Genomic DNA, 912,337 nt, shown 5'->3' on the forward strand with positions numbered 1-912,337 from the left:
GCCGTGCGTCATGTTGAAGGCGCCGCGCCAGGATTTCGCGAGCGGCGTGCGGGCGGTCGATACGATTACGGCTTCGGTCATGCGAGTCTCCTTCGGTCCTGCTTCATGTTGGGGTCTGCGCTACGCCGCCGGGCGCGCGCTGGCGGACGTCGCATGCACGACGCCCGCTGCCTGCATCTGCTGCCATGCGTGCGCGAGCGACCCGTTCAGGTCGATCGCGCGGCACGCATCGTTGATCACCGCGGCTTCGAAACCGGCCGCGCGCGCATCGAGCGCCGACCACGCGACGCAATAGTCGGTCGCGAGCCCGCAGCACCACACGCGCTTCGCGCCGAGTTCGCGCAGATAGCCCGCGAGCCCCGTGCGCGTCGTGCGGTCGGCTTCGACGAACGCGGAATAGCTGTCGACCTGCGCGTCGCCCCCCTTGCGGATCACGAGCCGCGCATGCGGGATGTCGAGGTCGCGATGCAGCGCCGCGCCGTCGGTGTCCTGCACGCAGTGCACGGGCCACAGCACCTGCTCGCCGTACGGCAGCGCGAGCGTCGAGAACGGCTCGCGGCCCGGATGGTTCGCCGCGAACGACACGTGCTCGCGCGGGTGCCAGTCCTGCGTGAGCACGACCTGGTCGAAGCGTTGCGCGAGCGCGTTGATCACGGGCACGACCGCATCGCCGTCGGGCACCGCGAGCGCGCCGCCCGGCATGAAGTCGTATTGCACGTCGATCACGAGCAGGACGTCGTCGGTGCGTTTCATTGCGTGTCTCCAGACAGGATCGGTCGCGCCGCGATGCGGCGGCGTCAGCCGTTGAACCCGCGGCCGGCCTTCGCCCGTTCCGCGATCGACGGCGCGAGCTGCCATGCGTCACCGTTCGGCGCGGCCGCATAGCGGCGAATCGCGCGCTCGACGTTGTAGAGGCCGACCATGTCCGCGTACAGCATCGGGCCGCCGCGCCACAGCGGGAAGCCATACCCGGTCAGGTAGACCATGTCGATATCGGACGCCTTCGACGCGATCTTCTCTTCGAGGATCTTCGCGCCTTCGTTGACGAGCGCGAACACCAGCCGCTCGACGATCTCGTCGTCGCCGATCTTGCGCCGCTCGACGCCGCGCTCCTTCGAGTACGCGACGATCATCTCGTCGACGAGCGACGACGGCTTCGCCTTGCGGTCGCCCGGCACGTAGTCGTACCAGCCGGCGCCCGTCTTCTGGCCGAAGCGGCCCTGTTCGCACAGGCGGTCGGCGATCTTCGAATAGTGCAGATCGGGCTGCTCGACGTAACGGCGCTTGCGGATCGCCCAGCCGATGTCGTTGCCGGCGAGGTCGCTCATCCGGAACGGCCCCATCGCGAAGCCGAACTTCTCGATCGCGCGATCGACCTGCGCGGGCAGCGCGCCTTCCTCGAGCATGAACAGCGCCTGGCGGATGTACTGCTCGATCATCCGGTTGCCGATGAAGCCGTCGCACACGCCCGACACGACCGCCGTCTTGCGGATCTTCTTCGCCACCGCCATCACGGTCGCGAGCACATCCTTCGCGGTCTGCGCGCCGCGCACGACCTCGAGCAGCTTCATCACGTTCGCCGGGCTGAAGAAGTGCATGCCGACGACGTCCTGCGGGCGCTTCGTGAACGCCGCGATCTTGTCGACGTCGAGCGTCGACGTGTTCGACGCGAGGATCGCGCCCGGCTTCGCGACTTCGTCGAGCTTCTTGAACACCTGCTCCTTCACGCCGAGTTCCTCGAACACCGCTTCGACGATCAGGTCGGCGTCCTTCAGGTCGTCGTAGGACAGCGTCGGCGTGATCAGCGCGATGCGTGCGTCGAGCTTCTCCTGCGTGAGCTTGCCCTTCTTCACCTGCGCGTCGTAGTTCTTGCGGATCGTCGCGAGGCCGCGCTCGAGCGCATCCTGCTTCGTCTCGAGCAGCGTGACCGGCAGCCCCGCGTTGATGAAGTTCATCGCGATCCCGCCGCCCATCGTGCCCGCGCCGATCACGCCGACCCGGCGGATCTCGCGCAGCGGCGTATCGGCCGGCACGTCGGGAATCTTGCTCGCCGCCCGTTCGCCGAAGAACGCATGGCGCAGCGCGCGGCTTTCCGGCGTCATCATCAGCGCGACGAAACCCTCGCGCTCGGCGATGCTGCCTTTGTCGAAGCCGTTCAGCACGCCGGCCTCGATCGCGTCGATGCACTTGTGCGGCGCGGGGAAATTCGGCGCGGCGGCCCGCGCGGAATTGCGCGCGAACTGGATGAAGCCCGCCGCGTTCTCGTGGACGATCTTGCGATCGCGGACGCGCGGATGCGGGCCGTTCTGCGCGCCGACCTTGCGCGCGAACGCGACGGCCGCGTCGAGCAAGTCGCCGTCGGCCATTTCGTCGAACAGCCCGCTCGTCGCGAGTTGCTCCGACGGCACCGGCGCGCCCGACACGATCATGTTCAGCGCGGTTTCGAGGCCGACCGCGCGCGGCAGGCGTTGCGTGCCGCCCGCGCCCGGCAGCAGCCCGAGCTTCACTTCGGGCAGTGCGACCTGCGCGCCGGGCGCGGCGATGCGGTAGTGCGCGCCGAGCGCAAGCTCCAGCCCGCCGCCCATCACGACGCTGTGCAGCGCCGCGACGACCGGCTTCGCGCTTGCCTCCACCGCGCGGATCACGGTGTGCAGCGTCGGCTCCTGCAGCGCCTTCGGCGTATTGAATTCGGTGATGTCGGCGCCACCCGAGAACGCGCGACCCGCGCCGGTCAGCACGATGGCCGTGACCGACGGCTCCTGCGCGGCGCGATCGAGCGCGTCCATGACGCCCTGGCGGGTCGACAGGCCGAGCCCGTTGACGGGCGGATTGTTGAGCGTGATGACGGCCACGCCGTCGCGAGTCGAGTAATCCACTGCCATCTGCCTGCCTCCATGCATCGCGCGCCGGATTGGCTGCGCTTCATTGTGCGCGGTCGAACGGCCGCATGTCCGAATGAACGCAGGCAGCATACAACGAAAAAGCACGGTCGTTCAATTTGAATTTCGCTCCCGATCCGGGGACGGATCGGGGGATCGCATCGGGACCGAATCGCGGGCCGGCGGCGGCCCGGACGCGAAGGCTTACGGCGCGCACACCGCCGTCGGCAACACGTAATCGCGGAACGTCTCGCGCAGCTTCAGCTTCTGCAGCTTGCCGGTCGCGGTGTGCGGCAGCGATTCGACGAACACGACGTCGTCGGGAATCCACCATTTCGCGACCTTGCCCTCGTAGAACGCGAGCAGCGCGTCGCGGCTCAGGTTCGCGCCTTCGCGCGGCACCACGACGAGCAGCGGCCGCTCGGTCCATTTCGGGTGCGCGCACGCGATGCACGCGGCTTCGGCCACCCCGGGATGCGCGATCGCGACGTTCTCGATGTCGATCGAGCTGATCCACTCGCCGCCCGACTTGATCACGTCCTTGCTGCGGTCGGTAATCTGCAGGAAGCCGTCGGGGTCGATCGTCGCGACGTCGCCGGTCGGGAACCAGCCGTCCGCCAGCGGCGACGCATCGCCGCGAAAGTAGTGGTCGATCACCCACGGCCCGCGCACCTGCAGTTCGCCGAACGCGACGCCGTCCCACGGCAGCTCGCGGCCGTCGTCGCCGACGATCCGCATGTCGACGCCGCAGATCACGCGCCCCTGCTTCTCGAGCAGCCGGCGCTGCGCGTCGAGCGGCCGCTGCGACTGCGCCCAGTTGAGCTTCGCGAGCGTGCCGAGCGGCGACAGTTCGGTCATTCCCCATGCATGGATCACGCGCACGCCGTATTCGTCCTCGAACGTGCGCAGCATCGCGGGCGGGCACGCGGAGCCGCCGATCACCGTGCGGTTCAGCGTCGAGAAACGCACGCCGGCCTCGCGCATGTAGTTCAGCAGGCCGAGCCACACGGTCGGCACGCCTGCGGAAAACGTCACGCGCTCGGCCTCCATCAGCTCGTACAGCGATTTCCCGTCGAGATCCTTGCCGGGCAGCACCAGCTTGCCGCCGGTGAGCGGCACCGCGTACGGCAGCCCCCATGCGTTGACGTGGAACATCGGCACGACGGGCAGCACGGCGTCCATCGCGGACAGGTTCATCGCGTCGGGCAGCGCGGCGCCGTATGCATGCAGCACGGTCGAGCGATGCGAATACAGCACGCCCTTCGGGTTGCCGGTCGTGCCCGACGTGTAGCAGAGCCCCGATGCCTGCTGCTCGTCGAGGCGCGGCCAGTCGTAGCGGCCGTCCTCGGCTTCGACGAGCGTTTCGTAGCAGAGGAACGGCGTCGCGCCGGACGGCAGGTGCGCGGCGTCCGTCATCGCGATCCAGCCCTTCACGTGCGGGCATTGCGGCGCGATCGCATCGACGAGCGGCGCGAAATTGATGTCGAAGAAGACGTAGCGGTCTTCCGCGTGATTGACGATGTACGCGATCTGTTCGGGAAACAGGCGCGGGTTGATCGTATGGCACACGGCGCCCATCCCGCCGATCCCGTAATACGCTTCCAGATGCCGGTAGCCGTTCCACGCCAGCGTGCCCACGCGGTCGCCGGTTGCGACGCCGAGCCGCGCGAGCGCCTGCGCCAGTTGCTTCGCGCGGCGTTCGCAATCGCGATACGTGTAGCGATGCAGGTCGCCTTCGACGCGCTTCGACACGATTTCCGTGTCGCCCGCATGCCGCGCGGCATGCGCGATCAGCGACGACACCAGCAGCGGCACATCCATCATCTGGCCCAGCAACGGCTTACCCATCGTCTTGTTCTCCGTGAGGATGCGAATCGGTGACCCGCCTGGCGGCCGTTTCCATCCGGAAGCAGCCCGCATGCGCGCCCGTCAGCGGCCCGGACGGGCGTGGCGCACGATGCGCGGGCCGCCATGCGGGCGGCGCGACGCCGCCTTACAATATCGGCTTACCCAGAGGCGCTCAACATGTCGTTTTCCCGAAGCGCAGCCGATGCGGCTGACACTCTCCCCGACCTCGCCGCGACGCTCGGCGCGCCCGCCGAACGCGCGTTCGTCACGCTCGGCGACGCGTTTCATACGCGGCTGCCGGCCGCGCCGCTGGCCGCGCCGTACGTCGTCGGCTTTTCCGACGAAGTCGCGCAGCTGCTCGACCTGCCGCCCGCAATCGCCGCGCAGCCCGGCTTCGCCGAGCTGTTCGCCGGCAACCCGACGCGCGACTGGCCTGCGCACGCGATGCCGTACGCGTCGGTCTATTCCGGCCATCAGTTCGGCGTGTGGGCCGGCCAGCTCGGCGACGGCCGCGCGCTGACGATCGGCGAGTTGCCCGGCGCCGACGGCCGGCGCTACGAACTGCAGCTCAAGGGCGGCGGCCGCACGCCGTATTCGCGGATGGGCGACGGCCGCGCGGTGCTGCGCTCGTCGATCCGCGAATTCCTGTGCTCGGAAGCGATGCATCACCTCGGCATCCCGACCACGCGCGCGCTGACGGTGATCGGCTCCGACCAGCCGGTGGTGCGCGAGGAGATCGAGACGGCGGCCGTCGTCACGCGCGTGTCGGAAAGCTTCGTGCGCTTCGGCCACTTCGAGCACTTCTTCTCGAACGATCGCCCCGACCTGCTGCGCCAGCTGGCCGATCACGTGATCGACCGCTTCTATCCGGCCTGCCGCGACGCGGACGATCCGTACCTCGCGCTGCTCGAGGCCGCGACGCTGCGCACGGCCGACCTCGTCGCGCAATGGCAGGCGGTCGGCTTCTGCCACGGCGTGATGAACACCGACAACATGTCGATCCTCGGCGTGACGATCGACTACGGTCCGTTCGGCTTCGTCGATGCATTCGACGCGAACTACATCTGCAACCACTCGGACACCAACGGCCGCTATGCGTACCGGATGCAGCCGCGCATCGCGCACTGGAACTGCTATTGCCTCGCGCAGGCGCTGCTGCCGCTGATCGGGCTGCAGCACGGCATCGCCGACGACGACGCGCGCGCCGAGCGCGCGGTGGACGACGCCCAGGCCGTGCTCGCGAAGTTTCCGGAGCGCTTCGGCCCCGCGCTCGAACGCGCGATGCGCGCGAAGCTCGGCCTCGAACTCGAACGCGACGGCGACGCCGAGCTCGCGAACAAGCTGCTCGAGACGATGCATGCGAGCCACGCGGATTTCACGCTGACGTTCCGCCGGCTCGCGCAGATCTCGAAGCACGACGCGAGCCGCGACGCGCCCGTGCGCGACCTCTTCATCGACCGTGAAGCATTCGACGCATGGGCGAACCTCTACCGCGCGCGGCTGTCCGAGGAAACGCGCGACGACGCGGCTCGCGCGGTTGCAATGAACCGCGCGAACCCCAAATACGTGCTTCGCAACCATCTGGCCGAAGTTGCGATCCGGCGCGCGAAGGAAAAGGATTTTTCGGAAGTCGAGCGGCTCGCGCGGATCCTGCGTCGCCCGTTCGACGAACAACCGGAGCATGAAGCGTACGCGGCGTTGCCGCCCGACTGGGCCGGCACGCTCGAAGTGAGCTGCTCGTCCTGAGCCCGCAACCCGCGCATCTCGACCGACCGATCAGGAGAACCCCCATGTCCCACGATTCCGACGACAAGACCTTCCCGTACCAGAAGGACGACGCCGAGCTGCGCCGCCGGCTCACGCCGATGCAGTACGAGGTCACGCAGCACGCGGCGACCGAGCGCGCGTTCACCGGCGAATACACCGACACCGAGGATGCCGGCATCTACAAGTGCGTCGTCTGCAGCACGCCGCTGTTCGAATCCGGCGCCAAGTTCCATTCGGGCTGCGGCTGGCCCAGCTACTTCAAGCCGCTCAACGGCGAGGTGATCGACGAGAAGGTCGACTACTCGCACGGGATGGTGCGCGTCGAGGTGCGCTGCAACCACTGCGGCGCGCATCTGGGCCACGTGTTCGAGGACGGCCCGCGCGACCAGACCGGTTTGCGGTACTGCATCAATTCGGCTGCGTTAAACTTCGAGTCCCGACCCGAAAACGAATGAGCGGCGCCGGGCGGATCTGCCGGGCGGCCAGCCGCGGGCCGGCCGCCCTGCTCCGCGACGGCGATGCCTGGCGGGTCCCTACAACGGTGACAGGCCGCACATGCGGCCTGTCACGCAGCTGCGAGCGCCATGAAATTCCTGTTCGATCTGTTTCCGATCATCCTGTTTTTTGTCGCCTTCAAGGTCTGGGGCATCTTTACCGCCACCGCCGTCGCGATCGTCGCGACGCTGGCCCAGGTCGCCTGGGTCGCCTTCCGGCACCGGAAGGTCGACACGATGCTGTGGGTCAGCCTCGGCGTGATCGTCGTGTTCGGCGGCGCCACCCTCGTCCTGCATGACGAGAAATTCATTCAATGGAAACCGACTGTGCTGTACTGGCTGTTTGCGATCGGGTTGCTCGCCGCGCGTTATGCGTTCAGCAAGAACCTGATCGAGAAGATGATGGGCAAGCAGCTCACGCTGCCGCACCCCGTGTGGGACAAGCTGAACGCCGCCTGGGCGCTGTTCTTCGCGGTGCTCGGCGTCGCGAACCTGTACGTGGTGCACAACTTCACCGAATCGCAATGGGTGAACTTCAAGCTGTTCGGTACGACGGGCGCGATGGTCGTGTTCATCATCCTGCAGAGCCTGTGGCTCACGAAATACCTGAAGGACGAGTGACATGAGCGACGCCTTTCTCCACGCCTCCGCCGACGAACGCATCGCGCTGATCGAAGCGCGCCTCACCGCGTCGCTCGCGCCGCTGTCGCTCACCGTGCGCGACGACAGCGCGCAGCACGCGGGCCATGCGGGCGCGGCCGCCGGCGGCCATTTCACGGTCACGATCGTCTCGTCCGCGTTCGCGGGCAAGCCGCGCGTCGCGCGGCACCGGCTGGTGTATGATGCGCTCGCTGATGCGATGCAGCGCGGCATTCACGCGCTCGCGATCGTGGCTTACACGCCCGAAGAATTCAACGAATCTTCAATCTAGTCTCATTAGGAATTCCCGATGATCCTGAAATCCCCCCGCCTGTGGGTCGCGGCGGCTGCTTTTGCAGCGGCACCGGCATTTGCCCAGAACATCGCCGTCGTCAACGGCACGCCGATTCCGAAATCGCGCGCCGACGCGATGGTCGCGCAGCTCGTCCAGCAAGGCCAGACCGACGGTCCGCAACTGCAGCAGGCCGTGCGCCAGGAACTCGTGAACCGCGAAATCCTGATGCAGGAAGCGATTCGCGAAGGCATCCCGAACCGTCCGGACGTGAAGGCGCAAGTCGCCGTCGCGCAGCAGACCGTCGTGCTGCGCTCGATGATCGAGAGCTTCCTGAAGAAGAACCAGCCGACCGACGCCGAAGTGAAGGCGCGCTACGACGAACTCGTCAAGGGCGTGGGCGGCAACCGCGAGTACCACCTGCACCACATCCTCGTCGAGAGCGAGCAGCAGGCGAAGGACCTGATCGCGAAGATCAAGGGCGGCGCGAAGTTCGAGGATCTCGCGAAGCAATACTCGAAGGATCCGGGTTCGGGCAAGAACGGCGGCGATCTCGACTGGTCCGACCCGAAGGCGTACGTGCCGGAATTCGCGGCGGCCGCGCAGAAGCTGCAGAAAGGCCAGATGACCGACGCGCCGGTGAAGACGCAGTTCGGCTGGCACATCATCCGCGTCGACGACATCCGCGACATCGCGCCGCCGCCGTTCGACCAGGTGAAGGCGCAGATCGCGCAGCAGCTCGTGCAGCAGAAGCTGCAGGCGTTCGAGGAAGGTCTGCGCCAGCAGGCGAAGATCCAGTAACGCCGGCGCGTCGTACGCGCATCGACAAGCCGCTCTTCGGAGCGGCTTTTTCTTTTGGCGCGCACGAAACAGATATACCGCGACGCGATGGTGCGCGGCGCGCCGTGCAATAAAAAACCGCTCCGGAGAGCGGCTTTTCCACGCCAGGTGTCGCCCGCCCGCGGCATGCGCTACGCGGCGGGATGGAACACGTCGTGATAACGCACGTCGCCTGACGGCAGCGTTGCGGATTCATCGAACGACAGCGCGAGAAAATACTCGGCCGGCACGCCCGGAAACACGATGTCGCCGTGCGGTTCGAACCCGAAACGCGTGTAATACGCGGGCTCGCCGAGCACCACGCAGCCGCGCGCGCCGAGCCGACGCAACGCGTCGAGCCCCGTGCGCACGAGCCCGGCGCCGATGCTCTGCCGCTGGCAATCGGGCCGCACCGCGAGCGGCGCGAGCCCGTACCACTGCTGGCTGCCGGCCGGCTCGCCGCCGATCGCGACCGGCGAGAACGCGACGTGCCCGACGATACGTCCGTCGCACTCCGCGACGAGCGATACGCTCAGCGCACCGTCCGCACGCAGCGTGTCGACGATGCGCTGCTCGAACGCCCCGCCTTGCGGCTCGCCCGCGAACGCCGCGCGGATCACGCGGCCAATCGCGTCGGCCTCGCTCGCCCGCGCGTCACGCAGCGTGACGACCTCGACCGATGCGTTGGGGTCGAACATCATCCCGATCAGCCGATCCAGCGGCGCGCGTTGCGGAACACACGCAGCCACGGGCTCGCTTCACCCCAGCCTTCCGGGTGCCAGCTCATCGTGACCGTGCGATGCACGCGCTCCATGTGCGGCATCAGCACCGAGAAGCGGCCGTCGGCCGTCGTCACCGACGTGATGCCGGCCGGCGACCCGTTCGGGTTGAACGGATAGCGCTCGGTCGCTTCGCCGCGGTGGTCGACGTAACGCATCGCGACCGCGACGCGATCGATGTCGCCCTGCTGCGAGAAGTCCGCATAGCCTTCGCCGTGCGCGACCGCGACCGGAATCCGCGAGCCTTCCATCCCCGCGAAGAAGATCGACGGCGACTTCTCCACTTCGACGAACGAGAAGCGCGCCTCGAACTGCTCGGACTTGTTGCGCGTGAACTTCGGCCACGCTTCCGCCCCGGGGATCATCGACGCGATGCTCGACAGCATCTGGCAGCCGTTGCAGATACCGAGTGCGAACGTATCGGGACGCGCGAAGAACGCCGAGAACATGTCGGCGAGATTCGCGTTGAAGCGGATCGTCTTCGCCCAGCCCTCTCCCGCGCCCAGCACGTCGCCGTACGAGAAACCGCCGCATGCGACCGCGCCCGCGAAATCGGCCAGCGACGCGCGGCCCGCGAGCAGGTCGCTCATGTGCACGTCGTGTGCATCGAAGCCGGCGCGGTCGAACGCGTAAGCCGTTTCCAGATGCGAGTTCACGCCCTGCTCGCGCAGGATCGCGACGCGCGGCCGTGCGCCCGTCGCGATGAACGGCGCGGCGATGTCGTCGGCCGGGTCGAACGTCAGCACCGGCGAGATGCCCGGGTCGGCCGCGTCGAGCAGCGCGTCGTATTCGGCATCCGCGCAGGCCGGGTTGTCGCGCAGGCGCGCGATGCGCCAGCTCACTTCGCTCCATGCGCGATGCAGTTCGGCGCGCGGCGCGTCGAAGATCTTCTTCGCGTCGCGGTACACCTCGATCACGTCGCGATCGTTGACCGAGCCGATCACGTGCGAGCACGTCGACAAGCCGAACTCGCGCAGCGCGCCGAGCACCGCGTCGCGGTCGGACGCGCGCACCTGCACGACGGCGCCGAGCTCTTCGGAGAACAGCGCGCGCAGCGTGCGGTCGTCGCGCAGGCCGCTCGTCTGCTTCGCCCAGTCCTTCGCGTCGCCGTAGTCGGATTCGTGGTTCGGGTCGAGCGTCAGCATGTCGACGTTCAGCGACACGCCCGCATGGCCCGCGAACGCCATTTCGCATACCGTCGCCCACAGGCCGCCGTCCGAGCGGTCGTGGTACGCGAGCAGCTTGTCTTGCGCATTGAGCGACTGGATCGCGTTGAAGAAGCGCTTCAGGTCTTCCGCGTCGTCGACGTCCGGCGTCGTGTCGCCGACCTGCTGCGTGACCTGCGCGAAGATGCTGCCGCCCATGCGGTTCTTGCCGCGGCCGAGATCGATCGCGATCAGCACCGTGTCGCCCGCGTCGGCCACGCGGCGCAGTTGCGGCGTGAGATGACGGCGCACGTCCTCGACCGGCGCGAACGCCGAGATGATCAACGACACCGGCGACACGACTTCCTTCGCGACGCCCTGCTCATCCCACTTCGTCTTCATCGACAGCGAGTCCTTGCCGACCGGGATGCCGATCCCGAGCGCCGGGCACAGCTCCATGCCGATCGCCTTGACCGTGTCGAACAGCGCGGCGTCCTCGCCGGCCGTGCCGCACGCGGCCATCCAGTTCGCCGACAGCTTCAGCTTGTCGAGCGACGCGATCGGCGCGCTCGCGATGTTCGTGATCGCTTCGCCGACGGCCATGCGACCCGACGCCGGCGCGTCGATCACCGCGAGCGGCGTGCGCTCGGCCATCGTCATCGCCTCGCCCTTGAAACCGGCATAGTCGAGCGCGGTGATCGCGCAGTCGGCCACCGGCACCTGCCACGGGCCGACCATCTGGTCGCGCACCGACGTACCGCCGACCGAACGGTCGCCGATCGTGATCAGGAACGACTTGCTGCCGACCGTCGGGTGCTTCAGCACGTCGAGCGCGACGGCCGACAGCGCGATGCCCGTCACGTCGACCGGCGCACGCTCGGTCGTCACACGCGCGACGTCGCGGTGCATGCGCGGCGGCTTGCCGAGCAGCACTTCCATCGGCATGTCGACCGGGTATTCGTCCGCGCCCGTCGCTTCGTCGTCGACGAGCTTCAGCTCGCGTTCGTCGGTCGCGACACCGACTACCGCGAACGGGCAGCGCTCGCGCGCGCAGATCGCCTCGAAGCGCGGCAGGTCGGCCGGCGCGATCGCCAGCACGTAGCGCTCCTGCGCTTCGTTCGACCAGATTTCGCGCGGCGACAGGCCCGATTCCTCGAGCGCGACCTTGCGCAGTTCGAAGCGCGCGCCCTTGCCCGCGCCGTCGACGATTTCGGGGAACGCGTTCGACAGACCGCCCGCGCCGACGTCGTGGATGCTCAGGATCGGGTTTTCCGCGCCGAGTTGCCAGCAGCCGTTGATCACTTCCTGCGCGCGACGCTCGATTTCCGGGTTGCCGCGCTGCACCGAGTCGAAGTCGAGTTCGGCGGTGTTCGCGCCGGTCGCCATCGAGCTCGCGGCGCCGCCGCCCATGCCGATCCGCATGCCGGGGCCGCCGATCTGGATCAGCAGCGAGCCGGCCGGCACGTCGTGCTTGTGCGTGTGCTGATCCGCGATGTTGCCGAGGCCGCCCGCGATCATGATCGGCTTGTGATAGCCGTGCACCGTGCCGCCGACGTTCTGCTCGTACACGCGGAAGTAGCCGCCGAGGTTCGGGCGGCCGAATTCGTTGTTGAACGCGGCGCCGCCCAGCGGGCCATCGATCATGATCTGCAGCGGCGACGCGATGCGGTCCGGACGGCCGTACGGGCCGTGCACTTCGTTCGGATTGCGCTCGGCGACCGGCTGCGCGGCGTCGCGCGCGTTTTCCCACGGCTGGCGCGCATCGGGCAGGTCGAGGTTCGACACGGTGAAGCCCGTGAGGCCGGCCTTCGGACGCGCGCCGCGGCCCGTCGCGCCTTCGTCGCGGATCTCGCCGCCCGCGCCGGTCGCCGCCCCCGGGAACGGCGAGATCGCCGTCGGATGGTTGTGCGTCTCGACCTTCATCAGCGTGTGCGTGAGTTCGGTGTGGCGGCCGTAGCGCTCGCCCGGCTCGCCGGCCGCACCGGCCTTGCGCGGGAACCAGCGCTCGGCTTCGGCGCCGACCATGATCGACGAGTTGTCCGAATACGCGACGATCGTGCCCTGCGGGCTCAGCTTCTCGGTGTTGCGGATCATCGCGAACAGCGACATGTCCTGCGCTTCGCCGTCGATCGTCCACTGCGCGTTGAAGATCTTGTGGCGGCAGTGTTCGCTGTTGGCCTGCGCGAACATCATCAGTTCGACGTCGGTCGGGTTGCGTTCGAGCTTGCGGAACGCGTCGACCAGATAGTCGATCTCGTCGTCGGCGAGCGCGAGGCCCAGCTCGACGTTCGCGCGCTCCAGCGCGCCGCGGCCGACGCCCAATACGTCGACGGTCGACAGCGGCTTGGCCGGCAGTTCGTCGAACAGGTGTTTCGCATCGTCGCGCGCCGCGACCACGCTTTCGGTCATCCGGTCATGCAGCGCGGCCGCGACGGCCGCGCGCGCGTCGTCTGACAGCGCCTTCTTGCCGCCGAGCAGGCCCGACTTCAGCGTGACCGTGAATTCGACGCCGCGCTCGATGCGGCGCACCTGCGTGAGGCCGCAGTGCTGCGCGATGTCGGTCGCCTTGCTCGCCCACGGCGAAACCGTGCCGAAGCGCGGCAGCACGATGAAGGTCTCGGTCGCGCCCTTCTCGCCCGCCGGCTGGAACGGCGCGCCGTAGTGCATCAGCGCATCGATGCGCGCGCTGTCGTCGGCCGACAGCGGCTCGGCCGCATTGACGAAGTGCAGGAACTGGCCGCGCACCGCGACGATGTTGGCGTCGATTTGCCTGAGCGTGTCGAGCAGACGGGTTTGACGGAAATCGGAGAGGGCCGAAGCGCCGGGAAAACACGAGAAGTGAGCCATGGGCTGGACTGACGTCGATGAGTCGCGCGGGGTGGCGACGTGGGGCGAAAGGAAGGCCGTAATTATACCCGGAAGTCGGCCGCCCAAGACCGGCCAATCGGTAGTCCGGCTGCACCGCCACGGTGCTGGTGCGGGCGGCACGCGCGGCTGTCCGCCGGATCGGCCTCTATCGGCCCGGGCGCCGGCCGCCGCCGCATGGCCGCACGGCCATGCTCGCCCGCCGCCGGCTCGCGCACTTTTGGCGCTATCATTCCGGGTTCACCGGGCCCGGGCCCTCAGCGAATTCTCACCGGGCGGCGTGCGTGCCGCCCGTCATCGAAGCAATCTCAATGGATGTCATCGTCATCGGCGGCGGAATCAGCGGCGTCGCCACCGCCTACCAGCTGCGCGCGGCCGGCCATCGCGTATGCGTGGTCGAACGCCACGCGACCGTCGCGCAAGGCGCGACCTACGGCGACGGCGGCGCGCTGCTGCCGAGCCCGCTCGACGTCTGGTTCGGCCCGACTTTCATGCACCAGCGCCAGGCGCGCGACAGCGGCATCGTCTACAAGCCGGGCTTCAACGGCGGCGTGCGCCGCTTCGTCAAGCAGCTCGGCACGCTGCGCGAGCCCGATGCATTCGCCGCGCAGTACGCACGGCTGCGCCCGCTGATCGACGTGTCGCGCGACGCGCTCGCCGATATCGAGGCGCGCCTCGAGCTCGAATTCGAGCAGAAGCCCGGCATCCTGCACATCGTGCGCGATCCGCGCGACTGGGACGCGCTGCAGCCCGCGCTCGACCTGCTGCGCACACTCGACCAGCCTTACCGCACGCTCACCGCCGACGAATGCGTGGCGCTCGAACCGTCGGTACCGGCCGAGCCCGGCTTTGCCGGCGGCGTGCTGCTCGAAACCGAGCGCACCGGCAACTGCCCGCTGTTCGCGAAACTGGTCAAGCAGACGCTCGACGAGCACGGCGTGCAGTTCCGCTTCGGCGCGGACGTCGCCGCGATCCGCGTCGACAACGGCCGCGTCGCGGTCGAGCTCGCCCCGCCGGGCAACCGGAGCGCGGCGCACGCGCGCGAGGTCGACGTGATGTCGGCCGACGCGATCGTGGTCGCCGCCGGCGCCGGCAGCCTTGCGCTGCTCGAACGGCTCGGCTGGCGCCTGCCGCTGCACCCGGTGCGCGTGCATACGCTCACCGCGCCGGTCGCGTACGAAGAACATGCGCCGCACCTGAGCGTCGTCGATTCGATCAAGCGGATCTCGATCACGCGCACCCACCAGCGGCTGCGCATCGGCGGGGCCGCCGTGCTGCAGAGCCTGGCGGATACCGCGAAGCCGCTCGCCGAGCCGCTGTCGGAGGCCGCGCTCGCGCTGCTCGGCCAGGCCGTCCACGACTGGGTGCCCGGCGCCGCGAAGATCTCGGCCGCGCTGTCGTGGCAAGGCATGCAACTGCTGTCGCCGGACGGCCTGCCCGTCGTGGGTCCGACCCCGCATCCGCGCGTGTTCGTCAATTTCGGCCATGGCCCGGCCGGCTGGGGCCTCGCGTGCGGGTCTGCTAAAGTGGTGACCGACTATCTGGGCGGCAACGTCCAGCACTGGCCCGCCGACACGCTCGCCGCGCTGAACGCCGGCCGCTTCACGACCTGACCGCCGCGGGCCGGCCCGTGGCGGCATCCTTGCCAGCCGCCACGATCCCGCGATGACCGTTACCCCCGCTCCCCCCGTTCGCCCCCCGTTCCCCGATTCCGATCCGATCGCGCTGCTGCGCGTCGCCGACCTGCGCGCGGCCGAAGCCGACGCCGCCGCCGCGCTGCCGCCGCACACGCTGATGGGCCGCGCCGGCGCGGCCGCCGCGCGCTGGCTGTCCGAGCGGGTCGCCGGCGACGATCGCCCCGTCTGGTTCGCGGTCGGCCCCGGCAACAACGGCGGCGACGCGCTGGTGGCCGCCGCGCAACTCCAGCAGCTCGGCGTCGCGACGCATGCGTGGATGCCGGTGCCGGTCAAGCCGGACGACGCGCAATGGGCGCTCGGTCTCGCACGCTCGGCCGGCGTGCCGCTGTCGGCCACCCCGCCCGCGTCGCTGGAGGGCTATGCGTGGGTCGTCGACGGGCTGTTCGGCATCGGTCTCGGCCGCGCGCTCGATGGCGCGTTCGCCGAGCAGGCAGCACGCATCGCCACCCATGCGCGCGGCGGCGGCCGCGTGCTCGCGCTCGACGTGCCCAGCGGGCTCGACAGCGACACGGGCCGCATCGTCGGCGCGGGCGTCGCCGTGGCGGCCACGCAGACGCTCACCTTCATCGGCGCGAAGCCCGGCCTCTACACGGGCGACGGCCGCGATCTCGCCGGCGAAATCCACGTCGCGTCGCTCGACGTCGCGCCGCCCGCCGCGCCGGCCATCGTGCTGAACGCGCCCGCGCGGTTCGCCGCGGCGCTGCCCGCGCGCGCGTTCGCGTCCCACAAGGGCACGTACGGCAGCCTCGCGGTGCTCGGCGGCGACACCGGCATGTGCGGCGCGCCGATCCTCGCCGCGCGCGCCGCGCTGTTCGCGGGCGCCGGCAAGGTGCACGTCGGCTTCCTCGGCGCGGGCGCGCCGCCGTACGACCCGCCGTTCCCCGAACTGATGCTGCATCCGGCCGACACGCTCGACCCCGGCGCGATGACCGCGATCGCGGCCGGTTGCGGGCTCGGCACGCGCGAAGCCGCGGCGACACTCGTGCGCGACGTGCTCGCGCACGACACGGCGACGCTGCTCGATGCCGACGCGCTGAACCTCGTCGCGACGCACGCGGACCTCGCGACCGCCGTCGCCGCGCGTGGCGCACACGGCAATCCGTGCGTGCTGACGCCGCATCCGCTCGAAGCCGCGCGCCTGCTCGGCGGCGACACGGCCGCCGTGCAGCGCGATCGCGTCGTGGCCGCGCAGGCGCTCGCCGCGCGTTACGCGGCCATCGTCGTGCTGAAAGGCTCGGGTACGGTGATTGCGGCGCCCGACGGCCGCGTGACGATCAACCCGACCGGCAACGCGGCGCTCGCCACCGGCGGCACCGGCGACGTGCTCGGCGGCCTGATCGGCGCGCTGCTCGCGCAGCGGGTCGCGCCGTACGAAGCCGCGCTGGCCGGCGTCTACCTGCACGGCCTCGCGGCCGACACGCTGACCGCGACCGGCACCGGCCCGGCCGGGCTCACCGCCGGCGAGCTCGCGCCGATGGTGCGTACGCTGATCAATCGCCTTTTTTATCCGTCGCCGCGCGCCGACACGTAACGCCGCTATACTGACTGCCCCGCCGCACGGCGGGCCTTCTCGTCCGCCGGCTTTCCGATCACGATGAGCCGGCGCGGCATTCCTCCCGATTCACGCTTCACTCGAACCGCCATGACGCTGAAATCGCTCCCCGCCTGGACTGCCCTTCAATCCCACTTCGAACAGATCCGCCACGCGCGGCTGCGCGACTGGTTCGCGCCGGAAAACGATCGCGCGCCGACCCGCGCCGAACGCTTCACGATTCCGGGCGGCGGTCTCGCGGCCGATTTCTCGAAGAACCGCATCGACGACGAAACGCTGCGCCTGCTCGTGCAGCTCGCGCGCGACGCCGGCGTCGAAGCGCGCCGCGACGCGATGTTCGCGGGCGAGGTCGTCAACCCGACCGAAGGCCGCGCGGCGCTGCACACCGCACTGCGCGCGACCGATCCGCAGGCGCCGTTCCACGCGCAGGTGAGCGCCGAGCGCGCGAAGATGGCGACGTTCGCGCGCGCCGTGCGCAGCGGTACGTGGACGGGCTATACGGGCAAGCGCATCCGCCACGTGATCAACATCGGCATCGGCGGCTCCGATCTGGGCCCGAAGATGGTCGTGCATGCGCTGCACCACGTCGCGACGCGCGAGATCTCGACCCACTTCGTGTCGAACGTCGACGGCGCCGATCTCGCGCGCGTGCTCGAACAGGTCGATCCCGAGGAAACGCTCGCGATCATCGTGTCGAAGACGTTCACGACGCTCGAGACGATGACGAACGCACGCTCGCTGCGCGACTGGTTCGTCGCGCGCGGCTGCCCCGAAGACGCGCTCGCGAAGCACTTCGTCGGCGTGTCGGCGAACCCGGCCGAAGTCGTGAAGTTCGGCATCGCGGCGGACAACGTGTTCGAAATGTGGGACTGGGTCGGCGGCCGCTATTCGCTGTGGTCGGCGGTCGGCCTGTCGATCATGATCGCGGTCGGCCCCGAACAGTTCGACGAACTGCTGGCCGGCGCGAACGACATGGACCGCCACTTCCGCGAAGCGCCGCTCGAGCGCAATTTGCCGGTGCTGCTCGGCCTGATCGGCATCTGGTACCGGAATTTCTTCGGCTCGCAGAGCTATCTCGTCGCACCGTACTCGGAAGCGCTGCACTACCTGCCGTCGTACCTGCAGCAGCTCGAAATGGAGAGCAACGGCAAATCCGCGCGCCTGGACGGCGCCTTCGTCGACTACCCGACGTCGGCCGTCACGTGGGGCGAGCCGGGCACCAACGGCCAGCATGCGTTCTTCCAGATGCTGCACCAGGGGCCAACGATCGTGCCGATCGACTTCATCGCGGTGCTGACGCCCGAGCATCCGCTCGCGAGCCATCATCCGAAGCTGCTCGCGAACTGCTTCGCGCAGAGCGAGGCGCTGATGCTCGGCCGCACGCTGGAAGAAGCGCGCAAGATCGCCGGGCCGGGCAAGGAGGCGCTCGCGCCGCACCTGACGTTCCCCGGCAACCGCCCGACCACGACGCTGCTCGTCGATGCGCTGACGCCGCGCACGCTCGGCGCGCTGATCGCGCTTTACGAGCACAAGGTGCTCGTGCAGGCGACGGTGTGGGACATCAATCCGTTCGACCAGTGGGGCGTCGAGCTCGGCAAGATTCTGGGCAAGGTCGTCGAGGCCGATCTGTCGGCCGACTCGGTCGATCCGGCGAAGCACGACTCGTCGACCACCGCGCTGATCGAGCGCGCCCGCGCGGCGCTCAAGCGTTGAAGCACTGACGCGACGGCGTCATGCCCGTGCCGGCCGCGCGCTTCACGCCGCGCGGCCGGCACGAACATTCACGCGTTGCGCGATGCCGCGTGCGGCGCGACGATGCGCCCCGCGTCGATGGTGACCGTCGTCGCGCAGCGGCGCGCGAGTTCGGCATCGTGCGTGACGAGCACGAGCGTCGCGCCGTGCATGCGGTTCAGTTCGAACATCAGGTCGATGACCGCGTGGCCGGTGGCCGCGTCGAGGCTGCCGGTCGGCTCGTCGGCGAACAGGATCGCCGGCCGCGTGACGAACGCGCGTGCGAGCGCGACGCGCTGCTGTTCGCCGCCCGACAGCAGCTTCGGATAATGCGCGGTGCGTTCGCCGAGACCGACCTGCACGAGCAGCGCCCGGGCGCGGTCGGCCGCATCGCGCGCGCTGATGCCGCCCTGCAGTTCGAGCGGCAGCATCACGTTCTCGAGCGCCGTCAGGTGCGGCATCAGCTGGAACGACTGGAACACGAAACCGACCGCGCCGTTGCGCAATGCCGCGCGCTCGTCCTCGTCGAGCTGGTCGAGCACGCGGCCGAGCAGGCGAACCGTGCCGCTCGTCGCGCTGTCCAACCCTGCGAGCAAGCCGAGCAGCGTCGATTTGCCCGACCCCGACGCGCCGACGATCGCGAGGCTGCTGCCCGGCTGCACGGCGAGCGTGATGCCGTCGAGGATCGTCAGCTCGCCCGTTGCATCGGCAACCCGCTTGCACACGTCATGGACTTCGATGATCGGATCGGTAATCTTGAACATGGACACGACATTTCGCTGGAAAAGACGCGCGGCGACCGCCGCGCTGCTGGGCACCCTGCTGGCCGTCACCGTGCCCGTACGCGCTGCGACGGCGCCGGCATCGAGCCCGCCCGTGATCGTCGTGCTCGGCGACAGCCTGTCGGCCGAATACGGATTGCCGCGCGACACCGGCTGGGTGGCGTTGCTGCGGCAACGGCTCGCGACCGAGCGAATCGATTATAGCGTCGCGAACGCCAGCGTCAGCGGCGACACCACGAGCGGCGGCCGTGCGCGGCTGCCCGCGGTGCTGCAGCGGCTCAAGCCGTCGATCGTCGTCGTCGAACTCGGTTCGAACGATGCGCTGCGCGGCGTGCCGCTCGCGACGACCGAACAGAACCTGCGCGATATCATCGCCGGCGCGCGACGTGCGCAGGCAAAGGTCGTGCTGGTCGGCATGTACGTGCCGCCCAATTACGGCCCCGACTACACGCAGAAGTTCCATGCGCTCTATACGCGGCTGTCGAAGGATCTCGCCGTGCCGCTCGTGCCGTTCCTGTTGGCCGGCATCGAGAACAAGCCCGAGATGTTCCAGGCCGACCAGATGCACCCGGCACGGCAGGCCCAGGGCATCCTGCTCGACAACGTATGGCCGGCGCTGAAGCCGCTGCTCGGCAAGCCGCACGGCTGACCGCGGCTGCACCGGAAAACAAAAAGCCCCGCTTCGAGCGGGGCTTTTCGATGGTTGCGGGCGAAACGATGCTCAGTTGTCGCCGTCCTGCTGCTGGCTGGCCGTCGTGCTGCCGTACAGCTTCACCTTCGAGCGATCGCGCAGCGCGGCGAGGTACGCTTCGCCTTCGCTTTGCGCGTCGACCTGCGCCATCTGCTGCTGCGCGGCGGCCAGTTGCTGCGGATCGACCGCGGAACCGGGGATCACCGCGTTCACGCGGTAGATCGCATAGCCGTCCGCACCGAGGTCGACACCGACGTAAGCCGGCAGCGTCTTCGCATCGACCTTGTAGACGGCGCTCAGCGCAGCCGGCGTCAGGCCCTGCGACTGCGTGCGCGACACCTTCTGCGCGGCCGTAAAGCCGTCGGCCGACTTCGACTTCTGCAATTCGGCCAGCTTCGCCGCACCGTCCTTCTTCGCGAGTTCCGCGGCCTGCTCGGCGATGACCTTCTGGCGCACGACGTCCTTGATCGCGTCGAGCGCGGGCACCGCAGCCGGCTTGTGCTCGGTCACGCGCGCCGAGATCAGCGTGTTGTTGCCGACGTCGATCGCCTGCGTGTTGTTCTGGTTCTTCACCGCGTCGTTCGCGAACACGGCGGCCAGGAACTTCGGATTGTTCAGCGGGCTCGTCGGCGGCAACTGCGGATTCGGCGTCGGCGTGACGGTGGCCGTCTGGATCGTCAGCTTGTACTTGTCCGCGGCCGGCTGCAGCGTCTTCGCCTTTTCGTAGACGGTCGACGTGAAACCTTCCGCATTGTCCGAGAACGCCTTCGCTGCGTACTGCTGCTTCAGGTCGATCGCGATCTGGTCTTTCACTTCCGCGAACGGCTTGACGACGGCCGGCTTCACTTCGGTCGCCTTCAGGATGTGGAAACCGAGATCCGACTGCACGAGACCGCTCACGTCGCCCTGCTTGAGCGAGAACGCGGCATCGTCGAACGCCTTGCCGCCCGCGGTCGAACCGCGCGTGATGAAGCCGAGGTCGCCGCCCTTCGCCGCCGACGGCGCGTCCTGCGAGTTCTTCTGCGCGATCTGCGCAAATTGATCGGGATGCGCTTTCACGTCGGCGAGCAGTTGCTCGGCCTTCGCTTTCGCGGCCGCCTTGTCGGCCGCGCTGGCGCTGCCCGGCGCGGCGATGAAGATGTGGCTCACGCGCACCTGCGCTTCGGTACGGAAGTGCGTCGGGTTGTCGTCGTAGAACTTCTTGATGTCCGCTTCGGTCGGCTGCGCGCTCGCGGCCGCCGCGGCCGGCGAATAGACGAGGTACTGGATCGTCGCGGTTTCCGGCGTCGCGAAGCTCTGCTTGTGCGCGTCGTAGTACGCGGTGAGCTGCGCGTCGGTCGGCTGGACCTTCGCTGCGAAGTCGCTCGTCTTCAGCACGAGCGCCTGCACTTCACGCTGCTGCGCGGCGAGTTCGGACAGGCGTTGCGCGAGGCTCTTCGGCGTGAACGCGCTCGACACGATGCTGGCCGGAATCTGTTGCAGCGACAGGCTGTAACGCACGCGCTCCTGATACTGCTCGGGCGTCATCCCCTGGAATGACAGCAGTTGCGCATAGCGTTCGACGTCGATCGTGCCGTCGGGCTTCTTCAGCGACGCGATCATCGGGTCGCTCATCAGCGCGTCGCGCACCGCGTTGTCGGACGCGGTCAGGTGCAGACGCTGCGTCTCGTCGGCCAGCACGCGTTGCTGGATCAGGCCGTCGAGCACCTGCTTGCGATGCTCGGGCGTGTCGAACATCTTGATGTCGAACTGCCCACCGAGCGCCTGGCGCGCCTGGTCGATCTGCTGGCGGAACGCGCCGTCGAATTCGACCCGCGTGATCTTGTGCCCGTTGACCGCCGCGACGTTCGCACTGTCGTCGAAGAAGCCGCGGAAGCCTTGGATCCCGACGAAACCCAGCCCCGGCAACACGATCAGGAGCAGGAGCGCCATCATCAGGCGCTGGTGATTACGGAAGAAATCGAGCATGCGTGACGGAAAAATTGGACAAAACGACCGATATTACAACATACGGGGTGGGACGGGAAAAAAGCAGGCAAATGCTGTGCGCGAACGGAACCGGAATCCGGAAGCCTCACAGGCGACTTTTCGCCACTCCGCAGTCACGCGCTCGCAAGCGGGCGCAAACCGAACGCACAAACAACAATGCCCGCACAAGGCGGGCATTGTTGTTTGTTTGGCGGAGCGGACGGGACTCGAACCCGCGACCCCCGGCGTGACAGGCCGGTATTCTAACCGACTGAACTACCGCTCCTTGGTCTGGCTGAATCGTGAAACTGGTGGGTGCTGAGGGGTTCGAACCCCCGACCTACGCCTTGTAAGGGCGCCGCTCTACCAGCTGAGCTAAGCACCCGTTTCCGATTCGTTCTGACTGCGATCTGCGTTTGCGCATCAACAATCAGCGAGCCCGCAAGTTTAATTCATCCCCGATCATTTTGCCAAGCCTGGCGCGCGAATTTTTTACGAACGCGCTCGCATGATTCCGATGCGCGTAAAAAAACCCGCGGACACCGCCGCGGGTTTTCGGGAACGACCGTCGGCAACGACGGTGTTCAGCGCCTCAGTGCTTGACGACTTCCGTCGAGCCGGCATCCTTCGCCGCCTCGCCGACCGGCGCCGCAGCCTTCGCCTCTTCTTCCGGCGGCAGCGGCGTCGGCGAACGCTCGAGCGCGAGCTCCAGCACCTTGTCGATCCAGCGAACCGGCACAATCTCGATCGCGTTCTTCACGTTGTCCGGAATGTCCGCGAGATCCTTCACGTTCTCTTCCGGGATCAGCACGAGCTTGATGCCGCCGCGATGCGCCGCCAGCAACTTTTCCTTCAGCCCGCCGATCGGCAGCACTTCGCCACGCAACGTGATTTCGCCCGTCATCGCGACGTCGGCCCGCACGGGAATACCCGTCAGCACCGACACCAGCGCGGTCGTCATCGCACCGCCAGCGGACGGACCGTCCTTCGGCGTCGCGCCTTCCGGCACGTGGATGTGGATGTCCTGCTTCTCGAACGCTTCGTCCTTGATACCGAGACGACGCGAACGCGAGCGCACGACCGAACGCGCAGCCTCGACCGACTCCTTCATCACGTCGCCGAGCGAGCCCGTACGAATCACGTTGCCCTTGCCCGGCATCACCGCGGCTTCGATCGTCAGCAGATCGCCGCCGACTTCCGTCCACGCGAGCCCCGTCACCTGACCGACCTGGTTTTCCTTCGCCGCGAGGCCGAAGTCGTACTTGCGCACGCCGAGAAACGTATCCAGATTCTCGCCATCGACCTTGATCGCGCCCGACGCCTTCTTCAGCAGCAGCATCTTCACGACCTTGCGGCAGATCTTCGACACTTCCCGCTCGAGCGAACGCACACCGGCTTCGCGCGTGTAGTAGCGGATGATGTCGCGAATCGCCTGCTCGGTGACCTCGATCTCGCCTTCCTTCAGCCCGTTGTTCTTTTTCTGCTTCGGCAGCAGGTAACGCTGCGCGATGCTGACCTTCTCGTCTTCCGTGTAGCCCGACAGACGGATCACTTCCATCCGGTCGAGCAGCGGCGGCGGGATGTTCAGCGAGTTCGACGTCGCGACGAACATCACGTCCGAAAGATCGAAGTCGACTTCGATGTAGTGGTCGGCGAACGTGTGGTTCTGTTCCGGATCGAGCACTTCAAGCAGCGCCGACGACGGATCGCCGCGGAAATCCATGCCCATCTTGTCGACTTCGTCGAGCAGGAAGAGCGGATTGCGCACGCCGACCTTCGCGAGGCTTTGCAGGATCTTGCCCGGCATCGAACCGATGTACGTACGGCGGTGGCCGCGGATCTCGGCTTCGTCACGCACGCCGCCGAGCGCCATCCGGACGAACTTGCGGTTCGTCGCGCGAGCGATCGACTGGCCGAGCGAGGTCTTGCCGACGCCCGGGGGCCCGACGAGGCACAGGATCGGCGCCTTGACCTTGTCCACGCGCTGTTGCACCGCGAGATACTCGAGGATCCGTTCCTTGACCTTCTCGAGGCCGAAGTGATCCTCGTCGAGCACCTGCTCGGCGTTCGACAGGTCGTTGTTGACCTTGCTCTTCTTGCGCCACGGCAGGCCGATCAGCGTGTCGATGTAGTTGCGCACGACGGTCGCTTCCGCCGACATCGGCGACATCAGCTTCAGCTTCTTCAGCTCGGCGTCAGCCTTCTTCTTGGCTTCCTTCGGCATGCGCGCGGCGTTGATGCGCTTCTCGAGCTCCTCGAGATCCGCACCTTCCTCGCCCTCGCCCAGTTCCTTCTGGATCGCCTTGACCTGTTCGTTCAGGTAGTACTCGCGCTGGCTCTTTTCCATCTGGCGCTTCACGCGCCCGCGGATGCGCTTTTCGACCTGCAGGATGTCGATCTCGGCTTCGAGCTGCGCGAGCAGATGCTCGAGGCGCTCGATGACCGGGAACATCTCGAGGATGTGCTGCTTCTGGTCGAGCTTCAGCGGCAGGCGCTCGGCGATCATGTCGGCGAGACGGCCGGCTTCGTCGATGCCCGACAGCGACGTGAGAATCTCCGGCGGGATCTTCTTGTTCAGCTTCACGTACTGGTCGAACTGCGACACGATCGCGCGACGCAGCGCTTCCGTCTCGGCGCTATCGGCATGATCGGGCTCGAGCGGCATCACTTCGCAGGAGAACTGCGTCTCCTGTTCTTCGATGGACAACGCCTTCGCGCGCTGCAGGCCCTCGACGAGCACCTTCACGGTGCCGTCCGGCAGCTTCAGCATCTGCAGAATGTTGGCGATACAACCGACCTCGTACATGTCCTTTTCGGTCGGTTCGTCCTTGGCCGCGGTTTTCTGGGCGACGAGCATGATGTGCTTGCCGCCTTCCATCGCTGCTTCGAGGGCCTTGATCGATTTCGGCCGGCCCACGAAGAGCGGAATGACCATGTGCGGGAAAACGACGACGTCCCGCAGCGGCAGCAGCGGGAGCGTGATGCGTTCCGGCGGGAGAAGTTGGGTGCCTGACATTTCATTTCCCCATGAGTGGAATCAATTGTTCGGTAATTGAGGCCGCCACAACGAATTGCAAGCCTTCAAGTGCGGGAAATATTCGGTAAGAAAGTAACCACCGCGTGTCGAGTCAGAGTTACCCACAAGATAAACGAAAAAAAGCCGCCCACGGACTCATGAACGGCCTTTTTCGCTGAACATCGTCGGCAAGCCGGTCAGTTCGAACCCGCCACCTTCGGCGTGTCCTCGTAGATCAGCAAGGGCTTGCCGTCCCCATCGATGACATTCTCGTCGATGATGACCTTGCTGACCCCTTTCATCGTCGGCAGCTCGTACATCACGTCGAGCAACGCCTGTTCGATGATCGAACGCAAACCGCGCGCGCCGGTCTTGCGGCGGATCGCCTTGCGGGCGACCGCCTGCAACGCGCCCGGCCGGATTTCCAGCTCGACGCGCTCCATTGCGAACAGCTTGTGATACTGCTTGACGAGCGCATTCTTCGGCTCGACCAGGATCTTCATCAGCGCGGCTTCGTCGAGCTTGCCGAGCGTCGCGACCACCGGCAGGCGGCCGATCAATTCGGGGATCAGACCGAATTTGATCAGGTCTTCCGGTTCCGTTTCGCGCAGCACCTCGCCCGCGTCGCGTTCCTGCTTGCTCTTGACCGTCGCGCCGAAGCCGATACCGGTTTTCTCGGTCCGATCGGTGATCACCTTTTCGAGACCGTCGAACGCGCCGCCGCAAATGAACAGGATGTTGGTCGTGTCGACCTGGATGAAATCCTGGTTCGGGTGCTTGCGGCCGCCCTGCGGCGGCACCGACGCCATCGTGCCCTCGACGAGCTTCAGCAGCGCCTGCTGGACGCCCTCGCCCGACACGTCGCGCGTGATCGACGGGTTGTCCGATTTGCGGCTGATCTTGTCGATTTCGTCGATGTAGACGATCCCGCGCTGGGCCTTGTCGACCTCGTAGTTGCAGTTCTGCAACAGCTTCTGGATGATGTTCTCGACGTCCTCGCCGACGTAGCCGGCTTCGGTCAGCGTCGTCGCGTCGGCGATCACGAATGGCACGTTGAGCAACCGCGCGAGCGTCTGCGCGAGCAGCGTCTTGCCGGAGCCCGTCGGGCCGATCAGCAGGATGTTGCTCTTCGACAACTCGACGTCGTCCTTCTTGTCGAGATGCTTCAGGCGCTTGTAGTGGTTGTACACGGCCACCGCGAGGATCTTCTTCGCGCGCTCCTGGCCGATCACGTACTGATCGAGGATGTCGCGAATTTCCTGCGGGCTCGGCAGATCGGACCGGGACAGGCTGGCCTCGACGCCGGCGGCAGCCGCCTCGTCGCGAATGATTTCGTTGCAGAGGTCGATACATTCATCGCAGATGAACACCGACGGGCCCGCGATGAGTTTTTTCACCTCATGCTGGCTTTTCCCGCAAAACGAGCAATACAACAGCTTCTCGCTGTTCGAACCTTTTTTGTCCGCCATGAATGTAGAGCCTCCGGACAGGTAAATGACATGATACGCCGATTGCTCCGGACGCCGCGCCTAGGGCGCGACCGGAGCCGGCTGGATGCGCTTGCCGCAGATGCTCAGGGCACTCGGGACGTTTGAGGGCGCCGGCCCGAATCGGGGCGGCACCCCGTTTAAGCTCACGGGCGCTTCAGCAGCACCTGATCGATCAGCCCGTACGCCTTCGCGTCCTCGCTCGACATGAAGTTATCACGGTCGGTGTCGCGCGCGATGCGCTCGACGTCCTGGCCCGTGTGCTGCGCGAGCAGGTTGTTCAACCGTTCCTTCAGGTACAGGATCTCGCGTGCCTGGATCTCGATGTCGGATGCCTGGCCGCGCGCGCCGCCGAGCGGCTGGTGAATCATCACGCGCGAGTTCGGCAGAGCAAAGCGCTTGCCCTTCGCGCCCGACGCGAGCAGGAACGCACCCATGCTGGCCGCGAGGCCCATGCACAGGGTCGACACGTCCGGCTTGATGAACTGCATCGTGTCGTAGATCGCCATCCCGGCCGACACCGAGCCGCCCGGGCTGTTGATGTAGAGGCTGATGTCCTTGTCGGGATTCTCGCTCTCGAGGAACAGCAATTGCGCGACCACGAGGTTGGCGGTCTGGTCGTTCACTTCGCCGACCATGAACACCAGGCGCTCCTTCAGGAGACGCGAATAGATATCGTACGAACGCTCGCCGCGGCCGCTCGTTTCGACGACGATCGGCACCAGCCCCAGCGCTTGCGCCTCGAAACCCTGCGGCGCGTTCGAAGCAAGCATGTCCAGCAATTCAGCGCGAGTGATCATTCAATGAACCTTGTTCGAATGGAAAATTGAACGGAAGGAAGCCGCCCGCCCAATCGCCATATTAATGGCAACCGTGCGCTTGACGTAAAAACGGCGTGCGGGCCGTCGCTCCGACAGCCGGCACGCCGCTAGAGCAACACTTACGCTTGCGCCGATGCGCTCGCGAGTGCCTCGAAGCTCACTTCCTTGTCCGTCACCTTTGCCTTGCCCAGCACGAAATCGACGACGTTGCTTTCAACGACGAACGCTTCCATCTCGGCGAGGCGCTGCTGGTTGGAATAATACCAGCGGACCACTTCCTTCGGGTCTTCGTAGCTCTTCGCGAACTCGTCGACTTCCGCGCGGATCTGTTCCGGCTTCGCTTCGAGGCCGTTCGCCTTCACCAGCTCGGCCAGCACGAGGCCCAGCTTCACGCGGCGCTCGGCCTGCTCGACGAACATTTCGGCCGGGATCGGCGCGTCCTTCGCGTTCGGCACGCCGCGCTGCGCCAGATCCTGGCGAGCCATTTCGACGAGACGTTGCTGGTCCTGCTCGATCAGCGCCTTCGGCACGTCGAGTTCGGAAATCTTCAGCAGCGCGTCCATCACCTGGTTCTTGACGATCGACTGCGTGCGACGCTTCGCTTCGCGCTCGAGGTTTTCCTTGATCTCGGCGCGCATCTTCGTGAGGTCGCCGTCTTCGATACCGAGCGACTTCGCGAATTCCGCGTCGATTTCCGGCAGGTGCGGCCATTCGATCTTCTTCATCGTGACCGTGAACTGCGCCGTTTTGCCGGCGACGTCCTTGCCGTGGTAGTCGTCCGGGAACTTGAGGTCGAACGTACGCTGTTCGCCGACCTTCAGGCCGAGCGCCGCCGTTTCGAATTCCGGCAGCATGCGGCCTTCGCCGAGCACGAACGGGAAATCTTCGGCCGTGCCGCCCGGGAACGCGACGTCGTCGATCTTGCCGACGAAGTCGACCGTCACGCGGTCGCCGTTCTTCGCTGCGGTGTCGTCGCCGCCGTCGCCGTGCTCGCCGGCTTCGCCGCGTGCGTGGTAGTGCACGCGCTGCTTGCGCAGGATGTCCAGCGTGCGGTCGATTTCGGCGTCGCCGATCGACGTGGTCGAGCGCTCGACTTCAGCCGTCGCCAGATCGCCGATCTTCACTTCCGGGTAGACCTCGAACGTCGCGTCGAACGCGTAGGCATTCTCAGCCTGCTCCTGCTTCGGCTCGAAGCTCGGCTGGCCGGCGACGCGCAGGTTTTCCGCGCGGCTGATCGTGAAGAATTCCTGGCCGATCTTGTCGCTCAGCACTTCGGCTTCGACCTGACCTGCGTATTGCTGGGCGACCATCTTCACCGGCACCTTGCCCGGGCGGAAACCCGGCATGCGCACGGTCTTCGCGAGTTTCTGGATGCGGGCGTCGATTTCCTTCTGCACGGTGTCTTTCGGCAAAGAAATCGTCACACGGCGTTCAAGCTTGCCGAGGTTCTCAACAACGTTAGCCATGGCTTCAATCGTCCTAAAATTATTCGAGCGAATCGGGTTTTCCTTGCCGTGCCTGCCTGCAGCATGCGGTGCGTCGCACTCGCACGCCGCGCCGGAGCGCCACGCCATCCCTGCACGCGCCGGATGGCTAGCGCAAGCGGCTCGGAGCACGGCTTTGGCCGGAAGAATCGAGTATTCTAGCAAACAATTTTCCTCATACGGCCAGATCGGTGCGACACGCGTGCGTCCCGCGCCGTCGACGGCCCGTTACACGGCCCATGCACGCGGATCGCGGCTATGCCGAACGGCGTATCCACCGCGCGCGCGCCATCCTGTAAGCTCCGATAGCGTGTGAGCCACTCTCGTGGCCCGACCGCTCATTCTTCACACCAATAACGCCTTCCGGAGACACCATGCCGCACCACCCGTCCGCGCCTGTCGTCGTCATCGCGCCCGATTCGTTCAAAGGCTCGCTTTCCGCCGAGCAGGTCGCGGACGCGATCGCCACCGGCATCCGCCGCGCGCGGCCCGACGCGGTCGTGCGCTGCTGCCCGATGGCCGATGGCGGCGAAGGCACGCTCAACGCGATGCTGGCAGGCGGCGGCACGCGGCGCACGCTGCGCGTGGCCGGTGCGTCGCTGGCGGCGCGCGATGCGGCGGTCGGCGTGATCGATGCGCGCACCGCGATCGTCGAGACGGCCGAGATCGTCGGGATCACCGACGCGGTCGGCATGAGCGTGCCGGTCGACGCGCGCAGCACGCGCGGGATGGGCGACGCAATCCGCACGCTGCTCGACGACGGCGTGCGCCGCTTCTTCGTCGCGCTCGGCGGCAGCAGCACCAACGACGCGGGCGCCGGGTTGCTCGCGGGCCTCGGCCTGCAATGCTTCGACGCCAGCGGCCAGTCGGTCGAGCCGGTGCCGTCGCGGCTCGCCGACATCGCGCACATCGACGCGTCGGGGCTCGATCCGCGCCTGAAGGAAACGGAATTCGTCGGCATGTCCGACGTCGACAACCCGCTGACGGGCGCGCATGGCGCGACCGCCGTATTCGGTCCGCAAAAGGGCGTGACGGCCGCCCAGGTCGCGATCCTCGATGCGGCCCTCGCCCGCTTCGCCGACCTGCTCGAAGCCGCGCTCGACCGCCGCGGCCGCGATCTGCCGGGTGCGGGCGCCGCGGGCGGCCTCGGTTTCGCGCTGCACATGCTCGGCGCACGCTTCGAGCCCGGCGCCGAAGTGGTCGCGCGCCAGGTCGGGCTCGACGCCGCACTGGCCGGCGCCGACTGGCTGATCACCGGCGAAGGCCGCTCCGACGTGCAGACGCTGCACGGCAAGGCGCCGTTCATCGCTTGCCGGCACGCGCGGGCTGCCGGCGTAAGCGCGTCGCTGCTGTCGGGCGCGGTCGACCCGGCCGCGCTGCCGCGCCTGTCCGAGCATTTCTCCGGCTGCTTTTCGCCGGCGCCCGGGCCGATCACGCTCGACGTCGCGATCCGCGACGCGGCCAATCTGCTCGCGAACGAAGCGGAACAGTTGACACGCCTGAAGTACGGTGCACACTGACCGTTGACCCGAGCGCGCGATACAGGAACAATCGGGCCCGCCCTTTTTCTTCAGGATTCGACATGAAAGGCCGTCAAGCCGGGCTCGATCAGTTTCTGACCTATCGCCTCCATGCGCTCACGAAGCGCTCCGACCGCGGGATCGGCGAGGTGTACCGGCACAAGCTCGACATCTCGCTGCCCGAGGCGCGCGTGATCGCCGCCGTCGGCGCATTCGGCCCGTTCTCGATCATGGATCTCGCGCGCCACACCAATCTCGACAAGAGCCAGGCGAGCCGCGCGGCGGAAGCGCTGCTGCGCCAGGGGCTGCTCGAGCGCAGCGCGAGCGACGAAGACGGCCGGATCGTGCTGATCGCGCTGACCACCGACGGTCGCGCGCTGCATCGCAAGATCATGCCGATCGTGCGCAAATGGAACGACGGCTTGCTCGCATGCCTGTCCGACAGCGAACGTCAGACGTTCGAGCGGCTGCTCGACAAGGTCGTCACGCACGCGATCGAACGCGACGACTGAGCCGCGTGGCGGGCCGCCATCGCCGGATTGGCGAGCGCTGGCGGCAGGTTTGATCCGACGAATCAGACAGGCCGCCCGGGTCGCGTCACGTGCGATCCGGGCGGCCCGTTTTGCGTCATGCGGCAGGCATCGCACGAAGCGCGCGTGGTCGCGTTGACGGCGTTGCCGGCGGCCGCGAATTCAGCCGCCCCGTGCGCACTACAACCCGCTGTTCGCCGCGCGCTGGCGCAACAACCCGAGCACCGCGTCGCAGTACGGGGTCGGCACGCCAAGCTTGCGGCCGAGCTCCGGAAACACGCCGAGGATCGGCCCGATCTCCAGCGAGCGCCCCGCCTCGAAATCCTGCAGCATCGACGTCTTGAATGCGCCGAGCTTGCGCGTAACCGCGATCCGCTCGGGGCCGCTCATCCCGGTGGACAGGCCGAGCCTCGCGCCGATCGCGGCTGCCTCCTCCATCATCCGCAGCGCGAGATCCTGCGTGAACGGATCGTCGAGCAACTGCTCGGCCGTCGACCCGGTCAGCGCGCTCAGCGGATTCATGTTCATGTTGCCCCACAGCTTCGCCCAGATCTCGGTCCGGATCGCGCGCGTCGATTCGACGTCGAAACCGCCGGCCGAGAGCGCGTCGGCGAACCGCGCGGTGGGCATGTCGAGCCGCGGATCGGGCGTGCCGACGATCAGCCGGTTGCCGCGCCCGCGACGCACGACACCCGGCGCATCGGTACTCGACGACAGGTGCACGACGCAGCCGATCGCCTGTGCAGGCGGCAACGCGGCCGACACCGCGCCGGCGGGGTCGACCGCATCGAGCGGCACGCCGTCGATTGCCCCTTCGAGCCCGTGCGTGAACCACCACGGCAGCCCGTTCATCGCCGCGACGATCACGGTGTCCGGCCCGACCAGCGGCGCGATGCGCGCGGCCAGCGCCGGCAGCGCCTGTGCCTTCAGCGCGATCACCACGTAGTCCTGCACGCCGAGCGCGGCCGCATCGTCGCTGGCGCGCACCGGCACCGACGAGATTGCGCCCGCCTCGTCGATCACGCGCACGCCGTGCGTATTCAGTGCATCGAGCGTCGCGCCGCGTGCGTACGCGCTCACGGTCATGCCGGCTCTCGACAACGCGGCCGCGAGCAATCCGCCGATCGCGCCGACGCCGACCACCGCCGTGCGCACCGACCCCGAATTCGTGTCCTTCATGATGGCATTCCGTCTCCTGGGAGCTGACGAGCATAACGCTCAATGGTTGCGGGCACAACCATTCTGGCAACGCAGTGCGCGCCGCCCGGCACACGTTCGTGCGCTTCAGCGCGGCACGCCGCCAGCTTCCACAGCTTCATCGTCGGTCGCGCCGCCGGTCGCGCCGAGCATGCCGGCGATCTGGCTCTTGTCGTGCATGCCGAGCTTGCGGTACGCGCAGCGCAGGTAGTGGCGCACGGTGGTCGGCGAGATCGCCATCTGCTGCGCGACTTCCTTGTGCGAACGCCCGGCGCCGTAATAGCGGATCGCCGCGAGTTCGCGCGGGCTCAGCCGGTCGAGCAGCGAGCGCGGCCGCGCGTCGATCTGGAACAGCCCCGCGACGGGCACGCACTGGATGCGCAGCGCGTCGCCGACGAACGGCCGGCCCGAGTGGCGCCGCAGGTACGCGACGAGCGGCTCCGGCACGCGCGCGCCGGCCCAGTCCGGCCATTCCGTGCGCAGCACGTCGTCGAAACCGTGATCGGCGTGGTGCAGCACCCCGAAGTTGTCGCACAGCGCACGCGCGGCCGGCGCGGCCGTGTCGGCGCGCTCGCGTTCGCGCGTGAGCTGCGCGGCGCGATTGATCGTCAATGCGGCCGCGAGATGCGGAATGACCTCCTCGAAACGACGCGCGTCGTCGTCGCCGAACGGCCGGTTCAGGCCCTGACGGTAGATCGACACGAACGTCGTCAGGCCGAAGCGGCGATCGAGCGTACACACGAACATCAGTTGCGCGAGCCCGTATTTCACGCACCAGTCGCGAAACCGCGCATCGAGCCCCGGCTCGACAACCGACAGCCGCACCGCGCGGCCGTGTGCGCCGTGCAACGTGCGGTGCGCGAGCGGATCGCAATCGCGCACGCGCTTCCAGTCGCTGAAGAACGCGTGCGGCAACCGGTACAAAAAGCTGTTGTGCATCACCGGGCCGGTCGGCAGATGGGTCGCGACGCCCGTCCACGCGGCATCGAACGGCATGAGCGCCTGCAGCAGCGAAAAGAACCGGTACTCGAATTCGCCGATGGCGGACTGCGCGGCCACCGCGTACAGGTCGAGCAGCATCAGGCCGAGTGCGCGCTGCGCTGCGTCGCCACGCGTGACGCCGTCGAAATCGGCGCGACGGGACGGCCGCGGCGGCCACGCGAATTCGTCGAGCACGATGGCGGCCGGCACGTCGCGCAGCGCGTCGAGATCCTGCCCGATATCCGTCGTGATCCTCACCTTCCGCTCCCCTGCCCGGTCGGGCTGCTGATGTGCGCAACGACACCGGCCGATTATAGCGAGCGGCTTTTTTGGCGGGCCGGGGCGCCGGAACGCTCGCCAGCCCCATCCATTTGAACGGTGCGCCGCCGGTTGCTGCTGCGCAGCAACGCGCGCGGCGGCATCGCGGGGCCTTTGCGCCGTGCGTCGCGGGTTTTCCGCACCGTTCATCTGGACGACTGTTCGGCCGTTTTCCCGCTGCGGACACTGCGTCGCGACAACACCAACGACAAACCGATGCAGGACGGTATGGAGAACCCGACGTGACGACACCCCGCTTCATCCGCACGGCCGCGGCCGGCGCGGCGCTTGCCGCATGCGGCGCCGCCGCGCACGCGCAGTCCGCCCTCACGCTGTACGGCGCGCTCGACGCCGGCGTGCAATATCTGACGCACGCCGACGGGCATCGTTCGGCCGTGCGGTTGCAGAACTACGGCATCCTGCCTTCGCAGTTCGGGATCAAGGGCCACGAGGATCTCGGCGGCGGGTGGCGGGCGCTGTTCAAGCTCGAACAGGGCCTCAACCTCAATGACGGCACCGCGACCGTGCCCGGCTACGCGTTCTTCCGCGGCGCATATGTGGGGATCGCCGGGCCGGTCGGCACCGTCACGCTCGGCCGCCAGTTCAGCGTGCTGTTCGACAAGACGCTGTTCTACGACCCGCTCTGGTATGCGTCGTACAGCGGTCAGGGCGTGCTCGTGCCGATGAGCGCGAACTTCATCGACCACTCGGTCAAATACCAGTCGCCGTCGTTCGCCGGCTTCGACGTCGAGGCGCTCGTCGCGACCTCGGGCGTCGCCGGCAATACGCGCGCCGGACGCGTGCTCGAGCTCGGCGGCCAGTACACGAGCAACGGCCTGTCGGTCAGCGCGGTGCTGCATCAGGCGCACGGCGACGTATCGGCGGCGGCCGACGCGTCTGCGCGGCGTCGCGAACTCGGCACGCTCGCCGCGCGTTATGCATTCGCGACGCTGCCGCTCAGCGTGTATGCGGGCGTCGAGCGCCTGACCGGCGACCTCGACGCGGCCCGCACGATCGTCTGGGGTGGCGCGCGCTACCTGACATCGAACGGAATCGGCCTGAACGCGGGCGTCTACCACACCGATTCGCGCACGCCGGCGATCGGCCATCCGACGCTGTTCATCGCGAGCACCACGTACGCGCTGTCCAAACGCACCGTCGCGTACCTGAACCTCGGCTATGCGCGCAACAGCGGCCAGAGTTCGCAGACCGTCTACGAATACGACCCGACGCCGCTCGCCGGCGCGTCGCAGTTCGGCGCGATGGTCGGCATGTACCACCTGTTCTGATTCCGTCAACGAGATCCCGCCATGAAAACCTTGTCCTCCGATGCCGCCCTCTCGCCCGACGGCCGCGCATCGACATTCGCGCGCGCGACGCTCGTCGCGCTCGTCGTGTTCGCGGCCATCACGCCGCTGCTGCTGCTCGTGGCGCCCGCCGTCGCCGGTCGGCTGGCGACGCAGCTCGGTTTGTCCGCGTCGCAAATCGGCATCTACTTCTTCGTCGAACTCGGCGCGTTCAGCGTCGCGACCGTGCCGTCGTACCTGTGGCTCGGTCGCATCGACGCGCGCCGCGTCGCCGCGTTCGCCATCGCGGTGTTCGGCGCGGGCAACCTGCTGACCGCGCTCTGGATGCCGGGCTTTGCCGCGCTGCTCGCGCTGCGCGCCTTCACCGCGCTCGGCGGCGGCTCGCTGATGGTGCTCTGCATGACGAGCGCGGCGACGAGCAAAAACAGCGACCGGGTGTACGGCCTGTGGGTCGTCGGCCAACTGATCGCGGGCGCGATCGGCCTGTTCGTGCTGCCGCACGTGTTCGCCGCATTCGGGCTGCGCGCGCTGTACGTCGGGCTCGCCGCGCTCGCGCTGCTCGCGGCGCCGCTGTCGCGCGGCTTTCCGTCGTCGCTCGGCATGCGGACGGCATCCGCGCACACCGCGCGCAGCGACGCACCGCGAACGCCGCGACGCTTCGTCGTACTCGCCATCGCCGCGGTGCTGACGTTCTATCTCGCGATCGGCAGCGTGTGGACGTTCGCGAGCCGCGCGGCGGCCGAGGCCGGGCTCGATCCGCAGTCGACCGGCAACGTGCTCGCGATCGCGAGCGTGATGGGGATCGCCGGCGCGGCGCTCGCGTCGTGCGCGGGCGGCCGGCTCGCGCGGCGCGCAATGCTGGCGGCCGGTTACGGGCTGCTCGCGGCGTCGCTCGTCGCGCTCGCCGCGCTACGTGACACCGGCGGCTACAGCGCGGCGATCTTCGTGTTCAAGTTCGCGTGGACCTTCGTACTGCCGTTCATCCTCGCGACCGTCGCGCAGATCGACACGTCGGGCCGCCTCGTCGCGACGCTCAATTTCGTGATCGGCGCGGGGCTCGCCGCCGGCCCGCTGCTGGCGGGCTTGATGCTCGACGCCGGCGGCACGATGCGCGCGCTGTTCGCGGCCGCGACGGCCGTCGCGATCGTGTCGTTCGCCGCGCTGCGCCACATCGATCGCCGTTCTTCCGTTTCCTCCCAACCGTGACAGGTCACGCATCCATGAATCGCACTGCCTTCTTCACCGACGAACGCACTTTCTGGCATACCGGCGGCACGCACGCGCTGTTCTTTCCGGTCGGCGGCTGGGTCCAGCCGCCATCGAGCGCGGGCTACGCGGAATCGCCCGATTCGAAGCGCCGCTTCCTATCGCTCGTGCAGGCATCGGGCCTCGCCGCGCAGTTGGACCTGCGCGGCGCCGAGCCCGCGACGGCCGCCGACCTGCTGCGCATTCATCCCGCGCACTATCTCGACGCGTTCCGCGCGCTGAGCGACGCGAACGGCGGCGACCTCGGCGAGCTCGCGCCGTTCGGCAAGGGCAGCTACGAGATCGCCGCGCTGTCGGCCGGCCTCGCGATCGCGGCGGTCGACGCCGTCGTCGGCAAGCGCGCGGCGAACGCGTTCTCGCTGTCGCGGCCGCCCGGCCATCACTGCCTGCGCGACCGCCCGATGGGCTTCTGCCTGCTCGCGAACATCCCGATCGCGATCGAAGCCGCGCGCGCGAAGCACGGCATCGAGCGCGTCGCGGTGATCGACTGGGACGTGCATCACGGCAACGGCACGCAGTCGATCTACTACGACGATCCCGATACGCTGACGATCTCGCTGCACCAGGACCGCTGCTTCCCGCCCGGCTACAGCGGTGCGGACGATCGCGGCGAAGGCGCGGGCGTCGGCGCGAACCTGAACGTGCCGCTGCTCGCGGGCAGCGGCGACGATGCGTATCGCCATGCGTTCGAGCGGATCGTGCTGCCGGCGCTCGTGCGCTTCCGCCCCGAGCTGATCGTCGTCGCGAGCGGCCTCGATGCGAGCGCGGTCGATCCACTCGCGCGCATGCAGCTGCATACCGACAGCTACCGGTTCATGACCCTCGCGGTGAAGGAAGCCGCGCAGCGCCATTGCGGCGGGCGACTGGTGATCGTTCACGAAGGCGGCTATTCGGAGGCGTACGTGCCGTTCTGCGGGCTCGCGATCGTCGAGGAACTGGCCGGCATTCGCACCGAGGTCGCCGATCCGATGCTCGACCTCGCGATCGCGCAGCAGCCGGACGAGCGGTTCGTCGCGTTCCAGCGCGCACTGCTCGACGAACTGGCCGTGTCGTTCGGGTTGTAACGCGCGGGAACGAACGTGACGGGGCCGGCCCGTGCCGGCCCTTGCGCGATCGGTGCGGATGGGGTTTCCTGTGTCTTTATCCCTGTTCCGGCACGAGGCCGCACTCTTCCGATGAAATCGTCCCCGCGCGACAACAACGACAACGCCAAAACGCGCCGCCAGCCGTCGAAGCTGGCCCTGAACATCGCCGCCGTGACGGTCGGCCTCATCACGTTCGCGATCGGCGCGGCGTGGGTAATCTATAGCTGGATCGTCGATCGCGAAGCGCAGTATTTCGCGATTCCGCTGGTGTTCTCGGTGCCGGTGATCGTGGCCGTCGCGATCCGCAGCTTTTGGGAATAAGTGCGGCGGAAACGACGAAGCGCTCATCTACGAGCCATTTGCAGGCCGGCATGCGTTCCCGGACTGTTGCATGCTGCCCTTCGATACAACACTGAGTGCGGACACAGCCAGCACCGTACCAACCGATTTCAGCACGGATTCCGCGGAAGGAGGCGCACCGCCCGCGATCCGCCACCCCGAGGAAGTCGACGTGGAAGCGGAGCAGTCCAGCGGCTTCCTGACGGTCGCGTCGGGTCTGGCGCTCCACGCCACGTTGTCGGCAGGCGTGGCCGCGACAGCCGGCATGGCCAGCATCAGCGCCAGAACGCCGATCGACGTGCGTATGGTGTGGGTCATCGACGGTCCCCGGTTGAACAGCCCGCGTGTATAAAAGGCTTTGCCATGTTACATGCCGCCGATTTAACGTGCCTGCGCAAACGGCATCCTCCCGGCTGACGGCCATCAACAAAAAAGCGCTGCGGTCAGCCGACCGGCAGCGCTTTTTCGCGAACGTCCCCTGACGGGGCACGTTCGACTTCTGGTGCGTGAGGCCGGACTCGAACCGGCACACCCTTGCGGGCGTCAGGACCTAAACCTGGTGCGTCTACCAATTTCGCCACTCACGCGTATTTCCGTCGCCTGATCGCGCGGGACGCAAGATGCGTGCTCCACGCGCCCGGGGCTTGCCCGGGACTTCTCACGCCGGCCCGAAAACCGGCACGCCCGATCAGGCGAGCGCGAGATTCTACCCGATCCGTTCGGCGTTGTCTCGCCCCGTCGGCGCCCGTCGTGCCGCGGTGCTAGAATGCCGCGCTCGACGTTTCGGCAGCGCGCCGCCGCGCGTCCCCCGAACCCGCCCCCACCCGATTTCGCCCGTGAACTTCGACGACTACTGTCAGCAAAAGGCCGCCCCCGCCGGCTCCAGCGTCTACTACGCGCTGCGCCAGGCGCCGCTCGCCACGCAGCCGCGCCTGACCGCGCTGTTCGCGCTGCGCCGCGAACTCGAGGAAACCGTCAAGGAAACCAGCGATCCGACCGTCGGACACACGAAGCTCGCGTGGTGGCACAAGGAACTCGCGGCACTCGCCGACGGGCAGCCGTCGCACCCGGTCACGAAGGCGCTCGCGCAGCATCACCCGGCAATCGCCGCGGAAGCCGATGCATTGCGCACGCTCGTCAACGGTTACGGGATGGACCTCGAACAGGCGCGCTACCTCGATTTCGCGAACCTGCAGCGCTATATCGCGCAGGTCGGCGGCACGTTCGCGTCGCTGGTTGCGCGCGCCAGTTCGCCGAACCCGGCCGATCCGCAGCCGTGGGCCGCGGACGTCGGCCGCGCGCTGATGCTCGCGCAATTCGTGCAGGAGCTCGGCAACGACGCGCGCCACGGCCGCATTTATTTGCCGATCGACGAACTCCAACGCTACAACGTGACCGCGGCCGATCTGCTGAATCGCCGCTACAGCCCGGCCTTCACCGAATTGCTGCAATTCCAGACGACCCGCGCGCGCGAAGCGCTCGCGGCCGCCGATGCGGCGATTCCCGCCGCCGAACGTCGCGCGCAGCGCACACTGCGCGCGCAGCTCGCGCTGGCCGGGGCGCTGCTCGACGAAATCGCGCGCGACGGCTACCAGGTGCTGCACCAGCGCATTGCGCTCACGCCGATCCGCAAGCTGTGGATCGCGTGGCGCGCCGCACGCCGCCGCTGAGCGGCGCGCCTCACACCTTCAGCAGCGGCAGCGTATCGAAACGCTGCTGCAGCACGCGCGTCGCATCGAGCCCCCACCACGGCCCAAGCACGGTCGCGTAAAGCTGGCGGAAATCGACCGCGACCGGCAGGTTGCCGTTGCCGTCGAGCCGTCCGAGCGCCGGCGGCGCACCGTACAACCCGCCCGCCACGCGGCCGCCCATCACGAAATGCGGCGCGGCCGTGCCGTGATCGGTGCCGTTGCTCTGGTTCTCGCGCACGCGCCGCCCGAATTCCGCATACGTCATCACGAGCGTCTCGTTCCAGCGCCCGAGTTCGATCAACGCCGCGCGCATCGCGCTCATCCCGTCCGCGAACTGCTTGAGCAGCGCGGCGTGCTGCCCCGGCTGGTTCTGGTGCGTGTCGAAGCCGTTGAGCGTCAGGCGCAGCACCGCGACACCGTCCTGCGCGCCGGGGCCGGACGCTTCGCACGCGGCCAGCACCTGCATCGCGGTCTTGACCGACGTGCCGAACGCGCCGGCCGGAAAGGCCGTCCTGAATTCGCGCATCCCGCCGCGCGGGCGCAGCCGGTCGGCCGCCTTCACGATGTCGTTCTCGACGTCGATGATGTGCGCGAGCGCCGGGTTCTGCTCGCGCAGCGACGACGGTTCGGCGAGCCGGGCCGCACGGATGAACTGCGCGGGATTGACGAGCGCGATCGCGCGCGCGCCGTTCGACAGCGGCCCCATCTCGGCGCTGCCGAGCACGACGCCGTCCGCCGCGAAACCGGGCGGCACGGGCGCCTGCGCGAACGTGCGCGTGAGCCAGCCTTCGTGCAGGTACTGATCCGAGCGCGACGCGGTGTCCCAGATCTCGATCGAACGGAAATGCGACAGGTTCGGCTGCGGATAGCCGACCCCCTGCACGACCGCGACCTGCCCGTCGCGCCACAGCGGCATCAGCGGCGCGAGCGACGGGTGCAGCCCCGTCTGCGCGTCGAGCTGCAGCACCTGGTCGCGCTTGATGCCGATGCTGCGCCGGAGCGGGTAATACAACGGATCGGCATACGGCACCACCGTGTTGAGGCCGTCGTTGCCGCCCTTCAACTCGACGAGGATCAGCACGTTCGCATACCCGGTCGCGGACTTGCGCCCGGCCGGCGTCGCGGCAGCCGCCATCGCGGGCGCTTGCCACATCGACACGCCGGCAGCGACCGCGGCGCCTGCGAGCGTCAGAAAATCACGTCGGTTCATCGCACATCCTTTGGTTCGCCGCCGCGGCAGCTGCCCGCTTCGTCGTCGTTTGCATCATTTCAGTTGATAGGCCGGATCCATCAGCAGCGCCTCGAGATACGCGCTGCCGGTCGAATCCGTGTCGATCGCCGCGACCGGCGAAAGCTGCAACACCGCGTGCTGCAACTGCAGTTCGGTCGACAATCCCGCGACCGCCTGCGGCCGCGCGCGATACTGGGCGAGCCAGCGTTCGAGGTCGAAACGCAGGCCGCCGCGCGCCGGCTTCGCCGGCAGGCCGCGCAGGCCGACAGCGGACGCCGTGTCGATCACCGGCATCGCATGCGCACGCGCGTTCGGCGGCGGCGTCATCGCGCCACGGGCCGGCGGCCGCATGCCGGCCGTCTCGGTCGCGCGGAACAGCTGCTCGACGAACTGCTTGCGCGACAGCAGCGTGGTGCTGTTGATCCACAGCGCGCCGCCCGGCCAACCCTTCACGTTCGGCGGATAGAACAGGTTCTGCCCGAGCGTGCGCACGGTGTCCGCGAGCATCTGCGGATCGCCGTACGCGACGTCGAACAGCCGCACCGACCCGACCACGAATTCCGCCGGCGACTTGACCAGCACGCCGCGGTTGCGCGGATCCCAGAACGCGTCGGTCGACCACAGCGCGGCGAGCGCCGCGCGAATGTCGTAGCCGCTCGTGCGAAACCGTTCGGCGATCGCATCGAGCGCACCCGGCTCCGGCGCATCGGACACGAACTCGCGCCACAGCTTGCCGGCGATGAAACGCGCGGTGCCCGGCCGCTTCAGCAGGACGTCGAGAAAGCCATCGCCGTCGAACGGCCCGGTTTCGCCGAGGATCGTCTTGTCGCCGGCATCGTGCCAGTCGGGCCGCACCGCGAAGCGCAGCGTATCGGGATCGACGGTCCAGCCCGTCATCGCGCGCGCGGCTTCGGTCACGTCGTATTGTGTGTAGTGCCCTTCGCCGAGCGTGAACAGCTCCATCACCTCGCGCGCGAAATTCTCGTTCGGCCGCCCCTTGCGATTGCTCGCGCCGTCGAGATACTGCAGCATCGCCGGGTCCTTCGCGACCGCGTGCAGCAGCGTGCCGAAGTTGCCGAGCGCCTCGCGGCGAAACAGCGCGTTCTGCGCGGCCATCGTTTGCGGATAAGGGACCTTGTCCTGTCCGGACGTGAAATGCCCATGCCAGAACAGCGTCATGCGCTCGGTCAGCGGCGACGGCGTCGCGACCATCTCGTTGACCCAGGCCGCGCGCAACGCATCATAGCGGCGATTGCGCTCGCGCTGCTCGTCGCGCCGCATGTCGGGCGTCAGCGCCTGGCGCTGCGCGCGCGTCGGCGGCGGCTCGGCGAGCCAGTCGGGCCACGTCGTGACGGGTTCGCGTCGCGCGCTGCCGAGGGTGTCGGCGACGACCTGCGCGCGCGTCATGCCGACGATGCGCGCGACCTCGGCGGGCGCGGGAGAGAAACCGGTGCGGCTGAGGAAAAACAGTGCGTCGTCGGCATCGAGCGGCGACTGCATGGCAGGCGACGGCGCCGGTGCGGCAGCGTTCGCTTTCATCGTCATGGACTCCGGGAACGCACCGGCGGTGCGGATGCCCGTACAACGGCATTCGGCAGCAGAAAGTTGACGGAAAAAGTGCTACGAATTCTTTCCGCGCGGACACTTCCGCGCAAGAAGAATGACGGCACGCGTCAGCGCTTGTACAGCTCGCGAACGGCGTCTTCGATGTGCTGGCGCAACAGGTGCCGCTCTTCGGGCGTCATGTGCCCGTCGCGGCGGCGCTGTTCGAGATCGGGAGGCACGGCGGAACGAACCGTCATATCGGCGGCGCGATCGGGTTGCGGCGCTTTGCCGCGCGGCAGCTTGCGCGACGATGCGCCCTGCTCGGGGCGCTGCGCATACGCGAAGTTCGACGCATACGGACCGGCAAGCGCGATCGTCAGCATCAGTGCAATCCGGGCAGATCGCATGACCGTCCTCGCTTCTTTGGTCGATTTGTTCCCTTCGTCACGCGGCAACCGGTTACCTCTGGTACTTGAAAAACCCTGCGGAATTCGGGTGTGCAAAGATGAAAGATGGAGTGCAGGGGAGTATCTACCGAATTTCGGCTTCGAGTAAAGGAATCTCTATAGCCTGCCTTTACTCGGCGCGACACTACGGGTAAATTTTGTAACCGACTGTAACGCACGAAAATCCCCGGCCGTGCGTCAATTCCCATTCGCGATAAGATGCCGATCATGGAAACGAAAAACCCCTCCAAGATTCTCGTCGTCGACGACGACCCTCGCCTGCGCGATCTGCTGCGCCGCTACCTCGGCGAACAGGGTTTCAACGTCTACGTCGCGGAAAACGCGACCGCGATGAACAAGCTCTGGGTACGCGAGCGCTTCGACCTGCTCGTGCTCGACCTGATGCTGCCGGGCGAAGACGGCCTGTCGATCTGCCGCCGGCTGCGCGGCAGCAACGACCGCACGCCGATCATCATGCTCACCGCGAAGGGCGAAGACGTCGATCGCATCGTCGGCCTCGAGATGGGCGCCGACGATTACCTGCCGAAGCCGTTCAACCCGCGCGAACTGGTCGCGCGCATTCACGCGGTGCTGCGCCGCCAGGCGCCGGCCGAACTGCCGGGCGCGCCGTCGGAAACCACCGAGGTGTTCGAGTTCGGCGAATTCTCGCTGAACCTCGCCACGCGCACGCTGACGAAGTCCGGCCAGGAAATTCCGCTGACCACCGGCGAATTCTCCGTGCTGAAGGTGTTCGCGCGCCATCCGCGCCAGCCGCTGTCGCGTGAAAAGCTGATGGAACTCGCGCGCGGCCGCGAATACGAAGTGTTCGACCGCAGCCTCGACGTGCAGATCTCGCGCCTGCGCAAGCTGATCGAGCCGGATCCGGGCAGCCCGCGCTTCATCCAGACCGTCTGGGGCCTCGGCTACGTGTTCATCCCGGACGGCGCCGCCTGAGCTTCTTCCTTCCCGGTTTCGCCCCGCCCACGGCCCGTCCCATGCGTATCGACCGGCGCCTTTTGCAGCTCGCGTTCGGCGGGCTGTTCTGGCGCACCTTCCTGCTGATCGCGCTGCTGATCTCGGTCAGTCTCGCCGCGTGGTTCCAGAGCTTTCGCGTGATCGAGCGGGAGCCGCGTGCGCAGCGCGTCGCGCTCCAGCTCGTCGCGGTCGTGAAGCTCACGCGCACCGCCCTGCTCTATTCCGATCCCGACTTGCGGCGCGCGCTGCTGCAGGATCTCGAGAGCAACGAGGGCGTGCGCGTGTACCCGCGCGAGAAAACCGACAAGTTCAAGCTGCAGCCCGACGAATCGCTGAACCGCCTGATCGAACACGACATCCGCAGCCGCCTCGGCGACGATACCGTGATCGCGCAGTCGGTCAACGACATTCCCGGCGTGTGGATCAGCTTCAAGATCGACGACGACGATTACTGGGTCGCGCTCGACCGCGACCAGCTCGACAACGTCACGGGCCTGCAGTGGGCCGGCTGGGGGTTGTTCGCGCTCGCGCTGTCGCTGTTCGGCTCCGCATTCATCACGAGCCTCGTGAACCGGCCGTTCTCGCGGCTCGCGCTCGCCGCGCGCCAGGTCGGTTCGGGCCAGGCGCCCGAGCCGCTGCCCGAGCGCGGGATGGGCGTCGCGGCCGACACCAACCGCAGCTTCAACCAGATGGTGCGCGACCTCGAACAGCTCGAGGCCGATCGCGCGCTGATGCTCGCGGGCATCTCGCACGACCTGCGCACGCCGCTCGCGCGGCTGCGGCTCGAAACCGAGATGAGCCCGTCCGACCAGGCGACCAAGGACGCGATGGTCGACGACATCGAACAGATGGACCGCATCATCGCGGCCTTCATCGACTATGCGCGCCCGTCGCAGCGCAAGCCCGAGCCCGTCGACCTGTCGTCGGTCGCGCACGAAGTCGCCGCGCGCGTGTCGGGCGAGGACGGCGTCGAGATCCGCACGCGGCTCGCGCCGAGCGCGATCATCGAAGCCGACGAGACCGACATGCGGCGCGTGATCGGCAACCTCGTCGAGAACGCGCGCAAGTACGGTCAGAGCAAACAGGACGGCATTTCGCGCATCACGCTCGAGACGCGCGTGTCGCATGCGCGCGTCGAGCTGTCGGTGAGCGACGAAGGCCCCGGCATTCCCGAGGATCAACTGCCGCTCGTGATGCGGCCGTTCTACCGCGTCGACACCGCCCGCACCAAGGCGGACGGCACGGGCCTCGGGATGGCGATCGTGCTGCGGCTCGTCGGCCGCTATCGCGGCGCGCTGCGCCTGCGCAACCGCCACCCGGAAGCCGGCCTCGAGGTCACGCTGGAATTCCCCGGCGCCGGCAAGGCGCGTGCGACCGCGTGACACGCTCGCGCACGCATCTTGCGCGTCACACTATCGACCCGGTTGACAAAAGCTATGAGAGTCGTTAGTCAAAATCTATTGAAGCGCCTTGCTAATAGTGTTATAGTTTTCCCCATGCTGTCACATCATCGTTGCAGCACCGAGGTAGCTTGACTCAGTCTTCTTCCCAACTCACACAGGAGTATCCGCATGAAAACCGTGGGCGATAAACTCGAAGCTTTCACCGTCGTAGCCGCGAAGCCGGGCTTCAATAATCACGAGGAAAACGGCCAGTCGGCGTTCGAGACCGTCACCGAAGCGTCGTTCCCGGGCAAGTGGAAGATCATCTACTTCTATCCGAAGGATTTCACGTTCGTGTGCCCGACGGAAATCGTCGAATTCGCGAAGCTCACGAAGCAGTTCGAAGAGCGCGACGCCGTCCTGCTCGGCGGCAGCTCGGACAACGAATTCGTCAAGCTCGCATGGCGTCGTGAGCACAAGGACCTCGACAAGCTGAACCACTACTCGTTCGGCGACGTCAAGGGCGAACTGATCGACCAGCTCGGCGTGCGCGACAAGGAAGCCGGCGTGGCCCTGCGTGCAACGTTCATCGTCGATCCGGACAACACGATCCAGCACGTGTCGGTGAACAACCTGAACGTCGGCCGCAGCCCGGAAGAAGTCCTGCGCATTCTGGACGGCCTGCAAACGGACGAACTGTGCCCGTGCAACCGCGCAGTCGGCGGCGCAACGCTGTAAGCGTAGCAATGCACGAAGCCCGCGGCGCACGTCCTGCCTGCGGGCTTTTTTAACGGCCAACCCATAGGAGATATCAATGGAATTCATCGACTCGATTAAGGCACGTATCCCCGACTACGCGAAGGACATTCGCCTGAACCTCGATGGCACGATCTCGCGCTCGTCGCTCGAAGGCACCGATGCGGTCGGCGTGGCGCTGGCGGCGGCCATCGCGGCGAAGAGCACGGTGCTCGTGAAGACGATCCGCGAAGCCGGCGTGCTGTCGCCCGAAGAGACCAACGCCGTGCTGACGGCGGCCGCGCTGATGGGGATGAACAACACCTGGTATCCGTATGTCGAGATGGCCGACGACGCCGACCTGAAGACGCAGCGCGCCGAATTGCGGATGGGTGCGTACGCGACGCACGGCGGCGTCGACAAGCGCAAATTCGAGATGTACGCGCTCGCCGCGTCGATCGTCGGCAAGTGCCACTTCTGCGTGAAGTCGCACTATGCGCTGCTGAAGAACGAGCAAGGGATGACGACGACGCAACTGCGCGACGTCGGCCGCATCGCGTCGGTGATCAACGCCGCCGCGCAGGTGATCGCCGCCGAAGGCGAATAAGCGGTTGCACGGCGCGCGGCCGTGAGCCGCGCCTGCTGCAAACGAAAATGCCACGCATTCGCGTGGCATTTTTCATTTCGGCGGCGCGGCGTGCGGCGCGAACCGCACGCGCCGCCGTCAAGGTCGTCAGCCGCCCTGCTTCACCAGCAACGCGGCAGCCTGCGCCTCGATCCCCTCGCCGCGGCCGAGATAGCCGAGCTTCTCGTTGGTCTTCGCCTTCACGTTCACGCGATCGAGCGGCAGCCCGAGATCGGCCGCGATGTTCGCGCGCATCCCTTCGATATGCGGTGCCAGCTTCGGCGCCTGGGCGATCACGGTGGTGTCCACGTTCTGGATCGTGAAGCCGGCCGCCTTGATGCGTGCGGCGCACTCGCGCAGCAGCACGCGGCTGTCGGCGCCCTTGAATGCCGCGTCCGTGTCGGAAAAATGGCGGCCGATGTCGCCGAGCGCCGCCGCGCCGAACAGCGCGTCGGTGATCGCGTGCAGCAGCACGTCCGCGTCCGAGTGGCCGAGCAGGCCGCGTTCGTACGGAATCGTCACGCCGCCGATGATGAGGGGGCGCCCCTCGACGAGCTGGTGCACGTCGTAGCCTTGTCCGATTCTGAAATCCATGCGTGTTCCGATTGAGAGGGGGTGAATGTCAGGAAGCGTTCGCGGGGCGCGCGAGGATCGCTTCCGCGAGCGCGAAGTCTTCCGGATACGTGACCTTGAAATTGCGCAGGCTGCCCTGCACGACGCGCGGCGTATGACCAGCCCATTCGATCGCGCTGGCCTCGTCGGTCAGGTCGTGCCCTTCGCGCTGCGCCTGCAGGATCGCGTCGCGCAGCATGCCGATGCGGAACATCTGCGGCGTCTGCGCCTGCCACAGCGCGTCGCGCGACTCGGTGCGCGCGATCGCGTCGCCGCCGGCCGGCACGCGCTTGAGCGTATCGGCCACCGGCAGCGCGACGATCCCGCCGACCGGGTCGTCCTTCAGCGTCGCGACCAGCGTGCGGATCAGCGCCGGCGTGATGCCCGGGCGCGCGGCGTCGTGCACGAGCACCCAGTCGTGGTCGGTCGCGCCGAATTCGGCCAGCTCCAGCAGCCCGTTCAGCACCGACGCCTGCCGCGAGCCGCCGCCGCAGCGGCGCACCGCGAAGCGCAGGCCCGCGAAGCGGCGCGCGTCGAAATGGGAATCGTCGGGCGCGAGCACGACGAGCGTCTGCGCGAACTCGCTGCATGCGTCGAACGCAGCGAGCGTGTAGTGCAGCAGCGCGCGGCCGGCCAGCGTGCGGTATTGCTTCGGCACGGCCGAACCGGAACGGCTGCCCGTGCCGGCGCAAGGAATCAGGGCGAAAAGTCGGGGAGTCACGAAGGGAAACGCCGGAAAGGTGAAATCGAGAAGCGGATTTTATAATAGGTCTTTCGTCTCGACCGGCGCACGCGATGCGCCCGTGCACGCCACCCCTGTCGTCCCTATGCCAGATAACGCTTCCACCCCGTCCGCTTCACCCGTTGCCCGCGTCAAGCCCGGCCAGCGTTTTGCCTTCGACGGCGCGCACGGCTCCGCCGACGCGCTCGCCATCGCCCGTTATCTCGCCGACAACCGCCAGGACGTGCCGCTCCTCGCGGTGATCTGCGCGAACGCGGTCGACGCGCAGCGGCTGTCGCAGGAAATCCGCTACTTTTCGCCCGATGCGCGCGTGCGCCTGCTGCCCGACTGGGAAACGCTGCCGTACGACACCTTCTCGCCGCACCAGGACCTCGTGTCCGAGCGCCTCGCCACGCTGCACGACCTCGGCGAGGGCCGCTGCGACATCCTGCTCGTGCCCGCGACCACCGCACTGTACCGGATGCCGCCCGCGTCGTTCATGGCCGCGTACACGTTCGCGTTCGCGCAGGGCGAGCGGCTCGACGAGGCGAAGCTGAAGGCGCAGCTCACGCTGGCCGGCTACGAGCACGTGAGCCAGGTCGTGCGGCCCGGCGAATACTGCGTGCGCGGCTCGCTGATCGACCTGTACCCGATGGGTTCGCCGCTGCCGTACCGGATCGACCTGTTCGACGACCAGGTCGATTCGATTCGCGCGTTCGATCCCGACACGCAGCGCAGCCTCTATCCGGTGCGCGACGTGCGCCTGCTGCCCGGCCGCGAGTTCCCGTTCGACGAAGCGGCGCGCACGGCCTTCCGCAGCCGCTGGCGCGAAACCTTCGAAGGCGATCCGAGTCGCGCGCCGATCTACAAGGACATCGGCAACGGCGTGCCGTCGGCCGGCATCGAGTACTACCTGCCGCTGTTCTTCGACGAGACGGCCACGCTGTTCCACTACCTGCCGCAGGACGCGCACCTCGTGTTCACCGGCGATCTCGACGCGTCGATCCGCCGCTTCACGGCCGATACGAAGCAGCGTCACGCGTTCCTCGCACACGATCGCGAGCGGCCGATCCTCGAGCCGCAGCGGCTGTTCCTGTCCGACGAGGATTTCTTCGCGTTCGCGAAGCCGTTCGCGCGCGTCGTGCTGCCCGCGCAGCCGGCCGGCGGCTGGGCGACCGCGCTGCCCGAACTGACCGTCGACCGCCATGCGGACGATCCGCTCGCGTCGCTGCGCACGTTCGTCGAATCGTCGGGCAAGCGCGTGCTGCTGACGGTCGAATCGGCCGGCCGCCGCGAGACGATCCTGCAACTGCTGGCCGAACACCACCTGCGCCCCGCGTCGAACGACGACTTCGCGGGCTGGCTCGCGAGCGACGAACGCTTCGCGCTCGGCGTCGCGCCGCTCGCGAACGGCTTCGCGGTGCCGGGCGAAGGCTATGCGATCGTCACCGAAACCGAGCTGTACGGCGCGCTCGGCCGCCGCGCGGGCCGCCGCCGGCAGGAACAGGCGAGCAACGTCGACGCGATGGTGCGCGACCTGTCGGAGCTGAAGGTCGGCGATCCGGTCGTCCACGCGCAGCACGGCATCGGCCGCTACATGGGCCTCGTGTCGATGGATCTCGGCGAGGGCGAAACCGAATTCCTGCATCTCGAATACTCGGGCGACAGCAAGCTCTACGTGCCCGTCGCGCAACTGCACGTGATCTCGCGCTACAGCGGCGCCGACCCCGACAGCGCGCCGCTGCACGCGCTCGGCTCCGGCCAGTGGGAGCGCGCGAAGCGCAAGGCCGCGCAGCAGATCCGCGATACGGCCGCCGAGTTGCTGAACCTGTACGCACGCCGCGCGGCCCGCGAAGGCCATGCGTTCTCGCTCGACCCGCGCGACTACGTGAAATTCGCGGAAAGCTTCGGCTTCGAGGAAACGCCCGACCAGGCCGCGGCGATCGCGGCCGTGATCGGCGACATGACGAGCGGCAAGCCGATGGACCGCCTCGTGTGCGGCGACGTCGGCTTCGGCAAGACCGAGGTCGCGCTGCGCGCGGCATTCATCGCGGTGCTCGGCGGCAAGCAAGTCGCGCTGCTGTCGCCGACCACGCTGCTCGCCGAGCAGCACACGCAGACCTTCGCCGACCGCTTCGCGGACTGGCCGGTGCGGATCGTCGAGCTGTCGCGCTTCAAGACCGCGAAGGAAGTGAACGCGGCGATCGCGCAGATCAACGAAGGCAGCGTCGACATCGTGATCGGCACGCACAAGCTGCTGTCGTCGGACGTGCAGTTCAAGCGCCTCGGCCTCGTGATCATCGACGAGGAACACCGCTTCGGCGTGCGCCAGAAGGAAGCGCTGAAGGCGCTGCGCGCGGAAGTCGACGTGCTGACGCTCACCGCGACGCCGATCCCGCGGACGCTCGGGATGGCGCTCGAAGGGCTGCGCGATTTCTCGGTGATCGCGACCGCGCCGCAGAAGCGGCTCGCGATCAAGACCTTCGTGCGCCGCGAGGAGGAAAGCGTGATCCGCGAGGCGATGCTGCGCGAGCTGAAGCGCGGCGGCCAGGTGTACTTCCTGCACAACGAGGTCGAGACGATCGAGAACCGCAAGGCGATGCTCGAGGCGCTCGTGCCCGAAGCGCGCATCGTGATCGCGCACGGCCAGATGCACGAGCGCGAACTCGAACGCGTGATGCGCGATTTCGTCGCGCAGCGCGCGAACGTGCTGCTGTGCACGACCATCATCGAGACCGGCATCGACGTGCCGAGCGCGAACACGATCATCATGCACCGCGCGGACAAGTTCGGCCTCGCGCAGCTTCACCAGTTGCGCGGCCGCGTTGGCCGCTCGCACCACCAGGCGTATGCGTACCTGCTGGTGCACGATCCGCAGTCGCTGACCAAGCAGGCGCAGCGCCGGCTGGAAGCGATCCAGCAAATGGAGGAACTGGGCTCGGGCTTCTATCTCGCGATGCACGACCTCGAGATCCGCGGCACCGGCGAGGTGCTCGGCGACAAGCAGTCGGGCGAAATCCACGAGATCGGCTTCCAGCTCTATACGGACATGCTGAACGACGCGGTGAAGGCGCTGAAGAACGGCAAGGAGCCCGACCTCACCGCCCCGCTCGCCGCGACGACCGAAATCAACCTGCATGCGCCCGCGATCCTGCCGGCCGACTACTGCGCGGACGTGCAGGAGCGGCTGTCGCTGTACAAGCGGCTCGCGAACTGCGAGCACGGCGACGCGATCGACGGCATCCAGGAGGAATTGATCGACCGCTTCGGCAAGCTGCCGCCGCAGGCGCACGCGCTCGTCGAGACGCACCGGCTGCGGATCGCCGCGAAGCCGCTCGGCATCGTGAAGATCGATGCGAGCGAAGTCGCGATCGGCCTGCAGTTCGAGCCGAATCCGCCGATCGACCCGATGCGGATCATCGAGATGGTGCAGAAGCATCGCCACATCAAGCTCGCGGGCCAGGACAAGCTGCGCATCGAGACGCGCTCGCCCGATCTCGCGATCCGCGTATCGACGATCAAGGAAACGCTGCGCGCGCTCGGCCCGAAACAGGGGGCGGCCGTCGCGGCCCGCTGATGCCATCCTGACGGGCGCGACGTTGCTGCACCGCATCGCGCCCGACGAAGGCGGGCCGGCGCGTTTTTGAGTATGATTTCCCATTCATCAGACGGAGTTTTGCCATGTCCACTCTCGACGCGACGGCGCCGTCCGCCGCCACCGAAGGCGACGCATCGCTCGTCAGCCTGCCCTGGGTCAAGCAACTCGTGTCGATGGACACGACGAGCCGCGTGCCGAACCTCGGCCTGATCGAAACGGTGCGCGACGCGCTCGCCGCGAAAGGCATCGCATCGACGATCACGCACGATCCGCGCGAGGGCTGGGCGAACCTGTTTGCCACCGTGCCCGCGCACGACGGTTCGACGAACGGCGGCATCGTGCTGTCGGGCCACACCGACGTCGTGCCGGTCGACGGCCAGCAATGGGACAGCAACCCGTTCGCGCCGGAAATCCGCGACGGCCGCCTGTACGGCCGCGGCACCTGCGACATGAAGGGCTTCATCGGCGCGGCGCTCGCGCTGCTGCCCGAGATGCAGGCAACCAAGCTCGCGAAGCCGATCCATTTCGCGCTGTCCTACGACGAGGAAATCGGCTGCGCCGGCGCGCCGCTGATGATCGCCGATCTCGTGAAGCGCGGCGTGCAGCCGTCGGGCTGCATCGTCGGCGAGCCGACCAGCATGCGGCCGATCATCGCGCACAAGGGCATCAACGCGTACCGCTGCTGCGTGCGCGGCCACGCCGCGCATTCGTCGCTGACACCGAAGGGGCTCAACGCGATCGAGTATGCGGCGCGCCTCATCTGCCACATCCGCGACATCGCCGACCGTTTCCGCGCCGAAGGCCCGTTCGACGAGCTGTACGACGTGCCGTTCACGACCGCGCAGACGAGTACGATCCAGGGCGGCAACGCGATCAACACGGTGCCGGCCGAGTGCCGCTTCGACTTCGAATTCCGCAACCTGCCGACGCTCGATCCCGAGCAGATCTTTACGCGCATCGAAGCGTATGCGCAGCAAACGCTGCTGCCGCAGATGCGGCGCGAGCATCCGAACGCCGCGATCGAGTTCTCGAAGATCGCCGCGGCGCCCGGCCTCGACGCAACCGAACAGGCGGCGATCACGCAGCTCGTGCGCGCGCTGACGGCCGACCAGGACAAGCGCAAGGTCGCATACGGCACCGAGGCCGGGCTGTTCGAACGCGCGGGCATCCCGAGCGTCGTGTGCGGGCCCGGCAACATCGAGCAGGCGCACAAGCCGAACGAATATGTCGAGCTCGCGCAGCTCGCCGGCTGCGAGCAGTTCCTGCGCAAGTTCATCCGCAGCATGTCGGTCGACGCGCACTGACTGCCTCCCGCCACGCCGGCCCGCGTGTGCGGGCCGGCCCACTCCGCTACCCGCCACGTCATGTCGACTGAACAACAGGGCACTGCCCATACGACGATCGACGGCGAGCCGATTCCGACGCTCGACGAAATCGCCGCACAGCATTTCGCGTTGTCGCCGTGGGTCGCGCGCACGCCCGTGTTCGAACGCGCCGACCTGCCCTCCCTCGAAGGCACGCACGTCAACTTCAAGTTCGAGCTGCTGCAGGCAAGCGGCAGCTTCAAGGCGCGCGGCGCGTTCACGCATCTGCTCGCGCTCGACGAAGCCCGCAAGAACGCCGGCGTCACCTGCGTGTCGGCCGGCAATCATGCGGCGGCCGTCGCGTATGCGGCGATGCGGCTCGGCAGCAGCGCGAAGGTCGTGATGTTCCATACCGCGAGTCCGACGCGCATCGCGCAGTGCAAGCAGTACCGCGCGGAAGTCGTGCTGGCCGGCAGCGCGTCGCAGGCGTTCGATCTCGTGCGGCGCATCGAGGCCGAGGAAGGCCGCTTCTTCATTCATCCGTTCAACGGCTATCACACGATCCTCGGCACCGCGACGCTCGGCTACGAATGGGCGACGCAGACGCCGGACCTCGACGCGGTGATCGTGCCGATCGGCGGCGGCGGGCTCGCGGCCGGCATGGCGACCGCGCTGCGGCTCGCGAACCCGCGCGTGCACGTGTACGGCGTCGAGCCGGAAGGCGCCGACGCGATGAGCCGCAGCTTCGCGGCCAATCACACGATCAAGATGAGCGCGATGCAGACCATCGCCGATTCGCTGATGGCGCCGCACACCGAGGAATACAGCTACCAGCTGTGCCGGCGCCACCTCGACCGCATCGTCACCGTCTCCGACGACGCGCTGCGCGCCGCGATGCTGTTCCTGTTCTCGCACCTGAAACTGTCGGTCGAGCCGGCCTGCGCGGCCGCGCTCGCCGCGCTGCTCGGCCCGCTGCGCGAAACGCTGCAGGGCAAGCGCGTCGGCGTGCTGCTGTCGGGCACGAATACCGACCCCGCCACACTCGGCATGCATCTCGCGCACGCGCAACTGCGGCACTGACGCCGCATCCCGCGTGCGCCGGCCATCCTAGGGTTATCCCCAGATTATGTTGACAGCCCTGTTGATAACCCGCCGGACCCGCTCGCAAGTGATTGAGCGCGCAGCGTTTTGCGCGCGCGAAGGTCGATCGTCACGAAATGGGCAGATGCGGCGGCTGGCCGCATGCTCGATTGCATTCGCGCTGCTCGCCGGTTGCGCGGCACCGCCCTCGCCCACCTCCCACGCGCAACCTGCGGCCTGCACGCAACCGGGCGAAAGCCGCATGCTGCAGGCCGACCTGCTGTTCGGGCGCGACGTCGCCGGCCGCGGCCCCGTCACCGATGCCGAACGCGCGGCCTTCCTCGCCGACACGGTCACGCCGCGCTTCCCCGACGGCCTCACCTACTGGGACACGCACGGCCAGTGGCGCGACCGCTCGAGCGGCGCGATCACGCGCGAAGACAGCTTCGTGCTCCGTATCATCGCCGACGATACGCGCGACACGCGCACGCGGCTCGCCGCGATCCGGCAAGCGTACGTCGAGCGATTTCACCAGCAATCGGTCGGCATGACCGTCGTGCCGGCCTGCGCGTCGTTCTGATTCACCGTCTTCCGCTGGCGGCCGCGCGCAAAAAAACGGGCACCCGAAGGCGCCCGTCGCATGGCTGAAGCCCAGCGTCCCGCTTATTTGCTCTCGAACATGTCCATGATCTGCTGCTTCTCCTGCGGCGTGACGGGCGGCGGCGCCAGCCCGGCCGCGCCGGCCGAACCGAGTGCGTCGTTCGCGCTGATCGCGTTCTCGGCCGGGTTGATGTCGACGTTCGCGACGAAGCCGTTGCCCGGCGTGCGATCGGCGTAGTACAGCTCGCCGTCGATCGTCGTCAGGCCGTCCGGCATCGGCATCTGCTGCTCGGGCACGCCGTTCAGCGCGGTGCGCATGTAGTTCACCCAGATCGGCAACGCGAGCTGTGCGCCGAATTCGCGGCTGCCGAGGCTCTTCGGCTGGTCGAAGCCCATCCACGCGACCGCGACGAGCGATTGCTGATAGCCGGCGAACCAGCCGTCCTTCGCGTCGTTCGTGGTACCCGTCTTGCCCTGCAGGTCGTTGCGGCCCAGCGCGTTGGTGCCCGCGCCCGTGCCGCCCGTCGCGACCGAATGCAGCAGGCTGTTCATCACGTATGCGTTGCGGCCTTCGATCGTGCGCGGCGCCGTGCCGCCCGCGACCACCGGCTGCGACTTCTGCAGCGGCTGGCCGCGCGCGTCGTCGACTTCGGCGATCAGGTACGGATCGACCTTGTAACCGCCGTTCGCGAACACCGCGTAGCCGGTCGCGAGCTGCAGCGGCGTCACGAGGCCCGCGCCGAGCGCCATCGGCAGGTACGGCGGCGTCTTCGCCGGATCGAAGCCGAAGCGCTGCGTCACGTACTGCTGCGCATACTGCGTGCCGATCGACGCGAGGATCCGGATCGACACCAGGTTCTTCGACCGCTGCAGGCCGGTGCGCATCGTCATCGGGCCGTCCGGCTGGTCGTCGTCCTTCGGCTCCCACGCGGTGCCGCCCGGCACGCTCGGCGGGAAGTACAGCGGCGCGTCGTTGATCATCGTCGCCGGTCCGAGCCCCTTGTCGAGCGACGCCGAGTAGATGAACGGCTTGAACGACGAGCCCGGCTGCCGCCACGCCTGCGTCACGTGGTTGAACTTGCTCTTGTTGAAGTCGAAGCCGCCGACGAGCGAGCGGATCGCACCGTCCTGCGGCGCGATCGCGACGAGCGCGCCCTCGACCTGCGGCAGTTGCACGACCTGCCAGCCCGTCTTGCCGTCCTTCAGCACGCGCACGACCGAGCCCGGCTTGATCCGCAGCGCGTTGTTCGCGCGCGGGCTCAGCGCGGCCGACACGAAGCGCAGCCCGGCCGGGCCGATCGTCGTGGCCGCGCCGCCGACGAACTGCACCTCGACCGCGTTCGGCGATGCCGACAGCACGACCGCCGATTGCAGGTCGCCGTTGTCCGGGTGGTCGGCGAGCGCGTCGTCGATCGCCTCGTCGCGCTCGTCGCCGGCCGCGGGCAAGTTGATCGACGCTTCGGGGCCGCGATAGCCGTGACGGCGCTCGTAGTCGAGAATGCCGCGACGCACGGCCTGATACGCGGCTTCCTGGTCGGCCGAATTGATCGTCGTCGTAACGGTCAGCCCGCGCGTATAGGTTTCGTCCTTGTATTGCTCGTACATCATCTGCCGCACCATCTCGGCGACGTACTCGCCGTGCACCGCGTACTGGTTGCCCGGCGTGCGCACGTGAATCTCTTCCTTGATCGCCTGGTCGTACTGCGGCTGCGTGATGTAGCCGATGTCGAGCATGCGCTTCAGGATGTATTCCTGACGCACCTTCGCGCGCTTCGGATTGACGACCGGGTTGTACGCGGACGGCGCCTTCGGCAGCCCCGCGAGCATCGCCGCTTCGGCGACCGTGATGTCCTTCAGGTCCTTGCCGAAGTACACGCGCGCCGCGGCCGCGAAGCCGTACGAGCGCTGGCCGAGATAGATCTGGTTCATGTACAGCTCGAGGATCTGGTCCTTCGTCAGGGCCTTCTCGATCTTGTACGCGAGCAGCATCTCGTAGATCTTGCGCGTGTAGGTCTTCTCGCTCGACAGGAAGAAGTTGCGCGCGACCTGCATCGTGATCGTGCTCGCACCCTGGCGCGCGCCGCCGTGCATCAGGTCGGCCACGCCCGCGCGCAGAATGCCGAGGAAATCGACGCCGCCGTGCTCGTAGAAGCGGTAGTCCTCGATCGCGAGCACGGCCTTCTTCATCACGTCGGGAATGTCCTGGAAGCGCACGAGGCTGCGGCGCTCCTCGCCGAACTCGCCGATCAGCACGTGATCGGCGGTGAAGACGCGCAGCGGCACCTTCGGCTGGTAATGGGTCAGCGCATCGAGCGACGGCAGTTGCGGCGCCATCACGACCAGCGCGTAGCCGACGATCAGCGCGCCGACGACGGCCAGCGTCGCGAACAAGCCGACGAACCACAGCGCGACGCGCGAGCCGAACGTGCGGCGGCGCCCTCCGCCACCGCCACCGCGCTGCTGCGCGCGGCGGCCGTCGTCGCGATCGTCGTCATCGGGGTAATAGGCCCCGGACGGCGAACGGCGCAGCGTGTAGTGGGGTTCGTTCCTGTCGGAAGAAGAAGGCGGTCGTTTGATAATTGGCATGTCGGAATGGCGGGCGTACGTGGCGCCCTCGGACGCATGCGGAAATGCAAGCGGATGAATCAGAGTGGGTGCATCGAGATGCGGCTGTCACGTCGACAGACCCCGCCGCGCGGCGATCCGTTCCCGCGACGTGACAGCGCATTTTAATGAAATCGACCGGGTGCCTTCGCGATTTTTTGTAAAAATTCCCGCAATGCCGTGATTTGCGGCACGTATTGTCGGCATCCTCGGCCTATGATGGACACGCAATACGGCGCACGCAGGCGATTTTCTTTCAGTCGCGAAAGGTTGGCGTCCCGATGCGCGAGCCGCTTGAACTCGCGCGTTTAAGCCGTATTTAAGTGAACCGGTGGTGTAATATCCGCCGGCTCACGCGGGCCGGAACCGAAGCGGGACCGGCTCGCGACGGGCATTGCCGCGGTCACGCGGCGCCTTTCAACCACGGAGGATTTCATGTCGCTTTTCGACTCTATTTCGCGCACGATCAAAGGCCTGCTGAACGATGCGGCCGATTCGGTACAGGATCCGTCGCGCGACGCACGGCAGATCGTGCGGGAGCTCGACGACAGCATCGGCCGTGCCGAGAATTCGCTGATCGAGATCGAGGCACAGGTCGCAACCCAGCGCAGCAAGCGCGATGCGGCCGACGACAAGGTGAAGAAGTACGAGGACGGCGCGAAGCGCGCGCTGCAAGGCGGCGACGAAGCGCTCGCCCGCGAGGCGCTCGCGGCCCAGTCGAACGCGGAAGCCGAGCGCGATGCGCTCGCGGCCGAGCTGGCGACGCTCGAGCCGTCGGTCGACAAGCTGAAGGGGCAGATCGCCGACATGCGTCAGCGCCGCAACGACCTGAATGCGCGCTCGAACATCCTGCAGGCGAAGCAGGAAATCGCGCAGGCGAAGGACGTGGCCGCCAGCGCGCTGGGCGGCATCGGCGGCAAGAACCTGTCCGAGGATTTCCAGAAGCTCGAGGACAAGGTCGCGCTGCAGAACGCCCGCTCGGACGCGCGTCTCAATTCGGCCGACACGTCGAGCGGCAAGGCGCTCGACGACAAGCTCGCCGCGCTGAACAAGGGCCCGTCGGTGGAAGATCGCCTCGCCGCGCTGAAGAAGCAGCTCGATACGCCCGCGCAGTAACCGCCGCCGCGGGCCACCGCGCCGCGCCCCGGCCCGGGCGCGCGGCGCGAACCGATCGTCAGGAGACGGGCGCATGCGCCCGGTTCGACCATGAAGAAATCTCTCGCCGCACTCGGCCTGTCGCTGATGTTGCTGTCGTCCGCCGCGTTTGCGGTCCCGTCGCTTCAGCAGGTCGAGCAGTCGATCGCGCAGCGCAACTGGCAGCAAGCCGACACGCAGCTGTCGCAAGTCATCGACGCCCATCCGAACAACGCGCATGCGCGCTATCTGTACGCGCAGGTGCTGGACCGCGAAGGCCGCGCGTCCGACGCGCTCGCGCAACTGCAGCGCGCGAAATCGCTCGATCCGCAATTGAAGTTCACCGACGCGTCGCGCTTCGCGCAGACGGAGTCGCGCATTCGCGCCGACGCCGCGCGCGTGAGCGGCAACACGCCGTCGGCCACGCAGGCCGGCACGCTGCAGCCGGGGCTCGCCCCCGCCGTCGCGCCGGCCGAAAAACACGGCCCGTCGACCGGCATGTGGATCGGCCTCGGGCTGATCGTCGCCGTGATCGCGCTGGTGCTGCGCTGGACGCTGCGGCGCGCGCGCACGGCCGACAACGGCCGTGCCGACGACGAACGCCGCACGCAGCTCAAGCGCGCGACCGACGTGCTGAACGACATCCGGCCGCTGAAGCTCGATGCGAAACTGTCGACGGCGCCCGGCGCCGCGGCGCTGACCGGCGAACTCGAAGCGATCGAGAACGACGCGCGCACGCTCGTCGAGACGCTGTCGAACGGCAAGAATCCGGTGCCGCCGTATCGCGTCGATGAACTCGAACAGCGCCACGCGAGCGTGAAGGCGCGCGTCGAAGGCCGCCCCGACCCGGCCGCGCAGCCCACGGCGCCAGCGAACGGCAGCGGCTCGGTGTACGCGCAGGAAGCCGACCGCATGACGGGCGCCCAGGGTCAGCCGTATCAGCAGCAGCCCTACCCGCCGCAACCACCGTATCCGCAACAGCAGCCGCCCGTCGTGATCCAGCAAGGTGGCGGTTTCGGCGGCGGAATGGGCGGGCTCCTGACCGGCGTGCTGCTCGGCGAAGCGATGTCCGGCGGCCGCGAGCGCGTGGTCGAACGCGACGTGATCGTCGACGGCGAAAACCGTCGGCAGGACACCGATCCGGGCTTCGACCTCGGCCGCGGCGACGATTCGAGCTGGAGCGACGGCAACAGCGGCGGCAGCGGGATGGATCTCGGCAGCAACGACGACGGCTGGACCGACGACAACACCTGAGTGAGTACGGGTGCACCGGGTGTCGACCTGCATGTCGACGCTCGGCCACGCACGCCACGCGCTGCGGCATGACCGGCCGCGCCGACGCGCGGATTTGTCAATCATTTCAAGATGGGCTACCGGCAATAGGGCACGTTCGCTATCATGCGGCCATCGGCGTGCCACCGACCTTCATTCGACGCAAAGCAATCCTGCGCGTCGCGGCACGCCTCCCCCCGCCCCAACCAGGAGAAAGCCGCTCATGAGCATCATCAAGGAATTCAAGGAGTTCGCCGTCAAGGGCAACGTGATGGATCTCGCCGTCGGCGTGATCATCGGTGGCGCGTTCTCGAAGATCGTCGACTCGGTCGTGAAGGACCTCATCATGCCGGTCATCGGCGTGCTGACCGGCGGCCTGGATTTCTCGAACAAGTTCGTTCTGCTCGGCACCATCCCGCCGTCGTTCAAGGGTAATCCCGATTCGTTCAAGGACCTGCAGGCCGCGGGCGTCGCCGCATTCGGCTACGGCTCGTTCATCACCGTGGCGATCAATTTCGTGATCCTTGCGTTCATCATTTTCCTGATGGTGAAATTCATCAACAAGCTGCGCAAGCCGGACGAAGCCGCGCCGGCCGCGACGCCGGAAGACATCGTGCTGCTGCGCGAGATCCGCGATTCGCTCAAGCAGCGCTGACCGCGACACGCTCCGCCAGCCAGGCCCGCCCCGCGCGGGCCTTTTTATTGCGCATGCGATGCACCGCCGCATGCGGCGTATCTCACTTTTTTGTGACGAGCGAATGCACGCGCGGGAAAAGCAGGTCTATGATGGAGACTAAACGACAGTACGGGCGCCAAGACGCTGGCTGTGTCGATCATGGCGAGCAGGTCGACGGGAGACATTGATCGTCGTACTGCACGAATGCAGCATTTTCGTGTGCTATAAAGGATCGACATGCGGCGTACATAGCCGGGAGTGGGTCGCATGAAAGTGCCGCATTTCTTGCAATTGTTTTTGAGGCGAGTGTTTATGTCCTTCCCGAAAAAACGTCGGCGTGCGCCGCAGGATGGCCAGGAGTCGTTCCTCGCGGTCTTGCGCCACTCGAAGCCGTTTGCCCAGCTCGACACCAAGATTGCCCGCGCTCGCGCGCAGGACGAACCCGTCCTCTATGCGCACGTGCTGCCGGGCCTCGACGTGCTTCTGTGCAGCGTGCGCGGCGCGCAGCCGCCCTATCCGGCCATCGCCGAGCTGCGCAAGCGCTGCATCGAATCGATCGCGAATGCGCTCGAGCAGCCGCTCGACGGCCTCGAGAACGGCGGATACTGGTACGAAGCGAACGGCTTCGGCTTCCTCGTGTTCGCCAGCCGGGCGCGGGCGCGCATCCTGCCCGAGTTTGGTGCAGGCACGAAGGCGAGCCTGCGCGGCGGCCTCGGCCGTCAGAACGCGGGCGACACGACACCCCGCTCGCTCGGCTGATCCGCCAGTCATTCGATGGGCCGCCTCCGGGCGGCCCATCTGCCATTCACACGCCCCGCTTGCCCGTCACGACGCCTGCTGGCGGCCGTTGCCCGGCCGCACGATGTCGATGAACGCGGCGAAATCTGCGCCGGCGAGTCCCTGCGCGGCGCCGAGCCTGAGCACCTGCTGCACGGTGGCCGACACGGGCATCACCGCGCCGGTGTCGCGCGCGGCGTCGGCGATGGCATCGACATCCTTCTGGAACGTACTGAGCGCGCCGATCGGCGGATGACCGCCCGACGTCATGCGCGGCACGAACGTCTGCAGCAGCACCGAATCGGCCCAGCCGCCGGCCAGCGCCTCGGCCAGACGCGCGGCGTCGATGCCGCTCGCCTGCGCGAGGCCGATCGCCTCGGCGATCGCGGTGACCGTCGCGGTAACGATCGCCTGGTTGCACAGCTTCGCCGTCTGGCCCGCGCCGGCATTGCCCATGTGCGTGATGCGCGACGCGTACGTGTCGATCAGCGCGCGCACCGCGTCGAGATCGGCCGCGCGGCCGCCGGCCATCACCGCGAGCGTGCCGGCCTGCGCGCCCGGCACGCCGCCGGACACCGGCGCATCGACCCAGCCGACCCCGAGCGCGGCCGCGCGCGCCGCGTAGTCGCGCGTGGCGGCGGGCGGAATGCTCGAATGATCGACGATGCGTCGCAGGCGGCGCGCGTTCGCGTCGCCGGAAAGCAGCCCGTGCTCGCCGAACACGACGTCGCCGACCGCCCGGCCGTCGAGCACGCACACGAACACCGTCTCGACGCGCTCGGCCAGCTCGTGCGGCATGCCCGCCACCTGCGCGCCGTCCTTCACCAGCGCGTCGGCCTTGTCGCGCGAGCGATTCCATACGCTCACGCGATGCCCGGCCGCCAGCAAATGCCGAATCATCGGCGCGCCCATCAATCCTGGTCCGCAAAATCCGACCTCCACGATGCGCCTCATCTCCGATATGGGTTGCAGTTGCCGCCCATCATACCTATCACTCAAGAAGCCGGGCATGCACGGGACCGTAGCGGGACCGTAGCGGGACCGTAGCGGAACCGTAGCGGAACCGTAGCGGAACCGCTTCGGGACCGCGCGTTGCCCCGGCAATACAGACCGATATCCCAGGGAGCGCATCATGAGCGACCACGTGTACAAGCTGATCGAACTGACCGGTTCGTCGCAGCAATCGAGCGACGACGCGATCCGCAACGCGATCTCGAAAGCCGGCAAGACGCTGCACAACCTGCACTGGTTCCAGGTGACCGAAACGCGCGGCCACATCGAAGGCGACCAGGTCGTGCACTGGCAGGTCACGCTGAAGGTCGGCATGCGTATCGACGACTGACGCGCCGCACGCGCCACGCGACGCCCCACCACCGGATGCGTGCAATGCGCATCCGTGCGGCGCTGCGCTCGCCTGCATTTCGCCCCGTTCCGGCCCCTTGTCGAGGCCCGGCCGGCGGGTAGCCGCGGGTATCCATCTCTTGACGCTGATTTTCGTTCATATTAAAAACGATATACCCACCCCATTCCTCGATCAGCCCAGCCATATAAACCGGAGATAACATGAGTCAGCAACGCGAGGCGATCGACACGTACCTCTTGCGCGTCTTGCACACCTTGTTGATGGAGCGCAGCGTCACGCGCGCGGCCGTCAAACTGAACCAATCGCAACCGGCGATCAGCGCCGCGCTGCGCCGCCTGCGCGACATCACCGGCGATCCGCTGCTGGTGCGCGGCAAATCCGGCATGGTGCCGACCGAATACGGGCTGCGCCTGCTCGAGCCCGTGCAGAACGCGCTGCGCGAAATCGAGCGCATCAAGTTTCAGCAGCACAACTTCGACCCGGCCACGTCGATCCGCTGCTACCGGATCGGCTGCCCCGATTACCTGAACGTGCTGTTCGTACCGACCGTCGTCGAACGCTTCCGCCTGGCCGCGCCGAATGCGACGCTCGAGTTCCATTCGCTCGGCCCCGCGTTCGACTACGAGCTCGCGCTGGAAGACGGCAAGCTCGACATCGTCGTCGGCAACTGGCCCGAACCGCCCGAGCAGCTGCACCTGTCGAACCTGTTCGTCGACGAAATCGTCTGCCTGATGAGCAACACGCATCCGTTCGCGAAGCGCGGCGGGCTCACGCTCGACCAGTACCTGAACGCGCCGCATCTCGCGCCGACGCCGTACTCGGTCGGCCAGCGCGGCGCGATCGATGTGCATCTCGCGCGCGAACGGCTCAAGCGCCACGTGGTCGTCACGCTGCCGTACTTCAACCTCGCGCCTTACGTGCTCGTGAAGTCGGACCTGATCTTCACGACCACGCGGCTGTTCGCCGATCACTACGCGAAGTTCCTGCCGCTGTCCGTCGTGCCGGCGCCGCTCGACTTCCCGCCGATGCAGTACTACCAGCTGTGGCACGAGCGCTGCCATTACTCCGACGAAGTGCGCTGGCTGCGCAGCCTCGTCGCCGAGGCCACCCGCACGCTGATCGAGGCGTAATCGCATACGGCGCGCGCCACGCGCCCGCCGGGCACGCCGTTGCGCGGCGGGTGTGACGGCAACGGCCGCGCGACGTGCGGCGCGACCTCCCCGCCGACGCGTCAGCGCGACGCTTCCACGAGTGCTTGCGCCAGCGCGTTGTGACGCTCGATCACCGGCGGCAGATCGAGCGTCGCAAGGCGCCCTTCCCGCACCACCAGCTTCCCGTTCACCACCGTGTACGCCGTCTGCGACGGCGCGCAGAACACGAGCGCCGCGACCGGATCGTGCAGCGCGCCCGCGAACAGCGGCTGACGCAGGTCGAACGCGGCGAAATCCGCGGCCATGCCCGGCTTCAACGCGCCGATGTCGTCGCGGTTCAGCACCTTCGCACCGCCGAGCGTCGCGATCTCGAGCGCTTCGCGCGCGGTCATCGCGTCGGGCCCGAAACCGACCCGTTGCAGCAGCAGCGCCTGACGTACCTCGGCCACCATCTGCGCGCCGTCGTTCGACGCGGAACCGTCCACGCCAAGCCCGACCGGCACGCCCGCGAGCCGCATCTTCTTCACCGGCGCGATGCCGGACGCCAATCGCATGTTCGAGCACGGGCAATGCGCGACCCCCGTGCCGGTGCGCGCGAACAGGCCGATGCCCGCATCGTCGAGCTGCACGCAGTGCGCATGCCACACGTCGTGGCCGACCCAGCCGAGATCTTCCGCATATTCGGCGGGCGTCATCCCGAACTTCTCGCGGCTGTACGCGATGTCGTTGACGTTCTCCGCGAGGTGCGTGTGCAGCGACACGCCGTATTCGCGCGCGAGCACGGCCGCGTCGCGCATCAGCTCGCGGCTCACCGAGAACGGCGAGCACGGCGCGACCACCACACGCAGCATCGCGTAGCGGCCGTCGTCGTGATAGGTCTCGATCAGGCGCTGCGCGTCGCGCAGGATGTCGGGCTCGCGCTCGACGACCGAATCGGGCGGCAGCCCGCCGTCGCGCTGGCCGACGCTCATCGCGCCGCGGCTCGCATGAAAGCGCATGCCGATCCGCTGCGCGGCGCCGATGCTGTCGTCGAGCCGGCTGCCGTTCGGGTAGATGTACAGATGGTCGCTCGACGTCGTGCAGCCCGACTGCAGCAGCTCGGCCATCGCGGTGAGCGTCGACACCTCGATCATCTCGGGCGTCAGGTGCGCCCAGATCCGGTACAGGTTCGTCAGCCAGCCGAACAGTTCGGCGTTCTGCGCGGCCGGCACCGCGCGCGTGAGGCTCTGGTACATGTGATGGTGCGTGTTCACGAGCCCCGGGATCACGAGGTGGCCGCGCAGGTCGAGCACTTCGTCGGCCGTGTCGGGCAGCTCGGCGCTCGGGCCGACCGCGACGATCCGGTTGTCTTCGATGTAGAGCCCCGCGTCGCGCAGTTCGCGGCGCGTGTCGTCCATGGTCACGAGCACGTCGGCGTGCTTGACCAGCAGGGTCCTCGGGCGGGATGAGGAAGGGGTCGGCGCGCGTGCGCCGGCGTGCTGCTCGAGATTCATGCGTTCTCCGCGTCGGTCTGGCTCCAGGGGCTGTCCTGGAAGCGGTCACACAGCCGTTCGAACGCTGAATCGCGGCACGCCCCGGTGCCTGCGTCCGTTCGAACGCCCTGGCCCGGTTACCCGGCGTGCTCGCCGTCTTCGGGGTACGCGCGGCCACCGGCCGACGCGCACGGCGGGAGGATCGCCCAAGCGCGCGCCGCACACAATACACGATCGCGAATACCGTGCTTCAGGGATTCGGTATGGTACGCCGCCCGACGCCCCGCGCGTGCCCGGCATCGGTGCGCTCGGCCCTGTCCGGCGGGCCGTCGACAGCCGCTCATGCGCGGCGCATTATCTTCGATATCGCGCACGTATTTGCACGGGGAACCTTTTTACAATGCCTGCACGGCGCTCGCTTCACGCTCGCCGACGGGTATGTAGCCACGTGACGTGGAGCCTCGATCCGCCGCACAGTCATGGATCGAGTCGCCGCCGAACCTCGCATTCACACAAGGAACAACGAATGGGAAAGCTCACTACCCACGTACTCGATACGGCGCACGGTCGCCCCGGCGCCGCCATCAAGGTGGACCTCTACGCGCTGGACGGCGAATCGCGCCGCGCGATCAAGACCGTGCTGACCAATAGCGACGGCCGCTGCGACGAACCGCTGCTCGAAGGCGCGGCACTCGCCGCCGGCGAATACGAACTCGTGTTCCATGCCGGCGACTACTTCGCGGCGCTCGGCGTGAAGGTGCCCGAACCCCGCTTCGTCGACCGCGTCGTGCTGCGCTTCGGCATCGCCGACGTCGGCTCGCACTACCACGTGCCGCTGCTCGTGTCGCCGTGGTCGTACAGCACTTATCGCGGCAGCTGACATTCGAATCAGCACCTGCATCAAGACAAACGATCTGAGTCTGGAGGAGTTTCATGGAAGGCTTCATCACCGACTGGCTGAACCTCGCACTGCGATGGCTGCACGTCATCGTCGCCATTGCGTGGATCGGCGAGTCGTTCTATTTCGTCGCGCTCGACAACAGCCTGAAACCGCCGACCGACCCGAACCAGCGCAAGCGCGGGGTGTTCGGCGAGCTGTGGCACGTCCACGGCGGCGGTTTCTACAACATGCAGAAATACACGGTCGCGCCACCGGAAATGCCCGATGACCTGCACTGGTCGAAGTGGCCGTCGTACACGACGTGGCTGTCGGGCTTCACGCTGTTCTTCGTGCTGTACCTGCTTGCGCCGAACACGTACCTGATCGACAAGAACGTGCTCGACATGGGCCCGGTCGTCGCCGTCGCGTCCGCACTCGGCTTCCTAGCGGCCGGCTGGATCGTGTACGACTCGTTGTGTCGCCTGCTCGGCACCAACGACCGCGTGCTCGGCATCTGCGTCGGCCTGTACGTCGTCGCCGCCGCGTACCTCGCGTGCCACATCTTCTCGGGCCGAGCCGCCTACCTGATCGTCGGCGCGATGCTCGCGACGATCATGTCGGCGAACGTGTTCTTCGTGATCATCCCGGGCCAGCGCAAGATGGTCGACAAGATGCTCAAGGGCGAGGAACCGAACCCGATCTACGGCAAGCGCGGCAAGCAGCGTTCGGTGCACAACACGTACTTCACGCTGCCGGTCGTGTTCGCGATGCTGTCGAACCACTATGCGATGACGTACACGAACAAGTTCAACTGGGTCGTGCTCGTGCTGATCATGCTGGCCGGCGCGCTGATTCGCCAGTTCTTCGTGATGCGTCACCGCGGCAAGCAGCTGTGGTACCTGCCGATCGGCGGCGTCGCGCTGCTGTCGGGCGCGCTGGTGTGGACGATGCCAAAACCGGTCGCGCCGGAAGCGCAAGCGGCCAACGCACCGAAGATCGCGATCAACGACATCATGCCGATCCTGCAGCAGCGCTGCGTCGAGTGTCACTCGGCCAAGCCGACGCTGATGGGCAGCGCACCGGCGGGCGTGATGTTCGATACGCCGGACGAAGTGTCGAAGAACGCGCAGCGCATCTACGACCAGGCCGTGCGCCTGAAGGCGATGCCGATCGGCAACGTCACGCACATGACCGACGACGAGCGGACGAAGCTCGCCGCCTGGTTCGAGGGCGGCGCGGTCAAGTAAGCCGCCCGCCGGGCGCCGGAAGTCATTCGCCGGCGCCATTCTCTCCGTTCGCGGGCCCGGTCACACGGGCCCGTTTTTTTCCCACGCGGAGGAATGCCATTCGCGTGTCAGCCGCGCATCGCGTCGCGCTGCAGTGCGACGAGTACATCGCGTGCACGCGGGCCGTCGACGAACGGCACGAAGATGTGATCGTGGTAAGCGGCGGCCATCACGTTGCAGCTGATGCCAGCCGCGCCGAGCGCCCGCGCGAACGCGGCCGTGAGGCCGACGGCCGCGAGGTCGGAATGCACGGTCAGCGTGATCCACGCGGCGCGGAACAGCACCGGCCAGCCGCGGCGCGCGGCCGTCTCCTCGTCGACCACGACCGTCACCCCCTCCGCTTCGCGGAACGTCGCAATCACTTCGGATAACGATACGTCTGCGGCGTGCGGTAGCGCGATGAATGCGAATGCACCCGGATGCAGTTCGGGCTGCATCGTGCGCAGCAGGACCGCGAGGTCGTTTTCAGGCTGGCTCATCGGAAGATCGCGCCGGGAACCGGACGTCATGTGGTGGCGATGCGGGCACGATAGCACGCGCTACACGTGCGCCATCGCGACTTCGTCCGCGAGCGCGGGCGCCACGTCGACGCTCACGTCGAACGGTCGCACGACGCGCCCCGCTCACCCGTCGACCGTCTCCGGCAACCGCGCGATCGCCTTGATCTCGAACTGAAACCCGTACAGCCAGGTCACGCCGACGGCGGTCAGCGTCGGATGCGGTGCGTCGCCCCAGTATTCGGGGACGATCTCCCAGACCCGCTCGAACGTCGCTTCGGGGTCGACGAGGAACACCGTCACGTCGATGACATCGTCGAACGTGCAGCCGGCCGCGCGCAGCACCGCATTCAGGTTGTCGAACGCGCGACGAACCTGCGCGCCCAGTTCCGGCTCGGGCGAGCCGTCCTCGCGGCTGCCGACCTGCCCGGATACGAACAGGAAGCCGTTCGAGCGCAGCCCCGGCGAATAACGGTTGCGGTCATACAGCGCCTGGCGACCCGGCGGAAAAACTACGCTACGCTTTGCCATTCGACACCTCCATCGGTCTTGTCGGGCGACATGCCCTTGCATCAACGATGGAGGCACTTTAAGAACCGTTGCGCGGCGGATAAACCGGCAACTCTGTCCAACACTGTTTGCGCGTTCCAAACAATCTGCGACCGACGCGGAGCTCCGACCGATGGATCGATTCGACGCAATGCAGGCGTTCGCCCGCGTGGTGGAAGCCGGCAGCTTCACGAAGGCAGCCGACACGCTGCACATGAGCCGCACCACCGTCACGCAACTGGTGCAACAGCTCGAAGCGCGGCTGCGCGTGAAGCTGTTCAACCGCACGACGCGCAAGGTCGTCGTCACCGCCGACGGCGCCGCGTACTACGAGCGCGTCGTGCGGCTGCTGGCCGACATGGACGATGCCGAAACGAGCCTGTCCGCGGCGTCGGCGTCGCCGCGCGGGCGGCTGCGCGTGGACGTGCCGACTCCGTTCGCGCGCCTGATCCTGATCCCCGCGCTGCCCGCGTTCCATGCGCGCTATCCGGACATCCAGCTCGACATGGGCGTGAGCGACCGCGTGGTCGACGTGATCGGCGAGAACGTCGATTGCGTCGTGCGCGGCGGCGAACCGACCGACCGCGCACTGGTCGCGCGCCGCATCGGCGACCTGCGGCTCGGCGTGTACGCGTCGCCCGCCTATCTCGCGCGCGCCGGCACGCCGTCGCATCCGGCCGAACTCGAAGATACGCATCATCGGGTCGTCGGCTTTCTGTGGGCGCGCACCGGCAAGACGCTGCCGTTCGCGATGGAGCGCGACGGCGAGCAGGTCAATGTGCGCGGGCGCTACGTGCTCGCGGTCGACGACGGCAATGCGTACCTCGAAGCCGGCCTCGCGGGGCTCGGCATCCTGTGGCTGCCCGACTACATGGCCGCCGCGTATCGCGCGAGCGGCGAACTGGTGCCGCTGTTCGAACCATGGCAACTCGAACCGATGCCGATGTATGTCGCGTTCCCGCCGAACCGGCACGTCAGCGCGAAGCTGCGCGTGTTCGTCGACTGGGTCGCCGAGCTGATGGCGCAACATGCGCCGGTCGCGAATCGGCAGCGCGGCGGCAACGGTTCGCGCAATATGCGCAAGGCCGCGGCAACCTGATTCGCGAGCGAGCCAACGAGTGCATATAAAAAACCCGCGCAGGCCGCGCGGGTTTCGACAGACGGACGATCAGCCTGACTCAGGCCGTCACCGCATCGAGCGCATCCTCGGTGAGCCACTGCGACTCCTGCAGATCCTGCTCGTTCAGGTTCAGCCCGTCCCCGCCGCGATCGACGACGATGAAATCGCTGACGCCACCCAACGCGATCAGCGGGTGATGCCACACGCCCTTCGCATAGTTCACGCCCTGCCAGCCGCGCGTCACGAACGCGCGGATCTTCGCCGGATCGAGCTCGCCCGCGGGCGCGACGACGACGAGATACGGCTGGTCGTTCAGCGGCACGAACGCCTGGCTGCCGAGCGGATGTCGCTCCAGCATCTTCACTTCGAACGGCAGCGTGCGCGGCTGGCCGCGGAACAGGTTGACGAGCGGGCGGCCGCCCTCATCGGTCACGTCGACTTTCGCGAGATCGTGAAAGCGGATCGTCGTGCCGAGGTTGATCGGGATCTGCTTCGCCCCTGCCGTTTCGATCACGTCGCCGAACGGCGCAAACGCTTCCCTGGTCAGCGGTTCGATGACAAGCGTCTTCATTTGTCGAGCGTCCCCCACAGACGCAGGCGCGACACGCCGCCGTCCGGAATGATGTTCAGTCGCACGTGCGTGACGGGACCGAGCGACGCGATCTCCCGTTCGAAGTAGTGCTGCTTGTCCATCTGCAGCTTCTGTTCGCCGAGCAGCACCGGCCAGAACATCGACTGCGTGATCAGCGAGCTGTCGGTGCCGCCCGATACATACGCGGCCTGGATCGAGCAGCGATCCGGGTAGTTGCCCTTGAAGAACGCGGTATCGACTTCGATCTTGCGGATCACGCCCGGCTGCGCGAGCGCGATGATCGCCCAGTCGTTGCCCGGCTCGCGGCGGCGGCGGGTTTCCCAGCCGTCGCCCATGTTCACGCCGCGGCCCGGCAGCAACAGGTTCGACGCGACGCCGAAGTGCTGGTTGTTCGCCGCCACCACGTAACCGCCGTTTTCCGTCGCCGCGAGGTCGAACTGCTCGGTCGCGCTCGCGCCGGCCCAGTCGAGCTGCGGCTGGCCGTACACGCGCAGGCGCGCGATGCCGCCGTCCGGATAGATGTTCACGCGCAGATGCGTGAACGCGCGCGCGTCGCTCGCTTCGACGTAGTGATGGCTGTTGCCTTGCAGCGTCGTCGACGGGACGATTTCGACCCACTCGGTCGCGTGCGTCGGCGCGCCGTCGGCCACGAACGCGGCCTCGATCGATGCGGCCGGCGGGAAGTTGCCGGTGAAGTGGCTCGTGTCGATGTCGAAGCCCTTGATCACGCCCGGGCGCGCAAGCTTGACGATGCACCAGTCATAGCCGGTCGTGCGCTTGCGGCGCGTTTCCCAGCCGTCCATCCACTTGCCGTGGTCGTCATACTTGCCGGGGATGAAGACGGCCGGCTCGGGGTTCAGCATCCGGTCCTTCGGCGCGAAGAAATCGTCGCTGGCCTCGAGCGCCTGCGCACCGAGACGCGGGTCGGCAAGATTCACGTAGCGCCGCGTGAAATCGGGTGCGTTCGGATCGAGAAGCGGAACAGCCATGATGTTTCCTTGTTTCAGTGAGACGATCGGACCGCCGCGACGCAGCGGGCCGTATTGCGGTGTCAGGCGGCGGTGTCAGGCGTCGATCAGGTCGTCGAGGCGAAAGCGCGCGATCCGGTAGATCTGGTCAAGGCTCGCACGCAGCTCGTCGTCGCGCGAATGATTCACGCGCGACTCGAAGTTCGCGATGATGCCGTGGCGGTCATAGCCGCGCACCGCGAGGATGAACGGGAAGCCGAATTTCTCGCGATACGTGCGGTTCAGCGTCAGCAGCTTGTCGAATTCTTCCTGCGTGCACTGGTCGAGGCCCGCGCCGCTCTGCTCGCGGGTCGATTCGGCCGTCAGCTCGCCGCGCACGGCGGCCTTGCCGGCCAGCTCCGGGTGGGCGTTGATCAGCGCGAGCTGGCGCGCTTCGCCGCCGGTTTCCACCGCGTCCGACATCGTCTCGTGCAGCGCGTCGATGCTCGCGAACGGCCGCTTGCCCGCGGCGACCTCGGCCACCCACGGCGAATGTTCGAAGATCCCCGACAGCGCCGCGACGAATGCGCTCGGCGCCATCGTATTCAGTTGTTCCAACGTGTAGCGCATCGCCTTCATGCTTTCCCTTCGTTTCGATGATTGGGCTGATACGGATGATGTTCACGCCAGTGACGCGCGATATCGACACGGCGCGTCACCCATACGCGATCGTGCTGCTCGATGTGATCGAGGAACCGCTGCAGCCCGCGGAACCGGCCCGGCCGGCCGAGCAGCCGGCAATGCATGCCGATCGACAGCATCTTCGGCGCTTCGTCGCCCTCCGCGTACAGCACGTCGAACGCGTCGCGCAGGTACTGGAAGAAGTGGTCGCCGGTGTTGAAGCCCTGCGGCGTCGCGAAGCGCATGTCGTTCGTGTCGAGCGTGTACGGCACGATCAGTTGCGGCGACGTGCGGCCGCCCGACACCTCGACGTCCATCCAGAACGGCAGGTCGTCGCCGTAGTTGTCCGAGTCGTACAGGAAGCCGCCGTATTCGGCGACGAGGCGATGCGTGTTGGGGCTGTCGCGGCCCGTGTACCAGCCGAGCGGACGCTCGCCCGTCACGCGCTCGATCGCTTCCATCCCGAGGCGCATGTGCTCGGCTTCGAGTTCCGGCGTCATGCTCTGGTAGTGAATCCAGCGCCAGCCGTGGCACGCGATTTCATGGCCGAGCTCGACGAATGCCCGCGCGAGCTCCGGATGACGCTCGATCGCCATGCCGACGCCGAATACCGTCAGCGGCAGCCCGCGCTTCTCGAATTCGCGCAGGATGCGCCACACGCCGGCCCGCGACCCGTATTCGTAGATCGACTCCATGCTCATGTGGCGGTCCGGATACGCGGCCGCGCCGACGATTTCGGACAGGAACTGCTCGGAGCCCGGATCGCCGTGCAGCACGCAGTTCTCGCCGCCCTCCTCGTAGTTCAGCACGAATTGCACGGCGACGCGGGCGCGCCCGGGCCAGTTCGCCTGCACGGGATGGCGGCCGTAGCCGATCAGGTCGCGAGGATAGTTGGGATCGAGTGACATGGTTCGGAATGCAACGAGAGCGGGCTGGAATAATGGGTTCGCATCGACCGCGCGGTGCCGTGGGCCGGCCCCGCGAGCCGATGCGATGACGGCCCAGTGTAGCGAAAACGTTGATACGCGCCCATACAGCGGCGCAGATAGTGCATGTCAGACGGTGTGTATGTGCGATTGCGGCAAATTCGGCGGAGGCTCCGCCGCATCCCCGCCCGGCGGGCTGAAGCGTGCGAATTCGCCGTCGTAGCGCTTCGGCAGCGGCCGCGCATAATCGCCGCGCTTCGCGGTTGCGAGTCGCAGCGCAACGAGCGCCTCGGCCCACTTCACGGCCGCCGTGACGCCCTCGACCACCGGCGCGCCGATCTGCTGCTCGATCTCGTGCGCGAATTCGGCCATCCCCGCGCAGCCGAGCACGATCGCGTCGGCGCCGTCCTCGTCGAGCGCGCGCCGGCATTCGTCGACGATGATCCGGCGCGCGGCCGAGCCGGGCCGGTCGAGTTCGAGCACCGCGACGTCGGTCGCGCGCACGTTGCGGCAGAACCGCTTCATCCCGTAGCGCTCCGCGAGGTGCCATGCCATCCCGCAGGTGCGCGCGAGCGTCGTGACGACCGAGAAGCCCGGCGCGAGCACGCTCGCCGCATGCATCGCGGCCTCGGCGATGCCGATCACCGGCCCGCGCGCAAGCTCGCGCGCCGCGTAGAGGCCCGGATCGCCGAAACACGCGATCACGTACGCGTCGCAGCCGTCGCGCTCGCCACGCGCGACCTCGGCAAGCAGGCCAGGCGTCGCGAGCGCCTCGTCGTAATAGCCTTCGATCGACGGCGGCCCCATCGGCGGACTCACGGCCACGATCTCCGTGCCGGCAGCCGCGACCTCGCGTGCGCAGCGGCCCATCGCATCGGTCATCCGCTGCGTCGTATTCGGATTGATCAGTCGGATCTTCATCGCATGCTCCTCACGCCTTCGCGCTCGCGAGCAGCCGATAGAACACGAAGCCGAGCCCCGCGCCGATGAACCACGAGAAATTCGCGAGGGCCTGCCAGCCCGGCACCATCACGCAGACAACCGCGATCACCGCGGCCGGCAGCAGCGCGGCCAGCGCACGGCGGTTCACGCCGCCGGTGTACCAGTAGGCGCCGCTTTCCGACATCGTGTACAGGTCGTCGCGCACGAGGCGGCCGCGCTTGACGAGGTAGAAATCGGCGATCAGCACGCCGTACAGCGGGCCGATGAACGCGCCGAGCACGTCGAGCGTGTAGTGGATCACGGCCGGGTTGTTGAACAGATTCCACGGCGTGATGAAGATCGATGCGACCGCCGCGAGCATCCCGCCCGCGCGCCAGCTGATCAGGCGCGGCGCGACGTTCGAGAAGTCGAACGCCGGCGACACGAAGTTCGCGACGATGTTGATGCCGATCGTCGCGATCGTGAAGGTCAGCGCACCGAGGATCACCGCGGTCGGATGGTCGATGCGGCCGACCGTCGCGACCGGGTCGGTGATCAGTTCGCCGAACACCGGCAGCGTCGCGGCGGTAGTGATCACCGTGACGAGCGAGAACGCGAGAAAGTTGACGGGCAGCCCCCAGAAATTGCCGCGCTTCACGTCGCCGAACGAGCGGCAGTAGCGCGAGAAATCGCCGAAGTTCAGCATCGGCCCGGAGAAGTACGACACGACGAGCGACACGGCGGTGATCATCACCGGAATCACTTCCGCGCCGTGATACTTGACGCCGCCGAGATTGATGCCGATGTTGCGCCAGCCCGCGCGCCATACCATGTATCCGGCGAGGATGAACATCACGACATAGACGGCCGGGCCCGCGAAGTCGATGAACTTCTTGATCGTCTCCATCCCGTTCCAGAACACGAACGCCTGCAGCACCCACAGCAGCATGAAGCCGGCCCAGCCGACCGCCGACAGCCCGAGGAAGCCGTAGCGATGAACGTCCGCATACGGCAGCCATTGCGGGAAGAATTTCAGCACGACGATCACGAGCGCGCTCGACGCGAGATAGGTCTGGATGCCGTACCACGCGATCGCGATCAGCCCGCGGATCACGGCCGGCACGTTCGCGCCGAGCACGCCGAAGGTCGCGCGGCACGCGACCGGATACGGCACGCCGATCTGCTGGCTCGGCCGCGCGATCAGGTTGCACAGCGCGTTCACGAGGCCGATGCCGACGATCAGCGCGATCAGCACCTGCCAGCTTGTCAGCCCGAGCGCGAACAGGCTGCCCGCGAACACGTAGCCGCCGACGCTGTGCACGTCCGACATCCAGAACGCGAAGATGTTGTAAGAGCCCCATGTCTGATTCTTCAGGGGTGCCAAATCTTCGTTGTACAAACGTTCGCTGTAACCGTCCGGCAGTGCCGGACCGCCGCCCTCGCCGCCTTCTTCCGCCGGATAGGCGCTGTCGTGCGCCACACTGAACTGAGCCATGACTTCTCCTTGACGCGGCCGCAAGGCCGCTCCACCGTCATCGATATCGCCCCGGATCATCGCCCGGAGTCGGACCCGCGGCCCGCGGCAAACGCCGCAGGCCTGCATTGCTCTCGTCGTGTGGCGCGCGGCCGGGTTCGCGTCGCCGCTCAGGCGCCGCCGAACACTTCGCGCAAATCGACCTGCCCTTGCGCGGGCCGGTCCAGCATCTTCAGTTCGACATGCTGCAGGTGGCGCGCCATCAGCGTCACCGCCTGCTTCGGATCGCCCGCCTCCAGCGCGGCGAGGATCTCGTCGTGGTCGTCGCACGAGCACGGGCTGCGCCCGTGCGATTCGTACAGCGCCGACATCAGCGTCGAGCGTGCGACGAGCCCTTCGAGGCACTCGCTGAGCGTCGCATTGCCCATCAGCGTCGCGAGCGCCGTATGGAATTCGCCCGACAACCGGATCCATGCCGCGAAGTCGTGCCGCTCGAACGCCTTGCGTTCCTTGTCGATCAGCGCCGCGACGCCCTTCAGCCGCCTGGCGCCGGGGCCGGTCGCGAGCCGCTCGACCACGGCCAGCTCGATGATCCGGCGCATCTCGAACACTTCGTGCACGTCCTGCAGCGTCGGGCTCGCGACGAATGCGCCGCGGTTCGGCTCCAGATCGACCAGCTTGTCGGTCGCGAGCTGCGCGAGCGCCTGGCGGATCGTCCCGCGCTTCACGCCGAACACGTCGCAGAGCTGCGCCTCCGTCAGCTTCGCGCCGGGCGCGAGCCGATGCTCGAGGATCGCGGTGCGGATCCGCTCGGCGATCGCTTCGGGGCTGGCCGCACCGGACGGAGAGGAATCGGGCTCGTTCATGATCTGCATCGTGTGATGGTCCTCATCCTAGGGTGGACATAAAGATTGTCAACAATTCTTTTTCAGGATTTCGCACAATCGGCGTGCGCCGGGGTGTCTCCATTCGGTGCGGCGCGCACGAAATCCATGCATGACAGTCCTGACAGGCAAGACGGGGGCCGTTCTCGTCGTATACCCGCCCGGTCATTTTGTTGACAAAAATGGTGCAAAAACGCGTGACGATCGTGTTGGTGTCGACGAAAAACGCGGACCGTTAGTTGCACATCTACATAAAAAAAAGGCGGGAAGCCCGCCTTTCGATCGATCGCGCCGGCATCAGCCGAGATGCGGATAGTCGGACAACGTGAGCCGGAACCCGTGCGCATTCGCGACCAGTTGCGCCTGTGCCCCGAACGGCAGCGTCAACAGGTCGGGCACGTGACCGAACTGGAGCCCCGTGATGACCGGGATGCCCATCACCGCGCGCACCTGATCGATCATCGCCTGCATGTCGTAGCCGTTGTCGTACTCGAACGGCCGCGCGCCGGTGAACTGGCCGAGCACGAGCGCCTGCTGCCGCGCGAGCAGCCCCGACAGGTGCAGTTGATAGATCATCCGCTCGATCCGGAACGGCTGCTCGTTGACGTCTTCGATGAACAGGATGCCGCCTTCGATGTCGGGCATGTACGGCGTGCCGACCAGCGACGTGAGGATCGCGAGGTTGCCGCCCCACAGCGTGCCCGTCACGTTCACCGTCTGCACCTGCGGTGCGTCGGCGACGATCGTCGTGCTCGACTGCGTCAGCGTCTGCCAGAAATGCTGCATCGTGAAGTCGCTGGGCGTTTCCGCGCCGAAGTCGGCCGACAGCATCGGGCCGCCGAACGTCTTGATGCGCGCCTTCGCGTACAGCGCCAGTTGAATCGCCGTGAAGTCGCTGTGACCGACGAGCGCGACCGGCTGGTCGCGCAACCGGCGTTCGAGCCCGCGATAGTCGAGCCCGTGCAGGATGCGCGCGGCGCCGTAGCCGCCGCGCACCGCGAGCGCGATGTCCGGCAGCGGCCGTTCCGGATCGGCGAGGCGGTTCAGGTCGCCTGCCCGCTCGCCGTCGGTGCCGCCGAAACGCTGGAAGCGCCGCTGCGTCGCCTCGATGTTCTCGATGCGCTGCTGCGCGGTGCTGAGGCGCTCGAGCGCGCGGTTGATCGCGTCGGGGTCGTGCGGATAGCCGGACGGCGCCAGCAGGCGGATGGTGTAGGACGCGGCGGGCTGGAAGGACATGGCGAAAGGTGTCGGGATCGTCAAACCTGCTTAGAGGGACCGAACCGTGTCCGGTTCACGAAAACCGTGCGCGCCCGGGACGCCGGGCGCGGCGAGCGGCGGCCTATGACGCGCCGGATTCGGCGTCGCGGGCAAGCCGCGCTTCGCGCAGCGCGCGACGGCGCTCGGCGAAGAACGACTTCAGCGCGGCGCCGCACTCGTCGGCGAGCACGCCGCCGGTCACTTCGGTGTGGTGATTCAGTTGCGGATTCGCGAAGGCATCGATCACGCTGCCGCACGCGCCCGTCTTCGGGTCGGCCGCGCCGTAGACGACCCGCGCGATGCGCGCGTGCATGATCGCGCCTGCGCACATCAGGCACGGCTCGAGCGTCACGTACAGCTCGCAGCCGGGCATCCGGTAATTCTGCAGCTGCTGCGCGGCCATGCGCAGCGCGGCCATTTCGGCATGCGCGGACGGGTCGTGCCCGCCGATCGGATGGTTGAAGCCGCGGGCGATCACTTCGTCGCCGCGCACGAGCACCGCGCCGACCGGCACTTCGCCGGCCGCGCGCGCCTCTTCGGCGGCAGCCTGCGCAAGACGCATGAAATGGAGGTCGCGCGCCGCGACGGGCGCGGTTTCGTGAACGGGAGAATCGGCGGCGGGGTCAGCGGCCGCGGCGGCTGCAGAGCGTGCTGCGTCGTGCAGCGCGTCGGACGTCACATCGTCCCCGCTTCGGCGGGCGCGTCGTCGAGCCCGCGCTCGCACAGGCGTTCCGCGATGCGCCGGCAGTAGTCCCGCGGCATCACCATCGGGCCGCCGCGCAGCGATTCGAGCGCCATGTCGAGCGCGAGGATCTTCGCCTGCAGCCGGCAACGCGCGGCACGGTCGCTGACCGCCTGCACTTCGTCGTGCAGGTTGCGCAGCGCGCGCAGTTGCTCGACGGCCGGCGGCACGAAGCCCGCGTTCTTCAGGATACGGTTGGCCACCCGCACCTCCTCGGGCACGAGCAGGTCGTCATCCAGCGCCTGCGGCGCGCCGGTACCCGGCAAATCGTCGAACTCGCCCCGCGCGGCGGCGGCGGCAATACGTTGTTCGACCAGGGCGTCAAGCAGTCTCATCAGTCAATCGGAACAATGCGGCAGGGCGAATTCTAGCAGGGTGACGCCGGTATGACAGGCCCTTCGAATACATGCTCGATATTGTGGTTTTAGGGGCCGAATCGCCGCGCATGCGCGCCGATCGCCGTCAGTTGCCGCTCTGCTGCGCAGCAGCAGGCTGAGCGCGGTTTGGACGCGTGCAAATGGAACGCGTATCCGGGCCCATTTTTTATCCACGTCGATGCGGCCGGCCGCCGTCGATCGCGTGAAAATGCGACGCGCGTCGCTTCCGCTGCCCGATTACGCAGCCACGGTTTCCGGCCGCGCCTTCGCGAACGGGCGGAACATCGTCGCGATCAGGAACGCGCCGATCCCGATCGCGAACGAGCCGAGGTACAGCCGGCCATAGCTGCCGAACGCATCGACGATCAGGCCGCCGGCGACCGGGCCCGCGGCCATCCCGAGGCTGCCGGCCATCGCGCAGCCGCCGATCACGGTGCCCATCATCCGCAGCGGGAAATTCTCGCGCGCGAGCACGGAATACAGCGGCATCACGCCCGCATAGATGAAACCGAACAGCGTCGCGACCGCGTAGAAGCCGTCGAGCGTGCGCACGAAGTAGTAGCCGAGCGCGCCGAGCGCCTGCGCGAGCAGCCCCGCCACCAGCATGCGCTTCGCGCCGAGCCGGTCGCCGAGGATCCCGAACGCGATCCGGCCGCCCATGCCCGCGAGTCCTTCGACGCTGTAGATCGACACCGCGACGATCAGCGGAATCCCGCAGGTCACCGCGTAGCTGACCGTATGGAAGATCGGGCCCGAATGCGTCGCGCAGCAGAAGAAGTTGGTCAGCACGAGCACCATGAACTGCGGCGAGCGCAGCGCATCCGCGACCGACATCGCGGCGGGCGCGCCGGCGGACGCCGGCGCAGCCGCCGCGTGCGCGGATTCGGGATCGAGCGCGGGCGCCCGGCGCACCAGCAGCGACACCGGAATCATCACGACGGCCGCCAGCGCGGCGATCAGCAGCATCGACGTGCGCCAGTCGCGCACCGACACGAGCCACGCAGCGAGCGGCGCCATCGTCATCGGCGCCATCCCCATGCCGGCCGACACGAGCGAGACCGCGAGGCTGCGGTGCGTGTCGAACCAGCCGGTCACGCACGCCATCATCGGCGCGAATATCGCGGCCGTCGCACCGCCGACGGCCAGGCCGAAGGTCAGCTGGAACGCGAGCAGCGACGGCGCGCGGCTCGCCAGCGCGAGGCTCGCCGACAGCAGCACGGCGCCCGCGATGACGACCGGCCGCGTGCCGACGCGGTCCGACAGGCTGCCCCACGCCAGGCTCGCGAAGGCCATCGCGATGAAGCCGAGCGTCATCGCGGCGGAGATGCCGGTCATCGACCAGCCCGTATCGCGCGCGATAGCCCGCAGGAACACCGGCAACGAAAACATCGCGCCGATCGCGACGCAGCCCATCAGGCCGCCCGCGGCGACGATCACCCAGCGGTATCGGGAATCCGGCATGTGGCGTGTCATGTGGCTTCTCCTCGTTCGTTGCGCCATTCGCGGCAACCGGCTGCCGGCCGCATGGCGCGGCGCACTGCCCGGTCGATATCGATACGACGGGCGGCACATCGGGAAATCGACATGCGCGCCGCATGGGTCGCGAATTTTTTATTTTGGGCGAATCCGCTCGGCTCGCAAGGGTCGGATCGCGCGCCCCACTTTTCCTCAACGGGAAATTCGAAATCAGAAATCGTTGGTTGGGGCACGCACTCGCGCTGGCTACACTCGCCCCATCTTGTCATAACAAGTTGACCGATGCCCCCACCCAACGTCGTGCCGTTGTCCGCGGCCCCGCTCTACGTGCAGATCAAGGACACGCTGCGCACGCGCATTCTCGACGGCACCTACGCGCCGCACAGCCGGATGCCGTCCGAGCACGCGCTCTGCGCGATGTTCGACGTCAGCCGCATCACGGTGCGCCAGGCGCTCGGCGACCTGCAGAAGGAAGGCCTGCTGTTCAAGCTGCACGGCAAGGGCACGTTCGTGTCGAAGCCGAAGGCGTTCCAGAACGTGACGTCGCTGCAGGGCTTCGCGGAGGCGATGTCGTCGATGGGCTACGAGATCGTCAACCAGTTGCGCAGCCTGCGCACGGTGAAGGCCGATCGCCATCTCGCGACGAAGCTGAACGTGCCCGAAGGCGCGCCGCTCGTCGAGATCCATCGCGTGCGGCTGCTGAACCGCGAACCCGTGTCGCTCGAACAGACCTGGGTGCCGGAAGCGCTCGGCAAGCGTCTCGCCGGCGCCGATCTCGCGACCCGCGACATCTTCCTGATCCTGGAGAACGACTGCGGCATCCCGCTCGGCCATGCCGACGTGTCGATCGACGCGATCCTCGCGGACGACGAAATCGTCGACGCGCTGCACGTCGAGGAAAGCAGCCCGGTGCTGCGTATCGAACGCCTCACGCACGACGCGTCGGGCGCGCCGCTCGACTACGAATACCTCTACTTCCGCGGCGACGCCTTCCAGTACCGGTTGCGCGTCGACCGGCAGAAGGCGCGCAAACCTGCAAGGAACCCGCGATGAATACCCATGTGCATGAATACGACATCGTCGTGGTCGGCGGCGGCACGGCCGGCCCGATGGCGGCCATCAAGGCGAAGGAGCGCGATCCGTCGCTGCGCGTGCTGCTGCTCGAGAAGGCCAACGTGAAACGCAGCGGCGCGATCTCGATGGGGATGGACGGCCTGAACAACGCGGTGATTCCCGGCCATGCGACGCCCGAGCAGTACACGCGCGAGATCACGATCGCCAACGACGGGATCGTCGACCAGGAAGCCGTGTACGCATACGCGACGCACAGCTTCGCGACGATCGAGCAGCTCGACCGCTGGGGCGTGAAGTTCGAGAAGGACGGCACCGGCGACTACGCGGTGAAGAAGGTCCACCACATGGGCTCGTACGTGCTGCCGATGCCGGAAGGCCACGACATCAAGAAGGTGCTGTACCGGCAACTGAAGCGCGCCCGCATCGCGATCACGAACCGGATCGTCGCGACGCGCGTGCTGACCGACGCGCAGGGTCGCGCGAGCGGCGTGCTCGGCTTCGACTGCCGCACCGCCGATTTCCACGTGATCCGCGCGAAGGCCGTGATTCTCTGCTGCGGCGCGGCCGGCCGCCTCGGCCTGCCGGCGTCGGGCTACCTGATGGGCACGTACGAGAACCCGACCAACGCGGGCGACGGCTACGCGATGGCCTATCACGCGGGCGCCGCGCTCGCGAACCTCGAATGCTTCCAGATCAATCCGCTGATCAAGGATTACAACGGCCCGGCGTGCGCGTACGTGACGGGCCCCTTGGGCGGCTTCACCGCGAACGGCAAGGGCGAACGCTTCATCGAATGCGACTACTGGAGCGGCCAGATGATGTGGGAGTTCTACCAGGAACTGCAGAGCGGCAACGGTCCCGTGTTCCTGAAGCTCGACCATCTCGCGGAGGAAACGATCCGGACCATCGAGCAGATCCTGCATACCAACGAGCGGCCGAGCCGCGGCCGCTTCCATGCGGGGCGCGGCACCGACTACCGCAGCCAGATGGTCGAGATGCACATCTCCGAGATCGGCTTCTGCAGCGGCCACAGCGCATCGGGCGTGTACGTGAATGCGCGCGCGGAGACGACCGTGCTGGGGCTGTACGCGGCCGGCGACATGGCGGCCGTCCCGCACAACTACATGCTCGGCGCGTTTACGTACGGCTGGTTCGCCGGGCAACACGCGGCCGACTACGTGGCCGGCCGCGAACACGCGCCGGTGGACGACGAACAGGTCGATGCCGAGCGCACCCGCGCGCTCGCGCCGCTGCTGCGCGAGCGCGGCCTGGCGCCGGCGCAGGTCGAGTACAAGCTGCGCCGCATGGTGAACGACTACCTGCAACCGCCGAAGGTGACGCGCAAGATGGAAATCGGGTTGCAACGTTTTGACGAAATCACTGAGGATATCGAAGAAATCAAGGCGAACAACCCGCACGAACTGATGCGCGCGGCCGAAGTGCGCGCGATCCGCGATTGCGCGGAAATGGCCGCGCGCGCATCGCTGTTCCGCACCGAGAGCCGCTGGGGGCTGTACCACCATCGCGTCGATTTTCCGCACCGCGACGATGCCGAATGGTTCTGCCACACGTGGCTGCGCAAGGACGCCGCCGGCGCGATGCGCAGCGAGAAGCGGCCGGTCGAACCGTACGTCGTGCCGCTTGCCGACGACGAACGCGGCGCCTACGCGCAGTTGCGCATCCGCGAACCGGCCGCGCCCGCGGCCGCCCTGTGAGGAACCTTGCCATGCCCCATACCCCGCACGACACCTTCCAGCGCAGCAGCGCGCCCGTGACGATCGACGAGTCGCTGTGCATCGCCGACAAGGGCTGCACCGTCTGCGTCGACGTGTGCCCGCTCGACCTGCTCGCGATCGACGTCTCCAAGGGCAAGGCGTACATGCAGTTCGACGAATGCTGGTACTGCATGCCGTGCGAACGCGACTGCCCGACCGGCGCGGTCAAGGTCGACATCCCTTACCTGCTGCGCTGACACGGCGCGCCACCTGCGCACCGACGACAGCACGACCGAGCCCGTGTTTATCGACATCAAGCGCCGCTGTCTCGCGCTGCTGCGCGACGCGGCCTGAGCGCAATTGCCCATTCACCGCACCGACTTTTCTCCATGACCGCTTCTTCCTCCGCTTTCCCGCTGCCCGGCGTGCCAACTGTCGATCACGCCGATCAGGCCGCGCTCGTCGCGCGCCTCGCCGCAGCCGATGCATCGGTGCGTCGCATCGCGCTGCTCGAACTCGCCGATCTCGAGGCGCCCGAGCTCGTGCCATCGTTCGTCGCGGCGCTGCGCGACGACCCGTCCGCCGACGTGCGCGGCGAGGCCGCGCGCGTGCTCGACGCGTGGGAGCAGCCCGATGTCGTCGACGCGCTGTGCCACGCGCTGCTCGATCCCGACGATGGCGTGCGCGCGACGGCCGCGCAAAGCCTGTCCGAACTGAAGGACGCGGCATCGGGCGCCGTGCTGTGCCGCTGGGCCGACCGGCCCGAGCCGTTCGTGCGCGGCGCCGTGCTGCGCGGTTTGCGCGAGTTGCGCGACCCCGACGCGTTCGCGCCCGCGCTGCATGCGCTCGACGCGAGCACCGCGGCCGTACGCGCCGAGGCGGTCGTCGTGCTCGGCTGGCTCAAGGACAGCCGCGCGCTGGCGCCGCTCGCGCGCATCGCGACCACGGACACGGATGCGGACGTGCGGCGCGCCGCGGTCAGCGCGATCGGGTTTGCGGCGGCCGACGATACCGCGGTCGTCACCGCGTTGCTCGTGGCGCTGCGTGACACTGAATGGCAGGTGCGCGAGGAAGCGGCGGCCACGCTCGGCAAGCTGCGCGCCGCCGTTGCGCGCGACCCGCTCGTCGCCGCGCTCGACGACGATTACTGGCAAGTGCGCGTGCGCGCCGTGCGTGCGCTCGGGCAATTGCGCGATGCGGCCGCGGCATCGGCCGTCGTCGCGCTGCTCCCGCATGCGATCAGCAACCTGCGCAAGGAAGCCGCGCTCGCGCTCGGCGAATTGCGCGACCGGGCGACACTGCCCGCGCTGCACGACGCACTCGACGATCGCGACCCCGACGTCCGCAAGGCCGTGCGGATCGCGATCGGACAGATCGACGACGCATCGCGATGATCGCGCCGACCGACATCGCGCTCGATCACCCGGCGCGCGCATTGACGCTGCGCTGGCCCGACGGCGCCACGCAACGTATCGGTTATGCGCGGTTGCGCAGCGATTGCCCGTGTGCGGAATGCCGAAAGGTCCGGCTCGACGGCGGCCACATCGACGCGCGGCCGGGCCTGACACTCGACGGCATGGAAGCGCTCGGCTACGGCGTACGCTTCCTGTTCGGCGACGGCCATGCACGCGGCATTTATCCGTGGCCGTATCTGGCGGACCTCACGTAGGGGCGACGACGCGCTTCCGTGGTCGCGCGGGCCGGATGGCAGGCGCGCGAAAACGCTGCGATACTGACGCCCACGATCGTCGCCACCTACCGTGGGAGCCGCACCATGCAAACCGCAGTCGGATTCATCGGCCTTGGCGTGATGGGTACGCCGATGGCGCTCAATCTCGCGCGGGCCGGCACGCCGCTCGTCGTGTGGAGCCGTTCGCACGACAACGACGATGCGCTGCGCGCCGCCGGCGCACGCGTGGCCGAGGACATCGACAGCGTATTCGCGTCCTGCCGCACCGTGATCCTGATGCTCGCGAACGACGCGGCGATCGACGCCGCCCTCGCGCGCGGCACGCCGGCTTTTGCCGCCCGGGTCGGCGCACACACGATCGTCAACATGGGCACGAATGCGCCCGACTATTCTCGCGTGCTCGCCGATGAAATCGCCGCCGCGTCGGGCCGCTACGTCGAGGCGCCGGTGTCGGGCTCGCGCAAGCCGGCCGAAGCCGGACAGCTCGTCGTGATGCTGGCCGGCGCGCCGACCGACGTCGATGCCGTCCGCGCGCTCGTGAAGCCGCTGTGCCGCGACAGCTTCGTGTGCGGCGACGTGCCGTCGGCGCTGACGATGAAGCTCGCCGTCAACCTGTTCCTGATCACGATGGTCACCGGTCTCGCCGAGGCCACGCATTTCGCGCAACGTCACGGTATCGACCTCGCGCGCTTCGCCGACGTGCTGAATGCCGGCCCGATGGCCAGCGACGTGTCGCGCGTGAAGCTCGGCAAGCTCGTCGCGGGTGATTTCTCGGTGCAGGCCGCGATCACCGACGTGCTGAAGAATGCGCGCCTCGTCGCCGAATCCGCGCGCGGCATCGGCATCGCGTCGCCGCTGCTGGACATCTGCCACGCGCTTTACGGCGAGACCGAGCAGGCCGGACATGGCGCGGCCGACATGGTCGCCGTGATTCGTGCGATCGAACGGCGTACCGGGGACGCGCGATGAGCGGTGTGCACGTGCACGCGTTCGTTCCCATCGACGGGTAGGAGCGACCATGTCCGCAACCGACAACGCTGCTTGCTTGCGCCCCGTTCCCGCCGTGATCGGCATCGTGCTGCGCGAACGCGATGTGTTGCTCGTGCGCCGCGCGAATCCGCCCGACGCAGGTTGCTGGGGCTTTCCCGGCGGCAAGATCGAGTCGGGCGAGCCGCTCGCGGACGCGGTCGTGCGCGAGATCGCGGAAGAAACGATGATCGACGTCGAAGCGCTCGACGCCTTTACCGCGCTGGATGCGTTCGATTACGATGCGCACGGCGCCGTGCGCCAGCATTTCGTCATGATCGCGGTGCTGTGCAGATGGCTGCGCGGCACGCCGGCCGCCGGCGACGATGCACTCGACGCGCGCTGGTTCGGCATCGACGAACTCGACCGCGACGATTTGCCGATGAGCGCGGGCGTGCGGGACGTCGCGCGACGGGCGATGGAGCGGGCGGCGATGCTGGGCCGCGCGCGTCCGCCATTCGCCTGACACTTCCGCTGTCGCTTGCGCATCGGCGCGACGCGTTCGCTCCGTCATGGAGCCGGCTAGCCTCCGAGCGCCGAATCATCACACATCAAACCATGCTCAGAATTCGACAATCCACCGAGGCCGACGGCACACGTGTGCTGGATATCTGGCGCCATGCCGTCGACGCCACGCATCACTTCCTGAGCGACGACGATCGTCGTTCAATCGAGTCCGAAGTCGTCGCATTTCTGCCGGGCGCACCGCTCGATCTGGCCGTCGACGAGCGCGATCGCGCGATCGGCTTCATGCTGCTCGACAGCAGCCACATGGAAGCGCTGTTCGTCGATCCCGCGCACCATCGCGCGGGAGTCGGGCGGTTGCTCGTCGAAGAGGCGCTCAAACGCCATCCCGACCTGTCGACCGACGTCAACGAACAGAACGAAGCGGCGGCGGGATTCTATGAACGGCTCGGATTCGAGCGCTGCGGGCGATCGGAGCTGGATGGACAGGGGCGGCCGTATCCGCTGATTCACCTTCGTTATCGCGGTGGCGATCGGGACTGAAGATCATCCCGGCGGGCTACCGGTCGTCAGCGGCCAGCGCCCCAAAACGTCGTAGTGCGACTTGCCGAGCCAGCTATCGATCAGGGCGAAGTCGAACACGGTCCAGGTAATCGGCTCGATCCGGTACTCATCGGGCCTCTGTGCACCATACAGCAGCGTCACGTGCGGGGTAAAACTCGACGGAAAAACAGGCACACCCGCCCGTTTCAACGCGTCTCGCAACTGCCGTCGAAAATCGATCAAGTCCTCCAGACCGGCCTTCCCCGTCAGCACCAGCGGCTGACGACCGGACCGCCGGTTGAAACTGATGATCTTGTCGAACGTCACGGAGAAAGATGGCACGTCGATGCGGTCCGCCACCGCACGTGCCCGTACAAGGGTAGCGCCCGGCACATAGGCGAAGTCGCCCAGAGAACCCAGCGTAATGTGCAGACGCTCGATGCCCACCATGCTGTCCTTCTCCAGCCGCATGCTTTCGACAAGGCCAGTAATGCGCGCCGCCGTGGCCAGGTCCGGCATCACGGCGAAAAAGAAGCGGTGCACGGGAACCGGCGGCGGCGCATCGAATCCGGGTAGCGTCAGTTGAGTCACGGCAGCATCTCCATCTGGCCTGGAGCGAGATTTGATTATCGTCAATCGGTAGCCTGCTCGCTCCCGCTCGACGAATCCGCCGTTCGCGCGCCCGAAGATGCTACCCTCTTGGCCACACTCGACACCCTCTGATGACGCACCTGAATTCAACCATGCAAACCGTCGCGGTACTGGATTTCGAAACCACCGGGCTGTCGCCGAATCTGGGCGACCGCGCAACCGAAATTGCCGTCATCCTGCTGCGCGACGGGCAGGTCGTCGACCGTTTCCAGAGCTTGATGAATGCCGGCCGACGCATCCCGTCCGATGTCGTTGCGCTCACCGGCATCACGAACGACATGATCGCGGCGGCGCCGCCCGCGTCCGAAGTCATGAAGGAAGCGGCGGCGTTCGTCGGCAAGCATGCGGTCGTCGCCCACAACGCCGGCTTCGACAAGCGCTTCTGGCAGTCGGAACTGGGGATGCTCGGCATGTCGGCCGACCATCCGTTTGCGTGCACGATGCTGGTGGCGAGGCGGATCTATCCCGACGCCCGGAGTCACCGCCTGTCGAGCCTGGCCGAGATGCTGCGGCTGCCGCAAACGGGCCGTGCGCACCGGGCGATGGTCGATGCCGAGATGGCCGGGCATCTTTGGTGCCGGTTGCAGCAGGAAATTTCGCGGACTTATGGACTGGATCGGATCGATCACGCGTTGATGTCGCGGGTGCAGGCGACGACCAAGGCGAAGGTGCCGATGTATTTGCGGTCGCTCGGGCGGGCGCTTGCGTGACGCATCCGGTCCCGGAACGGAAAACACGACGCGCGCTGACTGACCCCGCGCGTTAACGCAAAACGGCCTGGCAAAACACGGATCAGAGGGGACTGTAATGAACCAATACAAAGTACCCGAACCTCGCTCCCCGTTGCCTGAGCTAACGCAGCTTCTCACGCCCGGCATGCTAGGGTTCTATACGCATGTCGAGTGTACGGAGCTGTTCGCTAATCGGCGCGATCATGATGGTGCGCTCAATGTCTTCACACTCTTAGTTGCCGAGGAGCGATCTAATATTGAGGCACTGCCCGCCCGCTTCCTGACTCCGAAACCTATCCGGATCAAATCCCTCAATGATTGGAGTTTCGGCCTCCGTCGTTACACATTGCAGATCGACACGCTCCTTCCTGCACTTACGGCTGTGGAGGCAGGGGAAGGATGGAAACTTTCGGGCGATAACCTCGAGATCGGCAAGCTTTTCCCAATGCCCGCGCAATTTGTGCCTCCCGACAATGGCTCAGCGGTCCCATGGAACAAGCTCCTGAAAAACAACTTTTGGAGCGGTTCACACCTGCTTGAATGGACCGATCACGGCAAGGAAGTGCTGATGCCGTTCTCTGCCGACCCTCGTCGGTTGCAAGAGCTATCGGTGCAGGTCGAGAAGTACATCCCACTCCAATTGGCAGCGATGTCAGACCGGCTCGGCAATCTAGTTGTCCAACTCCCCGTCACGGTGCTGATGGCCGAATTCCAGAAGCTTCACGATGGGAATTTCCAGGTCGAACACGCCTGGCACCCAAAGGCCATTCCACGTCCTTTGATTGCGGTCTGCGAATTGGAACACGACGACATCCTCACGGGCTTTGCGTCGGCAAGCTTGGAGGACAGAATCACCCCACTCCCGATGCGTGCCGGCCGAGGGCTGTATCGGGGCTTCGTCTGGGACGAGCGGAGCAGCACACTCCTCGTCGCCTCGGGCCCAGGCTCTTTTATCTCAACCCTCTCATTCAATATGAGTTCACCCGATCCTGAACCGCGTATCTTTTCGGTCAAGAATCCGGATGGAAGTTGGGACCCTCGGCGCGTCGGCCTGACTGCGTTTTCCAATCAAAGCCTCGTTGGCGATCCCCAACCAGACGACAATGGCGGGTGGACAGCGAAACGAATGTACACCGAACACGCCAATAGGCTGGCTGCCGAGCGTCGCTTTGTTCAGTACCGTCCAGCCCATGGAAATGGAAATGCCTGCCGTCGAAAAGCGTTAGATGACCTTCGCGCCTTGATCATCGCTTACGGAGGAAAGGGGGCCTGGCTCTGGGATCCTTACCTATCAGCCAACGACATACTTGAAACGCTGTTTTACTGTCCGTATCAAGGAGTGGACCTCCGTGGTCTGACGACGCCCAAGGCTGGTTCCGGCGACGAAATCCGCCAGACACTTGACGAGTGTCAGAGCAATTGGCGGGGCTTGAAACTTGAGCTTCGAGTGCAGAAGGGCTCGACGGGATGGGACTTCCACGACAGGTTCTTGATCTTCCCATCCGGCCCGGACGGGGCCATGGCCTGGTCGCTCGGCACCTCGGTGAACTCCGTGGGCACTGCGCATCACATTCTCCAGAAGGTCGACAATGCTCAGCTTGTTATGGATGCCTTCACCGACCTCTGGGAGCTACTCAGCGAGCCGGACCATCTCATATGGAAGAAACCGTGATGAAAGCCGAGAATATCGTCCTCTCGGCGATGGAGAAGGCTACGCAAGCTGGACCGATCGAAGTTCCCAATGCTCTTATTGCGTCGATCGAAGCACAGTCCGATCCGTTGCAGGCCCTTTCTGATTGGGACGCCCGCAACAAGATATTTGAATCGATCAGATCTCAATTTACATTCGTCGATTTCGTCCGAACAAGCGGCAAGCCGCCGAGCGCTGAGGATTTCGAACAACTCACCGGCCTGCTTCGGTGGGTCCTGCAAGAATGTTCGAGTTGGAACAGCGATGTCGATCCACGGCGCATCCGGCTGGTCGCCCTACTCGTCGTCGGCCAATTCACAATGGTGGATACGAATTTCTGGGCCGCCGCACCAGATAACTTCAAGCCGAACGATGATCTGCTTGCTGCGCTCGAGAGAGGGATCGCGAGCCTGACGACGAGCTTTACGACTCGTGGCCTATCCCCTCCCATCTGGGAATCGGAAGCCGTAGCGAAATTTGAAAAAGCTGACACCGAGGGTGATTGGATCGGAATCGCACAAGGCTGGCGTTTGATCGAAGACCGTTTTTTCCCGAGCATCGCCATCGCGCAGGCTGCCCAGTGCCTTGACAGGTTTGCGCCCCAGCACCTAGTACAGGCTGTTTCGAGTCTACGACAGATGGCGTCGATCATGAGTGTCGCGCTATCGCTTCCTCCCAATGCGGCGCTACGCCTCGGCTCTGAATCGACCAATCCTCATGTTCAATTCGCGACAACTTATAGAGCTGTGTCATCAAGGGCTAACCGGGAGCCGCTTGGAGACGCTTGTAAAGAATTTCTGACTCGGATCTTGAATGAAGTGTCGAAAGATACGCAGCGCTGGGCTGGTTGGATGCGCGTGTTCAACTGCTTTTCTTTGCAGTTTCCAGAGTTACAGGCGCCGCTTGGCGCCGCTCTTGCCAATGCGGACACCGCCGCGCTTCAACTCTACGTTGACACGATCAGCGTGCACTGGTCTGGTCAGCAAACCCGATTTGCAGTTGCGAATTGCCTCCGAATCTTCCGCGACAAGGCCGGAATCGAGAAGCGACAGACATTGTGGAATTTGGCTTATCAGCGTTGGACGTCGTGGGAATTTGGTCTGAGCGGGACTGGTGAGAGCCTTACCAAGATCGCTCGATGCGAATTGGACTACGCTTTGGTGGGTTATATCGTCGAATGTCTCGACGATGCCGATCGACAACACATGCTGGCCTCGCTCATCAAGAAACTTCAGGCCGTGGAAGACACTTGGCACCCAGGGATTGTCGACTGCATTTCTAAGTGGTACGCAGTGTTGTCGGAAATGCAGCCCCTTTACTTGGCAATGAGTATCGTGGGCACAAAAGCTGAGTGGATCGATCAAGAACGGATAATGCGGCTACCGTTCGATCCGGACAAGGAGGCTTATACGGTCCTCAAATACGGTAGACCTCAACTCGCATAGGTGTGTGGCCAAGCCAGATACGCAATTCCAACTTAATTGCCCTAGCCACAAGTTTTGGCTGAACGCCTGATACCATGCCGGGATTACAAATTCCAGGCACGGTATCCGCAGTTTTTCGATGGTGCGCCCTTCGCACACCACGGAAAACACAGTTTATGACGCGAGAGATATCGTTATTTTATCTTTTTATAAAAATCAATAACGCACAACGCGCTCACTCCCACTCAATCGTCGCCGGCGGCTTCCCCGAGATGTCGTACACCACCCGATTGATCCCGCGCACCTCGTTGATGATCCGGTTCGACGCACGGCCGAGCAACGCATACGGCAGATGCGCCCAATGCGCGGTCATGAAGTCGGTCGTCTGCACCGCGCGCAGCGACGTCACATAGTCGTATGTGCGCCCATCGCCCATCACGCCCACCGACTTGACCGGCAGGAACACCGCGAACGCCTGGCTCGTCAGGTCGTACCAGCTCTTGCCGACATCGCCCTCGCCGCACAGGCCCGCAGCCGCATCCTGCGCGGTCGCGGTCGTGCCACGCAGCTCCTCGATGAAGATCGCGTCCGCACGGCGCAGCAGGTCCGCATACTCGCGCTTCACTTCGCCGAGAATCCGCACGCCGAGGCCCGGGCCCGGGAACGGATGGCGGTACACCATCTCCGGCGGCAGGCCGAGCGCGACACCCAGCTCGCGCACTTCGTCCTTGAACAGGTCGCGCAGCGGCTCGAGCAGCTTCAGGCCGAGCGTTTCCGGCAGGCCGCCGACGTTGTGGTGGCTCTTGATCGTCGTCGCCTTCTTCGTCTTCGTGCCGCCCGATTCGACCACGTCCGGGTAGATCGTGCCCTGCGCGAGCCACTTCGCCTTCGACAGCTTCTGCGCTTCAGCCTGGAACACCTCGACGAACTCGCGGCCGATGATCTTGCGCTTCGCTTCCGGATCGGTCACGCCGGCCAGGTGGCCGAGGAACTGGTCGGACGCGTCGACGTGCACGACCTTCGCATGCAGCCGGCCCTCGAACATGTCGAGCACCATCTTGCCTTCGTTCAGGCGCAGCAGGCCGTGATCGACGAACACGCAGGTCAGCTGATCGCCGATCGCGCGATGGATCAGCGCGGCCGCGACGCTCGAATCGACACCGCCCGACAGGCCGAGAATCACTTCCTCGTCACCGACCTGCTCGCGGATCTTCGCGACGGCTTCCTCGATGTGGTTCTTCATGATCCAGTCGGGCTTCGCGCCGGCGATTTGCAGCACGAAGCGTTCGATGATCTGGCGGCCCTTCACCGTGTGCGTGACTTCCGGATGGAACTGCACCGCGTAGTAGCCGCGCGCCTCGTCGGCCATGCCGGCGATCGGGCAGCTCGGCGTCGACGCCATCAGCGCGAAGCCCGGCGGCAGCTCGGCCACCTTGTCGCCGTGGCTCATCCAGACCTTCAGCATCCCGTGGCCTTCGGCCGTCGTGAAATCCTCGATGCCGTCGAGCAGGCGCGTATGGCCGTGCGCACGCATTTCCGCGTAGCCGAATTCGCGATGGTCGCTCCACTCGACCTTGCCGCCGAGCTGCACGGCCATCGTCTGCATGCCGTAGCAGATGCCGAGCACCGGCACGCCGAGATCCCACACGGCCTGCGGCGCGCGCAGTTGATGGTCTTCGTACGTGCTCGCGTGGCTGCCCGACAGGATCACCGCCTTCGGCGCGAACTCGCGGACGAATTCGTCGGACACATCGTTCGGATGGATTTCGCAGTAGACGTGCGCTTCACGCACGCGGCGCGCGATCAGTTGGGTGACTTGCGAACCGAAGTCGAGAATCAGGATTTTGTCGTGCATGGCTGCGGACGGGATGAAGAGAATAAGAAAAGCAGCGCACGAAGCGCTGCGTCAAAAGCATGGATAGCGGCGTCGGGCGGCAGGCGGCTCGCGCGACGCATCGCCGGTCAATCCTGCGACGGCGGGCGCGCGTCGAACGCGACGCTGCCTGACGCGCGCTCGGAGGCGGCCGATGGGGCTGCCGCGGCCGGCGCCGAAGGCGCCACCGGACGGCTGACGACCGGCTCGACCCGCGGCTGCACGGCGGAAGCCCGCGCCGGTTCGACCGGACGCTGCGCGTCCCGGCCCTCGAGCGCCTGCGCTTTCTCGCGCCGGCGCACGGCCGATGCGAGGCGCACGCCGCCGAGGCCGAGCAGGATCAACGCGACTCCGGCCACCGCCGACAACACCCGGCCGGCGGCCGCGAGCGCGGGGCCGCTGCCGGTGCCGAGCGACCACACGACCGTCAGCACGCCGGTCAGCCAGTTGACATGGCCGACCGCGCGCGCGACGGGCGCCGTGAGGTCGCCGTTGAACGCCGCATGAAACGCGAGCCACGCGAGCCCGAGCAGCGCGATGCCGAACGCCTGGCCGAGCATCGCCGGCTGGATGTTCGCCAGTTGCAGCGCGTTGAACAGCGCCTGCCAGGGCGTCAGCACGAACAGCACGCCGAACGCCAGCAGCAGCACGGCATCGACGATCAGCACGGCTCGCAGCAGCGGTTTCATCGGCGATCAGTCCACGTGGTAGTTCGGCGCTTCCTTCGTGATCTGCACGTCGTGCACGTGCGACTCGCGCATGCCCGCCGCGGTGATCTGGACGAATTCGGCCTTCTCGTGCAGCTCGTCGATCGTCTTGCAGCCGCAGTAGCCCATGCTCGCGCGCACGCCGCCGACCAGCTGGAACAGGATCGCGTTGACCGAACCCTTGTACGCGACGCGGCCTTCGATGCCTTCCGGCACGAGCTTGTCGATGTTCGCCGAGTTGTCCTGGAAGTAGCGGTCCGCCGCGCCGTCCTTCATCGCACCGACCGAGCCCATGCCGCGATACGACTTGTACTGGCGGCCCTGGTACAGGAACACGTCGCCCGGCGCCTCTTCGGTGCCCGCGAGCATGCTGCCCATCATCACGGCGTTCGCGCCGGCCGCGAGGGCCTTCGACACGTCGCCCGAGAAGCGCACGCCGCCGTCGGCGATGCACGGCACGCCGGTGCCCTTCAGTGCTTCCGCGACGTTCGCGATCGCGCTGATCTGCGGCACGCCGACACCCGCGACGATCCGCGTCGTGCAGATCGAGCCCGGGCCGATGCCGACCTTGACCGCGTCCGCGCCATATTCGACGAGCGCCTTCGCGGCGGCGGCCGTCGCGATGTTGCCGCCGATCACCTCGACGTGCGGGAAGTTCTGCTTGACCCAGCGCACACGCTCGAGCACGCCCTTGCTGTGACCGTGCGCGGTATCGACGACGATCACGTCGACGCCGGCCTGCACCAGCAGCTCGACGCGTTCTTCGTTGTCCGGACCGACGCCGACCGCCGCGCCTGCGCGCAGCTTGCCGTGTTCGTCCTTGCACGCGTCCGGGTGCTCGGTCTGCTTCGTGATGTCCTTGACGGTCATCAGGCCGCGCAGTTCGAACGCGTCGTTGACGACCAGCACGCGCTCGAGGCGGTGGCTGTGCATCAGCGCCTTCGCCTCGGCGAGCGGCGTGCCTTCCTTGACCGTGACGAGGCGCTCGCGCGGCGTCATGATCGACTTGACCGGCTCGTCGAGGCGCGTTTCGAAACGCAGGTCGCGGTTCGTGACGATGCCGACGAGCTGCGGGCCTTCGACGACCGGGAAGCCCGAGATCCCATGCTGGCGCGACAGCGCGATCACGTCGCGCACCTTCATTTGCGGCGGCACCGTGATCGGGTCGCGGACGACGCCCGACTCGAAACGCTTGACCTTGGCGACTTCGCGGGCCTGTTCGGCCGGCGTCAGGTTCTTGTGGACGATACCGACGCCCCCCTGCTGCGCCATCGCGATCGCGAGGCGACCTTCGGTGACCGTGTCCATCGCGGCGGACACGAGCGGCATGTTCAGGGAGATGTTGCGGGTCAGCTTGGTCTTGAGGCTGGTGTCGCGCGGGAGAACGTCGGAGAAGGCGGGAACGAGGAGCACGTCATCGAAAGTGAGTGCTTTTTGGATCAGACGCATGGCAAATCCTATGGGCGCAAAAGCGAATTATACGCGAAGCGCCGCGAATTTTCACAACACGAACAACGGCTTAGCCGGTTTCGGCCGCTCGGGGGCCGAATCGTTCGGATCGCCGTTCGGTTCGTTTTCGATCGCTTTTCGTTTTACGGGCGCGTCGAACCATTCGCGCAATCAGGCCGGGCGGCAGGTGCGCGTGTTGCGGCGGGGCTACACGGGCGCGACGACAGCGTCCGCGCACGGCCCGGCGACACGCCCGCCGAAGCGGCTTGCCTGCCCGCCTCACGCCAGCCCGGCCGCGCGGGCCACCATCGCGATGCCGGCCACCACCACCGCGTACCCGACGATCCGCGCGACGCACCCGCCGGCCGGCGCCACGCGTTCGGCGGCGATCGCCACCGCGACGGCAGCCATCACGTGCAGTTCCATCATGCCGGCCGCCAACGCGACCGCCATCAGGTTCCCGCAACACGCGCCGCATCGGATCGCGGCGCGCAGGCCGTACCGCCATGCCGTGACGACCGCAGCCCGCGGCACATGCCCATCGTGCGCCGCCGCGTGCCGGCAGCACGCGAGCCGGCGCGCCTTCCACCCGGAGAATTGCAACGCGCCCGCGGCCAGCACGACGGCGCCGGCCGCGAACGGGATCGCCCGGGCGAACGCCGGCAGCCGGGCGGCGGCCATCGTCAGTGCGGCGCCAATCGGAAACACGAGCGCGCCGAGCGCGATCCAGACCGAGAAATATCCGGCCCCCGCGACGACGACGAGCCAGGCCGACCGCACCGCCGCATGCGGGCCGATGCGCTGCCGGTAACCCCAGAGCATCGGCGCGAGCACGGGCAGCATCATCGTCACCGTCATCGCGCCCCACATTTCAACGAACGCCACGAACGCGCGCCCGGCGCCCTGCCCGCACGGCCGCAGCCAAGCGGCCGACGCCATCCAGCCGCCGGGCATCGGTTCGCCGCCCATCGCCGCCATCGACGCGTGCTGCGCCAGCAACGCCATCGCGACGACCGCGAACACGGCCGCGACCGCCACGCAGAACGCCCGGGGATCGGGGGCCGTCTCGCCAGCTTTCGGCCCGGTCGTCATTCGTGTCATCACGCGCTCCCGCCCGTGGCCACCCCGCTCAACCGCGCGCGTACTCGTCGTGACGGCGCCACCATGGGCCGGCCTCGTTGCGACCGAGCGGCGCGCGATCGAGCCACTGGTACATCCCCCACAACCCGTCGAGGCCGCGCGCGTAAGTCGAATACGTGTGATAGACGGCGCCGTCCTCGCGCACGAATGCGCTCATTCCCGGCCGGTCGAGCGAATACCTGCGTGCGTCGGTGCCGCACGTGGCCGCGAACTGTACGACGGGTGCCGGCGGCGGATCCATGTCCATCGCATGGCCGGCCCGCGCATAGTTGTATTCGACGTCGCCCGCGCGCTGCTGCGTTTCGGTGAACGACACGTTGAAGTCGAAGTTGAAATCGCTGCCGACCGACGACGCCCACGGGAACGTCCAGCCCATCCGCTGCCGGTATGCGAGCAGTTTCGCGAGCGGCGCGCGCGACACGGCCGCGAGCGTCACGTCGTGGTGCGCCAGATGCACGGCGAAGCCGTCGAAGCCGTCGGCAAGCGCCGAGCACGACGGGCAGCCCGCCTTGTAGTCGGGGCCGAACATGAAGTGATAGACGAGCAATTGCGAACGGCCGTGAAACAGGTCGTCGAGCGTCGCCTGCCCGTCCTCGGTATCGAACCGGTAAGTCTTGTCGACGCGCACCCACGGCAGCGCCTGGCGCCGCCGCGCGAGTTCGTCGCTTTGCCGCGTCAGCGCCTTTTCCGCGTCGAGCAGCGCGCGACGTTCGGCCAGCCATTCGTCGCGGGTTCCGGTGAGATGGGTCGTCATTGCAGGTTCCTCCTTCCGATGGGTATCCGGGCACGGCATCCGGAGCCGTGTGCGTGGTGCTAGATTAGTGGCCGGCATCGGGCCAGAGGGAGTGACAAGTGTGTCGGGATTCGGATGGATTCGCTGATCACGGCGGCCGCGCGCGCGCTCGCGGCCGGTGACGCGCTCGGCGCACTGAACCGCGTCGCGCTGCGCGACGATGCGCCGGCGCTCGCGCTGCGCGGGATCGCGCTCGCGCAGCTCGGCGATTTCGACCGTGCACGCGCGCTCGTGCGCGGCGCCGCACGCGCATTCGGCGCGAAAGAAGCGGTCGCGCGGGCGCGCTGCGTCGTCGCGGAAGCCGAGATCGCGCTCGCGTCGCGCGACCTGCACTGGCCGACGCGCGCGCTCGATGCGGCCTGCGCGACGCTCGACGCGCACGGCGACCACGCGAACGTCGCGCATGCCCGCTATCTCGGCGTGCGCCGCTTGCTGCTGATCGGCCATCTCGACGAGGCCGAGCAGCTGCTTGCGCATCTCGATCCCGCTCCGCTGCCGCCCGCATCGCGCGCCGCCCATGAATTGATCGCAGCCGGCATCGCGATGCGCCGCATCCGCACGCATGCGGCCCGTGCGGCGCTCGACCGTGCGCGGACAGCCGCGCGCGCCGCCGGCATCGCGGCGCTGACGGCCGAGGTCGACACCGCGGCGCTCGCACTCGACGCACCGGCCGCGCGGCTCATCGCGCGCGGCACGTCGCGGCTCGTGTCGCTCGACGAAGTCGAGACGCTGTTCGAGTCGAATTCGCTGGTCGTCGACGCATGCCGCCACACGGTGCGCGATGCGCGCACGACCGTGTCGCTCGCGCGGCGTCCGGTGCTGTTCGTGCTCGCCCGCGCGCTTGGCGAAGCGTGGCCGGCCGACGTGTCGAGAAACGCGCTCGTCGCCGCTGCGTTCCGCGCGAAACAGGCCGACGAATCGCATCGTGCGCGGCTGCGTGTCGAAATCGGCCGGCTGCGCGCGGTGCTGCGCCCGCTCGCGAACGTCGTCGCGACACCGCGCGGCTTCGCGCTCGAACCGCTCGGCGTGCGCGACACCGTCGTCCTCGCGCGCCCGGTCGACGATCGGCACGCGGCCCTGCTCGCGCTCCTCGCCGACGGCGAAGCGTGGTCGAGCTCCGCGCTGGCGCTCGCGCTCGGCGCCAGCCAGCGCACCGTGCAGCGCGCGCTCGATGCGCTCGCGGAAACCGGCAAGGTGCAGGCGCTCGGCCGCGCACGCGCGCGCCGCTGGATGACGCCACCGCTGCCCGGATTCGCGACGACCTTGTTACTCCCGGTTGCGCTGCCGGGCGATTAGGATGGCCTCATCGAACCACGAGGTGACGAACATGAAACGCTCCACTGCAGACATCCTTCACGAATACGGCCCGTTTCCGGGCGTCGACGGCGTGCACGGCGTCACGTTCGACGGGCAGCACGTGTGGTACGCGTCCGGCGACAAGCTGAATGCGCTCGACCCCGAGCGCGGCACGATCGTCCGTTCGCTCGACGTCGCCGCGCACGCGGGCACCGCATTCGACGGCCGCCACCTGTTCCAGATCGTCGAGGACCGCATCGAGAAGATCGACCCCGAATCGGGCCGCGTGCTCGCGACGATCCCGGCGCCCGGCGGCGGCGCCGATTCGGGGCTCGCGTGGGCGGAAGGCACGCTGTGGGTCGGCCAGTACAGCGAACGCAAGATTCATCAGGTGGATCCGCAGTCGGGCGCCGTGCTGCGCACGATCGAATCGAACCGCTTCGTCACCGGCGTGACGTGGGTCGACGGCGAGCTGTGGCACGGCACGTGGGAGGCCGACCGGAGCGACCTGCGGCGCATCGATCCGCGCACGGGCGAAGTGCTCGAGCAGATCGACATGCCGGCCGGCGTCGGCGTGTCGGGGCTCGAATCCGACGGTCACGACCGCTTCTACTGCGGCGGCGGCAACAGCGGCAAGCTGCGTGCCGTGCGGCGCCCGGCGCGCGCGCGTGTCGCCGGCGACGGCGCGGCGGCGACGCCCGATTCGACAGAGGATTGATTCGCCGCCCTGTCGAAACCACTCCATGCCCCGAGTGCAGGAATGAACAAGACGCCGCGGCGACGGCATCGCTAAGATGCGCGCACCTCGGTCATTTTGTTCGGAGCGGTCGATGCAGCGCGGCGTGGTGTACGGTGTCCTGGCGGGCGCCATGTGGGGCATGGTGTTTCTGGTTCCGCGGCTGCTGACCGATTTCTCGCCACTGCTGCTGAGCGCCGGCCGCTACACGATGTACGGCCTCGTGTCGCTCGTGGCCGCGCTGCCGGCCGCGCGCGCGCTGCTGGCCCGGCTGACCCGCGAGGATCTCGTCGCCCTCGTGAGGCTCGCCGTCATCGGCAACGTCGCGTACTACATGCTGCTGTCCGGCGCCGTGCACCTGATCGGCATCGCGCCGAGTTCGCTGATCGTCGGCGTGCTGCCCGTGACCGTCACGCTCGCGGGCCTCGGCGACCAAGGCGCGATGCCGCTGCGGCGGCTTGCCGCCCCGCTCGCGCTGGTGATCGCGGGCATCGTCTGCATCAACGTCGATCTGTTTACGTCCGAAGCCGCGCACGCGACGACGCTCGCCCAGAAGCTCGCGGGCATCGCCTGCGCGGCGGGCGCGCTCGCGAGCTGGACCTGGTATGCGGTGGCAAATACGCGATACCTGCAGCGCCATCACCATTTCGGCGGCAACGAATGGTCGGTGCTGTGGGGTGTCGTGACGGGTCTGATCGGCGCGCTCTGCTGGGTGGCGATCCTCGCGCTGCCGGCCGGCGCCGTGCAGGCGGCCGTGCCCGCATCGCGCTGGCAGTTGTTCTGGCTGCTGAACCTCGTGCTCGCGATCGGCGCGTCGTGGCTCGGCAACGGGCTGTGGAACGCCGCGTCGAAGCGGCTGCCGCTGACGCTGTCGGGTCAGCTGATCGTGTTCGAAACCGTGTTCGCGATGCTGTACGCGTTCGTGTACGACCGGCGAATGCCGCATGTGCTGGAGATCGCCGCGCTCGTGCTGCTGCTCGCCGGTGTATACGGCTCGGTACGAAAGCATGGCGACACGCCGGGCGGCGCGCCGACAAACGCAAACGCCGCGGCCCACTGAGCGCCGCGGCGTTTGATCGGACCCATCAGCGCGAACGACGCGTCAGCGCGCGTCCTTGTGCATCCACTTGCGGCCCTCGATCGAGCCGTCGCGGCGGGACTTGTCGACGCGCCGCTGGCGCGCGAGCTTCGGATCGACGATCAGCGGACGGTAGATCTCGACGCGATCGTGGTCGACGAGCGGCGCATCGAGCGGCGCGAGCTTGCCGTAGACGCCCGTCTTCGCGTGCGCGAGATCGATCTCCGGGTGCAGCGCGAGCACGCCGCTCGCGTCGATCGCCGAGCGCACGGTCGCGCCTTCGGGCAGCGACAGCGGAATCAGCGTCTGGCGGTCCGGCAGTGCATAGCAGACTTCGATCGACAGCATCGCGTCACCCCTTTCCGTAGCGCTGGTCCGCGCGCTTCACGAACGAATCGACGAACGTGTTCGCGATGTGGCTGAACACCGGCCCGATGATCTTCTCGAGCAGGATGCTCGAAAACTCGTAGTGCAGCGCGAATTCGATCTTGCACGCGTCGGCGCGCAGCGGGATGAAGCGCCACGAACCCGTGAACTTCTTGAACGGCCCGTCCGCGAACTCCATGTCGATCCGTGTCGGACGCTGCTGCGTGTTGCGCGTCGCGAAATGCTGCTTGATACCCTTGAAGTTGATGTCGATGCGCGCTTCCATTCCGCTCTCGTCCTGACGGCGAACCTCGACACCGCCGCACCAGGGCAGGAAATTGGGGTAGTCGGCCACGTCGGTGACGAGGTCGAACATCTGTTCCGCCGAGTGACGGATCAATACGGTTTTCTGGACATCTGCCATAAATCGCGCGGCATCGCTTAAAGTGGGAACGCCAAGCCGGGCGATTCCCGCCCCGCTTTGCTAAAATCGTGATTTTAAACGAGTTGGCCCGATCCTTTCATGAGCATCATCGACAACAGGAAAGCGCACTTCGATTATCACATCGAGGAACGCTACGAGGCGGGGCTCGTGCTGGAGGGCTGGGAAGTCAAGGCGCTGCGCGCCGGACGCGGCCAGATCAAGGAAGGCTACGTCGTGGTGAAGAACGCCGAGATCTTCCTGATCGGGACCCATATCAGCCCGCTGCCCGAGGCCTCGACGCACATCAAGCCCGACCCGGTCCGCACGCGCAAGCTGCTGCTGCACCGCGACGAAATCAAGAAGCTGATCGGCAAGGTCGAGCAGCGCGGCTATACGCTCGTGCCGCTGAACTTCCACTACAAGGGCGGCCGCGTGAAATGCGACATCGCGCTCGCGAAGGGCAAGAAGCTGCACGACAAGCGCGAAACCGAGAAGAAACGCGACTGGGAACGCGAGAAGGCGCGCATCATGCGCGCCGGCACCTGACGCACACGGCGTTCATCGCAAACGACACGGCCCGCTCGAAGCGGGCCGTGTCGCTTTTGACTACCTGAATCGCGCGTCCGGTTTGCCCGACTGCGCGACGATTCGTCGCACGACGATGCGCACGCGGCAGCCGCGCGCGCATCGCATCGGGCTCAGCCCTTCGCGCCGGACGCCGCCCCCGCGTTCTTGACGATCGTCAGCGCCGACGAGATCGCGGTGCCGAGATCCGACAGGTTCGACGGCACGATCAGCGTGTTGCCCTGCTTCGCGAGATTCGCGAACGCGCCGACATACTGCTCGGCGACCTTCAGATTCACCGCGTCCATCCCGCCTTGCGACTGGATCGCGCTCGCGATCTTCTGGATCGCCTGCGCGTTCGCCTCGGCCACCGCCAGAATCGCGGCGGCTTCGCCCTGCGCCTGGTTGATCGCGGCCTGCCGTTCGCCTTCGGACTTCTGGATCGCGGCTTCACGCGCACCCGACGCGAGGTTGATCTGTTCCTGCTTGCGGCCTTCGGATGCGGCGATCAGCGCGCGTTTTTCACGCTCCGCGGTGATCTGCGCCTGCATCGCGTGCAGGATTTCCTTCGGCGGCGTCAGGTCCTTGATCTCGTAGCGCAGCACTTTCACGCCCCAGTTCGCCGCTGCCTGATCGAGCGCCGACACGATGTTGTGGTTGATGAAATCGCGTTCCTCGAACGTCTTGTCGAGTTCGAGCTTGCCGACCACCGAGCGCAGCGTCGTTTGCGCGAGCTGCGTGATCGCCAGCACGAAGTTGCTCGATCCGTAGGACGCCTTCATCGGATCGGTTACCTGGAAGTACAACACGCCGTCGACCTGCAACTGCGTGTTGTCGCGCGTGATACAGACCTGGCTCGGCACGTCGAGCGGAATTTCCTTCAGCACGTGCCGGTATGCGATGCGATCGACGAACGGCAGCACGATATTGAGACCGGGCGACAGCGTCGCGTGGTAGCGCCCGAAGCGCTCGAGCACCCATGCATGCTGCTGCGGCACGATCTTCACCGTCTTCGACACGATCACGATCGCGATGACGAGCAGGACAACCCAGATGATCAGCGAATCCATGAAATATTCTCTCCTTGTTGTATCAGCGGACGATCAGCCCGCGGGTTTCGCCACGACCACGAGGCAATTGCCGCGCACGGCGCTGACCTGGTACACGTGCGCATCGTCGCGCTCGCCGTGCGCGAGCTCGACGTCCCAGTCGGCGCCGCGATACTGCACGCGCGCGCGACCGTCACGCCACGCGTCGACCGTGACGGTCGAGCCGATATCGAGATTGACGTCGGGATTCGTCGACGTATCGCGCTTCTGCTTGCGGCCGAGCCCCGAGCGGCGCAGCGCGATCATCGCGACGATCGCGACCGCGGCCGCCGCGCCGAACTGCACGTGCGGCGCGAAACCGGCCAGTTGCAACACACCGCCCGCGAGAAAGCCGAGCGCGATCATCAGCAGATAGAACGTGCCCGTCAGCAACTCCGCGACGACCAGCACGCCGACCCCGACCCACCAGAACAGATGCCCCGACATCATTGTGGTCTCCAGAAAAACGCCCCGATGCTCACTCTATTCGCTGCGTGCGCAACTGCACGCAGCGCTCGGCACACGCGAGATCGCCGCGCGTACCGACGAAAAAAAACACCCCGGTGCTTACCGGGGTGTTTATAGCACGAACCTTGCATTTTGCCTTCAACGAAAGCGCGGCGGACCGCCCTTTCGCCGAAGTTGCATGCCCGATCGTTACTTGCGGTTGGCGAGCGCCTGCCACGTATCGATGATCGTGTCGGGGTTCAGCGAGATCGACACGATGCCTTCGTCGGTCAGCCATTGCGCGAAGTCCGGGTGATCGGACGGGCCCTGGCCGCAGATCCCGACGTACTTGCCCATCTTGCGGCAGGTATCGATCGCGCGCTTCAACAGGAACTTGACGGCCGGGTCGCGTTCGTCGAAGTCGACTGCCAGCAGTTCCATGCCCGAATCGCGGTCGAGGCCGAGCGTGAGCTGCGTGAGGTCGTTCGAGCCGATCGAGAAACCGTCGAAGTGCTCCAGGAACTCTTCGGCGAGGATCGCGTTGGTCGGGACTTCGCACATCATCACGAGGCGCAGGCCGTTTTCGCCGCGCTTCAGGCCGAACTTCTCGAGCAGGCCGACGACGCGCTCCGCCTGCTTCACGGTCCGCACGAACGGCACCATGATCTCGACGTTGGTCAGGCCCATCTCGTCACGCACGCGCTTCAGTGCACGGCATTCCATCTCGAACGCCTGCGCGAAGTCCTCGGCGATGTAGCGCGATGCGCCGCGGAAGCCCAGCATCGGGTTTTCCTCGTCCGGCTCGTAACGCGAACCGCCGATCAACTTCTTGTACTCGTTCGACTTGAAGTCGGACAGACGCACGATCACGGGCTTCGGATAGAACGCCGCCGCGATCGTCGCGACGCCTTCCGTCAGCTTGTCGACGTAGAACTGACGCGGCGACGCGTGACCGCGCGCGACGCTCTCGACCGCCTTCTTCAGGTCCTGGTCGATGTTCGGGTACTCGAGAATCGCCTTCGGGTGAACGCCGATGTTGTTGTTGATGATGAACTCGAGACGCGCGAGACCCACACCGCCGTTCGGCAGTTGCGAGAAGTCGAACGCGAGCTGCGGGTTGCCGACGTTCATCATGATCTTGACCGGGATTTCCGGCAGTTCGCCGCGCTGCACTTCCGTGACTTCCGTCTCGAGCAGCCCGTCGTAGATCTTGCCTTCGTCGCCTTCCGCGCACGACACGGTGACGAGCGCGCCGTCCTTCAGCACGTCCGTTGCATCGCCGCAGCCGACGACTGCCGGCACGCCGAGCTCACGCGCGATGATCGCCGCATGGCAGGTACGGCCGCCACGGTTCGTGACGATCGCCGCCGCCCGCTTCATCACCGGCTCCCAGTTCGGGTCGGTCATGTCGGCCACCAGCACGTCGCCCGGCTGCACGCGTTCCATTTCCGACGGATCCTGGATCACGCGCACGGGGCCCGCGCCGATCTTCTGGCCGATCGCACGACCCGTCGCGAGCACCTGCGACTGGCCCTTCAGCTTGAAGCGCTGCTCGGCCTTGCCGCTCGCCTGGCTCTTCACCGTTTCCGGACGCGCCTGCAGGATGAAGATCTTGCCGTCGCGGCCGTCCTTGCCCCACTCGATGTCCATCGGACGCTGGTAGTGCTTCTCGATGATGACCGCGTACTTCGCCAGCTCGATCACGTCTTCATCGGTGATCGAGTAGCGGTTGCGCTGCTCGTGCGGCACGTCGACCGTCTTCACGCGGCCCGGCTCGCCCGGCTGCGTGAATTCCATCTTGATCAGCTTCGAGCCGATCGAGCGGCGGATGATCGGGTACTTGTCCTGCGCGAGCGTCGTCTTGAACACGTAGAACTCGTCCGGGTTCACCGCGCCCTGCACGACGGTTTCGCCCAGGCCGTAGCTCGACGTGATGAACACGGCGTCCTTGAAGCCCGATTCGGTATCGATCGTGAACATCACGCCGGCCGCGCCGACGTCCGAGCGGACCATGCGCTGCACACCGGCCGACAGCGCGACTTCGGCGTGCGTGAAGCCCTTGTGCACGCGGTACGAGATCGCGCGGTCGTTGTACAGCGACGCGAACACGTGCTTCATGCGGTCGAGCACGTCGTCGATGCCGACGACGTTCAGATACGACTCCTGCTGGCCGGCGAACGATGCGTCGGGCAGGTCTTCCGCGGTCGCGGACGAGCGCACGGCGAACGACAGTTCGGCCGGCGAGCCGTTCTTCAGCACTTCGAACTGCGCGCGGATTTCCTGCTCGAGGCGTTCCTGCAGCGGCGCGTCGACGATCCACTTGCGGATTTCGGCACCGGCTTCGGCGAGCGCCTTCACGTCGTCGATGTCGAGCGACTCGAGACGCTTGGCGATGCGATCGGTGAGGTCGTTGTGCTTGAGGAAATCGCGGAATGCGAGCGCGGTCGTGGCGAAACCGGTGGGTACGCGAACGCCTGCTTCGGAAAGCTGGCTGATCATCTCGCCGAGCGACGCATTCTTGCCGCCCACGATCTCCACATCGGTCATCCGCAACTGCTCGAACGGAATTACATACGCCTGGTCCTTTGCGACGTTTGCTGCGTTAGTCATACAAGCCCCTAAGTGTGAAAAAAATGCTCGATCGCGCAAGTGGGCTCGGACGCGGGCGCTTGCAAAAAGGCGCGGCGCGTCTTGCGCAACCTGTTAGATAAACACTCGCAGCGGCGAAAATCTTCCGACCCGATTTGCAAAAATCCCGGCAGAAGGGCGATATTTGCAGACAAATCGCCAGACTTGCCGGGAATTCTTGAATCTCGCGGCCAAGTCGCGGACGCCGTTCGCGCCCCGCCCCCGCAATTGCTTATCCAACAGGTTGCCGCTATTCTACCGTGCCGGCTGCCGGATGTGGCGCGACCTTGTCACTGGGTCTGGAGGCACGCCTCCAGCCGCCCGCGCAACTGCCCTTCACGCTCGACGTCCAGATTCATGCTGCCTACCGTATTCATCGTCTCCGACGGCACCGGGATCACTGCCGAAACCTTCGCGCACTCGATCCTCTCCCAGTTCGACCAGAAATTCCGCCTCGTGCGCGTGCCGTTCGTCGACTCGCTCGACAAGGCCTATGCGACCGTCGAGAAGATCAACGAAGCCGCCGTGCACGACGGCCGCCGCGCGATCGTGTTCACGACGCTCGTCGACAGCGAGTCGAACGACATCGTCAAGCGCTCGAACGCGCTCGTGCTCGACATGTTCCAGCGCTTCGTCGAACCGCTCGAGCAGGAACTGGAGCTCAAGTCGAGCCACGCGATGGGCCGCGGCCACCAGAACGCTGACACCGAGGAATACAAGACGCGGATCGAGGCGATCAACTTCTCGCTCGCGCACGACGACGGCCAGTCGAATCGCAACCTGTCGGAAGCCGACGTGATCCTCGTCGGCGTGTCGCGCAGCGGCAAGACGCCGACGAGCCTGTACCTCGCGATGCAGTACGGCGTGAAGGCGGCCAACTATCCGCTGATTCCGGAGGATTTCGAACGCGGCAAGCTGCCGTCGGCGCTGTCGCCGTACAGTGAGAAGCTGTTCGGGCTGTCGATCGACCCGCAGCGCCTGTCGGAGATCCGCAACGAGCGCCGGCCGGGCAGCAAGTACGCGGCGCCCGAGAACTGCCGCTACGAGATCAACGAGGCCGAGGCGATGATGCGCCGCGAAGGGATCAAGTGGCTGTCGTCGACGCACAAGTCGATCGAGGAAATCGCGACGACGATCCTGCAGGAAATCCGCCTCGACCGGCAATCGTACTGAGCGCGAGAGCGCAGGCCGCCGTCGGGCCGTCGCCGAAAACAACAAGGCCGCGTCGAACGCGGCCTTGTTTCGTTTTACCGCACATGCAACACGTGCGGCGTCACGCAGGCCGCCGCTGCTGCCGTACCTGCTCGAACAGGCACACCGCTGTCGCAGCAGCAACGTTCAGCGACTCCATCCCGCCCGGCTGCGGAATCGTCACCCGATGCGTGGCCGCGTCGCGCCAGAACGCCGACACGCCGGCGCCTTCGTTACCGAACACCCAGGCGACGGGCCCTGACAGGTCGCAGTCGTAGACCGCCTGCGCGCCGTGCGAGTCGGTCAGCGCGACCGGTACGCCGAGGCGTTCGGCCAGCGCCGCCGCTTCGACGTCCTCATGGATCGACAACAAGAAATGCGCGCCCATGCCCGAGCGCAGCACCTTCGACGACCACGCGTAGGCCGTCCCCGGCGCGCAGAACACGTGACGCACGCCGGCCGCCGCCGCGCTGCGCAGGATCGAGCCGACGTTGCCGGCATCCTGCACGCCGTCGAGCACGACCGACGTGTGCGTCACGCGTTCGGGCAGCGGTTGCGCCGGCCGATCGACCAGCAGCAGGAAGCCGACGCCGTTGACGACATTCGACAACTGCCCGAACAACGCGTCCGGCAGCGTGACGATCCGCTGCGCGTCGATGCGCGCGACGATCGCCTGCGCCTCGGCATGGCCGAGCGCGCCTTCGGTCGTCACGCACAGTTCGGGCGTCGCGCCCGTATCGAGGTACGCGCTCGCGAGGTGGAAACCTTCGAGCAGCGCCTGGCCGCTGCGGCGCTGCTGGGGCGTCGAACCCGCGAGCGCCTTCAGGCGCTTGTACAGCGGGTTGTCGCGGGAAGTAATGCTTTTCATCAAAGGGCCTGTTCCCGCTAATAACGGGCTTGCGAACGTGTCTTGCCGGTCGCAGTGCAAGAAGCAAGGAGCGCCGTTTGGCCGAGCCAAACAAGTGACGCGCGACGCCGCAATGCGGCCGGCAAGACACGTTCCCGAAACTAAAAAATCCCTTTCCAGGGGCTGGTCGCCAGAAGGGCCGATCGCGGCGTCATGCTCCTTGCGAATACGCCAGGTATTCGCCGCGGCCCATTCCTTGCGCTCGGCCCTTCTGGCGGCCAGCGCAAGCCCGTTATTAGCGGGAACAGGCCCTCAGGTCGAGCGCCTCGCGCACGGGGGCAAACGAACGCCGATGCACTTCGCACGGGCCGTGCTCGCGCAGCGCGGCAAGATGTTTCGGCGTGCCGTACCCGGCATGCACGTTGAAGCCATACACGGGAAAGCGCTCATGCAGGTCGACCAGCATCCGGTCGCGCGTGACCTTCGCGAGGATCGACGCGGCCGAGATGCTCGGCACGAGCGCGTCGCCGCTGACGATCGCCTCGGCACGCACCATCAACGTCGGGCAACGGTTGCCGTCGATCTGCGCAAGCGTCGGCAGCACCGACAGCCCTTCGACCGCCCGTTTCATCGCGAGCATCGTCGCATGCAGGATGTTCAGCGTATCGATCTCGTCGACGCTCGCCGACGCGACGCAGTACGCGCGCGAACGCGCGACGATCAGGTCGTACAGCATGTCGCGCTTTTTCGCGGACAGCGCTTTCGAATCGTCGAGCCCGTCGATCGGCTGCGCCGGATCGAGAATCACCGCGGCGGCCACCACCGGCCCCGCGAGCGGGCCGCGGCCGGCTTCGTCGACGCCGCAGACGATCTCGTCCGGGCGGCTGAAATCGAAACCGCCCTGCACGTCGCTGGTCGCGCGGCGACGCGGTGCACGGACTGCCGTCATGCGCGCCCCTTGCGTTGTTCGAGCACGCGCACGACGGCCTCGGCCGCCTTCGCGGCCGTGTTCTGCCGCAGCGACAGATGCATTTCGGTAAACACTTCGGTCAGCGTACGGCGGTTCGCGTCGTCGCGCAGTTGCGTGAGCGTCGCATCGGCGAGCGCCTCGGGCGTCGCGAAATGCTGCAGCAGCTCCGGCACGACGAAGCGCCCCGCCAGGATGTTCGGCAGGCCGACATACGGGAGGTAGCCCTGCCGGCGCATGATCTGCCCGGTCAGCCAGGGCACCTTGTACGAGATCACCATCGGCTTCTTCAGCAGCGCGGCTTCCAGCGTGACGGTGCCGCTCTTCACGAGGATCGCGTCGGCGGCCGTCATCGCGACCTGCGAACGGCCGTCGGTGATCGTCAGCGCGAGCTGCGGATGGGCGTCGACGAGCGGCTGCAGCAGTTCGCGCAGCGCGGGCGTCGCGGCCGGCATCACGAATCGCACGCCGGGCTCGCGCTGCTGCATCAGCGCCATCGCCGCGAAGAACGTCGGGCCGATCAGCGCGATCTCCGAGCGCCGGCTGCCCGGCAGCACCGCGATCACGGGGCCGTCGGCCGGCAGACCCAGCGCGATGCGCGCGCCGTGCGTGTCGGGTTCGAGCGGAATGTCGTCGGCCAGCGGATGACCGACGTAGGTCGATGCGACGCCGGCCTTGTCGAGGATCGCCGGTTCGAACGGGAACAGGCACAGCATGTGATCGACGGACTTCGCGATCTTCTTGATCCGGCCGCCGCGCCACGCCCAGATCGACGGGCATACGAAGTGGATCGACGGAATGCCCGCGTCGCGCGCCGCCTGTTCGACGCTGAAGTTGAAATCGGGTGCATCGACGCCGATGAACGCGTCCGGCCGCTCGACGAGCAGCTGGCGCTTCAGTTCGCCGCGAATCCGCAGGATCTCGGGAATCTGGCCCAGCGCCTCGACATAGCCGCGCACGGTCAGCTTGTCCATCTGCCAGTGCGAGTCGAAGCCCTGCGCGATCATGCGCGGGCCGCCGATCCCGTAATACTGGGCCGCGTCGGGCAGCCGGTCGCGCAGCCCGCCGAGCAGCGACGCCGCGAGCAGGTCGCCCGACGGCTCGCCGGCCACCATCGCGAGCCGGAGCTGATGGGTGGTGAGCGGCATCGCTTAGCGGATGATGCCGCGTTGCGACGCGTCGATGAACTCGACGAGCGCCTTCACCGGTGCATCGCCGTCACCGCCCGCTTCCGCGAGCTCGCGCAGTTGCACCTTCGCTTCCTCGAGCGACAGGCCGTTCTTGTACAGCAAGCGGTACGCGCTGCGCAGCGCCGAGATCGCGTCGGCCGAGAAGCCGCGCCGGCGCAGCCCTTCGACGTTGATCCCGTGCGGCTCGGCCTTGTTGCCCGCCGCGATCACGAACGGCGGGATGTCCTGCACGAGCGCCGACGCGCCGCCCAGCATCGAATGCGCGCCGATGCGCACGAACTGGTGCACGCCCGACATGCCGCCGACGATCGCGAAATCGCCGATCTCGACGTGGCCGGCCATCTGCGCGTTGCTCGACAGGATCACGTTGTTGCCGACGCGGCAGTCATGACCGATGTGCACGTAGGCCATGATCCAGTTGTCGTCGCCGAGCGTCGTCACGCCGACGTCCTGCACGGTGCCCGTGTGGATCGTCGTGAATTCGCGGATCGTGTTGCGGTTACCGATCACGAGCTTCGTCGGCTCGTCCTTGTACTTCATGTCCTGCGGACGGCCGCCGACCGACGCGTAATGGCCGATGCGGTTGTCCTCGCCGAGCGTCGTATGGCCCTCGATCACGCTGTGCGAGCCGATCGTCGTGCGCGCGCCAATCGTGACGTGCGGGCCGACGATCGCGTACGGGCCGATCTCGACCGATTCGTCGATCTGCGCGCCCGGCTCGACGATCGCGGTAGGATGAATCCTGGTCATGCGCCGTTGCCTCTCGATATGATGTGTCGCGTTGCTCGCGTTATGTTATCCATGCGTGCCGCGTCGCTCAGGGCGCCGCGTCGGCCGTCTTGACCGTGCACATCAGTTCGGCTTCCGCCGCCACCTTGCCGTCCACTTCCGCCACCGCCTTGAACTTCCAGATGCCGCGGATGTAGCGCTCGAACGTCACGTTCAGGATCAGCTGGTCGCCCGGCTCGACCACCCGCTTGAAGCGCGCGCCGTCGATCCCGACGAAGTAATACAGCGTGTTCTCCGGATCCTTCGGCTGCTCTTCCGCGAACGTCAGCAGCGCCGCGGCCTGGGCGAGCGCCTCGAGAATCAGCACGCCCGGCATCACCGGCCGCTTCGGGAAATGCCCCTGGAAGAACGGCTCGTTGATCGACACGTTCTTCAGCGCTTTGATCCCTTTGTGCGGCTCGAGTTCGAGCACGCGGTCGACGAGCAGAATCGGGTAGCGATGCGGCAGCAGCGTGAGGATCTTGTGGATGTCGAGATTGATTTTTTCAGTGCTCATGATGGTTCGTCTCACGCAGAGGCTGCGCGGTGGTGATGCAAAGGCTGAAGCGGGCCGCCGCGCGGCCCAGTCTGGCAAACCGGGCCGGTTGCGCTGGCCGTGCCCGGTTCGTGGTCTCGCATGACGCGCTCAGGCGCCCGCGCCGCCCTGGGCGGCGAGCGCGGCTTCGAGCGCCTTGATGCGCTCGCGCAGCTTGTCGAGGTTGCGCACGAGCGCGGCGCTCTTGTTCCATTCGCCGTGGTCGACGGCCGGGAACGCGCTGGTATAGATGCCGGCCTTCGGCAGCGACTTCGATACGCCCGACTTCGCGGTGATGATCACATAGTCGCCGAGCGTCACGTGGCCGGCGATCCCGGCCGCGCCGCCGATCATGCAGTGGCGGCCGATCGTCGTGCTGCCGGCGATGCCGGCGCTGCCGGCGATCACCGTGTACGCGCCGATCCGGCAGTTGTGGCCGATCTGCACCTGGTTGTCGATCTTCACGCATTCCTCGATGACGGTATCCGCCATCGCGCCGCGATCGATCGTCGTGTTCGCGCCGATTTCGACGTCCGGGCCGATCGTCACGCCGCCGACCTGCGGGATCTTGACCCAGCTGCCGGTGCGTGCGTCGCCGTCGCCGACGAAATCCGGTGCGAAGCCGAAGCCGTCGGAGCCGATCACGGCGCCCGCATGGACGATCGCGCGCGGGCCGATCTTGCAGCCGTGGTACACCGATGCGTTCGGATAGAAATGCGAGCCGGCGCCGATCGTCGTGCCGCGGCCGACGAAGACGTTCGCGTCGAGCTGCACGCCGTCCTCGATCACCGCGCCGGCCTCGACCGTCACGTGCGGGCCGATCACCGCGGTCGCGGCGACCTGCGCGGCCGGATCGATCGTCGCGCTCGGATGCACGCCGGCCGCGCGCGGCGGCGTGGCGAGATCGATGAACATCTGCGCAACGCGCGCGAAGTACGCGTACGGATTCGGCGTCACGATGAAGTTGCGACCACCGGCGGCCGCGCCCAGCTTTTCCAGATCCTTCGGCGCGATCAGCACCGCGCCGGCGCCGGTCGTCTCGACCTGCGACAGGTACTTCGGGTTCGCGAGGAACGCGAGCTGCTGAGGGCCGGCCTGGTCGAGCGGCGCGAGGCCGCTGACCGTGCACTGGGCGTCGCCGGCGATCTCGCCGCCGAACCGCTTTACGAGTGCCTCAAGCGTCAATGCCATTCGTCGTCTGCTCCGTTCAGTTCGTCGAGCCGGACGCGAGCGCCTTGAGCACCTTGTCGGTGATGTCGATGCGCGGGCTGACGTACACGGCTTCCTGCACGATCAGGTCGTAATTCTGCTGCTCGGCGATCTGCTTGATGACCTTGTTCGCCCGTTCCAGCACAGCCGCCAGCTCTTCGTTGCGACGCTGGTTCAGGTCTTCGCGGAACTCGCGCTGCTTGCGCTGGAAGTCGGTGTCGAGCTGCGCGAGATCGCGCTGCTTCTGCGCACGATCGGCCGCCGACAGCGACGTGCCGTTCTTGTCGAGCGAATCGGACATCGACTTCAGGCGCGCCGCGAGGTCCTGCAGATCCTTGTCACGCTTCGCGAACTCGGCTTCGAGCTTCGTCTGCGCCGCCTTCGCGGGCGCCGACTCGCGCAGGATCCGATCCGAATTGACCGCCGCGATGCGGGCGACGTCCTGTGCGTGCACCGTTGCCGCGCCCAAGGCCAGCGCAACGGTCAGCGCGCACATCACTCGTTTCGAAAACTTACCGGTTAGCAAAATTACCCTCTCGTTGCTGTTGTCATGCGTTCGGTCAGAACGCCGTCCCGATCTGGAACTGGAATTTCTGGTACTGGTCGCCTTCATGCTTCTGCAGCGGGAAGCCGAGACTCAGCTTCAGCGGGCCGATCGGCGAGATCCACGCGAGACCCACGCCGTAGCCGTAGCGCAGGCCGTTGGCGCCCGTACTCGTGCCGCCCGGCGCGTTGCCCCATACGTTACCGCCGTCGAGGAACGTGAACACGCGCAGCGTGCGGTCGTAGCCGGTGCCCGGCAGCGGGAACGTCAGCTCGATGTTGCCGACCAGCATCTTCGAGCCGCCGATCGGGTCGTTCGTCTTCGTGTCGCGCGGGCCCAGCGAGCTCGGCTCGTAGCCCCGCACGGAGCCGATACCGCCCGCGTAGTAGTTCTTGAAGATCGGGTACGGGTTGCCGATACCGTTACCGTAGCCGCCTTGCAGGTTCAGGCCCAGGATGAAGCCGCGCGAGAACGAATAGTAGTACTGCGCCTGCAGGTCGGCCTTGTAGTACTGGATCTTGCCTACCGGCACGCCGTACTCCATGTTCGCCTGCGTGAAGTAGCCGCGGCTCGGAATCAGCGCGCTGTCACGCGCGTCGCGCGACCATGCGACCGTCAGCGGCACCGTGTTCGATACGCGGCCGAACTCGTTCACGTAATCCTGGTAGCTCTGCGGCGTGTTCGAATCGACGTCGAGGCGGTTCTGCTCGAAGCCCGCGCCGAAGTAGACGGTGTCGACTTCCGAGAACGGAATGCCGAACTTCAGGTTGCCGCCCGCGCTGATGATCCGGAAGCTCGAACTCGTCGAATAGTAGAGCGGCTGGTACGTGCGGTAGAAGACGTCCGTGATCCGCTTGATGCCGTCGACCGTGAAGTACGGGTCGACCTGCGTGACGGTCAGCGTGCGGTAGCTCTTCGCGGTGTTGACGTTCACCGACAGGCTCGTGCCGGAGCCGAACACGTTGTCCTGCGACACGCCGGCCGACAGCACGACCTTGTCCGTCGACGAGAAGCCGGCACCCAGCGTGATCGCGCCGGTCGGCTTTTCGTCGACCTTCACGTTCACGTCGACCTGGTCGTTCGTGCCTTCGACCGGCACCGTCGTCACGTCGACGTTGGTGAAGTAGCCGAGGCGGTTCACGCGGTCCTTCGACAGCGCGAGGCGGTTCGAGTCGAACCACGAGCTTTCGAGCTGGCGCATTTCGCGGCGCACCACTTCGTCGCGCGTGCGCGTGTTGCCGACCACGTTGATGCGGCGCACGTACACGCGGCGGCTCGGATCGACGACGAGGTTCAGGTTCACCTTGTGGTTCGCCTGGTCGATGTCCGGCTGCGCGTTGACGGTCGCGAATGCGTAGCCGTATTCGCCGAGCTTGTCGACGATCGACTTGGTGGTCTGCTGCAGCTTTTCGGCCGAGAAGCGGTCGCCCGGCTTGATCTTGATCAGCTTGTTGAGTTCGGCCTCGCGATCGAGCAGGTTGCCCGACAGCTTGATGCCCGACACCGTGTACGGCTCGCCTTCGTGCAGCGTGACCGTCAGGTACATGTCCTTCTTGTCCGGCGAGATCGACACCTGGGTCGACTCGATGTTGAACTCGAGGTAGCCGCGGTTCAGGTAGTACGAGCGCACGGCCTCGAGGTCGCCGGTGAGCTTTTCCTTCGAGTACAGGTCGTTCTTCGTGTACCAGGAGAACCAGTTCGGCGTCGACAGCTGCATCTCGTCGCGCAGCGTGCTGGTGCTGAACGCCTTGTTGCCGATGAAGTTGATCTGGCGGATCTTCGCGCTCGGGCCTTCGGCCACCGCGAACAGGATCGACACGCGGTTCGCGTCGACCGGCGTGACCGTCGTCTTGACCTCGGCCGCATAGAAGCCGCGCGTCAGGTACTGGCGCTTGAGCTCCTGCTCCGCCTTGTCGACGAGCGCCTTGTCGTAGTAGCGGCCGTCGGCCAGGCCGACCGCGCGCAGCGCCTTCGTCAGGTTGTCCTTGTCGAATTCCTTCGTGCCGGTGAAGTCGATCGACGCGATGGCCGGACGCTCCTGCACCTGCACGATCACGACGTTGCCCTGCGTGGCGATGCGCACGTCGTTGAAAAAGCCCGTCGCGTACAACGCGCGGATTGCTTCGGATGCCTTGTCGTCCGTGAAGGTATCGCCCTGCTTGATCGGCAGATAGGCGAACACCGAACCCGCTTCGACGCGCTGCAGCCCCTCGATCTTGATGTCTTGCACCACGAACGGTGCCGCTGCATGCGCCGCGAGGCCGTGCGCGGCGAGCGCGGCCGCTGCAACTGTCTTAGGTACAAAGCGATGAGGTTTGAACAACATGCATCCCCAATATTTAGCTGCATCAAATCAGGCGGCTGACCCGCGGCCGCCGCCTGACGCTTCAGAAATGGATTAACCGAGCCAGATCGTTGAACAGCGCGATCGCCGACAACGCGACGATGCAGATCAACCCGGCTCTTTGCAGAATCAGCTGCCAGCGCTCCGAGACGGCTTTCCCGGTCGCGGCTTCAACCGCATAATATAACAGATGCCCCCCGTCCAAAACGGGAATCGGCAACAAGTTCAGGACGCCAAGGCTAATGCTGACAAGGGCGAGGAACGACAGGAACGCCGACGGACCGAGCCGCGCGCTCTTGCCTGCGTAGTCGGCGATCGTCACCGGGCCGGACAGGTTCTTCAGCGACGCGTTGCCCGTGATCATCCGCCCGAACATCTTCAGCGAATACACGGAAATATCCCACGTGCGGTGCGCGCCGAGCCGCAGGCTCTCGATCGGCCCGTAACGCACGTCCACCGACGGCGCGTGCATCGACAGCGCCGCGCCGATCCGGCCGACCTGCTGCCCCGATTCGTCGTCGCGCTGCATCTGCGGCACGATCGACACCGTCTGCGCGGCGCCGCTGCGCTCGATCCGCAGCGCGAGCGGCTGGCCCGCATGGTGCTTCACCGCGTCGATGAAGCGCGACGCGCCGCCGATCGGCTTGCCGTCGAGCGCGACCAGCTTGTCGCCGACCTTCAGGCCGGCCTGCTCCGCCGCGCTGCCCGGCTGCACCGACGCGACCGACAACGTGCCGCCGCCGGCCTCGAAGCCCAGATGGGCCATGAAGTCGTCGTCGAGCTGGCTGTCGGGGACGTTGCGGAGATCGACGCGGAAATCGAACGTCGCATTGCCGTCGCGCGCGCCGAGCACGACCTCGCGATGGTCGAACGCGGCCGACAGCAGCTTCCAGCGCAGGTCCGACCACGATCGCACCGGCTCGGACTCGCCGCCCTGCGCATCGCCTACGCGCACGTTGCGGATCGACACGACCGTCTCGCTGCCGTCGAAGCCTGCACGGGCGGCCGCCGTGCCGGCGGCCGGCGACGCGACGATCGCGGCCGGCTCGGTCACGCCGGTCGCGAATACGACGGAAAACAGTGCGATTGCCAGCAGAAAGTTCGCAATCGGCCCGGCCGCGACGATCGCGATGCGCTTGTAGACCGACTGGCGGTTGAATGCCTGGCCGAGCTCGTCGGTCGGAATGCCGCCCGGGCCCGGATCGCGCTCGTCGAGCATCTTCACGTAGCCGCCGAGCGGCAGCGCGGACAGCGTCCACTCGGTGCCCGTCCTGCGGCTGACCCAGCGCGCGACGGGCTGGCCGAAGCCGATCGAGAAACGCAGCACCTTCACGCCGCACCAGCGCGCGACGCGATAGTGTCCGTACTCATGCACGACGACCAGTACGCCGATCGCCACCGCAAACGCGACCAGTTCGACCAGCACGTTCATGAGCACCTCATTCAGACCGTACGCTCCACGCGTGGCGCAGGCGCTTTTGCAATGATCGCGGCGGCGAGGCGGCGCGCCTCGGCATCCGCCGCGAGGACGTCGTCGAGCCCGTCGGGCGCGCGGTTCGGCAGCGCGTTGAGCACCGCGTCGACCGTCGCCGCGATCGCCATGAAGCCGATCCGGCGCTCGAGAAAGGCTTCGACCGCCACTTCGTTCGCCGCGTTCAATGCGGCGCTCGCGATACCGCCTTCCTCGAGCGCCTTCAGCGCGAGCGCGAGGCACGGGAAGCGCGCGTAATCGGGCTTCTCGAACGATAGCTGGGCGATCTGCGCGAGGTCGAGCTGGTCGACACCCGCGTCGACGCGCTCGGGGAACGCGAGCGCGTGGGCGATCGGCGTGCGCATGTCGGGGTTGCCGAGCTGCGCGAGCACCGAGCCGTCACGGTACGACACGAGCGAATGGATCACGCTCTGCGGATGGATCAGCACGTCGATCCGGTCGCCCGGCAGCCCGAAGATCCAGTGCGCCTCGATCACCTCGAGGCCCTTGTTCATCATCGTCGCGGAATCGACCGAGATCTTGCGGCCCATCACCCAGTTCGGGTGCTTGCACGCCTCGTCCGGCGTCACGTCGACGAGCGTCGCCGGCTCGCGCGTGCGGAACGGGCCGCCTGATGCGGTCAGGATGATCTTCGAGATCCCGCCGTGCTCGGCCGCGTCGCGCGGCATGCACTGGAAGATCGCGTTGTGTTCGCTGTCGACCGGCAGCAGGATCGCGCCATGGTCGCGCACGGCGTCCATGAAGATCGCGCCCGACATCACGAGCGCTTCCTTGTTCGCGAGCAGGATCCGCTTGCCGGCGCGTGCAGCCGCCAGGCTCGGCGCAAGGCCGGCCGCGCCGACGATCGCCGCGACCACCGTGTCGCAGCCGTCGCTCTTCGACACGTCGACGAGCGCCTGCGGCCCGTGCAGCACGACCGTCTTGCTGCCCGCCGCGCGCAGTTTCGCGTCGACGTGAGCGGCCGTCGCGGCATCGCCGACCACCGCCACTTCGGGCGCGAAGCGCAGACACTGCTCGACGAGCTTGTCGCCGTTGCGGTGCGCGGTCAGCGCGTAGACCGAGAAGCGCTCGGGATGGCGCGCGACCACGTCGAGCGTGCTGTCTCCGATCGAGCCCGTGGAACCGAGCAATGTCAGACGTTTTTGCATAACAGAAATAATGGTTTAACCAAGCAGCAGCATCGCGAGCGGCAGCACCGGCAGCAGCGCGTCGACACGATCGAGCACGCCGCCGTGGCCCGGCAGCAGTCCGCTCGAATCCTTCACGCCCGCCTGCCGCTTCAGCAGCGACTCGAACAGGTCGCCGATCACGCTGTACGCGACGAGCAGCGTCAGCGCGGCCCACGCGCCGGGCATCCCGTAGCGCGCGGCGAATGCAGAAAACAGGGTCGGTTCGAATGCGTGCACGGCCATCGCGACGCCGCCGACGACCATCACCGCGAACCAGCCGCCGATCGCGCCTTCCCAGCTCTTGCCGGGGCTGATCGTGATGGCCAGTTTACGCTTTCCGAAGGCCTTGCCCGCGAAGTATGCGCCGATATCGGCCAGCCAGACGACCAGAAGCAGCGACAGCACGAACGGCACACCCTGCGCGCGGGCGGCGACGAGCGCGTGCCAGCAGGCGGCGAACACGACGAGGCCGGCGGCCAGCAGGAACGGCCGCCAGATGCCGCCCGCGAGCGTGGGCTTGCGCCGCAGCGCGAACGGGCCGACCAGCAGCCAGAACACGCCAGCCGCCATGAAAAGGGGACGGGACGAAGCCGCATCGACGCCGAGCGGCGCGGTGGCCGCGAGCGCGAGCGCCGCGACGCCCGCATAGACGATCGGCGCGGCGCCCCCGAGCTTCAGCAGGCGCGCCCACTCCCACGCGGCGAACACGAGCACGACGCCGATCAGTGCACCGAACCCGGCGAGCGGCGCGAACAGCGTCACCGGCAGCAGCACCGCCAGCATCACGATCGCCGTGATCACACGGGTTTTCAGCATGAAAGGGAGTCGGCGTTCTGCGATTGCGGTTCGAGCTGCGCACTCGTGCGCCCGAAACGGCGCTCGCGCTCGGTATACGACGCCAGCGCGTCGGCCAGTGCCGCGCCGTCGAAATCCGGCCAGTACTTGTCGGTGAAATAGAATTCGGCGTACGCGAGCTGCCACAGCAGGAAGTTGCTGACGCGCTGCTCGCCGCCGGTGCGGATGAAGAGATCGGGCTCCGGCGCGTACGCCATTGCCAGGTGCGGCGCGAATGCGTCCTCGGTCACTTCGACCTCGCGACCTTCGCGCACGGCCTGCTCGACGAGTTTCTTCGTCGCCTGCAGGATGTCCCACCGGCCGCCGTAGTTGGCCGCGATGGTGAGCGTCAGACGGGTATTGCGCGCAGTCTTGGTTTCGGCGCGGCGAATCAGCTCGCGGATGCGCGGCTCGAAACGGTCGAGATCGCCGACGACGCGCAGGCGGATCCCGTTCGCATGCAGCTTGCCCACTTCGCGCTCGAGCGCGGTGATGAACAGCCGCATCAGGAACGACACTTCGTCGTTCGGCCGGCGCCAGTTTTCCGAACTGAACGCAAACAGCGTCAGGTATTCGACGCCGGCGCGCGCGCAGCCTTCGACCACCGCCCGCACGGCATCGACGCCGCGGGTATGCCCCGCGACGCGCGGCAAGCGGCGTTCGGTCGCCCAACGGCCGTTGCCGTCCATGATGATCGCGATGTGACGCGGCACGACGCCGACGTCAGGCACGCGAACGGTAGAGCTGGTATAGGTCATGGCCGTTGAGACAGTAATGCGGGAAGAAGGCGGCGCGCGAGGACGGTCGTCAGACCGTCATGATCTCGGCTTCCTTGCTCTGCACGAGCTTGTCGACTTCGGCGACGTGCTTGTCGGTCAGCTTCTGCACGTCGTCGCTCGCACGGCGCTCGTCGTCTTCCGAGATTTCCTTGTCCTTCACGAGCTTCTTCAGCGCTTCGTTCGCGTCGCGGCGCAGGTTGCGGATCGCGACCTTGGCCGTTTCGCCTTCGCTCTTCACGACCTTGGTCAGCTCGCGGCGGCGCTCTTCCGTCAGCGCGGGCATCGGCACGCGGATCAGGTCGCCGGCCGTCGCCGGGTTCAGGCCCAGATCGGCTTCGCGGATGGCCTTCTCGACCTTCGCGACCATGTTCTTTTCCCACGGCTGCACGCCGATCGTGCGCGCGTCGACGAGCGTCAGGTTCGCGACCTGCGAGATCGGCACCATCGAGCCGTAGTAGTCGACCTGCACGTGATCGAGCAGACCGGTGTGTGCACGGCCCGTACGGATCTTGGCCAGATCGTTCTTGAACGCTTCGATCGAGCGCTGCATCTTTTGCTCGACGCCCTTCTTCACATCAGCGACACTCATTTCAACCTCCGAACCTTCAAACCTTCAAAGAACGCGAGCCCCACCCGGCGCATGTCGCGCGCCGCGGCCGGCAACCCGCGCCGTTCGCCCGCATCCGCGGGAGTTTACACGTGGACGAGCGTACCTTCGTCCTCGCCCAGCACGATGCGCTTGAGCGCGCCCGGCTTGTTGATCGAAAACACGCGAATCGGCAGCTTCTGGTCGCGGCACAGCGCAAACGCCGTCGCGTCCATCACCTGCAGGTTGCGGCTGATCGCCTCGTCGAAGCTGATCGTCGTGTAGCGCGTGGCCGACGGATCCTTCTTCGGATCGGCAGAATATACGCCATCGACCTTGGTCGCCTTCAGCACGACTTCCGCGCCCACTTCCGAGCCGCGCAGCGCGGCGGCCGTATCCGTCGTGAAGAACGGGTTGCCGGTGCCGGCCGCGAAGATCACGACGCGGCCTTCCTCGAGCTGGCGGATCGCGCGGGGCCGGATGTACGGCTCGACGACCTGGTCCATGCGCAGCGCGGACTGCACGCGCGCCTCGATGCCGGCGTGGCGCATCGCGTCCTGCAGCGCCAGCGCGTTCATCATCGTCGCCAGCATCCCCATGTAGTCGGCCGTCGCGCGGTCCATGCCGGCCGCGCCGCCCGCGACGCCGCGGAAAATGTTACCGCCACCGATCACGACCGCGAGCTGCGTCCCGAGACGCACGACTTCGGCGATATCGGCCACCATCCGTTCGATCGTCGCGCGATTGATGCCGAAGGCATCGTCGCCCATCAGCGCTTCGCCGGAGAGTTTGAGGAGGACGCGTTTATAGGCATTGGACATAGGGGCTTCCGAGCGACGAGAGGATGACAACCACGAACTGTAGGGGCGAAATACTGATTCGGGCAAGCGCCGACGACCGGACCGGGGTTCCCGGCCGGCCGGCGGCGCCGCCGGCCGCGGCGGAGCGGACGCCCGCCGCGGGTACTGCTGACTGCTTACTGCTGCTTGGCTGCTGCGACTTGCGCGGCCACTTCGGCGGCGAAGTCGTCCTGGCGCTTCTCGATGCCTTCACCGACGACGAACAGCGCGAACTTCTGCACTGCCGCATTCGCCGCCTTCAGCATCTGCTCGATCGTCTGCTTGTCGTTCTTCACGAACGTCTGGTTCAGCAGCGACACTTCCTTCAGGTACTTCTGGACGCTGCCGTCGACCATCTTCGCGACGATTTCAGCCGGCTTGCCCGATTCGGCAGCCTTCTGCTCGGCGACGCGGCGTTCCGTGTCGATCAGTTCCGCCGGCACGTCGGCCGACGACAGCGCGACCGGCTTCATCGCGGCGATGTGCATCGCGACGTCCTTGCCGACCTGCTCTTCCGCGCCCGTGTACTCGACGATCACGCCGATACGCGCGCCGTGCAGGTAGGTTGCAATCTTGTTCGCGGTTTCGAAACGGACGAAACGGCGGATCGACACGTTCTCGCCGATCTTGCCGATCAGCGCGAGACGCACTGCGTCGACCGTCGAGCCTTCGAGCGGCAGCGCCGACAGCGCGGCCACGTCGGCCGGGTTCTGCGTCGCGACGAGTTCCGCGACCGTCTTCGAGAACGCGAGGAAGTCGTCGTTCTTCGCGACGAAGTCGGTTTCGCAGTTCAGTTCGACCAGCGCGCCTGCGTTGCCGCCGACGAACGATGCGACGACGCCTTCCGCCGTCACGCGCGATGCGGCCTTGCTCGCCTTGTTGCCGAGTTTGACGCGCAGCAGTTCTTCAGCCTTGGCCAGATCGCCGTCGGCTTCCGTCAGCGCCTTCTTGCATTCCATCATCGGTGCGTCGGTCTTCGCGCGCAGTTCTGCCACCATGCTTGCGGTAATTGCCGCCATCATTCGCTCCTTGAGTCTGTATTCACAACGCCGCCCGCTTGGACGCGAACGGCCGAGATTCGTTTCCGGACCCGCGCCGATTCGGCGCGATCAGGTCCGGCGCACAAGCTTAAAAAAAGGGGGCCTGTTGAGAGCCCCCTTTTTGCGCCGGCTCGGGGCCAGTTACGCGTTTTCCTCGACGTATTCGTCGTCGCCGCGTGCGGCCTGGACCACTTCGTTGACCGCGTTCGCACGGCCTTCGAGGATCGCGTCGGCCACGCCTTCGGCGTACAGCGCGACTGCCTTGCTCGAGTCGTCGTTACCCGGGATCACGTAATCCACACCTTCCGGCGAGTGGTTCGTATCGACCACGGCGATGACCGGCACGCCCAGCTTGTTCGCTTCCGTGACGGCAATCTTGTGGTAGCCGACGTCGATGACGAAGATCGCGTCCGGAATGCCGCCCATGTCCTTCACGCCGCCGATCGACTTCTGCAGCTTGGCGATTTCGCGTTCGAACAGCAGCGCTTCCTTCTTGCTCATCTTCTCGGTTTCGCCCGATTCGACAGCCGCTTCCATGTCCTTCAGGCGCTTGATCGATACCTTCAGCGTCTTGAAGTTGGTCATCATGCCGCCGAGCCAGCGCGCGTTGACGTACGGCATGCCCGCACGTTGCGCTTCCTGGGCGATCGTGTCACGCGACTGGCGCTTCGTGCCGACGAACAGGATCGTGCCGCGGTTCGCTGCCAGCTGGCGCACGTACTTCTGTGCGTCCGTGAACATCGGCAGCGTCTTTTCGAGGTTGATGATGTGAATCTTGTTGCGGTGACCGAAAATGAACGGAGCCATCTTCGGGTTCCAGAAGCGCGTCTGGTGACCGAAGTGGACACCCGCTTCCAGCATTTGGCGCATCGTAACTGCCATGTAAATTCTCCACGAGGGTTGGGTCTTAAGCCGGCTGCCGTACCGCCGCGCGAACCCGCCTCGAAGGACGGGGATTCCGCACGGACGGCACCCTGGTTGCGCCGGCTTGCGATTCGGCACGTGCAAAACGCCCGTGCCGTAAGCCTTTCTCCGCGACGCCACCCCAAAACGGGGCACGACGGCAAATTTGGATGTCGACTTAGCCAAAGAGTATAGCACGCGGATTTGTCGGCTCTCAAGTCGCGCGGCACTTTCGCTTGCCGCGCGGCAGCGGGCCGGACAATCCTCGAAAACCCGCATCCGCGCGGCCCGCAGGGGCTGCGAGGCCCGCCATAAGGTGCGATAATCCGTCAATTCACCGCATTCCAGGCATACCTCGATGGCTATTACGCTCAAAAACGAACACGATATCGCTCAGATGCGCGTCGCCTGCCGTCTCGCCAGCGAAGTGCTCGACTTCATCACGCCGCACGTCGTCGCGGGCGTCACGACCGCCGAACTCGACCGCCTCTGCCACGAGTTCATGCTCAACGAGCAAGGCACGATCCCCGCGCCGCTGAACTATCAGCCGCCCGGCTATCCGCCGTACCCGAAGGCCACCTGCATTTCGGTCAACGACGTGATCTGTCACGGCATTCCCGGCGAGAAGGTGATCAAGAACGGCGACGCGCTGAACATCGACATCACCGTGATCAAGAACGGCTATTTCGGCGACACCAGCCGAATGTTCATCGTCGGCGAGGGCTCGATCCTCGCGAAGCGCCTCGTGCAGACCACCTACGAATGCATGTGGCTCGGCATCGACCAGGTCAAGCCCGGCGCGCACCTCGGCGACATCGGCTACGCGATCCAGAAGCACGCGGAAGCGCAGGGCTACAGCGTCGTGCGCGAATACTGCGGCCACGGCATCGGCACGGTGTTCCACGAGGATCCGCAGGTCGTCCACTACGGCCGCCCGGGCACCGGCATCGAGCTAAAGGCCGGGATGATCTTCACGATCGAGCCGATGATCAACGCCGGCAAGCGCGACATCCGCACGATGCCCGACCAGTGGACGGTCAAGACGCGCGACCGCAGCCTGTCCGCGCAGTGGGAGCACACGGTGCTCGTCACCGAAACCGGCTACGAAGTGCTGACCGTATCGGCCGGCACGCCCGCGCGCCCGGTGTTCGCGCAACCGGCCGCCGCCGTCTGAGCGCCGTCGCGCCAGCCCGCCCCACCCCGCACCTGATCGGTCGCCCATGAGCGCTCACGCTGCCCCCTCGCCCGAAGCGCTGTCGCGGCGCGCCGAATTCAAGGCCGCCAAGACGGCGATGCTCGAGCGCTTTCGCCGCGCGGCGAACGTCGCGTCGCTGATGCACGCGCTGTCGAAACTCACCGACGACGCGTTGAAGCGCGTGTGGGACGATTGCGGGCTGCCCGCGACGCTCGCGCTCGTCGCCGTCGGCGGCTACGGGCGCGGCGAGCTCGCGCCCTATTCCGACGTCGACATCCTCGTGCTGCTGCCCGATGCGCACGACGCGGCGCTCGATGCGCGCATCGAGCGCTTCATCGGCATGGCCTGGGATCTCGGCCTCGAGATCGGCAGCAGCGTGCGCACGGTCGCGCAGTGCATCGAGGAGGCGTCGCAGGACGTGACGGTGCAGACCTCGCTGCTGGAAGCGCGCCGCATCGTCGGCAGCACCGCGCTGTTCGAGCGCTTCACCGTGCGCTATCACGAAGCGCTCGACGCCCGCGCATTCTTCACCGCGAAGGTGCTCGAGATGCGCCAGCGCCACGCGAAGTGCCAGGACACGCCGTACAGCCTCGAACCGAACGTGAAGGAAAGCCCGGGCGGGCTGCGCGACCTGCAGACGATCCTGTGGATCGCGCGCGCGGCCGGCTTCGGCAGCAGCTGGCGCGAACTCGACACGCGCGGCCTCATCACCGACCGCGAAGCGCGCGAGCTGCGCCGCAACGAAGGCTTCCTGAAGACGCTGCGCGCGCGGCTGCACGTGATCGCCGGGCGCCGCCAGGACATGCTCGTGTTCGACCTGCAGACGCAGGCCGCCGAGAGCTTCGGCTACCAGCCGACGCAGGCCAAGCGCGCGAGCGAGCAACTGATGCGCCGCTACTACTGGGCCGCGAAAGCCGTCACGCAGCTCGCGACGATCCTGATCCAGAACATCGAGGCGCAGTTGTTCCCCGCGACGAGCGGCATCACGCGCGTGCTGTCGGCCGATCGCTTCGTCGAGAAACAGGGGATGCTCGAGATCGTCGACGACGGCGTGTTCGAACGCCATCCCGACGCGATCCTCGAAGCGTTCCTGCTGTACGAAACGACGCGCGGCGTGAAGGGCCTGTCCGCCCGCACGCTGCGTGCGCTGTACAACTCGCGCGAAATCATGAACAACGCGTGGCGCCGCGATCCGCAGAACCGCGCCACGTTCATGCGGATCCTGCAGCAGCCCGAAGGCATCACGCACGCGTTCCGGCTGATGAACCAGACGAGCGTGCTCGGCCGCTACCTGCTGAACTTCCGTCGCATCGTCGGCCAGATGCAGCACGACCTGTACCACGTGTACACGGTCGACCAGCACATCCTGATGGTGCTGCGCAACCTCCGCCGCTTCGCGGTGGCCGAGCATGCGCACGAGTATCCGTTCTGCAGCCAGCTGATCGGCAACTTCGAGCGCCCGTGGGTGCTGTATGTCGCGGCGTTGTTCCACGACATCGCGAAGGGCCGCGGCGGCGATCACTCGACGCTCGGGATGGCCGACGCGCGGCGCTTCTGCCGCGAGCACGGGATCGACGCCGAAGACGCCGCGCTGATCGTGTGGCTCGTCCAGCATCACCTGACGATGAGCCAGGTCGCGCAGAAGCAGGACACGAGCGACCCCGAAGTCATCAAGCGCTTCGCCGAAGTCGTCGGCAACGAACGGTACCTGACCGCGCTCTACCTGCTGACCGTCGCCGATATCCGCGGCACGAGCCCGAAGGTGTGGAACACGTGGAAGGGCAAGCTGCTCGAGGATCTGTACCGCATCACGCTCGCGGTGCTCGGCGGCGCGAACCCCGACGCGCATTCGGAACTGAAATCGCGGCAGGAGCAGGCGCTCGCGCTGCTGCGCCTCGAAACCGTGCCCGAGGATGCGCACCGCGCGTTGTGGGATCAGCTCGACGTCGGCTTCTTCCTGCGTCACGACGCGGCCGACATCGCGTGGCAGACGCGCGTGCTGTACCGGCACGTGAACGCCGAAACCGCGATCGTCCGCGCGCGGCCGTCGCCGATCGGCGACGCGCTGCAGGTGCTCGTGTACGTGAAGGACCGCCCCGACCTGTTCGCGGGCATCTGCGCGTATTTCGACCGCAACGGGCTGTCGGTGCTCGATGCGCGCGTCAGCACGACGCGGCACGGCTATGCGCTCGACAACTTCATCGTCACGCAGACCGAACGCGACGTGCGCTACCGCGACATCGCGAATCTCGTCGAGCAGCAGCTCGCGACGCGGCTCGCCGAAACCGCCACGCTGCCGGAGCCGTCGAAGGGCCGCCTGTCCAGGCTGTCCCGGACGTTTCCGATCACGCCGCGCGTCGACCTGCGGGCCGACGAGCGCGGTCAGTACTACATCCTGTCCGTGTCGGCCAACGACCGGCCGGGCCTTCTCTATTCGATCGCGCGCGTACTCGCCGAGCATCGGATCGGCGTCCACGCGGCGCGGATCAATACGCTCGGCGAGCGCGTCGAAGACATCTTCCTGCTCGCGGGTGCCGGCCTGTCCGACAACCGCCTGCAGATCCAGCTCGAAACCGAATTGCTGCGTGCGATCGCAGTCTGAATGAATCCCAGCGTTTATGCGCACCAAATTAACCGTCAAGAATCCGAAGCCGGCGTCGCCGACCCGCGCCCCTGTCCGCTCCGGCAGCCTCGTCGCCCGCAAGGCGGTGCGCCCCGCCGCGCCCCCCGCGGGGGATAAACCGGCCCGCCCGAAAAAGGCGCCTGCGGCCGCCGCTAGCGGCGAGCGCTCGTTCAAGCCGCGCGGCGCCGCCGGCGCAGAACGCGCGGGCGCGGATCGCGCGCCGGCCAAGCGTGCGCCGCGTGACGGCGGCGCCGAACGCGGCACGCGCGCGCCGTATCGCGACAATGCAGCCGGCGAAGGTGCGAAACGCAGTTTCGGCGACCGCCGTCCGTCGTCGGATCGGCCGCCGCGCCGTAGCGATGACGATGCGCGGCCGCGTCGCGCAGGCGCCGACGACAAGCGTCCGTCCTATCGCGACAACGCAGCTGGCGAGGGTGCGAAGCGCAGTTTCGGCGATCGACGCACGTCGTCGGATCGGCCGCCGCGCCGTAGCGATGACGATGCGCGGCCGCGTCGCGCAGGCACCGACGACAAGCGCCCGTCCTATCGTGACAACGCATCCGGCGAAGGCGCAAAACGCAGCTTCGGCGACCGCCGTCCGTCGTCCGATCGTCCGCCGCGCCGTGATGACGATGCACGTCCGCGTCGCGCAGGCGCCGACGACAAGCGCCCGTCCTATCGTGACAACGCATCCGGCGAAGGCGCAAAACGCAGCTTCGGCGACCGCCGTCCGTCGTCCGATCGTCCGCCGCGCCGTGATGACGATGCACGTCCGCGCCGCACAGGCGCCGACGACAAGCGCCCGTCCTATCGTGACAACGCATCCGGCGAAGGCACAAAACGCAGCTTCAGCGACCGCCGCACGTCATCCGATCGCCCTGCCCGCCGCAACGACGACGATGCACGTCCGCGTCGCGCAGCAGGTGGCGACGAAGGCAAACGCCCGTCCTACCGCGACAAGCCCGCCGGCGAAGGCGCGAAGCGCAGCTTCGGCGACCGCCCAGCCCGCCCCGCGCGCGACGGCGAGCGCCGTTCGTTCGGCGCGGTGAAGACCGCGCAACCCGTCAAGCGCGCGGCAGCCGACGTCGACTACGGCGACGAAACCGGCCTGATGCGCCTGTCGAAGCGGATGTCCGAGCTCGGGATGTGCTCGCGCCGCGAAGCCGACGAATGGATCGAAAAGGGCTGGGTGCTCGTCGACGGCGAACGCATCGACACGCTCGGCACCAAGGTGCGCGCCGACCAGAAGATCGAGATCGACGAGCGCGCGAGCGCCGCGCAGGCCGCGCAAGTGACGATCCTGCTGCACAAGCCGGTCGGCTATGTGTCGGGTCAGGCGGAAGACGGCTACGAGCCGGCGGCCGTGCTGATCACGCGCGCGAACCGCTGGAGCGGCGATCATTCGCCGGTACGGTTCTCGCCGCAGCACCTGCATGCGCTCGCACCGGCCGGCCGTCTCGACATCGACTCCACCGGCCTGCTTGTGCTCACGCAGAACGGCGTGATCGCGAAGCAGCTGATCGGCGAACAATCGGACATCGACAAGGAATACCTGGTGCGCGTGCGCTTCGGCGAACGACTGATCGACATCGACCAGCACTTCCCGGCGGAATCGCTCGCGAAGCTGCGCCACGGCCTCGAGCTCGACGGCGTGCCGCTCAAGCCCGCGCTGGTGAGCTGGCAGAACGGCGAACAGTTGCGCTTCGTGCTGCGCGAAGGCAAGAAGCGGCAGATCCGCCGCATGTGCGAACTGGTCGGCCTCGACGTGATCGGCCTGAAGCGCGTGCGGATGGGCCGCGTGATGCTCGGCGCGCTGCCGCAGGGCCAATGGCGCTACCTGTCCGCCGACGAGACGTTCTGACCGCAAGCGCATCCAGTGCGCGATGCAATGGAAAAGCCCGCTTCAAGCGGGCTTTTTCTTTTCTGTGCGAGCGCGACCGATCAATCGTCGTCGGCCGGGTCGAGCCCCGGGAACAGCACCTCGGTGAAACCGAAGCGCGTGAAGTCGGTGATCCGCATCGGATACAGCTTGCCGATCAGGTGATCGTACTCATGCTGGACCACGCGCGCATGGAACCCTTCGGCGATACGATCGATCTTCTGGCCGAACTGGTCGAAGCCGCTGTAGCGCACCTTCGCGTAGCGGCTGACGACGCCGCGCATGCCCGGCACCGACAGGCAGCCTTCCCAGCCCTCTTCCATGTCCGGCGGCAAGTACTCGACCTTCGGGTTGATCAGCACGGTCTCCGGCACCGGCGGCGCATCCGGGTAGCGGTTGTTGTTGCCGAAGCCGAAGATGATGATCTGCAGCCCGATGCCGATCTGCGGCGCGGCGAGCCCCGCGCCGTTCGCATGATGCATCGTCTCGAACATGTCCGCGACGATCTCGTGCAGCTCGGGTGTATCGAACCGCTCGACCGGCTGGGCGATTTCGAGCAGGCGCGGATCGCCCATCTTCAGGATCTCGCGAATCATGGCGTATTGCCCTCCAGGAGTTGGTGCAGACCATCTTCGTCCAGCACGGGGATGCCGAGTTCCTCGGCCTTCGCGAGCTTGCTGCCGGCTTCGGCGCCCGCGACCACGTAATCCGTCTTCTTCGATACCGAACCGGCCACCTTGGCGCCCGCCGCTTCGAGCATCTCCTTCGCCGCATCGCGCGTGAGATTCGGCAGCGTGCCCGTCAGCACGACCGTCTTGCCGGCCAGCACGCCCTGCGGCGCCTTCGGCGCGGGCGGCCCTTCCGGCCACGTGACCTTGCCGGGCGCGCGCAACTGCTCGATCACCGTGCGGTTGTGCTCTTCCGCGAAGAACTGGTGAATCGACTCGGCGACGATCGGCCCGACGTCGTTCACTTCGAGCAGTTCCTCGATCGACGCGTCCATGATCGGCGTCAGCGAGCCGAAATGCTTCGCGAGATCCTTCGCGGTCGATTCGCCGACATGACGGATGCCGAGCCCGTAGATGAAGCGCGCGAGCGTCGTATGCTTCGCCTTCTCGAGCGAATCGAGCAGATTCTGCGCGGACTTCTCCGCGAACCGGTCGAGCTCGGCCAGCGTCGCGAAACCGAGATTGAACAGGTCGGCCGGCGTACGCACGAGATTCAGCTCGACGAGCTGGTCGATGATCTTCTCGCCGAGGCCGTCGATGTCGAGCGCGCGGCGCTGCGCGAAATGCCACAGCGCCTGCTTGCGCTGCGCCGGGCAGAACAGCCCGCCCGTGCAGCGCGCGATCGCCTCGTCCGGCAGGCGCTCGATCTTCGAGCCGCACACCGGGCATTCGGTCGGCATCACGAATTCGGCCGCGTCCGCCGGGCGCCGGTCGAGCAGCGCGCCGACGACTTCCGGAATCACGTCGCCCGCGCGGCGCACGATCACGGTGTCGCCGATCCGGATGTCCTTGCGGCGCACTTCGTCCTCGTTGTGCAGCGTCGCATTGGTCACGGTCGCGCCGCCGACGAACACCGGCTCGAGACGCGCGACCGGCGTGATCGCGCCGGTGCGGCCGACCTGCACGTCGATCGCGACGAGCTTCGTCAGCGCTTCCTGCGCGGGGAACTTGTGCGCGAGCGCGAAGCGCGGCGCACGCGACACGAAGCCGAGCCGCTCCTGCTCGTCGCGCCGGTTGACCTTGTAGACGACGCCATCGATGTCGTACGGCAGCGACTCGCGCTTCTCGCCGACCTTGCGGAAGAAGTCGAGCAAGCCTTCGGCGCCGTGCACGACCGCACGCTCGCGGTTCACCGGCAGGCCGAACGCCTCGTACCAGTCGAGCAGCGCGCTGTGCGTGTCGGGCATCGGCATCCCGTCGAGCACGCCGATCCCGTACGCGAAGAACGACAGCGGCCGCTGCGCGGTGATCTTCGAGTCGAGCTGGCGCAGGCTGCCGGCCGCCGCGTTGCGCGGGTTCGCGAATTCGCGCTGCTCGGCCGCGCGCTGGCGTTCGTTCAGGCGTGCGAAATCGCGCTTGAACATCAGCACCTCGCCGCGCACGTCGAGCACGGCCGGCACGTGCTTGCCCTTCAGCTTCAGCGGAATCGAGCGGATCGTGCGCACGTTCTCGGTCACGTCCTCGCCCGTCGTCCCGTCGCCGCGCGTCGCGGCCTGCACGAACACGCCTTGCTCGTAGCGCAGCGAAATCGCGAGGCCGTCGAACTTCAGTTCGCACGCGTATTCGACGGGGTCCGTCACCGAGCCGGCGAGATCGGTCGTCTTCGCGAGCGCGTCGGCGACGCGCTTGTCGAACGCGACGATGTCCTCGTCGGCGAAGCCGTTGTTCAGCGACAGCATCGGCGCATCGTGGACGACGGGCGTGAAGCCGTCGGCCGCTTCGCCGCCGACGCGCTGCGTCGGCGAATCGGGCGTCACGAGTTCGGGATGGTCGGTTTCGAGCTGCTGCAGCTCACGGAACAGCCGGTCGTATTCGGCGTCGGGCAGATCCGGCTGGTCGAGCACGTAATAGGCGTGGTTCGCCCGCTCGAGTTGGTCGCGCAGCCATGCGGCGCGCGCGTCGGGCTGGCTGGCTGGCGGTTCGGCTTGGGTTCGGGCCATGCTGGCGGCAGAGTCGTTCTGAAAAAAATCGGATGCCCGATTATCTCAGTTTGACGCCGCGGCGGGGCACGCAATGCGGGCCCGATGACGTGCTGCAGCGCACACCGGGCGGTGTGCGCCGCGGCGACGGACGACGGCACCCACGCGCGCCGTCCGCGCGATCGCGTTACTGGCTGAACAGGCGGCGCGTGACTGGCGAACCGGCCGGGATGCCGGCTTCCTCGAGCTTCGCGTACAGCTTCATCAGCTGCTGCTCGATCGCGAGCAGCGTCGACTCCGGCAGCGGCCGGCGCGAATCGTCGACGACGCGTGCGCCGATCCGCTCGGACAGCGACTTCGCGTAATCGCACATCAGCCGGAACGGCAGGATGTCCTCTTCGGCCACCGGCACGTCGAGCACCAGCGTGATCATGTTGCCGCCCTTGTACGTCAGGTCGTCGCGCAGGAAGTTCGTATCGCCGAACTGCAGCATGAACACCGGATTCTGCTTCGCGTCGAGCTTCACGAAGCGCGTGCCGTCGCGCGACAGCAGCAGCCCGTCCTGCGACGCGACCGCCTGCACGTAGTTCGCGGACCACGGCGCGCCGTCCGACATCACGTTGATCGACAGTTGCGCGTCGCACTGCGCGGCAAACGCGTCGAGCTCGCGCGCCATCGCGACCGTTTCCATCATGTCGGGGAATTCCGGCGCGCCGTCGATCGCGTCGGCGAACTGCTGGACGCCCGTCACGAACTCGGAGAATTCGAGCTCGTTCAGCGCGCCGCTGCGGTTCGCGAGCTGCGCGGCCGCGCGCAGCTCATCGTAGCGCACGCCGTTCTGCAACAGCTCCCACTGGCCGCCTTCCGGCTTGCCTTCGATGTGCACTGGCTTGCTGCCCGCGCGGCGCAGCCGCTGCGCGACCGGTAGGATCTTGTCGCCCGGCAGCGGCCCGGTGAGGCGGATCGGCACGATGCAGTCGATCCGGCGATCGACGATCGCCGGCGGCGCCGACGAGACCGTCGTCGCGGCCGGCATCACCGGTTCGGTTGGGCCGGCCGGTTCGGCCGCCGCTTCGTGCGCGGCGGCGGGCACGGCTGCTTCGCCGACAGCCGGTTCGCTCGATTCGGACGACGTATCGGCCCCCGTCGCCTCGGCCTGCAGGTCGGCCGGCGTATCGGCCGGCGCCGCGCCGCCGGCGGCCCCGCCGAACGTCGGCTCGACACGCGCCGCTTCGGTCGCAGCAGCAGCGGCCGCGACAGGTGCCGCAGGCTCGCGGCGCACCGGCTGACGCACCGGTTCGATGAACGGCAACTCTTCGTCACGCTCGGGGCGGTTCATCGCCTCGGCTGCTTCCTCCGGCATCGGGCGCGGCATCCTGCGCCGCACTTTCGCGCCCTGCCATGCGTTGTAGACCACGACGCCGCCTACCACGACGGCGCCCGCGCCGATCAAACCGAGTGTCAACTCGTCCATGCACGCTCCATCAGCAATTCTTTTTCGTCGGGACCGCGAACGGGCGCCCATGCGCCGCGCGAACGCGGTCCGGTTTCGTCAAACGTCAATTCTGGGCAAAACCCGCGGCGGTTTCCATGTCCACCGCGACGATCCGCGACACGCCCTGCTCCTGCATCGTCACGCCGATCAGCTGCTGCGCCATTTCCATCGCGATCTTGTTGTGCGAGATGAACAGGAACTGCGTCTTGTCGGACATCGCGCGGACCAGATTCGCGAAACGCTCGGTGTTCGCGTCGTCCAGCGGCGCGTCGACCTCGTCGAGCAGACAGAACGGCGCCGGGTTCAGCTGGAACATCGCGAACACCAGCGCGGTCGCGGTCAGCGCTTTCTCGCCGCCCGACAGCAGGTGAATCGTCGCGTTCTTCTTGCCGGGCGGCTGCGCCATCACCTGCACGCCGGCGTCGAGAATCTCGTCGCCCGTCATGATCAGCTTCGCCTGGCCGCCGCCGAACAGGCGCGGGAACAGATCGCTGAAATGACGATTGACCTCGTCGAAGGTGCCCTGCAGCAGCGTGCGGGTTTCCTGGTCGATCTTGTGGATCGCGTCCTCGAGCGTCGTGATCGCGTCGATCAGGTCGGCCGATTGCGCGTCGAGGAACACCTTGCGCTCGCTCGCGGCCTTCAGCTCGTCGAGCGCGGCCATGTTCACGGGGCCGAGCGCGTTGATTGCGTTGTTCAGGCGCGTGACTTCGCCCTGCAGGTACGACGGCTTGAGATCCGGCGTCAGCTTCGCGGCCAGCGCGACCTCGTCGACCTCGGCGGTCGCGAGCTGCTCGGCGAACTGCTCGACGGACAGGCGCGCGGCCTGCTCCTTCAGCTGCAGCTCGGTGATGCGGTCGCGCAGCGGCTGCAGCGAACGTTCGGCGACGAGCCGCTGCTCGTCCGACGCACGCAGCTTTGCGGTGAGATCGTCGAGCTCGATCCGCGCGGCCTGCAGCGCTTCTTCCTTCACCGCGCGAATCTCGAGCGCGTCCTGCAGGCCCGTGTGCGCGGTCTGCTCGTTGATCGTCTCGAGTTCGGCGCGCGCGTCTTCGAGCGACGCGGCGACGCGCTCGCTCTGCTCGTGCGCGACCTGGATCGTGCGCTTGAGCTCGTCGATCCGCGTCACCGCGTTGCGTGCGGCGAAGCGCGCATCGTTCGCGCCGCGCTCCAGGTCGCGCGCTTCCTGACGCGCCTGCGTCAGCGATTCGTCGAGCGACTCGAACGCGAGCTGGTTGTCCTCGAAGCGCGCCTGCAGTTCCGCGAGCTCGCCGTCGAAGCGCTCGAAATTCGCTTCCGACTCCGCGCGCAAGGCACGCTGCTCCTCGATCTGCGCGCCGATTTCCTCGAGCTCCTCGCGGATCTGCGTGCTGCGCTGCGTATAGCGTTCGTGCGCCTGCGCGAGCTTCAGCACATCCATCTGCAGCGCATGCACGCGCTGCGTCGCGCGTTCGGCCTGCGCGCGCACGTCGCCGAGCGCCTGCGTGGCCTGCGTGTGCGCGGCTTCCGCCCGCACGGCGGCCGTGCGCGCCTCGTCGGCGAGCAGCGCCTGCGCGCGCACCTGACGCGTCAGGTTTTCGATTTCCTGCTGACGGGCCAGCATCCCGGCCTGCTCCGAATCGGCCGCGTACAGCTGCACGCCGACCCGCGTGACGATATGGCCGGCCTTGACGACGAACGCGCCACCCGCCGGCAGTTGCGCGCGCGTCGCGAGCGCCTGCGCGACGTCGTCGGCGACGTACACGTTGCCGAGCCAGTCGTTCAGCACCGCGCGGATGCCCGCGTCGTCGATGCGCACCAGCGACAGCACCGGACTCAGCCCGGCCACGGCAGCGGGCGGTTCGCCGGCCGCGGGCGGCGCGTAGAACGCGAGCTTCGCGGGCGGCGCATCCGTCGCGAATGCCTTCACCCAGTCGAGATTCGACACTTCGAGCGCGGCAAGGCGCTCACGCAGCACGGCCTCGAGCGCCGCTTCCCAGCCGGCCTCGACGTGCAGCTTCTTCCACAGACGCGGCAACGCGCCGAGCTCGTGCTTGTCGAGCCACGGCTGGATCTTGCCTTCGGTCTGCACGTTGTCCTGCAGCTGTTTCAGCGCGGCGAGGCGCGCTTCGAGCTGGTGGATCTGCGCGGCTTCGGCCTGCACGCGCTCCTGCGCGGCGCGGCGTTCGCCGTCGAGACGCGGCACCGTTTCCTGCGCGTCGGCAAGACGCGCCTGCGCTTCCGCGAGAATCTCTTCCTGCTCGGCCAACTGCATGCGCAGTTCTTCGAGCTGCGTCTCGTCCGGCGCGTCGAGCCCGCCCGCTTCGCTCTTCAGGCGCTCGTTGCGCTGCTGAAGCTGCTGGAGCTGCTGGTCGGCGTTGCGCTGGTGCGCGGCTTCGAGCTTCAGCGACTGCTCGGTCTGCGCGATCCGCGCGCGCTCATCGTTGAGCTGCGCCTGCGCGTCGCGCCACTTCGCTTCGAGCGCCGGCAGCGCATCGTGCTTCGCGGCCGCGTTGTCTTCGGCGAGCGCGGCCTTCTCGTCGGCCATCGCGCGCGCCTCTTCGGCTTCCTCGAGCTCGTCCTGCGACTTCTCGGCCTGCGCGCGCCACTGCTCGCGCTGCGCGTTCAGCGCGGCGATCTGCGCCTGCACGCGATTGCGCGATTCGACGATGAACTTGATCTCGGCTTCGAGGCGGCTCACCTCGGCGTTCGCCTCGTAGAGCGCGCCCTGCGCGCCCTGCATCGCGTCGCTCGCCGAGTAGTGCGCGACGCGCAGCGTCTCGAGCTGCGCCTCGACTTCGCGCAGCTTCGCCGTCTGCGCCTCGAGGTCGATCTGCGCCTGTTCGATCGCACGCTGCTGCTTCTGCTGCTCGCCCGCGGCCTCGTTCTTGCGCAGCAGCCACAGCAGGCGCTGCTTCTCCTCGCCGTCGGCGACGAGTTCCTTGTACTTGGTCGCGACCACCGCCTGCGCCTCGAGCTTTTCGAGGTTCGCGCCGAGTTCGCGGACGATGTCCTCGACGCGCGTCAGGTTCTCGCGCGTGTCGTGCAGGCGGTTCTCGGTTTCGCGACGGCGTTCCTTGTACTTCGACACGCCGGCGGCTTCCTCGAGGAACACGCGCAGCTCTTCCGGCTTCGCCTCGATGATCCGCGCGATCATGCCCTGCCCGATGATCGCGTACGCACGCGGCCCGAGGCCGGTGCCGAGGAAGATGTCCTGGATGTCGCGGCGGCGCGCCGGCAGGTTGTTGATGTAGTAGCTCGACGTGCCGTCGCGCGTCAGCACGCGCTTCACGGCGATTTCGCCGTACTGGCCCCACTGCCCGGCCGCGCGGCCGTCGGAGTTGTCGAAGATCAGTTCGACGCTGGCCCGGCTGCCGGGCTTGCGGGCGGTCGAACCGTTGAAGATCACGTCCTGCATCGATTCGCCGCGCAGCTCGGACGCGCGCGACTCGCCGAGCACCCAGCGCACGGCATCGATGATGTTGGACTTGCCGCATCCGTTCGGGCCGACCACGCCGACAAGCTGGCCCGGAACCTGGAAATGCGTGGGATCGACGAAGGATTTGAAGCCAGCGAGTTTGATCGAGCTCAGACGCACGGCGGTATCGGATGTGAAGAAAGTGTGAAACGGACGGGGCCGCACGGCGCGGGGCCGGAGAGCCCCTGCGCGCCACACGCCCCGGAATTCAAAAACGGGGCCGCGCGCATCCAGCGTTGGGCCCCGCAAACGGCTTCCATCATACCATCGCGCGTGAGCCGTCCCGCCCGTCGCCGGGTTTGTCCGGTGCCGGCGCGGCGCGATGGACCCGGCTCGACAGCAGCGTCGCCAGCACGATGCACGCGCCGCCCGCCCACTCGCGCGCGCTCGGCAGCTCGTTCGCGAACACCCACGCGGACAGCGCGGTGATCACGATCTCGAACAGCATGATGATCGACGCGCGGTTCGCCGGCACGCGCGCGAGGCCGTACTGGACCAGCAGGTTGTTCGACGCCATCGTCACGCCGATCGCCGCGATGATCAGCGCGGCCACGCCCAGCTGGCCGCTCGCCGGCGCGGCCGGCAGCCCTTCGAACAGCGACGCGATCGCGCCGAACACGGCCGCGCCGCCGAACAGCGTCGCGGTGCGCATCTCCGCGCGCATGTCGGGCAGCTCGCGGCTCGCCTTGATCACCAGCACGTTGCTCATCGCGAAGCTGAGCCCGGCCGCGAGGCCGGCCCATTCGGCCGGGTTGGCCGGCAGCGGCAAGCCGAGCGCCGGCGACCACAGCATCAGCATCGCGCCGCCGATCGACAGCGCCGCGAGCCCGGCGCCGGCCCAGGTCAGCCGTTCGCGCAGCAGGAAATGCGCGTAGATCGCGGTCCAGGCCGGCGTCAGGTAGAACAGCAGCATCACGCGCAGCACCTCGCCGTGGATCGTGCCCCAGACGAACCCGAGATTCGTCACGCCGGCCGTCACCGCGATGCCCGGCAGCACCCAGTGCCAGCGCAGCGTCGCGATCGTGCGGTGCCGCGCGACGATCACGAACAGGAACGCAACGAGGCTCGTCAGCGCGCTGGCCAGCGTGCCCGTCACGCCGAGCGACGCGAGGATCCGCAGCGGATACCAGATCAGGCCCCATACCGACGCGCCAATCAGGATGGCCAGCGTCGGCAGGCTGCCGCGTACCGCGTTGTTCATTTGGTTCGATACCCTTTATTCGACCGCCCCGGCCGCCGTTCCGGCAGGCCGTGACCGCATTCCGTCACGCTATAATCGTCCGTTGCGAACCGCGCGCCCCGGCGCCCGTTCGCAGCCGCGCGGCGCGCCCGCCGCTTCTTTCGCTCCAACCGGCCGCGATGGCCGCTTCGCCCGTGAACCCTCGACTCGACTCGCTCCAGCCCTATCCCTTCGAAAAGCTGCGCGCCCTGTTCAAGGACGTGACGCCCGGTGCCGGTACGCCTTCCGGCAACCTGAAACCGATCAGCTTCGGCATCGGCGAGCCCAAGCACGCGACGCCGGCGCTGATCCGCGACGCCGTGGTGGCCGCGCTCGACGGCCTCGCGTCGTACCCGGCCACCGCCGGCTCGGATGCGCTGCGCACGTCGATCGCGCGCTGGCTCGAACGCCGCTACGGACTGCCGGCGATCGATGCGGCCACGCAGGTGCTGCCGGTGTCGGGTTCGCGCGAGGCGCTGTTCTCGCTCGCGCAGACCGTGATCGACGCGCGGCCGCGCGCGGACGGCAAGAAGGCGATCGTACTCTGTCCGAATCCCTTCTATCAAATTTACGAAGGCGCGGCGCTGCTGGCCGGTGCCGAACCCTATTTCGCGAACAGCGACCCGGCCCGCAACTTCGCGTGCGACTACGCGGCCGTGCCCGAGGAAGTGTGGGCGCGCACGCAGCTGCTGTACGTGTGCTCGCCGGGCAACCCGACCGGCGCCGTGCTGACGCTCGACGACTGGCGCGAGCTGTTCGTGCTGTCCGACCGCCACGGCTTCGTGATCGCGTCCGACGAGTGCTATTCGGAAATCTATTTCGACGAAGCGGCGCCGCCGCTCGGCGGTCTTGAAGCCGCGCACCGCCTCGGCCGTGGCTTCGAACGACTCGTGATGCTGTCGAGCCTGTCGAAGCGCTCGAACGTGCCGGGCATGCGCTCGGGCTTCGTCGCCGGCGACGCCGCGCTGCTCAAGAAATTCCTGCTGTACCGCACGTACCACGGCGCCGCGCTGTCGCCGGTCTGGCAGCACGCGAGCATCGCCGCGTGGAACGACGAGACGCACGTGCGCGAGAACCGCGCGCTGTACGTGCAGAAGTTCAATACGGTCACGCCGATGCTCGCCGATGTGATCGACGTGAAGCTGCCCGACGCCGCGTTCTACCTGTGGGCCAACGTCGCGCGCACCGGCCTGTCGGACACCGAGTTCGCCCGTCGCCTGTACGCCGACTATAATGTGACGGTTCTGCCCGGCTCGTACCTGGCGCGCGATGCGCACGGCACGAACCCGGGCCGCGATTTCATCCGGATCGCGCTCGTCGCGGGCACCCCCGAATGCGTCGAGGGCGCGCAACGCATCGTCGATTTCTGCCGCGCTCTCGCGCGGTAAGACGTCCATCCCGATCAATTCCATCCATCTCCTGCGAAAACGAACATGTCGCAACAACTTCAGCAAATCATCGACACCGCCTGGGAAAACCGCGCCGAGCTGTCGCCGAAGGCCGCGCCCGCCGACGTCCGCGAGGCCGTCGCTCACGCGATCGAGCAACTCGACAAGGGTGCGCTGCGCGTCGCCGAGAAAATCGACGGCCACTGGACGGTCCACCAGTGGCTGAAGAAGGCCGTGCTGCTGTCGTTCCGCCTGGAGGACAACGCGCCGATGCCGGCCGGCGGCTACTCGCAGTTCTACGACAAGGTGCCGTCGAAGTTCGCGAACTACACGGCCGAAGACTTCGCCGCGGGCGGCTTCCGCGTCGTGCCGCCGGCCATCGCGCGCCGCGGCTCGTTCATCGCGAAGAACGTCGTGCTGATGCCGTCGTACACCAACATCGGCGCGTACGTCGACGAAGGCACGATGGTCGACACGTGGGCGACGGTCGGTTCGTGCGCGCAGATCGGCAAGAACGTGCACCTGTCGGGCGGCGTCGGCATCGGCGGCGTGCTCGAGCCGCTGCAGGCGAACCCGGTCATCATCGAAGACAACTGCTTCATTGGCGCGCGCTCGGAAGTCGTCGAAGGCGTGATCGTCGAGGAGAACTCGGTGATCTCGATGGGCGTGTACCTCGGCCAGAGCACCAAGATCTACGACCGCGAGACGGGCGAAGTCAGCTACGGCCGCATCCCGGCCGGCTCGGTCGTCGTCGCCGGCAACCTGCCGTCGAAGGACGGCTCGCACAGCCTGTACTGCGCGGTGATCGTCAAGAAGGTCGACGCGAAGACGCGTGCGAAGGTCGGCCTGAACGAGCTGCTGCGAGGCGACTGATGGCGAAGCCGCACACCGTGGTCGTCTACGGCATTCCGAACTGCGACACCGTGAAGAAGGCCCGCGTGTGGCTCGACGATCACGGCGTCGAGTTCGAGTTCCACGATTTCAAGAAGCTCGGCGTCAGCGCGCCGCTGATCGAAGACTGGCTGAAGGACGTGTCGCTCGACGCGCTCGTGAACAAGCGCGGCACCACGTGGCGCGGCCTGGACGACGGGATGAAGGCGGCCGCCGAAACGAAGACCGGCGCGGTCGCGCTGATGATCCACAAGCCATCGGTCATCAAGCGTCCCGTGCTCGTCGTCAACGGCCGCGTGAAATCGCTCGGGTTCGTGGCCGATCAATACGCGGCGCTGTTTGCCGCATAAGGCCGCCCGCGCCGCGCCTGCGGGCGTAGGGCCTGTTCACGCTAATAACGGGCTTGCGCTGGCCCGACGCCCTGTCGCTGCCGGCCACCGCGCCGGCATTTTTTATCGAAAGTGGTCCGAACCATGTCCGCCACCCTAGCCCTTACCGAACAGCTGATCGCCCGCGCGTCCGTGACGCCCGACGACCAGCACTGCCAGCAGATCATGACCGAGCGCCTCGCCGCGCTCGGCTTCGAATGCGAGACCATCGCGTCGCACGGCGTGACCAACCTGTGGGCCGTCAAGCGCGGCACCGGCGGCCGCGACGGCAAGCTGCTCGCGTTCGCGGGCCACACCGACGTCGTGCCGACCGGCCCGCTCGAACAGTGGACGTCGCCGCCGTTCATTCCCGCCCATCGCGACGGCAAGCTGTACGGCCGCGGCGCGGCCGACATGAAGACGTCGCTCGCGGCGTTCGTCGTCGCGTCCGAGGAATTCGTCGCGGCCCATCCCGACCACCGCGGCGCGATCGCGTTCCTGATCACGAGCGACGAGGAAGGCCCGGCCACCGACGGCACCGTGAAGGTCGTCGAACTGCTGCAGGCACGCGGCGAGCGGCTCGACTACTGCATCGTCGGCGAGCCGACGTCGAGCGCCGAGCTCGGCGACGTCGTCAAGAACGGCCGCCGCGGGTCGATGTCCGGCGAACTGGTCGTCAAGGGCGTGCAGGGCCACATCGCGTATCCGCACCTCGCGAAGAACCCGATCCACCTGCTCGCGCCGGCGCTCGCCGAGCTCGCCGCCGAGCAATGGGACGAAGGCAACGAATACTTCCCGCCGACCACCTGGCAGGTGTCGAACCTGCACGCCGGCACCGGTGCGACCAACGTGATCCCCGGCCACGCCGACCTGATGTTCAACTTCCGCTTCTCGACCGCGAGCACCGTCGAAGGCCTGCAGGCCCGCGTGCATGCGATCCTCGACAAGCATGGCCTCGAATACACGCTGAAGTGGTCGGTGAGCGGCCTGCCGTTCCTCACGCCGCGCGGCGAACTGTCGGGCGCGCTGGAAAACGCAATTCGCACCGAGACCGGCATCACGACCGAGCTATCGACGACGGGCGGCACGTCGGACGGCCGCTTCATCGCGCGCATCTGCCCGCAGGTGATCGAATTCGGCCCGCCGAACGGCAGCATCCACAAGATCGACGAGCACATCGAAGTGCGCTTCGTCGACCCGCTGAAGAACGTGTACCGACGCGTGCTCGAACAACTGATCGCCTGACGGAGCCTCGCATGACGACACCTTTTGCCACAGTTCGCGACCTGCTGCGCTACGCGGTCACGCGCTTCTCGAAAGCAAAGCTCGCGTTCGGCCACGGTTCCGACAACGCGTACGACGAAGCGGCCTACCTCGTGCTGCATACGCTCGACCTGCCGCTCGACACGCTCGAGCCGTTCCTCGACGCGCGCCTCTTGCCCGACGAAATCGCGGCCGTGCTCGCGGTGATCGAACGACGTGCGGCCGACCGCGTGCCGGCCGCGTACCTCACGCATGAAGCGTGGATGCATGGCCACCGTTTCTACGTCGACGAACGCGTGATCGTGCCGCGCTCATTCATCGGCGAATTGCTCGACGACGGGCTGCAGCCGTATGTCGCCGATCCCGAGCAGGTCGGCGCGGTGCTCGAACTGTGCACCGGCTCCGGCTGCCTCGCGATCCTCGCGGCGAGCGCGTTCCCGAACGCCGAGATCGACGCGGTCGACCTGTCGGACAAGGCGCTCGAAGTCGCGGAAATCAACGTGCGCGACTACGGCCTCGAAGACCGCATCGGGCTGCACCGCGGCGACCTTTACGCCCCGCTGCCCGCGTTCCGCACCGATCCCGACTCGCGCTACGACGTGATCCTGACGAACCCGCCGTACGTGAACGCCGCGTCGATGGCCGCGCTGCCGCCCGAATACCGGCACGAGCCGGAGATGGCGCTCGCCGGCGGCGACGACGGGATGGACATCGTGCGACGCATCGTCGCCGACGCGCACCGCTGGCTGCATGACGACGGCGTGCTCGTCGTCGAGATCGGCAACGAGCGCGAGCACGTCGAAGCGGCGTTCGGCGGCCTCGAGCTCACGTGGCTGCCCACCAGCGCGGGCGACGACGCCGTGTTCCTGATCCAGGCGTCGGACCTGCCCCGCAAGGGCTGAGCGTTCCGCCGGGACCGCCGTGCGGCGCACCATTGCGCCGCACGGTTGGGTAAGATGCGCGTAGGCGGCCGCCCGGCCGCACGACTTCGGGAGTCCCCTCGGGCGTCCCGCGGGAGTCCTTCAAGCGCCCATGACCCTCGACTGGCTACATCTCGGCACCCTGATCCTGACCATCCACGTGCTCGGGATCGTCGCGGCATGCCATGCAATCATGAACACGCGCACGTCGCAAGGCGCGATCGCGTGGGCCGTCTCGCTCACGGCCATGCCGTACCTGACGCTCGTTCCCTACCTGTTCCTCGGCCGCAGCAAATTCTCCGGCTACGTCGACGCCCGGCGCCACGAACTCGAAATGTTGCGCACGCACACACCGCGTTCGCCGTGGCGCGCGACCGACGCAACCGACGGGCCGGCCGCCGACGCGCTGGGGCAGGCTGCCGTGCTCGCGCTCACGCGGCTCGGCGGCATGCCGTTCCTCGGCGGCAATTCGGTGCGCACGCTCGTCAACGGCGACGCGACGTTCTCGGCCATCCTGTCGGCGATCGACGCCGCACGCGACTACGTGCTCGTCCAGTTCTTCATCGTGCGCGACGATGCGCTCGGCCGGATGCTGCGCGACTCGCTGCTCGCGCGCGTGGCCGCCGGCGTACGCTGCTGCGTGCTGTACGACAGCATCGGCTGCTTCGACCTGCCGCACAGCTACGTCGACGCATTGCGCCGCGGCGGCGTCGAGGTCCATCCGTTCGCGACCAACCGGAAATTCGTCAACCGCTTCCAGCTGAACTTCCGCAACCATCGCAAGATCGTCGTCGTCGACGGCAATTGCGCGTTCGTCGGCGGCCACAACGTCGGCGTCGAATATCTCGGCGCGAATCCGCGCCTGTCGCCGTGGCGCGACACCCACATCGAGATACGCGGCCCCGTGGTGGCGAGCATCCAGTACGTGTTCGCCGAAGACTGGCACTGGGCGACGCAGAAGCTGCCGCCGATCGCGCTGCCGCCGCCCGCGCAGCCCGGCGACGGCATGCATTGCCTCGCGGTGCCGATGGGGCCCGCCGACAAGCAGGAAACCGGCTCGCTGTTCTTCGCCGAATCGATCAATGCCGCCCGCGAGCGGGTGTGGATCACCACGCCGTACCTCGTTCCCGACGAAGCCGTGGTGTCCGCGCTGAAGCTCGCCGTGATGCGCGGCGTCGACGTGCGCATCCTGATCCCGAGCCGGCGCGATCACTACGTCGTGTTCGAGGCGTCGAAGCTTTACGCGCGCGACCTCGTCGATGCGGGCGTGAAAGTGTTCCGCTACCGGCCCGGTTTCCTGCACCAGAAGGTCGTGCTGATCGACCGCATCGCGGCAGCAATCGGCAGCGCGAATCTCGACAACCGTTCGTTCCGCCTCAATTTCGAGGTCATGGTGCTGACCGTCGACCCGGCCTTCGCCGACGAGGTCGAAACGATGCTCGACGCCGACTTCGCTCAGGCGTACGAGGTCGACGCGGACGAATACCGGCAGTCGCCCGCCTGGCGGCGCATCGCGATGCACGTCGCGCGGCTGTTCGCACCGATCCTGTAACGGCGCCGCGACGACCGCCGCCCCCGCACGATCCGCACCGGCGCCGCGCACGCGGCGCTGCGCCGTCACAGCAGCTTGTCGATGTCCGCGGCGATTTCGTCGGGCTTGGTGGACGGCGCGTAGCGCTTGACGATGCGCCCTTCGCGATCGATCAGGAATTTCGTGAAATTCCACTTGATCGCCTTGAGGCCGAGAATGCCGGGTGCCTCGTCGGTCAGGTAGCGATACAGCGGATGCGCGTGGTCGCCCTTCACGTCGATCTTCGCGAACATCGGGAACGTGACGCCGTAGTTGCGTTCGCAGAACGCACCGATCTGCTCGGCGTCGCCCGGCTCCTGCTTGCCGAACTGGTTGCACGGGAAGCCGAGTACGAAGAAGCCGCGCGCCGCGTGCTGGTCGTACAGCTTCTGCAGCCCCGCGTATTGCGGCGTGAAACCGCACTCGCTCGCGGTATTGACGATCAGCAGCACCTTGCCGCGATACGCGTCGAGCGACACCGGCGCACCGGCCAGCGTCTCCGCGTTGAACGAATACAGGGTGGACATCGGGCACTCCTTTTACGAAACCGGATCGACGTGGAGTCTAGGCGAAATCGCGCCGTTGCGGCATCCGCCGAACGGCCGATGCCCGGCGCGACCGGCGCGCGGTCTAGAATAGCGGTTTTGGCCAGTCATTTCCGCCGTGATCCGTTTCAATCAGTTCAGCCTTGCGCGCGGCACCAAGCCGCTGTTCGAGTCGACCTCGTTCGTGCTCAATCCCGGCGAGAAAGCCGGCCTGATCGGCGCGAACGGCGCCGGCAAGTCGACGCTGTTTTCCGTCCTGCGCGGCGAGCTGCATTCCGACGGAGGCGATTTCTCGATGCCGCCGTCGTGGCGGATCGCCCACGTGTCGCAGGAAACGCCCGCGGTCGATCGTTCCGCGCTCGACTACACGCTCGACGGCGATACCGCGCTGCGCGAGATCGAGGCCCGCATCGCCGCCGCGTCGGCCGCGCATGACGGCGCCGCCGAAGGCGACGCGCACGCGGCGTTCGCCGACGCCGACGGCTACACCGCGCCGGCCCGCGCCGAAGCGCTGCTGCTCGGCCTCGGCTTCACGCTCGCGCAAACGCGCGAATCCGTCGCGAGCTTCTCCGGCGGCTGGCGCATGCGCCTGAACCTCGCGCAGGCGCTGATGTGCCGCTCCGACCTGCTGCTGCTCGACGAACCGACGAACCACCTCGACCTCGACGCGATCGTGTGGCTCGAAGACTGGCTGCACCGCTACCCCGGCACGCTCGTCGTGATTTCGCACGACCGCGAATTCCTCGATTCGATCTGCAACGTCACGCTGCATCTGGAAAACCGCCAGGTGAAGCGCTACGGCGGCAACTACTCGCAGTTCGAAGTGCTGCGCGCGCAACAGCTGGCGCTGCAGCAAAGCGCGTACGAAAAGCAGCAGAAGACGATCGAGCACCTGCAGAGCTTCGTCGACCGCTTCAAGGCCAAGGCGACCAAGGCCAAGCAGGCGCAAAGCCGGATGAAGGCGCTCGAGAAGATGGAGCTGATCGCGCCCGCGCACATCGCGTCGCCGTTCACGTTCGAATTCCGCACGCCCGATGCCGCGCCGAACCCGATGATGGTGATGGAAGACGTCCGCTGCGGCTACCATGCCGACGACGGAACGGATATCCCGATCGTCGAGCGCGTGGCGCTGTCGATCCAGAACGGCCAGCGCATCGGCCTGCTCGGCGCGAACGGCCAGGGCAAGTCGACGCTGATCAAGACGCTGGCCGGCACGCTCGCGCCGCTGTCCGGGCATGTCCGCGACGGCAAGGGGCTGACGATCGGTTATTTCGCGCAGCACCAGCTCGAAACGCTGCGCGAAGACGATTCGCCGCTCGCGCATCTGGCGCGGCTCGCGCCCGACACGCGCGAGCAGGAATTGCGCGACTTCCTCGGCGGCTTCAATTTCTCGGGCGACATGGCGACCAGCCCGGTCGGGCCGTTCTCGGGCGGCGAAAAAGCGCGCCTCGCGCTGGCGCTGATCATCTGGCAGAAGCCGAACCTGCTGCTGCTCGACGAACCGACGAACCACCTCGACCTCGAAACGCGCCACGCGCTGACGATGGCGCTCGCGCAGTTCGAAGGCACGCTGATCCTCGTGTCGCACGATCGTCACCTGCTGCGCGCGACGACTGACCAGTTCATGCTGGTCGCGAAGCACCGGCTGCAGCCGTTCGACGGCGACCTCGACGACTACCGCGACTGGCTGCTGCAGCATGCGGCCGAGCAACGCGCGGTCGCGAAGGCCGACAGCGCGGCCGCCGCAGGCGCCGATCCGGGCGTCAACCGCAAGGACCAGAAGCGCCAGGCGGCCGAGGAACGCCAGCGGCTGTCGCAGCTGAAGAAACCGCTGCAGAACCGCATCACGAAGCTCGAAAAGGAAATGGAAGCACTGCACGCGGAGAAGGCGCGCCTCGACGCGTTCGTCGCCGATCCGGCGAGCTACGAAGCCGCGCGCAAGACGGAACTGACCGACGCGATCCGCACGCTCGGTGAAGTCACGACCCGGCTCGAGACGGTCGAGGCCGACTGGCTCGCCGTGCAGGAAGAACTCGAGCAGATCGGCTGAACGCGGCCATCGGCGCCGGCAGGCGACGAGCGTGTCGGCGGCGGCATAGCGCGGCGGGGCGCCGGGGCGTCGACACCCCATGAATCCGCCGGGCCGGGCCGCGCCCCGGGCCGGCCCGGAAACGACAAGGCCGGGCGCCCTGGCCCGGCCTCGTTGTCATTGCTGCGTTCGACGCGGTTGCGTCGGCTGGCGCCCGTATGCCCGCCGCACCATCCGCTCAGCGGCGCGGCAGCGTATCGCGCGGCATCTGCTCGTCGTCGTCCATCAGGTACCGGCGCCCTTCGGTTGGCCGGCGGATCGCCGCGGCGACTTCCGCTTCCGTCACATCCTCGGACACGACCTTGCGCGCCAGACGCCCTTCTTCGTCGATCCACTCGACGATCCGGCATCCGCCGCCCCACGGCTGGCGAATCGGCTCCGACACGCGGCAGCCGCGCAGGTTGTAAAGGCGTCCGCCAGGCGCTTCCCCATAGGATTTCAACATAGGTTCCCTTCGCATTGCGCGGTTCGACAATCCGGCAAAGGATAGGGAAAAGCGATGTCCGGCGGGTTACAGCAGCCTACATATTCTTTACAGCGAATTACGCGACAGATCGCCCGGCGACGCACGAGCCGTGCGCGCGCCGGGCCGCTCATTCAAGATCGCGCACGCGGTCGATCGCCTGCTCGAGCCGCTCGACGGCCATCACGTTGAGCCCTTCGATCGGCTGTTTCGGCGCATTCGCCTTCGGGATCAGCGCGGACGTGAAGCCGAGCTTCGCCGCCTCGCGCAGCCGTTCCTGCCCGCGCGGGGACGGCCGGATCTCGCCGGCCAGCCCCACCTCGCCGAACACGATCAGCCCTTTCGGCAGCGCCTTGTTGCGCATCGACGAGTGAATGGCGAGCAGCACCGCGAGGTCGGCGGCCGGCTCGGTGATCTTCACGCCGCCCACCGCGTTCAGGAACACATCCTGATCGAAGGCCGCGATGCCCGCGTGGCGGTGCAGCACCGCAAGCAGCATCGCGAGCCGGTTCTGCTCGAGGCCGACCGCGAGCCGGCGCGGGTTCGGCACGTGCGCCGTATCGACGAGCGCCTGGATTTCGACGAGCAGCGGGCGCGTGCCCTCCTGCGTGACGAGCACGCACGAACCGGGCACGACCTGCTCGTGCTGCGACAGGAACAGCGCGGACGGGTTGGCCACGCCGCGCAGCCCGCGCTCGGTCATCGCGAACACGCCGAGTTCGTTGACCGCGCCGAAGCGGTTCTTGAACGCGCGCACGAGCCGGAACGACGAATGCGTGTCGCCCTCGAAGTACAGCACCGTGTCGACGATGTGCTCGAGCACGCGCGGGCCGGCGAGGTTACCCTCCTTCGTCACGTGCCCGACCATGATGATCGCGGTGCCCGACTGTTTCGCGATGCGCGTGAGCTGCGCCGCGCACTCGCGCACCTGCGCGACCGAGCCCGGCGCCGACGTCAGCGCCTCGGAATAGACGGTCTGGATCGAGTCGATGACGGCCACGTCCGGCCGCTCCGCGTCGATCGCGGCCTGGATCTTCTCGAGCTGGATCTCGGCGAGCAGCTTCAGTTCGGCCGCCGGCGCGCCGCCGTCGAGCAGCGCGAGCCGTTGCGCGCGCAACGCGATCTGCGCGGCCGATTCCTCGCCACTGATATAGAGCGCGCGCCGCTCGTTCGCGATATCCGCGAGCGACTGCAGCAGCAGCGTCGACTTGCCGATGCCCGGATCGCCACCGATCAGCACGACGCCGCCGGGCACCAGCCCGCCGCCCAGCACGCGGTCGAATTCGCCGATGCCGGTCGAGAAGCGCGGGACGTCGGCAGCCTCGATGTCGGCGAGACGCTGGACCGGCGCCCGCTTCGCGAGCGACTGGAACCGATGGGCGGCCGGCGACTCGGCGACCGATTCGACGAGCGTGTTCCACGCCTGGCACGACGGGCACTGGCCCTGCCACTTCGGGGTCTGTCCGCCGCACTCGCTGCAGACGTATACGGTTTTCTGTTTGGCCACGCGCGACGCCCTTATTCCGCTCGCACCGGCACGCGGGCCGCGACCGCGCACATCAGCTCGTAGCCGATCGTCCCGCAATGGCGCGCGACGTCGTCGATCGGCAGCGCGTTGCCCCACAGCTCCACGCGCGCGCCGACGCCGGCCTGCGGGCACGGCGTCAGGTCGACGGTGATCATGTCCATCGACACGCGACCGACGATCCGCGTGCGGATGCCGTCGACGATCACCGGCGTGCCTTCCGGCGCCACGCGCGGATAGCCGTCCGCGTAGCCGCACGCGACGACGCCGATCCGCATCTGCGCCTGCGCGGAGAACGTCGAGCCATAGCCGATCGCCTGGCCCTTCGCGATCGTCTGCACCGCGATCAGCTCGGACGAGAGCGTCATCGCGGGCTTCAACCCCGTGTCGGCGATATCGGACGACAGCCCGGACGGCGACGCCCCATACAGCACGATCCCCGGCCGCACCCAGTCGAAGTGCGTGTCCGGATGCCACAGCACGGCCGCCGAATTCGCGAGACTGCGCGCGCCGGCGATGTTTTCCGCTCCGCGCTCGAACGTCGCGAGCTGCTCGGCGACGCCGCGCGCGTTGTCCGCGTCCGAAAAATGGGTCATCAACGTGATCTGGCCGATGCCGGGGCACGCGCGGGCGCGCTCCCACGCGGCACGGTATTTTTCCGGCGTGTAACCGAGCCGGTTCATCCCGCTGTTCATCTTGAGCTGCACGTTGACGGGCTTCGACAGCCGCGCCGTTTCCAGCATCCGCATCTGCTCGTCGTTGTGGACGGTCGTGGTCAGGCTGTAGCGGTCGATCACGTCGATGTCGGTCGAGCGGAAGAAGCCTTCGAGCAGCAGGATCGGGCCGGCCCAGCCGAGCTCGCGCAGCTTCACGGCCTCGTCGAGGTCGAGCAGGCCGAAGCCGTCGGTGCCGCGCAGGCCCGGAAACGCACGGGCGAGACCGTGGCCGTACGCGTTGGCCTTGACGACCGCCCAGACCTTGGACGGGCCGGCAAAGCGGCGGACGACGGAGAGATTGTTCGCGAGAGCGGCGGTGTGGATGGTGGCGGAGATCGGGCGCGGCATGGGAAATTTACGTAAAGACGCTTGCGAATCATCAGCTTACCGCGCCTTTTGAGCACCGAAGCCGACAATTTGCGGAACGATCGGGGAATCTTGCTAGTCCGAATTCGCGTATTTTCATGTTATAAAGCCGTGCGCACAACCCATTTCGAACGGAATAAGCCGATCGCATACCAGGCGGCCTACGCGGCCCTGCCGCAGCGACGAAAGCATCGCATCAGATGAAAAAAGGTTTTTACACCATCATGGCCGCGCAGTTTTTCTCGTCGCTGGCCGACAATGCGCTTCTCATCGCCGCCATCGCCCTGCTGAAAGACCTCCACGCCCCCAACTGGATGACACCGCTGCTGAAGCTGTTCTTCGTGTTGTCGTATGTGGTGTTGGCGGCGTATGTCGGTGCGTTCGCGGATTCGCGTCCGAAGGGCCGCGTGATGTTCATCACCAACTCGATCAAGGTGGTCGGCTGCCTGATCATGCTGTTCGGCGCGCACCCGCTGATCGCGTACGGGATCGTCGGGTTCGGCGCGGCGGCCTACTCGCCCGCCAAATACGGGATTCTCACCGAGCTGCTGCCGGCCGACCGGCTGGTCGCCGCGAACGGCTGGATCGAAGGCACGACCGTCAGCTCGATCATTCTCGGCACCGTGCTCGGCGGCGCGCTGATCAGCCCGCACATCGCGGCGCACGTGATCGCGCACACGCCGGCCTGGATCGGCACGCCCGCCGAAGCCGCGATGGCGATCATCATGGCGATCTACGTGGTCGCCGCGCTGTTCAACCTGCGCATTCCCGACACGGGCGCCCGCTATCCGAAGCAGGAACGCGGCCCGGTCAAGCTGCTCACCGATTTCGCCGACTGCTTCATGGTGCTCTGGCGCGACAAGCTCGGCCAGATCTCGCTCGCGGTCACGACGCTGTTCTGGGGAGCGGGCGCGACGCTGCAGTTCATCGTGCTGAAGTGGGCCGAGGTGTCGCTCAACATGTCGCTGTCCGAAGGCGCGATCCTGCAGGCCGTCGTCGCGGTCGGCGTCGCGGCCGGCGCGATTGCCGCCGCCGCGCGGATTCCGCTGAAGAAGTCGCTGACCGTGCTGCCCGTCGGCATCATCATGGGCATCGCGGTGATGCTGATGGCGTTCTACACGCGCGACCTGTTCCCGTCGCACTGGGCCGTGCATTTCGGCCATCTGCGCCTGCCGTTCTACCTGATCGTCGCGTACATCTTCCTGATCGGCGTCGGCGCGCTGTCCGGCTACTTCGTCGTGCCGATGAACGCGCTGCTGCAGCATCGCGGCCACGTGCTGCTGTCGGCCGGTCATTCGATCGCGGTGCAGAACTTCAACGAGAACCTGTCGGTGCTCGTGATGCTGTGCCTGTATGCGGTGCTCGTGTGGCTCGACGTGCCGGTCGGCGTCGTGATCGTGCTGTTCGGTACGTTCGTCTGCCTGACGATGTGGCTCGTGATGCGCCGCCATCAGGCGAACCAGCGTCAGTTCGACTCGGTCGCGCTGATCGGCGAATCGCGGCACTGACGCTACACTTCCGGTTTTCGTCCGCCGGCGCCGGTCCTCAAACCGGCGCGTTGCCCTCATGACGCACCCGATACCCAACCTCCTGACGATCGCCGGCTCCGATTCGGGCGGCGGCGCAGGCATCCAGGCCGACCTGAAGACGTTTTCCGCGCTCGGCGCGTACGGCGCGAGCGTGATCACCGCGCTGACCGCGCAGAACACGCGCGGCGTGACGGGCGTGCATGCGCCGGACGCCGCGTTCGTGACCGCGCAGCTCGACGCGGTGTTCGACGACGTCCGCATCGATGCGGTCAAGATCGGGATGCTCGCGAACGCGGCGATCGTGCAGGCGGTGGCCGACGCGCTGCGCCGTTACGCGCCGCGCTTCGTCGTGCTCGACACGGTGATGATCTCGAAGAGTTCGCACGCGCTGCTCGCGCCCGATGCCGTCGCCGCGCTGCGCGACACGCTGCTGCCGCTCGCGACGGTCGTCACGCCGAATCTGCCCGAAGCGGCCGCGCTGCTGAACGTTGCGCCCGCCACCACCGAAGACGACATGGTCCGGCAAGGTCAGGCGCTGCTGCAGAGGGGCGCGCGCGCCGTGCTGATGAAGGGCGGCCACCTGCCCGACGCATCCGCGAGCCCCGACTGGCTCGTCGAAGCGACCCGCACGGTGCGGCTCGACGGCGCGCGCGTGCCGGTCAGCAACACGCACGGCACCGGCTGCACGCTGGCGTCGGCGATCGCCGCGCTGCTGCCGCAGCAGCCCGATCTGGAAAGCGCGGTGCGGGAAGCCAAGACCTACCTGACCGGCGCGATCGCCGCGAGCGGCCACCTCGACGTCGGCCACGGCGTCGGCCCGGTCCATCACTTTCACCGCTGGTGGTGAGCGGCCGCTGACGCGGCGTCAGCGATCCTGTGCGGCGAACGCCTGCGCGCGCGCCGGCCAGTCGTCGGGCACGACGAACCCGCGCGCCGTCTCGCGCCACGTGCCGTCGCCGCCCTTTTCATGGATGCCGATCAGGTCGGGCGCCTCGCGCGTCGCCAGCACGGGCGGCAGTTCCGGTGCGCTCGCCAGCGGCTCGGGCTCGACACCCGCGCCGGCGGCGACACGTCGCGGCGCCAACCACGCCAGCCGCGGCAATACGCTCCATGCGGCGCCGTCACGCTGCGCGGCCGCCCACGCCGGCCACTGCGCATGCGTCAGCCAGAAACCGCGCGGGTGATCCGGCGCGATTTCGGCGGATACCGGCGGCACCGGCGCGCCGTGCGGATGGAACAGCCAGCCCTTGATGAACATCTGCGCGTCGGACGGTGCACCGTAGCCGAGCCGGGCGAAGCCGTCGTGTTCGCCGAGCCGCAACTGGTGGTCGAGCAGCCGGCTGCGCTTGCGGTCGAACCGGTCGACGAGATTGGGGCCGACGAAGTCGGCGAGCGACGCGCCGTCGCGGACCGGCGCGCACAGATAGCACTTCACCGCGAGTTCCCAGTGCAGGCGTCGACCGTCCGGCGCATCGACGAGAAAGTCGACTTCGCCGAGCGTGCGGCCGTTGCTGCGCAGCGGCAGATTAGCCGCGACGAGCCGCAGCGACGGCCCGTGCGTCAGGAAGTATTCGAGCAGGCATTCGGCATAGCGGCCGAGCCGGGTGGGCCGAAACCCGTCGAGCGCGCGATGCAGCGGCCCGGGCTGCGCATCGAGCGCGGCGAGCCACGCTTCGACGGCCGCTTGGCCCGCCGCATCCGGCCAGGGGCGCGCGAGCGGCGCGCCCGGCACCGCGGTGAGCAGGCTCGGGCTGGCCAGCAGCCAACCCAGATCGCGTACCGCGGCGTCGAGCAGCGTATCGACGAACGCGCACGCCGCGCCGGTCGTCATGACCCGGCCGGGCCGTTCGCGCCGCCGCCTTGCGCACGCTGGAACGTGTCACGTGCGAGGCACAGGTCGGCCCACGCCTTCGACTTGTCCTGCAGGCTGCGCAACAGGTAGGCCGGGTGGTAGGTAACGATCACCGGCACGCCCTCGTACGCATGCACGCGGCCGCGCAGCGATGCGATGCTGGCGTCCGTCTTCAGCAGCGTCTGCGCGGCAAACCGGCCGAGCGCGACGATCAGCTTCGGCTTCACGAGCGCGACCTGGCGCTGCAGATACGGCTCGCAACTCGCGACCTCGTCCGGCTCCGGGTTGCGGTTGCCGGGCGGCCGGCACTTGATCACGTTCGCGATGTACACGTTGTCGCCGCGCTTGAGCGACAGCGACTGCAGCATGTTGTCGAGCAGCTTGCCGGCCTGGCCGACGAACGGCTCGCCCTGCTTGTCCTCGTTCTCGCCCGGCGCTTCGCCGATCAGCATCCAGTCCGCTTCGCGGTCGCCGACGCCGAACACGGTGTTGGCCCGCTTCTCGCACAAGCGGCACAGCGTGCAGTCGGCCACGCGCGCGGCCAGCGCATCCCAGTCGAGCGTGGCGACCGGCGTGCCGGCAGGACGCGATTCGGCGAGCGGCGCGGGCGTGGATTCGCCCGGCGGCGCCGCGTCGAACCAGGCGAAATCGTCGTCCGCTGCCGGCGGCGCATCATCCTTCGGCGCCATCGTATCGGGCGATGCCGCCGATGCAGCTTGCGCAGGCGGGCGATCGCCGTCGTCGACACCGTGCGCCGACACCCGCGATTCGCGAGCCGCAGAGGCGCCGGCCGCGCCACGCGCGACGGCCGTCGGCGCATCGTCCTGCACCGGTGCACGCGCTGCCCGCACCGGCCGATCGGCCGCGACGGCGGAACCGTCGTCGGTCGCCGCGGTCTGCGCGACGGCAGGCGCGTCGGCTGCCGCGCCTTCGTCCGCGCGCTGCCCGCGCCGCACCCAGATCTGCGCGAGGCCCAGTTCCTCGAGCGCCGCTTCACCCCACGCCATGTGCGTCCCCCTCGTCCTTGTTCAGCGTCAGACGCATCACGATCGCGTCCTCCCGGCTCCGATGCTTCGCCGGATAGTAATTCTTGCGCCGGCCGATCGTCACGAAGCCGAAGCGCTCGTACAGATGGATCGCGCGCGGATTCGACGGCCGCACTTCGAGCAGCATGCCGTCGAGCCCTTCCGCGCGCGAAATGCGCACCGCCTCGCGCAGCAGCGCGAGGCCCGCGCCCGCGTGCTGCGCGACCGGCGCGACGCACAGGTTCAGCAGATGCATCTCGTCGACCACGGGCATCAGCACGCAATAGCCGACGAGCGAGCCCGTCACGTGCCTCAGGCACACGCCCAGATAGCCGTTGCGCAGCGAATCCTCGAAGTTGCCGCGGCTCCACGGGAATTCGTACGCGACGTGCTCGATTGCGACGACCTCGTCGAGATCGGCGTCCGTCATCGGCGCCAGATAGCGGTCGCTCAGCAGGACACCCGTCATCCCTTCGCTCCGCCCGTCTGCGCGGCCCGTACAGCGAGGCGCTCGGCCGTCGTCTGCGCGACCTTGTCGCGCACGTATTCGGGCGCGGCCTGTTCGGCCGGCACCGCTCGCCCGGCGCGGAACGCGCGCAGCGCGGCATGCGCGACCGCCAGCGCATGCGGCAGCGCATCGCCGTCGATCACGGCCGCCCGCGCGGCGGCCGGCAATTGCGCGCCGAACGCCGCGGCCGCATTGCCGGCGAGCGTAAACGGCGCGTCGGGCACGCCGACGGTCCCCGGTGCGTCGAGCGACGCCGGATGCAGCGTGCGCCAGTCGCCCGCGCCGTCGTCCCATTCGAAATCCGCCCAGTAGGCTTCGTCCATCCGCGCGTCGAGCGCGGCGAGCACGCGGGTCGTGCCGGGCGCGCGCAGCCGCGCGTGCTCGGCGCATGCGAGCAGCGTGCCGATCGGCACGACCGGCAGCCCGGCGCCGAACGCGAGGCCCTGGGTAATGCCCGTCGCGGTACGCAGGCCCGTGAACGAGCCGGGGCCCGCGCCGAACGCGATCGCGTCGCAGTCGGCGAGCGTCAGCCCGGATTCGGCGAAGAGTTCCTGGATTGCCGGCAGCACGCGCGTGCTCGACACGGCGCCCGTCGGTTCGTGACGGACCCAGGTTTGCGGAGTGGAAACGGCGTCATCGGCCGGGGCCGAGCGCAGCAGCGCGACCGAGCAGTATTCGGTCGACGTATCGATGGCGAGGAGCACTGTTTGCGTCATGGCCGACATTGTAATGCGCCGCCCCGCTCCCACGGGCCATCGGGCCCGATCTGTGCGCACGTGCGGCGCCGGCGGCGGTTTGGAAGGATCGCTCGACCCGGCGCGACGGTCCGCTTGTTAAGATCGGCCGATCTGAAACCCTTACGGAGACACCCGATGAGCGAACTCACCGCCCAATTCGACCAGGCCCAGATCGACGTCAAGCAACTGACGGAACGGCCGGGCAATCTGACCCTGCTGCGCCTGTACGCGCTCTTCAAGCAGGCGACCGACGGCGACGCGCACGGCGACAAGCCCGGCTTCACCGATATCGTCGGCAAGTACAAGTACGATGCCTGGGAAGCGCTGAAGGGCACGTCGCCGGACGCGGCGAAGCAGCAGTACGTCGAACTCGTCGAATCGCTGAAAAACGGCACGGCGTCCTGACCAAACCGCCCCCGCCGCAATAGGCAATCAAATCAGTGGCGCAGCGCAGCAAATTTCTTTATAATGCGGCCTGCGTCACCTCCCGCGCTCGGCTCGAAGCCGTTCCGGCCCGACGCCTCGTAGCGTTAAGCTCCAATCCGGTTTAGAACCTGTCCCCTCCTGCTTCGACCCTTGCGGTCGTCAACTAGGCTGGCGGCCCCGCTCCAGAAGCGCGCCGCACCCAAAACAGCTTCTAATGCCTCATCCGCCGACGGTTCGGCGGATTGCACCCGTTTCCCGATTTGCTCGCTGAATCCGACGACTTGGGTATGCGCGATTGGCGCCGACGTTTCACCCACTGTGTTTCAAGGATTGTTATGACTTCGAGCATCAACTCCAGCCCGCTCAACGCGATCGCCGACCAGGCGCTCGGTCTCGACGCCGCCGCCGCACCGGCCGCGGTCGAACCGGCGTCGGACGAGCCGAGCTTCGCGTCGCTCGGGTTGTCGCCGGAGATCGTCTCCGCGCTGCAGGCCGCCGGCTACGTGAAGCCGACGCCGGTCCAGCAGCGCGCGATTCCGGCCGGCATCGCCGGCCGCGACCTGCTGGTGTCGAGCCCGACCGGTTCGGGCAAGACCGCCGCATTCATGCTGCCCGCGATCGAACGTTTCGCACAGCTCCAGAAGACGCAGGCGCAGCAGCCGCGCGCGCCGCGCGACCCGAACCAGGGCGATCGCCGCGCGCGCCGCCCGCAACCCGTCGCGCGCCCGGGCCTGCTCGTGCTGACGCCGACCCGCGAACTGGCGATGCAGGTCACGACGGCCGCCTCGACGTACGGCAAGCACCTGAAGCGCCTGCGCACGGTCAGCATCCTCGGCGGCGTCGCCTACGGCCAGCAGCTGATGCTGCTCGCGAAGAACCCGGAAATCCTGGTTGCGACGCCGGGCCGCCTGCTCGATCACCTCGAGCGGGGCCGTATCGACCTGTCCGAACTGAAGATGCTGGTGCTCGACGAAGCCGACCGCATGCTCGACATGGGCTTCATCGAAGACATCGAAACGATCGTCGCCGCCACGCCGGAATCGCGCCAGACGATGCTGTTCTCGGCCACGCTCGACGGCAAGATCGGTTCGCTGACGGGCCGCCTGCTGAAGGACCCGGAGCGCATCGAGATCCAGCAGCGCCTCGAGTCGCGCACGAACATCGCGCAGACGGTCCACTACGTCGACGACCGCGATCACAAGGATCGCCTGCTCGATCACCTGTTGCGCGACGACGCGCTCGACCAGGCGATCATCTTCACGGCGACCAAGATCGACGCCGACCAGCTCGCCGGCCGTCTCGCCGACGCAGGCTTCGAATCGGCCGCGCTGCACGGCGACCTGCCGCAGGGCGCGCGCAACCGCACGATCCGTGCGCTGCGCGAGCGCCGCGTGCGCGTGCTGGTGGCGACCGACGTCGCGGCACGCGGCATCGACATCCCGGGCATCACGCACGTGTTCAACTACGACCTGCCGAAGTTCGCGGAAGACTACGTGCACCGTATCGGCCGTACCGGCCGCGCGGGCCGTTCGGGCACGGCGGTCAGCCTCGTGCACCACGCCGAGCAAGGCGCGCTCAAGCGCATCGAACGCTTCGTGCGCTCGCCGCTGCCGGTCAACGTGGTCGAAGGTTTCGAGCCGCGCAAGTCGCCCCCGCGTAACGGCGGCACCGGCGGCCGCGGCCGTCCAGGCGGTGGTAACGGCGGTCGTCGTTTCGGCGGCAAGCCGGGCGGCGGTTATGGCGGCAACGGCAATAGCAGCGGCAACGGTCGCAGCTACGGCGGCGGCAATGGCGGTGGCTGGAGCGGCAAGCCGGGCGGCAGCCGTGACGGCGGCCCGCGTCGCGACGGCCAGCGCAGCGGCGCCCCGCGCCGTAGCAATTCGGCATCGTAAGCATCTGGGCGGCCCTGCAGCCGCCCCCGCGGATGGGCATCTCGCCCATTCAACCAACCGGCGCATCCGCGCCGGTTTTTTTTCGCCCCACCGCCAATTTCACGATGCAGGAAATTTTTTTGCGTCGTAAAAAATCATGCTGCACGGCACAACCCGTGCGATTGCGGGATAGGAAAACGCATTTCTTATCTCGAAATGACGAATGCAACCCGTTGATTAAAAACAATTAAAAAATTCCGCACTTCCCGAGCCAGCCCCTGTTTCGCTCCCGCCGATTTGCCTAGACTCTTATACAAGACTTCGCGAACGGGAACGCATCGCTTCCCCGCCTCGCGAACCGCATCGTCACCGCCAGATTCGGCCCGTCACGCATACATCGCATCAAGGAGCTCATCATGTCGCGTCAGCAACAGGCACAGGAACTGCAGCAGCAATGGGAAACCGATCCGCGCTGGAAGGGCATCAAGCGCAGCTACTTGGCCGAGGACGTGGTCCGCCTGCGCGGCTCGATCCCGATCGAGCACACGCTGGCCAAGCGCGGCGCGGAAAAGCTGTGGAGCCTCATCAACAACGAGCCGTTCGTCAACGCCCTCGGCGCGCTGACCGGCAACCAGGCGATGCAGCAGGTGAAGGCCGGCCTGAAGGCCATCTACCTGTCCGGCTGGCAAGTGGCCGGCGACGCGAACGTCGCGGGCGAAATGTACCCGGACCAGTCGCTGTATCCGGCGAACTCGGTGCCGCTCGTCGTCAAGCGCATCAACAACACGCTCACGCGCGCCGACCAGATCCAGTGGTCGGAAGGCAAGAACCCGGGCGACGAAGGCTACGTCGATTTCTTCGCGCCGATCGTCGCCGATGCGGAAGCCGGCTTCGGCGGCGTGCTCAACGCGTTCGAGCTGATGAAGGCGATGATCGAGGCCGGCGCGGCGGGCGTCCACTTCGAGGACCAGCTCGCGTCGGTGAAGAAGTGTGGCCACATGGGCGGCAAGGTGCTCGTGCCGACGCGCGAAGCCGTCGCGAAGCTGTCGGCCGCGCGTCTCGCGGCCGACGTGATGGGCACGCCGACCGTGCTGGTGGCCCGCACCGACGCGGAAGCGGCCGACCTGATCACGTCCGACGTCGACGACAACGACAAGCCGTTCCTGACCGGCGAGCGCACGGTGGAAGGCTTCTTCCGCACGAAGCCGGGCCTCGAGCAGGCGATCTCGCGCGGCCTCGCGTACGCACCGTACGCGGACCTGATCTGGTGCGAAACGGGCAAGCCGGATCTCGAGTACGCGAAGAAGTTCGCGGAAGCGATCCACAAGCAGTTCCCGGGCAAGCTGCTGTCGTACAACTGCTCGCCGTCGTTCAACTGGAAGAAGAACCTCGACGACGCGACGATCGCCAAGTTCCAGAAGGAACTCGGCGCGATGGGCTACAAGTTCCAGTTCATCACGCTGGCCGGCTTCCATGCGCTGAACTACTCGATGTTCAACCTCGCGCACGGCTATGCCCGCACGCAGATGAGCGCGTTCGTCGAACTGCAGCAGGCCGAGTTCGCGGCGGCCGACAAGGGCTTCACGGCCGTCAAGCACCAGCGCGAGGTCGGCACCGGCTACTTCGACGCGGTGACGCAGACGGTCGAACGCGAAGCGTCGACGACCGCGCTGCACGGCTCGACCGAGGACGAACAGTTCTTCGACGGCAAGAAGGTCGCGTAACACGCCAGGCGTTACGCCGATGCCCGCCGCGTCTCGCGACGCCGCGGCATCGGCCACCGGAACAACAATCAGGGAGGAGACGGCAGGCGCGCGAGTCCCATCGCGCAACCGGCCGCGCGGCCTGCGGGCCGCCAGCAACGCTGCGCGCCGGCTTCGTCCGGCGCGCCCTTTTTCCGATGCGCAGCCCGCCCCGCCACGGCCGGCGCTGCCCTACCGATAGACGATCACCGGAATTTTCGTATGGGTCAGCACGCGCTGCGTCTCGCTGCCGATCAGCAGGCTGCCGAGCCCGCGGCGTCCGTGGGACGCCATGAAGATCACGTCACACCCGCCGCGTTCGGCCGCCTCGATGATGCCGAGATACGGCGACGGATGCACGCTCGTCCACGTGTCGCACGCGACTCCGGCCGCCTTCGCGGCCGCTTCCACCTCGTCGAGATGCGCGCGCGCCTCGCGCTCGCTGCGCGCACGGAAATCGGCGGGCGGCTCGATGATCACTTCGGAAAACGGCGAGTACGGGTATTGCGGCAGGCACGCATAGGCCGTGACCTGCGCGCCGACCGCGCGCGCCAGGTCGATCGCGCCGTCGATCGCCTTTTGCGACAGTTCGGAACCGTCGGTTGGAACGAGGATGTGCCGGAACATCGCGCCCTCCTTCGTCAATCGCACGCCGCGCGCCCCGGCTCCGGCCGAGCCGGCCGCGACACCGCGTGCATGCCTCTTACGATTGTAGTGGGTGAAACCGCGCAAGCCGCACCGCCAGCGGGTTCGCCCTCATATCGGAAACACGCGGGCGCGCGGCGCCTACTCGCCCCAATAGCCGGGCCGCTCGTACGTGTGCTTCAGGTAATCGAGAAACAGGCGCACGCGCAGCGGCAGATGTCGGCGCTGCGGAAACACCGCGTGAATGCCGATCGGCGGCGCGGCGAACGCATCGAGCACGCTGACGAGCCGGCCGGCCGCGACGTCCTCGCCGACTTCCCACCACGAGCGCCACGCGAGGCCGTGGCCGGCGAGGCACCATTCGTGCAGCACCGCGCCGTCCGAGCATTCCATCGTGCCGTTCACGCGGATCGACACGACCTTGTCGCCTTCCTGGAACGCCCAGCCGCGCTGCTGGTTCGCATTCGCCGCGAGCGCGAGGCAGTTGTGCCGCGCCAGTTCCGCGAGCGTGGCCGGCGTGCCGCGCCGTGCGAGATACGCGGGCGACGCGACGCACACGCGGCGGTTCTCGCCGAGCTTCAGCGACACGAGCGACGAATCGGGCAGCTCGCCGAGCCGCACCGCGCAATCGAACCCCTCGTTGACGAGGTCCACCATCCGGTCGGACAGGTCGAGCGTGACCGACACGTCCGGATGCGCGCCGCTGAATTCGGGCACGAGCGGCGCGACGTGCCGCCGGCCGAAGCCGGCCGGCGCGGAGAGCCGCAGATGGCCGCTCGCCTTGACACCGCCGGCGGACACGCTCGCTTCCGCGTTCTGCATCTCGTTGATGATGCGCTGGCAATCCTCGAGGAACGCCGACCCCTCGAACGTCAGCGTGAGCTTGCGCGTCGTGCGCACCAGCAGCTTCACGCCGAGCCGCTCCTCGAGTGCGTCGAGGCGGCGGCCGATGATCGCCGGCGCGACGCCTTCCGCGTGCGCGGCCGCCGACAGGCTGCCTTTGGCCGCGACCGCGGCGAACGTTTCGATCTGTTTGAACCGGTCCATGACTCCGTCGAGAGGACGGCCTCGCCGTCCTTCAAATAGCTTGAGCCGCACAAGATTAGGTATATGAAAGTAAAAGATCAAGTGATGTTTAGCGTCTTTTTTAGCAGCTTATATCAAGAATAGAATCGACCCGACCTCTGAAACTGGAGCGCAAGGCTATGTCGGCCACAACGACACTCTCCTCCCCCGACGCCATCCTCTTCGACGCATTCGGCACGTTGTTCGACGTGCGTGCCGTGCTGGCCGCGGCTGAGCAGATGTTTCCCGGACACGGGGAACGGTTGTCGCAGCTGTGGCGGCGCAAGCAGATCGAATACTCGCAGCTGCGCACGCTTGCCGATCCGGCCGGCGCGCACTATCGCCCGTTTCGGGACATCACGCTCGACGCGCTGCGGTTCGCCGCGCGCAGGCTCGGGCTCGCGCTGAACAGTGCGGCCGAGAAACGCCTGATGGACGAATACGCGTGCCTGTCCACCTATCCCGACACGGTGCCCGCGCTGCGCCAGCTGCACGCGCTCGACCCGCGCCCGCCGCTCGCGATCCTGTCGAACGGCACCCCGCAGATGCTCGACATCGCGATCAAGAGCGCGGGCATGACCGGCCTGTTCGATCGCGTGCTGTCGGCCGACACCGTGCGCGCGTACAAGCCGAGCCCGGCCGCGTATGCGCTCGGCACCGCCGCGTTCGGCGCGAACCCGCGCGGCATCGTGTTCGTGTCGTCGAACGCGTGGGACGTCGCGGGCGCCACCTGGTTCGGCTACACGACGTTCTGGCTCAACCGCACGGGCGCGCCCGCCGAGGAACTCGGCGCGCCGCCCGACGGCACGGGCGCCGGCATGGCCGACCTGCTCGCGTTCCTCTCCACCCCCGCCCCGGCTCCGTCCGGCAGACCCGCAAACCGCACGCGCCCCGGCCCGGGTGCATGACGTTTCGCAGCGCTGCCGCCTTCCCCTTTCACCGAAACCGCAACTGACCGACCAAGGAGATGAAACTCATGAGCACCCCGATCACGCTGCCGCAAGGCATGACGATCACCGGCGAAATCAAGCCGGGTTACGAAGCGATCCTGACGCCCGACGCGCTGGCACTCGTCGCGTCGCTGCATCGCACGTTCGAATCGCGCCGCCAGACGCTGCTGCAGGCGCGCGTCGAGCGCACGAAACGCCTCGACGCGGGCGAGCGCCCCGATTTCCTCGCCGAGACGCAGGCGATCCGCGAAGGCGACTGGAAGGTCGCGCCGCTGCCGGCCGACCTGCAATGCCGCCGCGTCGAAATCACGGGCCCGGTCGAGCGCAAGATGATCATCAACGCGCTGAACTCGGGCGCCGATTCGTACATGACGGACTTCGAGGATTCGAACGCGCCGAGCTGGACGAACCAGATCGACGGCCAGATCAACCTGAAGGACGCGGTGCGCCGCACGATCTCGCTCGAGCAGAACGGCAAGTCGTACCGGCTGAACGACAAGGTCGCGACGCTGATCGTGCGTCCGCGCGGCTGGCACCTCGACGAGAAGCACGTGACGGTCGACGGCCAGCGCGTGTCCGGCGGCATCTTCGATTTCGCGCTGTTCCTGTTCCACAACACGAAGGAACTGATCGCGCGCGGCTCGGGCCCGTACTTCTACCTGCCGAAGATGGAAAGCCATCTCGAGGCGCGCCTGTGGAACGACATCTTCGTCGCGGCCCAGGAAGCGATCGGCGTGCCGCGCGGCACGATCCGCGCGACGGTGCTGATCGAGACGATCCTCGCCGCGTTCGAGATGGACGAGATCCTGTACGAACTGCGCGAACACAGCTCGGGCCTGAACGCCGGCCGCTGGGACTACATCTTCTCGGCGATCAAGAAGTTCAAGAACGACCGCGACTTCTGCCTGGCCGAGCGTTCGAAGATCACGATGACAGTGCCGTTCATGCGCGCGTACGCGTTGCTGCTGCTGAAGACCTGCCACAAGCGCAACGCGCCGGCGATCGGCGGGATGAGCGCGCTGATCCCGATCAAGAACGATCCGGAAGCGAACGACAAGGCGATGGGCGGGGTGCGCTCGGACAAGCAGCGCGACGCGACCGACGGCTACGACGGCGGCTGGGTCGCGCATCCGGGCCTCGTGCCGATCGCGATGGAAGAATTCGTCAAGGTGCTCGGCGACCAGCCGAACCAGATCGCAAAGCAGCGCGACGACGTGCAGGTCGAAGGCAGGAACCTGCTCGACTTCCAGCCGGAAGCGCCGATCACCGAAGCCGGGCTGCGCAACAATATCAACGTCGGGATCCACTACCTCGGCGCATGGCTCGACGGCAACGGCTGCGTGCCGATCCACAACCTGATGGAAGACGCGGCGACGGCCGAGATCTCGCGCTCGCAGGTGTGGCAATGGATCCGCTCGCCGAAGGGCGTGCTCGACGACGGCCGCAAGGTCACGGCCGACCTCGTGCGCGAATTCGCGAAGCTCGAGCTCGACAACGTGAAGCGCTCGGTCGGCGGCAACACGCAGCCGTACGAACGCGCCGCGGCGATCTTCGAGCAGATGTCCACGTCGGAAGGCTTCACCGAATTCCTGACGCTGCCGCTGTACGAGGAAATTTGACGACGCCGTCGGCTGCGATCGCCGGACGGCCACGCCGTGTCGGCGGTCGCATGCGATGACGGGTCACCGGCAGGAAAAAAGCGCCCCGCGGGGCGCTTCCTCTTTTGCAGCGAATCCTGCCACCGCCCGCAGGCACGCTCAGGCGGCTTCCTGCTCGCGCCGGTGCTGAACCCAATCGCCGGACGCGATGCGCGGACGCCCGGCCGCCGCGTGCGCGGCGACCGGATAATACAGGCACGCGTACTGCCGGCCGCCGAGCTCGACCGTTACCTCGTCCGGCTTGAACAGCGAATCGATGCCCGGATAGACGCGCTCGATCTCGTCGAGCACCGGGACGAGCTGCGCGTCGACCTCGTAGACGTCGCCCCACACCAGCGACTTGCCGGCCGTACCGGCGATCATGCCCGGATACGTGCCGAAATCGACCAGTTCGCCCGGCAGCGCGACCGCGCCCAGCAGCGTCGGCGCGGCGATGCCGTGGCGGGCGGCCGCATGGCCGATGTCGTTGGCCTGTCCGGCTCTCAAGGTGCCATAGACGAATACGTGGCGCATCGTGGTTCTCCTCTTCGATTCGTGTGTTGCCGTGTTGGCGTGCGACCGGTGCGCGATGGGCGCGACGTGGCGCACGCATCGATAGACCGCGATATCGGCCCGATGGTTCGAACCGTCGGTGCGACCGGCTGCGGGCGACCGGCTGCGGGCGACCGGCTGCGGGCGACCGGCTGCGGGCAGCCACCCCGGATTCGCCGACGCCCACACAAAGTTCATTTGAAGCCGGCATGATGGCCCGAAAAACCGCCGCATGCGCACGCGCGGCGCCTTCTAAAATAACGGCATCGCCGCCGCGCCGCCCGAACTTTCATGAATCCGCCCGCCCAAGCCGACGTATCGAACCCGTACGACGTCATCGACATCCCGCCGGAATTCGCGCCGACCGCCGACCATCCGATGCGCGTGCGCGCGCGGCAGGTCGATGCCGGCCGCCGCATTCCGCTGCACACGCATGCGTGGGCGCAGCTCGCGTATGCGTCGCGCGGCGTGCTGCGCGTGGCGACGACCGGCACGACCTGGATGGTGCCGCCGTCCCGCGCGATCTGGGTGCCGCCGCACGTGTCGCACGAAGTCGTGATCGTCGAAGAGGCCTACTTGCGCACGCTGTATATCGACGAGTCGATCGTGCCGGGCGGGCTCGATGCATGCCGCGTCGTCGAGGTAACGGGGCTGCTGCGCGAGCTGATCGTCGCACTCGACGCGCGCGACCTGAGCGCCGCGCGCGAGCGCCTGCTGTGCGGGCTCGTGCTCGACGAGCTGAGTCATGCCGAACCGTTGCCGCTCGCGGTGCCGATGCCGGACGAAAAACGGCTGCGCCTGCTGTGCGAATCGGTACTCGCGCAGCCCGCGCATGCGGAGTCGCTCGAACACTGGGCGAGCGAGGTCGGCGCGAGCACGCGCACGATCTCCCGGCTCTTCAAGCAGGAACTGGGCGTGAGCTTTTCGCAGTGGCGCCAGCAGGCGCTGCTCGCGCGGGCGATCCCGCTGCTGAACCAGGGGCGACCGCTGTCGCACATCGCGCGCGAACTCGGCTACCAGAGCCAGAGCGCGTTCTCGGCGATGTTCCGCCGCGCATTCGGCGAAAGCCCGCGCGCGTTCATGCTGCGCGGCTACGAGCATCGGGGCCCGGAAGGCGACGTCGCGGAAAACGAAACGCCGGACGACGACGGCGCGATCGACGCGGCCCGCTGATCGCTCGTTTCCGCGCGCCGGACCGTCAGACCGGCCGCACCATGTGGCGGATCGAGCCGAGTTGCGCGAGCCGCGGCCCGGTGACGCGGTAGCCCATGCGCAGATACAGATGCGCGGCAGGATTGTCGACGAACACGCGCAACTGCAGTTCGTGCAGCCCGCGCGCACGCGCCCAGCGATGCGACATCTCGAGCATGTAGGTACCGGCGCCCTGCCCGCGATGGCCGGCCGCGATCTGCACGTCGCGGATGTGCAGCGAATCGCCCTCCTCGGTCACACGCAGCACGCCGATGCGCTCGCCGTCGGCTTCGAGGATGAAGTTTTCGGATTCGCGCCAGCTCGCATAGAACAGGTCGCTGCGCCACACGAGCCCATGACGCTTGTAGTAGCCGCCCATGTTGCCGTGCGTCAACGCTTCGGCATACGGAAAATCGCCGGGCTCCGCGGGTCGGAGCTGATACAGGAGTCGCAGGTCGGTCGGATCGAGCATCGCGCAGGAGTCGGAAACGCATCCCGCCACGATAGCGCAGTCGCGTGCGGATGCAATCGCGAATTTCTCGTAGGGGCGCGGCGCGCGGTGTGGGGTGTCAGCGGAAGGCACAATGGACGATTCAAATGAAAAAGCCCGCACGAGGCGGGCTTCTTCATTTTCTGGCGGAGCGGACGGGACTCGCCTACATCCCGCAGGCCGCGGCTGCGCGTGCACGCGCAGCCCTTCGAGTCCCGTCGGAAGCCGCGCAGGCGGCTTCCTCCGCTCCGCAGTCACGCGCCCGCGAGCGAGCACAACGACCGAATGCACAAACAACAATGCCCGCACAAGGCGGGCATTGTTGTTCGTTTGGCGGAGCGGACGGGACTCGAACCCGCGACCCCCGGCGTGACAGGCCGGTATTCTAACCGACTGAACTACCGCTCCAGTCTTGCTGCTTGCCTGGCAGGCGTCGGTTACTTCCTGCCGGCGCGTCGTTTGTTCGAACGACGCCGAAATCTGGCGTCCCCTAGGGGATTCGAACCCCTGTACTCACCGTGAAAGGGTGATGTCCTAGGCCTCTAGACGAAGGGGACAACGTACTGCTTACATCCTTAACGAGAAAGCCCGTTCAAAAAAACGCTTTTTGAACGGGCTTCGTTCTGGCGGAGCGGACGGGGCTCGAACCCGCGACCCCCGGCGTGACAGGCCGGTATTCTAACCAACTGAACTACCGCTCCAGCTTTTCTGCACCACCGCCTGCAGGATCTCGTCACGTTCCTGCACGCGTTGCGACACTTCCATGAAACGCCGCTGAATCTGGCGTCCCCTAGGGGATTCGAACCCCTGTACTCACCGTGAAAGGGTGATGTCCTAGGCCTCTAGACGAAGGGGACAACGTACTGCTTACATCTTTAATACAAAAGCCCGCTCAAAAACGTCTTGAACGGGCTTCGTTCTGGCGGAGCGGACGGGACTCGAACCCGCGACCCCCGGCGTGACAGGCCGGTATTCTAACCGACTGAACTACCGCTCCAGCTTTCTTACCCAACCTGCAGGACGTCGGTTACGTTCCTGCAAGCCTTGCGACGCTTCTACGAAACGCCGCTGAATTTGGCGTCCCCTAGGGGATTCGAACCCCTGTACTCACCGTGAAAGGGTGATGTCCTAGGCCTCTAGACGAAGGGGACAAAATCTTTTCAGATTTGTCTGACTTTCGCTATTTACTTTACAGTCAACAGCGAAGGCCGAAATTCTAACTGCTTTGAATCATTTTGTGAAGCACTTATTACTACCGCTGCTTCGCAAATCAATCCAGCTTGTTCTGTTGGTGGAGGTAAGCGGGATCGAACCGCTGACCTCTTGCATGCCATGCAAGCGCTCTCCCAGCTGAGCTATACCCCCTTGCAGAACAGAAATGAGATTATATGGACCGATTTCGAACTTGTAAATACCCTTTTTACGATTCGCGCGAAATTTTTTGCGAAGCCGCCGCGCGCTCATGCGCGGCGGCTTCGCGCTCGCCCATACGTCAGCCCAGCGCGGCCTCGATGCGCGACACCACGACGTCGCGACCGAACAGCACGAGCACCGCATCGATCGACGGCGTGTGCGTCGTGCCCGCCACCAGCAGACGCACCGGCATCGCGAGCTGCGGCATCTTCAGCTTGTGCGTGGCGAGCGTCGCCTTCAACGCCGCGGACACTGCCTCCTTCGTCCAGTCGGCCGCCTTCAGCGCGACGACGAGATCGGCCAGCGCCGGCCGCACCGCATCGGTCACGTGCTGCGCGAGCGCATCGGCGTCGGGCGCCGGCACACGGTAGAACATCGTCGCGCCTTCCGCGATCTCCTTGACCGTCGTCGCACGATCCTTCATCAGGCCGACCACCGCGTCGAGCGCGGGGCCCGTCGCGATCGCCGCGTCGTCGATGCCGAGCGCATCGAGGAACGGCTTCGCGAGCGCCGCGAGGCGCGCGTTGTCGGCTTCCTTGATGTAATGCGCGTTCAGCCAGCTCAGCTTGCTGTGGTCGTACTGCGCGGGCGACTTGCCGAGGTGCTCGAGATCGAACCATTCGACGAACTGTTCGCGCGAGAAGATCTCGGCGTCGCCGTGCGACCAGCCGAGGCGCGCGAGATAGTTGACGACGGCCTCCGGCAGGAAGCCTGCGTCGCGGTACGCCATCACGCTCATCGCGCCATGCCGCTTGCTCATCTTCTCGCCCTGCTCGTTCAGCACGGTCGGCAGGTGCGCATAGACGGGCGGCTCGCCTCCGAGTGCGTTCAGGATGTTGATCTGGCGCGGCGTGTTGTTCACGTGGTCGTCGCCGCGGATCACGTGCGTGATGCCCATGTCCATGTCGTCCACCACCACGCAGAAGTTGTAGATCGGCGTGCCGTCCGGGCGCGCGATCACGAGGTCGTCGAGTTCCTCGTTCGAGATCTCGACACGCCCCTTCACCGCGTCGTCCCACACGACCGTGCCCGTCAGCGGATTGCGGAAGCGCAGGACCGGCTTCACGCCGGCCGGCGGCTCCGGCAGCACCTTGCCGGGCTCCGGACGCCACGTGCCGTCGTAGCGCGGCTTCAGGCCGGCTTCGCGCTGGCGTTCGCGCAGCGCGTCGAGTTCCTCGGCCGACATGTAGCACGGATACGCGAGGCCCTTCTCGAGCATCTGCGCGAGCACTTCGCGATAGCGGTCCATCCGCTGCATCTGGTAGATCGGGCCTTCGTCGAAATCCAGCCCGAGCCATTGCATCCCTTCGAGGATCGCATCGACCGCTTCCTGCGACGAGCGCTCGACGTCGGTATCCTCGATGCGCAGCACGAACGTGCCTTTCATCTTGCGGGCGAACGCCCACGGATAGAGTGCGGAGCGGATGTTGCCGAGGTGGATGAAGCCGGTGGGACTCGGCGCGAAGCGGGTACGGACAGGACGGGTCATAAACGGTAACTCGAACGCCTGGGGCGCATGAATGATTCGACGCGGGACGACGGCAGCCCGGACAGCAACGGAGCCGGCGACGCCCGGAACGGGAAAGAAGCCGGAATTATACTCGCGCCGGACATCGCGCCAAGCGCGCCGCTTGCTTTATGATGTGCGCGCCGCGGCCGCCAGCCGGTGCGGCGCCGGCCGCGCGGAACCCGCTGCGCGGCCTCGGAAACCCTCGCCGCCGCGGGCCGTGTGACCCGCCGCCAAGCCGCCGGAGAACCATCGATGTCGTCCCCTCGCCTGTCGCGCCGCCACTTCACGATCGCGTGCGCGTCCGCCAGCCTCGCCGCCTGTACGTCCTTCGGCGACAAGTCCCGCCCCGGCACGGCCCTGCCGCAGGAGAAGCCCGTCAAGATCGGTATCGCGCTCGGCGGCGGCGCCGCGCGCGGCTTCTCGCACATCGGCGTGCTGAAGGCGCTCGAGGCGCGCGGCATTCCGATCGAGATCGTCGCCGGGACGAGCGCGGGCTCGGTGGTCGGCGCACTCTACGCGTCGGGCATGAACGCGCTGCAGATCAACAAGATCGCCCTCGACATGGACCAGGCGGCGATCAGCGACTGGGCGCTGCCGTTCCGCTCGCGCGGCCTGCTGCAAGGCGTCGCGCTGCAGAACTTCCTGAACAAGACGCTCAACAACCGGCCGATCGAGAAGATGGCGAAGCCGCTCGGCATCGTCGCGACGGACCTGCAAAGCGGCCAGCCGATCCTGTTCCAGCAAGGCAACGCGGGGCTCGCGGTGCGCGCGTCGTGCAGCGTGCCGTCGGTGTTCGAGCCGGTGAAGATCGGCACGCGCGAATATGTCGACGGCGGCCTCGTGAGCCCTGTGCCGGCGTCGTTTGCGCGCAAGATGGGCGCGAGCTTCGTGATCGCGGTCGACATCTCGGCCCGCCCCGACGGCGCAGCGACCAACAACCCGATCGAGATGCTGCTGCAGACCTTCACGATCATGGGCCAGACGATCAAGACCTACGAGCTCGACAAGTACGCGGACGTCGTGATTCGCCCGAACCTCGCGGCGATGGGCGGCAGCGACTTCAACCAGCGCAACGCGGCGATCCTCGCGGGCGAGGAAGCGGTCGCGCGCATCATGCCGGAACTGCAGCGCAAGCTCGCGGCGGCGCGCGGCGTGGCCGTGGCCGCGTAAGCCGCCCAAGCCACGATGAGCGGGAGGCCGCGGCACGCGCCGCCTGCCGCCCGTGGCCGACGCAACGACTTCCGCCCCGCCGTCGACGCCGCCCCAAAAGCAAAAAACCCTGCCGCCTTTCGGTGACAGGGTTTTTTATTTTATCGTCCGGCCCGCGCGACCGGCAAACGTCAGTTGCTGCCGTTCGCCGAATCGTCGCCGAGCGTCGCGCGCACGCGCTGACGCAGGTCTTCGGGCTTCATCGGGAATTCCGATTCGATCCGGCGCGCACCGGTGAAACGCTTTTCCCAGTAGCCGCTGTCGAGATCGTCGACGCGAACCGTGCTGCCCGTCGACGGCGAATGCACGAACTTGTTGTCGCCGATATAGATGCCGACGTGCGAGAACGTGCGGCGCATCGTGTTGAAGAACACGAGATCGCCCGGCTTCAGGTTGCTCATGCTCACCTTCTCGCCGACGCGGCTCATTTCTTCCGCGCGACGCGGCAGCGACATGCCGAGCGTGTCCTGGAACACGTAGCGCACGAAGCCGCTGCAGTCGAGGCCCGAATCCGGCGAGTTGCCACCCCAGCGATACCGCACGCCGATCATGTTCAGCGCGCCGACCACCACGTCGCCTGCCTTGCCCGCCATGCCGGCAAGGAACGACTTCGCGCCGCCGCTCGACGGCTGCGCGCTGGTCTGCTGGAGGGGGGAACCCGACCCGATCTGAGTCGAATTGCTGACATTCTGGTTAAAACTGCTGACTTCGTCGGCGAACGCGCCGGGTGCTGCTGCGAACAGGGCGCCGATGAACAGCCCGGCGATGGTGCGCGCGCATGCCTGGGTCAGGGATCGATGCTGCATTGGTCGATGGAATATGCTTAAAAATCAGCTGATTGGCGGAAAATTTCGGTCGATACTAGCCAGCGCGTAATCGTTTGTCAAAACAAATTAATAAATACAATCGAGATGGTCAGACCATTGGCCGCCTATCACGCTTTCCAGACCGCTTTCAACAGCTTTTGTGTGTAAGGATGTGACGGTCGGGTGAAGATGTCGGACACCTCCCCCGACTCGACGACGGCGCCGTCCTGCATCACCGCGACGCGGTGCGCCATCGCGCCGATCACCTCCAGGTCGTGGCTGATGAACACGTAGCCGAGGTTGTATTTCTGTTGCAAATTCGCGAGCAGCTTCAGCACCTGCTGCTGGATCGACACGTCGAGCGCCGACGTGGGCTCGTCGAGGATCAGGATGCGCGGCTCCAGCACCAGCGCGCGCGCGATCGCGATCCGCTGGCGCTGGCCGCCCGAGAATTCGTGCGGATAGCGGTGCAGCACCGTGCGGTCGAGGCCGACTTCGCGCAGCACCGCGAGCGACTTCGCGCGGCGCGCGTCGGGCGTCATGTCCGGGCGATGCAGCTCGAGCCCCTCGCCGACGATCCGCTCGATCGTGTGACGCGGCGAAAGCGAGCTGAATGGGTCCTGAAAGACCACCTGCATGTTCGAGCGCAGCGCGGTCTGTTCGCGGCCGCGATAGGTCGACAGCGCACGCCCCTGGAATTCGATCTCGCCGCCGGCCGTCTTCTGCAGCCCGAGCAGCGCCATCGCGAGCGTCGACTTCCCCGATCCCGATTCGCCGACGATGCCGAGCGTTTCGCCCTGCCGCACCGACACCGACACGTCGGCCACGGCCGTCACCGGCACCGTGCCGAACCAGCCGGCGAAGCCCGGCCGCTTGCGCGCGAACTGCACGCTCACGTGGCGCGCGTCGAGCACGACGGGCGCGATCGGCATCACCGGCGTGACCGCGCGTTGCGGCCGGCTGTTCAGCAGCCGCTGCGTATACGGATGCTCGGGCGACGCGAAGATCCGCTCGACGGGCCCGCTCTCGACGAGCCGGCCATGCTCCATCACCGCGACGCGCTGCGCGAAGTGCCGCACGAGATTCAGGTCGTGCGTGATCAGCAGGATCGCCATCCCGCGCTTTTCCGCCTCCTCGCGCTGCAGCTCGAGCAGCAGGTCGACGATCTGCGCGCGGATCGTCACGTCGAGCGCGGTGGTCGGCTCGTCGGCGAGCAGCAGGCGCGGCCGGCACGCGAGCGCCATCGCGATCATCGCGCGCTGCCGCTGGCCGCCCGACAACTGGTGCGGGTAGCTGTCGACGCGCTTCTCGGGCTCCGCGATGCCGGTGCGCGCGAGCAACGCGATCGCCCGCTTGCGCGCCTCGACGGCCGATACGCCGTCGTGCAGCACGATCGTCTCGCCGATCTGCACGCCGATCGTATACAGCGGATTGAGCGCCGTCATCGGCTCCTGGAAGATCATCGCGATGTCCGAGCCGCGCAGCCCGCGCATCTCGCGCTCGCTCTTGGCCGCCAGATCCTGCCCGGCAAAACGGATCGCGCCGGTGACATCGGCGTCGCGCAGCAACCGCAGGATCGACAGCGCGGTCACGCTCTTGCCGGACCCCGATTCGCCGACGAGCGCGACCCGCTCGCCGCGCCCGATCGCGAGCGTCACGTCGTCCACCGCGACCGTGTCGCCGAAGCGCACGTGCAGATGCTCGAGCGACAGCAGCGGTTCGTCCGCCTTCGATACGACTGCGTCGCTCATCGCTGCCCTCCCGCCGCGCGCACCGAATCGGCGATCCGCGTGTCGAGCGCGTTGCGCAGCGCATCGCCCATGAAGGTCAGCAGCAGCAGCGTCGCGACCAGCACGCCGAACGTCGACAGCGAGATCCACCACGCGTCGAGGTTGCCCTTGCCCTGCGCGAGCAGCTCGCCGAGGCTCGGCGTCGGCGGCGGCACGCCGAGCCCGAGGAAATCGAGGCTGGTGAGCGCGAGAATCGAGCCGCTCATCCGGAACGGCAGGAACGTGATCACCGGCGTGAGGCTGTTCGGCAGCACGTGGCGCCAGATGATCTGCCAGTTCGTGAGTCCCATCGCGCGGGCCGCGCGCACGTAGTCCTGCGTGCGGTTGCGCAGGAACTCGGCGCGCACGTAGTCGGCAAGCCCGATCCAGCCGAACAGCGACAGCAGCACGATCAGCAGCAGGAAGCTCGGCTCGAAGATCGACGCGAAGATGATCAGCAGGTACAGCTCGGGCAGCGAGCTCCAGATCTCGATCAGCCGCTGCCCGACGATGTCGATGCGCCCGCCGAAGAAGCCTTGCACCGCGCCCGCGGCGATCCCGAGCAGCGTGCCGATCACGGTCAGGATCAGCCCGAACTCGACCGAGATGCGGAACCCGTACACGAGCCGCGCGAGCAGGTCGCGGCCCTGCGCATCGGTGCCGAGCCAGTTCTCGCGCGACGGCGGCGCCGGGTTCGGCACGTTCGAGAAGTAGTTCAGCGTGTCGTAGTAATAGCGGTTCGGCGGATAGACGACGAAGTTGCCGGGCGCCTCGAGCCGCTTGCGCACATACGGATCGAGATAGTCGGCCGGCGTCGGGAAATCGCCGCCGAAGGTCGTCTCCGGGTACGCATGGAACATCGGGAAATAGGTCTGGCCGTCGTAGCGCACGACGAGGGGCTTGTCGTTCGACCACAGCGGCGCCGCGAGGCTCGCGGCAAACGCGACGACGAAGATCACGAAGCTCCAGTAGCCGAGGCGCTGCTGCCGGAAGCGCTGCCACACACGGCGGGCCGGCGACGGCGACACGCGCGCGCGCGCGGCGTCGATGCGGGGGGATGCGACGGCCCGGTTCATCGCGCGCCTCGCCCGCTGGCGCCGGGCATGCGAATGGCTCGTTTCATGTCAGCGCTCCAGGTTGTCGAATTGAATGCGCGGATCGACCCACACATAGCAAAGATCGGAAATCAGCTTGGTCGCGAGCCCGATCAGCGTGAACAGGTACAGCGTGCCGAGCACGACCGGGTAATCGCGCCGCACGACCGACTCGTACGACAGCAGCCCGAGGCCGTCGAGCGAGAACAGCGTCTCGATCAGCAGGCTGCCGGTGAAGAACGCGCCGATGAACGCGGCCGGGAAACCGACGATCAGCGGCAGCATCGCATTGCGGAACACGTGCTTCCACAGCACGCTGCGCTCGGAGAGCCCCTTCGCGCGCGCGGTCAGCACGTATTGCCGGCGGATCTGGTCGAGGAACGCATTCTTCGTGAGCATCGTGATGACCGCGAAGCTGCCGACGACCGACGCGGTGATCGGCAGCGCGATGTGCCACAGATAGTCGAGCACCTTGCCGACGAGCGACAGCTGCGCGAAGTTGTCGGACGTGAGGCCGCGCAGCGGAAAGAGCTGCCAGAACGAGCCGCCGCCGAACAGCACGAGCAGCAGCACGCCGAGCACGAAGCCCGGAATCGCATAGCCGACCAGCACGACGAGGCTCGTCGCGACGTCGAACGGCGAACCGTTGCGCACGGCCTTCGCGATGCCGAGCGGCACCGAGATCAGGTACGTGAGGAAGAACGTCCACAGCCCGATGCTGATCGACACGGGCAGCTTCTGCACGACCAGCGACCACACGCTCTGGTGGCGAAAGTAGCTTTCGCCGAGATCGAAGCGCGCGAAGCGCTTGAGCATCAGCCAGTAGCGTTCGAGCGGCGGCTTGTCGAAACCGTACAACGCCTTGAGCTGCGCGAGCTGCTGCGCGTCGACGCCGGTGTGCGCGCGCATCCCGAATGGCGTCGCGCCCTGCTCGGTCGCGCCCTTGCGCAACTCCTGCACGGCCTGCTCGACCGGGCCGCCCGGCACGAACTGGATCACCGCGAACGTGAGCGTCAGCACGCCGACGAGCGTCGGGATCATCAACAGCAGGCGTTTGAGGATGTAGCTCCACATAGGGCGTCGACTCGTGATCGGTGGCGGGTTGGATGAAGGGCCGGCGCGGGTCAGTGATCGGGCTTCGCCCACCAGGTCGACACGACCCAGCCCTCGGCCGAATAGTACAGCGGCAGCGTCTGCGGATAGGCGAGCGTGCGTCGGTACGCGACGCGGTGCGTCGTGCTGTACCACTGCGGCACCGCGTAGTAGCCGTGCATCAGCACGCGGTCGAGCGCGTGCGTCGCGTCGAGCAATTCCTCGCGCGTCTGCGCGGTGCCGAGCGCGTGCAGCAACGCGTCGACGGCCGGCGATTTCAATCCGATGAAGTTGTCGGAGCCCGGCTCGTCGGCGAACTTGCTCGCGTACCGCGAGTATTGCTCGGCGCCGGGCACCTGCACGCCCGGCAGGCGGATCGTCGTCATGTCGTAGTCGAACGCATCGAGGCGCTTTTGCAGCAGCGCGTAATCGGCCGTGCGAAACCGCACGGCGATGCCGAGCTTCGCGAGGTTGCGCTGGTACGCGGTCACGACGCCTTCCATCGCGCCGCCCGCATCGTCGAGGATCTCGAAAGCGAACGGCTCGCCCTTCGCATTGCGCAGCGCGCCGTCGCGATAGGTCCAGCCGGCCTGTGCGAGCAGCGCGCGCGCCTTCAACAGGTTCGCGCGCAGCGAGCCCGGCGGATTCGTGTTCGGCTGCGTGACCATCGGGCCGAACACGGCCGGATCGAGCTGCGCACGCAGCGGCTCCAGCAGCTTCAGCTCGCCCTCGCCCGGCGTACCGGTCGCCTGCAGGTCGGTGTCGGCGAAATAACTGTTCAGGCGCGTGTACGCGCTGTAGAACAGCTGGCGGTTCAGCCATTCGAAGTCGAACGCGAGGTCGAGCGCCTGACGCACGCGCACGTCGCGGAACAGCGGCCGGCGCAGGTTCATGAAGAAGCCCTGCATGCCGGCGCCGTTGTGCTGCCGGAACTCGCGCTTGATCAACTCGCCGCTGTCGAAACGCTTGCCGACGTCGCGTCGCGCCCAGTTGCGCGCGACGTACTCGACGAGCACGTCGTATTCGCCGGCCTTGAACGCCTCGAGCCGCGCGACGCCGTCGCCGTACAGCTTGTAGACGATCCGCTCGAAGTTGTGGGTGCCGACTCGCACCGGCAGGTCGGCGCCCCAGTACGCGGAGCTGCGCCGGTAGGTGATCGTGCGGCCGTTGTCGTAATGGTCGATCACGTACGGGCCGCTGCCGATCGGCTGCTCGAACGCGAGCTGGTCGAACGGGATGCGCGAGCCGTCCGCGCGCAATCCCCACTTGCGCGAGAACACCGGCACGCCGCCGGCGATCAGCGGCAACTCGCGGTTCGCGCTGTGGAATTCGAAGCGCACGGTCGCCGGATCGACGACCACGGCCTTCGTGATTTCGGCGAAATACGCGCCGAACTGCGGTGCGGCCTGCTTGCTCTTCAGCGTGTCGAACGAAAACTTGACGTCGTCCGCCGTGACGCGATCGCCGTTCGAGAAGCGCGCGCGCGGATTCAGGTGGAACGTGACCGAGCGGCGGTCCGGCGCGACGTCGATGTCGTCGGCGAGCAATCCGTACGCGGACGCCGGCTCGTCCAGGCTGCCGGTCGCGAGGCTCTCGAACAGCATGTCGATGCCCGGCGCGGTGTTGCCGCGCATCGTGAACGGATTGAACTTGTCGAACGACGTCAGCCGGCTCGGGTTCGCGAGCACGAGCGTGCCGCCCTTCGGCGCGTCGGGGTTCACGTAGTCGAAATGCTTGAAGCCCGGCGGATACTTCGGCTCGCCGTACTGCGCAATCGCGTAGGCCGCGTGCGCGGCGGGCGCGGCCAGCGCCGCGTGCAGCGCCAGCACCGCGGCCACGCGGCCGGCGGCCCGCAGTGCACCGCGGCAGGCGCGCGCGGCGGCGGCCCGGGGCGAACCCTTCGTCATAGAGGCCCTGTCGTCGAATGAGGGTAGTAACGTGGAGCGATTCTACCCATTCAATCCGTCGAGCCAAAAGAAAACCGCCACGCGGGCGGTTTCCTCACGAGCCGTTGTCGCGCGCGCGGCACGCACGCGCGACCGGTCGATCAGCGCCAGCCGTTGTGGCGGCCGCGATCCCAGTGACCGCGATCGCCGCCCCAGCCGCGACCATGGTGGCGATACCATTCGTCGCGGCCCCAGTAGCGGCGGCCGTCCCAGTAGCGGTCGCCGTGCCAGCCGATCACGATCGCCGGCGCCGGCCCGTACACGGGCGCCGGTGCGTAGACGGGCGCCGGCTGGTAGACGACCGGCGGAGGCGGCGGCGCATACACGGGCGCGGGCGCGACGTAGACCGGTGCCGGCACGCCGACGTTGATCCCGACATTGACTCCCGCCATTGCTGCGCCCGACACGAGCAAGGCCGTCATACCGGTCACGAGCGAGGCAACACGCAAAGTCTTCATGGATTCCTCTTCTGGTTGTGTCATGTGTGATTCGACTATAGCGGCAAGCGCCCGCCCCGCATATTTCAAGTTTGTAAGAACTGATGCGCCGCATCGCAACGGGAAGCCCGCGCTAACGTCTTGTAACAATCGGCGCCCGGCGCCCCCCTTTCCGGAAACGTCCTTCAACCTGCGCCGCGGCCCGCGTCGAACCGGAAGCCGAATCGCGCCACCGTTTCGATCCGCGCGGAAAACGCATGCGCGGCCAGCTTGCGCCGCAACCGTACGACCAGCGCATTGACCGTTTCGGGTTCGATGTCCGCATCGCCCCACGCATAACGCAGCACGGCGTCGCGCCCGACCGGCCGCCCCGCTTCGCGCAGCAGGCATTCGACCACGCGAAATTCCCGGGCGCTGAGCGCGAGCCGCCGGCCCCGCTCGTCGAGCGCGCGCGTCGCCGTGTCGAGCCGGATCGATTCCCGCATCGCGATGACGCCCGTGCGGCGCCACAGTGCGCGCAGCCGCTCGTGCAATTCGACGAACGAGCACGGATGGGCCAGGCACACGTCGCAGCCCGCGTTCAGCATCCGTGCACGCTCGGCGGACGTGGTGCCGGCGACGATCGCGGCAATCGTCGCGCTGCCGGCCGACGCGGCAAGCGGCGGGAATCCGTCGAGAAGCGTCGGCACGGAAGCGCCATCGGTCGCGAGGATCACGATCGCGTCGAACCGGTCCTGCGTCGCCGCGAAACAGCCGTCGCGCCATTCGTCGACGCGTTCGACGCCGTGCATGCTTTCCCGAAACGCCTTGTCGAGCCGCGACGCATCAGGCGTCGGCGGCGCAATCAGCAGGATGCGCATCGATCGGCCCCCTCCGTCACGCGAGCGAACGCGGCCAGCATTCGACCGTGATCGCCGCACCGGCCGGCTGCGCATCGCCGATCCGCAGCACGAAACCGTGCACGCGCATCACCGCCGACACGATGCTCAACCCGAGCCCCGAGCCGTTCACGTGGCGCGTGCGCTCGCCGCGATAGAAGCGCTCGAGCACCGCATTGCGCTCGCCGGGCGGGATGCCGGGCCCGGTGTCCTCGAACCGGACGAGCGGACCATGCGACGTCGTCTGGAGCGCGACGCGCACGCGGCCGCCGGGCGGCGTGAATTTGATCGCGTTGTCCGCGAGATTGCTGAACGCCTCGAACAGCAACGCACGGTCGCCATGAATGCCGTCGACCGCGGCCGCATCGAGCTCCAACGACACGTCGACCGCCTCGGCCAGCGGCTCGTAAAGTTCGCACACGTCGCGCAGCAACGCCGCGACGTCGACCGCGGCAAACCCGCCGCGCCGGCTCAGCGTGCCGATCTCGGAGATGCGCAGCATCGCGCGAAAACGTTCGAGCAGCCGGTCGGTTTCGTCGCGCGCCGACGCCAGCAGCGCAGCCGACGCGGGATCGTGTGCGCAGAACGGCTGGTCGGCTAGCCGCGCCAGCATCGTATGCACGCGTGCGAGCGGCGTGCGCAAGTCGTGCGCGATCCCGTCGCAGGTATGGCGCACCTCGCCCATCAGCCGCTCGACTTCGTCCAACATATGGTTCACGAGATGCGCGAGCAGGTCGAGTTCGTCATAGCCGCCGACCGGCAGCCGCTTGCCGAGATCGCCCTCGGCGATCTGCCGCGTGACGCGCCGGATCTCGGCGACGCGGCGCATCTGCCGCATGCCGAGCATGCTGCCGCCCGCGACGCCCGCGATCAGGATCATCACGCCGCCGATCACGAGCCCGCGAATCGCGACGTCGCGGATCTGGATGAAATGCGACAGGTCGCGCGCGACGACCAGCGTCATCCCGTCGTCGCGGCGCACTGCCATCGCGCGCGTGATCGGCGACGATTGACCGTCGAGCGGCGCGAGCGTGCGGTTCAGCGTCCGGCCGTGGCGATCGGTACGCAGCACGGGCGGCGTCGCGATGTCGCCAGCCACGCGGCGCCCGCTCGCGTCGAACAGCCCGTAGAAATTCGTATGCATGTGCTCGTGCTCGAGCCGCCGATGGATCGCGAGCGGCAGCTCGGCGTCGGGAATCGAATCGAAATAGATCAGTTGCCACGCAAGCACCTCGTCGGTGTCGCGGGCCATCGTGTGCGTCGCGGCCACGCTGATCACGCCCGCGAGCAGCAGCAGCGACACCGAGAAGATCGCCGCGTAAGCACACAGCCAGCGAAACGTCGTCGTATGCCAGCGGCGCGTGAAGTTCGCCGCGCGGGCTGCGTCCATCCGTGCCTCCATCAAGCGAGCATGTAGCCCGATCCGCGCACCGTCTGGATCATCGGGTTCGCGCCAGGCGGATCGATCTTCTTGCGCAGCCGCCCCATGTGAACGTCGATCAGGTTGGTGCCGGGATCGAAGTGATAGCCCCACACGGCCTCGAACAGCATCGTGCGCGTAATCGTCTGGCCCGCGTTGCGCATCATGAATTCGAGCACGCGGAACTCGGTCGGCAGCAGCGGAATCTCGTCGGCGCCGCGGCGCGCACAGCGCGAAATGAGGTCCAGCTCGAGCGCGCCGACCTTCAGCAGCGTCTGCTGCGGCACGCCCGATGCCTGCCGGCGGCGCAGCAGCACTTCGATGCGCGCGCTCAGTTCGCCGGAATCGAACGGCTTCGTCAGGTAATCGTCGCCGCCCGCACGCAGACCGCGAATGCGCTCGTCGACGTCGCCGAGCGCGCTCAGCATCAGCACCGGCGTATCGATGCCGACCGTGCGCATCGCGGTCACGATCGCGAGACCGTCCGCCCCCGGCAGCATCCGGTCGAGCGTGATCGCGTCGTACGATGCGCTCATTGCGCGCATCATTCCTTCTCGGCCGTTGTCGATCCAGTCGACCTCGAAGCCGCGTGCGGTCAGCTCGCCGACGATTTCGTTCGCGGTCACCGCATCGTCCTCGACCGTCAGTACTCGCATGGTTGCCCTCGCAATGAACGTCAAGACGGGCGCGCACGATGCGCCCGCCGCTATCGTAAGCGCCGCGATCGCCGCGCGGCGCCAGATGAAAATAGCTTCATCCTGCGTCGCGGCACGCGCCTGTGAAACATGTTTCATCCGTGCGTCGGCCGCGCTGCGGCCGGGGCCGCCTACGCTGACGTCATGCGGCATCGGGCCGCGAAACCAGGAGCTACCGGATGAAACTGTCGACCACCGTCGCCTGCATGCTGCTCGCATGCGCCAGCACCGCCGCATTCGCGGGGCCGCACCTCACCCCGCAGGAATGCAATGCATACCCGTTCGTGCACACGGGCCGCGACGTCACGCGGGCGGACCTCGTGCGCGAGCTGACCGAACTCGAACAGGTCGGCTACGATCCCGCCCATGCGAGCCCGTACTACCCCGACGACCTCGACGGTGCGAAGCGTCGGCTCGCCGCCGAGTACCGCGCGGACTGCACGCATGCGCTGACGGCCGATGCCGGCGTGCGGCACTGACCGCCCTGCCCCGCGCGACGCAGCAGCGGGAAAAAACGAAAAGGCGGCACGTGCCGCCTTTTCTTCATGAACGCGCATGGAGGTGAACCCGATGCGCCGCGCCGCCGCTCAACGCGACATCATGTTCATGCTCACGTTGTGCATCACCCACAGCGTGCCGACGATCAGGATCGCGGCAGTCAGCACCGTATAGCTGAACGCCATCACGTTCCAGCGCTGGCCCGACGAGCCGTTCATGTGCAGGAAGTACACGAGGTGCACGACGATCTGCACGAGCGCGAGCACGGCGAGCCCGATCAGCGACGCATGCGGCGACAGCACGCCGCCCATCACGAGGCCGAACGACGCGGCCGTGAGCAGCACCGACAGGATGAAACCGGCGACGTAGCCGCCGACACTGCCGTGCCCTTCTTCGAGTTGAGACGAATGCGAATGGGCCATTTAGATCACGCTCGCGAGATAGACAAAGGAAAACACGCAGATCCACACGATGTCGAGGAAGTGCCAGAAGAGGCTCAGGCACGTCAGGCGTCGCAGGTCGCGATCGGTCAGGTCGCCGCCGCGCAACACGATCTGCGCGGCCAGCACGATCATCCACAACAGGCCGGCCGTCACGTGCAGCCCGTGCGTGCCGACCAGCGTGAAGAACGCCGACAGGAACGCGCTGCGCTGCGGGCCGGCGCCTTCCGCGATCAGGTGCGAGAACTCGCGCAGTTCCATCGCGAGAAACGCCGCGCCGAGCACGAACGTCACTGCGAGCCACGCGAGCAGCGCACCGCGCCGCTGCTTGTACGCCGCGAGCATCGCGAAACCGTACGTGATGCTCGACAGCAGCAGCGCGGCGGTTTCCACCGCGACGCCCGGAATGTCGAACAGCTCTTTCGCGGTCTGCCCGCCCGCGTACTGGTGGCCGAGCACCGCGAACGTCGCGAACAGCGCCGCGAAGATCACGCAGTCGGTCATCAGGTACAGCCAGAACCCGAACACCGAATGCGACGGCGGATGGTCGTCGTGCTCGAGCAGGGTTGCGCTCAAGGTTTTCTGCAACATCAGTTGGCCTCCAGTTCCACGTCGTCGACGCGCGCCGGGCGCTTCGTCGGCTGCTTGTCTTCGGTCTTGCGCACCGTCGACGCAGGGATGTAATAGCCGTCGTTATCGCGCGAGCTGTAGATCACGAGCGTCGCGATGATCCCGACGAGCCCGCCGATCGCCATCCACCAGATGTGCCACACCAGCGCGAAGCCGAGCACCAGGCTGAAGATCGCGATCACGAGGCCCGCACAGGTATTCGACGGCATGTGGATGTCGCGGATCACGGCCGGGTTCGGCCGGCCTTCGCCGCGCGCCTTCATGTCCGCATACGCGTCGAGCGTGCGCACCTGCGGGATCACCGCGAAGTTGTAGTCGGCCGGCGGCGACGACGTCGCCCACTCCAGCGTGCGGCCGCCCCACGGGTCGCCCGTCGTGTCGCGGTACTCCGGCAGATGGCGGTTGCGGATGCTGACCACCAGTTGCAGCAGCTGGCACGCGATGCCGATCGCGATCAGCACGGCGCCGAACGCGGCGACCAGCAGCCACGGATGCCAGGCCGGGTTGTCGTAATGGTTCAGGCGGCGCGTCATGCCCATGAAGCCGAGCACGTAGAGCGGCACGAACGCGACGTAGAAGCCGACCTGCCAGAACCAGAATGCCGCCTTGCCGAGCTTCTCGTTCAGCTTGAAGCCGAACGCTTTCGGAAACCAGTAGTTGAAGCCCGCGAGATAACCGAACAGCACGCCGCCGATGATCACGTTGTGGAAGTGCGCGATCAGGAACAGGCTGTTGTGCAGCACGAAGTCCGCGCCGGGAATGGCCATCATCACGCCGGTCATGCCGCCGAGCGTGAACGTGACCATGAAGCCGATCGTCCACAGCACGGGCGTCGTGAACTGGATCCGGCCGCGATACATCGTGAACAGCCAGTTGAACACCTTCACGCCGGTCGGAATCGCGATGATCATCGTCATGATCCCGAAGAACGCGTTCACGTTCGCGCCCGAGCCCATCGTGAAGAAGTGATGCAGCCACACGAGGAACGACAGCACCATGATCGCGCAGGTCGCGTACACCATCGTCTTGTAGCCGAACAGCGGCTTCTTCGCGAACGTCGCGATGACTTCCGAGAAGATCCCGAACGCCGGCAGGATCAGGATGTACACCTCCGGATGGCCCCACGCCCAGATCAGGTTCAGGTACAGCATCGCGTTGCCGCCGGCGTCGTTCGTGAAGAAGTGCATGCCGAGGTAACGGTCGAGGCCGAGCAGCGCGAGCGTCGCGGTCAGGATCGGGAACGACGCCATGATCAGCACGTTCGTGCAGAGCGCCGTCCACGTGAACACCGGCATCTTCAACAGCGTCATGCCGGGCGCGCGCATCTTGATGATCGTCACGAAGAAGTTCACGCCGGTCAGCAGCGTGCCGACACCGGAGATCTGCAGCGCCCACAGGTAGTAGTCGACCCCTACCCCCGGACTGAACTGCAGCTCCGACAGCGGCGGGTACGCGAGCCAGCCCGTCTGCGCGAATTCGCCGATCACGAGCGACAGGTTGATCAGGATCGCGCTGACCGCCGTCATCCAGAACGACAGCGAGTTGATGAACGGGAACGCGACGTCGCGCGCGCCAATCTGCAGCGGCACGATCAGGTTCATCAGGCCGACCATGAACACCATCGCCATGAAGAAGATCATGATCACGCCGTGCGCGGTGAAGATCTGGTCATAGTGGTGCGGCGGCAGGTAGCCGGGCGCGTTGTACGCGAGCGCGAGCTGCATGCGCATCATGATCGCGTCGGCGAAGCCGCGCAGCAGCATGATCAGCGCGACGATGATGTACATCACGCCGAGTCTCTTGTGGTCGACCGTGGTCAGCCATTCCGTCCACAGCCATTTCCAGCGGCCGGTGATCGTCAGCGCGGCGAGAATGCCCAGCACGACCAGCCCCATGAAGGCGCCGGCCCCCATGATGATGGGCTGATCGAACGGGATCGCCGAAAGTGTGAGTTTGCCGAACATGCGTTACCCCTTCGTGCCGCAGGCGGCGTCCTTCAGGTCGAGGACGTGGCCATCGTTGTATTTCGCGATGATGTTGTGGAAGAGCCGCGGATCGACCGACGAGAAGTAGCGCACCGGCGCCTTTTCGCTCGGCTGCGCGACGCTGCCGTATACGGTCGCGTCGAGCCGGTCCGGCGACGCCTTCACCTTCTGCACCCACGCATCGAACTGCTCGCGCGGCTCGGCGAGCGTGCGGAACTTCATGTCGGAGAACCCGCGGCCGCTGAAGTTGGCGGACGTGCCCGCGTAATTGCCGGGCTCGTCGGCGATCAGGTGCAGGCGCGTCTGCATGCCGGCCATCGCGTAGACCTGGCCGCCGAGCTGCGGGATGAAGAACGAATTCATCACCGAATCCGACGTGATGCGGAAGTTCACCGGCGTGCCGACCGGAATCGCGAGCTGGTTCACCGACGCGATGCCGAATTCCGGATAGATGAACAGCCACTTCCAGTCGAGCGCGACCACCTCGACGTCGATCGGCTTCACCGCCGATTCGAGCGGCTTGTACGGATCGAGTTCGTGCGTGGTCTTCCACGTGAGCACGCCGAGGAACAGGATGATCAGCGTCGGCACCGTCCAGATCACGACCTCGATCGCGGTCGAGTGCGACCAGTTCGGCGCGTAGGCGGCGTTGCGATTCGACGCGCGGTAACGCCACGCGAACCATAACGTCAGCAGGATCACCGGCACGACGACGATCAGCATCGCCCACGTGGACGTCGCGATCAGCGCCTTTTCGGCCGCCCCCACGCTTCCTTTCGGATTTAGTACATCTAAATTACAACCTGACAGGCTCAATGCCGCGCCCATTGAAAGCAGCGCCGACCAGCCTCTTGATGCTCTTCTTTTCATCACACAGCCCGAGGGTCATTGAATCCGTTTGCGTATGCCCGATGCGCATTCGATTCACGAAATTGGCCGAATCATACGTCGCGCGAGTGCGATGAAAAACCGGTGCATGCGGCAAATCATCATTGCAAAATCTGCCGTGAGTCACATTGTCGCGGGGCAATTTCACGCAGCCGGAAGCGCGCCCGGCACTTGCCGTGCCGGGCCGCGGATCGATGTGTGCGCAACGATGCGCGCCGCGCGATGCGGCGGGCTTGCGCGGCGTGGTGCGGCTCGGTGTGCCGCGCTCAGTCGTGCGTCGATGCCATGTACGACGGCAGCGCCGGCGCGGGGCCATCCCCCGCCGGCACCTTCGAATGGCTCGCTTCCTGGATCAGCTTGCCGACGGTCGGATCGATCGCATCGGTGAACGGCTTCGGATCGATGCCGACCGCCAGCACGATCAGCGCGAGCGACGCGAACATCACGATCTCGCGACGGTTCAGGTCGGCGAGCTTCGCGATCCGCTGGCTCGCGACCTTGCCGAACACCACGCGCTTGAGCATCCACAGCGTGTACGACGCGCTGAGGATCAGCGTGAGCGCCGCGATCGCGCCGATCCAGAAGTTGAAGCGGATCGCGCCCATGATCACCATGAACTCGCCGACGAACCCCGACGTGCCCGGCAGCCCGACGTTGGCCATCGCGAACAGCAGCGTGAAGGTCGCGAAGCGCGGCATCACGCCCGCCACGCCGCCGTATGCGGCGATCTCGCGCTGCCGCGTGCGATCCACGAGCACGTTCACGCACAACAGCATCGCGCCCGCCACGAAGCCGTACGACACGAGCTGCACGATCGCGCCTTCGACGCCGATCCGGTTGAACAGGAACAGCCCGAGCGTGACGATGCCCATGTGCGCGACCGTCGAATACGCGAGCAGCTTGCCGAGATCGGTCTGCGCGAGCGCGATCAGGCTCGCGTAGACGATCGCGAACAGCGACAGCGCGATCACGGCCGGCGCGAAGAAGTGGCTCGCGTCGGGCGTGATCGGCAGCGCAAAGCGCAGGAACCCGTAGCCGCCGAGCTTGAGCATCGCGAGCATCAGCGCGGCGCCCGTCGGGCCGTCCGTGTACACGTCGCTCAGCCACGTGTGGACCGGCCACATCGGCACCTTGACCGCGAACGCGGCGAAGAAACCGAGGAACACCAGCAACTGCGGCGCGAAGCCGAGCTGCAGCGTGCGCCACACGGCCATGTCGAACGTATGCGACTGCGCGTACAGGTACAGCATCGCCATCAGCAGCAACAGCGAGCCGGCGAACGAGATGAAGAAGAACTTCACGGCCGCATACACGCGGCGCTCGCGCCCCCACGTGCCGATCAGCAGGTACAGCGGGATCAGCGTCGCCTCGAAGAAGATGAAGAACAGCAGCCCGTCCTGCGCGACGAACACGCCGACCATCAGTCCGGACAGGATCAGGAACGACGCGTAGTACTGCGCGACGCGCACGGTGACCGATTCCCACGATGCCACCACTACCACCAGCGTCGTGAACGCGGTCAGCACGACGAGCCACAGCGACGCGCCGTCGATGCCGACCCGCCATCCGGCATTGAATGCCGCGAGCCAGTCGCGTCTTTCGACGAACTGCATCGCCGCCGAATGCGCGTCGAAACCGGCAATCAGCGGAACGACGGCCGCCAGCCCGGCAATCGAGCCGACCAGCGCAATCAGTCGTATTCGGCGGAAATGCTGGTCGGAACCGGCGCGCAGCAGGCCCGCGCCGAACAGTATCGGAACCCAGATGGCCAGGCTCAGAAAGGGGAAATCATGCATGTCAACAACGCCTTGAGGAGGTCGCGCCTTGCATCGGGGACAGGCGCGACGAAAGGAACGAAATCAAATCGACAGGTAGATTTCGTGAATCGCCAATGTTGGCTAAATGTAAAGCAGCATCACCGGAAAACTTGATGCCGCTCAAACGCGATCGGGTTAACCAGCATAAGGCGATTGATTATTTTCTGCAGCGCAGCAGAGCATTGTTTTTTGGCGTCGGCGTAGGCCAATGATTTATATGCGTAATTTTTTGTATTGACCGATGCGGCGCGCGCCAGGAATAGACGCAGCGCCGCATTTTTGATACCAACCGGTCGTTTCGAAGGGCCGGAACGACCGGATTGACGGCTCGCGGTGGGGAGATCGTGCAGGGTCGCCTGCCTTACACACGCCCTTTCATTTTTATTTCACAGGGGTCGCGTGATCTTTTCCGCGACAGGAATCGATCGCGCGACCATAGAAAGTTCATTTCACGACCGAATACAGCAGCGACCCCGAAAACAGAACCAGCAGCACCGACGCCGAACGAAATAGCGCCGTGATATGACGCGGCCCGGATGCCAGTATCCTCGTCACGCGCCCGAGGCTCGCCCAACCCGCTCCAATGGGCACGAGGACCAGCAGAAACGCACCGAACGCGACGGCCCCGTTACCGACGTTCTGAAACGCCTGGAGTGGAAACGCCGTACTTGCAAGCAGAAAAGCCTTCGGATTCAATAGCGTGGCGACGACGACATCGTGCCACGTCACCGGCTTCGAACGCCGATCCTCTTCCAGCGTGCCCCGTGCCCACATTTTTGCCGCCAGCAGCAGCAGATACGACGCGCATGCCAACTTGATCACGCTCAAGATTTGAGGATGCGCCACGGCGAACGCCAGCAGCGAAACGCCCCAAGCCGAGATAGCGATGACGTAGCCTGCGCCTTCGGCGAACAGGAGCGGGAGGGTTCGCGTCAGACCAACGCTTATTCCGGACGAAAAAAGTAACGTGTTGGTCGGTCCCGGAACGATCAATACCAGGGCCGAGTAAAGGCATATCGTAATGAGTTGATGCGTATCCACTGCAATCTCGATCGAAGGGGTGAGCCAATGTATTCGGCTTCTCGCGCTACGAGGCGATGTCGGTCCCGCCTATCGAACTGCACAACTGCGCAAGAATATCGAGACCCCGCGCCGGCTCCCGTACAAACGGATTCGTCTGGTCCCACGCATAACCCGCCAGAATCGAGCAGACCATGCGTTTCACGTCGGAGGCCTTGTCTTCGTGAAACACGATGTCTTGCAGCGCGCCCGAGTACCAGCGTTCGACGAAGGCGCGGAAGGTGTCGATGCCCTTGCGCAGCGCGATGTCGTAATCACGTGCCCAGTCGACCGACTCGCCACGCAACTGCCGTTCGAGTGCGGCGACCGCCAGTTGAGCCGAGCGCATCGCGATCGTCACGCCCGACGAAAAGATCGGATCGAGGAATTCGCCCGCGTTGCCGAGCAGCGCATAGCCGGGGCCGTGCAGGGTCTCGACGTTCGACGCATAACCCGAGATGCGGCGCACGGGCATCACGAACGGCTTGCTGCCGACCAGTCGCGACAATGTCGGCTCGCTTTGCAGCAGTTCGCGCAACAACGATTCCTGTCGCGCGTCCGGCACGTCGAGAAACCCGGCATCGGCCACGCAGCCGACCGACGAGCGCCCGTTCGTCAGCGGGATCATCCAGAACCACACGTCGCGTCGCTCCGGATGAACGGCGATGCAGATCTTGTCGCGATCGGTCGACCCGGCCGGCAGGCTGTCCTCGACGTGCGAAAAGAGGGCCGCTCGCGTCGGCAGGCCGGTCGGCGCGTCGAGATCGAGCAGTCGCGGCAACACGCGGCCGAACCCGCTCGCATCGAGTACGAACGACGGCTGAACGGAATAGTCGTGCCCGGCTTCGTCGACGATGTCGAGCCGCGGCTTGTCGCCCGGCTGGAAGGCGCGCACCGTATGGCCGAATCGCACGTCCGCGCCCTGTTCGGCCGCACAACGGATCAGCAGATCGTCGAAGGCCGCGCGCTCGACCTGATAGGCCGTCCCCCAGCCCGCGGAAAACTTCTCGCGAAAATCGAACGACGACATCCTGTCGCGATAGACGAAGTACGCGCCGTTCTTGAACTGGAAGCCGGCCTCGACGACCGCCTGCAGCATGCCCGCCTCCTCGAGATACTGCATGCTCTGGGGCAACAGGCTTTCTCCGATCGAAAAGCGCGGAAAATGCTGACGCTCGAGCACCAGCACCGAACGGCCGGCCTTGCGCAGCAGCGCGGCCGCGACGGCACCGGAAGGCCCGGCCCCGATGATCGCGACGTCGATGGAATTCGATTTCATTTCACTCATGCTTGCCAATTCAGTCCGATTGATTGGGTATCTTATGTTTCTGACGCCACGATCCGGCGTTGCCAACTACAATAGGCGCTCAACAAATCCAAGATCGATGAGAGACCCATGACGTCCTCCCGCACGCACGCGCCCGCCTATGTTCCCGAAACCCGGTTCGGCATCTGGTTTCTTCGCACGCATACGTGGGAACATCACGTGCTCAAGGTTGCGATCGACGATCTGAAGCGGCTCATCGCGGCGCCGCTGCCGTCGGCCCCCGTCCTCCTCGACGCAGGATGCGGTCAGGGCAAGTCGTTTCGCCTGCTGAGCGAAGCGTTCGCACCCGCCAGGATCATCGGTATCGACTGCCACGACGACTCGCTCGCGCATGCGTCGGAAGCGGCGCATCGCTGCGCCACGCCCGTCGAACTGCGGCATGCCGACTGCACGCAGATTCCGCTTGCCGATGCGAGCGTCGACATCGTGTTCTGCCATCAGACCTTTCACCATCTCGTCGATCAGGACCATGCGCTGGCCGAGTTTCGCCGCGTGCTGAAACCCGGCGGACTGCTGCTGTTCGCCGAATCGACCGACGCGTACATCAAGTCGTGGGTGATCCGGCTGCTGTTCCGCCACCCGATGGAGGTTCAGAAAAGCGCCGACGGCTACCTTGCCATGCTACGCGACGCCGGGTTCGGTTTCGACACCCGCAACGTGTCGTTCCCCTATCTGTGGTGGAGCCGCGCGAAAGACTTCGGACTCCTCGAGCGCATCGGCCTGTACGCACCGAAACCCGGCAAGCGCCGCGAAACGCTCGTCAACGTCGCCGCGCGCAAGCCTGCCTGAGCCAGCAAGGCCGCCGTTCGGCGGCCCCCTGCTACCGGCCGGTGCCGGTTACTGCTTCAACGTCACGACCTCGCCCGTCAGCGCCGCGCCGGCAACCACCGCGCCGGCACCGCACGTGTACTCGCTCGGGCTGGAGCGCGACACGTTGCGGTAATTGCTCTTGATGCCGACCACCGCATTGCCGCCCTCCTTGCGCGCGCGCGCCTGAAGCTCGATCACGGCCGACAGGAATACATGCTGACACGCCGCCTCGTCGCTCTTGCCGAACGCGTTGGTCTTCTTGTTGGTCGCGAACGTCCCGTACGACTTCATCACGCGCGGATGCGGCTGATCGCCGAAATAGAGCGCGACGCCGTCGTCGAGCTTGCCTTCCTCGCTCTTCAACGCGCTGTCGATCGGATAGTCGCGGATCGTATCCCGTGCGTAGGCGGCCGAAGCCGCGAACGTCGCGCCGATCAATGCCAGTGCCATGCGATATTTCACGTGTGCCCCCGTCATTGAGCATTCAACTGCACGACGTCGCCCGACACGGCAATCGCGCCCGCACTGCCGCTCACGCCACACGTATATTCGGTCGTCGAATTCGAGCTTTTTTCATGGAAGCGCGTCGTCACGTTGATGACCGCATTCCCGCCGTGATGCTTCGCATAGATGCGAAGACGGTTCAGCGCTTCCGCCAGCGCTTGCTCGCACGTCGGCTGCTCGCTTTCGACCCGGCGCACGCGCACCGATTCCGAACGCGGACCGATGCTGGTCTTGACCTCCGGATGCGGCTGCGCACCGAAATAAATCGCGACGCCGCTCGTGTCCGGTGCCGTTGCCGCTGCCGGCAGAGGCAGCGAACGCACCACGGTGCCGCACCCGGTCAGCAACGATGTCGCGACCAACATGCCGGCCAGATGTCGTGTGTGCTTCATTGTTATCGTCCTCTCAGCTCAGTAAGTTCACTTCAATCGCCCTTCCAGGCGTCCAACAACACACTTGCACAGCTGCCGCCGAATCCGAACGAAACCGACAGCGCGCGTTCGATCGCGAATTCGCGCGCGTCGCGCACGAGCGGCATGCCGGCTATCGCGGGATCGGGCACATCGCCGACGGCCGAGCCCGCGACGAAGCCGTCGCGCATCATCAGGATCGTATAGATCGCTTCATGCGCACCGCTCGCGCCGAGCGGATGCCCCGTCATTCCCTTCGTCGACGAGAACGCCGGCACGTCGCCGCCGAATACGTCGCCGAGCGCTTTCAGTTCCTCGACGTCGCCGCGCTGCGTCGACGGCGCGTGCGTATTGACGTAGTCCGGACGCCGTTCGCCGCCATGTTCGAGCGCGCCACGCATCGCGCGCGCCATCCCCGGCGCATGCGGCATCGCCATGCCGGCGTTGTCCGTGCATTGGCCGAATCCGCTGATCTCCGCATGAATTCGCGCGCCGCGCGCGCGTGCATGCTCGAGCGATTCGAGCACCAGAATGCCGGCGCCGGACGCGATCACGAAACCATCCCTGTCAAGCGCATACGGACGCGACGCGCGGTCCGGCGTGTCGTTGAAACCGCTGGACAACACGCCCATCGCGTCGAACATCAACGTCATGTTGTCGTGCAGCGCCTCGCTTCCACCGGCCAGCACGATGTCCTGGCACCCGGAGCGGATCAATTGCGCCGCTTGCCCGATCGCGAGCGCCCCGCTCGTGCACGCGGACGACGGCGAGTACGACACGCCCTCGATGCCGAACACCTGCGCGACGCATGCCGACGCCGTGCTGCTCATCGCCTTCGGCACGACATAGGGCGGCGTCTTGTCGATGCCGCGATGCTGCGCGATCGTCATCGCGTCGTCGTAGTCGGCCATCGATCCGATGCCGGACCCGACGATCGCGCCCACGCGCGGCGAACGGAGCACGTCGGCAGCGAGGCACGCATCGTCGAGCGCCGACGCGGCCGCATGCGCGGCAAAGCGCGCCGTGTCACCCATGAAGCGTTCGTGCTTGCGGGCAAACCGCGCTGCCGGGGCGACCGACGCCACGCCGGCGACCTGGCTGCGAAAACCGCGCTCGCGCCATGCGTCCACGCGGCTCACACCCGAGTGACCGGCGCGCAGCGCGGCCGATACTTCGTCAAGCGCGTTGCCGAGGCACGACACGATGCCGAGCCCCGTGACGACGACGCGCGCCGTCATGCGGCGACCCGCCGGAAGATCAGCGACGTGTTGATCCCGCCGAACGCGAAGTTGTTGCTCATCACGAATTCCGCTTCGATCCGGCGCGCGTCGCCGACGATGTAGTCGAGCGGCGCGCAGGCCGGATCGATCGTATCGAGATTGAGCGTCGGCACATACCAGTTGCGCTTCATCATCTCGATCGTCCACCACGCCTCGAGCGCACCACATGCGCCCAGCGTATGCCCGACATAGCTCTTCAGCGAGCTGATCGGCATGCGTTCGCCGAATACGGACGCGGTCGCATGACTTTCCGCGACGTCGCCCCGGTCGGTCGACGTGCCGTGCGCGTTCACGTAGGCGATCGCATCGGCATCGAGCGCCGCATCGCGCAGCGCGACACGCATCGCGACCGCCATCGTCTCCGCGGTCGGCTGGGTGATGTGCGCGCCGTCGGAATTGCAGCCGAAACCGACGATCTCCGCATGGATCGTCGCGCCGCGCGCCATCGCGTGCTCGTATTCCTCGAGCACGAGCGTCGCCGCGCCTTCACCGACCACCAGCCCGTCGCGATCGGCATCGAACGGCCGCGGCGTCAGGTTCGCGGCATCGTTGCGCGTGCTCGTCGCGTACAACGTATCGAACACCGCGACCGCCGGGCCGGACAACTCCTCCGCGCCGCCCGCCAGCATCAGCGCCTGCTTGCCCGTCGCGATCGCCTCGTACGCGTAGCCGATTGCCTGGCTGCCGGACGCGCAGGCCGACGACGTCGGCACGATCCGGCCTTTCAGATCCCAGAACAGGCTGACGTTGACTGCCGTCGTGTGCGGCATCATCTGCACGTAGCTGTTCGACGTGACGTCGCGCATCGATCCCGTCTCGATCATCGTGCCGAACGCGCGGATCGGCTCGACCGATCCCGACGACGACCCGTACGCGACGCCCATCCGGCCGTCCCGGATCGACGCGTCGTCGCCCAGCCCCGCATCGGCCAGTGCCAGTTCGCTCGCGCGCACCGCGTACATCGATACGGGCCCCATCGAACGGGTCTTCTTGCGCGGATACGTGCGCGGCAGCTCGAACGCCGGCAGCGGGCACGCGAGCCGCGTATGCAGCGCTTCGTAGCAGTCCCATTCCGGCATGTAACGCACCGCGTTGCGCCCGTCGCGCAGGCGCGCCTCGATGTCCGCCCAGCTTTGACCGAAGGCGGTCACGCCGCCCATTCCCGTCACGACCACTCGCTTCATCACACCATCCCGCCGTTGACGCCGATCACTTGTCGGGTGACGTAGGTCGCCGCATCCGACATCAGGAAGCCGACCACCGCCGCGACTTCGTCAGGCTGGCCGACGCGGCCCATCGGGACCGTCTTCAATGCCTGTTCCAGCGGCACGTCGTCGAGCATGCCGGTATCGACCAGCCCGGGCGCGACGCAATTGACCGTGATCTTTCGCGATGCCAGTTCGACCGCCAGCGCCTTGGTCGCGCCGATCAGGCCGGCCTTCGCGGCGCTGTAGTTGACCTGGCCGCGATTGCCCATCACGCCCGACACGGACGCGATCGTCACGATCCGGCCGCCGCCGCGCAGACGCACCATCGGCATGGTCAGCGGATGAACGACGTTGTAGAACGCGTCCAGCCCGGTTTCGATCACGATATCCCAGTCCTCCTCGGACAGCGCCGGAAACGCGCCATCCCGCGTCACGCCCGCGCTGCAGACGATCCCGTAGTACGCGCCGTGCGCGTCGACGTCGGCCTCCAGTTCACGCCGGCACGCCGCGCGATCGCGCACGTCGAACTGCAGCACGCTCGCCGTGCCGCCCTGCGCGCGAATCGTCGCGGCGACGCTTTCCGCGTCGTCGCGGCCGGTGCGGCAATGAACCGTCACGGCGAAACCGTCGGATGCCAAGCGCAGTGCCACGGCGCGGCCGATGCCGCGGCTCGCCCCTGTCACGAGAACTCGCCGAGTCATGAATTGAAACTCCCTTCGATAAAAGTCTGAAAATCGCTCGGTTGGTACACCTTGACGACGGCTTCCGCGCAGCACTCGCCGTCGGCATGAATCGCGCACTCGTACGCGCCGTGCCCCTCGTCGCCGCGCAACAGTTCCCGCGCGACGATGCGCAGCGTCGTGTCCGTGCGGAACGCGGGGCGATGCGCGACATAGCGGTTCGCGCCGAGCAATACGCCCGGCTTCGCCCGGCCGCCCGCATGCGCGGCGAGCAGGCCGACGTGCGCGGCGATCGCCTGCGCCATCAGCTCGATGCCGATCCACGCCGGCATCGCACCGCTGTCGTCGGCGTACCACGCATCGCGGCGCGCCATCGCGCTCACCTCGATGCCGGTTTCCGAGCAGCGCTCGATCGAGTCGAGCAGCAGCATCGTGCCGCGATGCGGCAGCACGTCGCGCATGTCGCCGACAGGAATATCCGCGCCGCCGTGCAGCGCGTCGATCAATGGTCCGGCTTGCATGTCAGGTCCCCAGAATCAGGCTGGCATTGCTGCCGCCGAAAGCGAACGAATTGCTCATCACGTAACGTCCGGTGGCATCGCCGGCCAGACGGCGCTCGCCGTCGACGAGGTCGAGTGCCGGCAGCGCCGGATCGTGCTCGCCGTCCCAGACGTGCGCCGGCAGCGCGATCCCGCGGGCCAATGTCAGCCAGCCGAATCCCAGCTCGGTCGCGCCTGCCGCGCCGAGCATGTGCCCCGTCAGCGGCTTGGTTCCGCTCGCCGGCACGCCGTGCGGAAACACGCGGGCCATCACGTTCGCTTCCATCTCGTCGTTCAGCCGCGTCGCGGTCGCATGCAGGTTCACGTAGCCGATCGCGGACGCAGCCACACCCGCGTCCGCGAGCGCGGCGCGCAACGCGTCCTCGGCGCCGTGGCCCGCCGGATCCGGCGCCGAGATGTGATGCGCATCGCTCGACTCGCCGACGCCGGCCAGGCGAACCGCCGCTTCGTCGCGGCTCATCACGAACAGCGCGGCGCCTTCGCCGATCGTGATACCGCAGCGGTTCCGGCTCATCGGATTGGTCCGGCCCGGGCTGACCGATTCGAGCGACGCGAAGCCCTGCAGCGTGAGCTCGCACAGCGAATCCGCACCGCCGACGACGACCGCATCGCAGAGCTTCAGCCGCAGCAGGCGGCGCGCGGCCGCGAACGCCTTCGCGCTCGACGTGCAGGCCGTCGACAGCGTATAGGCCGGCCCGCCGACACCGAGTACGGCCCGCACGAACGGCGCGGCCGTGCCGATTTCCATCTGTCGATAGTCGAATCCGGCGGGTGTCGTGCCGGTCGCGGCACGCTCGGCGAGCGCCTGTTCCGCCGCCTGAATGCCGGACGTACTCGTGCCGATCACGACCCCGACCCGGCGCGGACCATGGCGCGCGATCGCCGCGGCGATGGACGATTCGATCTGCGCGAGCGCGGCGAGCAGCAGCCGGTTGTTCCGGCAGTCGAAATGCGCGAGCGCGTCAGGCGGCGCGATGTCGAGCGCGGACCGTACGTGCCCGACCCAGCCGCCGGCGGGAACGTCGGTACGCGGCGTCATGCCCGGTGCGACGCCCGCGCGCAATGCGGCGACGATCTCGTCGGTCGTTGCGCCAAGCGCGTTGATCATGCCGGGCGCGGACAGGTAGACCGGCGTCTGTTTCGAATTCATGCGCGACGCTCCTTGGCGGATGGCGTGGCGAGCGGTGCGAACAGCACCGACAATACGATGCCGATCGCGAGCGTCGTGCCGAAGCTGCGCAGCGCGGGCATCGCGCTCGCGCCGAGCATGCCGAACGACAGCAACGTCGTGGCCGCCGACAGCAGCACGCCGGTCCATACGGCGCCGATCCCGGCCTGGTCGCGCAGGCATCCTTCGCGGAGGAACACGGCGTAATTGGCGCCCACGCCAAGCACCAGCATCAGTGCCAGCCAGTTGAACAGCGTGAGCGGCACCCGCGCATAGCCGAACGCCGCGAGCGTCAACGCGATGGCGAACACGACCGGCAACGTCGTCGCGATGCCGCCGCGCATGCCGTATCGCCACGTCAGCAGCGCGGCGACCACGACCAATGCGCCGATCAACCACAGGCCGCTGTCGACCCGATACGCGCCGAACAGGTTCGACACGCTCGCGGCCTTGTCGACCCACGATACGCCCGGCAGCGTGCGCGCGAGGGCCGCGAACGTCGCCGCGTTCGTCGCATCGACCCGTTCCGGAATCGCGAGTGCCGCATCGACGGGACCGGCGCTACCGTCGACGCGCCCGAGCCACAGATGCCGGAACGGCGCCGACCAGCGTGCCGCCAGCCAGCTGTCGACCGACAGCGTCGCCCGAGCATCGCGGGAAAACGCCTGAATCCATGCGTCGGCGACGTCGTCGCGGAAACCCGCTTTCGCGAGCGTCTCGCGCAGCGCGGCGACATCGGCGAACACGTGCGTGTCGAGCACGGCGCGGTCATGTGCCTGCTGCTTCGCCGACGGCACGAACGTCGCGATCGACTGGATGCGGCCGAGCTGCTGCCGATCGAGCGCTCCGACCAGCGCCTCCGAGCGCTCGAGTACCTGTTCCTGCGACGCACCCTGGATGACGAAGAACTGTGCCGTATTCGCCAGTCCGACCGCCGCCCGGATATTGCCTTCCTGTCGAGCAAGACTCGCATCGCGCTGAACCAGCAGATGAATGTCGTCATCGCTCGTCAAGCGCGCCCAGCCCGGAATCGCGACCAGCGCAACGAGCACCGCGGCGGCCACGGCACGCCGGCCCGCGAGCAGCGACTGCCATCCGCTCAGCAGGCGCGCGGCGCCCGAGAAAACGCGGGACGGCACGCGCCGCGGCGCCTGCGTCAGCATGAGCGGCAAGAAGCCGGTCACGGCGGCGAATGCGCAGAGGATCCCGACGATCGCAAAGCACGCGATCTGCTTGAGCGCCGGGAACGGCACCCACATCAGGATCGCGTAACCGAGCAGGCTCGTCGCCAGCGCCACCGCGAGCGCCGGCCGCACCGCCGCCGCGCCGCGCCGCGCGTCCCACTGCCGCCCCGCGGACAGGTACGCGACGAAATACTGGATCGAATAATCGACGGCCTCGCCGATCAGGCTCACGCCGAACACCAGCGTCAGCAGGTGCAGCTTGCCGAATACGAGCAGCGTCGCCGCCAGCGCGCACACGATGCCGAATGCCGTCGACGCAAACGCGAGCACCAGCAGACGCGGCGAACGGAATACGCTCATCAGCAGCAGCGCGATGCCCGCCAGCGACACGGCGCCGATCACGTGCACGTCGCGCTCCGCGCTGGCGCGTGCGGCTTGCGCATAAAACACCGCGCCGGCCCGGTCGACACGAACGCCGCGAAAGTCCGTCGCCAGCGCTTGCTCCGCATCGGCCGTCGCGATACGCACCGCGTGCTGGACCCTGGATTCATAGGCCGAGCCCGGCAGCGACGTCATCACGAGCACACCCGTTGCCCCGTCGCGATGCGACACCAGCATCCCGTCTTCGAGCGACAGACTCGATGCGGCGAGCGGCAGTTCGCCGAGCCAGTGCTGCAGCCAGCCGAACGGATCGTCGGCCACGGCGGTCTGCAGCCCATCGACCGGCGGCGCATAGAGCCGCCGGGTCAACCGTTCACCGAGCGTGGCGTCGCCTTGTTCGAGCGACCGGCGATCCGCGTCCGTCAGCAGGCCGAAACGGGCCGGCAGGTAGGTGGCCGCGATCTGCGACAGGTCGAACGGCGGCACCTCGACCGTCACCGACCGAAATGCGCCGCTCGCGCCGAGCCGCGCGCCAAACCGCTTCGCGGCGGCTTTCGCGCGGGCGGCGTCCCGGTCAGTCACCAGGTAGACGGTGCGATTGCCGAGCGCATCGCCCAGCATGTCGACCGCGCGTTCGGCAACCGGGTTCGCCTCGGTGGCCGGCAGCAACGCTAGCAGGTTCGTCTGCAGCGGCGCCGGCCCGCTGAAGCGCCACAGGATGTAGGCGACGGCCGCCAGCGTGACGAGCAGCCATGCGGCGCACTGCACGCGCCGCCGGGCCCGTTCGCCCGCCACGCCGATCGCGTCGCGCGCCGGGTCCATCAACGCGCCTCCAGCCACGCGCGCTCGGCAGGCGCAGGCGCGTCGACCGGCGTCGTCCGCCCGAACTCGAGCACGGTCACGTTGCCGTTCGCGAACGTCATGTCGAGCCGGCCGAGATAGGCGCCGCCACGCATGTCGAGCATGCGGATCGCCTGGGCGAGCTGCGGCTGATTCGGCCGCAGGACCATTCGCCAACGCTCCGGCGTGCCGCTCGCGTCGACGTCGAATTGCGCGTACAGCGCGGACAGGTCGCCGCCCAGCATGTCGCGCATCATGCGCGACACCTGTGCGACGCCACGGCCGCCACTACTGGACGCGACGAGGCGCCCGTCCGCGCCCGCCTCGCGCACGCCGCGGTCGGTAATCACATAAGTGGCCTTGTAGGGCGTCTCGATTCGCCAGATGACGCCCGACCGGCGATCGAACAACATCGATCCGGTGCTGACGAGCGGTTGCTTCATCGCCGACAGCGTCTGGGTCTGTCGAAAATCCGCGCGTATCGCGTCGACCCGCGCCAGCCGCATCGCGATGTCGGACACGAGCGCGGCATTCTCCGGCCGGGTCGCGGGGGTCGGCACCGGAGCGGCCATCGCGTCACCGCCGGCGAGCACCGCACAGGCGGCGAACATCGCCACCAGCCGTCTGCGGATCGGATTCAGGCCCATTGCGCACGCACCCGTTCGATCAGGGCCGGCGGCGCCACGAACTGCAGCTCGCGCGTCGTCGCATCGACCGCCAGTTGCACCGTATACCCCTTCGTCAGACGCTCACCGGAGGCCGCATCGACGATTTCGTAACCGATCTTCAGCCGGTTCTCGAATTCGAGCAGCGTCGCACGCACGTCGAGCTGCTGGCTGTAATGGGCCGGGCGAACGTACTTCAGATGTGCCTCCACGACCGGCCACAGGTAGCCTGACGCCAGCATCGCCGGATAGTCGTAGTCGATCATGCGCAGCAACGCCGCGCGGCTGCTTTCGAAGTACTTCAGGTAATGACCGTGCCAGCAGACGTTCATCGCGTCGACATCGTGAAACAGGACCTCGACGCGAGCCGTCGCGGTCAGCGGCGGACGAGATGCGTTCATGCCGCCTCCCCGCGCCGGATGCCGCCGGATGCTTCGCCGATCGGCTCGCATGCCGCAAGACGCGCGGTCAGCGCACGCAGCTCCGCTTCGAGCGGCCGGTCCTCGACCACCAGCGGCGACTGGCGGCCAACGTCGTCGATGAACGCGCGCAGCGCGGGCGAAAGCTGTGTCCCGGGGGCGTCGCGCAGACGCAGCCGGGCGGCCTGCACGGTCGCGAGCACATGCGCGGCGGCAACCTGTTCGGTCAGCGCCAGCACGCGCAGGCAATCACGCGCGGCGATGGTCCCCATGCTGACCTTGTCCTGATTGTGCGACTCGGTCGAACGCGAGAACACGCTGGCCGGCATCGTATGCTTCAGCGCCTCCGCGGTCCACGCGGAAGAAGAAATCTGCACGGCCTTGAACCCGTGGTTGATCGCCACGCGCTCCGGCGCCGCGCCGGTCAGGTTGCGCGGCAGTCCGTTGCTGAACTTGTCGTCGACCAGCAGCGCGAGCTGGCGGTCCATCAGATCGGCGAGGTTCGCCACGGCGGTCTTCAGCGCGTCCATCGCGAACGCGATGTGACCGCCGTAGAAATTGCCACCGTGCAGCACGCATCCTTCGTCCGGATCGATCAGCGGATTGTCGTTCGCACTGTTCAGTTCGTTCTCGATGTCGCGACGCATCCACGACAACGCGTCGCGCGCCACGCCGATCACGTGCGGCGCGCACCGCACCGAATAGCGATCCTGCAGACGGCGTCCGGGCAGTTCATCGCGCCCGGCGAGATCGCCGCGTATCCATGCGGCCGCCTCAGCCTGCCCCGCATGCGGTTTCGCGTCGAACAATCGTGCATCGAAGTGCCCCGCCCGCCCGTCGAGCGCGACGGTCGTCAATGCGGTCAGGCGGGCCGCCATCCGCGTCAGGTGATCGGCACGGGCGAAGGCAAGACAGGCCAGGCCGGTCATGACCGCCGTGCCGTTCATCAAGGCCAGTCCTTCTTTCGGTGCAAGCGACAGCGGCGCGCGACCGATCGCGTCCCACGCGGCGCGCGCGTCCCGTTCGTCGCCATCGAACGATACGGTGCGCTCGCCGACCAGCGCCGCTGCGACATAGGACAGCGGTGTCAGGTCGCCGCTGGCGCCAACCGAGCCTTCCGACGGAATGCGCGGCAGGATCCGGTGATTCACGAGATCGGCCAGCCGTTCGAGCAACATGAACCGCACGCCCGAGTAGCCGAACGCGAGCGAGTTGAGCCGAGCGACGACGATCGAGAGCGTTTGCGTCGCGTCGAACCAGTCGCCCATCCCGCACCCGTGATAGCGCGTCAGTTGCAGCGGCAGCGCTTCGACGAGCGCCGGCGGCACCTCGACCACGCACGCGTCGCCATAGCCGGTCGTTACCCCGTAAAGCGTGCCGCCATTCGCGAGATAGTCGCGCAGCCAGGTTGCGCCGCGCTCGATCCGCGCGCGCCATTCGGGCGCCGCGTTCAGCGCGACCGGCGCACCGTCGCGGGCGACCGCGACGACGTCCTCGATCGTCAGATGCCGGCCGCCGATCACGACGGGCGGCCGGTTCGCGTGCGCGGCGACGGTCGCCGCGGCGTCGTTCATGTCATGCTCGGCCACGCGGACCTCCATCGGGCCGCGCCCAGAAATCGAAGAAGTTGAACCATTGATAGGGAGCCTTGCGGCAATAGTGTTCGAGCCGCGCGGCATAGCGCTGCGCCCATTCGGCAACGTGGCCCGCGCGCTCGCGGCGCGGCAGCTCGATCCGGTCGGCGAACGGTTCGAAATAGAGCCGGTAGCCGCGCCCCTCCTTCAGGCAGAAGAACAGGTAGACCGGGCAACCGAGTGCGTGCGCGAGGATGTACGGGCCCTGCGCGAACGGCGCCGTCGCGTCGAGGAAACAGGCGTCGACCGTCTTGCCGGAATCGCGCGGCGGCACGCGGTCGCCGACGATCACGAGCAACTCGCCCGCGTCGATGCGCGACTGCATCATCATCGCCGTATCCGGCCCGAAGTCCGCCACTTCGACGAGCTGCTTGCCGAATTCCCGATTCGCGCCGGCCAGCACACCGGTAAAACGCTTCGCATGCTCGGTGTAGACGATCGCCGTCACCTTCGTGTGCGCGTCGCGCAGCGCAAGCGCCCGGGTCATCTCCAGGTTGCCCAGGTGCGCGCCGATCACGAGCGCGCCGCGCCCGCTCGCGGCGAGCGTATCGAACGCGGACGAATCGTCGAAGCGCACGTCGAGTTCGTCGAGACGGCCGGACCATGCGACGAACTTGTCGAATCCCGCCTGCGCGAAGGCAAGCATGTGCCGGTACGCACTGCGCCATCCCGGCTTCGGCACGTCCGCCGCTCGCGCGTCGCGCAGCCGCGCGATATAGGCATGCGACGCGGTGCGCGCCGTGCGATTCGTCAGCACGAAGTAACCGACGATCGGATGCAGCCAGAGCGACGTGAAGCCCTTGCCGAACCAGCGGCAACTGAGCGCCAGCAACGCCATGCCGATACGGCTGCCGCGTTCCGGCAGGCGCCACCACGCGCGCGTGCGCGCCGCCGGCGATGCGCCGCGCCGCCCGACGAGCCGACGGGTCAGCAGCATCGGTGCGCGCGCCAGCATCCCCGCGACGAGCCGCGCATGGCTCATGCTGATGCGCACGTTGTCGCGCCAGACGTCGAAATGCGACACGCCGTCGGCCGGGTAGACGACGCGCGTCGGGATCGTCTTGAACGTCAGCCCGCGCCAGTGCAGCCGGACCAGGATTTCGCTGTCGAAAGCCATTCGGGTCGGCATCGATACCGCGTCGATCAGTTCGCAAACGGCAGCGACCGGATAAAGCCGAAACCCGCACATCGCATCGGGGATGTCGAGCGACAGCGTTTCGATCCATACCCACACGTGCGTGAGGTAGCGGCCATACAGGCGGGCCTTCGGCACGCTGTCGTCGAAACGCGGTCGGCCCAGGATCACGGCGTCCGGCGCCGCCTGCGCGGCCGCCACGAACGTCGGCACGTCGGCGGCATCGTGCTGGCCGTCGGCATCGATCTGAATCGCGTGCCGATAGCCGCGGGCGCGCGCGGCGCGCAATCCTTCCATGACCGCCGCGCCCTTTCCGGCGTTGACGGGCAACCGCAGCAGCGTCACCGACGGCGCATAGTGCGCGGCCAGCGCGGCCAGCACCTGTTGCGTCGGTGCGTCGCTGCCGTCGTCGACCACCAGGATCGGCAGGCCGTGCACGACGAGGCGCGCCAGCGTGCCGCCGATCGCTTCGCGATGGTTGTAGATCGGAATGACGATGCAGGTGTCGCTCATCACTCCGCCGCGCCGTAGACCAACACGCCCGACGTGCATTCCCGCCCGGCGCAGCGAAACGCGAAGCGCGCACGTCCGCGTACGGGGTCGTGCGCGATACGCAACGCCAGCACCGCACCCGGCGGCACCGGCGCCTTGAATTTCAGGTGTTCGATGGAACGGATGGCGCGCGCGGCCGGTATTTCGCGGCCGGCGAGGCGTGCGGCCCAGTCGATTTGCACGACACCGGGCAGGATCGGCAGCCCCGGAAAATGCCCGTCGAAATGCGCGAGCGCGGCCGGCACGCGCAGCTCGTAATGCAACGCGTCGTCGCTGCGCCACGAAGCGAGCAGTTCGAAACCCTCCGGCGTGGCCGTGAACGCGGCCGCCAGCGCGACGGCCGGCAATTTGCCGCGCGCATCGAACGGCATCGTGTGCGGGAATCGCCAGTAGCGCGGCAAGGCGGCCGCGTCGAAGTACGCACCGAGCGCATGCCGCAAGATCGTGGCAACCGCAAGTCGCCCCTCGCTCGCCAGTGCGTCGCGCCCCGCCGCGGTCAATACCGCGACGACGCCGACGTGCGCACGGGTCGTGCCGTCGACCACCACGGCCGCCGCCTGCTCGACGTAGGCGTGCGCATGTAACCGCGCCTCGAGTTCGGGCAGCGAAACACGCTTGCCGTCGAGCTTGACGACGCGATCGCGCCGCCCCGCGAGTGCGAAGCGACCATACGCGTCGAAGCGCGCGGTGTCGTCGGTGGGGTGCCAGCGGTCGTGACCGAGATGGGCGGAACGCACGCACAGCACGCCGTCGTCATCGCAACGCACGTCGACGCCCGTCAGCGGCTGCCACGCGGACGAGACATCCTGACGCCGCCACGCGATGCCGCCGGTTTCGGTGCTGCCGAAGATCTCCAGCGGCGCGGCGCCGAACGCGTTCGAATAGACGATCGCTGCATCGGCCGACAGCGGGCCGCCCGACGAGAAGAACGCGCATGGCGGCGGCGCCTGCATCGGAAAGCCGGGTAACGCCGGCCAGCGCATCAGTTGCGACGGCGTGGAAACCACGACACCGCCACCGTATTCGGCCAGCCGCTGCTGCAGTTGCAGCGGCTCGAGCACCGGCATTCGGTCGAACGCACGGCCCGCTGCCAGCGGCCACAGAATCCTGAAGAGCAGTCCGTATATGTGGTGATGCGGCACGCTCGACAGCGTCACCGCCGCCCCGATACGGTCGCCCCACTCGCGCTGCAGGGTGCGCACTTCGGCATCGAACTGCGCGAGCGACTTCCGCACCGGTTTCGCGGTGCCGCTGCTGCCCGACGTATAAAGCGTCACCGCGGCGGCAGCGTCGATCGGGCGGGCGGTGATATCCGATTCGCCCGCCGTGTCGCGCTCGCACGCGGCCAGTGCCGGCGCATCCAGCACCAGGTCGTATGCATGAGCCAGATCGCCGAGGTAGCCTGGCGCGTTGCTCGCCGGAATCACGATTTCCCCGTGGGTCGCCGCGACCGCGAAGAATGCGCACGCGAACGCGTACGGATCGTCCGTGCAGATCGCGACCCGACGCGCGCCGCGCGCGTCCACCAGCCGGGCGATGGCGTCCACGCGGGCCCGCAGGTCCCGCAGCGTCAGCAGCGCGGTGCCGTCGCGACAGACCGCCACTCCGCTATCGACTTCAGCACACAGCATCTCGTGCAGTGCGATCATGCGCCCCCCGCCCGTTTCCGCGTCGGTACGACGACGAACCTGCGCCACAGCCACTCGCCCGCAAGCAGCATCCCGATCAGCACGTACGCGATCAGCCCGTTGTAGAGCGCCCATGATTCACGACTCCAGTACAGCGCCGTATAAACCGAAAAACCGCCGTTGACGATGAAGAACGCGCACCACGCCTGGGTGACGCGCCGCGTATACCGGACGATTGCCGGGCCGGGCTCGGGATAGGTCAGTCGTGCGAATTTTTCGATCATTGTCGGACCGTGCCGCAGGGTGGCGCCGAACGCGACCAGCAAACCGGCACTCACGCATGCGGGATAAAGATGAAGAAGTCGCTCGCTATCGGTCACGGCAATCGCGACCGACAACGCGGTCAATGCACCGGCCACGCACCAGTCGAGCGTCGTGAGCCGTTTGAGCGCCTGCGCCAGCGGGCCCTTGCCGATCGTGCGCTGCAGCCACAGCAACGCAACCAGCAGGCAACCGACGTAACGCGGCGACATGCTTTGCCACGCAAACAGGATGACGAGCGGATAGGCCACGACCAGCGCCACCCTGGCAGCGACCGCTGACCAGCGCGGCAGGATCGTGCCTGTAGTCGCCCGCATGCCCGTCACCGCTATCGTCACGCGCGCGCGAGCAGCGCGTGAACGGCGGCAACGACGTCACCGACGGTCCGAACGGACTTGAACTCTTCGGGCTTGATGCGCTTGCCCGTCATTTCCTGAAGCTTGATGGCCAGATCGACTGCGTCGATGCTGTCCAGGTCGAGTTCCTCGAACAGGTGCGTATCGGGCGTCACGCGCTCGGGCTCGATCGCGAAATTCTCATGAAAGATCGCGCGGATGCGCTCCAGGATTTCAGCGTCGGTCACGAGTGGGCCCCTTTTTCCAGCACGGCTTCTTGCGATGCGTGATGAGACTGCTGATCGGCAATGAAGGCCGCCAGCGTGTTGATCGACCGGAAATGCGCTTTCGTGCGCTCGTCGTTCGCGGCGATCGTCAATTGAAACTTCTTGCGCAGCATGATGCCGACTTCCAGTGCATCAACGGAATCGAGCCCGATCCCGTCGGTCGAGAATAGCGGCGCGTCGTCGTCGATTTCGTCGACCGTCATGTCGCTAAGATCGAGCATCTCGATCAGAAGCTGCTTAATTTGCAGTTTTAAAGTATCCATGCTGAAACAGGCGTTGAGTAATGTGTACTTCCACCTCGCGGGCAATGCTGCGAGCGGCAATCGACGGCGGCGCCACGCTCGGCGCCAGCCGGTTCGGATCCATCGGTTCCAGCACGTCGATGCGCATGCGAAACGCACGAGACGGCACGTGATACCAACGAAGCGTCTTGGTAAATACCGGCGGATCGCAATCGATCAGAACCGGCTGGATCCGCGTGCGCGACTGCAGCGCCATATGCGCGAAGCCGCGCGAGAACGCATGCAGGCGATCGCCCCCTGGGCTGCGCGTCCCTTCCGGAAAGATGATCATCGTGTAGCCCGCCGCCAGTTGCCTCGCTCCGGCCTCGACGAGATCAGTGGCATCTGCATTGCTTACGTACTCGGCTGCACGGACGATGCCCCAGAAACACGGGTTGCCCCAGTGACCGCGCTTGACGACGCAGCATGCCTTCGGCGTCAACGACAGCAGCACCATGACGTCGAGCCAGGTCGGGTGATTGGCGACAACGATTGCCGGGCCGCCTTTTGCAAGGCGCTCGACGCCGCTCAGCTCGAGCCTCATCACGCCGATACGCTGCAGTAATGCAACCAGCGCGCGGAAGAAATAATGGATGACAAGTGTCACGCCGCGCTGACGCGAGCGCCGGTGCGGCCATACCCCGCCGACGACGATTGCCAGCAACGAGAACACCGATCCGCACAGCGCAAAAAAAACCAGGCTCGCGCCAGTCGCGAACAGGCGCCAGCCGTAGTCAAGCCGCGCGATCATGCCAGCTCCATCGCCACGATGCGTGCTGACCGCGCCACGACGCCGTCGTGCGCGCCGACAGACAACGCAGCACCGCCGCGCTTTGCGTACCGGCCGCATCGCCGGTCGCCCCCGCCTCACTCGGGCCATCCTCCGCCACTTCACAGACCAGATGACCGGCCGGCTCGCCGGCATCGAGCAGAATCGCCAGCCCCACGCTCTCCGTGTCGTCATCGACGTCGCCGTAGACGGGATCGGCCGGCTCGTGCGCATAGACGAGCAACACCGGCGATGCCGGCGACGTTTCGTATTGGGAATAAGCTTCGAGCAGCGCGTAACCGAGCGTTTCATGCCCGGCCGCGACCGCGGTCGCGGCGGACCGGTCACGCCGGGCGATTCCGAATATGCCTGTAACGGCATTGAGGACCGAAAGACTGAAGGCCGTCGGCGAGACAGGTTCCGCGGCGCCAATGGCGGCGAGAATGCCGCTGGTACGCACCAGTTCGCCGTGACGCGATGCGAATACCACACGCACCGGATTTTCCGTCCCGACACAGTCGTAGGCGACCTGAAGCGCGAGACGCGACAGCCGGCTCAAGCGACGTCGCACCATCGGATCGAGGGCTTCGACGCCCGGCACCCCCGCGGTCGAAATCGACGTCCATCTGGCGATTGGCATGGTCCAATGCAAATCGGCCATTTTTTTGTTCTCTTTGAGATTACTTCGCTGAGGGTAATTTTTCTATTGTGCTGCTCGCCAGTGCGCTGTCACACCCCGCTTTCGCCGAGCGCGCTGTCGTGTATATCGGCCTCAACGGAGGAGACATCGACTTATGGGCTCCCGAGCCACATATGCCCGATAAGACAAGCAATCACATCAGTGAGCACAATACGATCGCACTGCCAACCAGCTTAACTTATCCGGCGCATTGTTTCGGCGAGACTGTAGCAGGACCGTCGCGCAAAATCAACGCGAGGGCCCGGCGCACATCGGCATTTGATACTGTTTGCAAATTGTAATGAAGCCATCGATCCGGGGTCCTCGGAACGCGCTGAAGTATGGCTCGTCAGCAGTCGAAGAAGGATCAGTGAACGCCCCGCCACGCCGGAGGATCGCGCAATACCCAAACACCGGAAAGGCGACTTGCTATTGGGAAACGCAAGTGGCCGGATTTCGATCGTCGTCGAACGCCAAAACCGGTTTGTGATGCCGGTTAAAGTAGCCGGCAAGGATGCCGAAGCCGTGGTCAACACATTGATACGACATGCCAGCGAATTATCGCCGAAACGATATAAGTCGCTGGCCTGGGACCGGGGTATGGAAATGGCGAATCACAAAGGCTTTACGGTCGCAACCGACGTTCGGGTCTCTTTCCGCGATCCGCGGAATCCGGGGCAACGCGACTCGAATGAAAACATGAATGGGCTGCCGAGGCAGTACTTCACGAAGGGTACTGACGTCTCTGCCTATTCCCAAGCCGAGCTCGACACCATGGCAAGAGGGCTCAACCGGTGCCCCTCGAGACGCAGAACCTTGATACTCCGGTTGAGCAGTTCCATCAATTTGGGGCATCGACCGGTTAATTTCGCACCCAACGCTAGCCATTCCTTTACATGGAGCGGCAATAACCCGTCACACCGCCTCCGACCGTCGAAATGCGCACGGACCCGCGCGGAGCAGGGTTGCAAGGGTCTACGGAGGAGCCGAAAAAGAAAAAGCCCCGCAAGTCCGAGAACTTGCGGGGCTTTGTCACCGCTTTTGGCGGAGACGGAGGGATTCGAACCCTCGATCCAGGTTTTGGCCCAGATGCTCCCTTAGCAGGGGAGTGCCTTCGACCTCTCGGCCACGTCTCCCAAACTTTCGCTCGCACCAGGGAGGCAGTGCGACGAGAACGAAATAATATAGGGTTTCGAACCGCGCGTCAATTTCCGTGAGGCATTTTCTTCAATGCATCACGAAAAATTCACGACGCCTGGTCGAGTTCGAACACCTTGTGCAACGCTCGGACGGCCAGCTCCATGTACTTTTCGTCGATCAGCACCGAAATCTTGATTTCGGACGTCGAGATCATCTGGATGTTGATGCCCTCTTCCGACAGCGTGCGGAACATCTTGCTCGCGACGCCCACGTGCGAACGCATGCCGACGCCGACGACCGACACCTTCGACACCTTCGGGTCGCCCTGCACGCGCTCGGCGCTCACATGGCCCTGCACCTGGTTGGTGAGGATGTCCATCGCCTTCTGGTAGTCGCCGCGACCAACCGTGAACGTGAAGTCGGTTTTGCCTTCGACGCTCTGGTTCTGGATGATCATGTCGACGTCGACGTTCGCATCGGCCACCGGGCCGAGGATCTGATATGCGATGCCCGGCTTGTCGGGCACGCCCATCACCGCAATGCGTGCTTCGTCGCGCTGGAACGCGATGCCGGAAATGACTGCCTTTTCCATGGTCTCGTCTTCTTCAAAAGTAATCAGGGTGCCGGAGCGCATTTCTTCGTCGAGCGCAATCAGCGGATCGGTCAGGCTCGACAGCACACGCGTCTTCACCTGGTATTTGCCGGCGAATTCGACCGAGCGGATCTGCAGGACCTTCGAGCCGAGGCTGGCCATTTCCAGCATCTCCTCGAACGTCACGCGATCGAGGCGGCGCGCCTCTTCGACGACGCGCGGATCGGTCGTGTAGACGCCGTCGACGTCGGTATAGATCAGGCACTCTTCGGCGCCCAGCGCAGCGGCCACCGCCACCGCCGACGTGTCCGAACCGCCGCGGCCCAGCGTCGTGATGTGGCCGTCCGGATCGACACCCTGGAAGCCCGTGATGATCACGACCTTGCGGGCGTTCAGGTCGGCCTTCACGCGCTCGTCGTCGATCGAGTGAATGCGTGCCTTCGTAAACGCGCTGTCCGTCTTGATCGGCACTTGCCAGCCGGCATAGCTCACGGCCTCGACGCCGATTTCCTGCAGCGCGATCGACAGCAGGCCGACGCTGACCTGCTCGCCGGTCGACGCGATCATGTCGAGCTCACGCGGGCTCGGCTGGCTCGAAATCTCTTTCGCAAGACCGAGCAGACGGTTGGTTTCGCCGGACATCGCCGAAGGCACGACCACCATCTGGTGCCCGGCCTGATGCCATTTTGCGACGCGTTTCGCGACGTTCTTGATGCGCTCGACCGAGCCCATCGAAGTGCCGCCGTATTTGTGTACGATGAGTGCCATTGTCGTTCTGAACTGGAGGAGAAGCCGCACGGGCGCGCTGGGCAGGCCGCGTTGCCGTTCGGTCACGCGGCTTGTGGCTGTGGACGGACGACGAGGGGGACGGCTGGGACGCAACACGCAAGCGTGACGGATTTTGCCCGGAAGGCCGATCAGGCCGCGCAAACCGGGTACGTCACGCGGAAAACCTGCACAAAACGCTCAAAAATCGAGCCGAGCAAACGACCGAGCGTACCCGATAGACGCCCACTTGACAAGCCGCGCGCCGTGTCGCCGGCCGTTCCGGCGCTGTTTACCAAATGGTGAAAATGGGCGCGCCATCGCGCCGCCGGCAGCCCGCCGCCGCTATGCGATCAGCAGGTCGGGACGCCATTCGAGCCGGCGCCATGCGGCGGCGCCCAACGTCGCGTCGGCAAGCTCGCCGATGTCGCGATTGACGCCCAGCCGCGGCACGTAGATCAGCCGGTCACCCGCGAACAGCAGCGGCACGTCGCGCTGCCAGGCCGGCACGCCGCGCTCCTGGAACAGATTCTTCAGCGTCCGGCCAGGCCCGCCCGGCGACGTGCGCATCCGTTCGCCGCCGGCCCGCGCGCGCGCCGCCAGCCGCGCACCGCGCAGCAGCCCCTCCGGCACCGCATCGGCGCTGCCCGCATCGGCCGGCGCGAACACGAACGTGCCGCGCCATCCCGGCAGGTGCCACACGTCCTGTCCGTCCCATGCGAGTGCCACCTCCGGTTGCGACGTACCCGTGCCGTCGTCGGGCGGTTCGCTGCTGTCGCCCGCTTCCCAGTAGACGACGTCGCGATAGAGCCGCAGGCACTGCCCCGCGTGATCGACGCGCAGCGCATGCGCGTCGTGGGCCGCGCGCAGTTGCCGCATCATGTTGGCGAGCCGGGCCGCCGACGCGCCCGGCAAACCGAGCCGGCGCATCCAGAAGCGCAGCAGGTTCGCGCCGCGCGTGTCGTCGAAGCCGATCAGCCCGTCGCGCGACAGCGCCTGACCGTCATCGCGCGCGGCGACAGCGAAATCCAGCTCGGCCAGATCGTCGAGCAGCCGCTGAGCGGCCGCCGCATGCTGGGCCGCGCGACCGAGCGCGTCGCGAAAGCCCGGGAAATGCACGGCCAGCGCCGGCAGCACGTCGACGCGCAGCGCATTGCGCGCATAGCGCGTATCACCGTTCGATTCGTCGTCGATCCACGCGAGCGCGTGCTGCTCCGCATAGCGCTCAAGTTGTGCGCGCAACAGTCTCAGCAATGGACGCACGCGCTCGATGCTCACGCCGTCGGGGCGATAACGCGGGGCCATCGCGGCGAGCCCCGCGATTCCCGCCCCGCGCAGCAGTTGCAGCAGCACCGTCTCGGCCTGGTCGTCCGCATGTTGCGCGAGCCACAGCGCCGCCACGCCGTGGCGCTCGCCCATCTCGTCGAGCGCCGCGTAGCGACGCTCGCGCGCCGTCGCCTCGATACCGAGCCCGCTGTCGCGCGGCACGTCGACGCGCATCGATTCGAACGCGACACCGAGCCGCGCCGCCTGCCCTTCGGCATGCGCGACCCACGCATCGGCGTTCGCGCTCAGGCCGTGATGCACGTGCAGCGCGACGCAGCGCGATGCGCCCGCGACGCGCACGGCCGCATCGAGCAGCACGGTCGAATCGAGGCCGCCGCTGTACGCGATCGCGATGCGCGCATCCGGCGGCAGGCCGGAAAGCGCAACGCCGACCGCGTCGAGTACGACGCGGTCGGTGGAGAATTCGGTGGGCGGGATCACGAGCGGGACGCGCGCGCAGCGGCGCGCGCATTGAATACACGGCCGGTCATGCGCCCGGCGTGGTTTCCTTGAACTTGCCGTAGGCCATCAGGCGCTCGAAGCGGCGCTCGCGCAGCGCATCGATGCTCATGCCCTGGAACTGGCGCAGCGAATCGGCCAGCGCACGGCGCAGCAGCGCGGCCATGCCCTTCGGATCGCGATGCGCGCCGCCGAGCGGCTCGTTGATGATCTTGTCGATCAGGCCGAGCGCCTTCAGGCGGTGCGCGGTCAGGCCCAGCGCTTCCGCGGCTTCCGGCGCCTTCGCGGCGCTCTTCCACAGGATCGACGCGCAGCCTTCCGGCGAGATCACCGAGTAGGTCGAGAACTGCAGCATCATCACGGTATCGGCCACGGCGATCGCGAGCGCGCCGCCCGAACCGCCCTCGCCGATCACCGTCGTGATGATCGGCGTCTTCAGCTCGGCCATCACGTACAGGTTGCGGCCGATCGCCTCCGACTGGCCGCGCTCTTCCGCGCCGATGCCCGGGTACGCGCCCGGCGTGTCGACGAACGTGAAGATCGGCAGTCCGAACTTCTCGGCCAGACGCATCAGGCGTTCGGCCTTGCGATAGCCTTCCGGACGCGGCATCCCGAAGTTGCGCGCGGCGCGCTCCTTCGTGTCGCGACCCTTCTGGTGACCGATCACCATGCACGGATGGCCGCCGAAGCGCGCGAGACCGCCGACGATCGACAGGTCGTCCGCGAACGCGCGATCGCCATGCAGCTCGTGAAAATCGGTAAACAGTTCCGCGACGTAATCGAGCGTGTACGGCCGCTGCGGATGCCGCGCGATCTGCGAAACCTGCCACGGCGACAGGTTCGCGTAGAGGTCTTTCGTCAGTTGCTGGCTTTTCTTCGACAGCCGCTCGATTTCTTCCGAAATATCGACAGCCGAGTCGTCCTGCACGAACCGCAGCTCTTCGATCTTGGCCTCGAGTTCGGCGATCGGCTGTTCGAAATCCAGAAATGTGGTCTTCATGTGTTCGAATCCTTGGGTCTTGCGGCAGCGCGTATTCTACCCGCGCGGGCGATGCTCAAAACCGGCTCTCAACTATTGATGTTTAAAACCCGATAGCCAGCGCTCAGGCGTCGGCGTCGGGCGCATCGAGGCTGCGCCACATGTACCAGGTCGCGACGGTGCGCCACGGCTCCCAGTTGGCCGCAACCTCGCGCGCCTCGCTGCGCGTGACGGGTTCTCCGCTGAAGTAATTGACGCTGATCGCGCGGATCAGGCCCGGGTCGTCGAGCGGCAGCACGTCCGGCCGCGACAGGTTGAAGATCAGGAACATCTCGGCCGTCCAGCGGCTGATGCCGCGGATCTGCGTGAGTTCCGCGATCACGTCCTCGTCGTCCATCGACATCCATTTGTCGACGTGCAGCGCCCCGGACACGAAATGCTGCGCGAGATCGAGGATGTATTCCGTCTTGCGCTTGGACAACCCGCACGCGATCAGCTTGTCCGCGCCGAGCCGGATCACCGGTTGCGGCGCGAGCTTCGGACAGGCGTCCTCGATGCGCGCCCACAGCGACTGGGCGGACGGCACCGAAATCTGCTGGCCGACGACCGAGCGCGCGAGCGTGACGAACGGGTCGCCGCGCTTCACGAGATGCGCGGGACCGAACTTCGGAATCAGTTTCTTCAGGATCCGGTCGCGCTTGACGAGGTCCGCGCACGCCTTGTCCCAATAGGCGGGGCGCACGACGACCTCCTCGCCGTCCGCCTCGGACGCACGGGTCTTGCGGGCCGCGTCGGCGGCCGGCAGCGCGGCGGCCGGCTGCGCATGACCGTTCAGCGCGCCGTTCGGCACGGCGCGTGTCGCGTCCGCCTTCGTCGCCGGGACGCGCTTGGCTGCCGGACGCGCGGCGACCGGAGTCGCGCGCCTGACCGGCGCTTTTCTGGCCGTTGCCATCTTGCCTCCTACCTGACGGATCGGTCAGTGGAACGCACCGCGCTCATACGCGACGCCATTCGGTCGATCCGCCCGGTTTGTCTTCAAGTGCGATACCGGCTTCGAGCAGTTCCGCCCGGATCCGGTCCGCTTCGGCATAGTCCTTCGCTTGCTTCGCCGCGACGCGCGCGGCGATCTTCGCTTCGATCTCGTCGGCCGCGAGCCCGCCCGCCTGCGCGGCGCCGGACGCCTGCTGCAGGAACGCGCGCGGTTCGCGGCCCAGCAGGCCGAGCAGGCCCGCCAGCTGTTTCAGTTGCCGCGCGAGCGACGCATCGCGCGTGCGGTTGACTTCGCCCGCCAGCTCGAACAGCGTCGCCACCGCGACCGGCGTGTTGAAATCGTCGTTCATCGCGGCCGCGAAACGCTGTGCGTGCGGCTCGTTCCAGTCGAGCGGGAGCGTGTCGGGCTCGACATCCTTCAGCGCGGTGTACAGACGCGTGAGCGACGCGCGTGCATCGTCGAGATGCACGTCGCTGTAATTGAGCGGCGAACGGTAGTGCGTGCGCACGATGAAGAAGCGCATGACTTCCGCGTCGTAACGCTCGAGCACTTCGCGGATCGTGAAGAAGTTGCCGAGCGATTTCGACATCTTCTCGTTGTCGACCTGCACGAAGCCGTTGTGCATCCAGTAATTGACGAACGTCTCGCCGGTCGCGCCTTCGCTCTGCGCGATCTCGTTCTCGTGGTGCGGGAATTGCAGATCCTGCCCGCCGCCGTGGATGTCGAAATGATTGCCGAGCAGCGAGCAGCCCATCGCCGAGCACTCGATGTGCCAGCCCGGACGCCCCATCCCGTACTTCGACGCCCACGACGCGCCTTCCGGCTCGTCCGCCTTCGCGCGCTTCCACAGCACGAAGTCGAGCGGATCCTGCTTCGCATCGTTCGCGGCGACGCGTTCGCCCGCGCGGAGATCGTCCAGCGACTTGCCCGACAGCTTCCCGTAGTTCGCGAACTTGCGCACCGAGTAATTGACGTCGCCGTCGGTCGCCTGGTACGCGTAGCCGTTCGCCTCGAGCGTCTCGATCATGCCGAGCATCTGCGGGATAAACTGCGTCGCGCGCGGCTCGATGTCGGGCCGCTGGATGCCGAGCGCGGCTTCATCCTCGTGCATCGCGCCGATGAAGCGGTCGGTCAGCGACTTGATCGTCTCGCCGTTCTCGACCGCGCGGCGGATGATCTTGTCCTCGATGTCGGTGATGTTGCGCACGTACGTGACCCGATAGCCGATCGCACGCAGCCAGCGCTGGACGAGGTCGAACACGACCAGCATGCGCGCATGGCCCACGTGACAATAGTCGTAGACGGTGATCCCGCATACGTACATCCGCACTTCGCCGGGCTGGCGCGGCACGAAAACTTGCTTGTCACGCGCGAGCGTGTTGTAGATGCGCAGTGATTCCATAGAGATGAACCGTGAGCCGAAGGAAACCGCCCTGGCGAAGCTCGCCCAGCATGTGAAACGGACGGACCATCTGCCGCGGCGCCAGGCCGCGCGTCCTCGATATCACATGGGGCGGTCAGGCTGCAAGCACAGCGGTGACGGCCACGAGAGGCTAAGAAAGACTGTCTGCCGCTCGCCGGAACGCGCAGACGTTTTGTTAGAATGGGTCGGAGTATAACATTCCGATTTACGCCTATGAAACCTCATCGCGGCCGCGCGCCGAGCGCTGCGACCCTCGTTGCGACCACCGTCATGGGCGTCGCGCTGACGCTTTTCGCAGCGCCCGCGGCGCACGCGCAAAAGGCCCCGGCGGTCGCCGACGGCACCCCGGAAGTCGACGCATCGATCGCCGGCAAGCAGTGGAAGCAGGCGCTCGCGCAGCTCGACGCGCGCATCGCGTCGAACCCGCGCGACGTGCAGGCGCAGTTCAAGCGCGGCACCGTGCTGGCCCGCCTGAACCGCGACGACGACGCGATCCAGCAGTTCGTCGCGATCACGCAGGCGTACCCCGAACTGCCCGAGCCGTACAACAATCTCGCGGCGCTCTACGCGAAGCACGGCCGCTATGACGAAGCGCGCACCGCGCTCGTCACCGCGACGCAATCAAACCCGAGCTACTCGCTCGCGTACGAGAACCTCGGCGATCTGTACCTGCGCCTCGCGGCCGAATCGTACAAGCGCGCGCAATCGCTCGGCCGCACGAGCGGCGCGACCGCGCAGCGCCTCGCCGATCTGCAGAAAATCGTGTCGCCGTCGAAAGCCGCGCCAAACGCCCGCGCGACGTCGCCGGCCACGCGCGACTACACCGACCGCGCCGCCGCGAACGTGAGCACCACCACGCTGCCGATGTCGCCGACGTTCCAGTTCAGCGGTCCGTCGGGCGCACTGGCGGCACCGTACGTCGCGCCGTCGAAATAAGCGGCGCGGCCTTCCTTCCCTCCCAACCTGAGGATCGCAATGAAACGTCTGTTGCTGGCGCTTGGCGGCGCCGCCCTTCTCGCGACCGCGCCCGCGTTCGCGCAAACGGCCACCGCGCACCCCGTCGTGCAGCTGAAGACCTCGCAGGGCGACATCCGCGTCGAGCTCTACCCGGAGAAGGCGCCGAAGTCGGTCGCCAACTTCCTCGATTACGTGAAGGCCGGCCAGTACAACGGCACGATCTTCCATCGCGTGATCAAAGGCTTCATGATCCAGGGCGGCGGCTACAAGACCAACTTCGAGGAAAAGCCGACCCGCGCGCCGATCCCGCTGGAAAGCCGCAATGGTCTGAAGAACCTGACGGGCACGATCGCGATGGCGCGCACGAGCGATCCGAATTCGGCCACCGCGCAGTTCTTCATCAACACGGTCGACAACGGCGGCCTCGACTACCCGAACCCGGACGGCAACGGCTATGCGGTGTTCGGCAAGGTCGTGTCGGGCCTCGACGTCGTGAAGAAGATCGAAGGCGTGGCGACGACCTCGCGCGGGCCGATGCAGGACGTGCCGGCGCAACCGGTCGTGATCGAATCGGCGAGCATCGTCTCCAAGTAAGCACCTGCCGGCACGTCCGGCGCCACACGCGGCCGCGTCGCACGACCGGCCGCGTGCCATTTAAACCGCCTCACCGAAGGAATTCATCATGGTTGAACTGCATACGAACCACGGCGTGATCAAGCTCGAACTCGACGCCGCGAAGGCACCGAAGACGGTCGAGAACTTCCTGAACTACGTGAAGAAGGGCCATTACGACGGCACCGTGTTCCATCGCGTGATCAACGGCTTCATGATCCAGGGCGGCGGCTTCGAGCCGGGCCTGAAGCAGAAGCCGACCGACGCGCCGATCGACAACGAAGCGAACAACGGCCTGAAGAACGACAACTACACGGTCGCGATGGCGCGCACGAACGATCCGCACTCGGCGACCGCCCAGTTCTTCATCAACGTGAACGACAACGACTTCCTGAACCACTCGTCGCCGACGCCGCAGGGCTGGGGCTACGCTGTGTTCGGCAAGGTCGTCGAAGGCCAGGACGTGGTCGACAAGATCAAGGGCGTCAAGACGGGCAACGCCGGCTTCCATCAGGACGTGCCGACCGACGACGTCGTGATCGAAAAGGCCGTGGTGGTCTGACGCACCAGCCGTTACGGAGGCACTTCGATGTTGCAGGAGAGTCCGCCGCGAAGCGTCTCCGCGGGCGTGCCGGGCGAGCGCGAATACGCGCAAGCCGCACGCCCGTTCCTGTTTCTGTCCGATCTGCACCTGAGCGAGGCGATTCCGAAGACGGTCGCCGCGTTCGAGCATTTCGTGAAATACACCGCCGACAGCGCCGACTCGGTGTTCATCCTCGGCGACCTGTTCGAATACTGGATCGGCGACGACATCCTCGACGACGATCCGTTCGCCGCGCGCATGGCCGCGCTGATGCACACGTTCTCGGAGCGCGGGATCGCGCTCTACGTGATGCACGGCAACCGCGATTTCCTGCTCGGCCGGCGCTTCATGAAGGCGGCCGGCGCAATGCTGTTGCCCGACCCTTCGCTGATCATGGCATTCGGCCAGCGCATCGTGCTCGCGCACGGCGACGCGCAGTGCACGGCCGACCGCGGCTACCAGGTGTTCCGCCGCTTCGCGCGCAACCGCGTCGCGCAATGGCTGTTTCTCGCGTGGCCGTTCCGCTGGCGCCGCGCGCTCGCGCAGCGCATGCGCTCGACCAGCGAAGCGGGCCGGATGCGCCCTGCTTCGGCCGCCTACGACGTCACGCGGGAAGGCGTGGCCGCGCTGTTCCGGAAAAGCCGCGCGAGCGTGATCATTCACGGCCACACGCACCGCCCCGCGCGCCACGCGGAACCGGGCGGGATCCGCTGGGTGCTGCCCGACTGGGATCTCGATCACGGCATGCCGCGCGGCGGCTATCTGCGCGTCGACTCGGAAGGCATCCACGCGATGCCGCTCGACTGACGCCGCCGCTGCCGTCGCACCGACCAGCAGCGATCAGTGCGCGTCACGTTCGTCACATCTGGCGTTCGACCGTCTTGCCTTCCAGCACCGCCGACAGCCTGCGCAGGTCGAGGCGCGCCGCGTCGGCGCCCTGCAGCGTTTCCAGATGCGTGCCGAGCCGCTCGAGCGCCGCGACGATTTCGTCGACGCGGCGGCTTTCCTTCGCCGCGTGATCGATCAACCCGTGAATCGCGAGCGACATCGGATCGTCCGCGTTCGGCGTGATCCCGTACGCGCAGAACGCCGCGCGCCCGGGCTGCGGCTTCGGCTGCGCCGGCATCACGATGCGCGCCGGATTGCCGACCGCGGTGCCGCCCGCCGGCACCGGCTTGACGACCACCGCGTTCGAGCCGATCTTCGCGCCCGCGCCGACCGTGAAACCGCCGAGCACCTTCGCGCCGGCGCCGACGATCACGCCGGCTTCCAGCGTCGGGTGACGCTTCGCGCCGCGCGTGAGCGACGTGCCGCCCAGCGTCACGCCCTGATAGATCGTGCAGTCGTCGCCGATGATCGCCGTCTCGCCGATCACGACGCCCATGCCGTGATCGATGAACACGCGCCGGCCGATCGTCGCGCCGGGATGGATCTCGATCCCCGTCAGGAACCGGCCAGCCTGCGACGCGAACCGCGCGAGCCAGTAGCGTTTCGCGCGCCAGCAGGCGTGCGCGAAACGGTGCAGCACGAGCGCATGCAGCCCCGGATAACAGGTCAGCACTTCCCACGCACTGCGAGCGGCGGGATCCCGCTCGCGAATCGTTGCAACGTCTTCGCGCAGTCTCGTGAACATGATGTGATCTGGGAAAAGGCCGGCGCGCATCGCCGGCAATGCCGGCCGTTATCGCGCCGGGTCATTTGCTTATGACGTCCGGCGATTGTAGGGCCAGTCGCGCCCGGCCGCACGCGGTCGCGCGTTCACCCCGCCGTCGGCGCGGGTATTCGGCCGGGACGCTTGTTGCGGCGGGGTTTCCGGAGGCGATCGGTCGGGAGAAACAGCCGGTTCGACGTCTCCGGCAGGCCGACGCACGGCCTGCCCGGCCGCACGCCGCATCCAGCGGACTCCCGCCCCGCCCGCCAATCGGAGCGCCGGCCGCCTACGCGTCGCCGTCCGGCTTGCCCGACTTCAGCAGGATGTGCTTCGCGACGCCGCGCAAGATGTTGACCTCCTCGCGCTCGAGGCCCGTGCGCGCGAACAGGCGCCGCAGCCGCGGCATCAGCTTCTTCGGATTGCGCGGATCGAGGAAGTCGAGCGCGATCAACGCGTTCTCGAGGTGCACGTACATGCGCTCGATCTCGTCGCTCTGCGCGAGCGTGCCGGCTTCGGCCGGCGGCTGCGCCGACGGCTCGCTCGCCTGTTCGAGAAACGCGACGCGCAACTCGTACGCGAGCACCTGCACGGCCTGCGCAAGATTCAGCGAACTGTAGGCCGGGTTGGCCGGAATATGCGCGAGCGCGCTGCACTGGTCGACATGCTCGTTCGCGAGACCGGTGCGCTCGTTGCCGAACACGAGCGCGATGTCGCCCACGCCGACCTGCGCGCTCGCCTGCGCGGCGGCCGCGCGCGGCGCGAGGCGCGGCGGTCCGTATTCGCGCGTGCGCGCGGTCAGCGCGATCGACCAGTGCACGCCGGACAGCGCTTCGCCGAGCGTCGGCACGACGTGCGCGGACGCGAGGACGTCGTCCGCGCCGCTGGCCATCGCGATCGCCTCGGGGTCGCTCTGCACGTGCGGCACGCGCGGCGCGACCAGCACGAGACGCGAGAAGCCCATCGTCTTCAGCGCGCGGGCCGCCGCCCCGACGTTGCCGGGATGGCTCGGCTCGACGAGCACGAAGCGGGTGGACGTGAAGCCGCCGGACGGCGGCGCGGACGAGGCCGCGCCCGACTCGGACGGCGCGGCGGTGTTCTGCGGGGTTTCCACTACGATACGACTCGGTTCATCAGAATGGCCGTATGGTATCGCCATCGCCCGCGCAAACCCACTCGTCCGGACGGCCAGTGGGGTTTCCCCGCATGCCGGTCGCCTGAAACCGCCGAAAATCGGGTAAAATCATGCCCTTACGCGTTGCGCTCGGCGCAGCGCGGGTCGTACCCCGCTCTTTGTCAATTCGCGTCTCACCTCGCCCCGGCACGCTTGCGCCGTTCCGGGCGGTTGTCCCACTTCGTGGCGGCCCGTGCCGCCGGCTACAGGATCCAGGCTCATGCATCCCATGCTCAACATTGCTGTCAAGGCTGCGCGCCGCGCCGGACAGATCATCAATCGCGCGTCCCTCGATCTCGACCTGATCGAGATCCGCAAGAAGCAGCAGAACGACTTCGTCACCGAAGTGGACAAGGCCGCCGAAGACGCGATCATCGAGACGCTGAAGACCGCCTACCCCGACCACGCGATCCTCGCGGAGGAATCGGGCGAATCGGAGAACGAATCCGAATTCAAGTGGATCATCGATCCGCTCGACGGCACGACCAACTTCATCCACGGCTTCCCGTACTACTGCGTATCGATCGCGCTCGAGCACAAGGGCGTCGTCACGCAGGCCGTCGTCTACGATCCGAACAAGAACGACCTGTTCACGGCCACCCGCGGCCGCGGCGCGTACCTGAACGACCGCCGCATCCGCGTCGGCCGCCGCGACCGCCTGTCGGACGCGCTGGTCGGCACGGGCTTCCCGTTCCGCGAGAAGGACGGCCTCGACGCGTACGCGCGCCTCTTCACCGAAATGACGCAGGCCTGCACGGGCCTGCGCCGGCCGGGCGCGGCGGCGCTCGACCTCGCGAACGTCGCGGCCGGCCGCCTCGACGCGTTCTTCGAGCAAGGCATCAACGTGTGGGACATGGCCGCGGGCAGCCTGCTGATCACCGAGGCCGGCGGCCTCGTCGGCAACTACACGGGCGACGCCGATTTCCTGCATCGCCATGAAATCGTCGCCGCGAACCCGAAGATCTACGCGCAGATGATTCCGATCCTGAACCGCTACAGCCGCATGCATCCGGCAGCGGAGTAAGCCCGGGCCGCGCCCGCGTGGCGCGGCTTTCGCGCAAGCCGCTCGCGCGACATCGTCGTGATGGCGCGCCGATCGCCCGACGCGCGGGACAATCTTCCGTGTACGCGGGCCGCTTCGTGCGCCTATCCTGAAGTTGCTCGAGTTGCGCGTTCGAGCCGGCGTACTGCCGCTCGCACCGCTTGTCCCGCAACGACAGCATAGGGTTTGCGTCCGGCATGCCCGCGCGGCGAAGCACGCCGTAGGCGTGCCGGCCCCGCCTGTATCAACATCGCCACGGCGCCGTGGCAATCGCATCCGAGTCATCATGTTACGGCTAAGCGAAATTAAACTCCCCCTCGACCACCCCGAGAGCGCGCTCGAGGCCGCGATTCGCGCGCGCCTCGCGGAGCTTGGCGTGGCACCAGACGGGCTGCTCCGTTACACCGTGTTCCGCCGCGCGCACGACGCGCGCAAGCGCGCCGACATCAAGCTCACGTATATCGTCGATATCGAAGTCAATGACGAAGCGGCCGCGCTCGAGCGCATCGCCGGCAAGCCGCATTGCGGCGTGACGCCCGACATGGCGTACCACTTCGTCACGAAGGCGCCCGAACACGCCGATTTCCTGCGCCCGGTCGTCATCGGCATGGGGCCGTGCGGGCTGTTCGCGGGGCTGATCCTCGCACAGATGGGGTTCCGTCCGATCATCCTCGAACGCGGCAAGGCCGTGCGCGAGCGCACCAAGGACACCTTCGGCCTGTGGCGCAAGAGCGTGCTCAATCCCGAATCCAACGTGCAGTTCGGCGAAGGCGGCGCGGGGACGTTTTCCGACGGCAAGCTGTACAGCCAGATCAAGGATCCGAACCACTATGGCCGCAAGGTGCTGGACGAATTCGTCAAGGCCGGCGCACCGGAGGACATCCTGTATCTGAGCCGCCCGCACATCGGCACGTTCCGCCTCGTCAGCATGGTGGAAAAAATGCGCGCGTCGATCCACGAGCTCGGCGGCGAAGTGCGTTTCGAAACCCGCGTCGACGACATCGAAATCGACCAGGGCAAGGTGCGCGCGCTCAAGCTGTCCAACGGGGAAACGCTGCGGTGCGACCGCGTGGTGCTGGCCGTGGGCCACAGCGCGCGCGACACGTTCCAGATGCTGCACGACCGCGGCGTCTACATCGAAGCCAAGCCGTTCTCGCTGGGTTTCCGTATCGAGCATCCGCAGGGACTGATCGATCGCAGCCGCTTCGGCAAGTTCGCGGGCCACAAGCAACTCGGCGCGGCCGACTACAAGGTGGTCCACCACGCAAGCAACGGGCGCGCGGTCTACAGCTTCTGCATGTGCCCGGGCGGCACGGTGGTCGCCGCGACCTCGGAGCCGGGCCGCGTGGTCACCAACGGGATGAGCCAGTATTCGCGCGCCGAGCGCAATGCGAACGCGGGCATCGTCGTCGGCATCACGCCGGACGACTATCCGGGCGGCCCGCTCGCGGGCATCGCGTTCCAGCGCAAATGGGAAGAACGCGCGTTCGAACTCGGCGGCGGCGATTACCGCGCGCCGGGCCAGTTGGTCGGCGATTTCATCGCGGGCCGGCCATCGACGTCGCTGGGCGCCGTGGAGCCTTCGTACAAGCCCGGCGTGACGCCGACCGATCTCGGCACCGCGCTGCCCGACTACGTGATCGAAGCGATCCGCGAAGCGTTGCCGGAGATCGACAAGAAGATCGCCGGCTTCGCGATGCACGACGCCGTGCTCACCGGCGTGGAGACGCGCACGTCGTCGCCGATCCGGATTCGACGCAAGGACGACTACCAGAGCATGAACGTCGAAGGCCTGTATCCGGCCGGCGAAGGCGCCGGGTATGCGGGCGGCATCTATTCGGCCGCGATCGACGGCATCGAAGTCGCGCAGGCGGTGGCGCTCAGCCTGACGTCGGCGCACGCGTCCTGATCGGCGGTACGGGGTCGGCGCGCGCAGGCTCGCAAGCCGGGCGCCGCCGCCCTGCCCCGCGCGTGGCAACGCTTTCGATCGGGAATGGTGAAAGCGCGCGCGGCTGCCGGCCATGCGCCCTTTCGTCGGCGCCTGATGGCCGACGATCGTGAGCCAGCGCTCGAGGTCGGTTGCCGCTGCACGGCGCCGCCGGCAATCGCCCAAACGGCCAACTTCGCACGTTCGCGTCGAAGCCACTGGTAAACTCGGGCAACCCAAGCAACAACTTCATGCCTGACCTATGACCACGCTGTCGCCCGAAGCCTTCGCAGGCCACACCCCGATGATGCAGCAGTACCTGCGCATCAAGGCCGATCATCCGGACACGCTCGTCTTCTACCGGATGGGCGACTTCTACGAGCTGTTCTTCGAGGATGCGGAAAAAGCGGCCCGCCTGCTCGACCTGACCCTCACGCAGCGCGGTGCGTCGGCCGGCACGCCGATCAAGATGGCCGGCGTCCCGCATCACGCGGTCGAGCAGTATCTGGCGAAGCTCGTGAAGATGGGCGAATCGGTCGCGATCTGCGAGCAGATCGGCGATCCAGCCACGTCGAAGGGCCCGGTCGAGCGCAAGGTCGTGCGCGTCGTCACGCCCGGCACGCTGACCGATGCCGCGCTGCTGTCCGACAAGAACGACGTCTACCTGCTCGCGATGTGCACCGGCCACAACAAGCGCGGCGTCGCGGTCAATATCGGCCTCGCGTGGCTGAACCTCGCGAGCGGTGCGTTGCGGCTCGCCGAGATCGAGCCCGAACAGCTCGCCGCCGCGCTCGAGCGCATCCGGCCGGCCGAAATCCTGACCCCGGACGGCGCGACCGACGCCCTTCCCGCCGGCGCGGGCGCAAGCAAGCGCATGCCGGCCTGGCACTTCGACATCGCGTCGGGCACGCAGCGTCTGTGCGACCAGCTCGACGTCGCGAGTCTCGACGGTTTCGGCGCGCATTCACTGACGAGCGCGTGCGGTGCGGCCGGCGCGCTGCTGCTCTACGCAGCGGCCACGCAAGGCCAGCAACTGCGGCACGTGCGCAGCCTGAAGGTCGAGAACGAAACCGAATACATCGGGCTCGATCCGGCCACGCGCCGCAATCTCGAACTGACCGAGACGCTGCGCGGCACCGAGTCGCCCACGCTGTATTCGCTGCTCGACACCTGCTGCACGACGATGGGCAGCCGCCTGCTGCGTCACTGGCTGCATCACCCGCCGCGCGCGTCGGTCGCCGCGCAGTCGCGCCAGCAGGCGATCGGCGCGCTGCTCGATGCGCCGGCCAACGCAAGCCTCGATGCGCTGCGCAGCGCGCTGCGCCAGATCGCCGACGTCGAACGGATCACCGGGCGGCTCGCGCTGCTGTCCGCTCGCCCGCGCGACCTGTCGAGCCTGCGCGACACGTTCGCCGCGCTGCCGGCGCTGCGCGAGCGCATCGGCGCGATCGTCGCGAACGCGGATGCGCTCGCGCGCGTCGACGCGGCGCTCGCGCCGCCCGCCGAATGCCTCGACCTGCTGACGAGCGCGATCGCCACCGAGCCGGCCGCGATGGTGCGCGACGGCGGCGTGATCGCGCGCGGCTACGATGCCGAGCTCGACGAGTTGCGAGACATTTCGGAGAACTGCGGGCAGTTCCTGATCGATCTCGAAGCGCGCGAGCGCGCGCGCACCGGCATCGCGAACCTGCGCGTCGAATACAACAAGGTGCACGGGTTCTACATCGAGGTCACGCGCGGCCAGACCGACAAGGTGCCCGACGATTACCGCCGCCGCCAGACGCTGAAGAACGCCGAGCGCTACATCACGCCGGAACTGAAGACCTTCGAGGACAAGGCGCTGTCCGCGCAGGAACGCGCATTGGCGCGCGAGCGCGCGCTGTACGACTCGGTGCTGCAGGCGCTGCTGCCGTTCATCCCCGAATGCCAGCGCGTCGCGTCGGCCCTCGCCGAGCTCGACCTGCTGGCGGCCTTCGCCGAACGCGCACGCGCGCTCGACTGGGTCGCGCCGACCTTCACCAACGAGATCGGCATCGAAATCGAGCAGGGTCGCCATCCGGTCGTCGAAGCGCAGGTCGAGCAGTTCATCGCGAACGACTGCCGGTTCGGCGGCGAGCGCAAGCTGCTGCTGATCACCGGCCCGAACATGGGCGGTAAGTCGACGTTCATGCGACAGACCGCGCTGATTGCGCTGATGGCGTACGTCGGCAGCTACGTGCCGGCGAAGTCGGCGTGCTTCGGCCCGATCGACCGGATCTTCACGCGCATCGGCGCGGCCGACGATCTCGCGGGCGGCCGCTCGACCTTCATGGTCGAGATGACCGAAGCCGCGGCGATCCTCAACGACGCGACGCCGCAAAGCCTCGTGCTGATGGACGAGATCGGCCGCGGCACGTCGACCTTCGACGGCCTCGCGCTCGCGTGGGCCATCGCGCGCCACCTGCTCGCGCACAACGCGTGCTACACGCTGTTCGCGACGCACTACTTCGAACTGACGCAACTGCCGGCCGAATTCCCGCAAGCGGCCAACGTCCACCTGTCGGCCGTCGAGCACGGCCACGGGATCGTGTTCCTGCACGCGGTCAACGAAGGCCCGGCGAACCAGAGCTACGGCCTACAGGTCGCGCAGCTCGCGGGCGTGCCGGCGCCGGTGATCCGCGCCGCGCGCAAGCACCTCGCGTATCTCGAACAGCAGTCGGCATCCCAGCACACGCCGCAACTCGATCTTTTCAGCGCGCCGCCGGCGGCCGTAGACGATCTCGAATGCGCGGACGCGCCGGCGCTGCCCGACACGCCGCATCCGGCGCTCGAAAAACTGCGCGACATCGATCCCGACGATCTCAAGCCGCGCGAGGCGCTCGACCTGCTGTACGAACTGCGTACGCTGGTCCGGTCGCACGATGCCGACGGGCACGCGTAAGCGCGTTGCGCGCGGCCTGCCGGCCCGCGCCGCCGCCGCGCTGGTCGCGGCGGTCCTTGCGCTGGCGCAGGCCGCTGCGCTGGCCGCGCCGCCCAAGCGCAGCGCGGCGCCCTACTCGTTCGCGGTCGTGTCGGGCGTCATCAACGTCCCGGCGGACGAACCGGCCGCACAGCGGCTGCTCGATGCGATCGCACGCGAGCGCAACCTCGCGTTCGTCGTCTACGCAGGCGATCTCAAAGGCTCGAAGGAAGCATGCCGCGACACGCTGTATGCGCAGCGCGGCGCGATCCTGGATTCGGCGCGCGTGCCGCTCGTGTTCATTCCCGGCCACGACGACTGGATCGCGTGCAGCACCGCGGCCGGCGGCGGCTACGACCCGGTCGAGCGGCTCGATTTCCTGCGGCAGACGCTGCTCGCCGACGCGGCGCTGCCCGATCCCGGCGCGCTGCAGATTACGCGGGAAAGCGAAGTCGCACGGTTCCGGCCGTATCGCGAAAACGCACGCTGGATGCGCGACGACATCGTCTACGTCGCACTCAATGCGCCGGCGCCGAACAACCATTATTTGACGGCGGGCGGGCGCAACGGCGAATTCGAGGATCGCATCGTCGCGAACGGCTTCTGGATCGACCACGCGGCCGAATATGCGAAGCGGCGCGAAGCACGCGCGATGGTCGTGATTTTCGAAGGCGATCCGCAGTTCGAACGCTATGAACGCTCGGAGCGCTTCGCGTGGCTGCGTTTCAACCGGCCGCGCGTGCGCGACGGCTTCCGTGAGCTGAAACGAACGCTGGTGAAGGCGGCGGCGACGTTCCGCGGCCCGATCCTGGTGATGCACGCGAGCGGCGAACCGCTGGCGAACGGCTTTCTGATCGACCGTCCGCTGCATGGCGACGACGGTGAGCTGGTAGGAAACGTGACGCGCGTCGCGATCGGACCGCGCCATCCGGCGAATCAGTGGGTGAAGGTCAGCGTCTCGCCGGCGCGGCAGACGATCTTCAACGTGAGCCTGCAGGAGGTGCCGAAGAACCTGCCGGTGCCGCCCACGCTGCCGCTCGCGCCGCGCGACGACGTGCCGCTGCCGCAGATGCCGGAAATTCCCGCGCTGCCGGCGCTGCCCGACGCGTCGTCGGTCGCGCCGCCGCTGCAGGGCGACGGCGCCGCACCGGGCGGCGCGTCGTGGCCGGCACCATCCCCCGCATCGGGGCCGGCGCCGGGCCTGCCGGCAAGCTCAGTGCAGCGTACGCCCTGACGGCGCTTCGCCGTCTTCGTCGTCATCCTCGTCGACGATCTCGAGCCCTTCCGCGCCATGCGCGTGCTCGTGCTCGATTTCGTCTTCGGTGGCTTCGCGAACGTCCTTCACGGTCAGCGCGAAACGCAGCGCCATGCCCGCCAGCGGGTGATTGCCGTCGAGCACGACCTTGTCTTCGGCGATATCGGTGACCGTATAGATCAGCGAGTCGGCTTCCTCGTCACCGTCTTCCGGCGTGCCTTCGAACTGCATGCCCACTTCGAGCGGCTCGGGAAAACGGTCGCGCGGCTCGATCTTCACGAGTTCGGGATCGTAGTCGCCGAACGCATCTTCCGGCTCGAGCTGGATCTGCGCCTGGTAGCCCGCCTCGTGGCCGTCGAGCTGTTCCTCGATCTTGGGGAACGTGCCATCATAGCCGCCGTGCAGATAGACCATCGGCTCGTCGCTTTCCTCGATCAGATTGCCCTGTGCGTCCGACAGCTTGTAGGTGACCGACACGACGGTGTTTTTTGCGATTTTCATCCAATTCTCCCAAATACAAAACTCATTATACGATGCGCAACCGGTCTCAAGCCGAACCGCGGGATGCCGCTGCCGCCCCGCTCGGCGCGCCGCCTTCCGATCTTCCCACGCCGCTGCTCGGCGGCCTGACGCCGGCGCAATTCATGCGCGGCTACTGGCAAAAGAAGCCGCTGCTGATCCGCCAGGCGATCCCCGGCGTCGCGTCGCCGGTCACGCGCGATGCATTGTTCGAACTCGCCGCCGACTATGACGCCGAATCGCGATTGATCACCCATTTTCGTAACAAGTGGCAACTGTCGCACGGTCCGTTCGAGCCCGACTCGCTGCCTGCCGTCACGCGCAAATCCTGGACCTTGCTCGTGCAGGGGCTCGACCTGCACGTCGACGCGGCCCGTGCGCTGCTCGACCGCTTCCGCTTCATCCCCGACGCGCGGCTGGACGACCTGATGATCTCGTATGCGACGGACGGCGGCGGCGTCGGCCCGCACTTCGATTCGTACGACGTCTTCCTGCTGCAGGTCGAAGGCCGGCGCCGCTGGCGGGTCGGCGCGCAGAAGGACCTGTCGCTGCAGCCGGACGTGCCGCTGAAGATCCTCGAGAACTTCGAGCCGAGCGACGAATGGGTGCTGGAACCCGGCGATATGCTGTACCTGCCGCCGCACATCGCGCACGACGGCGTCGCCGAAGGCGAGTGCATGACCTGCTCGATCGGCTTTCGGGCCCCGTCCGCCGGCGAGCTGGGCGCCCAGTTCCTGTATTACCTCGCGGAGCGCGGCGGCCTGCGCGACGCGGGCGGCGACGACCTCTACCGCGATCCGAAGCAGCCGGCCGTCGACGCGCCCGCGCAGTTGCCGCCGGCGATGGTCGACCGTGTCGCCGAGATCGTCGACGCGATCCGCTGGCGCAAGCGCGACGTCGCCGAATTCCTCGGCTGCTACCTGAGCGAGCCCAAATCGAACGTCGTTTTCGACCCGCCCGAGCGTCCGCTGTCCGAGGCCGCGTTCGTTACGCAGGCATCACGCCGTGGCGTGCGTCTCGACAGAAGGGCCGCATTGATGTATAACGCGCGCTCGTACTTCATTAATGGCGAGGAAGGTCCGCTCGAGCAAGCCGAGGAATGGCTGCCCGAACTGGCCAATCAACGCCAGATGGAGGCGAAACGGTTTGTAACACTATCCCGGGGTCCCTCGATGACAGCCTTGTTGCACGAGTGGTATCGTGCGGGCTGGATACGGGTCGGAAGCCGGAATTAGTGTGAGTCGCCCCGTATGCCCATGCAGATCAAATTCTGTATGGGAAAGACAACGTATTGACCCCGCATTTGTCGACGGTCGATAGGAAAGTGCATATAATTTCCGCCCAAGCCGTAGGGAAGATTCACGCTCTAAGAAGTGCATCTCCACCAGCGGCCCAGGTCGGTGTTGGAGCACATTACCGGTATTGTTTCGCGCTGTTGCTTACCTTTAACCATAAAAGGACGTGATCATGAAGAAATCCCTCCTCGTAGCTTCCCTGTTGGCTGCTGTTGCACTGGCTGCTTGCAACAAGAGCGCTGATCAAGCTGCTTCGTCGGCTGCTAGCGACGCATCGGCTGCTGCTTCGTCGGCTGCTTCGGCAGTTGCTGGTGCTGCGAGCGACGCTTCGGCTGCTGCTTCGTCGGCTTCGGCTGCTGCGAGCGACGCTGCTGCTGCAGTGGCGTCGGCTGCTTCGGCAGCGACGGCTGCTCCGGCTTCGGGCGCAAGCCAGTAAGCCTTCAGCATCAGCTGAAAAAAAACCGGCCCGAGGGCCGGTTTTTTTACGTCTGCCGCTTTCGAATCGAGCGCCCGGCAGCCGCTTCGGGCCGCCGCAGCGGCCCTGCCCCGCTCATCCGAGCATCAGCCAGTCGAAGCCCGCGTCCTGCGAGGCCACGACCACGTCCTCCCCGTCCGTCCCGAGTACGCCGCCAAACGCCTGGCGGGCCAGTTCCGGCAGGTTGTTCTGCTGGCTCAGATGGGCCGCGACCAGATGCTGGAGACGGCTGCGTTCGAGCGACGCGAGGATGTCGGCCGCCGCGTCGTTGCTCAGGTGGCCGTGGTTGCCGCCGATCCGCGCCTTCAGCGACTGCGGATAGCGGCTCGCGGCCAGCATCGCGGTATCGTGGTTGGATTCAAGCACCAGCGCGTCACAGCCGCTCAGGACGGCCGTGATGTGCGGCGTAGCCATCCCGACGTCCGTCAGCACGCCGAGCCGGCGGTTTCCGTCCATGAACACGAACTGGAGCGGTTCCCGCGCATCGTGCGGGACCGTATAGGGCATCACGGCCAGATCGCGTATCGCGGCCGTCTCGTCGCCCCACAGCACGTGGAGATCGACATCGGCCTCGTCCGCGCCCACCGCGCGCGCGGTGCCCCAGCTCATGTAGAGCGGCAGCGACGCGCGGCGCGCGAGCGTCAGCGCACTGCCGACGTGGTCGCTGTGTTCGTGGGTAATGAGGATCGCATCGAGATCGGCGATGCAGAGATTCAGTCGGCCGAGCCGGCGCTCGACCTCCTTGGCGGAAAAGCCGCAGTCGAGCAGCACGCGGGTGGTCGTCGTGCCGCTCGAGGCCTCGACGACCAGCGCGTTGCCTTCGCTGCCGCTTCCGAGGCTGGCGAATCGCACGCGCTCAGTTCAGCTGCGCGTGCAGCAGCGAAATGATCCGCTGCGCGTCCGACGAGTTGTCGACTTGGCCGTTCGCGCCGATCACCGCCACCTGCGTGCCGCTGGCGCCTGCCGCGCGCACGTTGATCAGGTATTCCTTGCCGGGCTTGGCTGCCGACGGGCCGCCGTAGAACAGCTTGCCGAACAGGCCGTCACGCTTGAGCTCTTCCATCGAATTCGCATAGCGCACGGTATAGACGCCCTTCTCGCGGTCGCGATTGTCGACCGTGAAGTTGGTCCGGTCGAGCGCCAGGCCCACGCGCAGCCACGCGCGATCGAACGACTCGGCCAGTTGCAGCGTCGCCGCGCCGCCGCTCGTGTCGCTGACCTGCGCCGGCGCCGTCGCCGGGCGCGCATCGGTCAGCAACTGCTTCGCCTGCGCGTCGGTCAGGCCGAACTTCTGCATCAGCTTCGACAGGAACACGGCTTCGAGCACCGGGTTGCGCGGACGCTCCTCCCAGCGCGACGACGTGCCGCCCTGCGGGCCGACCATCATTTCTTCCATCGCGCTATGCGTGATCGAGATGTCGGTGTTGCCGTCCGACGTCCGGTTCACGAGCGTGCGGAAGCGGTCGCGCGTGCCCGACGAGTACGCGAAATCGATGACCCGGCCGATCGTGCGGCGGAACCAGTCGTCCGGAATGTTCGCGCGGTTCTCGGCCCAGTCGGTGGCCATGATGCCCGTCGACGGCGCATCGGTCTTCAGCGAGAAGCCGTTCTCCTGCCAGAACTCCTTCAGGATCGGCCACAGCTGCTCGGGCGTGCGGCCGTCGACGACGAGCCAGCGGCGATCGCCGTCGCGCTCGATGTGCATGCCGAGCGGATCCTGCGCGCTCGGGATGCCGTCGGTCGCGTTGCCCGCTTGCGTCGTGGCCCGCGGCGGCAGCGTGCCGAGTCCTGCGTTGGTCGGTGGCGCGACGAACTGCTGCGTCGTCTGCACCGGCTTCAGGTCGCTCGGCACCACGAGCGGCGGCGCCGAGCCGGTGTTCTTGTAGTTGACCCGGTCGGGGGCCAGGTAGTCGTTCAGCGTATCGCAGCCAGCGAGCGCGCCCAGCGCCAGCGCCACCACCGACAACTGGATGGCGCGAGAGGAAATGGCGAAACGTTTCATGAAATCCTTCGTCTTGCTAGAACGCTCGTCAGGAGCGGCGCCGGACGGAGCCGGCCGGTGCGGGTTGATCAGGGGTCGAGCCGGCGGCCGCAGGACGCGGCCGCGTCGGCATCAGGCGAGAACGCCGGCCTCGACGAGGGCCGAACGCACGGCATCGTGGCAGCGCTCGTCGAGCGCCGTGAGCGGCAGCCGGATCCCGCCCTGCATCTTGCCCATCGCCTGCAGCGCCCACTTCACCGGGATCGGGTTCGCTTCGATGAACAGATTCTTGTGCAGCGACAGCAGCTTCATGTGCAGTTCGCGCGCCGTTGCGACGTCGCCGGCCAGCGCCGCGCGGCACAGCTCGCTCATCGCGCGCGGCGCGACGTTCGCGGTCACCGAGATGTTGCCGTGGCCGCCGAGCAGCATCAGCGCGATCGCGGTCGGATCGTCGCCGCTGTAGATCGCGAAATGCTTCGGCGCGGCCTTGATCAGGTGCGCGGCGCGATCGATGTTGCCGGTCGCTTCCTTCACGCCGATGATGCCCGGCACCTGCGCGAGGCGCAGCGTCGTCTCGTGCGCCATGTCCGCGACCGTGCGGCCCGGCACGTTGTACAGGATCACCGGCAGGTCGACCGCTTCGGCGATCGTCCGGAAGTGGCGGTACATGCCTTCCTGCGTCGGCTTGTTGTAGTACGGCACGACCTGCAGCGTCGCGTCCGCGCCGACGGCCTTCGCGTGCTTCGTCAGCTCGATCGCCTCGGCGGTCGAATTGCCGCCGGCGCCCGCGATGATCGGGATGCGTTTCGCCGCATGCTCGACCGCCGTGCGGATCATCAGGATGTGCTCTTCGACGCTGAGCGTTGCCGACTCGCCGCTCGTACCGACGACGACCAGCGCATCGGTGCCTTCCGCGATGTGCCAGTCGACCAGTTTGCGAAACGCCGGCAGATCGAGACTGCCGTCTTCGAGCATCGGGGTGACGATCGCGGGGATGCTGCCGCGGATTTGAATGCCGTCTTGGGTGCCGTTAGCCATGAAACGCGATTGAGTATGTACCGGTAAACATTGAGATTGTAGCGGATTAGCCGGGCAGTTCGTAACGTGGAATTCCCGCCCCCGCCTTCGGGGTCGCGCCCTCGCGCACTGCGCTAAGACGCTGGACGAATGCCTCGCGCGGCGCGGCGATGAAACCGTCCTCGTACGCGACCACCCGCAGGCGGCCGTGCACGGCGTCCAGCAACTCGCCCGGGGCGAGCAGGAACGCGGGGTTGGACGGTTTTCCGACCGTTTCGTTTCCTTGCGCGAAGGTTTCGTAGATCAGCACGCCGCCCGGCGCCACCGCATCGAGCAGATGGGGCCAGAGCGGACGATGCAGGTAGTTCGTGACGATCACGGCCGCGTACTGCTCGCCGGCCGGCAGCGGCCACGGCGCGCCCTCGAGATCGGCCGCTCGGGCATCGACACCCGGAATCGCGCGCAATGCGGCCAGCGCGGCCGGATCGCGATCGAGCGCGACGACCGGATGCCCGCGCGACGCGAACCCGCGCGCATGGCGGCCGCCGCCCGCGGCGACGTCGAGCACCGCGCCGCCGGCCGGCACGAGCCGCGCCCATTGCGCGACCCAGCGCGACGGCTCGGCCTGGCCGACGTGGCCGCCCGCAGCGGCGATGACGGATTCGCTCATGCGCCGGATCAGTTGTACGACAGGCCCATTGCGTCGCGCACGTCGCGCATCGTTTCCGTCGCGTACTTGCGCGCCTTGTCGCAACCGTCCGCGACGATCGCACGCAGCAGCGACGGATCGTCCATGTACTTCTGCGCGCGCTCGAGCATCGGCTGCTGTTCGCGCAGGATGCCTTCGACGACCGGCTGCTTGCAGTCGAGGCAGCCGATACCCGCCGAACGGCAGCCCTTCTGCACCCACTCGTGCGTCGCTTCGTCCGTGTAGACCTGGTGAAGCTGCCACACCGGGCACTTGTCGGGATCGCCCGGATCGGTGCGGCGCACGCGGGCCGGATCGGTCGGCATCGTGCGGACCTTCTTCGTGATCGTGTCGGCGTCTTCACGCAGGCCGATCGTGTTGCCGTACGACTTGGACATCTTCTGCCCGTCGAGGCCCGGCATCCGCGACGCTTCGGTCAGCAGCGCCTGCGGCTCGACCAGGATGATCTTGCGCGCGCCTTCGAGATAGCCGAACAGGCGCTCGCGGTCGCTCATCGACAGGCTTTGCGATTCCTGCAGCATCGCGCGCGCCTGTTCGAGCGCCTCGTCGTCGCCTTCCTGCTGATACGCGTTGCGCAGCTCGTGATAGAGCTTCGCGCGCTTGCCGCCGAGCTTCTTCGCGGCGTCGAGCGCCTTCTCCTCGAAACCGGGCTCGCGGCCGTACAGGTAGTTGAAGCGGCGCGCGATCTCGCGCGTCATCTCGACGTGCGGCACCTGGTCCTCGCCGACCGGCACGAGCGAGCCGCGATACAGCAGGATGTCGGCCGCCATCAGCACCGGGTAGCCGAGGAAGCCGTAGGTGGACAGATCCTTGTCCTTCAGCTTCTCCATCTGCTCCTTGTAGGTGGGCACGCGTTCGAGCCAGCCGAGCGGCGTGCTCATGCCGAGCAGCAGCGCGAGTTCCGCATGCTCGGGCACCTTGCTCTGGATGAACAGTGTCGCCTGCGCGGGATCGATGCCGGACGCGAGCCAGTCGATCAGCACGTCCCACACGTTCTTCTCGATGACCTCGGGCGTCTCGTAGTGCGTCGTCAGCGCATGCCAGTCGACGACGCAGAAGAAGCACGGGTACTCGGACTGCAGCTTCACCCAGTTTTTCAGCACGCCGTGGTAATGACCGAGGTGCAGCGACCCGGTGGGTCGCATGCCGGAGAAAATACGTTCTGGGAACATGATTGTCGTTAGAAAAGCGAGGCGAAGGGGGACAGGATGGCGCTCAGGACGGCGTAGCCGACATTGACGAGCGGACGCAGCCAGAAGTTCGTCAGCACGCCCGTCGTGACGAGCACGAGGACGATGATGAAACCGTACGGCTCGATGCGCGACAGCGCGATCGATTGCCTGGTCGGCAGCAGCGCCGCCAGGATGCGGCCGCCGTCGAGCGGCGGCAGCGGAAACAGGTTCAGCACGCCGAGCACGAGGTTCGCGCTGACGCCGGCGAACGCCATCCGCGTGAAGAACGGCTCGTCGACGCCGACGGCCGGCAGCACGAGCGTCAGCAGGCCCCAGACGAGCGCCTGCACGAAGTTGCAGGCCGGGCCCGCGAGCGCGACCCACAGGCTGCCCCAGCGCGGATTGCGCAGGTTGCCGAACGATACCGGCACCGGCTTCGCATAGCCGAACAGGAACGCGCCGCCGGTCAGGAAGTACATCGCGAGCGGAATGGCAATCGTGCCGAGCGGGTCGATGTGGCGCATCGGATTGAACGACACGCGCCCCATCGCGTACGCGGTGTTGTCGCCGAGCAGGCGTGCAGCGTAGCCATGCGCGGCCTCGTGCAGCGTGATCGCGAAGATCACGGGCAACGCGTAGACGGCGATGGTCTGTATCAGGGAAGCATCCATATCGCGTTATTGTAACAAGCGCACTCGCGCAAAAATGAACGGCGCGCTCATGCGGCCGAGAGGCCGAACGGTTCGAGCGCGCCGCGCCCCGCGCGGATGAGTTCGGGCGCGTCGCCGGTCAGGTCGATCACCGTCGACGGTTCGCGCGGGCACGCGCCGCCGTCGATCACGAGGTCGACCTGTTTCTCGAGGCGCGTGCGGATTTCCTCCGGATCGTTCAGCGGTTCGTCGTCCGGCGGCAGGATCAGCGTCGTGCCGAGCAGCGGCTGGCCGAGCGACTCCAGCAGCGCGAGCGTGATCGCATGATCGGGCACGCGCAGCCCGATCGTCTTGCGCGACGGGTGCGACAGCCGGCGCGGCACTTCCTTCGTCGCCTGCAGGATGAACACGTACGGGCCCGGCGTCACCGACTTGATCTGCCGGTACTGGCGGTTGTCGACCATCGCGAAGTTGGCGAGCTCCGACAGGTCGCGCACGAGCAGCGACAGGTGCTGCTTCTCGTCGAGGCCGCGAATCCGGCGCACGCGCTCGACCGCATCCTTGTCGTCGAGATGGCACGCGAGCGCATAGCTCGAATCGGTCGGCATCGCGATCACGCCGCCCTTGTTGACGATCTCCACCGCCTGCTTGATCAGGCGCGGCTGCGGATTATCCGGATGAATCCTGAAGAACTGGGACATGGGGACACGTAAAGAGGGAGAAGTCGGATGCACGCATCGGCGGCAACGCGGGCGGCCCGAAGCCGCCCGGCGTCAGAGCCAGCGCTCCCAGACCGGTGTCAGGTCGGGCGGCAACGGCGGCAGGCTGCCGAGCTCGATGCGGCCCTCGCCCGGCGCATGGAAATCCGAGCCGCGCGACACTTCGAAGCCGAAGCGGCGTGCAACGTCCGCGTATTCGCGGTACTGGTCGGGCGTGTGGCTGCCCGTGATGACCTCGATCGCGCGGCCACCGAGATCGATGAACTCGCCGAAGAACGCGTCGAATTCGACCGGCGTATAGCGATAGCGGCCCGGATGCGCGACCACCGCTTCGCCGCCCGCCGCGCGGATCCAGCCGACCGCGTCGGACAGCGACGCCCAGCGATGCGGGACGAAGCCGGGCTTGCCGTCGCCGAGCAGGCGATCGAACACGTCCGACGTCGATTCGGCGTGGCCGTTTTCGACGAGAAAGCGCGCGAAGTGCGTGCGCGAGATCAGGTCGGGATTCGACACGTATTTCAGCGCGCCTTCGTACGCGCCGGGAATGCCGAGCGTCGCGAGTTGCTCGGCGATCGCCAGCGCGCGCGCCGCGCGGCCGTGGCGCGTGCGGTACAGGCCGTCGACCAGCGCCGGATGGGCGGGATCGATGTGCAGACCGACGATGTGCACGGTGCGCGATGCCCACGTGACCGAAATCTCGACGCCGCTCAGGTAGCGCATGCCGAGCGCTTCCGCCTCGCTGCGCGCCGCCGCCTGGCCGCCGATCTCGTCGTGATCGGTCAGCGCCCACAGGGTCACGCCGCCCGCATGCGCGCGGCGCGCGACGTCGGCAGGCGACAGCAACCCGTCGGAAACATTGGAATGGCAGTGGAGATCGGCGTTCATTATCGGCATCGCAGGTAAGGCCTCATTCTACTGCAACGCCGCAATTGCGCCGCCCGGCCGCCGTGCCGCCCGCGCCACGCGCCTATGCGCAGAACGCCTCGATCAGCGCCGCGATCTGCTCGGGCTGGTCGTGGTGCACCATGTGCCCGGCATCCTCGATGAGCTTCTCGCGCCAGTCCGGGAATGCGTTGAAACGCGCCTTGAATTCGGGCAGCGGGATGTCGCCGGCGATGTAAGCGAGCGTCGGCGAATTGACGGCCTCGACGTGCAGCACCTTCGCGCGCACCTGTTTCCAGGTCGCCATCACTTCGTCGAGCCGGTACAGCAGCGGGCCGGGCATCTTGTGCGCCGCGTCGGCCAGCAGGTGGTAGAGGCCGTCGTCGCCGCGTTTCGACCAGTGCGCGGCGAGAAACGCGGCGCGGCGCGGGTCGAGCCGCGGATTGGTCTTGATCAGGCGCGCCGCCACGTCGTCGAGGGATGCGTACGGCCGCAGCGCGGGCGGCTGGCGCAACTCGTCGAGCCAGCCGCGCAGCCGGCGCGGCGCCTGTTCGGCGCGGGCCGGCGCGAGCCCGAACCCTTCGAGATCGACCACCCGCCGCACGCGCTCCGGCCGCGCGCCGGCATACAGGCACACGACGTTCGCGCCCATGCTGTGTCCGACCAGATTCACCTCGCCGGTCGGCGCATAGCGGTCGACGAGCGCATCGAGATCAGCCAGGTATTCGTGGAACCAATAGTGGCCGCCGCCCTGCCGCGCGACCGGCCAGTCGGACAGCCCGAAGCCGCGCGCATCGGGCGCGATCACCTGCCAGTCGCCCGCGAGCGCATCGACGACGAACTGGAACGACGCCGCGACGTCCATCCAGCCGTGCAGCATGAACAGCGTCGGCGCATCGGGCCGGCCCCAGCGCCGCACATGCAGCTGGACGCCGCGCACCGTGACGAAATCGGAAACAGAACTCGAGGCAGTCATTGCAGCCGCTCAAAAAAGAATGGTCGTTCGATTATAGCGGCGCCCCGGCTCCGGCGGCCCGCGATCGAGGTACCGCTCTAGCGGGGAGGTCGTTCCGGCGCCGGCCGGCAGATGGCATCGATCCGGTGCGCGAGCCGGCCGGCGGCCGTCCGGACGCGGCCGAACGCGATCCGGCTAATGCGCGGGGCGTCCGTCCGCCGCGTCCTGCGCGGCCAGTTCGTCGAGTTCGGCCTGGTCGAAGCCGGCATCGCGCCGCGCATCGAAATTGAACGGGCCGCGCAGTCGCGGTGCGTGGTACTGCTCGGCGAGCTGCCGATAGGTCGGCACCGGATCGCGCCCGGCCGCGTCGCACAGATGACGGAACCAGCGGTTGCCGATCGCGACATGGCCGATTTCGTCGCGCAGGATCACGTCGAGGATCGCGGCCGACGCATCGTCGCCCGCCTGCACGAGCCGCGCGCGGATCGGCGGCGACGCGTCGAGCCCGCGGGCCTCGAGCGTCCGCGGCACGAGCGCCATGCGCGCGAGCACGTCGTCCCTGGTCCGCTCGCACATCTCCCACAGCCCGTTGTGCGCAGGAAAGTCGCCGTACGCATGCCCGAATCCGTCGGCGAGCCGGTCGGACAGCAGCGTGAAGTGATAGGCCTCCTCGGCCGCGACCTTCAGCCAGTCCGCGTAGAACGCGTCCGGCAGGCCCGCGAAGCGCCAGACCGCGTCAAGCGCCAGGTTGATCGCATTGAATTCGATATGGGCAAGCGCGTGCAACAGCACGGCACGCCCTTCCGGCGACCGCATGCTGCGCCGCTGCAGTTCGCGCGGCTCGACGAGCGGCGGCCGTGCCGGGCGCCCGGGCAGACCGGCCGGTTCGCGCAGTTCAAGCGCCGGCGCGATCGCGGCCTGCCCGGCCCGCAGCGCATCGTGCAGCACGCGCACCTGCGCGGCCTTGGCCGCCGGCTCGGCAATACGCAGCGCGTCGAGCGCCACGCTGCGCACACAGGCGGGCGCCGGGCCGAAAGAAGAAGACACGATGCTCATAAACGGGGACACCTTGCGTACGCATGCGGGAGCACAGGCACGCGACGGTTTACAATATGCGTTTGTTCCGCGGCGCCAGGCGCCGAGCAAACCGGACGCGCCATTCTACCGGCGCCCATCATCGAAGAGACAAGGAGACCCCGTGACGATCTACAAGCTGGGCGATACGGCCCCGACGATCCACGAAAGCGTATTCGTCGCCGATACGGCAGCCATCATCGGCAAGGTCGTGCTCGAGGAAAACGCGAGCGTGTGGTTTGGCGCGACGATTCGCGGCGACAACGAGACGATTACGGTCGGCGCCGGCAGCAACGTCCAGGAAGGCGCGGTCCTGCATACCGACCCGGGCTTTCCGCTGACGATCGCCGACAACGTGACGATCGGGCACCAGGCGATGCTGCACGGCTGCACGATCGGCGAAGGTTCGCTGATCGGAATTCAGGCGGTGGTCTTGAATGGAGCGATCATCGGCCGCAACTGTCTGGTCGGTGCCGGCGCGGTCGTGACGGAAGGCAAGACGTTCCCGGACAACTCGCTGATTCTCGGCGCACCGGCGAAAGTCGTGCGCGAGCTGTCGGCCGAAGACGTCGCGCGGCTGCGCGCGAACGCGAAGACGTATGTCGAGCGACGCGCGCATTTCAAGGAGCAACTCGTGCGGATCGGGTGATCCGCACGGATTTCAAGGAAGAAGAGTGAGCGACCAGTTACAGAAATTCATGTTCAATGCGGCGCCCGTGCGCGGCGAGATCGTTTCGCTGCGCAACACGTGGCAGGAAGTACTCGCCCGCCGCGACTACCCCGCCCCCGTGCGCACGGTGCTCGGCGAGATGATGGCCGCGTGCGCGCTGCTGTCCGCGAACCTGAAATTTCACGGCACCCTGATCATGCAGATCTTCGGCGACGGGCCGGTCCAGATGCTGGTCGTCCAGTGCGGGTCCGACCTGTCGATGCGGGCCACCGCGAAGTTTGCCGGCGACGCCGCGCAGACGATCGGCGACGACACGCGCTTCGCGTCGCTCGTCAACGCAAGCGGCCACGGCCGCTGCGTGATCACGCTCGACCCGGCCGACAAGCTGCCGGGCCAGCAGCCGTACCAGGGCATCGTGCCGCTGAACGGCGTCGACGGCCCGCTCGAATCGGTGTCGCAGGTGCTCGAGCACTACATGCATCATTCGGAGCAGCTCGACACCCGGTTGTGGCTCGCGGCCGATCGCGACCGCGCGGTCGGGATGCTGCTGCAGAAGCTGCCGGGCGACGGCGGCATCGTGCCGCGCAACGCCGAAACCGATATCGACACGTGGGAGCGCGTGTGCACGCTCGGCGCCACGCTGTCCGCGAAGGAGCTGCTCGAGGTCGAACCGGAAGTGGTGTTCCGCCGGCTGTTCTGGCAGGAAAACGTGCAGCACTTCGAACCGGCCGGCACGCGCTTCCAGTGTTCGTGTTCGCGCGAGAAGGTCGGTGCGATGCTGCGCATGCTCGGTCGTGAGGAAGTCGACAGCGTGATCGTCGAGCGTGGCCACGTCGAGATCCACTGCGAGTTCTGCAACCAGCGCTACGAATTCGATCCGGTCGACGTCGCGCAACTGTTCGCGGCGCCCGGTGTCGAAACCGGCATCGCACCCGCGACCGACCAGCGTCACTGAGTCGCGCGTGAGCCGCATGCCCGTGCCCACCAGCGGCACGGCGCGGGCGCATAATGACGCACGAGCGCCGCACGCGCGGTTCGAGCGCCGAAGGCACGGCCTTCGGCGCCAGCCGCTTTCCACGGTCGGCGCGCCGCAGGAGAAACACATGAATCGCCGCCCCTTTTGCACCGTCCGCACCGTCGTCCTGACGAGCATGGCCGCCGGCACGCTCGCGCTTGCCGGCTGCGCGATGCCGCCGCCGACTGCCACGATCCTGAGCCGCCTGCCGGAACCGGGTGCGTCAGGCGGCCAGCCGCCCGTGCTGTCGAGCGCCGAACGCAAGCGCTACGACGAGATCGACCGGCAGGTGTTGCGCGAGCAGAACAGCGCGATGGCGGCCGAAGCGGCCGCGCGCGCGTGGGCCTATTACTCGCCGCCGCCGGTGACGGTCTACGGCGGCTACTACGGCGGATGGGGCAATCGCTGGGGCACGGGCGTCGGTTACGGCTACCCCGGCTGGTGGTGGTGAACGGGCGTCGCCCGATCGATTGACGACCGGCAGGAAATAAAAAAGCGCGGCATTTCCCGCGCTTTTTCAATGGATTCGACGTACCGCGCTCAGTGATGCGCCGGCTTGCCCTTGTCGCCGCCGTGATGCCGCGACGGCTTCGCGATCGACTGCGGATTCGGCACGACCCGCACCGGCGCCGCGGACACGGCGCCGCGCGTCGACGTATTCGACGGCGTGGTGTTCACCGGTCCTGCAGGTGCATTCGGCGACACGAACTGCACGAATACTTCGCCATCCTTCACCATGCCCATCTCGTAGCGCGCACGCTCCTCGATCGCCGCGGTGCCGCTCTGCAGATCCTGCACTTCGCCGGCGGTGCGCTCGTTGCGCAGCTTCTCGTCCGCGTTCTTCTGCAGCTGGTCGTCGAGTTGCTGACGCAATTCGTGCACCCGCAGCCAGCCGCCGTGTCCCCACCATAGGGGGTACTGAATGAGCGCCAGCAAGGCAATCAGGACGACAGTGACAAGCCGCATGTAAGAGACGCAGATATAAGAAGCGCCGCTCCACGCACAGGCACAGAGCGGCGTCGAGATGACGAACCCGATAGTAGCGCGTTAGCGCAGGTTATAGAAAGCCGATTTGCCCGGGTAGCTCGCGATGTCGCCGAGATCTTCCTCGATACGCAGCAGCTGGTTGTACTTCGAGATGCGATCGCTGCGCGACAGCGAACCCGTCTTGATCTGACCGGCGTTCAGGCCGACCGCGATGTCCGCGATCGTCGAATCTTCCGTTTCGCCCGAGCGGTGCGAGATCACGGCCGTGTAACCCGCGCGCTTCGCCATTTCGATCGCCGCGAACGTTTCGGTCAGCGTACCAATCTGGTTGATCTTGATGAGGATCGAGTTCGCGATGCCCTTCTCGATGCCTTCCTTCAGGATGCGCGTGTTCGTGACGAACAGGTCGTCGCCGACCAGTTGCACCTTCTTGCCGAGGCGATCGGTCAGCAGCTTCCAGCCGTCCCAGTCGCTTTCGTGCATGCCGTCCTCGATCGACACGATCGGGAACTTGTCGGCGAGCGTCGCGAGGTAGTCGGTGAATTCGGCCGACGACAGTTGCAGGCCTTCGCCCGCGAGCTGGTACTTGCCGTCGTGGTAGAACTCGGATGCCGCGCAGTCGAGCGCGAGCAGCACGTCTTCGCCCGCACGGTAGCCGGCCTTCTCGATCGCCTGCAGGATCGTCGACAGGCACTCGTCGTTGCTGCCGAAGTTCGGTGCGAAGCCGCCTTCGTCGCCGACCGCCGTGCTCATGCCGCGGTCGCTCAGGATTTTCTTCAGCGCGTGGAACACTTCCGCGCCGCAACGCAGCGCTTCACGGAACGTCGGCTGGCTGACCGGGACGATCATGAATTCCTGGATGTCCAGGCTGTTGTTCGCGTGCGCGCCGCCGTTGACGATGTTCATCATCGGCACCGGCAGTTGCATCGCACCCGAGCCGCCGAAATAGCGGTACAGCGGCAGGCCGGCCTCTTCGGCGGCGGCCTTCGCGACGGCCATCGACACGGCCAGCATCGCGTTCGCGCCGAGGCGCGACTTGTTGTCGGTGCCGTCCAGCTCGAGCAGCGTCTTGTCGAGGAACGCCTGTTCCGACGCGTCGAGGCCCATGATGGCTTCGGAGATTTCGGTGTTGATGTGCTCGACCGCCTTCAGCACGCCCTTGCCGTTGTAGCGGCCGGCTTCGCCGTCGCGCAGTTCGATCGCTTCACGCGAGCCGGTGGACGCGCCCGACGGCACCGCCGCGCGGCCCATCGTGCCCGATTCGAGCAGCACGTCGCATTCGACGGTGGGGTTGCCGCGCGAATCCAGAATCTCGCGGCCGATGATATCTACGATTGCACTCATGGGTTTCCTCTGAGAATGACGATGGATTCTTCAAACTGCAACGGCGTGCGCGCCGGAACCGCTTTCGCTACAGACGCGCGAAGCCGTCGCAAGGTTCATTCGATCTTTAATTGAAATCGTTTTCCAGGAACGGATTGCGCTTCACCGCCTGGTCGAGCGTGACGAGGGTCTCCAGCAACGCGCCCATGCGGTTCAGCGGCACCGCGTTCGGGCCGTCCGACTTCGCCTCGGCCGGATTCGGATGCGTTTCCATGAAGAGGCCCGCGACGCCCGTCGCGACCGCCGCACGGGCGAGCACCGGCACGAATTCGCGCTGGCCGCCCGAGCTCGTGCCCTGCCCGCCCGGCAACTGCACCGAGTGGGTCGCATCGAACACGACCGGCGCGTTCGTCTCGCGCATGATCGCGAGCGAACGCATGTCCGACACGAGATTGTTGTAGCCGAACGAGACGCCGCGCTCGCACGCCATGAAGCGGTCTTCCGACAGACCGGCTTCACGCGCCGCGTCGCGCGCCTTGTCGATCACGTTCGTCATGTCGTGCGGCGCGAGGAACTGGCCCTTCTTGATGTTGACGGGCTTGCCCGAGCGCGCGCACGCATGGATGAAATCGGTCTGACGGCACAGGAACGCCGGCGTCTGCAGCACGTCGACGACCGACGCGACCTGCTCGATCTCGTCGATCGAATGCACGTCGGTCAGCACCGGCAGGCCGAGCTGACGCTTCACCTCGCCGAGGATCCGCAGGCCCTCGTCCATTCCGAGGCCGCGAAACGACTTGCCCGAACTGCGGTTCGCCTTGTCGTAGGACGACTTGTAGATGAACGGGACGTTCAGCTTCTCGCAGATCTCCTTCAGGCGACCGGCCGTGTCGATCGTCATTTGCTCCGATTCGACGACGCAGGTACCCGCGATCAGGAAGAAAGGCTGGTCGAGACCGACCTCGAAATCGCACAGCTTCATGCTTGCACTCCGCGCGCTTGCTTGTTGGCGAGCGCGGCTTCGACGAACGACTTGAACAGCGGATGACCGTCACGCGGCGTGGACGTGAATTCCGGGTGGAACTGGACGCCGACGAACCACGGGTGCATCGAACGCGGCAGTTCCATCATTTCCGGCAGATCCTCGCTCGGGGTACGGGCGCTGATGATAAGGCCGCCGGCTTCGAGCTGGGGCACGAAGCGGTTATTGACTTCATAACGGTGGCGATGGCGCTCGTTCACGTCCTTGCCGTAGATTTCTTCCGCCATCGTGCCCGGCTTGATCGGGCAGCGCTGCGAACCCAGGCGCATCGTGCCGCCGAGGTCGGATTCCTCGGTGCGCGTCTCGACCTTGCCTTCGCGGTCGTACCATTCGGTGATCAGCGCGACCACGCGCTCCGGCGTGTCCGGATCGAATTCCGTGCTGTTCGCCTGCTTCAGGCCGACGACGTCGCGCGCGAATTCGATCACCGCGAGCTGCATGCCGAGGCAGATGCCGAGATACGGCACCTTCGACTCGCGCGCATAGCGAACCGCGGCGATCTTGCCTTCCGTGCCGCGACGGCCGAAACCGCCCGGCACCAGCACGGCGTCGAGATGCTTCAGGCTGTCGACACCGTTCGCCTCGAGCTCTTCCGAGTCGATGTACTCGATGTTGACCTTGGTCGACGTGTGGATCGACGCGTGACGCAGCGCTTCGATCAGCGACTTGTACGACTCGGTCAGATCGACATACTTGCCGACCATGCCGATCGTCACTTCGTGCTTCGGATGCTCCAGCTTCTCGACGAGCGCCGACCACATGCTCAGGTCGGCGTCCTTCGGCGACAGCTTCAGTTCCTCGCAGATGATCCGGTCGAGGCCCTGGTCGTGCAGCATCTGCGGAATCTTGTAGATGCTGTCGGCGTCCCACACCGAGATCACCGCGTCTTCCGGCACGTTCGAGAACATCGAGATCTTCTTCGATTCGTCGTCGGGGATGCGGCGATCCGCACGGCACAGCAGCACGTGCGGCAGGATGCCGATCTCGCGCAGCTTCTGCACGCTGTGCTGGGTCGGCTTCGTCTTCAGCTCGCCGGCCGTCGCGACGTACGGTACGAGCGTCAGGTGCACGAAGCACGCGCTGTTGCGACCGAGGCGCAGGCTCATCTGGCGTGCGGCCTCGAGGAACGGCAGCGACTCGATGTCGCCGACCGTGCCGCCGATCTCGACGATCGCGACGTCCGGCTCGCCGCAGGTGGCCGATGCCGCCCCGCGCTCGATGAACGCCTGGATTTCGTTCGTGATGTGCGGAATGACCTGCACGGTCTTGCCGAGATAGTCGCCGCGGCGTTCCTTGCGGATCACCGATTCGTAGATCTGGCCGGTCGTGAAGTTGTTGGCCTTGCGCATCTTCGTGCTGATGAAGCGCTCATAGTGGCCGAGGTCGAGGTCGGTCTCCGCTCCGTCTTCCGTCACGAACACTTCGCCGTGCTGGAACGGGCTCATCGTGCCGGGGTCGACGTTGATGTAGGGATCGAGTTTGAGGAGGGTGACTTTCAGACCGCGCGATTCGAGGATCGCGGCGAGAGAGGCGGCGGCAATACCCTTGCCGAGGGAAGAAACTACGCCGCCGGTGACGAAAACATATTTGGTCATCGCTGGATGCTCGCGGGAAAAACGGATTATACCGTAAAGCCCGCCCTTCTCTCAGCAATTGGCGTGATGATCGCGCCCTTTCGTGCCGGCCCGCGCGGACCCGCGCCGATCGCGCGCGCCGGCGCGAACCGGCCGGCCGGTCGGCGCGCCGCGCATGCGCCGGCGGGCATTCCGGCCGCCCGGCGAAACGTCAGGCACGCTTCGCGAGCGGCGCGCCGGCCTGCGAAACGCCGCCCTCCTCCGTCTTCAGCGAATTCAGCATCCGCTGCAATGCGCGAGCAGTCTCGATCGGCCGTTCCATCGGGAACAGGTGGCTCCCCTCGAGCCATTCGATGCGCCCGCGCGTCGCGCGGCGCGTCGCATCGAGCCCGACCTGCCGCACCTCGCGCGAGCGCGTGCCGGCGAGGAAGCCGAGCGGCACCGGCGCGCCGTGCGCGAGCCGCGGGCCGAGCGTGTGCGGCAGCGTCCGGTAGATCAGGTATTCGACCTGCCGGTCGAACGCCAGCGCGCGCTCGCCGTCGGCACCGGCCTGCGGGATGCCGTGGTCGATATAGTCGGCGAGCATCCGCTCGTCCCAGCGCGCGAACGCGGGCTTCTCGCGGAAGTGCCGCCACACTTCGTCGCGGCTCATCCAGCGCGTGCGCCGGTTGCGCGTCGCCGCGGCCGGCGACAGCCGCTCGTCGAGCCCCGCCCACTGGCTCGCGCGCAGCGCGCCGGCGCGCCAGCCCGCGATGATCGGAGAATCGATCATTACGACGCCGCGCACCCACTGCGGCTTCTTCAACGCGGCCATCAGCGACAGGTAGCCGCCGAGCGAATGGCCGACGAGCCAGACCGGGCGCTCGTAGCGGCTGCCGATATCGTCGAGCAGTTGTTCGACGAGATGCGGCCAGTCGCGCGTCACCGGGTAGCGGCGATCGTGGCCGATCCGTTCGATGTAGCGCAGCTCGTAGTCGTCGGCCAGTTCGGCGAAGATCGTCCGGTACGTCGACGCCGGAAAGCCATTCGCATGCGAGAAGTGGAGGATGTCCTTCAAACGACGATGTCTCCTTTGTCGACGAGAGTTAGCGCTTTAGCGCTTACTCTCGTCCCATGCTTCGCGGTCGGCGGGAGTTAGCGCTTCAGCGCTTACGCCAGCCCCATCCTTCATATTTATGTATGTCGGAACCGTGCTTCGGCACGGTACGCCGGCCCCGGATTTTCCGTCCGATACACCAGCCTTCGCCGCGCTCACCGGTCCATCCAGTACCGGCGCTGTTCGTCGCGATAGCGCGCACATGCGAACCCGCCGGCCGGCGCGACGTCGAACCGCACGGCGCCGTCGCGATCGGTGCGCGGCAGCGGAATCCCGCGCGCCTCGTAGCGGGCGAGGACCGTCCGGTGCGGATGCCCGAAGCGATTGCGATAGCCTACAGGAAAAGCCGCGACGCGCGGCCCGACCGAATCGAGGAAAGGCTCGATCGACGACGTACGGCTGCCGTGGTGCGGAACGACCAGGATCTGCGCGGCCAGCGCGTCGCGCGCATCGGCCACCAGCCGGCGCTCGGCGGCGGCCTCGATGTCGCCCGTCAGCAGTGCCGACGTGCCGCCCGCATCGATGCGCAGCACGCACGATTGTCCGTTCGACGAACCCGTGCCCACCCCGCCGGGTGGCCACAGCATCGTGAAGACGACACCGTCCCAGGTCCACCGCTGCCCCGCCGCGCATGGCAGCCGATCAGCCACGCCGGCCGCCTGCGCATCGCGCCACAGCCGGTGGCGCGGCGCAATACCGGCCAGCAGCTGGCGCACGTCGGCGGCCGCATAGACGGCCGGCGCGCCGCCCGCATGATCGGCATCCGCATGACTGAGCACGAGCGAGTCGATCGTCGCGATGCCGCGCGCGCGCAACGCCGGCGCGACGATCCGCGTACCGGCGTGGGACGACTCCGCGCCCGGCCCCGCATCGAACAGCAACGTCCGGCGCGCGGTTTCGACCAGCACCGCCGCGCCTTGCCCGACGTCGAGCACGGTCAGCCGAAAGCCGCCCGGCGGCGGCGCATCGGGCGCCGGCGCGACGAGCGGCAGCCACGTCAGCGGCGCCGCCCAGCGCAACGGCCAGCCGCGCGGCATCAGCGCCCACGCGACACCCACGCAGGCGAGTGCCAGCACCGGCCAGTCGGGCATGCGCAGCCAGAACACGCCGGCCGGCCAGTCCGCCAGATGACCGAGCAGCGTCATCATCGGCGCGAGCGCCGCATGCGCAAGCCGAAAGGCCGCCGCATCGAGCGGCGACGGCAACGCGATGCCGGCCAGCACGACCGGCGTCACGACCGAGCTGACCCACGGAATCGCGAACGCATTGCCGAACGGACCCGACAGGGAGACCTGCGCGAACCAGGCGGCGGTGAGCGGCGCGAGACCGATCGTCACCGCGTACTGCACGCGCGTCGCCTCGGCGATGCGGCGCCGGCAGCGCGTCGCCCACCCGCGCAACCTCCTCCGCAAGCCGGCCGTGCGGCTTTCCGCGCCCGCTTCATCCACATCGTCGAGCTCGCGCACCGCGCGCCAGCCGGCGACGGCCAGCAGGATCACGGCGACCGCGCCGAACGACAGCCAGAATCCGGCCGACAGTACGGCCCACGGATCGGCGAGCAGCACGCCGCCGAGCGCCGCGCACAGCACCGCGGACGTCGGCACGCTGCGGCCGGCCAGATACGCGACGCCGCCGCCCGCGATCATCCACCACGCGCGCTGTGCCGGCACGTTGAAGCCGGCGAGCGCGGCGTAGCCCGCGGCAGCAACCAGCGCGGCAAGCGCGGCCGCGTACGGCGCCGGCAACACGAGCGTCGCGGCCCGCGTGCGCCAGCGCACGCGGCGCCACACCATCGACACGAGCCAGCCGGCGATCGCGCCGACCAGCCCGACATGGAGACCGGAAATCGCGACCAGGTGGCTCGTGCCCGTGTTGCGCAGGACGCGCCAGTCGTCGTCGCCAATGCCCGACTGGTCGCCGATCGCCAGCGCCGCGACGATGCCGCGGTGCGCCGCATCGGCACCGAGCACCGCGCCGATGCGTGCGCGCAGTGTGTCGCGCACCCGGTCGATCGATGCGCGCCATCCCGATGCGCGCGCATCGAGCAATACTGCTCGACGCGGCGCACTGACATAGCCGATCGCACGAATGCCGGCGGCCAGCCACGCCGCCTCGCTGTCGCGCACGCCGGGATTGGCCTCGGTGTGCGGACGCTTGAGACGCACGACGAAACGCCAGCGCTGGGCCGCACGCAAATCGGGCAGCGTTTCGCGTGTCGCGGATGCGCCATACGCGCGCCACGACAGACGGATCAATGGCGGGAAACGGGTGAGCCCCGCATCGTTCGACTCGACCGCCAACAGCAGCCGCGCGCCTGTTTCGTCAACAACGGGCAACCCACGGATCACGCCCGTGACGACGATGTCGCGCCCTTCCCATTCGACAGGCAGGCTGTCGCGCAGCCGCCATTCGGCGCGCGCGGCCGCATAGCCGAACCCCGCGACGCAGGTCGCGACCGCGCACAGCATCCATCCACATACCAGGACCGCGCGCGTGCGCCGTCGACGCACGCACCATGCGCCCAGCGCCGCGCAGCCCGCGAGCACGGCTGCTCCGATCGTCCATGCGATCGCCCCGGGCAACGCCGCCTGCCGCTGCAGCACGACGACGCCGAGTGCGAACGCGATCCACCCCACGCGCATTCCGCCTCCTCGTCGACCCGGCGCCCCCTGCCAATGCGGCGCCTTCCGGCAACGATTATGCGGACGAAAGGGCGAGTCGCGGCAGCGCGGCGAGCGCGTTAGCCGAAGTGCATACGGCCAGTTCGCCAGTATCCAGCCCGCGCAATTCGGCGAGCACGCCGCCGATGCGCGGCACCTGGTCGGGCGTGTTGCGGGATTTGTATGCCCATTCGGGCGCGATGTCGGGCGCGTCGGTTTCGACGACGAGCGCGTCGAGCGGCAACTCGGTGGCGAGCCGGCGGATCTGTCGCGCGCGCGTGAAGGTCACGTTGCCGCCGAAGCCGAGATGCAGCCCCTGCGCCAGATACGCTTCGGCCTGCTGAAAACTGCCGTTGAACGCATGCGCGATGCCGCGCCGCACGCCGAAACGGCGCAGCCCGGCCAGCACGCGGTCCTGCGACTTGCGCACGTGGCACAGCACCGGCAGGTCGAATTCCCGCGCCAACTGGAGCTGACCCTGGTAGAAGAACTGCTGCCGGTCTTCGTCGAGCCCCGGCACGAAATAGTCGAGCCCGATCTCGCCGATCGCGACGAAACGCGGATCGTCGAGGCTCGCCTCGATCTCCATGCGCAGCCTGTCGAGATCGGCGTCGCGCGCCTGCGGCGTATACATCGGATGGATGCCGAGCGCATAGGCCGCGCCCGGCGTGCGCTGCGCGAGTTCGCGCACCGTCGTGAAGTTGTCGCGCCCGATGCTCGGGATCACGATGCGCGACACGCCGGCCGCGCGCGCAACCTGCGCGACCGCGTCGCGGTCGGCGTCGAACTCGGCGGCATCGAGATGGCAGTGCGTGTCGATCCACATGTCAGCGGTCCTGCGCCGTTGCGCCGTGCCGCGACGAACCGGCGGCCGGCCAACGGCGTGGCTTTTTTACACCGGCAGCGCCGGCTCCTCGTGCAGCACCCCGTCGCGCAGCCGCATGATGCGGTCGCAGCGCGCGGCGAGATCGGGGTCGTGCGTAACAATCACGAAACTCGTTTCGAGCGTCTCGGACAGTTCGAGCATCAGGTTGAACACCGTGTCGGCCGTCGTGCCGTCGAGGTTGCCGGTCGGCTCGTCGGCGAGCACGCACGCGGGCTTCGTGACCAGCGCGCGCGCGATCGCGACGCGCTGCCGTTCGCCGCCCGACAGTTCGCCCGGCCGGTGCTTCGCACGCGGGCCGAGACCGACGCGTTCGAGCATCGCCTGTGCCTGCGCGCGCGCGTCCTCGGTCGTCATCCGGCGGATGCGCAGCGGCATCGCGACGTTGTCGAGCGCCGTAAACTCGGGCAGCAGGTGGTGGAACTGGTAGACGAAGCCGAGCGCGCGGTTGCGCAGCTCGTTGCGCTCGCGCTCGGCGAGTTGCGTAAACGGCTTGCCGAGCAGCGACACTTCGCCGGCGCTCGGTTCGTCGAGCCCGCCCAGCACGTGCAGCAGCGTGCTCTTGCCGGAGCCCGACGCGCCGACGACCGCGAGCTTCTCGCCGCGCCGCACCGTCAGCTCGGTGTTGTTGAGCACCTGCACGTTGAAGCCGCCCTGCACGAACGCCTTCGTGATCCCGCGCGCCTGAAGCACGTATTCCTGCATACCTGCCGAATCCTGTCTGTTGTGTTGTTGTCGTGAATCCGCGAATGCGGCCGCGCGGTCATTCATAGCGGAGCGCCTCCGCCGGCTTCACCTTCGCGCCGCGCCAGCTTGGATAGAGCGTCGCGACGGCCGACAGCGCGAATGCGATCAGCCCGATCCGGATCACGTCGCTCGCGACCAGTTCGGACGGCAGCTCGCTGATGAAGTACACCGACGGCGGCAGGAACTGCACGCCGAACAGGTGCTCGATCATCGGGATCAGCCACGGGATGCTCCACGCGATCAGGCAGCCGAGCGCGACGCCGGACGCGGTGCCGACGAAACCGATCGTCACGCCCTGCACGACGAAGATCTTCATGATCGACCCCGGCTGCGCGCCGAGCGTGCGCAGGATCGCGATGTCGGCCTGCTTGTTGGTCACCGTCATCACGAGCGACGACACGAGGTTGAACGCGGCCACCGCGATGATCAGCGTGAGGATGATGAACATCATCCGCTTCTCGATCTGCACGGCCGAGAACCACGTCTTGTTCTGCTGGGTCCAGTCGCGGATGTACAAGCTGCCCGACAGCGTATGCGACAGCTCGACCGCGACCTGCGGCGCCTTCTGCATGTCGGTGAGCCGCAGCCGCACGCCGGTCGGCGCGTTCATCCGGAACAGCGCCTCGGCGTCGCGGATGTTGATCATCGCGAGCGTGCTGTCGTATTCGTAGTGGCCCGATTCGAACACGCCGACCACGGTGAACTGCTTCAGGCGCGGCATCATGCCGGCCGGCGTGATCGAGCCTTCGGGCGCGACGAGCGTGACCTTGTCGCCGACCGTCACGCCGAGATTGCCGGCGAGCGCGTCGCCGAGCACGATGCCGAACTGGCCCGGCACGAGCGCGCCGAGCTGCCCGGCCTTCATGTCCTTGCCGATGTCGGACACCTGCGGCTCGAGCGACGGCTCGACGCCGCGCAGCATCACGCCGCTCACCGCGTCCTGGCGCGTGAGCAGCGCCTGCGCGTCGACGTACGGCGCGGCGCCGATCACTGACGGATTGCGGCGCGCTTCCTGCGCGGTCAGTTGCCAGTCGGGCATCGATCCCGTCGGCGAGAACACCTCGACGTGCGCGAGCACCGACAGCATGCGGTCGCGTACTTCCTTCTGGAAGCCGTTCATCACCGACAGCACGACGATCAGCGCCGCGACGCCGAGCGCGATCCCGAGCATCGATACGAGCGCGATGAAGGAAATGAAGCCGTTGCCGGTCGTGCGTTTGCCGGCGCGCGTGTAGCGCCAGCCGATCTGCCATTCGTACGGAAGTTTCAAGCGAATCCTTTCTGCTGGTTACGGCGGGAGGCACGCCGCGGCCGGACCGCCGCCGGGTGGCGGCCGGCAGCCCGGGCACGGTCGAAAAAACGGCCGCCGGACGCGAACGGGCCGTCAGCCGGCCCGATCACGCGCGCAGTTTGCCATACAATGCGCACCATCATGCACGACCGACGCCTCCATTTTCTCGTTCCGTTCGCGCTGCCGTCGGCGGCCGACGCGGCCTCGTCCCTGCACACGCTGGACAGCCCCGCGCTCCAAAAGTTGCTCGCCCGCGCGACTCTCGTCGAGCGTGTGGCCGGCGAGGACTTCCAGCGCACGCTGCCGCACGAGCGCTGGCTGGCAAGCCGCTTCGGCGCCACGCAGGGCAACGCCGCCGACGAGGCGCCGCTCGCGCCCTACATGCTGCTGGCCGACGGCGGCGATCCCGGCACCCAGGCATGGGCGTGCGTCGAGCCCGTGCACGTCGAAATCGCGCACGATCACCTGGTACTCGTCGATCCGGCTTCGCTGGCGCTCGACGACGGCGACGCGGCCGCGCTGCTCGCGGTCGCGCGGCCGCTGATCGAGGAGCTCGGCGTGCGGCTCGAAGCGCCGAACCCGGCGCGCTGGTACCTGTCGAGCGACCAGCTCGCGCGCCTTGCCGGCGCCGCGCCGCTGCGCGCCAGCGGCCGCAACATCGAGATCTGGCTGCCGCACGAGGCGCATACGGGCGAGCGCTCGCGGATGTGGATGAAACTGCAGAACGAAGTGCAGATGGCGTGGTTCCAGCACCCGGTGAACGAAGCCCGCGAGGCGCGTGGGCTGCCCGCCGTCAATTCGGTCTGGTTCCATGCGCAGGGCACGCTGAAGCCGGTCGGCAAGCCGTTCGCGCGCGTGCTGTCCGCGTCGCCGGCCGCGCTCGGCCTCGCACGCGCCGCGCACGCCGAAGCCGACGGCCTGCCCGCGACGTTCGGCGCGCTGCCCGCCGCCGATGGCGCGACGCTCGTCGAGCTGCCGACGCTGACCACGCCGTTCATCGAGCAGGACTGGGCGCGCTGGCACGACGGCCTCGCCGCGCTGGAGCGCGACTGGTTCGCGCCCGCGCTCGCCGCGCTGCGGAACGGCGAGCTGGCGAGCGTCGACGTCACGCTGTGCGGCGACACGGGCTCCGTGACGCTGCACGCGACGCGCGGCGACCTGCGCAAGTTCTGGCGCCGCCGCGCGCTTGCCTCCCTGTTCGAATAACAAGCCAACCCGAATGACCCGGATCGTTACCCGCCCCGTCGCGCCCGCCGACGCCGAAGCGCTCGCGCGCCACGGACTGCACCCCGTCCTCGCGCGCCTGTACGCGTCGCGCGGCGTGCAGTCGCCCGTCGACATCGAGACCGCGCTCGCGCGCCTCGTTCCGCCCACCGAGCTGAAAGGCTGCGCCGATGCGGCGGTGCTGCTCGCCGACGCGATCGCCGACCAGCGGCGCCTGCTCGTCGTCGCCGACTACGACTGCGACGGCGCGACCGCCTGCGCGGTCGCGGTGCGCGGCCTGCGGATGTTCGGCGCGCAGATCGACTACCTGGTGCCGAACCGCTTCGAATACGGCTACGGCCTCACGCCCGAGATCGTCGAGCTCGCGGCTGCGCGCAAGCCCGACCTGCTGATCACCGTCGACAACGGGATCGCGAGCGTCGCCGGCGTCGAAGCCGCGAACGCGCGCGGCATCGACGTGCTCGTGACCGACCACCACCTGCCCGGCGACGCGCTTCCCGCCGCGCGCGCGATCGTCAACCCGAACCAGCCCGGCTGCGCGTTTCCGAGCAAGCACCTCGCCGGCGTCGGCGTGATGTTCTACGTGTTGCTCGCGCTGCGCGCCGAGCTGCGTCGCCGCGGCGCGTTCGCGAGCAAGGAAGCCGAGCCGCGGCTCGACGGCCTGCTCGACCTCGTCGCGCTCGGCACCGTCGCCGACGTCGTACGGCTCGACGGCAACAACCGCGTGCTCGTCGCGCAGGGGCTGCAGCGCATCCGCAACGGCCGCATGCAGCCGGGCATCGCCGCGCTGTTCCGCGCCGCCGCGCGCGAAGCGCGCACCGCGTCGGGCTTCGACCTCGGCTTCGGCCTCGGCCCGCGCCTGAACGCGGCCGGGCGGCTATCCGACATGTCGCTCGGCATCGAATGCCTGATCACCGACGACATCGGCCGCGCGTGGGATCTCGCGCAGCAACTCGACGTGATGAACCGCGAACGCCGCGAAATCGAAGCCGGCATGCAGCAGCAGGCGCTCGCCGATCTCGCCGACGTCGATCCGGCCGACGCGTGCACGATCACGCTGTTCAATCCCGAGTGGCACCAGGGCGTGATCGGCATCGTCGCCGGCCGGCTCAAGGAAAAGTTCCACCGTCCGTCGTTCACGTTCGCGCACGCCGACGACGAAGGCAAACGGGTCAAGGGATCGGGCCGGTCGATCGCCGGCTTCCATCTGCGCGACGCGCTCGACCTCGTGTCGAAACGCGAACCGGACCTGATCGTCGCGTTCGGCGGCCACGCGATGGCGGCCGGCCTCACGCTCGACACCGATAACGTGCCGCGCTTCGCGGCCGCGTTCGAGGCCGTCGCGCGCGAATGGCTGTCCGACGACGCACTCGCCCGCGTGATCGAGACCGACGGCGAGCTCGAGGACGCGTACTTCACGCCGCAGTTCGTCGGCCTGCTCGACGAGGCCGTGTGGGGGCAAGGGTTTCCGGCCCCGCTTTTCTCGGGCGAATTCGACGTCGTGTCGCAGTCGCTCGTGAAGGAAAAGCACCTGAAGCTGCAGCTGGCGCGCGGCCGCCAGCGCTTCAACGCGATCTGGTTCAACCACACCGAGCCGCTGCCGGCGAGTGCGCTGGTCGCGTACCGGCTCGTCGCCGATACGTGGAACGGCGTCACGCGCGTCCAGCTGATCGTCGAACACGCGGCCGGCTGAGCATCGCACCCGGCCCGCGACGCGCCGCCGCGCGCGCGCCGCGCCGGATGGGCCGTCAACACGCGTGCTGGCACCGTTTGCGTCACCGGGCAAGCCCGCCGATCGGCTATAATTCCGCTTTTTTACGAAGCAAGAATAGCGAACGATCATGGAAGCGGAACGTCTCAACGCGATCGAAAGCTCCCTGCTCGACCTGCGCAACCGCGCGGGCGAGCTTCGGGGGTATCTTTGACTACGACGCCAAAGCTGCGCGTCTGACCGAAGTCAACAAGGAACTCGAAGACCCGAACGTCTGGAACGACTCGAAGAACGCCCAGGCGCTCGGTCGCGAGAAAAAGCTGCTCGAAGGCGTCGTCACGACGCTCACCGCGCTCGATAGCGACCTGCGCGATGCGCTCGACCTGTTCGAGCTGGCGCGCGAGGAAGGCGACGAGGACACCCTTCTCGCGTCCGAAGACGACGCCGCGAAGCTCGAGGCGCGCGTCGGCGACATCGAGTTCCGCCGGATGTTCTCGAACCCGGCCGATCCGAACAACTGCTTCATCGACATCCAGGCCGGCGCCGGCGGCACCGAGGCATGCGACTGGGCGTCGATGCTGCTGCGCCAGTACCTGCGCTACTGCGAACGCAAGGGCTTCAAGGCCGAGGTGCTCGAAGAGTCCGACGGCGACGTCGCCGGCATCAAGAACGCGACGGTCAAGGTCACGGGCGAATACGCATACGGCTTCCTGCGCACCGAAACGGGCATCCACCGTCTCGTGCGCAAGTCGCCGTTCGACTCGTCGGGCGGTCGCCATACGTCGTTCTCGTCGGTGTTCGTCTATCCGGAAATCGACGATTCGATCGAAGTCGAGATCAACCCGGCCGACCTGCGCATCGACACGTACCGCGCGTCGGGCGCGGGCGGTCAGCACATCAACAAGACCGACTCCGCGGTACGGATCACGCACATGCCGACCGGCATCGTCGTGCAGTGCCAGAACGACCGCTCGCAGCACCGCAACCGCGCCGAAGCAATGGCGATGCTGAAGTCGCGCCTGTACGAAGTCGAAATGCGCAAGCGCCAGGCCGAGCAGGACAAGCTCGAATCGAGCAAGACCGATGTGGGCTGGGGCCACCAGATCCGCTCGTACGTGCTCGACCAGAGCCGCGTGAAGGACCTGCGCACGAACGTCGAAATGAGCAACACGCGGGCGGTGCTCGACGGCGACCTCGACGACTTCATCAGCGCGAGCCTCAAACAGGGCGTGTAAGCGCCGCGGCGCGGCCGGCCCGCGCCGCCCTTCCCGTTTGCGTTGCCGCACCCCACTCCGAATTCCGACCATCATGACCGAACCGACCCAAACGCAGCCCGCCGTCACGGCGGACGACAACCAGATCATCGCCGAGCGCCGCGAGAAGCTGCGCGCGTTGCGCGAGCAAGGCGTCGCCTATCCGAACGATTTCCGGCCCGAGCACCACGCAGCCGACCTGCAGGCCAAATTCGCCGATTCGGACAAGGCCGCGCTCGAAGCGAACCCGGTCGAGGTGTCGGTGGCCGGCCGCATGATGCTCAAGCGCGTGATGGGCAAGGCGAGCTTCGCGACGGTGCAGGACGGATCGGGCCAGATCCAGTTCTTCGTGACGCCGAACGACGTCGGCGCCGACACCTACGACGCGTTCAAGAAGTGGGACCTCGGCGACATCGTCGCCGCGCGCGGCGTGCTGTTCCGCACCAACAAGGGCGAGCTGTCGGTCCAGTGCAAGGAGCTGCGCCTGCTGTCGAAGGCGCTGCGTCCGCTGCCGGACAAGTTCCACGGCCTGTCCGACCAGGAAATGCGCTACCGCCAGCGCTACGTCGACCTGATCGTCACGCCGGAAACGCGCGACACGTTCCGCGCCCGCACGAAGACGATCGCGTCGATCCGCAAGTTCATGGACAACGCCGAGTTCATGGAAGTCGAGACGCCGATGCTGCACCCGATCCCGGGCGGCGCGGCCGCGAAGCCGTTCGTCACGCATCACAATGCGCTCGACATGCAGATGTTCCTGCGCATCGCGCCGGAGCTGTACCTGAAGCGCCTGATCGTCGGCGGCTTCGAGCGCGTGTTCGAGATCAACCGTAACTTCCGGAACGAAGGCGTGTCGCCGCGTCACAACCCGGAATTCACGATGATGGAGTTCTACGCCGCGTACACCGACTACCGCTGGCTGATGGACTTCACCGAGCAGTTGATCCGCCAGGCGGCGATCGATGCGCTCGGCACCGCGACGATCCAGTACCAGGGCCGCGAGCTCGACCTCGCGAAGCCGTTCCATCGCCTGACGATCACGCAGGCGATCCAGAAGTACGCACCGGACTACACCGACGGCCAGCTGTCGGACGACGCGTTCCTGCGCACCGAACTGAAGCGCCTCGGCGTCGACGTGTCGCAGCCGGCGTTCCTGAACGCAGGCATCGGCGCGCTGCAGCTCGCGCTGTTCGAGGAAACCGCGGAATCGCAGCTGTGGGAGCCGACCTACATCATCGACTACCCGGTCGAGGTGTCGCCGCTCGCACGCGCATCGGATACGGTGCCGGGCATCACCGAGCGTTTCGAGCTGTTCATGACCGGCCGCGAAATCGCGAACGGCTTCTCGGAGCTGAACGATCCGGAAGACCAGGCCGCGCGCTTCAAGAAGCAGGTCGAGCAGAAGGATGCGGGCGACGAGGAAGCGATGTTCTTCGACGCCGACTACATCCGCGCGCTCGAATACGGGATGCCGCCGACCGGCGGTTGCGGGATCGGTATCGACCGTCTGGTGATGCTGCTGACCGACAGCCCGACGATCCGCGACGTGCTGCTGTTCCCGCACCTGCGCCGCGAAGACTGACGCCCGCCACCGCGTGTGCGCCGCGTCCCGTGGCGCGCACGCGTCGGCTTTGTAACGACGCGTAAATCCCGCCAGCCGGCGTCCGCCGGCCTTCGATCCTCCCCCGTTTTATTCCCTCGTCGCGACGCGCTTCTCCGGGTTTTCCCGGAAACGGCCGTGAATGCCCCGCTGCAATTCGTTACACCTTGATACGGCGCGCCGCTGGGCCGTGGACGACACTCCTGTTGCGTCACCACGCATGACCACGGGACCAGAACGAGGCGCCGGAACGCCGAGTCTGCTCGCTCCCGAGCGTGGGATCCTGCTCCGGCGCAGCGCGCCGATCCGGATCGACCTTGGAGAACAAAATGGACAACCAGAATCAGACCACGCCGCAAAAGCAACGCCTTCACCCGCTGATCGCCACTGCAGCGGGAGCCGTCATCGTCGCCAGCCTCGCGGCGACGGCAGCGATCACGGGCGTCTTCCCGAAAGCCACCAGCAGCAACGAACAGAACGGCCAGACCCAGGCCGCGCTGATCGCGTCGCAACCGGCCGTCGATACGGCCGCGGCCGCCAGCGCCGCGCTGGCCGCGCAAGCGCAGCGGCAGGCCGCGGAACAGGCCGCCGCGCAGCAGAAGGCCGCCGTCGCGCAGGCCGAGCCGAAGCCCGCGCCGCGCCCGGCTGCGCCGCACCGCCGTCACACGACCGCACCGCAGCCGCCGCAATACGCGCAGCAGCCGTCGGCGCCCGCGCAAGCCTACTGCCAGAGTTGCGGCACGGTCGTCTCGATCACGCAGACGCGCACACCGGGCCAGAGCTCGGGGATCGGCGCCGTGGGCGGCGCGGCGGCCGGCGGCCTGCTCGGCAACCAGTTCGGCAACGGCAACGGCCGCACCGCAATGACGATCATCGGCGCGCTGGGCGGCGGGCTCGCCGGCAACCAGGTCGAGAAGCAGGTTCGCGCGGAAACCGACTATCAGGTGCAAGTGCAGATGGAAAGCGGCGCGACGCGCACGTTCACGTACCACAACCCGCCGCCGTTCGGCCAGGGCCAGCGCGTGCGGATCGAGAACGGCACGCTGGTCGGCGCTTGAAGCTGATCGCGTAATCGCAGGCGTCCCCTGCCCGCGCAACGTGCGCGGGCAGCGCGCCCAAAACGAAAACGGCTCGCGAGCAAATGCTCACGAGCCGTTTTTCATTGGCGCGGCGTGCACCGTTGCAGCGCACGCCGTGACCGGTCGGGTCCGTCAGTCCTCGTCGTCGAAATCCGATTCGTCGATCCAGTGTGCCTGGATCGCCTCGAGGATCTTCTCGCCCGAGTGCGTCGGATCGTCGTCGAAGCCGTCGAGCTCGAGCACCCACTGGCGCAGGTCGACGAAGTTGATCCGCTGCGGGTCGATGTCCGGGTGCTTGTCCGCCAGCGCAATGGCTATTTCACGCGAATCGGTCCATTTCATCGCCTGCCTCCGGTTCCTGTCAGTGATTTTCCTTCGCGTGGTTGATCGAGTACTTCGGGATCTCGACCACCAGGTCCGAATCTTCCTTCACGATCGCCTGGCACGACAGGCGCGACGTCGGCTCGAGGCCCCACGCCTTGTCCAGCAGATCATCCTCGTCCTCCTCGGACGGCGTCAGATCGTTGAAGCCTTCGCGGATCACCACGTGGCACGTCGTGCATGCGCACGACTTCTCGCATGCATGCTCGATCTCGATCCCGTGATCGAGCAGGTTGTCGCAGATACTCTTGCCGGGCGTCGCGTCGATCACCGCACCGTCCGGGCACAGTTCGACGTGAGGCAGCACCACCAGTTGAGGCATGTTCGTTCCGTCAGTCAGGGTGCGGCGCCGCGCGCCGCACGTTCATCGTCGCGCGGGCCGTGGCCGGCCGATGCGCGGTTCGTGGGTTCAGATCTCGTCGAGCCGGCGGCCCGACAGCGCGCGCTTGATGCTCTTGTCCATCCGGCGCGCCGCGAATTCGTCGGTACCGTCGGCCAGCGCCTTGGTCGCCGCTTCGATCGCGTTCGTATCGTCGCCCTGCGCGACCGCGCGCAACGCCGCGGTCAGCGCGTCGACCTGCGCGCGCTCGTCGGCCTCGAGCAATTCGCCGTCGGCCGCCAGCGCGGCCTGCGTCGCCTCGAGCATCCGCTCGGCCTCGACCTGCGCTTCGCGCAGCGCACGGGCGCGCATGTCGATTTCGGCGGTCTTGAAGCTGTCTTCCAGCATCTTCGCGATGTCGTCGTCGGCGAGGCCGTACGACGGCTTCACGACGACCGACGCCTCGACGCCCGACAACTGCTCGCGGGCGAACACCGACAGGAGGCCGTCCGCGTCGACCTGATAGGTCACGCGAATGCGGGCCGCGCCCGCCGTCATCGGCGGAATGCCGCGCAGCTCGAAGCGCGCGAGCGACCGGCAGTCGGCGACGAGCTCGCGCTCGCCCTGCACGACGTGGATCGCCATCGCGGTCTGGCCGTCCTTGAAGGTCGTGAATTCCTGCGCACGCGCGATCGGAATCGTCGAGTTGCGCGGAATGATCTTCTCGACGAGACCGCCCATCGTCTCGACACCGAGCGACAGCGGAATCACGTCGAGCAGCAGCCAGTCGTCGCCGGTGCCGCGGTTGCCCGCGAGCAGATCGGCCTGGATCGCCGCGCCGAGCGCGACGACCTGGTCCGGATCGAGGTTCACGAGCGGCGGCTGGCCGAAATACTTCGCGACCGCGTCGCGGATCACCGGCATGCGCGTCGCGCCGCCGACGAGCACGACGCCCTTGATGTCGGCCGGCGTGACCTGCGCATCGCGCAGCGCCTTGCGGGTCGGCGTGAGCGTGCGCTGCACGAGCGGCTCGACGAGCGACGCGAACGTGTCGTGCGAAATCGTCTGCACGAGGTGCGCGCCGCTCGACAGCGTCACGTCGAGCGCCGCTTCAGGCGCCGACGACAGCGCTTCCTTCAGCACGCGCACGCGATCGAGCAGCAGGCGCACGTCCTCGGGCGCGAGCGTCTTCGCGTCGATACCGGCCTGCGCGAGCACGTGACCGAACAGCGCGTGGTCGAAATCGTCGCCGCCGAGCGCGGAATCGCCGCCCGCGGCCAGCACCTCGAACACGCCCTTCGTCAGCTTCAGGATCGACAGGTCGAACGTGCCGCCGCCGAGGTCGTACACCGCATAAAGGCCTTCGGCCGCGTTGTCGAGACCATAGGCGATCGCCGCGGCGGTCGGTTCGTTCAGCAGGCGCAGCACGTTGAGGCCCGCGAGGCGCGCGGCATCCTTGGTCGCCTGGCGCTGTGCGTCGTCGAAGTACGCGGGCACAGTGATCACCGCGCCGACCAGATCGTCGCCGAGCGAATCCTCGGCGCGATAACGCAGTGTCGCGAGAATCTCGGCCGACACTTCGACCGGGCTCTTCACGCCGTCGATCGTGCGGATCTGCACCATGCCCGGCGCGTCGACGAATTCGTACGGCGCGTTCGCCGCGCCTTCGACCTCGGCCTTGCCGCGGCCCATGAAGCGCTTGACCGACACGATCGTGTTGCGCGGATCGGTCGCGGCCTGCGCCTTCGCTTCGTGGCCGATGCGGCGGCCGCCCTTCTCGAGGTAACGGACCACCGACGGCAGCAGCACGCGGCCCGCTTCGTCCGGCAGGACTTCGGGCACGCTGTTGCGCACGGCGGCGACGAGCGAGTTCGTCGTGCCGAGATCGATCCCGACGGCGAGTCGCCGCTGGTGCGGTGCCGGCGCCATGCCCGGTTCGGAAATTTGCAGTAAAGCCATCTTGGTTCGTTCGGGCGCTCGGCCCGTTTGCTGCGCGTGCCGCCAGGCACGCGGTTAAGTTTCGAGGCGCTCGATCTGCGCGCCCACTTCCGACGCGACCCGTTCGATGAACATCAGCTGACGCACGGCTTCCGCGGCTGCCTGGTCGGCGCCGCTGTCGAGCAGCGTGCCGAGGCGCTCGACGCGCACGCGCTTCTCGTCGCGCAACTCGGCGAGCAATGCATCGAGCGCGTCGACGTTGCGGGCGGCCGCGGCGTCCTCGATGCCCTCGCGCCATTCCATCTGCTGCATCAGGAAGGCGGGCTCCATCGCCGTGTTGTTTTCCGCGCCGATGTCGACGCCGCGCAGCGACAGCAGATAGGACGCGCGCTTCAGCGGATCGCGCAGCGTGCGGTACGCCTCGTTCGCGCGCGTGGCCCATTGCATCGCGATGCGCTTTTGCGCATCGCCGGCCGCTGCGAAGCGGTCCGGATGCACTTGCGTCTGCACCGTCCGATAGGCGGTGTCGAGCGCCGTCTCATCGAGCGCGAATTGCGCCGGCAGGTGAAACAGGTCGAAATGGCTGTCTTTGAGCGAAACCATCGTCGCGTTCAATTCCGGTTCGTCGCGCGGCAAACGCCGCACATTAAAAAGGCGGCCCGTGCCGCCTGTTGCCCGCGTCGCGCGGAGGGAGCCGCGTCACACGCGGAACGATTCCCCGCACCCGCACTCGTCCTTCACGTTCGGGTTGTTGAACTTGAACCCTTCGTTCAGGCCTTCACGGGCGAAGTCGAGCTCGGTGCCGTCGATATAGGCGAGGCTCTTCGGATCGACGACGACCTTCACGCCATGGCTCTCGAACACCTGATCCTCGGGAGCCAGCTCGTCGACATACTCGAGCTTGTACGCGAGCCCCGAGCACCCGGTCGTGCGAACGCCAAGCCGCAGGCCCACACCCTTGCCGCGACGGACGAGGTATTTCTGCACGTGCTGTGCTGCTTTTTCGGTCAGTGTAATTGCCATGATGTCCTTGCCGCGGCGCGCCGCCGGGGCCCGCCGCGTTCCCTTCCCTAGCCGCTCGATGCCGTTCAGGCTGCTGCCTGATCGCTTTCCTTGGTGTCGTGGCGCTTCTTGTAGTCGGCCACGGCTGCCTTGATCGCGTCTTCCGCGAGGATCGAGCAGTGAATCTTCACCGGCGGCAGCGCGAGTTCCTCGGCGATCTGCGTGTTCTTGATCGACAGTGCCTCGTCGAGCGTCTTGCCCTTCACCCATTCGGTGACGAGCGAGCTCGATGCGATCGCAGAACCGCAACCGTAGGTCTTGAACTTCGCGTCTTCGATCACGCCGTCCGCGCCGACGCGGATCTGCAGCTTCATCACGTCGCCGCATGCCGGCGCGCCGACCATGCCCGTGCCGACCGTGTCGTCGTCCTTCGCGAACGAACCGACGTTGCGCGGGTTTTCGTAGTGATCCAGAACCTTGTTGCTGTAAGACATGACTCAGACTCCTTGACTCGTTACGTCTGCGTGCGTCAATCCGCCCGCGGTTGCATTCAATGCGGTATCAGTGCGCGGCCCATTCGATCGTCGACAGATCGATGCCTTCCTGGTGCATTTCCCAGAGCGGCGACAGTTCGCGCAGCTTCGCGATCTTGCTGTTCAGCAGATCGACCACGAAGTCGACTTCCTGCTCCGTCGTGAAGCGGCCGACCGTGAAGCGGATCGAGCTGTGCGCGAGTTCGTCGTTGCGGCCGAGCGCACGCAGCACGTACGACGGCTCCAGCGACGCGGACGTGCATGCGGAGCCCGACGACACCGCAACGTCCTTGATCGCCATGATCAGCGACTCGCCTTCGACGAAGTTGAAGCTGATGTTCAGGTTGTGCGGGACACGGCGATCCATGTCGCCGTTCACGTAGGTTTCCTCGATCTGCGACAGGCCGCGCAGCAGCTTGTCCCGCAGCATGCGGATGCGCTCGTTCTCGGTCGCCATTTCCTCGCGCGCGATGCGGAACGCCTCGCCCATGCCGACGATCTGGTGCGTCGCCAGCGTGCCCGACCGCATCCCGCGCTCGTGACCGCCGCCGTGCATCTGCGCTTCGATGCGCACGCGCGGCTTGCGGCGCACGTACAGCGCGCCGATGCCCTTCGGGCCGTAGGTCTTGTGCGCCGAGAACGACATCAGGTCGACCTTCAGCTTCGCGAGGTCGATCGCGACCTTGCCGGTCGACTGCGCGGCATCGACGTGGAACACGATGCCCTTCTCGCGGCAGATTTCACCGATCGTCTCGATGTCCTGGATCACGCCGATCTCGTTGTTCACGTGCATCACCGACACGAGGATCGTGTCCGCGCGCAGTGCGGCCTTGAACACGTCGAGGTCGATCAGGCCGTCGTCCTTCACGTCGAGGTAGGTGACTTCGAAACCGTCGCGCTCGAGCTCGCGGCACGTGTCGAGCACGGCCTTGTGCTCGGTCTTCACCGTGATGATGTGCTTGCCCTTGCCCTTGTAGAAGTTCGCGGCGCCCTTGATCGCGAGGTTGTCCGACTCGGTGGCGCCCGACGTCCAGATGATCTCGCGCGGATCGGCGTTCACGAGTGCGGCCACCTGTTCGCGCGCTTCCTCGACCGCACGCTCCGCGTCCCAGCCGTAAGCGTGGCTGCGCGACGCCGGGTTGCCGAACTGCTCGCGCAGGTACGGCACCATCTTGTCGACCACGCGCGGATCGACGGGCGTCGTCGCGCTGTAATCCATATAGATGGGCAGGTGGAGAGTCTCTTGGGTCATCTGTCGCTCCGGGTATTCTGTGCAGGGACTATGTGCGTTATGGGGGTTGGCGGGCGCCTTCGCGCTCACGAACTCGCGATGTTGAACACCGAATTGGGGCCGAGCGGCATCGTGCGCACGGGCTCGGCCGGTGCGGCGACGGGCTCCGGCGCGCGACGGTCGCGCAGCACCGCAGGGGCGCCCTCGCGTGCGCGCTGCTGATCGACGAGATCCTGCAGCGACACCGAATCGAGGTATTCGACCATCTTCTGGTTCAGCGTCGACCACAGCTCGTGCGTCATGCAATGGCCGTCGGGCTGCTTCGAGCCGTCGCACGTGCCTTTGCCGCCGCACTGCGTGGCGTCGAGCGGTTCATCGACCGCGATGATGATGTCGGCGACGGTGACGTCCTGCGCGCGACGCGCGAGGTTGTAGCCGCCGCCCGGGCCGCGCACGGATTCGACGATTTCATGCCTGCGCAGCTTGCCGAACAGCTGTTCGAGATACGAGAGCGAAATCCGCTGGCGCTGGCTGATGCCTGCAAGCGTCACCGGGCCCTGCTCCTGGCGCAGTGCCAAGTCAATCATCGCCGTGACGGCGAAACGGCCTTTGGTGGTGAGTCTCATGGTGTCTAGGGGACTGCAATCTTGACGATTTTGGTCAAGTATAAATATTTGACGTTTTTAGTCAAGTATCCATGTCTGTGAAAGGGTATTCGCAGACCGCTGAATATTGCGCGGTCAGTGCGCCGTGCGTGCGCGGAGCGTCTCCAGCAGGCCCGCGCACGCGCGCTCGACCTGGTCGAGCACCTGCTCGAAGCCCTGCGCGCCGCCGAAATACGGATCGGCCACTTCGGTTTCGGTCGCGCCCGGCGCGAATTCCATCAGCAGGCGCACCTTGTCGCGATGCTGCGGCGGACAGCGACGGCGCAGCTCGGCGAGATTCGCTTCGTCCATCGCGAGCAGCAGATCGAACCGCTCGAAATCCGCCGCGCTCACCTGCCGCGCGCGCAGCGCCGACAGATCGTAGCCGCGGCTACGGGCTGCCGCCTGCGCACGCGTATCGGGCGGCTCGCCGACGTGCCAGTCGCCAGTGCCGGCCGAATCGATCGCGATCCGGTCGGCCAGCGCGGCCGCATCGACCTGGTGGCGCATCACGCCCTCCGCGGTGGGCGAACGGCAGATGTTGCCGAGACAGACGAAACAGATCGCAACGCGGGTCATCGCACTATCGAAAAGCCGCGGCGCACCGCGTGGGAGAAGAACACGCCATTATACAAAGGCGGCCGACATGACGCCGCCGCGCGAAGCGACGGCGTCATGCGTTACAGCGCCTTCGGCGCAGCGAGCGCCATGTCGCCGGATGCCGCGGGCAGCGGCTGCGCCGCGTCGCCGACCAGCCCGAACGACACCGCGCGCGCCAGTTCGGCGGACGCCTGGTGAACCGCGAGCGGGCCGCGCGACGGCGCATCGGCCATCGCATGCAGATAGGCAACCGCTGCCAGCGGAACCACGATTGCCAGCGGCCAGTACATCGATATTGTCTTTTTCATGATGCGGACCTCGTTGACCTCGTACCCCGAAACCCGATTCCGGGGACTACAGACGAGATTCTATAGACCGCATCTATCAAGATAAATATGCAAATAGCGAACGCACTGTTGCCGCTCGCTGAACAGTGTCAGCCGAGGTGACTTTGCGACGCCGCGTACAGCTCGCGGAACGTGCGCCCGGTCGGCGTCGGAAGGTCGCGCGTATCCATCCAGCCGCCCATCATCGGCAGGCGCCGCAGCATGCCGCCGTCGCCGCCCAGCCGTTCGAGGACGCGCACCGCGAGCTTGGTCGTCAGCGCATACAGCATCGGGCGTCGGGCGAAGAACCCCCACGCGGCGAGCGCCGCGCGTTCGCGCCACGGTCGCAGGTGGCGCTCGACCTGCTTCTCGCGCAACGTGCGCAACAGGTGCGACAACGGAATCCCGGCCGGGCACACGCTGTCGCATTCGCCGCACAGCGTCGCCGCCTGCGGCAGGTCGAGCGTGCGGTCGAGCCCGACGTAGCTCGGCGTCAGCACCGATCCCATCGGCCCCGGATAGACCCAGCCGTACGCATGACCGCCGACCTTCTGGTACACCGGGCAATGGTTCATGCACGCGCCGCAGCGGATGCAGCGCAGCATCTCCTGGAATTCGCCGCCGATCAGGCCCGTGCGGCCGCCGTCCACGAGCACCACGTAGTTGTGCTCGGGGCCGTCCTCGTCGCCGGGCCCGCGCGGCCCGGTCAGCAGCGAGAAATAGTTCGACGTCTTCTGCCCGGTCGCGGAACGCGGCAGCAGCCGCATCGCGGTCGCGAGATCCTCGAGGGTCGGCAGCACCTTCTCGATGCCGGTCACCGCGACATGCACGCGCGGCATCACCGTGCACATGCCCTCGTTCCCTTCGTTCGTCACGATCGCGACCGAACCCGTTTCCGCGATCACGAAGTTGCCGCCCGTCACGCCCATGTCGGCCGACATGAAATGCGGGCGCAGCACCTCGCGCGCCTCGCGCGTCATGTCCGGGATCTCGGTGAGCCGCTCGCGCCCATGCGTGCGCGCGAACAGGTCGGCGATCTCGTCCTTGTCCTTGTGCACGACGGGCGCAATGATGTGGCTCGGCGGCTCGTTGTCGTTGATCTGCAGGATGTATTCGCCGAGATCGGTCTCGATCGACTGCACGCCCATCTCGGCGAGCACCGCGTTCAGGCGCATTTCCTCGGACACCATCGACTTGGTCTTGATGACCTTCTTCACGTCGTGCCGGCGCGCGATGTCGGCCACGAGCCGCGCGGCGTCCGCAGTCGTTTCGGCGAAGAGCACCGTCGTGCCGCGCCGCGTCGCCTCGCGCTCGAACGCCTCGAGCCACACGTCGAGATTCTCGAGCGCGCGGTTGCGGCGCGCCTTCAGCGCGGCGCGCGTGGCCGGAAAGTCGATCAGGGTCATCGCGTCGGCGCGCGCGGACACGAACTTCGTCGACAGCTTCTTCAGGTTCTGCTGCAGGCGCTGGTCGGCCAGCTTCTGGCCGGCGCGCGCCTTGAAATGCATCGATTGGACTTGCATCGCGGTATCGGGGGAAAAGTGAGCGGAACCGGGCGTCAGACGTCGCCCGCCAGCACTTGCGCGACGTGCAGCACGCGCGTGTCGCGGTCGCCGGTGCGGCGCAACCGCCCTTCGATGTTCAGCATGCAGCCGAGATCGCCGAGCACCACAGTGCCCGCGCCCGACGCGCGCACGTTCGCGCATTTTTCGTCCGCGATGGCCGCCGAGATGTCGCCGTACTTGACCGAGAAGGTGCCGCCGAAGCCGCAACAGTGCTCGCAGTCCTTCATCTCGGTGACGGCCACGCCGCGCTGCGCGAGCAGCGCGCGCGGCTGCGCCTTCACGCCGAGCTCGCGCAGGCCCGAGCACGAATCGTGATAGGTGACCGGCCCGGCGAATTCGCCCGGCGCGAGCGACACCTTCGCGACGTTCGCGAGGAAATCGGTGAGTTCGTAAACTTTCTGCTGGAACCGCGTGTAGCGCCCCATCAGCTCGGGATCGTCGCGGAACAGGTCGCCGTAGTGCGCGCGGATCATCCCGCCACACGAACCGGACGGCGCGACGACGTAATCGAATGACTCGAACTCGCGCAGCGTCTTTTCCGCGAGGTCGCGTGCGAGCGCGCGGTCGCCAGAGTTGTAGGCGGGCTGGCCGCAGCAGGTCTGCGTGGGCGGCACGATCACCTCGTAGCCGGCGTCGCGAAGCAGCTTGAGCGCCGAAAAACCGATTTCGGGGCGCATCAGGTCGACCAGGCAGGTGACGAACAAACCGACTCGCATACGTGCTCCTTCGAGAAAACGGCTCTCATTATCCGACGTTTGTCCGGCAAGACCAACGCCGGCCCGCGCGCAAGCCCGCGGTGCGCGAAACGAGGACTTCCTCGAACGGCGTTCGCTTTTTTCACGATACGAGATACAATCGATCCAACACCGCTTGACGCGTCAACCGATTCCTCCCCCGACATGAGCCAACCCACCCCGGATTCAAAAACGTCGATCCAGGTGATCGAACGCATGATGCGGTTGCTGGACGCGCTCGCCGCGCACAGCGACCCCGTCAGCCTGAAGGAACTTGCGCAGCGCACGGAGTTGCACCCGTCGACCGCGCACCGCATCCTCAACGACATGGTGACCTGCCGCCTCGTCGACCGCTCCGATCCCGGCACCTACCGCCTCGGCATGCGGTTGCTCGAGCTCGGCAATCTCGTGAAGGCGCGCCTGTCGGTGCGCGACGCGGCGCTGATGCCGATGCGCGAGCTGCACCGCCTCACCGGGCAGACCGTGAACCTGTCGGTGCGCCAGGGCGACGAGATCGTCTATATCGAGCGCGCGTATTCGGAGCGCTCGGGAATGCAGGTCGTCCGCGCGATCGGCGGCCGCGCGCCGCTGCACCTCACGTCGGTCGGCAAGCTGTTCCTCGCGGCCGACGAAACGTCGCGCGTGCGTGCGTATGCGACGCGCACGGGGCTGTCCGGCCATACGCAGAACAGCATCACCGATATCGCGAAGCTCGAGCGCGAGCTGACGATCGTCCGCCAGCAATCGTGCGCGCGCGACAATGAAGAACTCGAACTCGGCGTGCGCTGCATCGCGGCCGGCATCTACGACGATTCGGGCAAGCTCGTCGCGGGCCTGTCGCTGTCGGCGCCGGCCGACCGGCTGCAGGACGCGTGGCTCGGCCAGTTGAGCCGGACGGCGCTCACCATCTCGGAATCGCTCGGCTACCGGCCGGCGCCCGCGAAGGACGTGGACGGGCTGCAGCGGCAGGCGTAAGCCGCGCCGGCGGCCAGGTTCCTTCCGGCGCCGGCGCCGGTTTCGCCAGACAAAAAAAGCCCCGCGATTGCGGGGCTTTTGCGTTGCGGCGACCGGTACGGTACGGCGGCGAACCGCCGCGCGCGATCAGGTGCCGCCGCTCGGCGTGTTGGCCGCCGTCAGGCGCTCGCCGCCGCCGGCATCGAGCCAGTTGCGCAGGCGCGAGGCATCGGCGAAACGCGAGTACTTGCCGAACGAATCGAGCAGCACCATGACCATCGGCCGGCCGTGAATCGTGGCCTGCATCACGAGGCATTCGCCCGCTTCGTTGATGAAGCCCGTCTTCTGCAGGCCGATGTCCCACGAGCCGTTGCCGCGGATCAGCGCGTTGGTGCTGTTGTAGACGAGGTTGCGCTTGCCCGTGTACACCTCGTAGGTGCGATCAGTCGAGAACTGGCGGATCATCGGGTACTGGTACGCTGCATTGACCATCTTCACGAGATCGCGCGCGCTCGACACGTTCGAGCTCGACAGGCCGGTCGAATTCTCGAAATGCGTATCGGTCATGCCGAGCGACTTCGCCTTCGCGTTCATCGCTGCGATGAACGCCGGACGACCGCCCGGGTAGTAGCGCGACAGCGCGGCGGCCGCGCGGTTTTCCGACGCCATCAGCGCGATGTGCAGCATGTCCTCGCGCGACAGCACCGAGCCGACCGACAAGCGCGAGCCCGTGCCCTTCTCGTAGTCGCGGTCTTCGTCGGTGACTTCGAGCTGATCGGTCATCGGCGACTTCGAGTCGAGCACGACCATGGCCGTCATCAGCTTCGAGATCGACGCGATCGGCACGACCGCGTGCGAATTCTTGTCGAACAGCGGCTCGCCGGAATTCTGGTCGACGACGTACGCGACGCTCGAGCGCAGCGCGAGCGCGTCGGGCGTGTCGTGCAGGCCGAACGCCTGGCCGACCGTCGGACGGCGCGGCTGGAACGCGACCTTGCGCACCGCGCCGCGATGGCCGCCATGCAGGTTGTTCGCCGCGAGCGTCACGCGCTTGCGCGACGCTTTCGCGCGCGGCGCATCGGCGTCGGCGACCTTGGCGGATTTGTCGGAGGTCGCCCGGGCCGACTTCTTCTTCGCTGACGAAGCAGGAGCGACGGCCTTTTTCTTGGCGGCTTGGGTCTTCGCAGTGGCGGCGAAGGCGTCGGCAGGCGTGACGGACGCGGTGGTCGCGAGCAACGCGACTGCGACCGACACAGCGGTGCCGAGCGTCATGCTCTGCAACAATCTGCGCGGTGAAAACGATTCGGCTTTCATTGGGGTCTGGACAAAGCGGGCGGGAGGTTTCCGCAAGTGTAGTTAAAGCTGAAAAAAAGAGCAATATTAGGCACTTACCGATCGTCTTTAAACCGGAATGTAAGAGTCGGCCAACCTCCGGCCAATCGACCCTTCCGTTCCCATCGAAAAAATCGATGGGACGCACTGCCCGACAGCGCCCGTCTCCCGATTACCACGCGGTTAATTGAGATAACGTCACTTCGGCGGCAATTTAAAGCGGGGAAAGTACGTATCCGATGCTCGGCGTGCCCAGGGCGCCGGTCTCGGCCGTGACGGCGGCACGTCGCCACGGCACGCGCATCGAAACGGCGCGTTTTTCGACAGGAACAGAAGGATAACGTTCCATGGGCCTGTCAGGTTTACCGGTGCGTGATCATGGTGCGGCGCGTTTTCCCCGGCGCCGTGCGCACCATGTGGGAACACGCATGAAACCGATTCCGCACGGGTGCGATAACTCGTTGTTTTATCGATAATTTGTCGCGATTGTGCAACGCACAAAAAGTGCTTGACATCCGTGCTCTCTGCCCTAAAATAGGCCTCATTGCTGCGTTGCACAAAGCACGCGGCGCCGAAGTTCCCCAGCGTAGTGCCCTTTATCCTGCGATCGACGCGATCGCTTTTCAGGAGCCTGACATGTCCTTGCTGACCCCCGAGCAAATCGCCGCCGCCCAAAAAGCCAACCTCGAAAGCCTGTTCGGTCTGACGACCAAGGCGTTCGAAGGCGTCGAAAAGCTGATCGAACTCAACCTGCAAGTCGTGAAGTCGACGCTGGCCGAAGGCCAGGAAAACGCGCAGCGTCTGCTGTCGGTGAAGGACGCGCAGGAACTGATCGCGCTGCAAGCGAGCCTGTCGCAGCCGGTCGCGGAAAAGGTGCTGTCGTACGGCCGTCACCTGTACGAAATCGCATCGTCGACGCAAGCCGAGTTCGCGAAGGTCGCCGAAGCGCAATTCGACGAGCAGAACAAGAAGGTCCAGGCACTCGTCGACAACGTCGCGAAGAACGCCCCGGCCGGTTCGGAAACGGCTGTCGCCGCACTGAAGTCGGCGCTGAACGCTGCGAACACCACGTACGAAACGGTTCAGAAGGCCACGAAGCAAGCGGTGGAAATCGCTGAAACGAACTTCAACGCCGCTGCTGCCGTCGCAACGAAGGCTGCAACCGCCGCTGCCGCACGTCGTTCGAGCAAGCCGGCCGCGTAAGCGTCCCCTGCTCCTGAAAGAGCCGCGCCCAGCGCGGCTTTTTCGTTTCTGGCGCCGGAATGTGCCGGGCGGGCGGCCAACTGCCCGCCACCATCGAGCCTGTCGCGCGCCACGCAAAACAAAACGCCGCCGTCCGGTTGCCCGGGCGGCGGCGTTTTCGTGGCCGGCGCGTGGCCGGCCATGCCGGTCGCGTTACTGTTACTTCTTGCGTTGCGGCGGCAGGTCCGTACAGACGCCTTCGTACAGCTCGGCGGCCATGCCGACCGATTCGCCGAGCGTCGGGTGCGGGTGGATCGTCTTGCCGATGTCTTCCGCGTCCGCGCCCATCTCGACCGCGAGGCACACTTCGCTGATCAGGTCGCCCGCGTTCAGGCCGACGATCGCACCGCCGATCACGCGATGGGTTTCCTCGTCGAAGATCAGCTTCGTGAAGCCTTCGTCGCGACCGTTCGCGATTGCGCGGCCCGAAGCGGCCCACGGGAACACGGCCTTGCCGTACTTGATGCCTTCGGCCTTGCACTGGTCCTCGGTCTTGCCGGCCCACGCCACTTCCGGATCGGTGTAGGCCACCGACGGGATCTGCAGTGCGTCGAAGTACGCCTTTTCGCCGTGCGCGGCTTCCGCGGCGACGTGGCCTTCATGCACGGCCTTGTGCGCGAGCATCGGCTGGCCGACGATATCGCCGATCGCGAAGATGTGCGGGACGTTCGTGCGCATCTGCTTGTCGACGTCGATGAAGCCGCGATCCGTGACCGCGACGCCGGCCTTGTCGGCACCGATCTTCTTGCCGTTCGGGCTGCGGCCCACCGCGACGAGCACGAGGTCGTAGCGCTGCGCTTCCGCCGGCGCCTTTTCGCCCTCGAACTTCACGTAGATGCCGTCTTCCTTCGCTTCCGCGCCGACCGTCTTGGTCTTCAGCATCACGTTGCCGAAGCGCTTCGCGTTGTACTTTTCCCAGACCTTCACGAGATCGCGGTCGGCGCCCATCATCAGGCCGTCCATCATTTCGACGACGTCGATCTCGGCGCCGAGCGTCGAGTAGACCGTCGCCATTTCGAGGCCGATGATGCCGCCGCCGATCACGAGCATGCGCTTGGGCAGCTGGCGCAGTTCGAGCGCGCCCGTCGAATCGACGACGCGCGGGTCTTCCGGCATGAACGGCAGCTTCACGGCCTGCGAGCCCGCGGCGATGATCGCCTGCTTGAACTTGACGACCTTCTTGCCGTTTTCGCCCTGCACTTCCATGTGGAACGGATCGACGAACGCGCCGACGCCGGTGACCACTTCGACCTTGCGCGCCTTCGCCATGCCGGCGAGGCCGGTCGTCAGTTTCTTGACGACGCCGCCCTTGAAGTCGCGCAGCTTGTCGAGATCGACTTGCGGCTTGCCGAACGTGATGCCGTGCGACGCGAGCGCCGCGGCTTCCTCGACGACGAGCGACGTATGCAGCAGCGCCTTCGACGGGATGCAGCCGACGTTCAGGCACACGCCGCCGAGCGTCGAGTAGCGTTCGACGAGTACGGTCTTCATGCCGAGGTCGGCGGCGCGGAATGCGGCCGAGTAGCCGCCGGGGCCGGCGCCGAGCACGAGCATGTCGCACTCGATGTCGGCGGCGCCGCTGTAGCTGCCGGCTTGCGGCGCGGGCGCGGGTGCCGGCGCGGCTGCGGCCGGAGCCGGTGCGGCGGCTGCGGGCTTCGGCGCTTCGGGCGCTTTCGCGGGAGCGGCTGCGCCTGCCGACGCTTCGACGATGGCGATGACGGTGCCCTGCGAGACTTTCTCGCCGGCTTTGACCTTGACTTCCTTGACGGTGCCGGCGACGTCGCTGGGCACTTCCATGGAGGCTTTATCGGATTCGAGCGTGATGAGCGTTTGCTCTTCTTCGATCACGTCGCCGGGTTTGACGTTGACTTCGATGACATCGACGCCGCTGAAATCGCCGATATCCGGAACCTTGACTTCGATGAGACTCATGACTGTCCCCTTCTTGAATAGCTGCAGAGAGAGAGGGAGGGACCGGCGGAAAGACGGAACCTGACGACATGCGGCCTGACAAGAGCACGCGACGTTGGGCAGGACCACCTTTGCCGTCCGCCCAAGGACGCGCCTTTCTTTTGGTCACTTTTCTTTGGAAGACAAAGAAAAGTGACCGCCGCCCCGCGCAGGGGCGACGCTAGCAGACCGTTGGCAAAACAGGTTCAACGACAAGAGCGTGGAGAACAGACACGAAACCACGCCCCCGCGAGCCCCTCATCTCATCAAAGAATGATGCGACGGAAATCCCCGAGCAACGCGCCGAGATACGCATTGAACCGCGCGGCTTCGGCGCCATCGATGACACGATGGTCATACGACAGCGACAACGGCAGCATGAGCCGCGGCACGAACTGCTTGCCGTCCCACACCGGCTTCATCTGCCCGCGCGACAACCCGAGGATCGCCACTTCCGGCGCGTTGATGATCGGCGTGAAGTTTGTCCCGCCGATCCCGCCGAGCGACGAGATCGAGAAGCAGCCGCCCTGCATCTGGTCCGGCTTCAGCTTGCCTTCGCGCGCGGCCTTCGACAGGTCGCTCATTTCCTTCGCGATGTCGACGAGGCCCTTCTTGTCCGCATCGCGGATCACCGGCACGACGAGGCCGTTCGGCGTATCGGCCGCGAAACCGACGTGGAAGTACTGCTTGAACACGAGGTTGTCGCCGTCGAGGCTCGCGTTGAAGGTCGGGAATTTCTTCAGCGCGGCGACGACCGCCTTGATCACGAACGCGAGCATCGTGAACTTCACGCCCGCCTTTTCGTGTTCCTTGTTCAGCTGGACGCGCAGCGCTTCGAGCTCGGTGATGTCCGCTTCGTCGTTGTTCGTGACGTGCGGGATCATCACCCAGTTGCGATGCAGGTTCGCGCCCGAGATCTTCTTGATGCGCGACAGCGGCTTCGCCTCGAACGGGCCGAACTTCGAGAAGTCGACCTTCGGCCAGGGCAGCAGGTTCAGCTCGCCGCCGCCTGCCGGCGCGGCTGCCGCGGCCGGCGCCGCGCGCTGGCCCGTCATCACGCCCTTCACGAAGCCCGTCACGTCTTCCTTCGTAATGCGGCCCTTCGGCCCCGAGCCCTGCACGCGCGCGACTTCGACGCCGAGTTCGCGTGCGAACTTGCGGACCGACGGCGATGCGTGGCTCGCGCGATATTCGCCCGACGGCGCGGCGGCCGGAGCCGGAGCGGCGGCGGCCGGTGCCGGCGCAGCCTTCGCGGGTGCCGGTGCGGCGGCGGGCGCCGGGGCGGCCGCGGCCGGCGCCGGCGCGCTGGCCTGCGGTGCGGCTGCAGCCGGTGCGCCAGCGGCTTCGAGCAGCACGATCAGCGTGCCTTCCGACACCGAATCGCCCACCTTGACCAAGATGCCCTTCACGACGCCGGCGGCCGGGCTCGGCACGTCCATCGTCGCCTTGTCCGACTCGAGCGTGACGAGCGACTGTTCCTTCTCGACCGTGTCGCCGACCTTCACGCCGATCTCGATCACCGGGACATCCTTGTAGTCGCCGATGTCGGGCACCTTCACTTCGAGCGTGCCGCCGGACGCGGCCGGTGCGGCAGCGGGCGCGGCGGCGGCCGGTGCCGGCGCTGCTGCGGGAGCGGGAGCCGCGGCCGGCGCGGCCGCGCCATTCGCCTGCGCGCCTGCGCCGCCTTCGAGCAGGATGATCAACGAGCCTTCCGACACGGAATCGCCGACCTTGACCTTGATTTCCTTCACGACGCCGCCGACCGGGCTCGGCACATCCATCGTCGCCTTGTCGGACTCGAGCGTGACGAGCGACTGCTCGGGCTCGACCGTGTCGCCGACCTTCACGCCGATCTCGATGACCGGCACGTCCTTGTAATCGCCGATATCCGGCACCTTCACTTCGATCGCTTGACTCATCTGTTTCTGTCTCCATGGCCGCGCGCGCTCCTCGCGGGAGCGGCGCGCGGCATCACACGGCGTGTGCGTTAAACGGTCATCGGGTTGGGCTTGGACGGATCGAGGTTGTACTTGGCGATCGCGTCCGCGACCACCTTGCGCTCGATCGTGCCTTCGTCGGCCAGCGCGTTGAGCGCGGCGACGGTGACCCAGTGACGGTCGACTTCGAAGAAGTGACGCAGCTTCTCGCGGGTGTCCGAACGACCGAAGCCGTCGGTGCCCAGCACGACGAAGCGGCGATCGATCTGGCCGCGGATCTGGTCGACCAGCGCACGGACGTAGTCGGTCGAAGCGATGACCGGGCCCTGCGTGTCCTTCAGGCACTTCTGCACGTGCGACAGGCGACGCTCCTCGGTCGGATGGAGCAGGTTCCAGCGCTCGACCTGATGGCCTTCGCGCGCGAGTTCGGTGAAGCTCGGCACGCTCCACAGGTCGGCGGCGACGCCCCAGTCGTTCTTCAGCAGGTCGGCGGCGGCGATCACTTCGTTGAAGATCGTGCCCGCGCCGAGCAGCTGGACGCGCGGCGCCTTCTTGTCGGCGTCGGCCTTCCTGAACGCGTACATGCCCTTGATGATGTCGGCCGCCACGTGCTCGCCCTGCGGAATCGCCGGGTGCTCGTAGTTCTCGTTCATCACCGTGATGTAGTAGTACACGTCTTCCTGGTCCTGCACCATGCGGCGCAGGCCGTCCTGGACGATCACCGCGAGTTCATAACCGAACGTCGGGTCGTAGCTCACGCAGTTCGGCACCGATGCCGCCCACAGCAGCGAGTGGCCGTCTTCGTGCTGCAGGCCTTCGCCGTTCAGCGTCGTACGGCCCGCGGTGCCGCCCAGCAGGAAGCCGCGCGAACGCATGTCGCCCGCGGCCCACGCGAGGTCGCCGATGCGCTGGAAGCCGAACATCGAATAGAAGATGTAGAACGGCACCATGATCTCGCCGTGCGTCGAATACGACGTCGCCGCCGCGATCCAGTCGCACATGCCGCCCGCTTCGTTGATGCCTTCCTGCAGGATCTGGCCGGTCTGCGATTCCTTGTAGAACATCAGCTGGTCGGAATCTTCCGGCACGTACTTCTGGCCTTCCTGGTTCCAGATGCCGATCTGGCGGAACAGGCCTTCCATGCCGAACGTACGCGATTCGTCCGGGACGATCGGCACGACGCGCTTGCCGAGCGCCTTGTCCTTCAGCAGGATGTTCAGGATCCGCACGAACGCCATCGTCGTCGAGATCTCGCGGCCTTCGCCCGTGCCCTTCAAGAGCGGCTCGAACGCGTCGAGCGCCGGCACCGGCAGCGACGTCGCCTTCTCGCGGCGGTGCGGCAGGTAGCCGCCGAGGTCCATGCGCTTCTGGCGCATGTATTCGAGTTCCTTCGAGCCTTCCTCGAACTTCAGATACGGCACGTCGGCGATCTGCTCGTCGGTGATCGGCAGGCGGAACTGGTCACGGAACTTCTTCAGTTGCTCGACCGGCAGCTTCTTCTGCTGGTGCGTGATGTTCATCGCCTGGCCCGACTCGCCCATCCCGTAGCCCTTGATGGTCTTCGCGAGGATGACGGTCGGCGCGCCCTTCGTGTTGGTCGCTTCGTGGAACGCCGCGTAGATCTTGTGCGGATCGTGACCGCCGCGGTTCAGCGCCCAGATGTCGTCGTCCGACCAGTCGGCGACGAGCGCCTTCAGTTCAGGCGTGTTGAAGAAGTGCTCGCGGACGTACGCGCCCGACTCCGACTTGTACGTCTGGTATTCGCCGTCGACGCATTCCATCATCCGGCGCATCAGCGCGCCCGACTTGTCGCGCGCGAACAGCGCATCCCAGCGGCTGCCCCAGATGACCTTGATCACGTTCCAGCCGGCGCCGCGGAATTCCGATTCGAGTTCCTGGATGATCTTGCCGTTGCCGCGCACCGGGCCGTCGAGACGCTGCAGGTTGCAGTTGATCACGAACACGAGGTTGTCGAGCTTCTCGCGGCTCGCCATGCCGATCGCGCCGAGCGATTCCGGCTCGTCCGTCTCGCCGTCGCCGAGGAACGCCCACACCTTGCGGCCTTCCGTCTTCGCGATGCCGCGCGATTCCAGGTACTTCATGAAGCGTGCCTGGTAGATCGCCATGATCGGGCCGAGACCCATCGACACGGTCGGGAACTGCCAGAAGTCCGGCATCAGCCACGGGTGCGGGTACGACGAAATGCCCTTGCCGTCCACTTCCTGACGGAAATTGTCGAGCTGCTCTTCCTTCAGGCGGCCGAGCAGGAACGCGCGCGAGTACACGCCCGGCGACGAGTGGCCCTGCACGAACACGAGATCGCCGCCATGCTGGTCGGACGCCGCGTGCCAGAAATGGTTGTAGCCGACGTCGTAGAGCGTCGCGGCCGACGCGAACGATGCGATGTGGCCGCCGACGTTCGTGTCCTTGCCCGCGCGCAGCACCATCGCCAGCGCGTTCCAGCGCGTGTACGAACGGATGCGGTGCTCGATGTCCTGGTCGCCCGGAATCTTCGCCTGTGCTTCGAGCGGAATCGTGTTGATGTACGGGGTATTGGCGGAGAACGGCAGGTGTTCGCCGTGCATGCGGGCGAATTCGATCTGCTTTTCGATCAGGTAATGCGCGCGGCCAGTGCCCACGGAGGAGATCACGCCATCGAGCGACTCCAGCCACTCGACGGTTTCTTGCGGGTCGTCGTCACGTTCGGCGGCGACATACTTCATCACTTCGTTCGGTACAGCGGACATTCTCGTCTCCTGGGTCCTGGAATGTGAGGATCGCTCTCGTGCAGACGACGCGGCGCGGCCGGCTGCGGGCAAGCTCCGACGGATTGTAATGAGCGTGGACGGGCCTGCGCAACAAAATTTTCGAATCGTGAGATCTTTTCTCATGATGCGAAATATTGCTGCGCTGCACCCATATTTCGGGGCTCCGCGGCCCGTCTCGTCGGAACAAAACCGTTTCCGTTCAACATATCCGGTATCGGTTTTCCATGTATTGCGCTGCGCTACAATCCTGCCATGTTGACCGATCGGCTTTTCGCACGCTCGGCGCGACCGCCGGGCCCGCCGGCGGAGTCGCAGCCGTCCCGTTGGCACCACGGACCGTGGTGGTCCAATTCCTATTTGCTGACGCCGCTGCTGTCGATCCTGGTGTTCCTCGTCGTGATGAGCCTCATCCTGTGGAGCCTCAACCGGCGCGAACAGCAGCAGCAGGAAGACACCCTGTTTCGCAACGTCGCGTGGGCCCAGCAGCAGATCCGCCTGTCGATGACGGGCGCGCAGGAACAACTGCAGGCGCTGTCGCGCGACCTCGCGTCCGGCCGCCTCGATCAGAACGCGTTCCAGATGGCGGTCGCGGACGTGATGCAGACGCATCCGGAAATCCTCTACCTGAACTGGTACACGGCGCCGGGCGTGCAGCGCTGGCCGGCCGTGCATCCACCGCTGCTCGGCCAACGGCTCGCGAAGCCCGGCGACGCGCAGATGCAGGACGCGGTGCGCGGCGCGTACGACGAGGCGCGCAGCACGCGCCGCCAGGCGTATTCGCCGCTGATCTACGACGAGTTCGGCAACGGCTTCATCACGTTGCAGACGCCGGTAATGCGCGGCGACCGCGAATATCTCGGCTCGCTCGCCGCGGTGTTCTCGGTCGAAGGGATCCTGAAGCACGACATTCCGCAGGAGCTGTCGTCGAAGTACAAGATCTCGATCACCGACTCGAACAACCGCGAGCTGTCGTCCACGTCGACGCGCCCGCGACTGCCGCGCGACTCGCACTACGATCTCCCGCTCGACCCGCCCGGCCAAGGGCTGACGGTGCGCGTGTACGCGTTCCCGCAGCTCACGAACCTGACCAACAACACGCTCGTGTGGCTCGTCGCCGGGCTGTCGTGCTTCGTGCTATGGAGCCTCTGGAGCCTGTGGAAGCACACGCGCCAGCGCTTCGAGGCGCAGCAGGCGCTGTACGCTGAGGCGTTCTTCCGCCGCGCGATGGAAAACTCGGTGCTGATCGGCATGCGCGTGCTCGACATGCACGGCCGCATCACGCACGTGAACCCCGCGTTCTGCCGGATGACGGGCTGGGACGAGACCGATCTCGTCGGCAAGGTCGCGCCGTTCCCGTATTGGCCGCGCGACGCGTACCCGGAAATGCAGCGCCAGCTCGACATGACGCTGCGCGGCAAGGCGCCGAGTTCGGGCTTCGAGCTGCGCGTGCGGCGCAAGAACGGCACGCTGTTCCATGCGCGCCTGTACGTGTCGCCGCTGATCGACAGTTCGGGCCGCCAGACCGGCTGGATGTCGTCGATGACCGACATCACCGAGCCGAAGCGCGCGCGCGAAGAGCTCGCGGCCGCGCACGAACGCTTCACGACGGTGCTCGAAAGCCTCGACGCCGCGGTGTCGGTGCTCGCCGCCGACGAAGCCGAGCTGCTGTTCGCGAACCGCTACTACCGCCACCTGTTCGGCATCCGTCCGGACGGCCATCTGGAGCTGTCGGGCGGCGGCTTCGACCGCGCGCAGGCGTCGTCCGACTCGATCGACATGGTCGACGCGTTCGCGGGCCTGCCGGCCGCCGCGCTGACAAGCAGCACGGCGGACGCGCAGGAGGTGTACGTCGAGAGCATCCAGAAGTGGTTCGAGGTGCGCCGCCAGTACATCCAGTGGGTGGACGGCCACCTCGCGCAGATGCAGATCGCGACCGACATCACGACCCGCAAGAAGGCGCAGGAACTCGCGCACCAGCAGGAAGAAAAGCTGCAGTTCACGAGCCGATTGATGACGATGGGCGAAATGGCGTCGTCGATTGCTCACGAATTGAATCAGCCGCTCGCCGCGATCAACAACTACTGTTCGGGCACGCTCGCGCTCGTCAAGAGCGGCCGCGGCACGCCCGAGACGCTGCAGCCGGCGCTGGAGAAGACCGCGCAGCAGGCGCTGCGCGCGGGGATGATCGTCAAGCGGATCCGCGAATTCGTGAAGCGCAGCGAGCCGAAGCGCCAGCCGGCGCGGGTCGCGGACATCGTCGCCGACGCGGTCGGGCTCGCCGAAATCGAGGCCAGGAAGCGCAGAATCCGGATCGTCACGGAAATCCTCGCAAGAATGCCTATTATTTATGTCGACCCCGTGTTGATCGAGCAGGTGCTCGTGAACCTGATGAAGAACGCAGCCGAGGCGATGGCCGACGTGAAACCGGCGTCGGTGGACGGCGTGATCCGCGTCGTCGCCGACATCGATGCGGGCTTCGTCGACATCCGTGTGATCGACCAGGGCCCGGGCGTCGACGAAGCGACCGCCGAGCGCCTGTTCGAACCGTTTTACAGCACCAAGTCCGATGGCATGGGCATGGGGCTGAACATCTGCCGTTCGATCATCGAATCGCATCGGGGGCGTCTGTGGGTGGTCAACAACGTCGAGCCGGACGGCCGCATTTCCGGCGCGACGTTCCACTGCAGCCTGCCCATTGGGGAACCCGCTGATCTCGGCCAAGGGGGGCGCGAGGCATCGGCATCACATACCGTTACGGGAGAACTATGAATAGCCCTGTCACCACCACTCAGGAAACCGTCTTTGTCGTCGACGACGACGAGGCCGTACGGGACTCGCTGCGCTGGCTGCTGGAGGCGAACGGCTATCGCGTGCAATGCTTCTCGAGCGCCGAGCAGTTCCTCGATGCGTACCAGCCGGCGCAGCAGGCCGGCCAGATCGCGTGCCTGATCCTCGACGTGCGGATGTCGGGCATGAGCGGCCTCGAATTGCAGGAACGCCTGATCGCCGACAATGCCGCGCTGCCGATCATCTTCGTCACCGGCCACGGCGACGTGCCGATGGCCGTGTCGACGATGAAAAAGGGTGCGATGGACTTTATCGAGAAACCGTTCGACGAAGCCGAGCTGCGCAAGCTCGTCGAGCGGATGCTCGACAAGGCCCGAAGCGAAAGCAAGAGCGTCCAGGAGCAGCGCGCCGCGAGCGAACGCCTGTCGAAGCTGACCGCGCGCGAGCAGCAGGTGCTCGAACGGATCATCGCGGGCCGCCTGAACAAGCAGATCGCCGACGATCTCGGCATCAGCATCAAGACGGTCGAGGCGCACCGCGCGAACATCATGGAAAAGCTCAACGTCAACACGGTGGCCGACCTGCTGCGCCTCGCGCTGTCGAAGAAACAGGCCTGAGCGGGTGCTCCGGCCGCGGCGGCACGGCCCGCCCCGGCTGCCCGGCCCGCAACCGGCGTTTGCCGCCCCGCGCGATGCGGCCCACTCGCGCGGCGGCGGCCGTTCCTCCCGGCGCACGCGCGCCGCGGCCATGACGCTTCCCGTTGATTCGCTGTCGGACGGCAGCAGGCGAACGGTATAATTACGTGCTTTGCTACGGCGCTTCGGGCGCCGTACGCCCGCATTCCAACTTCCCGGCAGGACCCACCACCATGACAGCCCTCCTCATCGACGGCAACGCCCTTTCGAAGACCTTGCGCGCCCAGGCCGCCGAACGCGCCGCCGCGCTGACCGCGCGCGGCCACCAGCCCGGTCTCGCGGTGATCCTCGTCGGCGCGAACCCGGCGAGCGAAGTCTACGTGCGCAACAAGATCAAGGCGTGCGAGGACAACGGTTTCTTCTCGCTGAAGGATGCGTACCCGGCCACGCTGTCGGAAGCCGACCTGCTCGCGCGCATCGACGCGCTGAACCGCGACCCGAAGATCCACGGCATCCTCGTCCAGCTGCCGCTGCCCGCGCATATCGACAGCCACAAGGTGATCGAGGCGATCGCGCCGGAAAAGGACGTCGACGGCTTTCACGTCGCGAACGCGGGCGCGCTGATGACCGGCAAGCCGCTGTTCCGCCCGTGCACGCCGTACGGCGTGATGAAGATGTTCGAAGCGCACGGCATCGCGCTGCAAGGCGCGAACGCGGTCGTGATCGGCCGCTCGAACATCGTCGGCAAGCCGATGGCGATGATGCTGCTCGACGCCGGCGCGACCGTGACGATCTGCCACAGCAAGACGCGCGACCTCGCCGCACATACGCGCCAGGCCGACATCGTGGTCGCCGCGGTCGGCAAGCGCAACATCCTGACCGCCGACATGGTGAAGCCGGGCGCGACGGTGATCGACGTCGGCATGAACCGCGACGACGCGGGCAAGCTGTGCGGCGACGTCGATTTCGCGGGCGTGAAGGAAGTCGCCGGCTACATCACGCCGGTGCCGGGCGGCGTCGGCCCGATGACGATCACGATGCTGCTGATCAACACGATCGAATCCGCCGAACGCGCGGCGGCCTCCGCAGCCTGACACTGCCTTTGCCCAGCCGGCGCGCGGTTCAGCGCGCCGGCGCCTCGCCAGCCGCCATCGCGCGGCTGCACCTCGCCGGCCGCATCTCGCCGGCCGCACCTCGCCGGCCGCACCTCTCCGGCCGCACCTCGCCGGCCGCCCGCATCCGACCCTGCGTCAATCGCGTCATTAGAAACTAACGATTGGAAAGCGCGCGATGCGCCCCAATAATGTCGGTATCGGGCGCTGCTTCGTCGCGCCTCACCCTTTTCACCCCGGTTCATCCGGCAACAGACAGGGAGTCTTAATGTCCGCCAGCGCCAACACCAATCCGCTCCTCGACTTCTCCGGCCTGCCCCGTTTCGGCGAGATCCGCCCGGAACACGTGACGCCCGCGCTCGATACGCTGCTCGATGCCGCCAGCCGCGCGGTCGAAACGGCGAGCGCGAGCGACACGCCGTCGACCTGGGCCGCCGTCGTCGAGACGGTCGAGCGAGCCACGGAGCCGCTCGGCCGCGCATGGGGCATCGTCGGCCACCTGAATGCGGTCGCCGACACGCCCGAACTGCGGGCTGCCTACGGTGAAAACCTGCCGCGCGTGACCGAGTTCTGGTCGAGCGTCGGCCAGAATCTCGCGCTGTACGAAAAGTACAAGGCGATCGCCGCGAGCGCCGAATACGCGACGCTGTCCGCCGAGCGCAAGAAGATCCTCGACAATGCGTTGCGCGACTTCCGCCTGTCGGGCGCCGAGCTGCCCGAGGACCAGAAGCCGCGCTTCGCGGAATTGCAGGAACAGCAGGCCGCGCTGTCGAAGGCGTTCTCCGATCACGTGCTCGACGCGACCAATGCGTACGCGTACTTCGCGAAGGACGAAGCCGAGCTGGCCGGCCTGCCCGGCGACGCGATCGAGGCCGCCCGCGAAGCCGCGCAGAAGGACGGCAAGGAAGGCTGGAAATTCACGCTGCATTTCCCGTCGTACTTCCCGGTGCTGCAGTACGCGGACAACCGCGCGCTGCGCGAGACGCTCTACCGCGCGTATGCGACGCGCGCGTCGGAGCTCGGGCCGCAGTATGGCGACGGCAAGGCCGAATGGGACAACACGGCGATCGTCGCCGACGCGCTGAAGCTGCGCCGCGAAGAGGCGCAGATGCTCGGCTACCGCAACTTCGCCGAAGTGTCGCTCGCGCCGAAAATGGCCGAATCGCCGCAGCAGGTGATCGCGTTCCTCGAGGATCTCGCGACGCGCGCCCGCCCGCACGCGGACAAGGACTGGGACGAACTGCGCACGTTCGCCGCGAATGCGCTCGGCCTGACCGAACTCGCGCCGTGGGACGTCGCGTACGCGGCCGAAAAGCTTCGCCAGCAGCGCTATGCGTTCTCGGAAAACGAGGTCAAGCAGTACTTCCCGGAGCCGGCCGCGCTGAAGGGCCTCTTCACCGTCACCGAAACGCTGTTCGGCGTGAAGATCAAGCCGGACGACGCGCCGGTATGGCACAAGGACGTGCGCTTCTTCCGCGTCGAGAACCGCGACGGCTCGCTCGTCGCGCAGTTCTATCTCGACCTGTACGCGCGCGAAGGCAAGCGCGGCGGCGCGTGGATGGACGACGCCCGTTCGCGCGCGAAGCGCGGCAGCGACGTGCAGACGCCCGTCGCGTACCTGACCTGCAACTTCTCCGCGCCGGTCGGCGGCAAGCCCGCGTGCTTCACGCACGACGAGGTCATCACGCTGTTCCATGAATTCGGCCACGGGTTGCACCACATGCTCACGCGCGTCGACGAGCTCGGCGTGTCGGGCATCAACGGCGTCGAATGGGATGCGGTCGAACTGCCGTCGCAGTTCATGGAGAACTTCTGCTGGGAATGGGACGTGCTGTCGTCGATGTCGTCGCATGTCGATACGGGCGCCGCGCTGCCGCGCGCGCTGTTCGACAAGATGATCGCCGCGAAGAACTTCCAGAGCGGGCTCGGTACGCTGCGCCAGATCGTGTTCTCGATGTTCGACATGCTGCTGCACGTCGATTTCGACCCGGCCGGCGCCACCGGCGTGACCGCGTTCGCGCGCGAGATCAACGAGCGCTATCACGTGATCCCGCAGGCGGCGTTCTCGCGCTGGCCGAACACGTTCAGCCATATCTTCGCGGGCGGCTACGCGGCCGGCTACTACAGCTACAAGTGGGCCGAGGTGCTGTCGGCCGACGCGTACGCGGCGTTCGAGGAAGCGGCCGCCACCAGCGGCAGCGTGCTCGACGCGGCAACCGGCACGCGCTATCGCCGCGAAATCCTCGAGGTCGGCGGCAGCCGTCCGGCGATGGAGTCGTTCAAGGCGTTCCGCGGCCGCGAACCGCAGATCGACGCGCTGCTGCGCCACAACGGGATGGCCGCGTCCGCGCACTGAGCGCGCCGCCCGGCCCTTCCGGCTGTTCCGGCTGCATCGACAGGCACCGCTTCGGCGGTGCCTTTTTTCATGGCGCGGGCGTGTCGTCGCCCGCTTCGTCGTCGAACAGCAGGAATTGCCCGTGGCGCTCGGCCGTGTCCTCGTCGATACGCACGCCGACGCCGAGCAGCCGCACCGGCTGCGCGCGCCGCAACAACCCCTTCGCGAGCAGCGTGACGGCCGTCTCGGCATTCGTCGCGTCGGCCACGCACTCGACCGTCGTACGCTGGAAATCGGCGAAGCGGATCTTCACGTACAGCTTGCGGATCGACCGCGCGGCGCCGGCGCGCTCGATCCGCGCGTCGAGTTGCACGACGAGGCGTCGGATTTCGTCCGCGCATTGCTCGAGCGTCGTCAGGTCGGTCACGTAGGTCGTCTCGACACTGACCGACTTGCGCTCCTGGTCGGCCTGCACGAGCCGCTCGTCGATCCCGCGCGACAGTTCGTACAGCCGCCGCCCGAACGCGCCGAACTCGCGGTGCAGGTCGATCAGCGGCCAGTCGCGCAGCTGCGCGCAGGTCTGGATGCCGAGCCGGTCGAGCCGCGTGGCCGTCACCTTGCCGACCCCGTGCAGCTTGCGCACCGGCAGCGCCGCGACGAACGCGTCGATCTCGTGCGGCCGCACGACGAACAGCCCGTCGGGCTTGTTCCAGTCGGACGCGATCTTCGCGATGAACTTGTTCGGTGCGACGCCCGCCGACACGGTCACGCCGACCGTATCGCGCACCCGCTCGCGGATCTCGCGCGCGATCAGTGTCGCGCTGCCCTGGCAACGCTCCGACCCGCTGACATCGAGGTACGCCTCGTCGAGCGACAGCGGCTCGACGTCCGGCGTGTAGTCGCGATAGATCGCCATGATCTGCCGCGACGCCGCGCGATACTTGTCCATCGCGGACGGCAGGATCAGCAGGTCCGGGCACTTGCGCATCGCCAGCGCCGACGACATCGCCGAATGCACGCCGTAGCGCCGCGCCTCGTAGTTGCAGGTCGCGATCACGCCGCGCTGGTCGGGCCGGCCGCCGACCGCGAGCGGCCGGTTGCGCAGCGACGGGTCGTCGCGCATCTCGACCGACGCGTAGAAGCAGTCGCAGTCGCAGTGGATGATCTTGCGCATGCGCGGTGGCGCGTCGCCGGGCGGCGGCGCGGGCGGATCGGCAGGCGGGATGGTGGTCGGGCTCACGGTGCCGATACTGTACAAAAACACAGTGCCGGTTTCAACTGCCGCGTATGGCCGGAGCCTGCCGCCCGGAGCCCGGCCCCCACCCGGCGGCGCCGTACTGGCCGGGTTTGCGCGGATCGTACCGGCCGGGCACGTGCAGCGGCGCCTATACTCGTCTGCCGCGATACACGAAACGCAGGGGTGTCAGATGAAGACGATCGGACTGATCGGCGGCATGAGCTGGGAATCGTCGGCCGAGTACTACCGGATGATCAACCGGCACTCGAAGGCATTGCACGGCGGCCATCACAACGCGAAGAGCGTGCTGGTCACGGTCGACTTCGCCGAGATCGAAGCGCGGCAGCGCACGCACGACTGGGCCGCGCTCGGCGAACGGATGGCCGACGCCGCGCGGCAGCTCGAAGCGGCCGGCGCCGATCTCGTCGTCCTGACGACCAATACGATGCATCGCGTGCACGAGGCGATCGAAGCCGCGGTGACGCTGCCGTTCCTGCACATCGCCGACCCGACCGGCAGCGCGCTGCGCGACGCGGGCGTCGAGCGCGTCGCCCTGCTCGGCACGCGCTACACGATGGAGCTGCCGTTCTATGCGGAGCGGTTGCGCGAGAAGTTCGGGCTCGACGTGCTGACGCCGGACGAACGCGGGCGCGACGACGTGCACCGGATCATCTACGACGAGCTGTGCCACGGTGTGATCTCGGCGGAATCGCGCGTGACGTACGTGTCGGTCATCGACGAACTGGCAAAACGCGGCGCGCAGGCCGTGATCCTCGGCTGCACGGAAATTACGCTGCTGATCGGCGCGGACGATTCGCCGCTGCCGGTATTCGATACGACCGCGCTGCATGCGAAGGCGGCCGTCGAATGGGCGGCGCGCTGAACGACGCACGCCGGCGCTGAACGACAATCGCCGCCTGAAGGTATCACCGCATTGTTCCGCGCGGCAGGATTCAGTCTCCCGAGGCGCGCCTCGCCGCGCGCGCGACTCCGTGCTCTCGCCCGCCACACGGGCCTGGCGCGCACGGCCCGCGAATCACCCAACGCGGCTCGCGCGGGCGCGCCGACACGACTGGTTATTCATTGGTAATAAAGTGACCGCAAATTGGTACGCGAGCAGCGGCGCTCAATCGACCCTGCTCGTCGCAGTCTCTTTTCCACCAACAGGAAACAGGAAATTGAAAAAACTGAACACCGCATTCGGCGCGTTGCTCGCCGTATCGTTCACGCTCACCGCGCACGCCGACCCCAACATCACCGCATCGGCGGCCTCGACGCCCCGGGACGGCTTCGATCGCATGACGTGGGAGATCACGCCCGAGGTCGTGCCGACCCAGGTCAACGCGAGCTACTACTGGGCCAACCAGTTGTCGTCGCAACATGGCGGCCACGCGATCTACACCGGTATCCAGCCACGCACGCAAAGCAGCAACGTGGTGATCTTCAGCGCGTTCGGCACCGGCACGACGCCGCTGTCGGCGAATTGCCGCGGCGGCGCCGACGGCGGCTCCGGCACCTCGTGCTCGATCGCCTACCCGTGGAAAACGGGCCACGCCTACCGGTTGCAGGTCACCGTGACGCAGGGTAATCGCAGCGACGGGCGCTCGACCGTCGACGGCTTCATCACCGACGTCGCCACCGGCGCGACGACGCCGACCGGCAGCATTGCCGTGCCGGCCGACTGGGGCGGCCTGTCGAGTTCGGCTTATCTGTTCGACGAGTACTTTCCGTTCAACGCCGCGTCGAGGGACCCGATGCAGCGGCCATGCGTGCCGTATGCGCGCTACATGACGTCGCTGCCGCATTTCTATCTGAAGGACGTCGACTACCCGACGACCGAACGGTCGATCCGGCTGAATACGGGCCAGGACAAGTGCGCGGCGCTGTCGGGCACGCCGAACGCGCGGGCCACGCTGGTCAACACGACCACCTATCTGCTCGAGAACGGCTTCTTGCCCGGGAGCCCGGGCGCACCGAAATAACGAAGACGGACGCGAAAAACAAAAAACCCGGCACGGAGCCGGGTTTTTCGTAGACGAAGTGCGCATCGGTCAATTGCGCGGCACATCGCCTGGTGTGCTTGGTTGCGGGGACAGGATTTGAACCTGTGACCTTCGGGTTATGAGCCCGACGAGCTGCCAGACTGCTCCACCCCGCGTCAGAGAAATAAATTATAGGGTGAGGAAGTACTCACGTCAATACTTTTGTCACAATTTCTGCTTCCGTTGCCCAAGCGGCGATGCGTGACACATGCGCGAGCCCGCATGACGCACGCGTTCGCACCCCATGCTCGCGGTAAGATGGCGGCCTTCGCATTCACGCCGCACGCACCCTCCCGTTCATGAAAATCGCCACCTGGAACGTCAACTCGCTCAACGTCCGCAAACAGCACGTGCTCGACTGGCTCGCGCAAAGCGGCGCCGACGTACTGTGCCTGCAGGAACTGAAGCTGCCGGACGAGAAATTCCCGCGCGCCGATCTCGAGGCGGCCGGCTACCGCAGTTGGTTCACCGGCCAGAAGACCTACAACGGCGTCGCGATCCTCGTGCGCGACACGCTCGCCGTCGACGAATCGGACGTCGTGCGCAACATCCCCGGCTTCGAGGATTCGCAGCAGCGCGTGATCGCCGCGACGGTCGACGGCGTGCGCATCGTGTCCGCGTATTTTCCGAACGGCCAGGCGCTCGACTCCGACAAGTTCGTCTACAAGATGCAGTGGCTCGACGCGCTGCAGGCGTGGCTGCGCACCGAGCTGCAGCGCTACCCGAAGCTCGCGCTGCTCGGCGACTACAACATCGCGCCGGAAGACCGCGACGTGCACGATCCCGCGAAATGGGAAGGCCAGAATCTCGTGTCGCCGCAGGAGCGCGCGCATTTCACGCAGTTGATCGAACTCGGCTTCGTCGATGCGTTCCGTCGCTTCGAACAGCCCGAGAAAACCTTCACGTGGTGGGACTACCGGATGATGGCGTTCCGCCGCAACGCGGGGCTGCGCATCGATCACATCCTGCTGTCGCCGGCGCTCGCGGCGACCTGCGCGTCGTGCGAGGTCGATCGCGTGCCGCGCACGTGGGAACAGCCGTCCGACCACACGCCGGTCGTCGCGGTCGTCGGCTGATCGTTCAGGGCCTGTTCACGCCGATAACAGGCCCCAGGCCGCCCGCGCGCGATCAGCGCCGCGCGGGCGCCGGCCCGAGATGGGCCCACAGAAAGCCGAATTCGGCTGCGTCGGCTTCCGCGCGTTCGAGATCGTCGGCGCTGCCGTGGCCGCCGTCGGTGTTCTCCCAGTACCACACCCGTTCGTGACCGAGCGCCTGCATGCGTGCGGCCATCTTGCGCGCATGAGCGGGATGCACGCGGTCGTCGCGGGTCGACGTCGTCAGCAACAACGGCGGATATGCGACGCCTTCGCGCACGCGGTGATATGGCGAATACGCGGCCAGCGCCGCGCCTTCGCGCGGATCGTCCGGGTCGCCGTATTCGTCGAGCCATGCGGCGCCCGCGTGCAGCTTCGGATAGCGCTGCATGTCGAGCAGCGGCACGCGGCACAGCACCGCGCCGAACAGCTCCGGCCGCTGCATCATGCACGCGGCGACCAGCAGCCCGCCGTTGCTGCCGCCCTCGATTCCGAGTTGCGCGGCGGTCGTCACGCCGGTCGCGGCCAAGTCCTCGGCGACCGCGATGAAATCGTCGAACGAACGCTGCCGATGTTCGCGCTGCGCGTCGACGTGCCAGCGCGGCCCGAATTCGCCGCCGCCCCGGATGTGCGCGAACGCCATCACGCCGCCGCGTTCGAGCCAGCCGATGCCGAACGCATCGCTGTAGCCCGGCAGGTTCGGAATCGCGAAGCCGCCGTAGCCTGACAGCAGGCACGGCCGCGCGACACGCGCCCTGCCTTCCGGTGCATCGAGGGCATCGCGCGGACCGATCAACGTGTACGGCACCACCGTGCCGTCGCGCGAACGCGCGCTCGCGCGGCGGACGACGAGCCCGGCCGCATCGAACTGCACCGGCGGCCGGTCGAGCAGCACGCGGCGCGACGGCGCATCGTCCGCGCGATCGGCAAGATCGGCCAGCCAGCATTCGGGCGGATCGAGATAGGTGTCGACGTCGACGTACACCTCGTCGTTCAGCGTCGACTCGACGGGTTCGACGTCGATCTGCGCGTCGCCCGGCCAGTCGAACGGCCGCGCGTCCCACGTCCATGACCCGTCTTCTGCTTGCTTCGGCTGCCACAGCATCGTGCGGTTGTGCACGTCGTCGAGCCAGCTCGCGATCAGCATCGTGCGCGTGTGCGTCCACGTACAGGCGGACGTCGTCGGGCGCGGCGCGAACAACGTCGTGAATTCGCGCGCACCGGCGAGGAACGCCTGCTCGCGGATCGCGAGCAGCGAGCCGCCCGCGTGGCGCACGCCGTTGCAGTCCCAGTCGAGGCGCGGCTCCAGCACGAGCCAGCCTTCCCAGAACCCGACCTCGACATGCGTCGGCACGTCGTAGCGCGCCCACTCGCCTGCGTCGGTCAGCCGGTACGCGTGCGCGTCGAAGAAGTCGACGCTGCGCCACGCGACGTGGCGGCGGTCGATCGGGTCGTACCATGCGCCGGCGCTGATGTCGTCCGGCTCGCCGCTGAACACGACGGGCGCATCGGCGAGCGCGGTGCCGCGTACCCAGCGCCGCGCTTCATACGGATAACCGGCCGCGGTCGCATGCGCTTCGCCGCGATCCCAGCTCACGTACACGGTGTCGCGGTCGATCCAGCCGACCGTGTGATGGCCCGGCGCGTCGATCGTGAACCCGCCGTCGACGAACCGCCGCTCGACGAGATCGAATTCGCGCACGACGACCGCGTCGGCGCCGCCCGGCGACAGCGACAGCAGCACGCGATCGCCGTCCGGATACAGGATCGCGTCCTGCTCGAACACCCACGATTCGCCCTCTTCGGCGCCGAGCGCGTCGACGTCGAGCAGCGTTTCCCACGCCGGCTGGCCGGCCCGCCAGTCGGCCCAGCGCGTGCGGCGCCACAGTCCCTTTGGATGGAGATCGTCCTGCCACAGGTCGTATGCCCAGTCGCGCCAACGGGTCGGAATCACCGGGCGTTCGCGCGGCAGATACGCTTTCGCGAGACGCGCGGTCAACGCACGATATTCATCGTCGTCGCGCAGCGCGGCGCGCGTGCGCGCATTCTGCTCGTCGACCCACGTGCGGGCGCGCTTGCTGTCGAGTGCTTCGAGGAAACGGAACGGGTCGGCCCCGGCGGGCCAGCGGAAGGAGTCGGACATGGAGGATCGGCGGGATGGCAAACGGCGTGCAAACCGCGATTATGTCCGATCGCGGCATGCGCGGGCCCGCGCATGCCGCGAATCGTGCTCGGTCAGGGCTCCAGATGGAGTTCCTGGATCTTGCGCGTGATCGTGTTGCGGCCGATGCCGAGCCGCTCCGCGGCTTCGACCTTGCGGCCGCGCGTGAAGTCGAGCGCCTCGCGGATCACGGCCGCCTCGAAGCGGCGTGCGAGTTCGTCCATCACGTCGGCCGAGTTCTCGCGCAACAGCCGCGCGACTTCAGTGCGCAGCCCGTGCTCCCACAGCGGGTAGCCGGTCGGCGCGCTGCCGTTCGCCGCGCTCGCGACCGGCGCGGCCGTCGGCGCTGCACCGATCGCGGCAGGCGCCGCCGTCGCGTGGCTGCTGCTACCGTGCACGTCCGCGCCGTCGCCCGTCGCGACGACCGGCGCACCGGCCGGCACGAGGTCGGGCGGCAGGTCCTTGATCTCGACCGTCTGCGCGGGCGCCATCACGGTCAGCCAGTTCGCGAGATTCTCGAGCTGCCGCACGTTGCCGGGAAACGGCAGCGACGTCAGGTACGCGAGCGCGTCGTCGGACACGCGCTTCGGCTCGACGCCGAGATCGCGCGCGCTCTTCTGCAGGAAGTGGCGCGTGAGCAGCGCGATGTCCTCGCTGCGTTCGCGCAGCGGCGGCAGACGCAGCCGGATCACGTTGAGCCGGTGGTAAAGGTCCTCGCGGAACAGCCCCTGCCGCACGCGCGACTCGAGATTCTGGTGCGTCGCCGCGATCACGCGTACGTTCGCGCGCAGCGGGTTGTGACCGCCTACGCGATAGAACTGCCCGTCCGACAACACGCGCAACAGGCGCGTCTGCAGGTCGAACGGCATGTCGCCGATTTCATCGAGGAACAGCGTGCCGTTCTCGGCCTGCTCGAAGCGGCCCTGCCGCGTCGTCTGCGCGCCGGTGAACGCGCCGCGCTCATGGCCGAACAGTTCGGATTCGAGCAGATCCTTCGGAATCGCCGCCGTGTTCAGCGCGATGAACGGCCCGTTCGCGCGCGGGCTGTGACGGTGCAGCGCCCGCGCGACGAGCTCCTTGCCGGTGCCCGACTCGCCGGTGATCAGCACGGTCGCGGCCGAATGCGACAGCCGCCCGATCGCGCGGAACATGTCCTGCATTGCGGGCGCCTGGCCGAGCATCTCGGGCGCCTCGGCCACGCGCTCGTCCTGCGGCGCGCCGCCGCGCAGACTTTCTTCCACCGCGCGACGGATCAGCTCGACCGCCTTGTCGACGTCGAACGGCTTCGCGAGATATTCGAACGCGCCGCCCTGGAACGCGGCGACGGCGCTGTCGAGATCGGAGAACGCCGTCATGATGATGACGGGCAGGCCCGGCAGCCGCTCGTGCATCGCCTGCAGCAATTCGAGGCCCGAGCCGCCCGGCATCCGGATGTCGGACACGAGCACCTGCGGCGTCTCGTGGTCGAGCGCGGCCAGCGCGTCGCGCACGTTCGCGAAGCTCTTCGTCGCGAAGCTGTCCCGGGCGAGTGCCTTTTCAAGCACCCAGCGGATCGATTGGTCGTCGTCTACTATCCAGATCGGCTTCATAGGTCGGTCAGGTATGGGTGAATCGCAATGCCGCCGCTCAATGGTCGAGCGGCAGCAGAATCTGAAATTCGGTACGTCCGGGCCGGCTTTCGACCTCGATCATCCCGTCGTGCTGCTGGACAAACGTCTGCGCGAGCGTGAGGCCGAGGCCGCTGCCGTCGTCGCGTCCGGACACGAGCGGGTAGAAGATCCGGTCGCGGATCTCCTCCGGAATGCCGGGCCCGTTATCGACCACGTGCAAGTCCAGTGCCAGCTTGTACAGACGCTTCGCGATCGTGATCTTGCGCGCGATGCGCGTGCGCAGCTCGATCTTCGCGTCGCCCTGCGCGATCCGTTCGCGCAGCGCCTGCGCGGCATTACGCACGATGTTCAGCAGCGCCTGGATCAACTGCTCCTTGTCGCCGCGCAGGTCCGGCACGCTCACGTCGTAATCGCGCTCGATCGTGAGCCCGCGCGGGAATTCCGCGAGCATCACCGCGCGTACGCGTTCGCATACTTCATGGATGTTCACGTCGCCGACGATGTGCGGATGCCGGTGCGGCTCCAGCAACCGGTCGACGAGCGTCTGCAGGCGGTCGGACTCCTTGATGATCACCTGCGTGTATTCGCGCAATTCACCGCGCTCGCGCTCGCCCAGTTCGAATTCGAGCAGCTGGGCTGCGCCGCGAATGCCGCCGAGCGGGTTCTTGATCTCGTGCGCGAGATTGCGGATCAGTTGCTTGTTGACCGCGGTCAGGTCGTGGATGCGCTCTTCCCGATCGGTGCGCGACTGCCGTTCGTTCTCGAACAGCTCGACGAGCACGAAATCGGGCGCGCTCTCGAGGAAGCCGACGATCGCATGCACGTGCAGCGGTTCGCGGCCGGGCCGATCGAGCACGGTATCGAGGTGCGTCGCGTGAAAGCGTTCCTGGCCGATCGCGGTGATCGTCGACGCGAGCTCGTTCGCGTTCGGGAAAATCTCGCCCCACGGCCGCTGCGCGAGCTGCCGCCGCGAGATGTCGAGCATTGCCTCCGCGGACGGGTTCGCGAACGCGACCCGCAGCGTCTTGCGGTCGAGCACGATCACGACCGTCGGCAGCGCTTCGAGCCCCGCCAGCAGACCCGAGCGCGCGAGCCGCTCGTCGTCCGTCAGTCGTTCGGGCTGCCCCGTTTTCGCCTTGATCAGATTCTTCAGAACCATCTGCGTGCTTGTCGCGCCTCACCGGGCAGAAAATGAAAATCGGCGGAACAAAAAAGGGACGGCCGGACGCCGTCCCCTTTCAGACTCCGCCGTTCCCGCCGCGAGCCGCGCGACGGGAACGAACCGGCATGACGGCGCTGAATCGAAGCGCCATCGCCGATTAGAGCGAGTAGTACATCTCGAACTCGATCGGGTGCGTCGTCATGCGGAACTTCGCCAGCTCCTGCTCCTTCAGCGCGAGGTACGCGTCGATCATGCTGTCCGTGAACACGCCGCCACGGGTCAGGAACTCGCGATCCTTGTCGAGCGCTTCGAGTGCCTGGTCGAGGCCCGCGCAGACGGTCGGGATCTTTGCATCCTCTTCCGGCGGCAGGTCGTACAGGTTCTTGTCCGCGGCTTCGCCGGGATGGATCTTGTTCTGGATCCCGTCGAGGCCGGCCATCATCAGTGCCGTGAAGCACAGGTACGGGTTCGCCATCGGATCCGGGAAGCGCGTTTCGATACGGCGGCCCTTCGGGTTCGACACGTGCGGAATGCGGATCGATGCCGAACGGTTGCGTGCCGAGTAAGCGAGCTTGACCGGTGCCTCGAAGTGCGGGACCAGACGCTTGTACGAGTTCGTCGTCGGGTTCGTGATCGCGTTCAGTGCACGGGCGTGCTTGATGATGCCGCCGATGTAGAACAGCGCCAGTTCCGACAGGCCGGCGTAGCCGTTGCCCGCGAACAGGTTCTGGCCGTCCTTCCAGATCGACTGGTGAACGTGCATGCCCGAACCGTTGTCGCCGACGACCGGCTTCGGCATGAACGTCGCCGTCTTGCCGTACGAGTGCGCGACGTTATGGATGATGTACTTCGACCATTGCGTCCAGTCGGCGCGCTGAACCAGCGTCGAGAACTTCGTGCCGATTTCGTTCTGGCCCTGGCCCGCCACTTCGTGGTGGTGCACTTCGACCGGGATGCCGAGCTGTTCGAGCAGCAGGCACATTTCCGAACGCATGTCCTGGAACGTGTCGACCGGCGCGACCGGGAAGTAGCCGCCCTTCGTGCCCGGACGGTGGCCCGTGTTGCCGCCTTCGAATTCCTTGCCTGCCGACCACGGCGCTTCTTCCGAGTTGATCTTCACGAAGCAGCCCGACATGTCCGTGTTCCACTGGACCGAGTCGAAAATGAAGAATTCCGGTTCCGGACCGAAGTACGCCGTATCGCCGATACCCGTGCTCTTCAGGTACGCTTCGCCGCGCTTCGCGAGCGAACGCGGATCGCGCTCGTAGCCCTTGCCGTCGGCCGGCTCGACCACGTCGCAGGTCAGCACGAGGGTCGACTCTTCATAGAACGGGTCGACGAAGGCAGCGCTCGGATCCGGCATGAGCAGCATGTCCGACGCCTCGATGCCCTTCCAGCCCGCGATCGACGAACCGTCGAATGCATGACCGCTTTCGAACTTGTCTTCGTCAAACGCCGAAACCGGCACCGACACGTGCTGTTCCTTGCCGCGCGTATCCGTGAAGCGGAAATCGACAAACTTGACGTCCTCGTCCTTCACGAGCTGCATGACGTCGGCGACGGTTTTACTCATAACCTCTTCTCCTGATTGAACAATTCCGGCGGACTGGGAAACCGCCTCGTTTATCGAGCTGACCGGGGTCTTGCTTTGGCGCAGCGCGCCCCGATTCGACCGAATTCTATATAGCAGCTTCCGTGCCAACCATCGCAAAACCGACGCGAATCACGCCGGCCCGCGCCGCAGCGGGGCTTCGCTGCGCGATTCCGGGGCCGGGCGCCGCACCGGCGATGGCGACGTCGCACCGATATGGTGCAATCGATCGGACACATCCGCACAACGCGATCATTCTGGTGCACGCCGTCCATTCTGCACCGTTTTGGTGAGCGTGTGTCCGGCGCGCGCCGTGCCGCATCCGGACGTTCGTGCAGCGACGTCGCGCTAGAATGGCCGTTTGACCGATACGGAGACCCCTGCCATGAGTACGCTGGACCAGCTTTACGCGAAGGCCGACGAACGCCGCGCACAAGGCGCGCTCAACTATGCCGGCGCGCTGCTGCCGGTCGAGGCATTCGAACTGCTGCAGCTCGATCCATCCGCGCGCCTCGTCGACGTGCGCACGCGCGCCGAGCTCGACTGGATCGGCCGCCCGCTCGTCGGCGACGGCCAGTACCTGCACGTCGAATGGACGCGCTACCCGGGCGGCGTGCCGAACGCCGAATTCGTCAACGAACTGAAGGCGGCCCTCCCGGCCGATACGCCGATCCTGTTCCTGTGCCGCAGCGCCGCGCGCTCGAAGCTCGCGGCGGTCGCGTCCGCGCAGGCCGGCTTCACGAAGGCGTTCGACCTGCTCGAAGGCTTCGAAGGCGCGAAGGACGCCGAAGGCCACCGCAAGACGGTCGACGGCTGGTGCTTCCGCAAACTGCCGTGGATCGGCGCCTGACGGCGCGCCGCGCCCGCCGGTTGCGACAGCCTCATCGTCGAGCCGGGCGATGACATGCCGATGACGGGCCGCGTTGCGCGGCCCGTTGCTTTTGGTGCGGCCGGGTTGTTGCAGGCCGCCGCTCAGGCGCGCGGCGTGTCGGGCTCGACGACGTCGCCGCCGAGCAGGTGCACGCCTTCGCGCAGCTTCACGAACGCGGCCGCGACCGCTTCCGGCTCGCCCTTCACGCCGAGATCGATGTGACGGCGCGCATAGATGCCGCCGCGCTCCGCGTCGCCGACGCTCGGCAGGCTGAACACGCGCACGCCCGGGAAATCGCGCTCGATCTTCTCCATCAGCGGCGTCAGCGTCGATTCCGGCAGCTCGAACACGTACAGCGAGCGCTCGGCATGCGGCGTCGCGTGATGCAGATGCGCGTACTTCGTATCGAGCACCCATTCGATCATCGGCCATGCCATCACCGGGAAGCCCGGCACGAAGTGAAGATCGCCGACCGAGAAGCCCGGAATCCGGTTATAGCCGTTCGGGATGATCGTCGCGCCGGCCGGGAACACGCCCATGTTGAAGCGATGCTGGTTCTCCGGCGACTCGAAGTCGACCGGCGTGGCAGGATCGGTGTGCGTTTCGCGGATCCGTTCCGAAATCAACGCCTTCGCGTCCGGATGCAGCTCGAGCGGCACGCCGAGCGCGGCGGCCGCGCACTGGCGCGTATGGTCGTCCGGCGTCGCGCCGATCCCGCCCGTCGAGAACACGATGTCGCCCGACGCGATCGCACGCGCGAGCGTCGCGGTGATGCGCGCGGGATCGTCGCCGACGTATTCGGCCCAGTCGAGCGCGAGGCCGCGCGCGCCCAGCAGTTCGATGACCTTCGCCAGATGCTTGTCCTGCCGGCGGCCCGAAAGGATTTCGTCGCCGATGATGATGATGCCGATGCTCATGCCTGCCCCATGTCGATTGCGGTGGCGCGCGCACTCGCGCGCAGGTCTTCCAGCGCGCGCAGGCAGTAGTGCCCGAACCACAGCGCCGAGAAGACGAGGATGAAAGCGTAAACCCAGATCATGGCGGCCGCGACGAACGGGAACAGCACCATCATCCAGACCGACGAGACCCACACGAAGGTCGGCACGGTGCCGAGCAGCCCGGTCGCGACGCCGATGCCGATCAGCGGCCAGCGATGCCGGCGCACGAGCGCGCGGCGCTCGTCGCGGCTCGCGTGCAGCGCGAGCGCGTCGTAGGTCATCACGCGGTACGTGAGCCAGCCCCAGATCACCGGCGGCAGCAGCGCGAAGAACGGCGGAATCAGCCACAGCGGGATCGTGACGACGAGCAGCACGACGCCGACGATCGCCGCGCCGAGCGAATTGACCACGCTGCCGAGGAAGGTGCCGCCCCGCTTCGGCTCGAGCGCCGCGAACTGCCGGTTCGACAGGTGCTTGATCACGACCGGCATCGAGATCGTCGCGATCAGCAGCAGCACGGTCAGCACGATCAGCGGGATCGCGAGCGACACGACCACGAACGGCGCGACGACCGCATGCAGCTGCGACATGCCGATCGCATCGAACGCGCGATACAGCGCGGCCGTCAGCACGAAACCGTCGAGCGCGCCGCGCGCGAGATCCAGCAGCGTCTGCCACGAGAACCACAGCACGACGCCCCACAGCAGCGCCGACACGACGAACGGCATCAGGGTGAGCCACAGCATGCGCGGATGCAGCGCGCTGGCGAGCGCCCGGACGAAGGAACGCAGCAGGTCGTTCATGCGAGCCTATGAAATCTGGATTGACGGAGAAAAACGGGGAAAGCATAAACCACGCGGCCCGCGTGCGCCAAAGCGCAGGCGGGCCGCGTGGGAAAGTCGTTCACCGGGAGAAAGGCCCGATCGGGATGGGGATCAGGCCGACGCCGCGCCGTGCTTCGCGGGGAACAGGCGCCGGAAGATCCGCACGAACGCGAGGCCGTGCTGCGCCCAGAAGCCTTCGCCGTAGGACACGCCTTCGACCTGCTCGCGGATGCCGGTCGGCTCAACCGTGCGGTTCCACGACGCGGTGCCGAACATCATGTCCCACCACGGGAACAGCACGCCGAAGTTGCAGCCGTACTTGGTGCCTTCGTGGCCGTAGCCGACCGCATGGTGGCGGCGATGGAAGATCGGGCTGACGAGCAGGCGCTCGCCGATGCGGCCGTACGACAGCCGCGCATTCGTATGCTGGATGCTCTGCAGGAAGTTCGTGACCGCGGTCAGCACGACGAACTGCGACGGCGTCACGCCGATCACCAGCGCGATCGCCGCGAAGAAGCACGACTGGAGCACGTCGTCGAGCAGGTGATTGCGGTCGTCGCACCACAGCGACATCTGCCGCTGGCTGTGATGGACCGCGTGCAGCTCCCACCAGATGCCGAACTTGTGCTGCCAGCGGTGATACCAGTAGCCGGCGAAATCGAGCACGACGAGGTAGATCGCGAACGCGACGATCGGCTGCGAGGTCACGCCCGGCCACAGATAGTCGAGGTTCACGTTCGCGACGCCGTGCAGGCGCAGCCACGCCTGGAGGTTGTCGAACACCGGCTGCAGCGCGAAGAAGAAGAACAGCGTGTAGATGCCGAGCTTCGAGATCGCGGTGTAGATCACGTCGACCCGCACCGCGCGGCGGTTCTTCCAGCGCTCGACCGGCAACAGCGCCTCCAGCGGGCGCAGCAGCGCGAACATCAGCACCATCTGCAGCGCGCCGACGATCACCCAGTACAGCGCATCGTAGGTGTCCTCGTCGTAGTCCATCAGGTTGAACTTGAAGAGGAGCGGCTGCACGACGTCGACGTACAGCCAGGTCTGGATGTCCGACACGAACGCATCGATCAGGTGCAGCATCGTTCGCCTCCGCCCGTCACGCGCCGTTCGCCGCCTTCCACGGCGCGCGGTCGTAGAAGTAGATGCCGTGCGGCGAGCGGCCGACGGCGATCGTCTGCACCAGCTTGCGCGAGGCCAGATCGATGATCCCGACCTTCTTCGCGAAACGGAACGTCACCCACAGCGTCTTCTTGTCGGCGGACAGCTCCATGTCGTCGGGGCCCGGCAGCAGGCCGGTGATGTCGCCGACCTTGGTGAGCGTGATCTCGTCGATGATGCTGATCGTGTTCGCGACGCGGTTCGTGATCGCGACGTGCGTGCCGTCGGCGAGCGAGCGGAAGTTGTGCGCGCCCTTGCCCGTCTGGATCGTCTTCACGATCTTCTGATTGCGCCAGTCGACGACCGCGACGTAATCGGCGCCCGTCATGCCGACCAGCAGGTATTTGTCGTCCGGCGTCATCCACAGGCCCGCCGGCACCTTGCCGACCGGCATCTTCCACTTGACCGTCTGCGTCGCGAGGTCGACCGCCGCGATCTCGCCGGACACCTGCAGCGACACGAGCGCGGTCTTGCTGTCCTTCGTGAACGCGAGGTGGCTCGGCATCACCGCGAGCGGCAAGCGCTTCACGAGATGCAGGTCGCGGCCGTCGTAGCTGTAGATGTCGAGCCGGTCGAGGCGCAGCCCGGTCGACACGAACCACTTCTTGTCGGGCGAAAAGCCAAGCTGGTACGGATCCTCGATGCCTTCGACCGTGCGCTGCAGCTTGCCCGTCTTCGGATCGACGAACATCAGGCTGTTCGAGACCGAATTCGCGACGATCAGCGACGAATTGTCGGGCGTCGCCATCAGATGGTGCGGCTCCTTCCCGGTCGGCATCGTGGATACGACCTCGCGGGACTGCTGGTCGATCAGGGAAAGCGTCGCTTCGGCCGAATTGAGGACGATCACGTTATTCGCGTGTGCGGCGGGCGCCAGCACGGCGGCGGCCAGCGCAAGCGTGCGGCCGAAGGAAAGGAAAGTGCGCATGAAGACTCACGTCGTGGAACAGCGGTCATTGTAGAACGTTCGGCGGGCCCCTCCGGTTGACCCATGCCGGTATTGCGCCGCTTTTGCGCCGCCTGTGCGTCACCTCGCCGCACGCCGCGGCGGCGGGACGAGCCGCCGCGGCCGGCGTCGCGGTGCAGGCCCGGCCAACCGACGTCGCGCTAGCGCTGCATCGACTCCCAGACCTTGTGCAGACGCTTGACAGAGACCGGCATCGGCGTGCGCAGTTCCTGCGCGAACAGCGAAATCCGCAGTTCCTCGAGCAGCCAGCGGAATTCCGCGAGCCGCGCATCGGCGACGCCGCCACGCTGAGACACCGCGCGCTGGTACTGCTGGGCCAGGGGCAGCAGGTCGGCCGACTGCTTCGCGTCGCGCGCCGGATCGGCCTTCAGCTTGTCGATCCGCAGCGCGATGCCCTTCAGGTAGCGCGGGAAATGCGCAAGCTGTGCGTAAGGCGTGTCGATCACGAAGCGCTTGCCGACCAGCGCGGCCAGTTGCTGCTGCAGGTCCGCATGGGCCTGCGCGAACGGCTTCGCCTGCGCGCGCTTCTTCACGAGCCCCGCGTATTCGGCCAGGATCTGTCCGACGAGCCGCGCGATTTCCTGCGCGAGCAGGTTCAGGCGGCTGCGGCCCTCGTCACGGCGCGCGTGGAAGCTCGCGTCGTCGTCGGGCAGCGGGTCCTGCAGGCATGCGCGGTCGAGCGCCGTGTCGATCAGCTGGTCGCGCAGCTCGTCCTGCGTGCCGAGCGACATGTACTGCATCGCCATCTCGCGCAGGCCCGGCAGGTTCTTTTCCAGGAACTTGATCGGCTCCTTCAGCTGCAGCGCGAACAGCCGCCGCAAGCCGGCCCGGTGGATGCGCGCGGCCTCCTCCGGCGAATCGAACACCTCGACGTCGCAATGCGTGCCGCGGTCGACGAGCGCCGGATAGCCGTACAGCGTCTGGCCGCGCCGGCGGATTTCCAGCAGCTCGGGCAGCTTGCCGAAATTCCACGTCGTCAGGTTCTCGTACAGCGCGGTCGCGCCGGTTTCGGCCGGGGCGGCCGTCTGCGGCGCCGCGCCCTTGCCCGGCTTGCCGCCTCGCGCCGCCGAACCCGGCGGGGCGGCAGGCGCGGCCGTGTCGCCTGCGTCGCCCGCGCCCGCGTCGCCGCCGGTCGCGATCGTCGACGCCGCCGCGATCTTCTGGAACTGCTGTTGCGCCTGCGCGCCCAGCTCCTGGCGAAGCTGCGCGAGATTGCGCCCCATCGCGAGCTGGCGGCCGTGCTCGTCGATCACCTTGAAATTCATGAACAGGTGCGCGGGCAGCGTCTCGAGCTTGAAGTCGGCCGTTTTCATCGCGACCTGCGTCTCGCCGCGCACGTCGGCGATCAGCGCCTCGACGAGGCCGCCCGCGCCGAAGCGCTCGCGCCCCATCCGCTCGACGAAACCGGCCGCGTACTCGGGCAGCGGCACGCAGTGCCGGCGCAGCTTCTGCGGCAGCGACTTCAGCAGCAGTTGCACCTTCTCCTTCAGCATCCCGGGCACCAGCCACTCGCAGCGGCGCGCGTCGACCTGGTTCAGCGCGTAGAGCGGCACCGCGAGCGTCACGCCGTCGCGCGGCGTGCCGGGCTCGAAGTGGTACGTAAGCGCCATCTCGACGCCGGCCATCGTCGCGCGCTTCGGGAACAGGTCGGTCGTCACGCCGGCCGCCTCGTGGCGCATCAGGTCGTCGCGCGACAGGTACAGCAGCCGCTGCTTGTCGTCGGGCTGGCCGCCCTTCTTCACCTCGTCGCGATACCAGCGCTCGAACGCGGCGCCCGTATGGATGCCTTCCGGGATCGCGTGGTCGTAGTACGCGTAGATCAACTCGTCGTCGACCAGCACGTCCTGGCGGCGCGACTTGTGCTCGAGCTGCTCGATGTCGGCGAGCAGCTTGCGGTTGTGCGCGAAGAACGGCAGCTTCGTGTCGAATTCGCCTTCGACCAGCGCGCCGCGGATGAACAGCTCGCGTGCGCGCGCCGGGTCCTGCTTGCCGAACGCGACGCGCCGCCGGTGGTAGATCGGCAGCCCGTACAGCGTCGCGCGCTCGAACGCGCTGACCTGCGCCGGACGCTTCTCCCAGTGCGGCTCCGACAGCGATTTCTTCAGCAGGTGCGCGCCGATCTTCTCGACCCACTCCGGCTCGATCTTCGCGAGGCAGCGCGCGTACAGCCGGCTCGTCTCGACGAGCTCGGCCGCCATCACCCAGCGGCCGGCCTTCTTCGCGAGCGCGGAGCCTGGCCACAGGTAGAACTTGATGCCGCGCGCGCCAAGGTAATGCGGATCGTCGTCGGCCTTCATCCCGAGGTTGCCGAGCAGGCCCGTCAACAGGGCCAGATGAATCTGCTCGTACGTGGCTTCGGCTTCGTTGAGCCGCCAGCCGTGCTCGCGCACCACCGTCAGCAGCTGCGAATGGACGTCGCGCCACTCGCGCAGCCGCAGGTGCGACAGGAAGTTCTGCCGGCACGCGTCGATCAGCTGGCGATTCGACTTCTTGTGCGCGACGGCCTCTTCGAACCACGCCCAGATCTTCAGCCACTGCAGGAATTCGGAGCGCTCGTCCGCGAACCGGCGATGCGCCTGGTCGGCCTGCTCCTGCGCTTCGATCGGGCGGTCGCGCGGGTCCTGCACGGACAGCGCGCTCGCGATGATCAGCACCTCGCGCAACGACTGCTGGTCGCGCGCGGCGAGAATCATCCGGCCGACGCGCGGGTCGAGCGGCAGCCGCGCGAGCTCGCGGCCGAGCGGCGTCAGCGCGTTGTCGTCGTCGACCGCGCCGAGCTCGTTGAGCAACTGATAACCGTCCGCGATCGCGCGGCCGGGCGGCGGTTCGAGGAACGGGAACGATTCGATCGCGGTCAGGTGCAGCGACTTCATCCGCAGGATCACCGACGCGAGCGACGAGCGCAGGATTTCCGGATCGGTGAAGCGCGCACGCGCCTGATAGTCGCTTTCCTCGTACAAGCGGATGCACACGCCGTCGGCCACGCGGCCGCAGCGGCCCGCGCGCTGGTTCGCGGCGGCCTGCGAGATCGACTCGACCTGCAACTGCTCGACCTTGTTCCGGTACGAATAGCGCTTCACGCGTGCAAGGCCGGTATCGACCACGTAGCGGATGCCCGGCACCGTCAGCGAGGTTTCGGCCACGTTGGTCGCGAGCACGATCCGGCGCGCGTTCGACGCCTTGAACACCTTGTCCTGGTCGGCCGCCGACAGCCGCGCGAACAGCGGCAGGATCTCCGTATGCGGCGGATGGTGCTTGCGCAGCGCCTCGGCCGCCTCGCGAATCTCGCGCTCGCCGGGCAGGAACACCAGCACGTCGCCGGGGCCTTCGCGGCACAGCTCGTCGACCGCGTCGACGATCGCGTCCATCAGGTCGCGTTCGGCTTCGCGTGCGGTCTTCACGCGGTCGCGGCCGCCCGTGCCTTCGGCGTTCTTGACGGCCGGGCGATCCTCGGCCACCGGCCGGTAGCGCATCTCGACCGGGTACAGCCGCCCGCTCACCTCGATCACGGGCGCCGGACGTTCATCGGTGCCGAAATGGCGCGCGAAGCGATCGGCGTCGATCGTCGCGGACGTGACGATCAGCTTCAGGTCCGGCCGCCGGGGCAGGATCTCCTTCAGATAGCCGAGCAGAAAGTCGATGTTCAGGCTGCGCTCGTGCGCCTCGTCGATGATCAGCGTGTCGTACGCTTTCAGCAGCGGATCGGTCTGCGTCTCGGCGAGCAGGATGCCGTCCGTCATCAGCTTCACGGACGCGCCCGGCGCGAGATTGTCGGTGAAGCGCACCTTGTAGCCGACCACCTCGCCGAACGGCGTGCCGAGTTCCTCGGCGATGCGGCGGCCGGTCGACGACGCGGCCAGGCGCCGCGGCTGCGTATGGCCGATCAGGCCGGTGCCGCCGGCGCCGAGGCCGCGGCCGAGATCGAGACAGATCTTCGGCAACTGCGTGGTCTTGCCCGAGCCGGTTTCGCCGCAGACGATGACGACCTGATGACCGGCGATCGCGCGCGCGATTTCGTCGCGCTTGCCCGACACGGGCAGGCTTTCGGGGTAGGTGATCGGCGGGACGGGGTTCGGCGGGACTGCCGCGCGCGCCGCACGCTCGCGGCGCGGGGCGCGCTCGCCGGTTGCCTGCGGCGCGCCCTTCGCGGCCGGCTGGCGCGCGTCGCCGCGCCGTTCGTCATGGCGCGGCCCGCGCGGCGCGGGTGCCGGCTTGCCCGCCGGCTTGTCCTGCTGCTGGCGCGGCGGCTGGCCCTGCTGCTCGCGCGCATCGGCCGCACCATCCGGGTGCTTCGCCGACGGCGTATTGGCCCGCGTCGGCGCGGGACTTTTAGAAACATTCGACATGGGGGCGCATTATAATCCCGCCCATGAATTCCCAAACCGACCTCCCTCCCGCCCAGACCGGCGCCGCGACGCCGCCGGCCGCCGACGATTCGGCCGCCAGCCACGCGCAGTTCGTCGACTGGATGCGCTCCGTCGCGCCCTATATCCACAAGTTCCGCAACAGCACGTTCGTCGTGGGGTTCGGCGGCGAGGTGGTGCAGCAGGGGCTGCTGAATGCGCTCGTGTCCGACATCGCGCTGCTGCAGGCGATGGGCATTCAGATCGTGCTGGTGCACGGCTCCCGCCCGCAGGTCGAGGAGCAGTTGAGCCTGCACGGTGTCGAATCCGAGTTTTCGCACGGGCTGCGCATCACCGATGCGCGCGCGCTCGAATCGGCGAAGGAAGCGGCCGGCGAAGTGCGCCTCGACATCGAGGCCGCGATCAGCCAGGGTCTGCCGAACTCGCCGATGGCGCACGCGCACATCAGCGTCGTGTCGGGCAACTTCGTGACCGCGCGGCCGGTGGGGATTCTCGACGGGGTCGATTTCGCGCACACGGGCATCGTGCGCAAGATCGACGCCGAATCGATCCGTCATTCGCTCGCGAGCCGCAAGCTCGTGCTGCTGTCGCCGCTCGGTTTCTCGCCGACCGGCGAGGCGTTCAACCTGTCGATGGAAGACGTCGCGTCGGCGGCCGCGATCGCGCTGCGCGCCGACAAGATCATCTTCCTGACCGAAGGGCCCGGCATCGTCGGCGACGAAGGCGAGCTGGTGCGTGAAATGTCGCTCGACGCGGCGGCCGAGCTGCTCGATTCCGGCAACATCCAGGGCGACGACGCATTCTTCCTCAAGCATTCGATCCGTGCATGCCGCGGCGGCGTGACCCGCGCGCACCTGATCCCGCAATCGCTCGACGGCAGCATGCTGCTCGAACTGTTCCTGCACGACGGCGTCGGCACGATGATCTCGTACGAGAACCTCGAGAGCCTGCGCGAGGCGACGCCGGACGACGTCGGCGGCATCCTGTCGCTGATCGAGCCGCTCGAGTCGGACGGCACGCTGGTGCGGCGCGGCCGCCACCAGATCGAACGCGACATCGACCACTTCTCGGTGATCGAGCACGATGGCGTGCTGTTCGGCTGCGCGGCGCTGTACCCGTACCAGCAGGAGAAGATCGGCGAGATGGCGTGCCTGACGGTCGCGCCGGAAGCGCAAGGCTCGGGCGACGGCGAACGTCTGCTCAAGCGCATCGAGCAGCGCGCCCGCGCGCGCGGCCTCACGCACATCTTCGTGCTCACGACGCGCACCGAGCACTGGTTCCTCAAGCGCGGTTTCGTCAAGGTCAGCGTCGACGACCTGCCGGAAGACCGCCGCAAACTCTATAACTGGCAGCGCAAGTCGCTCGTGCTGATGAAGCAGCTCTGAGCGCAGGCACGACTGCCCTTCCCCCCAGACCGATTACAGGAGAAGTACACGATGGCTCGAATGATCCTATGCGCGAAGCTCGGCAAGGAAGCCGAAGGCCTCGATTTCCCGCCGCTGCCGGGCGAACTCGGCAAGCGCATTTACGAGAGCGTCTCGAAGGAAGCGTGGCAAGGCTGGCTCAAGCAGCAGACGATGCTGATCAACGAAAACCGCCTGAACATGGCCGACCCGCGCGCACGCCAGTACCTGATGAAGCAGACGGAGAAGTACTTCTTCGGCGACGGCGCGGACCAGGCGTCCGGCTACGTGCCGCCGACGGAAGGCTAAAGCAACGCGACTCGCGACGGCCGCGCCGTACCGGCGGCGTCGCGACGTGAAGCCGATGTCCAGGCAAACGGCACCGTGTATCGCACGGTGCCGTTTGCTTTTGGGAATGCGTGGTCCGGCGCCAGCGAAGGCAACGCGACGCGCGGCCCGCCGGGCGCCCGATGCCGCGGAATCGCCGAATCGCCACCTCGCACCGGCCTGCCCCGCTCAACCTGCCGGCTTCAACGTGCCGCGATCGTCGGGTTGCGCGGCTTCGCCTGCGAGGCTTCCCGCCCCCGTACTCTCGGTCCCCCACTCGGCCGCATCGCTGCGCTCGGCGCTCGACAGTTCGTCGGCGCGATACCCGGTGCGATCGAGCAGCGCCAGCATGCACGCGAGCGACACGAGCGCATAGAGCCCCGACGCGACCGCGACGCCGACGATGCTGCCGGTCGCGTTGAGGATCGCCTGCGCGAGCACCGGCGTGCCGCCGCCGACGACCAGCGCGCTCAACTGATACGCAAGCGACAGGCCCGTATAGCGGATGTTGGCCGGGAACACGCGCGCGAGCACGCCGCCGACCGCGCCGTAGAACATCGCCGACGGAATCGTCGAAATGCACATGCCCGCGACGGCGACCCAGTACGAACGCGTCGCGAGCGCATGGAACATCACCGGCATCAGCACGATCTCGGGAATCAGGATCCAGCACATCGCGCGCCGCATGTCGACTTTCGACACGAACCACGCGCCGACCGGCTGCATGAGGAATTGCACGACGAGCGAGATCGACAGGATGCCGAGGAACGTGCCCTGCGCGTAACCGAGCTCCCTGGTCGCCCACGACAGCGCGAACGTGCTGCGGAAATACGTGACGTTGATCACCGGCAGCGTGCCGGCCGCGAGCAGCACGACGACCCAGTGGTCGCGCACGACGTCGCGCAGCGGCAGCTTCACCGTGCGCTTGCGCGCGAGCACGCGCTGCATGTCGATCGACTCCTCGAGCCGCAGCCGGATCACCATCCCGATGATCACGAGCACCGCCGACAGCAGGAACGGAATGCGCCAGCCCCACATCAGGAACGACGGCGTCGGCAGCGCGCTCAGCGCGAAGAACGCGGCCGTGGCCAGCAGGTTGCCGGTGGGCGAGCCCTGCTGCGCGAACGCCGCATACAGGATGCTGCGATGCTTCGGCGCATTCTCGCTCGCGATCAGCACCGCGCCGCCCCACTCGCCGCCGACCGCGATGCCCTGCAGCACGCGCAGCACGACGAGGCCCGCGGGCGCCCATACGCCGATCGACGCATAGCCGGGCAGCAGGCCGATGCCGGTCGTCGCGAGCCCCATCATCACCAGCGTGATCACGAGCGCGGTCTTGCGGCCGACGCGATCGCCGAGATGGCCGAACACGATCCCGCCGAGCGGCCGCGCGGCAAAGCCGGCCCAGAACGTGACGAACGCGAGCAGCGTCGCGACGCCGGGGTCCATCGTGCTCGAAAAGAACACCTTGCCGAACACGAGCGCGGCGGCCGTGCCGTAGATGTAGAAGTCGTACCACTCGATCGTGGTGCCGACGAACGCCGCGAGGGCGGCGCGGCCGGGCCGCGGCTGTGCGGCGGGCGGGGATTGCGGACGGCTCATCGATGTCTCCATGTTTGTTCGGCTGCGCGACTGTCGCGCGCGTTGCCGGGCGGCCGGCGTTGCGCCGCCGGCTGGCGGGATTGCGCTACGTTGCGTTGCCCCGGGGTTGCCGTCGATGTTGCGATCGGTCGGTTCGGGACGACTCTCATCTGCAGGGGCCCTCGCCCGTCACGTCTCGTCCGGCGCGACCTTCAGCACGCCGGCATGGAGCAGTTGCTGCTGGAGCGCGCGATCGATGCCGAGACGGTCGAGCACCGCGCGCGTGTCGCGGCCGAGCGCGGGTGGCGCCGACCGGTAGGTGGCCGGCGTGCGCGACAGCTTCACCGGCGACGCAGTGCCGCGATACGCGCCGATCTCGACGAACAGCTCGCGGTGCAGCGCATGGGGATCGCGCGCGACGTCGGCCACCGTGCGCACCGGCCCGCATGGCACGCCGGCCGCCATCAGGTCGCGCGCGAGCGGCTCGCACGCGTGCGCGGCGAGCCGCGCTTCCAGTTCGACCTTCAACTGCGGCCGGTGCGCGCAGCGGCTGCGGTTATCGACGAAGCGCGGGTCGCTGGCGAGCGCCGGCGCCCCGAGATGCGCGACGAGCCGCGCGAACTGCCGGTCGTTGCCCACCGCGAGGAAAATCGGCACGGTCGCCGTGCGGTAGCTGTCGTACGGTGCGATGTTCGGATGCGCGTTGCCGCTGCGTTCCGGCACGCGGCCCGACCCGAAGAAATTCGGCAGGTGCGGATGCAGCAGCGACACGCCGCAGTCGTACAGCGCCACGTCGATCGACTGGCCGCGCCCGCTCTTTTCGCGCTCCGCGAGCGCCAGCAGGATGCCGGCGAGCGCGTTCAGCCCCGTGACCATGTCGACGATCGGCAAGCCGATGCGTGTCGCGGCGCCGTCGCGCTCGCCGTTCACGCTCATCAGCCCGGCCATCGCCTGGATCACCGCGTCGTAGCCCGGCAGGCCGCCGAGCGGGCCGTCGTCGCCGAAGCCCGTCACCGCGCAATGGATCAGCCGCGGGAAGCGCGGCTGCAGGTCGCGTGCGTAATCCATCCCCCAGCGCGCGAGCGTCCCGGGCTTGAAGTTCTCGACGAGCACGTCGGCGTCTTCGAGCAGGCGCCACAGGATCGCGCGCCCTTCGTCGTGCGACAGGTCGAGCGCGAGCCCCTCCTTGTTGCGGTTCACGCCCATGAAGTACCAGGCCGTGTCGCCGAGGAACGGCGGCCCCCAGCCGCGCGTCTCGTCGCCGTCGGGCGGCTCGATCTTGATCACCGTCGCGCCGTGGTCGGCGAGCGCCTGCGTGCAGTACGGGCCGCCCAGCACGCGGCTCAGGTCGACGACCTTCAGGCCGTCCAGTGCGCCGCGCGTGGTGTTCGGCGTCGCCGCCTGTGTCGCCGTCATCGTGCTCATCGTTCGACCTCCGGCAGCAGGTCGAGCGCCATGTCGAGCGGCACCGGCGTGCCACGCAGCAGCGCATCGGACGCGGCCGATTCATCGTCGAGCGATGCCGGCGCGAGCGGATCGACCGGCAGCAGCTTGTGCCGCACGATCAGGTGCGCGAGCGCGAGACGCCTGAAATCCGGCGCGAGCCGCGCGCCCTCGCAGGCCATCAGCACGGCCGCGCTCGCGTAATACAGCGCGGACGCGGCCTGCCGCACGCGCGCGTCGTCGCCTTTGTCGGCGACCCGCATGAGCGCATCGCACGCCCGCGCCAGAATGCGCCGCAGCGCCGTGCGGCTCGCGTCGGGCAGCGGCGCCGCGCCCAGACGATCGCCGAGGAACGTGCGCAGCGCGTCGAGCGCATGTTCGCGCTGCGCGGCACGCGCGACGTCGAGCGCGACGATGTTGCTCGTGCCTTCCCAGATCGAGCCGAGGTGCGCGTCGCGCACGAGCCGTGCGTCGCTCCATTCCTCGATATAGCCGGTGCCACCGCGCACTTCCATCGCGTCGCCCGTCACGCGGCGCGCGTCGCGGCAGGCGCGGAACTTGATCAGCGGTGTCAGGATCCGCACGCAGCGCGCCGCCTGCTCGTCGCCCGCATCCGCGTGCGGCAGCAGCAATGCGATCTGCATGAACATCGCGCGCGCGGCCTCGGCCGGCAGAAGCATCTTCATCAGCTGGCGCTGCATCAGCGGCATCTCGATCAGCTTGCGGCCGAACGCGTCGCGATGCGCGGCGACGTGCAGCGCTTCGTTCAGCGCGCGCCGCATCAGCCCGGCCGCGCGCACGCCGTTCGACAGACGCGACATGTTGATCATGTCGGCCATCTGGTGAAAGCCGCGGCCGATCTCGCCGATCAGGTAGGCCTGCGCGCCTTCGAGCGCGATCTCGCCGCTCGCCATCGAACGGCTGCCGAGCTTGTCCTTCAGGCGCACGATCCGGTAGCGGTTGCGCGTGCCGTCCGGCAGCGTCTTCGGCAGCAGGAACAGCGCGAGACCCTTGATGCCGTCCGGCGCGCCGTCGGGCCGCGCGAGCACCATCGCGAGATCGGCGTCCGCGTTCGAACAGAACCACTTGTCGCCGGTCAGGCGCCAGACGGTCTCGCCGTGCGCGTCGGTTTCGCGGGTCGCGCGCGTCGCGATCCGGCCGACGTCGGAGCCCGCCGCCTGCTCGGTCATGAACATCGCGCCCTGATACAGCGTGTCGAAGTCGCGCGACGCGAGCCTCGGCAGGTAGCGCGCGACGAGCTCGGGATCGCCGAAGCGGCGCAGCGTGCGCGTCAGCGAATCGGTCATGCTGACCGGGCAGCACAATCCGAATTCCGCCTGCACGAACAGGAACGTCAGCGCGTACTTGACGAGCGGCGGCACCGCGTCGGGCTGATGGCTCAGCGACGCGAGCCCGAGTTCCGCATACGCGACACGTTCGAGCGCGACGTACGCCGGATCCTTGTCGATCCGCTGCACGGCCTCGCCGCGCCGGTTGCGATGCTCGAGCACGGGCGGATGCTTGTCCGCACGCGACGCCCATTCGTCGAGTTCGCCCGATACGCGCGCGCCGAGCGCGCGCAGCCGCGGCTCGAGTTCGGCATAGTGCGCGTCGCCGAGATGCAGCTTCAGCAACGCGCCGAGATCAAGATCGACGGTGAAGAAATTGAGACCCCGGCTGTCGGGGATATTGGATGCGCCGGGGTCCGGCGTGCGAGCGGTGTCGTTCATGCGTGCGTCTCCTGGATTGCCTGCGCAGGTGCCCGGGCCGCGTGCCGCAACGCCCGGCCGGTCCTGCGTCAAGCCTTCCGAAGAGCGTAGGCGTGCGGTCGATAAGCGTCCAATACAGGATTTATCCGGTACGATAGATATCGCTTATCGATGCCGACGCCGGGAGGAGACACCGTGGAACTGAGGCAGTTGCGCTACTTCGTGGCGGTCGCCGAGGAGCTGCATTTCGGGCGCGCGGCGAAGCGCCTGTTCATCTCGCAGCCGGCGCTGAGTTTCGACATCCGCAAGTTCGAGGACGCGCTCGGCGTGCAGCTCTTCTCGCGCACCAACAAGACCGTCGCGCTGACCAACGCGGGCGAGGTGCTGCTCGGCGAAGCGCGCCGGCTGCTGCTGCAGGCGACCGAAGCCGAGCGCCTGACGGTGCGCTCCGCATCGGGCCTCGCGGGCCGGCTGCGGATCGGCTTCGTCCACTCGATGCTGTATCGCGGGCTGCCCGATGCGGTGCGGCGCTTCGAGGCCGACTATCCGGGCGTCGAAGTCGTGCTGAGCGAGATGAACACGCACACGCAGGTGCAGGCGATCCAGCGCGGCCAGATCGATCTCGGCTATGCGCACTGGGGCCGCTTTCCGCCCGACGTCGAATCGGCGCCCGTCTATGCGGAGCCGTTCGTGTGCTGTCTGCCGGCCGCGCATCCGCTCGCGCGGCGCCGGCAGATCGCGCTCGCCGCGCTCGCGACGGAACCGTTCATCCTGTTTCCGCGCGACGCCGCGCCGCACTATCACGACTTGATCATCGCGCAGTGCGTGAACGCGGGATTCAGCCCGCTGATCCGCCACGAGGCCCGGCTGTGGCAGACGATCCTGTCGATGATCGAGTTCGGGATGGGCATCGCGCTGGTGCCGCGCGTGCTGCAGCAGGCGAAAAGCGACCGGCTCGCGTTCGTGCCGCTGAAGGACGCGTCGCTCGAATCGCGCACGCTCGCGCTGAAACGCAGCGGCACCGCCGAACCGGTCGCGCTGCGCTTTGCCGGCTACGTGCGCGCATCGATCGACGCGCTGCCGGCGCTCGCGGGCTGAGCATGCGGCCTGAGAACCGGTGCTTGCGGCTATTTGAAAAAATTTGCAGAAAGGGCTTTACGAACCCCAAAAGCTCTGACATAATTTGATTCTTCTTTGGGCGGTTAGCTCAGCGGTAGAGCACTGCCTTCACACGGCAGGGGTCACTGGTTCGATCCCAGTACCGCCCACCAAAGAATTCAAGGGCCTGCGTCTCACGACGCAGGCCCTTTTCGTTTTGGCGTCGTTTGCGACGCAAGCGCCACGTCATGCGACGACGCGCCCGCTTGCAGATAACGAGACTTACCGCACGCGCCCCACCCGCTCCGCCGTCGCATCGAATGCGCGCTTCGCCTTGTCGACGATCTCGTCTACCTCCGCCTCGCGGATCACGAGCGGCGGCGACAGCAGCATCCGGTCGCCGGTCGCGCGCATGATCAGGTTGCCGTTGAAGCAGAAGTCGCGGCAGATCGTGCCGATATCGACACTCGCATCGAACCGCTCACGATCGCGCGCAAGCTGAACGCCAGCAACCAACCCGCTCCCCGCGATCTCGCCGACGATCGGATGGTCGCCCAGCGCGTCGCGCAGCCGGCGCTGGAAATACGGCCCGATATCGGTCTTCACGCGCTCGACGATCCCCTCGTCGCGCAGCAGCTTCAGGTTCGCGACCGCGACGGCCGCCGCCACCGGATGGCCCGAATACGTGAGGCCGTGATTGAATTCGCCGTTATCGATGATCGGGCGCGCGACGCGCTCATGAATGCCCACCGCCCCCATCGGCACATAGCCCGACGTCAGGCCCTTCGCCATCGTGATCAAGTCCGGCTCGAAGCCGAAGTGCTGGTGCGCGAACCATTCGCCGGTGCGCCCGAACCCGCCGATCACTTCGTCGGCGACGAGCAGAATGTCGTACTTGCGGCAGATCCGCTGGATTTCCGGCCAGTACGTCGACGGCGGGAAGATCACGCCGCCCGCGCCCTGGAACGGCTCGCCGATGAATGCCGCGACGTTCTCCGCGCCGAGTTCGAGGATCTTCGCTTCGAGCTGCTGCGCGCGTGCGAGGCCGAATGCTTCGGGCGTCTCGCCCGGCTGCGCTTCGCCGAAGAAATACGGCTGATCGATATGCACGATGTGCTCGACTTTCGACGGCATCTGCTCGTGCATGTAGCCCATCCCGCCGAGCGTGCCGCCCGCGATCGTCGAGCCGTGATAGCCGTTCTTGCGCGAGATCACGTACTTCTTCTGCGGCTTGCCCTGCACGCGCCAGTACTGGTGCACGAGACGCAGCACGGTGTCGTTGCCTTCCGAGCCGCTGTTGCAATAGAAGAAGTGGTTGAAGCCGGCGGGCGTCACTTCGGCCAGCATCGCCGACAGTTCGATCACCGGCGGATGCGTGGTTTTGAAGAACGTGTTGTAGAACGGCAGCTCCTGGATCTGGCGATACGCGGCGTCGGCGAGTTCCTTGCGGCCGTAGCCGACGTTCACGCACCACAGGCCAGCCATCCCGTCGATCACCTTGTTGCCGTCCGAGTCCCACAGGTAGACACCGTCGGCCTTCACGATCACGCGACTGCCGGCGCGGTTGAGCGCGCCCATGTCGGAGAACGGGTGGATGTGGTGCGCGGCGTCGAGCGCACGAAAATCGGCGGTCGAGTACTGCGGAAAAGCGTCGTTTCGATCGGTCATGTTTTCTCCGTCAAACAGCGCCGCACGTCTACACGTGCAGCAGCAAATGCCTGCGTTCCCACGAGCTGATCACACGGAAGAACGCTTCGTATTCGGTTTCCTTCAATGCCAGGTAGGCCTTCACGAACTTGTCGCCGAGGATGCCGGCGAGCGGCTCGCACGCGGCCATCAGCGAGATGCCTTCCTCGAGGTTGCGCGGCAGCTGATACGGCAGATCGTAGCCGTCCGATGCGATCGGCTCGGTCGGCGCGAGCTGTTGCGTCATGCCGAGATAGCCGGCAGCGAGCGTCGCCGCGAACGCAAGGTACGGGTTGCAGTCGACGCCCGGTATCCGGTTCTCGATGCGACGCGCGACGGGGCTCGACTGCGGGATGCGAAAACCCACCGTACGGTTGTCGTAGCCCCATTGCACGTTGATCGGCGCGGCCATGAAGCGCGACAGGCGACGGTACGAATTGATGTACGGCGCGAAGATCGGCATCAGCGCCGGCGTGTACTTCTGCAGCCCCGCCAGATAGCTGTGGAACAGCGGCGACACGGCGCCGTTTTCGTCGGCGAACAGGTTACGCCCGGTGCGTATGTCCGCGAGGCTCTGATGAATGTGCATCGCGGACCCGGGCTCGTTTTCCATCGGCTTGGCCATGAACGTCGCATACATGTTGTGACGCAATGCAGCCTCGCGCACCGTGCGCTTGAACAGAAACACCTGGTCGGCCAGCGACAGCGCGTCGCCGTGCATGAAATTGATCTCCATCTGCGCGGCGCCGACTTCATGGATCAGCGTCTCGATATCGAGGCCCTGCATTTCGCAGTACTCGTAGATGTCCTCGAACAGCGGATCGAACTCGTTGACGGCCTCGATCGAATACGACTGGCGACCCGTTTCCGCCCGCCCCGTGCGGCCGACGGGCGGCCGCAGCGGCAAGTCGGGATCGGCGTTCATGTCGACCAGATAAAACTCGAGTTCCGGCGCGACGACGGGCTTCCAGCCCTTCGCCTCGTACAGGTCGAGCACGTGGCGCAGCACGTAGCGCGGCGAGATTTCGACCGGCGAGCCGTCGAAGTGCACGCAGTCGTGGATCACTTGCGCGGTCGGATCGACTGCCCACGGGATCAGGCAGATCGTCGACGGATCGGGCACGCACACCATGTCGGGATCGGTCACGCCGGTCAGCGTGCCGTCCTCCGGATAGTCGCCGGTGACGGTCTGCACCATCACGGCCTGCGGCAGGCGCATCGATTCGCCGGATTCGAATTTGTTGCGCGGAATGATCTTGCCGCGCGCGATGCCGGCCATGTCGGGAATGATCGCCTCGACTTCGGTGATGCGGTGCTGTCGCAGGAATTCGCTCAGTTCGGGTTGCATGATCGGCCTCGTTAGTCGATGTCGATATCGGATGCGGCCGGCGATGGCGTCGCGCCGCCGCCCGCACGAAGGCGATGCGTCATCCGCGCGCGGCACGCCGCGCCGAATGCCGCGAAGATGTCGCGCGACAGCGGCTGCTCCGCGTAGCGCCATTCGGGATGCCACTGCACGCCGAGCGCGAACGCACGCGCACCGCGCACGCTGACGGCTTCGACCAGCCCGTCGGGCGCGCTCGCTTCGACGGCGAGCCCCGCGCCCAGGCGCGCGAGGCCCTGGTCGTGCAGCGAATTGACCGTCGCCTCTTGCGCGCCGCGCGCGATCCGCTGCAGCAGGCCGCCCGGCGTGAGCTGCACGACATGCGCGGGACCGTACTGCCGTTCGAGCGGATCGTCCGGTCGTTCGCGGTGGTCGTCGAAGCCGGTCGTCGCATGCAGCCGCTGATGCAGCGTGCCGCCGTACGCGACGTTCAGCTCCTGCATGCCGCGGCAGACGGCGAGCACGGGAACGCCCGCGTCGATCGCCGCGCGGATCAGCGGCAGCGCGGTCGCATCGCGCGCCGGATCGTGCAGCGTGTCGGGTACGCTCGCAGCGCCGCCGTAATGATGCGGTTCGACGTTCGAATAGCTGCCGGTCAGCAGCAGTCCGTCGATTGCCGCGACGATCGCGTCGGCCGGCTGCCGCGCGCCGAGCGCGGGCAAGACGAACGCGAGCGCGCCGGCGCCGTCGACGATGGCGGCGAGGTACTTCTCGCCCGCCGTGTGGTTCGGATGGGCGCCGCGCAGGATGCGGTCGGCGGTGACGGCTACGATCGGGCGTTCACGCATCGACGTCTCTCCGGTAAGGGCGCGCGACACGCTTGCGCGCGCAACGATCCAGGTTCACGGGTACGTCGCACGCGCGTGCGATCGCGCGGCGCAGGCGCAGGCGCAGGCGCAGGCGCGATCCTGCCGCACGGATGCTGCGGCAACGGGCGATGCGTCCCGGAACGGAAGCGAAAACGGAAGCGGAAACGGACGCTAGGGCAACAACGATGCGCTGCCGTCGCACTGCACCGCGCTCGACAGGTGCGCGGTCGCGAGATTGAAGCGGCGCGGGCCGCGATGGGAAATGGCGAAGAAGCGAGGCTCGCGTAACGGGGTGGCGCGCGTGCCGCGATCAGCATGCCGGTTCGGCCCGGCCTGAGGCGGCGCGCCCGCCGACGGACTTCGCGTCCGGCGTATCGAAGGGCTGGCGGCTTTCACGATCGTACTCGACTGACTGATGGAGACAGGACACGTGTCGCTATGCCGCGTGGCGACACGTCAGCAAGATGTCTCGCAGCGGATGCCGGCGCAGTCCGGCCATCGTCGATGGCCTCGCCGCCGGTACGCGCGTGACGACTTCCTGACATTCAGCTTATATCACCGAAAAATTGCGTCAAATTTTCAGGTGCCGATGACGCCATCGGTCAGACGAAAAAAACGGCATCGATCGCGCGGATCGATGCCGTTTTGTGCATTGCATCGGCTCGCCTGCCATGTGCCGACGGGGCGGAACGCACTGCCCGCCGCGCTGCCGCATGCATGCGGCCGGTGCTCAGCGATGCGCGAGCGCCGTTTCGACGAGCGTCTGCAGCAGCGGCGCGATCCGCGCTGCACGCGCTTCGTCGTACGCGTACGGACGCGTCTCCTCCATGTAGGTGATCTGCGACAGCTCGAGCTGCACGGCCTCGACGCCGGTATCGGGCACGCCATAGTGACGCGTGATGTAGCCGCCCTTGAAGCGCCCGTTCGCGACGGCCGTGTAGCCGCCGTGCGCGAGCACGCGCGCGGCGAGCGCCTCCGCGAGACCGGGCGCCGCACTCGCGCCGCTCGACGTGCCGAAGTTGAAGTCCGGCAGGCGGCCGTCGAAGAAACGCGGCACGTGCGAGCGGATCGAATGCGCTTCCCACACGAGCACGCGGCCGTGTTCGCCCTTCAGGCGCGCGATCTCGCGTTGCAGCGCGTCGTGATACGGCAGCCAGTAACGGTCGCGGCGACGCATGATCTCGTCGTTGCCGGGCAGCGCGTTGGCCGGATACAGCGGCGCCTTGTCGAACGTATCGACCGGCACGAGCCCCGTCGTGTCCTGCCCCGGATACAGGTTCTCGTTGTCGGGCGGACGGTTCAGGTCGACGACGTAACGCGCATGCGACGGCACGAGGATCGATGCGCCGAGATCGGCCGCGAAGCCGTACAGCCGCTCCAGATGCCAGTCGCAATCGTCGACGAAGCGCGCGCCGGGCGTCATCGTCGCTGCGATGTCGTCGGGGATGTGCGTGCCCGCATGCGGAATCGAGATCAGCAGCGGCAGCGTGCCCTGCTTCAGCGTGAATACAGCCGGTTGTTCAGTCATGTCGCCTCACCGTAAGAGTCGGCCGGCGCACCGTGCGCCGGGTGTCGCGCGTTCAGCGCAGCAGTTGCGCCAGCGCGGCGCGGTAGTCGGCATACGCGGCGGCTTCGTCGCGATGGCGGCGGCCGCTCACGACGCGCTCGCCGCCCGTGTAGACGTCGAGCACCGGCGTCTCGCCATGTTCGGCGAACACGATGCCCGACAGCCATGCCGTGCTGTCGTGTTCGGCGATCGCCGGATGATCGGGATCGAGCACGAGCCAGTCGGCGCGACAGCCTGCGCGCAGCGCACCGATGCGTCGCCCGCTTGCCTGCGCCCCGCCCGCGAGCGACGCATCGAACAGGCGATCGGCGACGTGCGCCTGCGACTCGCTCGCCAGCACGTTGCGCGCGCGGTGCACGAGCCGCTGCCCGTATTCGAGCAGGCGCAGCTCCGAGCGCCACTCGACCGACGCGTGGCTGTCCGAGCCGACGCCGATCACGCCGCCCTGCGCGAGATAGTCGACGGCCGGAAACACGCCGTCGCCGAGGTTCGCTTCGGTCGTCAGGCACAACCCGGCGACCGCGCGACGCTTCGCGAGCGCCGCCGTCTCGGCCGCATCGACGTGCGTCGCGTGCACGAGGCACCAGCGCGCGTCGACGTCGAAACGATCGAGCAGCCATTGGACCGGGCGTGCGCCGTACGCGCGCACGCAGTCGTCGACTTCGGCCGTCTGCTCGGCGATGTGGATGTGCACCGGCGCATCGCCGGGCAGCCCGTCGAGCAGCACACGCAGCCCGCTCTCGGACACCGCGCGCAGCGAATGCGGCGCGACGCCGTAGCGCAGGCCGCCATGCTCGGGCACCGCGCGACGCATCGCGTCGAGCAGTTCGAGCACGCCGTCGGGCGTGTTGATGAAGCGGCGCTGGTCGTCGCGCGGCGGCTTGTTGCCGAAGCCGGCGAACTGGTACGACACGGGCAGCATCGTGATGCCGATGCCGGCCGCGCGCGCGGCATCGACCACGCGCGTGCCGAGCTCCGCGATCTGCGGATAGCGCGAGCCGTCCTGCGCGTGATGCACGTAGTGGAATTCGCACACCGACGTGTAGCCGCACTTGAGCATCTCGACATACAGCCAGCGTGCAATCGCCGCGAGCGCGTCGGGCGTGATCTTCAGCGCGAAGCGGTACATCAGGTCGCGCCAGCTCCAGAAACTGTCGGCAGGATTCGCGCGGTATTCGGTGAGCCCCGCCATCGCGCGCTGGAACGCGTGCGAATGCAGGTTCGGCATGCCGGGCAGCACCGGCCCGGCCGCGCGCGCGACGCCGGCCGGTGCGTCGGTGTCGGGCGTCACGTCGGTCAGCGTGCCGGCCGCGTCCCAGCGCAGCAGCACGTTGCGGCGCCAGCCATCGGGCAGGTAGGCATGGTCCGCGAACAACAGGGTGTCGGTCATTGCGTGTCCTCATCGACCGGATCGAGCGCTTGAGCATCTCGTCCGGCCCGGTGCCGCGGCCGGCAGGCGCGAGCGCGTCGCGCCAGCGCCGGCCTCGCGGCGATCGACCGGAGTGCGCCGTTGCGCGCCGGGTCCGGTCCCCTGCAAAGCGTCGCCCGGATCCGGTACGTCACGTACCGAACCCGGTCCGTCGCAAAAACTATCCGTTCATCCTGCGAAACACGGTCGTGCCGCCGCGTACGACCTGCTCGCACAGCGGCCGGCCGATCCAGTACGCCAGCTCGGCCAGCGAACCGACCGACCACGCGGCGAAATCGGCCTGGCGACCGACCTCGAGCGCGCCGTGGCGATCCGCGCGGCCGAGCGCCGCGGCCGCATGGCGGGTGACGCCCTGCAGCACCTCGGGCACCGTCATGCGGAACAGCGTGCAGCCCATGTTCAGCGTCAGCAGCAGCGATTCGAGCGGCGACGTGCCCGGGTTGTGATCGGTCGCGAGCGCGATCGGCACGCCGTGCTTGCGCAGCAGCTCGATCGGCGGCAGTTGCGTTTCGCGGATGAAGTAGTACGCGCCGGGCAGCAGCACGGCGACCGTGCCGGCCGCCTTCATCGCCTCGATGCCGGCTTCGTCGAGAAATTCGAGGTGGTCCGCGGACAGCGCGCGGTAACGCGCGGCGAGCGCCGTGCCACCCGCATTCGACAGTTGCTCCGCATGCAGCTTCACCGGCAGCCCGCGCCGCGTCGCGGCCTCGAACACGCGTTCGGTCTGCGCGAGCGAAAAGCCGATGCGTTCGCAGAACACGTCGACCGCGTCGACGAGCCCTTCGTCGGCCAGCGTCGGCAGCATCCGGTCGCACACTTCGTCGATGTAGTCGTCCGCGCGGCCCGCGTATTCCGGCGGCAGCGCATGCGCACCGAGGAAGGTCGTATAGACGCTGACCGGGAAGCGTTCGCCGAGCTGGCGCGCGACGCGCAGCATCTTGCGCTCGCTCGCGAGGTCGAGCCCGTAGCCGGACTTGATCTCGATCGCGGTCACGCCTTCGGCGAGCAGCGGCTGCAGGCGCGCGGCGGCCTGCACGAACAGCGCTGTCTCGTCGGCCGCGCGCGTCGCGCGCACCGTCGACACGATCCCGCCGCCCTGCCGCGCGATTTCCTCGTAGCTGACGCCCGCGAGGCGCTGCGCGAATTCGTCGGCGCGCGTGCCGCCGTACACGAGGTGCGTATGGCAGTCGACGAGGCCCGGCGTCACCCACGCGCCGTGCAGGTCCTCGCGCCGCCAGTGCGCATAACCGTGCGGCAGCGCGGACAATGCGCCGAGCCACGCGATCGTGCCGGTTTCGTCGACGGCGATCGCCGCGTCGTCGATCGTCTCGTCGGGATGGCCGTGCGGACACAGCCTCAGGTGATGCCAGACAGTCGGTTTCATGCGTTCAGTCTCGTTCGCCGACGGCGAGCGATACGGCAAGCAGCGCGCCGCTTCCGCTCACGACGACGTCAAACGCACGCCGCGGCCCGTCGAGCCGCAGCGTGTCCATTTCCTGCAGCGCGTAGTGCGCGCCGTCGATCTCGACACCGACCGCGCCGGTCGCGCAGAACAGCAGCACGGTATCGGCGCGCTCGATGCGGTGCGTGCCCTCGGGCCATACGTCGACCGACCCGCGCGCAGCCGAACGGCGCGTCATCAGATTGAAGTCGCGCGTCGCGCCGTCGTGCAGCATCGCGTCGATCGCCGTCTCGCCCGCAAAATCCGCACGGGCCAGCGGTGCATCGAGCACGTGCCGCGTGCCGCCCGCTTCGGCGAGCGTCATGCCCGCGCCGGACAGCAGCACGAGCGTGCGGTCGACGCCGTCGAAACGCGAGAACGGCCCGGCCGTGCCGACGTCCGCGACGCTCACGCGCCACGCGAACGCATCGAGTGCCGCGCCGGGCGGGAACGCGCCGATCTCGCGCGTCACGCCGCCGCCGTTCTTCCACGGCGACGCGACGAGATCCGCCGCGCGGATCGTCGTCACGTTCACCGGCGCCTGGTCGAGCGCCGTCATGCTCAGCGGCCGAGCATCGGCAGCTTCAGGCCGGCTTCGCGGGCCGTGTGCTGCGCGAGTTCGTAACCGGCATCCGCATGGCGCATCACGCCCGTCGCCGGATCGTTCAGCAGCACGCGACCGAGACGCTCGTGCGCGTCGGCGGTGCCGTCGGCGACGATCACGACGCCCGAGTGCTGCGAGAAGCCCATGCCGACGCCGCCGCCATGGTGCAGCGACACCCACGATGCGCCGCCTGCCGTGTTCAGCAGTGCGTTCAGCAGCGGCCAGTCGCTGACGGCGTCCGAACCGTCCTTCATCGATTCCGTTTCGCGGTTCGGGCTCGCGACCGAACCCGTGTCGAGGTGGTCGCGGCCGATCACGATCGGCGCCTTCAGTTCGCCGTTCTTGACCATCTCGTTGAACGCCTGGCCGAGGCGGTAGCGATCCTTCACGCCGACCCAGCAGATCCGTGCCGGCAGGCCCTGGAACGCGATGCGCTCACGCGCCATGTCGAGCCAGTTGTGCAGGTGCGGATCGTCGGGGATCAGCTCCTTCACCTTCTGGTCGGTCTTGTAGATGTCTTCCGGATCGCCGGACAGCGCGACCCAGCGGAACGGGCCCTTGCCTTCGCAGAACAGCGGGCGGATATACGCCGGCACGAAGCCCGGGAAGTCGAATGCGTTCTCGACGCCCATTTCCAGCGCCATCTGGCGGATGTTGTTGCCGTAGTCTAGCGTCGCCGCGCCGCGTTCCTGCAGCGCGAGCATCGCGCGCACCTGGACGGCCATCGACTGCTTCGCGACCTTCACGATGCTTTGCGGATCGACCTTCTGCGCCTCGCGCCATTGCGCGACGGTCCAGCCTTGCGGCAGGTAGCCGTTGATCGGGTCGTGCGCGCTCGTCTGGTCGGTCACGCAGTCCGGCGTGATGCCGCGCGTGACGAGTTCCGCGAACACGTCGGCCGCGTTGCCGAGCAGGCCGATCGACACCGGCTTGCCGGTGCGCTTCGCTTCGTCGATCATGCCGAGCGCTTCGTCGAGCGTCGTCGCCTTCTTGTCGACGTAGCGCGTCTTCAGGCGGAAGTCGATGCGCGTCTCGTCGCATTCGACCGCGATCATCGAGAAGCCGGCCATCGTCGCGGCGAGCGGCTGCGCGCCGCCCATCCCGCCCAGGCCGCCCGTCAGGATCCAGCGGCCCGACGGATCGCCGTTGAAGTGCTGGTTCGCGACCGAGAAGAACGTTTCATAGGTGCCCTGCACGATGCCCTGGCTGCCGATGTAGATCCAGCTGCCGGCCGTCATCTGGCCGTACATCATCAGGCCCTTGCGGTCGAGCTCGTGGAAGTGATCCCAGTTCGCCCAGTGCGGCACCAGGTTCGAGTTCGCGAGCAGCACGCGCGGCGCATCCTTGTGCGTGCGGAACACGCCGACCGGCTTGCCCGATTGAATCAGCAGCGTTTCGTTTTCCTCGAGATCCTTCAGCGACGCGAGGATCTGGTCGTAGCATTCCCAGTTGCGCGCCGCACGGCCGATGCCGCCGTACACGACGAGCGCATGCGGATGCTCGGCGACTTCCGGGTCGAGGTTGTTCTGGATCATCCGGTAGGCCGCTTCGGCCAGCCAGGTCTTGCAGGTCTTTTCGCTGCCGCGCGGCGCGCGGATCGTGCGCGTCGGATCGAGACGGGGATCGATGTGTTTCGGATGGTTCATGACGACTGCTCCCGAAGGAAATGGAAGATCAATAAGGAATCAGAAATGCCCGGTGAAGCGATAACGGCTGCCGGGATGCCACAAATTCGCCACCGAGGCGACGACGCCCTGCGACCAGGTGCGCCGATGTAAAACCAGACACGGTTCGACGTCGTCCATCCGCAGCTGCTCGCGCCGCTCCGGCGCCGGGGCCGCCGCTTCGATCCGGTACTCGACGCGCTGCAGCGGCGCCGCGCGCATCAGGTACAGGTTCGGCGTCGTGTTCGTGAAATCCTGCTCGGCGTAATCCGGCGCGACCGCCGGATTCACCCATCGTTCTTCGAGCTGCACCGGCTCGTCGTTCTCGAAGTGCAGCACCTGCGAATGAAACAGCTTCGTGCGCACGGCCACCTGCATCTCGTCGGCAAGCGCATCGTCGGCGCGGATCGTGTCGAGCCCGAGCACGCTCGCGCGGTACGCATGCCCGCGTGCGCCCACCTCTTCCGAGATGCTGCGGATCGCGACCAGCGTCGACTCGTACTTCGGCCGCGCGACGTAGGTGCCCGCGCCCTTCATGCGCGTGAGCACCTGCTCGGCCGTCAACTCGCGCACCGCGCGGTTGACGGTCATGCGCGCGACCTTGAACTCGCGTGCCAGTTCGTTCTCGGACGGCACCTGATCGCCCTCCGCCCACTCGCCGGCGTGAATGCGGCCCAGGATGAAATCCTTGATCTCCTGGTAGACCGGCGCACTCATCGGCTTACTGTTCCGATGCGAACGAGAACGGCGCGACCTTCGCGAACGCGCGCTCGCCGACCAGCTTCGCGATCACCGCGATGTCCGGTGCGAAGTAGTGATCGAGCTCGTAGTGCGCAACCTTGCCGCGGATCGTCTCCATCACCGGCGCGAGCTTCGGGCTCGTGTGGTACGGCGCACGCAGGTCGACGCCCTGGGCGGCGGCCAGCAGTTCGATCGCAAGGATGTGCTTCGTGTTGTCCGCGATGTCGGCGAGCTTGCGCGCGGCGAACGTCGCCATCGACACGTGGTCTTCCTGGTTCGCGGAAGTCGGCAGCGAGTCGACCGACGCCGGGTGCGCGAGCGTCTTGTTCTCCGATGCGAGAGCGGCCGCCGTCACGTGCGCGATCATGAAGCCGGAGTTCACGCCGCCGTCCTTCACGAGGAACGGGGGCAGGCCCGACAGCGTCGCGTCGATCAGCAGCGCGATGCGGCGCTCGGCCAGCGCGCCGATTTCCGCCGCGGCGAGCGCGAGGTTGTCGGCCGCGAACGCGACGGGCTCGGCATGGAAGTTGCCGCCCGACAGCACTTCGCCGGTATCCGGGAAGATCAGCGGGTTGTCCGACACGGCGTTCGCTTCGACCAGCAGCACGTCGGCCGCATGACGCATCTGGTCGAGGCACGCGCCCATCACCTGCGGCTGGCAGCGCAGGCTGTACGGATCCTGCACCTTGTCGCAGTCGCGGTGCGACTGGTTGATCGGCGAACCTTCGAGCAGTTCGCGGTACGACGCGGCCGCGTCGATCTGGCCTTGATGGCCGCGCAGTTCGTGGATGCGCGCGTCGAACGGCTTCACCGAGCCGGCTGCCGCGTCGACCGACAGCGCGCCGGCGACGAGCGCGGTGCGGTACAGGTCTTCGATCGCGAACATGTTGTCGAGCGCGAGTGCGGTCGATGCCTGCGTGCCATTCAGGAGCGCGAGGCCTTCCTTCGCCTGCAGCGTCAGCGGCGCGAGGCCGGCGACGCGCAGACCGTCGAGCGCGCTCGCGCGTTCGCCGCGGATGAACACTTCGCCGACGCCGAGCAGCACGGCCGACATGTGCGCGAGCGGCGCGAGGTCGCCCGAGGCGCCGACCGAACCCTTCACCGGGATCAGCGGCAGCACGTCCGCATTGAACAGCGTGATCAGCGCGTCCATCACTTCGCGACGGATGCCCGAGTGGCCGCGGCCGAGGCTCGACAGCTTCAGCGCCATCAGCAGACGCACCGACGAGCGCGCCATCGGCTCGCCCACGCCGACCGCGTGCGACAGCACCAGGTTCTTCTGCAGCAGTTCGAGCTGGTCGTGCGGGATGTGGGTGCTCGCCAGACGGCCGAAACCCGTGTTGATGCCGTAGGCCGGCTCGCCCTTCGCGGCGATGTCGGCGACGGCCTTCGCGCCCGCGTCGATCTTCGCGAAGCTGGCCGGGTCGAGTTTCAGTTGCACGGATTCGCGTGCGATCCGGCGCAGTTGCGGGAGGGTCAGATGGCCGGGGGTCAACGTAATCATGTGAGCAATCCTGTCTAGACAAGTTCGGAATGGATTGAAGTGTAGCCATCGGAACTTGTCTAGACAACCCGTTTTTCATAATTCCGGCTCGGGAGTTTCCCTGATGTCCGCCACGCGCCGCCGGCTCGGCCGGTTGGGGTCGCGATTTAACATATGTTGCTTTTATTTTTTATTTGGCAACATGTGGATCCTCATTCGCCACGGAGACCGTCATGCCCTTCCCGTCACGATTCGCCGCCGGCATCGGCCGCCCCCTGCTCGTCGCCGCGTGCGCACTCGCGTGCGGCGCGTCCGTCGCCGCCGAGCCGCTGTCCGGCACGCTCGAGAAGATCCGGCAGTCCAACCTGATTTCGATCGGCCATCGCGAAACGTCGGTGCCGTTCTCCTATGTCGATGCGAGTGGCAAGGTCATCGGCTTCTCGCAGGACCTGTGCGACCGCGTGATCGCCGCGGTGAAGGCGCGCACCGGCAAGCCCGACCTGCAGGTGCGCTTCATTCCGGTCACGTCGCAGAACCGCATTCCGCTCGTGCAGAACGGCACCGTCGATCTCGAATGCGGCGTGACGACCAATCTCGCCGCGCGCCATGCGCAGGTCGCGTTCTCGACCACCTTCTTCGTCGCGACGACGCGCCTGCTCACGCGCACGAGCTCGGGCATCCGCGACTTCCCCGATCTCGCCGGCAAGACGGTCGTGACGAACCAGGGCACGACGTCCGAACGCCTGCTGCGCAAGATGAACGAGGAAAAGAAGATGGGTATGCAGATCATCAGCGCGAAGGACTATGGCGAAGGACGTCTCACGCTCGAATCGGGCCGCTCGGCCGCGTACATGATGGACGACGTGCTGCTCGCGGGCGTGCGCCAGCTCGCCGCGAAGCCGGCCGACTGGCAGCTCGTCGGCACGCCGCAATCGTCGGAAGCCTACGGATTCATGCTGCGCAAGGACGATCCGCAGTTCAAGGCCCTCGTCGACGGCGTGCTCGTGCAGCTGATGAAAAGCGGCGAGATCAATGCGCTGTACGACAAATGGTTCATGAAGCCGGTGCCGCCGAAGGGGCTGTCGTTCGACTTCCCGATGAGCGACGTGATCAAGGCGCGCTACGCGGCGCCGAACGACGCACCGCTCGAGTAAGCGCCGCGTCGCGCTCGGCCTACGCGCGCGTCCACGCGACGCACGCCGCGTAGCCGGGCGCCGCATCGAGCCACGCCGCATCGAACGCCGCGACGCCGGCGGCGGGCGCGATCGGGTCGACGATCGTCGTCGCGGGTGTCGCCGAGTCGCGCGGCGGCACGACCGCGAACGCGCGCAGCCCGCCGACGATGCCGGTGCCGAGCGCCTTGAGCAGCGCCTCCTTCGCGGACCACACCCGCATGAATTCGCCCTCGCGCGCGCCGGACGGCAGATCGTCGAGATATGCGATCTCGGCGGGTGCGCACACTTCGCGCGTCAGCGCGCGCCAGTCCGTCGCGCGGTTGCAGCCCTCGATATCGACGCCGACGCGACCGGCCGGCACCCATGCGAGCAGCGCATGAGCGCCCGCATGCGACACGTTGAAGTCGAGCGACGCACGATGCGCAGGGTCCAGCGACGGCCGCCCCGCTGCGTCGACGACGATTGCGACCGCGCGCGGCGCGATGCCGAGCGCCGCGCCGAGCACGTCGCGCAGCGCGGCGCGCGTCGCGGCGCTGCGCACCCCATCCTCGTGCCGCAGGAAACGTGCGGCGCGGGCGCGCTCGTCGTCGCTCAGCGCCGCATACGCGGGCGACGCGAGCGGGACGCGCCAGTCGAAATCGATGCGCGCGATCCGCACGCCGGCGCGCGCGGCGGCGGGCGGCACGTCGAGTGCGTGCATGCGCCATGCGCGGGGCGTTTCAACGGGAGAAGCGGAATCGGACGGAATGGACATCGGCGCGCGGCAGTCTGTGCATGGGAGCGAAACGTCCGATGTTAATCGATCGCGGCGGCGTCCGGCTGCTGCTGCGGGCGCGCGACGCGAACGAGGCTGCGCGTCGCGCTCGCATACGCTGGGTCACCCGCTCGCCGCCCTGCCCGGCACGCCGCTCCCCGTCACTCGCCCGCGCGACGTCGGGTGCAGCGCGTGCACGACGCCCGGTGCATCGGCCGGCAGCACGCCGTGTTGCAGCCAGTACAACGCGACCGGCCACAGCGTGTCGGTGAAGCGGCTGTGGAAAAACGCGAAATGACCGATCGCGTCGACGCCGATGTCGGCCGGCGCGATCCGCAGATGCGTGACGTTGCTGCCCGTGTAGTAGCCGACCAGCCGCTCGATCGCGGCGACCGTGCCGAACGCGTCGTCGTCGATGCCGACCGCGAGCATCGGCGCCGACAGCCCCGCGAAGCGCGCCGGCAACGCGGCACGGCTCGCCGCGCCGTCGTCGAGCACGCTGCCGAGGTAGCCGTCCTCGAAACGCGGCCGCGAACGCGCCCACGACAGCGCGATACCGCGCGGCGTGTCCTCCATCCAGCCGAGCCGCTTCGCGGGCACGTAGCCGAACACGGCGGCGAGCGCGGGCATCGCGACATGCCACTTCCACCACATGCGGCGCCGCTCAGCGGGCAAATAGTCGCGCCAATACGCGTACTGCGCGCCGACGGTCACCGCATGCCGCACGTGCACGTTCGATGCCGCGAGGCCGAGCACGCAGCCGCCGATGCTGTGCGCAACCACATCGAGCGGCTGGCCCGGAAACGCGTCGCGCGCATGGTGCAGCGCGGCTTCACAATCGAGCCGTCCCCAGTCGAGCCAGTTCGCGCGCAGCTTCGCGAGCTGCGCCGGACGCGATCCGCCGATACCGCGATAGTCGTAGACGAGCACGTCGCGCCCTTGCGCGAACAGCCAGGCCGCGAAACGAAAGTAGTAGCCGCAGCGCACCGACGTCGCGCAGTTGATGACCGTCACGGGCCGCGCTGCGGCGGCGCCGCGATGGCGCCACACGTGGCCGCGCAGTTCGTAGCCGTCGGCTGCCCGCAGCGTCACGGGTTCGGGCGGCAATGCGCCCGCCGCGCGACTGCCCTGCGCTGCGCCGCTTTCCTCGTTCGAAATCGTCATCGTGTCTCCTGTCGGTCCGAGTTAGCGCTTTAGCGCTTACTGAGGTCCCATGCATCGCGGTCGACCCCAGTTAGCGCTTTAGCGCTTACTCGGATCCCACGCATAGCGGTCGGTCCGAGTTGGCGCGTCAACGCTGACTCAGCCTCCCCGTCCGCAACCAACCCGCCTCCATTGAACTTGACGCGTGCCGCGTTCTCAACCAATCTTGCTGCTCCGTTCGCATGAGTCACGCGCATGTCAACGCCACTCGTCCGCCTCCCGTCGCTCGATCTCGTCCGCGGCTTCGTCGCCGTCGGCCGCCGCATGAGCATCACGCTCGCCGCGCAGGATCTGTGCGTCACGCAGTCGGCGGTCAGCCGCCAGGTCCATGCGCTCGAAGCGCATCTCGGCGTGACGTTGCTGCAGCGCGGCTACCGGAAGATTTCATTCACGCCGGAAGGCGAGCGACTGTTCCGCGTCGCCGATGCGGCGCTGCACGGCCTGCAGGACACCGTCGCGTCGCTCGCCGCCGCGCGCGAGCGCCAGCCCGTGACGATCACCGCCAGCATCGGCGTGACCGCGCTGTGGTTGCTGCCGCGGCTCGGCCGGCTGCAGGCGCGGCTGCCCGAAATCGACCTGCGCGTCGCCGCGAACGACAAGGTACTCGATTTGCGCGCGGAGGGCATCGACCTCGGCATCCGCTACTGCCCGCGCGAGCGCGCGCCGGCCGGCGCGCTGCGCCTGTTCGACGAGATCGTCATGCCGGTCGGGCATCCCGCGCTCGCCGCGCGGCCGGTCACGAGCGCGGCCGCGATCGTCGATCACGTGCTGCTCGAATTCGACGGGCCGCCGCAACCGCAGTTGCAGTGGCACGCGCACCTGCACGCGGCCGGGCTCGGCGACGCGCGCCCGAAAGGCGTGCTGCGCTTCAACCAGTACGATCAGGTGATCCAGGCCGCGATCGCCGGCCAGGGCATCGCGCTCGGCCGGCTCGCGCTCGTCGCGCCGATGCTCGCCGACGGCCGGCTCGCGGTGCTCGGGCCGCACACGCAGACGCTGTCGGAAACGTACGGCTACTGGCTGTTCCAGCACGATCCGGCCCCGCGCCGCGAAGTCGCCGACGTGCGCGACTGGATGCTCGCCGAAGCGGCCGAATGCGATGCGTCGATGCACGCGCACGACATGACGTCGGCCTGAGCCGACGGTGCGGATGCGCGTGACCGCGGACAGCCGACGTCGCCCCTTCGCATTCCCGTCACGCATGCCAACCTGACCGAATGATCGCTTGAGCGACGACCGCCCCGCTCGTCTAATCGGATCGAGCGCGACCGTTTCGCCGCGCGCCTTCATCCGGAGACACGCATGACCCCGATCGAGCAGGAAGTCCGGCGCCGCTGGCTGCCCGTGCTGGCAGGCGGCCTGATCATGGGCGCCGCGCTCGGCATCCGGCACGTGCAGGGCCTGTTCCTCGCGCCCGTGTCGCTCGACCACGGCTGGTCGCGGGAGGCGTTCGGGCTCGCGCTGGCGTTGCAGAACCTGATCTGGGGCGTCGCGCAACCGTTCACCGGGATGATCGCCGACCGCTTCGGCTCGGTGCGCGTGATCGTCGCCGGCATGCTGCTGTACGCGGTCGGGCTCGTCACGATGGCGCAGGCGGCCACGACCGGCGTGTTCACGGTCGGCGCCGGGCTCGTGATCGGCATCGCGCTGTCGGGCTCGGCGTTCGCGTCGATCTACGGCGCGCTGAGCCGCCTGTTCCCGCCCGATCGGCGCGGCTGGGCGCTCGGGGTTGCCGGCGCGATCGGCGGGCTCGGCCAGTTCTGCATGGTGCCCGTCGCACAGGAACTGATCGGCGGCATCGGCTGGCGGCACGCGTTCATCGCGCTGGCGCTCGTCGCCGCGTTGCTCGCGCCGCTCGCCGTGCTGCTGCGCGACCGGCCCGCGCAGGCGGCGGGCGCCGCCGCCGGCCCCGAACAGTCGATCGGTGAAGCCGTGCGCGAGGCGTTCGCGCATCGCGGCTTCTGGCTGCTGAACGCGGGCTTCTTCGCGTGCGGCTTCCAGCTCGCCTTCATCGCGACGCACCTGCCCGCGTACCTGCTCGACCACGGGCTGCCGGCGCGCCATGCGAGCGTCGCGCTCGCGCTGATCGCGCTGACCAACGTGGCCGGCACCTATGCGTGCGGCCATCTGGGCGGGCTGCTGCGGCGCAAGTACGTGCTGTCCGTGCTGTATCTCGTGCGTGCGCTCGCGATGGCCGCGTTCGTCGCCGCGCCGCTGTCGCCCACGAGCGTCTACGTGTTCGCGGCCGTGATGGGCTTCACGTGGCTCGGCACGGTCCCGCTGACGAACGGCGTGATCTCGCAGATGTTCGGCGTGCGCTACATCGCGACGCTGTTCGGCTTCGTATTCTTCGGCCACCAGCTCGGCAGCTTCTTCGGCGTGTGGCTCGGCGCGCTCGTGTACGACGCGACGCATTCGTACCTGCCGCTGTGGATCGGCTCGATCGCGCTCGGCGTGCTCGCGGCGCTACTGCACCTGCCGATCGACGACGCGCGCGTCGCGCGCCCGGCATCGGGGAACGCGGCATGGGCATGATGCGCGCGGCGCTGGCCGCCGGCACGCTCGCGTTCGTCGCGTGGTGCGGCGCGGCCTACTTCGATGCGGGCGTCGCCTACGCGCTGCTCGAGCACGTCGCCTTCTGCAATTGATGCGGCAAACCGGAGCGGACGGTCAGCGGCGCTTCGGCAACGTGGCCAGCGCATCGAGCGCACGGGCGCGCGCGGCCGAGTGCTCGACGAGCGGCGCCGGATAGTCGACGCCGAGCCGTACGCCGGCCGCTTCGAGCGCCAGCGGCGACGCTTCCCAAGGTGCGTGGATCGATGCGTCGTCGAGGCCGGCGAGCTCGGGCACCCAGCGCCGCACGTACGCGCCGTCCGGGTCGAACTTCTGCCCCTGCGCGACCGGATTGAAGATGCGGAAATACGGCGCGGCGTCGGCGCCGCAGCCGGCCACCCATTGCCAGCTCGCCGCGTTGTTCGCGGGATCGGCGTCGACCAGCGTGTCGCGGAACCACGCTTCGCCCGCGCGCCAGTCGATCAGCAGGTGCTTGATCAGGAACGACGCGACGACCATCCGCACGCGGTTGTGCATCCAGCCGGTCGTCCACAGTTCGCGCAGGCCCGCATCGACGAGCGGATAGCCGGTCCGCCCGCGCTGCCACGCGCGTAACGCGGCGGGATCGTCGCGCCACGGCATCGCATCGAACTGCGCGCGGAAGTTGTCGGTCGCGAGCGCCGGGAAGTGATACAGCAGCGTGTAGCTGAATTCGCGCCAGCCGAGCTCGCTCAGGAACTTGTCGGCGTGCGCCGCGTACGCCGCGCCGCCTGCGTGCGCGGCGCCCTGCACCGCATGCCACACCTGTCGCGGCGACACGTTGCCGAAGCGCAGGAACGGCGACAGCCGGCTCGTCGCGGGGCGATCGGGACGGTCGCGCGCATCCGCATAGCCGGCGAGCGCGGTCGTCACAAACGTATCGAGCTGTGCGTGCGCGCCGGCTTCGTCGGGCGCCGGCCACGCGTCGCGCAGACCGCCGGCCCAGTCCGGCGCAGGCGGACGCAACGCAAGTGCGTCGAGCGACAGCGCACGGTCGCGCACGGCTTGCGACCATGGATGAAACGCGATCCGCTCGGGCGCCGGCAGCGGCGCGGCGACCGTGCGATCGCGGCGCGCCGCGCGCCAGTACGCGGTGAAGACCTGGTACGGGCCGCCGCTGCCCGTCAGCACCTCCCACGGCTCGTTCAACAGGCTGCCGTTGCTGCTCTCGACCGTCACGCCGCGCGCCTTGAGCGATGCCTTCAGCGCCGCGTCGGCGTCGCGCTGCGGCTGCGCATAACGGCGGTTCCAGTACACGGCGGCCGCGCCCGTGTCGCCGACGACGCGCTCGATCTCGCGCTGCGCGTCGCCGCGCAGCAGCAGCAGGCGCCCGCCATGCCGCGCGAGCGCGGCGTCGAGCCCGGCCAGCGACCCGTGCAGCCACCAGCGCGCCGCGCCGCCGAGCGCGGGTCCGGCGCCGGCGCCCGTGTCGTCGACGAACACGCAGACGAGCGGCCGGCCGGATTCGACCGCGCGCGTCAACGCGGGCTGATCGGTCACGCGCAGATCGTCGCGGAACCAGACGATCGCGGGGGCAACGGACGGCTTGGCAGACACGGGCAGGCACCTCGATGACGAAAGCAAAGGGAGACGCGTATTGTCGCGGCTGCGCTGCGCGGTGTCGACGCCGGTCGTCACGGCCGGCACGCCACGGCGACACCGAACGCGACCGCACGATCCACTTCAATTCAAAGGAAGTCGTGCTGCCGGACGGCCGCACGCACGGCATGTTGCTCTGACGGTGTTGCACGTCGAACGGTTCGGGCACACCGCACACCGCGCACGGTCGACGCAACGCCGAACGCAGCGAGCCACGCTGCGGCTGCCCGACGGTCGTCCGTGCCCGCCGGGGCGACCGGCTGATCCGGTCAACGATGCATCGCGTCAATCGAGCCGGAACGTGGCCTCGAAGCGCTCCGCAAACGCATCGAACTCGGCTTCCGGCAGATGGTTGATGCCGCCTGCGCACTTGCGCCCGCCCCCGGTCGCGAAGCCGCGGCAGAACTCGTCCGCGCCGATCGGCCGGCCGTCGGGCACGCGTACGCTGACGACGAGCCCGCCGCCCGCGCGCGGCGACAGCACCGCGAGCGCCGCATGCGGCGCGTCGCGCATTCGCTCGTTCGCGAGCATGCCGGTCGCGCGCCGCGCCCACGGATGATCGGGCATCCGGACCAGCGTTGCGCCCGGCACCTCGCGCAGCGGCGCGAGCGCGCACGCGCGCGCCATGTCGTCGCGGTAGCCGTCGCGCAACGCGGCGAACACGGCCGTCCCGCGCACGAAATCGAGCGGATCGACGCATGGCAGCATCGCGTCCGCGAGCGCCGCCGGATCGAAGTGCAGATCGCCGACGCACTCGCCGTAGGCGTTGTAGTTCAGATAGCGCCCGAGTTCGGCGAGCACGCCCCGCTCGGCTTCGTCGACGCCGTGCTCGCGCGCCAGCGCCTCGCCGAGCGCCGGCAGTTCGTCGCCGAACGCCGCGACGATCGCCCAGCGCGCGTACCGGCCGTCGAGATGGCGGTTCACGATCGCGCTCGTACAGACGTCGGCCGCCATGTCGATATGCGCGTCGAAGCGCGGATGGTCGGGCAGCTCGCCGGCAAAGTGATGGTCGAAGTAACGGACCGTCGCGCCGTCGCGCAGCAGCCGCGCGCACGCGTCGCGGTTCTGGTCGTGCGACACGTCGAGCACGGTGACGATGTCGTCGGCGCCCGCGTCGATGCGCTCGAGCAGCCTGATGTCGCGCTTCACGCCGGTCACGAGCGTGCCGTGCACGCGTTCCGCGAGCCGCAGTTGCTGAAGCGCGCACAGGCCGTCCGCGTCGCCGTTGAACGCGAAGACATGCCGCGCGTACTGGTTGTCCTGCATGATCCGTTGCTCCATCGTCAACGCATGAAATCCGCCGTTCGCGCAACTGGCGTGCACGCCGAACGCGCGCGCCAAGTATTGTGCCGCAACCGCGCGCGCCTTCGATACAGCGTAGCGGCGCTGCCCTGCAAACGGCTTGCGGGTCGCCTGCATGTCGTTCGCCACGAGCGTGCTGTTGCCGCTTTATGCGCAGCACGACTTCCCGCTTGAGCGCCGTCGTGCGAAACACGCGGATATCGGGCAGTGCGCCGTCGAGGTCGGTTCTCTCGCCCGGCTCCCTCAACGTACCGGGCACGAATGCATCGCCTCGATCCCGAGCTTTCACGCCGAGGCGGGCCCGCGCCGCACCTGACGGTCGACGCAATGTCGTTTTATGTCATACGTCATCAGATGTGAAAACTTCAGCTTTCCATCGCCGGATTTCTCCAAAACCAAGAAAATTTCCGGGTAAACCCGCGGCGTCATCGCCAACGCACCGGCGTACCATGTCATACGACGACGTACTACATAAACTGCCACCCAGACGCGACGCGGGCTACCGCCCCGTTCGCGGCCGCCCGACCGGAGACACCGTTGAACCCGCCCTCGTCCGCCCTGCCCGGCCGCGACCCGCTCGCGTCCGCCGTCTCGAAAGTGAAGTGGCACGTGCTGCCGCTCGTGCTGATCATGTTCATCGCGAACTACATCGACCGCGTGAACGTCGGCTTCGTCGATCGCCATCTCGAAGCGTCGATCGGCATCGGCGCGGCCGCGTACGGGCTCGGCGCCGGGTTGTTCTTCGTCGGCTACGCGCTGTTCGAAGTGCCGTCGAACCTGCTGATGCAGCGCTACGGCGCGCGCATCTGGCTCGCGCGGATCATGGCGACGTGGGGCATCGTCGCGGCCGCGATGGCGTTCGTGTGGAACGACACATCGTTTTATGCGCTGCGCTTTCTGCTCGGCGCCGCCGAGGCCGGCTTCTTCCCCGGCGTCGTGCTGTACCTGTCGCAATGGCTGCCGCCGCAGGAACGCGGCAAGGCGATGGCGATCTTCCTCGGCGGCTCCGCGTTCGCGTCGGTGCTGTCCGGGCCCGTCACCGGCGCACTGCTGTCGATCCGCGGCTTCGGCCTCGCAGGCTGGCAGTGGATGTTCCTGATCGAAGGGCTGTTCTCGGTCGCGCTGTGCGGCGCGAGCTGGTTGCTGCTGAAATCGCATATCCGCGACGCGACGTGGCTCACGCCGGAAGAACGCACGGCGCTCCAGAACGCGCTCGACGACGAGCGCGCGACGCGCGACGTCCGCTCGAACGTGCCGGTGCGCGCGACCACGCTGCTGCGCGATCCGCAGATCATGCTGTTCTGCTTCCTGTACTTCTCGATCCAGCTGACGATCTACGCGGCCACGTTCTGGCTGCCGACCATCATCCGCAAGATGGGCGGCCTCACCGATTTCCAGGTCGGCCTGTACAACACGATTCCGTGGATGATCGCGATCGGTGCGATGTACGGCTTCGCGGTGCTGTCGTCGAAGTGGAAGCATCCGCAGCGCTGGCTCGCGTTCGCGCTCGTGCTTGCCGCGTGCGGACTGTTCGCATCGACGTCGCCGAATCCGGTGTGGTCGTTCGCGTCGATCTGCTTCGCCGCGCTCGGTTTCAAGGCAGCGGCGTCGCTGTTCTGGCCGATCCCGCAGGGCTATCTCGACACGCGCGTGGCCGCGGCCGTGATCGCGCTGATCAACTCGGTCGGCAACCTCGGCGGCTTCGTCGCGCCGACGGCCTTCGGCTATCTGAAGCAACATACGGGTTCGATCACGGGCGGGCTGTATGCGCTCGCGATCGCTTCGCTAGTCGCCGCGGTCGCCGCGCTGTTCGCGCGCACGCATCGGCGCAGCGATCCGCCGCGCGGCCGGCCGGCCGACGAATCCTTCACGCACGCTTCGATGCTCCGCCATGCCGAACACTGACCGCCTGACCGTCGTCGTCTCGAATGCCGTCGACGGCGACCTCGCCACGTTCTCCCTCGCCGGCGACGGCACGCTCGCGCCGCTCGCCCGTTATCCGGCCGCCGACGCCGCGATGCCGATCGCCGTGCAGGCCGACCGCGCGCGGCTCTACGTCGCGACGCGCGGCGAGCAGCCGACGATCGTCGCGTTCCGCGTCGCCGCCACGGGCGCGCTCGTGCGCATCGGCGCGACCGCGATCGACGCGAGCCATGCGTACCTGTCGCTCGACCGCAGCGGCCGCTGGCTGCTCGGCGCGTCGTACGGCGGCAGTTCGCTGAGCCTCTACGACGCGGCGCGCGTGCGCGACGGCGACGGCACGCCGCTGCAAGTCGCGGGCGGCATCGCGAACGCGCATGCGGTGATCGTATCGCCGGACAACCGCTTCGCGTACGTCAGTTCGCTGGGCTCGGATCGGGTGTTCGGCTTTGCGCTCGTCGAGGACGCCGCCGGCGTGCGCGCGGTCGAACACGGCGAAACGCGCGTGCCGGCCGGCTTCGGCCCGCGTCATCTGCGGTTCGCGGATGACGGCCGCACGCTGGTCGTCGTCAGCGAATTCCGGGGAACGCTCGCGACCTTCGCGCGCGACGCCGACACCGGCCGGCTCGGCGACCCGCACGTGAGCGCGCGCCATCCGGCCGTCGCCGAACTCGCGCAAGGCCATGCGCGCCCGCCCGCTCCCGCCGAACCGTCCGTGTGGGCCGCCGATCTGCACCTGACGCCCGACGAGCGCTTCGCGTACGTCAGCGAGCGCACGTCGAGCCGGTTGCTCGGCTATCGCCGCAACGAAGACGGCACGTTCGAGCCCACCCGCGCGACACCCACCGAGACCCAGCCGCGCGGGTTCGCGATCGATCCGTCGGGACGCTGGCTCGTCGCCTGCGGCGAACAGTCGGAACACGTGGCCGTGTATGCGATCGCGCCGGACGATGGCACGCTGTCGCTGCACGCGCGCGTGCCGGGCGGACGCGGCGCGAACTGGATCGCGATCGTCTGACGGTCTGAAAAAGATTCGGCGCCTGCGCGGGAACCGACACCCCGATGCGGGTGCGACGTTCAGCGCCGCTCGCTCGGCGCAACGCCCGTCCAGCGCTTGAACGCGCGCGTGAAATTGGCAGCCGAACTTCCTGCGCAGCTTCTGCATCAACTTCGTCAGCTCGAACATGCATTATTTCGGCGACATCGATTCGCGCAACGTGATCCAGCAGACGCAGGTGCTGAACCCGTGGTGGATGCTGCCGTTCCAGCTGTTCTGCTTCAATTTCGGCAGCACGCACGCGATCCATCACTTCGTGGTGCGCGATCCGTTCTACATCCGGCAACTGACCGCGCGCACCGCGCATGCGGCATTACGCGAAGTCGGCGTGCGCTTCAACGACGTCGGCACGTTCGCGCGCGCGAATCGCTGGGGCGGCTATCGTCCGCCGCGCGGCACGCACAGCGCGCAGGCCGACGCGTAACGCCGGCGGCGCGCGACATCAGCGCGGCCTCAATCGCCGATCGGCGGCATCGGTCCCTGGCCGCGGATCCACGACCAGTTCGCGAGCTCGGCCATCTCCTTGTCGCCGCGGCTGTCGCCGTACGCGAACAATTGCTTCGGCGGCCGGTTGCCCCACCACCCGCGCAGCCGCACGACCTTCTGCGGCCCCCAGCAGTTCTCGCCGTCGAGCCGGCCGGCGAAGATGCCGCGCTCGAACGCGAGCCGCGTCGCGAGCACCGCGTCGAAGCCGGCCGTCTTGGCCCACTTCTCCAGATACAGCGACGGCGACGCGCTGACCAGCACAACTTCATGCCCGCGCGCGCGATGTTCGCGAACGCGCTCGAGCATTTCCGGACGCACGAGCCTCGGCAGATAACTGTCGACGAACCTGCGCGCCTGGGCATCGAGCGCGTCCTCGCGGATCGGCCCGAACGCGAACGACGCGAACTTCGCCTTCGCGTCGCCGCGCGACAGCAGCCCGGCCTTCATCGCGACGATCCACGGCAGCGCGCGCAGCCCGGCCCACGCGAAACGCGGCGTGCCGACCGTCTGGCGGACGAAATGGCGAAAGCTGTCGGTAGTCGTGATGGTGCCGTCGAAATCGAAGGCGGCGACGATGCGGTCGGTCATGAAGAATCGGCGGGAAAGCGATGAGATGCCCGGGAAGATAGCAGACTCGCGGCCCCCACGCGAAACCGTATCGCCCGACACGAGACCGCGCGCGGCGAAGCGCATGCGGTCGAGTCGTTCGCTCAGCGCGACGGCCGCGCGGCAAGCGCCGCCGGCAGCACGACGTTCATCAGGTGATCGGCGCGCGACAGCAGGTCGGTCACGCGCTCGTCCAGCCCGCGCAGTTGCGCCGGCTGCATCCGGATCTGCTGGACGGCCTGCCCGACGATGTTGCGGCGGTCGAACAGCGTACGCTCGACGCCCGCATCGTCCGGCGCCCGCACGACGTCCGACACCGCGCTCAGCGCCGCGAGCACGACCACGAGGTTTTCCTCCGCATGGCGGACCTTCGCGGCGAGTTCCTCGGTGCGGCGCGGGAAAAAACCGAGCGACTGCTTCAGCGCGCCGAGCGCCGCGCGGTAGTCGACATGGCTGGACGTCCCACCGAACCAGCGTTCGAACATGCCGGCCTTGCGTGTCGCCTGCGCGAGCATCCCGGCCATCATGTCGGCCGCGCCGAGTTCGTTGAATTCGCGCGTCGTCGCCGCGACCGCTTCGACGAGGTTGCCGGCCGTCTCCAGCGCGCCGTCGCCGATCGTCGCGACCGTCCCGAGCTTCAGCGGCACCAGTTGCCGGATCTGCCGCTCGATGCGCGGCGCGTAGTCCGGATAGAGATTCGGAAAGCTGGCCTGCGCGGCGCGGAAGCACGCTTCGAGCTGCGGATGGTTCGATTCGCCGAACAGCGCACGGCCGATGGCGTCGGCGGGCGCCGCGCGCACGGCTTGATCGGGGGCGGGCGCCGGCCCGAAATCGAGCGCCTGCGGGGCGGGCCGCGCCGGCGCACGCGCGACCGGCGCACCGGGCGCGGCCGGCGCGTCGAACGCAAGACGCCCGGGCGTGCGCTCGGGCGTCGCATCGAACTCGAGCCGTTTCGGCTCGTCGGACGGATTCGTCATCGCTGCTTCCTGCCCGGCGCGGCGGTGTTTCGCGCGCCGGGCTGCCGCCCGTCAGACCGCGCCGCCGTACGCGCGGACGAAATCGCCGAGGCCGCGGTTGTAGCCCGCGCCGACCGCCTTGAACATGAAGTGGCCGTCGCGACGATAGAAGCTGCCGACCTGCACCGACGTCTCCATCGAGAAGTCCTCCTCGAGCGCGTACTTCGCGATCACCGCGCCCGACACCTCGTCGGCGATCTGGATGTAGCTGTTGCGAACCTGCCCGAAATTCTGGCGGCGCGCTTCGGCCTGGTCGATCGTCACGACCACCGAGATTTCCTCGACGTCGGCCGCGAGCTTCGTGATGTCGATGAAGATCACTTCGTCGTCGCCGTCGCCACTGCCCGTGCGGTTGTCGCCGCTATGCACGACGCCCAGGCACTTCGACGAAGGCATCCCCCGCTTCGGGAAATCGTCGCCCGGCTGAATGAAGGTTTCCTTGCGCTCCATCGTCCGCACTTCGCTGTTGTAGAACACGAAATGCTGATCCGAGATCAGTTTCGGATTGCTCTGCGCGTCGTACTTGCACAGGAACACCGACACGTCGAGATCGAAATCCGTACCCGTGTCCGTCGCGTTCGCGTCCCAACCGAGACCGATGCGGAATTTCTGCGTGCCGGGCGCTTCCTTCGACAGGTTGACGCGACCGCCTTTCGACAAATTGATCATCTGAACCTCTTCTGCTGGAACCGCCGTTGCGCCGGCGGCGATGCCGGGCCGCGCGCGGCGGCCCCTTCGTGGATGGTTTTCGTGCCGCGTGACGCGCTTACTTGCCCGCCACCGCCGCGCGGTCTTCCTTGCGCTGCACGACGATCGACGACCACACGGCCGCGGCGATCATCGCCGCGCCGACCAGGCCCGTGACGACCTCGGGCACCTCGAGCTTCACGCCGAGGAACATGATGGTCGCGAGCGCGCCGATCGCCCAGAACGCACCGTGTTCGAGATAGCGGTACTGCGCGAGCGTGCCTTTCTTCAGCAGCACGAGCGTCATTTCCCGGATGTAGGCCGCACCGACGCCCAGGCCGAGTGCGATCAGGAAGATGTTGTTCGACAGCGCGAATGCGCCGATCACGCCGTCGAAGCTGAACGACGAATCGAGCACTTCCAGATACATGAAGCCCGCGACGCCTTCTCGCACCACGCGCGTGCCCGTGTCCTCGCCGCCGACCAGGTCGCCCACGCCGTGCGCGATCACGAAGCCGATCACGCCGAACGCGCCCGCGAGCAGGAAGTTCACCTGCTCGGTTGCCGGCACGTAGAACGACGCGACGATCACGATCGCGAGCGTCAGCGCCACTTCCAGCGCGGTGATGCGGCCGAGATGGCGCATCGGGCCTTCGAGGAAGCCGATCCAGTGCTCGTCCTTCTCGGTGTCGAGCATGAACTTGAAGAACACCATCAGCAGGAACGCGCCGCCGAACGCCGACACCTCGTGATGCGCGGACGTCAGCACTGCCGCGTACTTGTCCGGCGATTCGACCGCGAGCGTCAGCGCGTCCCACAGGCCGATGTGGCCGATCACCGCGACGATCAGCAGCGGGAACACGAGCCGCATGCCGAACACCGCGACCGGCAGGCCGAACACCATGAAGCGGTTGCGCCACTTCTCCGACCAGTTCTTAAGCACCGATGCGTTGACGACCGCGTTGTCGAGCGACAGCGAAATTTCGAGCACGCACAGGACCGCGACGATCAGCATGTCCTTCACGCCGCCGAGGAGATAGGCCGCGATCAGCGCGAGCGCGGTGAGCGACAACGGGATCTTGAAGTCTTTCAACATGATGGAGTAATCGAGTTCAGAAAAATGGGCAGGCGGGACGCGCTTACTTCGCGCGCACCCAGTCGCAGAATTCCTGCGTGATCAGGTGTTCGTAGATCTGTTCGTCGCTGAGATCGAGCGATTCGAGATGCAGGAAGCCGACGTTCGGCATTTCGTCCGCCACTTCCGCGAGAAAGTCGAATTCGCTCGGATCGCCGACGCCGACGAGCGACCAGTACAGCGGGAAGTGCTGCGATTCGGCCAGCAGCTGGCGCACGCGCTTGCGGTCGTTCTTCGGGTTCTGGCCGTCGGTGACGAACAGCACCCATGCGGGCAGATGGCCGTTCGCGGGCGCCGCAGCGGCCAGCGCGGGCGCGTCGTCCGCACCGCCGAACAGCCGGCTGAGAAAGCCGCGCTTTTCCTCGCGCTTCGGCTCCGGCGCACGGAAGAAGAAATCGACGATGTCGTTCATCACCGGTGCGTACTGCGTGCCGCCCCACTTTTCGATCCGTGCATTGAGCACGTGATCGGAAATGTACGAGCCGTAGTTGTCCGGCGTGGCGGTCGGCAGGCGGTCGTAGCCTTCGGTGAAGGTCCACGTGTCGACCTCGCCGTTGTCGTCGAACTTCAGTGCAATGCCGAGAATCCGGTCGTGCGTCTCCTGGATCACGCCCGACTGGTACAGCGGCTTCGCGGAACCCGAGATGTCGAGCGCCGCGCCGACGCGCACGACCGGCGGCTTCAGGATCTGACGTTTTTCGAGGACGATCGCGACCTTCGCCGCGCGTTTCTCAAGCGTAATCATGCGGTGTTCTCTCAGTTCTCTTAGTTGTGCTTCGGAGCGAATCGGGTGATCAGGTCCTGTTCGAGCTGGCGCAGGCGCGTAGCGTCCTGCTCGCGCTGGCGGCGTCCGTCGGCGATGATCTGCGTGATGTCGTCGAACGCGCCGAACAGCTGCTGCTGCGCGTATTCGAACGTGTCGGTCGAGATCACCGGACGCTGGCCGAGCTTCGCGACTTCCTGCGCGTTCTGGCGATTCAGGTCGGCCTGCGCGCGGATCGCCTCGTCGGCCGCGTCGTACGTCGCGTTCGCGAGCGCCGCCGCGCGCTTCGTGCCGAGCTGTTCGAGGTAGAGCGCGAACGCGTTGGTCCACGCGGGGATCAGCACGGTCTTGATCGTCATGAACTTCGACGTCAGCGTGCGTTTCTGGTCCTGCTCCATCCGGATCTGCGGCGCGAGCTGCTTCGACATCAGCATCGCGCGGTCGAGATCGTCGAGCTTGCTTTCGAGCGCGTCGATCTTGCGCTTCACGTCGAGCAGGCGCTGTGCGGCGAACGCATCGTCCGCCGGCTGCTGGCCGGCCGCCAGATGCGCGCGCAGCGCCGCAAGCGCCGTTTCGCCGTGCGCCTTCGACTGCGCGAGTTCCTGGTGCAGCGCGTAGTTGTCGTTGTACATCCGCTCGAGCTCGTCGATGCCGGCCTTCTGGCGCTGCGCATGGTTTTCGAGCTCGACGACGAGCGTGTCCATCCGCTTGCTCACCGATTCGTACTGCGACAGCAGCTTCTCCTTGGTCGAGCGGAACAGCCGCGTGACCTGCGTGAGCAGCCCGCCCTTGTCGGCGCCGCGCGGGTCGAGCCCTTTAGCGGTCGCGATCAACTCGTTGAGCTTGTCACCGAACTGGTCGGCGTCCGACGCGCGGACGCTCGCGAGGATCTGCTGGGAGAAGGCGGCGATCCGCGTGCCCTGTGTCGCGCCGAGCTGGTCGATCTCGTCGACGGTGATCAGGCGCGCGTGTTCCGTCGGCTGCGCGGCCGGCACGGCGACGTTGGCGACGGCGGCCGGGGCGGCGATGGGCGACAAAGACGGCGTGGAAGGACGATCGCTGACCGCATCGGATTTGTTGTCGTCGAATAGCGGCTTCATGTGGCTACCACGTTTCCTTTTCTGCTTTTTGCTACGTGTTGTCGTGCGCGCGAGGCGCGCTTGCGCGGTGCCGTCGGTGCTCTCTCACGGGCGGCAGACCGGACAATAAAGGGCGACGATGCATGGCGTCAAGGGAAGGATTTCTTTCAATTTCCATTCATTTTGTAATGTCGTGAACGCGCGCGAGGCGCGGACGTCGCCATTCCTGCCGCCATGTGCGTAGGGCACGCACGATCGGCGCGCATCAAAACTTACACGCCCGATCAAAGTGAAAGAGAAATGAAATAGACGATTTTTGCAGATGTGGCGCGGGCCCCTCTGGCATGAAATGCGCGTGCTCGTCGGTCGCGCGTCAGCGATCCCGCACGCGATGCATGCCGAGCCGAGACCGGACGAACGGCACCGATAAGTCACGAATCGTGAAATCCCATCGTCCGTCGATACCGACAAAAGTCGTGCTGAAATGCCGGTCGTCGGCCCACGTCATCTCGTCCAGATGGCACGACGCATACATCGCACCGACCGTGCGCTGCGCGAGCACCTTCAGCGGCCCCTTCGACACGAGCGTAAACGTGACCGCTTCCTCGAACGAGCAGTCGTAGTCGGTGACAAGCAGAAACGCGGCCGGCGTCTCGAACTGGCGCAGCAGCACGTAACCGGAAACGGCGAGACCGGAACGCACGCCATCCACGAGCACATCGGTGCGCGCCGGCCACGCTTCATACGGCCCGTCGTGCGTTGCGAGCGCGAAGCGGTCGACCGGCTTCATCACCGCGCTGCCCTAGGCATACTGCTTCCCCGCTCCATCACCGTGTCAATGCGCAGCCTTCCGATACAGCGCAACGTACCCCGCGAGCATCAGCAGCAGCGATCCGCTGACGCGGTTCAGCCACTTTTCCCCGGCCGCCTTCCATACGCGGACCGAATGCACGCCCAGCAGCGCGTAACCGGTCATGCCGATCGCGTCGATCGCGACGATCGTCGCCGCGAGAATCGCGTACTGCGGCGCGATCGCGTGCGACCGGTCGACGAACTGCGGCAGCAGCGCCGACATGAACAGGTAGTACTTCGGGTTGCTCATCGCGACGAAAAAGCTCTTCAGAAACGCGCTCCGGCGATCGGGCGTCGCAGGCACGCACGGCTGCGCAGCCGCGGCCCCGCCGCTCGATATCAGCATCCGGATGCCGACATACGCGAGCCACGCCGCGCCGAGCAGCTTCAGCGTCACGAACGCCGTTTCCGACGCGTCGAGCAGCACGCCGAGGCCGAACCCGACCAGCGCAACGAGCACGACGTCGGCGGTGACCGCGCCGAGCATACCGACCATCGCGTGACGCAGCCCGTAGCGCGAACCGTTGCTCATCGCGAGCAACACCGTCGGGCCGGGCGTCGCGACACCGACGGACAGGATCAGCGCAAAGGCGAGCAAGGCGGAGAGCGACATGGTGTGGCGTTCCTTTTGAAGAGTGCGATGCGGACGGGCGGCATGGAACCGATCGACCCGACAGACCGCAATCGGCACGCACGGTTTGTTACGACGAATGCGGACTTCGCATGATCGCATGTTCGTCCCGACGCCCGCTCGGCGGTTGTGCGCCGTCGCCGGTGAACGGCCCGCGGTTATCTCAAATAGTGGACTGATTCCTCCGTAAACGACAATGATTCTCGTTTACGTTAGACTCCGCCGCTCGATAAAAGCACGTCCGCGACAGTACGGACGCGTCACGCCGCCCGGATTCCGACTTGCCGCCCTGGGACGGATCATCGACCACACCGATTTGCGTCCCATGTCGACATTTTCGTTACCCGCCCGGCGTCTCACGCCGATTGCCTTCGGCATTGCGCTCGCCTGCGCCTTCCCGGCCGCCGCACACGCTCAGCAAGCGACTTCCGCCGCCAACACCGCGCCCGATGGCGCCGTGCTGCCGTCGATCAACGTGACCGGCGCGGCCGAGCCGCTGCCGGGCGATCTCGCGCCGACCTACGCCGGCGGCCAGGTCGCGCGCGGCGCGGATTTCGGCGTGCTCGGCCAGCAAAAGGCGAGCGACGTGCCGTTCAGCATGACCACCTACACGTCGAAACTGATCGAGGACCAGCAGGCGCGCACGCTCGCCGACGTGCTCGACAACGATCCGGCCGTGCGCAGCGCATCCGGCTACGGCAACTTCTCGCAGGTGTTCGTCATCCGCGGGTTCGCGCTCGCCGGCGACGACGTGTCGCTCAACGGCCTGTACGGCGTCACGCCGCGGCAGCTCGTCCAAACCGATGCGGTCGAGCGCGTCGACGTGTTCAAGGGCGCGAATGCCTTCCTGAACGGGGCATCGCCGAACGGCTCGGCAGTCGGCGGCGGCGTGAACCTCCAACTGAAGCGCGCGGACGACAAGCCGCTCACGCGCGTCACCGTCGACGGCGCCACGTCCGGTTCGCTCGGCACGCATGTCGACATCGGCCGCCGCTTCGGCAGCGAAGGCCAGTTCGGCGTACGCGTGAACCAGTCGATCAGCGGCGGCGACACGGCCGTCGACGACGAGCGCCGCCGCGGCAACGTGACGGCGGTGTCGCTCGACTGGCGCGGCGACAGGCTGCGCCTGTCAGGGGACTTCCTGTATCAGCGGCAGCGGATCGACAACGGCCGCCCGATCGTGCTGGTCAGCGGCAATCAGTTGCCCGCCGTGCCGTCCGCGACGCACAACTATGCGCAGCCGTGGAGCTTCAGCGAACTCGAGGACACGGTCGGCATCGTGCGCGCCGAGTACGACTTCCTGCCCGCGTGGACGGCCTACGTATCGGCCGGCGCGCGCCATACGAACGAGCACGGCGACTACTACACGCCGACCTACTCGTCGTCCGGCACGACCGGCTCGCGCCTGAGCGTGCCGCACAAGGAAGATGCGCAGTCGGCCGAAGCCGGCGTGCGCGGCCGCTTCACGACCGGCCCCGTGTCGCACTTCGTGACGGCCGGCGCGTCGTTCATCCGCGTCGACAGCCAGTCCGCGTACACGCTGTCGAACGCGTTTCCGACGACGCTCTACGATCCGGCGCCGGTCGCGTTCCCGCCGACGGCCTACGCAGGCGGCGACATGAACGATCCGGGCACGGTCACGAAGAGCTGGCTGCGCAGCGTCGCGGTGTCCGATACGCTCGGCTTCCTCGACGATCGTGTGCTGTTCACGATCGGCGCACGCCGCCAGTCGATTTCGGTCGACAATTTCAGCTACACGGGCGCGGTCACGGGCGTCTACAGCGACGCGATCACGACGCCGGTATTCGGTCTCGTCGTGAAGCCGTGGCGCAACGTGTCGATCTTCGCGAACCGCAGCGAAGCGCTCGCCCAGGGCGAGATCGCACCGAACACCGCACGCAACGCTGGCCAGGCGCTGTCGCCGTACCGCTCGAAGCAATATGAAGCCGGCATCCGGTACGACACCGACAAGGTCGGCGCGTCGCTCGCGCTGTTCCAGATCGAGAAGCCGATGGCGTACACCGATCCGGCGACGAACCTGTTCGGCGCCGACGGCACCCAGCGCCACCGCGGCATCGAGACGGCCGTGTACGGCGAACCGTGGAAAGGCGTGCGGCTGATCGCGGGCGCGACGTACCTCAACGCGACGCTGCAGGACACGGCGGGCGGCGCGAACGACGGCCACCGGCCGATCGGCGTGCCGTCGTTCCTGCTCAACGCGGGCGCCGAATACGACGTACCGATGCTGAACGGGCTTACGCTGACCGCGCGCTGGATCCACACCGGGCCGCAGTACCTGGACGTCGCGAACACGATGTCGATCCACGCGTGGGACCGCGTCGACCTCGGCGCCCGTTACGCGACGGAGGTGTTCGGCAAGAAGACGACGTTCCGCGCGACCGTTCGCAACGTCGCGAACAAGTCGTACTGGTCGTCGACGATCGGCGGATACCTGACGCAGGGCGATCCGCGCTCGGTGTGGCTGTCGATGACGACGGATTTCTGACGAACGCCGAAGGGAGTGGCGGGCTGCCGCCAGAGTTTGCTATACTCTCGGTCTTCCGGAGAGATGGATGAGTGGTTTAAGTCGCACGCCTGGAAAGCGTGTATAGGTTAATCGCCTATCGGGGGTTCGAATCCCCCTCTCTCCGCCAGAATCCATGAAGCCCCCTGATTTCCCGAGAAATCAGGGGGCTTTTCATTTGGGCGTCGACACGCGATGCCTCATCGGCCCCCCTCACGGATGCCGAATGTAATCCACCAACGCCCGCGTATACTCATCCGGCCGCTTGTCACACAAACTCACCACGATCGCCACCGCGAACCCCGCCGGCACACCGAACACGCCTGAGCTGATCGGCTCGATCCCGAACCACGTACGCCCGGCGAACCCCGTCAGCTGCGTGAAGAACGGATAAGTCGACACGATGTAATACACGCACACCGCCAACCCCGTCACCATCCCGGCAATCGCGCCACGCGTCGTCGTGCGCTTCCAGAACACGCCCAGCACCAGCGCCGGAAAGAAGCTCGACGCCGCCAGCGAAAATGCCGCCCCGACGAGAAACAGAATTTTCCCGGTATTGAGCGACGCGACATACGACGCGAACAGCGCCACCCCCAGCAGCAGCACCTTCGAGATCGTCACGCGCCGCTGGCTCGACGCATCGGGCGCGACCATGCAGTAATAGACATCGTGCGACAGCGCGTTCGCGATCGTCAGCAACAACCCGTCCGCAGTCGACAGCGCCGCGGCCAGCGCACCGGCCGCGATCAGCCCCGACACGACATACGGCAGCCCCGCGATCTCCGGCGCGGCCAGCACGACCATGTCCGGCTGCATCTGGATTTCCGACCAGTGCACGATACCGTCGCGAATCACCTCGACGACGCTGATCAGGTCGGGTTCGAAGTGATGCCACTGCGTGATCCAGGCCGGCAATTCGGCGAACGGTCGCCCGACGAGATTCGCGAGGATCTCGTACTTGATCAGCACCGCGAGCACCGGCACGCTCAGGTAGAACAGCGCGATGAAGAACAGCGTCCAGCCGACCGACCGCCGCGCCGACGCGACCGACGTGGTCGTGTTGTAGCGCGTCAGGATGTGCGGCAGGCTCGCGGTGCCGAGCGACAGGCACAGCAGCAGCGCGAGGAAGTTCCGCTCGCGCGGCTTGCGTTCGTCCTCGCTCGCGGCCGGAAACGGCTCGTGCATCGGCACGGGCGGTTCGGCACGCGCCAGCAGGTCGTCACGCGCCTGCGTCCACGCCACGCGCGCCGCCGCCGGATCGCGCGGAAAATCGGCCAACTCGCGCTCGCGCCGGCTGATCTCGCGCAGCGGCCCGTTATGGCGCCGCAGATCCGCAAGCTGGTCGACGAGATGCCGGCGCGCATCCGCATAGGACGCCGGCAACCGGTCGAGCCGCGTCTGGATAGCCGTGGCCTGCCGGCGGTATGCATCGCGCACCTGCTGCTCGTCGCGCGCGTCGCGCACCTGCGCCTCGCGCGCCGCGACGCGCTCCATCAGCTTGCCGTAATTGAACTGCGGCACCGGACCGAGCCCGTTCTTCATCGCGATCAGCGACACCGGGATCAGGATCGCGCTGATCAGGATGATGTACTGCGCGACCTGGGTCCACGTGACCGCGCGCATCCCGCCGAGAAACGAGCACACGAGAATGCCCGCGAGCCCGCAGAAGATGCCGATCGCGAAATCGACGCCGATGAAGCGCGTCGCGATCAGGCCGATCCCCTGGATCTGCGCAACGAGGTACACGAACGAACACAGGATCGCCGCGCCGGCCGCGAGCGCGCGCACGGCCGTGCTCGAAAAGCGCGTGCCGAGAAAATCCGGAATCGTGTAGCGCGCGAGCTTGCGCACATAGGGCGCGAGCAGAAACGCGACGAGGCAGAACCCGCCCGTCCAGCCCATCACGTACGCGAGCGCGTCGTAACCGGTCGCGTAGAGCGAGCCGGCCAGGCCGATGAACGACGCGGCCGACAGCCAGTCGGCCGCCGTCGCCATCCCGTTGAACGCGGACGGCACGCGCCGCCCCGCCACGTAGTACTCGACGAGATCGGACGTGCGCGACAACAACCCGATCACCGCATACACGGCGATCGGCACGAACAGGAACACGTAGCCGATCCACACGCCCGAGCCCGTCGCGCGCTCGATCCGCCACATCAGCAGCACGAAGCCGAGAAATCCGAGCGTGTAGAGCGCGTATGCGCGTATCAGTCGACGCGTCAGCATGAATCAGCGCCCGCCGTTCGCATGGCCGGCGCGCGCCGCATGCTCGTCGTACGCGCGGCGCAGCGTGCGGTCCGCACGTTGCATCAACCCGATGTAGACGACGATCAGCACGAGGTACACGAGAATCGCGCCCTGCGCGCCGACATAGAACGGCAAGCTGAAGCCGGCGAAGCGCACGCCGGCGAGTGCGGGCCCGAAGAACGGCACGATGAACGACACCGCGAAGCCGATCACCATCAGCACCGCGATCAGTGCGACGTTGAAGCGCCAATAGCGCGCATGCGCACGCGCGAGCGGTACGGGAACCGGAGGTGGCGCGGCAGGCGCCGAACGGGTCGGAACGGTCATGCCGTTATGTAGCAAAAAGCCCCTGCGCGGGCAATCGGGATTGCCGCGCAGGGGCTCACGCGCGTGACGCGCAACCGGCAGGCGTTCAGCGCACTTCGGTGAGCTGCTCGAGGATGGCCGGATTCTCGAGCGTGGACGTATCCTGCGTGATCGCCTCGCCCTTCGCGAGCGAGCGCAGCAGGCGCCGCATGATCTTGCCCGAGCGCGTCTTCGGCAGGTTGTCGCCGAAGCGGATGTCCTTCGGCTTCGCGATCGGCCCGATCTGCTTGCCGACCCAGTCGCGCAGCGTCTTCGCGAGCGCCGCCGCTTCGTCGCCTTCCGGGCGCGAACGCTTCAGCACGACGAACGCCACGACCGCCTCGCCCGTCGTATCGTCCGGACGGCCGACCACCGCCGCCTCGGCAACCAGTTCATGCGATACCAGCGCCGACTCGATCTCCATCGTGCCGAGCCGGTGGCCCGACACGTTCAGCACGTCGTCGATCCGGCCCATGATCGTGAAGTAGCCGGTCTCCTTGTCGCGCACGGTGCCGTCGCCGGCCAGATAGAGCGTGCCGCCGAGCTCTTCCGGGTAATAGCTCTTCTTGAAACGCTCGGGATCGCCCCAGATCGTGCGGATCATCGCGGGCCACGGCCGCTTGACGACGAGAATCCCGCCTTGCCCGTTCGGCACGTCCTGGCCCGTCTCGTCGACCACCGCGGCCATGATGCCCGGCAGCGGCAGCGTGCACGAACCCGGCACGGTCGGCGTCGCGCCCGGCAGCGGCGTGATCATGTGGCCGCCGGTTTCGGTCTGCCACCACGTGTCGACGATCGGGCAGCGCTCGTGGCCGACGTGCTTGTGGTACCACATCCACGCTTCCGGATTGATCGGCTCGCCGACCGTGCCGATGATGCGCAGGCTCGACAGGTCGTAACTCTTCGGATGCACCTTGTCGTCGGCCTCGGCCGCCTTGATCAGCGAACGGATCGCGGTCGGCGCGGTGTAGAACACGGTGACCTTGTGATCGTCGATCATCTTCCAGAAGCGGCCGGCGTCCGGATACGTCGGCACGCCCTCGAACACGACCTGCGTGCCGCCGCATGCGAGCGGCCCGTACGTGATGTACGTGTGGCCCGTGACCCAGCCGATGTCGGCCGTGCACCAGAACACGTCGTCGGGTTTCCAGTCGAAGGTCCACTTCATCGTCTGCGCGGCCCACAGCAGGTAGCCGCCCGTGCTGTGCTGCACGCCCTTGGGCTTGCCGGTCGAGCCCGACGTGTACAGGATGAACAGCGGATGCTCGGCGCCGACCCAGGTCGGTTCGCAGCGGTCGGACTCGCCGTCGGTCAGCTCGTGCATCCACAGGTCGCGATCCGCATGCCAGTCGATCTGGCCGCCGGTGCGGCGATAGACGATCACGCTCTTGACCGCTTCGCAGCCGCCCATCGCGATCGCCTCGTCGGCGATGCTCTTGAGCGGCAGCGTCTTGCCGCCGCGCGCCTGCTCGTCGGCGGTGATCAGCGCGACCGCGCCGACGTCGACGAGCCGCTCGTTCAGCGATTTCGCGGAGAAGCCGCCGAACACGACCGAGTGGGTCGCGCCGATGCGCGCGCAGGCCTGCATCGCGACGATGCCTTCGATCGACATCGGAATATAGATGACGACCCGATCGCCCTTGCCGATGCCGCGTTGCTTCAGCGCATTCGCGAAGCGCGACACGCGCGCGAGGAGATCCGCATAGGTGACGCGGGTGACGGTGCCGTCGTCGGCCTCGAAGATCACCGCGACGCGTTCGCCGTGGCCGGCTTCGACGTGGCGGTCGAGGCAGTTGTACGACGCGTTCAGCTCGCCGTCGTCGAACCACTTGTAGAACGGCGCGTTGCGCTCGTCGAGCACGGTCGTGAACGGCTTGTGCCACGTGAGGCCCTCGCGCGCGAGACGCGCCCAGAAGCCTTCGTAATCCTGCTCGGCCTCGGCGACGAGCGCGCGATAGGCCGGCATGCCGGAAATGGTCGCCGTCTGCTCGAGCGCCGCGGGCGGCGCGAACTGACGGGTTTCGTGAAGAACCGATTCAATCGCAGACATCGACAACCCCTTGGTGAACATGAATCCTCTGCATGGCGGCGCGATCGTGTGCGCCGCGCGTCGTCTTGGCCGGCGCCTGCGCGCCGCTGTCTCCCACCACCCGCACGCGGCCGCGAAGCCTGCGCACGATGCTGCACCGCACCACCTCACATGAACGTGACCCGCGGCCCGGCAGTTTCCACGATAAGCGCTCCAACTTACCCGTCACTTACGCGGCATGGCCGTTTCGTGCGCCGGGCGGCGCCGCATCGAGGTCGGCTTTACGCTGTTACAACCGCGACCCTACAATCCTAACTGAACTCGCCTTCCGGATTCCAGCTTGAATCGCTACGCCCTCTTCCTCATCCTGTCGATGCTGTTCGTCGGCAGCAACGTCGGTATCGGTAAATCCATCGTTGCATTCGTCCCCGTCGCCATCCTCGCCACGCTGCGCTTCGTGATCGCGATCGCCGTGCTGTGGCCGCTGTTCAGCCCCGTGAAGATGCGCGCGGTCAAGCGCGGCGAATGGCTGAACCTGTTCCTGCAGGCCTTCTTCGGCACCTTCATGTTCACGCTGCTGATGCTCAACGGCGTGCAGCGCACGAGCGCGGTGGCCGCGGGCGTCATCACGAGCACGATCCCGGCGATCGTCGCGCTGTTCGCGTGGCTGATCATGCGTGAAAAACCGAACGGCCGTGCGCTCGTGTCGATCGCGCTCGCGATCATCGGCGTCGTGACGATCAACCTCGCCAACGGCGGCGCGGCCGGTCACGGCGCGCAGGGCGACGCGTCCGGCTCGCTGACCGGCAACCTGCTGATCCTCGGCGCGGTGTGCTGCGAATCGATCTACGTGATCCTGTCGCGCCGGCTCACGCAGACGCTCGCGCCGATCGACATCTGCGCGTACACGCACCTGTTCGGCCTGTTCCTGATGCTGCCGCTCGGCGCAACCGCGCTGTGGCACTTCGATTACGCGAGCGTGCCCGCCGGCACCTGGGCGCTCGTCGTCTGGTACGGGCTGTCGGCCAGCATCTTCTCGTTCTGGTTGTGGATGAAGGGTATCCGGCACGTGCCGGGCAGCCTCGCCGGCGTGTTCAGCGCGGTGCTGCCGATCGCCGCGGCCGCGTACGGCATCGCGTTCCTCGGCGAGCGCCCGACGCTTGCGCATGGCATCGCGCTCGCGTGCGTCGTCGCCGGCATCGTGCTCGCGAGCCTGCGCGTGAAACGCGTGCCGGCCGCCGCTTCCTGATCCGTCCCCGGCAGTGCCGGCGCGTCGCTGCAACCGCGCCGGCCGACGCGTTACAATAGCGCGCCTTTTCAAGATCATCCCCGATACCTGCGCACCGCGCCCGTACCCCGACATGTCCGCCCCGCATTCGCCCGGCCATCCTGGCCGTCGCCCGCTTCGCCCCCTTCCCGCGCTGATTTTCATGAGCCGCTGGCTCCAGGTGCCGCTTTACCTCGGCCTGATCGTCGCGCAGGCCGTCTATGTGTTCCTGTTCCTGAAGGAAGTCTGGCACCTGCTGTCGCATGCGGCGGGCCTCGACGAAATCAGCGTGATGCTCGCCGTGCTCGGCCTGATCGACGTGGTGATGATCTCGAACCTGCTGATCATGGTGATCGTCGGCGGGTATGAAACGTTCGTGTCGCGGCTCGGCATCGAGGGCCACCCCGACGAGCCCGAATGGCTCGACCACGTGAACGCGGGCGTGCTGAAGGTCAAGCTGTCGATGGCGCTGATCAGCATTTCGTCGATCCACCTGCTGAAGACCTTCATCAACCCCGACCAGCACACGACGCACGCGATCATGTGGCAGGTGCTCATCCACGTGTCGTTCCTCGTGTCGGCGCTCGTGATGGCGTGGGTCGACCGCCTGACGACGCATACGCACCCGGCCCATTTCCACGAGGCGCATGCGCCCGCGGCGTCCCGACCGGCGGCCTGAACCGTCGGCAAACCATTCCCACTGTCCCCACAGAGTCTCAGCCATGACCGTCATCAAACAGGAAGACCTGATCCAGAGCATCGCGGATTCGCTGCAGTACATCAGCTACTACCACCCGCTCGACTACATCCAGGCCCTCGGCCGCGCGTACGAGCTGGAAGAGAGCCCGGCGGCGAAGGACGCGATTGCGCAGATCCTCACGAACAGCCGCATGTGCGCGGAAGGTAAGCGCCCGATCTGCCAGGACACCGGCATCGTGACGATCTTCGTGAAGGTCGGCATGGACGTGCGCTGGGACGGCGCGACGATGGGCCTCACCGACATGATCAACGAAGGCGTGCGCCGCGGTTACACGCACCCGGACAACGTGCTGCGCGCGTCGATCGTCAATCCGCCGGAAGGTGCCCGCAAGAACACGAAGGACAACACGCCGGCCGTGATCCACTACGAGATCGTGCCGGGCGACAAGGTCGACGTGCAGGTCGCGGCCAAGGGCGGCGGCTCGGAAAACAAGTCGAAGTTCGTGATGCTGAACCCGTCCGACTCGATCGTCGACTGGGTGCTGAAGACGGTCCCGACGATGGGTGCCGGCTGGTGCCCGCCGGGCATGCTCGGGATCGGCATCGGCGGCACCGCCGAGAAGGCGATGCTGATGGCGAAGGAATCGCTGATGGAGCCGATCGACATCCAGGAAATCATCGCGCGCGGCCCGAAGGACTGGGTCGAGGAACTGCGCGTGGAACTGCACGAGAAGGTCAACGCGCTCGGCATCGGCGCGCAGGGCCTCGGCGGCCTCGCGACCGTGCTCGACGTGAAGATCATGGCGGCGCCGACGCACGCGGCCTCGAAGCCGGTCGCGCTGATCCCGAACTGCGCGGCCACGCGCCACGCGCACTTCGTGCTCGACGGTTCGGGCCCGGCCAAGCTTGAAGCGCCGTCGCTCGATGCCTGGCCGAAGGTGCAGTGGGAGCCGAACACGGAAACCAGCAAGCGCGTCGACCTGAACACGCTGACGCCGGAAGAAGTCGCGAGCTGGACGCCGGGCCAGACGCTGCTGCTGTCCGGCAAGATGCTCACCGGCCGCGACGCCGCGCACAAGCGCATCGCCGACATGCTCGCGAAGGGCGAGCAGCTGCCGGTCGATTTCACGAACCGCGTGATCTACTACGTCGGCCCGGTCGATCCGGTGCGCGACGAAGTGGTCGGTCCGGCCGGCCCGACGACGGCCACGCGCATGGACAAGTTCACCGAGACGATGCTCGCTCAGACGGGTCTGATCTCGATGGTCGGCAAGGCCGAGCGCGGCCCGGTCGCGATCGACGCGATCAAGAAGCACAAGGCAGCCTACCTGATGGCGGTCGGCGGGGCGGCCTACCTCGTGTCGAAGGCGATCCGCGGCGCGAAGGTGCTCGCGTTCGAAGACCTCGGCATGGAAGCGATCTACGAGTTCGACGTGCAGGACATGCCTGTAACAGTTGCTGTCGATTCGTCGGGCACGTCGGTGCACCAGACCGGTCCGAAGGAGTGGCAAGCGAAGATCGGCAAGATCCCGGTCGCCACCGCTTAAGCGCGATCGAACGAAAGGCCGGACGGACGTCCGGCCTTTTTACTTCTCATTCTCATTATTGTGTTCGGCCGGTCGTTCGAGGCTGATTCTCATTACACGCGAAAGGCAGGCCCGACAAGGCTTCGAGGCTTGGCTTTTCTCGTTCGAGCGATTATCGTTCGGTTTCTGAAGCCCCACTGAACAAGGAATAGCCATGCAAGGCGACAAGAAAGTCATCGAATATCTGAACGCCCAACTGAAGAACGAACTCACGGCGATCAACCAGTACTTCCTGCATGCGCGCATGTACAAGCACTGGGGCCTCGAGAAGCTCGGCAAGCACGAATACGATGAGTCGATCGGCGAAATGAAACACGCCGACTGGCTGATCGAGCGCGTGTTCATGCTCGACGGCCTGCCGAACCTGCAGGACCTGCACAAGCTGCTCGTCGGCGAGGAAACCGAAGAGATCCTGAAGTGCGACCTGAAGCTCGAGCAGATCTCGCAGTCCACCTGCAAGGAAGCGATCGCCTACTGCGAATCGGTTCGCGACTACGTGTCGCGCGAGATCTTCGAAAAGATCCTCGACGACACCGAAGAGCACATCGACTGGCTCGAAACGCAGATCGACCTGATCGGCAAGGTCGGCCTGCAGAACTATCAGCAAACGATGATGGGTTCGGCCGAGTAATCGCACCGCCCGCCAGCCTGCCGCCCACCCGACGATGACGAACCCGTCCGCCGCACCCGCGCCGCGCGCCACCGCCCCTGTCGGCATCTTCGACTCGGGGCTCGGCGGCCTGTCGGTGCTGCGCGCCGCGCGCGCGCACCTGCCCGGCGAATCGTTCGTCTACGTCGCCGACTCGCACCACGCGCCGTATGGCCCGCGCGACGAGGCATTCATCACGGAACGCACGCTGGCGATCGGCGAGTGGCTCGCCCGCGAAGGCGCGAAAGCGCTCGTCATCGCGTGCAACACGGCCACGGCACGGGCGATCGCGGCCATCCGCGAACGCCTGTCGATCCCGCTCGTCGGCGTCGAGCCGGGCATCAAGCCGGCCGCCGCGCTGTCCACGACCGGCGTCGCGGGCGTCCTTGCGACGCAATCGACGCTGAACAGCCCGCGCTTCCAGGCACTGCTCGACCGCTACGGCGCCGGCCGCCGCTTCATCTGCCAGCCCGGCCACGGGCTCGTCGAAGCGATCGAACGCGGCGACACGAACTCGCCCGCATTGCGCGCGCTGCTCGAGCGTTACATCCAGCCGATGCTCGACGACGGCGCCGATACGCTGGTCCTCGGCTGCACGCACTACCCGTTCTTCACAGACACGATTCGTAACCTTGTTGGCGAGCGCCTGACGATCGTCGACACGAGCGATGCCATCGCGCGCCAGCTCGCGCGGGTGCTCGACGAGCGCAGTCTGCGCGCGCCGGCCGGCACGCATGCCGCGCCGCCGCGCTTCTGCTCGACGAGCGACGGCCTGCAACTGCGCGCGCTCGCGTCGACGCTGCTCGGCCTCGATGCGCCGGTCGAATCCGTCACCATTTCGTCGCCGAACGCGCGCGCCTGCGCGACCGCCTGACGCGGGCCGGTGCGCCCGCTCCCGCGACGACTTCGCCTTCCCCCGCCGTTTCAAGGGTCCGATGACCTTAAAAAAAGCCGGACCCAGGCTTGTCAACCTCCGCAAAATTAATGATAATAATTCGCATTAACGTTAGCTATCGCAACTCATCATGATCGTCTGCGTGTGCAAGTCTGTTTCGGATCGCAAGATTCGCGCGTCCCTCGCCGAGGGCGTGAACTCTTTCGATGAACTCCAGTTCGAGCTCGGCGTGGCCACGTGCTGCGGCAAGTGCGAGGAGTCCGTACGCGACCTCATGGCCGAGCAAGGCGTCTGCGCGAGCCGTTGCGGTGTCGAGCATCATGCGCATCCGATTCCGGTCACGTTCTACGACCGCAAGGCCGCCTGAGCGGCGCCGAGCGTGCGCATGCGGCCCAGGCCGCATTTTTTGTCTTGACCGTCAGCAAGCCACCGTCTGCGCGAGCCAACGGCTTACCTGCCAAGGAGCCTGTGATGGAATTGCTGATCGGATTCGTAACCACCGTTTGCATCTCGCTGCTGATCTTCCGCAAGTGATGCCGATTCACCCGCCGCGCCCCGGGTGCGACGTCGTTCTTTCAAGCTAACATGCAGGCTTCGCATCTCGCTCCTGCCGGCGCCATGCCGGCTGCACCACGTATGAATCCCCGAATGATCGTCGTCGCGGTCGGTGTGCTTGCCGCACACGCGATCATGCTGACGGCCGCGTGGCTCCATCGCAACGCACCGCCGCCGAAATCGGTCGAGGTCCAGACGATCACCGCGCAGCTCATCACGCCCGCGCCGATCGCGCAGCAGGTCGCGGCCGAGTCGATCCCGCAGCCGGCACCGCCGAAGCCCGTGCCGCGCGTAAAGCCGAAGGTCGAGCCGAAGCCGGTGCAAAAGGCGGCGAAGCCGACCCCGCAGCCGCTTGCGCCGTCGCCGGCCCCATCGCCCACACCCGCTCCCGCAGCCGATCCAACGCCGGCGCCGGCCGCGCCCGCTCCCGCGGCACCGGCCGCCACGCCGGGCCCGGCGCGCGAAACGATGCAGGTCAGCGCACCGAAGAACGTGCCGACGCTCCAATGCAACTTCGTGAAGCCCGACTATCCGTCGATGTCGCGCCGCCGCGGCGAATCGGGCACCGCCTATGTTCACTTCGTCGTCGGCGTGACCGGCAAGATCGAAAGCATCGATCTGCAGAAGAGCAGCGGCTATCCGCGCCTCGACGATGCCGCACTCGACGCGATGCGCTCGACCACCTGCCGCCCGTACGTCGAGAACGGCCAGGCGATCCGCGCCGCCCGCACACAGCCCTACAGCTTCGGGCTCACCGACTAACCTGCCTCATCCGGAAGATTCAAAGGAAACAAAAAATGCAAAGCTACGGTATCGCGCACGTCTGGGCGCAAGGTGATTTCGTCACGCGCGCCATCGCGATCACGCTGCTCGTGATGTCGGTCCTGTCGTGGATCGTGATCGTCATCAAGGGCTGGAACGTGATCCGCCTGAACCGCCTCACGAAGAATGCCGAACAGGCATTCTGGCATTCCGACAATTTCGACGACGGCATCAAGAAGCTCGGCCTCGCCGCATCGACGCCGAACGACAACCCGTTCCTCGCGCTCGCGCTGTCGGGCAAGGAAGCCGCCGACCACCACCATCAGACGCAACCGCACCTGCACGACCGCATGGACGTATCGGACTGGGTCACGCGCTGCCTGAAGGACACGATGGACGAAGGCATTTCGCGCATGCAGAGCGGCCTCGCGATCCTCGCATCGGTCGGCAGCACGGCGCCGTTCGTCGGCCTGTTCGGCACGGTCTGGGGCATCTATCACGCGCTGCTCGCGATCGGCGCCACCGGCCAGACGTCGATCGACCAGGTCGCGGGCCCGGTCGGCGAATCGCTGATCATGACGGCCTTCGGCCTGTTCGTCGCGATTCCCGCGGTGCTCGGCTACAACGCGCTGACCCGCGCGAACAAGGGCGTCGTCAGCAAGCTGCGCCGCTTCGCGCACGGCCTGCATGCGTACTTCGTGACGGGCGCGAGCCTCGCGTCGTCGTCGACGCGCGACGGCCTGCGTCTCGCATCGCGCGCCGCCAGCTGAGACGAGGTGAACCATGGCCATGAACACCGGTTTCAGCGACGATGACGACGATGCCGTGATGAGCGAGATCAACATGACGCCGCTCGTCGACGTCATGCTCGTCCTCCTGATCATTTTCCTCGTGACGATCCCGGCGATGCAGCATGCGGTGAAGATCGACCTGCCGCACGCCAGCAGCCAGCCCGTCGACGAAAAGCCGCAGACCGTCGACGTCGCGATCCAGGGCGACGGCACGATCCTGTGGGACGACCACACGGTCACGCGCGAACAGCTGCAGGCACGCATTGCGGAAGCTGCGAAGCGCACGCCGCAGCCGGAATTGCATCTGCGCGCGGACCGCAAGGTTGCCTACGAACACGTCGCGGAAGTGATGTCGGATGCGCAAGCTGGCGGCCTGACAAAACTCGGCTTCGTGACGGAGCCGGGCGCGAAAGCGAAGTAACGCACGCACGTTCCGCCGTCGCCAGTCGCCACTGCGCAGCTAGCCGGCCGTACCTAACCGGCCGTACCCAAAGTAAAAGGCCTTCATCGCCAGATGAAGGCCTTTTTTCATGCGCACGCGGGCGCCTTCGGGCGGCGGGCTCTTCGGCGGTATCGGTTACGCCTCGAGCAACGCAAATGCGACTCTGCCGTGGTCTGCACGGACTGCGCGTTCTGCCCTATCTGGCTCACAATATATGCGGCCACCTGATTTCGCTCAGAACTTCCTTCGCGAAATGGGATTTCAATATAGGCCCGCCCGCGCACGCATTCAAGGTTCCGGCGATTGAAACTTGCGATTGCAGCCGACGCTTCAATGACAAAACAAATTTGCGTCGTCGTGCGTGCCGTGTTCAGGTGGCCGAAACATCGGCTGCCGTTTCCTTCTTCGCACGCTCGGGGCAACCTGGCTCCTTGTATGCGCCATGGTCGAGCTTCTCGACCAGGTAATCGACGAACGCACGGACCGCGGGCGGCATCCCCTGACGCGACACGAACACCGCATACAGCTGCGGCACCGGCAGCGTCCAGCCCGGCATCACCGGCGACAGTTGCCCCGCGCGCAACGCGTTGCCGTACATCATCTCCGGCAGCGCCGCGATGCCGAGGCCGTCGAGCACGGCCTCGCGGATCGTCATCAGGTCGGCCGTCACGAGACGCGGATCATGCTCGTGCACGTGACGCGTTCCGTCCGGCGCGATCAGGTTGAATACGTGCCGGCCGTCGACGCTCGGCGTATCGAGCGTCTCGAAGCCGGTCAAGTCGTCCGGCGCCAGCGGCGGCGCGTTCTGGCTCAGCAGGCTCGGCGCGCCGACCAGCATCTGCTCGGTGCGCCACAGCGGCCGCACGACGATGTTCGCGTTCTGCGGCGGCTCCGAGCGCACGCGCAACGCGACGTCGATCGAATCCTCGAACAGGTCGATCACGCGATTCGTCACGCGCACATGCACCTTCACCTCGGGATAGCGGCGCAGGAATTCGGGCAGGATGCGCGACAGCATTGTCTGCGACAGCGTCACCGGCACGCTGACGCGCACCGAGCCGCGTGGCGACGCGCGCAATTGCTGCACCGCGTTCATCGCGGCCCGTGCTTCGGCGAGCATCGCCTGGCAATGCTGGTAGAACAGCTCCCCCGCCTCGGTCAGTGCGAGCTTGCGCGTCGAGCGCTGAAGCAGGCGCACGCCGAGCGCGGCCTCGAGCTCGGTCAGGCGCCGCGACAGACGCGATTTCGAGATGCCCAGCACGCGTTCGGCGGCCGAAAAGCCCCCATGTTCAACGACCTGCGAGAAGTACATCAGGTCGTTCAGGTTATGTGCATCGATATTCATCTCATCGTTCCAATTTCAGAACAATCCATTGCGAACCACCGCCAATCGAACGGGAAAACGCCCAATATAATAGCGCTATGTTTCAAAAATAACGCTATTCCGATGATTTCGAGGGCTTCCCATGACCACCGCTCGCTCGCTTGATCGCACCTACCCCGCGCTTCGCACCACCGAAGGCGGCGGTTTCGTGGTTCACCGCCCGTTCCCGACGCGGCTGCTGATGGATTTCGATCCGTTCCTGCTGCTCGATGAAATGGGCCCCGTCGACTACGCGCCCGGCGAAGCCGTGGGTGCGCCCGACCATCCGCATCGCGGCTTCGAGACCGTGACCTACGCGCTCGATGGACGCTTCCGCCATCGCGACTCGTCCGGCCATGCCGGCACGCTCGGCCCCGGCGACGTGCAGTGGATGACGGCCGGCGCCGGCGTCGTGCACAGCGAGATGCCCGAACCGGCGTTCGCTCGGGCAGGCGGACGCTCCCACGGCTTCCAGCTGTGGGTCAACCTGCCGCGCCGCGACAAGATGATCGCGCCGCGCTACCAGGAGATCCCGGCCGCCCGCATTCCGACCGCGACATCGCCGGACGGCCGCGCGCGCGTGCGCGTCATCGCGGGCGAAGCATTCGGCGTAAAAGCCGCGATCGAGACGCGCACGCCGATCCTCTACCAGCACTTCACGCTGGAGCCCGGTGCAACGGTCACGCAGCCCGTGCCGGCCGGTTATCGCGTGTTTGCCTATCCGATCGACGGAAGGGGCCTTTACGGGCCCGACAGGCAAGCTGTCGACGCACGGCACATGATCGTCTACGGCGACGATGGCGACACCGTCACGTTCGCTGCCGGCGACACGTCGCTCGACCTGCTGCTGATCGGCGGCGTGCCGCTCAACGAGCCGATCGTCCGTTACGGCCCGTTCGTGATGAATACCGAGGAAGAGATCCGGCAGGCTGTCGTCGACTATCAGACCGGTCGCATGGGTCGCATCGAAGCGTGAATCGGATCGGGTGGCAGGTGCCGCGAAGCCGATGGTTTTGCGTCACAATAACTTCTTGAACCATGTGGCCGCCCGCCACCAGAAGGAACCCGTCCCCTTGAACTTCGAACATCTGATCCAGATCAATTCCGACGATCCGGCCGTGCCAAGCCTCAACCGCGACCAGCTCTGGGAAGGTCTCGTCCTGCGTGCCGAACAGCCGCAACTGTTCGTGATCGGCCTCGACAGCTGCGTCATCCGCGAGCGGACAGACACGACGCTCGAACGCGAACTGCACTACGGCCACGCGACCGTGCGCGACCACGTGACGTTCACGCCGAACCAGCAGGTCCGCTACGACATCCGTGCGGCCGATGGCGAGATCGGTGGCTCGCTGACGATGACGATCGAGGAACGCGACGACCACGAGCTGTTCCTGCGTTTCGAGTACCGCACGACGCTGACGGTCACCGACGACAGCGAAGAAGCGCGACAGACGCACGGGATCGTCAAGGAGGCGTACCGCACGTCGGACATCGACACCGTTCGCCTGATCCGCGAATACGCGCAGGGTCGCAAGGACCCTGATCCGCTGCACTGAACCCGGCGGCGGCCCGCGGGCCGCCCTTTTGACTCAGGCTATCAGCCCAGACGAATCGATCGATAAAGAGTTTTTGTAAATGGGAATAGTTATCATTTAGAATTCATTCCATCGTATCGACAGTCACCGATCAAACCGAATGACCGACACCATGCGCCCGACCACGCTGACCCTGCGCCGCACCACGAGCACCGCAGCCAGCAGCCGCCAGAAGACGGCAGCGGTCACCACGCCGGCGAAACCCGCCGGCAACCGCGATGCAGGCACGCGGGTCGTCAACAGCGATGCGCTGCTGCAAGGCCAAAGCCACGTCAGCATCGCGCATAACGGAGAGACTTATCAGTTGCGGGCCACGCGGCTCGGCAAACTGATCCTGACGAAGTAACGACCGAGTATTGTGGGGACCACCTCCCTGAGAGGTGTTGGGCAGTAGCCAGCGTAACGGCTTGCACGCGAGATCTAGACCCCTTCGTGCAAACACACTCAAGCAGCCGTTGCAGCAAGCCAAGCCACTTTTTTGGTTCTCGCACAAGGAAGAAAAAAGCGACACGTCGATGGACGTGTCGCTTTTTTGTGTGGGCAGCCAATGTACGAAGCATGCCGCCCGCATGTATGTGGCTGGTCAGCCGAAGGAAGCGGCACGCGCCGCTTCAGAACCCCCAGAACATCAACCACCACGCGCTGTCGATGACGGCCAGGCCGACCGCGAACCACGCGAATGCCGCGAGCCGGCGCGGCCACGTCGCATAGCGCCCCGTCACCTGCCACGCGAGCCACGCACTCCATACGTTGGCGCCGACCAGAATCGCGATGCGCACATCGGTAGCCCAGCCGAGCGGCACATGCTCGGCGCGCAGCAACGACAGCGTCGTGGCCGACAGCCCGAGGAACACGCCCGCGCCCGCGATCGGGATCAGCGCCTGGGCGAGGTGATGCAGGCGCACGCGATCGAAACGGCCGAGCATCAATGTGGCGCCGGCCAGCAACACCAGCAGCGCCGTGCCGTACACGAGCCCCGTGCCGACGATGTAGCTGACGACCAGCCCGCCATCGAGCCAGGAGAACACGTCATTGCGATCCGGGTAGTGCGTGAGCAGGAACCACGGCGCATTGGTCTCGAGCGGCCACGTGATGTCCTGATCGATCAGCCAGCCCGCGAGCCATTGCTTGATCTGCACGAACCACGGGCTGACGGTCCAGTGGAACGCACCGATCGCCACGCCCAGCAAGCCGTACAGGATCAGCGCGGTGTCCCACGGATTGGCCCGCTCCGCACCGAGATTCACGACTTCGTCGGACGGCGAGCGCAGCGACAGCGAAATCGCGTCGCGGTGCCCGCTGCAGCGGCCGCACATATGGCAGTCCGCCGCGCCCTTCATGTTGCGCAACGGCACGAGCGGCGCGCAATTGATCGGAATCACGCGATGGCCGTGCTCGCCGTTCTTGTACGAACGGCGCCACGCATCCTCGTCGACCTTGTAGCGCATCGGCGCAAGCCGCGCGAGCAGCCCGAACACGCCGTTGACCGGGCACAGATACTTGCACCACACGCGCTTCTCGCGACCGTACAGCACGCCGATCACGATCGCGCCGACGGTCGAGCCGCCGAGCACGAACAGCACCGCGAGCGGGTACTGGTACACGCTGACCATCTGCCCGTAGATCGTCGTGATGCCGAACGCGACGAACGGCCAGCCGCCCCACCGGATCCAGCGCGGAATCGGGCCGCCGCGGCCGAACTTGCTCGCGTATTCGGTGAGCGCGCCCTCCGGGCACAGCACGCCGCACCACACGCGGCCGAGCATCACCATCGACAGCAGCACGAACGGCCACCAGATGCCCCAGAACGCGAACTGCGCGATGAGCGTGAGGTTGTTCCACAGATGCGCGGAATCGTCCGGCAGCGGCAGCACGGCCGGCACGATGATCAGGAACGCGTAGACGGCGACGACGATCCACTGGATACCCCGGATCAGCGCACCGTGGCGCTGCATCCACTGGCCGGCCTGCGCGAGCCAGCCCGGCTTGACGGCGGCGATAACGCTCATGCCGCGCGACCCGCTGCGACGGCCGGACGGCGGCTCGCACGCTTCATCAGCAGCCAGACGACCGCCCAGTAAACCGCATAGGCGACCAGGTTGGTCAGCGCCGGATGCGCGCGATAGCCGGTCAGCGTCGCGACGAGCGAACCGAACGTGCCCGAATCATCGAGGATCGCGGACGTGTCCCACACTTGCGAGATGCCGAGCGGCAGGATTTCCTTGTCGATCAGCTTGTCGACGCCGGTCTGGAACAGGCCCGCGCCGAGGAACAGCAGCATCACTTCGGTGACGCGGAAGAAATGCCGCCACGAGAAGTATTTGCCGCCGAGTTGCAGCAGATAGAACGTGAGGAACGCGAGGCCGAGACCGATCACGACCGCAAGCATCTGGCTGCCATCGACGTGGCCCGACTGGCCGAAACCGAGGCCGTACAGGAAGATCACCGTCTCGCTGCCTTCGCGCGCGATCGCGAGCGCGACCAGCACGGCGACGCCCCACCAGTTCGAATCGCGCGTGCTTTGCTGCAGCGATTGCTCCATGTCGCGCTTCAGCGTGCGGCCGTGCCGGCGCATCCACAGCACCATCTGCACGATCAGCACGCACGCGATCAGCACCATCGCCGTCTGGAAATAGTCCTGCGCGTCGCCGGACAACACTTCGGTGAACCCGACCAGCGCGGCGCCGAGGCCGACGGCCATCAGCAGGCCGACGCCGACGCCGGCCCAGAGGAAAGGCAGGCCGCGGCGCGCGTCGTCGTCGCCGTTTTTCAGCCATGCATAGAGAATGCCGACGACGAGCAGCGCTTCGACGCTCTCCCGCCAGACGATGAACAAGATCTGACCCATCGATACCTCCTGACGCGCGGGGCAAGGGACTGGCGCGCCCGCGCGCAGATAAAACGCGTTACTTCGCGACGATCACGCCCTGTGCCTGCTGGTGGAAATCGTCGAAAAACTTGTATTCGCCCGGCGACAGCGGGGCGACGACGACGAACGAGTCGGCGCCCGGCGCGAGCACCTTCTCCTTGCGCAACTGCACGCTCTCGAATTCGGCGGCACCCTTGCCGGTGTTCCTGATCTCGATTTTGAAACGCTGGCCGGCCGGCACTTCGATGCGGGCGGGGTTCAGCTTGCCGTCCGTCATCTCGAGCTTGAACGTCGGCAGATCGGCCGCATGGGCCGCGCCGGCAAGCCACAGCGCAGCGGCTGCGGCGACGATTTTCTGGGGAATTTTCATACTGGGTTCTCTACGCCGACGGCGCGCCGAAGCGCGCCGTTCGTGATGCCACCGATCAGTAACCGCCCTTCTTGCCGATACCGGCGAACGGGAAGTCGTACTCGAGCGTGATGGGCTTGAACCACGGGCCCACGCCCGTTTCCTTGTCGACGTGGCGACCGAACGCCATGTGACCGGACTGCATCGGCGGCTTGACGACCAGCGTCAGGTGGTACTTGCCTGGGCCGGCGAGCTTCACGTTGTCGCCGTAGTGCGGGCCGTCGCTCGCAACCATGCCCATCAGGTCGCCTTCGGCCTTCCACTTCGTGTCGCCCTGCTTCGTCAGCTTGTAGGTGACCTGCAGGTACGGCATCCAGTCGCCTTCCGCGAAACCGGTCGGGTTGTTCTTGACCGCATGGATGTCGGCCTCAAGGTGGATGTCGGAATCCGACGCCTTGCGCATCATGCCTTCCGGGTCCATCGTGATCGGCTGCAGATACACCGCGCCGATTTCCATGCCGCCCTGGATCTGCTGCTTGCCGATCGGATACTCGGCAGCCGAGGCCGACATCGCGGCCAGCGCCGCCGCTACCGCAACCGTCGTGCGGATGAACGAAGAACCCAACATGGACACTCCTTGTTATTTGTCTGACTATCTTGACGACATGCGGGCCGCCGCCGGGCCGCCCGCTGGAAACACTAACGCGACGAAGAACGTTAATGCGAACTATTCTCAATACATGGGGAGTTTAGCACCGAACCCGTTCCGGAACAAACGGAGAGCGCCGTAAACCCCTGATCCGACAAGGCTTACAGGCGCTTTACCAAAAGGATACGGTGACGTTTGGAAAGATTTACCGCCCGCCGCTGATGTGGTCGCCGACGTTCGCGCCGAACACGCGTTCGCGCAGCACGGCAAGCTGGTCGCGGGTCGCGGCGGCCTTCTCGAACTCGAGGTTCTTCGCGTAGTCGGCCATCTGCTTCTCGAGGCGCTTGATTTCCTTCGCGAGCTGCTTTTCCGACATGTCCTCGAATTTCGCGCGCTGCTGCGCCTCCTTCAGCTCCGCACGCGCGTCGTCGGCGTTGTAGACGCCGTCGATGATGTCCTTGATGCGCTTCACGACGCCGCGCGGCGTGATGCCCATCTTTTCGTTGTACGCGATCTGCTTCGCGCGGCGCCGCTCGGTTTCGCCGATCGCGCGCTTCATCGACTCGGTCATGTTGTCCGCGTAGAGGATCGCCTTGCCGTTCACGTTCCGCGCGGCGCGGCCGATCGTCTGGATCAGCGAGCGCTCGGCGCGCAGGAAGCCTTCCTTGTCCGCGTCGAGGATCGCGACGAGCGACACTTCGGGAATGTCGAGGCCCTCGCGCAGCAGGTTGATCCCGACCAGCACGTCGAACGTGCCGAGCCGCAGGTCGCGGATGATCTCGACGCGCTCGACCGTATCGATGTCGCTGTGCAGGTAACGCACCTTGACGCCATGGTCGGCCAGGAACTCGGTCAGCTGTTCGGCCATGCGCTTCGTCAGCGTCGTGATCAGCACGCGCTCGCCGGCCTTCACGCGCGCGTTGATCTCGGTCAGCACGTCGTCGACCTGCGAGCTCGCCGGCCGCACCTCGATTTCCGGATCGACGAGGCCCGTCGGTCGCACGACCTGCTCGGCGATCTGCCCCGTCACGCGCTTCTCGTAGTCGGCCGGCGTGGCCGACACGAACACGACCTGCCGCATCTTGCGCTCGAACTCGGGGAACTTCAGCGGCCGGTTGTCAAGCGCGGACGGCAGGCGAAACCCGTAATTGACGAGGTTTTCCTTGCGTGCGCGGTCGCCGTTGTACATGCCGTTCAGCTGGCCGATCAGCACGTGCGATTCGTCGAGCAGCATCAGCGCATCGGGCGGCAGGTAGTCGACGAGCGTCGGCGGCGGATCGCCGGGCGCCGCGCCCGAGAAATGCCGCGAATAGTTCTCGATGCCCTTGCAGAAGCCGAGCTCCTGCAGCATCTCGAGATCGAAGCGCGTGCGCTGCTCGAGGCGCTGCGCCTCGACGAGCTTGCCTTCGCGATGGAAGAACTCGAGCCGTTCGCGCAATTCGTCCTTGATCGTCTCGACCGCGCGCATCACGGTGTCGCGCGGCGTCACGTAGTGCGACGACGGATACACGGTGAAACGCGGAATCTTCTGCCGCACGCGCCCGGTCAGCGGGTCGAACAGGTGCAGCGTCTCGACCTCGTCGTCGAACAGCTCGACGCGCACGGCCATTTCCGCGTGTTCGGCGGGGAAGATGTCGATCGTGTCGCCGCGCACGCGGAACGTGCCGCGCTGGAAATCCTGCTCGTTGCGCGTGTATTGCATCGCGATCAGCCGCGCGATCACGTCGCGCTGGCCGAGCTTGTCGCCGGTTCGCAGCGTCAGGATCATCTGGTGGTATTCGGACGGATTGCCGATACCGTAGATCGCCGACACCGTCGCGACGATCACCACGTCGCGGCGCTCCATCAGGCTCTTCGTCGCCGACAGCCGCATCTGCTCGATGTGCTCGTTGATCGACGAATCCTTCTCGATGAACAGGTCGCGCTGCGGCACGTAGGCCTCAGGCTGGTAGTAGTCGTAGTACGAGACGAAATACTCGACCGCGTTGCGCGGGAAGAACTCCCGGAACTCCGCGTAAAGCTGGGCCGCGAGCGTCTTGTTCGGCGCGAACACGATCGCCGGGCGGCCGAGCCGCGCGATCGTGTTCGCCATCGTGAAGGTCTTGCCCGAACCGGTTACGCCGAGCAGCGTCTGGAAGGCAAGGCCGTCGCCGACGCCTTCGACGAGCGTGTCGATCGCGGTCGGCTGGTCGCCCGCGGGCGGATAGGGCTGGTAAAGCTGGAACGGCGACCCTTCGAAAGTGACGAATTTGGATTCGTCGAGCGCGTCGCCGACTTCGGCATGATGTTCGGACATGGAATGCGGCCGGAGCAAGGGCAAAGAAAGCATTCTAGCGCTTCGCGGCCGTGCGAACTGCTGTCGACTCCTGACGCGCGACGGCCGCCCGAAATCGCGATTCGTCGCCCTGATCGCGACGGAATGACCGCCCCCGCCAGCACGAATTCGCTACAATGTCAGGCTGCTGCGCTTCCCGGCGTCGCGCCGCAGGCGCGGTCCACTGCGCCCGCCCCGCCGGTTGAAAGCCTGACCCTCTTTTCACTACTGCCGAATCATCATGTCGCTCTTCTCCGCTGTCCAGCTTGCTCCCCGCGACCCGATCCTGGGCCTGAACGAAGCCTTCAACGCCGATGCGCGTCCGACCAAGGTCAACCTCGGCGTCGGCGTGTACACGAACGAAGACGGCAAGATTCCGCTGCTGCGCGCGGTTCGCGACGCGGAAAAGGCGCGTGTCGAGGCCGGCCTGCCGCGCGGTTACCTGCCGATCGACGGGATCGCCGCCTACGATGCAGCCGTGCAGAAGCTGCTGCTCGGCAACGACTCGCCGCTGATCGCGGCGGGCCGCGTGGTCACGGCCCAGGCACTGGGCGGCACCGGCGCGCTGAAGATCGGCGCCGATTTCCTGCGCACCCTGAACCCGAACGTGAAGGTCGCGATCAGCGATCCGAGCTGGGAAAACCATCGCGCACTGTTCGAAGCGGCCGGCTTCGAGGTCGTCGCGTACCCGTACTACGACGCGGCCACCCACGGCGTGAACTTCGAAGGCATGCTGTCGGCGCTGAACGGCTATGCGGCCGGCACGGTCGTCGTGCTGCACGCGTGCTGCCACAACCCGACCGGCGTGGACCTGACCGAAGCGCAATGGCAACAGGTCGTCGACGTCGTGAAGGCGCGCAACCTCGTGCCGTTCCTCGACATGGCCTACCAGGGCTTCGGCGAGAACATCGAAGCCGATGCCGCTGCCGTGCGCCTGTTTGCCGCGGCCGACCTGAACGCGTTCGTGTCGTCGTCGTTCTCGAAGTCGTTCTCGCTGTACGGCGAGCGCGTCGGCGCGCTGTCGATCATCACGTCGAGCAAGGAAGAAGCCACGCGCGTGCTGTCGCAACTGAAGCGCGTGATCCGCACGAACTACTCGAACCCGCCGACCCACGGCGGCGCAGTGGTCGCAGCGGTGCTCGCGTCGCCGGAACTGCACGCTTCGTGGGTGCAGGAACTCGGCGAAATGCGCGATCGCATCCGCGCGATGCGCAATGGTCTCGTCGAACGCCTGAAGGCGAGCGGCGTCGATCGTGACTTCAGCTTCATCAACGCGCAGCGCGGGATGTTCTCGTATTCGGGCCTGACCTCGGCACAAGTCGATCGCCTGCGCGACGAGTTCGGCATCTATGCGGTCGGCACGGGCCGGATTTGCGTCGCCGCGCTGAATATGCGGAACCTCGACGCGGTCGCCAATGCGGTCGCAGCGGTCCTGAAGTAAAGCCACGCCGGGAGGCGGCTGTCACCGGCCCCGCCCTGCCGACATGAAAAACGCGCTCCACGGAGCGCGTTTTTTTGTGCAGTCCAGCGTCCAACGCGGCGGACGGCGATACCGCCCGCTCCCGCGTTACTGCATGAACCAGCCGTGGCTGACGACGAACGACTGGCCGGTGAGCGCGGCGCTCGGGAACGCCGACAGGAACAGCACCGTCTGCGCGACGTCCTGCACCGTCGTGAACACGCCGTCGACCGTGTTGCCGAGCATCACCTTCTTGATCACGTCCTCTTCGCTGATCCCGAGCTCCTTCGCCTGCTCCGGAATCTGCTTGTCGACCAGCGGCGTGCGCACGAAGCCCGGACACACGACGTGCGAGCGCACGTTGTGCTTCGCGCCTTCCTTCGCCAGCACGCGGGCCAGGCCGAGCAGGCCATGCTTGGCCGTCACGTACGCGGACTTCAGCGGCGACGCCTCGTGCGAGTGCACCGAGCCCATGTAGATCACGACGCCGCCGCGATCGTCCTTGTACATGTGCTTGAGCGCGGCCTTCGTCGTCAGGAACGCGCCGTCCACGTGGATCGCCTGCATCTTCTTCCAGTCGGCGAACGAGTAGTTCTCGATCGGATTGACGATCTGGATGCCGGCGTTCGACACGAGGATGTCGACCGAGCCGAACGCGTCGGCCACCTTGTCGATGCCGCTGTTCACGGCGTCCTCGTTGGTCACGTCCATCGCGACGCCGATCGCCTTGCCGCCTGCCTTGACGATCTCGTCGGCGACCGCGTTCGCGCCGTCCTGGTTCAGGTCGGCGATCGCGACGGCCGCGCCTGCCTTGGCCAGTTCCAGCGCGATTTCCTTGCCGATGCCGCTCGCGGCGCCCGTGACGACTGCGGTCTTGCCGCTCAGATCTGCTGCCATGTCCGTCTCCTCCCGATATCGGATCGATAAAACACGCGCCCGTCGTATCCGCGCTCATCGCGAAATCGCATCGGCGTGCCAGCCGTCATTGTGCACGATCGGCCCCGCCGTTCGTGCGCAAAACGTCTAAGCTTAAGGTCGGTTCCGTTCAGCAGGAGAGTCTCATGCACTATCGACGGCTAGGCCGCTCCGGCCTGCAGATCAGCGCGCTTTCCCTCGGCTCGTGGGTGACGTACGGCAACCAGGTCGACCAGCGGGTCGCGCGCGAATGCCTTGCCGCGGCACGCGACGCGGGCGTCAATTTCTTCGACAACGCCGAGGTCTACGCCGGCGGCAAATCCGAGGAAATCATGGGCCACGCGCTCAAGTCGCTCGACTGGCCGCGCGTCAGCTATATCGTGTCCACGAAATTCTTCTGGGGGCTCGCGGAAGCCCCGAACCAGTATCACACGCTGAACCGGAAATATCTGCTGAACGCGATCGACGGCTCGCTGCGCCGGCTGCAGCTCGACTATGTCGACCTCGTCTATTGCCATCGCCCCGATCCGCATACGCCGATCGAGGAAACCGTCTGGGCGATGAGCGACATGATCGTGCGCGGCAAGGCGCTGTACTGGGGCACGTCGGAATGGAGCGCCGACGAGATCCGTGCAGCATGCGAGATCGCCGAGCGGCACCATCTGCACAAGCCGGTCGTCGAACAGCCGCAGTACAACCTGTTCCATCGCAGCCGGGTCGAACAGGAATATGCGCGGCTCTACGACGATTACGGCCTCGGCCTGACGACCTGGAGCCCGCTGGCGTCGGGCCTGCTCACCGGCAAGTACCGCGACGGCGTGCCGCCCGGCAGCCGCGCGCAGTTGCAGGGCTACGACTGGATGCGCGAACGCCTGACCGATCGGGCAGCCAACGACATCGTCGAACGGATCGGCGAGATCGCGGCCGAGCTCGGCTGCAGCACCGGCCAATTGGCCATCGCTTGGGTACTCGCGAATCCGCGCGTGAGTTCGGTCATCACGGGCGCATCGCGGGTCGACCAGATCGGCGACAACATGCGCGCGCTCGACGTTGCCGCGAAGCTGACGCCGGATGTGAAGCAACGCATCGAGGCAGTGGTCGGCGACGCATACGAGTAAGGCGACGCGCGGCCACTCGCGTACAATACGCGGCCGCATCGGCGCCCGGCCTGACGGCCGCGCGCGATCGAGCGCTTTCATCGATTCATCTTTCGTTTCAGGCGGCCAGCCATGCTCAGTTATCGTCACGGTTTTCACGCAGGCAATCACGCGGACGTGCTCAAGCACGCCGTCGTCGTCCAGCTGCTGCGCTACCTGAACAAGAAGGACAAATCGTACTGGTATATCGATACGCACGCGGGCGCCGGCGTGTACTCGCTGCGCGACGGTTATGCAGCGAAGACGTCGGAATTCGATACCGGCATCGGCCGGCTGTGGAACGAAAAGAACCTGCCGGAGGCGTTGGGTGACTATGTGGACGAAGTCCGCGCGCTGAACGACGACGGCGAACTGCACTTCTATCCAGGCTCGCCGTACATCGCATGGCGGTCGATGCGCGAGCAGGATCGTATGCGCCTGTTCGAAATGCACACGACGGAAATCGATGTGCTGCGCCACAATTTCCGCGATGCGGGGCGACGCGCGATGATCTTCGCCGGCGACGGCTTCGAAGGTATCAAGGCGCTGCTGCCGCCGCCGCCGCGACGCGCACTCGTGCTGATCGATCCGTCCTACGAGGACAAGAAGGATTACACGCGCACGGTGGGCTGCGTGACCGAATGCCTGAAGCGTTTCGCGACCGGCTGCTATGCGATCTGGTATCCGCAGGTCACGCGGACGGAATCGCAGCGCTTTCCCGAGCAGTTGAAGCGCCTGCAGCCGAACAACTGGCTGCACCTGACGCTGACGGTGTCGAATCCGCCGACCGACGGACTTGGCCTCTACGGCAGCGGGATGTTCATCCTGAATCCCCCATATACGCTCGCCCAGAGCATGAACGAGGTCCTGCCTTACCTGGTCGAGAAGCTGGGACAGGATAGCGGCGCCCGCTGTCAAATCGAGCACCGCGGAAACTGACCGGGCGACGGTCGTTACGGCTGCGGCCTGGGCGCGAGCCGCGGCTGGTTGGCCGGCTGCCCGCCCCACGCGGGAACACTGATATACGGCGCGACGAACAGCGGAACCGACGTGTTCGTCCCCTGTCCGGCTGGAGCCCGCATACCTGCCGGCTCGACGATCGGCTCCTGCGACAACGGCGCCGTCTGCAACACCAACCCGCCCTTGCCGTCCTGGATACCGCGCTGCGTATCGAGAACGAGCGGCCTGGACGACGTCGCGGCGCCCGCCGCGATGCCATGGACGAGCACGACTGCGCCCAGAATGAGACGCGCGCGGGCACTGCGACGCACTTCGACACGCAAACGCATGATCGTGTCCTTCAGGATGAAAAGGTCCATACCATAGCGCTGCACCGACGATTTCGCCAGATCCGGCGCACAAAAAAACAAAGCCCCGTCAATACGGGGCTTGCTTATCGTGCGGTGCCGCGCGGCACCTGACGGTGACTCCGATTACAGCGAGTAGCCGTTGGTTTCGAGCGAGCGAATGCGGCTCTCGAGCTGGACGATGTCCGACGACGTGGCGAGGTAAGCCTCACGGCGCTCACGTTCTGCGGATTCGAACCAGTTGCTCAACTTTTCAACGATGTAGGCGATCATGACGTTCTCCAAGGAAGAGGGACCCCTGGTGAATCGAAATTCAGGGATTTCCCGTATAGGGTTATCCCGAATTATAGCGACGCCGCACCAATATGCTAGTGAAAAACTTGCATGGAAACCATTCCAAATCGGAATGAAGAAAAGCGTGGCGCATCCAACCCGTTGATTTTAAATGACATGCTGTGTGGGCGCGTTTGGATGCTCGAGCACACGCACTAATTTGGTTCACTGACGGGGTCGGCCAAGCGCGCCAAAATCGGGCACTCCGGCCGCCCGTCACCATGGCAGTGCGCAGCCAGATCGGCCAGCGTGTCGCGCATGTCGCTCAGCTCCGCGATGCGTTTGTCGAGTTCGGCCACATGTTCAAGTGCGATCGATTTCACTTCGGCGCTGGCGCGTGAACGATCCTGCCAAAGCATCAGCAGCTTGCGAATGTCCTCGACGAGAAAGCCGAGTCGTCGTGCCTGACGGATGAACCGCAAGATATGGATTTCGTCCGCGCCGTAGATGCGGTAGCCGGCATCGGTACGCTTGCTCGGCGCAAGAAGCCCAACCTGCTCGTAGTACCGGATCATTTTTGCGCTGACTCCGGATTCGCGCGACGCGTCGCCGATATTCATTCCCCGCCCCTCTCCATCAAACCCTGGTTTCGAACACGACCGCCGACGGACGCCCTCGTCGACGACATATCGATCGTATCAAATCGAGGCGGTTCGTTCCGGGGAAGAGTTGGCAGCAGGAACGCAGATGATCCGACCTTGCACGCACGCCGTTGGGTTGCGAGGGATGGGGGCGCTTCGCCACATGCTTTTGGGGACGCCGAAATGCAAAAACCCCCGCCTTGTCGGGCGGGGGTTCTTGGCTTAGGGAGCCTGACGATTACCTACTTTCACACGGGAATCCGCACTATCATCGGCGTAGAGTCGTTTCACGGTCCTGTTCGGGATGGGAAGGGGTGGGACCGACTCGCTATGGTCATCAGGCAAAGGGGGTTGTTGCGTTGCTTCGCAGCGCAACCAATCTTGGAAGAAGCAGTAATTTTGAGTTGTGTGTATCACACACGAGAATCCAACTTGTCTCATCTTGCTACGCAGGTCGCCGGTACTTCAACCGGCGCGCCGCATCGATCAGCTTCGCTGCTCGATGCTCTGCGTGGGATGCTCGTAAGTGCTGAAGCACTAACGATCATCGACAAGGCAGACTTGTTATAGGATCAAGCCTTACGGGCAATTAGTATCAGTTAGCTGAACGCATTACTGCGCTTACACACCTGACCTATCAACGTCCTGGTCTCGAACGACCCTTCAAGGGGATCTAGTCCCCAGGGATATCTCATCTTAAGGCGAGTTTCCCGCTTAGATGCTTTCAGCGGTTATCTCTTCCGAACATAGCTACCCGGCGATGCCACTGGCGTGACAACCGGTACACCAGAGGTTCGTCCACTCCGGTCCTCTCGTACTAGGAGCAGCCCCCTTCAAATATCCAACGCCCACGGCAGATAGGGACCAAACTGTCTCACGACGTTTTAAACCCAGCTCACGTACCTCTTTAAATGGCGAACAGCCATACCCTTGGGACCGGCTACAGCCCCAGGATGAGATGAGCCGACATCGAGGTGCCAAACACCGCCGTCGATATGAACTCTTGGGCGGTATCAGCCTGTTATCCCCAGAGTACCTTTTATCCGTTGAGCGATGGCCCTTCCATACAGAACCACCGGATCACTATGACCTGCTTTCGCACCTGCTCGACTTGTCGGTCTCGCAGTTAAGCACGCTTATGCCATTGCACTATCAGCACGATTTCCGACCGTACCTAGCGTACCTTCGTACTCCTCCGTTACGCTTTGGGAGGAGACCGCCCCAGTCAAACTGCCTACCATGCACTGTCCCCGACCCGGATCACGGGCCAAGGTTAGAACCTCAAACAAACCAGGGTGGTATTTCAAGGACGGCTCCACCGAAACTAGCGTTCCGGTTTCATAGCCTCCCACCTATCCTACACAGATCGGTTCAAAGTCCAATGCAAAGCTACAGTAAAGGTTCATGGGGTCTTTCCGTCTAGCCGCGGGTAGATTGCATCATCACAAACACTTCAACTTCGCTGAGTCTCGGGAGGAGACAGTGTGGCCATCGTTACGCCATTCGTGCAGGTCGGAACTTACCCGACAAGGAATTTCGCTACCTTAGGACCGTTATAGTTACGGCCGCCGTTTACCGGGACTTCAATCAAGAGCTTGCACCCCATCATTTAATCTTCCGGCACCGGGCAGGCGTCACACCCTATACGTCCACTTTCGTGTTTGCAGAGTGCTGTGTTTTTATTAAACAGTCGCAGCCACCAGTTTATTGCAACCCCTTCACCCTCCTGGCGCAGGCCAGTCAAGCTACAAGGGCGTACCTTATCCCGAAGTTACGGTACCAATTTGCCGAGTTCCTTCTCCCGAGTTCTCTCAAGCGCCTTAGAATACTCATCTCGCCCACCTGTGTCGGTTTGCGGTACGGTCATCGTTAGACTGAAGCTTAGAGGCTTTTCTTGGAACCACTTCCAATTGCTTCGCTCCCTAAGGAGCTCGCGCCACACCCTTGAATTGCGCGCCCGGATTTGCCTAAGCGCCTTCTCCAATGCAGCGACCGGGACTTCCAACACCCGGACAACCTTCCGCGATCCGTCCCCCCATCGCATCTAACAATGGTGCAGGAATATTGACCTGCTTCCCATCAGCTACGCATTTCTGCCTCGCCTTAGGGGCCGACTCACCCTACGCCGATGAACGTTGCGTAGGAAACCTTGGGCTTACGGCGAGGGGGCCTTTCACCCCCTTTATCGCTACTCATGTCAGCATTCGCACTTCCGATACCTCCAGCACCCTTTACAAGGCACCTTCGCAGGCTTACGGAACGCTCTCCTACCATGCGAGCAAGCTCGCATCCGCAGCTTCGGTATATAGCTTAGCCCCGTTACATCTTCCGCGCAGGACGACTCGATCAGTGAGCTATTACGCTTTCTTTAAAGGGTGGCTGCTTCTAAGCCAACCTCCTGACTGTTTTAGCCTTCCCACTTCGTTTCCCACTTAGCTATATTTGGGGACCTTAGCTGGCGGTCTGGGTTGTTTCCCTCTTGACACCGGACGTTAGCACCCGATGTCTGTCTCCCGTGATTGCACTCTTCGGTATTCGGAGTTTGCTATGGCGGGGTAATCTGCAATAGACCCCCCAACCATGACAGTGCTCTACCCCCGAAGGTGAGACACGAGGCACTACCTAAATAGTTTTCGGAGAGAACCAGCTATTTCCAGGTTTGTTTAGCCTTTCACCCCTATCCACAGCTCATCCCCTAACTTTTCAACGTTAGTGGGTTCGGACCTCCAGTACGTGTTACCGCACCTTCATCCTGGCCATGGATAGATCACCTGGTTTCGGGTCTACGCCCAGCAACTGAACGCCCTATTCGGACTCGCTTTCGCTACGCCTGCCCTATACGGTTAAGCTTGCTACTGAACGTAAGTCGCTGACCCATTATACAAAAGGTACGCCGTCACCCCTTGCGAGGCTCCGACTGTTTGTATGCATGCGGTTTCAGGATCTATTTCACTCCCCTCCCGGGGTTCTTTTCGCCTTTCCCTCACGGTACTGGTTCACTATCGGTCGATCACGAGTATTTAGCCTTGGAGGATGGTCCCCCCATCTTCAGACAGGATTTCACGTGTCCCGCCCTACTTGTCGCACACCTAGTTCTTTCATACTGTTTTCGCCTACAGGGCTATCACCTGCTATGGCCGCACTTTCCAGAGCGTTCGGCTAACAATACAAATAAAGAGTGCAAGGCTCATCCCATTTCGCTCGCCACTACTTTGGGAATCTCGGTTGATTTCTTTTCCTGCGGTTACTTAGATGTTTCAGTTCACCGCGTTCGCTTCACTGGACCTATGTATTCAGTCCAGGATGACCCAAAAGGGCCGGGTTTCCCCATTCGGACATCTACGGATCAAAGCTCGTTTGCCAGCTCCCCGTAGCTTTTCGCAGGCTACCGCGTCCTTCATCGCCTGTGATCGCCAAGGCATCCACCACATGCACTTGTTCGCTTGACCCTATAACGAGTCTGTCTCTCGACAGCCGCTACAGGTTGAGTTCTCGCGTTGTGCCGTATTCCAAAATCGAGCCGAACAATGAAGTTCGAATCATCTTGAGATACATCGATACAATCACAACCCGGATAACTTCCACGTCCATCTCGAGACGCTTCCGCTATCCAAATTACTTACTTCTTCCAGATTGTTAAAGAACGACAGCCGATATCTGTTGATATCCTCTGACTGGCTCAATCGCCAATGACAAAGACTCGAACGACGCTTTGTTCGAACGCTTGTCATTGAAGATTGGTGGAGGCAGACGGGATCGAACCGACGACCCCCTGCTTGCAAAGCAGGTGCTCTCCCAGCTGAGCTATGCCCCCATGAGTACAGATGCCTCAGGTGTGTTACCGCCAGACAATGGTGGGTCTGGTTGGATTCGAACCAACGACCCCCGCCTTATCAAGACGGTGCTCTAACCGACTGAGCTACAGACCCCTGAGTCTGTCTTTAATTTACAGCCGATAAGCGTGAGCGCTCAACTTGTGCGAGAAGCTCTGGAAAGGAGGTGATCCAGCCGCACCTTCCGATACGGCTACCTTGTTACGACTTCACCCCAGTCATGAATCCTACCGTGGTGACCGTCCTCCTTGCGGTTAGACTAGCCACTTCTGGTAAAACCCACTCCCATGGTGTGACGGGCGGTGTGTACAAGACCCGGGAACGTATTCACCGCGGCATGCTGATCCGCGATTACTAGCGATTCCAGCTTCATGCACTCGAGTTGCAGAGTGCAATCCGGACTACGATCGGTTTTCTGGGATTAGCTCCCCCTCGCGGGTTGGCAACCCTCTGTTCCGACCATTGTATGACGTGTGAAGCCCTACCCATAAGGGCCATGAGGACTTGACGTCATCCCCACCTTCCTCCGGTTTGTCACCGGCAGTCTCCTTAGAGTGCTCTTGCGTAGCAACTAAGGACAAGGGTTGCGCTCGTTGCGGGACTTAACCCAACATCTCACGACACGAGCTGACGACAGCCATGCAGCACCTGTGCGCCGGTTCTCTTTCGAGCACTCCCGCCTCTCAGCAGGATTCCGACCATGTCAAGGGTAGGTAAGGTTTTTCGCGTTGCATCGAATTAATCCACATCATCCACCGCTTGTGCGGGTCCCCGTCAATTCCTTTGAGTTTTAATCTTGCGACCGTACTCCCCAGGCGGTCAACTTCACGCGTTAGCTACGTTACTAAGGAAATGAATCCCCAACAACTAGTTGACATCGTTTAGGGCGTGGACTACCAGGGTATCTAATCCTGTTTGCTCCCCACGCTTTCGTGCATGAGCGTCAGTATTGGCCCAGGGGGCTGCCTTCGCCATCGGTATTCCTCCACATCTCTACGCATTTCACTGCTACACGTGGAATTCTACCCCCCTCTGCCATACTCTAGCCTGCCAGTCACCAATGCAGTTCCCAGGTTGAGCCCGGGGATTTCACATCGGTCTTAGCAAACCGCCTGCGCACGCTTTACGCCCAGTAATTCCGATTAACGCTCGCACCCTACGTATTACCGCGGCTGCTGGCACGTAGTTAGCCGGTGCTTATTCTTCCGGTACCGTCATCCCCCGACTGTATTAGAGCCAAGGATTTCTTTCCGGACAAAAGTGCTTTACAACCCGAAGGCCTTCTTCACACACGCGGCATTGCTGGATCAGGCTTTCGCCCATTGTCCAAAATTCCCCACTGCTGCCTCCCGTAGGAGTCTGGGCCGTGTCTCAGTCCCAGTGTGGCTGGTCGTCCTCTCAGACCAGCTACTGATCGTCGCCTTGGTAGGCCTTTACCCCACCAACTAGCTAATCAGCCATCGGCCAACCCTATAGCGCGAGGCCCGAAGGTCCCCCGCTTTCATCCGTGGATCGTATGCGGTATTAATCCGGCTTTCGCCGGGCTATCCCCCACTACAGGACATGTTCCGATGTATTACTCACCCGTTCGCCACTCGCCACCAGGTGCAAGCACCCGTGCTGCCGTTCGACTTGCATGTGTAAGGCATGCCGCCAGCGTTCAATCTGAGCCAGGATCAAACTCTTCAGTTCAAACCTGTTACTGTTTTCGGTTCGGTTAAGAACCGGTCGCTCACTCAAAGCTGACAGGAATATGAATCACTTCATAAACCTGACTTACTTTAGTGTGAGACTCTTGATACTTTCGCTATCTGATCCGAGGATCAGCTGGCTTCCATCAAGCGCCCACACTTATCGGCTGTTAATTTTTAAAGAGCATTCTGCGAGGAACTTCGTATTTCCCGGCAGCGCCGCGTTTTCAGCAGCAGAGAAGCGAGATTATGAACCGTGTTTCGCAGCTCGTCAACAACTTTTTACACTACATCGTTGCGACTGCGGGGCTCAACTTCCTGTACCGCCAAGGCTCGCTACGACCGAACCCCAACAGCACCGCTTCCCTTCCTTCCGCGCCGCGTTTCCGTTAGCGCGAAAGAGGCGTGATTCTATGCAGCTCAGGTCGTGAGCGCAAGGGGTTTCGCAGAAACTTTTTTACACAGGCCGCAATTCGGCCGTCCGGCCATGCTTGGCCACGAGACCGCTTATGGTGCAAAGAACGGACTAGAATGTGAGGTTCTTCGCCTCTTTCTATATACGTCTTTAATATGCGCCAGCGAATCGCCAAACGCCTCCCCCCCGATGCCGACAAACTGGTCGGTCTGTCACTTGCGCTCTTCGCGTCGGGCAGCCGCATCGAGGATCGCTTCTGGGAAGCGAAGCTCGATACGCTGCTCGCCAAGATCGTCCGCAACGGCAATCAAACTACGCTCGACGCCGCGCTCGACCATCTTCAGCAGAATCATCCCGACGCCTACGGCGCGCTCGCCGACATGGCCGAGACGCACAGCGAGTCGATGGTGATCGAGCACGACGGCCAACCATACGATGCGCTGCTGGTCGCCGTCCCGGTCCTCGCCTGGACGCGCTACATGATTCCGTCGGGCCCGCTCAAGGGCGACGTTGCCGACGCGCTGCGAACGCATCTGCAAGCGCACGTGCTCGCGAACGGCACCCTCGTCGGCCTCGCACCGTTCCTCTACAGCATCGACCAGTTGCCGCGGCACCATGTCGAAACCTACCGGCTGGCCCAGCAGCTCGCCCACGCGGCAATCGGCCAGCACGCCCCGAAGCTGAGCTTCGGCGACCTGCCGGAAACTTCGCCGATCCTCGCCGATCCGCGCTTCCTGCTGGCGGTCGTCGCCGCGCCGGCCGGCGCGCCGCTGTTCCGCTGGCAAGAAGAAGAAAACGGCAGCCGGATCGAGCGCGGCCAGTGCCTCGAACAATGGACGGCCCAAGGCGGCCCGAACCTGTCGATCGCGCTGCCCGGCTGCGAGTTCGAATGCCTGCTTCCGGACGCGTACTACTCGGCTTGTCGCGATGCGGACGAACGCGTACGTCCGCATACCGTCCGAACGGCCATTCGTTATCTATTCGACACACTTGGTGCAGCGCCGCAAGAGCTGCGCGCGGTGGTCGCCGGCTTCGGCGAACGCCGTATCGACGAGTATCGCGTCGGCTTCACGCGACGTGCGAGCAACGACGTGATCTACGGTGTCGTGTGGCCGCTCTACGGCCGTGAAAACGGCGACATCTCGGTCGACAACGCGACGCTCGAAGGCGAAGCGCCGATCGAAGGACCGCTCGAGGAAATCGTGAGCCTGCTGAAGGAATGCGGCGTAACCGACGTCCGGCGGCACGCGGGCCGCTTCGAACCCGAATACTGCGACGACTGCGGCGTGCCGCTTTACGCCGATCCGCTCGGCGAAATTGTCCATGCGGAAATGCCGGAAGACGCGTCGCCCGCCCAGCCGCACTTCCACTGACCCGCACCGCAGGCCCAGACGGCCTGCCCGCCCCAAAGCCGCTTTCGGTTCCCTGCCGAAGCGGCTTTTTTCATATCCGATGCCCGGTCGCTCGAAATTTCGAACTTTTCCTAAGCCTTTCAGCCAAGCAGACATCGTGTAAGGTCTTTGTCATTATCGGGGCCAGCTTATCCCCGACGGCAGTCAATGACTCACTTCACGGAGGTTGAATATGCGGTTCTTGGTACTTAACTCAGACGCCGAACGGCGTGACGGACTGAAGACCCTGTTGCGGCAGATCGACCGGCACGCCAGCATCAACGATGCGCCTGACGGTTTCCAGGCACGCCGGCTGCTGCGCACCCAGCGTTTCGACCTCGTCGCGATCGACTGGCTGGACGTGGGCCGGATCAGCGAGCTTCAGGCACTCGGCAACGCGTGCTCGCCGACCCCGGTCGCCGTCCTGGTCGACGACATCTCGCCCGAAGCGATCCAGCGCTTCTTCAATTACGGCGTCGCAGGCGTGATCCCGCATTCCACGCGGCCGCACCTGATCGTGCGGGCGCTCGAGATCGTGCTGTTGGGCGGCCACTACATTCCGCCGATCGCCCTCAGCCTGCTGCCGTCCACGGCAACGGCGACGGCCCGCCACGACGCCCATTTCCAGACGCTCGCGGGCTCCCTGCCGCGGCGCCCGCCGAGCGGCCTCCTGTCGCCGCGGCAAGCGCAGATCATGCGGTTCGTCCACATGGGCAGCACGAACAAGATGATCGCGCGTACGCTCGGCATCAGCGAAGGCACCGTGAAGATCCACCTCGCGAGCATCTTCCAGCAGCTCGGCGCCGCAAACCGCGCCGCCGCGGTCGCGATCTACAACGGCTGGCTGTCGCCCCATCTCGAGGTGCTGCTGGCGAACCGGAACCGCGCCCGTAAACCGGTCATCGGGGAACACGGCCCGGCTCCGCTGCGTACACAACGGCATGACCGTCCGTACCCGTTACCCACCGCGAATACCGGCACGCAGGACCTGCCACTCGCCGCCGAGCCACCGGCACGGTTCAGGCGCGGACGCTAGGCAAACAGTCTCGATATTGCGACGGTCGGGCATGTGCAGGCTCCCACCTTTGATGCTCAACGAGTAATATGGACGCATGGGTTTTCTTTTCACACCGCTTCCGCTCTGGGTTGGCATCGGTGGCTGGATCGCCGCCGTGGCCCTGCTCGCGCTCGCGATCTGGAATCGCCCCTTCGTACGCCTGCAAGACGCCACGCTTCAGCACGTGTGGCTCGCGCTCGTCACAGCGATCGCGGTCCTGTGGGCCTCGAACGCATGGCTCGAAGATGGCATCGTCATGCATCTGCTCGGCGCGACGTTGCTCGTCACGCTGTTCGACTGGACGCTCGCACTGGTCGCGATGGGCGCCGTCACGGCGATTGCCGCGGTCATCTTCGACGCGCCGTGGCAAGGCATCGGCCTGACCTATCTGATCTACGGTGCGCTGCCTGTCGGCGTGTCGGCGTTGCTGCAACGCGCCGCACTCGCGTGGCTGCCGCACAACCTCGCGTCGTTCATCACCGGGCAGGGCTTCCTGTCGCCCGCTATCGCGATCGTCGCGGTCGCCGCGGCGGCGGCCGGTGTCCAGCTCGCGCTCGCGGACGGCGTGCCCGTCGTGATTCCGGCCGGCTATCTGCTGAACACCGCGCTGCTCGCGCTCGGCGAGGCCTGGTTCACCGGCATGGCAACGGCCCTCATCGCCGTCTATCGCCCCGCGTGGGTCACGACCTTCGACGTCCGCCGCTACCGCCTCGGCGGCCCGCGCGCCTGAATTTCCTCCGCATCGGACGAGCGCACACGCGTATCGGCGGCCATTCCGCCGCGCGCGCCGAATACGTCACCTACTGCCGCACAACTTTTTTACGCTAAGATTGAACTCCTGTTCTTCATCGGGCATCTATACGTGCCCGACGTCTTCTTCGCTCCTCACCAATAACCAGATGGACAGCTCACCTGCCTCGCTCCGGATTTTCCGGGCGCTCGGCAAGCTGGCAGCCTGTATCGCGGGCCTGTCGCTTGCGCTTCCCGCACCGGTATTCGCCGACCTGCTCGACCAGCGTTCCGAACTGATCAACAAATTCGTCAACGAGATGCATGCCGATCCGCTCGCCGCCGATTGTGCGGCGCACGGCAGCTTCATCGCCAGCACGTCGACGGCGTTCGATCGCGTCGACTTCGCGCCGAACGCATTCGACGGCGGCAACGCGACGATCACGCCGTGGAACGACTCGTTCGACCAGGGCAAGCAGCGTGTGAAAGTCGACAACATCGTCACCGTCGACGGGCTCGGCATCCATAGCGACGGCAGCGACCCGACGCCGCTGAAATTCCGTTGCGGCTATGTCGGCCAGCAAATGCTCGCGTTCAGCTGGAACGATCCGGTTCCGCCGCTGAAGCCGCGCGTCGAGCGCTCGTCGTCTTCGACGAAGAAGTTCAAGGGCAAGTCGCACCGCGGCAAAGCCAAGGCGAAGGCATCGGGCCGCACCGGCAGCAAGAAGGCCGTCGCGACGAAGAAATCAGGCGGGCAGAAGAAAGCCGTGAAGAAAAAAACCGCGAAGAAGTCCTGATACGGCGGAGCGGCGACGACAGCATCAAAAAAGGCCGGTGCATCGCAAGATGCGCCGGCCTTTTTCATGCGACGACGGCTGCGCTTACGCGAACGTGTCGACGTGCACGAGGATCGCGGCCAGCATCGCCGCGCCGAGCGCCGCGCTACGCTCGCCGTTCCAGCCGACGCGCTCGTCGGGCAGGTTCGCATTGTCCTTGAACGGCATTTCGAGCGTCAGCGACAGGCAGCCGAACTGGTGGCCAATGTACTTGGACGCGAGCTTCAGCGCATCTTCCTTGTACTTGCTCGCCGCGTAGCCATGCTCGGTCTGGAAGTCGGGGCTGGCGACCTTGAACGCGTCGATGAACGCGGCCTGCTCCTTGCGCTGCTGCTCGGTGAAGCTGGGCAGCATCTCCGAGCCGGCGACGAACACGTACGGCAAATCCTCGTCGCCGTGAATGTCGAAGAACATGTCGCAGCCGATCGCGTGGATCGCATCGCGCACGGCCAGCACTTCGGGGCTGCGCTCGGCATCGGGCGCCATCCACTCGCGGTTCAGGTTCGCGCCGGCCGCATTGGTGCGCAGGTTACCGTGCACGCTGCCGTCCGGGTTCATGTTCGGGACGATGTGGAACGTCACGCGATCGTAGAGCTTACGCGCAACCGGGTCGCCCGCCCAGTCGCCCCATCCGGCCAGCCGCTTGACCAGGCCTTCGACGAACCACTCGGCCATCGATTCGCCCGGATGCTGGCGCGCGATGATCCACACCTTCTTCTTCGGCGCGCCATCGGTTTCCGGCGTGCCGAGCGTCAGCAGCGACATCGGACGGCCTTCGACCGTGCGGCCGAGCTCGGCGACCCTCGCCTGCGGCAACTGCTGGACCGCGCCGAGAAACGCCGCGTGACGCTCTTCGGAGTACGGTTCGAAATACGCGTAGTAGATGCTATCGAATTCCGGCGTATGGTCGATGGTCATCGTCTTGCCGTCGAATGTCGTCGGCACCCGGAACCAGTCGACGCGGTCATAGCTCGCTACCGCGTGGTAGTTGCGCCAGCCCGACGGATACGCGCATTCGGCTGCGTTCTCGAACGTCATCACGCATCGCTCGCCGCGCGCCCCCGTCAAACGGTAGTAAAACCATTGCGCGAATTCCGAGCGATTGTCGCCACGCACGCGCAGCCGGATTGCGTCGGGGCTATCGCACGACACGACGTCGATTGCGCCTGCGTCGAAACTACTGGTGATCGAAACGGCCATCTGTCTATCTCCTTTGTCGACCAGCGTTAGCGCTTCAGCGCTTACGCTGGTCCCATGCAAAGCGGTCGACCGAATCGGGCAGCGTACCGCCTGTCCGGCCCCAATGCATGCGCCGGCCGTCTCGTGAACGGCCGGCTGGGTCACTCGCCGATGCGCCGGCGATATACGTAAGTCGAATCGTTCGACGCCGCCGCATCGAACGCATAGCCTTCGGTCGCGAATGCCTTCAGCGCCTTCGGGTCGGTGATACGGTTCTCGACGACAAAACGCGCCATCAGGCCACGCGCGCGTTTCGCATGGAAGCTGATGATCTTGTAGCGGCCGCCCTTCCAGTCCTCGAATACCGGCGTGATGACCGGCGCGGCCAGCAGCTTCGGCTTGACCGACTTGAAGTATTCGGTCGACGCGCAGTTGACGAGCACGCGCGCCGCGCCGCTGCGCGTCTCGAGCTGCTCGTTCAGCGCCCGCGTGATGCGGTCGCCCCAAAACGCATACAGATCCTTGCCGCGCGCGTTCGCGAAACGCGTGCCCATCTCGAGCCGGTACGGCTGCAGCAGGTCGAGCGGACGCAACAGCCCGTACAGGCCCGACAGCACGCGCACGTGCTGCTGCGCATAGTCGAGATCGGTCGGCGACAGCGATTTCGCGTCGAAACCCTCGTAGACGTCGCCGTTGAACGCCAGCACGGCCTGCTTCGCGTTGGCCGGCGTGAAGGTCGGCGACCAATCGGCGTAGCGCTGGAAGTTCAGGCGCGCGAGCGGGTCGGAGATATCCATCAGCGCCGCGATGTCCTGCGGCGACAGCTTGCGCAGGCCGGCGATCAGCTCCGACGCGTCGTCGACGAATGCAGGCTTCGTGTAAGACTGGATGTGCGCGGGCGTCTCGTAGTCGAGGGATTTGGCGGGAGAGAGAACGATTATCATAGAGGCTCGCTGGCACGCCGTGCCTTGCGGTCAGACGAAAACCACCGATTGTAACGAATGCCCCGCTCTCTCGCCCCGCATGCCGCCCACCGCGTCGTGCTCGACTCGAACGTCTGGATCGACATCCTCGTATTCGACGACCCCGCTACGCGCCCAATCCGTGCCGCGCTGGAGCGCGGCACGCTGGCCGCCGTAATCGACGGCCGCTGCCTGACCGAGCTCGAATACGTGCTCGACTATCCGCAGTTCCAGTCGCGCGCGATCGACAAGGCTGCCGCGCTCGCGACGGTCGCCCGGCTCGCGAGCCTCGTCGAACCGTCGCCCGCCGACGCCGACGCGCCGCCGCTGCCGAAGTGCAAGGACCGCGACGACCAGAAATTTCTCGAACTCGCCCGCGCCGCACAGGCCGACTGGCTCGTGTCGAAAGACCGCGCGCTGCTGAAGCTCGCGAAACGCACCGCACGCGACTTCGGCTTCCGGATCGCGCAACCCGCGCCGTTCGTGGAAGCCTGCGCGCTCGACGCCACGGCGACGCCGGCCTGACGCCTCACACCCGAATTCGACCGTCTCGATGAACGCTCCTTCAGATATGCCAACGACTCCCGTTTTCCCGTCGCGCCTGCCGAACGTCGGCACGACGATCTTCACGGTCATGAGCGCGCTTGCCACCGAAAAAGGCGCGGTGAACCTCGGCCAGGGCTTCCCGGATTTCGATTGCGATCCGCGCATCGTCGATGCGGTCGCCACCGCGATGCGCAACGGACACAACCAGTACCCGCCGATGGCCGGCGTCGCGCCGCTGCGCGACGCGATCGCCGACAAGATCGCGCAGGTGTACGGCCGACGCTACGATCCGGGCACCGAAATCACCGTGACGGCCGGCGCGACGCAGGCGCTGCTGACGGCGATCCTCTGCGCGGTGCATCCGGGCGACGAAGTGATCGTCGTCGAGCCGACCTACGACAGCTACCTGCCGTCGATCGAGCTTGCCGGCGGCAAACCCGTGTTCGTCACGCTGGACGCACCCGACTACACGATCCCGTTCGACCGTCTCGCGGCCGCGATCACGCCGCGAACGCGGATGATCCTGATCAACACGCCGCACAACCCGACGGGCACCGTGTGGCGCGAGGCCGACATGCGCAAGCTCGAGGACATCGTGCGCGGCACCAACGTGCTGATCCTGTCCGACGAGGTCTATGAACACATGGTCTACGACGGCGCGCGCCATGAGAGCGTCGCGCGCTACCCGGAGCTCGCCGCGCGCAGCTTCATCGTGTCGAGCTTCGGCAAGACCTATCACGTGACGGGCTGGAAGGTCGGTTACGTCGCGGCGCCGGCGGCGCTGACCGCGGAATTCCGCAAGGTCCACCAGTTCAACGTGTTCACGGTGAACACGCCGATGCAGATCGGGCTCGCCGACTACCTGCGCGACCCGGCGCCGTACCTGTCGCTCGCGGGCTTCTATCAGAAGAAGCGCGACTTCTTCCGGGCCGGCCTCGAGCGCACGCGCTTCAAGCTGCTGCCGTGCACGGGCACGTACTTCCAGTGCGTCGATTACTCGGCGATCAGCGACCTGCCCGAAGCGGAATTCTCGAAGTGGCTCACGTCGGAGATCGGCGTGGCGGCCATTCCGGTGTCGGCGTTCTATCATGAGCCGCACGAATCGGGCGTCGTGCGCTTCTGCTTCGCGAAGCAGGAAAGCACGCTCGCATCCGCGCTCGAACGGCTCGCCCGCCTGTAAGCCCGGCAGGGGCGGCCACGCGCCGCCCGTCAGACACGCTTACGAACGCACGACGTTCGCCGCTTCGACATACGCCTTGCGCTCGGCTGCCACGCGTTGCGCGGCCGGGCGTTCACCGACCGTCTTTGCGTGCGCCTTCCAGTCGATGCCAGCATCGAGCAGGAAGTCGCGCCCGAAGACGGCCTTCGTCGCCATCCCGACGACCGGCAGATGAACCCACGCGGCCATGTCCGCGAGGCCGAACGAGTCGCCGAGCACATGCGGCGAAAAGCGCGTCATCTGCTTGAATGCATCGATCGCGCGCGGCAGGCGCTTCTCGACGTGCGCCTTCATCCCGTCGCTCACCTTGCCGCCGAAAAACGCTTCCGTGTACACCTCCCGCGCCATCCATTCGAGATACAGCTCGAGCGTCTCGACAAGTTCGCGCACCTTCGCCGCAGCGAACGGGCTTGCGGGGAAAATGCCTTTCTCGGGATAGCGCGCCGCCAGGTATTCGATGATCGCCTGCGACTCGAACAGCGCGCCCTCTTCGGTCTTCAGGAACGGAATCTTGCCGAGCGGCGAATCGGCAAGCTGCGCCGGATCGCTGATCGGAAAACCGCACACCCGTTCCTCGAATGGAATGTCGTGCTCGAGCAGGACGAACTTCACCTTGTTGTAGTAGTTGGACAACGGAATACCGCACAGCTGTAGCATCGGGGTCTCCTTCCTTGCTGAAGCGCGGCCGCATCGACGCCGGCCGCATCGGGATTCATCGCGCTGAAAAGCACGTCCGTGCTAGTCTAAAGCAAGTTGTGTGTTCGTCACGACGACATTACCTCCGCTGCGGCGTCGGCTTCGCCCGTCCGCGCGACACACGCGGCGTCGCCGCCGCGCCATCCGATGGAGACACGCTCGCATGAGTGCTGAACTGCTGGCCTCGCGTCCGCCCGAGAGCGAATCGACGCTCGTCCTCACGCTGTCCAATCCCGGCGCGCGCAACGCGCTGCATCCCGACATGTACGCGGCCGGCATCGAAGCGCTCGCCACCGCCGAGCGCGATCCGGCGATTCGCGCCGTCGTGCTGACCGGCGCCGATCGCTTCTTCTGCGCAGGCGGCAACCTGAACCGGCTGCTCGAGAATCGCTCGAAGGATCCGTCCTTCCAGGCCGACAGCATCGATCAGCTCGCGGCATGGGTCACGGCGATCCGCGCGTCGACGAAGCCGGTGATCGCGGCCGTCGAAGGCGCCGCGGCCGGCGCGGGCTTCTCGCTCGCGCTCGCGTGCGACCTGATCGTCGCCGCACACGATGCGAAATTCGTGATGTCGTATGCGCGCGTGGGCCTGACGCCCGACGGCGGCGGCTCGTGGTTTCTCGCCCGCGCACTGCCGCGTGCGATCGCGGCCGAAATCCTCTTCGAAGGCAAGCCGGTTGCCGCCGAACGCCTGCATGCGCTCGGCGTCGTCAACCGGCTCACCGCGCCCGGCACGGCACTGAGCGACGCACTGGCATGGGCCGACGCGCTCGCCGGCATCTCGCCGAATGCGCTCACGCGCATCAAGTCGCTGCTCGACGACGCGACCGCGCAACCGCTGGACGCGCATCTCGGCACCGAGCGCGATCATTTCGTCGCGTCGCTGCATCATGCGGACGGGCTCGAAGGCATCACCGCCTTTCTCGATAAGCGCCAGCCGCGCTACAAGCGCTGATCCGCCGCGTCGGCCTTCGAACCGACGCTACGCCGCGACGTCCATCCGATGCGCCGCGCGCAACGCCCGCGGCGCTCTCCCGTGCGGCCGCGCATGCCCGTCGGCACGCGCGTTTCCGTCGCCAGCAGCCCGTGTCGATCCATGCTCTAATGACCGCCTGTCGCGGCGCCGCCGGCGCCGTTTTCGCGCATGCCACACAGGAGTTGACGATGATCGACGTCTATAGCTGGGCGACCCCGAACGGCCACAAGGTGCACATCATGCTCGAGGAAACCGGCCTCGCGTATCGTGCGCATCCGGTCGATATCGGTGCCGGCGACCAGTTCAAGCCCGAATTCCTGAAGATCAGCCCGAACAACAAAATCCCCGCGATCGTCGATCCGGACGGCCCCGGCGGCCAGCCGATCTCGCTGTTCGAATCGGGCGCGATCCTGATCTACCTCGCGGAGAAGACCGGCAAGTTCCTGCCGACCGAGCCGGCCGCGCGCTATGCGACGCTCGAGTGGCTGATGTTCCAGATGGGCGGCGTCGGCCCGATGCTCGGGCAGGCGCACCACTTCCGGCTGTATGCGCCGGAGAAGATCGAGTATGCGGTCAACCGCTACACGAACGAAGCGAAGCGCCTGTACAACGTGATGGAAAAGCGGCTCGGCGAATCCGAGTATCTCGCAGGCGACACGTACACGATCGCGGACATTGCGACTTTCCCGTGGACGCGCTCGTGGCAAAACCAGGGCATCGTGCTCGATGAACTGCCGAACGTGAAGCGCTGGCACGAGGCGATCGCCGCGCGACCGGCCGTGCAGCGCGGCGTCGAGGTGCTCGCGTCGATGCGCAAGGCGCTGCAGGACGACAAGGCTCGCGAGGTGCTGTTCGGCGCAACGCAATACGCGAAGCACTGACGAGCGTGTAACGAGCGGAGCGGCATCCGCGCATGCCGCTCCGTGCTTCAGAAGTAATGCAGCGTGACGAACTCCGCCGCGCATACCGGCAGCGGCGCGTCGGGGCGCTCGACCTGCATCGATACCGACCACGTTACCTGGATGCCGCCGCGCGCGGCGTCGGCGGTTTCCTTTACCGCGAACAGCGCACGCACGCGCGCCCCGACCGGCACCGGCTTCAGGAACCGCACGCGGTTCAGCCCATAGTTCACGCCCATCTTCTGCTCGAAGCGCATCGCGTCGGTCATCAACGCAGGAATCAGCGACAGCGTCAGGAACCCGTGCGCGATCGGCCCGCCGAACGGCGACTCGCGTCGCGCGCGTTCGGGGTCGACGTGAATCCATTGATGATCGCCGGTCGCGTCGGCAAAACCGTCGACGCGCGGCTGGTCGATCTCGATCCAGCCGCTCGCGAGCGGCTCCGCGCCGACCCGCGCCTGCAGCGCCTGCGCCGATGCGATCAGCGGCAAGGTCACGTCGGTCATGAGTTCGCGCCCCCCGGATGGCGCAGCCCGAAAATCACCTTGGTGTGCACGGAGATCACCGTCTCGCCGGCTTCGTTCACGCCGATCCATTCCGTCGACACGATGCCGCGATCGGGCTTGCTCTCCGACACGCGTTTGTCGTGCACCTTCTGGTACATCGTGATCGTGTCGCCGGCGCGCACCGGCTTCAGCCAGCGGATCGAATCGATGCCCGGCGAGCCCATGCTGGTCGAATCCGGCCCGAGCTTCTGGACCAGCAGGCTCATGAATACCGAGCACGTATGCCAGCCGCTCGCGACGAGCCCGCCGAAATGCGACGCCTTCCCCGCTTCCTCGTCGACATGGAACGGCTGCGGATCGTAGCGCTTCGCGAACGTCTTGATGTCGTCGGCCTCGAACGTGTAGCGGCCCACTTCGGTGGTACTGCCGACCACCAGGTCTTCGTAACTGATGCCCACTGATAAGTCTCCTTGTCTGGCGCGCTCGCGCGTCACCGTCATGCTACGTCGGTCTGCGCGAAATCGGGCAGCGCCGCGATGCGGGCGAGGTGATGATCGGTATCGCCGAGCGTCGTCTCGATGATCGACAGCCGCTTGAACAAATGCGCGGCGGCCACCTCGTTGGTCACGCCCATGCCGCCGTGCAGCTGGACCGCCTGCTGGCCGACGAAGCGCGCGGCCGCGCCGACCCGCGCCTTCGCGGCCGACACGGCCTTGCGCCGCGCATCGGCATCGCCGTTCGCGTAGCGGACCGCCGCGAGATAGGTCAGCGAACGCGCCTGCTCCGCATGGATCAGCATGTCGACCATCCGGTGCTGCAGCGCCTGAAAACGCGCGATCGGCACGCCGAACTGCTCGCGCGTCTTCGTGTATTCGACCGTCGCGCGATTCAGTTCGTCGAGCGCGCCGACCGCTTCCGCGCACAGCAGGAAGGTCGCGTAATCGGCGATCTGCTCGAGCGCCGCCGCGTCGCGCGCCCCACCCGTCAGCAATCGGGCCGGCGTTTCGTTGAACATGATCGTCGCGGCGCGCTGGCCGTCGATGGTCCGGTAGTCGACCACCTTCGCATTGGCCGCATCGCGTTCGACGACGAAGAGGCCGAGGCCGCCGCCGTCGACCCGCGCAGGCACGATCCACGCGTGCGCCTGGGCGCCGTGCTGAACGACCGACTTGGTACCGGTCAGCCGGTACGTGCCGCCCTGCCCGCGCGCGCGCGTGTCGAGCTCGTACAGGTCGTAGCGCGCGTGCGGTTCGTGGAACGCGACCGCCACGCGCTTGTGCCCCTGCGCGACCGCCTCCAGCAGCGCGGCATCGTCGCCCGCGCCGGAGCCGGCGATCCGCAACGCCTCGACGCCAACCGCCGTGGCCCAGTACGGCTCGATCACGAGCGCACGGCCGAGCTCCTGCATCACGACCAGCATGTCGACCGGGCCGCCGCCGAAACCGCCCTGTGCGTCCGGCACGGGCAACGCGGTCAAGCCCAGTTCGGTGAATGCGCTCCACTGCGCATCCGACACGCCGGTATCGCTACGCACGATCGCCTGGCGCGCGTCGAAGCCGTATTGCTCGCCAAGATACCGGCGCAGCGCGTCGGCGAACTGCTGCTGCTCATCGGTAAAGCTGAAATCCATGGTTGTCTCCGTTCCCTGATCACAGCCCCAGAATCATCTGCGCGATGATGTTCTTCTGGATCTCGTTCGACCCGCCGTAGATCGACGTCTTCCGGTAATTGAAGTAGTACGCGGCGAGCGGCGCCGCATCGTCGTCGCCGGCGATGCTGTGTTCGCGCTCGCCATCGAGGAACGGCACGTCGAACGGTGCGGCCAGCGGACCGATCGCTTCGACCATCAGCTCGGTGAGCGCCTGCTGCACCTCGGTGCCCTTGATCTTCAGCATCGACGCCTCGGGGCCGGGCCCCTTGCCGCTCGTCTCGCGGCTGACGACGCGCAGCACCGTCACCTCCAGCGCCATCAACTCGACTTCGAGCGCCGCGACCTTCGCGGCGAACACGGGATCGGCGAGCAACGGCTTGCCGTTCTTGCGCTGGTTCGATGCGACGCGCTTCAGGAACGCGAGCTCCCGCTTCGACGCGCCGACGCGCGCGATGCCGGTGCGCTCGTGGCCCAGCAGGTATTTCGCGTAGGTCCAGCCGCGGTTCTCGTCGCCGACGAGGTTCTCGACCGGCACCTTCACGTCCTCGAAGAACACCTCGTTGACCTCGTGGTCCTCGTCGAGCATCACGATCGGGCGCACCGTGATGCCGGGCGTCTTCATGTCGATCAGCAGGAACGAGATGCCTTCCTGCTTCTTCGCGGCCGGATCGGTGCGCACGAGGCAGAACATCATGTCGGCATACTGGCCGAGCGTGGTCCAGGTCTTCTGGCCGTTGACGACGTAGTGATCGCCGTGGCGCTCGGCGCGCGTGCGCAGCGACGCGAGGTCGGACCCGGAACCCGGCTCCGAATAACCTTGGCACCACCAGTCCGAGCCGTCGAGAATACGCGGCAGATAGTGGCGCTTTTGCGCTTCGCTGCCGTATTTCATCAGGACCGGCGCGACCATCGACACCCCGAACGGCAGCACGGTGGGCGCACCGATCCGTGCGCACTCCTCGTCCCAGATGTGCCGCTGCGTCGCGTTCCAGCCCGGGCCGCCGTATTCGACCGGCCAGGCGGGCGCGGACCAGCCGCGCTGGCCCAGGATCCGGTGCCAGCGCGCGAAATCCTCGCGGTCGAGTCGTTTGTGATCGAGTACCTTGGCGCGCAGTGCGTGAGGCAGGCTGGCCTCGAGCCAGGCGCGGACGTCGGCGCGGAACGCGTCGTCGGCGGGGGAATAGTCCAGATCCATGCGCAGTGTCTCCTGTCCGCGGCCGTCCGGCCCGGCCAAGGACACACTGCGTACGTCATTGCAGCGGTTCTTTCAGCGCGGCAGGAATCGGCAGCGGCATCACGTCGATGCCTTCTTCGACCAAGGACTGCGCATCCTCCGGCGTCGTGACGCCGCGAATGCTGCGTGCGGGCGCCTCGTTGTAATGGATGCGCCGCGCTTCCTCGGCGAAGCGCTCGCCCACGTTCTCGGTCTTCTCCAGCACCTCGCGCAGCGCGCGCATCACCTGCGCCTGCAGCGCACGCGGATCGGCCGGCTGCGGCTGCGTCGCGCCCGACAGGTTCAGGCGCGGCGCGGACGGCATCCGGTTGATCTCCGTCGTTCCGCACACCGGGCATTCGACCAGCTTGCGGGACAACTGCGCTTCGAATTCATCGGCGGAAGCGAACCAGCCTTCGAACCGATGACCGTGCGGACACTGTAAATCGAGGACCTTCATGCTGAATCAGGGCGTGTGACGAGTGTAGCGCAAAAAGCGGTTTTGTGAACGGTCGTGCTAAATCCCGATCGCGCGGCACGAACGCACCGCGTCACCGGATTGTAACGCGGCGCCCCGCCCGCCGCTGACGCCGTGCTCAGGGCGTGACGACCGGCCCGAGCGGCCACGCGCCGGACAGCACCTTGTCGAGCCACATCGTGCCGATGATCGTCTTCACGTCGGAGATCTGGCCGGTGCGCACCCATTCCTGCAGGTCGGCCAGCGTCGCGGTGAAGGTTTCGAGGAATTCGCCTTCGTCGAGCTTGCGCTCGCCGGCCGTGAGCCCGCGCGCGAGGTACAAGTCGATGAATTCGGTCGAATAGGAAATGATCGGGTGAATACGGGCCAGGAACACGTATTCGCGCGCCGTGTAGCCGGTTTCCTCGCGCAGTTCGCGCGCCGCACACGCGAGCGCGCCTTCGTTCGGGTCGAGCTTGCCGGCCGGGAATTCGGCCATCACCTTGCCGATCGGATAGCGAAACTGGCTCTCCATCAGCACGCGGCCGTCGTCGAACAGCGGGATCACCATCACCGCGCCCGGGTGTTGCACGTATTCGCGCGTGGCATTCTTGCCGTCCGGCAGACGGACGGTGTCGCGCTTGAGCTTGAGGAACGCGCCTTCGAAGATCGCCTCGCTTTCGAGGCAGGTTTCGGTCAGTGCGGCGTCGTGATTGGGTAGTTCGGCCATCGGCGGCTCCTGAATGAGCACGACGGACGGCCGAAGCCGTCAGCGTCGTTTGACGAGATACTGGAACGTGAAGCCGGGAAACGCGAACACAACGAAGAGACTGAACGTGATCGCGTAAAACTGCCAGCCCTGTTCAAAGCGGTTGCCGGCGCGCGACTCGAGCCAGAAGCCGAGCGCGCCGACGACGAAGTACAGCACGATCAGCTCGCCGATCCGCACCCACGCGTTCTTCTTCGTCGCGCCGAACGGCACGACGGCGAAGAGGCGTTGATTCAGGAACGGCAGGTTGGCGCAGACGAGCGCCAACAGCACGATGAACCAGCCGGCTGCCGACATTACAGCGGCAGCGTGTGACGGATGGCCTGCAGGCAGGCGGTCAGCAGCGGGCTCGGGATCAGACCGAGCACGACGACGGCCAGGCCGTTCAGCACGAGGATCGTGCGCTTGCAGAAATCGCCCGAGATCGGCGTCGAATCCTGCGGGGCATCGAAGTACATCAGCTTCACGATGCGCAGGTAGTAGAACGCGCCGAACAGCGACGTGATCACGGCCAGCACGGCCAGCCACGTGAGGCCCGCGTTGACGGTCGCCTCGAGCACGGCGAGCTTCGCGTAGAAGCCGACGGTCGGCGGGATGCCGGCCAGCGAGAACATCATGACCATCATCACGAACGCGAACACCGGGCTGCGCTTGTTCAGGCCCTTGAAGTCGTCGATCGTTTCCGCTTCGAAATCGCGGCGCGCGAGCAGCATCACCACGCCGAACGAGCCGAGCGTCGTGATCAGGTAGACGATCGCGTAGAACATCGCCGAGCTGTACGCGTTCGCCGGTGCCGCCGCGTCGCCCTTCACGATGCCGGCGAGCAGGCCGAGCAGCACGAAGCCCATGTTCGAGATCGCCGAGTACGCGAGCATCCGCTTGATGTTGCGCTGGACGATACCGGTGATGTTGCCGACGATCAGCGACAGCGCGGCGAGGATCACGAGCGCGGTCTGCCAGTTCTGCGCGAGCGGCAGCAGGCCCATCACCAGGAAGCGCAGGCCCCATGCGAACGCGGCAACCTTCGGGCCGCCGCCGACAAACAGCGTCATCGCGGTCGGTGCGCCCTGGTAGACGTCCGGCACCCACATGTGGAACGGCACGGCGCCCAGCTTGAACGCGATACCGGCGACGATGAAGACCACGCCGAACATCAGCACGGCCGCGTCGGTGTTGCCGCCGACCGCCTTGTACACCTCGCCGAGCTCGAGCGAGCCGGTCGCGCCGTAGAGCATCGAGATGCCGTACAGCACGAAGCCCGACGCGAGCGCGCCCAGCACGTAGTACTTCATCGCGGCTTCGCTCGACTGGGCAGCATCGCGGCGCAGCGCGATGACCGCGTACAGCGACAGCGACATCAGTTCGAGGCCGAGGTACAGCGTCAGGAAGTTGTTGCCCGACACCATGACCAGCTGACCGAGCAGCGAGAACATGCCAAGCAGGAACACGTCGCCGCGGAACATGTCGCGGTCTTCGAGGTACTTGCGCGAATAGACGAGCGACACCGCGAAACCGAACGACACGACGGCCTTCATCGTGCTCGCGAACGAGTCGACGACGATCATCTTCGAGAAGAAGTAGTACTGCTGCGGGTCGAGCGCCTGGACCGAGAACCACACGCCGGCGACGACCGACGAGACGACCGCGATCAGATAGGTCAGGCGGCGGCCGGACGCACCGGTAAAGGTGTCGTTCAGCCAGGCGACGACGATGGCGGCCAGCACCAGCGCGTCAGGCAACAGGACATTCATAGGGGCGTTTTGCATGATCTTGAGTTCCTCCGCTCGCGATTACTGGGCCAGCGGCAGCTTCGACTGCGCGACGTGGGAGAGGAGGTTTTCGACGGAAACGTGCATCACGTCGGTGAAAGGCTTCGGATACAGGCCCATCAGCAGCGTGAACGCGGCAAGCACGGCCAGCATCAGGAATTCGCGACGGCCGATGTCCTTCAGCTTGGCGACGTGATCGTTCGCGACGGCCCCGAAGTACACGCGCTTGTACATCCACAGCGTGTAGGCCGCGCCGAGGATCAGCGTGAATGCCGCACCGAAGGCGATCCAGAAGTTGTACTGGACGGCCGCGAGAATCACCATGAACTCGCCGACGAAACCCGACGTACCCGGCAGGCCGCAGTTGGCCATCGAGAACAGCATCGCGAATGCCGCGAACTTCGGCATCACGTTCACGACGCCGCCGTAATCGGCGATCTGGCGCGAGTGCACGCGGTCGTACAGCACGCCGATGCACAGGAACATTGCGCCCGACACGAAGCCGTGCGAGATCATCTGGATGATCGCGCCTTCGACGCCGAGCTGGTTGAAGATGAAGAAGCCGAGCGTGACGAAGCCCATGTGCGCGATCGACGAATACGCAACCAGCTTCTTCATGTCGGCCTGCACCATCGCGACGAGGCCGATGTAGATCACCGCGATCAGCGACAGCGTGATCACGACCGGCGCCAGGAAGTGGCTCGCGTCAGGCGTGATCGGCAGCGAGAAACGCAGGAAACCGTATGCGCCGAGCTTCAGCATGATCGCGGCCAGCACGACCGAGCCGCCCGTCGGCGCTTCCACGTGCGCATCCGGCAGCCACGTGTGCACCGGCCACATCGGCACCTTCACCGCGAATGCGAGGAAGAACGCAATGAACAGCAGGATCTGCGGCGTCATCGCGATCTTCGCGTTCTGCCACGTCGCGAGGTCGAACGAATGCGTCTGCGTGTACAGGTAGATCAGCGCGACCAGCATCAGCAGCGAGCCGGCCAGCGTGTACAGGAAGAACTTGAACGCCGCGTACACGCGGTTCGGGCCGCCCCACACGCCGATGATGATGTACATCGGGATCAGGGTCGCCTCGAAGAACACGTAGAACAGCAGGCCGTCGGCCGCCGAGAACACGCCGATCATGATCCCGGACAGGATCAGGAACGCCGCGAGGTACTGCGCGACGTTCTCGGTGATCACTTCCCACGCGGCGATCACGACGATCACCGTGATCAGCGCGGTCAGCACGACGAACCACATCGAGATGCCGTCGACGCCGAGGTGATACGCAATGTCGAAGCGTTCGATCCAGGTCGACTTCTCGACGAACTGCAGCGCAGCCGTGCTCGAGTCGAAGCCCGTGATCAGCGGGATCGTGACCGCGAGGCCGAGCAGCGCGCCGATCAGCGCGACCCAGCGGGCCGTCCCCGGATTTTTGTCGTTACCCACCGCCAGCACGAGGAGGCCGAAAACGATCGGCAGCCAGATCGCGGTACTGAGAATCGGAAAAGCGTGCATTAGTGTTGTCTCCCCGCCTTATTTGCCGCCGAGCGTTACAAACAGGGTCAGGAGCCCCAGCATGCCGATGATCATGGCGAACGCGTAGTGATAGATGTAACCGGATTGGAGGAAGCGGATCACGCCGGCGAACCAGCCGATGAACCGGGCGCTGCCGTTGACGAGGCCGTCGATCACTACGACGTCGCCCTCCTTCCACAGGCCGCGGCCGATCGCCACCGAACCGCGGGCGAACACCACTTCGTTGATCTTGTCCATGTAGTACTTGTTGTCCAGCAGCGTGTAGATCGGGCCGAACGCGCGGCGGATCGACGCCGGCAGTTCCGGACGCTTCAGGTACAGGAACCACGCGACGACCACACCGGCGAGCGCCAGCCACACCGGCAGGCCCGACACCGAGTGCAGGCCCATGCCGACCCAGCCGTGGAACTCTTCGGCCATCTCGGCCAGCGCCGGATGGTTTTCGCCGATGAAGATCACCTTGTCGAATGCGACGCCGTGCTGGAAGAAATCGCCGAACAGCATCGGGCTGATCGCGATCGCGCCGATGATCACCGACGGGATCGCCAGCAGGACCAGCGGCACCCACACGACCCACGGGGTCTCGTGCGGCTCGTGCGCGTGGTCGTCATGACCGTGGTCGTGGCCATGGCCGTGATCGTCGTGGCCATGTGCGGCGGCCATGCCCATCGGCGATTCCGGATGCTTCGGATGGCGGAAGCGCTCTTCGCCGTGGAACACCAGGAAGTACATGCGGAACGAGTACAGCGCCGTGACGAACACGCTCGCGACGACCGCGAAGTATGCGAAGCCCGAACCCGGCAGGTGCGACAGCTTCACCGCGTCGATGATCGAGTCCTTCGAGTAGAAGCCCGAGAAGAACGGCGTGCCGATCAGCGCGAGCGAACCGACGAGCGACGTGATCCACGTGATCGGCATGTACTTGCGCAGGCCGCCCATGTTGCGCATGTCCTGGTCGTGGTGCATGCCCATGATGACCGAGCCGGCGCCGAGGAACAGCAGCGCCTTGAAGAACGCGTGCGTCATCAGGTGGAACACGGCGACCGGGTAGGCGGACACGCCGAGCGCGACGGTCATGTAGCCGAGCTGCGACAGCGTCGAATACGCGACCACGCGCTTGATGTCGTTCTGCACGATGCCGAGGAAGCCCATGAAGAGCGCCGTGATCGCGCCGATCACCGTGATGAACGACAGCGCGGTATCCGACAGCTCGAACAGCGGCGACATGCGCGACACCATGAAGATGCCGGCCGTGACCATCGTCGCCGCGTGAATCAGCGCCGAGATCGGGGTCGGGCCTTCCATCGAGTCCGGCAGCCACACGTGCAGCGGGAACTGCGCCGACTTACCCATCGCGCCGATGAACAGGCAGATACAGGCGACGGTCAGCAGGCCCCAGTCGGTGCCCGGGAAGTGCAGGCTCGCGAGTTCCGCGCGCTTCGCGAACACTTCGCCGTAGTTCATCGAGCCGGCGAACGCGAGCAGCAGGCCGATGCCGAGCAGGAAGCCGAAGTCGCCCACGCGGTTCACGAGGAACGCCTTCATGTTCGCGTAGATCGCGCTCTCACGCGTGAAGTAGAAGCCGATCAGCAGGTACGACACCAGACCCACCGCTTCCCAGCCGAAGAACAACTGCAGGAAGTTGTTGCTCATCACGAGCATCAGCATCGAGAACGTGAACAGCGAGATGTACGAGAAGAAGCGCTGGTAGCCGTCTTCTTCCGCCATGTAGCCGATCGTGTACACGTGCACCATCAGCGAGACGAAGGTCACGACGACCATCATCATCGCGGTCAGCGAATCGACGAGGAAGCCGACCTCGAGCTTCAGCGAGCCGACGTTCATCCATTCGTAGACGGTCGCGTTGAAGCTTGCGCCGCCCATCACGTCGAGGAAGACTTTCGCCGACAGGAGGAACGCGATCATGACGCCGAGGATCGTGATCCGGTGTGCGCCCTTGCGCCCGACTGCGTTCCCGAACAGCCCCGCAATCAGCGAGCCGGCCAGCGGAGCGAGCGGAATCGCCAGCAGCAGGTTTTCATTGAGTGTCGTTGACATAACAGCGTAGCCTGAAATTAACCTTTGAGCTGATCGAGATCCTCGACATTGATCGTGTCGAGCTTACGGAACAGGGTCACCAGAATCGCGAGGCCGATCGCGGCTTCCGCTGCGGCGACGGTCAGCACGAAGAACACGAAGATCTGGCCGTGCACGTCGCCGAGGTAATGCGAGAACGCGACGAAGTTGGTGTTCACCGCCAGCAGCATCAGTTCGATCGACATCAGGATGATGATGACGTTGCGGCGGTTCAGGAAAATCCCGACGATCGCGATCGCAAACAGGATCGCGCCGAGCACAAGGTAGTGAGCAAGAGTCAGCATGGTTTTCTTTTCCTCCGCTTAGCCGTTGGTGCCCGAGCCGGCTTCGCTCTGCGCCGTCTCCGGCTGCGGCTTGTCCGCTTCCATCTTCACGAGGCGCACGCGGTCGTTGCGGCGCACCTTGACCTGATCCGACACGCGCTGGCGCTTGCTGTCCTTGCCCTTGCGCTCGGTCAACCCGATCGCGGCGATGATCGCGACCAGCAGCACGAGGCCGGCGATTTCGAACGCGAAGATGTAGTCGGTGTAAATCACCTTGCCGATCAGGCGCGTATTCGACCAGTTGGCCATCTCGCCCGTCGCCATCGCATGCACGGTGTGCGTGTCGCCATAGCCGCGCCACAGGATCAGCGCGGTTTCGATCACGATGATCGCGCCGACCACGGTCGCCATCGGTACGAAGCGCTTGAAGTCGCGGCGCAGGTAGTCGATGTTGATGTCCAGCATCATCACGACGAACAGGAACAGCACCATCACCGCGCCCACGTAGACCAGAACCAGCAGGATCGCGAGGAACTCCGCTTCCAGCAGCATCCAGATCGCGGCGGCGTTGAAGAACGCCAGCACAAGGAAAAGCGCAGACGCCACCGGGTTGCGCGAAGTGATCACCTTCAGCCCTGATACCACCAGGAGCAGCGCGAAGATGTAGAACAGTACGGTCGTGAATTCCATGATTACCGGTTCATCGTTAGGCCATAGTCAGGCGCGGCTTGCGGAAGGCCCGCACCCGTCGCGGCGGCTCGGCCCGTTCATCGTTCATGCCGGGCCGGCACTGCAAACACAATCAACGATACGGCGCGTCGGCAGCCTTCGCCGCTGCGATGTCCTTCTCGTAGCGGTCGCCCACCGCGAGCAGCATATCCTTCGTGAAATACAGGTCGCCGCGCTTTTCGCCGTGGTACTCGAGAATCTGCGTCTCGACGATCGAATCGACCGGGCAGCTCTCTTCGCAGAAACCGCAGAAGATGCACTTCGTCAGGTCGATGTCGTAGCGCGTGGTGCGGCGCGTGTTGTCCGCGCGCGTTTCCGATTCGATCGTGATCGCCAGCGCGGGGCACACGGCCTCGCACAGCTTGCACGCGATGCAGCGCTCTTCGCCGTTCTCGTAACGGCGCAGTGCGTGCAGGCCACGGAAACGCGGCGAAATCGGGGTCTTCTCTTCCGGGAACTGCACGGTGAACTTGCGCTTGAACGTGTAACGACCGGTCAGCGCGAGCCCCTTCAGCAGCTCGGTCAGGAAGAAGGTCTTAAAGAAGTGTTGGATAGCCGTCATGATTTCGTCCTTACTTCACCCAGATGTTCAGCGGCGACATCATCCAGAAGCCGACCACGACCACCCAGACCACCGTGACGGGCAGGAACACCTTCCAGCCCAGACGCATGATCTGGTCGTAACGGTAGCGCGGGAACGTCGCGCGCACCCAGATGAACACCGACAGCAGCGCGAAGACCTTCAGCACCAGCCAGAAGATGCCCGGGATGAACGACAGGAATTCGAACGGTGCGTCCCAGCCGCCGAGGAACAGCGTCGCAGCCAGCGCCGAGATCACGATCATGTTGATGTACTCGGCGAGGAAGAACAGCGCGAACGCCATGCCCGAGTAATCGATCATGTGACCCGCGACGATCTCCGACTCCCCTTCCACCACGTCGAACGGGTGACGGTTCGTTTCGGCAATGCCCGAGATGAAGTAGACGACGAACGCCGGCAGCAGCGGCAGCCAGTTCCACGACAGGAAGTTCACGCCGTGGCCGGCGAAGAAGCCGTGCTGTTGCGAACCGACGATTTCCGACAGGTTCAGGCTGCCGGCCGTCATCAGCACGAGCACCAGCGCGAAGCCCATCGAGATTTCGTACGACACCATCTGCGCCGCGGCGCGCATTGCACCGAGGAACGCGTACTTCGAGTTCGACGCCCAGCCGGCGAGAATCACCGCGTACACGCCGATCGACGAGATCGCCATCGCGTACAGCAGGCCCGCGTTCACGTTCGCGAGCACGGCTTCGGCCTGGAACGGGATCACCGCCCACACGGCGAATGCCGGCACGACGGTCATCACCGGCGCGATCAGGTACAGCCAGCGGCTGGCGGCGCTCGGCTGAATGACTTCCTTCAGCAGCAGCTTCAGCACGTCGGCGATCGGCTGCAGCAGGCCGCCGGGGCCGACGCGGTTCGGGCCGAGACGCACGTGCATCCAGCCGATCAGCTTGCGTTCCCACAGAATCAGGTACGCGACGCACAGCAGGATGACGACGGAGACGACGAGGATGCGCACGACTGCCCACACCGTCGGCCATGCGAAGCCGAGAAGCTCGGCCCCGCCCGCGTTGATCGTATCGAACAAGCTCATTTACGCCTTCTCCACCACCAGTTCACCGAACAGGCTGCCGAGCGCTGCGCCGGCAGGCGTCGCCGCCGACACGCGAACGACCGTCTCCGCAAGATTCGCGTCGCGCACGGCCGGCAACTGCACCGCACGCTCGCCCTGGCGCACGCGCACCGCGTCGCCTTCCTTCAAGCCCAGCTTGTCGAACAGCGCGGCCGGCAGGGCTGCCGCGTTCGCCGCCTTCGCGGCGGCCGTCAGGTGCAGCGCACCCGCGCGGCGCACGAGCGCGTCGGCGTGATAGATCGGCACATCGGCCAGGCGCTCGAAACCGCCGTTCGCGGCATTCGCCGCGGCACGGGCCGGCGCGACCGACGTCTGGTTCGACAGGCGGCCCGCGACGCCGGCGTCGCCGAGCGCGGCGAGACGCACTTCTTCCGCGGTCTCGTATTCGAAGTTCGGCAGGCCGAGCAGGCTGCCGAGCACGCGCAGCACCTTCCAGCCCGGACGCGTGTCGCCGAGCGGGCGCACGACGCCGTTGAAGCTCTGCACGGTGCCTTCGGCGTTGACGAACGTCCCGGCCGTTTCCGTGAACGGCGCGACCGGCAGCAGCACGTCGGCGTAGTCGAGGCCGTGCTTGAACGGCGACATCACGACGACCATTTCCGCCTGGTTCAGCGCGGCCAGCGCCTGTGCCGGATCGACGGTGTCGAATTCCGGTTCGACGTTCAGCAGCACGTAACCCTTGCGCGGCTGCGTGAACGCTTCGCGTGCGTTCAGGCCGCCTTCGCCCGGCAGTGCGCCGACGACGTGCGCGCCGACCGTGTTCGCCGCTTCCGTCAGGAAGCCGAACGTGGCGCCGGTGTTGTCGGCGATCCACTGCGCGACGGCGTGCAGTTGCGCGAATTGCGGATGACGGACCGCGACGTTGCCGAGCAGCACCGCGCGGCGTTCGCCGTTCGCGAGCGACTGCGCGACGGCTTGCGCGGCCTCCGATGCGGTGACGCCCGCGAGCGCGTCGGGCAACGCGACGCCGCGCAGTTGCGCGACGGCCGCGGCGATGCCGGCCAGCTCGTCGAGCCATGCGGACGGCGCGGCGACGATGCGTTGCGCGGTCGGGATCAGCGAATCGTCACCGGTCGCATGCAGGAAGTGCAGCTTCGCGCCGTTCTTCGCAGCCTGACGCAGGCGCGATGCGAACAGCGGGTGGTCGCGGCGCAGGAACGAACCGACGACGAACGCGGCGTCCACGTTCGACAGGTCGGCGATCGGCATGCCGAGCCACGGTGCGCCCTGGACCGGCGCCGAGAAATCCTGCTGACGCAGACGGAAGTCGACGTTCGGCGTCTTCAGTTCGTTGGCGAGCTGCTTCACGAGGAACAGCTCTTCCGCGGTGCTGTGCGCGCTCGCGAGCATCGCCAGCGCGTTCGCGCCGTGATCCGCGGCGATGCCCTTCAGGCCCTTCGCGACGTATTCGAGCGCGGTCTGCCAGTCGGTTTCGATCCACTGGCCGCCCTGCTTCAGCATCGGCTTCGTCAGGCGCGCTTCGCTGTTGAGGCCTTCATACGAGAAGCGGTCCTTGTCCGAGATCCAGCATTCGTTGATCGCTTCGTTCTCGAACGGCAGCACGCGCATCACGCGGTTGTTCTTCACTTGCACGACGAGGTTCGCGCCGACGGAATCGTGCGGGCTCACCGACTTGCGGCGCGACAGTTCCCACGTCCGGGCGCTGTAGCGGAACGGCTTGCTGGTCAGCGCGCCGACCGGGCACAGGTCGATCATGTTGCCCGACATTTCGGAGTCGACCGTCTTGCCGACGAACGTCGTGATTTCCGAATGCTCGCCGCGGCCCAGCATGCCGAACTCCATCACGCCGGCGATTTCCTGGCCGAAACGGACGCAGCGCGTGCAGTGGATGCAGCGCGACATTTCTTCCATCGAGATCAGCGGGCCCACGTTCTTGTGGAACACCACGCGCTTTTCTTCCGAGTAGCGCGACGACGACTTGCCGTAGCCGACCGCCAGATCCTGCAGCTGGCATTCGCCGCCCTGATCGCAGATCGGGCAATCGAGCGGGTGATTGATGAGGAGGAATTCCATCACCGACTGCTGCGCCTTCACAGCCTTGTCGGACTGCGTGCGGACGATCATGCCGGCCGACACGGGGGTCGCGCAGGCCGGCACGGCCTTCGGCATCTTCTCGACTTCGACGAGACACATCCGGCAGTTGGCCGCAACCGACAGTTTCTTGTGATAGCAGAAGTGAGGAATGTACGTGTCCGCCTTGTGCGCAGCCTGGATCACCATGCTGCCTTCGGGCACCTCGACCTTCTTGCCGTCTATTTCAAGTTCAACCATGATGGTGAATGGTCCTTAACCTATTTCCGCCCGTTCGCGCCTTCGCCCGACCGTGCGCTCAAATTCCGCAACCGGGTGTTTCGCTTCAGGCCGCCGCAGCCGAAGCCACATGCGGCGCGTGACCGCCGACCATGCAATGCTTGTGCTCGACGTGGTACGCGAATTCGTCCCAGTAGTGCTTGAGCATCCCGCGAACCGGCATCGCCGCCGCATCGCCGAGCGCACAGATCGTGCGGCCCATGATGTTCTCGGCCACCGAGTTCAGCAGGTCCAGATCTTCCTGGCGCCCTTCGCCGTGCTCGATACGATTCACGACGCGATACAGCCAGCCGGTGCCTTCACGGCACGGCGTGCACTGGCCGCACGATTCCTCGTAGTAGAAGTACGACAGGCGCAGCAGCGAGCGCACCATGCAGCGCGTCTCGTCCATCACGATCACCGCGCCGGAACCGAGCATCGAGCCCGCCTTCGCGATCGAATCGTAGTCGAGATCCGTCTGCATCATGATGTCGCCCGGGATCACCGGCGCCGACGAACCGCCCGGAATCACGGCCTTGATCTTCTTGCCGCCGCGCATCCCGCCGGCGAGCTCCATCAGCGTCGCGAACGGCGTGCCGAGCGGCACTTCGTAGTTGCCCGGACGCTCGACGTCGCCCGACACCGAGAAAATCTTCGTGCCGCCGTTGTTCGGCTTGCCGATCTCGAGGTAATTCTGCGGCCCGATGGACAGCAGGAACGGCACCGCGGCGAACGTCTCGGTGTTGTTGATCGTGGTCGGCTTGCCGTACACGCCGAAGCTCGCCGGGAACGGCGGCTTGAAGCGCGGCTGGCCCTTCTTGCCTTCGAGCGACTCGAGCAGCGCCGTTTCCTCGCCGCAGATGTACGCGCCGTAACCGTGGTGCGCGTGCAGCTGGAACGAGAATTCCGAGCCCATGATGTTGTCGCCGAGGAACCCGGCCGCGCGCGCTTCATCCAGCGCGGCTTCGAAGCGTCGATACACTTCGAAGATCTCGCCGTGGATGTAGTTGTAGCCGACGGTGATGCCCATCGCGTATGCGCCGATGGCCATGCCTTCGATCAGCGCGTGCGGGTTCCAGCGCAGGATGTCGCGATCCTTGAACGTGCCCGGCTCGCCTTCGTCCGAGTTGCAGACGAGGTACTTCTGCCCCGGGAACTGACGCGGCATGAAGCTCCACTTCAGGCCGGTCGGGAAGCCCGCACCGCCGCGGCCGCGCAGGCCCGACGCCTTCACGTCGGCGATCACCTGCTCGGGCGGAATCTTTTCTTCGAGAATGCGGCGCAACTGCTTGTAGCCGCCGCGCGCAACGTAGTCTTCGAGGTGCCAGTTCTCGCCGTTCAGACCAGCGAGGATCAGCGGTTTGATGTGACGGTCGTGGAGGGACGTCATTTCGAGAGCTCCTCAAGCAGCTGGTCGATCTTCTCGCGGCTCATGAAGCTGCACATTCTGTGATTGTTCACCAGCAGCACCGGCGCATCGCCGCACGAGCCCATGCATTCGCCTTCCTTCAGCGTGAACCTGCCGTCGGGCGTGGTCTCGCCGAAGCCGATGCCCAGCTTCTGTTTCAGGTAGTCGGCAGTCGCTTCCGCGCCGCCGTGCGGGCCGAGCTGGCACGGCAGGTTCGTGCAGAGCGTGATCTTGTGCTTGCCGACCGGTTTGAGCTCGTACATCGTGTAGAACGTCGCGACTTCCTGCACGGCGACCGCCGGCATGCCGAGATAGTCCGCGACGAACTGCATCAGTTCGGGCGACAGCCAGCCATGCTCTTCTTGAGCCACGGCCAACGCCGACATCACGGCGGACTGTTTCTGATCGGCGGGATACTTCGTCAACGCTCGATCGATTTCCTTCAGGCCTTCAGCTGAGATCATTTTCAGACACGACTCTTTCAATTCCTACCGAACGAACAACCTGCCGCACACTGGGGTGCATGGACGGCAGACCTGGCGCTCACTCTGTTGACAGCTTGCGAAGCCGCGCCGGTTCGGCGCATACCGCTTGTGACTTCGCGTGCGACTGACTGCTCGCCGCCCGCGCGCGGGCGGCGCAACCATTAGCGATCGATTTCGCCGAACACGATGTCCTGCGTACCGATGATCGTGACGGCGTCGGCGATCATGTGACCGCGCGCCATTTCGTCGAGCGACGCCAGGTGCGCGAAACCCGGCGCGCGAATCTTGAGGCGATACGGCTTGTTGGCGCCATCCGACACGAGATAGATGCCGAACTCACCCTTCGGATGCTCGACCGCCGCGTACGCTTCGCCTTCCGGCACATGGAAACCTTCGGTGAAAAGCTTGAAGTGGTGAATCAAGTCTTCCATGTTGGTCTTCATGCCGACGCGCGACGGCGGGGCAACCTTGTGATTGTCCGTCATCACCGGGCCCGGATTCTTGCGGAGCCACTCAATACACTGTTTCGCGATGCGGATCGACTGGCGCATTTCTTCGACGCGCACCAGATAGCGGTCGTAGCAATCGCCGTTCACGCCGACCGGCACGTCGAAATCCATCCGGTCGTACACTTCGTAGGGCTGCTTCTTGCGCAGGTCCCACGCGATGCCCGAGCCGCGCAGCATCGGGCCCGTCAGGCCCATCTGCAGCGCACGTTCCGGGCTCACCACGCCGATCCCGACCAGACGCTGTTTCCAGATCCGGTTGTCGGTCAGCAGCGTTTCGTATTCGTCGACGCACTTCGGGAAGCGCGTGAAGAAATCGTCGATGAAGTCGAGCACCGAGCCGCTGCGCGCTTCGTTCATCTTCGCGAGCGCCTTCTCGTTGCGAATCTTCGACGCCTTGTATTGCGGCATTGCGTCAGGCAGATCGCGATAGACGCCGCCCGGACGATAGTAGGCCGCGTGCATCCGGGCGCCGGACACCGCTTCGTACACGTCCATCAGGTCTTCGCGTTCGCGGAACGCGTACAGGAATACGGCCATCGCGCCGACGTCGAGCGCATGCGCGCCGATCCACATCAGGTGGTTCAGCACGCGCGTGATTTCGTCGAACAGCACGCGGATGTACTGCGCGCGCTCCGGCACGTCGATGCCGAGCAGCTTTTCGATCGCGAGCACGTAGCCGTGCTCGTTGACCATCATCGACACGTAGTCGAGACGGTCCATGTACGGCACGGACTGGATGAAGGTCTTGGATTCCGCGAGCTTTTCGGTCGCGCGGTGCAGCAGGCCGATGTGCGGATCGGCACGCTGGATGACTTCGCCGTCGAGCTCGAGCACGAGGCGCAGCACGCCGTGCGCTGCCGGGTGCTGCGGGCCGAAGTTGAGCGTGTAGTTCTTGATTTCTGCCATGACGCCCCCTTAATGTTTCAGACCGCCATAGCGATCCTCGCGGATCACGCGCGGCGTGATTTCGCGCGGCTCGATCGTCACCGGCTGGTACACGACCCGCTTCTCTTCCGGGTCGTAACGCATTTCGACGTAGCCCGACACCGGGAAGTCCTTGCGGAACGGGTGACCGATGAAGCCGTAGTCGGTGAGGATGCGGCGCAGGTCGGGGTGGCCTTCGAACACGATGCCGTACAGGTCGAACGCTTCGCGCTCGTACCAGTTCGCCGAGGTCCAGATGTCGACCAGCGACGCCACGATCGGCAGATCGTCGTCCGGCGCGAACGCGCGCAGGCGCAGACGCCAGTTGTTCGTGACCGACAGCAGGTGCGACACGGCCGCGAAGCGCGGGCCGTCGTAGGCGCCGTCGCCGAAGGTCTGGTAGTCGACGCCGCAGAGGTCGATCAGTTGCTCGAAACGGAGCTTCGGATCGTCGCGCAGCGTCTTTGCGACTTCGAGGTAATCGCTCGCCTTCACGACGAGCGTCAGTTCACCGATCGCTTCGGTGAGGCTCACCACGCGCGCGCCGAGCGCGGCTTCGAGGTTTGCCTTCAGGGTCTCGATTTTGCTTGCCATATTGAGGGGACGCTCGGGGCTTTATTGACGGGCGATGGTATTGGTGCGGCGGATCTTCGCCTGAAGCTGGATCACGCCGTAGACCAGCGCCTCGGCCGTGGGCGGACAGCCCGGCACGTAGACGTCGACCGGCACGATCCGGTCGCAGCCGCGGACCACCGAGTACGAGTAGTGGTAGTAACCACCGCCGTTCGCGCACGACCCCATCGAGATCACCCAGCGCGGCTCGGCCATCTGGTCGTACACGCGGCGCAGCGCGGGCGCCATCTTGTTGCACAGCGTGCCGGCGACGATCATCACGTCCGACTGACGCGGGCTCGGACGGAACACGACACCGAACCGGTCCAGATCGTAACGGGCGGCGCCCGCATGCATCATCTCGACGGCGCAACACGCGAGCCCGAACGTCATCGGCCACAGCGAGCCGGTACGCGTCCAGTTGATCAGCTTGTCAGCCGTCGTGGTGACAAACCCTTCCTTCAAGACCCCTTCGATACTCATTTGCTTTCCACTCCAGACGAGCGACCGAGCGTGGCCGCCCATGCAAACCGGCGATTAACCCATCACTCCCAGTCGAGGCCGCCTTTCTTCCAGATATAGGCAAAGCCCAGCAGGAATTCGAGCAGAAAAATCATCATTGCGATGAAACCCGGCCAGCCGATGTCCCGGAGCGCGACGCCCCACGGGAACAGGAATGCGGTTTCGAGATCGAAGATGATGAACAGGATGGCGACGAGGTAATACCGAACGTCGAACTTCATCCGGGCGTCTTCAAAGGCTTCGAAGCCGCACTCGTACGGTGCGTTCTTCTCGACGTCCGGCTTGTTGGGACCAAGGAGCTTGCCGATGCTGACCAGCGCTATACCTAAACCAGTGCCCACGAGGAGGAACAACAAGACGGGGTAATAGGCTGCGAGGTTCAAGGCAATCCTCTATCGGTTGGTTCTGAGCGTCCGGAGAATACCACTTCCGGCGGAAGGAATCATTTCGGAGTACAGGCGATCACAAGACAACCGCAAGCCCACCCCAGAAATGAAAAATGCCAGCCACTAGAAGCGGCTGGCATTGAGTAACTTTGGTGCCGACGGCGAGACTCGAACTCGCACAGCTTTCGCCACTACCCCCTCAAGATAGCGTGTCTACCAATTTCACCACGTCGGCACTGCATGCAACTCGGGTTGTGCTGCTTGTTCCCGCGAATCGCTTCAAGAATTAAATTCTAACCCGAGTTCCGGATTTGTTCAACGCACAACCGCAAAAAAATTAACTTTTTATTTCGGGACATCCTGGCCCGGCGCGCTTGCGGCCGAAGCGGCTGCGGCGGACGCCGCGACAGCCGGCGCCGATGCCGGCGCGGTCGCTGCCGTGCCGAGCACGCCTGCCGACGGCGTCGACTTGTACGAACCGAGGTACGTCAGCGCGAGCGTCGCGACGAAGAAGATCGCCGCGAGAATGCCCGTCGTGCGCGACAGGAAGTTCGCCGAGCCCGTCGCACCAAACAGGCTGCCCGACGCGCCGCTGCCGAACGCGGCGCCCATGTCGGCACCCTTGCCATGCTGCAGCAGCACGAGCCCGATCACGCCGAGCGCAGACAGCACCTGCACCACAATAATCAACGTCTTGAATAACAGCATCACACCCACCCGATTGGATCGGGCGACCGGACCGACCGGCCGCCGTCATGGTTCAATTCGATCTCGGACCGCTCAACGCGCGGCCCGGCAGATCGCCAGGAAATCTTCCGCCTTCAGCGACGCGCCGCCGATCAGGCCACCGTCGATGTCCGGCTGAGCAAACAGCTCTTCCGCGTTGTCCGGCTTCACGCTGCCGCCGTACAGCACGGACACGTCCGCCGCACCCTTCGCCGCGAGACGCGTACGCAGGAACGCGTGCACGTCCTGCGCCTGCGCCGACGTCGCGCTCTTGCCCGTACCGATCGCCCAGACCGGCTCGTACGCGACGACGATGCGGACAGCTTCGTCAGCCGTCAGCACGGCCAGCACCGCGTCGAGCTGCGCACCGACGACCTGCTCGGTCGCACCCGATTCGCGCTCGTCGAGCGTCTCGCCGACGCACACGACCGGCGTGAGGCCTGCCGCGAGCGCGCGTTGCGCTTTCGCGGCGACCGTCTCGCTGCTTTCGCCGTGATACGCGCGACGCTCCGAATGGCCGACGATCGCATACTGCGCGCCGAACTCCGCCACCATCGCGGCCGCCACCTCGCCGGTGAACGCGCCTTGCTCGTGCGCGGACACGTCCTGCGCGCCGAACGCGACACGGCCACCGCCGAGCTGCGCCTGAACCTGCGCGAGATACGGGAACGGCACGCACACGCCGATCGACGTTTCAGCCGCCACCGCGCCCGCACCCTGCACCACTTCGTTCAGCAGCGCCTGGTTGCCGGCCAGCCGGCCGTGCATCTTCCAGTTGCCGATCACTCGCTTTGTTCGTTGTTTCGACATCGTGTCTGTCTCGTCACTATCTTGTCATTAACGTGCCGGAACCCGGCCGTCAGGTTGGATCTGGCGAAGCAAACCCGCGATTTTACTGCGCGCGGCTTGAACCGGTCAAACCGCGTATGTCAAGCCCGCTGCGCGGGCCGTCACGCGTTCGTACCCCAATCGAGCACGATCTTGCCGATGTGCTCGCCGCTTTCCATCAGCGCATGCGCTTGCGCGGCCTCGCCGGCCGGCAGCACACGATAGATCACGGGCTTGATGCGACCGTCGGCCAGCAGCGGCCACACGCGCGCCTTCAACTGCGCGGCGATGCGCGCCTTGAACTCGACCGGGCGCGGGCGCAGCGTCGAGCCCGTCACCGTCAGCCGGCGGCGCAGGATCTCGTTCAGGTTGACCTCGGCCTTCGCGCCGCCGAGCAGCGCGATCAGCACGAGACGGCCGCCGTCCGCGAGCGCGGACAGCTCGCGCGGCACGTACGAGCCCGCCACCATGTCGAGGATCACGTCAACGCCGCGATCGTGCGTCAGCGACTTCACGACTTCGACGAAGTCTTCGGTCTTGTAGTCGATCGCGCGCTCGGCGCCGAGCGCCTCGCACGCGCGGCACTTGTCGGCGGTGCCGGCCGTCGCGAACACGCGAAAGCCGAGCGCATGCGCGATCTGGATCGCCGTCACGCCGATGCCGCTCGAGCCGCCCTGCACGAGCAGCGTCTCCTGCTCGCCGCCCTCGCCCGCGCCGAGCTGCGCACGGTCGAACACGTTGCTCCACACGGTGAAAAACGTTTCGGGCAGCGAGGCGGCCTCGACATCGGTGAGGCCGTCCGGCACCGGCAGGCACTGCGGCAGCGGCGCGACCGCATATTCGGCATAGCCGCCGCCCGCGAGCAGCGCGCACACGCGATCGCCGAGCTTCAGGCCGAACGGGTTCAGCGCCGCATCGGACACGTCGCCGCCGACGATCTCGCCCGCGACCTCGAGGCCCGGCAGATCCGACGCACCCGGCGGCGGCGCATAGGCGCCCTTGCGCTGGAACACGTCGGGCCGGTTCACGCCGGAAGCCGCCACCTTGATCAGCACTTCGCCGCGCTTCGGTTCGGGGCGCGGACGCTCCGCGAGCTTCAGCACGTCGGGGGCGCCGAATTCGGTGATTTCGATGGCTTTCATGGTGAGAATCGCTCCAGGATCGGAATCGGATGGCACGCCCGTGCGCACGGCGCGGGCGCCTCGCCGGCGCTGCTGCGCCGCACAACGATGCTACAGAAAAAACGGCCGGCACGCTTTCGCACTGCCGGCCGTTGGTCCGCCTGTCCGCTTACTGCTGCGGCGGCGTATCCGACTGCGCTGCCGCCGCTGCTTCATTCAGCAGCGCCTTGGCCGACAGACGCACGCGACCCTTCTCGTCCGTCTGGATCACCTTGACCTTCACCTGCTGACCTTCCTTCAGGTAGTCGTTGATGTCCTTCACACGCTCGTTGACGATTTCCGAGATGTGCAGCAGACCGTCCTTGCCCGGCAGCAGGTTCACGATCGCACCGAAATCGAGCAGCTTGAGCACCGTGCCTTCGTACACCTGGCCGACTTCGATTTCAGCCGTGATCTGCTCGATGCGCTTCTTCGCTTCGGCCATGCCTTCGCTGCTCGTGCTCGCGATCGTCACGACGCCGTCGTCCGAGATGTCGATGGTCGTGCCCGTTTCCTCGGTCAGCGCGCGGATCACCGAACCGCCCTTGCCGATCACGTCGCGGATCTTTTCCGGGTTGATCTTGACCGTGATCATGCGCGGCGCGAATTCCGACAGTTGCGTGTTCGCACCCGACACCGCCGACGTCATCTTGCCGAGGATGTGCATGCGGCCTTCCTTCGCCTGCGCGAGCGCGACCTGCATGATTTCCTTCGTGATGCCCTGGATCTTGATGTCCATCTGCAGTGCCGTCACGCCTTGCTCGGTGCCGGCCACCTTGAAGTCCATGTCGCCGAGGTGATCTTCGTCGCCGAGGATGTCGGTCAGCACCGCGAACTTGTTGCCTTCGAGGATCAGGCCCATCGCGATACCCGCGACGTGCGCCTTCATCGGCACGCCGGCGTCCATCAGCGCGAGGCAGCCGCCGCACACCGATGCCATCGACGACGAACCGTTCGATTCGGTGATTTCCGACACGACGCGGATCGAGTAGCCGAATTCGTCGGCGCTCGGCAGGCACTTGACCAGCGCGCGCTTGGCCAGACGGCCGTGGCCGATTTCGCGACGCTTCGGCGAGCCGACGCGGCCCGTTTCGCCGGTCGCGAACGGGGGCATGTTGTAGTGGAGCATGAAGCGCTCGCGGTATTCGCCTTCGAGCGCGTCGATGATCTGCTCGTCACCCTTCGTGCCGAGCGTCGCGACGACCAGCGCCTGCGTTTCGCCGCGCGTGAACAGCGCCGAGCCGTGGGTACGCGGCAGCACGCCGGTGCGGATCTCGATCGGGCGCACGGTGCGCGTGTCGCGGCCGTCGATGCGCGGCTCGCCGTTCAGGATCTGCGAACGGACGATCTTCGCCTCGATGTCGAACAGCACGTTGCCGACCGTGGCCTTGTCGGCCGCGACCGTACCGGCCGCCAGCGCGTCTTCCTCGAGCTTCGCCGACGTCGCCGCGTAGACTTCCTTCAGCTTCGCCGAACGCGCCTGCTTGTCGCGCAACTGGTAAGCGGCGAGCAGATCGTTCTGCGCCAGCTCGGTCACGCGGGCGATCAGCGCCTCGTTCTTCGGCGCCGGCTGCCAGTCCCACTCGGGCTTGCCGCCGTCGCGCACCAGCTCGTGGATCGCGTCGATCGCGATCTGCATCTGCTCGTGGCCGAACACCACGGCGCCCAGCATCACTTCTTCCGACAGTTGATCGGCTTCCGACTCGACCATCAGCACGGCGCGCTCCGTACCCGCGACGACGAGGTCGAGGCTCGATGCCTTGAGCTGGTCACGCGTCGGGTTCAGCACGTATGCGTTGTCGATGTATGCGACACGCGCGGCACCGACCGGGCCGTTGAACGGCAGGCCCGACACGGCGAGCGCGGCCGATGCGCCGATCAGCGCGGGGATGTCCGCCGGGATTTCCGGGTTCACGGACAGCACGTGGATCACGACCTGGACTTCGTTGTAGAAGCCTTCCGGGAACAGCGGGCGCAGCGGACGGTCGATCAGGCGCGACGTCAGCGTCTCGTGCTCCGACGGACGGCCTTCGCGGCGGAAGAAGCCGCCCGGAATCTTGCCGGCCGAGTAGGTCTTCTCGAGGTAGTCGACGGTCAGCGGGAAGAAATCCTGGCCCGGCTTCGCCGACTTCGCGCCGACGACGGTTGCCAGCACGACGGTGTCTTCGACGTCGACGATCACGGCGCCGCTCGCCTGGCGGGCGACTTCACCGGTTTCGAGGCGCACCTTGTGCTGGCCCCATTGGAATTCCTTCACGACCTTGTTGAACATGGACATGGTTGCTCCTTTGTATTCATGCATTTCATTCGCCGCGCCGGCCATCCCGCGCGGCGGCGTCCCGACCGAATCACCCGGAGCAAGGTGTGTTTTTTATGCCATTCCAGCGCGGCGCTCAAGCAGCGACGCGCTGGAATGACACAAATCCTGCCCCGGTATCGGTCGTGGCGGCGGCCCCGTACGAACGTGCGGGAGCGCCTGCGGTGCGTGTGACGCTACGCACCGCGCAAAAACAAAATGCCTGTATCAGCGGACTGACACAGGCATCTTGCTGGCGGCAATCGCCTCGATTACTTACGCAGACCCAGCTTCTCGATCAGTGCGCGGTAACGGTCGGCATCCTTGCCCTTGAGGTAGTCGAGCAGCTTGCGGCGGCGGCTCACCATGCGCAGCAGACCGCGGCGGCTGTGGTGATCCTTCGCGTGGGTCTTGAAGTGACCCGTCAGTTCGACGATACGTGCGGTCAGCAGTGCGACCTGGACTTCGGGCGACCCCGTGTCGTTGGTACCGCGGGCGAACTGAGCAACGACTTCCGACTTCTTGATATCTGCAACAGACATGTGATTTCCTTTCTAACTGAACAGGCGGACACGGAAGAATGGCCGTGCCGTGACTTACAACCGGCGCGCATTGTAGCACAACTCGGTGCCGTTCTTGGCGCTTCCCGTCACGGGCGCGTCATCGAGCACGTCGACGGCATCTCCGTGCGTTGCGCCGGCACCGCGAGCGCCGTCCGGAAGCCGTAGCCCGATGCCTCGTTGTCGAAGCGCACGCCCGGCGTGCCGGCCTTGTCCATTTCCATCACGTAAAGGGGCTGGATCAGCTGGTGATCCTGCGCGCGCATCCGCGACGCGTGGAAGCCGTCGTCGAACGACAGCCCCTCGAGCGCACGCGCGACCGCGACTGGGTCGGCCGAACCCGCACGGGTCATCGCGGCGGCCAGCATCTGGATCATCTGGCTCATCCGCCGCACCGGGTAGTCGTCCTGGGCGGCCGGAAAACGGGTCCGGAACGCGCGGTAAAACGCGTCGGACGCGGCGCCGCCCGCGTTCGGGTGCCAGTCGGCTACCGCCACGACGCGGCCGACACCCGCGTCACCCAGGGCCGCCGGCGCGCCGAGGCTGTTGCCGTAGAACGTATAGAACTTGGCGTTGAGCCCCTGTTCGCGCGCCGCCTTCACGAGCAGCGTGAGGTCGTTGCCCCAGTTGCCGGTCACGACGGCGTCCGCGCCGCTCGCGCGGATCTTCGCGATGTACGGCGAGAAATCCTTGATCCGGCCGATCGGGTGGAATTCGTCGCCGGCGATCGTCACGTCCGGGCGCCGCGCGGCCAGCGCCTGCCGAGCGAGGGTGCTGACGTCGTGACCGAAGCTGTAGTCCTGGTTCAGCAGATAGACCCTGCGCAGCGCGCGATCGCGCGCCATCACGTCCGCGAGCGCCGCCATCCGCATGCCGGCATGCGCATCGAAGCGGAAATGCCAGAAACTGCAGCGCGCGCCGGTCAGCGCCGGATCGTCGGCCGAGTAGTTCAGCAACAGCATCCGGTTGTCCGGATCGCGTGCGTTCAGCTTGTCGAGCGCCGCGACGAGCGCGGCCGCGACGGCCGAGCTGTTGCCCTGCGCGACGAAGCCGACATGGCGGTCGGCGGCCGCGCGCAACTGCACGAGCGCCTCCTCAGGGCTGCCCTTGCTGTCGAGCACGACGAGCTCGAGCGGGTGCGCGCCGTCGCGCAGCTTCACGCCGCCCGCCGCATTGACCTGCTCGACGCCGAAGCGCAGGTTGCGCTCGACCGCCGCGCCCGCGTTCGCGAACGGGCCGGACATCCCTTCGATCAGTGCGATCCGCACCGGCTCGCCGCCGGCAAACGCGGACGACACCAGCATCCACCCCGCGCTCCACGCGAGCGCGCATCGCTTCCATCCGTGCATCGCCAACCTGCCCTTCAATCTGCCCGAGAAGCGCGGATCATAGGCCGCCGCGCCCGCGGCCCGCAAGCGCGACGGCGCGCGATCCGCACCGATTTTTTCCGCCCGATGCACGATCGCGCGCCGTCCGTGATAAAACGGGACCTGTTTCCGTGTTCTGGAGAATCCGATGCGCTCTCGCATTCCCGCGCGCCTGCCGGTGCTGGTCGCCTGCGCCGCCGCGCTGCTGGCCGGTTGCGCGCAACCGTGGCAGCAATACCAGGCCGGCCAGGACGAGTCGGCGATCGTCGCGCGCATGGGCCCGCCGCGCGAGATCTATGACCTCCCGGGCGGCGGCAAGCGCCTGATGTGGCCGACCCAGCCAATGGGCGAGATCACGGTCGCGGCCGACGTCGACGCGGCCCACCGGATCGTCAACGTGCGCCAGGTGCTGCAGCCGAGCGAGTTCTATCGCGCGGAGATCGGCAAGTGGACGAAGACCGACGTCCTCGTCAATTTCGGACGCCCGGTCGAGACCTCCTACTTTCCGCTGATGAAGCGCGAGGTGTGGACGTACCGGTATCTCGAGGACAACGTCTGGTACATGATGTACAGCTTCTACTTCGATCCGCAGGGCATCCTGCGCACCACGCAGAAAACGCCGGACCCGCTGCACGATCCCGATCGCCGCACGCTGTTCTGACCGATTGCGCATTGACGCGCAATTGTCGCAATGGCCATTCACGAATGATTGCGTGAATGGCCATTTCATTTTTTCCGTCGTGTTATTTAATTTCAGGAATAAGACGGAAAACTTTTCCGATCGTTAATATTTCGATGGCAATACGCTGAACGGCCCGTCATGCGGGCGCCTGCGCATAAACAGGCATGCCCGGCGCATGTCATGCGTCTCGCTGGTGCATGCAATGCACTACGCCTAATCAATTTGAAACAATTTGTTTCAACCCACCCGGAGTGCTAGGGCATACCCCTAATATCAGTCGAAATCGAACCTTTCAACTTAGAAAGAATGTCGGTACGCCATTTCGATCGATATTTATTCGCCTTGTTCATAAAGGAGTCCTCATGAACCGCCCCAAGAGCATGCTGGTTGCCAACATTGCCTGGGCCCGCGAGACGCGCGAACACACGCCCGGCTTCTTCGACACGCTCGCGCGCGGCCAGAACCCGCGCGTGCTGTGGATCGGCTGCGCCGACAGCCGCGTGCCGGCCGAAACCATCACGCACTGCGCGCCCGGCGAGCTGTTCGTCCATCGCAACATCGCGAACCTGTTCCAGCCGGACGACGACAATTCCGCCAGCGTGCTCGAGTACGCGGTGCGGGTGCTGAAGGTCGACCACGTGATCGTGTGCGGTCACTACGGGTGTGGCGGCGTGCGCGCATCGCTGCTGCCGCCGCCCGCCGACCTGCCGCACGTCGCGCGCCGCATCGCGCCGCTCTGCGCGCTCGCGCGGCGCCATCGCGACACGCTCGACGGGCTCGACGACCTGGCCGCCGCCGATCGCCTCGCCGAGCTGAACGTGCTCGAACAGGTGCGGCTGCTGCGCGCGTCGCCGATCGTGCGCGGCCGCGAACGACCGCCGCTCGTGCACGGCTGGATCTTTTCGCTCGCCGACGGCCGCCTGAAGGAGCTCGATTCCGGCTATGCAGCACCGCCGGCCGAAGCCGAGCCCGAGCCCGAGCCGGAGCCTGTTGCCGCCGCCGCCGCGCTCGGTTGACCCGCGCCCTGCCCTCCACGCCAACGAAACCGCCCCAACCATGAAACTGAACGAGCGCCTGTCCACCCTGCCGCGCGACATCGTCGCCGGTATCGTCGTTTTCCTCGTCGCGTTGCCGCTCTGTCTCGGCATCGCCAATGCCTCCGGCGTCGAACCGTTCGCCGGGCTCGTGTCCGGCATCGTCGGCGGCATCGTCGTCGCGCTGCTGAGCGGCTCGTCGCTGTCCGTCAGCGGGCCGGCCGCCGGCCTCGTCGTGATCGTCGTCGAAGGCATCGCGCAGCTCGGCAGCTTCTCCGCGTTCCTGCTCGCGGTGTTGCTGTCCGGCGTGCTGCAGTTCGGCTTCGGCATGCTGCGCGCCGGCCGCTTCGCCGCCTACGTGCCGTCGCCCGTCATCAAGGGCATGCTCGCCGCGATCGGCCTGCTGCTGATCGTGAAGCAGATTCCGTTCGCATTCGGCATCGGCGGCGCGGCTTCGCAATCGTTTGCGAACTGGCTGACGCTGCCGACCGCATGGGCCGCCACGGCCATCGCGGTTGCGTCGCTGGCGCTGCTGATCGCGTGGGACACGCCGGCACTCAAGCGCTTCGCATGGGTGCGTTCGGTCCCCGCCCCGCTCGCGGTCGTCGTGCTCGGCATCGGCGCGACGCTCGTGCTCGGCATGGTCGCACCGGCAGCCGCACCGGGCGCCGCGCATCGCGTCACGCTGCCCGAATTCGACTCGTTCGCGACGCTCGCGGCATCGCTCAAGCATGCGGAGCTCGGCCCGAACTTCGCGCACCTGGTCAATCCGGACGTCTGGCGGGTTGCGATCACGCTGGCGGTCGTCGCGAGCCTCGAGACGCTGCTGTGCCTCGAAGCGGTCGAACAGATCGATCCGAAGCGGCGACCGACCCAACCCGATCGCGAACTGAAGGCCCAGGGCGTCGGCAATCTGGTCGCGGGCGCGGTCGGCGGCCTGCCGATCACGTCGGTGATCGTGCGCAGTTCGGCCAACGTCAACGCAGGCGCGCAAAGCCGGATGTCCGCGATCGTGCACGGGATCCTGCTGCTCGCGAGCGTGTTCGCGCTCACCGGCCTGATCAATCTGATCCCGCTCGCGAGCCTGGCCGCGATCCTGATCCACACCGGTCTGAAGCTCGCGAAACCGGCGCTGTTCCGCTCGGTGATGAAGCAAGGCCCGGCCGCGTTCGCGCCGTTCGCCGCGACGATCGTCGGCGTGCTCGCAGTCGACCTGCTGTTCGGCATCGCGCTCGGCCTCGCGTGCAGCGTGCTGGCCGTCGCCGTCGCGAACCTGAAGAGCCCCGTCACGCTCGCGCAGCATGACGACCACTTCCTGCTGTCGTTCCGCAAGGACGTGTCGTTTCTGGGCAAGGTACAGGTCAAGCACCACCTGCGCCACATTCCGGACCGGGCGGCGGTGATCATCGACGCGACGCGCGCCGACTACATCGATCACGACGTGCTCGAACTGCTCGATGCGTTCGTCGCCGATGCGCCGCGGCGCGGGATCGCGGTCGAGTTCCGCCGGCGCCAGCCGGCGCCACGCGCGGCTGCGCGCCGCTGGCTGTTCCGCGCGCCGGCCGCCGAATGAGCGGCCAATGAAAAAACGCCTCGGGCGGCGCAGGGCCACACGGGGCGTTTCGGGGCTGCCTGATGAGCGCGGCGGCGCGCGCAGCTTACGAACGCTGCGGGTTGACCTTGTCGTCCTTCGAGTGCAGCTTGTTCAGCGCGGAAATGTACGCTTTCGCGGACGCGGCGACGATATCCGGATCGGTACCGACGCCGTTGACGATCCGCCCGCTCTTCGACAGCCGGACCGTCACTTCGCCCTGCGCCTGCGTGCCGGTCGTGATCGCGTTCACCGAGTACAGCAGCAGCTCGGACCCGCTGCCGACTTCGCCCTCGATCGCATTGAACGTCGCGTCGACCGGGCCGTTGCCGCGCGCCTCGCCGGTCACTTCCTTGCCTTCGACCGCGAACACGATTTTCGCCTGCGGCTGCTCGCCCGTTTCCGAACGCTGCGACAGCGACACGAACTTGAAGTGCTCCTGCTCGTGCGCGAGCGCCGATTCCTCGGACACGATCGCGATGATGTCCTCGTCGAAGATCTCCGCCTTGCGGTCGGCCAGATCCTTGAAGCGCATGAACGCGGCATTCAATTCGGCTTCGCTGTCGAGCGATACGCCGAGTTCCTGCAGGCGCTGCTTGAACGCGTTGCGGCCCGACAGCTTGCCGAGCACGATCTTGTTCGCGGTCCAGCCCACGTCTTCCGCACGCATGATCTCGTAGGTGTCGCGCGCCTTCAGCACGCCGTCCTGGTGAATGCCCGACGCGTGCGCGAACGCGTTCGCGCCGACCACTGCCTTGTTCGGCTGCACGACGAAACCGGTGATCTGCGACACGAGCTTCGACGTCGGCACGATTTGCGTCGTGTCGATGCCGACGTCGAGGCCGAAGTAGTCCTTGCGGGTCTTCACGGCCATCACGATTTCTTCGAGCGACGTGTTGCCCGCGCGCTCGCCGAGGCCGTTGATCGTGCACTCGATCTGGCGCGCACCGCCGATCTTCACGCCGGCGAGCGAGTTCGCGACCGCCATCCCGAGGTCGTTGTGGCAATGCACCGAGAAGATCGCCTTGTCCGAGTTCGGAATGCGTTCGCGCAGCGTCTTCACGAGGTTGCCGTACAGCTCCGGCACGCCGTAGCCGACCGTATCGGCGATGTTGATCGTCGTCGCGCCTTCGGCGATCACGGCTTCCAGCACGCGGCACAGGAAATCGAGATCCGAGCGGCTGCCGTCTTCCGGCGAGAACTCGACGTTGTCGGTGAACTTGCGCGCGAAACGCACCGCGAGACGCGCCTGCTCGAACACCTGGTCCGGCGTCATCCGCAGCTTCTTCTCCATGTGCAGCGGCGACGTCGCGATGAACGTGTGGATCCGCGCGCTGTTGGCCGGCTTCAATGCGTCCGCCGCGCGCTGGATGTCCTTGTCGTTGGCCCGCGCCAGCGAGCAGATCGTGCTGTCCTTCACGAGACCGGCGATCGTGTGGATCGCGTCGAAATCGCCGTTGGAGCTGGCGGCGAAGCCGGCCTCGATCACGTCGACCTTCATCCGCTCGAGGTGCTTCGCAATGCGGATTTTCTCTTCCTTCGTCATCGACGCACCGGGCGATTGCTCGCCGTCACGCAACGTCGTATCGAAAATGATCAGCTTGTCTGTCATGGGGGGCTCCAGGGCTCTTTTATACGGAAGTCAAACGTAATGAGATCGCGCCACCGCTGGCGACGCTCAACAACAGACGAGGCTTGAGACGGGGGGCGAGAACGGTCAGCGCGGCAGGCGCGCCAAAGCTAGCGCGCGTAGCGGCGCACCGGCTAGAAGGAGGGAGAGGCGGGGAAATGCAGTCATGCCGAAGACTATAGCGACATTCCGCTGGCCGCGCAATCGGACGGCGCCCGGGAACCGACGCAGTCCGGCCAGCAAAAAGGGACAAATGAAAACGGCGGCCCCGAGGCCGCCGTTTCCGGGCAGATCGCAGATCGCGCGCGGATTCAGTGATCGCGCTGCGACGAGCGCGCCGGGTTCGCCCGCCCGCGAATGGCCTGGTAGGCCCAGAACACATAGCCGGACAGCCCGTACAGCACGAACAGGCAGAACAGCATCAGCGGCGGATCGGACGACACGAGCACGAACGCGACGACGACGAGCAGGATCGCCGCGAACGGCACGCGGTGCCGCACGTCGAGCGCCTTGCCGCTGTAGAACGGTGCGTTCGACACCATCGTCACGCCCGCGTAGATCGTCAGCGCGAATGCGACCCACGGCAGCCAGCCAAGCTTCATCGGCACGCGGTTGTCGGTCGCGAGCCACACGAAGCCCGCGATCAGCGCGGCGGCGGCCGGGCTCGGCAGCCCCTGGAAGAAACGCTTGTCGACGCTGCCGATGTTCGTGTTGAAGCGCGCGAGGCGCAGCGCGGCGCCCGAGCAATAGACGAACGCGGCGAGCCAGCCCCAGCGGCCGAGATCCTTCAGCACCCATTCGTACATCACGAGCGCCGGCGCGACGCCGAACGACACCATGTCCGACAGGCTGTCGAACTGCTCGCCGAACGCGCTCTGCGTATGCGTCATGCGCGCAACGCGCCCGTCCATCCCGTCGAGCACCATCGCGACGAAAATCGCGATCGCGGCGATCTCGAAGCGGACGTTCATCGCCTGCACGACCGCGAAGAAGCCGCAGAACAGCGCGGCGGTCGTGAATGCGTTCGGCAGCAGATAGATGCCGCGCGTCTTCAGGAACCGCTGGCGCGCGGCGCGGCGGCTTTCGAGCGGCGCCGCATCGGGCGCCATCACCTTGTTGCGGCGGAACGGGCGTGGCGTCTGGCCGGAGCCGTTACGCGGCCGACGCGGTTTGAATGCGGCCATCGTGCGCCCCGCCGCTTACTGTTCGAGCTCGGCGAGGATCGTCGACGACGCGTAGACCTTCTCGCCGATCGACACCTTCGCGCGGCTGCCGAGCGGCAGGTACACGTCGACGCGCGAACCGAAGCGGATGAAACCGTAGCGCTGGCCGCGCGACAGCGGCTCGCCGGCGCGCACGTAGCAGAGGATCCGGCGGGCGATCAGGCCCGCGATCTGCACGGACGTGACGGTCTTGCCGCTCGCCGTCTGGATCACGACCGCATTGCGCTCGTTCTCGGTCGACGCCTTGTCGATCGCCGCGTTCAGGAACGCACCCGGGAAGTACTCGACCTTGCTGATCGCGCCATCGACCGGCGAACGCTGCGAATGGACGTTGAAGACATTCATGAACACGCTGATCTTCAGCGCTTCGCGGTTCGCGTACGGATCCTGCGCGGTCTCGACCGCGACGATGCGGCCGTCCGCCGGGCACAGCACCGCGTTCGGCTGCGCCGGGATCGGGCGCTGCGGATCGCGGAAGAACTGGACGACGAAGACGAGCAGCAGCCAGAACGGCCACGCGAAGCCGAAGCCCCCGACGGCGTGGATCAACAGCGCGATGACGGCTGCAATCGCGATGAACGGCCAGCCTTCGCGCGCGATGATCGGATGAGGATAGTTCATGGGTTCGTTCGGTGTTCGGTGAATTGCAAAGCCCGTAGGATAGCAAAAGCCGCCCGGGGCACTGCTGCCTTCGGACGGCTTTTTGATACCGACCCTCCACTCGAAGGGCCGGAACAGCACGTTTTGCTTCTATCGGTGCTTAGTTCTTCGTCTGGTCGACGAGCTTGTTCTTCGCGATCCACGGCATCATCGCGCGCAGCTTCGCGCCGACCTGCTCGATCTGGTGCTCGGCCGTCAGGCGGCGGCGCGATTGCAGCGTCGGCGCGCCCGCCTTGTTCTCGAGAATGAAGCTCTTCGCGTACTCGCCCGTCTGGATGTCGGTCAGGCACTGCTTCATCGCCTTCTTCGTCTCTTCCGTGACGACGCGCGGGCCGGTCACGTATTCGCCGTACTCGGCGTTGTTCGAGATCGAGTAGTTCATGTTCGCGATGCCGCCTTCGTAGATCAGGTCGACGATCAGCTTCAGTTCGTGCAGGCACTCGAAGTACGCCATTTCCGGCGCGTAGCCGGCTTCGACCAGCGTCTCGAAACCGGCCTTGATCAGCTCGACGGTACCGCCGCACAGCACGGCCTGCTCGCCGAACAGGTCGGTTTCGGTTTCTTCACGGAAGTTCGTCTCGATGATGCCGGCACGGCCGCCGCCGTTCGCCGCCGCGTACGACAGCGCGATGTCGCGCGCCGCGCCCGACTTGTTCTGCGCAACCGCGATCAGGTGCGGCACGCCGCCACCTTGCGAGTACGTGCCGCGCACGGTGTGGCCCGGTGCCTTCGGCGCGATCATGATCACGTCGAGGTCGGCGCGCGGGATCACCTGGCCATAGTGGACGTTGAAGCCGTGCGCGAACGCGAGCGCCGCGCCCTGCTTGATGTTCGCGTGCACTTCCTTCGCGTACACGTCGGCGATCTGCTCGTCCGGCAGCAGCATCATGACGACGTCCGCGCCCTTCACTGCTTCGGCGACTTCCTTGACCGACAGGCCGGCGTTTTCGGCCTTGCTCCACGACGCGCCGTCCTTGCGCAGGCCGACCGTCACGTTCACGCCGCTTTCCTTCAGGTTCAGCGCGTGCGCATGGCCTTGCGAGCCGTAGCCGATGATCGTGACTTGCTTGCCCTTGATGAGGGAGAGGTCGGCGTCTTTGTCGTAGAAAACGTTCATGATGGTTCCTTCGCTAATTCAAAAAATTCAATGATTCGTTCGGATGGAGTACTGCGGGCCGGGACATGACGGCGCACCCGGCGTGCCATTTCTGGCTATGTCGGCATCACACCTTCAGGATGCGCTCGCCGCGTCCGATGCCGGAGCTGCCGGTGCGCACGGTCTCGAGGATCGCGCTGGCGTCCAGCCCCTGGATGAATGCGTCGAGCTTGTCGCTCGCGCCCGTCAATTCGATCGTGTAGGTCTTTTCGGTCACGTCGATGATGCGGCCGCGGAAAATGTCCGACATCCGCTTCATTTCTTCGCGCTCCTTGCCCACTGCACGTACCTTGATCAGCATCAGCTCGCGTTCGATGTGTGCACCGTCGGTCAGGTCCACCACTTTCACCACCTCGATCAGGCGGTTCAGATGCTTCGTGATCTGTTCGATCACGTCGTCGGAGCCAATGGAAACGATGGTGAGCCGCGACAGCGATTGGTCTTCGGTCGGCGCCACCGTCAAGGTTTCGATGTTGTAGCCGCGTGCGGAAAACAGGCCGACCACGCGCGACAGCGCACCCGGTTCGTTCTCCAGCAGGACGGAAATGATGTGTCTCATGTTCGCTTCTTCCAGAATGTGTCCGTGTCGATTCACCCGCGCCGCGCGCCGCCGCGTGCCGCACCGCCCTTCGTGAAGGCGGCCGCATCGGGCCGGGCGCGCGTCGCGCCGTTACAGATCTTCCGATCCGAGCAGCATCTCGGTGATGCCCTTGCCGGCCTGTACCATCGGCCAGACGTTTTCGGTCGGATCGGTCTGGAAGTCGAGAAACACGGTGCGGTCCTTCAGGCGCAGCGCTTCCTTCAGCGCCGGCTCCACATCCGAAGTCTTTTCGATCCGCATGCCGACGTGGCCGTACGCTTCGGCAAGCTTCACGAAATCGGGCAGCGCATCCATGTACGAATGCGAATAGCGCTTGCTGTATTCGATCTGCTGCCACTGGCGGACCATGCCGAGGTAGCGGTTGTTCAGCGAAATGATCTTCACGGGCGTGTCGTACTGCAGGCAGGTCGACAGTTCCTGGATGCACATCTGGATCGAGCCTTCGCCCGTGATGCACAGCACGTCGTCGTCCGGATGGGCCATCTTGACGCCCATCGCCGCCGGCAGGCCGAAGCCCATCGTGCCGAGGCCGCCGGAGTTGATCCAGCGACGCGGCTTGTTGAAACGGTAGAACTGCGCGGCCCACATCTGGTGCTGGCCGACGTCCGAGCACACGAACGCGTTGCCGTCCGTCAACTCCCACGCCTTCTCGACCACGTACTGCGGCTTGATGATCTCGCTTTCGCGGTCGTATTTCAGGCAGTCTTTCGCGCGCCAGCCCTCGATGTCCTTCCACCATTGCGCGAGCGCCTCGGTGTCGGGGCCATGCTCGGCCGTCTGCAGTTGCTCGATCAGCTCCTTCAGCACTTCCTTCACGTCGCCGACGATCGGGATGTCGACCTTCACGCGCTTCGAGATCGACGACGGGTCGATGTCGATGTGAATGATCTTGCGCGGGCGCGACGCGAAGTGCGCCGGGTCGCCAATCACGCGGTCGTCGAAGCGGGCGCCGATCGCGATCAGCACGTCGCAGTGCTGCATCGCCATGTTCGCTTCGTAGGTGCCGTGCATGCCGAGCATGCCGAGGAATTTCTTGTCCGACGCGCGATAGCCGCCGAGGCCCATCAGCGTGTTCGTGACCGGGTAGCCGAGCAGGTCCGCGAACTGGTTCAGCTCGCGCGACGCGTCGGCGAGGATGATGCCGCCACCCGTGTAGATGTATGGGCGCTTGGCCGTCAGCAGCAGCGACACGGCCTTGCGGATCTGGCCCGAATGGCCCTTCGTGACCGGATTGTACGAACGCAGCGACACGCTCTTCACCGGCTCGTACTGGCACGGCGTCTTCGAGATGTCCTTCGGGATGTCGATCAGCACCGGGCCAGGACGGCCGGTGCGGGCGATATAGAACGCCTTCTTGACGGTTTCCGCGAGGTCGCGCACGTCCTTCACGAGGAAGTTGTGCTTCACGCACGGACGCGTGATGCCGACGGTGTCGCATTCCTGGAACGCATCCTGACCGATCGCGGCAGTCGGCACCTGGCCGCTGATCACGACCATCGGGATCGAATCCATGTACGCCGTTGCGATGCCGGTCACCGCGTTGGTGACACCGGGGCCGGACGTCACGAGACAGACGCCGACATTGCCGGTGGAGCGCGCATACGCATCGGCTGCGTGCACGGCCGCCTGTTCATGGCGCACCAGCACGTGCTGAATCTTGTCCTGCTTGTACAGCTCGTCGTAGATGTAGAGAACCGAGCCGCCGGGGTAGCCCCAGATGAATTCGACGTTTTCGTCGGCCAGTGCCTTCATGAGCACGGTACCGCCGATGGAGTCGCTATCGGGAGGGGAAAGGGGTTCCGACGTGGAGAATTCCGCGCTGGGCATGTTCATTTTGACCTTTCGAATTTTCGGCAAAAAATTGATCGGGTGCTCTCTGCCGGGCTTGTGGCTCGGGTTCAAGCGGCGCGTCCAGTTTGAAGGGCGGGCTTCTTGGGCCAGCCTCAAATGAGACCATCACTTCATGTTGCGAATCGCCGACAATAGCGGGTCGCAGCTGGGCCGTCAAGCAAAATATCCCGCAGCGCATCATGCGCGCCGCCCGGCGCCCGGCCGCCGCGGTTCGCGCGCAACGTGCGGCGGCCGACCCGGTGCCAAGGCGCATGAAAATTTGATAGCATCCGCGGGTTTTACGAAATTTTTCGACCTTTTTCACCACGCAGCGGGCCGCAGCGCATACCTTCACGGAATGGCATCAGACAAGGAACTCGCCGACTTTCTGGCGGGCGTCGAAAGGCGCGCGTTCAAGCAGGCTGCGTACGCCGTACGTGACGACGATGCATCGCTCGACATCGTGCAGGACGCGATGATCAAGCTCGCGGAAAAGTACGGCGACCGGCCGTCCGCCGAGCTGCCGCTGCTTTTTCAGCGGATCCTGCAGAACGCGATCCACGACTGGTTCCGCCGGCAGAAGGTCCGCAACACGTGGGTGACGCTCTTCTCGTCGCTGAACAACACCGACGACGACGACTTCGACCCGCTTGAAACGCTCGAATCCGCGGACGACAACGCGGGCGTCGAGAGCAGCGAGCACCGCCTCGAAAGAGAGCAGGTTCTGGCCCTGATCGACGAAGAAATCCAGAAGCTTCCGACGCGTCAACGGGAAGCGTTCCTGATGCGTTATTGGGAAGATATGGATGTCGCCGAGACTGCCGCCGCAATGGGGTGCTCCGAGGGCAGCGTCAAGACGCACTGCTCGCGAGCCACTCATACCCTGGCGCAAGCGCTCAAGGCCAAAGGAATCACGCTATGAGCTCCGCAAACCGAGAACACGAATTCGCGCTGAAGGTGCGCCGCGCGCTGGACGAGCGCGCGGCCGCGCTGCCGGCCGCGACCACCGACCGGCTGGCCGTCGCCCGCCGGGCCGCGCTCGCGCGCAAGAAGCCCGAAGCCGCGAGCGCGCCGGTGTTCGTGCCGGCCTTCGCCGGCGCGGCCGGCGCCTACGGCCCGACGCCCGCGAACCGCCCGCCCGCCGGCCGCCCGTACGCGTCGTTTGCCCGCCGCCTGCTGCGTGCGTGGCCGCTCGCGTTGCTGCTCGCGGGGCTCGTCGGCATCGCGTACTGGGAAGACATGCAGCGCACCGCCGAACTCGCCGACATCGACGCGGCGATGCTCAGCGACGACCTGCCGCTCAATGCGTATCTCGATCACGGGTTCAACGCGTATCTTTCGCGCGCTCACTAACAGACAATAACGAGGGGATCGCACGGGTGAGTCAGAAGCGCGGCCTGGCCGTATTTTTCGGATGCGTGATCGCGATCGCCGTTTCCTACGTCGCCACCTATCCCCGATTCCACCCGGCCCCCGCGACGGCGCCCGTCGCGACCACCAGCCCCGCCGCGCCCGCGTCGACCGCGACCGGGCTGACCACCGAACTCCCGCCGCTGCCCCTTCCGCTGCCGCTGCCGGCCGCCGCCGGCCCGCTGTCGTGGGCACGCCTCACGCCGGCGCAGCATGCGGCCCTCGCGCCGTTCGCCGACCAGTGGGACGGCTTCAGCGACGCCCGCAAGCGTAAATGGCTGAAGATCGCATCGCGTTTCGCGAAGTTGTCGCCGGATGACCAGAAACGCCTGCAGGACCGGATGACCGAATGGGCGAAGATGACGCCCGAGCAGCGCCGCGTCGCGCGCGAGAACTACCAGAGCGCGAAGGAGCTGTCCGCACAGGCGCGCGAGCGCGCGTGGAAGGCCTACCAGCAACTCCCCGAGGAGCAGAAGGAACGGCTTGCCGCCGCCGAGCGCCGCCGCAGGCCGAGCGTCGTCAGCGCGCCGCCGACCGTCGCCGACCGTGACGTCCGCCGCCTCGTCAACTCGCACGAACACCCGGCGAGCGGCGCGGCCGCCGCCCCGGCGCCCGCGTCGGCCGGCGTCGTCGTGCAGCCGGTGCCCGCGTCGTCCACGTCCGGCACCGCATCGGCACCGGCCGCGGCCCTGCCGGTGTCGCCCGCCGACGCGCCTTCGCTGTTCAAGGGCTCCTGAGCGCCGTGGCGACCGCCCGCGCTCCCGAGACCCCGGCTGCCGCGCCGTCCGTGCGGCGGCGCCTCGCCGCGCTGCTCTACGAAGGCGTGCTGCTGTTCGGCGTCGTGTTCTTCGCCGGGCTCGCGTTCAGCCTCGCGACGCAGCAACGCAACGGCCTCGTTCATCACAACCTGCTTGCCGCGTGGATCGCGCTCGTCGTCGGCGCGTATTTCGTGTGGTTCTGGACGCACGGCGGCCAGACGCTGCCGATGAAAACCTGGCGGCTGCGGCTCGAGTCGTCGAGCGGCCGGCCGCTGAGCGCCGGCCACGCGCTCGTCCGCTACGCGCTCGGCTGGCTGTGGTTCCTGCCGCCGCTCGCGCTGCACCCGCTCCTCGGCCTGTCGGTGCCCGTCACGCTCGCGCTCGCCGCCGCATGGATCGTCGTGTGGGCCGGCGCCGCCCGGTTGCACGCCGGCCGCCAGTTCCCGCACGACCGGCTCGCGCGTACGCGCGTCGTCGCGATACCGCGCTGACGCGCCGCATTCACCAGATGAAAGCCGCTCGCCCCACCCGTCTCCATCGAGGACGGCCCTGCCGGACACACGCCGACCGTTCAGTGCGGCAGCTTACGCAACGCCCGCTCATTTACTGCTAAACACCCTTCGACGGTCGTAATAAGAACGTCTCGTGACTGTCACGGTACAGTCACGCCCGCATGGCGGAATGCCGGTAATGTCAACCGGCGCGAGTCATGCATGGGCCAGAAAACGTCCGCGACTTCATTGTTTCGTCATCCCATCGGCGCCCGCGCCGCCACTGCGTTCCTGTCCGGCTCGGGCGCAACCGACGGCGTGGTGTCGCACAAGCCGCCCGTCGCGCCCACCACGCAGCACGACGACCCCGAGCCGTCCGCCCATCGCTACCGCACCATCTGGCTGTCCGACATCCACCTCGGCTCGAGCGGCTGTCAGGCGCCCTACCTGCTGGATTTCCTGCGTCACAACGACTCGGAATACCTGTACCTCGTCGGCGACATCATCGACGGCTGGCAACTGAAGAAAGGCTGGTACTGGCCGCAGGCGCACAACGACGTCGTGCAGAAGATCCTGCGCAAGGCGCGCAAGGGCACGCAGGTCGTCTACATCCCCGGCAACCACGACGAAGGCGCGCGGCAGTTCTGCGATCTCGCGTTCGGCGACATCCAGGTGCGCGGCGAGGCATTCCACACGACGCTCGCGGGCAAACGTTTGTGGATCGTGCACGGCGACCTGTTCGACGGCGTGATCCAGCATGCGAAATGGCTCGCGTACCTCGGCGACACGCTCTACACGCTGATCCTCGTGCTGAACCGCTGGTTCAACCGGATCCGCAGCCGGCTCGGCTTCCAGTACTGGTCGCTGTCGCAGTACCTGAAGCACCAGGTCAAGAACGCGGTCAACTTCATCTCGCAGTTCGAGACCGTGATGACCGACGAGGCGCGCCGCCGCGGCTGCGACGGCGTCGTGTGCGGCCACATCCACAAGGCCGAGATCCGCGACATCGACGGGGTGCTGTACTGCAACGACGGCGACTGGGTCGAAAGCCTGTCCGCGCTCGTCGAAACGATGGAAGGCGAACTGAAGATCGTCTACTGGACGGTGATGCGCACCGCACCGTCCGAGACCGCGTCGCGCAAGGCCAAGGCCGCTGCCTGACACAACCCTACTTACAGGACATGCCGCGATGAAGATCATGATCGTCACCGACGCGTGGGAACCGCAGGTCAACGGCGTCGTACGCACGCTGAAGAGCACGTCGCGCGAACTCACGGCGCTCGGCCACCGCGTCGAACTGCTGACGCCGCTGGAATTCCGCACGGTGCCCTGCCCGACCTACCCCGAGATCCGCCTGTCGATCCTGCCGTATCGCAAGCTGCGCGCGCGGATCGATGCGTTCGCACCCGACGCGCTGCACATCGCGACCGAAGGCCCGCTCGGCCTCGCCGCGCGGCGCTATGCGCGCGCCCGCAAGCTGCCGTACACGACCGCGTACCACACGCGCTTCCCGGAATACGTGCAGGCGCGCTTCGGCATTCCGCTGGCGGCGACCTACAAGTTCCTGCACTGGTTCCACGGCCCGTCGCGCGCGGTGATGGCGCCGACGCCGGTCGTCAAGCAGGACCTCGAGAAATTCGGCTTCACGAACGTCGTGCTGTGGACCCGCGGCGTCGACCTCGACACCTTCCGGCCGATGGAGTCGAAGGTGCTCAACACCGCGCGGCCGATCTTCCTGTACGTGGGCCGCGTCGCGATCGAGAAGAACGTCGAGGCGTTCCTGCGCCTCGACCTGCCCGGCTCGAAGTGGGTCGCGGGCGAAGGCCCCGCGCTCGCGGAACTGAAGTCGCGCTATCCGGAGGCGAACTATCTCGGCGTGCTGTCACAGACCGAGCTCGCGAAGGTGTATGCTGCGGCCGACGTGTTCGTATTCCCGAGTCGCACCGACACGTTCGGCCTCGTGCTGCTCGAAGCGCTCGCCTGCGGCACGCCGGTGGCCGCGTATCCCGTGACGGGCCCGATCGACGTGCTCAGCGGAGGCGATGCCGGCGCGATGCACGAGGACCTGCAGGAAGCCTGCCTCGAGGCGCTGAAGATCGAACGCACGACTGCGCGCGCGTGGGCGGAACGCTTCTCGTGGCGCGCCGCATCCGAGCAGTTCGCGTCGCATCTGAAGCCGCTGCCGAAGACCGCGTACTCGCCAGCCGAAGGTGCAGCCGTTTGAAACGAGACCTGAACGACAAGATCCCGCCCCCCGCCGCGACGCCGTCACGGCACCGCCCGTTCGACGAGGAAGAGCCGCATGCCGACGCGGACGTGCACCCGCACGAGCCGCTCGGCCCCGACGACCGGCTCGCGCCGCTGCCGCCGAACCCGTACAAGCGCCATCGCGGCATCACGCGTGCCTGGTTCGCGCTCAAGCATTCGCTGAACGGCTTTCGCGTCGCGATCCGCGAGGAAAGCGCGTTTCGCCAGGAACTCACGCTCGCCGCGCTGATGCTGCCGATCGGCGCATTCGCGCCGGTGCCGGCCGCATCGCGCGCGCTGCTGATCGGCTCGGTGCTGCTGGTGCTGATCGTCGAGCTGCTGAACTCGAGCGTCGAAGCCGCGATCGACCGCATCTCGCTCGAGCGCCACGAACTGTCGAAGCGCGCGAAGGACCTCGGCAGCGCGGCCGTCACGGTCGCGCTGTTCGCGTGCGTGACGACGTGGGGCTTCGTGCTCGGGCCGGTGGTCGCACGCTGGCTCGGTTTCTAGGCCACCGCCGGGCGCCTTTCGCCACGCCCGCATGCGGCGCCGCACCATGCGCGGCGCGGCGCCGCGATCACGAAATGCCCCGACGTGGCGAAACCCCGGTTTATAATCGGCCGCTAGACATAGAACAGCAACCCGCGCCGGACGAATCACGCAGCATCGATTGCAGCGCCCGCCAGTCCGGCACACACAGGGCCGGACGACATGGAAGCGAAACCTCCCCGCCGCACCCGCGAACGGATTCTCGAGTTGTCGTTGAAACTCTTCAACGAGATCGGCGAGCCGAACGTCACCACCACGACGATCGCCGAGGAAATGGAAATCAGTCCAGGCAACCTGTACTACCATTTCCGCAACAAGGACGACATCATCAACAGCATCTTCGCGCAGTTCGAGCAGCAGATCGAACGGCGGCTGCGCTTCCCCGAAGATCACCGTCCGACGATCGACGAAACCTGGTCGTACCTGCAGTACATGGCCGATTTCATGTGGACCTACCGGTTCCTGTATCGCGACCTCAACGACCTGCTCGCCCGCAACCGCACGCTCGAGACGCACTTCAAGCAGATCATCAGCCACAAGGTGCGCTTCGCGCACGACATGTGCGAGCTGCTCGTCTCCGATGCCGAGATGGTCGCGACGCCCGCCGAGATCGAGGTCATCGCGACCAACATGGCGGTGATCTCGACGTACTGGTTGTCGTACCAATACGTGATGCATCCGCGCAAATACAACGACCAGGACGCGATCCGCGAAGAGCTGCACCAGGTGAGCATGCACGTGATCTCGATCATGGCCCCGTACCTGCGCGGCCGTTCGCGCCAGCTGTTCGACGATCTCGTGTCCGGCAAGCTGCCCAAGCGCCAGTTCACCGATTACCTGCCGCCGCGCGACGGGTCGCCGCGCCCGGCGGGCGGCCCCGTCGCCACCGGCCAGGCCCCCGCCAAGGACGCGAAGCAATGAAGGCAGTCTGCGTTTACTGCGGCTCGTCGTCCGGCGTGCGACCCGTCTATGCCGATGCCGCGCGCGCGTTCGGCCGTGCGCTCGTCGAGGCAGGCCTCACGCTCGTGTACGGCGGCGGCCGCGTCGGCCTGATGGGCGTGATCGCCGACGAAGTGATGGCGGCCGGCGGCCGGGCGGTCGGCGTGATTCCCGAGTTGCTCGTCGACAAGGAAGTCGGCCATACGGGGCTGTCGGAACTGCACGTCGTGCCCGACATGCACCATCGCAAGAAAATGATGGCCGACCTCTCCGACGCGTTCGTCGCGATGCCCGGCGGTGCCGGCACGCTCGAAGAGCTCTTCGAGGTCTATACGTGGGCGCAGCTCGGCTATCACCGCAAGCCCGTCGCGCTCTACAACATCGATTCGTTCTACGATCCGCTGATCGCGCTGCTGCGCCATACGGTCGACGAAGGCTTCATGCGGCCGGCCTATTTCGACGCACTGTGCGTCGAGTCGGAACCCGTCGCGCTGATCGAGCGGCTGCGCCGCTACCAGCCGCCCACCCGCGACAAGTGGGCGCCCGACGCCGCGAAGTAACCGTCACCGGAAACCGCACGCGATGACCGCACCGTCCGACCGCAAGGCTGTCCTCATCACCGGCGCGAGCCGCGGCATCGGCCGCGCGACCGCCGTGCTCGCGGCCGAACGCGGCTGGGACGTCGGCATCAACTACGCGCGCGACGCGGCCGCGGCCGAACTGACCGCGCAGGCCGTGCGCGACGCGGGCGGCCGCGCGTGCATCGTCGCGGGCGACGTCGCGAACGAGGCGAACGTCGTCGCGATGTTCGACACCGTTGCGGCCGAGTTCGGGCGCCTCGACGCGCTCGTCAACAATGCCGGCATCGTCGCGCCGTCGATGCCGCTCGCCGACATGCCGGTCGACCGGCTGCGACGGATGTTCGATACCAACGTGCTCGGCGCCTACCTGTGTGCGCGCGAAGCGGCGCGCCGGCTGTCCACCAACCGCGGCGGGCGCGGCGGCGCGATCGTCAACGTGTCGTCGATCGCGTCTCGGCTCGGCTCGCCGAACGAGTACGTCGACTACGCGGGCTCGAAAGGCGCGGTCGATTCGCTGACGATCGGCCTCGCCAGGGAGCTCGGCCCGCACGGCGTGCGCGTCAACGCGGTGCGCCCGGGCCTGATCGAGACCGACATTCATGCAAGCGGCGGCCAGCCGGGCCGTGCGGCGCGTCTCGGCGCGCAAACGCCGCTCGGCCGCGCGGGCGAAGCGCAGGAGATCGCCGAGGCGATCGTCTGGCTGCTCGGCGATGCGGCGTCCTACACGACGGGCGCCCTGCTCGACGTCGGCGGCGGCCGCTAAGCTGACGCGCGGCGCAACAATACGGCGGTCGAAATCGCCCCGTGGTCACGGCGCCACAAATCTCCACAATTCCGTGACACTTCCAGTAAACATCCGTAACAATTCCGTGCTCTACTAGCGACCATTCAGACAGGTGTCTCAAACACGCTGTCCGTTACCCCGGATGTAGCCCCTTATCGGTCCAGCCCATGTCGCCGGACCGGCTCGACTCGACCCGAGATCTTTTCCATGCCTGGAACCGCAGCGCCCAGCCGGCGACGCACGTCCGTGCCCGCCCCGGCCGCGCACACCCGCTCGACCGCCGATACCGACGTCAGCGCGACGCTGGACGTCGCCGGCACGCCCGTCGCGGCCTCGACCGCCGCCATCAGCCCCCTGCGCGACCGCTCGCTACTGCTCGGCTGGCGCGCATGGCTGTTCGTCGCCGCGCTGGTGTGCGCGTACACGCTGCCCGGCGTGCTCGGGCACGATCCGTGGAAACAGGACGAAACCTATACGTTCGGCATCATCCAGCACATGCTCGAGACCGGCGATTTCGTCGTGCCGACCAATGCCGGCCTGCCGTTCATGGAAAAGCCGCCGCTTTACGCGTGGGTCGCGACCAGCCTCGCGTGGCTGCTGCAGCGCGCGATGCCGCTGCACGACGCGGCGCGCCTCGCGAGCGCCCTGTTCGCCGCGCTCGCGTTCGGCTTCATCGCGCGCGCGGCCCGCGTGGCCAGCCGCGCGGACAGTTGGTTCGACCTGCGCGTGCTCGGCCCGGTCGTGCTGAGCGCGGGCACGCTCGTCGTGATCAAGCACGTGCATGACATGATGACGGACGTCGCGCTGTTTGCCGGCACCGCCATCGCGTTCTGCGGGCTGCTGGAACTCGTGATGGAGCACGTCGCGCGTGCGCAGCCGATGCGTCACGGGCTGCCGGCGCACCCGGCCGGCCGCTGGGCCGCGCCGATCTTCGGCGCGGGCGTCGGCATCGCGCTGATGGCGAAGGGGCTGTTCGTGCCGCTCGTGTTCGCGGCCACGCTCGTCTGCACGCTGGTGCTCTACCCGGCCTGCCGCACCCGCTCGTTCGCACGCGCGCTCGGCGTCGCCGCGCTCGTGTTCGCGCCGTTCGCGCTGATCTGGCCGACCGCGCTGTTCCTGCGCTCGGAAACGCTGTTCATGACGTGGTTCTGGGACAACAACGTCGGCCGCTTCTTCGGCTTCTCCGTTCCCGAACTGGGCGCCGAAAACGACAAGCCGTTCTTCATCCTGCGCGCGTTCCTGCTCGTCGGCTTCCCGGTCGCGCCGCTCGCGATCGTCGCGCTCGCCCGCGGCGCATGGCGCGACTGGCGTACGCCGCGCATCGCGCTGCCCGTGCTGTTCGCCGGCATCGGACTGGTGGTACTGCAGGTGTCCGCGACGTCGCGCCAGCTCTACATCCTGCCGTTCTTCGCACCGCTCGCGCTGGTCGCCGCGCAGGCGATCGACCGCCTGCCGCGCCGGCTGCATCTCGCGTGGGATTACCTGAGCCGCATCCTGTTCGGCATGGTGGTCGTGCTCGCGTGGGCGATCTGGGCGGTGATGGCCGATCCGGCCGCGTCGCGCGCCGATCTCGCACTGCTCGGCCGCTGGCTGCCGCTCGACTGGACGATGCCGATCCAGCCCGCGCTTGTGACCGGCGCGCTCGCGCTGACGGTCGGCTGGCTGACGCTGCTGCCGAAACTACGCACGACGGGCCTGTGGCGCGGCGCGCTGTCGTGGGGCGCCGGCACGCTGGTCGCGTGGGGGCTCATCTATACGCTGCTGCTGCCGTGGCTCGACGTCGCGAAGAGCTACCGGTCGGTGTTCGACGACCTGAACGCGCATCTCGCGCTCGAATGGAACGACGGCGACTGCATGGCGAGCCTGCACGGGCTCGGCGAATCGGAAGCGCCAATGCTGTATTACTTCTCCGGCATCCAGCACACGCCGATCGACGACGCGAAGACGACGCGCTGCACGTGGATGATCGTGCAGGGCGTGCGGGCCGTCGATCCGGCGCCCGGCGACGAATGGAAGCTGTTCTGGACCGGCGCCCGCCCGGGCGACAACGAGGAGCTGCTGCGCGTCTACGTGCGCACGCCCGAACAGCACCCGCAGTAACACAGGGCGGCGCGATGCGCTGCCCTGCCCGCCTTCGCTTTCTTCTTCGGCACGGGCCGCGATCGTCCATTCGAGCGCTGCGCAGCCTGCGCTGCAATACCGGCAACCCGCAAGCGTCGTGGGGTTCGCCGCCCCGCTCCTTCGTCTCGCCAACGAACGGATCGTCAGAACGACGAGCCCGGCTCCCGCAGAAACGCCGCTTCCTCGTCGGTCGACGCGCGACCGAGAATCGCGTTCCGGTGCGGAAAGCGGCCAAAGCGCTCGACGACCGCCGCATGCAGCAACGCGTAGCGGTGATAGCGCTCGCACCCGGCCTCGTCGCGGATGCCCGCGCACAGGCGCACGGCCTCGCGCTGGCTCTCGACCGACTCGTCGTGCTCGAACGGCAGATACGCGAACGCGCGGTGATGCCCGCTCGGCAACCGCGCGTCCCAGCCGGCCGCGACGACGCGGCGGGCCAGCCCGAGCGCCTTCGGATCGGCGGCAAACGCGCGCGGCGTGCCGCGATGGATGTTGCGCGAGAACTGGTCGAGCACGACGATCAACGCCAGCGCGCCCGACGGCGAAGCGGTCCAGTGATCGCACGCGCCGTCGCATGCAGCATCGAGCAGCGCGCCGTAACGCGTGCGCAGCACGTCGTCGAACGCCGCGCCGCCGTTGAACCAGACCTTGCGGTTCTGCCCGAACTCGGCCGAGCCCGGCTCGCCGAACCAGAAATCGAGAATGTCCCGTGCCTGCGGATCGAGCGCCGCCGCGCCCGCTTTCCCGGTATCGATCGTCATGCAAACTCCAGTACGAGGCGCCGTGTGCGCGCACTCTTCTTTTCCAGTTTCGCGACCCGCAGCCCGCCGATTTCGGACGTGTTGCACACGTGCGTGCCGCCGCACGGCTGCAGGTCGACGTTCTCGATGCGCAGCAGCCGCACGCGGCCGAGGCCCATCGGCGGCTTCACGCTCATCGTGCGGACGAGTTCGGGCCGCTCGGCCATCTCGTCGTCGGTGATCCATTCGGTCGTGACCGGATGCGCGCCGGCGACGAAACCCGCGAGGCGCCGCTCGACGTCGTCGCGATCGATCGCGTCGGACGTCGCGAAATCGAGCCGCACGTAGTCGGCCGTCACGCTGCAGCCGTCGACCGCGTACGGCAGCACCGCGCACATCAGGTGCGCGGCCGTATGCAGGCGCATGTGCCGGTGGCGGCGCTGCCAGTCGATCGCCGCGACCACGCGCGTGCCGGGGGCCAGCGTCGCGACGCGCGCGTCCTGGCCCGGCGCGGGCACGTGCACGGCGTCGTCGGGCGTCGCGCCGTCGAACTTCGCCTTGCGCGTATCGGCAATCGCGATCGTGCTGCCGTCGGGCAGCGTCAGCGTGCCGGTGTCGCCGGCCTGGCCGCCGCCGAGCGGATAGAACACGGTGCGGTCGAGCCGGATGCCGTCGTCGCCGACGGCCTCGACGATCGCGTCGCATTGCATCAGGTACGCGTCTTCGCGAAACAGCGCCTGTGTCGTCATCGGGATGAGCCTCGTGTCGATGGAGGAAACGGCCAGTGTCGCGCCGGCCCGCACGTGCGCCCAGACGCAGATCGTCCCGCGCGCGGGCAGCGGCGTACCGGTCGATCAACCGGGCCGGTTGCGCATCCAGTCGGCCGTGTCGTAGAACGAATGCATGAGCCGCTCGCGCAGCGGCTCCGGCAGCCCGACATCCTCCATCGCCCACGCCATGCAGCGCAGCCACTGGTCGCGCTCGACCGACGCGATCGGGAACGGCAAATGCCGCGCGCGCAGCCGCGGATGGCCGAACCGGCTGATGTAGTGGTCGGGGCCGCCGAGCCAGCCGCACAGGAACCAGAACAGCTTGTCGCGCGAACCGTCGAGCGACGGCGGATGCAGCGCGCGAATCTGCGCGAACTCGGGCTCGAGGTCCATCAGGTCGTAGAAGCGGTCCACCATTTCGCGCACGCGGGCTTCGCCGCCCACGAGCTCGAACGCCGTCGGCTGCGACGGCGCATCGTCATTCACATCGGTCATTACGGATAGTCGGAAAACGGGATCTTCGGGGCCGCGGGCGACGCTCACGCGTCGCGCAGCGACTGCAGCGCGGGGCGCCGCAACACATTATGCAGGCTGAGCCAGCCGGCCGCACCGGCGCAGACGACGCCGGCCGCGATGCCGGCCGGCACGAGCCATGGATCGACGGCGAGCTGGAAGTCGAACACGCGCGACGCGAGCACCCAGCCGACCGCGATCGCGCCCGCCGACGCGAGCACGCCGGCCAGCGCGCCGACCACGACGAATTCCGCGCGCTGCACCGCGTTGACCTGCGCGCGCGACGCACCGAGCGCGCGCAGCAGCGCGGCCTCGCGCACGCGCTCGTCGCGCGAGCCGGCAAGCGCCGTGTACAGCACGAGCACGCCGGCCGCGAGCGTGAACGCGAACAGGAACTGCACGGCGCCGACCACCTGCAGCATCATCCGCTGCAACTGCGCGAGGATCGGCGCGACGTCGATCGCGGTCAGGTTCGGGTAGCGCGCGATCAGCGGATCGAGCAGCGCGGCGTTCGATGCGGGCAGATGGAAGCTCGTCAGGTAGACGGCCGGGAAATCCTTCAGCACCGGCGGCGGCATCAGCACGAAGAAGTTGACGCGGAACGAGCCCCAGTCGAGCTTGCGCACGCTCGTGATCGGCGCGTCGACCGTCAGCCCCGTCACGTCGAAGCGCAGCGTGTCGCCCGGTTTCACGTTCAGCGTCTTCGCGAGGCCGGCTTCGATCGAGATCTGCGGCGTGGCCGCGGCGCCGAACCAGTCGCCTTCGACGATCCGGTTGTCGGACGGCAGGTCGGTCGTATACGACAGGTTGAATTCGCGATCGACGAGCCGGCGCGCCTCTTCCGACGGGTACGCGTCCGGATTCACCGGCTTGCCGTTGATCGCGACGAGGCGGCCGCGCACCATCGGCGCGGGCACCGCGTCGCGCACGCCGTGTGCGGCCAGATAGGCGGCGACGTCGGCGCGCTGGTCGGGCTGGATGTCGATCAGGAACTGGTTCGGCGCATCGGGCGGCGTCGACTGCCGCCAGCCCGCCACGAGGTCGTTGCGCGTGATCGCGATCAGCAGCAGGCACATCAGGCCGAGCGCGAGCGCGGTGATCTGCAGCGCGCTGGCCGTGCCGCGCCGGTGCAGCGACGCCAGCGCGTAACGCCAGCCGACGCCCGCGGCCACGCGCGCATTGCGCACCGCGCGCGCGGCGGCGAACAGCACGAGCCGGGCAATCAGCGCGAACCCGACCAGCGCGCCGGCAAAGCCGCCCGCGACGATCAGGCCGAGCTTCAGGTTCCCGGCGGCCACGATCAGCAGCCCCGCGAACAGCACGACGCCGACCGCATACGCGGCCCACGCGGTGCGCGACGCGTCGCCCCACTCGCGCCGCAGCACACGCACCGGCGGCACGCGCGTGAGCGGCACGAGCGGCGGCAGCGCGAAACCGAGCAGCAGCACGAGCGCGGCGCCCATGCCGATCAGCGCCGGCCACAACGTGGGCGGCGGCAGCACGACGTCGATCAGGCTGCCGAGCGCGGCCAGCAGCGCCCAGTGGCCACCGTAGCCGAGCACTGCGCCCGCGGCGCCCGACACGATGCCGACGCCCGCGAATTCGAGCGCGAACAACGCGCCGAGCGTGCGGCGGCTCACGCCTAGGCAGCGCATCGTCGCGCAGCCGTCGAGATGACGCCGCATGTAGCGCTGCGCGGCCATCGCGATCGCGACCGCCGCGAGCAGCGCGGTCAGCAACGCGACGAGCGTCAGGAAGTGGCGCGCGCGATCCAGCGTCTGCCGCACCTGCGGCTGCCCCTCCTGCAACGACTCGAGCCCGACGCCGCGCAGTTTCCCGCCGTCGACGCGCGCGTGCGCATAGGTTTCGAAGCGTGCGACGGCCGCTGCGTCGCCGGCGACCAGCAGCCGGTACGTGACGCGGCTGCCGTAGCCCGTGAGCCCCGTCGCGGCGAGCTCGTCCGCGCGCATCATCAGCCGCGGCGAAAAATTGACGAACGAAAAGCCGCGATCGAGTTCGCGGGTGATCGCCGCGGCGACCGTGAGCGTGCGCAGCCCGACGCGCACCGTATCGCCCGCCTTCAGGTGCAGCGCGTCGAGCAGCGACGGGTCGGCCCATACGGTGCCCGGCGCGGGGATCGCGGACGCCTTCTGCGCAGTGGTCGCACCGGCCGGCAGGATCTCGACCGCGCCGCGCAGCGGATAGCCGGGCGACACGGCCTTCACGGCCGCGAGGCGCGACGGCGCGGCGTCGGCCGCCTGCCCGCCCGCGGCGGCCGCGATCATGCTCGGAAAAATGGCGGTCGTCGCGGTACGCAGGCCGAGCGCGCGCGCCTGGCGGTCGAACGACGGATCGACGGGGCGATCGGCGCGCACGACGAAATCGGCGCCGAGCATCTGGCGCGCGTCGCGCTCGAGGCCCTGGCGCAGCCGATCGGCGAGAAAGCCGACGCTCGTCAGCGCCGCGACCGCGAGCACCAGCGCGAGGACCAGCAGCGTCAATTCGCCCGCGCGCCAGTCGCGCGCGGTCATCCGGGCAGCCTGGTGAATCAGGTCGCGCAGGCCGAAGCGGCCGGCATGCGTGCGCCCGTCATGGCCGGAGTATCCGGCCGGCGGCTGCGCCGCGTGTTGCGGCCCCTTCAATCGCGCTTCCCTCCGATCGAGTTGAGCCGCGACACCATGTGGTTAGCCATCCCGCGAAAGCCACCCGACACGCCGCGCCACAGGCGCGGCAGCGCCCACGCCGACGCCGTGATGAACGCGGCAAGCAGCACGAGGAACGCGAGCGGAACGAAGAACGCGAGGACGAGCCCGCCGACCACGAGACCGTCCTCGGTCGACGACGCAATCCAGTTCGAAATCGGTTCGGGAGACAGGTTGATCAGCGCGCGCGTGCCGGCCTTCGCCACATGCGCGGCGCCGGCGAGCGAGCCGCCGGCGAGCCCCGCGACCGCCAGCATGGTCGGATCGGCATGGCCGAGCGCACCGGCCGCGAGCACGGCGCCGGCCGGAATGCGGATGAAGGTATGCACGGCATCCCACAGCGAGTCGAACGCGGGGATCTTGTCGGCCAGGAATTCGGTGACGGCGAGCACGGCCGCGGCGCCGATGACCCACGGCGACATCAGCACGGCCAGCGTGTCGGGCAGATGGAGCCAGCCGAAGCGTGCCAGCACGCCGGCGATCAGCACCGTCAGGTACAGGCGCAGGCCGCTCGCCCACGCGAGTCCCGCGCCGAGCGAAATGGCTTCGATCATGGCCCTCTCCTTGCACTTTCCGTGCGTTTTGCCGATTGATCGGATCGGGTCGGACAGACCGGCCGCGCGGCGCGTGGCGACCGGCACCGCGTGCCGCGCGCAGCACGACGGGATTCAGGCCCGAATACGTTCCATTATAGACAGGCTGGACGGGCGACCGGCGCAATTCCGCGGCGCGGGGCGGCGCGCGGGCGCGTGCGCGCCGCGGAGTCCGTCGTCAGGCGGCCGACGACAATTTCAGGCCGACCAGCCCCGCGACGATCAGCGCCGCACTGGCGACGCGGGCGACGGTCAGCGCCTCGCCCAGCATCACGATGCCGAACACGAACGCGCCGACCGCGCCGATGCCCGTCCACACCGCGTACGCGGTGCCGAGCGGCAACTGGCGCATCGCGACCGCGAGCAGCCCGAAGCTGGCCAGCGCCGTCATGATCGTGAACACCGACGGACCGAGCTTCGTGAAGCCGTCCGACGATTTCAAGCCGGCCGCCCAGGCCACTTCCAGCAAACCGGCGATCAACAACCATACCCACGCCATCTCGACGTACTCCGTATCGGATGGGGCCGTCCCCGTTGAAGCGAATGACCCGGGGTCGTCCCCGGGCGGCGCCGAGTATAACAAGTAGCTTACGGACCTGCCGGCGGCCTGGCAGGCCGTCGCCGATGCGGGGTGCGATCGTCAGGACGCGGTCAGTTCGCCACGCGCTTCGGCGCGCCGCCGCCGACGCAGCGGTCGTCGCGGTAAAGCGCCCACTCCTCGCACACGCGGCCGTCCTTGAACACGCACATGCCGACCTGCCCGCTCGACAGGTTGCGGATTACGTGGCGACCGCCGAGCTTCTCGCAGTTGACCGACGCGGGATTGGCCAGCGCCGCCTGCGCGGGCGGGTGCTGCCCGGGCGGCAGCGGCTGGGCGAACGCGCCGGGCGCAGCGAGCGCCAGCGCACAGATGACGACCAGACGGACGGACATTGCACGCTCCTCGATTTCGTTCGCGGAACGGTCAGGATAGCGGGGATTGCGCAGCCGGTGTGCAAGGCCGACGCCCATCGCGAGGCTGTCGCGCCGGCGCAACCCTGCCGGGGCGCGACGCCGCGGCCGCATGCTTGGCCGCGCCCCGTGCGTCACACGGCGCCGACGAGCCGATAGCCGACGCCCGTCTCGGTGACGATGTGCTCGGGCTGCGCGGGATCGGCCTCGAGCTTCTGGCGCAGATGCGCCATGTAGATGCGCAGGTAATGATGGCTCTCGACGTGCGACGGCCCCCACACGTCGCGCAGCAGCTGGCGGTGCGTGAGCACGCGCCCCGCGTGACGCACGAGCGTCGCGAGCAGCCGGTATTCGAGCGGCGTCAGGTGCACGATCGCGTCGTCGCGCCACACCTGGCGCAGCGCGAGATCGACGGTCACGCCGCCGAAGGTCACCTTCGGCGACTCGTTCGCGCCGCCCTGGTTGCGCCGGCGCAGTTGCGCGCGAATTCGCGCACGCAGTTCGGACACGCCGAACGGCTTGGTCAGGTAGTCGTCGGCGCCCGCGTCGAGCGCGGCCACCTTCTCCTCTTCCTGCGTGCGCGCGGACAGCACGATCACCGGCACCTCGGACCAGCCGCGCAGTTCGCGGATCACGTCGAGGCCGTCGGTGTCGGGCAGGCCAAGATCGACGATCACGAGGTCGGGCTTGCGCGTCGCCGCGTCGATCAGCCCCTGCTTGCCCGTCTCGGCTTCGAACACCGCGATGTCCTCCTCCTCGAGCGCGGCGCGCACGAAGCGGCGGATCTGCTTTTCGTCCTCGATCAGGACGACGGTCAGGCTGGGTTCACTCATGGTCGGGCAATGACTCGGATGGGGGCGATGCGTCCGGCAGGTCGGATTCGTCGTCGGGCACGGCGGGTGCCGGCGGCGGCGTGTCGACCGGCAGCGTGAACCAGAAGCGCGCGCCCGTCACGCGGCCGTCGGGCGCGGTGCGGTTGAGCGCGCCGATTTTACCGCCGTGCGCCTCGACGATCGCGCGGCAGATCGCGAGACCGAGCCCGATGCCCGGCGTCGCCGATTCCTTCTCGCCGCGCGTGAACTTGTCGAAGATCCGCGTTTCCATGCCAACCGGCAGGCCCGGGCCGTGATCGTCGACGTGCACGCACACGAAAGGATGGCCGTCGTCGGTCACGCGCTCCGCGCCGATGTCGAGCGACGTATCGGGCGGCGTGTACTTCGCCGCGTTCTCGAACAGGTTGGTGAACAACCGCTCCATCAGCACCGCGTCCATCTGCAGCAGCGGCAGGTCGGCCGGCAGCGCGACGTGCGCGGGATGGCGCGCGAGCACGCGCCGGCACGCGGCGAGCGCGGCGCCGACGGTTTCCTCGAGCAGCGACCACTGGCGCTTGAGCTGCAGGCTGCCGGCCTGCAGCCGCGCCATGTCGAGCAGGTTCGTGACGATGCCCGTCATGCGCAGCGCCTCGTCGTGAATCGCGTCGACGAGTTCGCCCTCGCGCTGCGCGAGCCGCCCGGCCGCCGCGGCGTCGCCGGCCTGCGCGGCCGCGCGCCCGTTCGCGAGCATCGACGAAAAACCAACGATCGTCGTGAGCGGCGTGCGCAGGTCGTGCGAGATCGCCGACAGCAGCGAGTTGCGCAACCGCTCGGATTCCATGTTGACGAGCGCGTCGCGCGCGATCTCGACGTAGTGCACGCGCTCCAGCGCGAGCGCGATCTGCGCGGCGAATGCGTCGAGCATCCGCTGCTGCTCGGGGACCTCGAGTTCGCGCGGCTCGCGCGACGCGACCGCGAGCACGCCGCGCGTGCGCATCGGCGCCTTCAGCGGCAGGTACAGCGCGGCCGTCGCCGGCAACGTATCGGTGCCGCGCCCGGCCGGCTTCTGCTGGTCGTACACCCACTGGCCGACGTCGCTGTCGAGCTCCGCGCCCGTCAGCGTGACGACCGCGTCGGGCTCCTCGATCCTCTGCCGCACCTGGTCCGCGCTGTCGGGCAGCAGGAACGCGACGCGCGCGCGGAACACCTCGCCCACGTGACGGCTGCCGATCTCGACGATCTGCTCGGTCGTCAGCGCCGCGCCGAGCTCGCGCGCCATCGCGTAGATCGCGCCGGTGCGGCGCTCGCGGCGCTGCGCGACGCTCGCCTGGCGCGTGAGCGTCGACGTCAGGTGGCTGATCACGAGCGACGTCAGCAGCATCCCGAAGAAGGTCAGCAGGTATTGCGTGTCGCTGACCGAGAACGACATGCGCGGCGGCACGAAGAAGAAATCGAACGCGGCCACCGACAGGAACGACTGCAGCACGCCCGGGCCGCGGCCGAGCCGCACCGCCGAGAACACCACGCCGAGCAGGTACAGCATCACGAGGTTCGTGAGGTCGAGCCGCCCGGACACGACGCTCGCGACGACGGTGATCGCCGCGCAGATCGCGGCCGCATACGCGTAGTGGCGCGGCGGCGAACGGTGCGTGCCGAACTGCGCGAACGCGTCGCGCCAGTCGCGCGCCCGCGCGTCGAGCGGCGCGGCGCGCGTCTCGTCGCTCGCGGACGCACGGATCAGCATCAGGTCGACGTCGCCCGCGCGTTCCGCCAGCTGCTCGCCGAACGGCCGTGCGAAGCGGCGCGCGAGCCCGACCTTCGGCGAGCCGCCCGCGACGAGCTTCGATACGTTGCGCACCTTCGCATAGCCGATCAGCGCGGCGACCGCGTCGGGCCCGGCGAGCGTGACCGTCTCCGCGCCGAGCTCGGCCGCGAGCTTCAGTGCGTCGAGCGTGCGCTGCCGCCGCGCGTCGGGCAGCCGCTGCAGGCGCGGCGTCTCGACGTACACGGCGATCCAGTCGGCCTTCAGGCTCGCGGCGAGGCGCGCCGCCGCGCGCACGAGCGTCGGCGCTTCGGCGCCCGGGCCGACGCACACGAGCAGCCGCTCGCGCGCCTGCCAGATGCGCTGGATCGAACGGTCTGCGCGGTACTCGCGCATCTGCGCGTCGACGCGATCGGCCGTGCGCCGCAGCGCGAGCTCGCGCAGCGCGATCAGGTTGCCCTTGCGGAAGAAGTTGCGCACCGCGCGCTCGGCCTGCTGCGCGAGATAGACCTTGCCGTCGCGCATCCGCTCGAGCAATTCCTCGGCCGGCAGGTCGACGAGCGTGACTTCGTCGGCCGCGTCGAACACGCGATCGGGAACGGTCTCCCACACGCGAATGCCGGTGATCGCACCGACCACGTCGTTCAGGCTTTCGAGATGCTGGACGTTGACGGTCGTATACACGTCGATGCCCGCATCGAGCAGCTCGTAGACGTCCTGCCAGCGCTTCAGGTGCCGTGCGCCCTGCACGTTCGAATGCGCGAGCTCGTCGACGAGGATCAGTTGCGGCGCACGCGCGAGCGCGCCGTCGAGATCGAATTCGGCGAGCGTGCGGCCGCGATAGTCGATGCGGGCGGGCGGCAGCACGTCGAGGCCGTCGAGCAGCGCGGCGGTTTCACTGCGGCCGTGAGTCTCGACGATGCCGACGACGACGTCGACGCCGTCCTGCACGCGCTGGCGCGCGGCCTGCAGCATCGCGTAGGTCTTGCCGACGCCGGCGGACGCGCCGAAGAAGATCTTGAGCTGGCCGCGCCGCTGCTTTTCTTCATCGCGCTGCAGCTTGTCGAGGAGTTGGTCGGGATCGGGGCGGTTCATGCGTCAGAAGGGCGACGCGCCGGATGGCGCGCGAGATACAGCCATTGTGGTTCCAAATCGCCGCAAAAGGCAAAGACGGCGCGCGCGCCGTCGAAACGAAGTCGGGCCCGGCGCGCAGCCAGCCGCGCCGGGGAGCCCGCACGCCCGCACGCTCAGTGCGCGGCCTGCGCCGCGTCGAGCGCGAGATTCAGCTTCAGCACGTTCACGCGCGGCTCGCCGAGCACGCCGAACTGGCGGCCCGCCGTGTTCGCGGCGACGAGTTGCGCGACCGCGTCCGGCGCCAGGTTGCGCGCCTTCGCGACGCGCTCGACCTGGTACGCGGCCGCGGCCGGCGTGATCTCCGGATCGAGGCCGCTCGCCGACGCCGTCACGAGGTCGACCGGCACCGGCTTCGACAGGTCGGTGCCCGCGTCGCGCAGCGCGGCGATGCGCGCCTTCACCTGGTCGGCGAGCGACGGGTTCAGCGGGCCGAAGTTCGAGCCGCCGGAGCCGGCCGCGTTGTACGGCATCGGCGCGGTGGCCGACAGCCGGCCCCAGAAATACTTCGGCGCGTCGAACGACTGGCCGATCAGCGCGGAGCCGACGACCTTGCCGTTCTGCTCGATCAGGCTGCCGTTGGCCTGCGACGGGAACACGGCCTGACCGAACACGGTCATCACCGCCGGGTAAGCGAGCCCCGTCACGGCGGTCAGGATGACGAACAGCACGACGAGCGGGCGAATCAACGATTTCATGATGGTTCCTTCAAGGACGGCCGGCTCAGGCCCAGCCGAGCGCGGCGAGCGTCATGTCGATCAGCTTGATGAACGGGAACGGCAGCAGCACGCCGCCGAGGCCGTAGACCAGCAGGTTGCGGCGCAGCAGCGACGCGGCGCCGAGCGGCCGATAGGTCACGCCCTTCAGCGCGAGCGGGATCAACGCGACGATGATCAGCGCGTTGAAGATCACCGCGGACAGGATCGCGGACGCCGGCGACGTCAGATGCATGATGTCGAGCACGCGCAATTGCGGGTACGTCGTCACGAACGCGGCCGGGATGATCGCGAAGTATTTCGCGATGTCGTTCGCGATCGAGAACGTCGTGAGCGAACCGCGCGTCATCAGCATCTGCTTGCCGATCTCGACGATCTCGATCAGCTTCGTCGGGTTCGAGTCGAGGTCGACCATGTTGCCGGCTTCCTTCGCCGCCTGCGTGCCGGTGTTCATCGCGACCGCCACGTCGGCCTGCGCGAGCGCCGGCGCGTCGTTGGTGCCGTCGCCCGTCATCGCGACGAGACGCCCGGCCGCCTGGTGCTCGCGGATCGTCGCGAGCTTGGTTTCCGGCGTCGCTTCCGCGAGGAAATCGTCGACGCCCGCTTCCGCCGCGATCGCCGCGGCCGTCAGCCGGTTGTCGCCCGTCACCATCACGGTCTTGATGCCCATCTTGCGCAGCTCCGCGAAGCGCTCCTTGATGCCGCCCTTCACGATGTCCTTCAGCTCGATCACGCCGAGCACGCGCGCCGCGCCGTCCTGCAGGTCGGCCACGACGAGCGGCGTGCTGCCGCGGCGCGCGACGTCGTCGACCGCGCGGCGCACTTCTTCGGGGAAGCGGCTGCCGTGGGTTTCGACGTAGCGGCGGATCGCGTCGGCCGCGCCCTTGCGGATCTCGCGGCCGGGCAGATCGACGCCGCTCATCCGCGTCTGCGCGGAAAAGCCGAGGAACGTCGCATGCAGTTGCGCCATGTCGCGCTGGCGAATGTTGAAGCGCTCCTTCGCGAGCACGACGATGCTGCGCCCTTCCGGCGTTTCGTCGGCGAGCGACGACAGTTGCGCGGCATCGGCCAGCGCTTCCTCGGTCACGCCCGGCGCCGGCACGAACGTCGACGCCTGACGGTTGCCGAGCGTGATCGTGCCGGTCTTGTCGAGCAGCAGCACGTCGACGTCGCCGGCCGCTTCGACCGCGCGGCCCGACGTCGCGATCACGTTCGCCTGCATCATCCGGCTCATCCCGGCCACGCCGATCGCGGACAGCAGCCCGCCGATCGTCGTCGGAATCAGGCACACGAGCAGCGCGACGAGCGCGGTGATCGTCACCACGTGGCCGGCCTTCATCGCTTCGACCGAGAACATCGAGAACGGCAGCAGCGTCGCGGTCGCGAGCAGCATTACGATCGTCAGCGCGACGAGCAGGATCGTCAGCGCGACCTCGTTCGGCGTCTTCTTGCGCTTCGCGCCTTCGACCATCGCGATCATCCGGTCGAGGAACGCCTCGCCGGGGTTCGCTGTGACCTTGACGACGATCCAGTCGGACAGCACGCGCGTGCCGCCCGTCACCGACGAGAAGTCGCCGCCCGATTCGCGGATCACCGGCGCGGATTCGCCGGTGATCGCCGATTCGTCGACCGATGCGACGCCGTCGACGACTTCACCGTCGGCCGGGATCACGTCGCCGGTCTCGACCAGCACGACGTCGCCTTTGCGCAGGTCGGACGCGGTCGTGATGCGGATCGGCGACTTCGGATGCGGCTCGTTGAGCTTCTTCGCCATCACGTCCTTCTTCGCGCTGCGCAGCGACGCGGCCTGCGCCTTCGAGCGCCCTTCGGCGAGCGCTTCGGCGAAGTTCGCGAACAGCACCGTGAACCACAGCCACAGCGCGATCGCGAGAATGAAGCCCGCGGGCGCCTCGGCCTGGCCCGAGAGCGCCGCGATCCACAGGATCGTGGTCAGGATGCTGCCGACGTACACGCAGAACATCACCGGGTTGCGGAACTGCGTGCGCGGCGTGAGTTTCTTGAACGAATCCACGATCGCCGGGCGCAGCAGCGCCGGATCGAACATGGACCGTGTTGCGGAATGTTGAGTCATTGCGATCTCTTCAAGCTCTTCAGTCTTTTCAGTGTGTCGCGATGCGGGCGCGCATCAAGCGCCCAGCCACATCATCAGGTGCTCGACACCCGGGCCGAGCGCGAGCGCCGGCACGTAGGTCAGCGCGCCCACCAGCAGCACGGTGCCGAGCAGCAGCACGACGAACAGCGGGCCGTGCGTCGGCAGCGTGCCGCTCGTCACCGCGATGCGCTTCTTCGCGGCGAGGGAACCGGCGATCGCCAGCACCGGCACGATCGTGCCGAAGCGGCCGAACCACATCGCGATCGCGGTCATCCAGTTGTAGAACGGCGTGCCGACCGTCAGGCCCGCGAACGCGCTGCCGTTGTTGTTCGCGGCCGAACTGAACGCATAGAGGATTTCCGAGAAGCCGTGCGGGCCCGGGTTCGAGATGCCGGCCTTGCCCGCGTCCGCCAACACCGCGATCGACGTGCCGACCAGCACGAGCAGCGGCGTGAGCAGCACGACGATCGACACCATCTTCATCTCGTACGACTCGATCTTCTTGCCGACGTATTCCGGCGTGCGGCCGATCATCAGGCCGGCGACGAACACCGCGAGCAGCGCGAACACGAGCATCCCGTAGAGGCCGGAGCCGACGCCGCCGAAGACCACCTCGCCGAGCTGCATCAGCAGCATCGGCACGAGGCCGCCGACCGGCGTCAGCGAATCGTGCATCGCGTCCACCGCGCCGCACGACGCGGCCGTCGTCGCGACCGTGAAGATGCCGGTCTGTGCGATCCCGAAGCGGGTTTCCTTGCCTTCCATGTTGCCGCCCGGCTGCAGCGCGCCGGCCGACTGGTCGACGTGCAGCGCGGCGAGCGTCGGGTTGCCGGCCTGCTCGGCGCTCACCTCGACGCCGGTCGCGACCGCGAACGCGACCGTCATCGCCGCGAGCACCGCGATGCCCTGCCGGCGGTCGCCGATCATCCGGCCGAACACGAGACACAGCGCGGCCGGGATGATCAGGATCGAGAAGATCTGCAGAAAGTTCGCGAACGGCGTCGGATTTTCGAACGGGTGCGCGGAGTTCGCGTTGAAGAAGCCGCCGCCGTTGGTGCCGAGCATCTTGATCGCTTCCTGGGAGGCGACCGGCCCCATCGCGAGCGTCTGCTTCGTCAGCGGAGTCGGCACCGTGACCGCGTTGCCCTTGTCGTCCTTCACCGGGCTGCCCTGCGCGTCGAGCTTCGGCGCCGCGTAGGTGCTCGCCTGCAGCACGGGCACGTCCTGGTACGCCTTCATGTTCTGCAGCACGCCCTGGCTCATCAGCAGCGCGGCGACGAGCGCCGCCATCGGCACGAGCACGTACAGCGTCACGCGCGTGAGGTCGACCCAGAAGTTCCCGATCGTCTGCGCGGTGTGACGCGCGAAGCCGCGGATCAGCGCGATCACGACGACGATGCCGGTCGCTGCCGACAGGAAGTTCTGCACGGTCAGGCCGAGCATCTGCGACAGATAGCTGACGGTCTGCTCGGGCGTGTAGTCCTGCCAGTTCGTGTTCGCGACGAAGCTGACGGCCGTGTTGAACGCGCCGTCGGGCGTCATCGCGCCGAACTGCTGCGGGTTGCCGGGCAGGAAGCCCTGCAGGCGCAACAGCCCGTAGAGGAACAGCACGCCGAGCGCGTTGAACGCGATCGTCGCGATCGCATACTGCTTCCAGTTCATCTCGGTGCCGGCGTCGACGCCGGCGACGCGGTACAGCGCGCGTTCGAGCGGGCCGAACACGCGCACGACGCGCGAACTGCCATCCATTACCGCGCTCAGGTAGCGCGCGACCGGCACGGCCGCCGCGAGCAGCACGACGATGAACAGCAGCGTCTGCAACAGGTTGTTCGCGTTCATTCGATGTCCTCCGCGCGCAGCAGCGCAAAGACGAGATACGCGAACAGCAGGGCCGTCGAGGCGCCCGCCAGCCAAAGCATCCAGGTCATGCGCGCCCCCCGCGACCGTATTGCACGAGCTTGTCGCAACCGGCAAGCAAACCGAGGATCAGCGCGGTGAAGAGCACCAGTGCGCCGATGAAAACCCCATCCATTTTTTGTTCTCCGTCGTCGAAATCGGACGACTAGAACCTTATGGGAACGCACGTAAAGGGCGGGTCAAAGGTGTCGGGGCGGGTGTAAAAAACGCGTAAACGCGTGCGGCGGGACTGGCGCAAAACGAGGCGGGACGAGCGGCGCTGCAGCGCCGCCCGCAACAGGCGCGTGCCGGCGTCGCGCCGGCACGGGGGACGGTCAGGGAACGAGAATCGTCGAGCCGGTGGTCTTGCGTGCTTCGAGGTCGGCATGCGCGCGGCCGACTTCCGCGAGCGGGTAGCGCTGGTTGATGCTCGTCTTCACCTTGCCCGACAGAATCACGTCGAACAATTCGGTGGCCGCGGCGTCGAGATCGGCGCGCTTCGCGATGTACGAGAACAGCGTCGGGCGCGTGAAGAACAGCGAGCCGCGCGACGAGAATTCCTTCGAGTCGATCGGCGGCAGCGGGCCCGACGCGTTGCCGAAGCTGACGAAGTAGCCGAGCGGCGCGAGGCTGTCGAGCGAGCCGACGTAGGTGTCCTTGCCGATCGAATCGTAGACGACCGGCACGCCCGCGCCGTTCGTGATTGCCTTCACGCGCTGCGTGAAGTTCTCGCGCGTGTAGACGATCGGGTGATCGCAGCCGTGCGCCTTCGCGAGTTCGGCCTTCTCGTCGGAGCCGACCGTGCCGATCACGGTCGCGCCGAGCGCCTTCGCCCACTGGCACACGAGCAGCCCGACGCCGCCGGCCGCCGCGTGGATCAGGATCGTGTCGCCGGCCTTCACCGGGTACGTGCGGCGCAGCAGGTAATGCGCGGTCAGGCCTTGCAGCATCACCGACGCCGCGTCGTCGTAGCTGATCCCGTCCGGCAGCTTCACGACGCGCTCGGCCGGCATCACGCGCTCCTGCGCATACGCGCCGGGCGGCTGGCCGACATACGCGACGCGGTCGCCGGCCTTGAACGCGGTCACGCCGTCGCCGACGGCCGTCACCTCGCCCGCCGCCTCCATCCCGAGACCGCCGGGCAGCGGCTGCGGATACAGGCCCGTGCGGAAATACACGTCGATGTAGTTGAGCCCGACCGCGTGTTGCCGGATGCGGACTTCGCCGGCCTTCGGCGCGCCGACGTCGACATCGACCCACTTCATCACGTCCGGGCCGCCCGGCTGGTCGTATCGGATTGCTTTCGGCATCGTTTTGCTCCTCTTCTGTCTGGAATCTGGAAATCCGGTTCGGCGAATGCATCGACATTGCCGCTGCGGCGATGCGCGTGAACACGGGTCGTAGCGGAGGATTCTCGCGCGTCGTGCACGGTCACGCAGCGCGTCGTTGCAATCCCTTCACCTCGGTAGGGTTTTCGCAGGAAATGGATGGCATGGGCCGCGCATGAGGAAAACGGCGCGGTATGAGACCGGTCGCTGCCGCTCGTTTCCTTCGCTTGCGCAGTCAATGATGTTCGGCACACTTTGTAACGTTGACGTCACGTCGCTCGCGCCGCGATGGCCGAACCGGGCCGTTGGTCATTTCTCGCCTCGCGCCCCGTGCGCAAAGGATCTCCCGCGCGGTGTCGACGCGCTTTTCCCGAACCGACGAAGGTCGACGTCGATCGGCCCGACAACCGGTTCTGGCCATGGTCATTTACGAGACGACGGCCGTGCTAATTTGCCTGCTGCCCAATTCGCCCAGTCCACCCCATGAAGCTCGCTCTTGTCTGGAATGTGATCGCTTTCGCGTCGCTATCCGCAAGTATCGGCAGCGCAACCGCGGCCCCGATACCGCGTGCGGACGGCACCCGTTTGCTCGACGGCCTGAGCCGTTCCGACAACACGCCGTATGCTGGCGCCGAGCGCCACGCTATGGCCGGGTATCTGGCAGGCGTGGCCGATGCGACCGAAGGCCAGGACTGGTGCGACAACGGGCGTGTCAAACCGGGGGAAATCGATTCGGAAGTGCTCCACGATCTCGGGAAATGGCCGAGAGATGCGCTGAGGGCAAATGCGGCAGTCCTGGTCACATACGTCTTGCGACAAAAATACCCGTGCCATTAGCCGCGCCCGAAATACCGGACATTGCCTCTCACCGGAACGAACGGGTAGCTGGGCCGACTGATCACAACGTCTCGGAAGGTTGCGCTCTTAACGTTGAACACATGCTAACCATCGACACAGATGACTTTAGACTTCAAATGGAGCCCGTTGCTGCGCGACGCGACGAACCGGGAGGGCCGTATCTTGAATGGATCGATGTACGGATCCAATTGACGGTACCGAGTATCCAGGCGGAAGGGCAATGGAGTGTCATGCCCGACGAGTTGCGACAATTTCGGCAACAGATTCAATCCATTCAAACGCAGCTTCAAGCCGGGCAACGAGCGGAGCTAACAGGCGTTGAGCCGGGGTTTGAGCTGATATTGCGAACACTTGATCGACGCGCAATCGTGGGCGACTGGCGCTTTCAGCCGACCCCTCCCGAGGGAGCATGCATCACAGGGTATTGCGGGCTGGATCAGTCCTTCTTGCCCGAACTGCTACAAGGAATCGAATCCCTTCTATCGTTCAGGGGAACGAGCAAATCACCGTAATCGAGGCCCTCGCGCGCGGATGCACGTGCCTTGGTCGACGCCGTAGTCAGCCAGCCGACGGCTTCGCCGAACGCGCAAGCGCGCTCGCCAGCTCGATTGTGTGCCAGGCCATCACGCCAAGAAGCGGTGCCGTCATGAGTGGCGCGCTGAAGCCTTCGAACCCGGCCGTTGCGTGGCAATGCACCGGCCCGCTCGCTCGACAGCGAAGCATTCGGCACGATCCGTCCGACACTCCGCGGCCGATCGCATACGACAACTTCTTGAACGAAGCCCCCGACCGCTAAAGCGCGGCGCTCTTCAACAGCTGCCTAGCAAACGTCCTGCATGTTCCGCGCCAGATCGTCGAGCAGCATCCGCGCGGTCGCGACGTTGGTCGCGACCGGCACGTCGTGCACGTCGCACGCGCGCACCAGCGCGGTGATGTCGGGGTCGTGCGGCTGCGCGGTCATCGGGTCGCGCAGGAATATGACAATGTCGACGCGGCCGTCGGCCAGTTCCGCGCCGATCTGCAGGTCGCCGCCGAGCGGCCCCGACAGCTTGCGCTCGACCTCGAGCCCGTGCGCGGCGGCGATCCGGCCGCCCGTCGTGCCGGTCGCCACCAGCCGGCATTGCGCGAGCGTCTCGCGATACTGGCCCGCGAGCGCGACGATCTCGTCCTTCTTCGCGTCGTGCGCAATCAATGCGATGCGGGGTTTGCTCATCTCCAGTTCCTTCGTCGTTCGGTTGTTGTCGTCGTGAATCGAAAAGCGCGGGTCAGAACGTACCCGGATACGCGCCGCCGTCGAGCAGCCAGTTCTGCCCGGTGATGTAGCCGGCATGCACGCTGCACAGGAACGCGCAGGCCGCGCCGAATTCCGCGCGCGTGCCCAGGCGCCCGGCCGGGATGTCCTTGGTGCGCCGCGCACGCATCTCGTCGACCGTCACGCCCTGCGCCTTCGCCGACGCGGCGAGCGTCGTCGCGATCCGGTCGGTGTCGAACAACCCGGGCAGCAGGTTGTTGATCGTCACGCCCTGCCCCGCGACCTTGCGCGACAGCCCCGCGACGAAGCCAGTCAGCCCCGAGCGAGCGCCGTTCGACAGCGCGAGCACGTCGATCGGCGCCTTCACGGCCGAACTCGTGATGTTGACGATCCGGCCGAAGCCGCGGCCGATCATCCCGTCGACGGTCGCGCGGATCAGCTCGATCGGCGTCAGCATGTTCGCCTCGAGCGCGCGGATCCAGTCGTCGTGCGAGAAATCGCGGAAGTCGCCGGGCGGCGGGCCGCCGGCATTCGTCACGAGAATGTCCGGCTGCGGGCACGCGGCGAGCGCGGCCGCGCGGCCGTCCGGCGTCGTGATGTCGCACGCGACCGCCGTGACCGACACGTTCGCGCCGGCACGGATCTCTTCCGCGGTTTCCTCCAGCGTGTCGCGCGTGCGCGCGACGATCACGAGGTTCACGCCCTCGGCGGCCAGCGCTTCCGCGCAGCCGCGCCCGAGACCCTTGCTGGCCGCGCACACGAGCGCGGTCTTTCCTTCGATGCCGAGATCCATCGTCGCTTCCCTGGTGGCGCGCGTGCCGGCGGCCCCGCACGGCCGCCGGCGGGCGGGCGAGCGGGCGTGCGCGGCACGCGGATTGTCGTGAGACGTCGATAATATCCGGATCGCGCGGCGCGCCTTGGTAAAATTGCGGCCATGAGCGACGGCCGGCCTCGCGCCCGCCGCCGCCCCCGATCCCCTTTTGCCGCCAAGGCACCCCGTCATGAAACAGGACAGCCGTTTCCCGAACCTCTTCATCACCGATCACCCGCTGATCCAGCACAAGCTCACGCACATGCGCGACAAGGACACGTCCACGCGCACGTTCCGCGAACTGCTGCGCGAGATCACGCTGCTGATGGGCTATGAGATCACCCGCAACCTGCCGATCACGACCAAGCGGGTCGAAACCCCGCTGGTGGCGGTCGACGCGCCGGTGATCGCCGGCAAGAAGCTCGCGATCGTGCCCGTGCTGCGCGCGGGCATCGGGATGTCGGACGGCCTGCTCGACCTGGTGCCGTCCGCGCGCGTCGGTCACATCGGTGTGTACCGCGCCGAAGACCACCGCCCGGTCGAATATCTGGTGCGCCTGCCGGACCTGGAAGACCGCATCTTCATCCTGTGCGACCCGATGGTCGCGACCGGCTATTCGGCCGTGCATGCGGTCGACGTGCTCAAGCGCCGCAACGTGCCGGCCGCGAACATCATGTTCGTCGCGCTGGTCGCCGCGCCCGAAGGCGTGCAGGTGTTCCAGGACGCGCACCCGGACGTGAAGCTGTTCGTCGCGTCGCTCGACTCGCACCTGAACGAGCACGCGTACATCGTGCCGGGCCTGGGCGACGCCGGCGACCGCCTGTTCGGCACCAAGAACTGACGGAACCGAGCGGCCGGCGCCACCGTGCCGCGCGGCCCGGCGCGCCGCGACGGCCGCCCTGGCCGTTCGGCCATGCGCGGCGGCCCCGAACCGGCGGTCGCCGCGTGATAAAATCACGATCCACTCGACACGCGCGGCCCCGCGGCTTCATGCCCGCCGACACGGCCGCCGATTCAACGACACATTGCAACAATCGCCCGCGCTGCGCGCCCGGGCACGGAGAAAGGTATGGCTGGTCATTCGAAATGGGCCAACATCAAGCATAAGAAGGCTGCGGCCGACGCGAAGCGCGGCAAGATCTGGACCCGCCTGATCAAGGAAATCCAGGTGGCGGCGCGCCTCGGCGGCGGCGACGTCAACTCGAACCCGCGCCTGCGTCTCGCGGTCGACAAGGCAGCCGACGCGAACATGCCGAAGGACAACGTCAAGCGCGCGATCGATCGCGGCGTCGGCGGCGCGGACGGCGCGAACTACGAAGAAATCCGTTACGAAGGCTACGGCATCAGCGGCGCGGCGATCATCGTCGACACGCTGACCGACAACCGCACCCGCACGGTCGCGGAAGTCCGCCACGCGTTCTCGAAGTTCGGCGGCAACATGGGCACCGACGGCTCGGTCGCGTTCATGTTCGATCACGTCGGCCAGTTCCTGTTCGCGCCCGGCACGTCGGAAGACGCGCTGATGGAAGCCGCGCTCGAAGCCGGCGCGAACGACGTGAACACGAACGACGACGGCTCGATCGAAGTGCTGTGCGACTGGCAGGCATTCTCGGCGGTGAAGGACGCGCTCGAAGCCGCGGGCTTCAAGGCCGAACTCGCCGAAGTGACGATGAAGCCGCAGAACGAAGTCGAATTCACCGGCGACGACGCGGCGAAGATGCAGAAGCTGCTGGACGCGCTCGAGAACCTCGACGACGTGCAGGACGTGTATACGAACGCCGTCATCGTCGAGGAATGAGATGCCGGCCGCCGTGCGCAGCGTTGCGGCGGCGGCCCGACCGATTTCGCGGCCGGCGCGCCTGAGCGTGCCGGCCGCCCTGTTTTCTAGTCTGCGGGGAATCCCATGAAACTACTCGTCGTCGGTTCCGGCGGCCGCGAACATGCGCTGGCGTGGAAGCTCGCGCAGTCGCCGCGCGTCCAGATGGTCTACGTCGCGCCGGGCAATGGCGGCACGGCGCAGGACGAGCGTCTGAAGAACGTCGACATCACGGCGCTCGACGAACTCGCCGATTTCGCGGAACGCGAAGGCGTCGCGTTCACGCTCGTCGGGCCGGAAGCACCGCTCGCGGCCGGCATCGTCAACCTGTTCCGCGCACGCGGCCTGAAGGTGTTCGGCCCGACCCGCGAAGCCGCGCAACTCGAAAGCTCGAAGGATTTCGCGAAGGCGTTCATGAAGCGCCACAACATTCCGACGGCCGACTACGAAACCTTCGCCGACGCGGCCGCCGCCCACGCGTACATCGACGCGAAGGGTGCGCCGATCGTCGTGAAGGCCGACGGCCTCGCGGCCGGCAAGGGCGTCGTCGTCGCGATGACGCTCGAAGAGGCCCATGCGGCCGTCGACATGATGCTGTCGGGCAACAAGCTCGGCGATGCCGGCGCGCGCGTCGTGATCGAGGAATTCCTCGATGGCGAGGAAGCGAGCTTCATCGTGATGGTCGACGGCAAGCACGCGCTGGCGCTGGCGTCCAGCCAGGACCACAAGCGCCTGCTCGACGAAGATCGCGGCCCGAACACCGGCGGCATGGGTGCATATTCGCCCGCGCCGATCGTCACGCCGCAGATGCACGCCCGCGTGATGCGCGAAATCATCATGCCGACCGTGCGCGGGATGGAGAAGGACGGCATCCGCTTCACGGGCTTCCTGTACGCGGGCCTGATGATCGACAAGGATGGCAATCCGCGCACGCTCGAGTTCAACTGCCGGATGGGCGACCCGGAAACGCAGCCGATCATGGCGCGCCTGAAGAGCGATTTCTCGAAGGTCGTCGAGCAGGCGATCGCGGGCACCCTCGACACGGTCGAGCTCGACTGGGATCGCCGCACCGCGCTCGGCGTCGTGCTGGCCGCGCACGGTTACCCGGACGCGCCGCGCAAGGGCGACCGCATCAACGGCATCCCGGCCGAGACCGAACAGGCCGTGACGTTCCATGCGGGCACGACGCTCAATGACGGCGACAAGCTCGTGACGTCCGGCGGCCGCGTGCTGTGCGTGGTCGGCCTCGCCGATTCGGTGCGCGAAGCGCAGCAGCATGCGTACGACACGATCAACCAGATCAATTTCGAAGGCATGCAGTACCGCCGCGACATCGGCTTTCGCGCGCTCAACCGCAAGAGCGCGTGACGTCGCCATCGCCGCCCCGCGCCCGCGCGGCGGCGACCCGTCTGCCGGGGTTCGATAGAATGCCCGGCAGATGCTTTTTTTACGGCCCCCGCTCCGGGTGGGGGCAGCCAGTCCAGACATGACCGATTCGACCTACGACGTGGCGCGTGTGCGCACGTACCTCCAGGGCCTGCAGACACGCATCGCCGACGCGCTCGGCGCGCTCGACGGCACGCCGCTCGCGACCGACACGTGGCAGCGCGGGCCGGCCGAACGCCTGCGCGGCGGCGGCTGCACGCGGATTCTCGAAGGCGGCCGCGTGTTCGAACGCGCGGGAATCGGCTTTTCCGACGTCGCGGGCGACGCGCTGCCGCCGTCGGCCAGCGCGGCGCGTCCGCAGCTCGCGGGCCGCGGCTTCGAGGCGCTCGGCGTGTCGCTCGTGCTGCACCCGCGCAATCCGTACTGCCCGACCGTGCACATGAACGTGCGGATGCTGATCGCGACGAAACCGGGCGAAGACCCCGTGTTCTGGTTCGGCGGCGGCATGGATCTGACACCGGTTTACGGCTTCGAGGACGACGCGCGGCATTTCCACCAGACCTGCAAGGATGCGCTCGACCCGTTCGGCGCCGAGCTCTACCCGCGCTTCAAGCAATGGTGCGACGAATATTTCTTCCTGAAGCACCGCAACGAAACGCGCGGCATCGGCGGGATCTTCTTCGACGATTTCTCGGAACCCGGTTTCGAACGCTCGTTTGACATGATGCAAAGCGTCGGCGATGCGTTCCTGCACGCTTACCTGCCGATCGTCGAGCGCCGCGCCGAACTGCCGTACGGCGAGCGCGAACGCGACTTCCAGGCCTACCGCCGCGGCCGCTACGTCGAATTCAACCTCGTGTTCGACCGCGGCACGCTGTTCGGCCTGCAAAGCGGCGGCCGGACCGAGTCGATCCTGATGTCGATGCCGCCGGTCGCGAACTGGCGCTACAACTGGCAACCCGAGCCGGGTTCGCCGGAAGCGCGCCTTTACAGCGACTTCCTCGTGCCGCGCGACTGGGTCTGAGCCCGCGCGTGCCGCTGCCCCAACGAAAGGACGCGTTTCTGGACACCACCGCCCGCCCCGCCCCGCTGCCGCGTCGTATCGGCTTGCTGGGCGGCACCTTCGACCCGATCCACGACGGTCATCTCGCGCTCGCGCGCCGGTTCGCCGCGCTGCTCGACCTGACCGAACTCGTGCTGCTGCCCGCCGGACAGCCGTACCAGAAGCGCGACGTGTCGGCCGCCGAGCACCGGCTCGCGATGACGCGCGCGGCCGCGGATTCGCTCGTGCTGCCGGGCGTGACCGTGACCGTCGCCACCGACGAGATCGAGCACACCGGCCCGACCTACACGGTCGAGACGCTCGCGCGCTGGCGCGAGCGGATCGGCCCGGATGCGTCGCTGTCGCTGCTGATCGGCGCCGACCAGCTCGTGCGCCTCGATACGTGGCGCGACTGGCGCACGCTGTTCGACTACGCGCACATCGGCGTGTCGACGCGCCCGGGCTTCGAGCTCGGCGCGGCGCCGCCGGACGTCGCGCGGGAGATCGCCGCGCGGCAGGCCTGCGCCGACGTGCTCAAGGCCACGCCGGCAGGCAACCTGCTGATCGATACGACCCTTTCGTTCGACATCGCCGCGACCGACATCCGCGCGCACCTGCGCGCATGCATCGCACGCCATGCGCAAATGCCCGACGCGTCGGCCGAACATGTGCCGGCCGCCGTATGGGCCTATATTCTTCAACATCGCCTCTACCATTCCTGAATCCATGGATATTCGCAAACTGCAGCGCGTGATCGTCGACGCCCTCGAAGACGTCAAGGCGCAAGACATCAAGGTGTTCAACACCAGCCACCTGACCGAACTGTTCGACCGCGTGGTCGTCGCGTCGGGCACCTCCAACCGACAGACCAAGGCGCTCGCGTCGAACGTGCGCGACAAGGTCAAGGAAGCCGGCGGCGACGTCGTCAGCTCCGAAGGCGAGGACACCGGCGAATGGGTGCTGGTCGACTGCGGCGACGCGGTCGTGCACATCCTGCAACCGGCGCTGCGCCAGTACTACAACCTCGAGGAAATCTGGGGCGACAAGCCCGTGCGGATGAAGCTCGGCGGCGGCAAGGGCAACGGCTTCGCGACGGCCAGCGAAGACGAGGACGACGAGGAAGAAGCCGCGCCCGCACGCCCGGCGCGCAAGACGGCGGCCCGCCGCCGCTGAGTCGCAGCGAGTCGTCCCGATGAAGCTTTTCATCCTCGCGGTCGGCCACAAGATGCCGGGCTGGATCGCATCCGGCTTCGACGAATACACGAAGCGGATGCCGCCCGAACTGCGCATCGAGCTGCGCGAAATCAAGCCTGAACTGCGTTCGGGCGGCCGCAGCGCCGAAAGCGTGATGGCCGCCGAGCGGCAGAAGATCGAGGCCGCACTGCCGAAGGGCGCGCGCCTCGTCGCGCTCGACGAGCGCGGCCGCGACTGGACCACGATGCAGCTCGCGCAGGCGCTGCCCGGCTGGCAGCAGGACGGCCGCGACGTCGCGTTCGTGATCGGCGGCGCTGACGGGCTCGATCCGGACCTGAAAGCGCGCGCCGACGTGCTGCTGCGCATTTCGAGCATGACACTGCCGCACGGCATGGTGCGCGTGCTGCTCGCCGAACAGCTTTACCGGGCGTGGAGCATCACGCAGAATCACCCCTACCACCGCGCATGACGTGTCGTCCTCGAGACGCGCGCCACGCGCGCCTAACGAGATAACGACACCATGCCGTCCAGCACGTCCCCCGCGCTTTTCCCGATCCTTTACCTCGCCTCGCAAAGCCCGCGCCGCCAGGAGCTGCTGCTGCAGATCGGCGTACGCTTCGAGCTGCTGCTGCCGCGCCCCGACGAGGACGCCGAGGCGCTCGAGGCCGAGCTGCCCGGCGAAGCCGCCGACGCGTACGTGCGGCGCGTGACCGTCGCGAAGGCCGAGGCCGCGCGTGCGCGCCTCATCGCGAGCGGCAAGCCGCCCGCGCCGGTGCTCGTTGCGGACACCACGGTGACCATCGATGGCGCGATCCTCGGCAAGCCGGCCGACGCCGACGATGCGCTCGCGATGCTCACCCGCCTCGCGGGCCGCGCACACGAAGTCCTGACCGCCGTCGCCGTGATCGGCGCCGACGGCGAACTGCTGCCGCCCGCGCTGTCGCGCTCGTCGGTACGCTTTTCAAACGCATCGCGCGACGCGTTCGCGCGCTACGTCGACACCGGCGAGCCGTTCGGCAAGGCCGGCGCGTACGCGATCCAGGGCCGCGCGGCCGAATTCATCGAGCGAATCGACGGATCCCATTCAGGTATCATGGGTCTGCCCCTTTTTGAGACTGCCGCGCTGCTGCGTACCGCACGCGTCGCCTTCTGAACCGCACCATGAACGAAGAAATCCTGATCAACCTAACGCCGCAGGAAACGCGCGTCGCACTCGTCCAGCAAGGTGCGGTGCAGGAGCTTCACGTCGAGCGGACGCTGTCGCGCGGACGGGTCGGCAACATCTATCTCGGCAAGGTCGTGCGCGTGCTGCCCGGCATGCAGTCGGCGTTCATCGACATCGGCCTCGAGCGCGCGGCGTTCCTGCACGTCGCCGACATCTGGCATCCGCGCCTCGCGGGCGAGCCGCAGTCGGGCGCGCCGCACCAGCCGATCGAGAAGATCGTGTTCGAAGGCCAGACGCTGATGGTGCAGGTGATCAAGGATCCGATCGGCACGAAAGGCGCGCGGCTGTCGACGCAGGTCAGCATCGCGGGCCGCACGCTCGTCTACCTGCCGCAGGAGCCGCATATCGGCATCTCGCAGAAGATCGAGAGCGAGGCCGAGCGCGAGGCCGTGCGCGCGCGCCTGACCGCCGTGATCCCGCCGGACGAGAAAGGCGGCTACATCGTGCGCACGATCGCCGAGGATGCGACCTCCGACGAACTGGCCGGCGACGTCGCGTACCTGCGCAAGACCTGGGCGACGATCGTCGCGCAGGCGCAGCGGCTGCCGGCGACGAGCCTGCTGTACCAGGATCTCGATCTCGCGCAGCGCGTGCTGCGCGATTTCGCGAACGACGACACGACGCGCATCCAGGTCGATTCGCGCGAGACCTACCAGCGCCTGTCGGAATTCGCGGGCGAGTTCACGCCGGCCGTGAGTCCGAAGCTGCATCACTACACGGGCGAGCGGCCGCTGTTCGACCTGTACAACATCGAGACGGAGATCCAGCGCGCGCTGTCGCGCCGCGTCGACCTGAAGTCGGGCGGTTACCTGATGATCGACCAGACCGAGGCGATGACGACGATCGACGTGAACACGGGCGGCTATGTCGGCGCGCGCAACTTCGACGACACGATCTTCAAGACCAACCTCGAGGCCGCGCACACGATCGCGCGGCAGCTGCGGCTGCGCAACCTCGGCGGGATCATCATCATCGACTTCATCGACATGGAGAACGCCGAGCATCGCGACGCGGTGCTGTCCGAGCTGAAGAAGGCGCTGTCGCGCGACCGCACGCGCGTGACGGTCAACAGCTTCTCGCAGCTCGGACTCGTCGAGATGACGCGCAAGCGCACGCGCGAATCGCTCGCGCACGTGCTGTGCGAACCGTGCCCGACCTGCCAGGGCAAGGGCCAGGTGAAGACGTCGCGCACCGTGTGCTACGACATCCTGCGCGAGATTCTGCGCGAATCGCGCCAATTCAACCCGCGCGAGTTTCGCGTGATCGCCGCGCAGCAGGTGATCGACCTGTTCCTCGACGAAGAATCGCAGCATCTGGCAATGCTGATCGACTTCATCGGCAAACCGGTGTCGCTGCAGGTCGAGTCGAATCTGAGCCAGGAGCAGTACGACATCGTGCTGATGTAACGGTGGGCTCGTGCAAGGTTGTGCGAAGCGTGCCCGGCGCAGCGCGGATTTCGCGCAACCTCGACCTGCATGCATCGCCGAATGGCTATTCGTCGTCGGGCGCTTCCCGGGCGAAGCGCTCGATCGCTTCGGTATCCCATCGGCCGAGACGCATCGCTTCTTCCAGCATGGCGAGCGTAAGTGGCACGCGCGGCGGCTTACGGTAACGCTCCGAAAACAGCGCGAGAAACGTCGTCACCATGTCTTGGCCCTCAGGACCGAAATAGCGGTCGTAAGGAAACTCGGAGGCCTGCACACCAAATGTTTCTGCCCATTTGTCGATGAACTCGACTGCGTCGACTCCCGTCACGCGCAGATCCTCTTCGAGGCGCGACGATGGTTCGATCCTCAACTGACCGCCGAACAGCGGTCGACCAAGCTCTTCGCGTGCAAATGAGGCCAGCTTTTCCCACGTATCGGTCGGCACGATCAGAACACCCTGGCTTCTGGTTTGGCGACGGCGTTACACCGGCGCACCGTGCTGAACATGATGACTGCTCGCGGCGTGAGATCCTCGCGCCCCTCGTACGCATAGCGATTGTTCGACATACGGCCCTCGTGGTTGTTCGAATGACCGCAGACCTTAGCAAAGCCGAACACGCTCGCCATCCCTGTATCATTCGGTCAAGCGTGTAATAGGCCGCTTGACCAGGCCGCACGGCGAAAGGCGCATCGCGCAATTGTTTAAGAACAGTTTCGGGAACGGTCCCGCGATACGCCCTCTTTCGCCTCCAGCCTCGCCCATGCCGCACGTCGACAGGGTGCGCGCGCCATCCGCCGCGCTATCCTTTCCCACCTCTCGTTCACTCGTCACACACCATGAGCACACGCTACAACCGCCGCCAGCGCAAGAAACTCCACATCGGCGAATTCCAGGAACTCTCGTTCAACGCCACCGCGCATTACCGCAACGACATGACCGACCTCGAGCGCGGCCAGTTGATCGATGCGTTCATCGACTTCGTCGAAGCGAACGGGCTGCTGACCGTCGCGTCCGCGGACGAAGGCATCGGCGCGTACGTGATCTCCGGCGCGCCGCGCGGCACGACGACCGACGCCGATCGCGAGCTCGTGCGCGGGTGGCTGGCCGCGCGTCCGGAGCTGAAGGACGTCCAGGTCAGCGAATTCGCCGACGCGTGGTATCCGGACGCCTGATCTCCCGGTTTGACGCTGCCTTCAGGCAGCGCCCCGCCACCACGGCGGGCCAGGTCGACGTCGTTTCTGCAGAATGATCATGATGGCCGCCGGCGTTGCGGCGCTCTCGTTGCTGTCCGCGTGCGGCAGCTCGGCGCGTTGAGCCAACGCACCGACGGTAGCAGCGCCGGCGCCCGCATCGTCGTCGATCAGTCGCCGGAGCCGCCCGCGACGGCCTCCGATCCCTTCCTTTTCCCGACGGTCCGCCTGCAACCCGCCATCGATATCGGTCCTGAAAGCAAGACACGTTAAACTCTCACCCTCGCGTGGTGCGCCGCCCGCACCCGCCATCCATCGCCAGCCGCGTGCCCTCGGGCCGCCCCGACCCATGGAGTGAGTGTCAATGAGCGGCGGACTCCCGTTTCCCGCATCCCGCAAGTCGTTGCCGTCCTCGACGGTCTTCCTGATCGTCGCCGTCGCCGCGCTGCTGTCCGGCTGCGGGCTGCTGCCGGTTCAGAACCCGCCCGCGCCGATCAGCGAGGCGCTCGTCGAGCCTGTCGAGGAAACCGCCGGCGAGCCGCTGACGATGCCGCCGGTGCCCGCGCCGACGCAACCGGAGGAACCGGAAGCGCCGAAGAAGCCGCACCGCGAAGTGGCGCGGCCGAAGCCCGTGCAGCGCGCCGAATCGCCGACCCCGCCGCCGCCTCCGCCCCCGCCGCTCGTCGCGACGCGCGCGCTCGACCGCACCCAGATCCATGCGCTGCTCGACAGCGAAGTCGCGCGCCGCAACGGCAAGGTGGTCGGCCGCGCGGTCGACATGGTGGTCGACGCGGGCGGCAAGCCGCGCGAGATGATCGTCAACCTGCAAGGCTTCATGGGGATCGGCGACCGCAAGGTCATCTTCCCGTGGAACGTGTTCCGCTTCACGCCGGGCGGCAAACAGGAGCCGATCGTGCTCGACGTGCCGTCGGGCGACCTGCCGCCGGCCGCGCGGCCGAAGGCCGTGCCGCTGTCGGGCTCGGCTGCGGCGTCGCCGGCGACGCGGCTGCCGATGCTCGACAGCGACGTCGAACGCCCGAACGGCACGAAGATCGGCCGGATCGTCGACGTGCTGATCGACCGCGGCGCGCAACCGCAGGCCGTCGTGCTCGACCTCGGCGGGCTCGTCAATACCGACCGCCGTTCGATCGCCGCGAGCTGGGGCGCGCTGCGCTTCGTCACGCGCGACAAGGCGCTGCACCCGCAGCTCGACCTGAACGACGCGCAGATCAAGGCAGCGCCGCCGTACGCGGCCGACAAGCCGATCGTCGCGGTTTTCCCGCCCGTTGCCCCGGCGGCAGCGGTGCCGGCTTCGTCTGCGAGTGCCACCCGATGACGATCAAGCATTCCGTCAGCGTTCGCAGTCTCCGGGCCCTCGACTGGCTCAACTTTTTCGTTGCAAACGTTCAAACCGGGTTCGGTCCGTTCATCGCGTCCTACCTCGCGTCGCACAAGTGGACGCAGGGCGAGATCGGCATGGTGCTGTCGATCGGCACGATCAGTGCGATGGTCAGCCAGGTGCCGGGCGGCGCGGCCGTCGATGCGCTGAAGAACAAGAAGGGCGCGGCCGCGTGGGCGATCGCGGCCATCATCCTGTCCGCGGTGCTGCTCGCGTCGAGCCCGACGATCGTGCCGGTAATCGCCGCCGAGGTGTTCCACGGTTTTGCGAGCTGCATGCTGGTGCCGGCGATGGCCGCGATCTCGTTCTCGCTCGTCGGCCGCGCCGACCTCGGCGACCGGCTCGGCCGCAACGCGCGCTGGGCGTCGATCGGCAGCGCGGTCGCGGCGGGCCTGATGGGGCTCACCGGCGAATACTTCTCCGCGCGCGCGGTGTTCTGGCTGACCGCCGTGCTGGCGCTGCCCGCGCTGTTCGCGCTCGCGATGATCCAGCCGACGCACCAGGTGATTCCGCAGTCGTCGAAGCCTGACGACGTCGACGAAGCCGGCGAGCGCGAAACACTGCTCGAACTGCTGCGCGATCGCCGGATGCTGATCTTCGCGGCCTGTGTCGTGCTGTTCCACCTGTCGAACGCCGCGATGCTGAACCTCGCGGCCGGCGAAGTCACGGCCGGGATGGGCGAGAACGTGCAGCTCGTGATCGCCGCGTGCATCATCGTGCCGCAGGCGATCGTCGCGATGCTGTCGCCGTGGGTCGGCCGTTCCGCGCAGCGCTGGGGGCGCCGGCCGATCCTGCTGCTCGGCTTCTCCGCGCTGCCGGTGCGCGCGTTGCTGTTCGCCGGCGTCAGCAGCCCGTACCTGCTCGTGCCGGTGCAGATGCTCGACGGCATCAGCGCGGCCGTGTTCGGCGTGATGCTGCCGCTGATCGCGGCCGACGTCGCGGGCGGCAAGGGCCGCTACAACCTGTGTATCGGGCTGTTCGGGCTCGCGGCCGGGATCGGCGCGACGCTCAGCACGGCCGTGGCCGGCTACGTCGCCGATCACTTCGGCAACGCGGTCAGTTTCTTCGGGCTCGCCGCGGCAGGCGCGCTCGCGGTGCTGCTGGTCTGGCTCGTGATGCCCGAAACGCGCGTCGACAACGGCGACGCGACAGCCGACGAACCGGCGCCCGCCTCGCCCGAACAGGCGCATTGACGGCGGCGCGCCGCCGCTACCCGCTTCTTGGCCGATGCACGATGGATACGATCAGGACACTCAACGAAGCCCGCCAGCAGATCCAGCAGTCGATCTTCGATCTGTTCAAGGGGCTGTCATTCAGCGAGCGGCTCGCGCAAGGCGGGCTGATGGCGGTGCAGGCCGTGTGCGGCGCGTGCCTCGCGTATGCGATCGGCCGCGCGGTGCATAGCGAGCAGGCGGTGTGGGCGGCGATCACCGCGATCGCCGTCACGCAGCACAACTACTCGGACACGATGTCGCTGTCGCGCGACCAGTTCATCGGTGCGATGGTCGGCGGCGTCCTCGGCTTCGCCGGTGCGGCGTTGGGCGGCGATCGCCTCGTTGCGTATGCGATCACGGTCGCGGTCGTGATCGTCTGCTGCTGGTGCCTGAACATCGGCAGCGCGGCACGGCTCGGCGGCGTGACCGCGACGATCGTGCTGCTGTTCCCCGGCAACGGCCCGCTGTGGGACGTTCCGCTGATCCGGTTCGGCGAAGTGACGCTCGGCACGGTGTGCGCGCTGGGCGTGTGCTGGGCGATGTCGAGCATCGAGCGGCGCTGGTTCCGCCGCGCGGCGGCAAAGTAACGCGGCGCCGGGCAACGCGCCCGGCAGCCGGATGAACGATCGGAACGCTGCGTGACGGTGACGGGGACGGGCCGGGCGGTTACGGACCGACCCGCAGCACGATGCCCGAGCCGATCTGCACGAGCAGGTAGTCGCCGCCGACGCCGACCCAGTGATAGCCGCGCGGCGGCGCGCTCAGGTGATAGCCGCGCCAGTCGTCGACCACGTATTGACGATCGCGGAATTCGTCCGGCAGCCGGTCGCCCTTGTGCCAGTCGCGGCGCGGCCCGTCGGCCCAGCGCGGCGGCACGTCGTCGCGATGCATCGCGTGGCCGGGCGGCACATGTTTCGGGCCATGCCCGCGATGCATGCCGGGGCCGCCGTGGTCATCGCGATTGCCGTGGTTGCCGTGATCCTGCGCCATCGCCGTGGTGGCGGCGCAGCCGGCCGCGATCAGTGCGGCCAGCATCGTGCCGTGCATCCTCTTCATTGTCCTTCCCTCCGTGGTGTCACGTCGAACAAGAAACGACCGGGCTTGCCCGATGAAGACTAGCACACGGCCGGCCGCATGACCGCGCGTCACGCCGCCTGCTGCTGGTACTGGATCCGGTGCAGGTGCGCGTAGAGGCCGCCGTGGCGCAGCAGTTCGTCGTGGCTGCCCTCCTCGACGATCTTGCCGGACTCGAGCACGAGGATGCGGTCCGCGCGCTCGATCGTCGACAGCCGGTGCGCGATCACCAGCGTCGTCCGGCCTTCCATCAGCCGCTCGAGCGCGGCCTGCACGTGGCGCTCCGACTCCGAATCGAGCGCCGACGTCGCTTCGTCGAGGATCAGGATCGGCGCGTCCTTGTAGATCGCGCGCGCAATCGCGAGCCGCTGGCGCTGGCCGCCGGACAACCGCATCCCGTTGCCGCCCACCAGCGTATCGAGCCCGTCGGGCATCGCGGCGACCGCGTCGGCGAGGTTCGCGGCCTCGAGCGCGGCCTGCACGCGCGCGCGGTCGGGCGTCTGCCCGTAGGCGACGTTCGCGGCGATCGTGTCGTTGAACAGCACGACGTCCTGGCTCACCATCGCCATCTGGCTGCGCAGCGCGTGAAGATCGTAGTCGGCAACCGGCACGCCGTCGACCAGGATCGTGCCGTCCGTCGGGTCGAAGAAGCGCGGCAGCAGGTTCACGAGCGTCGTCTTGCCGCTCCCGGACGGGCCGGCGAGCGCGATCATTTCGCCCGGCGCGACCTTGAACGAGATGCGGTCGAGCGTCGGCCGTTCGGCCGCGCCGTAATCGAACGACACGGAGCGGAACTCGATCTCGCCGCGCGCGTGCGACAGCGGCCGCCCGCCGCCTTGCGGCTCGGCCGGCTCGTCGATCAGCCCGAAGATCAGCTCGGCGGCCGTCATCCCGCGCTGCAGCGGCTGGTTGACGTCGATCAGGTGCTTGAGCGGCGAGATCACCAGCAGCATCGACGTGACGAACGCGACGAAGCCGCCGACCGTCGTCTGGTCGTTCGACGACTGCACGACCGCGATCGTGATCACGACCGCGAGCGCGATCGACGCGAGGAACTGCGTGAGCGGCTGCGCGAGGCCGCCCGAGATCGTCATGCGCATCGCATAGCCGCGCAGGCGCTTGCTCATCGTCGTGAAGCGGTCCATCTCGTACGCTTCGCCGTTGTGCACCTTGACGACCTTGTAGCCGCCGACCGTCTCCTCGACGATGTACGACAGTTCGTTGGTCAGCGTCTGGTGCTCGCGGTTCAGGCGGCGCAGCCGGCGGTTGATCTTGCTGACGAGCCAGCCGATGCCCGGCAGGATCACCGCGACGATCAGCGTGAGCCGCCAGTTCAGGTAGAACAGGTAGCCGAGCAGGAAGATCACCGTCAGCGAGTCGCGCACGAGCGTGACCATCACGCCCGTCAGCACCGACAGGATCTGGTTGACCTCGAACACGATCGCGTTGATTACCGTGCTCGCGGTTTCGCGCTGGAAGAACGACGCGCCCGTGTGGAGCATCCGCTGGAACATTTCGAGCCGCAGCTGCAGCAGGATGCGGTTCGATACGTAGTTGAGCAGGTAATTCGACGTGTACTGCGAGACGCCGCGCACCAGCGCGAGGCCGATCACCGCGATCGGCACGTACCATTTCGCGCTGTCGCTGCCGTGCGAGCCGAAGCCGTGGTCGAGCAGCGGCTTGAGCAGCGCCGGAATGCCGGCTTCGGTGGCCGCGACGACGCCCATCGTCATCACGGCGAGCACCACGATGCCGACGAGCGGCCGGATGTACGGCCACAGGCGCTTGAGGACCGTGAGCGGCGACGTGCCGGTGCCGTCCATCGGTTTGCGAAGAGTGTTCTGGGTTTCCAAGGCAATCCTTCTTGAGCCGCGATGCGGCGCCCGGCGCGTGGCCGCCCGGGTGTGCGCCCCGTCGGGCGGGTGCCGGAAAGGGCTCAACATTATAGCTGCACCGCCCCCGCGGGCACGCCCGTCGCCGATGCGGGCCGCGGCCGGGCCGAAGGTATACTGCCGCTCACCGTTTTCTCCGCCTTTCCGACGATTTCATGGCTGAACCCTCCCTCGGCGTCGCCCTCATCGCCCTCAACGCATCCGCGCGGCTCGCGCAGTGTCTCGATGCGCTGTCGTTCGCCGACGACGTCGTCGTGATCGACGGCGGCAGCACCGACGATACCGTCGCGATCGCGCAGGCGCACGGCGCGCGCGTGATCGTCGAGCGCGACTGGCCGGGCTTCGGCCCGCAGAAGAACCGCGCGCTCGACGCGCTCGGCACCGACTGGATCCTGTCGCTCGATACCGACGAAATCGTCACGCCGGAACTCGCGCGGTCGATCCGCGACGCGATCCGCGCGCCGGCCGCGCAGGTCTATGCGCTCGACCGGCTGTCGAGCTTCTGCGGCCAGTGGATCCATCACAGCGGCTGGTATCCGGACTGGGTGCCGCGGCTGTTCCGGCGCGGCGCCGCACGGTTCTCGGACGATCTCGTGCACGAGCGCCTCGTATTCGATACCGCCGCGCAGCGCCTGACCGGCAAGCTGATGCACTACTCGTACGAGGATTTCGAAACGGTCGTGCGCAAGCTCGACGCGTATTCGACGGCCGGCGCGCGCCAGCGCCGCGCGGCCGGCCAGCGCGGCGGCTTCGGCAAGGCGCTCGGCCGCGGCGCGTGGGCGTTCGTGCGAACCTACGTGCTGCGGCGCGGGTTCCTCGACGGCCGCGCGGGCTTCATGATCGCGGTGTTCAACGCGGAAACCGTGTACTACCGCTTCCTGAAGCTCGGTCACGAGCCGACACGCTAGGCACCCGCCCGGTGCGCGATCGGCGCGGCGTTACAATGCCGGGTTGCGCGCACCGTGCGTGCCCGCCCGAGCGGCCGCGCTGCGCGCCGCCCGTCACGACGACCACCGAATCCGACCGCCATGTTCTCCATCATCATCCCGACCTGGAACAACCTGCCGTACCTCAAGCTCGTCGTCGACAGCCTGCGCCGGCATTCCGCGTACGACCACCAGATCATCGTGCACGTGAACGACGGCTCGGACGGCACCCTCGACTGGGTGCGCAACGAAGGGATCGAACACACCGCGTCGCCGACCAACATCGGCATCTGCCATGCGGTCAACCTGGCCGCCGCGCGCGCCACGCGCGACTACGTGGTCTACATGAACGACGACATGTTCTGCTGCCCGGGCTGGGACACGGCGCTCGTGCGCCGCATCGAACAGATGCCCACCGACCTGTTCATGCTGTCGGGCACGATGGTCGAGCCGGTCGACACGCGCAACCCGTGCGTGGTCGTCAGCAATTTCGGCCGCGACGCCGAGCAGTTCGACGCGGCGGGCCTCGTCGCCGCGACTCCGAAGCTGGTGCGTGCCGACTGGCTCGGCTCGACCTGGCCGCCGACGCTCGTGCACCGCGACTGGTGGAACCGCATCGGCGGCTACAGCAGCGAGCTGTCGCCGGGCATGAGCAGCGACAACGACTTCTCGATGAAATTCTGGGACGCCGGTTGCCGGATCTTCGTCGGCGTCGGCGAAAGCCTCGTGTACCACTTCCAGCAGAAGAGCACCGGCAAGATCGTCAAGAACGACGGCCGCCGCCAGTTCCTGAACAAATGGGGCATGACGCAGGCGACGTTCGACCGCTACTACCTGCATCGCGGCGAGCCGCTCGGCACGCAGATCGCGCTCGATACACCGGTGGTGGAAGGCCGCCTCAAGCGCGCGCTGCTGCGCTCGCGGATCAAGCGCGCGTTCAGCTGATCCCGCCCCGAAAACCGCACGGAAACCTGCCCTGCTTCGCGTATACTGCGCCGTTCGTCCCGGGTCTCTCGCCGGGATAAGCGACGCGGCGCAGATGCCCGCAAGCCGCATTCGTCCATACGACAGGTTCCGATGCTTTCGTTTTCCGCTCCCGCCACGCGGCGCCTGACCGCCGCCCGCGCATTCGCCGTCGCCGCGCTCTGCATGGTGCCCGTTTCGACCGCGCTGACCAACGTGTTCTGCGGGCTGTTCGCCGCCGCGCTCGTGATCTCCCCCGAGTTCTGGCGCGACCTGCGCTCGTTCGTCGCCGACCCGGCTTCGCTCGCGGCGCTGCTGATCCTGGCCGCGAGCGTCACCTATACGGTCGCGCCGCACAACAAGGCGTGGAACTGGGTCGCGAAGTACGACAAGCTGCTGCTGCTGCCGTTCGCCGTGCTCGCGTTCCGTCATTCGAACTGGGCGCCGATCGTGCGGCGCTGCTGGTTCGGCACGCTGTGCGTGATCCTGCTGCTGTCGACGACCAACTATCTCGGGCTCACCGCGATCGGGCCGGCGTATGCGACCCAACTGCCGCTGTCGCGCGCGTGGGTGTTCAAGAACCACATCGCGGCCGGCATGTTCGGCGCGCTGCTGTTCTACCAGGCGGCCGATCTCGCGCTCGCGGCCCGCACGGCGCTGTCGCGCGCCGCCTATGCGGCCGTCGCCGCGTGGTCGCTCGTCAACGTGTTCGTGATGCTGCAGGGACGCACGGGACAGGTCATCGCGCTGCTGCTGATCCTCGTCGTCGCGGTGCGTTTCGTGCTGTTGCTGCGCCGGCAGTCCGCGCTGCGCGCGGGGCTTGCCGCCGGCGTGCTCGTCCTGGCGGGCGTCGCGCTCGTGGTTGCTGCATGCACGGTCCACAACGGCCGGCTGACGAAGGTCGTGACGGAAGTGCAGCAATACCGGCAGAGCGATGCGGCCACGTCGACCGGGCTGCGCCTCGAGTGGTACAAGAAGGGGCTGGAGCTGTATCGGCAGCGCCCGGTGATCGGCTACGGTGCGGGCGGCCTCGAATCCGAATTCGAGAAGCTCACGGCCGGCAAGACGGCCGCCGAAGGGCAGCTCACGTCGAACCCGCACAACGAATACCTGCTGATGGCCGTGCAGCTCGGTACGATCGGCCTGCTGCTGTTCGTCAACCTGATCGTGCAGATCGCGCGCGGCAGCCGTACGCTCGATCCGCGCTCGCAGCACTTGCTGCTCGGGTGGCTCGCGATCTTCGCGATCGGCAGCCTCGCGAATTCGCTGCTGCTGGATTTCGCCGAAGGGCACCTGATCGTGCTGCTGGCCGGCATCCTGCTCGGTTGCGGCGAACGCGGCGAAGCGCTGCCGCGCGAAACGTCGGCGATCCGGCGCAGCGTGTAACGCACGCCGGCATACGTTCCGCTGCCCTGCCCGGCCGGGTTCGGGGCAGCGGACATCCACCGCCGATGCGGGCGAGCCGCGCGGCTCTCCGCGAAACACGCCCCCTGCGAACGAAGAAAAACGCGCGCTTGCCGCGCGTCAGTCGGATCCGGTGCGGTGCAGCCGCGACGTGTCGACGACGATGTCGGCCGGGCCCGGCGGATTCAGCCCGAGCATCTCGGCTGCCGCGGCCTTCACGCGCTGCGCACTGAGATGAACGAGGCAGTCGCTGCGGCTGTCGACATGACGCTCGCAGCCTTCGTGCCGGCACGGCACGCAGTCGCCTTCCCCTTGCAGCAGCCACACGTTCCCGTGCCGGCCCGAGCCGCGCAGCGACCACGGATTCTCGGTCGCGGGCCAGTGCTGCGGCCACGGCCCCCAGCGCACGGGGTCGGACGGCCCGAACAGCGCGATCGTGTCGGTGCCGGTCGCGGCCGCGACGTGCGTCGCGCCGGTGTCGGGCCCGATGAAGAGCCGCGCGCGCCGCACGAGCTCCGCGCTCTCGCCGAACGTCAGGCGGCCGACCAGGTTCAGCACGTCGCCACCCGCCTCGCTCGCGACCTGCTCCGCATACTCGCGCTCGCGATCGGCCGGGCCGCCCGACAGCGCGACCGCGAAGCCCTGCTCGCGCAACCAGCCGATCATCTCTACCCAGCCGTCGAGCCGCCATTGCTTGTAGCGGAACATCGGATACGGATGCAGCACGACCAGCGGCTTGCCGGCGCGGATCGCGGGCGACTCGGCGAGCCACGCGTCGAAACGTGCGCGCCGCGCGGGATCGTCGCCGATGCCGGGCGCGACGACCTCGGACACCGGCTCGATGCCGATCACCGGCGCAAGCGCGAGCGTACTGACGACCGTATGTGCGGATTCATGGTGATTGATCGCGATCCCGTTCAGCATCATCCGCGTGAGCCACGTGACGCGGTTCGGGTCGACGAGGCCGACCCGCTTGCGGCCGGCGAACCAGCTGTAGAAACGCGGCCGGTCGGAACTCAGCGCCGCGCACGCGAGATCGTAGCGGCGCCACATCGACAGCGCGTCGCGCAGCCGCTCGCCGAACCCCGCGCGCTGCGCGACCACGATCACGCGCCGCACGTCCGGATTGTGCTCGAGCACGCCCTCGGTGCCGCGAAACACCAGCATGTCGATCTGCGCGTCCGGCCAGCGGGCCTTCAGCGACCGGACGAGCGGTGTCGTCAGCAGCACGTCGCCGATACGGCGCGGCGCGGCAACGAGGATGGTTCTGGGCGGACGGGCGGAGGAAAACAGGGCCACGGTGATCGTCTGGCTGGCTGAACAAGGCTGGCAATGTACAGGATTTTGCAGCAGCCGGCGCGGCATCGCGCACCGGCGCACAGGCTGCCGCGATGCGGCCCCGCCGGCGCAGCGTCGTGCGGGACGCGGCCGCACGACGCGCCCGGCGCTACGATGCGATCGGCGCGATCGCAGGTGACGTGGCGGCGGCCGGTTGCGCGAGCGCCGTACCGGCCGCGGCTTCGTCGCGATGGCCGGCCTGCGGCAGCAGGTGGCGCACCGCGCGCTCGACCGCATCGATACCGATCGCGTCGACGGTCGGGCCCGCGCGCAGGATCACGTGCGGCACGCCGAGCGGATGCCAGCGCAGGTATTTCTCGGGACGATCCTCGAACAGGGCGGCCACCGGTACGCCGAGCGCCGACGCAAGATGCACGGGCGCGCTGTCGGCCGAGACGATCGCATCGAGCAGGCTCGCGGCCGCCACCAGCTCGGCGACCGACGAAGGTGCGACATGCCGTGCATTCACGTCGCGCCACAACTCGCCTTCGGCAGCGTGGCCGATGGCCGGATCGCGAAACACGATCACGTCGGCGACCGGTGCGAGGCGCTCGCCGAGGTCGCGCCAGCGGTCGGCGGGCCAGCGGCGCTCGACCGCCTTGTTCGACACGAACAGCCCGACGCGCGGCCTCATGCGCGCGCCGAGCAGCCGATGCCACGTTTCCTGCAGCGTGCGATCGGGATGCACCGACAGCGCGAGGCGATCGAGATCGGCGCAACCGAGTTCGGGCACGAGCCGGAAGCCCGACAACGCTTCGTGGCACATCGGCCGCCGCGCGACATGCTCGGGCTTGCGATCGTCGAATTCGGTCTCGGCATCGTGCCAGCGGCAATCCTTCGCGCGAAGCTGGCGCGCGAACTGCATGCTGCTGCGATGCATGCCGCCGTTCGGCACGATCACGAGGTCGAACCGCAAGCGGCGCAGACGGCGCACGAGGCGCAGCCGGTCGAGGAATGCGCGCATCCGGCCGGGACGATCGTTGCGCTCGCACTGGCGGCTGTACACGTAGGTGTGGATCGTATCCACGTCCGGGTTTCCGGCCAGCGCGGCCGCGTTGTAGCGGTTCGCGACCACATGCAGCTCCGCGCCCGTCCAACGCGCCTTCAGCGCGCCGAGAAACGCCGTCGTGCACAGCATGTCGCCCAGAAAATCAATCCGGATCACGAGGATCCGCTGCGGCGGGTTTCCATTGGCCATGGTCATGTGGGGACAATCAGTTTTTATCGTCGCGACGGGCCGTTCCACGGCATCCTGGTCCGAGGGCTTACCGTGCCGCGCGCTGCCGCACGCCGCACGGATCCCGCCCCTGTTTACGCGCGCTATCGGCGATGCTCGCCATGCGAACCCGCGGCACGCGTCGCGTTCGGACGGTTAGCGCGGGATTGTATAGCGTCCGGATGGCCAGCCCAAGACCCCGGCTGCCGCCACACGTAAAAACGGCCCGCCGCACCGCACGATGGCGATGCGGCGGGCCGCCTCTGCGCGACCGCCGCCGAAGCGGGGCGCGGTCAGTACGTGATTTCGACGACGCTGCCGTCGAACGCCGCGCGCAGATCCGCCAGCAGCACGTCGCTCGGCTTCACGCGCCACGCGTCGCCCAGGCGCATTTCGCCTTGCGCGCGCGCGTTGCTGTAGTGGATCTGGACGGCAAGCCCGTTCGGCAGCGGCGCCGGCGGGCGCCGACCGCCATCGCGCCCCCCGCCGCGCGGCGCGGGCGCTTCGACCACGTTCGCCGCGGCCGGATCGTCGTTCGACACGTGCGGCTCGAGCACGCGGCGCAGCGCGAGCGCGTCGGCGTTGCCGTTCATCGTCAGCCGCACGGCCTGCGCATAGCGGCTGCGGGCACGTTCGAGATCCATCACGGTATCGGCGGTGAAGCGGATGCCGCCGGTAAACGCGTCGTTGCGCGCCTGCCCCTGCACGATCAGCAGCTCGTCTTCCTTGAACAGCGCCTTGTTCGCCTCGAACTGTTCGTTGAAGATCGTGATCTCGCACTGGCCGGAGCCGTCGTCGAGCAGCGCGATCAGCATCTTGCCGCGCTGGGTCATCTGCGTGCGCAGCGACGCGATGATGCCGGCGACGAGCTTGTCGCGCCCTTCCTTCAGGTCGCCGACCTTCTGTCGCACGAAGCGGCGCACTTCTTCGCGATACGCGTCGAACAGATGACCGGACAGGTAGAAGCCGAGCGCGGCCTTTTCTTCCTGCAGGCGGCGCTTGTCGTCCCACGCGGGTTCGTCGACGAGCGCGTGCGCATGCGGCGACTCGGCGCCCATGTCGAACAGCCCGGCCTGCATCGCGTTCGCTTCGGCCTGATCGGCCGCTTCCATCGCGAGCGGCACCGACGCGATCAACTGCGCACGGTTCGGGTTCAGCGAGTCGAACGCGCCGGCGCGGATCAGCGCCTCGACCGTGCGGCGGTTGACGACGCGCCGGTCGATCCGTTCGCAGAAGTCGAACAGGTCGGTGAACGCCTTTTCCTCGCGCGCACGCAGGATTTCCTCGATCGCGTTCTGGCCGCTGCCCTTCACCGCGCCGAGCCCGTAGCGGATCGTGCGCGAGCGCTTGCCGTCGGCTTGCGCGACCGGCTCGAACCGGTAATGCGACTGGTTGATGTCCGGCGGCAGCACGGCGAGGTTGTTCACGACGCAGTCGTCGAACAGGATCTTCACCTTGTCGGTGTCGTCCATCGCGAGCGTCATGTTGGCCGCCATGAATTCGGCCGGATGGTGCGCCTTCAGCCACGCGGTGTAATACGCGAGCAGCGCATACGCGGCCGCGTGCGACTTGTTGAAGCCGTAGCCCGCGAACTTCTCCATCAAGTCGAAGATCTCGTCGGATTTCTCGCGCGTGAGGCCGTTCTTCGCCGCACCCTCGGCGAAGATCTCGCGATGCTTGGCCATCTCCTCGGGCTTCTTCTTGCCCATCGCGCGACGCAGCAAGTCCGCGCCGCCGAGCGAATAGCCGCCGATGATCTGCGCCATCTGCATCACCTGCTCCTGATAGACCATGATGCCGTAGGTCTCTTTCAGGACGGGTTCGACGCGCGGATCCGGATAGTCGACCTTCTCGCGCCCGTGCTTGCGTGCGCAGAAGCTCGGGATCAGGTCCATCGGGCCCGGACGGTACAACGACACGAGCGCGATGATGTCCTCGAAGCGGTCGGGCTGCGCATCCTTCAGCATGCCCTGCATCCCGCGGCTTTCCAGCTGGAACACCGCGACCGTGTTGGCCTTCTTCAGGATCTGGAACGACGCCGGATCGTCGAGCGGCACCTGCGCGAGCGACCAGTCGGCCTTCGACGGATCGAGGCGGCGGATGTAGCGCTCGGCCCAGTCGAGGATCGTCAGCGTCGTGAGGCCCAGAAAGTCGAACTTCACGAGGCCGACGGCTTCGACGTCGTCCTTGTCGTACTGGCTGACCACGCCGCCGTCGTCGCCCTGCGTGTACAGCGGGCAGAAATCGGTCAGCTTGCCGGGCGCGATCAGCACGCCGCCCGCGTGCATCCCGACGTTACGCGTCAAGCCCTCGACGCGCTGCGCGAGATCGAGCAGTTGGTGGACTTCGTCCTCGTGGTCGTAGCGCTCCTGCAGCTGCGGCTCTTCCTTCATCGCGTCGGCAATCGTCACGTGCTTGCCGGGCTTGAACGGAATCAGCTTCGCGACGCCGTCGGTGAACATGTAGCCGAGGTCGAGCACGCGGCCGATGTCGCGCACGGCCGCCTTCGCGGCCATCGTGCCGAACGTGGCGATCTGCGACACGGCGTCCGCGCCGTATTTCTCCTTCACGTACTGGATCACGCGATCGCGGCCGTGCTGGCAGAAGTCGATGTCGAAGTCGGGCATCGACACGCGTTCCGGGTTCAGGAAGCGCTCGAACAGCAGGTTGTAGCGCAGCGGATCGAGATCGGTGATGCCGAGCGCGTACGCGACCAGCGAGCCGGCGCCCGAGCCGCGGCCCGGGCCGACCGGCACGCCGTTGTTCTTCGCCCAGTTGATGAAGTCCGCGACGATCAGGAAGTAGCCGGGAAAGCCCATCTTCGTGATGGTCCCGCACTCGAATTCGAGGCGCTTGTAGTACGTGTCGCGCTGCGCGTCGCGCTCGGCTTCGACCGGATACAACTGCGCGAGGCGGGTCTCGAGCCCTTCCTTCGACAGCTGGACCAGGTAGTCGTCGAGCGACATGCCGTCCGGCGTCGGGAACAGCGGCAGTTTCGGCTTGCCGAGCTCGAGCTTCAGGTTGCAGCGCTTCGCGATCTCGACCGTGTTCGCGATCGCCGACGGCAGGTCGGCGAACAGCGCGGCCATGTCGTCCTGCGTGCGGAAATACTGGTCGGTCGTGAAACGCTTCTGGCGCCGCGGGTTCGCGAGGATGTCGCCTTCCGAGATGCACACGCGCGCCTCGTGCGCGGTGAAATCGTCGTCGGTCATGAACTGCGTCGGGTGCGTCGCGACGACCGGCAGCTTCAGCGACGCGGCGAGCGTCGCGGCCTGCTGGATGTATGCCTCGGCGCCCGGCTGGCCGTAACGCTGCAGCTCGATGTAGAAGCCGCCCGGAAACACCCGCGCCCAGCGCTCGGCGTGACGGCGCGCGGCTTCTTCGTTGCCCGCGGCCAGCGCGAGCCCGATATCGCCCTGCTGCGCGCCCGACAGTGCGAGCAGCCCCTGCGCGAGCTCGCCGTCGAGCCAGCTCGCGTCGAGTTCCGCGCGGCCGCGGTACTGGTTCGTGAGCCACGCCTTCGACAGCAGCTCGCAGAGATTCAGGTAACCGACCTTGTCCTTGACCAGCAGCAGCAGCCGCGACGGCTTGTCGCGGTCGTCCGGATTGGCTATCCAGACGTCGCAGCCGGCGATCGGCTTGATACCCTTGCCGCGGGCTTCCTGGTAGAAACGGACGAGACCGAATGCGTTGCCGAGATCGGTGAGCGCGAGCGCGCCCTGACCGTCCGCGGCGGCCGCCTTGACGATGTCGTCAATGCGCACGATGCCGTCGGCGATCGAGAATTCGGAGTGAACGCGAAGATGGACGAAGCGAGGATCTGACATGGGCGCTATTGTAGCCGCCTCGCCGCGCAGGCTGCCCAAAAAATGCCCGCTTTGGCCGTTCGGCCGATGCACGCGACGACGCGTCGCGCGGCTGGCCGATCGGCCGGATACCGATGCCCGCGCCGTTTGCGGGATAATACGGTTTTTCGAATCAACGCCCCGGCTTCGCACCCTTTTTTGCGGGCCACCGTGCGGCCGTTTTCCCGTCGGACCATCATGACTATCGTCAACCTCGCCGCCTACCACTTCGTGTCGCTCGACGCGAACGAGCAATGGCGTCCGCTCGTCACCGCCCGCTGCAACGAACTCGGCCTGCGCGGCACGATCCTGCTCGCGCCGGAAGGCATCAACCTGTTCATCGCCGGCACGCGCGAAGCCACCGACGCGTTCATCGCGTACATCCGCCACGATCCGCTGTTCGAAGGCAAGTTCGCGACGCTGCAGTTCAAGGAAAGCCTGTCCGACTCGCAGCCGTTCCGCCGCATGCTCGTGCGCCTGAAGCGCGAGATCATCACGATGAAGAAGCCCGCGATCAAGCCGGAACTCGGCCGCGCGCCGTTCGTCGATGCGCGCACGCTGAAGACGTGGCTCGACCGCGGCCACGACGACACGGGCCGCCCGGTCGTGATGCTCGACACGCGCAACGCGTTCGAAGTCGACGTCGGCACGTTCGACAACGCGCTCGACTACCGGATCGACAAGTTCAGCGAATTCCCGGAAGTGATCGACGCGAACCGCGCCGATCTCGAAGGCAAGACGGTCGTGTCGTTCTGCACCGGCGGCATCCGCTGCGAGAAAGCCGCGATCCACATGAAGGAAATCGGCATCGACAACGTGTACCAGCTCGAAGGCGGGATCCTGAAGTACTTCGAGGAAGTCGGCGGCGCCCACTATCACGGCGACTGCTTCGTGTTCGATTACCGCACCGCGCTGAATCCGCAACTCCAGCCCACCGAGAACGTCACGTGCTTCGCGTGTCGCGCGGTCGTCACGCCGGAAGCGCAACGATCGCCGAGCTACGTGCCCGGCCAGTCGTGCCCGGCCTGCGCGCAGGCAGCCAGCGCCGCGTAACGGCGCGCCTCCCCCACGTCTCACCGCGCCCCGCCGATGAACCCCGGCTATCGCGGCCGCTTCGCGCCCTCGCCCACCGGGCCGCTGCATTTCGGCTCACTGGTCGGCGCGCTCGCGAGCTGGCTCGACGCACGCGCGCACGACGGCATCTGGCTCGTGCGCATCGAGGATCTCGACGGCCCGCGCACGGTGCCCGGCGCGGCCGACGACATCCTCGCGACGCTCGCGCATTTCGGGATGACGCCCGACGAACCGCCCGTCTGGCAGAGTACGCGCGACGCGGCCTACGCGGCCGCGCTCGAGCGGCTCGTCGCGGCGGGGCGCGTGTATCCGTGCGGCTGCACGCGCAAGGAAATCGCCGATTCGCTGCGCGCCGCGCATGAACGCCACACGACGCTCGCGTATCCGGGCACCTGCCGCACCGGCCTGCACGGCAAGCCTGCACGCGCATGGCGGCTGCGCGTGCCGGACGGCAGCGACGCGGTCGTCACGTTCGACGACCGCTGGCAGCACACGCAATCGCAGAACCTCGCGACCGAAGTCGGCGATTTCGTGCTGAAACGCGCGGACGGCCAATGGGCGTATCAGCTCGCGGTCGTCGTCGACGATGCCGACGCCGGTATCACGCACGTCGTGCGCGGCGCCGATCTGCTCGATTCGACCGCGCGCCAGATCTATCTGCAGCGCTGCGTCGGCGTGCCGACGCCCGCATACCTGCACGTGCCGGTCGTCGTCGATGCGAACGGCGAAAAGCTCAGCAAGCAGACGGGCGCGACGGCGCTCGAGCGCCACGATCCGCTGCCGGCGCTGCGGGCGGCGGCAGCGCATCTCGGTCTGGCGGAAGGCGGCGATCTACCGGGCCATACGATCGACGCGTTCTACGCGGCCGCGACCGACGCGTGGGCACGTCGCTTCGGGCCGCGCGCCGGTTGAACCGCCTGCGCGACACCGGCCCGTAGCGACTGCGTTCCGGCATCCGTCAGCGGCGCATCCGACCGCATGAAAGCGTGACGGAAGCCGGAGCACCTCGTCCGCTGCGACACCGCATCAAAATATCCAATCCCGCACGCGGCAAGCTTTCGCGGCCGCGCGCACTCCCCGCCCCGATCGCGTCGCCCAATGAAAAACGGGCACATGCTCGTCGCATGCACCCGCTTGTCCGGCAGCGCCGACGCGCCGCCGCTGCGCTCCGCCCGGCTTACGCCGACGGCTTGCGCGGCATCCCGAAGCCGCCGAGCAGCGCGGCGACCTGGCGCTTCGGCCCTTTCTTTTCCGGCTGCTGCGCGGGCTGCGCGTCGTCCGGCTGCTTCGCGGACGCCGACGGCTCGTACGGCTTCAGGAAGAAATCATCGACCGGCGCTTCGTGGCGGCGATGATGGCCGCCGCGCTCGGTGCTGCCCGACCGGCGACCCGATGCACCGCGATGCTCGTCGCGATCGCGCCGACCGCCGCGCTCGCCACCTCGTTCGCCACCTCGTTCGCCACCGCGCTCGCTATTGCGCTCGCCGCCACGTTCATCGTGACGCTGGCGCGCCGGCTTGTCGAGCGTGAGCGTCTGCACGTCGAGCGGACGCTTGATCAGCTTCTCGATATCGGCGAGCTGCTTGCGCTCGTTCGGGCTGCACAGCGACAGCGCGTCGCCCGTCGCACCCGCGCGGCCGGTACGGCCGATCCGGTGCACGTAGTCTTCCGCGCTGAACGGCAGGTCGAAGTTGATCACGGCCGGCAGCTCGGCGATGTCGAGGCCGCGCGCGGCCACGTCGGTCGCGACCAGCGCTTCGATCTCGCCGCGCTTGAACGCGTCGAGCGCCTGCATCCGCTCGATCTGCGTCTTGTCGCCGTGAATCGCCGACGCGACCACGCCGTCGCGCTCGAGATTGCGCGCGAGCCGGCTCGCGCCGATCTTGCTGTTGCAGAACACGATCACCTGCTTGAGGCCGCGATCGCGCAGCAACTGCACGACGGCCGCCTGCTTGTCGCCCTCCGCGACGTCGTAGACGATCTGCGTGACGTTCGCGTTCGTCGAGTTGCTGCGCGCGACCTCGATCGTCTGCGGGTTACGCAGGTAGGTCGATGCGAGCTTCTTGATTTCGCCCGAGAACGTGGCCGAGAACAGCAGCGTCTGACGGTCCTTCGGCAGCAGGTTCAGGATGCGCTGCAGATCGGGCAGGAAGCCCATGTCGAGCATCCGGTCGGCTTCGTCGAGCACGAGGATCTGCACCTGGCCGAGGTTCGCCGTCTTCTGCTGCACGTGGTCGAGCAGGCGGCCCGGCGTCGCGATCAGGATCTCGACGCCGCGGCGCAGTTCGGCCGATTGCGGGTTCATGTCGACGCCGCCGAACACCACCGCGCTGCGCAGCGGCGTGTGCTTCGCATACGCGTGCACGTTCGCGGCGACCTGGTCGGCGAGTTCGCGGGTCGGCGTGAGGATCAGCGCCCGCACCGGGTGGCGCGCCGGGGACGCGCTCGTGTTCGCTTGCGGCAGCAGGCGCTGGATGATCGGCAGCGAGAAGCTCGCGGTCTTGCCGGTGCCCGTTTGCGCGGCGCCCATGACGTCGCGGCCGGCGAGCACGACCGGAATGGCCTGCGCCTGGATCGGCGTCGGCGTCGTATAGCCCTGCTCGACAATGGCTTTCAGGATATCGGGGGCAAGGCCGAATTGATCGAAGGTTGCGTCGACGGGCTTGGCGACAGAATCGGACATGGTGGCGTTTCGCTCAAAAGGCGCGGCGGGGACATCGTGCGTCAGGCCGGCCGGGGCCTGCGCTCATCACAATTCGGAAATAGACGGAGCCGCGGCGCGCCGCGCGGCGCCGCTCTGGCGCTTGGGACCGGTTCAATGCGAACGCTGGACGCCAGGCCGTGCGGACTCCGTTCGGCGCGAATGCCGGCGGAAAGGGCCGTATTGTAGCACCGTGCGGGCATCTGTCCGTGACAACGCCGCGAACGGTCGCGACGGCGGTTCGCGCGGCGGGCCTGCCCCGGCCTGCGGAGGCGAGCGGCTGGCCGATCGGCGTAGCCGTATCGGCGGATGAAAAATATCAGGGGTTCGATCGCGCAATCTCGCATCGGGATGCCCGCCGTCGGCCGCGCGTACGGGCCTTCAGCCCGGCGCAACCGGTCAGGGCGAACAGGCTCCGCGCCCGCTGCTCAGCCCTTCTTCTTTTTCTTATCGACCTGCACGCAATCGCCCAGCAGCGGCGGCGACTTCGGGTCGGCGATCTCGTCGCGCAGCGTCGCTTCCTTGCCTTTCGTCCACCACGTATAGCGGCCGGCCTGGTAGCGCGCGCCCGACCCCGACACCGTGTCGACGAACAGCATCTGCTTGCCGTCGACCGGCACGAGCGCGAAGCTCTGGCCGTTGCCCGCGAGCCAGTACGACACACGCACCGGCGCCTTGCGGTTCGCGCACTGGTAGACGGTAGGCTGGCGCGCGTCGGCGTCGATCTCTTCGACGGTCAGTTGCGCGGCATGCGCGATGGAAACGGCACTGCCGGCGAGCGCAAGCGCGGCGAGGGTTGGGCGAATCATGCAGGTCCTCTCACGAGACGGGTGGAAGCGCGCCATCGGCGGGCGCGCGGTTATTGTTTATCAGGCTGCGGGAAATCGCGTCGGCCGCCGGAATCACGGATCGATCACGTCCGCGCACGCATCGGTCGGCGCCGCGGCGACATGGCCGACGAGCGGCACGATCTTGAGCCCGGCCGACGCCACCCGGCACGGCGCGGCCGCGAGGCCGCAGCCCGCGAGACTCGCGATGAGCGCCAGCGCGGCGCCCAGCTTTCCAATACGCAACCACCTCGACGCCATCGTCGTCTCCTCGTTCCGTCAACGCGCCGACACGGGCCGCACGGCCGCGGCCGCGCGCTTCGCGCGTTCGCGGGCTTCGTCGACGGTCGCGCCGGTCGCCAGCGCGACGCCCATGCGCCGCTTCGCAAAACTCTCCGGCTTGCCGAACAGGCGCAGGTCCGCGCCCGGCACCGCGAGCGCGTCGCGCACGCCTTCGAACGCGATCCAGCGCTCGTCGAGCCCGCCGTAGATCACCGCCGACGCGGCCGGCGTGCCGAGCGCCGGATCGACCGGCAGCCCGAGAATCGCCCGCGCATGCAGCTCGAATTCCGACTGGCGCTGCGACGCGAGCGTGACGAGGCCCGTATCGTGCGGCCGCGGGCTCACCTCGGAGAACCAGACGTCATCGCCGCGCACGAACAGCTCGACGCCGAACAACCCGCGCCCGCCGAGCGCCTCGGTCACCTTGTGCGCGATCTCGCGCGACTTCTCGAGCGCCGCCGCGCTCATCGGCTGCGGCTGCCACGATTCGACGTAGTCGCCCGCCACTTGCACGTGGCCGACCGGCTCGCAGAAGTAGGTGCGCGTGTCGAGCGTCGCCGGGTCGATCGCGCGCACGGTCAGTTGCGTGATCTCGTAGTCGAAATCGACGAAGCCCTCGACGATCACGCGGCCGTGGTTCACGCGCCCGCCCGCCATCGCGTAGTCCCACGCGGCTTGCACGTCGGCGGCGGTCTTCACGACCGACTGCCCCTTGCCCGACGACGACATCACGGGCTTCACGACGCACGGCATGCCGATCTTCGCGACGGCCCCGCTGAAGGCCTCGAACGAATCCGCGAACGCATACGGGGAAGTCGGCAGGCCGAGTTCCTCGGCCGCGAGCCGGCGGATCCCTTCGCGATTCATCGTGAGCTGCGTCGCGCGCGCGGTCGGGATCACCTCGGCGAGACCGGACGCCTCGATCGCCGCGAGCGCGTCGGTGGCGATCGCCTCGATTTCGGGGACGATCAGGTGCGGGCGCTCGGCTTCGACGATGGCCCGCAGCGCGGCCGGGTCCGTCATGTCGATCACGTGCGCGCGATGCGCGACCTGGTGGCCCGGTGCGTCCGGATAGCGATCGACCGCGATGACTTCGACGCCGAGACGCTGCAACGCGATGATGACTTCCTTGCCGAGCTCGCCCGCGCCGAGCAGCATGACGCGCGTGGCCGAGGGTGAAAGCGGCGTACCGAGCCGCTGACCGATCTGCATGTGATTTCCCGCTGGTTCTGTTGGAGGACGAAAACGGCTTCGATGTTAACACGGGCATCGGAGCCGGTTTGGGCGGTTGGGCCGCACCCGCGCGCGATCGCGCGAGGCCCGTGGACGCCCCGCGAACGTTTTCGCACGCGAAGTGTCGGCTCGCCTGCCGCGGGGCGGGTGCGTTACTCTTACGCCTTGATCAGAATCCGAAGAGGAACGAGGCTCATGTCCCACCTGTCTGCCGCCGCACGCGCACGCACCGGCCTGCTTCGCCCGTTGCGCGCGCCGCTCTGCGCGTTGACGCTTGCCACGCTTCTCGCCGCCTGCGCGATGCCGACCCATCCCGATTCCGCCGCCCCCGCGCCCGACCCGTACAACCCGGCCGCCGTCCAGTTGCTCGACGACACGAGCTGGGAACTCACCAGCTGGGTGAACGCCGACGGCACGCCACGCGCGATCCCGCACGGCGACAACGGCGAGCCGATCAGGCTCGCGCTGTCGACCGACTCGGGCATCCGGCGCGCGAGCGGGTTCTCGGGCTGCAACCGCTACATGGGCACCTACGCGATCAAGAACGGCCTGCTGAGCTTCGGCCCGCTCGCCGGCACGCGGATGGCCTGCCCGAACACGCTCGGCGGCCAGCTCGAATCCGCGTACCTCGACGCGCTCGCCCACATCGAGAAGACCGGCGTACAGATGCGCGCGCCCCAGCAATTGCAGATCGTGACGCAGGCCGGCGCAACACTGACGTTCACGCACCGGAGCCCCTGATGCACGGCGCGCGCGAAGGCCGACCGACCGCCTTCGCGTGGCGCGCGACGCGCATGTGCGATCCACGTGCGTCGCGCGGCGTGAATCGGAATCACGCCGCGTTAGAGTCTTGTTCGCCGGCCGGTTAAACTCGGCGGGTCGCGCCCCGCGCGCCCCTCCCCACTCCTGTTTCAAAGCATGCACACGGTTGTCTTCGGCTGGTTCGGCATCTCCGCCGTCTGGTTCCTCCTTCTCTTCTGGCGTCTCGTGCAGGCGATGCTGCCCGGCGGCGCCGGGCTCGCCGGCCGCGGCTCGATCCGCCTGTGGCTCGGCTTCGCCGCGGTATTCGTCTCAAGCGTCACGCTGACGAGCCCGCTGTCGGGCCCCGACACGAACGCGCTCGGCCATGCGTGCTCGGCCGGCTTCGCCCACGTGCTCGGCCCGATCGGCACGCCGGTCGCGATGGTCGTGCTGTTCTTCGCCGGCTTGCCCTGGCTGACCGGCATCGGCTGGCGGCAGTTCGCCGCGTGGGTCGACACGTCGTTCGGCGTCAAGCTGTCGCGCGACGGCGGCGACGACGACGCGCGCGGGATCGCCGACCTGCCGCGCAGCGCGCTGCATCGCGACGACGACGTCGTACAGCCGACCACCGCCCACACCGTCAACTCGATGGCGCCGCGCCAGAACGGCCGGTATTCGCGCCCGACGGTGTGGAAACCCGATCCGCAGGCGCGACCGAAGCCGCGCAGCAAGACGCCACCGCGTCCCTTTGCCGAGCCCGTCGCGCCGTCGGGCTGGCTGAAGCCGACGGCGCCGCAGCGCACGCCTGCGCCGGCCGCGCCGATCCCGGCCAGCGCGATGCCGCCGCCGACCACCGGCAGCACCGCCAGCCTCGCGCGCGCCGCGGCGAACGCGCAAATGCCGCGCCCCGCGCCGGCGCCGCTGCCGGCCGGATTCGAACCCGTCCGGCCGCGTCCGACCGCCGCGCGGCCGGCCACCGCCGCGCTGACGCAGACGGCGCCGCGCGCCACGGTCACGCCACGACCGGCCGGTACGCAGCCGCAAACGCAGCGTCCGCCGGTGCTCCCGGTCGCGGGCACGACGGCAGCCGGCCTGTCGCCGGACGCGGCCCGACGCCGCTCGGCGCCCCCCGCGCCGGCGCGCGCGCCGCTCTATGCGTGGAACGAGAAGCCGGCCGCGCCGATTACGCCGGCGCCGAGCGTTCACGACACGCTGCGCTCGATCGAGGCCAGCACCGCGCAATGGGCGACGCTGGGCGGCGCGCAGTCGGGCGATGCGACGCACGCGGCGGCCCCAGCCGCTGCCGTGGCCGGCGTAACCGCGGCAGCGGGCAGCGTCGCGGCATCGGCATCGGCCGCCGCGTCGAACGCGTTCGTCTCCGCGGCGCACGGCGTCGCAGCCCAGGACGCCCATGTTCCGGCCGAATCCGCGACCTCACCCGCTTACGACGACGGCGCACCGATCGTGCTCGACGCCTTCATGCCGGCGGAATCCGGTATCGCGCAGGCTCCGGTCGGCGATTCGTCCACTCCTGCATTCGATGACGCTGAATCGAACGCACGGTGGAATCCCGGCATCGACGATGCCGCGTTCTCGCATCGTGCCGACGACGAGATCCGTCACGTCGACCAAGCGGCCACCGCGCCGTCGATCGACGCGCCCATCGACCTCGCGCCGTGGGAAGACGTCGTCAGCCCGGCAGCTTCTGCGCTCGACGTGTCGACCGAAAGCCCGATCGCCGAGTCGCCGGCGCACAGCGCGGGATCGGAGTCCACCCATTCAGCCTTCACGCCAGCAGGTGCTGCAGCCGTTCGCGCTCTCGGCATCAGCGAGCCGACCGCGTCCGTCGATATCGACGACAACGACGACGCACAACCGGCGCCTGCAATCGATCGCGCTGCACCGGAAGCTGCCAAGCCGGTCGAGGCGGACCCCGCGGCACCGTTGTCGGCCGTCACTCAACGCGCGACGGCCGCTACATATTGGACTGCGTCGACGATGCAGCCTGCCGCGACGCAGACAACCGTCGCCGCGGAATTGCCGAAAGCGCCGGCGGTCCAGCCGTTTGCCGCAGCATCGACGGCTGCGGCTGTCGCCGCATCGCCGCAGGTCAGCACGGCGCCTGACTCGACTGCCCCCGCATCGAGCATCGCGCCCGTCGCCGCCGCCGTTTCGCCGGTCGGCGCGACCGGCACGGCGTCCGCTTTGCCGTCGCAACCGGCCGCATCGGCACCGCCCGTTACTTCCGCCGCGTCGGCATCGCCTGCCGGTGTCACGGGCATGACTTACGGTTCGCTTCCCCCCGCTTCGACGCCCGGATCGACCGATGCGCCCGCCGCGACGCCGTCGACGACCGGCGCGTCGGGTTCGACGTTCGGTTCGACTGCGCAAGCGCCTGCAACACCTGCGCCCGCCACCGCGACACCGGCGACTTTCACGTCCGCACCCATCGCTGCGCCGTCTTCCGCGCCGGCATCGACGTTTTCCACCGACACGGCAACCACGTCGACCACGTTGACCGGCACGACGACCTTCGCTCCATCCGGCTCATCGAGCGCGGTCGCGCCGCAGCCGGCAATCGGCCTGCCCGCGTCGCCAGCCGCGTCCGCACCGGCGTCACCGTCCTTCAGCGCGATCGCGCCGACGACCACGGCCGCCGCGACGCCGGCTTACCAAGTCGCAGGCGCCGCTGCAGGCGGATCGCCGACGTCCATCGGTGCGGCCACCGCGACGCAGGCGCCGTCGATCGCGACTGTCCCTGCCGCAGTCGCGACCCCGACGCTCACGACACAGCCCGCGCCTGCCGCCTCGTCGGCGAGCTGGTCCGTGTCGCATGACGTGACCGCCACACCGCCCGCGGCAACCGTCCCCGGCGCGAACCTCCCGCCCACGCCGGCAACCGTCATTTCCGCGCCGCCGCCCGTCGCGATCCCGCCCATCGGCGCACCGGCCACCGACGCAATCGAGACGACCGAACCGGCCCCGGCCGCGCCCCCCGCCCGCCCGCCGCGCCCGAACGCGTTCGAATTCCACGCGCCCGCGTCGTTCAACGTCGAACTGCCGACGCTCGACCTGCTCGAGCCCGCGTCCGACGACGTCGAAACGATCACCGAGGAACACCTCGCGCAAACCGCGCAAGTAATCGAACAGCGGCTGCAGGAATTCAAGGTGCCGGTGACGGTGGTCGGCGCATCGGCCGGCCCCGTGATCACGCGCTTCGAGATCGAGCCCGCGCTCGGCGTGCGCGGCAGCCAGATCGTCGGGCTGATGAAGGACCTGTCGCGCGGCCTCGGCCTCACGTCGATCCGCGTCGTCGAGACGATCCCCGGCAAGACCTGCATGGGTCTCGAACTGCCGAACGCGAAGCGCCAGATGATCCGCCTGTCGGAGATCCTCGAATCGCGGCAGTACCAGCATTCGCCGTCGCAACTGACGATCGCGATGGGCAAGGACATCACCGGCCACCCGGTCGTCACCGATCTCGCAAAGGCGCCGCACATGCTCGTGGCGGGCACGACGGGTTCGGGCAAGTCGGTCGCGATCAACGCGATGATCCTGTCGCTGCTGTACAAGGCGACGCCGGAAGACGTGCGGCTCATCATGATCGACCCGAAGATGCTGGAGCTGTCGGTCTACGAAGGCATCCCGCACCTGCTCGCGCCGGTCGTCACCGACATGAAGCTCGCGGCGAACGCGCTGAACTGGTGCGTCGGCGAAATGGAGAAGCGCTACCGGCTGATGTCGGCCGTCGGCGTGCGCAACCTCGCGGGCTTCAACCAGAAGATCCGCGACGCAGAGGCGAAGGAAAAGAAGATCGGCAACCCGTTCTCGCTGACGCCCGAGGATCCGGAGCCGCTGTCGACGCTGCCGCTGATCGTCGTCGTGATCGACGAGCTGGCCGACCTGATGATGGTCGCCGGCAAGAAGATCGAGGAGCTGATCGCCCGCCTCGCGCAGAAGGCGCGCGCGGCCGGCATCCACCTGATCCTCGCGACGCAACGGCCGTCCGTCGACGTGATCACGGGCCTCATCAAGGCGAACATCCCGACGCGCGTCGCGTTCCAGGTGTCGTCGAAGATCGACTCGCGCACGATCCTCGACCAGATGGGCGCCGAGTCGCTGCTCGGGATGGGCGACATGCTGTTCCTGCCGCCGGGCACCGGTTATCCTCAGCGCGTGCACGGCGCGTTCGTCGCCGACGAGGAAGTGCACCGGATCGTCGAGTACCTGAAGCAGTTCGGCGAGCCGCAGTACGAGGAAGGGATTCTCGACGGCCCGGCCGCCGACGGCGCGACGCAGGACCTGTTCGGCGATGCGCCGGATGCGGAAGCCGATCCGCTGTACGACGAAGCCGTCGCGTTCGTCGTGCGCACGCGGCGCGCGTCGATCTCGTCGGTGCAGCGTCAGTTGCGCATCGGCTACAACCGCGCGGCGCGGCTCGTCGAGCAGATGGAAGCCGCGGGCCTCGTGTCGGCGATGGGCATCAACGGCAGCCGCGAGGTGCTCGTGCCGGCCGCGGCCGACTGAGCAAGCCGGCAGCACGGCCGCCGGCATCGATACGGGCGCGCCGCGCAAGCGGCTGCCGCAAATACGAAGGGCGCTGCCTCGGCAGCGCCCTTCTCGCATCGACCGGGAATCGGCCGCGATTTACTGCGCGACCGGCACCAGCTTGAAGTCGACCGGCTTGCCGACCGCGACCTTCTGCGGATTCGCGCCGAGCTGCCCCGTTTCGACATCGCGACTGAATACGTAGAACGTGTCGCTGTCCTGGTTGCCGACGATCAGCCACTTGCCGGTCGGGTCGATCAGGAATTCGCGCGGCGTCTTGCCGAGGCTCGACTGGCGGCCGACGCGCTTCAACCGGCCGTCGGCCTGGTTCACCGCGTAGATCACCAGGTCGTTCGCGTCGCCGCGGTTGCTCGCGTACAGGAAGCGGCCGTCCGGCGACAGGTGGATCGCGCCGCCGCCGACCTTGCCCTTGAAGCCCGGCGCCGTCATCGGCACCGTCTCGACCGGCGTCAGCTTGCCGTCGCGATAGCCGAACACCTCGACCGACGCGTTGAGCTCGCTCGTCACATACGCGAAGCGGCCGTCCGCGCCGAACACCATGTGACGCGGGCCGGAGCCTGCCTTCACCGGCGTGTAGCGCGTGTCGGTCGGGCTGATCAGCCCGCGGCTGCCGTCCACCGTGTAGCGGTAGCCGTAGATCTTGTCCGCGCCGAGATCCTGCACGAACAGGTAGCGGCCGTCCGGCGAAAACACCGTCGAATGCACGTGCGCGCCGTCCTGGCGGCCCTTCACGGGCCCGGTGCCTTCGTGGTGGACCGCCAGCACGGCCTGGCCGGCCGCGCCGTCGTCGCGCAGCGGAAATACCGCGAAGCTGCCGCCCGGGTCGGCCGCGACCGAGTAGTTGGCGGTCACGAGGTACTTGCCGTCCGGCGACAGCGCGAGATAGCAAGGGTCGTTCCCTTCCGACGATACACGCTCGATGAAGCTCAGCGCGCCTGTCTTCGCGTCGAAGCGGAACGCGCTGACGCCGCCGCGCTGCGTCGCGGGCCCGTCGTCGCCGGGGAGTTCGTTGACCGCGTAGACGGTGCGACCGTCGCGGCTCGGCAACAGATACGACGGATTCACGGTCTTCGCCGACGATACCGGCGCGACGCTGCCGGTTTTGGTATCGAAGCGATAAACGTAGATCCCGTCGCTGCCGCCACCCGTATAGGTGCCGACGAGCAGGTTGTAGACGCCGTCGGCCGGGGCGGACGATTGCTGCGCGAATGCGTGGGTCGCGGACAGGGAAAGCACGATCGCGAAACCTTTCATCCAGTGAGCGAACCTAAGCGGCAACCCTCGTGTCGAAGCGCGTGCGTCACGCTCCCGTAAACGGTTGGCCATTGAATCCTCCTTGCATCGAGTCGCTTCAAGTGTTGAGATAGGACGAAACGCCGGCCGTTCATGCGCTCCGCCGCCCGGCCGAGTATACGGGGCGCGGCGCCCGGGCGTGAAGTCCGGGCCGCCGACGTCCGCATTGTGAACTCGAATACCCAAGGATCGCCTGCCCATGCCCGCCCTGATCGAAGACTACGCCCTCGTCGGCGACGGCCACACGGCCGCGCTGATCGCAAAAGACGGCTCCGTCGACTGGCTGTGCTGGCCCCGCTTCGATTCGGGCGCCTGCTTCGCGGCGCTGCTCGGCACGCCCGAGCACGGCCGCTGGCTGCTTGCTCCGGCCGCCGACGCCGCGATCACGCACACGACACGCCGCTATCGCGGCGACACACTGATTCTCGAAACCGATTACGAAAGCGCCGACGGCGCCGTCACCGTGATCGACTTCATGCCGCCCGGCAACGGCTGGTCCGAACTGGTGCGGATCGTCGTCGGCCGCCACGGCACGATGAAGATGCGCATGGAGCTCGTGTTGCGCTTCGACTACGGCTTCTCGATTCCGTGGGTCACGCAACTGACCCGCGAGGACGGCATGAAGGCCATCGCGGGCCCCGATACCGTCGTGCTGCGCACGCCGGTGCCGCTCACCGGCAAGAACCTCCATACGCTCGCGGAATTCACGGTGAGCGCCGACGAGCGCGTGCCGTTCTCGCTCGGCTACGCGGCGTCGCACATGCGGCTGCCGCCGGCGCGCGACCCGCTGTCGATGCTCGCGCGCACCGAGAACTACTGGCTCGAATGGTCGGGCCGCTGCCAGGTGCAGGGCCGCTACGCGGCCGCCGTGCGCCGCTCGCTGATCACGCTGAAGGCGCTCGCGTACGAGCCGACCGGCGGCATCGTCGCCGCGCCGACCACCTCGCTGCCCGAGAAGATCGGCGGCAACCGCAACTGGGACTACCGCTACTGCTGGCTGCGCGACGCGACGATCACGCTGCTCGCGCTGATGCGCGGCGGCTACTACGACGAGGCGCGCGCGTGGCGCACGTGGCTCGGCCGCGTGATGGCCGGCTCGCCCGAGCAGATCCAGATCATGTACGGGATCGCCGGCGAGCGCCGGCTGCCGGAAATGGAACTCGACTGGCTGCCCGGCTACCAGGATTCGCTGCCGGTGCGCGTCGGCAACGGCGCCGCGAACCAGCTCCAGCTCGACGTGTTCGGCGAGGTGATGGCCGCGCTGCATCTCGCGCGCGTGGGCGGCCTGCAGGCCGACGACACGGTCTGGTCGGTGCAGTGCGCGCTGCTCGACCACCTCGAGAAGATCTGGCAGGAACCCGACGAAGGGATCTGGGAAACGCGCGGCGGCCGCCGCCATTTCACGTTCTCGAAGGTGATGGCGTGGGTCGCGTTCGACCGCGCGATCAAGTCGGCGGAAATGTTCCGGCTGCCCGGCTCGCTCGACCGCTGGCGCGCGCTGCGCGAGCGGATTCACGCGGACGTCTGCGCGAACGCGTGGCACGAAGGCAAGCAGGCGTTCGCACAGAGCTACGGCAGCGACGAGCTCGATGCGAGCGTGCTGCTGCTGCCGCAGCTCGGCTTCCTGCCGCCGGAAGACCCGCGCATCGTCGGCACAGTCGACGCGATCGAACGGGAATTGCTGCACGACGGGCTCGTGATGCGCTACCGCACGACCGAATACGACGACGGCCTGCCGCCGGGCGAAGGCACGTTTCTCGCGTGCAGCTTCTGGCTGGTCGACAGCTACGCGCTGCTCGGCCGGATCGACGACGCGCATCGGCTCTTCAGCCGGCTGCTCGCGCTGTCCAACGACCTGGGCTTGCTCGCGGAGGAATACGACCCGGTGGCCGGGCGGCTCGTCGGCAACTTCCCGCAGGCGTTCTCGCACGTGGCGCTCGTGCATACCGCGATGAACCTGATGCACCATGAAGACGCGATGGCGCGCGCGGCCGGCCAGCCCGCGCCGGCCGTGGCCACCGGCCGCTGAGCGGCGGCGCGGGCCCTTGTTCATAGATCGTCAAATCGCAAAAATTTGATGAAAAAACCGGGAAATGTTGCATTGCACAAACGATCGTTGTCCGATATGATCGACGAGATTGTCCGGCTGCAATGCAACATGGCCGGCCGCTGACCCACACGGCACGCCGCGACGCCTCACGCCGCCCTTGCGCACCGTCCCCCCACGCGGGAGTAGCCTGCATGCTTTACCAACTGCACGAATTCCAGCGGGCGATGCTGAGCCCGCTCACGGCCTGGGCCCAGGCCGCGTCGAAGTCGTTCGCGAATCCGTCCAGCCCGTTCTCGCTGATGCCCGGCGCGCCGCGGATGGCGGCCGCCTATGAGCTGATGTATCGGCTCGGCAAGGATTACGAAAAGCCGGAATTCAACCTTCATCAGATCGTCAAGGACGGCCACAACATCCCGATCGTCGAGCAGACGATCATCGAGAAGCCGTTCTGCCGGCTGCTGCGCTTCAAGCGCTATTCGGACGATGCCGACGCCGTCACGCAACTGAAGGACGAACCGGTCGTGCTGGTCTGCGCGCCGCTGTCGGGCCACCACTCGACGCTGCTGCGCGACACGGTGCGCACGCTGCTGCAGGATCACAAGGTCTACATCACCGACTGGATCGATGCGCGGATGGTGCCGGTCGAAGTCGGCCCGTTCCACCTGCACGACTACATCGCGTACATCCAGGAATTCATCCGTCACATCGGCGCGCGCAACCTCCACGTGATCTCGGTATGTCAGCCGACGGTGCCGGTGCTCGCGGCGATTTCGCTGATGGCGAGCCGCGGCGAGGACACGCCGCTCACGATGACGATGATGGGCGGCCCGATCGACGCGCGCCGCAGCCCGACGTCGGTGAACTCGTTGGCCACGCAACACTCGACCGCGTGGTTCGAGAACAACGTGATCCACACGGTGCCCGCGAACTATCCGGGCGAAGGCCGCCAGGTGTATCCGGGCTTCCTGCAGCACACGGGCTTCGTCGCGATGAACCCGGAGCGCCACGCGCAATCGCACTGGGACTTCTACCAGAGCCTGCTGCGCGGCGACGAGGACGACGCCGAAGCGCACCGCCGCTTCTACGACGAATACAACGCGGTGCTCGACATGGCCGCCGAGTATTACCTCGAGACGATCCGCGTCGTATTCCAGGAATTCCGGCTCGCGGAAGGCACGTGGGACGTCGAGGGCGAGCGCGTGCGTCCGCAGGACATCAAGCACACCGCGCTGATGACGATCGAGGGCGAACTCGACGACATCTCGGGCAGCGGCCAGACGCACGTCGCGCACGAGCTGTGCACGGGCATCCCGCAGGACGACCGCCGCAGCCTGACCGCCGAGAAGTGCGGCCACTACGGGATCTTCTCGGGCCGCCGCTGGCGCACGATCATCTATCCGCAACTGCGCGACTTCATCCGCGAGCATGCGCCGGAGCCGAAGAACGGCGCGACGAAGTTGCCCGTCGATGCGCAGGATGCGACCGCGATCGGCGTCGTGCCGGCCGCCAAGCCGGAGCCGGAAACGGCGGTGCGCGTCACCGCCGCGAAACGCACGCGCGTGAAGGCGCCGGCCGTGACGGTCGCGCCCGCCAGGACGCCCGCCGCGAAGGCCGCGCCCGCGGCGAAACGCGCGGCAGGCAGCCCGCGCGCCAAAACCGTGCGGGCCCGCAAGGCCGCCTGACGCGCCGCATCCCGACGCAAAAACGCCGCCGTTGCTTCGCGCAACGGCGGCGTTTTTTTATTCGGCCGCGGCCGCGATGGGGCGGCTCGTCGGCTCCTGCGTTCGTCGCGTCAGCGCCGCAGCAGATAGGCGAGCAGCACCTCGGTGTTCATTCGGACCATCTCCGCGCGCTCGTCGGTGTCGGTGAAGTCGCGGCCGAGCGTCGCGGCGAGCGTGAAGCGGTTCGACACGATGTAGTAGCCGAGCCCCGACAGCGTCACGTAGAAGCGCAGCGGATCGACGTCGCCGCGGAACAGCCCCGCCCTCTGGCCGCGCATCAGCACGTTGCCGAGCTTCGCGACGATCGGCGACATCATCTCGCGAATCCGCGTCGACTTGTGCAGATAGCGCGCTTCGTGCAGGTTCTCGTTGTTGATGAGCCGGAGCAGCTCCGGATGGTCGCGGTAGTAGTCCCACACGAAATGCGCGAGCCGCGTGACGGCTTCGACCGGCGCGACGCCGTCGAGATCCAGCACGCGCTCGGCCTCCGTCAGCGCGGAGAACGCGTGTTCGAGCACCGCCGTGAAGAGCTGCTCCTTGCTGCCGAAGTAGTAATAGAGCATGCGCTCGTTCGTTTCGGCCCGGCGCGCGATCTGATCGACGCGCGCGCCGAACAGCCCGCCATTCGCGAACTCTTCGGCTGCCGCCATCAGGATGCGGCGGCGCGTGCCTTCAGGATCTCTTTTGATTTTTGGCTGATTCATGGTGGCGCTTTGCTATGTGAGCCGCTTGATTCGGACCGACACCCCACCGCCTCGGCGCCGGCCGCCCTGGAACGGGCGCGCCGCGGGCGGCCGCCCTCCTGCTGAGCCCCTGCAAAAAAGCGGTTCGATTATGCGCATAGACGGCGTCCGGCGCAATGCGGGAAATCGGCGATAATCGAGCTTTGGCAAACCTTTCCGGCCGCGCCCGACGCGGTCGAGAGCCATTCGGCGCCGCTGCGCCTGTTGTCAGCCTGTCGTCACCGTGACCGATTCCAAAACACTCGCGGATCGCATCGAAGATCTGCTTCCCCAGACGCAATGCACGAAGTGCGGCTATAACGGCTGCCGTCCGTACGCCGAGGCAATCGCCGCCGGCAACGCGAACTACAACCAGTGCCCGCCCGGCGGCGCCGAAGGCATCGCGCGCCTCGCGAGCCTGCTCGGCAAGCCGGTGATTCCGCTGAACCCCGTCAACGGCACCGAGCATCCGCGCGCGCTCGCGTTCATCGACGAAAACCTGTGCATCGGCTGCACGCTGTGCATGCAGGCGTGCCCGGTCGACGCGATCGTCGGCGCGCCGAAGCAGATGCACACGATCGTCGCGTCGCTGTGCACGGGCTGCGACCTGTGCGTGCCGCCGTGCCCGGTCGACTGCATCGCGATGCTGCCGGTGACCGGCGATCGCACGGGCTGGGACGCGTGGTCGCAGGAACAGGCCGACGCCGCGCGCGAACGCCACGACCTGCGGCTCGCGCGCCAGCGCCGCGAGCGCGAGGCCGCCGAAGCGCGCGCCGCCGCCCGCCGCGCGGCCAGCGCCGCGAAGCCGGCCGCGGAGGCATCGGCCGCGCGGCCCGGCTCGGCGGGCACGCCGGCCGCCGCACCGGCCGACGACGCCGAAGCGAAGAAACGCGCGATCATCGCCGCCGCGCTCGAACGCGCGCGCAAGAAGAAGGAAGAGCTGTCCGGGCAAGGCGCCGGGCCGAAGAACACCGAGGGCGTGAGCGCGGCCGTCCAGGCGCAGATCGACGCGGCCGAGGCGCGCCGCAAGCGGCTCGCCGAACAGCAGGCGCAGCGCGATGCCGACGCGGCCTCGGGCAGCAACGACCCCGACAACGACGCAGGCAGCGGCGATCCGGACGACCCGGCCGTGCCGCCCGACCAGAACGCTCCATGAACGCCAACAAACGACGCGCGATCTACGAAACGCTGCAGAGCCTCAATCCGCATCCGACCACCGAGCTCGAATACTCGACGCCGTTCGAGCTGCTGATTGCCGTAATGCTGTCCGCGCAGGCGACCGACGTGTCGGTCAACAAAGCGATGCGGAAAATGTTCCCGGTCGCGAACACCCCGCGACAAATCGTCGCGCTCGGCGAGGAAGGCGTCACCGAGTACATCAAGACGATCGGCCTCTATCGCACCAAGGCGAAGAACGTGGTCGCGACGTGCCGGATCCTGCTCGAGCGCTACGACGGCGAAGTGCCGGCCGATCGCGAAGCGCTCGAAGGCTTGCCGGGCGTCGGCCGCAAGACCGCGAACGTCGTGCTGAACACCGCGTTCGGCCAGCCGACGATCGCGGTCGACACGCATATCTTCCGCGTCGCGAATCGCACCGGGCTCGCGCCGGGCAAGGACGTGCGGGCCGTCGAGACCGCGCTCGAGAAGTTCACGCCGAAGGAATTCCTGCAGGACGCGCATCACTGGCTGATCCTGCACGGGCGCTACGTCTGCAAGGCCCGCCGGCCCGAATGCTGGCACTGCGCGATCGAGCCGCTGTGCGAGTTCCGGCCGAAGACGCCGCCGCCCAACGAGTGACGCGCGTCAGCCGCGACTGACGTATCCACGCATCGCACCGGCCGCTCGGGCCGCGCGCGATACCGGCCGGCGCCGTTGCGCGCCGGCGGCTTCCTCTTCCCCGTCATGCATTCGACGTCGCCGTCGCGTCGTCGGCGGCCGCGCCGCCCGCGCGCACGAGCGCCAGCACGGCCGCCAGGATCGCGACGCCGCCCGCCCACTGCAGCGGCGACAACGCTTCCCCGAACAGCAGCGCCGCGAGCGCGACCGTCACGACCGGTTCGAGCGTCGACAGCATCGACGTGCGTGCGGCCCCGAGCCGCTCGAGCCCGGAAAAGAACGCGAGCATGGCCGCGACCGTCGACACGAGCGCGATCGCGAGCATCGACGCCCAGCCGCCGGCCGTCGCGGGCCAGCGCGGCGGCGCGCCGAACGCCGCCGTTCGCATGACGGCGATCGCGACGAGCGTCGCGGTGGCCGACAAGCAGATGATCGCGGTGGTCGCGAGCGGATCGACGCCGCGCGTCGCCTTCGTGCCGCCGACGATGTACAGCGAGTAAATCACCGCGGCGGCCAGCGCGAGCGCGATTCCGAGCGGCTCGCCGTGCCCGCCGCCGACCATCAGCGCCGAGCCCGCGACGCACAGCACCAGCGCGACGGCCTTGGCACGCGTGAGGCGCTCGCCGAGCCACCACGCGGCCAGCAGCGTGACGAACGCCGGATACAGGTACAGCAGCAGCGCGACGAGGCTCGCCTGCGCGTGCTGCAGCGCGCTGAAATAGCAGAACGACTGGCCGACGTAGCCGAGCGCGCCCATCGCCACCAGCGGCGCGAGCGCCCGCCCGCGCGGCCAGGCGACGCGGCGGTGCCGCGCGATCGCCGCGAGCACCGCGCCGCCGATCGCGAAGCGCACGATCAACAGCCCGAGCACGTCGACGCCGGCCGCATACGCATAGCGGCCGAAAATCGCCATCGCACCGAATGCGGCGGCGGACAACGCGACGTAGAGCGCGCCCTGCAGCGCGGCGGACGAGGAGCGGACGATGGCGGTCATGATGAAAGATGAAAGCGGGCGAGCAACGCGCCGTGACGGGAATCGTCGGAGTGTAGCGGCGCGGCGGCGGCGAGCCTAGCCCGCGCTTACCCGTTGCGCGACGGGCGGCCGTAACACCCGCCCCGCCGCCCGCCTCCAGCCGCCCTGGTGGCCACCGCCAGCGCCGTCGGCCGCGCCGGCGTACAATGCGCAACGCGGCATGACGCCGCCCGAATCACGACGTTTCCCCACCATGTTCAATCCAAGCCGCGACGACGTGCGTCGCTTTTTCACCGAGACCTGGCGCAAGCAGCGCGCAGGCGAGATCCTGACGCCGCTGGAAGCGATCGCGGCCGACTGGATCGTCGAGCATCCCGAATACCACGACGAACTGGCCGACGCCGACGGCGCGGCCGCGCGCAACTACACGCCCGAGGAAGGCCGGACGAACCCGTTCCTGCACCTGTCGATGCACCTCGCGATCAGCGAGCAGCTGTCGATCGACCAGCCGCCCGGGATCCGCGCCGCGCACGACAAGCTGGCCGCGAAGCTCGACTCGACCCACGACGCGCAGCACGCGATCATGGAATGCCTCGGCGAGACGATCTGGGAAGCGCAGCGCACGAACACGCCGCCCGATACCGACGCGTACCTGCAGCGCATCCTGCGCCGCGCGTCGCGCGACTGAGTAGTGCCCCGGGGCCGGCACATCGACCTGCGCCGGGCCGCGGACAAAAAAATACCCCGCCGAGGCGGGGCATTCCTGCTGCGCGAGCCGCTGAGGCCCGTCGCGCTTACTTCTTGAACACGAGGTCGGTTTCCTTCAGCGACTCGATGTAGGACGCGATGTCCTTCATGTCGCTGACCGACAGGTTCTGGACCTGCGCCTGCATGATCGCGTTGTTGCGGCCGATCAGCGGGTTCGTCAGCCCCATCTGGTACTGGCGCATCGCCCACACGAGATAGTCGGCGTGCTGGCCGGCGAGGCGCGGGTACTCCGCGTTGATCGGCTTGTTCAGCTGCGCGCCGTGGCAGGCCGCGCAGTTGTGCGACTCGACCAGTTCCTTGCCCTTCGAGATGTCCGCTGCGTGCGCGGTACCGATCGCGAGGCCGGCCGCCAGTGCCACCGCCGCCGTCTTGAATGCGTTGTTCATGAATGCTCCTGTCCCGCCGGAGAGATCGGCGGCGCGCGCTTTACTTGTAGGGGTTGTCCTTCGTGTCGGCCTTCTGGGCGGCGTAGTACGCCGACAGATCCGCGATGTCCTGGTCGGTCAGCGAGCCGGCGATCGCATTCATCGACGGGAAGTGACGATCCTTCTTGCGGTAGGCCTTCAGCGCGTTCTCGAGGTATTGCTGGTTCTGGCCGCCGAGGACAGGCACCCGGTAGACCTCCGGGTACGCCGCGCGGTAGTCCTGGATGCCGTGGCAACCGATGCACATGGCGGCCTTGCTCGCCCCGTCCTTCGGGTTGCCGACCACACCGGCCGCCTGCGCGCTGCCCGCGAGCGCCACGAGCGCTGCGACAACGACGTGTTTGCCGACGAATTTGTTCATAGCTCTTGTAACCTAGCTTGAGGGGAAACTGGCGCCGAAGCGGCAACGGCCCGCGCCGTTTTGCTTGTCGGTCGCCACGCAGGCCAAAAAAAACGGCCAGATTGTACCGCGTCGGCGGGGAATGCGTCCATACGGCGCCCCGGCGGGCCCTGCCACAGCCCCGCAACGATACGCGGGCGCGGCCCGCCCGGACAGCCCTTCTGACTTATACTGGGTTTTTTTCCCGTTGAAGAAGAGCGCCGCCATGCGTTTCGAAGGGTCCTCGCAGTACGTCGCCACCGACGATCTGACGCTCGCGGTCAATGCCGCGCTGACGCTGCAGCGCCCGCTGCTGATCAAGGGCGAGCCCGGCACCGGCAAGACCATGCTCGCCGAGGAAGTGGCCGCCGCGCTCGGCATGCCGCTGCTGCAGTGGCACATCAAGTCGACCACCAAGGCGCAGCAGGGCCTGTACGAATACGACGCCGTGTCGCGGCTGCGCGATTCGCAGCTCGGCGACGCGCGCGTGAAGGACATCGCGAACTACATCGTCAAGGGCGTGCTGTGGCAGGCGTTCGACGCCGAGCAGCCGAGCGTGCTGCTGATCGACGAGATCGACAAGGCCGACATCGAATTCCCGAACGACCTGCTGCGCGAGCTCGACCGGATGGAGTTCCACGTGTACGAGACGCGCGAGACCATTCGCGCGAAGCACCGTCCGCTCGTCATCATCACGTCGAACAACGAGAAGGAGCTGCCCGACGCGTTCCTGCGCCGCTGCTTCTTCCATTACATCCAGTTTCCCGATCCGTCGACGATGCAGAAGATCGTCGCGGTGCATTTCCCGAACATCCGCGAGGAACTGCTGCGCGCGGCGCTCGAGAGCTTCTTCGAATTGCGCGGCGTGTCGGGGCTGAAGAAGAAGCCGTCGACGTCCGAGCTGCTCGACTGGCTGAAGCTGCTGCTCGCCGAGAACATCCCGGCCGACGCGCTGCGCAGTGCCGACGCGAAGCAGATCGTGCCGCCGCTCGCCGGCGCGCTGCTGAAGAACGAGCAGGATCTGAGCCTGCTCGAACGGCTCGTCTACATGAACCGGCACAACCGGTAACCCACCCGCGAAGGCCCGGCCATGCTGCTCAATTTCTTCTACGCGCTGCGCGCAGCCAAGCTGCCCGTCTCGGTGAAGGAATACCTGACGCTGCTCGAATCGCTGAAGGCCGGGCTGATCTCGCCGTCGATCGACGCGTTCTACTTCCTCGCGCGGATGACGCTCGTCAAGGACGAGCAGTACTTCGACAAGTTCGACCAGGCGTTCGGCGGGTATTTCCACGGCGTGTCCGCGCTGCCGTCCGAGGCGTTCGACATCCCGCTCGACTGGCTCGAGAAGCGCCTCGAGCGCGAGCTGTCGCCCGAGGAGAAGGCGCAGATCGAAGCGATGGGCGGCCTCGACAAGCTGATGGAGCGTTTGAAGGCGCTGCTCGACGAGCAGAAGGAACGCCACGAAGGCGGCAACAAGTGGATCGGCACCGGCGGCACGTCGCCGTTCGGGCACGGCGGCTACAACCCGGAAGGCGTGCGCATCGGCGGCCCGTCGAACGGCAACCGCACCGCGGTGAAGGTGTGGGAAGCGCGCGCGTACCGCGACTACGACGATTCGGTCGAGATCGGCACGCGCAACATCAAGGTCGCGCTGCGGCGGCTGCGCCGCTTCGCGCGCGAGGGCGCGGCCGAGGAGCTCGACCTGCCCGGCACGATCCGCAGCACGGCCGCGAACGCCGGCTGGCTCGACCTGCGGATGGTGCCCGAGCGCCACAACAACGTGAAGGTGCTGATGCTGCTCGACGTCGGCGGCTCGATGGACGACCACATCAAGCGCACGGAAGAGCTGTTCTCGGCCGCGAAGGCCGAATTCAAGCACCTCGAATTCTTCTACTTCCACAACTGCGTGTACGACCACCTGTGGAAGAACAACCGGCGCCGCCACTCCGAGCGCACCGCGACGTGGGACGTGCTGCACAAGTTCACGCCCGACTACAAGCTGATCTTCGTCGGCGACGCGACGATGAGCCCGTACGAAGTGCTGCAGCCCGGCGGCTCGGTCGAATACAACAACCCGGAAGCCGGCGCCGTGTGGCTGCGCCGCCTCGCCGACCAGTTCCCCCACCATGCATGGCTGAACCCCGAGCCCGAGCGGCTATGGGAATACCGGCAATCGGTCGCGATCATTCGCGACGTGCTCGGCCAGCGCATGTATCCGCTCACGCTCGCGGGCCTCGAAACCGCGATGCGCGCACTCAGCAAGTAACGACACCCACCCGCAGATACCCAGGCCGCATCCGAGCGGCCGCCCCGGAGAGAGCATGAACCCTTCGCCCACCGCGAGCGCGAGCCGCGCCGGCGGCCGCCGCTTTTTTGCCGATACGTCCGTGTCCACGCTCGTCGCCGGCTTCGTCGCGATGATGACCGGCTACACGAGTTCGCTCGTGCTGATGTTCCAGGCCGGCCGCGCCGCCCACCTCACCGATGCGCAGATCTCGTCGTGGATCTGGGCGCTGTCGATCGGCATGGCGCTGACGACCATCGGCCTGTCGCTGCGCTTTCGCGCGCCCGTCGTCGTCGCATGGTCGACGCCCGGCGCCGCGCTGCTGGTCGCGTCGCTGCCCGGCGTGCCCTACCCGGAGGCGATCGGCGCGTTCGTCGTGTGCGCGCTGCTGCTGACGGCCGTCGGCGTGAGCGGGCTGTTCGACACGCTGATGAAGCGCATTCCGGCCGGCATCGCGGCCGCGCTGCTCGCGGGCATCCTGTTCGAGATCGGCATCGAGATCTTCCGCGCCGCGCAGTTCCAGACCGCGCTCGTGCTCGCGATGTTCTTCACCTACCTGATCGTGAAGCGGCTCGCGCCGCGCTACGCGATTCCGACGACGCTGATCGTCGGCACGGCGGCGGCCGGCGGCCTCGGGCTGCTCGACTTCAGCCGCTTCCACATCGCGCTCGCGCAGCCCGTGCTCACGATGCCCGCATTCTCGATCGCGTCGATCGTCAGCATCGGCATTCCGCTGTTCGTCGTCGCGATGGCGTCGCAGAACGTGCCGGGCATCGCGGTGCTGCGCGCGGACGGCTATCAGACGCCTTCTTCGCCGCTGATCGCGACGACCGGCCTCGCGTCGCTGCTGCTCGCGCCGTTCGGCTCGCACGGCGTGAACCTCGCGGCGATCACGGCCGCGATCTGCACGGGCCCCGAAGCGCACGAGGATCGCGCGAAGCGCTACACGGCCGCCGTGTGGTGCGGCACGTTCTACCTGGTCGCCGGCATCTTCGGCGCGACGATCGCCGCGCTGTTCGCCGCGCTGCCGAAGGCGCTCGTCGTGTCGGTCGCCGCGCTCGCGCTGTTCGGCTCGATCATGAGCGGGCTCGCGAACGCGATGCAGGACGTGAAACAACGCGAAGCGGCGCTCGTCACGTTCATGGTGACCGCATCGGGCCTCACGCTGCTGTCGATCGGCCCAGCGTTCTGGGGGCTCGTCGCGGGCGTCGTCACGCAGGTGATTCTGAACGCGCGACGCCCCGCGTGACGCGGCTCGCCGCCCGCCGCGGCGCGCGCCCGACGCGCCAAAACGTGCGCGACACGAATCGGGCCTAAAATGATGGATCGGAAGCGGCGCCCGGCGCCGCTTCGCTTCGCCGCCGCGCTCGCGCGGCCCGTGAGAACCCGGCGCCCCGCGCTCTTCTTCCGAATCGCCATGACTACCGCACTCGACCAGCTGAAGCAGTACACGACCGTCGTCGCCGACACGGGCGACTTCCAGCAGCTTGCGCAATACAAGCCGCAGGACGCGACCACGAACCCGTCGCTGATCCTGAAGGCCGTCCAGAAGGATGCGTACAAGCCGATCCTCGAGAAAACCGTCCGCGATCATCGCAACGAAAGCACCGATTTCATCATCGACCGCCTGCTGATCGCGTTCGGCACCGAAATCCTGAAACTGATCCCGGGCCGCGTGTCGACCGAGGTCGACGCACGCCTGTCATTCGACACGCAGCGCTCGATCGACAAGGGCCGCGAGCTCATCAAGCTGTACGAAGCGGCCGGCGTCGGGCGCGAGCGCATCCTGATCAAGCTCGCGTCGACGTGGGAAGGAATCCGTGCGGCCGAGGTGCTGCAGAAGGAAGGGATCAAGTGCAACATGACCCTGCTTTTCTCGCTCGTGCAGGCCGCCGCGTGCGCGGAAGCCGGCGCGCAACTGATCTCGCCGTTCGTCGGCCGCATCTACGACTGGTACAAGAAGCAGGCCGGCGCGGAATGGAACGAAGCGCGCGACGGCGGCGCGAACGATCCGGGCGTGCAGTCGGTGCGCCGCATCTACACGTACTACAAGACGTTCGGCTACAAGACCGAAGTGATGGGCGCGAGCTTCCGCACGACGAGCCAGATCACCGAGCTCGCCGGCTGCGACCTGCTGACGATCAGTCCCGATTTGCTGCAGAAGCTGCAGGAGAGCAACGACACGGTCGCACGCAAGCTGTCGCCGGACACGCTGCAGGACAAGCCGGCCGAGCGCGTCGCGATCGACGAGGCATCGTTCCGCTTCCAGCTGAACGACGAAGCGATGGCGACCGAAAAGCTCGCCGAAGGCATCCGCGTGTTCGCCGCCGACGCGGTGAAGCTCGAGAAGCTGATCGACGCGCTGCGCTGAATCGCGCCGCGCGTCAGCGGCTGTCAGCAAGCCTGACGACAGGCGTCAGCCCACGCGCTGAAAACGGCTGCGAATTTCGTGTTCGCGGCCGTTTTATTTTTCATTCCATCGTCAAGCGCGCGCACTACAATCCACGTCACGGGTACGACGGCCGCCTCCCGATGCACCCTTTTCCCCCAGTCAGTCTTGCACGACGCCACGCCAGCGCCGACGCGCCGGCATCGCACATTCCAGGAGACAACGATGCAAGTTCAACCGTACCTGACGTTCTACGGTCGTGCCGACGAAGCCCTTCAGTTCTACGAAAAGACGCTCGGTGCGAAGACGATGTTCAAGATGCACTTCAAGGACGCCCCGCCGAATCCCGATTACCCGATGTCGCCGGAGATGGCCGACAAGGTGATGCACGCGAGCTTCACGATCGGCGAGTCGATGATCATGTGCTCGGACGGGGACTGCAGCCAGCCGGCGGGCGCCGCGCACGCCGGCTATTCGCTGTCGCTGAACCCGACGACGGTCGACGAAGGCCAGAAGCTGTTCAATGCGCTCGCCGACGGCGGCGAAGTGACGATGCCGTTCGGCAAGACGTTCTGGGCGCTCGGCTTCGGGATGGCGAAGGATCGTTTCGGCGTGCACTGGATGGTCAACGTCGAGGATCTGTCGCAGCGCGAGGAACTCGCGAAACGCGCGCAGGGCTGACGCAAGAACGAACGCCCGCCACCTTGCGGTGGCGGGCGTTTTCGTTGCTGCGCGACGCGTGCGCGGCACACGGCCGCGCACCGCCCGTATCAGCCCTCGACGACGTCGAGATAATCCTCCGGCCGCGTGCGATCCTCCGCATGCGTCATCCCCATCACGCGCACCAGCACGCTCACCGCCACCGACACCACCAGGTTCACGATCAGCGACCACACGGCCGCGTAGCCGGGAATCGCGAGGCCGAACAGGTGGATCGTGAAGATCGAACTCGCCAGCTTCAGCGAGACCGCCATCCACGTGCCGCACACGATGCCGGCCGCCCAGCCGGCCAGCAGGCCGCGATGGTCGAGCACGCGCGTGTACAGGCCGAGCACGATCGCGGGCAGCGTCTGGATGATCCAGATCCCGCCGAGCAGTTGCAGCTGGATCGCGTAGGTCAGCGGCAGCCCGAGGATGAACGCCACCGCGCCGACTTTCACGATCAGCGATACGAGCTTCGCGACGTGCGTTTCCTGGTCGTGCGACATATTGCGGTTCACGAACTCGCGATGGATGTTGCGCGTGTACAGGTTCGCGGCCGCGATCGACATGATCGCCGCCGGCACCAGTGCGCCGATGCCGATCGCCGCGAACGCGACGCCGACGAACCACGACGGGAAGTACTCGAGGAACAGCGCGGGCACCGCGAAGTTCGGGCCGAACGCCTTGAAGTACGGCGCGTACTGCGGCATGTCCTTCACGCCGGAGGCGAGCGCCATGTAGCCGAGCAGCGCGAGCAGGCCGAGCACGAACGAGTACGCGGGCAGCATCGCCATGTTGCGGCGGATCGAGTTGCCCGACGACGACGACAGGATCGCCGTGACCGAGTGCGGATACAGGAACAGCGCGAGCGCCGAGCCGATCGCGAGCGTCGCGTACGCGCTGTAGCCGTTCAGGCTCATCGCGTCGGGCGCCTTCAGCAGCAGCTTCGCGGGCGGCACCGCGGAGAAGATGTGCCCGAAACCGCCGAGCTTCGCGGGGATCACGATCACCGCGGCGGCGATCGTGACGTAGATCAGCACGTCCTTCACGATCGCGATCATCGCGGGCGCACGCAGCCCCGACGTGTACGTGTAGGCAGCGAGGATCGCGAACGCGATGATCAGCGGCAGATCGCCGACGAAGCCGGTCGTGTCGAAGCCAAGCGCGCCGATCACCACCTCGATGCCGACGAGCTGCAGCGCGATGTATGGCATCGTCGCCAGGATGCCCGTCACCGCGATCGCCAGCGCGAGCATCCGGCTGCCGTAGCGCGCATTGACGAAATCGGCGGCCGTCACGTAGCCGTGCCGCTTCGCGATGCTCCACAGCTTCGGGAACACGACGAACGCGAACGGATAGATCAGGATCGTGTACGGCAGCGCGAAGAAGCCCATCGCGCCGGCGCCGAACACGAGCGCGGGCACCGCGACGAACGTGTAGGCCGTGTAGAGATCGCCGCCGAGCAGGAACCACGTGACGATCGTGCCGAAGCGGCGTCCGCCGAGGCCCCATTCGTCGAGATGGGCAAGATCGCCGCGCCGCCAGTTCGCGGCCAGGAAACCGATGATCGTGACGCCGATGAACAGCAGAACGAAGACGAAGGTCGCGCCGAGATTCATTGCGCACCTCCCTGCGTGCCGCTCGCCTTCCATGCGTTCTTGGTCTTGAAATACACGAACGCGGTGATCACCGCGCTGATGAAGACCCACAGCAACTGGTACCAGTAGAAAAACGGAAAACCGAGCCATTGCGGTTCGATCTTGCTGTACGACGGTACCCAGACCATCGCGATCAGCGGCAGTACCAGCAGCCAGAGCCAGCGCTTGGCGGCCCGGTTGGCGTCGGCATCGTGAGCCATGACGTCTCCTCTTCTATCCCGGTTATCGATCTTGTTGAGCGGGTACGGCGCCGAGAGGAGCGGCAAAACGGGTAGGCTGCGGCTCCCCTGGCTTCGCGCCAGTATAGGAGCCGCGAGCACGCGGTCAAGCAGGGGCGAACCCGAGGTGATCCGCCCCTTGTCGTGCGGTTGCACCGGCCTGTCGCCGGTGCCTGCGACGTCAGATCGCGAACGCGGCGTCGCGTGCGCCGGTCGTGGCTTTCAAAGCTTTCACCCACTTGCGCGCGGGCAGCTTCAGCGTGTCCTCGATCAGCTTCGCGCGGGCTTCCAGTTGCGCGAACGGCACGTCGAGCGCGGGGCCCGAGAACGCGATCGCGATCCGGTTGCCGTCGTGCACTTCGGGCAGCGCGATCACGCGGTGATCGAACGCCGCGTTCAGGTGCTTCATGTTGCGCACGAAGCTCGGATGATCGCCGAACAGGTTGATCGTCGCGATGCCGGCGTCGGCGAGGCAGCCGCGCACCGCGCGATAGAACGCGACGCTGTCGAGCACGGGGCCGCGCGCGGTCGCGTCGTACAGGTCGATCTGGATCGCGCCGGTCGTGCCGCGGTTGGCCGGGTCGTTGACGAAATCCCATGCGTCGGCTTCGTGTACGACGAGGCGCGCGTCGTCGGGCGGCAGCGCGAACATCGTGCGCGCGGCGACGATCACGGCCGGGTTCAGCTCGACGGCCTCGACCTTCGCGTGCGGCAGGAAACGGTGCGAGAACTTGGTCAGCGCGCCGGTGCCGAGCCCGAGCTGGACGATCCGCCCGGGCGTTTCCAGGAACAGCAGCCACGCCATCATCTGCTGCGCGTATTCGAGCTCGATATGCAGCGGCTTCGAGATCCGCATCGCGCCCTGCACCCACTCGGTGCCGAAGTGCAGGAAGCGCACGCCGCCTTCTTCGGAGAACGTCACGGGCGCGAAGCGCGGCTTGCGCGGCGCTTCGAGCACCGGCACGTCGTCGTGTTCGTCGATGTCCGGGCGGCGCTTCACGCGCGGCGGCTGGAGTTTTTCCGAGCCGTTGTACGCGGACGGCTTGCGTTGCTTGAACGCGCGCGCCTCGGCGGACGCACGCTTGATCAGTCGGGTCATGTTGGTTGAATCTCGCTGGGTGATGCTGGATGACGCTGGATGGGCGGACGAGAGGATAGCATTGGTGGGGGGGCGGGGCCGCCGGCGGCGAGCGCGCCCGCCGCCGGTCCGCCTCGATGTTCCGGCCCATTCGACTGCTGATACGACGACGATCGACATCCGCGAAACCCGCCGCCAGCCCGATCCGGAACGCGATCGATCATTTACTTTCTTGCAATAAAAAGCCCGTTCGCCCGCCCGAACCTATGCCAAACTGAAACGGCATTCGGGGAGGCACACAGCGGCCATGACGCATACAGCGACGGACCACGCACCGCCAGATCGCCAGGGATGGCTCTCCAGAGAGCGGCTCGTCCTGTACAGCGCGGCGATCCTGGTGTTCCAGCTCGTGCTGCTGGGTATCTGGGCATTTTCGTACTGGGCGCTGCATCTGCCCGGCGTGCCGCCGCCGGGTATCGACTTCCGGGTATTCTGGAGCGCGTCTTTCGTTTCCCTCCACAGCGGGCCGCTCGCCGCTTTCGACCTTCACCAGATGTTCGCGACGGAAGCCCGATTGCTGCCCGACTTCCCGCCCGCGCAAATTTTCGCACCGTGGGTTTATCCGCCGACCTTCCAGTTGCCGGTTTATCCGCTGGCGCTGCTGCCCTATGCCGCTTCGTACAGTCTGTTCGTCAGCATCGGCATCGCAAGCGCGTTGGCGGCGTGCACGCTCGCGATGAAGGATCGCCCCCCTGCCGTGGATCACGCTGCTCGCATTCCCTGGCATCTGGGTCGTGACGATCTGCGGGCAGAATTCCTTGCTGACCCTGGCGTTCGCTGCCGGCGCACTGGGATGGCTCGAACGACGACCTCTCGTCGCCGGCGTATGCGCCGGCATGCTCGTCATCAAACCGCAACTGGCGCTCCTGTTTCCGTTGCTGTTCCTCTGCGGCGGACATTTCCGCACGCTCGGCGCGATGGCCATCACGGCCGCGCTGTTCTGCGCGGTCAGTGCGCTGGTGCTCGGCGTGCCGCTGTGGATGCGCTTTTTCGACACGCTATCGTGGTTCAGCCAGTTGATCCTGGTGAACAATGCGGGCGGAATCTGGAGCGCGATGCCGACGCCGTTCGCGATGTCACGACGGCTGGGCGCCAGCCTGCCGACCGCCTTTGCCGTTCAGGCGGCCATCGCGATACCGGCCGTGATTGCGACCGCGGGTCTATGGGCGAGGAAGAAGCATGCAGACTTATGCGCGGCAGCGGCAATCGTCGCGACGCTGCTGACCCAGCCGTACCTCATCTACTACGATCTCGCGTGGCTGCTTCTTGCGATCATTTACGTGTGCAAATACGACCGGACGACCCGCGCGCTCCGGTGGACGGACCATGCGGTCATCGCGTTGGCGTGGTTGCTGCCGGGGCTCTCGTTTTTCCTCGTGTTCAGGCCCGCGATGGGGCAACCGGGCGCCGTCCTGTTGCCGATATTTCTGATACTGATCGTCTACCGCGCATCGCTTCATCGCGCGGCTGACGTAACAACATCGGTGGCCGTACAGGAATCGTCCGGCTAGCGCGCCGGCTCGCCGGCCCACCACCAGACAGCCGCCAGAACCGGTCGCCATTTTGTCCAGTTTGACACCGGCGTCGATCAGCCAGCATGCTGCTGCGGCGCACGCATTTTCTTTCGACGTGACCGGTCGTACCGTAACGTCATCGAAGCCTGCCAACATCCGCTCTGACCATACCTGCTCCATCACACGGGATTTCGTAAGCATGAGTCACATCCACTTCATTGGCGGGGAAAAAGGCGGCGTCGGCAAATCGCTCGCGGCCCGCGTGCTGGCCCAGTATTTCATCGATCGCAGCATGCCCTTCGTGGGCTTCGATACCGACCGATCGCACGGCGCGCTACTGCGGTTCTATGCCGATTTTGCCGCGCCTGCCGTGCTCGACCAGCACGACAGCCTCGATCCGGTCATGGAATCCGCGCTCGAAGATCCGCAGCGGCGCATACTGGTCGATCTCGCGGCCCAGACGCGGCAGCCGCTCGCCAAGTGGCTCGACGATTCGGACATAGTCGCTTTTGCAGAAGAACACGGCCTCACGTTGACGTGGTGGCACGTGATGGACACCGGACGCGATTCGGTCGATCTGCTGCGGCAATGGCTCGACGAATTCGGTGGACGAATCAAGCTGGTGGTGGTGCTGAATGAAGTCCGCGGCGATCGCTTCGAGATTCTGGAGGCATCCGGCGAACGCGAGCGGGCCGAAGCCCTTGGCGCCAGCGTGATTACGCTGCGCCGCCTGCCCGATACGACGATGCAGAAGATCGATCGACAAAGCGCGAGCTTCTGGGCCGCGGTCAATCATCCCGACCGCGCCGCCACGGGGCTCGGCTTGCTGGAGCGGCAGCGCGTCAAGGTCTGGTTGCATCGTACTTACGAGGCGCTGGGCACGCTCGCGTTGTAGCGCGGGCCCCGCCGACGGCGCGGCGTGTGCAGCGAGTGGCTCGAATGGCTCATGCCGGGAAAACCTGGAGGTTCAATGGCCGATCACGACAGACTGCATCCACTCCGTCCGTTCCTGAAAAACTGGGTTTGGGAGCACGGTCGAATCGGGACGCGCTATCTGGACTGCGTCGATGGCGAAATCAAGTTCGACGAAGGCAAGAAATCGCATTTCGCTGCGGAGCAATATACCTACGTGCCGCTGGGCAAGAACGCCGACGACGACGCATCCGCGGACGGTCCCGCGATCCACGAGGCGGGACTTGCCCGCTTTTTGCGGGCGGCGCAGATGGGCACGCCCGGGGAAGCCGGTTCCGTGGCGGAGGTTCAGCGCGCCGTGCAGGATTGCGTGGAGATCGGCCTGTTCAGCGCGTATCAATGGGAGGCTCGCCAGGCATTGGCCCGCTACGCGCAGGAACCCATGTTCGAGGACGAGATCCGCGCGGCGGTTGTCGACGACGTCCGGCGAACTTACGTCGGCATGCGAGAACAGCTGGCGCTGTACGATTTCAGCGTGCTCTACGGCTTGCCCACGCCGCTGCTGATCAGCGACACACCGTTCATCGACTGGCGCGTGACGACCAGTCCGGCACTTCCGTTCGTATCGCTTCCGCTGGGACCATACTGCCTGCTGGTAGGCGCGCCGTCGGGCAGGAGTAGCCGAATCGGCCCGGTGGTCTGGAAGGCCGCTGCCGCGATGGGGCCGTTGAAGGACCACAATCGCCAGATCGAGAAGCATGCACGTCTGTGGCTGGTGGCGACCACCGATGATCAACTCGTCGCTGCACAAAGTCGCATTGCGTCGACCACGGGCGCCAGGCAAGGCGCGGCGAAGCCCTGACCGGGAGAGACTCGGAATCCAACGCGTCTCAGGCGCGAAGTGCGCGCCAAAGCACCAGCTTCTGCTCGAACGACAACATCGCATTCGCCGGGCTCGACGAAGGCAACACGAGGGTTTCATAACCCGCCGCGCCGATCACATCGGCAAACCGCCCTGCCGTCTTGCCGTTGAAGCACACGCGCTTGAGCAACGGCGCATGCGCGCGCAACGAATCGAAATCGTTCGGCTTCGCATTCCTGATCGCGGAATCGAGACTGCCCTGTCGATGGCACGCATCGAGCACATCCCAGATGCCGATGCCGTGCGACAGCACGCGTTCGAGCCGCACGTCATACGCGAGCTCATGCAGCCCCGGCTCGCCGAGCACCGCACCCAACAATCGCCAGAACTGGTTGCGCGGATGCGCGTAGTACTGCGCGGCGTCGAGCGACGCCTCGCCCGGAAAGCTGCCGAGGATCATCGTGTGCGTATCCGGCGCGACGACCGGCGGAAAACCTTGCAGCATCACACGTCTCCGTGCGACCCGACCGATCGCGGCCCGTCGCCGTGCGCGGCGAGATGGCGCCACAGCGTCGGCAGCATGCACTCGGTGACCATCAGCGGCTTGCCGTGCCGCTGGAACACCGAGCGCCGCGCGGCAAACGCATGCGGCGCGCGCGCGCCCTGCAACGCATGGCTCGCGAGCGCATACAGCGGATGACCGGCGATCACGCGCCGGCTCACGAGCGCCGAGCGCTCGACCTGCGGATCGCTGTACAGCAGCTCCGCGAGCGGCCGCGTGCGCAGCCGCCGCATCGCCTGCCACACGCCCTTGCTGGCCGCGAGCGGCGCGATGCTGTGCGCGGCGACGTACGGCGTGCCATCGACCGACAGGATCACCTCGCGCACCCACATCGGCGCGCGCGGCGAGCTGGCTAGCGCGTCGGGCTCGTCGAACCACGGCGCGTCGACGGCCTCGCGCGTCACGCGCACGGTCACGCGGCCGAGCCGCGCGAGGTGCGCGGTCAGCGATCCGCCGCGCGTCAGCCAGTCGCGCTGGTCGAGCGTGCAGCCAGGCCGCGGCGTCTCGCGCCAGCCGGCCTGTGCGCCGTCGAATCGCATGCGCGCGTTCACGCGGCCCGCGACAGCAGCAGCGCGTTGGTCCGCTTCACGAAGCTCGCCGGATCGTCGAGCATGCCGCCTTCGGCCAGCAGCGCCTGATCGAACAGCAGATGGCACCAGTCGCCGAAATCGGCGCTGTCGGCGTTCAGCTGCTTCACGAGCGCGTGCTCCGGGTTGATCTCGAGGATCGGCTGCATCGCCGGTGCGTTCTGGCCGGCCGCCTTCAGCATCCGCTGCAGGTAGCCGCTCATGTCGTTGTCGTCCGCGACGAGACACGACGGCGAATCGGTCAGGCGGAACGTGACGCGCACTTCCTTCACCTTGTCGCCGAGCGCTTCCTTCATCTTCTCGACGACCGGCTTGATCGCCTCGCCGGCCTGCTCCTGCGCCTTCTTCTCCTCGTCGTTCAGCTCGCCGAGATCGAGATCGCCGCGCGCCACGCTCGCGAGCGGCTTGCCGTCGAATTCGTGCAGGAACGACAGCATCCATTCGTCGACGCGGTCGGTCAGCAGCAGCACCTCGACGCCCTTCTTGCGGAACACTTCGAGATGCGGGCTGTTCTTCGCGGCCTGCCACGTATCGGCGGTCACGTAGTAGATCTTGCTCTGCTCAGGCTTCATGCGCGACACGTAGTCGGCGAGCGACACGTCCTGCGCGTCGGTGTCGCCGTGCGTCGACGCGAAGCGCAGCAGCTTCGCGATGCGCTCGCGGTTCGCGTGATCCTCGCCCAGGCCTTCCTTCAGCACCTGGCCGAACGCGCCCCAGAACGTCTTGTACTTCTCCTTGCCGACATCGTCTTCCGCGTTCGCGAGCTCCTCGAGCATCGACAGCGCACGCTTGGTCACGCCTTCGCGGATCGCCTTCACGTCGCGGCTTTCCTGCAGAATCTCGCGCGACACGTTCAGCGGCAGGTCGGCCGAATCGACGACGCCCTTCACGAAGCGCAGGTACTGCGGCAGCAGTTGCTCGGCGTCGTCCATGATGAACACGCGCTTCACGTACAGCTTCAGGCCGCCGCGATAGTCGCGGTTCCACAGGTCGAACGGCGCGTGCGCCGGCACGAACAGCAGCTGCGTGTATTCGCTGCGGCCCTCGACGCGGTTATGCGTCCACGTGAGCGGATCCTGGTGATCGTGCGCGATGTGCTGGTAGAACTGCGTGTACTGCTCGTCGGTGACGTCGCTCTTCGAGCGCGTCCACAGCGCGCTCGCCTGGTTGACGGTCTCGTCCTCGTCCTTCAGGACCATCTCGCCCTTTTCCTGATCCCACTCTTCCTTGCGCATCAGGATCGGCAGCGCGATGTGGTCGGAGTACTTCTGGATGATCGACTTCAGGCGATGCGACGACAGCAGCTCGTCCTCGCCTTCGCGCAGGTGCAGCGTGATCGTCGTGCCGCGCTGCGCGCGCTCGATCGCGTCGATCGTGAAATCGCCCTCGCCCGCGCTTTCCCAGCGCACGGCTTCATTCGCCGGCAGGCCCGCGCGGCGCGTTTCGACAGTGATCTTGTCGGCGACGATGAAGCCCGAGTAGAAGCCGACGCCGAACTGGCCGATCAGCGCCGCGTCCTTCTGCTGGTCGCCCGACAGCTTCGTGAAGAATTCCTTGGTGCCCGAACGCGCGATCGTGCCGAGGTTCGCGATCGCCTCGTCGCGGCTCATCCCGATGCCGTTGTCGTCGATCGTGATCGTGCGCGCGGTCTTGTCGAAGCCGATGCGGATGCGCAGGTTCGGATCGTTCTCGTACAGCGCGCTGTCCGCGAGCCCTTCGAAACGCAGCTTGTCGGCCGCGTCGGACGCATTCGACACCAGTTCGCGCAGGAAGATTTCCTTGTTGCTGTAGAGCGAATGGATCATCAGGTGGAGGAGTTGCTTGACCTCTGCCTGAAAGCTCATCGTTTCGTGTGCCATGGATGCTGTTTCCTCTTACTTGAACTGGAAAGGGGGGACGCCGGCGCCCGGCGCGCGATGCCGGCGGACCCATGAAGGACGGACCGTTTGGGACGGCCCGTTTGGGACGGCCCGTTTGGGACGGCCCGTTTGGGACGGCCCGTTTGGGACGGCCCGTCTGGGACGGCCCGGTTGGGACGACCGCCTGGCGCCAGCGGTTTGCGCGCGTATCTGGGGACGGCGCCGGGCATTTCAAGAGCCGGCCGGCCGCGCCGCGTCACGACGCGCGCCGCACCGCCGAATCGATATAGCGCGCCAGCAGCCCCGGCAGCGCCGGATCGCCGCAATTCGCGACGTTGAAGCGCATCCACGTGGACGGCGATTGCTGCGGCGAGAACAGGCTGCCCGGCGTCAGCAGGAAGCCGGCTTCGTGCGCGACCGCCGCGAGCGCGTCCGAATCGACGCCCGTGTCGGCCCACAGGAACATCCCGGCCGCCGGCATCGTGAAGAGCCCGAGCCCCGTGCGCTCGAGCATCCGCGCGGTCTTGTCGCGCACGCCGTCGAGCCGCGCGCGCAGCCGCTCGACGTGGCGCCGGTAATGCCCTTCGGTCAGGATCTTGTACAGCACGCGCTCGTTGAGCTCGGGCGTGGTCATCCCGACCAGCATCTTCTGGTCGGTGACGGCCTTCGCGATCTCCGGCGCGCAGGCGACATACCCGACCCGCAGGTTCGCCGCGAGCGTCTTCGAATAGCTGCCGAGATAGATCACGCGCTTCAACTGGTCGAGGCTCGCCAAGCGCGTGGCCGGGTAGCTCGGCGGGCACAGGTCGCCGTACACGTCGTCCTCGACGACGAGGAAATCGTAGGCCTCCGCGAGCTTCAGGATCCGGAACGCCTGCGCGGCCGACAGCGACGTGCCGGTCGGGTTCTGCAGCACCGAGTTGATCACGAGCATCTTCGGCCGCCACATCTGCACCAGGGTTTCGAGCGCGTCGAGGTCGGGGCCGTCGGGCGTATACGGCATCCCGACGAGTTGCGCGCCCTGCGCCGCGAAACGGCCGAACATCTGGAACCACGCGGGATCGCCGACGATCACCGCATCGCCCGGCCGCATGTAGATCCGCGAGATCAGGTCGATCGCCTGCGTGATGCCGGAAACCAGCACGATCTGTTCGGGCTTCGCGCCGATCTCGACTTCGGCGAGGCGCGTCTGCAGTTGCTGGCGCAGCGGCAGGAAGCCCTGCGCGGTGCCGAAGCCGAGCATCTGCGCGCCCGACTGGCGCCCGAGCGCGCGCAGCGCGCCGGTGATCAGCTCGCCGTCGAGCCAGCGGCCCGGCAGGTAGCCGAGGCCCGGGCCCTTCTCCGGGCTGACGGTGTGCAGCATGTTGCGCAGCAGCCAGACGACGTCGATCGTGTTGTGCACGGGCGCGGCCTCGGCCGTGCGCGCGACGCCGTCGGCCGGCTGCGGGCCGGCGCCCGTGCGCTCGCGCACGTAGAAGCCGGAGCCGCGCCGCGAGTCGAGGTAGCCCTGCGCGACGAGGCGCTCGTAGGCCTCGACGACGGTGAAGCGCGACACGCTCTTGTCGAGCGCGAGCTTGCGGATCGACGGCATGCGCATGCCGGGACGGAACACGCGCTCGTCGATACGCCGCCGCGCCCACTGGACCAGCTGGTCGACGAGCGTGAGCGTGGCCGTGTCGTGCGGCGCGGGAATCTGGGCGAGTGGGACGGTGGACATGGGCGGCAGCTCCAACTGTACCGAAGGCTATCGCGCCGATTGTACCGTTACTGTGCCGGTAGCGACGATTACAGTTGACCGGAATGGCGATCGTGCGGCCGCCGGTCCGACCCAGCCACACGTGGCGCTGCGCCCGCCGGCCCGCGTCGCGGCCGGTGCGCCGGCTGGTCCGCCCCCCGTCCGGCCCGTCGCCCGCCTACCATGACACTTTCGCTTCCCGACCGACGCTCATGCCAGCCCGCTCCCTGACACTCGACCATCTCGTGATCGCCGCGCGCGCCCTCGACGAAGGCGTGCGCCATGTCGCCGACGCACTCGGCATCGAACCGGCCGGCGGCGGCCGCCACCCGCTGATGCGGACCCACAATGCGCTGTTCGGCGCGTGGGGCGGGCTCTACCTCGAAGTGATCGCGATCGACCCCGACACGCCCGCGCCGGGCGACGAGGCGAAGCCGCCGCGCGCGCGGCTGTTCGGGCTCGACGACCCGTCGATGCACGCGCGACTCGCGCAAGGCCCGTTTCTCGCGCACTGGGTCGCGCGCGTCGACCGCCCGCGCCAGCTTGTGCTGTGGCAGCGCCAGTACCCGGCCCGCATCGCGCCCGTCGTCGCGATGCGGCGCGGCGACCTGAACTGGGGCCTCACGGTGCCCGACGACGGCAGCTTCCCCGCGTGGCAAGGCGCGGGCGACGGCCTCGTGCCGTCGCTGATCCAGTGGGACAGCCCGCGCCATCCGGCCGAATCGCTGCCGAACGACGGCGTCGCGCTGAAGGCGCTCAAGGGCGTCCACCCGCATGCGGATACGATCCGCGAGCAGCTCGACTGGCTCGGCGCCGCCCACCTGCTCGACGTCGAATCCACCGACGGCCCACCGGCGCTCGTCGCCGAATTCGACACGCCGCAGGGCGCGCGCACGCTGCGCTGAGCGCCCACCCGATCACAACCACCCTGCAAGACGGAGACACCCACGACATGAATTCGCGCGAAACCCGGGGCATGCTGCTCGGCCTGATCGGCGTGATGATCTTCAGCCTGACGCTGCCGATGACGCGGATCGTCGTCTCCGAACTCAATCCGCTGCTCAACGGGCTCGGCCGCGCGCTCGCCGCCGCCGTGCCGGCCGGCCTGCTGCTGTGGTGGCGCGGCGAGCGGCTGCCGACCCGCGCGCAACTGAAGAGCCTCGCGATCACGTCGGCCGGCGTGATCATCGCGTATCCGGTGTTCTCCGCATGGGCGATGAAATCGGTACCGGCCTCGCACGGCGCGGTGGTCAACGGGCTGCAACCGCTGTTCGTCGCGCTGTATGCGGCGTGGCTGTCGCACGAACGGCCGTCGAAGGCGTTCTGGGCCAGCGCGGTGGCCGGCAGCGCGCTCGTGATCGCGTTCGCGCTGCGCGACGGCGGCGGCACCGTGCAGGCCGGCGACGCGCTGATGCTCGTCGCGGTCGGCATCGGCGCGCTCGGCTATGCGGAAGGCGCGCGCCTCGCGCGCCAGATCGGCGGCTGGCAGGTGATCTGCTGGGCGCTCGTCGTGTCGGCGCCGTTCCTCGTGCTGCCGGTCGGCTGGCTCGCTTGGATGCAGCACGCCGCGCATCCAGGCCCGCTCGCGCTGCGCACGTGGCTCGCGTTCGGCTACGTGACCCTCTTTTCGCAATTCATCGGCTTTTTCGCGTGGTACGCGGGGCTCGCGATGGGCGGCACCGCGCGCGTCGGCCAGGTGCAACTGCTGCAGATCTTCTTCACGATCGCCTTTTCCGCGCTGCTGTTCGGCGAAACGGTCACGTCGTCGACGTGGCTGTTCGCGGCTGCCGTGATCGCGACCGTGGTGCTCGGGCGCCGCTCGGCGGTCGCCACGGCGCCGCGTCCCGCTCGCGCCGGCTGATGAGCTGCGCCATAATGGACGTTTTGCCTGATCGGTTTTGCCTGACTGGCCGTGCTTACCCAGCCGCGAAGGCTTCATCGTGCCCGTACTGCCCACCCGGCAGCGTCGAAGCGATGCGCCCGAACGACCTTTCTTGACTGACCACGATATCCGAACGAGGAGACTATGAATCCGAACGACCTGCATCCGCCGCACTGGCAGCTTTCCGAACGCGCCCGCAAGCTGACGAGCTCCGCGATCCGCGAGATCCTGAAGGTCACGGAACGCCCCGAGGTCATCTCGTTCGCCGGCGGCCTGCCCGCCCCCGCGACGTTCCCGGCGGAACGCATGCGCGCCGCCGCCGACCGCGTGCTGCGCGACGCGCCGGCCGCCGCGCTTCAGTACAGCGCGACCGAAGGCTACCTGCCGCTGCGCGAGTGGATCGCCGAGCGCTACAGCGTGCGCGTGTCGCAGGTGCTGATCACGACCGGCTCGCAGCAGGCGCTCGACCTGCTCGGCAAGGCGCTGATCGACCCGGACAGCCCGATCCTCGTCGAAACGCCGACCTACCTCGGCGCGCTGCAGTCGTTCTCGCTGTACGAGCCGCGCTACGTGCAGGTGCCCACCGACGAGCAGGGCCTGCTGCCGGAAGGTCTCACCCCCGAACTCACGCAAGGCGCGCGCCTGCTGTACGCGCAGCCGAACTTCCAGAACCCGACCGGCCGCCGCCTGCCCGTCGAGCGCCGCCGCGCGCTCGCCGCGTTCGCGCAGTCGAGCCCGTTCCCGGTGCTGGAGGACGATCCGTACGGCGCGCTGAACTACCAGGGCGAGCCGCTGCCGACGATGCTGTCGATGGCGCCCGACCACGTCGTGCACCTCGGCACGTTCTCGAAGGTGCTCGCGCCGGGCCTGCGGATCGGCTACATCATCGCGCCCGAGGAACTCCACTTCAAGCTCGTGCAGGCCAAGCAGGCCACCGACCTGCACACGCCGACGCTCACGCAGCGCATCGCGCACGAAGTGATCAAGGACGGCTTCCTCGACGAGCACATCCCGACGATCCGCGAGCTGTACAGCGCGCAGTGCGACGCGATGCTCGGCGCGCTCGCGCGCCACATGCCGGAAGGCGTCACGTGGAACCGCCCGGAAGGCGGGATGTTCATCTGGGTGAACCTGCCCGCGCAGATCGACAGCATGAAGCTGCTCGCCGCGGCCGTCGACAACCACGTCGCCTTCGTGCCGGGCGCGCCGTTCTTCGCGGAGAACGCGCAGCAGAACACGCTGCGCCTGTCGTTCGTGACGGTGCCGCCCGAAAAGATCGAGGAAGGCGTCGCGCGCCTCGGCAAGCTGCTGCGCGAGCGCCTCTGATCCCCCTTTTTTCCCTGTCACGACTCTCTACGAGGAATCGAACGCATGGCTAACGTCTACGACAAACTGAAGTCGCTCGGCATCGAGCTCCCGACCGCCGGCGCACCGGCCGCGGCCTACGTGATGAGCGCGCAAAGCGGCAACACGGTCTACCTGTCGGGCCACATCGCGAAGAAGGACGGCAAGGTCTGGGCCGGCAAGCTCGGCGCCGATCTCCAAACGGAAGACGGCAAGGCCGCCGCCCGCTCGATCGCGATCGACCTGCTCGCGACGCTGCACGCGCACACCGGCGACCTGAACAAGGTCACGCGCATCGTCAAGCTGATGAGTCTCGTCAACTCGACGCTCGACTTCACCGAACAGCACGTCGTGACGAACGGCGCATCGGAGCTGATCGCCGAAGTGTTCGGCGACGCGGGCAAGCATGCGCGCTCGGCATTCGGCGTCGCGCAGATCCCGCTCGGCGCGTGCGTCGAGATCGAGCTGATCGCCGAAGTCGCGTAACGGGCGCCACGCGATGCCCGGCCGTCTCGTTCGTTTCAAGCAGGTCGACGTGTTCACGTCGGTGCCGTTCAAGGGCAATCCGCTCGCCGTGGTGTTCGACGCCGATTCGCTCGGCGACGACGCGATGCTCGAGATCGCCCGCTGGACGAACCTGTCGGAAACGACGTTTCTCTGCACGCCGACCGATCCGGAAGCCGACTATCGCGTACGGATCTTCACGACGGGCGGCGAACTGCCGTTCGCCGGCCACCCGACGCTCGGCACCGCGCATGCGTTCCTCGAAAGCGGCGCGCGGCCGCGCACGCCGGGCCGGCTGATCCAGCAGTGCGGGGTCGGCCGCGTCGCGCTGCGCGAGCAGGCCGACGGCTGGGCGTTCGCCGCGCCGCCGGCACGCGTCACGCCGCTCGACCGTTCGGACTACGCGGTACTGGCCGCCGCGCTGCGCAGCGACGCGCTCGACCTGGACGCCGAGCCGTGCGCGGTGGACAACGGCGCGCCGTGGCTGGTCGTGCGGCTGAAGTCGGCCGACGCGTGCATCGGCCTGTCGCCCGATCCGGCCGCACTGGCGGCGCTGACCCACCGCTACGGCGTGGACGGCCTCGCCGCCTACGCGCCGCATGCCGAAGGCGGCCCCGCGACGTTCGAGATCCGCTGCCTGATGACGGGCGGCAAGTTCGGCATCCCCGGCGAGGACCCCGTCACCGGCAGCGCGAACGCCGCGCTGGCCGGGCTGCTGACGCGGCAGGAACGCCGCCCCGGCCCGTCGTATACGGCCCGCCAGGGCACGGCGATCGGCCGCGACGGCCGCATCCTCGTCAACTACGACGCGGACGGCACGACCTGGATCGGCGGTGACGTCGTCACGGTCGTCGACGGCACGTTCCGGTCGCCCGACTGACATTTCGCGATGTGCGATGGCGCCGGCTCGTCCGGCGCCCCGCGCTTTGCCCAGCTATCGCAAAAACGTTCCAGCCAGTAATATCGGGCCTAATCCGTTGTTTCGGAGGTCTGTCCATGGTTGCGCGTCCCGCGAACGAACAGACGTCGGGACAATCCGAACCATAGTCGGCCATCCAGACGGATGGCGCACGCGAGCAGGACGCCGCCCTCTTCGATGAGCTCCGCCCGGTCCAACCACACGCCGCCGAACCGGCCGCTGCGCGCGCCGCGCAAATCGCGCCGGCGTGCGCTGTTTGCCATCCCGCTGCTCGGGATGCTGGCGCTCGCGCTGCTGTGGGCCGTGATCATCGCGCGGCTGTCCGTTGAAAAGGACAGTGCGTACAAGGAAGCAGCGGCTTCCGCGGCGATCCTGTCGTCCGCGCTCGAACAGCATACGGTCAAGGCGATCCACCAGGTCGACCAGATCACCCGCTTCGTCAAGTTCGAATTCGAGAAGTCGCCGGCGCGCTTCAATCTCGCGAGCGCCGTCGAGAAAGGCGTCGTACCGAGTGACACGCTGATCCAGGTATCGCTCGTCAACGCGAAGGGCATCCTGTTCGCGAACACCGCCGAACTCCATCCGCAGCCGATCAACCTGTCCGACCGCGAGCACTTCAAGGTCCACCTCGCGCACAATGACGACCGCCTCTTCATCAGCAAGCCCGTGCTCGGCCGCGTGTCGAGCCACTGGACGCTGCAGATGACGCGGCGCCTGAACAATCCGGACGGCAGCTTCGCAGGCATCGTCGTGGTGTCGGAAGACCCGAGCTACTTCACGAACGATTTCTACAACAACGCGGCGATCGGCAAGGAAGGCGTGATCGCGGTCGTGTCCGACACGGGCGCGGTGCTCGCGCGACGCACGGGCTCGGTCAGCAATGCGCCGGGCGCGTTTTCGGCGTCGGGCGTCTACCCGATCGCGGAGCGCGTGACGGGCACGATCATCGATCCGATCGACGGCGTGACGCGCATCGTGTCGTACCGCCACCTCGACGGCTACCCGCTCGCGGTGATGGTCGGGCTGTCGCAGACGGAAGAGTTCGCGGACTACACCCACACGCGCAACGTCTATCTGCTGATGACGAGCTTCATCACGCTCGCGATGCTCGCGTTCTTCGGCGTCGCGACGGGCCTGATCGGCAAGCTGCTCGGGCGCGAGCGCGAAATGACGCAGCTCGCCGAATACGACCTGCTCACCGGCCTCGCGAACCGCTATGCGACGCTGCGCGGGCTGCGCAACGACGTGTCGATGCCCGCGAGCCTGTCGCGGCTCGGCCTGCTGTTCATCGATCTCGACAACTTCAAGACCGTCAACGACACGCTCGGCCACAACGCCGGCGACATCGTGCTGCAAATGACCGCGTCGCGCCTGGCCGATGCGGTCGGCGACGAAGGCTCGCTCGCGCGCATCGGCGGCGACGAGTTCGTCGTCGTGATGAAGGGCGACGATGTCGAGCGGCGCGCGGTGCGGCTCGCGGAAGCGATCATCCGGATGTTCAGCGAGCCGTTCGACGTACGCGGCAGTTCGTTCGTGCTGCACGCGAGCATCGGCATCGCGCTGCACACCGTCGCGAACGAAAGCGAGATCGACCTGCTGAAAAAGGCCGACCTCGCGATGTACAGCGCGAAGGACGCCGGCAAGAACTGCTACCAGTTCTATGCGCCGCACCTGTCGCACCGCGCCGACCACCTGATGCGCTGGGAACAGCAATTGCGCGTCGCGCTCGCCGAGGGGCAGCTGTTCCTCGCGTATCAGCCGAAGATCGACCTCACGCACCGCACGATCACCGGCTTCGAGGCGCTCGCCCGCTGGGATCATCCCGAACACGGCGTGATCTCCGCGAACGAATTCATCTCGATCGCCGAATCGACCGGCCTGATCGTGCCGATCGGCGACTTCGTGATCCGCACCGCATGCGCGCAGATCGCACGCTGGCACGACGAAGGCCACGACACGCTGACGCTTGCGGTCAACATCTCGCCCGTGCAGTTCTGGCGCGGCGACCTGATCGAGACGATCTCGCAGGCGCTGCAGGACACCGGCATCGACGCAAACCGGCTCGAGATCGAGATCACCGAAACCGCGATGATGGAATATCCGGAACTCGTGTCCGAGAAGATCGTCGCGCTGAAAAAGCTCGGCATCCGGATCGCGCTCGACGATTTCGGCACCGGCTATTCGTCGCTGTCGTACCTGCACCGCTTCTCCGTCGACACGCTGAAGGTCGACCGCTCGTTCGTGCAGGCGATTCCGACCGATCGCAGCGTGTGCGTGATGGTGTCGTCGATCGTGCATCTCGCGCGCTCGCTCGGGCTGACCGTCGTCGTCGAGGGCACCGAAACCGAGGAGCAGATCACGTGGCTGTCCGCGCTCGGCGAAATCGAGGCGCAGGGCTTCCTGTTCTCGCGCCCGGTGCCGGCCGATGCGATTCCCGCGCTGATCGCACGCTTCGGCGTGCGCGGCGATCATCCGAACGTCGTCGCGCATCGCGCGACCGGCAGCACGGGCGGCTGAGCCGCACCGCCGCAGCCGCGGCGCGCGTTTGCGCACCGCCGCAATTGTTACGTTTTCCGATCCGTTCGTTTAGTTCATTAACTAGCGTTTTCGCGCATGGTAGTGTCACGATGCGCGGCGGACAATCGGGAGGGCCGACGTGTCGGCGGGCCGTTGCCACGGCCTTACGCGAGAGATCTGGCCCTGCGCCAACCACACAATCATGACAACCGTCGAAGTCGAAGCGACCGCGCGTGTCGAAGAGGCACCGGCATCCCTATGGACCTTGTTCAAGGTCGTCGCCAGCATTTCGGCCGTCTCGTGGGGCGGGCTTTCGATGATGGCGCAGCTCGAACGCCACTACGTGGAGCGGCTGCAGCGCATCGAGCCGCACGTCTTCGGCGATCTCGTCGCGCTCGCGTGGCTCGTGCCGGGCCCCGTCGGCTGCAATGTCGCCGTGCAGGTCGGCCAGACGCTGCATGGCCGTGCCGGCGCATGGATCGCCGGCATTGCCAGCGTGCTGCCGTTCTCGGTCCTGATGACGCTGTTCGCGATCTTCTATCAGACGCCGCTCGTGCGCTCGCTGGCCGCGCCGGTGCTGATCAATCACTTCGGGATGGTGCTCGCCGCGCTGATCGGCGTCACGTGGGTCAAGCAGTTGCGCTCGCTCGCGCGTACGCGGCTCGAACAGGCGATCGCCGCGTTATCGACGATTCTGCTTGCTTTCGCGCATAGTCCGGCCGCTTTCGTCGCGATTCTGTTCGCCGCGTTCGCAGCGGGCTGGCTGACGGGGCCGTCGCAACGCGACACGGTCGATTTCACGCTGTCCAGGCGCGATCGCGGCCTGCTCGTGCTGCTCGGCGTGCTCGTCGTGCTGTTCGCGGTGCCGCTGCCCGGCGATTACCAGGCGGATCTGCTGTGGCCGCGCCTCGCGGGCGCCGGCATGACGCTGTTCGGCGGCGGCTTCTCCGCGCTACCGGTGCTCAAGACGCTGTTCGTGTCGCCGGCGACCGGCATCTCCGATCACGACTTCACGCTGGCGTTCGCGTTGTCGCCGGTCGCGCCGGGGCCGTTGCTGAACGTCGTGCCGTTTCTCGGCTACCTGACCGACGGCTGGGCCGGCGCGCTGCTCGCCACCGCCGCGCTGTTCATTCCGTCCGGGTGCCTCGTCGTGTTCGCGCAGAACCATCTGTTCCGGCTCAAGCGCCATTCGCGCTTCGAGCACGGGATGCGCCTGCTGCGCGCGGCAACGACGGCCTTTCTCGTGGTCGCCGTCGTGAAGATCCTGCATCGAGAACCGGCCGACCCGGTTTACTGGCTGACGGGCGCGTTCGCGACGCTGTGCTTCACGCGCTTCAAGGTGCCCGTCTATGCCGTGTACGGCGTGGTCGCCGCCGTGTGCAGCGTGTGGCTGTGGGCCGCGCACTGACGGGCGGCGGCCGTCGCCCTGCTCGCGCTGGCCGGCCTGACTCCGTCAACCGGCCTGCACCGCGACCCGGCGCGCGATCCAGCGGGCGCGCAGCGCGTCGTACGCGAGGTTGAAGCAGAACGTGTAAGGCAGGAAGAACAGCACGATGCCGAGGTCGAGCAGCAGCGCCTCGACGAGGCTCACGTTCAGCCACCACGCGGCAACCGGCACCACCATCGCGACGAGGCCGAGCTCGAACGTCACCGCGTGCGCGATCCGCATGCCGAGCGTGCGCGACCACCCGGCCCGCCGCTCGAAGCGGTCGAACAGCGTGTTGAAGGTCATGTTCCACGCCATCGCGATCAACGACACCATCACGGTCAGCACGCCGACGTGCGACACCGGCATGTCGAGCAGCCACGCGCCGATCGGCGCGCACAGCGCGATCGCCACCAGTTCGAACGTCAGCGCGTGCAGCAGGCGTTCCGTCACCGTTTTATTCGTCTGTTTCATGATGCTCTCCGATGCATGACTTGATTCATGCTGGCCATTCTGATCGGCGCAACCGTGTGAATCCAGTTTGATATCATCGGTTTTACCGATATGAAGTCACCAGGAGCCCTGCATGCACCACGCCCCGGAAGCGCTGCTCGCATTCGCCGAAGCGGCACTGCTCGGCTCGTTTACGGCCGCGGCCCGCAAGCTCGGCAAGCGTCAGTCGACCGTGTCGGAAGCGATCGCGAATCTCGAGATCGATCTCGGCGTGCAGTTGTTCGACCGCTCGACGCGCACGCCGACGCTCACCGATGCCGGCCGTGCGCTGCTGCCGCAGGTGCAGCGCGCGCTCGAGGCCAGCGCAGCGATCGACCGCACGGCCGCCCGGCTCGCGCACGGCGAGGAAGCGCGGCTCACGCTCGTCGTGTCCGATACCTACCAGTCGAAGCGTTACGAGGAAACGTTGATGGCGCTCGAACGGCGCTTTCCGGCGCTCGAGCTCGAATGCCAGATCGCCGAGCACGACGACGTGCTCGACCTGATCCAGCAGGGTCGCGCGCAACTCGGGCTGATGGCCGCGCGCGCGGCCTACCCGTCCGATATCGGCGCGGCGACGGTGGCCGAGGAATCGGAGATCGGGCTGTTCGTCGGCCGCACGCACGCGCTCGCCGAATACGGCGACGCCGAGGTGCCGCACGCGGCGCTGCGCGACGTGCGCGAACTGCGCCTCAATACCTACGTGAAAACGGAAGGTCGCGGCACCGACGACCGGATCGTCGTCGGCACGCAGCACTGGCTGGCGCCGAGCTACCTGATGCTGCTGGAGATGGCCGTACTCGGGTTCGGCTGGGCGGAACTGCCGCGCTGGATGGTCGAGCACTTCGCGCGCGACCGCCTGTGCGAGCTGCGCGCGCGCGGCTGGCCGCGCCGTGTACGGGTGGATGCGGTCTGGTCGCGCAACCGGCCGCTCGGGCCGGCCGGCTCATGGCTGCTCGACGCGATGCTGGCCGCATAGCGGCGCGCGCCGCCGGGCGTGCGGCCGACGGCCGAGGGCGAAGGGCTGACGCCGGCCGGTCAGAAACCGCGCGACAGCACGGCCGCGCCGATCGTGACGACGCCGAGCACGAGGTTCACGACGACCAGCAGGCGCACCGCATTCACCGCGCGGGCACCGTCCGGCCAGTTCTGCGCCTGCACCGCACGGCGAATGCGCGGGAACAGCGCGAAGCGGATGTGCCCGAAGATGAGCATCATCACGACGCCGAGCCCGGCCATTGCATGCAGCGACCACGTCGCGTGCGCGCCGCCGAAGCTCATCAGCAGGAAACCGCCGGACAGCAGGATCACGATCACGGCCCCCGACACCCAGTTGAAGAAGCGGCCGAACACGCCTTCGATCAGCGGCAGCCGCAACTGCGGCGACAGGTCGGACAGCGCGGGGCGCAGGCAGAAGTGCGCGAAGACCATCCCGCCCACCCACACGGCGACGGCCAGCAGGTGAAGAAACAGCGCGACGGCAACGGCGTGGGACATGGGGACAATCCTGTGATGAGTGGGGTGCAGCGAACGGCCGCGTCGCACGCGGCATCAAGCGACGTTCGACCCGTCAGCCGCGCGGCGGTTCGGACCCTCGACGCGATTTCACACTATTTTGCAAATTCCGCGTGACAGCGCCACGCTTGCTTACCCGCATTCCTGCGCCGGAAAGAAAAAGCCGCACGCCCGCCGAAGCGGACGTGCGGCCTTCGATCGCGGCCGAACCGGGTGAACCGGACGGTCCGGTCGACCGCGCGGCGTCAGCCCAGCAGCGGACGCAACTCGGTGACGACCTTGAGCTTCGTGTCCGGCGCGCGGCCCTTGCGGGCGCGCTTGCCGATGTGCGGCGCGAGCCCGGCATACGACAGCGTGTCGTCCTGCACCTTGCCGCCGCGGCCGGTGCCGATCAGCACGACGCCGGCCGGATCGATCGCCAGCGCCTGCACGAGCGTTTCCTTGTCGTCGAGCGCCATCAGGATCACGCCGCGCCCGCCGCCGGACAGCGTCTTCATCTCGTCCATCCCGAACACGAGCAAGCGCCCGCCGCTCGACAGACACGCGACCTGCGTCGCGTTCGGCAGCACCGGCATCGGCGCGAGCGGCACCGCGCCCGTATCGATCGTCATGAACGACTTGCCGGCCTTCAGGCGGCTCACCATGTCGCCGACCTTCGCGAGGAAGCCGAAGCCGTTGCTCGACGCGAGCAGCAGTTGCTGGTCGGCCGGCGCCGCGTAGTAGTGCATCAGGTGCGAGCCCGATTCGAGCTCGATCAGCGACGTGACCGGCACGCCGTCGCCGCGCCCGCCCGGCAGCACCGACACGTCGACCGAATACACGCGGCCGCTGCTGCCCCACGCGATCAGGCGATCCGGCGTGCGGCACTGGAACGCCGCGTAGAGATGGTCGCCCGCCTTGAACGTGAAGCCGGCCGGGTCGAGCCCGTGACCCTTCAGCGCGCGCACCCAGCCCTTCTGCGATACGACCACCGTCACCGGCTCGTCGACCACCTTCGCCTCGAACGTCGCGCGCTTTTCCTGCTGGATCAGCGTGCGGCGATCGTCGCCGTACTGCTTCGCGTCGGCCTCGATCTCCTTGATCATCAGCCGCTTCATCGCGCTTTCGTTCGCGAGCAGGTCCTCGAGCTTCGCCTTCTCGTCGCGCAGCGCTTCGAGTTCCTTCTCGATCTTGATCTTCTCGAGCCGCGCGAGCTGGCGCAGCCGGATTTCGAGGATGTCCTCGGCCTGCCGCTCGCTGAGGCCGAACGCGCTCATCAGCGCGGCCTTCGGCTCGTCCGACTCGCGGATGATGCGGATCACGTCGTCGATGTTCAGGAAGACGATCATCCGCCCTTCGAGGATGTGGATGCGGTCGTCGACCTTCGCGAGACGATGGCGACACCGGCGCGTCATCGTCAGCTGGCGGAACTTCACCCATTCGTCGAGGATCGTCAGCAGGCCCTTCTGGCCCGGCCGGCCGTCGGCGCCGATCATCACGAGGTTCAGCGTCGCGTTCGATTCGAGGCTCGTGTACGCGAGCAGCGTGTTCACGAATTCCGTCTGGTCGATCGTGCGCGACTTCGGCTCGAACACGAGCCGCACCGCCGCTTCCTTGCCCGACTCGTCGCGCACCGCGTCGAGCAGGTCGAGCATCGCCTTCTTCGTGTTGAGTTGTTCGGGCGTGAGCGTCTTCTTGCCGAGCTTGAGCTTCGGGTTGGTCAGCTCCTCGATTTCCTCGAGCACCTTCTGGCCCGACGTGCTCGGCGGCAGCTCGGTGACGACAAGTTGCCACTGGCCGCGCGCGAGATCCTCGATCTTCCAGCGCGCGCGCACCTTCAGGCTGCCGCGGCCGGTTTCATAGGCCGCCGCGATTTCGGCGTCGCTCGAGATGATCTGGCCGCCGCCCGGGAAATCCGGGCCGGGGATCAGGTTCATCAGCTCCGCGTGCGTGAGCTTCGGATTGCGGATCAACGCGACCGCCGCGGCCGCGACTTCGCGCAGGTTGTGCGACGGGATTTCGGTGGCGAGGCCGACCGCGATGCCCGACGCGCCGTTCAGCAGCACGAACGGCATGCGGCTCGGCAGCGTCTTCGGCTCCTCGAACGAGCCGTCGTAGTTCGGCATGAAGTCGACCGTGCCCTGGTCGATCTCGTCGAGCAGCAGCTTCGCGATCGGCGTGAGCCGCGCTTCCGTGTAACGCATCGCCGCCGCGCCGTCGCCGTCGCGCGAACCGAAGTTGCCCTGCCCGTCGATCAGCGGGTAGCGCAGCGAGAAATCCTGCGCGAGACGCACGAGCGCGTCGTACGCCGACTGGTCGCCGTGCGGGTGGTATTTACCGAGCACGTCGCCGACCACGCGCGCCGACTTCACCGGCTTCGCGTCGGGGCCGAGGCCCATTTCGTTCATCGCGAACAGGATCCGGCGCTGCACCGGCTTCTGGCCGTCGCACACGTCGGGCAGCGCGCGGCTCTTCACGACGCTGACCGCGTAGCTGAGATACGCCTGCTCCGCGTAGTTGCCGAGCGTCAGCGCGTCGCTCTCGGGCGCGTCGGGGCTGGCAAAGAGATCGGAAGTATTGTCGTCCATCTGAATTCCGTATTCGTAAGTGGCGTGAGGCCGGGCCGGGCGTCATGCCCGGCCGCGCGGAAGCTCCGCTTAACGCTTAAATATCCGCTTCGACGTCGTTGCCCTTTTCCTCGAGCCAGCCGCGCCGCGCGGCTGCCTCGCCCTTGCCCATCAGCATCGTCATCCGGGCGACGGTCGCCTCGTAGTCGAGCTCGCCGAGCTTCACCGGCATCAGGCGGCGCGTGTCGGGATTCATCGTCGTGTCCCACAACTGCTCGGCGCTCATTTCGCCGAGGCCCTTGAAGCGGCTGATGCTCCACTGCGTGTCGCGCACGCCGTCCTTGCGCAGCTTGTCGAGGATCGCTTCGAGCTCGCCGTCGTCGAGCGCATAGAGCTTCTGCGCGGGCTTCTTGCCGCGCGCCGGCGCGTCGACGCGGAACAGCGGCGGGCGCGCGACGTACACGTGGCCGCGCTCGATCAGTTGCGGGAAATGCTTGAAGAACAGCGTGAGCAGCAGCACCTGGATGTGCGAGCCGTCGACGTCCGCGTCCGACAGGATGCAGATCTTGCCGTAGCGCAGGTTCGACACGTCGACGGTATCGTCCGGGCTGTGCGGATCGACGCCGATCGCGACCGAGATGTCGTGCACCTCGTTGTTCGCGAAGAGACGATCGCGCTCGGTTTCCCATGTGTTCAGCACCTTGCCGCGCAGCGGCAGGATCGCCTGGTATTCCTTGTCGCGGCCCATCTTCGCGGAGCCGCCCGCCGAGTCGCCCTCGACGAGGAACAGTTCGTTGCGCGCGATGTCTTCCGTCTCGCAATCGGTCAGCTTGCCCGGCAGCACCGCGACGCCCGAGCTCTTGCGCTTCTCGACCTTCTGGCCGGCGCGCGTACGCGCCTGCGCCTGCTTGATCACGAGTTCGGCGAGCTTCTTGCCGTGCTCGACGTGCTGGTTCAGCCACAGTTCGAGCGCCGGACGCGAGAACGACGACACGAGCTTCACCGCGTCGCGGCTGTTCAGCCGTTCCTTGATCTGCCCCTGGAACTGCGGATCGAGCACCTTCGCGGACAGCACGAACGACACGCGCGCGAACACGTCTTCCGCGAGCAGCTTCACGCCCTTCGGCTGCAGGTTGTGCAGTTCGACGAAGCTCTTCACCGCCTGGTAGAGACCGTCGCGCAGGCCCGACTCGTGCGTGCCGCCGGCCGGCGTGGGGATCAGGTTCACGTACGACTCGCGCACGAGCGAGCCTTCCTCGCTCCATGCGACGACCCACGATGCGCCCTCGCCTTCGGCGAAGGTTTCGTCGGTCGAACGCGCATCGGCGAAACGCTCGCCTTCGAACAGCGGGATCAGCAGCTCGCTGCCGTTCATTTCGTCGAGCAGGTAGCCGCGCAGGCCGTCTTCATACTTCCACGTCTGGCGCTCGCCGGTCTTTTCGTTGACGAGCACGACCTCGACGCCCGGCAGCAGCACGGCCTTCGAGCGCAGCAGGCGCTGCAACTCGCCGAGCGGCAGGTTCGGCGAATCGAAGTATTTCGGATTCGGCCACACCTGCACGCGCGTGCCGGATTTCTTCTCGCCGCGGCCCGCGCCTTGCGTGGACAGCGGCTTCACGACGTCGCCGTCGGCGAAGCCGAGTTCGGCGATCTTGCCGTCGCGCCATACCGTCACGTCGAGACGCGTCGCCAGCGCGTTCGTCACCGACACGCCGACCCCGTGCAGGCCGCCCGAGAACGTATACGCGCCGCCCGCGGCCTTGTCGAACTTGCCGCCCGCGTGCAGGCGCGTGAACACGATCTCGACGACCGGTACGCCCTCTTCGGGGTGCATGCCGAACGGGATGCCGCGGCCGTCGTCTTCGACGGAGACCGACTGGTCGGCGTGCAGCGTGACCGTGATCTGCTTGCCGTAGCCGCCGAGCGCCTCGTCGGACGCGTTGTCGATGACTTCCTGGATGATGTGCAGCGGATTCTCGGTACGGGTATACATGCCGGGCCGCTGCTTGACCGGCTCGAGACCCTTGAGCACCTTGATCGATGCTTCGCTATAGGCCGCGCTGGGTTTCTTCGTTGACATAGGCGCTGAATTTCGTCATTCATCGGGACGTTGTCCACACCTCGTGTGGATAACGTCGTGGACAAAACGTTGAGTTCCGTAAAAAAGCGAATCGAAACAACGGTGTGCTTGGACTGCTCCGAAAGCGGGCGCGCGGCGTGTGCGGCGCGACCCTGGACGCGCGGTATTTTACTGGTTCCGCGTGGCGCGCCAATCGCGGGATCGGCGCGCACCGCGCGCGTCACACCGGCTTGCGCTTCGCCTCGAGCGTTTCCCACCGTTCGAGCGCGGCGAGCAGTTCGTCGTCGATCGCCGCGAACCGCTCGGTCAGGCGCGTGCCTTCCTGCGGATCCTTCGCGAAAATCGCGCCGTCCTCGAGCTGCGCATTGATCGTCTTCTGCTCCGCTTCGAGCGCGGCGATCTTCTCCGGCAGCGAATCGAGCTCGCGCTGCTCGTTGAACGACAGCTTCACCGTGCGCTGCGCGTTGCGGCCGGCCGCGCTCTTCGCCGGTTCGTCCTTCGCGGGCGCCGCCTCCTTGACCGCGCGCTTCGCCGCTTCCTGCTGCGCGAGCTGCTCCGAGCGCTCGCTCTGGATCTGCCAGTCGGTGAAGCCGCCGACGTATTCGCGCCACTTGCCGTCGCCCTCGGCCGCGATCACCGACGTCACGACGTTGTCGAGGAACGCGCGATCGTGGCTGACCAGCAGCACCGTGCCGTCGTAGTCGGCCAGCAGTTCTTCGAGGAGTTCGAGCGTCGGGATGTCGAGGTCGTTGGTCGGTTCGTCGAGCACCAGCACGTTGGCCGGGCGCGCGAACAGGCGCGCGAGCAGCAGCCGGTTACGCTCGCCGCCCGACAGCGACTTCACCGGCGAACGCGCGCGTTCCGGCGCGAACAGGAAATCGCCGAGATAGCTCATCACGTGCTTGCGCACGCCGCCGATCTCGACCCATTCGCTGCCGGGGCTGATCGTGTCGGCCAGGCTCTTCTCCTGGTCGAGCTGCGCGCGCATCTGGTCGAAATACGCGACCTGCAGGTTCGTACCGGTGCGCACCGTGCCTTCGTCGGGCTTCAGGTCGCCGAGAATCAGCTTCAGCAACGTCGTCTTGCCGGCGCCGTTCGGGCCGACGAAGCCGATCTTGTCGCCGCGCATGACCGTCGTCGAGAAGCGGTCGACCACCGTGCGGCCGCCGTAGCGCTTCGTCACGTCGGTCAGCTCCGCGACGATCTTGCCGGACTTTTCGCCCTGCGCGACGTCGAGCTTCACGTTGCCCTGCGCATTGCGGCGCTCCGCGCGCTCGTTGCGCATCTGCACGAGCCGCGCGATGCGACCGACGCTGCGCGTGCGGCGCGCCTCGACGCCCTTGCGGATCCACACTTCTTCCTGCGCGAGCAGCTTGTCGAACTTCTCGTTCTCCACGCGCTCGACTTCGAGCTGCTGCGCCTTGCGCGTCTGGTACGCGGAGAAATTGCCCGGGTACGACAGCAGCCGGCCGCGATCGAGCTCGACGATGCGCGTCGCGACGCGATCGAGAAACGCGCGATCGTGGGTGATGAACAGCAGGCCCGCGCGCTGCGCGACGAGCAGCTCCTCGAGCCAGCGGATGCCGTCGAAGTCGAGGTGGTTGGTCGGTTCGTCGAGCAGCAGCACGTCGGGCTGCAGCACCAGTGCGCGCGCCAGTGCGACGCGCTTCTGCATCCCGCCCGACAGCGCGTCGACGCTTGCGTCGCCGTCCGTCAGGCCGATTTGCGCGAGCGTCATCGACACGCGCGTACGCCAGTTCCACGCGTCGTGCGCATCGAGCGACGACTGCAGCGCGTTCATCCGCGCGAGCAGCGCATCGTGCTCGGCGCCCTCCGGTATCTCCGCGAGGCGGTGCGCGATCGAATCGTATTCTTCGAGCAGTTCGCGCGTATGCCCGAGCCCCGACGCGACCGCGTCGAACACCGTCGCGCCTGGCTCGAATTCGGGCTCCTGCGGCACGTAGACGGTCACGAGCTCCTGCTGGCGCGTGACCAGCCCGTCGTCGGGCTTCGCGAGATCGGCGACGATCTTCAGCAGCGACGACTTGCCCGCGCCGTTGCGGCCGATCAGGCCGACCCGCTCGCCGGCTTCCAGCGAGAAATCCGCGTGATCGAGCAACGCGACGTGACCGAACGCGAGCTGCGCGCCGGTAATGGAATAGAGCGACATGGGGAGACGGCGAAGAGAGAAATCGGAAGCGCCCATTGTACCGGGCGCGGAGGCCGGCATCGGCTCGGCTGGATGGACGAGTGCCGCGGGGCGTTTCCGATGGGCGCCGACGCGGTATCGTGGGCGGTGTGGCCGACCTCCGGTTTTCGGATGCCGGCTACGGTTTGCGTGCCCGCATGAGCACGCGGATGCGGGCCGGATGCCAGGGGCCGGCCGATCGGCAGATCCCCCGCGGCGCATCGCGCGCCAGCGCGGGATGCACGGTTATTTCACGTTGACCGTGATCGTCGAGCTCAGTTCGGGACCGTACGAACGGTGCGCGCCGTCACCGAATTGCAGCGTCAGCGTGTGCTGGCCGGGCGGCAGCTTCACGTCGGTCTCGGTCTGGGCCTTGCCGAAATGCAGCGAACGTTCGCTCGCCGGGATCACGTCGCCTTTCGGAATCGGCCGGCCGTCGATCAGCAGGTGATGGTGACCGGTATCCGGCGTCATGTCGCCGGCCGGCTTCAGCGCCATGCCTTCGAGACCGAACTTCACATGCACCGGATTCGACACCGTCGCACCGTCGCTCGGCGCTTCGAAATACACGCGCGCCTCGGCCCGCGCGATCGTCGACACGGCCATCGCCGCGACGCATACCGCACCTGCGATCCACTTTCTGTTCAGCATCGCATTCTCCTTATGATTGGACAGCCTCGGAAGCATACACCGCACGAACAGCGGGCGTGTTTCAGTTGCGTTGTTCGCGATGCGTACGTTTAAAACGACGTTGCGCTGGCGTTCGACGAAATTCCGGTAACATTGCGCCTTTCGTCCGCCAGCGAGGCTGCGGACGGCATCGCCGAATTTTCTTTATCCCGAGCGCAACATGAGCGAAGTAACCGAATACCAGAGCTGGGTCTGCCTGATTTGCGGGTGGGTCTACAACGAAGCGGAAGGGCTGCCCGACGAAGGCATTCCGGCCGGCACGCGTTTCGCCGACATTCCCGCGGACTGGCGCTGCCCGCTGTGCGACGTGGGCAAGGAAGATTTCGTCGTCGTCGATTTCTGAGTTTCTGTTTCGGTCGCGGGTGATCTCGCGATACGCGCGTCGCGGGTGCATTCCGCCCCGCCGACGCGCCGCGCGTTTGCTATACTCTGCGCGCTGTCCACACCGCCGTCCGGCTCGCGGTTTTTCGCGCGATTGCCCGGATATGGCTCTCCCCGTAGTTCAATGGATAGAACAAGCGCCTCCTAAGCGCTAGATACAGGTTCGATTCCTGTCGGGGGGACCAGCGATACCCCATCCCAGCCTTACGCGACAAATCTCTTCACCGAGTTTGGCGTAAATTTGGCGTAGCAGCGATTGCTTCCACTCACCTCCTGTTCCACGAAGCCAAAAGGGTGACCCCTCCGGGTATCGTATGATGTATATCGATCGGAATCGGAGAGCATGTCGCATGGCGTCAGTGACTATCGATATAGGGTCTGGGAAGCGAGCCACGTTGTCTAACAACGGTGGAGTAAGTCGATCCGCGGAACAGCGGGCAGCCGTCTCAGAATTGATGCTCCATTGGCCGAAATACTCGGGACTACTGACAGGGGCCGTTGGCTATCTCCGAGATTTGGGACTAGCCGGGTCACTCTCCGGCGATCCCGTAGCCGCGCTCCGATCCGCCATAGAGGACGGGAGAGTGTCCGTATCAATCGATCGTCCGACGGCCCATGGCGGGGCGGCTGGAGGTTCGCCCTCAACCCCGCCTTTCCCCAAGGCTAGTAGGCTCGCCAGCGTGCCGGCGTCGGCTGGACTACCGATAGATAAGCCACTACCTTCTTGGGCCACGCCTAGCGACGTGTCCGCTGGCGAACTGATGAGCTATCTGCAAAGCGTTGTCGGAATCGGCGGCGCTGGCGGTGCCGCTAAATTCGCAGGAGGTGCGAATTTCACTGACTCCGCCTCACTCAGTGACGCGTCTCCGTTCGATTATTCAGCGGACACCTTGGGCGACGCGGTTCAAGTAGCAGGAATCGACCGAGGCGATATGATGGCCTGCGACATCATCAAAGCCGAATGCAAGGGCTCAGTGCTCCGCGAGTTTCCGGGGCAGTATTTGAATTCGACGCTCAACGAGATTCAAGGCGACGCGAGCGACGGTATCAAAGAGGCGCGTAAGGCGCTCAAGTTGCTCAACGATAATCGATTCAAGAAATAGGTACCCGATATGACCACCAATACACTGTTTCATCTGCTCGACCGGCTCGACTCCGCGAAAATTCACTACACCCTGAGCCGCAATCGACCCGATACGGTCTTGGTCTCGGTTACCGTGGTTGGGATGCGAGTCGAAATAGACGTGTTCCGAGACGGGCATACGGAGGTTTGCATTTTTCGGGGTACGGAGGAGCCTACCGACGATGCCAATGCGCTGGACCAGATTATCGAGGCGAATCGAGACTGATTTTTATGGAGTTCTATTTCGCGCGCCTATCACTGACATACGGATAGCGCCGAATCTAATCGCCGAAGGGCGGTCAGATATCAAAAAATCAGGAGCACAACCCTTTGCGTGACGTCCGGTCGATAGGCAGAAGTGAGGCAAACGCTGGCCGACATCCCATCGTGACGCGCACCGAGTAGTCATGTGCACAGCTGCTGCTCCACCGGTATCATTGGCGTCACCAAAGACCAGGCAGCGTGGGACAACCACCTGCCAAGATATTCAAAACGCAACAACGAATCGCCGGAGGAGGCCATGGGGATCCCGTTTCCACGGGGTGCGGAGTGGCGCGTGTGGGATTTGCAAGTTCACACACCGTTCTCCGCCCTCAATAACGGTTTCGGTAGTGACTTCGATGCTTATGCAAAGACGCTCTTCCTGAAGGCCATCGAGAAGGGGGTTGCAGTCATCGGGGTAACCGATTACTTCCTTGAAGACGGGTACCGACGCCTACGCGAGTTGCAAGGTGACACCGCTCGGCTTGACGCACTTATTGGCGCAGAGATCGAACGGGCAACGACCGTCGCCCCGGCCTCCGACAAAACGTGTGAATCAATATGCATCATGATGCGATGGTCTCGACCAGACGCCTCATCGTTCCGGCATTACGCTGCGCGACGTCGCGGTAGCAGTTATTGAACATGACATGCGTGTATGCCGCGCGCCCCGCCACTTCCATGATCGGTCGAGCGAGGTCACGCAATTCGTCCTCGCTGTACTCATAGTTGAACCGCTCGGCCACCGACGCCGACCCGCTCCAGGTCGACGCATTGCGGCCATGCAGCCGCACGATCGCGAGGTCGGGTGACGTCACCTCCCACACCGAATGCACACGCTTCGTCACGCCTTCCGGCGCATCGACGATGACATGCACGATTCCGCGCGCGCGCTCCATTGCAAGCGTCGACGCACGGTGCTTGTCGTCGAACCAGCTCTCATGCCGAAACTCGAACGCAGTCAGCAGCGGTTGCATGCGCTCCGCACAGTGCTCGACGTGCGCGAGGGACTTCGGCGCCGCGGTCACCCAGTGAGGGAACTGGAACAGCACCGCCCCGAGCTTGCCCGCCTCGTATAGCGGGCGCAGTGCTTCGAAGAAGCGCGACCACAGTTCCTCAATGATCGACGGCGGCACATCCTTGTAGTACAGGTTCTTTTTTCCCGTGCTCGGAAGTTCGCCCTGCAGATCCTTCGGGAAGAACTTTGGCTCGGTCTGGTGGCCGGTGAAGAGTCGGAACGCCTTCATGTCGAAGACGAATCCCGGCGGCGTGCGTTCGACCCACAGCGCGCTGTTGCTGGCGCTCGGCATCGCGTAGTAAGACGAATCGACCTCGACCACCGGGAAAACGCTGGCGTAGTAGCGCAGGCGCGCCTCGGCGCTACTGCAACCGGGAGGATAAAAGGCACGCGACTCGATCAGCGTCTTGTCGGTCCACGAAGCCGTACCCACGAGAATCGACATGGCCGTCGCCCCCCGTATCGGATCTTGACTGCCGTAGCTTATCGCGAAATATACTGGCTACACGGAAAGGCCGTCGTGCTGTAGGGCATGTTCGGGGACGGGTCCAGCTCTATGCTCCCGGATTCACCAGCCCCCTTGCGCAACAACAACCGTAAACTCCACCCCCGACTCAAAATCCAGCGTCGTGGTCGAAAACCGCGGATCCTCGTCGAGGTAGTGCTTATACGGTCGAACGGCGTCCTCGGCCGTGTACATGTTGTCGGCCAGCACGACCGATCCCGGTCGCAGCAGGCGCTCGATCTGCTTGAACAGCTTCAGATAGGCGTCGGCCCAGACGTCGATAAACACCATGTCGACAGTCCCGTCCAGTTCGGCAACCGTGTCGAATACATCGCCCTCGCGCAAGTCGACATAGTCGTCCAGGCCCGCTGCTTCGACGTGAGCCCGCAAACGCGTGCACTTGAGCGCATCGCCTTCGGTCGCGATGACGACGCCACGGCCGAACGTACGCAGCGCGTCGGCGAAATACAAAGTCGACACGCCGCAGGAACTGCCGAGTTCGAGGATTCTGGTCGGCCGTTGCGCCAGCACCATGTTGCGCAGGAACCTTCCCGTTTCCGCCGACACGGCCAACGATAAAGCACTGCCTGCCGATGACTCGAAATCTTCGGTGAACAGGCCGAACGTTTCGAGAAAACGCCCACGCAGCCTCGGCGCGAGTGCTTCGTATTCGTCGACGAGTGTCGGAAACGCCTCGTTCGGCCCTTGGAACTGCGCTCGAGCGCGGGCAATGATTTCGCTCCGGCTTTCTTCATGAAGCCGTTGCAAAAGAGCGTTGGTGGTAGAAACCAAGTGCGTTCCTTGATGAGTTTGATCACGTAGACGGCGTATCCGGCAGCAGCCATCTGCCATCAGGCCTGCTGCTGCGCCGCTCCATCATCGGCAAGCACGAGCGACGCTATGCCCGTCGCGCAAGCGTGATTGCGCGCTCAGGACACGCTGTCACGCAACGCCCGCAGGACCGGCACGCGTCCGCATTCGGCGTATACGCGACTTTCATCCCATGCACGCGCAGCTTCAACCGATGCATCAAACCAAGATCGAGATAATCGGCCTGATCGATGCGACGGATCTCGAACACGTCTTCAGGGCAAACGGTCACGCAATCCCCCTTCCCTTCGCAACGTTTCAGATTGACGACCGGCGCAATCACGCCCGCCTTCTGCTTGCAGTCGACTGTTGATTTCTCGCGCATGATCACTCCTCGGTAGGCCGCTTGCCGCGCGATCGCCATGCGGCCCGGAATTGCTCGCGTTCTTCGGGCGTCATGGCGTCCCACTTCCGCCAGTGACGCCGGCCGTGCCAGCCGCGGTGTCCGCGGAATCCGCCGAACAGGATGCGGCTCAATACAAGTAGCCCCAGCGCATGGGCGAAATCAATCGTCCGGGCACCGACGAATAACCCCGGCATCACCCAGTTCCACAGCATCATGACGACCCACCCGAGCACGCCGATGGCGACCACCACGAGCAGCGCCTTGCCCGCACATCTGATTCGAAAATTCATCCGTCGACTCCTCTAGATATCCAGTTCGTCATAAATCGGTTGCAGTCGCGCACGCAGATGCAGAACCGCATATCGTTTGCGCGCGAGCAGCGTATTGAGCGTGACGCCGCTTTCCGCGGCCATCTCCTTGAAGGACCGCCCTTCCAGTTCGTGCGCGATAAAAACCTCGCGTTGATTCGCCGGCAGTTCGTCGAGCGCATCCTGCAACGCCTTGAGCAACAGCGTGCGAGCGTAGAGCGCTTCAGGACCAGCATCGTGCGACGGTAGCGCGAGATCCAGGCGATACTCGCTGTCCGCGTCGTCGTCGGCATCGAGCAGATCGGCCAGCGGCTGCTCCTTCCTCTTGCGAAAACGATCGATGATGCGATTACGCGCGGTACGGAACAGCCACGCGCTCGCCTGTTCGATTGGCGCCGGAAGCCGATAAGCCTGCACGAATTCGTGAAGCACATCCTGCAGAACGTCCTCGGCATCGTCCGGGTCGCGAATCCGACGCCGAATGAAATTCCCTAGCCTCGTTCGTTCACGCATCACTGTCGCGGTGATGTCGCGGTCTGGGTCGGTCATCGTTTGCGAAGTGGGTGGCGGTTCCATGCGTCTGAAGACGTTTCAGGCGCGCGAATATTGTGGCGAATGTGGAAAATTTCCGGCTATACGCGTCGGCTTCACTGCGTTGCAGTGGCTTCAAGGAACAGGCCCGATATGGCACCGGGACTGCCGCCGCACGAATCGATTGACTCTAAGCCTCAACCCGAAGTACACTTCGCGCCGCGGGGTGGAGCAGTCTGGCAGCTCGTCGGGCTCATAACCCGAAGGTCGTAGGTTCAAATCCTACCCCCGCAACCAAATGCCGAAGCCCGCTTTGCGAAAGCAAGCGGGCTTTTTGCTGTCTGGGGGATATTGCCGCGCATGCGGCGCAGCACACGAAGATGGGTAGTCGACCGTTCACCGTGACGTGCGACACGCGATCGCACCTCGTCCATTCTCCGAGGACATGCAGCGAACATTGCGTAGAATTCCGAACCTTCTTCGGTTCAGCACACGGACTTCTCGAATGATTCGAACGATCGCGGCGCTCGCCGCGCTTTCAGCGATAACCGCCACGGCCAACGCCGCCGACACCGGCACGGCGCCTGCCAAGCAACGCTACGTCAGCCCGGGCATCGCCAACGTCACTGCCTCGGCAGCCCCTCGCCCGGAAAGCACCTCTCCCGACGCGCGGTGCCGGGAACTGGCCGCCGGCATCGATGCGCTCACGCACTCGCCCGACCGCGGCCACCGAGTCGTGCGCGGCATGGGCCCGGACGGCAAGCCGCGCAACGAACTGCACGCGTACGACAAACGGGCCGACCTGGAAGCCGAGCACGTGCGCCTCGGCTGCCAATAACGAACCACGACGAACAACGAGCGCACCGTTACCCGGCCTACTCACGCCGGGCATCGGTCTTTACGCGTTCGCGCCGCCGTCGATCGTCAACCCGGTCCCATTGATCGACCGCCCTTCCGGCCCGACGACGAACGCCACGAGCGCAGCCACGTCGTCGGCCTTGCCGTACTGCTGAATCGCCATCCGCGAACGTTGCGCATCGGCATGCTCGCCATCGGCGGGGTTCATATCGGTATCGGTGGAACCCGGATGCACGATGTTGACCGTGATGCCGCGCGAGCCGAGATCGCGCGCGAGCCCCTGCGTCCAGCCGATGAGTGCGGCCTTGCTCGCCGCATAGAGGCTCATCCCCGCATCAGGCACGCGTGTCGCGAGGCAACTGCCGGTCGACACGATGCGCCCGCCTTCCGCGAGATGCCGCGCCGCCGCCTGCGACGCGACGATCACCGCGCGCACGTTCACGTTCAGCGTCGCGTCGATATCGTCGAGCGTGAGGTCGTCCAGCGCGCCGGCCCGGAAAATCCCCGCGTTGTTGACGAGAATGTCCAGGCCGCCGAACGTCTCCGCGGCACGATCGACCGCGTTGCGCACGGCCACCGGATCCGCGCTGTCGGCCTGGATCGCGATGGCGCGACGGCCCAACGCCTCGATGCCGGCGACGACGGCCTGCGCCCGCTCGGCCGATTTTTCATACGTGATCGCCACGTCCGCGCCGTCAGCCGCCAGCCGTTTCGCGATCGCCGCGCCGATGCCGCGGCTGCCGCCCGTGATGAGTGCACGCTTGCCCTGAAGTCGATTCATGTCGGTTCCTTTCCTCATTTATGTAACAACCGACACAGAATGTGGGAAGTTGCGCCGCACAGTCAATTGATTTATTTTATCGATCGATACAGATATCGACGAAGGAACGGACGCAATGGCTGAACGAGGCCGACCGAGAAGCTTCGACAAGGAAGCGGCGCTGGATCGCGCGATGGAGGTGTTCTGGCGTCTCGGCTACGAAGGCGCGTCGATGACGGACCTGACGGCCGCGATGGGCATCGCGTCGCCGAGCCTGTATGCGGCCTTCGGCAGCAAGGAAGCGTTGTTCCGGCAAGCGCTCGAGCATTACCGCGCAACCGAGGGGCGAGAAATCTGGGGCGGTGTCGAACGGGCGGCCAGCGCGCGCGACGCCGTGCAGAGTTACCTGATGGATACCGCACGCGTGTTCACGCGGCGCTCGAAGCCGGCCGGCTGCCTGATCGTGCTGTCGGCGCTGCATCCGGCCGAACGTTCCGATATGGTCCGGCAAACGTTGATCGCGATGCGCGAGGGCACGGTCGACGCGCTGCGGGAACGCCTCGTGCAAGGCGTCGCGGCAGGCGAAATATCAACGCACGCGAACCTCGACGCGATCGCGCGCTACTACGTGACGGTTCAGCAGGGCATGTCGATCCAGGCGCGCGACGGCGCGAGCCGCCGCGATCTGGAGGCCGTCGCACAGGCCGCGCTGGCCGCATGGCCGGCGCTCGTCGGCACGAGCAGCGCGGCCGGTGTATAGGTAGCGGCAGGACACCGCCGAAAGGAAAGATTACTGCTTCGCCGCTTGCTGCACGTCTTTCGACGCATGCCACACGCGATAGCGCACGTCGAAACCGTCCGGTACATAGACGACGAGCGGCAGGCGGCTGTTGTAGCGCAGCAGTTGACCGTCACTGCGCACCTGCACGAACCGTTGCTGCGGCGCCTGGCCCGGGCACGCCATCAGTGTCGACGCCGGCCCCTTCACGTCGGTGAGCCGGTAGTACGTATAGCCCCAGCCCTTCACGTCCTCGGCAGTCAGCTCGCCGCCGAACCACTGCTGGTTGCAGTCGGTCTGCAGCGTCTTGCCGATCATCAGCTCGACGCGCGCGTCGCCCTCGTTCTCGAGCGCGGGCAGCGCGATCACGACGCGCTGCTGGCCGGTCGCCGCCTGCGGAAACATCTTGATCGACTCGGCCGACACGGCGGGCGCGGAAGCCGGCGCGGCCGCGCATGCGGCGGCGGTTGTCACGCAGAAGGCGGCCAGCGCGGCCCGGATCGCGAATTTCATTGATGTGCTCCTGAAAAACAAATGAGCCCCCGATGCTAACACTTTCGTCACACGACCTTACGATGCTGTAATTTGGCGACACAATTGCAAACAGCCGGCAATCCCCGGGCGCGGTACTTATAGCGGAACCAACGGAGAACATCATGCTGAAGCTCATTGCTGCCGCCGGCGTCGCCACCCTGCTGGCCGGCTGCGTCGTCGCCCCGGACGCCGGATACGGCTACGGGCAGCCTTACTATTCCGATCCCGGCTATGCGTACGCGCCGTCCCCCGTGTACGGCACGGTCAATATCTGGGGCGGTGGCGGCGGACGCGACTGGGATCGCGGCCGCCGCGACTACCATCGCTGGGACGGCGATCGCGGCGATCGCGGCAACCGCGGCAACGGCTGGGGCCGCGGCGGCGGACACCGCGGCGACTGGAACGAAGGCGGCGGTGGCGGCGGTCATCGCCACTGACGCGCAATTGCAACCGTTTGTATCCGCGCACGGCGCGCCGAAGGCCGGCGGCGCATCGCTCCGGCCAACGAACCGGCCGCACAAAAAGACAAAGGCCCTCGCATCGAGCGAGGGCCTTTCGTCGTCCGGCCCGGCGAAGCGAGCATCGACGGGTAACGGCCAACCGGCCCGAAACCCGCGCGCGCTCACCAGCCGGCAGGCCGCGCGTAGCCGCCCTGCACCGGCGCCCCGCACACGTACGCGCGCTGGTAACGGTCGTAGCAATAGTTCGGGCCGTCGTCCTGGTACTGCACCTGCTGATAGGTCGGGTAGGCAGGCTGCTGGTACGCGGGCGCCTGGTAGTACGTCGGCGGCTGATAGGCCGGCGCCTGGTACGCGGGCGCCTGATACGCGACGGGCGGATTCATCGCGGACGTCACGATCGCGCCGAGCACCGCGCCGCCGATCAATGCGCCGATGACGGCGCCGCCATCGCGGCCGTGCGCGGACGCCGGGCCCGCGACCGCGAGCGAACCGGCAAGGACACACACTGCGGCAATCTTTTTCATGATGGACTCCCACGCGAAGTGGTACTGGATGCGATGCATTGTGGCGGGACGCGGCCGTAATAGATGCAGCAAGTGGTAACGCGCGATTACCGGTATCGCTCGCGCCGAAACGCGTCGTCGCCGTGCTACGATTTTCGGCAGACAGGAGACGCCTTCATGCAGCCCGAAACCGCCCGCCGTTTCGATACCGAATTCGCACCGCGCATCGCGCAGGCGATCGCCGCATTCTTCGCCGATCACGTTCAGACCGACGTCGTCCCCTATGGCGGGCACGGGCACCCGACGCGCGTGCAGATCCGCAGCGCGCCGCACGAGCACGTGAGCGGCTTCGTGTATCCGCTGAACCTGGAACTGACCTGGGACACCGACGAAATCGAGCGGCTGATGGAGCCGGACGGCCCGCAGCGCTTCGAGCACTATCTCGCCGCGTTGCCGAAAAAGCTGAGCGCATGGCAAAGCGCACGCGACATCGATCTCGCGTCGCGCACGCAGGCCGACCCGCTCGTGCGGCTCGGCGGCCTCGACTTCGAAGGCTGAATGCGCGCGCCAGCAGACCCCCGCGCGACCTGGCGTCGCGCGATGCGGCCCGGTGATACACTCGACCGGCCCCGTTCCGGCGCAGCCGCGCCGGCCGGGCCGTTCATCGCCGCCGCCCCTGCACATGGTTGCGCACGCAACCGGCTCGCGGGCGCGCGGACAACCACGCTCTCGCTCCCGTCATGAACGCCGATACCGGCCTGCCGCTTCCGCAACGCTACTGGGCGATCGTCTGCGTCGCCCTGGGCATCACGCTCGCCGTGCTCGACGGCGCCATCGCGAACGTCGCATTGCCGACCATCGCGCGCGACCTGCACGCGTCCGACGCCGCGTCGATCTGGATCGTCAACGCGTACCAGCTCGCGGTCACGATCACGCTGCTGCCGCTCGCGTCGCTCGGCGAACGCATCGGCTATCGCCGCGTCTACATCGCCGGCCTCGCGTTGTTCACCGCGGCATCGCTGGGCTGCGCGCTCGCCGGCTCGCTGCCGATGCTGGCGGTGATGCGCGTGATCCAGGGGTTCGGCGCGGCCGGCATCATGAGCGTCAACGCGGCGCTCGTGCGAATGATCTACCCGTCGTCGATGCTGGGGCGCGGGCTGTCGCTCAACGCGATGGTGGTCGCGCTGTCGTCGGCGATCGGGCCGACGGTCGCGTCCGCGATCCTGTCGTTCGCGTCGTGGCCGTGGCTGTTCGCGGTCAACGTGCCGATCGGCATCGCGGCCGTGCTCGGCAGCGTGCGCGCGCTGCCGGCCAACCCGCTGCACGACGCGCCGTACGACTTCGCGAGCGCGCTGATGAACGCCTGCGTGTTCGGCCTCTTGATCACGGCCGTCGACGGGCTCGGTCACGGCGAAAGTCATGCGTACGTCGCGGCCGAACTGGCCGTCGCATTCGTGGTCGGCTACTTCTTCGTGAAGCGCCAGTTGTCGCAGCCGGCGCCGCTGCTGCCGGTCGACCTGATGCGCATCCCGATGTTCGCGCTGTCGGTCTACACGTCGACGGCGTCGTTCACGTCGCAGATGCTCGCGTTCGTCGCGCTGCCGTTCTGGCTGCAGAATTCACTCGGTTTCTCGCAGGTCGAGACGGGCCTCTACATGACGCCGTGGCCGCTCGTGATCGTGTTCGCCGCGCCGCTCGCGGGCGTGCTGTCGGACCGCTATTCGGCCGGCATCCTCGGCGGGATCGGGCTGGCGCTGTTCGCCGCCGGCTTGCTGTCGCTCGCGACGATCGGCGCGCACCCGGGCACGGTCGACATCGTGTGGCGGATGGCGCTGTGCGGCGCGGGCTTCGGGCTGTTCCAGTCGCCGAACAACCGCGCGATGCTGTCGTCGGCGCCGCGCGAGCGCAGCGGCGGCGCCGGCGGCATGCTGAGCACCGCGCGCCTGACCGGTCAGACGCTCGGCGCCGCGCTGGTCGCGCTGATTTTCGGGCTCGCGCCCGACCGCGGACCGACGATCGCACTCTATGTCGCCACGGTGTTCGCGGCGGTGGCCGCGGTCGTCAGCCTGCTGCGCATCGCGTCGCCGCGGCCGGACACGGCGGCCTGACATCGTCGTGCGCCGCACCCGCGTCGGGCGTCATGCGGCGTCGAGCGCGTCCATCACGAAGCGCACGCGCGCCTTCACGCTCACGCGCGGCAACTCGATCAACCGATAGCCGTACGACGTATAGCACTCGACCATCGCGTCATGGGTGCGCACCGCTTCCGCGAAATCCTGCCGACGCTCGGCGTCCTGCGCATAGATGTCGGGCCAAGGCGGCGCGATGAACACGCGCCGGTGATAGCGGAAACGCCGCGCCGCGGCTTCCGCGTGCGCGGGTACCGCCAATCCGGTCAGCTTCAGATAGCCGATCACGTCCGGCACGCCGCGGTCGAAGAACACCGGCCCGCGCGCCTGCCGCGCGAGATGGTAGGACCGCATCTCCCAGCCCAGCATCAACTCGGCGAACGCTGCCGGGTCGCGCCACGGCAGTGCTGGACCGTCGACGGCCATCTGGTCGCGGATCACGCCGCGTCCGGCTTCCTGCGAGCGTGCGAACCCGGCGCGCTCGAGCGCATCGAGCAACGTGCTCTTGCCCGAACCGGGGCCGCCCGTCACGACGAAGAAACGGCCGGCCGTATCGCCTGCCGTTTCTTCGTCGCTGCCGGCGCCCGGCGCGCACTCACGCATGCGCGACCCGCAGGCCCGCGCGCTGCGTGACCGACGCCGCCGCGGCGACACTGCGCAAGTCGGCGACGAACGTGTCGCGCCACACCGACAGGTCGTTCTCGCGCAACCGCGCGAGATTCTCCTCATGACGCGCCTGCCGCTCCGCGAGCGGCATCGATAGCGCACGTTCGAGCGCCTCGGCCATCTGCGACAGGTCGTACGGATTGACGAGCAGCGCGCCGGTCAGCTCGGCTGCCGCGCCCGCGAACTCCGACAGCACGAGCACGCCCGGATCGGCCGGATCCTGCGACGCGACGTATTCCTTCGCGACGAGATTCATCCCGTCGCGCAACGGCGTCACGTAGCCGACCTGCGACATCCGGAAGAACGCCATCAGCAGGTTGCGCTCGTACTTCCGGTTCAGGTACTGGATCGGCGTCCAGTCGAGTTGCGAGAAGCGGCCGTTGATGCGGCCGGCCTCGCCTTCGAGCGTTTCGCGGATGTGCTGGTAGGTCTGCACGTCGGAACGCGTCGGCGGCGCGATCTGCAGCAGCGACACGCGCCCCTGCCAGCCCGGCGCATTCGCGAGCATCCGTTCGAACGACTGGAAGCGCTCGACGAGCCCCTTCGAGTAATCGAGGCGGTCGACGCTCATCACCAGCTTGCGGTCGCCGAGCGCCTCGCGCAGCATCTTCACCGGCTTGCGCGTGCCGTACTGGACGGCCGCCTGCGCGATCGCGTCGGGATGCACGCCGATCGGATAGGCCGCGACCTTCACGACGCGGCCGTGCGCGTGCAGCATCCCGTCCTCGCTCGCCGCGCCGATGCCGCGCCGCTCGATGTAGTCGGTGAACGCCTGTTTGTCGGCGTCGGTCTGGAAGCCCGCGACGTCGTACGCGCACATGAACTTCACAAGTTCCTCGTGCGGCGGCACGAGGCGCAGCATGTCGGGCGACGGAAACGGGATGTGCAGGAAGAAGCCGATCGGGTTCTTCACGCCGAGCTCGCGCAGGCAGTGCGCGAACGGCAGCAGGTGGTAGTCGTGCACCCAGATCAGGTCGTCCGGACGCAGCAGCGCGGCGAGCTGCTTCGCGAGCATCGCGTTCACGCGCAGATAACCGGCGTACTCCTGCCGATCGAAGCGCGCGAGATCGCCGCGGTAATGGAACACCGGCCACAGCGTCGCGTTCGAGAAGCCGCGGTAGTACTGGTCGTAGTCGCGCCGGGTCAGCCCGACCGTCGCATACGTCACGTTGCCGTCCCGCTGGATCGCGGGCTCGGCATCCGGCGCCCCGACGATCTCGCCGTTCCAGCCGAACCAGACGCCGCCAGTTTCCTTCAGCGCGTCCATCACGCCGACGGCCAGGCCGCCCGCGCTTGGGCGCGTGTCCTCGCCGGCGGCGACACGATTCGATACCACGATCAATCTGCTCATGCGACTTCCCCTCCTCGATTCGATTGGCTGGCGCGCGACGCACGCCAAAGCAGGCGCGGCGGCCCGAAGGCGGCCGCGCGGCGACTCAGTTCCGAGAATTGCAATGAAATACGGCGATGGAATGCGGCGACGACCGTATCAAGCGTCCTGCTCCTGACCGAGGTCGCGTTGATAGTCGAGCCCTTCCGGGCGAGCACCGCCCTGGTTGTGATCGCCGTCCGACGGTGTCTCGTCCGGCGCGCCCGCAGGCGGTGCCGAAGGCGCGTCGGTCCGCGGACGCGGCGGCACTTCCGGATGGTCGGCCGCCGCGACGGGGGGCCGGGGTGACAACCGTTTCGAACGGCGCATGGCTGGGTGTCTCATATGCGGCGCGGCTCGAGGCCGTCGTAGAAACATTCCATAGCAAAATAGTCTAGGTCGCTTGATCGCATCCGAAGGTAACAATTACCTTCAATTTGTAACGTTTCGACCCCTCGCCGATCATCTATCCGACAATAACGCCGCCCGCGCGCACGCGGCGCGACGCACGGCGATTTGTCAAAGCTTTGCAGTTTTCCTATGACAATTGCGAAACAATGACGCGGCATCAGGGCGTGCACGCGCCGCCGCTCACCCAGACAGGACTTGCACTCAGGGATGAACATTCGTTTCGAATCGCCGCGCCGGGCCACGCCGGCGCGCGTCGTGCTGGCCGTGATCGCCACGGCCGCACTGCTGTCCGGCTGCAATTCGCTGTACAGCGAAGGCGCGACGGCCGGCGCCGGTATCGCGGGCGCCGCGATCGCCTCCAAGGTCACCAACAATGCCGCCGTCGCGACGGGCATCGGCCTCGGCGCCGTCGCCGGCGCGCGCGCCGGCGTCCAGTACTCGCAACGCGTCGCGCACCGCTACACGCAGGAGCAGATCGCGAAGGCGGCCGGGCCGCTCGACGTCGGCGGTGTCGCGCCGTGGTCGACGCACCATTCGTTCCCGATCGAGGACGACGAGCAGGGCCGCGTGACGGTCAGCCGGATGATCAGCGTCGGTCCGCTCGACTGCAAGGAAATCGTGTTCGCGGTCGATACGCCGGCGAAGGCCGACAAGGCCGCGCAATCGGCGTTCTACGTCGCCACGATCTGCCGCGACGGGCCCGTGTGGAAATGGGCATCGGCGGAACCGGCGACCGAACGCTGGGGCGCGCTGCAATGAGCGTCGCGATCCGTATCGCGGCGATCGGCGCGCTGTGCGCGGCGACGGTCGCGCTGTCGGGCTGCGGGTCGGTCGGCGCCGCCAGCGGCGCGCTGGCCGGCGCGGCGACCGGCCTCGTCACCGCGAACCCGGCGGTCGGCGTCGGCGTCGGCATTGCCGTGCAGGCCGCGACCGACGAAGCCGTCAACCGCACGATGAAGCAACTCCATCAGAATCAGCAGGACGCGATCGCAAAGACGGCCGGCAGTCTCGCCGTCGGCGAAGTGAAGCCGTGGAAGGTGAAGAACACGCTGCCGCTCGAAAACGGCGAAGGCGAAGTGCGCGTCACGCGCGCGTACTCGTCGGCGCTCGCGCTGTGCAAGGAATTCGCGTTCTCGGTGAAGGACGGCGACAAGGCCGACTGGTATTTCGCGAATGCGTGCCAGCAAGGCACGCACTGGAAATGGGCGTCGGCGGAGCCGGCCGTTGATCGGTGGGGGAATTTGCAGTAATCGCGCGATGCGCCGCGCGTCATCGTGCGCGGCGCCCGTGGCGCTCTGCGTGCTCGCGACCTGCCGTGGTTACAGACGCGCGCGAAGCTGCGCCACCCTTTCCTTGATCTTCGCGGACAGCGCATCGTCCGGGTTGTAAGTCAGGCATCGCTCGAGATCGGCGATCGACGCATTGATATCGCCCAGCGCCTCGTATGCCCTGGCGCGATTGAAATAGACGAAAGGCTGGTCGGGATTGAGCTTCAGCGCCTTGTCGAAGTAATCGAGCGACTTCTGGTAGGCACCGCCTTCGAGGTAAATCGTCGCGAGCGTGCAATACGCCGATGGGTCCGTGTACCCCAGCTCGATGGCCCGGTTCAGATCGTTCAGCGCGAGATCCGTCTTCTTGATCATCGCGAAGGTCGTGCCGCGATCCGCATACGTCGCCGCGTCTTCCGGCGCCACTTTCAGGATGTCGCCGTACAGTCCAAGCGCATCCTCGATGCGCCCCTGCGACACGAATCCGCGTGCCCGCATGCGCATCGGTGAAAAATCGGGATTCTTATCGGTCATTCAACTTAACCATAGAAAATTTCGTGCGAACCTGGGTATACCGACCATCCAACATGCTTATCCGCCGGGCGATCAAATCGATGCGCCCGTACGTTGATTAAACGCGGCCCGCATGACGTCTGGGCTGATCATCTCCATGCGGCTCAACTCGGCAAGGACCGCCGCGAGAATGGCATCGACCCCAGGATCCACAGCTCTCATCTGCTTCAACAAAGAAGGCTGGAAGGCCTCATCCTCATTAATGCCCGACTCCCCGGTCTGGCGCCGCGCACGATACAGCACGCCGACCCAATAGCGAATGCGCTCGAGTGGACTCCACCCAGCATAAGTACTTGGAAACTTCGCTTTTTCGATTGCTTGCCGAACGACGGTCTCGACTTCAGCAAGAAACCGCATGAAGAACATCTGCTCCCCAACTGCAAGCTTCGACGACGTAATTGGATCGTATGCCGTATAGGTCTCATAGCGAACGTCGGTATGGACCCCAAGTCTATTGCCTACTTTGACTCGGATCCCGTCCCGCAGAACAATCTCCCGCTCCGCAGGAAATCGCGCTTCACGCTCGCTGCGTGACAGAAAACGCCCCAATTTTGACGAATACTCGACCTCATGCTGACTGCCGATTTTCGAGTCGGAATACCAAACGACGATCGTTTGAGACTCTGCATTCTCGAACGCCTTCAAAAAAATGGCCTCGGGAATCAACACTCTCAATGCTGAAGGTAGCGAGGAGTAAGGTAGTCTGTCCCGCTTCAACATCACAATTGCTCCAAAATAACTCGTCCGAATTCATCCACCCCTACCACCTCAAACTTCACACCTGGAGGTATCACCGTTTCTGATGAATAAACCGGCTTCCCGATCAGACCGTGGTAATTTACTCCGAACGCAAGATCCGAAATATCTTTCGCCTTATCTGTATAAATAACAACATTCCGGTCGCCAACTATCGATTGATCGATCCCCGATATCAGTTGCTGACGGGCGGGCGCGCTCGCGCGCCGATTGAAGCACACCGCACCGATCCGGCATTAAACGCGCGTTGAAGGGGGAGGACGGCGGCGAAAGTGAACGAAGCGTGAGCGCCGAAGCGTGAAACCGGGCGCGACATCCTCGGCGAACGCCATCCGCGGCGCTTCCGGCAGGAGCACGATCCGCCAGGCGGGTGTCCATGGGGACCGGCGCCCATTGCGAACGCCAGGGCGGGCCACGGGCCCTTGGCCCGCAGCGGCCGAATCAACCCGCTTGGGGGCATCCGGGCGACTCCAGCGGGACGTGCAGGAATCGCCCTGTCAACATCAGGACTCGACGTCCTCGAGGCTGAAGATCTCGGTCTGGTCGTTGTACGAGAAGATCTCGCCGTAACGGCCCCAGTCGATCACCGCGTCGAGCGTTTCCTCGGCCGCGCCGTCCGACAGGAAATCCTCGAGCTCCTGCTCGAAGCGCACGCGCGGCGCGCGATGGCCCGGGCGCTCGTTCAGCACCTTCTTGATCCGCGCGGCGAGCGGCACGTGCTTCAGCAGGTGATCCGCGAACATCAGCTTGCGCTCCTGCGTGCCGAATTCCGCGAACACGCGCCCCGGCGGCGTCAGGAACACGTCGCCTTCGCGCACGTCCGCGAAGCCGAGGTACTGCAGCACTTCCGCGATCGGGAACAGGTCGTCGACTTCCAGATGCAGCGTGCGTGCGATTTCCGGCATGTCCGCGCGGCCGTGGTACGGCGCCATCGCGAGCGTCTCGATCAGGCCGGCCATCAGGTTGGTCGACACCTGCGGCAGCCAGCTGCCGAGCTCGAGCCCCTTCTTCGTCGCCTCGCCGGTCTGCCGCGCGGTCATCTTCGCGTAGATGTCGTCGACGAGCTTGCGGAACGCCGGGTCCAGACGATTGCGCGGGTGCTTGAACGGCACCTTGATCTCGGCGATCACGCGGCCGGGGTTCGACGACAGCACGAGGATCCGGTCGCACATGAACACCGCTTCCTCGATGTTGTGCGTGACGATCAGCACCGACTTGATCGGCATGCGGCCCTGCGTCCACAGGTCCAGCAAATCGGTACGCAGCGTCTCGGCCGTCAGCACGTCGAGCGCGGAGAACGGCTCGTCCATCAGCAGAATGGTCGGATCGACGACGAGCGCGCGCGCGAAACCGACGCGCTGGCGCATCCCGCCCGACAGCTCGCGCGGATACGCGTTCTCGAAGCCGTCGAGACCGATCAGGTCGATCGCGGCGAGCGCACGCTCGCGCCGCTCGCGCGCGCCGACGCCGAGCGCTTCCAGCCCGGCCTCCACGTTCTGCAGCACGGTGAGCCACGGGAACAGCGCGAAGGTCTGGAACACCATCGCGACGCCTTCGGCCGGGCCGCGCAGCGGCTTGCCGAGATAGGTCACTTCGCCGCCGGTCGGCTCGATCAGCCCGGCGATGATCCGCAGCAGCGTCGACTTGCCCGAGCCCGAGCGGCCGAGCAGGCCGACAATCTCGCCTTCGCGCAGCGACAGGTTCGCGTCGTCGAGCACGAGCAGCTCGCCCTGCGTCTTGTTGAAGCCGCGGCAGACATGATCGACGCGCAGGATTTCTTCACCGAGGCGCGGCGGCTGGGACGTCTGGACGGGGGCGTTTACAGCATTCGGATTGTGCATCGCGTTTCGCTCTCAATCGGTCTCAGTCGAGCCGCAGCTTCGCTTCGGCGAAGGCATACAGCGGGCGCCACAGCAGGCGGTTGAACAGGGTGACGAACAGGGACATCACGGCGATGCCCAGGATGATCTTCGGGAAATCGCCGGCGGCGGTGGTCCGCGCGATGTAGGCGCCGAGGCCATGCGCCTCGATCCGGGTGCTGCCCCACTGTACGGCTTCCGACACGATGCTCGCGTTCCACGCGCCGCCCGAGGCGGTGATCGCGCCGGTCACGTAGTACGGGAAGATGCCGGGCAGGATCGCCTGACGCCACCACTGCCAGCCGCGGATGCGGAAGTTGGTCGCCGCTTCGCGATAGTCGTTCGGGTAGGACGTCGCGCCGGCGATCACGTTGAACAGGATATACCACTGCGTACCGAGCACGATCAGCGGCGACAGCCAGATGTCCGCATTCAGGTGGAAACGCGCGATCACGATCACGAACACCGGGAACAGCAGGTTCGCGGGGAACGCGGCGAGGAACTGCGCGAGCGGCTGCAGCTTCTCGGCCAGCTTCGGACGCAGCCCGACCCACACGCCGATCGGCACCCAGATCAGCGACGCGATCGAGATCAGCACGACCACGCGCAGCAGCGTGATGAGCCCGAGCACGAGCACGTGGCCGACTTCGGCCATCGTCACGCCGGTCGCGACGAAGCTGACGACGCGCCACACGATATAGGCCGTGCCGAGCAGCACGAGCCCCGCCCACGCGATGTCGACCGTGCGCGACGCCTTCTTCTCGACGCGCGGCAGCGTAAAGCGCATCGCGCCCGACAGCGGCAGGCGCAGCGGGATCCGCGCGGCCTTCGCGAAGAACCAGCCGGCCGGCACGAGCAGCTGATGGATCAGCCGCGTGCGGCGCACGAGGTCGAGCAGCCACGATTGCGGCGCATCGCCCGACGCGGTGTTTTCCATCCGGAACTTGTCGGCCCACGCGATGAGCGGGCGGAACAGGAACTGGTCATACGCGAGGATCACGACCGTCATCGTCAGGATCACCCAGCCGATCGCGCCGAAATTCTTGTCCGCGATCGCCTGCGCGAGATACGCGCCGATGCCCGGCAGCGTGATCGTCTGGTTGCCGACGGTGATCGCCTCCGACGCGACGACGAAGAACCAGCCGCCCGACATCGACATCATCATGTTCCAGATCAGGCCCGGCATCGAGAACGGCACCTCGAGCTTCCAGAAGCGCTGCCAGGACGTCAGGTGGAAGCCGCGCGACACCTCGTCCAGGTCGCGCGGCACCGTGCGCAGCGACTGGTAGAAGCTGAACGTCATGTTCCACGCCTGGCTCGTGAAGATCGCGAAGATCGCGGCCAGCTCGGCGCCGAGCACGCGGCTCGGGAACAGCGCGAGGAAGAACGTGACCGTAAACGAGATGAAGCCGAGCACCGGCACCGACTGCAGGATGTCGAGGATCGGGATCAGCACCATGCCCGCGCGGCGGCTCTTGGCCGCGAGCGTGCCGTAGACGAGCGTAAACGCCAGCGACGCGACCATCGCGGCGAGCATCCGCAGCGTGGTGCGCAGTGCATATTCGGGCAGGTTCGACGGATCGAGCGAGATCTTCTGCGTCTGCAGCACGCCGATCGGCGCCAGCGTTTCGTGAAAGCCGACCACCGCCATCGCGATCAGGCAGATGATCAGCGGAAAGGCGATGAAGTCCCACCGGTTCGGCAACACGCGCCACGCGGATGCGTTGGCGGTCCGGTTCGGATTGAAGAATCCGACGTTCATCAGGCGCCCTCCCCGGTAAGGCCGATCGAAGCCGGCAGTCGATGTTGATTCATGGCAAAGCGCACGGGCGCGGTAATTCGATTGACTGGCGATCTCGCGCACGCGGCGCGCCGTGCGTGCATGCGCTGCCGCGGCCGGTCGAGCCGGGCCGCGACGGCACGACACTACACCAACCTGTATTTCAGGTACAACCGTCCGGGGACGGCGCAGGCAACGCATGGATCGTGCCCGGCGCGTGGACGGATGGCGGGCGCGCGGTACGGAACAGCCTGGCCGCAGTCCGGCGGCCGGCACGCAGGCCCGAATTATGCCGTGATCCGGCCCGGCCGTGAACCCGCCCCCCCGCACGCGGGCACAAACCGTGTCCGGGATCAGCAGCCGGATACGGCGAAGCAGGTATGATCGGGGCTAGCCCCCGGGGTCCGGTTCGGCCGTGTCGCCGCAACACGCACGCGCGCCGTGTCGACCGGCCCCGGGGATCGACCGACGAGCGGGAGGAAGGGAATGGCAGGAAACTTGGTGATCGTCTGTCGCGATCAGGATGCCGACGCGTTCTATGAACTCATGCAGGAGTACGGGTCGTTCCAGACGCGGCTGTCGTCCACGGCGTGGTACCTGAACATGAACGTCGTGCCGGAATCGCTGCAGGAGGAAATCCTGGAGCGCCTCGGCCGGTATACGACCGTCTATATCTTCGAGGCCACCACGGTGACCTACAACACGATCGACAGCAACGCGGCCGAGACGCTCGGCACGCTGTTCGGCGAATGACGCCGCGCGGCGCCCGCCCGGCCGGGCAGGCGCCGCACCCGCTCATGCGGCCTGTGCGTGGGATTCGTCGTCTTTCGGCACGGCGTCGAACGGGAACGTCATCGACACGCGCAGGCCGCCTTCGGGGCGATTGCCGATGTCGCATGCGCCGCCCAGCCTGAGCACGAGCCGCTCGACGATCGCGAGCCCGAGCCCGCTGTGGCCGTTCCCGCCGCGCGCGGGATCGAGCCGCACGAACGGCCGCGTGGCGGCCGCGAGGTCGCGCGGCGCGATGCCGCCGCCGCTGTCGCTGACCGACAGCACGTAGCCGGCCGGCGTGCGCGCCGTCTCGACGAGTACGGGCGGTGCGCCGTACGCATGCGCGTTGTCCAGCAGGTTCGACAGGATCCGGTCGAGCGTCGCCGTCGGCAGCCGGAAGCCGGGATCGGCCTCCAGCCGCGTCTGGACCGCCGGCGCGTTCGGCGCGACCGCGCGATAGCTGCGCGCGATCCGCTCGCACGCGTGATCGACCGGCACCGGCTCGCTGCGGTCGGCCCCGCCATGCGCAAACACCAGGAACTGGTCGACGATGTGCGACATCGAGTCGACGTCGCGCACGACGCCGTCGCGCAGCCGCGCGTCGTCCATCATTTCCGCCCGCAGGCGCATCCGCGCGAGCGGCGTGCGCAGGTCGTGCGCGACGCCGGCCAGCATCACCGCGCGATCACTGTCGGCCTGCGACACCTGCTCGACCATCTGGTTGAAGCCGTGCGTGAGCTGGCGCAGTTCGCGCGGCCCGCGTTCGCGCAGCGGCGGCACCGGCTGCCCGCGGCCGAAACGCGCGACCGCGCGAGCGAGCGAGCGCAGCGGCTGCTGTAACTGCCAGGCCGCGAACAGCGCGGCGATCACGCCGGCCGAGAAGATCGTGCCGAGCCACAGCAGCATCCGGTCGAGCGAGCGCGGCGGCCGCAGCGGCTGCACGGGCACCACGATCCAGTTGCGGTCGGCCGGCTCCTTCACCCACAGCACGGGCGGATGGCCCGGTGTGCCGATCTCGACCTGCGTGCCAGGCGGCATCCGGTCGCTCACGTCGTCGCGGAATCGCTTCAGCGGCGGCGGCAGCCCCGCATCGCCGCCCTTCGGCACGTCGGCGCTGTCCGGCGACACAAGCCGCACGCGCGACGGCAGCGGCTGGTCGGGCGTGCGCGCGACGTGCTGGCGCACCGCGTCGACGAGGAACGCGGCCTCCTCGACCGCATAGCGCGTCTGCATCTGGTTGCGCTCGAGCCGCATCGCGAAGAACCACGCGAAGTGCGACAGGAGCAGGACGCCAACGACGAGCAGCGCCAGCCGCCCGAACAGCGAATCAATGGGTTTGCGCATGGGCCTCGCCGTCGGGCACGAACACGTAGCCGCGCCCGCGCACCGTCTGGATGAAGCGCGGCGTCGACGGATCCGTTTCGAGGATGCGGCGCAGGCGCCACACCTGGACGTCGATGCCGCGGTCGGTGCCGTCGTACTCGGGCCCGTGCAGCAGCTCGAGCAGCCGCTCGCGCGTGAGCGTGCGCAGCGCGTGGTTCACGAAGATCTTCAGCAGCGCGAACTCGCTGCTCGACAGCGTGGCCGGCTTGCCGTCGACCGACAGCGTGCGCGCCTGGAAGTCGAGCAGGAAGCGGCCGAACGCGAACGGCTCGCGCTGTTCGGGCGCGGCCGCCGACGGCGTCGCGCGGCGGCGGCGCAGCACGGCCTGCACGCGCGCGAGCAGCTCGCGCGGGTTGAACGGCTTGCCGAGGTAGTCGTCCGCGCCGAGCTCGAGCCCGACGATGCGGTCGACGTCGTCCGCGCGCGCGGTCAGCATGATCACGGGGATGTCGTCGCCGGCCGCGCGCAGCTGGCGCAGCGCGGTCAGGCCGTCCACGCCCGGCATCATCAGGTCCAGCACGATCAGGTCGGGCCGCTCGCGCTCGAGGCGCTTCTCGAGCGTCGCCGCGTCGTGCAGCACGGACACTTCCATCCCCTGGCGCACGAGATAGTCGCGCAGCAGGTCTCGGAGTTCTTGGTCGTCGTCGACGATGAGGATCTGGGTAGTCATGGCTCGAAGTTTACCGCGCGAGGGCGGAGTCGAAGAACGAAACAAAGGGGCGAAAGGGTTACTGCGGGTTACCGCGCAAGGGAACTGTAATGCGCGGTAACCGGGCCGCCGCCCCGCGTAACACCCGTCGGAGCCTGCATCGCTAACCTGCGTCTTACCGGATGCGGTACCCGACTTTCCCGGCACCGCATCGCCGGACCCTTTGGATACAAGGAGTTTCTGAAATGTATAAGAAGACTTCCCGCGTGGCCATCGCGGCCGCCACCGTGCTCGCTCTCGCATTCGGCACCGCGCATGCCGCGCCGCCCGACGACATGCCGCCGCCGGGCGGCCCCGGCATGCACCGGATGCACGACGGGCACGAAGGCGGCCCGTTCGGCGCGATCATGAAACTGCACGACCAGCTAAAGCTCAATGCGTCGCAGGAGCAGCAATGGCAAGCCGCCGTCAATACGATGAAGCAGAACCGTGACGCGATGCGCAAGAGCCACGAGCAGATGCGCGAGCAGTTCAAGGCGCAGCAGAACCAGCCGATCCTCGACCTGAGCGCGATGCATTCGGCGCGCCAGCAGGCGGAAGCGCAGAACGCGCAGCTGCGCGAGCAGACGTCCGCCGCGTGGCTCACGTTCTACAACGGGCTGAACGACCAGCAGAAGACGATGGTCAGCACCGTGCTCAAGCAGCAGTTCGCGAAGATGGAACAGCGCCACGAGAAGATGAAGGCGCGCTGGGAGCAGCATCGCGCGGCCGCCAAGGGCGCGTCGGCGCCGGCGCAGTAAGCCGGCGGGCCGCTCGCACGGCGGCACCGAACGGGGACGCAGGCATCGGCCTGCGTCCCCTTTTTCGTTTCAGGCGACGTCGAACAGCAGCACCTCGGCGCTCCGGCCGCGCGCGAACGCCACCGCGTCCACGCCGCCGATCCGCGCGCCGTCGCCGGCGGCCAGCGCGCGGCCGTTGACCTCGACCTCGCCGCGCGCCACGTGCACGTAGACGCTGCGCCCGGCCGGCACGTCGAACGCCGTCGTCTCGTCGCCGTCGATCAGCCCCGCGAAGATGCGGGCATCCGCCCGCATCGACAGCGCGCCGTCGCCGCCGTCGGGCGCCGCGACGAGCCTCAGGCGCCCGCGCTTCTCGTCGTCGGCGAAACGCCGCTCCTCGTAGCCGGGCCGCCCGCCCCGCTCGGCCGGCTGCAGCCAGATCTGCAGCAGATGCAGCGGGCGGTCGCGCGACGCGTTGGTTTCGCCGTGCATGAGCCCCGTGCCGGCGCTCATCCGCTGGATGCCGCCGGTCCGGACGATCGCGCCGCAGCCGAGGCTGTCGCGGTGCGCGAGCACGCCATCCAGCACGTAGGTGACGATCTCCACGTCGCGGCGCGGCTGCATCCCGAAACCGCGCGTCGGCGCAATCAGATCCTCGCTCAGCACGCACAGCGCGCCGACGGGCGGACGCACCGGCGCATGCGCGGTGCGGCAGGCAGACGAAAAACTGTGACTCGATTCGAGCCAGCCGTGGCGCGTATGCCAGCGGTCTTCGGCGCGCAGGATCTGGAACATTGGGGTGGACGCTCGGGGGCGCAGATGTTCTGTTCGGGTTTACCTCCACTGTAGGGGGACGTCGAACGCGCCACAATCCGCCGCCCGCGCACCGCATCGTTGCAGCCGCGGAACCAATTGCCGAAATATTCGTTGCGAATACCGCGATTACCGCAACAGCCGATTCGAGGAATCGGTCGACCGTGCCGGATTGCCGTTTTCCGGGTATCGCGTTCGGGTAAAATACCGCCCTTTTGGCGTTCGCCGTTCCGGCGGCCGCCAACGTCAGAGCGCCGATCGGCGATTTTTGGCCGTCTAGAATACGCCGCGGCGCCCGGTTCGACCGGCCGCGAGCGCCCCCGGAAAGTCAGCAACAGAAGGATGGAAATGAAGAAGGCCGCCCTGTGCGCCGCCCTCGCCCTCGTGGCGGGCAGCGCCTTCGCGAAGGAGTGGAAGACCGTGCGGATCGGCGTCGACGCCAGCTACCCGCCGTTCGAGTCGACCGCGCCGAGCGGCGAGATCGTCGGTTTCGACGTGGATCTCACCAAGGAAATCTGCAAGCGGATCAACGTGAGATGCGTGTGGGTGGCGCAGGATCTCGACGGAATCATCCCGGCGCTGAAGGCGAAGAAGTACGACGTCATCGTGTCGTCGCTGACCGTCACGGACAAGCGTCGCGAACAGATCGACTTCTCCGACAAGGTGTACGACGCACCCGCACGGATGATCGCGAAGACCGGCTCGCCGCTGCTGCCGACGGTCGCGTCGCTGAAGGGCAAGCGCGTCGGCGTCGAGCAGGGCTCGACGCAGGAAACCTACGCGAAGGCGTACTGGGAACCGCAGGGCGTGACGATCGTTCCTTACCAGAACCAGGACCAGGTCTATACCGATCTCGGCACGGGCCGCCTCGACGCGACGCTGCAGGACGAGCTGCAGGCCGACTACGGCTTCCTGCGCACGCCGCGCGGCAAGGGCTTCGCGTTCGCCGGGCCGGAAGTGAAGGATCCGAAGACGATCGGCGACGGCACCGCGATCGGCCTGCGCAAGGAAGATACCGACCTGAAGCTCAAGATCAACCGGGCGCTGGCCGACATGCACAAGGACGGCACCTACGACCGGCTGTCGCACCAGTACTTCTCGTTCAGCGTCTATTCGGCGCCGGCCCGCTGAACGCGGCCCAAGCAGCAGCAGCGGATGCGGGGGCGGCCCCGCGTCCGGGCAGTACAGGCAGTCAACCACGCGCCGCCCGCCCCTTGCCCGTCGCTCGCGCGACGGGCGGGCCCGGCACCGTTGCCGGGGCGGACGGTCATGATACGCACGGGGCGTTCCGCGCAGCTTGGCGGACGCGTGTTTCGCGGCGCACCGCGTGCGCCGTCAGGGACCACACCAGGGACCCCATATGTTTCTACAAGGCTACGGCCCGCTGATCCTCGCCGGCACCTGGCAAACCGTCAAACTGGCGGTGCTTTCGCTTGCGCTGTCGTTCCTGCTGGGGCTGCTCGGCGCCGGCGCGAAGCTGTCGCGCAACCGCGTGACGAACGGCGTCGGCACCGTCTACACGACGCTGATCCGCGGCGTGCCCGATCTCGTGCTGATGCTGCTGCTGTTCTACAGCCTGCAGATCTGGCTGAACATGGCGACCGACGCGCTCGGCTGGGACCAGATCGACATCGACCCGTTCCTCGCCGGCGTGCTCGTGCTCGGCTTCATCTACGGCGCGTACTTCACCGAGACGTTCCGCGGCGCATTCCTGTCGGTGCCGCGCGGCCAGCTCGAGGCCGGCAGCGCCTACGGGATGACGAACTGGCAAGTATTCACGCGGATCATGTTCCCGCAGATGATGCGCTTCGCGCTGCCGGGCATCGGCAACAACTGGCAGGTGCTCGTGAAGTCGACCGCGCTCGTGTCGATCATCGGTCTGGCCGACGTCGTGAAGGCGTCGCAGGACGCCGGCAAGGGCACGCTGCGATTCTTCTTCTTCACGCTGATCGCGGGAGCGGTCTACCTCGCCATCACGACGATCTCGAACTTCGTGCTGATGTGGCTCGAAAAGCGCTACTCGACCGGTGTCCGCAAGGCTGACCTATGATCGAACTCATCCAAGAATACTGGCGCAACTATCTGTACACCGACGGCTATCGCATCACCGGTGTCGCGATCACGCTGTGGCTGCTGGTCGTGTCGATCGGCCTCGGCTTCTGCCTGTCGGTGCCGCTCGCCGTCGCGCGCGTGTCGAAGCGGAAGTGGCTGGCGGGCGCCGTGTGGCTGTATACGTACGTGTTCCGCGGCACCCCGCTCTACGTGCAGCTGCTGCTCTGCTACACGGGCCTGTACAGCCTGCAGGCGGTGCGCGGCACGCCGATGCTCGATGCGTTCTTCCGCGACGGGATGCACTGCACGCTGCTCGCGTTCACGCTGAACACCTGCGCGTACACCACCGAAATCTTCGCGGGCGCGATCAAGGCGACGTCGTACGGCGAGATCGAAGCCGCGCGCGCGTACGGGATGTCGCCGTTCACGATGTATCGCCGCGTGATCCTGCCATCGGCGCTGCGCCGCGCGCTGCCGCTGTACAGCAACGAAGTGATCCTGATGCTGCACGCGACGACGGTGGCCTTCACCGCGACCGTGCCGGACATCCTGAAGATCGCGCGCGACGTGAACTCGGCGACCTACATGTCGTTCCACGCGTTCGGCATCGCCGCGCTGCTCTACCTCGTGATCTCGTTCACGCTCGTGTGGCTGTTCCGCCAGGCCGAGCGCCGCTGGCTCGCGTATCTGCGCCCGCAAGGCAAGTAAGTTTCCGCAGGACTAATCGAATGAACTCCCAGACCCAGAAGCTTTTCGTCGACGATCTCCACAAGCGGTACGGCGACAACGAGGTGCTCAAAGGCGTGTCGCTGAGGGCGAACTCGGGCGACGTGATCAGCGTGATCGGCTCGTCCGGCTCCGGCAAGAGCACGATGCTGCGCTGTATCAACTTCCTCGAGCAGCCGAACGCGGGTCGCATCTTCGTCGACGGCGAGGAAGTGCGCACCGCGCTCGACAAGACGGGCGCACTGCGCGCGGCCGATTCGAAACAGCTGCAGCGCGTGCGCACCAAGCTGTCGATGGTGTTCCAGCACTTCAACCTCTGGTCGCACATGAACGTGATCGAGAACGTGATGGAAGCGCCGGTGAACGTGCTCGGCATCCCGAAGAAGGAAGCCGAGGACCGTGCGCGCGAGTATCTCGAGAAGGTCGGCCTCGCGCCGCGCGTCGAGAAGCAGTATCCGTCGCATTTGTCCGGCGGCCAGCAGCAGCGCGTGGCGATCGCGCGGGCGCTCGCGATGCATCCGGACGTGATGCTGTTCGACGAGCCGACCTCCGCGCTCGACCCGGAACTGGTGGGCGAAGTGCTGAAGGTGATGCAGAAGCTGGCCGAGGAAGGCCGCACGATGATCGTCGTCACGCACGAGATGGGCTTCGCGCGCAACGTGTCGAACCACGTGATGTTCCTGCACCAGGGCCGCGTCGAGGAACAAGGCGTGCCGGCCGAGGTGTTCGCGAACCCGAAGAGCGACCGCCTGCGCGGCTTCCTGTCGGGCAGCCTCAAGTAACGCCCGTCACGCGCCACGCCCGAGCGGGCGCCCGCGGTTCGCCGCGCGGCGCCCGTTTTGCGTTTACGCGGCGCTCACCGGCGTGCCGTCGGCGAACGCGCGCAGTTCGTCGCCCGCCAGCCGGTAACGCACCCATTCGCTCTGCGGCGCCGCGCCGACGCTTTCGTAGAAGCGAATCGCCGGCTCGTTCCAGTCGAGCACGCTCCATTCGAAACGCCCGCAGCCCGAGTCGACCGCGATCCGCGCGAGCGCCTTCAGCAGCCGCAGCCCCGCGCCGGCGCCGCGAAAACGCTGCGATACGTACAGATCCTCCAGATACAGCCCCTGCCGCGCGAGCCACGTCGAATACGAGAAGAAATACACGGCGAAGCCGGCCGGCTCGCCGTCGATCTCGCACATCAGCGCCCGCGCCGGCGAGCCTTCGCCGAACAGGCTGCGTTCGAGCGATTCGGGCGTCGCGACGACTTCGTGCTCCGCTTTCTCGTAGACGGCCAGTTCGGTGATGAAGCGCAGGATCTGCGGCACGTCGGCGACGGTGGCGGAACGGATATCGATTTGCACGGGTTGAGCCCTCCTCCGGCCCGGGATGTGAAACGGAAAACGGCGCCGCGCAGCCCGCAGCCGCGCTGGCGCCGTTCAAACCGTCATGCTACGTTCATGCGATGCCTGCAGGAAGTGCAGGTTCTTCATCCAGACCTGAACATGATGCATCCCGATCTGCGCCGCCTCGACCTGAACCTGCTGCTCGTGTTCGACGCGCTGTACCGCCACCGGTCGGTCGCAGCGGCCGCGCACGAGCTCGCGTTGAGCCCGTCGGCGTTGAGCCATGCGCTCGCCCGGCTGCGCGACGCGATCGGCGATGCGCTGTTCGTGCGGCTCGGCAACGAGATGCAGCCGACCGTGCGCGCCGACGACATCGCCACGTGGGCCGGCGACGCGCTCGACGCGATGTCGAAGGGGCTCGCCCGCGCGCGCCGCTTCGATCCGGCGCAAAGCGACCGTACGTTCGTGTTCGCCGCGACCGACTACACGGCATTCGCGGTGCTGCCGGCGTTCGTCGCCCGCATCCAGCACGTGGCGCCGCACCTGCGCATCCGCGTCGTCCATTCGGACCGCAAGATTTCCGTCGACGAGCTCGCGGCCGGCCGCATCGACTTCGCGCTCGGCTACCACGAGGAATCGGCGGCCGACGCACCGGGCATCGAGGATTTCGACTGGTTCTCCGACGATTACGTCGTGATCGCGAGCGCCACGCATCCGGACATCCGCCGGCGGCTGACGCTCGACCAGTACCTGGCGGCGCGCCACGTGGTCGTCACGCCGTGGAACGAGTCGCGTGGCGTCGTCGACTACGTGCTCGACCGGCTCGGCCTCGCGCGGCACGTCGCCGTGCAGTTGCCGACCGTGCTGGCCGCGCCGTTCGTGATCGCGGAGTCGGCACTCCTGATGACCGTGCCGAACCGCGCCGCGCAGGCGCTGCGGCACGCGGCGCCGATCCGCATCTTCCCCGCGCCGTTCGAAATCCCGCGCTACACGGTGAAGGTCTACTCGCATGCGAAGCATGCGCGCACCGACGCGCATCGCTGGATCCGCGCGCAGTTGCTCGACGCACGGCCGAGCGCGGACTAGCCACAGCGCGTTTCGGCCGGGCGTTTCGGGCACCGATCGGCGATGGCTGCAATCGCCGGAATCATTACGAAATACTTACCCATTTCGCGACTTTCGCGCTTACGCCGGCGCCTTTGCAACGTCAATAGTGGCAATCCTTGAGCCCTATCCGCCGAATCCATGTCTCCCTTGTGGGACAAGGGTTTTCCGGTAATCGAGAACCCTTGGGAGCCCTGTTGCGCACCGTGTTGCATGGCAATTTGGCGACAGCGGTTAGTCAAACAACGATTTCCGTCGCCACAAAATTGTATTTTTGCTAAATTAGTAACCAAAGTAGCAAAACGAAGTTCGTGAAATGTAGTTTAGCTTCACGACACAACAAGGAGACCCCGCAGGCCGACCCGGCTGCGCGGGACCGCTCAACGGTTTTCCGTCTGCTTGCCCGCGTGCCGCGCTTACCGGCCCTGCACGAGGTCTCCCTGGTTATCCCGCTTTTGCCCGGCGCTCGCGCTCCGGGCATCTCGTGCAGTCTGGGTTGACTTTTTGACAGGGTATGGAGGAGATGATGAAGAAAGCTTTGGTCGCGGCGGCGCTGATGGCTGCTGGGGTGGTGACGGCGCACGCGCAGAGCAGCGTCACGCTGTATGGCCGCCTGGATGCAGGTATCGAGTACATGAACGGCCTGCAAAACGGCCACCAAGTGCGCGCGGAAAGCGGCGACTGGGGCACGAGCCTGTGGGGCTTGAAGGGTAGCGAGGACATCGGTGGCGGCAACAAGGTCCTGTTCCACATCGAAGGCGCGTTCAACACGATGACGGGCGGCTTCAGCGGCTCGATCTGGGATCGTTTCGCGACCGTCGGTATCTCGAACGACCGCTACGGTACGCTGCTGCTGGGTCGCGAGCTCGCGATCGCCAACGGCGTGTGGGATTTCGACCCGTTCGGCCAGTCGGCCTGGTCGACGGCCTCGCTGGTGCGCGGCCGCAACTGGAACAAGACCAGCAACAACGTGTCGTACCAGTCGCCGTCGCTCTACGGCCTCGACTTCTACGGCCAGTTCTCGTTCTCGAATTCGACCAGCTTCAACGGCAACACGACGGCCGGCCAACCGGGTCGTGCAATGGGCGGTCAGGTCACCTACACGAACTCGCTGTTCCAGTTGCGCGGCATCTACGACGAAACGCGCGACAGCAACGGCCGCTTCTCGGACGTGTTCAACTACTCGCGCGAATACTTCGCGGGCGTGAACGTGTTCCTCGGCCAGTTCAAGGTTCAGGCGGCCTACCAGGCATCGCGCGCGGACGGCAGCGGCGGCCCGGCAGTGAACGCCGGCGTGACGGGTACGCAACAGGTGTGGGGCGGCGTGACGTGGCAGGCGACGCCGGCAGCGGCGCTGATCGCGGCCGTGTATCACGTGAACGCGAACCACGGCGGCGGCAACGCGAACATCTACACGATCGGCGGTTCGTACAACATCTCGAAGCGCACGCTGTTCGACCTGCAGGCCGCGACGGTGCGCAACAGCTCGTCGGCCAACTTCGGCCTGAACGCGAACGGTGCGGGCACCGCCGTGTCGACCGGCAACCCGCATCCGGGCGGCAGCCAGACCGGCGTCTACGCCGGCATCCAGCACCTGTTCTGATCAGGCGCCGTCAAAGAACGATTCGACAACACTTTCCACGCTGCTGCGAGAGGCGCGTATCGGTGCGGTACCCAACCGGGTATCCGCACCGTTTTTTCTTGGGCGGCGGATTCTTGCGACCCGTGGCCCGCTCGGCCGAAGCGGCCGGGAAGTGATTGAACGGCGCGGAAGCGGCGGCGCTCAGACGGCCGCTTCGTTCTCTTCGCCGGTGCGGATGCGGATCACGCGCTCGACGTCCGACACGAAGATCTTGCCGTCGCCGATCTTGCCGGTGCGCGCCGCACCGATCACCGCGTCGATCACCTGATCGACCTGCGCTTCCGCGACGACCACCTCGATCTTCATCTTCGGCAGGAAGTCGACCACGTATTCGGCGCCGCGATACAGCTCGGTGTGGCCCTTCTGACGGCCGAAGCCCTTCACTTCCGTCACGGTCAGGCCCGTGAGACCGACTTCGGCGAGCGCTTCGCGGACTTCGTCCAGCTTGAACGGCTTGATGATGGCGGTGATGCGTTTCATGATGGTTGTCCCTCAATGCTCGTTTGGATGAAAAATCGCGTTCCCGATTGTAAGCCGGCGGGCCGCCTCCGGCCCAGCACCGGTCAATCGAGCCGTTCGGTAAAACGTGATGTGATCGGGTAGCGCCAGTCGCGCCCGAATGCGCGATGCGTGACCCGGATGCCGATCGGCGCCTGGCGGCGCTTGTATTCGTTGATCTTGATGAGCCGCGTCACGCGCTCGACGTCGGCCTGCGCGTAGCCGGCCGCAACGATCTCGGCGAGCGGCCGGTCTTCTTCCATGTACATCCGCATGATCGCGTCGAGCACGTCGTACGGCGGCAGGCTGTCCTGGTCGGTCTGGTTCTCGCGCAGCTCCGCCGACGGCGCGCGCGTCAGGATCCGCTCGGGAATCACGTCGCGCAGCGCGTAATCGGTCGTTTCGTTGCGATAGCGGCAGAGTTGGTACACGAGCGTCTTCGCGATGTCCTTGATCACCGCGAAACCGCCGGCCATGTCGCCGTACAGCGTGCAGTAGCCGACCGCCATCTCGCTCTTGTTGCCGGTCGTCAGCACGATCGAGCCGAACTTGTTCGACAGCGCCATCAGCAGCGTGCCGCGGATGCGCGCCTGGATGTTCTCCTCCGTCGCGTCTTCCGCGCGGCCCGCGAATTCGTCCGCGAGCGCGGTGCGGAATGCATCGAACATCGGCGCGATCGCGATCTCGTCGTAGCGCACGCCGACGCGCCGCGCCATTTCCGCCGCATCGGTGGTCGAGATGTCGGCCGTGAAGCGCGACGGCATCATCACCGCGCGCACGCGCTCCGGCCCGAGCGCATCGCATGCGACGGCCAGCACCAGCGCCGAATCGACGCCGCCCGACAGCCCGATCAGCACGCCGGGAAAGCCGTTCTTGCCGATGTAGTCGCGCACGCCGGTCACCAGCGCGCGGTACACCTGCGCGTGCGTCGACAACCCGGGTGCGATCGCGCCAGGCAGCGGCCGCGCGCCGTCGAATTCGACGATCGCATGCCCTTCGTCGAACTGCGGCATCTTCGCGACGAGCGCGCCGTCGCCGTCGAGCACGAACGACCCGCCGTCGAACACGAGTTCGTCCTGGCCGCCGACAAGGTTCACGTAGACCATCGGCAGCCCGGTCTCGCGAATCCGCGCGCGCAGGATGTCGATGCGCACCGCCTCCTTGTTCATGTGATACGGCGAGCCGTTCGGGATCAGCAGCACCTGCGCGCCGGCCGCCTTCGCGATCTGCGCGGCCGACGCATGCCACGCGTCCTCGCAAATGATCACGCCGTATTTCACGCCGTTCAGCTCGAACACGAACGGCTCGGTATCGGTCGCGAAGTAGCGTTTCTCGTCGAACACCTCGGCGTTCGGCAGATCCTGCTTGCGGTAGGTGCCGACGATCTCGCCGCCGACGATCAGCGACGCCGCGTTGAAGGTATCGGTGGGCGGCACGCCGCGCTCGATCGGGCGGTTTGCATTACCATCGACGGCTGACGCGCTGCCCGCCCCCGCACCGCGCAACGGATGGCCGACCAGTACCGCGAGCCCGTCGAACGCCTTCAGTGCGTCGGCGAGCGCATCGAGCGCGGCGGCCGCCGCCGCGTAGAACGCGGGTCGCAGCAGCAGGTCTTCGGGTGGATAGCCGGACAACGCGAGTTCGGGGGCGACCATCAGTTGCGCACCATCGTTGTGCGCGGCGCGCGCGGCCGCGACGATGCGCGCGACGTTGCCGGCGAAATCGCCGACGGTGACGTTGATCTGGGCGAGAGCGAGTCGGGTCTTCATGGCGGGAGCGGCGCAACCCGGCGGCGCGCCTTGAACGGCTGACGAAATCGATCCGGGCGCGGGCCACGGCGGCCCGCATCCGGCAACATCCAACGGTACGGATTCACGCTTGAAACACGAACGCATCGATTATCGCACGGGCATCCTGTCGTCCCCCGCCGAGGTGCCGGCCGACGAATGGAACGCGCTGCTCGCGGGCGACGCGCAGCCCACGCCGTTCCTGCGCCACGAATTCCTCGACGCGCTGCACGTCGCGCGCTGCGCGGTGGACGACACCGGCTGGTCGCCGCACTTCGTCACGCTGACCGACACGCGCACCGGCCGCCTCGCGGCCGCCGCGCCCGTCTACGCGAAACAGCATTCGTACGGCGAATACGTGTTCGACTGGGCGTGGGCCGACGCGTACCAGCGCAACGACCTGCCCTACTACCCGAAGCTGCTGTGCGCGGTGCCGTTCACGCCGGTGCAGGGCACGCGGCTGCTCGCGGCCGACGACGACGCGCGCCGCCGGCTCGCGGCCACGCTGCTCGCGTTCGCCGAGCAGAGCGACGTGTCGTCGCTGCACGTGCTGTTTCCGACCGGCGACGAAGCGCGCCTGCTCGAATCGATGGGGATGATGCTGCGCGAAGGCGTGCAGTTTCACTGGCTCAACGACGGCTACCGCCACTTCGACGATTTCCTCGCCACACTCGAGCAGAAGAAGCGCAAGAACATCCGCGCGGAGCGGCGCAAGGTGCACGACGCGGGCGTGACCTTCCGGCGGCTGACCGGCGATCAGATCACCGACGCCGACTGGCGCTTCTTCTCGCGCTGCTATCGGCAAACGTACCGCGAGCACTATTCGAGCCCGTACCTGAACCTCGACTTCTTCCGCACGATCGGCGCGACGATGCCCGAGAACCTGCTGCTCGTGATCGCGGAAGCCGACGGGAAACCGATCGCGAGCGCGCTCGCCGTGTACCGGCGCGGCGAGCACGGCGGCGGCACGCTGTACGGCCGCTACTGGGGCGCGATCGAACACGTGCCCTGCCTGCATTTCGAAACCGCCTACTATCAGTTGCTCGAATTCTGCATCGAGGCCGGACTCGACACGTTCGAAGGCGGTGCGCAGGGCGAGCACAAGCTCGCGCGTGGTTTCCTGCCGACCGTCACGCACTCCGCGCACTGGCTCGCGCATCCGGCGTTTTCCGATGCGGTCGCGCGCTTTCTCGAGCGCGAGACCGAGCATATCCACGCGTACGTCGACGAACTGCGCGAACACGATCCGTTCCGGCGCAACACCGGCTAGCGCCGTCCGGCGCGCCGCGCACGCGGCGAAGCCACGCAAGGGCCTCGCCGCCTGCCGTCCGGCTACCGCGCGTTCAGTGCGCGGCGAGCGTCACCGTCTGCGACAGCGCCTGCGGATCGCGCGACGACGCGGCCGCCGACAGCGCGTAGCTGCCCGCGCCGATCCGCCATGCGTGCGCGCTCGCATCCCACACGGCGAAGCGCTGCGCCGGCACCGCGACGTTGACCGTGCGCGCCTCGCCCGGCTGCAGCGCGACCTTGGTCCAGCCGACGAGCCGCTTCGGCGGCTCGCCAAGCGACGCGGGCAGCGCCGCGTAGATCTGCACCGTCTGCGTACCGGCGCGCGCACCGGTGTTCGTCACCGTCACGCCGACCGTCACGTTGCCCGCGGCGTCCGCCTGCGCGGACATCGCCGACAACGCATACGTCGTGTACGACAGCCCGTAGCCGAACGGGAACAGCGGCTCGATCGCCTTCGCGTCGAACCAGCGATAGCCGTACGCGAGCCCTTCCGCATAGACGTTTTGCAGGTTCGACGGATCGATCGTCGGCTGCGGCAGGTCGGCCTCCTGCTTCGGGAACGTGAGCGGCAGCCGGCCCGACGGGTTCGCGTCGCCGAACAGCAGGTCGGCGATCGCCTGGCCGCCCTGCGCGCCCGGATACCACGCGTCCAGCACGCCATGCACGTTCGCGAGCCACGGCATCAGCACCGGGCTGCCGTTCTCGAGCACGACGATCACACGCTTCGCCTTCGCGGCGACCGCGGCGATCAGCGCGTTCTGGTCGTATTGCTGGTTGTACGGGTCCGCCTTCGCATCGGGCAACGACAGGCTCGCGAGGTCGAGCCCTTCCGTCTGCCACTGCGTGGCGAACACGATCGCGACATCGGCCTGTGCGGCCGCGCTCGCCGCGGCATTCGCGTCGGTCCCGTCGAGATAGCTGACCGACGCGTTCGGCGCCTTCGCGCGGATCGCCGCGAGCGGCGCGGACTTGTACCAGGTCGCGCACCCGCCGAACAGCATGCCCGCCGGTTGCTGGCAGGACGTCACCGCGTTGCCGTCGATCGCCGGCACCGCGCCCGAGCCGCCGCCCGACAGCACGCCCGCGTCCGCATGCCCGCCGATCACGACGACCGACTTGAGCGTGCCCGCGGCGAGCGGCAGCACCGGCTGCGTGTCGCCCGGCGCGGCCGCGTTCTTCAGCAGCACCGCCGCTTGCCGTGCGATCGCGAGCGCGTCGGCATTGCCGGCGGCCTCGTCGATCGCGCCGCCCGGCTTCGGCGGCGCATCCATCACGCCGATGCGGATCAGCGTGCGCAGCTTGCGCTGCACCATGTCGTTCAGCCGCGCGACCGACACGCTGCCGGCCTGCAGCGCCGCGCGCAGCTTCGCATTGAAGTACGAGCCGAGCGGCGCGTTGCCGTCGTCGGCCGCGCCCGGCTGTTCCTCGTCGAGCCCCGCCTGCACGGCCGCGACCGTCGAATGCGTCGCGCCCCAGTCCGACTGCACGACGCCCTTGAAACCCCACTCGTTCTTCAGCACCGTCGTCAGCAAATACGGGTTCTCGCACGCATACACGCCGTTCAGCTTGTTGTACGCGCACATCACGTTGCCCGGCTGGCCGTCCTTCACGCCGATCTCGAACGCGAGCAGCTCGGCCTCGCGCATGGTCCGCTCGTCGACGACCGAATCGACCGTCATGCGGTTGGTTTCCTGGTCGTTGAACGCGAAATGCTTGATCGTCGCGATCACCTTCCGCGCCTGCGTGGCCTGCGTGCGCGCGGCGCTCAGCGTGCCCGCGAGCACCGGGTCCTCGCCCATGTATTCGAAGGTGCGGCCGTTGCGCGGCTCGCGCGCGAGGTTCACGCCGCCGCCGAGCCCTTCGGCGAAACCGAGCGCGCGCAGTTCGAGCGCGATGCGCGTGCCGTAGGTGCCCGCGAGCGCCGGGTCCCACGTCGCCGCGAGCGCGACCGGCGCCGGCAGCGCGGTCACGCGCGCATTCTTCACGTTCACGCCGCCCGCCGAATCGGCGCTGCTGACGGCCGGAATGCCGAGCCGCGGCACGCCCGGGATGTAGCTCGCGCCGTTCAGCGCGTCGGCCGGGAACGGGCCGCCCAGGCTGAGCGCCGGCATGCCGGTGCCGTGCACGAGCTGCAGTTTCTCGTCGGTCGTCAGTTGCGCGACGAGCGCGGCCGCGCGCTGGTCGGCTGCCGCGTCGGGGTCGGTCGGGGCGTGAATGTCGTCGCCGCCGCACGACGCGAGCAGCACCGTGAGCGCGCACGCGGACGCAATCGTCGAACACCGGAACAGCGAAGTTTTCATTGATCCTCCAGAATCGTTCTGTTGTACTTGTGGCCACTCCAAGTCTAAAAATCGACCGGTCACCACGCTTGACCGGCAGGAGCATGCGTTGACCTCTCGCAGCGGGGACAAACCCGAACGGCATGACGACAGGGAGACAGACATGGAGTTGCAGCAGAAATCGGTATCCGTCCGGATCTACCGCTGGCTGTGCGAAGACGCGCGTGCGAACGGCATCGATCCCGCACCGCTTTACGAAACACTCGGCATCGGGCCGGCCGAGCTCGCCGACGACACGCGCCGCATCGCGGGCGATCGGCACGTGGCCGCGCTGCAATTGATGGACGACTGGCCGCTGTCGTGGCACCGCCCGCCGCCGCAGGTCGTGCCGTGGCTCGTGCCGTTTCCCGAACTCGCGGGCATCACGTGCAACGCGGCGACGCTGCGCGACGCGCTGCACGGCTACCTGCACTATCGCGAGCTGATCGGCAACGTCGACTGGGTGTTCGCGCACGAGAACGGCGACGCGATCGCGCTCGAGTACGTGAACGAAGGCGACGGCCGGCACGCGGGCAGCGCGTTCGCGAACCTCGCGATCCTCGCGGCGCTCGCGCGCCTGTACGACCCGCACGTGCGCGTCGACGACGCCGCATTCGCCGGCCGCGCGTTCGCGCCCGTTGCCGCGCTGCGCGACATGCTCGGCGCGCCGGTGTCGTTCGATGCCTCACACAATCGCATCGTGCTGCGCTCCGCACACTTCGACACGCCGTTCGAGCGCTACAACGCGCCGCTCGCCGGCATCCAGCGGCATGCGGCCGACGCCGCGCGCGAACGCGTGCGCGCTCGCTCGACGTTCGGCTCGTCGGTCGAGCAATGCGTGCGCGACTGGCTGCGCACGTCCGACGACGCCGACGTGCCGACCGATACGCTGATGCAGCACGTCTGCACGCGCTTCGCGATGTCGCGCTGGACGTTGCGCCGGCGCCTGCATCGCGAAGCGGTCGGTTTCCATGCGCTCGTCGCGCAGGCGCGGCTCGGCGAGGCGCGCGACCTGCTGCTCAACACGCAGTTGCCGATCGGCGAGATCGGCGTGCGCGTCGGCTTCCGTTCGACGAGCGCGTTCACGCGCTTCTTCACGCGCGAACTCGGCGCGGCGCCCAGCCGCTTTCGCGACGGGCACGGCGACCGACGGCGTTGATGCACGGTTTTTCTGAGACACTGGCGGCTTCGCATCCCGCCGCCCTGCCATGTCCTGGTTTCTGTATCTGATCGAATGCGCCGACGACAGCGTCTACACGGGCATCACGACCGATGTCGCCGCGCGCTTCGACGAACACGCGTCCGGCAAGGGCGCGCGCTACACGCGCTCGCGCAAGCCGCGCGCGGTGCTCGCGGCGTTTGCGCTGCCCGACCGGTCGAGCGCGTCGCGCGCCGAATACTGGGTGAAGCGGCTCGCGCCCGCGAAAAAACGCGAGCTCGCGGCCGGGTTGCGGACGCTTGAATCGGTGCTGCCGGCGGTGGTCACGCTCGACGAGAGCGGCGACACGGCCGGGACGAAGGCGACGGCGCGCGGGCGGAAGAAGGTGAAGGCGGAAAATGTCGACGCTGCGGCGGAGACGGCTGCAACGGAACAGGTTGCCGGGAAAAAGGTGAAGGCCGGGAAAGTGGTCGGGGCAGTAACGGCCGCGAAGACGGCGAAGCCTGCGAAGGGCAAACAAGCATCGAAGTCGACGAAGGCGAGTCAAGCCGCACCGGACGCGAAACGTGCAAAACCCGTCGGCGATGCAGCCGCAAAAAAGACCTCGTCGCGTCGCACACCGGTAAAGAAAACCGACCTGCCCGCATCCGCGTCGTCAAAGAGGAAGGCACCGGCCGCCGCCGGCAAACCCGCCGCGAACGCACGCGAAGACGCCGCTTCCGCACCGGCCCGCCGTCGTTCGGCCACGAAAGCCGCCGAAGCGACCGCGCCGTCCGTTGCCGCGCCCCGCGCGAAACGCGCGAAGAACGCACCGGCTACCTCGCTGCCGCCCGTCTCCGCGTCCGCCCGCCGGAAAACCGCGCGCGCAAAACAAAACCGCGCGGCCTCCTGACGAGACACGCGCGGTTCGCGTTCCGTACGAGCCGGCCGTCGGCCGGCACGCCGCTTACTTCTTGTAGTTCGCGGCGCCGTCGGTGATTTCCTTGTGCGCGGCTTCGATGCCGGCCCAGCCTTCGACCTTCACCCACTTGCCCTTCTCGAGGGCCTTGTATTGCTCGAAGAAGTGCTTGATCTGGTCCTTCAGGTACTCGGGCACGTCGTCGATCGTCTTCAGGTTCGCCGTCATCGGGCAGATCTTGTCGTGCGGCACCGCGACCAGCTTCGCGTCGACGCCCGACTCGTCGGTCATCTGCAGCATGCCGAGCACGCGCGAGCGCACGATCGAGCCGGCCAGCAGCGGGAACGGCGTGATCACCAGCACGTCGACCGGATCGCCGTCGCCCGACAGCGTCTGCGGGATGTAGCCGTAGTTCACCGGGTAGCGCATGCCGGTACCGATGAAGCGGTCGACGACGAGGAGGCCCAGTTCCTTGTCCGCCTCGTACTTCACCGGATCGCTTTGCGCGGGAATCTCGATGATCACGTTGAAATCTTGCGGCAGGTCCTTGCCGGCCGGAACATGATTGAAGCTCATGAGCACTCTCTGTAGGTCGATGGGAATTCGGGACAGGGCGCCGCGGCCGATGCACGGCCGCGGGCGTCCCCCAAAAAGGAATGCGCCATTATAGCCAATCGACCGGTGGCGTCCGGATGACGATCGGCGCGATAATCGTTCCGGATGTCCGACCGCCGAACCGGCGGCGGCGTGGCACGTCGATCACAATGCATGGGCCCGAGGCGGTGCCAAGGCGCCGACCCGGGTCGACCGCGGTGCGTGGGGGCCGGGCAAGCGCTGAAGCGCTTGCTTGAATCGACCGCTATGCATGGGACCCAGGTAAGCGCTGAAGCGCTAACTTGAATCGACCGCTATGCATGGGACCCAAGTAAGCGCTAAAGCGCTAACTTGGGTCGACAGGAGGACGCATGGAAGAGGCGAAGCACTTCATCGCGGGCGAATGGACGTTGCCCGCGCAACTGGAAACCATCGCGGTGGTCGATCCGTCCGACGGCCAGCCGTTCGCGACGATCGCACGCGGCACCGCGCCCGACATCGAGCGCGCGGTCGCTGCCGCCCGCGACGCGTTCGCGGGCCCGTGGGGCGCCGCGAGCGCCGCCGAACGCGGCCGCGCGCTGATGCGGCTGTCGGCGCGCGTGGCCGATTCGATCGAGGAACTCGCCGCGATCGAGGCGCGCGACACCGGCAAGCCGCTGAAACAGGCGCGCGCCGATGCCGCCGCGCTCGTGCGCTACTTCGAGTTCTACGCGGGCGCCGCCGACAAGCTGCACGGCGAAACCCTCCCCTACCAGGCCGGCTATACGGTGCTGACGGTGCGCGAGCCGCACGGCGTCACGGGCCATATCGTGCCGTGGAACTACCCGATGCAGATCTTCGGGCGCAGCGTCGGCGCGGCGCTCGCGGCCGGCAATGCATGCGTGGTCAAGCCGGCCGAGGACGCGTGCCTGTCCGTGCTGCGCGTCGCCGAGCTGGCCGCCGAGGCCGGGCTGCCGGCCGGCGCGCTCAACGTCGTCACCGGCTACGGCCATGAAGCGGGCGCCGCGCTCGCCCGCCATCCGGGCATCGATCACATCTCGTTTACGGGTTCGCCGGCCACCGGCAAGCTGGTCACGCAGATGGCGGCCGAGAACCACGTGCCGGTCACGCTCGAACTCGGCGGCAAGTCGCCGCAAATCGTGTTCGCCGATGCCGATCTCGACGCGGCGCTGCCCGTGCTCGTGTCCGCGATCGTGCAGAACGGCGGGCAGACGTGCTCGGCCGGCAGCCGCGTGCTGATCGAGCGCGCGGTGTACGAGCCGCTCGTCGAGCGCCTCGCCACCGCATTCAACGGACTGCGCGTCGGCCCGAGCCGCGCCGATCTCGACTGCGGCCCGCTGATCAACGCGAAGCAGCAGCAGCGCGTGTGGGATTTCCTGTCCGACGCGCAGCACGACGGCATTCCGATGGCCGGCCACGGGCAGGTCGTCGCCGACGCGCCCGAAAGCGGTTTCTATCAGGCGCCCGCGCTGTTGCGCGACGTGCCGCCGTCGCACCGGCTCGCGCAGGAGGAAGTGTTCGGCCCCGTGCTCGCGGCGATGCGTTTCGTCGACGAGGACGAAGCCGTCGCACTCGCGAACGGCACGCCGTACGGCCTCGTCGCGGGCATCTGGACACGCGACGGCGCCCGCCAGATGCGGCTCGCGCGGCGCCTGCGCGCCGGCCAGGTGTTCATCAACAACTATGGCGCGGGCGGCGGCGTCGAACTGCCGTTCGGCGGCGTCGGCCATTCGGGCCACGGCCGCGAGAAAGGCTTCGAGGCCCTGTACGGTTTCACCGCGCTGAAGACGATCGCGATCCGGCACGGCTGAGTGCACGGCACGCCACAGGCAGCCGGCAGCAGCCGGCCGCCCGTCGGCACACGACGACTCTCATTACCAGCACAGGAGACACACCATGCGGTTGAGCGGCAAGACGGCCATCGTCACGGGCGGCGGCTCGGGGTTCGGCGAAGGCATCGCGAAGACGTATGCGCGCGAAGGCGCGAACGTCGTCGTCAACGACCTGAACGGCGCGGCGGCCGAGCGCGTCGCGAGCGAAATCGCGCTCGCGGGCGGCAAGGCGATCGCGGTGGCCGGCGACGTGTCGAAAGAGGACGACTGGCGCGCGCTGCTGCAGGCCGCGCTCGACGATTTCCATGCGGTGCAGATCGTCGTGAACAACGCGGGCACCACGCACCGCAACAAGCCCGTGCTCGACGTGACGGAGGCCGAGTTCGACCGCGTGTACGCGGTCAACATGAAGAGCCTGTTCTGGTGCGTGCAGACCTTCGTGCCGTACTTTCGCGCACAGGGCGGCGGCGTGTTCGTGAACGTCGCGTCGACGGCCGGCGTGCGGCCGCGCCCGGGCCTCGTCTGGTACAACAGCACGAAGGGCGCGATGATCACCGCGAGCAAGTCGCTCGCGGCCGAGCTCGGCGCCGACCGCGTCCGCGTGAACTGCATCAACCCGGTGCTCGGCGAAACCGCGTTGATGACCGAGTTCATGGGCTGCGAGGACACACCGGACAATCGCCGCCGCTTCCTCGCGACGATCCCGCTCGGCCGCTTCTCGACGCCGCAGGACATCGCGAACGCCGCGCTGTATCTTGCGTCCGACGAAGCCGAATTCATCACCGGCGTGTGCCTCGAAGTCGACGGCGGACGCTGCATCTAGTCGTACCGGGACGCTCGATCGCCCCGTCTTGCTTCGCACGAAACCGGATCGGACGCCGCGGCGTCTGCGCCGGCCAACTACAACGACAGCGATACATGGGATCCAGGTAACCGCCAAAGCGCCAACTTGGATCGACCGCAAAGCATGGGATCCAAGTAAGCGCTAAAGCGCCAACTTGGATCGACAGGAGACAACATGGCAACATCGACGCAATCGCTGCCGGGCTCGTCCGGCGCATTCGAGGAAGCAACCTATCGCAAGGTGTCGTGGCGGCTCCTGCCGCTGCTGCTGCTGTGCTACGTGGTCGCGTATCTGGACCGCGTGAACGTCGGGTTCGCGAAGCTGCAGATGGCGAGCGACCTGAACCTGAGCGATACCGTGTACGGGCTCGGCGCGGGGATCTTCTTCTTCGGCTATTTCCTGTTCGAGGTGCCGAGCAACATCATCCTGCACAAGGTGGGCGCCCGCGTGTGGATCGCCCGCATCATGGCGACGTGGGGCGTGATCTCGATCCTGACGATGTTCGTCACGACGCCCGCGATGTTCTACGTGATGCGCTTCCTGCTCGGCGTCGCGGAAGCAGGCTTCTTCCCCGGCGTGATCCTCTACCTCACCTACTGGTATCCCGCGCACCGGCGCGGCCGGATGACGACGTTCTTCATGACGGCCGTCGCGCTGTCCGGCGTGATCGGCGGGCCGATCTCGGGCTTCATCCTGAAGGCGTTCGACGGTGTAAGCGGCTGGCACGGCTGGCAATGGCTGTTCCTGCTCGAAGGCATTCCGTCGGTGCTCGCCGGCGTACTCGTGTTCTTCGCGCTCGACGAGCGGATCGCGAAGGCGACGTGGCTCACCGACGAAGAAAAGGCGCTGCTCGCCCGCAACGTCGACGCCGAGGAAGCCACCAAGGAAGACCCGCCGCTCGGCGCCGTGATGTCGAGCCCGCGCGTCTGGCTGATGGCGCTGATCTATTTCTCGTTCGTGATGGGGCTCTACGGCGTCGGCTTCTGGCTGCCGACGATCATCAAGGCGACGGGCGTGACCGACACGGTCATGATCGGCCTGCTGTCGGCGATTCCGTATGCGGCCGCGGTGGTCGCGATGATCCTGATCGCGCGCAGCGCGGACAAGCGCCGCGAACGCCGCTGGCACCTCGCGATTCCGGCCGCGATCGGCGCGCTCGGCCTCGTGCTGTCGGTGATCTGGGCCCACCAGACCGCGCTCGCGATGCTCGGCCTCACGCTCGCGACGATCGGCATCCTGACGACGCTGCCGCTGTTCTGGAGCCTGCCGACCGCCTTCCTCGGCGGCACGGCCGCCGCGGCCGGCATCGCGATGATCAACTCGATCGGCAACCTCGCGGGCTTCCTGAGCCCGTACCTGATGGGCTGGCTCAAGCAGATAACGGGCAGCAACGATGCGGGCATGTACATGCTGGCCGGGTTCCTCGTGCTCGGCGGGCTGCTGGCGCTGTCGGTGCCGAAGCGGCTCGTCGACAAGTGATGCGCGGCGCGTAAAGGCGCGGCCGGATCGATCGAACACGCCGGCCGATTGCCGGCCCGTTTCTCCCCGATACGCCCCGACGTCCGGCATGGCCGGCCGCCGGGGCGTTTTCGATTCCGGACGGGCACAACCCGGATCGGCCGAGTGTCTCGCCCATCCGACGGCAGCCCCTTTATCACTCAAATTATTCCCTTATGCTCCTTTATATATGGAACAATAAAGACAATTAAGGAATTATCGATAGCTCATGTTCCACACCGTCGAAGACACCGCCGCCCGCCTGCGCGTCCATCCGAAGACCGTCCTGCGGTTCATTCGCGACGGCAAGCTGCGCGCGACGCGGGTCGGCCGTGCCTACCGCATCCTCGACGCCGACCTCGCCGCGTTCGCCCGGACGGAGCCGGCCTCGCCCGCGCCGCGTGCGGTGCGCGTCACCAGCATCGTCGACGTTCCCGATGCGTCGCAGTCGCTGCACCAGTACCTGTCGCGGTCGCTGCACGCGATGGCGTCCGGCCGCACATCGTACGTCGACCCCGTGCGAATCGACGTCACGTTCGATCCCGCCTCGAGCATGGTCAAGATCATCGTGACCGCGACACCGGCCGACACGGCCGCGCTGATGTCGTCGCTCGACATGCTGCTCCAGCAAAGCGGGACATGAGCGCAATCTTCAAGTCACCCCGCCATGCCCGCGCGATTCGCGCCGCGTACGCGGCCGCGCTGTCGCACTGGCCGGCCGGGCATCGGCGCGTCACCGTGCAAACGCGTCATGGCGCGACGCACGTCATCGCCTGCGGCCCCGAACACGCGCCGCCGGTCGTACTGATCCACGGCGCCCAGACGACGGCGGCAAGCTGGCAGCATCACGCGACCGACTGGGCGACGCACTTCCGGCTCTACGCGATCGACGTGATCGGCGAAGCGGGACCGAGCGCGCCGTCGCGCCCGCCGCTCGCGGGCGACGCCTATGCGCAGTGGCTCGACGACGTGCTCGACGGCCTGCAGGTGTCGCGCGCCGCGTTCGTCGGCATCTCGCTCGGCGCGCGAACGGCGCTCGACTTCGCGTTGCGGCGGCCGCCGCGCGTCACCCGGCTCGCGCTGCTCTGCCCGTCCGGCATCGGCAGGCAGAAGCCGTTTCTGTGGTGGGCGCTGCCGCTGTTGCTGCTTGGCGATGCCGGGCGCGCATGCGTGCGGCGGCGCGTGCTGGGTCGCCTGCCACCCGCATCGACGCCGGCCGAACGGGACGCGCTCGCACTGATGCGCGCCGTCGATCGCGGCGTTCGGCCGCGCATCGAGCCGATTCCGGTATTCGACGACACCATGCTCCGCACGTTATCGATGCCCGTGCTGGCGATCGTCGGAGGCCGCGACGTGATGCTCGATTCCCGCGACACGCAGGATCGCCTGACGCGCCTCGTGCCGCACGCGCAGGTGCGGTTTCTTCCCGAGCAGCCTCACTTCATCCGCGGACAGCGCGACACCGTGCGCACTTTTCTCTCATCGACGGACACGCTCGACATGCCCCATCGAATCGTTCAGGCCGCCGGCAGCCGCGTGCTGGTCCGCGATCCTTCCGCCGGCCTCGTGCAACGGGAAAGCGACGCGCTCGATCTCGTCGCGCTCGCGCACGAGCATGAAGCCGACTGGATCGCGGTCGCGGCGGACACGCTGCATGACGACTTCTACCGGCTCGACAGCAGGCTGGCCGGCGTCGTGCTGCAAAAGCTGGCCAACTACGGCGTCCGGCTCGGCGTGGTCGGCGACATCGACCGCCGGCTCGCGCGCAGCGAAGCGCTGCGCGCGCTCGTTCGCGAGTGCAATCGCGGAAAATCGGTCTGGTTCGTCGCGAGCGAGGACGACCTGCTGCGCAGGCTCGGCGCGTAACGCGCCGCAGGCCGCTCCTGCCTCGCCACAGGCGAAAAAAAGCCCCGAAGGCCGATCGGCGTTCGGGGCTTTTTACGCGGCGCAGCGCAGCGCCGCGTCACACGACGGTGATCGCGAGCGCGCTTTCGCGGTAGTGCTTCGCGGCCTTGTCGGTTTCGCCGAGCTGCTCGAACAGGCGGGCGAGCGCGCGATGCGCGCGCACCTTCAGCGCCTCGTTGTCGGCCAGCTTCAGCGCCGATTCGAGGAACGACTGCGCCTTGCCCCACAGCTGCTGCTGCTGGCAGAGGCGGCCGAGTGCGAACAGCAGGTCGGCATCTTCCGGATGATCCTTCTTCCAGCCTTCGGCCTTCTGGATCAACGGCAGCGCATCGGCGCCGGCCGTATCCGGGTAACGGCGCAGCAGGCGCGCATCCCAGTTGTGCGCGAGCGCGTCCTCGACGATACGGCGCGCTTCGTTGCGGCGCTCGAGCGGCACGAGCAGCTCGGCCGCGAGATCGGCCAGGCGCGGCGACTGGCGCTCGACCGGCGACAGCGACTGCCACACTTCGAGCAGCGCTTCGGGGTCGTGCCGGCGTTCGCGCAGCAGGTTTTCCGCCGCCTGCTGGCGCAGCCGCACGGCCGCGGCCGGATGCAGCGCCTCGCGCTTTTCGAGCGCCTTCGCGAGCTTCAGCACCTCGGCCCAGTTCTTCAGTTGCTGCTGCGCACGCAGCGCGACCTGCTGCGCATGGATGCGCTTGCCGCCGGCCTGCATGTCGGCCAGCGCGGCAAGCGCGCCGTCCGCGTCGCGGGCGTCCGCGCGCATGTCGGCCGCGGCGAGCAGCCGTGCATCCTGCCATTCGGGCGCGTCGACCTTCGACAGCCAGTCGTCGCGGCGCGTGTACTCGTGCATCCGGTGCGCGGCCGTGGCGCCGACGAGACTCGCGGCGCCCAGGTTCGCATCGACCGACAACGCTTCACGCGCGGCCTTCTCCGCACGCGAGAAGCGGCCCGCGTACAGGTTCGCGATCGCATCGCGCAGCGACGCCTGCGCCTTCTCGTTGCGCGAACGCGCGCGATACGCGGCGACCCGCTGCGGCATGCGCCAGATGTTGCGCACGATGCGCAGCAGCGCGTACACGACGATGAACAGCACGACGATGGCGATCACGAACAGGTTCAGCGACACGTCGATCCGGTACGGCGGATAGACGAGCAGCACCTGCCCCGCGTCGAAACGGCCGACGGTGGCGAGCGCCGCGGCGATCGCGAACAGGACCGCGAGCCAGACGATTCCTCGAAGCGTCATCGTTACCCCCGGCTCTTGAACTGCTGAACGGCGTTCAGGCTCGTGTTCAGGTTCGGCACCGCGACCGTCAGCGATGCGCCGTCAACCTGCCTGAGCAGATCCTCGACGGTCTGCGTGTCCTTCGACGCCTGATCGAAATACTTGCCGAGCGACGCCTGCGCGGCGTGCAGATCGGCCTTCATCGCGCTGTCGTTGCGCGCCAGCAGCGACAGCCGTGCGGTGAGCAGGCGCAGCTTCACGTTCTCGCGCACGAAGTAGCCCTGGTCGGGCGACGCGAGCATCGCGTCCGCGTTGTCGATCCGGCGCACCTGCACGAGACCCTTCAATTGCTGGCCGAGGCCGGCCGAGAACGCGTGCCACCACACCTTCCAGCGCGGCTCGCCGGCGGCGACCGACGACGCGGCGTCGGCCGGCGCGGCCTTCGGCGCCGCGTGCGGCACGATCGCCTCGCCGGACAGCGGCAGCGCGTCGATCTTGGCGATCGCGTCGTCGAGCTTGATCGCGAGGCCGGTGAGATCGGCTGCCGGCGCGGCCTTCAGCTTCTCGATGTCCTGCGCGAGCGCCTTGCGCACCGTGACGGCCTGTGCGCTCTGCGACGTCGCGAGACGCGCGTCGGCGTTCTGCAGCGCGATCAGCGCGAGCTGCGTGTTGCCGGTCAGTTGAAGCTGCTGGCTCGCGCTGGACAGCATCTGGTCGACTTCCTCGAGCATCCACGCATCGCGGTTGCGCGACAGGTCCTGGTATTGCTGCTGCAGCGCCTGCTGCGCGCTCTGCGCATCGGCGAGCTTGCCGTCGAGCTGCGCGAGCTGCGTGTCGACCTGGTGCGTGCCGGCGAGCGCCTGCTCGGTCTTCGTCCGCGTTTCGGCCGCTTGCGCGTCGAGCGCCTTCTGGCGCGCGACGAACGTGCCGTCGAGCCGGTCGATCTTGCGGTTCAGCGCGTAGCCGCCGACACCCGCCGCGCAGCCGAGCACGACGACGACGAACCACAGCACCGCGCTGCCGCCGCGGCGCGCACGCGGTTCGGGCGCGCGATAAGGAGGGCTGGACGGCGGCGCGGAGGCAGCGGCCGGCTGGGAAGCGACGCTTTTGGAATCGTTGGTATCTGTCATGCGTTTAGTCACCGGTGCGGCTGTCGCCGGTTGGACGGCCTCGTCGGCCATCGTTCGAAACGCGCGGACGATGCGCTCATCGCCCGCGCCAGTCAGCGTAATCCTATCAAAACCCAATGCGCGCGCGGTCTGCTCGATCCGCGGGTGCGGCGTGACGAGCGGCGCATGCTTCAGCGCGTCGATCTCGGCATCGTTCAGGTGGGCCCGCGCGAGCGCGTGCAGGTTGCGCACGCCTTCCGAGCTCGTGACGAGCCACGCGTGCGGCTGGCCGTCGAGCAGCGCGTGCACGCGCTCCCACGCGCCGACGCGCGGCTCGGGCACGACGCGCCGGTACGCGGCGACGAGCGTGACGTCCGCACCGGCCTCGCGCAGGCGCTCGGCGAGCCATTCGCGCCCGCCGTCGCCGCGCACGATCAGCACGCGCTCGCCCGCCAGCGCCTGCGCGCCGCCGAACGCGGCGTCGATGCTCGCGAACAGGCTTTCCGAATCGTAATGGGGCACGCCGCCGTCGGCCGGCGCCTGCGGCGCGATCACGCGATGCGCGGGCGCCGCGATGCCGTGGCGCTCGAGCGCCGCGACGCTGCCGGGCCCGACCACGCCGACCGGCAGCGCGTTCGGCCAGATCGCGCCGTAGCGCGCGAGCGCGCGGTCGATCGCGTTCGGCGACACGAAGATCACCAGCGCGTAGTCGGCCAGCGCCGCGAACGCGGCGTCGAGCGGCGCCGGATCGTCGACCGGCGCGATATCGATCAGCGGGAATTCGAGCACGTCGCAGCCGGCGTCGGCCAGTTGCGACGCAAGCGCGTCGGACTGGCCGTCCGGACGCGTCAGGACAGCGGTGAACGCGCGCGCGCCGCCCGCCATCAGGCGTCGCCCTTGCCCGCGGCCTGCGAGCTCGCGAGCAGCGCCTGGACGATGTCGAGCGCGCCTTGCGCCTCGAGTTCGTCGGACACCGCGCGGCCGAGTGCGAGCGCATCGGCGACGGTCACGACCGCGCCGCACGCGTCGGCCGTCAGCACGCGCTTGCCGTCGGTGGTCGACACGCGGCCCGTCAGGTACAGCTCGCCCGCGCGCCACACCGCGTGCGCGGCGAGCGGCACCTCGCAGCTGCCGCCGAGCGCGCGCGACACCATCCGCTCGGCCTCGACCGCGAGCGCGGTCCGCGGGTCGTGCAGCGGCGCGAGCCACGCGGCGACGTCGTCGCGGTGCGCGGCGATCTCGATGCCGAGCGCGCCCTGGCCGGCCGCAGGCGGGCTGGCCTCGACATCGAGCAGCGCGCGGATCCGCGTTTCGAGGCCGAGGCGCTTCAGGCCGGCGGCCGCGAGGATGATCGCCGCGTAGTCTCCGCGGTCGAGCTTCGCGAGGCGCGTGTCGAGGTTGCCGCGCAGCGGCAGGACCTCGAGATGCGGATAGCGCGAACGCAGCATCGCCTCGCGGCGCAGGCTCGACGTGCCGACGACCGCGCCGGCCGGCAGCGCGTCGAGCGACGCGTAGTCGTTCGACACGAACGCATCGCGCGGGTCTTCGCGTTCCATGATCGCGGCGAGCGAGAAGCCGTCGGGCAGCGCCATCGGCACGTCCTTCAGCGAATGCACGGCGAGATCGGCGCGGCCGTCGGCCAGCGCGGCCTCCAGTTCCTTCACGAACAGGCCCTTGCCGCCGACCTTCGACAGCGTGCGATCGAGAATCTGATCGCCGCGCGTCGTCATCCCGAGGATTTTCACGTCACAAGCTGGATATAATTTGCGCAGCGCATCACGCACATGTTCGGCTTGCCACATCGCCAGGCGGCTCTCGCGCGAAGCAATCGTCAACGTCGCGGGCGGCTGTGCCTGCTGCGGCCCGGCCGCGGGGGTCTCGGAATTCATTGCTGGAACATCGAAGGACGGGATTGAAGATCGAACAATGGTAGCACGCACGCCCCGGCCCGCCCGGGCCCGAAGCCTGCGCCCGGCCTGCTTCCGCGCGGGTCGCGGCGCCGTTGTGCGGATGTGTCGCACGTAGCTGGTTGCTTGACCGCAGTTCCCGCAGTTTCCGCAGTTCCTTTTGACTCGAGCTTTCCCAAGGAAACCCATCGTGAAGTCTTCCGGATCGGCGCGTACGGCGCGCCGCAATGCTGCCTTGCCCTCCCCCGACGCCCCGACGGCCACGCTCGCGACCGCCGCGAACGGCCGTGCGAAAACGGCAACGAAACCCACGGCAACGAAACCGAAAGACCCGATACGTCAGACAAAACGCGCGACGAAAGCCTCCAGCCCCGCCGCCCGCCAGGCGGTCGCGCCGAAGGCCGGCACCCGCACGCGCGACGACAAGGACCGCCCGCTGTTCGAGGACATCCGCTTCCTCGGCCGCCTGCTCGGCGACGTCGTGCGCGAACAGGAAGGCGATACGGTGTTCGACGTCGTCGAGACGATCCGCCAGACCGCGGTCAAGTTCCGCCGCGAGGACGACAGCGAAGCCGCGCAGACCCTCGAGAAGAAGCTGCGCAAGCTGACGCCCGAGCAGACGGTGAGCGTCGTGCGCGCGTTCAGCTATTTCTCGCACCTCGCGAACATCGCGGAAGACCGTCACCACAACCGCCGCCGCCGCATCCACGCGCTGGCCGGCTCCGCGCCGCAGCCCGGCACGGTCGCGTATGCGCTCGACCAGCTGAAAACCACCGGCAACGCGTCGAAGCGCCTGCTGCAGCGCTTCTTCGACGATGCGCTGATCGTGCCGGTGCTGACCGCGCACCCGACCGAAGTGCAGCGCAAGAGCATCCTCGATGCGCAGCACGACATCGCGCGCCTGCTCGCCGAGCGCGACCAGGAGCTGACCGCTCGCGAGCGCCAGTACAACGAAGCGATGCTGCGCGCACGCGTGACCGCGCTGTGGCAGACGCGCATGCTGCGCGACTCGCGCCTGACGGTTGGCGACGAGATCGAGAACGCGCTGTCGTACTACCGCGCGACGTTCCTCGACGAACTGCCCGCGCTGTACGGCGACATCGAGGCCGCGCTCGCGGAGCACGGCCTGTCGGCCCGCGTGCCCGCGTTCTTCCAGATGGGCAGCTGGATCGGCGGCGATCGCGACGGCAACCCGAACGTGACGGCCGCGACGCTCGACGAGGCGATCAACCGCCAGGCCGCGGTGATCCTCGAGCACTATCTGGAACAGGTGCACAAGCTCGGCGCCGAGCTATCGGTGTCGAACCTGCTGGTCGGCGCGAACGACGCAGTGAAGGCCCTCGCGGCAGCATCGCCCGACCAGTCGCCGCATCGCGTCGACGAACCGTATCGCCGCGCGCTGATCGGGATCTACACGCGGCTCGCCGCGAGCGCGCGCGTGCGTGTCGGCGAAGGCACGGTGCCCGTGCGCAGCGCGGGCCGCGGCGCGCCGCCGGTGCGCGCGATTCCGTACGAGGATTCCGAAGCATTCGTCGCCGATCTGAAGGTGCTGACCGCGTCGCTCGACGAGCACCACGGCGCGTCGCTCGCCGCGCCGCGCCTCGCGCCGCTCGTGCGCGCGGCCGAAGTGTTCGGCTTCCATCTGGCGAGCATCGACCTGCGCCAGAGTTCCGACATCCACGAGGCGGTGGTCGCCGAGCTGTTCGCGCGCGCGGGCGTCGAGGCCGACTATGCGGCGCTCGCCGAGGAAGACAAGCTGCGCGTGCTGCTCGCCGCGCTCGCCGATCCGCGCCCGCTGCGCTCGCCGTACCTCGACTACTCGGCGCTCGCGCAGAGCGAGCTCGGCGTGTTCGAGAAGGCGCGCGAGGTCCGCGCGCAATTCGGTGCGCGTGCGGTGCGCAACTACATCATTTCGCATACGGAAACCGTCAGCGACCTCGTCGAGGTACTGCTGCTGCAGAAGGAGACGGGCCTGCTCGAAGGCACGCTCGGCGTGCCGGGCAGCGACGCGCGCAACAGCCTGATGGTGATTCCGCTGTTCGAGACGATTCCCGACTTGCGCGACGCGTCGCGCATCATGCGCGAATACTTCGCGCTGCCGGGCATCGACGCGCTGATCGCGCACCAGGGCGCCGAGCAGGAAGTGATGCTCGGCTATTCGGACAGCAACAAGGACGGCGGCTTCCTCACGTCGAACTGGGAGCTGTATCGTGCGGAACTCGCGCTCGTCGACCTGTTCCGCGAACGCAAGATCACGCTGCGGCTGTTCCATGGCCGAGGCGGCACGGTCGGCCGCGGAGGCGGCCCGACCTACCAGGCGATCCTGTCGCAGCCGCCGGGCACGGTGAACGGCCAGATCCGCCTGACCGAACAGGGCGAGGTGATCGCGAGCAAGTTCGCGAACCCGTCGATCGGCCGGCGCAACCTCGAGACGGTCGTCGCCGCGACGCTCGAGGCGTCGCTGCTGCCGCAGTCGAACGCGCCGGCACAGTTGCCCGCGTTCGAGGCCGCGATGCAGACGCTGTCCGATTCGGCGATGGCCGCGTACCGCGCGCTCGTCTACGAAACCCCGGGCTTCACCGACTACTTCTTCTCGTCGACGCCGATCACCGAGATCGCCGAGCTGAACATCGGCAGCCGCCCGGCGTCGCGCAAGCTGCAGGATCCGAAGCAGCGCAAGATCGAGGATCTGCGCGCGATTCCGTGGGGCTTCTCGTGGGGCCAGTGCCGGCTGCTGCTGACCGGCTGGTACGGCTTCGGCAGCGCGGTGAGCGCGTATCTCGACGGCGCGCAGGACGACGCCGAACGTGCGAAACGCGTGACGCTGCTGAAGAAGATGAACAAGACCTGGCCGTTCTTCGCGAACCTGCTGTCGAACATGGACATGGTGCTCGCGAAGACCGATCTCGCGGTCGCGTCGCGCTATGCGCAGCTCGTGTCCGACCGCAAGCTGCGCAAGCACGTGTTCGGGCGGATCGTCGCGGAATGGGAGCGCACGTCGCAGGCGCTCGCGGAAATCACCGGGCAGGAAGGCCGCCTCGCGACCAACCCGCTGCTCGCGCGCTCGATCAAGAACCGCTTCCCGTATCTCGATCCGCTGAACCACCTGCAGGTCGAACTGATCAAGCGTCACCGCGCGGGCGACACGAACGCGCGGCTGCGCCGCGGGATTCACCTGACGATCAATGGGATCGCGGCCGGCCTGCGCAACACCGGCTGATCCGCGGGCCGCGCGGCGCCGGACGTGTTCGGCGCCGGCCGGGATAACGAAAGCCGCGATACGCGTCGATGCGTATCGCGGCTTTTTTCATGCGGCGACGAAATGGCGCAACGGCGCAGCGCGCGCCGCACGCTCAGTGCGCGTCGATCAGCAACGCATCGTGCTCGAACGAACCGTCGGGCCGCACCGCGTAATAGCCGCGCACCTCGTCCGGCGCATGCGCCCACAGCGCGCGAATGCCTGCGACGCTGTCGGCCGGCGTGCGGATGCGCGCGACCCACGTGTCGAAATCGATCGGCAGCCGCCAGCGGCTGTGCACCTGCGCGTCGAAACCGGCGGTGCGGAACATCGCGAGCCATTCGTCCGCACGGTAGTCGCGCACGTGCGACGCGTCACGCAGCACTTCCGCGGCCTGCAGGTACGTATCGAGCAACGGATGGTCGTTGCCCGCGATGTCGATCATCAGCACGCGGCCGCCCGGCTTCAGCACGCGGCGCACCTCGGCGAGCGCCGCGCGAACGTCGTGCCAGTGATGCGCGCTCATCCGGCTCACGACCCAGTCGAACGTCGCGGTGTCGAACGGCAGCCGCTCGGCCGGACCCTGCTGCGTGCGGATGTTCGCGAGCCCGCGCTCGCGCGCGGCCGCGTCGACGGTCGCGAGCATCGGCGCGGCGAGGTCGTACGCGACCACGTCGCGCACGTGCGGCGCGACCGCGAAGCTCGCGTGGCCGGCGCCGCAACCGAGGTCGAGCACCGCCGCATCGGGCGTCGCACGCACCGCGTCGGCGAGCGTCTGCAGGTCGGCGCCCGTCGCATGAACCGTGCTGGTCAGATAGGCGGCGGCCGTCGTGCCGAATGCGTCGGCGACCTGGTCGTGGTGTTTCATCGTTCGCTCCTGTCCTGGATGCAGTCGGCCGACCGACGCTTCGGCGCGCGATCCGGCCCCGTGCAACGTATTGTGGGGGACGCCCGCTGCCCTGCCAGCGCGTGCAACGTATTGTGGGGGACGCCCGCTGCCCTGCCAGCGCGCGAGCCGCTACAATAGGCCGGCGTGTGTACCAGTACAAGTTAAGCAGTTATTCTGGTATTCGATCCACCTGTCTGATCGTTCGATCGTTGCCGCGTTTTCGCTTCCACTTTGCCGTTTCCGCATGAGCCAACTCTCCTCCGCCCCCGTCCCGCCGCTCGACGCCACGCCTGCCCGCGCGCTCGGCGAATTCATCCGCGCCCACCGCGAGCGGCTGTCGCCGCAGGCCGTCGGCCTGCCGCCCGGCCCGCGCCGACGCACGCCGGGGCTGCGGCGCGAGGAAGTCGCGCAACTGTGCGGCGTCAGCCCGACCTGGTACACGTGGATCGAACAGGGTCGGCCCGTGTCGGCCTCGGCCGACGCGCTGGCCCGGATCGCGGTCGCGTTGCAGCTGTCGAAGGCCGAGCGCGCGTATCTGTTCGAGCTCGCCGCGCAGCGCGACCCGGCCGAGCCCGACGTCGCGGGCGGCGACCTGCCGCCGACGCTCGCCGCGACCGTCGCGGCGATCGCGACGCCCGCCTACGTGCTCGACCGACAATGGAACGCGCTCGCGTGGAATGCGCCGGCTGCCGCGCTCTTTTCCGGCTGGCTCGACGGCGAACACGACCGCAACCTGCTGCGTTTCACGTTCATGTCGCCGGCCGCCCGCACGCTGATCGTCGACTGGGAAACCCGCGCCCGGCGGCTCGCCGCCGAATTCCGCGCCGATGCGATCCGCCACCTGACCGATGCGCCGACGCGCGCGCTGATCGACGCGCTGACGGCCGGCAGCGACGCGTTCGCGCAGTACTGGGCGTCGCAGGACGTGTTCGAGCGCGAAGGCGGGCTGCGCGAATTCGACCATTCGGCCGACGGCCGCGTCGTGTATCAGCAGATCACGCTGAAGCCCGCGCACCGCGAGGACCTGAAGCTCGTCGTGCTGGTGCGCGACTGAGCGCGGCTCAGAAGCTGATCGTCGCGGTAATCGTGTCGCTGTAGTTGCCGGGCGCCGGCGTCGCTTGCGCGGGCACGCGGCCGTACACGGTGATCGCCTGCGCGAACCCGCTGCCGGTGCCGGTCGCCATCGACGTGCCGGCGGTGCCGTCGCCCCATGGCTGCGTGAAGCCGCTGTCCTGATAGAGCTGGTAGCTGACCGACCCGCCGCCCGCGCGCTGCATCGTGCGTGCGGCGACGTTGCCGCTGCCGCCGCCGTTCAACGCGATCCGGAATGCGTCGCCGTTCGTGCAGCGCGCGCTGATCGAGCCGCTCGCGGTCAGCGCCGACGCCAGCACGCCTGCCGGCGGAAACGCGACGCCGGTCGCGCTGATGATGCAGTTGTTGACGACGGTGGCGGTCGTCGTAACCGTCATCGTGCCGGCCGTCGACTGCGACACGCACGGTGTCGGCAGCACGCCGAGCAACGAAAAACTGTAGCTGTATGCGGCCTGGTTGCCGCTGAAACTCTGCGTATAGACGGTGCTGTCGTTGTTCACGGTCGGCACGGTCGGCTGGTTCGGCGCGATGCGGCCGTAGATGGTCACGTTCGCACTCGCGGACGTGCCGAGCGCCGGTTTCGTCAACGTCAGCGAGATCGGCGTCGTGCCGCTGCTCACGGCGCCCCAGGGCTGCGAATAGCCCGCATCCTGATACAGGTCGTACTGCATCTGGTTCGTCCCGTTGCTCAGGTAGCGCGGACTCGTGCCGCCGAGGTTCACGCACACCAGCACGCCGGTGTTCAGGCTCAGCACGTCCCACGTGCAGTTCACGGTCATCGTGGCCGTCGTCGTGTACGCCTGTTGCGTGATCGGGCTGACCGAGCCGAAGCTCGGCGCCGGCGGCGTCACCGTGCACGTATCCGCACGCGCGGGCATCCACGGCATGCCGAGCAGCGCGGCCAGCAGCAGGTACGCGAGCGCGCGCATCCAGCGGCGCGCCACGTCGAAGCCGTCATCCGCCATGCATCTCCCCGAAAAAAACCGTCCGCCCGATCGGGTTCGCGGACCGGGTCGCGCCGTCATCGTATCGGTCCGCGCATCGATCGTTCGCACTGTTACTTGATCCATATCAATAGGCCGATGGAATCCGTCCGCCCCCCCCGGACAATGCCCGCCAGGTCGGCGTTTTCTCCATTGCGCGCGACCGAAGCGGTGGAGTAGTCTTCCTCCAACGACAGAGCGGTAACGGCGACCGGCAACAGACCACGCGGCAGGCACTCCGCGGCCGGGCGACCCCTTGAACGGCAGGAGACAATCATAATGATAGATTCCCGACGTCGTGTTTTTTCAGTCATGCTCGCAGCCACGTTCGCGTTCGCGCCGGTGCTGCAGCCCGTCACCGTTGCCGCAGTCTATTCGAACGGCACGGCCACCGCACAATTCAACGTCACGCTCACGATTCAGGCGAACTGCACGATCGCCGCGAACCCGCTTGCATTCGGCACGACCGGCGTGCTCGCGTCGACGCTCAACCAGCAGACGACGGTCTCCGTCACCTGCACGAACTCGACGCCCTACAACGTCGGGCTCGACGCCGGCACGGTGAGCGGCTCGACCGTCGCCAGCCGGCTGATGGGCGGCACCACGACCGGCAATACCGGCACGACGGTCGGCTACCAGCTCTATCAGGACTCGGGCCACTCGACGATCTGGGGCAATACGCAAGGCACCGACACGGTGGGCGGCACCGGCACCGGTTCCGCGCAGGTGCTGAACGTGTACGGCCAGGTGCCCGCGCAGGCGACGCCGAAGCCCGACACCTACCAGGCCTCGGTCACCGCCACCGTCTATTTCTAACGGGCCGTGCGATTGTTCCCGCGCGCGTTGGCCGCGCTGTACGTCGGATGGGCGGCGGCGGTCTCGCATGCCGCCACGCTGCAGATCACGCCCGTGACGATCGAGCTGCCGCCATCGGCGGCCGCCGCGAGCATGACGCTCAGCAACCCGGGCGGACGGCCGATCTACGGCCAGGTCCGCACCTATCGCTGGACGCAGGAAAACGGCACCGACGTGATGACGCCGACCGACGCGCTCGCCGCGTCGCCGCCGCTGCTGCAGATCGACGCGAACGCCGAGCAGTTGATCCGGCTCGTACGCACGAGCCGCGGCACGCCGGCCGCCGAGGAGAGCTATCGCGTGCTGATCGACGAACTGCCCGCACCGGGCACGCCGGTCGACAACGGCGTGACGATCCGGCTGCGCTATTCCGTGCCCGTATTCGTCGAGCCCGATGCCGCGCCAGCGTCCCCGCGCCTCGACTGGCGCGTCGAACCCGACGGGACCGGCATGCGGCTCACGGTCGACAATCGCGGCGGACGGCGGGCGCAGATTTCCGCGGTCCGGCTGGTCGATGCGCGAGGCGGTGTCCACGAGGTCACGCGCGGGCTGCTCGGTTATGCGCTCGCGGGCAGTACGCGACGCTGGCCGCTCAAGCTCGACGCCGGCACGCCGTTCGTCAAGATCCAGGCGACCGTCAACGCGCAGCCGGTCGAAGCCCGGCTGACGGCGCCCTGAGCCACCCGAGCAGGATCGCACGACGGTGCCCGTGCCGACGCCGAGCAAGACCCTCCGGCCCGACTGCCCCGTACGACACGCCGGGCCCGGCCGGCCCACCGCCGCGCCGCTCGCGCTGGCGCTGATACTGGCGCTGCGCGCGCTCGCCGTATGCGCGCAGCCGGCGCCGGTGCCGCCCGCCGCCGCGTCCGAAGCCGCGGCGCAAGCCGACGGGCTGTATCTCGACGTGTCGCTCAATGGCGAACCGACGCACCGGATTGCCCGGTTCCGGCAGATCGACGGGCGGCTGTATGCGGCGTCCACCGACCTGAACGACCTGGGCATCGCGACCGGCGGCCCCGCGAACGCGCCGTCGAACACGCTCGTCGCGCTCGATACGCTCGCGGGGCTGCACTACGACTACGACGCCGGCCGGCAGACGCTCGACCTGCGCGTGCCCGATGCACTGCGGATTCCGCACACGTTCGATACGCGCGCGCTCGCCGCCGCGCCGCCGGCCACGTCCGGCCGCGGCTTCGTGCTGAACTACGATGCGTACGCGCAAACCGTCGCGCGCGCACCGCTCGCGGTCTGGAGCGAGGCGCGCTATTTCGATCCGGCCGGCGTACTCAGCAGCACCGGCATCGCGTACCTGTACGACGATCGCCGGCGCTACGTACGCTACGACACGTCCTGGACCCGCTCGAATCCCGGCACGCTCACGACGACCCAGGTCGGCGACACGATTTCGTCGTCGCTGTCCTGGACGCGCTCGCTGCGCCTGGGCGGCGTGCAGTGGCGCAGCAATTTCGGCCTGCGCCCCGACCTCGTCACGTTTCCGGTGCCTGCACTGTCCGGCAGCGCGGTCGTGCCGACGTCGGTCGACCTGTACGTGAACAACGTGCGCCAGTTCAGCGGCAACGTGCCGAGCGGGCCGTTCGTGATCAACAGCGTGCCGGGCATCACCGGCGCGGGCAACGCGACGGTCGTCACGCGCGACGCGCTCGGCCGCGCGATCGCGACGTCGATTCCGCTGTACGTCGATACGCGCCTGCTCGCGCCCGGCCTCGCCAGCTATTCGGTCGAAGCCGGTTTCCTGCGCCGCGCGTACGGCACCGATTCGTTCGACTACGCGCGCACGCCGGCGGCGAGCGCCTCGCTGCGCTACGGGATCAGCGAGCGGCTGACCGTCGAAGCGCACGGGGAAGCGACGGCCGGCGTCTACAACGCCGGCGCCGGCGTGCTCGCGCGCCTCGGCGAGCGGGGCGTGGCGAACGCGTCCCTGGCGCTCAGCGCGCCGGGCAGGACCGGCGTGCAGGCCGGCATCGGCTACCAGTACGTGACGTCGCGCTTCTCGATCGACGCACAGACGCTGCGCGCATTCGGCGACTACGTCGACCTGGGCAGCCGCGAAGGCGTGCCGGTCTCGCGCGCCACCGATCGCGTGACGGTGTCGTTCCCGTTCCTGCGCGCGCAAACGCTGTCGTTCAGCTATCTGGCCCTCAAGTATCCGGGCGTCGCCGCGTCGCGGATCGGCTCGCTCGCTTACCTCGTCAACCTCGGCGGCCTGACCTCGATCACGTTCAGCGGCTTCCAGGACTTCCGGCAACGCGACGCGCGCGGCTTCTTCGTGAGCCTGAGCATCGGGCTCGGCGGCAACACGTCCGTCTCCGCGAACGCCGGGCGGCAGAACGGCGAATCGACCTACACGCTCAACGCATCGCGGCCGCCCGACTACGGCGGCGGCTTCGGCTGGAACGTGCAGGCCGGCGCCAACGCGGGCACGCGCTACGGGCAGGGCCAGCTGCAGTATCTCGGCCGCGCCGGCCAGCTCACGCTGCTCGCGCAATCGTTCGACGGGCGCGGCAACGCGGCGGCCGACATCACGGGCGCGTTCGTGCTGATGGACGGCCGGGTGATGACGGCGCGCCGCGTCGACGACGGCTTCGCGCTCGTCTCGACCGACACGGGGCGCGTGCCCGTGCTGCACCAGAACCGGCCGATCGGCGCGACGGACCGGGCCGGCTACCTGCTGGTGCCCGACCTGAATGCGTACCAGAACAATCGCGTCGCGATCGACGGCAGCGCGCTGCCGGCCGACGCGCGGATCGCCGACACGACGCTCGACGTCGTGCCGCAGGCCCGCTCCGGCGTGCTCGCGCACTTCGCCATCACGCGCTACAGCGCCGCGTCGATCGCGCTGCACGCGCCGGACGGCACGCCGCTTCCGCCGGGACTCGCGGTCCGCCACGTCGAAAGCGGCCAGCGCACGATCGTCGGCTACGACGGCCTGACCTTCGTCGACGGCCTCGTCGAGACCAACCACCTGGAGATCTCCGGCAGCGGCCGCGACTGCACCGTCGAATTCGCGTACCGGCGGCCGGACGACGGCACGCTGCCGCGCATCGGCCCGCTGACCTGCGGCCCGCGGTAGCGCGCGCCGGCCGCCCGCTTCGCGAATGTTAGAATCGCGGGATTCCCTCGGCGGCCCACGGCCGCCCAACTCCCCTTCGAAGAATCGCCATGACGTCCCAACTGCACAAAAAGGGCGAGGCCTGGTCGGCCCGCTTCTCGGAACCGATGTCGGAGCTGGTCAAGCGCTACACGTCGTCGGTGTTTTTCGACAAGCGCCTCGCGCTCGTCGACATCGCCGGCTCGCTCGCGCACGCGAACATGCTCGCCGCGCAGAAGATCATCAGCGCCGACGACCTGGCCGCGATCGAACGCGGGATGGCGCAGATCAAAGGCGAGATCGAGCGTGGCGAATTCGAATGGCAGCTCGACCTGGAAGACGTCCACCTGAACATCGAGGCGCGCCTGACCGCGCTGATCGGCGATGCCGGCAAGCGCCTGCACACGGGCCGCTCGCGCAACGACCAGGTCGCGACCGACATCCGCCTGTGGCTGCGCGGCGAGATCGACCGCATCGGCGGCCTGCTGAACGACCTGCGCGGCGCGCTGATCGACCTCGCGGAACAGAACGCCGACACGATCATGCCGGGCTTCACGCACCTGCAGGTCGCGCAGCCGGTCACGTTCGGCCACCACCTGCTCGCGTACGTCGAGATGTTCTCGCGCGACGCGGAACGCATGCGCGACTGCCGCACCCGCGTGAACCGCCTGCCGCTCGGCGCGGCCGCGCTCGCGGGCACCAGCTACCCGATCGACCGTCATGCAGTGGCCAAAACGCTCGGCTTCGACGGCATCTGCGCGAACTCGCTCGACGCGGTGTCCGATCGCGACTTCGCGATCGAATTCACCGCAGCGTCGGCGCTCGTGATGACGCACGTGTCGCGCTTCTCCGAAGAACTCGTGCTGTGGATGAGCCCGCGCGTCGGCTTCATCGACATCGCCGACCGCTTCTGCACCGGCAGCTCGATCATGCCGCAGAAGAAGAACCCGGACGTGCCCGAACTCGCGCGCGGCAAGACCGGCCGCGTGAACGGCCATCTGATGGCGCTGCTCACGCTGATGAAGGGCCAGCCGCTCGCGTACAACAAGGACAACCAGGAAGACAAGGAACCGCTGTTCGACACGGTCGACACCGTCGCCGACACGCTGCGGATCTTCGCGGAAATGGTCGCCGGCATCACCGTGAAGCCGGATGCGATGCGCGCGGCCGCGCTGCAGGGCTTCTCGACGGCCACCGACCTCGCCGACTACCTGGTCAAGCGCGGCCTGCCGTTCCGCGACGCGCACGAAGCCGTCGCGCACGCGGTGAAGATTTGCGACGACCGCGGGATCGACCTCGCCGACCTGACGCTCGACGAAATGAAGCAGGAGCTGCCGAACGTTGCGCACCTGATCGGCGACGACGTGTTCGGCTACCTGACGCTCGAAGGGTCGGTCGCGAGCCGCAACCATCCGGGCGGCACCGCGCCCGACCAGGTGCGCGCGGCCGTCAAGGCTGCCCGCGCCGCGATCGGCAAGTAACGACCCGCCGTCCCGGACGGACGCCTTCGGCGTCCGTTTTTCATTCGGGCGGCCGTTGCGCCGCCCGTCGCTTCCCCGCTTCACCGCTTCACGGACGCCCACGATGACCTTCTCCGCCGCGCTCTTCGACATGGACGGCCTGCTCGTCGATTCCGAGCGGACCATCATGAACACGTGGATCGACGTGTCGAACGCGCACGGCGTCGTGCTGACCGAGATCGATTACCTGCAGATCGTCGGCCGCTCGTTCGCCGAAGGCCAGGTGATCCTCGCGCGGCTGATCGGCGACGCCGACACGTTCGACGCGGTGCGCATCCGCGTGCGCGAGCAACTCGCCGCACCCGAACCCCATCCGAAGTTTCCGCTGAAGTCGGGCGCGCTCGCGCTGCTCGAAACGCTCGCGCAGGCCGGCATTCCGTGCGCGGTCGCGTCGTCGTCCGCGCACGACGTGATCCGTGCGCGGCTCGACGCGGTCGGCGTGCTGCCGTTCTTCCGCGCGATCGCGGGCGGCGACGAAGTCGCGCGCGGCAAGCCCGACCCGGCCGTCTACCGGCTCGCGGCCGAGCGTCTCGGCGTGCCGGCGCACGCGTGCGTCGCGTTCGAGGACAGCGACTTCGGCGCGCAGTCGGCCGCCGGCGCCGGCGCCGCGGTCGTCACCGTGCCCGACCTGAAAGCGCCGACGCCCGACATCGTCGCGCTGAGCCTGCACGTGCTCGCGTCGCTCGACGACGCGGTCGCGCTCGTGCCGTCGTGGTTCGGGCTGCAGGGCATGTCGCAGCCCGCGTAGGCGATACACCGCTCCAACGCAAAACGGGCACCCGAGGGTGCCCGTTTCATCATGTCGCCGCAGTCAAAAGCGGCGCGCCTTTACCGATTGCCGGCCGTCTCCGACAGCCGCTTCATCGTCGCGATGCGCGCGCCGATCAGGTCGACGCGTCCGTCCTCGCCGACGAGCGGCGCCGTCGCATCGCGGAACGCCACCCACGCGCGCTGCGCGCGCACGAGCGTCGCGGCCGAATGCGCGGGCATCTTGCGGTGCAGCTTCTGGTAATAGCGGTTCAAGTCGAATAACGCGTGTTCGCATGCGGCGTCCTGCGCGCACGGCCGCACGCGGCGGATCGCCGGATCGCGCGGCGCATTCGCCGGCTTGGCGCCGGCCGGCGCGACCCCACCGGCACCGCCCTGCGCACCGCTCGTCGCCGCGACCGGCACGGCGGCGGGCGGCGGCGCATAGCGATCGGCCGCGCCGCGCAGCGCCAGCGCGCGATCGCGCACCGGCTGCAACTGCAGGTCGGCGCTCGACATCGCATACGCGGTGCCGCGCGTCGTGTCGTACACGGCCTTCAGCAGCAGCACTTCGTCCTTGCGCCACGTGAGCCAGCGGCGCTGGCTGTCCTGCCAGCCGCGCTTCGCGTCGGCCGGCGCATCCTTCAACAGGCGCTGGTACGCGCCGTCCATCACGGCCTGCCACTGCTGCTGCGCTTCGCCCATGCACTGGATCTGCCCGGCCGGCGACGACCGATCGCGCCGCGCGAGGCATTGCCGCATCGCGACGTCGATCGGGTCGGCCGCCGCGACTTCCGCATGGGCGACACTCGCGCCCGCGAGCGCCGCCAATCCTGCCGCCCAGACGACGAGCGCGGCCAGCGCCGCGCGCATCGTCCGGATTCGTCCGTGCGCCGCCATCAGTCGCGCACGCAGTCGACGAAGTACTCGACGCGGCCGTTCACCTCTTCCGCGACGAGGCCGTGGATGTCGGTGTGGAAGCCCGGGAAGCGTTCGTTGAAGTCGCGCGCGAACCGCAGGTAGTTCACGATCGTCTTGTTGAAGCGCTCGCCCGGGATCAGCAGCGGAATGCCCGGCGGGTACGGCGTGAGCAGGATGCTCGTCACGCGGCCTTCGAGCTCGTCGAGCGGCACGCGGTCGATCTTGCGGTGCGCGAGCTTCGCGAACGCGTCCGACGGCTTCATCGCCGGTTCCATGTCCGACAGGTACATCTCCGTCGTCAGGCGGGCGATGTCGTTCGCGCGGTACACGTCGTGGATTTGCGTGCACAGGTCGCGCAGGCCGACGCGCTCGTAGCGCGGATGCTGCGCGACGAATTCCGGCAGCACGCGCCACAGCGGCTGGTTGTTGTCGTAGTCGTCCTTGAACTGCTGCAGCTCGGTCACCATCGAGTTCCAGCGACCCTTCGTGATGCCGATCGTGAACATGATGAAGAACGAGTACAGGCCGGTCTTCTCGACGATGATCCCGTGCTCGGCCAGGTACTTCGTGACGATCGCGGCCGGAATGCCGGTCTCGCCGAACTCGCCGTCGACGTCGAGCCCCGGCGTGATGATCGTCGCCTTGATCGGGTCGAGCATGTTGAAGCCTTCCGCGAGCGGGCCGAAGCCGTGCCAGTGGTCGTTCGGCTTCAGCATCCAGTCTTCGCGCGACCCGATACCTTCCTCGGACAGGTTGTCCGGCCCCCACACGCTGAAGAACCAGTCGTCGCCGTATTCGGCGTCGACCTTGCGCATCGCGCGGCGGAAGTCGATCGCCTCGGCGATCGATTCCTCGACGAGCGCGGTGCCGCCCGGCGGCTCCATCATCGCGGCCGCGACGTCGCACGACGCGATGATCGCGTACTGCGGGCTCGTCGACGTGTGCATCAGGTACGCCTCGTTGAAGCGGTGCTTGTCGAAGGTGCGGTTCTCCGAATCCTGCACGACGATCTGCGACGCCTGCGAAATGCCCGCGAGCAGCTTGTGCGTCGAGTGCGTCGCGAACACGAGCGCGCCGGTGCGCGGACGGCCGTCGCCGATCGCGTGCATGTCGCGGTAGAAATCGTGGAACGTCGCGTGCGGCAGCCACGCTTCGTCGAAGTGCAGCGTGTCGAGCAGGTCGCCGAGCAGGTCCTTGATCATCTCGACGTTGTAGACGACGCCGTCGTACGTGCTCTGCGTGATCGTCAGGATCCGCGGCTTCATGTCCGGGTTCTGGCGCAGCGCCTCGCGCGCGAACGGGTTCGCCTCGATCTTCCGGCGGATGTTCTCCGGCTTGAATTCGTCGCGCGAGATCGGCCCGATGATGCCGAAATGGTTGCGCGTCGGCGTGAGGAACACGGGGATCGCGCCCGTCATCGTGATCGCGTGCAGGATCGACTTGTGGCAGTTGCGGTCGACCAGCACGATGTCGCCCGGTGCGACCGTCGCGTGCCAGACGATCTTGTTCGACGTCGACGTGCCGTTGGTCACGAAGAACAGGTGATCGGCGCTGAAGATGCGCGCCGCGTTGCGCTCGGACGCCGCGACCGGGCCGGTGTGGTCGAGCAGCTGACCGAGTTCGTCCACCGCGTTGCAGACGTCCGCGCGCAGCATGTTCTCGCCGAAGAACTGGTGGAACATCTGGCCGAGCGGGTTCTTCAGGAACGCGACGCCGCCCGAGTGCCCGGGGCAGTGCCACGAGTACGAGCCTTCGTCCGCGTACTTCACCAGTTCCTTGAAGAACGGCGGCGCGAGCGAATCGAGATAGACCTTCGCCTCGCGGATGATGTGGCGCGCGACGAACTCCGGCGTGTCCTCGAACATGTGGATGAAGCCGTGCAGTTCGCGCAGGATGTCGTTCGGCAGATGGCGCGACGTGCGCGTCTCGCCGTACAGGAAGATCGGGATGTCCGCGTTGCGGCGGCGCACTTCGGTGACGAACGCGCGCAGCTCGATGATCGCGGTCGCGAGCTCCGGCAGCTCGCCGTCCGGGCCGGTTTCGCCGAGCATGAGTTCGTCGTCGTCGATCGACAGGATGAAGCACGACGCGCGGCTCGATTGCTGCGCGAACGACGTCAGATCGCCGTAGCTCGTGAGGCCGAGGACTTCGACGCCCTCCTTCTCGATCGCTTCGGCCAACGCCCGGATGCCGGAGCCCGAGATGTTCTCGGAGCGGAAATCTTCGTCGATGATGACGACGGGGAAACGAAACTTCATGGGCGATTCTCCAAAAAGAACGACCGCGGCGCGTCACGCGCAGCGGTCACCCGGAAACTGGTGAGACGTTATGCAACCAGATCAGGTTTTCGGCAGCGTGACACCGCGCTGCCCCTGATACTTGCCGCCGCGATCGGCGTACGACACGTCGCACACCTCGTCGCTTTCGAAGAAGAGCACCTGCGCGACGCCTTCGTTCGCGTAGATCTTCGCGGGCAACGGCGTGGTATTCGAGAATTCCAGCGTGACGTAGCCTTCCCATTCGGGTTCGAACGGCGTCACGTTGACGATGATCCCGCAGCGCGCATAGGTCGACTTGCCGAGGCAGACGGTCAGCACGGTGCGCGGGATGCGGAAATATTCGACGGTGCGGGCCAGCGCGAACGAATTCGGCGGGATGATGCACACATCGCCCTTGAAATCGACAAACGAACCCTCGTCGAAGTTCTTCGGATCGACGATCGTCGAGTTGATGTTCGTGAAGATCTTGAATTCGTCCGCGCAGCGGATGTCGTAGCCGTAGCTCGACGTGCCGTAGCTGACGATCCGGCGGCCGTCCTCGGACGCGCGGACCTGATCGGGCACGAACGGCTCGATCATCTTGTGCTCTTCGGCCATGCGCCGAATCCATTTGTCGGACTTGATGCTCATATCTGGGCGCCTGGAAACGCTGCGTGACAATCAGGGAGGGCCGCTCGCGCGAGGCGGCGGCCGGGAAAGGCGGACATTTTACGCGATCATCGGCCCACGCACGCGGCGGCCGTCAACGGATCACGCCGCAAGCCAGCGCAGGCCCCGCGCCATGCTGCGAAAACGCGGGGTCGCTCGCGTCGCGGTGCACCAGCGCCGCGCGGTTCATCGCCGAGCGCACGCCATCGAGGGCCAGATCGGGCGCGACGATGAAGCCGGCCGCGACGCCGTTCGCATCCGCGTGGATGTTGCCGAGATCGCCGGCGACGCGCGCGCCCGCGCGCAACCGGTCGGCGGCCGGCGCGAACACCTGGCCGGCGCTCGAGCCGTCGCCCGCGTTGCAATCGCCGCGTTCGTGCACCTGCAGCGCGTGATCGCTGTTCGGCGGCAGGCCGACCAGGTTGTAGGTGACCTGCACGCCGTCCGGGCGCTCGACGAACGTCACCGCGCCACGCGCCTGCGAGCCGACCGTCGGCTGCAGTTGCGCGTCGGCCCGTTTTTCGTGCGACGAGGAAAAGGAGGTACAGCCGGCCAGCAGGCCCAGCGCGGCGGCGGCCAGCAGCGCGCGCCGCGCGCGGCCGGCGCGCACGCCGTGATGTCGTTGTTTCATTCGATCCTCATGCCGGCTGGCGACCGTTCGAGACGACGGCCGCGCCGGGCGGGTAAAGGGACCCGGGAAAAGTCGCCATGATACCGCGCCTCGCGGCGCAGCAAACAGCGTGAGGCCCCGCCCCGCAAGGGTTTTACGTATTTTGAACAACGATCGACGGGAACTTCGACGTCATGTCGCGCGATCGCTCGGCAATCGCCAGCGCGACCCCACGCGCGATGTCGCGGTAACGACGCGCGAGCGCGCCTTCGGGATCGGCCGCGACCGTCGGCGTGCCGCTGTCGGCGCGCTCGCGGATCGCGATGTCGAGCGGCAGGCTGCCGAGCACGGTCACGTCGTAATCCTTCGCCATCCGCTCCGCCCCGCCGGCGCCGAAGATGTGCTCCTCGTGGCCGCAGTTCGAGCAGACGTGGATGCTCATGTTCTCGACGATGCCGAGGATCGGGATCCCGACCTTCTCGAACATCTTCAGCCCCTTCTTCGCGTCCAGCAGCGCGATGTCCTGCGGCGTCGTGACGATCACCGCGCCGGTGACGGGCACGCGCTGCGCGAGCGTGAGCTGGATGTCGCCCGTGCCCGGCGGCATGTCGACGATCAGGTAGTCGAGCTCGCGCCAGTTGGTCTGGCGCAGCAGCTGCTCGAGCGCGGACGTGGCCATCGGGCCGCGCCACACCATCGGGTTGTCTTCCTCGATCAGGAAGCCGATCGAGTTCGCCTGCAGCCCGTGGCCGACCAGCGGGTTCATCGACTGGTTGTCCGGCGACTCGGGGCGCTGGCCGTGGATGCCGAGCATCGTCGGCAGCGACGGGCCGTAGATGTCGGCGTCGAGAATGCCGACCGACGCGCCTTCCGCGGCGAGCGCGAGCGCGAGATTGACGGCCGTCGTGCTCTTCCCGACCCCGCCCTTGCCCGACGCGACCGCGACGATGTTCTTCACATTCGGCAACAGCTTCACGCCGCGCTGTACCGTATGCGCGACGATCTCCTGCGACACGGCGACGCGCGCGTCGCGCACGCCCGGCACGGCCTGGAGCGCTGCGGCGACGCGCGCGCGCACGTCGTCGTGCTGGCTGCGCGCCGGATAACCGAGCACCACGTCGAGCGCCACGACATCGCCGTCGATCGCGACGTTGCGCACGCCCTTGTTCGCCGCGTACGGGCGGCCGGTATTGGGGTCGACGACTGCCGCCAGCGCGGCGTCGACTTGGGCCCGGTCAATGCTCATCGAAACTCCGTGAAAACGTTTTTCTCGCGCGCAAAACGTCAAAAAATATCAAATTCCGCGGCGAAATTCGGGAAAAGTGAAAGAATCTGTTGCACGCCATTGCGCGAACGCGCGACCCGGCGCACTCTTCGCGTGCGGCATGCTATAGGGCCAAATCGGCCACTCACCGCCTATATTGTAGAGGCTGACGCGTCGCACTGCCCGAACAGCCACGCTGACGGACAGGGCATGCGAGCGCCTCGGCGGCTGCCGCGAGCGCCGGCCGGCCTTCCTTTTTCGGACGGCCCGCGCAGGGAGCCATCACTGTTGTTTGTCGTCGTTGTCGACTCGTTCAACCAAGAGAGGAATCCAAGATGAACATGAAAATCGCGACTCGCCTGTCCGTCTTCGCACTCGCCGGCGCGCTGCTGGCAGGCTGCGCCACGCAGCAAGGTAACAACACGGCCGTCGGTACCGGCACGGGTGCGGCGCTGGGCGCGGGCATCGGTGCACTGGCCGGTGGCGGCAAGGGCGCGGCGATCGGCGCGGGCGTCGGCGCACTGGTCGGCGGCGTGACGGGTTACAACTGGCAAGCGATCAAGAACAAGCTCGCGCCTTCGGCAGCGCAGACGGGCACGCAGGTCACCGAGCAGCCGGACGGCTCGCTGAAGCTGAACGTGCCGAGCTCGGTCACGTTCGCGACGAACCAGTACGCGATCACGCCGGCGTTCACGCCGCTGCTGAACGACCTGGCGACCACGCTGAACCAGAACCCGCAAGTGACGGCGTCGATCGTCGGCTACACGGACAGCACGGGCTCGGCGCAGCTGAACCAGACGCTGTCGCAGAATCGCGCGCAAAGCGTCGTGAACGCGCTCGTGCAGCGCGGCGTGAACGGCGGCCGTCTGTCCGCGCAAGGCATGGGCCCGTCGAACCCGATCGCGGACAACGCGACCGAAGCCGGCCGCGCGCAGAACCGCCGCGTCGAGATCTACCTGCGCGCGCCGCAACAGCATCAATAAGCGCGACCACGAGAGGAAATGTGCGGGCGCCGCGCCCGCACAGCCCCGCCTGACAAGGCGTTGGGCGGGGCCGGTAACAAATCGAAAAAATTTTCGAACTTCTGTCGCAGGCCGTGGTCAGTATTTACGGTACGCGGCTGGTGTTGCCGGCGCGTCACCATTCTCCTCTTGTCGTTGTTGCTCCGGGGCCGTATCCGCCCCGGTTTTTTTTGCCCGCAGAATTCGTGTTGCGCTGCAGCACAACACCCCCCCGGCACGCCGCGCGGGCGCCCCTGCCCGTTCCGGCGCCCGTTCCGGCGCCCGCCCGCCGCGCTGGCCCGCGCCCCTGCTAGAATCGCGGTTTCCCGTCGTTTTTCCCGCTGTTCTTCTCCAGACACTATGTCCGCATCCGACCTCACCTCCGTGCAGGCTGCGGCGCCGCAAGGCAGCCGCCAGATCCTCGTTACGTCCGCACTGCCCTATGCCAACGGGCAGATCCACATCGGCCACCTGGTCGAGTACATCCAGACCGACATCTGGGTGCGGACGCTGCGAATGCATGGCCATGAGGTCTACTACATCGGCGCCGACGATACGCACGGCACGCCGGTCATGCTGCGCGCGGAGAAGGAAGGCGTGACGCCGAAGCAGCTGATCGACCGCGTGTGGACCGAGCACAAGCGCGACTTCGACAGCTTCGGCGTGTCGTTCGACAACTTCTACTCGACCGATTCGGACGAGAACCGCGTGCTGAGCGAGAAGATCTATCTCGCGCTGCAGGAAGCCGGCCTGATCGCCGAACGCGAAATCGAGCAGGCCTACGATCCGGTCAAGGAAATGTTCCTGCCGGACCGCTTCATCAAGGGCGAGTGCCCGAAGTGCCACGCGAAGGACCAGTACGGCGACAGCTGCGAAGTGTGCGGCTCGACGTACCTGCCGACCGAACTGCTGAACCCGTATTCGGTCGTGTCGGGCGCGACGCCGGTGCGCAAGACCTCGAAGCACTACTTCTTCCGCCTGTCCGACCCGCGTTGCGAATCGTTCCTGCGCGAATGGGTGAGCGGCCTCGCGCAGCCCGAAGCGACCAACAAGATGCGCGAATGGCTCGGCGACGCCGGCGAAGCCAAGCTCGCCGACTGGGACATCTCGCGCGACGCGCCGTACTTCGGCTTCGAGATCCCGGGCGCGCCCGGCAAGTATTTCTACGTGTGGCTCGACGCGCCGGTCGGCTACTACGCGAGCTTCAAGAACCTGTGCGACCGTAACGGCATCGATTTCGACGCGTGGATCCGCCCGGGCTCGACGGCCGAGCAGTATCACTTCATCGGCAAGGACATCCTGTACTTCCACACGCTGTTCTGGCCCGCGATGCTCGAGTTCTCGGGCCATCGCACGCCGACCAACGTGTTCGCGCACGGCTTCCTGACCGTCGACGGCGCGAAGATGTCGAAGTCGCGCGGTACGTTCATCACCGCGCAGAGCTACATCGACACGGGCCTGAACCCCGAGTGGCTGCGCTACTACTTCGCGGCGAAGCTGAACGCGACGATGGAAGACATCGACCTGAACCTCGACGACTTCCAGGCGCGCGTGAACAGCGATCTCGTCGGCAAGTACGTGAACATCGCGAGCCGCGCAGCCGGCTTCCTGATCAAGCGCTTCGACGGCCGCGTGCAGGACAGCGCGATGAATCATCCGCTCGTCGCGAAGCTGCGCGATGCGATTCCGCAAATCGCCGCGAGCTACGAAGCACGCGAATACGGCCGCGCGCTGCGCCACACGATGGAGCTCGCTGACGAAGTGAACGCGTACGTCGACGGCGCGAAACCGTGGGATCTCGCGAAGGATCCAGCCAACGCGGTCGCGCTGCACGAAACCTGCAGCGTGAGCCTCGAGGCGTTCCGCCTGCTGTCGCTCGCGCTGAAGCCGGTGCTGCCGCGCGTCGCCGAAGCGGTCGAGGCGTTCTTCGGGATCGCGCCGCTCGCGTGGGCCGATGCCGCAAAGCCGCTGTCGTCGGCGCAGCCGATCAAGGCGTACCAGCACCTGATGACGCGTGTCGACGCGAAGCAGCTCGAAGCGCTGCTCGCCGCGAACCGCGATTCGCTGCAGGCCGAGGCAACGGGTGCGGCCGCCGCGAGCGCGAACGCCGCGAAGGATGCGAAAAACAACGCGAAGGCGAACGCGAAGCCGGCCGCCGCGAACGGCGCCGACGATGCACCGATCTCGATCGACGATTTCGCGAAGATCGACCTGCGCATCGCGAAGATCGTCGCGTGCCAGGCCGTCGAGGGCTCGGACAAGCTGCTGCAGCTCACGCTCGACGTCGGCGAGGAAAAGACCCGCAACGTGTTCTCGGGCATCAAGTCCGCGTACCAGCCCGAGCAGCTCGTCGGCAAGCTGACGGTGATGGTCGCGAACCTCGCGCCGCGCAAGATGAAGTTCGGCCTGTCCGAAGGGATGGTGCTCGCCGCGTCGGCCACCGACGAGAAGGCGGAACCGGGCCTCTACATCCTCGAGCCGCATAGCGGCGCGAAGCCGGGCATGCGCGTGAAGTAAGCGAAACGCGCTGCTGCTGGCGCAAAAAAGCCCCGCACGGTTTGAATCGCGCGGGGCTTTTTTATCGCTGTCCGGTACGCCGGCCCTCCGTCACCGCTGCCCGAACCACCGGTCGAAGCGCCGCGTGTAGTTCAAGTCGACGCCCTGGAACGTGCCACCGTACGCGGACACCGACCAGAAGCGCGTCAGGTTGATCGTCGCCTTGAACGCGTTGCTCGCCGATTGCAGCCCCTGCTCGAAGCCGAGCACGAACCGCTCGTTGATCGCCTTCGACACCAGCACGACCTGCGGATCGGTCAGTCCGACTTCGCTGCGGCCGACCGACACCTCGTCGAGACCGAAGGTCTGCGCGACCCGCTTGCCGGTCACGCTGCCGAGCAGCCCGAGCGCCGCCGTCATCGCCCCCTGCTGACCGACGTTGTTGCCCTGGTCGGTGCCGTGCCCGAACAGCAGCCACGACAGCTTTTCGTTGTCCGTCACGTTCGGCTCCGACACGAGCTTGACCGTCGGCGACTGGATCGTCCCCGTCACCTGCACGCCGGCCTCGACCTCCTGGTTGCGCCGCATCGCGAGGATGTTGACGCCGGGGTTCGCCACCGGGCCGTTGAACGTGAAGAAGCCGTTCTCGACCGCGAGCTTGCGGCCGAACGTCGTGTACGTCGAGCCCTCGGTCACGCGCACGTTGCCGATCGCGCGCAGCGGCACGCCCGGCGCGCTCATCACGGTGATCGTGCCGCGCAGCCCGAGATCCGCACCGTGGCCCTTGAAGCGGAAGTTGTTGCCGAGCCCGACGTCGATGTTCGCGCGCGGCGCCAGCGACGGCGCCGGCTTGTTCTCGACCGGCTTCGGCTTCTCGGCCGCGGTGCCGGTGGGCGTCTCGCCGCGCACCGTGCCGTCCGGCTGCACGATCACGACGTCGTCCGACAGATGCGGCGCCGATTGCTCGGGCAGGTCGAACAGCGCGCGATCGACGACGAACTTGCCGTCGATCGCCAGCGCGCCGCGCGGCCCGTCGTTCGCGACGGTGGCCTTGCCCGACAGCGACAGCTTGCGATCCGGCGCCGCGAACAGTTCGAGCTTGTCCGCGACGATGCTCGCGGTCAGGTCCGGCGCCTCGCCGTCGAGGCGCACGCGGCCGAGCGCGCGCAGCGTGCCGTCGCCGCCGTGAAACTCGACCTGCTGGAATTCGACGAGGTTGTCCGACAGCTTCACGCGCACGATGCCGTCCTTCAACTGGACGCCCTGGTCGATCAACGTCGCGGACAGCTCGTCGCCCGTCAGCGTCCCCGACAAGTTCGGTTTCACCGGCGTGCCGGACACCGTCAGCTTCAGCGCCGCGCGTCCGCCGAGCAGGTAGCTCGGGCCGAACAGGTTGCCGGTGGTCTTCAGCGCCGGGATGTCGGCATCGATGCGGCCCGACAGCGGACCGTCGTCGACGATGCCGAACACGCCGTCGCGCAGCGCGAACGGCACCGTGACGTTCGCGTCCAGCGTGCCGATCCGGCTCGCCTTCGCGAGCCCGGTCACGTTGAGCCGGTTGCCGGGCGCGAAGCTCGCGCGGGCGGACAGGTCGGTCAGGCCGAGCGACGCGATGCCGCGCCCGGTCTCGATCGTCACGTCGCCGCCACGACGCTTCACCTGCACGTAGCCCGTCGCGTTCGCGCCGAGCGAGAAATCCCAGTCGGCATCGAGCACGACGTCGGTGCGCATCGGCGGCCGCTGGCCGGTCAGCACCTGGCGAACCTCGAGGAAACGCGCGACCGATGCGCCGGTCACCGAACCGGCCGAGCGCATCTGGCCGCGATCGAATACGAACGATTTCAGGTCGATCGCCGCGCCTTCGAGCGTGAGCCGCGTCGCGCCGAGCGTCACGCGGCCGGCGCCGGCCGATATCGTCAGCGGCGCCTGCAGCGCGAGCGCCGGCGTGCCGCGATTCGCGAGCCGCGTGACGGTGCCGTCCCAGCGCATGCCGTCGCGGTTCTCGACCACGCCGCCGTTCGCCGCCAGCGTCAGGTCGATCACGCGGCCGCCGGCCATTCCGAGCGCCGACGCGTCGAGCGTGTGCTTCGCGCGCGTGCCGTCGAGGTTCGCGCGCAACGACTTCAGCTTGAACGAGCCGAGCGCGATGTCGGCCGCGTCGGCCGTGAACACGAGCGCGCCGTGCGCGCCGTCGCGGATGTCCGCGCGGCCCTGGGCGGTGCCGATCCGGTTCGAACCGACGACGACGTGCTCGGCCTTGTAGGTGGCCGTCACGTTCGGATGCGCGAAGCTGCCGGTCAGGTCGCCCTGCGCCTGCACGAGCCCTTCGACGCCGAAGCCGAGCCGGTCGAGCTGCGGCGCGTCGACGACGAAGCGCAGCCGGTCGCCGGGTGCGCCGAAGCTGCCGCGCAGGTCGACGTGGTTGCCGGCGATCGACAGGTTCGCGTTGCTCGGCAGAATTCGTGAGCCGGCGAGCTGCACGACGCCGGCGCCGGTCAGCGGCACGCCGTCGTACAGGCTGTCGGCGAGCTTGAAGGTCGCCTTCGTCGATACCTGCGGCGCGAACGCGCCCGACGCGGTCAGCGTGCCGGACACGCGCGTCTCGCCGCGCTTGGCCGGCGCCTTGGCCGCTTTCGCAGGCGCCTTGCCGCCCGCCTTCGGCGCGCTCATCGCGGCGAGCAGCAGCGGATCGAACGCGGTCAGTGTCGCCTTCGCGTCATAGGTCGAATGCGCGTCGTGGCGGAACACGCCCGTCAGGTCGATGCGGCCCTTGCCCGCAGTCACGCGCGTATCGGTCAGCACGGTCTGCTGCTGCGTCAGCGCGACCTTGGCCCGCGCGCCGAGCGCGAGCTTCGGGTCGTTCAGGTTGAAATCGACGGTCGTCACGTCGCCCGCGAGCGTGACGCCGAGCGGGCCGCCGAGGCGCATCGGCCGCAGCTCGGCGACGAACGCGTTCAGGTCGAGGTTCGCGACCTTCAGGTCGAAGCGGCCCTTGCCGCCCGCGAGCGTGCCGCCGCCGGTCATGCTGCCGTCGCGGATCAGTTTCAGCGCGAGACCGTCGATGCGCTGCGCGTGCGCGTCGAGATGCACGCTCGCGTGCGCGTCGATCACCGGCAGCAGATGGTCGCCGAGCGTGCCGGGTTTCGCGTTGACGATCGACACCGGGCCCGTCACCGCGAAGCCCTTCGCGGGCGCCGCGCCGGCCGGCGCGCTCACCGGCGCGAGTTCCGCGCGCACCGCGAGATCGGCCGCAGGCGCGCCGGGCGACAGCGCCTGCGGGTTCACGTGGTCGAACGCGAGCGACGCACGCGTGAGCGGCACCGTGCCGAACGGCGCGGCCTCGACGTGCGCGCGCCCGTTCAGCTTCATCCCGCTCGCGGAGACGTCGGCGACGAGCGCTTCGAGCGACCCCGACACGTTCGCGCTCGCGTTGACCGGTTCATCGGCGAGTTTGCCCACGTAGGTGGCGTCGCCCGTCAGCGCGAACGGCTTCACGCCGTCGAGCTTCGCGCGCGCGGTCAGCGCGCCGTACGGCGTATCGACGCCGTCGAGCACGAGTTCATGGTGGCGGCCGTCGCTGCGGCCGTTCAGCGCGAGATGGTCGAGCTGCGTCGTCGACGTGCCTTCGTGAATGGCGAGGCGAGCGACGCGCAGGTCGTCGATCCGCACCTGCAGCGGCAGGCTCAGATTCTGCGGCGTCGTACTCGGCGTCGACGGCCCCGGCACGATCCGCACGTCGATCGTGCCGGCGCGCAGATAGGCGACAGACAGCCGCCACGGCGCGCGCGTCAGTGCCCAGCGGCCGTCGAGCCGGTCGATGCGGACCTCGGTGCCGGTGCCGTCGGGGCTGGTCCATGCGAACCCGCGCAAGCGCACGCCGGTCGCGAGCGAGCCGCCTTCGAGCGTGCCCGCGAGCCGCGTGCCCAGCACCTTGCTGGCTACCTGCCACGCGAGCCGCGTGCCGCGCTCGGTCGTCACCGCGCCCAGCACGAGCCCCGCCACCAGCACGACGAGCAGCACGACCGTCGCGAGCGTCCACGCGACGACCCGCCACGCGCGGCCGCGGCGCGGCACGCGCGGCGGCGTGCCGGGCGCGCCGTCGGGCGAATCCGGATCGTGAGGCGGCGGCGTGTCGTTCGGGTCCTTCGTCATGCGGTTCGTCGTGCGGTCGTCGTCAATAGGGCGGCAGGTTCAGAAAGCGATGCCGAGCGTCAGGTACGGGCGCACGCTGTGGTTGCGCAACCCGTACGCGACGTCGACGTTGATCGGGCCGACCGGGCTGCGCCAGCGCGCACCGACGCCCACGCCCGGGTAGAACACGCGCTCGCCCCACGCATCGGTCGCGGTGCCGATGTCGAAGAACGTCGCGGCGCCCCAGTCGCGGTTGAACCAGTGCTGGTATTCGGCCGTCCCCGTCATCAGGTACTTGGTCGGCAAGACGGAGCCGTCGACGCTGTTGCCGATGCTCTGGTAGCCGTAACCGCGCACCGAATTCGAGCCGCCGGCGCGGAACAGCAGCGACGCCGGCACGCCGGTCGAACTGCCGCTCGTGAACACGCCGCCGAGCTCCGCGCGGAACACGAACAGGTCGCGCTTGCCGATCGGCAAATACTGCTGCCCGCGCGCGTAGCCGCGGATGAAGGTTTCGTCGGCCAGCACGTGCTTGACCGCGAAGCCGGCCTCCGCGTGAATCAGGTTGCCCGAGCGCGGAAACAGCGGATCGTCGACGTTGCGGCGGGTCCACGCCCACTGCGGCACCAGCGCGCGGCTCGTGGTCGGCCCCGCGCCGTTCTGGTCGAGCCGGTCCTGGTAGTACATCAGCGAATACGCATAGTCGATGAACTGGCCGGTGCGCGTGCGCTGCGCGCCGATCCGCGCGCTGTAGATGCGCGTATCCGACACGTTGGTGTTCGTGTACGACGCGAGCACGCTGTTGGTCCAGCCCTTCTCGCCCGGCGGCATCGACAGCTGGACCTGCCCGTACTGCTGGATCTGGTCGACCCGGCCCGACACGGTCAGCGGCCACGCGGCGCCGAACGTGTCGAGATACGTATAGGAACCCTGCACGTGCGGCCCGGTGTCGGTCGCGAAGCCGACGCCGCCGCGGATATTGTTGTACGGAAACTCGCTGACCTTCACGTGCACGGGCGTGCGATCGGGTTTCGACGTATCGTCGCCGACGTCGATCGCGACGCTCGCGTAGTACGGCGTGTTCTGCAGCTGCCGCTGCAGTTCGGTGATCCGCCGCACGTCGTAGATCTCGCCTTCCGACAGCGGATTGACGTTCGTGACGATCCTTTCCGGATAACGGCGCACGCCGTCGACGTCGACCTTGCCGATCGTGAACGTCGGACCGCTGTCGAACGCGACCGCGAGCGTCGCGCGCTGCGTGCGCGGATCGATGCGCGCCTCGGACGACGCGATCTTCGCGCCGAGATAGCGGCGCGACTGCAGTTGCCGGAGCGCCGCACCCTTCGCGTCGTCCCAGTCGGACTGCGTGAACGGGTCGCCCGGCTTCATCGAGAACGCGAACCGCGTCGCGGTCTCCTGCTTCGGATCCTCGGTTTCCACCGGCCCCTTGAACGTCAGGTCGACCGTCGACACGACGGTCTGCTTGCCCGGATCGACCGCGATGCGCACGTCGCGCTTGCCGTCGCGGGTGCGCACGTCGGTGCGCACGACCGGCGAGAAATAGCCGGCCGTCGCGGCCAGGTCGCGCACCTGCTGCGGCGTGGCGGTCACGAGGAAGTCGAACTGGTCGTCGCTGATGTCGTCGCGCTTCGCGAAGCGGGCGATGTCGAGATGCGTCTTCAGGAGCTTGCGGATCGAGCGCGGCGCGTCGATGTCGACGTCGTACTTCGCGTGGGCCGGCAGCGCGAAGCACGCGGCCAGGCAACCCGCGAGGGCCGCCCGCGCGACGCAGGCCGCGGCGTCGGCGCGATCGCGTGCCGCGCGCCGGCCCGCGTGATGCGCCGTGTGTGCTTGCTGGTTCGACTGCCCCGCCAAATATGACCTCGCCGTCCTGGAGTGTTACGGTTTCGTGGAAAACCCTGTATTTGACCACAGGGCGCCGACGTCACGGCCAAACGATTGTGAAAGAGTGCCAAGGCCGCGGCAGGGCCACCGCACGACGTCCGCCAGCGCCGGCCCGCGGATTCGACGCTCGATTGGCGCCGGCTGTTCCCCGCGATGCGGTAAAATCCCGCCATCGAGAATCCGGCGCATCGTGCGCCGCCCGAAACGGAAGATCCAGCCATGCCGTACCAGTCCGACGTCACGCAGTTCCTGAACCAGCTCAAGCAGCAGAAGCCGACGCTCGAGGAAGAGCAACGCAAGGGCCGTTCCCTGCTGTGGGACAAGCAGCCGATCGATCTCGAAGAGCGCGCCGAGCAGCAGGAATCGCGCGTGAAGCAAACGTCGTACGTCTACTACCAGAACTTCTGACGACGTGAGCGCCGCCGACGAGGCCAGCGCCGCCCGGCAGGACGACGCGATCGCCGCGCCCGCGGGCGCCGATTCGACGCCCGACACGGTCGACGGTGTCGCGGCGTTCGCTCGCCTGTACGGCGAGCCGCTGTTCAAGCTGCCGCAGGATCTGTACATCCCGCCCGACGCGCTCGAGGTGTTCCTCGAGACGTTCGAAGGCCCGCTCGACCTGCTGCTGTACCTGATCCGCAAGCAGAACTTCAACGTGCTCGACATCCCGATGGCGCAGGTCACCGCGCAATATCTGGGCTACGTCGACCAGATCCGCACGTCGAACCTCGAGCTCGCGGCCGAGTACCTGCTGATGGCCGCGATGCTGATCGAGATCAAGTCGCGGATGCTGCTGCCGGTCAAGAAGGCCGACACCGGCGAGGAAGCCGAGGATCCGCGCGCCGAACTCGTGCGCCGGCTGCTCGAGTACGAGCAGATGAAGCTCGCCGCGCAGCGGCTCGACCAGTTGCCGCAGCTTGGCCGCGATTTCCTGCGCGCCGAGGTCTACATCGAGCAGAGCGTCACGCCGCGCTTTCCCGACGTGAATTCGGACGACCTGCGCGCCGCGTGGGCCGACGTGCTCAAGCGCGCGAAGCTCGTCCAGCACCACAAGATCTCCCGCGAGGAGCTGTCGGTGCGCGAACACATGAGCCTGATCCTGCGCCGGCTGCAGAACGCGCGCTTCATGGAATTCGCCGAGCTGTTCGACACGTCGCGCGGCGTGCCGGTCGTCGTCGTGAACTTCATCGCGATGCTCGAACTCGCGCGCGAATCGCTGCTCGAGATCACGCAGGCCGAACCGTTCGCGCCGATCTACGTGCGTCTCGCTTACCTGCCCGCGTAAGGGCCGCCCCGCCGCTCCCCGTTCCCCGGTGTATCCCGACGCTCGACGCTTCGCCGCGGCGAATGGCCGTCCGGCGGGTATCCGGCACGTCCCACTATAAAGTGAACGATCGTTCTTTTATCGATGCGTCGCGCGGCCAAATCCTCTACAATCCGCCGACACCCGATGCGCCGCCCGCGCGCCGGCGTTCTCCGCTTCGACCCCGATGCCGCTGCCGCGGCGTCAACGCGCGCCTGCGCGAGGAACCCGCTACCCGATCATGAAAGTCATCAGCTCGATCCAGGAACTGCGCGACCAGCTGCGCGGACAGAACCGCACGGCGTTCGTGCCGACGATGGGCAACCTGCACGAAGGGCACCTGTCGCTGATGCGCCTCGCGCGCCAGCACGGCGACCCGGTCGTGGCGAGCATCTTCGTCAACCGGCTGCAATTCGGCCCGAACGAGGATTTCGACAAGTACCCGCGCACGCTCCAGGACGATATCGAGAAGCTGCAGCAGGAAAACGTGTACGTGCTGTTCGCGCCGACCGAGCGCGACATGTACCCTGAGCCGCAGGAATACCGCGTGCTGCCGCCGGACGATCTCGGCGGGATCCTCGAGGGCGAGTTCCGGCCCGGCTTCTTCGCCGGCGTGTGCACGGTCGTCACGAAGCTGATGTCCTGCGTGCAGCCGCGCGTCGCCGTGTTCGGCAAGAAGGACTACCAGCAGTTGATGATCGTGCGCCGGATGTGCCAGCAGCTCGCGCTGCCGGTCGACATCATCGCCGCCGAAACCGTGCGCGACGACGACGGCCTCGCGCTGTCGTCGCGCAACCGCTACCTGACGACCGACGAGCGCAACGAAGCGCCCGAACTGGCGAAAACGCTGCAGCGCGTGCGCGACAGCGTGCTCGGCGGCGAACGCGATCTCGGCAAGCTCGAGCAGCATGCGCACGCGCACCTGGCCGAACGCGGCTGGGTGCCCGACTACATCGCGATCCGCCGCCGCGCGAACCTGATCGCCCCGAGCGCAGCCGAACTCGAAGCCGGCGAACCGCTCGTCGTGCTCGCGGCCGCGAAGCTCGGCGCGACGCGCCTCATCGACAACCTGGAAATCTGACGCGCGGCCCGCCGCGCCTCTCACGACGCATCACGGAGACACCATGCAGCGCCACATGCTCAAATCGAAGATCCACCGTGCGGCGGTCACGCACTGCGAACTGCACTACGAAGGTTCGTGCGCGATCGACGAAGACCTGCTCGAAGCGGCGGGCCTCATCGAAAACGAACGGATCGACATCTGGAACATCAACAACGGCGAGCGCTTCTCGACCTACGCGATCAAGGGCGAGCGCGGCAGCGGGATGATCTCGCTGAACGGCTCGGCCGCACGCCGCGCGCAGCTCGGCGACCTCGTGATCATCGCGGCATTCGCGATGGTTGACGAAGCGGAACTGCAGGCCGGCTGGAAGCCGAAGCTCGTGTTCATCGACGAAGGCAACAAGATCAAGGGCCACCGCGATCACGTGCCGACGCAGAACTGGACGTGACCTGAGCGGGGCACGCCCGCATGCCGCGGCATGCGGTGCAGCGATGCCGCCTGCGACCGAAGGGCCGGACACCGTACGCGACGGGATCCGGCCCTTCTCATTGGATGTCGCGCCGGCCGGACGGCCGGGCGTTCAGGACGCGGCCTTGACGGCCTTCTCGGCCTTCGGCGCGCGGCGCTCGGCCCATTCGACGATCGGCCGCCACTGTTCGAGATCCTTCTCGACGCGGCTTTTCGCGACATCCCACAGCGTCAGGCCGTGCGCGGCGATCTGCACGTAGTTCTGCGTGTCGCGCACGTAGCCGAGCACCGGCAGGCCGAGCCCTTCGACGAACCGGTGCAGCTGGTCGGACGAGCGCGTGCGCGCGTCGACCCGCATCCCGACGATCCCGACCTCGACGCTGCCCTTGCGCACGGCCTTCTCGCCGGCAAGGCGTTCCAGAAACTGCTGGGTCGCGAGAATATCGAACATCGACGGCTGCAGCGGCACGATCACCTTGTCGGCCAGTTGCAGCGCGACGTTGAGCCGCGTGCCGTGCAGGCCGGCCGGCGTATCGATCACCGCGTATTCGAGGCCGCGCGGCGGCTTCGACGGCGCCTCCGGATCGAGCGCCCACGCCTCGATCGCCGGCAAGCCGGCCGGCCGCAGGTCGAGCCACGCATGCGCGGACTGCTGCCGGTCCAGGTCGGCCAGCGCGACCCATGCGCCCTGCGCCGCGAAATAGCCGGCTAGATTGGTGGACAGCGTGCTCTTGCCCACGCCGCCCTTCGGATTCGCCACCACGATGACCGTCATGAATTCCCCCGAAAAAGCCGCGCGGCGCCGGCCGCATGGCAGGCGCCGCTCGATTGCGGATACAGGGAGCGATGATATCGGCAAACGGGGGGTCACCGGAACCGGTCGCACCGAACCTGTGCCCCTTTCGTCTGCTTTCCTTCACGTCACGCGCGCTGGACCGCGGCCTCCCGCGCGCCGAGCGCGAACGCGCCGCCGCCCAGCAGGGCCTGCACGGCCAGCGTGACGGCCCAGAACGCCGGATATTCCCAGCCGCCGTGCGGCGACGAGAAGCCCCAGCCGTTCGGCAGATGCGCGGCGACCGCGCCGAGCATGAACGGCAGCAGCACCAGCGCGGCGATGCGCACGCGGAACCCCGCGAGCAGCGCGAGGCCGCCCGCCAGTTCGACGAACGTGGTCAGGTACGCGAGCCAGCCCGGCAGGCCGATCGACGTGAAAAACTGCGCGGTGCCCGGCAGCGTGAAGACGAATACTTTCTGTGCGACGTGCGCGAGGTACAGCACGCCGAGGGCGACGCGCAGCAGCGTCGCGGCGAAATCGTTCAGGCGATTGGCGTTCATGACGGATTCCTGAGTGAGTGGATGGAATGGATCGCACTCTATTCGAATCCATTCAGCCGATAAACGCGCCATCCCGCTTAAATTACCTCCATTCAGGAATGAATCGACGCAAAAAAAGGGCATGACCGATCATGCCCCGCGTCCTTCCTGCTCAGTAACCGCTCTTGCCTTGCGTGGCGTCACCGCCGGACTGGCCGCCGCCCGGCGCATACGAATCGCAGGCATGCGCGGCCGCGGCCGCGCCCAGCAGCGCCGCGAGCAGGACGCTCCACCACCATCGAGCCCTCATCGTCGCCCTCCTTCGGGCGGACCTCCGCCCTCCTCTGTTGTACGCGATCGCGCGGAAAAAGCGAGAGTCGACCGGCGCGGTTTCAACGAAACTCGGCGTACAGCGCGTCGAGGTCGAGGTGCTCGGCGAACGTGTCGGCCAGCCGCTCGAGCGACGCCTCGCGCAGCGCCGGGTAGTCGATGCGGGCCGCGCCGTCGAGCCCCGACCACGCGAGCAGCGCCGCGCAGGCGTCGGGCGCGTCGAACAGCCCGTGCACGTAGGTCGCGAGGATCTGGCCGTCGGCCGATCTCGCGCCGTCGGGACGCATGCCGTCCTGCGCGGCATCGGCGGCCAGCGTCAGCGCGGGCGTCGCGAGCGCCGGCCCGCGCGTGTCGCCCATGTGGATCTCGTAGCCGCGCACGGCCGCCGCGCCCGGCAGCGCGAGTCGACCGGTCACGTTCTTCAGCGTCTTGTCGGGCTGCAGCGTCGTGTCGAACTCGAGCAGCCCGAGCCCCGGCACGCTGCCGGGCGCGCCTTCGAGGCCGAGCGGATCGTCGAGCGTGCGGCCGAGCATCTGCATGCCGCCGCAGATGCCGATCACCTTGCCGCCGTAGCGGAGATGGCGCCGGATCAGCGCGTCCCAGCCCGCATCGCGCAGCCACGCGAGATCGCGCTGCACGCTCTTCGAACCGGGCAGGATCAGCAGGTCGGCGTCGGGCACGGGGCCGCTCTTCCAGTACGTGAATTCGACCTGCGGATGCGCGCGCAGCGGATCGAAATCGGTGTGGTTGCTGATGCGCGGCAGCGCGGGCACGACGACGCGCAACACGCCGGCATCGCCGCGGGCGGCGGCACTGCGCGCCTGCGCGGGCAGCATGTCCTCGGCGTCGAGCAGCAGCCCGTGCAGATACGGCAGCACGCCGAACACCGGCTTGCCCGTCCGCGCGCGCAGCCAGTCGAGCCCCGGTTCGAGCAGCTTGAGGTCGCCGCGGAAACGGTTGATCACGAAGCCGCGCACGCGCGCGCGCTCGCTGTCCGACAGGCAGGCGAGCGTGCCGACCAGATGCGCGAACACGCCGCCGCGATCGATGTCGGCGACGAGCACGACCGGGCAGTCGACGCGCTCGGCAAAGCCCATGTTCGCGATGTCGCCGTCGCGCAGGTTGATCTCGGCCGGGCTGCCGGCGCCTTCGACGATCACCGTGTCGTAACCGGCGCGCAGGCGCGCATACGACTCGAGCACCGCATCGAACGCGACCGGCTTGTAGTCGTGATACGCCCGCGCGTCGAGGTTCATGCGCGCCTTGCCGTGAATGATCACCTGCGCGCCGCGGTCGCTCGTCGGCTTCAGCAGCACCGGATTGAAATCCGTATGCGGCGCGACGCCGGCGGCCAGCGCCTGCAACGCCTGCGCGCGGCCGATCTCGCCGCCGTCGACCGTCACCGCGCTGTTGAGCGCCATGTTCTGCGGCTTGAACGGCGCGACGCGCACGCCGCCGCGTCGCGCGAGGCGGCACAGGCCCGCGACGAGCGTGCTCTTGCCCGCGTCGGACGTCGTGCCCTGGATCATCAGCGTGCCGCGCGGCCGCGGCTCGGGTGCATTCATCGTGTGAAAGGTGTCGCGAAGCAAAGGCGGCATTATCGCCCGCGCCGGGTCGCCCGCGCCGTTACAATCACGCGATGATTCCGCACGACCTCACCTTCGTCCTCGGCGGCGCGCGCTCGGGCAAGAGCGCGCATGCCGAGCGGCTCGCCGCCGATAGCGGCCGCCCCGTCACCTACATCGCGACCGCGACCGCCGCCGATCCCGAATTCGCGCAGCGCATCGCGCATCACCGCGCGCGCCGGCCGGCCGACTGGGGGTTCGCCGACGCGAGCGTCGATCTCGCCGGCACGCTCGCGCGGCTCGACGATCCGCACGCGTGCCTGCTCGTCGACTGCCTGACGCTGTGGCTCACGAACCTGCTGTGCCCCGCCGACGGCGCACCGCTCGACGACGCGCAGTACGCGGCCCAGGTCGAGCGGCTCGAGCACGCGCTGCGCGGCGCGCACGCGAAGGTGATCGTCGTCAGCAACGAGATCGGGCTCGGCGTCGTGCCGCTCGGGTCGGTCACGCGCCGCTACGTCGACGAGCTCGGCCGCCTGAACCAGCGCGTCGCCGCGCTCGCGACGCGCGTCACGCTGCTGGTTGCCGGGCTGCCGCTCGACCTCAAGGCGGGCGCGCCGTCATGCTGATGCTGTCGCTGCCCGTCGTCGCGATGCTGGCGGTCGCGGCCGCGATCGTCGACCGCGCCATCGGCGAGCCGGCCGGCTGGCATCCGCTCGTCGCGTTCGGCCGCGTCGCCGCGCGCATCGAAGCCGCGCTGAACACGGGCCGGCGCGGCCGCGTAGTCGGCGTCGCCGCGTGGCTCGCGGCGGTCGTGCCGCCGGTGGCCGTCGCGGCATGGCTCGTCGCCGTGCTGCCCTGGCCGTTCGCGGCGGCGCTGCACGTCGCGCTGCTGTGGTTCGCGCTCGGCGCGAAGAGCCTCGCCGACCACGTCGCGCCGATCGCCGCCGCGCTGCTGCGGCACGACCTCGACGCGGCGCGCACGCTGACCGCGCGCATCGTGTCGCGGGACACGAGCAACGCGGACGAAGGTGCGCTGTCGCGCGCGGCCGTCGAATCGGCGCTCGAAAACGGCAACGACGCGATCTTCGGCGCGCTCTTCTGGTTCGTCGTCGCGGGCGGCCCCGGCGCGTTGCTGTTCCGGCTCGCGAACACGCTCGACGCGATGTGGGGCTACCGCACGCCGCGCTTCCTGACCTTCGGCTGGGCCGCCGCGCGCCTCGACGATGCGCTGAACTGGATTCCCGCGCGCCTCACCGCCGCGAGCTACGCGCTGCTCGGCGACACGGCCGCCGCGTGGCGCTGCTGGCGCACGCAGGCGCGCCACTGGGACAGCCCGAACGCGGGCCCCGTGATGGCCGCGGGCGCCGGCAGCCTGAACGTGCAGCTCGGCGGCCCGGCCGTCTATCACGGCGAGATCGAGGATCGGCCGGCGCTCGGCACCGGCGCCACGGCCACCGCCCTTCACATCGTCGCCGCGCTGTCGCTCGTCACGCGCACGCTCGCGCTGTGGCTCGCGCTGCTGGTCGCGAGCGGCGCACTCGTCATGGCCTCCCATCATGTCTGATTCATCCATCGCGCACGGCGGCAACCTGCACGAAGCCGCCCGCCGCCACGGCATTCCGTACGACGCGTGGCTCGACCTGTCGACCGGCATCAATCCGGTCGGCTACCCGGTTCCGCCCGTGCCGGCCGACGCGTGGCGCCGGCTGCCCGACGACGGCGACGGCCTCGCGGCCTGCGCCGCGCGGTACTACCACGCGCCCGACGCCGCGCACGTGCTACCGGTTGCCGGCAGCCAGGCCGCGATCCGCGCGTTGCCGGCGTTGCTGTCGGCCGGCGACGCAGGCGTCGCGGCGCTCGCGTACGGCGAATACGCGCCCGCGTTCGCGCGCCACGGCCATCGCGTCGTCGCGCTCGACATCCGCGCGGATACGCTGCCCGCGACGCTGCGCCACGTCATCGTCGGGAATCCGAATAATCCGACCGCCGAATTCGTGCCGACCGCGCGCTTGCTCGGCTGGCACGCGCAACTGGCGGCACGCGGCGGCGCGTTGATCGTCGACGAAGCGTTCGCCGATACGGGCGCGACGCCATCGCTCGCGCCGCAGGTCGATCGTCCAGGGCTCGTCGTGCTGCGCTCGGTCGGCAAGTTCTTCGGGCTGGCCGGGATCCGCGCGGGCTTCGTGCTCGCGAATCCCTTGCTGATCGCCGCGCTGCGCGACGTGCTCGGCGCGTGGACCGTCAGCGGCCCCGCACGCCATGCGGTCGCCGCGGCATTCGCCGACCGCGCATGGCAGGCCGCCGCGCGCGAGCGGCTCGGGGCCGACGGCGAACGACTGGCCGCGTTGCTGCGCGCGCACGGCTTCGCGGTGCGCGCGACGCCGCTGTTCAGCTGGACCGACGATCCGCGCGCCGCGGCGCTGCATGCGGCGCTCGCGGCGCGCGGGATCTGGACGCGGTACTTCCCGACGCCGTCGAGCGTGCGCATCGGCCTGCCGGGCAGCGAAGCCGAATGGCGGCGCCTCGGCGATGCGCTCGCACATTGCGCACCGCTGCTGCAGCGGGCCTCCGCATGAGTTCACGCGTGTTCCGTCGGCTGACGCCAGCCGCGCTGCTGGTCGCGCTCGCTCACGCGCCGCTCGTCCACGCCAACGTCACGACCCGCGACGACGCCGGCAATACGGTCACGCTGCCCGCGCCCGCGCAGCGCGTGATCAGCCTCGCGCCGCACGCGACCGAGCTCGTCTACGCGGCCGGCGGCGGTGCGAAGCTCGTCGGCACCGTCACGTACAGCGACTATCCGGCCGCCGCGCAAGCGGTGCCGCGCGTCGGCGACAACAAGGCGCTCGATCTCGAACGCATCGCCGCGCTGAAGCCCGACCTGATCGTCGTCTGGCGGCACGGCAACGCCGAGCGGCAGACCGACGCGCTGCGCGCGCTGCACATCCCGCTGTTCTTCAGCGAACCGAAGCATCTCGACGACGTGTCGTCGTCGTTGCGCCGGCTCGGCACGCTGCTCGGCACGCAACCGGCCGCCGATGCCGCCGCGGCCGCCTTTACGCGGGACATCGCGACACTGCGCGCACGCTACGCGGCACGCCCGCCCGTCGCGATGTTCTTCCAGGTGTGGGACCGCCCGCTGACGACGCTCAACGGCACGCACCTGATCAACGAAGTATTCGAACTTTGCGGCGGCCGCAACGTGTTCGCGTCGCTCAAGCCGCTTGCGCCGACCGTGACCGACGAGGCGGTGCTCGCGGCGAATCCGGAAGCGATCGTGACGACGAGTGCCGGCGCGACCCGCTCGAACGAACCGCTGCCGAGCCTCGCGCGCTGGCGCGCGTGGCCCGCGCTGACGGCCGTGGCGCGCAACAACCTGTTCGCAATCGACGGCGATCTGCTGACGCGGCCGGCGCCGCGGATCGCGCAGGGTGCGGCCGCGCTGTGCGAGGATCTGGAGGCCGCGCGTGCGCGGCGGCCGGCGCGCTGATTTCCGGCGGGTTGCGGTGCATCGTGCACCGGTGCCGGATGCGTGCGGTGCTCGAAACAGATCGCTCCGTGCGCAGCGCAGTTCACATGCAGACGCAAGTGCGCCTATGCATCCCAGTGCACGACTTCCCACGTTCGCGCGGCGCCCTCCCTGCGCAGCCACACCGCCCCGCCCGTCGGCACCGGCCGCGACAGCAACGTGTCGAGCGGCACGCGCAACACATGCGACGCGAATGCGCGGATCACGCCCGCATGCGTGACGACCCATTGCGGTCCGTCGAACGCCGCAAGCGCATCGGCCTGCCGCGCCACCCGCGCGACGAATCGCGCGACGCTTTCTCCGCCGTGCGCGCACGCATGCATCAGGTCGGCCGCCCACGCATCGAGCGCTGCGCGATCGATATCGTCCCAGCGCTGCATTTCCCACGCGCCGAAATCCATTTCCTGCCAGTCGTCATCGCCCAGCAGCGGTACGTCGAATGCCCGCGCGAGCCGTTCGGCAACCGACGCGCAGCGCGTCAGCGGGCTCGTCCGCACCTGTTCGGGCGACGGCGCACTTAGTTCCGCCAGATGCATGCGCACGGCCTGCGCGCCGCCATCGGCCGATTCGGCGAGCGGCACGTCGCTGCGCCCATAGCAGACGCCCGGCTCGATGCCGACGGCCGGATGACGGATCAGGACGACGTCCATCCGAGCACCACCAGATAGATCGCCAGTTCGCCCAGTTGCTGCGCGAAGCCGAGACAGTCGCCCGTATAACCGCCGATCCGCTTCACGAAATAGCGGGCCGCCCACGCGCGCACGAGCACGAGCGCCACGCAGGCGGCAACGCCCATGCGCCAGTCCGGCCAGAACAGCCACGGCAGTCCGAACACCGCCGCGACGCACGCCGCACGTGCGTCCATTCGTTGCGCGACCGGCTTCGCCTTGCCTTCGGGCCGCACGTAGTCGAGCGTCATCAGCAGGCTCACGGCCATCGCGCGGCTCGCCGCGTGCGCGGCGATCATCGTCCATGCGGCGCGCAGCGGCAGCATCGACGCCAGCGCCTGCCATTTCAGGCCGAGCGCGATCACGAGCGCAACGGCGCCGAACGTGCCGATCCGCGAATCGTGCATGATGCGCAGCACGTCGTCGCGCGTGTAACCGCCGCCAAACGCATCGCAACTGTCGGCGAGGCCGTCTTCGTGGAACGCGCCGGTCGCGAGCAGCGTCGCGGCCATCGACAGCCCGACCGCGATCGATGGCGGCAGCACGCGCAGCGCGACGAGATAGACGAGCGCGCCCCACGCGCCGACGCACGCGCCGACGAGCGGGAAATAGCGCGCGGCCTGGTCGAGATCGCCGGCCGCGTAGCCGATCGAGCGCGGCACGGGTACGCGCGTGAAATAGCCGAGCGCGACGAAGAAGTAGCGCAGCTCGGCGCGCATGCCGCGCACGCGCTCAGGCGTCACGATCGTCGACGCCGGCGGATTCGAAGCTCGCCATCTCGCTGAGGAACGCGGCCGCCGCGCGCACCAGCGGCAGCGCGAGCGCGGCGCCCGTGCCTTCGCCGAGCCGCAGGTCGAGCGCGAGCAGCGGCTTCGCGCCGAAATGCTCGAGCATGCGCCGGTGGCCGGCCTCGTGCGACGTATGCGAGAACACGCAGTAGTCGCGCACGCCGGGCGCGATGCGCTCGGCGACGAGCAGCGCGGCGGTCGCGATGAAGCCGTCGACGAGGATCGTCATCCGCTCGCTCGCGGCCGCGAGGTACGCGCCGGTCATCATCGCGATCTCGAAGCCGCCGAACGTCGCGAGCACGTCGAGCGGCGCGATCGCATGCGAGTGCTTGACGAGCGCGCGACCGAGCACCGCACGCTTGTGCGCGAGGCCCTGATCGTCGAGGCCCGTGCCGCGGCCGACGCAGGCGTCGATCGGCACGTCGAGCAGGCGGCTCATCAGGCACGCGGCCGACGACGTATTCGCGATCCCCATCTCGCCGAAGCCGATCACGTTCGTGCCGAGCGACGCGTGCAGGCGCACGCGCGCCGCGCCCGCGGCCAGCGCCGTCATCGCTTCTTCACGCGTCATCGCGGGTTCCGCCGCGAAGTTGCGCGTGCCGCGCGCGACCGGAACCGACACCAGCCGGTCCGACAGCGGCAGCGGCGACGCGACGCCCGCATCGACGATCTCGAGCGTGCTCTGCGCGACGCCCGAGAACGCGTTGATCGCCGCGCCGCCGGCGAGGAAGTTCGCGACCATCTGCGCGGTCACCGCCTGCGGATAAGGGCTGACGCCCTCGGCCGCGATCCCGTGGTCGCCCGCGAACACGATCGTCACCGGACGCTGCACGACCGGCCGCTCGGTGCGCTGGATCAGGCCGATCTGCAGCGCGAGCGCCTCGAGCTGGCCGAGGCTGCCGGGCGGCTTGGTCTTGTGGTCGATCACATGCTGCAGGCGCGTGCGCAGCGCGTCGTCTAGCGGCGCGATCGCGGGCGGGAATTGGGTCGAAGTGGTCATCGAGGGGCCGTATGGTGGGCGCGGCATGCGCCGCGCATCGGAAAATTCGGAACGGGAAAGATCATTGTCGCGCGGGCCACGCCGGCAACAGCGCATCGCGGCCGTTCTCGCGGATCAGCACGAGCGGATAGCCGAACGCGTCGCTCGCGCGCTCGGGCGTCAGCACATCATGCACGCGGCCGGCCCACGCATGCCCGCGGCCGTCGAGCAACAGCGCATGCGTCGCGAAACGCCGCGCGAGATTCAGGTCGTGACACGAAAACATCACCGTGCGCGGGCCCGCCGCGAGCCAGGCGGCCAGCGCGGTCAGGCAGTCGATCTGGTGATGCAGGTCGAGATGCGCGAGCGGTTCGTCCAGCAACATCAGCGGCGCATCCTGGCACAGCGTCGCGGCCAGCGCGACCCGCTGCCGCTCGCCGCCCGACAGCGACATCACGTCGCGCGACGCGAGCGGGTTCAGGTCGAATGTCGCGAGCGCCTCGCGCGCGGCCGCGCGGTCGCCGTCGCGCTCCCAACCCCAGCCGCCGAGATATGGAAAGCGGTTGAGCAGCACCGTGTCGAACACGGTCGCGCTGAACGCATCGTGCAGTTGCTGCGGCATCAGCGCGCGGCGCTGCGCGAGTTGCTCGGGACGCCATGCGGCAAGCGGCCGACCGTCGATCTCGACGTGTCCGCCGGCGGGCGGCTGCAGTCCCGCGAGCGTGGCGAGCAGCGTCGTCTTGCCCGCGCCGTTCGGCCCGGCGACGCACCAGATCTCGCCGGGGCGGAACGCGTGCGTGAAGCGGTCGAGCAGCGTGCGCGCGCCGGCCTTCAGCGTCAGGTCGACGGCCATGTAGCGCATGTCGCCGGCAGCGGCGTGCGGTGCTGCGGTGCCTGTCATCGCATCGGCCTCCTCAGCAACATCCACAGGAACACGGGCACGCCGATCAACGCGGTCATCACGCCCACCGGCAATTGTGCGGGCGCGATCGCGGTGCGCGCGAGCAGGTCGGCCGCCATCACGCCGCCACCGCCCGCGAGCATCGCGGCCGGCAGCAGCATCCGCTGGTCGTTGCCGAACGCGAGCCGCAACGCGTGCGGCACGACGAGGCCGACGAAGCCGATCGTACCGGCCGTCGTGACCGCGGCCGCGGCGGCCAGCGACGCGACGAGATAGATCCGCACGCGCAGCCGCGCGACCGGCACGCCGAGCGCCTGCGCGGTCGCGTCGCCGCGCAGCAGCACGTTCAGTTGCGGCGCGGCCGGCAGCGCGGCGCATGCGCTCAGCAACAGCGCGCCCCACGCGAACCACGGCGCCGTCGCGCCGTTCAGGTCGCCGGTCAGCCAGAAGATGATGCCGCGCAGCCGTGCATCGGGCGCGAGCGACAGCAACAGCGTGACGAGCGCGCCCCACCCCGCCGCGATCACGACGCCCGTGAGCAGCAGCCGCGGCGATGCGTCGCGCGATTCGCCGCGCCACAGCTCGCGCCTCGCGAGACCGAGCACGAGCGCGACCGAGACGAGCGAACCGGCGAACGCCGATGCGTCGACGAGCCACCATGCGCCGCCCGCGATCATCGCGACGAGCGCGAAGCCGGCCGCGCCGCCGGACACGCCCAGCACGTACGGCTCCGCGAGCGGATTGCGCAGCAGCACCTGCAACAACGCGCCGGCCAGCGCGAGCAGCGCGCCGCACGCGAAACCCGCGAGCGCGCGCGGCAGGCGCAGCGTCCGGACGATATCGGCAAACAAGGTATCGCCGCCGTGCGGCACGAGCGACGCGAGCGCCTGCCACGGCGACATCGGCACGCTGCCGATCGACAGCGACGCGACGAACAGCAGCGCGACCACGGCGGCCAGCGCGGCCCAGATGACGGTGGCGCGCGCGGCGCTCATGCGGCGCACGGCCGCGCGCCCGACGCGCGGTGCATCCGCTTGCGGTGGCCGGCCGGGCGCGACAGGGGCGCGTGGCGAACGATTGGGGTCGGCATCGAAGAACGTTCCGTGAAGCATTGCGCGCCCCGCTTCCCCGCAGGCCGCGCGTCATGGCGCCCTTGCGGGCTCCCCGTCTCGGCCGGTATCCGGGCTGGCGGCGGTCCGGCTCGCCTTCCCGCGCGATGACGCGCAGTGGCCCGCGCCTGCGTGCGACCTGCACGCGAAACGCGCCAGAGCCGGCCTGCGTCACGCGACGCGGCCGCTTACCGTTGCGGGGGCAGCGCAGGTTGGCGCGCTCGCGGAGCCCGCACCCTGCTTCCCGTTTAACCGCGCATCCTGCGCGCGAGCACCGAGGCGGCGCCAGTTTAGGAGCCGGTCGCGCGAGCGTCAAGGAAGCGTCCGGACCGGCGTCGGACATGCCTATTCGCGGCAAGAAGCAGGGGTGTTACGACTGGAAACGTTACAGATGTCGGATTGCGCGGTATTCCGCGCTAAAATGCTGGGTCTTTAGAGGACGCAGCAAATGCTCAACGAACTCGAAACCCTGTCTCAAAATATTGGCCGTCTGATTTCGCTGAACAAGCGCTATCACTCGGAACGGCTCGCGCTCGAGGAGCAGGTCGCGCAATTGCGCGCGGAAGCGGATACGGTCCGCGCGGAACTCGCGCAGCTGCGCGACGAACGCAATGCGCTCGCGGCCGAGCGCGACACGCTGTCGGCGAAGATCGACGACGCCCAGGTGAAACTGAACGCGATTCTCGAAAAGCTGCCGCGCTCGAAGAGCGCGGAGCAAGCCGACAACCAGCTCGACCTGCTGGATGCGCAGGCGCGCACGGATGGCGATGACGCGGCCAGCCACGGAGAACATGCATGAGCACCAAGCAGATCGAAGTCTCGATTCTCGGTCAGCCCTATCGGCTCGCCTGTTCGGCCGAGACCGAAGCGGCGCTGCTCGAAGCGGTCGCGCGCGTCGATGCCGAAATGTCGAAAATCCGCTCGAACAGCTCGGTGCGCGGCACCGATCGCATCGCGGTGATGGCGGCGCTGTCGCTTGCGTCGGAATTGCTGCGGCTGCAAACGAGCGTGCGGCACGGTGAAGCATTTCCGGCGGAAGAAATCCGTCGTACAATGCACCAGATGAACGAACAGCTCGGCGCGGTGCTCGCACAGCACGAGACGCAGTAACGTTTGAAACGATGCGTCGATTCCGCTTGATCTCGACGGTCAACGGTGGTCAAATTGGCGCATCGAAACACAGTTCAGTCAGCTTCCCTGCCTGGTTCGCCAAGGTCATATATTCCTTGAACCAATGCCATGTGCACGGTTGCGGAAATTTGTAGCACGGGCGCGCGCGTCACTCTGTCTGATGTACCCGAAGTGCTGCTAACTGCGACCAATTCTGAACCTCAGGTTCAGGATGCCGGCCTAGCGGCCAAGGCGGGGGCCTATCCAACGGCATCGGGAACTCCCGATGCCGTTTCCTTTTTGAGGGGCTGTTTGCATGCGGAACGCGCATGCGAATGCCCGAAATCGCTCGCAGGGCAAGAAGTGAGGAGCGCCGTTTGGCCGAGCCAAACAAGTGACGAGCGACGCCGCCATGCGGGCGATTTCGGGCATTCCCGTGAATTGTATTTTTCGTTTGGGGTGCGCGTTCCGCATGCAAACAGACCCTCATGCCCCTTCTGCGTCGATTACGATCCATGCAATATTGGCTGATGAAGTCCGAACCGGACGAAGCAAGCATCGACGATCTCGCCAACGCACCGCAGCGCTCGCTGCCGTGGACCGGCGTGCGCAATTATCAAGCGCGTAATTTCATGCGCGACACGATGAAGATCGGCGACGGCGTGCTGTTCTATCACTCGAGCTGCCCCGAGCCGGGCATCGCGGGCCTCGCCGAAGTATCGTCCACGCCCTACCCCGATCCCACACAGTTCGATCCGAAAAGCCCCTATTACGACCCGAAATCGACGCAGGAAGCGCCACGCTGGCTGCTCGTCGACGTGCGCTTCGTGAAGAAGTCGCCGCTCGTGCCGCTCGCCGCGCTGCGCGAGCACGACGAGCTCGCCGACATGCGCGTGCTCGCCCGCGGCAACCGGCTGTCGATCACGCCCGTCACGCGCGCGGAATGGCGGTTCATCACCGAAAAGTTGATGAAGTAGGCACCGGCCAAAAGGTCAAATCTGTTCAGTACGCACTGCCGCAACGGAACTCGCGGCGCTTTCGCGCAGCCTAAGCAACCGCTGTCGGCCGATCGGCCGGCCGTCGTTTTTTTCGTCGCGCGGTACGCCCGCGTCGCGCACGCGTGATCCGCGTGCGCGCCCTCGCACAAGGAGTCCAACAATGACCAAGAAATCCGCACTCGCGCTGTCGCTCGCTCTCGCCGCCGCCGTTCCCGTCGCGCTGACGCTCGCGTCGCCCGCCGCGCACGCCCAGACGGCGAACCCGCACTTTCCCGAGCCGGCCGGCGTGCTGTCGCTTTCGTCGCAGGCCAGCGCCGACGTGCCGCAGGACATCATCCACATCACGCTGTTCTACGAGCAGCAGGCCAAGGACCCGGGCAGCCTCACCGCGCAGCTGAACCAGCGCGCGGATGCGGCGCTGTCGCAGGCGAAGGGCGTGTCGGGCGTCACCGCGCACACGGGCGCGTTCTCCGTGTATCCGAGCACCGATCGCGACGGCAAGATCTCCGCATGGCGCGGCCGCACCGAGGTCGCGCTCGAATCGCGCGATTTCGCCGCGGCGTCGAAGCTGGCAGGCCAGTTGTCGAACCTGATGCAGGTTGCGAACGTCGAGTTCTCGCTGTCGCCGGAAGCGCAGCGCACGGCCGAGCAGAAGCTCACGACCGAAGCGATCAAGTCGTTCCGCGCCCGCGCGGACGAAGCCGCGAAGGCGTTCGGCTACAACAGCTACACGATCCGCGACGTGAACGTCGGCAGCGGCCGCAACGTGCAGCCGTACCCGCGCATGATGGCGATGGCCGCGGCGCCGATGGACAGCGCGAAGATGAGTGCGCCGATCGCGGTCGAAGGCGGCAAGGCCACCGTGTCGGTCACCGTCAACGGCTCCGTGCAGATGAAGTAACGCAGTAACGCGCATCGCGCCGTTGTCGGAAACGAAAACGCCGGCCCGAGGGCCGGCGTTTTTCATGTGCATCCGGGTAACCGATGCGCACGCCGATCGCGCGTACATCGATACCGCGTCATGCAGCGACCTCACGCAGCCACTTCAAGCAGCCGCATTCGCGTTCGCCGCGCGACGGCGATACGCCCAGACCATCATCGCGATACCCGCGAGGATCATCGGCAGCGACAGCCACTGCCCCATCGACAGGCCGAGCGCGAGCAGGCCGAGGAAGTCGTCGGGCTCGCGCGCGAACTCGACCGTGAAACGTGCGAGGCCATAACCGATCAGGAACAGCGCGGATATCGCGCCCATCGGCCGCGGCTTGCGCGCGAACAGGAACAGCACGAAGAACAGCGCGATGCCCTCGAGCGCGATTTCATAGAGCTGCGAAGGATGGCGCGGCAGCATCTGGTATTGCATGAACACGTCGGCGAGATGCCACTTCTCGACGAGTGCCGGATGTTTCGGCAGCCATGCCGCGTCGTCGCGCATCGCCCCCGGGAACAGCATCGCCCACGGCGCCGTCGGATCGGTCACGCGGCCCCACAGCTCGCCGTTGATGAAATTGCCGAGCCGCCCCGCTGCCAGCCCCAACGGCACCATCGGCGCGACGAAATCGGTGACCTGCAGCCAGTGCCGCTTGCGCTGCCACGCGAACAGCATCATCGCGAGCGTCACGCCGAGGAAGCCGCCGTGAAACGACATGCCGCCTTCCCACACCTTGAACACGTCGAGCGGATGCGAGAAGTAGAAATCGGCCTTGTAGAACAGCACGTAGCCGAGCCGGCCGCCGAGCACGGTGCCGAGCACGCCGTAGAACATCATGTCGTCGATGTCCTTCGCGGTCCAGCCCTGCGCGGCGACATACGGCAGCTTCAGGCGGATCCGGCCGACGACGATCGCCGCGATGAAGCCGACGAGATACATGAGGCCGTACCAGCGCACGGCCAGCGGCCCGAGATGGATCGCAACGGGGTCGAAATTCGGGTGAATGATCATGGGTTAGCGAAGAAGTTTTCGAATACGGTACGGCCGTCGCACACGTGCAGGACCGCGCGTTGGACGGCGCCCGCGCGCCATCGTTCACGTCACGCGGCCGGACCCTGCGCGCGCACGACGTCGATGAAGCCGGCGAGCACGGGGCTCACGTCGCCGGTGCGCCACACGAGGCCCGTCTCGACGACCGGCGCGTGACCGGCGAGCGGCCGGTAGACCACGCCGGTGCGCCGCAGGTTACGCAGCGATTGCGGCACCAGTGCGACGCCCATGCCGGCCGACACGAGGCTGACGATCGTCTGCATCTGGATCGCCTCCTGGCCGATGCGCGGAGTTTCCCCCGCCGCGCCGTAGCAGCCCGTAATGATGTCATAAAAGCCGGGCGCCAAACGGCGCGGAAAGATCACGAGCGGAAACGCGGCGACGTCGGCGAGCTGCACGGGCTCGTCCTCGGGCGCGTCGGACGCCCCGGCCGGCATCGCGACCACCAGCGGCTCGCGCACGACGGGCAGGTACGACAGCCCGGCCGCGTGGCGCGGCGGCACGGGCGGAATGATAAGCCCGGCGTCGATGCGCCCGGCGACGAGTTCGTCGATCTGCACGTCGCTCGTCGCTTCCGTGAGCTGCAGCCGCACCTGCGGATAGCGCGCGCCGAACGCGCGCAGCAATGACGGCAGCAGCCCGTAATCGGCGGTCGACACGAACGCGAGCGACAGCGAGCCGGCCTCGCCGCGCGCGAGCCGCCGCGCCATCGGCGGCAGCGCATCGGCCGACGCGAGCAGCCGGCGCACCTCCGGCAGCAGCGCCGCGCCGACCGCCGTCAGCGCGACCGAGCGCTTGGTGCGCACGAACAGCGCGACGCCGAGCGCGTCCTCGAGCGCGCGGATCGCCTGCGACAACGGCGGCTGCGTCATCGACAGCCGCTCGGCCGCGCGGCCGAAATGGCGCTCGTCGGCGACGGTCGCGAAATAGCGCCACTGGCGCAGGTCGGGGATCGGATCGGCCATGCTCGACTCATTCGTAAAACGACTTAATAGGCGACAAATAATATATTGGACATCCCAGAACGGAAACTCCATGCTTGATCGACCCACCCGGCGCACTGTTCGCGCCGGCGTCGCCAAAACAACGATGGAGCTCCCCATGTCGTACAACCGCCGCTCTAAAAACATCACGCAAGGCGTGGCCCGTTCGCCGAACCGCTCGATGTACTACGCGCTCGGCTACCAGAAGGACGATTTCGACAAGCCGATGATCGGCATCGCGAACGGCCATTCGACGATCACGCCGTGCAATTCCGGCCTGCAGCGGCTGTCGGACGCGGCGGTCGACGCCGTGAAGGCGGCCGGCGCGAACCCGCAGATCTTCGGCACGCCGACGATTTCGGACGGCATGTCGATGGGCACCGAAGGGATGAAGTACTCGCTCGTGTCGCGCGAAGTGATCGCCGACTGCATCGAAACCTGCGTGCAGGGCCAGTGGATGGACGGCGTGGTAGTCGTCGGCGGCTGCGACAAGAACATGCCGGGCGGCATGATCGCGCTCGCGCGCCTGAACGTGCCGGGCATCTACGTGTACGGCGGCACGATCCGCCCCGGCAACTGGAAGGGCCGGGACCTGACGATCGTGTCGTCGTTCGAGGCCGTCGGCGAATTCACCGCGGGCCGGATGTCGCAGGAGGATTTCGAAGGCGTCGAGAAGAACGCGTGCCCGACGTCGGGTTCGTGCGGCGGCATGTACACCGCGAACACGATGAGCTCGTCGTTCGAGGCGCTCGGGATGTCGCTGCTGTATTCGTCGACGATGGCGAATCCCGACCAGGAGAAAGTCGATTCGGCCGCCGAATCGGCGCGCGTGCTGGTCGAGGCCGTGAAACGCGACCTGAAGCCGCGCGACATCATCACGAAGAAATCGATCGAGAACGCGGTGTCGGTGATCATGGCCACCGGCGGCTCGACCAATGCGGTGCTGCACTATCTCGCGATCGCGCACGCGGCCGAGGTCGACTGGACGATCGACGACTTCGAACGCATCCGCAAGCGGGTACCGGTGATCTGCGACCTGAAGCCGTCGGGACAGTACGTCGCGACCGACCTGCACCGGGCCGGCGGGATTCCGCAGGTGCTGAAGATCCTGCTCGATGCGGGGCTGCTGCACGGCGACTGCATGACGATCACCGGCCGCACGATCGCCGACGAGCTGAAGGACGTGCCGGCCGCGCCGCGCGCGGATCAGGACGTGATCTTTCCGATCGACCGCGCGCTGTACAAGGAAGGCCATCTGGCGATCCTGAAGGGCAATCTCGCGGAAGACGGCGCGGTCGCGAAAATCACCGGCCTGAAAAACCCGGTGATCACGGGCCCGGCGCGCGTGTTCGACGACGAGCAGAGCGCGATGGATGCGATCCTCGGCGACCGGATCCGGGCGGGCGACATCCTCGTGCTGCGCTACCTCGGCCCGCAGGGCGGCCCCGGCATGCCGGAAATGCTCGCACCGACGTCCGCGATCATCGGCAAGGGGCTTGGCGAATCGGTCGGCTTCATCACGGACGGCCGCTTCTCGGGCGGCACCTGGGGCATGGTGGTCGGCCACGTCGCGCCGGAGGCGTTCGTCGGCGGCACGATCGCACTGGTGCAGGAAGGCGATTCGATCACGATCGACGCGCACCGGCTGCTGCTGCAACTGAACGTCGACGATGCGGAACTCGCACGCCGCCGCGCCGCGTGGCGGCAGCCCGCGCCGCGCTATACGCGCGGCGTGCTCGCGAAATTCGCGGCGCTTGCCCGGCCGGCGAACCAAGGGGCGGTCACGGGTTGAGGCAGGGCACCATCTCATGCGACCCCGATAAACGGGCCACCGGGGGAACGCGCAAAACGTGCTTCCCCTTTGCTTCTATAATGCGCGGACCATGAAGCCGGCCATCCCCGCCGGCGGAGAACCGCATGAAACAGACGATATTGCGCGTGCTGCTCGCGACGCTGCTGACCGGCGGCGCGGCGGCGGCGCGCGCCGACCAGGCCGACGGGCTCGCGCTCGCGCAGCGCAAGAACTGCATGGCCTGCCATGCGATCGGCAAGCCGCTGATGGGTCCGTCGTTCCACGACATCGCCGGCAAGTACGCGACGCGCAACGACGCCGCCGATTATCTTGCGCAATCGATAGTGAAAGGCAGCGTCGGCGTATGGGGCAGCGTGCCGATGCCCGCCAACACGCAACTGACGGGCACCGAAGCCCGCACGCTCGCCCAGTGGGTGCTGTCGGTTCGCTGAATCGGATATCCGCGCGACGCACCGACGCGGTGTGCAGGGCGTGGCAGGCAGGCAACCGCGTACCGCCCGACCGGCGGCACATCACCGCCGGCTTCGCAGGCCCTTACTGGACCGCCCCCTTTTCACCGCCGCGAGCGATTGCCGTTCAGCCGGAGTGACCGGCGCGGCGGCGGGCGATCTCTTCATCGACCGCATCGCGTACCCAGTCCATCACCTCTGTTTCCAGCGCGAGGGCGACTTCGCGCGTGACCTGGCCGACCAGCCAGGCCGAATGCTCGTGCAGCGCATCGCGACAACGCGCTTCGATGGCCTCGCGCCCCGGCCCGGTCAGATAGTTCGTCAGGCGATTGCGAAGCCGTTCGGCGATGTGCTGCGCATCTTCCGGCGTCAGCGCGGCGGCGTCCGATGCTTCCGGTTGCAGCGCTGCGCTCGGCAGGACCGCCTCCGGCATTGCCGCGTCCGGCGCGTGCCCGGCCGCTTCGTGCGCAATCGGAGCGAACGTGTGCTGCGGCAGACCGTCTTCGACCAGCGACGAGCGCAGCGGCGCCGTCATCACCGCCACCTCTTCGGCAACTACGTGCTCCGATGCGCCGGGTCCGGCCGGCGCATCGGTGTCGCCCGCAGCGGCGGCCATCGCCACGTCGCCCGGCAGTTCGACGGTCGGCACGTGCGGTGTCGGCACGGGTTCGACCACGACGGAATCGGGGTCGGCTTCGGTTTGACGGGATTCGGCCGGCGCGGCCGCGGCGGCGCCCGGTGCGATCACGTCGGTGAGCACCGGAATCGCCGCGCTTCCGTGCGGCCCGGGTGCGGCAGACGCGGGCGAGCGCGCCGGCGCCGGCTTGCCGGGCACCAGCACGTCGGTCAGCGTCGGGATCGAGGATGAATCGGCTTCTGTCACGGGAACACTCCGTCGACGGTTGCGGCTAGCCGCCCTGCTTGTAGTTGTTCAGCGCGTAGCCGCGGTCGCGGTAGAACCGGTAGCGGTCGCGGCCCGCGGCCAGCTCGTCCGGCGCGTTGCCGACCACTTCGAGCAGGCGCTCGAAGCGGGCGAACTGCGCGGGCACGGTCGCGCCGAGGTTCAGCAGCACGTGATGATGCGGCGCGCGGTCGAGATCGGCGGCCAGCACGATCGGCGTACCGGCTGCGTGCTCGCTGTCGACGCCGCAATGCGGGATGAAATCGAGCGGCGAGAACGTCCAGAGCCGCTCGTCGAGCGCGCGCAGGCGCGCGGGCTCGGCGAGCACGACGACTGGCTGCCCGGCCAGATAGGCCTTGCGCAGCAGCCGGCACGCGTACGCGAGCGAATCGCCGACGTTCGAGTGGAAATCGATCCGCGTCATTGCCCGCGCACCCGCGGCGTCGTCAGCCCCGCCATCACTGGCCGGCGCGGTCGATCAGGAACTGCGCGAGCAGCGGCACCGGACGCCCCGTCGCGCCCTTCGCGGCACCGCCCTTCCATGCGGTGCCCGCGATGTCGAGGTGAGCCCACGGATAGCTGTCGGTGAAGCGCGACAGGAAGCATGCGGCCGTCACGGCGCCGGCCGGACGCCCGCCGATGTTCGCGAGATCCGCGAAATTCGACTTCAGCTGATCCTGGTATTCGTCGTCGAGCGGCATGCGCCATGCCGGGTCGTTCGCCTCGCGCGATGCGTCGAGCAGTTCGCCCGCGAGCGCGTCGTTGGTCGAGAACAGCCCGCTGTTGTGGCCGCCCAGCGCGATCACGCACGCGCCCGTCAGCGTCGCGACGTCGATCACGGCGGCCGGCTTGAAGCGCTCGGCATACGTGAGTGCGTCGCACAGGATCAGGCGGCCTTCGGCGTCGGTGTTCAGGACCTCGATCGTCAGCCCCTTCATGCTGGTGACGATGTCGCCCGGCTTCGTCGCGTTGCCGCCCGGCATGTTCTCGCAGGTCGGCACGATCGCGACGACGTTGATCTTCAGGCCCATCTCGGCGACCGCGCGGATCGTGCCGAGCACCGAGCCCGCGCCGCACATGTCGTACTTCATCTCGTCCATGCCTTCGCCCGGCTTCAGCGAGATGCCGCCCGTATCGAACGTGATGCCCTTGCCGACCAGCACGACCGGCGCGGCCTTCGCGGCGCCGCCCTGGTAGTGCAGCACGATGAACTGCGGCGGCTCGACCGATGCGCGCGCGACCGACAGGAACGACCCCATCTTCAGCGCCTGGATCTGCTTGAGCCCGAGCACTTCGGCCTTCAGGCCCCAATCCTTCGCGATCTGCTTCGCGGTGTTGCCCAGGTAGGTCGGCGTGCAGACGTTGCCCGGCAGGTTGCCGAGGTCGCGGGTCAGATCCATCCCGTTCGCGAGCGCGACGGCCTGCTTGATCGCGACCTTCGCGGCCTTTTCGTCGGCCGGATCGACGCTGAACACGACGCGCTTGAGCGTGTGCGACGCCGGTTCCGGCTTGCTCTTCATCTGCGTGAAGCGGTACGTCTCGTTGCGCAGCGCGAGGATCGCGGCGCGCACGCCCCAGTCGGAGCTGCGCTCGTCGACCGGCAGTTGCGCGAGCGAGAACGTGACCTGGACGACCTTGGTCGCCAGCAGCGCGCGCCACGCGGCCGTCACCGCATCGTTGTAGGCTTTCTGATTGAAAGCATCCTGCTTGCCGAGCCCGACGAGCAGCACGCGCGACGCGCCGATGCCCGATACTTCGTGCAGGAACAGCGTCTTGCCGCGCTTGCCGTCCATGTCGCCGGCCTTCACCACGCGCGAGATCAGCCCCTTGGTGGCCGTGTCGATGTCGAGCGCCGCGCCCGACAGCGTCTGCGCCTCGAAGATGCCGAGCACGATGCAGTCGGACTTCCCGGTCAGGAACCCCTTGGCTTCGCCTTTGCTCCAATCACAGCCTTTTATGCTAAAGTCCATCGCGCTTGTCCTCGGATAAAATCTGGGCTAAGGATGAAAGCCGCAATTATCCGCTATTTTTCCCGTGGCGGCGCGAGCGCCCCACCACGCGTGCGCAGCCTCCCGCCCTCTTCTCATCAAGAATGATCTTCGAACGCTCCCTCCAGCGCGAGCTTGCGTATACGGCTGGCGCCGTGTTCATGGTGCTGCTCACGATCATGCTCACGACGATGATGATTCGCATCGTCGGCTACGCCGCGTCCGGCGAAATCGATCCGCGGGACGTGCTCGTGCTGATCGGCCTGACCGTGATCGGCTATCTCGCCGTGATGCTGGTCGTCACGCTGTTCGTGTCGATCCTGTTCGTGCTGACCCGGTGGTACCGGGACTCCGAAATGGTCGTGTGGCTCGCGTCTGGCGTGAGCCTCACCCGCCTCATCAAGCCAATAGGCGTGTTCGCCGCGCCGATCATCCTGCTGATCACGTTCTTCGCGTTCGTCGGCTGGCCGTGGTCGAACCAGCAGAGCAAGCTGATCAAGGCGCGCTTCCAGCAGCGCGACGAAATCTCGCTGCTCGCGCCCGGCCAGTTCCGCGAATCGGCCGCGAACCATCGGGTGTTCTTCATCGAGAAGATGTCGCCCGACCAGAGCAAGGTGCAGAACGTCTTCGTCACGTCGACGGAAAACGGCAAGCTCAACGTGGTCGTGTCGCAAACCGGCCATACGGAAACCTCGAAGGACGGCGATCGCTTCGTCGTCCTCGAGGACGGCCGCCGCTACGACGGTACGCCCGGCCAGCCGAACTTCAAGATCATGGAGTTCGAGCGCTACGGCGTGAAGATCACGAGCAAGCCGGTCGTCAACGTGCAGACCACCAACAGCACGCCCACGCCCGACCTGCTGCGCAACCCGACGCGCGACAACCTCGCGGAATTCGCATGGCGCGCGGGGCTGCCGCTGATCGCGATCAACCTGATGGTGCTCGGCATCCCACTCTCGTACCAGAACCCGCGCCGCAGCCGCACGATCAACCTCGTGATGGCCGTGCTGATCTACCTCACGTACTCGAACCTGCTGAACGTCGTGCAGGCGCAGATCGAGCAGGGCAAGATGTCGTTCGGCGTCGGTCTGGTCGGCCTGCACGTGCTCGTCGCGGCGATCGTCGCATTCATTTTCTGGTTGCGCGTGCGCAATCGTCCGCTGTTGACACGCGCGCTGTTCGGCCGCTCGGGAGCATGATCGATGCGGCTCTATGAAAAGTACTTCGCGCGGCAAATTTACGTCACGTTCGTCTTCATCCTGTTCGCGTTCTCCGGTCTGTTCTTCTTCTTCGACCTGATCAGCGAACTGAATTCGGTCGGGCACGGCAACTACAAGTTCGGCTACGCGGTGCTGCGCGTCGCGCTGCAGACGCCGTCGCGCTTCTACGAGATCATCCCGGTCGCCGCGCTGATCAGCGCGATCTACGTGTTCGCGCAAATGGCCGCGAACTCGGAATTCACGATCTTCCGCGTGTCGGGCCTCGCGACCAACCAGGCGCTGCGCTCGCTGCTGAAGATCGGCGTGCCGCTCGTGATCGTCACCTACCTGATCGGCGAATTCGTCGGCCCGTACGCCGACCAGTTGTCCGAACGCGTGCGGCTGCAGGCGCTCGGCGCATCGGTGTCGTCGAACTTCCAGTCGGGCGTGTGGGTGAAGGACACGCTCGCGGCCCGCGAGAACGGCGAGCAGGTCACGCGCTTCGTCAACGTCGGCAGCCTGTCGCCCGACTCGACGATCAGCAACGTGCGCATCTACGAATTCGACTCGAAATTCCAGCTGCAGAACGTGCGGATCGCGCAGACCGGCCGCTACGAGCCGCCCGGCCACTGGCTGCTGACGGGCGTCACCGAAACCGAGCTGACGCCGATCAAGCCGATCAGCGGCCAGCCGGCCGATGCGCTGAACCCCGTGTACCGGTCGCAGCAGGTGTCGCTGCCCGAATACCGGCTGCGGTCCGACCTGACGCCGCAGATTCTGTCGGTGCTGCTCGTGTCGCCGGAGCGCATGTCGATCATCAACCTGTTCCGCTACATCCAGCACTTGCGCGAAAACCAGCAGGACACGCAGCGCTACGACATCGCGCTGTGGCGCAAGCTGCTGTATCCGTTCGCGGTGTTCGTGATGCTCGTGCTGTCGCTGCCGTTCGCGTATCTGCACACGCGGGCCGGCGTGGTCGGCGTGAAGGTGTTCGGCGGCATCATGCTCGGCATGAGCTTCCAGCTGCTCAACACGCTGTTCTCGCACATCGGCACGCTGAACACGTGGCCCGCGCCGCTCACCGCCGCGACGCCGGGCCTCATCTATCTCGCGCTCGGCCTGTTCGCGCTCAAATGGGTCGACCGGCACTGAGCGCCGCGTCGCGACGGAGGCTTCGACATGCATTCGCACGGTATCGTCCTGTTCGGCCACGGCGCCCGCGACCCGCGCTGGGCCGAGCCGTTCGAGCGGCTCGCCGCGCGGCTGCGCGGCGCCTCCCCGGCCGCGCAGGTGTCGCTCGCGTTCCTCGAACTGATGACGCCGTCGCTCGGTGAGGCCGTGGCCGCGCAAGTCGCGGCCGGCTGCGCGCGCATCACCGTGGTGCCCGTATTCTTCGGCCAGGGCGGCCATGTCCGCCGCGACCTGCCGCAGCTCGTCGACGCATGCCGCGCCGCGCATCCGGGCGTCGAGATCCGTTGCGCGACGGCGGTCGGCGAAGACGACGGCGTGCTCGACGCGGTCGCGCGCTATTGCATCGAGCAGGTCGGCGACGACACGTAGCAGCCGGCGCATTCGTCGTACCCAACGAAAAAGCGCCGGCATCTGCCAGCGCTTTTTTCGTTTGGGACTGCGTTCGAGCCGCGCTCAGGCGGCATTGCGGATTGGATCGCCCGCCTGCGCGAGCCGTGCGCGTTCGGCGAACGCATCGCCGATCATCAGCAGGCTCGGCTCCGCCGGATCGAGCCACGCCTGCGCGTCGCCGGCCGCCATCTGCGCGAGCGTGAGCGTCAGCGTGCGTTCGCGCGCGGTGCTGCAGGCCTCGACGATCGCCACCGGCGTCGCCGGCGCACGGCCGGCGTCGATCAGCTCCTGCGCGATGCCGGGCGCGCTGTCGCGGCCCATGTAGTAGACGATCGAATCGGCGCGTGCGGCTTCGCGGATCTCGTCGCTGCCCGGTGCGCGGCTGTGCGTCGCGAACGCGACGCTGCGCGACACGCCGCGCAACGTCAGCGAACGCTTCAGCGTCGCCGCGCCGGCCAGCGCTGCGGTGATGCCCGGCACGACCTCGTAGTCGATGCCGGCCGCTTCGAGCGCCCGCATTTCCTCTTCGGCTCGGCCGAACAGCATCGGATCACCACCCTTCAGCCGCACGACGCATGCATGCTCGCGCGCCGCATCGACGATCTGCTTGTTGATGAAATGCTGCGCGGTCGAACGCTGCCCGCAGCGCTTGCCGACCGCGATCTTGCGCGCGCTCGGCGCATAGTCGAGCATCGCGGGCTCGACGAGCGCGTCGTGCAGCACGACGTCGGCCTGCTCGAGCAGCCGCACGCCGCGTACCGTGATGAGATCCGCGGCGCCCGGCCCTGCTCCGATCAGATATACCTTGCCCATGTTTGTCGCTTCGCTAGGGTCCTGCCGCGGCGGCCGGTTCGCCGCCGCGCAGATTGACGATTACGCCGAGAACGCGCGGATCATGCCCGCGGCGACCGTGTGATGCGTCGCCTCGTCGATCAGCACGAACGCGCCCGTACCGGGGTGCGCATCGTAGGTGTCGCAGACGATCGGCTTCTGCAGCGTCAGCGCCACGCGGCCGATGTCGTTCATCTTCAGTTCCTGACGGTCGGTCGCGTGCGACAGCGTATGCACGTCGAGCACCTGCTTGACCGCGCCGATCTTCGCGAAGACCGTGCTGGTGGTCTGCTTCAGCAGGTACTTGCGCTGCTGCGACAGCGGCGCGTCGTCGAACCAGCACAGGTCGGCTTCCAGCTTCTTGGCCGGCTCGACCGGCTCGGCCGTCGTGACGAACATGTCGCCGCGCGACACGTCGACGTCCTCTTCGAGACGGATCGTCACCGTCTGGCCCGCGAACGCATGCGCGACCGACGCGGTGCCGCCCGGCACCGGTGCGACGATCTCGGCAACGGTCGCGGTGCGGTTCGACGGCAGCACGACGATCGCGTCGCCGACCTTCACTTCGCCCGACTCGATCCGGCCCATGTAGCCGCGGAAATCGTCGGCCGAGCTGCCGTCCTGGCGCGCGACCCACTGCACCGGGAAGCGCAGCGCGTCATGCGCCTGCGTCTCGACCGGCAGCGACTCGAGCACGTCGAGCAGCGGCTCGCCCGCGTACCACGGCATGCGCTCGCTCGCGCCGACGATGTTGTCGCCCTTCAGCGCCGACACCGGCACGAAGCGCACGTCGGTCAGGCCGAGCTGCTTCGCGAGCGCGACGTACGCGTCGCGGATCTCGTTGAAGCGCGCCTCGCTGTAGTCGACGAGGTCCATCTTGTTGATCGCGACGATCACGTGCTGCAGCCCGAGCAGCTTGACGATCGCGCTGTGGCGCTTGGTCTGCGGCAGCAGTTGCACGACGCCGTTCTCGACCGTGATGCGCGTCGCGTCGATCAGCACGATCGCCGCGTGCGCGGTCGATGCGCCCGTCACCATGTTGCGCGTGTACTGCTCGTGGCCCGGCGTGTCGGCGATGATGAACTTGCGCTTCGCGGTCGCGAAGTAGCGGTACGCGACGTCGATCGTGATGCCCTGCTCGCGCTCGGCTTCGAGGCCGTCCGTCAGCAGCGCGAGATCGAGCTCGTCGCCGACCGTGCGCTTGTTCTTCGCGCGCGACAGCGCGGACAGCTGGTCGGACAGCACGGCCTTGCTGTCGTACAGCAGGCGGCCGATCAGCGTGCTCTTGCCGTCGTCGACGCTGCCCGCGGTGATGAAGCGCAACACGCCGAGGTCTTCGTTGTTCTCGATGATGCTCATGATGTGAATGTCCTCGTGTGCTTCAGAAATAACCTTGCTTCTTGCGCTGTTCCATCGCGGCTTCGGATGCCTGGTCGTCCATCCGGGTCGCGCCGCGCTCAGTGATCTCGGTCACCGCCGTCTCGGCGATGATCTTCTCGACGTCGTCCGCGTCGCTCTCGACCGGGCACGTGCAGCTGATGTCGCCGACCGTGCGGAAGCGCACTTGCGCGAGCTCGCTCGTCTCGCCGTCACGCATCGGCGTGAGCGGCGTGACCGGCACGAGCAGCCCGTTGCGGCGCACGATCTCGCGCTGGTGCGCGTAGTAGATCGACGGCAGTTCGAGATTCTCGCGTGCGATGTACTGCCACACGTCGAGCTCGGTCCAGTTCGAGATCGGGAACACGCGCAGATGCTCGCCCTTGTGCAGGCGGGCGTTGTACAGGCTCCACAGTTCCGGGCGCTGCGCCTTCGGGTCCCACTGGCCGAATTCATCGCGGAACGAGAAGATGCGTTCCTTCGCACGTGCCTTCTCTTCGTCGCGGCGCGCGCCGCCGATCAGCGCCGTGTAACCGTGCTGCTCGATCGTTTCCAGCAGCGTGACGGCCTGCGCGGCATTGCGCGAATCGGTTTCGCGGCGCAGCACGACCGTGCCGCGCTTGATCGAATCCTCGACGTGGCCGACCACCAGCTCGGCGCCGAGCTCTTGCGCACGGCGATCGCGGAAGTCGATCACTTCCTCGTAGTTGTGGCCCGTGTCGATGTGCACGAGCGGGAACGGCAGCGACGTCTTGCGGCTCGCGCCGAGGCCGAAGGCCTTCAGCGCCAGATGCAGCACGACGACCGAATCCTTGCCTCCCGAGAACAGCAGCGCCGGCTTGCTGCATTCGGCAACGAGTTCGCGCAGGATGTGGATCGACTCGGCTTCGAGCCAGTCGAGGTGGCCCATGCGGCTGCTGTCGCCGGTGGGCGGGGCAAAGGCGGATTGCTCGAGCGTCGTGCTCATGATTTCAGTCCTTCTCTTCTGGGTTCGTGCCGCCCGCTGTCGCAGGCGGCGCAATATTCAGTTTCTTGTCGGTCTTCAGTGCGCGGCGCCGGCTTCGGCGTTCGCGGGAATCGGCGTGATCGTCGTGATGTGCAGCCCGCATTCCTTCGTGTCGCGCGACTCCCACCACCAGCGGCCCGCGCGGCTGTCTTCGCCCGGACGGATCGCGCGCGTGCACGGCTCGCAGCCGATGCTCGGGTAGCCGCGCGCATGCAGCGGGTTGACCGGCACGTCGAACGCCTTAAGGTACGTCCACACGTCGGCTTCCGTCCAGTCGGCGAGCGGGTTGTACTTCGCGATCCCGCGCGCTTCGTCCTGTTCTTCCTCGTGCAGCTCCGCGCGCGTGACCGACTGCTCGCGGCGCTGGCCCGTGACCCACGCGCCGACGTCGGCCAGCGCGCGGTTCAGCGGCTCGACCTTGCGGATGTGGCAGCACGACTTGCGCAGCTCGACGCTCTCGTAGAACGCATTCAGACCGTGCTCGGCCACGTACTGGTCGACCGCGTCCTGCCGCGGATGGAACTGCTCGATCTCGTAGCCGTAGCGCTCGCGCACGCGGTCGATCATGCCGAGCGTTTCCGCGTGCAGGCGGCCCGTGTTCAGCGAGAAGATGCCGATCGACACGCCCTTCGACAGGATCGCGTGCGTGAGCAGCATGTCTTCCGCGGCGAGGCTGCTCGCGAATTTCACCTTGTCGTGACGCTCGCCGATCTGCGCGAGCAGCGCGTCGAGGCGCTCGACCTTCGCGGCAAGCTCCGGCGTCAGCGCGGTGACGGTGCTCATGCGCTCACCTTCGTGTCGACCGCCGCCTCGCGGCGGCGGAACAGCGGCGCCGGCTCGTCGAACGCGCCCTGGTAACGCTGCGTGAATTCCGTGAACGCATTCAGCGCGTCGTGGATGTCCTTGTCGGCACGCACCGCGAATGCGTCGAAGCCGCAACGCGACATGTACAGCAGCTGGTCGCGCAGCACGTCGCCGATCGCGCGCAACTCGCCGGTCCAGCCATGGCGCTCGCGCAACAGGCGCGCGATGCTGTAGCCGCGGCCGTCCGCGAAGCGCGGGAAATCCACGGCGATCAGCGAAATCGCGCCGAAGTCGGCCACGAGATCGGCCGGTTCGCTGTCCGGCGCGAGCCACACGCCGAGCTCGTCCTTCGTCTTCGCGGCGACGAGCGCCGCGCGCTCGGCCTGCCACCACGCGAACGGCACGAGCACCTTGCCGGCCGGCAATGCGTCGACCGCGGGCAGCGCACCGTCTTCCGCCGCGCGCACGACCTGCCATGCGTCGTCGATCACTGCGCGGTTCTTGATAATCGAAGCCATCTGCAAATTCCCTCTACCCGGTTGGTTACGCGTTCACTGCCTGGCGCGCCGCATACACGCGCTCCTTGAACGGTGCGATGCCGATGCGGTCGTACGTGTCGACGAAGCGCTCGCCGTCGATGCGTGCCTCGACGAACGTATCGATCAGCTTCGCGATCACGTCGGGCACTTCTTCCGCCGAGAACGACGGCCCGATCACGCGGCCGAGGCGCGCGCCGTTGCGGCCCGTGCCCTGCTCGCCGCCGAGCGACACCTGGTACCACTCGGCGCCGTCCTTGTCGACGCCGAGGATGCCGATGTTGCCGACGTGGTGGTGACCGCACGAGTTCATGCAACCGGAAATGTTCAGCGATAGTTCGCCGAGGTCGTACACGTAGTCGAGATCGTCGAAACGCTGCTGGATCGCCAGCGCGATCGGGATCGACTTCGCGTTCGCGAGCGAGCAGAAGTCGCCGCCCGGGCACGCGATGATGTCGGTCAACAGGCCCACGTTCGGCGTCGCGAAACCGGCCGCCTTCGCCTTTTCCCACAGCGCGAACAGGTCGCGCTTCTTCACGTTCGCGAGGATCAGGTTCTGCTCGTGCGACACGCGCAGCTCGCCCAGCGAGTACGCGTCGGCCCAGTCGGCCACCAAGTCCATCTGCGCGTCGGTCGCGTCGCCCGGGGCCACGCGGTGATCCTTCAGCGACAGCGTGACGGCCGCATAGCCCGGCACCTTGTGCGGCGCGACGTTACGCTCGACCCAGCGCGCAAACGCCTTGTTCTCGAGCAGATGCTGTTCGAACGATGCGTCGGTGTCGGGCAGCTTTTCGTAGACGGGCGGCTTGAAGTATTGCGACACGCGATCGATTTCGGCCTGCGTGAGCGTCGACGGGCCGTCCTTCAGGTGCCGCCACTCTTCCTCGACCTGCTGCGCGAACTTCGCCGGCGACAGCGCCTTCACGAGGATCTTGATCCGCGCCTTGTACAGGTTGTCGCGGCGGCCGTAGCGGTTGTACACGCGCAGCACGGCTTCGCAGTACGTGAGCAGGTGCTGCCACGGCAGGTCTTCCTTGATCACCGCGCCGATGATCGGCGTGCGGCCGAGGCCGCCGCCCGCGAGGATGCTCGCGACCACCTCGCCCTGCGCGTTCTTCTTCAGGTACACGCCGAGGTCGTGGATCTGCACGGCCGCGCGGTCGTGCTTCGAGCCCGACACCGCGATCTTGAACTTGCGCGGCAGCCACGCGAATTCGGGATGGAACGTCGACCACTGGCGCAGGACCTCGGCCCACGGGCGCGGATCGATCTCTTCGTCCTGGGCGACGCCGGCGAACTGGTCGGCCGTGATGTTGCGGATGCAGTTGCCCGACGTCTGGATCCCGTGCATCTGCACCGACGCGAGCTTCGCGAGGATCTCGGGCGTGTCTTCGAGCTCGATCCAGTTGAACTGGATGTTCGAGCGCGTCGAGAAGTGACCGTAGCCGCGGTCGTGTTCGCGGGCGATGCGGGCCAGCATCCGGAGCTGGTCGCTGCGCAGGTTGCCGTACGGAATCGCGATGCGGTGCATATACGCATGGCGCTGCATGTACAGGCCGTTCTGCAGACGCAGCGGACGGAATTCGTCTTCGCTCAACTCGCCCGACAGCCGGCGGCGCACCTGGTCGCGGTACTGCGCGACTCGCTCGTCGACGATCGTCTGGTCGTATTGGTCGTACTGATACATTCGGGGACCCCAGGGTTTTCGTGGTGACCGCGCGACGTCCTAGCCACGTCGCGCCCGAATCTCCGTTCCGTCGTCATCGCCGCCAACCGAGGCCGGCTGGATTGCTAATGACGAAAACAGATATCCATATTTGAAAAACTCCGGTGAATCGTAATAAACTCGCCTTATATTTCAAACGACTAAAAAATTCTGTTGATATGCGGAAGGGTTATAAATGAACCTGCACCAATTTCGCTTCGTGCGCGAGGCCGTCCGGCAGAATTTCAACCTCACCGAGGCCGCCAAGGCGCTCTACACGTCGCAACCAGGGGTGTCGAAGGCGATCATCGAGCTCGAGGACGAGCTGGGCGTGGAGATCTTCACGCGGCACGGCAAGCGCGTGCGCTCCCTCACCGAGCCGGGCCGGATCATCCTCGCGTCGGTCGAGCGGATTCTCCAGGAAGTGGAAAGCCTGAAAAGGGTCGGAAAAGATTATGCGGCGCAGGACCAGGGCAACCTGACCATCGCGGCGACCCACACGCAGGCCCGCTACTCGCTGCCGGCCGCGATCGCCGAGTTCAAGAAGCGCTTCCCGAAGGTGCACCTGTCGATCCTGCAAGGCAGCCCGACGCAAGTAGCCGAGATGGTGATCCACGACCAGGCCGATCTCGCGATCGCGACCGAGGCGATCTCCGACTACAAGGAGCTCGTGTCGCTGCCGTGCTTCCAGTGGCATCACGCGGCCGTCGTGCCGGCCGACCATCCGCTGCTCGAACGCAAGCCGGTCACGCTGGACGATCTCGCCCAATACCCGCTGATCACGTACGACGACGCGTTCGCGGGCCGCAAGAAGATCAATCATGCGTTCGCGCTGCGCGGGCTGTCGCCGGACATCGTGCTCGAGGCGATCGACGCCGACGTGATCAAGACCTATGTCGAACTCGGCCTCGGCGTCGGCATCATGGCCGACATCGCGTTCAATCCCGAGCGCGATCGCGGCCTGCGGCTGATCCCGGTCGGCCACCTGTTCGGCAGCAACGTGACGCGCGTCGCGCTCAAGCAGGGCGCCTACCTGCGCAGCTATGTGTATACGCTCGTCGAACTGCTGTCGCCGACGCTGAACCGCAAGCTGATCGAACAGGCCCTCAAGGGCGAAGCCGAATCGTATGAGCTTTGACGGACAGGTATGAACACAGGGGCGCCTGTCGCGCCCCGTTTTGTTGCCCGACGGAGATTCCCGCATGACGCTTCCCGCCCTGCCACGGCTGCCCGCCTCGTTGCGCCGCGCCGCCGGCGCCGCCCTCGTCCTGGCCTGCGCGGCCGCGCATGCCGACCTGAAGGTCGGCGTCGACCTGTCGTCGACCGGCCCGGCCGCCGCGATCGGCATCACGAGCAAGAACGCGATCCTGATGTGGCCGAAGACGATCGCCGGGCAGCCCGTGCAGGTCACGGTGCTCGACGACGCGTCCGATCCGGGCGCCGCGGTGCGCAACATCCGCAAGCTGGTCGACGAGGATCACGTCGACGTCGTGGTCGGCCCGAACATCACGCCGGCCGCGCTCGCGGCGCTCGACGCGGTGGCCGCCGCGCAGACGCCGATGATCACGCTGGTCGGCTCGGGCTCGATCGTCGAGCCGCAGGAAGGCGCGCGAACCTGGGCGTTCAAGATGGCGCAGAGCGACCGCGCGATGGCCGACGTGATGACGCGCTACATGGCCAACCACGGCGTGAAAACGGTCGGCTTCATCGGCTTCGCGGACAGCTATGGCGACAGCTGGCTCAACGAATTCACGCGCTTCGCGGACCTGCGCAAGATCCGCGTGATCGCGACCGAGCGCTTCAACCGCACCGACGCGAGCGTCACGGGTCAGGCGCTGAAGCTGATCGCGGCGAAACCCGACGCGATCCTGATCGCCGGCGCGGGCACGCCGACCGTGCTGCCGCAGCGCACGCTGATCGAGCGCGGCTACAAGGGCGCGATCTACCAGACGCACGGGATCGCGACGCCGGAATTCATCAAGCTCGGCGGCAAGGATGTGGACGGGACGCTGTTCCCGACCCAGCCGGTCGTCGTCGCGCGCACGTTGCCGGCCGACCATCCGGCCCGCCAGGCCGCGCTCGCGTTCGTCGATGCGTACGAGACGAAGTACGGCGCCGGCACGGTCACGCAGTTCGCGGGCGATGCGGCGGGCGTGTATCCGCGCCTCGCCGATGCGGTCGGCCGTGCGCTGAAGGCCGCGCAGCCCGGCACGCCGGCCTTCCGCACGGCGCTGCGGCGCGAACTCGAACGCGCGCACGAGCTCGTCGTGCCGAACGGCGTCGTCAATACGAGCGACAAGGATCACGTGGGGCTCGACCAGCGCGCGAGCGTGATGGGGATCGTGAAACAGGGCCGGTTCGTCTATCTGAGCCAGTGACTTGCATGCCGGGCACCGGGCTGCTTGCCCGGTGCCCCGTTTTCCGCCATAATCCGCGTTTCGCCGCGCACCACCGTATGCGCGGCCAGGATCAAGCCCAGGTGGTGAAATTGGTAGACGCAGGGGACTCAAAATCCCCCGCCGCAAGGCGTGCCGGTTCGATTCCGGCCCTGGGCACCATGACATAGTTCCGGGAAATTCCCGGAAGTCCCAAAACCCGCGACAGCACAAGGCTTCGCGGGTTTTTTCATTCCGGCAAAGTGCCGTGTAGTGCGTAGACAGCCGGGGGCAAGCGGGGGCAACATTGGGGGCAACCGATCCGAAGTTGCCTTACCCGTCAGGAGTTGCCCCCGTGCCATTAACCGATACAGCCATCCGGAACGCCAAGCCAGCCGACAAGCCCGTGCGCCTGTTCGACGGAGGCGGCCTCTATCTGGAAGTCGCCCCGAGCGGGGGCAAGTGGTGGCGCCTCAAATACCGATTTGGGGGCAAGGAAAAGCGCTACTCGCTCGGCGTCTACCCGGAAGTTACATTGGCGACCGCACGGAAGAAGCGCGACGAAGCCCGTGAAAAGCTCGCTGCCGGCATCGATCCGGGTGAAGCGAAGAAGGCGGAAAAAAGGGCCAGCCTGCTCGCGGCCGCCCATTCGTTTGAGGTTGTCGCCCGTGGCTGGATGGCCGAGCGCAAGACGACCGTGGAGCCAGCGCAGCATGCCAAGACGCTCGCCCGCATGGAGAACGATGTATTCCCATGGCTCGGCAAGCGCCCTATCGCTGAAATCGACGCCCCGGAGATACTGGCCGTGCTGAAGCGCGTAGACGGGCGTGGAGCCAGATTTACCGCCCATCGCATCCGCAGCGAGATTAGCCGGGTATTCCGCTACGGCATCAAAGAGGGGCACTGCAAGGCCGATCCGGCCCGTGATCTGGTAGATGCAATCCCGCCCGCGCAGACAACACACTTTGCCTCAATCACTGAGCCGGAGAAAGTGGGCGAGATGCTTCGCGCGTTCGACGGCTTCACAGGCACGTTCCCGGTTCTCTGCGCACTCAAGCTAGCCCCGATGCTGTTCGTTAGGCCGGGCGAGTTGCGGAAGGCAGAATGGGCTCAATTCGACCTCGACAAAGGCGAATGGCGCTATTTCGTCAACAAAACGAAAACGGATCACCTTGTTCCGCTGGCCGCGCAGGCTGTCACGATTTTGCGCGAGCTTCACGCCCTGACTGGCGAAGGCGTCTACGTGTTCCCCGGTGCTCGCGACCGAAATCGGCCGATGAGCGAGGCCGCTATCAATGCAGCCCTTCGTCGGCTCGGCTACGACACTCGCACCGAAATTACCGGTCACGGCTTCCGGGCAATGGCACGAACGATCCTGCATGAAGAGTTGGAGGAAAAGCCGGAAGTGATCGAGCACCAACTAGCGCATACGGTCCCTGACAGCCTTGGGCGGGCGTACAACCGAACAAAGTTCATCAAGGCACGACGCTCGATGATGCAACAGTGGGCGGACTACCTCGACAAGCTCAAAGCCGGGGCGGAAATCATTCCGATCGCGGCGGCAAGATAGACCCGTGCCGCCACGCGTATGCCCCCCTTGCTGCGCACCTCCCACCGATTTTTCAGAGTTGGCATCGCACTGCCGGCTCCCTGCATTTCGGTATGAATATGACCCCCCTTAGGCCGGCCGGGAGTAGGAAAAACACGCGGGTGTGAGCCCCCGCGTCTTTGCCCTGGACGCAGGGTCCCCCGCTTTCCGGCCGACGCGACACTTGCGGCCGGCGCAACAATGCACGATCGGGGCGCGTCGCGGACACCCCCCTCAAAAACGCGTTGGCGACGCCCTTCGAATCCCGGAGAGCCGCGCCCCTTCTGGCTTCGCGATCGATACAGGCGATCGACGCCTGTCCGCTCAGTGCAAAACGAGTTGGAGATTTGGAGATAAACGCCTGAATCGGCCGCAAAGCCTTGTGGGGTAAGGCTTCGTGTGTCTCCAAACGATTTGGAGAACGCTGGAGATACTGGAGATAAACCGGGCTGGATTATTACGGCTGCGGCAAGATTAGCGGCAGCCGCCGGCCCGGTTCCGTCTGGAGCGGATCGCTCAAAGTAACTTTGACGCACGGGCGAAAAATGCCGCGCAAAGGAACGCCCGCCACCGCCCTCCCGGACGGCGGCGGTGCTTTTCACAGCTCAAGCGTGAAGATCGACGGCAGCACGCGATAGACCATGAACTTGCCGTGGCCGGGGATGTATTCCTGCCGGTACGGATAGCCGTCACTACGCGGCATCAGCACACCCCGCTTCATCAGTGCCTTGGCGACGATCTTGTGATCGAAGCCGGCGCACACGTCCTTGCGGAACACGGCCGCTTCGATCAGGTATTCCGTCTCGACGCTTTCCGCATCGTCGGCGCTCATCTTGCCGCCGAACTCGGCGTAATACTCGCGATCGGAGGCGATGGGCGTGCGGCGCTCGTCGCGCTTCACATGCTGCTTGAAACCCGCTCGATGCGGCACATTCGGCCGATGGTCGTCCTGCGCCCGGTTCATCCACACGAAACGGTTATCGCCGTGTGCGGCGAGGAAATGCTGTACCTGCCGCACGGCTTCGGCTTCGTCCGAGTTGCCCGTGCCGCCGCGCAGTTCGAGCCAGCCTTCGAAGCAACGACGCGCGGCTTCGACCGCTTCGCCCTGCGGCCAGCCGGTCAGCCCGTGCGCCGTCGCCAGCTCGCCGGCCACCGCGACGAGGCAGAACCGCTTAGCGACGCGTGCGACCTGCGAATGCGAGCCGTCCGGCACCCATTGCCCGACCAGCTCGTCGACACGCATGCGCAGATGCTCGGCCAGTTCGCCGGCCTGCGACGACGCCCACTCGATGAACGCAGGGCCGGCCGTGCCGTAGTGCATGCCGGCGTGTCGCTCTAGATGCTCGATCAGCGCGGCCGGCGTCGGGAAGCCGTGCAGCTTCTCCACGACGCCCATTTCGCCGACCTCGGCCGGGATCGCGGGCAAGCGCACCTCGATACCGCCTTTCATCGGCTTGTTGCCCTCGGCCATTAGCGCGGACACGCTCTTTTCGCCGTTCGACAGGAACAGCAGCCGCCACGTGAGTACGGGCTTGGCCGAGCCGCTACGCGACGCGCGGGCCTTGCCCGACTCGTTCGCGAGCATGTAGATCACATCGCCGACCAAACGCGGCTCGACCTGCCCGATTTCATCGAGGATCAGCAGCGCGTCGCTATGCTGCGTGGCGACGGCTTCGAGCGCGTTGTCGGTCGCTTTCCAGCTCCGCACATAGTCCGGCGAGCCGAACACGGACGCGGCGATGACACCGCCCGTCGACTTGCCCTTGGACGTCGTGCCGAGCAGGTGAAACCCGCCCGACTGAAGCCCGGAGAAGTGAAGCAGCGGACCAGCGAAGGCGGTAGCGACGCAGAACGCCAGCCGGCTATTGCCGACGCAGTAGGCCGCGACCTCGCGTTGCCAGTCGTCCAGCGTGCCGCGCTCTTTGAACTGGCTCTGGATCGGCGTATCGGCCTGATAGATCAACGCCTCTTTGCCGGTACCGATGACGCGATCGGGCAGCACGAACGCGCCGTGATGCCAGCCGACGCGCGGCACGCAGCGCACGCGCTCGTCCGGCTGCGCCATCTGCACATAGTTCGCGATCTGCGTGCGGGCGATCTGCGTCACGCCGAGCTTCACGCCCATGTCGAGCAGCATGCGGCGCAGCTCCGTGCCGTCGCCGGCAAAGAGGCCGGCCGGCACCGCCCATCGTTTCAGGATGCCGTCACGGTCCGTGAATTCGAGCAGGTAGCCCCACTCGCTATTCATCTCGTTCCGCGTCTCCGCAATCACGTCGATCCGCGTGCTGACCCAATGCGGCGGGAGCGGATCCCCCTGATTGTTGAAGCCGTGAAACCACACGCCCTTGTCGTCGACGACGAACCGCGACTTGCCGTCCTGCGCGCGGGCCGTTTTCGGGCGCTTGGCAGGCTTCGCGACGGCTGGAGCAGCCTTGCCCTTGTCGGCATCCGCCGAGCCGGCCGGCGCGAGCGCAGCGCGCACGGCGGCGGCCACCGCATCCGGGCCGACGTGCGCAGCCAGGTCGTTGAAGTCGGTCCCGTTCGCCGGGCGGTTCGAACCGAAGTCGGGCACGGCGACGATGCCGGCGACGGCATCGGCCGCCGCGCGGGCCTTCGTCACGCCCGGATTGCCCTTCGTCGTGTGGTCGTCGTCGGCGCACACGACGATGCGGGCGTCCGGATACTGGCCGCGCAGCGCCGTCGCGACCGCATGCAGGTTGCCGGCGTCGAACGCGACGGCGGCCGGATAGCCGGTCGCGGCCGCGAGCGTCGCGCACGTGGCGTAACCCTCACCGATCAGTACCGTGGACGGCGCAGAAGATAGCGGGCCGCCGATCAGCGAGAAGCAGCCCGCCTTGCGGCCGTTCGGCAGATAGCGTTTCTGACCGTCCGTCAGGACGAACTCCAGCGTCCACAGCTTGCCGTCCGCGTCACGCGCCGGGATGACGAGTGCGCCGTCACATGCTGCCGTGCCGATGCACAAGCCGCCGCGGTAGACGCGTAGCGCGTCGACCGGGATGCGCTTGCGAACGAGATACGGGTGATCGGCCGGCGCGGGCTCGGCCGCCGACCAGATCGATTCAGCGAGCGCCGACGCGGCTTGCTGTTTCTCGGTCAGTTCGGCCAGCTCGGCCGCTTCGCGGGCCGCGCGCTCGGCCTTCTGCCGCTCGCGCTCCGCTGGATCGATGGGCTTGGCTCGATGCGCACGCGGATCGAAGCCGCCGAGCTTGGCGAGGTGAAACAGCGTGTTGATGGTGATCTTGCCGCCCTTGAACGACTTCCACACATCGCGCGCGTCCTTGCCGTTGTAGTTCTGCGCGCCTTGGCTCCATTCGTTCCAGAGGGCGAAGCCCTCCTCGCCAAACTCGGCCTTGAGCGCCATCCCCACCTGACTCCACGTGTCGCGGTCGTCGGGCGGAACATAGCCGAGCGCGACTCTCGCCCGCTCGAATTCGGACATGGGTGCGTTACTCATAGGTTCCCACTGGACGCGCGTCGGCAGACTCCCGATTAGTAGTCCATATCGGGCAAGCAGCTACCCGACGCGCGAAGAATTGAATGATTCGATGATGCCTAGCGGCGCAGCGTCAGCCGGCCGCGCGAGGCACCGAGAGAACCGCCCCACCGGCCGTGACGTCGTTGCTGTAGACGTAGCGGCCGAGCCGCGACTCGCCAAGGGCGTCGTTGGCCGCCTCCAGCGCCGCGCCGATCGACGGCAGGGACGCGCGGAACAAGCTCAGCACAAGCCAGTAGTCGTCATCGGACATGGCCTTGTCGGCCGCCCAATGCAGGCTGTCCAGCAGCTCCATTGCATCGCTGATCCGCGTGCCGATTCGGTTGCGATCGGGGCGGTTCACCTCGGCCACGAAGTGCGACGCGACCGGCTGCACGGCATTCTTGTTCGTCTTTGCCATGACCGCCCCTCAGTGCGTCGTGCGCGGTTCGCGCGTGACGAGGCCGAGCGCCGCGAACAGGTGCTGCTGCACGCGCCCCATCAGGCCGGCCGCGAACGCTTGGCGGCTGATCGTCACGCGGTGCGCGTCGACGTCGCCTGCGTCCTGCATGGCGGCTTCCATGCCGCGCGCGAACGCAGCGGCTTGATGCGCCGCGTAGTCGTGCAGCCGCACGTCGCCTTTCAGGTCGAGCCATGCGTCGGCGCAGATCGCGCCAAGGTCGACGGCGAATTGCAGCTCGATCGGAGCGCCGGTATCGAGCGGCGGTGCGTTGTCAAAGCCATTGATAACCGCGGTTCGGATGCGCTGATCAGTCATGGCACACCTCCGGTTGCGCAGTACGGCGCATTTCGGCCGAATACCGGCTCGCGACGCTTTGCCCCATGTCGACGAGCGCTCGCTCGTAGGTGCCCTCCGCAAGATGCGAGCGGACGGCATCGAACAGCGCTTCGAGCTGGGCGAACTGATGGGCCGCACACATGGCGATCATCGTGACTTCGTTCGGCAGGCGGAATTTAGACATGGCGCACCTCCAGAATCGACGCGAGGAGTTGCCCGACGTCGATCGTGCAATCCAGCTCCGCTTCGCCGCGAATCGGCGTGAGGTTCCAGTCATGCACGGCCGCATGCGTGAATTCGCCGAACCGCCGATCGTAGACGCTGCGCCCCGTGAGAGGGCCGCCCAAGATCCGCACGCGCCAATCGTGATCGGGCGTCGGACGAGCCGATGCCACCTCCACCAGCATGCCGATGCGTGCGCGAGCATCGCATTTCGTGACGATCGCAAGATCGCCAATCTTGCAGCGCAGGTCAGCCATGACGCACCTCCGCACGAACGAGCGCCGCGATCGCGGCCAGTGCCGCGCCGGTTGCGTCGAGCGCGTCTTGATACGTGCTGGCGGTTGCCGCGTCGCGCAGTGCTGCGCGGACGATGGATTGAATGAGGCGGGATTGCTGCCCGGTATGGGCGTGCATGGACTGGCGCATGGATTGCGACCTCCTCTGGTGGGTTGAACCACCCGGACCTCAACGCCAATTGAGGTGGCCGGGCGCATGGCGGCGTTGGCGTACCGGACCCAGAGGAAACCGGCGAGCGCGAGCGCTCCACCACCAAGGCCCGACCGTAGAAGGCGCTTAGTGTGCGGACGTAAAAAAACCGCGCTGAGGCGGTCATCCGCCTCTGGAGATTGCCGGACGCCAATCCGGGTCGCTGTTGTCTCAGCGACGCGCACAGGATACCGCGCGATGCTGGACGACGCAAATCGCGACGCCCACGCCGTGTATTGCTTAGTGCAAAGTGACTTTGGGGGAGCATCAGGCGGCCTCCCCCTTGAGCACAGCGGTCGCCAGCTTGAGCTGTTCGATATCCAGTCGCGAGCTGCCCTGCGCCAGTGATTGGCCGAGCGCGACGCCTCGCAGCAGGGCGCTAGCTTGCAAACGGCGCGTCCCGTCCGTGCACTGCGCATCGATGTCGTTGTAAAGCGCACGATAGGCTTTCCGCAGCTGTCGATACTGTCGACGACGATAGTTCGCCGAATCCTGTTCAGCAGCGGCGATCGCCTGGACGAACTTCTCGCAGGCGGTGCCAAGTTGCTTTGTCGTCAGATGCGGGGCTTCGAGCGCGAGCGTCGAGGCAAGCGTGACGGCGATCGCTACGAGCTTCCCGGTGTCGTCGCCACGATTCCAGAAGCAACCCTCGATGTCATCGAGGATTCCTGCGAGCTTGCGAAGGCGGGCATCGCGGCAACGCACAAACGCGGCGTCGCGCGCCGTGACGGCCGCGCCCATCGCGCGACCATACGGGCCGCCGCGATCGATCATAAGGGAAGGCGCGCTCATGCTTGCTCCCGCGTCGATTGGCGGGATTCGACCCAGTTCTGGACGTCTTGCGCGCGCCAGCCGACGCTCCTAGTCCCTAACTGGACCGGCGCTGGAAACTTGCCTTCACGAATCCAGCGATACAGCGTCGTTTTCTTGACGCCGACGCAATCCAGTACACCAATAAGTCGAAGAATCTTAAGAGCCATTTTCTGTTCAGAAATGGCCTGTTCCGCAAAAAAGAGGAAAGCGGCAGCAATAAACCGCGCCGTACCATCAAAGTACGGGCGCAACGAAGTTTGCGGAAAACGCACAAAGTAACTTTGCAAAGTTACTTTGCACGGCGCGCCGCGCGCGGTATCATTCGTCCTAACAAGAGCTATGCGTTTCCTAGGCGCGGTGGCTCTTGTCGTTCCTCCAGTTATGGAACAGGCAGCCAAGCCAAAAATCGCCGGCGGGATGTGTTGGTAGCACACCCCCGGCACCCTCTCGTCAACGCGACGAAATATGCTCAACGATTGAGCATTCCCCGCCTTTTTCCCTTGCATCGCCCACAGATTCCTAGAGCCGTGTTCGATTAGGTGCCAACAAGTACCGCAATTATATCGAAAGGTCTGCCCCCATAAAAGATTTGTCTCGGATTATCTAAGACCGCAATAAATGGCTTCACTGTTCGGCCACAACCGGTCTCTCGCATTCGGCTCACGTGCGTCCGCTCAAGAGCCGGTAGCTGACAGTTGGTGGTCATTCGAGTCCCTATCCGGGGCTTTCTATTCGCCCGGTGATAAATCGAGACGGCAACACCAGCTCTGCGCGTGTGCGACTACCATCGACGCGGTGTTGCTGATACTTCGATGTCTTCCGCGTCCAGACAGACGTACGGTACGCCCGTCAAGGCGTTGGTTTTTGGGTCAAACGAAAGCTTCGCCGTTCCTTCGACATTCACGGTTTCCAAAATCCATCCGTCGACTCTGTCAGGCCTCTCATCAGGTCCGTTGTACTCGTCCCACTGTAACTTATGCTGCGCTTCAATCTCGACCTCGAAGGTGACAGTACATTCGCTTTCACCAATCGCAACGATGCTCAAATCGTGTATGGACGGCACCGATATATTGCTTTCGTCAAGTTCAAATCGCCTGTCGTAATGGTGAAAATTCAGCCCTTCGATCTCCAAGCTGACGGCGTTTAGCAATTCGTCGATATCTGCATCAATTGCGGCGTGAAGCTTTTCGACGTCGTCTTCCGCTGAAAGTAGACGTTCGGTTAACCGCGGGAGACTTTTGAAATAGAGCAGCTTCGGGAATCTCTCGCAGGCAAGCTTAAAATCTTGGTCATCTGATACAACGGCCACGAAACAGCGGTTTTTGTCGGCATACGTATCAACCATAGAAATTGCGAACGCGTCAGGAAACTCTTTACGTTTCTTTCCCTCGCGAAAGGGGGGGACGATGTAGTCGTACCAATTCATTACCGCTTTGACATCCAAGAGTTCATATCCGAGCCGGACGACACTGAACTGAGACAGAAACGCGTTCCACTCGCCGGTCGCTATCCGCGTCACTTCCCAAGTATCCACACTTGGGAACGCCTTCCTAGGAAAACTGGTCCACTTCTCAAGAAAGGGCGCACGCTTTCGAGCGAGTTCGAGTGCATCCAGCGCTTCTTGCGAACGCTCCTTAATTTGACGCTTAACCTCGCGCTCAGTCGGATCCGGAAGCACGAGTTTCAAACCGGCCTTCTTCGCCGCAGAAACAAAGGTCATAAAGGCGGTCGATGCGAAATTGAATTGCTGTCCGGCGAGGACGCTCGTATCGAGGAATACAACGGTCGGAATTGACATCGCTTTTAAGAACCCTCAAATCTATTGCAGCATTGGCCGTCTGGTAGCCGCGAGAGCAAGGTCATGACTATTCAAATTTTCGACGGCTTTTCTTTTGCGCTACTGTATCAACGCCTTTTACGTGCTTCGGAAATTACCAACTGCGTCAACGCCGTCAGGTGTCGAGCATGTCCCACTCGTCTCCGAGAATCCAGCGGAGTGCCGAGAGCTTCCCGTTGAGCATCCCCCATTCGAAATCCGACCACGGGCCAAGGTTGTCGACTCCCACCTCGTCCTCGGTTCTCTTTGCGGCTTCGAGAGCGCCATCCGATCCCAACCCGCAGCCAACGCGCGGCTGGCGATTACTATCTGCGGCATGCGACACGAACAGCACGACGCCTCACATGCGACGCGACCTGCGAATCCCGATGCCTTCTCAGTGTGCCGCTGAGGCGGCGGCAACCTCATTCCACTCGCCAAACCATGTGAACAAAGGCTGAGTCAATTCGCGTAAGCAAAACAACCCCCAGCGCCTCGCGAACTGGTTGTTGGGCAATAGCCACAGTCGTCAGGGAAGGTAGAGCCACCTAGGCGCGAACTGTGTGCAGTCAGGCCGACAGAGAGACACGTCGAACGGTCACCGGAACGTTGCCCAACTGCACACGAAGGTCTTCCAACAGCCCGGCGCCTTCTTCGGGGTTTTGGGCTTCGATCACCGACATATTTTTCTGCGAACTCATGAATTTGAGTCGTTCCAGTAGCTCGGTCGCGATGCGCTGAGCGTCCATGCTGACCGGCTGCCGCATCGGTCCCGTGTTGACGAGCAAGTAAGGTGAGGCGGTCGCCTCGTCTTGCCGCAATAGGGACGTTGCGACGTCAAGTTCCAGCATTTTGCTTTCGGCTTCCTTTTGTAACGCGATCAAGTGAGATGGCGTCTGCGGAAGGCTGGTGACCTGGACTAGATTCGGTCCGTGAGCATAGTCGATCGTGATCTCTGGCGATCCGGGCCATCGGACGCGCTGGTTGAAGCGGTGCCGCCGCTGTTCGTCGTCACGTACAAATGCGGTGCGAAGCGATCTGATAAATTGACTTGTAGGGACCGAATTCCGCTGACTTCCTTCCTCCGCGTCATTGTACGTTTCACGCGTCCCAAAGGCGGAGAGCATCCGGATCGACGAGTCGACCACTTGGCGCTCGGAATATCCTCTCACACGTGTTGGTTTCCCAATGCGGAATCCCTCAAACGGTGCTTGAAGATTGTCGAAACTTACTCCGCCCCGAAGCTGCCGGCCGAGGAAACCCGAAACGTGTTCGAGAATACCGAGCGCTGAGGCCGCTCGCTTCGCGCCTATCATTGCGCGCAACTGATTTGGATCGAAGGCCACATGCGTCGACGTGTTACCTGCCGACGGCGCGTCATACTTGATCGCAACGATGGCGACCAGTCGTTCGCCGGTCGAGTGATTCGGCTCCCACAATACGGGAACCACACTGGCCGAATACGGTGGCGTGTCCCACATGCTCAAATCGTCTATTCGTTCCATAAGTTTTCTGCAGAGGGCTTTTGAAGGCGCTGCGCAAGGTACAGATGGAGCGGCTCCAAGCGCAAAGCAATGAGATCCACAATCACTGCCGCCATCCTTATGATGGTTGTCACTCTTCCTTCGGCCGGGAGCTTCCAGCGGCCCATTTCAATCGCAAGCATTTTAAGGCGCTGCGCGTGGCGAGCGAACTTTGCTGCTTCGTCTTCAATGCCATGATTCTCGGGGCGCCGCGTCACTAGTTGAGTCAGCAATTGGTTGACGCGCGCCTTGTACATGACGACATCTTGTTGCGAGCTAGTGCTGGCGATCGCCTTGTACAGCTTCGTGACTGGTTCGAGTGCCAGATTGTGGTCGAACAGCCACCATTTGACACCATCGAAGAGCAAGTTTTGAGCGTGGCGATCTGGATTTGCCACAAGTTCGTCCCATGCCGCGCCTATGCGCCCGGTATCGTTAGAGCAGACACTTTCCCAGATGTACTCCTCGCCGATTTCCCCGCCGCCAGCATGGCGCGCCATAAACTGGGGCTGAAACAGGCTCCCGAACAGCACTACGGGCCCACCTTTCATGCCCGTCGGACGCCCCGGTAAATCCTCCGGTTCGGCGATCACTAGGCCCGGATTGGGCACGGGAAGTTTGAGAACTTGCGAGGCGAGGCCACATGCAAGTTCGATGTCCAACTGGGCTGTATTCGGAAGGTATTTAACAACGACAGGAATTCCTGGCTCATCAGCGCCCGGAATGCCGGCAAGCCCTTTCCATACGTGGTTGAGATGCTTCCCGACCACCTTTTCCGGTACACCTAGGAGGCGGTAAACAGGAGGTCGAGCCGCAATTTCTCGCAGGTCTGCTGGAATGTTCTTGTTCAACGCCGCCCTCAGTTGCACGAATGCTATCGGCAAAGGTTTCGCCTGAAATTCCCCGTGTTGCTAACTGTAGCAAAAACGGCGGATAGCGGGCCCAACATCGCTCCGTGGCTGGCGTCCGAAACCGATCCCTTGCGGACAGGGGCATTTTGCCCTGTCCGTAAATAAGGGTTGAAATGTTTTGGACACCGCCTTACATTCGGACGTCTATTTCGTACAGATTGAGTGCCCGATATGTCCCGAACCTTTGCCTATGCCCGCGTCAGTACGTCCGACCAGACCACCGCGAACCAGTTACGAGAGATCGAGGCGGCCGGCTTCTCGGTCGACAAGCGCCGCGTTGTGTCGGAAAGCATTTCGGGGAGCGTAAGCGCCGATCAGCGGCCGGGGTTTGCGCAGTTGCTCGTCAAGATGGAAGAAGGCGACGTGTTGATCGTGACGAAGCTCGACCGACTCGGCCGCAATGCGATGGACGTGCGGGCCACGGTCGAAGGATTGGCCGAACGCGGTATCCGCGTTCATTGTCTCGCCCTCGGCGGCGTAGATCTGACGAGCGCGGCAGGCCGGATGACGATGCAGGTATTGAACGCGGTGGCCGAATTCGAGCGGGATCTGTTGATTGAGCGCACGCACGCTGGTATCGCTCGCGCGAAGGCGGAAGGCAAGGCGATGGGGCGGCCGTCCGCCCTGTCGGACAAGCAGCGGGCGGACGTGCTGCGCGAGTTGGACGCGGGGGCAAGCGTGGCCGCGCTTGCTCGGCGATTTGGCACGAGCCGCCAGACGATCATGCGGGTACGCGACGCAGTCTAAGCGCGCGCGCCGTTCAACTCACGCCCTGCTAGAGCCCGGCTCGCTGGGTGGTGGAGCGAGCAGCTTAAAGGCGCGAGGCGGCGCATGCGCGGTTCCGGATGGATATCGGTCCGCATTGCCCAAGTGGCAGCACTCCAAAAGTGCGTCCAGTCTCTCATCTGTATAGGACTGGACCAGACCAAGCAAACAGTGTCAGGTTGTCTGACTCAGTTCGGCCATGTCCGGACATTGGCATGTCGTTCCTCGTTGGCCGCCTTGCCGACAGCTTCGGACGTTGAGCGTCGACGATCTTCGCCGGCATCGCAGCGTGAGAAAACGCGTGGCAAGTAGTGAGGCGTTTTGCAGTTGAGCCAGAAGTTCGCGAGGAACTTATAACGCGCCCTTCCTCTTGTCTTCGGACAGCTTCAAGACAGGCGGCGATCTGAGCAGATTTTCAGGCTGAACCCGTTCCCAGAGGCCTCCGTTGCCCAGTGCTCGTCCCAACTGATCTTCGCGCCTGAGCCATTGTTCGACCGTCCTGATTCGCCCGGGATGAATTTCGTCGAGCAATGCGTAGTCTCTCTTGACGATCCCGTACTTCCACAGATTCCAGAAGCCAGTGAAGTTTTCGCGGAAGCTCATCGTACTTTTGTCGCGGAGATCGGCGTTATATCCGGACGGCAAATCGGCTGCGGCCTTGAGCGGTCCGCTCCAGTATGCTTCGAGGTCGGTATCAATATATTGCGCGGGATGTCCGGTCACGGCTTCGAACGCCTCGGCAAGCTTCGCATACTCGACATGCTCGATCGCGACCTCGAGATTCATGCCATTCGCACGCTCCGGATTGTCGAAAAGCCAACGTGCGTAGTACCCGCAGTCCTCAAGCGCTACATGCGGAACGGCGCCGTCACCGAGTGGCACCCGCCACGTAACGACGCCGCTTTCCACGGACGGCGTCATTGGTGTCATTGCCGAGACGGCCATCTCCATATACGGACCGGTCGTAAGCAGCGCGGCGCCCATCCGGTCCCGGTTTGTCAGGTTCTGGAACAGAATCCATTCCCCTACGCGGCCCTTGCCATCATAGTGGCCTGTCCGAAACCGGGAATCGTATCCGGACCTTTTGAGCGCGTAATCGAGGTTTCCGTATACGAAGAACTTGACTCCTTCTTCGATGGCTATTTCATAGCATCGGATGGCCCAATAAATCTCAGTCTTCTCCCCGGTGTTGAATCCATCGAGATTGATATACGCTGCGCTGCAATTACGAAAACCGTCACGCAGGACCGCTTCATCGGCAAACGTGCCCTTCACGATCGAGACGTTCCCAAGAGTGGAGAGCTCGATGGCCCGTCGCGATTCAGGATCTCGGCTCAAGGCGCGCACGGCATATTTGCCGTCGGCGACGAGCGCCCGGATGACGGGCAATCCCTGTGCGCCCGTTCCACCGATGACGAATATGGTCGAGGGGACCCGTGAAGACATGTTTGTTTACGCTGGTATGAGTTGGATAGATTTGCCGACCGCTGCGCGCCGATGGCACGGATGTCAGCTTCATATGGCATCGGGCACCGGTACGCCGACCACTCGCCCGTGAACTTCTGTCGAGATGCCGAATTGCGGTCTGCGCGATATTTCATCGAAGCATTCATTCATACGACACTGCGGCCCTAACCGGCCGCCTTCGCCGGACCGCGCGCCGCGACTGCGCGTGGTTGCCGGCTACGTTGCAGCAGAAACACACCACCGAGGATTGCGCCCATCGCGAACAGTTCGACTGCGCCGATCGGTTCCTGCGCAAGCCACGAACCCATCAGCAACGCAACGACCGGTGGAATGTACGTCACGCTGGACGCGGCCACTGCTCCGAGCCGTCCGACGATGAAGTAATAAAGGATGTAAGCGATCCCGGTGCCCGTCAGACCGAGTCCCAGGACGAGGCCGAGCAGCGCTCGCGCATCGCCCGTCACACGCACGATGCCGTGGAAATCCGTGACGCAGCCGATCAGGACCAGTGCGAAGCCGATCTGCCACGTCGACAGCGCGAGCGGTGAGAGGTCCAGGCCGGAAAGAAAGCGGCGCGCGTACACGAACGAGCAGCCCACGCTGAGCGAGCCGGCGATCATATAGCCGACTCCGAGCAGGTTGACGCCAGCCGCGTGCGCATTCCACGGACGCGCGATCAGCAGTACGCCGACGAATCCGCAGACGATGCCCGCGATCATTCGCGCGTTCGGGCGTTCCTCGCGCAGCAGTGCCCATGCGCACAGGAAGGAAAAAAGCGGGATGGCGCCGCTTAGCATCCCGGCAATGCTCGAGAACAGCAGCCCGGCCCCTTTCGCGAACGCATAGTAGTAAATCACGGTCGCAAGCAGCGACATCACCACGAAGTGGTGAGCGTGCCGAAGATGGCGCCATTTGAGCGCCTTAGTGAATAGCGCGACCGTGAGCAGCGGGATGAAGCCGAAAAGCACGCGCAGGAAGACGATCTGACTGGCAGCCAGATCGACGCTCGCCCACTTCATGAACAGGAAGTTGGTGCCCCAGATGAACCCGAGGGCGGCGAAGGCGAAATAGGCGGGATTCATGTCAGCGCACCAGGAAAGCGGATGAAGTCCCGATTGTGTTCCGCACCGGTGTGCTCTACAAATGATTTAATGTCGACTATGGAATAGAAAAACTGAGCTATGCGATCGACTCCTCCGCTGAAAGCCCTGCCTGCCTTCGAAGCTGCCATGCGGCACGGCAGTTTTACTCTTGCATCCCGAGAACTGAACGTGACGCCTGGTGCGATAGGGCAGCAGATTCAGAAGCTTGAGGAATGGCTCGGCGTTGCCCTGTTCGTGCGCCAGATACGGCAGGTAACGCCCACAGAGGATGGTCGCGCCTACTTCGCGCAGATTCAACCCGCCCTGGCAGAGCTTATTCATGCGAGCCATCGCATTCGTGAGCGTCGCGGTAGCGGCGTGCGGTTGTCGATGCCGCCGAGCTTCGCTGCCAAGTGGTTCGCCCCACGCATGGCCGACTTCCTGCAGGCAAACCCCGGGATTGCGCTGAGCCTGAGCACATCGACAACGATGGTCGACTTCGAACTGGATGGCGTCGATCTCGCGGTTAGGCATTTCGACGGGATGGATGCACGACTATCCGTTCAACTGCTGTGCCATGACGAGGCACGCGCGTATTGCCATCCGGCATACGCGAAGCAGCGCCGATTGAAGCGCCCCGACGATTTGCGCACGGCGACACTGCTCCATAACACGCTACACCCGCACTGGGCCACGTGGCTTGCTCGATTCAGCGGTCTCGACGGTTCGCAGATTGACACCATTACCGGTATCAGGTTCGACCAGTCGTTGATGGCGATCGACGCCGCAGTGCGCGCGCAAGGCGTTGTGCTTACCGGCCCCCTGCTGGTAGAAGCGGAACTGGCTCGTGGAGAACTGATCGAGCCATTCGATAATGCGCTGGCCTTGGACGCCGGATACTACCTCGTCCATCCCGCCAGTGCCGGAACCAAACAGGCGGTTCAATTGCTCAAGGCGTGGTTTGTCGGCAGCATCGCTGTGGGATGTGCGCGACGTGGGGGCATTTAGTCGTCGAATTATTGTCTCAATGACTGCTGTCGGCTCTAATTCCGACGCCGGATAATGCGATTCCGACCGGTAACAATGGGTCGACTTCCGCCGTCGGCGACCACGGCCACCAACGATGCTGCAAAACTACATCGTCGGTCCGGGTTCAGCCATGAAGCGTCATTGGTTTGCGTCAACGGCGAGACGTTGAGGCGTCCCGTCTGGCTCAGGGAGCGGACACCCAAGTCAGGCTATGCGAATTTTCCGATTGGTTGCCCGGCAGGAAGTTCGTGCGTGCCGCGCCAGGCATCGCTAACCATTGACGCAATAACGTCTGGACAAGGTTCATCGCGGATTGCGCGAAGAGAGCGCCGCGATGGATCACCAAGCTGCGCGGCATGGCGTCGGTAACCGCCGGCCGCATTCGTCGGTTTGCGGCCACTTGCAGTGGTTAAGCCACGTCGGGATGGGTTGCCTAAGCAGCCGAAAATTTACACCGGTGAGTTTACTTTTCGCCAAGAAAACTACACTATGCGGTGTACTTCACCGAAGTCATCCCTGCGGGTCCACCCGGACCGTCCAACACCAGACCCATTTCTCAGCTGCACGTGCGTTGTCGGCTGAAGCTGAACGCCTGCCGGCTGTCCGCGTCAGAGCCCCGCTTTATCGAATGAACTCATAGGAGAAACGCGAATGTACAAACCTCTTGATCAGCGGGGGCGCCGTATTGTAATTACCGGAGCCAATAGCGGCACCGGCAAGGAGGCGACTAGGCGATTGGTGGCGGCTGGTGCCGACGTCATCATGGCTGTACGCAACGAGTCGAAAGGCGATGCCGCCCGCCGGGATATACGCAAGGAGTTTCCAGGGGCATCGATTGAGGTCCGCACGCTGGATCTCTCAAGCCTCTCGAGTGTGAGGAATTTTGGTCGCCAGTTGCTCGAGGAGGGACGCCCTCTCGACGTGCTCGTAAACAACGCAGGGATCATGATGCCGCCGACCCGTGTACTGAGCTCCGACGGATTCGAGCTACAGTTTGCGACCAATTTCCTAGGCCACTTCGCACTGACCAATCTGCTGTTGCCGCTTCTGCTTGGAGCGAAGTCTCCTCGCGTCGCCACGATGACAAGCAGCGCCGCAATTGGTGCCAAAATCAATTTCGACGACCTTCAAGGCGAAAGGTCGTACAAGCCCATGACGGCGTATGCGCAGTCCAAGTTAGCCTGCCTGCTGTTGGCAAATCGATTGGCAGAAATTGCGCGCGAGCGTGGCTGGCCCCTGCTCAGTACGAGTGCCCATCCAGGCCATACACGCACCAACCTTCAGACGAGCGGTCCGAATATGGGTACTGATTCAACCCGCAAGAGGCTATCGTTCCGACTTGTACCGTCCATGGATGTGAAATGGGCCACGGACTCGCTCTTGCAGGCGGCAGTCGACCCCACAGCGACTCAGGGCGCATTCTACGGCCCCCGCTTTCTGCTCGTCGGGAACTCGCACGTTGCCAAACAGCCCCGATCCGCCACGAGCGCGGATTCGGTTCGCCTGTGGCAAGTAGCAGAAGCATTGACGGCGACGAGTCCACCGCAGGTGTGATGTGCACCCGCTGCGCGGCCAGCCAGCCCCCGAATCAATCTTGTCGCGATTATGCCGCGCGTCCTCGTGCCGATCACTGACGTGATGCGACGGTTGCAAAGTAACTTTCTAGCGTAACGCCGGCTCGGGGGTGTGGGCGCGCGGGGCGTTCTTTGCGCGCAGCGTTCCAGAAGGCAGGGCAACTCTCAACGTCGTCGTGCGGACGCCATAGCTCAGCAGTCTGTCTCCAACTTTATCTCCAAGAAAATGTGTACTTTGGAGATAGACTTGGAGATAACCACAGCCTTGCCAGACAAGGCTTACAGGCCGATACAACCGTCTATCTCCAAATCTCCAGATATTTTTGCTTCCGGCGGCACAGCAACGTTCCGCACGGCACCGGCCTTCGACTGATCGAGCCTACGCTGATACGCTTGTTGATATCTTCTGAACGACCTCGCCCGAACGGCACACGCAGCAGAGCGATATGAATTCTGCGGCTGCCAGAAGCGCGGGGGGCAACTCTGGGGGCAACTCAGCAACACCACACAAGCAACACCCTTATACTACGGGCCTCACATAGAATTATTTCATTCCGGCCCTGGCACCAGTCTTTCGCAGCGTCATGCGCTGCCTTTGTCGAAACCCGCGCAAGCTCGCCGCTTCGCGGGTTTTTTGTTTATGGCGCGCGTTCCGCACCGCACCCAGTGATCGACGGCGGCCTGCCGCCCGGTACGCTCAGGCCATCAACTCGCGGACGAAATCCAGAAACACCCTCACCTTCGCCGAAACGAGATTCGACGCGTGGTGATACGCATAAAGCGGGAACGTCTCGTCCGCCCACTCGGGCAACAACTGCACCAACCGCCCGTCGGCCAGCACGTCCCGCGCATAGAGCTCGAGCAATTGCGCAATGCCGACACCGCCCAGGCACGCGCCGAGCAGCCCGCCCGTATCGTTGACCGTCAGCCTGCCGGCGGCGTCGACCGGCACGACTTCCTTGCCGCGATGAAACTCCCATTCGTACGGCCGCCCCGTCACCGGATCGCGGATCAGCACGCACCGGTGAGCGTCCGCGAGATCCCGAGGGTGCCGCGGTTCGCCATGACGCGCGACGTAGGCCGCCGACGCGCAGGTCAGCACGCGCGTCTCGAGCAGCAGCCGCGCGCGATATGACGACGGCTCCGGGATGCCGAAGCGCACCGCCACGTCGAAGCCGTCGGCGACGAGGTCGCCCATCCGGTCCCGCACGCTGATTTCGACCGACAGGTCGGGAAAGCGGTCGAGAAATTCCGCCATCCGCGGCGCCAGCACGTAGTGGCCGAACGTGCCGTCCACGTTGACCCGCAGCCGCCCCCTCACGCGCGCCTTCGACTGGCCGGCGTCGAGCGCCGCCTCCTCGATGCCGGCCAGCAGCGGCGCGACCGCCTCGTAAAAGCGTCGCCCTTCGTCGGTCAACGTGATCGCGCGCGCCGTCCGGTTGAAGATCCGGATGCCGACCCGCTCTTCCAGCCGGGCGACGGCGCGACTCACCGCCGGTTGAGTCAGCCCCATCGCCTCGCCCGCCCGCGCGAAGGTGCCGGCCTCGATCACCGCCGAGAGCACGCCGATACCGCTGAGCAATCTGCTGTCGAATCCCATGAGACATACTTTCAGTCATTCATTGACTGATGATTATTCATTATTTTTATTGATCGAGGAAGCCTACAGTAAGTCCTGTCGCCGGATCGAACGGCATTCAACCTTCATCAGGAGCAGGACATGAGCACATCGGAACAAGTCGCCCTCGTCACGGGTTCGTCGCGCGGCATCGGCGCGGAAATCGCACGCCAGCTCGCCCGGGACGGCTTCCGGGTCGTCGTCAACTATGCCGGCAGCGCCGGCCCGGCCCGCGAAGTGGTCGACGCAATCGTCGCCGACGGCGGCCATGCGGTCGCGGTGCAGGCGAACGTCGCCGATCCAGCGGCCGTGGCCGCGCTGTTCGACGCCACCCGCGACGCATTCGGCGGTCTGGATGTGGTGGTCAATTCCGCAGGCGTGATGAAGCTGTCGGCCATCGCCGACTGCGACGACGCGCTGTTCGACGAAACGTTCGCGATCAACGTGAAAGGCACGTTCAACGTCTGCCGCGAAGCGGCCAGGCGGGTGCGCGACGGCGGGCGCATCATCAACCTGTCGACCAGCGTCATCGGCATGCGCATGCCGACGTACGGCGTGTACGTCGCCAGCAAGGCCGCGGTCGAAAGCCTCACGCAGGTGCTCGCGCAGGAAATGCGCGGGCGCGGCGTCCGCGTGAACGCCGTCGCGCCGGGACCGGTCGCGACCGAGCTGTTCCTCCAGGGCAAGAGCCCCGAACTCATCGATCGGCTCGCGAAGCTGAACCCGCTCGAGCGGCTCGGCCAGCCCGACGACATCGCGCGCGTCGTCGCGTTCCTCGCCGGCCCGGACGGCGCGTGGATCAACGGCCAGATCCTGCGCGCCAACGGCGGCATGTGCTGACGGACCGCTCACCGCCGCCTCATCTTTCCGCCAGGAGAATGCTCATGAACCAAGTCGTCCTCGTCACCGGCGCGTCCAGCGGCTTCGGCTTGCTGACGGCCCAGGCGCTCGCCCGCGCCGGTCACACGGTCTACGCATCGATGCGCGAGAGCGCCGGGCGCAATGCGCCGCGCGTCGCCGCCATCGCCGCCTATGCGCAACAACACGGCGTCGACTTGCGCAGCGTCGAACTCGACGTCGGCGACGACGCCTCCGTCGACGCCGCCATCGATCGCGTGATCGCCGACAATGGGCGTCTGGACGTCGTCGTCCACAACGCCGGCCATATGGTGTTCGGGCCGGCCGAAGCGTTCACGCCCGAGCAGCTTGCGCAGCTCTACGACGTCAACGTCGTGTCGACCCAGCGCGTGAACCGCGCGGCGCTGCCGCATCTGCGCCGCCAGGGCCGCGGCCTGCTCGTGTGGGTGTCGTCCTCGTCGGCGCGCGGCGGCACGCCGCCGTTCCTCGCGCCCTACTTCGCCGCGAAAGCCGCGATGGACTCGCTCGCCGTGTCCTACGCGGCCGAGCTCGCGCGCTGGGGCATCGAAACGTCGATCGTCGTGCCGGGCGCGTTCACGCGGGGCACGAATCACTTCCTCCATGCGGGCAAGCCGGCCGATACCGCCGTGCAAGCCGCCTACGACGGCGGGCCGTACGCGGGCGTCGCCGATCAGGCGTTGAAGGGCCTCGCCGCGCTTGAACCGGCGGACGCCGACGCGGGCGCCGTCGCCACGGCGATTGCCGAACTCGTCGCGGCGCCGGCCGGCAAGCGCCCGTACCGCGTGTTCGTCGACCCGTCGCAGGACGGCGCCGAGGAAGTGTTCCGCGTCGGCGATCGCATCCGCCGCGAGATGTTCAGGAACATCGGCCTGGGCGACCTGCTCGCGCCGCGCATCGACGGCTGATCGTTCGCGCGCCGGGCCGGCCGGCGCGCGTCAATCCCGCTCGCAGAACCGGAGAATCGCGTCCGCGACCGCCGCCGCGGATTCGCGCTGCGGGAAGTGCCCGATTCCGTCGAGCACCTGCCGCTCGTAGCGCCCGGCGAAGAACCGCTCCCGCCCCGCCGAGCTGTCGGGATGGTTGCAGGTGTCCGCGCCGCCGTGCAGCACGAGCGTCGGCACCGCCAGCACGGGCGCCGGGTTCAGCCGCGCGTCGTCGTCGGCATAGGCCGGCGCGCCCGGCGCGAAGCCCCAGCGCTGCCGGTACGAATGCAGTACGACGTCGATCCAGTCGGGTCCGTCGAACGCGACGGCTGCCGCGTCGAAATCGCTGTCGCGATACCAGCCCGGCGGCGACCACGTATCCCACATCAGGCGCGCGAACGCGCGGCGGTCGTGGCGCAGCGCCTGCTCGCCGCGCGGCGTCGCCATGAACCAGTGATACCAGTAGTTGCGCGCCTGCTGCAGCGACAGCGGCTGGGCGGGATCGTTGGTGCCGTACCCGACCGACAGCATCACCAGCTGCGATGCGGCACCGTCGCGCAGCCCGCACGCGTTCGCGGCCGCGCGGGCGCCCCAGTCGTGCCCGACCAGCACGGGCCGCTCGATGCCGAGCACGTCGACGAATTCGAGCAGGTCGCGCCCGAGCGCCGCGAGCTGGCCGCTGCGCGGCACGGATGCGTCGCGAAAGCGCGTCGGCGCGAAGCCGCGCAACGCGGGCGCGAGCACGCGGTAGCCGCGTGCGGCCAGCCCCGCGGCCACCGCCTCCCAGCCGACCGGGCTGTCCGGCCAGCCGTGCAGCAGCACGGCCACGCGCTCGCCGCGCGGGTTCCATTCGAGATAGGCAACGTCCAGCGACGCGGTCGTCGCATGCGTATAGGTCGTCATCGTGTACTCCGTCAGGTCAGCATGAACATCCGATGGTAGGTCGGCCTTTCATCACGATTCGCGGAGTATCATGATTCACTCTTCGAATATCGCGTTGAATCGATCCATGGAACCGCCGACCGATCCCGCGTCGACCGCGCTCGACATCGCGCTGCTGCGCACCTTTCTCGAAGTCGTCGACAGCCACGGGTTCGCGCCGGCCGCGGAACGCCTCGCGTTGACGCCGTCCGCCGTCAGCGGCCACATCAAGCGGCTCGAACAGGCGGCCGGCACCGTGCTGCTGGCGCGCACGACCCGCCGGATCGCGCTGACGCCGGCCGGCGACACGCTGTACGCGTACGCGCGCAACATCGTCGACATGGAGCGCGAGGTGCGCGCGCGGCTGCGCGGCGCACCGGCGCACGGGCCGCTGCGAGTCGGCGCGTCGGAGGATTTCGCGGGCACATGGCTGCCGCAGGTGCTGCGCACGTTCCGCGACGGCCATCCGCGCACATCGATCGAACTGAAAGTCGGCATCACCGCGTCGCTGCTACGGGAGCAATCGCTGGGCCGGCTCGACGTCGTGTTCGGCAAGCAGTGCCGACAGGTCGACACGCCCGGCGAACTGCTGTGGGAGGAGCCGCTCGTGTGGGCATTCGCGGCCGATACGGCGCTCGACGCCGAGGAACGCGTGCCGCTCGCGCTGTTTCCGGAACCGTGCGTGTATCGGGAAGCCGCGGTGTCCGCGCTCTCGGCGGCGCTGCGGCCGTTTCGCGTGCTGTTCGAAAGCGCGAGCATGGCCGGCTGCATGTCGGCCGCGCTCGCCGGCTTCGCGGTCACGGCGCTCGCGCGCAGCCAGTTGCGCGACGGCCTGCGCGCGTGCGGGCCGCACGACGGCCTGCCAGCGCTGCCGGCCGCCCGCTTTTACGCATTTGCGTCGAAACCCGCCGGCGTCGGCGCCGCGCTGATCGACGCGGTGCGGGCCACCGGGCGCACGCGGCAGTTCGCCGACTGAGCACGCGCGGCGCGCTCGCCGCACGGGCCGCCGTCTCGCGCCTGCGCCGATCGAGCGGCGTCACGAGTCGGTGATCGGCGGACGGCCGCGGATACCGGCACGATGCCGCTTTCAGTCGCCGCTGTCGCTCGCGCCCTCGTCGTTCAATGCCTCCACCATCAACGCGCCGAACCACTCGATGAACGCGTTGAGCCGCCTCGAGCGATGCCGGCGGTGCGGATACACGGCCGACACGTCCATCGGCTCGGCGCGGTGGCCGGGCATCACGTCGACGAGTGCGCCGCTTGCCAGCAGATGCTCGACGTCGAAGCGCGGAATCTGGATCAGCCCCATTCCCGCGACGCAGCTGGCGATGTAGGTTTCGGCGTTGTTGACGATCACGCGGCTCGGCAGCGTCAGCATGTGCCGCTGCCCGTCCGCGCAATATTCCCAGCCGAGTTCGCGCCCCGTCGTCGGCGACGCATAGCCGATCGCCCGGTGCCCGTGCGCGAGCGCATCCGGATGCTCGGGCACGCCGCATTCGCGCAGGTAGTCGGGGCTCGCGCAGTTGATCAGCGTGAACTGCCCAAGCGGCCGAACGACGAGGCTGCTGTCCGCGAGCCGCCCGACGCGGATCGCGCAATCGACGCCCTCCTGCACGAGGTCGATCGCGCGGTCGGTGGACCCGAGCGACAGTTGCAGCTTCGGGTGGCGGCGAAACAGCGACGGCAGCGCGGGCGCCACGACGCGGCGGGCGATCCGGCTCGGCACGTCGACGTTCAGCCGCCCGACCACGTCGCGGTCGCGGCGCCGGAACAGGCGGTCGAGTTCGTCGGCCTCCGCGAGCAGGCGCCGGCCGCGTTCGAGCAGCAGCGCGCCGTCGGCGGTCAGTTGCACCTGGCGCGTCGTGCGGTGCAGCAGCCGCGTGCCGAGCGCCGTCTCGAGTTGCTGGACGGCCGCCGACACGGTCGCGCGCGGCACGTCGAGCGCATGCGCGGCCTTGATGAAGCTGCCCATCTCGGCAACCTGCAGGAAGATCCTGACCTGATCCAGTTTGTCCATCGACGGGAAACCCGGGTTCGAACGACGGTCGGCGCCGGCCGCCACGCAGCGCGGCTGGCTTCGGCGACAAGAGAAAACGGGCGCGCGGCCTCGTGGCTGCGCGCCCGTCCATTGTCCACGCAAACGCGCCATTGCGGCGCGCCGCGCGGCCGCAAGCGGCCCGGTTACTTGGTCGTATAGCCGCCGTTGATCAGGATCGTCTGGCCCGTGATCCACCAGCCGTCGGTCACGAGATGGCGGATGAACGGCACGACGTCCTCGATGTCGGTCAGCCCGGTCTTGCTGAACGGCGACAGCGCGGCGGCCGTCTTGTGATACGCGACCGCATCGGCGCCTTCGGCCGGATAGAAGAACGGCGTGTCCATCGGGCCCGGCCCGACGGCCGTCACCGAGATCCCGCGTGCGCCGTACTCCTTCGACGCCGCGCGCGTGAAATGCTCGACCGGCGCCTTCGATCCTTCGTACGCCGCGTAGAACGGCGTGAACGCGCCGAGCAGCGACGTCACGAGCGTGACGAGCTTGCCGTGATCCTCGAGATGCCGCCCGGCTTCCTTGATGAAGAAGAACGCCGACTTGCTGTTGACCGCGAACATCTCGTCGTACTCGGCCTCGCTGATCTCGGTGAACGGCTTCTTCAGCACCTTGCCGACCGTGTTGATCGCGATGTCGATCTTGCCGAAGCGCTGCTTCGCGTCGTCAAACAGCTTCTCGACCGCGGCGGCCGTCGTCAGGTCCGCCTGGAACGTCGCGGCTTGCGCGCCAGCCGCGCGCACCGCCGCGGCCGTCTCCTCGGCCTGCGCCTGCGACGCCGCGCTGTTGTAGTGAATCGCCACCGCCTTCGCGCCGTGGCCCGCCAGGTCCCGCGCGATCAGGCCGCCGAGATTCTTTGCGCCGCCTGCGATCAGGACGACCTTGTCTGCGAGCGTATGAGTTGCCACGGTTGACTCCTTTTTTCGTTGAACGAAGCTAGGAGTGTAGGCATACGCGACGCGCCGATCAGCCGGTCGACGCTGGATGGATTATCCAGAAAACCGATCCAATCGAAGCCGCGCAAGGTGATCTGCCGCACCGACGGCGGCGCCGGATTCCGCGACCGATTGCGGCGCCGCCGCCGGCCGGCTCAGCGCGCGTACCGCGCCGCGTCGATCTTGCCGAGCAGCCACTGCATGCCGGCCAGGTGCTGCTGGTCGTGGCTGCACAGGTAATGGACCAGCCCGCGCACGGTCAGCGAACCGTAGCCGTCGAATTCGCCGGTACGCTCGAACTGTTCGGGCGTTAGGCGTGACAGCAGCGCCAGCGTCTCGCGCCGTGCGTCGCGAATCGCCGCGAGCACGTCGGACGCATACGCGTCGTCGTAGCGCCGTTCGATCGCGAGCGCGTCGCCATCGATCGACACGAGCAGCGGGTGGTCTTCGTCGAGCATGCGACGCAGCCGCACGTGATAGCCGTCGATCTCGATGTCACGCACGTGGCAGAGCTGCCCGAGCGGCGAGAAATGCTCGCTCGGCATGCCGGCCCAGTCGTCGGGGGTCCAGCGCGCATAGCCGTCGGGCACGGCCGCGAAATGCGCTTCGAGCTGACGGGGAAAATCGGCGAGTGCGTCGAGCGTCGTCGGATTCATGCGGGAGCCTCCCTGTCGGATGAAGGCGAGCGGCAATCCTGGCACGGGCCTGCCGCCGCCGTTGCGTCACTTCACGCTGAAGCCGTACGCGCCCTGCGGGCGATGCCCGTCGGTCGCGACGGCCACCCACTTCACCGTGTACGCGCCCGTGCCGGGCGCCGCGAGCGGCACCGTCATCCGCTTGCGGTTCGACGCGTCGATGCGCGCGCGGCCGTCCGACACAGTCTTGCCGGCGCCATCGACGACGACGATCGAGCTGAATGCCGGCTCCAGCGGCTCGGTGAAGTCGATCGTGACGGCGGCCGGTGCGGCAGCCAGCGTCGCACCCGCCGCCGGGTCGCTCGTTGCGAGATGCGCGTGCGCGAACGCGGCCGACGAAACGGTCGCGGCCACGATGACGGTGGCAACGTGTCGGCCGAACGGGAATGAATCGAAACGCATGGACTGTCCGTGAAGAATGAACGGGCGCCTCGCGCGGCGCAGTTCCGGCAGCTTACCAGCGCAGACGCGTTCATGCCGGTCGGGCGCCGGCGCTTGATAGAATGCGCGCGCTATGGATCTCGAAAGCATTCTCTACACCCAGGGCTTCGGCTCGCGCCGCCAGTGCCGCGGCCTGATCGAAGCAGGCCGCGTCGCCGTCGCGGGCGCCGTCGCGCCCGACCCGGACGCCACCTTCGATACCGACGGCCTCGTGTTCACGGTCGACGATACGGCCTGGCCGTTCCACGCACGCGCGTATCTCGCGCTCAACAAGCCGGCCGGCTACGAATGCTCGCGCGATCCGCAGCACCATGCGAGCGTGTTCAGCCTGTTGCCCGCGCCGCTCGTCGCGCGCGGCGTGCAGTGCGTCGGCCGGCTCGACCAGGACACGACCGGCCTGTTGCTGTTGTCCGACGACGGCCAGTTCGTGCACGCGTACACGTCGCCGAAGCGCAAGGTGCCGAAGACCTACGTCGCGACCGTGCGCCACCCGCTCGACGATGCGCAATTGCACGCGCTGCGCACCGGCGTGCAACTACATGGCGAGCCGAAGCCGATCGCGGCCGTCGCCGCCGACGCCCGCGCCCCGCACACGCTCGCGCTGACCGTGCTCGAAGGCAAATACCACCAGGTCAAGCGGATGGTCGCGGCGGCGAGCAACCGCGTCGAATTGCTGCACCGCGAAAGCATCGGCGGGTTCACGCTGCCGGCCGATCTCGCGCCGGGCGCATGGCGGTGGCTCGACGAAGCCGACCTTTCCATGCTGCGCAATCCCGTCCAAACCCTGTAAGGGAAAATCCGCACGACCGTTCGGTGCCTGGCGGCCTCTCGGCTGCAGGTTCCCCCGCTATACTGAAATCACAAGCTGCAAGAGCAGTGATGCAGGGGGAGACACCATGAACATCAACCATTCTTTCGAACTGTCGTCCGTGATGATCGCGTTCGCGGTCATCGGCGTCATCGTGATCGGCGGCCTGCTGGCCGCGATGCATCTGAAGCACAAATATCATCCGAACCTGATCGGCGCGCTGATCGGTGCGCTGCTGTGCTTCCTGCTGATCGAGGCGTTACCGGCGCTCACCTGACGCACCGCCCGGCGCGAGCGTTTGAAGGAAATCGTCTACGGTCGGATAGCGCAACGTCACGCACAATTCGGCCTTGAGCCGTGCGTTGGACAGGCGCCGCGACTCGCGCATGAACGACAGCAGCGTCGGCTCGAGCACGCGCTCCGCGTCCGCGCGGCTGACACGCGGCGGCTTCGGCAGGCCGAGCACCTGCGCGACCCGGTCGAAATACTCTCCCATCCGCAGTTCGGTATCGTCCGACGCGTGCACGGCGCGCGCCGGCTTGCCGCGCTCGGCCGCACGACGCAGGATCGCCGCGAGATCGTCCGCGTGGATGTGATTCGTGTACACGTCGTCGGCCGGCTCGAGCGCCGGCGTACCGCGCTCGAGCCGCGCGACCGGCAGACGGTTCGCCGCATAGATGCCGGGAATGCGCACGATGCGCGCGGACAGCACGCCGCGCACCGTCGCCGCACGCAGTTGCCGCTCGGCCGACACGCGCCGGAATGCGCGCGGGTTCGCGGGGCGCAGCGGGTGCGTTTCGTCGATGCGCGCGCCGCCGCAGTCGCCGTAGACGCCCGTCGTGCTGGCGTAGACCAGCCTCGGCGCGCGAAGACCCTCGGGTACAATACGCGCTGCCCGCACGGACGCGCCGGCCTGTCGCGCCGCGCCGCGCAGCGTTCGGAGCCGGCCGACTGCCGATGCCGGCGGTACCGCCGGCCGACGCGCGGGCATGGCCGTTGCGGCGATCAGTGCACGCGTGCGCCGGTCGTCGCGGCCGCCGGATGGCGGCGGCGCGAGATGCAGGATCGTGCGGGCAAGGCCCGCGAGGCGGCCGAGCGTCGCCCGGCGATCGAGGTCGCCGACGATCGGCGTCGCGCCCGCGGCGCGCAGTTCGTCGCGGCGAGCCGGGTGGCTCGTCAGCGCGAGGATGCGCAGGTCGGGGCGCGCGTCACGCCATTGCGCGACGCAGCGCATGCCGACGTCGCCGCAGCCGACGATCAGTACGCGCGGACGGCGCAGGATTCGTGTCGCGATCATGTTGGTTGCGAGATCAGTAGCCGCCGTTGCGCGACGCGCAACGGTTTTGCATTGTAGCTGCCGTGCGCGACATGCACGGTCCCCCCATTTTGTTCTAGTTTGGTTCTATGGCATTCAACGTCACTCTCAAGCAAAGCGGCCGGCAATTCCAGGTCGAGTCGGATGAAACCGTGCTGGCGGCCGCGCTGCGCCAGAACGTCCATCTGCCGTACGGCTGCAAGAACGGCGCGTGCGGCTCCTGCAAGGGCCAGATCGTGTCGGGCCAGATCGAACAGGGCCCGCACGCCGCGTCGGCGCTGTCCAACGACGAACGCACGCGCGGCCTCGCGCTGCTGTGCTGCTCGAAGGCGCAATGCGATCTCGAGATCGACGTGCGCGAAATCGCCGGCGTCGACGGCGTGCAGGTGAAGAAGCTGCCGTGCCGGATCGCCGCGCTCGAACGCAAGGCGGACGACGTGATGGTCGTGAAGCTGCAGTTGCCGGCCAACGAACGCCTGCAGTACCTCGCGGGCCAGTACGTCGAATTCATCCTGAAGGACGGCTCGCGCCGCAGCTACTCGATGGCGAACGCGCCGCACGAGGAAGGCCCGATCGAGCTGCACATCCGCCACATGCCGGGCGGCAAGTTCACCGACCACGTATTCGGCGCGATGAAGGAGCGCGACATCCTGCGCTTCGAAGGCCCGCTCGGCACGTTCTTCCTGCGCGAGGATTCCGACAAGCCGATCGTGCTGCTCGCGTCGGGCACCGGCTTCGCGCCGATCAAGGCGATCATCGAGCACGTGAAGCACTCGGGCATCACGCGTCCGATGACGCTCTACTGGGGCGCGCGCCGCAAGAAGGACATCTATCTCGCCGAACTCGCCGAGCAGTGGGCGCGCGAGATCCCGAACTTCAAGTACGTGCCGGTGCTCTCCGAGCCGGACGACGCCGACCGGTGGACGGGCCGCACGGGCTTCGTCCACCGGGCGGTGATCGAGGACCTGCCCGATCTGTCCGGCCACCAGGTCTATGCGTGCGGCGCGCCGGTGATGGTCGAATCCGCGCAGCGCGACTTCACGCAGCACCACGCGCTGCCGGCCGACGAGTTCTACGCGGACTCGTTCACGAGCGCCGCCGACCTCGCGCATCCGGTCTGAGCGGCGGGCGCGCCCGCGCCCCGCTGCGCGCCGCCGTGTCACATCCGTGGCATCGCGGCGGTTTACAGTGGGGCGCGGGATGCCTTATGCTTGCGCACATGAACCGCTTCCTGTCCGCTCTCCGACGTCGCCGCTCGCCGCTCCGCCCGGATGCCGCCGGCTCGTCACGGACTCGCGCGTAACCCTCCTCCGCTTCACCGGTTACGCACAAGCTGTTCGACCCACCAGCCACGGCCTTCCGTGGCTTTTTTATTGCCCGTTTCCCTTTCAACGCCCGCTGGAGTCTGCTGCCATGCCCCTGAACGATTATCCGATCGACTCGCTGATGTACATCACGAACCGCCCCGACATCGTGTTTACGCACGGCAAGGGTTCGTGGCTCTACGATCACACGGGCAAGCGCTATCTGGACTTCATCCAGGGCTGGGCCGTCAACAGCCTCGGCCACTGCAACGACGGCATCGTCGAAGCGCTGAAGACACAGGCCGACAAGCTGCTGAATCCGTCGCCGGCGTTCTACAACGAGCCGATGGCGAAGCTCGCGGGTCTGCTCACGCAGCACAGCGTGTTCGACAAGGTGTTCTTCACGAACAGCGGCGCCGAGGCTAATGAAGGCGCGATCAAGCTCGCGCGCAAGTGGGGCCGCAAGTTCAGGAACGGCGCGTACGAGATCATCACGTTCGACCACAGCTTCCACGGCCGCACGCTCGCGACGATGTCGGCCAGCGGCAAGCCGGGCTGGGACACGATCTACGCGCCGCAGGTGCCGGGCTTCCCGAAGGCCGAGCTGAACAACATCGAGTCGGTCGAGAAGCTGATCACCGACAAGACCGTCGCCGTGATGCTCGAGCCGATCCAGGGCGAAGGCGGCGTGATCCCGGCCACGCGTGAATTCATGCAGGCGCTGCGCGCGCTGACGAAGCAGCACAACCTGCTGCTGATCGTCGACGAAGTGCAGAGCGGCTGCGGCCGCGCGGGCACGCTGTTCGCGTACGAGCTGTCCGGCATCGAGCCGGACGTCATGACGCTCGCGAAGGGCATCGGCGGCGGCGTACCGCTCGGCGCGCTGCTGTCGAAGGCCGATGTCGCGGTGTTCGAGGCCGGCGACCAGGGCGGCACGTACAACGGCAACCCGCTGATGACGGCGGTCGGCTATTCGGTGATCTCGCAGCTCGTCGCGCCCGGCTTCCTCGAAGGGGTGCGCGCGCGCAGCGAGTATCTGAAGCGCAAGCTGCTCGAGCTGTCGGAGGAACGCGGCTTCGAGGGCGAGCGCGGCGAAGGCCTGCTGCGCGCGCTGCTGCTCGGCAAGGACATCGGCCCGCAGATCGTCGAGAAGGCGCGCGACATGCAACCGGACGGCCTGCTGCTGAACGCCGCACGGCCGAACCTGCTGCGCTTCATGCCCGCGCTGAACGTGACGACCGAGGAAATCGACCAGATGATGGCGATGCTGCGGTCGATCCTCGACACGCTGTAAGGAGACCGCCGCGATGAATGCCGCCGCCGATGCTGTCGCGATCCGCCCGTTCGAACGCGCCGACACCGATGCCGTGCTCGCGGTATGGCGCGACGCGTTCCCGCAGTACGACGAGACCGGTGCGCCCCCGCACCGCGATCCGCTGCGATCGATCGAGCTGAAGCTCGCGACGCAGCCGGAACTGTTCTTCGTCGCGATCAGCGGCGCGCGCGTCGTCGGCACGCTGATGGCCGGTTTCGACGGACATCGCGGCTGGCTCTACTCGTTCGGCGTCGCGAACGACGCGCGCCGGCTCGGCGTCGGCCGCGCGCTGATCGCGCATGCGGAACGCGCGCTCGCCGCGCGCGGCTGCATGAAGATCAACCTGCAGGTGCTGCCCGGCAACGACGATGCATGCCGCTTCTACGCAGCGCTCGGCTATCGCGTCGAGGAACGCATCTCGTTCGGCAAGACGCTGCCGGTCGCGTAAAACCGCCGCCGGCCGCCGCGCGGCTCAGCGCGTGATCGGCCCCGCGCCCGGCAGCGGATTGCCGAGCGCGTCGGTCGGCACGGCCTGCTGTTCGAACGCCGCGAAATACGCGGCCCACTGCGTGTCGCTCACGCGCACGAGCAGCGCGCCGTCCTGCCACACGTCGTTGTGATCGTTGTGGTCGTCGCCCGCGCGATGCAGGTAGTTCGGACCCGTCGAGCCCTGGTTCATGTGCGTGTCGTGGATGCCGTTGCCTTGCGCATAGGTGCGGCCGAACACGACGACGTCGAGCCCCTGCGACTGCGCGGCGTTCACGAGCCGCAGCAGCGACGGGATCGGCTCCGGATGCTCGGTGCCGTCCATCACCGCACTCGCGCGCCACGCGCCCGTGTCGCCCAGGATGTCGCTGCGCAGATAGTCGAGCGCGGGCAACGCCGTTTGCCCGGTCAGGTCCGTGTAGCCTTCGGCCGCGGCCGCGAGCGTCTGCGTGACCGGATGATGGAAATCGTAGACGAGCTTGTAGTTCAGCAGGTCGTCCGCGTCGTTGGTACCGACGTTGATCGCGACGTCCCAGTCACCTGCCGGCAGCGCCAGCGTCAGGTGAACGTGATACTGGATCTCGCTGCCGTGCGGCGAACCCTTCAGCTTCGCGATCGACTTCACCTTCGCCTTCACGAAACCGTAGTCCAGACTCATGCGCGTTCTCCGTGTGCCGATGGGTAATCGATGCTACGCGGCCCGTGTGTCGGTTTGCGGGCTGCGGGCGGCCGGCGCGCCAGCCGCATGCACGATCCAATAGTCGAATGGAGTCGCCTTCGTGCGCACAGTTCGACGCGAATCGCCCCATACGAAAAAAAGCCGTCACGGTTTCCCGTAACGGCTTTCGACAGCCCGGGTGCGACGCGCGCAACCGGACTCGTTCGTTCGATCGCTTACTCGCCCAGATACGCGGCGCGCACCTTCGGATCGTCGAGCATCTGCTTCGCGTCGCCTTCCATCGTGACCGTGCCCGAGTCCATCACGTAGCCGCGATCGGCTGCCTGCAGCGCGAGGCGTGCGTTCTGCTCGACCAGCAGCACCGTGATGCCTTCCTTCGAGATCTCGCGCACCACTTCGAAGATCTTCTCGACCATGATCGGCGACAACCCCATCGACGGCTCGTCGAGCAGCAGCAGCTTCGGCTTGCTCAGAATCGCGCGCGACATCGCCAGCATCTGCTGCTCGCCGCCCGACAGCGTGCCCGCGAGCTGCGTCGCCCGTTCCTTCAGGCGCGGGAAGAAGCCGAACATCCGGTCGACGTCCTTCTTGATCTGGTCGTTGTCGTTGCGCAGGTACGCGCCCATCTGCATGTTCTCGATGATCGACATCCGCGCGAAGATCCCGCGGCCTTCCGGCACCATCGCGAGGCCGCGCTTGAGCAGCTCGTGCGACGGCACGCCCTTGATCGACTTGCCATCGTACTCGATGTCGCCCGCCGAGTACGGCTTCAGGCCGGTGATCGCCTTCATCGTCGTGGTCTTGCCGGCGCCGTTCGCGCCGATCAGCGTCACGAGCTCGCCCTGGCGGACTTCCATGTCAACGCCCTTGACGGCCTGGATGCCGCCGTAGTTGACCTGCAAGCCCTTGATTTTCAACATTGCCGCTGCCATCAGTGCACCCCTGCGCCGAGATATGCCTCAATCACCTTCGGATTCTTCTGCACGTCCTGCGGCAGACCCTCGGCGATCACCTTGCCGTAATCGAGCACCGTCATCCGGTTGCACAGCCCCATCACGAGCTTCACGTCGTGCTCGATCAGCAGGATCGTGCGGCCGTCCGAACGGATCTTGTCGAGCAGGCGCGTGAGTTCGACCTTCTCGGTCGCGTTCATCCCGGCTGCCGGCTCGTCGAGCGCGAGCAGCTTCGGGTCGGTCGCCAATGCACGGGCGATTTCCAGCCGGCGCTGGTGACCGTACGACAGGTTGCGCGACGTGTAGTCCGCGTACTGCAGCACGCCGACGTAGTCGAGCAACTCGATCGCGCGTTCCTTGATCTCGCGCTCTTCCTGACGTTCGGCCGGCGTCTGGAACACCGCGCCGAGCAGCCCGTGCTTGGTGCGCACGTGGCGGCCCACCATCACGTTCTCGAGCGCCGTCATCCCGCCGAACAGGCGGATGTTCTGGAACGTGCGCGCGATGCCGGCCTTGGCCACCTGGTGCACGGCCGTCGGCGTGTAGTTCGTGCCGTCCAGCTTGAAGTCGCCGGAGTCCGGCGTGTAAAGGCCCGTGATCACGTTGAAGAACGTGGTCTTGCCGGCGCCGTTCGGGCCGATCAGCCCGTAGATCTCGCCTTCCTTGATCTGCAGGCCGACGTCGGACAGCGCCTGCAGCCCGCCGAAGCGCTTGTTCACGCCCGAGACGGACAGTCGGATTTGCTTGTCGCTCATGTGTTTATCCCCTTGTCCGTAGGTTACGCGCGCACCGGCTTCTTGCTGTTGCGCTTCGCCAGTTTCGCGATCTTGTCCTCATGCTTCGGCGCGGGCCACAGGCCTTCCGAGCGATACAGCATGATGATCACCATCGCGAGGCCGTACAGCGCCTGACGGATCACTTCCGTATCGACGATGTCATGACCGAACAGCGCATGCTGCAGCGGGCTCATCGTCGAACGCAGGAATTCCGGGAAGATCGCGAGCAGCACCGCACCCAGGATCACGCCCGGGATGTGGCCCATGCCGCCGAGCACCACGCACGCGAGCACGACGATCGATTCCCAGAACGTGAACGACTCGGGCGACACGAAGCCCTGGAACGCGCCGAACATCGAGCCCGACAGGCCGCCGAACGACGCGCCCATCGCGAACGCGAGCAGCTTCACGTTACGGGTGTTGATGCCCATTGCCTTCGCGGCGATCTCGTCTTCGCGGATCGCGGCCCACGCGCGGCCGATACGCGAGTGCTGCAGACGCGTACACACCCAGATCACCAGCAGCGAGCAGAGCACGAACAGGTAGTAGTACATGTACACCGACGGCAGCTGGAAGCCGAACAGCGTATGCGTCTGCGACAGGTTGAAGCCGCCGACGTGCACCGGATCGATGCCCGTGATCCCCTTCGGGCCGTTGGTGATGTTCACCGGACGGTCGAGGTTGTTCATGAAGATCCGGACGATTTCACCGAAGCCGAGCGTGACGATCGCCAGGTAGTCGCCGCGCAGGCGCAGCGTTGGCGCGCCGAGCAGGATCCCGAAGGTCGCCGCGAGCGCCATCGCGATCGGCACGATCAGCAGGAACGGCACGTGCAGGCCGTTCGGCGCGAGCGCCGCGATCCACTCGAACTGCGAGGTCAGGTGCGGCGAGCTCAGGAGCGCCGCCGTGTACGCGCCCACCGCGTAGAACGCGATGTAGCCGAGGTCGAGCAGGCCGGCGAAGCCGACCACCACGTTCAGGCCCAGCGCGAGCATCACGTACAGCATCGCGAAGTCGAGCACGCGGACCCAGTAGTTGCCGCCGGCCGAGCCGATCACGATCGGCGCGGCGATCACGAGGACCGCAGTGAGGAGGCCGATGACGACGGTCTTGGCGGTGTTGCGCTCTTCGACGAGCGACGTCGACGATTCGATCGGTTGAATGGATGTCATGTTGTTTGCTCCCCTTCCGTTACGCGCGGTCCGCGACCCGTTCGCCCAGCAGGCCGGACGGACGGAACACCAGCACGATGATCAGCACGACGAAGGCGAACACGTCCTGGTAGTTACTGCCGAATACGCCGCCCGTGAGGTTGCCGATGTAGCCGGCCCCGAGCTGCTCGATCAGGCCGAGCAGCACGCCGCCGACCATCGCGCCGCCGAGGTTGCCGATCCCGCCGAGCACCGCGGCCGTGAACGCCTTCATGCCGGGGATGAAGCCCATGTAGAAGTGCACGTTGCCGTATTCGGACGCGATCATCACGCCGGCCAGCGCGGCGAGCGCGGAGCCGATCATGAACGTCGCGGAGATCACGAAGTTCGGGTTCACGCCCATCAGGCTCGCCGTATTCGGGCTTTCGGCGATCGCGCGCATCGCGCGGCCGAGCTTGGTCTTGTGCACGAGCAGCAGCAGGCCGCCCATCACGAGGAACGCGACCGCGATGATCACGATTTCGGTGACCGAGATCACGGCGCCGGGCGTCGTGTCGGTGGCCTTGATCACGTTGATCGGGTCGGTCGGCAGCAATTGCGGGAACGGCAGCGGGTTGCGCGACCAGATGATCATCGCAGCCGTCTGCAGCAGGATCGACACGCCGATCGCGGTGATCAGCGGCGCGAGGCGCGGCGCGCGGCGCAGCGGCCGGTACGCGACGCGCTCGATCGTGAAGCCGACGAACGCACAGACGACCGCGGCGATGCCCAGGCCGATCGTCAGCGTCGCGACGTTGCCGAGTCCGGGAAAGTGATTCTGCAGCACGGTGATGGCCGACAGCGCGACCATCGCGCCGATCATCAGCACGTCGCCGTGCGCGAAGTTGATGATGCCGAGAATGCCGTACACCATCGTGTATCCCAACGCGATGATGGCGTACACACTGCCGAGCACCAGCCCGTTGAGAACCTGCTGGACGAAAATATCCATTTAAAGCTCCTTGGCCCGTGCTGCCGGAGGACGTTGCGCCCCGCGGGTAAGCGAGGAATCGCGCCTTCTCGGCGACACTGCGGGTACTAGTCGATACCGGTAAGGGTGGATCGTCCCGGCGCGCGCCGCCCGGCCTGTACGGCCGGACCTGCCGCCGGAGCGGATACAAAAACGGCACCGCACTGATCCGGTGCCGTCATGAGTCCCGTCGCTAAATCGTCACGACATCGAGGACGGTGTTCGTGGCCTCCTTGAAGTCGTGGGGCAGCATGCCGAGACGGCCGTCGTCCGGTTTCCCGGCATCCGTGCCTTGGTCCGTCCGGTGCCATGCAAGCATCGCGCCAGGACGGATCGGATTCCGCGCCACGTCGCCCGACAAGGCGTTGCGACGGCCGCGCCCGACGTTCGTCAGGACTGCATCGGAATCCATCGTACGAACCAGACGGCGCGCCACGACACGGTCGGTCGCGGCGGCGCGCTGTTTCGTCGAATCGAATTGAAGGGGGAACAGAGGCGTCTGCACGCTGCCGGCAACGCCGCGATCGTCCGGCTTCCGTCGACCGGCGGCTTGCCGCGATGCAGCCGGCATGCCCGCTGCCGGACCGGTCGCCGGTCCAAGCGCGTTGATTTCCTCGATCGTCAAACGTGCCCCGTTTTCCTTGTCCCTGCCCTGTTGCACGAGACGGCGCGCCGATGGCGCCGCCCGTCCGGTTCCGGCGGCGCGCACGCCGCTGGCCGATGGTGCCGCGAACCCCGCAGCCTTCCTGCCCGCCCCGTCGTCGCTCTTTTTGCTGCAACCGGCAAGCATTGCAACCGGTGCGGCGACGGACACGGCGTAAGCCAACTTCACATGCATTGAATGGTCTCCCGCGCCTTGCCAAAACCCGTTTCAAAGCCATTCCGGCTTGAAAACGGCCGCATTGTAACTCCATTTATAGGCCGCCAATATTCCTGATTCGATGGGGTTTTCCTGCATTGCAACCAATTTTGAGACACGATTGCGCGAGCCGAGAGCAACCGGGTTGCACCATCGCTGGGAATAATGGTTGCGATATGAATTTCGAGGCACAAAAAAAGCGCGCCGGGAAGGCGCGCTTCGGTGTTCCGCGGGGTGCGATGCGGCAATCAGGCGGCGGGCGGCAGGTTCAACCCGCGCGGCAGCGGAAACGACACGTTTTCCTCGATGCCGTCGAGTGCGCGGACGTTGCGCACGCCGAGTTCGCGCAGCCGCGCGATCACGGCCTGGGCGAGCACCTCGGGCGCCGACGCGCCGGCCGTCACGCCGATGCGGCGCTTGCCGGCGACCCACGCCGGATCGATCTGGTCCGGTGCATCGACCATGTACGCGGCCACGCCGCGCTTTTCGGCCACTTCGCGCAGCCGGCTCGAGTTCGAGCTGTTCGGGCTGCCGACCACGATCACGACATCGCATTGCGGCGCCATGAACTTCACCGCGTCCTGGCGGTTCTGCGTCGCGTAGCAGATGTCCTGCTTCTTCGGCTCGCGGATCTTCGGATACCTCGCCTTCAGCGCGCCGATGATCTCGGCCGCGTCGTCGACGGACAGCGTCGTCTGCGTGACGAGCGCGATGCGTTCGGGATCGGCGAGCTCGAGCTTCTGTACGTCCTCGACGCTTTCGACGAGGTGCATGCCGCGCTCGACCTGGCCCATCGTGCCTTCGACTTCCGGATGGCCCTTGTGCCCGATCATGACGATGTCGACGCCATCCTGGCGCATCTTCGCCACCTCGACGTGCACCTTCGTGACGAGCGGGCAGGTTGCGTCGTAAATGCGCAGGCCGCGCACGTCGGCCTCGTCGCGCACGGCTTTCGACACACCGTGCGCACTGAAGATCACGGTATTGCCGGCCGGCACTTCCTCGAGCTCCTCGACGAAGATCGCGCCCTTCTTCCTCAGATCCTCGACCACGTACTTGTTGTGGACGATTTCGTGACGCACGTAGATCGGCGCGCCGTGCATCGCGATGGCGCGCTCGACGATCTCGATCGCGCGGTCGACGCCCGCGCAGAAACCGCGCGGCTGGGCCAGCAGGATTTCGGCGTCGGCGGCGACGGTCTGCCCGGACAGCGTATCGGTGGTACTCATGATTACAGGATTCCGATGATTTTCACTTCGAACGTGAGCGCCTGGCCCGCGAGCGGATGGTTGAAGTCGAACAGCGCCGAGGTCTCGCTGACTTCCTTCAGCACCCCCGCGTAACGACCGCCATCCGGTGCGTTGAACTCGATGAGTTCGCCCGGCGTGAAGTCGTCGCCGACCATCCCGTTCTCGCGCAGCGTCGACAGCGTCACGCGCTGGAGCATGTCGGGATTGCGGGGCCCGAACCCCTGCTCGGGCGCTAGCTGAAAAGTCGAGTGGTCGCCGACCCGGAGCCCGAGCAGAATCTGTTCCAGCGACGGCGCCAGTTGCCCCGCTCCCAGCAACAGCGTGGCCGGCTTGTCCGAGAAGGTGTTGACGATGTCGGCGCCGTCGGCCAGTGCGAGCCGGTAATGCAACGTGACGTGGGAACCGGGCTTCACTTCGGATAGATCGATGAGGCTCATGAATTACTCGTTCGGTCGGCGCCCGCTACGGCCGAATGGCCCGGCGCAAAGCCAATATTGTAAGTCACCTGAGCGTGCAAGGCGGAAAGTGCGACGACGTCGCGCATGCCGCCCGCCGCCAATGGAGTTCAGACCATGCCATCACCCTGCCTCATCCTGCCGTCGGCCGAATGCCGCGACACCGCCGACGCGCCGGCCGATTCGCCGGCCCGCGTTATCCCGATCAACCGGCGCAAGCGCCGCCCGGCCGACTGGCGGCCCGAGCGGCCGCGCGAACGACTGCTGGAGCGCGGGCCGGCCGCGCTGACCGACGACGAGCTGATCGCGCTGCTGCTCGGCACCGGCAAGCCCGGTCACGACGTCTTCGTCATCGCCCGCGAACTGATCGCTCAATACAAGTCGCTGCGCGGATTGCTCGAAGCGGGCGCCGACGATTTCGAGGCGCACCCCGGCATCGGCCCCGCGCGCTCCGCGCGGCTGGTCGCGGTCACCGAGATCGCCCGGCGCATGCTGGAGGAAAAAGCACGGGACGGCATGCAGATCGATTCGCCCGGCGCCGTCGAGGATTGCCTGCGCATGAAGATCGGCACGCTCCCGCACGAAGTGTTCGTCGCGGTCTACCTGGACGCCCGCAACCGCATGATCGACATCGAGGAAATCGCGCGCGGCTCGCTCACGCGCATGGCCGTCTACCCGCGCGAGATCGTGCGGCAGGCGATGAAACAGAACGCCGCCGCGCTGATCGTCGCGCACAACCATCCGTCGGGCGCGGTGCAGCCGAGCGCGGAAGACCGCCGCCTGACCCGCGTGCTGAAGGACGCGCTCGAGCTCGTCGACGTGCGGCTGCTCGATCACGTCGTCGTCGGCGTCAGCGATACTTTTTCGTTCGCACGGGCCGGTTGGCTGTAGACTGTGGCGCGGCGGCCCTTCCCCAGGGCGCCGCAACGGCGAAGCGAAATTAGGTTTGATTTTTCTGAACTTTTTCTGCTAGAATCGCCGTCTGTCTTTTTTCCAACCAGTTCTAGCCATCGAAGGGCCTTGTCTGTAAGGGCTACGGCGTTCTGAGTGCAGCCATGGATCACGTGGCGGTGCGATGGAACCTTCACCGGCGATCGAACCCCGAATTTAGCGTATTAGGAGTGCTCTCATGGCACGCGTATGCCAAGTAACTGGGAAAGCGCCGATGAGCGGCAACAACGTTTCCCACGCCAACAACAAGACGAAGCGCCGCTTCCTCCCGAACCTGCAAAACCGCCGGTTCTGGGTTGAGAGCGAAAACCGCTGGGTGCGTCTGCGCGTCTCGAACGCCGGTCTGCGCCTGATCGACAAGAACGGCATCGATTCCGTGCTCGCTGACCTGCGCGCACGCGGCGAAGCCTAAGCCCAAGGAGCAGAATCATGGCAAAAGGCGCCCGCGACAAGATCAAGCTTGAGTCGACCGCTGGTACGGGTCACTTCTACACGACCACGAAGAACAAGCGCAACATGCCGGAAAAGATGGCGATCAAGAAGTTCGATCCCGTCGTCCGCAAGCATGTGGAATACAAAGAAACCAAGATCAAGTAATCTCCGGTTTCTGCCAGCCTGACGGCGACCGAAAAGCCCCGCTCCTGCGGGGCTTTTTGTTTTGGCGCGCGCGCTCGCGCCCGACGCGGTATGCTCTCCCCTTTCCGCGGCGACGACCGACGGAACGCAAGATCAAAAAGCGTAACGATGGAGATGCAGCATGAAATTCGACGTGGCGATCGTCGGCAGCGGCCTGGCAGGGCTGTCGGTCGCACTCAACCTGGCCAGCACGCGACGTGTCGCGCTGATCGCGAAACGTTCGATGATGGAGGGGGCAAGCGATCACGCGCAGGGCGGCATCGCGGCGGTCCTCGACTCGGCGGACAGCATCGAGAACCACGTCGACGACACGCTGGTCGCCGGTGGCGGGCTGTGCGACGAAGGCGCGACGCGCTACATCGTCGAGCACGGCCGCGAAGCGATCGAATGGCTGATCTCGCAAGGCGTGCCGTTCACGAAGGACGACGCGGCCGAACTCGGCTTTCACCTGACGCGCGAAGGCGGCCACAGTCACCGCCGGATCATCCATGCGGCCGATGCGACCGGCCATGCGGTGCTCGCGACGCTGTCGGCGCACGCGCGCCAGCATCCGAACATCACGTTCTTCGAAAACCACCACGCGATCGACCTGATCACGTCGGACCGGCTCGGCCTGCCCGGCCGCCGCTGTCATGGCCTGTATGCGCTCGACGTCGACCACGACCGCACGATCACGATCGAGGCGCCGCATACGGTGCTCGCCACCGGCGGCGCGGGCAAGGTCTACCTGTACACGACGAACCCCGACACCGCGACCGGCGACGGCATCGCGATGGCATGGCGGGCAGGCTGCCGCGTGTCGAACATGGAATTCATCCAGTTCCACCCGACCTGCCTGTTCCATCCGTACGCGAAGTCGTTCCTGATTTCGGAAGCCGTGCGCGGCGAAGGCGGCCTGCTGAAGCTGCCCGACGGCACGCGCTTCATGCCCGCACACGATCCGCGCGCCGAGCTCGCGCCGCGCGACATCGTCGCACGCGCGATCGACTTCGAGATCAAGAAGCGCGGGATCGACTGCGTGTATCTCGACATCAGCCATCAGCCGGAAGCGTTCCTGCGCGAACATTTCCCGACGATTCATGCGCGCTGCCTCGAATTCGGCATCGACATCGCGAAACAACCGATCCCCGTCGTGCCGGCCGCGCACTATACGTGCGGCGGCGTCGTCACCGATCTCGCGGGGCGCACCGATCTCGCCGGCCTGTATGCGGTCGGCGAAACGTCGTATACGGGGCTGCACGGCGCGAACCGGCTCGCGAGCAACTCGCTGCTCGAATGCCTCGTGATCGGCCGCGCGGCGGCCGAGGCGATCGAAGCGGCCGGCTTCGACGCCCAAACGCCCACCGCACTGCCCGCATGGGACGAAAGCCGCGTGTCGGATGCGGACGAGGAAGTCGTCGTGGCCCACAACTGGGACGAACTGCGCCGCCTGATGTGGAACTACGTCGGCATCGTGCGCACCGACAAGCGCCTCGAGCGCGCGAAGCACCGGCTGTCGCTGCTGCGCGACGAGATCCACGAGTACTACGCGAATTTCCGCGTGACGCGCGATCTGCTCGAACTGCGCAACCTCGTCGACGTGGCCACGCTGATCGTGAAAAGCGCGTACTCGCGCCGCGAAAGCCGCGGGCTGCACTACAGCCGCGACTGGCCGCATACGCTGCCGAAGGCGCTGCCGAGCGTGCTCACGCCGCGCTCGCGCCGCTGAGCGGCGCACTGCCCTTCCCGGCGGCGACCGCAGCCCAAGAAAAAAGCCGTTGGCGTGTGCGCGCCAACGGCTTTTTGTCTGACGAACGCGTTTCGGTCAGTCGACGATCCGCATCGAATAGTCGGTCGCCCGCACGTCCTTCGTCAGCGCGCCGATCGAGATACGATCGACGCCCGTCTCCGCGAACGCACGCACCGTATCGAAATTGACGCCGCCCGACACTTCGAGCACGGCCCTGGCCGCCGTCACGCGCACCGCTTCGCGCATCATGTCGAGCGTGAAGTTGTCGAGCAGCACCGACTGCGCGCGATGCGCGAGCGCCGTGTCGAGCTGCGCGAGCGTCTCGACTTCGACCTGCACCGGCACGCCCGACTCCAGCGCGAACGCCGCGTCGAGCGCCTCGCCGACACCGCCTGCCGCCGCGATGTGGTTCTCCTTGATCAGGATGCCGTCGTACAGCGCGAGACGCTGGTTCTCACCGCCGCCCACGCGCACCGCGTACTTCTGCGCGAGCCGCAGCCCCGGCAGCGTCTTGCGCGTGTCGAGGATCTTCGCGCGCGTGCCTTCGACGCGATCGACGTAACGGCGCGTCGCGGTCGCGACACCCGACAGCAACTGCAGGAAGTTCAGCCCGTTGCGCTCGGCCGTCAGCAGCGCGCGCGCCGGCCCTTCGAGTTCGCACACGGTCGAATCCGGCGTCATCCGGTCGCCTTCGCGATAGCGCCATTGCACGACGATCGACGGATCGATCCGTGCGATCACGCCCTCGAACCACGGCACGCCGCACAGCACGGCTTCCTCGCGCACGATGATCCGCGCACGGCGGCGCTCGCCGGCCGGCACGAGGCGCCCGGTCTGGTCGCCGGGGCCGACGTCTTCGGCGATCGCATCGGCCACGTTGCGCGCGATCGCTTCGTCGAATGCCGCGCCGTATTGGGCGCGGACGGCGTCGAACAGCGGGGAGACGGCGTTGCTCATGCGGGCCCCACGTTCGCGAACAGTTGCTGGTCGCGCTGCAGGTCGCCGCTCGCCTGCACGCGCTTCTTGTGTGCAGCCGCGAATTCGAGCATCCGGTCGATCGGCAAACGCGCGCGCTCGCCGATCGCCGGATCGACGAAGATCTCGTTGTGACCGCGTTCGAGCACGTCGGCGAGGTTCGCGAGTCCGTTCATCGCCATCCACGGGCAGTGCGCGCAGCTCTTGCAGGTCGCGCTGTTGCCGGCCGTCGGCGCGGCGATGAAGGTCTTGCCGGGCGCGGCAAGCTGCATCTTGTGCAGGATGCCGAGATCGGTCGCGACGATGAAGCGTTTCGCGTCGAACTTGACGGCCGCGTCGATCAGTTGCGTGGTCGAACCGACGACATCGGCCTGCGCCACGACGTTTTCCGGCGACTCGGGATGTACGAGCACCTTCGCGTCCGGATATTCGGCGCGCAGCAGGTCGAGCTCGATGCCCTTGAACTCGTCGTGGACGAGGCACGAGCCCTGCCACAGCAGCATGTCGGCACCGGTTTTCTTCTGGATATAGCTGCCCAGATGGCGGTCCGGCGCCCAGATGATCTTTTCGCCGCGCGCATGCAGGTCGGCAACGATCTCGAGACCGATCGACGACGTGACCATCCAGTCCGCGCGCGCCTTCACGGCCGCGCTGGTGTTCGCGTAGACGACGACGGTACGGTCCGGATGCGCATCGCAGAACGCCGAGAATTCGTCGACCGGGCAGCCGAGGTCGAGCGAACAGGTCGCGTCGAGGTCGGGCATCAGAATCCGCTTGTTCGGGCTCAGGATCTTCGCGGTTTCGCCCATGAAGCGCACGCCGGCGACGACCAGCGTCTGCGCGTCGTGATCGCGGCCGAAGCGGGCCATTTCGAGCGAATCCGCGACGCAGCCGCCCGTTTCGTCGGCCAGCTCCTGCAGTTCGGCATCCACGTAGTAGTGGGCGACCAGCACGGCCTTTTCACGGGCGAGCAACGCCTTGATGCGCGCCTTCAGCGCAGCGCGCTCCTCGGCGGACGGCGCGTCGGGCACCTTGGCCCATGCCTGTCCGACGCCACACACGGTCCCCGTTGCGATGGGCCGGTCGTACTCGACGGGTTTGATCGTCGATTGCATCTCCATATCTCCTGCCCCAAACCTCATACCAATCCCGGCGCCGCCGATCCGTCAAAAACCAGCGGCCCAAATGAAAAAACCCCGCCAACGCGGGGTTTGTGACGTCCTGAGATTCTAATCGATTTCGAATCAGGCGTAGCGACGCAGGCGTGTCGCGAATTCCTGCAGCGCCTTGATGCCGCTTTGTTCTGCGCGATGGCACCAATCCTGCAATTGCGCGAGAAGCTGTTCGCGCGATGCGGTCGAACGATCCCAGATCGCGGCGAGATCCTGGCGCAGCTGGAAGTACGTATGCAGCTTCTGGCTGTTCGCGAAGATTTCCGGCAGCAGCTTCTTCTGCGGCTCGTCGAGGCCGTCGGCGTCCTTGTGGAACCATTTGCGCGCGCCGCGCATCAGCTGGTACTTCTCGCTCGAACCGAGTTCCTTCAGATGCGCAAGCTCCTGACGGTACGCACGCTTCACGGCCTTGCCGTAGCGCGCCATCACTTCGTAGCGGTTCGACAGCACGGCCTGCAGCGTTTCCTGATCGAGCACCGTCTTCGGCTTGTTCAGGCGCGGCGTCGGCGCGACCTTCTTCACCTTCGCGAGACCGAAGGCCGACATGATGCGGATGTACATCCAGCCGATGTCGAACTCGTACCACTTGTTCGACAGCTTCGCCGACGTCGCGAACGTGTGGTGGTTGTTGTGCAGTTCCTCGCCGCCGATCACGATGCCCCACGGGAACAGGTTCGTGCTCGCGTCAGCCGAGTTGAAGTTGCGATAGCCCCAGAAGTGACCGAAGCCGTTCACGACGCCAGCGGCCCAGAACGGAATCCAGACCATCTGCACGGCCCACACGGTCAGGCCGAGCACGCCGAACAGCGCGACGTCGATCACCATCATCATGCTGATGCCGAGAATCGGGTACTTCGAGTACACATTGCGCTCGAGCCAGTCGTTCGGCGTGCCGTGGCTGAACTTGCGCATCGTCTCTTCGTTCTTCGCTTCCGCGCGGTACAGCTCGGCGCCCTCGAGGAACACCTTCCAGATGCCGCGCGTCTGCGGGCTGTGCGGATCTTCCTCGGTCTCGCACTTCGCGTGGTGCTTGCGGTGAATCGCGGCCCACTGGCCGGTCAGCATGCCGGTGGTCATCCAGAGCCAGAACCGGAAGAAGTGGCTCGCGATCGGATGCAGCTCCAGCGCGCGGTGCGCCTGGCAGCGGTGCAGGTAGACGGTCACGCCGATGATCGTGACGTGCGTGACGGCGAGCGCGAACAACGCGACTTGCCACCACGAAAAATGCAGGAGCCCGTGGGAAAGAAAATCGAGCACAGAATTCAACAAGGCAGTTACCCGTGATGAGAGCGACGCCACGCTGGCGTCAGAAGAATGAAAGCATACCGCGTGTAGACCAGAATTTTACTTCAACCGCTCCAAGTCTTTGTAAAAAATGAATATTTTCTTGCCCTGACGCAATCCGCGCGGTCCATGCGCGGACTCGGAAAGCCCCGCGATCCGGTTTCGGCCGCGGAATCGGTACGATTGACCGCCCGCGCCCGCTACGCCGGCGGCGCGTGCCCGTCCAGCGCACCGTTGGCCGCCGCGCCCGCCGCGAGAAAGCCGTCCGGCAGCCCGACCACGCGCACTTCGCGCTGCGGAAACGGAATCGAGATCCCGTGCTCGCCGAACAGCCGCCAGATGTTGCGGTTCACGCTCGAGCGCACGCCCGACGTGCCTTTCGCCGAATCCTCGATCCAGAAACCGAGCTCCAGATCGATCCCGTCCGCGCCGAAACTCACGAGGTACGGGGTCGGCGCCGGCTCGGCCAGCACGCGCGGCACGTCCTTCGCCGCGTCAGCGAGCAACGCGAGTGCCTGCTCGACGTCGCTCGTGTACGCGACCTGCACCGCGACCTTCGCATAGCCGCGCGTCAGGTACGACGACTGGTTCTGCACGACGTCGGTGATCAGCTTCTCGTTCGGGATCAGCGTCTCGTTGCCGTCGAGGCCGCGCACGACCGTGTAGCGCGTGCGGATCTGCGTGACGACGCCCTGCAGCCCGCCGACGCTGATCGCATCGCCGAGCCGCAACGAGCGGTCGAGCAGGATGATGAAACCCGACACGTAGTTGCTCGCGATCTTTTGCAGCCCGAAGCCGAGGCCGACGCCCACCGCGCCGCCGAATACGCCGAGCACCGTCACGTCGATGCCGACGAGCGACAGCCCGATCAGGATCGCCGCGAACACGAGCAGCGCGCGGCCGACCCGCGACAGCACGACCTTCAGGTTGGCGTCGAGCGTGCTCGCGCGCGACAGGCGATCCTCGAGCACCGAGCCGAGCCACATCGCGACCATCAGCGTCACGCACACCCACAGCGCGCCGGAGATCACCGACAGCAGCGTGAGGTGCGCGGTCGCGACCCGGAACTGCACGCTGTCGAGCCAGCCGAGCACGTCGCGCTGGATGCCGAGCACGGTCATCACCATCGCGGCCCACACGACGGTCGACACAATCTTCTCGACGATCGACAGCCACGCGTGCGTGTGGCCGTCGCGTGCGAACACGCGCCGCGCGAAGAAGAACAGCACGTAGATCAGCCCGATGCCGAACAGCGGCACGAGCGCGAGCGACAGCAGCGACGTCGACATGAACGGCTCGAACGCGAGCTGCGCGCCGCCGACGAACACGCTGCCGAACAGCGGAAACAGCGCACGCTTCAGGCTCTGCGCACCCGCGCCGGGCGCGCGCCCGGCCGCCCGCCGCCGCGCATCGATCCGGCCGTGCACGAAACGCGCGGCCACCCATGCAAAACACAGCGCACCGACGAGGATCGCCGCCTGCCAGATCATCACCGGCTGGTGGAAATCGCGAATCACCGATTCCAGCCGGTGCGACAGCAGGCGGCTCTGCAGATTCTCCATCGTCCGTCCGGCCGGTCGTTACTGCGCGGCGCGGCGTTCGAGCACCGCGGCGAAGAAGCCGTCGGTCGCATGACGGTGCGGCCACAGCGACAGGTAGTCGCCCGTCTCGAGCTCGATGCGCTGGTCGGCCAGCACCTGCTGCGCCGGCACCAGCACGAACTCGGGGTGATCGGCGAGGAACTGCTCGACGATGCGCTCGTTCTCGGCGTCGAGCACGCTGCAGGTCGCGTAGACGAGCCGGCCGCCCTTCTTCACGAGCCGCGCGGCGCTCGCGAGGATCGACGCCTGTTTCGGCGTCAGCTCGTCGATCGCGGTGCGCGTCTGGCGCCACTTCAGGTCCGGATTGCGGCGCAGCGTGCCGAGGCCGCTGCACGGCGCGTCGACCAGCACGCGGTCGATCTTGCCGGCGAGCCGCTTGATCTTCGCGTCGTGCTCGCTGTCGATCAGCACCGGGTTCACGTTCGACAGCCCGCTGCGCGCGAGGCGCGGCTTCAGCTTCGCGAGGCGCTTCTCCGAGATGTCGAACGCATAGAGGCGCCCGGTCGAGCGCATCATCGCGCCGAGCGCGAGCGTCTTGCCGCCCGCGCCCGCGCAGAAATCGACGACCATCTCGCCGCGCCGCGGCGCGACCAGCGAGCACAGCAGCTGGCTGCCTTCGTCCTGCACCTCGATCGCGCCTTCCTCGAACAGCTTCAGGCGCGTCAGCGCCGGCTTGCCGACCACGCGCACGCCGAACGGCGCGAACGGCGTCGCGCCCGCGTCGATGCCGCTCACGCGCAGCGCTTCGATCACCTGGTCGCGGCTCGCCTTCTGCGCGTTGGCGCGCAGGTCGAGCGGCGCCGGGTAGTTCAGCGCGGCGGCGAGCTGCGCAAGCTCGTCCGCGTCGAAGCGGGCCGACAGCGCCTGGTGAATCCAGTCGGGCAGGTTCGTGCGAATGCGCACGGGCAGGCTCGCCGGATCGATCTTCGACACGTGCTCGAGCCATGCGGACTCGGTGTCGGACAGGAACGGCTTCAGCGCATTGCGCCCCATCGTCTGCATCAGGCCGAGCAGCGTCAGGCGCCGCGCGGGCGTGCCGGTGCCGCTCTCGGCCAGATGCGAAAACTCCATCTTCCGGCGCAGCACCGCGAACACGGCCTCGGCGATCACGCCGCGCTCGGCATGCCCGAGCTTCGGGTGCGCGCGGAAGAACCGGCTCGTCGTCGCGTCGGCGGGGCCGGCGAACTTCAGCACCTCGGCGAGCAGGGTTTCGGTCTGGCCAATCAGGAATCCGTGCAGCTTCATACGCCCTCACTCGTTTCGGTTTGCGGTTGATCCGCGAAAATCCAGCGCGCCTCTTCGGGCGCGACCACTGCACGGCCGTCCTCGAGGCGCAAACGCCCCTCGACGAACCAGCGCACCGCGCGCGGATACAGCACGTGCTCGACCGTCAGCACGCGCCGCGCGAGCGCGGCCGCGTCGTCGCCGGCGCGCACGGGCACCGCGCCCTGCGCGACGATCGCGCCGCTGTCGAGCTCGGGAATGACGAAATGCACGCTCGCGCCATGCAGCGCGACGCCGGCATCCAGCGCCTGCTGATGCGTGTGGATGCCCTTGAAGCTCGGCAGCAGCGACGGATGAATGTTCAGCAGCCGGCCTTCGTATCGTCTGACGAATGCGGGCGTGAGGATGCGCATGAAGCCGGCGAGGACGACGAGATCGGGCGCGAAACGGTCGATCTCGGCGGCGAGCGCCGCGTCGAAGCTGTCGCGGCCGTCGAACGACCGGTGGTCGACCACCGCGGTCGCCACCCCGTGCGACGCGGCAAAAGCCAGCCCGGCCGCATCGGGCCGGTTGGCGATCACGGCGGCAATCTCGGCCGGCCAGCGTTCCTGCGCGCACGCGCGGACGATGGCCTCCATGTTGCTGCCGCGACCGGAAATCAGGATCACGAGTTTTTTCATCCGCGAATTTTACCATTCGCCTTCGCGTTTCCCGCCTTCTCGGCCGTCGGGCCGCCCGAACGTTTATAATCTTCTGCTTTGCGGCATCCCACCGCCCATTCCCCCGACGCTGCATCCGCTATCGTGAAAGTCTTCCGCGGCCTGCCCAACGCCGAGAGCCGCGCCCCGTGCGCGTTGACGATCGGCAACTTCGACGGTGTCCATCGCGGGCACCAGGCCCTGCTCGCGCGCGTGCGCGCGGCAGCGGACGCACGCGGCCTGCCCGTGTGCGTGATGACGTTCGAGCCGCACCCGCGCGAATTCTTCAACCCGGCCGGCGCGCCGCCGCGCATCGCGATGCTGCGCGACAAGCTGGAAGCATTGCGCGACCACGGGGTCGACCGCGTCGTCGTCGAGCACTTCAACCACACCTTCGCGAGCCAGTCGCCGCAGGCGTTCGTCGAGCGCACGCTGGTGAACGGGCTGCACGCGCGCTGGATGATGGTCGGTGACGATTTCTGCTACGGCGCGAAGCGCGCGGGCACCTTCGACACGCTGAAGGCGGCCGGCGAGCTGCACGGCTTCGAGGTCGAACAGATGGGCACGGTGTCCGGCAGCGACGGCACGCGCATTTCCAGCTCCGGCGTGCGCGCGGCGCTCGCCGCGGGTGATCTCGACGCGGCCGCGCAGGCGCTCGGCCACGGCTACGCGATCAGCGGCCACGTCGCGCACGGCCTCAAGCTCGGCCGCGACCTCGGCTTCCCGACGCTGAACCTGCCGATCGCGCACAAGCGGCCGGCGCTCGCGGGCATCTTCGTCGTGCAGGTGCACGGCCTCGGCCCCGAGCCGCTGCCCGGCGTCGCAAGCCTCGGGCTGCGCCCGACCGTCGACGATTCGGGCCGCGTGCTGCTTGAAGTCCACCTGCTCGACTGGCACGGCGATGCGTACGGCAAGCTGATCCGTGTCGAATTCCTGAAGAAGCTGCGCGACGAGGCGAAGTTCGACGATCTCGAGGCGCTGTCGCGCGCGATCGCGCTGGACGTCGCGAATGCACGCGCTTATTTCGTCGAACGCGACCGTGCGCCGGGCAGCCGCGCGACGGGCTTCGCGACGTCGGCTACCGACCGAATTAGCTGATCCGGACGGCGGCGCCTCGCGCCGCACCCTCGCGCCGCCCCGTCGCGCGCCTACCCGATTCACGACGCCGAGCGTCCCCCGATTTAGATAGCGATCCCATCATGAGCAACAAGAAAGCCGATTCGAAACCGCAGGCCAAGTATCCGGTCAACCTGCTCGACACGCCGTTCCCGATGCGCGGCGACCTGCCCAAGCGCGAGCCGCAGTGGGTCAAGGAGTGGGAGGAGCGCGGCATCTACGAGAAGATCCGCGCGGCCAGCCAGGGCCGGCCGAAGTTCATCCTGCACGACGGCCCGCCGTATGCGAACGGCGACATCCACCTCGGCCACGCCGTCAACAAGATCCTGAAGGACATCGTCGTCAAGTCGCGCAACATGGCCGGCTTCGACGCACCGTACGTGCCGGGCTGGGATTGCCACGGGATGCCGATCGAGATCCAGATCGAGAAGCAGTTCGGCAAGTCGCTGCCGGCGGCCGAGGTGATGAGCAAGGCGCGCGCGTACGCGACCGAGCAGATCGAGAAGCAGAAGGTCGGCTTCAAGCGCCTGGGCGTGCTCGGCGACTGGGCGAATCCGTACAAGACGATGAACTTCGTGAACGAGGCGGAAGAAATCCGCGCGCTCGGCAAGATCATCGAGAAGGGCTACGTGTACCGCGGGCTGAAGCCGGTCAACTGGTGCTTCGACTGCGGCTCGGCGCTCGCGGAAGCGGAAGTCGAGTACAAGGACCGCACCGACCCGACGATCGACGTGATGTTCGCGTTCGCGGAACCGGAAAAGACCGCGCACGCGTTCGGCCTGCCGGCGCTGCCGCGCGCCGACGGCGGCATCGTGATCTGGACCACCACGCCGTGGACGATTCCCGCCAACCAGGCGCTGAACCTCCATCCGGAAATCGTCTACGCGCTGGTCGACACCGAGCGCGGGCTGCTGATCATTGCGCAAGAGCGCGTCGAAGCCTGCATGGCCGACTTCAAGCTGACCGGCCGCGTCGTCGCGACCGCGCCCGGCGTGAAGCTCGCGAACCTGCGCTTCCACCACCCGCTCGCCTCGGCCCACCCCGGCTACCAGCGCACCGCGCCCGTCTATCTCGGCGACTACGTGACGACCGACACGGGTACCGGCGTCGTGCACTCGTCGCCCGCGTACGGTATCGAGGACTTCCAGTCGTGCAAGGCGCACGGGATGACCGATTCCGACTTCATCAACCCGGTGATGGGCGACGGCCGCTATATCGAATCGCTGCCGCTGTTCGGCGGCCTGTCGATCTGGGACGCGAACCCGAAGATCGTCGACGCGCTGAACGCGGCCGGCTCGCTGCTGCGCAGCGAGAAGTACACGCACAGCTACATGCACTGCTGGCGCCACAAGACGCCGATCATCTACCGCGCGACGTCGCAGTGGTTTGCCGGCATGGACGTGACGCCGCGCGACGGCGGCAAGACGCTGCGCGAGACGGCGCTCGAAGGCGTCGACGCGACCGCGTTCTACCCGTCGTGGGGCAAGCAGCGCCTGTTCAGCATGATCGCGAACCGTCCCGACTGGACGCTGTCGCGCCAGCGCCAGTGGGGCGTGCCGATGGCGTTCTTCGTGCACAAGGAAACCGGCGAGCTGCACCCGCGCACGCTCGAGCTGCTCGAGGAAGTCGCGAAGCGCGTCGAGCAGTCGGGCATCGAGGCGTGGCAATCGCTCGACCCGCGCGAGCTGATCGGCGACGACGCGAACCTGTACGAAAAGAACCGCGACACGCTCGACGTGTGGTTCGATTCGGGCACGACGCACTGGCACGTGCTGCGCGGCTCGCACAAGGATCAGCTGCAGTTCCCGGCCGACCTGTACCTCGAAGGCTCGGACCAGCATCGCGGCTGGTTCCACTCGTCGCTCCTGACGGCATCGATGATCGACGGTCACGCGCCGTACAAGGGCCTGCTCACGCACGGCTTCACGGTCGACGGCGAAGGCCGCAAGATGAGCAAGTCGCTCGGCAACGGCATCGACCCGCATGAAGTCGCGAACCGTCTCGGCGCGGAAATCATCCGCCTGTGGATCGCATCGACCGACTACTCGGGCGAACTCGCGATCTCCGAGGAAATCCTGAAGCGCGTAACGGAAGGCTATCGCCGCATCCGCAACACGCTGCGCTTCCTGCTCGCGAACCTGTCGGATTTCGATTTCGCGCAGCACGCGGTGCCGGCCGACGAATGGCTCGAGATCGACCGCTATGCGGTCGCGTTCTCGCAGCAACTGCAGACCGAACTGCTCGGCCACTACGAGAAGTACGAATTCCACCCGGTCGTCGCGAAGCTGCAGACGTACTGCTCGGAAGACCTCGGCGGCTTCTACCTCGACGTGCTGAAGGATCGCCTGTACACGAGCGCCGCCGATTCGCGCGCGCGCCGCTCCGCGCAAACCGCGCTGTATCACCTGACGCACGGCCTGCTGCGCGTGCTCGCGCCGTTCCTGTCGTTCACGGCGGAAGAAGCGTGGAAGGTGTTCCAGCCGGCGAGCGACACGATCTTCACGGAAACCTACTATGCGTATCCGGAAGTCGCCGGCTCGGCCGCGCTGATCGACAAGTGGGCGCTGCTGCGCGACGTGCGCGGCAACGTGACGAAGGCGCTCGAGGAAGCGCGCACCGCGAACCGCATCGGTTCGTCGCTGCAGGCCGAAGTGGCCGTGCATGCGAGCGGCGCGCGCTACGACGCGCTGACGAGCCTCGGCGACGATCTCAAGTTCGTGCTGATCACGTCGGCGGCGACCGTCGTGAAGGTCGACGACGAAGCGCAGGAAAGCGTCGACGTGGCCGCGTCGAAGTACCAGAAGTGCGAGCGCTGCTGGCACTACCGTGAAGATGTCGGCGCACACGCCGATCATCCGACGCTGTGCGGCCGCTGCTTCTCGAACCTGTTTGAAAACGGCGAAATCCGGAGCGCTGCTTAAATTATGGCGAAGACCCTGTCGAAACCGGCCAGCGGCGCGCTCGCGCCCTGGCTCGGCATTTCGCTGATCGTGATCCTGTTCGACCAGCTGTCGAAGATCGCGATCCTCAAGACATTCGCGTACGGCGCGCAGCATGCGCTGACGTCGTTCTTCAACCTCGTGCTGGTGTACAACCGCGGCGCTGCGTTCGGCTTCCTGTCGACCGCGAGCGGCTGGCAGCGCTGGGCGTTCACCGCGCTCGGCGTCGGCGCGACGCTCGTGATCTGCTTCCTGCTGAAGCGCCACGGCCACCAGCGGCTGTTCAGCGTGTCGCTCGCGCTGATCCTCGGCGGCGCGCTCGGCAACGTGATCGACCGGCTCGTCTACGGCCACGTGATCGACTTCCTCGATTTTCACGTCGGCGCGTGGCACTTCCCGGCGTTCAACCTCGCCGATTCGGCGATCACGGTCGGCGCGGTGCTGCTGATCTACGACGAGCTCCGGCGCGTGCGCGGCGCGCGCTGAGCGCGCATACTCCGTGTCGACGGCCGGCTTCGCGCCGGCCGTTCCGTTTGACCCCAGGAGGCCTGAGTTGGCACACGCAGAACTCGCAGGAAAACACCTCGTTCTCGGCCTGACGGGCGGCATCGCCTGCTACAAGATCGCCGAACTCACGCGGCTGCTCGTGAAGGCCGGCGCGACCGTGCAGGTCGCGATGACCGACGCCGCCACCCAGTTCATCACGCCCGTCACGATGCAGGCGCTGTCGGGCCGGCCCGTCTATACGAGCCAGTGGGACGCGCGCATCGACAACAACATGGCGCACATCGACCTGTCGCGCGAAGCCGACGCGATCGTGATCGCGCCCGCCTCGACGGATTTCCTCGCGAAGCTCGCGCACGGGTTCGCCGACGATCTGTTGTCGACGCTGTGCGTCGCGCGCGACTGTCCGCTGCTCGTCGTGCCCGCAATGAACCGCCAGATGTGGCAGAACCCGGCCACGCAACGCAACGCCGCGCAATTGCGCGCGGACGGCGTGTCGGTGCTCGGCCCGGATTCGGGCGCGCAGGCCTGCGGCGAAGTCGGCGACGGCCGCATGCTCGAACCCGAGGCGATCTATGAAGCGATCGTCGCGCACTTCGCGCCGAAGGTGCTCGCGCACCGCCGCGTGCTGATCACGGCCGGGCCCACATTCGAACCGCTCGACCCGGTGCGCGGCCTGACGAACCGCTCCAGCGGCAAGATGGGGTTCGCGCTCGCGCGCGCCGCGCAACAGGCCGGCGCCGACGTGCATCTCGTCGCCGGGCCGGTCGCGCTCGACACGCCGTGGGGCGTGACCCGCCAGGACGTGCAGACCGCGCAGCAGATGTATGACGCGGTGATGCATGCCGTGAACGATGCCGACATCTTCATCGCGGTGGCCGCAGTCGCCGACTGGCGCGTCGACCAGCCGGCCGAGCATAAGATGAAGAAGACGGCCGACCGCAAGATGCCGGCGCTCGCGTTCGTCGAGAACCCCGACATCCTCGCATCGGTCGCGGCGCTGCCCGATGCGCCGTTCTGCGTCGGCTTCGCGGCCGAAAGCGGCGACCTCGACGTGCATGGCGACGAGAAGCGCAAGCGCAAGAACGTGCCGCTGCTCGTCGGCAACCTCGGCCCGCTGACGTTCGGGCGCGACGACAACGAAGTCGTGTTGTTCGAAGCGGCCGGCCTCACGCGCCTGCCGCGCGCGCCCAAGGACGAACTCGCGCATACGCTCGTGGCCGAAATCGCGAAGCGCCTGCCGGACAACCGCCTGATCTGATCCCTTGCGTGGCGGCAGACGCCGCCGCGCCCTTCCCGACCGATTCGACGACCGCATGAAACTCGACCTGAAGATTCTCGACGCGCGCATGCGCGATTACCTGCCCGCCTACGCGACCCCCGGCAGCGCCGGCCTCGACCTGCGCGCATGCCTCGACGCGCCGGTCACGCTGAAGCCGGGCGAAACCACGCTGGTGCCGACCGGCCTCGCGATCCACCTCGCCGATCCCGGCTATGCGGCGCTGATCCTGCCGCGCTCGGGCCTCGGCCACAAGCACGGGATCGTGCTCGGCAACCTCGTCGGCCTGATCGACTCCGACTACCAGGGCCAGTTGATGGTGTCGACGTGGAATCGCGGCCAGACCGAATTCGTGCTGAACCCGTTCGAACGCCTCGCGCAGCTCTTGATCGTGCCGGTCGTGCAGGCGCAATTCAACATCGTCGACGAATTCACCGAGAGCGATCGCGGCGAAGGCGGGTTCGGCAGCACCGGCCGCCACTGAGCCACACAGCATGAAAAAAGGGGCCACGGCCCCTTTTTCTTTTTGCGCACCGCCACGTGCAGCCCGGTTGCGCGATTCGCGCAGGCGCGGGTTCGCGACGCCGCGGTCAGCGCGCGTGCTGGTGGCGGTAGTGCAACGCGTAGGCGAGCGTCAGCAGCACGACGAACACGACACCGACCACCATCGTCATCCGGAATTCGCGCGTGAAAGGGGTCGTCAGCAGGATCGCCGCGACGAGCCCCGCACCGGCCAGGCTGCCGAACGGGTGCCCCCACATCCGGAACGCGAGCGCGGGGCCGCGATACTGCGAACGGAACCGCAGGTGCGTGACGAAGATCATCAGCCACGTGAACAGCGCGCCGAACATCGCGATCGCCATCATCACCGTGAACGCGGTATCGGGCGCGAGCGCGACCAGCACGGCCGCCACCGCGACGCCGCTCGTCGAGATCCACAGCGCGGCGCGCGGCACGCCGTTCGCGCCGAGCCGGCCGAACACCGCCGGCGCGAGTTGCGCGCGCGACAGGCTGAACATCATCCGCGTCGTCACGTAGAGCTGGCTGTTCATCGCCGACAGCGCCGCGATCAGCAGCACGAAGTTGATCACGCCCGCCGCATACGGCACGTGCGTCGCGGCCATCACCTTCACGAACGGGCTTTCGTCGGTGCCGGCCTGCGTCCACGGCACGATCGCGAGCATCAGCGCGAGCGTCAGCAGGTAGAACAGCACGAGCCGGAACACCGTCGAGCGGAATGCGCGCGTGACCGCGTGCTGCGGATCGCGCGCCTCGCCGGCCGCGATCGCGACGGCCTCGATGCTCATGTAGCTGAAGATCGCGACGATCACGGCGACCCAGGTGCCCCACGGCCCCTTCGGCATGAAGCCGCCGTGCGCGGTGTAGTTCACGAAACCGATGCCCGATGCGGGCGGCGCCGACCACACGAGAAACGCGCCGAGCACGATGAACACGACGATCGCCGCGATCTTCAGCAGCGAGAACGCGTATTCGACCGTCCCGTACAGCGTGACGCTCGCGAGGTTCACGGCGATCAGCAGCGCGGAAAATCCGATCACCCAGTACCAGCCGGGCACGGCCGGGAACCAGTACTTCATGAACACGGCGATCGCGCTGATCTCGGTACCGATCGCGAACACGACCGCGAACCAGTACGCATAGCGCACCAGGAAGCCCGCGAGCGGGCCGACGTAATGCTCGGCATAGGCGCCGAACGAGCCGGCCGTCGGATGCGCGACCGTCATTTCCGCAAGCGCGCCCATCAGCAGCAGCGCAATCAGCGCACCGATCGCATACGAAACCAGCACGCTCGGGCCCGCGAGCCCGATCGCGAATCCGCTGCCGAGGAACAGCCCCGTGCCGATCGCGCCACCGATCGCGATCATCGCCATCTGCCCCGACGTCAGCGCGTGGCGCAGCCCTTGTTCGCGCGCGACGATAGCGTCGAACGACCGTTGTTGTCGTGTCACTGCGTTACCACTCCCCTGCCCCACCATCGCGCCGCCGGCGCCGGATAAAACGAAACGGCGCGGAGAACTTCCCGCGCCGTTCGCATGAACAACGAATTATCGCTTACTCGACTTCGACCGTCTCTTCGTTCGGCTTGTGCGGCGGATTCGCCAGCTTGTCGAACGACAACTGCACCTTGTCGTTTTCGTCGACGTCGACCGTCACATGACCGCCGTTGAGAAGCTTGCCGAACAGCAGCTCGTCGGCCAGTGCACGCCGGATCGTGTCCTGGATCAGCCGCTGCATCGGCCGCGCGCCCATCAGCGGGTCGAAGCCGTGCTTCGCGAGATGCTTGCGCAACGCGTCGGTGAAGAGCGCGTCGACCTTCTTCTCGTGCAGCTGTTCCTCGAGCTGGATCAGGAACTTGTCGACCACGCGCATGATGATTTCCTCATCGAGCGAGCGGAAGCTGATGATCGCATCCAGCCGGTTGCGGAACTCCGGCGTGAACAGGCGCTTGATGTCGGTCATCTCGTCGCCGGTTTCGCGGCGCGTCGTGAAGCCGATCGTCGCCTTCTGCATCGACTCGGCGCCCGCGTTCGTCGTCATGATGATGATGACGTTGCGGAAATCCGCCTTGCGGCCGTTGTTGTCCGTCAGCGTGCCGTGGTCCATCACCTGCAGCAGCACGTTGAAGATGTCCGGATGCGCCTTCTCGATTTCGTCGAGCAGCAGCACGCAATGCGGCTTCTTCGTGACGGCTTCGGTCAGCAGGCCGCCCTGGTCGAACCCGACGTAGCCCGGCGGCGCGCCGATCAACCGGCTCACCGCGTGACGTTCCATGTATTCCGACATGTCGAAGCGGATCAGCTCGATGCCGAGCGTGAACGCCAGCTGGCGCGCCACTTCGGTCTTGCCGACGCCCGTCGGGCCGGAGAACAGGAACGCGCCGATCGGCTTGTCCATCTTGCCAAGGCCCGCGCGCGCCATCTTGATCGACGCCGCGAGCGCGTCGATCGCCGGATCCTGGCCGAACACGACGCTCTTCAGGTCGCGGTCGAGCGTCTGCAGCTTGCTGCGATCGTCCTGCGACACGCTTTGCGCCGGCACGCGCGCGATCTTCGAGATGATTTCCTCGATCTCGCCCTTGCCGATCGTCTTCTTCTGCTTCGACTTCGGCAGGATGCGCTGCGCGGCGCCCGCCTCGTCGATCACGTCGATCGCCTTGTCCGGCAGGTGACGGTCGGTGATGAAGCGCGCCGACAGCTCGGCCGCGGCCGACAGCGCACCCGACGAATACTTGACGCCGTGGTGCTCCTCGAAGCGCGACTTCAGCCCGCGCAGGATCGCGACCGTCTGCTCGACGCTCGGCTCCGTCACGTCGACCTTCTGGAAGCGCCGCGACAGCGCCGCATCCTTCTCGAAGATGCCGCGATACTCGGTGAACGTGGTTGCGCCGATGCACTTGAGCGTGCCCGACGACAACGCCGGCTTCAGCAGGTTCGACGCATCGAGCGTGCCGCCCGACGCGGCGCCCGCGCCGATCAGCGTATGGATTTCGTCGATGAACAGGATCGCGTGCGGACGCTCCTTGAGCTCCTTCAGCACCGTCTTCAGACGCTGCTCGAAATCGCCGCGGTACTTGGTGCCCGCCAGCAGCGCGCCCATGTCGAGCGAGTACACCTGCGCGTTCGCGAGGATGTCCGGCACTTCGCCGCGCGTGATCCGATACGCGAGCCCTTCGGCGATCGCGGTCTTGCCGACACCGGCTTCGCCGACGAGCAGCGGATTGTTCTTGCGGCGGCGGCACAGCACCTGCACGACGCGCTCGACCTCGGGCTCGCGGCCGATCAGCGGATCGATGCGGCCGTCCTTCGCCATCTGGTTCAGGTTCTGCGTGAACTGCGCGAGCGGCGTTTCCTTCTGCGCGTTCGCGTCTTCGCTTTCCGCGTTCGCGTCGGTCGACTTCGCGGCTTCGCCGCTGTTCGTCTTCGCGATGCCGTGCGAAATGAAGTTCACCACGTCGAGGCGCGTGACGCCCTGCTGCTGCAGGTAGTACACGGCATGCGAATCCTTCTCGCCGAAGATCGCGACCAGCACGTTCGCGCCCGTCACTTCCTTCTTGCCGTTCGACGTCGACTGGACGTGCATGATCGCGCGCTGGATCACGCGCTGGAAACCGAGCGTCGGCTGGGTATCGACATCGTCGGTGCCCGGGACGGTAGGTGTGTTGTCGTGGATGAAATTGCGCAGGTTCTGACGCAGGTCCTCGATGTTTGCCGCGCACGCGCGCAACACCTCGGCCGCCGTCGGATTATCCAGCAGGGCCAGCAGCAGATGCTCGACCGTAATGAACTCATGGCGCGCCTGGCGTGCTTCCATGAACGCCATGTGCAGGCTGACTTCCAATTCCTGGGCAATCATGCTTCCTCCATCACGCACTGCAGCGGATGCCCTGCCTGCCGCGCATGGGTAACGACTTGCTCAACCTTGGTCGACGCGATGTCCCGCGTATAGACCCCACATACCCCTCGTCCTTCGCGATGGACCTTCAGCATGATCTGCGTGGCCGTCTCGCGATCCTTCTTGAAATACTCCTGGACCACCATCACGACGAACTCCATCGGGGTGAAGTCGTCGTTCAGCAGCACCACCTTGTACATCGAAGGCGGCTTCAGCTTCTGCTGCTTGCGTTCCAGGACGGTACTGTCCTGCTTGTCCGGGATAATCGCCATACACCCATTCTAAACAACTCGGACAGGCCCGCAATCCTGCCATTACCCGACCGACCGGCCGGCGCCCTCCCCGGTATCCCGGAACACGCGATCGCCTTCGCGCCATACGAAAGCCGGCTGCGGTGCCGGCTTTCACGCGTGGCGCGGAACACGAACCGTCAGGGGGAATCGCACCGGAACGTCGTGTCCGCATCCAGTATCCCACAAGCCGGGACGACTCGAACGCGTGTCACTCGAGCCTGGTATATGAGCCGATTATGCGGCTTTTCAAGCCCTCGCGCTTGGCCGCATGCAGCCAGGCAAAGCCGGAAAAACCCTGAAAATGGGTTCTTTACAACGACCCTCTAAACGTCTAAAAATTCCACTTGACACTCCAATAAAGAGCGCCAACAATCAAGCTGGCACTTTTTTCAATTCGCCGGTTGGCGAAACGAAAGGGGCCGAGGTGAGCTTGTGAGGGGGGAACGGCTGCATTTTCCGGTCGTTTAGCTTTTCGAGCGTGCTCGTGGTAAGTAGCAGCGACTGTGTGACAGGGGAAGTAGGAAATGGCAACTGGTATCGTTAAATGGTTCAACGACGCGAAGGGCTTCGGTTTCATCACTCCCGACGAGGGCGGTGAGGATCTGTTTGCGCACTTCTCGGCTATCACCATGAATGGCTTCAAGACGCTGAAGGAAGGCCAGAAGGTGAGCTTTGACGTCGTCCAAGGGCCGAAGGGCAAGCAAGCGTCGAACATCCAGGCCGTATAAGGCATCGGATATCTGACGAAGAAACCCGGCGCATTGCGCCGGGTTTCTTTTTTTGAGGCCGGCCCGTCGATAATCGATTGGCCGGCCTTTTCGTTCAATCCCGACCGTTGAACGCATATTGTCTCGTCGCGCATGCAGATCGGATAACGAATCCGCGCGTGAAACGCATTCGCGGCTTAGTTACACGACCTTCAGCGTGCCCATCATGCCGAGATCCTCGTGTTCGAGAATATGGCAGTGAAACATGCGCTCGCCCGGCATGTCTTGCGTGACTAGAATCGACACGGTTTCGCCGCTGCACACGTTCACCGTATCGCGCCATGCGCGGAACGGCTCGCTCATGCGTGAACCACCCGACGCCCGCTCGATCACCTGGAACTGCGTGCCGTGCAAATGGAACGGGTGATCCATGTCCGTCGTATTGCGGATCTCCCAGCGCTCGACGTCGCCGCGGCGGCTCGTCAGCGTCGCGCGGTGCGGCGCGTAGGTGTCGCCGTTGATCGTGAAGCGCATGCCCGCCGGGCGGCCGTGCGCGCCGCCCTTCATCATCGCGTCCATGTCCATTTCCTCGCCGAACGCAACCGTCTTGTGCGCGGCCGGTTCGCCCAGCGGCCGCACCGCGCGCAGCGTGGCAGGCAGCGCGCGGGCCGCGGCGGGCGCGAACGCGACGTCGGCCAGTGCCAGCGCCGGGTCGGGCGGCAGGCTGCCGTGACCGTCGTCGTGCGACATCGCCATCTTGCGGCGGTCGTACTCGGCCGCCTGCAGCACCGCGCGCGACGCACGGTCGCCGGCGCGGACCAGCAGCTCCGCGCGCTCGCCCGGCGCAATCAGCAGCGACGTCACGCGCCGCGGCGCATCGAACAATCCGCCGTCGGTGCCCACGTGCTCGAACGCGCGGCCGTCGTCGAACGCGATGCGCAGGTAGCGTGCGCTGCACGCGTTCCAGACCCGCCAGCGTTCGTCGCCCGCGACATCGATGCGCGGCCGGCGCGCGCCATTGACCAGCACGAACTGGCCTTCACGGCCGTTCATCCAGTCCATCATGTCGTTCGGCGCAATCGTGCCGTCGCGTGCAAGCTTCAGGTCCGACACGAACAGGTGGCGCTCGGGCCAGCCGGCGAGCGGATCGTCCGCGGCGCGCACGACGAACGGGCCGGCCAGCCCGCGGAACACCTGCTCGGCGGTCATCATGTGCGGATGCGGGTGGTACCAGTAGGTGCCGGCGCTGCCCTTCGGCAGCGTGAAGCGATACACGCGCGACGCGCCGGGCGCGACGGGATCGGACGGGTTGCCGTCCTGGTCGGGCGGCACCGGCAGGCCGTGCCAGTGGATCGTCGACGGCTGCGGCAGCTTGTTGACGAACCTGATCTCGACCGTATCGCCCTCGCGCACGTCGATCAGCGGGCCGACAACGGGCCCTTGCGTGCCCGCGCCGAACTGCCAGAACGCGGTCGGCCGCGCGCCGCGCAGCAGCGGTCGCGCCACCGGTTGAGCAACCAGCGTGGCCCGGAACGTGCCGGGCTCGCGGCTTTCGTTGGCGAGCGTGCGCAACGTCGCGAGCGGCGCGCCGGCCGGCAGCGCGTCGGCGGCCGCGAGCGCGCCCGGTGCGAGCTTGCCGTGCTGCGCGTGCGCCGACATCCCTGACATACCCGACATGCCCGGCATGTCGTCCATCGAATCCATGCCGGCCATGCCCGCGTGACCGGCATGCTGCGCCCATGCGGTGCGCGCGAACAGCGATGCGGCCGCGACACCGATGGTGCGCGACAGGAAGGTTCTCCGTCTCATCAATCGATCCTCGTCGTTCATACAGCGCCGCGCGACAGCCGCGGCGGTCACGTCATCATAACCGCAGGGCCGGATCGAAAAGCGCTGCCGCCGGGCGGGCGGCGATACGCCGCAGCAAGCATCGCTACCGCGCCGGATGCGGCGCGACGATCAGCATCGCCAAACGACGCTTCGGCAGCCATCGCTGCTCATCTGCCGTCCCTTTGCGCGTTGCGCCCGCCCCCACGTCCCCCCCATCCGCTGCATCGACGATCCGTCAACCCGTCAATTTTTCACGATGCGGAACAAGTCCCTGCGTTATAAAAATTCGTGGTGCAGGGCACAAATTTCCCGTTTCGCGATGCCGAAAAACGTTCCGCCATACAAAACGATGTCAATAATTATTTGTTTTTAAAAGAGAATTTTTGTTTCGAGAAGCCGTTCTACATGCACCATCCGGGCGAGTCGCGGACGTAGACTTTGTTCCATGCACTGACGCTTCGCCACGACGTTCGACACGGAACCCGGCGCAAAGCAGTCAGTCGGGCCACGGCCGGTCGATCCGGCAGGCGGCACAACAGAATCGCTTGTGATCAGAAAGGGAGAACGGAAATGAAGGGATTTCGCTTTGGTTCAGCGCTCGGGTCGTTCTACATCCTGCCGGCAAACGGCGGCTGGGAAGCGACGTTCGGCAACGCTTCGCTCGGTGCGTTCTCGTGCCCCGAAGTCGCAGCCGACCGCATCTCCCGCGGCGACTGCGCGCAGCCGTCAGAACTGGACACGGCCACGCTCGAAGTGCCGGACGAAATCGCCGAATGGGAAATCGTTCACGTCTGAATGGCACGCCTGCAACGAAAAACGCCCCGGGCGACCGGGGCGTTTTTATTGGGTGTCGGGCGGCGAACGGCTCACCGCGCCGCGTCGACACACACATCGGCTCGCGCGAGTGCGCGCCCGGGGTCAGGCGACCGCGTCGACGATGCCGTTCAGCGTCGCGCTCGGGCGCATGGCCTGGCTCGTCAGGTCGACGTTCGGACGGTAGTAGCCGCCGATCGCCTGCGGCTTGCCTTGCGCGGCCGCCAGTTCCTCCAGGATGCGCGCTTCGCTGTCGGACAGCGCCTTCGCCACGCCCTCGAACTGTGCCTTCAGCGCGGCGTCCTCGGTCTGCTCGGCCAGCGCCTGCGCCCAGTACAGGCACAGGTAGAAGTGGCTGCCGCGGTTGTCGAGGCCGCCGACCTTGCGCGCCGGCGACTTGTTCTCGTCCAGGAACTTGCCGGTCGCCTGGTCGAGCGTCTTCGCGAGCACGAGCGCCTTCGGGTTCTGGTACGCGTTGCCGAGGTGCTCGAGCGACGCGGCCAGTGCGAGGAATTCGCCGAGCGAATCCCAGCGCAGGAAGCCTTCCTCGACGAACTGCTGCACGTGCTTCGGCGCGGAGCCGCCCGCACCCGTTTCGAACATCCCGCCGCCGGCCATCAGCGGCACGATCGACAGCATCTTCGCGCTGGTGCCGAGTTCCATGATCGGGAACAGGTCGGTCAGGTAGTCGCGCAGCACGTTGCCGGTGACCGAGATCGTGTCCTTGCCCGCGCGGATGCGCTCGAGCGAGAAGCGGGTCGCGTCTTCCGGCGTCATGATGCGGATGTCGAGGCCGTTCGTGTCGTGATCCTTCAGGTAGCGTTCGACCTTCGCGATGATCTGCGCATCGTGCGCGCGCGCCGGATCGAGCCAGAACACGGCCGGGGCGCCGGTCGCGCGGGCACGGTTGACCGCGAGCTTGACCCAGTCCTGCACCGGCGCGTCCTTCGTCTGGCACATGCGCCAGATGTCGCCCGCCTCGACCGCGTGCTCGAGCAGCACGTTGCCGGCTTCGTCGGTGACGCGCACGACGCCGTCCGCCGGGATCTGGAACGTCTTGTCGTGCGAACCGTATTCCTCGGCCGCCTGCGCCATCAGGCCGACGTTCGGCACGCTGCCCATCGTGACCGGATCGAACGCGCCGTGCTGCTTGCAGTCCTCGATCACGGCCTGGTAGACGCCCGCGTAGCAGCGGTCCGGAATCACGGCCTTCGCGTCGTACAGCTGGCCGTCCGGGCCCCACATGCCGCCCGAATCGCGGATCATCGCCGGCATCGATGCGTCGACGATCACGTCGCTCGGCACGTGCAGGTTCGTGATGCCCTTGTCCGAGTTGACCATCGCGAGGCGCGGGCGCACCGCGTACTCGGCCTTGACGTCGGCTTCGATCGCTTCGCGCGTGTCGGCCGGCAGGTCCTTCAGGCGCGCGTACAGGTCGCCGATCCCGTTGTTCGGGTTGAAGCCGACCTTCGCCAGCACGTCCGCGTGCTTCGCGAGCGCGTCGCGGTAGAACACCGACACGAAGTGACCGAACAGGATCGGGTCCGAGACCTTCATCATGGTCGCCTTCAGGTGCACCGAGAACAGCACGTCCTGCGCCTTCGCGTCGGCGATCTGCGCTTCGATGAAGCGGCGCAGCGCGTTGCGGCTCATCACCGACGCGTCGATCACTTCACCGGCCTTCACGGCCGTCTTTTCCTTCAGCACCTTCTTCGCGCCGTCGGTCGTCGTCAGTTCGATCTTCACGCTGCCGGCATCGGCGATCAGCGCCGACTTCTCGCTGCCGTAGAAATCGCCTTCGCTCATGTGCGCGACGTGAGCCTTCGACGTGGCCTTCCACGCGCCCATCTTGTGCGGATGCTTGCGTGCGTAGTTCTTGACCGACAGCGGCGCGCGGCGGTCGGAGTTGCCTTCGCGCAGCACCGGGTTCACCGCGCTGCCCTTGATCTTGTCGTAGCGCGCCTTGACGGCCTTCTCTTCGTCCGTCGACGGATCTTCCGGATAGGCCGGCAGCGCGTAGCCCTGCGCCTGCAGTTCGGCGATCGCGGCCTTCAACTGCGGCACCGATGCGCTGATGTTCGGCAGCTTGATGATGTTCGCTTCCGGCTTCAGCGTGAGCTGGCCCAGTTCGGCCAGATCGTCGGAACCCTTCTGCTCCGACGGCAGGACGTCTGCGAATGCCGCGATGATGCGGCCGGCGAGCGAGATGTCGCGCGTTTCGACGGCGACGCCCGACGAACGCGTGAAGGCCTTGACGATCGGCAGCAGCGAATAGGTCGCGAGCGCCGGCGCTTCGTCGGTGAGGGTGTAGATGATCTTGGGCGAAGTGGACATGGTGGTCAAAGCATTGCTACGTGATGATGGGACTGAGGAGCGCCGGCGGTAACCGGCGGGAAGCGACCGGGTCGATCGCGAAAGGGGCGCGCCGGCTCAGCCGGGCGGTGGTGTTGCGAGGGCCGTCATGTTCTACCTTGCAGGGCATGCGGCCGCCTCGCGGCGCCGCGGCCCGCATGCCGGGCCACCCTGCCAACAAACCTGCCATCCACGAAACGCTCCGGCGCCGGCAGTCAGCGCCGGGGCGGCCGGCAACCTGCCGGCCCACCCCGGAAGGGGTCTTACATGTTCTCGATCAGCACTTCGCCGAAGCCGGAGCACGACACCTGCGTCGCGCCTTCCATCAGGCGCGCGAAGTCGTACGTGACGCGCTTCTGCAGGATCGACTTCTCCATCGCGGCGATGATCGTGTCGGCTGCTTCCGTCCAGCCGAGGTGGCGCAGCATCATTTCCGCCGACAGGATCTCGGAACCCGGGTTCACGTAATCCTTGCCTGCGTACTTCGGCGCCGTGCCGTGCGTCGCCTCGAACATCGCGACCGAATCCGACAGGTTCGCGCCCGGCGCGATCCCGATGCCGCCGACCTGCGCGGCCAGCGCGTCGGAGATGTAGTCGCCGTTCAGGTTCAGCGTCGCGATCACGTCGTATTCGGCCGGGCGCAGCAGGATCTGCTGCAGGAACGCGTCGGCGATCGAATCCTTGATCACGATCTCGTTGCCCGTCTTCGGGTTCTTCACGCGCATCCACGGGCCGCCGTCGATCAGCTCGCCGCCGAATTCCTTCTGCGCGAGCGCGTAGCCGGCGTCACGGAACAGGCCTTCCGTGAACTTCATGATGTTGCCCTTGTGCACCAGCGTGACCGACTTGCGATCGTTGTCGATCGCATACTGGATCGCCTTGCGCACGAGACGCTCGGTGCCTTCGGTCGACACGGGCTTGACGCCGATCCCGGACGTTTCCGGGAAGCGGATCTTCTTCACGCCCATCTCGTCCTGCAGGAACTTGATCACCTTCTTCGCCTGCTCGGAGCCCGCGGCCCATTCGATGCCCGCGTAGATGTCTTCCGAATTCTCGCGGAAGATCACCATGTCGATCTTCTGCGGTTCGCGCACCGGCGACGGCACGCCCTTGAAGTACTGGACCGGGCGCAGGCACACGTACAGGTCGAGCTCCTGGCGCAGCGCGACGTTCAGCGAACGGATGCCGCCGCCGACCGGGGTCGTGAGCGGCCCCTTGATCGACACCACGTATTCCTTCAGCACCTGCAGCGTTTCGTCCGGCAGCCACACGTCCGGACCGTACACCTTGGTCGCCTTCTCGCCCGCGAAGATCTCCATCCAGTGGATCTTGCGCTGGCCCTTGTACGCATGCGCGACCGCCGCGTCGACGACCTTGATCATGACCGGCGTGATATCGAAGCCCGTACCGTCGCCTTCGATATAGGGAATGATCGGCTGATCGGAAACGTTGAGCGAGAAGTCCTTGTTGACGGTGATCTTGTCACCGCCCTCCGGAACCTTGATGTGCTGATACGGCATGATCGACTCCAGTGACGTGGCTGAGCAGGTGATGCTGGTCGAAGCTGCGCGCGCGGCGGGGCGAGGCATGGCCACCCCGTGACGACAACAGCGAGCCGCTATTCTAGCGCCCCAACCGGGCACTTCGGCGCGAACCGCGGCACTGCGTATCAAGACCTCACTTATGTCTTATATAAGACAGAGGACTTGCCGTTCCGTATTATGCATTAAGATTCCGCCATTTGCCATAGACCGCCCGCCCCCGCTCCCCGCGGGGCGCCGGGCGGGCGCCCCGCCATGAACCTGATCGCCCTCAACAAGCCGTTCGGCACGATTTGCCAGTTTTCCGCGCACGAGACGCGACCGTCGCTCGGCGACTGGGTAAAAACGCCCGGCGTGTATGCGGCCGGCCGGCTCGACGCGGACAGCGAGGGGCTGCTGCTGCTCACCGACGACGGCGCGCTGCAGGCCCGCATCGCGGAGCCGCGCCACAAGCTGGTGAAGCGCTACTGGGCGCAGGTCGACGGCGCGCCGGGGCCGGCCGACCTGAAGGCGCTCGCACGCGGCGTCGACCTCGGCGACTACGTGACGCGCCCGTGCCGCGCCGAATTCATCGAGCCGCCCGACACGCTGTGGCCGCGCAATCCGCCGATCCGCTACCGCGCCGCGATCCCGACCACGTGGATCGAGCTGGCGATCACCGAGGGCAAGAACCGGCAGGTACGCCGGATGACGGCGGCCGTCGGCTTCCCGACGTTGCGTCTGGTGCGCGTCGGCATCGGCGCGCTCGATATATTCGCGCTCGGCATTGCGCCGGGCGAAACAATCGCGCTGCCGCCGCGCGCGCCGTGGGACGGTTTCGCGCCGGCCGGATGACGAATCCGGGACGCGCGAATTTTTCGTCATCTTTTTCGTCAACCACCCGCGCAGATCGCGCGTTAAATCACGCAGATGCCAACCTTAGCTATCCGGCATTGGCAGCCGAACCCGTGTTTGCGTCACGAAAGCGACGTTTTATTCGAATACGATTCGGCGCCCGCAGCGCAAAGAGAAATTTCTCGAAGCGTCTGTCAACCGAAAGGTGGATGGCACCGTTAGACGACATGACTCCTATTGCCGGGTCATTTGGTTAATTAACTAAAGCTGAGGAACACAACATGAACAAACTGATCGCCGCTCTGGTCGCTGGCCTCTTCGCAACGGCTGCTTTCGCACAAGCTTCGGCTCCGGAAGCTGCTCCGGCAGCAGCAGAAGCTGCTTCGGCACCGGCTAAGCACGCTGCCAAGAAGCACCACGCTGCCAAGAAGCACCACAAGGCATCGAAGAAGGCTGCAGCAAGCGACGCAGCAGCACCGGCAGCTGCTTCGAACTAAGTAAGCAAGCTGTAATAACGCAGTCAAGAACACGCAGTCCTGCCGTTCTTACGGCGTTGAAAGGCAGATCACCGCAAGGCGATCTGCCTTTTTCTTTTTTGTGCCCGCCGGCGCGCATCGCGTACCATGCGGGTCTCGTTTTCCAGACAGGAGCCATGCTGTGCACTTCTCCCTGCGCCCGTCGCTCGGCCGCCTTGCGCGTGCCGCCGTGTTTCCCGCCGCGCTCGCCGTCCTCGCGCTCGGCATGCAGGCCGCCGGCGCGCAAGTGCCGCCCGGCGCCAAGCAGCCGAGCGAGTTCCCGCGCGTGAAGCTGCGCGCCGGCATGTACGTGATCGACGCGGCCGTCGCCGCGAACGACGCCGACCGCGAACAGGGGCTGATGTACCGTTCGCAGCTCGCGCCGAACGAAGGCATGCTGTTCGTCTTCAACGAGAACGCCGTGCACTGCTTCTGGATGAAGAACACGCTGATTCCGCTGTCGATCGCGTTCATCCGCGCCGACGGCACGATCACCGACATCGACGAGATGCGCGCGGAAACCACCGACAACCACTGCCCGCGCAACAACGGCGTCTATGCGCTGGAAATGAGCAAGGGCTGGTTCGCCGCGAAAGGCATCAAGCCCGGCATGAAGCTCGACGGCCTGCCGAGGGCCCAGTAACCGCAGCGGCCCGCGCGGCGGCCTTGCATCGCGCACCGCGCACCGACCGAAAAGCCGGCCGCCCCTTGTTTGTTATCGGGCGCCGGCTTTTTTTTCGCCCGCCGGCGGCGCCCGCCTTGATTCGGCACCCGCTGCCCGCATCTGCAAAAGCCACGGACAAGCGCTATCCTTTAAATCTCGCTAGTTCCAGCCCGGGCCGGCACCCAATCAGCCGGCCCGCTTACGATCCGAACCACCAGGAGGTTCACGTGCCCCGCAAAACCCCCATCGAGCGCTATAGAAATATCGGGATCAGCGCTCACATCGATGCCGGCAAGACCACGACGACCGAGCGCATCCTGTTTTACACCGGCGTGAGCCACAAGATCGGTGAAGTGCACGACGGCGCGGCCACGATGGACTGGATGGAGCAGGAGCAGGAACGCGGCATCACGATCACGTCGGCCGCGACCACGGCCTTCTGGAAGGGCATGGCCGGCAACTATCCGGAACACCGGATCAACATCATCGATACGCCCGGGCACGTCGACTTCACGATCGAAGTCGAGCGCTCGATGCGCGTGCTCGACGGCGCGTGCATGGTCTACGACTCGGTCGGCGGCGTGCAGCCGCAATCCGAGACCGTGTGGCGCCAGGCGAACAAGTACAAGGTGCCGCGCATCGCGTTCGTCAACAAGATGGACCGGATCGGCGCCGACTTCTTCCGCGTGCAGAAGCAGATCGGCGAGCGCCTGAAAGGCGTCGCCGTGCCGATCCAGATTCCGATCGGCGCGGAAGACCATTTCCAGGGCGTCGTCGATCTCGTGAAGATGAAGGCGATCGTGTGGGACGACGAAAGCCAGGGCGTGAAGTTCACGTACGAGGACATCCCCGCGAACCTCGTCGAGCTCGCGCACGAGTGGCGCGAGAAGATGGTCGAGGCCGCGGCCGAAGCGAGCGAGGAACTGCTCGAGAAGTATCTGCACGACCATGAATCGCTGACCGAGGACGAGATCAAGGCCGCGCTGCGCCAGCGCACGATCGCGAACGAGATCGTGCCGATGCTGTGCGGCAGCGCGTTCAAGAACAAGGGCGTGCAGGCGATGCTCGACGCGGTGATCGACTACCTGCCGTCGCCGGTCGACGTGCCCGCGATCCTCGGTCACGATTTCGCCGATCCGGAAAAGCCGGCGGAACGTCATCCGAGCGACGACGAGCCGTTCTCGTCGCTCGCGTTCAAGATCATGACCGACCCGTTCGTCGGCCAGCTGATCTTCTTCCGCGTGTATTCGGGCGTCGTCGAGTCTGGCGACACGGTGCTCAACGCGACGAAGGACAAGAAGGAACGGCTCGGCCGGATCCTGCAGATGCACGCGAACGAGCGCAAGGAAATCAAGGAAGTGCGCGCGGGCGACATCGCGGCGGCCGTCGGCCTGAAGGAAGCGACCACCGGCGACACGCTGTGCGATCCGGCCAAGCCGATCATCCTGGAAAAGATGGAATTCCCGGAGCCGGTGATCTCGCAGGCCGTCGAGCCGAAAACGAAGGCCGACCAGGAAAAGATGGGCCTCGCGCTGAACCGTCTCGCGCAGGAGGATCCGTCGTTCCGCGTGCAGACCGACGAAGAGTCCGGCCAGACCATCATTTCGGGGATGGGCGAGCTCCACCTCGAAATCCTGGTCGACCGGATGAAGCGCGAGTTCGGCGTCGAGGCGACGGTCGGCAAGCCGCAGGTCGCGTATCGCGAAACGGTGCGCACGACGGCGGCCGACGTCGAAGGCAAGTTCGTCAAGCAGTCGGGCGGGCGCGGCCAGTACGGCCATGCGGTGATCACGCTGGAGCCGAACCCCGGCAAGGGCTATGAGTTCCTCGACGAGATCAAGGGCGGCGTGATTCCGCGCGAGTTCATCCCGGCCGTCGACAAGGGCATCACCGAGACGCTGAAGAGCGGCGTGCTCGCGGGCTACCCGGTCGTCGACGTGAAGGTGCATCTGACGTTCGGTTCGTACCACGACGTCGACTCGAACGAAAACGCGTTCCGGATGGCCGGCTCGATGGCGTTCAAGGAAGCGATGCGCAAGGCGAAGCCGGTGCTGCTCGAGCCGATGATGGCCGTCGAGGTCGAGACGCCCGAGGACTTCATGGGCAACGTGATGGGCGACCTGTCGAGCCGGCGCGGCATCGTGCAGGGGATGGAGGACATCGCGGGCGGCGGCGGCAAGCTGGTGCGCGCCGAGGTGCCGCTCGCGGAAATGTTCGGCTATTCGACGTCGCTGCGTTCGGCCACGCAGGGCCGCGCGACATACACGATGGAGTTCAAGCATTACGCGGAAACGCCGGCGAACGTGTCGGAAGCCGTGATCAACGCGAAAGTGAAGTAAGCGCCGCTCGCTCGCGCTTCGGCGCATGCGCACAAGGCCCGTCCGGTTCATTCCGGACGGGCTTTTTTTCGTCCGGCGCACATCGCGTTCGCGGCTTGTCGATCGGCGTGCCGCGCTTTTTTTCGCGTGCCACAATGGATGGCGTTTCGTCAGATGGAACCCGCCCGATGCCGCCCACCCCTGCCCTGCGCCGCCTGCTGACCCTCTATGCCGGCCTGATCGCCGCGAACGTCGCCGTCTGGCTGTGGGCGCTCGCGGTGCTGCACGACCATCCGCTGCTGCTCGGCACCGCGGCGATCGCATACGGGCTCGGGCTGCGTCATGCGGTCGACGCGGATCACATCGCCGCGATCGACGTCGCGACGCGCAAGCTGATGCAGGACGGCCAGCGTCCGGTGAGCGTCGGCCTGTTCTTTTCGCTCGGTCATTCGACGATCGTGATCGCGGCGACGCTCGGTATCGCGCTGACAGCGTTCGCGCTGCGCGACCGGTTCGATGCATTCCGCGAGATCGGCGGCACGATCGGCACGGCGGTATCGGCTACCTTCCTGCTGGTGCTCGCGTGCGTGAACCTGATGATCCTGCGCGACGTGTGGCGACGCTATCGCGGCGCGTCCGGGCACACGCACGACGGCGCGCACGAGCATCGTCCCGCCGGACTCGTATCGCGGTTGCTGCGCCCGCTGTTCCGGTTCGTGTCGAAGAGCTGGCACATGTATCCGGTCGGCGTGCTGTTCGGGCTCGGTTTCGATACTGCAACCGAAATCGGCCTGCTCGCGATCGCCGCCGCGCAGGCGAGCCAGGGGCTGCCGGTCTATACGGTCATGCTGTTTCCCGCGCTTTTCACCGCCGGCATGACGCTGATCGACTCGACCGACAACGTGCTGATGATTCAGGCATACGGCTGGGCAATGGACGATCCGCAGCGCAAGCTGCTCTACAACGCGAGCATCACGTTCGTCTCGGCGGCCGTCGCGCTGGCGATCGGCGGGATCGAGGCAGCCGGCCTGCTGGCCGACAAGCTGTCGCTGACGGGCCCCGTGCGCGACACGCTCGACGCGCTCGGCGAACGCTTCGGCTCGATCGGCTACGGCATCGTCGCGCTGTTCCTCGTCTGCTGGATCGCGTCGATCCTGTTCCACCGCTGGCAACGCGCGGCCGACGCGCCGGCGCGCTGAACGACTCCTCCGACGTTTCATTCCGGAAACAAAACGCTCCCCTACGACGTTGCATGCGCGGTCACGCGACTGCGCCCGCCTTTACCGACGGGCCCGAGCGGCCGATGGCACGAATCTCGCAGAGTGAGATTCGCACGGCGGGCCCGCGTGCCGATCCGCGTTCGCGGCTGACGTCCAGCGTCGGCCAGAAGGCGATCGGCCGACGATAGGACTACGAATCTTTTACGCCCCCCTGCACCACACGTAAATCGTCGCGCGGCTACGAGGCATCGCGCGCATGGGGAGGCCATGATGCATAAAACGAAACAACCGTTCCGCGCGGCGGGACGGCGCCCTCGTGCAACCTTGCTGGCCGTGGCCGCGTTCGCGTGCTGCTGCTCGTATGCGGTCGCACAGAACACGACGCCTGACGCCGCGCCCGACGCGAACGCCAGCGCGGACACCATCATGACGCTCGTCGAGAACGCATCGCCGTGCGCCGCCAATCCGGCTGCGTGCGCGGTACACGTGTATGCCGGCCGGGGCGTCGGTAATGGCGGCGCCGGTGCGGGCGGCAGCGGAAACGGAAACGGCGGCGGCACCGGGAATGGGAACGGTAGCGGCGGCAACAACGGGAACGGCGCCGTCGGACCTGCGGGTGTCGGCGGAACGACAGGCGGAACCTCCGGCAGTACGAACGGCACGGGCCGCGGAGGCAATGCGTCCGGGAACGGTGGTTCAGGTGGTGGGACTTCGGGTGGAGGCACCTCGGGTGGCGGCACTTCCGGTGGCGGCACTTCGGGTGGCGGTACCTCGGGTGGCGGTACCTCGGGTGGCGGCACTTCCGGTGGCGGCACTTCGGGTGGCGGTACCTCGGGTGGCGGCACTTCCGGTGGCGGCACTTCGGGTGGAGGCACCTCGGGTGGCGGCACTTCCGGTGGCGGCACTTCGGGTGGCGGTACCTCGGGTGGAGGTACCTCGGGTGGCGGCACTTCCGGTGGTGGCACTTCCGGCGGCGGCACTTCGGGTGGCGGCACTTCCGGTGGCGGCACTTCCGGTGGCGGCACTTCCGGTGGCGGTGGCCACGGTGGTGGTGGCGATGGTGACGGCGGCGGTCACGGTCATGGCGGCGGTCATGGCGACGGTGGCGGTCACGGCGACGGTGGCGGCCATGGTGACGGCGGTGGTCACGGCGACGGCGGCGGCCATGGTGACGGCGGTGGTCACGGCAACGGCGGCGGCCATGGCGATGGTGGCGGTCACGGCAACGGCGGTGGTCATGGTGGCGGCGGCGGTCACGGCAACGGCGGTGGTCATGGTGGCGGCGGCGGCGGTCACGGCAACGGCGGTGGCGGTGGCGGCGGTGGCGGCGGTGGCGGTGGCGGTGGCGGTGGCGGTGGCGGTGGCGGTGGCGGTGGCGGTGGCGGTGGCGGTGGCGGCAGCGGCGGCGGCGGCGGCGGCGGCAGCGGCAGCGGCAGCGGCGGCAGCGGCGGCAGCGGCGGCAGCGGCGGCAGCGGCGGCAGCGGCGGCAGCGGCGGCAGCGGCGGCGGCAGCGGCGGCAGCGGCAGCGGCAGCGGCGGCGGCAGCGGCGGCAGCGGCGGCAGCGGCGGCAGCGGCGGCAGCGGCAGCGGCAGCGGCGGCGGCGGCGGCGGCGGCCATGGTAACGGCGGAGGTGGCCACGGAAACGGCGGTGGTGGCGCGGGCAACGGCGGCGGTAACGGCAATGGCGCCGGTGGCAATGGCGGTGGAAACGGTAACGGCGGGAGCGGCGGAAGCGGCGGCGCCAACGGCACCGGCGGCCACGGCAATGGCGGCGGCAACGGTAACGGCAATGGCAGTGGCGGCGCCGGCAACGGCGGGGCCAACGGCGTCGGCAACGGCCGTGGCGCCGGCAACGGCAACGGCGGCGGTCCCGGCAACGGCGGATCGTCGGGCGGCCGCCACTGACCCGAAGCGTTGCCCGGCTGAAGTCGGTCAGAGCATCTCGAGCGCGCGCTTGCTGTGCGGCGGACGGAAATACGCGTCAAGCTGCGCGCGCTCGTCATCGCTGAACACGACATCGAGCGCGGCGCGGTTGTCGCGCACGTGCTCGATCCGCGACGCCTTCGGAATCGCGAATACACCCGGCTGCGCGAGCACCCATGCCAGTGCGACGCGCGTCACCGACACGCCGCGCAGCCGCGCGATGTCGTCGAGCGGCGAGCGTTTCGGCAGCCGCCCGTGATCGACCGGGCTGTACGCCATCGCCGGGATCCGACGATCGGCCAGCCACGGCAGCAGGTCGAACTCCGGACCGCGTCGCGCGATGTTGTAGAGAATCTGGTTGGTGGCGCACGCCCCGCCGCCCGCGTCGTCGACGAGTTCGGCCATGTCGGCCGTATCGAAGTTGCTCACGCCCCAGTGCCGGATCTTGCCCGCACGCTGCAACGCGTTGAAACCCTCGACCGTTTCCGCGAGCGGCACCGAACCGCGCCAGTGCAGCAGGTACAGGTCGAGGCGATCGGTACGCAGGCGCTTGAGGCTCGCGTCGCACGCGGCGGCGACGCCGCGCCGGCTCGCATGGTGCGGATAGACCTTGCTGACGAGGAACACGTCGTCGCGCAGGCCCGCAAGCGCGTCACCGACCAGTTCCTCGGTCGCGCCGTCGCCGTACATCTCCGCGGTATCGACCAACGTCATTCCGAGCTCGACGCCCTCGCGCAGCGCGGCGATCTCGTCCGCGCGCCGCGCCGGCCGCTCCCCCATTTCCCAGGTGCCCAGGCCCAGCTTCGGAATCGTCTCGCCGTTCGGCAAAACGACCGTGGCGATCGTGTCTGTCATGCGTTTCCTCGTGGCGGATTCGTGGCCGCACACCGCGGCCGAAGCATCGGATACGACGCATCAGTGTAGTCAATCGGTGCGCCCCCGGCCTATTACGCGGCAAAAACCGGCTATAACGGCGCGGCATGATGACTTAGAATGGCCGCAACCTGATCGATACCCATTGTATGAAGGCACCCACGGACGACCGCTGGCAGGACCTGCGCCCCGACCCCGACAACGATACGCCGCTCTACCTGCAGCTCGCCCGCAAGCTCGGCGATGCGATCCACGACAACCGCTGGACGGCCGGCGAGGCGCTGCCGTCCGAGCGCGTGTTGTCCGAAGCGCTCGGCGTGTCGCGCATCACCGCGCGCAAGGCGATCGCGCTGCTCGTCGAGCAAGGCCTGATCCGTCGCACGCAGGGCGCCGGCAACTTCATCCAGCCGCGCTACGAGGATCCGCTGTCGCGGCTGTCGAGCTTCAGCGAAATGCTCGAGCGCCGCGGCTTCAAGCCGAGCTCGCAGTGGCTAGCGCGCGAAATTCAGCCCGCGAACCGCGACGAAGTGATCCAGCTCGGGCTGTCGCCGGCCGCATCGGTAACACGCCTGAAACGTCTGCGTCTCGCCGACGGCATCGTGATGGCCGTCGAGAATTCGACGTTCCCCGCGACGCTGATTCCCGATCCGCAGGCGATCGTCGGCTCGCTGTACAGCTATCTCGAAGCGCGCGGCACGCCGATCGTGCGCGCGCTGCAGCATTTCCGCGCGGTCAACGCGACCAACGAGATCGCCGAGCAGATGGGCATCGCCCCGCACGACGCGCTGCTGCTGATCACGCGGATCGGCTATACGTCCGACCAGCGCGCGATCGAACTGACCGATACCTACTGCCGCAACGACTACTACGATTTCGTCGTCGAACTGCGCAAGTAACGCGACGCGCGTCGCCGGCGCTCACAGCCAGCGCGCGTCGTCGGTGCCGAGCGGCACGGGCGGCCGCGCGAACGACGGCGGCGTCGCCGACAGTCGCTCGGCCGGCCGCACGGTGTCGAGCACGCCGAACGGCGACGCGATGCGGTCGATCCGGTCGCGCACGTCGGCCAACGCGAGATCGGGCGCGTGCAACCCGTCCGGCACCGCGCCGAACGACTGCAGCCAGCGCCCCGTCTGCGCGAGCGACATCCGCACGTGCCAGCTTCCCCCTTCGCGCGCCCGCCGCGCGAGCGCGATCATCGCGCCGAACGCCGCGAGATACCCCGTTGCATGATCGAGCGCCTGGCACGGCAGATGGCGCGGCCCGCGCGCCTGCACGGCCTGCTGCTCCTGCCATGCGATTCCGCTCGCCGACTGCACGAGGCTGTCGAACCCGCGCCGCTTCGCCCATGGCCCTGCATGCCCGTACGCCGACACCGACACGTAGACGATGCCGGGCCGCCGTTCGGCCAATGCCTGCGGCGCGAAACCGCGCGCCGCGAGCGCGCCGGGCCGGTACGACTGCAGAAACACGTCCGCCTCGCGCGCGAGCGCGCGCAGCGTATCGACGCCTGCCGCGTCGCGCAGATCGATCCGCGTCGAGCGCTTGCCACGCCCGTTGTCGATCACGAGCGGCGCGATGTTCGGCAGGTGCGGACCGTTGACGAGCAGCGTCTGCGCGCCGTGGGACGCCAGCGTGCGGCCCGCGACCGGCCCCGCGATGATGCGCGTGAGATCGAGCACGCGCACACCGGCCAGCGGCTGGCCGGCTTCGCCGCGGCCGATCGGCTCGGCCGGTGCGTCGCCGATCCGCTCGATCTCGAACAGCGGCAGCGACGCGATCGCGTGCGCCTGCTCGTGCGCCGCCCATTCATCAGGGGTTCTGATCAATGCCGCGCACAGGCCGGCGTCGGCCAGCGCGGTATCGAGCGCCTCGCCGTCCCACGTACGGATCGCGGCGGCGACGTCGGCGGGCTGCGGGCCGCAGCCGAGCACGTCGAGAATGCCGTGCAAATGATGCGGGAAATTCGCGTGCAGCTGAATCCATCGTCCGTCACCCGTCTCGAAGAAGCCGGTCACCGGATGGCGCAGCTCCGGCGGCGGCCCGTCGTCCACGCGCAGGTAGCGTTCGCTGCGGAACGCCACGAGCGCGTCGCGCACCGATACGTCGACCGATTGCGCCACGCCCGTTCGCAGCCGATGGCATTCGGCTGCCGCGAGCCCGGCCGCGGCGATCGTCGCGGCAGCGAGCGTGCCGACATGAAACGTCGACGGCAGCGTCGGGTCCTGCCCCGTCACGGTCGTGCGGGCCAGCGCGTCGCGCTCGCCACGTGCGAGTTGCCAAAGATGCGCCAATGCGGATTCGGGTGTCATGGTGGAGGAGACGCCGTTGAGGAGACGGAATCGAGTCTAGAATTCGCGACAGGCGCGATCAATCTTGATTGCGCGAATCAATACATAACGAATAGTCGTAACGGGCCCGCGCTTCATGCGCGGCGACAGGAGCCACCGGCATGACATCCGTCAGTGCGCAGGAAGCCGCGGGCATGCTCGGCGTCAGCGTGAGCACGCTCTACGCGTACGTGAGCCGCGGCCTGCTGCGCTCGCTGCCCGACGGCGCGACGAAGCGCCGCCGCTACGACGCCAACGAGGTGCGCCTGCTCGCGCGCCGCCGCGCCGATGCGAAACGCGCGGGCGGTGTCGCCGAACGTTCGCTCGACTGGGGTGTGCCCGTCCTGGAATCGCGGATCACGCAGATCGCCGACGGCCGCCTGCGCTACCGCGGCGTCGATGCACTCGCGCTGGCCGACGCGGCGACGCTCGAAGAAACGGCCGCGCGGCTGTGGGACTGTCCGCCCGCGCGGCTGGCCGCCGCGTCGCTCGCTTCCAGCGGTTTCGATGCGGCGCAGTGGGACGACTGGGCGCGTCGCTGGGCGCATCTCGCACCGCTCGAACGCACGCTGGTGCTGCTGCCGGCCGCGGCCGCATCGCTGCCGCGCCTGTGGGCGCAAGAGCGCGATGCGCAGCTCGATGCCGCGGCGCTGCTGCTGCGCATCGCGACGGCTGCGCTCGCCGGCATCGCGCCGGGCGACGCGCCCGTGCACCGCCAGCTCGCGGCCGCGTGGCGCGTGCGGCGGCGCAACGAAGCCGACCTGCTGCGGCGTGCGCTCGTGTTGTGCGCCGATCACGAACTGAATCCGTCGACCTTCGCGGTGCGCTGCATCGCATCGACCGGCACCCATCTGTTCGGTGCGATCTCGGGCGGGCTCGCGGCGCTGTCGGGGCCGCGTCACGGCGGCGAGACGTTCCGCGCGGGCACGCTGCTCGACGAAGCGGCCCGCGCCGCTGATCTCGATCGCTACCTCGCGCTGCGGCTGGCGCACGACGAACGCGCGGACGGCGGGCGCACGGCCCTGTCCGGCTTCGCGCACCCGCTGTACCCCGACGGCGACCCGCGCGCACGGGCGCTGCTCGATGCGCTGCATGCGACGGCGCCCGACCGGCCGGCGCTGCGCGCGGCGCGCGCGCTCGCCGCACGCGTCGATGCGGCGACGGGCCTGCGGCCGACGATCGATTTCGCGCTCGCGGTGCTGGAGCGCACGCTCGCGCTGCCCGACGGCGCGGCGTTCACGCTGTTCGCGGCCGGCCGCACGGCCGGCTGGATCGCGCACGCGCTCGAACAGTACGCGGACGGAAAGCTGATCCGGCCGCGCGCACGCTACGTCGGCAGCGACGCGGCCGGGTGACGCCGGCCGTCGCGCCATGCGGCGAACGGGCGCCACCACGCGGGCGCGGTGCGCACGGCCGGCACCGCCAGCGGCCCGAACGCGAACGTCGCGCCGCGCGGCCCGGCGCTGACCCACGCGCGCGTGCCGGGCAGCAACGTCAACGATTCGCCCGCGCCCAGCCAGTGATCGTCTGGCCGGCCCTCGACGGTCACCCACACGTCGCCTTCGGCCACTTCGAGCAGCGTACGATCGACGATCCGCCACCGTCCGGCCGGCTCGTCGCCGTCCATTACGTAAAGTCGCAGTTCGCGCATCGCAGCCTCCTGGTCGCACCGGTTCGATGACACCAGTATTTCGGAGAGCGGCCGCACCCGGACAGATACGGCCGCGTACAGTTCCGGCTGAACTGTACTGGCCGCCCGACGGGGACAGGCAGCCGGCCGCCGCGCCGGCCCGGTCCGGCCGGAACCGCACGACATACCGCGCAGAATCTGCACGGCGCGGCGGCTTTCCCTACAATGTCGGCTGTCCCGCGCCACCGCCCCCCGCCGTCATGTTCCAAAGCCCGCCCGCCGCCGCTCCCGGCGAAAAAAACCTCACCGTGATGCTCTGGCTCGTTGCGACGGGCTTCTTCATGCAGACGCTCGACGCGACGATCGTCAACACGGCGCTGCCGTCGATGGCCGCGAGCCTCGGCGAATCGCCGCTGCGGATGCAATCGGTCGTGATCGCGTACTCGCTGACGATGGCGGTGATGATCCCCGTGTCGGGCTGGCTCGCCGATACGTTCGGCACGCGGCGCGTGTTCTTCAGCGCGATCCTGGTGTTCTCGCTCGGCTCGCTGCTGTGCGCGAACGCCCATACGCTGACGCAGCTCGTCGCGTTCCGCGTCGTGCAGGGCGTCGGCGGCGCGATGCTGCTGCCGGTCGGGCGGCTCGCGGTGCTGCGCACGTTCCCGGCCGAGCGCTACCTGCCCGCGCTGTCGTTCGTCGCGATTCCGGGCCTGATCGGCCCGCTGATCGGGCCGACGCTCGGCGGCTGGCTCGTGAAGATCGCGTCGTGGCACTGGATCTTCCTGATCAACGTGCCGGTCGGCGTCGCGGGCTGCATCGCGACCTTCTATTCGATGCCCGATTCGCGCAACCCGGCCGCCGGCCGCTTCGACCTGAAGGGCTATCTGCTGCTGACGATCGGGATGGTCGCGATCTCGCTGTCGCTCGACGGGCTCGCCGATCTCGGCATGCAGCACGCGGCCGTGCTGGTGCTGCTGATCCTGAGCCTCGCGTGCTTCGTCGCGTACGGGCTGTATGCGGTGCGCGCGCCGCAGCCGATCTTCTCGCTCGAGCTGTTCAAGATCCACACGTTCAGCGTCGGGCTGCTCGGCAACCTGTTCGCGCGGATCGGCAGCGGCGCGATGCCGTACCTGATCCCGCTGCTGCTGCAGGTGAGCCTCGGCTACTCGGCGTTCGAGGCCGGGCTGATGATGCTGCCGGTCGCGGCGGCCGGCATGTTCTCGAAGCGGATCATCACGCGGCTGATCACGCAGCACGGCTATCGCAAGGTGCTGCTCGCGAACACGATCATGGTCGGCGTGATGATGGCGAGCTTCGCGCTGATGCGCGACACGGTGCCGGTGTGGGTGAAGGTCGTGCATCTCGCGCTGTTCGGCGGCTTCAACTCGATGCAGTTCACCGCGATGAACACGCTGACGCTGAAGGATCTCGGCACCGGCGGCGCGAGCAGCGGCAACAGCCTGTTCTCGCTCGTGCAGATGCTGTCGATGAGCCTCGGCGTCACGGTCGCCGGCGCGCTGCTCGCGACGTTCACCGGCATGCTGCGCACCGTGACGCCGAGCAACACGCTGCCGGCGTTCCATGCGACGTTCGTCTGCGTCGGGATCATCACGGCCGCGTCCGCGTGGATCTTCGCGCAGCTCGCGCCCGAGATCCGCAGCACCGCGCGCAAGACCGACCCGTCCGAGCGCGCGTGACCGGCGGCGCGCGCCGAATCGGGCCCGCGCGCACCATCGCGGTGCAACGCGGCCCGGCACGCGTGCGCGTATCGACCGCGACCGGCGGCCGCACGTGGCGCCCTGCCGTGCATGCTTCTTGCTCGCCTATTCTGTAGGTAAACTGGCAGTCTTCCTTCGGCCGACATCATGAGCATGATCGAAATCGATCCCCCCGGCTTTCAGCCGCCCCGCCCGGTCGCCGGCGACGACGGGAACCGGCGCACCGTGCTGTACGGCGGCTACACCGTGTTCAGCGTGTTCCAGCCCGTTTTCTCGGTGTCGCACCGGCGCGCGATCGGCTATCACGCGTCGCTGCGCGCGCACGACGAGGAAAGCCGCCAGGTCGCGTCGCACGAGGTATTCACGCAGGCGGCGCGGCGCGGCGACCTGCTCGAGCTCGGCCGGCTCGCCGAATCGTTGCATCTCGGTAACTTCCACGCGTTCGACAGCCACGACGAATGGCTCTTCCTGAGCCTGCATCCGGCCGCGCTGATGGACACCGTCTACGGCGACGCGCTGCTCGCGAACCTGAAGGCGCTCGGGCTGCCGCCGCACCGCGTGGTGCTCGAGGTGCCCGAGCAGGCCGGCGGCGAGACGCCGCGCTATGCGGCGATCATCGACGGGCTGCGCAAGGCCGGCTTCCTGATCGCGCTCGTCGGGTTCGGCGCGAAGCACTCGAACGTCGATCGCGTGTGGCATCTGCATCCCGACATCGTCACGCTCGACCGCGGCATCCTCGCGCAGGCGAGCGAGCACTCGCATCTCGAACGCGTGCTGCCGGGGCTCGTGTCGCTGCTGCACGAATCCGGCCAGCTCGTGCTGATGGGCGGCCTCTCGACCGAACGCGACGCGCTGATCGCGCTCGAATGCGACGTCGATTTCGTGCAGGGTCAGTACTTCGCGGGGCCGAGCGTCGATCCCGTGCAGCCGCAGGCCGCCGCGGGCTGCATGGATACGCTGTCGGCCGCGCTGCGGCTGCGCGTCGCGCAGCGCGAGCGCACGCAGTCGGAACGGCTCGCGCCGTACGTCGCCGCACTCGAGGAAGCGAGCCGCCGGCTCGGCGCGGGCGAATCGCTCACCGATGCGGCCACCGCCGTGCTCGGGCTGCCCGAGACCGCGCGCTGCTTCCTGCTCGACGCGTCGGGCCGCCAGATCGGCGACAACGTGCTCGCGCGCGGCAGCGTGTCGCAACGCGCGAAGCGCTTCCGGCCGCTGCTGCATTCCGAAGGCGCGAGCTGGGAACGCCGCCCGTATTTCATCGACGCGATGCGCGCGCCGGGCCGCGTGCACCTGACGCCGCCCTACCTGTCGATCAACGAGGCGCACCTGTGCGTGACCGCGTCGATCGCCGCGCCGGCCGCGACCGGCATGCAGGTGCTCTGCGTCGACATCAACTGGGAAGCGGCGCTCAGCCGCGAGTAAGCGCGCCGGCGCGCCGCGTTCACGCGTCGCCGGCCGCCTTGCGCACGATCAGCCGGTGCACGCGCTTGCCGGACGACGCGCTGACGACTTCGTGTTCGTCGATCACCTGCACGCCGGCGCCCAGCGCCGCATGCATCCGCGCCGAGTCGAGCGGCGTATAGAGGCGGCCGCGCTCGTCGCGCAACACGCCGTGTCCGGCCACCCGCCAGCTCAGGTACAACGTGCCGCCCGGCATCAGCAGATCGGCCAGCCGCGCGGCGGCGGCCGCCGCGTCCGCCTGTTCGAGATGCATGACGACCGTTTCGCACAGCACGTTGCGAAACGCGCCGGACGGTACGCCGGCCAGCGCCGGCAGCGCGGTCAGCTCGAAAGTCAGCCCGCGATGGCGACGCCGCGCCTCGTCGAGCAGCGCGGCGCTCGCGTCGTAGCCGCGCACGTCGAAGCCGCGCGACGCGAGCCAGGCCGTGTCGCGCCCCGCCCCGCAGCCGACGTCGGCGGTCGGTCCCGGCGTGAAATACTGTTCGAGCAGCGCGTACATGTCGTCGGGCGCGGCCGGGTCGAGCCAGTCCTGCGCGTATTGCGCGGCATGGGTGTCGTAGGCATCGAGAGTCGGGCGATCCGCCATGGCGAGTGCTCCGCAAAGGCGTCGTATGACGCACTCCGCATCTTAGTCGCTGCGCGCGGCCCGCGCCGACCGGGTTCGCGCGACGCCGGTCTACGGGGCCGGCACGTGGCCCGCACGCGGCGCCTGCGCGGTCAGATCGGCCCACCGCGTATCGCCGCGCCAAGCCCGACGCGCCGTCGCGCGTTCGGCGTCGTGGACGCGCCCGCGCCGAACACGCAGACCGGCCCGGCCGGCCCGTCAGACATGCGAATGCGCACCGCCATGCACGGGACCGGCGCGCCGCTCGACTTCGCGGCGCACGTCGCCGCGCAGTCCCGCGAAAAACGCGACCTCGGCGACGACGAACAACGGCCCGACGATCAGGCCGACCAGATCGTCGACGAATGCCGGCTTGCGGCCTTCGAACCAGTGCCCGACGAACTGCACGATCCAGCCGACGACGAACGCGCCGACGCCGATCGCGAGCCATTGCGCGGTCGGCAGCGGCGCCAGCGACTGCGCGGCCCACAGGCCGAGCGCGAGCAGCACGGTCATCACGATCCCGAACCGCAGGTCGAGACGCAGGTAGAACAGCGCGGACACGACGGCGAGCAGCAGCGCCGGCGACAGCGCGATGCCGGCCAGCATCCCGAGCGCCGGCCGCGACAGCAGCACCTCGACCGCGAACACGATCATCGGGATGCCGACCAGATGCGTCGCGATGTTGCGCGCGTCGCGATGGTAGGCCGCATACTGGGAAAGATGGTCTTCGAGGGTCTTCATCGCGTCTCCTGATCGGTTGTTGAGCGCTATGATGCGCGTCACGCCCGAGAACCTCTGTCAGCTACCCGACATCGCGTGCCCATGCCTGCCTCGCTCGCCCCATACCTGCAGCAGCTCGAAGCGAACCCGTGGTTCGCCGCGCTGCCGCCCGCGTTGCGCGCGGAGCTGATCGCCCGCGCGACGCTGCGCCGGCTGCCGTCCGGCCACGCGCTGTTCCGGCGCGGCGACCCGCCGTGCGGACTGTACGCGGTCCTGGCCGGTTCACTCACGATAGGTGCGGTCGATCCGCAGGGCAAGGAGACGCTGCTGACGGTGGCCGAGCCCGTCACGTGGTTCGGCGAGATCGCGTTGTTCGACGGCCAGCCGCGCACGCACGACGCGATCGCGCTCGACGACGCGCTGCTGCTGCACGTGCCGCAGGCCGGGCTGCTCGCGATCCTCGAGACGACGCCGCAATACTGGCGGCAGTTCGCGCTGCTGATGGCGCAAAAGCTGCGCCTGAGCTTCCTGACCGTCGAATCGATGAGCGTGATGCCGGCCGCGCAGCGGCTCGCCGCGCGGCTGCTGATGATCGCCGAAGGCTACGGCGGCATCAGCGCCGGGCGCACGCACATCCGGCTGTCGCAGGAAACGCTCGCGTCGATGCTGTCGCTGACGCGGCAGACCACCAACCAGTTGCTGAAGGCGCTGCAGGCGGATGGCGTCGTGCGGCTGCACGTCGGCGAGATCGAACTCGTGGACATCGACGCATTGCGCCGCGCGAGCGGGCTCGGCGACGGCCCGTACTGAACGACGCGCAACGACATCTATCGGCCGCGATTGGCCGCGATTGGCGCCATGCGCTGCCCGCGGCCGCCGAGTTGCGCTATCGTGGCGACTCGTTCCGTCCGCCGCGCGCACCGCCTTGAACACGTCGACCGTCCCCGCCTCCGCCCGCCATCCGTGGCCCGTCTTCATCGCATTCCTGCGGCTCGGCCTCACGTCGTTCGGCGGCCCGGTCGCGCATCTCGGCTACTTTCGCGCGGAATTCGTCACGCGGCGCGGCTGGCTCACCGAGCGCACCTATGCCGATCTCGTCGGGCTGTGCCAGTTCCTGCCGGGGCCCGCGAGCAGCCAGGTCGGGATGGCGATCGGTCTCGCGCGTGCCGGCTATGCGGGCATGTTCGCCGCGTGGCTCGGTTTCACGCTGCCGTCGGCGCTGCTGATGATGCTGTTCGCGCTCGGCGTTCACGCAACGGGCGCGCCGATCGAAGCCGGCGCGTTGCACGGGCTGCGCATCGTGTCGGTCGCGGTGATCGTGCAGGCCGTGTGGGGCATGGCGCGCACGCTGTGCCCGGATGCGCGGCGCGTCACGCTGATGGCCGCGGCCGCGTGCGTCGCGCTGCTCGCGCCGGCTGCGTGGATGCAGGTCGCGGTGATCGTCGTAGCCGGCGCGGCCGGTCTCGTGCTGCTGCCGCAACCGGCACGCGATGCACACGAACCGTTGCCGCTGCACGTGTCGCGCCACGCGGGCGTGCTGTGGCTCGCGCTGTTCGCGGCGCTGCTCGTCGCGCTGCCGTCCGCAGCCCGCGCGCTGCGCTCGGATACGCTCGCTGTCGTCGACGCATTCTTCCGCACGGGTGCGCTTGTGTTCGGCGGCGGCCACGTGGTGCTGCCGCTGCTGCAGGCGGCCGTGGTCGCACCCGGCTGGGTCGGCGATTCGGCGTTTCTCGCCGGGTATGGCGTCGCACAGGCCGTGCCGGGGCCGCTGTTCACGTTCTCGGCATTCCTCGGTGCGTCGCTGCGCGATGCGCCGAACGGCTGGCTCGGCGGCACGCTCGCACTCGTGTCGATCTTCGCGCCGTCGTTCCTGCTCATCGCCGGCACCGCGCCGTTCTGGGAGCGCCTGCGCCGCAGCGCGCACATGCAGGCCGCGCTCGCCGGCGTGAACGCGGCCGTCGTCGGGCTGCTGCTCGCCGCGCTCTATCATCCAGTCTGGACCGACACGATCGTCGCGCCGCGCGACCTGGCCGCCGCGCTGGTCGCGTTCGTCGCGCTGGTGTTCTGGCGCGTGCCGCCGTGGGCCGTGGTGATCGCGAGCGCGGCGCTCGGCTGGCTGCTCGGCACGGCCGGCTGAGCCAGCGAACGCCGCACGTTCGGGCCGCGCAAAAAACAAAAAGCCCTCGAAACGAGGGCTTTGCTTCGATGCCGCGCGCCGTGGCGGCGCGCAGGCGCCGGACTTACGCGAAGTTCTTCGCGGCGAAGTCCCAGTTCACGATGTTCCAGAACGCTTCGACGAACTTCGGACGCGCGTTGCGGTAGTCGATGTAGTACGCGTGTTCCCACACGTCGATCGTCAGCAGCGCCTTGTCGGCGGTCGTCAGCGGCGTGGCGGCGTTGCTCGTCGACACGATGTCGAGCGAACCGTCGGCCTTCTTCACGAGCCATGCCCAGCCCGAACCGAACGTGCCGACCGCGGCCTTCGTGAACGCTTCCTTGAATGCGTCGTACGAACCCCACTTCGCGTTGATCGCATCGCCCAGCGCGCCCGTCGGTGCGCCGCCGCCGTTCGGCGACAGGCTGTTCCAGAAGAACGTGTGGTTCCAGATTTGCGCGGCGTTGTTGAAGATGCCGCCCGACGACTTCTTCACGATCTCTTCCAGCGGCAGGTTTTCGAATTCCGTGCCCGGGATCAGATTGTTCAGGTTCGTCACATAAGCCTGATGGTGCTTGCCGTAGTGGTACTCGATCGTCTCTTTCGAGATGGTCGGCGCGAGTGCGTCTTCAGCGTACGGGAGCGGCGGGAGCGTATGAGCCATGGCGATTCCTTCGTTGAGTATGTAGGGAGGCTGTGTTGGATGCTGCCGAGCGTCCGATTGTAGGCGAGGACGAATAACCCCGCAAACTCACGGGCCATTTATCCGCGGTATGCGGAAAAGCGCTGCTGGCGCAACGCCGGGCAGGACGAGCCCGACGATGCGCAGCATCCGTTCCCGCCGCGATGCGCGTGTTGCGACGACACGCGTTTCGCTTGGCACCCGTTACGTCAGATCGTATCCGTCAGCCGTGGCTGCACGTCGGCGAGCGACACGTCGGCCGAGCCTTCGGCGAGATGCACGGTCAGGCGCCGCTGCGGCTTCAGCGCGTTCGGTGCGCGCACCGCGCGGCCCGTCTGCGCATCGATCAGCGCCGCATAGCCGCGCTCGAGCGTGCGCTGCGGGCTCAGCACCTCGAGCCGTGCCGCACAGGCCGACACACGCGCGGTGTCGCGTTCGTGACGGCGCTGCACCGCGCTCGCGAGACGTTGCGACAGCCCGGCGAGCGCGTGGCGCGCCTGGGACGGATCGGGCCGCGCGCGCTGCCAGCGCAGTTGCGCGAGCGCGAAACGCGCACGTGCATCGCGCACCGGCCGCGATGCCGCGGACGCGAGCCGCACCGCGAGCTGCTCGACGTGCGTGCGCTGCCGCTGCAGCCGCTCGGCCGGGCTCACGAGCCGCCGCGCAAGCCAGTCGAGCTGCTGCGCGCGCTGTTCGAGCCGGCGCGCCATGCCGCGCGCGAGCGCGCGCTGGCGCTCGTCGACCTCGCGCAGCAGCAGCGCGCGCTGCGGGCTCGCGAGTTCGGCCGCGCCAGTGGGCGTCGGCGCGCGCAGGTCGGCCGCGAAGTCCGCGATCGTGAAATCGGTTTCGTGCCCGACGCCGCTGACGACCGGCAGCTCGCTCGCTGCGATCGCGCGCGCCAGCGCCTCGTCGTTGAACGACCACAGATCCTCGATCGAGCCGCCGCCGCGACACACCAGCAGCACGTCGACCTCGCGCCGCGCGTTCGCGGTCGCAACTGCGGCGACGAGCTTTTCGGCGGAGCCGGCGCCCTGCACGGGGGCCGGATAGACGATCACCGGAATGTGCGGCGCGCGGCGGGCGAGCGTGGTCAGCACGTCGCGCAATGCGGCGGCCTGCAGCGACGTGACGATGCCGATCGCGCGCGGATGGGCCGGCAGCGGCCGCTTGCGCTCGGCGGCGAACAGGCCCTCGCCTTCGAGCTGCGCCTTCAGCCGCAGGAACGCTTCGTACAGGCGCCCCTGCCCGGTGCGCCGCACGGCTTCGACGTTGAGCTGCACCTCGCCGCGCGGCTCGTACATCGTGACGACCGCGCGCACCTCGATGCGGTCGCCTTCGCGCGGCGTGAATTCCGCGTACTGCGCGCGGCCGCGGAACATCACGCAGCGCATCTGCGCCTGCTGGTCCTTGATCGAGAAATACCAGTGGCCGCTCGCGGCGCGCGTGAAATTCGACACTTCGCCGGCAATCCACAGCAGCGGAAACGAACGCTCGAGCATCGTCGAGATCGCACGATTGAGCGCCGAAACGGGAATCACTTCGTCGTCGCCGCGCGTGGCGCCGGGTGCGGAAAAAGGAGAATCGGAAAGCATGGGCGGTCGGATGAATGCTGGCGGCGTCACGATAGTCCGACGCGCGCGTGGCGTCCAGCGCCGCCGCATTCGCCACCGTGCGCGGAAGGTGTCCACACTCTGGCATTCGTCCACGTAAAACGCCCGGAAACCGCGAAAAAAGCCAGACGATTCTTCGCAACACGTTGATTTTTATAATCTTTTAAACCTTTCGAAATGATTCTCATCCGATTCGATGCCCGCCGGGCGGGCGTTTGACACGATCGACCGGCGAGTTTTTCACAGAGTTATCCACAGGCCGTCGCGATCCGGCCCCGCGCGCCGCGGCGGCCGGTCGCGCTTGCCGCGCCGGCGTGCGGCGCGCTAGAGTGCCGCCTTCCACGGACCCCGCGGCATGCGCCGCCCAATGGAGAACCCGCCTTGACGAATCCGTCCCTCGCCGCGGCGCCCGACGCGCCGCGCCCGGCCCGATGAGCGCGCCCGGCGGCCCGCTCGCGCGACTCGAAGCGCGCCTGACGCGCGAATGGCAGCGGCGCGGCGCGCTCGCGTGGGCGCTCACGCCGTTCGCCTGCGTGTTCGGCCTGGGCGCGGCGCTGCGGCGCACCGCTTACGCGCAAGGCTGGAAGCAGCCGGTCGACGTCGGCGTGCCCGTCGTCGTGGTCGGCAACGTGACCGTCGGCGGTACCGGCAAGACGCCGACCGTGATCGCACTCGTCGACGCGCTGCGCGCGGCCGGCTTCACGCCCGGCGTCGTGTCGCGCGGCTACGGCGCGAACGTGAAGGCGCCGACGGCCGTCACGCCGGCGTCTCGCCCGGGCGCGGCCGGCGACGAACCGCTGCTGATCGCGCGCCGCACCGGCGCGCCCGTGTGGGTGTGCCCCGACCGCGTCGCGGCCGCGCAGGCGCTGCGCGCCGCGCATCCGGACGTCGACGTGATCGTCAGCGACGACGGCCTGCAGCACTACCGCCTCGCGCGCACCGTCGAGCTCGTCGTATTCGACCACCGGCTCGGCGGCAACGGCTTCCTGCTGCCGGCCGGCCCGCTGCGCGAGCCGCTGTCGCGGCATCGCGACGCGACGCTCGTCAACGATCCGTACAGCGGCGCGCTGCCGCCGTGGCCCGACACCTACGCGCTCGCGCTGACGCCGGGCGCCGCATGGCACCTCGACCAGCCCGCGCTGCGCCGCCCGCTGTCGCAATTCGCGAACGAACGCGTGCTCGCCGCGGCCGGCATCGGCGCGCCGGAACGCTTCTTCGCGACGCTGCGCGCGGCCGGCCTCTCGCCGGCGACCCGCGCGCTGCCCGACCATTACGCGTTCGCCGACAATCCGTTCGTCGACGATGCCGTCGATGCGATCCTGATCACCGAGAAGGATGCAGTAAAATTGGGCGCTTCCTGGCGCGACGCCCGACTGTGGGTAGTCCCCGTCGAAGCCGCGCTCGACCCTCGCCTCATTGCCCTCGTTGTGGAGAAACTCCGTGGACGCTCGCCTGCTTGAAATCATTGTGTGCCCTATCTGCAAAGGCCCGCTCCACTACGACCGTGCCGCGCAGGAGCTGATCTGCAACGCGGACAAGCTCGCGTACCCGATCCGCGACGGCATCCCGGTGATGCTCGTCGACGAAGCGCGCCAGACCGTCGAAGGCACGCCGGTCGATCCGGCCGGCCGCTGAACCGCCGCGCCGCTCGCCCGGCGCACCGATTCGACACTGGCGGCCCGGCCCCGGCCGGGTCGCCGCCCTCCGCCGGGCGACCGGCTTCCGGCGTCGCCCGCCCCGTCCTTCCCAGCGCTCCCCGATGACTCAGCCGCAACCCTTCATCGCCGTCATTCCCGCCCGGCTCGCGTCGACGCGGCTCCCGAACAAGCCGCTCGCCGATCTCGGCGGCAAGCCGATGGTCGTGCGTGTCGCCGAACGCGCGCGCGAAGCGGGCGCGCAGCAGGTGCTCGTCGCATCCGATGCGCAGAGCGTGCTCGACGCGGCGCGCGATCACGGCTTCGAAGCGGTGCTCACCCGCGCCGATCATCCGTCCGGCACCGACCGGCTCGCGGAAGTCGCGGCGGCCTTCGGCTGGCGCGACGACACCGTCGTCGTCAACGTGCAAGGCGACGAACCGCTGATCGACCCCGCGCTCGTCCGCGACGTAGCGTCGCACCTGGCCGCCCATCCGGCGTGCGCGATCGCGACCGCGGCCCATCCGATCCACGACGCGGCCGACGTGTTCAACCCGAACGTCGTGAAGGTCGCGCTCGACGCGCAGAGCGTCGCGCTGTACTTCTCGCGCGCGCCGATTCCGTGGAGCCGCGACGCGTACCAGCCGCACTGGCCCGACGTCTCAGCCATGCCAGCACCGGCTTTCCCGGTCTACCGGCACATCGGCCTCTATGCGTATCGCGCGCGTTTCCTGCGCACCTATCCGTCGCTCGCGCAGGCGCCGATCGAACAGGCCGAGCAGCTCGAACAGCTGCGCGCGCTGTGGCACGGCGAGCGCATCGCAGTGCTGATCACCGAGTCCGCGCCCGAAGCCGGCATCGACACGCCGGCCGATCTCGCGCGCGTGCAGGCCCTTTTTCAGCCGGGTTCAAAATAACCCGTGGCATAATCAGGCGATTGTGCGAGCCGTCCGCGACCAGCGCGTCCTCGCTTGACCCCGCCCGTGGCCCTGCCGGCAGCCGCGCGTCACTCGAACCGACGCGCCGCATCAGACCGGTCCGCCACGCGCCGTGCAAGCCCCGCGCCCGCCGTCGCCGACGCCTTTGAGTCTCGCCACACGAATCTACATACTTGGAGATATCACCATGCGTTTGATCCTGTTGGGCGCGCCCGGCGCGGGAAAGGGCACCCAGGCAAACTTCATCAAGGAAAAATTCGGGATTCCGCAAATCTCGACCGGCGACATGCTGCGTGCGGCCGTCAAGGCCGGCACGCCGCTCGGCGTCGAGGCGAAGGGCTACATGGATGCCGGCAAGCTCGTGCCGGACGCGCTGATCATCGGTCTCGTCAAGGAACGCCTGAAGGAATCCGACTGCGCGAACGGCTATCTGTTCGACGGCTTCCCGCGCACGATCGCGCAGGCTGACGCGATGAAGGACGCCGGCGTCGCGATCGACTACGTGCTCGAGATCGACGTCCCGTTCTCGGAAATCATCGAGCGCATGAGCGGCCGCCGCACGCACCCGGCATCGGGCCGCACGTACCACGTCAAGTTCAACCCGCCGAAGGTCGAAGGGCACGACGACGTGACGGGCGAACCGCTGATCCAGCGCGACGACGACAAGGAAGAAACTGTCAAAAAGCGTCTCGAAGTATACGAAGCGCAGACCAAGCCGCTGATCACGTACTACGGCGACTGGGCGCAGCGCGGCGAGGAAAACGGTTTGAAGGCGCCGCAGTATCGCAAGATCTCGGGCCTCGGAACCGTCGACGAAATCCGCGAGCGCGCGTTTGACGCACTGAAGTAAGCAGCGCGTCGCGCACCCGCAAGCCGCCCGTTCCGGGCGGCTTTTTTTCGCCTGCCGCGACGTGCACGCGCGTGCGCGTGTCGCCGCCGCAAGCGTCCGAGGCTCGACGGCGAAGTGATTCGCGTGGGCGGCGCGATCCGGATGCAGCCGAAGTAGCAACGGCACGCGTGCAAGAAAAACGCCCGCGATGCGGGCGTTCTTTCCGTGTGCGGGCAAGGGCGTGCCGGCGCGCTCAATCCTCGCCGTCGCGCTGCATCCGCTGCCGCAATTCGCTGACCTGCGACTCGACGACGGTCGCGTCTTCCGCCTCCGGCCGCTCGCCGAGATACTGCTCGAGATCCTCGAGCGCGGGACGCAGGTAATCGAGCCGCGCATACGCGAAGCCGCGGTCGCGCACCTCGTCGAGCTGCTCGGGCAACAGGATCACGAGCCGCTGCTGCACCGCGAGCAGCCGCTGCCAGCGCTCCGTCTGCAGATAGATCGTCTTCAGGTTGCGCAGCATCCGCGCGATGATCTCGCGGCTCGTCGCCGGCTGCAGCAGCGCGCGCAACGCGCTGTCGACGGCGCCGGCCGCGCGCGCGACGTACGGCTCGAGCATCTCGACCATCTCGGCTTCGGACAGCGAATGGCCGTTGGTCGGATCGATGATCAGGTCGCCGTCCGGCAGCGTCACGCGCAGCAGGAAATGGCCGGGAAACGACACGCCGCGCGCCGGCACGCCGATCTGCTCGGCGAGCTCCAGGTACAGCACCGACAGCGAGATCGGGATCCCGCGGCGCCGTTTCAGCACGGCGTTCAGGTGGCTGTTATCGGGGTCGTAGTAATCGTTGTGATTGCACGCGAAGCCGAGCTCGCGGAAGAAGAAGTCGTTCAGCGCGGCGACGCGGCCCTTCAGGTCCGTATCGTCGGCGAGCCGCCGGCGCAGCCGCGCCGCCAGCATGTCGAGTTCGGCCAGCGTGCCCTGCAGGTCGAGGTCGGGATACGCGTCCTGCGCCAGCGACAGCGCGGCTTCCGTGACGGGCAGACTGTCGTCGTCCGCCACGAGCGTGCTGAAGTAGTCGAGGACGCGGGTCATTGCGGTCGTCACTTGGCGCGCCTTCTGAAGTAAGCGTATTTGAAGCCCATCACCCACAACATACCGAAATATAGTGCAGCAAACAGCACGAGGCACGCGGCCATCAGCGCAATGCGATCGAGCGGCTGCGCGCGCATGCCGGTCCAGTCGAAATTGATCGCGCACCAGTGCATCAGGCCCGCGAGCACGAGCGCCGCGCCGACGAGCTGCACGAAAAAGCGCAGCCAGCCCGGCGACGGCTGGTAGATGCCGCGCTTGCGCAGCCCGAGGAACAGCAGCAGCGAATTCAGGCACGCGCCGACGCCGATGCTGAGCGTAAGGCCCGCGTGGCCGATCAGCGGCACGAACACGTAGTTCGACAGCTGCGTGACGATCAGCACGCCGACCGCGATCTTCACCGGCGTCTTGATGTCCTGCTTCGCATAGAAGCCCGGCGCGAGGATCTTGATCAGGATGATGCCGACGAGGCCGATCCCGTAGGTGGCCAGCGCGCGCGCGACCATCGTGACGGTATGCGCGTCGAATTTGCCGTAATTGAACAGCGTCGCGGTGAGCGGCGTCGCGAAGAAGAACAGCGCGAGCGCGCTCGGCGCCGCGAGCAGGAACGTGACGCGCAGCCCCCAGTCGAGCAGCGCCGAATACTCGTGCGAGTCGGCGTCGACGTGCGCCTTCGACAGGCTCGGCAGCAGGATCGTGCCGAGCGCGACGCCGAGCAGCGCGGTCGGGAATTCCATCAGGCGGTCGGCGTAATTGATCCACGACACGGCGCCCTGCCCGAGCCGCGATGCGATGTTGGTGTTGATGATCAGCGACAGTTGCGCAACGGACACCGCGAACGTCGCGGGCACCATCTTCGCGAGCACGCGCTTCACGCCCGGATGACGCAGCGCGCGCAGCGGGTTGATGCCGATCAGCGGCACCATGTCGATCTTCTTCAGGCCCGGCAACTGCACGAGAAACTGCAGCACGCCGCCGACGATGACCGCCCATGCAAGCGCGTAGACCGGCACCTTCAGGTGCGGCGCGACGAACACGGCCGCGGCGATGAACGCGACGTTGAGCAGCACCGGCGCGAACGCGGGCAGCGAGAAGCTCTTGTACGTGTTCAGCACGCCCGACGCGAGCGTGGTCAGCGAAATGAACACGATGTACGGGAACATGATCCGCGTCATCGTGACCGCGAGCGGGAACGCCTGGCCGTCGGCGTGCAGGCCGGACGCGACCGCGAACACGACCCACGACGCGCCGGCGATGCCGACGACCGATAGCACGGCCAGCGCCCAAGCGAGCACGGTGGACATCGCGTCGACGAGCGCCTTCGTCGCATCGTGCCCCTGCTGGTTCTTGAACTCGGCGAGGATCGGCACGAACGCCTGCGAGAACGCGCCTTCGGCGGACAGGCGGCGCAGCAGGTTCGGGATGCGGAAGGCGACGTAGAACGCGTCGGTGTATTGACTGGCGCCGAACGCACGGGCGATCAGCGTCTCGCGGGCCAGTCCGGTCACGCGCGACAGCAGCGTGAAGCCGCTGACCGTCAGCAGGGCTCGGAATAGATTCATGGGGCGCTTATTATACGGACGTTGCGCGACCCGGCCACCGGCCGATGCCGAAAAGCGCGGCCGCCGCCGGCGCTCCAGTTGGCGGACGTTACGTCGAACTTGCCACTCGCTTGATTTTGTTGCTATAATCGCCGGTTTCTGGGCTCGTACATGCACGGCAACTGCCGTTTTCATGTCCCGGCCTCGGTTAAAATCACCGTTTTTTTATGCGCCCCTGGGCAATCGTTCTCAGGGGACGGATCGAAAAGCAGCGCTTGGCCGTCAGGCTCCAAGCTCTGGAAACAGGACAGGATAAGGAACCGTCATGGCTAACTCCGCACAAGCACGCAAGCGCGCCCGCCAGGCCGCGAAGGCAAACTCGCACAACTCGGCGCTGCGCTCGAAATTCCGTACCGCGATCAAGTCGGTTCGCAAGGCTGTTGAAGCCGGCGACCAGGCAAAGGCTGCCGAGCTGTTCAAGGCTGCCGTGAAGACGATCGACACGATCGCCGACAAGAAGATCGTTCACAAGAACAAGGCCGCTCGCAGCAAGAGCCGCCTGGCCGCAGCCGTCAAGGGCCTGCAGGCAGCAGCGTAACTCCGGTGCGCCCGCTCACGCGGGCGCTCCTGTTTCCTGCGATCACGAAAAAGCCCGCCTAGGCGGGCTTTTTCGTTGCCTGCCGCCGGCGCATCGTGCGCGGCGGCAGTGCTTGCCTTGGGGGCGGGTGCGACACGCACCCTCGCCCGTCGGCATCAGTCACTTCTTCGTGTTGTAGTCCGGCAGTTCGCACGCCTCGGTCACGACGAGGTTGTTGTCCTTCGCGAAATTCAGCACGAAATCGAACGCCATCGGCTCGATGTCGCGCAACCGCGAATCGAGGATCACGCATTTGAGGTCGCCGAGCATCGTCGGGCGCACGTACAGCGAATACTTGAGACGCGCGTTCGGCCCGCTCGCCCCCGGCCCGAAGCAGGCCATCACACCGGCCAGACGTTCCGACCAGTCGCTCGGGCGAAACTTTTTCCCGTCTTTCGTGATGCCCTGGATGAAAAATTCGGTCGGAGGGGTTTCAGCCATGTGGTTACCCAAGTGACGGCCCGGCGATGCCCAGGCAACGGCGCCTGGATACGCGAACACAAAGCTGGAGGGTCGGCCGCACGCGCCGATCGATATCCCGAAAACGGAGCGTCGATGCGCGCCGCCGGTGGACTGCACCGGATGTGTGCAGCGCACGGCTTGTGTCCGGCAGAGCGCGAAAAGCCTTGCCTGCCGGGCTGGAGAAAACTTTCGAATTATACCGCAGCGCGCCATCGCGCGTCGTCCCGACACCCCTCTTCCCGCACGGCCGGTCGCGCGCGGCGATCCTGCCCCGCGTCTTTCGACGGCTTTTTCACGGCTCGTCAAAGCACAGAAAATCCTTTATGCTGCTTTGAGTTATCCACACCCGACGGCGGCGCCGTCCGGCCTCGCTGCCGGGTGAGACCCGCCGTATTTCGTTTCATGACCGCCAAAACCATTCGTCACTACCTGCAGTTCAAGGATTTCTCGCTGGAAGACTACGAGTACGTGCTCGAACGCACGGGTATCCTGAAGCGCAAGTTCAAGAACTACGAGACCTATCACCCGCTGCACGACCGCACGCTCGCGATGATCTTCGAGAAGAGCTCGACGCGCACGCGCCTGTCGTTCGAGGCCGGGATCTTCCAGCTCGGCGGCCACGCCGTCTTCATGAGCACGCGCGACACGCAGCTCGGCCGCGGCGAACCCGTCGAGGATTCCGCGCAGGTCATCTCGCGAATGGTCGACATCATCATGATCCGCACGTTCGAACAGGACGTGATCACGCGCTTCGCGCAGAATTCCCGCGTGCCGGTGATCAACGGGCTGACGAACGACTACCACCCGTGCCAGGTGCTCGCGGACATCTTCACGTACTACGAGCACCGCGGGCCGATCGCCGGCAAGACCGTCGCGTGGGTCGGCGACGCGAACAACATGCTGTACACGTGGATCGAGGCCGCGCAGATCCTCGGCTTCAAGCTGCGCCTGTCCACCCCGCCCGGCTATGCGCTCGACATGAAGCTCGTGTCGCCCGACAGCGCGCCGTTCTACGAGGTGTTCGACGATCCGAACGAAGCGTGCAAGGGCGCCGATCTCGTCACCACCGACGTGTGGACGAGCATGGGTTTCGAGGCCGAAAACGAGGCGCGCAAGCAGGCATTCGCCGACTGGTGCGTCGACGAGGAAATGATGGGCCACGCGAATCCGGATGCGCTCTTCATGCACTGCCTGCCCGCGCACCGCGGCGAGGAAGTGACGGCCGGCGTGATCGACGGCCCGCAGAGCGTCGTGTGGGACGAAGCGGAAAACCGCCTGCACGTGCAGAAGGCGCTGATGGAGTTCCTGCTGCTCGGCCGCCTCAAGCACTGACGCGCCGCCCAACGCACCCGCGTAAAAAAGCGCCGGTCGACGACCGGCGCTTTTCGTTTGGATGCGCGAAAACCGGCGCGCGCCGTTACAGGCAGACCGGTTCGGCCTCCAGCTCGACGCCGAACTGCGCGCGCACGTCAGCCTGGATCGCCCGCGCCAGCGCCAGCACGTCGGCGCCGGTCGCGCCGCCGCGATTGACGAGCACGAGCGCCTGGCGGTCGTGCACGGCCGCCGCCCCGAGTGCGCGCCCCTTCCAGCCGCAGCGGTCGATCAGCCAGCCGGCCGCGAGCTTCACCTGCCCGTCCGGCTGCGGATACGACACGACCTCCGGCACGCGGGCGCGCAGCGTGTCGAACTGCGCGGCGTCGATCACCGGATTCTTGAAGAAACTGCCCGCATTGCCGAGCACGAGCGGATCGGGCAGCTTCGCGCGGCGGATCGCGACGACCGCATCGAACACGTCGCGCGGCGTCGCCGCATCGGACGCGATGCCGCGCGCGTCGAGCTCGCGCGTGACGTCCGCGTAGCCGAGCCGCGGCGTCCATTGCTTCGGCAGCCGGAACGTCACCGCGACGATCGCGAACCGGCCGCGCCCTTCCCGCTTGAAGAAGCTGTCGCGATAGCCGAACGCGCAGCGCGCGGCGTCGAAGCGCTCGCTGCGCCCGGTCGCCAGCTCGACCGCGACCAGCGAATCAAAATACGCTTTCATCTCGAGACCGTACGCGCCGATGTTCTGGATCGGCGCGGCGCCGACGGTGCCCGGGATCAGCGCGAGATTCTCGAGGCCCGGCATCCCGTGCTCGAGCGTCCACGCGACGAACGCGTGCCAGTTCTCGCCGCCACCGGCCTCGACATACCACGCGTCGTCGTCCTCGCGCACGACGCGGCGGCCCGCGATCTCGTCGAGCAGCACGATGCCGTCGAAATCGCGCGTGAACACGATATTGCTGCCGCCGCCGAGCACGAGCTGCGGCAGGCTCGCGACCCGCGGGTCGCGATGCAGCGCCTCGAACTGCGCCGCCTGCGTGATGCGCGCGGCGAAGCGCGCGCGCGCGGCGATGCCGAACGTGTTGTGCGCGGCGAGCGGATGGTCGGGAAGCAGCGACAGGAAGCAATCGTCAGGAGGCATCGGCATTCGCGGTCACGTCGGCCGGGCGGCGCATGGCCGGCCTTGGGCAAACGGAGGGGCATCGGTAAAATGGCAAACAGTCCGCAATTATAGCGAGTGCCCGCGCGCGAGCCGGGTGCCCGCATCTCAAGGGAGAATGCCATGCCATCGTTCGACGTCGTTTCCGAAGCGAACATGATCGAAGTGAAGAACGCCATCGAGCAGTCGAACAAGGAAATTTCGACGCGCTTCGACTTCAAGGGCTCCGACGCGCGCGTCGAGCAGAAGGAACGCGAGCTGACGCTGTTCGCCGACGACGATTTCAAGCTCGGCCAGGTCAAGGACGTGCTGATCGGCAAGCTGGCCAAGCGCAACGTCGACGTGCGCTTCCTCGACTACGGCAAGGTCGAGAAGATCGGCGGCGACAAGGTCAAGCAGATCGTCACCGTGAAGAAGGGCGTAACGGGCGACCTGGCGAAGAAGATCGTGCGCCTCGTGAAGGACAGCAAGATCAAGGTGCAGGCAAGCATCCAGGGCGACGCGGTGCGCATCTCGGGCACGAAGCGCGACGACCTGCAGAGCACGATCGCGATGCTGCGCAAGGACGTGACCGACACGCCGCTCGACTTCAACAACTTCCGCGACTGACCGGCCGCCGATCCGTCGCGTCATCCGGCCGGGCCCCGCGCACGCGGCGCGCCCGGCGCGCGGCCAGCCGCGCGTGCTCAGGCTTTCCCGCCGTCCTGCGCGCCGCCGTCCGCGGCCGCCTTCTTCTTGTCGCCGATCCGGCTCTCCTGCCCCGCGAGCAGCTTCGAAATGTTGCCGCGGTGACGCCACACGAGCAGCACGCTCATCGCCAGCACGGCCCACGCGACCGGGTTGTGGCCCGGCATGCCGAACAGGAACACGTCGAATACCGGCGCGAACACGGCCGCGACCAGCGCCGCGAGCGACGAATAGCGGAAAAAGAACGCGACGATCAGCCAGGTCAGCGCGGTCGCGAGCCCGAGCACCGGGTGCACGGCGAGCAGCACGCCGGCCGCGGTCGCGACGCCCTTGCCGCCCTGGAAGCGGAAGAACACCGGGTACAGGTGGCCGAGGAACACGGCGATCGCAACCCACGCGATCGCGACGTCGGGCAGGCCGAAGCGCCGGGCGAGCCAGACGGCGATCCAGCCCTTGAACGCGTCGCCGACGAGCGTCAGGATCGCGGCCTTCTTGTTGCCGCTGCGCAGCACGTTGGTCGCGCCGGGATTCTTCGATCCGTACGAACGCGGGTCGGCCAGCCCCATCACGGAACTGACGACGACGGCGAACGACACCGAACCGATCAGGTAGGCAACGAGGGCGGCGAGCAGGATCTGCATGCGGAGGACTCTTCTTTCAACGTATCGGGAAAGGGACGGCCGTGCGCGGCAAGCCGGCAGGCCGAAACGGCGCCCATTCTACCGAACGGGCGCGGGGTGCCACGAAGGTGAAACCCTCAGTCGACGCTCGCACACTGCACCGGCTGCGCGCCGAGCAGCGACGTGAGCACCGCCGGCGCGAGGCTGACGAGGTAGCCGCGCCGGCCGCCGTTCAGGTAGATCGTCGGCAGTTCGAGGATCGTCGCCTCGACGTAGACGGGCATCGTCTTGCGCGTGCCGAACGGCGACGTGCCGCCGACGAGATAGCCCGAATGGCGGTTCGCGACGTCGGGCTTGCACGGCTCGACGCGCTTCGCGCCGATCTGCCGCGCGAGATTCTTCGTCGACACGGTGCGGTCGCCGTGCATCAGCACGATCAGCGGCTTCGCGTGCTCGTCCTCCATCACGAGCGTCTTCACGACGCTGTGCTCGTCGACGCCGAGCTGGCGCGCCGATTCGCCGGTGCCGCCGTGCTCGACGTATTCGTACGGATGCTCGCCGAACGCGACGCCATGGCGGCGCAGCAACTGGGTCGCGGGGGTTTCGGACACGTGTCTGGATTTGCTCATGGCGGCATTTTAATGGCGAACGATCGGCGAGCGCGCGATGGCGTGCCCGCGCCGGCGGTATACTCGCGACCCGTTTTCCGCCGGCCCGCCGCATCGCCGTCGCAAGTGTGCCCATCATCGTTGCGAACATCGCGAAGCGCTATTGCCCGTTTGGCTGATTGTGGCGCGCGCGCCCTCATGGCACGATCGTTCGCAAATATCGTCGGCGCCGCCGGCCCCTCATCTGGAGACGCCATGTCCTCGCCCATCCGTTCATCCGAATCGCTCGACGTCGATGCGCTGCTCGCCGCGCTGCCGCGCCGCATCGCCGACGTGCCCGCGCACCGGGCCGCGCAGTCGCCCGCGCATCCGGCGCTGATCGAGGATGCTCGCCGGCTGTCGTACGGCGAGCTGGCGCAGGCCGTCGACGCGGCGGTCGCGCGGCTCGCGGGCCTCGGCGTGCAAGGCGGCGACCGCGTGATGATCGTCGCGGAAAACTGCGTCGCGCAGATCGTGCTGCTGTTCGCGGCCGCGCGCCTCGACGCCTGGGCGCTCGTGTCGAACGCGCGGCTGTCGGCCGCCGAGCTCGACGCGATCGCCGCGCATGCGCGTCCGAAGCTGATCGCGTTCACGACCGACGCATCGGCCGACGCGCGCACCCACGCCGAGCGGCTCGGCGCGACGCCCGCCGGCGCGCTGCCGGTCGACATCGGCGCGTGGTCGTATCGCGTCGATCCAAGCGCCCCCGCCGAACCGGTGGCCGCCGACGGCGCCGGGCAATGCGCGGCGCTGATCTACACGACTGGCACGACCGGTACGCCGAAAGGCGTGATGCTGTCGCACCGCAACCTGCTGTTCATCGCGGCGATATCGAGCACGCTGCGCCGCGTGTCTCCTGACGACGTCGTCTACACGGTGCTGCCCGTGTCGCACGTGTACGGGCTCGCGTCGGTATGCGTCGGCAGCCTCTACGCAGGCGCGACGCTGCGGCTCGCGCCGCGCTTCTCGCCGGAAGCCGTGCGTGTCGCGCTCGCCGACGAAGGCGTGACGATCTTCCAGGGCGTGCCCGCGATGCACGCGAAGCTGCTCGAACACCTGCACACGCACGGCCACGCGTGGCGCGCGCCGCGGCTGCGCTTCGCGTATTCGGGCGGCTCGCCGCTCGATGCGAACCTGAAGGCCCGCGTCGAGCGCCTGTACGGCGTGCCGCTGCACAACGGCTACGGGATGACCGAAAGCAGCCCGACGATCACGCAGACGCCGCTCGACGCGCCGCGCGCGGACAGTTCGGTCGGCGTGCCGATCCCGGGCGTCGACATGCGGATCGTCGCGCCGGACGGCACCGACGTGCCGCCGGGCGAAGTCGGCGAAATCCGCGTGCGCGGGCCGAACGTGATGCTCGGCTACTACCGCGACACGGACGCGACGCGCGCGGCCGTGTCGCCGGACGGCTGGCTGAGCACCGGCGATCTGGCGCGGCAGGACGCGGACGGCGCGGTGACGATCGTGGGCCGCAGCAAGGAGCTGATCATCCGCTCGGGCTTCAACGTGTATCCGGTCGAGGTCGAACAGGTGCTGAATGCGCATCCGGACGTCGTGCAGGCGGCCGTGATCGGCCGCGCGATCGACGGCAACGAGGAAGTGCTCGCGTTCGTCGAGCTGGTGCCCGGCGCGGCGGCGAACGAGGCGGCATTGCACGCGTGGTGCGCGGATCGGCTCACCGCTTACAAGCGCCCTGCGCATATCCGCGTGCTCGATGCGCTGCCGGCCGCGTCGACCGGCAAGGTGCTCAAGCACCGGCTGCGCGAACTGGTCTGACGCGGCCGCCGGCGCGCTGCGCGCGTCCGCATTGCAGTCCGCGCCGCGCGAATGCACGCGCGGCGCGTGTCAGCCGCGCGGGTGATGCTGCGCGTGCAGCGTCCTGAGCCGCTCGCGCGCGACGTGCGTATAGATCTGCGTGGTCGAGATGTCGCTGTGGCCGAGCAGCAGCTGCACGACGCGCAGGTCGGCGCCGTGGTTCAGCAGGTGCGTCGCGAACGCGTGCCGCAGCGTGTGCGGCGACAGGTGCGCGCGCACGTCGGCCTGCTGCGCGTGACGCTTGATGATGTTCCAGAACTGCTGGCGCGTCATCCCGTCCCCGCGCGCGGTCACGAACAGCGCATCAGCCGCGCGTGCGCCGAGCAGCGCCGGCCGCGCATCGCGCAGGTAGCGTTCGATCCAGCCGTGCGCGACTTCGCCGAACGGCACGAGCCGCTCCTTCGACCCCTTGCCCATCACGCGCACGACGCCTTCGTTGAGGCCGACCTCGACCGTCTTCAGCGTCACGAGTTCGCTCACGCGCAGCCCGCTCGCGTACATCAGCTCGAGCATCGTGCGATCGCGCAGGCCGAGCGGCGTGCCGATGTCGGGCGCGCCGAGCAGCGCCTCGACCTGCGCCTCGGACAGCGTCGACGGGAATCGGGCCGCCTGTTTCGCGGACGTGATCCGCAGCGTCGGGTCGGCGCTCGCGCGATGCTCGCGCACGGCCCAGCCGTAATAGCGGCGGAACACGGACAGCCGCCGGTTCGACGACGTCGCCTTGCCGTCGCTGCGCGCGGCGATGTAGCCGGTCACCATCGCCTCGTCGGCCGAGTCGAGCGGCGCGCCGTGCGTCGCGGCCAACCAGTGGGAAAACAGCACCAGGTCGCGCCGGTACGCATCGAGCGTGTTGCGCGCGAGCCCGTGCTCGAGCCACAGCGCATCGCAGAACACGTCGATCGACGCGCGGCTCGCGAGCAGCGCGGGCGATGCCGCAACGGCGTCGATCTCGCTGTCGTTGTCGGCGCGGGGGGAAATCATCGGTTCGCTCATTGGTACGGCACGCCCTCGTGCGCCAGCAGCCAGCGCTTCACTTTCTGGTAATAGCCGTTGTCGTCGTGGTTCGCGAATCCGCCGAGGCCGCCCGCCGCGACGACGCGATGGCACGGAATCACGAGCGGGAAGTAGTTCGCGCCGCACGCCTGGCCGACCGCGCGCGGCGCGCTGCCGATTCGCTTCGCGACCTGGCCGTAGGTCAGCACCGTACCGGGCGGGATGTCGCTGATCACGTCCCATACGCGGTGCTGGAATGCGCTGCCGACGTCGGCGAGCGGCAGGTCGAAGCGCGCCGATGCGCGCTCGAAATAACGTTCGATCTGCTCGACCGCGCGCTTCGCGAGCGCCGAGTCCGGATCGACCGACTTCATCGATTCGGGCAGATAGACGATCTCGCGCACCACCGCGGCATCCGTGCGGATGCCGACCTTGCCGAACGGCGCGTCGATGACTGCGTTGAACATGGACTTCTCCTGACCGGAATGCGCGCGGCCCTGCCCGCGCGCCGACGACACTTTACGCCGCCTTCACGCGGCTCGCAGCGCCCATTCGACATGCTCGCGCACGATCGGCGACGGATCGTCGGCGCGGGCGCGCAGCGCGGCGACGATCGCGGCGCGCGCCGGCGGCGCGAGCCGGTCCGCGCCGGTGCGCAGCGCATTGCCGAGCCCGACCGCGAGATTGCGCAGCCAGCTTTCGTAGCCGATGCGCCGGATCGCGCTGCCCTGCATCCGCGTATCGAACGTCTCGCCGTCCCACGCGAACAGCTCGACGAGCGTCGCGCGGTCGAGGCCGTGCCGCACGTCGAAGTCGGCGACGGGCGCGGCCTGCGCGAATTTGTTCCACGGGCACACGAGCTGGCAGTCGTCGCAACCGTACACGCGATTGCCGATCATCGGCCGCAGCGGCTCGGGGATGCTGCCTTTCAGTTCGATCGTCAGATACGAGATGCAGCGGCGCGCGTCGACGCGGTACGGCTCGACGATCGCGCCGGTCGGGCACGCGTCGATGCAGCGCGTGCAGCTGCCGCAGTGCGCGCCGGGCGCCTCGGGCGCGCTGTCGGGCGACGTGTGCGCGTCGGTCGGCAGCGGCAGGTCGACGTAGATCTCGCCGAGAAAGAACAGCGAGCCGGCATCGCGCTGCAGCAGCAGCGTGTGCTTGCCGCGCCAGCCGACCCCGGCCTTCTGCGCGAGCTCGACTTCGAGCACGGGCGCCGAATCGGTGAACACGCGGTAGCCGAACCCGCCGATCTCGTGCTCGATGCGCTCCGCGAGCGTCTGCAACCGGTTGCGCAGCACCTTGTGATAGTCGCGGCCGCGCGCATAGATCGACACGACGGCCGCCTGTGGATCGTCGAGCCGCGCCCGTTCGCGCGCGCGCCAGTCGTGCGGCGCGAGCGCGCCGGGCTCGTCGTCGGGCGTGTCGGCCGCGAGCGTTTCGGCCGGCATATAGGCGAGCCGCACGGAAATCACGCGTCGCGTACCGGCCACAAGTTCGGCCGGCCGCGCGCGTTTCATCCCATGTTTGGCCATATAATCCATTTCGCCGTGGTATCCGGCTTCCAGCCAGGCGGCAAGGCCCGCTTCGGCATCCGAGAGATCGGTGTCGCTGATGCCGATCGCCCCGAAACCCAATTCGCGCCCCCACGCCCTGATGCGAGCGGCGAGCGCACTCAACGCCGCATCGTCGAGCGCGCACGGCGCCGCGCCTTCGCCATGAGTCGAAGGCCTGTCGGATGCGGCGCGTTCCGGTAGTCGGTTCATCGCACTATTTTACGAGAATGCCAGCCACGTCCAGCCAACCGCCTCATGCCATGTTGCCCGCCCCGCTCGCGGAGCGCGTGATCGCGCTCGCCGACGAAGCTGCAACCGAGGCCTTCGGCACCCGCTTCGCGCACGCGCTCGACGCGGCGCGCATCGAGCTCGGCCGCGCCCATGCGTTCGACGGGCTGCAGATCCAGCTGGTCGGCGATCTCGGCGCGGGCAAGACGACCCTCGTGCGCGCGATCCTGCGCGGCCTCGGCCACCCGGGGCGCGTGCGCAGCCCGACCTATACGCTCGTCGAGCCGTACGCGCTCGAGCGCAGCGACGGGGAACTCGAGGTCTATCACTTCGATCTGTATCGATTCAACGATCCGGCCGAATGGTCCGATGCAGGCTTTCGCGAATATTTCAATTCCAGCGCGATCTGCCTCGTCGAATGGCCGCAACAGGCGGGTGCGCTGCTCGGCGTGCCCGATCTGGTTTTCTCGCTCGACGTGGATGGCGACGGCCGTGCCCTCACCGTCCGGGCGTACAGCGCTTCAGGAAAGGCATGTCTCGAAAGATGTTGATCAAACCGTTCCGCTCGATCGAATCGGCGGCCACCGCGACGCACAACTGGCGGCGCCGTCAGATCCTGCGCGCGGGGGCGTCGACGCTGGTGCTCGGTCTCGTCGCGCCGCGGCTCGCGCACGCGTCGTCGGTGCTCGGCGTGCGCGTGTGGCCCGCACGCGATTACACGCGCGTCACGATCGAATCCGACCAGCCGCTGCAGAATAGCCAACAGCTGCTGCAGGGTCCCGACCGCCTGGTCGTCGATCTGAACGGCCTCGACCTCGACCAGGCGCTGCGCGATCTCGTATCGAAGATCGCGCCGAACGATCCGCAGATCCAGTCGGTGCGCGTCGGCCAGTATCAGCCGCACGTCGTGCGGATGGTGTTCGACCTGAAAGGCTCGGTGAAGCCGCAGGTGTTCACGCTGCCGCCCGTCGGCACGTACAAGTACCGGCTCGTGTTCGACCTGTATCCGGCCGTCGCGCCCGATCCGCTGTCCGACCTGATCGCGCAGACGGAACGCAAGGAACAGGCGCTCAACGACACCGCGCGCGCGCAGCAGATGCAACCGCCGTCCACGCTGGCCGGCCCGGGCACCCCGCCGCCCGGCGCGGGCGCGGGCGACAACAGCGACGCATTCTTCCAGCGTTTCGCGCAGAACACCCCGGCCGCGCCGCATACGCCGCCGGCCGCCGGCACGCCGTCGACGCCCGCGAAGCCGGCCGTCAAGCCGCCGCCCGTCATCGCGCGCCGCGACGACAACGACGACGACGGGGACACCTACAAGTTCACCGCGCCAAAATCCGGCAAGGGCGGCACGGTACGCCTGCTGACGGTCGCGATCGACCCGGGCCACGGCGGCGAGGATCCGGGCGCGATCGGCGGCGGCGGCACGTACGAGAAGCACATCGCGCTCGACATCGCGAAGAAGCTGCGCGCGAAGATCGACGCCGCCCCGAACATGCGCGCGATGATGACGCGCGACGCCGACTTCTTCGTGCCGCTGAACGTGCGCGTGCAGAAGGCGCGCCGCGTCGGCGCCGACCTGTTCGTGTCGATCCACGCGGATGCGTTCACGACGCCGTCCGCGCGCGGCTCGTCGGTGTTCGCGCTGTCCGACCACGGCGCGACGAGTGCCGCGGCGCGCTGGATGGCGAACAAGGAGAATTCGTCGGACCTGATCGGCGGCATCAACATCAAGACGGCGGACGCGGCCGTGAACCGCGCGCTGTTCGACATGTCGACGACCGCGCAGATCCGCGACTCGCTGCGCTACGGCAACTACGTGCTGAAGGAAGTGGGCGGCATCAACAAGCTGCACAAGGGCTCGGTCGAGCAGGCCGGGTTCGCGGTGCTGAAGGCGCCCGACATTCCGTCGATCCTCGTCGAGACCGCGTTCATCAGCAACCCGGACGAAGAGCGCCGCCTCAACGACGACAGCTATCGCGACGAGATGGCCGACGCGATCTTCCGCGGCATCAAGCGTTATTTCGCCGCGAATCCGCCGCTCGCGAAGAACCGGATGGCCTGAGCGTCACCCGTTCCCTGCCGCCGGCACGCCGCGCGTGCCGGCGCGTCACGATGCCGCGAAGCGGCTCAGCAGTTTCCCGCCGAACACGTTCACCGCGAGCCCGCCCATCACGAGCGCGGCGCCGATCAGCTGCGATTGCGTCAGATGCTCGTCGAGCAGCAGCGCCGACGACGCGAGCCCGACGATCGGCACCAGCAGCGAGAACTGCGCGACCTGCGCGGCCGGGTAGCGCGACAGCAGGCGGCTCCACAGCCCGTAGCCGAGCAGCGTCGCGACGAACGCGAGATAGACGACCGCGAAGATCGACGCGCCGTCGAGCCCGGCGAGCGCGGTCGCGATCCGCCGCGGCCCCTCGAACCACAGCGACAGCAGGAAGAACGGCACGGGCGGCACGAGGCTCGCCCACACGACGAGCGACACGAGGTTGGCCTTCCCGACCTTCTTCGTGACGATGTTGCCGACGGCCCACATCGCGGCCGAGCAGATCGTCAGCAGGAAGCCCGCGAGCGTCATCGCGCGGCCGCCCTGCGCGGCGATCACGACGAGCCCGGCCGCGGCGATCGCGAGCCCGACCAGGTTCTGCACGCGCAGCCGCTCGCCGAGGAACAGCATCGCGAACACCAGCGTGAAGAACGCCTGCGATTGCAGCACGAGCGACGCGAGGCCGGCCGGCATCCCGACGTACATGCCGGTGAACAGGAACACGAACTGGCCGAGCTGGATCGTCGCGCCGTACAGCACCAGCAGCCGCCACGAAATCTGCGGCCGCCGCACGAAGAACGCCGCCGGCACGGCCGCGAGCGTGAAGCGCAGCGCGCCGAGCAGCATCGGCGGCATGCCGTGCAGGCCGACCTTGATCACGACGAAGTTCACGCCCCACGCCAGGATCACGACCAGCGCGAGCAGCAAGTCCTTCGGGGCCATCATCGGCGTCTCCTCGATTGTCGAATTGTCGTTGTGAAGCCGGTCAGTCTACCGGGTTTCGCCGCCGCGCCCGATACCCGCGCGGCGCATATGGAATCGGCGGCGGACGCGGTGGCTTGTGCCGCGCGGCGGACGCAGCACGACGCGTGCCTGCCGCGGCCGCCTCGCGCCGCCAGTACAATGACCGCCAACCCAGCCGCTCCCCACGAGGCCCGCCATGACCGACTCGATCAAAGCCCTGCTGAAGCCGCACGTGCGCGACATCGGCAACCTGCAGGTGCGCCGCACGCTGCCCGCGCTCGCCGCACGCCTCGTCGGCCCGTTCATCTTCTTCGATCACATGGGGCCCGCCGCACTGCCGGCCGGCACGGGGCTCGACGTGCGCCCGCATCCGCACATCGGGCTCGCGACGGTCACCTACCTGTTCGACGGCGCGATCCTGCATCGCGACAGCCTCGGCTCGCTGCAGGAAATCGTGCCGGGCGACGTGAACTGGATGACGGCCGGCCGCGGGATCGTCCACTCCGAGCGTACGCCCGACGCGCAGCGCGCGAACGGCCACACCGTGCACGGGATCCAGACCTGGGTCGCACTGCCGAAAACGCACGAGACGACCGAGCCGTCGTTCGAGCACCACGCCGCCGACACGCTGCCCAAGCGCGATGAAAACGGCGTCGCGCTGACGGTGATCGCCGGCGACGCGTTCGGGCTGCATTCGCCCGTGACGACGTTCTCGCGCACGCTGTACGTCGCGGCCGAATTCGCGGTCGGCGGCCGGCTCGAACTCGATGCGTCGCACGAGGAGCGCGCGGTCTACGTGGTCGATGGCGATCTCGCGATCGACGGCACGCCGGTGCCGGCCGAACGGATGGCCGTGCTCGCGCCGGGCGCGACGGTCGCGCTGACGAGCGGCAGCGGTGCGCGCGCGATGCTGCTCGGCGGCGACCGGATCGACGGCGAACGCTTCATCGAATGGAATTTCGTCGCGAGCAGCCGCGACGCGATCGAGCACGCGAAAGCAGCATGGACGCGCCAGGAAATGGGCAAGGTGCCCGGCGAGACCGAGTGGATTCCGCTGCCCGAATCGAAGCCGCGTTGAAAAAGCGGCGCGCCGCCCCCATCCTGACGATATTCGAACGGAAGAGAACGACATGGACACCACGCTTGCCACATTCGAGAAAGACGTCATCGAGGCGTCGCTGGACACGCCCGTGCTGGTCGACTTCTGGGCGCCGTGGTGCGGCCCGTGCAAGACGCTCGGCCCGCTGCTGGAAAAACTCGAAGCCGATTACGCCGGCCGCTGGAAGCTCGTGAAGGTCAACGTCGACGAGAACCAGGAACTCGCCGCGCACTTCCAGACGCGCAGCATCCCGCACGTGATCGCGTTCGCCGACGGGCGGCCGGTCGACCAGTTCGTCGGCGTGCTGCCCGAAGGGCAGTTGCGCGCGTTCCTCGACCGGCTGCTGCCGGCGGCCGAGGAAGCCGAGCGCCGCGCCGCGCAGTACGCGATGGCCGAACAGCGCTTCGACGATGCGCTCACGCACCTCGAAGCGGCGCTCGCGCTGAACCCCGGCTACGACGACGCGCGCCTCGACCTGATCGAGCTGCTGCTCGCGCGCAACGAAGTCGACGCCGCGCGCGCGGAGACCGAGCGCCTGTCGCCGCAGACCGTGCAGAACGGCGACCCGCGCTACCAGGCGATCAAGACCCGTTTCGACGCGCTCGACGCCACGGCCGACCTGCCGCCGACCGACGCGCTCGAGGCACGCATCGCGGCGAACCCGGCCGATCTCGACGCGCGCTTCGACCTCGCGCAGAGCCTGATCGCGCGGCGCGCGTACGAAGGGGCGCTGGAGCAGTTGCTGGAAATCGTGACGCGCGATCGCGCATACGGCGACGACCTCGGCCGCCGCACGATGATCTCGGTGTTCGAACTGGCCGGCGATCGCCCCGACCTCGTCGCCGCATGGCGACGCAAGCTGAGCATGGCGCTCAACTGACCTGACGCGCGACTGGCCGGACCGCAACGGCCCGGCTGCATCGCCGTCTCGCCCGCGGCGCGCTCCCCGCGCCGAAGCGTCATCCTTCCCTGCCCGCGCGCCGCGCGCTCAGCCGGCCGCCTGTGCCGCGATCGCCCGCAGCGCATGCGCGGCCGCCGCGAAACCGAAGCTCGCGGTCACGCACACGCTCGAACCGAAGCCTGCGCAGTTGAGCCCCGCGACATGCGCGGCAGCGGACGGCTCCGCGCCGTCCTCGATGTCGCAGGCCGCCGCTTCCGGATAGATCAGCGGCTCGTCCGAATATACGGCGCTGACCTTGAAGCGCGCCTTCGGCCCGCGCGGAAAACCGTGCTGCTTGCGCAATTGCGCGCGCACCTTCGACAACAGCGGATCCTGGATCGTCAGCGCGAGATCGTCGATGCGGATGCGCGTCGGGTCGAGCTGTCCGCCCGCGCCGCCGACGACGATCAATGGCTGCCGTTTCGCGACGCACCATGCGATCAGCGCGACCTTCGTGCGCACGCTGTCGATCGCATCGATCACGTAGTCGAAGCCGCCGCCGAGCAGCGCGTCGAAGTTGTCGGGCTCGACGAAATCCTCGATCCGGTTCACGCGGCACGCGGGATCGATCAGCGCGATCCGCTCGGCCATCGCGTCGACCTTCGGCTTGCCGTAATTGCCGTCGAGCGCATGGACCTGCCGGTTCGTGTTGCTTTCCGCGACGTTGTCGAGATCGATCAGCGTCAGCGTGCCGACCGCGTTGCGCGCGAGCGCCTCGGCCACCCACGACCCGACGCCGCCGATCCCGATCACCGCGACGTGCGCCCGCTCGAACGCGGCGGCCGCCGGCGCGCCGTACAGGCGCGCGACGCCGCCGAAACGCCGGGCGCGATCCACGTCAAGCTGGATTTCCGGGGTCGGGGTAAGATCAGAAGAACGGGGCGGGGCAGCGTCGGCGGAGGACATGGCAGCAAGGAAAACGTAAGTCGTGCAGCCCTCTATTTTGCCTGAACTCCCCGCTCCCCCGCCCCACTGTGCACGCACGATTCTCGCGCGTTAGCTATACTGGCCCCAGATTGAAGCGTTTGCATAACATGACGACTCTCGCCGATCTTCGCATCAACTATTCGCGTGCTTCGCTCGACGAAGCCGATGCCGCCCCCGACCCGTTCGCCCAGTTCGATCGCTGGTTCAAGGAGGCGCTCGCCGCCAAGCTGCCCGAGCCGAACACGATGACGCTCGCGACCGTCGGCGCCGACGGCCGGCCGTCGGCCCGAATCGTGCTCATCAAGGGCGTCGACGAACGCGGGTTCGTCTTCTTCACCAATTACGACAGCCGCAAGGGCCACGATCTCGCCGTGCATCCGCAAGCCGCGCTGCTGTTCTACTGGATCGAGCTCGAGCGCCAGGTGCGCATCGAGGGCCGGATCGAGAAAACCAGCGCGGAAGAAAGCGACCGCTATTTCGCATCGCGCCCGCTCGGCTCGCGCATCGGCGCATGGGCGTCGGACCAGAGCACCGTGATCGACAGCCGCGCGACGCTCGAAGCGCGCGAGCAGGCCGTCAGCGAACGCTACGGCGACAACCCGCCGCGCCCGCCGCACTGGGGCGGCTACCGCCTTGTGCCCGACGCGATCGAATTCTGGCAGGGGCGCCCGTCGCGGCTGCACGACCGCCTGCTCTATACGCGCGACGCCGCGGCGGCGCCGGGCTGGACGATCTCGCGCCTGTCGCCGTAAGCGCGGCGCCGGCGTGCGCCGGTCGTGTCTCGTGTTGCATCCGGGTGCCTGCGCCGCAAGCGGTGGGCGCCGGTCAAGATACTTGGCTGTATTCGATTCAACGAACAAACGGAGAATCCAAATGTTCTGGGAAAAGAAGCTGGCACAGTGGGCGGATGAAGTACGGGCAAAAGCGAACATACCGGCGCGACTCGTGCTGTGGAACGGCGATCAACTCGATTTCGGCACCTTCAGCGCGCCGCAGGTCACGCTGAAGGTGAACAGCGCATCGGCGTTGCCGCTGCTGCTCGAACCGAGCCTCGACAATCTCGGCGAGGCGTACGTGAAGGGCAAGATCGACATCGAAGGCAAGCTGTCGGACATCATCAACATCGGCTACTCGCTCGCGCGCAGCACCGTGACGAGCGCGAGCAAGCTGGCCCGCGTGAAACGCTACTTCAATCACACGAAGAGCACCGACAAGAAGGCGATCCAGTACCACTACGACGTGTCGAACGCGTTCTACCAGCTGTGGCTCGACGAGAACATGGTGTACTCGTGCGCGTACTTCGAGAACGGCGACGAGGATCTCGCCACCGCGCAGATCAAGAAGATCGACCACATCCTGACGAAGATCCAGCTCGAGCCCGGCCAGCGCCTGCTCGACATCGGCTGCGGCTGGGGCGCGCTCGTGCTGCGCGCCGCGCAGAAGTTCGGCGCGACGTGTCTCGGCGTGACGCTGTCGCAGAACCAGTTCGACCTCGCGACCGCGCGTGTGAAGGCCGCGGGGCTCGAGGACAAGATCGAGATTCGTCTGCAGGATTACCGCGAGATCGACGGCCAGTTCGACCGGATCACGAGCGTCGGGATGTTCGAGCACGTCGGCCGCAAGAACCTGCCGCTCTACTTCTCGCGCGTGCGCGAGCTGCTCACCGACGACGGCATCGCAATGAATCACGGGATCACGTCGACCGACGCGGAAAGCGGCGAAACGGCGCTCGGCGGTGGCGAATTCATCGATCGCTACGTGTTCCCGGACGGCGAGCTGCCGCACATCAGCCTCGCGCTCGAAGCGGCGCAGCGCGGCGGCCTCGAGGCGGTTGACGTCGAAAGCCTGCGCCGGCACTATGCGCGCACGCTCGATATCTGGACGGAAAACTTCGAAGCGAAAGCCGAGGAAGCGAGAAAGCTCGTCGACGACGAAAAATTCCGCATCTGGCGCGTGTATCTCGCCGGCTGCGCGTATGCGTTCGAGCACGACGACGTGTCGATCTTCCAGATCGTGTGCCGCAAGGCCGGACGCAGCGCGAAAACGCTGCCGTGGTCGCGGCGCTACATGTACGAACACGCGCTGCCGCGCTAGGCGGCGCATCACGCAGGGCATGCATGGGTGACGGCAGGACGCGGCGCAACGCGCCGCCGCAACGACAGCCGCGCGACGACGCCAACGAGTCGCACGCCGACGGACAGTTCGATCTGTTCGGCGTGCCGACGGATGCCGCACGCGCGTCGCCGCCGGACGACGATCGCCCCGCCAGCGCCGATGAGCACGTGACGCCGGACGCGCAGGAGGACGCGCGACCGACGCGGCTTGCCCGACAGACCTCCCGCCCCGCCGCCGATGACGACGAGCCTGCCCCGTCGTCCGGCCTGCTGTGGGACGAACCGCCCCCGCCGGCCGCCGAGCCGAAGAAAGGCCGCCGCAAGCGCGGCGTACTGCCCGCGCCGATCTCGGCGGACGTGGCCGACGCCGCGGCAGGCCTCCCGCCGAACGTGCGGCTCGGCACGTCGTCGTGGTATTTCCCCGGCTGGAACGGCATCGTCTACGACGGCGATTTCGCGCAGACGAAGCTGTCGCGCGAAGGGCTCGAAGCGTACGGCGCGCATCCGCTGCTGAAGAGCGTGAGCCTCGACCGGTCGTTCTACGGGCCGCTGTCGGTGGCCGACTACCTGCGCTACGCGCAGCAGGTGCCCGACGATTTCCGCTTCGTCGTGAAGGCGCCGGCCGCGGTGACCGACGCGGTGATCCGCGGCCGGCGCGGCGAGCCGTCCGGGCCGAACCCGACCTTCCTCGATGCCCAGCTCGCGACCCGCGAATTCGTCCAGCCGTGTCTCGACGGGCTCGGCCGGAAAGCCGGCGTGCTCGTGTTCCAGTTCTCGCCACTGCCCGATCAGCTGCTCGCGGAGCCGGCCGCGCTGATCGACCGGCTCGCCGCGTTCTTCGCGGCGCTGCCGCCGCTGCCGCCGGACGCCGACGGCACGCGCTACGCGATCGAGATCCGAGACGCGAGCCTGCTCACGCCGCGCTTCATCCGCGCGCTGGCCGCGCTCGGCGTGCGCTACTGCGTCGGCCTGCACGCGCGGATGCCCGACCCGCTGCGCCAGGCCGCCGCGCTCGCACTGCTCGACGGCGATGCGCCGGGCCCGCTGATCGTGCGCTGGAGCCTGCACGGCGGCTTCAAGTACGAGCAGGCGAAAGCGAAATACGAGCCGTTCGACAAGCTCGTCGACGAAGATCCGGCCACGCGCTCGGCGCTCGCAGAACTCGCCGCGCGCTATGCGCTGGCCGGGCAGCCGGTGATCATCACGATCAACAACAAGGCGGAAGGCTCCGCGCCGCTGTCGTGCATCGCGCTCGCCCGCGAAATCGCCGCCGCGTGCGCGCAGTGGCGCAACGAGGCGGCTTGACGCTGGTTTCGCCGGCTTGCGCCGCCGACGCTCAGGCGCCGCGCAGCGACTTCAGCCGGTGCGAGAACTTCTGCCGGAATTTCGCGAGCTTCGGCCCGATCACGACCGAGCAATAGCCCTGCCCCGGGTTCCGCGCGTAATAGTTCTGGTGATAGTCCTCGGCCGGCCAGTAGTTGCCGTCGAGCGGCACGACCTGTGTGACGATCGGCTGGCCGAACACCTGCTCGCGTTCGAGCTCGCGGATCACGTCGAGCGCCGTGTCGCGCTGCGCATCCGAATGCGTGAACACAACCGACCGGTACTGCGTGCCGACGTCGTTGCCCTGCCGGTTCAGCGTGGTCGGATCGTGCGTCGCGAAGAAGATCTCGAGGATCTCGCGATAGCCGATGCGCGCCGGATCGAACGTCACGTTGACGACTTCCGCGTGGCCGGTGTCGCCTTCGCAGATGTCGCGATAGCCCGGGTTGCGCGTATGGCCGCCCGCGTAACCCGACTGGACGGCCGTCACGCCGTCGACGTCGAGAAACACGGCCTCCGTGCACCAGAAACACCCGCCTCCGAGCGTCGCGGTTTCAAGCATCTCGTTCCCCATGAAATCAGTCCCTCGTGGATGAAGGCAGCCGGCACGCCAGTACCGGCGCCGTCGTTTCGCGTCGCCGCCGCCCGCCCGCGGTGCGGCACGCAGCGGCACTCCGGCAAGTATCTCACTCGCGCGCGAAACTGGCAGATCACCCAGGTGCCGCGCCCGACTCGCCTGCACGATTCTCGTCTACACTTAGGCACGCGCTGGCGCGGCGGCAAACCCGCCGCCACGCGCGCAGCGTTCGATGCATGCCCGACCCTGATGCAAACATCATCTGCCGGAACATCGCTATGCATGCCTTAACAGAATTCACCCGCATCACCCGCCCGGCCGCTGCCGCGTCGCGAGGCGCCGCTTCGGCTGCTTCATCACGTTGCCGCCCGTCCGCCCCGCCGCCGGTGCGGCGATCCGGCCTGTCGCCGTCACCCGCTTTCCCCGCTTTCACGATCTGATGCACGGCGCCGCGCGTGGCACCGACACGTGCGTCCGTGCGTCGATCGCACCCGCCGGCACGATGCACCCCGCGCGGCCATCCCGACCCGCACGCCCGCAACGAACGGCCGTGCGTTCACGATCCCAACCCATCGAGGAGGCATCACCATGAGCATGCGGCCCGACCCGACGTTTCACGCTTCGCCCGAGCTTGCGATGCAGGCGCCGGCGGAAGCGTTTGCCTATACGTTGTTGCTGAGCCCCGATTTTTCCAGACCCGACGCGCTCGCCGTGATCGACGTGAAGCCCGGTTCGCCGACGTACGGCAAGATCGTCCATACGGTGACGATGCCGAATACCGGCGACGAGTTTCACCATTTCGGCTGGAATGCGTGCTCGTCGTCGCTGTCGCCGCTCACCGGCCATGCGTTCCTCGAGCGCCGCTTCCTGATCATCCCCGGCCTGCGCTCGTCGCGCATCTACGTGATCGACACGAAGCCGCATCCGACGCAGGCGCGCATCCACAAGATCATCGAACCCGACGAGATCTTCGCGAAAACCGGCTATTCGCGGCCGCACACCGTGCATTGCGGGCCCGAGGGCATCTACGTGAGCACGCTCGGCGGCGCGGGCAAGGACGGCACCGACGGCGCGCCCGGCATCTTCATCATGGATTGCGAGACCTTCGACGTGCTCGGCCGCTGGGAGATCGACCGCGGCCCGCAGGACAAGCATTACGACTTCTGGTGGAACCTGCCGCGCGACTACATGGTGTCGAGCGAATGGGCGCTGCCGCCGCAATTCGAGCACGGGATCGTCCCCGAGGACCTGCTCGCGAACAAGTACGGGCACCGGCTGCATTTCTGGGACCTGCGCGCGCGGCGCAACGTGCAGACGATCGATCTCGGCGCGCAGCACCAGATGGCGCTCGAGGTGCGGCCCGCGCACGACCCGGTGCGCGAATACGGATTCGTCGGCGTCGTGGTCGACACGACCAATCTCGAAGGCTCGATCTGGACCTGGTGGCGCGAAGACGGCAAGTTCCATGTGAAGAAGACCGCGACGATCCCGGCCGAGCCGGCCACGGCCGACGAGCTGCCGCCGCTGCTGCAAGGATTCGGCGCGGTGCCGCCGCTCGTGACCGACATCGACCTGTCGCTCGACGACCGCTTCCTGTACGTGTCGTGCTGGGGCACCGGCGAGATGCGCCAGTACGACGTGTCGGACCCGCACAACCCGGTGCTCGCCGGGTCGGTGCGCATCGGCGGCATCGCGCGCCGTGCGCCGCACTCGAACGGCTGCGCGTTCGCGGGCGGCCCGCAGATGGTCGAGATCAGCCGCGACGGCCGGCGCGTGTACTGGACCAACTCGCTCTATTCGACGTGGGACGATCAGTTCTATCCGGACGGCGTGCCGGCCGCGCAGGTGCTCGCGCACGCGGGGCCGGACGGCGGGCTGACGCTCGCCGACGACTACTGGGTCGAATTCCCCGACGGCTATCGCGCGCACCAGATCCGGCTCGAAGGCGGCGACTGCTCGACCGACTCGTTCTGCTATCCGTCGGTCAAGCGTTGAGCGCCGGCCTTCCCGCGCCGTTCGCGCTGTGGGCGGCCGTGCTCGCGAGCGGCGTCTATCACGGGCTCAACCCGGCGATGGGCTGGCCGCTCGCGGTGTCGAACGCGCTGATGACGCGCCGCGGTCGCGCCCTCGTCGCGGCGCTCGGCTATCTCGCGGTCGGTCATGCGCTGGCCGTCTTCGCGGTGATGCTGCCGTTCGGGCTGCTCGCGGCGCTGCTCGCGTGGCAGTCGGCGATCCGGATCGGCGCGAGCGCGCTGGTGATCGGCTTCGGCGCGGTGCTGCTGATCCGGCGCCGGCATCCGCGGGCGCTCGCGCGGATTCCGCCGGCGCGGCTCGGCCTGTGGTCGTTCGCGGTCGCGCTCGCGCACGGCGCGGGGCTGATGCTCGTGCCGATCTACCTCGGTCTGTGCGGGCTGGATCGCGATGCCGGCCACCGCGCGGCGGCAACGCTCGTCGATGCGCATCTCGGGATGGCGCTCGTCGTCGCGGCCGTGCATGCGGCCGCGATGATCGCCGCCGGCGGCGGGCTCGCGTGGCTCGTGTACCGCTATCTCGGGCTGAAGTTCGTGTCGCGCAGCTGGTTCAATCTCGATACGGTGTGGGCGTCGAGCCTGATCGTCACGGGGGCGTTGTCGCTCGGGCTGGCGGCGGCGCGATAGCGCGGGTAGCGATCGCTCGCTGGCGCAACGACATGCCGCGCGGCATCGCCGCGCCGTTAAAAACGGGACAGAACCGCGCTGCCGGTCGCGCGCCGCAGTGTTCGCTACGTCACCCTGCCGTCGCGATGCGCCGCCCGACCGGGCCCGCCGGCCCCGATTCCGCTAAAATCGGGCCATGCGCACCCCTTCCCAATCGACCGCCTTGTCGTCTTTCGTCCGCCGCACCCGTCACGCCCGTGTCGTGTCGCGCCCGCCCGTCCCGTTCCGGATGGCTGCCCGATGAGCCAGGCCAATCCGCCGGATTTCGACGCGGCCGCGTTCCGGCAAGCGCTCGGCCAGTTCGCGACGGGCGTGACGGTGATCACGACGCGCGCGCCGTCCGGCCAACTGATCGGCATCACCGCCAGTTCGTTCAATTCCGTTTCGCTCGATCCGCCGCTCGTGCTGTGGAGCCTCGCGCACAAATCGGCGTCGACGCCCGTGTTCCGCGGCAACAGCCACTACGTGGTGAACGTGCTCGCGGCGTCGCAGCTCGACCTGTGCAAGCGCTTTTCGACCTACAAGGGCGACCGCTTCGAAGGGATCGCGCATGCGGCCGGCAACTCCGGGATGCCCGTGCTCGACGGCGCGCTCGCGTGGTTCGAATGCCACAACCGCAGCCGCTACGACGAAGGCGACCACGTGATCTTCGTCGGCGAAGTGGAACGCTGCGGCGTGCGCGCGGTATCGGACACGGCGCCGCCGCTCGTGTTCCACGGCGGCGGCTTCCACGGCCTCACACCGCTTTGATCGCCCCCGTGCGCGCCAGCCCGACCGGCGCGCCCGCTTCGTCCTTCAGCGTCTGCAGCACGATGTTCGAACGGATGTCCATCACGCCCGGCGCCTTGTACAGGCGGTTCAGCACGAAATCCGAATAGTGCTTGAGGTTGTGCGCGAGCACGCGCAGCAAATAGTGGCTCTCGCCCGTCACGACGAACGCGCCGACCACCTCCGGCCATTCGCGCAGCGCTTCCGCGAAGCGCTCGTGCCATTGATTTTCTTCGTTGCGCATCGACACCTGCACGAACGCCTCGAGCTCGAAGCCGAGCTTCTCGCGGCTCAGGCACGCGCGATAGTGCTCGATCACGCCCTGCTCCTCGAGCAGGCGCATGCGGCGCAGGCAGGCGGATGGCGAAAGCGAGATGCGTTCGGCCAGGTCGAGATTGCTGATTCTGCCCTCCTCCTGCAATACCGCCAGAATCCGGCAGTCGGTGGCATCGAGCGTGATCGCGTGCATTTTTGGTCCCCGTTTTCCCTCTGAGTCGAATTATCTGCCAATCCGGCGGATTGTCCATGTTTATTTCGCAAGCACTTTCTGCGAGCGTCCACCTATCATTCGAAGCATCGATTCACGCTTCGTCATGCCATGGACACACTCTGGGACATTTCGCCGCCGGTCAGCCCCGCCACGCCCGTGTGGCCGGGCGATACGCCGGTTTCCGTCGAACGCGTATGGCGGATGGAGGCCGGCTCGCCGGTCAACGTCGCGCGGCTGACGCTGTCGCCGCACACGGGCGCGCACTGCGACGCGCCGCTGCACTACGACGCCGACGGCGCGCCGATCGGCGCGGTGCCGCTCGACACCTATCTCGGCCCGTGCCGCGTGATCCATTGCATCGGCGCATCGCCCGTCGTGCGGCCGGCCGATGTGGAAGCCGCGCTCGACGGCGTGCCGCCGCGCGTGCTGTTGCGCACTTATGCGCGCGCCGCGGTCGAGCAGTGGGACAGCAACTTCTGCGCGGTCGCGCCCGACACCGTCGACCTGCTCGCCGCGCACGGCGTGAAGCTGATCGGCATCGATACGCCGTCGCTCGATCCCCAGGAATCGAAGACGATGGATGCGCATCACCGCGTACGCGCGCACCGGATGGCGATCCTCGAAGGGATCGTGCTCGACGACGTGCCGACCGGCGACTACGAACTGATCGCGCTGCCGCTGAAATTCGCGACGCTCGACGCGAGCCCCGTGCGCGCGGTGCTGCGCGCGCTGCCCGCGCAGGCTTCCTGACTACCCGACCTACGACCTCACATCATGATGATCAAGACCCGTGAAGATGCGCTCGCGCTCGACCGCGACGACCCGCTGGCCCCGCTGCGCGACCAGTTCTCGCTGCCCGACGGCGTGATCTACCTCGACGGCAACTCGCTCGGCGCGCAGCCGCGCGCGTCGGCCGCCCGCGCGCAGCAGGTGATCGGCGCCGAATGGGGCGCAGGCCTGATCCGCAGCTGGAACACGGCCGGCTGGTTCGCGCTGCCGCGCCGCCTCGGCGACAAGCTCGCGACGCTGATCGGCGGCGCGCCCGGCGAGACGGTCGTCACCGACACCATCTCGATCAACCTGTTCAAGCTGCTGTCCGCGATGCTGCGCCACCAGGCCGAGCGCGCGCCCGAGCGTCGCGTGATCGTGTCGGAGCGCTCGAACTTCCCGACCGACCTGTATATCGCGCAAGGGTTGATCGAGCAGCTCGGCGGCAACTACGAACTGCGCCTGATCGACGATCCGGCCGACCTGCCCGGCGCGCTCGGCGCGGACACGGCCGTCGCGATGATCACGCACGTGAACTACCGCACCGGCTACATGCACGACATGCCGGCCGTCACGCAACTGGTGCACGATGCGGGCGCGCTGATGTTGTGGGATCTCGCGCACTCGGCCGGCGCGGTGCCGGTCGATCTGAACGGCGCGCGCGCGGACGGCGCGGTCGGCTGCACGTACAAGTACCTGAACGGCGGCCCCGGCTCGCCCGCATTCGTGTGGGTGCCGCAGCGTCACCTCGCGCATTTCTCGCAGCCGCTGTCGGGCTGGTGGGGCCACCGCGCGCCGTTCGCGATGCAGCCGGGCTTCGCGCCCGATCCGGGCATCGCGCGCTTCCTGTGCGGCACGCAGCCGATCGTGTCGATGTCGATGGTCGAATGCGGGCTCGACGTGTTCCTGCAGACCGACATGCAGACGATCCGCCGCAAGTCGCTCGCGCTGACCGACGCGTTCATCGCGCTCGTCGAGGAACGCTGCGCGGGCCTGTCGCTGAAGCTCGTCACGCCGCGCGCGCATCACCAGCGCGGCTCGCAGGCGAGCTTCGAGCATCCGCACGGCTACGAAGTGATGCAGGCGCTGATCGCGCGCGGCGTGATCGGCGACTACCGCGAGCCGTACGTGCTGCGCTTCGGCTTCACGCCGCTCTATACGCGCTTCGCCGACGTATGGGATGCGGTCGAGACGCTGCGCGACATCCTCGCCACCGACGCGTGGAAGGCGCCCGAGTTCGCCGAACGCGGCGCGGTGACCTGAGCGGTATTGCGTGGCGCGCCGCCGCCGCATGCGCAGCGCGCGCCACGCGTTCGTCATTCAAATCTGGAGAAAGTCGTGAATTCTGGTCACATGCAGCCGCCCGGCGGCGACGCGCCGGCAGGCTGCCCGTTCTCGGGCACACGCGCCGCACAACCGGCGCAAGCCGCGCACGAGGCCCCGCACGTGCCGGGCGAGGCCAACGCTCAAGCCGGCTGGCACGACGCGCAGCTCGATTTCTCGAAGTCGATGAGCTATGGCGACTACCTGTCGCTGAATTCGATCCTCGACGCGCAGCATCCGCTGTCGCCCGATCACAACGAGATGCTGTTCATCATCCAGCATCAGACGAGCGAACTGTGGATGAAGCTCGCGCTGTTCGAGCTGCGCGGCGCGCTCGACGCGGTGCGCACCGACGCGCTGCCGCCCGCGTTCAAGATGCTCGCGCGCGTGTCGCGCATCCTCGAGCAACTGGTCCAGGCGTGGAACGTGCTGTCGACGATGACGCCGTCCGAGTATTCGGCGATGCGGCCGTATCTCGGCCAGTCGTCGGGCTTCCAGTCGTACCAGTATCGGCAGCTCGAATTCCTGCTCGGCAACAAGAACGCGCAGATGCTGCAGCCGCATGCGCACCGGGCCGACATCCTCGAACAGGTGCGCGCGACGCTCGAAGCGCCGTCGTTCTACGACGAGGTCGTGCGCCTGCTCGCGCGGCGCGGGTTCCCGATCGCGCCCGAGCGGCTCGAGCGCGACTGGACCCAGCCGATGCGGCACGACGAGACGGTCGAGGCCGCGTGGCTCGAGGTCTACCGTCATCCGCAGCAGCACTGGGAACTGTACGAGATGGCCGAGGAACTCGTCGATCTCGAGGATGCGTTCCGCCAGTGGCGCTTCCGTCACGTGACGACGGTCGAACGCATCATCGGCTTCAAGCAGGGCACCGGCGGCACGAGCGGTGCGCCGTATCTGCGCAAGATGCTCGACGTCGTACTGTTCCCCGAGCTCTGGCACGTGCGCACCACGCTGTAACGCACGCGATGCGTCCGCACGTCACGACGACGTGCGGGCGAGTTCGTCCCCTTCGCGCGGCTGCGTTTGCGCGCGCGACAGCCGCGGAATGTGCCGCCGCACCGCGAGCAGCGCAACGCACACCGCGCCCATCGCAACGGCCAGCATCGTCAGGTACGCGCCCGCGCCGCCCGCCGTGATCACGAGCGCGCCCGCGAACGCGCTGAGAATCGCGCCGAGCCGGCCGAACGCGAGCGCGCTCGCGGTCCCCGTCGCGCGCACGGCCGTCGGGTAGATGTACGCGCACAGCGCATACATCGTCGACTGCACCGCATTGACGAACAGCCCGTGCAGGCCGAGCCCGACGATCAGCCAGTTCGTGTGGCGGCTCGCGTCGACGCCCATCAGCCACACCGCGCTCGCGGCGCCCCCGATGCTGCACAGCGCGAGCGGCCAGCGCGACCCCGCGTGCGCGATCGCCCACGCGCACAACAGCGCGCCGATCACGCCGCCGAGGTTGTACGCGGTGAGTCCCGAGCCCGCAACCGACACGCTCAACCCGCTCGCCGCGAGCATCGTCGGCAGCCAGCTGAATGCCGCATACACGGCGAGCAGGCACATGAAGAACGCGCACCACAGCGCGACCGTGTCGCGCGCCTGCCCGCTCGCGAACAGCGCGCCGAAGCCGCCGCGGCCGCCCGGCGCGCGGGCGTCCTTCGCATCGGTGAACACGGTGCCCGGCGCGACCGGCCGCTGCATCCGCGCGAGCAGCGCGCCGAGTTCCGGCCAGCGCGCGGGGCGCCGCGCCAGATAGCGCGGCGATTCGGGCAACGCGCGCACGAGCACGAAGCCGAGCACGAGCGGCAACGCGCCGCCCGCGAAGAACAGCCCGCGCCAGCCGTAGCGCGGCAGCACCTCGTGCGCGAACAGGCCGGCCAGCATCCCGCCGAGCGGCACGCAGACGATCGTCGCGGTCACCATCATCGTGCGACGCCGCGCGGGCGTGTATTCGGCCGTCATCGTCGTGGCCGTCGGCAGCGCGCCGCCGATCCCGAGCCCCGCGCAAAAGCGCAGGATCGCGATCGTCGCGACGTCGGGCGCGAACCCGATCGCGCAGGTCGCGATGCCGAACAGGAACACGCTGCCGATCACGGCCTGGCGGCGGCCGAAGCGGTCCGCGACGATCCCCGCGCACGCGCTGCCGATCCCCATCCCGACCAGCCCCGCCGCGACGGCCGGCGCGAACGCGCCGCGCGTGACGCCCCATTCGCGGATCAGCACCGGAATCGCGAAACCGATCAACTGGCCGTCGAAACCGTCGAGCACGATCGCGAGCGCGGCGAGCAGCACCACGCCGCGCTGCATCGGCGTGAACGGCCCGTCGTCGAGCGTCGTGCCGATGTCGACCGAGGGCGGCCGCCGTTCATTCAGTGCGTCGGGCGTGCTCATGCGGCCTCCGATGCACCGCGCGTCGGCGGCAAGAGGCGCGAACGGCGCGCGGCAAGACAACGGTATTCGATGGTTTTCATGGCGTCTCCTGTTGTCCGGGCTGGCGCGCGCACGCGTGCCCGGATCTCATGCTGTGCAGCAGTCGACCGGCGCTCATCGATCGGCACCGGTGTCTCGTCCCATCCTTCAAGATCCAGCGCCGTTGCTTCGCGCGCACGGCATCCGTATCGTCATGCGGCGCCAGCCGGCCGCCGGCCTGTTGCTCAGTTCGTCCGCGCGTCGATCAACCGGACCAGCGCGAGCAGCGTCTCCGCATGCGGCACCGCGACGCCGGTTTCGCGTGCGGCCGCGACGACCTTGCCGCTGATCGCATCGATTTCGGTGCGGCGCCCCGCGAGCACGTCCTGCAGCATCGACGGGCGATGGCCGAGATGGTCGCGGATCGCATGCTCGACGTTGCGCGCGATGCGCTCGCCATCGACCGCGATGCCCTTCGCGCGCGCGACGGCGGCCGTCTCCGCCGCGATCGCGAGCGCGAGCCGCGGCCCGTCGTGATGATGGCCGAGCTGGTCGACGGTGCAGCCCGTCGCCGCGCACAGCGTGTTGAGCGCCGCGTTGAACGCGACCTTCTCCCAGATCGCGGCCCATACGTCGGCGTCGAGCGTGCACGCGAGCCCCGCGCGCGACAGCGCGTCGGCCACCGCCGCCGTGAACGGGCGCGCCGCGCCGTCGGCCGTCATCATGCGGATCGTGCCTGCGCCGTGCGAGCGCACGTGCGCGGGCCCGGCCGCATCGGCCGGCCACGTCGTCACGCCGACCAGGATGCGCTCCAGCGGCACGAACGCATTCAGCGTCTCGACGTTGCCGAGCCCGTTCTGCAGCGTCAGCACGAACGTGTCCGACGTCAGCAGCGCGCGCACGCCATCGAGCGCCGCGCGCGTGTGCAGCGATTTCGTGAAGACGATCAGCAGGTCGAACGGTGTGTCGGGCGCGCCGGCCGCGGCCGCATTCGCGGCTTCCGGTCGCACGGCCTGCAGCGTGCGAATGCGCCGTTCGCCGCGATCGTCGTCGATGCGCAGCCCGTCGCGGCGGATTGCATCGAGATGCGCATCGTTCACGTCGATCAGCGTGACGGCTTCGCCGCTTTCGGCGAGCCGCCCGCCGAACAGCGAGCCCATCGCGCCCGCTCCCAGAATCGCGATTCTCATCGTCGGCCGCCTCGTCAGAATGGGTAGTGGCGCGGGGCCGTCTGCACGGTGATCCAGCGCAGGTCGGTGAACGCGGCGATGCCGGCGTTGCCGCCGAAGTGGCCGAAGCCGCTGTCCTTCACGCCGCCGAACGGCATCTGCGCCTCGTCGTGCACGGTCGGGCCGTTCACGTGACAGAGGCCCGATTCGATGCGCGCCGCGACGCGCAGCGCCCGCGCGACGTCGCGGCTGAACACGGCCGACGCCAGCCCGAACGCGTTGTCGTTCGCGCAGCGGATCGCGGCCTCCTCGCCGTCGACGCGCACGATGCCCTTCACCGGGCCGAACGATTCTTCCGCATAGACGCGCATCGCCGGCGTCACGTGGTCGAGCAGCGTCGCCGGAAACAGCGTGCTGTCCGCCTTGCCGCCGCACCGCAGCGTCGCGCCGTGCGCGAGCGCATCGTCGATCAGCGCGTTGCAGCGCTCGACGGCCTTGGTGTCAATCAGCGAACCAAGGACGACCGGCCCGTGGCGCGGGTCGCCGAGCGGCAGCGACGCGGCCTTGGCGGCGAGCTTCGCGACGAACGCATCGGCGATCGACGCGTCGACGACGATGCGCTCGGTCGACATGCAGATCTGCCCGGAATTCGCGAACGCGCCGAATGCGGCCGCGGCGACCGCCGCGTCGAGGTCGGCATCGTCGAGCACGACGAACGGCGCCTTGCCGCCGAGCTCCAGCACCGCCGGCTTCAGATGGCGCGCGCACGCTTCGGCGACGATCCGCCCGACCCGCGTCGAGCCGGTGAAATTCACGCGGCGCACGGCCGGGTGCGCGATCAGCGCGTCGACGACGGCGCCCGCATCGTCGGGCGCGTTCGTCACGAAGTTGACGACGCCCGGCGGCAGCCCGGCCTCCTGCAGCGCCTCGACGACCAGCCCGTGCGTGACGGGGCACAGCTCCGAGCCTTTCAGCACGATCGTGTTGCCGCACGCGAGCGGCAGCGCGAGCGCGCGCGTCGCAAGGATCACCGGGGCATTCCACGGCGCGATGCCGAGTACGACGCCGGCCGGTTGCCGCACGCCCATCGCGAGCGAGCCCGGCACGTCGGACGGGATCAACTCGCCGCCGACCTGCGTGGTCAGCGACGCGGCCTCGACGAGCCCGCTCGCCGCGAGCTGCACGTTGAAGCCGGCCCACAGCGCGGATGCGCCCGTTTCAGCCGCCATCGCGGCGACGAACTGCTCTTGCTTCGCTTCGAGCGCGGCGGCCGCCTTCAGCAGCAAGGCGCGCCGCGCGCCGGGGCCGCGCGAGGCCCAGCCGGGAAACGCACGGGCAGCCGCATCGGCCGCCGCGCGCGCATCGTCGACGGTGCCTGCGGGCGCGGCCGACGCGATGTCGCCGTCGAGCGGGTTGCGGCGCACGAAGGTCGCGCCGCTGGACGAGTGGCGGCGTTCGCCGCCGATCAGCATCGCTACGGTTTGCATGGAATCTCCGGAAAGACGCGCGCGGCGCGTCAGGCAATCTCGACTTCGACGACGACTGGCGTCGCCGCACGCAACGCGTCGGTCAGCGTGTCGCGCAGGCGCGCCGCATCGGCCACGCGCACGCCGCGGCAGCCCATCCCTCGCGCGAGCGCGACGAAATCCAGGTCGGGCAGATCGGTGCCCTGCACCGGGTCGCTCGGGCCGAAGCCGAACACGGGCGCAAAATCCTGCAGCGCCGCGTAACGCCGGTTGTTCAGGATCACGAACGTGATCGGCAGCTTCAGTTGCGCGGCGCTCCACAGCGCCTGGATCGAATACAGGCTCGAGCCGTCGCCGATCAGCCCGATCACGCGCCGGCCCGGCCGCGCGAGCGCGACGCCGACGGCGGCCGGCATCCCGTAGCCGAGCCCGCCGCTGTCCATCGTGTAGAACGTGCCGCTGAGCGTGAACGGCAGATGCTCCTGCATCACCGGCCGCGCGCTCGGCGCCTCCTCGACGACGATGTCCTGCGCGTCGCGCACGTCGGCGAGCGTCTGCAGCGCGAACGCGACCGACATCCGCTCGCCGGCGGCGGGCGCATCGACGCGCACCCGCGGCGCGCGCGCCTCGGGCATCGGCCGCTCGGGCGGCGCGGGCCGCGCCAGCAGATCACGCGCGGCGAGCCGCAAATTGCCGACGACCGCATCGCCCGACGGCGTCCACGCGGCGACGCCCGGATCGTCGACGAGCTGCACGAGTGTCGCGCCCGGCGGCACGTGCGGGCCGAAGCCCTCGATGTGATAGGTGAACGCGGGCGCGCCGAACGCGAACACGAGATCGTGCCCGTCGAGCCGCGCGACGATCTTCTCGCGGATCGCGCTCAGGAAGCCGGCGAACAGCGGATGGTCCTCCGGAAAGCTGCAGCGCCCGGACATCGGCGCGACGTACACGCGCGCACGGTGCCGCTCGGCGAGCCGCACGACGTCGTCCCACGCGCCCGCGCGATCGACGGCCGCGCCGACCACGAACGCGGGGCGCCGCGCGGCGTCGAGCGCGTCGCCGAGCCGGGCGAGCGCGTCCGGATCGGGCCGGACGACGCTGCTGACGTCACGGCGCGGCAGCCACTCGGCCGGCTGGTCCCAGTCGTCGACCGGGATCGACACGAACACGGGGCCGCGCGGCTCCTGCATCGCGATCCGGTACGCACGCGCGATCGCGGCCGGCACGTCCTGCGCGCGCGCCGGCTCGATGCTCCATTTCACGTACGGCTTCGGCAGCTCGGCGGCCTGCGTCGCGCCAAGGAACGGATCGAACGGCAGAATCGCGCGCGCCTGCTGGCCCGCGGTGACGATCAGCGGCGTGCGGTTCTTGAACGCTGTGAACAGATTGCCCATCGCGTTGCCGACGCCCGCCGCCGAATGCAGGTTGACGACCGCCGCGTTGCCAGTGGCCTGTGCATGGCCGTCGGCCATCCCGACCACGACGGCTTCGTGCAGGCCGAGCACGTAGCGGAAATCGTCGGGGAAGTCGCGGAACATCGGCAGCTCGGTCGAGCCGGGATTGCCGAACACGCGGTCGATGCCGAACTGGCGGAGCAAATCGATCACGGCGTCGCGGACGGTGATCGATGCGGCGGAATGGGACGGGGTGCCGGACATGCTCGGGCGTCTCCTCGATGGCTTGGCGGTTTCCACAGTATCGAAGCGCAAGCCATTCACGGATACTGTATTTTCTGCGAAAAGCCATTACGTCCCCGCATGACTTTCGATCTCCGACAATTGCGCGCGTTTACGACGATCGTCGCGTGCGGCAGCCTCGGCCGTGCGGCCGACGCGCTGCATGTCACGCAGCCGGCGCTGAGCCGGATCCTGAAGCGGCTCGAGGAGCAGGTCGGCGCGCCGCTGTTCGAACGCCATTCGAAGGGCGTGCAACTCACCGCGTTCGGCGAAGCGTTGCTGCCGCACGCGACGCTGCTGCAGCACGAAGCCGAGCATGCGCGCGAGGAACTGGACGCGATGCGCGGGTTCGCGAAGGGCACGATCAAGGTCGGCACGGTGGGCAGCATCGCGAGCCTGGTGCTGCCGGTCGCGGTCGGCCGCGTGCTCGACCGCTGGCCGAACCTGCGTGTCGAAATCATCGAGGGCGTGTGGGACCGGCTCGCGGAAGGGCTGATCAAGCACGAGATCGACCTCGCGCTGTCCGCGCACGGGCCCGATACCGACGAGATCGTCGCGATTCCCGAATGCCGCTGGGAAGATCGCAGCCATATCGTTGCGGCGCCGCACCATCCGCTGCGCGCGCTCGGCCGCGCACCGACGCTCGCCGATACGCTGCACGCGCGCTGGGCGATTCCGCCGCGCGGCACCGCGCCGTTCGACCACATGCGCGCGACCTTCGACGCGCACGGGCTGCCGTTGCCCGACATCGCGGTCGAGACGCGCTCGGTCATCACGCTGAAAAGCCTGGTCGCGCATGCGGGCTTCCTCAGCTGGATGGCCGAGCCGATGGTCGGCGCCGAACGGCGCGCCGGCACGATCGATACGCTGCCGGTACGCGAAGTCGTCGCGGTGCGCACGCTCACCGCGTTCCGGCGCCGCCACGGGATCCTGCCGGGGCCGGCCGGCAAGCTGCTCGACGAACTCGTCGCCCTCACGCGCGAAGGGCGCTGACGCCTTTTTCCGCCGGCGCCGCCCCACTCGCCCTGCCCCGTACGCCACCGCAGCGCACCATCGAAATGCCGTGTCCGCGCCTTGACTTTCGCTCGCCCGAATACGATCATTCGCTCACACAAAGAGCAAATGATCGTATTCGACAGGATAGACAGCCAGGAACAGGAGACACGGATGAGCGAATCGCCCTCCGCCCACGCGCCCGTGCTGCTGCACATCGGCGCGGGCTCGTTTCACCGCGCGCACCAGGCGTGGTATCTGCATCGCGTGAACGCGGCCGTGCCGGCCGACGAACGCTGGTCGCTGACCATCGGCAACATCCGCGACGACATGCGCGCGACGATGGACGCACTGGCCGCCCAGCACGGCGCGTACACGCTCGAAACCGTCACGCCGCAAGGCGAGCGCGCGTACGAGACGATCCGTGCGATCACGCGCGTGCTGCCGTGGTCGATCGACCTCGCCGCGCTGATCGACGCGGGCGCCGATCCAGCCTGCCGGATCGTGTCGTTCACCGTCACCGAAGGCGGTTACTACCTCGACGAACACAACCGGCTCGACGTCGCGAACGCCGATCTCGCCGCCGACCTGCAGGGCGCGCGCACGACGCTGTACGGCGCGCTCGCGGCGCTGCTCGCCGAACGTGTGAAGCGCGGCGCGGGCCCACTCACGCTGCAGAGCTGCGACAACCTGCGCAACAACGGCGCACGCTTTCGCGCGGGGATGCGCGAATTCCTCGAACGGCGCGGCGACGGCGGCCTGCTCGCGTGGTTCGATGCGCACGTCGCGACGCCGAGCGCGATGGTCGACCGCATCACGCCGCGCCCGACCGCCGACGTGCGCGAGCGCGTGCGGGCGGCCACCGGCATCGACGACGCGTGCCCGGTGATGGGCGAATCGTTCATCCAGTGGGTGATCGAGGATCGCTTCGCGGCCGGCCGGCCGCGCTGGGAACTGGCCGGCGCGGAACTCGTCGACGACGTGCATCCGTACGAGGAAGCGAAGATCCGCATCCTTAACGCGACGCACAGCTGCATCGCGTGGGCCGGCACGCTCGCGGGCTACACCTACATCCATGAAGGCACGCACGACGCGGCGATCCGCCGCTTCGCGCACGACTACGTGACGCAGGACGTGATCCCGTGCCTCACGCCGAGCCCGCTCGATCTCGCGCGCTATCGCGACGTCGTGCTGGAGCGCTTCGGCAACCCGTACGTGCTCGACACGAACCAGCGCGTCGCGGCCGACGGCTTCTCGAAGATTCCCGGCTTCATCGCGCCGACGCTCGTCGAATCGTTCGCGCGCGGCGCCGCGCCGGTCGCCACCGCCGTGCTGCCCGCGCTGTTCCTGCGCTTTCTCGAACGCTGGGCGCGCGGCACGCTGCCCTATGCGTACCAGGACGGCGTGATGGACGACAGCAGCGCACGCGCGATCGTCGAAGCCGACGACCCCGTCGTCGCGCTGTGCGCCAACCGCGCGCTGTGGGGCTCGCTCGCCGGCAACGCGGCGCTGTTCGATGCGTTGCGCGCCGGGCTCGCGCGCGTCGACGCCTGGCTCGCCGCGCGTTGACGACGCGCGCGCCGGCGCCCGGCCGCGCAGCCGGGCGAACCCGCTTGGCACAGGCCGTGCGGCACGGCTAAAGTAGCGGCTCCTCACCGACCGAACGGATCGCTCATGTATCTCGGCATCGACCTCGGCACCTCGGAAGTGAAGGTGCTGCTGCTGGCCCCGGACGGCGCGGTGGTCGGCACCGCGGGCTCGCCGTTCACCGTGTCGCGCCCGCACCCGCGCTGGGCGGAACAGCATCCGGACGACTGGTGGCAAGGCACGCTCGCCGCGCTCGCGGCGCTGCGCGAACGGCATCCCCACGCTTTCGCGCAGGTGCGCGGCATCGGCCTGTCGGGCCAGATGCACGGCGCGGTGCTGCTCGGCCGCGACGACCGCGTGCTGCGCCCCGCGATCCTGTGGAACGACATGCGCAGCGCCGACGAATGCGCGCTGCTCACCGAACGTGCGCCCGACCTCCACGCGCTGGCCGGCAACCTCGCGATGCCCGGCTTCACCGCGCCGAAGCTGCTGTGGGTCGCGACGCACGAACCCGACGTGTTCGCGGCCACCGCGTGCGTGCTGATGCCGAAGGATTACCTGCGGTTCCGGCTGACCGGCGCGAAAGTGTCCGATCCGTCCGACGCGGCCGGCACGCTGTGGCTCGACGTCGCGCGCCGCGACTGGTCCGATGCGCTGCTCGCCGCGTGCGGGATGACGCGCGAGCAGATGCCGCGCATCGTCGAAGGCAACGCGCCGTCCGGCACGCTGCGCGCGGACGTCGCACGCGAGCTCGGGCTGTCGGAGGCCGTGCTGGTCGCGGGCGGCGGCGGCGACAACGCGACGAGCGCGCTCGGCATCGGCGCGATCCACGCGGGCGACGGCTTCGTGTCGCTCGGCACGTCGGGCGTGCTGAGCGTGGTCGGCGATCGCTTCATGCCGAATCCCGCGTCGGCCGTGCATGCGTTCTGCCATGCGATTCCCGATCGCTGGCAACTGATGAGCGTCGTGCTGTCGGCCGCGAGTTGCCTGCGCTGGGTCTGCAAGCTGACCGGCACCGACGAGCCCGCGCTGCTCGCCGAAGTCGAGGCGCTCGATCCCGACGCGCTCGCGGCGGCGCCGCTGTTCCTGCCCTACCTGTCCGGCGAACGCACGCCGCACAACGATCCATACGCGCAGGGCGTGTTCTTCGGGATGACGCATGCGACCGAGCGCGCGCACTTGGGCTACGCGGTGCTCGAAGGCGTGACGCTCGGCCTCGCCGACGGCCTCGACGCGCTGCACGCGGCCGGCGTCGAAACCGACCAGCTGTCGCTGATCGGCGGCGGTGCGCGCAGCGCGTTCTGGGCGCAACTGATCGCGGACGCGCTGAACGTGCGCACGCAGCAGATCGGCGGCGGCGAAACGGGCGCGGCGCTCGGCGCGGCTCGGCTCGGCTGGCTGGCCGTCGGCGGCGACGCGCATACGGTGCTGACCAAGCCGCCGGTACGCGCCGAATACGCACCGGATGCCGCTCGCCATGCGCGGCTGCGCGAACGCCTCGATGCGTTCCGCACGCTGTACCGTCACGTGCGGCCGCTGTACGAGCCGTCGCGCGCGCGGCTCGCGTAGGCGCGCTCCGTCGCACGGCCGGCCGCAGGCCAGCCGCGCGACATGCGTTACAGTGGATGCCGTCATGCGGCCCGCCGGCCGGCCCGCAGGGCGGCCCCCCCGATCCGAACCGAATCGCTATCGTGTCCAAGTCCTCAGAAAAACTCGATCTCGCCACGCGCGCCGCGTGGCTCTATTACGTCGCGGGCGACACGCAGAACGAAATCGCCGAAAAGCTGCAGGTGTCGCGCCCCGTCGCGCAGCGCCTCGTCGCGTTCGCGGTCGAGAAGAACCTGATCCGCGTGCGCGTCGACCATCGGCTCGCCGACTGTCTCGACCTCGGCGCGCAGCTGTCGAAACGCTACGGCCTCGCGATGTGCGAAGTCGTGCCCGTCGACGCCGATGCGCCCGACGCGATCGACCGCAAGCTCGCGGTCGCCGGCGCGCAGGTGATGGAGCGCTACCTGAACGAGACGCGACCGATGGTGATCGCGGTCAGCAGCGGCCGGACGCTGAAGGCCGCGGTCGCGCAGATCGCGCAGATCGACCGCCCGCAGCACCGGCTCGTGTCGATGGTCGGCGCGATCGCGGCCGACGGTTCGTCGAACCGCTACGACGTCGCGCAGTACATCTCCGAGAAAACCGGCAGCAAGCATTTCCTGCTGCCCGCGCCGCTGTTCGCCGACAGCGACGCCGAACGCGCGCAGTGGTGCAACCACCGGCTGTACCGGATCGTCGAGGCGCTGTCCGGCGAGGCCGACGTCGCGTTCGTCGGGATCGGCAACATCGGCCCGCACTGCCCGCTCTACGAAGACGGCTTCATCACCGAACAGGAGCGCGACGAGATGACCGCGCTCGGCGCGGTGGCCGAGCTGCTCGGCGTGCCGATCGACGCGCAGGGCACGCAGATCACCGTGTCGACGAGCGCGCGCGTGACCAGCGTCGCGCTCGCCACGCCGCCGAAGCTGCCGACGATCGCGTTCGCCGGCGGCCCGAAGAAACACGACGCGGTGATTGCCGCGCTGCGCGGCGGCTGGCTGTCGGGGCTCGTCACCGACGAAGCGTGCGCGCGCGCCGCGCTCGCGGCGAAGGCGGCCTGACGCGGCCATGGATCCTGCGCGGCGCTCGGCCGTACCGGCATTGCTTCGCGCTACCGCGGGGGACGCACGATCGACGCGCAAACCGCCGAACACCGACGCGTCACGCCGCCTTCGCGTGCACGCTCAGCCGCCGGAACGCCTGCCCGTTCTCGTCGAACAGGTGGCAGTGCTCCGCCTGCACATGCACGCGCAGTGGGTCGCCGGTGCGGTACGTGTCGAGCGGCGGAATCCGCGCGATCAGCCCGTCCGGCGCGACGGCCGATTCCGCATACAGATATGCGGCATCGCCGAGCGACTCGACGGCCATCGTCCGCGCGGCGACGCCCGCCGCCGCCGCATCGACCAGCAGATGCTCGGGCCGCACGCCGACCGTCACCGCGGCGCCGCGTTGCAGCCCCGCCGCGTCCACCGCGACACGCTGCGTCTCGCCGCTGTCGAAGCGCACGAGCACGCAGCCCGCATCGGCCGATTCGACCGTGCCCTTCAGGAAGTTCATCTTCGGCGAGCCGATGAAGCCCGCGACGAACTGGTTCGCCGGCGCGTGATAGAGCGCGTTCGGCGTGCCGACCTGCTGCACCGCGCCGCCCGACAGCACGACGATCTTGTCGGCGAGCGTCATCGCCTCGACCTGGTCGTGCGTCACGTAGATCATCGTCGTCTTCAGCTCGTCGTGCAGTCGCGCGAATTCCAGCCGCATCTTCACGCGCAGCGCGGCGTCGAGGTTCGACAGCGGCTCGTCGAACAGGAACACCTTCGGCTTGCGCGTGATCGCGCGACCGATCGCGACGCGCTGCCGCTGGCCGCCCGACAGTTGCTTCGGCTTGCGGTCGAGCAGATGATCGATGTGCAGGATTTTCGCGGCCTGCTTCACCGCCTGGTCGATCTCGGGCTTCTTCGCGCCGGCGAGCTTCAAGCCGAACGCCATGTTGTCGTACAGCGTCATGTGCGGGTACAGCGCATACGACTGGAACACCATCGCGATGCCGCGCTTCGCGCTCGGCACGTCGTTGACCTTCGCGCCGTCGATCAGCAGGTCGCCGTTCGAAATGTCTTCGAGGCCGGCAATCATCCGCATCAGCGTGGATTTGCCGCAGCCGCTCGGGCCGACGAACACGACGAATTCGCCGTCGGCGATGTCGAGGTTCACGTTGCGCAGCACTTCGGTGTCGTCGTAGCGCTTCGCGATGTTGCGCAGGAGCACGCTTGCCATGATCTGTCTCCGTTCGTTCGTGATGCGCCGCGTTGAAAGCGGCGCGCCTTCGTTCCTGATTGCTAGTTCGGCAGCACCTCGCCCGTCGCCTGCCAGCGCGCGACGTAGCCGGGCAGCTCGTGCATGTCGTCGAATACGTGACGCGCGCCGATGCCGCGCAGCGCGTCGATCTGGGCCGCCGATGCGTGCCCGCCGCCGATGAAGCCGAGCACGGTCATGCCGGCCGCGGCCGCGGCGGTGATGCCGGTCACGCTGTCCTCGACGACGAGGCATTGCGCGGGCACCGCGCCGAGCGTGCGTGCGGCTGCCAGATACACGTCCGGCGCCGGCTTCGGCCGCGCGACCGAATCCGCGCAGAACAGCCGGTCGCCGAAGAAGCGCGCGAGGCCGGTGCGCGCGAGCGCCGCTTCGACGTACGTGCGGTAGCTGTTGCTCGCGCAGGCCGTCGTCAGGTCGATCGCGGCCAGCGCCGCGTCGATGCCTTCGACCATCGGCGCATTCACGGCCGCCGCCTCGACCGCGCAGCGGATCGCGTCGACGTCGCCGGCCGATAGCGTGCGGCCCACGGCGTCGCTCGCGCCGGCCAGCACGCGCTCGATGCGCAGCCCGAGCAGCGGCATCACGGCCGGCCGTGCGTCGACCCCTGGCCAGCGTGCATCGAGTTCGCGCACGATCACGTCGGCGGCCACGGCCTCGCTGTCGATCAGCACGCCGTCGCAATCGCAGATCAGCACGTTCACGCCGTGACCGGTCGTACGTTTGCCAGCCGCACCTTTGCTTGCATCGCTCATTTAACCGCCCCGAACGTGAGCCCGCGCACGAGCTGCTTCTGCGACAACCAGCCGACGATCAGGATCGGCGCGACCGCGAGCAGCGACGCCGCGGACAGCTTCGCCCAGAACAAGCCTTCGGGGCTCGAGTACGACGCGATGAATACGGTCAGCGGCGCGGCGTTCGAGCTCGACAGGTTGATGCTCCAGAACGCCTCGTTCCACGACAGGATCACGAGCAGCAGCGCGGTGGACGCGAGCCCCGGCAGCGCCATCGGCATCAGCAGGTAGACGATCTCCTGCCACGTCGATGCGCCATCGATCCGCCCGGCCTCCAGGATGTCCTTCGGGATTTCGTTGAAGTACGTGAAGGTCATCCACACCGCGATCGGCAGGTTGATCAGCGTGTAGACGACCACGAGCCCCGACACCGTATCGAGCAGCCCCGCGTTCTTCCACAGCAGGTAGATCGGCACGAGCACGCCGACCGACGGCATCATCTTCGTCGACAGCATCCACAGCAGCACCTTCTGCGTGCGGTGGTTCGGGAAGAACGCCATCGCGTACGCGGCCGGCACCGCGAACAGCAGCGAGATCACGGTGACGCCGGCCGAGATCAGGATCGAATTCCACGCGAACCCGAAGTAGTTGCTGCGCGCGAACACCTCGCGAAAGCTGTCGAGCGTCGGGATGAAGAACAGCGACGACGCGTACGCCTGCTGCTCGGTCTTGAACGCGGTGATCGCCATCCAGAAGATCGGGAAGAACAGCAACAGCGCGATCAGCCACGCGAGCGTGCCGGGCAGCGCACGCCGCACGAGGTCGAACACGGCCGGCGTGCGCCGGCCCGCCAAGGTCAGGTCGCTCATTTTTCGTACTCCCCTTTCAGGTTGCGCGCGAGCATCCGCACCAGGAAGAACGACACGACGTTCGCGACCACGACGGCGATGATGCCGCCCGCGGACGCGAGGCCGACGTCGAACTGCTGCAGGCCGAGCGCATAGATCAGGTACGACAGGTTGGTCGTCGCGTCGCCGGGGCCGCCGCCGGTCGTCGTGTAGATTTCCGCGAAGATCGACAGCAGGAAGATCGTCTCCATCATCACGACCACGGCGATCGCGCGCTTCAGGTGCGGCAGCGTGATGTAGAAGAACATCGCGATCGGGCCGGCGCCGTCGATGCGCGCGGCTTCCTTCTGCTCCTGGTCGAGCGACTGGATCGCGGTGAACAGGATCAGGAACGCGAACGGCAGCCACTGCCATGCAACGATGATGATCACCGCGGTCAACGGGTAGTCGGCGAACCAGTCGATCGGCGTCATCCCGAGCGCGCGCATCGCGTTCGCGACGAGCCCGTACACCGGATGCAGGATCATGTTCTTCCAGATCAGCGCGGAAACCGTCGGCATCACGAAGAACGGCGCGATCGCGAGCAGGCGCGCGACGCCCTGCCCGTAGAACTTGCGGTCGAACAGCACGGCCATCAGCACGCCGCCGATCACGGTGATCGCGAGCACCGCACCGATCAGCACGAGCGTGTGCCAGATCGCCGGCAGGAACGACGGATCGGTCGCGAGGAAGCGGTAGTTGTCGAACCCGGCGAAGCCCTTCACGTCCGGGTTCAGCAGGTTGTAGCGCGAGAACGAATACCAGATCGTCATCGCGAGCGGAATCGACATCCACAGCAGCAGCACCGCGACGGACGGCGACACGAGCCAGCTCGCGCCGCCGCGCGCACGGCGCGGCGCGCCGGGCGGCGACGACGCGTCGCCGACCGACGGCGCGTGAGCGTGACTCAGGGGAAGACGCAGGTGACGCATGACGGAGTCCCTCCGGTTGATGCGCGGGCGCGAACGGCCTGCCCGCCTGTCGGCCTCGCCGGCCCGCGCCGTGTGCGATGGCGCACGACGCGGGCCGCGCGACGGCTTGCGCGTTACTTCTTGTAGCCTGCCTGCCGCACTGCGCGGTCGGCGGCGGCCTGGCCCGCGGCGAGCGCCTGGTCGACCGACATCTGGCCCGCGACCGCGCCCGCGATCGACTGGCCGACCACCGTGCCGAACGACTGGAATTCAGGAATCCCGACGTACTGCACGCCCGTGTACGGCACCTTCTTCAGCGACGGATCGTTCGGGTCGGCCGTCTCGATCGCCTTCAGCACGAAGTCCGAGAACGGCGCGGCGGCCTTGTACTCGGCGCGCTGATACGTCGACGTGCGCGTGCCCGGCGGCACCGACGCCCAGCCTTCGTCCTTGCCGACCATCTCGATGTACTGCTTCGACGTCGCCCACGCGATGAACTTGCGCGCGGCGTCCTGCTGCTTCGACGTCTTCGGCACGGCCAGCGCCCACGCCCACAGCCAGTGCGAGCCCTTCGGCGTCGCGGCGACCGGCGCCGCCGCGAAGCCGATCTTGTCGGCCACCTGCGACTGCTGCTTGTTGTAGAGCATCCCGGCCGCGACCGTCGCGTCGATCCACATCGCGCACTTGCCCGATGCGGTCAGCGTCAGGTTCTCGTTGAAGCCGTTCGAGCTCGCGCCCGGCGGGCCGTTCTTCTTCAGCAGGTTCACGTAGAAATTGATCGCCTTCTTCCATTCGGGCGACGTGAGCTGCGCATTCCAGTTCTCGTCGAACCACCGCCCGCCGAACGTGTTCACGACCGTCGACACGTACGCCATGTTCTCGCCCCAGCCGGCCTTGCCGCGCAGGCAGATCCCGTAGGTGCCCTTCGACTTGTCGGTCAGCTTGTCCGCGAATTCGGCGATCTGGTCGTAGGTCGGCTGGTCGGGCATCTTCAGCCCCTTCGCCGCGAACAGGTCCTTGCGGTAGAACGTCATCGAGCTTTCGACGTAGAACGGCAGCGCGTACAGCTGGCCGTTGTACGACAGGCTGTCGCGCGCGGTCTTCACGATGTCGTTCAGGTCGTAGTCGGCGGGCAGGCCCGTGATCGGCGCGAGCCAGCCGCGCTTGCCCCACTGCGGCGTTTCGTAGGTGCCGATCGCCATCACGTCGAACTGGCCGCTGCCGGTCGTGATGTCGGTCGTCGCGCGCTGGCGCAGCACGTTCTCCTCGAGGATCACCCAGTTCAGCTTGATGTCGGGGTTCGCCTTCTCGAACGCCGGCGACAGCTTCTTCAACTCGATCATGTCGGGATTGTTCAGCGTCGCGATCGTCAGCGTGCCGGCGGACGCCGCGCAGGCCGCCGTCGCGAGCGCGGCTCCGGCGAAACAGCGTGCGGCGGCGTCGAGCATCTTTCGTTGCATGGCATGTCTCCTGTGATTGTTCGAAATGTCGTCGGTCTTGCGTGGTGTTGCGTCGCTTCCTTCGCGGCCCGTCATGCCGGCCGCTGCATCCCGCACGCGCGCGCATAGTGCGCGATCACGTCGCGTATCCGGTGGCGCACCCATGCGCGCGGCTCCTTCGCGAGGCCGCCCGCGCGGCACGCCGCGTAGACGTCCGGCAGCCACTGCGCGACGAGCGTCTCCGGCACCGGCTGCCGCGCGAGGTTGTCGAACAGTTGCTCGACCGCGGCCGCGACGGCCGGCTGCAGCCAGTAATAGCGGATGCGGTCGCTGTAGCTGAACTGGCGCGCGAGCCGCTGCGCGGTCTCGTCGCCGCGGTAGTACGGCGCCCAGTGCTCGGGCTGCGCGCGCATCGCCGCGTCGACGACGTCGCGCAACCGCGAGCGCTGCGCGACGTCGTCGATCAGCGCGTCCTCGATGTACGTCAGCGCGAACAGCGCCTCGCGCAGCGCGAACGTCAGCGCGGGGCCGACCTTCAGCACCGCGAAGTGGTCGCGCACGAGCGCGGCGAGCGCGGCTTCGGTCTGATAATCGGTCGAATGCGCTTCGAATACGAGGCGCGGTGTCTGCAGGATACTCGCGCCGAGCGACGCCGCCTTCGCGCTGTCGTAGTCGAGCACGTGGCGATCGTCGAAGTCGACGCCCGGCTGCGCGACGATCGCGACGACGCGCAGCCACGCATCGTCGAGCCCGGCCGCCGCGAACGCGCGGCGGTGCGCGTCGAGCGTCGCCGCGATGCTGTCGCTGCGCGTGACCGCGATCCGCGCGATCGCGTCGCCGCTCGCGTCGTTACTTGCCTCGCCGCTCACTTCGCCGCCCGGCGTCGGCACCTCGGTGCCGATCACGTAGACGGGCGCGATCCCGGCGCGCGCCGCCGCGTCTTCCGCGACGCGGCACAGCTCGGCCGCGCGCGCGGCGATCGTGCGATCGTCGAGCCGCGCCGGATCGTCCGCGCACGCCATGCTCGCATCGAGATGGATCTTTTCGAAACCGGCTTCGACGTAGGCCGCGATCATCGCGGCCGCTTCACGCATCGCGTCGGCCGCGCGGCGGTGCCGCCACGGGTTCGGGCCGAGATGGTCGCCGCCAAGCACGAGCGCCGACGGCGCGAGCCCGCAGCGTGCGGCGATCGCATCGACGTCGCGACGAAAATCGGCGGGCGTCATGCCCGTATAGCCGCCGAGATGGTTCACCTGATTGCAGGTCGCCTCGATCAGCAGCGGCGAGCCGTCGGCTCGCGCGGCTTCGCACGCGGCCTCCAGCACGAGCCGGTGCGCGCTGCAGATCGAATAGATGCCGCGCTGCGCGTCCGCGCGGTTCGCGTCGAAGATCATCCGCAGCACGGTGTCCGCGTGCGCGGTGCGCGTGCGCTCGGCAACGGTCGTCAGGCCGGACATGCGATACCTCGTTCGGTCAGGAAACGGTCGATCTCGGCCGCGCTGCTGTTGCCTTCCATCGGGCCGCGCCGCGTGACCGCGATCGCACCGGCCGCGTTCGCGCGGCGCAGCGCGACGTCGACGGCCAAGCCCGCGACGAGGCTCGCGACCAGCGTGCCGCCGAAGCAGTCGCCGGCGCCGGTCGGATCGACTTCGTCGACCGGAAAGGCCGGCGCTTCGGCCCGGTTCGCGCGATCGAACGCGACGCTGCCTTGCGCGCCGCGCTTGAGCACGACGCGCTCGAGCAGCGGATGCGTCGCGAGCAGGCCCGCGATCGCGCGCTCGGCCGGCTGCGGCCCGCAGAAGAACGGCAGGTCGGCTTCGCTCGGCAGGAACAGGTGACACGCGGCGAGCATCTCGTCGAGCGCCGCGCGCATCGGGCGGAAGCTCAGCATTTCGGGCCGCACGTTCGGATCGAACGACACCTTGGCGCCCGCGCGCGCGGCCTCGATCACGCCGCGCTGCACGGCCGCGATCGCCGATTCGCTCGTCAGCGACGAGCCCATCACGTGGAAGTAGCGGCAGCCGTCGAACATCGCGGTGTCGACGTCGGACGCATCGACGCACGCGGCCGCACTGGTCGAAAGCGTGAACACGAAACTGCGCGAACCGTCGTCGCGATACGCGACGAATGCGGTGCCGGTCGGGCGCGCGACGCGGCGAATGCGCGCGACGTCGACGCCGTCGCGGGCGAGCCGCGCGACGATCGCATCGCCGAACGCGTCGCGGCCGACACAGCCCGCATATGCGACGCGCGCGCCGAGCCGCGCGGCCTGATCGGCGAAGATCGCCGGCGCGCCGCTCGGGAACGGTCCTTCGAACAGGCCGGGCGTATCGAAACCCTGGCCGCGCTCGGCGGCGACGAATTCGGCCAGCAGTTCGCCGGCGACGACGATCTCGGCCATCAGGCGAGCCCTCCTCGGTCGACGGCGGGCGCCGCGTCGCGGGCCGGCCGGCAGGTGGCGCGTGCGAGCGGCAGCATTTTCAGCTCATCCAGTTGCCGCCGTCGACGTTCAGCGTCTGGGCGGTGATGTAGTCGGCGTCGGCCGACGCGAGGAACAGCGCGGCGCCCGTCAGGTCGCCCGGCACGCCCATGCGCCCGAGCGGCACCGCTTCGCCGACGAGCCGCTTCTTCTCGCCGAGCGGCCGGTTCTCGTAGCGTGCGAACAGCGCATCGACCTGCTCCCACATCGGCGTGTCGACCACGCCCGGCGCGATGCCGTTCACGTTGATCCGGTGGGGCGCGAGCGCCAGCGCGGCCGACTGCGTGTAGCTGATCACCGCGGCCTTGGTCGCGCAGTAGTGCGAAACGAGCGCCTCGCCGCGACGGCCGGCCTGCGACGACATGTTGACGATCTTGCCGCCGCGCCCCTGCTCGACCATCCGCTGCGCGACGGCCTGCATCAGGAAGAACAGCCCTTTCACGTTGACCGAGAACAACCGGTCGAACACGTCCCACGATTCGTCGAGGAGCGGGCGCATGTCGAACAGCGCCGCGTTGTTGAACAGAATGTCGACGCCGCCGAAGCGCTCGACCGCCGTCGCGACGATCCGCTCGATGTCGTCGCGGCGCGTGACGTCGGCCGTGACGGCCACCGCGCGGCCGGGGTTGGACTCGATCAGCCGCGCGAGCGAACCGCCTGCCGGCTTCACGTCGACGAGCACGCAGCGCGCGCCCTCGTCCAGATAGCGTTGCGCGACCGCTTCGCCGATGCCGCTTGCGGCGCCCGTCAGGATCGCGACCTTGTGTTCCAGTCTCACTGGCTGTCTCCGGTTCGTTCTTGCTGCACGACGGTCGCGAGGTGAGCGAACGCTCTCCGACCGATCAATTGCTCTGTTAGTGATCGAATGATCGGATACGCGATACGCGCTGTCAAGACGACGCGACGGCTTTCTATGACGCGCTGCGGCACGACGGCGCACGGCTGCATCCCGCCGCGCCCGCGCTGCAAGGCAAGAAGGGCACGGTGCGGCGCAGTGGCATCGATGCTGACGGGGATGGAGGAAGGACGGAAAACGGAATTGGCACTGCACGGCGCAGCGATACGTTATATCATCGCGATACTGTGTTTCATCGCCCTGCTTCACGCCATGGCTACCTCATCGTCCATCGACGCCCGGCTGTCCCGGGCCGACGCATTCGCCGCCGAGCACGGGCTCGCGTGGACGCCGCTGCGTCGCCAGGTCTACGAACGCGTGCTGGCCGCGCAGCGCCCGATCGGCGCGTACGACCTGCTCGCCGAACTCGAACCGCAACGCGGCCGCGTGCCGCCGACGACCGTCTACCGCGCGCTGGATTTTCTCGTCGAGCACGGCTTCATCCACCGGATCGAATCGAAGAACGCGTTCCTCGCGTGCTGCGAGATCGGCGTGCCGCACGAAGGCCAGTTCCTGATCTGCGATTCGTGCGGCGACACCGTCGAGATTCCCGGCAGCGACCTCGCGAAGCAACTGTCCGCGAGCGAGCCCGCGCACGGATTCGAAGTCCATCACCAGGTCGTCGAGCTGAACGGCCTGTGCGGGCACTGCAAGCGCAAGCCCGCGCAGCGCTGACGCCGCATCGCGCGGCGCCTGCGCCGCCCTTCCAACGAGGAGTTCCATGTCCATTGCCCTGAAGCGCGCGCCGCGGCGCGCCCTGTCGCCTGCCCGCTGGCTCGCCGCGGCCGTCGCCGCGCTGTCGTTCGCCGCGCCCGCGTTCGCGCAGGCCGCGACCGTCAACGTCGTCGCCGCGGAGAATTTCTACGGCGACGTCGCGTCGCAGATCGGCGGCCGCCACGTCGCGGTCACGAGCATCCTCAGCAATCCGGACCAGGATCCGCACCTGTTCGAAGCGAGCCCGAAGACGGCCCGCGCGCTGCAGCACGCGCAGGTCGTGATCTACAACGGCGCCGACTACGATCCGTGGATGGGCAAGCTGCTCGGCGCATCGAAGCAGGCGAAGCGCGCGACGATCGTCGTCGCCGATCTCGTCGGCAAGAAGGCCGGCGACAACCCGCACCTGTGGTACGACCCGGCGACGATGCCGGCCGCCGCACGCGCGATCGCGGCCGAACTCGGCCGCGCCGACCCGGCGAACCAGGCCGAATACGATGCGAACCTGCAAAAGTTCGTCGCGTCGCTGAAGCCCGTCGACGACAAGGTCGCCGCGCTGCGCGCGAAGTACAAGGGCGTGCCGGTGACGGCCACCGAGCCCGTGTTCGGCTACATGTCGGACGCGATCGGCCTCGACATGCGCAACCAGCGCTTCCAGCTCGCGACGATGAACGACACCGAGGCGAGCGCGCAGGACGTCGCCGCGTTCGAGGGCGACCTGCGCAAGAAGCAGGTGCGCGCACTGATCTACAACAGCCAGGCCGAAGAGCCGATGACCAAGCGCATGCTGAAGATCGCACGCAACGGCGGCGTGCCGACCGTCAGCGTCACCGAAACGCAGCCGGCCGGCAAGACCTTCCAGCAATGGATGATCGGCCAGCTCGACGCGCTCGGCAGCGCGCTTTCAGCCGGCAAGTAAGTAATAGACGACCGTCACGACATGACCGCCACTCCCCACGCCCTCGCCCTCGATCGCGTCACGCTCGAACTGGGCGGCCGCACGATCCTGCGCGACGTCAGCTTCTCGATCGAGCCCGGCGAATTCGTCGGCGTGCTCGGGCCGAACGGCGCGGGCAAGACGACGCTGATGCGCGCGGTGCTCGGCCTCGTCCCCGTGTCGGCCGGCACGCTGTCGGTTGGCGGCGTGCCGGTCGTGCGCGGCAACGCGTCGATCGGCTACATGCCGCAGATCAGAAGCGGCCTCGCGAACCGCCGGATGCGCGGCTACGATTTCGTCGCGATGGCCGCCGACGGCCATCGCTGGGGCTTGCCGCACACGAACGCGGCCACGCGCCGCGACGTCGATCGCGTGCTCGATCTCGTCGGCGGCCCGTCGCTCGCGCGCCGGCCGCTGTCCGAACTGTCGGGTGGCGAGCGCCAACGGCTGCTGCTCGCGCAATGCCTGCTCGGCAACCCGAAGCTGCTGCTGCTCGACGAGCCGCTGATCAGCCTCGACCCGAACCACCAGCGCGGCGTCGTCGAGCTCGTGCGCAACGTGCAGCGCGAGCTCGGCATCACCGTGCTGTTCTCCGCGCACGAACTGAATCCGCTGCTGAACGCGCTCGATCGCGTGCTGTATCTCGGCAACGGCGTCGCGGCGCTCGGCACCGTCGACGAGGTGATCACGAAGCCCGTGCTGTCGCGGCTCTACGGATCGCCGATCGACGTGATGCGCGTGAACGGCAAGATCTTCGTGATGTCCGGCGACGTCGAGATCGAGAAACACGATCACGAACACGAGGACGACGACGGCCATTCGCACGGCGGTGGCGGCGGCCACGGCCATCACCACCACGGACACGCTCATCCCGGGCATTCGCACGATGTTTGAATACGACTTCATGATCAACGCGTTCGCCGCGTCGGGGATCGTCGCGGTGCTCGCGGGCATCGTCGGCTATTTCCTGGTGCTGCGCGGGCAGACCTTCGCCGGCCATGCGCTGTCGCACGTCGGCTTCACCGGCGCGACGGGGGCGGTGCTGCTCGGCATCTCGCCGATCTGGGGGATGGTCGGCTTCACGCTCGCGGCCGGGATCGGCATGGGCGCGCTCGGCGAAAAGCTCGCGGGCCGCGACGTCGCGATCGGCGTGATCCTGTCCGGCGCGCTCGGCTTCGGCCTGCTGTTCCTGCACTTCTACACGTCGTTCGCGACGCAGGTCACCGCGCTGCTGTTCGGCAACGTGCTCGCGGTGAGCCACGACACGCTCGCGGTGCTCGCCGCCATCGGCACGGTGAGCCTGCTCGCGCTCGCGCTGATCGCACGGCCGCTGCTGTTCGCGTCGCTCCAGCCCGAACTCGCTGAAGCGAAGGGCGTGTCGCTGCGCACGGTGTCGATGCTGTTCCTCGCGGTGTGCGCGCTCGCAGTGGCCGCGGCGACGCAGATCGTCGGCGTGCTGCTGGTGTTCACGCTGCTGGTCGGGCCGGCTGCCGCCGCGCAGAACGTGACGACGCGGCTGTCGACCGGCGTGCTGCTCGCCGCGCTGTTCGCGTTGTTCGAAGCGTGGCTCGGCATCGTGCTCGCGTATCACACCGACTGGCCGACGAGCTTCTGGATCACCGCGCTGTCGGCGCTCGTGTACGGCGCGAGCTTGTTGCGCAGGGCATGACGACTCGCATGCGTGCGGATGGCGTTACGTGATCGTTTTCCATGCGCACACTGCCGTTGCCGCGAGCATCAGGAACCCGACCCAGGGTTTGGCACCTGTGGCCCTGGACCTCGCGAGCAACACGACCTGTGTGATCGCAACGACCATGAGCAATGCATAGCTGACCAGCGTATGGTCGCCAGCTTCGTCCTTGATCGCATCGATCGCGACGGATGGATCGATTTCATGCATCCACGCATACTTGTTCCCGGTGATCGTGATAACGACGAGCAATCCGATGACACATGCGACATGAGTGACGAAGCGGAGGAGACGGGCCATGTTTGCATCCTGATGCATTACTGCATGAGCCGAGTGAAGCGCGACCAATGCGTAACGATGAAGTTACCGTAGCTGGTATTTTGTCTTATTTGCTCGAGAGACAACCCACTTCCTCGGTTGTAGCGCGCGCCGATGATGCGAATTTGATCCATCGAGAACGGATATTGGATCCCATCGCGCTTCGCCAACTGGGCGAGATGACGCGCAACCACATCGATATTAAAAATATCGCGTTGAAGGCAGCGGGCCAAACTCCGAAATTGCGACGCTGACATTTGCGACGGATCCATTCCAAGCGTTTGTGCGGCCGTGCGAAGCTGCATGCTCACCGGGCCGAACGATGTCATCGCTGGATGACGTGTCAGTGTCAGATGCCTGTCGACGAACGGCGGACCACTCCAGTCGAACGTGCGCACTTCGAATGCAACGCGATCGATGAATTCAGGGTCGCCACCAACCTCGATCCAACATACGCCCGCGAGCATTTCCCGAGGTAGACGGTGGCGCCCCGCTGCTGCTCGGATATGGGACTTGTTGTGCACGACCCACGCATCCTTGAACGCCTGGATGTATTTGATGCCACCACTCCATCGCTCGGGCACAAGTTTCCACGCAAACAGATTGATCAACCCCCAGTTCGGGGAATTGTTTGATACCTCGCAAACCATGTCGCCCATTCAGGTCAAAGCCTCGCTCGAATTAATTTCACCACGATTGAATCGGCGATCATTATTCGGCGAATCGATTTGGCATCCTATAGAACGAGTACGAATTTGCGGCGGCAGGTGATTTTTCCGGGCGAATGCCCCGGTGGAATGCGTAACGATGGATGACAGCCACGTCGCCCGTTGGAGCGCAACGACGTGGCGTCAGGGACAACTCACCGCGCCAGCACGCGCGCATGATGCGCGAGGTGATCGGCGATGAACGTCGAGATGAAGTAGTACCCGTGGTCGTAGCCCGGATGGCGGCGCAGCGTCAGCGGCTGGCCGGCCTTCGCGCACGCGGCTTCGAACACGTCGGGGTTCAGCTGGTTCGCGAGGAATTGATCGGCGAGCCCCTGATCGACGAGGATGCCGTCCGCGAACTTCGGCGCATCGGCACGGGCGACCAGCTCGCTTGCGTCGTGCGCCTTCCACGCATCGCGATCGGCGCCGAGATAACCGGAGAACGCCTTCTCGCCCCACGGGCAGCGCGTCGGCGCGGCGATCGGCGCGAACGCCGACACCGACCGGTACAGGCCCGGATGACGCAACGCGAGCGTCAGCGCGCCGTGCCCGCCCATCGAGTGACCGAAGATGCCGAGCCGCGCGCCGTCGATCGGCAGCTCGGCCGTGACGAGTTCGCGCAGCTCGCCCGTCACGTACGACTCCATCCGGTAATGCGTCGACCACGGCGCTTCGGTCGCATCGACGTAGAAGCCCGCGCCGACGCCGAAGTCCCACGCATCGGTCTCGCCCGGCACGCCCGCGCCACGCGGGCTCGTATCGGGCATCACGAGCGCGATGCCGTGCTGCGCCGCGTATTGCTGCGCGCCGGCCTTGATCGCGAACGTCTCGTCGGTGCACGTGAGCCCCGCGAGATAGAACAGCGCCGGCACGCGCCCCTGCGCGGCCTGCGGCGGCACGTACACCGAGAACTTCATCGGCAGGCCGATGGCCGCCGAATCGTGACGGTAGAAACGCTGCTCGCCGCCGTGGCACGCATGCGAGGAAACGAGTTCGAGCATGGCGATGCGCTCCCGGTCAGTACAGCACGACCGAGCGGATCGACTCGCCGGCCTTCATCAGGTCGAAGCCTTCGTTGATCCGCTCGAGCGGCAGCGTATGCGTGATCAGGTCGTCGATGTTGATCTTGCCTTCCATGTACCAGTCGACGATCTTCGGCACGTCGGTGCGCCCGCGCGCGCCGCCGAACGCCGAGCCCTTCCATTCGCGGCCCGTCACCAGCTGGAACGGACGCGTGCTGATTTCCTCGCCCGCTGCCGCGACGCCGATGATGAACGACTGGCCCCAGCCCTTGTGCGTGCATTCGAGCGCCTGGCGCATCAGCTTCACGTTGCCGACGCATTCGAACGAATAGTCGGCGCCGCCGTCGGTCAGCTGCACGATGTGGTCGACGACGTTCTCGACTTCGTTCGGGTTGATGAAGTGCGTCATCCCGAACTTCTTCGCGAGCTCGACGCGCTTCGGGTTGATGTCCACGCCGATGATCTTGTCCGCGCCGACCATCTTCGCGCCCTGGATCACGTTCAGGCCGATCCCGCCGAGGCCGAATACGACCACGTTCGCGCCGGCCTCGACCTTCGCCGAGTACACGACCGCGCCGACGCCCGTCGTCACGCCGCAGCCGATGTAGCAGATCTTGTCGAACGGCGCGTCCTCGCGCACCTTCGCGACCGCGATCTCCGGCACGACGATGTAGTTCGAGAACGTCGACGTGCCCATGTAGTGGAACAGCGGCTTGCCGTCGAGCGAGAAGCGCGATGTCGCGTCCGGCATCAGGCCCTTGCCCTGCGTCGCGCGGATCTTCTGGCACAGGTTGGTCTTGCGCGACAGGCAGAACTTGCACTCGCGGCATTCGGGCGTGTAGAGCGGAATCACGTGGTCGCCCTTTCTCACGGTGCCGACGCCGGGGCCGACGTCGACCACCACGCCCGCGCCTTCATGGCCGAGGATCGCCGGGAAGATCCCTTCCGGATCGGCGCCCGACAGCGTGTAGTAGTCGGTATGGCAGATGCCCGTCGCCTTCACTTCGATCAGCACTTCGCCAGCGCGCGGCCCTTCGAGATCGACTTCCTCGATCGTCAGCGGCGCACCGGCCTTCCATGCAATCGCGGCTTTCGTTTTCATCGTGTCACTCCTCTGTGTGTCGGTGAGATCGGCCCGGGCCGGCGTGCGGCGCCGGCCCGGGTTTCATGCAAGGCGGTCGAAGCCGTGCCGCGCGGCACGGCGCAAGAATATCGTGCTCGCCATGATGGCCGCTCCCGCCGCGCATCGCGTGCGCGAAACGGTCGCCGGCTTGCCAGGATGCGTCATCGCTGGCGCAAAAGAACAAGTGGTCGAGTTTAAACGCCCGTCGTGAACCATGCATCCGTGCGGGCATACAGATCGACGAAGCGCGCGTGGCGTACGGCCAGCAGGCGGTCGTCGTGCGGTGCCGCGACCGGCGCAGCAGCCGGCGCCAGCGCGCGCAACGCGTCTTCACGCCAATGCCCGATCGCGACGCCCGCGAGCAAGGCGGCGCCGCGCGTCGCGGCGTTCGGGCAATCGATCGCGTGCAGCGACGCGCCGAGCGCATCGGCGAGCAACTGGCGCCAGCGCGGATCGACCGAGCCGCCGCCCGCGAGACGCAGCGTCGTCACCGCGTCACGGCGATCGGCATCGCGGATCGCATCGAGCCCCGCGCGCAACGCGAACGCGACGCCCTCGAACGCGGCGCGCATCATCGCGCCGCGCGTGTCGCCGAGCCCGAGGCCGAGCCAGCCGCCGCGCGCATCGGGGTTCATCCACGGCGAACGCTCGCCGGTCAGGTACGGCAGGAAGCACAGCCGCTCGGACGCCGGCTGCGCGAACGCGTCGTCATACGCATCGGCCCATTGCGCGTAGCCGAGCCAGCCGCGCACGGCTTCGAGCGCGAGCCCGACGTTCTGCATCGCCGCCATCGTGTAATAGCCGCCGCCCGTCGCCGCACGATAGCGATGCAAGCCGCGCCGCGCGGGCGGCAACGCATCCGCGAGCACGACGATCTGCCCGCCGCTGCCGGTCGTCAGCAACGCATCGCCTGCCGCGGCCAGCCCGCTGCCGAGCGCCGCGCATGCGGTGTCGGCCGCGCCCGTCGCGAGCGGCACGCCGGCCGGCAGGCCGAGCGCGGCGGCGGCCTGCGCGCCGAGCATGCCGCAGCGCGCGGTGGACGCGCGAACCGGCGCGAAGCGGTCGGCCGTCAGGCCGAGCGTGTCGATCAATGCAGTGTCCCACGCGCCGTCGGGCGTCGCGAGCGCCGTTGCGCACGCGTCGCTCGGATCGGCCGCCACGTCGCCGCCGAGCGCGATGCGCAGCCAGTCCTTCGGCTGCACGGCCCAGCGCGCGGCGCGTAGCGCGTCGGGTTCGTGCGCCGCCAGCCAGCGCAACAGCGGGCCGGCCATGCCGGGCGCGACGGGGTTCGGGACGACGGGTAATCCGGCGACGGGCAATCCGGCGACGGGTAATCCGGCGACGGGCCATCCGGCGGCAGGCCAGTCGGCCGCGTCCGCCTCGCGCACCGCGCGTGTGTCGGGCCACAGCAGCGCGGGCCGCACCGGCTGGCCGGCCGCGTCGATCAGCACGACGCCATGCATCTGGCCCGAAAAGCCGATCGCCGCGACCTGCGCACGCTCGTCGCCCGGCAGCCGCGCGGCCGCGCGCACGAGCGCCTGCCACCACGCGTCGGGCGCGATTTCCGCCCAGCCGGGCTGCGGCGACGACAACCCGTAAGGTTCGCTCGCGACGGCCCGCTCGACGCCGTCGGCATCGAGCGTGACGAGTTTGACAGAGCCGGTGCCGAGGTCGATTCCGAGCAGGCGCATGAGCTAAGAGGGATTCGAATGAACGGATGTCGATGATAACGGGATCGCGATGCGCACCGCGCTTTTTGCCGCCGCGTCGACGCATCGACCGTGGGGTCGGGCCGGCGCGTTCCACCGGGCTGCACCTTGCACGCAAAAGCGGCCGTTCGCGGGTTAACCCGGCACGATTTCCGAACACCGCTTTTTGCCACTATGCGGCCCGCCCGATACACACCATAAAGCATCCCATATTTGACAGGGGGGCCGGCGCTATTTTGAAGCGCTATAAAACCGGTACACCTCACTCCCGCGGCAGTTTCCCGATGATCGCCCCCCTGTTCCATACCGAAATGGCATATCGAACCAGCAAAGAACGGAATAGAACCCAGTGCTCTTGTTGCATGGATTCATTCCGAATAACTTCGTATCACCCCGAAAACAAGATCATGGAGTGAGACAGATGCAATCGAACACGGTCCATCCGTGCGATGAGGTGCTGCCGACCGGCAAGCTGGTAACGCTTGGCCTGCAACACGTCCTCGTCATGTACGCCGGCGCCGTCGCCGTGCCGCTTATCGTCGGCGCGGCGCTCAAGCTGCCGAAAGACCAGATCGCGTTCCTGATCAGCGCCGATCTGTTTTCGTGCGGCATCGCCACGCTGATCCAGACGCTCGGCCTGTGGATCTTCGGGATCCGCCTGCCGGTCATCATGGGCTGCACGTTCGCGGCCGTCGGTCCGATGATCGCGATCGGCACGAACCCGGGCCTCGGCATTCTCGACATCTTCGGTTCGACCATCGCGGCCGGCATCATCGGCATCGTGCTCGCGCCGACGATCGGCAAGCTGTTGCGGTTCTTCCCGCCCGTGGTGGTCGGCACGGTGATCGCGGTGATCGGGCTGTCGCTGATGGAAGTCGGCATCAACTGGGCGGCCGGCGGCGTCGGCAACCCCGAGTATGGCAGCCCCGTCTATCTCGGCCTGTCGCTGCTCGTGCTCACGCTGATCCTGCTGATCAACAAGTTCGGCCGCGGCTTCATCGCGAACATCTCGGTGCTGCTCGGCATCGTCGCCGGCTTCGTGATCGCGTTCGCGATCGGCCGCGTGAACACGGAAGGCGTGTCGCTTGCACCGTGGGTCGGCTTCGTGATGCCGTTCCACTTCGGCTGGCCGCACTTCGACCCGCTGTCGATCGTGACGATGGTCACGGTGATGTTCGTCACGTTCATCGAATCGACCGGCATGTTCCTCGCGGTCGGCGACATGGTCGATCGCCCGGTCAACCAGGAGCGCCTCGTGCGCGGCCTGCGCGTCGACGGCCTCGGCACGCTGATCGGCGGCATCTTCAACTCGTTTCCGCATACGTCGTTCTCGCAGAACGTCGGCCTGATCGGCGTGACGGGCGTGAAGAGCCGCTTCGTGTGCGCGACTGGCGGTGTGATCCTCGTGCTGCTCGGGCTGTTCCCGAAGATGGCGCAGGTCGTCGCGTCGGTGCCGCCGTTCGTGCTCGGCGGCGCGGGCATCGTGATGTTCGGGATGGTCGCCGCGAACGGCATCAAGGTGCTGTCGAAGGTCGACTTCGTGAACAACTCGCACAACCTGTTCATCGTCGCCGTGAGCGTCGGCATGGGCCTCGTGCCGGTCGTGTCGCCGCACTTCTTCTCGAAGCTGCCGCCCGCGCTCGCGCCGATCCTGCACAGCGGCATCCTGCTGGCGTCGGCCAGCGCCGTGATCCTGAACATCGTGTTCAACGGCGTGAAAGGCGAAAAGGATGCGCGCTGCGAGATTCGGCGCGCGGGGCACGATTTCGACGGGCGGCCCGCTGACGTGCATCACTGATCGCCTCGCGGCGAGCGTCCGCGCGGAGAAGCGGTAACGAAAAACGCCACGGCATGCCGTGGCGTTTTGCTTTGCGGGGACGGCGAAAGGCGGGGACGCACGGAGCGATCGTGCGAAGTGCGGTGTGCGATGACGGACACCAAGCACGCGTCGGCTTGTGGCGGCCGGCGCTTACCGCATGGTGCGCAAGGGGTTGCTGCACACCATCAAAATGTGCAGCACTGCGCGGCGGCTCGCGGCCAAGGCCTCATTTCACTTGGCAAGGACATTCATGCGGGCAACCGGGAAGGAAGTCGATTTCTACTCGTCGGCCATTATCCGGCACACCGCTCAAATGATGCGACTTATAAAGCCTGGCGTCGACGTCGATAGGTGCTCGACCAAGCCCCAATGTGACTAGAAGCCCCTTGATACTTTCCGCGCGTTGTTGAGCCAGCACGTGCGGCTGTCTTTCGTCAGCTTCGGCAAGGCCACCGACAGACGTACGATCGAGATTGGGATATTTGAGTTGAAGGTCTATCGCCCAATTGGCCACCCTTGTGAGCTCATCGCCGGACACCTTGGCAGAATCTCTTTCAAACGAAACATCAAGCGTATGGACTGGGGAGCAGGCGAATGTCCCTGCCGAGAAAAATGCGAGTGCGATACATGCCCATATCAATTTTCCGTTGGACCCAATCAGATTCAACCAGGATCGCGCTGCCACACCGCCTCTAATCCTCATAGATAACATACCCGGCAATGCTATCCGCATTATCGATTGCGAGATCGGGGCGCGTCCGAGCCAATACCAAGCACTCGCGCATGAAATATTGATGATCCTGAGCGCCAAAAGTGTCGGCAAAATGAGTGCACTCATGAATCAGTGTCGACAACATCGAGTCCTTTGCACTGGATATGGGGCGCATCCCACAAAAATTCTCGTGGATACAAATAGTATGTGTAGCGGTGTCCGGGGTGCAAACATGCGCGACGGCACCATCAGGGTCCTTGTTATTCGGCGTACAACCAAGATATCGATCAAGCTCCTCTGATTGGCGAACAAAATTTCCAGGCTTGAGATCGCGCATCACCCGACTGACTCGTGCGAGGCCGACTGTCAGACGTTGCCGAATCGTTTCATCGCTTGAGCCAAACCACGTTGCGACGCGCTGACGTTCGACCGCCCCCCACTTGCGCAAGTCTACGAGCCGTACATCAATCATTTGTACGGCTCTATCGCGTAACGTTAGAACCATACGGCGAAATTCCGCATCAGTCATGTTTGGGCAGATGGGTGGCCCGTTCGATATCAATGCCTCGATCAACGAACCTTCTTTCGTGTCCGTCATCGCCTCTGCAATCTCCACACGATCGCCGTCACTCATTCTATTTCTCCGATGACCTCGAGCTTTACCGATTCGGCCTCCGGCGTGATCACTCGCACAGTATGCCCCTGCGCATCGGTAATCCCTGAAGCCAGCACGTCGCCACGGCAATTTGTGATCCAATACCGCGCGCCAACAACAGGTTTCCTGGACTTCTTGTTGCGAATAACGAACTGCTGATCGTGGACTGCCGTGCCTCTTCTTACAGGGGCGACGCCTAAGCCATGCTTGCCCGTCAACCGCGCCACCTCGTCTGCGGCAAAGGTCATCTTCATGCCGCGCTCGGCATAGAAAACCGGTGGCGGCTTGCAATCGCAGACGTTGATATCACCACTCAACGCCCACGGCTTGCCGTTTGGCCCTGTGCCCGGCCAGCGTGGACCCACCGGGGCGACAAACCCTTCCTGCTTGCATGCCGTGCAGTACGTCTTCATGTACAGCGTTGCGATTTGCACGCGCGGCGGTGGATTGGAACAGGTTACGTCCTCCAATCCTTCTGTAATCGTGGCGCTGCCGCCCTGATCCCCTTTGGCAAGGAAATAACGAATCATGAGGTCTCGCCTCGATGCACAACGGTTGGACGCTTCGCCACGGTGAAGGCGTTAGCGGATACCAGACCATCACGCTCAGGGCTATCGGTAATGACGTCGCCGTTATCCAGTTCGCTACCGACGAAAGCCAGCGGCTGGAAGTCTCCGTTATCCACCAGCCCAAGACCGCTTATGATTCGCGCGGTCGAACCGTCTGCGTAGTGAATTTGATCACCCACGACGCCAGCCTTGCCAAGCCCAACGCCGGTGTCCCACGTGCCGGTAGCTTCGCGCAATGCACCGCCTCGCGCGGTCGTGGCTCCTCGTACAGCCAACCTGTATCGCGGCAGTGCAGGCGGCGGCGCATAATCCTCGTTAAACAACCCTCCGGCCGTTTCGCCAACCGGTACGTGAATTCCCGACAACCGCTGAAGCGTTTCGACGATACGATCGCCGTTGCTCAACCTGCTACCCACCAGCGCAAACGGCTTGTCGCTGCAAATCGCATATTCGCCTGCACCATCCACGATGACGGCCTCGCTGCCATCCTCGTAAGTGACGACATCGCCAACACGGGCAACGACAAGCCCGGCGACTGTGAGGCCGCTCGTAGCCTCGGTTACCCGCCCACCGCGCTCAGTGAGCGCGCCGATGGTGGCAAAAAGATCGGGCGGTGCAGTCTGCTCGCTCTTCATCCGGATTTCCTTTCTCGACAATGGGTGAGAAATGCTCCATGCACAATTTGCACGGACGAGAAAAAAGAACCAATCAGACGAGTTCGAATTTCGTATAACTAATCGTTATAAAGACCGTCCAACAGCAAATGAGCCTGAGTTGGGCGAAATGAGCGGGGATTTGGCGGCCGGGCGACAGGCTACCGGAGAGGGATGATCATCGATTGGGCGAAACGAGAATCTGCACGGTTAGTCCGTATGCGTCGTGCTCGACGGCGCCCGGCCCCTGGATTTCGCGCCCGCTGCAGATGTAGACGCGTGTCCCGCGTGGATCGCCGCAGCACTCCCACGCGAGGTTACCGCGCACTTAAGGACCAACAATCATGGACGAGCCTTACGTTTCCTTCGTTACGCTTCGCATCGTTCGTAACGGCCAGCTTGCGACAGGACTAACAACGTCCTGCCTGCGCGCGAAGCGACCGCACGCAGGCAGGATTACCGCATGTTACCCGTTCGTCGCCGACGCAGGCGCCGGAGCCGCCGCCTTGTCGTAGTCGACCGGTGCATCCGGTGCGCGCGGCGCTTCGCCGGCGCGCTGGATCCACCCACCGCCGAGTGCGCGGTACAGATCGACCAGGTTCGTCCAGCGCGCCAGGCGCGCGCTGATCAGCGACTGCTGCGCGGAGTACAGATCCGTCTGCGCGGTCAGCACCGACAGATAGCTGTCCACACCGTTCTTGTAACGCAGGTCCGACAGGTCGAAGCGACGCTGCTGCGCGTGCTCGTTGCGCTCCAATGCCGCGATCTGCTGATCGTACGTGCCGCGTGCGGCAAGCCCGTCCGACACTTCGCGGAACGCCGACTGGATCGCCTTCTCGTAGTTCGCGATCTCGATGCGCTTCTGCACATGCGCGAGATTCAGGTTCGCGATGTTCTGACCGCCTTCGAAGATCGGCATCGTGATCTGCGGCGCAAACGACCACGCCGCCGTGCCGGCCTTGAACAGACCGCCCAGCGTCGGGCTGCCGGTGCCGAACGCGCCCGTCAGCGAGATCTTCGGGAAGAACGCCGCGCGCGCCGCGCCGATGTTCGCGTTCGCGGCCAGCAGCGTCTGCTCGGCCTGCATCACGTCCGGACGACGCGTCAGCAGATCCGACGGCAACCCGGCCGGCACGTCCGTCAGCAGGTTCTGCGCGTCGAGCGGCATGCCCGCCGGCAGATCGTCCGGCAGCGGCTCGCCGATCAGCAGCACCAGCGCGTTCAGCGCCTGTGCGCGCGCACGTGCCTGCGCCTGCTGGTTCGCGAGCGCCGTCTCGACTACCGTCTGCGCCTGACGCAGCTCGAGCTCGGAGCCCGTGCCGTTGTCGAATTGCAGCTTGGTCAGGTCGTACGACGCCTGCGCGGTCTTCAGCGTGTCCTCCGTGACCTTCAGCAGGTCATCGGTCGACAGCAGCGTCAGGTACTGATCGGCCACCTGCGACACCAGCGAGATCTCCGACGCCTGCCGTGCGTACGACGTCGACAGGTACTGCGCGAGCGCCTGGTCCTTCAGGCTCTGCACGCGGCCGAACAGATCGAGCTCCCACGACGCCGACAATCCGACGTTGTAGGCGCGCGAGATGTACGGCGCACCGGTCTGCGAAAGACCCTGCGGCACGCGCTGGATGCTGCCCGTGCCCGTCCCGTCGAGCGTCGGGAACAGCCCCGCACGCGTGATCTGGTACTGCGCACGCGCGGCCTCGACGTTCAGCACCGACACGCGCAGGTCGCGGTTGTTTTTCAGCGCGATCTCGATCAGCCGCTGCAGGCGCGGATCGACGAAGAACTCGCGCCAGCCGATGGCAGTCGCCGCCTGGCCGTTCGCGCTGCGCGCGCCGGCCGCGCCCGGCTGCGTCGCGTAGACGCCGCCGGCCGGGTACGCCTGCGCGACGGGCGCGTCGGGCCGCGTGTAATGCGGCGCCATCGTGCAGCCCGCGGCAAAGAGCGCGACTGCGATTGCAGTCAAAGCGTGTTTTTGCATCATCACTGTCCCTTGTTGCCTTGGTCGCCGTTGCCCGGCTTCTCTTCGTGGTGCGAGTGCTCCTGAGCCAGGCGCAGCGCCTCGTCGGCATCTTCCTTCTCGCCGCTGAAGATCGCACGGATCTTCACGAAGAACATCGGGATCATGAAGATCGCGAGGAACGTCGCCGTGATCATCCCGCCGATCACGCCCGTACCGATCGCGTGCTGGCTGGCCGAACCCGCGCCGTTGCTGATCGCGAGCGGCATCACGCCGAGAATGAACGCGAGCGACGTCATCAGGATTGGACGCAGCCGCAGGCGCGCCGCTTCCAGCGCGGCCTCGATCGGCCCCATCTTCTCCGTCTGCTGCAGTTCGCGCGCGAACTCGACGATCAGGATCGCGTTCTTCGCGGACAAGCCCACGGTGGTCAGCAGGCCGACCTGGAAGAACACGTCGTTCTCGAGGCCGCGCATCGTGGCCGCGAGCAGCGCACCGATCACGCCGAGCGGCACGACCATGATCACCGAGAACGGAATCGACCAGCTTTCATACAGCGCCGCGAGACACAGGAACACGACGAGAATCGAGATCGCGTACAGGATCGGCGCCTGCGAACCGGACTGGATTTCCTGGAACGACAGGCCCGTCCACGAATAGCCGATACCGACCGGCAGCTTCTTCGCGAGCGTTTCCATCGCGGCCATCGCCTGACCGGTCGACTTGCCCGGTGCGGCCTGGCCCTGGATTTCCATCGCCGACACGCCGTTGTAGCGCTCGAGCTTCGGCGAACCGTACGTCCAGTGACCGGTCGCGAACGCGCTGAACGGCACCATCCCGCCCGACCCGTTGCGCACGTACCAGATGTTCATGTCTTCCGGCGTCATCCGGAACGGCGCGTCGGCCTGCACGTACACCTTCTTGATCCGGCCGTCGGTGTCGAGGAAGTTGTTCACGTACTTCGACGCCCACGCGATCGAGAACGTCTGGTCGATCGCATCCGCCGTCACGCCCAGCGCATTCGCCTTCTCGCGGTCGATGTCGACCTTGTACTGCGGCGTGTCGTTCAGGCCGTTCGGACGGACACCCTGCAGCGTCGGATCCTTCGAAGCCATCCCGAGCAGCTGGTTACGCGCGGCCATCAGCGCGTCGTGGCCGAGACCGGCGTTGTCCGTCAGCTCGAAGTCGAAGCCGGCAGCGGTACCGAGTTCCGGAATCGACGGCGGGTTGAACGGAATCACGAGCGCGTCCTTGTAGCTCCCGTAACGCCCGAACATCCGGCCGATCAGCGCCTGCACCTTCTGGTTCGCATGCTGACGCTGCGAATAGTCCTTCAAGCGGACGAACACGAGACCGGAGTTCTGGCCGCGGCCCGCGAAGCTGAAGCCGTTGACCGTGAACGCCGATTCGACGATTTCCTTCTCGTCCTTCAGCAGGTAGTCGGAAATGTTCGCGAGCGTCTTCGCGGTCGTTTCCTGCGTCGAACCCGACGGCGTCTGCACGATCACGAACATCAGGCCCTGGTCTTCATCGGGCAGGAACGACTTCGGCAGGCGCACGAACAGCAGCCCGACCGCGACGATCACGACCAGATAGATGATGAGCCAGCGGCCCGAGCGCTTGATCACGTGGTGCACGCCGACGTGGTACTTGTCGCGGCTGGTGTTGAACGTGCGGTTGAACCAGCCGAAGAAGCCCTTCTTCTCCTCGTGATGCCCTTGCGGGATCGGCTTGAGGATCGTCGCGCACAGTGCCGGCGTCAGAATCAACGCGACCAGCACCGACAGCACCATCGCCGACACGATCGTCAGCGAGAACTGACGATAGATCGCGCCGACCGACCCGCCGGAAAACGCGACCGGCACGAACACCGCCGACAGCACGAGCGCCACGCCGACGAGTGCGCCGGTGATCTGGCCCATCGCCTTGCGGGTCGCCTCCTTCGGCGACAGCCCTTCTTCGGCCATCACGCGCTCGACGTTCTCGACCACCACGATCGCATCGTCGACCAGCAGGCCGATCGCGAGCACGAGGCCGAACATCGACAGCGTGTTGATCGAGAAGCCGACCATCGACATGATCGCGAACGTACCGAGCAGCACGACCGGCACCGCGATCGTCGGGATGATCGTCGCCCGCAGGTTCTGCAGGAACAGATACATCACGAGGAACACGAGCACGATACCTTCGAGCAGCGTCTTGACCACTTCCTCGATCGACAGCTTCACGAACGGCGTCGTGTCGTACGGATACTTGACGACGAGGCCGTGCGGGAAGAACGGTGCGAGCTCGTCGATCTTCGCGCGCACGGCCTTCGCGGTCGCGAGCGCGTTCGCGTTGGTCGCGAGCTGGATACCGAGTGCCGCGGTCGGCTGACCGTTGTACTTCGTGTCGAAGTTGTAGTTTTCGCCGCCGAGGCCGATCTGCGCGACGTCCTTCAGGCGAACCTGCGAGCCGTCCTGGTTGACCTTCAGCAGGATGTTGCCGAACTGCTCGGGCGTCTGCAGCAGCGTCGATTCGGTGATCGTCGCCTGCAGCACGGTGCCGGGCTTGGCCGGCGTGCCGCCGATCTGGCCGCCCGCGATCTGCACGTTCTGCGCGGTGATCGCCGAGCTGACGTCGACCGGCGTGAGGCCGTAGTTGGTCAGGCGGTTCGGATCGAGCCAGATCCGCATCGCGTACTGCGAGCCGAACAGCGTGACGGTACCGACGCCGTTCAGCCGGCTGATCGGATCCTTCACGTGCGACGCCACGAAGTTCGCGAGGTCGTACTTGTTCATGCTGCCGTCTTCGGAGTTGAAGGCGAGCACCAGCAGGAAGCTGCTGCTCGACTTCGTGACCGACAGACCGAGCTGCTGCACGACCTGCGGCAGAACCGGCGTCGCGAGCGACAGCTTGTTCTGCACCTGGACCTGCGCAATGTCGGCGTTGGTGCCCGGCGCGAAGGTCAGCGTGATCGTTGCGTTGCCCGAGTCGTCACTCGTCGACGACATGTACAGGAAGTTGTCGAGACCGCTCATCTGCTGCTCGATCACCTGCGTCACCGTGTCTTCCACCGTCTTCGCGGAAGCGCCCGGGTAGTTCGCGGTGATCTGGATCGATGGCGGCGCGATCGTCGGATACTGCGAGATCGGCAGCGTGAAGATCGCCGCAACCCCGGCCAGCATCAGGATGATGGCGATCACCCACGCGAAGATCGGGCGATCGATAAAAAACTTTGCCATGAAACAGGCTCCCTGTTATTTCGCGCTCGAGGCAGCGGCAGCACTCGCCGGCGCGGCGCCCGATGCGGCGGCACCGGAAGCGGCAGCGGCGCCGGACCCGGCGGCGGCCGGCGCGGCGGGGGCAGCAGCACCCGAGGCGGCATCGGCCGCCGGAGCGAGCTGCGCGGGGACCGTCTTCACGGTCGCGCCCGGGCGCACCTTGTCGACGCCTTGCACGATCACGTGATCTCCTGCCTGCAGACCGCCTTCGACGACCCAGTTCGGGCCTTGCATGCCGGTGGTCTTCAGCGGACGCGGCTCGACCTTGTTGCTGGCGTTCACCACCATCGCGATCGCCTGGCCCTTCTGGTCATGCGTGACGCCGATCTGCGGCACCAGGAACGCGTTCTCGTTCACGCCTTCCTCGATCCGTGCGCGCACGAACATCCCCGGCAGCAGCACGCGGCCCGGGTTCGGGAACACCGCGCGGATCGTCACCGAGCCGGTGGTCTGGTCGACCGTCACGTCCGAGAACTGCAGCTTGCCGGCTTCCGAATAGGTCTTGCCGTCTTCGAGGATCAGCGACACCTTCGCCGCGCCCGGGCCGCTCGTCTTCAGGCGGCCGCTCTGCACGTCCTGACGCAGCTTCAGCCCTTCGAGGCTCGACTGCGTGAGGTCGACGTACACCGGATCGAGCTGCTGCACCGTCGACATCAGCGTCGCCTGGCTCGCCTGCACGTATGCGCCCGGCGTCACCTGCGAGATGCCGACGCGGCCGCTGATCGGCGACACGACGTCCGTATAGCCGAGGTTGATCTGCGCGGTGTCGACCGCCGCCTTGCCGGCCGCGACGTCCGCCGCGGCCTGGCCTTGCGTGGCGACCGCGTTGTCGTAGTCCTGCTTGCTGACCGCGTTCGCCGCGACCAGCACCTTGTAGCGCGCGACCAGCGCGTTCTGCGTGACGAGGTTCGCCTGCGCCTTCGCGAGCGTCGCCTTCGCGCTGTTCAGCGCGGCGATGTACGGCGCCGGATCGATCTTGTAGAGACGCTGACCGGCCTTGACGTCGGTGCCTTCGGTGAATTCGCGGCGCAGCACGATGCCGTCGACCCGCGCGCGGACCTGCGCGACGAGGAATGCACTGGTGCGGCCCGGCAGGTCGGTGAAGACCGGTACGGCTTGCGGCTGGACGGTGACGACGCCGACTTCCGGCGTTTGCGGCGGCGGTGCCGATTCTTTTTTCCCGCACGCGGCCAGGAAAACGGCGGCCGTCGCGACAGTGATTAAGCGGTATGGAACCCGTTCGACGCGCATGGAGCGACCTCTGTGTATAACCAATGGAATAAGTGCCGCGCCCGAGCGGAGCGCAACACGGATGCGCCTCGCGGCGCTGATCGAACACCTGAATTACTGGACTGCTAGAGACTGCTGGATACAGCAAGTCGGCACGAGACCTCCGTGCCGACGGGACGCCGCGAACTGCGGACAAGTACTAGGGCGGGAATCAGCAGAGTGGGATATTAACTGATTGCCACTTGGGTCATTCGATCGTAGGGTGGTATTGTATATACATTCACGAATGTATGTAAAAAGCCCGTTTGTACGCCGCCGGCTGTCCAGTCTTACGAATTGTTACCGGAAGCAAGCATAGCCCGTCTGCATGACGGCGACGAGGGGTGGCGACCCTCTATTCACCGACGATCGATCCAATCAGGCCTGCACATGGTCAGACGTACCAAGGAGGAGGCGCTCGAGACGCGCAATCGCATTCTCGACGCCGCCGAACACGTGTTCTTCGAGAAAGGCGTGTCGCACACGTCGCTCGCGGACATCGCCCAGCACGCCGGCGTGACGCGCGGCGCGATCTACTGGCATTTCGCGAACAAGAGCGAACTGTTCGATGCGATGTTCAACCGCGTGCTCCTGCCGATCGACGAACTGAAGCGGATGCCGCTCGACGCGCCGGGCGGCAATCCGCTCGATAAGGTGCGCCAGATCCTGATCTGGTGCCTGCTCGGCGTGCAGCGCGACCCGCAGCTGCGGCGCGTGTTCAGCATCATGTTCATGAAGTGCGAATACGTCGCGGACATGGAGCCGCTGCTCCAGCGCAACCGCGCGGGGATGAGCGAGGCGCTGCACATGATCGACGCCGATCTCGCGGTGGCCGTGGGGCTCAAGCTGCTGCCCGAGCGGCTCGACACGTGGCGCGCGACGCTGATGCTGCACACGCTCGTCAGCGGCTTCGTGCGCGACATGCTGATGCTGCCCGACGAGATCGACGCCGAGCAGCATGCGGAAAAGCTCGTCGACGGCTGCTTCGACATGCTGCGCTACAGCCCGGCGATGCTGAAGGACGGCGACTGACCGCGAGGCGCATCGCGCGCGCCGTCGCCGTGCCGGGTCAGGCCGCCTTCGCGCGCTGCTCGCGGGCCCGCCGGTTCGACGCGGCCACCGAATCGCGCGTCGGCATCGGCGCGCCGGCCAGCCCCGCGATCCACGTGTCGGTCGACATCACCGCCGCGAAATTCGACTGGAACACCACCCCGTACGCGCGGTGAATCTCTTCGGCGCTCACCACACCCGCTTCGTTCTCGTAAGGCAACGTGCCCGTCGCGTCGTTCAGGTACTCGACCTTCAGCCCCGCATGCGCCGCGTGATAGACCGTCGACGCATTGCAGTTGTGCGTCATGTAGCCGGCCACCGCGAGCGTGTCGATCCCGTGCGCGTCGAGCCACGCGGCGAGATCGGTGCCGGCGAACGAGCTTGCCTGCGCCTTCTCGATCCGATGCGCGTACGGCCGGCTCGCGACCACCGCGTGCAGCGCGACGCCGTCGCTGCCGGGCGCGAAAATCAGCGCGCCCGCCGGCGCGACGTGCTGCACCACGATCACCGGCACGCCGGCCGCGTGCGCGGCGTCGATCGCACGGCCGATGTTCGCGAGCGACACGTCGAGCGGCGGATATTCGATCGGCAGGTTGCCCGTCACGTATTCGTTCTGCACGTCGATCACGATCAGCGCGCGGCGGTTGGCGGGACGGGAAGCGGAATGCGAGGCGGCATTCGACATGGCGAGCTCCTGGTCGGGAGGCGCTGCCCCGCCCCGGAGCGGGGCGGCCAGCAGTGCGATGCGATGCATTGTCGGGCCGCATGGCGTGCGTCGATAGTGGCCCGATAGCCATTCTTCGATAAAATCGGGCCATCGCCGTTCCGGAGTCCGCCATGCCCGCCGTCGCCTCGTCCCCGTCCGCTCCGACCGTCGTCGCCGTGATCGCGTACGACGGCATCAGCCCGTTCCATCTGTCGGTGCCATCGGTCGTGTTCGGCAAGGAACGCGACGCGGCCGTGTCGCCCGTGTTCGAATTCCGCGTCTGCTCGGCCGAGCGCGGCCCGCTCGCGACCACGGGCGGCTTCACGATCACCGCGCCGTACGGGCTCGACGCGCTCGACGATGCGGACATCGTCATCGTGCCCTCGTGGCGCGACCCGGACGAAACGCCGCCCGACGCGCTGCTCGATGCGGTGCGCGCGGTCGCCGCGCGCGGCGCCGAGCTCGTCGGCCTGTGCCTCGGCGCGTACGTGCTCGCCGCGGCGGGGCTGCTCGACGGCCGCCCGGCCACCACGCACTGGGCGTGGGCCGACGATTTCGCGCAGCGCTTTCCGCGCGTGCGACTCGATCCCGACGTGCTGTACGTAGGCGACGGCAACCTGATGACGTCGGCCGGCACGGCGGCAGGCCTCGACTGCTGCCTGCACGTCGTGCGGCGACGCTTCGGCTCGGACGCCGCGAACCGGATCGCGCGCCGCCTCGTGATCCCGCCGCACCGCCAGGGCGGCCAGGCCCAGTACGTGCCGCAACCGGTCGCCGCGCACCCGCGCGATGCGCGGCTCGCGGGCCTGCTCGATTGGGTACGCGCCCATCTCGACGCCGCGCATAGCGTCGATTCGCTCGCCGAACGCGTGCTGATGAGTCGGCGCACGTTCACGCGTCACTTCCGCCAGGCGACGGGCACGACCGTCACCGCGTGGCTGCAGGCCGAGCGGCTCGCGCGCGCGCAGCATCTGCTCGAAACCACCGGACAATCGATCGACGCGATCGCGCAGGCGGCCGGCTACGGCTCGAGCGTGTCGCTGCGCCAGCATTTCGCGGGCGCGCTCGGCACGTCGCCGTCTGCATATCGAAGGGAATTTCGCGGCGCCGGCGCCGGTAACGACGCGGGACGGTGATACGCGCCGTGCGGGCGCGACGCAGGCCGTGACGCGGAACCGGGCGACCGCTCAGCCGCCGTTGAACCAGCGTGCCGCGTAAAGCAGCAGCGCGACGAACACGATCATCGCCGCCCAGGCCCACACGGGCACCGTGCCGGAATCGCGATGCCGGAGCGCGCTCGCCGCCCGCCCGCTCAGCGTACCGCCGAGATGCGGCGGCAGCGAACGCTTCGTCGCGGCCATCAGCGATGCCGGCCGCAGAAAGACATGCTGGCGTCGCTGCGCGGCGGCGCTCGCGCGATTCGGCGCGAGGCCGTGCTTCGCCTGCACGACCGCGCAGAACTCGCGGAAGAACGCGTCGGTCCATTCGCGCAGCGCATTGTCGATCTGCCGCCCCGGCAACTCCGCGAGCGGCCCGCTCGCCGTCGCCCAGACCACGTACTCGATGCGCGTGGCGGTCGCATCGTCATCCGGCATCAGCACGAGCTCGACCTGGCCGCGCAGCGCGCCGAGGCCGTCGGCCCGCGCCTTGAAGTTGAGCACGCGGCGCGGCTGCCCTTCCGCGTCGCCCTGTTCGGCGGCCGCATGCGCGCGCACGTCGTAGCGGGCGCGCAGCGGGCCCAGCGGCACCGTGATCGTCAGCGCGAACTCGCCGTGCGCGAGTTTCACGAACGATTCGCAATGATCGAAGCTCGCACGCAGCAGCGCGAGATCCTCCAGCGCTTCCCGCACGACAGGCGGCGCGAGCGGTACGCGTAACGTGTCGTTCAATTCCATGACGCCTCCCCGATGAACGCGCGCCGCATCAGGACGTCTCGACGAGACTGTCGACCCGTGCGACATCGAAGGCGACGTAGTGCGCGAGCACGGCGGCCGCCTCCTTCGGTTCTTCGTAACTCCATGCGGCGTTCTCGATCACGCCGTCTTCCGTCTGCAAGTCGAAATGCACGGCCTGCCCCCTGAACGGGCAGGCGGTCGTGACGCCCGATTTCACGAGCCGGCGCATGTTGACGTCGCTGCGCGGCAGGTAGTGGATGTCCGGGAGCCCCGCTTCACGCACGGTCAGCGCGCCGTGCGAATCGGCATAGGTGATGCCGCGATGGATCACGCGCACGCGATGACGGTTCGGCACGATTTCGAGTCGGGGGTCGGCTGCATCGGACATCGTTTCTCCTTCGGGCGGCCGCCAGGCCGGGCAGGAAACGAAAAAGCCACGGCACGCATGCCGTGGCTTTCATTATGGGCGAAACTTCGTCCGATTGCGCGTCCCGGGCCCGGGCCGCGCGCGGGCGGCTACTGCGCACTCCACTGGAACGCGGCTTTCGCGCCGCCCTTCGCGCCGACCGTGACGGCGCGCGATTCGTCGCTGCCCTGGTACGACGCATGCACCGTATAGCGCCCCGGCGGCAGCTTCACCAGCATGTACGGCCCGCGCGCGTCGGTCGCCAGCACCTCGGTGCCCTTGCCGTCGACGATCCGGACATGGACGTCGGCCAGGAACTCGCCGCCCTTGCCGGTGAAGCGCAGCGCCAGCGGCCATGACGCCTCGTTACTCTGGAATGCCGTCGACTGGTCCTTGCCGATACCGCCCGACACATAGCTGATATCGCCTTGCTGGCTCGCGGCGGGCAGACCGTCCGACTGCGCGTACGCGCCGGTCGCACCGGCCGCGAGGCCGGCGGTCAGCGCCGCGGCGACGGCAAATCGGGACACGTTGCGTAGATGTTGCATGGCTCTCTCCTTGGGGTCGGAACACATACGGGGCGCAGCGTCACGCGATCGAGCGGCGGCGGCGCCCGCCGCGGCCGGCCGGGCCGGCCGTCGGCCGTGGCCGGTCAGCTCAGGTCGACCGGCACGAAGATCTGTGCATTGTCGCGCTGGATCAACAGAGCAAGACTGTTGCCCGCGCCCTTCACCGCGTCGCGCAACTGCTCGGGGCTCGTGACCGGGCGGCCGTTCACCGCGAGGATCACGTCGCCGGGCTGGATGCCCGCGTTGGCGGCCGGCCCGCCGGCCTGCTGCACGATCAGCCCGTGCGACAGGTTGTCGGCGTTGCGCTCCTGCGGCGACAGCGGCCGCACCGCGACACCCAGACGACCCTGCTCGACCGGCCCGCCGTCGTTCGACGCGAGCTTCGCATCGGCCATCGCGCCGAGCGTCACGCTGATCGACTTCTTCGACTTGTCGCGCCAGATCTGCAACTCGGCCTTCGAACCCGGCTTCAGGTTCGCGATCTGCGCGGGCAGCGACGTCGAATCGGCGACCGGCGAGCCGTTGACCGACAGGATCACGTCGCCCGGCTGCAGGCCGGCCTTCGCGGCCGGACCGTTGGCGTCGACCGAGCTGACGAGCGCACCGTCCGGCTTCGGCAGCCCGAACGAGCTCGCGAGCGTCTGGTTCAGCCCCTGCACGGCCACGCCGAGACGGCCGCGGCTCACGTGGCCCGTCTTCACGAGCTCGTCCTTCACCTTGATCGCCTCGTTGATCGGGATCGCGAACGACAGGCCCTGGAAGCCGCCCGTCTGCGAGTAGATCATCGAGTTGATGCCGATCACCTCGCCTTGCAGGTTGAACAGCGGGCCGCCCGAGTTGCCCGGGTTCACCGGCACGTCGGTCTGGATGAACGGCGTGTAGTTCTCGTCCGGCAGCGCGCGCGACTTCGCGCTGATGATGCCCGACGTGACCGTGTTGTCGAAGCCGTACGGCGAGCCGATCGCGACGACCCACTGGCCGACCTTGCTCTGCGCCGGATCGCCGATCTTCACGGTCGGCAGGCCGCTCGCGTCGATCTTCAGCACGGCGACGTCGGACTGCTTGTCGGAGCCGACGACCTTCGCCTTGTATTCGCGCTTGTCGGTCAGCTTGACCGTGACGACGTTCGCGCCGTCGATCACGTGCGCATTGGTGAGGATGTACCCGTCGGCGCTGACGATGAAGCCCGACCCGAGGCTCGCGCTCGGCTGGTCGTCCGGCTGCGCGTCGCCGCCCATGCCCGGCACCTGGCCGTAGAAGTGCTTGAAGAACTGGTAGAACGGGTCGCTCGGATCGATCGGCAGTTGCGGCTGCGGCGCGCGCCGCGACACCTGCTTCACGACATGCTTCGCGCTGATGTTCACGACCGCCGGGCCGTAGGTCTCGACGAGCCCGGAGAAATCGGGGATGCCGGTCTTGGCGGCGGCTTCGGCCGGCATCATGGCGGCCTGCGCGGGCGTGATGATCTGCGGATCGGCGCGGCGGGTACCGGCGAAATAGCCTGCCGACAGGGCGGCCGCCACGGCGACCGCGACGGTGCCGCGTGCAAGGAATCGGGTGTTCATCGTAGGACCTCCTCGTTGTTAGGACGCAGCGTAACGACCCTGACTTAAAGGAGGCTTAATCAGCCTTAAGCGGGGCTTAAGCGACCTCCGGCGCCGGGCCGGCCCCGCGTCCCTTCAGGCGGATTCGGAAGGCTGCGGCGCCTGGGCCGGCATCTCGGCATCGCGGAACACGACGCTGACGAGCAGGCCGCCCGCGGCCGCATCGCCGAGCGACACCGTCGCGCCCTGCTGCGCGGCCACGCGCTTGACGATCGCGAGCCCGAGCCCGCTGCCCGACACGTCGGTGCGCGCGCGCGCCGTGCTGTCGCGATAGAAGCGGTCGAACACGCGCTCGCGCTCGTCGGCCGGAATGCCCGGCCCGCTGTCGGCGATCTGCACGCACGCGCGGCCGGCCGCGTCGCGCGTCAGCGACACGTCGATGCGGCCGCCGTCCGGCGTGTACTTCACCGCGTTGTCGAGCAGGTTGCCGAACATCACGCGCAGCGCGCCGACGTCCGCGACGACGCTCGCCGCGCGCGTTTCCTCGAAGCCGAGATCGATGTCGTGCCGCTGCGCGAGCGGCGCATGCGCGGCCACGCATTCGGCGAGCAGCGCCTGCAGGTCGACCGGTTCGCGCATCGTCGCACCGTCCGGCTCGGCGCGGGCGAGCGCGAGCAGTTGCTCGGTGAGGCGCGTCGCGCGCGACACGCCGTCCTGGAGATCCGCGATCGCCTCGCGGCGCGATGCATCGTCCTTCGCGCGCGCGACGAGCTGCGCCTGGATCTGCACGGCCGCGAGCGGCGTGCGCAATTCGTGCGCGGCGTCGGCGACGAACGCCTTCTGCGTGTCGAGCGCCGACGACAATCGCGCGAGCAGCCCGTTCAGCGCCCGCACGAGCGGCTGCACCTCGAGCGGCAGCCGGCCGTCGGGCAGCGGATCGAGCGCTTCCGGCCGGCGCGCCTCGACCGCGCGCGTCACGCGGCCGAGCGGCGCGAGCCCGCGCCCGACGATCCCCCACACGGCCGCGCCGAGGAACGGCAGCAGCACGATCAGCGGCCACAGCGTGCGCAGCGCGACGTTCGCCGCGAGCCGGTTGCGCACCGACAGCGGCTGCGCGAGCTGCACGACGTTGTCGCCGACGATCGCGCCGTACACGCGCCATTCGCCGCGATCGGTGCGCTCGGTCGAGAAGCCGAGCTCCGCGCGCGGCGCGATCGGCGCGCGCGGATGCGAGAAGTACATCAGCACGCCGTTGCGGTTCCAGATCTGGATCACGATGCCTTCGTCGCCGTTGGTGCGCGAGCCGAACACCTGCGAAAACGGCTCGGACGGCAGCGCCGCGGCGATTTCCTGCAGCTGGTAGTCGAACAGTTCGTTCGCCTCGGCGAGCGCCTGCCGGTAGATGAGCCAGCCCGCCATGCCCACGCCCGCGACCACGATCGCGAGCAGCCAGATCAGCAATTGATGACGAATCGACCGCACGCGTCAGCTTTCCTTGACGACCATGTAGCCGAGCCCGCGCACGTTGCGGATCAGGTCCGAGCCGAGCTTCTTGCGCAGCGCGTGGATGTAGACCTCGACCGTGTTGCTGCCGATCTCCTCGCCCCAGCCGTACATCTTCTCCTCGAGCTGACTCTTCGACAGCACCGCGCCCGGCCGCGCGAGCAGCGCCTCGAGCAGCGCGAACTCGCGCGCGGACAGCGCGACGGGCGCGCCGTCGAGCGTCACCTGGTGCGCGGCCGGATCGAGCGTCAGCGCACCGTGGCGGATCAGCGACTCGCTGCGCCCGGCCTGGCGGCGGATCAGCGCGCGCATCCGCGCGCCGAGCTCGTCGAGATCGAACGGCTTGACGAGGTAGTCGTCGGCGCCCGCGTCGAGCCCCTTCACGCGATCGGCGACCGCGTCGCGCGCGGTGACGATCAGCACCGGCAGCGCCAGCCCGCGCCCGCGCAGCGTGCGCAGCACGTCGATGCCGTCGCGCTTCGGCAGCCCGAGATCGAGCAGCAGCAGATCGTACGTCTCGCCGCCGAGCGCCGTCAGCGCGGCGTCGCCGTCCTGCACCCAGTCGACCGCAAAGCCGTCCGAGCGCAGCGCCTTGCGCACGCCTTCGGCAATCATTCGATCATCTTCGACAAGCAGAATCCGCATCGGGCCACGCATCCATGGGGCGAGTCAAACACGGCGACCATTGTAGCGCCGCGAATCGCGTGCGCGGCACCCTGCAATGCAACAGTAAGGCGGATTGCAAGGGGCGTGCCGCGACTTGTCTCTACAATGTGCGCTTCGGCGCCCCGCGCGCCCTGCCCGAGCCCCCGCTTTTCCCGTATTCGCCCATGCCGATTTCCGATCTTTCCGCCCGGTTCGCCCCTCGCGCCCGCGTCTGCCTGCGGGCGGCCGCCGTCGTCGCCACCTGCACCGCGCTCGCGTTCGCGCCGCCCGCGCAGGCCCGCAAGAAATCCCACAAGGAAGCGCGCAAGAGCGCCGTCGTGTCGCCGGCCGCGCGCGCGGCCGGCCTGCCGGCATCGGTGCTCGTCGCGCTGCAGCGCGCGAAGGTGCCGGCATCGGCGATGAGCGTCGTGGTCGAGCGCGTCGGCGATCCGCAACCGCTGATCGCGTGGAATGCGAGCCGGCCAATGCTGCCGGCCTCGACGATGAAGCTCGTGACGACCTTCTCGGGCCTGTCGATCCTCGGCCCCGACTACCGCTGGCGCACGACCGCGTACACGGACGGCACGATCGACCCCGACGGCACGCTGCAGGGCAACCTGTACATCAAGGGCACCGGCGATCCGAAGCTCGTGCCCGAAGAGTTGATCGACCTCGTCGACAAGCTGCGCAAGGCCGGCGTCAAGCGCGTGGCCGGCGGCCTCGTGCTCGACAAGAGCTATTTCGCGGCGTCGACGCGCGACCTGCCGTCATTCGACGACGATGCAAGCGCGCCGTACAACGTCGGCCCCGATCCGCTGCTGTACGCATTCAAGGCCGTGTCGTTCACAGTCACGCCGGGCGACGACGGCAAGGTCGCCGTCGACGTGCTGCCGCCGCTCGCGGACCTGTCGATCGACAACCAGCTCGTCGAAGGCTCGGGCTCGTGCAGCGCGGCCGCCGCGGCCGCGCGCCCGACGCTGACCGCCGGCGGCGGGATCATGACCGCGTCGTTCGCCGGCGACTACCCGCTGCGCTGCGGCGCGCACACGACCAACCTCGCGATCCTCGATCACACGACGTTCTTCGCACGCGGCTTCCTCGCGCTGTGGCAGCAGGACGGCGGCACGATCGCGGGGCCCGTGAGCGAAGGCAAGGTGCCGACCACCGCGCGGCCGCTCGCCGTGCATCACAGCCCGGTGCTCGGCAGCATCGTCTACGACATCAACAAGTTCAGCAACAACGTGATGGCGCGCAACCTGTTCCTGACGATCGGCGCGGTCAGCGGCAAGCCGCCCGCGACGCCCGAGCAGTCGAGCCGCGCGATCCAGGCGTTCCTGCAGAAGAACGGCATCGCGATGCCCGATCTCGTGCTCGAGAACGGCTCGGGGCTGTCGCGCGAAGAGCACGTGAGCGCGCTGTCGCTCGCCGCGCTGCTGCAGGCCGCGAACGCGAGCCCCGTCGCGCAGGCGTTCGTCGATTCGCTGCCGATCGCCGGCATCGACGGCACGATGAAGAACCGCCTCACCAACGCCGGCGTGCTCGGCAACGCGCACATCAAGACCGGCACGCTGCGCGACGTGCGCGCGATCGCCGGCTACGTCGCCGGCGCGGACGGCCAGAGCTACGTCGTCGTCAGCTTCATCAACGACGATCGCGCGGAAGGCGCACGCGCCGCGCACGACACGCTGCTCGAGTGGATCTACGCGGGCGCGCACTGACGCTCCGCGCACCGCGCATCGGGCCGTCGTGACAACGCGGCCCGCGCTCCCGCTGCTCCGCGTCGCCCGCGAAATTTCGCGCTGCGCGGTTTGAAACGCCGCCGCCACCCTCGTGCAACGCGCTGTGCGCACGCCATGCCCGCAAAACGGGGCCGCACCGCCCGGCCCCGTGCAGTACGGATTCCGTAGAAACCCTGTCCTCAGAGGGAACCCTCTACGCTGCCCCCTCGCCTAGCGCGTGGCGATTGCGTAGGCTGTTGGCCTGACCGATATCTACAACGGGCCACACGCCCGGCCTCATGGCTTGCAGGGGAACGAAGGAGACACTCGCCCATGCGATTCGACGTCGAATTGCTTCTGCTCGCGCTGGCGCCCGTCTTCCTGCTCTGCATCGCGTGGGAGGCCTGGCACCTCGCCCGCACCCGTGCGCACGACCGCATCTATGCGTGGCGCGACACGCTGTGCAACGCGGCGCTCGCGCTGATGCACCAGGGCGCCGACAAGCTCGCATGGCTGTTCGTGATTCCCGTCTATGCGTACTGCTACCGGCACTATCGTCTTTACACGTGGCACGACGGCTGGCTGTCGTTCGCGGTGCTGTTCGTCGCGCAGGACTTCCTCTACTACGTGTTCCATCGCGCGAGTCATCGCGTGCGCTGGCTGTGGGCCGCGCACGTCGTGCACCACTCGTCCGAGCGGATGAATTTCTCGACCGCGTTCCGCCAGAGCCTGATGTACCCGGTCTCGGGCATGTGGCTGTTCTGGCTGCCGCTCGCGTTCGCCGGCTTTCCGCCGCAACAGGTCGTCGGCATCGTGCTGATCAACCTCGCGTTCCAGTTCTTCGTGCACACGCAGGCGATCGGCAAGCTCGGCTGGCTCGAATACGTGCTGAACACGCCGTCGATCCACCGCGCGCACCATGCGCGCAACGCGCGCTACATCGACCGCAATTACGCAGGCGTCCTGGTGATCTGGGATCGCCTGTTCGGCAGCTATGTCGACGAAACGCCCGACGATCCGCCGCAGTACGGAATCGTCGAGCGGCTCGGCTCGAACAACCCGCTCGTCGCGACGTTCCACGAGTGGGTGGCGATGGCGTCCGACGCGTGGCGCGTCGGCGGATGGCGCAACAAGCTGCGCGCGATTTTCGGCCCGCCCGAATGGGCGAGCGCTTATCATGCGCAGATTGCCGAGGCCGCGAACCAGGATCCGCGCACCGTGCCGCCGGCGGCTGCGCACGACCGATAAACCGTTTCAGCCAACGGCCGCCGCGCAGCCCGGAACCGAGCAGGCACGCGGCAGATGAGAAACACATCAGGGCCATATCTACGAGGAGATAGAACGATGCAGACACAACAACACGCACTTTCCCGCACGCGTGGGCGCATGCTGCGCACCGCGCAGGTCGCGATCGCCGGCGCCGCGCTCGCGCTGCTCGCCGCATGCGGCGGCGGCGACGACAACAACGGCAGCAGCGCGTCGACCACGCCGCCGTCGGGCGTGAAGATGCAAATCGTGTCGTTCGGCGACAGCCTGTCCGACGTCGGCACCTACTCGCAAATCAAGCTCGGCTTCGGCGGCGGCCGCTTCACGACCAACCCGGGCCAGGTGTGGACGCAGAACGTCGCGCAGTACTACGGCGACACGCTGCAGCCCGCCAACCAGGGCGGCTTCGGCATCCCGCTGCAGGCCACCGGCGGCCTCGGCTACGCGCAGGGCGGCTCGCGCGTGACGCTGCAGCCGGGCATCGGCCATGCGGACGCGAGCGTGCCGAACCCCGACTACGCGCAGGCGACCACCACGCCGATCGCCGATCAGGTCAAGCAGTACCTGACGCAGCACGGCAGCTTCAACGCCGGCCAGATCGTGCTGATCAACGGCGGCGCGAACGACATCTTCTACCAGGCCCAGGTCGCGCAGGCGCAAGGCAATACGCCGGCCGCGCAGCTCGCGGCGGCGCAGGCGATCGGCCTGGCCGCGCAGCAGCTCGGCGGAATCGTCCAGCAGATCGTCGCGGCAGGCGCCACGCACGTGTTCGTCGCGAACGTGCCGGACATCGGCGGCACGCCGCTCGCGCTGCAGGGCGGCACGCAGGCCGCGTTCACGCAACTGTCGGGCCTCTTCAACCAGACGCTGGCCGGCACGCTGGCCGCGCTGAAGGTCGACACCACGAAGGTCGCGGTGGTCGATTCGTTCACGTGGCAGGACGGCATCGCGGCCAACTACCAGGCGAACGGCTTCAGCGTGAAGAACACCGATACGGCCTGCAACCTGAAGGCGATGGTCCAGGCCGCGACGCAGTACGGCGTCGCGAACGCGACCGCGTTCGGCTCGTCGCTGTTCTGCTCGCCGCAGACCTACACGGTCGCGAACGCGGACCAGACCTACATGTTCGCCGACACGGTCCACCCGACCACGCGCCTGCATGCGCTGTTCGCGCAGTACGTCGAACAGCAGATCGCGAAATCCGGCGTCGGCAAGTAAGCCGCCGGCCACGCGCCCAAGCGAAAACGCCTGACCGGTTCGCGCCGGTCAGGCGTTTTTTCATTCTCGAGCGGAAGGCGAAGGCTGCGTCAGTCGCGCGCTTCGAACGCGGCCGCCGCGCGGCCGAGACGATCGTTGACCGCGATCCATTCGACGGTCTCGGGCAGCTTCTCGACGAGGATGCGCGCGACCTGCGCGCGGTCGAGCGCCCTCAGCATCCCGTACAGGTCGCGCGCATAGGCCTGCGGATCTTCCGGCGCCGCGATGAAATGCACGCCGTCGGCCTGCGCCCAGTGCGCTGCCCGCGATGCGCGCGCGACGAGCGCGACGCGCTCGCCGTCGGTTTGCGCGGCCGCGAGCAGCGGCTCGAGCGCGTCGAACGGCAGCAGCGCGAGCGGCGTGCGCGGCGCGTAATGCGCTTTCAGCGTGCCCGACGCGCGCGGCGCCGTCGCATCGCTGCCGTCCGGCAGCCTCGGTGCGCGGCCGAGCACGTCGGCGATCTGTTGCGGCGTCACGTGGCCCGGGCGCAGCAGCGCCGGGAAGCCGCGCGACAGGTCGAGAATCGTCGACTCGATGCCGACTTCGGACGCGCCGCCGTCGAGCACGTGCACGGTATCGCCGAACTCGTCGCGCACGTGCTGCGCGGTCGTCGGACTCACGTGGCCGAACCGGTTCGCGGACGGCGCGGCCACGCCGCCATGGCCGCCGCGCCGCGCGCTGAACGCGGCCAGCAGCGCCTGCGCGACCGGATGCGACGGACAGCGCAGCCCGACCGAATCCTGCCCGCCGCTCACGGCATCGGGAATGCGCGCATGGCGCTTCAGGATCAGCGTGAGCGGGCCCGGCCAGAATGCATCGATCAACGCGTGCGCGTCGGCCGGCAGGTCGTCGGCCCAATAGCCCGGGTCGCCGCCGGGCGGCAGATGCACGATCACCGGATGGTTCGCGGGCCGCCCCTTCGCCGCATAGATGCGCGCGACGGCCTCGGGGTTCGCCGCGTCGCCGCCGAGCCCGTAGACGGTCTCGGTCGGAAACGCGACGAGCTGGCCCGCGTCGAGCAGCGCCGCGGCCGCGTCGATCTGCGCGGGCGTCACGTGCTTCGGGAGATCGATGGACATCGGCCCGCGCCTCAGTCGAGCGGCACGCGCAGCAGGTGCGCGCACGCGGTGGCGGCGGCGACGGCTTCGTCGCGCGTCTCGGCCGTGAAGTTCACGTGGCCCATCTTGCGGCCGACGCGCGCTTCTTCCTTGCCGTACAGATGCAGGTGCGCGGCCGGCATCGCGGCGACCGTGTCCCACGGCGGCGTGACGGCGTCGGCCGCCGCACCATTGGGAAACCACACGTCGCCGAGGATGTTCAGCATCGCGGCTGGCGAATGCTGGCGCGGATTGCCGAGCGGCATGCGCGTCATCGCGCGCACCTGCTGCTCGAACTGGCTCGTTGCGCACGCATCGACCGTGTAGTGGCCGGAGTTGTGCGGGCGCGGCGCCATTTCGTTCGCGACGAACGAGCCGTCCTCCAGCACGAAGAATTCGACGCACAGCACGCCGACGTAGCCGAGCGTATCGGCGATCCGCACGGCCGCCTGCTGCGCCTCTTCGACGCGCGCGGCGTCGGCCGCCGGCGCCGGCACGACCGTCAGCGCGAGAATGCCGTTGTGATGCACGTTCTGCGCGAGCGGGAACGCGGCCGAGCGGCCGTCGGCGCCGCGCGCGATCAGCGCCGACACTTCGTATTTCAGCGGCAGGCGCTTCTCCAGCACGCACGGCACGCCGCCGAGCGCGGCATGCGCGTTGCGCGCTTCCTGCGCGGTGGCGACACGCACCTGGCCCTTGCCGTCGTAGCCGAGGCGGGCCGTCTTCAGGATGCCCGGCAGCACCGCGTCGAGCGCCGCATCGTCGAGCGCGACGAGCGCCGCCGCCGATTCGATCACGACGTGCGGCGCGACCGGCACGCCCGACGCCTCGATGAATCGCTTCTCCGCGATCCGGTCCTGCGCGACCGCGACGCAGCGGCCGGCCGGTGCGACGAACGTCGTGCGCGCGAGGAAATCGAGGCTCGCGGCCGGCACGTTCTCGAACTCCGTCGATACGGCGTCGCACAGGTCCGCCAGTTCGGCGAGCGCGGCTTCGTCGTCGTACGCCGCGCGCAGGTGGCGATCGGCGACCGCGCCGGCGGGGCTCGTCGGATCGGGATCGAGCACGGCGACGCGATAGCCCATCGACTGGGCGGCAAAGCAGAACATGCGGCCGAGCTGGCCGCCGCCGACCATGCCCAGCCACGCGCCGGGCAGGATCGGGGAAACGGAATCAGGAGTTGCGGTCATGTCAGTGGTCGGTCGCGGCGGAACGCGGAAAGGCCCGCCGCAGTAGGAAAATCCGGCGCCGGCCGCATCGTGCGGCCGCGCGCCATGCCGTCATTCCAGCGGCGGCAGCACCATCGCGTGCGCGGCTTCGTTCTGGCGCACGCGGAACGCGGCGAGCCGGTTCGCGTAGTCGACCGAGTTCCCGGACAGGATCGACACCGCGAACAGCGCGGCATTCGCGGCGCCGGCCTCGCCGATCGCGAACGTCGCGACCGGCACGCCCTTCGGCATCTGCACGATCGAGTGCAGCGAATCGACGCCCTTCAGGTATTTGCTCGCGACCGGCACGCCGAGCACGGGCACCGTGGTTTTCGCGGCGAGCATGCCGGGCAGGTGTGCGGCGCCGCCGGCGCCCGCGATGATCGCGCGGAGCCCGCGCTCGCGCGCCTTCTCCGCATAGTCGAACATCTCGTCGGGCATCCGGTGCGCGGACACGACCTTCGCTTCGTACGGCACGCCGAATTCCTGCAGGATGGCGACCGCGTGCTTCATCACGTCCCAGTCGGAACTCGAACCCATCAGCACGCCGATCAGCGGCGCGCTGTGCGTGTGGGCGGTCTGGACTTCACTCATTCTCTTATCTTCCTCGATCAGGCGAGCGACTGGCCCGTGATGCGCTCGAGCGCTTCCTGGTACTTCGCGGCCGTCTTCTCGACGACGTCGGCCGGCAGCGCCGGCGCCGGCGCCGTCTTGCCCCACGGCTGCGCCTCGAGCCAGTCGCGCACGAACTGCTTGTCGAACGACGGCGGGTTCGTGCCGACTTCGTACTGGTCGGCCGGCCAGAAGCGCGACGAATCGGCGGTCAGCACTTCGTCCATCAGATACAGCTTGCCGTGGTTGTCGAGGCCGAATTCGAACTTCGTGTCGGCGATGATGATGCCGCGCGTCGCCGCGTAGTCGGCCGCTTCCTTGTACAGGCGGATCGAGATGTCGCGGATCGTCGCGGCCAGCTCGGTGCCGATGCGGCGCTCGGTTTCCTCGAACGTGATGTTCTCGTCGTGCTCGCCCATCTCGGCCTTCGCGGCCGGCGTGAAGATCGGCTCGGGCAGCTTCTGCGCGTTCTGCAGGCCTTCCGGCAGCTGCACGCCGCACACGGCGCCCGACGCCTGGTATTCCTTCCAGCCGCTGCCGGCCAGGTAGCCGCGCACGACCGCTTCGATCATGATCGGCTCGAGGCGCTTGACGACCACGCCGCGGCCCTTCACCTGCTCGACCTCGTCGGCCGCGACGACCGCTTCCGGCGCGTCGCCCGTCAGGTGGTTCGGCACGATGTGCGCGAGCTTGTCGAACCAGAAGTTCGCCATCTGGTTCAGCACGCGGCCCTTGTTCGGAATCGGCTCGCCCATCACCACGTCGAAGGCCGACAGGCGATCGGTCGTGACGATCAGGAGCTTGTCGTTGCCGACCGCGTAGTTATCGCGAACCTTGCCGCGACCGAGAAGCGGCAGCGAGCGGAGCGTGGATTCGTAAAGGGTAGACATCGTCTTTTCGCAGATAAGGAGCCAAACAAAAAGGGAAACGCCGTTCCCCGCGGCAGGCGGGAACGGCGGTCTTGCAATACGTCGGCGAACCGGCGGGCGCAGCGCCCGGGCGGCTGCCGGCCGGCCCTTGTTCGGCCGGACGGAACGGCTGCCGGGGCCGGATCAAATCCGGCCGAACGGGCAGCCAGCCCATGCCCGGCGGCAGAACCGGGCGGGGCAATCGTACTACAGTCTCAGCGCACGACCTGTGCGAGCGCGCCCGACTTGTACTGCTCGGCGATCTTGTCGAGCGACACCGGCTTGATCTTGCCGGCCTGGCCTTCGCAGCCGAACGCGAGGTAACGGTCGACGCACACCTGCTTCGCGGCTTCGCGCGCGGGCTTCAGGTAGTCGCGCGGATCGAACTTGCCCGGGTTCTCGAACAGGTAGCGGCGGATCGCGCCGGTGATCGCGAGACGCAGGTCGGTGTCGATGTTGATCTTGCGCACGCCGTGCTTGATGCCTTCCTGGATTTCCTCGACCGGCACGCCGTAGGTTTCCTTCATGTCGCCGCCGAATTCGCGGATCTCGGCCAGCAGTTCCTGCGGCACCGACGACGAACCGTGCATCACCAGGTGCGTGTTCGGAATGCGTGCGTGGATTTCCTTGATGCGCTGGATCGACAGGATGTCGCCCGTCGGCTTCTTCGAGAACTTGTACGCGCCGTGCGACGTGCCGATCGCGATCGCGAGCGCGTCGCACTGCGTGAGCTTCACGAAGTCGGCGGCCTGCTCCGGATCGGTCAGCAACTGCTCGCGGGTCATCGTGCCTTCCGCGCCGTGGCCGTCTTCCTTGTCGCCCTTCATCGTCTCGAGCGAGCCGAGCACGCCGAGTTCGGCTTCGACCGTCACGCCGATCGAGTGCGCCATCTCGACGACCTTGCGCGACACGTCGACGTTGTACTCGTACGACGCGACCGTCTTGCCGTCGGCTTCGAGCGAACCGTCCATCATCACGCTCGTGAAGCCGCTGCGGATCGCGGCCGTGCAGACCGCCGGCGACTGGCCGTGATCCTGGTGCATCACGACCGGGATGTGCGGATACGATTCGACCGCTGCTTCGATCAGGTGGCGCAGGAACGGCTCGCCCGCGTACTTACGCGCGCCGGCCGATGCCTGCATGATCACGGGCGCGCCGACCTGATCCGCCGCCGCCATGATCGCCTGGACCTGCTCCAGGTTGTTCACGTTGAAGGCCGGCAGGCCGTAACCGTGCTCTGCCGCGTGGTCCAGCAATTGACGCATTGATACGAGAGGCATTGTGGAACTCCTTGGAATGAAAACCGGTGCGCCCTGACGCCGGCGCGGCGCTCACTCCCCTCTGAACCGGGACGGCGCGGCGCGGCTGAGCGTCGAATAGCCGCATTTTATCGCGAAGCGCCTCCGATTCCGACCGCCCGGTGGCGCCCGCTCGCAATTTGTTACGTTCGCACGGCACAATCGGGCCAAAAAGGAGAAAAAAAGCCGCGCGGGGCTTCGGACCCCGCGCGGCCTGCGCGCAAAAAAACGGTGCCGGATCAATTGCAGCCGATCCGGGCCGCCGGTCTGCCGGCCGGCGCGATGCGGTTCAGCCGGCGCTCAATAGTGCTCGCCGACCCGCACGATCTTCAGCGTGTTGGTGCCGCCCGCCTGCCCCATCGGCTCGCCGACGGTCAGCACGACCATGTCGCCGTGCTGCACGTAGCCCTGCTTGACGACGATCTCGAGCGCGGCCTGCAGCGCCGAATCGCGGTCGCTGTTGAAGTCGACGTGCAGCGGCGTCACGTTGCGGTACAGCGCCATCGTGCGCTCGCTGCCGACGCGCGGCGTCAGCGCGAAGATCGGCACGTGCGTGTAGTGACGCGACATCCACAGCGCGGTCGCGCCCGATTCGGTCAGCGCGATGATCGCCTTCGCGCCCAGGTGGTACGCGGTGAACAGCGCGCCCATCGCGATCGACTGGTCGATCCGCGTGAACGTGCGGTCGAGGAAGTCCTTGTCCAGCTCGACTTCTTCCGACTTTTCCGCCTCGACGCACACGGCCGCCATCGTCTCGATCGTGACGACCGGATACTTGCCGGCAGCCGTCTCGGCCGACAGCATCACCGCGTCGGTGCCGTCGAGCACCGCGTTCGCGACGTCCGACACTTCCGCGCGGGTCGGCACCGGCGCGTAGATCATCGATTCCATCATCTGCGTCGCGGTGATCACGAGCTTGTTCGACTCGCGCGCCATCCGGATCATCCGCTTCTGCAGCGCCGGCACGGCCGCGTTGCCCACTTCGACCGCGAGGTCGCCGCGCGCGACCATGATGCCGTCGGACGCGTCGAGGATGCTCTGCAGCGCCGGAATCGCCTCCGCGCGTTCGATCTTCGCGATCATCTTCGGCTTGATGCCGTACGGCGCGCCCGCGATGTTCGCGAGCTGGCGCGCCATTTCCATGTCGGTCGCGTTCTTCGGGAACGACACCGCGACGAGGTCCGCGCCGAGCGACATCGCGGTGCGGATGTCCTCCATGTCCTTCGCGGTCAGCGCCGGCGCCGACAGGCCGCCGCCCTGGCGGTTGATCCCCTTGTTGTTCGACAGCTCGCCGCCCACCTTGACGATCGTGTGGATCTCGTCGCCGAGCACGCGCTCGACGGTCAGCACGATCAGGCCGTCGTTCAGCAGCAGCAGGTCGCCCGGCTTCAGATCGCGCGGCAGCTCCTTGTAGTCGAGGCCGACGCGCTCGTCGTTGCCGAGTTCGCAGCCCGCATCGAGGATGAACGGCTGCCCCGGCACGAGCGTGGTCTTGCCGTTCTCGAACTTGCCGACGCGGATCTTCGGGCCCTGGAGGTCGGCCATGATCGCGATCTCGCGGCCAACCTTGCGGGCGGCCTCGCGCACCATTTCGGCGCGCTGGCGGTGATCGTCGGCCGTGCCGTGCGAAAAATTGAGCCGCACGACGTCGAGGCCCGCCTGCATCATCTGCAGCAGAATCTCCGGCGAACTGGATGCCGGGCCGATCGTGGCGACTATCTTGGTGGCGCGCTGCATGAAACTCCTCATCTGGATCAAGGTGGATGCGCTGGGTGAAACGCTGCGAGAGCCGGAACCGGCAGGCCCAGCGGCCGCCGTTCCGGGGGGCGTGCCGGTGCTGGCGCCCGGCATCGCTTTGTTCTGAATCTCGTGGTGCTGCACGGCCGCGTCGCCGGCGGCCGCCGGTGCGCGCGGGGCGGTGTTCGCCCGCGCGGGCGCGCGTGTGCGCTTGCCCGCGCCGGCCGGCTGCTCCGCTTTCGCGGAGCGCGCGGCCTTCGTCACCCCTGCGCGCGCCGCCACGCTCAGGCCGCCCGCGTTTCGAGCACTTCCACCGCCGGCAGCTTCTTCCCCTCGAGGAACTCGAGGAAGGCGCCGCCGCCCGTCGAGATGTAGCTGACCTGGTCGTGGATGCCGTACTTCGCGATGGCCGCGAGCGTGTCGCCGCCGCCCGCGATCGAGAACGCGGACGATTTGGCGATCGCTTCGGCGAGCGTCTTGGTGCCGTTGCCGAACTGGTCGAACTCGAACACGCCGACCGGGCCGTTCCACACGATCGTGCCGGCCTTCTCGAGCTGGCTCGCGAGCGCCTTGGCCGTATCGGGGCCGATGTCGAGGATCATGTCGTCCGCTTCGATGTCGGCGACCTGCTTCACCGTGGCCGCGGCCGTCGGCGAGAATTCCTTCGCGGTGACGACGTCGGTCGGGATCGGCACCGATGCGCCGCGCTCGCGCGCTTCGTCGATGATCGCCTTCGCCTCGGCGACGAGATCGGCTTCCGCGAGCGACTTGCCGATCGACAGGCCGGCCGCGAGCATGAACGTGTTCGCGATGCCGCCGCCGACGATCAGCTGGTCGACCTTGCCGGCCAGCGACTTCAGGATGGTCAGCTTGGTCGACACCTTCGAACCGGCGACGATCGCGACCAGCGGGCGCGCCGGGTTGCCGAGCGCCTTGCCGAGCGCGTCGAGTTCCGCAGCAAGCAGCGGGCCCGCGCATGCCACGGGCGCGTACTTCGCGATCCCGTGGGTGGTCGCCTCCGCACGGTGCGCGGTGCCGAACGCGTCGTTCACGTACACGTCGCAGAGCTTCGCCATCTTCTGCGCGAGCTCGTCCGAATTTTTCTTCTCGCCCTTGTTCACGCGGCAGTTCTCGAGCAGCACGACCTGGCCCGGCGCGACGTTCACGCCGTTCTCGACCCAGTTCGCGACGAGCGGCACGTCGCGGCCGAGCAGGTCGGCGAGACGCTTCGCGACCGGCGCGAGCGAGTCTTCCGGCTTGAATTCGCCTTCGGTCGGACGGCCGAGGTGCGACGTGACCATCACCGCCGCGCCGGCGTCGAGCGCGGCCTGGATGGCCGGCACGGACGCACGCACGCGCGTGTCCTCGGTGATGTTGCCCTGGTCGTCCTGCGGGACGTTCAGGTCGGCGCGGATGAACACCCGCTTGCCGGCGAGCTGGCCGGCGGCGATCAGGTCGGTAAGACGCTTGACTTGGCTCATGTTGAACAGATTGAAGTGGTGGATGGGGAAAGGGGGTTCACGCTGGACGTGCGCGGGCTGCCGCGAAAGGGCGCCGGATGCGGCCGTGGCTGGCGGTTCGCAAGACGCGCACGGGTAAAAAATCTCGAACGGGCATTCTAGCCGATCCATCCGGCAGACTGACCCGTGCGACGGCGAATTCCGCCTATTTGGGATCGCGCGCCGGAACGGACGAATTGCTGCATCGCAGCAAGACAGGCGCACAGCCGGCCGGCAGTGATCGGGCCGGAACGGCGGCGCATCAGAAGATCAGCCGCAGTGCGGTGAACACGAGCATCCCGATGACGATCGTGCCGAGCATGCTGCGCCGCCACAAAAACCAGCCGAGGCCGGCGAGCGCCGCGTAGAACGGATGATTGGACAGCCCGAACGACAGTCCGGCCGGCGTTTCGAGCACGTCGGGCAACACGACGGCGACCAGCGCGGCGGCCGGCGCGTAGCGCAGCGCGCGCTGCGCGCGTTCGGGCAGCACGGTGCGCTCGCCGCCGATCAGGAACAGCGCGCGCGTGACGGCCGTGACGATCGTCATCCCGACGATGACGATCCAGATCTCGGTCGCGCTCATTCGATGTCCTTTTCGTGCACGGTTTCGGTCCGGATGCGCCGCCAGTCGGCGCGCTCGACGAAGAAATCGGCCGCGCAGCCGGCCGCGAGCGCGGCGAGCACCGCGATCGGGAGCGCGAGCCGGTACGGCAGGTCGAACGCGATCAGCGACACGATGCCCGCGACCGCGACGGCCGCGAGCGTCGAGCGGTTCGCGACCGCCGACACCATGATCGGGATCAGCGCGAGCGTGCCGGCCAGCTCCAGCCCCCAGCTCGCGGGAAAGGCGCTCGCGAGCAGGATGCCGGCGAGCGACGACACCTGCCACGACGCCCAGCTCGCGAGCGCCATCCCCCAGAAATACGCTTCCTTGCCCGGCACGCGGCCGTACGCGAAGCCCTGTTTCTGGAACAGCAGATAGATCACGTCGCCGTTGAAATAGCCGATCGCGAGGCGCCGCCACAGCGGCAGGTAGGAAAAATGGGGCGCCAGCCCGGCGCTGAAGATCACGAAGCGCAGGTTGACCATCGCGGCCGTGAGCAACACGGTCCAGATCGGCAGCTTCGCCGCGAGCAGCGGCAGCACCGCGAGCTGCGACGAGCCCGCGTAGACGAACAGCGACATCGCGCTCGCCTGCCCGAGCGTCATCACGGACTTGCTCATCGCGATGCCGGTGACGAGCCCCCAGGACAGGATCGCCATCAGTGTCGGGGAATAGTCGCGCGCGCCCTGGATCAGCGCGAAGCGGTCGGTGGCGGACAATCGAGCGAGCATCGGAAAGCGGGCCGCAGCGGGCGGTTCGTCGGGACGCCGGCGCCTCCTGCCGTGCGACCCATCGTTATTGGAATCGGTACCGGACGATTATAGCGCCGGCCCCGTGCCGCCCGACCGGATCGTCCCCAAATGACGCTAAAATAAGCGTCTTTCCGGTTCAACGCTGCACACCACCCGCAGCACATCACCGCTTCCAGGAGAATCCTATGTCAATGGCCGACCGCGACGGCAAGATCTGGATGGACGGCAAGCTGATCGACTGGCGCGACGCCAAGATCCACGTCCTGACCCATACGCTGCACTACGGCATGGGCGTCTTCGAGGGCGTGCGCGCGTACAAGACGGCCGACGGCGGCACCGCGATCTTCCGCCTGCGCGAGCACACCAAACGCCTGCTGAATTCGGCGAAGATCTTCCAGATGGACGTGCCGTTCGACCGCGAAACGCTCGAAGCCGCGCAGCTCGCGGTCGTGCGCGAGAACCATCTCGAGTCGTGCTACCTGCGCCCGATCATCTGGGTCGGCTCGGAAAAGCTCGGCGTGGCCGCGAAGGGCAATACGATCCACGTCGCGATCGCCGCGTGGCCGTGGGGCGCGTACCTCGGCGAGGACGGCCTCGCGAAGGGCATCCGCGTGAAGACGTCGTCGTTCACGCGCCACCACGTGAACGTGTCGATGGTGCGTGCGAAGGCATCCGGCTGGTATGTGAACTCGATTCTCGCGAACCAGGAAGCGACGGCCGACGGCTACGACGAAGCGCTGCTGCTCGATGTCGACGGCTACGTGTCCGAAGGCTCCGGCGAGAACTTCTTCCTCGTGAACAACGGCAAGCTGTACACGCCCGACCTGTCGTCCTGCCTCGACGGCATCACGCGCGACACGGTCATCACGCTCGCGAAGGACGCCGGCATCGAGGTCATCGAGAAGCGCATCACGCGCGACGAGGTCTACACGGCCGACGAAGCGTTCTTCACCGGCACGGCCGCCGAGGTCACGCCGATCCGCGAACTCGACAACCGCACGATCGGCAGCGGCGCGCGCGGCCCCGTCACGGAAAAGCTCCAGTCGGCGTTTTTCGATATCGTGTCGGGCAAGAACGCGAAGTACGCGCACTGGCTGACGAAGGTCTGAGCGCGCCGCGCCACCGACCGCCCCACACAAGAGTGATAAGAGAAAGTCTCATGAGCGAAATCAAGGAAATGCCGCTGGTCGAGCTGACGGCCAAGGATCTTCCCGCCTACTGCCCGAACCCGGCCATGACGCGCTGGAATGCGCACCCGCGCGTCTTCATCGACGTATCGCACGGCGAGGCGCGCTGCCCGTACTGCGGCACGCGCTACAAGCTGCGCGACGGCGAGGTCGTCAAGGGCCACTGAGCCCCGGCGGCCGGGCCTGACGGCCCGCCGACCCGCAAGGCGGCGCAGCCGGCAGTCCGGCGCGCCGCCCTTCCCCATTCTGGCAACCCGAACGCGGCGCCCGTGCGCCGTGCTTCATTACGACATCGGAAGTCGACCTGATGCGTCGAGCGCTGGTTATCGCACCGAACTGGATCGGTGACGCATTGATGGCGCAGCCGCTTTTTGCGCTGCTGAAAAAGCTCCATCCCCGCATCGCGATCGATGCCGTCGCACCCTCCTGGGTCGCGCCCGTGCTCGAGCGGATGCCCGAGATCCACGATGTCTACGCGACCGATCTCGCGCACGGCAAGCTGCAGCTGCTGCGCCGCTGGCAGCTCGCGAGCGACCTGCGCGACGTCGGCTACGACGCGGCGTACGTGCTGCCGAATTCGCTGAAATCCGCGGTGATCCCGTGGCTCGCGAACATTCCGCTGCGCATCGGCTATACGGGCGAGCACCGCTACGGGCTGCTGAACGTGCGGCACGCGAACCCCGACAAGTCGGGCGAGCGGCCGCCGATGACGACCCACTACGCGGCGCTCGCGTACGCGCCGGGCGCGAAGCTGCCCGAGTCGATGAAGACGCTGCCCGCGCCGCGCCTGGACGCCGACCTGAACGAGACGGCGCGCGTGTCCGCACGTTTCAATCTCGATACGCGCAAGCCGCTCGTCGTGTTCTGCCCCGGCGCCGAATACGGCCCGGCCAAGCGCTGGCCGCCCGAGCACTTCGCGTCGCTCGCGACCATCGTCCACCAGTCGTTCCCGTATACGCAGATCGTCGCGCTCGGCTCGCCGAAGGATTCGGCCGCCGCGCAGGCGATCGCCGACCACGCGCCGAACGTGCGCAACCTGTGCGGGCAGACGTCGTTGTCCGAGGCGTGCGCGCTGATCGCGCGCGCGAACGCGGTCGTCACCAACGATTCGGGGCTGATGCACGTCGCCGCCGCGTTGCGCCGGCCGCTCGTCGCGTTGTACGGATCGACCGATCCGCGCCATACCCCTCCGCTGTCGGACCTGGCGAAGGTACAATGGTTACATCTCGAATGCAGTCCCTGCTTCGAACGCGAGTGCCCGCTCGGCCACCTGAAGTGCCTGCGCGAACTCGGTCCCGAGCAGGTATTCGGCGATTTGCGCGGCATGCTCGTCGGGCAGCGCTGACCCTGACCGGCAGCGTCGCACGGCGCGCCGGGCAATCCGATTCACCGGTGTACGGCGGCTCGATCCGGGCCGCCGTGCTGAATACGGCGCGCGATGCGCGCGAGAGACCACCCCGATGCCACGTTTTGCCCGCCTGTTCGAAGCTGCCGCCGATACGCTGAACGCCTACTACCAGGCCGTCGCGGATGCCAATCTCGACGCGCTGCTGGCGCTGTGGATCGACGAGGATTTCGCCAGCTGCGTGTGGGCGGACGGCGAGCATCTGCACGGCCTCGACCAGATCCGCAGCGGGCTGGGCAATCGCCTCGCGACGCGCCCCGTCACGATCGAGCCGCTCGACATCCGCGTGTACGACAGCCTCGGCACGGTCGTCTATACGATCGCCGAAGCACATCAGCAGGCCGACCTGACGGCCGAACCCGACATGGTTTTCGCGACGTACGTGATGATCCACGAACGTGGCGAATGGCGCATCGCGCACATCCACGCGAGCCCGATTCCTGAACGAGCGGCCGGACAATTCGCCGCGAAGATCCGTCACGGGCAGGGTCCGCTGCACTGACGAAAAACGAAGCAACGCATTAGCGGGGCGATCATGAGTACGGCTTCTCCGCCCACCTCGCCGCTGACCGGGCCCCCGGCCCCCGACGACGATTCATTGCGCTATCGCGCACCGCGCTGGCTGCCCAACAGCCATGTGCAAACCATCGTGCCCGCGCTGTTCGCGCGGCGGCCGGTAGTCGGTTATCGGCGAGAGCGATGGGAAACGCCCGACCATGACTTCATCGACCTCGACTGGGTCGCGCACCTCGACAGCGCGGCACCGGCGCCCGACGCGCCGCTGTTCGTGCTGTTCCACGGCCTCGAAGGCAGCTCCGGCTCGCACTACGCGCTCGCGATGATGGCCACCGCGCGCGCGCACGGCTGGCACGCGGTCGTCCCGCACTTCCGCAGTTGCAGCGGCGAGATCAACCGGCAGCCGCGCTTCTACCATCTCGCCGACAGCGCCGAGGTCGACTGGATCCTGCGCCGGCTCGCCGCGCAGCACCGCGGACCGCTGGTCGTGGCCGGCGTGTCGCTGGGCGGCAACGTGCTGCTGCGCTGGCTCGGCGAGCATCGCAGCGACACGTCGATCGTGCGCGCCGCCGCCGCGATCTCGACGCCGATCGACGTGCATGCCGGCGGCCGCGCGCTGTCGCAGGGCTTCGCGATGGTCTACACGCGCAGCTTCCTGAAGACGCTCAAACGCAAGGGGCTCGCGAAACTCGAACAGTATCCGGGGCTGTTCGACCGCGACGCGATGCTGCGGGCCGTGACGATGCGCGACTTCGACGAAGTCGTGACCGCGCCGCTGCACGGTTTCGCGAACGCGGACGACTACTGGACCCAGGCGACGACGCGCCCGCTGCTGCGCGCGATCGACGTGCCCACGCTGATCCTCAACGCCCGCAACGACCCGTTCCTGCCCGAATCGGCGCTGCCGGGCCCGGCCGACGTGTCGCCGGCCGTCGAGCTCGACCAGCCCGCGCACGGCGGCCACGCGGGCTTCATGACCGGGCCGTTCCCCGGCCGCCTCGACTGGCTGTCGGCGCGGGTGTTCGGCTATTGCTCGAAATTCGTCGACCATGGATGACATCGTCAGGCAGGCGCTCGCCAAATGGCCGAACGTGCCGCATTGCACCGGCTGGCTGCTGCTCGATCGGCGCGGCGCATGGCGGCTGCGCGACGACGCCGCGCAGGCGGCCGGCGAGCTCGGCTCGCCGATCCGGCATGCGGCGCTGAACGCGTTCATCGGCCGCAACTACGCATGCGACGCGCAGGGCCAGTGGTTCTTCCAGAACGGGCCGCAGCGCGTGTACGTCGAACTCGCCTATACGCCGTGGGTCGTGCGGCTCGCCGAGCATGACGGGCAGCTTGCGCTCACCGACCAGACGGGCGCCCCGTTCAAGCCGGAGGCAGCGTGGCTCGACGACGGCGGCGGCGTGCTGTTTCGCGACGCCGGCACGCCCGCGCGCATCGCGGCGCTGCACGATCACGACCTCGGGCTGTTCGCCGATCACGCGGATTTTGATGCCGAGCCGCCCGTGCTGCGCTGGCGCGACGGCCGTACGCTGCCGCTCGGCAGCATCGCGTGCGCCGACGTACCGGCACGGTTCGGCTACGTCGCCAGCCCGGCGCGCCGCGCGCGCGACGCGGCCGACAGCGACCAGTGAGCGGCGGCGCCGGCCGCGTTCGCCGCGCGATGGCCGCTACCCGCGGCCGTTCTTCTCGTCGTCGCGCTCTTCCTTGTAGCGCGCCTCGAATTCCAGCAGCCGCGCGCCGATGATCGACTGCTCGTAGAACGACACGTCCTTCGCGTCGCGCGCTTCCTTCAGTTGCCGGATCGCCGATGGCCACGCGCCGTCGAGCGCCAGTTTCTCCGCCAGCGCGCGGCGCCGCGCGAGCACGTCGCCCTTGCCGTCGCTCGCCTTCGCGAGGTAATCCCACCAGTCCGGCTGTTCGGGGTCGGCCTTCGCCTGCGCCCGCGCGAGCGTCTGCGCGTCGGCGAAGCGGCGCGCGGCGATCAGCGCCTGCAGGTGCGCGACGATCGCCGCGTGCGACGCCGGCCAGCGCCGCTGCGCGAGCGCCGACAGCCGTACCGCGTCGTCGGTCCGGCCCGCGCGGCGGGCGATGTCGGCGGCCAGCACGTCGAGGCTCGGCGAACGGGTGGCCGGATCGTCGTCGCGCCGCTCGCGCTCGTCGAACGCGCCGCGCGCCGACGCGAGCGCCTTGTCCGCCGCATCGTACTGGCCGAGCAGCGTGTTCGCGAGCGCGATGCCGTACCAGTTCGCCGCGACGTTCGGCGCGGTGCGATCGTCGATCTCGAGCTGCATCCGGCGCGCCTCGGCCGAGATGTCGGTCGGCGCCCGGTTCTGCAGGATGCGCAGCCGCGCGCGCACGAACCCGTATTCGGCCGACTGGCGCGGTTGCCGGTACGGCGCGCGGCGCGCACGATCCTCCATGTCCGCAATCCGCTCGCCGGTCAGCGGATGCGTGCGCGCGTAGGCCGGCACGCCCGCATCGCCCATCGACGCGCGATCGAGCCGCTCGAAGAAGCCCGGCATCCCATACGGGTCGTAGCCGGCTCCCGCGAGCAACTGGAAGCCGACGCGATCGGCCTCGCGCTCGGCCGAACGCGAGAAGCGCAGCTGGTTGTCGACCGCGTACGCCTGCCCGCCCATCGCGATCGCGCTGCCGAGATCGCCGCTGCGCGCGAGCACGCCGGCCAGCACGCCGAGCAGCATCGTCGCGAGCGCCGTGTAGCCGCTCTTCTCGCTCGCGCCGATCATCCGCGCGATGTGCCGCTGCAGCACATGCCCCATCTCGTGGCCGACCACAGATGCGAGCTCCGACTCCGTCTGCGTCGTCACCACCAGCCCGCTGTTGATCCCGATGAAGCCGCCCGGCATCGAGAACGCGTTGATCTGCGGATCGCGCACCGGGAACAGGTCGAAGTCGGGCGTGTAGCCGCCGATGTAGCGCGCCGCCGCCGCGGCCGCGAGCCGCGCCGCCATCGCGTTCAGGTAGTCGCGCACGAGCCAGTCGTCGAGATAGTCGGGATCGCGCCGCACCTCGCGCATCACGCGCTCGCCCAGCCGGCGCTCGGCCCGCGGCGTCAGCGCGCCGCCGGAGCCGTCGCCAAGATCGGGCAGCTCCAGCGCACGCAGCGGCGCGCGCAGGCTCGCGACCGGCGCCGACGCACCGTCCGCGCCCGAGAACCGGCTCTCCGCGCCGCCGTACGTGCCGAACACGCCGGTCGCGATGCCGGACGGCACGGTGGATATCGACGTCGCGCCGCCCGCTGCCGGCTCGAGCGGCGGCGCGGCGGCGCTCTGCGCATGGCCGCCCGGCGGCAGCGCAAGCGCGGCCGACAGCGACACGGCAAGCAACTGTTTGACACGCATGGCAGGATGAATACGACGCCGTCCCGCGCGAGCGGCGCGCATCGCGGCGTTTGGTCTGAATATTCGGGTCATTGTACCGGCGCCGCGACGACTGTCCCGTGCCGCGCATGCGTCATCTGCGCGTCCGGCAACGCGAACGCCGCTGCTATGATAGGCGCCCGCTGCGCGGTTGGATCGGTTCGTCGCGCCGGTACGGGATTCGAAGCGCGGCTGATCACGGAGCCGGATCGACGGACGTGCGCGCGCACGCCGTTCCACGAGAGGAAGACATGTCAGGACTCACCCATTTCGATGCCGCCGGCCATGCGCACATGGTCGACGTCGGCGACAAGCAGGAAACGCGGCGCATCGCGATCGCGCGCGGCACGATCCGGATGCTGCCGGCCACGTTCGCGCTGATCCGCGACGGCAAGGCCAAGAAAGGCGACGTGCTCGGCGTCGCGCGCATCGCGGCGATCCAGGGCGCGAAGCGCACGGCCGATCTCATTCCGCTGTGCCACCCGCTCGCGCTGACGCGCGTGGCCGTCGACTTCGAACTCGACGACGCGCTGCCGGGCGTGCATTGCGTCGTGCAGGTCGAGACGTTCGGCCGGACCGGCGTCGAGATGGAAGCGCTGACGGCCGTCCAGGTCGGGCTGCTGACCGTGTACGACATGTGCAAGGCCGTCGATCGCGGGATGGTGATCACCGATGTGAGCGTGCGCGAGAAACGCGGCGGGAAGTCGGGGGACTGGAAGGCGGAAGACGCGGCGGGCTGAACGGCCAGGGCGCAGCCGGCCCGCAAATTCGAGATAAAACCGTTTATCTCATACAATTACCGGATTCCGCACGAGAGAGCGTGCGAACCAGCAAAACAGCACAACAAAGCGAGCCCTGGTGATGAATTCGCAAGCGTTAAGAAGCGCGTTGCTGGCCGGACCGGTCCAGCACGCGCGCCTCGTCAAGCTGGATACCCCGCTCGGTCCTGACGTCCTGTTGCCGCAGCGGGTCGCGGGCCGGTCGCGGCTCGGGCGCCATTTCGAGTTCACCGTCGATACCGTGTCGGTATCCGACGACGTCGAACTCAAGAAACTGATCGCGCAGCCGGTGACGCTCTGGATCCAGCAGGCCGACCAATCGTACGCGCCACACCACGGCTATGCGCATGCGGTCCGCCGGCTCGGATCGGACAGCGGCGTCACGCACTACCAGATCGTCTTTGCATCGTTCCTGCACTTCCTGAAGTTCCGCCGCGATCAGCGCATCTGGCAGGACCGGTCGGCCGACGACATCATCGCCGACGTGTTGAACCAGCACCCGCAGGCCCAGGGCCGCTTCACGTTCCAGCTTTCCCGGCCGCTGCCGTCGCGCTCGTTCTGCATGCAATACGAGGACGACTGGAATTTCGTGCATCGCCTGATGGAATCGGAAGGCCTGTACGGTTTCTGGGAACAGGACAAGGACGGCAAGTCGCACCGGCTCGTCATCGTCGATCGGCTCGATGCGTTGCCCGCGCTGTCGCCGCGAACCGTGCGCTTTCATCACGCGGGCACGGGCGACGAAGCCGACACGCTCGTCCAGTTCACCGGTACGCGCACGCTGCGCAGCGTCGCGCGCGCCACGCGCACGTTCGACTACAAGCAGCCGCCCACCGCGTCGAATCCGAAGGCCACCCACACGCCGACGATCGCGAACCAGGGCGACCTGCCGGGGCAGCTCGAAGTCTACGAATACACGGGTGCGTACACGTATCCCGAGCAGTCGCGCGGCGACCATCTGTCGAAGATCTGGATGGAAGAACAGGAATCGCAAGCGAAGCGCTTTCATGGTGTCGGCGGCGTGCGGCGCATGGACGCGGGACGCACGTTCGCGTTCGCCGATCATCCCGAACACGACAAGGACGATGCCGGTCAACGCGAATTCGCGGTGATCGAGACGACGTGGGTCATCGTCAACAACCTGCCCGTGGCCGACGAGTCGGCCGTTTTCCCGCACAGTCTGCAGGCCGAGATCGGCCGCATCGTGCAGGCAGGCGATACTCCGCTGTCGCGTGTGCGTCATCCCGACGGCACCGAGGGCTTCTATCAGATCCGCATCGAAGCGCAGCGCACGACGGTGCCGTTCCGCAGCCCGTTCGAGCATGCGAAGCCGCCGATGCACCTGCAATCCGCGATCGTCGTCGCCCCGCAGGGCGAAGAGGTCCACACGGACGCGCTCAACCGGGTCAAGGTCCGCTTCCACTGGGACCGCCTGAACGACGGCGACGAAAAGGCATCGTGCTGGCTCCGCGCCACGTCGTCCGATTCGGGCAACGGCTACGGCGCCGTTCACCCGCACCGCAGCGGCGAGGAAGTGCTGGTCGACTTCGTCGGCGGCGACTGCGATCGTCCGATCATCGTCGGCAAGGTCTACAACGGCGCGACGAGTCCGCAATGGCACAGCAACGGGATCCTGTCCGGATACCGGTCAAAGGAATATGCGGGCGCCGGCTACAACCAGCTGGTACTGGACGACGCGACGTCGCAGAACCGCGTGCACCTGTACAGCAGCCAGACCAACGCACATCTGCATCTGGGCTACCTGATCGACCACGCGGGCAACAACCGCGGCAGCTATCTCGGCAGCGGCTTCGACCTGCGCTCGGACGCCTACGGCGCCGTGCGCGCGAACCGCGGGCTGTACGTCACGACGCATCCGAAGCAGGCGGCAAGCCAGCCGCTCGACGTCGACGAGACGCGGGAGCAGCTCGTGCGCGCGGAAGGACTGATCGACGCGATGTCGCAGGTCAGCGCGCAGCATCAGGGCGAGTCGCTCGACCCCGGCCACTCGGCACTGAAGCAGTTCGCCGATGCGACGCGGAACAGCGTGAGCGGCGGCACGTCGGGCGGGCGGACGGCCGGCGGCGGAACCGGCAGCGCGAATGCGTTCAAGGAGCCGGTCATGCTGTTCGGCAGCCCGGCCGGCATCGGGATGTCCACGCAGCAATCCGCGCAATTTGCCGCGGACCAGCAGATCAACCTCGTCAGCGGACAAAGCACGCACGTCGCCGCCGGGAAATCGCTGGTCGCCAGTGTCCTCGACCGGATCAGCCTGTTCGCGCAAAACGCGGGGATGAAGTTGTTCGCCGGCAAGGGCAAGGTCGAAGTGCAGGCGCACGCGGACAACATCGAGCTGACCGCGCAGAAGGCGCTGAAGCTGATCGCCGTCACGCAGTCGGTCGAAGGCGCCGCGGCGAAGGAAATCCTGCTGACGTCCGGCGGCGCCTATATCCGCATCGCGAACGGCAACATCGAGGTGCATGCGCCCGGCAAGATCGACATCAAGGGCGCGCAGCATGCGTTCAGCGGCCCCACCCACCTGTCGCAAGCGATGCCGACGCTGCCGAACTCCAACGGCAACTACGACCAGGCGTTCATCGCGCACTGGGCCGGCACCGACATCCCGGTCGCGAACACGCGGTACCAGATGTTCTCGAACGGACAACTGATCTCGGAAGGCGTCACCAACGCGGCAGGCGAGACAGGGCTCACGCAGAGCCACGTGCCGCACGACGTCGTCGTCAAGTTTCTGGGGAAATCGAATGGCTGACGGACAACAGGACAAGGTGCTCGGAACCGGTGCGGCGATGCTCACCCCGACGGGATACCAGGATCGGCCGAAGGTACAGATCAACATCTGCGACAAGCATGTGACGCCGGCGGCGGATTCCATTATCGGAACGTGCCCGTACTACTACCGGCCGCTGCATGGCGAGTACTGGGAAACGGTCGAAAAAGTCAGCACGTCGAGTATCTGGGCAACCGTCAAGAAATTCGCGACGTCATGGGATCCGTGGAAAGACACGAAAGTTGCCCGTGAACTGCTGCATCGGCGGGAGAACCTGATACAAGCCGAAAGCACCGATTCCGACTGGTCCCGCCACGGCAATTTCATGATGCGTCATATCGGATGCGGGCATAAGCCGCCGGGATATTACGTCAGCTACGGTTACTACTATTGCTCGAATTACGGCAAATACCTGCTCCCGCAATTGAGCGACAAAGGCAAGGCGTGGCTTGCGAGCGCACGCTGGTTCCTGCAGCATTATCTGGAACAGGGTTTGCAGCAGAACATGCGCGGCGACACCATTTCGATCAGGGGCAAGAAGCCGAACAGCGGCGGTTGCGAGATGAACGTGCCGCAGTACGCGCTCGAACTGGATGACGACACCTTCAAGACGTACGCGTTCAAGACCCACCCTCTCGCCTATCTCGACGGCGGTCTGGCCGGGCTCGGGCCTGTCGATATGTACTACATCCTGAAGCAACCCAACGCCCAGGAATGGGGTGATCTCAGGACATTCTCCCAGGCATTCGACAGCGGTGTCGGCGTGGGCAAACAGTACGTCGACAATACCGTCGAATATGCGAAAAAGGCCGGTGATGCCGTCAACGAACATGTCATCGACCCTGTTGCACAGGCAATCGAAAAACTGATGCCGAAATGAAATGACGAAAAAATTCCTGAAGCTGTCGCTCGGTGCGGCAGTCGTGCTCATTGTCTTGATTGTCGGGTTCTCATCTATGTCGAATGACTGGCAGGTCGTTTCCAACACTTTCATGAAGAACAGCAAGCCTTACGGCGGAGGCGACTTCGTGATATCGGGAAACGAGGCGATCACGCTGAAGATCAGCGATCCTGAAATCACGTTCAAACCGTACGCGGAATGGAAGGACAAGGAAAAAGCCGAGCCGGCCGAAGCCTGGATGAGCGACAGTCGCGAAACGCTGAACCGGACGTCGGTCGAATTCTGGCGCGGCCCGGTGAACGGCGACATGACGCGCCATTTCAAGCAGGTGGGCCAGACCGCCGCCTGGTGGCACGCCAAGGACTGGACGGTCGAATTCATCAGCACCGGCTGGATGGACTACAAGTCGCCTCAGCCTGCCGACGGGCTGACGCCGCACGTGACCAAGCTCTGGAAGTCGTCCAACGGCGGACGCGACTGGGTACAGCTCGCGTGGCCCGAAGATCGGAACATCGGTCGCCTGCTCTTTCTGGATCCGCAACGCGGCTATGCGATCGGTTGGGGCCCGCACGTGTGGCGCACGTCCGACGGCGGTCAATCGTGGCGGGAAATCCAACTGCCACCGGGTGCTGCGGAGGCCGGCAAACCCCGCCGCACCTTTGACGGCATCGACCTCGGCCCGGACGGTACCTTGCGCGTGGCATACCACGTCGAGAAATCCGAGCATGCTACCGCCGGAAGCGTCGTCTATCGGCTGGGCTGGGAGCAATCCGGGTTCGCCCTGGAGGCCGTTTTGCCCGAACAGGTCGTCGTCAACCTGTCCTCGTCTCCAACCGCGTCGAATCACTATGCGCTTTACGCGCTGTCGCGCCTCGGCGAACCGCGCAATTTCGATAATCCCGCCGACAAGGGAAAACGCGTCGGCGCCATTTCGACGTGGACGAACGGCGAACCCGAGCAGGTGCGCCAGTTGCATTCGTTTGACGACGCACTGACGCTCGATAGTCTGAGCGTCGGCCGGGACGGATTGCTGCTCGTCTACGCCACCGACGCCAGCCGCAACGGCACACCGCTCGATCTCACGTTCGTCAGCAGCGACGGCGGGAAGACCTGGAACTCGAGCAGGGAGAAACCGGCTCAGGGCGGATATTTCAACGCCCAAACGAACACGCTGTATTCGCTGGTCGCCTATACGCTCAAGAAGCGGCAGTTCTGACCGTTCCGATGCGATTGCCGCGGACCGCCGTCGCGATTCGGGTGCCGGCTCCGCGGCAGCGCACATCGAGCGCACGGCTCGGCGGCCGCACGGATCGACTTTCGGTGGCCGCGTGCAACGGTGCGGCCATCGGCGCGCAGCCCGCCCGTCACTGCCCGCGCTGCGGCTCGAACACGAACGGTTGCGTCAGCAGGAAAGGATTCGCGGTCGCGCCAGTCTGCGCGCAAGTCGCGTGCGTCATCGCCTCGACGGCCGCGCGATCGGCCGCCGCGTTGCGGCTACTCGTCGTCACGGTCACGTTCTGCGCTTCGCCGGACGTCGTCATCAGCGCGCGCACGAGCACGGTAACCGGACGCGTGAGCGGTTTCGCGCTATCCGGATAGACGGCCCGGGGGATATGGCAGGTCAGCTTGCTTTCCTGCGACGACGACAGCATCGCGCAGCCGGAAAGCAGTACCGCGACGGCGGGCAGGATCAGGTAGGTCGAGCGAAGGGCCATGGTCGAATGTCGTTCTTCAGCACTGTTCTGGGCACATGCGTCGCGCGCCGGCAGCCTTTCGCCGGCCGCATCGCGTGTGTCGCACCGCGCCGCGGCCATCGGACCGGCGCCCCGTTACGGCCGCGCGGCCGAACAATGCTCGACCGCGATCCTGCTCGGCGGAATGCCCGGATAGCCTGGACATTCTCCGTATTCACCCCGGCTACGCGCCGCGCCGGCGGGCACGCGAGCGCTTTCGCGCATTGTGCACGCGCCGCCCGGTCAGCGGCGGCGATTTGACAATGGTTGACGCGAATCGCCGCCCATTCGGCTGGAATCCGCGCGATCCGCGACGTAATCGATACCCGACCGGATTGGCGCGCTATGCGCCGGGCGGCCGTCTTGCTCCGACGTCGGCCGCCGTCAGCGCGGCGCGGTAGACGCCGGAATTCCCCGTTCCGGCGTGCACGACACGCGTCAATCCGAATCGTCGTCGTCCGAATCGTCGCCCTCGTCGGCCGGCGCTTCGCCGTACTTCGCGACGACGGCCGCCCTGAACGTCTTCAGCGCCGGCTCCTGATCGCACAGCTTGTACAACGCGGCCAGCTGTTGCGGCCAGTCCTTCAATTCCTTCGCAAACACATGCAGGCGCGCGACGGTATCGAGCGCGTCCGCTTCGCGGCCGGCCAGCGCCTGCAGCACCGCATAGCGGCGCAGCACCGTCTCGCCGGGCAGCAGCGCGATCGCGCGCTCGTGCGCGGCGAGCTTGAGCGGCAGGTTGTCCGACGAAATCGTGAGCAGCGTCGCCGCACCGTAATCGCCCCACGCGCCGAACAGCAGCGACGGCGCATCGCGGTACTGCGCGGCCGGGCTGCTGCCGTAATAGAGCACTTCCGCGCGCTGGTAGTCGCGCAGCACGGGCACCGCCGCCAGCACGCCGCCGAACGACAGCACCGCGAACAGCCCGAATGCCGCACGCCTCGGCAGGATACGCAGCGGCTTCACCTCGAGCAGCCCGATCACGAACATCGCCGGCAAGAGGAAGAACATGTATTGCTGCGGATACTCGACCAGCGCATGCATCAGCAGGATGCCGATCAGCGCGAAGCCGAACACGCGCATGCTCGACTGCGGCGCCCGCACCGCACGCACGAACCACATGACGAGCGTGACGGCGAGCACGCCGAGCCCGACGAGACCGGACTTCGCGAGCAGGTCGATGAAGATGTCGTGCGAGTTGTTCGCGATCTCGACGCCGCCGAGCGTGCGCACGAGCGCAAACTGATGCGACGGGAATTCGCCCCAGCCGACCCCGAGCAGCGGATGCTCGCGGAACATCGCGAGCCCGTACTTCCACAGCGCGAGGCGCGGCGCGATCTGCCCGGCATCGCGCATCCGGTCGGCTGCCGACTCCGCGAGATTCAGGTGGTAGTGCACGTTGGCCCAGCGCACCGCGACGTTCACCGCGATGAATGCGACCGCAAGCACCACCGGTATCAGCCACGCACGCGCATTGCCCGGCGTGCGGCGCGATTCGACCCACGCCATCCAGAAGCCCGCGACGACCATCACCGCGACCTGCAGCCACGGCCCGCGCGACACCGTCAGCGCGAGACCGACCGACAGCACGAGCGACAGCGCGAGCCATGCCCACACCGCGAGCCGGCGCGTCTGCACCAGATACAGCGCACCCGCGAGCGCGAAGGCGATGTAGCTGGCCAGGTGGTTCGCCTGCGCCATGTTGCCGTACGGGCGGCGATCGACCGCGATGTTGTACACCACGACGAACGGCGAGACGGCCGATTCGAGGTGGAACAGCTGCACGATCTGGGTGCCGACCGCGAACACGCCGCCCACGAGCAGCGCACCGGCCATCATCCGCGACACGATTTCCGCCATCCCGTCGCGCGCCAGCGCATACCCGGCCTGCATCGCGACCAGCGCGGCGGCGAGATAGCCGACCGCCAGCCAGTTCATCGACGGCACCTTGAGCGGGATCAGCGCGACCTGCGCGATCAGCACCGCCGCAAAACCGAGCGGCGCCGCGAACGCCGCCGGCGCGGCAAACCGCTGGGCCGGGCGGCCGGTGCGCGCGAGCAGCACGACGGACACGCCCACCAGCAGATACAGCACCAGCGCGGAAAACTCCGAATAGAAGGTCGGGATCGGATACGTGTGATTCGTGATCGCGTACGGCACGATCAGGGCGACAGCCAGCGCAACGAGCGACAACGAACGGGAAAAAGTAGAAGGCATGAGCGAACCGGATGTCAGCAACCGGCGCACTATACAAAACTTTCCCCGCTCTGTGCGGGGCTGTCGCTCCGCGTGCCGGCGTCGGGCCGCAGCCCGGCCGGCCGAAGCGGCGGCCGGCAGGCCGCATGCGCGGCCGCTCTCCTTCTGCGCCAGCCTTATGCACGGCACTCCGCGGGCGCATATTTCGCGGGCAGCGTCGCGGCGTTACCGGGCAACGGCCCGGCGCCGGGCGCCGGCAGCGACGACGCGTCCTTGCCGGCGGCGAAGCATTCCCACGCAATCGCGCCCGCCTGTATCGCCCCCTTTTTGAGCGGCACGCGCGCGGTGGGCGCATCGGCCTTGTCGGGCGCGGACGGCACGAGCACCAGCGTATTCGTGCCGGCCGCGGCGACACGGGTGGTGAACGCAACCGTGATCTGGCCGGTGGCGCCATCGATCGCAACCGATTCGACGTTGCGGGTCGCGGCCGGCGGGCTGTAGCCGCCGTCGAGGCTCGCGCCGCTCGCGGCATTGTCGGCGACCGCGAGCCGCGCCGACGACGCGAGCGCAAGCCCCTCGCCGACGCGCGACCGTGCGAGGTAATCCTGGTACGCGGGAATCGCATAGGCCGCGACGACGCCGACGATCGCCAGCACGATCATCAGTTCGATCAGCGTGAACCCGGCCAGCCGCCAGCGCGGCGACGACCGGTTCGCGCGCCGCAGATCGGCGGCAACGCGACGGAACAGGGAAACGGAAAAGGCTTCGAACATGGCAGGCTCCGGAAACGAAAAACGCCTGCCGACAAAGGCAGGCGTCTCGATCGTAGCCAGCGGGCCGCGAAGCCGGCAGTCGGCCGGATGGCCAGTCAGTGCTGCGGCACGTCGCGGCGTTTCCTGAGCGCGTAACCGATCGCGACGACGAACAGGGCCCCGACGATGCTCGCGCCGTAAACCACTTCCGGCGTATCGAGCACCGGCCAGCGGTCGCCGACCGGGTCGTTCACGATCAGCCCGCCCGCGATCCAGCCGAGCAGCCCGGCGCCGAGCGCCACGACGACCGGGAAACGGTCGAGCAGCTTCAGCACCAGCGTGCTGCCCCACACGATGATCGGCACGCTGACGACGAGCCCGAAGATCACGAGCGCGATCCGGTGCGACGGATCGGCTTGCTCGGCCGCGCCGGCGATCGCGATCACGTTGTCGAGGCTCATGACCGCATCGGCGATCACGATCGTCTTCACGGCATCCCACAGCCGGTCGGCCGGCTTGATGTTGTCGTGCGCGTCGGCGGCCGGCGCCATCAGCTTGATGCCGATCCACAGCAGCAGCAGCCCGCCGCCGAGCTTCAGGAACGGCACGTCGAGCAGCGCGACCGCGAACGTGATCAGCGCGACGCGCAGCAGGATCGCCCCAGCGGTGCCCCAGACGACCCCGCGCAGCCGCTGGTTCGCCGGCAGGTTGCGGCATGCAAGCGCGATCACGACCGCGTTGTCGCCGCCGAGCAGGATATCGATGATGACGATCTGGAGAATGGCGCCCCAGTGCAGCGAGGTCAGGAATTCGAGCATGGCGGTGAGGAAAGGGCAGCGGCCGCCTCGCGGGCGACCCGGTTCATCGTCGGCACATGCAGCACGCATGCCCGGTGCTTACGAATTCATTGCGGGAGCATAACAAAAAACGCCGGCAAAGCCGGCGTTTTCTGCAGGACGAGCCCGATGGAAATACTTACAGCGCCTTCTTCAGCAGACGGCCCATTTCCGACGGGTTGCGCGTGACGGTGATGCCGCACGCTTCCATGATTTCCAGCTTCGCTTCGGCCGTATCCGCACCGCCCGAGATCAGCGCGCCGGCGTGGCCCATGCGCTTGCCCGGAGGCGCCGTGACGCCCGCGATGAAGCCGACGACCGGCTTCTTCATGTTGTCCTTGATCCACTCGGCGGCGTTGGCTTCGTCCGGACCGCCAATTTCGCCGATCATCACGACCGCATCCGTATCCGGATCGTCGTTGAACATCTTCATCACGTCGATGTGCTTCAGACCGTTGATCGGGTCGCCGCCGATACCGACTGCCGACGACTGGCCGAGGCCCAGTGCCGTCAGCTGCGCAACCGCTTCATACGTCAGCGTGCCCGAACGCGACACGACGCCGATGCGGCCCTTGCGGTGGATGTGACCCGGCATGATGCCGATCTTCAGTTCGTCCGGCGTGATCGTGCCCGGGCAGTTCGGCCCGAGCAGCAGCGTCTTGCGGCCTTCGCGACGCATGCGGTCCTTCACTTCGATCATGTCGCGCACGGGAATGCCTTCCGTGATGCAGATCGCGAGATCCAGATCGGCTTCGACCGCTTCCCAGATCGCAGCGGCTGCGCCTGCCGGCGGCACGTAGATGACCGACACGGTCGCGCCGGTTTCCGCCTTCGCTTCCTTGACGCTCGCGTAGATCGGAATGCCTTCGAAATCTTCGCCGGCCTTCTTCGGGTTCACGCCCGCGACGAATGCTTCGCGGCCGTTTGCGTATTCACGGCAGGCGCGCGTATGGAACTGACCGGTTTTGCCGGTAATGCCCTGCGTGATGACCTTCGTGTCCTTGTTGATCAGAATCGACATGTATTTTGACCTCTGTTCGATGGGCGTCGCGTGCAAGCCGCGCCGCCATGCGTATTCGATAGCGTTACTTGCCTGCGGCAGCCGCGACGACCTTCTGCGCAGCCTCTTCCATGCTGTCGGCCGAGATGATCGGCAGGCCCGAATCGGCCAGCATCTTCTTGCCGAGGTCCTCGTTCGTGCCCTTCATGCGCACGACGAGCGGCACGTTCAGGTTCACGGCCTTCGAACCGGCGATCACGCCTTCCGCGATCACGTCGCAGCGCATGATGCCGCCGAAGATGTTCACGAGGATCGCCTTCAGGTCGGGGTTCTTCAGCATCAGCTTGAACGCTTCCGTGACCTTCTCGGTCGTCGCACCGCCGCCGACGTCCAGGAAGTTCGCCGGTTCGCCGCCGAACAGCTTGATGGTGTCCATCGTCGCCATCGCGAGGCCTGCGCCGTTCACGAGGCAGCCGATGTTGCCGTCGAGCGAGATGTACGCGAGATCGAACTTCGACGCTTCGATTTCAGCCGGATCTTCTTCGTCCAGATCGCGGTACGCAACGATTTCCGGGTGACGGAACAGCGCGTTCGAGTCGAAGTTGAACTTCGCGTCGAGTGCGGTGACCTTGCCGTCGCCGGAGACGTTCAGCGGGTTGATTTCAGCCAGCGAAGCGTCGGTTTCCCAGAATGCCTTGTACAGGCCTTGCAGGACCGCGCGCGCTTGCGGAATCGATGCGGCCGGCACGCCGATCTTCGCGGCGAGGTCGTCTGCCTGCGCGTCCAGCAGGCCCGTCGACGGCTCGACGATGACCTTGTGGATCAGTTCCGGGTGCTTTTCGGCGACTTCTTCGATGTCCATGCCGCCTTCGCTCGAACCCATCAGCACGATCTTCTGCGAGATGCGGTCGACGACGAGGCTGACATACAGTTCCTGCTTGATGTCGGCGCCTTCTTCGATCATCAGGCGGTTGACCTTCTGGCCTTCCGGACCGGTCTGGTGCGTGACGAGCTGCATGCCGAGGATCTGGTTCGCGTATTCGCGCACCTGTTCGATCGACTTCGCCACCTTCACGCCGCCGCCCTTGCCACGGCCACCCGCGTGAATCTGAGCCTTCACGACCCAAACCGGGCCGCCGAGCTCTTCCGCCACCTTGACGGCCTCGTCCACCGAGAACGCCGGCTTGCCGCGCGGTACCGCGACGCCGAATTTCCGCAGGATTTCCTTACCCTGGTACTCGTGAATCTTCATGCGTGATTCCCTTCAGTCTGAGAGTTGGATGAAATGTCGCTTAAGACGCTTCTTCGAATGATTTCCGTTCATTCCTTCGTGCTGCCTTCACCGGGCAGATCCGGCCGAATCGGGCCATACCAGCGCGGGTAGTACTGCCGCACGACCTCGCCATCGAATCGCAGCGCGCGGCAGCGGCCGAGCTGGAAAGGCGGTTCGGCGTGCACGCCGTCATGGTCCGGCCCTTCGCCACCCTCCTCGCGCACGTTCCATACATCACCGGCGAACGCCTGGATCGCGGCCGTCGGCAGCACGGCGCACAGTTCGGTGAGATGGGAACAGCCTGCGACGCCGGCGAGCAGCCGGTTCGCGTTGCGGCGGAAATTGCGGAAGAGGTTGAGCCCGATGAGGGCCCGATAGGCGGGGGAAGCGGATTGACAGTGACCGGGATAGGGCACCCATTCCGAAGACGCTTCGGCGTCGACGACATTGAGGTCACGATCGATGGTCACGCGCAGCCAGAGTTCGTGGATCGGCAGGCCCTGAGGCCGGATGCCCGACGCAAGCGCGACATCGCGCGGCTTGTGGTCGGTCAGGCAGGCTTCGATGTCCCACAAGCCGTCGCCGCGCTCGTAGGCTTCCGCTCGGATTGCGCGTCGATGTCGCAACTGACGGGGCACGGGCTCGGATAGCGGCATGCTGGAGGTTGAGGCCGAAGAGGAAAACCCGTGGATTTTAGCATATTGGGTATTTGAGGCATTCGGCCCCGACGGCGGGTATTCCCGCCTGTCCGGAAGCGGTTGCGATGCAGCAAAATCGCGCGCCACGCGCGCGACCGGGCGGCTCAGTCATCGATCGGGAAATCGTCGCCGACCTTCAGCAACTTCACGATGGTCGCGCTCGAGAAGCCCCGCGCGGCCAGGAAGCGCGCCTGCTTCGCGCGCTCGGCAGGCGTTTGCGGCAGTGCACCGAATTTCTTGCGCCAAACGGCCTGCGCGCGCGTCCACTCGGTCTCGCGCAATTGGGCATTCACCTCTTCGACGAGACTGTCGCCGACCGCATGGCGCTTCAGTTCGCTGACGATGCGCGCGACGCCGACGCGCGACGCGCGACGATGCACGAGGCTCTCGGCGAAGCGCGCGTCGGACAGCCAGCCTTCCTTTTCCAGCGCATCGAGCACCGGGTCGACGGATTCGTCCTCGCCGACGTAAGGGGCGAGCTTGCGCGCGAGTTCCGCGCGGCTGTATTCGCGCCTCGACAGATAGCCGAGCGCGCGCCCCTTCAACGACCGCGGCGGCTTCGACGACTCGCGTTCGCGAGCGCCCGGGGCGTCGCTTGAAGCAGCGCCGCCGGAAGATGCGCCGAAAGACGCGCCGGATGCACGGCGTGTGCGGCGCGGATGCTGGCTGCTGCGCGTATAGACATCTTCCGTCGCGGGCGCATCGGCTGCGCGATCGCCCGGGGCACGAGCGCCCGGGGCTCGATCGCCCGGGAAGCGGACACCGGACACCCGACGGCGGGGGCGATCGTGTGCGTCGAACGATTCGTCGTCGTCGAACGGATCGTCCGGTGCGGCAATCTCAAACGAAACGAGGACATCGTCGGATGCCCTCGTCGCGGTGCGGTTCGCAGCGTTGCCGCCTGCGTCCCGCCGGCTGGCGCCCGAGGGTGCGGCTCGCCGGCCGGAGCGACCCGCCATTTCGGGCGTGTCGTGCTCCTCCGGCTCGCCAGCCCGACCTCGGCGCGCAACCATCACTCTTCTTCGTCCAGCGCCTCGGCTTCGTTGGCTACGCCATCGGGCATGCTGACGACACCGAGCGATTCGCGGATGCGGTTTTCGATCTCGCGCGCGATTTCCGGATTTTCGCGCAGGAATTCACGCGCGTTGTCCTTGCCCTGGCCGATCTTCTCGCCGTTGTAGCTATACCAGGCGCCGGCCTTGTCGACGATCTTCGCCTGCACGCCGAGATCGATGATCTCGCCCTGGCGGGAAATGCCTTCGCCGTACAGGATGTCGAAGATCGCTTCGCGGAACGGCGGCGATACCTTGTTCTTGACGACCTTCACGCGGGTTTCGTTGCCGATCACCTCGTCGTTCTTCTTGATCGAGCCGATCCGGCGGATGTCGAGACGCACCGACGAATAGAACTTCAGTGCGTTGCCGCCCGTCGTGGTTTCCGGGTTGCCGAACATCACGCCGATCTTCATCCGGATCTGGTTGATGAAGATCACGAGGCAGTTCGTGCGCTTGATCGTGCCGGTCAGCTTGCGCAGTGCCTGCGACATCAGGCGGGCCTGCAGGCCCGGCAGCGAATCGCCCATCTCGCCTTCGATTTCGGCCTTCGGCACGAGCGCCGCGACCGAGTCGATGACGATCATGTCGATCGAGCCCGAGCGCACCAGCGCATCGGTGATTTCGAGCGCCTGCTCGCCGGTGTCCGGCTGCGAGATCAGCAGCTCCGGCACGTTCACGCCGAGCTTCGACGCGTACTGGACGTCGAGCGCGTGCTCGGCATCGATGAAGGCTGCCGTGCCGCCGATCTTCTGCAGTTCGGCGATGACCTGCAGCGTGAGCGTGGTTTTACCGGACGATTCCGGACCGTAGATCTCGACCACCCGGCCGCGCGGCAGGCCGCCGACGCCCAGCGCGATGTCGAGACCCAGCGACCCCGTGGAGACGACCTGGATATTCTCGGCCGCCTCGCCGTCGCCCATGCGCATGATCGAGCCCTTGCCGAACTGCTTCTCGATTTGCGCGAGCGCGGCCGCCAGCGCCTTGCTCTTCTCGGCGGTCATCCCGGAGCCCTTCTTGCTATCTTCCATGAATCGTCCTTTGCTATGATGAGCAGCGTCTGTTGGAGGCGCGCCCGCATCAAGCGCTGCCCACGAATGCAGACACTGTATAAAAAAACAGTGGTTTATGCAAGCCCGCAATGCGGGTTGCGTTGTACACGAATAACTTCGGAGACAGCCACGCCGGCGCGAACGCCCTGCCGGCATCGGTCAGCAACATGCGAATTCTCATCGCCGAAGACGACAGCATACTCGCGGACGGACTCACCCGGTCACTCCGCCAATCGGGCTATGCCGTCGATCACGTGAAGAGCGGCGTCGACGCCGACACCGCGCTGTCGATGCAGACTTTCGACCTGCTGATCCTCGATCTCGGGCTCCCGAAAATGTCCGGGCTCGACGTGCTCAAGCGCCTGCGCGCGCGCAATTCCAATCTCCCCGTGCTGATCCTGACCGCCGCCGACAGCGTCGACGAACGCGTGAAGGGGCTCGACCTCGGCGCCGACGACTACATGGCCAAGCCGTTCGCACTCAACGAGCTCGAGGCGCGCGTGCGCGCGCTGACCCGGCGCGGCGCCGGCGGCGGCCCGACGGTCGTGCGCCACGGCTCGCTCGCATTCGACCAGGTCGGCCGCATCGCGTATGCGAACGATCACGTGCTCGATCTCTCCGCGCGCGAACTCGGCCTGCTCGAGGTGCTGCTGCAGCGGATCGGCCGCCTCGTGTCGAAGGAACAACTCGTCGATCACCTGTGCGAATGGGGCGAGGAAGTCAGCAACAACGCGATCGAAGTCTACGTGCACCGGCTGCGCAAGAAGATCGAACCGAGCGGCGTGCGGATCTCGACCGTGCGCGGCCTCGGCTATTGCCTCGAGAAGGTCGCGCCCGCGACGCCGGCCGACACGGCGGCGCCCCAGCCCGCGGCCGCCGGCACGCCGCTGCGCTGACGCCGGGCGGCGCCGCGATGGCCACGCCGGCCCATTCCCCTTCCCGCCACCCGACCGGCGCGCCGTCGTCGGCTGCCGACGACGCGCGCGACGCCCGCTACGAGAACCCGTTCGCGCCGCCCGACGAAACCGAATCGCCCGAAACGCCGCGCCCGCGCTCGCTGTTCGGCGAAATCCTCGACTGGATGCTCGCGCCGCTGCTGCTGCTGTGGCCGATGAGCATCGCCGTCACCTATCTCGTCGCGAAGACGATCGCGAACGGCCCGTTCGACCGCGCGCTCGAGACCAACGCGTACGTGCTCGCCCGGCAGATCCATCCGGTCAACGGCGTCGCCGAACTGACGCTGCCGGAGCAGACGCGCGACTTCCTGCGCGCGGACAACATCGACAGCGTCTACTTCCAGGTGCTCGGCACGCGCGGCGAGCTGGTCGCGGGCGAGGCCGACATGCCGCTGCCGCGCGACGAGGACCGCCCGCCGCCGGGCGTCGTCGTGTTCCGCGACGACCTGCTGCGCGGCAACGACGTGCGCGTCGCATATACGACCGTCGCGCTGCCGCAGGCGAGCGGCGCGCAGCCCGTGCTCGTGCAGGTCGGCGAAACGCTCGACAAGCGCAACGCGCTCGCGAACGACATCATCAAGGGCGTGATCCTGCCGCAATTCGTGATCCTGCCGCTCGCGATCCTGCTCGTCTGGTTCGGGCTGTCGCGCGGGCTCGCGCCGCTCAACGCGCTGCAGGCGCACATCCGCGCGCGACGACCCGACGACCTGTCGCCCGTCGAGGCGCAGCGCGCGCCGCCCGAGATCGAACCGCTCGTCACGTCGTTCAACGACCTGCTCGCGCGGCTCGAACAGAACATGGCGCTGCAGAAACGTTTCATCGCCGACGCCGCGCACCAGATGAAGACGCCGCTCGCGGGCCTGCGCACGCAGGCCGAATTCGCGCTGCGCCACCCGGTGCCGCCCGACGTGCAGCGTTCGCTCGAGCAGATCGCGACGAGCTCCGAGCAGGCCGCGCGGCTCGTCACGCAACTGCTGGCGCTCGCGCGTGCCGAAAACCGCGCGAGCGGGCTGACCTTCGAGCCGGTCGAGATCGGCGCGCTCGCACGACGCACGGTGCGCGACTGGGTGCAGGCCGCGCTCGCGAAACGGATGGACCTCGGGTACGAAGGCCCGGACGACGACGCGCCGCTCGACGTCGACGGCAATCCGGTGATGCTGCGCGAGATGCTCGGCAACCTGGTCGACAACGCGATCCGCTATACGCCCGAAGGCGGCCGCATCACGGTGCGCGTGCACGCCGAGCCCGCGGCGCGGCGCGTGCATCTCGAAGTCGAGGATACGGGCCCCGGCATCCCGGCCGGCGAGCGCGATCGCGTCGTCGAGCGCTTCTACCGGATCCTCGGCCGCGAAGGCGACGGCAGCGGCCTCGGGCTCGCGATCGTGCGCGAGATCGCCACGCAGCACGGCGGCACGCTGACGCTCGACGATCACGTCTATCAGCACGCCCCGCGCCTCGCCGGCACGCTCGTGCGCATCAGCCTGCCGCTGGCCGCCCCCGCCCCGGATTAACCCTGACGCGCGCCGCCGCGGCGCGGCGCAAAAACGTCGAAACCGGCGATTTACCAACCGTTCGCGCTACGATCGGCGCGCGAAGCGGCCGATTCGACGCGGGTTAACGCGCAGTGGTTTTGTACGCGCGAGTCAGTGGGCCGTAAGTTTCCGTGCCAATAATCGTCGACAGGCCCGCCCCTCCCACGGCGGCCGCATATCTATATCAAGGGACTTGGAGACGATTCATGGCAACGTTAGGCGGGCAAATTTCGCACTCGCCGATGACGGGCGAAGAGAAGAAGGTGATCTTCGCGTCGTCGCTCGGCACCGTGTTCGAGTGGTACGACTTTTACCTGGCCGGCTCGCTCGCGGCCTACATCAGCAAGAGCTTCTTCTCCGGCGTCAATCCGACCGCCGCGTTCATCTTCACGCTGCTCGGCTTCGCGGCCGGCTTCGCGGTGCGGCCGTTCGGCGCGATCGTGTTCGGCCGGCTCGGCGACCTCGTCGGCCGCAAGCACACGTTCCTCGTGACGATCGTGATCATGGGCGTCTCGACCTTCGTGGTCGGCTTCCTGCCCGGCTACGCGTCGATCGGCATCGCCGCCCCCGTGATCTTCATCGCGATGCGGCTGCTGCAGGGCCTCGCGCTCGGCGGCGAGTACGGCGGCGCGGCGACCTACGTCGCCGAGCATGCGCCGGCCAACCGGCGCGGCTTCTACACCGCGTGGATCCAGACGACGGCAACGCTCGGCCTGTTCCTGTCGTTGCTCGTGATCCTCGGCGTACGCACGTTCATCGGCGAGGAAGCGTTCGGCAGCTGGGGCTGGCGCGTGCCGTTCGTCGCGTCGATCCTGCTGCTCGCGGTGTCGGTGTGGATCCGGCTGCAACTGAACGAATCGCCGGTGTTCCTGCGCATCAAGGCGGAAGGCAAGACGTCGAAGGCGCCGCTGACCGAAGCGTTCGGCCAGTGGAAGAACCTGAAGATCGTGATCCTCGCGCTGATCGGCCTGACGGCCGGCCAGGCCGTGGTGTGGTACACGGGTCAGTTCTACGCGCTGTTCTTCCTCACGCAGACGCTGAAGGTCGACGGCGCGAGCGCGAACATCCTGATCGCGATCGCGCTCCTGATCGGCACGCCGTTTTTCCTGTTCTTCGGTTCGCTGTCGGACAAGATCGGCCGCAAGCCGATCATCCTCGCGGGCTGCCTGATCGCGGCGCTGACCTATTTCCCGCTGTTCAAGGCGCTCACGCACTACGCGAACCCGCAGCTCGAACTCGCGACGCAGAAGGCGCCGATCACGGTCATCGCCGATCCGGCCGCCTGCTCGTTCCAGTTCAACCCGGTCGGCACGTCGAAGTTCACGAGTTCGTGCGACATCGCGAAGAGCGCGCTCGCGAAGGCCGGCCTGAACTACGAGAACGTCGCGGCGCCGGCCGGTACGCCGGCCCAGATCAAGGTCGGCGACACGGTGATCCAGACCTACGACGGCAAGGCGGCCGACGCGAAGGTGCAGGGCGCGGCATTCGACAAGACGCTCGCGTCGACGCTGAAGGGGGCCGGCTACCCGGCCAAGGCGGACCCGGCGCAACTCAACTGGCCGATGACGATCGTGATCCTGACGATCCTCGTGATCTTCGTGACGATGGTCTACGGCCCGATCGCGGCGATGCTGGTCGAGATGTTCCCGACGCGGATTCGCTACACATCGATGTCGCTGCCCTATCACATCGGCAACGGCTGGTTCGGCGGCTTCCTGCCGGCGACCGCGTTCGCGATCGTCGCGGCGAAGGGCAACATCTACTCGGGGCTCTGGTATCCGATCGTGATCGCGCTGGCCACGTTCGTGATCGGCCTGCTGTTCGTCAAGGAGACGAAGGACTCGGACATCTACGCGCAGGATTGATGTTGGCTGCGCAGCGGGGAAAGGCCGGCGGAGGCACTGCTTCCGCTGGCCGGCTCCCGCCCGCGATGGAGGCCGGCACGGGCCGCCGGCAACTTTTTTCGGGGAAGATGGAAAAAGGTATTGACAGCCGGCCGGCCGATCGACATAATTTGGGTCTTCGGCGAATTAGCTCAGTCGGTTAGAGCGACGGAATCATAATCCGCAGGTCCGGGGTTCGAATCCCTGATTCGCCACCAAATGCGAAAAGCCGCTGTTTCGAAAGAAACAGCGGCTTTTTTCATTGCTTCAGCGCACACGGTGCCGCACGTTGCCCGTCCTTCAGCCCGCGTGCTGCGCCGCGACTACGCCACCACCGCTCCGCGCTTCGCATCCCGTGCCTCCGCCCCCACCTTCCCCCGCCAGTTCTCCCCACCCTCCAGCGCCGGCGTCGACTCGAACACCTCCGCGATCCAGTCCGCAAACACGCGCACCTTCTGCGACAAATGCCGGTTGTGCGGATACACGATGGAAATCGGCTTCGGCTTCGGATTGCTGTCCGGCAGCACTTCGACCAGCGAACCGTCGAGCAGGTGCGACAGCACCATGAACAGCGTCGGCTGGATCATCCCGAAGCCTTCGAGCCCGCACGTCACGTAGGCATCCGAATCGTTGACCGTGACGCTGCCGTTCATCCGCACCTCGAACGGCTTGCCGTCGATCATGAACACCCACGGAATCGCCCGCGCGCCGTGGCTCGAGCGGAAATTCACCGCATGATGTTCGACGAGATCGGCAATCTCGTTCGGTTCGCCGTGACGGGCCAGGTAATCAGGCGACGCGCACGTCACGCGCTTGAGCATCCCGATGCGCCGCGCGACCATCGACGAATCCTCGAGCGGCCCGACCCGGATCATGCAGTCGATGCCCTCCTCGACCGGATCGACGTAGCGGTCGGACAGCCCCAGCTCGAGCGTGATGTCCGGATAGCGCTGCCGGAAAATCGACAGCGACGGCAGCACGATGCGCCGCCCGAGCGAACTCGGCATGTGGACGCGCAGCATGCCGCTCGGCTTGCGGTTGCCGGCCTGGAAACTCGCGTCGGCCTCGGCGATCTCCGCGATGATCTTCATGCAATGCTCGTAGTACGCGGCGCCCTCCGGCGTCAGCGACAGCCGGCGCGTCGTCCGGTGCATCAGGCGCACGCCGAGCAGCGCCTCGAGATTCTGGATGATGGTCGTCACCGACGCGCGCGGCATCGCGAGCGTGTCGGCCGCCCGCGTGAAGCTGTTCGCGTCGACCACGCGGGTAAAAACTTCCATTGCCTGGATTCGGTCCATGCCGCTTCCCCTTCGAATCACCAACGGAACAGAATAGAGCCCGCGGCGGGCGCGGCACAAGCCCCCGCCTATTGTTGTCCAATCCTGAATAGTTTCGGTGCTTCGGACTCGAAACCGACCGGTTTCCGTTCAGTTCCGCGCAGCGCCTGCTCCGGCCCCGCTCATCCGTCGTCCGTTACCGCACGAACCGCTCGCGATATCCCTGCGGCGACACGCCGAGCACGCGCACGAAACTGCGTCGCAGCGTCTCCTCGGTACCGAAGCCGCAACGCCCGGCGATCCGCTTGACGGGCCACGCCGTTTCGCCGAGCAGGCGTTGCGCGGCCTCGACCCGGATCTGCTCGACCGCGCGCGCGGGCGTGCGGCCGGTCTCCGCACGATAGTGGCGCACGAAGCTGCGCTCGCTCATGCTCACGCGCTCGGCGAGCGCGGGCACCGACAGGTCGGCCGTCAAGTGCTCGGCCATCCACGCGTGCAGCTCGCCGAACCGGTCGGCAGTGCGCTGCATCGACAGCATCGTGCTGAACTGCGCCTGTCCGCCCGGACGCTTCAGGAACACGACGAGTTCGCGCGCGACGTCGAGCGCGGTCGCCCGACCGAGATCTTCTTCGACCAGCGCGAGCGCCAGATCGATGCCGGCCGTCACGCCGGCCGACGTCCACAACGCGCCTTCGCGGATGAAGATCGGGTCCGGTTCGACACGCACGTTCGGGTAGCGCGCCGCGAATTCGTCGCAGCGCGCCCAGTGCGTGACCGCGCGCCGCCCGTCGAGCAGGCCGGCCTCGGCGAGCAGGAACGCGCCGGTGCAGACCGACGCCACGCGCCGCGCGCGCCCGGCCTGCTGCCGCACCCAACTCACCACCCGCGCATCCTTCGACGCCGCATGCACGCCCTTCCCGCCGGCGACGATCAGCGTGTCGGGACGGCGCGCGGCCGCGCGCAGCGACTCGGCCATCACGACGAGGCCCGACGACGTCTCGACGGGCCCGGCTTCGACGGCCACGACGCGCGGCGCATACGGCGCCGGCTGCCCGCGCTCCAGCGCGAGCTCGTTGACGGATGCGAACACCTGCAGCGGCCCCGTCACATCGAGCAGTTGCGCACGGGGAAACGCGAGGACGAGGATCGAACGCGGAGCGGCGGCGGGCATGGCGATTGGCTGAAAACGTGGGCGATATGGCAATTTCGCCAAACACTACGCGCCTAGAATCGATCTGTCCATCCCGTGCCGAACGGCGCGCGTTCCCTTCCCGACGGAGTCCTCGCATGAGCCTGCATATCGGCCTTCTCGTCTTTCCGGGCGTCCAGCAACTCGACCTCACCGGCCCGCACGACGTGCTCGCGTCGCTGCCCGACGCGGCCGTCCATCTGGTGTGGAAGTCGCGCGACGCGGTCGCGTCGAGCAGCGGCCTCGCGCTCGCGCCCACCTGCACGTTCGACGACTGCCCGCCGCTCGACGTGATCTGCATCCCGGGCGGGATCGGCATTAACGACCTGCTGCTCGATACCGAAACGATCGCGTTCGTGCAACGGCGCGCGGCCACCGCGCGCTACGTGACGTCGGTCTGCACGGGCGCGCTGCTGCTCGGCGTGGCCGGCCTGCTGCGCGGACGGCGCGCGACGACGCACTGGCGGTTCCACTCGCTGCTCGAACCGTTGGGCGCGATACCGGTGCGCGAGCGCGTCGTGCGCGACGGCAACCTGGTCACGGGCGGCGGCGTGACGGCCGGCATCGACTTCGCGCTGACGATCGCCGCGGAGCTGGTCGGCGACGAAGAAGCGCAGGCGATTCAGCTGCAGCTCGAATATGCGCCCGCGCCGCCGTTCGACGCCGGCTCGCCCGACACCGCGCCGGCTGCGGTCGTGACGCGCGTCACCGAACGGACGGCCGCCGGCTTCGAGAAGCGCAAGCAGATCGTCGAGCAGGCGCTGCGCGCAGCGTCGCGCTGAACGCGGATGTCGGAAAAATCACGGGAAAGCGGCACACACGCGTGCCGGAGAACACATTGATGAAGATCATCCGGAGTGCCGCATTCACGGCGGACCGCGCGTGGGGCGCGCTCGACATCGCGAACCTGAACGGCATCACGGTCCGGCTGCACTGGACCGACCAGCCGTATCGCTGGCACGTGAACGACGGCGAGGAGGTGTTCGCGGTGCTCGATGGCCGCGTCGAGATGCGCTACCGCGACGCAGGCGTCGAGCATGCGACGGTGCTCGAGACGGGCGACGTCTTCCATGCGACGGTCGGCACCGAGCACGTCGCGCATCCGCTCGGCGCCGCGCGCATCCTCGTGATCGAGACCACAGGCAGCGTCTGACAGCGGGCATCGGTGTCTCGACGCAGCGCGGACGACGACCGCCTGCGCGCGGCGGGGCTCAGCCCGAGATCGTCCCGGTCGCCTGCGACGGGATCAGTTTCGGCTGCGGCGTGCACAGACACTGGCACAGGTCGTGTTCGAGCGCGACGACCTTGCCCATCACGGTCATCGTGCGCTCGCCGCCGTCCGATACGATCACGCCCGGCGACTTGCACGCCGCGCAGAACACAGCTGCGCCGAGATAGGAGAGTTCGCGCCCGTCGAACGACGAATTGGCGATCCCTTCGAGCACGACGCCGCCGTGATCGGTCGTGTCGCCCTTCAGAATGAATTTGCGGCTCATGATGTCGGTTCTTCCCTCGGAAACGCCGCGCGACGCAACCGCGCACGGGCATCGTGAAACCGCCCGTCGGTCGCGGGCGTCCCGCGAGCATATCACCGCTGGCCGCGGCCGCGACACGGGTCCTCGGCGTGGGCCGCCCGCTGCAACACGTGTTCGCCGCGCACGGCCATCCGGCGGTCACGCGCGCTCACGCGCCGCGATGCGCCAAACCCGATTACCTGCGACTACCCGATCCGCCGTTCCGCCGAGGCCGTGCGCCGGCACGAACGCGCGAAGCTGCCAACGCAACAGGGACGTATACGGTTCGGCATCACATCGCATCGATAACGTCCGATTCTTTAACGAAAAAGTAGCCTATATTTTCGTACAATTACTAAATACAAATCCGTCAAAAAGGTTTAATTGCAATCTCAATCAAATCGCCAATTCAACGACTTTAATGCCTTGGAATCCACCATTCTCATACCGTTCGCACACCAGATAAATACGCGATTCCATAATAATAATTCGCGAAAAACGCCCGTTAAAATCCAGCAAACCGATAGATAGAATCAAGTCATCGTTTTCTATTTATCGATAAAAAATGGACGAACGCCTACCGATGCGACTATTCGTCAAGGTCGCCGAACTTCGCAGTTTCGCGCGCGCGGCCACGGAACTGAACATCTCCAATTCGTCGGCCACCCGCCTCGTGATGAGCATCGAGGATCGGCTCGGCGCACGCCTGCTGAATCGCACCACCCGCAGCCTGTCGCTGACCGACGCGGGCCACCTCTATCTGGCGCAGATACGTCACGTGATCGACGAGATCGACCGGGTCGAGGAAACGATCGCCTCGATGCATCACGAACCGATTGGATCGCTGAAAATCGCCGCGCCGGTCATGTTCGGCATGCACGTGCTCGCGCCGGCCATCGACGCGTTCAAGACGCGCCATCCGGCCATCGTGCCGGAAGTCACGATCGTGGACCGTCACGTCGACCTCGTGTCCGAGGGCTTCGACATCGGGCTGCTGCTGTCGCAGCACATCGGCAACAACTCCCTCGTGAAGCGCCCGCTCACGCGCATCAACCGGATCGTCTGCGCGGCGCCGCACTATGTCGAACGGCACGGCGCGCCGGCCCATCCGCACGATCTCGCATCGCACGCGGGCCTGGCATTCCATGCCGATTTCGCGGGCGAATACCTGTCGTTCGAACACGAACAAACGCGCATCACCGTGCGCCCGAACAAATCCGCATCGTCGAACAACGTCGGGTTGATCCGGAACTGGGCGCTGTCCGGCATGGGCATCGCGGTCCTGCCCGATTTCCTCGTCAAGCCGGATCTCGACGACGGCCGGCTGCTCGCGCTGCTGCCCGGCTATCGGCTCGAAGCCCTCGAGATGAATGTCGCGTACCCGACCCGCCGGCATTTTCCGCGCAAGGCACGGCTGTTCGTCGATCACCTGATCGAGCATTTCACCAGTTGAATGAACGGTGAAATCGCGCACCATTTTTCCACGCTGCGTCGCCGCCGCCCGCTCGACCTGCCCAGGGCCGGCGCACCGCGCCGGCTGGCGCCCCGACCGCCATCGACCCGTCGCCCGGCCGGCGCGGGCACGCCTGTTGCGCCGGCGCATCTCGGTAGTCAACCGGCCTTGGCAGCCCGCCGCGGAGGACTACACTAATCCTTAATGGGGTGTGGCCGGACAACCGCGCCCTCAGGGAGACGCCGCCATGAATCGGCCGCTGAATCGTATCCTCCCGCGCGTGACCGGTCCCGCATCGGTCTGGACGTGGGTCAAGTGGTCTTTGCTCGCCGCACTGCTGATCGCGGTGGCGATCGTCGCGCGGCTGGTGCAGACCGAGATCGAAACGTCCCGGCTGCAGGCGCGCTACCTGTCCGAGCTCACCCGCGACGTCGGCTATACGGTCGAGACGGGGCCGAGCGATCACATCCGCTTCCCCGGGAACGGCCCGTACGACCAGCGCTTCGGCTACGCGCTGATCCCCGCGTTCCAGCAGCGGCTGCTCGCGCGCGGCTTCGTCGTCAGCGAACAGGCGCGCGATTCGCAGCGGATGCTGTCGCTCGGCGAGCGCGGGCTATTTCTCCCTTACGAAGAGAAAGACCAGACGGGCCTGATGCTGTTCGATTCGACCGGCTCGCCGCTGTTCGCGACCGTGTTCCCGCAGCGCGTCTATGCCGACTTCGACACGGTGCCGCGCGTGATCACCGATTCGCTGCTGTTCATCGAGGATCGCTACCTGCTCGATGCGAACGAACCGAACCGCAACCCGGCGATCGACTGGGGGCGCTTCAGCCGCGCGCTGGCCGACCAGGCGCTGCACGTGGTCAATCGCCATCAGGCGCGCCCGGGCGGCAGCACGCTCGCGACGCAGATCGAGAAATTCCGCCATTCGCCCGAGGGCCGCACCGCGACGCCGCCCGAGAAGCTGCGGCAGATCGCGTCCGCGTCGGTGCGCGCGTACCTGAACGGCCCGCAGACGATGCTCGCGCGCCGCACGATCGTGGTGCGCTACCTGAACTCCGTGCCGCTCGCCGCGCGGCCGCACGTCGGCGAAATCACCGGCATCGGCGACGGCCTCGCCGCGTGGTACGGCCGCGACTTCAACGACGTGAACCGGGTGCTCTCCGCGCCGACGACCGGCGACAACGTCGACCAGCAAGGCAAGATGTTCCGCGAGGCGCTGTCGCTGCTGATCGCGCAGCGCGCGCCGTCGTACTTCCTCAACCGCGGCTATCCGGCGCTGCAGAAGCTGACCGACAGCTACCTGCGGCTGCTGTCGAACGGCGGCGTGATCTCGCCCGCGCTGCGCGATGCCGCGCTCGCCGCGCAGATCGAACGCAGCGCGCCGCCGGCCGCCGCGCGCGTGCAGTCGTTCGTGTCGCGCAAGGCCGTGACCTCCGCGCGCGCGTCGCTGCTGTCGGCGCTCGGCATCAGCGACCTGTACCAGCTCGACCAGCTCGATCTGCAGGCCACCAGCACGCTCGACAACGGCGTGCAGCAGGCGGTCGCGGAGCGGCTCGCGCGGGCATCGACGCGCGACGGCGCGCAGGCCGCCGGCCTGTACGGTTTCGAGATGCTGGCGCCGAAGGACGACCCGTCGCACCTCACGTACAGCTTCACGCTGTACGAGCACCGCAACGGCGCGAACATGCTGCGCGTGCAGACCGACAGCGTGAACCAGCCGTTCGACGTGAATCGCGGCGGCCGCATCAACCTCGGCTCGACCGCGAAGCTGCGCACGCTGATCACGTACCTGCAGATCGTCGCCGACCTGCATGCGCGCTATGCGAACCTGTCGAACGCGGAGCTGGCGCGCGTGAAACCGGATCCGATCGACGGGCTGTCGCGCTGGGCGCTCGACTACCTGTCGCATACGCGCGACCGCTCGCTGCAGGCGATGCTGGATGCGTCCGTCGAACGCAAGTATTCGGCGAGTCCGGACGTGTTCTACACGGGCGGCGGCGCGCAGGTGTTCTCGAACTTCGAAAAGTCGGACAACAGCCGCATCCTGACGCTGCACGCGGCGTTCGAGCACTCGGTCAACCTCGTGTTCGTGCGGCTGATGCGCGACATCGTCCACTACGAAACGCTGCAGGCGGCCGGCCCGTCGTCGTCGTGGCTCAACGATCCCGTGCAGCGCCAGCATTACCTGCAGCAATTCGTCGACGGCGAAAGCCAGGTCTACGTGAAGCGCTACTACACGCGCTATGCGGGCAAGGCGCCCGACGACGCGCTCGCGCTGATGCTGCGCGACGTACGCAAGTCGCCGCCGAAGCTCGCGACGGTGCTGCGCAGCGTCGCGCCGAACGAATCGCTTGCATGGTTCGATGCGCAGATGCGCGCGCAACTGAAAGGCACGCCGGCCGCGACGCTGTCCGACGACGATCTCGCCGCGCTCTACGCGAAGTACGCGATCGACCGCTTCAACCTCAACGATCGCGGCTATATCGCGAGCGTTCATCCGCTCGCGCTGTGGACGCTCAACTACCTGCGCGCACATCCGGCCGCGTCGCTCGCCGACGTGCAGCGCGACAGTCGCGATGCGCGTTTCTACACGTATTCGTGGCTGTACAAGACCCGCTACCACGCGACGCAGGACCGCCGCATCCGCCGCATGGTCGAGCTGCGCGCGTACGCGGAAATCACGAAGTCGTGGCGCGCGCTCGGCTACCCGTTCGCGGAGGTGACGCCGTCCTACGCGGCCGCGATCGGCGCCTCGGGCGACCAGCCCGACGCGCTCGCGAAACTGATCGGCCTGATCGCGAACGGCGGCCAGAAGGCGCCGACCGAGACGATCACACGGCTCGATTTCGCGAAGGGCACGCCGTACGAAACCCGCTTCGTGCGCGCGGCCGCGCAGCCGCAGCCGATGCTGGCGCCGGAGATCGTCAACGTCGCGCACACGCTGCTGCGCGACGTCGTGCTCCACGGCACCGCGCGCCGCCTCGCGGGCGGGCTCACGCTGCCGGACGGCAAGACGCTCGACGTGTACGGCAAGACCGGGACGGGCGACCAGCGCTTCAACATCTATGCGCGCGGCGCGCGGCTGATCGAGTCGCGCAAGGTCAACCGCAGCGGCACCTTCGTGTTCGCGATCGGCGACCGGTTCTTCGGCGTGCTGACGGCGACCGCGCACGAGCCGTATGCGGCGCGCTACGACTTCACGAGCGCGATGGCCGTGCAGTTGCTGAAGTCGATGGCGCCGGCGCTCGCGCCGCTGATCGAACGCCCGGCCGACGCCGGCACGCGCACCGCCGGCCCGGCGCCGCAAGCGGAAACGCCTGCGCCGAACGCGGCGCCCGTGCAACCCTCCTGATCCGATTGCGCCGCGCAGGCGCCCGCAACCGCGCGCCGCTCAGCGCGAGCGGCCGTCGTAGTGCGTGACGGGCAGCGCGTCGAGATCAACGCCCTCGACGCAGCGCACGTTGATCGCGGCCATTGCGGTGCCGTCCGGATGGACGCCTTCGCCGAATACATGAATCCCGCACCGCTTGCAGAAGCGATGCCGGATCACGTGCTTGTTGAACAGGTAGGTCGCGAGATTTTCGTCGGGCGTCAGCAGCTTCATGTGGTCGCGCGGCACGAACCACATCAGCGCGCCCTTGCGCTGGCAGATCGAGCAGTTGCACGCCATCACGCCCTGCAGGTCGCCTTCCGCCTCGAACGTCACGTCGCCGCAATGACAGCTTCCGCGATAAAGCATGGTCGTCTCCCGGTGCAGCCCGTGCGCAGCGCCGGCGCCCAGGCGGGACGCCGTTGGCCGGGCCGATCCAAACGCGTACAGTAGCGCTCGCACGCGCCGCACGCAATGTCCGGGCGGCGCCCATCCGTCATCGACCCAGGAGACCCTCATGCTCGAACTGCGCCCCGGCTGCGAATGCTGCGACAAGGACCTGCCGCCCGATTCGGCGGAAGCGCGCATCTGTACATTTGAATGTACGTTCTGCGCGACCTGCGCCGACGACGTGCTGAAGGGCCGCTGCCCGAACTGCGGCGGCGACCTGGTCGCGCGGCCGCGGCGGCCGGCGAGCCTGCTCGCGAAGTACCCGCCGTCGACGGAACGCATCCACAAGCCGGGCGGCTGCGCGAACGCCTGACGACACGGCGCGGCGCGGGGGCCGCCTCGCCCCGCTCCGTCACGACATCTCGATCCGCGCGCGCGTCACCGCGAGCAGCGTCGCCATCGCGCGGCGCGCGCCGTCTTCGTCGCGCACGCGGATCGCGTCGCTGACGGCCGTGTGCTCGGCAAGCGACGCGTTGTACACGTCCGCCCGGCGCGCGTTCAGCTGCAGTTGCGCCTCGAGCGTGCGATCGATCAGCGCGCCGAGCGGCACCAGCAGCTCGTTGCCGCCGGCCTCCAGCACGCTCAGGTGAAAGTGCAGGTCGGCGCGCACCCATTCGTCGACGTTGCGCGCGGCGGCCATCGCGCGCACCGCGCCGTCGATCGCGTCGAAGGCTTCGAGCGTATGGGTGCGCGCGGCGAGCGCGGCCGCGTGCGGCTCGATCATCTCGCGCATTTCCTGCAGTTTCAGCGCGAACGCGAGCGGCGGTGCGACGCGCGCATACCAGTCGAGCAGGTCGGCATCGAGCAGGTTCCACGCACGGCGCGGCCGCACGCGCGTGCCGACCTTCGGCCGCGATTCGACCAGCCCCTTCGACGTCAGCGTGCGCAGCGCCTCGCGCATCACCGTGCGGCTCACGCCGTACATCTCCATCAGGTCGGGTTCCCTCGGCAGCAGCGATTCGGGCGGATAGTCGCCGCGCAGGATCGCCGTCGCGAGCCGGAAGGCCGTCTGTCCATGCAGGTCGCGTTGAATGATCGTTCTCCGTCGGGCGGGCTGCCCACTATCTGCACATTAATGCTATTAATACTATTTTTTATTCGACTACGCTAGGATAACCGTGAAAGCACGGATCGTGCGCCGCGCCCGCGCGGGCGCGCCGGTCAATCATGGAGACACGCGTCATGAAAATCACCCGCCTCGAAACGTTCGTCGTCCCGCCCCGCTGGCTGTTCCTCAAGATCGAAACCGACGAGGGCATCATCGGCTGGGGCGAGCCCGTCGTCGAAGGCCGCGCGCACACGGTCGAGGCCGCCGTGCAGGAACTGGCCGACTACCTGGTCGGCCGCGACCCGCTGTTGATCGAGGATCACTGGCAGGTGATGTACCGCGCGGGCTTCTACCGCGGCGGCCCGATCATGATGAGCGCGATCGCGGGCGTCGACCAAGCGCTGTGGGACATCAAGGGCAAGCATCACGGCGTGCCCGTGCACGCGCTGCTCGGCGGCCAGGTGCGCGACCGCATCAAGGTGTATTCATGGATCGGCGGCGACCGGCCGAGCGACGTCGCGAACAATGCGCGCGCGGTGGTCGAGCGCGGCTTCAAGGCCGTGAAGATGAACGGCTCCGAGGAACTGCAGATCGTCGACACCTACGACAAGGTCGAGCAGGTGATCGCGAACGTCGCGGCGGTGCGCGACGCGGTCGGCCCGCACGTCGGGATCGGCGTCGACTTCCACGGCCGCGTGCACAAGCCGATGGCGAAGGTGCTCGCGAAGGAACTCGACCCGTACAAGCTGATGTTCATCGAGGAGCCGGTGCTGTCGGAGAACGCCGAGGCGCTGCGCGACATCGTCAACCAGACCAACACGCCGATCGCGCTCGGCGAGCGGCTGTACTCGCGCTGGGACTTCAAGCACATCCTCGCGGGCGGCTACGTCGACATCATCCAGCCGGACGCATCGCACGCGGGCGGCATCACCGAGTGCCGCAAGATCGCGACGCTCGCGGAAAGCTACGACGTCGCGCTCGCGCTGCATTGCCCGCTCGGGCCGATCGCGCTCGCCGCGTGCCTGCAGCTCGACGCGATCAGCTACAACGCGTTCATCCAGGAACAGAGCCTCGGCATCCACTACAACCAGGGCAACGACCTGCTCGACTATCTGCGCAACCCCGAGGTGTTCCGCTACGACGATGGCTTCGTCGCGATCCCGCAAGGGCCGGGGCTCGGCATCGACGTGAACGAGGAGAAGGTGCGCGAGATGGCGAAGACCGGCCATCGCTGGCGCAACCCGGTGTGGCGCCACGCGGACGGCAGCGTCGCCGAGTGGTGATGAACGCGTGAGATAAATAAGAAAGACGCGGGGTGCGGCGCGCGCCGCGCAATGCGTTCGACACGGCCGCCCGACAAGGCGGCCGTTCTTGCATCCGCGCCACGCCAGCGGCGCGCGCCCTGCGCCGTTCGGCCGTCAGCCGAGCGCCGCGAACCCCGGCACGCTGAACGACAGCACGGCCGCCGCCACGAACACGCCGATCATCGTCATCCCTTCGAGATGCAGGATGTTGCGGAACGTGTACGCGTCCTCGGTCGACGCGGTGCGGCGCAGGCGCGGCAGCGCCGAGAAGCGGTTGAGCCCGCCGAGCACGAGCGCGAGCGCGACGAGCAGCAACTTCAGCAGCAACACGCGCCCCCACGTGCTGCCGTCGAGCGGCGCGAGCGAGCCGCCGAGCCCGCGGATCGCGTTGAGCACGCCGGTGCCGAGCACGAAGACGACCGCGACGATCGACGTGCGCGACAGGTGCTGGCCGATGCGGATCAGCGCGCCGCGCGCGACCGACGTCCCGAGCGCCGGCAACACCGCGAGCCCGCCCGCGAGCACGAGGCCGCCCCATACGGCGGTGGCCAGCAGGTGCAGCGTCTGCACGCCGACCGCCGCGGACAGCACGCCGCTGTCGGCCGCATGGCCGAGCGACGCCTTGCCGGCCGCGACCACGATCACCGCGAGCCACAGCACTGCATGCGCGACCGGGCCGTCCGGCTTCGCGAGCGCGACGATCGCGAGCAGCAGCGCGCCAGCGAACGCGACGCTCCACGCGAAGCCCGTATGCGTTTGCATCAGCATGACGGGAATCGCGGCGAACGCGCCGCCGAGCCCCGCGCCGCTCATCGTCGCGGCCTCGTAGACGAGCCAGCCGAGATCGGCGAGCACCAGCGCCAGCGCCGCCGCGACCAGCGAATGTTGCGCGCGCAGCCAGGCGGGGTGCGACGGCGCGATGACCGGCCGCGCACCGTCCTTGCCGAGCCACGCCTTGAGCAGCGCCGAGCCGACCGCCATCGCGAACGCCGCATCCATCAGCGCCGCGAGCGCGACCTGACCGATCCACAAGCTGTCGAACTTCATCGCGCGCCCCCTCCCGCAAGCGGCAGGCCGGCAGTGCGGCGGCACCGGGACGGACAGCGGGACGGACAGCGGGAGGCAGGCAACGGCACGGTAGAAAACGTCATCGATGAATCCGGAAACGGGAGAAATGACTGGACCTGCGGCGGAGGCGGCGCCGCGCGACCCGCGAGTGTACGGTCTTCGATGGGGAAAACGCACGCCGGTTCACATGCCCCCGGCACAATGCGCGTCAAATTGTCGCAAGTCGCAAACGGACAGGAACCGATGTCCTTTTGCCAAATAGCCGTCATTACCCATCGATGATAGAATGCCGCGTCGCAGCAGCCCGGCTGTCCTGCCGTCCATGCGCCGAGCCGATCGTAGCCCGGACAAGGTCCCCGACGAATAAACATGGAGTCTCGTGTGTCTTCAAGACGCCTCTTCCGTCCGCTGCTCGCCGTTCTGATGATCGGCGGCGCGGGCCTTATGAGCGCTGCCCAAGCGCAGACCAAGCCCACGGAGCAAGCGCACGCCCAGCAGGCGCCGCTCAAGGCACCCGATACCATGGCCGAGCGCGTGCGCGGCTGTACTGCATGCCACGGCGTTCACGGCCAGGGCACGGACAACGACTACTTCCCGCGTCTTGCCGGCAAGCCGGCCGAGTACCTGTACAACCAGCTCGTCAACTTCCGTGACGGCCGGCGCAAGTACCCGCCGATGAACTATCTGCTGACGTACCTGAACGACGATTACCTGAAGGAAATCGCCGAGCACTTCTCGGCCGAACGTCCGCCGTACCCGACGCCGGCGAAGCCGACGCTGCCGGCCGCGACGCTCGCACGCGGCAAGCAGCTCGTCACGCAGGGCGACCCGTCCCGCAAGCTGCCGGCCTGCGTGGCCTGCCACGGCGCAGGGCTGACCGGCATGCAGCCGGCGATCCCGGGCCTCGTCGGCCTGCACGCCGATTACCTGAGCGCGCAGCTCGGCGCATGGCGCTCGGGCAACCGCCACGCGAAGGCGCCCGATTGCATGCACGACATCGCCGCGAAGCTTTCCGACGAAGACGTGACGGCCGTGACCGCGTGGCTCGCCGCGCAACCGGCGCCCGCCAACCCCGTGCCGGCCCCGGCGCGTTCGATGAAGACTCCGCTCGCCTGCGGCAGCGAACCGCAATAAGGCAAGGGAGACAGACACAATGAAACGCAAGTCCCTGTTTGCACTCTCGGCCGTCGCGATCGTCGCGGCTGCCGCCCTCGTGCCGGTCCTGTGGCCGGGCAACGACACGCTGCACGGCGCTGCCGCCGTCGCGGCCACGCCGGCCGACCAGGCCGCGCTGATCAAGAAGGGCGAATACCTCGCGCGCGTCGGCGACTGTATCGCGTGCCACACCGTGCGCGGCGGCAAGTCCTTCGCGGGCGGCCTGCCGATGGCGACGCCGTTCGGCACGATGTACACGCCGAACATCACGCCGGACGACCAGAACGGTATCGGCAAGTGGACGTCGGACGACTTCTACCGCGCGATGCACACCGGTCGCTCGAAGGACGGCAGCCTGCTGTACCCGGGCTTCCCGTTCGCGAGCTACACGAAGGTCACGCGCGCCGATTCGGACGCGATCTACGCGTACCTGCGTTCGGTCGCGCCGGTGTCGGTGCCGAGCCGTCCGCACGAACTGAAGTTCCCGTTCAACAACCGCAACCTGCTGATCGGCTGGCGCACGCTGTTCTTCAAGGAAGGCGAATACAAGCCGGATCCGACGAAGTCGGTCGAATGGAACCGCGGCGCGTATCTCGTCGAAGGCCTCGGCCACTGCTCGATGTGCCACACGTCGATCAACATGATGGGCGGCCCGGTGAGCTCGTCGGCGTTCGCCGGCGGCCTGATCCCGCTGCAGAACTGGTATGCGCCGTCGCTGACGAACGACAAGGAGCTCGGCCTCGGCGACTGGCACGTGCAGGAGCTGTCCGACCTGCTGCAGGCCGGCGTGTCGCAGAAGGGCGCGGTGTTCGGCCCGATGGCGGACGTGGTCCACAACAGCCTGCAGTACATGACCGACGAAGATACGCGCGCGATGTCGACGTACCTGAAGTCGATCCCGCAGAAAGCCGAAGCGCCGAAGAACATGCAGTACGAGCCGTCGAAGCAGTTCGGCAACGCGCTGTTCGACCAGGGCAAGAAGATCTACGCGGACAACTGCGCGACCTGCCACGCCGAAAACGGCGCGGGCAAGCCGCCGGCCTATCCGCCGCTCGCGGGCAACCACTCGATCATGATGGAATCGGCCGTCAACCCGATCCGCATGGTGCTGAATGGCGGCTACCCGCCGAGCACGTTCAAGAATCCGCGTCCGTACGGGATGCCGCCGTTCGCGCAGTCGCTGTCGAACCAGGAAGTCGCGGCGGTCGTCACGTATATCCGGATGTCTTGGGGTAACAACGGTACGCCGATCTCGCCGCAACAGGTGAGCGACCTGCGTTCCGCGCCGCTCGACTAAGAAGCGGCTCACACAAACGGGGCGCGGCTGCGGGAAACCGCGGCCGCGCCCTTTTGCTTTTTGGCTGTTTTGCGATGCAGGTTTGCCGCGCGGGCCGCGCGATGCATCGCCGATCATAAAACTCAAGAGTGGTATCTATGTCTTTCGAATCTCTCGGCCTGGCCGAACCGCTGGTCAAGGCGGTCAACGAGCTCGGCTACACGTCGCCGACCCCGATCCAGCAGCAGGCGATCCCGGCCGTCCTCGGCGGCGGCGACCTGCTCGCCGGCGCACAAACCGGCACCGGCAAGACCGCCGGCTTCACGCTGCCGATCCTGCAACGCCTGCATACGTTCTACGCGGAGCACCGTGGCGCGAAGCGTGCGGTGCGCGCGCTGATCCTCACGCCGACGCGCGAACTCGCCGCCCAGGTCGAGGAAAGCGTGCGCGCGTACAGCAAGTACCTGAAGCTGCGCTCGACCGTGATGTTCGGCGGCGTCAGCATCAATCCGCAGATCGATGCGCTCAAGCGCGGCGTCGACATCGTCGTCGCGACGCCGGGGCGCCTGCTCGACCACATGCAGCAGAAGACCATCGACCTGTCGGATCTCGACATCCTCGTGCTCGACGAAGCCGACCGGATGCTCGACATGGGCTTCATCCACGACATCAAGCGCGTGCTCGCGAAGCTGCCGCCGCAACGCCAGAACCTGCTGTTCTCGGCCACCTTCTCCGATGAAATCAAGGCGCTCGCCGACAGCCTGCTCGATTCGCCCGCGCTGATCGAGGTCGCCCGCCGCAACACGACCGCCGAGAGCGTCGCGCAGAAGATCCACCCGGTCGACCGCGACCGCAAGCGCGAGCTGCTCACGCACCTGATCCGCGAACACAACTGGTTCCAGGTGCTCGTGTTCACGCGCACCAAGCACGGCGCCAACCGGCTCGCCGAGCAACTGACGAAGGACGGCATCAGCGCGATGGCGATCCACGGCAACAAGAGCCAGTCGGCGCGTACGCGCGCGCTGGCCGAGTTCAAGAACAGCACGCTGCAGGTGCTCGTCGCGACCGATATCGCCGCGCGCGGGATCGACATCGACCAGTTGCCGCACGTCGTCAACTTCGACCTGCCGAACGTGCCCGAGGATTACGTGCACCGGATCGGCCGCACGGGCCGCGCGGGCGCGACCGGCGAAGCCGTGTCGCTCGTGTGCGTCGACGAGAAGCAACTGCTGCGCGACATCGAGCGGCTGATCAAGCGCGAGATCCCGCAGGAAGTGATCGCGGGCTTCGAACCCGATCCGAACGCGAAGCCGGAGCCGATCCAGCAACGCCGCGGCCAGCAGCAACCGCGCGGCGGCGGCGGTGGCGGCGGCAATCGCCAGCCGCGTGCCGGCGGCTCAGGCCAGCCGGCCGCGAAACGCGACGGCAACGCGCAACCGAAGGCATCGCAGCAGAAGACCGCGAAGCCGCGCACGCAAGGCGGCGCCGCTGGCAATAGCGGCGGACGTCCGGCAGGCGGCGCCAACGGCGCCCGCCCGGCAAGCGGCAACGCCGCGCATCCGAACCGCAACCGTTCGTCGCGCAGCGGCCAGCGCGGTCACTGAAGCCGCGCGGCCGCGCGCCGCAGGTGCTCGATCTGGCGTTGCCAGCGTGCGAGCACCGCGGCGCGCTCCCGTTCCAGCGTGAACGTGACGCCTGTCGCGAGACGCGCATAGCCGACCCGCTGCGCATCGCCGTGCGCGATCGTCGCAGCGAATCCGGCCAGTCCGCCGAAGTCCCCTTCGAGCGGCCTCATCTCCAGTTGCGCCTGAAAAAACGCGCCGTCCGCGACCAGCGTCAACGCGGCCGTGCGCCGTTGCGCGATCGCGCGCGCCGCCCGCGACTGCGGCCAGAGCGCGATCAGCAGCGTGCGCGCATCGTGTGCGTAGATTTCGCCGACGCCGAGCAGCGTCGTGCGCAACTGGCCGTCGTCGGTCGCGACGATCAGCGACGCGGCGACGTCGGCGTGACGCTCGAGCGCGGTGCCGTCGAACAGCGACACGACGGCGGACGGCCACGCATCGAACGTCCATTGTTCGAGTGCGTGGCGATGGGTATCGGTCATGATGGCGTGGCCCGGCTGCGGATCGGATGAGGATGCGCCAGCATACGCGCGACGGGCCGCCCCGCGGCGATCAGCGCAGGAAAACGTGCCGCGTGATCTTCGTGAGCGGATAGTGGACGCCCGGCTGGATCTTCGCGGGCAGGTCGAGCGGCTTGAGCAGCATCTTCACGCACATGTCGGCCGACAGGTTGCGCCGGACCAGCGAATTGATGCGCGCGGCGCGCTCGCGGTTGTACTGGCTGTCGCCGACGCGGTCCGGATAGCGGATCGCGAACACGTGGCGCAGCGCGATCTCGGAATCCTCGTTCTTGATTTCCATCACGCGGCGCGCAAGCGCACCGAGCACCGCGAGCCGGCCGTTGCCTTCGACCTGGTTGTACTTCTTGAAGAACTTGAAGAAGTGCTTGTAGTGACGCACTTCGTCCGTGCGGATGTTGTCGGTGATTTCCTTCAGCACCGGCTCGTCCGAGCATTCGTTGATCGCGCGATAGAGCGTGGCCGTGCCCGTCTCGACGACGCAGCGCGCGACCATTTCGAGCGCGCGGGTTTTTTCGAATGCCTCGACCGAGCACGTCTTCGAATACTCGGCGAAGAAATTCGCGAAGGCCGTATCCCAGTCGAACTCGGGCCACACGTGCGCGATATACGCCTTCAGCGCGCGGCCGTGCTGCAATTCTTCGGGCTCCCATGCATTGTTGAGCCATGCGGAGACTTCCGGATCGTCATTGAAGAATTCGCTCAGATTGCTCGTATAGAGATCCGAGCCGCTTTCGATGAACGACGACGCGCACAGCAGCAGTAGCAGATCCTCGTTCGCGGCGGCACGCTGACGATCGATCCGGTTCAGGTCGATGTCCTCGATACGCCACGGCATCACATGCGTCGTTTTGGTGTCCATGGTAGTGCGCTCCCAGTCGTCGCGCGGAGGCCGGCCCATGCCTGGGGCACAGGCGCCAGCCGATCCGCAGGCGGCGTTTTACTTGCGTTTATAGTGAGTCGGTCCGGCCGAACCATCCTGGCATCTTAGCCGGACTTTGAAGTTCGTGCTCCAGAGCACTGACCATACCCGACACGCGCAGTTCCACGGCGTCTGTTGCCGTTCGTTAGACGAGTCCTTCAAACCGCTTGCGCGCGGTCGACGAGATCCGCCGCATCAAACGAAACGGGCGGCCACCGGGCCGCCCGTAATGCTGGACAACTGCAAAGAAAGCCGGAAGCGATCCGTCAGAAACCGGCCGCGAGCCCGTCGCGCCGGCTGTCGCTCGCGGCCACGTAGCCGCGCTCGGGATCGTCGGGATCGAGGCGCCACACGAACTGCCCCGAACCGAAATCCATGTAAGGATCGTCGATCGACTGGATCGTATGGCCGCGGGCGGCCAGCGCGTCGACCGTCGCGCGGTTCATCGTCGCCTCGACGTCGAGCGTGAAGTCGCGATTGACCTTCCAGCGCGGCGCGCAACACGCGGCCTGCGGCTGCTGGCCATAGCCGAGCATCCGCACGACGGTCTGCAGATGGCCCTGAGGCTGCATGTCGCCGCCCATCACGCCGAAGCTCATCACGGCCTCGGTGCGGCCATTGGCTTCCTCGGTAACGAACGCCGGGATGATCGTGTGGAACGGCCGCTTGCCGCCCCCGACGACGTTCGGCGAAGCCGGGTCCATCGAGAAGCCGTGCCCGCGGTTCTGCAGCGCAATGCCGGCGCCGGGCACGACGAGCCCCGAGCCGAAGCCCATGTAGTTCGACTGGATGAAGCTCACCATCATCCCGCGCTCGTCGGCCGCCGACAGGTAGATCGTGCCGCCCGAATGCGGACGGCCGGCGGCGAAGTGCGTCGCACGCGCGCGATCGATCAGCTTCGCGCGTTCGGCGAGATACGCATCGTCGAGCATCTGTTCGGGCGTGACGTCCATCGCGCGCGGATCGGCGACGTAGCGATAGACGTCGGCGAACGCCAGCTTCATCGCCTCGATCTGCAGATGCTGCGAATCGACCGAGTCGACCGGGCACTCGGTCACGCCCGCCTGCTCGGCGATGCCGAGCGCGATCAGCGCGGCGATGCCCTGCCCGTTCGGCGGGATCTCGTGAATCGTGTGACGGCCGAAGCGCTTGCCGATCGGCTCGACCCATTCCGGCCGGTACGCGCGCAGGTCGGCTGCGGTCAGCGCGCCGCCGCCTTCGCGCGCGAACGCGGCGATACGCTCGGCGAGCGCGCCTTCGTAGAACGCCCGCGCGCCGTCCTTCGCGAGCGTGCGCAGCGTCTGCGCATGACGGGGCAGGCACACGCGTTCGCCGACGAGCGGCGCGCGGCCGCGCGGCATGAAGGTGTCCGCGAAACCGGGCAGGCCCCGCAGTTCGGGGACGGCCGCCGCCCACTTGTGCGCGACGATCGGCGGCACCGAAAAGCCGCGCTCCGCGATCTCGATCGCCGGCTCGAGCAGGTCCGCGAACGGCAGTGAACCGAACTTCGCGTGCAGCGCTTCCCAGCCCGCGATCACGCCCGGCACGGTGACGGTGTCCCAGCCGCGGGTCGGCTTGTTCGCGTTGCCGCGCGCGTCCTCGCCGTGACGCTTGCGGAAGTAGTCGACGTTCCATGCGGCCGGCGCGACGCCCGATGCGTTGAGCCCCGACAGTCGGTCGCCATCCCATACGAGCGCGAACGCATCGCCGCCGAGCCCGCACGATACGGGCTCGACGACCGTGATCGCGGCGGCCGCGGCCAGCGCCGCGTCGACCGCGTTGCCGCCCTTCCACAGCATCCGCAGCCCGGCCTGCGCGGCCAGCGGATGCGACGTCGACACGACGTTGCGCGCGAACACCGGAATACGGGTCGACGGATACGGGTTGTGCCAGTTGAAGCCACTCATCGAGACCACCTCGTCGAAAGCTGAATGAACGGGCCCGTGCGAACGGGCAATCCGCCATTGCAGCGCGATCGGCGCGATCGCACAAATTCATTTGTCACATGAATCCATGCCATTTCCGCATGAATCATGCGCGCCGATGTCCGGCAGGCCGGCCGAACGCCGTTGCCGCCCTTACAATACCCGCTCCGTCTCACGACACGACCATCGAGCCATGACCCGAGATCCCCGCCTCACCCTCAACGCGCGCCAGCAGGAATTGCTCGAATGGGTGCAGCGCGACGGCTTCGTGACCGTCGACGATCTCGCCGCGCACTTCGCGGTCACGCCGCAGACGATCCGCCGCGACGTGAACTGGCTTGCCGACCTGAACCTGCTGCGCCGCTATCACGGTGGCGCGAGCCTGCCGACCAGCTCGGAGAACGTGTCGTACACCGCGCGCCAGCGGATGTTCCACGACGAGAAGCGGCGCATCGCGGCGCTCGCGGCGTCGCACATCCCCGACCAGGCGTCGCTGTTCATCAACCTCGGCACGACGACCGAGGAAGTCGCGCGCGCGCTGAACCGCCATCACGGGCTGCACGTGATCACGAACAACCTGAACGTCGCGTCGATGATGAGCGGCTACCCCGACTGCGAGGTGCTGATCACGGGCGGCATCGTGCGGCCGTGGGACAAGGGCATCGTGGGCGAACTCGCGATCGACTTCATCCGGCAGTTCAAGGTCGACTACGCGATCATCGGCACGTCGGCGATCGAGGCCGACGGCACGCTGCGCGATTTCGACACGCGCGAGGTGCGCGTCGCCGAGGCGATCATGCAGCATGCACGCACGGTGTACCTCGTCACCGATCATTCGAAGGTCGGCCGCCCGGCGCTCGTGCGCCAGGGCCATCTGAGCCAGGTGCACGCGCTCTTCACCGACAAGCCGCTGCCGCCCGACATGGCCGATACGGTGGCCGCCGCCGGCACCCAGGTGTACGTCGCGGAATGACGGTTGCGATGCTGCACCGCACCTGAAACTTCAAGTGAAATCAAGAAGTTGGCGCCGCGCACGAACCGCTTGCGGCATGCCCTTCTGTCAAACGGAAAATTAACGGGGCACGATTTGTCGTTGCGTGTGCGCTCGACTAGACTCCAGTTCCCCGGCCCGTTCGCCGATCCGCCTGTGCCAGGGCGGTGCGAACTGCAGGGCCGGCGAATACAGCTTTCCCCCCAAGCCATACCCCGCGGGGTATCGCGCGTCGGCGTATGCGCCGGCCGCGCGGGCAGTCCGATTGCCATGGAGAGAACGATGCTGAGTCCGCATGAATTCGCCACGCTCTTGCTTGTGAAGGACGCGCCTGATCAGCGCGACATGGATCGGGATGAACTGGACATCCTGCTCGAACAACAGCTCGTCCGCCTGGAAGGGCTCGGCTCGGGGCGCAGATACTGCGTGACCGAGACCGGCGACGCCACGCTGCGATCCGTCAAGTACCGCTATTCGTAAGCCCCGCTGTTCCCGACCTTGACCTGATCGCGCGGCCGGCATCCGGCCGCGCGGTCGTTTCCGCCTCCCGGCCCGTTCGTCGCCGCCGGCTTCAACCGCCGCGCAGCGTCGGATCGACCGCCGCCCGCCAGCTGATGGCCTGCGCGCGCGCTCCGTTGAAATACGCGATCCAGCCCGCGCGCGCCGCCGCGTCAGGCGCCACATAGTGGGTCGAAAGTTCGTTTACGAACGCACAATAGTTCGCTTCGGTCAGCCCGCGATACCGTTTCGCGACGTACGCGTCGTACAGCGTCGAATAGACCGGCTGCGCGTCCGCGCCCCAGTCGCGCACGGCGCCGCCGCACGACGTCTGCAGGTCGACGAACGACGGCGCCCGCCAGTTGCCGGCGAGCGGCGGCGTACCCGCGCTGCACCCCGCCAGAAGGATGGCGCACACGCCGGCCCACATCCCAATACGCATGATTCACCTCGCGAAACGGTCGATTTCGCCAGTATCGTCCGGGATCGTGTCGCGCGCTACTGGCCCCGCTTTATCGAACTTTACTTTTTCGATTTCGTTCGTTAAATTTCGAATTCGAACATTTCATGTTCGCCCTATTTCAACAGACGATAAGGACAGCAGGTGACCCAACCGAATCGCTACGATCTGCTCGTCGTCGGCGGCGGCATCAACGGCGCGGGGATCGCGCGCGATGCGGCCGGCCGCGGCCTGTCGGTCATGCTCTGCGAGCAGGACGACCTCGCGTCGCATACGTCGTCGTCCAGCACGAAGCTGATTCACGGCGGCCTGCGTTACCTCGAGTACAACGAGTTCGGACTGGTGCGCAAGGCGTTGCAGGAGCGCGAAACGCTGCTGCGCGCGGCGCCGCACATCATGTGGCCGCTGCGCTTCGTAATGCCGCACATGCCGAACCTGCGCCCGGCCTGGCTGATCCGCATCGGCCTGTTCCTCTACGATCACCTCGCGAAACGCGAACTGCTGCCCGGCTCGCGCGGCATCGACATGCGCCGCCATGCGGCCGGCGCGCCGCTGATCGACTCGATCAAGCGCGGCTTCGTGTATTCCGACGGCTGGGTCGACGATGCCCGCCTCGTCGTGCTGAACGCGATGGATGCGAAGGAGCGCGGCGCCGAGATCCTCACGCGCACGAAGCTCGTGTCCGCCGAACGCCGCGGCGACGAATGGGAAGCGCGGCTCCAGCACGCCGACGGTTCGATCCGCGTCGTGCAGGCGCGCGCGATCGCGAACGCGGCCGGCCCGTGGGTCGGCGACGTGCTGCACGGCGCGCTCGGCCGCGGCGCGCATCACAGCGTGCGGCTCGTGAAGGGCAGCCACATCATCACGCGCCGCCTGTTCGATCACGATCACGCGTACATCTTCCAGAATCCGGACAAGCGGATCATCTTCGCGATTCCGTACGAGCACGACTTCACGCTGATCGGCACGACCGACGTCGAATACACGAACGATCCCGCGAAGGTCGCGATCGATCGCGACGAGACGCAATATCTGTGCGATTCGATCAACCGCTACTTCAAGCGCAAGATCTCGCCGGCCGACGTGCACTGGACCTATTCGGGCGTGCGCCCGCTGCTGGAAGACGAGAACGCGGCGAACGCGTCGGCCGTCACGCGCGACTATCGCCTCGAACTCGACGACGGCGCGGGCGCCCCGCTGCTGTCGGTGTTCGGCGGCAAGATCACGACGTTCCGCAAGCTCGCGGAAGAAGCCGGCGACATGCTGTGCCGCGCGCTCGGCCGCGACGCGAAGACCTGGACGGCCGGCGTCGCGTTGCCGGGCGGCGATATCGCCGACGCGAAGTTCGACGGGTTCGCCAGTGCGTTCGCGAAACGCCATCCGTGGCTGCCCGCCGCGCTCGCACGCCGCTATGCACGTGCGTACGGCACGCGTGCGGAGCGCGTGGTCGACAGCGCGACCTCGCTCGCCGACCTCGGCGCCGAAATCGCACCGGGCATCCACGACGCCGAACTGCGCTATCTGCGCGACGCCGAATGGGCGACCTGCGCACAGGACGTGCTGTGGCGCCGCTCGAAGCTGGGCCTGCACGTCGCGCCCGGCACGCTGGACGCCGTGACCGCCGCGGTCGACGCGTGGTTCGCCGCCGCGCATGCGCCGCACGCCTGATTCGAATGCACATTGCAGTTGCCGTTGCCTGACCGACGTTGATTCACCGACGCGCCGCCCACATGCGGCGCGCATCACAACTAAGCCAATCCACGGATGGAGATGAGAGACATGCAGGACCAGTACATCCTCGCGCTTGACCAGGGCACCACGAGTTCCCGCGCGATGCTGTTCGATCGCCAGGGCAACATCGTATCGATCGCCCAGAAGGAATTCGAACAGATTTACCCGCAACCCGGCTGGGTCGAGCACGACCCGCAGGAAATTTGGTCGACGCAAGCCGGCGTCGCCGCAGAAGCCGTCACGCGCACGGGCCTGAACGGCACGTCGATCGCCGCGATCGGCATCACGAACCAGCGCGAGACGACGATCGTCTGGGATCGCGAGACGGGCCAGCCCGTCTACAACGCGATCGTCTGGCAGGATCGCCGCACGGCCGACTTCTGCGACTCGCTGAAGAAGCAAGGGCTCGAAGCAAAGGTGCGCGCGAAGACCGGCCTGCCGATCGACTCGTACTTCTCCGCGACGAAGATCCGCTGGATCCTCGACAACGTGCCGGGCGCGCGCGACAAGGCGCGCCAAGGCAAGCTCGCGTTCGGCACCGTCGACAGCTGGCTCGTGTGGAACTTCACGAAGCACGAACTGCACGTGACCGACGTGACCAACGCGTCGCGCACGATGCTGTTCAACATCCACACGCGCGAGTGGGACAGCGAACTGCTCGAACTGCTCGACATTCCGCGCAGCATGCTGCCGGAAGTGAAGGCGTCGTCGGAGATCTACGGCCACACGAAGACCACCGTGTTCGCGTCGAAGATCCCGCTCGCGGGTATCGCCGGCGACCAGCACGCGGCGCTGTTCGGCCAGATGTGCACGACGTCGGGCATGGTGAAGAACACCTACGGCACCGGCTGCTTCCTGATGATGAACACCGGCGACAAGCCGATCGAGTCGAAGAACAACCTCGTCACGACGATCGCGTGGCAGATCGGCGACGACGTGCAGTACGCGCTCGAAGGCAGCATCTTCATCGCGGGTGCGGTCGTGCAGTGGCTGCGCGACGGCGTCGGCCTCATCAAGACGGCCGCCGAAATCGAAGCGCTCGCCGCGAGCGTGCCGCATACCGACGGCGTCTACCTCGTGCCCGCGTTCGCCGGCCTCGGCGCACCGCACTGGAACGCGCGGGCGCGCGGCTCGGTGTTCGGCGTCACGCGCGGCACGACCGCCGCGCACCTCGCGCGCGCGGCGCTCGATGCGATCGCGTACCAGTCGCTCGACGTGCTGGCCGCGATGGAAGCCGACTCGGGCATCAGCATCGGCGAGCTGCGGGTGGACGGCGGCGCGAGCGCGAACGACCTGCTGATGCAGTTCCAGGCCGACCTGCTCGGCGTCGACGCGGTGCGCCCGCAAATCACCGAGACGACCGCGCTCGGCGCGGCCTATCTCGCGGGCCTCGCGATCGGCTACTGGAAGAACCTCGATGAAGTGCGCGACCAGTGGCAGCTCGATCGCCGCTTCGCACCGTCGATGCCGAAGGAGCAGGTCGAACAGCGCATGGCCGGCTGGCAGCGCGCGGTACGCGCCGCGAAGGCATGGGCCGACGACACCCAGTAATCCGAACGACTTCAAACGACATACAACAACACCGGCGGACCGCGCAGCGCGCGAGTCCGCCGTGACTTCGAGAGACAATCATGTCACCTTATATTGCAGAATTCATCGGCACCGCGATCCTCGTGCTGCTCGGCAACGGCGCGGTCGCAAACGTGCTGCTGGCAAAGACCAAGGGCAAAGGCGCGGACCTGATCGTGATCGTGATGGGCTGGGCGATGGCGGTATTCGTCGCGGTCTACGTGACCGCGTCGTTCAGCGGCGCGCACCTGAATCCGATCGTCACGATCAGCCTCGCGCTCGCGGGCAAGTTCGCATGGTCGAAAGTCGGCGGCTACGTGCTCGCGCAGATGCTCGGCGGGATGGCGGGCGCGCTGCTCGTGTGGCTCGCGTATCGCCAGCACTTCGCGAAGGAAGCCGATGCGGACCTGAAGCTCGCGGTGTTCTGCACGGCGCCGGCGATCCGCAGCACCACACACAACGTGCTGACCGAAGCGATCTGCACGTTCGTGCTGATTCTCGGCGTGCTGTATCTCGCGTCGCCGCAAGTCGGCCTCGGCGCGCTCGACGCGCTGCCCGTCGGCCTGCTGGTGCTCGGCATCGGCATCTCGCTCGGCGGCCCGACCGGCTATGCGATGAGCCCCGCGCGCGACCTGTCGCCGCGCATCATGCATGCGCTGCTGCCGATCCCGGGCAAGCGCGACAGCGACTGGCGCTATGCGTGGGTGCCGGTAATCGGCCCGCTGCTCGGCGGCGCCGCGGCGGCCGGCCTGTATCTGCGCCTGCACGCGATGGCCTGATCGCGGTGTGGACGAAGCGCGCGGCGTGCGCTGCCGCGCGCTTCACTCCCTTCTTTTCGTCTACCGGTCATTCACGGCCGCCATCAGCGATTTCAGCTTCACCGCGACGTCCGCGACCGCGGCCGGCGCCACGTCGATCCCGCGTTCGACCAGCATCCTCGCGACGCGCATTTCCTTCACGAATCCCGCTGCACGGCCGAAACCGCTGGCCGCGACGAGCCGTGCGCCCGCATCGAAATGGAAATGAATTTCCGCGTCGTCGCCGAGCATGCGCGCGACCGACTGCGTGCCGAGCGCCGGCTCCCCGGCCACCTGCAACTGCGCATCGTATTGATCGGACCAGAACCACGGTATGTCGCGATACGGTTCGTTCGCGCCGAGCATGTTGCGGGCGGCGACGTGCGCCTGCGTATCGGCGCCGTGCCACGTCTCCTGTCGAATCGGCAATCCCGATAACGCGCTCGGAAACACCGCGACGTCGCCGGCCGCGTAGATGCCGGGCCCCGACGTCTCGAGCCGCGCGTTCACGACGATTCCGCGCTCGACCGCGAGGCCCGCGTCGCGCGCCAGTTCGTCGGCCGGTTCGATGCCGATGCCGGCCACGACCGTGTCGGCGAGCAGCGTGTCGCCGTCGTCGAGCACGACGGCCAGCGCCCCGCCCGCGGTTCGCTCGATCGCAATCGGCGTCCGGTTCAGACGAATCGCCACGCCCTGCTCGTCGTGCAGCGCATGCACGCGCGTCGCAATGGCTTCCGGCACCGCGCGACCGAGCAGCCGCGGCGCCGCATCGAGCACGGTCACGCGGCAGCCGCGCCGTCGCGCCGACGCCGCGACTTCGAGACCGATGAAGCCGCCGCCGATCAACACGATCCGCGCGTCGGGCACGAGCCGCGCGCCGAGCGCGGCCGCATCGTCGAGCGTGCGCAACGCGACTACGCCGTCGAGCGCCGCGCCGGGGATGGCCAGGCGGCGCGCACGGCCGCCGGTGGCCAGCAGCAGCGCGTCGTAGCCGAACACGTGCCCGCCCGACACGCGCACTTCGCGTGCATCCGGATCGATGCGCTCGACGGTCGCGACGACCCGCTCGATGCGATCGGCCGCCCAGGCTTGCGCCTCGCGCAACCGGCATTGCGCCGCGCTGCGCTCGCCCGTCAGCACGCCCTTCGACAACGGCGGCCGCTCGTACGGCGGATGCGGCTCCGCGCCGATCAGCACGATGCGCCCGCGCCAGCCGCACGCGCGCAACACCTGCGCCGCGCGGCCGCCCGCATGGCCCGCGCCGACGATCGCCATCACCCGGTCGCTCATCATCGCGTCATACCTCGATCAGGATGCGGCCGTCTTCGATCTTCGCGCGGTACGTGCGCAGCTTCTCGCACGCGGGCGCCGACAGCGGCCGGCCGTCGCGCACGTCGAAGCGGCCGTTGTGCTTCGGGCATTCGATCACGTGATCCATCACGAGCCCGTCCGCGAGATGCACCTGCTCGTGCGTGCACAGGCCGTCGCTCGCATACACCTCGCCGTCGATCCGGTAGATCGCGTACGTGCGGCCAGCATGATCGAAGCGCGCGACATCTTCGTCGTCGATGTCGTCGAGCGCGCCGGTGTCGATCCATTGCGTCATGGTGTGTCTCCTTCGTTGGCAGGTTCGATAGCGGTCATGCACGCGTGGCATCCGGCACCGGCCGCACGACGTAATCGGACGGATCGCGCGTCTGCCGGATCAGCGCCGGCACGATCTCCGCATATGCGGCCAGCGTGCTGCGGTACGGCGGCGGCATGTCGGCCTTCACGGCGTCGTGCAGCTTCGGTAGCGCATGGAACGGCACCATCGGGAACATGTGGTGCTCGACGTGATAGTTCATGTTCCAGTACAGGAAGCGAAACACCGGATTCATCATCACGGTCCGGCAGTTGCGCCGGTGATCGAGCACGTTCTCGGGCATGCCGGCGTGCTGCGTGAGGCCGAAGTACAGGTACAGCCACGCGCCGTAGAGGCTCGGCAGCCCGATGTAGAGCAGCGGCAGGATCGTGCGCCAGTAGACCGCGGCGCCCGTCACGAGCGCGTAGATCGCGAGATGGATGCGCGACTCGCGCACGACCTTCGGCCATTCCGATTCGGGCACGTAGGTGCGCTCCTCGTCGTCGAGCCGGCCCGTGAACGACACCGCGATCATCTTGCGCAGCTCGCCGGCCACGTGCTTCAGCGCGACGACGTTCAGCGCGAGCGCGAGCCAGTCGGTCGGCTTCGGCGCGGCGATTTCCGGGTCGCGCCCGACGACCAGCGTATCGGTGTGATGGCGCGCATGGCTCCAGCGCCAGGCAGTCGCGCGGCGGAACACCTGGAACGACGCGACCTGGTACAGCGCGTCGTTCATCCAGCGCGTGCGGAACGCGGTGCCGTGCCCGCATTCGTGCCAGCGCGAATCGGCCGGGCTGCAGTACAGCGTGCCGTACACGAAGAACGCCGGGATCGCCCATGCCGAATGCGCACGCCACGCCAGCCACGCGAGCGCGCCGCTGAGCGCAATCGCCGCGTACCAGATCAGCGTGTCGCGAATCGCACGCGCATCGCCGCGCTGCATCAGTTGCTTCATCAGCGGTCGCGGCACCGCGCATCGGTACCACGCGGCGTTGACGAGCCCGGCGGCCGCCGCGCGATCGCCGGCGCCGCCAATCATTCGGTATGCCTGACGGCGCGCCGCCGTGCGTTCGCGTGCCGGGTCGTCGGTATGGGCCACGTCTGTCTCCTGGGGGTCTTGTGCGCGGGAAGCGCGGCAAACGCTTCGCATAAGACCGAAATTAGGCGACCGGTCGCCCCGCCTCAATCGAAACGTTGACGAAATTTCGCCATCGCTTTAGCGTTCCCGACAACGCCACGCGGTCGATGGCGCCCCTCACGATGGAGACGACCATGGCAGGTGAATCGGGGCCGCGCTGGCGCAAGCGCACCGCACGCTTCGACGAGATCGCGGCGCTCGCCGGCGTCAGCACGACGACCGTCGATCGCGTGCTGAACGAGCGCGGCAGCGTCTCCGCGCAGGCGCGCGAACGCGTGGTGGCGGCCGCTCGCCAGCTCGGCGTGCCGCGCCAATTGCCCGACACGCGGCACGGGCTGATCCACGTCGACGTGCTGCTGCCCGACACCGACGCGCCGTTCTTCCGACGATTGCAGCAGGCGCTGCAGCGTTCGCTGCAAATGCTCGACCGGCGCGTGGTCGTGCACCGGACGATCCTGCCCGCCGCGGATGACGAGCGTGCCGCGACGCTGATCGAACGGCCCGCGTACCGGCGCGAGGCGCTGATCGTCACCGCGCACGACACGGCCCGCATGCGAGATGCGCTGGCCGGCGCGATCGCGCGTGGCGAGACCGTCGTCACGATGGTCACCGACATCGGCGGCATCGAACGCGCGCACTTCGCCGGCATCGACAACTACCGCGCGGGGCGCACGGCCGGCTACTACATCGGCCGCCTCGCGGCACGCCCCGGCCGCGTGCTGCTGCTCGGCGGGCGCATGGGCTACCGCGCGCACGCCGACCGGATGGCCGGCTGCCGCGATCAGCTCGCCGACGCGTTCGCCGCCGTGCGCTGCGACGACGCGCCGGTCGAGACGCTCGACCAGGACGACCGCTGCTATCGCGCGGTGACGAGGGCGCTGCAGGCGCACGACGACGTGGTCGCGATCTACAACAGCGGCGCCGGTTCGGCCGGCATCGAAGCGGCGCTGCGCAAGGCCGGCGCGCTCGGGCGCGTGGTGTGGATCGGCCACGAGATGATCGACCTGCACCGCACCTTCATCGAAGCCGGCGCGATGGATCTCGCGATCGACCAGGATCCGGACGGACAGGCGATTTCCGCGCTGCAGCACGTGCTGCATGCGTGCGGCATCGTCGAACAGTCGCCGCCGGACGACCCCGTCGAATTCCGCGTGTTCTGCCTGGCGAACGTGAGGACGAGCGCATACCTGCAGGCGTGAATCGCGCCGTGCGACGCACCGTCTGCGCACGGCGAAAAAATCGACCGCGGCATTGGCGATTTTTCGTCAACGTTTGTCATGCGGCCCGCGCCGCGCATCCGTACATTGGACAGCCATCGATAGACGACAACGGACAGGAGACGATGGCTGAACCGATCCTCATCGGCGTGAACCTCGACGGCGTGCTCGAACACGACGGGCTGCCGCCGCCCACGCCCGCCGAGCGCTTCCGGAAGGTCGCCGCTGCCGGCGTGTTCGATTACATCGAAAAGAATCCGGCGCGCGGCGAGGACCTGTCGCCGTATTTCGCGCTGGTCGATCGCCACGCGCTGCCGATTCGCGTGATCGGCGGCATCTGGTGCGCGGGCCGCGACGAAGCGCATATCGCCGAGATCGTCGCGGCGGGCGCACGCTTCGGCAGCACGGTGCTCAACGGCCAGCTGTTCGCGCATCATGCGGACGGCCATCGGCTGTCGGATCGCGAAGTCGCCGATTTCTACCTGCGCGCCTATGCATGGGGCGAGCCGGTCGGCTGCCTGCCGAGCCTCGAAGTGCACGTCGACATGTGGAGCGAGGATTTCGCGCGCGTGGCGCGCGTCGCGCGGCACGTCGAGCAGGCCGGCGCGCCGTTCCGGATCACGCTCGATCATTCGCATCTGCTGTTCAAGATCGGCAACCGCGCCGAGCTCGACGCAGCGGGCCTGCGCGAACCGGTCGACGGCGGCCGCGCGATGCTCGACCCGGCGTCGCCCACCGCGATCTACGCGGACTGGATCGCGCGCGGCTGGGTCCGGCATGCGCATGCGCGCAGCGTGAGCCCGAACAACCCCGACAACCGCTGGATGCGCCGCGCGGATGGCAAGCCCGGCCGTGGCATCCAGTACCCGTTCGTCGCACCCGCGCCGGGCGCGTATCACGGCGAATGGCGCGTGGACGCGCTCGACACGTGGAAGGCCGCGCTGCGCCAGTTGCTGCAGGCGCAGATGCAGGTTCACGCTCACGTGCAGCCGGCACGGCTCGAACAGATCAGTTGCGAGTTCATCCCGTTTCCCGACTACGGCGGCGGCGCACGCTATTCGATCTTCGACAACAACGTCGCGTGTGCGCAATGGCTGCGCGATACGTGGCACACACTCGCCGCGCGAGCCGGCACCGAATCCGAACCCTGCACCACTCACGCCTCAAGGACAGAACGATGAAGCACGCCCTCCACTTTTCGCTGAACCGGACGAGCGCGCCGCGCTTGCCGCTCGACCGCTACGTCGCGCTGTGCCGGCGCCTCGGCGTCGACACGATCGAGATCCGCAACGATCTCGACGGCGTCGAGCTCGCCGACGGCACGCCGGCCGCCGCCGTCCGCGCGACGGCCGAAGCCGGCGGCGTGACGATCCAGACGATCAACGCGCTGCAGCGCTTCGAGCAATGGAACGCCGAGCGCGCGGACGAAGCGACCGTGCTGGCCGACTACGCGGCGCAATGCGGCGCGCGTGCGCTGGTGCTGTGCCCGACCAACAGCCGCGCCGACACGCGCGGCGCGGACGCCCGCCACGCGGATCTCGTGACGGCGCTGAAGGCGTTGAAGCCGATCCTCGCGGCCCGCGGCCTGCTCGGCTTCATCGAGCCGCTCGGCTTCGAGGAATGCGCGCTGCGCCGCAAATCGGACGCGGTGAAGGGCATCTACGCGGCAGCGGGCGAGCCGGTGTTCCGGCTCGTGCACGACACGTTCCACCATCACCTCGCCGGCGAGGACATCGTCTTCCCGAACCTGACGGGCCTCGTGCACATCTCGGGCGTCGAGGAGGCCGAGCTGCCGGTCGACCGGATGCGCGACGGCCACCGCGTGCTGGTCGGCGGCGCAGACCGGCTCGGCAACATCCGGCAACTGCGCGAACTGCTCGCGCGCGGCTACAGCGGTGCGCTGTCGTTCGAGCCGTTCGCGAGCGAGATCGCCGAAGCCGACGACATCGAAGACCGGTTGCGGGCGAGCATCGACTACGTGCGCGGCGAACTGGCGGATCGCTGAGCGCATCGGCAAGACGACACAATCCACGGGAGAACGGAATGATCGAATTCGCTTTGTTCGGCGCGGGCCGCATCGGCAAGATCCACGCGGCGAATCTCGCGCGCCAGCCGGGCGCGAAACTGAAATACGTGATCGACCGGCACGCGCCGTCGGCGCAAGCGCTCGCCGGCACGCACGGCGCGCAGGTCGCCGACATCGAGCGCGCGCTCGGCGACGCGTCGGTAAAGGCGGTCGTGATCGCGTCGAGCACCGACACGCACGCGGACCTCATCGTCGCCGCCGCGAACGCCGGCAAGGCGGTGTTCTGCGAGAAGCCGGTCGACCTCACCGTCGAACGCTCGCGTGCGTGCGCGGACGTCGTGCGGCGCGCCGGCGTGACCTGCATGATCGGCTTCCAGCGCCGCTTCGACCCGACCTTCGCGGCGCTGAAGGCGCGCGTCGAGCGCGGCGAGATCGGCGCGCCGGAAATGCTGGTCGTCACGAGCCGCGATCCGGGCGCGCCGCCGGCCGATTACATCCGCCGCTCGGGTGGCATTTTCAAGGACATGCTGATCCACGACTTCGACGTGTTCCGCTGGATCCTCGGCGACGAAGCGCAGACGCTGCATGCGACGGGCAGCTGCCTGACCGATCCGGCCGTGCACGACGCCGGCGACATCGATTCGACCGCGGTGACGATCCGCACGCGGCGCGGGTTGCTGTGCCAGATCAACACGTCGCGGCGTGCGGCCTACGGCTACGACCAGCGCTTCGAGCTGCTCGGCAGCCACGGAATGCTGCAGGCCGGCAACGTGCGGCCGACCGAGGTGAGTGCATGGCTCGCGGGCGGCATCGCGACGGACGTGCCGGAGCCGTTCTTCCTCGAACGCTACCGGCACGCATATGCGGCCGAGATCGCGCACTTCGTCGACGCGCTGCGCGACGGCGCGCCGGTCCGGACGACGATCGACGACGGGCTCGCCGCGCTCGAACTGGCCGAAGCCGCGATGGCGTCGTGGAAAACGGGGCGCGTGATCGCGCTGTGACGCCGTGAACGGCGGCGACCCGCGCAAACGGGTCGCCGCTGCCGCATGGCCGGCGGCACTCCGGCACGACCGGCCGCAACGGCACGGCCGCATCGGGCAAATGTGCCGCCACGTCGCGCGGCCGGCGCGTGAAAGCACGTATGATGGCGAATCGATCGGCGTCGCCGATATTCCGCGTTTTCATCACCATGCTCGATCACCTCATCTGCGACTGCGACGGCGTGCTCGTCGACAGCGAAGTCATCGCCGACCGCGTGCTGCTCGACACGCTGTCCGCCACGTTCCCGAACCTCGATTTCGAAGCCGCCGCGAAGTCGGCATTCGGCCAGCAGACGTCGCGTTTCCTCACCGGCATCGAAGCCCGCTTCGGGGTCGAAATGCCCGCCAACTTCATCGAGACCATCGAGCACAACATCGAAATCGCGCTCGCGCAATCGCTCGCGCCGATCAGCGGCGTGCGCGACGCGCTGCTGAAGGTCACGCTGCCGGCCGCAGTCGTGTCGAACAGCCGGCTCGTGCGCGTGCGCAGCTCGCTGAAGCGCGCGTCGCTCACCGAGATCTTCGGCGAGCGGGTATTCAGTTCCGAACAGGTCGCGCGGCCGAAGCCCTACCCCGACGTCTACCTGCACGCGGCGCAAACACTCGGCGTCGCGCCGGCGCGCTGCGTCGTCGTCGAGGACAGCATCTCGGGATTGAATGCCGCGCGGGCGGCCGGGATGAAGACGATCGCGTTCGTCGGCGCGAGCCACATCCCCGACAACTACGCGGACGCGCTGCGCGCGATGGGCATCACGCGGATCATGCGCAGGATGGACGAACTGCCGGCGCTCGTCGAAGCCGGCATGCGCGGCGAATTCGGCGACGTGCAGTCCTGATCGTCAGTCGGGCCGGATCGGGTCGATCCGGCCGCGCCACGGGCGCGCGAACGCGCCCGCCTTCCTTCCACTCAGGCCGGCTCGCAGCAGCGTTCGCGCGCCGCCGCCAGCGCCTCGCGAAACGCGACGAGTTCCGCGATCGTCAGCATCGGCAGCCCGTGCCGTTGCGCGAAGCGCTCGACATCGTCGCCGCGCGTCATCGTACCGTCCGGATTCATCAGCTCGCACAGCACGCCGGCCGGCTTCAGGCCCGCGAGGATCGACAGGTCGACCGTGCCTTCGGTGTGACCGCGGCGCGCCAGCACGCCGCCCGGTTGCGCACGCAACGGAAACACGTGGCCGGGGCGCACGATGTCGTGCGGCTTCGCGCCGTCGGCGATCGCCGCGCGGATCGTCGTCACGCGATCGGCGGCCGACACGCCGGTATGCACGCCTTCGCGCGCCTCGATCGACACGGTGAACGCGGTGCCGTTGCGGCTTTCGTTGGTCTGCACCATCGGCGGCAGTTCGAGCGCGCGCACCGTGTCGTCGGTCAGGCACAGGCAGACGATGCCGCTGCACTCGCGGATCAACAGCGCCATCGTCTCGGGCGTGATGCGCTCGGCGGCGACGATCAGGTCGGCTTCGTTCTCGCGGTCGTGGTCGTCCTGCAGCACGACCGCGCGACCTGCGCGCATCGCGTCGAGCGCGGCGGCAATGCGCGGCGGCACCGGTTCGGCATCCAGCAACGGGAGATCGGCAAAGGCGTCGGCAGGCGCCGACGAAACGGACATCAAGGACATGTGAAACGCTCCTCGCAAATACGATTTGGGCGAAAAACGTTTCAGGGCATTGCAAACAGACAGAACGACAACCCGCTTCGCGTGCAGCGCGAAGCGGCCCTGACGGACATGACTATCTGCACATCTTCTCTCATCCGGACTGTGACCGTCGGCTCTGGCATTCGACCAGATCTGCTGACCCCGCGCGGATGCGCGGGCGCTCGCGGGCTCGCCGGCTTACGCCAGCCTACCGCCGGTGGGGAATTTCGCCCCGCCCTGAAGACGCACTGATTGCCGGACGGGAACACCCCGTCATCGGCGGGCCAAGCATACAACAGCCGCGCGCGACGCGCAGCGTAAAACCTTACTGACGACCCCGTCTAACGGCATCGTCCGAACGGCCGGCGGACGGAGCCACGATCGTGCGAAAAGCGCGGAGCGCAGCCGCGTCGCGCCGCCTGCGCGATCAGTTGACCGCCGCGTGCGCCGCGTCGGGCACGAGCCAGCGCGGCGGCACCTCCGGGCTCACCGTCACGCGGAACGCTCGCGCTTCGCTGTCGCCCGGGTTGCGCAGGCTGTACGGCTGGTCGGCGTCGAACACGATCGCGTCGCCGGTCGCGAGCAACTGGCGACGGTCGTGCACGCTCACTTCGAGCGTGCCTTCGCTGACGACGAGGTTGACCGTCGTGCCGGGCGCGCGGCGCGCGCCGGGCTCGGTATGCAGCGGCGCGATCCGCAGCTCGTGGAATTCGGCCGCCGCCGGCTCGCCTTCCGGATACAGCGCACGTGCCGAGAAACGGCCGTTCGAGCTGACGACGCGCGACGCGCGCTCGGCCGCCAGATGCTCGAAACCGTTCACCGCATGGCGCCGCAGGAACGCGGCGACCGACACCTTCAGCGCCGCGGCGATCTTGCACAGCACCTTGATCGACGGCACGCTGCGCGCGGATTCGATCTGCGCGAGCATCGCGCGCGACACGCCGGACAGCCGCGCGAGCGCATCGAGCGACAGTTGCCGCTCGGCGCGCAAGCGCGCGAGGTTCACGCCGACGACCTGTTCGAGGGCGTCGAGCGACGCGGCGCCGCGTCCGTCGGCGGCATTGCCGGACTCGAAGGAAGACACGTCGCGCACGAGCGCCAGGGATGAAGACATAGCATGGCCTCCGGGCCGCTGCGCGGCCCTGCGTAGGGGTAAGCCGGAATCGGAATCGGGTTGCGCCGGTCGTTGGCGCGTATCGAGACGCTATCACCCGGCCTGGTACGGGCAAACGAAGTTATCTTCACACCGTTATCAGCATCGCGGAGGAATGCGTTTCTCGCGAACCTTTTCCTGCCGCTATGGCATCGCCGCGCGGCGCGCCGTGGCGACGCTCACGGTGCCGCGGGCGCCGCGCCGCGCGCCGGCCCGCGCGCATCGAGCCGCATCGCGAGCCACGTGACGACCAGCGCCGCGAACGTCACCGCGACCGCGACCCACGGCAGCGCATCGAGCGCGAAGCCGTGTTCCAGCGCGACGCCGCCGAGCCACGCACCGCCCGCATTGCCGACGTTGAACGCGCCGATGTTCAGCGTCGACGCGAGATGCGGCGCGCTCGCGGCCTTCTCGACCACGCGCGCCTGCAGCGGCGGCACCGTCGCGAACGCGGCGATCCCCCACACGAATACGGTGACGGCCGCCGCGACCGGCAGGTGGCTCGTCTTCGCGAACACGGCCATCACGGCCATCAGCGCGACGAGGATCGCGATCAGCGACGGCATCAGCGCGCGGTCGGCGAGCTTGCCGCCGATCGTGTTGCCGATCGTCAGCCCCGCGCCGAACAGCACGAGGATCAGCGCGACCGCGCGCGGCGAGTAGCCCGACACGGTCTCGAGAATCGGCGCGATGTACGTGAACACGACGAACACGCCGCCGAAGCCGAGCACGGTCATCAGCAGCGCGAGCCACACCTGCGGCTCCTTCAGCACGCGCACTTCGTGGCCGAGGCCGACCGGCCCGCTGTCGTGGCGGTTCGGCACCAGCGCGGCCACGCCGCCGAGCGCCAGCACGCCGAGCGCGGCGACGATCCAGAACGATGCACGCCAGCCGAGCACCTGGCCGACGAACGTGCCGAACGGCACGCCGAGCACGTTCGACAGCGTGAGCCCGGTGAACATCAGCGCGATCGCGCTCGCGCGCTTGTCGGCCGGCACGAGCGACGCGGCGACCACCGCGCCGATGCCGAAGAACGACCCGTGCGCGAACGACGTGACGACGCGCGCGACCATCAGCATCGCGTAGCCGGACGCGGTCGCGCACAGCACGTTGCCGACGATGAAGATCGCCATCAGCAGTTGCAGCGCGGCCTTGCGCGGCATGCGGCTCGTCAGCACCGCGAGCAGCGGCGCGCCGACCGCGACGCCGAGCGCGTAGCCGGTGACGAGCAGGCCGGCCGACGGCAGCGACACGGCGAGGTCGTGCGCGACTTCGGGCAAGAGGCCCATGATGATGAATTCGGTGGTGCCGATGGCGAAGGCGCTGATCGCGAGCGCCAGGAGCGGAATGGGCATGACGTTCTCCGGAAGACGGCGGCTGCGGCGCCCGGTCGGTGCCGCACCGCACAAGAAAGCGGGATGTGCGCGCATTGTCCCGAAGACGCCTATATTTGATAATTGGCGTGGCATTTGAACCATTTTCAAATATTTCTGGAAAATCGCATGGACCGACTAGGCGACATCCGGCTGTTCGTCGAGGCTGCCGAACTCGGCAGCCTGTCCGCCGCCGGGCGCAAGCTGAACCTCACGCCAGCCGCCGCGAGCGCGCGGCTCGCGAAGCTCGAGGCAAAGATCGCGACGCGCCTGTTCGAACGCTCGACACGGCAATTGCGGCTCACCGACGAAGGCAAGCTGTACCTGAACTGCTGCCGCCAGGCGCTGCAGGCGCTCGACGACGCGGACGCGATGCTGCAGGAAGGCCGCAACGTCGTGAGCGGCAAGGTGCGGCTGTCGTCGACGTCCGATTTCGGCCGCCACCAGTTGCTCGACTGGCTCCACGAATTCACGACGCTGCATCCGGGCGTCACGTTCTCGCTGACAGCGTCCGATTCGTCGTCGAACCTGTGGCAGGACGAGATCGACCTCGCGATCCGCTTCGCCGCGCCGCCCGACGGCGCGCTGATCGCCCGCCGGCTCGCGACCAACCGGCGCGTGCTGTGCGCGGCGCCGTCGTTCGTCGAACGCCATGGCGTGCCGGCCGATCCGCACGATCTGGCCCGCTTTCCGTGCAACGTGATCACGATCGCGTCCGGCCCGATGAACACCTGGCACTTCACGCGCGGCGACGAAGTGCAGGTTCACACGGTGCCGGTGTCGACCGCATTCGAGACCAACGATGGCGGCCTCACCCGCGAATGGACACTGCGCGGCCACGGCATTGCGCTGAAGTCGCTGTGGGACATCGCCGACGACGTCCGCGCGGGCCGGCTGCGCGTGCTGCTGCCCGACTGGCGGCACCAGGACGCGCCGCTGCACGCGATCTATCACAGCAAGCGCTACATGGCGCCGCGCGTGCGCGTGCTGCTCGATTTTCTCGCCGAGCGCTTCGCGCGCGAGGAAGCCGCGCTCGACGACCTGCTGAACGCGTGCCGCTGACGGCCGCCTCGCCACCACTCCGGGGTCGGAACGTGAAAACCGGCGTCGCGCGCCCGCAACCGGCCGCCCGTCCGTCGTGGCATGAAAAGCTATAATGGAAGGCTTTCCCGACGGCCTTTCCTGTCCGATGCGCGCCATTCGCGTGCCGCGCACGGCCGTCCCGATTCACCCTTGACGACGCCCCCAGGTCAACCACTGCGAACGGCGAATCCCCATGACCAAGAAAGTTTACGTAAAGACCTTCGGCTGCCAGATGAACGAGTACGACTCGGACAAGATGGTGGACGTGCTCAATGCGGCCGAAGGCCTCGAAAAGACCGACACGCCGGAAGACGCGGACATCATCCTGTTCAACACGTGCTCGGTGCGCGAAAAGGCGCAGGAAAAGGTGTTTTCCGATCTCGGCCGCGTGCGCGAGCTGAAGGAAGCGAAGCCGGGCCTCTTGATCGGCGTCGGCGGCTGCGTCGCGAGCCAGGAAGGCGCGTCGATCGTGTCGCGCGCGCCGTACGTCGACCTCGTGTTCGGCCCGCAAACGCTGCACCGCCTGCCGCAGATGATCGACGCGCGCCGCGCGAGCGGCCGGGCGCAGGTCGACATCACGTTCCCCGAAATCGAGAAGTTCGATCACTTGCCGCCCGCGCGCGTCGAGGGACCGAGCGCGTTCGTGTCGATCATGGAAGGTTGCTCGAAATACTGCAGCTACTGCGTGGTGCCGTACACGCGCGGCGATGAAGTGTCGCGCCCGCTCGACGACGTGCTGACCGAAGTGGCCGGCCTCGCCGACCAGGGCGTGCGCGAAGTCACGCTGCTCGGCCAGAACGTGAACGCTTATCGTGGCGCACTGACCGCCGGCTCGTCCGACATCGCCGATTTCGCGACGCTGATCGAATACGTCGCCGACATCCCCGGCATCGAGCGGATCCGCTACACGACGTCGCACCCGAAGGAATTCACGCAGCGCCTGATCGACACGTACGCGAAGGTGCCGAAGCTCGTGAGCCACCTGCACCTGCCGGTGCAGCACGGCTCCGACCGCATCCTGATGGCGATGAAGCGCGGCTATACGGTGCTCGAATACAAGTCGGTGATCCGCAAGCTGCGCGCGATCCGCCCGGACCTGTCGCTGTCGACCGACATGATCGTCGGCTTCCCCGGCGAGACCGAGGACGATTTCGACAAGATGATGGCGCTCGTGCACGAGATGCGCTACGACACGAGCTTCTCGTTCATCTACAGCCCGCGCCCCGGCACGCCGGCCGCGAACCTCGCCGACGACACGCCGCGCGAAGTGAAGCTCAAACGCCTGCAACATCTGCAGGCGACGATCGAGGAGAACGTCGCGCGCATCAGCCAGTCGATGGTCGGGAAGGTCGAGCGGATCCTCGTCGAGGGCCCGTCGCGCAAGGACCCGAACGAGCTCGCGGGCCGCACCGAGAACAACCGTGTGGTGAATTTCCCGGCGCCGCTCGCGTCGCACCCGCGCCTGATCGGCCAGATGATCGACGTGAAGATCAACCATGCGTACCCGCACTCGCTGCGCGGCGAGCTCGTGCTCGTCAGCGACGACGCGAGCGCGGCCACCCACTGACCGACCGACGCCCGACAGGAGCCCGACGCTACTTTGAAGACCGTCCAAGCACTGGAATTCACCGCCCCGCGCGACGACAACGCGCGCCTCGCCAACCTCTGCGGCCCGCTCGACGAGAACCTGCGGCAGATCGAACAGGCGCTCGACGTCACGCTCGCGCGGCGCGGCCACCGGATCACGATCCGCGGGCGCGGCGCCAAGCTCGCGCTCGCCGCGCTCGAAAACTTCTACAACCGCGCGCGCGATCCGCTGTCGGTCGACGACATCCAGCTTGCGCTGGTCGAAGTGCGCCACACGGCCGGCAACGGCCGCCAGGACACGCTCGACGTGCGCTTTCGCGGCGACCCCGATCATCCGTTCGACGAGCCCGTCGCGCAGCTCGACGCCAGCGAACCGGAGGAAGAGCCGGGGCCGAAGCTCTACACGCGGCGCGCCGACCTGCGCGGCCGCACGCCCGCCCAGCGCGAATACCTGAAGCAGATCCTGCAGCACGACGTGACGTTCGGCATCGGGCCGGCCGGCACCGGCAAGACCTACCTCGCGGTCGCGTGCGCGGTCGACGCGCTCGAGCGCGACCAGGTCAAGCGGATCGTGCTGACGCGCCCGGCCGTCGAGGCCGGCGAGCGGCTCGGCTTCCTGCCGGGCGATCTCGCGCAGAAGGTCGACCCGTACCTGCGGCCGCTGTACGACGCGCTGTACGACCTGCTCGGCTTCGACAAGACGGCCAAGATGTTCGAGCGCCAGATGATCGAGATCGCGCCGCTCGCGTACATGCGCGGCCGCACGCTGAACCACGCGTTCATCATCCTCGACGAGGCGCAGAACACCACGCCCGAGCAGATGAAGATGTTCCTCACGCGGATCGGCTTCGGCTCGAAGGCGGTCGTGACCGGCGACACGAGCCAGGTCGACCTGCCGCGCGGCCACAAGAGCGGCCTCGTCGAGGCGCAGCAAGTGCTCGGCGGCGTGCGCGGCATCGCGCTTACGCGCTTCACGAGCGCGGACGTCGTGCGCCATCCGCTCGTCGCACGCATCGTCGAGGCGTACGACGAGTTCCACGCGCAGCACCAGGACGGCTGAGCGGCGGCGCCCGAGCGCTGCCCGGCCCGGCCCGCCAGACGGCGCGCCGGGCTTTCTTTTGCCCGGGCGCCGCCCGGTCCGAATTCGGGCGCGATCGGCCGTTTGGTGTATCCTCAACGCGTCCCAATCGCCGCACGCGTCATGAAATCCTCTCGTTCCCGCAAGTCCGGCCGCGCCCCGTCCGCCGCGTCCGAATCCCCCCGCCTTTCGCTGTTCGACGCGAAGGGCAAAGCCCGGACCGTCAACGCGCAAGGGCTGCGGATCGACTTCCCGGACGGCCGCAGCCTGATGTTCGACCTGTCGGGCAGCTCGGGCGACGCGGCCGTCGCGATCGTCGCGCAGCACAACGATCCGGCGATGCGTGCGAAGCTCGCGCTGCAGCCCGAGCACTACGACAGCGTGACGCTGCACGTCGGCGCCGAGTTCGCGCCGCGCGAGGACGACCCCGAAGACGAGCCGCGCGCGTTGGAATTCGACCTGTCCGTGCAGTACGGCGACGAGATCACGAGCGACGTGCGCAAGACGCTGCCGAAGCGCAAGCTGATCGCCGAATGGATCGAGCCGGCGCTGTTCGCGAGCGCGCAGCTCACCGTGCGCTTCGTCGGCGAGAACGAAGGCCGTACGCTGAACGCCGGCTACCGCCACAAGGACTATCCGACCAACGTGCTGACCTTCGCGTACGACGCGGCGCCCGACGGCACCGTGATCGGCGACCTCGTGCTGTGCTGCCCGGTCGTCGAGAAGGAAGCGCACGAGCAAGGCAAGCCGCTCGCGGCCCATTACGCGCACCTGCTGGTACACGGCGCGCTGCACGCGCAGGGCTACGACCACGAGACGAGCGACGAGGACGCGGCCGAAATGGAAGCGCTCGAAATCGACATCCTCGCGAAACTGGGTTTCCCGAACCCGTACCAGTAAGCCGTCCGCCCGATGCGCCACGCCGCGATGCTGCCGCCCGCCTACCCGCCGTCGATCGGCGAAGGACGCCTGCTGACGGAAGACGAGCTCGCGGCGTCGCTCGCGCAGACGATGCGCGACTGGGACGGCCGGCAGGATCTCTGGCTGTTCGGCTATGGCTCGCTGATCTGGAATCCCGGGCTGCCGACCGTCGCCGCCGTACGCGGCAAGGTGCACGGCTACCATCGCGGGCTCTACCTGTGGTCGCGCGTGAATCGCGGCACCCCCGAACAGCCGGGCCTCGTGCTCGCGCTCGATCGCGGCGGCTCGTGCTCGGGCATCGCATTCCGGCTCTCCGGCCCGACCGCGCAGCCGCATCTCGAGACATTGTGGAAGCGCGAAATGCCGATGGGCTCGTACCGGCCCGCGTGGCTGCCGTGCTCGCTCGAGACCGGCGAACGCGTGAACGCGCTCGCGTTCGTGATGCGCCGCGACGCACCGACCTATACGGGCAAGCTGACCGACCCCGTCGTCAAGGAAGTGTTCCGCTGCGCGGCCGGCCGCTACGGCACGACGCTCGACTACGTGAGCCGCACGGTGGACGCACTGCGCGCGAGCGGCATCCCCGACCGCGCGCTCGAAGGGTTGCTGGCGCGATGCCGATGATCCGGCACACCGCGCGGGCGGCCGCCATGCGACCCCGCGCCGCCCGCGCATCCACACGAGGACACGCCCGATGAAATCGTCACGCCGGTCGCGTTGCAGGATCGCCGTGCTGCTCGTCGCCGCGAGCGTCGCGCTGTCCGGCTGCGGCATACTCGGCTGCGGCGGCGCCGCGACCAACGGCGCGGCCGCCGGCGGCTGCTCGGCCGGCATGCGGTTCTGAACGGCGCGCGACGCGTGCGCCGCCTGCGACGGAATGCCGCCGTCGCCGGCCGTTGCCCGCGTCCGGCCGCGCCGCCCTGCCCGCCGCCATTTTTTTGCCGCCGCGCCCCGCCGACGCTTTCTGCGATAGGATGGACCCGACGACGACGTCGCGCCCGGCGCGGCCGTCCGCGAGCGGGGCCCGCGCGAGCCGTCCACCCTGGCCGTACGGCCGGGTGACACGGTCGCGTCGTGCCCTTGGTGTATCCTTGCCTACTCCGTGACCGCGCGCCCCGGCATGACCCGGGCGCACCACCATGAACGATTCGTATCCCAGTCGTAAGCCAACCGACAAACCGCAAGAAAAGCGCTCGCTGCTCGAGCGCCTGACCGACTTCATCTCGCCCGAGCCCGAATCCCGCGGCGAGTTGCTGGAAATCCTCCAGGACGCCCACGAACGCAACCTGATCGACGCGGATTCGCTGTCGATGATCGAAGGCGTGTTCCAGGTCTCCGATCTGTGCGCCCGCGACATCATGGTGCCGCGCGCGCAGATGGACGCGATCAACATCGCCGACAAGCCCGAGGATTTCATCCCGTTCGTCCTCGAAAAGGCGCACTCGCGCTACCCGGTGTACGAGGAGAACCGCGACAACGTGATCGGCGTGCTGCTCGCGAAGGATCTGCTGCGCTTCTATGCCGAGGAAGAATTCGACGTGCGCGGAATGCTGCGCCCGGCCGTGTTCATTCCGGAATCGAAGCGCCTGAACGTGCTGCTGCACGACTTCCGCGTGAACCGCAACCACCTGGCGATCGTCGTCGACGAATACGGCGGCGTCGCGGGCCTGATCACGATCGAGGACGTGCTCGAACAGATCGTCGGCGACATCGAGGACGAATACGACTTCGACGAGGAAGCCGGCAACATCATCTCGGGGCCGGACGGCCGCTACCGCGTGCGTGCGCTCACCGAGATCGAGCAGTTCAACGAGACGTTCGGCACCGATTTCCCCGACGACGAGGTCGACACGATCGGCGGCCTGATCACCCATCATTTCGGACGCGTGCCGCACCGCGGCGAGAAGCTGCAGCTCGGCAACCTCGTGTTCGAAATCCAGCGCGGCGATGCGCGCCAGGTTCACGTGCTGCTGGTGCGCCGCAACCCGCTCGCCAGCCGTCGCGCCGAAACCTCGCACGAAGACTGACCGCTCCGCGCCAGCCGCGCCTCCTTCAACCGCTCGCCCTCTTCCGCTTCACATGGACGATCCGATTCCGTCCCGCCCGGCTGGCGGCCTTCTCGCGCCGGCGCCCGGCCGCGCGCTGCCGCGCTGGCACTATCCGGCCGCGCTGCTCGCCGGCGCGGCCAATACGCTCAGCTTCGCGCCCACGCCGCACGGCGGCTGGCTGCAGCTCGTCGTATTCGTCTGGTTTTTCGCGCAGCTGACGCGCACGTCGAACTGGCGCGGCGCCGCGCTCACCGGCGGCGCGTTCGGCTTCGGCAACTTCATCAGCGGCGTCTGGTGGCTCTACATCAGCATGCACGTGTACGGCGAGATGGCCGCGCCGCTCGCGGGCGGCGCGCTCGTGCTGTTCGCGCTCTACCTGTCGCTGTACCCGGCGTTTTCGGCCGGGCTGTGGTCGTTCTGCGCGGGCCATGCATGGCATCGCCGCGAGGCCGACCCGCGGCCGTTCTCGCCGACCTGGCACGGCGCGTTTGCGTTCGCGAGCGCGTGGGCGCTCGGCGAATGGCTGCGCGGCACCGTGTTCACCGGCTTTCCGTGGCTCGGCAGCGGCTACCCGCAGGTCGACGGCCCGTTCGCGGGCTTCGCGCCGGTGGTGGGCGTGTACGGGATCGCGTGGGTGCTCGCGCTGTTCGCCGCACTCGTCGTGCAGGCGCTCGCCGCCGCGCGGCCGTCGCTGGTGCGTGACGGCGAAGCCGGCGCATCCGGCGGCAACGCCCGCGTGCGCATCGCCGCGCCGGCCGGCATCGCCGTCGCCCTCGTCGCGGCCGGCCTCGGGCTGTCGCAGGTCACGTGGACCGTGCCCGCGAACGCGCCGCTCACCGTGCGGCTGCTGCAGGGCAACGTGAAGCAGGACATCAAGTTCGAGCAGGAAGGCATCGACGCGGCGATCAAGATGTACACACAGATGATCGTCGAGAAACCGGCCGACCTGATCGTCACGCCCGAGACCGCGATCGCGGTGATGATCCAGGAATTGCCCGAGCCGTTCGCCGTCGCGATCCGAAAATTCAGCGACACGACCGGGTCGGCCGTGCTGTTCGGCGCGGTCGGCGCGTCGGTGACCGAGGACGGCCACTACGTCGACTACACGAACAGCCTGTACGGCGTGACGCCGAATTCGCGCGACATCTATCACTACGACAAGCACCACCTCGTGCCCTTCGGCGAATTCATTCCGTGGGGCTTCCGGTGGTTCGTCAACCTGATGAAGATGCCGCTCGGCGACTTCGCGCGCGGCGCGCCGGTGCAGAAGCCGTTCCTCGTGCACAACCAGCCGGTGATGGCCGATATCTGCTACGAGGACTTGTTCGGCGAGGAAATCGCCGCGACGATCCGCGACAACCCGCAGCCGCCCGGCGTGCTCGTCAACGTGACGAACCTCGCGTGGTTCGGCGACACGATCGCGCTCGACCAGCATCTGCAGATCGCGCGGATGCGCTCGCTCGAGACGGGCCGGCCGATGCTGCGTTCGACCAATACGGGGATGACGGCCGCGATCGACGCGCACGGGCGCGTGCTTGGCCAGCTGAAGCCGTTCACGATCGGCTCGCTCGACGTGCGGATCGAAGGCACGAGCGGCTTCACGCCGTACGTGACGAGCGGCAACAACATCGTGCTCGCGGTGTCGTTCGTGCTGCTCGCGTTCGGCTTCACGTTCGGGCCCGGGCTGCGCCGGCGCAACGGCCGGCAACCCGGCGGCGACGAAGCGGCGTGACGCGGCGGGCCGCCGTCGCGCCCGGCGGCCGCGCGTGACCGCGAACCGGCCGGCCGTTCAGGCCTGCCGGGACGATCGATCCGATTGCTCGGGCTGCGCGGCGAGGCTCCGCAGGTCGCGGCGCACCTCCTCCATCACCGGCGCCCACGCGCCGAACGTGGGCTGCCGGTACAACGTCGCGGTCGGATACCACGGGCTGTCCCGGCGATCGAGCAGCCACGGCCAGTGCGGATTCACGTCGAGCAACACCCAGGTGCGCGCGCCGAGCGCGCCGGCCAGGTGCGCGACCGACGTGCACACCGTGATCACGAGATCCAGCGCGCCGATGAACGCGGCCGTATCGTCGAAACTCGTCAATTCGGCCGTGTGGTCTTCGATCGTGAAACCGGCCGCGCGCGCGGCGGCGACATCCGCGTCCGCTCCCGGCTGCAGTGAATAGAACGTGACGCCGTCGATCCCGCGAAATGCATCGGTGTAGCGCTCGAGCCCGACGCGCCGGAACGGATTGCGCTGGTGGCCCGCACTGCCCGTCCACACGAGCCCGACCTTCAACCGGCCGTCGCCCGCGAGCCGCGCGCGCCATGCGTCTCGTGCGGCCGGCTCGGCCCGCAGGTACGGCACCGACGCGGCGAGCGTCGACGCCTCCATGCCGAGCATCAGCGGCAGGCCGATCAGCGGCACTTCGTAATCGAATGCCGGCAGCGCGTCGACGCCGCCGCCCGCGCCGAACACGTCCGCGTGCGCGCCGAGGCTGCGCTGCATCAGCGTGCCGAGCGCCGGAAACGTATTCCACGCGAGCCGGCCGCCCTCGCGATGCACGCGTTCGGCGAGCGGCGCGACGAAGCGACAGAACTGCAGCACGTCGCCGAGCCCCTGCTCGCCCCATACCAGCAGCGTCTTGCCGGCGAGCGGCTCGCCCTGCCAGCGCGGGCCAGGCAGCGCCGGCCGGCGGCCGCGCAATTCGCCGGCGCCGTCCCAGCGTGCCTCGTGGCCGCGCCAGCCGGCTGCGTAATTGCCGCGCACGAGCTGGATGATCGCGAGATTGAAGCGGAACGACGCGTCGTCGGGCGCCAGCTCGCACGCACGCGCCGCATGGCGCTCGGCGTCGTCCCAGCGCTGCGCCTCCTTCATCGCCATCGCGACGTTGTTCATCGCGAGCGCGTTGTCGGCCGCGAGATCGGCGAGCCGCGCGGCGCTCGCGAGCGCACCGTCGAGGTCCTGCATCGCGATTCGCGCGACGACGAGATTGATCCATGCCTGCACGTCCTGCGGATCGTGCTTCACGGCCGCGTCGAGCAGCGCGATCTCTTCCGCGCGCTCGCCGCCCGACAAGCGCAGCGCGATCGCGAGGTTGTTGCGCAGCGACGGCCAGCCGGCATCGATTGCTAGCGCCGCGCGGTACGGCGCGACCGCATCCGCGTGACGGCCGGCCATCTGCAGCGCGTAGCCGTGGTTGAAGTACGCGTCCGCGCCCGGCTGCGCGCGCGCCGCGCATTCGGCGAGCGCAATCGCGTCGTCCGTGCGCTGCCGCGCGACGAGCGTGGCCGTGAGCTGCGCGATCGCCGACGCATCGACCGCATGCAGATGCGCGGCGGCGGCAAGCCACAGTTCGTGCGCGGCATGCTCGCCGCGCGCCTGCGCGTCGGCGGCCTGTCCGAGCAGCACGAGGAACGGCGGAAGCAGCGGAATCAGGATGTCGGTCGGTTCGTCCATGCGGTGAGCGTCGGCAAGCGGTGACGCGGCACGCATCGCGCGCGCCGCAATACGCGCATCTTACCGCCCGCGCGAAGCGCCGCGGCATGCGCGTCGCGGCGGCCCGCACGCGGCTGCGCGACGCATGCGGGCGATGGGTGCGCAGGCCGCCGGAAACAGGCCGGCGGTGCCCGCATCGGCCTTCCGGCCGCATCCGGTCGCCGATCCGGTAAAATTACGCGTTTCAGCACACTAACAAGCCGCGCCGCCGCGCGAGCCGACCCTCCGGGCCCCGCCCGGAGCGCCGCCCGCAACGGAGCGCCAGCGCCACGAAGGCTCTTCATGCTTACGTTTCAGCAAATCATCCTGACGCTGCAGTCCTACTGGGACAAGCAGGGTTGCGCCCTGCTCCAGCCCATCGACATGGAAGTCGGCGCGGGCACGTCGCACGTTCACACGTTCCTGCGCGCGGTCGGCCCCGAGCCGTGGCGCGCCGCGTACGTGCAGCCGTCGCGCCGCCCGAAGGACGGCCGCTACGGCGAGAACCCGAACCGCCTGCAGCACTACTACCAGTACCAGGTCGTGCTCAAGCCGGCGCCGGAAAACATCCTCGACCTGTACCTCGGCTCGCTGGAAGCGCTCGGCTTCGACCTGAAGCAGAACGACGTGCGCTTCGTCGAGGACGACTGGGAAAACCCGACGCTCGGCGCGTGGGGCCTCGGCTGGGAAGTGTGGCTGAACGGGATGGAGGTCACGCAGTTCACGTATTTCCAGGAAGTCGGCGGCCTCGAATGCAAGCCGGTGCTCGGCGAGATCACGTACGGCCTCGAGCGCCTCGCGATGTACCTGCAGAAGGTCGAGAACGTGTACGACCTCGTGTGGACCGAGTGGGAAGAGCAAGGCCCGAACGGCCCCGAACTGCGCCGCCTGTCGTATGGCGACGTGTACCACCAGAACGAGGTCGAGCAGTCGACCTACAACTTCGAGCACGCGAACGTCGACCTGCTGTTCACGTTCTTCAACAGCTACGAAGCGGAAGCGAAGAAGATGATCGACGCGCAGCTCGCGCTGCCCGCGTACGAGCTCGTGCTGAAGGCCGGTCACACGTTCAACCTGCTCGACGCGCGCGGCGCGATCTCGGTCACCGAGCGGGCCGCGTACATCGGCCGCATCCGCGCACTGTCGCGTCTCGTCGCGCAGGCTTACTACGACTCGCGCGAGAAGCTCGGCTTCCCGATGCTCGGCAACCCGCCGGGCGTGCCGGGCCTCACCACCGACGCCCAGGACGCCGCGCAGCCGGCGTGGGCGCCGCCGCTCAAGGTCGAACGCAAGATCGATCAGGACTGACGAGACGAGATTTATTCCAGATATGACGCACAATCATCCCGCCCCCCTGCTCGTCGAACTGCTGACCGAAGAGCTGCCGCCGAAGGCCCTCGCACGCCTCGGCGACGCATTCGCCGAAGGTATCGCACAACGCCTCGCCGCGCGCGACCTCATCGAAGGCGAACTCGTGTTCGAACGCTACGCGACGCCGCGCCGCCTCGCGGTCGTCGTGCAGAACGTGCGCGCCGTCGCACCCGACAGACAGGTCCGCGAAAAGGTCCTGCCCGTGTCGGTCGCGCTCGACGCCGAAGGCAAGCCGACGGCGCCGCTCGCGAAGAAGCTCGCGGCGCTCGGCCACCCGAACGCGTCGATCTCCGATCTCGAGCGCGCGCAGGACGGCAAGGCCGAAGCATTCTTCATCAACTACTCGGCGGCCGGCGCCACGCTCGCCGACGGCCTGCAGGCCGCGCTCGACGAAGCGCTCGCGAAGCTGCCGATCCCGAAATTCATGACGTACCAGCGCCCGGACGGCTCGGACGTGAAGTTCGTGCGCCCTGTGCATCGGCTGACGGTGCTGCACGACGATCGCGTCGTGCCCGTCACCGCGTTCGGCGTCGACGCCGGCGACACCACGCTCGGCCACCGCTTCCTGTCGGACGGCCTCGTCGCGATCCAGCATGCGCGCGCATACGCCGACACGCTGCGCGACAAGGGCCGCGTGATCGCGCACTTCGCCGATCGCCGCGAAACGATCCGCACGCAGCTGAACGAACATGCGAACGGCGACACGGTCGTGATGCCCGAGTCGCTGCTCGACGAAGTGACGTCGCTGGTCGAATGGCCGGTCGTCTACCCGTGCCGCTTCGAGGACGAATTCCTGCAGGTGCCGCAGGAATGCCTGATCCTCACGATGCAGACGAACCAGAAGTATTTCGCGCTGACCGACGTCGCGGGCAAGCTGCGCTCGCGCTTCCTGATCGTGTCGAACATCGACACGAAGACGCCGGGCGAGATCATCGAAGGCAACGAGCGCGTCGTGCGCCCGCGCCTCGCCGATGCGAAGTTCTTCTTCGAGCAGGACAAGAAGAAGCCGCTCGCCGAGCGCGTGCCGCAGCTCGCGAACGTCGTCTATCACAACAAGCTCGGTTCGGCGCTCGCACGCGTCGAGCGCCTCGAGGCGCTGGCGGGCGAGATCGCCCCGGCGATCGGCGCCGATACCGCGCACGCGAAGCGCGCCGCGCGCCTCGCGAAGGCCGACCTGCTGACCGACATGGTCGGCGAGTTTCCGGAGCTGCAGGGCACGATGGGCACGTACTACGCGCGCCACGACGGCGAAGCCGACGACGTCGCGCTCGCGTGCGCCGAGCACTACCAGCCGCGCTTCTCCGGCGACGCGCTGCCGACCACGCCGGTGTCGACCGCCGTCGCGCTCGCCGACAAGCTCGAAACGATCGTCGGCATCTGGGGCATCGGCCTCGCGCCGACCGGCGAGAAGGATCCGTTCGCGCTGCGCCGCCACGCGCTCGGCGTGCTGCGCCTGCTGCTCGAGAAGCAACTGCCGCTCGATCTCGTATCGCTGCTGCGCACGGCGCACGCACGCTTCGAAGGCGTGCCGGGCGTCGCCGAATCGACCGACGCGATCTTCGCGTTCTTCATGGATCGCCTGCGCGGCCTGCTGCGCGAGCGCGGCTATTCGGCCGGCGAAATCGACGCGGTGCTGAGCCTGAACCCGACGCGCATCGACGACCTCGTCGCGCGCCTCGACGCGGTGCGCGAATTCACGCGCCTCGCGGAAGCCGAAGCGCTCGCGGCCGCGAACAAGCGGATCTCGAACATCCTGAAGAAATCGGAAGGCGGCGCGAACGGCGCGGTGCAGCCGACGCTGCTCGTCGAGGCGGCCGAGAAGGCGCTGCACGAACAGCTCGCGGCCGTCACGCCGCACGTGCAGTCGCAGCTCGAGGCGCGTGCGTACACGGGCGCGCTGTCGGCGCTCGCCGCGCTGCGCGCGCCGGTCGACACGTTCTTCAACGACGTGATGGTGAACGCGGAAGATCCGGCGCTGCGCGCGAACCGTCTCGCACTGCTGTCCGCGCTGCACCAGCAGATGAACTGCGTCGCCGACATCTCGAAGCTCGCCGCATAAGGGCCGCACGATGCCGACCAGCCCCAACCGAAAGCTCGTCGTCCTCGACCGGGACGGCGTGATCAACGTCGATTCGGATGCGTTCATCAAGACGCCCGACGAATGGATCGCGCTGCCCGGCAGCTTCGAGGCGATCGCCCGGCTCAACCACGCGGGCTATCGCGTGGTCGTCTCGACCAACCAGTCCGGTATCGGCCGCGGGCTGTTCGACATGGCCGCGTTGAACGAGATGCACCTGAAAATGCATCGCGCGGCAGCCGCGGTCGGCGCGCGCATCGACGCGGTATTCTTCTGCCCGCACACGGCCGAGGATCACTGCGACTGCCGCAAGCCGAAACCCGGCATGATGCAGATGATCGCCGAGCGCTTCGAGATCGATCCCGCTCACACGCCGGTCGTCGGCGATTCGCTGCGCGACCTGCAGGCCGGCGTCGCGGTCGGCTTCCAGCCGCATCTCGTGCTGACCGGCAAGGGCAAGAAAACGCTCGCCGCAGGCAATCTGCCGGACGGCACGAAAGTCCACGACGACCTGCGCGCGTTCGCGCTCGATTTTCTTTCACACGAACACGAGTGATGCGGCTGCCGCGCGCATCCTCCCCAACACCAGACTCACGCCGATGCGCTTCGTCCGCTCCCTGCTGCTGCTGATCTACTTCATCCTGTACACGGTGCCGTACGCCACCGCGTGCTTCATCGCGTTCCCGTTCATGCGCCCCGACGCGCGCTACTGGATGGCGGCCGGCTGGTGCAAGTCGACGCTGTGGGTCGTGCGCTGGCTGAACGGCATCCGCTATCGGATCGAAGGGTTCGAGAACCTGCCCGACGGCCCGGCCGTGCTGCTGTCGAAGCACCAGTCCGCGTGGGAGACGCTTGCGTTTCCGGCGCTGATGCCGAAGCCGCTGTGCTACGTGTTCAAGCGCGAGCTGCTGTATGTGCCGTTCTTCGGCTGGGCGCTCGGGCTGCTGCACATGGTCAACATCAACCGCAAGGAAGGCAAGAACGCGTTCAATTCGGTGATCCGCCAGGGCAAGAAGCGCCTGTCGGAAGGCGCATGGATGATCATGTTCCCCGAAGGCACGCGCACGCCGGTGGGCAAGCAGGGCAAGTACAAGACGGGCGGCGCGCGCTTCGCGATCGAAACCGGCACGCCGGTCGTGCCGATCGCGCACAATGCAGGTCGTGTGTGGCCGCGCAACTCGTTCACGAAATTCCCGGGCGTCGTCACGGTGTCGATCGGCAAGCCGATCCCCAGCGAAGGGCTGACGCCCGATGCATTGAACTCGCAGGTCGAAGCATGGATCGAAGCGGAAATGCGCCGCATCGATCCCGACGCGTATCGCCAGGCGGGCAACGCCGGCACGCGCGATGCCGCGCGCGCCTGACGCCCCGGATTGCAGCCGTTGCGTACGACAAAAAGAAGCGAACTGATGAAACAGCGTCCGCGGCCACGGCCTGCCGTCGTGGCCCTCGATCATCGCCAGATGGATCTGCCGCTCTTCGACGGGCCGGCCGCCGCGCCGTCGGCGCCTGCCGCCCCGCCGGCGCCGCCCGAAGCCGCCCCCGCCGCGCCGCTCGATCCGGGCCCGGCGCCCGATCGCTCGCGCGTGCGCACGTTCGCGCTCGACAGCCGCGTGCTCGAATACCGGCTGAAGCGCTCGGCGCGCCGCACGATCGGCTTCACGATCGACGGCAGCGGGCTGTCGATCACCGCGCCGCGCTGGGTCACGCTCGCCGACATCGAAGCGGCGATCGCCGAAAAGCAACGCTGGATCTTCGCGAAGCTCGCGGAATGGAAGACGCGCACCGAGCAGCGCGCGCTGCCGCAGATCGACTGGCGCGACGGCGCGCAACTGCCGTATCTCGGCAAGACTGTGACGATCGCGCTCGGCGCGGGCGCCGTCGCGTTCGATGCCGACGCGCTGCGGCTGTCGCTGCCGCTGCCCGTGCAGGCCGACATGCAGCAGATCAAGGATCGCGTGCAGGGCTGGCTGCAGGGCGAAGCGAAACGCATCTTCGGCGAACGCCTCGTGGTCTACGCGGAAAAGCTCGGCGTCACGTATTCGATGGTCGCGCTGTCGTCGGCCGCGACGCGTTGGGGCAGTTGCTCGAGCGACGGCAAGATCCGCCTGAACTGGCGGCTGATCCATTTCCCGATGTCGATCATCGACTACGTCGTCGCGCACGAGCTGTCGCACCTGCGCGAGATGAACCACAGCCCGGCCTTCTGGCAGACCGTCGAATCGATCTTCCCCGAGTTCCGCGAAGCGCGGCACACGCTCAAGCATCACCCGCCCGAGCTGCTGCCGTCGCTTTGACGCCGTCGGTCACGACGTAAACGCCAAACGGGCGATGCGGATCACGCCGCATCGCCCGTTTTCGTTGCCCGCGACGCGCCACGCGCCGCGAACCGCTCATCCGGCGTTCAGTGCGCCTTCTTCTGGATGAACTCGATCTTGTAGCCGTCCGGATCCTCGACGAACGCGATCACGGTCGTGCCGTGCTTCATCGGGCCTGCCTCGCGCGTGACCTTGCCGCCTTGCGCCTTGATCTTCTCGCAGGCCGCGTACGCATCGTCGACCGCCACCGCCAGATGGCCGAAGCCATTGCCGAGATCGTAGGACGGCGTCTCCCAGTTGTGGGTCAGCTCGATCACGGTGCCCGTGCTTTCGTCTTCGTAGCCGACGAACGCGAGCGTGAACTTGCCTTCCGGATAATCCTCGCGACGCAGCAGCTTCATGCCGAGCAATTCGGTGTAGAACTTGATCGAGCGGTCGAGATCGCCGACTCGCAGCATCGTATGCAGCAAACGCATGGGTTGTACTCCTGTGGGGACTTTCCAGAGCCCGAAATTCTACCGGAGTCGGGTGAGATTCGCCGGGGGCGCCTAGCCGGGGGCGCCTAGCCGGGGGCGCCTAGCCCGGAACGGCCCAACAAGCACGCGGCCGATGCCGCGTATCGGCTGCCTCGGCGCGAGCAAGCGCGCAACGACTGAAAGCGGCACGACCCGGCTCACCCGGGCACCGCGTCGATCGGGTAACATCCTTCCACTTCGCACCAAAAGCGGGCATGCGCGCCGCCGCCCGACCGCGACCACCCATTTTTTCTTGCCGCCCCACTGCCGTGCGAAACCGTCGATTCGAGCGCGCCGGACGCGCCGCCCGCCTGACCTCCGTGCCGCAAGGCCCGACCAGCGAGGCGCGCCGATGACCGCGCTTGCCGCCGCCCGCGTGCGCCGCGCACTCGATACGCGCGCCGTCGGCCTGATGATGCTGCTGTGCGCGATCTGGGGCTTCCAGCAGGTCGCGATCAAGAGCACGAACGCCGCGATCGCGCCGATGTTCCAGGCCGGGCTGCGCTCGGTGATCGCCGCGGTGCTGCTGTGGGGCTGGGCCCGCACGCGCGGCACGCCGCTGTTTCAGGCGGACGGCACATTCGGTGCGGGCCTCGCGGCCGGCGCGCTGTTCGCCGGAGAATTCATCTGCGTGTTCTTCGGGCTGACGCTGACGAGCGCGTCGCACATGGCGATCTTCCTGTACACGGCGCCGTGCTTCACCGCGCTCGGCCTGCACCTGTTCGCACCCGGCGAGCGGCTGCAGCGCACGCAATGGGCCGGCGTCGGCCTCGCATTCGCCGGCATCGCGCTCGCGTTCGCGGACGGCTTCCTGAAGCCGCGCGCGCCCGGCGCATCGGTGCTGGCAGGGCTCGCCGGCGACGCGCTCGGGATCCTCGGCGGCGCGATGTGGGCCGCGACGACGGTCGTCGTGCGCTCGACGGCGCTTGCGCGGGCCAGCGCGAGCAAGACGCTGTTCTACCAGCTCGCGGTATCGGCGGTCGTGCTGGTCGCGCTCGCCGCGCTGTTCGGCCAGATGTCGTTCGCGCGGATCACACCGGTCGCGCTCGCGAGCCTCGCGTATCAGTCGGTGATCGTCGCGTTCGTCAGCTACCTGTCGTGGTTCTGGCTGCTGACGCGCTACAGCGCGTCGCGGCTGTCCGTGTTCACGTTCCTGTCGCCGCTGTTCGGCGTCGCGTTCGGCGTGCTGCTGCTCGGCGAATCGGTCGGCTGGCGCTTCATGTCCGCGGCCGCGCTCGTGCTGACCGGCATCGCGCTCGTCAACGCGCCGCCGCGCCGGCGGATGTGACGACCGGCGCAAATACACGCGGGCAACAAAAAAGCTGCCCGTCGGGCAGCTCTCTTCGATACAGCGGGTGGGCGGCTCGCGCCACGCACGTCATCCGGCCTTGCGCACCGCCGCCAGCGCCTGCGCGACACCGACGTATTCGGCCACGCTCACGTCCTCCGCACGGCGCGCGAGATCGAAGCCGAGCGCATCGAAATCGATCGTCTCGCGGTAGTCGCCCAGCGTGTTACGCAGCATCTTGCGGCGCTGCGAGAACGCGGCGGTGACGATTTCGCCGAGCAGCGCCGGATCGACGTCCGGCAGTTCGTGCGGCTCGTACGGAATCATCCGGACGATCGCCGAATCGACCTTCGGCGGCGGCTGGAACGATTCCGGCGGCACGTCGAGCATCTTTTCCATCACGTAGCGGTACTGCAGCATCACCGACAGCCGCGAAAACGCCTTCGTGCCCGGCTCCGCGACCATCCGCTCGACGACCTCGTTCTGCAGCATGAAATGCTGGTCGATCACCGCATCGGCGAACGTCATCAGGTGAAACAGCAGCGGGCTGGAGATGTTGTACGGCAGATTGCCGACGATCCGCAGCGACGGCTTGTCGCCGGGCATCGCGAGCGAGCGGAAGTCGAACGCGAGCGCGTCGCCCGCGTGCAGCTCCAGCAGCGCGCCGAAGCGTTGCTGCAGGCGCCCGATCAGATCGCGGTCGAGCTCGACCGCGTGCAGCGGCGACTCCGGCGTCGCGAGCCGCTCGATCAGCGGCCCGGTCAGCGCGCCGAGCCCGGGGCCGATCTCGACCATCCGCTGGCCGCGTGCAGGGCCGATCGTCGCGACGATCGAGTCGATCACGCCGTGATCGACGAGGAAGTTCTGCCCGAAGCGCTTGCGCGCGAAATGGCCTTGGTGCTGTCTGCTGTTCGACATCGACTGAGTAAAACGAAAAATACGACGAATGGGGTAAACCGGCAGCGTCAGGCTGCGCGGCGATGGCGCGCCATCGTGACGGCCGTATCG

The 912,337-nt window shown here is 67.2% G+C and carries 833 protein-coding genes, 21 tRNA genes, 3 rRNA genes, 1 other RNA gene, 5 pseudogenes and 2 riboswitches (2 of these 865 cut by a window edge); of the genes and pseudogenes, 372 read left to right on the forward strand and 491 right to left on the reverse strand.

Annotated elements, in window-relative coordinates; translation table 11 throughout:
- The 4 genes from GJG85_RS10050 to GJG85_RS10065 all read right to left on the reverse strand — a co-directional run.
- Positions 1-81, reverse strand: partial view of an acetyl-CoA C-acyltransferase gene (locus GJG85_RS10050; RefSeq protein WP_050013266.1) — the 5' end (the start) only. It extends 1,098 nt beyond the left edge of the window; the window shows 81 of its 1,179 coding nt (coding positions 1-81); the start codon lies at positions 79-81; its stop codon lies beyond the left edge, outside the window.
- 39 nt (positions 82-120) lie between these two features.
- Entirely contained in the window at positions 121-753 is a 633-nt protein-coding gene (gene pncA, locus GJG85_RS10055) for a bifunctional nicotinamidase/pyrazinamidase (protein WP_050013267.1), read from the reverse strand.
- A gap of 44 nt (positions 754-797) precedes the next feature.
- The gene (locus GJG85_RS10060; RefSeq protein ID WP_124630780.1) at positions 798-2,882 is read right to left on the reverse strand and encodes a 3-hydroxyacyl-CoA dehydrogenase NAD-binding domain-containing protein; all 2,085 of its coding nucleotides are present in this window, start codon (positions 2,880-2,882) and stop codon (positions 798-800) included.
- A 201-nt stretch (positions 2,883-3,083) separates the two neighbouring features.
- Complete coding sequence (locus tag GJG85_RS10065) at positions 3,084-4,727, reverse strand: 3-(methylthio)propionyl-CoA ligase (protein WP_050013269.1); 1,644 nt, start codon at positions 4,725-4,727, stop codon at positions 3,084-3,086.
- Positions 4,728-4,904: 177 nt separating this feature from the next.
- On the opposite strand from GJG85_RS10065, the gene GJG85_RS10070 reads away from it, so the two are divergent.
- From GJG85_RS10070 to GJG85_RS10090, 5 genes are all read left to right on the forward strand, one after another.
- Positions 4,905-6,473: a YdiU family protein gene (locus GJG85_RS10070; protein WP_204383286.1), complete on the forward strand. Its 1,569-nt coding sequence runs from the start codon at positions 4,905-4,907 to the stop codon at positions 6,471-6,473.
- 44 nt (positions 6,474-6,517) lie between these two features.
- On the forward strand, positions 6,518-6,949 hold the full coding sequence (msrB, locus tag GJG85_RS10075) for a peptide-methionine (R)-S-oxide reductase MsrB (protein ID WP_050013271.1): 432 nt from the start codon (positions 6,518-6,520) through the stop codon (positions 6,947-6,949).
- Positions 6,950-7,078: 129 nt separating this feature from the next.
- Entirely contained in the window at positions 7,079-7,609 is a 531-nt protein-coding gene (locus GJG85_RS10080) for a septation protein A (RefSeq protein ID WP_050013272.1), read from the forward strand.
- A gap of 1 nt (position 7,610) precedes the next feature.
- The gene (locus GJG85_RS10085) at positions 7,611-7,919 is read left to right on the forward strand and encodes a BolA family protein (RefSeq protein WP_050013273.1); all 309 of its coding nucleotides are present in this window, start codon (positions 7,611-7,613) and stop codon (positions 7,917-7,919) included.
- An 18-nt stretch (positions 7,920-7,937) separates the two neighbouring features.
- Complete coding sequence (locus tag GJG85_RS10090; protein ID WP_050013274.1) at positions 7,938-8,720, forward strand: peptidylprolyl isomerase; 783 nt, start codon at positions 7,938-7,940, stop codon at positions 8,718-8,720.
- Between the two features lie 170 nt (positions 8,721-8,890).
- On the opposite strand, the gene GJG85_RS10095 is transcribed toward GJG85_RS10090, so the two are convergent.
- Positions 8,891-9,439 (reverse strand): N-acetyltransferase, encoded by a 549-nt coding sequence (locus GJG85_RS10095; RefSeq protein WP_050013335.1) that lies wholly within the window; start codon positions 9,437-9,439, stop codon positions 8,891-8,893.
- A gap of 5 nt (positions 9,440-9,444) precedes the next feature.
- Positions 9,445-13,509: a phosphoribosylformylglycinamidine synthase gene (gene purL, locus GJG85_RS10100; protein WP_204383287.1), complete on the reverse strand. Its 4,065-nt coding sequence runs from the start codon at positions 13,507-13,509 to the stop codon at positions 9,445-9,447.
- 329 nt (positions 13,510-13,838) lie between these two features.
- Between purL and GJG85_RS10105 the strand changes: the two genes are divergently transcribed.
- From GJG85_RS10105 to pgi, 3 genes are all read left to right on the forward strand, one after another.
- Positions 13,839-15,140: an FAD-dependent oxidoreductase gene (locus GJG85_RS10105; protein ID WP_050013276.1), complete on the forward strand. Its 1,302-nt coding sequence runs from the start codon at positions 13,839-13,841 to the stop codon at positions 15,138-15,140.
- Between the two features lie 52 nt (positions 15,141-15,192).
- Positions 15,193-16,755, forward strand: coding sequence for an NAD(P)H-hydrate dehydratase (locus tag GJG85_RS10110; protein WP_204383288.1), 1,563 nt, complete (start codon positions 15,193-15,195; stop codon positions 16,753-16,755).
- Between the two features lie 111 nt (positions 16,756-16,866).
- Complete coding sequence (gene pgi, locus GJG85_RS10115; RefSeq protein ID WP_050013278.1) at positions 16,867-18,489, forward strand: glucose-6-phosphate isomerase; 1,623 nt, start codon at positions 16,867-16,869, stop codon at positions 18,487-18,489.
- A gap of 68 nt (positions 18,490-18,557) precedes the next feature.
- Here pgi and GJG85_RS10120 read toward each other — a convergent pair whose 3' ends face one another.
- The gene (locus tag GJG85_RS10120) at positions 18,558-19,271 is read right to left on the reverse strand and encodes an ABC transporter ATP-binding protein (RefSeq protein ID WP_050013279.1); all 714 of its coding nucleotides are present in this window, start codon (positions 19,269-19,271) and stop codon (positions 18,558-18,560) included.
- Here GJG85_RS10120 and GJG85_RS10125 point away from each other — a divergent pair.
- Entirely contained in the window at positions 19,270-19,938 is a 669-nt protein-coding gene (locus GJG85_RS10125) for an arylesterase (protein ID WP_050013280.1), read from the forward strand. The genes GJG85_RS10120 and GJG85_RS10125 overlap by 2 nt on opposite strands.
- A 72-nt stretch (positions 19,939-20,010) precedes the next feature.
- On the opposite strand, the gene GJG85_RS10130 is transcribed toward GJG85_RS10125, so the two are convergent.
- From GJG85_RS10130 to tig, 7 genes are all read right to left on the reverse strand, one after another.
- On the reverse strand, positions 20,011-21,948 hold the full coding sequence (locus GJG85_RS10130) for a SurA N-terminal domain-containing protein (protein WP_050013281.1): 1,938 nt from the start codon (positions 21,946-21,948) through the stop codon (positions 20,011-20,013).
- A 209-nt stretch (positions 21,949-22,157) separates the two neighbouring features.
- Positions 22,158-22,234: transfer RNA gene (locus GJG85_RS10135), tRNA-Asp, on the reverse strand.
- A gap of 23 nt (positions 22,235-22,257) precedes the next feature.
- Positions 22,258-22,333: transfer RNA gene (locus tag GJG85_RS10140), tRNA-Val, on the reverse strand.
- 207 nt (positions 22,334-22,540) lie between these two features.
- Positions 22,541-24,964, reverse strand: coding sequence for an endopeptidase La (lon, locus tag GJG85_RS10145; RefSeq protein WP_050013282.1), 2,424 nt, complete (start codon positions 24,962-24,964; stop codon positions 22,541-22,543).
- Positions 24,965-25,161: 197 nt separating this feature from the next.
- Positions 25,162-26,433 (reverse strand): ATP-dependent Clp protease ATP-binding subunit ClpX, encoded by a 1,272-nt coding sequence (gene clpX / locus GJG85_RS10150; RefSeq protein ID WP_006489345.1) that lies wholly within the window; start codon positions 26,431-26,433, stop codon positions 25,162-25,164.
- A gap of 164 nt (positions 26,434-26,597) precedes the next feature.
- Positions 26,598-27,251, reverse strand: coding sequence for an ATP-dependent Clp endopeptidase proteolytic subunit ClpP (gene clpP, locus GJG85_RS10155; RefSeq protein WP_006496351.1), 654 nt, complete (start codon positions 27,249-27,251; stop codon positions 26,598-26,600).
- A gap of 140 nt (positions 27,252-27,391) precedes the next feature.
- Positions 27,392-28,738, reverse strand: coding sequence for a trigger factor (tig, locus tag GJG85_RS10160; protein ID WP_050013283.1), 1,347 nt, complete (start codon positions 28,736-28,738; stop codon positions 27,392-27,394).
- A gap of 392 nt (positions 28,739-29,130) precedes the next feature.
- Between tig and GJG85_RS10165 the strand changes: the two genes are divergently transcribed.
- Both GJG85_RS10165 and GJG85_RS10170 read left to right on the forward strand, forming a co-directional pair.
- Positions 29,131-30,276 (forward strand): glycerate kinase, encoded by a 1,146-nt coding sequence (locus tag GJG85_RS10165; RefSeq protein ID WP_204383289.1) that lies wholly within the window; start codon positions 29,131-29,133, stop codon positions 30,274-30,276.
- Positions 30,277-30,338: 62 nt separating this feature from the next.
- The gene (locus GJG85_RS10170; RefSeq protein ID WP_050013285.1) at positions 30,339-30,788 is read left to right on the forward strand and encodes a MarR family transcriptional regulator; all 450 of its coding nucleotides are present in this window, start codon (positions 30,339-30,341) and stop codon (positions 30,786-30,788) included.
- A 198-nt stretch (positions 30,789-30,986) separates the two neighbouring features.
- Here the strand turns inward: GJG85_RS10170 and GJG85_RS10175 are convergent, their stop codons facing one another.
- Both GJG85_RS10175 and GJG85_RS10180 read right to left on the reverse strand, forming a co-directional pair.
- Positions 30,987-31,985 carry a 2-dehydropantoate 2-reductase gene (locus GJG85_RS10175; protein ID WP_050013286.1) on the reverse strand — a complete coding sequence of 333 codons (999 nt, stop codon included), beginning with the start codon at positions 31,983-31,985 and terminating at the stop codon, positions 30,987-30,989.
- 105 nt (positions 31,986-32,090) lie between these two features.
- Positions 32,091-33,242: a helix-turn-helix transcriptional regulator gene (locus tag GJG85_RS10180; protein WP_124630788.1), complete on the reverse strand. Its 1,152-nt coding sequence runs from the start codon at positions 33,240-33,242 to the stop codon at positions 32,091-32,093.
- Between the two features lie 132 nt (positions 33,243-33,374).
- On the opposite strand from GJG85_RS10180, the gene GJG85_RS10185 reads away from it, so the two are divergent.
- From GJG85_RS10185 to GJG85_RS10210, 6 genes are all read left to right on the forward strand, one after another.
- Positions 33,375-33,548 (forward strand): hypothetical protein, encoded by a 174-nt coding sequence (locus GJG85_RS10185; protein ID WP_235356189.1) that lies wholly within the window; start codon positions 33,375-33,377, stop codon positions 33,546-33,548.
- On the forward strand, positions 33,545-34,591 hold the full coding sequence (locus tag GJG85_RS10190; protein WP_204383290.1) for a porin: 1,047 nt from the start codon (positions 33,545-33,547) through the stop codon (positions 34,589-34,591). Before GJG85_RS10185 ends, GJG85_RS10190 begins: the two co-directional genes overlap by 4 nt.
- Positions 34,592-34,612: 21 nt before the next feature.
- Entirely contained in the window at positions 34,613-35,815 is a 1,203-nt protein-coding gene (locus tag GJG85_RS10195) for an MFS transporter (protein WP_050013290.1), read from the forward strand.
- Between the two features lie 14 nt (positions 35,816-35,829).
- Positions 35,830-36,939: a class II histone deacetylase gene (locus tag GJG85_RS10200; protein WP_089488551.1), complete on the forward strand. Its 1,110-nt coding sequence runs from the start codon at positions 35,830-35,832 to the stop codon at positions 36,937-36,939.
- Between the two features lie 111 nt (positions 36,940-37,050).
- A complete protein-coding gene (locus tag GJG85_RS10205; RefSeq protein WP_050013292.1) occupies positions 37,051-37,281 on the forward strand; it encodes a hypothetical protein in 231 nt (76 codons plus the stop codon).
- Between the two features lie 70 nt (positions 37,282-37,351).
- Entirely contained in the window at positions 37,352-37,651 is a 300-nt protein-coding gene (locus tag GJG85_RS10210) for a hypothetical protein (RefSeq protein ID WP_050013293.1), read from the forward strand.
- A gap of 148 nt (positions 37,652-37,799) precedes the next feature.
- Here the strand turns inward: GJG85_RS10210 and GJG85_RS10215 are convergent.
- A tRNA-Leu gene (locus GJG85_RS10215) sits at positions 37,800-37,886 on the reverse strand.
- A gap of 249 nt (positions 37,887-38,135) precedes the next feature.
- On the opposite strand from GJG85_RS10215, the gene hpnD reads away from it, so the two are divergent.
- Positions 38,136-38,969 (forward strand): presqualene diphosphate synthase HpnD, encoded by an 834-nt coding sequence (gene hpnD, locus GJG85_RS10220; RefSeq protein WP_050013294.1) that lies wholly within the window; start codon positions 38,136-38,138, stop codon positions 38,967-38,969.
- 10 nt (positions 38,970-38,979) lie between these two features.
- On the opposite strand, the gene GJG85_RS10225 is transcribed toward hpnD, so the two are convergent.
- From GJG85_RS10225 to GJG85_RS10235, 3 genes are all read right to left on the reverse strand, one after another.
- The gene (locus tag GJG85_RS10225) at positions 38,980-40,200 is read right to left on the reverse strand and encodes a DUF1501 domain-containing protein (RefSeq protein ID WP_089488553.1); all 1,221 of its coding nucleotides are present in this window, start codon (positions 40,198-40,200) and stop codon (positions 38,980-38,982) included.
- 54 nt (positions 40,201-40,254) lie between these two features.
- Positions 40,255-41,760: a DUF1800 domain-containing protein gene (locus tag GJG85_RS10230; RefSeq protein ID WP_089488661.1), complete on the reverse strand. Its 1,506-nt coding sequence runs from the start codon at positions 41,758-41,760 to the stop codon at positions 40,255-40,257.
- Between the two features lie 134 nt (positions 41,761-41,894).
- Positions 41,895-42,173, reverse strand: coding sequence for a hypothetical protein (locus GJG85_RS10235; protein ID WP_006478566.1), 279 nt, complete (start codon positions 42,171-42,173; stop codon positions 41,895-41,897).
- Positions 42,174-42,440: 267 nt separating this feature from the next.
- Between GJG85_RS10235 and ompR the strand changes: the two genes are divergently transcribed.
- The 4 genes from ompR (at position 42,441) to GJG85_RS10255 (ending at position 45,911) form a co-directional block, all read left to right on the forward strand.
- Positions 42,441-43,166, forward strand: coding sequence for a two-component system response regulator OmpR (ompR, locus tag GJG85_RS10240; protein ID WP_004199523.1), 726 nt, complete (start codon positions 42,441-42,443; stop codon positions 43,164-43,166).
- Between the two features lie 41 nt (positions 43,167-43,207).
- Positions 43,208-44,569, forward strand: a complete 1,362-nt coding sequence (locus GJG85_RS10245; protein ID WP_050013296.1) for an ATP-binding protein — start codon at positions 43,208-43,210, stop codon at positions 44,567-44,569.
- Between the two features lie 189 nt (positions 44,570-44,758).
- Complete coding sequence (locus GJG85_RS10250; protein WP_006478563.1) at positions 44,759-45,307, forward strand: peroxiredoxin; 549 nt, start codon at positions 44,759-44,761, stop codon at positions 45,305-45,307.
- Between the two features lie 76 nt (positions 45,308-45,383).
- Entirely contained in the window at positions 45,384-45,911 is a 528-nt protein-coding gene (locus GJG85_RS10255; RefSeq protein WP_050013297.1) for a carboxymuconolactone decarboxylase family protein, read from the forward strand.
- A gap of 126 nt (positions 45,912-46,037) precedes the next feature.
- Here the strand turns inward: GJG85_RS10255 and ispF are convergent, their stop codons facing one another.
- Together ispF and ispD are read right to left on the reverse strand one after the other, a co-directional pair.
- Positions 46,038-46,523, reverse strand: a complete 486-nt coding sequence (gene ispF, locus GJG85_RS10260; RefSeq protein ID WP_050013298.1) for a 2-C-methyl-D-erythritol 2,4-cyclodiphosphate synthase — start codon at positions 46,521-46,523, stop codon at positions 46,038-46,040.
- A 28-nt stretch (positions 46,524-46,551) separates the two neighbouring features.
- The gene (gene ispD, locus GJG85_RS10265) at positions 46,552-47,262 is read right to left on the reverse strand and encodes a 2-C-methyl-D-erythritol 4-phosphate cytidylyltransferase (protein WP_050013299.1); all 711 of its coding nucleotides are present in this window, start codon (positions 47,260-47,262) and stop codon (positions 46,552-46,554) included.
- Between the two features lie 19 nt (positions 47,263-47,281).
- Between ispD and mfd the strand changes: the two genes are divergently transcribed.
- The 4 genes from mfd to GJG85_RS10285 all read left to right on the forward strand — a co-directional run bounded on the left by mfd (position 47,282) and on the right by GJG85_RS10285 (position 53,824).
- On the forward strand, positions 47,282-50,839 hold the full coding sequence (gene mfd / locus GJG85_RS10270; protein WP_089488554.1) for a transcription-repair coupling factor: 3,558 nt from the start codon (positions 47,282-47,284) through the stop codon (positions 50,837-50,839).
- A 104-nt stretch (positions 50,840-50,943) separates the two neighbouring features.
- A complete protein-coding gene (gene argE, locus GJG85_RS10275; RefSeq protein ID WP_089488555.1) occupies positions 50,944-52,164 on the forward strand; it encodes an acetylornithine deacetylase in 1,221 nt (406 codons plus the stop codon).
- A 60-nt stretch (positions 52,165-52,224) separates the two neighbouring features.
- The gene (locus GJG85_RS10280) at positions 52,225-53,244 is read left to right on the forward strand and encodes a threonine/serine dehydratase (protein ID WP_050013302.1); all 1,020 of its coding nucleotides are present in this window, start codon (positions 52,225-52,227) and stop codon (positions 53,242-53,244) included.
- A 145-nt stretch (positions 53,245-53,389) separates the two neighbouring features.
- Entirely contained in the window at positions 53,390-53,824 is a 435-nt protein-coding gene (locus tag GJG85_RS10285; protein WP_050013303.1) for a DUF3574 domain-containing protein, read from the forward strand.
- Positions 53,825-53,907: 83 nt separating this feature from the next.
- Here GJG85_RS10285 and GJG85_RS10290 read toward each other — a convergent pair whose 3' ends face one another.
- Positions 53,908-56,430, reverse strand: a complete 2,523-nt coding sequence (locus GJG85_RS10290; protein WP_204383291.1) for a penicillin-binding protein 1A — start codon at positions 56,428-56,430, stop codon at positions 53,908-53,910.
- A gap of 453 nt (positions 56,431-56,883) precedes the next feature.
- On the opposite strand from GJG85_RS10290, the gene GJG85_RS10295 reads away from it, so the two are divergent.
- The 4 genes from GJG85_RS10295 to GJG85_RS10310 all read left to right on the forward strand — a co-directional run bounded on the left by GJG85_RS10295 (position 56,884) and on the right by GJG85_RS10310 (position 60,289).
- A complete protein-coding gene (locus GJG85_RS10295; protein ID WP_050013305.1) occupies positions 56,884-57,564 on the forward strand; it encodes a PspA/IM30 family protein in 681 nt (226 codons plus the stop codon).
- Positions 57,565-57,654: 90 nt separating this feature from the next.
- Entirely contained in the window at positions 57,655-58,836 is a 1,182-nt protein-coding gene (locus GJG85_RS10300; RefSeq protein WP_050013306.1) for a tetratricopeptide repeat protein, read from the forward strand.
- A 241-nt stretch (positions 58,837-59,077) separates the two neighbouring features.
- Entirely contained in the window at positions 59,078-59,509 is a 432-nt protein-coding gene (gene mscL, locus GJG85_RS10305) for a large conductance mechanosensitive channel protein MscL (protein WP_050013307.1), read from the forward strand.
- Positions 59,510-59,842: 333 nt separating this feature from the next.
- A complete protein-coding gene (locus GJG85_RS10310; RefSeq protein ID WP_006488003.1) occupies positions 59,843-60,289 on the forward strand; it encodes a hypothetical protein in 447 nt (148 codons plus the stop codon).
- A gap of 66 nt (positions 60,290-60,355) precedes the next feature.
- Here GJG85_RS10310 and GJG85_RS10315 read toward each other — a convergent pair whose 3' ends face one another.
- Positions 60,356-61,249, reverse strand: coding sequence for an NAD(P)-dependent oxidoreductase (locus GJG85_RS10315; RefSeq protein WP_204383292.1), 894 nt, complete (start codon positions 61,247-61,249; stop codon positions 60,356-60,358).
- Positions 61,250-61,439: 190 nt separating this feature from the next.
- Here GJG85_RS10315 and GJG85_RS10320 point away from each other — a divergent pair, with 190 nt between their 5' ends.
- Both GJG85_RS10320 and GJG85_RS10325 read left to right on the forward strand, forming a co-directional pair.
- On the forward strand, positions 61,440-61,649 hold the full coding sequence (locus GJG85_RS10320; RefSeq protein WP_011549586.1) for a dodecin: 210 nt from the start codon (positions 61,440-61,442) through the stop codon (positions 61,647-61,649).
- A gap of 221 nt (positions 61,650-61,870) precedes the next feature.
- Positions 61,871-62,800 (forward strand): LysR substrate-binding domain-containing protein, encoded by a 930-nt coding sequence (locus GJG85_RS10325; RefSeq protein WP_006478550.1) that lies wholly within the window; start codon positions 61,871-61,873, stop codon positions 62,798-62,800.
- Positions 62,801-62,901: 101 nt separating this feature from the next.
- Here GJG85_RS10325 and GJG85_RS10330 read toward each other — a convergent pair whose 3' ends face one another.
- Positions 62,902-64,314 carry an 8-oxoguanine deaminase gene (locus GJG85_RS10330; RefSeq protein WP_089488557.1) on the reverse strand — a complete coding sequence of 471 codons (1,413 nt, stop codon included), beginning with the start codon at positions 64,312-64,314 and terminating at the stop codon, positions 62,902-62,904.
- 505 nt (positions 64,315-64,819) lie between these two features.
- Between GJG85_RS10330 and uraH the strand changes: the two genes are divergently transcribed.
- Positions 64,820-65,173: a hydroxyisourate hydrolase gene (gene uraH / locus GJG85_RS10335; RefSeq protein WP_089435183.1), complete on the forward strand. Its 354-nt coding sequence runs from the start codon at positions 64,820-64,822 to the stop codon at positions 65,171-65,173.
- A gap of 53 nt (positions 65,174-65,226) precedes the next feature.
- On the forward strand, positions 65,227-66,420 hold the full coding sequence (locus tag GJG85_RS10340) for a urate hydroxylase PuuD (protein ID WP_050013310.1): 1,194 nt from the start codon (positions 65,227-65,229) through the stop codon (positions 66,418-66,420).
- Between the two features lie 107 nt (positions 66,421-66,527).
- Here the strand turns inward: GJG85_RS10340 and GJG85_RS10345 are convergent, their stop codons facing one another.
- Both GJG85_RS10345 and GJG85_RS10350 read right to left on the reverse strand, forming a co-directional pair.
- The gene (locus GJG85_RS10345; RefSeq protein ID WP_050013311.1) at positions 66,528-66,938 is read right to left on the reverse strand and encodes an ACT domain-containing protein; all 411 of its coding nucleotides are present in this window, start codon (positions 66,936-66,938) and stop codon (positions 66,528-66,530) included.
- A 144-nt stretch (positions 66,939-67,082) separates the two neighbouring features.
- Positions 67,083-67,487 carry a RidA family protein gene (locus GJG85_RS10350; protein ID WP_050013312.1) on the reverse strand — a complete coding sequence of 135 codons (405 nt, stop codon included), beginning with the start codon at positions 67,485-67,487 and terminating at the stop codon, positions 67,083-67,085.
- 151 nt (positions 67,488-67,638) lie between these two features.
- Between GJG85_RS10350 and GJG85_RS10355 the strand changes: the two genes are divergently transcribed.
- Positions 67,639-68,604: a LysR family transcriptional regulator gene (locus tag GJG85_RS10355; RefSeq protein ID WP_050013313.1), complete on the forward strand. Its 966-nt coding sequence runs from the start codon at positions 67,639-67,641 to the stop codon at positions 68,602-68,604.
- Between the two features lie 79 nt (positions 68,605-68,683).
- Here GJG85_RS10355 and GJG85_RS10360 read toward each other — a convergent pair whose 3' ends face one another.
- From GJG85_RS10360 to GJG85_RS10410, 11 genes are all read right to left on the reverse strand, one after another.
- A complete protein-coding gene (locus GJG85_RS10360) occupies positions 68,684-69,196 on the reverse strand; it encodes an ureidoglycolate lyase (protein WP_204383293.1) in 513 nt (170 codons plus the stop codon).
- On the reverse strand, positions 69,193-70,206 hold the full coding sequence (gene alc / locus GJG85_RS10365; RefSeq protein WP_050013315.1) for an allantoicase: 1,014 nt from the start codon (positions 70,204-70,206) through the stop codon (positions 69,193-69,195). The genes GJG85_RS10360 and alc overlap by 4 nt, the downstream gene beginning before the upstream one ends.
- A 75-nt stretch (positions 70,207-70,281) precedes the next feature.
- Positions 70,282-70,803, reverse strand: a complete 522-nt coding sequence (gene uraD / locus GJG85_RS10370) for a 2-oxo-4-hydroxy-4-carboxy-5-ureidoimidazoline decarboxylase (protein WP_050013316.1) — start codon at positions 70,801-70,803, stop codon at positions 70,282-70,284.
- Positions 70,800-71,753, reverse strand: coding sequence for an allantoinase PuuE (gene puuE, locus GJG85_RS10375; protein WP_050013317.1), 954 nt, complete (start codon positions 71,751-71,753; stop codon positions 70,800-70,802). The genes uraD and puuE overlap by 4 nt, the downstream gene beginning before the upstream one ends.
- Before the next feature lie 147 nt (positions 71,754-71,900).
- Positions 71,901-72,692 (reverse strand): aspartate/glutamate racemase family protein, encoded by a 792-nt coding sequence (locus tag GJG85_RS10380; RefSeq protein WP_050013318.1) that lies wholly within the window; start codon positions 72,690-72,692, stop codon positions 71,901-71,903.
- A 10-nt stretch (positions 72,693-72,702) separates the two neighbouring features.
- Positions 72,703-74,187: an NCS1 family nucleobase:cation symporter-1 gene (locus GJG85_RS10385; protein WP_027809652.1), complete on the reverse strand. Its 1,485-nt coding sequence runs from the start codon at positions 74,185-74,187 to the stop codon at positions 72,703-72,705.
- 149 nt (positions 74,188-74,336) lie between these two features.
- Entirely contained in the window at positions 74,337-75,041 is a 705-nt protein-coding gene (locus GJG85_RS10390; RefSeq protein WP_050013319.1) for a GntR family transcriptional regulator, read from the reverse strand.
- Positions 75,042-75,347: 306 nt separating this feature from the next.
- Entirely contained in the window at positions 75,348-76,286 is a 939-nt protein-coding gene (gene ldcA / locus GJG85_RS10395) for a muramoyltetrapeptide carboxypeptidase (protein ID WP_050013320.1), read from the reverse strand.
- A gap of 103 nt (positions 76,287-76,389) precedes the next feature.
- Positions 76,390-76,986: a tRNA adenosine(34) deaminase TadA gene (tadA, locus tag GJG85_RS10400; RefSeq protein ID WP_050013321.1), complete on the reverse strand. Its 597-nt coding sequence runs from the start codon at positions 76,984-76,986 to the stop codon at positions 76,390-76,392.
- On the reverse strand, positions 76,983-77,384 hold the full coding sequence (locus tag GJG85_RS10405) for a DnaJ family domain-containing protein (protein WP_027784729.1): 402 nt from the start codon (positions 77,382-77,384) through the stop codon (positions 76,983-76,985). Before GJG85_RS10405 ends, tadA begins: the two co-directional genes overlap by 4 nt.
- 279 nt (positions 77,385-77,663) lie before the next feature.
- Positions 77,664-78,887: an MFS transporter gene (locus GJG85_RS10410; protein WP_050013322.1), complete on the reverse strand. Its 1,224-nt coding sequence runs from the start codon at positions 78,885-78,887 to the stop codon at positions 77,664-77,666.
- Between the two features lie 297 nt (positions 78,888-79,184).
- Between GJG85_RS10410 and GJG85_RS10415 the strand changes: the two genes are divergently transcribed.
- From GJG85_RS10415 to GJG85_RS10450, 8 genes are all read left to right on the forward strand, one after another.
- A complete protein-coding gene (locus GJG85_RS10415) occupies positions 79,185-79,955 on the forward strand; it encodes a GntR family transcriptional regulator (RefSeq protein ID WP_050013323.1) in 771 nt (256 codons plus the stop codon).
- Entirely contained in the window at positions 79,952-81,691 is a 1,740-nt protein-coding gene (locus tag GJG85_RS10420; protein ID WP_089488558.1) for a fumarate reductase/succinate dehydrogenase flavoprotein subunit, read from the forward strand. The genes GJG85_RS10415 and GJG85_RS10420 overlap by 4 nt, the downstream gene beginning before the upstream one ends.
- 11 nt (positions 81,692-81,702) lie before the next feature.
- Positions 81,703-81,948: a ferredoxin family protein gene (locus GJG85_RS10425; RefSeq protein WP_050013325.1), complete on the forward strand. Its 246-nt coding sequence runs from the start codon at positions 81,703-81,705 to the stop codon at positions 81,946-81,948.
- Between the two features lie 132 nt (positions 81,949-82,080).
- Positions 82,081-83,085 carry a HEAT repeat domain-containing protein gene (locus tag GJG85_RS10430; RefSeq protein WP_050013326.1) on the forward strand — a complete coding sequence of 335 codons (1,005 nt, stop codon included), beginning with the start codon at positions 82,081-82,083 and terminating at the stop codon, positions 83,083-83,085.
- On the forward strand, positions 83,082-83,360 hold the full coding sequence (locus tag GJG85_RS10435; protein ID WP_050013327.1) for a gamma-butyrobetaine hydroxylase-like domain-containing protein: 279 nt from the start codon (positions 83,082-83,084) through the stop codon (positions 83,358-83,360). Before GJG85_RS10430 ends, GJG85_RS10435 begins: the two co-directional genes overlap by 4 nt.
- Before the next feature lie 105 nt (positions 83,361-83,465).
- Positions 83,466-84,350: an NAD(P)-dependent oxidoreductase gene (locus tag GJG85_RS10440; RefSeq protein ID WP_050013328.1), complete on the forward strand. Its 885-nt coding sequence runs from the start codon at positions 83,466-83,468 to the stop codon at positions 84,348-84,350.
- A gap of 49 nt (positions 84,351-84,399) precedes the next feature.
- Positions 84,400-84,873: an NUDIX hydrolase gene (locus tag GJG85_RS10445; RefSeq protein WP_080334221.1), complete on the forward strand. Its 474-nt coding sequence runs from the start codon at positions 84,400-84,402 to the stop codon at positions 84,871-84,873.
- A gap of 92 nt (positions 84,874-84,965) precedes the next feature.
- On the forward strand, positions 84,966-85,415 hold the full coding sequence (locus GJG85_RS10450) for an acetyltransferase (RefSeq protein WP_204383296.1): 450 nt from the start codon (positions 84,966-84,968) through the stop codon (positions 85,413-85,415).
- A gap of 3 nt (positions 85,416-85,418) precedes the next feature.
- Here the strand turns inward: GJG85_RS10450 and GJG85_RS10455 are convergent, their stop codons facing one another.
- Positions 85,419-86,006, reverse strand: coding sequence for a 2'-5' RNA ligase family protein (locus GJG85_RS10455; RefSeq protein ID WP_063772887.1), 588 nt, complete (start codon positions 86,004-86,006; stop codon positions 85,419-85,421).
- A gap of 152 nt (positions 86,007-86,158) precedes the next feature.
- On the opposite strand from GJG85_RS10455, the gene GJG85_RS10460 reads away from it, so the two are divergent.
- The 3 genes from GJG85_RS10460 (at position 86,159) to GJG85_RS10470 (ending at position 89,932) form a co-directional block, all read left to right on the forward strand.
- A complete protein-coding gene (locus tag GJG85_RS10460) occupies positions 86,159-86,776 on the forward strand; it encodes a 3'-5' exonuclease (RefSeq protein WP_050013331.1) in 618 nt (205 codons plus the stop codon).
- 97 nt (positions 86,777-86,873) lie between these two features.
- A complete protein-coding gene (locus GJG85_RS10465) occupies positions 86,874-88,469 on the forward strand; it encodes a VPA1262 family N-terminal domain-containing protein (protein ID WP_124630801.1) in 1,596 nt (531 codons plus the stop codon).
- Positions 88,454-89,932: a hypothetical protein gene (locus GJG85_RS10470; protein WP_204383297.1), complete on the forward strand. Its 1,479-nt coding sequence runs from the start codon at positions 88,454-88,456 to the stop codon at positions 89,930-89,932. The genes GJG85_RS10465 and GJG85_RS10470 overlap by 16 nt, the downstream gene beginning before the upstream one ends.
- Before the next feature lie 214 nt (positions 89,933-90,146).
- On the opposite strand, the gene guaA is transcribed toward GJG85_RS10470, so the two are convergent.
- The 5 genes from guaA to GJG85_RS10495 form a co-directional block, all read right to left on the reverse strand.
- A complete protein-coding gene (gene guaA / locus GJG85_RS10475; protein WP_050012880.1) occupies positions 90,147-91,766 on the reverse strand; it encodes a glutamine-hydrolyzing GMP synthase in 1,620 nt (539 codons plus the stop codon).
- Positions 91,767-91,873: 107 nt separating this feature from the next.
- Positions 91,874-92,473 (reverse strand): hypothetical protein, encoded by a 600-nt coding sequence (locus GJG85_RS10480; protein ID WP_089488562.1) that lies wholly within the window; start codon positions 92,471-92,473, stop codon positions 91,874-91,876.
- A gap of 6 nt (positions 92,474-92,479) precedes the next feature.
- Positions 92,480-93,940 carry an IMP dehydrogenase gene (gene guaB / locus GJG85_RS10485; protein ID WP_050012882.1) on the reverse strand — a complete coding sequence of 487 codons (1,461 nt, stop codon included), beginning with the start codon at positions 93,938-93,940 and terminating at the stop codon, positions 92,480-92,482.
- Positions 93,941-94,219: 279 nt separating this feature from the next.
- Entirely contained in the window at positions 94,220-95,041 is an 822-nt protein-coding gene (locus GJG85_RS10490) for a DUF2182 domain-containing protein (protein ID WP_050012883.1), read from the reverse strand.
- 28 nt (positions 95,042-95,069) lie between these two features.
- A complete protein-coding gene (locus tag GJG85_RS10495; protein WP_050012884.1) occupies positions 95,070-95,834 on the reverse strand; it encodes a DUF899 domain-containing protein in 765 nt (254 codons plus the stop codon).
- 114 nt (positions 95,835-95,948) lie between these two features.
- Between GJG85_RS10495 and GJG85_RS10500 the strand changes: the two genes are divergently transcribed.
- From GJG85_RS10500 to GJG85_RS10510, 3 genes are all read left to right on the forward strand, one after another.
- Positions 95,949-97,169, forward strand: coding sequence for a helix-turn-helix domain-containing protein (locus GJG85_RS10500; RefSeq protein ID WP_204383298.1), 1,221 nt, complete (start codon positions 95,949-95,951; stop codon positions 97,167-97,169).
- A gap of 31 nt (positions 97,170-97,200) precedes the next feature.
- On the forward strand, positions 97,201-97,887 hold the full coding sequence (locus GJG85_RS10505) for a glutamine cyclotransferase (RefSeq protein ID WP_050013032.1): 687 nt from the start codon (positions 97,201-97,203) through the stop codon (positions 97,885-97,887).
- Between the two features lie 112 nt (positions 97,888-97,999).
- Positions 98,000-98,965, forward strand: a complete 966-nt coding sequence (locus GJG85_RS10510; RefSeq protein ID WP_124630805.1) for a DMT family transporter — start codon at positions 98,000-98,002, stop codon at positions 98,963-98,965.
- A 42-nt stretch (positions 98,966-99,007) separates the two neighbouring features.
- Here GJG85_RS10510 and GJG85_RS10515 read toward each other — a convergent pair whose 3' ends face one another.
- Positions 99,008-99,331, reverse strand: a complete 324-nt coding sequence (locus GJG85_RS10515) for an RnfH family protein (RefSeq protein ID WP_050012887.1) — start codon at positions 99,329-99,331, stop codon at positions 99,008-99,010.
- Between the two features lie 4 nt (positions 99,332-99,335).
- Complete coding sequence (locus GJG85_RS10520) at positions 99,336-99,773, reverse strand: type II toxin-antitoxin system RatA family toxin (protein ID WP_006478512.1); 438 nt, start codon at positions 99,771-99,773, stop codon at positions 99,336-99,338.
- 99 nt (positions 99,774-99,872) lie between these two features.
- Between GJG85_RS10520 and smpB the strand changes: the two genes are divergently transcribed.
- Positions 99,873-100,319 (forward strand): SsrA-binding protein SmpB, encoded by a 447-nt coding sequence (gene smpB, locus GJG85_RS10525; protein WP_050012888.1) that lies wholly within the window; start codon positions 99,873-99,875, stop codon positions 100,317-100,319.
- A gap of 152 nt (positions 100,320-100,471) precedes the next feature.
- Here the strand turns inward: smpB and GJG85_RS10530 are convergent, their stop codons facing one another.
- The 3 genes from GJG85_RS10530 to ppsA all read right to left on the reverse strand — a co-directional run bounded on the left by GJG85_RS10530 (position 100,472) and on the right by ppsA (position 104,482).
- Positions 100,472-101,407: an SPFH domain-containing protein gene (locus tag GJG85_RS10530; protein ID WP_050012889.1), complete on the reverse strand. Its 936-nt coding sequence runs from the start codon at positions 101,405-101,407 to the stop codon at positions 100,472-100,474.
- 33 nt (positions 101,408-101,440) lie between these two features.
- Positions 101,441-101,875: an NfeD family protein gene (locus GJG85_RS10535; RefSeq protein ID WP_089488565.1), complete on the reverse strand. Its 435-nt coding sequence runs from the start codon at positions 101,873-101,875 to the stop codon at positions 101,441-101,443.
- Positions 101,876-102,082: 207 nt separating this feature from the next.
- The gene (gene ppsA, locus GJG85_RS10540) at positions 102,083-104,482 is read right to left on the reverse strand and encodes a phosphoenolpyruvate synthase (protein WP_050012891.1); all 2,400 of its coding nucleotides are present in this window, start codon (positions 104,480-104,482) and stop codon (positions 102,083-102,085) included.
- A gap of 375 nt (positions 104,483-104,857) precedes the next feature.
- Between ppsA and GJG85_RS10545 the strand changes: the two genes are divergently transcribed.
- On the forward strand, positions 104,858-105,673 hold the full coding sequence (locus GJG85_RS10545; RefSeq protein ID WP_006483812.1) for a pyruvate, water dikinase regulatory protein: 816 nt from the start codon (positions 104,858-104,860) through the stop codon (positions 105,671-105,673).
- 100 nt (positions 105,674-105,773) lie between these two features.
- Here the strand turns inward: GJG85_RS10545 and GJG85_RS10550 are convergent, their stop codons facing one another.
- The 16 genes from GJG85_RS10550 to rpsB all read right to left on the reverse strand — a co-directional run bounded on the left by GJG85_RS10550 (position 105,774) and on the right by rpsB (position 121,716).
- Positions 105,774-106,559, reverse strand: coding sequence for an RNA methyltransferase (locus tag GJG85_RS10550; protein WP_050012892.1), 786 nt, complete (start codon positions 106,557-106,559; stop codon positions 105,774-105,776).
- Positions 106,560-106,833: 274 nt separating this feature from the next.
- Entirely contained in the window at positions 106,834-107,487 is a 654-nt protein-coding gene (gene rnhB, locus GJG85_RS10555) for a ribonuclease HII (protein ID WP_050012893.1), read from the reverse strand.
- Positions 107,484-108,653 (reverse strand): lipid-A-disaccharide synthase, encoded by a 1,170-nt coding sequence (gene lpxB / locus GJG85_RS10560; RefSeq protein ID WP_204383299.1) that lies wholly within the window; start codon positions 108,651-108,653, stop codon positions 107,484-107,486. The genes rnhB and lpxB overlap by 4 nt, the downstream gene beginning before the upstream one ends.
- A gap of 3 nt (positions 108,654-108,656) precedes the next feature.
- Positions 108,657-109,445, reverse strand: coding sequence for an acyl-ACP--UDP-N-acetylglucosamine O-acyltransferase (gene lpxA, locus GJG85_RS10565; RefSeq protein ID WP_050012895.1), 789 nt, complete (start codon positions 109,443-109,445; stop codon positions 108,657-108,659).
- Between the two features lie 67 nt (positions 109,446-109,512).
- Entirely contained in the window at positions 109,513-109,980 is a 468-nt protein-coding gene (gene fabZ, locus GJG85_RS10570) for a 3-hydroxyacyl-ACP dehydratase FabZ (protein ID WP_006495559.1), read from the reverse strand.
- Between the two features lie 129 nt (positions 109,981-110,109).
- Positions 110,110-111,189: a UDP-3-O-(3-hydroxymyristoyl)glucosamine N-acyltransferase gene (gene lpxD, locus GJG85_RS10575; protein ID WP_050012896.1), complete on the reverse strand. Its 1,080-nt coding sequence runs from the start codon at positions 111,187-111,189 to the stop codon at positions 110,110-110,112.
- A gap of 16 nt (positions 111,190-111,205) precedes the next feature.
- A complete protein-coding gene (locus tag GJG85_RS10580; RefSeq protein ID WP_048248617.1) occupies positions 111,206-111,703 on the reverse strand; it encodes an OmpH family outer membrane protein in 498 nt (165 codons plus the stop codon).
- Between the two features lie 64 nt (positions 111,704-111,767).
- Positions 111,768-114,077, reverse strand: a complete 2,310-nt coding sequence (bamA, locus tag GJG85_RS10585) for an outer membrane protein assembly factor BamA (RefSeq protein ID WP_050012897.1) — start codon at positions 114,075-114,077, stop codon at positions 111,768-111,770.
- Between the two features lie 61 nt (positions 114,078-114,138).
- Positions 114,139-115,527 (reverse strand): RIP metalloprotease RseP, encoded by a 1,389-nt coding sequence (gene rseP / locus GJG85_RS10590; protein WP_050012898.1) that lies wholly within the window; start codon positions 115,525-115,527, stop codon positions 114,139-114,141.
- A gap of 11 nt (positions 115,528-115,538) precedes the next feature.
- On the reverse strand, positions 115,539-116,735 hold the full coding sequence (locus GJG85_RS10595) for a 1-deoxy-D-xylulose-5-phosphate reductoisomerase (protein ID WP_050012899.1): 1,197 nt from the start codon (positions 116,733-116,735) through the stop codon (positions 115,539-115,541).
- 15 nt (positions 116,736-116,750) lie between these two features.
- A complete protein-coding gene (locus GJG85_RS10600; protein WP_050012900.1) occupies positions 116,751-117,572 on the reverse strand; it encodes a phosphatidate cytidylyltransferase in 822 nt (273 codons plus the stop codon).
- Entirely contained in the window at positions 117,566-118,348 is a 783-nt protein-coding gene (gene uppS / locus GJG85_RS10605; RefSeq protein WP_034188847.1) for a polyprenyl diphosphate synthase, read from the reverse strand. Before uppS ends, GJG85_RS10600 begins: the two co-directional genes overlap by 7 nt.
- Positions 118,349-118,397: 49 nt before the next feature.
- Positions 118,398-118,958, reverse strand: a complete 561-nt coding sequence (gene frr, locus GJG85_RS10610; RefSeq protein WP_006752152.1) for a ribosome recycling factor — start codon at positions 118,956-118,958, stop codon at positions 118,398-118,400.
- A 104-nt stretch (positions 118,959-119,062) separates the two neighbouring features.
- The gene (gene pyrH, locus GJG85_RS10615; RefSeq protein ID WP_006402648.1) at positions 119,063-119,776 is read right to left on the reverse strand and encodes a UMP kinase; all 714 of its coding nucleotides are present in this window, start codon (positions 119,774-119,776) and stop codon (positions 119,063-119,065) included.
- Between the two features lie 155 nt (positions 119,777-119,931).
- A complete protein-coding gene (gene tsf, locus GJG85_RS10620) occupies positions 119,932-120,813 on the reverse strand; it encodes a translation elongation factor Ts (RefSeq protein ID WP_050012901.1) in 882 nt (293 codons plus the stop codon).
- A 162-nt stretch (positions 120,814-120,975) separates the two neighbouring features.
- Complete coding sequence (rpsB, locus tag GJG85_RS10625; protein WP_006758564.1) at positions 120,976-121,716, reverse strand: 30S ribosomal protein S2; 741 nt, start codon at positions 121,714-121,716, stop codon at positions 120,976-120,978.
- A gap of 379 nt (positions 121,717-122,095) precedes the next feature.
- Here rpsB and map point away from each other — a divergent pair, with 379 nt between their 5' ends.
- Genes map through GJG85_RS10640 form a run of 3 tightly spaced genes read left to right on the forward strand, consistent with a single transcriptional unit; the run spans position 122,096 to position 127,416 of the window.
- Positions 122,096-122,911: a type I methionyl aminopeptidase gene (gene map / locus GJG85_RS10630; RefSeq protein ID WP_050012902.1), complete on the forward strand. Its 816-nt coding sequence runs from the start codon at positions 122,096-122,098 to the stop codon at positions 122,909-122,911.
- A 46-nt stretch (positions 122,912-122,957) separates the two neighbouring features.
- On the forward strand, positions 122,958-125,534 hold the full coding sequence (locus GJG85_RS10635) for a [protein-PII] uridylyltransferase (RefSeq protein ID WP_050012903.1): 2,577 nt from the start codon (positions 122,958-122,960) through the stop codon (positions 125,532-125,534).
- Positions 125,535-125,550: 16 nt separating this feature from the next.
- Positions 125,551-127,416 carry a pseudouridine synthase gene (locus GJG85_RS10640; RefSeq protein WP_089488568.1) on the forward strand — a complete coding sequence of 622 codons (1,866 nt, stop codon included), beginning with the start codon at positions 125,551-125,553 and terminating at the stop codon, positions 127,414-127,416.
- Positions 127,417-127,496: 80 nt separating this feature from the next.
- Here GJG85_RS10640 and def read toward each other — a convergent pair whose 3' ends face one another.
- From def to GJG85_RS10665, 5 genes are all read right to left on the reverse strand, one after another.
- Positions 127,497-128,030: a peptide deformylase gene (def, locus tag GJG85_RS10645; protein WP_050012904.1), complete on the reverse strand. Its 534-nt coding sequence runs from the start codon at positions 128,028-128,030 to the stop codon at positions 127,497-127,499.
- Entirely contained in the window at positions 128,027-130,102 is a 2,076-nt protein-coding gene (ligA, locus tag GJG85_RS10650) for an NAD-dependent DNA ligase LigA (RefSeq protein ID WP_050012905.1), read from the reverse strand. The genes def and ligA overlap by 4 nt, the downstream gene beginning before the upstream one ends.
- A gap of 166 nt (positions 130,103-130,268) precedes the next feature.
- Positions 130,269-131,555, reverse strand: coding sequence for a cell division protein ZipA C-terminal FtsZ-binding domain-containing protein (locus GJG85_RS10655; protein WP_050012906.1), 1,287 nt, complete (start codon positions 131,553-131,555; stop codon positions 130,269-130,271).
- 85 nt (positions 131,556-131,640) lie between these two features.
- On the reverse strand, positions 131,641-135,153 hold the full coding sequence (smc, locus tag GJG85_RS10660; RefSeq protein ID WP_089488569.1) for a chromosome segregation protein SMC: 3,513 nt from the start codon (positions 135,151-135,153) through the stop codon (positions 131,641-131,643).
- A gap of 139 nt (positions 135,154-135,292) precedes the next feature.
- Entirely contained in the window at positions 135,293-136,234 is a 942-nt protein-coding gene (locus GJG85_RS10665) for a DMT family transporter (RefSeq protein WP_124630809.1), read from the reverse strand.
- A gap of 158 nt (positions 136,235-136,392) precedes the next feature.
- Between GJG85_RS10665 and dapC the strand changes: the two genes are divergently transcribed.
- The 6 genes from dapC to cls all read left to right on the forward strand — a co-directional run bounded on the left by dapC (position 136,393) and on the right by cls (position 142,634).
- Positions 136,393-137,640: a succinyldiaminopimelate transaminase gene (gene dapC, locus GJG85_RS10670; RefSeq protein WP_050012909.1), complete on the forward strand. Its 1,248-nt coding sequence runs from the start codon at positions 136,393-136,395 to the stop codon at positions 137,638-137,640.
- A gap of 45 nt (positions 137,641-137,685) precedes the next feature.
- Positions 137,686-138,513, forward strand: coding sequence for a 2,3,4,5-tetrahydropyridine-2,6-dicarboxylate N-succinyltransferase (dapD, locus tag GJG85_RS10675; protein WP_050012910.1), 828 nt, complete (start codon positions 137,686-137,688; stop codon positions 138,511-138,513).
- Positions 138,513-138,881 carry an ArsC family reductase gene (locus GJG85_RS10680; RefSeq protein WP_050012911.1) on the forward strand — a complete coding sequence of 123 codons (369 nt, stop codon included), beginning with the start codon at positions 138,513-138,515 and terminating at the stop codon, positions 138,879-138,881. The genes dapD and GJG85_RS10680 overlap by 1 nt, the downstream gene beginning before the upstream one ends.
- Positions 138,882-139,004: 123 nt before the next feature.
- Positions 139,005-140,144 carry a succinyl-diaminopimelate desuccinylase gene (dapE, locus tag GJG85_RS10685; RefSeq protein WP_050012912.1) on the forward strand — a complete coding sequence of 380 codons (1,140 nt, stop codon included), beginning with the start codon at positions 139,005-139,007 and terminating at the stop codon, positions 140,142-140,144.
- Positions 140,145-140,155: 11 nt separating this feature from the next.
- Positions 140,156-141,064, forward strand: coding sequence for a 50S ribosomal protein L3 N(5)-glutamine methyltransferase (gene prmB / locus GJG85_RS10690; protein WP_050012913.1), 909 nt, complete (start codon positions 140,156-140,158; stop codon positions 141,062-141,064).
- A 130-nt stretch (positions 141,065-141,194) separates the two neighbouring features.
- Entirely contained in the window at positions 141,195-142,634 is a 1,440-nt protein-coding gene (cls, locus tag GJG85_RS10695; protein WP_089488570.1) for a cardiolipin synthase, read from the forward strand.
- A gap of 65 nt (positions 142,635-142,699) precedes the next feature.
- On the opposite strand, the gene GJG85_RS10700 is transcribed toward cls, so the two are convergent.
- On the reverse strand, positions 142,700-143,179 hold the full coding sequence (locus tag GJG85_RS10700; RefSeq protein WP_089488571.1) for a glutathione peroxidase: 480 nt from the start codon (positions 143,177-143,179) through the stop codon (positions 142,700-142,702).
- A gap of 136 nt (positions 143,180-143,315) precedes the next feature.
- Between GJG85_RS10700 and GJG85_RS10705 the strand changes: the two genes are divergently transcribed.
- Positions 143,316-145,247: an ATP-binding cassette domain-containing protein gene (locus GJG85_RS10705; RefSeq protein WP_050012916.1), complete on the forward strand. Its 1,932-nt coding sequence runs from the start codon at positions 143,316-143,318 to the stop codon at positions 145,245-145,247.
- 217 nt (positions 145,248-145,464) lie between these two features.
- Here the strand turns inward: GJG85_RS10705 and GJG85_RS10710 are convergent, their stop codons facing one another.
- The 3 genes from GJG85_RS10710 to alr form a co-directional block, all read right to left on the reverse strand.
- Positions 145,465-145,731, reverse strand: a complete 267-nt coding sequence (locus GJG85_RS10710) for a DUF2866 domain-containing protein (protein WP_050012917.1) — start codon at positions 145,729-145,731, stop codon at positions 145,465-145,467.
- A gap of 148 nt (positions 145,732-145,879) precedes the next feature.
- Positions 145,880-147,256 (reverse strand): DNA repair protein RadA, encoded by a 1,377-nt coding sequence (gene radA, locus GJG85_RS10715; protein WP_050012918.1) that lies wholly within the window; start codon positions 147,254-147,256, stop codon positions 145,880-145,882.
- A gap of 11 nt (positions 147,257-147,267) precedes the next feature.
- Complete coding sequence (gene alr / locus GJG85_RS10720) at positions 147,268-148,338, reverse strand: alanine racemase (RefSeq protein WP_050012919.1); 1,071 nt, start codon at positions 148,336-148,338, stop codon at positions 147,268-147,270.
- A 218-nt stretch (positions 148,339-148,556) separates the two neighbouring features.
- Here alr and lplT point away from each other — a divergent pair, with 218 nt between their 5' ends.
- Together lplT and thiD are read left to right on the forward strand one after the other, a co-directional pair.
- A complete protein-coding gene (gene lplT, locus GJG85_RS10725; protein WP_050012920.1) occupies positions 148,557-149,864 on the forward strand; it encodes a lysophospholipid transporter LplT in 1,308 nt (435 codons plus the stop codon).
- Positions 149,865-149,922: 58 nt separating this feature from the next.
- Positions 149,923-150,732, forward strand: a complete 810-nt coding sequence (thiD, locus tag GJG85_RS10730) for a bifunctional hydroxymethylpyrimidine kinase/phosphomethylpyrimidine kinase (protein ID WP_050012921.1) — start codon at positions 149,923-149,925, stop codon at positions 150,730-150,732.
- Positions 150,733-150,750: 18 nt separating this feature from the next.
- On the opposite strand, the gene GJG85_RS10735 is transcribed toward thiD, so the two are convergent.
- The 4 genes from GJG85_RS10735 to tsaB are packed head-to-tail and all read right to left on the reverse strand — an operon-like array spanning position 150,751 to position 153,995.
- The gene (locus GJG85_RS10735) at positions 150,751-151,716 is read right to left on the reverse strand and encodes a DUF1853 family protein (protein WP_204383300.1); all 966 of its coding nucleotides are present in this window, start codon (positions 151,714-151,716) and stop codon (positions 150,751-150,753) included.
- A complete protein-coding gene (locus GJG85_RS10740; RefSeq protein WP_204383301.1) occupies positions 151,713-152,744 on the reverse strand; it encodes a uracil-DNA glycosylase in 1,032 nt (343 codons plus the stop codon). The genes GJG85_RS10735 and GJG85_RS10740 overlap by 4 nt, the downstream gene beginning before the upstream one ends.
- Positions 152,731-153,231 carry a ribosomal protein S18-alanine N-acetyltransferase gene (gene rimI, locus GJG85_RS10745; RefSeq protein WP_050012924.1) on the reverse strand — a complete coding sequence of 167 codons (501 nt, stop codon included), beginning with the start codon at positions 153,229-153,231 and terminating at the stop codon, positions 152,731-152,733. Before rimI ends, GJG85_RS10740 begins: the two co-directional genes overlap by 14 nt.
- Positions 153,228-153,995 carry a tRNA (adenosine(37)-N6)-threonylcarbamoyltransferase complex dimerization subunit type 1 TsaB gene (gene tsaB / locus GJG85_RS10750; RefSeq protein WP_050012925.1) on the reverse strand — a complete coding sequence of 256 codons (768 nt, stop codon included), beginning with the start codon at positions 153,993-153,995 and terminating at the stop codon, positions 153,228-153,230. The genes rimI and tsaB overlap by 4 nt, the downstream gene beginning before the upstream one ends.
- A gap of 147 nt (positions 153,996-154,142) precedes the next feature.
- Here tsaB and GJG85_RS10755 point away from each other — a divergent pair, with 147 nt between their 5' ends.
- The 3 genes from GJG85_RS10755 to aceA all read left to right on the forward strand — a co-directional run bounded on the left by GJG85_RS10755 (position 154,143) and on the right by aceA (position 158,028).
- A complete protein-coding gene (locus tag GJG85_RS10755; RefSeq protein WP_050012926.1) occupies positions 154,143-154,412 on the forward strand; it encodes an acyl-CoA-binding protein in 270 nt (89 codons plus the stop codon).
- 356 nt (positions 154,413-154,768) lie between these two features.
- The gene (locus GJG85_RS10760; protein WP_050012927.1) at positions 154,769-156,325 is read left to right on the forward strand and encodes a DEAD/DEAH box helicase; all 1,557 of its coding nucleotides are present in this window, start codon (positions 154,769-154,771) and stop codon (positions 156,323-156,325) included.
- A 395-nt stretch (positions 156,326-156,720) separates the two neighbouring features.
- Complete coding sequence (gene aceA / locus GJG85_RS10765) at positions 156,721-158,028, forward strand: isocitrate lyase (protein ID WP_050012928.1); 1,308 nt, start codon at positions 156,721-156,723, stop codon at positions 158,026-158,028.
- A 210-nt stretch (positions 158,029-158,238) separates the two neighbouring features.
- Here aceA and GJG85_RS10770 read toward each other — a convergent pair whose 3' ends face one another.
- Together GJG85_RS10770 and GJG85_RS10775 are read right to left on the reverse strand one after the other, a co-directional pair.
- A complete protein-coding gene (locus tag GJG85_RS10770) occupies positions 158,239-158,673 on the reverse strand; it encodes a universal stress protein (protein ID WP_050012929.1) in 435 nt (144 codons plus the stop codon).
- Between the two features lie 159 nt (positions 158,674-158,832).
- The gene (locus GJG85_RS10775; RefSeq protein ID WP_050012930.1) at positions 158,833-159,738 is read right to left on the reverse strand and encodes a LysR family transcriptional regulator; all 906 of its coding nucleotides are present in this window, start codon (positions 159,736-159,738) and stop codon (positions 158,833-158,835) included.
- 158 nt (positions 159,739-159,896) lie between these two features.
- Between GJG85_RS10775 and GJG85_RS10780 the strand changes: the two genes are divergently transcribed.
- Both GJG85_RS10780 and aceB read left to right on the forward strand, forming a co-directional pair.
- Entirely contained in the window at positions 159,897-160,664 is a 768-nt protein-coding gene (locus GJG85_RS10780) for a haloacid dehalogenase type II (protein ID WP_089488575.1), read from the forward strand.
- Between the two features lie 68 nt (positions 160,665-160,732).
- Complete coding sequence (gene aceB, locus GJG85_RS10785; protein WP_204383302.1) at positions 160,733-162,325, forward strand: malate synthase A; 1,593 nt, start codon at positions 160,733-160,735, stop codon at positions 162,323-162,325.
- 138 nt (positions 162,326-162,463) lie between these two features.
- Here aceB and GJG85_RS10790 read toward each other — a convergent pair whose 3' ends face one another.
- Positions 162,464-162,877 (reverse strand): gamma-glutamylcyclotransferase family protein, encoded by a 414-nt coding sequence (locus GJG85_RS10790; RefSeq protein ID WP_204383307.1) that lies wholly within the window; start codon positions 162,875-162,877, stop codon positions 162,464-162,466.
- A 309-nt stretch (positions 162,878-163,186) separates the two neighbouring features.
- Between GJG85_RS10790 and GJG85_RS10795 the strand changes: the two genes are divergently transcribed.
- Entirely contained in the window at positions 163,187-164,068 is an 882-nt protein-coding gene (locus GJG85_RS10795; RefSeq protein WP_050012934.1) for a helix-turn-helix transcriptional regulator, read from the forward strand.
- Between the two features lie 25 nt (positions 164,069-164,093).
- On the opposite strand, the gene GJG85_RS10800 is transcribed toward GJG85_RS10795, so the two are convergent.
- The 9 genes from GJG85_RS10800 to gltX form a co-directional block, all read right to left on the reverse strand.
- The gene (locus GJG85_RS10800) at positions 164,094-164,558 is read right to left on the reverse strand and encodes a GNAT family N-acetyltransferase (protein WP_069617696.1); all 465 of its coding nucleotides are present in this window, start codon (positions 164,556-164,558) and stop codon (positions 164,094-164,096) included.
- 349 nt (positions 164,559-164,907) lie between these two features.
- Positions 164,908-164,984, reverse strand: a tRNA-Asp gene (locus tag GJG85_RS10805).
- Between the two features lie 73 nt (positions 164,985-165,057).
- Positions 165,058-165,133: transfer RNA gene (locus GJG85_RS10810), tRNA-Glu, on the reverse strand.
- A gap of 67 nt (positions 165,134-165,200) precedes the next feature.
- Positions 165,201-165,277: transfer RNA gene (locus GJG85_RS10815), tRNA-Asp, on the reverse strand.
- Positions 165,278-165,357: 80 nt separating this feature from the next.
- Positions 165,358-165,433: transfer RNA gene (locus GJG85_RS10820), tRNA-Glu, on the reverse strand.
- Positions 165,434-165,496: 63 nt separating this feature from the next.
- Positions 165,497-165,573: transfer RNA gene (locus tag GJG85_RS10825), tRNA-Asp, on the reverse strand.
- A gap of 78 nt (positions 165,574-165,651) precedes the next feature.
- Positions 165,652-165,727: transfer RNA gene (locus GJG85_RS10830), tRNA-Glu, on the reverse strand.
- Between the two features lie 138 nt (positions 165,728-165,865).
- Positions 165,866-165,941, reverse strand: a tRNA-Ala gene (locus tag GJG85_RS10835).
- A 127-nt stretch (positions 165,942-166,068) separates the two neighbouring features.
- On the reverse strand, positions 166,069-167,478 hold the full coding sequence (gene gltX / locus GJG85_RS10840; protein WP_050012936.1) for a glutamate--tRNA ligase: 1,410 nt from the start codon (positions 167,476-167,478) through the stop codon (positions 166,069-166,071).
- 273 nt (positions 167,479-167,751) lie between these two features.
- Here gltX and GJG85_RS10845 point away from each other — a divergent pair, with 273 nt between their 5' ends.
- Entirely contained in the window at positions 167,752-168,669 is a 918-nt protein-coding gene (locus GJG85_RS10845; protein ID WP_050012937.1) for a patatin-like phospholipase family protein, read from the forward strand.
- A gap of 170 nt (positions 168,670-168,839) precedes the next feature.
- Here the strand turns inward: GJG85_RS10845 and GJG85_RS10850 are convergent, their stop codons facing one another.
- The 9 genes from GJG85_RS10850 to GJG85_RS10890 all read right to left on the reverse strand — a co-directional run bounded on the left by GJG85_RS10850 (position 168,840) and on the right by GJG85_RS10890 (position 178,806).
- The gene (locus tag GJG85_RS10850; protein WP_050012938.1) at positions 168,840-169,514 is read right to left on the reverse strand and encodes a C40 family peptidase; all 675 of its coding nucleotides are present in this window, start codon (positions 169,512-169,514) and stop codon (positions 168,840-168,842) included.
- 128 nt (positions 169,515-169,642) lie between these two features.
- A complete protein-coding gene (locus GJG85_RS10855) occupies positions 169,643-171,265 on the reverse strand; it encodes a dipeptide ABC transporter ATP-binding protein (protein WP_124631406.1) in 1,623 nt (540 codons plus the stop codon).
- A complete protein-coding gene (locus GJG85_RS10860) occupies positions 171,262-172,359 on the reverse strand; it encodes an ABC transporter permease (protein ID WP_050012940.1) in 1,098 nt (365 codons plus the stop codon). Before GJG85_RS10860 ends, GJG85_RS10855 begins: the two co-directional genes overlap by 4 nt.
- Positions 172,360-172,407: 48 nt before the next feature.
- Positions 172,408-173,451 (reverse strand): ABC transporter permease subunit, encoded by a 1,044-nt coding sequence (locus tag GJG85_RS10865; RefSeq protein WP_050012941.1) that lies wholly within the window; start codon positions 173,449-173,451, stop codon positions 172,408-172,410.
- A 50-nt stretch (positions 173,452-173,501) separates the two neighbouring features.
- Positions 173,502-175,376, reverse strand: coding sequence for an extracellular solute-binding protein (locus GJG85_RS10870; protein ID WP_204383309.1), 1,875 nt, complete (start codon positions 175,374-175,376; stop codon positions 173,502-173,504).
- A 140-nt stretch (positions 175,377-175,516) separates the two neighbouring features.
- The gene (locus GJG85_RS10875) at positions 175,517-175,873 is read right to left on the reverse strand and encodes a hypothetical protein (protein WP_204383311.1); all 357 of its coding nucleotides are present in this window, start codon (positions 175,871-175,873) and stop codon (positions 175,517-175,519) included.
- Positions 175,874-176,037: 164 nt separating this feature from the next.
- Positions 176,038-176,712 (reverse strand): winged helix-turn-helix domain-containing protein, encoded by a 675-nt coding sequence (locus tag GJG85_RS10880; protein WP_050012944.1) that lies wholly within the window; start codon positions 176,710-176,712, stop codon positions 176,038-176,040.
- A 16-nt stretch (positions 176,713-176,728) separates the two neighbouring features.
- On the reverse strand, positions 176,729-178,120 hold the full coding sequence (locus GJG85_RS10885; protein ID WP_050012945.1) for a HAMP domain-containing sensor histidine kinase: 1,392 nt from the start codon (positions 178,118-178,120) through the stop codon (positions 176,729-176,731).
- An 11-nt stretch (positions 178,121-178,131) separates the two neighbouring features.
- Positions 178,132-178,806 carry a response regulator transcription factor gene (locus GJG85_RS10890; RefSeq protein ID WP_050013034.1) on the reverse strand — a complete coding sequence of 225 codons (675 nt, stop codon included), beginning with the start codon at positions 178,804-178,806 and terminating at the stop codon, positions 178,132-178,134.
- Between the two features lie 218 nt (positions 178,807-179,024).
- Here GJG85_RS10890 and GJG85_RS10895 point away from each other — a divergent pair, with 218 nt between their 5' ends.
- Positions 179,025-179,324 carry a DUF4148 domain-containing protein gene (locus GJG85_RS10895; RefSeq protein WP_050012946.1) on the forward strand — a complete coding sequence of 100 codons (300 nt, stop codon included), beginning with the start codon at positions 179,025-179,027 and terminating at the stop codon, positions 179,322-179,324.
- Between the two features lie 108 nt (positions 179,325-179,432).
- On the opposite strand, the gene cyoD is transcribed toward GJG85_RS10895, so the two are convergent.
- The 7 genes from cyoD to GJG85_RS10930 form a co-directional block, all read right to left on the reverse strand.
- On the reverse strand, positions 179,433-179,765 hold the full coding sequence (gene cyoD, locus GJG85_RS10900; RefSeq protein WP_050012947.1) for a cytochrome o ubiquinol oxidase subunit IV: 333 nt from the start codon (positions 179,763-179,765) through the stop codon (positions 179,433-179,435).
- Positions 179,766-180,374 carry a cytochrome o ubiquinol oxidase subunit III gene (gene cyoC / locus GJG85_RS10905; protein ID WP_027784811.1) on the reverse strand — a complete coding sequence of 203 codons (609 nt, stop codon included), beginning with the start codon at positions 180,372-180,374 and terminating at the stop codon, positions 179,766-179,768. It lies immediately after the preceding gene.
- A complete protein-coding gene (gene cyoB / locus GJG85_RS10910) occupies positions 180,374-182,377 on the reverse strand; it encodes a cytochrome o ubiquinol oxidase subunit I (RefSeq protein WP_050012948.1) in 2,004 nt (667 codons plus the stop codon). Before cyoB ends, cyoC begins: the two co-directional genes overlap by 1 nt.
- Before the next feature lie 3 nt (positions 182,378-182,380).
- The gene (gene cyoA, locus GJG85_RS10915) at positions 182,381-183,268 is read right to left on the reverse strand and encodes a ubiquinol oxidase subunit II (RefSeq protein ID WP_050012949.1); all 888 of its coding nucleotides are present in this window, start codon (positions 183,266-183,268) and stop codon (positions 182,381-182,383) included.
- A gap of 284 nt (positions 183,269-183,552) precedes the next feature.
- Entirely contained in the window at positions 183,553-185,082 is a 1,530-nt protein-coding gene (locus GJG85_RS10920; RefSeq protein ID WP_050012950.1) for an NADH-quinone oxidoreductase subunit M, read from the reverse strand.
- Between the two features lie 465 nt (positions 185,083-185,547).
- On the reverse strand, positions 185,548-186,144 hold the full coding sequence (locus GJG85_RS10925; RefSeq protein WP_235356183.1) for a LysE family translocator: 597 nt from the start codon (positions 186,142-186,144) through the stop codon (positions 185,548-185,550).
- Positions 186,145-186,190: 46 nt separating this feature from the next.
- Positions 186,191-187,450: an NAD(P)/FAD-dependent oxidoreductase gene (locus GJG85_RS10930; protein ID WP_050012951.1), complete on the reverse strand. Its 1,260-nt coding sequence runs from the start codon at positions 187,448-187,450 to the stop codon at positions 186,191-186,193.
- A 108-nt stretch (positions 187,451-187,558) separates the two neighbouring features.
- Here GJG85_RS10930 and GJG85_RS10935 point away from each other — a divergent pair, with 108 nt between their 5' ends.
- A complete protein-coding gene (locus tag GJG85_RS10935; RefSeq protein ID WP_050012952.1) occupies positions 187,559-188,278 on the forward strand; it encodes a class I SAM-dependent methyltransferase in 720 nt (239 codons plus the stop codon).
- 48 nt (positions 188,279-188,326) lie between these two features.
- On the opposite strand, the gene GJG85_RS10940 is transcribed toward GJG85_RS10935, so the two are convergent.
- The 18 genes from GJG85_RS10940 to GJG85_RS11025 are packed head-to-tail and all read right to left on the reverse strand — an operon-like array spanning position 188,327 to position 205,201.
- Positions 188,327-188,749 (reverse strand): excinuclease ABC subunit A, encoded by a 423-nt coding sequence (locus tag GJG85_RS10940; protein WP_089488578.1) that lies wholly within the window; start codon positions 188,747-188,749, stop codon positions 188,327-188,329.
- Between the two features lie 23 nt (positions 188,750-188,772).
- Positions 188,773-189,195, reverse strand: a complete 423-nt coding sequence (locus tag GJG85_RS10945; RefSeq protein WP_089488579.1) for a signal peptidase — start codon at positions 189,193-189,195, stop codon at positions 188,773-188,775.
- A gap of 32 nt (positions 189,196-189,227) precedes the next feature.
- Positions 189,228-190,451, reverse strand: coding sequence for a beta-ketoacyl synthase N-terminal-like domain-containing protein (locus GJG85_RS10950; protein WP_050012954.1), 1,224 nt, complete (start codon positions 190,449-190,451; stop codon positions 189,228-189,230).
- Complete coding sequence (locus tag GJG85_RS10955) at positions 190,448-191,677, reverse strand: beta-ketoacyl-ACP synthase (protein ID WP_050012955.1); 1,230 nt, start codon at positions 191,675-191,677, stop codon at positions 190,448-190,450. Before GJG85_RS10955 ends, GJG85_RS10950 begins: the two co-directional genes overlap by 4 nt.
- Complete coding sequence (locus tag GJG85_RS10960; RefSeq protein WP_050012956.1) at positions 191,677-192,402, reverse strand: 3-ketoacyl-ACP reductase FabG2; 726 nt, start codon at positions 192,400-192,402, stop codon at positions 191,677-191,679. Before GJG85_RS10960 ends, GJG85_RS10955 begins: the two co-directional genes overlap by 1 nt.
- The gene (locus GJG85_RS10965; RefSeq protein WP_204383312.1) at positions 192,399-192,902 is read right to left on the reverse strand and encodes a hotdog family protein; all 504 of its coding nucleotides are present in this window, start codon (positions 192,900-192,902) and stop codon (positions 192,399-192,401) included. Before GJG85_RS10965 ends, GJG85_RS10960 begins: the two co-directional genes overlap by 4 nt.
- 1 nt (position 192,903) lies before the next feature.
- The gene (locus tag GJG85_RS10970; RefSeq protein WP_050012958.1) at positions 192,904-194,091 is read right to left on the reverse strand and encodes a beta-ketoacyl-[acyl-carrier-protein] synthase family protein; all 1,188 of its coding nucleotides are present in this window, start codon (positions 194,089-194,091) and stop codon (positions 192,904-192,906) included.
- Positions 194,088-196,496: an MMPL family transporter gene (locus GJG85_RS10975; RefSeq protein WP_124651495.1), complete on the reverse strand. Its 2,409-nt coding sequence runs from the start codon at positions 196,494-196,496 to the stop codon at positions 194,088-194,090. The genes GJG85_RS10970 and GJG85_RS10975 overlap by 4 nt, the downstream gene beginning before the upstream one ends.
- The gene (locus GJG85_RS10980; protein WP_050012960.1) at positions 196,496-197,161 is read right to left on the reverse strand and encodes an outer membrane lipoprotein carrier protein LolA; all 666 of its coding nucleotides are present in this window, start codon (positions 197,159-197,161) and stop codon (positions 196,496-196,498) included. The genes GJG85_RS10975 and GJG85_RS10980 overlap by 1 nt, the downstream gene beginning before the upstream one ends.
- Entirely contained in the window at positions 197,152-197,580 is a 429-nt protein-coding gene (locus GJG85_RS10985) for a thioesterase family protein (protein ID WP_050012961.1), read from the reverse strand. The genes GJG85_RS10980 and GJG85_RS10985 overlap by 10 nt, the downstream gene beginning before the upstream one ends.
- A complete protein-coding gene (locus tag GJG85_RS10990) occupies positions 197,577-199,187 on the reverse strand; it encodes an aromatic amino acid ammonia-lyase (RefSeq protein ID WP_124631410.1) in 1,611 nt (536 codons plus the stop codon). Before GJG85_RS10990 ends, GJG85_RS10985 begins: the two co-directional genes overlap by 4 nt.
- Positions 199,174-200,880 (reverse strand): glycosyltransferase family 2 protein, encoded by a 1,707-nt coding sequence (locus GJG85_RS10995; protein ID WP_050012963.1) that lies wholly within the window; start codon positions 200,878-200,880, stop codon positions 199,174-199,176. Before GJG85_RS10995 ends, GJG85_RS10990 begins: the two co-directional genes overlap by 14 nt.
- Entirely contained in the window at positions 200,880-202,568 is a 1,689-nt protein-coding gene (locus GJG85_RS11000) for an AMP-binding protein (protein WP_124556732.1), read from the reverse strand. The genes GJG85_RS10995 and GJG85_RS11000 overlap by 1 nt, the downstream gene beginning before the upstream one ends.
- On the reverse strand, positions 202,565-203,185 hold the full coding sequence (locus tag GJG85_RS11005; protein WP_185731881.1) for a hypothetical protein: 621 nt from the start codon (positions 203,183-203,185) through the stop codon (positions 202,565-202,567). Before GJG85_RS11005 ends, GJG85_RS11000 begins: the two co-directional genes overlap by 4 nt.
- Positions 203,186-203,202: 17 nt before the next feature.
- Positions 203,203-203,451, reverse strand: a complete 249-nt coding sequence (locus GJG85_RS11010; RefSeq protein ID WP_050012965.1) for an acyl carrier protein — start codon at positions 203,449-203,451, stop codon at positions 203,203-203,205.
- Entirely contained in the window at positions 203,448-203,753 is a 306-nt protein-coding gene (locus tag GJG85_RS11015; protein ID WP_050012966.1) for a phosphopantetheine-binding protein, read from the reverse strand. Before GJG85_RS11015 ends, GJG85_RS11010 begins: the two co-directional genes overlap by 4 nt.
- Positions 203,728-204,522 carry a lysophospholipid acyltransferase family protein gene (locus GJG85_RS11020; protein ID WP_050012967.1) on the reverse strand — a complete coding sequence of 265 codons (795 nt, stop codon included), beginning with the start codon at positions 204,520-204,522 and terminating at the stop codon, positions 203,728-203,730. Before GJG85_RS11020 ends, GJG85_RS11015 begins: the two co-directional genes overlap by 26 nt.
- Positions 204,506-205,201, reverse strand: coding sequence for a beta-ketoacyl synthase chain length factor (locus tag GJG85_RS11025; protein ID WP_089488582.1), 696 nt, complete (start codon positions 205,199-205,201; stop codon positions 204,506-204,508). Before GJG85_RS11025 ends, GJG85_RS11020 begins: the two co-directional genes overlap by 17 nt.
- Positions 205,202-205,498: 297 nt before the next feature.
- Here GJG85_RS11025 and GJG85_RS11030 point away from each other — a divergent pair.
- Positions 205,499-205,963 (forward strand): annotated as a pseudogene (locus GJG85_RS11030) (IS30 family transposase); the annotation flags it as partial.
- Between the two features lie 298 nt (positions 205,964-206,261).
- On the opposite strand, the gene GJG85_RS11035 reads toward GJG85_RS11030, so the two are convergent.
- The 6 genes from GJG85_RS11035 to cysS all read right to left on the reverse strand — a co-directional run bounded on the left by GJG85_RS11035 (position 206,262) and on the right by cysS (position 212,873).
- Positions 206,262-206,355: transfer RNA gene (locus GJG85_RS11035), tRNA-Ser, on the reverse strand.
- Positions 206,356-206,465: 110 nt separating this feature from the next.
- The gene (locus GJG85_RS11040; protein WP_050012969.1) at positions 206,466-207,719 is read right to left on the reverse strand and encodes an aspartate kinase; all 1,254 of its coding nucleotides are present in this window, start codon (positions 207,717-207,719) and stop codon (positions 206,466-206,468) included.
- 342 nt (positions 207,720-208,061) lie between these two features.
- A complete protein-coding gene (tilS, locus tag GJG85_RS11045) occupies positions 208,062-209,483 on the reverse strand; it encodes a tRNA lysidine(34) synthetase TilS (RefSeq protein WP_050012970.1) in 1,422 nt (473 codons plus the stop codon).
- A gap of 46 nt (positions 209,484-209,529) precedes the next feature.
- A complete protein-coding gene (locus tag GJG85_RS11050; RefSeq protein ID WP_006478433.1) occupies positions 209,530-210,501 on the reverse strand; it encodes an acetyl-CoA carboxylase carboxyltransferase subunit alpha in 972 nt (323 codons plus the stop codon).
- A gap of 103 nt (positions 210,502-210,604) precedes the next feature.
- Positions 210,605-211,432: a DNA-3-methyladenine glycosylase gene (locus tag GJG85_RS11055; RefSeq protein ID WP_050012971.1), complete on the reverse strand. Its 828-nt coding sequence runs from the start codon at positions 211,430-211,432 to the stop codon at positions 210,605-210,607.
- Positions 211,433-211,475: 43 nt separating this feature from the next.
- Positions 211,476-212,873, reverse strand: a complete 1,398-nt coding sequence (cysS, locus tag GJG85_RS11060; RefSeq protein ID WP_089488583.1) for a cysteine--tRNA ligase — start codon at positions 212,871-212,873, stop codon at positions 211,476-211,478.
- 234 nt (positions 212,874-213,107) lie between these two features.
- On the opposite strand from cysS, the gene GJG85_RS11065 reads away from it, so the two are divergent.
- The 4 genes from GJG85_RS11065 (at position 213,108) to GJG85_RS11080 (ending at position 215,853) form a co-directional block, all read left to right on the forward strand.
- Positions 213,108-213,830: a tetratricopeptide repeat protein gene (locus GJG85_RS11065; protein WP_175977991.1), complete on the forward strand. Its 723-nt coding sequence runs from the start codon at positions 213,108-213,110 to the stop codon at positions 213,828-213,830.
- A 39-nt stretch (positions 213,831-213,869) separates the two neighbouring features.
- Positions 213,870-214,445: a peptidylprolyl isomerase gene (locus GJG85_RS11070; protein WP_006478429.1), complete on the forward strand. Its 576-nt coding sequence runs from the start codon at positions 213,870-213,872 to the stop codon at positions 214,443-214,445.
- An 88-nt stretch (positions 214,446-214,533) separates the two neighbouring features.
- Positions 214,534-215,025 carry a peptidylprolyl isomerase gene (locus GJG85_RS11075; RefSeq protein ID WP_006478428.1) on the forward strand — a complete coding sequence of 164 codons (492 nt, stop codon included), beginning with the start codon at positions 214,534-214,536 and terminating at the stop codon, positions 215,023-215,025.
- Between the two features lie 27 nt (positions 215,026-215,052).
- The gene (locus GJG85_RS11080; RefSeq protein ID WP_050012974.1) at positions 215,053-215,853 is read left to right on the forward strand and encodes a UDP-2,3-diacylglucosamine diphosphatase; all 801 of its coding nucleotides are present in this window, start codon (positions 215,053-215,055) and stop codon (positions 215,851-215,853) included.
- Positions 215,854-215,905: 52 nt separating this feature from the next.
- Here GJG85_RS11080 and cysE read toward each other — a convergent pair whose 3' ends face one another.
- Positions 215,906-216,679 (reverse strand): serine O-acetyltransferase, encoded by a 774-nt coding sequence (gene cysE, locus GJG85_RS11085; RefSeq protein ID WP_239468907.1) that lies wholly within the window; start codon positions 216,677-216,679, stop codon positions 215,906-215,908.
- A 304-nt stretch (positions 216,680-216,983) separates the two neighbouring features.
- Positions 216,984-217,808, reverse strand: coding sequence for an RNA methyltransferase (locus tag GJG85_RS11090; protein ID WP_050012976.1), 825 nt, complete (start codon positions 217,806-217,808; stop codon positions 216,984-216,986).
- A gap of 280 nt (positions 217,809-218,088) precedes the next feature.
- Here GJG85_RS11090 and GJG85_RS11095 point away from each other — a divergent pair, with 280 nt between their 5' ends.
- From GJG85_RS11095 to GJG85_RS11110, 4 genes are all read left to right on the forward strand, one after another.
- Positions 218,089-218,892 carry an inositol monophosphatase family protein gene (locus tag GJG85_RS11095; RefSeq protein WP_050012977.1) on the forward strand — a complete coding sequence of 268 codons (804 nt, stop codon included), beginning with the start codon at positions 218,089-218,091 and terminating at the stop codon, positions 218,890-218,892.
- Between the two features lie 304 nt (positions 218,893-219,196).
- A complete protein-coding gene (locus tag GJG85_RS11100) occupies positions 219,197-220,819 on the forward strand; it encodes an NAD(P)/FAD-dependent oxidoreductase (protein WP_124631414.1) in 1,623 nt (540 codons plus the stop codon).
- A gap of 280 nt (positions 220,820-221,099) precedes the next feature.
- Positions 221,100-223,757 carry a DNA mismatch repair protein MutS gene (gene mutS, locus GJG85_RS11105; protein ID WP_050012979.1) on the forward strand — a complete coding sequence of 886 codons (2,658 nt, stop codon included), beginning with the start codon at positions 221,100-221,102 and terminating at the stop codon, positions 223,755-223,757.
- On the forward strand, positions 223,738-225,009 hold the full coding sequence (locus GJG85_RS11110) for a hypothetical protein (protein WP_089488586.1): 1,272 nt from the start codon (positions 223,738-223,740) through the stop codon (positions 225,007-225,009). Before mutS ends, GJG85_RS11110 begins: the two co-directional genes overlap by 20 nt.
- Here GJG85_RS11110 and GJG85_RS11115 read toward each other — a convergent pair.
- Positions 224,989-225,531 carry a peptidylprolyl isomerase gene (locus tag GJG85_RS11115; protein ID WP_011694320.1) on the reverse strand — a complete coding sequence of 181 codons (543 nt, stop codon included), beginning with the start codon at positions 225,529-225,531 and terminating at the stop codon, positions 224,989-224,991. The genes GJG85_RS11110 and GJG85_RS11115 overlap by 21 nt on opposite strands.
- Positions 225,532-225,563: 32 nt before the next feature.
- Between GJG85_RS11115 and GJG85_RS11120 the strand changes: the two genes are divergently transcribed.
- Together GJG85_RS11120 and GJG85_RS35290 are read left to right on the forward strand one after the other, a co-directional pair.
- Positions 225,564-226,784, forward strand: a complete 1,221-nt coding sequence (locus GJG85_RS11120) for a cupin domain-containing protein (protein ID WP_050012981.1) — start codon at positions 225,564-225,566, stop codon at positions 226,782-226,784.
- Positions 226,785-226,840: 56 nt separating this feature from the next.
- Positions 226,841-227,087: pseudogene (locus GJG85_RS35290) on the forward strand (hypothetical protein).
- A 20-nt stretch (positions 227,088-227,107) separates the two neighbouring features.
- Here the strand turns inward: GJG85_RS35290 and GJG85_RS11125 are convergent.
- The 11 genes from GJG85_RS11125 to GJG85_RS11175 form a co-directional block, all read right to left on the reverse strand.
- The gene (locus GJG85_RS11125) at positions 227,108-227,272 is read right to left on the reverse strand and encodes a hypothetical protein (RefSeq protein WP_162838119.1); all 165 of its coding nucleotides are present in this window, start codon (positions 227,270-227,272) and stop codon (positions 227,108-227,110) included.
- 122 nt (positions 227,273-227,394) lie between these two features.
- The gene (locus GJG85_RS11130; protein WP_050012982.1) at positions 227,395-228,171 is read right to left on the reverse strand and encodes an MBL fold metallo-hydrolase; all 777 of its coding nucleotides are present in this window, start codon (positions 228,169-228,171) and stop codon (positions 227,395-227,397) included.
- 4 nt (positions 228,172-228,175) lie between these two features.
- Positions 228,176-229,321 carry an outer membrane protein assembly factor BamC gene (gene bamC / locus GJG85_RS11135; RefSeq protein WP_204383314.1) on the reverse strand — a complete coding sequence of 382 codons (1,146 nt, stop codon included), beginning with the start codon at positions 229,319-229,321 and terminating at the stop codon, positions 228,176-228,178.
- A 111-nt stretch (positions 229,322-229,432) separates the two neighbouring features.
- Positions 229,433-230,338: a 4-hydroxy-tetrahydrodipicolinate synthase gene (dapA, locus tag GJG85_RS11140; protein WP_050012984.1), complete on the reverse strand. Its 906-nt coding sequence runs from the start codon at positions 230,336-230,338 to the stop codon at positions 229,433-229,435.
- Positions 230,339-230,384: 46 nt separating this feature from the next.
- Positions 230,385-230,987, reverse strand: coding sequence for a class I SAM-dependent methyltransferase (locus GJG85_RS11145; RefSeq protein ID WP_050012985.1), 603 nt, complete (start codon positions 230,985-230,987; stop codon positions 230,385-230,387).
- Positions 230,988-230,995: 8 nt separating this feature from the next.
- Entirely contained in the window at positions 230,996-232,198 is a 1,203-nt protein-coding gene (locus tag GJG85_RS11150) for a tryptophan--tRNA ligase (RefSeq protein WP_050012986.1), read from the reverse strand.
- 8 nt (positions 232,199-232,206) lie between these two features.
- Positions 232,207-232,869, reverse strand: a complete 663-nt coding sequence (locus GJG85_RS11155) for a site-2 protease family protein (protein WP_011549479.1) — start codon at positions 232,867-232,869, stop codon at positions 232,207-232,209.
- 47 nt (positions 232,870-232,916) lie between these two features.
- The gene (locus GJG85_RS11160) at positions 232,917-233,549 is read right to left on the reverse strand and encodes an L-threonylcarbamoyladenylate synthase (protein WP_050012987.1); all 633 of its coding nucleotides are present in this window, start codon (positions 233,547-233,549) and stop codon (positions 232,917-232,919) included.
- A gap of 72 nt (positions 233,550-233,621) precedes the next feature.
- Positions 233,622-234,452 (reverse strand): 3',5'-nucleoside bisphosphate phosphatase, encoded by an 831-nt coding sequence (locus GJG85_RS11165; protein WP_034178618.1) that lies wholly within the window; start codon positions 234,450-234,452, stop codon positions 233,622-233,624.
- A gap of 82 nt (positions 234,453-234,534) precedes the next feature.
- On the reverse strand, positions 234,535-235,425 hold the full coding sequence (locus tag GJG85_RS11170; RefSeq protein WP_124680001.1) for an alpha/beta fold hydrolase: 891 nt from the start codon (positions 235,423-235,425) through the stop codon (positions 234,535-234,537).
- Positions 235,426-235,599: 174 nt separating this feature from the next.
- On the reverse strand, positions 235,600-236,460 hold the full coding sequence (locus GJG85_RS11175; RefSeq protein WP_050012989.1) for a ferritin-like domain-containing protein: 861 nt from the start codon (positions 236,458-236,460) through the stop codon (positions 235,600-235,602).
- A 142-nt stretch (positions 236,461-236,602) separates the two neighbouring features.
- Between GJG85_RS11175 and GJG85_RS11180 the strand changes: the two genes are divergently transcribed.
- The 3 genes from GJG85_RS11180 (at position 236,603) to GJG85_RS11190 (ending at position 238,614) form a co-directional block, all read left to right on the forward strand.
- A complete protein-coding gene (locus GJG85_RS11180; RefSeq protein WP_089488588.1) occupies positions 236,603-237,127 on the forward strand; it encodes a gamma carbonic anhydrase family protein in 525 nt (174 codons plus the stop codon).
- A 25-nt stretch (positions 237,128-237,152) separates the two neighbouring features.
- Positions 237,153-238,103 (forward strand): Hsp33 family molecular chaperone HslO, encoded by a 951-nt coding sequence (gene hslO / locus GJG85_RS11185; protein ID WP_050012991.1) that lies wholly within the window; start codon positions 237,153-237,155, stop codon positions 238,101-238,103.
- Between the two features lie 148 nt (positions 238,104-238,251).
- The gene (locus tag GJG85_RS11190; RefSeq protein ID WP_089488589.1) at positions 238,252-238,614 is read left to right on the forward strand and encodes a hypothetical protein; all 363 of its coding nucleotides are present in this window, start codon (positions 238,252-238,254) and stop codon (positions 238,612-238,614) included.
- 89 nt (positions 238,615-238,703) lie between these two features.
- Here the strand turns inward: GJG85_RS11190 and ftsB are convergent, their stop codons facing one another.
- The 9 genes from ftsB to GJG85_RS11235 all read right to left on the reverse strand — a co-directional run bounded on the left by ftsB (position 238,704) and on the right by GJG85_RS11235 (position 249,745).
- The gene (ftsB, locus tag GJG85_RS11195; RefSeq protein ID WP_011549473.1) at positions 238,704-239,129 is read right to left on the reverse strand and encodes a cell division protein FtsB; all 426 of its coding nucleotides are present in this window, start codon (positions 239,127-239,129) and stop codon (positions 238,704-238,706) included.
- 81 nt (positions 239,130-239,210) lie between these two features.
- On the reverse strand, positions 239,211-240,494 hold the full coding sequence (eno, locus tag GJG85_RS11200) for a phosphopyruvate hydratase (RefSeq protein ID WP_006478406.1): 1,284 nt from the start codon (positions 240,492-240,494) through the stop codon (positions 239,211-239,213).
- A gap of 106 nt (positions 240,495-240,600) precedes the next feature.
- Positions 240,601-241,455, reverse strand: a complete 855-nt coding sequence (gene kdsA, locus GJG85_RS11205) for a 3-deoxy-8-phosphooctulonate synthase (RefSeq protein WP_050012993.1) — start codon at positions 241,453-241,455, stop codon at positions 240,601-240,603.
- Positions 241,452-243,110: a CTP synthase gene (locus tag GJG85_RS11210; protein ID WP_050012994.1), complete on the reverse strand. Its 1,659-nt coding sequence runs from the start codon at positions 243,108-243,110 to the stop codon at positions 241,452-241,454. The genes kdsA and GJG85_RS11210 overlap by 4 nt, the downstream gene beginning before the upstream one ends.
- A gap of 190 nt (positions 243,111-243,300) precedes the next feature.
- Positions 243,301-244,146: an alpha/beta hydrolase gene (locus tag GJG85_RS11215; protein ID WP_050012995.1), complete on the reverse strand. Its 846-nt coding sequence runs from the start codon at positions 244,144-244,146 to the stop codon at positions 243,301-243,303.
- Between the two features lie 194 nt (positions 244,147-244,340).
- The gene (locus GJG85_RS11220) at positions 244,341-246,827 is read right to left on the reverse strand and encodes a DNA internalization-related competence protein ComEC/Rec2 (protein WP_204383315.1); all 2,487 of its coding nucleotides are present in this window, start codon (positions 246,825-246,827) and stop codon (positions 244,341-244,343) included.
- A 55-nt stretch (positions 246,828-246,882) separates the two neighbouring features.
- The gene (locus GJG85_RS11225; RefSeq protein WP_089488592.1) at positions 246,883-247,671 is read right to left on the reverse strand and encodes a TatD family hydrolase; all 789 of its coding nucleotides are present in this window, start codon (positions 247,669-247,671) and stop codon (positions 246,883-246,885) included.
- Between the two features lie 66 nt (positions 247,672-247,737).
- Positions 247,738-248,499 (reverse strand): lipoprotein-releasing ABC transporter ATP-binding protein LolD, encoded by a 762-nt coding sequence (gene lolD / locus GJG85_RS11230; RefSeq protein WP_175806125.1) that lies wholly within the window; start codon positions 248,497-248,499, stop codon positions 247,738-247,740.
- Positions 248,492-249,745, reverse strand: a complete 1,254-nt coding sequence (locus tag GJG85_RS11235) for a lipoprotein-releasing ABC transporter permease subunit (RefSeq protein WP_006478398.1) — start codon at positions 249,743-249,745, stop codon at positions 248,492-248,494. The genes lolD and GJG85_RS11235 overlap by 8 nt, the downstream gene beginning before the upstream one ends.
- Before the next feature lie 150 nt (positions 249,746-249,895).
- Between GJG85_RS11235 and GJG85_RS11240 the strand changes: the two genes are divergently transcribed.
- The 5 genes from GJG85_RS11240 to GJG85_RS11260 all read left to right on the forward strand — a co-directional run bounded on the left by GJG85_RS11240 (position 249,896) and on the right by GJG85_RS11260 (position 256,612).
- A complete protein-coding gene (locus GJG85_RS11240; RefSeq protein ID WP_050012998.1) occupies positions 249,896-250,972 on the forward strand; it encodes a hypothetical protein in 1,077 nt (358 codons plus the stop codon).
- 13 nt (positions 250,973-250,985) lie between these two features.
- On the forward strand, positions 250,986-252,683 hold the full coding sequence (gene recJ, locus GJG85_RS11245) for a single-stranded-DNA-specific exonuclease RecJ (RefSeq protein ID WP_050012999.1): 1,698 nt from the start codon (positions 250,986-250,988) through the stop codon (positions 252,681-252,683).
- 148 nt (positions 252,684-252,831) lie between these two features.
- Positions 252,832-253,936 (forward strand): peptide chain release factor 2 gene (gene prfB, locus GJG85_RS11250; RefSeq protein ID WP_102961735.1). Its coding sequence is split into 2 segments (ribosomal slippage): positions 252,832-252,912 and positions 252,914-253,936, totalling 1,104 coding nucleotides; the frame shifts between segments, so codons are not numbered across the junction.
- 73 nt (positions 253,937-254,009) lie between these two features.
- On the forward strand, positions 254,010-255,536 hold the full coding sequence (lysS, locus tag GJG85_RS11255; protein WP_050013000.1) for a lysine--tRNA ligase: 1,527 nt from the start codon (positions 254,010-254,012) through the stop codon (positions 255,534-255,536).
- A gap of 347 nt (positions 255,537-255,883) precedes the next feature.
- A complete protein-coding gene (locus tag GJG85_RS11260) occupies positions 255,884-256,612 on the forward strand; it encodes a glycine zipper 2TM domain-containing protein (protein WP_204383316.1) in 729 nt (242 codons plus the stop codon).
- A gap of 153 nt (positions 256,613-256,765) precedes the next feature.
- On the opposite strand, the gene iscX is transcribed toward GJG85_RS11260, so the two are convergent.
- The 12 genes from iscX to GJG85_RS11320 form a co-directional block, all read right to left on the reverse strand.
- The gene (iscX, locus tag GJG85_RS11265) at positions 256,766-256,975 is read right to left on the reverse strand and encodes a Fe-S cluster assembly protein IscX (protein WP_006478393.1); all 210 of its coding nucleotides are present in this window, start codon (positions 256,973-256,975) and stop codon (positions 256,766-256,768) included.
- Positions 256,976-256,994: 19 nt separating this feature from the next.
- A complete protein-coding gene (fdx, locus tag GJG85_RS11270; RefSeq protein ID WP_006478392.1) occupies positions 256,995-257,336 on the reverse strand; it encodes an ISC system 2Fe-2S type ferredoxin in 342 nt (113 codons plus the stop codon).
- An 87-nt stretch (positions 257,337-257,423) separates the two neighbouring features.
- Positions 257,424-259,292, reverse strand: a complete 1,869-nt coding sequence (gene hscA, locus GJG85_RS11275) for a Fe-S protein assembly chaperone HscA (protein WP_050013002.1) — start codon at positions 259,290-259,292, stop codon at positions 257,424-257,426.
- Positions 259,293-259,346: 54 nt separating this feature from the next.
- Positions 259,347-259,874 carry a Fe-S protein assembly co-chaperone HscB gene (gene hscB / locus GJG85_RS11280; protein WP_050013039.1) on the reverse strand — a complete coding sequence of 176 codons (528 nt, stop codon included), beginning with the start codon at positions 259,872-259,874 and terminating at the stop codon, positions 259,347-259,349.
- A gap of 96 nt (positions 259,875-259,970) precedes the next feature.
- Positions 259,971-260,294: an iron-sulfur cluster assembly protein IscA gene (gene iscA, locus GJG85_RS11285; protein ID WP_011885413.1), complete on the reverse strand. Its 324-nt coding sequence runs from the start codon at positions 260,292-260,294 to the stop codon at positions 259,971-259,973.
- Positions 260,295-260,359: 65 nt separating this feature from the next.
- A complete protein-coding gene (gene iscU, locus GJG85_RS11290) occupies positions 260,360-260,767 on the reverse strand; it encodes a Fe-S cluster assembly scaffold IscU (protein WP_006478389.1) in 408 nt (135 codons plus the stop codon).
- A 67-nt stretch (positions 260,768-260,834) separates the two neighbouring features.
- The gene (locus GJG85_RS11295; RefSeq protein ID WP_050013003.1) at positions 260,835-262,058 is read right to left on the reverse strand and encodes an IscS subfamily cysteine desulfurase; all 1,224 of its coding nucleotides are present in this window, start codon (positions 262,056-262,058) and stop codon (positions 260,835-260,837) included.
- Positions 262,059-262,123: 65 nt separating this feature from the next.
- A complete protein-coding gene (gene iscR / locus GJG85_RS11300; protein ID WP_006401955.1) occupies positions 262,124-262,663 on the reverse strand; it encodes a Fe-S cluster assembly transcriptional regulator IscR in 540 nt (179 codons plus the stop codon).
- Positions 262,664-262,777: 114 nt separating this feature from the next.
- Complete coding sequence (locus GJG85_RS11305; RefSeq protein WP_050013004.1) at positions 262,778-263,260, reverse strand: low molecular weight protein-tyrosine-phosphatase; 483 nt, start codon at positions 263,258-263,260, stop codon at positions 262,778-262,780.
- A gap of 101 nt (positions 263,261-263,361) precedes the next feature.
- A complete protein-coding gene (locus tag GJG85_RS11310) occupies positions 263,362-263,589 on the reverse strand; it encodes a hypothetical protein (RefSeq protein ID WP_050013005.1) in 228 nt (75 codons plus the stop codon).
- A 128-nt stretch (positions 263,590-263,717) separates the two neighbouring features.
- Positions 263,718-265,130 carry a lactate utilization protein B gene (locus GJG85_RS11315; protein ID WP_050013006.1) on the reverse strand — a complete coding sequence of 471 codons (1,413 nt, stop codon included), beginning with the start codon at positions 265,128-265,130 and terminating at the stop codon, positions 263,718-263,720.
- A gap of 35 nt (positions 265,131-265,165) precedes the next feature.
- Entirely contained in the window at positions 265,166-265,888 is a 723-nt protein-coding gene (locus GJG85_RS11320) for a (Fe-S)-binding protein (RefSeq protein ID WP_050013007.1), read from the reverse strand.
- Positions 265,889-266,071: 183 nt separating this feature from the next.
- On the opposite strand from GJG85_RS11320, the gene GJG85_RS11325 reads away from it, so the two are divergent.
- Positions 266,072-266,881: an IclR family transcriptional regulator gene (locus tag GJG85_RS11325; protein ID WP_050013008.1), complete on the forward strand. Its 810-nt coding sequence runs from the start codon at positions 266,072-266,074 to the stop codon at positions 266,879-266,881.
- A 126-nt stretch (positions 266,882-267,007) separates the two neighbouring features.
- On the opposite strand, the gene pbpG is transcribed toward GJG85_RS11325, so the two are convergent.
- Complete coding sequence (gene pbpG, locus GJG85_RS11330; protein ID WP_050013009.1) at positions 267,008-268,174, reverse strand: D-alanyl-D-alanine endopeptidase; 1,167 nt, start codon at positions 268,172-268,174, stop codon at positions 267,008-267,010.
- Positions 268,175-268,828: 654 nt separating this feature from the next.
- On the opposite strand from pbpG, the gene GJG85_RS11335 reads away from it, so the two are divergent.
- On the forward strand, positions 268,829-269,395 hold the full coding sequence (locus tag GJG85_RS11335) for a phasin family protein (RefSeq protein WP_034188948.1): 567 nt from the start codon (positions 268,829-268,831) through the stop codon (positions 269,393-269,395).
- Positions 269,396-269,593: 198 nt separating this feature from the next.
- On the opposite strand, the gene lpdA is transcribed toward GJG85_RS11335, so the two are convergent.
- The 3 genes from lpdA to aceE all read right to left on the reverse strand — a co-directional run bounded on the left by lpdA (position 269,594) and on the right by aceE (position 276,068).
- A complete protein-coding gene (lpdA, locus tag GJG85_RS11340; RefSeq protein ID WP_124638584.1) occupies positions 269,594-271,366 on the reverse strand; it encodes a dihydrolipoyl dehydrogenase in 1,773 nt (590 codons plus the stop codon).
- 284 nt (positions 271,367-271,650) lie between these two features.
- Positions 271,651-273,303 carry a dihydrolipoyllysine-residue acetyltransferase gene (aceF, locus tag GJG85_RS11345; RefSeq protein WP_050013011.1) on the reverse strand — a complete coding sequence of 551 codons (1,653 nt, stop codon included), beginning with the start codon at positions 273,301-273,303 and terminating at the stop codon, positions 271,651-271,653.
- 68 nt (positions 273,304-273,371) lie between these two features.
- Positions 273,372-276,068, reverse strand: coding sequence for a pyruvate dehydrogenase (acetyl-transferring), homodimeric type (aceE, locus tag GJG85_RS11350; protein ID WP_050013012.1), 2,697 nt, complete (start codon positions 276,066-276,068; stop codon positions 273,372-273,374).
- A gap of 273 nt (positions 276,069-276,341) precedes the next feature.
- On the opposite strand from aceE, the gene fixL reads away from it, so the two are divergent.
- The 4 genes from fixL (at position 276,342) to GJG85_RS11370 (ending at position 282,979) form a co-directional block, all read left to right on the forward strand.
- Positions 276,342-278,858 carry an oxygen sensor histidine kinase FixL gene (gene fixL, locus GJG85_RS11355; protein WP_050013013.1) on the forward strand — a complete coding sequence of 839 codons (2,517 nt, stop codon included), beginning with the start codon at positions 276,342-276,344 and terminating at the stop codon, positions 278,856-278,858.
- Positions 278,855-279,493: an oxygen response regulator transcription factor FixJ gene (fixJ, locus tag GJG85_RS11360; RefSeq protein ID WP_006493245.1), complete on the forward strand. Its 639-nt coding sequence runs from the start codon at positions 278,855-278,857 to the stop codon at positions 279,491-279,493. Before fixL ends, fixJ begins: the two co-directional genes overlap by 4 nt.
- Before the next feature lie 251 nt (positions 279,494-279,744).
- Complete coding sequence (folD, locus tag GJG85_RS11365) at positions 279,745-280,605, forward strand: bifunctional methylenetetrahydrofolate dehydrogenase/methenyltetrahydrofolate cyclohydrolase FolD (RefSeq protein WP_050013014.1); 861 nt, start codon at positions 279,745-279,747, stop codon at positions 280,603-280,605.
- A gap of 286 nt (positions 280,606-280,891) precedes the next feature.
- A complete protein-coding gene (locus GJG85_RS11370; RefSeq protein WP_050013015.1) occupies positions 280,892-282,979 on the forward strand; it encodes a M3 family metallopeptidase in 2,088 nt (695 codons plus the stop codon).
- 67 nt (positions 282,980-283,046) lie between these two features.
- Here the strand turns inward: GJG85_RS11370 and dinB are convergent, their stop codons facing one another.
- On the reverse strand, positions 283,047-284,222 hold the full coding sequence (gene dinB / locus GJG85_RS11375) for a DNA polymerase IV (protein WP_050013016.1): 1,176 nt from the start codon (positions 284,220-284,222) through the stop codon (positions 283,047-283,049).
- A 163-nt stretch (positions 284,223-284,385) separates the two neighbouring features.
- Here dinB and GJG85_RS11380 point away from each other — a divergent pair, with 163 nt between their 5' ends.
- Both GJG85_RS11380 and GJG85_RS11385 read left to right on the forward strand, forming a co-directional pair.
- Positions 284,386-285,078 carry an aspartate/glutamate racemase family protein gene (locus GJG85_RS11380; RefSeq protein ID WP_204383317.1) on the forward strand — a complete coding sequence of 231 codons (693 nt, stop codon included), beginning with the start codon at positions 284,386-284,388 and terminating at the stop codon, positions 285,076-285,078.
- Positions 285,079-285,373: 295 nt separating this feature from the next.
- A complete protein-coding gene (locus GJG85_RS11385) occupies positions 285,374-286,177 on the forward strand; it encodes a DUF3472 domain-containing protein (protein WP_050013018.1) in 804 nt (267 codons plus the stop codon).
- A 99-nt stretch (positions 286,178-286,276) separates the two neighbouring features.
- On the opposite strand, the gene GJG85_RS11390 is transcribed toward GJG85_RS11385, so the two are convergent.
- Positions 286,277-286,353, reverse strand: a tRNA-Met gene (locus GJG85_RS11390).
- Between the two features lie 183 nt (positions 286,354-286,536).
- Between GJG85_RS11390 and xth the strand changes: the two genes are divergently transcribed.
- Positions 286,537-287,313, forward strand: coding sequence for an exodeoxyribonuclease III (xth, locus tag GJG85_RS11395; RefSeq protein WP_089488600.1), 777 nt, complete (start codon positions 286,537-286,539; stop codon positions 287,311-287,313).
- 52 nt (positions 287,314-287,365) lie between these two features.
- On the opposite strand, the gene GJG85_RS11400 is transcribed toward xth, so the two are convergent.
- From GJG85_RS11400 to glnA, 4 genes are all read right to left on the reverse strand, one after another.
- Positions 287,366-289,474, reverse strand: coding sequence for a prolyl oligopeptidase family serine peptidase (locus GJG85_RS11400; RefSeq protein ID WP_124595632.1), 2,109 nt, complete (start codon positions 289,472-289,474; stop codon positions 287,366-287,368).
- A gap of 92 nt (positions 289,475-289,566) precedes the next feature.
- A complete protein-coding gene (gene ntrC / locus GJG85_RS11405; RefSeq protein WP_050013021.1) occupies positions 289,567-291,081 on the reverse strand; it encodes a nitrogen regulation protein NR(I) in 1,515 nt (504 codons plus the stop codon).
- A 37-nt stretch (positions 291,082-291,118) separates the two neighbouring features.
- Entirely contained in the window at positions 291,119-292,261 is a 1,143-nt protein-coding gene (gene glnL, locus GJG85_RS11410) for a nitrogen regulation protein NR(II) (RefSeq protein ID WP_006478366.1), read from the reverse strand.
- Between the two features lie 160 nt (positions 292,262-292,421).
- Complete coding sequence (gene glnA / locus GJG85_RS11415) at positions 292,422-293,837, reverse strand: type I glutamate--ammonia ligase (RefSeq protein ID WP_204383319.1); 1,416 nt, start codon at positions 293,835-293,837, stop codon at positions 292,422-292,424.
- 403 nt (positions 293,838-294,240) lie between these two features.
- On the opposite strand from glnA, the gene GJG85_RS11420 reads away from it, so the two are divergent.
- Positions 294,241-294,705, forward strand: a complete 465-nt coding sequence (locus tag GJG85_RS11420) for a rhodanese-like domain-containing protein (RefSeq protein ID WP_050013022.1) — start codon at positions 294,241-294,243, stop codon at positions 294,703-294,705.
- Positions 294,706-294,827: 122 nt separating this feature from the next.
- Here the strand turns inward: GJG85_RS11420 and GJG85_RS11425 are convergent, their stop codons facing one another.
- The 5 genes from GJG85_RS11425 to hrpA form a co-directional block, all read right to left on the reverse strand.
- Positions 294,828-295,643 carry a molybdopterin-binding protein gene (locus tag GJG85_RS11425; RefSeq protein ID WP_050013023.1) on the reverse strand — a complete coding sequence of 272 codons (816 nt, stop codon included), beginning with the start codon at positions 295,641-295,643 and terminating at the stop codon, positions 294,828-294,830.
- Positions 295,640-296,467 (reverse strand): EI24 domain-containing protein, encoded by an 828-nt coding sequence (locus GJG85_RS11430; RefSeq protein ID WP_050013024.1) that lies wholly within the window; start codon positions 296,465-296,467, stop codon positions 295,640-295,642. The genes GJG85_RS11425 and GJG85_RS11430 overlap by 4 nt, the downstream gene beginning before the upstream one ends.
- A gap of 132 nt (positions 296,468-296,599) precedes the next feature.
- On the reverse strand, positions 296,600-297,574 hold the full coding sequence (locus tag GJG85_RS11435; protein ID WP_204383321.1) for a sterol desaturase family protein: 975 nt from the start codon (positions 297,572-297,574) through the stop codon (positions 296,600-296,602).
- A 16-nt stretch (positions 297,575-297,590) separates the two neighbouring features.
- A complete protein-coding gene (locus GJG85_RS11440; RefSeq protein WP_050013026.1) occupies positions 297,591-298,580 on the reverse strand; it encodes a beta-propeller fold lactonase family protein in 990 nt (329 codons plus the stop codon).
- 179 nt (positions 298,581-298,759) lie between these two features.
- On the reverse strand, positions 298,760-302,965 hold the full coding sequence (gene hrpA / locus GJG85_RS11445) for an ATP-dependent RNA helicase HrpA (RefSeq protein WP_204383323.1): 4,206 nt from the start codon (positions 302,963-302,965) through the stop codon (positions 298,760-298,762).
- Between the two features lie 23 nt (positions 302,966-302,988).
- On the opposite strand from hrpA, the gene argA reads away from it, so the two are divergent.
- The gene (gene argA / locus GJG85_RS11450) at positions 302,989-304,368 is read left to right on the forward strand and encodes an amino-acid N-acetyltransferase (protein ID WP_050013028.1); all 1,380 of its coding nucleotides are present in this window, start codon (positions 302,989-302,991) and stop codon (positions 304,366-304,368) included.
- 51 nt (positions 304,369-304,419) lie between these two features.
- The gene (locus GJG85_RS11455; RefSeq protein ID WP_204383325.1) at positions 304,420-304,695 is read left to right on the forward strand and encodes an oxidative damage protection protein; all 276 of its coding nucleotides are present in this window, start codon (positions 304,420-304,422) and stop codon (positions 304,693-304,695) included.
- A 207-nt stretch (positions 304,696-304,902) separates the two neighbouring features.
- Here GJG85_RS11455 and GJG85_RS11460 read toward each other — a convergent pair whose 3' ends face one another.
- The 3 genes from GJG85_RS11460 to GJG85_RS11470 all read right to left on the reverse strand — a co-directional run bounded on the left by GJG85_RS11460 (position 304,903) and on the right by GJG85_RS11470 (position 309,467).
- Positions 304,903-306,315, reverse strand: a complete 1,413-nt coding sequence (locus GJG85_RS11460) for an MFS transporter (RefSeq protein ID WP_050013029.1) — start codon at positions 306,313-306,315, stop codon at positions 304,903-304,905.
- Between the two features lie 168 nt (positions 306,316-306,483).
- Positions 306,484-307,710, reverse strand: a complete 1,227-nt coding sequence (locus GJG85_RS11465; protein ID WP_124557657.1) for a CoA transferase — start codon at positions 307,708-307,710, stop codon at positions 306,484-306,486.
- A gap of 5 nt (positions 307,711-307,715) precedes the next feature.
- Complete coding sequence (locus GJG85_RS11470; RefSeq protein ID WP_050013030.1) at positions 307,716-309,467, reverse strand: acyl-CoA dehydrogenase family protein; 1,752 nt, start codon at positions 309,465-309,467, stop codon at positions 307,716-307,718.
- A gap of 174 nt (positions 309,468-309,641) precedes the next feature.
- Here GJG85_RS11470 and GJG85_RS11475 point away from each other — a divergent pair, with 174 nt between their 5' ends.
- Together GJG85_RS11475 and GJG85_RS11480 are read left to right on the forward strand one after the other, a co-directional pair.
- Positions 309,642-310,544 (forward strand): LysR family transcriptional regulator, encoded by a 903-nt coding sequence (locus tag GJG85_RS11475; protein WP_050013031.1) that lies wholly within the window; start codon positions 309,642-309,644, stop codon positions 310,542-310,544.
- A 98-nt stretch (positions 310,545-310,642) separates the two neighbouring features.
- Positions 310,643-310,717: transfer RNA gene (locus GJG85_RS11480), tRNA-Val, on the forward strand.
- Between the two features lie 109 nt (positions 310,718-310,826).
- On the opposite strand, the gene GJG85_RS11485 is transcribed toward GJG85_RS11480, so the two are convergent.
- From GJG85_RS11485 to hutH, 10 genes are all read right to left on the reverse strand, one after another.
- Positions 310,827-312,212, reverse strand: a complete 1,386-nt coding sequence (locus tag GJG85_RS11485; protein ID WP_176016048.1) for an aspartate aminotransferase family protein — start codon at positions 312,210-312,212, stop codon at positions 310,827-310,829.
- A gap of 28 nt (positions 312,213-312,240) precedes the next feature.
- The gene (locus GJG85_RS11490) at positions 312,241-313,578 is read right to left on the reverse strand and encodes a glutamine synthetase family protein (RefSeq protein ID WP_050017981.1); all 1,338 of its coding nucleotides are present in this window, start codon (positions 313,576-313,578) and stop codon (positions 312,241-312,243) included.
- A gap of 11 nt (positions 313,579-313,589) precedes the next feature.
- Positions 313,590-314,402 carry a gamma-glutamyl-gamma-aminobutyrate hydrolase family protein gene (locus tag GJG85_RS11495; RefSeq protein ID WP_050017982.1) on the reverse strand — a complete coding sequence of 271 codons (813 nt, stop codon included), beginning with the start codon at positions 314,400-314,402 and terminating at the stop codon, positions 313,590-313,592.
- A gap of 751 nt (positions 314,403-315,153) precedes the next feature.
- Positions 315,154-315,951 carry an N-formylglutamate deformylase gene (gene hutG, locus GJG85_RS11500; RefSeq protein WP_050017983.1) on the reverse strand — a complete coding sequence of 266 codons (798 nt, stop codon included), beginning with the start codon at positions 315,949-315,951 and terminating at the stop codon, positions 315,154-315,156.
- Between the two features lie 52 nt (positions 315,952-316,003).
- Positions 316,004-317,380, reverse strand: a complete 1,377-nt coding sequence (locus GJG85_RS11505) for a formimidoylglutamate deiminase (RefSeq protein WP_050017984.1) — start codon at positions 317,378-317,380, stop codon at positions 316,004-316,006.
- 199 nt (positions 317,381-317,579) lie between these two features.
- On the reverse strand, positions 317,580-318,803 hold the full coding sequence (gene hutI / locus GJG85_RS11510) for an imidazolonepropionase (protein ID WP_089488669.1): 1,224 nt from the start codon (positions 318,801-318,803) through the stop codon (positions 317,580-317,582).
- Positions 318,804-318,807: 4 nt separating this feature from the next.
- Entirely contained in the window at positions 318,808-319,419 is a 612-nt protein-coding gene (locus GJG85_RS11515) for a HutD family protein (protein WP_050017986.1), read from the reverse strand.
- 2 nt (positions 319,420-319,421) lie between these two features.
- Positions 319,422-321,110, reverse strand: a complete 1,689-nt coding sequence (hutU, locus tag GJG85_RS11520) for a urocanate hydratase (protein ID WP_204383327.1) — start codon at positions 321,108-321,110, stop codon at positions 319,422-319,424.
- Between the two features lie 39 nt (positions 321,111-321,149).
- Entirely contained in the window at positions 321,150-321,845 is a 696-nt protein-coding gene (hutC, locus tag GJG85_RS11525; protein ID WP_050017987.1) for a histidine utilization repressor, read from the reverse strand.
- A gap of 4 nt (positions 321,846-321,849) precedes the next feature.
- Positions 321,850-323,373 (reverse strand): histidine ammonia-lyase, encoded by a 1,524-nt coding sequence (hutH, locus tag GJG85_RS11530; RefSeq protein WP_050017988.1) that lies wholly within the window; start codon positions 323,371-323,373, stop codon positions 321,850-321,852.
- Between the two features lie 212 nt (positions 323,374-323,585).
- Here hutH and GJG85_RS11535 point away from each other — a divergent pair, with 212 nt between their 5' ends.
- Positions 323,586-324,506, forward strand: coding sequence for a glutamate/aspartate ABC transporter substrate-binding protein (locus GJG85_RS11535; protein ID WP_089488606.1), 921 nt, complete (start codon positions 323,586-323,588; stop codon positions 324,504-324,506).
- Positions 324,507-324,525: 19 nt separating this feature from the next.
- On the opposite strand, the gene GJG85_RS11540 is transcribed toward GJG85_RS11535, so the two are convergent.
- Together GJG85_RS11540 and GJG85_RS11545 are read right to left on the reverse strand one after the other, a co-directional pair.
- Positions 324,526-325,281 carry a 4'-phosphopantetheinyl transferase superfamily protein gene (locus tag GJG85_RS11540; protein WP_089488607.1) on the reverse strand — a complete coding sequence of 252 codons (756 nt, stop codon included), beginning with the start codon at positions 325,279-325,281 and terminating at the stop codon, positions 324,526-324,528.
- 123 nt (positions 325,282-325,404) lie between these two features.
- Complete coding sequence (locus tag GJG85_RS11545) at positions 325,405-326,445, reverse strand: alpha/beta fold hydrolase (RefSeq protein WP_050017991.1); 1,041 nt, start codon at positions 326,443-326,445, stop codon at positions 325,405-325,407.
- Positions 326,446-326,679: 234 nt separating this feature from the next.
- Here GJG85_RS11545 and GJG85_RS11550 point away from each other — a divergent pair, with 234 nt between their 5' ends.
- The 3 genes from GJG85_RS11550 (at position 326,680) to GJG85_RS35220 (ending at position 329,132) form a co-directional block, all read left to right on the forward strand.
- Positions 326,680-327,621: a LysR substrate-binding domain-containing protein gene (locus tag GJG85_RS11550; protein WP_089488608.1), complete on the forward strand. Its 942-nt coding sequence runs from the start codon at positions 326,680-326,682 to the stop codon at positions 327,619-327,621.
- A gap of 165 nt (positions 327,622-327,786) precedes the next feature.
- Complete coding sequence (locus tag GJG85_RS11555; RefSeq protein WP_050017993.1) at positions 327,787-329,019, forward strand: MFS transporter; 1,233 nt, start codon at positions 327,787-327,789, stop codon at positions 329,017-329,019.
- Positions 329,010-329,132, forward strand: a complete 123-nt coding sequence (locus tag GJG85_RS35220; RefSeq protein WP_050017994.1) for a hypothetical protein — start codon at positions 329,010-329,012, stop codon at positions 329,130-329,132. Before GJG85_RS11555 ends, GJG85_RS35220 begins: the two co-directional genes overlap by 10 nt.
- A gap of 22 nt (positions 329,133-329,154) precedes the next feature.
- On the opposite strand, the gene GJG85_RS11560 is transcribed toward GJG85_RS35220, so the two are convergent.
- Both GJG85_RS11560 and GJG85_RS11565 read right to left on the reverse strand, forming a co-directional pair.
- The gene (locus tag GJG85_RS11560) at positions 329,155-330,633 is read right to left on the reverse strand and encodes a deoxyribodipyrimidine photo-lyase (RefSeq protein WP_176016052.1); all 1,479 of its coding nucleotides are present in this window, start codon (positions 330,631-330,633) and stop codon (positions 329,155-329,157) included.
- Positions 330,634-330,960: 327 nt separating this feature from the next.
- The gene (locus GJG85_RS11565; RefSeq protein WP_089488670.1) at positions 330,961-331,941 is read right to left on the reverse strand and encodes an acetyltransferase; all 981 of its coding nucleotides are present in this window, start codon (positions 331,939-331,941) and stop codon (positions 330,961-330,963) included.
- Positions 331,942-332,092: 151 nt separating this feature from the next.
- Here GJG85_RS11565 and GJG85_RS11570 point away from each other — a divergent pair, with 151 nt between their 5' ends.
- The 4 genes and pseudogenes from GJG85_RS11570 to GJG85_RS11585 all read left to right on the forward strand — a co-directional run.
- On the forward strand, positions 332,093-332,293 hold the full coding sequence (locus GJG85_RS11570; protein ID WP_050017995.1) for a hypothetical protein: 201 nt from the start codon (positions 332,093-332,095) through the stop codon (positions 332,291-332,293).
- 221 nt (positions 332,294-332,514) lie between these two features.
- Entirely contained in the window at positions 332,515-333,882 is a 1,368-nt protein-coding gene (locus tag GJG85_RS11575; protein WP_050017996.1) for an MFS transporter, read from the forward strand.
- Positions 333,869-334,915 (forward strand): beta-propeller fold lactonase family protein, encoded by a 1,047-nt coding sequence (locus tag GJG85_RS11580; RefSeq protein ID WP_204383329.1) that lies wholly within the window; start codon positions 333,869-333,871, stop codon positions 334,913-334,915. Before GJG85_RS11575 ends, GJG85_RS11580 begins: the two co-directional genes overlap by 14 nt.
- 121 nt (positions 334,916-335,036) lie before the next feature.
- Positions 335,037-335,378, forward strand: a pseudogene (locus GJG85_RS11585) (fatty acid desaturase); the annotation flags it as partial.
- A gap of 29 nt (positions 335,379-335,407) precedes the next feature.
- Here the strand turns inward: GJG85_RS11585 and GJG85_RS11590 are convergent.
- From GJG85_RS11590 to GJG85_RS11625, 8 genes are all read right to left on the reverse strand, one after another.
- Complete coding sequence (locus GJG85_RS11590) at positions 335,408-336,028, reverse strand: HAD family hydrolase (RefSeq protein WP_050017998.1); 621 nt, start codon at positions 336,026-336,028, stop codon at positions 335,408-335,410.
- 122 nt (positions 336,029-336,150) lie between these two features.
- Entirely contained in the window at positions 336,151-337,023 is an 873-nt protein-coding gene (locus tag GJG85_RS11595) for a hypothetical protein (protein WP_050017999.1), read from the reverse strand.
- A 51-nt stretch (positions 337,024-337,074) separates the two neighbouring features.
- Entirely contained in the window at positions 337,075-337,731 is a 657-nt protein-coding gene (locus GJG85_RS11600; RefSeq protein ID WP_050018000.1) for a TerD family protein, read from the reverse strand.
- Positions 337,732-337,828: 97 nt separating this feature from the next.
- On the reverse strand, positions 337,829-338,845 hold the full coding sequence (locus GJG85_RS11605; protein ID WP_050018001.1) for a DUF475 domain-containing protein: 1,017 nt from the start codon (positions 338,843-338,845) through the stop codon (positions 337,829-337,831).
- Between the two features lie 43 nt (positions 338,846-338,888).
- A complete protein-coding gene (locus GJG85_RS11610) occupies positions 338,889-339,629 on the reverse strand; it encodes a VWA domain-containing protein (protein WP_089488611.1) in 741 nt (246 codons plus the stop codon).
- Between the two features lie 20 nt (positions 339,630-339,649).
- Positions 339,650-340,747, reverse strand: a complete 1,098-nt coding sequence (locus tag GJG85_RS11615; protein WP_089488612.1) for a toxic anion resistance protein — start codon at positions 340,745-340,747, stop codon at positions 339,650-339,652.
- Between the two features lie 352 nt (positions 340,748-341,099).
- Complete coding sequence (locus GJG85_RS11620; RefSeq protein WP_050018004.1) at positions 341,100-341,516, reverse strand: hypothetical protein; 417 nt, start codon at positions 341,514-341,516, stop codon at positions 341,100-341,102.
- A 45-nt stretch (positions 341,517-341,561) separates the two neighbouring features.
- Entirely contained in the window at positions 341,562-342,191 is a 630-nt protein-coding gene (locus GJG85_RS11625; RefSeq protein ID WP_050018005.1) for a LysE family translocator, read from the reverse strand.
- Between the two features lie 343 nt (positions 342,192-342,534).
- On the opposite strand from GJG85_RS11625, the gene GJG85_RS11630 reads away from it, so the two are divergent.
- A complete protein-coding gene (locus tag GJG85_RS11630) occupies positions 342,535-344,715 on the forward strand; it encodes a TonB-dependent siderophore receptor (protein ID WP_050018006.1) in 2,181 nt (726 codons plus the stop codon).
- Positions 344,716-344,772: 57 nt separating this feature from the next.
- Positions 344,773-344,863: transfer RNA gene (locus GJG85_RS11635), tRNA-Ser, on the forward strand.
- A gap of 83 nt (positions 344,864-344,946) precedes the next feature.
- On the opposite strand, the gene GJG85_RS11640 is transcribed toward GJG85_RS11635, so the two are convergent.
- The 3 genes from GJG85_RS11640 to acs all read right to left on the reverse strand — a co-directional run bounded on the left by GJG85_RS11640 (position 344,947) and on the right by acs (position 349,378).
- The gene (locus tag GJG85_RS11640) at positions 344,947-346,962 is read right to left on the reverse strand and encodes a sodium:solute symporter family protein (protein WP_050018007.1); all 2,016 of its coding nucleotides are present in this window, start codon (positions 346,960-346,962) and stop codon (positions 344,947-344,949) included.
- Positions 346,963-346,965: 3 nt separating this feature from the next.
- Positions 346,966-347,310, reverse strand: coding sequence for a DUF4212 domain-containing protein (locus GJG85_RS11645; RefSeq protein WP_050018008.1), 345 nt, complete (start codon positions 347,308-347,310; stop codon positions 346,966-346,968).
- 85 nt (positions 347,311-347,395) lie between these two features.
- Positions 347,396-349,378, reverse strand: coding sequence for an acetate--CoA ligase (gene acs, locus GJG85_RS11650; RefSeq protein WP_204383331.1), 1,983 nt, complete (start codon positions 349,376-349,378; stop codon positions 347,396-347,398).
- Positions 349,379-349,697: 319 nt separating this feature from the next.
- Between acs and GJG85_RS11655 the strand changes: the two genes are divergently transcribed.
- From GJG85_RS11655 to GJG85_RS11695, 9 genes are all read left to right on the forward strand, one after another.
- Positions 349,698-350,606: a DMT family transporter gene (locus GJG85_RS11655; RefSeq protein WP_089488613.1), complete on the forward strand. Its 909-nt coding sequence runs from the start codon at positions 349,698-349,700 to the stop codon at positions 350,604-350,606.
- Between the two features lie 112 nt (positions 350,607-350,718).
- A complete protein-coding gene (locus tag GJG85_RS11660) occupies positions 350,719-351,303 on the forward strand; it encodes a TIGR00645 family protein (RefSeq protein WP_050018193.1) in 585 nt (194 codons plus the stop codon).
- A 43-nt stretch (positions 351,304-351,346) separates the two neighbouring features.
- The gene (locus GJG85_RS11665; RefSeq protein ID WP_050018192.1) at positions 351,347-352,870 is read left to right on the forward strand and encodes a fumarate hydratase; all 1,524 of its coding nucleotides are present in this window, start codon (positions 351,347-351,349) and stop codon (positions 352,868-352,870) included.
- Between the two features lie 193 nt (positions 352,871-353,063).
- Complete coding sequence (gene bfr, locus GJG85_RS11670; protein ID WP_043188739.1) at positions 353,064-353,540, forward strand: bacterioferritin; 477 nt, start codon at positions 353,064-353,066, stop codon at positions 353,538-353,540.
- A gap of 34 nt (positions 353,541-353,574) precedes the next feature.
- The gene (gene murI / locus GJG85_RS11675; RefSeq protein WP_089488614.1) at positions 353,575-354,432 is read left to right on the forward strand and encodes a glutamate racemase; all 858 of its coding nucleotides are present in this window, start codon (positions 353,575-353,577) and stop codon (positions 354,430-354,432) included.
- Between the two features lie 151 nt (positions 354,433-354,583).
- A complete protein-coding gene (locus GJG85_RS11680) occupies positions 354,584-354,820 on the forward strand; it encodes a (2Fe-2S)-binding protein (protein ID WP_006482749.1) in 237 nt (78 codons plus the stop codon).
- Between the two features lie 218 nt (positions 354,821-355,038).
- Positions 355,039-355,770 (forward strand): energy transducer TonB, encoded by a 732-nt coding sequence (locus tag GJG85_RS11685; protein ID WP_050018190.1) that lies wholly within the window; start codon positions 355,039-355,041, stop codon positions 355,768-355,770.
- Positions 355,771-355,805: 35 nt separating this feature from the next.
- Entirely contained in the window at positions 355,806-356,540 is a 735-nt protein-coding gene (locus tag GJG85_RS11690) for a MotA/TolQ/ExbB proton channel family protein (RefSeq protein ID WP_006483875.1), read from the forward strand.
- Positions 356,541-356,553: 13 nt separating this feature from the next.
- A complete protein-coding gene (locus GJG85_RS11695; RefSeq protein WP_006478310.1) occupies positions 356,554-356,982 on the forward strand; it encodes a biopolymer transporter ExbD in 429 nt (142 codons plus the stop codon).
- 391 nt (positions 356,983-357,373) lie between these two features.
- On the opposite strand, the gene GJG85_RS11700 is transcribed toward GJG85_RS11695, so the two are convergent.
- Positions 357,374-358,348: a LysR substrate-binding domain-containing protein gene (locus tag GJG85_RS11700; protein WP_050018189.1), complete on the reverse strand. Its 975-nt coding sequence runs from the start codon at positions 358,346-358,348 to the stop codon at positions 357,374-357,376.
- Positions 358,349-358,469: 121 nt separating this feature from the next.
- Between GJG85_RS11700 and GJG85_RS11705 the strand changes: the two genes are divergently transcribed.
- The 3 genes from GJG85_RS11705 to GJG85_RS11715 all read left to right on the forward strand — a co-directional run bounded on the left by GJG85_RS11705 (position 358,470) and on the right by GJG85_RS11715 (position 360,307).
- Entirely contained in the window at positions 358,470-359,342 is an 873-nt protein-coding gene (locus GJG85_RS11705; RefSeq protein ID WP_050018188.1) for a pirin family protein, read from the forward strand.
- Between the two features lie 97 nt (positions 359,343-359,439).
- Positions 359,440-359,922: an SRPBCC family protein gene (locus tag GJG85_RS11710; protein WP_050018187.1), complete on the forward strand. Its 483-nt coding sequence runs from the start codon at positions 359,440-359,442 to the stop codon at positions 359,920-359,922.
- Positions 359,923-360,061: 139 nt separating this feature from the next.
- Positions 360,062-360,307 (forward strand): hemin uptake protein HemP, encoded by a 246-nt coding sequence (locus GJG85_RS11715; RefSeq protein WP_050018186.1) that lies wholly within the window; start codon positions 360,062-360,064, stop codon positions 360,305-360,307.
- A gap of 265 nt (positions 360,308-360,572) precedes the next feature.
- Here GJG85_RS11715 and GJG85_RS11720 read toward each other — a convergent pair whose 3' ends face one another.
- The 5 genes from GJG85_RS11720 to uvrB all read right to left on the reverse strand — a co-directional run bounded on the left by GJG85_RS11720 (position 360,573) and on the right by uvrB (position 366,124).
- Positions 360,573-361,970: a 4Fe-4S binding protein gene (locus GJG85_RS11720; RefSeq protein ID WP_050018185.1), complete on the reverse strand. Its 1,398-nt coding sequence runs from the start codon at positions 361,968-361,970 to the stop codon at positions 360,573-360,575.
- Positions 361,967-362,809: an FTR1 family protein gene (locus GJG85_RS11725; protein ID WP_027784952.1), complete on the reverse strand. Its 843-nt coding sequence runs from the start codon at positions 362,807-362,809 to the stop codon at positions 361,967-361,969. Before GJG85_RS11725 ends, GJG85_RS11720 begins: the two co-directional genes overlap by 4 nt.
- A 58-nt stretch (positions 362,810-362,867) precedes the next feature.
- Positions 362,868-363,200 (reverse strand): cupredoxin domain-containing protein, encoded by a 333-nt coding sequence (locus GJG85_RS11730; RefSeq protein WP_006478303.1) that lies wholly within the window; start codon positions 363,198-363,200, stop codon positions 362,868-362,870.
- 55 nt (positions 363,201-363,255) lie between these two features.
- Entirely contained in the window at positions 363,256-363,807 is a 552-nt protein-coding gene (locus GJG85_RS11735; protein WP_050018184.1) for an iron transporter, read from the reverse strand.
- 226 nt (positions 363,808-364,033) lie between these two features.
- Complete coding sequence (gene uvrB, locus GJG85_RS11740) at positions 364,034-366,124, reverse strand: excinuclease ABC subunit UvrB (protein WP_050018183.1); 2,091 nt, start codon at positions 366,122-366,124, stop codon at positions 364,034-364,036.
- Positions 366,125-366,383: 259 nt separating this feature from the next.
- Here uvrB and GJG85_RS11745 point away from each other — a divergent pair, with 259 nt between their 5' ends.
- Positions 366,384-367,583: an amino acid aminotransferase gene (locus tag GJG85_RS11745; protein ID WP_050018182.1), complete on the forward strand. Its 1,200-nt coding sequence runs from the start codon at positions 366,384-366,386 to the stop codon at positions 367,581-367,583.
- Between the two features lie 126 nt (positions 367,584-367,709).
- On the opposite strand, the gene GJG85_RS11750 is transcribed toward GJG85_RS11745, so the two are convergent.
- Entirely contained in the window at positions 367,710-368,498 is a 789-nt protein-coding gene (locus GJG85_RS11750; protein ID WP_089488615.1) for a 3-hydroxybutyrate dehydrogenase, read from the reverse strand.
- A 164-nt stretch (positions 368,499-368,662) separates the two neighbouring features.
- On the opposite strand from GJG85_RS11750, the gene GJG85_RS11755 reads away from it, so the two are divergent.
- Entirely contained in the window at positions 368,663-369,634 is a 972-nt protein-coding gene (locus GJG85_RS11755) for an aldo/keto reductase (protein WP_050018293.1), read from the forward strand.
- A 111-nt stretch (positions 369,635-369,745) separates the two neighbouring features.
- Positions 369,746-370,591, forward strand: coding sequence for a 23S rRNA (adenine(2030)-N(6))-methyltransferase RlmJ (gene rlmJ / locus GJG85_RS11760; protein ID WP_050018292.1), 846 nt, complete (start codon positions 369,746-369,748; stop codon positions 370,589-370,591).
- Positions 370,592-370,605: 14 nt separating this feature from the next.
- Here the strand turns inward: rlmJ and GJG85_RS11765 are convergent, their stop codons facing one another.
- From GJG85_RS11765 to GJG85_RS11800, 8 genes are all read right to left on the reverse strand, one after another.
- The gene (locus GJG85_RS11765) at positions 370,606-370,971 is read right to left on the reverse strand and encodes a hypothetical protein (RefSeq protein ID WP_176017087.1); all 366 of its coding nucleotides are present in this window, start codon (positions 370,969-370,971) and stop codon (positions 370,606-370,608) included.
- Between the two features lie 114 nt (positions 370,972-371,085).
- Positions 371,086-371,232 (reverse strand): DUF3563 family protein, encoded by a 147-nt coding sequence (locus GJG85_RS11770; protein ID WP_006478295.1) that lies wholly within the window; start codon positions 371,230-371,232, stop codon positions 371,086-371,088.
- A 215-nt stretch (positions 371,233-371,447) separates the two neighbouring features.
- Positions 371,448-371,852 (reverse strand): Cu(I)-responsive transcriptional regulator, encoded by a 405-nt coding sequence (gene cueR / locus GJG85_RS11775; RefSeq protein WP_050018291.1) that lies wholly within the window; start codon positions 371,850-371,852, stop codon positions 371,448-371,450.
- Positions 371,853-372,102: 250 nt separating this feature from the next.
- Positions 372,103-372,215 (reverse strand): 5S ribosomal RNA (gene rrf / locus GJG85_RS11780).
- 226 nt (positions 372,216-372,441) lie between these two features.
- Positions 372,442-375,322, reverse strand: a 23S ribosomal RNA gene (locus tag GJG85_RS11785).
- Positions 375,323-375,611: 289 nt separating this feature from the next.
- Positions 375,612-375,687, reverse strand: a tRNA-Ala gene (locus GJG85_RS11790).
- Between the two features lie 38 nt (positions 375,688-375,725).
- A tRNA-Ile gene (locus tag GJG85_RS11795) sits at positions 375,726-375,802 on the reverse strand.
- Positions 375,803-375,865: 63 nt separating this feature from the next.
- A 16S ribosomal RNA gene (locus GJG85_RS11800) occupies positions 375,866-377,398 on the reverse strand.
- Together the 16S, 23S and 5S rRNA genes with 2 tRNA genes alongside form the textbook arrangement of a ribosomal RNA operon.
- Before the next feature lie 569 nt (positions 377,399-377,967).
- On the opposite strand from GJG85_RS11800, the gene GJG85_RS11805 reads away from it, so the two are divergent.
- From GJG85_RS11805 to GJG85_RS11820, 4 genes are all read left to right on the forward strand, one after another.
- Complete coding sequence (locus GJG85_RS11805) at positions 377,968-379,185, forward strand: DUF2863 family protein (RefSeq protein WP_089488673.1); 1,218 nt, start codon at positions 377,968-377,970, stop codon at positions 379,183-379,185.
- 211 nt (positions 379,186-379,396) lie between these two features.
- Positions 379,397-380,239, forward strand: coding sequence for a response regulator transcription factor (locus tag GJG85_RS11810; RefSeq protein WP_050016506.1), 843 nt, complete (start codon positions 379,397-379,399; stop codon positions 380,237-380,239).
- A gap of 76 nt (positions 380,240-380,315) precedes the next feature.
- A complete protein-coding gene (locus tag GJG85_RS11815) occupies positions 380,316-380,990 on the forward strand; it encodes an energy-coupling factor ABC transporter permease (protein ID WP_050016504.1) in 675 nt (224 codons plus the stop codon).
- Between the two features lie 169 nt (positions 380,991-381,159).
- A complete protein-coding gene (locus tag GJG85_RS11820; RefSeq protein ID WP_089488674.1) occupies positions 381,160-381,786 on the forward strand; it encodes a hypothetical protein in 627 nt (208 codons plus the stop codon).
- Positions 381,787-381,870: 84 nt separating this feature from the next.
- Here the strand turns inward: GJG85_RS11820 and GJG85_RS11825 are convergent, their stop codons facing one another.
- Positions 381,871-383,025: a M14-type cytosolic carboxypeptidase gene (locus GJG85_RS11825; RefSeq protein WP_050016500.1), complete on the reverse strand. Its 1,155-nt coding sequence runs from the start codon at positions 383,023-383,025 to the stop codon at positions 381,871-381,873.
- A gap of 140 nt (positions 383,026-383,165) precedes the next feature.
- A complete protein-coding gene (gene yaaA / locus GJG85_RS11830; RefSeq protein WP_050016498.1) occupies positions 383,166-383,948 on the reverse strand; it encodes a peroxide stress protein YaaA in 783 nt (260 codons plus the stop codon).
- A 57-nt stretch (positions 383,949-384,005) separates the two neighbouring features.
- On the opposite strand from yaaA, the gene GJG85_RS11835 reads away from it, so the two are divergent.
- A complete protein-coding gene (locus tag GJG85_RS11835) occupies positions 384,006-384,491 on the forward strand; it encodes a putative toxin-antitoxin system toxin component, PIN family (protein ID WP_050016496.1) in 486 nt (161 codons plus the stop codon).
- Between the two features lie 28 nt (positions 384,492-384,519).
- A complete protein-coding gene (locus GJG85_RS11840) occupies positions 384,520-385,692 on the forward strand; it encodes a pyridoxal phosphate-dependent aminotransferase (RefSeq protein ID WP_050016494.1) in 1,173 nt (390 codons plus the stop codon).
- Between the two features lie 39 nt (positions 385,693-385,731).
- On the opposite strand, the gene GJG85_RS11845 is transcribed toward GJG85_RS11840, so the two are convergent.
- Positions 385,732-386,388, reverse strand: a complete 657-nt coding sequence (locus GJG85_RS11845; RefSeq protein WP_050016493.1) for a glutathione S-transferase — start codon at positions 386,386-386,388, stop codon at positions 385,732-385,734.
- Positions 386,389-386,590: 202 nt separating this feature from the next.
- Here GJG85_RS11845 and GJG85_RS11850 point away from each other — a divergent pair, with 202 nt between their 5' ends.
- Both GJG85_RS11850 and GJG85_RS11855 read left to right on the forward strand, forming a co-directional pair.
- On the forward strand, positions 386,591-387,382 hold the full coding sequence (locus GJG85_RS11850) for an enoyl-CoA hydratase (RefSeq protein WP_089488679.1): 792 nt from the start codon (positions 386,591-386,593) through the stop codon (positions 387,380-387,382).
- A 209-nt stretch (positions 387,383-387,591) separates the two neighbouring features.
- A complete protein-coding gene (locus tag GJG85_RS11855) occupies positions 387,592-388,284 on the forward strand; it encodes a glutathione binding-like protein (protein ID WP_050016513.1) in 693 nt (230 codons plus the stop codon).
- A gap of 47 nt (positions 388,285-388,331) precedes the next feature.
- On the opposite strand, the gene GJG85_RS11860 is transcribed toward GJG85_RS11855, so the two are convergent.
- The 28 genes from GJG85_RS11860 to GJG85_RS11995 all read right to left on the reverse strand — a co-directional run bounded on the left by GJG85_RS11860 (position 388,332) and on the right by GJG85_RS11995 (position 415,043).
- Positions 388,332-388,808: a MaoC family dehydratase gene (locus GJG85_RS11860; RefSeq protein ID WP_089488680.1), complete on the reverse strand. Its 477-nt coding sequence runs from the start codon at positions 388,806-388,808 to the stop codon at positions 388,332-388,334.
- Positions 388,805-389,266 (reverse strand): MaoC family dehydratase, encoded by a 462-nt coding sequence (locus GJG85_RS11865; RefSeq protein WP_050016488.1) that lies wholly within the window; start codon positions 389,264-389,266, stop codon positions 388,805-388,807. The genes GJG85_RS11860 and GJG85_RS11865 overlap by 4 nt, the downstream gene beginning before the upstream one ends.
- A gap of 38 nt (positions 389,267-389,304) precedes the next feature.
- Entirely contained in the window at positions 389,305-390,438 is a 1,134-nt protein-coding gene (locus GJG85_RS11870; protein ID WP_050016487.1) for an acyl-CoA dehydrogenase family protein, read from the reverse strand.
- A 19-nt stretch (positions 390,439-390,457) separates the two neighbouring features.
- Positions 390,458-391,654, reverse strand: coding sequence for an acyl-CoA dehydrogenase family protein (locus GJG85_RS11875; protein WP_089488681.1), 1,197 nt, complete (start codon positions 391,652-391,654; stop codon positions 390,458-390,460).
- Between the two features lie 55 nt (positions 391,655-391,709).
- Positions 391,710-392,132 carry a DUF1178 family protein gene (locus tag GJG85_RS11880; protein ID WP_050016483.1) on the reverse strand — a complete coding sequence of 141 codons (423 nt, stop codon included), beginning with the start codon at positions 392,130-392,132 and terminating at the stop codon, positions 391,710-391,712.
- 136 nt (positions 392,133-392,268) lie between these two features.
- Entirely contained in the window at positions 392,269-392,859 is a 591-nt protein-coding gene (locus tag GJG85_RS11885; protein WP_050016481.1) for an NUDIX hydrolase, read from the reverse strand.
- Between the two features lie 39 nt (positions 392,860-392,898).
- Positions 392,899-393,195, reverse strand: coding sequence for a DUF2818 family protein (locus GJG85_RS11890; protein ID WP_006478276.1), 297 nt, complete (start codon positions 393,193-393,195; stop codon positions 392,899-392,901).
- The gene (nuoN, locus tag GJG85_RS11895; protein ID WP_050016479.1) at positions 393,195-394,649 is read right to left on the reverse strand and encodes an NADH-quinone oxidoreductase subunit NuoN; all 1,455 of its coding nucleotides are present in this window, start codon (positions 394,647-394,649) and stop codon (positions 393,195-393,197) included. Before nuoN ends, GJG85_RS11890 begins: the two co-directional genes overlap by 1 nt.
- Before the next feature lie 39 nt (positions 394,650-394,688).
- A complete protein-coding gene (locus GJG85_RS11900; RefSeq protein ID WP_050016477.1) occupies positions 394,689-396,179 on the reverse strand; it encodes an NADH-quinone oxidoreductase subunit M in 1,491 nt (496 codons plus the stop codon).
- 18 nt (positions 396,180-396,197) lie between these two features.
- Positions 396,198-398,258, reverse strand: coding sequence for an NADH-quinone oxidoreductase subunit L (gene nuoL, locus GJG85_RS11905; RefSeq protein ID WP_050016476.1), 2,061 nt, complete (start codon positions 398,256-398,258; stop codon positions 396,198-396,200).
- Between the two features lie 17 nt (positions 398,259-398,275).
- The gene (gene nuoK, locus GJG85_RS11910) at positions 398,276-398,581 is read right to left on the reverse strand and encodes an NADH-quinone oxidoreductase subunit NuoK (RefSeq protein ID WP_006478272.1); all 306 of its coding nucleotides are present in this window, start codon (positions 398,579-398,581) and stop codon (positions 398,276-398,278) included.
- 18 nt (positions 398,582-398,599) lie between these two features.
- Complete coding sequence (locus GJG85_RS11915; protein ID WP_011545812.1) at positions 398,600-399,250, reverse strand: NADH-quinone oxidoreductase subunit J; 651 nt, start codon at positions 399,248-399,250, stop codon at positions 398,600-398,602.
- 112 nt (positions 399,251-399,362) lie between these two features.
- Positions 399,363-399,851, reverse strand: a complete 489-nt coding sequence (gene nuoI / locus GJG85_RS11920) for an NADH-quinone oxidoreductase subunit NuoI (protein ID WP_006484869.1) — start codon at positions 399,849-399,851, stop codon at positions 399,363-399,365.
- A 10-nt stretch (positions 399,852-399,861) separates the two neighbouring features.
- Entirely contained in the window at positions 399,862-400,929 is a 1,068-nt protein-coding gene (nuoH, locus tag GJG85_RS11925) for an NADH-quinone oxidoreductase subunit NuoH (RefSeq protein ID WP_050016474.1), read from the reverse strand.
- Entirely contained in the window at positions 400,930-403,260 is a 2,331-nt protein-coding gene (gene nuoG / locus GJG85_RS11930) for an NADH-quinone oxidoreductase subunit NuoG (RefSeq protein ID WP_204383332.1), read from the reverse strand.
- 85 nt (positions 403,261-403,345) lie between these two features.
- Complete coding sequence (nuoF, locus tag GJG85_RS11935) at positions 403,346-404,668, reverse strand: NADH-quinone oxidoreductase subunit NuoF (protein WP_017331620.1); 1,323 nt, start codon at positions 404,666-404,668, stop codon at positions 403,346-403,348.
- Positions 404,665-405,150, reverse strand: a complete 486-nt coding sequence (nuoE, locus tag GJG85_RS11940; protein ID WP_050016470.1) for an NADH-quinone oxidoreductase subunit NuoE — start codon at positions 405,148-405,150, stop codon at positions 404,665-404,667. The genes nuoF and nuoE overlap by 4 nt, the downstream gene beginning before the upstream one ends.
- Before the next feature lie 182 nt (positions 405,151-405,332).
- Positions 405,333-406,586, reverse strand: a complete 1,254-nt coding sequence (locus GJG85_RS11945; RefSeq protein WP_034184888.1) for an NADH-quinone oxidoreductase subunit D — start codon at positions 406,584-406,586, stop codon at positions 405,333-405,335.
- Positions 406,587-406,595: 9 nt separating this feature from the next.
- Complete coding sequence (locus tag GJG85_RS11950; RefSeq protein ID WP_006478264.1) at positions 406,596-407,198, reverse strand: NADH-quinone oxidoreductase subunit C; 603 nt, start codon at positions 407,196-407,198, stop codon at positions 406,596-406,598.
- Positions 407,199-407,219: 21 nt separating this feature from the next.
- Positions 407,220-407,699, reverse strand: a complete 480-nt coding sequence (locus GJG85_RS11955; protein ID WP_006398799.1) for an NADH-quinone oxidoreductase subunit B — start codon at positions 407,697-407,699, stop codon at positions 407,220-407,222.
- Between the two features lie 62 nt (positions 407,700-407,761).
- Positions 407,762-408,121: an NADH-quinone oxidoreductase subunit A gene (locus tag GJG85_RS11960; RefSeq protein ID WP_006398798.1), complete on the reverse strand. Its 360-nt coding sequence runs from the start codon at positions 408,119-408,121 to the stop codon at positions 407,762-407,764.
- Between the two features lie 153 nt (positions 408,122-408,274).
- Positions 408,275-408,359, reverse strand: a tRNA-Leu gene (locus tag GJG85_RS11965).
- A gap of 110 nt (positions 408,360-408,469) precedes the next feature.
- Complete coding sequence (gene secG / locus GJG85_RS11970; protein WP_050016466.1) at positions 408,470-408,832, reverse strand: preprotein translocase subunit SecG; 363 nt, start codon at positions 408,830-408,832, stop codon at positions 408,470-408,472.
- 72 nt (positions 408,833-408,904) lie between these two features.
- Positions 408,905-409,660 (reverse strand): triose-phosphate isomerase, encoded by a 756-nt coding sequence (gene tpiA, locus GJG85_RS11975; RefSeq protein ID WP_050016464.1) that lies wholly within the window; start codon positions 409,658-409,660, stop codon positions 408,905-408,907.
- Positions 409,661-409,800: 140 nt separating this feature from the next.
- On the reverse strand, positions 409,801-410,820 hold the full coding sequence (locus GJG85_RS11980) for an NAD(P)H-quinone oxidoreductase (RefSeq protein ID WP_050016461.1): 1,020 nt from the start codon (positions 410,818-410,820) through the stop codon (positions 409,801-409,803).
- 148 nt (positions 410,821-410,968) lie between these two features.
- Positions 410,969-413,116: a polyribonucleotide nucleotidyltransferase gene (pnp, locus tag GJG85_RS11985; protein ID WP_050016459.1), complete on the reverse strand. Its 2,148-nt coding sequence runs from the start codon at positions 413,114-413,116 to the stop codon at positions 410,969-410,971.
- Between the two features lie 290 nt (positions 413,117-413,406).
- On the reverse strand, positions 413,407-413,676 hold the full coding sequence (gene rpsO, locus GJG85_RS11990) for a 30S ribosomal protein S15 (RefSeq protein WP_006398792.1): 270 nt from the start codon (positions 413,674-413,676) through the stop codon (positions 413,407-413,409).
- Between the two features lie 107 nt (positions 413,677-413,783).
- The gene (locus GJG85_RS11995) at positions 413,784-415,043 is read right to left on the reverse strand and encodes a branched-chain amino acid ABC transporter substrate-binding protein (RefSeq protein WP_089488683.1); all 1,260 of its coding nucleotides are present in this window, start codon (positions 415,041-415,043) and stop codon (positions 413,784-413,786) included.
- Between the two features lie 166 nt (positions 415,044-415,209).
- Here GJG85_RS11995 and GJG85_RS12000 point away from each other — a divergent pair, with 166 nt between their 5' ends.
- The 3 genes from GJG85_RS12000 (at position 415,210) to GJG85_RS12010 (ending at position 418,350) form a co-directional block, all read left to right on the forward strand.
- Entirely contained in the window at positions 415,210-415,722 is a 513-nt protein-coding gene (locus GJG85_RS12000) for a hypothetical protein (protein ID WP_050016457.1), read from the forward strand.
- 383 nt (positions 415,723-416,105) lie between these two features.
- A complete protein-coding gene (locus tag GJG85_RS12005; RefSeq protein ID WP_050016456.1) occupies positions 416,106-416,759 on the forward strand; it encodes a carbonic anhydrase in 654 nt (217 codons plus the stop codon).
- A gap of 40 nt (positions 416,760-416,799) precedes the next feature.
- On the forward strand, positions 416,800-418,350 hold the full coding sequence (locus GJG85_RS12010; RefSeq protein WP_050016455.1) for a SulP family inorganic anion transporter: 1,551 nt from the start codon (positions 416,800-416,802) through the stop codon (positions 418,348-418,350).
- An 85-nt stretch (positions 418,351-418,435) separates the two neighbouring features.
- Here GJG85_RS12010 and GJG85_RS12015 read toward each other — a convergent pair whose 3' ends face one another.
- The 6 genes from GJG85_RS12015 to GJG85_RS12040 all read right to left on the reverse strand — a co-directional run bounded on the left by GJG85_RS12015 (position 418,436) and on the right by GJG85_RS12040 (position 425,471).
- A complete protein-coding gene (locus GJG85_RS12015; RefSeq protein WP_050016453.1) occupies positions 418,436-419,980 on the reverse strand; it encodes a 2-isopropylmalate synthase in 1,545 nt (514 codons plus the stop codon).
- A gap of 329 nt (positions 419,981-420,309) precedes the next feature.
- Complete coding sequence (gene pssA, locus GJG85_RS12020; protein WP_050016452.1) at positions 420,310-421,182, reverse strand: CDP-diacylglycerol--serine O-phosphatidyltransferase; 873 nt, start codon at positions 421,180-421,182, stop codon at positions 420,310-420,312.
- A gap of 15 nt (positions 421,183-421,197) precedes the next feature.
- A complete protein-coding gene (locus tag GJG85_RS12025) occupies positions 421,198-421,842 on the reverse strand; it encodes a phosphatidylserine decarboxylase (protein ID WP_006491035.1) in 645 nt (214 codons plus the stop codon).
- A gap of 139 nt (positions 421,843-421,981) precedes the next feature.
- Entirely contained in the window at positions 421,982-422,998 is a 1,017-nt protein-coding gene (gene ilvC, locus GJG85_RS12030) for a ketol-acid reductoisomerase (RefSeq protein WP_034190794.1), read from the reverse strand.
- A 106-nt stretch (positions 422,999-423,104) separates the two neighbouring features.
- A complete protein-coding gene (ilvN, locus tag GJG85_RS12035) occupies positions 423,105-423,596 on the reverse strand; it encodes an acetolactate synthase small subunit (RefSeq protein ID WP_006750445.1) in 492 nt (163 codons plus the stop codon).
- 111 nt (positions 423,597-423,707) lie between these two features.
- On the reverse strand, positions 423,708-425,471 hold the full coding sequence (locus GJG85_RS12040) for an acetolactate synthase 3 catalytic subunit (RefSeq protein ID WP_027786860.1): 1,764 nt from the start codon (positions 425,469-425,471) through the stop codon (positions 423,708-423,710).
- A 355-nt stretch (positions 425,472-425,826) separates the two neighbouring features.
- Here GJG85_RS12040 and GJG85_RS12045 point away from each other — a divergent pair, with 355 nt between their 5' ends.
- The 11 genes from GJG85_RS12045 (at position 425,827) to GJG85_RS12095 (ending at position 435,327) form a co-directional block, all read left to right on the forward strand.
- Positions 425,827-426,390, forward strand: a complete 564-nt coding sequence (locus tag GJG85_RS12045; RefSeq protein WP_006491033.1) for an RNA polymerase sigma factor — start codon at positions 425,827-425,829, stop codon at positions 426,388-426,390.
- Entirely contained in the window at positions 426,387-426,821 is a 435-nt protein-coding gene (locus GJG85_RS12050; protein WP_089488685.1) for a DUF3619 family protein, read from the forward strand. The genes GJG85_RS12045 and GJG85_RS12050 overlap by 4 nt, the downstream gene beginning before the upstream one ends.
- Positions 426,822-426,847: 26 nt before the next feature.
- The gene (locus GJG85_RS12055) at positions 426,848-427,615 is read left to right on the forward strand and encodes a DUF3106 domain-containing protein (RefSeq protein ID WP_050016444.1); all 768 of its coding nucleotides are present in this window, start codon (positions 426,848-426,850) and stop codon (positions 427,613-427,615) included.
- 5 nt (positions 427,616-427,620) lie between these two features.
- Positions 427,621-428,127, forward strand: a complete 507-nt coding sequence (locus GJG85_RS12060; RefSeq protein WP_050016442.1) for an RDD family protein — start codon at positions 427,621-427,623, stop codon at positions 428,125-428,127.
- 222 nt (positions 428,128-428,349) lie between these two features.
- Positions 428,350-429,288 (forward strand): UDP-2,3-diacylglucosamine diphosphatase, encoded by a 939-nt coding sequence (locus tag GJG85_RS12065; protein ID WP_050016440.1) that lies wholly within the window; start codon positions 428,350-428,352, stop codon positions 429,286-429,288.
- A gap of 28 nt (positions 429,289-429,316) precedes the next feature.
- Positions 429,317-430,351 carry a glycosyltransferase family 1 protein gene (locus GJG85_RS12070; RefSeq protein WP_050016438.1) on the forward strand — a complete coding sequence of 345 codons (1,035 nt, stop codon included), beginning with the start codon at positions 429,317-429,319 and terminating at the stop codon, positions 430,349-430,351.
- Complete coding sequence (locus GJG85_RS12075; protein ID WP_011694335.1) at positions 430,348-430,884, forward strand: diacylglycerol kinase; 537 nt, start codon at positions 430,348-430,350, stop codon at positions 430,882-430,884. The genes GJG85_RS12070 and GJG85_RS12075 overlap by 4 nt, the downstream gene beginning before the upstream one ends.
- A 201-nt stretch (positions 430,885-431,085) precedes the next feature.
- A complete protein-coding gene (locus GJG85_RS12080; protein WP_050016436.1) occupies positions 431,086-431,844 on the forward strand; it encodes a TetR/AcrR family transcriptional regulator in 759 nt (252 codons plus the stop codon).
- Entirely contained in the window at positions 431,841-432,422 is a 582-nt protein-coding gene (locus tag GJG85_RS12085; protein WP_050016434.1) for a TIGR00730 family Rossman fold protein, read from the forward strand. The genes GJG85_RS12080 and GJG85_RS12085 overlap by 4 nt, the downstream gene beginning before the upstream one ends.
- Positions 432,423-432,444: 22 nt before the next feature.
- Positions 432,445-433,206, forward strand: coding sequence for an SDR family oxidoreductase (locus tag GJG85_RS12090; RefSeq protein WP_089488686.1), 762 nt, complete (start codon positions 432,445-432,447; stop codon positions 433,204-433,206).
- Positions 433,207-433,434: 228 nt separating this feature from the next.
- A complete protein-coding gene (locus GJG85_RS12095; protein ID WP_050016431.1) occupies positions 433,435-435,327 on the forward strand; it encodes a glycosyl transferase in 1,893 nt (630 codons plus the stop codon).
- A 164-nt stretch (positions 435,328-435,491) separates the two neighbouring features.
- Here the strand turns inward: GJG85_RS12095 and GJG85_RS12100 are convergent, their stop codons facing one another.
- The 14 genes from GJG85_RS12100 to GJG85_RS12165 form a co-directional block, all read right to left on the reverse strand.
- Positions 435,492-436,109 carry a DUF924 family protein gene (locus tag GJG85_RS12100; RefSeq protein ID WP_050016429.1) on the reverse strand — a complete coding sequence of 206 codons (618 nt, stop codon included), beginning with the start codon at positions 436,107-436,109 and terminating at the stop codon, positions 435,492-435,494.
- The gene (locus GJG85_RS12105; protein WP_050016428.1) at positions 436,106-436,837 is read right to left on the reverse strand and encodes an alanyl-tRNA editing protein; all 732 of its coding nucleotides are present in this window, start codon (positions 436,835-436,837) and stop codon (positions 436,106-436,108) included. Before GJG85_RS12105 ends, GJG85_RS12100 begins: the two co-directional genes overlap by 4 nt.
- A 105-nt stretch (positions 436,838-436,942) precedes the next feature.
- Positions 436,943-437,353 (reverse strand): group II truncated hemoglobin, encoded by a 411-nt coding sequence (locus GJG85_RS12110; RefSeq protein ID WP_006488211.1) that lies wholly within the window; start codon positions 437,351-437,353, stop codon positions 436,943-436,945.
- Between the two features lie 44 nt (positions 437,354-437,397).
- Positions 437,398-440,013, reverse strand: a complete 2,616-nt coding sequence (locus GJG85_RS12115) for an FtsX-like permease family protein (RefSeq protein ID WP_204383333.1) — start codon at positions 440,011-440,013, stop codon at positions 437,398-437,400.
- A complete protein-coding gene (locus tag GJG85_RS12120) occupies positions 440,010-440,627 on the reverse strand; it encodes a DUF4126 domain-containing protein (RefSeq protein ID WP_050016423.1) in 618 nt (205 codons plus the stop codon). Before GJG85_RS12120 ends, GJG85_RS12115 begins: the two co-directional genes overlap by 4 nt.
- Before the next feature lie 217 nt (positions 440,628-440,844).
- Positions 440,845-441,165 (reverse strand): quaternary ammonium compound efflux SMR transporter SugE, encoded by a 321-nt coding sequence (gene sugE, locus GJG85_RS12125; protein WP_204383334.1) that lies wholly within the window; start codon positions 441,163-441,165, stop codon positions 440,845-440,847.
- A gap of 152 nt (positions 441,166-441,317) precedes the next feature.
- Positions 441,318-441,599: a DUF333 domain-containing protein gene (locus GJG85_RS12130; RefSeq protein WP_050016419.1), complete on the reverse strand. Its 282-nt coding sequence runs from the start codon at positions 441,597-441,599 to the stop codon at positions 441,318-441,320.
- Positions 441,600-441,751: 152 nt separating this feature from the next.
- Positions 441,752-442,450: a two-component system response regulator KdpE gene (gene kdpE, locus GJG85_RS12135; protein WP_050016417.1), complete on the reverse strand. Its 699-nt coding sequence runs from the start codon at positions 442,448-442,450 to the stop codon at positions 441,752-441,754.
- Positions 442,443-445,286, reverse strand: a complete 2,844-nt coding sequence (locus tag GJG85_RS12140) for a DUF4118 domain-containing protein (protein WP_204383335.1) — start codon at positions 445,284-445,286, stop codon at positions 442,443-442,445. The genes kdpE and GJG85_RS12140 overlap by 8 nt, the downstream gene beginning before the upstream one ends.
- Before the next feature lie 152 nt (positions 445,287-445,438).
- Positions 445,439-446,020, reverse strand: coding sequence for a potassium-transporting ATPase subunit KdpC (kdpC, locus tag GJG85_RS12145; RefSeq protein ID WP_050016414.1), 582 nt, complete (start codon positions 446,018-446,020; stop codon positions 445,439-445,441).
- 25 nt (positions 446,021-446,045) lie between these two features.
- Positions 446,046-448,130 carry a potassium-transporting ATPase subunit KdpB gene (gene kdpB, locus GJG85_RS12150; RefSeq protein WP_050016412.1) on the reverse strand — a complete coding sequence of 695 codons (2,085 nt, stop codon included), beginning with the start codon at positions 448,128-448,130 and terminating at the stop codon, positions 446,046-446,048.
- Positions 448,131-448,184: 54 nt separating this feature from the next.
- Positions 448,185-449,990 carry a potassium-transporting ATPase subunit KdpA gene (kdpA, locus tag GJG85_RS12155; protein ID WP_124554850.1) on the reverse strand — a complete coding sequence of 602 codons (1,806 nt, stop codon included), beginning with the start codon at positions 449,988-449,990 and terminating at the stop codon, positions 448,185-448,187.
- The gene (gene kdpF, locus GJG85_RS12160) at positions 449,987-450,079 is read right to left on the reverse strand and encodes a K(+)-transporting ATPase subunit F (RefSeq protein WP_006752209.1); all 93 of its coding nucleotides are present in this window, start codon (positions 450,077-450,079) and stop codon (positions 449,987-449,989) included. The genes kdpA and kdpF overlap by 4 nt, the downstream gene beginning before the upstream one ends.
- A gap of 303 nt (positions 450,080-450,382) precedes the next feature.
- Positions 450,383-451,357, reverse strand: coding sequence for a quinone oxidoreductase (locus GJG85_RS12165; protein ID WP_124554849.1), 975 nt, complete (start codon positions 451,355-451,357; stop codon positions 450,383-450,385).
- A gap of 501 nt (positions 451,358-451,858) precedes the next feature.
- Here GJG85_RS12165 and GJG85_RS12170 point away from each other — a divergent pair.
- On the forward strand, positions 451,859-452,212 hold the full coding sequence (locus tag GJG85_RS12170; protein WP_060733606.1) for a Rap1a/Tai family immunity protein: 354 nt from the start codon (positions 451,859-451,861) through the stop codon (positions 452,210-452,212).
- Between the two features lie 841 nt (positions 452,213-453,053).
- Here GJG85_RS12170 and GJG85_RS12175 read toward each other — a convergent pair.
- Together GJG85_RS12175 and GJG85_RS12180 are read right to left on the reverse strand one after the other, a co-directional pair.
- Entirely contained in the window at positions 453,054-453,446 is a 393-nt protein-coding gene (locus GJG85_RS12175; RefSeq protein ID WP_050016404.1) for a methylglyoxal synthase, read from the reverse strand.
- 52 nt (positions 453,447-453,498) lie between these two features.
- Positions 453,499-454,278: an SDR family oxidoreductase gene (locus tag GJG85_RS12180; protein ID WP_124594795.1), complete on the reverse strand. Its 780-nt coding sequence runs from the start codon at positions 454,276-454,278 to the stop codon at positions 453,499-453,501.
- Between the two features lie 208 nt (positions 454,279-454,486).
- Between GJG85_RS12180 and upp the strand changes: the two genes are divergently transcribed.
- The 9 genes from upp to rng all read left to right on the forward strand — a co-directional run bounded on the left by upp (position 454,487) and on the right by rng (position 462,365).
- On the forward strand, positions 454,487-455,137 hold the full coding sequence (gene upp / locus GJG85_RS12185) for a uracil phosphoribosyltransferase (protein ID WP_006478229.1): 651 nt from the start codon (positions 454,487-454,489) through the stop codon (positions 455,135-455,137).
- A 228-nt stretch (positions 455,138-455,365) separates the two neighbouring features.
- Positions 455,366-456,094 carry a YebC/PmpR family DNA-binding transcriptional regulator gene (locus tag GJG85_RS12190; RefSeq protein ID WP_006478227.1) on the forward strand — a complete coding sequence of 243 codons (729 nt, stop codon included), beginning with the start codon at positions 455,366-455,368 and terminating at the stop codon, positions 456,092-456,094.
- A gap of 105 nt (positions 456,095-456,199) precedes the next feature.
- Positions 456,200-457,480, forward strand: coding sequence for a phosphoribosylamine--glycine ligase (purD, locus tag GJG85_RS12195; RefSeq protein WP_050016400.1), 1,281 nt, complete (start codon positions 456,200-456,202; stop codon positions 457,478-457,480).
- Positions 457,481-457,598: 118 nt separating this feature from the next.
- Positions 457,599-458,522: an oxygen-dependent coproporphyrinogen oxidase gene (gene hemF, locus GJG85_RS12200; protein ID WP_050016398.1), complete on the forward strand. Its 924-nt coding sequence runs from the start codon at positions 457,599-457,601 to the stop codon at positions 458,520-458,522.
- A 14-nt stretch (positions 458,523-458,536) separates the two neighbouring features.
- A complete protein-coding gene (locus GJG85_RS12205; RefSeq protein WP_306427010.1) occupies positions 458,537-459,262 on the forward strand; it encodes a nicotinate-nucleotide adenylyltransferase in 726 nt (241 codons plus the stop codon).
- 4 nt (positions 459,263-459,266) lie between these two features.
- A complete protein-coding gene (rsfS, locus tag GJG85_RS12210; RefSeq protein ID WP_050016394.1) occupies positions 459,267-459,713 on the forward strand; it encodes a ribosome silencing factor in 447 nt (148 codons plus the stop codon).
- Between the two features lie 19 nt (positions 459,714-459,732).
- A complete protein-coding gene (gene rlmH / locus GJG85_RS12215; protein ID WP_006478222.1) occupies positions 459,733-460,203 on the forward strand; it encodes a 23S rRNA (pseudouridine(1915)-N(3))-methyltransferase RlmH in 471 nt (156 codons plus the stop codon).
- A gap of 51 nt (positions 460,204-460,254) precedes the next feature.
- A complete protein-coding gene (locus GJG85_RS12220) occupies positions 460,255-460,887 on the forward strand; it encodes a Maf family protein (protein ID WP_050016392.1) in 633 nt (210 codons plus the stop codon).
- Positions 460,888-460,895: 8 nt separating this feature from the next.
- Entirely contained in the window at positions 460,896-462,365 is a 1,470-nt protein-coding gene (gene rng, locus GJG85_RS12225) for a ribonuclease G (RefSeq protein ID WP_050016390.1), read from the forward strand.
- 85 nt (positions 462,366-462,450) lie between these two features.
- Here rng and GJG85_RS12230 read toward each other — a convergent pair whose 3' ends face one another.
- Positions 462,451-462,831, reverse strand: coding sequence for a DUF1493 family protein (locus GJG85_RS12230; protein WP_050016388.1), 381 nt, complete (start codon positions 462,829-462,831; stop codon positions 462,451-462,453).
- A gap of 2 nt (positions 462,832-462,833) precedes the next feature.
- Positions 462,834-463,013, reverse strand: coding sequence for a hypothetical protein (locus GJG85_RS12235; protein ID WP_050016386.1), 180 nt, complete (start codon positions 463,011-463,013; stop codon positions 462,834-462,836).
- A 210-nt stretch (positions 463,014-463,223) separates the two neighbouring features.
- On the opposite strand from GJG85_RS12235, the gene GJG85_RS12240 reads away from it, so the two are divergent.
- The 5 genes from GJG85_RS12240 (at position 463,224) to GJG85_RS12260 (ending at position 466,777) form a co-directional block, all read left to right on the forward strand.
- On the forward strand, positions 463,224-463,559 hold the full coding sequence (locus tag GJG85_RS12240) for a 50S ribosome-binding protein YggL (RefSeq protein WP_050016383.1): 336 nt from the start codon (positions 463,224-463,226) through the stop codon (positions 463,557-463,559).
- Positions 463,560-463,697: 138 nt separating this feature from the next.
- Positions 463,698-463,850, forward strand: coding sequence for a hypothetical protein (locus GJG85_RS12245; protein ID WP_160300526.1), 153 nt, complete (start codon positions 463,698-463,700; stop codon positions 463,848-463,850).
- 91 nt (positions 463,851-463,941) lie between these two features.
- The gene (locus GJG85_RS12250) at positions 463,942-464,913 is read left to right on the forward strand and encodes a PRC-barrel domain-containing protein (RefSeq protein ID WP_124631395.1); all 972 of its coding nucleotides are present in this window, start codon (positions 463,942-463,944) and stop codon (positions 464,911-464,913) included.
- The gene (locus GJG85_RS12255) at positions 464,910-466,169 is read left to right on the forward strand and encodes an MFS transporter (RefSeq protein WP_050016379.1); all 1,260 of its coding nucleotides are present in this window, start codon (positions 464,910-464,912) and stop codon (positions 466,167-466,169) included. The genes GJG85_RS12250 and GJG85_RS12255 overlap by 4 nt, the downstream gene beginning before the upstream one ends.
- Before the next feature lie 41 nt (positions 466,170-466,210).
- Positions 466,211-466,777, forward strand: a complete 567-nt coding sequence (locus GJG85_RS12260) for an FUSC family protein (protein ID WP_124554881.1) — start codon at positions 466,211-466,213, stop codon at positions 466,775-466,777.
- Positions 466,778-466,856: 79 nt separating this feature from the next.
- Here the strand turns inward: GJG85_RS12260 and GJG85_RS12265 are convergent, their stop codons facing one another.
- Both GJG85_RS12265 and msbA read right to left on the reverse strand, forming a co-directional pair.
- On the reverse strand, positions 466,857-467,246 hold the full coding sequence (locus GJG85_RS12265; RefSeq protein WP_050016374.1) for an RcnB family protein: 390 nt from the start codon (positions 467,244-467,246) through the stop codon (positions 466,857-466,859).
- An 89-nt stretch (positions 467,247-467,335) separates the two neighbouring features.
- The gene (msbA, locus tag GJG85_RS12270; RefSeq protein ID WP_050016372.1) at positions 467,336-469,087 is read right to left on the reverse strand and encodes a lipid A export permease/ATP-binding protein MsbA; all 1,752 of its coding nucleotides are present in this window, start codon (positions 469,085-469,087) and stop codon (positions 467,336-467,338) included.
- A 224-nt stretch (positions 469,088-469,311) separates the two neighbouring features.
- Here msbA and GJG85_RS12275 point away from each other — a divergent pair, with 224 nt between their 5' ends.
- From GJG85_RS12275 to GJG85_RS12285, 3 genes are all read left to right on the forward strand, one after another.
- The gene (locus GJG85_RS12275; protein ID WP_089488696.1) at positions 469,312-470,064 is read left to right on the forward strand and encodes a glycosyltransferase family 2 protein; all 753 of its coding nucleotides are present in this window, start codon (positions 469,312-469,314) and stop codon (positions 470,062-470,064) included.
- A 120-nt stretch (positions 470,065-470,184) separates the two neighbouring features.
- Complete coding sequence (locus GJG85_RS12280; protein ID WP_050016365.1) at positions 470,185-471,027, forward strand: glycosyltransferase; 843 nt, start codon at positions 470,185-470,187, stop codon at positions 471,025-471,027.
- 132 nt (positions 471,028-471,159) lie between these two features.
- Positions 471,160-472,431, forward strand: a complete 1,272-nt coding sequence (locus tag GJG85_RS12285) for an O-antigen ligase family protein (RefSeq protein WP_204383336.1) — start codon at positions 471,160-471,162, stop codon at positions 472,429-472,431.
- Positions 472,432-472,569: 138 nt separating this feature from the next.
- Here the strand turns inward: GJG85_RS12285 and GJG85_RS12290 are convergent, their stop codons facing one another.
- From GJG85_RS12290 to dnaE, 3 genes are all read right to left on the reverse strand, one after another.
- Positions 472,570-473,748, reverse strand: a complete 1,179-nt coding sequence (locus tag GJG85_RS12290; protein ID WP_050016362.1) for a glycosyltransferase family 9 protein — start codon at positions 473,746-473,748, stop codon at positions 472,570-472,572.
- Between the two features lie 148 nt (positions 473,749-473,896).
- Positions 473,897-474,985: a glycosyltransferase family 9 protein gene (locus GJG85_RS12295; RefSeq protein WP_050016509.1), complete on the reverse strand. Its 1,089-nt coding sequence runs from the start codon at positions 474,983-474,985 to the stop codon at positions 473,897-473,899.
- A 311-nt stretch (positions 474,986-475,296) separates the two neighbouring features.
- Positions 475,297-478,830 carry a DNA polymerase III subunit alpha gene (gene dnaE, locus GJG85_RS12300; RefSeq protein ID WP_050016359.1) on the reverse strand — a complete coding sequence of 1,178 codons (3,534 nt, stop codon included), beginning with the start codon at positions 478,828-478,830 and terminating at the stop codon, positions 475,297-475,299.
- 216 nt (positions 478,831-479,046) lie between these two features.
- On the opposite strand from dnaE, the gene GJG85_RS12305 reads away from it, so the two are divergent.
- Together GJG85_RS12305 and gluQRS are read left to right on the forward strand one after the other, a co-directional pair.
- Entirely contained in the window at positions 479,047-479,901 is an 855-nt protein-coding gene (locus tag GJG85_RS12305) for a sulfurtransferase (RefSeq protein WP_050016357.1), read from the forward strand.
- A gap of 36 nt (positions 479,902-479,937) precedes the next feature.
- Complete coding sequence (gene gluQRS, locus GJG85_RS12310) at positions 479,938-480,834, forward strand: tRNA glutamyl-Q(34) synthetase GluQRS (RefSeq protein ID WP_050016356.1); 897 nt, start codon at positions 479,938-479,940, stop codon at positions 480,832-480,834.
- A gap of 265 nt (positions 480,835-481,099) precedes the next feature.
- Here the strand turns inward: gluQRS and GJG85_RS12315 are convergent, their stop codons facing one another.
- The 4 genes from GJG85_RS12315 to purT all read right to left on the reverse strand — a co-directional run bounded on the left by GJG85_RS12315 (position 481,100) and on the right by purT (position 484,944).
- A complete protein-coding gene (locus tag GJG85_RS12315; RefSeq protein ID WP_204383338.1) occupies positions 481,100-482,605 on the reverse strand; it encodes a DEAD/DEAH box helicase in 1,506 nt (501 codons plus the stop codon).
- 446 nt (positions 482,606-483,051) lie between these two features.
- A complete protein-coding gene (locus tag GJG85_RS12320) occupies positions 483,052-483,432 on the reverse strand; it encodes an MliC family protein (protein ID WP_204383340.1) in 381 nt (126 codons plus the stop codon).
- A gap of 93 nt (positions 483,433-483,525) precedes the next feature.
- Complete coding sequence (locus tag GJG85_RS12325; RefSeq protein WP_050016351.1) at positions 483,526-483,711, reverse strand: DUF6726 family protein; 186 nt, start codon at positions 483,709-483,711, stop codon at positions 483,526-483,528.
- A gap of 18 nt (positions 483,712-483,729) precedes the next feature.
- A complete protein-coding gene (gene purT / locus GJG85_RS12330) occupies positions 483,730-484,944 on the reverse strand; it encodes a formate-dependent phosphoribosylglycinamide formyltransferase (protein WP_089488702.1) in 1,215 nt (404 codons plus the stop codon).
- Positions 484,945-485,160: 216 nt separating this feature from the next.
- Here purT and GJG85_RS12335 point away from each other — a divergent pair, with 216 nt between their 5' ends.
- Both GJG85_RS12335 and GJG85_RS12340 read left to right on the forward strand, forming a co-directional pair.
- Positions 485,161-485,706, forward strand: coding sequence for an META domain-containing protein (locus GJG85_RS12335; RefSeq protein ID WP_050016347.1), 546 nt, complete (start codon positions 485,161-485,163; stop codon positions 485,704-485,706).
- A 177-nt stretch (positions 485,707-485,883) separates the two neighbouring features.
- Entirely contained in the window at positions 485,884-490,233 is a 4,350-nt protein-coding gene (locus GJG85_RS12340; protein ID WP_275564757.1) for a DNA translocase FtsK, read from the forward strand.
- Between the two features lie 120 nt (positions 490,234-490,353).
- Here GJG85_RS12340 and GJG85_RS12345 read toward each other — a convergent pair whose 3' ends face one another.
- On the reverse strand, positions 490,354-491,601 hold the full coding sequence (locus tag GJG85_RS12345; protein ID WP_124631388.1) for a lactonase family protein: 1,248 nt from the start codon (positions 491,599-491,601) through the stop codon (positions 490,354-490,356).
- A 166-nt stretch (positions 491,602-491,767) separates the two neighbouring features.
- Here GJG85_RS12345 and GJG85_RS12350 point away from each other — a divergent pair, with 166 nt between their 5' ends.
- The gene (locus tag GJG85_RS12350; protein ID WP_050016342.1) at positions 491,768-493,597 is read left to right on the forward strand and encodes a glycoside hydrolase family 15 protein; all 1,830 of its coding nucleotides are present in this window, start codon (positions 491,768-491,770) and stop codon (positions 493,595-493,597) included.
- A gap of 212 nt (positions 493,598-493,809) precedes the next feature.
- Positions 493,810-495,300: a polyhydroxyalkanoate depolymerase gene (phaZ, locus tag GJG85_RS12355; RefSeq protein WP_050016341.1), complete on the forward strand. Its 1,491-nt coding sequence runs from the start codon at positions 493,810-493,812 to the stop codon at positions 495,298-495,300.
- 110 nt (positions 495,301-495,410) lie between these two features.
- Here the strand turns inward: phaZ and GJG85_RS12360 are convergent, their stop codons facing one another.
- Positions 495,411-496,043 carry a TetR family transcriptional regulator gene (locus tag GJG85_RS12360; protein WP_050016340.1) on the reverse strand — a complete coding sequence of 211 codons (633 nt, stop codon included), beginning with the start codon at positions 496,041-496,043 and terminating at the stop codon, positions 495,411-495,413.
- 155 nt (positions 496,044-496,198) lie between these two features.
- Here GJG85_RS12360 and rsxB point away from each other — a divergent pair.
- Both rsxB and nth read left to right on the forward strand, forming a co-directional pair.
- Positions 496,199-497,217: pseudogene (gene rsxB, locus GJG85_RS12365) on the forward strand (electron transport complex subunit RsxB).
- Entirely contained in the window at positions 497,214-497,858 is a 645-nt protein-coding gene (gene nth / locus GJG85_RS12370; protein WP_050018105.1) for an endonuclease III, read from the forward strand. Before rsxB ends, nth begins: the two are co-directional and overlap by 4 nt.
- A 103-nt stretch (positions 497,859-497,961) precedes the next feature.
- Here the strand turns inward: nth and GJG85_RS12375 are convergent, their stop codons facing one another.
- The gene (locus GJG85_RS12375; protein WP_050018106.1) at positions 497,962-498,891 is read right to left on the reverse strand and encodes a DMT family transporter; all 930 of its coding nucleotides are present in this window, start codon (positions 498,889-498,891) and stop codon (positions 497,962-497,964) included.
- 232 nt (positions 498,892-499,123) lie between these two features.
- On the opposite strand from GJG85_RS12375, the gene GJG85_RS12380 reads away from it, so the two are divergent.
- Complete coding sequence (locus GJG85_RS12380) at positions 499,124-499,558, forward strand: DUF1841 family protein (protein ID WP_006490655.1); 435 nt, start codon at positions 499,124-499,126, stop codon at positions 499,556-499,558.
- A gap of 106 nt (positions 499,559-499,664) precedes the next feature.
- Here the strand turns inward: GJG85_RS12380 and GJG85_RS12385 are convergent, their stop codons facing one another.
- Both GJG85_RS12385 and GJG85_RS12390 read right to left on the reverse strand, forming a co-directional pair.
- Positions 499,665-500,024 (reverse strand): cytochrome c, encoded by a 360-nt coding sequence (locus GJG85_RS12385; RefSeq protein WP_006478193.1) that lies wholly within the window; start codon positions 500,022-500,024, stop codon positions 499,665-499,667.
- A 40-nt stretch (positions 500,025-500,064) separates the two neighbouring features.
- The gene (locus tag GJG85_RS12390; RefSeq protein ID WP_006478192.1) at positions 500,065-500,424 is read right to left on the reverse strand and encodes a cytochrome c; all 360 of its coding nucleotides are present in this window, start codon (positions 500,422-500,424) and stop codon (positions 500,065-500,067) included.
- A gap of 244 nt (positions 500,425-500,668) precedes the next feature.
- Here GJG85_RS12390 and GJG85_RS12395 point away from each other — a divergent pair, with 244 nt between their 5' ends.
- The 5 genes from GJG85_RS12395 to GJG85_RS12415 all read left to right on the forward strand — a co-directional run bounded on the left by GJG85_RS12395 (position 500,669) and on the right by GJG85_RS12415 (position 505,796).
- Entirely contained in the window at positions 500,669-501,511 is an 843-nt protein-coding gene (locus GJG85_RS12395) for a MoxR family ATPase (RefSeq protein ID WP_204383343.1), read from the forward strand.
- Positions 501,512-501,532: 21 nt separating this feature from the next.
- Positions 501,533-502,708 carry a VWA domain-containing protein gene (locus GJG85_RS12400; RefSeq protein WP_089488707.1) on the forward strand — a complete coding sequence of 392 codons (1,176 nt, stop codon included), beginning with the start codon at positions 501,533-501,535 and terminating at the stop codon, positions 502,706-502,708.
- Between the two features lie 55 nt (positions 502,709-502,763).
- On the forward strand, positions 502,764-503,975 hold the full coding sequence (locus GJG85_RS12405) for a benzoate/H(+) symporter BenE family transporter (RefSeq protein WP_050018109.1): 1,212 nt from the start codon (positions 502,764-502,766) through the stop codon (positions 503,973-503,975).
- Between the two features lie 168 nt (positions 503,976-504,143).
- Positions 504,144-505,097: a transaldolase gene (gene tal, locus GJG85_RS12410; protein WP_050018123.1), complete on the forward strand. Its 954-nt coding sequence runs from the start codon at positions 504,144-504,146 to the stop codon at positions 505,095-505,097.
- Between the two features lie 243 nt (positions 505,098-505,340).
- Positions 505,341-505,796 carry a VOC family protein gene (locus tag GJG85_RS12415; RefSeq protein WP_204383345.1) on the forward strand — a complete coding sequence of 152 codons (456 nt, stop codon included), beginning with the start codon at positions 505,341-505,343 and terminating at the stop codon, positions 505,794-505,796.
- Positions 505,797-505,885: 89 nt separating this feature from the next.
- Here the strand turns inward: GJG85_RS12415 and GJG85_RS12420 are convergent, their stop codons facing one another.
- The 3 genes from GJG85_RS12420 to GJG85_RS12430 all read right to left on the reverse strand — a co-directional run bounded on the left by GJG85_RS12420 (position 505,886) and on the right by GJG85_RS12430 (position 508,792).
- Positions 505,886-507,436, reverse strand: coding sequence for a sodium:solute symporter family protein (locus tag GJG85_RS12420; RefSeq protein WP_050018111.1), 1,551 nt, complete (start codon positions 507,434-507,436; stop codon positions 505,886-505,888).
- Positions 507,433-507,675 carry a DUF3311 domain-containing protein gene (locus GJG85_RS12425; protein ID WP_006490660.1) on the reverse strand — a complete coding sequence of 81 codons (243 nt, stop codon included), beginning with the start codon at positions 507,673-507,675 and terminating at the stop codon, positions 507,433-507,435. Before GJG85_RS12425 ends, GJG85_RS12420 begins: the two co-directional genes overlap by 4 nt.
- 199 nt (positions 507,676-507,874) lie before the next feature.
- Positions 507,875-508,792 carry a spermidine synthase gene (locus tag GJG85_RS12430; RefSeq protein WP_050018112.1) on the reverse strand — a complete coding sequence of 306 codons (918 nt, stop codon included), beginning with the start codon at positions 508,790-508,792 and terminating at the stop codon, positions 507,875-507,877.
- Positions 508,793-509,324: 532 nt separating this feature from the next.
- Here GJG85_RS12430 and GJG85_RS35295 point away from each other — a divergent pair.
- The 4 genes and pseudogenes from GJG85_RS35295 to GJG85_RS12445 all read left to right on the forward strand — a co-directional run.
- Positions 509,325-509,459, forward strand: a pseudogene (locus GJG85_RS35295) (DUF2029 domain-containing protein); the annotation flags it as partial.
- 130 nt (positions 509,460-509,589) lie between these two features.
- The gene (locus tag GJG85_RS34980) at positions 509,590-510,342 is read left to right on the forward strand and encodes a glycosyltransferase family 87 protein (protein WP_239468908.1); all 753 of its coding nucleotides are present in this window, start codon (positions 509,590-509,592) and stop codon (positions 510,340-510,342) included.
- A 202-nt stretch (positions 510,343-510,544) separates the two neighbouring features.
- Positions 510,545-511,240 carry a mobilization protein gene (locus tag GJG85_RS12440; RefSeq protein ID WP_050018113.1) on the forward strand — a complete coding sequence of 232 codons (696 nt, stop codon included), beginning with the start codon at positions 510,545-510,547 and terminating at the stop codon, positions 511,238-511,240.
- A 75-nt stretch (positions 511,241-511,315) separates the two neighbouring features.
- The gene (locus GJG85_RS12445) at positions 511,316-512,119 is read left to right on the forward strand and encodes a hypothetical protein (RefSeq protein WP_050018114.1); all 804 of its coding nucleotides are present in this window, start codon (positions 511,316-511,318) and stop codon (positions 512,117-512,119) included.
- Between the two features lie 28 nt (positions 512,120-512,147).
- Here the strand turns inward: GJG85_RS12445 and GJG85_RS12450 are convergent, their stop codons facing one another.
- The 4 genes from GJG85_RS12450 to GJG85_RS12465 all read right to left on the reverse strand — a co-directional run bounded on the left by GJG85_RS12450 (position 512,148) and on the right by GJG85_RS12465 (position 516,844).
- Positions 512,148-512,624, reverse strand: a complete 477-nt coding sequence (locus tag GJG85_RS12450) for a DNA-deoxyinosine glycosylase (RefSeq protein WP_204383347.1) — start codon at positions 512,622-512,624, stop codon at positions 512,148-512,150.
- Complete coding sequence (locus GJG85_RS12455; RefSeq protein WP_175978831.1) at positions 512,624-513,220, reverse strand: chorismate lyase; 597 nt, start codon at positions 513,218-513,220, stop codon at positions 512,624-512,626. The genes GJG85_RS12450 and GJG85_RS12455 overlap by 1 nt, the downstream gene beginning before the upstream one ends.
- Positions 513,221-513,228: 8 nt before the next feature.
- On the reverse strand, positions 513,229-515,127 hold the full coding sequence (htpG, locus tag GJG85_RS12460; RefSeq protein ID WP_050018116.1) for a molecular chaperone HtpG: 1,899 nt from the start codon (positions 515,125-515,127) through the stop codon (positions 513,229-513,231).
- Between the two features lie 256 nt (positions 515,128-515,383).
- Positions 515,384-516,844, reverse strand: a complete 1,461-nt coding sequence (locus tag GJG85_RS12465) for a PLP-dependent aminotransferase family protein (protein WP_050018117.1) — start codon at positions 516,842-516,844, stop codon at positions 515,384-515,386.
- A gap of 230 nt (positions 516,845-517,074) precedes the next feature.
- Between GJG85_RS12465 and GJG85_RS12470 the strand changes: the two genes are divergently transcribed.
- The 7 genes from GJG85_RS12470 to GJG85_RS12500 all read left to right on the forward strand — a co-directional run bounded on the left by GJG85_RS12470 (position 517,075) and on the right by GJG85_RS12500 (position 525,436).
- Positions 517,075-517,767 carry a VOC family protein gene (locus tag GJG85_RS12470; RefSeq protein ID WP_089488709.1) on the forward strand — a complete coding sequence of 231 codons (693 nt, stop codon included), beginning with the start codon at positions 517,075-517,077 and terminating at the stop codon, positions 517,765-517,767.
- A 47-nt stretch (positions 517,768-517,814) separates the two neighbouring features.
- Entirely contained in the window at positions 517,815-518,723 is a 909-nt protein-coding gene (locus GJG85_RS12475; protein ID WP_089488710.1) for a DMT family transporter, read from the forward strand.
- Positions 518,724-518,888: 165 nt separating this feature from the next.
- On the forward strand, positions 518,889-520,070 hold the full coding sequence (locus GJG85_RS12480) for a PLP-dependent aminotransferase family protein (protein WP_050018120.1): 1,182 nt from the start codon (positions 518,889-518,891) through the stop codon (positions 520,068-520,070).
- 45 nt (positions 520,071-520,115) lie between these two features.
- Positions 520,116-520,574: a RidA family protein gene (locus GJG85_RS12485; protein WP_006478174.1), complete on the forward strand. Its 459-nt coding sequence runs from the start codon at positions 520,116-520,118 to the stop codon at positions 520,572-520,574.
- A 13-nt stretch (positions 520,575-520,587) separates the two neighbouring features.
- Positions 520,588-521,472 carry a PhzF family phenazine biosynthesis protein gene (locus GJG85_RS12490; RefSeq protein WP_204383349.1) on the forward strand — a complete coding sequence of 295 codons (885 nt, stop codon included), beginning with the start codon at positions 520,588-520,590 and terminating at the stop codon, positions 521,470-521,472.
- Positions 521,473-521,688: 216 nt separating this feature from the next.
- A complete protein-coding gene (locus GJG85_RS12495; protein ID WP_050018122.1) occupies positions 521,689-524,028 on the forward strand; it encodes an EAL domain-containing protein in 2,340 nt (779 codons plus the stop codon).
- 202 nt (positions 524,029-524,230) lie between these two features.
- Positions 524,231-525,436, forward strand: coding sequence for a chromate transporter (locus GJG85_RS12500; RefSeq protein ID WP_050017504.1), 1,206 nt, complete (start codon positions 524,231-524,233; stop codon positions 525,434-525,436).
- Between the two features lie 45 nt (positions 525,437-525,481).
- On the opposite strand, the gene GJG85_RS12505 is transcribed toward GJG85_RS12500, so the two are convergent.
- Positions 525,482-525,928, reverse strand: coding sequence for a multidrug/biocide efflux PACE transporter (locus tag GJG85_RS12505; RefSeq protein ID WP_050017503.1), 447 nt, complete (start codon positions 525,926-525,928; stop codon positions 525,482-525,484).
- Positions 525,929-526,040: 112 nt separating this feature from the next.
- Here GJG85_RS12505 and GJG85_RS12510 point away from each other — a divergent pair, with 112 nt between their 5' ends.
- Positions 526,041-526,925: a LysR family transcriptional regulator gene (locus tag GJG85_RS12510; RefSeq protein ID WP_204383350.1), complete on the forward strand. Its 885-nt coding sequence runs from the start codon at positions 526,041-526,043 to the stop codon at positions 526,923-526,925.
- 59 nt (positions 526,926-526,984) lie between these two features.
- Here the strand turns inward: GJG85_RS12510 and GJG85_RS12515 are convergent, their stop codons facing one another.
- The 5 genes from GJG85_RS12515 to GJG85_RS12535 form a co-directional block, all read right to left on the reverse strand.
- A complete protein-coding gene (locus tag GJG85_RS12515) occupies positions 526,985-527,443 on the reverse strand; it encodes a CopD family protein (RefSeq protein WP_050017501.1) in 459 nt (152 codons plus the stop codon).
- Between the two features lie 263 nt (positions 527,444-527,706).
- Entirely contained in the window at positions 527,707-530,028 is a 2,322-nt protein-coding gene (gene parC, locus GJG85_RS12520; RefSeq protein ID WP_089488712.1) for a DNA topoisomerase IV subunit A, read from the reverse strand.
- Positions 530,029-530,104: 76 nt separating this feature from the next.
- Positions 530,105-532,087 (reverse strand): DNA topoisomerase IV subunit B, encoded by a 1,983-nt coding sequence (gene parE, locus GJG85_RS12525; RefSeq protein ID WP_050017499.1) that lies wholly within the window; start codon positions 532,085-532,087, stop codon positions 530,105-530,107.
- 220 nt (positions 532,088-532,307) lie between these two features.
- Complete coding sequence (locus tag GJG85_RS12530) at positions 532,308-534,293, reverse strand: ATP-binding cassette domain-containing protein (protein ID WP_175978821.1); 1,986 nt, start codon at positions 534,291-534,293, stop codon at positions 532,308-532,310.
- Between the two features lie 228 nt (positions 534,294-534,521).
- Positions 534,522-534,926, reverse strand: coding sequence for a DUF4399 domain-containing protein (locus GJG85_RS12535; protein WP_176015629.1), 405 nt, complete (start codon positions 534,924-534,926; stop codon positions 534,522-534,524).
- Positions 534,927-535,125: 199 nt separating this feature from the next.
- Between GJG85_RS12535 and GJG85_RS12540 the strand changes: the two genes are divergently transcribed.
- The 4 genes from GJG85_RS12540 (at position 535,126) to GJG85_RS12555 (ending at position 536,695) form a co-directional block, all read left to right on the forward strand.
- Positions 535,126-535,308, forward strand: coding sequence for a rubredoxin (locus GJG85_RS12540; RefSeq protein ID WP_006478164.1), 183 nt, complete (start codon positions 535,126-535,128; stop codon positions 535,306-535,308).
- 148 nt (positions 535,309-535,456) lie between these two features.
- Positions 535,457-535,531: transfer RNA gene (locus GJG85_RS12545), tRNA-Arg, on the forward strand.
- Positions 535,532-536,107: 576 nt separating this feature from the next.
- Entirely contained in the window at positions 536,108-536,449 is a 342-nt protein-coding gene (locus GJG85_RS12550) for a hypothetical protein (protein WP_179233142.1), read from the forward strand.
- 9 nt (positions 536,450-536,458) lie between these two features.
- Positions 536,459-536,695, forward strand: coding sequence for a hypothetical protein (locus GJG85_RS12555; protein ID WP_089468140.1), 237 nt, complete (start codon positions 536,459-536,461; stop codon positions 536,693-536,695).
- A gap of 601 nt (positions 536,696-537,296) precedes the next feature.
- Here GJG85_RS12555 and GJG85_RS12560 read toward each other — a convergent pair.
- From GJG85_RS12560 to GJG85_RS12580, 5 genes are all read right to left on the reverse strand, one after another.
- Complete coding sequence (locus GJG85_RS12560) at positions 537,297-538,193, reverse strand: DUF72 domain-containing protein (protein WP_089488715.1); 897 nt, start codon at positions 538,191-538,193, stop codon at positions 537,297-537,299.
- A gap of 123 nt (positions 538,194-538,316) precedes the next feature.
- Complete coding sequence (locus GJG85_RS12565; protein WP_089488716.1) at positions 538,317-539,045, reverse strand: class I SAM-dependent methyltransferase; 729 nt, start codon at positions 539,043-539,045, stop codon at positions 538,317-538,319.
- A 106-nt stretch (positions 539,046-539,151) separates the two neighbouring features.
- Positions 539,152-539,448, reverse strand: a complete 297-nt coding sequence (locus tag GJG85_RS12570; RefSeq protein ID WP_089488717.1) for a 4Fe-4S binding protein — start codon at positions 539,446-539,448, stop codon at positions 539,152-539,154.
- A gap of 2 nt (positions 539,449-539,450) precedes the next feature.
- Complete coding sequence (locus tag GJG85_RS12575; RefSeq protein ID WP_089488718.1) at positions 539,451-539,759, reverse strand: hypothetical protein; 309 nt, start codon at positions 539,757-539,759, stop codon at positions 539,451-539,453.
- 12 nt (positions 539,760-539,771) lie between these two features.
- Positions 539,772-540,353: a sigma-70 family RNA polymerase sigma factor gene (locus GJG85_RS12580; RefSeq protein ID WP_080334378.1), complete on the reverse strand. Its 582-nt coding sequence runs from the start codon at positions 540,351-540,353 to the stop codon at positions 539,772-539,774.
- 175 nt (positions 540,354-540,528) lie between these two features.
- Between GJG85_RS12580 and GJG85_RS12585 the strand changes: the two genes are divergently transcribed.
- Together GJG85_RS12585 and GJG85_RS12590 are read left to right on the forward strand one after the other, a co-directional pair.
- A tRNA-Met gene (locus GJG85_RS12585) sits at positions 540,529-540,605 on the forward strand.
- A 208-nt stretch (positions 540,606-540,813) separates the two neighbouring features.
- Positions 540,814-541,146: a hypothetical protein gene (locus GJG85_RS12590; protein ID WP_050017473.1), complete on the forward strand. Its 333-nt coding sequence runs from the start codon at positions 540,814-540,816 to the stop codon at positions 541,144-541,146.
- Between the two features lie 60 nt (positions 541,147-541,206).
- Here GJG85_RS12590 and GJG85_RS12595 read toward each other — a convergent pair whose 3' ends face one another.
- Positions 541,207-541,947, reverse strand: a complete 741-nt coding sequence (locus GJG85_RS12595; RefSeq protein WP_050017472.1) for an SDR family NAD(P)-dependent oxidoreductase — start codon at positions 541,945-541,947, stop codon at positions 541,207-541,209.
- A 115-nt stretch (positions 541,948-542,062) separates the two neighbouring features.
- On the opposite strand from GJG85_RS12595, the gene GJG85_RS12600 reads away from it, so the two are divergent.
- Complete coding sequence (locus GJG85_RS12600; protein ID WP_050017471.1) at positions 542,063-542,686, forward strand: TetR/AcrR family transcriptional regulator; 624 nt, start codon at positions 542,063-542,065, stop codon at positions 542,684-542,686.
- A 30-nt stretch (positions 542,687-542,716) separates the two neighbouring features.
- On the opposite strand, the gene eco is transcribed toward GJG85_RS12600, so the two are convergent.
- Positions 542,717-543,217: a serine protease inhibitor ecotin gene (gene eco / locus GJG85_RS12605; protein ID WP_089488719.1), complete on the reverse strand. Its 501-nt coding sequence runs from the start codon at positions 543,215-543,217 to the stop codon at positions 542,717-542,719.
- Between the two features lie 143 nt (positions 543,218-543,360).
- Between eco and GJG85_RS12610 the strand changes: the two genes are divergently transcribed.
- Positions 543,361-543,675, forward strand: a complete 315-nt coding sequence (locus GJG85_RS12610; RefSeq protein ID WP_050017469.1) for a hypothetical protein — start codon at positions 543,361-543,363, stop codon at positions 543,673-543,675.
- A gap of 185 nt (positions 543,676-543,860) precedes the next feature.
- On the opposite strand, the gene GJG85_RS12615 is transcribed toward GJG85_RS12610, so the two are convergent.
- Positions 543,861-544,262: a hypothetical protein gene (locus GJG85_RS12615; RefSeq protein ID WP_089488720.1), complete on the reverse strand. Its 402-nt coding sequence runs from the start codon at positions 544,260-544,262 to the stop codon at positions 543,861-543,863.
- A 117-nt stretch (positions 544,263-544,379) separates the two neighbouring features.
- On the opposite strand from GJG85_RS12615, the gene GJG85_RS12620 reads away from it, so the two are divergent.
- A complete protein-coding gene (locus GJG85_RS12620; protein ID WP_050017467.1) occupies positions 544,380-544,760 on the forward strand; it encodes a DUF5594 family protein in 381 nt (126 codons plus the stop codon).
- Positions 544,761-544,942: 182 nt separating this feature from the next.
- Positions 544,943-546,310, forward strand: coding sequence for an MFS transporter (locus GJG85_RS12625; RefSeq protein WP_050017466.1), 1,368 nt, complete (start codon positions 544,943-544,945; stop codon positions 546,308-546,310).
- A gap of 30 nt (positions 546,311-546,340) precedes the next feature.
- On the opposite strand, the gene GJG85_RS12630 is transcribed toward GJG85_RS12625, so the two are convergent.
- The 3 genes from GJG85_RS12630 to GJG85_RS34985 all read right to left on the reverse strand — a co-directional run bounded on the left by GJG85_RS12630 (position 546,341) and on the right by GJG85_RS34985 (position 548,696).
- Positions 546,341-546,934, reverse strand: a complete 594-nt coding sequence (locus GJG85_RS12630; protein ID WP_089488721.1) for an AAA family ATPase — start codon at positions 546,932-546,934, stop codon at positions 546,341-546,343.
- Positions 546,927-548,348, reverse strand: coding sequence for an alpha,alpha-trehalose-phosphate synthase (UDP-forming) (otsA, locus tag GJG85_RS12635; RefSeq protein WP_089488722.1), 1,422 nt, complete (start codon positions 548,346-548,348; stop codon positions 546,927-546,929). The genes GJG85_RS12630 and otsA overlap by 8 nt, the downstream gene beginning before the upstream one ends.
- A gap of 138 nt (positions 548,349-548,486) precedes the next feature.
- Positions 548,487-548,696 (reverse strand): hypothetical protein, encoded by a 210-nt coding sequence (locus GJG85_RS34985; protein ID WP_080334377.1) that lies wholly within the window; start codon positions 548,694-548,696, stop codon positions 548,487-548,489.
- 288 nt (positions 548,697-548,984) lie between these two features.
- Here GJG85_RS34985 and GJG85_RS12640 point away from each other — a divergent pair, with 288 nt between their 5' ends.
- Together GJG85_RS12640 and GJG85_RS12645 are read left to right on the forward strand one after the other, a co-directional pair.
- Entirely contained in the window at positions 548,985-549,536 is a 552-nt protein-coding gene (locus tag GJG85_RS12640; protein WP_050017463.1) for a hypothetical protein, read from the forward strand.
- Positions 549,533-550,027: a hypothetical protein gene (locus GJG85_RS12645; RefSeq protein WP_050017462.1), complete on the forward strand. Its 495-nt coding sequence runs from the start codon at positions 549,533-549,535 to the stop codon at positions 550,025-550,027. Before GJG85_RS12640 ends, GJG85_RS12645 begins: the two co-directional genes overlap by 4 nt.
- 69 nt (positions 550,028-550,096) lie before the next feature.
- Here GJG85_RS12645 and GJG85_RS12650 read toward each other — a convergent pair whose 3' ends face one another.
- From GJG85_RS12650 to GJG85_RS12665, 4 genes are all read right to left on the reverse strand, one after another.
- Positions 550,097-550,579, reverse strand: coding sequence for a tetratricopeptide repeat protein (locus tag GJG85_RS12650; RefSeq protein ID WP_089488723.1), 483 nt, complete (start codon positions 550,577-550,579; stop codon positions 550,097-550,099).
- A gap of 72 nt (positions 550,580-550,651) precedes the next feature.
- A complete protein-coding gene (locus tag GJG85_RS12655; RefSeq protein ID WP_235356304.1) occupies positions 550,652-551,287 on the reverse strand; it encodes a hypothetical protein in 636 nt (211 codons plus the stop codon).
- Between the two features lie 590 nt (positions 551,288-551,877).
- Positions 551,878-553,215 carry a nitrate/sulfonate/bicarbonate ABC transporter ATP-binding protein gene (locus GJG85_RS12660; protein WP_006755837.1) on the reverse strand — a complete coding sequence of 446 codons (1,338 nt, stop codon included), beginning with the start codon at positions 553,213-553,215 and terminating at the stop codon, positions 551,878-551,880.
- Positions 553,216-553,237: 22 nt separating this feature from the next.
- The gene (locus GJG85_RS12665) at positions 553,238-554,995 is read right to left on the reverse strand and encodes an ABC transporter permease subunit (RefSeq protein ID WP_050012012.1); all 1,758 of its coding nucleotides are present in this window, start codon (positions 554,993-554,995) and stop codon (positions 553,238-553,240) included.
- A gap of 504 nt (positions 554,996-555,499) precedes the next feature.
- On the opposite strand from GJG85_RS12665, the gene GJG85_RS12670 reads away from it, so the two are divergent.
- Positions 555,500-555,766, forward strand: a complete 267-nt coding sequence (locus tag GJG85_RS12670; RefSeq protein ID WP_011545926.1) for a hypothetical protein — start codon at positions 555,500-555,502, stop codon at positions 555,764-555,766.
- 42 nt (positions 555,767-555,808) lie between these two features.
- On the opposite strand, the gene GJG85_RS12675 is transcribed toward GJG85_RS12670, so the two are convergent.
- Positions 555,809-557,128, reverse strand: coding sequence for an ATP-binding protein (locus tag GJG85_RS12675; RefSeq protein ID WP_050012013.1), 1,320 nt, complete (start codon positions 557,126-557,128; stop codon positions 555,809-555,811).
- Positions 557,112-557,837, reverse strand: a complete 726-nt coding sequence (locus GJG85_RS12680) for a response regulator (protein WP_006493394.1) — start codon at positions 557,835-557,837, stop codon at positions 557,112-557,114. Before GJG85_RS12680 ends, GJG85_RS12675 begins: the two co-directional genes overlap by 17 nt.
- A 224-nt stretch (positions 557,838-558,061) precedes the next feature.
- Here GJG85_RS12680 and GJG85_RS12685 point away from each other — a divergent pair, with 224 nt between their 5' ends.
- Positions 558,062-558,616 carry a periplasmic heavy metal sensor gene (locus GJG85_RS12685; protein WP_050012014.1) on the forward strand — a complete coding sequence of 185 codons (555 nt, stop codon included), beginning with the start codon at positions 558,062-558,064 and terminating at the stop codon, positions 558,614-558,616.
- Between the two features lie 69 nt (positions 558,617-558,685).
- Here the strand turns inward: GJG85_RS12685 and GJG85_RS12690 are convergent, their stop codons facing one another.
- Positions 558,686-559,390 (reverse strand): pirin family protein, encoded by a 705-nt coding sequence (locus tag GJG85_RS12690; RefSeq protein ID WP_089488724.1) that lies wholly within the window; start codon positions 559,388-559,390, stop codon positions 558,686-558,688.
- A 366-nt stretch (positions 559,391-559,756) separates the two neighbouring features.
- Here GJG85_RS12690 and GJG85_RS12695 point away from each other — a divergent pair, with 366 nt between their 5' ends.
- From GJG85_RS12695 to GJG85_RS12710, 4 genes are all read left to right on the forward strand, one after another.
- Positions 559,757-560,539 carry an ABC transporter substrate-binding protein gene (locus GJG85_RS12695; RefSeq protein WP_050012016.1) on the forward strand — a complete coding sequence of 261 codons (783 nt, stop codon included), beginning with the start codon at positions 559,757-559,759 and terminating at the stop codon, positions 560,537-560,539.
- 229 nt (positions 560,540-560,768) lie between these two features.
- On the forward strand, positions 560,769-561,458 hold the full coding sequence (hisQ, locus tag GJG85_RS12700; protein ID WP_006489645.1) for a histidine ABC transporter permease HisQ: 690 nt from the start codon (positions 560,769-560,771) through the stop codon (positions 561,456-561,458).
- On the forward strand, positions 561,455-562,168 hold the full coding sequence (locus GJG85_RS12705; RefSeq protein ID WP_050012017.1) for an ABC transporter permease: 714 nt from the start codon (positions 561,455-561,457) through the stop codon (positions 562,166-562,168). The genes hisQ and GJG85_RS12705 overlap by 4 nt, the downstream gene beginning before the upstream one ends.
- A 20-nt stretch (positions 562,169-562,188) precedes the next feature.
- Positions 562,189-562,968 (forward strand): ABC transporter ATP-binding protein, encoded by a 780-nt coding sequence (locus tag GJG85_RS12710; protein ID WP_050012018.1) that lies wholly within the window; start codon positions 562,189-562,191, stop codon positions 562,966-562,968.
- A 63-nt stretch (positions 562,969-563,031) separates the two neighbouring features.
- Here GJG85_RS12710 and GJG85_RS12715 read toward each other — a convergent pair whose 3' ends face one another.
- On the reverse strand, positions 563,032-563,529 hold the full coding sequence (locus GJG85_RS12715) for a GNAT family N-acetyltransferase (protein WP_089488725.1): 498 nt from the start codon (positions 563,527-563,529) through the stop codon (positions 563,032-563,034).
- Between the two features lie 141 nt (positions 563,530-563,670).
- On the opposite strand from GJG85_RS12715, the gene GJG85_RS12720 reads away from it, so the two are divergent.
- Positions 563,671-564,597 carry a LysR family transcriptional regulator gene (locus tag GJG85_RS12720; protein WP_124651403.1) on the forward strand — a complete coding sequence of 309 codons (927 nt, stop codon included), beginning with the start codon at positions 563,671-563,673 and terminating at the stop codon, positions 564,595-564,597.
- A gap of 541 nt (positions 564,598-565,138) precedes the next feature.
- On the forward strand, positions 565,139-566,218 hold the full coding sequence (locus tag GJG85_RS12725) for a porin (RefSeq protein WP_050012021.1): 1,080 nt from the start codon (positions 565,139-565,141) through the stop codon (positions 566,216-566,218).
- A 180-nt stretch (positions 566,219-566,398) separates the two neighbouring features.
- On the opposite strand, the gene GJG85_RS12730 is transcribed toward GJG85_RS12725, so the two are convergent.
- Positions 566,399-566,737 carry a P-II family nitrogen regulator gene (locus tag GJG85_RS12730; RefSeq protein ID WP_006398637.1) on the reverse strand — a complete coding sequence of 113 codons (339 nt, stop codon included), beginning with the start codon at positions 566,735-566,737 and terminating at the stop codon, positions 566,399-566,401.
- Between the two features lie 83 nt (positions 566,738-566,820).
- A complete protein-coding gene (locus GJG85_RS12735; RefSeq protein WP_204383351.1) occupies positions 566,821-568,524 on the reverse strand; it encodes an NAD+ synthase in 1,704 nt (567 codons plus the stop codon).
- A 109-nt stretch (positions 568,525-568,633) separates the two neighbouring features.
- On the opposite strand from GJG85_RS12735, the gene GJG85_RS12740 reads away from it, so the two are divergent.
- Positions 568,634-569,812, forward strand: coding sequence for a GNAT family N-acetyltransferase (locus GJG85_RS12740; protein ID WP_124554792.1), 1,179 nt, complete (start codon positions 568,634-568,636; stop codon positions 569,810-569,812).
- 73 nt (positions 569,813-569,885) lie between these two features.
- Here the strand turns inward: GJG85_RS12740 and GJG85_RS12745 are convergent, their stop codons facing one another.
- A complete protein-coding gene (locus GJG85_RS12745) occupies positions 569,886-572,132 on the reverse strand; it encodes a glycoside hydrolase family 3 C-terminal domain-containing protein (RefSeq protein WP_050012024.1) in 2,247 nt (748 codons plus the stop codon).
- Between the two features lie 142 nt (positions 572,133-572,274).
- On the opposite strand from GJG85_RS12745, the gene GJG85_RS12750 reads away from it, so the two are divergent.
- Together GJG85_RS12750 and GJG85_RS12755 are read left to right on the forward strand one after the other, a co-directional pair.
- Positions 572,275-573,309: an AraC family transcriptional regulator gene (locus tag GJG85_RS12750; protein ID WP_050012025.1), complete on the forward strand. Its 1,035-nt coding sequence runs from the start codon at positions 572,275-572,277 to the stop codon at positions 573,307-573,309.
- Positions 573,310-573,358: 49 nt separating this feature from the next.
- Complete coding sequence (locus tag GJG85_RS12755) at positions 573,359-574,201, forward strand: GIY-YIG nuclease family protein (protein ID WP_050012026.1); 843 nt, start codon at positions 573,359-573,361, stop codon at positions 574,199-574,201.
- Between the two features lie 54 nt (positions 574,202-574,255).
- Here GJG85_RS12755 and ppa read toward each other — a convergent pair whose 3' ends face one another.
- Complete coding sequence (ppa, locus tag GJG85_RS12760) at positions 574,256-574,783, reverse strand: inorganic diphosphatase (RefSeq protein ID WP_006489643.1); 528 nt, start codon at positions 574,781-574,783, stop codon at positions 574,256-574,258.
- A gap of 389 nt (positions 574,784-575,172) precedes the next feature.
- On the opposite strand from ppa, the gene GJG85_RS12765 reads away from it, so the two are divergent.
- The 5 genes from GJG85_RS12765 to GJG85_RS12785 all read left to right on the forward strand — a co-directional run bounded on the left by GJG85_RS12765 (position 575,173) and on the right by GJG85_RS12785 (position 580,840).
- Positions 575,173-576,612 carry an aldehyde dehydrogenase family protein gene (locus tag GJG85_RS12765; RefSeq protein ID WP_050012027.1) on the forward strand — a complete coding sequence of 480 codons (1,440 nt, stop codon included), beginning with the start codon at positions 575,173-575,175 and terminating at the stop codon, positions 576,610-576,612.
- Between the two features lie 85 nt (positions 576,613-576,697).
- Complete coding sequence (locus GJG85_RS12770) at positions 576,698-577,456, forward strand: SDR family oxidoreductase (protein WP_204383352.1); 759 nt, start codon at positions 576,698-576,700, stop codon at positions 577,454-577,456.
- A 195-nt stretch (positions 577,457-577,651) separates the two neighbouring features.
- Complete coding sequence (locus GJG85_RS12775; RefSeq protein WP_050012028.1) at positions 577,652-578,956, forward strand: MFS transporter; 1,305 nt, start codon at positions 577,652-577,654, stop codon at positions 578,954-578,956.
- A 247-nt stretch (positions 578,957-579,203) separates the two neighbouring features.
- Positions 579,204-579,617, forward strand: a complete 414-nt coding sequence (locus GJG85_RS12780) for a helix-turn-helix domain-containing protein (protein ID WP_050012029.1) — start codon at positions 579,204-579,206, stop codon at positions 579,615-579,617.
- Entirely contained in the window at positions 579,614-580,840 is a 1,227-nt protein-coding gene (locus GJG85_RS12785) for an alpha/beta fold hydrolase (protein WP_050012030.1), read from the forward strand. The genes GJG85_RS12780 and GJG85_RS12785 overlap by 4 nt, the downstream gene beginning before the upstream one ends.
- Before the next feature lie 97 nt (positions 580,841-580,937).
- Here GJG85_RS12785 and GJG85_RS12790 read toward each other — a convergent pair whose 3' ends face one another.
- The 3 genes from GJG85_RS12790 to hemC are packed head-to-tail and all read right to left on the reverse strand — an operon-like array spanning position 580,938 to position 585,102.
- Positions 580,938-582,125: a heme biosynthesis protein HemY gene (locus tag GJG85_RS12790; protein WP_089488729.1), complete on the reverse strand. Its 1,188-nt coding sequence runs from the start codon at positions 582,123-582,125 to the stop codon at positions 580,938-580,940.
- A 2-nt stretch (positions 582,126-582,127) separates the two neighbouring features.
- Positions 582,128-584,098: a fused uroporphyrinogen-III synthase HemD/membrane protein HemX gene (gene hemDX / locus GJG85_RS12795; RefSeq protein ID WP_050012032.1), complete on the reverse strand. Its 1,971-nt coding sequence runs from the start codon at positions 584,096-584,098 to the stop codon at positions 582,128-582,130.
- On the reverse strand, positions 584,098-585,102 hold the full coding sequence (hemC, locus tag GJG85_RS12800; protein WP_050012033.1) for a hydroxymethylbilane synthase: 1,005 nt from the start codon (positions 585,100-585,102) through the stop codon (positions 584,098-584,100). The genes hemDX and hemC overlap by 1 nt, the downstream gene beginning before the upstream one ends.
- A 208-nt stretch (positions 585,103-585,310) precedes the next feature.
- On the opposite strand from hemC, the gene ppc reads away from it, so the two are divergent.
- A complete protein-coding gene (gene ppc / locus GJG85_RS12805; protein ID WP_050012034.1) occupies positions 585,311-588,340 on the forward strand; it encodes a phosphoenolpyruvate carboxylase in 3,030 nt (1,009 codons plus the stop codon).
- Between the two features lie 133 nt (positions 588,341-588,473).
- Here the strand turns inward: ppc and GJG85_RS12810 are convergent, their stop codons facing one another.
- Positions 588,474-589,226, reverse strand: a complete 753-nt coding sequence (locus GJG85_RS12810) for a class I SAM-dependent methyltransferase (protein ID WP_050012035.1) — start codon at positions 589,224-589,226, stop codon at positions 588,474-588,476.
- Positions 589,227-589,491: 265 nt separating this feature from the next.
- Between GJG85_RS12810 and GJG85_RS12815 the strand changes: the two genes are divergently transcribed.
- Entirely contained in the window at positions 589,492-590,301 is an 810-nt protein-coding gene (locus tag GJG85_RS12815; protein WP_124554781.1) for a helix-turn-helix transcriptional regulator, read from the forward strand.
- Between the two features lie 7 nt (positions 590,302-590,308).
- On the opposite strand, the gene GJG85_RS12820 is transcribed toward GJG85_RS12815, so the two are convergent.
- Positions 590,309-591,304, reverse strand: a complete 996-nt coding sequence (locus GJG85_RS12820; RefSeq protein ID WP_050012037.1) for a spore coat protein U domain-containing protein — start codon at positions 591,302-591,304, stop codon at positions 590,309-590,311.
- Positions 591,305-591,601: 297 nt separating this feature from the next.
- Here GJG85_RS12820 and GJG85_RS12825 point away from each other — a divergent pair, with 297 nt between their 5' ends.
- The 5 genes from GJG85_RS12825 (at position 591,602) to GJG85_RS12845 (ending at position 597,554) form a co-directional block, all read left to right on the forward strand.
- The gene (locus tag GJG85_RS12825; protein WP_050012039.1) at positions 591,602-592,138 is read left to right on the forward strand and encodes a spore coat U domain-containing protein; all 537 of its coding nucleotides are present in this window, start codon (positions 591,602-591,604) and stop codon (positions 592,136-592,138) included.
- A gap of 6 nt (positions 592,139-592,144) precedes the next feature.
- Entirely contained in the window at positions 592,145-592,855 is a 711-nt protein-coding gene (locus GJG85_RS12830; RefSeq protein WP_050012040.1) for a molecular chaperone, read from the forward strand.
- 25 nt (positions 592,856-592,880) lie between these two features.
- Positions 592,881-595,268, forward strand: a complete 2,388-nt coding sequence (locus tag GJG85_RS12835; RefSeq protein ID WP_050012041.1) for a fimbria/pilus outer membrane usher protein — start codon at positions 592,881-592,883, stop codon at positions 595,266-595,268.
- 89 nt (positions 595,269-595,357) lie between these two features.
- Positions 595,358-596,767 (forward strand): argininosuccinate lyase, encoded by a 1,410-nt coding sequence (argH, locus tag GJG85_RS12840; protein ID WP_050012042.1) that lies wholly within the window; start codon positions 595,358-595,360, stop codon positions 596,765-596,767.
- A gap of 103 nt (positions 596,768-596,870) precedes the next feature.
- The gene (locus GJG85_RS12845; RefSeq protein WP_204383353.1) at positions 596,871-597,554 is read left to right on the forward strand and encodes an HAD family phosphatase; all 684 of its coding nucleotides are present in this window, start codon (positions 596,871-596,873) and stop codon (positions 597,552-597,554) included.
- An 80-nt stretch (positions 597,555-597,634) separates the two neighbouring features.
- On the opposite strand, the gene GJG85_RS12850 is transcribed toward GJG85_RS12845, so the two are convergent.
- The 5 genes from GJG85_RS12850 to apbC all read right to left on the reverse strand — a co-directional run bounded on the left by GJG85_RS12850 (position 597,635) and on the right by apbC (position 603,257).
- Positions 597,635-598,453 (reverse strand): lysozyme inhibitor LprI family protein, encoded by an 819-nt coding sequence (locus GJG85_RS12850; RefSeq protein WP_050012044.1) that lies wholly within the window; start codon positions 598,451-598,453, stop codon positions 597,635-597,637.
- The gene (locus GJG85_RS12855; RefSeq protein WP_050012045.1) at positions 598,453-600,732 is read right to left on the reverse strand and encodes an arginine/lysine/ornithine decarboxylase; all 2,280 of its coding nucleotides are present in this window, start codon (positions 600,730-600,732) and stop codon (positions 598,453-598,455) included. The genes GJG85_RS12850 and GJG85_RS12855 overlap by 1 nt, the downstream gene beginning before the upstream one ends.
- A gap of 81 nt (positions 600,733-600,813) precedes the next feature.
- Entirely contained in the window at positions 600,814-601,383 is a 570-nt protein-coding gene (gene dcd, locus GJG85_RS12860; RefSeq protein WP_006398615.1) for a dCTP deaminase, read from the reverse strand.
- A gap of 112 nt (positions 601,384-601,495) precedes the next feature.
- Positions 601,496-602,032, reverse strand: coding sequence for a superoxide dismutase [Cu-Zn] (gene sodC, locus GJG85_RS12865; RefSeq protein WP_050012046.1), 537 nt, complete (start codon positions 602,030-602,032; stop codon positions 601,496-601,498).
- 133 nt (positions 602,033-602,165) lie between these two features.
- Positions 602,166-603,257: an iron-sulfur cluster carrier protein ApbC gene (gene apbC / locus GJG85_RS12870; protein ID WP_050012047.1), complete on the reverse strand. Its 1,092-nt coding sequence runs from the start codon at positions 603,255-603,257 to the stop codon at positions 602,166-602,168.
- Positions 603,258-603,610: 353 nt separating this feature from the next.
- Here apbC and GJG85_RS12875 point away from each other — a divergent pair, with 353 nt between their 5' ends.
- Together GJG85_RS12875 and metG are read left to right on the forward strand one after the other, a co-directional pair.
- Positions 603,611-604,258: an OmpA family protein gene (locus tag GJG85_RS12875; RefSeq protein ID WP_050012048.1), complete on the forward strand. Its 648-nt coding sequence runs from the start codon at positions 603,611-603,613 to the stop codon at positions 604,256-604,258.
- A gap of 378 nt (positions 604,259-604,636) precedes the next feature.
- Positions 604,637-606,793, forward strand: coding sequence for a methionine--tRNA ligase (gene metG / locus GJG85_RS12880; protein WP_050012049.1), 2,157 nt, complete (start codon positions 604,637-604,639; stop codon positions 606,791-606,793).
- Positions 606,794-606,883: 90 nt separating this feature from the next.
- Here metG and GJG85_RS12885 read toward each other — a convergent pair whose 3' ends face one another.
- Positions 606,884-610,924 carry a translocation/assembly module TamB domain-containing protein gene (locus GJG85_RS12885; RefSeq protein ID WP_204383359.1) on the reverse strand — a complete coding sequence of 1,347 codons (4,041 nt, stop codon included), beginning with the start codon at positions 610,922-610,924 and terminating at the stop codon, positions 606,884-606,886.
- Between the two features lie 39 nt (positions 610,925-610,963).
- Complete coding sequence (locus tag GJG85_RS12890; protein ID WP_204383360.1) at positions 610,964-612,778, reverse strand: autotransporter assembly complex family protein; 1,815 nt, start codon at positions 612,776-612,778, stop codon at positions 610,964-610,966.
- A 249-nt stretch (positions 612,779-613,027) separates the two neighbouring features.
- Between GJG85_RS12890 and GJG85_RS12895 the strand changes: the two genes are divergently transcribed.
- From GJG85_RS12895 to panD, 4 genes are all read left to right on the forward strand, one after another.
- Positions 613,028-613,216: a DUF3460 family protein gene (locus tag GJG85_RS12895; protein ID WP_006478107.1), complete on the forward strand. Its 189-nt coding sequence runs from the start codon at positions 613,028-613,030 to the stop codon at positions 613,214-613,216.
- Positions 613,217-613,220: 4 nt separating this feature from the next.
- A complete protein-coding gene (locus GJG85_RS12900; RefSeq protein WP_021164248.1) occupies positions 613,221-614,093 on the forward strand; it encodes a ScpA family protein in 873 nt (290 codons plus the stop codon).
- A 259-nt stretch (positions 614,094-614,352) separates the two neighbouring features.
- On the forward strand, positions 614,353-615,192 hold the full coding sequence (gene panC / locus GJG85_RS12905) for a pantoate--beta-alanine ligase (RefSeq protein ID WP_089488927.1): 840 nt from the start codon (positions 614,353-614,355) through the stop codon (positions 615,190-615,192).
- 43 nt (positions 615,193-615,235) lie between these two features.
- Positions 615,236-615,622 carry an aspartate 1-decarboxylase gene (panD, locus tag GJG85_RS12910; RefSeq protein WP_006484038.1) on the forward strand — a complete coding sequence of 129 codons (387 nt, stop codon included), beginning with the start codon at positions 615,236-615,238 and terminating at the stop codon, positions 615,620-615,622.
- Positions 615,623-615,754: 132 nt separating this feature from the next.
- On the opposite strand, the gene GJG85_RS12915 is transcribed toward panD, so the two are convergent.
- From GJG85_RS12915 to GJG85_RS12930, 4 genes are all read right to left on the reverse strand, one after another.
- A complete protein-coding gene (locus GJG85_RS12915; protein ID WP_050012053.1) occupies positions 615,755-616,417 on the reverse strand; it encodes a ParA family protein in 663 nt (220 codons plus the stop codon).
- A 146-nt stretch (positions 616,418-616,563) separates the two neighbouring features.
- On the reverse strand, positions 616,564-616,977 hold the full coding sequence (locus GJG85_RS12920; protein WP_124554773.1) for a DoxX family protein: 414 nt from the start codon (positions 616,975-616,977) through the stop codon (positions 616,564-616,566).
- A 151-nt stretch (positions 616,978-617,128) separates the two neighbouring features.
- On the reverse strand, positions 617,129-617,266 hold the full coding sequence (locus GJG85_RS12925; protein ID WP_204383361.1) for a hypothetical protein: 138 nt from the start codon (positions 617,264-617,266) through the stop codon (positions 617,129-617,131).
- Between the two features lie 82 nt (positions 617,267-617,348).
- Positions 617,349-618,851 (reverse strand): cobyric acid synthase, encoded by a 1,503-nt coding sequence (locus tag GJG85_RS12930; RefSeq protein WP_204383362.1) that lies wholly within the window; start codon positions 618,849-618,851, stop codon positions 617,349-617,351.
- A 74-nt stretch (positions 618,852-618,925) separates the two neighbouring features.
- On the opposite strand from GJG85_RS12930, the gene cobU reads away from it, so the two are divergent.
- Genes cobU through GJG85_RS12950 form a run of 4 tightly spaced genes read left to right on the forward strand, consistent with a single transcriptional unit; the run spans position 618,926 to position 622,344 of the window.
- Complete coding sequence (cobU, locus tag GJG85_RS12935; protein ID WP_050012055.1) at positions 618,926-619,480, forward strand: bifunctional adenosylcobinamide kinase/adenosylcobinamide-phosphate guanylyltransferase; 555 nt, start codon at positions 618,926-618,928, stop codon at positions 619,478-619,480.
- On the forward strand, positions 619,474-620,418 hold the full coding sequence (gene cbiB / locus GJG85_RS12940; RefSeq protein ID WP_050012056.1) for an adenosylcobinamide-phosphate synthase CbiB: 945 nt from the start codon (positions 619,474-619,476) through the stop codon (positions 620,416-620,418). Before cobU ends, cbiB begins: the two co-directional genes overlap by 7 nt.
- Positions 620,411-621,430: a threonine-phosphate decarboxylase CobD gene (gene cobD, locus GJG85_RS12945; RefSeq protein ID WP_204383363.1), complete on the forward strand. Its 1,020-nt coding sequence runs from the start codon at positions 620,411-620,413 to the stop codon at positions 621,428-621,430. The genes cbiB and cobD overlap by 8 nt, the downstream gene beginning before the upstream one ends.
- A complete protein-coding gene (locus tag GJG85_RS12950; RefSeq protein WP_050012058.1) occupies positions 621,427-622,344 on the forward strand; it encodes a cobalamin-binding protein in 918 nt (305 codons plus the stop codon). The genes cobD and GJG85_RS12950 overlap by 4 nt, the downstream gene beginning before the upstream one ends.
- A 104-nt stretch (positions 622,345-622,448) precedes the next feature.
- Here GJG85_RS12950 and cobC read toward each other — a convergent pair whose 3' ends face one another.
- From cobC to GJG85_RS12975, 5 genes are all read right to left on the reverse strand, one after another.
- Entirely contained in the window at positions 622,449-623,033 is a 585-nt protein-coding gene (cobC, locus tag GJG85_RS12955) for an alpha-ribazole phosphatase (RefSeq protein ID WP_050012059.1), read from the reverse strand.
- Positions 623,018-623,770, reverse strand: a complete 753-nt coding sequence (locus GJG85_RS12960; RefSeq protein WP_050012060.1) for an adenosylcobinamide-GDP ribazoletransferase — start codon at positions 623,768-623,770, stop codon at positions 623,018-623,020. Before GJG85_RS12960 ends, cobC begins: the two co-directional genes overlap by 16 nt.
- A 13-nt stretch (positions 623,771-623,783) precedes the next feature.
- Positions 623,784-624,839, reverse strand: coding sequence for a nicotinate-nucleotide--dimethylbenzimidazole phosphoribosyltransferase (gene cobT, locus GJG85_RS12965; RefSeq protein WP_050012061.1), 1,056 nt, complete (start codon positions 624,837-624,839; stop codon positions 623,784-623,786).
- A gap of 61 nt (positions 624,840-624,900) precedes the next feature.
- Positions 624,901-625,719, reverse strand: coding sequence for an ABC transporter ATP-binding protein (locus GJG85_RS12970; RefSeq protein ID WP_050012062.1), 819 nt, complete (start codon positions 625,717-625,719; stop codon positions 624,901-624,903).
- Positions 625,716-626,831 carry an iron ABC transporter permease gene (locus tag GJG85_RS12975; protein WP_050012063.1) on the reverse strand — a complete coding sequence of 372 codons (1,116 nt, stop codon included), beginning with the start codon at positions 626,829-626,831 and terminating at the stop codon, positions 625,716-625,718. Before GJG85_RS12975 ends, GJG85_RS12970 begins: the two co-directional genes overlap by 4 nt.
- A gap of 41 nt (positions 626,832-626,872) precedes the next feature.
- A riboswitch (cobalamin riboswitch) is annotated at positions 626,873-627,122 on the reverse strand.
- 154 nt (positions 627,123-627,276) lie between these two features.
- Between GJG85_RS12975 and GJG85_RS12980 the strand changes: the two genes are divergently transcribed.
- From GJG85_RS12980 to GJG85_RS13000, 5 genes are all read left to right on the forward strand, one after another.
- Complete coding sequence (locus tag GJG85_RS12980; protein ID WP_006478092.1) at positions 627,277-627,627, forward strand: ATPase; 351 nt, start codon at positions 627,277-627,279, stop codon at positions 627,625-627,627.
- Positions 627,624-627,938: a cell division protein ZapA gene (locus tag GJG85_RS12985; protein WP_006478091.1), complete on the forward strand. Its 315-nt coding sequence runs from the start codon at positions 627,624-627,626 to the stop codon at positions 627,936-627,938. Before GJG85_RS12980 ends, GJG85_RS12985 begins: the two co-directional genes overlap by 4 nt.
- 81 nt (positions 627,939-628,019) lie before the next feature.
- Positions 628,020-628,201: non-coding RNA, 6S RNA (gene ssrS, locus GJG85_RS12990), on the forward strand.
- 252 nt (positions 628,202-628,453) lie between these two features.
- Complete coding sequence (locus GJG85_RS12995) at positions 628,454-628,915, forward strand: EVE domain-containing protein (protein ID WP_006478090.1); 462 nt, start codon at positions 628,454-628,456, stop codon at positions 628,913-628,915.
- A gap of 181 nt (positions 628,916-629,096) precedes the next feature.
- Positions 629,097-629,837 (forward strand): SIMPL domain-containing protein, encoded by a 741-nt coding sequence (locus GJG85_RS13000; RefSeq protein WP_050012064.1) that lies wholly within the window; start codon positions 629,097-629,099, stop codon positions 629,835-629,837.
- Positions 629,838-629,981: 144 nt separating this feature from the next.
- Here GJG85_RS13000 and lgt read toward each other — a convergent pair whose 3' ends face one another.
- Together lgt and GJG85_RS13010 are read right to left on the reverse strand one after the other, a co-directional pair.
- A complete protein-coding gene (gene lgt / locus GJG85_RS13005; RefSeq protein WP_050012065.1) occupies positions 629,982-630,878 on the reverse strand; it encodes a prolipoprotein diacylglyceryl transferase in 897 nt (298 codons plus the stop codon).
- A gap of 89 nt (positions 630,879-630,967) precedes the next feature.
- On the reverse strand, positions 630,968-631,882 hold the full coding sequence (locus tag GJG85_RS13010; RefSeq protein ID WP_050012066.1) for a LysR substrate-binding domain-containing protein: 915 nt from the start codon (positions 631,880-631,882) through the stop codon (positions 630,968-630,970).
- A gap of 136 nt (positions 631,883-632,018) precedes the next feature.
- Between GJG85_RS13010 and ilvD the strand changes: the two genes are divergently transcribed.
- Both ilvD and GJG85_RS13020 read left to right on the forward strand, forming a co-directional pair.
- Positions 632,019-633,692 (forward strand): dihydroxy-acid dehydratase, encoded by a 1,674-nt coding sequence (ilvD, locus tag GJG85_RS13015; protein WP_050012067.1) that lies wholly within the window; start codon positions 632,019-632,021, stop codon positions 633,690-633,692.
- A gap of 125 nt (positions 633,693-633,817) precedes the next feature.
- On the forward strand, positions 633,818-634,144 hold the full coding sequence (locus GJG85_RS13020) for a c-type cytochrome (protein ID WP_050012068.1): 327 nt from the start codon (positions 633,818-633,820) through the stop codon (positions 634,142-634,144).
- A gap of 145 nt (positions 634,145-634,289) precedes the next feature.
- Here GJG85_RS13020 and GJG85_RS13025 read toward each other — a convergent pair whose 3' ends face one another.
- The 3 genes from GJG85_RS13025 to GJG85_RS13035 are packed head-to-tail and all read right to left on the reverse strand — an operon-like array spanning position 634,290 to position 637,033.
- Complete coding sequence (locus GJG85_RS13025; protein WP_050012069.1) at positions 634,290-635,045, reverse strand: DUF2486 family protein; 756 nt, start codon at positions 635,043-635,045, stop codon at positions 634,290-634,292.
- Between the two features lie 25 nt (positions 635,046-635,070).
- Complete coding sequence (locus GJG85_RS13030) at positions 635,071-635,487, reverse strand: DNA polymerase III subunit chi (protein WP_050012070.1); 417 nt, start codon at positions 635,485-635,487, stop codon at positions 635,071-635,073.
- Between the two features lie 34 nt (positions 635,488-635,521).
- On the reverse strand, positions 635,522-637,033 hold the full coding sequence (locus tag GJG85_RS13035; RefSeq protein WP_050012071.1) for a leucyl aminopeptidase: 1,512 nt from the start codon (positions 637,031-637,033) through the stop codon (positions 635,522-635,524).
- A gap of 122 nt (positions 637,034-637,155) precedes the next feature.
- On the opposite strand from GJG85_RS13035, the gene lptF reads away from it, so the two are divergent.
- From lptF to GJG85_RS13050, 3 genes are read left to right on the forward strand one after another with little or no spacing between them, the layout of a single operon-like run.
- On the forward strand, positions 637,156-638,250 hold the full coding sequence (lptF, locus tag GJG85_RS13040) for an LPS export ABC transporter permease LptF (RefSeq protein ID WP_050012072.1): 1,095 nt from the start codon (positions 637,156-637,158) through the stop codon (positions 638,248-638,250).
- A 3-nt stretch (positions 638,251-638,253) separates the two neighbouring features.
- Positions 638,254-639,402, forward strand: a complete 1,149-nt coding sequence (gene lptG, locus GJG85_RS13045) for an LPS export ABC transporter permease LptG (RefSeq protein WP_050012073.1) — start codon at positions 638,254-638,256, stop codon at positions 639,400-639,402.
- A 27-nt stretch (positions 639,403-639,429) separates the two neighbouring features.
- The gene (locus GJG85_RS13050; protein ID WP_050012074.1) at positions 639,430-639,810 is read left to right on the forward strand and encodes a CbiX/SirB N-terminal domain-containing protein; all 381 of its coding nucleotides are present in this window, start codon (positions 639,430-639,432) and stop codon (positions 639,808-639,810) included.
- Between the two features lie 84 nt (positions 639,811-639,894).
- Here GJG85_RS13050 and cobA read toward each other — a convergent pair whose 3' ends face one another.
- From cobA to GJG85_RS13080, 6 genes are all read right to left on the reverse strand, one after another.
- Positions 639,895-640,644: a uroporphyrinogen-III C-methyltransferase gene (gene cobA / locus GJG85_RS13055; protein ID WP_050012075.1), complete on the reverse strand. Its 750-nt coding sequence runs from the start codon at positions 640,642-640,644 to the stop codon at positions 639,895-639,897.
- 60 nt (positions 640,645-640,704) lie between these two features.
- Positions 640,705-642,021 (reverse strand): sulfate adenylyltransferase subunit 1, encoded by a 1,317-nt coding sequence (locus GJG85_RS13060; protein ID WP_050012076.1) that lies wholly within the window; start codon positions 642,019-642,021, stop codon positions 640,705-640,707.
- 22 nt (positions 642,022-642,043) lie between these two features.
- On the reverse strand, positions 642,044-643,006 hold the full coding sequence (gene cysD, locus GJG85_RS13065; protein ID WP_050012077.1) for a sulfate adenylyltransferase subunit CysD: 963 nt from the start codon (positions 643,004-643,006) through the stop codon (positions 642,044-642,046).
- 75 nt (positions 643,007-643,081) lie between these two features.
- Positions 643,082-643,828 carry a phosphoadenylyl-sulfate reductase gene (locus GJG85_RS13070; RefSeq protein WP_050012078.1) on the reverse strand — a complete coding sequence of 249 codons (747 nt, stop codon included), beginning with the start codon at positions 643,826-643,828 and terminating at the stop codon, positions 643,082-643,084.
- Positions 643,825-644,367: a DUF934 domain-containing protein gene (locus tag GJG85_RS13075; RefSeq protein ID WP_050012079.1), complete on the reverse strand. Its 543-nt coding sequence runs from the start codon at positions 644,365-644,367 to the stop codon at positions 643,825-643,827. Before GJG85_RS13075 ends, GJG85_RS13070 begins: the two co-directional genes overlap by 4 nt.
- A gap of 25 nt (positions 644,368-644,392) precedes the next feature.
- A complete protein-coding gene (locus GJG85_RS13080) occupies positions 644,393-646,072 on the reverse strand; it encodes a nitrite/sulfite reductase (protein ID WP_050012080.1) in 1,680 nt (559 codons plus the stop codon).
- Positions 646,073-646,286: 214 nt separating this feature from the next.
- Between GJG85_RS13080 and GJG85_RS13085 the strand changes: the two genes are divergently transcribed.
- The 4 genes from GJG85_RS13085 to GJG85_RS13100 all read left to right on the forward strand — a co-directional run bounded on the left by GJG85_RS13085 (position 646,287) and on the right by GJG85_RS13100 (position 650,035).
- Complete coding sequence (locus GJG85_RS13085) at positions 646,287-647,228, forward strand: CysB family HTH-type transcriptional regulator (protein WP_006478072.1); 942 nt, start codon at positions 646,287-646,289, stop codon at positions 647,226-647,228.
- A gap of 64 nt (positions 647,229-647,292) precedes the next feature.
- Positions 647,293-648,468, forward strand: coding sequence for an ABC transporter substrate-binding protein (locus GJG85_RS13090; protein WP_050012081.1), 1,176 nt, complete (start codon positions 647,293-647,295; stop codon positions 648,466-648,468).
- Between the two features lie 95 nt (positions 648,469-648,563).
- Positions 648,564-648,648 (forward strand) — tRNA-Leu (locus GJG85_RS13095).
- Between the two features lie 172 nt (positions 648,649-648,820).
- The gene (locus GJG85_RS13100; RefSeq protein WP_050012082.1) at positions 648,821-650,035 is read left to right on the forward strand and encodes an integrase arm-type DNA-binding domain-containing protein; all 1,215 of its coding nucleotides are present in this window, start codon (positions 648,821-648,823) and stop codon (positions 650,033-650,035) included.
- A gap of 616 nt (positions 650,036-650,651) precedes the next feature.
- On the opposite strand, the gene GJG85_RS13105 is transcribed toward GJG85_RS13100, so the two are convergent.
- From GJG85_RS13105 to GJG85_RS13155, 11 genes are all read right to left on the reverse strand, one after another.
- A complete protein-coding gene (locus tag GJG85_RS13105; protein ID WP_204383364.1) occupies positions 650,652-653,513 on the reverse strand; it encodes a DUF927 domain-containing protein in 2,862 nt (953 codons plus the stop codon).
- A gap of 127 nt (positions 653,514-653,640) precedes the next feature.
- Positions 653,641-653,967, reverse strand: coding sequence for a hypothetical protein (locus tag GJG85_RS13110; RefSeq protein ID WP_124593588.1), 327 nt, complete (start codon positions 653,965-653,967; stop codon positions 653,641-653,643).
- A 9-nt stretch (positions 653,968-653,976) separates the two neighbouring features.
- Complete coding sequence (locus GJG85_RS13115) at positions 653,977-654,324, reverse strand: hypothetical protein (RefSeq protein WP_014722320.1); 348 nt, start codon at positions 654,322-654,324, stop codon at positions 653,977-653,979.
- Positions 654,317-654,529 (reverse strand): hypothetical protein, encoded by a 213-nt coding sequence (locus GJG85_RS13120; protein ID WP_004522499.1) that lies wholly within the window; start codon positions 654,527-654,529, stop codon positions 654,317-654,319. The genes GJG85_RS13115 and GJG85_RS13120 overlap by 8 nt, the downstream gene beginning before the upstream one ends.
- Complete coding sequence (locus GJG85_RS13125; RefSeq protein WP_124593627.1) at positions 654,522-654,824, reverse strand: hypothetical protein; 303 nt, start codon at positions 654,822-654,824, stop codon at positions 654,522-654,524. Before GJG85_RS13125 ends, GJG85_RS13120 begins: the two co-directional genes overlap by 8 nt.
- On the reverse strand, positions 654,817-654,993 hold the full coding sequence (locus GJG85_RS13130; RefSeq protein ID WP_058036683.1) for a hypothetical protein: 177 nt from the start codon (positions 654,991-654,993) through the stop codon (positions 654,817-654,819). The genes GJG85_RS13125 and GJG85_RS13130 overlap by 8 nt, the downstream gene beginning before the upstream one ends.
- Before the next feature lie 327 nt (positions 654,994-655,320).
- Positions 655,321-655,845, reverse strand: a complete 525-nt coding sequence (locus GJG85_RS13135; protein WP_035982701.1) for a hypothetical protein — start codon at positions 655,843-655,845, stop codon at positions 655,321-655,323.
- A complete protein-coding gene (locus GJG85_RS34990) occupies positions 655,842-656,372 on the reverse strand; it encodes an AlpA family phage regulatory protein (protein WP_239468909.1) in 531 nt (176 codons plus the stop codon). The genes GJG85_RS13135 and GJG85_RS34990 overlap by 4 nt, the downstream gene beginning before the upstream one ends.
- Positions 656,373-656,647: 275 nt before the next feature.
- Positions 656,648-657,664: a PIN domain-containing protein gene (locus GJG85_RS13145; RefSeq protein ID WP_124593587.1), complete on the reverse strand. Its 1,017-nt coding sequence runs from the start codon at positions 657,662-657,664 to the stop codon at positions 656,648-656,650.
- Positions 657,665-658,251: 587 nt separating this feature from the next.
- A complete protein-coding gene (locus GJG85_RS13150) occupies positions 658,252-659,187 on the reverse strand; it encodes a hypothetical protein (RefSeq protein WP_239468911.1) in 936 nt (311 codons plus the stop codon).
- Positions 659,175-660,056 carry a hypothetical protein gene (locus tag GJG85_RS13155; RefSeq protein WP_230943372.1) on the reverse strand — a complete coding sequence of 294 codons (882 nt, stop codon included), beginning with the start codon at positions 660,054-660,056 and terminating at the stop codon, positions 659,175-659,177. Before GJG85_RS13155 ends, GJG85_RS13150 begins: the two co-directional genes overlap by 13 nt.
- Before the next feature lie 231 nt (positions 660,057-660,287).
- On the opposite strand from GJG85_RS13155, the gene GJG85_RS13160 reads away from it, so the two are divergent.
- The gene (locus tag GJG85_RS13160) at positions 660,288-660,863 is read left to right on the forward strand and encodes a recombinase family protein (protein WP_060010189.1); all 576 of its coding nucleotides are present in this window, start codon (positions 660,288-660,290) and stop codon (positions 660,861-660,863) included.
- A gap of 369 nt (positions 660,864-661,232) precedes the next feature.
- Here GJG85_RS13160 and GJG85_RS13165 read toward each other — a convergent pair whose 3' ends face one another.
- Complete coding sequence (locus GJG85_RS13165; RefSeq protein WP_060010187.1) at positions 661,233-662,327, reverse strand: NmrA family NAD(P)-binding protein; 1,095 nt, start codon at positions 662,325-662,327, stop codon at positions 661,233-661,235.
- Positions 662,328-662,512: 185 nt separating this feature from the next.
- Complete coding sequence (locus GJG85_RS13170; protein ID WP_060010184.1) at positions 662,513-663,430, reverse strand: DMT family transporter; 918 nt, start codon at positions 663,428-663,430, stop codon at positions 662,513-662,515.
- A gap of 99 nt (positions 663,431-663,529) precedes the next feature.
- Between GJG85_RS13170 and GJG85_RS13175 the strand changes: the two genes are divergently transcribed.
- Positions 663,530-664,438 (forward strand): LysR substrate-binding domain-containing protein, encoded by a 909-nt coding sequence (locus GJG85_RS13175; RefSeq protein WP_060010182.1) that lies wholly within the window; start codon positions 663,530-663,532, stop codon positions 664,436-664,438.
- A gap of 672 nt (positions 664,439-665,110) precedes the next feature.
- Positions 665,111-666,013, forward strand: a complete 903-nt coding sequence (locus GJG85_RS13180) for an SDR family oxidoreductase (RefSeq protein ID WP_060010179.1) — start codon at positions 665,111-665,113, stop codon at positions 666,011-666,013.
- Between the two features lie 717 nt (positions 666,014-666,730).
- On the opposite strand, the gene GJG85_RS13190 is transcribed toward GJG85_RS13180, so the two are convergent.
- A complete protein-coding gene (locus GJG85_RS13190; protein ID WP_050017513.1) occupies positions 666,731-667,633 on the reverse strand; it encodes a LysR family transcriptional regulator in 903 nt (300 codons plus the stop codon).
- Positions 667,634-667,753: 120 nt separating this feature from the next.
- On the opposite strand from GJG85_RS13190, the gene GJG85_RS13195 reads away from it, so the two are divergent.
- Both GJG85_RS13195 and GJG85_RS13200 read left to right on the forward strand, forming a co-directional pair.
- Positions 667,754-668,491: an SDR family oxidoreductase gene (locus GJG85_RS13195; protein ID WP_050017515.1), complete on the forward strand. Its 738-nt coding sequence runs from the start codon at positions 667,754-667,756 to the stop codon at positions 668,489-668,491.
- A 44-nt stretch (positions 668,492-668,535) separates the two neighbouring features.
- Positions 668,536-669,435: an SDR family oxidoreductase gene (locus GJG85_RS13200; RefSeq protein WP_050017516.1), complete on the forward strand. Its 900-nt coding sequence runs from the start codon at positions 668,536-668,538 to the stop codon at positions 669,433-669,435.
- Between the two features lie 30 nt (positions 669,436-669,465).
- On the opposite strand, the gene GJG85_RS13205 is transcribed toward GJG85_RS13200, so the two are convergent.
- Positions 669,466-670,356 (reverse strand): alpha/beta hydrolase, encoded by an 891-nt coding sequence (locus GJG85_RS13205; protein WP_050017517.1) that lies wholly within the window; start codon positions 670,354-670,356, stop codon positions 669,466-669,468.
- Between the two features lie 106 nt (positions 670,357-670,462).
- Between GJG85_RS13205 and GJG85_RS13210 the strand changes: the two genes are divergently transcribed.
- Positions 670,463-671,350: a LysR substrate-binding domain-containing protein gene (locus GJG85_RS13210; RefSeq protein ID WP_050017518.1), complete on the forward strand. Its 888-nt coding sequence runs from the start codon at positions 670,463-670,465 to the stop codon at positions 671,348-671,350.
- Positions 671,351-671,461: 111 nt separating this feature from the next.
- On the opposite strand, the gene GJG85_RS13215 is transcribed toward GJG85_RS13210, so the two are convergent.
- From GJG85_RS13215 to copC, 4 genes are all read right to left on the reverse strand, one after another.
- Positions 671,462-672,391: a LysR family transcriptional regulator gene (locus GJG85_RS13215; RefSeq protein WP_050017552.1), complete on the reverse strand. Its 930-nt coding sequence runs from the start codon at positions 672,389-672,391 to the stop codon at positions 671,462-671,464.
- 164 nt (positions 672,392-672,555) lie between these two features.
- Entirely contained in the window at positions 672,556-673,329 is a 774-nt protein-coding gene (locus GJG85_RS13220; RefSeq protein WP_027785181.1) for an SDR family oxidoreductase, read from the reverse strand.
- A 182-nt stretch (positions 673,330-673,511) separates the two neighbouring features.
- Positions 673,512-674,012, reverse strand: a complete 501-nt coding sequence (locus GJG85_RS13225; RefSeq protein WP_050017520.1) for a DinB family protein — start codon at positions 674,010-674,012, stop codon at positions 673,512-673,514.
- 66 nt (positions 674,013-674,078) lie between these two features.
- Positions 674,079-674,453 (reverse strand): copper homeostasis periplasmic binding protein CopC, encoded by a 375-nt coding sequence (gene copC, locus GJG85_RS13230; protein WP_050017521.1) that lies wholly within the window; start codon positions 674,451-674,453, stop codon positions 674,079-674,081.
- A 112-nt stretch (positions 674,454-674,565) separates the two neighbouring features.
- On the opposite strand from copC, the gene GJG85_RS13235 reads away from it, so the two are divergent.
- Both GJG85_RS13235 and GJG85_RS13240 read left to right on the forward strand, forming a co-directional pair.
- Positions 674,566-675,282 (forward strand): 16S rRNA pseudouridine(516) synthase, encoded by a 717-nt coding sequence (locus tag GJG85_RS13235; RefSeq protein ID WP_050017522.1) that lies wholly within the window; start codon positions 674,566-674,568, stop codon positions 675,280-675,282.
- 106 nt (positions 675,283-675,388) lie between these two features.
- A complete protein-coding gene (locus GJG85_RS13240) occupies positions 675,389-675,577 on the forward strand; it encodes a hypothetical protein (protein ID WP_050017523.1) in 189 nt (62 codons plus the stop codon).
- On the opposite strand, the gene GJG85_RS13245 is transcribed toward GJG85_RS13240, so the two are convergent.
- Complete coding sequence (locus GJG85_RS13245) at positions 675,560-676,597, reverse strand: NAD-dependent epimerase/dehydratase family protein (protein WP_050017524.1); 1,038 nt, start codon at positions 676,595-676,597, stop codon at positions 675,560-675,562. The two genes, GJG85_RS13240 and GJG85_RS13245, sit on opposite strands and share 18 nt — an antisense overlap.
- 107 nt (positions 676,598-676,704) lie before the next feature.
- On the opposite strand from GJG85_RS13245, the gene GJG85_RS13250 reads away from it, so the two are divergent.
- The 3 genes from GJG85_RS13250 to GJG85_RS13260 all read left to right on the forward strand — a co-directional run bounded on the left by GJG85_RS13250 (position 676,705) and on the right by GJG85_RS13260 (position 679,682).
- Positions 676,705-677,736, forward strand: a complete 1,032-nt coding sequence (locus GJG85_RS13250) for a CDP-6-deoxy-delta-3,4-glucoseen reductase (RefSeq protein WP_050017525.1) — start codon at positions 676,705-676,707, stop codon at positions 677,734-677,736.
- Between the two features lie 292 nt (positions 677,737-678,028).
- Positions 678,029-679,213 carry an acetylornithine transaminase gene (locus GJG85_RS13255; RefSeq protein ID WP_050017526.1) on the forward strand — a complete coding sequence of 395 codons (1,185 nt, stop codon included), beginning with the start codon at positions 678,029-678,031 and terminating at the stop codon, positions 679,211-679,213.
- Positions 679,214-679,226: 13 nt separating this feature from the next.
- Positions 679,227-679,682, forward strand: a complete 456-nt coding sequence (locus tag GJG85_RS13260; RefSeq protein WP_050017527.1) for a GNAT family acetyltransferase — start codon at positions 679,227-679,229, stop codon at positions 679,680-679,682.
- 24 nt (positions 679,683-679,706) lie between these two features.
- On the opposite strand, the gene GJG85_RS13265 is transcribed toward GJG85_RS13260, so the two are convergent.
- The 8 genes from GJG85_RS13265 to GJG85_RS13300 form a co-directional block, all read right to left on the reverse strand.
- On the reverse strand, positions 679,707-680,378 hold the full coding sequence (locus tag GJG85_RS13265) for a DUF2278 family protein (RefSeq protein ID WP_050017528.1): 672 nt from the start codon (positions 680,376-680,378) through the stop codon (positions 679,707-679,709).
- A 236-nt stretch (positions 680,379-680,614) separates the two neighbouring features.
- Positions 680,615-681,331: an ABC transporter ATP-binding protein gene (locus GJG85_RS13270; protein WP_050017530.1), complete on the reverse strand. Its 717-nt coding sequence runs from the start codon at positions 681,329-681,331 to the stop codon at positions 680,615-680,617.
- Positions 681,331-682,107 carry an ABC transporter ATP-binding protein gene (locus tag GJG85_RS13275; RefSeq protein WP_050017531.1) on the reverse strand — a complete coding sequence of 259 codons (777 nt, stop codon included), beginning with the start codon at positions 682,105-682,107 and terminating at the stop codon, positions 681,331-681,333. Before GJG85_RS13275 ends, GJG85_RS13270 begins: the two co-directional genes overlap by 1 nt.
- 23 nt (positions 682,108-682,130) lie before the next feature.
- Positions 682,131-683,300, reverse strand: a complete 1,170-nt coding sequence (locus GJG85_RS13280; protein WP_006488940.1) for an ABC transporter ATP-binding protein — start codon at positions 683,298-683,300, stop codon at positions 682,131-682,133.
- Positions 683,301-683,319: 19 nt separating this feature from the next.
- On the reverse strand, positions 683,320-684,270 hold the full coding sequence (locus tag GJG85_RS13285) for a branched-chain amino acid ABC transporter permease (RefSeq protein ID WP_021160758.1): 951 nt from the start codon (positions 684,268-684,270) through the stop codon (positions 683,320-683,322).
- A 211-nt stretch (positions 684,271-684,481) separates the two neighbouring features.
- On the reverse strand, positions 684,482-685,126 hold the full coding sequence (locus GJG85_RS13290) for a hypothetical protein (RefSeq protein ID WP_050017532.1): 645 nt from the start codon (positions 685,124-685,126) through the stop codon (positions 684,482-684,484).
- A 269-nt stretch (positions 685,127-685,395) separates the two neighbouring features.
- Positions 685,396-686,376, reverse strand: a complete 981-nt coding sequence (ispH, locus tag GJG85_RS13295; protein WP_204383365.1) for a 4-hydroxy-3-methylbut-2-enyl diphosphate reductase — start codon at positions 686,374-686,376, stop codon at positions 685,396-685,398.
- A 2-nt stretch (positions 686,377-686,378) separates the two neighbouring features.
- The gene (locus GJG85_RS13300; protein WP_069233031.1) at positions 686,379-686,834 is read right to left on the reverse strand and encodes a peptidylprolyl isomerase; all 456 of its coding nucleotides are present in this window, start codon (positions 686,832-686,834) and stop codon (positions 686,379-686,381) included.
- 135 nt (positions 686,835-686,969) lie between these two features.
- Here GJG85_RS13300 and radC point away from each other — a divergent pair, with 135 nt between their 5' ends.
- From radC to nadB, 4 genes are all read left to right on the forward strand, one after another.
- A complete protein-coding gene (radC, locus tag GJG85_RS13305) occupies positions 686,970-687,743 on the forward strand; it encodes a DNA repair protein RadC (protein WP_204383367.1) in 774 nt (257 codons plus the stop codon).
- Positions 687,744-687,981: 238 nt separating this feature from the next.
- Positions 687,982-688,215 (forward strand): 50S ribosomal protein L28, encoded by a 234-nt coding sequence (rpmB, locus tag GJG85_RS13310; protein WP_004186391.1) that lies wholly within the window; start codon positions 687,982-687,984, stop codon positions 688,213-688,215.
- A 17-nt stretch (positions 688,216-688,232) separates the two neighbouring features.
- Entirely contained in the window at positions 688,233-688,400 is a 168-nt protein-coding gene (gene rpmG / locus GJG85_RS13315; RefSeq protein WP_006478046.1) for a 50S ribosomal protein L33, read from the forward strand.
- 160 nt (positions 688,401-688,560) lie between these two features.
- Positions 688,561-690,147 (forward strand): L-aspartate oxidase, encoded by a 1,587-nt coding sequence (gene nadB / locus GJG85_RS13320; protein ID WP_204383368.1) that lies wholly within the window; start codon positions 688,561-688,563, stop codon positions 690,145-690,147.
- 96 nt (positions 690,148-690,243) lie between these two features.
- On the opposite strand, the gene nadC is transcribed toward nadB, so the two are convergent.
- The 6 genes from nadC to purN form a co-directional block, all read right to left on the reverse strand.
- Positions 690,244-691,125 (reverse strand): carboxylating nicotinate-nucleotide diphosphorylase, encoded by an 882-nt coding sequence (gene nadC, locus GJG85_RS13325; RefSeq protein WP_050017538.1) that lies wholly within the window; start codon positions 691,123-691,125, stop codon positions 690,244-690,246.
- Positions 691,122-692,258, reverse strand: coding sequence for a quinolinate synthase NadA (nadA, locus tag GJG85_RS13330; protein ID WP_050017553.1), 1,137 nt, complete (start codon positions 692,256-692,258; stop codon positions 691,122-691,124). The genes nadC and nadA overlap by 4 nt, the downstream gene beginning before the upstream one ends.
- Before the next feature lie 129 nt (positions 692,259-692,387).
- Positions 692,388-693,584, reverse strand: a complete 1,197-nt coding sequence (locus GJG85_RS13335) for an acyl-CoA desaturase (protein WP_089488751.1) — start codon at positions 693,582-693,584, stop codon at positions 692,388-692,390.
- Between the two features lie 215 nt (positions 693,585-693,799).
- Complete coding sequence (locus GJG85_RS13340; RefSeq protein ID WP_124631844.1) at positions 693,800-695,161, reverse strand: mechanosensitive ion channel domain-containing protein; 1,362 nt, start codon at positions 695,159-695,161, stop codon at positions 693,800-693,802.
- A gap of 18 nt (positions 695,162-695,179) precedes the next feature.
- A complete protein-coding gene (locus GJG85_RS13345; RefSeq protein WP_050017541.1) occupies positions 695,180-696,445 on the reverse strand; it encodes an RsmB/NOP family class I SAM-dependent RNA methyltransferase in 1,266 nt (421 codons plus the stop codon).
- Entirely contained in the window at positions 696,442-697,104 is a 663-nt protein-coding gene (gene purN / locus GJG85_RS13350; RefSeq protein ID WP_006478038.1) for a phosphoribosylglycinamide formyltransferase, read from the reverse strand. The genes GJG85_RS13345 and purN overlap by 4 nt, the downstream gene beginning before the upstream one ends.
- A gap of 123 nt (positions 697,105-697,227) precedes the next feature.
- On the opposite strand from purN, the gene GJG85_RS13355 reads away from it, so the two are divergent.
- From GJG85_RS13355 to dut, 5 genes are all read left to right on the forward strand, one after another.
- Positions 697,228-698,220 carry a bifunctional riboflavin kinase/FAD synthetase gene (locus GJG85_RS13355; RefSeq protein WP_050017542.1) on the forward strand — a complete coding sequence of 331 codons (993 nt, stop codon included), beginning with the start codon at positions 697,228-697,230 and terminating at the stop codon, positions 698,218-698,220.
- Positions 698,221-698,321: 101 nt separating this feature from the next.
- Positions 698,322-701,159: an isoleucine--tRNA ligase gene (gene ileS / locus GJG85_RS13360; protein ID WP_050017543.1), complete on the forward strand. Its 2,838-nt coding sequence runs from the start codon at positions 698,322-698,324 to the stop codon at positions 701,157-701,159.
- A 3-nt stretch (positions 701,160-701,162) separates the two neighbouring features.
- Positions 701,163-701,663 (forward strand): signal peptidase II, encoded by a 501-nt coding sequence (lspA, locus tag GJG85_RS13365; protein WP_050017544.1) that lies wholly within the window; start codon positions 701,163-701,165, stop codon positions 701,661-701,663.
- A 67-nt stretch (positions 701,664-701,730) separates the two neighbouring features.
- Positions 701,731-702,942, forward strand: a complete 1,212-nt coding sequence (gene coaBC, locus GJG85_RS13370) for a bifunctional phosphopantothenoylcysteine decarboxylase/phosphopantothenate--cysteine ligase CoaBC (protein ID WP_050017545.1) — start codon at positions 701,731-701,733, stop codon at positions 702,940-702,942.
- A 55-nt stretch (positions 702,943-702,997) separates the two neighbouring features.
- Positions 702,998-703,444, forward strand: a complete 447-nt coding sequence (gene dut / locus GJG85_RS13375; RefSeq protein ID WP_204383369.1) for a dUTP diphosphatase — start codon at positions 702,998-703,000, stop codon at positions 703,442-703,444.
- 106 nt (positions 703,445-703,550) lie between these two features.
- Here the strand turns inward: dut and GJG85_RS13380 are convergent, their stop codons facing one another.
- The 3 genes from GJG85_RS13380 to clpS all read right to left on the reverse strand — a co-directional run bounded on the left by GJG85_RS13380 (position 703,551) and on the right by clpS (position 707,645).
- A complete protein-coding gene (locus GJG85_RS13380) occupies positions 703,551-704,930 on the reverse strand; it encodes an amino acid permease (protein WP_124554745.1) in 1,380 nt (459 codons plus the stop codon).
- A 103-nt stretch (positions 704,931-705,033) separates the two neighbouring features.
- Positions 705,034-707,334 carry an ATP-dependent Clp protease ATP-binding subunit ClpA gene (gene clpA / locus GJG85_RS13385; protein ID WP_050017548.1) on the reverse strand — a complete coding sequence of 767 codons (2,301 nt, stop codon included), beginning with the start codon at positions 707,332-707,334 and terminating at the stop codon, positions 705,034-705,036.
- A complete protein-coding gene (gene clpS, locus GJG85_RS13390) occupies positions 707,331-707,645 on the reverse strand; it encodes an ATP-dependent Clp protease adapter ClpS (protein WP_006398529.1) in 315 nt (104 codons plus the stop codon). The genes clpA and clpS overlap by 4 nt, the downstream gene beginning before the upstream one ends.
- A gap of 545 nt (positions 707,646-708,190) precedes the next feature.
- Between clpS and GJG85_RS13395 the strand changes: the two genes are divergently transcribed.
- A complete protein-coding gene (locus GJG85_RS13395; protein ID WP_006488945.1) occupies positions 708,191-708,394 on the forward strand; it encodes a cold-shock protein in 204 nt (67 codons plus the stop codon).
- A gap of 180 nt (positions 708,395-708,574) precedes the next feature.
- Here the strand turns inward: GJG85_RS13395 and GJG85_RS13400 are convergent, their stop codons facing one another.
- Positions 708,575-710,182 carry a multicopper oxidase family protein gene (locus GJG85_RS13400; protein ID WP_204383370.1) on the reverse strand — a complete coding sequence of 536 codons (1,608 nt, stop codon included), beginning with the start codon at positions 710,180-710,182 and terminating at the stop codon, positions 708,575-708,577.
- 591 nt (positions 710,183-710,773) lie between these two features.
- Between GJG85_RS13400 and GJG85_RS13405 the strand changes: the two genes are divergently transcribed.
- Complete coding sequence (locus tag GJG85_RS13405) at positions 710,774-710,998, forward strand: hypothetical protein (RefSeq protein WP_006478028.1); 225 nt, start codon at positions 710,774-710,776, stop codon at positions 710,996-710,998.
- Positions 710,999-711,121: 123 nt separating this feature from the next.
- On the opposite strand, the gene GJG85_RS13410 is transcribed toward GJG85_RS13405, so the two are convergent.
- Together GJG85_RS13410 and icd are read right to left on the reverse strand one after the other, a co-directional pair.
- Complete coding sequence (locus GJG85_RS13410; protein ID WP_176016092.1) at positions 711,122-713,350, reverse strand: NADP-dependent isocitrate dehydrogenase; 2,229 nt, start codon at positions 713,348-713,350, stop codon at positions 711,122-711,124.
- Between the two features lie 281 nt (positions 713,351-713,631).
- Complete coding sequence (gene icd, locus GJG85_RS13415; protein ID WP_039368210.1) at positions 713,632-714,888, reverse strand: NADP-dependent isocitrate dehydrogenase; 1,257 nt, start codon at positions 714,886-714,888, stop codon at positions 713,632-713,634.
- A gap of 276 nt (positions 714,889-715,164) precedes the next feature.
- Here icd and GJG85_RS13420 point away from each other — a divergent pair, with 276 nt between their 5' ends.
- The 6 genes from GJG85_RS13420 (at position 715,165) to GJG85_RS34995 (ending at position 722,365) form a co-directional block, all read left to right on the forward strand.
- Positions 715,165-715,743, forward strand: a complete 579-nt coding sequence (locus GJG85_RS13420) for a pseudouridine synthase (protein WP_006490892.1) — start codon at positions 715,165-715,167, stop codon at positions 715,741-715,743.
- 281 nt (positions 715,744-716,024) lie between these two features.
- The gene (locus GJG85_RS13425; protein ID WP_011352970.1) at positions 716,025-716,240 is read left to right on the forward strand and encodes a hypothetical protein; all 216 of its coding nucleotides are present in this window, start codon (positions 716,025-716,027) and stop codon (positions 716,238-716,240) included.
- 160 nt (positions 716,241-716,400) lie between these two features.
- Positions 716,401-716,901 (forward strand): DUF192 domain-containing protein, encoded by a 501-nt coding sequence (locus tag GJG85_RS13430; protein WP_006490889.1) that lies wholly within the window; start codon positions 716,401-716,403, stop codon positions 716,899-716,901.
- A 248-nt stretch (positions 716,902-717,149) separates the two neighbouring features.
- Complete coding sequence (fusA, locus tag GJG85_RS13435) at positions 717,150-719,261, forward strand: elongation factor G (protein WP_023477042.1); 2,112 nt, start codon at positions 717,150-717,152, stop codon at positions 719,259-719,261.
- A 167-nt stretch (positions 719,262-719,428) separates the two neighbouring features.
- Positions 719,429-720,439 carry a HoxN/HupN/NixA family nickel/cobalt transporter gene (locus tag GJG85_RS13440; RefSeq protein WP_176016093.1) on the forward strand — a complete coding sequence of 337 codons (1,011 nt, stop codon included), beginning with the start codon at positions 719,429-719,431 and terminating at the stop codon, positions 720,437-720,439.
- 291 nt (positions 720,440-720,730) lie between these two features.
- On the forward strand, positions 720,731-722,365 hold the full coding sequence (locus tag GJG85_RS34995) for a hypothetical protein (protein ID WP_239468938.1): 1,635 nt from the start codon (positions 720,731-720,733) through the stop codon (positions 722,363-722,365).
- Between the two features lie 27 nt (positions 722,366-722,392).
- Here the strand turns inward: GJG85_RS34995 and GJG85_RS13450 are convergent, their stop codons facing one another.
- Positions 722,393-723,238 (reverse strand): aldo/keto reductase, encoded by an 846-nt coding sequence (locus tag GJG85_RS13450; RefSeq protein WP_050017090.1) that lies wholly within the window; start codon positions 723,236-723,238, stop codon positions 722,393-722,395.
- 167 nt (positions 723,239-723,405) lie between these two features.
- Here GJG85_RS13450 and GJG85_RS13455 point away from each other — a divergent pair, with 167 nt between their 5' ends.
- A complete protein-coding gene (locus GJG85_RS13455) occupies positions 723,406-724,152 on the forward strand; it encodes a GntR family transcriptional regulator (protein ID WP_050017088.1) in 747 nt (248 codons plus the stop codon).
- Positions 724,153-724,173: 21 nt separating this feature from the next.
- Here the strand turns inward: GJG85_RS13455 and GJG85_RS13460 are convergent, their stop codons facing one another.
- Entirely contained in the window at positions 724,174-725,565 is a 1,392-nt protein-coding gene (locus GJG85_RS13460) for a CoA transferase (RefSeq protein WP_204383372.1), read from the reverse strand.
- Between the two features lie 140 nt (positions 725,566-725,705).
- Between GJG85_RS13460 and GJG85_RS13465 the strand changes: the two genes are divergently transcribed.
- On the forward strand, positions 725,706-726,938 hold the full coding sequence (locus GJG85_RS13465; RefSeq protein ID WP_204383374.1) for a citrate/2-methylcitrate synthase: 1,233 nt from the start codon (positions 725,706-725,708) through the stop codon (positions 726,936-726,938).
- On the opposite strand, the gene GJG85_RS13470 is transcribed toward GJG85_RS13465, so the two are convergent.
- A complete protein-coding gene (locus tag GJG85_RS13470; protein WP_124595613.1) occupies positions 726,911-727,234 on the reverse strand; it encodes a DUF2917 domain-containing protein in 324 nt (107 codons plus the stop codon). The two genes, GJG85_RS13465 and GJG85_RS13470, sit on opposite strands and share 28 nt — an antisense overlap.
- Before the next feature lie 239 nt (positions 727,235-727,473).
- On the opposite strand from GJG85_RS13470, the gene mdtD reads away from it, so the two are divergent.
- Positions 727,474-728,910, forward strand: coding sequence for a multidrug transporter subunit MdtD (gene mdtD, locus GJG85_RS13475; protein ID WP_050017080.1), 1,437 nt, complete (start codon positions 727,474-727,476; stop codon positions 728,908-728,910).
- 168 nt (positions 728,911-729,078) lie between these two features.
- Positions 729,079-730,353 carry an EAL domain-containing protein gene (locus GJG85_RS13480; protein ID WP_050017078.1) on the forward strand — a complete coding sequence of 425 codons (1,275 nt, stop codon included), beginning with the start codon at positions 729,079-729,081 and terminating at the stop codon, positions 730,351-730,353.
- A gap of 19 nt (positions 730,354-730,372) precedes the next feature.
- On the opposite strand, the gene GJG85_RS13485 is transcribed toward GJG85_RS13480, so the two are convergent.
- Together GJG85_RS13485 and GJG85_RS13490 are read right to left on the reverse strand one after the other, a co-directional pair.
- Positions 730,373-730,978, reverse strand: coding sequence for a methyltransferase domain-containing protein (locus tag GJG85_RS13485; protein ID WP_050017076.1), 606 nt, complete (start codon positions 730,976-730,978; stop codon positions 730,373-730,375).
- A gap of 237 nt (positions 730,979-731,215) precedes the next feature.
- On the reverse strand, positions 731,216-731,740 hold the full coding sequence (locus GJG85_RS13490) for an Mpo1-like protein (RefSeq protein WP_050017073.1): 525 nt from the start codon (positions 731,738-731,740) through the stop codon (positions 731,216-731,218).
- Between the two features lie 81 nt (positions 731,741-731,821).
- On the opposite strand from GJG85_RS13490, the gene GJG85_RS13495 reads away from it, so the two are divergent.
- Positions 731,822-732,529 carry a Crp/Fnr family transcriptional regulator gene (locus tag GJG85_RS13495; protein ID WP_050017071.1) on the forward strand — a complete coding sequence of 236 codons (708 nt, stop codon included), beginning with the start codon at positions 731,822-731,824 and terminating at the stop codon, positions 732,527-732,529.
- A gap of 115 nt (positions 732,530-732,644) precedes the next feature.
- The gene (chrA, locus tag GJG85_RS13500) at positions 732,645-733,856 is read left to right on the forward strand and encodes a chromate efflux transporter (RefSeq protein WP_050017070.1); all 1,212 of its coding nucleotides are present in this window, start codon (positions 732,645-732,647) and stop codon (positions 733,854-733,856) included.
- A 103-nt stretch (positions 733,857-733,959) separates the two neighbouring features.
- On the opposite strand, the gene sodB is transcribed toward chrA, so the two are convergent.
- Positions 733,960-734,538: a superoxide dismutase [Fe] gene (sodB, locus tag GJG85_RS13505; protein ID WP_006489396.1), complete on the reverse strand. Its 579-nt coding sequence runs from the start codon at positions 734,536-734,538 to the stop codon at positions 733,960-733,962.
- A 227-nt stretch (positions 734,539-734,765) separates the two neighbouring features.
- On the reverse strand, positions 734,766-736,148 hold the full coding sequence (gene xseA, locus GJG85_RS13510; RefSeq protein ID WP_204383376.1) for an exodeoxyribonuclease VII large subunit: 1,383 nt from the start codon (positions 736,146-736,148) through the stop codon (positions 734,766-734,768).
- 449 nt (positions 736,149-736,597) lie between these two features.
- Between xseA and lpxK the strand changes: the two genes are divergently transcribed.
- The 4 genes from lpxK to adk all read left to right on the forward strand — a co-directional run bounded on the left by lpxK (position 736,598) and on the right by adk (position 739,588).
- The gene (lpxK, locus tag GJG85_RS13515) at positions 736,598-737,626 is read left to right on the forward strand and encodes a tetraacyldisaccharide 4'-kinase (RefSeq protein ID WP_124557690.1); all 1,029 of its coding nucleotides are present in this window, start codon (positions 736,598-736,600) and stop codon (positions 737,624-737,626) included.
- Complete coding sequence (locus GJG85_RS13520) at positions 737,607-737,801, forward strand: Trm112 family protein (RefSeq protein WP_006482216.1); 195 nt, start codon at positions 737,607-737,609, stop codon at positions 737,799-737,801. The genes lpxK and GJG85_RS13520 overlap by 20 nt, the downstream gene beginning before the upstream one ends.
- Before the next feature lie 124 nt (positions 737,802-737,925).
- Positions 737,926-738,717: a 3-deoxy-manno-octulosonate cytidylyltransferase gene (kdsB, locus tag GJG85_RS13525; protein WP_050017063.1), complete on the forward strand. Its 792-nt coding sequence runs from the start codon at positions 737,926-737,928 to the stop codon at positions 738,715-738,717.
- Positions 738,718-738,925: 208 nt separating this feature from the next.
- Complete coding sequence (gene adk / locus GJG85_RS13530) at positions 738,926-739,588, forward strand: adenylate kinase (protein ID WP_050017061.1); 663 nt, start codon at positions 738,926-738,928, stop codon at positions 739,586-739,588.
- 232 nt (positions 739,589-739,820) lie between these two features.
- Here the strand turns inward: adk and GJG85_RS13535 are convergent, their stop codons facing one another.
- Positions 739,821-740,663, reverse strand: a complete 843-nt coding sequence (locus GJG85_RS13535) for a SirB1 family protein (protein ID WP_011546044.1) — start codon at positions 740,661-740,663, stop codon at positions 739,821-739,823.
- 8 nt (positions 740,664-740,671) lie between these two features.
- Positions 740,672-742,222 (reverse strand): murein biosynthesis integral membrane protein MurJ, encoded by a 1,551-nt coding sequence (gene murJ, locus GJG85_RS13540; protein WP_050017059.1) that lies wholly within the window; start codon positions 742,220-742,222, stop codon positions 740,672-740,674.
- A 304-nt stretch (positions 742,223-742,526) separates the two neighbouring features.
- Here murJ and rpsT point away from each other — a divergent pair, with 304 nt between their 5' ends.
- Positions 742,527-742,799 (forward strand): 30S ribosomal protein S20, encoded by a 273-nt coding sequence (gene rpsT, locus GJG85_RS13545; protein WP_006482211.1) that lies wholly within the window; start codon positions 742,527-742,529, stop codon positions 742,797-742,799.
- A 159-nt stretch (positions 742,800-742,958) separates the two neighbouring features.
- On the opposite strand, the gene GJG85_RS13550 is transcribed toward rpsT, so the two are convergent.
- Positions 742,959-743,279 carry a DUF3579 domain-containing protein gene (locus GJG85_RS13550; RefSeq protein ID WP_011546046.1) on the reverse strand — a complete coding sequence of 107 codons (321 nt, stop codon included), beginning with the start codon at positions 743,277-743,279 and terminating at the stop codon, positions 742,959-742,961.
- A gap of 423 nt (positions 743,280-743,702) precedes the next feature.
- Between GJG85_RS13550 and argF the strand changes: the two genes are divergently transcribed.
- Positions 743,703-744,632, forward strand: a complete 930-nt coding sequence (argF, locus tag GJG85_RS13555) for an ornithine carbamoyltransferase (RefSeq protein WP_027785240.1) — start codon at positions 743,703-743,705, stop codon at positions 744,630-744,632.
- Between the two features lie 85 nt (positions 744,633-744,717).
- Here argF and murB read toward each other — a convergent pair whose 3' ends face one another.
- Positions 744,718-745,767, reverse strand: coding sequence for a UDP-N-acetylmuramate dehydrogenase (gene murB / locus GJG85_RS13560; RefSeq protein WP_050017055.1), 1,050 nt, complete (start codon positions 745,765-745,767; stop codon positions 744,718-744,720).
- Between the two features lie 135 nt (positions 745,768-745,902).
- Here murB and GJG85_RS13565 point away from each other — a divergent pair, with 135 nt between their 5' ends.
- The gene (locus tag GJG85_RS13565; protein ID WP_006482217.1) at positions 745,903-746,388 is read left to right on the forward strand and encodes a YajQ family cyclic di-GMP-binding protein; all 486 of its coding nucleotides are present in this window, start codon (positions 745,903-745,905) and stop codon (positions 746,386-746,388) included.
- A 77-nt stretch (positions 746,389-746,465) separates the two neighbouring features.
- Here GJG85_RS13565 and plsY read toward each other — a convergent pair whose 3' ends face one another.
- A complete protein-coding gene (gene plsY, locus GJG85_RS13570) occupies positions 746,466-747,107 on the reverse strand; it encodes a glycerol-3-phosphate 1-O-acyltransferase PlsY (protein ID WP_050017052.1) in 642 nt (213 codons plus the stop codon).
- A 116-nt stretch (positions 747,108-747,223) separates the two neighbouring features.
- The gene (gene ybaK / locus GJG85_RS13575; RefSeq protein ID WP_047898865.1) at positions 747,224-747,715 is read right to left on the reverse strand and encodes a Cys-tRNA(Pro) deacylase; all 492 of its coding nucleotides are present in this window, start codon (positions 747,713-747,715) and stop codon (positions 747,224-747,226) included.
- A 234-nt stretch (positions 747,716-747,949) separates the two neighbouring features.
- Here ybaK and GJG85_RS13580 point away from each other — a divergent pair, with 234 nt between their 5' ends.
- Entirely contained in the window at positions 747,950-749,512 is a 1,563-nt protein-coding gene (locus GJG85_RS13580; protein WP_204383377.1) for an AMP-binding protein, read from the forward strand.
- 69 nt (positions 749,513-749,581) lie between these two features.
- Here GJG85_RS13580 and xerD read toward each other — a convergent pair whose 3' ends face one another.
- The 3 genes from xerD to queG all read right to left on the reverse strand — a co-directional run bounded on the left by xerD (position 749,582) and on the right by queG (position 752,310).
- Positions 749,582-750,544, reverse strand: a complete 963-nt coding sequence (xerD, locus tag GJG85_RS13585) for a site-specific tyrosine recombinase XerD (RefSeq protein ID WP_050017047.1) — start codon at positions 750,542-750,544, stop codon at positions 749,582-749,584.
- Complete coding sequence (locus tag GJG85_RS13590; protein WP_050017046.1) at positions 750,541-751,011, reverse strand: methylated-DNA--[protein]-cysteine S-methyltransferase; 471 nt, start codon at positions 751,009-751,011, stop codon at positions 750,541-750,543. Before GJG85_RS13590 ends, xerD begins: the two co-directional genes overlap by 4 nt.
- Positions 751,012-751,074: 63 nt before the next feature.
- Positions 751,075-752,310: a tRNA epoxyqueuosine(34) reductase QueG gene (gene queG / locus GJG85_RS13595; RefSeq protein WP_050017043.1), complete on the reverse strand. Its 1,236-nt coding sequence runs from the start codon at positions 752,308-752,310 to the stop codon at positions 751,075-751,077.
- Between the two features lie 17 nt (positions 752,311-752,327).
- Between queG and tsaE the strand changes: the two genes are divergently transcribed.
- Both tsaE and GJG85_RS13605 read left to right on the forward strand, forming a co-directional pair.
- On the forward strand, positions 752,328-752,879 hold the full coding sequence (tsaE, locus tag GJG85_RS13600) for a tRNA (adenosine(37)-N6)-threonylcarbamoyltransferase complex ATPase subunit type 1 TsaE (RefSeq protein WP_050017041.1): 552 nt from the start codon (positions 752,328-752,330) through the stop codon (positions 752,877-752,879).
- Positions 752,861-754,393, forward strand: a complete 1,533-nt coding sequence (locus tag GJG85_RS13605) for an N-acetylmuramoyl-L-alanine amidase (RefSeq protein ID WP_050017039.1) — start codon at positions 752,861-752,863, stop codon at positions 754,391-754,393. The genes tsaE and GJG85_RS13605 overlap by 19 nt, the downstream gene beginning before the upstream one ends.
- 45 nt (positions 754,394-754,438) lie before the next feature.
- Here GJG85_RS13605 and GJG85_RS13610 read toward each other — a convergent pair whose 3' ends face one another.
- Positions 754,439-755,317, reverse strand: a complete 879-nt coding sequence (locus GJG85_RS13610; protein WP_176016142.1) for an EamA family transporter — start codon at positions 755,315-755,317, stop codon at positions 754,439-754,441.
- A gap of 217 nt (positions 755,318-755,534) precedes the next feature.
- Between GJG85_RS13610 and GJG85_RS13615 the strand changes: the two genes are divergently transcribed.
- Together GJG85_RS13615 and trxA are read left to right on the forward strand one after the other, a co-directional pair.
- On the forward strand, positions 755,535-756,416 hold the full coding sequence (locus GJG85_RS13615; protein WP_050017036.1) for a pirin family protein: 882 nt from the start codon (positions 755,535-755,537) through the stop codon (positions 756,414-756,416).
- A gap of 52 nt (positions 756,417-756,468) precedes the next feature.
- Positions 756,469-757,317 carry a thioredoxin gene (gene trxA, locus GJG85_RS13620; protein ID WP_050017034.1) on the forward strand — a complete coding sequence of 283 codons (849 nt, stop codon included), beginning with the start codon at positions 756,469-756,471 and terminating at the stop codon, positions 757,315-757,317.
- Positions 757,318-757,425: 108 nt separating this feature from the next.
- Here the strand turns inward: trxA and GJG85_RS13625 are convergent, their stop codons facing one another.
- Positions 757,426-758,283, reverse strand: coding sequence for a tRNA threonylcarbamoyladenosine dehydratase (locus GJG85_RS13625; RefSeq protein WP_050017033.1), 858 nt, complete (start codon positions 758,281-758,283; stop codon positions 757,426-757,428).
- Between the two features lie 128 nt (positions 758,284-758,411).
- Here GJG85_RS13625 and pdxH point away from each other — a divergent pair, with 128 nt between their 5' ends.
- From pdxH to GJG85_RS13640, 3 genes are all read left to right on the forward strand, one after another.
- The gene (pdxH, locus tag GJG85_RS13630) at positions 758,412-759,056 is read left to right on the forward strand and encodes a pyridoxamine 5'-phosphate oxidase (protein WP_050017032.1); all 645 of its coding nucleotides are present in this window, start codon (positions 758,412-758,414) and stop codon (positions 759,054-759,056) included.
- A gap of 121 nt (positions 759,057-759,177) precedes the next feature.
- Positions 759,178-760,398 carry a cyclopropane-fatty-acyl-phospholipid synthase family protein gene (locus tag GJG85_RS13635; protein WP_050017030.1) on the forward strand — a complete coding sequence of 407 codons (1,221 nt, stop codon included), beginning with the start codon at positions 759,178-759,180 and terminating at the stop codon, positions 760,396-760,398.
- A gap of 23 nt (positions 760,399-760,421) precedes the next feature.
- The gene (locus GJG85_RS13640) at positions 760,422-761,723 is read left to right on the forward strand and encodes a DUF72 domain-containing protein (RefSeq protein ID WP_050017029.1); all 1,302 of its coding nucleotides are present in this window, start codon (positions 760,422-760,424) and stop codon (positions 761,721-761,723) included.
- Positions 761,724-761,754: 31 nt separating this feature from the next.
- Here the strand turns inward: GJG85_RS13640 and msrA are convergent, their stop codons facing one another.
- Complete coding sequence (gene msrA / locus GJG85_RS13645) at positions 761,755-762,315, reverse strand: peptide-methionine (S)-S-oxide reductase MsrA (protein WP_050017027.1); 561 nt, start codon at positions 762,313-762,315, stop codon at positions 761,755-761,757.
- A 591-nt stretch (positions 762,316-762,906) separates the two neighbouring features.
- Here msrA and GJG85_RS13650 point away from each other — a divergent pair.
- The 3 genes from GJG85_RS13650 to GJG85_RS13660 all read left to right on the forward strand — a co-directional run bounded on the left by GJG85_RS13650 (position 762,907) and on the right by GJG85_RS13660 (position 765,764).
- Entirely contained in the window at positions 762,907-764,313 is a 1,407-nt protein-coding gene (locus GJG85_RS13650) for a selenium-binding family protein (RefSeq protein ID WP_204383378.1), read from the forward strand.
- Entirely contained in the window at positions 764,310-764,975 is a 666-nt protein-coding gene (locus GJG85_RS13655) for a hypothetical protein (RefSeq protein WP_050017023.1), read from the forward strand. Before GJG85_RS13650 ends, GJG85_RS13655 begins: the two co-directional genes overlap by 4 nt.
- Positions 764,976-765,254: 279 nt before the next feature.
- Complete coding sequence (locus tag GJG85_RS13660; RefSeq protein WP_050017021.1) at positions 765,255-765,764, forward strand: flavin reductase family protein; 510 nt, start codon at positions 765,255-765,257, stop codon at positions 765,762-765,764.
- Here GJG85_RS13660 and GJG85_RS13665 read toward each other — a convergent pair.
- On the reverse strand, positions 765,751-766,251 hold the full coding sequence (locus GJG85_RS13665) for an Lrp/AsnC family transcriptional regulator (protein ID WP_006477992.1): 501 nt from the start codon (positions 766,249-766,251) through the stop codon (positions 765,751-765,753). The genes GJG85_RS13660 and GJG85_RS13665 overlap by 14 nt on opposite strands.
- 129 nt (positions 766,252-766,380) lie before the next feature.
- On the opposite strand from GJG85_RS13665, the gene kynB reads away from it, so the two are divergent.
- The 3 genes from kynB to kynA all read left to right on the forward strand — a co-directional run bounded on the left by kynB (position 766,381) and on the right by kynA (position 769,329).
- Positions 766,381-767,022, forward strand: coding sequence for an arylformamidase (gene kynB / locus GJG85_RS13670; RefSeq protein ID WP_050017019.1), 642 nt, complete (start codon positions 766,381-766,383; stop codon positions 767,020-767,022).
- A gap of 30 nt (positions 767,023-767,052) precedes the next feature.
- Positions 767,053-768,303 (forward strand): kynureninase, encoded by a 1,251-nt coding sequence (kynU, locus tag GJG85_RS13675; protein WP_089488931.1) that lies wholly within the window; start codon positions 767,053-767,055, stop codon positions 768,301-768,303.
- A 90-nt stretch (positions 768,304-768,393) separates the two neighbouring features.
- Positions 768,394-769,329 carry a tryptophan 2,3-dioxygenase gene (gene kynA, locus GJG85_RS13680; protein ID WP_050017015.1) on the forward strand — a complete coding sequence of 312 codons (936 nt, stop codon included), beginning with the start codon at positions 768,394-768,396 and terminating at the stop codon, positions 769,327-769,329.
- A gap of 21 nt (positions 769,330-769,350) precedes the next feature.
- Here kynA and GJG85_RS13685 read toward each other — a convergent pair whose 3' ends face one another.
- The 4 genes from GJG85_RS13685 to mdlC form a co-directional block, all read right to left on the reverse strand.
- Positions 769,351-770,757 carry an MFS transporter gene (locus tag GJG85_RS13685; RefSeq protein ID WP_050017013.1) on the reverse strand — a complete coding sequence of 469 codons (1,407 nt, stop codon included), beginning with the start codon at positions 770,755-770,757 and terminating at the stop codon, positions 769,351-769,353.
- Between the two features lie 263 nt (positions 770,758-771,020).
- Positions 771,021-771,965, reverse strand: coding sequence for a 2-dehydropantoate 2-reductase (locus GJG85_RS13690; RefSeq protein ID WP_050017011.1), 945 nt, complete (start codon positions 771,963-771,965; stop codon positions 771,021-771,023).
- 14 nt (positions 771,966-771,979) lie between these two features.
- The gene (locus GJG85_RS13695; protein WP_050017009.1) at positions 771,980-773,431 is read right to left on the reverse strand and encodes an aldehyde dehydrogenase family protein; all 1,452 of its coding nucleotides are present in this window, start codon (positions 773,429-773,431) and stop codon (positions 771,980-771,982) included.
- Between the two features lie 29 nt (positions 773,432-773,460).
- On the reverse strand, positions 773,461-775,068 hold the full coding sequence (gene mdlC / locus GJG85_RS13700; protein ID WP_124631682.1) for a benzoylformate decarboxylase: 1,608 nt from the start codon (positions 775,066-775,068) through the stop codon (positions 773,461-773,463).
- Between the two features lie 99 nt (positions 775,069-775,167).
- On the opposite strand from mdlC, the gene GJG85_RS13705 reads away from it, so the two are divergent.
- The 4 genes from GJG85_RS13705 (at position 775,168) to GJG85_RS13720 (ending at position 780,314) form a co-directional block, all read left to right on the forward strand.
- A complete protein-coding gene (locus GJG85_RS13705; RefSeq protein ID WP_050017005.1) occupies positions 775,168-776,079 on the forward strand; it encodes a LysR family transcriptional regulator in 912 nt (303 codons plus the stop codon).
- 174 nt (positions 776,080-776,253) lie between these two features.
- A complete protein-coding gene (gene dalD / locus GJG85_RS13710) occupies positions 776,254-777,648 on the forward strand; it encodes a D-arabinitol 4-dehydrogenase (protein WP_089488766.1) in 1,395 nt (464 codons plus the stop codon).
- 105 nt (positions 777,649-777,753) lie between these two features.
- Positions 777,754-779,235, forward strand: a complete 1,482-nt coding sequence (gene xylB / locus GJG85_RS13715) for a xylulokinase (RefSeq protein ID WP_050017001.1) — start codon at positions 777,754-777,756, stop codon at positions 779,233-779,235.
- A 122-nt stretch (positions 779,236-779,357) separates the two neighbouring features.
- Positions 779,358-780,314 carry a sugar-binding transcriptional regulator gene (locus tag GJG85_RS13720; RefSeq protein ID WP_034174431.1) on the forward strand — a complete coding sequence of 319 codons (957 nt, stop codon included), beginning with the start codon at positions 779,358-779,360 and terminating at the stop codon, positions 780,312-780,314.
- A 100-nt stretch (positions 780,315-780,414) separates the two neighbouring features.
- Here the strand turns inward: GJG85_RS13720 and ugpC are convergent, their stop codons facing one another.
- The 8 genes from ugpC to GJG85_RS13760 all read right to left on the reverse strand — a co-directional run bounded on the left by ugpC (position 780,415) and on the right by GJG85_RS13760 (position 788,788).
- Positions 780,415-781,524, reverse strand: a complete 1,110-nt coding sequence (gene ugpC, locus GJG85_RS13725; protein ID WP_089488767.1) for a sn-glycerol-3-phosphate ABC transporter ATP-binding protein UgpC — start codon at positions 781,522-781,524, stop codon at positions 780,415-780,417.
- Between the two features lie 62 nt (positions 781,525-781,586).
- On the reverse strand, positions 781,587-782,315 hold the full coding sequence (locus GJG85_RS13730) for an HAD family phosphatase (protein WP_050016996.1): 729 nt from the start codon (positions 782,313-782,315) through the stop codon (positions 781,587-781,589).
- The gene (locus tag GJG85_RS13735; protein WP_089488768.1) at positions 782,312-783,163 is read right to left on the reverse strand and encodes a carbohydrate ABC transporter permease; all 852 of its coding nucleotides are present in this window, start codon (positions 783,161-783,163) and stop codon (positions 782,312-782,314) included. The genes GJG85_RS13730 and GJG85_RS13735 overlap by 4 nt, the downstream gene beginning before the upstream one ends.
- Positions 783,160-784,113: a sugar ABC transporter permease gene (locus GJG85_RS13740; protein ID WP_011546081.1), complete on the reverse strand. Its 954-nt coding sequence runs from the start codon at positions 784,111-784,113 to the stop codon at positions 783,160-783,162. The genes GJG85_RS13735 and GJG85_RS13740 overlap by 4 nt, the downstream gene beginning before the upstream one ends.
- A 113-nt stretch (positions 784,114-784,226) precedes the next feature.
- Positions 784,227-785,552 (reverse strand): sugar ABC transporter substrate-binding protein, encoded by a 1,326-nt coding sequence (locus GJG85_RS13745; RefSeq protein WP_006477974.1) that lies wholly within the window; start codon positions 785,550-785,552, stop codon positions 784,227-784,229.
- Positions 785,553-785,623: 71 nt separating this feature from the next.
- The gene (locus GJG85_RS13750) at positions 785,624-786,988 is read right to left on the reverse strand and encodes a D-tagatose-bisphosphate aldolase, class II, non-catalytic subunit (protein ID WP_204383379.1); all 1,365 of its coding nucleotides are present in this window, start codon (positions 786,986-786,988) and stop codon (positions 785,624-785,626) included.
- The gene (locus tag GJG85_RS13755) at positions 786,976-787,932 is read right to left on the reverse strand and encodes a sugar kinase (RefSeq protein WP_050016991.1); all 957 of its coding nucleotides are present in this window, start codon (positions 787,930-787,932) and stop codon (positions 786,976-786,978) included. The genes GJG85_RS13750 and GJG85_RS13755 overlap by 13 nt, the downstream gene beginning before the upstream one ends.
- Before the next feature lie 79 nt (positions 787,933-788,011).
- Positions 788,012-788,788, reverse strand: coding sequence for an L-iditol 2-dehydrogenase (locus GJG85_RS13760; RefSeq protein WP_050016989.1), 777 nt, complete (start codon positions 788,786-788,788; stop codon positions 788,012-788,014).
- A gap of 330 nt (positions 788,789-789,118) precedes the next feature.
- On the opposite strand from GJG85_RS13760, the gene GJG85_RS13765 reads away from it, so the two are divergent.
- Genes GJG85_RS13765 through GJG85_RS13780 form a run of 4 tightly spaced genes read left to right on the forward strand, consistent with a single transcriptional unit; the run spans position 789,119 to position 792,225 of the window.
- The gene (locus GJG85_RS13765) at positions 789,119-789,580 is read left to right on the forward strand and encodes a Fur family transcriptional regulator (protein ID WP_050017093.1); all 462 of its coding nucleotides are present in this window, start codon (positions 789,119-789,121) and stop codon (positions 789,578-789,580) included.
- Positions 789,581-789,626: 46 nt separating this feature from the next.
- Positions 789,627-790,538: a metal ABC transporter solute-binding protein gene (locus GJG85_RS13770; protein ID WP_089488769.1), complete on the forward strand. Its 912-nt coding sequence runs from the start codon at positions 789,627-789,629 to the stop codon at positions 790,536-790,538.
- A 21-nt stretch (positions 790,539-790,559) separates the two neighbouring features.
- Complete coding sequence (locus GJG85_RS13775) at positions 790,560-791,450, forward strand: ABC transporter ATP-binding protein (RefSeq protein ID WP_050016985.1); 891 nt, start codon at positions 790,560-790,562, stop codon at positions 791,448-791,450.
- Positions 791,443-792,225: a metal ABC transporter permease gene (locus tag GJG85_RS13780; protein ID WP_050017091.1), complete on the forward strand. Its 783-nt coding sequence runs from the start codon at positions 791,443-791,445 to the stop codon at positions 792,223-792,225. The genes GJG85_RS13775 and GJG85_RS13780 overlap by 8 nt, the downstream gene beginning before the upstream one ends.
- A gap of 24 nt (positions 792,226-792,249) precedes the next feature.
- Here GJG85_RS13780 and GJG85_RS13785 read toward each other — a convergent pair whose 3' ends face one another.
- From GJG85_RS13785 to GJG85_RS13805, 5 genes are all read right to left on the reverse strand, one after another.
- Entirely contained in the window at positions 792,250-792,546 is a 297-nt protein-coding gene (locus tag GJG85_RS13785) for a hypothetical protein (RefSeq protein WP_050016983.1), read from the reverse strand.
- A 17-nt stretch (positions 792,547-792,563) separates the two neighbouring features.
- Positions 792,564-793,223: a hypothetical protein gene (locus GJG85_RS13790; RefSeq protein WP_089488771.1), complete on the reverse strand. Its 660-nt coding sequence runs from the start codon at positions 793,221-793,223 to the stop codon at positions 792,564-792,566.
- Positions 793,224-793,426: 203 nt separating this feature from the next.
- Positions 793,427-794,275 carry an S-formylglutathione hydrolase gene (fghA, locus tag GJG85_RS13795; RefSeq protein WP_124654457.1) on the reverse strand — a complete coding sequence of 283 codons (849 nt, stop codon included), beginning with the start codon at positions 794,273-794,275 and terminating at the stop codon, positions 793,427-793,429.
- A gap of 16 nt (positions 794,276-794,291) precedes the next feature.
- Positions 794,292-795,398 (reverse strand): S-(hydroxymethyl)glutathione dehydrogenase/class III alcohol dehydrogenase, encoded by a 1,107-nt coding sequence (locus GJG85_RS13800; RefSeq protein WP_006483756.1) that lies wholly within the window; start codon positions 795,396-795,398, stop codon positions 794,292-794,294.
- A 215-nt stretch (positions 795,399-795,613) separates the two neighbouring features.
- Positions 795,614-797,110, reverse strand: coding sequence for an FGGY family carbohydrate kinase (locus GJG85_RS13805; RefSeq protein ID WP_124631678.1), 1,497 nt, complete (start codon positions 797,108-797,110; stop codon positions 795,614-795,616).
- Positions 797,111-797,549: 439 nt separating this feature from the next.
- Here GJG85_RS13805 and GJG85_RS13810 point away from each other — a divergent pair, with 439 nt between their 5' ends.
- On the forward strand, positions 797,550-798,926 hold the full coding sequence (locus tag GJG85_RS13810; protein WP_050016976.1) for a nucleobase:cation symporter-2 family protein: 1,377 nt from the start codon (positions 797,550-797,552) through the stop codon (positions 798,924-798,926).
- Between the two features lie 247 nt (positions 798,927-799,173).
- Here GJG85_RS13810 and GJG85_RS13815 read toward each other — a convergent pair whose 3' ends face one another.
- The 7 genes from GJG85_RS13815 to GJG85_RS13845 all read right to left on the reverse strand — a co-directional run bounded on the left by GJG85_RS13815 (position 799,174) and on the right by GJG85_RS13845 (position 808,010).
- Positions 799,174-799,614, reverse strand: coding sequence for a hypothetical protein (locus tag GJG85_RS13815; protein WP_124631677.1), 441 nt, complete (start codon positions 799,612-799,614; stop codon positions 799,174-799,176).
- A 25-nt stretch (positions 799,615-799,639) separates the two neighbouring features.
- Entirely contained in the window at positions 799,640-800,293 is a 654-nt protein-coding gene (locus GJG85_RS13820) for a M35 family metallo-endopeptidase (protein WP_089488775.1), read from the reverse strand.
- A complete protein-coding gene (locus GJG85_RS13825; RefSeq protein WP_050018264.1) occupies positions 800,290-800,844 on the reverse strand; it encodes a hypothetical protein in 555 nt (184 codons plus the stop codon). Before GJG85_RS13825 ends, GJG85_RS13820 begins: the two co-directional genes overlap by 4 nt.
- Entirely contained in the window at positions 800,841-801,518 is a 678-nt protein-coding gene (locus tag GJG85_RS13830; RefSeq protein ID WP_050018263.1) for a PAAR domain-containing protein, read from the reverse strand. The genes GJG85_RS13825 and GJG85_RS13830 overlap by 4 nt, the downstream gene beginning before the upstream one ends.
- A 484-nt stretch (positions 801,519-802,002) precedes the next feature.
- Complete coding sequence (locus tag GJG85_RS13835) at positions 802,003-803,520, reverse strand: efflux transporter outer membrane subunit (protein WP_176016111.1); 1,518 nt, start codon at positions 803,518-803,520, stop codon at positions 802,003-802,005.
- The gene (gene bpeB / locus GJG85_RS13840) at positions 803,520-806,720 is read right to left on the reverse strand and encodes an efflux RND transporter permease BpeB (RefSeq protein ID WP_060734073.1); all 3,201 of its coding nucleotides are present in this window, start codon (positions 806,718-806,720) and stop codon (positions 803,520-803,522) included. The genes GJG85_RS13835 and bpeB overlap by 1 nt, the downstream gene beginning before the upstream one ends.
- Positions 806,721-806,735: 15 nt before the next feature.
- Positions 806,736-808,010, reverse strand: a complete 1,275-nt coding sequence (locus tag GJG85_RS13845) for an efflux RND transporter periplasmic adaptor subunit (RefSeq protein ID WP_089488777.1) — start codon at positions 808,008-808,010, stop codon at positions 806,736-806,738.
- A gap of 408 nt (positions 808,011-808,418) precedes the next feature.
- Here GJG85_RS13845 and GJG85_RS13850 point away from each other — a divergent pair, with 408 nt between their 5' ends.
- Entirely contained in the window at positions 808,419-809,060 is a 642-nt protein-coding gene (locus tag GJG85_RS13850; RefSeq protein ID WP_050014522.1) for a TetR family transcriptional regulator, read from the forward strand.
- Between the two features lie 37 nt (positions 809,061-809,097).
- Here GJG85_RS13850 and GJG85_RS13855 read toward each other — a convergent pair whose 3' ends face one another.
- A complete protein-coding gene (locus GJG85_RS13855; RefSeq protein WP_204383380.1) occupies positions 809,098-809,763 on the reverse strand; it encodes a cysteine hydrolase family protein in 666 nt (221 codons plus the stop codon).
- Between the two features lie 152 nt (positions 809,764-809,915).
- Here GJG85_RS13855 and GJG85_RS13860 point away from each other — a divergent pair, with 152 nt between their 5' ends.
- Complete coding sequence (locus GJG85_RS13860; protein ID WP_050014525.1) at positions 809,916-810,920, forward strand: helix-turn-helix domain-containing protein; 1,005 nt, start codon at positions 809,916-809,918, stop codon at positions 810,918-810,920.
- 51 nt (positions 810,921-810,971) lie between these two features.
- Here GJG85_RS13860 and GJG85_RS13865 read toward each other — a convergent pair whose 3' ends face one another.
- The 6 genes from GJG85_RS13865 to GJG85_RS13890 form a co-directional block, all read right to left on the reverse strand.
- Complete coding sequence (locus tag GJG85_RS13865; RefSeq protein ID WP_050014527.1) at positions 810,972-811,679, reverse strand: SRPBCC domain-containing protein; 708 nt, start codon at positions 811,677-811,679, stop codon at positions 810,972-810,974.
- 28 nt (positions 811,680-811,707) lie between these two features.
- Positions 811,708-812,067 carry a DUF427 domain-containing protein gene (locus GJG85_RS13870; RefSeq protein ID WP_050014528.1) on the reverse strand — a complete coding sequence of 120 codons (360 nt, stop codon included), beginning with the start codon at positions 812,065-812,067 and terminating at the stop codon, positions 811,708-811,710.
- Between the two features lie 128 nt (positions 812,068-812,195).
- The gene (locus tag GJG85_RS13875; protein ID WP_089488778.1) at positions 812,196-812,633 is read right to left on the reverse strand and encodes a carboxypeptidase-like regulatory domain-containing protein; all 438 of its coding nucleotides are present in this window, start codon (positions 812,631-812,633) and stop codon (positions 812,196-812,198) included.
- A 104-nt stretch (positions 812,634-812,737) separates the two neighbouring features.
- Positions 812,738-814,219 (reverse strand): DegQ family serine endoprotease, encoded by a 1,482-nt coding sequence (locus GJG85_RS13880; RefSeq protein WP_089488779.1) that lies wholly within the window; start codon positions 814,217-814,219, stop codon positions 812,738-812,740.
- A gap of 114 nt (positions 814,220-814,333) precedes the next feature.
- Entirely contained in the window at positions 814,334-815,680 is a 1,347-nt protein-coding gene (locus GJG85_RS13885; RefSeq protein ID WP_050014534.1) for an ATP-binding protein, read from the reverse strand.
- A 3-nt stretch (positions 815,681-815,683) separates the two neighbouring features.
- Positions 815,684-816,346 (reverse strand): response regulator, encoded by a 663-nt coding sequence (locus tag GJG85_RS13890; protein WP_050014536.1) that lies wholly within the window; start codon positions 816,344-816,346, stop codon positions 815,684-815,686.
- A 185-nt stretch (positions 816,347-816,531) separates the two neighbouring features.
- Here GJG85_RS13890 and dacB point away from each other — a divergent pair, with 185 nt between their 5' ends.
- The 3 genes from dacB (at position 816,532) to GJG85_RS13905 (ending at position 820,548) form a co-directional block, all read left to right on the forward strand.
- Complete coding sequence (gene dacB / locus GJG85_RS13895; RefSeq protein WP_050014537.1) at positions 816,532-818,064, forward strand: D-alanyl-D-alanine carboxypeptidase/D-alanyl-D-alanine-endopeptidase; 1,533 nt, start codon at positions 816,532-816,534, stop codon at positions 818,062-818,064.
- 333 nt (positions 818,065-818,397) lie between these two features.
- Entirely contained in the window at positions 818,398-819,312 is a 915-nt protein-coding gene (locus tag GJG85_RS13900) for a sterol desaturase family protein (RefSeq protein ID WP_050014538.1), read from the forward strand.
- A 96-nt stretch (positions 819,313-819,408) separates the two neighbouring features.
- Positions 819,409-820,548 carry an SGNH/GDSL hydrolase family protein gene (locus GJG85_RS13905; protein WP_050014540.1) on the forward strand — a complete coding sequence of 380 codons (1,140 nt, stop codon included), beginning with the start codon at positions 819,409-819,411 and terminating at the stop codon, positions 820,546-820,548.
- 89 nt (positions 820,549-820,637) lie between these two features.
- Here the strand turns inward: GJG85_RS13905 and GJG85_RS13910 are convergent, their stop codons facing one another.
- The 6 genes from GJG85_RS13910 to pyk all read right to left on the reverse strand — a co-directional run bounded on the left by GJG85_RS13910 (position 820,638) and on the right by pyk (position 827,447).
- Positions 820,638-821,666: an L-threonylcarbamoyladenylate synthase gene (locus GJG85_RS13910; RefSeq protein WP_050014541.1), complete on the reverse strand. Its 1,029-nt coding sequence runs from the start codon at positions 821,664-821,666 to the stop codon at positions 820,638-820,640.
- Between the two features lie 11 nt (positions 821,667-821,677).
- Positions 821,678-822,874: a 5-(carboxyamino)imidazole ribonucleotide synthase gene (locus tag GJG85_RS13915; RefSeq protein WP_050014543.1), complete on the reverse strand. Its 1,197-nt coding sequence runs from the start codon at positions 822,872-822,874 to the stop codon at positions 821,678-821,680.
- A 90-nt stretch (positions 822,875-822,964) separates the two neighbouring features.
- Entirely contained in the window at positions 822,965-823,486 is a 522-nt protein-coding gene (purE, locus tag GJG85_RS13920) for a 5-(carboxyamino)imidazole ribonucleotide mutase (protein WP_050014544.1), read from the reverse strand.
- A gap of 17 nt (positions 823,487-823,503) precedes the next feature.
- Entirely contained in the window at positions 823,504-824,394 is an 891-nt protein-coding gene (locus tag GJG85_RS13925; RefSeq protein WP_027785305.1) for a phosphoribosylaminoimidazolesuccinocarboxamide synthase, read from the reverse strand.
- 233 nt (positions 824,395-824,627) lie between these two features.
- Complete coding sequence (gene fba / locus GJG85_RS13930; protein ID WP_050014549.1) at positions 824,628-825,692, reverse strand: class II fructose-bisphosphate aldolase; 1,065 nt, start codon at positions 825,690-825,692, stop codon at positions 824,628-824,630.
- 318 nt (positions 825,693-826,010) lie between these two features.
- A complete protein-coding gene (pyk, locus tag GJG85_RS13935; protein WP_050014704.1) occupies positions 826,011-827,447 on the reverse strand; it encodes a pyruvate kinase in 1,437 nt (478 codons plus the stop codon).
- Here pyk and GJG85_RS35225 point away from each other — a divergent pair.
- Complete coding sequence (locus GJG85_RS35225; protein ID WP_256975618.1) at positions 827,446-827,574, forward strand: hypothetical protein; 129 nt, start codon at positions 827,446-827,448, stop codon at positions 827,572-827,574. The genes pyk and GJG85_RS35225 overlap by 2 nt on opposite strands.
- Positions 827,575-827,731: 157 nt before the next feature.
- On the opposite strand, the gene GJG85_RS13940 is transcribed toward GJG85_RS35225, so the two are convergent.
- From GJG85_RS13940 to GJG85_RS13950, 3 genes are all read right to left on the reverse strand, one after another.
- Positions 827,732-828,928, reverse strand: coding sequence for a phosphoglycerate kinase (locus GJG85_RS13940; protein WP_050014551.1), 1,197 nt, complete (start codon positions 828,926-828,928; stop codon positions 827,732-827,734).
- A gap of 280 nt (positions 828,929-829,208) precedes the next feature.
- Positions 829,209-829,532 (reverse strand): AzlD domain-containing protein, encoded by a 324-nt coding sequence (locus GJG85_RS13945; RefSeq protein ID WP_050014552.1) that lies wholly within the window; start codon positions 829,530-829,532, stop codon positions 829,209-829,211.
- Entirely contained in the window at positions 829,529-830,284 is a 756-nt protein-coding gene (locus tag GJG85_RS13950; RefSeq protein WP_204383381.1) for an AzlC family ABC transporter permease, read from the reverse strand. Before GJG85_RS13950 ends, GJG85_RS13945 begins: the two co-directional genes overlap by 4 nt.
- Positions 830,285-830,490: 206 nt before the next feature.
- Here GJG85_RS13950 and GJG85_RS13955 point away from each other — a divergent pair, with 206 nt between their 5' ends.
- From GJG85_RS13955 to GJG85_RS13980, 6 genes are all read left to right on the forward strand, one after another.
- On the forward strand, positions 830,491-831,414 hold the full coding sequence (locus GJG85_RS13955; RefSeq protein WP_006477940.1) for a branched-chain amino acid transaminase: 924 nt from the start codon (positions 830,491-830,493) through the stop codon (positions 831,412-831,414).
- 50 nt (positions 831,415-831,464) lie between these two features.
- A complete protein-coding gene (locus tag GJG85_RS13960; RefSeq protein ID WP_006482499.1) occupies positions 831,465-831,659 on the forward strand; it encodes a zinc-finger domain-containing protein in 195 nt (64 codons plus the stop codon).
- A gap of 140 nt (positions 831,660-831,799) precedes the next feature.
- Positions 831,800-832,837: a lipopolysaccharide heptosyltransferase II gene (waaF, locus tag GJG85_RS13965; protein WP_050014556.1), complete on the forward strand. Its 1,038-nt coding sequence runs from the start codon at positions 831,800-831,802 to the stop codon at positions 832,835-832,837.
- A gap of 115 nt (positions 832,838-832,952) precedes the next feature.
- A complete protein-coding gene (locus tag GJG85_RS13970) occupies positions 832,953-833,399 on the forward strand; it encodes a nuclear transport factor 2 family protein (protein ID WP_050014558.1) in 447 nt (148 codons plus the stop codon).
- Positions 833,400-833,432: 33 nt separating this feature from the next.
- Positions 833,433-834,470 (forward strand): alpha/beta fold hydrolase, encoded by a 1,038-nt coding sequence (locus GJG85_RS13975; protein WP_050014560.1) that lies wholly within the window; start codon positions 833,433-833,435, stop codon positions 834,468-834,470.
- Positions 834,463-835,050, forward strand: coding sequence for a DUF2946 family protein (locus tag GJG85_RS13980; RefSeq protein WP_050014561.1), 588 nt, complete (start codon positions 834,463-834,465; stop codon positions 835,048-835,050). The genes GJG85_RS13975 and GJG85_RS13980 overlap by 8 nt, the downstream gene beginning before the upstream one ends.
- A 36-nt stretch (positions 835,051-835,086) precedes the next feature.
- On the opposite strand, the gene GJG85_RS13985 is transcribed toward GJG85_RS13980, so the two are convergent.
- On the reverse strand, positions 835,087-836,781 hold the full coding sequence (locus GJG85_RS13985) for a M48 family metalloprotease (protein WP_204383382.1): 1,695 nt from the start codon (positions 836,779-836,781) through the stop codon (positions 835,087-835,089).
- Positions 836,782-837,050: 269 nt separating this feature from the next.
- Between GJG85_RS13985 and moaC the strand changes: the two genes are divergently transcribed.
- The 4 genes from moaC (at position 837,051) to GJG85_RS14005 (ending at position 842,483) form a co-directional block, all read left to right on the forward strand.
- Positions 837,051-837,539, forward strand: coding sequence for a cyclic pyranopterin monophosphate synthase MoaC (moaC, locus tag GJG85_RS13990; protein ID WP_050014564.1), 489 nt, complete (start codon positions 837,051-837,053; stop codon positions 837,537-837,539).
- Between the two features lie 121 nt (positions 837,540-837,660).
- Positions 837,661-840,348 (forward strand): type VI secretion system Vgr family protein, encoded by a 2,688-nt coding sequence (locus GJG85_RS13995; RefSeq protein WP_204383383.1) that lies wholly within the window; start codon positions 837,661-837,663, stop codon positions 840,346-840,348.
- Positions 840,341-841,246: a hypothetical protein gene (locus tag GJG85_RS14000; RefSeq protein ID WP_050014566.1), complete on the forward strand. Its 906-nt coding sequence runs from the start codon at positions 840,341-840,343 to the stop codon at positions 841,244-841,246. The genes GJG85_RS13995 and GJG85_RS14000 overlap by 8 nt, the downstream gene beginning before the upstream one ends.
- A 76-nt stretch (positions 841,247-841,322) precedes the next feature.
- A complete protein-coding gene (locus GJG85_RS14005) occupies positions 841,323-842,483 on the forward strand; it encodes a glycosyl hydrolase (RefSeq protein ID WP_050014706.1) in 1,161 nt (386 codons plus the stop codon).
- Between the two features lie 148 nt (positions 842,484-842,631).
- On the opposite strand, the gene GJG85_RS14010 is transcribed toward GJG85_RS14005, so the two are convergent.
- The 10 genes from GJG85_RS14010 to GJG85_RS14055 all read right to left on the reverse strand — a co-directional run bounded on the left by GJG85_RS14010 (position 842,632) and on the right by GJG85_RS14055 (position 852,028).
- Positions 842,632-842,982 carry a TonB family protein gene (locus GJG85_RS14010; RefSeq protein WP_124556531.1) on the reverse strand — a complete coding sequence of 117 codons (351 nt, stop codon included), beginning with the start codon at positions 842,980-842,982 and terminating at the stop codon, positions 842,632-842,634.
- Positions 842,983-843,438: 456 nt separating this feature from the next.
- The gene (locus tag GJG85_RS14015) at positions 843,439-845,217 is read right to left on the reverse strand and encodes a Wzy polymerase domain-containing protein (RefSeq protein WP_050014707.1); all 1,779 of its coding nucleotides are present in this window, start codon (positions 845,215-845,217) and stop codon (positions 843,439-843,441) included.
- A gap of 155 nt (positions 845,218-845,372) precedes the next feature.
- Entirely contained in the window at positions 845,373-845,969 is a 597-nt protein-coding gene (locus GJG85_RS14020) for a pilin (protein WP_050014570.1), read from the reverse strand.
- Positions 845,970-846,064: 95 nt separating this feature from the next.
- Positions 846,065-846,766: a TerC family protein gene (locus GJG85_RS14025; RefSeq protein ID WP_050014572.1), complete on the reverse strand. Its 702-nt coding sequence runs from the start codon at positions 846,764-846,766 to the stop codon at positions 846,065-846,067.
- Between the two features lie 157 nt (positions 846,767-846,923).
- Positions 846,924-847,805: a succinate--CoA ligase subunit alpha gene (gene sucD / locus GJG85_RS14030; protein WP_006477916.1), complete on the reverse strand. Its 882-nt coding sequence runs from the start codon at positions 847,803-847,805 to the stop codon at positions 846,924-846,926.
- Positions 847,806-847,869: 64 nt separating this feature from the next.
- The gene (gene sucC, locus GJG85_RS14035; protein WP_204383385.1) at positions 847,870-849,036 is read right to left on the reverse strand and encodes an ADP-forming succinate--CoA ligase subunit beta; all 1,167 of its coding nucleotides are present in this window, start codon (positions 849,034-849,036) and stop codon (positions 847,870-847,872) included.
- A gap of 68 nt (positions 849,037-849,104) precedes the next feature.
- Positions 849,105-849,713: a DUF2889 domain-containing protein gene (locus tag GJG85_RS14040; protein WP_050014576.1), complete on the reverse strand. Its 609-nt coding sequence runs from the start codon at positions 849,711-849,713 to the stop codon at positions 849,105-849,107.
- Positions 849,714-849,859: 146 nt separating this feature from the next.
- Entirely contained in the window at positions 849,860-850,768 is a 909-nt protein-coding gene (gene recX / locus GJG85_RS14045; protein WP_204383386.1) for a recombination regulator RecX, read from the reverse strand.
- Entirely contained in the window at positions 850,768-851,838 is a 1,071-nt protein-coding gene (gene recA / locus GJG85_RS14050; protein WP_011546125.1) for a recombinase RecA, read from the reverse strand. Before recA ends, recX begins: the two co-directional genes overlap by 1 nt.
- A 49-nt stretch (positions 851,839-851,887) precedes the next feature.
- A complete protein-coding gene (locus GJG85_RS14055) occupies positions 851,888-852,028 on the reverse strand; it encodes a hypothetical protein (RefSeq protein ID WP_204383387.1) in 141 nt (46 codons plus the stop codon).
- On the opposite strand from GJG85_RS14055, the gene GJG85_RS14060 reads away from it, so the two are divergent.
- From GJG85_RS14060 to GJG85_RS14075, 4 genes are all read left to right on the forward strand, one after another.
- Positions 852,027-852,755 (forward strand): response regulator transcription factor, encoded by a 729-nt coding sequence (locus tag GJG85_RS14060; RefSeq protein WP_006497347.1) that lies wholly within the window; start codon positions 852,027-852,029, stop codon positions 852,753-852,755. The genes GJG85_RS14055 and GJG85_RS14060 overlap by 2 nt on opposite strands.
- Before the next feature lie 17 nt (positions 852,756-852,772).
- The gene (locus GJG85_RS14065) at positions 852,773-854,326 is read left to right on the forward strand and encodes a sensor histidine kinase (RefSeq protein WP_050014580.1); all 1,554 of its coding nucleotides are present in this window, start codon (positions 852,773-852,775) and stop codon (positions 854,324-854,326) included.
- Positions 854,327-854,553: 227 nt separating this feature from the next.
- Entirely contained in the window at positions 854,554-856,212 is a 1,659-nt protein-coding gene (locus GJG85_RS14070) for an MFS transporter (protein ID WP_050014581.1), read from the forward strand.
- 159 nt (positions 856,213-856,371) lie between these two features.
- A tRNA-Met gene (locus GJG85_RS14075) sits at positions 856,372-856,448 on the forward strand.
- 105 nt (positions 856,449-856,553) lie between these two features.
- Here GJG85_RS14075 and GJG85_RS14080 read toward each other — a convergent pair.
- Complete coding sequence (locus GJG85_RS14080; RefSeq protein WP_089488789.1) at positions 856,554-857,528, reverse strand: LysR family transcriptional regulator; 975 nt, start codon at positions 857,526-857,528, stop codon at positions 856,554-856,556.
- Between the two features lie 175 nt (positions 857,529-857,703).
- The gene (locus GJG85_RS14085) at positions 857,704-858,678 is read right to left on the reverse strand and encodes a GlxA family transcriptional regulator (protein ID WP_050014583.1); all 975 of its coding nucleotides are present in this window, start codon (positions 858,676-858,678) and stop codon (positions 857,704-857,706) included.
- A gap of 116 nt (positions 858,679-858,794) precedes the next feature.
- Between GJG85_RS14085 and GJG85_RS14090 the strand changes: the two genes are divergently transcribed.
- Together GJG85_RS14090 and GJG85_RS14095 are read left to right on the forward strand one after the other, a co-directional pair.
- Positions 858,795-859,478 carry a DJ-1/PfpI family protein gene (locus GJG85_RS14090; protein ID WP_050014585.1) on the forward strand — a complete coding sequence of 228 codons (684 nt, stop codon included), beginning with the start codon at positions 858,795-858,797 and terminating at the stop codon, positions 859,476-859,478.
- 59 nt (positions 859,479-859,537) lie between these two features.
- The gene (locus GJG85_RS14095; RefSeq protein ID WP_050014587.1) at positions 859,538-859,849 is read left to right on the forward strand and encodes a cupin domain-containing protein; all 312 of its coding nucleotides are present in this window, start codon (positions 859,538-859,540) and stop codon (positions 859,847-859,849) included.
- Between the two features lie 58 nt (positions 859,850-859,907).
- On the opposite strand, the gene GJG85_RS14100 is transcribed toward GJG85_RS14095, so the two are convergent.
- On the reverse strand, positions 859,908-860,192 hold the full coding sequence (locus tag GJG85_RS14100; RefSeq protein WP_050014589.1) for a PAAR domain-containing protein: 285 nt from the start codon (positions 860,190-860,192) through the stop codon (positions 859,908-859,910).
- Positions 860,193-860,775: 583 nt separating this feature from the next.
- Between GJG85_RS14100 and GJG85_RS14105 the strand changes: the two genes are divergently transcribed.
- Positions 860,776-861,663 carry a LysR family transcriptional regulator gene (locus GJG85_RS14105; protein ID WP_204383388.1) on the forward strand — a complete coding sequence of 296 codons (888 nt, stop codon included), beginning with the start codon at positions 860,776-860,778 and terminating at the stop codon, positions 861,661-861,663.
- A gap of 247 nt (positions 861,664-861,910) precedes the next feature.
- Positions 861,911-865,018 (forward strand): transglycosylase domain-containing protein, encoded by a 3,108-nt coding sequence (locus GJG85_RS14110; RefSeq protein WP_204383390.1) that lies wholly within the window; start codon positions 861,911-861,913, stop codon positions 865,016-865,018.
- 39 nt (positions 865,019-865,057) lie between these two features.
- On the opposite strand, the gene GJG85_RS14115 is transcribed toward GJG85_RS14110, so the two are convergent.
- Positions 865,058-865,405 carry a GFA family protein gene (locus GJG85_RS14115; RefSeq protein ID WP_050014595.1) on the reverse strand — a complete coding sequence of 116 codons (348 nt, stop codon included), beginning with the start codon at positions 865,403-865,405 and terminating at the stop codon, positions 865,058-865,060.
- 148 nt (positions 865,406-865,553) lie between these two features.
- Here GJG85_RS14115 and GJG85_RS14120 point away from each other — a divergent pair, with 148 nt between their 5' ends.
- Entirely contained in the window at positions 865,554-865,799 is a 246-nt protein-coding gene (locus tag GJG85_RS14120) for a DUF1272 domain-containing protein (RefSeq protein ID WP_006483256.1), read from the forward strand.
- A 39-nt stretch (positions 865,800-865,838) separates the two neighbouring features.
- Here the strand turns inward: GJG85_RS14120 and GJG85_RS14125 are convergent, their stop codons facing one another.
- Positions 865,839-866,522, reverse strand: a complete 684-nt coding sequence (locus tag GJG85_RS14125; RefSeq protein WP_050014597.1) for a FadR/GntR family transcriptional regulator — start codon at positions 866,520-866,522, stop codon at positions 865,839-865,841.
- A 146-nt stretch (positions 866,523-866,668) separates the two neighbouring features.
- On the opposite strand from GJG85_RS14125, the gene dgoD reads away from it, so the two are divergent.
- On the forward strand, positions 866,669-867,817 hold the full coding sequence (dgoD, locus tag GJG85_RS14130) for a galactonate dehydratase (protein ID WP_050014598.1): 1,149 nt from the start codon (positions 866,669-866,671) through the stop codon (positions 867,815-867,817).
- A gap of 135 nt (positions 867,818-867,952) precedes the next feature.
- Here dgoD and GJG85_RS14135 read toward each other — a convergent pair whose 3' ends face one another.
- On the reverse strand, positions 867,953-868,885 hold the full coding sequence (locus tag GJG85_RS14135) for a CopD family protein (protein WP_050014599.1): 933 nt from the start codon (positions 868,883-868,885) through the stop codon (positions 867,953-867,955).
- A 390-nt stretch (positions 868,886-869,275) separates the two neighbouring features.
- Between GJG85_RS14135 and GJG85_RS14140 the strand changes: the two genes are divergently transcribed.
- From GJG85_RS14140 to GJG85_RS14150, 3 genes are all read left to right on the forward strand, one after another.
- Entirely contained in the window at positions 869,276-870,040 is a 765-nt protein-coding gene (locus GJG85_RS14140) for a c-type cytochrome (protein ID WP_050014600.1), read from the forward strand.
- Positions 870,041-870,059: 19 nt separating this feature from the next.
- Positions 870,060-871,358, forward strand: a complete 1,299-nt coding sequence (locus GJG85_RS14145) for a cytochrome c (protein ID WP_050014602.1) — start codon at positions 870,060-870,062, stop codon at positions 871,356-871,358.
- 137 nt (positions 871,359-871,495) lie between these two features.
- Positions 871,496-872,941, forward strand: a complete 1,446-nt coding sequence (locus GJG85_RS14150; protein WP_050014604.1) for a DEAD/DEAH box helicase — start codon at positions 871,496-871,498, stop codon at positions 872,939-872,941.
- Here the strand turns inward: GJG85_RS14150 and GJG85_RS14155 are convergent.
- From GJG85_RS14155 to GJG85_RS14165, 3 genes are all read right to left on the reverse strand, one after another.
- On the reverse strand, positions 872,935-873,441 hold the full coding sequence (locus tag GJG85_RS14155) for a hypothetical protein (RefSeq protein WP_204383391.1): 507 nt from the start codon (positions 873,439-873,441) through the stop codon (positions 872,935-872,937). The genes GJG85_RS14150 and GJG85_RS14155 overlap by 7 nt on opposite strands.
- A 70-nt stretch (positions 873,442-873,511) precedes the next feature.
- Positions 873,512-874,339, reverse strand: coding sequence for a ferritin-like domain-containing protein (locus GJG85_RS14160; protein ID WP_011546143.1), 828 nt, complete (start codon positions 874,337-874,339; stop codon positions 873,512-873,514).
- 326 nt (positions 874,340-874,665) lie between these two features.
- Positions 874,666-876,306 carry a gamma-glutamyltransferase family protein gene (locus GJG85_RS14165; RefSeq protein ID WP_124638746.1) on the reverse strand — a complete coding sequence of 547 codons (1,641 nt, stop codon included), beginning with the start codon at positions 876,304-876,306 and terminating at the stop codon, positions 874,666-874,668.
- Positions 876,307-876,517: 211 nt separating this feature from the next.
- On the opposite strand from GJG85_RS14165, the gene GJG85_RS14170 reads away from it, so the two are divergent.
- Together GJG85_RS14170 and GJG85_RS14175 are read left to right on the forward strand one after the other, a co-directional pair.
- The gene (locus tag GJG85_RS14170) at positions 876,518-877,297 is read left to right on the forward strand and encodes a DeoR/GlpR family DNA-binding transcription regulator (RefSeq protein WP_034208319.1); all 780 of its coding nucleotides are present in this window, start codon (positions 876,518-876,520) and stop codon (positions 877,295-877,297) included.
- 300 nt (positions 877,298-877,597) lie between these two features.
- Positions 877,598-877,795, forward strand: a complete 198-nt coding sequence (locus GJG85_RS14175; RefSeq protein ID WP_050014609.1) for a hypothetical protein — start codon at positions 877,598-877,600, stop codon at positions 877,793-877,795.
- 91 nt (positions 877,796-877,886) lie between these two features.
- Here GJG85_RS14175 and GJG85_RS14180 read toward each other — a convergent pair whose 3' ends face one another.
- Complete coding sequence (locus tag GJG85_RS14180) at positions 877,887-878,255, reverse strand: hypothetical protein (protein WP_050014610.1); 369 nt, start codon at positions 878,253-878,255, stop codon at positions 877,887-877,889.
- A gap of 162 nt (positions 878,256-878,417) precedes the next feature.
- On the opposite strand from GJG85_RS14180, the gene glpD reads away from it, so the two are divergent.
- The 3 genes from glpD (at position 878,418) to GJG85_RS14195 (ending at position 882,352) form a co-directional block, all read left to right on the forward strand.
- A complete protein-coding gene (glpD, locus tag GJG85_RS14185) occupies positions 878,418-879,941 on the forward strand; it encodes a glycerol-3-phosphate dehydrogenase (RefSeq protein ID WP_124594603.1) in 1,524 nt (507 codons plus the stop codon).
- A gap of 111 nt (positions 879,942-880,052) precedes the next feature.
- Positions 880,053-881,555 carry a glycerol kinase GlpK gene (gene glpK, locus GJG85_RS14190; protein ID WP_050014613.1) on the forward strand — a complete coding sequence of 501 codons (1,503 nt, stop codon included), beginning with the start codon at positions 880,053-880,055 and terminating at the stop codon, positions 881,553-881,555.
- A gap of 80 nt (positions 881,556-881,635) precedes the next feature.
- Positions 881,636-882,352, forward strand: coding sequence for an MIP/aquaporin family protein (locus GJG85_RS14195; RefSeq protein WP_050014615.1), 717 nt, complete (start codon positions 881,636-881,638; stop codon positions 882,350-882,352).
- Positions 882,353-882,412: 60 nt separating this feature from the next.
- Here the strand turns inward: GJG85_RS14195 and GJG85_RS14200 are convergent, their stop codons facing one another.
- From GJG85_RS14200 to GJG85_RS14210, 3 genes are read right to left on the reverse strand one after another with little or no spacing between them, the layout of a single operon-like run.
- Positions 882,413-883,663, reverse strand: a complete 1,251-nt coding sequence (locus GJG85_RS14200; protein WP_204383399.1) for an FAD-dependent oxidoreductase — start codon at positions 883,661-883,663, stop codon at positions 882,413-882,415.
- Between the two features lie 4 nt (positions 883,664-883,667).
- Complete coding sequence (locus GJG85_RS14205; RefSeq protein ID WP_011546150.1) at positions 883,668-883,976, reverse strand: non-heme iron oxygenase ferredoxin subunit; 309 nt, start codon at positions 883,974-883,976, stop codon at positions 883,668-883,670.
- Between the two features lie 34 nt (positions 883,977-884,010).
- Positions 884,011-885,093 (reverse strand): fatty acid desaturase family protein, encoded by a 1,083-nt coding sequence (locus GJG85_RS14210; RefSeq protein ID WP_185722658.1) that lies wholly within the window; start codon positions 885,091-885,093, stop codon positions 884,011-884,013.
- Between the two features lie 173 nt (positions 885,094-885,266).
- Between GJG85_RS14210 and GJG85_RS14215 the strand changes: the two genes are divergently transcribed.
- The 5 genes from GJG85_RS14215 to GJG85_RS14235 all read left to right on the forward strand — a co-directional run bounded on the left by GJG85_RS14215 (position 885,267) and on the right by GJG85_RS14235 (position 890,254).
- Positions 885,267-886,331 (forward strand): LacI family DNA-binding transcriptional regulator, encoded by a 1,065-nt coding sequence (locus GJG85_RS14215; RefSeq protein WP_050014623.1) that lies wholly within the window; start codon positions 885,267-885,269, stop codon positions 886,329-886,331.
- A gap of 143 nt (positions 886,332-886,474) precedes the next feature.
- Positions 886,475-887,530, forward strand: a complete 1,056-nt coding sequence (locus GJG85_RS14220; RefSeq protein WP_089488798.1) for a xylose isomerase — start codon at positions 886,475-886,477, stop codon at positions 887,528-887,530.
- On the forward strand, positions 887,527-888,354 hold the full coding sequence (locus GJG85_RS14225) for a TIM barrel protein (RefSeq protein ID WP_204383405.1): 828 nt from the start codon (positions 887,527-887,529) through the stop codon (positions 888,352-888,354). The genes GJG85_RS14220 and GJG85_RS14225 overlap by 4 nt, the downstream gene beginning before the upstream one ends.
- Before the next feature lie 38 nt (positions 888,355-888,392).
- Positions 888,393-889,379, forward strand: a complete 987-nt coding sequence (gene iolG / locus GJG85_RS14230; protein ID WP_050014627.1) for an inositol 2-dehydrogenase — start codon at positions 888,393-888,395, stop codon at positions 889,377-889,379.
- A 188-nt stretch (positions 889,380-889,567) separates the two neighbouring features.
- A complete protein-coding gene (locus GJG85_RS14235; RefSeq protein ID WP_124594599.1) occupies positions 889,568-890,254 on the forward strand; it encodes an HAD family hydrolase in 687 nt (228 codons plus the stop codon).
- Between the two features lie 71 nt (positions 890,255-890,325).
- On the opposite strand, the gene ribB is transcribed toward GJG85_RS14235, so the two are convergent.
- The 3 genes from ribB to GJG85_RS14250 all read right to left on the reverse strand — a co-directional run bounded on the left by ribB (position 890,326) and on the right by GJG85_RS14250 (position 893,562).
- Positions 890,326-891,036, reverse strand: coding sequence for a 3,4-dihydroxy-2-butanone-4-phosphate synthase (gene ribB / locus GJG85_RS14240; RefSeq protein WP_050014629.1), 711 nt, complete (start codon positions 891,034-891,036; stop codon positions 890,326-890,328).
- 118 nt (positions 891,037-891,154) lie between these two features.
- A riboswitch (FMN riboswitch) is annotated at positions 891,155-891,303 on the reverse strand.
- Between the two features lie 178 nt (positions 891,304-891,481).
- Positions 891,482-892,168, reverse strand: a complete 687-nt coding sequence (locus GJG85_RS14245) for an XRE family transcriptional regulator (RefSeq protein ID WP_050014630.1) — start codon at positions 892,166-892,168, stop codon at positions 891,482-891,484.
- Positions 892,169-892,386: 218 nt separating this feature from the next.
- Positions 892,387-893,562 carry an MFS transporter gene (locus tag GJG85_RS14250; RefSeq protein ID WP_050014634.1) on the reverse strand — a complete coding sequence of 392 codons (1,176 nt, stop codon included), beginning with the start codon at positions 893,560-893,562 and terminating at the stop codon, positions 892,387-892,389.
- A 147-nt stretch (positions 893,563-893,709) separates the two neighbouring features.
- On the opposite strand from GJG85_RS14250, the gene GJG85_RS14255 reads away from it, so the two are divergent.
- The 8 genes from GJG85_RS14255 (at position 893,710) to lnt (ending at position 902,029) form a co-directional block, all read left to right on the forward strand.
- Positions 893,710-894,642 (forward strand): LysR family transcriptional regulator, encoded by a 933-nt coding sequence (locus tag GJG85_RS14255; protein ID WP_050014635.1) that lies wholly within the window; start codon positions 893,710-893,712, stop codon positions 894,640-894,642.
- 214 nt (positions 894,643-894,856) lie between these two features.
- The gene (gene miaB / locus GJG85_RS14260) at positions 894,857-896,230 is read left to right on the forward strand and encodes a tRNA (N6-isopentenyl adenosine(37)-C2)-methylthiotransferase MiaB (RefSeq protein WP_050014637.1); all 1,374 of its coding nucleotides are present in this window, start codon (positions 894,857-894,859) and stop codon (positions 896,228-896,230) included.
- Between the two features lie 33 nt (positions 896,231-896,263).
- Positions 896,264-897,310, forward strand: a complete 1,047-nt coding sequence (locus GJG85_RS14265) for a PhoH family protein (protein ID WP_050014641.1) — start codon at positions 896,264-896,266, stop codon at positions 897,308-897,310.
- Positions 897,311-897,451: 141 nt separating this feature from the next.
- On the forward strand, positions 897,452-898,228 hold the full coding sequence (ybeY, locus tag GJG85_RS14270; RefSeq protein WP_050014643.1) for an rRNA maturation RNase YbeY: 777 nt from the start codon (positions 897,452-897,454) through the stop codon (positions 898,226-898,228).
- A 12-nt stretch (positions 898,229-898,240) separates the two neighbouring features.
- Positions 898,241-898,873, forward strand: coding sequence for a gamma-glutamylcyclotransferase (locus GJG85_RS14275; protein ID WP_089488799.1), 633 nt, complete (start codon positions 898,241-898,243; stop codon positions 898,871-898,873).
- A gap of 70 nt (positions 898,874-898,943) precedes the next feature.
- Positions 898,944-899,093 carry a hypothetical protein gene (locus GJG85_RS14280; protein ID WP_162838123.1) on the forward strand — a complete coding sequence of 50 codons (150 nt, stop codon included), beginning with the start codon at positions 898,944-898,946 and terminating at the stop codon, positions 899,091-899,093.
- A 295-nt stretch (positions 899,094-899,388) separates the two neighbouring features.
- Positions 899,389-900,276, forward strand: a complete 888-nt coding sequence (locus GJG85_RS14285) for a transporter associated domain-containing protein (protein WP_021160150.1) — start codon at positions 899,389-899,391, stop codon at positions 900,274-900,276.
- Between the two features lie 52 nt (positions 900,277-900,328).
- A complete protein-coding gene (gene lnt / locus GJG85_RS14290; protein ID WP_089488800.1) occupies positions 900,329-902,029 on the forward strand; it encodes an apolipoprotein N-acyltransferase in 1,701 nt (566 codons plus the stop codon).
- Positions 902,030-902,086: 57 nt separating this feature from the next.
- On the opposite strand, the gene GJG85_RS14295 is transcribed toward lnt, so the two are convergent.
- Positions 902,087-903,742: a hypothetical protein gene (locus GJG85_RS14295; RefSeq protein ID WP_204383406.1), complete on the reverse strand. Its 1,656-nt coding sequence runs from the start codon at positions 903,740-903,742 to the stop codon at positions 902,087-902,089.
- A gap of 321 nt (positions 903,743-904,063) precedes the next feature.
- Here GJG85_RS14295 and glyQ point away from each other — a divergent pair, with 321 nt between their 5' ends.
- From glyQ to GJG85_RS14320, 5 genes are read left to right on the forward strand one after another with little or no spacing between them, the layout of a single operon-like run.
- Positions 904,064-905,068 (forward strand): glycine--tRNA ligase subunit alpha, encoded by a 1,005-nt coding sequence (glyQ, locus tag GJG85_RS14300; RefSeq protein WP_006477868.1) that lies wholly within the window; start codon positions 904,064-904,066, stop codon positions 905,066-905,068.
- 22 nt (positions 905,069-905,090) lie between these two features.
- Positions 905,091-907,190: a glycine--tRNA ligase subunit beta gene (glyS, locus tag GJG85_RS14305; RefSeq protein WP_050014653.1), complete on the forward strand. Its 2,100-nt coding sequence runs from the start codon at positions 905,091-905,093 to the stop codon at positions 907,188-907,190.
- Between the two features lie 10 nt (positions 907,191-907,200).
- Positions 907,201-907,764, forward strand: coding sequence for a D-glycero-beta-D-manno-heptose 1,7-bisphosphate 7-phosphatase (gene gmhB, locus GJG85_RS14310; RefSeq protein WP_050014654.1), 564 nt, complete (start codon positions 907,201-907,203; stop codon positions 907,762-907,764).
- A 43-nt stretch (positions 907,765-907,807) separates the two neighbouring features.
- The gene (locus GJG85_RS14315) at positions 907,808-908,572 is read left to right on the forward strand and encodes a lysophospholipid acyltransferase family protein (protein ID WP_050014656.1); all 765 of its coding nucleotides are present in this window, start codon (positions 907,808-907,810) and stop codon (positions 908,570-908,572) included.
- Between the two features lie 45 nt (positions 908,573-908,617).
- A complete protein-coding gene (locus GJG85_RS14320; RefSeq protein ID WP_050014658.1) occupies positions 908,618-909,505 on the forward strand; it encodes a SprT family zinc-dependent metalloprotease in 888 nt (295 codons plus the stop codon).
- A gap of 107 nt (positions 909,506-909,612) precedes the next feature.
- Here the strand turns inward: GJG85_RS14320 and gloA are convergent, their stop codons facing one another.
- Positions 909,613-910,002 carry a lactoylglutathione lyase gene (gene gloA / locus GJG85_RS14325; RefSeq protein WP_050014660.1) on the reverse strand — a complete coding sequence of 130 codons (390 nt, stop codon included), beginning with the start codon at positions 910,000-910,002 and terminating at the stop codon, positions 909,613-909,615.
- Between the two features lie 391 nt (positions 910,003-910,393).
- Between gloA and GJG85_RS14330 the strand changes: the two genes are divergently transcribed.
- Complete coding sequence (locus GJG85_RS14330; RefSeq protein ID WP_050014662.1) at positions 910,394-911,329, forward strand: DMT family transporter; 936 nt, start codon at positions 910,394-910,396, stop codon at positions 911,327-911,329.
- A 90-nt stretch (positions 911,330-911,419) separates the two neighbouring features.
- Here GJG85_RS14330 and rsmA read toward each other — a convergent pair whose 3' ends face one another.
- Both rsmA and pdxA read right to left on the reverse strand, forming a co-directional pair.
- Complete coding sequence (gene rsmA / locus GJG85_RS14335; protein WP_089488802.1) at positions 911,420-912,247, reverse strand: 16S rRNA (adenine(1518)-N(6)/adenine(1519)-N(6))-dimethyltransferase RsmA; 828 nt, start codon at positions 912,245-912,247, stop codon at positions 911,420-911,422.
- A 47-nt stretch (positions 912,248-912,294) separates the two neighbouring features.
- Positions 912,295-912,337: the 3' end of a 4-hydroxythreonine-4-phosphate dehydrogenase PdxA gene (gene pdxA / locus GJG85_RS14340; protein ID WP_050014666.1), read on the reverse strand. The gene runs 947 nt beyond the window's last position; only the last 43 of its 990 coding nucleotides appear in the window; its start codon lies beyond the right edge, outside the window; its stop codon occupies positions 912,295-912,297.

The organism is Burkholderia sp. MS389 (assembly GCF_016899425.1).
Taxonomy (GTDB): Bacteria; Pseudomonadota; Gammaproteobacteria; order Burkholderiales; family Burkholderiaceae; genus Burkholderia; species Burkholderia sola.

Excerpts from the sequence above, each read along its gene's own strand:
- GJG85_RS13995 (WP_204383383.1), top strand. The coding sequence starts at position 837,661 with ATGAATTCGCAAGCGTTAAGAAGCGCGTTGCTGGCCGGACCGGTCCAG.
- GJG85_RS13170 (WP_060010184.1), bottom strand. The coding sequence starts at position 663,430 with ATGAATCCCGCCTATTTCGCCTTCGCCGCCCTCGGGTTCATCTGGGGC.
- pncA (WP_050013267.1), bottom strand. The coding sequence starts at position 753 with ATGAAACGCACCGACGACGTCCTGCTCGTGATCGACGTGCAATACGAC.
- sodC (WP_050012046.1), bottom strand. The coding sequence starts at position 602,032 with ATGAAACAACGACATCACGGCGTGCGCGCCGGCCGCGCGCGGCGCGCG.
- bamC (WP_204383314.1), bottom strand. The coding sequence starts at position 229,321 with ATGAAACGTTTCGCCATTTCCTCTCGCGCCATCCAGTTGTCGGTGGTG.
- GJG85_RS11155 (WP_011549479.1), bottom strand. The coding sequence starts at position 232,869 with ATGGATGCTTCCCTGATACAGACCATCGCCGTCTACGCGTTGCCCGTG.
- GJG85_RS13495 (WP_050017071.1), top strand. The coding sequence starts at position 731,822 with ATGCCTGCCTCGCTCGCCCCATACCTGCAGCAGCTCGAAGCGAACCCG.
- tsaE (WP_050017041.1), top strand. The coding sequence starts at position 752,328 with ATGCCAGCCACGTCCAGCCAACCGCCTCATGCCATGTTGCCCGCCCCG.
- GJG85_RS11190 (WP_089488589.1), top strand. The coding sequence starts at position 238,252 with ATGAATCGCCGCCCCTTTTGCACCGTCCGCACCGTCGTCCTGACGAGC.
- GJG85_RS11820 (WP_089488674.1), top strand. The coding sequence starts at position 381,160 with ATGGACAGCTCACCTGCCTCGCTCCGGATTTTCCGGGCGCTCGGCAAG.
- GJG85_RS10225 (WP_089488553.1), bottom strand. The coding sequence starts at position 40,200 with ATGAACCGACGTGATTTTCTGACGCTCGCAGGCGCCGCGGTCGCTGCC.
- GJG85_RS10255 (WP_050013297.1), top strand. The coding sequence starts at position 45,384 with ATGGAATTCATCGACTCGATTAAGGCACGTATCCCCGACTACGCGAAG.
- GJG85_RS10165 (WP_204383289.1), top strand. The coding sequence starts at position 29,131 with ATGCCGCACCACCCGTCCGCGCCTGTCGTCGTCATCGCGCCCGATTCG.
- GJG85_RS13685 (WP_050017013.1), bottom strand. The coding sequence starts at position 770,757 with ATGAGCACGCCCGACGCACTGAATGAACGGCGGCCGCCCTCGGTCGAC.
- GJG85_RS13440 (WP_176016093.1), top strand. The coding sequence starts at position 719,429 with ATGCCGCCCACCCCTGCCCTGCGCCGCCTGCTGACCCTCTATGCCGGC.
- GJG85_RS10290 (WP_204383291.1), bottom strand. The coding sequence starts at position 56,430 with ATGCCAATTATCAAACGACCGCCTTCTTCTTCCGACAGGAACGAACCC.
- GJG85_RS14090 (WP_050014585.1), top strand. The coding sequence starts at position 858,795 with ATGAGCCTGCATATCGGCCTTCTCGTCTTTCCGGGCGTCCAGCAACTC.
- GJG85_RS12610 (WP_050017469.1), top strand. The coding sequence starts at position 543,361 with ATGCTGAAGCTCATTGCTGCCGCCGGCGTCGCCACCCTGCTGGCCGGC.
- GJG85_RS11435 (WP_204383321.1), bottom strand. The coding sequence starts at position 297,574 with ATGCTGCACCTGATCGATGCGTTCGTGTCGGACATCCAGACCTGGCTG.
- GJG85_RS12950 (WP_050012058.1), top strand. The coding sequence starts at position 621,427 with ATGAGTTCACGCGTGTTCCGTCGGCTGACGCCAGCCGCGCTGCTGGTC.
- GJG85_RS13610 (WP_176016142.1), bottom strand. The coding sequence starts at position 755,317 with ATGGCCCCGAAGGACTTGCTGCTCGCGCTGGTCGTGATCCTGGCGTGG.
- GJG85_RS12960 (WP_050012060.1), bottom strand. The coding sequence starts at position 623,770 with ATGCGCGCCGAGCTGCGCTACTTCTTCGTCGCGCTCGGCTATTTCACG.
- gluQRS (WP_050016356.1), top strand. The coding sequence starts at position 479,938 with ATGAACCCCGGCTATCGCGGCCGCTTCGCGCCCTCGCCCACCGGGCCG.
- GJG85_RS14055 (WP_204383387.1), bottom strand. The coding sequence starts at position 852,028 with ATGTTGCTGACCGATGCCGGCAGGGCGTTCGCGCCGGCGTGGCTGTCT.
- ilvC (WP_034190794.1), bottom strand. The coding sequence starts at position 422,998 with ATGAACGTTTTCTACGACAAAGACGCCGACCTCTCCCTCATCAAGGGC.
- GJG85_RS10735 (WP_204383300.1), bottom strand. The coding sequence starts at position 151,716 with ATGACGACCGGCGCGGCGTGCGCGTTCGTCGATACGCTGCTCGACGCC.
- GJG85_RS14165 (WP_124638746.1), bottom strand. The coding sequence starts at position 876,306 with ATGAGTGGCTTCAACTGGCACAACCCGTATCCGTCGACCCGTATTCCG.
- clpX (WP_006489345.1), bottom strand. The coding sequence starts at position 26,433 with ATGGCGGACAAAAAAGGTTCGAACAGCGAGAAGCTGTTGTATTGCTCG.
- GJG85_RS10235 (WP_006478566.1), bottom strand. The coding sequence starts at position 42,173 with ATGCGATCTGCCCGGATTGCACTGATGCTGACGATCGCGCTTGCCGGT.
- GJG85_RS10360 (WP_204383293.1), bottom strand. The coding sequence starts at position 69,196 with ATGAAGACGCTTGTCATCGAACCGCTGACCAGGGAAGCGTTTGCGCCG.
- cyoB (WP_050012948.1), bottom strand. The coding sequence starts at position 182,377 with ATGTTCGGCAAACTCACACTTTCGGCGATCCCGTTCGATCAGCCCATC.
- GJG85_RS11240 (WP_050012998.1), top strand. The coding sequence starts at position 249,896 with ATGCGCACCATCATGCACGACCGACGCCTCCATTTTCTCGTTCCGTTC.
- GJG85_RS10870 (WP_204383309.1), bottom strand. The coding sequence starts at position 175,376 with ATGACGAAGGGTTCGCCCCGGGCCGCCGCCGCGCGCGCCTGCCGCGGT.
- kdpA (WP_124554850.1), bottom strand. The coding sequence starts at position 449,990 with ATGAACGCGAACAACCTGTTGCAGACGCTGCTGTTCATCGTCGTGCTG.
- GJG85_RS10495 (WP_050012884.1), bottom strand. The coding sequence starts at position 95,834 with ATGACGACCCATCTCACCGGAACCCGCGACGAATGGCTGGCCGAACGT.
- ilvD (WP_050012067.1), top strand. The coding sequence starts at position 632,019 with ATGTCGTACAACCGCCGCTCTAAAAACATCACGCAAGGCGTGGCCCGT.
- GJG85_RS10280 (WP_050013302.1), top strand. The coding sequence starts at position 52,225 with ATGTCGACTGAACAACAGGGCACTGCCCATACGACGATCGACGGCGAG.
- GJG85_RS13235 (WP_050017522.1), top strand. The coding sequence starts at position 674,566 with ATGGATCTCGAAAGCATTCTCTACACCCAGGGCTTCGGCTCGCGCCGC.
- GJG85_RS12505 (WP_050017503.1), bottom strand. The coding sequence starts at position 525,928 with ATGAAACAGACGAATAAAACGGTGACGGAACGCCTGCTGCACGCGCTG.
- GJG85_RS11885 (WP_050016481.1), bottom strand. The coding sequence starts at position 392,859 with ATGGCCGAACTACCCAATCACGACGCCGCACTGACCGAAACCTGCCTC.
- hemF (WP_050016398.1), top strand. The coding sequence starts at position 457,599 with ATGACCGATTCGACCTACGACGTGGCGCGTGTGCGCACGTACCTCCAG.
- GJG85_RS12180 (WP_124594795.1), bottom strand. The coding sequence starts at position 454,278 with ATGGATCTCGGCATCGAAGGAAAGACCGCGCTCGTGTGCGCGGCCAGC.
- GJG85_RS13075 (WP_050012079.1), bottom strand. The coding sequence starts at position 644,367 with ATGGCTTCGATTATCAAGAACCGCGCAGTGATCGACGACGCATGGCAG.
- GJG85_RS11640 (WP_050018007.1), bottom strand. The coding sequence starts at position 346,962 with ATGCTGACGCGTCGACTGATACGCGCATACGCGCTCTACACGCTCGGA.
- GJG85_RS12920 (WP_124554773.1), bottom strand. The coding sequence starts at position 616,977 with ATGAACGCCAATCGCCTGAACGATTTCGCCGCGACGCTGCTGCGCGTC.
- GJG85_RS13010 (WP_050012066.1), bottom strand. The coding sequence starts at position 631,882 with ATGGCCGATCCGATCCCCGACCTGCGCCAGTGGCGCTATTTCGCGACC.
- GJG85_RS11485 (WP_176016048.1), bottom strand. The coding sequence starts at position 312,212 with ATGACCGATCGAAACGACGCTTTTCCGCAGTACTCGACCGCCGATTTT.
- rlmJ (WP_050018292.1), top strand. The coding sequence starts at position 369,746 with ATGCTCAGTTATCGTCACGGTTTTCACGCAGGCAATCACGCGGACGTG.
- GJG85_RS12045 (WP_006491033.1), top strand. The coding sequence starts at position 425,827 with ATGGCATCAGACAAGGAACTCGCCGACTTTCTGGCGGGCGTCGAAAGG.
- GJG85_RS13150 (WP_239468911.1), bottom strand. The coding sequence starts at position 659,187 with ATGGAACGAATAGACGATTTGAGCATGTGGGACACGCCACCGTATTCG.
- rseP (WP_050012898.1), bottom strand. The coding sequence starts at position 115,527 with ATGAACGTGCTGGTCGAACTGGTCGCGTTTGCGGTGGCGATCGGCGTA.
- GJG85_RS11005 (WP_185731881.1), bottom strand. The coding sequence starts at position 203,185 with ATGCGGGCGACTACAGGCACGATCCTGCCGCGCTGGTCAGCGGTCGCT.
- GJG85_RS12360 (WP_050016340.1), bottom strand. The coding sequence starts at position 496,043 with ATGAATCAGCCAAAAATCAAAAGAGATCCTGAAGGCACGCGCCGCCGC.
- aceA (WP_050012928.1), top strand. The coding sequence starts at position 156,721 with ATGTCGCGTCAGCAACAGGCACAGGAACTGCAGCAGCAATGGGAAACC.
- GJG85_RS12660 (WP_006755837.1), bottom strand. The coding sequence starts at position 553,215 with ATGCACAATCCGAATGCTGTAAACGCCCCCGTCCAGACGTCCCAGCCG.
- cobC (WP_050012059.1), bottom strand. The coding sequence starts at position 623,033 with ATGGACGTCGTCCTGATCCGTCATCCGGCCGTCGGCATCGAGCCGGGC.
- GJG85_RS11890 (WP_006478276.1), bottom strand. The coding sequence starts at position 393,195 with ATGTCGGCAGCCGGCTGGTTCATCGTGCTGTTGGCGCTCGTCTGCGCC.
- uraD (WP_050013316.1), bottom strand. The coding sequence starts at position 70,803 with ATGAAGGCGATGCGCTACACGTTGGAACAACTGAATACGATGGCGCCG.
- murB (WP_050017055.1), bottom strand. The coding sequence starts at position 745,767 with ATGCCGATGCCTCCTGACGATTGCTTCCTGTCGCTGCTTCCCGACCAT.
- uppS (WP_034188847.1), bottom strand. The coding sequence starts at position 118,348 with ATGACCTATACCAGCTCTACCGTTCGCGTGCCTGACGTCGGCGTCGTG.
- aceF (WP_050013011.1), bottom strand. The coding sequence starts at position 273,303 with ATGAGTCAAGCGATCGAAGTGAAGGTGCCGGATATCGGCGATTACAAG.
- GJG85_RS10530 (WP_050012889.1), bottom strand. The coding sequence starts at position 101,407 with ATGGATTCGCTGATCATCTGGGTTGTCCTGCTCGTCATCGCGATCGTG.
- GJG85_RS13280 (WP_006488940.1), bottom strand. The coding sequence starts at position 683,300 with ATGACATCCATTCAACCGATCGAATCGTCGACGTCGCTCGTCGAAGAG.
- GJG85_RS13985 (WP_204383382.1), bottom strand. The coding sequence starts at position 836,781 with ATGCGTGTCAAACAGTTGCTTGCCGTGTCGCTGTCGGCCGCGCTTGCG.
- mscL (WP_050013307.1), top strand. The coding sequence starts at position 59,078 with ATGAGCATCATCAAGGAATTCAAGGAGTTCGCCGTCAAGGGCAACGTG.
- GJG85_RS11465 (WP_124557657.1), bottom strand. The coding sequence starts at position 307,710 with ATGACGGCGACACAGGCGGCGACGCCGAACACCACGCGCGGCGCACTG.
- GJG85_RS13910 (WP_050014541.1), bottom strand. The coding sequence starts at position 821,666 with ATGTCCATCGATCTCCCGAAGCACGTGACGCCCGCGCAGATCGACGCG.
- GJG85_RS12850 (WP_050012044.1), bottom strand. The coding sequence starts at position 598,453 with ATGGCGGCGCACGGACGAATCCGGACGATGCGCGCGGCGCTGGCCGCG.
- GJG85_RS10355 (WP_050013313.1), top strand. The coding sequence starts at position 67,639 with ATGGATCGATTCGACGCAATGCAGGCGTTCGCCCGCGTGGTGGAAGCC.
- adk (WP_050017061.1), top strand. The coding sequence starts at position 738,926 with ATGCGTTTGATCCTGTTGGGCGCGCCCGGCGCGGGAAAGGGCACCCAG.
- GJG85_RS11765 (WP_176017087.1), bottom strand. The coding sequence starts at position 370,971 with ATGGACCTTTTCATCCTGAAGGACACGATCATGCGTTTGCGTGTCGAA.
- recA (WP_011546125.1), bottom strand. The coding sequence starts at position 851,838 with ATGGAAGATAGCAAGAAGGGCTCCGGGATGACCGCCGAGAAGAGCAAG.
- GJG85_RS12780 (WP_050012029.1), top strand. The coding sequence starts at position 579,204 with ATGTTCCACACCGTCGAAGACACCGCCGCCCGCCTGCGCGTCCATCCG.
- GJG85_RS13900 (WP_050014538.1), top strand. The coding sequence starts at position 818,398 with ATGCGATTCGACGTCGAATTGCTTCTGCTCGCGCTGGCGCCCGTCTTC.
- GJG85_RS12970 (WP_050012062.1), bottom strand. The coding sequence starts at position 625,719 with ATGACAGGCACCGCAGCACCGCACGCCGCTGCCGGCGACATGCGCTAC.
- GJG85_RS11430 (WP_050013024.1), bottom strand. The coding sequence starts at position 296,467 with ATGAACGACCTGCTGCGTTCCTTCGTCCGGGCGCTCGCCAGCGCGCTG.
- GJG85_RS12495 (WP_050018122.1), top strand. The coding sequence starts at position 521,689 with ATGAGCTCCGCCCGGTCCAACCACACGCCGCCGAACCGGCCGCTGCGC.
- map (WP_050012902.1), top strand. The coding sequence starts at position 122,096 with ATGGCTATTACGCTCAAAAACGAACACGATATCGCTCAGATGCGCGTC.
- frr (WP_006752152.1), bottom strand. The coding sequence starts at position 118,958 with ATGAGTGTCGCTGATGTGAAGAAGGGCGTCGAGCAAAAGATGCAGCGC.
- recJ (WP_050012999.1), top strand. The coding sequence starts at position 250,986 with ATGACCCGGATCGTTACCCGCCCCGTCGCGCCCGCCGACGCCGAAGCG.
- GJG85_RS11370 (WP_050013015.1), top strand. The coding sequence starts at position 280,892 with ATGTCCGCCAGCGCCAACACCAATCCGCTCCTCGACTTCTCCGGCCTG.
- GJG85_RS13255 (WP_050017526.1), top strand. The coding sequence starts at position 678,029 with ATGCCCCTGAACGATTATCCGATCGACTCGCTGATGTACATCACGAAC.
- GJG85_RS10205 (WP_050013292.1), top strand. The coding sequence starts at position 37,051 with ATGAAATCGTCCCCGCGCGACAACAACGACAACGCCAAAACGCGCCGC.
- GJG85_RS11860 (WP_089488680.1), bottom strand. The coding sequence starts at position 388,808 with ATGACCGACGTGACCTTGCCGCTGATCGCATCGGCGCAGGCGCTGCAG.
- hemDX (WP_050012032.1), bottom strand. The coding sequence starts at position 584,098 with ATGGCGGGCGGCGCGCGCGCGTTCACCGCTGTCCTGACGCGTCCGGAC.
- GJG85_RS14220 (WP_089488798.1), top strand. The coding sequence starts at position 886,475 with ATGGCTGAACCGATCCTCATCGGCGTGAACCTCGACGGCGTGCTCGAA.
- GJG85_RS12070 (WP_050016438.1), top strand. The coding sequence starts at position 429,317 with ATGAAGATCATGATCGTCACCGACGCGTGGGAACCGCAGGTCAACGGC.
- GJG85_RS12930 (WP_204383362.1), bottom strand. The coding sequence starts at position 618,851 with ATGAATGCACCCGAGCCGCGGCCGCGCGGCACGCTGATGATCCAGGGC.
- GJG85_RS10665 (WP_124630809.1), bottom strand. The coding sequence starts at position 136,234 with ATGAACAACGCGGTACGCGGCAGCCTGCCGACGCTGGCCATCCTGATT.
- GJG85_RS12725 (WP_050012021.1), top strand. The coding sequence starts at position 565,139 with ATGATGAAGAAAGCTTTGGTCGCGGCGGCGCTGATGGCTGCTGGGGTG.
- GJG85_RS11600 (WP_050018000.1), bottom strand. The coding sequence starts at position 337,731 with ATGATCAATTTGTCGAAAGGCGGTCGCGTCAACCTGTCGAAGGAAGCG.
- GJG85_RS10940 (WP_089488578.1), bottom strand. The coding sequence starts at position 188,749 with ATGGCACTGGCATTGATCGGCGCGACGTTCGCGGCTTCGGCCGCCTAC.
- lptF (WP_050012072.1), top strand. The coding sequence starts at position 637,156 with ATGATCTTCGAACGCTCCCTCCAGCGCGAGCTTGCGTATACGGCTGGC.
- GJG85_RS10655 (WP_050012906.1), bottom strand. The coding sequence starts at position 131,555 with ATGGACGAGTTGACACTCGGTTTGATCGGCGCGGGCGCCGTCGTGGTA.
- panD (WP_006484038.1), top strand. The coding sequence starts at position 615,236 with ATGCAGCGCCACATGCTCAAATCGAAGATCCACCGTGCGGCGGTCACG.
- GJG85_RS14295 (WP_204383406.1), bottom strand. The coding sequence starts at position 903,742 with ATGGACGAACCGACCGACATCCTGATTCCGCTGCTTCCGCCGTTCCTC.
- GJG85_RS13400 (WP_204383370.1), bottom strand. The coding sequence starts at position 710,182 with ATGAGACGGAGAACCTTCCTGTCGCGCACCATCGGTGTCGCGGCCGCA.
- GJG85_RS13535 (WP_011546044.1), bottom strand. The coding sequence starts at position 740,663 with ATGACCCGCGTCCTCGACTACTTCAGCACGCTCGTGGCGGACGACGAC.
- sugE (WP_204383334.1), bottom strand. The coding sequence starts at position 441,165 with ATGGCGTGGGTATGGTTGTTGATCGCCGGTTTGCTGGAAGTGGCCTGG.
- GJG85_RS11835 (WP_050016496.1), top strand. The coding sequence starts at position 384,006 with ATGCCCCGCTCTCTCGCCCCGCATGCCGCCCACCGCGTCGTGCTCGAC.
- htpG (WP_050018116.1), bottom strand. The coding sequence starts at position 515,127 with ATGGCACACGAAACGATGAGCTTTCAGGCAGAGGTCAAGCAACTCCTC.
- cobA (WP_050012075.1), bottom strand. The coding sequence starts at position 640,644 with ATGGGCAAGGTATATCTGATCGGAGCAGGGCCGGGCGCCGCGGATCTC.
- uraH (WP_089435183.1), top strand. The coding sequence starts at position 64,820 with ATGGGAAAGCTCACTACCCACGTACTCGATACGGCGCACGGTCGCCCC.
- hutU (WP_204383327.1), bottom strand. The coding sequence starts at position 321,110 with ATGAACCATCCGAAACACATCGATCCCCGTCTCGATCCGACGCGCACG.
- dcd (WP_006398615.1), bottom strand. The coding sequence starts at position 601,383 with ATGAGCATCAAGTCCGACAAATGGATTCGGCGCATGGCCGAAGAGCAC.
- GJG85_RS13030 (WP_050012070.1), bottom strand. The coding sequence starts at position 635,487 with ATGACGCGGATCGATTTCCACTCGAACGTCGGCGATTCGCTCGCGTAC.
- trxA (WP_050017034.1), top strand. The coding sequence starts at position 756,469 with ATGGACACCACGCTTGCCACATTCGAGAAAGACGTCATCGAGGCGTCG.
- GJG85_RS13945 (WP_050014552.1), bottom strand. The coding sequence starts at position 829,532 with ATGAGCGCGACCGAGATCTGGATCGTCATCGTCGGGATGACGATCGTC.
- purN (WP_006478038.1), bottom strand. The coding sequence starts at position 697,104 with ATGAAAAAACTCGTGATCCTGATTTCCGGTCGCGGCAGCAACATGGAG.
- mdlC (WP_124631682.1), bottom strand. The coding sequence starts at position 775,068 with ATGTCCGGCACCCCGTCCCATTCCGCCGCATCGATCACCGTCCGCGAC.
- GJG85_RS11755 (WP_050018293.1), top strand. The coding sequence starts at position 368,663 with ATGCACTATCGACGGCTAGGCCGCTCCGGCCTGCAGATCAGCGCGCTT.
- GJG85_RS14245 (WP_050014630.1), bottom strand. The coding sequence starts at position 892,168 with ATGTCTTCATCCCTGGCGCTCGTGCGCGACGTGTCTTCCTTCGAGTCC.
- GJG85_RS11145 (WP_050012985.1), bottom strand. The coding sequence starts at position 230,987 with ATGAGCGAATCCGTCATCGCCGCTGCGGGCGGCCACGTCGGCCAGGCC.
- GJG85_RS10960 (WP_050012956.1), bottom strand. The coding sequence starts at position 192,402 with ATGACTCGGCGAGTTCTCGTGACAGGGGCGAGCCGCGGCATCGGCCGC.
- iscU (WP_006478389.1), bottom strand. The coding sequence starts at position 260,767 with ATGTCTTACAGCAACAAGGTTCTGGATCACTACGAAAACCCGCGCAAC.
- GJG85_RS13730 (WP_050016996.1), bottom strand. The coding sequence starts at position 782,315 with ATGAGCGATGCAAGCAAAGGTGCGGCTGGCAAACGTACGACCGGTCAC.
- kdpF (WP_006752209.1), bottom strand. The coding sequence starts at position 450,079 with ATGACCTGGATGCTTTGGCTGGCGGGCGCCTCGACGGCCCTGCTGTTC.
- bamA (WP_050012897.1), bottom strand. The coding sequence starts at position 114,077 with ATGTTGTTCAAACCTCATCGCTTTGTACCTAAGACAGTTGCAGCGGCC.
- GJG85_RS12480 (WP_050018120.1), top strand. The coding sequence starts at position 518,889 with ATGAATCCGAACGACCTGCATCCGCCGCACTGGCAGCTTTCCGAACGC.
- GJG85_RS14015 (WP_050014707.1), bottom strand. The coding sequence starts at position 845,217 with ATGCCTTCTACTTTTTCCCGTTCGTTGTCGCTCGTTGCGCTGGCTGTC.
- GJG85_RS10330 (WP_089488557.1), bottom strand. The coding sequence starts at position 64,314 with ATGAATCTCGAGCAGCACGCCGGCGCACGCGCGCCGACCCCTTCCTCA.
- GJG85_RS11645 (WP_050018008.1), bottom strand. The coding sequence starts at position 347,310 with ATGACCGTTCCGACCCGTTCGGCGCCTGCCGCGCCACCTCCGGTTCCC.
- GJG85_RS10890 (WP_050013034.1), bottom strand. The coding sequence starts at position 178,806 with ATGCGAGTACTGACGGTCGAGGACGATGCGGTGACCGCGAACGAAATC.
- sucC (WP_204383385.1), bottom strand. The coding sequence starts at position 849,036 with ATGAAGATTCACGAGTACCAGGGTAAGGAAATCCTGCGGAAATTCGGC.
- hemC (WP_050012033.1), bottom strand. The coding sequence starts at position 585,102 with ATGAATTCCGAGACCCCCGCGGCCGGGCCGCAGCAGGCACAGCCGCCC.
- GJG85_RS10320 (WP_011549586.1), top strand. The coding sequence starts at position 61,440 with ATGAGCGACCACGTGTACAAGCTGATCGAACTGACCGGTTCGTCGCAG.
- GJG85_RS13905 (WP_050014540.1), top strand. The coding sequence starts at position 819,409 with ATGCAGACACAACAACACGCACTTTCCCGCACGCGTGGGCGCATGCTG.
- lspA (WP_050017544.1), top strand. The coding sequence starts at position 701,163 with ATGGCGAAGACCCTGTCGAAACCGGCCAGCGGCGCGCTCGCGCCCTGG.
- kynB (WP_050017019.1), top strand. The coding sequence starts at position 766,381 with ATGGACACACTCTGGGACATTTCGCCGCCGGTCAGCCCCGCCACGCCC.
- murI (WP_089488614.1), top strand. The coding sequence starts at position 353,575 with ATGACGAACCCGTCCGCCGCACCCGCGCCGCGCGCCACCGCCCCTGTC.
- GJG85_RS11400 (WP_124595632.1), bottom strand. The coding sequence starts at position 289,474 with ATGTCCGACTCCTTCCGCTGGCCCGCCGGGGCCGACCCGTTCCGTTTC.
- GJG85_RS11995 (WP_089488683.1), bottom strand. The coding sequence starts at position 415,043 with ATGCACGGATGGAAGCGATGCGCGCTCGCGTGGAGCGCGGGGTGGATG.
- mutS (WP_050012979.1), top strand. The coding sequence starts at position 221,100 with ATGACCACGCTGTCGCCCGAAGCCTTCGCAGGCCACACCCCGATGATG.
- GJG85_RS11950 (WP_006478264.1), bottom strand. The coding sequence starts at position 407,198 with ATGGCAAGCAAAATCGAGACCCTGAAGGCAAACCTCGAAGCCGCGCTC.
- GJG85_RS11490 (WP_050017981.1), bottom strand. The coding sequence starts at position 313,578 with ATGCAACCCGAACTGAGCGAATTCCTGCGACAGCACCGCATCACCGAA.
- GJG85_RS10105 (WP_050013276.1), top strand. The coding sequence starts at position 13,839 with ATGGATGTCATCGTCATCGGCGGCGGAATCAGCGGCGTCGCCACCGCC.
- argE (WP_089488555.1), top strand. The coding sequence starts at position 50,944 with ATGTCCACTCTCGACGCGACGGCGCCGTCCGCCGCCACCGAAGGCGAC.
- eno (WP_006478406.1), bottom strand. The coding sequence starts at position 240,494 with ATGAGTGCAATCGTAGATATCATCGGCCGCGAGATTCTGGATTCGCGC.
- GJG85_RS13345 (WP_050017541.1), bottom strand. The coding sequence starts at position 696,445 with ATGAAGCTGCACGGATTCCTGATTGGCCAGACCGAAACCCTGCTCGCC.
- GJG85_RS11470 (WP_050013030.1), bottom strand. The coding sequence starts at position 309,467 with ATGAACGACACCGCTCGCACGCCGGACCCCGGCGCATCCAATATCCCC.
- argH (WP_050012042.1), top strand. The coding sequence starts at position 595,358 with ATGACGTCCCAACTGCACAAAAAGGGCGAGGCCTGGTCGGCCCGCTTC.
- GJG85_RS12345 (WP_124631388.1), bottom strand. The coding sequence starts at position 491,601 with ATGGCCAACCGTTTACGGGAGCGTGACGCACGCGCTTCGACACGAGGG.
- ybaK (WP_047898865.1), bottom strand. The coding sequence starts at position 747,715 with ATGAGCAAATCCAGACACGTGTCCGAAACCCCCGCGACCCAGTTGCTG.
- cobD (WP_204383363.1), top strand. The coding sequence starts at position 620,411 with ATGTCTGATTCATCCATCGCGCACGGCGGCAACCTGCACGAAGCCGCC.
- dapD (WP_050012910.1), top strand. The coding sequence starts at position 137,686 with ATGTCGCAACAACTTCAGCAAATCATCGACACCGCCTGGGAAAACCGC.
- GJG85_RS13450 (WP_050017090.1), bottom strand. The coding sequence starts at position 723,238 with ATGACAGACACGATCGCCACGGTCGTTTTGCCGAACGGCGAGACGATT.
- GJG85_RS12140 (WP_204383335.1), bottom strand. The coding sequence starts at position 445,286 with ATGAACCGCCCCGATCCCGACCAACTCCTCGACAAGCTGCAGCGCGAT.
- GJG85_RS11590 (WP_050017998.1), bottom strand. The coding sequence starts at position 336,028 with ATGACCGACCGCATCGTCGCCGCCTTCGATTTCGACGGCACCATCACG.
- GJG85_RS12645 (WP_050017462.1), top strand. The coding sequence starts at position 549,533 with ATGAGCGTCGCGATCCGTATCGCGGCGATCGGCGCGCTGTGCGCGGCG.
- GJG85_RS11055 (WP_050012971.1), bottom strand. The coding sequence starts at position 211,432 with ATGGCAACGGCCAGAAAAGCGCCGGTCAGGCGCGCGACTCCGGTCGCC.
- lpxA (WP_050012895.1), bottom strand. The coding sequence starts at position 109,445 with ATGACCAGGATTCATCCTACCGCGATCGTCGAGCCGGGCGCGCAGATC.
- GJG85_RS13735 (WP_089488768.1), bottom strand. The coding sequence starts at position 783,163 with ATGAGCGACCTGACCTTGGCGGGCCGGCGCACGCCGGCCGTGTTCGAC.
- GJG85_RS12165 (WP_124554849.1), bottom strand. The coding sequence starts at position 451,357 with ATGCCGAAAGCAATCCGATACGACCAGCCGGGCGGCCCGGACGTGATG.
- GJG85_RS10550 (WP_050012892.1), bottom strand. The coding sequence starts at position 106,559 with ATGAAAAGCATTACTTCCCGCGACAACCCGCTGTACAAGCGCCTGAAG.
- GJG85_RS13740 (WP_011546081.1), bottom strand. The coding sequence starts at position 784,113 with ATGCGTCACCTGCGTCTTCCCCTGAGTCACGCTCACGCGCCGTCGGTC.
- GJG85_RS34985 (WP_080334377.1), bottom strand. The coding sequence starts at position 548,696 with ATGCGCCGTTCGAAACGGTTGTCACCCCGGCCCCCCGTCGCGGCGGCC.
- GJG85_RS12575 (WP_089488718.1), bottom strand. The coding sequence starts at position 539,759 with ATGAATTTTCGAATCAGATGTGCGGGCAAGGCGCTGCTCGTGGTGGTC.
- GJG85_RS10175 (WP_050013286.1), bottom strand. The coding sequence starts at position 31,985 with ATGAAGGACACGAATTCGGGGTCGGTGCGCACGGCGGTGGTCGGCGTC.
- GJG85_RS12395 (WP_204383343.1), top strand. The coding sequence starts at position 500,669 with ATGCGTTTCGAAGGGTCCTCGCAGTACGTCGCCACCGACGATCTGACG.
- GJG85_RS12560 (WP_089488715.1), bottom strand. The coding sequence starts at position 538,193 with ATGTCGATTCTCGTGGGTACGGCTTCGTGGACCGACAAGACGCTGATC.
- GJG85_RS14140 (WP_050014600.1), top strand. The coding sequence starts at position 869,276 with ATGGAGTCTCGTGTGTCTTCAAGACGCCTCTTCCGTCCGCTGCTCGCC.
- GJG85_RS12895 (WP_006478107.1), top strand. The coding sequence starts at position 613,028 with ATGCCGTACCAGTCCGACGTCACGCAGTTCCTGAACCAGCTCAAGCAG.
- GJG85_RS12280 (WP_050016365.1), top strand. The coding sequence starts at position 470,185 with ATGTTCTCCATCATCATCCCGACCTGGAACAACCTGCCGTACCTCAAG.
- GJG85_RS12255 (WP_050016379.1), top strand. The coding sequence starts at position 464,910 with ATGACGATCAAGCATTCCGTCAGCGTTCGCAGTCTCCGGGCCCTCGAC.
- GJG85_RS12425 (WP_006490660.1), bottom strand. The coding sequence starts at position 507,675 with ATGGCTCACGATGCCGACGCCAACCGGGCCGCCAAGCGCTGGCTCTGG.
- GJG85_RS14205 (WP_011546150.1), bottom strand. The coding sequence starts at position 883,976 with ATGACGCAATGGATCGACACCGGCGCGCTCGACGACATCGACGACGAA.
- GJG85_RS10480 (WP_089488562.1), bottom strand. The coding sequence starts at position 92,473 with ATGAAACCGCTGCTGCGAGCCGTGCTGATCGTCGATGCCGTGCTGCTG.
- cls (WP_089488570.1), top strand. The coding sequence starts at position 141,195 with ATGACCCTCGACTGGCTACATCTCGGCACCCTGATCCTGACCATCCAC.
- msrA (WP_050017027.1), bottom strand. The coding sequence starts at position 762,315 with ATGGGGAACGAGATGCTTGAAACCGCGACGCTCGGAGGCGGGTGTTTC.
- otsA (WP_089488722.1), bottom strand. The coding sequence starts at position 548,348 with ATGAGCAGATTGATCGTGGTATCGAATCGTGTCGCCGCCGGCGAGGAC.
- GJG85_RS13020 (WP_050012068.1), top strand. The coding sequence starts at position 633,818 with ATGAAACAGACGATATTGCGCGTGCTGCTCGCGACGCTGCTGACCGGC.
- GJG85_RS13580 (WP_204383377.1), top strand. The coding sequence starts at position 747,950 with ATGTCCTCGCCCATCCGTTCATCCGAATCGCTCGACGTCGATGCGCTG.
- GJG85_RS12670 (WP_011545926.1), top strand. The coding sequence starts at position 555,500 with ATGGCAGGAAACTTGGTGATCGTCTGTCGCGATCAGGATGCCGACGCG.
- GJG85_RS10415 (WP_050013323.1), top strand. The coding sequence starts at position 79,185 with ATGCCCCCACCCAACGTCGTGCCGTTGTCCGCGGCCCCGCTCTACGTG.
- GJG85_RS10865 (WP_050012941.1), bottom strand. The coding sequence starts at position 173,451 with ATGTGGAGCTACATCCTCAAACGCCTGCTGTTGATGATCCCGACGCTC.
- GJG85_RS10935 (WP_050012952.1), top strand. The coding sequence starts at position 187,559 with ATGACGTCCTCCCGCACGCACGCGCCCGCCTATGTTCCCGAAACCCGG.
- GJG85_RS14110 (WP_204383390.1), top strand. The coding sequence starts at position 861,911 with ATGAATCGGCCGCTGAATCGTATCCTCCCGCGCGTGACCGGTCCCGCA.
- GJG85_RS10125 (WP_050013280.1), top strand. The coding sequence starts at position 19,270 with ATGGACACGACATTTCGCTGGAAAAGACGCGCGGCGACCGCCGCGCTG.
- GJG85_RS11955 (WP_006398799.1), bottom strand. The coding sequence starts at position 407,699 with ATGAGTATCGAAGGGGTCTTGAAGGAAGGGTTTGTCACCACGACGGCT.
- GJG85_RS13260 (WP_050017527.1), top strand. The coding sequence starts at position 679,227 with ATGAATGCCGCCGCCGATGCTGTCGCGATCCGCCCGTTCGAACGCGCC.
- iscR (WP_006401955.1), bottom strand. The coding sequence starts at position 262,663 with ATGAGACTCACCACCAAAGGCCGTTTCGCCGTCACGGCGATGATTGAC.
- GJG85_RS13105 (WP_204383364.1), bottom strand. The coding sequence starts at position 653,513 with ATGTCCGAATTCGAGCGGGCGAGAGTCGCGCTCGGCTATGTTCCGCCC.
- GJG85_RS13875 (WP_089488778.1), bottom strand. The coding sequence starts at position 812,633 with ATGCAACATCTACGCAACGTGTCCCGATTTGCCGTCGCCGCGGCGCTG.
- dut (WP_204383369.1), top strand. The coding sequence starts at position 702,998 with ATGAAACTCGACCTGAAGATTCTCGACGCGCGCATGCGCGATTACCTG.
- GJG85_RS12550 (WP_179233142.1), top strand. The coding sequence starts at position 536,108 with ATGAGCTATCTGCAAAGCGTTGTCGGAATCGGCGGCGCTGGCGGTGCC.
- fixL (WP_050013013.1), top strand. The coding sequence starts at position 276,342 with ATGTTGACCGATCGGCTTTTCGCACGCTCGGCGCGACCGCCGGGCCCG.
- GJG85_RS14020 (WP_050014570.1), bottom strand. The coding sequence starts at position 845,969 with ATGTTCGAAGCCTTTTCCGTTTCCCTGTTCCGTCGCGTTGCCGCCGAT.
- copC (WP_050017521.1), bottom strand. The coding sequence starts at position 674,453 with ATGCGTTTCGATTCATTCCCGTTCGGCCGACACGTTGCCACCGTCATC.
- GJG85_RS10460 (WP_050013331.1), top strand. The coding sequence starts at position 86,159 with ATGCAAACCGTCGCGGTACTGGATTTCGAAACCACCGGGCTGTCGCCG.
- GJG85_RS13145 (WP_124593587.1), bottom strand. The coding sequence starts at position 657,664 with ATGTCAATTCCGACCGTTGTATTCCTCGATACGAGCGTCCTCGCCGGA.
- GJG85_RS11625 (WP_050018005.1), bottom strand. The coding sequence starts at position 342,191 with ATGTCGCTCTCCGCCTTGCTCGCCTTTGCGCTGATCCTGTCCGTCGGT.
- cyoC (WP_027784811.1), bottom strand. The coding sequence starts at position 180,374 with ATGTTGCAGAAAACCTTGAGCGCAACCCTGCTCGAGCACGACGACCAT.
- GJG85_RS10965 (WP_204383312.1), bottom strand. The coding sequence starts at position 192,902 with ATGCAAGCCGGACCATTGATCGACGCGCTGCACGGCGGCGCGGATATT.
- glnL (WP_006478366.1), bottom strand. The coding sequence starts at position 292,261 with ATGGTTCTGAAGAATCTGATCAAGGCGAAAACGGGGCAGCCCGAACGA.
- nuoL (WP_050016476.1), bottom strand. The coding sequence starts at position 398,258 with ATGTCAACGACACTCAATGAAAACCTGCTGCTGGCGATTCCGCTCGCT.
- GJG85_RS14315 (WP_050014656.1), top strand. The coding sequence starts at position 907,808 with ATGCGCTTCGTCCGCTCCCTGCTGCTGCTGATCTACTTCATCCTGTAC.
- GJG85_RS11745 (WP_050018182.1), top strand. The coding sequence starts at position 366,384 with ATGTCGCTCTTCTCCGCTGTCCAGCTTGCTCCCCGCGACCCGATCCTG.
- GJG85_RS11040 (WP_050012969.1), bottom strand. The coding sequence starts at position 207,719 with ATGGCACTCATCGTACACAAATACGGCGGCACTTCGATGGGCTCGGTC.
- GJG85_RS12695 (WP_050012016.1), top strand. The coding sequence starts at position 559,757 with ATGAAGAAGGCCGCCCTGTGCGCCGCCCTCGCCCTCGTGGCGGGCAGC.
- clpP (WP_006496351.1), bottom strand. The coding sequence starts at position 27,251 with ATGATCACTCGCGCTGAATTGCTGGACATGCTTGCTTCGAACGCGCCG.
- GJG85_RS12975 (WP_050012063.1), bottom strand. The coding sequence starts at position 626,831 with ATGCTTCACGGAACGTTCTTCGATGCCGACCCCAATCGTTCGCCACGC.
- GJG85_RS13800 (WP_006483756.1), bottom strand. The coding sequence starts at position 795,398 with ATGAAAACGAAAGCCGCGATTGCATGGAAGGCCGGTGCGCCGCTGACG.
- GJG85_RS12640 (WP_050017463.1), top strand. The coding sequence starts at position 548,985 with ATGAACATTCGTTTCGAATCGCCGCGCCGGGCCACGCCGGCGCGCGTC.
- GJG85_RS10920 (WP_050012950.1), bottom strand. The coding sequence starts at position 185,082 with ATGCATGATTTCCCCTTTCTGAGCCTGGCCATCTGGGTTCCGATACTG.
- uvrB (WP_050018183.1), bottom strand. The coding sequence starts at position 366,124 with ATGTCCGAACATCATGCCGAAGTCGGCGACGCGCTCGACGAATCCAAA.
- GJG85_RS11855 (WP_050016513.1), top strand. The coding sequence starts at position 387,592 with ATGATCGACGTCTATAGCTGGGCGACCCCGAACGGCCACAAGGTGCAC.
- cysD (WP_050012077.1), bottom strand. The coding sequence starts at position 643,006 with ATGAGCACGACGCTCGAGCAATCCGCCTTTGCCCCGCCCACCGGCGAC.
- GJG85_RS14160 (WP_011546143.1), bottom strand. The coding sequence starts at position 874,339 with ATGGACACCAAAACGACGCATGTGATGCCGTGGCGTATCGAGGACATC.
- GJG85_RS10895 (WP_050012946.1), top strand. The coding sequence starts at position 179,025 with ATGAAACTGTCGACCACCGTCGCCTGCATGCTGCTCGCATGCGCCAGC.
- GJG85_RS14070 (WP_050014581.1), top strand. The coding sequence starts at position 854,554 with ATGGCAACGTTAGGCGGGCAAATTTCGCACTCGCCGATGACGGGCGAA.
- hutC (WP_050017987.1), bottom strand. The coding sequence starts at position 321,845 with ATGAGTGCGCCGGTCTACCAGGAGATCAAGGATTTCATCCTGGGCCGC.
- GJG85_RS13085 (WP_006478072.1), top strand. The coding sequence starts at position 646,287 with ATGAACCTGCACCAATTTCGCTTCGTGCGCGAGGCCGTCCGGCAGAAT.
- GJG85_RS11770 (WP_006478295.1), bottom strand. The coding sequence starts at position 371,232 with ATGATCGCCTACATCGTTGAAAAGTTGAGCAACTGGTTCGAATCCGCA.
- rsmA (WP_089488802.1), bottom strand. The coding sequence starts at position 912,247 with ATGTCGAACAGCAGACAGCACCAAGGCCATTTCGCGCGCAAGCGCTTC.
- GJG85_RS13395 (WP_006488945.1), top strand. The coding sequence starts at position 708,191 with ATGGCAACTGGTATCGTTAAATGGTTCAACGACGCGAAGGGCTTCGGT.
- GJG85_RS11850 (WP_089488679.1), top strand. The coding sequence starts at position 386,591 with ATGAGTGCTGAACTGCTGGCCTCGCGTCCGCCCGAGAGCGAATCGACG.
- GJG85_RS14080 (WP_089488789.1), bottom strand. The coding sequence starts at position 857,528 with ATGGACCGAATCCAGGCAATGGAAGTTTTTACCCGCGTGGTCGACGCG.
- GJG85_RS13480 (WP_050017078.1), top strand. The coding sequence starts at position 729,079 with ATGAGCATGATCGAAATCGATCCCCCCGGCTTTCAGCCGCCCCGCCCG.
- GJG85_RS12100 (WP_050016429.1), bottom strand. The coding sequence starts at position 436,109 with ATGACGATCGATACCGGGAAAGCGGGCGCGGCGGCGCTCGATCCGCAG.
- GJG85_RS11610 (WP_089488611.1), bottom strand. The coding sequence starts at position 339,629 with ATGATTACGCTTGAGAAACGCGCGGCGAAGGTCGCGATCGTCCTCGAA.
- GJG85_RS13060 (WP_050012076.1), bottom strand. The coding sequence starts at position 642,021 with ATGAGCATCATCGAGAACAACGAAGACCTCGGCGTGTTGCGCTTCATC.
- glyS (WP_050014653.1), top strand. The coding sequence starts at position 905,091 with ATGACGCACAATCATCCCGCCCCCCTGCTCGTCGAACTGCTGACCGAA.
- tig (WP_050013283.1), bottom strand. The coding sequence starts at position 28,738 with ATGGCTAACGTTGTTGAGAACCTCGGCAAGCTTGAACGCCGTGTGACG.
- GJG85_RS12515 (WP_050017501.1), bottom strand. The coding sequence starts at position 527,443 with ATGTCCCACGCCGTTGCCGTCGCGCTGTTTCTTCACCTGCTGGCCGTC.
- GJG85_RS11565 (WP_089488670.1), bottom strand. The coding sequence starts at position 331,941 with ATGCAGGACAACCAGTACGCGCGGCATGTCTTCGCGTTCAACGGCGAC.
- GJG85_RS12105 (WP_050016428.1), bottom strand. The coding sequence starts at position 436,837 with ATGACGACACAGGCGCTGTTTCGCGAAGACGCGTACCTGATGCAATGC.
- GJG85_RS11495 (WP_050017982.1), bottom strand. The coding sequence starts at position 314,402 with ATGCGTGAACGCCCGATCGTAGCCGTCACCGCCGACCGCATCCTGCGC.
- mdtD (WP_050017080.1), top strand. The coding sequence starts at position 727,474 with ATGTTCCAAAGCCCGCCCGCCGCCGCTCCCGGCGAAAAAAACCTCACC.
- glnA (WP_204383319.1), bottom strand. The coding sequence starts at position 293,837 with ATGAGTAAAACCGTCGCCGACGTCATGCAGCTCGTGAAGGACGAGGAC.
- GJG85_RS10875 (WP_204383311.1), bottom strand. The coding sequence starts at position 175,873 with ATGAAGACTTTGCGTGTTGCCTCGCTCGTGACCGGTATGACGGCCTTG.
- GJG85_RS10980 (WP_050012960.1), bottom strand. The coding sequence starts at position 197,161 with ATGGGCCTGAATCCGATCCGCAGACGGCTGGTGGCGATGTTCGCCGCC.
- GJG85_RS13340 (WP_124631844.1), bottom strand. The coding sequence starts at position 695,161 with ATGGAGAATCTGCAGAGCCGCCTGCTGTCGCACCGGCTGGAATCGGTG.
- upp (WP_006478229.1), top strand. The coding sequence starts at position 454,487 with ATGAAACAGGACAGCCGTTTCCCGAACCTCTTCATCACCGATCACCCG.
- GJG85_RS10095 (WP_050013335.1), bottom strand. The coding sequence starts at position 9,439 with ATGATGTTCGACCCCAACGCATCGGTCGAGGTCGTCACGCTGCGTGAC.
- GJG85_RS10310 (WP_006488003.1), top strand. The coding sequence starts at position 59,843 with ATGTCCTTCCCGAAAAAACGTCGGCGTGCGCCGCAGGATGGCCAGGAG.
- GJG85_RS14105 (WP_204383388.1), top strand. The coding sequence starts at position 860,776 with ATGGACGAACGCCTACCGATGCGACTATTCGTCAAGGTCGCCGAACTT.
- GJG85_RS11115 (WP_011694320.1), bottom strand. The coding sequence starts at position 225,531 with ATGAAAATCGCAAAAAACACCGTCGTGTCGGTCACCTACAAGCTGTCG.
- hisQ (WP_006489645.1), top strand. The coding sequence starts at position 560,769 with ATGTTTCTACAAGGCTACGGCCCGCTGATCCTCGCCGGCACCTGGCAA.
- GJG85_RS11660 (WP_050018193.1), top strand. The coding sequence starts at position 350,719 with ATGTCCGCCCCGCATTCGCCCGGCCATCCTGGCCGTCGCCCGCTTCGC.
- hscA (WP_050013002.1), bottom strand. The coding sequence starts at position 259,292 with ATGGCTTTACTGCAAATTTCCGAACCGGGCATGGCGCCGGCACCGCAC.
- GJG85_RS13405 (WP_006478028.1), top strand. The coding sequence starts at position 710,774 with ATGAAGGGATTTCGCTTTGGTTCAGCGCTCGGGTCGTTCTACATCCTG.
- GJG85_RS13225 (WP_050017520.1), bottom strand. The coding sequence starts at position 674,012 with ATGAATCCGACGACGCTCGACGCACTCGCCGATTTTCCCCGTCAGCTC.
- GJG85_RS12615 (WP_089488720.1), bottom strand. The coding sequence starts at position 544,262 with ATGCATCGCATCCAGTACCACTTCGCGTGGGAGTCCATCATGAAAAAG.
- nuoN (WP_050016479.1), bottom strand. The coding sequence starts at position 394,649 with ATGAATGTCCTGTTGCCTGACGCGCTGGTGCTGGCCGCCATCGTCGTC.
- GJG85_RS12590 (WP_050017473.1), top strand. The coding sequence starts at position 540,814 with ATGATTCGAACGATCGCGGCGCTCGCCGCGCTTTCAGCGATAACCGCC.
- aceB (WP_204383302.1), top strand. The coding sequence starts at position 160,733 with ATGAGCACCCCGATCACGCTGCCGCAAGGCATGACGATCACCGGCGAA.
- GJG85_RS11425 (WP_050013023.1), bottom strand. The coding sequence starts at position 295,643 with ATGAGCATCGGCATCATCATCATCGGCGACGAAATCCTTTCGGGCCGC.
- GJG85_RS13950 (WP_204383381.1), bottom strand. The coding sequence starts at position 830,284 with ATGCTCGCTCGATTGTCCGCCACCGACCGCTTCGCGCTGATCCAGGGC.
- GJG85_RS13660 (WP_050017021.1), top strand. The coding sequence starts at position 765,255 with ATGAGCCAGGCCAATCCGCCGGATTTCGACGCGGCCGCGTTCCGGCAA.
- GJG85_RS13690 (WP_050017011.1), bottom strand. The coding sequence starts at position 771,965 with ATGAGAATCGCGATTCTGGGAGCGGGCGCGATGGGCTCGCTGTTCGGC.
- kdsA (WP_050012993.1), bottom strand. The coding sequence starts at position 241,455 with ATGAAGCTGTGCGATTTCGAGGTCGGTCTCGACCAGCCTTTCTTCCTG.
- GJG85_RS13175 (WP_060010182.1), top strand. The coding sequence starts at position 663,530 with ATGCGATCGACTCCTCCGCTGAAAGCCCTGCCTGCCTTCGAAGCTGCC.
- cobU (WP_050012055.1), top strand. The coding sequence starts at position 618,926 with ATGATTCCGCACGACCTCACCTTCGTCCTCGGCGGCGCGCGCTCGGGC.
- rpsB (WP_006758564.1), bottom strand. The coding sequence starts at position 121,716 with ATGGCAGTTACGATGCGCCAAATGCTGGAAGCGGGTGTCCACTTCGGT.
- GJG85_RS10345 (WP_050013311.1), bottom strand. The coding sequence starts at position 66,938 with ATGAGCCAGCCTGAAAACGACCTCGCGGTCCTGCTGCGCACGATGCAG.
- kdpE (WP_050016417.1), bottom strand. The coding sequence starts at position 442,450 with ATGAGTGAACCCAGCCTGACCGTCGTCCTGATCGAGGACGAAAAGCAG.
- hutH (WP_050017988.1), bottom strand. The coding sequence starts at position 323,373 with ATGATTACGTTGACCCCCGGCCATCTGACCCTCCCGCAACTGCGCCGG.
- GJG85_RS11595 (WP_050017999.1), bottom strand. The coding sequence starts at position 337,023 with ATGACGAATCCGTCCGACGAGCCGAAACGGCTCGAGTTCGATGCGACG.
- nuoH (WP_050016474.1), bottom strand. The coding sequence starts at position 400,929 with ATGAGCTTGTTCGATACGATCAACGCGGGCGGGGCCGAGCTTCTCGGC.
- GJG85_RS10595 (WP_050012899.1), bottom strand. The coding sequence starts at position 116,735 with ATGCAAAAACGTCTGACATTGCTCGGTTCCACGGGCTCGATCGGAGAC.
- GJG85_RS13070 (WP_050012078.1), bottom strand. The coding sequence starts at position 643,828 with ATGAGCACCGTCACCGCGCTGACGCCGGAGCTTGCCGCGAAGGTCGAG.
- GJG85_RS13285 (WP_021160758.1), bottom strand. The coding sequence starts at position 684,270 with ATGGATATTTTCGTCCAGCAGGTTCTCAACGGGCTGGTGCTCGGCAGT.
- GJG85_RS10955 (WP_050012955.1), bottom strand. The coding sequence starts at position 191,677 with ATGAAGCGAGTGGTCGTGACGGGAATGGGCGGCGTGACCGCCTTCGGT.
- GJG85_RS13835 (WP_176016111.1), bottom strand. The coding sequence starts at position 803,520 with ATGATGCAAAAACACGCTTTGACTGCAATCGCAGTCGCGCTCTTTGCC.
- GJG85_RS11705 (WP_050018188.1), top strand. The coding sequence starts at position 358,470 with ATGACCACCGCTCGCTCGCTTGATCGCACCTACCCCGCGCTTCGCACC.
- nuoE (WP_050016470.1), bottom strand. The coding sequence starts at position 405,150 with ATGATCTCAGCTGAAGGCCTGAAGGAAATCGATCGAGCGTTGACGAAG.
- GJG85_RS11440 (WP_050013026.1), bottom strand. The coding sequence starts at position 298,580 with ATGCGCACTTTCCTTTCCTTCGGCCGCACGCTTGCGCTGGCCGCCGCC.
- ligA (WP_050012905.1), bottom strand. The coding sequence starts at position 130,102 with ATGGCCCGAACCCAAGCCGAACCGCCAGCCAGCCAGCCCGACGCGCGC.
- GJG85_RS11735 (WP_050018184.1), bottom strand. The coding sequence starts at position 363,807 with ATGTTGGGTTCTTCGTTCATCCGCACGACGGTTGCGGTAGCGGCGGCG.
- GJG85_RS10420 (WP_089488558.1), top strand. The coding sequence starts at position 79,952 with ATGAATACCCATGTGCATGAATACGACATCGTCGTGGTCGGCGGCGGC.
- GJG85_RS10845 (WP_050012937.1), top strand. The coding sequence starts at position 167,752 with ATGTCGTCCCCTCGCCTGTCGCGCCGCCACTTCACGATCGCGTGCGCG.
- GJG85_RS10445 (WP_080334221.1), top strand. The coding sequence starts at position 84,400 with ATGTCCGCAACCGACAACGCTGCTTGCTTGCGCCCCGTTCCCGCCGTG.
- GJG85_RS11335 (WP_034188948.1), top strand. The coding sequence starts at position 268,829 with ATGTCCTTGCTGACCCCCGAGCAAATCGCCGCCGCCCAAAAAGCCAAC.
- GJG85_RS12420 (WP_050018111.1), bottom strand. The coding sequence starts at position 507,436 with ATGAATCTCGGCGCGACCTTCGTCTTCGTTCTGCTGTTCATCGGCGTC.
- GJG85_RS13765 (WP_050017093.1), top strand. The coding sequence starts at position 789,119 with ATGGCTACCTCATCGTCCATCGACGCCCGGCTGTCCCGGGCCGACGCA.
- puuE (WP_050013317.1), bottom strand. The coding sequence starts at position 71,753 with ATGTCACTCGATCCCAACTATCCTCGCGACCTGATCGGCTACGGCCGC.
- GJG85_RS10860 (WP_050012940.1), bottom strand. The coding sequence starts at position 172,359 with ATGAACCGGGCCGTCGCATCCCCCCGCATCGACGCCGCGCGCGCGCGC.
- GJG85_RS11715 (WP_050018186.1), top strand. The coding sequence starts at position 360,062 with ATGACCGACACCATGCGCCCGACCACGCTGACCCTGCGCCGCACCACG.
- GJG85_RS10760 (WP_050012927.1), top strand. The coding sequence starts at position 154,769 with ATGACTTCGAGCATCAACTCCAGCCCGCTCAACGCGATCGCCGACCAG.
- nuoF (WP_017331620.1), bottom strand. The coding sequence starts at position 404,668 with ATGACGTCCCTCCACGACCGTCACATCAAACCGCTGATCCTCGCTGGT.
- GJG85_RS10230 (WP_089488661.1), bottom strand. The coding sequence starts at position 41,760 with ATGAAAGCGAACGCTGCCGCACCGGCGCCGTCGCCTGCCATGCAGTCG.
- aceE (WP_050013012.1), bottom strand. The coding sequence starts at position 276,068 with ATGTCCGCTGTACCGAACGAAGTGATGAAGTATGTCGCCGCCGAACGT.
- GJG85_RS13925 (WP_027785305.1), bottom strand. The coding sequence starts at position 824,394 with ATGTCTACCCTTTACGAATCCACGCTCCGCTCGCTGCCGCTTCTCGGT.
- GJG85_RS34990 (WP_239468909.1), bottom strand. The coding sequence starts at position 656,372 with ATGCAAGGGAAAAAGGCGGGGAATGCTCAATCGTTGAGCATATTTCGT.
- GJG85_RS10850 (WP_050012938.1), bottom strand. The coding sequence starts at position 169,514 with ATGCAGCATCGATCCCTGACCCAGGCATGCGCGCGCACCATCGCCGGG.
- GJG85_RS13625 (WP_050017033.1), bottom strand. The coding sequence starts at position 758,283 with ATGTCCTCCGCCGACGCTGCCCCGCCCCGTTCTTCTGATCTTACCCCG.
- GJG85_RS11065 (WP_175977991.1), top strand. The coding sequence starts at position 213,108 with ATGAAACCTCATCGCGGCCGCGCGCCGAGCGCTGCGACCCTCGTTGCG.
- GJG85_RS12875 (WP_050012048.1), top strand. The coding sequence starts at position 603,611 with ATGAACATGAAAATCGCGACTCGCCTGTCCGTCTTCGCACTCGCCGGC.
- thiD (WP_050012921.1), top strand. The coding sequence starts at position 149,923 with ATGACGCACCCGATACCCAACCTCCTGACGATCGCCGGCTCCGATTCG.
- GJG85_RS12190 (WP_006478227.1), top strand. The coding sequence starts at position 455,366 with ATGGCTGGTCATTCGAAATGGGCCAACATCAAGCATAAGAAGGCTGCG.
- GJG85_RS12285 (WP_204383336.1), top strand. The coding sequence starts at position 471,160 with ATGCTTTCGTTTTCCGCTCCCGCCACGCGGCGCCTGACCGCCGCCCGC.
- GJG85_RS13955 (WP_006477940.1), top strand. The coding sequence starts at position 830,491 with ATGTCAATGGCCGACCGCGACGGCAAGATCTGGATGGACGGCAAGCTG.
- GJG85_RS11110 (WP_089488586.1), top strand. The coding sequence starts at position 223,738 with ATGCCGACGGGCACGCGTAAGCGCGTTGCGCGCGGCCTGCCGGCCCGC.
- GJG85_RS13820 (WP_089488775.1), bottom strand. The coding sequence starts at position 800,293 with ATGAGTGACGGCGATCGTGTGGAGATTGCAGAGGCGATGACGGACACG.
- GJG85_RS12745 (WP_050012024.1), bottom strand. The coding sequence starts at position 572,132 with ATGAAAACTTCGCTGTTCCGGTGTTCGACGATTGCGTCCGCGTGCGCG.
- GJG85_RS14275 (WP_089488799.1), top strand. The coding sequence starts at position 898,241 with ATGCGCCACGCCGCGATGCTGCCGCCCGCCTACCCGCCGTCGATCGGC.
- GJG85_RS13420 (WP_006490892.1), top strand. The coding sequence starts at position 715,165 with ATGAACCTGATCGCCCTCAACAAGCCGTTCGGCACGATTTGCCAGTTT.
- tal (WP_050018123.1), top strand. The coding sequence starts at position 504,144 with ATGACTACCGCACTCGACCAGCTGAAGCAGTACACGACCGTCGTCGCC.
- GJG85_RS12010 (WP_050016455.1), top strand. The coding sequence starts at position 416,800 with ATGAAACTGAACGAGCGCCTGTCCACCCTGCCGCGCGACATCGTCGCC.
- GJG85_RS13090 (WP_050012081.1), top strand. The coding sequence starts at position 647,293 with ATGACGCTTCCCGCCCTGCCACGGCTGCCCGCCTCGTTGCGCCGCGCC.
- GJG85_RS12730 (WP_006398637.1), bottom strand. The coding sequence starts at position 566,737 with ATGAAACGCATCACCGCCATCATCAAGCCGTTCAAGCTGGACGAAGTC.
- GJG85_RS12980 (WP_006478092.1), top strand. The coding sequence starts at position 627,277 with ATGCTCAACGAACTCGAAACCCTGTCTCAAAATATTGGCCGTCTGATT.
- GJG85_RS12015 (WP_050016453.1), bottom strand. The coding sequence starts at position 419,980 with ATGACAGACAAGCTGATCATTTTCGATACGACGTTGCGTGACGGCGAG.
- GJG85_RS10855 (WP_124631406.1), bottom strand. The coding sequence starts at position 171,265 with ATGAGCGACGCAGTCGTATCGAAGGCGGACGAACCGCTGCTGTCGCTC.
- GJG85_RS13940 (WP_050014551.1), bottom strand. The coding sequence starts at position 828,928 with ATGAGCCAAGTCAAGCGTCTTACCGACCTGATCGCCGCCGGCCAGCTC.
- iolG (WP_050014627.1), top strand. The coding sequence starts at position 888,393 with ATGATCGAATTCGCTTTGTTCGGCGCGGGCCGCATCGGCAAGATCCAC.
- rpmB (WP_004186391.1), top strand. The coding sequence starts at position 687,982 with ATGGCACGCGTATGCCAAGTAACTGGGAAAGCGCCGATGAGCGGCAAC.
- GJG85_RS11880 (WP_050016483.1), bottom strand. The coding sequence starts at position 392,132 with ATGAAGGTCCTCGATTTACAGTGTCCGCACGGTCATCGGTTCGAAGGC.
- xerD (WP_050017047.1), bottom strand. The coding sequence starts at position 750,544 with ATGAGCGAACCGATGATTTCCCCCCGCGCCGACAACGACAGCGAGATC.
- GJG85_RS12130 (WP_050016419.1), bottom strand. The coding sequence starts at position 441,599 with ATGTCCGTCCGTCTGGTCGTCATCTGTGCGCTGGCGCTCGCTGCGCCC.
- GJG85_RS13880 (WP_089488779.1), bottom strand. The coding sequence starts at position 814,219 with ATGAACACCCGATTCCTTGCACGCGGCACCGTCGCGGTCGCCGTGGCG.
- GJG85_RS12170 (WP_060733606.1), top strand. The coding sequence starts at position 451,859 with ATGAAGCTCGCTCTTGTCTGGAATGTGATCGCTTTCGCGTCGCTATCC.
- GJG85_RS13210 (WP_050017518.1), top strand. The coding sequence starts at position 670,463 with ATGGAACCGCCGACCGATCCCGCGTCGACCGCGCTCGACATCGCGCTG.
- GJG85_RS12235 (WP_050016386.1), bottom strand. The coding sequence starts at position 463,013 with ATGGCGAGCGTGTTCGGCTTTGCTAAGGTCTGCGGTCATTCGAACAAC.
- pyrH (WP_006402648.1), bottom strand. The coding sequence starts at position 119,776 with ATGTCCAATGCCTATAAACGCGTCCTCCTCAAACTCTCCGGCGAAGCG.
- GJG85_RS11730 (WP_006478303.1), bottom strand. The coding sequence starts at position 363,200 with ATGAAAATTCCCCAGAAAATCGTCGCCGCAGCCGCTGCGCTGTGGCTT.
- GJG85_RS13000 (WP_050012064.1), top strand. The coding sequence starts at position 629,097 with ATGACCAAGAAATCCGCACTCGCGCTGTCGCTCGCTCTCGCCGCCGCC.
- GJG85_RS14225 (WP_204383405.1), top strand. The coding sequence starts at position 887,527 with ATGAAGCACGCCCTCCACTTTTCGCTGAACCGGACGAGCGCGCCGCGC.
- GJG85_RS12785 (WP_050012030.1), top strand. The coding sequence starts at position 579,614 with ATGAGCGCAATCTTCAAGTCACCCCGCCATGCCCGCGCGATTCGCGCC.
- rpsT (WP_006482211.1), top strand. The coding sequence starts at position 742,527 with ATGGCTAACTCCGCACAAGCACGCAAGCGCGCCCGCCAGGCCGCGAAG.
- argF (WP_027785240.1), top strand. The coding sequence starts at position 743,703 with ATGACCGCCAAAACCATTCGTCACTACCTGCAGTTCAAGGATTTCTCG.
- GJG85_RS12265 (WP_050016374.1), bottom strand. The coding sequence starts at position 467,246 with ATGAAGAGGATGCACGGCACGATGCTGGCCGCACTGATCGCGGCCGGC.
- GJG85_RS10210 (WP_050013293.1), top strand. The coding sequence starts at position 37,352 with ATGCTGCCCTTCGATACAACACTGAGTGCGGACACAGCCAGCACCGTA.
- xseA (WP_204383376.1), bottom strand. The coding sequence starts at position 736,148 with ATGCTTTCCGATTCTCCTTTTTCCGCACCCGGCGCCACGCGCGGCGAC.
- prmB (WP_050012913.1), top strand. The coding sequence starts at position 140,156 with ATGACGACACCTTTTGCCACAGTTCGCGACCTGCTGCGCTACGCGGTC.
- GJG85_RS12685 (WP_050012014.1), top strand. The coding sequence starts at position 558,062 with ATGTATAAGAAGACTTCCCGCGTGGCCATCGCGGCCGCCACCGTGCTC.
- GJG85_RS11630 (WP_050018006.1), top strand. The coding sequence starts at position 342,535 with ATGTCGACATTTTCGTTACCCGCCCGGCGTCTCACGCCGATTGCCTTC.
- GJG85_RS12320 (WP_204383340.1), bottom strand. The coding sequence starts at position 483,432 with ATGATTCGCCCAACCCTCGCCGCGCTTGCGCTCGCCGGCAGTGCCGTT.
- GJG85_RS11690 (WP_006483875.1), top strand. The coding sequence starts at position 355,806 with ATGCAAAGCTACGGTATCGCGCACGTCTGGGCGCAAGGTGATTTCGTC.
- GJG85_RS13130 (WP_058036683.1), bottom strand. The coding sequence starts at position 654,993 with ATGCGCCAGTCCATGCACGCCCATACCGGGCAGCAATCCCGCCTCATT.
- tsf (WP_050012901.1), bottom strand. The coding sequence starts at position 120,813 with ATGGCGGCAATTACCGCAAGCATGGTGGCAGAACTGCGCGCGAAGACC.
- xylB (WP_050017001.1), top strand. The coding sequence starts at position 777,754 with ATGTATCTCGGCATCGACCTCGGCACCTCGGAAGTGAAGGTGCTGCTG.
- fghA (WP_124654457.1), bottom strand. The coding sequence starts at position 794,275 with ATGCTCGAACTCGTTTCCTCGCATGCGTGCCACGGCGGCGAGCAGCGT.
- GJG85_RS12925 (WP_204383361.1), bottom strand. The coding sequence starts at position 617,266 with ATGAGGGCTCGATGGTGGTGGAGCGTCCTGCTCGCGGCGCTGCTGGGC.
- GJG85_RS14065 (WP_050014580.1), top strand. The coding sequence starts at position 852,773 with ATGGCCACGCCGGCCCATTCCCCTTCCCGCCACCCGACCGGCGCGCCG.
- GJG85_RS12475 (WP_089488710.1), top strand. The coding sequence starts at position 517,815 with ATGAATTCGCGCGAAACCCGGGGCATGCTGCTCGGCCTGATCGGCGTG.
- GJG85_RS12825 (WP_050012039.1), top strand. The coding sequence starts at position 591,602 with ATGATAGATTCCCGACGTCGTGTTTTTTCAGTCATGCTCGCAGCCACG.
- GJG85_RS10325 (WP_006478550.1), top strand. The coding sequence starts at position 61,871 with ATGAGTCAGCAACGCGAGGCGATCGACACGTACCTCTTGCGCGTCTTG.
- GJG85_RS11080 (WP_050012974.1), top strand. The coding sequence starts at position 215,053 with ATGTTGCAGGAGAGTCCGCCGCGAAGCGTCTCCGCGGGCGTGCCGGGC.
- GJG85_RS14120 (WP_006483256.1), top strand. The coding sequence starts at position 865,554 with ATGCTCGAACTGCGCCCCGGCTGCGAATGCTGCGACAAGGACCTGCCG.
- bfr (WP_043188739.1), top strand. The coding sequence starts at position 353,064 with ATGCAAGGCGACAAGAAAGTCATCGAATATCTGAACGCCCAACTGAAG.
- GJG85_RS14170 (WP_034208319.1), top strand. The coding sequence starts at position 876,518 with ATGACCCGAGATCCCCGCCTCACCCTCAACGCGCGCCAGCAGGAATTG.
- GJG85_RS12815 (WP_124554781.1), top strand. The coding sequence starts at position 589,492 with ATGAGCCAACTCTCCTCCGCCCCCGTCCCGCCGCTCGACGCCACGCCT.
- GJG85_RS14085 (WP_050014583.1), bottom strand. The coding sequence starts at position 858,678 with ATGCCCGCCGCCGCTCCGCGTTCGATCCTCGTCCTCGCGTTTCCCCGT.
- dapE (WP_050012912.1), top strand. The coding sequence starts at position 139,005 with ATGTCCGCCACCCTAGCCCTTACCGAACAGCTGATCGCCCGCGCGTCC.
- GJG85_RS10170 (WP_050013285.1), top strand. The coding sequence starts at position 30,339 with ATGAAAGGCCGTCAAGCCGGGCTCGATCAGTTTCTGACCTATCGCCTC.
- GJG85_RS14330 (WP_050014662.1), top strand. The coding sequence starts at position 910,394 with ATGACCGCGCTTGCCGCCGCCCGCGTGCGCCGCGCACTCGATACGCGC.
- GJG85_RS10340 (WP_050013310.1), top strand. The coding sequence starts at position 65,227 with ATGGAAGGCTTCATCACCGACTGGCTGAACCTCGCACTGCGATGGCTG.
- cueR (WP_050018291.1), bottom strand. The coding sequence starts at position 371,852 with ATGAATATCGGCGACGCGTCGCGCGAATCCGGAGTCAGCGCAAAAATG.
- GJG85_RS14235 (WP_124594599.1), top strand. The coding sequence starts at position 889,568 with ATGCTCGATCACCTCATCTGCGACTGCGACGGCGTGCTCGTCGACAGC.
- GJG85_RS11980 (WP_050016461.1), bottom strand. The coding sequence starts at position 410,820 with ATGAAAGCCATCGAAATCACCGAATTCGGCGCCCCCGACGTGCTGAAG.
- GJG85_RS12915 (WP_050012053.1), bottom strand. The coding sequence starts at position 616,417 with ATGACGGTCATCGTGGTGGCGAATCCGAAGGGCGGCGTGGGCAAGAGC.
- ribB (WP_050014629.1), bottom strand. The coding sequence starts at position 891,036 with ATGTCCTTGATGTCCGTTTCGTCGGCGCCTGCCGACGCCTTTGCCGAT.
- GJG85_RS11100 (WP_124631414.1), top strand. The coding sequence starts at position 219,197 with ATGTTACGGCTAAGCGAAATTAAACTCCCCCTCGACCACCCCGAGAGC.
- ftsB (WP_011549473.1), bottom strand. The coding sequence starts at position 239,129 with ATGCGGCTTGTCACTGTCGTCCTGATTGCCTTGCTGGCGCTCATTCAG.
- GJG85_RS10380 (WP_050013318.1), bottom strand. The coding sequence starts at position 72,692 with ATGAAGATCCGACTGATCAATCCGAATACGACGCAGCGGATGACCGAT.
- GJG85_RS13460 (WP_204383372.1), bottom strand. The coding sequence starts at position 725,565 with ATGACACCCGAATCCGCATTGGCGCATCTTTGGCAACTCGCACGTGGC.
- GJG85_RS11615 (WP_089488612.1), bottom strand. The coding sequence starts at position 340,747 with ATGAAGCCGCTATTCGACGACAACAAATCCGATGCGGTCAGCGATCGT.
- GJG85_RS14145 (WP_050014602.1), top strand. The coding sequence starts at position 870,060 with ATGAAACGCAAGTCCCTGTTTGCACTCTCGGCCGTCGCGATCGTCGCG.
- GJG85_RS14095 (WP_050014587.1), top strand. The coding sequence starts at position 859,538 with ATGAAGATCATCCGGAGTGCCGCATTCACGGCGGACCGCGCGTGGGGC.
- GJG85_RS13250 (WP_050017525.1), top strand. The coding sequence starts at position 676,705 with ATGGCATTCAACGTCACTCTCAAGCAAAGCGGCCGGCAATTCCAGGTC.
- GJG85_RS13825 (WP_050018264.1), bottom strand. The coding sequence starts at position 800,844 with ATGATTCGTTATTTCCTTGCCAAAGGGGATCAGGGCGGCAGCGCCACG.
- GJG85_RS12485 (WP_006478174.1), top strand. The coding sequence starts at position 520,116 with ATGGCTAACGTCTACGACAAACTGAAGTCGCTCGGCATCGAGCTCCCG.
- lpxD (WP_050012896.1), bottom strand. The coding sequence starts at position 111,189 with ATGGCATTGACGCTTGAGGCACTCGTAAAGCGGTTCGGCGGCGAGATC.
- GJG85_RS11945 (WP_034184888.1), bottom strand. The coding sequence starts at position 406,586 with ATGGCAGAAATCAAGAACTACACGCTCAACTTCGGCCCGCAGCACCCG.
- GJG85_RS13845 (WP_089488777.1), bottom strand. The coding sequence starts at position 808,010 with ATGCGCGTCGAACGGGTTCCATACCGCTTAATCACTGTCGCGACGGCC.
- GJG85_RS14285 (WP_021160150.1), top strand. The coding sequence starts at position 899,389 with ATGAACGATTCGTATCCCAGTCGTAAGCCAACCGACAAACCGCAAGAA.
- GJG85_RS12380 (WP_006490655.1), top strand. The coding sequence starts at position 499,124 with ATGTTCAATCCAAGCCGCGACGACGTGCGTCGCTTTTTCACCGAGACC.
- nadB (WP_204383368.1), top strand. The coding sequence starts at position 688,561 with ATGAAATTCGACGTGGCGATCGTCGGCAGCGGCCTGGCAGGGCTGTCG.
- GJG85_RS13215 (WP_050017552.1), bottom strand. The coding sequence starts at position 672,391 with ATGGACAAACTGGATCAGGTCAGGATCTTCCTGCAGGTTGCCGAGATG.
- GJG85_RS11680 (WP_006482749.1), top strand. The coding sequence starts at position 354,584 with ATGATCGTCTGCGTGTGCAAGTCTGTTTCGGATCGCAAGATTCGCGCG.
- GJG85_RS13080 (WP_050012080.1), bottom strand. The coding sequence starts at position 646,072 with ATGTATCAGTACGACCAATACGACCAGACGATCGTCGACGAGCGAGTC.
- GJG85_RS10600 (WP_050012900.1), bottom strand. The coding sequence starts at position 117,572 with ATGCTGAAAACCCGTGTGATCACGGCGATCGTGATGCTGGCGGTGCTG.
- GJG85_RS13465 (WP_204383374.1), top strand. The coding sequence starts at position 725,706 with ATGACATCCGTCAGTGCGCAGGAAGCCGCGGGCATGCTCGGCGTCAGC.
- pnp (WP_050016459.1), bottom strand. The coding sequence starts at position 413,116 with ATGTCCATGTTCAACAAGGTCGTGAAGGAATTCCAATGGGGCCAGCAC.
- GJG85_RS11160 (WP_050012987.1), bottom strand. The coding sequence starts at position 233,549 with ATGTCCCAGTTCTTCAGGATTCATCCGGATAATCCGCAGCCGCGCCTG.
- GJG85_RS10060 (WP_124630780.1), bottom strand. The coding sequence starts at position 2,882 with ATGGCAGTGGATTACTCGACTCGCGACGGCGTGGCCGTCATCACGCTC.
- acs (WP_204383331.1), bottom strand. The coding sequence starts at position 349,378 with ATGTCTGCGATTGAATCGGTTCTTCACGAAACCCGTCAGTTCGCGCCG.
- GJG85_RS12650 (WP_089488723.1), bottom strand. The coding sequence starts at position 550,579 with ATGACCGATAAGAATCCCGATTTTTCACCGATGCGCATGCGGGCACGC.
- GJG85_RS11815 (WP_050016504.1), top strand. The coding sequence starts at position 380,316 with ATGGGTTTTCTTTTCACACCGCTTCCGCTCTGGGTTGGCATCGGTGGC.
- GJG85_RS12090 (WP_089488686.1), top strand. The coding sequence starts at position 432,445 with ATGACCGCACCGTCCGACCGCAAGGCTGTCCTCATCACCGGCGCGAGC.
- GJG85_RS13770 (WP_089488769.1), top strand. The coding sequence starts at position 789,627 with ATGTCCATTGCCCTGAAGCGCGCGCCGCGGCGCGCCCTGTCGCCTGCC.
- tsaB (WP_050012925.1), bottom strand. The coding sequence starts at position 153,995 with ATGTCGGCCATGACGCAAACAGTGCTCCTCGCCATCGATACGTCGACC.
- GJG85_RS10790 (WP_204383307.1), bottom strand. The coding sequence starts at position 162,877 with ATGCGCCACGTATTCGTCTATGGCACCTTGAGAGCCGGACAGGCCAAC.
- GJG85_RS10450 (WP_204383296.1), top strand. The coding sequence starts at position 84,966 with ATGCTCAGAATTCGACAATCCACCGAGGCCGACGGCACACGTGTGCTG.
- GJG85_RS10080 (WP_050013272.1), top strand. The coding sequence starts at position 7,079 with ATGAAATTCCTGTTCGATCTGTTTCCGATCATCCTGTTTTTTGTCGCC.
- GJG85_RS10300 (WP_050013306.1), top strand. The coding sequence starts at position 57,655 with ATGAAGAAATCTCTCGCCGCACTCGGCCTGTCGCTGATGTTGCTGTCG.
- GJG85_RS13485 (WP_050017076.1), bottom strand. The coding sequence starts at position 730,978 with ATGGCGGATCGCCCGACTCTCGATGCCTACGACACCCATGCCGCGCAA.
- GJG85_RS13810 (WP_050016976.1), top strand. The coding sequence starts at position 797,550 with ATGCAATCGAACACGGTCCATCCGTGCGATGAGGTGCTGCCGACCGGC.
- GJG85_RS12175 (WP_050016404.1), bottom strand. The coding sequence starts at position 453,446 with ATGAGCAAACCCCGCATCGCATTGATTGCGCACGACGCGAAGAAGGAC.
- GJG85_RS12430 (WP_050018112.1), bottom strand. The coding sequence starts at position 508,792 with ATGACCCGACTGATCAAGCGTGCGTCCGCCGAGGCGCGCGCGTTCAAG.
- GJG85_RS14005 (WP_050014706.1), top strand. The coding sequence starts at position 841,323 with ATGTCGAATGACTGGCAGGTCGTTTCCAACACTTTCATGAAGAACAGC.
- iscA (WP_011885413.1), bottom strand. The coding sequence starts at position 260,294 with ATGGCAATTACACTGACCGAAAAAGCAGCACAGCACGTGCAGAAATAC.
- GJG85_RS13860 (WP_050014525.1), top strand. The coding sequence starts at position 809,916 with ATGCCCGCCGTCGCCTCGTCCCCGTCCGCTCCGACCGTCGTCGCCGTG.
- ldcA (WP_050013320.1), bottom strand. The coding sequence starts at position 76,286 with ATGTCCTTCCAGCCCGCCGCGTCCTACACCATCCGCCTGCTGGCGCCG.
- GJG85_RS11165 (WP_034178618.1), bottom strand. The coding sequence starts at position 234,452 with ATGAACGCCGATCTCCACTGCCATTCCAATGTTTCCGACGGGTTGCTG.
- GJG85_RS12385 (WP_006478193.1), bottom strand. The coding sequence starts at position 500,024 with ATGAACAACGCATTCAAGACGGCGGCGGTGGCACTGGCGGCCGGCCTC.
- rpsO (WP_006398792.1), bottom strand. The coding sequence starts at position 413,676 with ATGTCTGTTGCAGATATCAAGAAGTCGGAAGTCGTTGCTCAGTTCGCC.
- lon (WP_050013282.1), bottom strand. The coding sequence starts at position 24,964 with ATGTCAGGCACCCAACTTCTCCCGCCGGAACGCATCACGCTCCCGCTG.
- GJG85_RS10390 (WP_050013319.1), bottom strand. The coding sequence starts at position 75,041 with ATGCAGATCATGAACGAGCCCGATTCCTCTCCGTCCGGTGCGGCCAGC.
- GJG85_RS10780 (WP_089488575.1), top strand. The coding sequence starts at position 159,897 with ATGTCGGCCACAACGACACTCTCCTCCCCCGACGCCATCCTCTTCGAC.
- fba (WP_050014549.1), bottom strand. The coding sequence starts at position 825,692 with ATGCCTCTCGTATCAATGCGTCAATTGCTGGACCACGCGGCAGAGCAC.
- GJG85_RS11305 (WP_050013004.1), bottom strand. The coding sequence starts at position 263,260 with ATGACCCGCGTTGCGATCTGTTTCGTCTGTCTCGGCAACATCTGCCGT.
- GJG85_RS10430 (WP_050013326.1), top strand. The coding sequence starts at position 82,081 with ATGACCGCTTCTTCCTCCGCTTTCCCGCTGCCCGGCGTGCCAACTGTC.
- GJG85_RS11170 (WP_124680001.1), bottom strand. The coding sequence starts at position 235,425 with ATGACTGCCTCGAGTTCTGTTTCCGATTTCGTCACGGTGCGCGGCGTC.
- GJG85_RS12085 (WP_050016434.1), top strand. The coding sequence starts at position 431,841 with ATGAAGGCAGTCTGCGTTTACTGCGGCTCGTCGTCCGGCGTGCGACCC.
- GJG85_RS10710 (WP_050012917.1), bottom strand. The coding sequence starts at position 145,731 with ATGTTGAAATCCTATGGGGAAGCGCCTGGCGGACGCCTTTACAACCTG.
- GJG85_RS10200 (WP_089488551.1), top strand. The coding sequence starts at position 35,830 with ATGAATCGCACTGCCTTCTTCACCGACGAACGCACTTTCTGGCATACC.
- GJG85_RS11515 (WP_050017986.1), bottom strand. The coding sequence starts at position 319,419 with ATGACGGCGCTCGACCAGGCGCCGGTGAACGTGACGACGATCCGCGCG.
- GJG85_RS11000 (WP_124556732.1), bottom strand. The coding sequence starts at position 202,568 with ATGATCGCACTGCACGAGATGCTGTGTGCTGAAGTCGATAGCGGAGTG.
- rng (WP_050016390.1), top strand. The coding sequence starts at position 460,896 with ATGAACGAAGAAATCCTGATCAACCTAACGCCGCAGGAAACGCGCGTC.
- GJG85_RS14215 (WP_050014623.1), top strand. The coding sequence starts at position 885,267 with ATGGCAGGTGAATCGGGGCCGCGCTGGCGCAAGCGCACCGCACGCTTC.
- GJG85_RS13275 (WP_050017531.1), bottom strand. The coding sequence starts at position 682,107 with ATGAGCGACAAGCAAATCCGACTGTCCGTCTCGGGCGTGAACAAGCGC.
- smpB (WP_050012888.1), top strand. The coding sequence starts at position 99,873 with ATGAGCATCATCGACAACAGGAAAGCGCACTTCGATTATCACATCGAG.
- GJG85_RS13035 (WP_050012071.1), bottom strand. The coding sequence starts at position 637,033 with ATGGACTTTAGCATAAAAGGCTGTGATTGGAGCAAAGGCGAAGCCAAG.
- GJG85_RS10635 (WP_050012903.1), top strand. The coding sequence starts at position 122,958 with ATGAGCGCTCACGCTGCCCCCTCGCCCGAAGCGCTGTCGCGGCGCGCC.
- folD (WP_050013014.1), top strand. The coding sequence starts at position 279,745 with ATGACAGCCCTCCTCATCGACGGCAACGCCCTTTCGAAGACCTTGCGC.
- GJG85_RS14155 (WP_204383391.1), bottom strand. The coding sequence starts at position 873,441 with ATGACCGATACCCATCGCCACGCACTCGAACAATGGACGTTCGATGCG.
- GJG85_RS12375 (WP_050018106.1), bottom strand. The coding sequence starts at position 498,891 with ATGACCGCCATCGTCCGCTCCTCGTCCGCCGCGCTGCAGGGCGCGCTC.
- GJG85_RS11555 (WP_050017993.1), top strand. The coding sequence starts at position 327,787 with ATGACCCCGATCGAGCAGGAAGTCCGGCGCCGCTGGCTGCCCGTGCTG.
- ugpC (WP_089488767.1), bottom strand. The coding sequence starts at position 781,524 with ATGGCAAGCGTGCTCCTGCGCAACATCGCGAAGCGCTACGACGACACC.
- msbA (WP_050016372.1), bottom strand. The coding sequence starts at position 469,087 with ATGGACGGCACCGGCACGTCGCCGCTCACGGTCCTCAAGCGCCTGTGG.
- GJG85_RS13780 (WP_050017091.1), top strand. The coding sequence starts at position 791,443 with ATGTTTGAATACGACTTCATGATCAACGCGTTCGCCGCGTCGGGGATC.
- GJG85_RS13200 (WP_050017516.1), top strand. The coding sequence starts at position 668,536 with ATGAACCAAGTCGTCCTCGTCACCGGCGCGTCCAGCGGCTTCGGCTTG.
- GJG85_RS12675 (WP_050012013.1), bottom strand. The coding sequence starts at position 557,128 with ATGCGCAAACCCATTGATTCGCTGTTCGGGCGGCTGGCGCTGCTCGTC.
- GJG85_RS13490 (WP_050017073.1), bottom strand. The coding sequence starts at position 731,740 with ATGAAGACCCTCGAAGACCATCTTTCCCAGTATGCGGCCTACCATCGC.
- GJG85_RS11325 (WP_050013008.1), top strand. The coding sequence starts at position 266,072 with ATGAGCCAACCCACCCCGGATTCAAAAACGTCGATCCAGGTGATCGAA.
- GJG85_RS14115 (WP_050014595.1), bottom strand. The coding sequence starts at position 865,405 with ATGCTTTATCGCGGAAGCTGTCATTGCGGCGACGTGACGTTCGAGGCG.
- rsfS (WP_050016394.1), top strand. The coding sequence starts at position 459,267 with ATGGATATTCGCAAACTGCAGCGCGTGATCGTCGACGCCCTCGAAGAC.
- lolD (WP_175806125.1), bottom strand. The coding sequence starts at position 248,499 with ATGAATGACCGCGCGGCCGCATTCGCGGATTCACGACAACAACACAAC.
- miaB (WP_050014637.1), top strand. The coding sequence starts at position 894,857 with ATGACCAAGAAAGTTTACGTAAAGACCTTCGGCTGCCAGATGAACGAG.
- GJG85_RS10295 (WP_050013305.1), top strand. The coding sequence starts at position 56,884 with ATGTCGCTTTTCGACTCTATTTCGCGCACGATCAAAGGCCTGCTGAAC.
- GJG85_RS12465 (WP_050018117.1), bottom strand. The coding sequence starts at position 516,844 with ATGTCCACCGTCCCACTCGCCCAGATTCCCGCGCCGCACGACACGGCC.
- GJG85_RS12080 (WP_050016436.1), top strand. The coding sequence starts at position 431,086 with ATGGAAGCGAAACCTCCCCGCCGCACCCGCGAACGGATTCTCGAGTTG.
- lptG (WP_050012073.1), top strand. The coding sequence starts at position 638,254 with ATGCGGCTCTATGAAAAGTACTTCGCGCGGCAAATTTACGTCACGTTC.
- kdpC (WP_050016414.1), bottom strand. The coding sequence starts at position 446,020 with ATGAAATCGTTGATTCGCCCGCTCGTCGTGCTGTTCGTCATCCTGACC.
- GJG85_RS13160 (WP_060010189.1), top strand. The coding sequence starts at position 660,288 with ATGTCCCGAACCTTTGCCTATGCCCGCGTCAGTACGTCCGACCAGACC.
- msrB (WP_050013271.1), top strand. The coding sequence starts at position 6,518 with ATGTCCCACGATTCCGACGACAAGACCTTCCCGTACCAGAAGGACGAC.
- GJG85_RS12005 (WP_050016456.1), top strand. The coding sequence starts at position 416,106 with ATGAACCGCCCCAAGAGCATGCTGGTTGCCAACATTGCCTGGGCCCGC.
- GJG85_RS12750 (WP_050012025.1), top strand. The coding sequence starts at position 572,275 with ATGGAGTTGCAGCAGAAATCGGTATCCGTCCGGATCTACCGCTGGCTG.
- ilvN (WP_006750445.1), bottom strand. The coding sequence starts at position 423,596 with ATGAGACACATCATTTCCGTCCTGCTGGAGAACGAACCGGGTGCGCTG.
- radC (WP_204383367.1), top strand. The coding sequence starts at position 686,970 with ATGCCATCACCCTGCCTCATCCTGCCGTCGGCCGAATGCCGCGACACC.
- GJG85_RS13975 (WP_050014560.1), top strand. The coding sequence starts at position 833,433 with ATGAGTACGGCTTCTCCGCCCACCTCGCCGCTGACCGGGCCCCCGGCC.
- GJG85_RS12625 (WP_050017466.1), top strand. The coding sequence starts at position 544,943 with ATGAACGCCGATACCGGCCTGCCGCTTCCGCAACGCTACTGGGCGATC.
- lpdA (WP_124638584.1), bottom strand. The coding sequence starts at position 271,366 with ATGAGTCTCATCGAAGTCAAGGTTCCGGATATCGGCGATTTCAGCGGC.
- GJG85_RS14175 (WP_050014609.1), top strand. The coding sequence starts at position 877,598 with ATGCTGAGTCCGCATGAATTCGCCACGCTCTTGCTTGTGAAGGACGCG.
- GJG85_RS13190 (WP_050017513.1), bottom strand. The coding sequence starts at position 667,633 with ATGGGATTCGACAGCAGATTGCTCAGCGGTATCGGCGTGCTCTCGGCG.
- iscX (WP_006478393.1), bottom strand. The coding sequence starts at position 256,975 with ATGAAATGGACCGATTCGCGTGAAATAGCCATTGCGCTGGCGGACAAG.
- GJG85_RS11460 (WP_050013029.1), bottom strand. The coding sequence starts at position 306,315 with ATGAGCCGTCCGCAATCCCCGCCCGCCGCACAGCCGCGGCCCGGCCGC.
- GJG85_RS11260 (WP_204383316.1), top strand. The coding sequence starts at position 255,884 with ATGGACAACCAGAATCAGACCACGCCGCAAAAGCAACGCCTTCACCCG.
- GJG85_RS10680 (WP_050012911.1), top strand. The coding sequence starts at position 138,513 with ATGGCGAAGCCGCACACCGTGGTCGTCTACGGCATTCCGAACTGCGAC.
- GJG85_RS35220 (WP_050017994.1), top strand. The coding sequence starts at position 329,010 with ATGGGCATGATGCGCGCGGCGCTGGCCGCCGGCACGCTCGCGTTCGTC.
- GJG85_RS13120 (WP_004522499.1), bottom strand. The coding sequence starts at position 654,529 with ATGTCTAAATTCCGCCTGCCGAACGAAGTCACGATGATCGCCATGTGT.
- GJG85_RS10250 (WP_006478563.1), top strand. The coding sequence starts at position 44,759 with ATGAAAACCGTGGGCGATAAACTCGAAGCTTTCACCGTCGTAGCCGCG.
- GJG85_RS13470 (WP_124595613.1), bottom strand. The coding sequence starts at position 727,234 with ATGCGCGAACTGCGACTTTACGTAATGGACGGCGACGAGCCGGCCGGA.
- GJG85_RS13165 (WP_060010187.1), bottom strand. The coding sequence starts at position 662,327 with ATGTCTTCACGGGTCCCCTCGACCATATTCGTCATCGGTGGAACGGGC.
- guaB (WP_050012882.1), bottom strand. The coding sequence starts at position 93,940 with ATGCGTCTGATCCAAAAAGCACTCACTTTCGATGACGTGCTCCTCGTT.
- GJG85_RS10350 (WP_050013312.1), bottom strand. The coding sequence starts at position 67,487 with ATGGCAAAGCGTAGCGTAGTTTTTCCGCCGGGTCGCCAGGCGCTGTAT.
- GJG85_RS10545 (WP_006483812.1), top strand. The coding sequence starts at position 104,858 with ATGCTGCCTACCGTATTCATCGTCTCCGACGGCACCGGGATCACTGCC.
- GJG85_RS10085 (WP_050013273.1), top strand. The coding sequence starts at position 7,611 with ATGAGCGACGCCTTTCTCCACGCCTCCGCCGACGAACGCATCGCGCTG.
- hutG (WP_050017983.1), bottom strand. The coding sequence starts at position 315,951 with ATGACTGAACAACCGGCTGTATTCACGCTGAAGCAGGGCACGCTGCCG.
- GJG85_RS10945 (WP_089488579.1), bottom strand. The coding sequence starts at position 189,195 with ATGAAGCACACACGACATCTGGCCGGCATGTTGGTCGCGACATCGTTG.
- argA (WP_050013028.1), top strand. The coding sequence starts at position 302,989 with ATGAATTCCCAAACCGACCTCCCTCCCGCCCAGACCGGCGCCGCGACG.
- GJG85_RS12445 (WP_050018114.1), top strand. The coding sequence starts at position 511,316 with ATGGCCGATCACGACAGACTGCATCCACTCCGTCCGTTCCTGAAAAAC.
- GJG85_RS12810 (WP_050012035.1), bottom strand. The coding sequence starts at position 589,226 with ATGAAACACCACGACCAGGTCGCCGACGCATTCGGCACGACGGCCGCC.
- GJG85_RS11420 (WP_050013022.1), top strand. The coding sequence starts at position 294,241 with ATGAGTACGCTGGACCAGCTTTACGCGAAGGCCGACGAACGCCGCGCA.
- GJG85_RS14150 (WP_050014604.1), top strand. The coding sequence starts at position 871,496 with ATGTCTTTCGAATCTCTCGGCCTGGCCGAACCGCTGGTCAAGGCGGTC.
- hscB (WP_050013039.1), bottom strand. The coding sequence starts at position 259,874 with ATGGTTTCGCTCAAAGACAGCCATTTCGACCTGTTTCACCTGCCGGCG.
- GJG85_RS13125 (WP_124593627.1), bottom strand. The coding sequence starts at position 654,824 with ATGGCTGACCTGCGCTGCAAGATTGGCGATCTTGCGATCGTCACGAAA.
- tpiA (WP_050016464.1), bottom strand. The coding sequence starts at position 409,660 with ATGTCGAAACAACGAACAAAGCGAGTGATCGGCAACTGGAAGATGCAC.
- GJG85_RS12620 (WP_050017467.1), top strand. The coding sequence starts at position 544,380 with ATGCAGCCCGAAACCGCCCGCCGTTTCGATACCGAATTCGCACCGCGC.
- GJG85_RS12305 (WP_050016357.1), top strand. The coding sequence starts at position 479,047 with ATGACTATCGTCAACCTCGCCGCCTACCACTTCGTGTCGCTCGACGCG.
- GJG85_RS10885 (WP_050012945.1), bottom strand. The coding sequence starts at position 178,120 with ATGGACGCAGCCCGCGCGGCGAACTTCACGCGCCGCTGGCATACGACG.
- GJG85_RS10070 (WP_204383286.1), top strand. The coding sequence starts at position 4,905 with ATGTCGTTTTCCCGAAGCGCAGCCGATGCGGCTGACACTCTCCCCGAC.
- GJG85_RS11570 (WP_050017995.1), top strand. The coding sequence starts at position 332,093 with ATGTCGTTCGCCACGAGCGTGCTGTTGCCGCTTTATGCGCAGCACGAC.
- nuoG (WP_204383332.1), bottom strand. The coding sequence starts at position 403,260 with ATGGTTGAACTTGAAATAGACGGCAAGAAGGTCGAGGTGCCCGAAGGC.
- GJG85_RS14320 (WP_050014658.1), top strand. The coding sequence starts at position 908,618 with ATGAAACAGCGTCCGCGGCCACGGCCTGCCGTCGTGGCCCTCGATCAT.
- GJG85_RS11380 (WP_204383317.1), top strand. The coding sequence starts at position 284,386 with ATGAAGACGATCGGACTGATCGGCGGCATGAGCTGGGAATCGTCGGCC.
- GJG85_RS11175 (WP_050012989.1), bottom strand. The coding sequence starts at position 236,460 with ATGAGCATCGTGTCTTCTTCTTTCGGCCCGGCGCCCGCCTGTGTGCGC.
- GJG85_RS10795 (WP_050012934.1), top strand. The coding sequence starts at position 163,187 with ATGAATCCGCCCGCCCAAGCCGACGTATCGAACCCGTACGACGTCATC.
- GJG85_RS13265 (WP_050017528.1), bottom strand. The coding sequence starts at position 680,378 with ATGAGTCTGGACTACGGTTTCGTGAAGGCGAAGGTGAAGTCGATCGCG.
- purT (WP_089488702.1), bottom strand. The coding sequence starts at position 484,944 with ATGCAGATCGGTCAGCGGCTCGGTACGCCGCTTTCACCCTCGGCCACG.
- GJG85_RS12775 (WP_050012028.1), top strand. The coding sequence starts at position 577,652 with ATGGCAACATCGACGCAATCGCTGCCGGGCTCGTCCGGCGCATTCGAG.
- GJG85_RS13850 (WP_050014522.1), top strand. The coding sequence starts at position 808,419 with ATGGTCAGACGTACCAAGGAGGAGGCGCTCGAGACGCGCAATCGCATT.
- GJG85_RS14195 (WP_050014615.1), top strand. The coding sequence starts at position 881,636 with ATGTCACCTTATATTGCAGAATTCATCGGCACCGCGATCCTCGTGCTG.
- GJG85_RS34995 (WP_239468938.1), top strand. The coding sequence starts at position 720,731 with ATGCATAAAACGAAACAACCGTTCCGCGCGGCGGGACGGCGCCCTCGT.
- GJG85_RS13915 (WP_050014543.1), bottom strand. The coding sequence starts at position 822,874 with ATGACCGCAACTCCTGATTCCGTTTCCCCGATCCTGCCCGGCGCGTGG.
- GJG85_RS10120 (WP_050013279.1), bottom strand. The coding sequence starts at position 19,271 with ATGTTCAAGATTACCGATCCGATCATCGAAGTCCATGACGTGTGCAAG.
- hrpA (WP_204383323.1), bottom strand. The coding sequence starts at position 302,965 with ATGTCGAATGTTTCTAAAAGTCCCGCGCCGACGCGGGCCAATACGCCG.
- GJG85_RS12720 (WP_124651403.1), top strand. The coding sequence starts at position 563,671 with ATGATGCATCCCGATCTGCGCCGCCTCGACCTGAACCTGCTGCTCGTG.
- GJG85_RS12580 (WP_080334378.1), bottom strand. The coding sequence starts at position 540,353 with ATGGAACCGCCACCCACTTCGCAAACGATGACCGACCCAGACCGCGAC.
- GJG85_RS10995 (WP_050012963.1), bottom strand. The coding sequence starts at position 200,880 with ATGAGCGACACCTGCATCGTCATTCCGATCTACAACCATCGCGAAGCG.
- glpK (WP_050014613.1), top strand. The coding sequence starts at position 880,053 with ATGCAGGACCAGTACATCCTCGCGCTTGACCAGGGCACCACGAGTTCC.
- GJG85_RS12250 (WP_124631395.1), top strand. The coding sequence starts at position 463,942 with ATGAGCGGCGGACTCCCGTTTCCCGCATCCCGCAAGTCGTTGCCGTCC.
- GJG85_RS11075 (WP_006478428.1), top strand. The coding sequence starts at position 214,534 with ATGGTTGAACTGCATACGAACCACGGCGTGATCAAGCTCGAACTCGAC.
- GJG85_RS10500 (WP_204383298.1), top strand. The coding sequence starts at position 95,949 with ATGGATTCGCTGATCACGGCGGCCGCGCGCGCGCTCGCGGCCGGTGAC.
- GJG85_RS10580 (WP_048248617.1), bottom strand. The coding sequence starts at position 111,703 with ATGTGCGCGCTGACCGTTGCGCTGGCCTTGGGCGCGGCAACGGTGCAC.
- kdpB (WP_050016412.1), bottom strand. The coding sequence starts at position 448,130 with ATGACTCAACATTCCGCAACACGGTCCATGTTCGATCCGGCGCTGCTG.
- gmhB (WP_050014654.1), top strand. The coding sequence starts at position 907,201 with ATGCCGACCAGCCCCAACCGAAAGCTCGTCGTCCTCGACCGGGACGGC.
- fixJ (WP_006493245.1), top strand. The coding sequence starts at position 278,855 with ATGAATAGCCCTGTCACCACCACTCAGGAAACCGTCTTTGTCGTCGAC.
- GJG85_RS12065 (WP_050016440.1), top strand. The coding sequence starts at position 428,350 with ATGGGCCAGAAAACGTCCGCGACTTCATTGTTTCGTCATCCCATCGGC.
- purE (WP_050014544.1), bottom strand. The coding sequence starts at position 823,486 with ATGAGTGAAGTCCAGACCGCCCACACGCACAGCGCGCCGCTGATCGGC.
- GJG85_RS11535 (WP_089488606.1), top strand. The coding sequence starts at position 323,586 with ATGCCCTTCCCGTCACGATTCGCCGCCGGCATCGGCCGCCCCCTGCTC.
- moaC (WP_050014564.1), top strand. The coding sequence starts at position 837,051 with ATGTCAGGACTCACCCATTTCGATGCCGCCGGCCATGCGCACATGGTC.
- GJG85_RS12120 (WP_050016423.1), bottom strand. The coding sequence starts at position 440,627 with ATGATCGAAGCCATTTCGCTCGGCGCGGGACTCGCGTGGGCGAGCGGC.
- GJG85_RS10110 (WP_204383288.1), top strand. The coding sequence starts at position 15,193 with ATGACCGTTACCCCCGCTCCCCCCGTTCGCCCCCCGTTCCCCGATTCC.
- GJG85_RS12110 (WP_006488211.1), bottom strand. The coding sequence starts at position 437,353 with ATGACCGATGTGAATGACGATGCGCCGTCGCAGCCGACGGCGTTCGAG.
- GJG85_RS10970 (WP_050012958.1), bottom strand. The coding sequence starts at position 194,091 with ATGAATTCGAAACAGACGCCGGTCTACCTGTCCGCGCCCGGCATGATC.
- GJG85_RS13775 (WP_050016985.1), top strand. The coding sequence starts at position 790,560 with ATGACCGCCACTCCCCACGCCCTCGCCCTCGATCGCGTCACGCTCGAA.
- GJG85_RS12325 (WP_050016351.1), bottom strand. The coding sequence starts at position 483,711 with ATGGCGTCGAGGTGGTTGCGTATTGGAAAGCTGGGCGCCGCGCTGGCG.
- GJG85_RS13605 (WP_050017039.1), top strand. The coding sequence starts at position 752,861 with ATGTCTCGAAAGATGTTGATCAAACCGTTCCGCTCGATCGAATCGGCG.
- GJG85_RS13565 (WP_006482217.1), top strand. The coding sequence starts at position 745,903 with ATGCCATCGTTCGACGTCGTTTCCGAAGCGAACATGATCGAAGTGAAG.
- GJG85_RS11070 (WP_006478429.1), top strand. The coding sequence starts at position 213,870 with ATGAAACGTCTGTTGCTGGCGCTTGGCGGCGCCGCCCTTCTCGCGACC.
- GJG85_RS10755 (WP_050012926.1), top strand. The coding sequence starts at position 154,143 with ATGAGCGAACTCACCGCCCAATTCGACCAGGCCCAGATCGACGTCAAG.
- GJG85_RS10285 (WP_050013303.1), top strand. The coding sequence starts at position 53,390 with ATGCGGCGGCTGGCCGCATGCTCGATTGCATTCGCGCTGCTCGCCGGT.
- GJG85_RS11015 (WP_050012966.1), bottom strand. The coding sequence starts at position 203,753 with ATGGATACTTTAAAACTGCAAATTAAGCAGCTTCTGATCGAGATGCTC.
- GJG85_RS12335 (WP_050016347.1), top strand. The coding sequence starts at position 485,161 with ATGTCCCACCTGTCTGCCGCCGCACGCGCACGCACCGGCCTGCTTCGC.
- GJG85_RS13425 (WP_011352970.1), top strand. The coding sequence starts at position 716,025 with ATGAACAAACTGATCGCCGCTCTGGTCGCTGGCCTCTTCGCAACGGCT.
- GJG85_RS12765 (WP_050012027.1), top strand. The coding sequence starts at position 575,173 with ATGGAAGAGGCGAAGCACTTCATCGCGGGCGAATGGACGTTGCCCGCG.
- GJG85_RS12040 (WP_027786860.1), bottom strand. The coding sequence starts at position 425,471 with ATGAACATGCCCAGCGCGGAATTCTCCACGTCGGAACCCCTTTCCCCT.
- GJG85_RS13830 (WP_050018263.1), bottom strand. The coding sequence starts at position 801,518 with ATGAAGAGCGAGCAGACTGCACCGCCCGATCTTTTTGCCACCATCGGC.
- cysE (WP_239468907.1), bottom strand. The coding sequence starts at position 216,679 with ATGTTCACGAGACTGCGCGAAGACGTTGCAACGATTCGCGAGCGGGAT.
- GJG85_RS12455 (WP_175978831.1), bottom strand. The coding sequence starts at position 513,220 with ATGCGATTCGACGGCGCACAGGCCGGCTGGCGCGAGACGCCGCGGCCT.
- GJG85_RS10515 (WP_050012887.1), bottom strand. The coding sequence starts at position 99,331 with ATGCTGTCGATCGAAGTCTGCTATGCACTGCCGGACCGCCAGACGCTG.
- GJG85_RS11210 (WP_050012994.1), bottom strand. The coding sequence starts at position 243,110 with ATGACCAAATATGTTTTCGTCACCGGCGGCGTAGTTTCTTCCCTCGGC.
- dalD (WP_089488766.1), top strand. The coding sequence starts at position 776,254 with ATGAGCGAATCGCCCTCCGCCCACGCGCCCGTGCTGCTGCACATCGGC.
- GJG85_RS12295 (WP_050016509.1), bottom strand. The coding sequence starts at position 474,985 with ATGGCCAATGGAAACCCGCCGCAGCGGATCCTCGTGATCCGGATTGAT.
- GJG85_RS12770 (WP_204383352.1), top strand. The coding sequence starts at position 576,698 with ATGCGGTTGAGCGGCAAGACGGCCATCGTCACGGGCGGCGGCTCGGGG.
- rpmG (WP_006478046.1), top strand. The coding sequence starts at position 688,233 with ATGGCAAAAGGCGCCCGCGACAAGATCAAGCTTGAGTCGACCGCTGGT.
- hutI (WP_089488669.1), bottom strand. The coding sequence starts at position 318,803 with ATGAAACCGACTGTCTGGCATCACCTGAGGCTGTGTCCGCACGGCCAT.
- GJG85_RS12315 (WP_204383338.1), bottom strand. The coding sequence starts at position 482,605 with ATGTCCGATTCTGTCGCCAAGCCCGTCGACGCAACCTTCGATCAATTC.
- pgi (WP_050013278.1), top strand. The coding sequence starts at position 16,867 with ATGACGCTGAAATCGCTCCCCGCCTGGACTGCCCTTCAATCCCACTTC.
- GJG85_RS12690 (WP_089488724.1), bottom strand. The coding sequence starts at position 559,390 with ATGTTCCAGATCCTGCGCGCCGAAGACCGCTGGCATACGCGCCACGGC.
- GJG85_RS10740 (WP_204383301.1), bottom strand. The coding sequence starts at position 152,744 with ATGGCGTGGGGTGAAGCGGCGCTCGAGGAACTGGGCCTCGCGCAGATC.
- GJG85_RS10195 (WP_050013290.1), top strand. The coding sequence starts at position 34,613 with ATGAAAACCTTGTCCTCCGATGCCGCCCTCTCGCCCGACGGCCGCGCA.
- GJG85_RS12415 (WP_204383345.1), top strand. The coding sequence starts at position 505,341 with ATGCAAGTTCAACCGTACCTGACGTTCTACGGTCGTGCCGACGAAGCC.
- GJG85_RS13615 (WP_050017036.1), top strand. The coding sequence starts at position 755,535 with ATGACCGACTCGATCAAAGCCCTGCTGAAGCCGCACGTGCGCGACATC.
- GJG85_RS13650 (WP_204383378.1), top strand. The coding sequence starts at position 762,907 with ATGAGCATGCGGCCCGACCCGACGTTTCACGCTTCGCCCGAGCTTGCG.
- GJG85_RS13640 (WP_050017029.1), top strand. The coding sequence starts at position 760,422 with ATGGGTGACGGCAGGACGCGGCGCAACGCGCCGCCGCAACGACAGCCG.
- GJG85_RS11915 (WP_011545812.1), bottom strand. The coding sequence starts at position 399,250 with ATGGAATTCACGACCGTACTGTTCTACATCTTCGCGCTGCTCCTGGTG.
- GJG85_RS12470 (WP_089488709.1), top strand. The coding sequence starts at position 517,075 with ATGCCAGCCCGCTCCCTGACACTCGACCATCTCGTGATCGCCGCGCGC.
- ispH (WP_204383365.1), bottom strand. The coding sequence starts at position 686,376 with ATGAGTACCACCGATACGCTGTCCGGGCAGACCGTCGCCGCCGACGCC.
- fdx (WP_006478392.1), bottom strand. The coding sequence starts at position 257,336 with ATGCCTCAACTGGTGGTGCTGCCTCACGTCGAACTGTGCCCGGACGGT.
- GJG85_RS12630 (WP_089488721.1), bottom strand. The coding sequence starts at position 546,934 with ATGCGTGAGTGCGCGCCGGGCGCCGGCAGCGACGAAGAAACGGCAGGC.
- GJG85_RS11025 (WP_089488582.1), bottom strand. The coding sequence starts at position 205,201 with ATGGCCGATTTGCATTGGACCATGCCAATCGCCAGATGGACGTCGATT.
- GJG85_RS14200 (WP_204383399.1), bottom strand. The coding sequence starts at position 883,663 with ATGATGAGCGACCGGGTGATGGCGATCGTCGGCGCGGGCCATGCGGGC.
- gloA (WP_050014660.1), bottom strand. The coding sequence starts at position 910,002 with ATGCGTTTGCTGCATACGATGCTGCGAGTCGGCGATCTCGACCGCTCG.
- xth (WP_089488600.1), top strand. The coding sequence starts at position 286,537 with ATGAAAATCGCCACCTGGAACGTCAACTCGCTCAACGTCCGCAAACAG.
- ybeY (WP_050014643.1), top strand. The coding sequence starts at position 897,452 with ATGAAATCCTCTCGTTCCCGCAAGTCCGGCCGCGCCCCGTCCGCCGCG.
- rlmH (WP_006478222.1), top strand. The coding sequence starts at position 459,733 with ATGAAGCTTTTCATCCTCGCGGTCGGCCACAAGATGCCGGGCTGGATC.
- GJG85_RS11825 (WP_050016500.1), bottom strand. The coding sequence starts at position 383,025 with ATGGCCGTTTCGATCACCAGTAGTTTCGACGCAGGCGCAATCGACGTC.
- nadA (WP_050017553.1), bottom strand. The coding sequence starts at position 692,258 with ATGCAATCGACGATCAAACCCGTCGAGTACGACCGGCCCATCGCAACG.
- GJG85_RS13805 (WP_124631678.1), bottom strand. The coding sequence starts at position 797,110 with ATGCGCCTGCTCGGAATCGACCTCGGCACCGGCTCTGTCAAACTCGTC.
- GJG85_RS12220 (WP_050016392.1), top strand. The coding sequence starts at position 460,255 with ATGCCGTCCAGCACGTCCCCCGCGCTTTTCCCGATCCTTTACCTCGCC.
- def (WP_050012904.1), bottom strand. The coding sequence starts at position 128,030 with ATGATTCGCGAGATCCTGAAGATGGGCGATCCGCGCCTGCTCGAAATC.
- sodB (WP_006489396.1), bottom strand. The coding sequence starts at position 734,538 with ATGGCTCATACGCTCCCGCCGCTCCCGTACGCTGAAGACGCACTCGCG.
- GJG85_RS12450 (WP_204383347.1), bottom strand. The coding sequence starts at position 512,624 with ATGCTGCAAGGTTTTCCGCCGGTCGTCGCGCCGGATACGCACACGATG.
- GJG85_RS11605 (WP_050018001.1), bottom strand. The coding sequence starts at position 338,845 with ATGTTGAAAGACTTCAAGATCCCGTTGTCGCTCACCGCGCTCGCGCTG.
- GJG85_RS11455 (WP_204383325.1), top strand. The coding sequence starts at position 304,420 with ATGGCTCGAATGATCCTATGCGCGAAGCTCGGCAAGGAAGCCGAAGGC.
- GJG85_RS11685 (WP_050018190.1), top strand. The coding sequence starts at position 355,039 with ATGCAGGCTTCGCATCTCGCTCCTGCCGGCGCCATGCCGGCTGCACCA.
- GJG85_RS11900 (WP_050016477.1), bottom strand. The coding sequence starts at position 396,179 with ATGCACGCTTTTCCGATTCTCAGTACCGCGATCTGGCTGCCGATCGTT.
- cobT (WP_050012061.1), bottom strand. The coding sequence starts at position 624,839 with ATGACCACTTCGACCCAATTCCCGCCCGCGATCGCGCCGCTAGACGAC.
- GJG85_RS13245 (WP_050017524.1), bottom strand. The coding sequence starts at position 676,597 with ATGATCGCGACACGAATCCTGCGCCGTCCGCGCGTACTGATCGTCGGC.
- GJG85_RS13745 (WP_006477974.1), bottom strand. The coding sequence starts at position 785,552 with ATGCAACGAAAGATGCTCGACGCCGCCGCACGCTGTTTCGCCGGAGCC.
- lnt (WP_089488800.1), top strand. The coding sequence starts at position 900,329 with ATGGACGATCCGATTCCGTCCCGCCCGGCTGGCGGCCTTCTCGCGCCG.
- GJG85_RS11320 (WP_050013007.1), bottom strand. The coding sequence starts at position 265,888 with ATGCGAGTCGGTTTGTTCGTCACCTGCCTGGTCGACCTGATGCGCCCC.
- GJG85_RS12790 (WP_089488729.1), bottom strand. The coding sequence starts at position 582,125 with ATGACGCTTCGAGGAATCGTCTGGCTCGCGGTCCTGTTCGCGATCGCC.
- cysS (WP_089488583.1), bottom strand. The coding sequence starts at position 212,873 with ATGGAATCACTGCGCATCTACAACACGCTCGCGCGTGACAAGCAAGTT.
- GJG85_RS12400 (WP_089488707.1), top strand. The coding sequence starts at position 501,533 with ATGCTGCTCAATTTCTTCTACGCGCTGCGCGCAGCCAAGCTGCCCGTC.
- clpS (WP_006398529.1), bottom strand. The coding sequence starts at position 707,645 with ATGGCGATTATCCCGGACAAGCAGGACAGTACCGTCCTGGAACGCAAG.
- GJG85_RS11310 (WP_050013005.1), bottom strand. The coding sequence starts at position 263,589 with ATGAAAAAGACAATATCGATGTACTGGCCGCTGGCAATCGTGGTTCCG.
- GJG85_RS13550 (WP_011546046.1), bottom strand. The coding sequence starts at position 743,279 with ATGGCTGAAACCCCTCCGACCGAATTTTTCATCCAGGGCATCACGAAA.
- icd (WP_039368210.1), bottom strand. The coding sequence starts at position 714,888 with ATGCCGTATCAGCACATCAAGGTTCCGGAGGGCGGTGACAAGATCACC.
- GJG85_RS10800 (WP_069617696.1), bottom strand. The coding sequence starts at position 164,558 with ATGCTCGATCCGACCGACCTGCGACTCCTGTATCAGCTCCGACCCGCG.
- GJG85_RS12845 (WP_204383353.1), top strand. The coding sequence starts at position 596,871 with ATGACCTTCTCCGCCGCGCTCTTCGACATGGACGGCCTGCTCGTCGAT.
- GJG85_RS12240 (WP_050016383.1), top strand. The coding sequence starts at position 463,224 with ATGAGCACACGCTACAACCGCCGCCAGCGCAAGAAACTCCACATCGGC.
- GJG85_RS11150 (WP_050012986.1), bottom strand. The coding sequence starts at position 232,198 with ATGTTCCCAGAACGTATTTTCTCCGGCATGCGACCCACCGGGTCGCTG.
- ileS (WP_050017543.1), top strand. The coding sequence starts at position 698,322 with ATGAGCAACAAGAAAGCCGATTCGAAACCGCAGGCCAAGTATCCGGTC.
- GJG85_RS13410 (WP_176016092.1), bottom strand. The coding sequence starts at position 713,350 with ATGTCCACTTCGCCCAAGATCATCTACACCCTCACCGACGAAGCGCCG.
- GJG85_RS11700 (WP_050018189.1), bottom strand. The coding sequence starts at position 358,348 with ATGAATATCGATGCACATAACCTGAACGACCTGATGTACTTCTCGCAG.
- GJG85_RS12885 (WP_204383359.1), bottom strand. The coding sequence starts at position 610,924 with ATGACGAAGGACCCGAACGACACGCCGCCGCCTCACGATCCGGATTCG.
- lgt (WP_050012065.1), bottom strand. The coding sequence starts at position 630,878 with ATGATCATTCACCCGAATTTCGACCCCGTTGCGATCCATCTCGGGCCG.
- GJG85_RS11545 (WP_050017991.1), bottom strand. The coding sequence starts at position 326,445 with ATGACGATTTCGAACGAGGAAAGCGGCGCAGCGCAGGGCAGTCGCGCG.
- GJG85_RS10770 (WP_050012929.1), bottom strand. The coding sequence starts at position 158,673 with ATGTTCCGGCACATCCTCGTTCCAACCGACGGTTCCGAACTGTCGCAA.
- GJG85_RS12275 (WP_089488696.1), top strand. The coding sequence starts at position 469,312 with ATGGCTGAACCCTCCCTCGGCGTCGCCCTCATCGCCCTCAACGCATCC.
- nadC (WP_050017538.1), bottom strand. The coding sequence starts at position 691,125 with ATGAGCAACGCCGTCTCCCCGCTGTTCGACGCCGTCCGCGCCCAATAC.
- GJG85_RS11095 (WP_050012977.1), top strand. The coding sequence starts at position 218,089 with ATGCATCCCATGCTCAACATTGCTGTCAAGGCTGCGCGCCGCGCCGGA.
- alc (WP_050013315.1), bottom strand. The coding sequence starts at position 70,206 with ATGGCTGTTCCGCTTCTCGATCCGAACGCACCCGATTTCACGCGGCGC.
- eco (WP_089488719.1), bottom strand. The coding sequence starts at position 543,217 with ATGAAATTCGCGATCCGGGCCGCGCTGGCCGCCTTCTGCGTGACAACC.
- dapA (WP_050012984.1), bottom strand. The coding sequence starts at position 230,338 with ATGGCTAACGGCACCCAAGACGGCATTCAAATCCGCGGCAGCATCCCC.
- GJG85_RS11295 (WP_050013003.1), bottom strand. The coding sequence starts at position 262,058 with ATGACCCAAGAGACTCTCCACCTGCCCATCTATATGGATTACAGCGCG.
- ntrC (WP_050013021.1), bottom strand. The coding sequence starts at position 291,081 with ATGAAGCCGATCTGGATAGTAGACGACGACCAATCGATCCGCTGGGTG.
- dapC (WP_050012909.1), top strand. The coding sequence starts at position 136,393 with ATGGCCGCTTCGCCCGTGAACCCTCGACTCGACTCGCTCCAGCCCTAT.
- nuoI (WP_006484869.1), bottom strand. The coding sequence starts at position 399,851 with ATGACGGCTATCCAACACTTCTTTAAGACCTTCTTCCTGACCGAGCTG.
- GJG85_RS10520 (WP_006478512.1), bottom strand. The coding sequence starts at position 99,773 with ATGGCAGATGTCCAGAAAACCGTATTGATCCGTCACTCGGCGGAACAG.
- lpxB (WP_204383299.1), bottom strand. The coding sequence starts at position 108,653 with ATGCCGCTCACCACCCATCAGCTCCGGCTCGCGATGGTGGCCGGCGAG.
- GJG85_RS10425 (WP_050013325.1), top strand. The coding sequence starts at position 81,703 with ATGCCCCATACCCCGCACGACACCTTCCAGCGCAGCAGCGCGCCCGTG.
- gltX (WP_050012936.1), bottom strand. The coding sequence starts at position 167,478 with ATGACCCGTCCTGTCCGTACCCGCTTCGCGCCGAGTCCCACCGGCTTC.
- GJG85_RS13180 (WP_060010179.1), top strand. The coding sequence starts at position 665,111 with ATGTACAAACCTCTTGATCAGCGGGGGCGCCGTATTGTAATTACCGGA.
- GJG85_RS11845 (WP_050016493.1), bottom strand. The coding sequence starts at position 386,388 with ATGCTACAGCTGTGCGGTATTCCGTTGTCCAACTACTACAACAAGGTG.
- GJG85_RS13115 (WP_014722320.1), bottom strand. The coding sequence starts at position 654,324 with ATGACTGATCAGCGCATCCGAACCGCGGTTATCAATGGCTTTGACAAC.
- kdsB (WP_050017063.1), top strand. The coding sequence starts at position 737,926 with ATGACTCAGCCGCAACCCTTCATCGCCGTCATTCCCGCCCGGCTCGCG.
- GJG85_RS11725 (WP_027784952.1), bottom strand. The coding sequence starts at position 362,809 with ATGGGTCAGATCTTGTTCATCGTCTGGCGGGAGAGCGTCGAAGCGCTG.
- GJG85_RS11505 (WP_050017984.1), bottom strand. The coding sequence starts at position 317,380 with ATGACCGACACCCTGTTGTTCGCGGACCATGCCTACCTGCCCGATGGC.
- ispF (WP_050013298.1), bottom strand. The coding sequence starts at position 46,523 with ATGGATTTCAGAATCGGACAAGGCTACGACGTGCACCAGCTCGTCGAG.
- GJG85_RS12000 (WP_050016457.1), top strand. The coding sequence starts at position 415,210 with ATGCGCTCTCGCATTCCCGCGCGCCTGCCGGTGCTGGTCGCCTGCGCC.
- GJG85_RS10385 (WP_027809652.1), bottom strand. The coding sequence starts at position 74,187 with ATGGCTCAGTTCAGTGTGGCGCACGACAGCGCCTATCCGGCGGAAGAA.
- lplT (WP_050012920.1), top strand. The coding sequence starts at position 148,557 with ATGAAAAAAGGTTTTTACACCATCATGGCCGCGCAGTTTTTCTCGTCG.
- GJG85_RS13290 (WP_050017532.1), bottom strand. The coding sequence starts at position 685,126 with ATGCATGTGAAGTTGGCTTACGCCGTGTCCGTCGCCGCACCGGTTGCA.
- GJG85_RS14180 (WP_050014610.1), bottom strand. The coding sequence starts at position 878,255 with ATGCGTATTGGGATGTGGGCCGGCGTGTGCGCCATCCTTCTGGCGGGG.
- GJG85_RS14060 (WP_006497347.1), top strand. The coding sequence starts at position 852,027 with ATGCGAATTCTCATCGCCGAAGACGACAGCATACTCGCGGACGGACTC.
- GJG85_RS12755 (WP_050012026.1), top strand. The coding sequence starts at position 573,359 with ATGTCCTGGTTTCTGTATCTGATCGAATGCGCCGACGACAGCGTCTAC.
- GJG85_RS11720 (WP_050018185.1), bottom strand. The coding sequence starts at position 361,970 with ATGAGCGTTATCGCCGCCGTCAAGCCGGGCTGGCTCGCGCAGGCCGGC.
- GJG85_RS10065 (WP_050013269.1), bottom strand. The coding sequence starts at position 4,727 with ATGGGTAAGCCGTTGCTGGGCCAGATGATGGATGTGCCGCTGCTGGTG.
- GJG85_RS13240 (WP_050017523.1), top strand. The coding sequence starts at position 675,389 with ATGAACATCAACCATTCTTTCGAACTGTCGTCCGTGATGATCGCGTTC.
- GJG85_RS13980 (WP_050014561.1), top strand. The coding sequence starts at position 834,463 with ATGGATGACATCGTCAGGCAGGCGCTCGCCAAATGGCCGAACGTGCCG.
- kynA (WP_050017015.1), top strand. The coding sequence starts at position 768,394 with ATGCAGCCGCCCGGCGGCGACGCGCCGGCAGGCTGCCCGTTCTCGGGC.
- GJG85_RS13705 (WP_050017005.1), top strand. The coding sequence starts at position 775,168 with ATGACTTTCGATCTCCGACAATTGCGCGCGTTTACGACGATCGTCGCG.
- queG (WP_050017043.1), bottom strand. The coding sequence starts at position 752,310 with ATGAACCGACTACCGGAACGCGCCGCATCCGACAGGCCTTCGACTCAT.
- GJG85_RS13635 (WP_050017030.1), top strand. The coding sequence starts at position 759,178 with ATGTTCTGGGAAAAGAAGCTGGCACAGTGGGCGGATGAAGTACGGGCA.
- ppsA (WP_050012891.1), bottom strand. The coding sequence starts at position 104,482 with ATGACTAACGCAGCAAACGTCGCAAAGGACCAGGCGTATGTAATTCCG.
- GJG85_RS11540 (WP_089488607.1), bottom strand. The coding sequence starts at position 325,281 with ATGTCCATTCCGTCCGATTCCGCTTCTCCCGTTGAAACGCCCCGCGCA.
- GJG85_RS13195 (WP_050017515.1), top strand. The coding sequence starts at position 667,754 with ATGAGCACATCGGAACAAGTCGCCCTCGTCACGGGTTCGTCGCGCGGC.
- GJG85_RS11810 (WP_050016506.1), top strand. The coding sequence starts at position 379,397 with ATGCGGTTCTTGGTACTTAACTCAGACGCCGAACGGCGTGACGGACTG.
- GJG85_RS12510 (WP_204383350.1), top strand. The coding sequence starts at position 526,041 with ATGCACCACGCCCCGGAAGCGCTGCTCGCATTCGCCGAAGCGGCACTG.
- GJG85_RS13300 (WP_069233031.1), bottom strand. The coding sequence starts at position 686,834 with ATGAGCCTCATCGATCTATCCGAAGTGAAGCCCGGTTCCCACGTCACG.
- GJG85_RS11220 (WP_204383315.1), bottom strand. The coding sequence starts at position 246,827 with ATGCGCGTGGGGTGGATCGCGTTCGCACTCGGCGTCGTCGTGCTGCAG.
- GJG85_RS35225 (WP_256975618.1), top strand. The coding sequence starts at position 827,446 with ATGAAACTCCTCATCTGGATCAAGGTGGATGCGCTGGGTGAAACGCTG.
- GJG85_RS11550 (WP_089488608.1), top strand. The coding sequence starts at position 326,680 with ATGTCAACGCCACTCGTCCGCCTCCCGTCGCTCGATCTCGTCCGCGGC.
- lpxK (WP_124557690.1), top strand. The coding sequence starts at position 736,598 with ATGAGCGCGCCCGGCGGCCCGCTCGCGCGACTCGAAGCGCGCCTGACG.
- cyoA (WP_050012949.1), bottom strand. The coding sequence starts at position 183,268 with ATGAAAAGAAGAGCATCAAGAGGCTGGTCGGCGCTGCTTTCAATGGGC.
- GJG85_RS12680 (WP_006493394.1), bottom strand. The coding sequence starts at position 557,837 with ATGACTACCCAGATCCTCATCGTCGACGACGACCAAGAACTCCGAGAC.
- GJG85_RS10930 (WP_050012951.1), bottom strand. The coding sequence starts at position 187,450 with ATGAGTGAAATGAAATCGAATTCCATCGACGTCGCGATCATCGGGGCC.
- GJG85_RS10435 (WP_050013327.1), top strand. The coding sequence starts at position 83,082 with ATGATCGCGCCGACCGACATCGCGCTCGATCACCCGGCGCGCGCATTG.
- GJG85_RS12530 (WP_175978821.1), bottom strand. The coding sequence starts at position 534,293 with ATGGGCGCTTCCGATTTCTCTCTTCGCCGTCTCCCCATGTCGCTCTAT.
- GJG85_RS13695 (WP_050017009.1), bottom strand. The coding sequence starts at position 773,431 with ATGCAAACCGTAGCGATGCTGATCGGCGGCGAACGCCGCCACTCGTCC.
- GJG85_RS13755 (WP_050016991.1), bottom strand. The coding sequence starts at position 787,932 with ATGGCCGAGATCGTCGTCGCCGGCGAACTGCTGGCCGAATTCGTCGCC.
- GJG85_RS12995 (WP_006478090.1), top strand. The coding sequence starts at position 628,454 with ATGCAATATTGGCTGATGAAGTCCGAACCGGACGAAGCAAGCATCGAC.
- ompR (WP_004199523.1), top strand. The coding sequence starts at position 42,441 with ATGGAAACGAAAAACCCCTCCAAGATTCTCGTCGTCGACGACGACCCT.
- GJG85_RS11050 (WP_006478433.1), bottom strand. The coding sequence starts at position 210,501 with ATGAAGACCACATTTCTGGATTTCGAACAGCCGATCGCCGAACTCGAG.
- GJG85_RS13110 (WP_124593588.1), bottom strand. The coding sequence starts at position 653,967 with ATGGCAAAGACGAACAAGAATGCCGTGCAGCCGGTCGCGTCGCACTTC.
- GJG85_RS10775 (WP_050012930.1), bottom strand. The coding sequence starts at position 159,738 with ATGGACCGGTTCAAACAGATCGAAACGTTCGCCGCGGTCGCGGCCAAA.
- GJG85_RS13870 (WP_050014528.1), bottom strand. The coding sequence starts at position 812,067 with ATGTCCGATGCAGCCGACCCCCGACTCGAAATCGTGCCGAACCGTCAT.
- GJG85_RS13960 (WP_006482499.1), top strand. The coding sequence starts at position 831,465 with ATGAGCGAAATCAAGGAAATGCCGCTGGTCGAGCTGACGGCCAAGGAT.
- GJG85_RS14135 (WP_050014599.1), bottom strand. The coding sequence starts at position 868,885 with ATGAAGTTCGACAGCTTGTGGATCGGTCAGGTCGCGCTCGCGGCGCTG.
- apbC (WP_050012047.1), bottom strand. The coding sequence starts at position 603,257 with ATGAGCATTGACCGGGCCCAAGTCGACGCCGCGCTGGCGGCAGTCGTC.
- GJG85_RS10640 (WP_089488568.1), top strand. The coding sequence starts at position 125,551 with ATGCGCACCAAATTAACCGTCAAGAATCCGAAGCCGGCGTCGCCGACC.
- lysS (WP_050013000.1), top strand. The coding sequence starts at position 254,010 with ATGACCGAACCGACCCAAACGCAGCCCGCCGTCACGGCGGACGACAAC.
- GJG85_RS12705 (WP_050012017.1), top strand. The coding sequence starts at position 561,455 with ATGATCGAACTCATCCAAGAATACTGGCGCAACTATCTGTACACCGAC.
- GJG85_RS11665 (WP_050018192.1), top strand. The coding sequence starts at position 351,347 with ATGACCGTCATCAAACAGGAAGACCTGATCCAGAGCATCGCGGATTCG.
- GJG85_RS10950 (WP_050012954.1), bottom strand. The coding sequence starts at position 190,451 with ATGACGGCGCGCGTCGTCGTCACGGGGCTCGGCATCGTGTCGTGCCTC.
- GJG85_RS12540 (WP_006478164.1), top strand. The coding sequence starts at position 535,126 with ATGAGCGAAGTAACCGAATACCAGAGCTGGGTCTGCCTGATTTGCGGG.
- pbpG (WP_050013009.1), bottom strand. The coding sequence starts at position 268,174 with ATGAAAGCCGAATCGTTTTCACCGCGCAGATTGTTGCAGAGCATGACG.
- secG (WP_050016466.1), bottom strand. The coding sequence starts at position 408,832 with ATGCTGTTATTCAAGACGTTGATTATTGTGGTGCAGGTGCTGTCTGCG.
- GJG85_RS10880 (WP_050012944.1), bottom strand. The coding sequence starts at position 176,712 with ATGCGCATCCTGCTGATTGCGCCGCCGACGCCTGATGCGTCGCGGCTC.
- GJG85_RS10975 (WP_124651495.1), bottom strand. The coding sequence starts at position 196,496 with ATGGACCCGGCGCGCGACGCGATCGGCGTGGCGGGCGAACGGGCCCGG.
- GJG85_RS11580 (WP_204383329.1), top strand. The coding sequence starts at position 333,869 with ATGCCGAACACTGACCGCCTGACCGTCGTCGTCTCGAATGCCGTCGAC.
- GJG85_RS10535 (WP_089488565.1), bottom strand. The coding sequence starts at position 101,875 with ATGATGTCGGGGCATCTGTTCTGGTGGGTCGGGGTCGGCGTGCTGGTC.
- phaZ (WP_050016341.1), top strand. The coding sequence starts at position 493,810 with ATGCTTTACCAACTGCACGAATTCCAGCGGGCGATGCTGAGCCCGCTC.
- GJG85_RS10245 (WP_050013296.1), top strand. The coding sequence starts at position 43,208 with ATGCGTATCGACCGGCGCCTTTTGCAGCTCGCGTTCGGCGGGCTGTTC.
- GJG85_RS14250 (WP_050014634.1), bottom strand. The coding sequence starts at position 893,562 with ATGCCCATTCCGCTCCTGGCGCTCGCGATCAGCGCCTTCGCCATCGGC.
- GJG85_RS11875 (WP_089488681.1), bottom strand. The coding sequence starts at position 391,654 with ATGGATCTGGACTATTCCCCCGCCGACGACGCGTTCCGCGCCGACGTC.
- GJG85_RS10410 (WP_050013322.1), bottom strand. The coding sequence starts at position 78,887 with ATGCCGGATTCCCGATACCGCTGGGTGATCGTCGCCGCGGGCGGCCTG.
- GJG85_RS10470 (WP_204383297.1), top strand. The coding sequence starts at position 88,454 with ATGGAAGAAACCGTGATGAAAGCCGAGAATATCGTCCTCTCGGCGATG.
- GJG85_RS12985 (WP_006478091.1), top strand. The coding sequence starts at position 627,624 with ATGAGCACCAAGCAGATCGAAGTCTCGATTCTCGGTCAGCCCTATCGG.
- rimI (WP_050012924.1), bottom strand. The coding sequence starts at position 153,231 with ATGACGGGTGTCCTGCTGAGCGACCGCTATCTGGCGCCGATGACGGAC.
- GJG85_RS11805 (WP_089488673.1), top strand. The coding sequence starts at position 377,968 with ATGCGCCAGCGAATCGCCAAACGCCTCCCCCCCGATGCCGACAAACTG.
- fabZ (WP_006495559.1), bottom strand. The coding sequence starts at position 109,980 with ATGAGCACTGAAAAAATCAATCTCGACATCCACAAGATCCTCACGCTG.
- GJG85_RS12390 (WP_006478192.1), bottom strand. The coding sequence starts at position 500,424 with ATGAACAAATTCGTCGGCAAACACGTCGTTGTCGCAGCGCTCGTGGCG.
- GJG85_RS14280 (WP_162838123.1), top strand. The coding sequence starts at position 898,944 with ATGAAATCGTCACGCCGGTCGCGTTGCAGGATCGCCGTGCTGCTCGTC.
- GJG85_RS14000 (WP_050014566.1), top strand. The coding sequence starts at position 840,341 with ATGGCTGACGGACAACAGGACAAGGTGCTCGGAACCGGTGCGGCGATG.
- GJG85_RS11225 (WP_089488592.1), bottom strand. The coding sequence starts at position 247,671 with ATGTGGATCGACACGCACTGCCATCTCGATGCCGCCGAGTTCGACGCC.
- GJG85_RS12595 (WP_050017472.1), bottom strand. The coding sequence starts at position 541,947 with ATGAATCGACTTCAGGGCAAGCGTGCACTCATCACGGGCGGCAGCCGC.
- ppa (WP_006489643.1), bottom strand. The coding sequence starts at position 574,783 with ATGAGCTTCAATCATGTTCCGGCCGGCAAGGACCTGCCGCAAGATTTC.
- GJG85_RS10985 (WP_050012961.1), bottom strand. The coding sequence starts at position 197,580 with ATGAACGCATCTCGTCCGCCGCTGACCGCGACGGCTCGCGTCGAGGTC.
- GJG85_RS12095 (WP_050016431.1), top strand. The coding sequence starts at position 433,435 with ATGCCTGGAACCGCAGCGCCCAGCCGGCGACGCACGTCCGTGCCCGCC.
- GJG85_RS12665 (WP_050012012.1), bottom strand. The coding sequence starts at position 554,995 with ATGAACGTCGGATTCTTCAATCCGAACCGGACCGCCAACGCATCCGCG.
- recX (WP_204383386.1), bottom strand. The coding sequence starts at position 850,768 with ATGGTTGCGCGCCGAGGTCGGGCTGGCGAGCCGGAGGAGCACGACACG.
- rnhB (WP_050012893.1), bottom strand. The coding sequence starts at position 107,487 with ATGACGGCAGTCCGTGCACCGCGTCGCCGCGCGACCAGCGACGTGCAG.
- GJG85_RS11315 (WP_050013006.1), bottom strand. The coding sequence starts at position 265,130 with ATGCAAGTCCAATCGATGCATTTCAAGGCGCGCGCCGGCCAGAAGCTG.
- GJG85_RS10405 (WP_027784729.1), bottom strand. The coding sequence starts at position 77,384 with ATGAGACTGCTTGACGCCCTGGTCGAACAACGTATTGCCGCCGCCGCC.
- GJG85_RS13205 (WP_050017517.1), bottom strand. The coding sequence starts at position 670,356 with ATGACGACCTATACGCATGCGACGACCGCGTCGCTGGACGTTGCCTAT.
- cyoD (WP_050012947.1), bottom strand. The coding sequence starts at position 179,765 with ATGGCCCATTCGCATTCGTCTCAACTCGAAGAAGGGCACGGCAGTGTC.
- GJG85_RS13455 (WP_050017088.1), top strand. The coding sequence starts at position 723,406 with ATGAAGGCACCCACGGACGACCGCTGGCAGGACCTGCGCCCCGACCCC.
- GJG85_RS12710 (WP_050012018.1), top strand. The coding sequence starts at position 562,189 with ATGAACTCCCAGACCCAGAAGCTTTTCGTCGACGATCTCCACAAGCGG.
- GJG85_RS14010 (WP_124556531.1), bottom strand. The coding sequence starts at position 842,982 with ATGGCCCTTCGCTCGACCTACCTGATCCTGCCCGCCGTCGCGGTACTG.
- clpA (WP_050017548.1), bottom strand. The coding sequence starts at position 707,334 with ATGATTGCCCAGGAATTGGAAGTCAGCCTGCACATGGCGTTCATGGAA.
- GJG85_RS12555 (WP_089468140.1), top strand. The coding sequence starts at position 536,459 with ATGACCACCAATACACTGTTTCATCTGCTCGACCGGCTCGACTCCGCG.
- parC (WP_089488712.1), bottom strand. The coding sequence starts at position 530,028 with ATGGACGACAATACTTCCGATCTCTTTGCCAGCCCCGACGCGCCCGAG.
- GJG85_RS14100 (WP_050014589.1), bottom strand. The coding sequence starts at position 860,192 with ATGAGCCGCAAATTCATTCTGAAGGGCGACACGACCGATCACGGCGGC.
- GJG85_RS10465 (WP_124630801.1), top strand. The coding sequence starts at position 86,874 with ATGAACCAATACAAAGTACCCGAACCTCGCTCCCCGTTGCCTGAGCTA.
- GJG85_RS12340 (WP_275564757.1), top strand. The coding sequence starts at position 485,884 with ATGCACACGGTTGTCTTCGGCTGGTTCGGCATCTCCGCCGTCTGGTTC.
- GJG85_RS13050 (WP_050012074.1), top strand. The coding sequence starts at position 639,430 with ATGCATTCGCACGGTATCGTCCTGTTCGGCCACGGCGCCCGCGACCCG.
- dacB (WP_050014537.1), top strand. The coding sequence starts at position 816,532 with ATGCCGATTTCCGATCTTTCCGCCCGGTTCGCCCCTCGCGCCCGCGTC.
- murJ (WP_050017059.1), bottom strand. The coding sequence starts at position 742,222 with ATGAATCTATTCCGAGCCCTGCTGACGGTCAGCGGCTTCACGCTGCTG.
- GJG85_RS12570 (WP_089488717.1), bottom strand. The coding sequence starts at position 539,448 with ATGCGCGAGAAATCAACAGTCGACTGCAAGCAGAAGGCGGGCGTGATT.
- GJG85_RS12600 (WP_050017471.1), top strand. The coding sequence starts at position 542,063 with ATGGCTGAACGAGGCCGACCGAGAAGCTTCGACAAGGAAGCGGCGCTG.
- GJG85_RS10090 (WP_050013274.1), top strand. The coding sequence starts at position 7,938 with ATGATCCTGAAATCCCCCCGCCTGTGGGTCGCGGCGGCTGCTTTTGCA.
- GJG85_RS11750 (WP_089488615.1), bottom strand. The coding sequence starts at position 368,498 with ATGGCAGCAGATCTGAGCGGCAAGACCGCAGTCGTCACGGGCGCCGCG.
- GJG85_RS13865 (WP_050014527.1), bottom strand. The coding sequence starts at position 811,679 with ATGGAATTGAACGACACGTTACGCGTACCGCTCGCGCCGCCTGTCGTG.
- GJG85_RS12350 (WP_050016342.1), top strand. The coding sequence starts at position 491,768 with ATGCCCGCCCTGATCGAAGACTACGCCCTCGTCGGCGACGGCCACACG.
- alr (WP_050012919.1), bottom strand. The coding sequence starts at position 148,338 with ATGCCGCGCCCGATCTCCGCCACCATCCACACCGCCGCTCTCGCGAAC.
- GJG85_RS11620 (WP_050018004.1), bottom strand. The coding sequence starts at position 341,516 with ATGAAGCCGGTCGACCGCTTCGCGCTCGCAACGCACGACGGGCCGTAT.
- GJG85_RS13590 (WP_050017046.1), bottom strand. The coding sequence starts at position 751,011 with ATGTTCAACGCAGTCATCGACGCGCCGTTCGGCAAGGTCGGCATCCGC.
- GJG85_RS13270 (WP_050017530.1), bottom strand. The coding sequence starts at position 681,331 with ATGGCAGCGGCAATGTTGAAAATCAAGGGCTTGCAGGTCAACTACGGC.
- pssA (WP_050016452.1), bottom strand. The coding sequence starts at position 421,182 with ATGGCCGCATTCAAACCGCGTCGGCCGCGTAACGGCTCCGGCCAGACG.
- dgoD (WP_050014598.1), top strand. The coding sequence starts at position 866,669 with ATGAAAATCACCCGCCTCGAAACGTTCGTCGTCCCGCCCCGCTGGCTG.
- guaA (WP_050012880.1), bottom strand. The coding sequence starts at position 91,766 with ATGCACGACAAAATCCTGATTCTCGACTTCGGTTCGCAAGTCACCCAA.
- GJG85_RS12820 (WP_050012037.1), bottom strand. The coding sequence starts at position 591,304 with ATGGCGGATGACGGCTTCGACGTGGCGCGCCGCTGGATGCGCGCGCTC.
- GJG85_RS13970 (WP_050014558.1), top strand. The coding sequence starts at position 832,953 with ATGCCACGTTTTGCCCGCCTGTTCGAAGCTGCCGCCGATACGCTGAAC.
- purL (WP_204383287.1), bottom strand. The coding sequence starts at position 13,509 with ATGGCTCACTTCTCGTGTTTTCCCGGCGCTTCGGCCCTCTCCGATTTC.
- GJG85_RS14255 (WP_050014635.1), top strand. The coding sequence starts at position 893,710 with ATGGACCGACTAGGCGACATCCGGCTGTTCGTCGAGGCTGCCGAACTC.
- GJG85_RS12735 (WP_204383351.1), bottom strand. The coding sequence starts at position 568,524 with ATGAAGACCCGACTCGCTCTCGCCCAGATCAACGTCACCGTCGGCGAT.
- GJG85_RS10505 (WP_050013032.1), top strand. The coding sequence starts at position 97,201 with ATGAAACGCTCCACTGCAGACATCCTTCACGAATACGGCCCGTTTCCG.
- GJG85_RS12500 (WP_050017504.1), top strand. The coding sequence starts at position 524,231 with ATGACAACCGTCGAAGTCGAAGCGACCGCGCGTGTCGAAGAGGCACCG.
- GJG85_RS14040 (WP_050014576.1), bottom strand. The coding sequence starts at position 849,713 with ATGCCGCTATCCGAGCCCGTGCCCCGTCAGTTGCGACATCGACGCGCA.
- GJG85_RS12260 (WP_124554881.1), top strand. The coding sequence starts at position 466,211 with ATGGATACGATCAGGACACTCAACGAAGCCCGCCAGCAGATCCAGCAG.
- parE (WP_050017499.1), bottom strand. The coding sequence starts at position 532,087 with ATGTCAACGAAGAAACCCAGCGCGGCCTATAGCGAAGCATCGATCAAG.
- pyk (WP_050014704.1), bottom strand. The coding sequence starts at position 827,447 with ATGCAGCGCGCCACCAAGATAGTCGCCACGATCGGCCCGGCATCCAGT.
- dnaE (WP_050016359.1), bottom strand. The coding sequence starts at position 478,830 with ATGTCAGATCCTCGCTTCGTCCATCTTCGCGTTCACTCCGAATTCTCG.
- GJG85_RS10490 (WP_050012883.1), bottom strand. The coding sequence starts at position 95,041 with ATGACACGAATGACGACCGGGCCGAAAGCTGGCGAGACGGCCCCCGAT.
- GJG85_RS14025 (WP_050014572.1), bottom strand. The coding sequence starts at position 846,766 with ATGCTCGAATTCCTGACCTCGCTGCACTGGGGCGCCATTCTCCAGATC.
- GJG85_RS13855 (WP_204383380.1), bottom strand. The coding sequence starts at position 809,763 with ATGTCGAATGCCGCCTCGCATTCCGCTTCCCGTCCCGCCAACCGCCGC.
- panC (WP_089488927.1), top strand. The coding sequence starts at position 614,353 with ATGAAAGTCATCAGCTCGATCCAGGAACTGCGCGACCAGCTGCGCGGA.
- sucD (WP_006477916.1), bottom strand. The coding sequence starts at position 847,805 with ATGTCGATTCTGATCAACAAGGACACGAAGGTCATCACGCAGGGCATT.
- cbiB (WP_050012056.1), top strand. The coding sequence starts at position 619,474 with ATGCTGATGCTGTCGCTGCCCGTCGTCGCGATGCTGGCGGTCGCGGCC.
- GJG85_RS11870 (WP_050016487.1), bottom strand. The coding sequence starts at position 390,438 with ATGGATTTCAGCTTTACCGATGAGCAGCAGCAGTTCGCCGACGCGCTG.
- GJG85_RS13790 (WP_089488771.1), bottom strand. The coding sequence starts at position 793,223 with ATGGGCGACATGGTTTGCGAGGTATCAAACAATTCCCCGAACTGGGGG.
- GJG85_RS10440 (WP_050013328.1), top strand. The coding sequence starts at position 83,466 with ATGCAAACCGCAGTCGGATTCATCGGCCTTGGCGTGATGGGTACGCCG.
- GJG85_RS13890 (WP_050014536.1), bottom strand. The coding sequence starts at position 816,346 with ATGCGGATTCTGCTTGTCGAAGATGATCGAATGATTGCCGAAGGCGTG.
- GJG85_RS13750 (WP_204383379.1), bottom strand. The coding sequence starts at position 786,988 with ATGTCCGGCCTGACGACCGTTGCCGAGCGCACGCGCACCGCGCACGCG.
- GJG85_RS11120 (WP_050012981.1), top strand. The coding sequence starts at position 225,564 with ATGCGCAACCGGTCTCAAGCCGAACCGCGGGATGCCGCTGCCGCCCCG.
- bpeB (WP_060734073.1), bottom strand. The coding sequence starts at position 806,720 with ATGGCAAAGTTTTTTATCGATCGCCCGATCTTCGCGTGGGTGATCGCC.
- GJG85_RS13135 (WP_035982701.1), bottom strand. The coding sequence starts at position 655,845 with ATGAGCGCGCCTTCCCTTATGATCGATCGCGGCGGCCCGTATGGTCGC.
- GJG85_RS13785 (WP_050016983.1), bottom strand. The coding sequence starts at position 792,546 with ATGGCCCGTCTCCTCCGCTTCGTCACTCATGTCGCATGTGTCATCGGA.
- plsY (WP_050017052.1), bottom strand. The coding sequence starts at position 747,107 with ATGCAGATCCTGCTCGCCGCCCTCGTTGCCTACCTGATCGGTTCGGTG.
- pdxH (WP_050017032.1), top strand. The coding sequence starts at position 758,412 with ATGACGACTCTCGCCGATCTTCGCATCAACTATTCGCGTGCTTCGCTC.
- GJG85_RS11020 (WP_050012967.1), bottom strand. The coding sequence starts at position 204,522 with ATGATCGCGCGGCTTGACTACGGCTGGCGCCTGTTCGCGACTGGCGCG.
- GJG85_RS12405 (WP_050018109.1), top strand. The coding sequence starts at position 502,764 with ATGAACCCTTCGCCCACCGCGAGCGCGAGCCGCGCCGGCGGCCGCCGC.
- GJG85_RS11840 (WP_050016494.1), top strand. The coding sequence starts at position 384,520 with ATGAACGCTCCTTCAGATATGCCAACGACTCCCGTTTTCCCGTCGCGC.
- glyQ (WP_006477868.1), top strand. The coding sequence starts at position 904,064 with ATGCTTACGTTTCAGCAAATCATCCTGACGCTGCAGTCCTACTGGGAC.
- GJG85_RS10700 (WP_089488571.1), bottom strand. The coding sequence starts at position 143,179 with ATGTCCACCCTGTATTCGTTCAACGCGGAGACGCTGGCCGGTGCGCCG.
- purD (WP_050016400.1), top strand. The coding sequence starts at position 456,200 with ATGAAACTACTCGTCGTCGGTTCCGGCGGCCGCGAACATGCGCTGGCG.
- GJG85_RS10130 (WP_050013281.1), bottom strand. The coding sequence starts at position 21,948 with ATGCTCGATTTCTTCCGTAATCACCAGCGCCTGATGATGGCGCTCCTG.
- GJG85_RS12535 (WP_176015629.1), bottom strand. The coding sequence starts at position 534,926 with ATGCTGAACAGAAAGTGGATCGCAGGTGCGGTATGCGTCGCGGCGATG.
- GJG85_RS12025 (WP_006491035.1), bottom strand. The coding sequence starts at position 421,842 with ATGAACTATCCTCATCCGATCATCGCGCGCGAAGGCTGGCCGTTCATC.
- GJG85_RS12855 (WP_050012045.1), bottom strand. The coding sequence starts at position 600,732 with ATGAAGTTTCGTTTCCCCGTCGTCATCATCGACGAAGATTTCCGCTCC.
- metG (WP_050012049.1), top strand. The coding sequence starts at position 604,637 with ATGTCCGCATCCGACCTCACCTCCGTGCAGGCTGCGGCGCCGCAAGGC.
- GJG85_RS12490 (WP_204383349.1), top strand. The coding sequence starts at position 520,588 with ATGCCCGGCCGTCTCGTTCGTTTCAAGCAGGTCGACGTGTTCACGTCG.
- GJG85_RS12440 (WP_050018113.1), top strand. The coding sequence starts at position 510,545 with ATGAGTCACATCCACTTCATTGGCGGGGAAAAAGGCGGCGTCGGCAAA.
- GJG85_RS12050 (WP_089488685.1), top strand. The coding sequence starts at position 426,387 with ATGAGCTCCGCAAACCGAGAACACGAATTCGCGCTGAAGGTGCGCCGC.
- GJG85_RS11695 (WP_006478310.1), top strand. The coding sequence starts at position 356,554 with ATGGCCATGAACACCGGTTTCAGCGACGATGACGACGATGCCGTGATG.
- GJG85_RS13665 (WP_006477992.1), bottom strand. The coding sequence starts at position 766,251 with ATGCACGCGATCACGCTCGATGCCACCGACTGCCGGATTCTGGCGGTA.
- nuoK (WP_006478272.1), bottom strand. The coding sequence starts at position 398,581 with ATGCTGACTCTTGCTCACTACCTTGTGCTCGGCGCGATCCTGTTTGCG.
- GJG85_RS10510 (WP_124630805.1), top strand. The coding sequence starts at position 98,000 with ATGCAGCGCGGCGTGGTGTACGGTGTCCTGGCGGGCGCCATGTGGGGC.
- nth (WP_050018105.1), top strand. The coding sequence starts at position 497,214 with ATGAACGCCAACAAACGACGCGCGATCTACGAAACGCTGCAGAGCCTC.
- waaF (WP_050014556.1), top strand. The coding sequence starts at position 831,800 with ATGCGTCGAGCGCTGGTTATCGCACCGAACTGGATCGGTGACGCATTG.
- yaaA (WP_050016498.1), bottom strand. The coding sequence starts at position 383,948 with ATGATAATCGTTCTCTCTCCCGCCAAATCCCTCGACTACGAGACGCCC.